Source organism: Streptomyces sp. NBC_01622, assembly GCF_045209635.1.
GTDB lineage: Bacteria > Actinomycetota > Actinomycetes > Streptomycetales > Streptomycetaceae > Streptomyces.
Map to the genome: position 1 here is coordinate 10,574,867 of NZ_CP109293.1, position 915,230 is coordinate 11,490,096.

Genomic DNA, 915,230 nt, shown 5'->3' on the forward strand with positions numbered 1-915,230 from the left:
ACGGCGCGGCGGCCCGCACGACGGTCAGCGGGGTCGCCTGCCGCCGCAGGAGCCCCCGGCCGGCCATGACGAGCGCCCCCGCGAACGCGGCCCACGCCGGGGCGATGCCGATCGCCGAGGTCAGCACGAACCCGGCGAGGGTGCAGGCGACGGTCACCAGCGCGAACACCGGCAGCTCGGGCGGGTCGCCGGAGGCCGGCGAGGGCGCGGCCGCCGCCAGGTCGCGGGCGAAGAACTTCCGGAAGACCAGATACTCGGCGCCGATCGCGACCAGCCAGGGCAGCGCCATCAGCCCGGCGAACCGGGTGAAGCTCAGGCCGCTCGCCGCGAACGCGAGGAGGTTCGTGAGGTTGGAGACCGGCAGCAGCAGCGAGGCCGTGTTCGACAGATGCGTGCACGCGTAGACGTGCGGCTTGGGGCGCACGCCCATCCGGGACGCCGTCGCGAACACGACCGGCGTCAGCAGCACGATGGTGGCGTCGAGGCTGAGTACGGCCGTGATCGCGGAGGCCAGCGCGAACACCGCCGTCAGCAGCCGGCCCGGGCTGCCCTTCGCCCACTCGGCCATCCACGCCCCGCAGGCCCGGAACAGGCCCTCCACATCGCAGAAGTGGGCCAGCACCAGGACCGCGGCCAGGAACCCGACCACCGGCCCCAGCCGCTCGGCCTCCGCCCGCGCGTGGTCCAGCGAGATCGCCCCGGTGGCCACGGCGATCCCGGCGGCCGGGACCGCCATCACCGCCTCCGGCCAGCCGAAGGGACGGACGACGGCCCACACGAGGACGGCGACGAGCAGGACGACGGACAGGGTTTCGGCGAGCGGGGTGTTCAGTGGACGGTCCTCCGGGACGCGGGCAGCGGTGCCCGCCCCATGTAACCAGGCCGCGCCGCGAAGCCCGCGCTCAGGCGCCCGTGCCCGCGCTGAACACCGTCAGCCGCACCGAGGACGAGTTGCCCGACACGGGCACCGCGCCGGCCGTCCACTTCACCTTCAGCGGGTCCTTCTCGTCGGGCGGGGTCACCACCAGCGTGGTCGGGGTCGCCGTCTTCGCGCCGCTGATCTCCGGGTTGGAGAAGGTCAGCCCCGCCCAGGCGCTCTGCCCCGGCTTCAGCGTGACCGTGGTGGCGGTGCTGCCCGTCTCGCGCACGGGGTCCGGGCCCAGCTGGGTGCCGGACGCGTTCACGAACGCGGCGCCGGGATAGCCGCGCACCGTGCAGGTACGGCCGGAGGCGTTGGTGAGGACGATGGGGAAGTTCTCCTGCCCGGCGCCCGGGTCGTTGCCGCCCACCGTGGCCTTCAGCTCGGAGGTGTGGCACCGGCTGCCGCTGGTGACGCCGGAGCCGGACGAGGCGGACGTGGAGGAACCCGACGGAGTGGAGGCCGAGTTCGAACCGGTGGCGGTGTCACTGCCGCTCGACGAGGAGACCGCCGTGCCGGACCCGTCGGCCGAGGGGTCGCCGCCGGCGGGCGCGGCCGTACCCGACTGGGTCTGCGGGCTGCTCACCGTGCCGCTCCCGTCGCCGCAGGCCGTCGTCAGGCCCAGTACGGCGACCGCGCTCACGAGCAGGGCCGCCCGGCGCAGGGACTGGGATGTGTTCGCCATCTTCAACACTCCTGGAAGTTCACCCCACAGCGCCTCGCGCGCTGTCACGGGGGTCCGATGCGCGCGCGCACCGAAAGGTTCGCGGGATCGACGACATTTCTTACGACAGTGGATCAGGTGACCCGGAGCGAGCGCAGTATGCGCGCCGTCGCGTCACCGCTGTGCTGCCGTATCTGGACATACACCTGGGGCTGCGCGGCGCCGCCCACCAGGCGCAGCGCCGTCTCCGAGAGGGTGCCCGTGGCGCCCGAGCAGTCGCTCCAGGTGCGGATCGTGCCGCGCCAGGTGGCGCTGGAGTAGGCGCGGCTGCCGTCGTAGTGGCAGCCGGAGTGGGCGATGCCGTCCACCCGGGTCGCCACGCTGCCGTGTTCGCTCAGCCCGACGAACACGCCGTTCACGTCCGCCGAGAGGTCCGGCCACTTCGCCAGGTCGTCGGCGACGGCCAGCCCCGGTTCCTGCGCGGCCGTCAGCCCGATCGAGTGCGGATCCCAGCCCGCGTCGCGCAGCTGACGGGCCCAGGAGCCCGGCACCTCGACCACCACCCGCCCGGTGCTGTCCTTGACCGTCAGTACCGAACTCCCGGACGTGAACGGCAGGTTGAGCACCGCGACACCCGCCCCTGCGGCCACGACGACGAACAGCCCCGCCATCAGCGCGACCCCCCGGTGCCGGCCGCGCGGCCTGTGCACCGGGGCGGCCTCGGCGGCCAGCCGCTCCAGCTCCTCCGCGAACGCCCGCGCCGTCGGCCAGCGCCGCTCGCGGTCCGGCGCCAGCGCCCGCAGCAGGGCCCGCTGCACCTCGGGGGAGAGGTCGGGCCGCAGCCGGTCCGGCCGTACGACCTGACCGGGCGCTCCCGCAACCGTGCCGGTGGCCAGCTCGTAGCCGAGCGCGCCCAGGCTGTACACATCGGCCCGCTCGTCGATGCCCGAGCCGGGCTGGGCCTGCTCCGGCGGCTGATAGCCCGCCGAACCCGCGGCCAGGGTGAGACCCGAGGCCTGCGCCAGGCTCTTCGCCAGGCCCAGGTCGGCGAGCAGGACCCGCGCGGTGCCGTCCGGGGCGGTGCGCAGCAGCACATTGGTCGGCTTGATGTCCCGGTGCACGATCCCCGCCTCGTGCAGCGCGGCGGCGCCCCGGGCGGCCAGCGCGGTCAGCCGCAGCACCTCGGGCACGGGCAGCGGACCGGCGGCGAGCAGATCGGCGAAGGTGCCTGCGTCGGCGTACTCCATCACGAAGTACGGCCGTCCGTCGGGCAGTTCACCGATGTCGTAGACCTGCACCACCCGGTTCGAACCGGCCCTGCGCAGCAGCCGGGCCTCGGAGAGGAAGCGCTCGCGGATGTCCATGCGGTGCGCCCAGTTCTCGGCGAGGACCTTCACGGCCACCGGGGCTTCGAGCTCGTCGTCGTGCGCGAGCCAGACCGTGCCGAACGCGCCGCTGCCCAGGCGGCGTTCAAGGCGGTAGCGGCCGATCTGTTCGACGTAGTGCATGGGACTATCATGCCTGCTCGGAGATCGAGGCGGAGGAGTGGATCCAGTGCAGGACACGGCGCCGACCGAGGAGCTGGCCAGGCGCGCGGCAGCCGGTGACCCGGCCGCTCTCGACGCGCTGCTCAGGTCGATCCAGCCCGACGTGGTACGGCGGTGCGGGCGCTTCCTGCCGTGCCGGGAGGACGCCGAGGAGGCCGCACAGGACGTACTGCTGCAAGTCGCCCGGAAGATCGGCACGTTCGAGGGCCGCAGCCTCTTCAGCACCTGGCTCTACACGGTCGTCGCCAACGGCGCCCGGCAGAAGTACCGCGAGCTGAAGCGGCGGGCCGCCGAGCAGCCGGCCGTGATCGATGTCACGCAGCATGTCGACCCGCGCACCACGAGTGTGATCGCCGGGTCGAAGATCGACCTCCTGGAGGCGATCGAGCGCCTTGAGCGGGAGTCCCCGCACCTGGTCGAACCGCTGGTGTACCGGGACATCTGCAAGCTGGAGTACGCCGAGATCGCCGAGCGCCTCGGCATCCCGCTCGGCACGCTCAAGTCCCGGCTGCACGAGGCCCGCCGCCAGGTCAGACCCTGGCTCACCGACCTCTCCTGACCCGGCTCAGACCTCGTCGAAGACGGACAACTCCGCCCAGATCGTCTTGCCGTCGGCCGTGTGCCGGCTGCCCCAGCGCTGGGTGAGCTGTGCGACCAGCAGCAGCCCGCGCCCGCCCTCGTCCCAGGTCTTGGCGCGACGCAGATGCGGGGCCGTGTGGTTGGTGTCGGACACCTCGCAGATCAGCGTGGCCGCGTCATGGATGAGCCGGAGCCGGATGGGGCGCGCGCCGTAGCGGATGGCGTTGGTGACCAGTTCGCTCACCACCAGCTCGGCCGTGAACCCGGCCTCGCTGAGGTTCCAGGTGTCGAGCTGCTCGACGACCTGCTTGCGGATCGGGGCGACCAGCGACGGGTCGGCCGGGATGTCCCAGGTGGAGACCTGCTCGGCGGGCAGGCCCTGGGTGCGGGCCAGCAGCAGGGCGACGTCGTCGGCGGCACCGCCCGGCGGGAGCACGGCGTGCAGGATCCGGTCGCAGGTCTCGTCCAGGGAGTCCGAGGAGGCGTACAGCGCGTCGAACAGCAGCCGGTGACTGTCGTCGAGGTCCCGCTCCCGGTTCTCGGTCAGCCCGTCGGTGTACAGCGCGAGCACGGTGCCCTCGGGCAGCTCGAACTCGGCCGACTCGAAGGGCAGTCCGCCCAGGCCGAGCGGCGGCCCCGCGGGCAGGTCGATGTGCTCGGGCGGGCCGCCGGGCCGGATCATGATCGGCGGTGGATGTCCGGCGCGGGCCAGCGCGCAGCGCCGGGACACCGGGTCGTACACCGCGTACAGGCAGGTCGCGCCCACCTCGCCCGGGCTGCCCTCGCCGCCGGCCTCCGCTGACAGCCGTACGACCAGGTCGTCCAGGTGGGTCAGCAGCTCGTCCGGGGCCAGGTCGATGTCGGCGAGGGTGCGGACGGCCGTGCGCAGCCGGCCCATGGTGGCGGAGGCCTGGATGCCGTGGCCGACGACGTCGCCTACGACCATGGCGACCCGCATCCCGGACAGGGGGATCACGTCGAACCAGTCGCCGCCGACCCCGGCACGCGCCGCCGGCAGATAGCGCGAGGCGGCCTCCAGGGCGGCCGTGTGTGGCAGTTTGCGGGGGAGCAGGCTGCGCTGGAGGGCGAGCGCGGTCTCGCGTTCGCGGGAGAAGCGGCGGGCGTTGTCGATGCAGACGGCGGCGCGGGCCGTGACCTCCTCGGCCAGCAGCACGTCGTCCTCGGTGAACGGGTCGATGCGCCGGTACCGGGTCAGGACCGCCACGCCGAGGGTCACGCCCCGGGCCTGGATCGGTACCGCCATCGAGGAGTGGATGCCGTACTCCTGGACGCGCCTGGTGCGGGTTCTGTCCCAGGCCAGCCAGAGTTCGAGGTCCCGGCCCGAGGCCACCAGGGTGCGGCCCGTGACCAGCGCGTCGGCCTGCGGGGACTGGGCGGGGTACAGGTCCGACTGGCCCGGCTTGGCGACGGCCTCGGGGCTGCCCTGCTGCACCGAGGTGTGCGCGGCCCGGCGCAGCCGCACCGGCGCGGTGATCGCCGTCGGGAGCTCACCGCCGTGCTCCTGAGGGTCCAGCAGGTCGATGCTGACGAAGTCGGCCAGGGCCGGCACGCAGACATCCGCGAGCTCCTGGGCCGTACGGGTGACGTCGAGGGTGGTGCCGATGCGGACGCTCGCCTCGTTGACGAGTTGCAGCCGCTCGCGCGCCAGGTAGTTCTCGGTGAAGTCGTGCGCGGCCAGACACACGCCCCGCACTCGGCCCTCGGTGTCGGTGATCGGCGCCATCCGGGCCAGCCAGGAGTGGGCGGCGTCCTCGCCGCCGGTGCGCATGTAGATCTGGAAGTCCTGGGCGGTGCCGGAGGTGAGCACGCGCAGCATGTACTGCTCCAGCTCCGCGCTCTGCGTCTTGCCGCCGATCTCGGTGATCCGCAGGCCCTGGATGCGCTCCTCGGGCAGACCGATCACCTCGGCCATCGCGTCGTTGACCCGGCTCAGCCGCAGGTGCTCGTCGTAGACCGCGATGGCGCACGGCGACTGGGTCAGTGCCGCGGTCGCGAGGTGGTCCTCGTCGGCGCGCGGGCCGCCGCCCTCCAGCGGTGTCACGACGAGCCAGTCGCCCGTCCCGCCGTCCCGGGGGCGCCGATGGTGGGCCAGCAGCCACACCGGCACGGCCCGCCCGTCCCGGTGCCACAACGTGACCGTGCCGTCCCAGCGGGCACTGGTGGGAACCGGGAGGGCCCCGGTGCCACCGGCCAGCAGCCGTACGGCCGGCCGGCCCACGACCTCGCCCGCGGTGTGGCCGAGGAGCCGCTGTGCCCCCTCGTTCCACTTCACCAGAGTTCCGGCATCGTCGATGACAACCCGCGCCGTCGCGGCATCGTCGAACGGGTAGACCGGACTCATCGTCGCCACTCCATCGCGCGCACTCACAGTGAACAACCACGCCACTTGTGTTCCAGCCTAGTGCGTCACAGTCCCGCGCGGACGAGAACCCCCAGGCCCGGGGAGTAAGGCGGTCAAGGGGGAAAACCGGTCGAAGTGCCGCACGGGACGGGTGGCCGCCCCCGCACCCTTGAGGCCCGGCGTGGCACTCCGTCAGAATCTGTTCGGTCACGATCAGTTGTGAGTACTTCTGGGCCCTGATGAGGGAGAGCCGCCATGACGGTCACTCGCAGATCGGTTTTGATTGCCTCTACGGCCGCGCCGACGGCCGTGTCACTCCTGGCCGCCCCGGCCGCACGCGCCGCCGGCGCCACGGCGGGCGCGGCCGGCCGCCACACCGTCGCGCTGCGGGACGGCTGGCGTTTCGCGCTGGTCGACCCGGGCGGGATCACCGACCCGACCGGCGCCTACGCGGACGCCGCCGCGCCGGACTACGACGACTCGGCCTGGCGCGAGGTCGCGGTCCCGCACGACTGGAGCATCGAACAGACCCCCACCACGGCGAACGGCACCACCAGCGGCACCGGTTTCTTCCCCGGCGGCCTCGGCTGGTACCGGATCGCCTTCACGCTGCCGCCGGCCTTCGCGGGCAAGCGGATCTCGGTGGAGTTCGACGGCGTCTACATGGACTCGTACGTCTACTGCAACGGCACGCAGGTCGGCCGACATCCCTACGGATACACGGGGTTCGCCTTCGACCTCACCGGCCTGGCGCACACCGACGGCAGCACGGAGAACGTCGTCGCCGTGAAGGTGCAGAACCAACTGCCCAGCAGCCGCTGGTACTCGGGCAGCGGCATCTACCGCGAGGCCCGGCTGGTGATCACCGAGCCGGTGCACGTCGAACGCCGGGGGACGTACGTCACGACGCCGGACATCACCGCCGAGCGGGCCGTCGTCCGCGTGCGGACGTCCGTGCTGAACGAGTCGGGCGCCGCGAGCGAGGTCGAGATCGGATCGCGGATCGTCGACCCCGGCGGCCGGACCGTGGCTCGCGCCACCTCCACGGCGAGTGTCGCCGACCGCGGTACCGGGACCCATGAACTCACCGTCCCCAAGCCCGAGTTGTGGGACATCGAGACTCCGGACCACCGCTACACGCTGGAGACCGAACTGCGAGTGGGCGGCAAGCCGGTCGACACGTACCGCACGACCTTCGGCATCCGCAGCTACCGCTTCGATCCCGACGAGGGCTTCTCCCTCAACGGAACCCCCACCAAGATCAAGGGAGTCGACCTCCACCACGACCAGGGCGCCCTCGGCTCCGCGATCAGCCTCGACGCCGTGCGCAGGCAGTTGAGCATCATGAAGTCGATGGGCGTCAACGCCTTCCGCACCTCCCACAACCCGCCCTCGCCGCAGATCGTCCAGGCCTGCGAGGAGTTGGGCATCGTGATGATGGTCGAGGCCTTCGACTGCTGGCACACCGGCAAGACGACCTACGACTACCACCGCTTCTTCGACGACTGGTGCGAGAAGGACGCCACCGAGATGGTCCTCGCCGCCCGCAACTCGCCCGCCGTGGTGCTCTGGTCCATCGGCAACGAGATCCCCGACTCGACCTCCACCGCCGGGCTGGCCATGGCCGACCGCATCATCGGCGCCGTCAAGGCGGCCGACGACAGCCGGCCCGTGGTCATCGGCTCCGACAAGTACCACTCCGTACCGGCCAAGGGCTCCGCCGCCGACCTCATGCTCGCCAAGCTGGACGGTCTGGGCCTCAACTACAACACCGCCAAGTCCGTCGACGCCCTGCACGCCGCCTATCCGCACCTGTTCCTCTTCGAGTCGGAGTCCTCCTCCGAGACCTCGACCCGGTCCACCTACCAGGAGCCGGAACACCTCAACACCGGCGAGAACCACACCCCGGGCAGACGCGCGACCTCGTCCTACGACAACAACCTCGCCTCCTGGACGATGAGCGGCGAGTACGGGCACAAGAAGGACCGCGACCGGAAGTGGTTCGCGGGCCAGTTCCTGTGGTCCGGCATCGACTACATCGGGGAGCCCACGCCGTACAACGAATTCCCGGTCAAGGCGTCCTTCTTCGGCGCCGTCGACACGGCGGGCTTCCCGAAGGACATGTACCACCTTTTCCGCAGCCAGTGGGTCGATGAACCCATGGTCCATCTGGTGCCGATGACCTGGAACCACGAGCCGGGCGACACGGTCGAGGTCTGGGCCTACGCCAACGTCGACACCGTCGAGCTGTTCCTCAACGGAAAGTCCCTCGGCACGCGGACGTTCGACACCAAGAAGACCACCGACGGCCGCACCTACCTGGAGACCACCGAGGCCACCGGCGACGACAAGACCTTCGCTACCGGCCCCTACCCGGGCAGTTACACGAGCCCGAACGGCAGCGCGGGCAAACTCCACCTCGGCTGGAAAGTGCCGTACGAGCCGGGCGAGTTGAAGGCGGTGGCGAGCAGCGGCGGCAGGCAGGTGGCGACGGACGTGCTGCGCACCGCGGGCGCCGCGCATGCCGTGCGCCTCACGGCCGACCGCAAGTCCCTTGCCGCGGACGGCCGTTCGCTGGTCTTCGTGACCGCGGAGATCGTCGACGCCCATGGGGCCGTGCTGCCGGACGCCGAGGACCTGATCGCCTTCGACGTGACGGGCGGTTCCCTGGCCGGGCTGGACAACGGGCGGGAGGAGAGCGCCGAGCGCTACCAGGCGAGCACCCGAACCGCCTTCCACGGCAAGGCACTTGCGATCGTCCGGTCCGGGACACGGGCGGGCGCGCTGAAGGTGACGGCCCGTGCGGAAGGCCTGCGGACGGGCACGGTGACCGTCCGCACGACACCCGCCCGGGACGTGGCCGCGACCCCGGCGCAGCACTTCGAGGCCGACCACCCGGCGCCCCCGAACTACCCTGCGGCGGACGCCAGTTACTCGGGCCGCCCCGACACCCTCCCGGCCGCCGTACTCGACGGCGATCCGGCCACCGGCTGGTCCAACGCCTTCGCCAAGTCGGCAACGGCCCTGCTGCCCGCCTTCAGCGGTGCCCGCGCGAAGGACTGGGTGTCGGTGGACTGGGGGAGGGCGCGGTCCTTCGACCGGGTGGAGGTGTCGTTCACCGTGGACGCGACACACAGTCTGCCCGCGGCGGTCGCGGTCGCGGTGTGGGACGGCGGTGGGTGGGTGCCGGTCGAGGGAACGGCCGTCGACTGGGCCACGGCCTCGGACAGCCCGACCGTCGTCACCTTCGACGCCGTGCGCGGCTCCCGGCTGCGGCTCACTTTGACGAGTAGCCGTCCAGGGGTGGCCCAAGGGGCGGTGCGGATCAGCAAGTTGGAGGCTCCCGCCGGATAGGGGGCAGGTGCTCGATCGCGGTCCGGACGGGAATCTGGCCTGTCCGGACCGTTGACGGGATGTCATGTCTCGAACAGCATGGCCAGCGTCCCGTGCACCTGGGAGCGCTCCCACCGTGTGTCTGGAGTCTGCCCCTGCCTCTCCGAGGAGCCCAGACGTGAAACGACGCAGAACGACCCTGCTCGCCGCCACGGCCCTCCTCGCGGCGGCCCTCATCGCCCTGCCGGCGGCCCCGGCCGGAGCCGACGAGGTCGAACAGGTCAGGAACGGCACCTTCGACACCACCACCGCACCCTGGTGGACGACGAGCAACGTCACCGCGGGCCTGTCCGACGGACAGCTCTGCGCGGACGTCCCCGGCGGCACGACCAACCGCTGGGACGCCGCCGTCGGCCAGAACGACATCACGCTGGTCAAGGGCGAGTCGTACAAGTTCGCCTTCACGGCGTCGGGTTCGCCCGAGGGGCATGTGGTGCGGGCGATTGTCGGGCTGTCCGTGGCGCCGTACGACACCTACTACGAGATCAGTCCCGAGCTGAGTACGTCGGGCAACTCCTCCGTGTACACGTTCACTTCGCCCGTCGACACCACACAGGGGCAGGTCGCCTTCCAAGTCGGCGGGAGTGCGGAGGGCTGGCACTTCTGCATGGACGACGTGTCCTTGCTGGGCGGTGTGCCGCCGGAGGTGTACGAGCCGGACACCGGACCCCGTGTGCGGGTCAACCAGGTCGCGTATCTGCCGGGCGGGCCGAAGAACGCGACGCTGGTCACCGCGTCGACGGCGGTGCTGCCCTGGGTGTTGAGGAACGCGGCGGGAGCGGTGGTCGCGCACGGGCGGACCGTGCCGCGTGGCACCGACGTGGCGTCCGGGCAGAACGTGCAGTCCATCGACTTCGGTTCGTACCGGGGGCGCGGTGAGGGCTTCACGCTGGTGGCGGACGGCGAGACGAGCCGGCCCTTCGACATCGGGACCGCCGCCTACGAGCGGTTGCGGCTCGACTCGTTGAAGTACTACTACACGCAGCGCAGCGGCGTCGCGATACGTGACGACCTGCGCCCCGGGTACGCCCGCCCGGCCGGTCACCTGAACGTCGCCCCCAACCAGGGCGACGCCAATGTGCCCTGCCAACCCGGCCTGTGCGACTACACACTTGACGTCACCGGTGGCTGGTACGACGCGGGGGACCACGGCAAGTACGTCATCAACGGCGGTGTCTCCACCTGGGAGTTGCTGAGCACCTACGAACGCTCGCTGCTGGCCCGCACCGGACAGCCCGCGAAGCTGCGCGACGGAACCCTCGCCATCCCGGAGAGCGGCAACAAGGTGCCGGACGTGCTCGACGAGGCGCGCTGGGAGCTGGAGTTCCTGCTGAAGATGCAGGTGCCGGACGGTCAGCCGCTGGCGGGCATGGCCCACGACAAGGTCCACGACGAGCAGTGGACCGGACTGCCGCTGCTGCCGAGCCAGGACCCGCAGAAGCGCGAACTGCACGCGCCGACCACGCAGGCGACGCTGAACCTGGCGGCCACGGCGGCGCAGGCGGCTCGCCTCTACCGGCCCTACGACCGGGAGTTCGCGGCGAAGGCGCTCAAGGCGGCGCGGAAGGCCTGGGCGGCGGCGCTCGCACACCCCACGGTGTACCCGGACCCGAACGACGGCACCGGCGGCGGCGCCTACCCCGACGACAACGCCACCGACGAGTTCTACTGGGCGGCGGCCGAGCTGTATCTCACCACGGGGGAACGGCAGTTCGCCGACCACGTCGTCGACTCGCCCCTCAACACCGCCGACATCTTCGGCAGCCTCGGCTTCGACTGGGCGCGGACGGCGGCCCTCGGCCGACTCGACCTCGCCACCGTCCCCAGCCGGCTGCCCGGCCGCGACAAGCTCCGCCGGTCGGTGACCGGGGGCGCGGACACCTACCTGGCCACGCTGCGGAGCCAGCCCTACGGCATGCCGTACGCACCGCCCGGCAACCTCTACGACTGGGGCTCCAACAGCCAGATCCTCAACAACGCGCACGTCATCGCCACCGCGTACGACCTCACCGGCGCCGCGAAATACCGTGACGGCGCACTCCAGAGCATGGACTACATCCTCGGCCGCAACGCCCTCAACATGTCGTACGTCACCGGCTACGGCGAGGCCAACTCCCACAACGAGCACAGCCGTTGGTACGCCCACGAGCTCGACCCCAGCCTCCCGAACCCACCGAACGGAACCCTGGCGGGCGGCCCCAACTCGTCCATCCAGGACCCCTACGCACAGAGCAAACTCACGGGCTGCGTCGGCCAGTTCTGCTACATCGACGACATCCAGTCGTGGTCGACGAACGAGACGGCGGTGAACTGGAACGCGGCGCTGGCCTGGATGGCCTCGTTCGCGGCGGATCAGGGGTGATCCACCCATGAGCGGGTTCGCCGAAGTCGCACATCAGGTGTCGTCGGGACTGCCCGCGAGAGATCCGCCTATCCAGAAGGGCAGTGCCTTTTGGTCCTTGCTCAACGAGCGTCGTATGGCGTTGACCAACCGGACCTGCGCTTGGGCGGGCGCCCTGTTGGCCCTGGAGAACTCCTCCTGGCTCAACGGGGCGCGCGTCGGGTCCCGTGCCGGGTCGCGGGCCGCCTGGTCGAGGAACTCCCCGATGGCCTTGGCGAAGTTGTCGATCTCGGCCGCGACGGCCGCGGGGGCGACCAGACTGGCGCGGGTCAGGGCCGCGCTCCACTCGCTCCAGTCGTAGTCCCAGCCCTGTCGGCCGGCGTGGGCGCGGCTGATGACCATCGTGAACTTGGCGTAGTGGCTGATCAGTTCCTGGTAGGCGAGCAACTGCTTCTCCCGCAGCCACTGACGGTCCTGGGCCCGGTGCGTGACGATGCCCCCGACCAGGACGCCTATCGTGGCGGACAGCGCCCCTGCGCCCGTTGTCACCAGTGTGTCCAGCAGTGCCACCTCAAGCCCCGTATTCCCCGTCGCTCGAACATCGGCGGCTCGAACCTACTGGTGACCGACTTCCGGTGACAACGCTCCGGCCCGGCGACTGACTCCAGGGCTCGCGCTCCACGAGTTCCCGCGGGCGCTTGTGCGCGGTCAGGGTGTGGAGTTCGGCCTGGGTGAGCGGCCGGTGCACCTCCACGTACTCGCCGTGCGGCAGCCGCTTGATCACGCCTGTCTCGCGGCCGTGCAACACCATTTCGGCGTCCCGGAGTTGGAGGCCCAGGCAGATGCGGCGGGTGACGACGAACGCGAGGACCGGGACGGCGAACACCGCCACCCGCACCATCCACGTCACCGTGTTGATCGACAGATGGAGGCGGGTCGCCACGATGTCGTTGCCGCCGCCCGCCAGGAGGATCAGATAGAGGCTGATCCAGGCGACCCCGAGGCCCGTGCGGGTGGGGCGGTTGCGGGGGCGGTCCAGGAGATGGTGCTCGTGTTTGTCGCTCGTCCGCCAGGACTCCAGGAACGGGTACGCGCCGATGAGGACGAGGAGGAGCGGGAAGACCACGATCGGGATCAGTACGCCGAGCACCAACGTGTGCCCCCACAAGGTGACTTCCCAGCCCGGCATCACGCGGACCAGGCCCTCCGCGAAGCCCAGGTACCAGTCGGGCTGGGCGCCCGTGGAGACCTGGTCGGCGCGGTAGGGGCCGTAGGACCAGACGGGGTTGATCGAGGCCACCGCCGCGAGGAGGGTGAGCGCGCCGAAGACCAGGAAGAAGAAGCCGCCCGCCTTCGCCAGGTACACCGGCATGAACGGGGAGCCCACCACGTTGCGTTCGGTGCGGCCGGGGCCCGCGAACTGGGTGTGCTTGTGGTAGACGACCAGGAGGAGGTGGACGACCACAAGTGCCGCCATGACGCCGGGGATCAGCAGCACGTGCAGCGAGTAGAAGCGGGACACGATGTCGTGGCCCGGGTACTCGCCGCCGAACAGGAACATCGACAAGTACGTCCCGACGACCGGGACCGACAGCAGCGCGCCGTCCACGAAGCGCATGCCCGTGCCCGACAGCAGGTCGTCCGGGAGCGAGTAGCCGAAGAGGCCCTCGAACAGGCCGAGGAACAACAGGGTCCAGCCGAACAGCCAGTTGAGCTCGCGCGGCTTGCGGAACGAGCCCGTGAAGAAGTGCCGCATCATGTGCGTCAGCATCGCGGCGATGAACACCAGCGCCGCCCAGTGGTGCAACTGCCGCACCAGCAGCCCGCCCCGCACATCGAAGCTGAGGTGCAGCGTCGAGGCGTAGGCGTCGGACATCCGGATGCCGTTCAGGGGGACGTAACTCCCGTGGTACGTCACCTCGTTCATGGACGGGTGGAAGAACAGGGTCAGATACACGCCGGTGAGGATCAGCACCACGAAGCTGTAGAGGCAGATCTCGCCGAGCAGGAACGACCAGTGGTCCGGGAACACCTTGCGCAGATACCGCTTGCCCAGCGCGTAGACGCCGAGCCGGCCGTCGAACCAGTCGGCGACGCGCTCGCCCCGCGAGGACTCGGAAGGGGTGGTCACTGGTCCTCCTCGTCGTCCTTGTGCACGTGCGTGAGCTTCTCCGGGTTGGTCACGATGTAGACCCCGGACACCTGGTCGCCCTCGGGCGTGAGGTCCATGACCATCACCGCGTACGGCGCGTCGCCCTCGAACAGCACGGCCGCGTCGTCGCCGTTGACGCGCCGGAAGCGCAGCTCCAGATCCTGCGGACGGCGCCTGCCCGCGAAGGAGTTGATGAGGCGGACCGCCTTGTCCCGGCCGTGCACCGGGCGCAGGCCCGCCGGCTTCCGGTTGCCCCCGCTGTCCGTCCAGACCGTGACGTCCGGCGCGAGGATCTCCATGAGCGAGGCGATGTCCCCGCCGACCGCGGCCCGCACGAACCGTTCCGTCGCCTCCCGCCGCACCCTGGGATGCGCCTCGTACAACGGCCGCCGCGCGTGCACATGGGCCCGCGCCCGGTGCGCGAGCTGCCGTACGGCGGCCGGGGTGCGTTCGATGATGTCCGCGATCTCGGTGTGGGCGTACCCGAACACCTCGTTGAGGACGAAGACCGCCCGTTCCAGCGGGCTCAGCGACTCCAGGACGACCAGCATGGCCAGCGAGACGGACTCGGCGCGCAACGCCGGGTCGACGGGGTCGTCGGCCGGGCCGAGCAGGGGTTCCGGCAGCCACGGGCCGACGTACGTCTCGCGGCGGCGGCTGATCGTGGCGCGGCGCTGCAGCGCGTGGTTGACGGCGATCCGGACGAGATAGGCGCGCCGGTTGGTGATGGTGTCGAGCGGGGAACGGCGGGCGCGCGCCGTCCAGGACAGCCAGGTCTCCTGGAGGACGTCGTCGGTGTCGGCGACGCTGCCCAGCATGTTGTAGACGAGGCTGAACAACAGCTCCCGATGGTCCATGAAGTCATCGGTCGCCTCTTCGGTGACAGCGATCTCGGACATACCTGCGCCTCCCCGGTGCGTGCTCACTACTGCGAGGGGTGGCGGGGGCCGGAATGTGACAGCCGAGGGGGTGAATGTGACGTACGTCTCTGCGCATCGGCGCCGTGTCACATCCGCCGGCCGCCCCGGCCTCTTGACCGCGAGTCCTACGCAAGGAGACCGACATCGTGTTCAAGAAGTGGCACGGCAACCCCTGGGCGATCCTGATCACGCTCTCGCTCGGGTTCTTCATGACCCTCCTCGACCTGACGATCGTGAACATCGCGATCCCCCAACTCGGACAAGACCTCGACGCGTCACTGGACGAGATCCTCTGGGTCGTCAACGCCTACACCCTGGCGCTGGCGGTCCTGCTGATCACCGGCGGGCGCCTCGGCGACCTGCGCGGCAAACGCAATCTGTTCGCCGCCGGAGTCGCCCTGTTCACCCTGGCCAGCCTCGCCTGCGGGCTCGCGCAGGATCCGGCGCAGCTCATCGGGTTCCGCGCGGTGCAGGGCCTGGGCGCGGCGCTGCTCATGCCGCAGACCCTGTCGATCATCACCGAGGTGTTCCCGGCCGACCGGCGCGGTGTCGCGATGGGCATCTGGGGCGCCGTCGCGGGCGTGTCCGGCGCGCTCGGCCCGATCCTCGGCGGGGTGCTGATCACCCATCTGTCCTGGCGGTGGATCTTCTTCGTCAACCTGCCGATCGGCGCGCTGGTGCTCGTGCTGACCATGGCGATCATCCCGGGAGCCCAGCGCACGGTACGGCGTCGCTTCGACACCCTCGGCGTCACCCTCGCCTCAACTGCCCTGTTCTGCCTGGCATTTGGGCTGACCGAGGGGCAGCGCTACGACTGGAACGCCTGGATCTGGAGCCTGTTCGGCGCGGCGGCCGTCCTCTTCGCGGCCTTCCTGCTCCACGAGCGCGGACAGCAGACCGGTGAACCCCTGGTCCCCTTCTCGCTGTTCAGGGACCGGAACTTCACGCTCATCAACTTCGTCGGCGTCACCGTGTCGTTCGGCGTGGTCGGCATGTTCCTGCCCCTGACGATCTATCTCCAGTCCGTGCTCGGCTTCAGCGCCCAGAAGGCGGGCCTGGTCCTGCTGCCCGTCGCCCTCGGCTCGTTCGTCATGGCGGGGCCCGCCGGAGCTCTCGCGGACCGGCTCGGCGGCAAGTTCATCCTGATGGGCGGGCTGCTCGCCTGGGCGGGCGGACTGGTCTGGGTCGTCGGCGTCGCGGACGTCGGAACAGGCTGGCCGACCATCGCCTTCCCGCTCTTCCTGACCGGCCTCGGCGTCGGCTGCACCTTCGCCCCCATGGCCACCGAGGTCATGCGAGGCGTCCCGCCCCGGCTCGCCGGAGCCGCCTCCGGTGTCACCAACGCGCTGCGTCAGGTCGGTTCGGTGCTCGCCGGTGCCGTCATCGGCGCGGTACTGCAGGCCCGGCTGGCCTCCGCCCTGACCGAACAGGCACGGGCCCGGGCCGGTCAACTCCCCACCGCCTACCGGGAGTCCTTCGTCTCCGCGTTCTCCAGGTCCGAGTCCGACATCGGCGCCGGACAGCAGGGCGGCGCCCCGTCCGGCGTTCCGCACGGCATCGCCGAGCGCATGCGCGCCCTCGGCGGTCAGGTCTTCGGCCACGGCTTCGTCCACGCCATGGGACCCGCCGTGTACGTCGCCGTCGCCGTCCTGCTGACCGGCGCGCTCGCCTGTCTCGCCGTACGACGGCACCAGGGGCCGTCCGCCAACCCGCACGCCCTGCCCGTGTCCGGGCCCGAACTGGAGGAAGCCGCACGATGACCATCGACTTCACGCCCATGTACGCCTCCCACGACGCCTTCCGGCGTGACCTGGAGCGGCTCGCCGGGGCGGTCGCGGACGGCAGGGCACACACCGCCCCGGTCCTCTCCGGGTGGGAGAACTTCAAGCACCAACTGCACATCCACCACACCGCCGAGGACAGCGACCTGTGGCCGCGGGTCAGGACGCGGGTCGGAGGGCGTACACGGGACCTCGGGATGCTGGACGAGATGGAGGCCGAACACGCCCGTATCGACCCGCTGCTGGCCGCCGTGGACACCGCGCTGGCCGACCGGGCCTTCGAACTCCCCGACCTGGTACGGGCGTTGCGGGCGACCCTCGACGATCACCTCAAGCACGAGGAGGACAGCGCGCTGCCGCTGATGGGGGAGGTGCTGACGGACGCGGACTGGGCCGCCTTCACCGGGCGGCTGCGGGAGACACAGGGGCTGCGCGGGGCCGCGGTGTTCGTGCCGTGGCTCGTCGACGGGGTGTCGGCGGTGGACCGGGCGCGGTTCCTGGGGGCGTTCCCGCCGCCGGTGCGGGTGCTGAACCGGGTCTTCTGGGAGGGGAGTTATCGGCGCAGGGGACTGTGGTCGACGCGCTAGGACCAGGTTGCCCGGTACCGTCAGGTGTGCCTCCTGACCTGGCGGTATTTACGGGTAAGTACCCGAGCGGTACCGTGAGGTCATGCCAGCTCTCAACGTGGAGTTCAGCGATCGCGAGCTAGCGGACCTGCGGCAGATCGCCAAGGAGCGCGGTACGTCGATGAAGGCCCTCGTCCGGGAGGCCGCCGCCGCCGGCATCGCCCGGCACCGGGCGCTGCAGGAGGGCGCGGAGGCCTTCCGCCGTTTCTTCGCGACGCACGCCGACGAGTTCGCCGCGGCCTTCCCGGAGGACGAACCGGCGGCGAAGGGCGAGGGACGGGTCGCCTGACGCATGCCCGTCATCCATATCGACGTGCCGTGGCTCCTCCAGCGCCATGAGGAAGTCCTGCCGGACCAGCCCGCCATCAACGACTTCTCGGCGTTGGTGGCGGCCGTAGCCCGGCACCGCGTCGACCCGCCCCGCCTCGGTGTCGACTCCGACCCGGCCTGGCGGGCCACCGCCCTGCTGCACACCCTCGCCCTGCTCAAGCCCCTGCCGTCCGCCAACGCCCGCTTCGCCTGCGCCACGGCGGTGGCCTACATGTTCGTCAGCGGCGTCGGCATCGATCCGCCGTACGGCGCGCTCGTCGACCTGACCCGCGACCTGATCTCCGGGAAGACGGACGTGTACGGCGCGGCGGAACGGCTGCGTTCCTGGCAGAGCTGAGCGTCACCGGTCCTCGTGCGCCGGTGACGTCTCCCCGGGTACGCCGTCTCCGGACGCGGCGAGGCTGCCCAGCAGGCCCAGCAGTTCCGCGCTGCGGCTGCCCGGCTCGGCGTGGAAGACGACCATGCTCAGGGCGTCCGTGCCCGGGATCTCGAACTTGTTCGACCGCAGCTCGAAGTCACCGACCAGCGGATGGCTGAGGAGACTGATCCGCCCGACCATCGGCCGTACCTCGTGCCGGCTCCACAGCAGCCGGAACCGCTCACTGCGCACGGACAGCTCGCCCACCAGCTCCACCAACCGGGGCTCGTCGACGTCCGGTCCGATGTGACCGCGCAGTGTCGCCACGCCTTCGGCGGTCAACTCCTCCCAGTCGCACCGCAGTTCGCGTTCGGCGGGGTCGAGGAACACCGCCCGCAACAGGTTCACGCCCGGCACGTAGTTCGGGGACAGTGCCCGGCACAGCGCGTTGGCCGCGAGACAGTCCGTGAACCGGTTCTGCACATACGCCGGATGCCCCGACCAGGTGTCCAGCAGTTCGCGCACGCTCGCCGGCACCGCCTCGGACCTCCTGGCCCGTCTGCGCGACGCGGCCGGCCGCTCCGGCTGTGCCAGGCTCAGCAGATGGGCACTCGCGGCGGCGTCCAGGCGCAGCACCCGGGCCAGCGCCTCCAGCACCTGCGCCGACGGATTGCGGTCCCGGCCCTGCTCAAGGCGCAGGTAGTAGTCGGAACTGATACCGGCCAGCAGGGCGACCTCCTCGCGGCGCAGCCCCGGCACCCGGCGCAGCCCGCCGCCGCTCAGGCCCACGTCCTCGGGCCGGACCCGCTCCCGGCGGGCCCGCAGAAACTCACCGAGCGCGTTCTTGCCGTCCACACCCACCACCGTAGATCCGAATCCACGCAGGTGGGTGTCCCCGTCACTACCAGGAACATCCGGGTACTGCCTGCCCGGCCGCGACAGGCGCAGAGTCGGTCACAGGACGCCCCACCTACCGAAAGGCCCGCCATCATGGCCGACACCGTTTCCGGCGGCACCCTCACCCCGGCCGAGGGCCTCACCCTCACCCGCATGGGATACGGCGCCATGCAACTGGCCGGCCCCCACGTCTTCGGCCCGCCGAAGGACCGCACCGAAGCGGTCTCCGTCCTCCGCGAGGCCGTCGAGCGGGGCATCACCCACATCGACACCAGCGACTTCTACGGCCCGGTCGTCGTCAACGAGATCATCAAGGAGGCCCTCCACCCCTACCCCGACGACCTGCACATCGTGACCAAGGTCGGCGCCCGGCGCGGCCCCGACGGCAGCTGGATCATGTCCCGGCACCCCGAGGACCTCAAGGCGCAGGTCTACGACAACCTCCGCAACCTCGGGCTCGACGCGCTCGACGTGGTCAACCTCCGGCTCGGTGCCCAGGACACCGCCGACGAGGAGTCGATCGGCGAGAAGTTCGGCGCCCTGGCCGAGTTGCGGAAGGCGGGACTGATCCGGCACCTCGGGCTCAGCACGGTCTCCGCCGCCCAGCTGGCCGAGGCCCAGGCCATCGCCCCGGTCGTCACCGTGCAGAACCTCTACAACCTGGCCAACCGGCAGGACGACGCCCTCGTCGAGCGGTGCGCAGCGGAGAACATCGCGTTCGCCGCGTACTTCCCGCTCGGCGGCTTCACCCCGCTGCAGTCGAAGACCCTCACCGAGGTCGCCGCGCGGTTGGACGCCTCGCCCCAACAGGTGGCCCTGGCCTGGCTGTTGCAGCGCTCGGCCACCACTGTCCTGATCCCGGGCACCTCGTCCCGCGCCCATCTGCGCGAGAACATCGCCGCCGCGGACCTGGTGCTGCCCGCCGATGCGATCGCCGAACTCGACACCATCGGTGGCGAGGCCGGGGCCCGCTGAAGGGAGGGCGGGGGTGGGCCGCCCCCGCCCTCGGGGCCGCCGACCGAGGGCGGGAGGAGCAGGGTCGGCGGCCGTTTGGCGCGGGAGAGCCGCCGTCCAGCGCGTGGCCTCCGAGAAGGGCCGGTTCCAGTGGACCGCGCGGTGCCGTGCGCCGGGAGCGTGCGCGCGGCCTCGGAGTGTGCGCATGGTTCACACGGGGCGCATGGAAAGTCGAAAGCCGGTGCCGGTGAACCGAGTTGCCGGCGCATCTGACTTTCTTTCAAAGGTATGGATGTTGCCCAAGTGCCTTGTTGGGTTCAGTGGGTTGTGCAAGGGTGAAACGCCCGCGCGAGGGCAATGCCCGGGGCTCATTCACCTGTTGATGAACCGAATCCGAGGAATCCACTCCGTGTCCTTCCCTCCCCCTCCTCGTCCTCCTTACCCTCCGCCGGACAGCGGGGCTCCCGAGGAATCCGACGAGACCCTGGCCGCCCGGCTGCGGGGCCGTCCGGAGGGGGAGGCCGTGCATTCCGTCGCGCTGCTGATGGCGCGGCACTGGCAGCCGGTCCAGGATTACGCGGGAGTCTGCCTCGCCGCCACGGGCAGTGTCGCCGCCATGGCCACCGCGGCCGCCTTCCACCAGGTGTTCGACCGGCTGACGTTCGGCGAACACGGCGTGGCACTGCGCCCCCGGCTGCTGCTGACCGTGCGCGACACGATCCGGGAGTGGTCGGCGGAGGAGCGAATATCCGGTGTTCTGCCGGACCTGGAGAAACCCTCCGGGGGGCGCGCGATGCGTTCTGCCAAGTCCATGACACCCGAAAATCGCAAGCTCGCCGAGCGGTCTTTCCAGACCCTTCAGCCGTTCGCCCAGTGTCTGCTGTGGCACACCGAGGTCGAGGCCGAGACGATAACCGTGCCGGCGGCACTGCTCGGCATGGATACCGACACCGCGTCGGCCGCTCTCCAGCAGGCGCACGAAAAATTCCGCGAGGGCTGTGTACGCGCCCACCGGGAACTCGCGCCGACCAAGGATTGCCGCTTCTACAACCGCCTCCTCGACGTCCCCATTCGACGCGGCGGCACACTGCTGCCCGATGTCCAGCAGCATCTCGCCCAGTGCCGCTACTGCCGATCCGCCGCCGAACAACTGAGTTATTTCGAAGGCGGACTGGGAGTCCTCCTCGCGGAGGCGGTCCTCGGCTGGGGAGCCCGCCCCTACCTCGCCTCGCGCCCAGGCCGCTCCCGGCCCGACACCCGGACACGGACCGCCGCCCGGCACGGCGGGCACAGCGGCGGCTCGGGACGGCACCGTCTGCTCTCCCGGCTCCCCGCGCCCGGCCGCCGCATCGTGGACGCGGCCAGGTCGGCCGGGTCCGGTCGGTCGTCCCGCTCGTTCTTCGTCGGTGCCGGACTGATCGGCGCCGGAGTCGTCGCGAGCGTCGTCGCCGTCAGCCTGTGGCCGGACCACGGCGGCACCGCCGACCCGGTCGCCTCCACCAGCGGGAGCGGACACGTGTCAGCGTCGGCGCCCGGCACGGCCCGGCTCCCCGCCGTACCCGGACAGACGAGGCTGCGCAACGCCGCCGCCGATCTGTGCCTGGACATCCGGGGCACCGTGAAGGCCGGCGCCGACACCGCTCTCGCTGCGTGCTCCTCCGCCGAGACCCAGGAGTGGTCGTACGGGACCGACGGGCTGTTGCGCAGTGCGGCGAACTCCGGGCTGTGCCTGGACTCGCACGCGGACGCCGGTGTCGTCGTCCTCGGCACCTGCGCGGACGCGAAGGCCAAGCGCGGCAACGATGTCCGCTACGACCTCACCGTGCAGGGCGAGTTGCTGCCCCGCTGGGACTCCGGGCTCGCGCTCACCTCGACCGCCAAGGACCCCGGCGCCGACATCGTCCTCAAGGTCCGCGACGGCTCCGCCTCGCAGCGCTGGCTGACCGACTCGGTGTCGGCCAGCCCCGGTTCGCTGTCGATCGCCGGCACGGGAGCCCCGCCCGCGCGCCCCGCGCACAACGCGGACCGGCTCAGCTGACGACATCACCCGGCCGCTCACCCGTCAGGAAACCGGCCGCGTTCTGTACGGCGGCCAGCGCGATCCGGACGACGGTCTCCCGGGTCACACCGCCGACGTGCGGCGAGAGCACCACGTTCGGCGCCTTGAGCAACCGCAGTGCCAGGGTGGGCGGTTCGGGATCGAAGACGTCGAGTCCCGCACCGGCCAGGGTGCCCGCTTCGAGGGCGTCCGCCAGGGCGTCCTGGTCGATCAGGGCGCCCCGCGCGGTGTTGACCACGAACGCGGTCGGCCTGAGCAGCGCGAGCCGTTCGGCGTTCAGGAGGTGCCGGGTCTCGTCGGTGAGCGGGGCGTGCAGGGTGACGTAGTCGGACAGGCGCAGCAGCTCGTCGAGCGGGACATGGCGGGCGCCGCCGAGCCGCGCCGTCGTCTCCTCCGGAACGGGGCGCCGGCCGGCGTAGACGACGGTCATGTCGAACGCGGCTGCCCGGCGGGCGACTTGCTGTCCGATGGCGCCCAGTCCCACGATGCCGAGGGTCTTGCCGGACAGCTCCGTCAGCGAGCTCTGCAGCCGGGGCAGCGCCCAGTCTCCGTCGACGAGCGCGGTGTGCGCGGGGACGATCCGCTTGGCGAGCGCCAGCATCAGGGCGAAGGTCTGCTCGGCCACGTTCTGTTCCTCGGCGCCGCTGGAGCCGATGTTGCAGACGAGCACCCCCTGGGCCCGCGCGGCATCCAGGTCGACGTAGTCGAAGCCGTGGCTCGCGCACTGCACCAGCTCCAACTCCGGTGCGGCGGCGAGGTGTTCGGCGGTCACGGGGGAGAGCGCGGTGATGACGACATGCGCAGTACGCAGGGCCGCAGGGTCCTCGTCGACCGCCTCCACGACGGTGACGTGCACTTCGTCGGGCAGCAGCGTCGCCAGTCCGGCTCCCGCCGTGCGACCGCCGATGTGGGGTGGGACGACGGCCAGGACGTTCTTCTTGGTCTTGGAGGGCATGCGGAATCCTCGTCGCGGTGGGGGGTGTGTGCTTCAGGAGCGGGTGGCCGACTCGTCCAGGATGCGGGCCAGTTCGCGGGGCCGGGAGAACATCGGCCAGTGGCCCGTCTCCATCCGGACCAGCTCCCAGCGCCCGCTCGCGACCAGCTCGTCCGCCGGGGCCGGCAACTCGTCGCCGTCGAGCAGGCACTTGACGTAGGTGGCCGGGAGGTCGGCCAACGGGCGGGCGAGAACCGCCGGTTCGGTGAGGGTGGCACCCGGGTGCGGGGCCCCGTCGGTGACGACGCGGGCGATCTGTTCGTCCGTGAGGTCCTGGCCCGCGTAGTCTGCCGGGTCCAGGGGCGGCCAGACTCCGCCGCTCTCGTCGAGCGACTTCCTGATGTGGTCGCTCGGGAAGCTGTCCAGGAACGACCTACCGTCCACCGGCACGTTCGAGTCGACGAACACCACCCGAGCCAGCCGGTCGCCGATCCGCTCCGCGGCCTGGCCCACGGGCACGCCGGCGTAACTGTGTCCGACCAGGACGACGTCCCGGAGATCGAGGCGCTCGACCTCGTCGACGATGTCCTGGACATGGGTCTGCTGCCCGGCCGGAACGCCCTGCTTCTCCGCCAGCCCGGACAGGGTCAGCGCATGCACTCCGTGCCCTGCCTCACGCAGCTCGGGCACCACCTCGTCCCACGCCCACGCGCCGAGCCACGCGCCCGCCACCACAACGAATTGAGTCATGGTCCAAAAGTAACCGCCGGGTCTGACAGCGGCCCTTCGGGGGCGATCAGGCCGCCCGTGCGACGGCCCGGACCGGCGCACCGTCCGCCCCCGGCAGCCGTAGCGGGAACAGGAACAACTCCACGTCCGGGACGTCCACCAACTGCTCAAGCCCCGTGAGGTTCTCGGCGATCACTCCGCCCGCGCCGCACAGCCCCCGGTGGGCGGGCAGGCCGAAGTCGGCCGTCGTATCGCCGGGTTGGGCGTCGGATCGAGCAACGAACCCGGCCGCAGGCGGAGCCGGGCGTCGTCCACGTGGGGGCGTCGACATGGGTGCCCGACTGCGAACCCAGGTGCAGGTCAAGGACGTTGACACCGTCGCGGGGGACGGTCAGGGCGGGGGAGACCTCGACGGCCGGGTCACCGGGATACACGGGCATCCCGGTGACGACGGGCACCGACAGGTCGATCCAGGTCGGCATCAGCTGCCCTCGGTGGCCAGTGCGGGGGCCACCGGTGCCGCTCCGGGGCCGGTGATCGGCGGCACCGGGACCTCGACGGTACGGGCCAGCCGCGCGCCCTGCGGCCCGTACACCGCACGGGGTTCGGGGAACAGCCGGAGCAGCGACAGGAACAGCACGGCGGCGACGGCCAGCGACAGCGGCAGGCTGATGTCGACGCCGTTGGCCAGGTCGCCGAGCGGGCCGACGAACTGCCCCGGGATGTTGGTGAACAGCACGCCCACCACGGCGGCCACCCACCAGGCGGTCATGCCGCGCCAGTTCCAGCCGTGCGCGAACCAGTAACGTCCGCCGCGCTGACGGCGGTTGAAGACCTGGAGCGCGTCCGGGTCGTACCAGCCGCGCCGGGTGTAGAAGCCCAGCATCATCACGACCATCCACGGTGTCGTGCAGGTGATGATCATCGTGGCGAAGGTGGAGATCGACTGCACGAGGTCGAGGCCGAAGCGCCCGATGAAGATGAACGCGATGGACAGCACGCCGACCAGGAGCGTCGCCTGGACCCGCGACAGCCGGGGGAACACCGACGAGAAGTCGAGCCCGGTGCCGTAGAGCGAGGTCGTACCCGTGGACATGCCGCCGATCAGGGCCAGCAGACAGACCGGCAGGAAGAACCAGCTCGGCGAGATGGCGAGGAGGCCGCCCACGAAGTCGGGGGCGGACGGGTCGACGTACTTGGGGGCCTTCGTGGCGATGATGCTCGCGGTCGCCAGGCCGAAGACGAACGGCAGGAGCGTGGCGATCTGGGACAGGAAGGCGGCACCAACCACCTTGCGGCGCGGGGTGTTCGCCGGGATGTAGCGCGACCAGTCGCCGAGGAACGCGCCGAAGGACACCGGGTTGGAGAGCACGATCAGCGCTGCGCCGATGAACGACGGCCAGAACAGTGATTGGGTCGCCGCGTCCGCCGAGGCCGTGAAGACCCCGGCGTACGACGGGTCGAAGTCACCGGCGAAGGCGATCGCGCCGAGCAGGAACAGGACCGTCGCGGACGTCACGGCGATCTTGTTGACGAACAGCATGAACCGGAAGCCGTAGACGCAGACCGCGAGGACCAGTCCGGCGAACAGCGCGTACGCGACGACGTACGACAGGGTGCTCTGCTCCAGGCCGAACAGCCGGTGCGCGCCGCCGACCAGGGCGTTGCCGGAGCTCCACACCGAGATGGAGAAGAACGCGACCGCGGTGAGCAAGGACAGGAACGAGCCGACTACCCGGCCGTGCACGCCCAGGTGCGCGGAGGAGGCGACCGCGTTGTTCGTGCCGTTGACCGGACCGAACACCGCCATCGGGCACAGGATCAGCGCGCCCACGACGACTCCGAGGAGCGTGGCCGCGAGGCCCTGCCAGAAGGAGAGGCCGAACAGGATGGGGAAGGCGCCGAGGACGCAGGTGGAGAAGGTGTTGGCGCCGCCGAACGCGACCCGGAACAGGTCGAGCGGGGTGGCGGTGCGGTCCGCGTCGGGGATGGTCTCGACGCCGTAGGTCTCGACCTCGGTCAGGGACTGGCTCGGTGCGGCGGGGGAGGGGGCGGGCTGCGAGGACAAGGGGGCTCCAGCGGGGGACGGCGGTGGAGCGCGGGGTGGCGCGGTGGCGGTGCGGACGGCTGTTCACGCGTGCGGGGTGGGCGGGGTGAACGGATGCCGTCCTCGGGGTGTCCGCCGACGCTACGGTCGGCCGCGATACCCGCGCCAGAGGACGGTTCATCCATCTTTGGTGCCGTGAGTGGAGGAATCGTCCACCCTGATGTCACTCGCTGTCGGTCGGGGTGTCCTCCGGTTCGGCGTCGGGGCCCTGCGCGCGGACCCGCTGGACGTGTTCGAGGGAGTCGCGCAGTTCGGTGAGCCAGTCGTCGGTGTGGCGCTGGACGAGGCGTACGCACCAGGCGAGGGCGTCGCTGCGGCTGCGGGCCACGCCGGCGGCGATGAGGGTGTCGAGGACCTGGCGCTCGGGCTGGCGCAGCCGGGTCATGACGGGTGCGGAGATGTGGGTGAACAGGGAGCGTTCCCCGGCGCACTCCACACCCCACGAGACCTTCCTGCGGAACCGGTGCTCGGCCTCGCGGGCGACCGCGATCCGGGTCTCCCGGGTGCGCTCGCGGAACTCCTGGACGCGGCCCTGGATCGCCGCCTCCTTCTCGGCGTCCGAGACGTCCTCGGCGAGCCGGGGCGCGGGGATACGGCCGATGACCGTGACCTCCTCGCGGTCGGCCGTGACCTCGACCAGCTCCTCGAACAGGTCGTCGGGCAGACGGCCGGTGAACCAGCCGCGAAGCTTCTCCTGCTGCTCAGTCGTAATCATGTAATGACGATTACTCGCGAACGATGCGAACGCAAGGGGCTGCGGCGGAGTGCGCCGAGAGCTGAAGCGGAATGTTTCGGGACTGTTTCAGGACGATTGGCGAGGGCGGGTAAACCGGCCAACCGGCCCGATTCGACGATCAGGAGGCCCGTGGTTCCGGGGTCCGCACGTTCGAATTCTGTGACTTCACGCCACTGATTCAACACGCAAGGTTACTGAAATCTGTGGGTCGGATGTGTGTTCCGGCGGCGGACTCGGCAGAGTGGCGCCCGCCGGTTCGGCACCGACCGAGCGGGACCGGCATCTAGCGGAAGGATGCACACAATGCGGAACACCGCGCGCTGGGCAGCGACTCTGGGCCTGACGGCCACCGCCGTCTGCGGGCCCCTCGCCGGGACCGCCCTCGCGGCCCACGGCACCGGCCCGTCCGCGCTCTACGCCCCGTCGGCCCTGGTGCTGACCATGGGCCACGGGGACGACGCCGCCCTCGCGACACCGGAACGCGCCGTGACCCTCACCTGCGCGCCCACCTCCTCCGGCACCCACCCGTCCGCCGACCGGGCCTGCGCCGAACTGCGCGGAATCGGGGGCGACTTCGACGCCCTGGCCGCCCGGAGCGATGTGCTCTGCAACAAGCTCTACCGTCCCGTCGTCGTCACCGTCGAGGGCGTCTGGCAGGGCAAGCGCGTCTCCTACGAGCGCGTCTTCTCCAACGAGTGCGTGAAGGACTCCTACGGGTACGGAGGTGTCTTCACGTTCTGAGAGACCGGGGTCGCACGGTCTCCGTGCGCATCAGGAAGGGTCCGTAGCTGGGGAGTGCGCGCCCCTGTCGCGGAGTGCTGCGATCCCGCACCAGGGGTCGGCCGGGCGGTGTGGGGTCGCCCGAGCCGGCCCCTGCTTTCATTGCGGCCTCTCCGCGCGGGAGGGCAGCGCGCGCAGCGGCGGAAAGCGGCCGAGCAGACCCGAGACGCGCAACAGCCGGTCGATGCGCGGCCCGTCGGAGACGATCCGCAGCCGTCCGCCGCGTTCCCTCGCCCGCCGCTCGGCCCGGCACAGGACGCGCAGCCCCGAACAGTCCAGGAACTCCACGGGCCGCAGATCCACCAGTACGTCGGGCTCCGCGACCGCCGTCGCGGCGTCCAGGTGGTCGAGGACCAGGCCGGCGGTCGCCATGTCGATCTCCCCCGAGACCTCGACCACCGTGAAGGGGCCGTGCGACCGCGTACGGGCACAGGAGTTGGCCGCGGGACTGTCGCGTTCGTCCGTTTCCGCTGTCATGGCCGCTCCACCTCGGCACGGGGCGCATTCGGTCTCGGTAGTTACCCCGGAGAGGCCCTGAGCATCCATGACACGCCGCCCGCAAGATCTGGTTCACTCGACATGGTGAACTTCGGTCGGAAAGGTTGACTTTCTGTCAATAGGTGGTCGAGTCCTGACTCAAGGGCCGAAGACGCGGCCACCACCCCGGCACCCCCTCGAGGTAACGGTCGTAGTCGGCGCCGAACCTGCGCGCCAGGTCGGGCTCCTCTTATTAGCGCGCGAACGCCCACATACAGGCCGCCCACGACCAGCCGCTCCGTCGGCGCGCCCGGCGCCGGAGTGCCGAGCCCCTCGGTCACCAACCGAGCGAAGGCCATGAGCAGTACGACCGCGCCGGCCGCGAGCGGCACGAGGCCCAGCAGCCGCAGCGGCTGCCACCAGTCACCGGCCCGCCACCCGGTCAGCCACCACGGCAGCAGGACGGCCACGGTGCCCGGGGCGAGCGCCAGGAAGAGCGAACTGCCGTATGCGGCCACCGATTTACGCATACCACCACCATCGCGCCGAAGCGAAGCCGAAGAGAAGCCGAAGAGAAGAGGGGCCGCCGTCTCCCTGCGGACGGCGGCCCCTCGGTCTGTGCGGCTCAGCTCTCGGCGGAGCGGATCACATGTGGACGACCGGTGCGGCGTCCGCGTCCTGCTGCGGAACCCCGCGGCGGTAGAGCACGAACGCGATCAGCGCACCTGCGGCGAAGAAGCCCGCCGACCACCAGAACGCGGTGGTGTAGCTCTCGATCGTCGCCTGTGCCTGGACCAGCTTGCTGCGCGCGTCCTTCCCGGCCAGGTAGTCGGTCGCGGCGCTCGCGGCCAGCGTGTTCAGCAGTGCCGTACCGATCGAACCGCCCACCTGCTGCATGGCGTTGACCGTCGCCGAGGCGACGCCCGCGTCCTCGGCGGCCACGCCGCTCGTGGCGAGCTGCATCGCCGGAGGCATCACCATGCCGAGGCCCGCGCCGATCACGATCAGCTGCGGCAGCACATGGGTCGCGTAGGACGAGCCGACCCCGATGCCGGTCAGCCAGGCCATGCCGACCATGGCGATGGCGAAGCCCAGCGGAATGACGACCTTCGGGCCGAGGCGCGGCACCAGGACCGTGGTGCCCATCTGCGCCATGACCATCAGGGCACCGATCATCGGCAGGAACGCGACACCGGTCTTGGTCGGGCTGAAGCCCAGGTTCAGCTGCAGGTAGTAGGTCAGGAAGAGGAAGACACCGAACATGCCCGCACCAGTGATCAGCACGGCGAGGAACGAGGCGCCCCGGTTCCGGTCGAGCAGGATGCGCAGCGGCAGCAGCGGGTGCCTTGCACGGTTCTGCCACCAGACGAAGGCCGCCAGCAGTACGACACCGACGATCAGGAAGCCCCAGGTCTGCGGCGAACTCCAGTCGTGCGTCTCGGCGTTGGAGAAACCGTAGACGAGGGAGAACAGACCGCCGGCGACCAGTACCGTGCCCGGCACGTCCAGCTTGGAGCCCGCGGCGTCGCGGTGGTTGGAGAGCAGGACCCAGCCGCCGGCGAAGGCGACGAAGGCGATGGCGACGTTGACGTAGAGCGTCCAGCGCCAGTCGAAGGCGTCGGTCAGCACACCGCCGAGCAGCAGGCCCACCGCACCGCCGGCGCCCGCGATGGCGCCGTACACACTGAAGGCCCGGGCGCGCTCGCGGGCGTCCGTGAACGTCGTGTTGAGCAGGGAGAGCGCGGCCGGCGCGAGCAGCGCGCCCGCGACACCCTGGAGGGCGCGTGCGGTGACCAGCATGCCGAAGCTGTTGGCGGCACCGCCGAGGGCGGAGGCGCCGGCGAATCCGACGACGCCGACGAGGAAGGCGGTCTTGCGGCCGAAGAGGTCGGCGATCCGGCCGCCGAGCAGCAGCAGGGAGGCGAACGCCAGGGCGTACGCGGTGACGATCCACTGCCGGTTGCCGTCGGAGAAGCCGAGGTCCTTCTGGGCCGACGGCAGGGCGATGTTCACGATGGTGGCGTCGAGGACGACCATCAGCTGAGCCACGGCGACGATCGCGAGGATCCACCACCGCTTCGAGGAGGACGCGGGCTGCGCCTCCGTGACACCCGACTGGGTGCCTTCGGTCAGTGTCTTCTGGGACATCGGGAACCACTCCAGGGAAGTCGTTCGGGGTTTACCAAAACGTAAACGAAACGGTTTCGTACACATCGACACTAGAGCACTTCCAGCGAAACGGCAACGTTTCGCTGGGGATGGGGATCCAGGCATGCGCACGGGCGTGTTCGAGGCCGACGGGGCCGGGTTGTACTACGAGGTGCGCGGCAGCGGCCCGGCGCTGTTGATGATCAGCGGGGCCGGGGGAGACGCCGGCTACTACGACGGCGTCGCGGAGATCCTTTCCGACGCTTTCACGGTGATCTCCTACGACCGGCGCGGCAACTCGCGCAGCACCGGCCGGTCCGCGGCGCCGATGGACCTCGCCGTGCAGGCAGCCGACGCCCGCGCGCTCGTCGACGGCCTGGCCGGCGGGCGGGCGCTGGTGTTCGGCACCAGCGGGGGCGCGATCATCGGCCTTGTGCTGGCAGCACTGCACCCGGAGGTGATGACGGGCCTGATCGCCCATGAGCCGCCCGCCGTGAACGTCCTGCCCGACGGCGACCCCGGGCGCGGTTTCTTCGCCGAACTCGCCGCGCTGTACGTGCAGGGCGGGGCACCGGCGGCGGGGCGCCGGTTCGCCGAGATCACCCGCGGCGAGGGCACGTACCGCTGGCCCGGCGAACTCTGGAAGCGGTTCCTGGGAAACCAGGACCACCTCTTCGGCACGGAGTGGTCGGGCTTCGCCGGCTTCCGGCCCGACGAGACCGCGCTCAAGTCGGCCCCGTTTCCCATCGTGTTGGGTGCGGAGTGGAGGACCGCGGCACGTACTACGCCCGCCCGTCGATCGAGATCGCCCGCCGGATCGGAGTGCCGTGGGCCGAATTCCCGGCATCTACATGGAGTTCCTGTGCGACCCCGCCCGATTCGCGGCGGCGGTACGGGCGTTGGCGACGCAACTGCACAGCCGCGACGGCGACGTCCCCGCGCTCTGGAAAGGCGCGGCTCAGTGAGAGCCGAGCAGCTCCGCGACCAACACCCGCCACAGCCAAGCCCGGTAGGCCTCCCGCGTCCAGCCCCGGTGCCTGCGCAGGAGTTGATGCATGTGCGGTGACGCGAGCGCGTAGAGCGTGTCGGCGGCGGTGCGTGCGTCGAGGCCCGCGCGAAGGGCCCCGCGCTCCTGAAGTGCCGTGGCCAGCGCCAGATGCACGCCGTACGTCGCCTCGGCGCCCGCGTCCGCCGAGGCCCGCATGTCCGGGTCGGCGCCCGCCGCCTCGACGGTCACCATGATCAAGTCACCGGCGCGTTCCAGCAGTTCGGTGATCTGGTCGACGCTGCGGCCGATCGCGCGCCCGGGGTCGGGCTCGTCCCGGATCTCCAGGGTCTCGGGGCGGTCCGGGACGGCGACCGGCTCCTCGTCACCAGCGATCGCGACACCCAGGGTGTGCCCGAACAGGGCGGCCTTGGTGGGGAACGCGTCGTACAGCGTGCGCTCGCCGACACCGGCCGGCGCCGCCACCTCCTTCATGCGCGTGCCCGTGAACCCCTTCTCCGTGAACGGTGAAATTCACGGAGCGAAACCGGAGCGATGAGGAGCGTGAGCGCCATGCCGGAGCTCGCCGGAATCCACCACGTCGAGATGCCCGTCACCTATCTCGACCGCTCGCGCGACTGGTACGGCCGAGTCCTCGGCTTCAAGGTCACGCACGAGTACCCGGACGCGGCGGACGGCGTCGTGCGCGGCGTGGCCGGGGAGGTGCCGGGGCTCGGCGACTCGACGCTCTGCCTGCGGGTCAACTCCCAGGCCGCGCAAGGCTGTCAGGGCTTCGACCCGGTCAGCTTCGCGGTCCCGGACCGTGCCGACGTCGAGGCCTGGGCGGCCCACCTCGACACCGTCGGCATCCCGCACTCGCCGGTGATCGAGGCCTCGATCGGCTGGCTGCTGGTCTTCAACGACCCGGACGGCCTCGACCTGCACCTGTACAGCTGGGCGGCGCACAGGGTGAATCACGAGGGCATCCCTGGATACGGCCGCCCGGTCTCCTGAACGGCGCGCGCGGATTCCTGAGCGGGGCGCGCGGTTCCTGAGCGGGCCTGCCGTGCATGCCTTGACCGGCATATAACCACTGAGGCATATTGGAACCATGTCCGACGCCTCGCTCTGGACCGCCCTCGCCGATCCCCACCGGCGGGCCATCGTCGCCCTGCTCCTGGAGCGGCCCCGGCCCGTCGGCGAGATAGGGGAGGCCTGCGGTCTGAGCCAGCCCAGCACGTCGAAGCATCTGCGGGTGCTGCGGGACGCGGGACTGGTCCGGGTACGACAGGACGCGCAGCGCCGCGTCTACGCCCTCGACCCCGCCCCGATCGCCGCACTCGACGCCTGGCTCGCCCCCTACCGCGAGCTGTGGAACCGCAGCCTCGACAGGCTGGGCCGGCGCCTCGACGAGACGTCGGACGACGATGCCCGGAACCCCGTCCCGAAGGACTGATCCGAACATGTCCGTCGATCTCACCGGCACCTATCTCACCCTCGAAGACGGCCGCCCCGCCGTCCGTTTCAGCCGCGTCTACGACCAACCGCTCGACCGCGTCTGGCAGTTCGTGACCGACCCCGACGAACTCGCCCAGTGGTTCCCCTCACGCGCCGAGTTCGAGCTGCGCCCCGGCGGCACGGTCACCTTCAGCGGCGACCCGAACATGCCGGAGTCGACCGGCAAGGTCATCGCCGTCGACCCGCCCCGGCACCTCTCCTTCGAATGGGGCGGCGACGAGCTGCACTTCGACCTGGAGGAGGTCGAGGAGAAGCGCACCCGCTTCACCCTCACCAACGTCCTGAGCGCCGAGGACACCGCGTCCAGGAACGGGGCCGGGTGGGAGGTGTGCCTGGCCGCGCTGGACGCGAAGGCCCGCGGCGAGCGCGCCGAGGGACCTCATGCGGGCGCCGGGGCGCCCTGGAAGGAGTTCTACGACGGCTACTTGGCGGCCGGGATTCCCTCGGGCGCCCCCGTACCCGGCCTGGACTGACTCGTGCCGGGCTTGGACGGACCTGTCCCCGGCCCGGACTGGCCCGTCACGCCATCTGCCGCCGGACCAGCTCGTGCAGCCGGCCGCCCGTATCCGCCAACAGCTGGGCGGGCGGGCCCTGTTGGGCGACCTTGCCGTCCTCCATGACGACCACGCGGTCGGCGTCCAGGACGGTCGACAGGCGGTGCGCGATGACGATCCGGGTCGCCTTGAGGGCCTTGGTGCTCTCGATCACCGTGCGCTGGGTCTCGTTGTCCAGGGCGCTGGTCGCCTCGTCGAAGAACAGGATGCGCGGCCGGCGGATCAACGCCTGCGCGATCATGAGGCGTTGACGCTGGCCGCCCGAGACCGCGCCGCTGCCCGCGACGATGGTGTGCAGGCCCATCGGCATGCGCTTGATGTCCTCGGCGAGCCCCGCCATCTCGGCCGCCGCCATCGCCTCCTCCGGCGTGAACGGCTCGGTGCCGCAGATGACGTCCAGGATGGATCCGGTGAACGGCTGCGCGTGCTGGAGCACCACCCCGCACTGCCGCCGTACCGCCGACTGGTCGAGGGCGCCCAGGTCCTGGCCGTCGTAGAGGACGCTGCCGGAGACCGGTTTGTCGAAGCCGATGAGGAGGCGCAGCAGGGTGGACTTGCCGCAGCCGCTGGGGCCGACGATCGCCACGAACTCGCCCGCGCGCACCTCGAACGACACGTCGTCGAGGACGAGGGGGCCGTCGTCGGCGTAGCGGAAGGACAGGCGGCGGGCCTCGATCGCGCCGGACAGCCGGCCGGGGCGGGTGCTCGCGGTGCGGACCTCCGGGGCGGCGTCCAGGACCGGCCTGATCTCCTCGAACAGCGGCAGTGCGGAGACCACCGAGACGAAGGCGCCGGTCAGGCTGGTGACGGAGGTCAGGACCATCGTCACCGAGGTGTTGAAGGTGAGGAAGGCCGCGGCCGACATCGAGCCGCGTGCCGGGCCCGCGAGCAGCATGAACATCAGCAGGGTGCAGACGGGCAGGTACACCGCGCCCATCACCGTGGTGAGGTTCTTGATCCGGCCGACCTTCTGCTGGAGTTCACGGCTGCGCGCGAACTCGGAGGCCCAGGCCGCGTAGGCGTAGTTCTCGGCCGCCGCGACCCGCAACTTCGGCAGTCCGCGCAGGGTTTGGAACGCCTGGTTGTTCAGCTTGTTGTTGAGCACGACCAGTCTGCGCTGCCAGCGCACCTGCCACAGACCGAGGCCCAGGAACACGGCCGCGATCACCACGAGCATGCCGATCGCCGCGAGCGCCATCGAGGGGCTGTACCAGAACAGCAGCCCCAGGTTCATCACGCCGACCGTCACCGACTGCGCGACCACGGGACCAACTCCCGCCAGCAGACGGCGGATCGAGCTGATGCCCATCGCCGCGCTCGCCAGCTCGCCCGTCGAGCGTTCGGTGAAGAACTTCGTCGGCAGCCTCAACAGGCGGTCCCAGACGGCCGGTTGGAGCGTGGCCTCGATCCGGCCCTCCAGGCGGAGCATGGTGAGGTTCTCCAGCAGCATGAAGGCCGCCGCCACCACGCTCGTCACCATCACGGCCAGACACACCTGCACGATCAGGCCGGTCTGCGCCTTCGGCACGAACTCGCCGAGCACCTTGCCCGTCGCGATCGGCACCAGCGCCCCGATCGCGACCGTCACCAGCCCGCTGACCAGCAGGTTGGAGAGGTCGCTCCCGGTGCCCTGCATGCTGAAGCGCAGCAGCCTCAGCGGGCCGAGGCGGCGCTCGGGCAGCGGGCGGTAGAACATCACCGCGCGCGGCTCGAACTCCTCCGCGTTCGCCTTCTCGATCGGCGTCTCGCGGCCGGTCGCCGGATGTACGGCGACGTAGCCGCCGCGCCGCCACAACAGGGCGACCGGCGCGCCGGACAACGCCCGATGGCCCACCAGCGGACCGACGTTGTCCCGCCACCAGCGCCCGTCGAGCCGCACGGCCCGTACCCGGACCCGGGACGCCAGGGCGATCCGCTCGACCGGGTCCAGACGGTCGCTCTCGCTGCCGCTCTGCGCGGGTTCGGCGAGGGTGATGCCGGCCGCCTCGGCGACCAACCTGCAGGCCGCGTACGACGCGTCGGCATCGGCGGCCGTCGTGCGCCGCGCCGACGACTTGCCGATCGACGCGAGCAGCGTCCGGTCGGCCTGGGCACGGACCGCCTCACCGGCCTTGATACCGGCGGCGGTTCGGGTCTCGTGGGTGCGCTCCAGCTGCTCGATCCATTTGTCCAGCGTGGACAGCAGCCGGTACTGCTGGTCGACCATGCTCTGCCAGACACCGGGGTCCATCAGCAGATCGGCCGCCGCCTCCGCGCCGTACATCGACCCGTACTGCACACTGCCCGGGGGCACTTGCATCCAGAAGACGTCGTCGTCCGTGAGCGCGGCGGCCCGTTCGCCGGCCATCGGCGCCTGGAAGAGGATGGAGAGTCCGCGGCCGACGCCGAGGGCGAGGGCGTATTCGAGCGGGCTCGAAGTCGGGGGTACGTACTGGGGGTTGCCGTACTCGTCGTACGACCAGGTCTGGGTGTTCGCGGGCTGGTACAGCTCGCGCAGGTTGATGCGGTGCACCACGCAGTCCCGCAACGGGCGTGCCACCAGCGTGTGTTGGGGCCCGGCGACCGGGCCGAGCAGCAGTGAACCCGCCTCCAGCCGGCCGAGGTGGTGCCAGTGCCCCTGCCGTACGGCGTCCACCGCGAAGAGGTCGATGGCGCCCGACGCGACCAGCCACAGCACCTGCGGGCCTTCGAGGTCGAGGCGGTTGAATCCGGTGCAGTCGATCGGCATGCCCAGGGATCCCAGTGCGCCGAGGACCAGGTCGCCTTCGTGAACGGACGTCATCTCACCGCTCCTTGACCAGCGTGGCGTACGCGCCGCCGGCCGCCACCAGGGCGTCGTGCCGCCCGCGTTCCACGATCGTGCCGTGTTCGAGGACGACGATCTCGTCGCTGTCGCGCACCGTGCTGAGCCGGTGCGCGATCACCACGCAGGCGCAGCCGCGCTTGCGGAGGTTGTCCATGACGACCAGCTCGGTCTCCGCGTCCAGGGCGCTCGTCACCTCGTCGAGCACGAGGATGCTGGGCCTGCGCACCAACGCCCGTGCGATCTCCAGGCGTTGACGCTGACCGCCGGAGAAGTTGCGCCCGTCCTGCTCGACCCGGCTGTGGATGCCGCCGGGCCGCCGCATGACGACGTCGTACAGGGCGGCGTCCCGCAGCGCGTCCGTCACCGCTTCGTCCGGGACCGACGGGTCCCACAGCGCCACGTTGTCGCGGACCGAGCCCTCGAAGAGGAACACGTCCTGGTCGACGAAGGAGACGGAGGCGGCGAGCGCGCCGCGCGGGATGTCCTCCAGCCGGTGGTCGTCGATACGGATCACGCCCTCCCAGGGCGCGTAGAGACCCGAAATGAGCCTGGACACCGTCGACTTGCCGCTGCCGGAGCCGCCGACCAGCGCCACCTGCTGGCCCGGGCCGACCGTGAGCGAGAAGCCGGTGAGGAGGGGCTTGTCGAGGGGGCTGTAGCCGAAGGTGATGTTCTCCAGCTCGACGTGTCCCTGCAGCCGGCGGGTCGAATCGGCGCCGCCCGCACGGGAGTAGAGGGGATCCGCCTGGAAGTTCTCGACGTCCTTGAGGCGGGCCACGTCGGCCGTGAAGTCCTGGATGCGGCCCGCGACGCCGTTGAGCCGGGTGATCGGCGCGGTGAAGCGGGTGACCAGTGCCTGGAAGGCGACCAACAGGCCGACGGAGATGTGCCCTTCGACGGCCCGCATGCCGCCGATCCACAGGATCAGCGCGCTGTTGAGGGAGGCCAGCGTGGGCGCGACCACGCCCAGCCAGGCGCTCGGCACCCCGAGTCGCTGCTGTTCCTCCAGGGTGGTGGCGTGCTGTCCGGCCCACTTGCGGAAGTAGCCGTCCTCGCCGCCGGTCGCCTTCATCGTCTCGATCAACTGGAGCCCGGTGTAAGCGGTGTTGGTGAGCCGGGCGGAGTCGGCGCGCAGTTTCGCGGTACGGGTCGCGCGCAGCCGGATGACGACCCGCATCGCCACCACGTTCAGCAGCGCGACACCTATGCCCACGTACGTGAGTTGGGGGTCGTAGGTGTAGAGGAGCACCGCGTAGAGCACCACGACCACCGCGTCCACGCCCGCCGCCGAGAGATCGCGGGCCAGGGTCTCCGCGACGGAGTCGTTCGACTGGAGGCGCTGCACCAGGTCGGCCGGGCTGCGCTGGGAGAAGAACGTCACCGGCAGCCGCAGCAGATGGCGCAGGAAGCGGGCGCTGGAGAGCGTGGAGGAGATGATGCGGCCGTGCAGCAGGTTCGCCTGTTGCAGCCAGGTGAGCACCAGGGTGAGCAGCACGCAGGTCCCCATGGACGCGAACAGCACGCCCAGCAGGGAGGTTTGACCACCTATCAGGAACATGTCGATGTAGGTCCGGCTGAGCGCGGGCATCGCCGCGCCGACCAGGACCAGCAGCAGGCTGGAGAGGACGGCGGCGGGCATCGTGCCCGCGGTGCCGCGCAGCCGGGCGGGCATCGCGCCCAGGACACCCGGCTTGCGCCCGCCCTTCTCGAAACCCTCGCCCGGCTCCATGACCAGCACGACTCCGGTGAAACTGGAGTCGAAGTCCTCCATGGGCACGAACCGGCGGCCCTTGCCAGGGTCGTTGATGTACACCCCGCGCCGGCCGAAGCGGCGGCCCATGCCGTCGTAGACGACGTAGTGGTTGAACTCCCAGAACAGGACGGCCGGGGACCGCACTTCGGCGAGGGCGGCGGTGTCCATCTGCATGCCCTTGGCCGTGAGGCCGTAACTGCGCGCCGCCTTCAGCAAGTTGCTGGCGCGCGAGCCGTCGCGGGAGACACCGCAGGCGATGCGCAGTTCCTCCAGCGGGATGTGGCGGCCGTAGAAGCCGAGGACCATCGCGAGAGAGGCGGCGCCGCACTCCACGGCCTCCATCTGGAGGACGGTGGGCGAACGGACCGTCTTCGCACGGCCCTTGGGTACTGGGCGCTTCGGCGGCGCGGAACGGCGCCGGGAACGGGTGTCCTGTGCGGGGCTCACGGCAGCAGCCAATCGAGGGGACGCTGATCGGCCAGCCTGATCGAGGCCGAGGCCATGGTCATGGAAGTGAGCGCGAACGGCGGCCCGTCGGCGGACGACCACTTGTAACCGCTCTTCGTGCGCGCCGACTTGTCGAGCTTCACCAGCACGGCCACCGGCCTGCCCTTCTTGGTGAACTGCTCGCCGAGCTGGCTGTCCCCGAGGAACGCGGCGATCTGCTGCGCCGACTGGGCGGACCGGTCCACCGCCTTCACCTGGCCGCGCAGCACGCCGTACGTCTGTGTCGGCACGGACGACACGGTCAGGTCGACGGCGGCGTTCGCGGGAATGGAGGCCGCGTTCTCGGCGGGGACGTACACCGTCGCGTAGAGCGGGTCGGTGGCGTGCGCGACCTTCTCCACGGCGGCGACGTTCGCGCCGGTCTGGATGATCTGGCCGATGGTGGCGGCGAGCGCGGTGATCCGGCCCGCGGCGACCGTGCGCACGACGGAGTCGCCGTCGGCCGTACGGACCTGCAGGACAGGGGAGTTGGCCGGCAGCCGTTCGCCCTCCTGGGCGACGACGGCGGTGACCTGGCCTGCGACCGGGCTCTGCAGGATGTAACTGCCCTCCCCGTGCGTGAGGATGGCGGACGCCCCGACCGTGGAGGCCACGGAGCCGGTCACCGCCCACACGGAGGCGGCGGCCACGACGACCACCGTCACACAGAGCACGAGCCAGCCCTGCGGACGCGCGAAGCGCACCGGAAGATCGAGCTCTTCGGGCGACTGGAGCTTGGCGAGGGCCTGTTGGCGGAACTGCACGAATTTCCCTCACCTAGGGGAGAGATCTTTTACGGCAACCGAGAGTCCCGGAGCCGGGAAACGGCTCCGGGACTGGTGGAACAAGGCGCGATCAGAGACCGGCGACCAGGCCCGTGACCGGGGCCACGCTCAGGCCGGTGGTGCCCTCGACCGTGCCGATGACCGAGTCGGCCAGGCCGGAGACCGGGACAACGCCGTCGACCAGGCCGGTGACGGTGCCGAGGGCGTTCAGGGACAGACCGCCGGAGACGTTGTCGAGCTCGGCGTCGGAGATCTCAACGGTCTCGACCTGGGGGGTGGAGTTCATGGGGGAACTTCCCTTCATATGGATATTCACAAGGGGGGAGCGGCCCCCTCTGGGGACAGACGACGGCCGCGACCGCAGGCGCCGGGCGCCGTTTCCGGAGCCCTCGTGGCTCCTGCGGTGCGATGGATCAAAGCACGCTGCGGACGGGCGCAGCCAATCAAACTCCCGTCCCACCAGGGCACTTGAGCCCCAGGGGGCGCGAACCGTGCAGGCGTGGGCACGAGGTGTCGGCGAGTTCTTCACAGGCTGCACGGCATCGCTCCGCAGGAGGGCTTGCGGCGCCGAAGCGGAATCGGGCACTCCCCACCAAAGGCGTTTCCGGGGGCGTGTGCATGTGCAGATCCGTCGGATCCGGTGACTTCGTTGGGTACGCGCTGTGCAGATTCCCTGAAGCCAGGATTCCGCCGACCGTTCTCGACGGACCGTTACTGGTCGATCGCTTTCCGTTCCGGTCCGGGAGTGAGTCAACTGGGCTCGCACACGCGGCGGTTCGGGCGGCCACCGATTCGATCAAGACATCCGGCCGCTCGGCGGACACCGGACGCGGAGGCCCCGCCACGCCGTGGGCACAGGCCCGCAGCCGCCTCGTATCCCTACCAGGTCGGCGCTTGGACATGGCCGATTCGCGTTTTCGCAAAGGAAGTTGAGAAACGGAATTGAACACCTCACGTGACACGTGCGTATCAACGGGCATCCAGGCGCCCCCATAAGCCGCCACCCCCGGCGGCGCAGACCCCGGTCCCCAGGAGGTCGAGAAGTTTGAGTCACAAGCGAATTCCGAAGCGCAAGGCCGCGATAGCCGTCGGCGGTGTCGCTGCACTCGGAGCGGCGGCGATCCTGCTGCCGAACGCCAACGCGTCCCAGGACAACTCGGCAGGCGCCGCCACCCCCAAGACCCTCAAGGCGACGGGCGCCTCGGACCTCTCCTCGCAGATCGCCGGACTGCTGGGCGACGCTTTCGCCGGGTCCTACTACGACAGCGCCACCCAGCAGCTCGTCGTCAACGTGGTCTCCGGCGACAACAACAACGTCGTCGTACAGGCGGAGAAGGCCGGCGCCAAGGTGCGCGAGGTGCAGAACAGCACCGCCGAACTCACCGCCGCCGCCAAGGTGTTGAAGACCAAGGCCACCGTCCCCGGCACGGCCTGGTCGGTCGACCCGAAGACCAACAAGATCCAGGTCCTCGCCGACAGCACCGTCACCGGTTCCAACTGGGACACCGTGCTCTCGACGGTCAAGAGCCTCGGCACCGACATGGCCACCGTCAAGAAGACCGCCGGCTCCTTCAAGACCCTGGTGTCGGGCGGCGACGCCATCTTCGCCCAGACCGACCAGGGCGGCGTCCGCTGCTCCCTCGGCTTCAATGTCACCGCGAGCGACGGCACCCCCGCCTTCCTGACCGCCGGGCACTGCGGTGTCGCGGCGAAGCAGTGGTCGGACTCGCAGGACGGCCAGCCGATCGCAACGGTCGACCAGGCCACCTTCCCCGGCAACGACTTCTCCCTGGTGAAGTACGACGACCCGGCCACCCAGACCACGAGCGACGTCAACGTGGGCAACGGCCAGACCGTCCAGATCACCCAGGCCGAGGACGCCACGGTCGGCACGCAGGTCTTCCGGATGGGCTCCACCACCGGTCTGCACGACGGCACGGTCACCGGACTCGACGCGACCGTCAACTTCCAGAGCGAGACCGACCCCAACGGTGTCGACACCGTCAACGGCCTCATCCAGACGGACGTCTGCGCCGAGGCGGGTGACAGCGGCGGCTCCCTCTTCACCCAGGACGGCGGCGCGGTCGGCCTCACCTCCGGCGGCAGCGGCGACTGCACCAGCGGCGGCGAGACCTTCTTCCAGCCGGTCACCGCCGCGCTCACGGCGACCGGGGCCACCCTCGGCGACGCGGGTGCCGGTGCGGGCGCGGGTGCGGGCGACACCGCCACGGCGGACCCGTCGGCGACCGCGGCCGACCCGTCGGCCACTGACGGAACCGGCGACCAGTCCGGAGCTGTCGACCCGTCGGCCACCGACGGAACCGGCGACCAGTCCGGAGCTGTCGACCCGTCCGCCACCGACGGAACCGGCGACCAGTCCGGTGCCGTCGACCCGTCCGCCACCGACGGGACGGGCACCGGATCCGACGACGGTTCCTCGCTCACCTCAAGCCACTGACCGACCCCTTCCAGAGTTTCAGGTCGGCGGTGGATCGGTCCGGCCCTCCGGCGGGAGGGCCGGACCGCCCTGCGTGTACGTCAGTCGGGGCCCGGCTCCCGGGCCCGCAGCAGAAGCAGCGCCACGTCGTCGATCCGCTCCGGCGCCGAGGCGCTGTGCCGCACGAGTTCGTCGGCGATCTCCTCCAACGGCAGGTCCCCGGCCGCGGCGAGGCGCTGTCCCAGTTCGGCGAGGGCGTCCTCGATGTCGACGCCGGGGGACTCGATGAGCCCGTCGGTGTAGAGCGCGAGGACCGAACCGGGTGCGAGATTCACCTCCGTCGTCGGATAGGTCGCGTCGGCGTCGATGCCCAGCAACGGACCACCGGCCAGGTCGAGCACCCGCACCCGCCCGTCCGGACGGCGCAGCAACGGCGGCGGATGACCGGCACGCGCCATCACGGCCGTACCGCGCGCGGGATCCAGCCGTAGATACAGACAGCTCGCGAACAGCTCCACGCCCAGGTCGATCAGCAGCCGGTTGGTGCTGCGCATGACCTCCTCCGGGGCCTGGCCGACCGTCGTGTACGCGCGGACGGCCGTCCGGATCTGCCCCATCAGCCCGGCCGCGGTCACGTTGTGGCCCTGGACGTCGCCGATTACCGCTGCCGGACCCGAGGTGGTCACCAGGTCGTAGAAGTCGCCGCCGATCTCCATGCCCTGGGTGGCCGGCAGATAGCGGGCGGCGGCCTCGATGCCCGGCAGCGGCGGCAGCGAGTGCGGCAGCAGCGCAGCCTGCAGCCCGTGCGCCAGCTGGTGTTTCGCGTCGTAGAGCAGCGCACGCTCCAGCGCCTGCGCGATCAGCCCGCCCAGACTCGTCAGCACCGCGCGCTCGTCCGCGGGGAAGACATGCGGCTCGGCATACGCCAGCACACAGGTGCCGACCGGCCGCCCGGACGCCACCAGCGGCAGATACGCCCAGGCCGCGAACCCGTCGGGGGTGGTGTTCCGGCTCGGATACAGCCGCTCCAGGTCCTGCCGCGAATCGAAGAACGCGGGCACTCCGCTGTTCAGCGCGGCCGTCCCCGGCGTCGACTCGGTCAGCGCCATTCCGTCGAAGCGCTCCACCACATGCGGATAGGGATAGCCGCGGTGCCCCAGCACATGCAGCCGCCCGCCCCGCGAACCGAGCACCACCAGCGCCTGACTGCCCACGGCCGGCGCGACCTCGTCCGCGATCAGCTGCACCACGTCCTCCACCCCGACCGCCTCGGTGAGCGCCCCCGCCAGACTCAGCACCTGGGAGATGGTCACAAGGCGCGAGGGCCCCTCGTCCGGCCGCGGCGCCGCCCGGCCGAGCTCCGTCACCGCCCGCGCCCGGCTGATCCGCACACTCAGCCCGGTCGTGCTCGGATACATCCGGAACGACAGCCACTCGCCCGGCGGACGCAACGCCACGAACGACGTGACCTGCTGACTGAGCAGCGCGGCCCGGTAACGGTCCTCGTACACCGGGTCGTTGAGCCAGGGCACCGCCGCCCACAACTGGGTGCCCAGCAGACTGCTCACCGACATCCCGAGCAGCTCCCCGGCCGCCGCGTTCGCGAAGCCCACCCGCCCATGCAGATCCAGCGAACACAGCCCGTACGGCAGCCGGGCCACCATTCGCGCCGCCTCGACCGTGCCCAGCGTCCCGGCCACACTCGTCGCGGGCCCCGTCGCCAGCAGAGCGGGCTCCGCCCGCGCCGGACGGCGCTCCTCCATCGCCCGCTCCAGCCGCACCGCGAGCCGGGCACAGGCGCTGGTCAGCTGCTCGCGGTCCCGCTCGGACAGCACCGGCGGATGCGAACCGGGCCAGGTCACGAAGACCGAGCCGTAGACCGCGGACCCGGTGGCCACCGGCACCGCCGCCAGCGCGAAGGGATACGGCAGCACGACCGCGATCCGCGGATAGCGGCGGGCCATGTCCTCCTCGCCGCCGACCCAGATCAGCCGCCGCTCGCGCACCGCCTCGGCCACCGGGATCGGCGCGCTCAGCCCCACCCGCTCCCACGGCGCGGCGAACGCCCGGGGCAGACCCGCCATCACCGCCATCTCCAGCACCGGTTCGTCGGGCGTCAGCAGATAGACCGCGCCCGAGTGCGCGTGGACGGCGTCCATCATCGCGGCCAGCGCGAGCGACAGCATCGGCCGGCCGACCGGCTCCTGTCCGGACACCTGCCGGGACAACTGCCCGTCGGACACGCCGACCACCTCCTCGCCCGGCCGTGCCGTTTCGGGGCTCAGGGTCAGGCTCCACCCTGCGGGCCCGACGCGCACGGCGAGCGGTGCCGGGGGCAAGGCACTGAGGGCGCGGCACTGAGGGCCATCCGGTCCCTCATCTCCACGGAACGGTCACAGGGGCTGCGTAGTCGGCGCATAAGCGCTGTAATTGCGGACGTGGTCAGTGAGGGCGCTGAGGGACGCAGAGCGAGAACGCTGCGGGCCGAACTTGCCCTCAAAACGCTCACCACCGATCTCGACTCCCGCGAACGGCTGCGCCGGGTCCTCGAACAGGCCCTCGTCTTCGCCGGTGCGACCTTCGCTGGGGTGTACACGTCCGGTGAGGCCGACCTGCTGTGCCTGGTCGAGTCGGTCGGTGTGCCGCGCACGCTGTACGGACTGCGCGACGGCTATCCGGCGTCCGGGGGAGCACCGGTCGCCGAGGTGCGCCGGACCGGGCACCCGGTGTGGCTCGATCCCGGGGAACTGGCCGCCGGCTGCGACTCGCGACGGCTGCCGACCGGGGAGTTCCATCTGGCGGCCCTGCCCGTGCGCGGCGGCGGCTGTCTGCTCGCGGTGAGCGAGCACCCGGCCGGGTTCGACACCGACGACCGCGCCTGCCTCACGCTGGTCGCCGAGGCGGTCGCGATCCCGGTCCCGGACGAGGCGGTGGCGGGCGAGGAACTGCCCGCGGGCTCCTTCGACCTGGCCATGGACACCGGACGGGTCGAGGTCGGCGGCGACATCCTCACGCTGTTCGGGCTCGGCCCGGACGACTTCGACGGCAAGGTCGAGACCCTCCTCGGACTGACCGTGCCCGAGGACCTGCCCTCGCTGATGTCCGTCGTCGAGGCCGACCACATGGCCATCGGCGACCGCGAGCTGGAGTTCCGGGTCCTGCAGCCCTCGGGACCGCCGAAGTGGCTGCGGCTGCGCGGTCGGCTCCTGCCCGGCGGCGACGGCCGCCCGGCCCGTCTCGTCGGCACCGTCGGCGACGCCTCCCAGCTGCGCTCCGGCGTCAACGACGTGGCCCGCGTCCAGCGCCTGGCCGCCGCCCTCGCCATGGCCGGCACGGTCCGTGACGTCAGCCAGGCCGTGGTCGCCGCCCTGCGTAAACCGCTGCGCGCCGACCGGATCGCGCTCGCCGAACTGGAGGGCGACCGGCTCGTGGTCACCGTCCTCGACCCGCCCGAACCGGAGTCCTGGCCCGAGCTGTGGCGCCAGGAGTGGCGCAGCGAATGGCCCGACGCGCCCGTCCGCACCATGCCCACCCTCGCCGCCGCCCTGCGCGAGGGCCGCGCCGCGATCTGGCCCGCCGGCACCGACCTGGAACCCGCCCTCGCCGAGGTCGGACCGGGCGGCCTCGCCGTGCTGCCGCTGTCGGCCGGCGGCCGGGTGTCCGGGGCCTGTCTGATCGGCTGGGACACCCCGCACGTCTTCGGCCCCGACGAACGCGCCCTGCTCACCGCCTCCGCGGGCCTCGCCGGCCAGGCTTTGATGCGCGCCCACGCCTTCGACGCCGAGCACGAACTCGTCGGCATGCTCCAACGCCAGCTGCTGCCGCGCCGGCTGCCGAAACTGCCCGGCGGGGTCGCCGTCGCCCGCTATCTGCCGACCACGGCCGGTCTTGAGGTCGGCGGCGACTGGTACGACGTGATCCCGCTGCCCGACAACCACGTGGCCCTCGTCATCGGCGACGTCCAGGGCCACAACGCGGGCGCCGCCACCCTCATGGGCCAGATGCGCACCGCGCTGCGCGCCTACGCCGTCGAGGGACACCCGCCCGACGTGGTTGTCTCGCACGCCAACCGGCTCCTCATCGACCTGGAGACCGACCTCTTCGCCACCTGCTGCTATGTCGACGTCGACATGGAGGAGGGCTCCGCCTGGTACGTGCGGGCCGGTCATCTGCCGCCCGTCCTGCGCCACCCGGACGGCGGCACCGAGATCCCCGATCTGGACGGCGGCCCACCGCTCGGCGTGGTCACCCAGGCCGAGTTCCCGATGAGCCCGCTGCGGCTCCAGCCCGGCACGGTCATCGCGCTGACCACCGACGGCCTGGTGGAGTCCAAGGAGGCCGACATCGACGAGGGACTCGACCGGCTCGCCCACGGCCTCGCCGTCTCCGACCCCGCTCACCTGGGCCTCGTCGCCGACGCCCTGCTCGGCAACGCCCGCCGCGACGACGACGTGGCCCTGCTCCTCATGCGCTACGACGGCCTCGCCACCCGCCCCCGGCGCGAGAACTGGACGGTGTGGCGCGTCCCCGAGGCGGCCCGGCACGCACGCCGCTTCACCAAGCGCACCCTGCGCGTCTGGGACGTCACCGAGGAGGTCGACACCATCCTCCTCGTCGTCTCCGAGCTGGTCACCAACGCCCTGGTGCACACCGACGGCCCGGTCCGCCTCGACCTCACCCTCGTCAACCACCGGTTCCGCGTCGCCGTCGCCGACTCCTCGCCGCGCACCCCGGTCAAACCGACCAGCATCGGCTGGGAGGCCACCGGAGGCCGCGGGATCCTCCTCGTCGAAGCCGTGTCGGCGGCCTGGGGCACGGTGCCGGTGAGCGGCGGCAAACAGGTGTGGGCCGAGATCGCGCTCGACCGGTAGACGGCCGCACGGGTGCCCGTCGGGGCACGTAACGGCAGGTTGCAGTGGCTGTACGCGTCCCCCGTGATGGGGTGGCTGCTTGTGGCAAACACCTTCGAAGAGCTGGTCGAGAAGCAGCGCGCGGCCAACCAGGCGCGCGCCAGGGTTACGGAGCTGCGGGACGCCCTGGGTGCCCCCGCCCACGAACCCTGGACCGAGGCCCAGACCGAGATCTACGAGACCGCCTGGCGGGCCTGGCGCGATCTGAGCCGTGACGTGCAGGCCGCGGTGGGCGAGTACGCGAAGGACGAGGGGCTGGACCGGGCCGAGGTCGTCGCGGACGTGGACCGGGCGGCGGGTGATTCGTCCGATCCGTCGGGCGATTAGACACCTCCCGTCCCACCTATCGTTGGATGGTCGTAATAAACGAACATAGGGAGGAACGATGCGCGTCCGAAGATGACGCTAAGGTGAAGCGATGAAGGCTCTCGTTCTCTCCGGCGGCACTGGATCCCGCCTGAGGCCGATCACACACACATCGGCAAAACAGCTCGTCCCGGTGGCCAACAAGGCCGTCCTTTTCTACGGCCTCGAATCACTCGCCGACGCGGGAATCACCGAGGTCGGCATCATCGTCGGTGACACCGCGGCGGAGATCGAGGAGGCGGTGGGTGACGGGTCGAAGTTCGGCCTGAAGATCACCTACATCCCGCAGGATCGTCCCCTCGGGCTGGCCCATGCCGTCCTGATCGCGCGCGAGTACCTCGGCGACGACGACTTCGTGATGTACCTCGGCGACAACTTCATCGTCGGCGGCATCACCGGTCTCGTCGAGGGCTTCCAGGCCAACAAGCCCGACGCGCAGATCCTCCTCACCCACGTGCCCGACCCGCGCTCCTTCGGCGTCGCCGAACTCAGCGAGTCCGGCCAGGTCATCGGCCTGGAGGAGAAGCCGGAGCACCCCAAGAGCGACCTCGCTCTGGTCGGTGTCTACCTCTTCACGCCCGCCATCCACGACGCGGTGCGCGCCATCAAGCCGTCCTGGCGCGGCGAGCTGGAGATCACCCACGCCATCCAGCAGCTGATCGACGACGGCGCCGACGTGCGCTCCTCGGTCATCCACGGCTACTGGAAGGACACGGGCAACGTCGTCGACATGCTCGAAGTCAACCGGACCGTCCTCGAGAGCATGGACCGCCGTATCGACGGCGAGGTGGACGACGTCTCGGAGACCATCGGGCGCGTGGTGATCGAGGAAGGCGCGCGCATCGAGAAGTCGCGCATCGTCGGACCCGTCGTCATCGCGGCCGGAACCGTCGTGAGCAACTCCTACATCGGACCGTTCACCTCGGTCGCGGAGAACTGCCGGATCACCGACAGTGAGCTGGAGTTCTCCATCGTGCTGCAGGACTCGTCCATCGCCGGGGTGGGCCGGATCGAGTCCTCGCTCATCGGCAAGCACGTCGAAGTGACCCCCGCTCCGGGGGTACCCAGCGCCCACCGCCTCGTTCTCGGAGACCACAGCAAGGTGCAGATCCGTTCATGAATCTCCTCGTCACCGGCGCCGCCGGCTTCATCGGTTCCGCGTATGTCCGCATGCTCCTCGCCTCGGACGCGCCTGACGCGCCCCGCATCACGGTGCTGGACAAGCTCACGTACGCCGGCACGCTCGACAACCTGGAAATAGGCCACCCGCGCCTGGAGTTCGTCCAGGGCGACATCTGCGACGCCGAACTGGTCGACAAGCTGATGGCCGAGGCGGACCAGGTGGTCCACTTCGCTGCCGAGTCCCACGTGGACCGCTCGATCAACGGTGCCGCCGACTTCGTCCGCACCAACGTGGTGGGCACCCAGGTCCTGCTCGACGCGGCCCTGCGGTACAACGTGCCGTTCGTGCACATCTCCACCGACGAGGTCTACGGCTCCATCGAGTCCGGCTCCTGGCCCGAGACCCACCCGCTCGCGCCCAACTCGCCGTACTCCGCGTCGAAGGCCTCCTCCGACCTGCTCGCCCTGGCCTACCACCGCACCCACGGCCTGGACGTGCGCGTCACCCGCTGCTCGAACAACTACGGGCCGCACCAGTTCCCCGAGAAGGTCATCCCGCTGTTCGTCAGCAACCTCCTCGACGGCAAGAAGGTCCCGCTCTACGGCGAGGGCCTCAACGTCCGCGACTGGCTGCATGTCGAGGACCACTGCCAGGGCATCGAGCTCGTGCGCACCAAGGGCCGGGCCGGCGAGGTCTACAACATCGGCGGCGGCACCGAGCTCAGCAACAAGGAGCTCACCGGCCTCCTCCTTGAGGCCTGCGGCGCGGACTGGGACCGGGTCGAGCGCGTCGAGGACCGCAAGGGCCACGACCTGCGCTACTCCGTCGACTGGTCCAAGATCCACGACGAGCTCGGCTACACCCCGAAGCACGACTTCGCCACGGGTCTGGCCGAAACCGTCGCCTGGTACCGCGACAACCGCGCCTGGTGGGAGCCGCTCAAGGCAAGGGTGGAGCGCGCCTGATGAAGTGGCTGGTCACCGGTGCCGGCGGGATGCTCGGCCACGACGTGCTCGACGAACTCGCCCGGCGCGGTGAACAGTTCGTCGGTCTCGACCGCGCCGCCCTGGACATCACCGACCCCGCGTCGGTGGACCGGGCGTTCGCGGAACACCACCCCGACGTGGTGGTGAACTGCGCGGCGTACACCGCCGTCGACGACGCCGAGACCGACGAGGAGCGGGCCCTTCGCATCAACGGCGAGGGGCCCCGGCTCCTCGCCCGCGCCTGCGCCGCCTCGGGCGCGCGGCTGGTCCACGTCTCCACCGACTACGTCTTCGACGGCGAGGCCCGCAGCACGCCGTACCCGGAGAACCACCCCACCGCACCCCGCACCGCCTACGGCCGCACCAAACTCGCGGGCGAGCAGGCCGTGTTGGAGGAACTGCCAGGTGGGAGCGCGGTCGTCCGTACGGCTTGGCTGTACGGAGCCTGTGGGGGTAACTTCGTCCGCACGATGATCGAGCTGGAAGCACGTCGCGACACTCTCGACGTCGTCGACGACCAGCACGGACAGCCGACCTGGAGCGCCGACGTCGCCGTACGGATCGCCGATCTCGGCGCCCGTATCGGCCAGGTCGAGGGCGCGCACGGGGTGTTCCACGCGACCAGCTCCGGCGAGACCAGCTGGCACGGTCTCGCCCAGGAGGTGTTCCGGCTCATCGACGCAGACCCGGAGCGTGTCCGCCCCACCACGAGCGCCGCCTTCGTCCGTCCCGCGCCCCGCCCCGCCTACAGCGCCCTCGGGCACGAGCGGTGGCGGGAAGTCGGTCTGGAACCGCCGAGGGACTGGCGGTCCGCCCTGCACGAAGCACTTCCTCACATCCGCAAGGAGATTTCTTCGTGAAACGCCATGAGTTCCTGCGGGGACTCCACAAGTCAACCGCGAACCGCAACTACCTGGAGATCGGCGTCAACGACGGCCGCAGCCTGACGCTCTCCCGGGTGCCCAGCGTCGCGATCGATCCCGCGTTCAAGGTGGTCACGGAGATCCGCTGTGACGTCCACCTGGCCAAGGCGACCAGTGACGACTTCTTCGCCCGGGACAACCCGCTGGTGCACCTGCGCGGCGGCCGTCACCCGCTGCGTCAACTGGCCCGCAACCGGAGCCCGTTGGGCTGGTGGAAGACCACCACGCTGGACCTGTCGTTCATCGACGGCATGCACCTGTTCGAGTACGCGCTGCGCGACTTCATCAACGTGGAGAAGCACTCGGACTGGGCCAGCGTCATCGTCTTCGACGACATGCTGCCGCGCAGCATCGACGAGGCGGCCCGGGACCGGCACACCGATGCCTGGACCGGCGACGTCTACAAGCTGGTCGAAATCCTCGCCCGCTACCGTCCCGACCTGGTGACGGTTCTGGTCGACACCCAGCCCACGGGTCAGCTCGTCGTCTTCGGGGCCGACCCGAACAGCACCGTCCTCAAGGACAAGTACGACGAGATCATCGCGGAGTTCGAGGTTCCGGACCCGCAGAAGGTGCCCGAGGCGATCCTGGAGCGCACCACCGCGGTGCAGCCCGAGGCGCTGCTGGGCGCCGGCTTCTGGGGCCCCCTCGCCAAAGCCCGTGACCGCGGGACCAAGCGGTCCCGCGGCTGGGAGCCCCTGCGCCGCTCGGTGGAGCAGCTCAGCGTCAGTCGCTGACCTGCCCACCGCGCAGTCGCTCGTAGTAGGCGGAGCAGTCCGCGTAGGACGGAAGAAGTCCTGACTGCTCCGCCTCTGCCAGTGTGGGCGCCTCGGCGTCCTTGTCGGACAGCACCGGCTCGAAGCCCTCGGGCCAGGCGATCCCGAGCGCCGGGTCGAGCGGGTTGATCCCGTGCTCACGCCCGGGCGCGTAGCCCGTCGAGCACAGGTACACGACCGTCGCGTCGTCGGTCAGGGCCATGAACGCGTGCCCCAGCCCCTCCGCGAGGAACACGGCGTGCTTGCTGTCGTCGTCCAGCCGGACGGCTTCCCACTGACCGAACGTGGGAGAGCCGACGCGGATGTCCACGATCACGTCGAGGACGGCGCCGCGCACGCACTTGACGTACTTGGCCTGGCTCGGCGGCACGTCGGAGAAGTGCACTCCGCGCACCACGCCCCGCCGCGACACCGAGCAGTTGGCCTGCGCCAGCTCCAGGTCGTACCCGGTGGCCTCGCGGAACTCCTCGCCCCGGTACCACTCGTGGAAACTGCCCCGGTCGTCAGGGAAGACCTTGGGCTCCAGGACCCAGGCGCCTTCAATCCCCAGTGCTCGCACGTTCTTTCGTCCTCCATGGCTTGCTCGGGTACTGCGATGTGCTCGGCTACCGCTACTTGCTGAGGGCACGCTTCAGCTTGCGCGCCACCCGGCGGGCCAGTCCCGGCTTGGGCTTGGCGGCCACCGGCTTCGGCGCGGGCTTGGGCTCGGCGGGCTTGGCCTTCGGCGCCGCCTCCACCCGGATACCGCCGGCGTCACCGGCCAGCCGCACCGGCAGCGCCAGGAAGCGCTGCCCGGTCGCGGTCGGGGTCAGGCACACCGACGCAGCCCACGCCAGGTCCTTCAGCTCGGCGGCGGGCACCTCGGCCGCCAGCCGCGCACCCGAGGACTCGGGGGAGACCACACCGGGCACGTCCAGGGTCGTACCGGACGCCTTGTGGGTCAGGCGCAGCAGTACGTCGGTGGCGGCGGGGACGTAGAAGGGGAGCAGTACGCCGGCGCGGGCGCCGGTGACCGTGAAGTCGCCGGTCTTGAGATCGCCGAGGCCGAGGCGCTTGCTCGCCTTGTCGACGTCCAGCGAGAAGTTGCCGTGCGGCTCCGTGTAGTACGGGAGCAGCACCTGGCCGGCGACGACACCGGCGTGCCCGGCGTTCTCACCGTGCTGCGGGACCGGGCCGAGGCGGCACTCCTTGTTCCAGGAGCCGATGACGACCCGGACGTAGGTGTCCCAGAGGCCGCCGGCCAGCGGGGCGCCGCCGGCCGCGGTGGCGGGGTCGACGGTGGCCGTGGCGTGCAGCACCAGGCGGACGCCGTCGCCCTCGGGGACCGCCTCGTGCGAGATCTGCACGGGCTGGAAGTGCGAGGCGGCGCTGGTGCGCTCGCGGACGACGAGGTCGGCCGTCGCCTTCTTGAAGACGTGGGTGGCGTCGGCCGTCAGCAGCGCGGTGGCCTCCGCGAGGTTCTTCGGCTCCGGGTGCCTGGGGGCGGGCGCGCCCTCGGCCGGGAAGATCGCGGGCTTGCCGTTGATGACGAACTCGGCCTGGTAGTGGACCAGCAGCTTGCCGTCCCGCCACTCGATCTCGCCGGGGGACGCCTGCGGCTTGAGGGAGGCCTCCCACTCGGCGAGCTCCACGAGGTCGTCGTAGCGGTCGGCGGCGGCGAGGGCGGCGACGACCCGCAGCCGCGGGCCGAGACCGGCCGCGACGCCGGGGCCGAAGCGCTCGGTCATGACACCGCGGATCTCCTTGAGGAGTTCACGGCGGTACTCGTCGGGGGCCTTGAGGAGCCGGCCGCCGCCGAGGCGCTCCATCATCTCGACGCGCAGCCAGCGGCGGAAGATCTTGTCGCGGGCCGCACCGGGCTCGGTGTACTTCTCGACGACGTCGAGGGCCTCGCGCAGGTTCTTGAAGTAGCCGACGGGGTCGAAGCGCTGGAAGCCGGCGTTCGAGGCGTCCTCGCGCTTGATGTGGTAGTAGCAGACGTAGTCGCTGAGCACGGCGACGTTGTCCGCGGCGAGGTAGGCCTCCGTCACGAAGACGTGGTCCTCCAGGCGGCGACGCCCCTCCGGGAACCGCAGGTTGATGCGGTCGAGGAACGCACGGCGGAGCATCTTGTGCGGGGTGAGGCTGTCCATCAGCGGCGCGGTCTCGACCGACGCGTGCGGGTAGTTCTTGCGGAACAGCTCCACGGGCACGGCGCGGCCCTTGCCGGCCATCTTGCCGACGATGACATCGGCGCCGTTGGCCACCCCGTAGTCGTACATCCGCTCCAGGGCCTCGTCGCCGAGGTAGTCGTCGTTGTCGACGAACATGACGAACTCGCCCTTGGAGGCGGCGATCCCCACGTTGCGGGGCTTGCCCGACCAGCCGGACGCCTCCTGGTGGATGACGTGGATGTGGGGGTGCTGCGCGGCGACCTCGTCGAGCCGCGCGGGCGTGCCGTCCGTCGAGCCGTCGTCGACGAAGATCGCCTCGTACTCGTCGTTAGGCAGGGACTGCCTGAGGAGAGAGGAGATGCAGTCCTCGATATAAGGCCCTGGGTTGTACACAGGGACGACGACACTGACCTTGACCGACATCCGGCTTCTAGCCCCCTTGTTTGCGCTGACCGTTGCCCGATGCGGAACGGCGCGAGTGGGGTGATGCTAACCCGGTCTGTCTCGATGCCGCCCATTGGGCTGGTGTTGGGCAACGGTTAACCCGCCGTGGGTCGATGTCAGCTCACGTTGTGGGTCTTGGCCAGAAGTTCCAGGATTTCGGCCGACGTGCCCGTTTCGCCCAGGCGCGGGAAGATCCGCTCGATGCTGTGGGCGTGCGAGACGGCGTCCAGGTCGCTCATCGCGTCCGTGGCCAGGGTCACGTGATAGCCGTGCTCGTGGGCCGCGCGGGCGGTGGACTCGACGCCGATGCTGGTGGCGATGCCGGTCAGCACGATCTGCGTGACACCGCGCCGGCGCAGTTGCACGTCCAGGTCGGTGCCGTGGAAGGCGCCCCAGTTCCGCTTGACGACGTGGATGTCACCGGGGTGCCCGGCCAACTCGTCGACGACGACGTCCCAGCCCTCGGGGCGGGCCGCGCCCCCGGGGCGCCGCTGCTCGGTGCGGCCGGGAACCGCATCGGCACCGTCGTCCGCGAAGGTGACCCGGACCAGCACCACGGGAAGACCGGCGGCCCGGAAGGTGTCGGCGAGTCCGACGGTACGGGCGACGACCTCGGGCCCGCTGTACGGCTGGGTCGGGGCGCCGACGACGCCGCCCTGGAGGTCGATCACGACGAGGGCGGTACGCGGGTCGAGGGCGGTCAGTGCCATGGGGGGAGGCCTTTCAGGAGTGGCGGGGGCTCAGCCGGTTGTCCGGGTGAGCTTCGGTATCACTGCTCCGACAGCCGTTCCAGCAGTGTCAGCGCGTCGACGATCGTCCGCCGTTCCCGCTCGGTGTAGCGGTCCTCGAAGGCACGCGCGAGCCACTCCTCACGGACCTGCCGGTTGTCCTCGACGCGCGCGCGGCCCGCTTCGGTGAGGGTGACCAGTTGTCTGCGGCCGTCCTCGGGGTCGGGGCTGCGCCGGATCAGCCCGTGCCGGTCCAGGGCCGCGAGGGTGGCGGCCATCGACTGCGGCCTGACCCCCTCGGCCGACGCCAGCGCGCTGGCCGTGGCCGCGCCGTGCTTGCCGACCAGGGTGAGCGCCGACTCCTGCGAGGGCGTCAGATCCTCGTCCGTCGCGACCTCACGGATCCGGCGCCGCAGCCGGCTGAACACCACCCGCAGATCCCGCGCGGAGCGGGCGGCGGAGTCCGAGATGCCGGCCGGTGTCGGGGCGTGCCGCTGATCCATGAGCGCCACCGTAAAGCCGTCAGGGGAAACTGTCCAGGCACAACTGATCAGTTTTCCCTGAAGATCCCTCCGGGCGCACTACTCTGTGCGCCGGCAGAGGTTCGAACGGCGAGCGGGGAGCGGATCGCGATGAACGAGCACTCAGCAGGCGGAACGGCCCCGATCGACTCGTCCGTGGCACATCCCGCCCGCGTCTACAACGCCTGGCTGGGCGGCAAGGACAACTACCCCGTCGACCAGGAGGCCGCCGACCTGGCCGCCGCGGCCAACCCGGAGATCGTCCCCGCGGTCCGCGCCAACCGGGCCTTCCTCGGCCGCGCCGTCCGCGAGCTGAGCGGCAAGGCGGGCATCCGCCAGTTCCTCGACATCGGCACCGGCATACCGGCCGCGGACAACACCCACGAGGTGGCCCAGCGCGTCGACCCCGGGGCACGCGTCGTCTACGTCGACAACGACCCCATCGTCCTGGCACACGCGCGTGCCCTGCTCGTCAGCAGCGAGGAAGGCGCGACGGACTACCTGGAGTCGGACCTGCGCGACGTGGACCGCATCCTCGCCGCCGCGGCCGAGACCCTCGACCTCTCCCGGCCGGTGGGGCTGATGCTGGTGGCGATCCTCCAGTACGTCCCCGACCGCGACGACCCCTACGCCATCACCCGGCGGCTCCTGGACGCGCTCGCCCCCGGCAGCCACCTCGTCCTCTCCCACCCGGCGGCCGACATCGGTGCCGAGGAGGTCGCCGAGTCGATGCGCGTCTACAACGAACGCGCCGCCGAACACGCGGGCGCCACCCCGCGCACCCACGCCGACGTCACCCGCTTCTTCGACGGCACGGAGATCCTCGACCCCGGTGTGGTCCAACTGCCGGTCTGGCGCCCCGACCCCGAGGACACCCCGGCGACCGGTCCCCTCCCGATGCGGTGCGGGGTGGGCGTCAAGCCGTGACGGAGCGGCGCCGTGCGCCAGTCCGACCGGCGCCTAGGCTGAGCCCGTGCGTCTGCTCCTGATGTCCGACACCCATCTCCCCAAGCGCGCCAAGGAACTCCCCGCGGGGCTCCTCGCCGAACTCCCGCGCGCCGACGTCGTGTTCCACGCCGGCGACTGGGTCGACACCGACACCCTCGACCTGCTGGAGAGCCGCAGCCGCCGGCTCGTCGGCGTGTACGGCAACAACGACGGCCCCGCACTGCGCGCCCGGCTCCCCGAGGTGGCGTACGCCGAACTCGGCGGCCTGCGCTTCGGTGCCGTCCACGAGACGGGCCCCGCCCAGGGCCGTGAGGCGCGCTGTGCGGCCCGCTTCCCGGACCTGGACGTGCTGGTCTTCGGACACAGCCACATCCCCTGGGACACCACGGCCCCCACCGGTCTCCGGCTGCTCAACCCGGGCTCCCCGACCGATCGCCGACGCCAGCCGCACTGCACCTACCTCACGGCGACGGTCGGGGACGGCACGCTGACCGATCTCGTACTGCACCGGCTGCCGCCCAGGTGATCCACCGTTCACCCGGTCCGCGCCCGGTGGATCGCCCCGGCCACCCCTGTCAACGGCATCCCCGTGCCGCTCCACCGCAGCGCGACGATCTCGGCGGCCACGGACACCGCCACCTCCTCCGGGGTGCGGGCGCCGAGGTCCAGGCCGATCGGTGAGCGCAGGCGGGCCAACTCGCCCTTGTCGAGGTCGGATTCGAGCAGTCGCCGCATACGGTCGTCATGGGTACGGCGGCTGCCCATCGCCCCGATGTACGCGGCCGGCCGGCGCAGCGCCTCCTCCAGCAGCGGTACGTCGAACTTCGGGTCGTGGGTCAGGACGCAGATCACCGTCCGCTCGTCGGTGTCCGTGCCGGCCAGATACCGGTGCGGCCAGTCCACGACCACCTCGACGCCGGCCGGGAAGCGCTTCGGCGTCGCGAACACCGGGCGGGCGTCGCACACCGTGACCCGGTAGCCGAGGAAGTCACCGATCCGGGCGACCGCCGCCGCGTAGTCGATGGCGCCGAAGACCAGCATCCGGGGCGGCGGCGCAAAGGAGCGCAGGAAGACGGTGACGGAGTCCTCGCGTCGCTCGCCGTGCGGTCCGTAGTGCCGCAACCCCGTTGCCCCGAGGGCGAGTTCACCGCGCGCGTCGGCGGTGACCGCGACATCGAGACCGGTCGTGCCGAGGGTGCCGCCCACCGTTTCCGGCCAGACGGCGAGGGTGGCGCCGCGCGCTGCCGGGCCGTCGATCACGGTCGCCACGGTCACCGGCTCGTGCGCGGCGACCGACCGCGCGACCGCCCCGAAGGCGGGATCGGCCTCCGGCGTGACGGGCCGTACCAGCACGGTGATCTCGCCGCCGCAGGTGAGCCCGACCGCGAAGGCGTCCTCGTCGCTGTACCCGAAGGTCTCCAGCCGCGCCTCGCCGCTCGCCACGACCTCCCGAGCCAGTTCGAAGACCGCCCCCTCCACACAGCCCCCGGACACACTGCCCACGACCTCGTCGTCCGGGCCCACGGCCATGGCCGCGCCGGGGTCGCGCGGCGCGCTGCGGCTGACCGCGACGACGGTGGCCAGACCGAACGGATCCCCTGCCGCGTACCAGCGACCGAGCTCCGGGAGGATCTCCCGCACGCTGTGCTCCTCTCACCACCGCAGTCCCTGTACGGACGTTAATCCGTTGCCGCCGCCCGCGCCGCTCTGCTGCACTGATCGGCAGCAGTCACCGACGACCGAGGAGCACCGAGATGCGCACACCGTTCATGTCCACCCAGGAAGGAAGGCACTCCTCATCGAAGGACATGACACCAGGTGCACTTGCTCAACCTCGGAATCCTCGCGCACGTAGACGCGGGTAAGACCAGTCTGACCGAACGGCTGCTGCACTCGGCCGGTGTGATCGACGAGATCGGCAGCGTCGACGACGGCAGCACCCGGACCGACACGCTCGCACTGGAGCGGCAGCGCGGTATCACCATCAAGTCCGCCGTCGTCTCGTTCCCGGTCGAGGACGTGACCGTCAACCTCATCGACACCCCGGGCCACCCGGACTTCATCGCCGAGGTGGAGCGGGTGCTCGGCGTACTGGACGGCGCCGTCCTGGTCGTCTCGGCGGTCGAGGGCGTCCAGCCGCAGACCCGCGTCCTGATGCGCACGCTCCAGCGACTGCGCATCCCGACGCTCCTCTTCGTCAACAAGATCGACCGACGGGGGGCACGCCAGGACGAGCTGCTGCGGGAGATCTCCGACCGGCTCAGGGCGGCGGTCGTACCGATGGGCTCGGTCGAGGACATCGGTACCCCGGAGGCCGGTTTCCTGCCGGGCCTCGCCCCGGGCGCAGCGGCCGTCCTCGCCGACCACGACGACGAACTGCTCGCCGCCTACGTCGAGAACACCGTGCCGTACGACCTCCTCCGCACGGCCCTCGCCGCCCAGACCCGCCGGGCCCTCGTGCACCCGGTCTACTTCGGCTCCGCCATCACGGGCGCGGGCGTGGACGCGCTGGTCACCGGCATCAAGGAACTGCTCCCCGCCGCCGAGGGCGACCCCCAAGGCCCGCTCTCCGGCACGGTGTTCAAGGTCGAGCGCGGTCCGGCGGGGGAGAAGGTCGCCTACGCGCGGATGTTCTCCGGCACCCTCCGCACCCGCGACCGGATCACCTTCGGCGACGCCGGCCAGGAGGGCAAGGTCACCTCGATCAGCGTCTTCGACCACGGCACGGACATCGGCACCGACTCCGTCCCGGCGGGCCGGATCGGCCGGCTGCGGGGCCTCGGCGAGATCAGGATCGGCGACGCGATCGGAACGCCGAGGAAGGCGTACGAGCACTTCTTCGCGCCGCCGACCCTCGAATCCGTGGTCGTCCCGGGCCCGGACGCCGACCGGCGGGCCCTGCACCTCGCGCTCACCCGCCTCGCCGAACAGGACCCGCTGATCGGCCTGCGCCACGACGAGGTGCGCCAGGAGACCGCGGTCTCCCTCTACGGCGAGGTCCAGAAGGAGGTCATCGAGGCCACGCTGGCCGACGAGTTCGGGGTGCGGGTCACCTTCCGCGAGACGACACCCCTGTGCATCGAGCGGCCGGTCGGCACGGGCTCGGCGGCCGAGTTCATCAAGAAGGACGAGAACCCTTTCCTCGCCACGGTCGGCCTGCGTATCGACCCGGCGCCGGTCGGCTCGGGTGTGCGGTTCGCTCTCGAGGTCGAGCTGGGCGCGATGCCGTACGCCTTCTTCAAGGCCGTAGAGGACACCGTGCGCGAGACGCTGGGGCAGGGGCTGCACGGCTGGCGGGTCACCGACTGCGTGGTGACCATGACGCGCTCCGGTTACTGGCCCCGGCAGAGCCACGCCCACCAGGGCTTCGACAAGAGCATGTCGAGCACCGGCGCGGACTTCCGCGCGCTGACCCCGCTGGTCCTCGTCGAGGCGCTGCGGCGGGCGGGGAGCCAGGTCCACGAGCCGATGCACCGGTTCCGCGTCGAGGCCCCGGCCGACACTCTTGGCGCCCTCCTCCCGGTCCTCGCCGCGGTGCGCGCCGTACCGCAGACCACCGAGACGCAGGGGCCGCTCTGTGTGCTGGAGGGAGTGGTCCCGGCGGCCCAAGTGCACGGTCTTGAGCGGCAGTTGCCGGGGCTGACGCGCGGCGAGGGGGAGTGGGAGAGCGCCTTCGACCACTACGCGCCCGTCGCGCACGGGACCGTTCCGGAGCGGGCGCGCACCGACCACAACCCGCTGAACCGGAAGGAGTACCTGCTCAACGTGACGCGCCGGGTCGGCTGAAAATGTTTCAACAGGGCTTGCAGCGTGGGAACTTACTCGTGAGTCAGAAGTGTTGACAGTGTCCGGAAACAACCGGACTGTAGTGGACATGACCAATATCCGGGCGCGTTTGATCGTTGTCCTGGTTGTCCTCTGCGGATTCCTGTCGGTGCTGGGTGCCGGGCCTGCCACCGCCGCCACCCCAACCGACTCCCTCTGGTTCGACGGCTCACCGCTGACCGTGCAGAACGGCAGCTTCGTCGACAGCTACGGCCGCCAGGTCGTGCTGCGCGGCTACAACGTCTCCGGTGAGACCAAACTGGAGGAGAACAGCGGTCTCCCGTTCGCGTCGGTCGCCGACGCGAAGAAGTCCGCGACCGCGCTGCGCGCCCTCGGCGGCGGCAACTCGGTGCGCTTCCTGCTCTCCTGGGCCCACGCCGAACCCGTACGCGGCCAGGTCGACAGCACGTACCTGGCCGCCGCCACCGCCCAGATGCAGGCGTTCCTCGACGCCGGCATCCGCGTCTACCCCGACTTCCACCAGGACCTCTACTCCCGGTACCTGTTCAACACCGGAAGCTGGTACACAGGTGACGGAGCCCCCAAGTGGGCTGTGGCACTGGGGAGTTACCCCCAGGAGTCCTGCGGCATCTGCCTCTTCTGGGGCCAGAACATCACCCAGAACTCAGCCGTCACCAAGGCCCAGTACGACTTCTGGCACAACAACTACGGCCTCCAGGACTCCTTCCTCGCCACCGCCCAGTCGACCATGACGTACATCCAACAGCACCTGACCACCGACGAGTTCGCGGGAGTCGTCGGCTTCGACCCGTACAACGAGCCCTTCGCCGGCACCTACGACTCGGGCCAGACAAGCCGGACTTGGGAGCAGAACCTGCTCTGGCCCTTCTACGTGAAGTTCCGCGCGCGGATGGACGCGGCCGGCTGGAGCGCCAAGCCCGCCCTCGTCGAGCCGAACCTCTTCTGGAACTCCAACATCTCCAGCCAGGTACAGGAGGGCGGACTCCTCGACGCGGGCACGCTCGGCTCGCGCTATGTCTTCAACACCCACTTCTACGACCAGAAGGCGATCTCCGGCATCCTGATGTGGGGGAACGCGGCCGACGGCCAGTACTCGACCGACTTCGGCACCGTTCGTGACCGGGCCACCGCCGCCGGCACCGCCGCCATCGTCAGCGAGTTCGGGCATCCGCTGTCCGGCACGGTCGCGGGCAAGGCGCCGACCGTCCTCAAGGCGATGTACCAGGCCCTCGACTCCCGTCTGCCGGGCTCCACTTGGTGGTCCAACCCGAGCGGATCCGGACCGGTCCTGTCCGGCACGCAGTGGCAGTGGGACATCTACAACGGCCGCCACCACGAGCTGATGAACGACAACCCCGACAAGGTGCTCACCACCGGCGACGCCTGGAACGACGAGGACCTCTCCGCCGTCAACATGACCGACTCCGGCACGGTGACACTCCGTCAGGACGCCCGGCTGCTCGACCGGATCTACCCGAGCGCGACAGCCGGCACCACGGTCGCCTTCACCTACGAGGACCGCTCCCGCGACGGCTCCACGACCCTGACCTGGAACCCGGTCCCCAGCACCCTCCCGAACGTGTCCTCGCTGGTCGGCTCCGGCCAGTACGGCCTGCTGATGTGGCGCTCCAACAGCTCCACCGCGCCGACCGAGCTCCACCTCCCGGCGTCCTTCCCGGCCGCGTCCACGACAGTGGTCTCCGACCTGGGAGCCGTCTCTGGGGTCCCGGCGTACACGTCCTCCACCGCGATCGGCTACGCCAACGAACCGGGCGGCACCGGCAGTCACCGCCTCCTGCTCTCGGCCTCCGGCTCGGGAACCCTGCACTACGCCCTGATCACCAACGGCGCGTCGAGCCCCTCCTCGACGCTGCTGAGCGCGGCCAAGTCCGAACTGGCCGCATGGGCGGCATCGCACAGCTGACAAACGCAACGGCACCGGTCCCCTCGGGGACCGGTGCCGTTGACGGTCGCTCAGCTCGCGGACGGGCTCGTCCAGTCGGCCTGCACATGACCCAGCCGTACGCGCTGCGGATGGTCGCCCACCGGAACGGAGAGCACCTTCTGGCCGGTGGCGAAGTCGATGGCCGTCACCTGGTCGGCGCCGGCCTCCGAGATGATGCAGTCCTTGCCGTCACCGCTCACGGTCGCCCAGTACGGCGTGGACGCCGTGACCAGCGGACCTTCCTGCAGGGTGGCCCGGTCCACGACCGTCGCGTAGTTGTCCATCGTCCCGGCGACGCACAGCTTGGTGCCCTCGGGGTTCATCGAGATGCCGTGATGACGTGAGTCGAGCAGCCAGGTGGTGCGGTCCGTGCTGGTCGCGGGGTTCGCCGGGAGCGTCTTCACGCGGGTGATCTTGTCGGTGGCGACGTCGTACTCCAGGAAGCCGTTGAAGAACGACACCTGGAAGTACAGCTTGGACCAGTCCGGCGTGAAGGCGGCCGGGCGGACCGCGTCGGAGAAGTTCGTGAGGCCGATCGCGTCCAGCCGGTCCCGCATGTCGATGATCTTGACCTGCTTGAACGTGGTGGCGTCGACGACGGTGATGTGCCGGTCGCCCTTGGTCCAGTCCCAGGCCGGATCGTCGAGGGAGGTGGTGACCTCGCCGATCGACATGTTCCAGATGTACCTGCCGCCGTTGGTGAAGAAGTTCTCGTGCGGCTTGTCGCCGGTGGCGAACTCACCCAGTTCGGCGCCGGTGTTGATGTCCAGCACCTGCACCTTGTCGGCGGTCGAGGCCGAGACCGCGACGCGGGTGCCGTCGGGGGAGACCGCCATGTGGTCGGCGCGGTAACCGGCCACCGGGAAACGCCAGTTGATGGTGTCGGTGGCGAGATTGATCGACACGACGTCGGCGAAGCTGGGGCGGGAGACGACGAGGGACTTGCCGTCCGGCGTGGAGTACATGTCGTCCACGTACTGGTCGTGTCCCTGTCCGACCTCGTTGTGGATGGACGTGTAGTAGATCCACTTGATCGGATCGGCGTTGATCTCCGCCAGCCGTGCCGCTTTGTCGGGGACGATGTTGATCTCCCCGATCTTCGCGAAGTCGCCGGTGGACTTGATGACGTCCGCGGTGCCGTCCCAGTTGTTGCCGACGAACAGCACCTCGCGCAGAGCGGCGGAGGAGTCGGCTGTGGCGGCCGTCGCAGGAGCGGCTACGGTCAGGACGAGGGCGGCGGCCATGGAGCAAAGGTGCCTGGGTCTGAAGGCAGGCATGACTGCTCTCTTCTGTGAGGTGAGAGGGTGCCGGAGGATGTGAAGAATTCTGAACACGCGCGAATTCAGAATGAACTTACTGAAAAGTAAGGAAGGGCACTCTTCTCCGCAAGACTGCGGACACGACAAGATTGGCCGATGGTCGACAAGATAGAGGTGTGACAGTGGCGGGCAGGCTCAAGGCGCCGACCGGTCGTTACGGCGGCAAGTCCGCCGAGCAGCGGCAGGCCGAGCGACGCGGACGCTTCCTGGACGCCGCGCTCCAGCTCTTCGGCGACACCCCCGGCTACCGCGGCACGACCGTCGCCGCGCTCAGCGAGGCCGCGGGGCTGTCCACCCGGCAGTTCTACGAAGAGTTCCGCAGCCTGGAAGACGTGCTGGCCGCGCTCCACCTCCAGGTCAACGACTGGGCCGAGAAGGCCGTGCTGGCCGCGCTCGCCGCCGCCGACGGTCTGCCGCTCGTCGAGCGGGCGACCGCGATCTTCCACGCCTACGCCGCGAACGTCACCGGCGACCCGCGCCGCATCCGCATCACCTTCGTCGAGATCATCGGCGTCAGCCCACGCCTCGAGGAACAGCGGCTGGCCCGCCGCGCCCGCTGGATCAACCTCATCCGCGGCGAGGCGAGGGCCGCGGCCCAGCGCGGGGAGGCGGCGCGGCGCGACTACCGCATCGCCGCGACGGCGTTCATCGGCAGCGTCAACGGCCTCCTCCACGACTGGAGCGCGGGCTGGGTCGACGCCACGCTGGACGAGATCGTCGACGAACTCGTCCGACAGCTCGTGGGCATCATGCAGCCACAGGGCTGGAGCGGTCAGGACCAGTCCTAGGCCGGCTCGTCGGTCGCGTACTCGTCCAGGCGGCGGGCCAGCGCGCGGACGAGATCGCGCAGGGCGGCGGGGCGTTCGACGACGAACGGGCGGTCGAGGGCGGCGAGGACGGGCGGAATCCAGTCCAGCCGCTCGGCCCGGATCCGGACCCGGACCCAGTCGGTGCCCTCGTCGGGCGTGGTCACGGTGGCGATCCCGGCCGGGAGATGCCCGCGAATGTGCTCCGCACTGCCCCGGATCCGCAGTGACACGTCGTGCGTCCAGGGCGTGCGCGCGAGGCTGTCCAGCACCATGGCCGCCGGGTCGAACTCCGCCGGCACCTCGAACGAGCCGGAGAGCACGCGCAGCGCGGTGACACGGTCCAGGCGGAAGGTGCGGACCTCGCCGTCGGCCGCGTCGGCGCCGGTCAGATACCAGCGTCCGGCATGCGCCACCAGACCGTACGGCAGGACCGTACGGTCGCTGGTGCGGCCCTTCCGGTCGGTGTAGCCGATCTCCACCGGCCGTCGGTGGAGCGCGGCCTCGGCGAGTTCGAGCAGTACCTCGGTCTCCGGGGCGGTGGCGGCACGCGGTCGCGCGGTGAAGTCTGCGGTGTCGAGCAGGGCGTCGAGCCGTCGGCGCAGGGCGGCGGGCAGGACCCGCAGCAGTTTCGCCGTGGCGCTCTCGCCCGCCGCGGCCGACGTGGTGACGAGCCCCGCCCTCCGGCCGGCCAGCAGTCCGAGCACCACGGCGAGGGCCTCCTCGTCCGTGAACATCAGTGGCGGCATCCGATAGCCGGGAGCGAGCCGATAGCCGCCGTAGCGACCGCGTACCGAGTCGACCGGTACGCCCAGCTCCAGCAGATGACCGACGTAGCGGCGGACCGTGCGTTCGTCGACGCCCAGCCGGGCGGCCAGGTCGGGGACGGTACGTAGACCGCCGCCCTGGAGGATCTCCAGCAGGGCCAGCACGCGCGCGGTCGATGTGGTCACCCCGAAAGTCTGCCTCGGATACCGGGCGGAAGCTGTCCGGTATCGGTCCTAGCGTGAGGGACGCCGCTTCGTCCGGCACCGCACACGACCTCCGACAGGAAACCGCCATGAACTTCGTCTCGATCCGTGTCATCACCGACGACGTCGCCCGTCTCGTCGGGTTCTACGAACAGGCCACCGGCGTCACCGCCACCTGGTCGACCCCCGACTTCGCCGAACTCGCCACCCCCGCCTGCACGTTGGCGGTCGCCAGCACCCGCACCGTGGCCCTCTTCGGCACCGGCTCCGCACAGCCCGCCGCCAACCGCTCGGTGATCACCGAGTTCCGCGTCGCGGACGTCGACGCCGAATGGGAGCGCCTGGCACCCCTCGACTGCGAGATCGTCCAGAAGCCGACGACGATGCCCTGGGGCAACCGCTCCCTCCTCTTCCGCGACCCCGACGGCAACCTGATCAACTTCTTCACGCCGGTCACCCCCGAGGCCGTGGCACGACAGCAGCGCTAGGTCAGTTTGTCGAGGGCGGCGAGCACGGGAGCCGTACCGTCCTCGGCACGCACCCGGGCGCCGAGGGCCCGCGCCCGCTCGGTGTGGGCGGGGTCGCGGGTGGCCCGTACGAGTGCGGCGGACAGGGTGTCGACGGTGAGGCCGCGCAGCGGTACGGCGCGGGGCGCCACGCGCAGGGCGACCAGGCGGGCGGCCCAGAAGCCCTCGTCGAACTGGATCGGCACCGGCACGGCCGGCACCCCGGCGCGCAGCCCGGCCGCGGTCGTGCCGGCACCGCAGTGATGGACGACGGCCGCCATCCGCGGGAACAGCGCCGAATGCGGCATCTCGCCGATGCTCAGGACATCGTCTCCGGCCGCTTCGAGGCCGCCCCAACCCCGCTGGATCACCCCGCGCAGCCCGGCCCGGCGCAGCGCGCGCACGATCTCGGCACTCAGCCGCTCGGGATCGGGCACGGTGGCGCTGCCGAGCCCCACGAAGACCGGAGCCGGCCCGGAGTCGAGGAAGTCCCGCAGTTCGGGCGGGAGTTGGGCGTCTGTGTCGTACGGCCACCAGTAGCCGGCCACCGTGAGCCCGGGCCGCCAGTCGGCCGGACGGGGCACGATCAGCGGGCTGAAGCCGTGCTGGACGGGCCAGTTGTGCGCTTCCCGGGACCGGAGCGCGGTGCCGGGACGCGTGCGGGTCAGGCCCAGGCGGGAGCGCACCTCCGGTACGGCGGTGGCGAAGACGTGCTCCACCGCCCGGTTCACTCCGTGCCCGGCGACCCGGTTGCCGACCGTGCCCCAGGAGCCGCCGCCGAGCACCGGCGGTGCGAACTCCCTTGTGGGCGCGAGGGGTTGGAGGTACACGCCCATGCTCGGCAACGACAGTCCCTCGGCGATGGCATGCCCCAGCGGCCCCAACGAGCTGGACAGCAGCAGCACATCACTCGCCCGCGCGGCCGTCAGCAGATCGTCGGTCATCCGCCCGACCAGTGCCCGCGCCATCGCGACCACCCGCAGCAACTTGGCCCCGCCCGAGGCGCTGCGATGCAGTGCGCGCCCCCGTGAGGACTCCAACTCGGCCCGGGGATCGACCGGAAGAGGATGGAAACCGACACCCGAACCCGCCACCAGGGGTGCGAAACCTCCGTGGGTGACAAGGGTGACCTCGTGCCCCGCCCGGACCAGGGCATGCCCGAGTCCGGTGTAAGGGGCCACATCGCCCCGGGATCCCGCCGTCATGATCGCTACGCGCACGCCGGTCAGTATCCCGTCCGGTGGCCGAGGAGTGGGGGATTCCCGCGGGGATTCCAACTGTCCCTCGTGTCACAGCCGTTGACTTCACCCTCCGGTGGCTCTACTTTCAGCGCGCCGTTTCGTTCGGTTGCCCGATCCTTGTTCGAGATATCGGCAAAGGAGCCGCATGTTCCGCACCCCCGTCCTGCGCGTCCTCGCGATGGCCGCAGCCGCAGTCACCCTGCTTCTCTTCACCAGACCCGCGCCCGCGGACCCCCTTCGGACGGCCCCGGTCGCCTCGACGACCCGTCAGATAGCCGTGCCCACCGCCCCGATGGGCTGGGCCTCCTGGAACAGCTTCGCCGCGAAGATCGACTACAGCGTCATCAAGCAGCAGGTCGACGCTTTCGTCGCCTCAGGCCTCCCGGCAGCCGGCTACAAATACATCAACATCGACGAGGGTTGGTGGCAGGGCACCCGCGACAGCGCGGGCAACATCACCGTCGACACCAGCGAGTGGCCCGGCGGGATGAGTGCCATCGCCGACTACATCCACAGCAAGGGCCTCAAGGCCGGCATCTACACGGACGCCGGCGCGAACGGCTGCGGCTACTACTACCCGACGGGCCGTCCGGCCGCGGCCAACACCGGCAGCGAGGGCCACTACGACCAGGACATGCTGCAGTTCTCGCAGTGGGGCTTCGACTTCGTGAAGGTCGACTGGTGCGGCGGCGACGCCGAGGGCCTCGACGCGGCGACGGCGTACAAGGCGCTCAGCGCCTCGGTCGCCAAGGCCACCGCCACCACGGGCCGCGCGCTGACCCTCTCGATCTGCAACTGGGGCTACCAGAACCCCTGGAACTGGGCCCCGGGTCTGGCCCCCATGTACCGGACGAGCACGGACATCATCTACTACGGCAACTCGCCGTCGACGACGAACATGCTGTCCAACTTCGACCAGGGCCTGCACCCGGCCGCCCAGCACACGGGTTACTACAACGACCCCGACATGCTGATGGTCGGCATGTCCGGCCTCACCGCCGCCCAGAACCGCACCCACATGGCGCTCTGGGCGATCTCCGGCGCTCCCCTCCTGGCCGGTAACGACCTGACGACCCTCACCACCGAGACCACCGGCATCCTCACCAACCCCGAGGTCATCGCCGTCGACCAGGACCCGCGCGGCCTCCAGGGCGTCAAGGTCGCCGAGGACACGACAGGGCTCCAGGTCTACGGCAAGGTCCTCTCGGGCCTCGGCAACCGCGCGGTCACCCTCCTCAACCGCACCTCCTCCGCCCAGAACATCACCGTCCGCTGGTCCGACCTCGGCCTGACCACGGCGTCCGCCACCGTCCGTGACCTGTGGTCCCGCACCAACATCGGTTCCTACGGCACGAGTTACACGGCCAGCGTCCCGGCCGGCGGCTCCGTGTTCCTGAAGATCAGCGGCGGCACCGAGGCGGCGAGCACCAACTACACCGCCGTCTCCACCGGCAAGTACACCGGCGTCAGCGCGGCGAGCACCGGCCTGAACGTCGTCGACGTCACCTACACCAACACCGGTTCCACCGCCGTCACCGGCAGCCTCCAGGTCAACGGCCAGACGGCCACGACGGTCTCGTTCCCGCCGACCGGCTCCAGCGCGGGCACCATCTCGGTCCAGGCCAACCTGTCCAAGGGCTCGGCCAACTCCCTCACCCTGACCGGAAGTTCACTCCCCACCCTGGGCACGATCAACGTCCAGCCCATCCCCGGCACGAACGGCTCCCTCGTCGTCGGCACCGGGTCCGGCCGCTGCGCCGACATCTACAACAACACCATCACCAACGGCACCCAGGCCGAGATCTGGGACTGCAACGGCGGCCAGAACCAGGCCTGGACGTACACCTCCCGCAAGGAACTCGTGGTGTACGGCAACAAGTGCCTGGACGCCTACAACAACGGCACCACCAACGGCACCAAGGTCGTCATCTGGGACTGCAACGGCCAGAACAACCAGAAGTGGACCGCCAACTCCGACGGCACCCTCACCAACGTCAACGCGGGCCTGTGCCTGGACGCGTCCGGCGCCGCCACGGCCAACGGGACCCTGCTGATCCTGTACACCTGCGGCACGGCGAACAACCAGAAGTGGACGCTGACGTAGTTCGTGGCGCATTGTCCCGCCGGTCGTCAGGGCCGGCGGGACGCGTGTCTCCAGGCGAGCGCGATGACGACCAGTCCCGTCGCCACGAGCAGCGCACACCCCAACAGGCAGGCGGCGAGCAGGCGTTGGCGCAGCCTCCGGTCGACCGGCTGGGCAACGACGAGAGCGCGCACGGGCGGCAGGTGGCTGCCGGGCCTGACGCGGAGCCCGCCCGGTTCTTGGGTGCATGACGCGTTGGCACGGCTTTCCCCGGCCGACCAGGAGGTACTGCGGTCGACGGCGTGGGAGGAGCTGGGTGTGGAGGAGGTTGCCGTGGTTCTTGGGTGTGGGCTGCGGCTATGCGGTTGCCTCGGGCGCGGCGGAGGTTGAGAGCGGAGATAGAGCGGTTGAGCGCGGTGGCGGCGCCCCGCCCCCTGGTCGTGCAGGCGAACTCCACGCCCGTGTCCCTCAAACAGCTCGCCGCTCTCGCCGCGGCGGTCGCGGCATGTCCTCAAGGAGACGAAGTATCCGCCGAGTTGGAGCGATGTCCCGCCCGAGGCCCGGCCCCCGCACGACGTGGCGGGACTGCGGGCGTACCTCCAGGAGACCGCGTACAGCAAGACACCGTTGACCACCCCCGAACTCCTCGCCGCTGTGGGGGAGGTGACCGACCGCCTCGGGCGGCGCGGGGAGGCTTATGTGTATCGGCAGTCGGGCAGCCGCCCGATGCTGATCATGGATCCGGCCACCGGCGCCGTCCTCGGGCTGGGGAGCACCTTCACGAAGGACCAGCCCGAGTACGGCGTCAAGGCCGGGGACGTCATGGACTGCAGCGCGTGGACGCGCTGATCACATCCCGAGCTGCCGGGCCGCGGCCGTCACGGTCTGTTCCAGGAGCGTGGCGATGGTCATCGGGCCGACGCCGCCCGGCACCGGCGTGATCAGCGAGGCGCGCTCGGCGGCGGACTCGAAGTCGACGTCGCCGACGTTGCCCGCGTTGTAGCCGGCGTCGAGCACGACCGCTCCGGGCTTGATGTCCTCGCCGCGGATCAGCCGGGGGCGCCCCACCGCCGCGACCACGATGTCCGCCTCGCGGACCGCCGCCGACAGGTCGCGGGTGCGGGAGTGGCAGTAGGTGACCGTCGCGTCGCGGGCCAGGAGCAGCATGCCGGCGGGCTTGCCGAGGATCGCGCTGCGGCCCACGACGACGGCCCGCTTGCCGGACGGGTCGACGTCGTACTCGTCGAGCAGCCGCATGATGCCGCCGGGCGTGCAGGACACGAAGCCCGGCAGGCCGAAGCTCATCGCCGCGAAGGACGCGAAGGTGACCCCGTCGACGTCCTTCTCCGGCGCGATCGCCTCGAACGCGGCCCGCTCGTCGATGTGTTCGCCCATCGGGTGCTGGAGCAGGATGCCGTGGACGCTGGGGTCGGCGGAGAGCGCGGTGAGGGTCGCGACCAGTTCGGCGGTGGTCGTGGTGGCGGGGAGTTCCACGTGCCGGGACTCGATGCCGGCCTTGCGGCAGCGGCTCTGCTTCATCCGGACGTAGGTGACGGAGGCCGGGTCCGCGCCGACCAGGACCGTCGCCAGACAGGGCGCCGTACCGGTGCGTTCCTTGAGGTCGGCGGCCTGCTTCGCGGTGTCCTCGACGATGCGCCGCGCGAGCGCCGTGCCGTCCATGAGCTTTGCCTGAGACATGATCCACTCCTGAGCTGGTTGACCAATCGCCCAGGCGCACGGCATCGACTCCGCGTGGGCCGCTCCACGGTGGTGCTCCACCTCAGCGCCAGTCACGACCCACGAACAGCCTAGCCGAGAGAGTCCGACGGCCGTCAGGACCCGCTCTGCTGGGGCGGCTGCGTCGGGTCGACGCCGGTCAGGAAGTCCCGGGCCTGTGCCGCGAGGCGTGGCGCCCCGATGGCCTCCGCCCAGCGGGCGACCTCCGTCGCGAGTGCCCTGGCCCCGGCCTCGTCGCCGGAGTCCCGGGCCAGCACGGCGAGCAGCAACTGCTGGGAGAGCGTGCCGGGGACCGTGCCCGCGCCTGCGCCCAGTGTGGTCGCCCGGCGCCAGCGGTCCAGGGCCAGTTCGTGGTCACCGGCGTCGTGGTCGTGGTCGCCGAGGTGGCGCAGGGCCTCGCGGGCCAGCAACGGGTCGTCGCCCGACTCGGCGGCGCGCAGCGCGGACGCGTAGTGGGCGGGCGCGTTCGCCAGGTCGGCGAAGTGGTTGTCCGTGATCAGGCCGAGGTACATCTCCGCCCAGCCCCGGCGCCCCTTGTCCGGGGCGCCGTCCCGCAGCGCGTCCGCTTCGTGGAGCAGGGACGTGAGGGCTGCCGGGTCCTTCCCGTCCGGGCCCAACCGGAGTCGGCCGTCGACGACGAGCAACCGTCGGTAGGTGTTCCGCAGCCGCGCGAAGTCCACGTCCCAGTCGCCGCCCGGGAACTCCTTCCCGGCCGCTTCGATACGTGCCGTCGCGGTGTCCGTGCCCGCGAACCAGTCCTGTTCCAGGGCGACTTGGGCGGCGGCGCGGGCGATCCGCGCCCGGTGGTCCGGTTCGTCGGTGGTGCATGCGTCCAGGAGGCGGGAGGCGCGTTCCCATCGTCCCGTCACGCTCAACTCGTGGGCCGCGGCGATGAGTTCTTCGACGGGGATGACCGCGTTCGCTGTGGATGTCATGACGGGGAAGGTAGTTATGCGAAAAACTATCCACAAGAAAACCACTGCGGGAGGCAGACGTGGAGGACTCGGTCGACCGGCACGTGGCGCTCTGGGTGAAGGAACTCGCCTGGATGGACCCGGTGAAGGAGGAGATCTTCATTCGGCTGGCCATCCTGGCCCGCCATGCCGGTCGGACGCGGCGGGACGTGCTCGACGCCGACGGGCTCAAGCAGTGGCAGTTCAAGGTGCTGCTCATGCTGCGCAGGCTCGGGCCGCCGTACGAGACGAGTCCGTCACACCTGGCGGAGCTGCTGGGGCTGACCCGCGGGGCGCTCTCCGCGCGGCTGGCGGCCGTCGAGGAGGCCGGGCTGATCACCCGTACCCATGAGACGGGGGACCGGCGGCGGGTGCGGGTGCGGCTCACCGACGCCGGATACGCGGTCCTCGGGGAGCATGTGGCGGCGGAGGAAGCGGGCGAGCTCGCGCTGCTCGCAGCGCTGAACCCAGCAGAGCGGCGCACGCTCGCAGACCTGCTGCGGAAACTGGTGCTCGCCGTCGAGTCCTAGTGGGGCCGGCGGGTACCGTGCTGGCCGAGAAGGTCCAGGTCAGCCTTGTGGTGACCCGGACCTTCGGCACCAATCCCGCTAGCCGTCCCATGCCTGGATCATGGTCTGCCGGGTGATCTTGCCGTCGTCCAGCACGAGCATCGACTCGGCCAGGACCCGGGTCCCGTCGGCGTACTGACAGGACTCGCTGTAGGCGACGCGGTCCCCCTGTACGACGCACTCCTCCAGTTTGTGCGTCATGTCGCGGCTGTAGACGTCGTCGAGCATGGCGCCGATCTCGTCCCGGCCGTGCAGGACCTTGGGGTTGCTGGGCTGGGTCTGGTGGTCGACGACGTGGATCTCCGCGTCGTCGGCGTAGAGCGACAGAAGTGTCGCCGCTGTGTGATCTTCTATGCCCCGGCGCAGGGCTTCGGTGTCGAAGCCGGGGCGTGCTGCGGTGCCCATGGTGACCTCCTCGGAGGGCCGCGGCCCGAACAGGAGCGAGCCGCGCGGGCCTCTCCTACGAGACTCCTCCGCCGCGCCCGGGTCGGCAAACCGAGAGGCTCGCTCCGCCTGACGGGTGAGCGGTGCCCGGCGCCCGTGACCGTGCGGCTACCGTCCGCGTTGCTGGAGGCATGATCTCAACACGACGCATTGCCGCCGCCGTTGGTCTCGCCGTCGGGGTCACCGGCCTCGTCGCGCCGATGGCGAACGCCGCCGACGCGCCCGCCTTCAAGGACGGCAAGGTCAGCCCGGTTGCCCTGCTGGACTCGCTCGCGGTGAGCGAGATCCCCGCCGAGCACCAGGCGCAGCTCCCGAAGGTCGCCGACCAGATGAAGGTGCTGAACCACCTCAACGACTTGCAGCAGCTGCACCAGGTCACCGACATGGCCGCGCCGGTCACGGGACTCCTCCCCGCCGTCGAGTAGCAGGACCGCGCAGCGCGCAGACCTTGAGGGCCGTCCGGAAACGGGCGGCCCTCAGTCGTGGAGCGGGATCAGCCCGCCGTTGCCAGGAACTGCGTCGCCGCCAGCTCCGCGTACAGCGGGTCGGCGCTCACCAGCTCCCGGTGCGTGCCCACCGCGCGGACCCGGCCCGCGTCCATGACGACGATCCGGTCGGCCATCGTCACCGTGGACAGCCGGTGCGCGACGACCAGGACCGTCGTCGTACGGGCCACATCGGCGACGGTGTCGCGCAGGGCGGCCTCGTTGACCGCGTCGAGCTGCGAGGTCGCCTCGTCCAGGAGCAGCAGGCGGGGGTGGCGCAGCAGGGCGCGGGCGATCGCGACGCGCTGGCGTTCGCCGCCGGAGAGTCGGGTGCCGCGGTGGCCGACCAGGGTGTCGACGCCCTTCGGGAGCCGGGCGAGCAGACCGTCGAGGCGGGTCGTCTTCAGCACGCGGGTGACGTCGTCCTCGCTCGCGTCCGGGTTGCCGAGCAGCAGGTTGTCGCGCAGGGAGCCCGAGAGGACCGGCGCGTCCTGCTCCACATAGCCGATGGCGGAGCGGAGTCCGGACAGCTCCCAGTCCGCGAGGTCCCGGCCGTCGAGGGTGATGGCGCCGGACTCGGGGTCGTAGAAGCGCTCGATGAGGGAGAACACGGTGGTCTTGCCCGCGCCGGACGGGCCGACGAACGCCGTCATGCCCTGGGCCGGTACTTCGAAGGTCACGCCGTGGTGGACGTAGGGCAGGTCGTCGGCGTAGCGGAAGCGGACGTCGTCGAAGGCGAGGGCCGCGGGTTCGGCGCCGGGGGAGGGCAACCGGGCGGGCAGGGACGGGGGTTCGGCGGGGAGCTGGAGCGCTTCCTGGATGCGGGAGAGGGCCGCGGCGCCCGTCTGGTACTGCGTGATCGCGCCGACGACCTGCTGGATCGGCTGCATGAGGTAGAAGACGTAGAGGAGGAAGGCGACCAGCGTGCCGACATTTATCGCGCCCGTCGCCACGCGCGCTCCGCCCACCGCGAGGACGGTGATGAACGCGATCTGCATCGACAGACCGGCCGTATTGCCCGCCGCCGCAGCCCACTTGGCGGCGCGGATGCTCTGCCGCCACGACTCCTCGGCCGCCGCGTGCAGGGTGCGCTCCTCGCGGTCCTCGGCGCCGGACGCCTTCACTGTGCGCAGCGCGCCGAGGATCCGTTCCAGCGAGGCACCCATCACACCGATCGCGTCCTGCGCCTGCCTGCTGGCCCGGTTGATGCGCGGCACGATCACACTGAGCACGGTGCCCGCGCCCACGATCACGCCGAGGGTGACGGCCAGCAGCACGGGGTCGACCAGCCCCATCATCACCACCGTGGCGACGAGGATGAGCCCTTCGGTGCCGAGCCCGACCAGCGAATCGGTGGTGACCTCGCGCAGCAGCGTGGTGTCGGAGGTGATGCGGGCCATCAGATCGCCGGGCTCGCTGCGGTCCACCGCGCTGATCCGCAGCCGCAGCAGATACGACGACAGGGCGCGCCGCGCACCGAGCACCACCGACTCGGCGGTGCGCCGCAGAACGTACGAACCCAGCGCGCCCACCGCCGCGTTGGCGACCACCAGCGCCGACATCGCGAGCAACGCCCCGGTGATCGTCCGGTCGTGCGACAGATCGTCGATGAGTCCCCGCGCCACCAGCGGCAGCAGCAGCCCGGTGCCGCCGGTGACCAGCGAGAGCAGCGCGCCCGCCAACAGGGCCCAGCGGTGCGGCCGCACGTAGTCGAGAAGCAGCCGCCAGGCCGGCGGGCCGCTCCGAGTCCCTGCGATGGCCACGGCACTCCTCGGGATGCGGTCGGAGCATTCAGGCTACGTCGGCCGCCGCCGACGGTGTCGAGCCGCTGTCGTGCCCTTACCGATCAGTCACGCGTAGGGTCTCAGGCAGGGACAACGATCGACGAAAGGGTTCAGGACCATGGCGCAGGAAGTGCGCGGCGTGATCGCGCCGGGAAAGAACGAACCGGTCCGGGTCGAGACGATCGTCGTACCCGACCCCGGCCCCGGTGAGGCCGTGGTGAAGGTACAGGCCTGCGGGGTCTGTCACACCGACCTGCACTACAAGCAGGGCGGCATCAGCGACGACTTCCCCTTCCTGCTGGGGCACGAGGCGGCGGGGATCGTGGAGTCGGTCGGCGAGGGCGTCACCGATGTCGCCCCGGGCGACTTCGTGATCCTCAACTGGCGTGCGGTGTGCGGTAATTGCCGGGCCTGTCTGCGCGGCCGGCCGCAGTACTGCTTCAACACCCACAACGCCAAGCAGAAGATGACCCTCGCCTCGACAGGCCAGGAACTCTCCCCGGCCCTCGGCATCGGCGCCTTCGCCGACAAGACGCTGGTCGCGGCGGGACAGTGCACCAAGGTCGACCCGACCGTCTCCCCGGCCGTCGCCGGTCTCCTCGGCTGCGGGGTGATGGCCGGTATCGGCGCGGCGATCAACACCGGGAACGTCGGGCGCGGCGACAGCGTCGCCGTCATCGGCTGCGGCGGGGTCGGTGACGCTGCGATCGCCGGGGCGCGGCTCGCGGGCGCGGCACGGATCATCGCCGTCGACATCGACGACCGCAAACTGGAGAAGGCCCGCTCGATGGGCGCCACCCACACCGTCAACTCGAAGACGTCCGACGCCGTCGAGGCGATCCGCGAACTGACCGGCGGCTTCGGCGCCGACGTCGTCATCGAGGCGGTCGGCCGCCCGGAGACGTACAAGCAGGCCTTCTACGGCCGTGATCTCGCCGGCACGGTCGTCCTCGTCGGCGTCCCGACGCCCGAGATGAAGCTCGAACTCCCGCTCCTGGACGTCTTCGGGCGCGGCGGTTCCCTCAAGTCGTCCTGGTACGGCGACTGTCTGCCCTCCCGCGACTTCCCGATGCTGATCGACCTGCATCAGCAAGGCCGCCTGGACCTGGGCGCGTTCGTCACCGAGACGGTACAACTCGACGAGGTGGAGAAGGCGTTCGAGCGGATGCACGGCGGCGACGTACTGCGTTCGGTGGTGGAGCTCTGATGGCCGCGCGCATCGAACACCTCGTCACCTCGGGGCAGTTCACGCTCGACGGCGGCACCTGGGACGTCGACAACAACGTGTGGATCGTCGGCGACGACCACGAGGTCGTCGTGATCGACGCCGCCCATGACGCAGACGCCATCGCCCGGGCGATCGGCGACCGCAGACTGACCGCCATCATCTGCACCCACGCCCACAACGACCACATCGACGCCGCGCCCGCCCTCGCGGACCGCACCGGCGCCACGATCTGGCTGCACCCCGACGACCTGCCCCTGTGGAAGCAGACCCACCCCGACCGGGACCCCGACGCCCATCTCGCCGACGGCCAGGTGATCGAGGCCGCGGGCGCCGACCTGAAAGTCCTGCACACACCGGGGCACGCACCCGGCGCGGTCTGCCTCTACGACCCCGGGCTCGGCACGGTCTTCACCGGCGACACCCTTTTCCACGGCGGCCCGGGCGCCACGGGACGGTCGTACTCCCACTTCCCGACCATCATCGACTCCATCCGCGACCGCCTCCTGACCCTGCCGCCGGAGACGAAGGTGCTCACCGGACACGGCGACTCGACCACCGTCGGCGCCGAGGCCGCACACCTGGAGGAGTGGATCGCGCGGGGCCACTGACGCCTCGGGCGCAATCCCGACAGAAGATGTCCGGCTTCCCGTGCACGATCGACATGAGACACGTCGAACGAGCACGGGAGGTCGGACATGCCGGGCCCACTGGAAGGCAAGGTCGCGCTGGTCGCGGGGGCGACGCGCGGAGCGGGACGCGGGATCGCCGTGGAACTGGGCGCGGCCGGCGCCACCGTCTACGTCACCGGCCGCACCACCCGCGCCCGGCGCTCCGAGTACGACCGGCCCGAGACCATTGAGGACACCGCCGACCTCGTCACCGCAGCCGGCGGCCGGGGCATCGCCGTACCCACCGACCACCTCGAACCCTCGGCCGTACAGGCCCTCGTCGACCGCATCGACGACGAACAGGGCCGCCTGGACATCCTCGTCAACGACATCTGGGGCGGCGAGCACCTCTTCGCCTGGGACACCCCGGTCTGGGAGCACGACCTCGACAAGGGGCTCCGGCTCCTCAGGCTCGCGGTGGAGACACACGCGATCACCAGCCACCACGCTCTGCCCCTGCTGCTGCGCCGCCCCGGCGGCCTGGTCGTCGAGGTCACCGACGGCACCGCCGAGTACAACCGCGACACCTACCGCGTCTCCTTCTTCTACGACCTCGCCAAGTCGTCCGTCCTGCGCATGGCCTTCGCCCTCGGCCACGAACTCGGCCCGCGTGGCGCCACCGCCGTGGCGCTGACCCCGGGCTGGCTGCGCTCGGAGATCATGCTCGACCAGTTCGGCGTCCGCGAGGAGAACTGGCGCGACGCCCTCGACCGCGTCCCCCACTTCGCCATCTCGGAGACCCCGCGCTACGTCGGCCGCGCCGTCACCGCCCTCGCGACCGACCCCCAAGTCGCCCGCTGGAACGGGCAGTCGCTGTCCAGCGGAGGGCTCGCCCCGGTCTACGGCTTCACGGACCTCGACGGGAGCCGCCCGGACGCGTGGCGGTACCTGGTGGAGGTGCAGGACGTGGGGAAGCCGGCGGACGTGACCGGGTATCGGTGAGGTGAGTGGTCAGACGTCGGTCACCGGCCAGCGCGCCGAGTGGCCCGGCGGGAGCGCCAGATCGTCCCGTACGGCCGCGTAGTAGCCCTCCCGGCCGGCGCGCTGCCGCTCCAGCAACTCCCGCCAGGCGTCCGGGTCATGGGTCCCCGCGCGCATGAACCGCTCCATCTCCATCACCGCGCCGACCCACGCCCGCGCCTTCTCCACCACCTCCGGGCTGCCCAGCAGGATCAGCGCCTCACCGGACGGGTCACGGTCCACCGTCGCCTGGGCCAGCAGGGGCTCCGCCTCCGCCGGGGACAGGGGGTGCGGATGAGGGTCGTTGCGCAGATGGGACGCGACCCGGTACGTCAGAGTCACCGACTTCTTCAGCGTCCGGGCGTACTCGGCGTACACCTCCAGCCGTCGCTCCTCCCAACGAGCGTCCCGCTCCCGCTGGAACCTCGCCCGATCGCCCCGCACGATCGCCACGTACGAGCCGAGGGCGCCGATCACGACACCGATCAGCGCGGGAAGTTGCTGTACGAACGCGTTCATGTCCGCACGCTATCTGCCGAGTTGATCGTTCCGGCAGTACGTTCGAGCCCATGACTGACACAACGCGCTTCGAGGGGTACGGAGTTCTCGTCACCGGTGCGGGCCGCGGCATCGGCGCGGCCATCTCCCGGCGGCTCGCTGAGGAGGGCGCACGGATTCTGGTGACCGACACCGATCTGCCCGAGGCGGAGAAGACGGCGGCGGACCTGCGTGAACTCGGGCTGGCGGCAGAGGCGTTGGGCTGTGACGTGGGGGACCGGGGGGCGGTCGAGCGGGCCGTCGCGCACGCCGTCGACACCTTCGGGTCGCTCGACGTCCTGGTCAACTGCGCCGCGCACTGCACGCCCGACGTCCCGCTCTTCGAGGACGAACCGGACGACGAGTGGGCGCGTGACCTCGACATCACGCTGACGGGAACGTTCCGCTGCTGCCGCGCCGCACTCCCGCACCTGGCCGCCTCCGGACGCGGGGCGATCGTCAGCATCGGTTCCGTCAACGGGGCCCAGGACTTCGGCAACCACGCCTACAGCGCGGCCAAGGCCGGGCTCGCCTCGCTGACCCGCACCCTCGCCGGACACGCCGCCCGGCGGGGTGTGCGGGTCAACCTGGTGGTACCGGGCACGGTCCGCACCTCCGCGTGGGAGGGCCGGGACGACGAACTGGACGCGCTGAGCGGCCTGTATCCGCTCGGCCGGGTCGGCGAGCCCGAGGACATCGCCGCGGCCGTCGCGTTCCTCGCCTCGCGCGACGCCTCCTGGATCACCGGCACCACGCTCACCGTCGACGGCGGTGTCACCGCGGTCAACACCGGCTTCCGACAGGCCCTTTCAGAGGGGCAGTGAAGCCAGCGCCGCCAGCACCCGGTCCGTATCGGCCTCGGACGTACGCCAGTTGCTGAACGCGGCCCGCAGCGCCGGCGTCCCGTCGTACACCGTCGGGGTCAGGAACGCCTCGCCGGAGGCGGCGACGGCCTCCGCCAGCGCGGCCACCCGTTCCTGCGTCGGATTCTCGTCGAGGGTGAAACAGACGACGTTCAGCCGGACCGGTGCCGAGAGCCGCAGGCCCGGGAGCGCGGCGATGCCCTCGCCCAGGCGGTGGGCGAGGGCGACGTTGCGTTCGACGATCTCGCGGTGCCCGGCGCGGCCGTAGGCCAGCAGGGAGAACCAGGCCGGGAGGGCGCGCAGCCGCCGGGAGTTCTCCGGGGTGAGGTGGAGGAAGTCCGGGTCGCCGGTCGGCAGGCCGAGGTAGGGGGAGGAGTTGTGGAACACCCTGGTCTGCAGGTCGCGGCGGCGGGTGAACTGGACGGCCGCGTCGTAGGGCACGTTGAGCCACTTGTGCAGGTCGACGCAGACCGAGTCCGCCGCGTCGAGCCCGTCGACGAGGTGGGCGTGGGCGGGGGAGAGTGCGGCGAAACCGCCGAACGCGGCGTCCACGTGCAGCCAGAAGTCGTGCCGTTCCTTGAGGGCCGCGATGGCCCGCAGGTCGTCGAAGTCGACGGTGTTCACGGTGCCGGAGTTCGCCACCACGATCGCCGGGCGGCCTCCCAACCCGGCCAGGGCGGCGTCGAGTTGGGCCACGTCGACGGCCTCGCGGTTTCCGGCGAGTACGGCCACCTGTCGCAGCCGGTCCCGGCCGATGCCCAGCACGGACAGCGCCTTGGCGACGCTGGAGTGCGGGCTGCCGGAGAGCACGTCGACCGGGCCGAGCGCGGCGGCCCCGGCCCGGGACACGTCCACGCCCAGCCGCTCGCCGAGCCATTCGCGGGCGACGGCGAGCCCCACCGTGTTGGACACGGTCGCGCCGGTCACGAAGGCCCCGGAGTGCGCCTCGCCCAGTCCGAACAGCTCGCGCAGCCAGCCGACCGTCTCCCGCTCCAGCGCCGCCGCCCAGGAACCGGCCGCGCCCGACACGTTCTGGTCGTAGGCGCTGGTCAGCCAGTCCCCGGTGACCGACGCGGGCGTCGCACCGCCCGTGACGAAGCCGAGGTAGCGCGGGCCCGCCGACCCCGAGAAACCGGGCGCCCACCGCTCGGCGAACCGCGCGAGAGCACCCTCGGCACCGGTCCCGTCGGCCGGCAGGGGGTCGTGATCGGGCGCCTTCCCGGGGTGGACGACCGGCCGCTCGGCCACACCGGCCAGCTCACGGGCGGCGAAGTCACGGGCGGACTGGAGGAGTTCGGGGAGCCGGGCGAGATCGTCGGCGAGGGTGCGGTGCATGGGCGGCAGCGTAGGCGGAGGCGGCGGGCCGGGTATCGGTCCACTCCGAGGAAAGTGGACCGATAGTCCCTACTGGTCCCGTCCGGGCAAGCCCTCCCTCAGGGCTGCCAGAAACGCCCGCGCCGCCGGCCCCGCAGGGCCGTCCGTACGCCAGACCACCGCGACCCGCCCCCGTGCCCGGACATCGTCGATACGGAGCATCCGCAGCGCCCGTGGCCCTCGTGGTGCCGTCGTGGCCCCGGAGGCGCCCTGTCGGTAGGGGACCACGGCCACCCCGAGCCCCCGTTCCGCGAGCCGCATCAGCGCGTCCGGGGCCGCCGCCTCGCAGGTCACGCGGGGCCGGAAACCCGCCTCAGCGCACAGCCGGTCCAGCACCCCGCGCACCCCCGTCCCCCGGGGCAGGCTGATCAGCCGGTGCCCGCGCAGCGCGGCCAGCGGGACGGACGTACGGCCGCGGTGTCCGTCGAGCAGCGGATGACCCGGCGCGACCACCGCGACCAGGGGTTCGTCGATGACGATCCGGTGCGCCAGGCCGGGTGCCGGCTCGGGGTCCGGCAGGCCCGCCACGGCGATGTCCAGCTCCCCGTGGCGCAGCGCGGTGAGCATCCGGTCCGAGGTGTCCTCGGTGAGGGTGATCTCCACCTGGGGATGCGCGTCGTGGAAGTCGGCGAGCAGCGCGGGCACGTCCATGCGATGGCCGAGGGCTCCGGGCACCAGCCCGATCGCCACCCGCCCGCGGAGCAGCCCGCCGAACTGCGCCGCCGTCTGCCGCACCCCCTCGACGGCCGCGAGAGCGGCCCGCGCGTACGGCAGTACGGCGGCGCCGACCTCCGTGGGCCGCACAGTCCGCCCCGACCGGTCGAGCAGGGGCTGGCCCAACTCCCTTTCCAGCTGCCGGATCTGCGCGCTCACCCCGGGCTGCGCGAGATGCAACCGCTCGGCGGCCCGGGTGAAGTTGGCCTCCTCGACGACCGTCACGAAGTACCGCAGCTGCCTCAACTCCATAACCAGCAATGCTAGTTGCGAGACGGACCCGCTCTTGGACTTATGGATCGGGCGCCGGGAGCCTGGACGTATGGGGACCACGACGAACGACATCACCATTGCCATCGCGGCCGAACGCCGGGAACTGGCCGACCTGTTGGACACCCTGACGCCCGCGCAGTGGGAGGCGCCGAGTCTGTGCGCGGGATGGCGGGTGCGCGAGGTGGTGGCGCATCTGTCGATGGGCTTCCGGTATCCGACCGGCAGGGTGCTGTGGGAGCTGGCCAAGTCGCGCGGCAGTCTGCACCGCACGACCGACCGGCTGGCCTGCCGGGACGCGGCCGGCCACACCGACCGGGAACTCGCCGGCTTTCTCCGCGAGCACGCGCACCACCCCTGGAAGCCGCCCGTCGGCGGCATCGCGGCGGCCCTCGGCCACGACGTCGTCCACGGCCTGGACATCACGGTCGCGCTCGGCCTGGACCGCCGTGTTCCCGAGGACCGCCTGCGGATCGTGCTGAACGCCGTCGACCCCAGGGCGTTCCGCCTCTTCGGCACCGACCTCGACGGCGTACGGCTGTGTGCCGACGACCTCGACTGGACCTTCGGTACCGGCACACCCCTGCGCGGCCGGGCACAGGACCTGCTCCTGGTCGCGTACGGCCGCCGCCTGCCGCTGGGGCACCTGGATGGAGAGGAATGTCACCGTTTTGTCGCAGCGTGACCCGCCCTACAACCCCTACCCTTGCGCACCTGTCTAGTTGGCTGAGATCGCAGTACCGGGGCAAGGGAAAGGGCAGGTCATGGGGGACATACGCAGACGAGGCGCCGTAGTGCTCGGGCTCACCGGGCTGGTGGCACCGCTCACGCTGGCGCTGGGCAGCGTGCCGGCGCAGGCGGCGGCGAGCTGTACGACGCAGGCGGGGCCGTACCAGAAGCAGGTGGAGAAGTTCCTCGGCCGGCCGGTCGACGGGAAGCAGTCCGCCGCCGACTGCAAGGCCATCCGGGCCTTCCAGACCAAGCACGGCATCACCCCGAACATCGGCTACGCGGGCTCCGTCACCTGGGGTGTGATGGACCTGATGAACAAGCAGAAGGCCGTGGGCAACAAGCCCAACGCGGCCGGTAAGTGCCCGACCAACAAGGGCCGGATCGCCTGCGTCAACCTCACGCTCCAGATCAGCTGGATCCAGGACGGCAGCCGCCTCGTCTACGGCCCGGTGCCGGTGCGCACCGGCCGCAACGGCTACGAGACCCGCACCGGACTGAAGAAGATCTACTGGCGGGACATCGACCACGTCTCGAACATCTACAACGTGCCCATGCCCTACAGCCAGTTCTTCGACGGTGGCCAGGCCTTCCACTCGGTCAGCCTCAGCATGTGGAACCCTCCGGGCTCGCACGGCTGCGTCAACATGACCCCGGCCACCGCGAAGAAGTACTGGTCGCTGCTGAAGAACGGCGACGACGTCTTCGTCTACGGCCGCAAGCCGGGCACCTGACGGTCAGTCACTCGGCTTGCGTACCGAGCCCGTTACTCGGGCGCGTCCCCGAAGTCCGGGATCTCCAGCCTCGCCCCGCCCTGCCGTGCCGAGTCGTGCGCGACGATGCCCGGCAGGGTGTAGCGGGCCGCGACCCACGCGTTCACGGACGGCAGGGTGCGGGAGTTGACCGCGGTCACGAAGTCGTCCGCCAGGAAGTGGTGGCTGCCCTCGTGGCCGTTGTGGAGATTGTCGAACTCCCTTGGCAGCCGGGACCGGTCGTGCACCGGCGCCGAGCCCGAGGTGAAGGCGGCCCGGAGGTCCGGCGCGATGTGCTGAAGTGACGGATCGTCAGGAGACATGGTGGGCTTGGGCTCCAGCAGCTCGCTGATGTCCTTCACCCCCTTCTTGTCCTGCCAGAAGGCCACCGTCGCGAGCTGCTCCATGCTCGCGTCCGTGCCGAAGAAGCGGAAACGCGACTCCCGGATCTGCGAGGGATAGCCCACGCGCCGGAACTCGTTCGTACGGAACGAACCGCCGCCCGCCACCTCGAACAACGCGGTCGCGTTGGAGAAGTCGTTGCCGAACTGGCTGACCTCCCGGTCGAAGACCCCGTCCCCGCGCTCGTCCACGACCCCGATCGCGGACACGCTCACCGCGTGCGTCTGCCAGGCGCCCAGCACCCCGCCCACCGAGTGCGTCGGGTACAGCAGCGGCGGATAGCTGGCGGTGGCCTTCCAGTTGTCGCCGCCGCTGTACTGGTACGCCTCGTAGAACCCCAGATCCATGTCGTGGACGTAGTCGCCCTCGGCGTAGAAGATCCGCCCGAAGGCGCCCTCCGCGATCTGGTTGCGGGCGTGCACGGTCGCCGGGTTGTACTGGCTCGTCTCGCCCATCATGTACGTCAGTCCGGTGGCCTTGACCGCGTCGATGATCGCCGCGATCTCCTCGGTGCTGATCGCCATCGGGACCGCTGAGTACACATGCTTGCCCGCGCCCAGTCCCTGGAGGACCAGCGGGCCGTGCGTCCAGCGCTGGGTGAAGATCGCGACGGCGTCGACGGCCTTCGACTCCAGCATGGCCTCGTAGGAGGGAAAGGTGCCCGCCAGCCCTTGTTCGGCGGCCAGTTGCTCCGCCCGCTCCGGCAGGAGGTCGGTCACATAGACCTCGCTCACGCCCGGGTGGGCCTGGAACAGTCTGGCGAACTGGCCCGAGAACTGGCCTGCTCCGACGATGCCGAGGGAGAACGTCATAGGTGCGTGTCCTTCTCTGACGAGGATGTCACTGACACATGAGTCGTCGACCGACGCGTCACTGACCGAGGATGAAGTTGATCTGCTTGTTGGTCCTGCCCAGTCCGCTGACCGGTGCGTCGTTGGCGTAGACGTCCTGCATGGCGGGGTGCATCAACGCGTACACGTCCGCCGCGTAGTTGGTGATCGGATAGGAGAAGGTGGTGAAGTCCTTCTTGTCGGAGACCGGCCTGGTGAAGGCCGTGACATCGATGCCTTTCTTCTTGTAGGCGGCGACGGCGGTGTCCGTGCCGTCGGGGGTCGCGGGGAACACGATTCCGTAACTGCCGACCGTTTTCTGGCATTCGTCGGAGGAGAGGTACTTGACCCACTTCTCCGCGCCGGGTTTGTTGTGCGCCTTCTTGGTGATCGAGTCGGCGAGACCGTTCATCATGGTCGCCCGCTCACCGCTCGGACCGGTCGGCGTGAACGCCGTGCCGACCTTGATGCCCTTGGCCGCGTAGTACGTGGAGATCATCCACGCACCGTCGAAGGAGGTCGCCGCCTTGCCCGAGGCGATCTGAGCGTTGGCCGGGTTGGCGCCGTCGCTGTAGTCCGTGTACGGCGCGAGATAGCCCTTCTTCGCCAGCCCGAAGTACCACTTGATCACGGACTGGAAGGTCTTGCTGTCGTACCGGTACTCGGTGCCCCAGCGCTTCTTGTCGGTGTAGTTCCAGCCGGCCGACCCGGTGAAGGGACTCCACGTCGTCTGGCCGTCGGCGTCGCCCGCGCCGCCGCTGGCGAGGCCGTACGTCTTGACGTGCTTCTTGTCGAAGCCGGGCTCGTCGCCGCGCTTGCCGTTCTTGTCGACGGTGAGGTGGGCGATGGCCTTCTCGAAGGTGCCGCCGTCCGTCGGGTTCCAGGACAGGCTGTTGAGCTGGTCCGCGCTCAGGCCCGCCGACTCGGCCATCTTCTGGTTGTAGAAGAGGGCGACCGTGTCCCAGTCCTTCGGGGCGCCGTAGCGATGGCCGTCCTGGCCCACCCAGTTGGCGGCGAGCCCCGGCTGGTAGGCGGAGTCGTCGACGCCGAGGCCGTCGAGCGGCGCCAGCACCTTCAGGTCGGCGAACTGGCCGAACTTCTGGATGTGGTCGGTGAACACGTCCGGCTGGGTGCCCGCGATGAAGCTCGCGGTGAGCTTGGTCCAGTAGTCGCCCCAGCCCAACTGCGTGATCTTCACCTTGAGTCCGGGGTTCTGCTGTTCGAAGCCCTTCGCGCAGGCCTGGTAGGCGGGAAGTTGGTTGGAGTCCCACAGCCAGTACGTCACCGTGTTCGAGGCCGACCCCACGGAGTCGCCCTTCGCGCAGGCCGCCGTCAGGGACAGCGCGAGCGCCCCGGTCAGTGCCATGACCGTACGAAATCGCATGCCCTGCCCCTTACTTGATTCCGGTGAAGCTGATGGAGCTGACGATGCGGCGCGCGAACACCGAGAAGAGCACCAGCATCGGGAGCGCGGCGATGAGGGTCGCCGCCATCAGGCCCGACCAGTCGTAGCCGGTCTGCGGGGTCTGCGAGCGGAAGATGGCCAGCGCCACCGACAGCACGCGCGAACTGTCGCTGTAGGACACCATCAGCGGCCAGAAGTAGTCGTTCCAGGAGGTGATGTACGTCAGCACGCCCAGCGTCAGGATCGGCGTGGACGCCATCGGCAGCAGGACCCGGAAGAAGACGCGGACCTTGCCCGCGCCGTCGAGCAGGGCGGCCTCCTCGACCTCGCGCGGGATGTTCATGAAGAACTGCTTGAGGAAGAAGACCGCGAACGGCGTCATGAACATCGTCGGCAGCGCGATCCCCAACAGGGTGTCCACGAGCCCGAGTTGCTTGATGAGGACGAAGTTCGGCAGCAGGGTGAAGATGGCCGGCACCATCAGCCCGGCCAGGAACAGCCCGAACATCCGCTCCCGGCCCCGCCAGCGCAGCCGGGCGAAGGCGTAGGCGGCCATCGCGGAGAAGAACACCTGGCAGACGGTGACTAGTGTCGAGACGATCACCGAGTTGAGCAGATAGCGCCAGAACGTCAGCCCACCGCCCGAACCGCCTTGCGCGATCGCCTCCTTGGTCGACTGGAGGCCGAGCGCCCGCTCGAAACCGCCGGTGGTGAAGTCGACCGGCAACGGGTCCGAGGGGTGGGCGGCGAGCCCGGTGTTCGTGGAGAGCGCGGTGCGCAGGATCCAGAAGAAGGGCAGCAGCGTGATCAGCATGATCGCGGCCATCGCCGTCCAGGCGGCGACCTTGCCGACGGAGATGCGGCGCCTGGGCGGCCGTACGGTCGCCTGCTCGGTCGTCGTGGGTGTGTTGGGCGTGGTGGTCAGGGTGGCCATGTCGTCTCCTTCCGGTCAGCCGAGGTCGGTCTGGCCGGCACGGGTGATCCGGTACTGGAGGAACGTGATCGCGCTCAGCACGATCAGCAGGGCCACGGACATCGCGGACGCGTAGCCGAACTGGAAGCGCCCGAAGGCGGAGCCGTAGATGTAGTACTGGAGGACGTTCGTCGCGTTCGCCGGGCCGCCCGCGGTGGTCACCGCGACCGTGTCGAACACCTGGAACGAACCGATCACCGTCATGATCAGCACGACCGCGAGGACCGGCCGCAGCAGCGGCATCGTGATCCGCCAGAACATGCGCCACTCGCTCGCGCCGTCCACCTTCGCGGCCTCGTACATGTCGTTCGGGATGGCCTGCAGCCCGGCGAACAGCAGCAGCGCGGTGTAGCCGACGTGCCGCCACACGTTGATCAGGGCGATCGTCGGGATCGCCCAGGTCTTGTCGGCGAGGAAGGGGATGTGATCGAAACCGAGTCCCCCGATGATCTGGTTGCCGATGCCGAGCTGGGTGTCGAGGATCCACAGCCAGACGATGCCGGCGACGACGTTCGACATCAGATACGGCGTCAGCACGATCCCGCGCAACAGGGCGGACTGGGTGAGCCGTTGGAGCAGAACCGCGATGGCGAGGGCCGACACCGTCTGGATGCCGATGTTGATGACCACGTACTCGACCGTGACCTTCAACGACGACCAGAAGATGGGGTCGTGGACCATCCGGTCGTAGTTGTCGAGGCCTACCCACTTCGCCGGCGTCAGCAGGTTGAAGCGGGTGAAGCTCAGGTAGATCCCCCGCAGGGTCGGCCAGAGCAGGAAGACCAGGAAGCCCAGCAGGGCCGGGGCGATGAAGACCGCCGCCAGCCGGCCGTCGCCCCCGCCTTCACGGGCCCGCGGTGGGCGCAACGGGGGGCTGCTTGAGGCGGTGGTCATCTGGAGACTCCTTCGTCTGCGACGGCTCGTCCTCGGGTGACTTACTTTTGATGCGAAAGAATCGTGGCGTCAAGAGCCCTGCGCACATCTTTTCTGTGCGGGATTTCGGTCATAGAGTGGCTTGATTAGTTCTAGAGCAAAAATATCTTGCTTGTGGGAGTCTGACGCCCATGACCACACGTGCCGCCAGCTGGCAGCCACTGAGCCCCGGCGAACGCTCCGTGGCGATCGAGGTGCTCGTCCACGGCCCGCTGTCGCGCACCGACATCGCGCGCCGGCTCGACCTCTCGGCGGGCAGCCTCACCCGCCTCACCAAGCCGCTGATCGAATCCGGCCTGCTGGTCGAGGTCCCCGACGGCGGCAGCCCGGCCGAAGTCCGCCAGGGCCGCCCCTCGCAACCCCTCGACGTGGTCGCCGAGTCCCGCACCTTCCTCGGGTTCAAGGTCACCGAGGACATGGTCTACGGCGTCGTCACCACTCTCAGGAGCGAGATCGTCGCCCGCCTCGACCGGCCGCTCACCACCCACGACCCGGCCGAAGTCGCGGACCTGCTCGCCGGGATGACCGGCGAACTCGCCGGGCGGTTCCCCACGCTCACGGGCATGGGCATCGGTGTCGGCGGTCTCGTCCAGGACCGTGCCGTGGTGGGGGAGTCGGCCTTCCTGCAGTGGAGCGACGTCCCGCTGGCCGAACTGGTCGAGGAGCGCACCGGGTTGCCGGTCGTCGTGGAGAACGACGTGGCCGCGTTCGTCGAGGCCGAGACCTGGTTCGGTGCCGGGCGCGGCCTCGACCGCTTCGTCGTCCTCACCATCGGCGCGGGCGTCGGCTACGGCCTGGTCCTCGGCGGCAAGCGGGTGCCCTACCCCGAGGAGGACCGCGGCTTCGGACGCCACTGGATCCTGAACCCCAACGGCCCGCTCACGCCGACCGGTGAACGCGGCAGTGCCGTCTCGCTGTTGACCATCCCCAGTATTCGCTACCAGGTCCAGGCCGCCGCAGGGAGGGACCTCACGTACGAGGAGATCCTCGCCGGTGCCGCGGCCGGTGAGTCCATGTCCGCCCGGGTGATCGGCGAAGCGGCCCGTGCGCTGGGTGTGTTGGTCGCCCAGATCGCCAACTTCGTGCTGCCGCAGAAGATCCTGCTCGCCGGTGAGGGTGTCGGTCTGATGGACGTGGCCGGGCAGGTGGTGGAGGACACAGTGCGCGCCCACCGGCACCCGCTGGCGGCCCCGCTCGACGTGGAGACCAAGGTCTCCGACTTCCACGACTGGGCGCGCGGAGCCGCGGTGTTGGCGATCCAGGTGCTGGTGCTGGGTGTGGCGGAGGTGTGAAATGCGTTACGGGGCTTGACAGATGGACGTGATCAGTAACACGGTCCGATATGTCCGATTGGCTCGTGATTACTCACATCGCCTTCACCTACGGCGACGTATGCTTCACACCATGTCCACCCGTGTTGAATCAGCCACCGAGCGATCGGCAGCCGAGGTCAACGAGGAGATCAGGGCCCTGTGGCTCCGATCGGGCGGGACACTGAGCGTCGAACAGCGCGAGGAGTACCGGCGGCTGGTGATGGAGTGGGCCACCGCGACTCCTCAGCCGGCCACGGCGGCCTGAGAGCAGCCGCCCGGCCGGCGCGCAGATGTCGTTCGGATCCCGTCGCCCGGCCTTCCTCGTGACCCTCGGTCCAGCCGGTCTAGCCGGTCTAGCCCCCGTCGACCGACCCGACCCGATAACCCGCGATCACCCGCGACGAACTCCCCGCGTGATCAGCCCCACATCGCCGAATAGTGCCGCTGGAAGGCCTTGCGGTCCTGCTCCGCGCGTATCCAGCGCGTCGCCACCAGCGCGATCAGACTTCCCGCGATCACCAGCAGACCCGGCCCCACGTTCTTGGGGTCCGTGAGCCGGGACGCCAGGGTCGTCGTGCCCGCCGTGGTGTTCGTCGCCGGCGCCGACGTCCCGGGCGTGATCGAGCCGGTGCCCGCCGCGCTGCCTGCCGCCGAGGCGGACGGCGCGGGTGAGGCGGCCGTCTTCGGCGCCACCAGCAGCTTGACGTTGAGCGCGGCCAACGCCTTGGTCAGCGGCTGGAAGAACGTCGTACCGCCCGCCTTGCAGTCACCGCTGCCGCCCGAGGTCACCCCCAGCGCGATGCCGTTGGAGAACAACGGACCACCGCTGTCGCCCGGTTCGGCACACACCGTGGTCTGGATGAGACCGGTCACCGTGCCCTCGGGATAGTTCACCGTCGCGTCGAGCGCGGTCACCTCGCCGTCGTGCAGCCCACTGGTGCTGCCGCTGCGGAACACCTTCTCGCCCACGGCCGCGTCGGCCAGGCCGGTGATCGTCACCCCGCTGCCGTTGCCGATCGCGACCACGTCCGCGCCCTCGCCCGCCGAACCGCTCGCGTACTGCACCAGGGAGAAGTCGCTGCCGGGGAAGTTGTCGGAGACCGTCTTGCCCAGCTGCTGGTCGCCCTGGTTGTCGGCGAACCAGATCGAGCCGACCGGTCCGCAGTGCCCGGCCGTGAGGATGAAGTCGGTCTGGCCGTTGGTCACGTTGTAGCCCGCCGAGCAGCGGCCGCCGGTCGACAGGATGGGCTGCGCCCCGTTGATGCGGGTCGTGAACTTGCCCTGCGCGCGCTGCATCTCCACCGAGGCGCCGATGCCGGTCGCGACCTTCGTCATCGCGGCCCAACTGGCGGCGGAGACACTGCTGTCGGCCTCCACCAGCACCTTGTTGTTCCGGTAGTCCATCGCCCACGCGGTGCCCGGCACCTTGGGCGCCGAACTCAGCGTGCTCGCGGCCGACTTCAGCTGGTTCATGCTGTACGGCACGACCTTCGCCTCGGCGCCCGCCTTCGTCACCTCGGCCGCCGTCGCCTTGTCGGTCACCGCGACGACCGTACGGCCGCCGGAGTCGACCCAGCTGCCCGCCGTACGGGCCGAACCGAGCTTCGCCACCAGAGCGGAACCCTTGTCCGCGGGCGTCTGTGGCGCGCTGAGCGTGTCGGCGGTCCTGCCCGGGGTGTCACTCGCCATGGCCGCCTGGGTGACCATGGCACCTCCCAGCAGGAGTCCGCCGACGGCCGTCAACCGTGTCACTCGCCGGACGACCCGTCGTCGTGCGTGCCTCATGCCTGGCTCCCGAACCCCGAACGTGCGGTGCCGAACACCGCGAGGCCCTCCGGTCGTTGAGGTGCCCTTCCTCCATACGTGGCCCGGCACCGTCCCGTTCACCGGATGGAGGATCGGCTTCAGCCGCCGGCGACAACAGGCTCTCCGGACCGCCGAGTTGGCGTCGACGGTGCCCGGCCGCGCCCGGTGGGAGCCCGGTCGCTCCCGTCGCCCACGAGCCGTGATCCCCTTATCTTGAGCCCCATGACCAGCAACCCGCAGGCCGCGGCCGGTGAACCGAATCCCCTGCGCGCGCTCACCCTCGACCGCCTCCGATGTCGTACCAGCATGAAGTGGCGCACCTACCCCGAGGACGTGCTGCCGGTGTGGGTGGCCGAGATGGACGTGCCGCTCGCCGCCGCCGTGGTCCGCGCGGTCACGGACGCGCTCGCCCTCGGGGACACCGGCTATCCCGCCGGCACGGCCTACGCGGAGGCGCTCGCCGCGTTCGCGGAGAAGCGGTGGGGCTGGGACGGGCTCGCCGTGGAACGGACGCGGATCGTGCCGGACGTCATGCTGGGTGTCGTCGAGATGCTCCGGCTGGTCACCGGGCCGGGCGATCCGGTGGTGCTGAACCCGCCCGTGTATCCGCCGTTCTTCCAGTTCGTGACCCATATGGACCGGCAGGTCGTGGAAGCGCCGCTGGGCGTGGACCTGCGCATCGACCTCGGAGCTCTGGAGGACGCGTTCCGGCGCGCGGTCGCAGGCGGGCGGCGGGCCGCGTATCTGCTGTGCAGCCCGCACAACCCGACCGGCACCGTGCACACCGCCGCCGAACTGGCCGCCGTCGCCGCCCTCGCCGAGCGGTACGGCGTGCGGGTCGTGGCCGACGAGATCCACGCACCGGTCGTCGCCGCGGGCGCCGCCTTCGTGCCCTACCTGAACGTCCCGGGCGCGGAGCGCGGGCTGTCGCTCATGTCGGCGTCGAAGGCCTGGAACCTCGCCGGGCTCAAGGCCGCCCTGGCCGTCGCGGGCCCTGCGTCCGCCGCCGACCTGGCTCGCCTCCCCGAGGAGGTGGGCCACGGTCCGAGTCACGTCGGCGTCATCGCCCACACCGCCGCCCTGCGCGACGGCACCGCCTGGCTGGACGCCCTGCTGACCGGCCTCGACGACAACCGCGGACTGCTGACGGGTCTGCTGGCTGAACACCTGCCCGCAGTGGGGTACCGACCCGGCGAGGCCACCTACCTCGCCTGGCTCGACTGCCGTGAACTCGGCCTGGGCGACGACCCGGCGGACGTCTTCCTGCGACGGGGCCGGGTCGCGCTGAGCCCCGGCCCCGACTTCGGCACGGGCGGCACGGGGCATGTACGGCTCAATCTGGCGACGTCCCCGGAGGTGATCACGGAGGCCGTACGGCGGATGGCGGCGGCGCTGGGGTGAGCCGGGCGGCTGGGCTGTCATGAACACCTAGCGCCCGGCTGCCATGATGAGCTCATGCGTGTGCTGATGCCGGTCCCCGACCGCGACTTCGACGTCACCGAGGTCGCCGTTCCCTGGCGGCTGCTCACCGACGCCGGGCACGAGGTCGTCCTCGCCACCGAGCGGGCCGGCACCCGGCCCGCCGCGGATCCCCGGCTGCTGACCGGTGTCCTCTTCGGACAGCTCGGCGCCGAGGACGAACCCAAGCGGTTCTACCAACAGCTCAGCGAGGCACCGGAGTTCGGCGCCACGGTCGCCTGGGCGGACGTGGACGTGGCCGGCTTCGACGGCCTGCTGCTGCCGGGCGGCCACGCACCCGGTATGCGTCAGTACCTCGGGTCGGCCCAACTGCGGGCGAAAGTGGGGGAGTTCTGGGCGCTCGGCCGCCCGGTCGGCGCGATCTGCCACGGCGTCCTCGTCCTGGCCCGTACCCAGGACCCGGCCACCGGCCGCAGTGTCCTCGCCGGCCGCCGTACGACGTGCCTGCCCAAGTACATGGAACGCACCGCCTACTTGACCACCGCCTGGCGTCTCGGCCGCTACTACCGCACCTACCCGGCCTATGTGGAGGACGAGGTGCGGGCCGCCCTCGACAGCCCGTGCACGCAGTTCGAACGCGGCCCCAGGGAACTCACCCGGCGCGGCACCGCGAGCGACGACACGCACGCGTTCGTCGTACCGGACGGCAGCTACTTGTCGGCGCGCTGGCCCGGAGACGCATACCTTTTCGCCCGCCGGTATCTCGATCTCCTGCGGGCTCCTGCGGGTGCTTAGACTGCCGACCATGGACGAGACCCCGCTGGACCGGCTCGGCGCAGGCCAGTACCTGCTGATCACCAGTTACCGCAAGAACGGCTCCCCGGTCCCCACCCCGGTGTGGGTGGTGCGCGACGGCGACACCCTCGGGGTGTGGACGGTCGCCGACTCCTGGAAGGTGAAGCGCATCCGGGCCCGCTCAGATGTCCTCGTGGGCCCCTGCGACCTGCGCGGCAACCCGACCGGCGGCCAGGTCCCCGGCACCGCCGAGCTCACCGACGCCGAGACCATCGCCCGCTACCGCACCCTCATCAAGCGCAAGTACGGCCTCACCGGCCGTCTCACGCTCCTCGGCAGCCGGCTGCGCCGCGGGCTCGACGGCACCGTCGGCATCCGCGTCACCCTCAAAGCCTGAGGACGGACCCCGTGCACACCGAACCCAGGGAGCGCCCGTGGACCCCGCGCTGAACCCGGCCGACCTCCGGCTGCGGCAGGAGCGGATCGTCTTCGCCCGGATGCGCAGCACCCAGGACCGGGTCGCCGACGCCATCACGGCCTTCGCCGGCACCATGCTCTTCGTCTATCTGCACGCCCTGTGGTTCGCCGTCTGGATCGCCCTCAACGAAGGACTCCTCGGGCACGCCGGGATCTTCGACCCATATCCGTACGGACTGCTCACGATGATCGTCAGCCTGGAGGCCATCTTCCTGTCGACCTTCGTCATGGTGAGCCAGAACCGGCAGGCGACCCGCGAGAACGTCCGCGCCGACCTCGACTTCGAGACCAACCTCCGCTCCGAGGTGTGGTCGGCCCACATCGGAGCCGCCCTGGGCCTGGACCCGCGCGAGATCGAACAACGCGTCCAGGAGCTCCTCACCGAGAACCGCGCCAAGATGAACGGCGGGACGAGCAAGCCGAGTTGAGCGGTCGCACGATGAAGGGGCCGCAGCTTTTCGAGCTGCGGCCCCTTCACTTCGTACGGCGTCCGGCTACGACGCGTCGAGCACTGTGCCGGTCAGTACCGGACCGTCGCTCACCGGGTCGCCGTTGTTGTCGAAGGCGCGGAAGAGTACGGACTCGGGCTGTTCGGCCACCTGGTCGGTGATGGTGGGCATGCTGATCTCCGCGCTGGTCTGCCCCGCCGGAACGGTCGCCCAGAGGGCCAGGCTCAGCACCTTGGACAGGGGCCGCTCGGGGGTGGTCTCCTCGCCGGAGTTGTCGCGGAACCACTGGGGGTCGACGTCGAGGGTGGACAACTCCGGCCCCGTGGTGACCGGTTGGACGACGAACGTGGGGTTGATCTCCACGTCGGCGGGCGTCGAGAGCGTCACCTTCCACTTGAGGGACTGTCCCTCAGCGACCCGGTCGGCGACCGGGGTGACGGTGAGCGTGGGCATCGGGTCGTCGTTCTCTGTGGTCACGCCACCGTGATGGGCGCCGACCACCGCGCCGTGCACCGCCTTCACGAACAGGTCGTGCTGAACGTCGTAGTCGAAGCGCGTGTTGCCCTTCACCTCGACCGATACGTCGAGGTCGTGGCCACCGGGCCGCACCGTCACCAGGCGTGAGGTGTCCTGGCCGGTGGCCGGGTCGGTGACGTAGATCCGGACCTGGCCGCTGCCCCGGCCGGACACCTGGACGGGCACGCGGTACGTCTTGACGCCCGAGTCGCCTTCCTTGACGGTGAGCCGGCCGATGTCGATGCGCGGGAGCGGGGCCGCGACGGCCGCCGGAGTGCCGGGGCGCCAGCCCCAGGCGTCCATCAGCCACGCCTGGCCGGAGCGCGAACGCGGGGTCAGGGCAAGGGACTTGACGTGGCGCAGGTCGAGTCCGGCGCGGGTGGCGGCGGTCAGCGGTACCCGGACCTCGCGCGCCCAGTAGGAGGCGGTGCGCCCGGTGCCGGGCAGGCCGTCGACGCGGACCCGGCCGAGGGTCGCGCGGTGGCCGGCGGCGTCGGTGAGGGAGACGTCGAGCTGGGTGCCGGTGGTGTTGGGCGGCACGATCACCCGCAGGGCGAGGGACTTGGCGCCGCTCAGGGAGACCGGCTTGGCCGGACGTACCGTCGTCGGTGTACCGGCCGCGGACCAGCGCAGCGCGACGGCACGGCGGCCGATCTCCTTGCTGGTGTCCCACTGCGCGAAGTGCGGCGAGAGGCCCGTGTTGTTGTCGGCCAGGCAGGCGGTGGCCGGGTCGGGATCGACCGCGGAGCACAACCTGCCGCCGGACACGGTGACTTGACCGTCCGGCAGGAAGCCGGCGCCGCGGTTCGCGCCCACCGCGTGGGTGAGGACCCGCGCCGGGTCCGCCGAGGGCGCCCGGCGGCCCGAGCCGTCGAGCAGCTCGCGCGCCCGGTCGTCACCGGCGACGAACAGCCGGGCCGCGGTGGCGATGTACGTGGAGCCGGCCTTGTGCTGCTGGTCGGCGGTCAGCCGGGTCGCGGTGCCCGGCGAGCAGACCGCGTCCCGCTGGTCGGGGTCGTTGTAGAAGTCGTCCTCGGCGGGCGCCTGGGCCTGGCCCGGCGTCCACTCGGTGTTGAAGAAGTTGTGGTCGGCGCCCTCGACATAGACCGCGCTGTGCAGCGCGGTGCCTCGGCTGACTCCACGTGTCCCGTCGACGTACACCTCGCCCTGGAGGTCGGAGACGTCACCGTCGCAGCCGGGCAGCAGGGTCACCGACGGCACGTCGGCCACCGGGTTCTGGCCGAAGATCGTCGGCCCGATGAGGACGGTGCCGCGGATCTTCCAGCGCACCGGGCCGTGATAGCCGTCCTGCGTGGCCGGCGGCGGGTAGAGGCTGTCCATCGCCGCCCGGTTGACGCCCTCGCCGCCTCGCGAATGCCCGATCAGCAGGACCTTGGAGAGGTCGGCGCGGGGTGCGTCGCGGACGACCGGGGGAGCGGTGTCGGGATGGGCGGACCAGCCGGCCCAGCGGGCCAGGTGCTGCCGGACCAGCGAGGAACGGGCCTGTGCGCCGGCGTCCTCGGCATCGGCGTCCTGGGCGTTGATGCCGTTCGCGGAGATCGACACGGTCACATAGCCCTGCGAGGCCAGGAGTTGCTGGTCGCGGAGATAGCCGCGATAGCTCGGGACCGGCTTCGTGCCGGTGGGGCAGGGCCAGTCGCCGGTGATGTTGTCGGTGTTCGGCGTATAGCAGGTGTAGTGCCGGCCGTGCAGGAACAGCGCGAGGGGCCGTTTGCCGGGGGCACCCTTGGGCGCGACCACGACGGCCTGCATCTCCACCGGCTGCGGAAACCCGGGCAGGCGTACCGAGTTGAGGGTGTACTCACCGGTCGTCGTACGGTACGCACCCGGCTTGCCGGGATCGATCGCGCCCGGCGGGAGCGGGGCCGGGCGTTGAACGGCGGCCTCCGAATGTCCGCCGCCGGAGCCGGAAGTGTCACCGGCGGCATCCAACCGCCGCCCACCGGCCAGGACTTGAAGGCCCGTCAGTTTCCCGGACGAGGCGGCGTCGAGGCCGAGCCGGAAGGTCCGTCCGTCCTTCGCCGGTCTCGGTACGCCGAGGAGCCGGCCACCGGCGTGGAACTCGACCCGGGCGTCCCCCATGGGCACCTGCCTGTCCGAGCGCCACACCAGCTGCTGCGCGGATCCCTTTCCGGTGATCCGCCAACCCGGTGGCAGAGTGCCGTCGTCGGCCGTCGCCGTGGCCGTGAACGGTTCGGTGTCCGAGGGTGGTACCGCCTGCGCGGACCCGGACACCCCACCCGCCACCGCGAGCACCGCCGCGGCCGTGACCCATATTCGCCGGGCACGGAACAATGTGTTCTCCTCCTCGAACCCCAGACACGGGCGCCCCGTTGGTCACGGGAGCCCCTCGCGCCCCGGAGGACGGGAAGCAGAGCCTGTGGGTTGCCTGTGGCGGAGGAATCGGCCGGTCTTCGGCAGCCAGGTCCGAACTCGGCCGTGCGGCACGGCCGTTCAGGAACCCATTGCCGACCGGTGCCGGCGGTCAGTGCCAGGCGCGGTACGGCTCGTCGAGGAGCTGGAAGACCGGTTCGCCCCGCACCGGGTCCTTGGCCGTGGACAGCCGGACGCGGTCGCCGCTGTGGATGCCGAGGGGATGGCCGATGACCCGGCCGCGCACCACGAAGCCCTCGGCCATCTCGATCAGCGACACATTGCGGGCGGCGGGGGTGTTGCGGTGCACGACCGTCGAGTGGCGCACCGTACCGGTGCCCTCGCTGCGCTCTGTGCGCAGGTCGCCGCCCTGGCAGACCGGGCACAGGAGCCGGTGGTACATCGCGGTGCCGCACCAGGTGCAGCGCTGGAAGAGGATGGTGTCCCCGTCCGGGGCGTGCGGTTCGAGTACGCCCGCCGGGGAGCCGGCTGCCGGACGGGTCGCGAATCCTGAGTGGTGGTACACGCTGTCAACTCCCTGCGCTCGGCCGGAATCCCGCGTGCGCGGCCGAGCCGGGCACGCGTGTGCGCGGTTCACCGTGCCTCCGTGCACGACCACAGCGTATGGCACTCAGTGCCAGGCGTAAAGACACTGCGTACCCTGGTATTTTCCGGTTCAGTCGCGGCCCAGCGCGGACTCGATCTCCTGGACCACGCGCCACAGCGGTGCGTCACGCCGGGAGACGACCACCACGACGTCCTCGGGCTGTTGTTGCAGCACGGCGGCGGGTGCCGGCGGATGCCCGAAGGCGGACTGCACATACCCCAGGGCGTGGTCCACCTCGGTGGCCGCGTCGCGCTGCCCGTCCGAACGCAGCCAGGAACGCAGCGCGTTGTTGTGCGCCGCGACCACGGCGGCGGCGATCACATCGGCCTGGAGGGTGCCGTCGGGCCGCCCGGCGAACCGCCCGCGCAGATAGTCGGCGAGGGCGCGCTCGTAGCGCCACACCACTGACAGTTCGTACGCGCGCAGTCCCGGCACCTTCTTGGTGAGGCGGTAGCGCTGGACCGAGAACGTCGGGTTCTCGTTGTACATCCGCAGGACGAGCCGGGCCGCGTCGCAGACCCGCCGCACGGGTTCGTGCTCGTCGCCGCCGGACGCGAGGAACGCCGTCATGTCGGCGAGGCAGCGCTCGTGGTCGGGGAAGACCACGTCCTCCTTCGACGGGAAGTAGCGGAAGAAGGACCGCCGCCCGACCCCGGCCAGTGCCACGATGTCGTCGATGGTGGTCTGTTCGTAGCCCCGCTCCAGGAACAACTGGAAGGCGGCCGCGACCAGGGCGTCCCGCATGGGCGGCTTGGAGCTCATGGACGGGAACGTAGCACCAGGCCGACACGGATGGCACTCAGTGCGCCGCCAAGAGGGAACTGAGTCCCCTGAAGCCCAAGGCGGAGTGCGACAGCCGATGCGGTCGAGACGATCGAGACGGTCGATACGGTCCGCGGCATAGAGTGACGGCGACCGGCAGTACCTTCAGGGGGACCCATGCGACTTCACGTCGACCAGCGCCATGAGCGGGTGCTCGAACTCGTCCGCGAGCGCGGCAGCCTGCGGGTCGCCGAACTCGCCGCGGAACTCGGCGTCTCCGCAGTCACCCTGCGGCGCGACGTGGAGACGCTGGCCGGCCAGGGCCGGGTACGGCGACTGCACGGCGCGGTGGTGTGGCCGGGCGGGGCCGTCGTGGAGCCGCCGGTGCGGCGGGAGCCCGCCGAGGGCCCGGTGATCGGAATGATCGTGCCGACCACCGCCTCGATCTTCGCCGACATCGTCCGTGGCGCCCGCGAGGCCGTACGGGCCCAGGGCGGCCGGCTGGTGCTCGGGGTGTCCGGATACGTCGACACGGAGGACGCCGTACAGGCCGGGCATCTGCTCGCGGGCGGCGCGCAAGGACTGCTCGTCGCGCCCAGCTGGTCCGATGGTGTGCCCGTGGACGGCCAGGAGCGGTGGCTCGTGGACCGGGGCGTGCCCACCGTCCTGGTCGAACGCTCCGCCCCGCCCGGCAGCCCGGCCGCCGCTCTCGACCGGGTGCGCACCGACCGGGCGCACGGCGCCGCGGTCGCCGTCGCCCACTTCGCCGCCCTCGGCCACCGCAGGATCACCGCGGTACTCCAGGAAGGCCCGCACGCCGCGCGGATCACCGCGGGCTACGAGTCGGCCGTACGCTCCCTCGGTCTCGAAGCCGCCCCCGGCGCCCCCTCGGTCCGCGAACACGGCGACTACGAGGCGAGCGTGGACTTCCTGGCCGACGCGGTACGCCGACGCGGGGTCACCGCCGCCCTCGTGCACAGCGACGAGGACGCGATCGTGCTCGTGCCCCGGCTCCAGGCCCGCGGCATCCGCGTCCCCGACGACCTGGCGCTCATCGCCTACGACGACGAGGTCGCCCCGCTCGCCGATGTCCCGCTGACCGCCGTGGCCCCGCCGAAACGGTCGGTGGGGGAGCTGACCGCGAAGCTGCTGCTGGGCCGGCTCGCCGAGGGCGGGAACGGAGCGCGGCCGGCCCCGCGTCAACACGTGGAACTCCTCCCCGAGTTGAGGATCCGCGCCTCCTGCGGAGGCGGACCGCCCACCCGGTGAATCCGGCACGACCGTTTTGATCATTACGCGCGAACGCTCTCCACACCCACCGCCAAGGAGAACCGGCATGTCCTCCCTGCCTCCGGCCCGCCCCCGCATCCTGTACGTCACCGACCTGGCGTACCAGGCCCGCGGACGCCGCTACTGCGACGAGGACATCGGCCTGACCTCCCGGCTGCGCGAGGACTTCGACCTGGCGCTGTGTCACCCGCTGGACGCGGCCGGGCTGATGGACGCGTTCGACGCGGTCGTGGTCCGCAACAGCGGTCCGGTCCTCGGGTACCGGACGGAGTACGACGTGTTCCGCGAGCGCGCGACCGCGGCCGGGACCCGCGTCTACAACCAGCTGTCGGGCCGGGCGGACATGGCGGGGAAGCAGTACCTCCTCGACCTCGGCGCCGCCGGATTCCCGGTCATCCCGACCGTCGACCGGATCGAGGACCTGGACCGGCTGCCGCGCACGGACCGATACGTGGTCAAGCCCAAGCTCGGCGCCGACTCGATCGGTCTTCAGATCGTCCCGGCGGACCGGCTGCCGGCCCTCGCCGACGGGAGCGTCCTGGTCCAGCCGTGCGTCGACTTCTCGTACGAGGTGTCCTTCTACTTCGTCGACCACGACTTCCAGTACGCGCTGTACGCCCCGGACACCGGGCGGCGCTGGCGGCTCGAAACGTACGAACCCACCGCCGCCGACCTGGAGTTCGCGCAGCGGTTCGTCGACTGGAACACCATCGACTACGGCATCCAGCGCGTCGACGCCTGCCGCGCCCCGGACGGCGGACTGCTGCTGGTCGAGCTGGAGGACCTGAACCCCTATCTCTCCCTGGAGGCACTCGACGATGCGCGCCGGGACGCGTTCGTCGCCGCGCTGAAGGCGTCCCTGCACCGGTTCGTCGGAGCGTGACCTGAACTCCTGAGGCCGTGCGCGCGTATCTCTCCAGGGGAATGGCGGAGATCCGTGCGCGCGGAACGGAAGGAGAGCAGTGTGTCTACACCGCCCGAACCGGGAGCCTCGTCCGGCGGCCCGGTCCTGGAACCCGCCCGTGTGCTGCGCCGCCGCCGCTCCGACAACCTCGCGGAGCTGATGCGGGACACCCGCCGGGACTCCACCGTCTTCGAGTCGGTGCCGCTGCCCCGGCCGTTCTCCGGCTCCGACGACGAGACACAGGAACTGCCGCCCGTACGCGGCGACTTCCGCCCGGTATCGAACGACAGCCCCTTCGGCCCCGGACTCCGCCGGGCCGCCATCACCATCGGCGTCAGCGCCGCCGCGCTGGTCGGCTTCGCCTGCGCCCTCCTGCTGCCCGGCAGAGGCGAGGCCAGCACGGCGCAGCCGGTCACCACACCCACCCCGGTGACCTCCGCGACCGCCACGGGCGCCGCCGACCCCGACGGCACCGGCACCCTCCGCGAGGGAGACAGCGGCCCGGAGGTGACGGAGCTCGAACAGCGGCTGCTGCGCATCCCCAACGTCTACGAGAACGGCTCCACCAGCGGCCAGTACGACGCGACCCTCAAGGAGGCGGTCGCCCGCTTCCAGCTCTGGTACGGCATCCGTGGCGACGAGAACGGCGTCTACGGCGACGACACCCGCAAGGACTTGGAGTCCCGCACGACACTCGACGCCGGCCAGTAGGGCTCGCGCCCGCCGCCGGTCAGCGTCCCGTGCTGTGCCCGACCAGTGCCTCGGTCACCGCGCGGACGCTGCGCGCGATGTGCTGCAGCTGGAGGAGCTCGGCGGCGTACAGCTTGATGGTGTGCTCGATGACCGACTCCGGCAGGCCGAGGCCGGGCAGGTCGGCGCGTGCGGTCTGCAGGGCGGTGCGGGCCACGCGGATCTCGTGCTGGACCTGGATCTGGGCGTGGCGGGCGAGCAGCACGGGGTGGCGGATGAACGCGGGGTAGCTGGCGTAGCGGGCCGGCACCAGCTCGCGCAGCCACTTGGCGGCCGAGCGCTCCCAGTCGTAGCTGCCGGGCGTCTTGACCTGACAGGGCCAGTCCTGGCTGATGCGGGTGGTGGTGAGTTGCATGTCATCGCTTCCCGGTGTGCGGCGTCGCGGGGGGTGGTTCGACGGTGTGTGGCGGCCCCGGTCTAGGGGATGACCGGGGCCGCCCTGGGCGCTCGCGCAGGCGATGCCCGACCGAACACCCCTGGCGCCGACGCGGGTAGGAGACGGCGGCTGAGGGTGTCCGTGCAGGAGCCCCGGAGGACGGGTGTCGCCGGCGCGGCAGGTGGAGCGGCGTGCGCATGGGCGGACCGGTGCTTTCTCGGGGCGGGTGCGAGCGCTGGGCTCACGGGTGCGGAACGGGTCCGGAGTGGGCCGGACGCGATCCGTGAGCAGTATTTATATATGCCGTCCGCTTTGCAAGACGTATGAAAACATTCATGCGTGAAATGGGCGGAATCGTCCCAGTCTGAAGTGATCCAAGGGGGGAGTGGCGGGTCAGTCCCGCATGAAGAACTGGTGCTGCTCGGCGATCTGCTCGTAGTCCTCCAGGCGGGCCTGGGTGCGCTCGGGATCGGCGTCCGTCATAGCCTGGAGCAGTGCGGCGGCCATCACGCCCGGCGCCGCGTAGGAGTCGAAGACCAGGCGGGAGCCGGTGCCGGTGGCGAAGGTGACGTCGGCCTCGTCGGCCAGCGCGCCGAGCGCCAGATCGGTCACGAGGGCCACCTTGAGCCCGGCGCTGCGCGCCACCCGGATCGCGGTCAGCGTCTCGTGCGCGTGCCGCGGCATGTCGAAGGCCAGCAGCCAGGTGCCGCCCGCCTCGCGTGACTGGAGGATCGCGTCGTAGGCGACGCTGCCGCCCCTGGTGACCAGCCGTACGTCGGGGTGGATACGGCGTGCGGCGTACGCGAAGTACTCGGCCAGCGAGACGGAGATGCGCAGGCCGAGGACGGTCAGCGGGGTGGACGCGGACAGTTCGCGGCCGACGTCGATCAGCCGGTCGGGGTCGGCGAAGTCCCGGCGCAGGTTCTCCAGGTTCTCGATCTCGGCGTCGACCGCGGCCTGCAGTTCGTTGCTGCGGTTGACCTCGGCCGCCGCCGGGCCGCCCGCGAGGGTGCTCAGGGCGATCGCCTGCAGCCGCTCCCGTAGCGCCGGGTAACCGCTGAAGCCGACCGCCGCGGCGAACCGGGTCACCGAGGGCTGGCTGACGCCGACGCGTTCCGCGAGATCGGTGATGGAGAGGAACGCGGCCTCGGTGATGTGCTCGATCAGGTACTGGGCGATGCGCCGCTGACCCGGCGACAGCCGTGGCCCGTCGAAGAGTTCGCGGAGCTGGGAAGTCGGCGCCGCCCCGACTTCCGGGTCGGTCTTTCCCGAGGTGATCGCGGATGCCTGGGCTCGTGCCTGCTGCGGCGATGGCACGGATCCGCCTCCTTTGTCTCCCACGGTGACTCAACATAGCTCACAGAGCGTTGTGACCAGAGGGCGATCAGCGCCGGTAAATGGTGATCGAATGACCGACTTGATCGATCGGGCGACTGCTGTCGATCAACTCGGCCAGTTTCCCTTGAGCTTTGTCGATCGAGGTGTCCGAAACGACCAGCAGACCGTGCACCTCGCGCACCCCTACCTTGCGCGGATCGGACGACTCGATGCCGTAGTACGACGGCACACCGCTGCCCTTGTAGACCAGCCAGATCCGCTCGCCCGGGTAGCGCTCACGGAGCCGGTCGGCGAGCCGGCCGAGGTCCTGGCCCCAGTCCACGTTGGAGTCGTGCAGCCGCAGATAGGTCTTCGCCGGACCGCCGAACGCCTCGTTGGAGTACGGCAGATAGTAGGGGAACGTCCGCAGCGAACTGACCGCGACGAACGCCACCAGCACCCCCGTGGACAGCGCGGCCCACCGCCACCGCAGCACCGGCACACAGGCCGCCGTGACCGCCAGGAACATCGGCACGAAGATCGCGTACCGCGTACCGAAGTCCCGCGAGCCGTCCATCGCCGCGGCCAGCAGTACCGCGGTGGGCACGAGCAGATAGGGCGCCGCCGGCCGCAGCCGCCGTACCGCCACGACCGTGACGGCACCCGCCGTCCACAGGGCGAGCATGCCGAGCGGGGTCTTCACCAGGAGCGCCGCGGGCAGGTAGTACCAGTGGGACCCGGTGTAGAGGTGCCCGAACAGGAAGCCCTGCCACGGGTAGTCCTCCAGACCGAACTGGATGCGCATCCCGTCGAGGAATGCCCGCGGGAACGGCAGCAGCTCGACCACCTGCCCCCGCAGCCCGTGGACGGCGGGCACCGGTTCCGTGGACGCGAACCGCAGACGGGGGTCCACTACCAGATACGACGCCCATACGACGGCGATCGCCAGCAGCGCGACGACCACCGCGCTCGCGGCGCCGAGGAGCAGCGTCCGCCGCCGCGCGTCACGGTCGGCGGGACGGCGGGCGGACCACACCGACGCCACGGCCAGGAGCATCAGCACCGGTACGGTTGGCAGGGCGCTCATCTTCGTCGCCACGGCCGCACCGAGCGCGGCGCCCGCGAGCGGGACGTACAGCCGGGGCCGCCGCCGGGCCCGCCAGAGCAGCCACACCGAGGTCAGCAGGAAGCCCGCCTCCGGCACGTCCAGGGTGGCCAGCGAGCCGTGTGCGATGACATCGGGGGAGAAGGCGTAGACGGCGAGTGCCACCAACCCCCGTGCGGCGCCCACGAGTTCACGGGCGAAGGCGAACACGACCAGCCCGAACAGCAGCGTCAGCACGATCACCGGCAGCCGGGCCCAGAACATCAGCCGCCAGGGGTCGTTGCCCGACTCGTACAGCAGATGGCGGCCCAACTCGCCCTGGTCGCCCTTGTAGGAGGCGTCGAAGTGCGGGTCGGCGAGGGCGATCCCGGCGGCGATCAGCAGCTTCCCGAGGGGCGGGTGCTCGGGGTTGTAGTCGAGGCTGTGCTCGCGCAGATAGACGGTGGCGGTGGCCACGTACACCGGCTCGTCGATGGTCGGTGTCTGCTGTACGGCGGTCGTGACCATCACGGCGGCCATCTGCGCGAGGAGCAGCGCCACCAGCAGCGGCAGCAGCCACCGCCGGTGGCGCCGCAGCCCGGCGCGGAGGCGGGCCGGCCGGCTCTCCGTCGCGCGCGGCAGCGGAGGCCCGCCGCCGTCGTCGAGCGTGCCGGGGTCGAGGACCGAGTGCTGTTCGCGCGCCATCATCCGCCCTGCGGTGAGGCCGGCCGCTCGGTGGCGGGAGCGATGTGGAGCCGGGTCATGGCCCTACTGTCGCATCGCTCCCGCCACCAGGGGCGTCACCGCTTCAGGAGTCGTACCGACAGACCTTCCGCCGTATACACGGGTACGGCCCGCAGCTTGTCCGAGTTCAGCGTGATGTCGTCGAACTGGCCGCGCAGCGCCGAGGCGCCCAGGACGCGCACCGTGGAACCGGCGGCCGGCGGGTGCTCGGCGTCGAGCCGCAGGGACAGCGCGCTGCCCTTGCCGAGGGTCGCACGCCGGGTGACCTCGACGGCGGGCTGGTGGCCCGCGCGCAGCGTGACCTCCAGCGTGCCGGACTGCTGGGCGTAGGTGCCGTGGATCTGCACGGATTCGGAGACCCGCAGCGAGCCGCCGAGCACGCTCACGTCACCGTGGCCGAGCGCGTGCGCCGAACCGGCCACCAGCGCACCGGACTTGAGCACGGTCCCGCCGGTGTACGCGTTGTGCCCGGTCAGCGTGAGCGTCCCGGTGCCCTGCTTGGTCAGGCCGCCGCAGCCGTCGATGTCGTTGCGCCAGGCGTCGGCCGCGCCGAAGCCCCCGGCCGTCGCGTCGAGGGCGACGACGACATCGGAGTCGAAGGAGCCGTAACCGTCCGCCGCCGCGAAGAGGTTGAGGCGCCCCCACTGCTCGAAGCCGTCGAGCAGGACGTAGCCGGAGGGCAGCGCGGTGGTGCGCAGCACCTCGCGCCGCTGGGCCGCGTCGAGGTACGGCAGCCGGGTCTCCAGCAGGACCTCCGCGCCCTTGGGCACGGTCAGTGCCGTGTCACGGCCGCTGCGGGTCAGGACGTAGGTCAACTTGGGCTGCACGACACGGGAGTTGGCGGTCCGGTCCGCGTACGGGTCGGTCGCGGTGGTCGCCGAGTGCGCGTAGGCGTACAGGGTGTCCGCCGTCGTGCCGGTCTTCGCCTCGAAGTAGGCGAGGGCCTGGGCGCGGGCGGCGGCCTTGAGTTCGGCGTGGGCCGGGTCGGCGAGGGTGGCGGCGGCCAGCGCGGTGGCCATGATGCGACCGCCGATGACGTCGACCGTGGAGTGCATGCCGGCCATGATCCGGGTGTGGCTCAACTCCAGGGTGCGGGTGACCAGTTCCTGGAAGCGCTCCGGCACGGCGTACGCGTAGGCGAGGCCCGCCAGGTGGAAGGCGTTGGTGTGACCGCTGGGGAACCCGCCGTCGTCGACGGGGGAAGTGCTGCGCTGGCGCAGGAGTTGAGGGGCGACGACCACCTTGGAGTCGTAGACCGGGTAGCCGAGCGAGTCGACCGCACCGGTGTCGACGACCTCGCTCTTCTCGTTCATCCGCCACGGACGCGGGTACTGGTAGGCGTACTTGCTCGGGTTGCCCGACGCGTAGTTGCCGCGCAGGGTGTCGACCAGTTCGGCCACCTTGCCGAGCGCGGAGACGTGCGAGCCGGCGCCGAGCGCGGCACCGGCGGGCGCGTCGGCCGGGACGGCGTCGTTGATCGTGGTCGCCGGGGTGCCGTCCGGGGCGCTGGTGATCGAAGTGACCGCCAGGGCACCGGACTTGTACAGGTCGGCCAGCGGACCCAGGCCCGCGATCATCGCGTAGCTCTGGTGCTGCCGGTCGTAGAGGAACGCCTCCTTGGCCTGTGCCTCGGTGCGGCGGGCGGTGAGGTCGATGCAGTACCGCATGTTGGCGCGCAGGATCTCGGGCCGCAGCGGGGTGCCGGTGTTCCAGGCGGCACCCGTCTTCCATATCCGGGCCATGCCGCCGAGGACCCGGACCACGGCGTTGGTCTCGGGGGTGAGGTTCGCGATGACGTTCGTCTTGTAGTCGTCCACGAACGCGAGCGGAGCCGTGGCGGCCTTGGCGTCCGCCGCTGCCAGCCAGCCGACCAGCGTCGGCGCGGCGACCACACCGGCCGAGGCGCCGAGCGAGGTCTTGAGGAATCCACGTCTGTTCACGGCGAGTCGACCGGCGTCCGTGCGGTGCCCGGCGGGTGACGGCATGGGTGTGCCTCTCTTGAGTTCTACGGCCGCAGAGGCCGGTGAGGTCGTGGGACCAGGGAGGGGTCGTGCGATCGGCTGTGGTTCGGGGTGCACCGTACGACGCGAGAAAGCGCATACGTCAACTGGTGCGTACGTGCGAAGATTTGCGGCGGGCCGTGTCCCGGCGGAGGGGGTTCGGCGTCCGTCGCATGACCTCCGGGTGAACGGGGGCCGCGCGGTTCACAGGATCGATCGGGCCAGCGCCACCGCGCCCTCGACGGGCGGTACCCGGATGGGCTGCGGCCGTGCTCCCGGCACCCGCTCGGCGAGCGCGGTGGTGAAGGCTTCGTACAGGCGGGGCTGGGCGAGGACGGTGCCGCCCGCGACCACCACGTCGTCGACGGGGACGCCGCGTTCGGCGAGCCGTACGACGAGTGCGGCGAGTGACTGACCGGCCTCGGCTATCACCTCGCGCGCGAGGGGCGAGCCGGCGTCGGCGGCGGTGAAGACGACGCGGGCGTGGCGGCCCCAGTCGGCGGAGACGTCGGAAGCGCTTTCCAACGCGGCGCCCAGCGCGGGCACTTCGGCTACCGCGAACGCCTCGACGAGTCCCAGGGCGAGTCGGTCCGGGGCCTCGCCCCGGTCGTGTGCGGCCCAGGCGGCGCGGGCCGCCTCGCGGACGAGACCGGCGGCGCCGCCCTCGTCGCCGAGTACGGCGCCCCAGCCGCCCACTTGGAGCCGGCTGCCGTCGGCGAGCAGGCCCACCGCGACGGAACCGGTGCCGGCCACCAGGCCGACCCCCTTGTCCAACCCGGCCGCGGGGACGAGCAGTTCGGCGTCCCCCACGACGAGAGCGGGAATCCCGAGACGCTTTTCCAGGGCGGCCCGGATCTCGGCGCACTGGCGGGGTGTCTCGCACGCGTGCCCGCCCACGGCGACCGCGGACGGGCACGCGTGTGCGGGCAGGGCGTCATGGACGAGTGCGGTCAGCCAGTCGGCGGCGGTCGCGATGTCGTGCGGCCGCCAGCCGCTGCTGGCGCGGACGTGGTCGGCGACGGCATCCGAGCCCGCGCAGGCGCGCAGATGTGTCTTGGTGCCACCCACGTCGATGCCGACCACGAGGGGCGTGGAGTCCTGCACGGAACCTCTTTCGTCGTTGCGCTGTGCTGCGACGGTGGGCGAACCGTGTCCGGGGGGACGGAAGTTGAAGCACTAGGGAAGCCCCGGGACGGGCTTCTGACGGACCACGGCAGGCGAGTACCGTGACGTTCGTTAGGAAGTTAACTAACGAAGTACAGTGCGTCAAGAGGCATCGCGTATCAGGCAACGGGAGGTACCGTCCGGGCCCGCGTGACGCCAGGACATCCCATCGCCGCAGCCCATCGAAATCCGCCGGGCGCGCGGCCTGTGAACTGGGGGAAGTGTGGAACACGTCGTGGCGCGGGCGTCTCGGCTGACCGAGAGCGCGAGCGCGGTGTTCGAGGTGCTGGCCAGAGCCGGCAGCGCGACCCGCCCGCAGCTCGCGAGCCTGGCCGGCCTGTCCAAGCCGACGGTGTCCTCCGCCGTCGTGGAACTGGAGAACGTCCAGCTCGCCGCCCATTCGGGTACCGCGTCGGGCGGCACGGGCCGCAACGCCGCCGTCTACCGGCTGGGCCCGGCCGCCGGCGCCGTACTCGCCGTCGACCTGGGTCCCGCCCTCACCCGGGTGCGCGGTTGCGCCCTCGACGGCACCCTGCTGGCCGAGGCCACCGAGTCCCGCGAGGACGCGGCCGACGCCGTGCGCGAGGCCCTCGACGCGCTGCCCGTCGGCACCCCGCTGCGCACGGTCGTCGTCGCCGTCGGTGACGTCGCCGCGCGGAACCGGGCGGGCGCCGGGATGCGCCCCGCGACCGCCAAGGCGGGCCCGGTGTTCGACGCCATGACGGTCGCCCTGCCGCCCGGTGTACCCGTCCACCTGGAGAACAACGTCAACTGCGCGGCGCTCGCCGAGCTGCACGAGGGTGCCGCGCGGGGTCGCGACACCTTCGGCTATCTGCGGATCGGCGTCGGTATCGGTCTCGGCATCGTCGTCGGCGGCCATGTGCTGCGCGGCGCCAACGGCGCGGCCGGTGAGCTGGCCCGGCTGCCCTACCCGTGGGACGACGCCGTGGAGCCCCGCCGTGAGGCCCTGGAGGAGTACGTCGGCGCCCGCTCGCTGCTGCGCCGGGCCGCCGAAGCCTGGCGGGCCGACAAGAACGCAGACGGGCCCTGCCCCGACACCGCCGACCAGCTGTTCGCGCTGGCCGCGCAGGGGCAGCGCACGGCGTCCGCCCTGGTCGGCCGGCACGCCGCGGACGTGGGCAGACTCGCCGCCGCCGTGGCCGCCGTACTGGACCCGGGACTGATCGTCCTCGGCGGCAGCACCGGCACGGACCCGCAGCTGCTGCCCGGGGTGCGGGCCGAGCTGGGGCGACTGAGCTGGCCCACCGAGGTGGTGAGCAGCACGGTCGGCGATCTCGGCACCGTGGTGGGCGCCGCGCGGCTCGCGGTCGCCAGAGGAGTCCAAACCGTGACCGATGCCGCGGGGGTGAAGGATTGACGGCCTCGGACTCGGTCTGCCAATGTCCGGACAAGCGCTTTCTAAGTCGGCCGGGACGTCGACTCGGAGTGAGCCTCCCGCCCGTACGAGAAGTACGGCAACCGCACCAGGGTGTGCTTGTGCGGCAGCGGCCGAGAGGGCCGGGGATGCCACCCGTCAGAACGGCGAGGCCGGGCGAGGCCACGCCCCCGGAAAGCGAACCTTTCTGCAGAATGCACCTGTGCCGCCTCGGATGGCGCCGTGCTTCCTCCGCTACGAAGAAAAGGGATCGAAGATGACCAGAGTGAGTGCGCGGCGCTCCCGCCGACTCGTCCACGGCGGCGTGCGCCGCATGGTTCCTCTCGCTGCCGCGGCCACGGCAGGAGCCCTGCTCCTCGCCGCCTGCGGGTCGGGGTCCGGCTCGGGCGGCACCTCCAAGTCGCTGACCTTCTGGATCTCCACGGTCCCGGGCCAGGACGCGGGCTGGAAGAAGCTGGTGGCGCAGTACAAGAAGGAAGAGGGCGTCAGCGTCAAGCTCGTCAACATCCCTTACGACGGGTACCCGACGAAGCTGCACAACGCCGCGCAGGCGAACTCGCTGCCCGACGTGGCGGACGTGCCCGCCCTTGACCCGATCTGGTCGAGCAAGCTGATCGACCTCAGCTCCATCACCGGCAACAAGGCCAACAACATCAACTCCAACTTCCTCGCCAAGGACTCGTCCGGCAAGGTGCTGGCCATCCCCTCGGACGTCACCGCGTCCGGCCTGTTCATCAACAAGTCGCTGTTCGAGAAGGCCGGCGTCGCCGTGCCGGCCTCGCCTTCGAACACCTGGACCTGGACCGAGTTCATCGCGGCGGCCAACAAGGTCCGCGAGAAGACCGGCGCCAAGTACTCCCTGACCTTCGACCAGTCGCCGTCCCGGCTCCGCGCCATGGTGTACGAGATGGGCGGCCAGTACGTCCACGCGGACTCCTCCGGCAAGTTCTCGGTGGACGACGCGACCAAGAAGGCCGTGAAGTACTTCGTCGGTCTGAACGACGACAAGACCATGCCGAAGTCGGTGTGGACGAGCGGCGCCGACCCGTCGGCCATGTTCCAGAGCGGTGACGTGGTCGCCTACTGGTCCGGTGTCTGGCAGGTCGCCTCCTTCGCGGACAGCATCAAGAAGTTCGACTGGGCGAGCGTCCCCACCCCGGCCCAGCCGGTGCAGGCCAGTGACGTCAACAGCGGCGGCATGATGGTGGGCTTCAACAACAACAGCGCAGCGTCCGCCGCCGCGAAGAAGTTCCTGTCCTGGGTGTACGAGCCCAAGCAGTACACCGAGCTGGTCGAGACCTCCGGGTTCCTCCCGGTCGAGAGCGGTCTGAGCCCGAAGTACCCCTTCAAGTCGGCGGCGGCGCAGGCGGCGTTCAAGCTGTACAACGAGGAGATCCCGCTGTACGCCCCGATCTCGGGCTACTTCAACGGCGCGCAGACGGCCTGGGTGCTGAAGGGCAAGAGCCTCGCCACCGACCCGACCAAGACGGAGCTCGGCAAGGCGATCAACGGCCAGCAGTCGGTCGACAAGGCCCTGCAGAACATCGTGGACGGCTACAACACGGCGGTCGGCGGCTGATCGTAGGGCCAAGGGCCCGGGCGGCGGGATCGAACACCGCCGCCCGGCCCTGGCCGCCCGCGTGATGCCGGGCTCACGGCGTGAGCCCACAGCAATCCATCCACCAGCACGGAAGTCAGGAAGATGACAAAAAGCGCCGCGGACGTGTCCGTGAGGCCGCCCAGGAAACGACGCAGCACCTACACCCTCGCGCCGCTGGTCCTCATCGCGGCCAATGTCGTGCTCTTCGCGCTGTTCTTCGTGTGGCCGGCGGTGATCGGGCTCGTCTACTCCTTCACGAACTACACCGGTGTGGGGGCGTTCCAGTTCATCGGACTGGACAACTACCACAACCTGTTCGGGGACTCGACCTTCTACGACGCGCTGACCCGGACGCTGCTGTACGCCGTGCTCTTCGTGCCGCTGAACTTCGCACTCTCGCTGCTCGCCGCCAACCTGGTGGTGAACAAGCACGCCAAGGGCGCGTCCGTAGCCCGTGTCATCTTCTTCATCCCGTGGCTGCTGTCGCCCATCGTCGTGGGTGTCCTGTGGCGGTGGCTGTTCGGTGAGAACTTCGGACTGGTCAACTACGTCATCGAGAAGCTCGGCGGGTCGGCCGTTCCGTGGCAGTCGAACGCGGACCTCTCGCTGATCGTGGTGGTGTTCGCGGCGTCCTGGGCCTGGACGGGCTTCTCGATGCTGCTGTTCATCGCGGCGATCAAGAACGTGCCGGTGTCTTACTACGAGGCGGCCTCGCTCGACGGCGCCGGCCCCTGGCGCCAGTTCATCAGCATCACGCTGCCGAGCATCGCGCCCACCTCGTTCATCGTGATCCTGCTCAACACGATCAACGCGATGAAGGAGTACCCGGTGTTCGTCTCCCTCAACAACGGCGGACCCGGAACCTCGAACAACCTGCTGGTCCAGTACATCTATCAGACCGGCTTCCAACGGGGCCAGATCGGCTACGCGAGCGCCGCGTCGTTCGTGCTCATGCTCATCCTGATGGCCGTCGCGATCATCCAGCTGATCGTCAACCGGCGGGTGGAGAACCGATGACAACCACAGACACGCCCCGCCCGGTCGACGCCGGTCCCGGACGGGCCGTCTCCAAGAAGCGGCCCCGCAACTCGCGCGACGGCGGTCTCCGGCGTGCGGTGCCCGCGACGACACTGCTGTGGGTCCTGGCGTGCCTCTACGGGCTGCCGGTGCTGTGGTTCATCCTCAGCTCCCTCAAGCCGGCCGGGGACCTGTTCTCGTATCCGCTGACCTTCATTCCGCACCACCCCACCTTCTCGGGTTACTCCCAGGCGTGGCGCAGCGCCAACTTCTCCCAGTACTTCATCAACACGACCATCGTGTGCGTCATCACGACGATCCTCACCGTGGGCGTCAGCTGCTGCACCGGGTACGCGCTGGCCAAGTACGACAACAAGTGGCTCAAGGCGTTCTTCATCTGCATCCTGGCCACCACGATGCTGCCCGGCGAGGTCATGCTCGCCCCCGAGTTCCTGGTGGTCCGCAACCTCGGCCTCTACAACTCGTTCGCCGGCATCATCCTCCCGGCCGTGCTCACCGCGACCGGCTGCTTCATGTTCCGCCAGTTCTTCATCACGGTCCCCGACGAACTCGTGGAAGCCGCCCGCATCGACGGCGCCCGCGAACTGTCGATCTTCCTGCGGATCATGGTGCCGCTCTCCCGGCCCATCATGCTGACCCTCGCCATCCTGTCCTTCCAGTGGCGGTGGAACGACTACATCTGGCCGCTGCTGATGCTCAACGACCCGAACAAGTTCACCGTGCAGATCGGCATCCAGAGCATCGTCGGCGCGCAGAACATCAACTGGTCGGTCCTGCTGGGCGCTTCGGTCATCTCGATGATCCCGCTGATCGTCATCTTCCTGGTCTTCCAGCGCTACGTCATGGGCGCCGACATCAACGCCGGCCTGAAGGACTGACCTTGTCCACCCCGCTCGACCACGAGTTCGTCCGCGCGGTGGCCGGCGCCGCCGACCGGTCGGCGGCCCCGCCGGCGGCCGACCCCGACGGGCAGCTTGCCGGAGTGACCCACCGCGCTCTGGCCCGCCGGGTGAAGACTCTGGTCGCGGCCTACCGTTCCCCGGACTCGGCTCTGCACGGCAGCGGGTATGCCGTGGCCGCCACGCTGGCCCACCTCGGCGCCCTCCGGACCGCGCAGACCGGCACCGGCCTCTTCGCGGGCGGCGACAACGTGCAGTCACCGCCGGACTCCGCGTTCACGGTCAACGACGTGTGCGACGCGCACGTCCTCGCCGCGGGCGCGGGTCCGGAACTGCGCGACGTCACGGCCGCGCTCGCCGAGATCGCCGGCGCGGCGTCCGAGAGCCTTGTGGTGGGCGGGGTGCACACCCCGAACCACCGCTGGGAACTGTGCGCGGCACTGGCCCGGTTGCACCGGTCCTTCCCCGACGACCGGCTGCTCGACCGCGTCGAGCAGTGGCTCGCCGAGGGCGTCGACATCGACGCGGAGGGCCTGTACTCGGAGCGCAGCGCCGTCTACGCCTCCCACGTCTCCAACCCGTCACTGCTGCTCCTGGCCGACGTCCTCGACCGCCCCGACCTGCGGGACGCCGTCGAACGCAACCTCACCGCGACCCTGGACCTCATCAGACCCGACGGCACGGTGGAAACCGTCCACTCGCGGCGCCAGGACCAGCACGGGCGGTTCCCACTGGCGCCCTACCTCGCGCACTATCGGCTGCTCGCGATCCGCACCGGCCGGGGCGACTTCGGCCGAGCGGCGCACTGGGCGGCGTCCGGCGGCATCGACGACCCCGACCTGCTCGCCGAAACCCTCCTCACCCCCGACCTGTGCCGCGAGTTGCCGACGCCGGAGCCGGAACCCCTTCCCCGCCACCGGTACATCACCACGGCCCGTCTCGCCTCACGCACCTCCACCACCGCGCACAGCGTCCTGTACGGCGGCTCGGACGTGCCCGAGCACCGGCGCATCCGCTCGGGCCTCGCCTGCAATCCCACCTTCCTACGGCTGTTCGCGGGCGAAGCGGTCCTCGACGCGGTCCGCCTCTCCCGGGGCTTCTTCGACCTCGGGCCGTTCCGCGCCGCCGACATGGAGCAGCTCGCCGACAACCGGTACCGGCTCACCGAGACCCTGACGGCCGCCTACTACCAGCCGCTCCCGCCGGACCGGCGACGCGACGACGGCGCCTACCGTATGGCGGACGAGGGCCGCTTCTCGGCCGCGCTGGCCTTCCCCGACCGGCCCCGGGACGAGGTCTCCCACACGACCCGCGTCGAAGCGGACCTGCGGGAGGACGGCGCCGATCTGCGCATCGACATCAGCGGACCACGGGTGCCCTGGTGCCTCGAACTGACCTTCCGCCCAGGGGGAGTTACGGAGGGCGCCGCACCGATCGGCGACGGACGCTGGTGCCTGACCACCGGGCCGATGACCTACCGGGTCGGCGACGACGAGATCCGCGTCGAGGTCGACGTCGAAGCGGGCGAACCCCTCGCCGGGCCGGACCGCGGCGACGTACTACGGTACGACCCGGGCCAGGACTACACGGTGGTGGGCGGCACCAACGCGACGACCGGGAACCGCGTCTACCTCGGCGGAAACGGCCCCCAGACACTGAGCCTCTCCCTGCGCGCCCGCCGCCCCGCACCCGCCTTGTGACCCCGACGACCCACGCCACGGCCACCTCCGGCATGAAGGGCTGATCCACCCGTGCACCTCCTCCACCAGCGCGGCCCGCTGCACAACCTCCCCGACACCCCGGAGGCCTACGACGAGGTCCTCGCCGACGTCGTCGAGCAGGCCCTGCGGCGCATCACACCGGAGGGCAACCTCGAACACCCCGACTGCTACGACGACATCGGGGACACCTCGCTCGGGATCACGTCGTTGTTGGCCCTGGCCAACCAGCGCCTTGACGACCCGCGCCTCCGAGAAGCAGCCCTGCGCAGCCTGTACTTCCACCTCCGTGAGCGGGTGTTCACGGGAGACAACCCCGGCTACCCGAACCTGAAAGTGCGCAACTCCGGTCTCCCGTACGCCCGTTACGTCCTGGAAGCCGGAGCGCACCCGATCGGCGACTGGCCGAGCACGGTGTGGGCGCTGCTCCAGGTGGTCAATGTCGTCGCGGTGGGCGACAGCATCATCCACGACGAACTCCGATATGAACTGGGCCAGTTGGCGCTCGGCTACTGGCGTTGGCTGACTGAGGCCACCTTCTTCAATCCGCAGGAGGCCGGCAACCAGGCGATCGGCTGTGTCGTCGGCGGTCTCATGCTGGCCCGCCAACTGCACGGCGACGAGGGGAAGGCGGTCCGCGAGCGCGCGCTGAGCCTCTATTACGACGAGATCCGCGCCCACCGCGTCAGCGACCGCGGCGCCCTCCTCCCGCCCGAGCACGGCGGAGCGTACGACAACAACTACGGCCCGATCTCCCTGTCGTTCCTCGCCAAGGCCCACATCGTCAGCGGCGAGGACGTATTCGCCGAGGACGGGGAGGCGCTGGCCCGCTACATCGACGCCCGCCTCACCAACGGCGGCTTCGACAACGGCGGTCCGCGCTACAGCGAGCAGCACTCCGCCTTCGAGTCGGTCCTCGGACTGCGCTACTTCGGCGCCCGTATCGGCTCGGACATCGGCCGCTACCGTGGCGACAGCCGCTGGGCCCGGCACGCGGTCAAGCCCGACGGGGGAGTCGACGGGCACTTCGCGTGGATGCTGGTCTGGCAGATCCAGGACACCACGCCCTGGCACCGCACCCCGTCCACGGAGGCGGTCCGCCACCAACTCCGCGCCGGCACAGTGTCGGTGGCCTTCGACAACAAGATGACCCCGTCGGTGGTCGAGGCCGACGGCACGTACTACCTGCCCGCGGCCGTCAACCGCCAGCACGGCTTCGGGCCGGTGCTCGACGGCTTCCTGCTGTGCCGCCCGATGGGCGAGGTACGGGTCCGTGACGTCCGCGCCGACGGCCTCACCGCCAAGCTGGTCACCAAACCGGTCGTCGGCCGCGACCACGTCCTGCGGCACATCCGGTCCCTGTACGTCACCGACGGCACGAGCCTTTGGACGACTGCAGCCGTCGAACGGCTCGACGGAGCACCGTACTTGCTCGCCGGGCTGCCCTACGCGGCGGACGACGGGGACCGGGTGCGCAGGACGGCGGAGGGCGACGTCACCTCCGCGGGCACCCTGCGCCTCACCCACCCGACCGGCGAGGGCGCCGACCACTTCGACGCCCGCTCCGAACTCGCCCAGCAGGAGGCGGCGTTCGCCCTCGCCGCCGACCCGCGCGGCTACGGCAACCCCGACGAGGGCTGGAGCCACCTGGTCACCTCCACGGCCCTGGAGGCCGACCCGGCACCGGGCGCACCGGAGGACCTGGACGTGTTCGTCGTCCGGTACGGCCCCGGAACCGGGCCGCTCACCGCCGAGTTCGCGAGCGGTGAGAACGGCGAACTGACCGTCCGCACCGAGGCGTTCACCGCGGTGATCGGCGACGCGGCGGGCGACGCCCACGGGGAGCCGGAGCTGACGCTCCACGCGTGAGCCCTCAGCTGCGGGGCACGCCGTACGGCGAGGGCCGCGCGGCCGGGGGGATCACCAGATCCGCCCGGCCGCGCGTCGTGGCGACAAGGCCGGCGTTGCGCTGGTCCGTGCTCAACACCCAGGCCACGGCGGTCTCGTGGTCCTTGCCGAACTCCTCGTGCCGGGCGACGAGTCGGCGGACGCGTTCGTCCTCGTCGGCCTCGCAGAACCACACCTCGTCCAGACACGGCCGTACCCGCGCCCATGAACCCGCCTCCAGCAGCAGGTAGTTGCCCTCCGTCACCACCAGCCGGGCCGTCGGCTGCACCGGGATCGCGCCGGCGATCGGCTGCTCCAGGACCCGTTCGAAGCCGGGCGCGTACACCACCTCGTCGGTCTCCTCCCGCAGCCTCCGCAGCAGCGCCGCGTACCCGGCCGCGTCGAAGGTGTCGGGCGCGCCTTTGCGCTCGCGGCGGCCGAGCCGGTCCAGTTCGACGTCGGCGAGATGGAAGCCGTCCATGGGGACGTGCGCGACCCACGGCTCGCCGGTGCCGTTGAGCTCCCGCACCAGATGCTCGGCGAGGGTCGTCTTGCCCGCGCCCGGGCTGCCGGCGATGCCGAGGACGGCACGCCGGCCGGGGCGGGCGAGAGCGGTGGCGCGGGTGAGGAGGTCGTCGAAGGTCAGTGGCACAGGGAGAGTGTGCCATCCGTCTCGGTCGCCCGTCCGGGGCGATGACGCGCCGAAGATCGGGGATTCGGTCAGCAGAGAGACCATGGAGTGGGGGACAGGAACAGGAGCCGTCCATGCCCGACGACGCGACACAGATCCGCGCCCTGATCACCGACTGGGCCGAGGCCGTCCACCGCGGCGACCTCGACGGCGTACTGGCGGACCACACGGACGACCTCGTCATGTACGACGTCCCGCCACCCCACGCCGGCATCCACGGTCTCGCCGCCTACAGCGCCAGCTGGCCGCCGTTCTTCGAATGGCAGGCACAGGGCGCCCGCTTCGACATCGACACCCTCGACATCACGGCAGGTACAGATGTCGCGTACGCCCACGCCCTGCTCCGCTGCGGCACCCCGGAGGAACTCGCCGAAGACCCCATGCTGCGCCTGCGGCTCACCTTCGGCCTGCGCAAGGAGCACGGCCGCTGGCGGGTCGCGCACGAACACCACTCGTTTCCGCACGACTGATGGGGGCGGGACCTTCAGGCGGTCTTGTCGATCAGCTCGTCGGCGACCCAACGGGCGACACCGGCGGGGTAGGGCGCCGACAGTCCGAGGACGATGTGGTGGAAGCCCGCGTCGATCGCCTCGCGGATCGCCTCCCTGGTGACCTCCGGCTTGTCGTACGACACGGAGAGGTGGATCGAGCGCGTGACGGAGGCGGGGTCGCGGCCGATCTCGGCGCAGTAGCGGTCGAGGAGCGCGCTGCGGGCGACGGCGTCCGCGATGTCGCCGCCGGGGATGTTCCACAGGTCGGCGTGCTCGGCGACCACGCGGAGGGTCGCGGCCGAGCGTCCGCCGATGAGGATCGGGGGGTGGGGGCGCTGGACGGGTTTGGGGTTGCCGAACGCTCCGGTGAGGTGGTGGTGGGTGCCGTGGAAGTCGAAGGGCCGCTCCTCGGCCCACAACCGCCGGATCACCGTGCAGGCCTCGGCGAGGCTCGCCACCGCGTGCGCGGAGTCGTGGAAGGGGAGACCGTGGGCCGCGTACTCGCGCCGGGCCAGGGGATGGTCCGGGCGGGAGCCGACACCGATGCCGAAGTCGAGCCGTCCGCCGGAGACGATGTCGACGGTCGTGGCGATCTTGGCCAGCAGCGCCGGCGGCCGGAAACGGTTGCTGGTCACCATCACGCCGAGCCGCAGTCGGCGGGTCTGCGCGGCGAGGGCCGAGAGGAGCGTCCAGCCCTCGTACGCCGGTCCGTCCGGATCGCCGCCGATCGGCATGAGGTGGTCGAACAGCCAGGCGTGCTCGATCTCCGGGACGGTGTCCGCCTCGCGCCAGACACGCAGGAGGTCGTGGTAGTCGACCTGCATGGGGGCGGTCATGATGCCGAAGCTGGGTCGCGGGGTGTGGGGCATGGTGCCGTCCGTCCTTCGACAAGGCGTGATGGTGGGATGGGAGGCGGTGGGGTGGGAGGTGTGGCTTGGTCGCCCGGCCCGGCTCTGACATCATGACTAAGCGGAACCTCGTTCCGGAACGATACGGAACGACGTTCCGTTTAGCAAGCCCTGTTCGCTGAGTCCTGTTCGCTGAGTCGTGTTCGGTGAGTCGTGTTCGGTGAATCCCGAGATGGAGGAAGTGCGCGGTGAGTGAGAACGGCGTGGATGCTGGGGGTGCAGGCCAGTCCAAGCGGGCGGACGCCCGGCGCAACAAGGAGACCCTGCTCGACGCCGCCGCCAAGGTCTTCGTCGCGTCGGGCGTGGACGCGCCGGTGCGTGACATCGCGCGCGAGGCCGGGGTCGGACTCGGCACGATCTACCGCCACTTCCCGACGCGCGCGGATCTCGTCATCGCCGTCTACCGGCACCAGGTCGAGGCCTGCGCCGAAGCCGGACCGGCGCTGCTGGCGAGCAGTGCCACCCCGTACGCCGCGCTACGGGAGTGGATCAATCTCTTCGTCGACTTTCTGGTCACCAAGCACGGACTCGCCTCGGTGCTGCGGTCCGACAGCGCCGGTTTCGAGTCGCTGCATTCCTACTTCCTCGACCGCCTCCTGCCCGTGTGCACCGAACTGTTCGACGCGGCAGCCGCGGCCGGCGAGGTCCGGTCCGACCTGACCGCCTACGAACTCATGCGCGGCGTCGGCAACTTGTGCGTCGGCGCGGAGGGCGACGACCGCTACGACGCGCTCCGGCTGGTCGACGTCCTCGTCTCGGGCCTGCGCCTGCCGGGCTGACGCCAGTCTGGTTCATGCGCAGAAGACCTGCCGCTCACCTGGCCGCGGGACAACTGCCCCTGCCCCCCCGATGCCGGGACCCGCGCAACGGGCAGAAGCCGTTCCGGATCACCGAGCTGCCCGCCGGCCTCGCGCAGGACGCCGTACGGCGGACCGCCTACGGCATCGAGGCCGCTGGGCGCGACCGGCGTGGCGAGAACGGCAACAACCTCGCCTTCACCGGCGCCCGGATCACCCCGCACACCGACAACCCGTACCGCGACCCGGTGCCCACCCTCCAGCTGCTGCACTGCCTGACCAGCGCGGCGGTCGGCGGCGATTCCGGTCTGGTGGACGGGTTCGAGGCCGTCGCGCTGGCCGGCACGTTGGCCCAGCACATGCTCCAGGCGGTGGCCCGTGGCGAGGAGGCCGGCGCGCCTGACGCGCTGCTGCACGATGTCGGCCACTGCCCCGGACCGGTCAGCGGCGCGGAGTTGATGTCACCGGTCGCCCCGAGAGTGTGCGCAGCCGCCGTACCGCGTGGATCTCGGCGCCGGCCGGCAGCCGCAGTCGTTCGCGCTCGGTGGCGTCGGCGGGGCGGGTCTCCGCGGCGACGATCCGGCCGCCCGGTTCCTCACCCGTCGAGCGCCCCCAGCGGGGGAAGCTGAGGAGTTCGCCGAAGCTCTGCGGCCTCGGCGTGCCGATCACGACCCGTCGGGTGCCGCGCCGCGAGGCGATCAGGCCCTCGGTGCGCAGCAGGGCCATCGGCTGGCGGACCGTGCCCGTGCCCCGGGAGACGCCGTACCGTTCGGCGAGTTCGCCCTCGGCGGGCGGCCGTCCGCCGGAGCCGTAGCGGCCCTCGCCGATCTCCCGGCCCGGGTCGGCCGCCACCTGCCGGAACAACGCGAGGGGCTTCTCCGTCCCGGCCGGGCCGACCGTCACCATGCGCGTCTTCGTCCCGCGGCCGTCAGTCGTTGTCGGCGTTCTTCTTGTTCTTGATCCGCTCGGCTTCCTTGCGGACCTCGGCCTGCGTGGCGCGCTCCTTCTCCAGCCACTCGGGGCCGTCCTTCTTCAGCGCCTCGATCTGCTCGGTGGTGAGCGGCTCGGTGACTCCGCCACGGGCGAGACCGGCGATGGACACGCCGAGCTTGGCCGCGACGACCGGGCGCGGGTGCGGGCCGTTGGCGCGCAGCTCACGCAGCCACTCGGGCGGATTGGCCTGCAGCTCGTTCAGTTCGGCGCGGGAGACGTCACCCTCCTGGAACTCGGCGGGTGTGGCCTCTAGGTACACACCCAGCTTCTTCGCCGCCGTGGCGGGCTTCATCGTCTGGGTGGTCTGGTGCGACTTCATACCGTCAAGAGTATCGACCGTGTAAGAGGCCTCCGACCACGGCGGGTAACCTTGCGGGGTGACAGGCTCGGAAGCATCCCCCACGTTCCGGCTCGCGTACGTCCCCGGGGTGACGCCCGCCAAGTGGGTGCGGATCTGGAACGAGCGCCGGCCCGACGTCCCCCTGACCCTCGTACCGGTCCCGGCCGCCGAGGCGTCCGACGTGCTGCGGCGCGGTGAGGCCGACGCCGGACTCGTACGGCTGCCGGTCGACCGTGCGGTCCTCAGCGCGATCCCCCTCTACACCGAGGCGACCGTGGTCGTGGCCCCCAGGGACCACGTCGTGACGGCGGCCGAAGAGGTGTCCGTCGACGAGCTCGCCGACGAGGTGGTCCTCCACCCCCTCGACGACGTCCTCGGCTGGGAACAGCCGCCCGGGGAGCCCGCGTTCGAGCGTCCCGCGACCACCGAGGACGCCGTGGAACACGTGGCGTCGGGCATCGGCATCCTCTATGTCCCCCAGTCCTTGGCCCGGCTGCACCACCGCAAGGACCTCACGTACCGGACCGTCCTGGACGCCCCCCAGTCGGACGTCGCCCTGTCCTGGCCCGAGGACGCGACCACTGACCTCGTCGAGGACTTCATCGGCATCGTCCGGGGCCGCACGGTCAACAGCACCCGGGGTCGCACCCCGCCACCGGCCCAGCCGAAGACGAAGGGGAAGCGCACCGAAGCCCCGGCGCGCCGCAAGCCCGCCGCCGGAAAGGCGACCGGCAAGACCGGCACGGCGGGCAAGAACCCGCGCGGCTCCTCCGGCGGCGCCAAGGGAACGAAGCGCGGCAAGCCCCGAGGCCGCTGACGCCAACGGCCGTCTGTTCAGGCGGAGGCACCTGGTTGCCTCCGTCTAGACGAGGACTCCGGCCAGCATCCGGAACAGGTCGTCCGTCGCGTCGGCCGCCCCGAGCACGGGCAGCGCGCCCAAGGCGAGAACGGCAGCCGCCAGGGGCCACAGGCGGGGCGGCGGGGAGGTCTGCAGCGCCGCGATCCGCCGGGTGACCGCACGGTCGGTGAAGCCCAACGCGCAGGCGGGGCGCGGGCGTTCGGCGCTCAGGGCGGCGCGGGCCAGGGCGCGGGCGGTGGTGGCGCGGTCGCCGACCGCGTCCGCCGCCCGCTCGTCGGCCCACCGTTCCACCAGGAACGTGACCGTGCCCCGCACGGGCCGCAGCAGCGGGTTGGCCGCGGCGGCGATCGTCGTCGCGGTCACCAACAGGGCGTGCCGGTGGGCGAGATGGGCGCGCTCATGGGCGAGCAGGACCCGGCGTTCCGCCGGTTCGAGGGCGCTCAGCATGCCGGCGGTGACCAGGATCCGGCCAGGTGTGCCGGGGATGGCGAACGCCTGCGGTTCGGGGGAGGCGGCGACGATCAACTCGGTGTCCGCCGGGTGCCCCTCGCACAGCCGCCGCAGCGCCCGCCGCGTACGGCGGTCGGTGCTCACCGCACCCTGGACGGACAGGAGGAGCACGGCGAGGGCGACGCCGGCCGCGATCCCGATCACCTCGGGCACCGGTTCCGCCAGCCGGTGCCCGTCCTGCCGGGCCTCGGCGACGATCGGCGGAGCGTCACCGACGAGCGTCGCCGCCAGCAGGAACAGCGACCAGCAGGTGGCTGCCGCGGTCACCACGGCGGCGGCGGTCAGTACTCGTGCCGCCAGCGCCGGAGCCACCCGGCTGCCGATCGCCGGGCTGATCACGGCGAGCAGCACCGACAGCGGCAACGGCGTGTAGACGTCGAACCTCATCCCGCGCCCCCGGCCAGCAGGTCGCGCAGCGCCTTCTCCTCCTCGGGCCGCAGTCCGCTCACGAACTGCTGGAGCGCGGCGATCGGATCCGGGCCCCGGTCCAGCGCGTCGTGCATCGCCTCGGCGGTCAGCTCGGCCGCGTTCTTCGCCGGCCGGTACGCCCCACGCCGCCCGTCCGCGTCCCGCAGCACAAGGCCCTTGTCGTAGAGCCGTTTGAGGATGGTGTGCACGGTGTTGTAGGCGAGGGGGCCGTCGATCTCGGCCTGGATCTCGGCCGGTGTCAGGGGGCGGTCGGTCGCCCAGAGCGCGGCGAGGACCTCGCTCTCCAGCTCACCGGCGCTGCGCCGTTCCGCCCGGGCCCGCGGGTCTGTGCCAGCCATGGGTGACACCTTACAGCTTGTAGGGTGCAATAGGTCTACCGTCGGCGCTCTGACCTGGCTCTGCAAGGGATCTGCGTCAGCGGCCCATTTCTGCTGAGACCTTGTGGAAGGAACTCCGTCCGGTGTGCCGCTGCGCCCCCGCGATGGGCAAAAAGGCTGAGCGCGAACTCGCCGCCGTCGGCGCGGACGGGTGGCTTGCCACGGTCGAGCCGCTCGGCCGATCGGAGGCCGGCGCCCACCGGTCCGACACGGCCCGAACCACCTTCCGGTATCCCCGCGACTTCATGGACGCCGTCTTGATCGTCTCCGGTCTTCCAGTGTGAAGCGTTCGGCCTCCAGAGGCCGCCCAATCTGCCGGAAGCAGCCCTGGTGCCCAGGGCTGAGCGCACAGGGCTGTCAGTCGCTTGGCTGAATTACAGGCCGCGACCACCCCTGCGGCGGGATAGTTTGTCCATGTTTTCCCCGGCTCCCGCCTCCACTCCTACAGGCTGTAGGGTGCCGGTAACCCTACAAACTGTAGGGGGAAGGGTGGGTCATGTCCGGCAGCACGTACGCCACACTCGCCGGGACCCGACGGCCCGGACCGCCGACCGCGTCCGGCCGCTCGGAGTACCCCCTCGCGCTGGTGGCCGGCGTCTTCGCGCTGGCCCAACTGGTGCTCGTACGCCCCGGGTTGGGCCTCGGCTGGGACGAGACCGTGTACGTCAGCCAGATCAGCGCGCACGCCCCCGCCGCCTTCTTCAGCGCGCCCCGGGCCCGTGGCATCTCCCTGCTGGTCGCCCCCGTCACCTCCTGGTCCTCGTCCACCACCCTGCTCCGCGTCTACCTCGCCGCCCTCTCCGGCCTAGCCCTCTTCCTCGCACTCCGCACCTGGCGCACCCTGTTCCCCGTCCGCGTCCTGGCCCTGGCGGGCACCCTCTTCGCCTCCCTCTGGGTGACGCTCTTCTACGGCCCGCAGGCCATGCCCAACTACTGGGTCGCCGTGGGCGCCCTGGCCGCGGCGGGCTGCTTCCTGCGGGCCCGCGCCGACCGCGACGCCGGGACTGATCACTCCGGCCGGGCCGCCCTGTGGGGCCTGGCGGCGAGCGCGTCCCTGATGGCGTGGATGCGGCCGACCGACGCGGTGTGGGCGACCGTGCCCCTCCTCGCCCTCTGCCTCCGCGCACGCCACTGGCGGCTGCTCACCGTCCTCCTCGCCGGGCTCGCCTCCGGCGCCGTGGAATGGGTGGTCGAGGCGTACGTCAGCTACGGCGGCCTGACGCAGCGGCTGCACGACGCCTCGGCGATCGAAGGCGGACTCGGCTGGCACCTCGCGGTCACCGACCAGCTGCGCAGCCTGGGCGGACGCGCCCTGTGCCGCCCGTGCACGGGTGCCATGCCCAACCCGGCGGTCGACGTCTGGTGGCTCGTGCTGCCCGTGCTCGCCGTCGCCGGACTGGTCGTCGCGGTCCGCGCCCGGCGCACCGAGCCCACCCTCGTGCCGTTCGCCTGCGCCGCGACCGCCGCCTTCCCGTATCTCTTCATGATCGGCTACGCGGCCCCGCGCTTCCTGCTGCCTGCCTACGCGCTGGTGGCGATCCCCGTCGCCGACGCGCTGATCCAGCTGGTCACCAGGCCGACCGGAGCGTGGCGGCGGGTCGCGGTGGCCCTGCTCGCGGTGGGGCTCGCCGGGCATCTGGCGATCCAACTCGCCGTCCTGGAACACACGGTGAGCCGTACGAACGCGCAGCACCGCGACTGGTCCCGCACCGCCGCCGAACTCCACCGCCTCGGTGTGCGCACACCGTGCCTGCTCACCGGGCAGGACGCCATCCCGGTCGCCTTCTACACGGGCTGCGCCTCCGCCGCGACCGAGGGCCACAACGCCAACACCAACCGGACCGTCATCGACCGGACCGCCCGCCGTATGCCCGTCGCCGACATCACACCGGCCGGCAGCCGCCCACCCGCCTACGCCCACGACTGGCCCGTCCACCACTACGGCACACTGGATCTGCGCGTCGCCCCGACCGCCGAGAGGGACGGAGGCGCATGACGGCACCTCCGTCCCTCACCGCGGCGACCGGCACCCGTCGCCGACGTGCCTACTGGCAGGCCGCGTTGACGCTCTGCGTGCTCGTGGCCGTGGTCTGTCTGCTCCGGCGGCACTGGCCCGTGCTCGCGAACGGGGCCGGGCGGCTCGCCGTCGCCGATCAGGGGTGGCTGCTGGTGGCCGGGACGGCCGCACTCGGGACCTGGGTGTCCTCGGCGCTCGCACAGCAGGGCGCGGTGCCCCAACGGCTGCCCGGCGGACGGCTGGTGGCCGCGCAACTCGCCGCGTCGGCCGCCAACCACGTGCTGCCCGCCGGACTCGGCGCCGGCGCCGTCAACCTGCGCTTCCTGATGCGCTGCGGGCTCCCGGTCGGCCGCTCGGCCAGCGCCCTCGCCGTGAAGGCGACCGCCGGTGTGGTCGTCCGGATCGTGCTGATCGGCGTCCTCACGGCGGTCTGCCCGGGTGTGCTGCGCCTCCCGCACATCTCGGTGGGAGTGGTGGGCGTCGTGCTCGCGGTCGTCGTGCTGGTGGCCGTACTGCTCAACTGCCCACTGTGGCCCCGGTGTCGGCGTGCGCTCGCGGCGGTGCTGACCGACATCCGGGCCGTGCACGCCAGGCCGCAGCGGGCGGTGGCCCTGTGGGGCGGCTCGCTGGCCTTCGCGGCCCTGCACTCCCTGGTGCTGATCTGCGTCACCCAGGCCGTCGAACTGCCGCTGTCCCCGGCCCGGGTGGCGCTGCTGTATCTCGCCGCGAGCAGTGCCGCCGCCCTGCTGCCCACCCCGGGCGGTATCGGCTCCCTCGACGCCGCCCTGGTCTTCGCCCTCACCGCCTCGGGAACCACGGCGTCGGCCGCCGCGTCCGTCGTCCTCGGCTACCGGCTGCTCACCGTGTGGCTGCCGCTGATCCCCGGCCTGTTGGTGCTCGGGGTACTGGTCCGCCGCAAGGACCTCTGACCGCAACTGGTGTTTTCGGCACGGCTGGTTCAGGTAGGACATCGTTATTGACCCACGGGTGAAGGGGAGTTGCATGGCGGGGAATGAGACCGACGGACGGTTGGGCGAGGAGTTCTTCACTCCCGGAACCTCGTCCTTCACCGACTTCCTGACCGCGCACCGGCCCGCGCTGCTGCCCACCCGCCGCCCCTTCCCGGACGGCGTCCGCGCGGCCGACGGCCAATTCCCGCACGGCACCACGGTGTTGGCGCTCACCTACCGCGACGGCGTACTGATCGCCGGCGACCGCAGGGCCACGATGGGCAATGTCATCGCGCAACGCGACCTGGAGAAGGTGCACCCGGCGGACGACTACACGGCGGTCGCCTTCGCCGGCACGGTCGGGCTCGCCGTCGACATGGTGAAGCTGTACCAGGTCGAGCTGACGCACTTCGAGAAGATCGAGGGCATCCCGATGACCCTCAACGCGAAGGCCACCCGCCTCGCCGGCCTGATCCGGCAGAACCTCGGCCAGGCCATGCAGGGTCTCGCCGTAGTACCGCTTCTCGTCGGCTACGACCCCGCTGCCCCCGAGGGCGCCAAGGGCCGCATCTTCACCTTCGACGTCGTCGGCGGCACCTACGAGAAGCCGGACTTCCACGCCGAGGGCTCCGGCTCCCCGTATGCCAGGGGTGCCTTGAAGAAGCTGTTCCACCAGGGCATGTCCCGGCGCGACGCGGCCCTGACCGCGCTGCAGGCCCTGTACGACGCGGCCGACGACGACTCGGCCACCGGCGGCCCCGACATCAACCGCCGTATCTTCCCCATCGTGTCGGTCATCACCGAGGACGGTTTCGAGCGGCTGCCGGAGCCGGAGACCGAGGCGCTGACCCACGAGATGGTCGAACGGCGCCGGAGCCACCCGGACGGACCGACCGTCGCACCCTGAGCGAGACTGTCCGGGTGGAAGCGGAGAACGCGTTGACCAGTGCCGTAGGAGCGACCGAGCCGTCCCGTGTCTGGTCGCATCCGACGCTCGGGCTGCACGCCCTCGTCGATGCCGCCGGAGCGGTCCGGCTCGGAGCGCCCGGCCAGGACTGGGCCCGCCTGGTGCCGCTCGTCGAGGTCACCGCGACCGGGCACGGGCGCCTGTGGTCGGGGGAGCGCTTCATCGAGACGGCCATCGGCGAACGCCTCGCCTACCGCGACCACGAGACCGTACGGGACGGAAGCACGGAGCGTACGACGATCCGGCTGGCGGACCCCGTGACCGGGCTGGCCGCCGAGGTCGTCCTGGAGACGGGCGTCGGCTCGCGTTTTCTGCGCTCGCGGGTACGGCTGGTCAACGAGGGCGTCGAGCCGGTCCGGTTGGAGAGCGTGACGACCCTGGCCCTCGGCGGTATCTCCGATTCCGACACCGGAGTTGATGGCCTGACCCTGCACTGGGCGGACAACAGCTGGCTCGCCGAATGCCGTTGGCGCCGGGCCCGGTTCCGCGACGAGGTCGTGGCGTTGAACCGGTCCGCCCACGGTCACGAGGGGCGCGGCTGCTTCGAGTGCTATTCGCAAGGGAGTTGGTCCACCGGGCGCCACCTGCCGGTCGCCGCGCTCACCGACCGCGACGGCGAGGCGTGGCTGTGGCAGATCGAGTCCAGCGCGGGCTGGCGCTTCGAGACCGGAGAGCGCGAAGGCGCGGCCTATGTCGCCCTGTTCGGGCCCGACGACGCCCATCACCAGTGGCATCAGACCCTGGCCCCCGGCGAGGAGTTCCGCACCGTCCCGGCCGTCCTGGTCCGCACGGAAAGCGGCGGTCTGGACGCCGCCTTCGCGGCGCTCACCGACCACCGGCGCGGCATCCGCCGCGACCACCCCGACCATCGCCGACTCCCGGTGATCTACAACGACTACATGAACACCCTGATGGGCGATCCCACAACCGAACGGCTCCTGCCGCTCATCGAGGCGGCGGCGAGCGCCGGTGCCGAGGTGTTCGTGATCGACGCGGGCTGGTACGACGACGACGCCCAGGGTTGGTGGGACTCCGTCGGCGCGTGGGAGGCCGCACCCGACCGCTTCCCGGGCGGGATTCAGGAGGTCCTGGACGCCATCAGGAAGCACGGCATGGCGCCGGGTCTGTGGCTGGAACCCGAAGTGGTCGGCGTCCGGAGCCCGTTGGCCCGCACGCTGCCGCCCGAGGCGTTCTTCCGGCGCGGTGGCCTGCGCGTCACGGAACACGGACGGCATCACCTGGACCTGCGGCACCCGGGCGCCCGCGCCCACCTCGACGAGGTCGTGGACCGGCTCGTCGGCGAGTGGGGCGTCGGCTACCTCAAGCTCGACTACAACATCAACATCGGGCCCGGCACGGAGCACGGGACGGAGAGCGCGGGTGCGGGACTGCTCGGGCACCATCGCGCCCACCTCGACTGGATGGCCGCACTCCTCGACCGTCATCCTCAACTGGTCCTGGAGAACTGCGGATCGGGCGGACTGCGCATGGACTACGCCCAACTCGCCGTGGCGCAGATCCAGTCCACCAGCGACCAGCAGGACCCGCTGTGCTACCCGCCCATCGCCGCCTCGGCCGGCACCGCCGCGGCACCCGAGCAGGCCGCCGTGTGGGCCTACCCCCAGCCCGACCAGAGCCCGGACGAGATCGCCTTCACCCTCACCGGCGCGCTGCTGGGCCGTATCCACCTGTCCGGATTCCTCAACCGCATGGACGACGAGCGGTTCGACCTCGTCCGCTCGGCGCTCTCCGTCTACAAGGACATCAGGGCGGAGATCGGCGCCGCGCACCCCTTCTGGCCGCTGAGCCTGCCCGGCTGGGACGACGAGTGGATCGCGCACGGGCTCCGGGGCGCGCGGTCCACCTATGTGACCGTCTGGCGGCGGGAGTCGGACGGCGACGGGCCCGGCACCGTCGACCGCGCGCTCGCCGTCCCCCACCTGCGCGGCGCTCGTGTCCAGCCCGTGGTGCTGTATCCGGCGACGGCCGATGCCGGGGTGGAGTGGGACGCGGCCGAGGGGCGGCTGACGGTGTCGCTGCCCCGGGCCGGTACCGCCGTTCTCGTTCGGCTGGGCGGCAGTTGACCCGACGATCCGTCGTGGCACGGATGATCCATTGGTGATCGTCGGGCTGTGGGCGCTTCGTCCGCGTCCCGCCCCTAGAGTTCTTGAAGTCCATGCGCGGCGAGGCCATGGCGGGCGGGCACCGGGCGTACCACTTCGTCGGCAGGCGCCAGGAGACCGCCGAGGTCAGACGCCTGGTGGCCGTCCATCGGCTGGTGACTCTGACCGGCACGGCCGGCGTCGGCAAGACCAGGCTCGTGCGGCACGCGGTACCCCGGCTGACGCGGGCGTTCGCCGACGGGGTGCACCTCGTCCACCTGGCCGGTGTGCGGGACGCGTCGCTGGTGCCGCTCGCCCTGATCGAGGCGCTCAACATCCGTGACGTGTCCGGCCGTTCACCCGCGCTGGTCCTCGTCGACCACCTCCAGGACCGGGAGTCGCTGCTCGTCGAGACACTGCTCGCGGAGACGACCAGGTTGCGCGTCCTGGCGACCAGCAGACAGCCGCTGCGCGTCCGTGCCCAACACGTCCTGGAAGTACAGCCGTTGCCGACCCCTTCGGCGGACGAGCCGCTGCCGCCGAAACCCGCCCTGGAGTACCCGGCACTGGCCCGGTTCGCCGACCGGGCCGCCGCCGTACTGCCGGGCTTCTCGCTCACGCCGGCCAACCAGGACGCGGTGAGCCGGTAGCGGCCGCCGGCGTGGACGACCGGTTGCTGGCCGCCGACGAGGACGCCCTGCCCCGGCACCGCACGTTGCGCGCGGCCGCGACTGGAGCCACGACCTGTGCACCCCCGACGAACGGGCCGTGTGCGCGCGCCTCGGTCTTCGCCGGGAGCTTCGACCTGGGTGCCGCGGAGGAGGTCTGCGCGGAACCCGGCCTCGACCGCGACGAGTTGGTGGACGCCGTGGCCGGTCTGGTCGACAAGTCGCTACTGGTCCGCGACGGCGACGCCGTCCACGCCCGGTACCGGATGCTGGAGTCGATCCGGCAGTACGGCCTCGACCGGCTCCGCGAGCACGGCGCCGACGCGGAGGAGACGGCCCGGCCCGGGTCCGGGACTGGTGCCTTGACTTCGTCGAGGACTGCGAGCGACGCTGGTTCGGCCCCGAACAGCCGGAGCTGGTACGGCGGTTGCACGCGGAGTCGGACACGATCCGCTCGGCGCTGGAGTACTGCCTCACCACACCTGGCGAGGTGCAGGCGGGGCTGAAGCCGGCCGGACATCTGTGGTTCTTCTGGTTCGCGACCGGCGCCCTGATGGAGGGCCGGTGCTGGCTGGAACGGCTGCTCGCCACCGCCCCCGAGCCGACCGTCCCCCGCGCGCGGGCCCTGTGGTCGCTGGCCCTGATGCTCCTCAGCCAGGGCGACGCCGTCCGGGCCGCACCCCTCGTCGAGGAGTCCCGCGAACTGGCCCTACGGCTCGGCGCCGAGGCCGAGGTGGCACACACCTTTTTCGGCCGGGGCGGCGCCTGCCTGATCAGCGGCGACTACGACCGCGCCCAGGCGCGGGCCCGTGGCATGGCGCCCGAGGCGGCGGCCCGCTTCGGGTGGGCCGTGTCCGGCGCCACGGGGTATGCGGCGGCCCAGGGCTGCGACCGCGCGCAGCTGCGGTTGTGGTCGACACCTCGGCGGATCGTCTGCGAGCTGCGCACCCCTCGCGGGCGGATCACCGACCCGTTCCTCGGCTTCAGGCCGCCGGGCCCCGAGACTCGGCCTGAGGACGGGCTCTGGGAGACCCGCCAGGTCTGCGAGTTCGTGGACATGAGATCCGGTGACGGGGCGACGGGCGGCTGGACGATCCGGATGGAGACGGACCTCGTGGAGACGGATCTCGTGGCGTCGGGTTGACGAACTGCCGCGTGGATTCGGGTAGTTCCCCCCGAGACCCGACGGACACGGCGGACGCATGGTGGACACGAGGCCGGGCCCGATGCCGGACCCGGCCTCGCAGCGCACGCGCCGAACGCCCTCGGGGCCGAAGGGAGACGACCATGCCGAACGACCGTCCGCGCGGCCTGCCGACCGTGGGCGATGGCCGCACCACGATCCTGGGCCCGGGAAGATCCTCGGTCCGCCAGGCCCGGGAGGCCGTCCGCAAATGGCTGGTCGAGTACGGCCTCCCGGACCTGACGGATCTCGCGGAACTGCTGGTCGGCGAGCTCGCCACCAACGCGGTCGTCCACGCCGGCGGCCGCTACCGGCTCACCGTGTCACTGGGCGTCGGCACCCTGCGCTGTGAGGTCGCGGACGAGCACCGGCACCTGCCCCGGCCCTCGCACCGGCAGTCGGAGAGCGCCATGCCCCCGCAGCCGACGCCGACAGCGAGAACGGCCGGGGTCTCCTCCTCGTCGACGCACTCGCCCACCGCTGGGGCAGCCGTCTCGTCGAGGAGGGCAAGGAGGTCTGGTTCGAGCTCGAACTCGACGCGCCGTACGGCCTGGAGGACACGGAGGAGTCGAGCGCGCACTGCCCGGCCCCGGTCCGGCCCCAGCTGGAGACGACGACCGGCTACGACGCGGAACCCCGGGACGCATGCTCCTCCCGTGGCGGTACGGCTCCGTCCGGCGAGTCCGCGAGCAGCCACGCCGGCAGCCACCAGGCCGCCGCGCACAGGCACACGCCGAGCCAGCCGACGGCGAACAGCCAGCCGCCGAGCACATCGGTGAACCAGTGCACGCCCAGATACACCCGGGTCATCCCGACCAGCACGCCCCAGCAGCCGACGGCCAGACACAGCGCGCTCCGTCCGTGCGGAGCGCGCACGCCTATCGCGAGGATCACCAGCCCGGCGGTGATTGCCGCCGTGGTGGTGTGGCCCGAGGGGAACGACCAGCCCGAGGCATGTCCGGCCCAGTCGGCCCGCACCGGGCGGGGCCGCGCGATCAGCGTCATCACGCCGTAGCGCAGTCCCTGCCCGGCGGCGAGGCAGGCCGTGGCCAGGGCCGCGGCGAGCAGCCGCCGACGCACGGTGCGGCCGGTGAGGAGTCCGGCGAGGACGACGAGGGCGTACGGGACGATGCCCGTGCCGGTCGCGGTCACACCGCGTGCCACCGCCACCGCCATGTCCGGGCGGTGGGCGACGGACCACGACAGCAGATCCTCGTCCGTGAACAGCGGAACGCCCTCGCGCCCGATCACGACCATGCTCAGCACACCGAACGCGGTCCAGGCACCCACCCCCACGCTGCCCGCCAGCTCGGCGACGTCCTTCCGGTTCACGACACCACCAGCGGTCGCAGCCTGCCGGCCGTGATCCGCCGTAGCAGAGACTTCGGGCGGCGCCCCACCAGGACCATCGCGCCGAACGCGAGGAGCGTGCCTACCAGGACGCCCGCCACCACGTCATGCGGATAGTGGACCCCGACCCACACCCGGGACACCGCCATCGCGAGCGCGGCCACCGCCGCGAGCGCGCCGAGCCGGCGGGAGACGAAGAACAGGGCGACCGCCGCAGCCGCCGCGATCGTCGCGTGATTGCTGGGGAAGGACCAGTCACCCGGCGCCGGACACGCCTCCAGCGTGACCACATGCAGGCTCTGGCAGGGGCGGTTCTCCCGCACCAGCGACTTCAGCAGGGTGTCGATCCCGTACGCGGCCACTACGACCAGCGGCACGGCCAGCGCCGTCAGCGCCGCCTCGGCACTCACCCGGCGCGCCCGCCACCAGCCCACGATCATCAGCACGGCGAACACCCCGAGCCCGTACGCCGACCAGACCGAGACCGCGTCGTCCAGCCAACCGGGTGCCTGCTGCGCCGAGTTCACCACGTCCTCGTAGGCCGAGCCGTCGATCGAGGACCCCTGGAAGGCGACGAGGATCATCCGCGCGCCTCCCCGGCCCGGGCCGCCCTGCGGGAGCGGCGCACCTCGGCGACGAGGGGGAGCAGCGACACGACCACGATCAGGGCGACCATGGGCAGCAGGTACTTGTCGACGTTCGGGACCGAGGAACCGAGCGCGTAACCGGCGAGCGTCAGTCCCAGGCTCCACACCAGGCCGCCGACCACCTGCCACACGGTGAACGTCCGGACGGGCACCCCGAGCGCGCCCGCCATCGGGTTCAGGACCGTCCGCACCACGGGCACGAAGCGGGCCAGCACGACCGCCTTCGCGTGGCCGTACCGGTCGAGCAACTCCTCGGCCCGCCGGGCGCCTTCGTGCAGGCGGGGCGAGCGGCTGCGGGTGAGCAGCGCGCCGCCCGCCTTCCGGCCGAGCAGATAGCCGCACTGCGCTCCGGCGAGCGCACCCACCGCCGCCGCGACCAGGAGCGGCGGGAGCGACAGCTTCACGGCTCTGTCCGCGCCGCCCGTGCAGAGCAGGCCCGCCGTGAACAGCAGGGAGTCGCCGGGCAGGAAGAACCCGATCAGCAACCCGGTCTCGGCGAACATCACCACGCCGACCCCCAGCACACCGAAGGCGGCCAGCAGCGACTTGGCGTCCAGCACGTTGACGGCGAGCTGGGACGCCAGGTCCAAGGGTGTGGTCATCGTCGTGAGCCCCTTCGCCGGTGTGACTACAAATCTGTAGACGGTCTACTCAACTGTAGACGATCGTGGCACGCGCGGAGTTCCGCACTTTTGCCCGGTCATTGCCGATTCATGACTGATGGACTACACGCATGTAGTCATGATGGTCCGCGAAGTAAGGCATGCCTTCACTAACCCAGGAGGGGTCGCACCCAATGTGGGACGACGCGTTTCCGAGCTTTCTGATCGGACTGAGGGAGGGGCTGGAAGCGGGACTCATCGTCTCGATCCTGGTCGCCACCCTCGTCCGCGCCGACGCCAAGTCCCGTCTGCCGCAGGTGTGGACCGGCGTGCTGGCCGCGATGGCCCTCGCACTGAGCTTCGGCGCCGTGCTCACGTTCACCGCGGCGAACCTCTCCGCCACCGCGCAGGAAGCGTTCGGCGGTGTCCTCAGCGTGATCGCCGTCGCGTTCGTCACCGCGATGGTGTTCTGGATGCGCCGCTCGGCCCGCACCTTCTCCGGCGAGATCAGGGAGAAGGTGACCGGCGCGCTCGGCATGGGTGCGGGCGTGCTGATGCTCACCTCGTTCCTCGCCGTCGGCCGTGAGGGCCTGGAGACGGCGCTGTTCCTGTGGACCACCGCCCGCGCGGCGGGTGAGTCCTCCGGCCCCCTGGTCGGGGCCGCCATCGGCCTCGTCCTCGCGGCCGGCCTGTGCTGGGGCCTGTACCGCCGGGTCCTCAGGATCAACCTGACGAAGTTCTTCACCGCCACCGGCGTCGTCCTCATCGTCATCGCCGCCGGTGTCCTCGGCTACGGCCTGCGCGACCTCCAGGAGGGCGGCGCCCTGCCCGGCCCGACCGCGTACGCCTTCGACCTCAGCGGCAGCGTCGACGCCGGCTCCTGGTACAGCACCCTCATCCAGGGCGTGTTCAACCTGATGCCCACGATGACCTGGCTCCAGGTGATGGGCTACGTCGGCTATCTCGCGGTGGTGATGCCCCTGTTCGTGCGCGGCGTACGGACCAGGACGCCCGCGCCCGAGCCCGCCGAAGCGCGCGCACCCGAGGTGTCCCCGCGCCGCCGCCCGGTCTGGGTCGTCCCCGTCGCCGTGGTCGCCGTACCCGCCGTCGTGGCCGGGCTCGTCGTCGCCTTCGCCCGCCCCAAGCCCGCGAGTTCCGAGACGGTCGCCGTCTCCGAGACGGAGTGCGGGAAGGGCTTCACCGCGCCCGACACCGGACGCCAGACCTTCCAGATGCACAACACCGGCGACAAGACGTCCGAGGTGTATCTCATCGACCCGGCCACCGGCGCGGTCTACGGCGAGGTCGAGGGCCTGGCCCCGGGCACCACCCGGGACCTGGTCGCCACCGTCGCGGGCGGCTCGTACGCCTGGCGCTGCGTCCCCACCGGCGCGAAGGCCGTCACCTCGGCCACCGTGCACGTCAGCGGCGGGGGCGGGACGGGGAAGGCCGTCGTCCCCGTCTCCGAGAACGACCTCGCCGCGCCCCTCAAGGCCTACAAGGTGTACGTCGACCAGGGCCTGGGCACCCTCGAAACCCAGACCCGGCAGCTCAGCGCCGACATCGCGGGCAACCACCTCGGCAGGGCGCGCGCCGACTGGCTGACCGCGCACCGCACCTACTCCTCGCTCGGTGCCGCCTACGGCACGTTCGAGGACTTCGACCAGAAGATCAACGGCCGGGCCGACGGGCTGGCCGGGGGAGTCGAGGACAAGGACTTCGCGGGCTTCCACCGCATCGAGTACGGGCTGTGGCACGGGCAGTCGGCAAGCGAGTTGAAGGTGCCCGCGCAGCAACTCGCCACCGCTGTCGTGGGGTTGCGGAAGGCGTTCCCCACCCAGGACTTCGACCCGGGCGACCTGCCGCTGCGGGCCCACGAAATCCTGGAGAACGCCCTGCAGTTCGAGCTGACCGGCGACACCGACGAGGGCAGCGGGACCAACCTCGCGACCGTCGACAGCAACCTCGCCGGCACCCGCGAACTCCTCACCGCACTCAAGCCGTTGCTGACCAAGGAGTCCTCGACGCTGCTTCCGGCCGTCGACACCGCCGTAGCCCGGCTGCAGAAGCTGCTCGACTCGGCGCACCACGGCGGCAGTTGGACCCCCGTCGAGCAGCTGAGCCGGCCGGACAGGGCCCGACTCGACGGCGCCACCGGGCAGTTGCTGGAGGACCTGGCCCCGGTGCCGGACCTGCTGGAGATCAGGAAGTCCGCCTGATGAGCGCCGAGAACTCGCGCGGCACCGACAAGAGTCGTAGTGAAGGGAACCGTCCGATGTCCACTGCCGAAATCCCGGGCTGCCCGGCCGGAGCCGGCCGTCGCTCCTTCGTCCGGACGGCGCTCGGTGCCGGGGCCGCGGGCGCGGTGCTGGCCGGCGGGGCGTTCGCGCTCGCCGAGACCGGAGGCACGGCACAGGCGCAGGCCGCGGACACCACGAACGCGGCGAAGGTGCCTTTCCACGGCACCCATCAGGCGGGCATCCTCACCCCCGCACCGGCCGCCGCGACCTTCGTCTCCCTCGACGTGATCGCCGACAACCGCGCCGAACTGGCCGATCTGCTGCGCACGATCACGGAACGGGCCCGCTTCCTCACCTCCGGCGGCACCCCCGCCGACCTCGGCGTCGGCGCGCCGCCCGCCGACAACGGCATCCTCGGACCGGAGGTCCCCGCCGACGCCCTCACGGTCACCGTCGGCGTCGGCGCCTCCCTCTTCGACGACCGCTACGGCCTCGCCAAGGCCAAGCCGAGCCGGCTGACCCCGATGAGGACGTTCCCGAACGACAACCTGCGCGCCGCCGAATGCCACGGGGATCTCTCCCTCCAGGTGTGCGCCGCCCGCCAGGACACGGTGCTCCACGCGCTGCGCGACATCGCCCGGCACACCCGGGGCGGTATGCAGATCAAGTGGCGTATCGACGGCTTCCAGAACGCCCCGCGCCCCACGGGCGCCCAGCGCAACCTGCTCGGCTTCAAGGACGGCATAGCCAACCCCGACGTGAAGTCGGCCCGCGAGACCGACCGGCTGATCTGGGTCGGTGACGGACAGGGCGAGCCCGCCTGGGCGAGCGGCGGCAGCTACCAGGTGATCCGGATCATCCGCATGCTGGTCGAGTTCTGGGACCGGGTCTCGCTGAGCGAGCAGGAGCTGATGTTCGGCCGCCGCAAGGACACCGGCGCTCCGCTGGACGGCGCCAAGGAGACGGACATCCCGCAGTACGCCAAGGACCCCAAGGGCACGGCCATCCCGCTCGACGCCCATATCCGTCTCGCCAACCCGCGCACCGCGGCCTCCGACACCTCGCGCATCCTGCGCCGCGGCTACAACTACGACCGGGGCATCGACACCGTCGGCAACCTCGACATGGGCCTGGTCTTCTGCTGCTACCAACAGGACGTGAAGCGGCAGTTCGAGGCGACCCAGACCCGGCTGATCGACGAACCCCTGGTCGACTACATCTCCCCGACGGGCGGCGGCTACTTCTACGCGCTGCCCGGTGTGCGGGACGCCAGGGACTGGCTCGGACGGGGTCTGCTGGCGGCCTGACCAGGTATTTTCCCTTCCCTTGGGCAAGAGCTGCCGTGGGCTTTGCCGACCGTTACTGCGAATGGGTTGCAGGTACGGGAAGATGGCACCAGGTTGCAGCCCGCGACCGCGTCCCCGGCAGAAAGACCCCCTCGATGACGGCCGCCCCCGAGTCCACTCCGACCCTCCCCGTCACGGCCGCGACCTCGCGGCCGTCGGTCTGGCACCGCGTCCGCACGTCCATGACGCGGCAGGAGTGGACCAGGGTGGGCGGGATGGCCGGCTTCATCCTGGCGCTGCATGTGATCGGCTGGTTCACCCTCGTGTGGATCGTCGCGCCGGGTCACTACAGCGTCGGCCAGAAGTCCTTCGGCATCGGCATGGGCGTCACCGCGTACACGCTCGGCATGCGGCACGCGTTCGACGCGGACCACATCGCGGCCATCGACAACACGACCCGCAAGCTGATGAGCGAGGGGAAGCGGCCCCTGTCGGTGGGCTTCTGGTTCTCGCTCGGCCACTCCAGCATCGTCTTCGGCCTGACGCTCCTGCTCTCCCTCGGCGTCAAGGCGCTGGCGGGCCCGGTCCGCGACGACAACTCCCAGCTCCACGACGTCACCGGCCTGATCGGTACGACTGTCTCGGGCACCTTCCTCTACGTCATCGCCGGCATCAACCTCGTCATCCTGGCCGGCATCTGGAAGGTGTTCCGGCAGATGCGCTCGGGCAACTTCGACGAGGCCGCGCTGGAGGAGCACCTGAACAACCGGGGCTTCATGAACCGCATCCTGGGCCGCTTCATGAAGTCGATCACCAAGTCCTGGCAGATGTACCCGCTGGGCCTGCTGTTCGGTCTGGGTTTCGACACCGCGACCGAGATCGCGCTCCTGGTCCTCGCGGGCTCGGGCGCCGCCTCCGGCCTGCCCTGGTACGCGATCCTGTGCCTGCCGGTGCTGTTCGCGGCGGGGATGTCGCTGCTCGACACGATCGACGGCACGTTCATGAACTTCGCCTACGGCTGGGCCTTCTCCAAGCCGGTCCGCAAGGTCTACTACAACCTCACCATCACGGGCCTGTCCGTCGCCGTCGCCCTGATCATCGGGACGGTCGAACTCCTGGGCCTGTTCGCCGAGAAGCTCGACCTGCACGGCTTCTTCTGGGACTGGATCGCGGGCCTCGACCTCAACGTCATCGGCTTCGTCATCGTCGGCCTCTTCTTCGCGACCTGGGCCGTGGCCCTGCTGGTCTGGAAGTTCGGCCGCATCGAGGACAAGTGGACGGCGGGCCTGGCCCAGCCGGCGGAGCGGCCCGCCGAGTAGGCCGTCAGGAGCGGACCCCCAAATCCTTGCGCCACTTCACGAGCTGCTTCTCCGCGTCCCCGGTGTACGACCAGGGAGTGGGTGTCGCCCGACGCCCCAGCATGCCCATTACGGCCGCCGCCACGTCCTTCGTCCCGGCGTAACAGGCCGCGTGCGCAAGGTAGTTGAGGTCGCGGAGTTCGCCGGGCGGGATCGCGCCCTCCTCACGGGCCGCGATCCAGCGCTGCCAGGTCCGCCGTACGTCGCTGACGGCGCCGTCGTGCGTCCAGTGCTGGCCGAGGCCCACGGCGGCCTGCCGGCCCTTGGCCGCGTCGAGGACGTAGCGGTACTCCTCGACCCGCGCGTACTGCACCAGCACCGGCAGCGGGCAGCCGGGCGGTGCCACGCCCGCCGCGTCGCGGGCGAAGTCGTACATGAGGCCGTGGCTGCCGTGCCAGCGGGAGGAGTAGTAGTGGAGGACCTGGAGGTGGCCCTCGACGCTGTAGGGGTCGCGCCGGTGCAACTCGTCCCACCAGCGGGCGAGTTCCTGCCGCCGTACGCCCGCCGGGTAGAGGCGGGCGACGGAGATCAGGGAGATCCACGGCGTGGGGTCGGCCGGATAGGTCTCCGCGGCCTGGAGGCAGGCCGTCACGGCGGCGTCGATACGGTTGCGGTCGATGGGCACGCCCCGGCCCGCCGCGATGGCCAGGTTGAAGGCCCGGGCCGTCTCCGTGGCCGCCCGCAGCGTGAGCGCGTCGCCGCTGCCCGGCTCGGCGGCCAGCCATGACTCCACCGTCGAACTGCTCGCGCAGGCCTGCGCGAGCATCCGGACGCGGTGGCCGCGGGCGAGCCAGTGCGCACCGGTGTTCTGCAGCAGGTCCCGCAGGCCCTGCCAGCGGCCGATGACGATGTCGTGCCGGGCTGAACTGAGGGGCGCGTCCCCGCAGTCGGGATCGAAGTCGGGGGTGTAGCGGTCTCGCGCCATCGGGTGCCCCTCAGAAGTCCGTCGGGAGACCCTGGTGGACCCGGGACTGTTCGGGCACGAAGTCGTCGGGGACGTAGTCCGTCTCCACGGTGTGGGTGGCGTCGAGCCGCGAGGGCCGGTAGTAGTCGCTGCCCTGCTTCCAGTACCAGAACATCGGGATCAGGCCCACGGCCAGTCCGCCGATGCCGATGGCGATCGCGGCGGTGCTCAGGCTGCTCAGCGACTCGACGAAGATCCAGAACATGAACAGGGCGCCGAACAGCGGCCACAGCCCGCCGAAGAGGAAGTTCCCCGCCGACTTGAACAGCATCTTGCGGTAGGCGACGACCACCGCGAGGCCCGCCAGCCCGTAGTACACGGCGATCTGCAGACCGATCGCCGAGATCGCGTCGGCGAGGATCTCGCCCACCGAACCGAGCGCGTTGGAGGCGATGAACATCGCCAGCGCCACCCCGCCGACCACGACGATCGCCACCCAGGGCGTGTTCCAGGTGCGGTGCACCCGGCCCAGCGCGGCCGGCATCGTACGGTCCCGGCCCATCGCGAACAGCGACCGTGTGACCTGGATGAGCGTGGTCTCCAGGGTGGCGATGGTGGACAGCATCACCGACACGATCAGCAGCTTGCCGCCCCAGCCGGGCCAGATCTCGTCGCCGAGCACGGCCAGCACATTGGCGTCGTTGCTCTCGATCTGCCGCGAGGACAGGATGACGTTCACCGCGATGGTGAACACCTCAAAGAGTAGGAACACGATGCCGACACCGATCAGGCCCGCGAGTCCGGTCGTACGACGGCTGTTGCGGGTCTCCTCGCTGAGGTTGCTGGTGACGTCCCAGCCCCAGTAGTAGAACGCGGCGATGAGCGCGCCCGACGCGAAGCCGGACACCCCGTCGAAGTGGCTGAAGCCCAGCCAGGACCAGTCGAAGACCCGGGCATTGCCGGTGTGGACGAGGGCCAGGGCCGCGAACAGTGCCAGAATCCCCAGCTCGACACCGGACATGACGAGCTGCGCCCGGACCGTGAGTCGGGCGCCGCCGAGCACCACGAGCAGCATGATCACGAACCAGGCGGCGCCGACGACCGTCGACAACGCCGTGTTGTCCGCGAGACTCTGGTCGAACAGGGACAGGGTCATCGACCCGGCGGGCAGTGATCCGGCGACCATGAAGATGGTCGCGGAGATCACCAGCGCCCAGCCGCTGATGAAGCCGAGAAAGGGGTGCAGGGTGCGCCCCACCCAGGAGTAACTGGCGCCCGCGTTCACGTCGATACGGCCGAGATAGCTGAAGGCCAGCGCGATGCCGAGCATGGGTATCGCGCAGTAGAGGAGGGCGGCCGGACTGGCCAGCCCCACCGCGCCGACGAGGACCGCGGTGGTCGCGGCCAGCGAGTACGCCGGGGCGCTGCCCGCCACGGCCATCACCACGGTGTCGAACGTACCGAGGGCGTTGGCCTGCAGCCCTCTGCCCCTGTTGTTGCTCATGGTTGCGCTGCTTTCCGTCTTGCACGACGTGCGGAGTTGAGCGACCGGCCCCCGACCCGGAGAGGGGTGGCCTCAGGTCTGTGGCCGGTCGGAACAACGAGTGGGAATGGCGGATACCGCTTAACCGCTGCGTCGGCGGACGGTCACACCGTGTGTGGGTGTGATGATAGCCGTACCTCTTGACCTTTCAAGATTGACCAGCGAGTAATCTCCTGTGAACGATCAGTCGCCGAGTCGGTCGATCTGTCGCAGTTTGTTCGTGGCGTCGAGGGCGGCGACCTTGTAAGACTCGGCCAGCGTCGGGTAGTTGAAGACCGCGTCCACGAGATAGTCGACCGTTCCGCCGCAGCCCATCACCGACTGGCCGATGTGAATGAGCTCCGTCGCGCCGGTGCCGAAGCAGTGCACGCCGAGCAGGGTGCGGTCGGTGGGGGAGACCAGCAGTTTCAGCATGCCGTGCGAGTCGCCGATGATCTGGCCGCGCGCGAGTTCGCGGTAGCGGGAGATGCCGACCTCGAACGGGATGCATTCCTCGGTGAGTTGGTCCTCGGTCTTCCCGATGAAACTGATCTCCGGGATGGTGTAGATGCCGATCGGCTGCCGGTCGTCGATCCGGTGCACCGGCTCACCGCAGGCGTGGTACGCGGCCGTACGGCCCTGTTCCATCGAGGTCGCCGCGAGCGCCGGGAAGCCGATGACGTCGCCGACGGCGTAGATGTGCGGGACCGCGGTGCGGTAGTTCTCGTCGACGTCGATCCGGCCGCGCTTGTCGGCGGACAACCCGGCCTTGTCCAGGTCGAGTTCGTCGGTGAGTCCCTGCCGGCCCGCGGAGTACATCACGGCGTCGGCCGGGATCTTCTTGCCGCTCTCCAGGACCGTCAGCGTGCCGTTGGTGTGCCGCTCGACGGCGGCCACGGTCTCCCCGAAGCGGAAGGTCACGGCGAGGTCCCGCAGGTGGTACTTGAGCGACTCGATGACCTCCAGGTCGCAGAAGTCCAGCATGCCGGCGCGCTTCTCCACCACGGTGATCTTGCTGCCGAGTGCGGCGAACATGGAGGCGTACTCCATGCCGATGACACCGGCCCCCACGATGACCATGGACCGCGGGACCTTGGGCAGGTCCAGGACGTTGTCCGAGTCCATGATGGTCTGCCCGTCGAACTCGACGGTGTCCGGCCGCGCGGGACGCGTACCGGTGGCGATGACGATGTGCTCCGCGGTCAACAGCCGTTCGTGGCCGGTGACTTCGGTCAGCGCGATGGTGTGCGGGTCGACGAAGCGGCCCGTGCCGGCGAACAGCGAGACCTGGTTGCGCGACAACTGGTTGCGGATGACGTCCACTTCACGGCTGACCACGTGCTGCGTCCGCGCGGTGAGGTCGCCGACGGTGATGTCGTCCTTCAGGCGATAACTCTGCCCGTACAGATCACGCTGGGTGAGACCGGTGAGATACAGCACCGCCTCACGCAGGGTCTTGGAGGGGATGGTCCCGGTGTGGATGGAGACGCCGCCGACCATGTTCGGGCGGTCGACGACGGCGACCCGGCGGCCGAGCTTGGCCGCGGCGATGGCGGCCTTCTGGCCACCCGGTCCTGAACCGATGACAAGCATGTCGAAGTCGGGCACCTCCGGAGTCTGTCAGCCGGAGCGCCTTCTCCGAAAGGGTGAACGGGTAACCAGGTGCCGACGAGACGGCCGATCGGCAGCCGGATGCCCACGCGACGCCTAGGGAAGCAGCTTTTCCAGCGCCGCCGCCCCCTCCGTCTCGATCTTCCGCCGGGCCCACTCCAGGGTCTCCGGGGTGACGTCCCGGCCGGCCGCCAGGACCACGTCCTCCGGGGCCACCTCGGTACCGGTGCGGATGTGCAGCAGGGCGTCCGGGGTGGCGTGATCGGCGCCGTCATCGGGTTGTGCTGTCGACATGGTGCCTCCTCGTCGGGGCCGGGCACGTGCCGTGGGTCCCACTCCCACGATTCCGTGCCCGACCCCAGTGTGCATCCGGAAGAGTGGCCGAACGAGAACGTGAACCTAAGCTGGGAACCGGCCCGCGCGGGCCCGAACCAGGGAGGCTGCCGCGATGGTCGAGACCCCGCCCCACCAGGACACCCCCACCGGACCCGGATATCTGCCCATCGCCGAGCACGGACTGATCGGCGATCTGCGGAGCGTGGCCCTGGTGGGCACCAATGGCACGATCGACTGGTACTGCTGCCCGTCCTTCGACGCCCCCAGCGTCTTCGCCGCGATCCTGGACGCGGAACGCGGCGGCTCCTTCGAGCTCGCCGCCGCCGTGCCCGCCCGCACCAAGCAGTTCTACTTCCCCGACACCAACGTCCTGATCACCCGGTTCTTCACCGAGGACGGCGTCGGCGAGGTCCAGGACTTCATGCCGGTGACCGGGGAGTCGGACGAGGCGGCCCGGCACCGGCTGATCCGGCGCGTGGTGTGCGTGCGCGGCTCGGTCCCGTTCCGGACCAGGGTCGCGCCCAGGTTCGACTACGGGGCCAGCCCGCACACCGCGCGGATGCTCGGCGACGTGGCCCTCTTCGAGTCCGCCGAGAAATCCCTCGCGCTCACCGCCACCGTGCCCCTGGAGTGCGACGAGGTCGACGTGTGGGCCGACTTCAAGCTCGACGAGGGCGAGTCCGAGGTGTTCGCCCTCGACCAGGTCGACGGCGAGGTCACACCCCGGGGCTGCGCGCGCACGGAGGCCGAGGACGAGTTCAACACGACCGTCGCCTACTGGCGGCGCTGGCTGTCCCAGTCCCGCTACCGGGGCCGCTGGCGCGAGATGGTCCACCGCTCCGCCCTCACCCTCAAGCTGCTCACCTACGCCCCCACCGGCGCGATCGTCGCCGCCCCCACCACCAGCCTCCCCGAACAGCTCGGCGGCGAGCGCAACTGGGACTACCGCTACGTCTGGATCCGCGACGCCGCCTTCTGCGTCTACGCGCTGCTGCGCCTCGGCTTCACCGGCGAGGCGAAGGCGTTCATGCAGTTCGTGACCCGCTACATCAGCCCCGGCGACGGCAACCCCTCCGGCCCGCTGCAGATCATGTACGGCATCGACGGCCGCACCGAACTCGCCGAACGCGAACTCCCCCACCTCGAAGGCCACCAGAAATCCGCCCCGGTCCGCGTCGGCAACGCCGCAGCCGACCAGCTCCAACTCGACATCTACGGCGCCCTCATCGACTCCATCTACCTCTACGACAAGTGGGCCGAGCCCATCTCCAGCGCCCAGTGGGACGACGTGTGCGCCTTGGTCGACTGGGTCTGCGTCAACTGGGACCAGCCCGACGAGGGCGTCTGGGAGACCCGCGGCGGCCGCAAGAACTTCCTCTACTCACGCCTGATGTGCTGGGTGGCGATCGAGCGCGCGATCCGCCTCGCCAGCCGCCGCGGCCTGCCCGCCAACCTGCCGTACTGGGGCGGCTGCCGCGACACCATCTACCGCCGCATCATGGACCGCGGCTGGTCCGAGACCCGCCAGGCCTTCGTCCAGTACGAGGGCAGCGACGTCCTCGACGCCGCACTGCTGATGATGCCGCTGGCGAAGTTCATCGCGCCCACCGACCCCAAGTGGCTCTCCACACTGGACGCGTTGACCGAGGAACTGGTCTCCGACTCGCTCGTCTACCGCTACAACCCGCAGGCCAGCCCCGACGGACTCCGCGGCGACGAGGGCACGTTCTCGATCTGCTCCTTCTGGTACGTCGAGGCCATGGTCCGGGCCGGCCGCGTCGACGAGGCCCGCCTCGCCTTCGAGAAGATGCTCACCTACGCCAACCATCTCGGCCTGTACGCCGAGGAGATCGGCCGCACCGGCGAGCAACAGGGCAACTTCCCCCAGGCGTTCACCCATCTCGCCCTGATCAGCGCCGCGTTCAACCTGGACCGGGCGCTCGGCTGATCCGTCCGCCCGCGCAACAAGTGTCACTGAGGTGTCACAGCCCACCGGAGCGCCACAACTCTCTTGGCATGTCTCGTGTCGAACCCCCTGACCGCAACAAATTTGACCCACGGGGGAACACATCATGACGAACGTGTCACGCAAGAAGGTCTCCGCCGCCGTCGCGTCCGCGACCTTCCTGCTCCTGGCCGGCGCCGGCATCGTCGCCGCCCCGGCCAGTTACGCGGGCGTCCCGGGCGGCACCAGCGCCGTCGACCGCAACAGCGACTTCAACGGGGACGGCTACGACGACGTCCTGATCGGCGCCCCGTCGGGCACCGTCGACGGCAAGGAGGGCGCCGGATACGTCACCGTGCAGTACGGCGCCCCGAACGGCATCGCCACCAACAACACGGTCCCCAAGGGCCGTACGGCCGTCATCAGCCAGTCCACGCCCGGCGTCCCCGGCACCTCGGAGACCTACGACTCCTTCGGCCAGGCGATCGCCACCGGCGACCTGGACGGTGACGGCTACGACGACGCGATCATCGGCGCACCCGGCGAGGACGAGGGCACGGTCGAGGACGCGGGCCGTGTCACCGTCCTCTACGGCTCCAAGGCGGGCCTCGGAGCCGAGATGAACGACTCCTTCACCTCCGCCACCCCGAAGGCGGGCGCCCGGTTCGGCCAGTCCGTGGCGGCGGCCCGCTTCACCGGCGGGGCCGACACCGACTCCATGGCCGTACTCGACGACAACGGCGCCCAGTTGTTCACCTACCACACCGGCATCCTGCACTCGCTCGGCACCCTGAACACGACCACCCACCCCGGCGGCCACCGCCTCCAGCCCGCCTACCTCACCACCGGCGACTACGACCGCAACGGCTTCGCCGACCTGGTCATCTCCGGCTACAGCCCCGACGACGACTACCAGCAGGGCTGGTCGGCCCTCTACGCGGGCGGCGAGACCTCGCTGGCATACCGTCAGGACCTCAACGGCGGCCTCGGCACCGCCTCCGGCGACATCAACCACGACGGCTACGACGACCTGGTGCTCGGCCAGCTCAGCAGCGCCGACGACAAGGCCGAGGGCGACGACGGCGGCAAGACCGCTGTCTACTACGGCAGTTCGGAAGGCCCCACCGGCCCCGCGGACTGGTGGTCGCAGAACTCCCCGGGCGTGCCCGGTACTTCGGAGCACGGCGACGCCTGGGGCAACGACCTCTCCGTAGGTGACGTGGACGGCGACGGCTACGCGGACGTGGCCGTCGGCGCGCCCGGCGAGGACATCGGCACCGTCCAGGACGCGGGCGCCGTATGGTTGTTGCGCGGTTCACGCGACGGCCTGACCGCGACCGGCGCCCAGTCCTTCGACCAGAACACCGCGAACATACCCGGCACCGCCGAGGCCGACGACGCCTGGGGCTCCCAGGTCCGCCTGGCCGACACGAACCGCGACGGCCGCGCCGAACTTGTCGCCTCCGCACCGGGCGAGAACTCCGGTGACGGTTATGTGTGGTTGCTGCCGGCGGGCCCCAACGGCCTGCTTGCGGACGGCTCTTCGCTGTACGGCGCGGCGGACCTCGGCGGCGCCGCGAAGGCGGCCCGGTTCGGGGCGGCGATCGACGAGTAGGGGAGCGTGGCGGCGCCCGCGGTCGGTGCGGGCGCCGCGTGCGGCCTGGTCGGATGTGCCCGTGACGGTAGCACTGGTGGTCCTCGTGCTGGACGGCCAGGGAAGGACGCGGACGGTCAACCCCTCGTCCCGGATCCTGGAGTAGGAGGCGGCGGGCGAGCCTCTGCTCATCGCCGTCTTCGTGAACGACTTCGACGTGATGGCGCCGATTCTCGGCGAAGTCCAGGGCTCACACCGCCTGTTCGGCCCAGATCACCTTGCCCGCCGGGGTGTACCGGGTGCCCCACCGTTCGGACAGTTGGGCCACCAGGAACAGGCCCCGGCCGCCCTCGTCCGTCATCGCCGCGTAGCGGAGGTGGGGCGACGTGGTGCTGCCGTCGTAGACCTCGCAGATGAGGGTGCGGTCGCGCAACAGGCGGACGCGGACTGGGTCGTTGCCGTAGCGGATGGCGTTGGTGACCAGTTCGCTGAGGATGAGTTCGGTGGTGAACGTGAGCTCGTCCAGGCCCCAGTGGGTCAGCTGGCGGGTGACCGAGGAGCGCATGTCGGATACGGCGGCGGGGTCGGACGGTACGCGCCATTCGGCGATCCGGTCGGCGCCGAGGGCGCGGGTGCGGGCGACGATCAGGGCGATGTCGTCGCTCGGCCGTACGGAGAGCTCCGAGTCGAGGACGGCCCGGCAGGTGTCCTCGGGCGAGTCGCCGGCCCGGGCGAGTGCCGTGCGCAGCATCTCCAGGCCCACGTCTATGTCCCGGTCCCGGTCCTCGACCAGTCCGTCCGTGTAGAGGACCAGTCGACTGCCCTCGTCGAGCTTCAGCTCGGCGGTCTCGAAAGGGAGTCCGCCGAGACCCAGCGGGGGTCCGGCGGGGACGTCGGGGAACTCGACGGTGCCGTCCGGGCGGATCAGCGCCGGCGGCGGATGGCCGGCGCGGGCGACGGTGCAGCGCAGGGACACCGGGTCGTAGATGGCGTAGAGGCAGGTCGCTCCGGTGACCGGGGCGCCGCTGTCCTCGGTCGTCTCGTCCTGGTCGATGCGGCCGACCAACTCGTCCAGCAGACCGAGGAGTTCGTCCGGCGGCAGGTCCAGTGCGGAGAAGTTCAGGACCGCGGTGCGCAGTCGTCCCATGGTGGCCGCCGCGTGCAGGCCGTGGCCGACGACATCGCCCACGACCAGGGCGACCCGGGCGCCGGACAGGGGCAGTACGTCGAACCAGTCGCCGCCGACCCCGGCCTTCGCGGGCAGATAGCGGTAGGCGACGTCGAGCGCGGTCTGCTCGGGCAGTCGGCGGGGCAGCAGACTGCGCTGGAGGGTCACCGCCATGCCGTGCTCGCGGGTGTAGCGGCGGGCGTTGTCGATGGACACCGCGGCACGGGCGACGAGCTCCTCGGCGAGGGCCAGCTCGTCCGAGTCGAAGGGCTCGGGCTTGTCGGAGCGCCAGAAGTTGACCACGCCCAGGATCAGCGCCCCGGCCCGCAGCGGTACGGTGATCAGCGAGTGGATGCCGTACTCCACGACCTGCGCGGTGCGTTCCGGATCCTGGGTGAGCCAGCCGGGGGCCTCGCCGAGCCGGGGTTCGACGACGGCGTCACCGGTGTCGAGGCTGCGCGCCTGCGGGGCGGACTCCACGAACTGGATCTGCTTGCCGACCGGGTAGAGCGGCGCGTCGTCCCGGACCCCGCTGTACGCCGTGCGCCGCAGCTCGGTGCCGGGCTGGGGTTCCTCGCCGCTCAGGACGGCGTCGTAGAGGTCGACCGTGACGAAGTCCGCGAAGCGGGGGACGGCGAGTTCGGCGAGTTCCTCGGCGGTGCGGGTGACGTCCAGGCTGGTGCCGATGCCCACTCCGGCTTCGTAGAGCATGTTGAGACGTTCGCGGGCGACCTCGGCGCGGCCGGAGAGAGCGCGCAGTTCGGTGGAGTCGCGCAGGGTGGTGACGCTGCCGGGCGGGCCGCCCTCCAGGTCGGTGGGGCGCTGGTTGATGGCGAGGAGCCGGCCGCCGACGCGGTGCACCTCGTCCGTCGCGACCCGCGCGGAGGTCAGCAGGGCGGTCATCTCGGCGTCGAGTCCGAGGTCGAGGACCAGGCGTCCCTCGCCGTTCTCGGGGAGGTCGAGCAGCTGGCGTGCCTCGTCGTTGGCGAGCAGCAGCCGGCCTTCGCCGCTGACGATGATCACGCCCTCCCGGACGGCGTGCAGCACCGCGTCGTGGTGTTCGTACATCCGGGTCATCTCGTGCGGGCCCAGGCCGTGGGTCTGGTGCTGCAGGCGTCTGCTGACCAGGGCGGTGCCGCCGGTGGCGAGGATCAGGGCCGCTCCGGCCGCGGTCAGCAGGAGCGGCAGTTGCTGGTCGGCGGTGCCGCCGACGTTCGCCTTCGTCACCCCGGCCGACACCAGGCCCACGGCCTTGCCGCCGGGGCCCTTGACCGGCACCACGGCCTGTACCAGCGGTCCGATGGTGCCGGTGATCTCCTCGGTGACGACGTGCCCGGCCAGCGCGGGGGCGATGTCCCCGACGAACTTCTTGCCGATGCGGTCCGGCTTGGGGTGGGTGTAGCGGATCCCGTCGGTGTTCATGACGACGATGAAGTCGACCTTGGACGTCTTGCGGGCGGCCTCGGCCCTCGGCTGGAGGATCGCCGTGGGGTCGGCGGTCTTCAGGGCCGCGACCGTGCCCGGCGCGTTGGCGAAGGTCTCCGCGACGGCCACTGACCGGTTGCGGGCCTCCTGCGTGCTGTCGTGCCGCACCTGGAGGACCTGCGCCACCACGGCCGACACGACCAGCAGCAGCACGATCACCACCTGCAGCATGAACACCTGCCCGGCGACGCTGCGGCCGGCCAGACCGGTCCGCCGGTGCCGGTGTTCGCGCGCCCGACGGGCACGGTCGTACGGGCGCTGCGCGCGCAGACCGTCGGGGCGGTGGGTCGACCGGGCCCTTGGCCGACCCGTCAGGCGGACCATGAGCCCATGTCTACACTGCCCGACCTCAGGAGGCGAGGGGCGTCACACCCGGTGACAGGCCGGGGCCGAACCGGGATCAAGGGTGCCTGCCGGGCTTGGCGCGCCGGGCCGCGAGCAGCAGCGCGATGTCGTCGGGGCGGTCGGCCGCGTGCCGGGCCGCCGTGGTGAGCCGGTCGGCGACACCGGCCAGGGAACGCCCGCCCGGCCGTGCGGCGGGACCGCCCGCCTTCGAGAGGGCGACCCGCAGGGCGGCGATGCCGTCGTCGATGTCGACGCCGGGCCGCTCGACGAGGCCGTCGGTGTAGAGCGCCAGGATGGAGTCGGGCTCCAGCTGGAGTTCCGTCACGGGGTACTGCGCCTGCGGGTCCACCCCGAGTACTACGCCCCCGGGAATGTCCCAGACCCGGGTACGGCCGTCCGGGGTACGGATCAGCGGCGGCGGATGCCCGGCCCTGGCGACCTGGACCAGCCCGCTCGCCGGGTCGAGACGGAGGTAGCAGCAGCTCGCGAACTGGCCGGGGTCGAGGTCGATGAGGAGATGGTTGGTGCCGCTCATCACCTCGTCGGGCGGCCGGTCGCCGAGCGCGAACGCCCTTACCGCGCTGCGGAGTTGACCCATGGTGGCGGCGGCCTGGACACCGTGCCCCTGGACGTCGCCGATCACCAGCGCCAGACCGTCGCCGGACTCCACGACGTCGTACCAGTCGCCGCCCACCTCCATGCCCTGGGTGCCCGGCAGATAGCGGCCGGCGGTCTCCACCTGCGGGTGGGCCGACAGCCGGCGGGGGAGCAGGGCCTGCTGGAGGCCGCGGGCGAGGGCGGCCTCCGAGTCGTAGCGCTGCGCCTTCTCCATCGCGTGGGCGATCAGTCCGGCGAGGGCGGTGAGTACCGCGCGCTCCTCGGAGCTGAAGCTGCGGGACCGGTCGAAGCCAAGGATGGCCGAGCCGACCGGGCGTCCGGACGCGATCAGCGGCAGGAACGCGCGTGCCCCCACCTCCGCGTCCAGCGCGATGCCCGGGTAGGCCTCCGCGAGCTGCTGCATGGAGTCGAAGAAGAGCGGGCGTCCGGTGGTGAGGGTCTCGACACCGGGCAGCCGGGTGTCGAGCCCGACCCCGTCGAAGGGGGCGAGGAAGCCCTGCGGGAAACCGGTCTCCCAGGCCAGGTACAGATGCCGTTCCTGCAGCAGGTAGATCGCGAGCCGCCGGCCGCCGAACGCGGGCAGCAGCTCCTTCATGACCACCGCCGACACCTGGCGGGCGGTGACCGCCTCCGTCAGCGCGATGGCGAGCACGATCGGCCGGTACAGCGGAGCGAGCGAGGTGACGCCGTTGCCCGGGACGTCGGCCCCCTCGGGGTGCACCGGCACCAGCGGGATCGGCGGGCCGGAAACCCGGGTCGACGGCGCGACCGTGCAGGTCAGCTGGTCGTGGCCCGGATGGACCGCCAGCGCCAGCCAGTCGCCCTCGTACGGCTCCGGCGGCTGCTTCTGCCCCTCCGGACGCCGGACGTGGAAGTGCACCGACCCCAGCGACAGCAGGGCGCCGCGCAGCTGGTCCTCGCAGCCGATCTGGTTCAGCCAGGGCACGCCCTCCCACAGCGGTCGGCCGAGCAGCTCGTCGCGCGGGCTGCCCAGCAGCTGGGCGGCGCGCGGATTGGCGTAGGTGACCAGTCCCAGCCGGTCCAGGCAGAACACGCCGTCCGGCAGCAGATCGGCCGCGCTGTCGGCGACCGGGGCGGGGCCCGGGTCCAGGACGACGCCGCTGACCGGGTGCCCGCCGCCGGGCGGGACGGGGCCGGTGGCGGGTGTCCACAGGTCCAGCAGCCGGACCGAGCCGTCCGCCGCCCGCACCCGCAGGGGCAGCGGCGGGGGCTTCCCGGCGGCCGTCGCCCGCAGCGCCGCCATGACCTGGTACGTGTCGCCAGGGGCCAGGGCGTCCGCGACGGCCCGGGCGGTGCCGGGGGATTCGCCCGGCTTCACGCCCAGCACGGTGTGCAGGGCACTGTCCCCGGTGACGACGGCCGTCACCGGGTCCCACACGAACCGGGCCATCCGGCCCTCGGGGCGGTGCGTGGCCGCCGTCCGGACGCACACCGGCTCGCCGTCCCAGGCGACGCACGGACCTTCCTCGTCCTTGTGCTCGTCCTCCAGGTCCCGCAGCGCCGCGCCCAGCTCCTCGGCCAGCCGTGTCATGCGGTCGAGGCCGGACAGCACCTCGGTGGTGTCCGCGGCGGACGGCCGCAACACGGTGAGCACGCCGTACGTCGTCGACCCGCTCATGACCGGCACGTACTGCGAGCCGAACTGGAAGGGCAGACTCGCGGCGAACTGGGGGTAGCGGCGCATGCACTCCGCGGCGTTCGGCAGGACCACCTGGACGCCGAGCCGGTAGGCGTCCGCGACGGGGAACTTGCTGTCGACGTGCAGCCGGTTCCAGGGGCGGAACAGCGGCCCTGGCAGCCCCGCCAGCACGGCGAGGCGCAGCAGTCCGGGCGTGCTCGACCGCAGGTAGACGCCCCCGGAGTGGCCGCCGGCCGCGTCGATCGCCTCCGTGGAGGCGTCGATGAGCAGCTCGGCGAGCCGTCCGGGCGTCCCCTTCTCGCGCTGGGCACTCCCAGTCATCGGGGCTCTACCTCGTCCCTGTGGCGCCGGGTGGGTGACACAGCAAGAATGCGCCAGGACGCGGCTGGGGTCACCTGGGCGGTCGGGATGGGCTGGAGAGGCACGGGTATCGCCGGTCCGTCGGTGTCTGATGAAGTGATCAAGAGTGACTCAAGGGTCGGTGTCGGTTTCAGTGGCGGTGGCCGGGTGCGGTGTGGTGTCGTCGGGTCGGGCCGAGGGTGCCGGATCAGGGCGTTGAGTGGGCAGTTGTGACAGGGAGTTGAGGCCCGACGTGCTTCTGTGACCGGGTCCGCGTCTCGTGGCGTTCAGGATGGCGCAAACTCCGTCTCTCGCGGGGCGAATTCGATCTGTTGCCCGTATCCGTCGGCGGTGGCCGACCGGGCGGCGGAACACACGGCGACCGAGAGGTGGCACGCGGTGACGGCCGTCTCGCCGTACGGCCCCACCCGCGGCCGGCCATGCCCGGATTGTTAGCCTCGGCCATGGCCAGTTTCCCTCTGCTCCGACCCGGAACGCGATGAGTACGGTCGCCGCCGCCTACCCGCTCGGCGCCGGGACCACGCTCGCCGAACTCGCCCGCGACCCGCATCCCAGGCTGGCGCGGCTCCGCGAGAGTGAACCCGTGTCCTGGCTGCCCGAGTTGGACGGCTGGCTGGTGACCCGGCGCGACCTCGCGCTCAACGTGATGCGGGACGCCACCACCTTCACGGTGGACGACCCCCGCTTCTCCACCGGCCAGGTCGTCGGCCCGAGCATGCTCTCCCTCGACGGAGAACAGCACACCCGCCACCGCGAACCCTTCACCGCGCCCTTCCGCCCACGCGAAGTACGGGACGGCTTCGCCTCGTTCATCGAGCGGGAGACCGACCGGCTCGTCACCGCGCTGCGACCGGCGGGCGCCGGCGAACTGCGCCGCGCCTTCGCCGGCCCACTGGCGGTCGCCGTCGTGACCGAGGCGCTCGGACTGACCGGCACCACTCCGTCCACCGTGCTCTCCTGGTACGACGCCATCGTGCGGTCGGTCTCGGACATCACCGCGGGGCACACGGCGGGAGCCGCCGGTACGGCCGCCTATGCGGAACTGCGCGCGGCCGTCGAGGCCACCGTCGCCGACCGGGCCGGAGCCTCACTCCTGGTCTCGGCCGCCGGGCAGCTGACGGTGCCCGAAGTCGCCTCCAACGCCGCCGTGCTGATGTTCGGCGGCATCGAGACCACCGAGGCGATGATCACCAACGCGCTGCTGCACCTGCTCCGGCATCCCGACCAACTCGCCCTCGTCCGCGCCGACATGGGCCTGCTGGACGGCGCGATCGAGGAATCGCTGCGCCTCGAACCCGGCGCGGCCGTCGTGGACCGCTACGCCACCCGGGACACCGTCCTCGGCCCGGCCACGATCCGCGAGGGCGACCTGGTCACGGTCTCCCTCACCGGCGCCAACCGCGACCCGGCGGTCTTCCCCGACCCCGACCGCTTCGACGTCCGCCGCGAGAACGCACGCCTCCAACTCGCCTTCGCCCACGGCCCGCACTACTGCCTCGCCGCGCACCTCGCCCGCCTGGAGACCCGTATCGCCCTCCACCACCTGCTCGACCGCTTCCCGTCCCTGCGCCTCGACCCGGACCACCCGACGGCCCCGCACGGGCTGGTCTTCCGCAAGCCGCCGACGCTTCATGTGCGGTGGGACAACGCGGCCTGACGCGGGTTGGCTCAAGGAGTGACGGTCCGTCAGAACCCTTTTATTCGCGGCCCACTTGCCGCTCCATGACCTCCACCAGGCGCTTGAGCGCGTTCTCCACCTGGCCCCGGTCCTCGCCCAGGCCCGCCAACAGCTGTACTTCGGCGGCGAGTTGGCGGGGGAACAGGTCGTCCACGGCCTTGGCTCCGGCCGGGGTGATGGTCACCAGCGCGGCCCGTCGGTCGGCCGGATTCGGGGTGCGGGCGATGAAGCCGCGCTTCTCCAGTTTGCCCAGGGCCTTGCTGACCCCCGCACGGGACAGGCCCAGCCACTCGGCGAGCCGGCGGGCGATCACCGGTTCGGTGGCGTGGCGCAGAGGGATCAGCATGTCGACCTCGGGTGCGGTGAGCGCGGCTCCCGCGTAGAGGGGTTCCACCGCCCGGTTCAGGAGCCCGGTGGCGTGTTTGAGCAGGCCGATCAGCTCCATGGGGGAGGTGTCGAGGCCGGGGTTGTGCTCGGTCCACTGCGCGCGGACGTCGGTGGGGGAGGGCGACATGCGGCTCTTGTTCTCGCTTCCGGGACTTCAGGGACTTCGATCGGGGCTTGCGGGATCCGTCATTGTTAACTGGTGAACCATCGGTTACCGTTACGGTCATGGTATCGCCGTCCCCCTCCCGTCCCGCCGCCGCGCACCCCACCGCACCGGCCGACTCCACCGACGCCTCCCGGCGCGCCGCCGTCGCCCTGGTCGCCGTCCTCGCCGCGCTGACCGCGGTCGCCCCGCTCGCGACCGACATGTACGTCCCCGGGCTCCCCGCCATGGGGGACGCGCTCGGCGCGAGCAGCTCGGCCGTACAGCTGACGATGACCGCGTTCCTGGCCGGACTCGTCGTCGGACAGCTGCTCATCGGCCCAGTCAGCGACAGCCTCGGCCGCCGCGGACTGCTGCTGTCCGGAACGGCAGCGTTCACGGTCTTCTCCGTCGCCTGCGCCCTCGCGCCCGATGTCGGTCTGCTCGCCGGCGCCCGTTTCCTCCAGGGCCTGGCGGGTGCGGCCGGCATGGTGCTGGCCCGCGCCGTGCTCACCGACCGCTTCCACGGCGCGGAACTGCCCCGCTACTTCGCTGTGCTCTCCCAGATCATGGGCGTCGCGCCGGTCGCCGCACCGGTGCTCGGCGGGGCGATCCTTGCCGTGTCGACCTGGCGCGCGGTGTTCGTCGTACTGACCGTGATGGGCGGCCTGTTGCTGCTGGGCGTCCTGCGCAAGGTCCCGGAGACCCTGCCGCCGGAGCGACGGCACGCCGGCGGGATCACGAACACCTTCCGCGCGATGGGCGCGCTCTTCGGCCGCCGTACGTTCATGGGGTACGTCCTCGTCCTCGCGTTCATCTCGGCGGCGCTGTTCGCCTACATCAGCGGCTCCAGCTTCGTCTTCGAGGACCTGCACGGGGTGTCGGCCACGACGTACTCCCTCATCTTCGCGAGCAACGCCGTCGCCATGCTGATCGCCGGCGCGGCCTTCTCCCAACTCGCCGGACGCGTACGGCTGAACACCCTTCTCGTGGCGGCGGTCGGCGTCGCCGCGCTCGGTGCCCTCACACAGGTCGTGCTGGTGCTGACCGTGGGGGAGACCCTCGCCGGTACCTGGATCAGCCTGTTCGTCACCGCCGGCGGCATCGGCATGGTCTTCCCGTCGACCCTCAGCATCGGCCAGACCCTCGGCCGCAGCGCCCCCGGCGCGGCCTCCGCCCTCCTCGGCGGCCTCCAGTTCCTGTTCGGCGCCCTCGCCGCGCCCCTGGTCGGGCTGTTCGGGGAGGACAGCTCCCTGCCGATGGCGGTGATCATGCTGATCGCGGTGGCGGCGGCGGGAGTTGCTCTGGTGGGGCTGGCCAGGCCTTGGGAGGGGCAGGGGGAGCCGACGGCGACGGCGTAGTGACCGTCACCCGGGCCTCCCTCGCCCCGGTCCCGGCGAACTCCGCGGCGCTCGCCGGTCGTTCGAGGTCGATTCCGGGTGGCGCTGTGCGTGCAGAGAGGGGCTCATCGGGCGTTCTCCCTCGGCTGGTCCGCTCCCCGAGGGAAAGAGAAACTCGTGTACATAGGCCTGGGTACTGTCGTCCTCATCATTGTCATCGTCGCTGTCGTCATGATGCTGCGCCGCCGCTGACCCGTGCGTCTTGTACCGCACGGTCGGCCATCACCACGGCCCGCCCCGGATCGCTTTTCTTGGATCCCGGGCGGGCAGAGCCATGAGCGGTGGACGAATTCACATCTCGGATCGGGTTTCGTCGCCGTGGCTGCGCAGCAGTTCCTTCATTTTGGCGACGGCGAAATCCCAGCCCTGTCCGACGGTGGGTCTGGCGGGAACGGCGATATCGTCCGGATTGGTGAGTACGTCTGCCGGTGATGCCGAGGGCGGTGGCCACGGAGGCGAAGCCGGGGTCGTCCAGGTGGGATCCCGCGCACGGATCTGGAAATCGCCGGTGCTCGCGCGGTGTACCGGGACCCGGCCGACCTCCTCGGACATCTGGACTCCAGCGTCTTCGCCGACACGTTCAGGACTTTCTGTTCGGCAGTGTGCGCGGTCACGGCGCTTCAACTTCCCTCTGCTTCAGGCTCTCGATCGGATCTTCACCGGATTCCCGTCGGCAACTACCGCGAAACGACCTGCCGTTCGGATGGCGTGCTTCTCAAATGGTCGTGGCGCGGGGCCCTGACGGCCAGGATTGCCGCCCGGACAGACGGTCAAGGCGCCCACGCCGCGGGCCACGGACACCCGCAGATGCCGGATGTGGGCGTCGTGGTCAGCGGCCGAGGGCCTTTTGCAACTGCCGCTTGTCCATGGAGGAGCGGCCGTGGATGTTGCGCTTCTTCGCCTCGGCGTAGAGCTGGTCCTTCGTGGGCCCCTCGGCGCCGCTGTGTGAGCGCTGCCCGCCGCGCTGGGAGGCGGACTTCGGGTCACGCGTGGAGGTCTTGCTCGCGGTTTTCGACTCGCCGGCGCGGGCGCGCTCCTTGTTCACTGTCCGCGCGGCGATCTCCTTCGCCCGGTGCGTGGACTCACCGCGCCTCTCGGCACTCTCTTTTACATGCTCGTACTGCCGTTCCCGCTTTTTGCTCGATCCTGCCGGCATCGCGTTGCTCCTTTCCCGACCTTTCCCGAATCCATGCACGGGTTCCTTTCCACGGGACCGTGTAACGCGTTCGTAGAAGCCCGGGTGAGCGTCCTCCGTCCTTCGTCCTACGCCGGGCGTGAGACCTCGGCGACGGCTGTGGAGAGCCGCTGCCGCACAGGGTCGGGCAGTGGTGGCCCGTTGACCGAGTCGACGAGTTCCTCGGCAAGCCGGTGAAGTTTGGTGTTCGTGTGCTGCGAGACGTCGACCAGGACACTCCAGGCGTCCTCGGGACTGAGGCCGAAAGACGCCATCAGGACTCCGCGGGCCAGGTCGATGACCGGCCGGGTCACCATGGCGCGCTTGAGCTGGACGACTTCGAGGCGCAGTTCCTCGGCCTCGTCGGACACCTCGTTCTCCTTCGTACGGTCGTGCGTCGCGGCGGAGTGTTCGTGCCAGTCGTGGACGATCACCCCGTTGACAGCGGCACGGGCGGGTGTGAACAGCGATGACGTGAAAACCGACCTGGGTCAGGCCGAGGTCCACGCCTTCGGACGACCGGGCCAGTGCCAGACGCAGGGCGCGTTGCATCGTCTGTTCCGTATCGGTGTCGATCTCTCCAGAGACCGCCACGACCGTCCGGCCCCCGGCCGGGCGCGTCACGATCTGCAGGAAAGCCGACGGGTCAACTCCCGTCGGCAAACCCGACGTTGCACAGGCGGCTGGGCTGCTGCCCGTGGGCGGAGCGGGAGGCTCGTGTTCCGGCATGGCGGTCGCTCCCGAAGCGTTCGTCTGTCCTCTGCCAGTACAAGTCTCATCTGGCGTATGAAACACGTCAAGAGATGCATGAAATCTATTTCGCGTCTTTGGATGCGTGAATGCCACGCCCTATGCTGGGTTGCATGGGTGGAGTATCCGAGACGCACACAGGGTGGACGTTCCTCACCAGCCATGCCCGGGTGCTTGCCGCGATCGCCGAGGACCACCGGACCCGTGTCCGAGACATCGCCGCGCGGTGCCGGCTCACCGAGAGGGCGGTCCAGAAGATCATTTCCGATCTGGAGGAAGCCGGCTATCTCACCCACACCCGGGAGGGGCGGACCAATGCGTACCGCATCGTGCCGGGGACCATCCTGCGGCACCCGGCCGAGGCCGGCCTGACGGTCGAAGCACTGCTCTCCGCCCTCGCGCAGCACGACGCGCAGCGTGACGGACAGCCACGATCGCCTGGCTCAGTGTCATCGTAGGTGCGTGTCCGTTTCGGCACGTTCGGTGCGGGAACGCGCAGAGATGAGTGCTTCGGACAGGAGGCACGTCCGTGGGAGCCGGTGTGCGCCGGATCGCGGGTGTGTTTCGCCTGCTCAGTGTGTGCTCGCTCCCATGGGGACCGTCCGGTCGACAACCCCTGGAGGGAGTTGTGAGCACCGTGGACACAGTCACCAGGAAGCGCCACCCGCACGACGACGCGCCGCGCACCGCCGCGGCCTTCGCACGCTTCTCGCACCTGCCGGACGGACCGGAACGGGACGCCCTGCGCGACGAACTCGTCCGGGCGTGGCTGCCCATGGCGGACCGTATCGCCGGCCGCTACCGGGGGAAGGGCGAGCCCTTCGAGGACCTGCGCCAGGTTGCCGCGCTCGGCCTCGTCAAGGCCGTCGACGGCTACGACCCCGATCGCGGTCACGGTTTCGAGAGCTATGCCGTCCCGACCGTCACCGGCGAGATCAAGCGCCACTTCCGCGACCACATGTGGGCCCTGCACGTCCCACGGCGCATCCAGGAACTCCGTAACAGGGTGCGCGCCGCCCTGCGGGACCTGTCCGCGTCGGGTGCGGAGCTGCGCCCGGGCATCGCCGAGATCGCCGCGTACGCGCAGCTGAGCGAGGAGGACGTACGTGCCGGTCTGGAAGCGCTGGACAGCTATGCCGCCCTCTCTCTCGACGCCGAGTCGCCGGGCGAGGACGTCGGGGCGACGCTCGGCGGCCTGCTGGGGGAGTGGGACGCGGGATTCGACCTGGTCGTCGACCGGGAGGCGGTCAAGCCGGCCCTGCGCGCACTGCCCGAGCGTGAACGCACCATCCTCTACCTGCGCTTCTTCCGAGGCATGACGCAGAGCCGGATAGCGGAGCAGCTCGGTGTCTCCCAGATGCACGTCTCCCGGCTGATCAGCAACTCCTGCGCCACCGTGCGCGAAAGGGTGCTCGCCGATGCCGCCTAGCGTGCCGGGAGGGGAGGCCGGCCGCTCTCTTCGGACTACCGGGCTGGGCCCGCCTGAAACAGCCAGGGGGTGCCTGTCCGGCCCGTCAACAGCTCGGGGGCAACGCCGGATCACAGGGTCAGCGAGACGGTGGGCATCAGGTCGAAGGTGACCCGGCCGTGGTCCTCGGCGAGGGTGTACGGCGTGAAGTACGGGTGCCGGGTGCCGACGGCGACGTCGCGCCAGAAGCGCTGCAGTGGGTTGTCGTCCGCGAATCAGCTCGCGCCGTGCAGATCGGGCAGCAGCTCCATCGCCTCGCGGCGCTCCCTTGCGGCTGTCGACAGTCCGACTCTCAGCCTGATCCGCTCCGTCACCGGCATCGCGGTACCTGGACGGAGTGCGTCGATGACGTCGGCCACGTGCAATGTCCGCTGCATGCCGATTCGGTTCGCCGTAGCGCCTCGGGTGTAGGCGCCCGCTTGCCGGCGACTGCCGCCAGGCCATGTTCCGATCCCGGCCGTGCGAGTCGATCGAGGCACAACCCAGCTTCTCCCAGCCCGAGTTCCAGGCAGGCACGGTCCAGGCGGCGTCACTGACACAGACCGGGGTCTCGCCGAGCCGGTCGAGCAGACGCCGGGTACCGGGGGTTCTCGCGCACGAGGGCGGGGGCGAGCAGCGTGGCGCAGAAACTGTCCGGGTCGGCCGCCTTGGGCCACAGCCCCAACATCATCCACGAGTTGATCCCGGCCGTACGCACCGACTGGGCTGCCAGGGCGAGTGCTGTTCCGTCGTCCGGGATCCGGACGAGTTCCTCGATGGCCTTGCGCATCCTGACCGGCTTACCGGTCGCCAACAACTCGCGCAGGGTGGTCAGTTGGGAGGCATCGGCATCGTTGCCGGCGCTGCTTGAGGTCATGGAACGAAACCAGAGGGGGTGGGTCTGACAGTGGCTCTGTGATGCCGGCGGCGCGGCCGAGCGGGCGACCCGAGCGAGATCGCCGACATCGTCTCGTTCCTGGCCGGCCCGGCCAGCAGCTACGTCAACGGCTCCATCCTGTTCGCCGACGGCGGCGAACTCAGCGTCCTGCCCGGCTGAGGAGGGGCGCGGTGAGCGTCTTCGGCTTCGGTGCGACCGGTTTCGTCGCGAGTTCAGGGCCCTCGACCTTGGGGGTGCCGGGCAGCGCACCGTCGTAGCACCCGATCTGCGGGGCGTCGGCGCCGGCGATTGCCCCAAGCCGGGCTGTACGAAGACCAGTCAGGCACGTGACCTGCAAGGGATCCTCGAAGTGCTCGGACGCACCGCTCCGGTGGCGGTGGCCGGTCACCACAGCGGTGCGACGGTCGCCCTGGTACAGGCAGTCTCCTACCCCGCACGCATCCTCACGCCGCGGTCCGGCGGTCGTCGCGGTCGGCTCGGGCCGCGGTGATCAGGCCGTCGAGCGAGTCGCGGGTGTGCAGCAACTCCATGATGTGGGCGGAGAGTCGGTCGCGCTCCTGGGCCATGCGTTCCAGCGCGGCGTGGGAGTTCTCGTCGCTGGGCGCGTCGCGGCACGGCATCAGTTCCATGATGGTGCGACTGGACAGCCCGGCCACGTACAGGCGCTGGATGAAGTCGACCCGCTCGATGTCGTCCTCCGTGAAGTGCCGCTGCCCGCCGCCGCTACGGGTGCTGACCAGCAGTCCCTGCTCCTCGTAGTAGCGCAGTGAACGGACACTCACTCCGGTGCGCGCCGCGAGTTCGCCGATCCGCATCTCACTCTCCTGACGGTGACCTGGGCTCAGGACTTGCATCTCACATTGACGTCAGGTTTTAGCGTACCGGTCGGGCCCGCTCTCCCCGGGCCTTCGATACGGGAACTAAGGAGTTGCTGCATGACCACGCTGTTCGACCGCCACCGCCTCGGCGGTCTGGTGCTGCCCAACCGAGTAGTGATGGCCCCGATGACCCGGGTCCGGGCCGCGGCCGGGAGCCTCGCCACGCCGTCCATGGCGGTCTACTACGCCCAGCGGGCCAGCGCCGGACTGATCGTCACCGAGGGGGTGCAACCCAGCCTGCTCGGCCAGTCCAACCCGGGCACCCCGGGGCTGTACACCGACGAACAGGTGGCCTCCTGGCGGCCCGTCACCGACGCCGTGCACGCCAACGGCGGGCGTATCTTCGCCCAGATCATGCACGGCGGCCGGGTCTCGCACCCCGACACCACCGGCCTCCAGCCGGTCGGACCGTCCGCCGTCGCCGCGACCGGCGAGGTGTTCACCCCGACGGGGCCGCAGCCCGCGCCGCTCCCGCGCGCCCTGGACCTCTCCGAGGTGCCCGAACAGGCCCGCTCGTACGCCGAGGCCGCCCGGCGCGCCGTCGACGCCGGCTTCGACGGCGCCGAACTGCACGGTGCGAACGGCTACTTGATCTCACAGTTCCTGTCGTCCAACGCCAACCTGCGCACCGATTCCTACGGCGGCCCGATCGCCCACCGCATCCGCTTCGCCGTCGAGGCGGTAGCCGCCACGGTCGACGCCGTGGGCGCGGCCCGCACCGCGATCAGGCTGTCCCCCGGCGGCACCTTCTGGGGCGTCGAGGAGAGGGAAGTGCCGGAACTGTACGCGGCACTGCTCGCCGAACTCGCCCGCTTCGACCTCGCCTACGTGCACCTGGAGGCGACCACCGATGACGAGGTGCTCGTCGGGCTGCGCCGCGCGTGGCCGGGCAACCTGGTCGTCAACCCCGTGCTCCCGATGGGCCCCAAGCAGACCGATCGTGCCGCCGCCGACCGCTGGCTCGGCCTGGGCGCGGATCTGATCAGCTTCGGCCGAGCCTTCCTCGCCAACCCCGACCTCGTCGAACGGCCCCGCACCGGCCTGCCGCTCGCGCCCGCCGACCCGGCCACGTACTACCAGGGCGGCGACACGGGTTATCTCACCTATTCCGCCTACCAGTACGCCGCCTGACCGCACACGAAGTACGAGGAAGACGAGGAAGAACGATGACTTCGAAGAATTCGCCGAACGAGATCCAGGGTGACACCCGCACGACCGTCATCATCGCCGGCCGGGTCCATGTCCCCGCCGAGGACGTCGAGACGTTCATCGCCGAGGCACGGGCGACGTCGTACCCACTCGCCGCGGCGAATCCGGGGAACGTGATGATCTCGTTCTGTGTCGAGGACGCGGCGACCGGAAGTGTCACCGTGCTCGAACAGTGGGCGTCCCAGGAGGCCCTCGACCGGCATGTGGCCACACCGGAGATCACGGCCCTCCTCACCAAGTGGGGCCCGCGCATACGCAATGAGGTGCGCAGATTCGACGCCGACGAAAAGGATCCCCGGGCCTGAGCCGATTTCGGCAACGGGCGGCAACCCGCTCCAGCCGAACCCTGAGCCCTGCCCGACCGGAGCGCGGGCCGTGTCGAGCACTACCAGCGATACCAGCGCCCCCGAGATCCGCTCGCGCCGGTCCCGCGCACCAGGAATCCCAGGAGCCAGAGGACGAGTACGACCAGAGCGATCCACCAGAGAACCTGAACGGCGAAACCGGCACCGAAGAGAATCAGCACCAGAAGCAGTACCAGCAGGATGGGCACCATGACTGAACCTCCTGGCCCCCGAGTGCCCTGAAACGCTCCGATCAGACGTCCTGTCTGCAGCGCGACGCGTTGTAGACACGCCGCGGTGGGCGAGGTTGTCCCAGCTGCACTGGGGCGCCGATGAACGCACTCAGCACGGAAATGGTCGCGTCCAGCGGAGCGGCTGTCGGAGTCTTTCCAATGGTCGCCGGTTTGATCCTTGTCCTCGGCCTGGTCCGGGCCGTACGGCCCGGTATCCGGTCCCGCCGTCGGGAGTCCGCGCCGCCGCGCCCGGAGGAGCGGCCCAGGCTGCCGGCATCCGGACCGACCCGTGGGGTCCGGGAGGTGCGCGAACCCGACGAGGTGCCGCACGCGCGGGACGAGAGCGAGCGGCACCCCGCACCAGCTGCACGGGAGCGGAACATCGGGCAGCAGGCGCAGCGAGGACCAGAAGCGTCCGCGCTGGGGCTGAGGTTCCGCTCCCGGAGGGTTGGTCCGAGTTCGGCCCGCCTGCTCCATCGCATACGAGGTCACTCCGACAGCTCGGGGCCGGCTCCGGAGTCACCACGGCCCTCGACATCACGACGGGCGACAACGCTGCCGCGTTCATGCCCGTCGATACGTGAGAAGCCTCGGTTGTTCGTGATCGCGGTGGCCCGGAACCCGCGATGGCGCCTCCCTGCACGTGGAGGGGATTGATGCCGCAGTAGATTGAAATGTGGTGTTGCGTCCCAGCGGGGGACGTGCATCGAGACGGCCCGCACGGCCGGCTTAGGGAAGTGATCCCGGTGAGCGATGATTGGGGCGACCCGGACCTGGTCACGGCGCGGGCCCGTGAGAGGTTGCTGTCCGGTGAGATCGTCCTGGGAGGCCCGCGCGGTGCCATCCTGAGCTCGTGGCAGCGGTGTCAGCTGCTGGCCATCAACCCCGACCGATGGGCCCCGCCCTACGAGGCCGATCTCGACCTGGACGCCCCTTTGGTCCGCGCGGCCGGGCCGACGCTCGACTGGCTGCAGTCCCGGATCACGGGCACTCGGGCCCGTGTGTCGCTCGCGGACAGCCAGGGGAGGAAACTTCTGCGCCGCGTGGGGGAGGCGTCGCTGGCCGGCCGTCTCGACGCCGTCTCCGACGCCCCCGGGTTCTGCTTCGCCGAACACACGGTCGGCACCAACGGCATCGGCCTGGCGCTGGTCGAACGGCGCCCCTGTCACGTCCTCGGCGCGGAGCACTTCACCGAGCACACCCAGCGCGACGCCTGTGTGAGCGTGCCGATCCGCAACCCGCTCGACGGGCACCTGGAAGGGGTCATCGACTTCGCGTGCGACGTAGCCGATGTCACCCCGGAGGTCGAATACCTCATGTACGAGGCGGGCCACGCGATCGAACGGCGGATCCTGGAGCAGGCGAGCGAGCGCGAACGCGCCCTGCTGGGGACGTATGTGGCGGCCGAACGGCGGGTGCACGCGCTGGCCCGATCCGCGGGAACGCCGGTGGCGCCTGGCGCGCTGCCCGGCGGCGGGGGCGGGCACGAAGCCCCGCCCATCCTGCTGGAGAAGGCCGCAGAGCTCGTCGGGGCGGGGCGCCGGGCCGCCGTAGAGGTGCCGCTGGGACACGGTCTGACCGCCACGCTGCTGTGCAGGCCGCTGGTGACGCCCTCCGGGGTGGCCGGATTCGCCGTAGAGGCCCTGTTCCCGGACGGCCCGCTCCAGTACGTCACGCCGAGTACGCCGGACACCGCCGGGGCGCGGCAGCCCGGCGGCCCGCCGCGTGCGAGCGCCGACATCCCACCGGCGCCGCGACCGCGCCGTCCGGACCCGGCGTCGTACCCGATGGCCGGCACACCCGGCATGCCCGATGCCACCGGCCCCACTGCTCCCCGCCGCACCACGGGCGTACAGCTGATCAGCGTGGGAGAACAGGGAATCGGCCGTCTCGCGGTGGCGTCACGGCGACGCCTCAGGCTGTTGATCGAGGCCGCCGCGCACATCGGCACCACCCTCGACGTGACCCGCACCGCGGAGGAACTCGTCCGGGCGGCCGTGCCCGAACTCGCCGACCTGGCCATGGTGGACCTGGCGGAACCCGTCCTGCGCGGGGAGGAACCGGGCAGCGCGATCGAAGCCGGCACCATGCTGCGCCGCACCGCCCTGCACGGGTTCCACGAGGGACTCTCCCTGTACCCGGTGGGTCACGTGGCCGGCTTCCTGGCCACCACCCCGCAGGCACGCTGCCTGGCCGCCGGCCGAGGCGTACTGGAGGCCGACCTGCGCGCCGCTCCCGGCTGGAAGGCACAGGACCCCGAACGCGTCGAGCGGATCCTCGCACAGGGGGTCCACTCACTGATCACCGTCCCCCTGATCGCCCGTGGCGTCACCCTGGGCGTGGCCAGCTTCTACCGCCGGACCCAGCCGGAACCCTACGAGGAGGACGACGCGGCCCTGGCCTCGGAGCTCGCCACCCGTGCCGCGCTGTGCCTCGACAACGCCCGCCGCTACACCCGCGAACGCGCCACCGCGCTCACCCTGCAGCGCAGCCTCCTGCCCCGGGAGCTTCCCGAACAGACCGCGGTCGAGGTCGCCCACCGCTATCTGCCCGCCCGGGCCGACGTGGGCGGCGACTGGTTCGACGTCATCCCGCTGTCCGGGGCCCGCGTCGCCCTCGTTGTGGGTGACGTCGTCGGGCACGGCCTGCACGCAGCGGTCACCATGGGCCGGCTGCGCACCGCCGTCCACAGCTTCGCCACCCTCGACCTCGCCCCGGACGAACTCCTCGCCCGCCTCGACGACCTCGTCATCGACTTCGACCGGAGCCGGACCGGCGGACCGGACGACGCCGAGATCATCGGCGCCACCTGCCTGTACGCCGTCTACGACCCGGTCTCCCAGTCCTGCACGCTGGCCCGCGCGGCCCACCCCCCGCCCGTCGTGGTGCTCCCCGACGGCACGGTGGAGACTCCCGACCTGCCCGTCGGCCCGCCCCTCGGCCTGGGTGGCCTGCCCTTCGAAACGGGCGAGCTGCACCTGCCCGAGGGCAGTCAGCTCGTGCTCTACAGTGACGGGCTCATCGAGGACCGCGACCGGGACATCGACGACAGCCTCGACCTCCTGCACCGGGCGCTGGCCCACCCCGACCGGACCCCGGAACGGACGTGCCGGGCGGTCCTGGACGCCCTCCCCACCCCGGACAGCAGCGACGACGTCACCCTGCTCGTCGCCCGGACCCGCGCCCTTCCGCTCGCGAACATCGCGCGCTGGGACGTGCCGGACGATCCCGCAGCCGTCTCCGACATCCGCGCCGCCGCCCTGCGGCAACTGTCCGAGTGGGGACTCGACGAAGCCGCCTTCACGACCGAGCTCGTCCTCAGCGAGCTGGTCTCCAACGCCATCCGGCATGCCAAGGGCCCCATCCAGGTACGCCTCCTCCGCGACCGCACCCTGATCTGCGAGGTCTCAGACGGCAGCAGCACCGCACCACACCTGCGCCATGCCGCCGACACCGACGAGGGCGGGCGTGGTCTCTTCCTGGTCGCCCAGCTCGCCGACCGCTGGGGCACCCGCTACACCGCGCACGGCAAGGTCATCTGGGCCTCACAGCCCATCGACCGACACGACTGACACGACCGACACGACTGAACACGGCCGAAGCGGCTGACATATGCGTGCTTACGGCAGTTGTCCGAATCGAAACATCCGCTCGACGGCCTCTTGGGCGATGGCGGCCAACAGCGCTACTCATCGGTAAAGGCCGACAGCCTGCGCTTCTTTCGTATGCCCCGCGCCGCTGTGACGCCTCGTTGCGCAAACGATATCTCGAAGCCCGCATCTTCTTTGGCTCAAAGTATTGACCTCCCAGAAACCCCAGTGCAAAGGTTTGCGCACTCTGAGGGCCGGATTCACGAAGGAGTGTCATCCATGCGCCGTTTGCCCTGTTCACGAAGAATCGCCGTACGCCTGGCCGCCCTGCCGGCGGCGGCCCTTCTGGTCGCCGCCTGCGGCTCGAGCGGGGGCAGTGGGTCATCGAGTGGCGGTAAGACCGTCTACATGCTGCTGCCCAACACCACGACCGTGCGCTTCACCACTCAGGACGGCCCCGACTTCAAGGCCGCCATGAAGAAGGCGATGCCGGACGCCAAGGTCGTCATCCAGAACGCCGAGAACGACCCGCAGAAGCAGGTCCAGCAGGTCGAGACCGCCATCTCGGGCGGCGCGTCCGCGATCGTGCTGGTCGCCGCCGACCCCTACATCGCCGGCGGCGCGCTCCAGAAGGCGTCCGTCGCCAAGGTCCCCGTGCTGCTCTACGACCACGACGCCCGTGGTGGTCCGGCGGCGGCACAGGTCGTCTTCAACTCGCTGTCGGTCGGCCAGAACCAGGGCCAGGACGCCGCCAAGCTGCTCGCCGGCGGCACCACCGCCAAGCCCAAGGTCATCGCCCGCATCTACGGCAACCAGGGCGACTACGGCACGACCCAGTACAAGAAGGGCCAGGACCAGTACATCCAGCCGCTGGTGAAGGCCGGAAAGGTCAAGGTCGCCTGCGAGACCTACACGCCCAACTGGGACCCGGCCAAGGCGCAGTCCGAGATGGAGCAGTGCCTGACCAAGACCGGCAACAAGATCGACGCCGTGGTCGTGATGAACGACGGCACCGCCGGTGGCGCCATCGCCGCGCTCAAGGCCCAGTCGCTGACCGGCAAGGTGCCGGTGATCGGCGGTCAGGACGCCGACCTGCAGGCCGTCCAGTACATCCTGCTCGGCTACCAGTACAGCACCGTCTACAAGCCGTTCAAGCTGCAGGCCTCCAAGGCCGCCGAGCTGACGGTGCAGCTGCTCAAGAACGGCAAGATCGCCAAGAGCGACATCTCCGGCTACGTGGACAACGGCTTCATGAAGCCCGGTGTCCCGGCGGTCTTCCTGCCCGTCCAGGACCTGCACGCCGACACGGTCTCCACGCTCGTCAAGGACGGCGTATGGACCTGGAAGCAGATCTGCACGGGTGCCACCGCGGCGACGGACACCTGCAAGAAGGAAATGGGATGAGCAAGGAAACGGCCGCCGTGCTCACGGCGGCCCCGCTCCTCGAACTCCGACAGGTGGTCAAGCTCTTCGGCGGCGTGCACGCCCTGGAGGGCATCGACCTCAGCGTCCGCCCGGGCGAGATCGTGGCAGTGGTCGGCGACAACGGAGCGGGCAAGTCGACCCTGATGAAGATCATCTCCGGGCTGCAGCCCGCAGACGGAGGCGAGATCCTCTTCGACGGAAAGCCGGTCGAACTGCGCCGCCCGGTCGACTCCACCGCGCTCGGCATCGAGACCGTCTACCAGGACCTCGCGCTCTGCGACAACCTCGACACCGTCCAGAACCTCTTCCTCGGCCGGGAGGAGACCAGCTCCCTCCTGCGCGGCGCGCGCCTGCGCCGCGCGGACATGGAGCACCGGGCGCAGGAGACCATCCGCCGCCTGGGCGCGAAGATCCCCTCCCTGCGCACTCCGGTCGGCCGTCTCTCCGGCGGCCAGCGGCAGTCCATCGCCGTCTGCCGCTCCACCCTCTCCAACCCGCGGCTCGTCCTGATGGACGAACCGACGGCGGCACTCGGCGTCGAGCAGAGCACCGGCGTACTCGACCTGATCCGCCGGCTGCGCACCGAGCACGGCTGCGCGATCGTGCTGATCTCGCACGCCCTGCGCGACGTCCTGGAGGTCGCCGACCGCATCGTCGTCCTGCGCCTGGGCAACAAGGTCGCCGAGTTCGACAACAGCGACCGCACCACCAGCTCGGACCAGCTCGTCGCCGCCATCACAGGAATCTCGGCCCCATGACCACATCGAACCAGTCGCCCGCGGCCGTCGCCGCCACGTCCTCCCCGCCGCCCGTCGCGCGCGTCGAAGGCCGCCAGTCCCGCCGCCGGCAGGTGCTCGACGCCATCGCCGGACGGTACCGATTCGTCCCCGTCGTCCTCATGCTGGCCGTGATCTGGGCCTTCTTCACCGCCCAGGACAGCGCGTTCATGGGCAACCGCAACATCACCAACCTGCTGGTGCAGATCGTCGTCACGGCGACGATCGCCCTGGGCATCGTCTTCGTCCTGCTGCTCGCCGAGATCGACCTCTCGGTCGCCGCCAACAGCGGTGCGGCGGCGGCGCTCACCGCGATCCTCGTGGTCAACCACTCCTGGCCCGCCTGGCTCGGCCTGCTGGCCGGGATCGCGGCCGGGGCGACGGTCGGCCTGATCCAGGGAGCCGTCGTCACCCAGTTCGGGGTGCCGTCGTTCGTCGTCACCCTGGGCGCCCAGCTCATGCTGCTCGGCGCGATCCTGGTACTGCTGCCCGGCGGCACCGGACAGGTCAGCCTGTTCGGCACCGGTATCGCCACGCTGTCCAGCACCTACCTGCCACCTGCCCTGGGGTGGGCGCTCACGGCCGCGGGCATCGTCGCGTTCGTCCTGCTGCGCCTGCTGGCCCTGGGCGAGTCCCGGCGCCGGGGCATCGGCATGAGCCTGGTGCGCGAGGTCGTCGCCCCCGGCATCCTGGTCGGCGCCGCGAGCATCACCGCCGTGGCGGTGCTCAACAGCTATCTCGGTGTGCCCCTGCCCGTGGTGATCCTCTTCGCGCTGCTCATCGTGTTCAGCTACATCACCACGCAGACCCGCTTCGGCCTGCACCTCTACGCCGTCGGCGCCAACCCGGACGCCGCCCGTCGGGCCGGCATCCCGGTGGCCCGGGCCAAGATGATCGCCTTCAGCCTGGCGGGTGCGCTGGCCGCGCTCGGCGGCATCCTCGCCGCCTCACGTCTGCTCGGGGTGTCGGCCTCCTCCGGCACCGGCACGGTGCTGCTGGAGTCCATCGCGGCGGCCGTGATCGGCGGAACGAGCCTGTTCGGCGGGCGCGGCAGCGTCTGGGACGCCCTGCTCGGCGCCCTGGTCATCGGCTCCATCTCCAACGGCCTCGACCTGATCGGTGCGGAGACGGTGGTCAAGTACGTCGCCGAGGGATCCATCCTCGTTCTCGCGGCGACTGTGGATTCGATCCTCACCCGTGGCAGTGTCTTCGCCCGAGCGACCAAGTAGCGCAGGTCCGCCGCAGAGACCGCCCTCGTAAGGAGCCCCGATGCCTTCCAGCCAGGACCAGACCCCCGGTCCGGTCGACCCCTCCCGCCGACGCCGTCCCACCCTGACGGACGTCGCCGCGATGGCCGGAGTGTCCGTGTCCACGGTCAGCCGGGCTCTGGACGGCAACCCCCGCATCCCCGGGGAGACCCGGCAGAAGGTCGTCGAGGCGGCGACCGCGCTGGGCTTCAGGCGCAACATCTCGGCGCGGTCCCTGCGCACCCAGTCGTCCATGCTCGTCGGCGTCGTCGTCCCCGACATCGCCATCGCCTTCTACGCCACGGTGCTCAAGGCCGCCCAGAACGTGCTGGAGGCCGCCGGCTACCAGGTCGTCGTGATGAACACCGAGCGCGACGCCCAGCACGAGACCGTCGCCCTGCGCACCCTCCAGGACCGCCAGGTCGACGGACTGCTGGTCGCCACCAGCGGTGGCTACGTCCCGGACCGGGGACCGGTCGTGTTCTTCGACCACGTCATCCCGGACACGGGCCTCGGCTACGTCAGCCCGGACAACGCCGGCGGCATGACCACCCTCGTGGAACACCTCGCCGTCGTCCACGGCCACACCAGGATCGCCTTCCTGGGTGTGCCGCCGGGTCCCACCGCCCGGACCCAGCGGATGGAGAACGCCCCCGCCACCGAACGGCTGGAGGCCTTCCGCAACGTCATGGGCGCGCGGCGGCTGCCGGTGCCCCCGGAGTACCTGGCCTACGGTGACCACGAGTGGACGGAGGCCAGCGCGCAACAGGCGGTGGCCGAGCTGATGCGGTTGGCCGAGCCGCCGACCGCCGTGATCGCTGCAGGCGACACTCTCGCCCTCGGCGCGCTCCGTCAACTCCGGGCCGACCAGTACAAGGTCGGCACGGACATCGCCCTGGTCTCCTTCGACGACCCGGTCTCCAGCGACCTGCTCGACCCGCCGATGACCGCCCTGCGCCGGCACGACCGCGAACTCGGCGAGATCAGCGCGCGGATGCTGCTGGACGCTCTCGAAGGCCGCAAGTCCGGCGTCGCTCCCAAGACCGAGCACCCCACCGAGACACGGGTGCCACTCGACCTGATCGTCCGGCGCAGCTGCGGCTGCGCACCGGAAACGCCTGAATCGGAGCCTCCACCATGAGCCGACGCCCCGTCACGCTCTTCACCGGCCAATGGGCCGACATGCCGATCGAGGAACTCGCCGGGAAGGCGGGCAAGTGGGGCTACGACGGCCTCGAACTCGCCTGCTGGGGCGACCACTTCAACGTCCGCCAAGCCGTCACCGACCCCGGGTACGTCAAGCGGCAGCGCGCACTCCTGGAGCGCCAGGGACTCAACGTCTGGGCGATCTCCAACCACCTGACCGGCCAGGCCGTCTGCGACGTCCCCCTCGACCACCGGCACCGCGACGTACTGCCGCCGCACGTGTGGGGCGACGGCGAACCCGAGGGGGTACGGGCCCGGGCCGCCGCCGAGATGGCGGACACCGCGCGAGCCGCAGCCGCCCTCGGCGTCACCCGGGTGAACGGCTTCACCGGCTCCAGCATCTGGTACATGCTGGCCGGCTTCCCACCCGTCTCGGCGGAGACCATCGACGCGGGCTACGACGACTTCGTGGAGCGCTGGACCCCGATCCTGGACGTCTTCCAGTCCGAGGGCGTCGTCTTCGGCCTGGAGATCCACCCCGCGGAGATCGCCTACGACTACTGGACCACCGAACGCACCCTCGACGCCATGAAGCACCCGGCGTTCGGCATCAACTTCGACCCCAGCCATCTGCACTGGCAGCAGGTCGACCCGGTCGCCTTCCTGGAGGGCCACGGCGACCGCGTGACCCACGTCCACTGCAAGGACGCCACCCGCCGCCTCAACGGCCGCAACGGCATCATCGCCTCCCACCTCCCCTTCGGCGACCCCCGGCGCGGCTGGGACTTCCGCACCGTCGGCCGCGGCGGCATCGACTGGGAGGAGATCATGCGCGCGCTCAACCGCCTCGGCTACGACGGCCCGCTCTCCGTCGAGTGGGAGGACGTCGGCCTCGACCGGGAGACGGCCGCGCCGGAAGCGCTGCGCTTCGTCCGCTCGGTGGCCGCGGAGGCCTCCGACCGGCAGTTCGACGCCGCGTTCAGCACCAACCGCTGAGCCCTCACCTCTCGTAAGTAACCCCTGTGGATTGGTAGTTGTCATGGTGGACATGCTGATCGGCGGTACCTGGACGCCCGCGCTCTCGGGCGTGGCCGAGGAAGTGACCTCGCCGTTCGACGGCGCGGCCGTGGGGACCGTACCCGTGGCCGGACCCAAGGATGTCGAGGCCGCACTCGCGGCGGCCGAGGCGGGCGCCGCCGTCTGGCGCGCGACACCCGCCCACGAGCGGATGCGGATACTGTTCCGCGCGGCCGTGCTCGCCGACCGCAGAGCGGCGGAGACGGCGCGGCTGATCAGCGCCGAGACCGGAAAGACGATCACCGAGGCGACCGGCGAGGCGGGCCGCTCCGGCGACATCATCCGACTGGCCGCGTTCGAGGGGGCCCATCTCTACGGCGACACCCTGCCGTTGGACGCCAACCGGGGCACCGGCCACGACAAGATCGGGTTCACGATCCGCCAGCCCTGCGGAGTGGTCGTCGCCATCACCCCGTTCAACTACCCCGCCCTGCTGGTACTTCACAAGCTCGCCCCCGCGCTCGCCGCCGGCAACGCCGTCGTACTCAAGCCCGCCCGCACGACACCGCTGACCGCGCTCGCACTCGCCGCGTGCTTCGTCGAGGCCGGCCTGCCGGAGGGCGTGCTCTCCGTACTGACCGGACCGGGCGGGGAACTCGGCGACGCACTGGTCTCGGACCCCCGGGTGCGCAAGGTCTCCTTCACCGGCTCGACCAGGACCGGCGAGCACATCACCCGCGTCGCCGGCGTGAAGAAACTCTCGCTGGAACTGGGGGCGTCCTGCCCGGTCGTGATTCTGCCGGACGCCGATGTCGAGGCAGCCGCGGCGGCGGTCGCCCTCGGCGGTTACATCAACGCGGGCCAGGTCTGCATCTCCGTACAACGCGTCATCACCCACCCGGCGATCAGCGCCGACTTCCTGGACGCGCTGGTGCCCAAGGTCGAGGCCATCCGCACCGGCGACCCCGCGTCGGCGGACACCGGCATCGGCACGCTGATCACCCAGCAGGAGGCGGAACGCGTCCACGCGTCCATCGCCGACGCGGTCTCCGGCGGCGCCCGGCTGCTGACCGGCGGCGAGCGGGACGGCGCGGTCATCACGCCCGCGGTGGTCGCGGACGTGGCACCCGGCTCGCCGCTCAGCCAGGACGAACTGTTCGGCCCCGCCGTCGCTGTCAGCACCGCCGAGGACTGGCAGTCGGCGATCGCCCAGGCCAACGGCACCGCGTACGGCCTCGGCGCGGGCATCTTCACCAGCGACGTCAGCGGCGCCGTCCGCGCCATCCGGGAGATCGACGCGGGCACCGTGCACATCAACTGGACCCCCCTGTGGCGCGCCGACCTGATGCCCTACGGCGGCCTCAAGGGCAGCGGTATCGGCAAGGAGGGCCCGCGCGCCGCGGTCGAGGAGATGACCGAGGCCAAGACCGTGATCCTGCACGGCCGCCCCTGGTGAACACCCCCGGTTCGTACCCCTCGTACAGCGTCGTACGCAAGGAAGGAAGCTCCCCGTGAGTGTGTCCCGTCCCGAACCCACCACACGGCTGACCGTGGCCCAGGCCGTCGTCTCCTATCTCTCCCACCAGTACAGCGACGCCGACGGCGAACGGCGGCGGCTCGTCCCGGCCACCTGCGGCATCTTCGGTCACGGCAACGTCGCGGGACTCGGGCAGGCGCTCGACCAGTTCTCCGACCGGATGCCGTTCGTCCAGGGCCGCAACGAACAGGCCCTCGTCCACCTGGCCACCGGCTACGCCAAGCACGCCCGGCGCCACGCCACCCTCGCCGTCACCGCCTCGATCGGGCCGGGCGCGCTGAACATGGTCACCGGCGCGGGCCTGGCCACCGTCAACCGGCTGCCGGTGCTGCTGCTCCCCGGCGACAGTTACGCGACGCGTCGTCAGGGCCCGGTGCTCCAGCAGCTGCAGCACCCCATCGAGGCCGACACCTCGGTCAACGACGCCTTCCGGCCCGTCTCGCGCTTCTTCGACCGCATCACCCGGCCCGAGCAACTGCTCACGGCACTTCCGGCGGCGATGCGGGCGCTCACCGACCCCGCCCACACCGGCGCCGTAGTCCTCTCCCTGCCGCAGGACGTGCAGTCGCACGCGTACGACTTCCCCACCGCCCTCTTCCGCGACACGGTCTGGCGGATCCGCCGCCCGGCCGCCGATCCGGACGAGGTGGCACAGGTCGCGTCGCTGCTGGCCGAGGCCCGCCGACCGCTGATCATCGCGGGCGGAGGCGTCAACTACTCAGGTGCCACACCCGAGTTGGAGCGGCTGGCCGAACTGGCGGGCGTCCCGGTCGTCGAGACCTTCGCGGGCAAGGGCGCGGTGCAGCGACGCGCCTGGTGGCAGCTCGGCGGCATCGGGCTGGAAGGCACCCCCGCAGTCAACGAGTTGGCGCGAGAAGCCGACTTCGTTCTCACCGTGGGCTCCCGGCTGACCGACTTCGCCACCGCCTCGCACTCGCTCTTCCAGCACCCCGACGTCCGCTTCGCCGGCGTCAACCTGGATGTCCAGGACGCGGGCCGGTTGGGCGCCGTGGGCATCGTGGCCGACGCGAAACGGGCCCTGGCCGCGCTCGCCGACGAGGTCGAGGCCCGGCGGATCGCCGCCCCCGCCGACTGGCGGCAGCGTGTCGAAGCCGCGCACGCCCGGTGGGTCCCGGTACGCGCCCAGGCCATCGACCCCGGCATGCCGTTCGACAAGAGCGCCGTGCCCGCCGACTCCGACGTGGTCACCGACACGGACGCGGTACTGACGCAGGGCCAGCTCATCGGAGTGCTCCAGGAGCACGCCCGGCCCGGCGACACGGTCATCGCCGCGGCCGGAGGACCGCCCGGCGACCTGCAGAAGGTCTGGGACGCCACCGAGGGACGCCACTGCCATCTCGAATTCGGCTTCTCCTGCATGGGTTACGAACTGCCCGCCGCGATCGGCGTCCGGCTCGCCGAACCCCGGCCGGAGGCCCGCGTCACCGCCTTCATCGGCGACGGCACCTTCCTGATGGCGCCCACCGAACTGGTCACCGCCGCACAGGAACGCGCCGCCGTCACCATCGTCATCGCCGAGAACCACGGCTACCAGGTCATCCACCGCCTCCAAATGGGCCGCAACGGCGCCGAGTTCGGCAACGAGTTCCGCTACCGCAACAGTGCCCTGGACCTCACCGACGGCAAGCCCGCCCGTCTGGAGAGCGACTATCTCGACGTCGACCTGGTCAGCGTCGCGGCCGGGCTCGGTGCCCGCGCGCTCCGGGCCACCACCGCCGACGAGCTCGCCGAGGCCCTCGACTCCACCCGGGACCACCAGGGCCCGGTGGTCATCGTCGTCCCCGTCATCCCGCACGCCGACCTGCCCGGCGCGGGCGTCTGGTGGGACGTGGCCCCCGCCGAGGTCGCCGAACAGCCGACCGTGGCCGCACTGCGCGCCGAGTACGAGGTTGGGCTCGCCGAGCAGAGGTGGTTCGGATGATCCCCTCGCCACTGGACCACGGGCGCCTGCGTCGCCAACTGGCCACCGGGGAGCCGACGGTGGGCACGTTTGTCGGCGCCGCCGCCCCCGTCGTAGGAGAGGTCTGCGCCGCCGCCGGTGTCGACTGGCTGCTGCTCGACCTGGAGCACGGCGCGGGCGGCGAGGAGCAGGTGCGCGCCCTCGTCCCGGCCGCCGCCGCGTACGGGGTGCCCACCGTCGTCCGCGTCGAGTCGGCGGCCCGGATCCGCATCGGGCGGGTGCTCGACCTGGGCGCGGCCGGCGTGATGCTGCCCCGTCTGGACAGCGCGGACGAAGTCGCCGCCGCGCTACGGCACTTGCGCTATCCGCCGGCCGGCGACCGGGGCGTGGCCACCTACAACCGGGCCTGCCGTTTCGGTCTCGACCCCGGGGCGCTGGACCGCGAGGAGGACCGGCCCCTCGGGGTGGTGCAGATCGAGTCGGCCGCCGCCCTGGACGACGTCGACAAGATCGCCGCACTGGACGGCGCCGACGTGCTCTTCGTCGGCCCCCGCGACCTCAGCCACGACCTCGGCGTCCCCGGACAGTTCACCGCGCCCGTCTACACCGCCGCACTGGACAAGGTCCGCGCCGCCGCCAAGTCGCACGGCAAGTCGTGCGGCCTGCTGGTGAACGACGGAGCCGCGGCGGCGGCCCGGATCGCCGAAGGCTGGACCTTCGTCGCCATCGGCTCCGACTCCACCCTGCTCGCCGCAGCCGTCACCGCCCACCTCAAGCAGGCACGCACCGCGTCCTGATCCCGCACAACCCTGGAGCACAACCATGACCAACGGCAACGAAACCGACGGCTCCGAGGACGCGGCAACGCTCGGTGTGGGCCTGATCAGCGTCGGCTGGATGGGCAAGCTGCACACCCGCGCCTACCAGGCCATCCCCGTCGTCTACCCCGAACTCGGCCTGCGGCCAAGGCTCGTGCACGCCGCCGACACCGCACCCGACCGCGCCGCCTACGCCCGCGACGTCCTCGGCTACGCCAGAGCCTCCGCCGACTACCGCGAGGTCCTCGCCGACCCCGAGGTCGACGTGGTCTCCATCTGCGGGCCCAACCACGTGCACCGCGAGATCGCGGTCGCCGCCGCCGAGGCGGGCAAGCCGTTCTGGATCGAGAAGCCGGTCGGACGCGGTGTCGCCGAGACCGCGGCGGTCGCCGCCGCCGCGCGGGCGGCCGGCGTCGAGACCTCCGTCGGCTACAACTACCGTGGCGCACCGGCCGTCGAACGCATCCGTGAACTGGTCGCGGACGGCACGCTCGGCCGGATCACCAACGTCCGCTCCGTCTTCTACTGCGGTTACGCGGCCGAGCCCAAGGGCGCGCTCTCCTGGCGCTTCCGCCGCGAGTTCGCCGGCAGCGGCGCGCTCGGCGACCTGCTCAGCCATGTCGTCGACCTCGTCCAGTACGTCGTCGGACCGATCCGCGAGGCCAGCTCGCTGCTCTCCACCGTGTACACCGAGCGGCCCGTCCTGCCCATGGGCTCCGGTACGCACTTCGCCGTCATCGAGGACGGGGAGATGGCGCCGGTCGAGAACGACGACCACGTCTCCGCACTGGTCCGCTTCGCCGACGGCCCGCACACCACCGGCGCGGTCGGCACCCTGGAGGCCTCCCGCGTCATCGTCGGCCCGCAGTGCGGACTCGCCATCGAGGTCTACGGCACCGACGGCTCCGCGTCCTGGAACTTCGAGCAGCTCAACGAGTTGCGGCTCTGCCTCGGACGCGGCGGACCCAACGTCGGCTACACCACGGTCCTCGCCAACTCCTCCATGGGCGACTACGCGCGCTTCCAGCCCGGACCGGCCAACAGCATGGGATTCGACGACCTCAAGGTGATCGAGGCCAAGAAGTTCCTCACCGCGCTGGCCGGCGGCGAACAGCGCAACGCGACCATCTACGACGCCCACCAGGACGCCGAGGTCCTCGCCGCCGTCGCCGCCTCGGCCGAGGACGGACGCTGGCACCCCGTCAGCACCGTCCCCGACGCCGCCTACGGGCGCAAGCCGCACGTCGAGGCGAGCCATGCCTGATCCCACCGTCGTCGCCCTCGGCAGCGTCGACCCCACGATGGTGCGGGGGCCACTGCGGGGGCAGGCCGCCTTCGTGCCCCACCCGGGGCCGGACGACCTGGCCGCCGCTGTCGGCGCGATCGTCCGTGCGGACGCCGTGGTCGACCGGGACGCCCTGGACCGGATGCCCAACTGCCGTGTCCTGGCCCGCACCGGCGTCGGCGTCGACCTGGTGGACGTGGCCGAGGCGACCGCGCGCGGCATCGCGGTGGTCATCACCCCGGACAGCGGCTCCCAAGCGGTCGCCGAGGGCGTCCTGGGCATGTCCCTGCACCTGGTCAAACGCTTCGGACCGCTGAACCGCCTCGTACGGGAGGGCCAGTGGGCACGGCGCGCGGAGGTCCCGGTCGGCGACCTGTGCGGCTCTCTCATCGGGATCATCGGCTACGGCCGCATCGGACGCCGGGTCGGCGTACTCGCCGAGGCCTTCGGGATGCGGGTGCTGGCCCACGACCCGTTCGCCACGCCCCCGGACGCGGTCAACTGCCCCGATCTGAGCGAACTCGTCGCGCACAGCGACGTCATCACCCTGCACCTACCGCTCTCGGACGCCACCCGCCATCTGGTGGACCGCCGGTTCCTCACGGCGGTCAAGCCGGGGGCGGTGCTGGTGAACTGCGGTCGCGGCGGACTGGTGGACCTCGACGCCGTACAGGACGCGCTCGTCGCCGGCCGTCTCTCCGGCGTCGGCCTGGACGTCTACGACCCCGAACCGCCCGCCCACCACCCGCTCTTCGACCACCCCGACGTACTGCTCACCCCTCACCTGATGGGCATGAGCATCCGCGCCGAAGCCGCGACCTACACCGACGCGGCCCGGGGCGTCGCCGACGTACTGGCCGGACGGCGTCCGGCCGCGCTTGCCAACCCCGAGTGGACGCCGACCAGTTGTGCCAAGGAGAGATCGAGATGACCATGCTGGACGACAAAGTAGTGCTGGTCAGCGGGGGCAGCCAGGGAGTCGGCGGCGCCGTCGCCCGAGCCGCGGCGCGAGAGGGTGCGTCGGTGCTCCTCACCGGTCGCCGGACCGAGCCCGGCGAGGCACTGGCCGCCGAACTCACCGCCCTGGGAGCTCAAGCCGCCTTCGTCAGGGCCGACGTCGCCGACGTGGAGCAGGCCAGGGCGTCGGTGGCCGCCGCGGTCGCCCGGTTCGGCCGGGTGGACTGCCTGGTCAACTCCGCGGGCCTGACCTCGCGCGGTTCGCTGCTGGACACCACGCCGGAGCTGTTCGACGCGCACATCGCCGTCAATCTGCGCGCACCGTTCTTCCTGATGCAGGGCGCCGTCGCCGACATGCTCTCCCGGCACGCCCCCGGGACGATCGTCAACATCATCTCCACCTCGGCGCACTGCGGCCAGCCCTTCCTGACGCCGTACTCGACCGCCAAGGCCGCCCTGGCCGGGCTCACCCGCAACGCCGCGCACGCCCACCGTTTCGACCGCATCCGCATCAACGGGCTCAACATCGGGTGGACGGACACCGAGGGCGAGGACGCCACCCAGCGCGCCTTTCACGGCGCCGGCGACGACTGGCGGGAGCAGGCCGGGAAGAGCCTGCCCATGGGCCGCCTGGGCCACGCGGACGAGATCGCCGACTTCGTCGTCTTCCTGCTCTCCGAGCGCAGCGGAGTCGTCACCGGGTCCGTCATCGACTGGGACCAGAACGTCATCGGCGCCATCGACTGAAGGGACGCACGCGCCATGCGAATCGGACTCGGCGTCGTCTCCAACACCCGCTGCAACGCCCGGAGTTACGACGTCCGCCTGGAACTCCACGGTTTCCGCGACAGCGCCCCGCACACCTGCTTCATGGACCGAGGCGATCGCCCTGCCCCCTGCACCTGCACCGACGCGGTCGCATCCAGCCGGGGCGCCGACGCTTCCGCCACCTCCCTCCGCGAGCACCGCCCGATCCGCGTGGCGGAAGTGCACCGGTGACGGTCGGAGGTCGTGGAGGAAGCAGCTCCTCAAGGACGCGGCCCGATGCGCCGCGCGAAAGTCACTCCGCTACCCGCTCTCCTTTTACCCGGAAGGCTCCTGACGTGAGCGCTCCTGTCCTGTGCCACACCCCTGTGCGTCGCCTCGCCACAGTTCTGACCGCCTCGGCGTCGGCCCTGGCACTCACCGCGTGCGGTGCCATCGACGGCATCGGGGGAGGCGGCAGCTCCGCATCGCCCAAGAAGGGCGACGACATCACGGTGGGGCTGCTACTGCCCGACAAGGACACCGCGCGCTTCGAGAGTTTCGACCACCCCGTCATCAAGAAGGAGGTCGCCGCTCTCACGCACGGCAAGGGCAAGGTCGTCTACGCCAACGCCGAGGCCAGCCAGGACAAGCAGAGCCGGCAGTTCCAGCAGATGGTGGACCAGAAGGTCGACGTCATCCTGGTGGACGCGCTGGACGCCAAGGCCATCGCCCCGGACGTCCAGAAGGCCAAGGACGCGGGCATCCCCGTCATCGCCTACGACCGGCTCGCCCAGGGCCCGATCGACGCCTACGTCTCGCACGACAACGAACTCGTCGGCGAGATCCAGGCCCGCGCCCTCATCGACGCGCTCGGCAGCAAGGCGGCAACCAGCAAGATCGTCATGATGAACGGCGACCCTGCGGACACGAACTACGCCAAGTACAAACAGGGCGCCCTCAGCGAACTGGAGAACAAGGTCCGGATAGCCAAGGAGTACGACACCACCGGGTGGTCGCCGAAGGTCGCCAAGGCGAACATGAAGAAGGCGATCCAGGCGGTCGGCCTCGACAACATCGCCGCCGTCTACGCGGCCAACGACGGCCTGGCGGGCGCCGTCATCGACGCGCTCAAAGAGGCGGGCGCCACCACGATCCCGCCGGTGACCGGCCAGGACGCGAACCTGGACGCGGTGCAGCGGATCGTCTCCGGCGAGCAGTACATGACCGCGTACAAGCCGTTCCTGGAGGAGGCCACCCGCGCCGCGGAGATGGCGGTGTACAAAGTCCAGGGCCGCGACATCCAGTTCGACGCGCTGACCCGGGACACGGTCGACAGCCCCACCGAGAAGAAGATCCCCGCGATGCTGGTGCCGGTCGTCTCCCTCACCAAGGACAACATCAAGGACACGGTGATCGCGGACGGCGTCTACTCCGTCAAGGACATCTGCACCTCGAAGTACGCGACGGCCTGCGCCGCGATCGGCCTGCGTGGTTGAGCACCGTTCGCGCGACGCAGCACCGCGCGCCGCCTAGTAGCTGTCGTAGCTGGGCTTGCCGTTCGGCCGGTATACGCCGACGACGGTGCCGCCCTTCGTCGTCGAGACGCTGACCGGTTCCAGCGCGGTGGGGATCGCGCCGTCGGCGAACAGCCGTTTGCCGGTGCCGATGATCACCGGATGGATGGTCAGCCGGTACTCGTCGACGAGGCCGTGCCGCATGAGGGTCTGGGCGAGGTCGCCGCTGCCGACGACGTTGATGGGGCCGCCGTCGGACGCCTTCAGCTCACGTACGGCATCGACGGTGTCGCCCTCCAGCAGCGTGGAGTTCTGCCACTCGACGGACGTCAGGGTCCGGGACGCCACGTACTTGTGCATGCCGTTCATCCGGTCGGTGAACGGGTTGCCGGGATCGGCGGTCGGCCAGTATGACGCGAAGATCTCGTACGTCTTGCGGCCGAGCAGCATCGCGTCGGAATTCTCGTACCAACCGCCGATGGCCGCGCCGACCTCCTCGTCGTCCACCGGTTTCTGCCAGCCGCCGTGCTCGAAGCCGCTCTCCGCGTCCTCGTCCGGACCGCCCGGCGCCTGCATGACGCCGTCCAGCGTCAGAAACGTGCAAACGATGATCTCGCGCATGGTGCGCTCCTTTCGTCGACAGGTAGACCGCACGACCGCCGGAAACTCATCGGCGACACGTCCGGCGTGAGGCGGCGGCGGTCCTCGCTATCGGATGTCGTGGTCGGGGTGGGCCCGGTCGTACTCCTCCCGTGCCTCGGCGATGACGGTGCGATGGGTGAGGGACCAGTCGGCGAGTGCTTTGACCAGGTGGGTCAGGCCGGCGCCGGTCTCGGTCAGGCGGTAGTCGACCTGGGCCGGGACGGTCGGGTACACGGTGCGCAGGACGAGTCCGTCGCGCTCCAGCCTGCGCACGGTGAGGGTGAGCATGCGCTGGGAGATGCCCTCGATCGCGCGCTGCAGTGCGCGGAACCGGCGTGGCCCGCCGGCGAGTTCGACGATCACGAGTACCGACCACTTGTCCCCGATGCGGTCCAGGACGTCGCGGATCCCGCAGTCCGGGTGGTCCGCCTGCCCGCAGGGGTCGAGGTCGGCGGGTGCGGCGGTTACCTCGGTGTGCGTGGGTGACATCGAAGTGCCTCCTTGTGGCCGGTGCGCGGGCGGATCAGGATCAAGCGTAGTTACCGAAGAGAACCACTACGGAAGACCGTGACTGACATGATCTTGGTGACCGGAGCGAACGGGAACCTCGGCTCGGCCACTCTCGCGGAGCTGCGCACGCGCGGTGTGAACGCCACGGGCGGCAGCCGTACCCCGAGCGAAGGGTTGCGGCGGCTCGATTTCGACGACCACTCGGGCATGGATCTTGCCGGTGTGTCGACCCTGGTGCTGATCTCCGCCGGCTATGCCGAGGACGACCAGGTCATCGGGCGGCACGCGGCCGTCCTGGATGCCGCGGTCCGGGACGGCGTCCGGCATGTCGTCTACACGAGCCTGACCGGAGCCGGCGACCATCTCGGTTTCGCACTGGCGCACCGCGCGACCGAACGGCTCGTGCGCGCCTGCGGCCTGCCGTGGACGATCCTGCGCAACGGTCTCTACGCCGAACTCTTCGGCGGCCTGATGATGTGGGCCGAGGACGGGGTGGAGTCCGCGTTCGGCGACGGCGCCCTGGCCGCGGTCGCCCGTGCGGACCTCGCCGAGGCCGCGGCGATCGTCGCGGCGGATCCGACACGACACAGCGGGCGCACCTACGATCTGACCGGCACGCCTATCACGGCAGCACACGTGGCCGACCGGCTCGGAGTCCCGCACCGCGCCATCGGCATCGGCGAGTACCGGCGCAGGCTGCTCGACGAGATGCCGGAACTGCTGCCCTTCCAACCGCCCATGCTCACCTCGATCGCGACCGGCATCCGGCACGGCTTCCTGGCCGGCACCGGCCCCGATCTCGCCGACCTCCTCGGCCACCCCGTCCGCGACCCCCTGGCTGCGGCCGTCGCAACCGCGGCTGCCACGAAACCGCAGGCAGCCGCATAACGACAGGCAACACGCACCCGCGACGGCACGGGTCCTCCCGGCGATCGTCCTGATCACTCACCGTCCGGACGCCCAAGCCACCATCAGCGGGAACTCCGCCCGCCACAACGCGTCTCCGTGCGACGCGGGCCGTTCGCTCAGCACGACATCCTCGCCCGCATCACGCAGTGCGTCCGCCCACCGGGTCGCGTCTCGCGACTCTGCGGGGTGCGATGGACCTCGCTGCCGCTACTGCGGCGGTGAGTGTGGTGACGGGCGATGCGACCACGGACACCGCTCGGATACTCGGCGAGCTGCCGGGCAGCGAGCCGGTGGTCGTGTTCACCGCCTCGCTGCTCAGTTGTCCCACCCGGCCAGGCAGGCAGCGCCTTCGTCGCCCAGCTTCAAGAAGCCGCCCGCCGGCGCCCGTTGGCATGGGTCTTCGCAGAGGCCCCCGGCCTGCTGGCGAGCACCGCGCTCGGCCTCCCCGCTCTGCACGGCCCCCTCGCTCGGCGCAACTCCAGGTACCTGGTCGGAGTCAGCCTGCGCGGTGTCTCCAGCCCGTGATTCCACTGATGACTTCCCATGGGTTCCGACGGACTGACGACGAGGGCGGCCGGTCGGCCGAGGTGACGTTGGTCGGTCAGCCTGGTGTCGGGCTCAGCGGGGCGTCCGTGCGCACGAATCCGTGGCTTCGTTCCACCTTCGCCACATGCAGCGTGTAGGTCTGATACCACTGGGCCTGCCCGCGATTCTGCGCCGCGCGATGGTCGACTTCGGTCCGCCACACCTTGAGCGCGTCGGCATCACGGAAGTAGCTGACGGTGATGCCCAGACCGCCAGGAGTCTGCGCGTGGTCCATCCCCAGGTAGCCGGGGACGTTCTTCACCAGCTCTTCCAAGTGTGTGCTGGTCCCGCTGTAGTCGCTCTGGTCCTGGGTGCGCACCGTGGTGAAGACGGCCGCGTAGTAAGGGGTTTCATGGGCCTCGACGGGCACGGCGGACGCTTCCGGGTGATTGCTGAGGGCGTCATCGCGAGGCGGGGTGCGCCGCCGCGCGTCCACCTCTATTTCGATCTTCATCCGCGGGTCCGAGAGACCGCACACGAGCATCGTGGCGGCGGGCCGGACGTCGCCGAAGCAGCGGCGCAGGACCGGCCAGCAGGGTTCGAAGTCCTCGCGGTCGGGCAGCAGGTAGCGCACGCGCACCACGTCGGCGAAGGTGCACTCCGCCTCGGCCAGTGCGGCCCCGATGTTGCGCAGGCACTGCTCGGCCTGTTCCACGACGTCGTCGGAGATCGTCATGGTGGCGTAGTCGAACCCGGTCGTCCCGGACACATGCACCCGGTCGCCGTCGACCACGGCACGGGCGTAGCCGATCCGCTCCTCGAAGGCCGAGCCGCTGAGGATCGCGCGTCGCTCTGTCATGCGCCGAACGCTAAATGTCCGTCACCGATACGTCTAATACGGCCACTTGCATGGTCTGATATCTCTGCGCGTATGGAACGCCCCGAACTTCCCCTGCCGCAGCTGCACGCCTTCGTCGTGCTCGCGGAGGAACTCCACTTCGGCCACGCGGCCGCCCGCCTGGGCATCGCACAGCCGCCGCTGAGTCAGCAGATCCGCCGCCTGGAGGACAAGGTCGGCCACGAGCTGTTCACCCGCACCCCAGGGCATGTCGCCCTGACCCCGGCCGGCAGCGAACTGCTGCCCGCCGCCCGGCGGGCACTCACCGGCCTCGCCGACGGCCTGGCCGCGGCCCGGGCCGTCGGCAGCGGCCGGGCCGGCCGGCTGCGGATCGGCTTCGCCGCTTCCCTCGCGCTGACGATCCTGCCCGGCCTGCTACGCACCTTCCGTGACCGGTTCCCCGGCGTGCACCTGGACATCCACGAGATGACCACCGCTCCACAGCTCGCCGCCCTGCACGACAAGACCATCGACATCGGTCTACTGCGGGAACCCCCCACCGACGAGACAGAGCTCGGTTTCAGCACGGTACTCAGCGAGCCTTTCGTGGCCCTGCTGCCTGCCACCCATCCGCTGGCCGCCCAACGGACCGTCCAGCTCGCGCAGTTGGCGGACTCGCCCTTCGTGCTGCTGCCCCGCACGGTCGGCCCGACCCTGCACGACCAGATCATCGGCCTGTGCACCGCAGCAGGGTTCGCACCGCGGATAATCCAGCACGCGGTGGAGTGGCAGACCGTCTGCGCCCTCGTCGAGACCGGTCTGGGAGTCTCCCTGGCCCCGGCGAGCATCCGCCGTATCCGCCTCAAAGGCGTCGCCTTCCGCAGGATCGAACCCGGCAACGCCCGCACCCGAGTGGCCGTCGCCTGGCGCAAGAACGACCACAATCCCCTGGTCGCGCACCTGCTGGCGACCGTCGGACAAGATCCGCCGGACAGCCCCCGGCGGTCGGGACGGTGAGACGGTACTCTCCGGACGGTGTTCCGACTCGGGTGACGGGATCATGTTCCCTGTCCGGATCACGCGGGCAGCTCGCGGGGCGCTGCCGCTGGTCGTACGTCCCTCTTATGGTTCCGTAAGCCGGAGCCATTACACTCGCCTCCCCTGACCGCTCACGCGTGCGCGGTCGGCTCCCGCTGCCGCGGGCATTCATTCATCGGGGGAGATCGATGCGGGATCCAGGGCAATCCGGGCCGGACGTCGGCACGGCTTTCGAACGGCTCCTGTGCCGGGCGCTGGATTCCGGGCGGGTCAGGGAGGCGCTGGGCCGCTCCTGCGGGAAGCTCGACCGTGAGTGCCTGCGTACGCGCGCACTCCGGGAGCGCGCCGCGATCGCCGAGGCGGCCGCGGCCGAGTACCGCGAGTACGTGGAGGCCGGCGGCCGCCAGGACGCCCGTGGAGACGCCGCCTCTCCGCCCGCGCCCGGGAAGCGGGGCGGCGGCTGGCTGATGGCCGTACTCGCCTTCGTGGCCGTCGTCGCGGTCGCGTTGCTGGCGCTCGGATTCGCGCTGCGCGCCTTTGTCGGGCGGCCCTACGTCGGCGACGGCGTGATGACGGCGGGACTGATCGTCGGCGCCGTGGCCGCCGGGGCGATCGTGGGCGACCTCGCCTGGTCCTGGAAGGCACCGGCCCCCGACCGCCCGGGCGCGGACGACGCGTCGTCCGGCGAGGGAGCGGCCGAGGACGGCTGGCTACAGGAGGAGTGGGAACTCGCCCTGCTGGAATGGGGGTTGGTGCCGTTTCTGCTCGACTGCATCGAGGAGCCGGGACTGCTCGAACAGGACAACCGGCCCGCGCGCTGACTGGTACGGGCCGGCCGGTGCGTCAGGGGCTTGTGGCGCTGGACGGGTTCGTCGCCGGTGTGTCCGCCGAGCTGTGGTCGGGGGAGAACAGCGCCACGCCGACCAGCACCGCCCCGAGGAAGATCAGCACGGCGGCGACGGTGCCCACCGTCCGCGATGTTCGCGAGGTCTGCGACCGGCGTCCGGCGGTGGCACGGACCCCCTCGCGCGGCCGGCGCCGCGTTCGATGGGCCGGAGCGGTAGTGCTGGTGGAGGTCGGGAAGGCGTACGTGGTCACGGAACCGGAAGCCGTGTTCGTCCTGGGCTCGCCGACCGTCTCCCGGGGGGTCGCACGTGGCGTCGGCCGGGGAGGCGGTGCGGCTGCGGGGAGGGGCTCGGGATGTCCTTTCCAGGCGCCGCCGGCGAACCAGTTGGCCGCCTGCCCCGCCGTGGGGCGGTCCTCGGGCCGCTTGGCGAGGAGCCCGAGCAGGTAGTTCTCGAAGGCGGGCGGCAGGCCGACGCCCAGCTCCCGTGGTGGTACGGGGGCCGTGTCGAGGTGGTGATGGAGTACGGCGATGGCGCTGCCGGCGCGGAACGGCGGCTGTCCGACGAGGAGTTGGTAGAGCACACAGCCGAGCGAGTAGACGTCGGACGGTGGTCCGGCGGGCTGGCCGAGGGCACGCTCGGGGGCGATGTACAGGCTCGTCCCGACGATCTGGCCGGTCGCGGTGAGCGCGCCACCGGGGTCGTTCATGAACTGCGCGATCCCGAAGTCGGCGATCTTCACGGACCCGTCGGCGTCGAGGAGAAGGTTTCCGGGCTTGATGTCCCGGTGCACGATGCCCTGTTCGTGTGCGGCGGCCATCCCGGCGGCCGAGTGGGCGGCGATGCGGGCCACCTGCTCGGCCGGAAGGGATCCAGCCCGGGCGAGCAGATGGGAGAGGCTGTCGCCCTGGACCAGTTCCATCACCAGGAACAGCCGGCCCTCCTGCTCGCCGAAGTCGAGGACGCCGACCACATGGGGGTGGCTGAGCCGGCCCGCCGTCTGTGCCTCCAGACGGAAGCGGGCGGCGGCGGTGGGTTCGGAGTTCTGGGCGTGCAGGAGTTTGACGGCCACGGGTCTGCCGCCCACCTCGTCGTACGCCTGCCAGACCTCGCCCATCGCGCCGCGTCCGATGGCGACGTGCAGCCGGTACCGGCCCGCTATCAGCACCTGTTGTTTCATCCTCACGCAGTGAGACCGACTCGACCGCTGCGGCCCATGTCCCTTTGCAGGAACGGGTGTTGGTGGGGAGGCCGCGGCTTCCCCACCCTACTGGCGGGTCGGGGGTGTTCGCCCACGATCGGGGATCGGCGGTCGGACCGATCGGGCCGGGCCGGGTGTCAGTGGCGGCTGGCAGGATGCACTCCATGACCACAGCCACCGCGGCCGACTACGGCTGGATACGTTCCGCGACCTCACCGTTCCGCTATGCGCTGGAGAGCGGGTACACCCTGACTCTGGTGCGGGGAGTCTCCCCCGCGGAACTGCTCGCCCTGGCGGGAGCCGAGCCGAGAGGCGTGTGCGAAGGGCTCGACGAACTGATCGAGGAACATCAAGCGCTCCTCGAGGAAGCCGACGACGGGGACGGTCCCTATGTCCTCGCGGGAGCGTGCGCCGTCCCGGGTGAGGAAGGCGATTGGACCCTCGCCCTGGCCCTCGGCGGGGATTCGTGGCCGCCCGGCTTCATGGAAGCCCTCTCGGCCGGCACCCGTGCTGTCTCCCATTCGAGCAATGGCGGGAAGCCCATGCACTTCTTCCACTGGTACGAGAACGGGGAGTTGCGCACCGAGTTCGAATGGCCCCCGGTCAGAAGCGGCAGCACCCCGGACGAGCTCAATAACCTGATCTGTGAGGTGGGCCTGGGCCTCACGGACGAAGACGCGTCTCGTGTCGATCGCAAAGCGGCGGTGTTCGCACTGGCCGAGCGACTCACCGGAGTCCGGGTGACCGCGGAACTGCTGGCGCTGGCCGAATACCGGACGGCCGCGGTTCCCGAGGAGCCCGCCGAGGAGTGGACGAGTATCACCGTCGACATTACTGATGCGTACGGCGTGCGGACCTACGCGCATATCGAAAATGATGGCTGATAAGGTCTGGATTTATGGGCGGAAATATATATGTGGGAAATGCGGGCAAGGACGCGCCACTGGACAGCGGATGGCTCCTCGGTCATTTCAAGGACGCCGACGACCCTCGCCATACCGACGCCGTAGAGGTCAAGTGGGGAATCCATCCACGGGGTGACGAACGGCTGGAGTGGGTGAGAGGTGACGAGCGGACTGCTCTTCTGGTGCTCGTCAGCGGCCGGTTCCGGGTGGAATTCCCGGAGCGCAGTGTTCTTCTGGAGAAGCAGGGGGATTATGTCGTGTGGGGTCCCGGAGTCGACCATTCCTGGTTCGCTGAAGAGGAATCCGTGTTGGTTACGGTTCGGTGGCCGTCCGTATCCGGTTATGCGGTGACACGGGAATAGCGAAGAGGAATGGCCGGCATCCGGGGTTCGTCAGGTGGCGGGCTCGGGGGCCGGGTTGCCGTAGTAGGCGTCGGGGCCGTGTTTGCGGGTGTAGTGGCGGGCCAGGAGGTGCGGGGGAGGCGGGGCGGTGGGGGAGAGCGCCAGGGTCTGGATGGCCATCTCGGCCACCGCCTCGCAGATGATGGCGTGTTCCAGCGACTTGCGGGCGGTGGCGCCCCAGGTGAAGGGACCGTGGTTGGCGACGAGGGCGGCCGGGACCTCGGCCGCCCTCCGGTCGTCGCTCTCCAGCAGGTCGACGATCACCCGGCCGGTGTTGTACTCGTAGTCCTTCGCGCACTGGTCGGCGGTGAGGTCCGGGGTGCAGGGGACTGGCCCGTTGAAGGTGTCGGCGTGGGTGGTGCCCAGGACCGGGATGTCACGGCGGGCCTGGGCGAAGGCCACCGCGTGGGTGGAGTGGGTGTGGGTGACCCCGCCGATGGAGGGGAAGGCGAGGTAGAGGCAGCGGTGGGTCTCGGTGTCCGTGGAGGGACGCAGGCCGCCGCCGACGACCTTGCCGTCGGACAGCCGGACGGTCACCAGGTGGTCGAGGGCGAGGTCCTCGTAGGGGACCCCCGAGGGCTTGATGACGAACACCCCGGCCTCGCGGTCGACGCCGCTCACATTGCCCCAGGTCAGCGTCGCCAGCCCGACCTGGGGGATGGTCAGGTTGGCGTCCAGTACCTCTTGCCGCAGGCCGTCACGGACTCGTGCGGTCATCGGTGTCTCCTTGCAGAGGGATCAGGAACATGGGGGTCAGAGGGCCTGGGCGAGCCGGTGGTAGGCGGCGTTCCAGCGGATCTCCTTGGTGAACTGCCCGGTGCTGGTGGTCTCGTCGATGGTGAGCAGTTCCACGCCGGTCATGGCGGCGTAGTCGGTGAGGGTCTCGGTGTCGACGGCGGAGCTGAGGACGGTGTGGTGCGGGGCACCGGCGAGCAGCCAGCTCTCGGCGGACTCCGCGAGCGAGGGGCGCGGCTTCCACACGGCCCGGGCGACGGGGAGGCGGTGCAGGGGCTCGCTGGGGGTGACGACGTCGACCGTGTTGGCGGTCAGCCGGAAGCGGTCGCCGAGATCGGAGAGGCCTACGACGACGGCGGGGCCGGGGGCCGCGTTGAAGACGAGCCGGACCGGGTCCTCACGGCCGCCGATGGACAGCGGATGGATCTCGCAGCTGGGGCGGTCGGCGGCGATCGAGGGGCAGACCTCCAGCATGTGGGCGCCGAGGATGCGCGGGGTGCCGGGGCCCAGGTGGTAGGTGTAGTCCTCCATGAAGGAGGTGCCGCCGGGCCGGCCGGTGCCCATGACCTTCATCGTGCGCAGCAGCGCGGAGGTCTTCCAGTCGCCCTCGCCGCCGAAGCCGTAGCCGTCGGCCATCAGGCGCTGGACGGCGAGGCCGGGCAACTGGCGCAGCCCGCCCAGGTCTTCGAAGTTGGTGGTGAAGGCGGTGAAGCCGCCCTCGGTGAGGAAGGCGCGCAGACCGATCTCCTGGCGGGCCGCGTAGAGCAGGGAGTCGTGGCGGATGCCGCCGGGGCGCAGGGCCGGCACGACGTCGTACAACTCGACGTATTCGGCGGCGAGTTGGGCGGCCTCCTTGTCCTCGACCTGATCCACGACGGCCACCAGGTCGTTGACCGCGTAGGTGTTCACCGAGTACCCGAACCGGAGTTGGGCCTCGACCTTGTCACCCTCGGTCACGGCGACGTCGCGCATGTTGTCGCCGAAGCGGGCCAGCCGCAGGGTGCGCGAGGCATGACGCCCGACGGCGGCCCGTGCCCAGGCCGCGACGCGCTTGACCACCCTGGGGTCGGTGGCGTGACCGGCGACGATCTTGCGGTCGATGCCGAGGCGGGACTCGATGTGCCCGAACTCCCGGTCGCCGTGCGCGGCCTGGTTGAGGTTCATGAAGTCCATGTCGATGCTGGGCCAGGGCAGCGACAGGTTGTACTGGGTGTGCAGATGCAGCAACGGCCGGTCCAGGGCGCTGAGTCCGGCGATCCACATCTTGGCCGGTGAGAAGGTGTGCATCCACACGATCACGCCCACGCAGGTGTCGGAGGCGCTCGCCTCCTGGCACAGCCGGCGGATCGCGTCGGCGTCCGTGAGGACCGGCTTCCACACGATCCGGACCGGGATCTTCCCGGGCCCGCCGAGGATTTCGGCGATGCTGCGGGACTGCTCGGCGACCTGGTGCAGGATGTCGTCGCCGTACAGGCCCTGGCTGCCGGTGAGAAACCAGATCTCCTGGTCCGGATAGGGAGTGGTGCTGGTGTCCATGAGGGTTCCTTTCAAAGGGAGTTGACCACCGGGCGAGGCGCGGCGTTCAGGCGGAGGCCTCGGTGCGGAGGCGGCGCAGACGGTGCATGACCTCGTTGGCGCCACGGCCGAAGTAGTCGTGCAGCAGGCGGTATTCGGCGTACAGCCGGTCGTAGGCGGCGGCCCGCTCGGGGTCGGGCTGATAGACGGCGGGGCGGGCCTTGCCCATGGCGTGGGCGGCGGCCCGGATGTCCGCATGCGCGCCGGCCGCGACCGCCGCGTGCATCGCCGCACCGAGCGCGGGACCCTGCGCCGAGTCGATGACACCGAGGGGCAGGCGGGTGACGTCGGCGTAGATCTGCATCAGCAGCGGGTTCTTCATCAGGCCGCCCGCGACGACCAGTTCACGGACCGGCACTCCGGAGGTGTCGAACGCCTCGATGATGGTGCGGGTGCCGAAGGCGGTGGCCTCCAGCAGCGCCCGGTAGACGTCCTCGGGACGGGTGGACAGCGTCAGGCCCACCACGACACCGCTGAGGTCGTGGTCGACGAGCACGGAGCGGTTGCCGCTCTGCCAGTCCAGCGCGATCAACCCGTGTTCGCCCACCCGCTGTTCGGCGGCCAGAGCGGTGAGGTGCTCGTGCGGATCGCGGCCGAGCGCGACGGCCTCCTCGGCGTACGAGGCCGGGAACCCGGTGCGCACGAACCAGCCGAAGATGTCCCCGACGCCGCTCTGTCCGGCCTCGTAGCCCCACAGCCCCGGCAGGATGCCGCCCTGGACGACCCCGCACATGCCCGGCACTTCGGCCCACTGGTCGCTGCTCATGACATGGCAGGTGGAGGTGCCCATGATGGCGACCATCCGGCCGGGTTCGACGGCGGTGGCGGCCGGGGCGGTCACATGCGCGTCGACGTTCCCGACGCACACGGCGATGCCCTCGGGCAGGCCCGTCCACGCCGCCGCCTCGGCCGTCAACCCCCCGGCCCGGGCGCCGAGTTGGCCGATCGGCTGGTCCAGCTTGTCGATGACGAAGCCGGCGAAGTCGGGGTTCAGCGCGGCCAGGTAGTCGCTGGAGGGGTAACTCCCGTCCTGCAGCTGGCCCTTGTACCCGGCGGTGCACGCGTTGCGGACGTAGCTGCCGGACAGCCGCCAGACGATCCAGTCGGCGGCCTCGATCCAGCGCTCGGTCAACTCGTAGAGCTCGGGGTCCTCTTCGAGCAGCTGGAGGGCCTTGGCGAACTCCCACTCCGAGGAGATCTTCCCGCCGTACCGCTGGAGCCAGGGTTCCTTGCGCGCGTCGGCCAGTGCGGTGATGCGGTCCGCCTGGGCCTGTGCGGCGTGGTGGCGCCAGAGTTTGACGTAGGCGTGCGGGCGGCCCGCGAACTCCGGCAGTTCGCACAGAGGCGTGCCGTCGGCGAGGGCCGGGAGGACCGTGCAGGCGGTGAAGTCCGTGCCGATACCCACGACTTGCTCCGGTCGCACGCCCGAACGGGCCAGCGCCTCGGGTACGGCGATGCGCAGCACGTCGATGTAGTCGGCGGGGACCTGGAGCGCCCAGTCGGGCGGCAGCGGGGTGCCGTCGGGGAGCTGCCGGTCGAGGACGGCGTGGGTGTACGGGTGCTCGGCGGCGGCCAGTTCGGCGCCGTCGGCGACCCGGACCACCACGGCCCGCCCCGACAGCGTGCCGTAGTCGACTCCGATGACGTAGGTGTCGAGGTTCGCGCGGTCCTCGTGCGGTGCGTTCACAACCGGCCGTCCTTCTGCTGATCGGTGATTCGGTGTGCCCTGTCGGGCCTGGCCGATGGAGACCAGGCCCTGTCCCAGGCGGGGCCTACTGGACGAGCTTCCAGTCCTGCGAGCCGTCTGTGAGCGCGGTCTGCAGGGTGAGTTGCGCTCCGGCGGTCGCGCCGGTCAGGTACAGGCTCGTGTTCTTGACGGACTGCAGTGTGTAGAACCCGTCGCTGGTCTTGACGAGGTTCCAGCTGCCGGTGCTGCTGTTGTCGACCCACTGGCCGATCTTCTGGCCTGCCGTGGCGTTGCCCGTCCAGATGGCGGCCGCCCTGCCGCCGGACTTGTTGAGCAGGGTCGTACCGCCCTGCGGTTCGGTCACCACGTGCCAGTACTGGGTGTCCGGGTCGGCCGCCGCGCCGGCGTCCTCCAGGACCACGTCGGGCACGTTCCCGTTGCCGAGGTTGGCGTCGTTGGTCCTGTTGCCGGTGCCGATCACCTGGCCGGTCCTGCGGTTCACCAGCCGGTAGTAGGCGCCGTCGGAGTCCCCGAGGTCGACCTCGGCGTAGGCGATCGTGGACGTGCCCTGGTTGTTGAGGATCGCGACGCGGCCGGTGCCGTCGACGTACTGGAGGTTGCGGCTGTAGCCGGCCGGAGAGGTCGTCTGGTACTCCGTCCACACTCCGTCGCTGCGCCCGCTCTCGTTGACCCAGACGTCGCCGCTGCTCGACGCGTTGTACACCAGGCGTCCGTCGGGGAGCCGGATGACGACCGGGCTGCCGCCGCCCGGGAGCGCGCGGGAACCCGCGACGACGGGCAGCGAGCCGACGGACATGCCGGTCTGGGTGCCGCGGAAGAACTTCAGCGGGTCGTCGGCGATCGCGTACCGGGTGTTGGCCCCGCCGCCCCAGTACTCGAACGTCAGCATCCACCGGCCGTCCGTCGTGGGGACGACATTGGTCATGCCCGGCCGTCCGCCACCGATCTCCGTCTTGCCGCCACCCATGTCCTGGACGGCACCGGAGATGTCGACGACCGGGTTGCTCCACTTCCCGTCGCTGCCGTCCCAGGTCTTGTGGACGAGGATCTGACCGTGCGAGTCGGCGGCGGTGTCATTGGCGGGGTCGAGAGTCGGGACACCGGTGACCGGGTCGAAGCCCGCGTAGTCGTTCTCGTCGGAGTAGTAGCAGACGAGCTTGCCCTTGTAGACCATCAGGTACGGCTCCCACAGGGGGTCGACCTGCTTGTCCGTGTTGGCGCTCGCGATGTTCCGGCCGATGGCGCCCGCGCTGCCGCCCTGCCACCCACCGGTGGCGATGACGTTGACCACCTTCCAGGTCTTGCCGTCGTCACCACTCGCATACAGGGCGATCGCCAGGTCCTTGCGGTCCCCGTCGTTGTTCGGCGTCCAGTTGGGGTCGGCCGCCTTCTGCTCCTTGTAGTAGTAGTCGTCGCCCGACACGACACTCGCCAGGAGCAGCGTGCCCTTCTTGAGGCTGCCGACCTTCTGCGGGAGGACGTAGAGGTAGGGGTTGGTCCAGTTGCTCGTGTACTTCGCGTACCGGGGATCCTTGGAGAGGTACGCCGGAGCCTTGACCTCCGACAGCGGCTGCCAGCTCGTGCCCTGGTCGTCGCTCTTGTAGACCGGGAGGGTCTGCCCGTCGGCGCTGCCCGACGCCGTCACGACCGTCGACTTCTCGAAGGACGCGACGAGCCGGCCGCTCGGCAGCTCCGCCGACTTCGGATAGATCGCGCAGTTGCCGCGCCCCTTCAGACACGCCTCGCTGCCGAGCTGGTAGAGAGTGCCGCCCGTCGGGTTGTACGCCTGCGCACTGACCATGGGTATGGCAAGGATCGCGGATGTAGCGGCAAAGGTTCCGAGGGCTCGTCCAAGCCGTCTTCTCTGCATGGCCCCTCCTCAGGGGAGTTGGATCACGATCGGTTGGCTGGTTCGGAGACGAGGACGCGTACGTCCCAGGCGCCGAGGTTCAGGGCCGAGCCGGCGGCTACTGCATCGCCGGTCAGGGCGTCGGTGAGGTCCGCCGGGGCGGGGACGCTCGCGGGCTCCCAGCTCCAGTTGTGGACGATGTGGACACGGCGGCCGTCGGGTGCGGTCCCGGTGGTCGCGGTGACGGTCGGGGGAAGGTGGTCCCAGCCGCTGGTCGCGGCCGGGGACAGCCACTCGGCCAGCGCCCGGGCGAGGTCACGGTCCGGCGCCGTGCCGACGCAGGTGATCCGGCCCGCGCCGTGCGTGCGGGTGGTCACCGCGGGCCAGCGGCCGTAGTGCGGGTGCTCGTAGGCGGCGAGGACCTCGGCGTCGACGGCCGTGAGGCCCTCGATCCAGCGCGTGGCACGGGCGTTGGCGGGCACCTCGAACGAGCCGCCGGGCACCGCGCGGACCGGCACGTCCTGCGTGAGGTTGCCGAACTCGTCGTACCGGACGCCCGCCGCCGCGACGAGCCGTCCGGGCGCGGGCTCGTGGCGGGCCCGTGCCTCTTGGTCGGCGTAGCCGGTGCGCGGACCGAGGACCAGGTGGCCGCCGGCGTGGGCGTACGCCTCCAGCCAGTCGAGCGTGGAGTCGTCGACGACATACAGGGCCGGGGCGACGAGGACCGGGTGGCGTCGTACCGCCTCCTGCGGTGTCATCCCGTCCCGCTCGCCGCGCGGATCGTGCAGCTGACGGGCGTGCACGATGCGCACCTGGCGGCCCGCGTCGAAGGCGCCGCGGTAGAAGGGGTCGAAGAACCGGTGGTAGGCGGCGGCGTCCGGCTCGCCGTCGGCGTTCGCGAGCGGCGGGTACTTCTGCATCAGCCACTTGCTCGGCATCGAGTAGACCATCGTGATGTCCGCGTCCGGTTCGAGACCGGCGACGAGCGGGCCCGCGGTGTCGAACTCCGCGCCGAGACGGGCGATTTCGGCATACGTACGGCCGGGCAGGCCGCTGTGCGGGAGGACTCCGCCCCAGTAGGTCTCCGCGCCGAAACGCAGGGTCTGCCACTGCCAGTACTCGATCATGCGGGCCCCGCGCGCGACATGCGCCCAGGCCGCCTGGCGCCACTGGCCGTCGTAGCCGGGCCGGTTGTCCCACGCGAAGCCGATGCTCTGGGCGTTGGTCTCGGTGACGAGGAACGGCTCCTGGCGCGAGGAGAACATCCAGTCGGCGGTCTGGTACATCGACCACACTCCGGTGGTCTTCCACTGCTGTTCGTGGTCGTCGGGGGTGGGGTCGGGAAGGAGGAGGCCGTCCTGCATGTCGTAGTACGGGTTGCCGGAGGCGATGTCGAGGCGGTCCGACAGCTCGTCGTCCTCAACTCCCTTACGGGTGTACGAGATGCAGGTGGTGACGAACTGGCCGGGCTGCGCGTACTCGCGGACGAGGTCGGCCTGCCAGCCGATGAACTCGGTGACCTGGCGGGCCTGGAACTCCCGCCAGGCGACGTCGTATTGGGGCTGTTCGTTGCCGTCCGGGGTCCACAGGTCGGCCCAGGTGGACAGGCGGTGGGACCAATAGACCAGTCCCCATTCGCGGTTGAGGGTCTCGACGTCGCCGTACTTCTCCCGCAGATGGTCCACGAAGCGCTGGAAGACACCGTTGTTGTGGAGGAGGTGCAGGCCCGGCTCGTTGTCCACCTGCCAGCCGATGACCGCCGGATGGTCGGCGTACCGGGCCACGATCTTGCGGATGAGCCGCTCGGCGTGGAAACGGAACGCGGGGTGGGTGAAGTCGATTTCCTGGCGGGCACCCCAGCCGAGCCGCTGCCCGGTGGCGTACTCGGCGGTGATCTCCGGGTACAGGCGGACCAGCCACTGGGGGGCGGCGTAGGTCGGGGTGCCGAGGACGACGGAGATGCCCCGCTCGTGGGCGCCGTCCAACACCGGCTGCAGCCAGTCGAGTTCGAACTGGCCGCTCGTAGGTTCCCAGGTCGACCAGACGGACTCGCCGACCCGGATCACGGTGAAGTGCGCCTCGGCCATCAGATCCAGGTCGGTCTTGAGCTGTTCGTCGGGCCGCGCGGTGGAGCCGTAGGCGGGCGTGTACTCGTGGTAGTACGCGGCACCGAACAGGACACGGGCAGGCAGAGCCGCCATGGGGGGAAACCTCCGGGGAAACGGGAAGTGGTACGAGGGACGCGGATGCGCGCTACTGCTTGACGCCGCCGGACGCCAGGCCGCTCTGCCAGTACCGCTGGAGCATCAGGAACGCCACGACCAGCGGGACGATCGAGATCAGGGAGCCGGTCACCACCAGCGCGAGCATGTCGCTGCTGGAGCCCGCCCCGCCGTTCTGGGCCTGCGCGGCCCAGGAGGAGAGGCCGACGGTGACCGGGTACAGGTTCGGGTTGTTGAGCATGATCAGCGGCAGGAAGTAGTTGTTCCAGGTCGCCACCAGCGTGAACAGCAGGACGGTCACCAGACCGGGACCGAGCAGCCTGAGCACGATCCGGAAGAAGATCCGCGCCTCGCCGGCGCCGTCGATCCGGGCGGCCTCCAGGATGCTGTCGGGGACGGCGTCCTCGGCGTACACCCGCATCAGGTAGAGGCCGAACGGGTTGACCAGGGACGGCAGGATGACGGACCAAGGGGTGTTGACCAGGCCCGCCTTGGCGAACAGCAGATAGGTCGGGATCGCCAGCGCGGTGGCCGGGACCATCACGGCGCCCACGACGAGGTTGAAGGCCACCCGGTCGCCGCGGAAGCGGAACTTGGCGAACCCGTAGCCGCCGGCCGCCGCGAGCAGTGCGGCGCCGACCGAGCTGACACCCGCGTACATGACCGTGTTGAGCAGCCAGTGCACGAAGACGCCGTCGTCCTGGGTGAAGGTGGCCTTGACGTTCGTCAGCAGCTGGGGGGCGTGCGAGAACCACAGGCCGAAGGTGTTGAAGAGGTCCTGGGTGCTCTTGGTCGAGGCGACCAGCAGCCACAGTAGCGGCAGCAGGAAGTACGCCAGGACGGCCAGCATGGCGATCGTCAGCGGGGTGCTGTGGCGCTTCCTGCGCCGCTTGCCCGCGCCGGCTGGAACCCGCTTCGCGGGCGGAGCGAGCTCGGCCGTGGGAAGGGTGGTCGTCATGAGGTCCTCCTGCGGTTGGCGGTGAGCAGGACGGCGTAGGAGACGATCACGATGACGAGGCCGAGGAGGAAGGACACCGTGGCCGCGTAGTTGACCTGCTGTCCGGTGAACGCGAGCGTGTAGGCGTAGAGGTTGGCGGTGTAGGAACTGCTGATCACGTCCGGGGCGATGCTCATCAACAGCTTCGGCTCGTTGAAGAGTTGGAAGCTGCCGATCACCGAGAACAGCAGGGTGAGCATCAACGCGGGCCGCAGGGCGGGCAGTTTGATGGACCAGGCGATGCGCCAGGCGCCCGCCCCGTCCATCGCGGCGGCCTCGTACAGCTCCTCGGGGATGGTGCGCAGCGCGGCGTACAGGATGATCATGTTGTAGCCGACGAACTCCCAGGTCACGATGTTCGACAGACTCCCGAGCATCCAGCCGTCGCTGAGGAAGGCCGGGGCCGGCAGATGCAGATCGTGGCTCAGCTGGGCGAACGGGCCGAAGTCCGGTCCGTACAGATAGCCCCACATGAGCGCGGCGACCACGCTCGGCACGGCGTACGGGACGAAGATGCCGAGCCGGATCACCTTGGCGAACCGCAGCAGCCCGCTGTCGAGCGCGAGCGCGAACAGCAGCGCCAGCAGCAGCATCAACGGGACCTGGATCACGAAGAACAGGGCGACGCGCACGACACCGTGGATGAGCTGGGGGTCGCCCAGGGCCCGGACGTAGTTGTCGAGGCCGACGAACGCCGTTCCGCCGATGAGCCGTTCCTGGAAGAGGCTCAGATAGGCGGCGTAGCCGAGCGGGGCGAGGAAGAGCAGCAGGAACAGCGCCATGAAGGGTGCGACGAACAGTGGCCCTGCCGACCGGCGGCGGCGCGCGCCGCGCCGGCCCTTGGGGGAGGCCGCGGTTGTGGCAGTCATCATCGGGCCTTTCTGAGGGGTGGGGTGTGCCGGGGACCGGGTCCCGCGCCGCCGCGCGGGACCCGGCGCGCTGTCAGGCCGAGTGGACCGTGAAGCCCTGGGTCTTGGCGTACGTGGTCAGCCGCGTCTGCCAACTGCCCAGCGCGCGCACGGTGTTCGTCTTGTCGGCGAGGGACTTGCCGACGGTCTCGGTCCAGTCGGTGGCCGCCTGGTCGAGGAACGGGGGCCACTGGAAAGAGGAGTTGACCGTGGAGCTGATGTCGGCGAAGACCTGGTTGACCTTCTGGCCGCCGTAGAAGGTCGGGGCGTCCGACACGAAGTCGGCCTCCGTGAGCAGGGCCTTGGTCGCCGGGAAGAAGAACTGCTCGGTGGCGAACATCTTGGCACTGGCCGGGTCGGTGTTCAGGAACTGGGCGAACACCGCCGCCTGGATGGGGTTCTTGGTGGAGTGGATGACCGCAGTGGTGGAACCGCCCCAGTTGCCCGAGCTGGGCTTGCTCGCGTCCCACTGCGGGAGCGGGGCCGCGCGCCACTTGCCGGCGGTGGCCTTGGCGGAGCCGGAGAGGAAGACCGGGCCCCAGGCGGCGGTCAGCCAGGTCGCGTACTTGCCCTTGTTGAGGGCCGCGTACCAGGAGTCGGTGAAGTCCGGCTCCACGCCGATGACTCCGTCCTTGGCGAGCCCGCCCCAGTACGCGCCGAGCTTCTGCGAGACGGCGTCGTCCACCCCGATGGTGATGTCGCTCTTGCCGGACAGCGCGTAGGGCTTGGCGCCCGCCTGCCACAACAGGCCGTGCCAGGCGGCCACTTGGTTGGCGGCGAGGTTGGTGAGGTAGACGTCCGGGTCGGCCTTGTGCAGCTTGCGCGCGGCGGCGGCGAACTCGTCCCAGGTGGTGGGGACTTCGATGCCGTGCTTGTCGAAGATGTCCTTGCGGTACAGCATGCCCATCGGGCCGGTGTCCTGCGGGATCGCCCAGATCTGGCCGCCGCTGCCGCTCACCTGACCCCAAGTCCAGTCCACGAAGGTCGACTTGAGGGACGAGGCGCCGTAGGGACGCAGGTCGAGGAGGCTGTCGGTGATGGTGAAGGTCGGGATGGCCTGGTACTCGATCTGCACCATGTCCGGGGCACCGCTGTTCGCCTTGAGCGCGGTGCGCAGCTTGGTGTACTGCGGTGTGCCCTGACCGGCGTTGACGACCTTGACCTTGACGGCCGGGTACTTCTTCTCGAAGAGCGCGACCTCCTTGTCGATGTTCGGGACCCAGGTCCAGAACGTCAGCTCGGTCGGTGTCTTCATGGCCTTGTCGATGTCGGCCTGGCTGACCGGCTTGCTGGACGCGGTCGAGCCGCCGGAGCCGCTGCCGCCGCAGGCGGTGAGGGTGGCTCCGAGCGACAGGGCGCCGGTCGTGGCGAGGAAGCCCCGACGGCTCATCGAGAAGGGGCCGGGCATGGACGAAGAGGTGTTTCTGGGCATGGTGAACTCCCGCCGATGGCGAAGTTGACGGCACGCCTGGCAAGGGCGTGCGGAGACGTGATGGAGGAGGGCGCGGACGCGCCGGCCGAGGAGCGGACGCCGACGGGGTCGGGCACGCGTCCTCGTGGACCGGGCCGACGACTTCTCCGGGTGCGGAGAGGGAGGTCGTGGCCGAGGAAGAAGGTGGTGAACCGGCGACGGAGACGATGGGGGCGAGGCGGCTCGCCGTCTGCCGGTTTCAGGAACGGCCTTGCGTGGCAAGGGCGTTCGGAGGGACGGGGCGTGACCGGGATCTGCGGCTCGTCCTGGGGTCACGCGCCGCCGTGCGCTTGCGCTGTCCGGGCTGACCGGCGTCGTCACTGGTGGGTGGCCGGGCCTCCGTTCGGCGGCGGAGTCCGGTGCGCGCCCCCGCCGGAACGGGCGGCGGTACGTCTGCCGCGAGCCGGGGTCGTCCGGCCGGGCGGTGGCGCGGTCGAGGTACGGATGATGAGGTCGACCGGCGGGGGGCTCGACGGTAAGGGAGCCGCGTTCGGGTTCTCGATGGCGTGCACCAGACGCTTGAGCCCTTCCTGTGCCACGGCGTCGAACGGCTGACGCACGGTGGTCAGCGGAGGAGTCACATAGGCGGCGACCGGGATGTCGTCGAAGCCGACCACACTGACGTCCTCGGGCACCCGCAGCCCGGCCTCCGTCAGCGCGCGGATCAGACCGATCGCCATGTCGTCGTTGGCGGCGAACACCGCCGTGACACCACCGTCCTCGGCCAGTCGGCGTCCCGCCCGGTACCCGGACGCGGCCGACCAGTCGCCCTCGACGGGCGGCGGTACGACCCTGCCGTGCGCGGTCAGGGTGGCCCGCCAGCCGTCGAGACGGTCCCGCGCCGCGTACCAGCGTTGCGGACCCGCGAGGTGATGGACCGTCACATGGCCGAGTTCCAGGAGGTGTTCGGTGGCGGTGTGGGCCATCAGGTCGGCGCCGTCGCCCGCGGTCAGCACGAGCGGCGCGGAGACCGGGGAGGGCGCACCGAGGACGAGGATCGGAACGTTCAGACGCGGGGCGGCACTTCCGTCGTCACCGGGGGTGCCCTCCTCGTCGATCGGCTCGGAGATGACGATGCCGTCCACGCCCTGATCGAGGAGCGAGTCCACGGCACCGGCCATGCCCGCCGGGTCGCCTTCCATCGTGTTGACCACGCGCAGCGCGTAGCCGGTGTCCCGGACGACGCGCTCGACGCCCATGAGAAGCGAGGCCGGACCGTACAGGGCCGTCCCCAGCGTCACCACGCCGATCGAGCGGGTGCGCCCGGAGGCCAGTGCCCGGGCGGCGTTGTTGCGCCGGTAGCCGAGCTCCTCGGCGGCATCGAGGACGCGTCGGCGGACCTCGGCGGAGACGTACTGCTCGTCGTTGAAGACCCGCGAGACCGTCTTCTGCGAGACCCCGGCCAGGCGCGCGACGTCCACGCTGCGCGGAGCAGCGGTGTTCCCGCTCCGCCCTGTCCCTCGCGTCATGGTGTCTCCCGATGGCCGGTTGTCTGCGTCTGGCTGCGCAGTCATGTCTGCGCTGTCATGTCTACGCAGTCATACGGCCGTCGTCAAGAGCCCGGAACGCATCCGTAACTTCGCGCCGGGGAACGCGGTGTCCTTCGCGAAGATCACCCTGGCCAAGAAGGCCAGGAACAAGGAGCGCGCCAAGGAGGCGCATCACAAGCACCACGAGAAGAAGCACCACCGCAAGCACGAGAAGCACGGCAAGTGACGGCTGTGCCGGGGTCCGCCCGTCCGCCTGACATGGACCCCGGCACGCACTGGGACCGGACGGCGGCCGGGGAACACCGCCCGTCTGCTGCTGGAGGTGTCCGCGCTGCTGCCGTTCAAGCTGTTCGTCGCCGTCAACGTCCAGCGCGCCTTCGCTCCCGGCTACCCCAAGGACAAGATCCGCCAGGACGGCTACCACGACATCCAGTTGCCGCTCTCCCAGATGCTGCGGATGGCGAACGCGTACCCCGACGCGGTCGTCCGGATCGTCGACGCCGGTCATGAACTGCCCGTGGAGGAACCGGCCGAACTCACCGTGCTCATCGGGAAGTTCGTGACCGCGCCGACGGCCTGACCCCCGGCCGGCCTCAGGCCGGCCGTACCAGTCCCGCGTCGTACGCGAAGATCACCGCCTGGACCCGGTCCCGGGCGCCGATCTTGGCGAGGATGCGGCTGACGTGGGACTTGACGGTGGACTCGGCGAGGCACAGGCGTTCGGCGATCTCGGTGTTGCTCCAGCCCGCGGCCATGACGGTGAGGACTTCGCGCTCGCGGTCGGTGAGGGTGTCGAGGCGGCGGTCCTGCTCGGGGGTGCGGCCGGGCATCCGGTCGCCGAAGGCGTCGATGAGTTTGCGGGTCAGGCCGGGCGAGATGACCGCGTCCCCGGCGGCCACCGCGCGGATGCCGGCGACGAGTTCCTCGGGCAGCGCGTCCTTGAGGAGGAAACCGCTGGCCCCGGCGCGCAGCGCGGCGTACGCGTATTCGTCGAGGTCGAAGGTGGTCAGGACGAGGACGCGGGAGCGGCCCCCGGACTGCACGATCCGGCGGGTGGCCTCGATGCCGTCCATGCCGGGCATCCGTACGTCCATCAGGACCACGTCGGGGCGGAGTTCGGCCGTCAGCCGGACCGCCTCGACGCCGTGCGTCGCCTCGCCGACGGTGCTCAGGTCGGGGTACTGCTCGATGAGCATGCTGAAGCCGAGGCGTTGCAGGGCCTGGTCGTCGACGATGAGGACGGTGGTCATGCCGGGTGCTTCTCCATGAGGTCGGGGGCGGTCGAGGTGGGCAGGAGGAGGGCGCGGACGGTCCAGCCGCCCCGGGAGTTGGGGCCCGCGGCGACCTGTCCGCCGTAGAGCGAGGCCCGTTCGCGCATGCCGACCAGGCCCTTGCCCTGCTCGTCGGTGTCGGTGGTCAGCTGCGGGCCGGTGTCCTCGACGGTGACGTGCACGGCCTCCGGGCCGGCCGCGACCGTGACCTCGACGGTCGTGTCCGGTGCCGCGTGCTTGAGCGTGTTGGTGAGGGCTTCCTGCACGATGCGGTAGACGGCGAGCTGAAGTCCCTGGGGGAGACAGGTGAGTTCGCCCTTGAGGCGCAAGGTGGCGGCGGGGCCTGCGGCCCGGACCCGCTCCATCAGGGCGCCGAGATCGGCCAGTCCGGGCTGGGGCGCGAACGGGGTGTCGTCGGGTTCGTCGTCGTGGATGACGGCGAGCAGCCTGCGCAGTTCCGCCAGGGCGCCGCGGCCGCTCTCCGCGATGATCCGCAAAGTGTCCGCGCCCCGCTTGGGTTTGCTCTCGGCGAGCCCTGCCGCGCCGCCCGCGAGACCGACGATCACGGCGAGGGTGTGGCCGAGGATGTCGTGCATCTCCCGTGCCACACGGGCGCGTTCACCGGCGGCGGCCAGCCGGGCCCGCTGGTCGCGCTCCACCTCGAGACGGACGGCGTGGTCCTTGAGGGCCTCGATGTAGGCGTTCACGAGTTTTCCGGCCAGCCCCAGCGCGGCCATCGACAGGATGGCGACCACGGCGAGGAAGGCCAGCACCGGGGTACTGGCCGCCTGGTCCGGTCCCCTCAGGCCGTTGAAGAAGACGATCGACACGAACGTCTGCAGGAGGTTGTACACGACGCCGACGGCCAGCTGGCTGGGAGTCCCGAAGCGCCCCAGGTTGAGCAGCGCCACCAGTTGCGTGGCGCTCGAACCCGAGTCCACCCGCAGGGCGAGGCACACTTCGGAGAGGACGACCAGGACGGCGAACACCAGCACCGGCCGCTGCCTCCGCCACAGCAACGGCACGGTGTAGCCCGCGGTCGCCGCCAGCATCAGTACGAACGCGGGGACGGAGTCGTGGGCCGCGCGCACCAGGCCCGGAATCCCGGCCAGTGCGTAACAGGCCGGCACCCCCCACAGCCTGACCCGCGGATGGGCCGTGTCGGTCTGCCGGACCCGCCCCAGCCAGGTGAGCAGCCCGACGACCGCGCGGTACTCGGAGTCGCCCAGCCGGGCCCCTCCCATCAGGCTCTCGGGCATGAAGGACCGGGCCGTCAGCGGTGGTGAGGTCACGGGATACACCCTCCATGGTGCAGGCGGGCCGCCCGCCGGTCCCGGGGGGAGGGGACCGGCGGGCGGGGACGGTGCGGCCGGGGAAGGCCCCGGACCGGCGTCCTGATGTGGATCGTACGGCCGCCGCCTCAGCGCTTCCCGGTGGCGACCGGCGACACGGGTGCCCGGCCCGGGCTGCCGGAGCCGTCGTCCGGGGTCTCGGCCAGCAGGTGGCGCAGGCGTTCGCCCTCGACGTCCACGTTGGGCAGGATCCGGTCCAGCCGGGCGGGCAGCGCCCAGGCGCGGCGGCCGAGCAGGGCCATGACCGCGGGCACGATCGTCATGCGGACGACGAACGCGTCGAAGAGGACGGCGGAGGCGAGGCCCAGGCCGATCGACTTGATCAGCGCCACGTCGTCCAGCAGGAAGCCGGCGAATACCGAGATCATGATGACCGCGGCGGCCGTGACCACCCGGGCCCCGTGCCGGAAGCCCGCGATCACGGCCTCGGTGGGCTCGGCCCCATGGACGTACTCCTCACGCATCCGGGTCACCAGGAACACCTCGTAGTCCATGGCGAGTCCGAAGACCACGCCGATCATGAAGATCGGCAGCACGCTCACGATCGGCGAGGTCCCGTCGACGCCGAACAGGTCCGCCAGCCAGCCCCACTGGAACACCGCGACCACCACGCCGAGCGTGGCGACCACGCTGAGCAGGAAGCCGAGGGCGGCCTTGAGCGGGACCAGGATCGAGCGGAACACCAGGAGCAGCAGGACCAGGGCCAGGCCGACGACCACACCGAGGTAGGGGATCAGGGCGCCGCTGAGCTTGCTGGACACGTCGATGTTCAGCGCGGTCGTGCCGGTCACCATCAGCTCGGAGTCGGTGTCGGACTTGAGCGCCGGGCCCCGGTCGCGGATCTGGGAGACCAGGTCGACGGTGGCCTGGCTGCTGGGGGAGCTCTTCGGGACGACGGAGATCAGGGCCACGTCGCCGTTCTGGTTGAACACCGCGGGGCGTACGGCGGCGACGTCGGACAGCTTGCCCAGTTGCGCGACCGTGTCCTGCGCGGCGGTCTTGGCGTCGCTGCTGCCGCGACCGTCGACGACCACCGTCAGCGGGCCGTTGTAGCCGTCCCCGAAGCCCTTGGTGATGGTGTCGTAGGCGATGCGCTCGCTGGTGCCGGGCGCGGACATGCTGTCGTCGGGCAGGGACAGCCGCATCGACAGGGCGGGTATGGCGAGGATGCCGAGTCCGACGACCGAGACGAGCAGCATCTTCACCGGGTTGCGGGTCACGAACCGGGCCCAGCGCACGCCCGTCGTCTCGCCCTCGCCGCGGTCCTGGCGGGCGCGCATCCGGCGGCTGGTGAACCGGCCGCTCATGATCCGCATCCCGGCGAAACCCAGCATCGCGGGCAGCAGGGTCAGCGCGATCAGTACGGCGACGACGACCGAGAAGGCTGCGCCCAGGCCCATCGTGGTCAGCATGCTGATGCCGATGATGCTCAGACCGACCAGGGCGATGACGACGGTGAGACCGGCGAACACCACCGCGGAACCGGCGGTGCCCAGAGCGCGGCCCGCCGCCTCCTCCGGTTCGTGACCGTCCCGGATCTCGCTGCGGTAGCGGGAGACGATGAACAGGGCGTAGTCGATGGACACCGCCAGACCCAGCATCAGCGCCAGCGTCGTGGCGGCCGAGCTGAGGTCGAAGAACGCGCTCGCGACCGTGATGGCGGCGACCGCCGCCCCGACTCCGAAGATCGCCGTCAGCAGCGGCAGCCCGGCCGCGAGCAGCGACCCGAACGTGATGACCAGCGCCACGGCGGCGATCAGCAGGCCGATCAGCTCGGTCGCGCCACCGCCCGCCTTCTCCTGTACGGCGTTGCCGCCCAGGCTGACCGCGAGGCCCGCCTTCTCGCCCTTGTCGGCCACGGAGTGCAGGGCGTCGCGGGCCGCGTCGGTGACGTCGGCCTGGGCGACCTTGTAGGTGGCCTGGGCGTAGGTGATGGTGCCGGACTTGCTGATCAGACCGCTCTGGTACGGGTCGCTGACACTCGCGACCTGGGGCGCCTTCTTGAGGTCGGCGATCAGCGACTCGACCTCGGTCTTGTTGGCCCCGGACTTCAGCTGCTCCCCGGCCGGCGCCTCGAACACCACGCGGGCGGTGGCGCCGGCGGCCGACGCCTGCGGGAACTCCTTGCCCAGCAGGTCGATCGCCTTCTGCGACTGCGTGCCGGGCAGGGTGAAGCTGTCGGACGTGTTGGACGACACGCTCGCCGCACCGATACCGACGGCCGCCAGGACGGCGATCCACAGCATCAGGACGAGCCGTCGGCGCCGGAACGAGAACCGGCCCAGTCGGTAGAGGAAGGTGGCCACGGAGTACTCCCACCAGGTTCGAGAGAAAGAGGTTCGAGAGAAAAGGAGGGCCTGCGCGACCCACGACTTCACGCTAGGAGCGCCTTTCCGGGCATCCGCAGCACCGGGGAAGTGAAAACGGCCGGGGTGACTAGTACCGGGGTACTAGGCCCTCTCCACCCTCCAGTCGAGGTGGGCGGCCCGCCGGTCCTGACGGGCGCCGTGATCCGCCGCACACGATCCGGGACAGGAGCCGGTTATGGTGACCAGGCGAATCGAACAGGGACAGAACCGGCGGAGGACGCCGTGTCGGACGAAGGGCGTCGTATCGCCGGACGCTACCGGCTGGCCGAGCAGATCGGCCGCGGCGGCATGGGCACCGTCTGGCGGGCCGACGACGAGGTCCTCGGCCGCCAGGTCGCGATCAAACGGCTCCACGCGCGGCCGGAACTCTCCGCCGACGAACTCGCCACCGTCTACGAGCGCACCCGCCGCGAGGCCCGCAGCGCCGCCCGGATCCAGCACCCGGACGTGATCGTCGTCCATGACGTCGTCGACGACGACGGCCGCCCCTGCATCGTCATGGAGTACGTCCCCGGTCCCACGCTCGCCGACCTCCTCAAGGACGGCCGACCCTCCCGCACGAGGAGGCGGCACGCATCGGCCTGGACATGGTCGCCGCCCTGCGCGCGGCCCACGCCGCCGGTGTCCTGCACCGCGACGTCAAGCCCGGCAACGTCCTGCTCGGCACCGGCGACCGGACCGTCCTCACCGACTTCGGCATCGCCATGACGGACGGGGCGTCGACACTGACGAAGACCGGCGAGATGGTCGGCTCCATCCACTACATGGCCCCGGAGCGGATCCGCGGCCTCACCCCCGGCACGGCCTCCGACCTGTGGGCCCTGGGCGCCACCCTCTACCAGGCCGTCGAAGGCCGCCCGCCGTTCCGCCGGGCCACCGCGATGGAGACCGCCTACGCCATCGCGGTGGACCCTCTCGAACCCATGAAGCAGGCCGGACCCCTGGAGCCGCTGATCGAGGCACTCCTGATCAAGGAGCCCGACGAGCGGCCGACGGCACAACAGACGGAGCGCGCCCTGCAGACCGCGTGGTGGGGAGACGCGACGGCCGAACTGCCGCCGTCCGCCCCCGAGTTGACCGTCGCGGAGCCGGATTCGGCGGGAGACTCCGGCCGAGGGCGGCGCCGGGGTCGCAAGGGGATCGTCGCCGGGATGCTCGCCCTCGCCGCGGCGGCCACGGCGTTCGTGCTGCACGGGACATCGACATCACCACCCGGGCACGCGACGAGCCGGCCCACCACCACGCCCTCCGCGTCCCCCGTCCGGAGGGCTATCACCTCGTACGGGACCGGCAACTCGGTGTCTCCTTCCCGGTGCCGGACGACTGGAAGGCCGGCAAGCGGACGACGGAGAGCGTCACCTACACCGACGGGACGGGCCTGACCGGACTCAGGGCCGGGTCCGGGCGTTCCGCGCCATCGACCTCGGCTTCGGCAAGGAGGGCGGCCGCGAGTACGACATCTACCTCTCGGCCCCGGATGCGAAGTGGGACACCCACCGCCCCGTCTTCGACAAGGTCAGGGACGGCTTCGCGACCAGCGCGTCGTAACTCGCGGGCTCACACCGGGTGTTCGGCGCAGCGGCAGCCGGCCCCCTGTCCGATCCAGTCGCGGATGTCGGCGAGCGACTAGCGGGTCGGCGCCCTGCCGATGACCCCGTCGGCCTCCAGTGCGGTGATCTCCCGTGCTGTGAGCCCGAGTTCGGTCAGCAACTCGTGGTTGTGCTGTCCGAGCAGGGGCGCGGGGCGAGTGTGGCGGGGGCCGGGGCTTCGGGAGAGCCGGGCCGGGAAGGTGCTGTAGCGGGCCCGGCCTGCCATGGGGTGGTCGATCTCCTCGAAGAAGCCGCGGAACCGCAACTGCTCCAACTCGGCCTGCCGGTGCGGCTGCAGCACCTTGCCCACCGGGACACCGGCCGGCCAGAGACGGTCGACGATCTCGTCCGCGCCGCGCTCACGGCACCAGGCGGCGAGCCGCACGTCGAGGGCGTCATGATGCGCGTGCCGTCCTTCGGCGGTGGACAGCTCGGGGTTCGACGCCCAGCCGGGGCGGTCGAGGGCGTCACGCAGCGCCTCCCACTGTTCGTCGGTGGCCACGGCGATGGCCACCCAGGAGTCCGGCCGGCCGAACTCGTCAGGATCCGCGGTGAGATACAGGTTCTGCGGGGCCGCGCAGGGCCCCCGGTTCCCGGCCCGCTCCAGCAGCGCGCCGTACGCCGAGTACTCGATGACCTGCTCGGCGGCCACGTTGAGGGCCGCGTCGACCATGGCCGCCTCGACCAGCGCTCCCTCGCCGGTGCGGCGCCGGTGCTCCAGGGCCAGCAGCAGACCGTTCAGCGCGTGGACGCCGGCGTTGGGGTCGCCGATCGAGTACGGCTCGACCGGATTGCGCTCCGGATGGCCGGTGAGCCAGGTCAGCCCCGACGCGTCCTCGATGACGAAGGCGAACGCGGCGTTGTCGCGCCACGGGCCGTCGAGGCCGAAGCCGGGCATGCGGACCATGATCATGTCGGGGCGCAGAGCCCGTACCGCCTCGTAGTCCAGGCCGAGTTGGTCCAGAACGCGCGGGGTGTAGTTCTCGACGATCACGTCGCAGGTCGGGATCAGCCGGCGCAGCAGGTCCCGCCCCTGCTCGGTGCGGAAGTCGAGTGTCAGGCTCTTCTTGTCGCTGTTGAGGCCCGCGAAGATCGGCGACCGTTCCCACCACTGGTCCACGGTCGGCGGCACGCCCGCGATCAGCCGGGTCCCGTCCGGTCGCGAGGTGGATTCCAGGTGGATCACCTCGGCCCCGAGCAGGGCGAGCACGTGTGTGCACGAGGGACCGGCCCAGAAGGCGGTCATGTCGAGGACCCGCAGGCCGCTGAAGGCCAGTCCGGTGTCCGTTCCCCCGGTCGTCCGGCGTGTTGTGCCACGGCGGCTTTCGGTGTGCTCGCCAAGGCGCGGTGCCGGTCCCGGCGGCCGTAGCCGGGCGGGTTCCAGACGGAAGGGAGGAGCGGGCTGGAGGAAGCCGTCGCGCGGGTTGGGCAGGAAGCTCCGGCGTGCTTCGAAGTGGTCCATGGCCGGGGCGTTGGCGCCGTTGGCGACCGCGGAGTTGGGGATGCGGAACGCGGTGGCCAGCTCGCGGATCTCGGCGACCGTCCGGGCCGCGATCCAGTCCTGGATCACCGAGGCCCGCTCGGTCGCCCGTTCCGTGATGGACAACGGCGACTTCTCGTCGATCCACTCCGGGTGGCCGACCATCGCGCAGAGGTCGAAGAACTGCTGGGCCGTCGCGCACCCGAGCGCCACGAGTCCGTCCTTGGCGGTGGCCACGCCCGGCATGTTCAGCCTGCGGGTCTGCTGCCACGGCCGGTCCAGCATGTCCCGGAACGTCACCGGATGGTAGGTCAGGGACAGGACATGGGCTTCGAGCATGGAGAGGTCGACCAGTTCGCCGGAGCCGGGCGCGCGCAGTCGTACGGCCATGGTCGCGGCGGCGGCGTACGCCCCCGAGACCCAGTCACCGACCTGACCTCCCACGTGGACCGGCGCCCGGTCGGGGTCGCCGCGCCCCAGGCCGATGATGCCGCCGGACCAGGCCTGCAGGGTGAACTCGGTGGCCGCGCGGTCCCGCCACGGTCCTTCCAGTCCGAACGGCGTGATCGACGTGACGACGAGGTGGGGGTGGGCCCGGTGGATCTCCTGCGGTGACAGCGGCGAGCCCGGCGACCACACCGCGACGTCCGCGGTCTCCAGGAGTCCGCGCACCAGCTCCGGATCGCCGACCACACTCTCCTTCGAGCAGGCCAGGAAGCCGAACAGGGCTCCGTCGTCGCCGGGTCGGAGCGTGGCGCCGGACGCCGACCACCGTCGTAGCGGATCGCCCAGCGGAGGCTCGACCTTGACGACCTCCGCGCCGCCGTCGGCGAGCAGCTTCGTGCAGTAGGCACCGGGGATTCCCGTGGACAGGTCCACCACGGCGCAGCCGCTGAGCGGGGGTTCGGCAGGGGTTGGGCTCAAGAGTCGCCCCTTCGCTCGCGGCCCGACCTGCTGAGTCGGAAGTCCGGCGGGAAACGGTCGTCGTTGTTCCTGACGGCGTTGGGTACGCCGCCGTCGACCGTCTCCTCGTCGAGCATCAGGTCGTCGCCGTCGGCCCGGGCCATCCCTCCGACCGACTCGAAGAGACCGGTGAGCAGGGAGCCCATGTACTCGCCCTGGTGCTGTTTGAAGATCTCGAAGAAGACCTTCTGCATGAACACGGTGTCGGTCGGCCGGGTGCGTGCGCACGCCAGCGCGTACTTCTCCACTTCCCTCTCCAACTCGTCCCGGGGGACGACGCTGTTGAGGAAGTTGCACTCGTACATCTCCAGGGCCGTGAAGGGCCTGCCGGTGAACACCATCTCCTGGAACTTCCGCAGGCCCATCGTCTGCGCCCAGGTCCACATCCGCGGTGCCCAGCCGACGTAGCGGAAGGAGGGGTGGCCGAAGAGGGCGTCGTCGGCGGAGATCACCAGGTCGGCGTCGGCCGCCTGGTAGAAGTGCCAGCCGTAGCAGTAGCCCTTGACCTCCAGGATGCTGATCTTCTTGAAGTCCTGGAGGCTCCGGCAGCCGGCTCCGGGATTCGCGTACCACTGCGAGGGGGTGCCGCCGTAGCGGTAGGAGCCCTTGGGGGGATAGCGGACGTCGTCCTCCTCGCCGAGCCCGAGCTCCGACAGGAGTGGTCCGGCGGTCGGCGCCGCGTGCATCTCCATGGTTTCCGTGATGTCGGCGCCCGAGCCCAGGTCGTCGCCGACGCCCCGGATCACCAGGACCTTCACCTCGTCGTCGACGTTGGCGCGGTGCAGCAGGTCGCCGAAGCGCAGCCGGGCCGCCGCGGTCGGTGCGTTGAGGGCGTCGGGCCGGTCCAGAGTGAGGGTGGCGATCTTCGTCCTGGGGTCCTTCTCGTAGCGGATGATCTCCTCCGCCGAGGGACGCGTGCTGTCGGCCATGCGGGTCCTCACTACGGTTTCCGGACAGGACTTGAGGTCAGCAGCTCCGCGCCGCCGGCGGTGATGAGCACCGCCTCCCGGCGCAGGACGGCGCCCACGCCGCGCCGCCAGACGTAGCCGGTCACGGCCAGGGCCATGCCGGGTTCGAGCCGTTCCTCGGCCGCGGTGGCCGGCAGGCCGGAGGTGACCACGGGCGGGTCGAAACCCAGGCCGAGGCCGCGGGCGACGGGCATCGGGGGCAGGGGCTCGCGGGCCGTGTCGTACGCGGCGAGCAGATCGCTGGTGGGTGCGCCCGGTCGGCAGGCGTCGAACAGCAGCGTCCACAGGTCGGCGGATCGCCGGTACAGGTCACGGACGGCGGCCGGATCCCCGCCCTCGACCGGCCAGGTCCGTCCGACCTCACCGATGTAGCCGCCCGCGACCACGCCCGCGGTCAGGGACACGAGGTCGCCCGGGCCCACCCGGCCGTCCGCGTCCACCCGCCGCCACGGGTGGTCCCGGGACGTCACCCACGCCACCTCCTGGGTCGCGGGTGTGGTCACGCCACCGGCAGCGGCGGCCTCCAACAGGACGCCGGACAGGTGCTGTTCGGTGACACCCGGCCGCAACTCACCCACCGCCGCCGCCAGGCTCGCATCGGCCACGCCGATGGCCTGCCGGAGAGCCGACACCTCCTCGGCCGTCTTGACCCGCCGGGCCGCGCGCATGGCCGGTTCGCCGTCGACCAGTTCGGCGAACGGAAAGGCCAGGGGCAGGAGTTGGGCGAAGGTCGGCGAGATGGTGTCCGTGCCCACCCGGCGGGCCGTGGCCGCTCCCTCGATGTCCCGGATCACGGTCACCCAGTTCATCGGGTTCCAGGTCAGGCCGTACAGCCGCTCGTGCGGGATGTCGTCGGGGATGCCCTCGTCCCAGGTGCTGAGCATGTGGATGGCACCGGTGGCGCGGACCACCACGGCGGCCGGGGCGAAGGGATGGGTGCCGGCGGTCCACAGTCCGCGGGCCCCGGTGACGTAACGGACATTGGCGCTCCGCCCGAGGACGAGGACGTCGAGATCGTGGGCCTCCATGTGTGCCAGCGCACGCTCCCGCCGCCCACTGCGGAGAGCGCGGTCGTCCGGCAGGACCTCAGTCGCCATAAGGGGCGTAGGAGTAGTCGGTCAGGGCTGTCCAGCCCTCTTCCTCGATCACCAGGACCTCCTCGCTGCGGTAGCCGCCGGTGCCGTCCTCCCAGACCACGGGTTCCAGGACGAGCACCATGCCGGCTTCGAGCACCAGTTGTGCGTCGAACTCCTCACCCAGGTCGGTGCCGACGAAGGGCATCTCGGCGGGGTCCGTGCCCATGCCGTGGCCCAGGTAGAAGTGGGGGAGCCAGGGCTTCGAACCGCCGTTCGCGGCGACGGCGGCCCGCGTCAGGTCGGCGGCGGTGGCCCCTGCCCGCAGTACGTCCTTGACCGCGTTGTGGATGTCCCACCATTTGGTGAACTGCGCCCGCTGGCGCGGGTTCGGGTCCTGTCCGACGATCCAGGTGCGGCCGAAGTCCGAGCAGTATCCGGCGTAGTTGATGCTCACGTCGGTCCACAGGACGTCGCCCTGGGCCAGTTCCCGCTCCGTCGTCAGGAGGGGGAGGGCGAGGTCGCCGTGGGTGGTCCACACTCCGGCCTCCCGGGAGGCCGGCATCACCTGCCAGATGGGGTCGAGCACGTTGGCCAGGGCGCCGTGTTCGTAGGCCCGGCGCACGAACGCCGCCGACAGGTCGATCTGCCGCATCCCCGGCGCGAGTGACCCCTCGACGTCGGCCATGGCCCGCTCGGTGATCCGCAACGCCGTGCGGATGCAGGCCAGTTCGTCGGGCGTCTTGATCACCTTGGCGGCGGTCAGGACCAGCGCGGCGTCGACGGGCGGTCCGCCCGGGAACAGCGCCTTCTGCGCTCGGCGCATCGCCCCGGTTATTTCGTCGACCGCCACCTTCGCGCCGCCGGGCACGATGTCGGCTATCACGGCGGCGAAATTCCGCACCCCTTCGTCGAACTCCAGGTAGACCGGAGGGTGGAGGTGGTCGGCAGACAGCGACGACTGTGCGGAGGTGCTTTCGCGGAACGGCATGAACAGATGCGGCCACGGGGCGTCCGCCACCACCACCGCCACGGGACGGTCGACGTGGGCGAGACCGGAGTCGCCGAGCGGCCAGCTCGCTCCGGTCGCGTAGGTCACCGCGTTGTTGCCGAGCAGGATCAGGGCGTCCACGCCCTGGGCCGCCATGGATGCCCGCAGCCGTGCGCCGCGTTCACGGTTCATGCGGGTCAGGTCGGGTGCGGCCGGGATGTCGATGACGGTCATTGCCGTCTCCCTAACAAGGTCGTGGAGTTTCGCCGTCGGTTGTTGTGGTCCCGGCCGGTGCTACAGGCCCAGGTACGCTTTGACGTTGCCGCTGACCACGCGGGCGGCCTTATCGGGCCCAACGGCGTCCACGACCATGGCGATCGACTTCTCCGAGTAGCCGAACGTGCTCTCGTTGTGCGGGTAGTCGGCGGACCACATCACCCGGTCCACACCGATGCGGTCGACCAGTTCAAGCCCGAGCGGGTCGACCATGAAGGACGCGTACATGTGGTGGTCCCAGTAGTGCTGGACGTCGTGCTCGACGGGTCGGTCCAGCATGTGCCGGTAGGAGGCGAGGAGGTGTTCGGCGTCCTGGAGCGCGGAGGGAACCCAGTTCACGCCTCCTTCGAACCAGCCGACGCGCAGCCCCGGATGACGGTCGAGGATGCCGCCGAGCACGTACCTCCCGAACATCTCCCGGTACGGCGCCACATTGGCCACCATGCCGACGGCGATGGCGTTGACCTCGCACGGGGCCTTGAGTCCGGTCTCGCCGATGTGGTGGGACACCGGGAGCCCCACCTCCTCGATCACGTCCCAGACCGGGATCATCGCGGCGCCGGAGTAGTCGATGGGGGTGCCCGCGTCGTCCTGCCCGGGGTTCAGCGGCATGAGGAAGGTCTTCAGCCCCAGGCTCTTCATCTCCTCCAGGGTCCTGCGGGCCCCTTCCGCGTCCCACCAGTTGATGAGCCCGACGCCGTAGAAGCGGCCCCCGGAGCGTTCCTGCAGTCCGGCGATGTACTCGTTGTAGATCCGGAAGCAGAGCTCGCGGATCTCTTTGTCGGGGTAGTGGAACAGGGCCAACAGCGCGTTGGGGAACGCCAGTTCCTTCGTGATGCCGTCCGAGCCGAGTTCCTGGATGCGCCCTTCGAGGTTGTCGCTGCCGGCGCCGGCCAGGGGGTCGTACTGCATGAGCACATGGCTGAACTCGCCCGGCAGGAACGACTTTCCGCCCATTCCCAGCTCGTAGGCGCCGTCCTCGTACCACACCCGCGGCGCCTGGTTCCTGAGCCGCTCGGGGAAGCGGTCGTAGAAGATGTCGTCCGCGAGGGAGATGTGGTTGTCGGCGGAGAACACCTCGGTGCCCGGCGGGAGACCCAGGGAGGAGCCGTCCGAGTGGCCGTGCCGTTCCTTCGGCGGACCGAAGCCTTCGGGGGGATACAGGGTGGATGACTGGCTGGACATCTTTGTCCTCCAAGGGGAGCCGCGGGTTTCACGTCCGTACGTGGTTCGTCTGCTCCTGCCAGGCGGGGGAGTCGGTGGGTCAGGGCCGCAGTGGCTTCGGGCCCGCCGTGGTCCCGCCGTCGATCGTCAGCACCGTTCCGGTGATGTGCAGCGACCGGTCGCCGCCCAGGTAGGCGACGGCTTCCGCGACGTCCCTGGGGGTGCCCTGCCGCTTCAGCGGCTGGACGGCCGCCATGTGGGCGCGGATGCGCCGGGTGATCTCCTCGGAGTCCCCCTCCTGCGCGGCCGCCGTCGCCGAGGCCAGCAACTGCGTCGGGATGCCGCCCGGCGCCACGCAGTTGACGCGGATGCCGTACTCGGCCAGATCGACGGCGACGCCCTTGGTGAAGTGGATGACCGCGGCCTTCGAGGCGCGGTAGGCCGGCACGCTCGCGCCGGCCTGGATCCCGCCTACGGAACTGACGTTGACGATGGATCCGCCGCCGTTCGCCGCCATGTGCCGGGCCGCCGCCTGGGTACCGACCATCACGCCGAGCAGGTTGACCGAGAGGACGCGCTGGAAATCGGTGAAGTCCTCGTCGAGGAAGTGCTGGTGCATGGCGCCCGACACGCCCGCGTTGTTGACCATGAGGTGCAGTCCGCCGAACTCCTCCACCGCGAAGCCGACGAGTGACCGGACCTGCTCGGCGTCCGCGACGTCCGTCCGCCGGAAACGGGCGTCCGGGCCGTAGTCGGCCGCCAGTGACTCACCGATGTCCCGGTCGAGATCGGCGATGACGACCCGGGCACCGTCTTCGAGAAGCCTCTCGACGGTCGCGCGCCCCAGGCCCGCCGCTCCGCCGGTGACCACGGCGACCTTCTCCGACAGTTCCTTGTCCACCGTGCTCACTCCCATGTGACGGGCAGCGAGTAGACCCCGTAGGCCAGCCGGTCGTGCTTGAACTCGATCCGGTCCAGCGGCTCGGCCAGGCGCAGTGTGGGTATCCGGCGGAAGAGCGTGCCGTAGACGACCTGGAGCTCTACGCGGGCGAGTTGCTGGCCCACGCACTGGTGGATGCCGAAGCCGAACGCGTTGTGGTGCCGGGCGTTCTCCCGGCGCAGGTCCAGCGCGTCGGGGTCGGGGAAGACGTGTGCGTCCCGGTTGGCGCTGAAGAGTTCCACGATGATGCCCTCGCCGGCGCGGATCACCTCGCCGCCGATCTCGATGTCCTCCTTGGCGATCCGCCGCTGGCCGCCGTGGATGATGCCCAGGTAGCGCAGCAGTTCCTCCACCGCGCCCGCGACGACCTTCGGATCGTCGGCGTCACGCAGCAGCGCCAGTTGGTCGGGGCGCTCCAGCAGCGCGACGACGGCGAGGCCGATCATGTTGGCGCTGGTCTCGTGGCCCGCGATGAGCAGTCCCGTGCCCATCATGGCCGCCTCGGACACGCTGATGTCGCCGGCGGTGACGAGTGCCGCGATGTCGGACAGCGCGTCGTCCGCGGGTTCGGCGGCCTTCTTCTCGACGAGTCGCACCAGATAGTCGTTGAGCGCCCCGAAGGTCCGCATGCTCTCCTCGGCGGACACGTTGTGGGCGATGCCGCGGGCGGCGTTCTCCTGGAAGAAGTCGTGGTCCTGGTACGGCACGCCCAGCAGTTCGCTGATCATCTTGGTCGGCAACGGCAGAGCCAGCGCCTCGACGAGGTCGGCAGGCTTCGGTCCGGCCAGCATCGTGTCGATCAGATCGTCGGTGATCTTCTGGATGGTGGGGCGCAGCGCCTCCACCCGCTTGAAGGTGAACGGCCGGGTCATGATCCGGCGGAACCCGGTGTGCTCGGGGGCGTCCGAGTTGAAGACCGAACGCGGGCGGTACGCCACCGCAGCCGCCATGCCTTCGTGCCAGTGCGGGAAACCGGGCAGCCGTTCGTCGACACTGACCCGGGGGTCGCCGAGCAGAGCGCGCTGCTCGGCGTGGCCGGTGACGATCCAGGGGGTACTGCCGTCCCAGATCCGCACCCTGGCGAGGGGCTTCTCGACGGTCAACTCCCGTAGGGCCGGGGGCGGATCGAACGGGCAGCCCGCCGCCCGGGGCATCGGCCACTCGGGGACTTCGGCAGGGCTGCCGGTTGCGGCGCCTGTCAGTGCGTCGGGCATGTCCATCCTCACGGTGTCGTCCGGGGTGTCTACTGCGCGATGTGGATCGCCAGCGCGGGGCAGACGGCGGCCGCGTCACGGACGTCGTCGGCCAACTCGGCGGGCGGGTCGTCGGTCAGCAGGACGACGACGCCGTCCTCGTCCCTCTGGTCGAACACGTCCGGCGCGGTGGCCGCGCACTGGCCGGCCGCAACGCATTTGTCCTGTTCGACGGTTATTTTCACGGGCTGCTCCCTCACTTCCGTCGGGGCAAGGCGGCGCCCTTGTGGGCTCCGTCGACCGCGCCTCCGAGTGAACTCCCGCCGCATTCGTAAGTCAATCGGCTGATTCAAAATTTACCGAGACGGATGGGTGAGGGCTGTAGTTGACGATCAGTCAGGAACTCGCGGTCACGGGCGCCGTCCACAGCCCGACGATCGCGTCGACCAGTCCGTCCGCAGCATCGTGCCAACTGGCTCTCGGGGTAGGCGTGTTGAGGGCGAGAGCGCGCTCACGCTCGGCGCACGTGTAGAGGATCACGTTCCGGGTCATGGAGGTGCGTTCCGCGCGCACCTCGGCCGGCAGGTCGGGCAGGCACCGGTGCAGGCCGTCGAGGATCTGCCGCCACACGGGCAGGTCGAGGGTCTCGGCGACCAGGATCTCGTGGAGCGCGGGGTCGGCCATCACCTGGGCGCAGAACCGCGCGTACCACGTGGGGCTGCCCGACTCGGCCAGGTACTCGGGGGTCGGCCGCACCAGGCACGCCACCCAGTCCCGCAGGTCGGTGGAGTCGCCGGTCTCGGCCAGCAGGCGCCGGCTCACACGCTCGATCCGCTCGGCGTGATGGCGGGCGATCGCTCGCACCAGGTCCGTCTTGGTGCCGAAGTGGTAGCCGACCACGGCTGTGTTGCCCTGCCCCGCCGCCTCGCTGATCTGCCGGTTCGACACGGCGTACACACCACGCTCGGCGAACAGACGCTCCGCGGTCCTCCGGATGAGCTCCCGGGTCACTCTGACCTGCTCGGCCCGGACACTCCTACCCGTCATGTCCACCACGGTACCGGGACCGCGCCAGGCCGGTCGCTCCCACCTGCCCCTGGACGGAAATCAACCAGGTGACTTACGTTCTAGGCGCGTCGGACCAACGGGACAAGTCGTCGCGGGGTTGGCGCCATGTCCCGGAACGGCGGTGGTGACGATGGCCGACAGTACGCGGCGGGACGAACAGGTCAGGGCGACCCGGAAAGCGCTCCTGGACACGGCGGAGCGCCTGTTCGCCGAGCACGGTGTGCACGCGATGTCCAACCGCCGGATCAGCGAGGCCGCGGGACAGGGCAACAACACCGCGGTCGGCTACCACTTCGGCACCAAGGCCGACCTGGTGCGGGCCATCGTCCGAAGACACGCGGAGGAGATCGAGAACATTCGCGTGGGCATGCTGGCCGACATCGGGGACTCCACCGGCCTGCGGGACTGGGTGGACTGTTCGGTGCGCCCGGTCACCCGGCACCTGGCAGCACTCGGGCGTCCGAGCTGGTACGCCCGGTTCATCGCGCAGGTCTCGGCCGACCCCGCCCTCTACGCGATCACGGAGGAGGAGTTCTTCGGAGCCTCCCCGTCGCTGCGGAAACTGGAGGACGGTCTGACCCGCTGTGTGCCCGTCCTGCCCGCGGGGGTGCACACCGATCGCGCCGTCATGACCCGGCACTTGATCGTGCAGATGTCCGTCGAAAGGGAACGAGCCCTCGCCGACGGCACCCCCACCACCCGGTCGACCTGGCAGGACACCGCCGACGGTCTTGTCGACGCGATCGTCGCACTGTGGCAGGCGCCGGTCACCGCTGGGGCATCGACGCCGAAGTGACCCCGGTCGGGGCGCAGTTGAGGGCGACGAGGTGCCGTTCCACTCACCGGGAGTACGAACGCCGGACCCGGTCCCCGACCCTACGGTGTGGCTCACCTGTCGGCACCCGGTCAGGGGCTGCCGCGCCGGATCGCGGAGGGAGACAGTCCGATGACCGACTGGGACCACTCGACCGACTTCTTGGTGGTGGGGAGCGGTGCGGGCGTCACCGGGGCGATTCGCGCTCGCGCGCTCGGCAAGGACGTTCTCGTCGTGGAGAAGACCGACCGGTTCGGCGGGTCGACCTGTATGTCGGGCGGTGTGATGTGGCTTCCCGACAACCCGCTCATGCGACGCGAGGGAGTTCCCGACTCGGCCGCTGCCGCACTCACGTACTTCGCCACCGTCGTCGGTGACGCGGGCCCGGCATCGTCGACCGCCCGCAGGAAGGCCTACGTAGGCGCGGGTGTCGAGATGGTGGACTTCCTGGAGTCCGAAGGACTGGAACTCCGGCGCTGCGAGGGCTACAGCGACTACTACTCCGGCGTCCGGGGCTGCGAAGGAGGCTCGGCACGCGGCAGGTCGATCGAGCCGAAGGCCTTCGACAAGAAACTGCTCGGGACATGGCAGGACCGGATCCGGCCCGGCTTCCCGGGCGGCCTCGCCGTCTACACCGGTGAGGCGTCGCGCCTGACGCTGATGCGGACAGGGGCCGGGCTGACCGTCCTGGCCAGGGTGGGACTGCGGACCGCCCTCGGCCGGCTCCGCCGGCAGCGGCTCGTGACGAACGGGGTGGCCCTGTCCGCCCGTCTGCTCCAGATACTGCTGCGGCAGGACGCCACGGTGTGGCTGGAGTCCGCCTTGTCCGACCTCGTGGTCGAGGACGGGCGGGTCGTCGGCGCCGTCGTCCACCGGGGCGGTCGTGACCTCCGGGTACGGGCACGGGACGGCGTTCTGCTCGCCGCCGGAGGCTTCGCCCGCAACAAGGAGATGCGTGAACAGCACGCGGGAGGCCGGCCCACCGGCGACCGGTGGACCTCGGCCAACCCGGGCGACACCGGCGAGGCGATCCGGATCGCCATGGCACACGGGGCGGCGACGGACATGCTGGACGAGGCGTGGTGGATGCCCTCGTGGATCATGCCCGACGGCACCCCCAACATGTGTATGTCCGAACGCACCAGGCCGGGCTCGATCATCGTCGACGCGGAGGGCCGCCGCTATTTCAACGAGGCGGTCGCCTACCAGGAGGCCGGTCAGCAGATGTACGCACGCGACCGGGAGTTGGGAGGCGCCGTCCCGTCGTGGCTCGTCGTCGACTCCCGGCACCGCAGCCACTACCCGTTCGGGATGTCTCCCCCCGGCCGCACACCGAAGGAGTGGATCACCAGCGGCGCGATGAAGCGCGCCGACAGCCTGGAGGACCTCGCCGGGCAGTGCGGGATCGACGCCGGTGGACTCCTCAAGACCGTCGAGCGGTTCAACACGTTCGCGGCGCGGGGCGTCGACGAGGACTTCCACCGAGGGGAGGGCGACCACGAGAAGTTCTACGGCGACCCCACCCATGGCCCCAACCCCTGCCTGGGGCCCGTCGCGAAGCCGCCGTTCTACGCGGTCGCCCTGTACCCGGGGGACATCGGCACCAGCGGGGGAATCCTCTGCGACGAGTTCGCCCGGGTGCTCGACACCGAGGGCAACCCCATCGACGGGCTCTACGCCACGGGCAACTGCACCGCGTCCGTGATGGGCCGCAAGTACCTCGGTGCGGGGGCCAGTATCGCCGCCTCGGCGGTGTTCGGACACGTGGCCGCGACCCACGCGTCCGCCACGGAGCGGGAGCCGGGCGCCGACATCGCCGACTGACCGGGGCGTCGCGCACAGGAGGTGATCGGCACACCGGGCGGCCCGGGCAGACGTGGCGCGGCGGCATCGCGCCCGTCCGACCCGTCTACGGCGACCCGGGCCATCGGTGCACGGCAGGCGCCGATCACCCCCACTCGGCAGCCGGGTGCCGTGCCGCCCTGGTCGCACGGCACATCGCCGCAGGCCGAACCGCGCGAGACGCCGTGCACCGGTATTGCCTCCACGGCCCGCGCCCCGTTACCTTGCGGCAAAGTTACAGGCCAGCTACGCGATGCGGTCCGGCGCATCGGTGTTCGGCGAGCGGAACGGGCATCGGGTGACAGGTCGCGGCAAGGGACAACTGGAGGCGCAGTACGGCCTCCTCACGAGCATCGCCACCGAGGCGGGCGTCTCGCTCAGCACGGTGTCCAAGGTGGTGCACCGGCGCCGGGACGTCGGCGCGCGGACCCGCGAACGGGTCGAGGAGCTCCTCGCCCGGCACGGCTTCGTCCGGCCCTGGGAGCGGGACCCCGGGACACCCCGGCAGATCATCGCGGTCTTCCGCGACCTGTCCGGGCCGTACACGCTGGAGGTGGTCCGCGGCATCGTGGACGCGGCCGGAGAGCTCGGCATCGACGTGGTCACCGGCACGACGAGCCGCCGGTCGATCTCCGGGTGGCTGGAGCAGTGCGTCGCGCTCGGCGCCGCCGGCATCGTCATCGTGATCTCGATGCTGTCCGAGGAGGACCAGCGCCGCATCGTCGAACAGCGCCTCCCGGTGGTCCTCATCGACCCGCTCAGCGCACCCTCCGAGGACATCCCCAGCATCGGCGTGACGAACTGGAGCGGCGCCCGCGACGCCGTACAGCACCTGCTGGACCTCGGGCACACCCGGATCGGCATGGTCGCGGGCCGCTCCCACTCGCTGGCCGGGGCGGCGCGCGTGCACGGCTACCGGGCGGCGCTGGAGGAGGCCGGGATCGCCTACGACCCGGCGATCGTCCGCTCCACCGACTTCGACTATGCCGAGGCGCTCGCCACCGGTGCCCAGATCCTGCACGCCGACGACCCGCCCACCGCCGTCTTCGCCGCCAGCGACGCACAGGCGCTCGGCGTGCTGGAGGCGGCCCGGCAGCAGGGCCTCGCCGTACCGGACGACCTCGCGGTGATGTCCTTCGACGACACGCTCGTCGCGGCGATGGCGTGCCCACCCCTGAGCGCCGTACGCCAGCCCTTCGAGGAGCTGGGCCGCGAGGCGACCCGGGTGCTCCTGGAACTCGCCCAGGGACGGCCGCCCGTGTCCCCGCGCATCGAGCTGGCCACGGAACTCGTACTGCGGACTTCGACGTCCGTGCGGAGACGCGTCAATACCACGTAACTCCCCATTCCGCGAAACACTTTCGAAACGCGGCGGTGACATTGCCATGTCCGCTGCGAATACTGGCTTCCTGCCCGGACCCCCTCCCGGTGAAAGGAAGGCCGTTGACAAGAACCTGGGTGCGAAAGGCTTTCGCGTGGGCGACAGCCTTCGGTACAGGCGTGGCATTCGCCATCGCCTCCGCGACAAGCGCGTCGGCCTATCAGCCGAGTCCCGCCAATCTGTATACGGCGACCAACACCGCCGCCTGCAACAAGAGCCCGTGCGTGCTCTACCCGAAGTCGGCCCAGTTGCCGGACGGCCGGATCGTGGCCACCTTCGAGAACGACCAGACCGCCCCGGTGGGCCAGACTCTGCCCGTCTACAAGAGCGACGACAGCGGCACGACGTGGGCGAAACTGTCCGACGTCAAAGCCCCCGCCTATCTCTCCAGCGACTCCAAATACGCGAAATACACGAGCAATTGGACCAACCCGTATCTCTACGTTCTCCCGCAGAACGTCGGCAGCCTGAGCGCCGGCACCCTGCTGCTCGCGAGCATCGTCTCGGGCGACGACTACTACTACCAGGAGCAGAAGGCCGCCAACTCCAGCTGGACGCCCACCAGTGACGGCGACCGCAAGGACGTGGCGCTCGCCCTGTACTCCAGCACCGACGACGGCGCGACCTGGACCATCCAGAACATCATCGCCGCCGGCGGCTGGCAGGGCGGGAGCGCGGGCAACATCGGCCGGGTCTCCACGGCCAACACCTCCGCCCAGGTCGACCCCGTCTGGGAACCCCATCTCCTCGCCCACAACGGCCAGCTCATCGCCTACTACTCCGACGAGGACGACTACACCGGCTACAACACCACCACCGGTGCACCGACCCTCGACCCGGCCAACGACACGGCGACGGACTCCGGCGGCCAGGTCCTCGTCCACCGCACCTGGAACGGCTCCAGCTCAACCGCCTGGAGTTCCCCGGTCGTTGACGTCCCCGGATCCACGGTGAGCATGGGCAGCGGCAAGACGGAGATCGGCGGCGGCCGGCCCGGCATGACGACCATCGCCCCGACGACCGACGGCAAGTGGCTGCTGACGTACGAGTACTGGGGTGGCGGTACGAATGTCCGCTACCGCATCTCCGACGACCCGACGAAGTTCTTCTCCGCCACGGACAACGCCATCACCTCACTGCCCGTCCCCTCGGGCGGGGCCACCCTCGCCACCGGCGGCAGCCCGGTCCTCCTCCCCATGCCGGACGGCCGGATCGTCTACAACGCGGCGGGCAGCGGCGACGTCTGGGTCAACGAGTCCGGGCTCTCCACCGGCACCTGGAAGGAGTACAAGACGTCGATCGCGGCCGGCTACAGCCGCACGCTCCAGTACGTCGACGGCACCGGACGCGTGCTCGTACTCCAGGCGTCCTGGAGCGGCAGCAGCGTCGGCCCCGTCAAGTACGCCGAGGTCGACCTCGGCCGCTCCGACGGCGCCTACTACAGCCTCGTCAACCGGCTCACCGGGCAGGTGCTCAGCCCCGCGTCCGGCAAGACCCAGGACGCCAACCTCACCGGGAACACCCCCGACCTCGTCCTGAGCGCCGCCAACTCCGCCGACGCCACCCAGCGTTGGCACCTCACCGCCAAGGGCAGCAACATCACGCTGCTCAACAAGGCCGGGGGCCGCTCGGTCGCCATCTGGACCGGCACCGCGACGGCGGGGCAGAAGCTGGCCCAGTGGGTCGACGACGGAGCCACCGACAAACAGTGGACCCAGGTCGCGTCCTCGACCAGCGGCTACTACAAGCTCCGCTCGGTCCTCAACACCAGCCTCTACATGACCGGTTCGACCGCCGGCGGCTCCGTCACCGTCGCGGCGGCGACCACCGACGGCTCCCAGGACTGGCAACTGGTCCAGGACCCCCTGCCCACGGCCTCCACCTTCACCCTGAAGGGCACGAACTCCGGCCGCTGCCTCGACGTCCCGAACGGCGCGACGGGCGTCCAGGTCCAGATCTACGACTGCTCGGGCAACGCCAACCAGACCATCACGCAGACCGCGGCCGGTGAACTCCGCGTCAACGGCAACTGCCTGGCCGCGAACGGCGACGGCACCACCGCGGGCACCACGCTCATCCTCTGGGCCTGCAACGGAAAGTCCAGCCAGAAGTGGGCGTTCCGGGTCGACGGCACCATCGTCAACCGCTCCAACGGCCTGGTCATCGACGTGACCAACTGGGGGACGGCCAACGGCTCGAAGGTCGAGCTGTGGACCGGTCTTGGCACCGCCACCCAGCAGTGGACTCGCGGCTAGCTCGAGAACAGAAGCGGCGCCACCGTCTCCGACGGTGGCGCCGCTTCTCGTAGGTGTTCCTGTCGCTACTCGCGCTCGATACTCACCGGCACCGCGTGCTGCCGCAGCACCGTCGCGTCCCGTTCCTCGCCCACGAGTCGGACCCTCTCCCGCACCGGAGTGTCCAGGCTGGAGGAGCCGACCTGGAGCAGGATCTCGCCGGGCTCGACGATGCGCCGCCCCGCCAGGCCGGTGAAGGCCAGCCGGTCGGTGTGGACGTGGAAACGGACCGTCGCCCGCTCACCCGGCTCAAGGGCCACCTTGGCGAAGCCGAGCAGGGACCGCACCGGCCGGGTCACCTGGGCGACCGGATCGATCGCGTACAGCTGGACCGTCTCGGCACCCGCGACCGTCCCCGTGTTCCGCACCCGCGCACCGACGGTGAACTCGCCGTCCACCGGGACCGGTTCGCGGTCCACGCCAAGTCCGTCGATCTCGAAGCCCGTGTACGACAGGCCGTGCCCGAAGGGGAACGCCGGTGTCGGATCGAGGTTGGAGAGCCAGCTCTGCCGGTCGCCGAGCGGCGCGTGGAGGTAGGTGTACGGCTGGCCGCCGGGTGTGGTCGGGATCTGCACGGGCAGCTTGCCGCTGAAGTTCGCCTTCCCCGCCAGGAGTTGGGCCACCGCACGACCGCCCTCCTCGCCCGGCAGGAAGACCTGCACCATGGCCGCGGCGCCGGCCGCGAACCGGCCCACCGCGTAGGGGCGGCCACTGCTGACGACCAGGACGACCGGCCGCCCGGTCGCCAACACCGCCTCGACCAGCTCCTCCTGCACGCCCGGCAGCCGCAGATCCTCCACGTCACAGCCCTCGCCCGAGGTGCCGATCCCGAACATGCCCGCCTTGTCACCGACGACCAGCCCGGTCAGGTCGGCCGCGGCGGACGCCTCCACCGCGGCGGCGATACCGGAGCGGTCCGCCTCCCGGATCGGGCAGCCCGGCTCGAACTGCCAGTCCACGAAGGACAGTTCCGCCGCCAGGGCGTGGCGCAGGGAGGCCGCCTCGACACCGTTGCCGAGGTCGTCGCGCTCGGCCAGGACGTGGTTGGGGGAGCTGTAGCAGCCGAACATGGTGCGTACGTCGTCGGCGCACGGGCCGATCAGCGCGATGCGGCCGGTCGCGGGGAGGGGCAGGGTGCCGTCGTTCGACAGCAGCACGGCACTCGACTGGGCCACCGCGTGGGCGAGTTGACGGCTCGTCGGCTTGTCGAGGTCCAATTCACCCGTGATCAGGGCGGGCGGGCGCGGGTCCCAGTCGGCGTCGAGCAGTCCGAGTTCCGCCTTCTGGCGCAGTACCCGGCGTACTGCCCGGTCGACCAACTCCTCGCCGACCAGGCCCTGTTCGACGGCATGCACGAGCGCGTCGCCGAAACCGCGCTGGTCGGGCAGTTCGACATCCAGCCCGGCGGTCAGGGCGAGCGCCCCGGCGTTCGGCAGATCAGCCGCCACCCGGTGGTCGTTGACCAGGAAGGGCAGGGACCAGTAGTCGGAGACGACGGTTCCCTCGAAACCCCAGGCGTCGCGCAGGACTTCGGTCAGCAGCCAGCGGCTCGCGGCCGGTGCCTCGCCGTCGATGTCGGCGTACGAGTTCATCACCGACCGCACGCCCGCGGCGACGAGCCGTTCGAAGGGCGGCAGGATGACGTCGAAGAGTTCACGGCGGCCGATCCCCACGGGCGCGTGGTTGCGACCGCCCATCGAGGCGGAGTACCCGGCGAAGTGCTTGAGGGTCGCGTACACCCCGGCGCTCTGCAGCCCGGTGACATACGCCTCGGCCAACTCGCCCACCAGGTAAGGGTCTTCGCCGTAGGTCTCCTCGCAGCGGCCCCAGCGGTAGTCGCGGATGACGTCGACGACGGGGGACAGGCCCTGGTGCACTCCCGCCTCGGCCATGTCGGAGCCGATGGCCTCGCCCACCCTGCGGATCAGCGCCGGGTCGAAGGTGGCCGCCATACCCAGCGAAGTGGGGTAGATGGTGGCGCCGTAGGCGGTGAAGCCGGTCAGGCACTCGTCGTGGGCCATGGCCGGGATGTCGAACCTGCTCTGCGCCACCACCTGTCGCTGGTGCTCGGCCAGCAGGCGGGCGTGCTCCAGCGCGGGCCGGGGCAGGGTGCCGTAGGGCCGGGTCAGCTGGCCCAGGCCGTGCCGGGCGGTCTCGTCGAGGTCGCCGACACGGCCGAAGTGGTTGCTGCCCGGGGCCACTTCGGGGCCGTCGGCCTCGATGTCCTCCCAGGTGCTGCTCAACTGCGCGACCTTCTCCGGCAGGGTGAGCCGGGCGAGCAGCGCCTCGACGCGTTCGGCGGTGGGCAGGGCGGGGTCCGTCCAGCGGCGGTCGCTCTCCTCTTGGGGGAGGCCGCCGTTCTCGGGCATGGTGGTCGTCATTCACGACTCCTCGGTGTTGCGCGGGCACGGCGACGGGGCCGGGCGCCTGGTCCGGCCGTCGTAGCGGTCTGAACTGCCCGGTGGTGGGGGCTACTTGGAGAAACCGGCGGTGAGACCGGCGACGAGCTGACGGCGGGCCAGGATGAACAGGGCCAGCATCGGCAGGGTGGAGAGCACCACCGCGGCCATCGTGGCCGGTACGTCGATGCCGAACTGGCCCTTGAACAGGGTCAGCGCCAGCGGCAGTACGGCCTTGTCGCCGCTCTGGGTGAGGATGAGGGGGAAGAGGAAGCCGTTCCAGACCTGGAGACCGTCGTAGACGGCGACCGTCATCAGTGCCGGGCGGGCCAGGGGAGCCGCGAGCGACCAGAGCATCCGCCAGTCGCCGGCGCCGTCGACGATCATCGCCTCGAACAGCGAACGCGGCACGTCCCGCAGGAAGCTGACCAGGATCATCACGGTGATCGGCAGCGCGAACGCCGCCGAGGGCAGGACGATCGCGAGCAGGCTGTCGTAGAGATGCATCCGGATGATCAGCAGATAGACCGGGATGATCACCGCCTGCAGCGGGATCGCCAGGCCCAGCAGGAACACGCGGAACGAGACCCGGGAGAAGCGGCTGCCGGCGTTGCGGACGATCGAGAACGCGGCCATCAGGGCGACGGCCACGGCGATGACGACCGTGCCCGCGGTGACGATCACGCTGTTGAGGAGGTAGGTGGTGAAGTCGCCGTCCAGGACGGTGCGGTAGCTGTCCAGCGTCGGGTGGCTGGGCAGGGCGAGGGGGCTGTCGGAGGTGAAGTCGGACTTGCTGCGCAGGCTGGTGACGACCAGCCAGTAGATGGGGACGACGACGATCGCCGTCCAGAAGAGGGCGGCGCCGCCGGTGAGGGCGCGGCGCAGGATCCCCGGAACGGGGTTCTTCCGGACGGGGCCGGGCCTCGGGGCCCGGTGGGAGGGAACGGTCCGCCGTTCGGTGGCGGCGGCACGGGTCTTGGTCACGGTGGTGCTCACATGCCCTCCTGCTGGCTGTCCATCCGGGTGAAGCCGGACAGGCGGGTGGTCAGCAGCGACAGGCCGAGGCCGAAGACCACGAGCAGGGTGGCCACCGCGCTGGCCCGGCCCATGTCGTGGGCCTGGAAACCGGTGATGTACATGGAGAGGGGAAGGACGCGGGTCGCGGTGCCGGGCCCGCCGGTACCGCCGGACAGGACGAAGATCAGGTCGAAGTAGGTGAGCGAGCCGACCAGCATCAGCGTGCTCGACGTGACCAGCGTGTACTTCAGCTGCGGCAGCGTGATGTGCAGGAACCGGGTCACCGGCCCGGCACCGTCGAGCGCGGCGGCCTCGTACAGGGCGGTCGGGATCTGCCGTATGCCCGCCTGGTAGAGGAGGGCGTGGAACGGCACGAACTGCCAGGCGATAACGAAGATCACCGTGTACAGGGCGAGTTCGGGGGAGCCGAGCAGCGGCTTGGCCAGCCAGTGCAGGCCGGGCGTGGCGCCGATGCCGAACGACGGGTCGAGCAGCGCCTGCCAGGTCAGACCGATCGCCACCGCGGAGAGCAGCAGCGGCAGGAAGAACAGCACGGCGAACAGGGCGCGCAGCCGCCCCTTGGGCGCCTGGAACAGGCCGAGCGCCAGGGCGATGGGCGTCTGCACCAGCCAGCTGACCACCATCACCTTGACGGTCAGCCACAGCGACTGCCAGGTGGCGCTGTCGGTGAGGACGGACGTCCAGTTGGTGAGGCCCGCCCAGCTGATGGAACCGAGGCCGTCCCAGCGGGCGACGCTGAGCGCCGCCACGCCGATCAGGGGGACGAGACCGAAGAGGCCGAAGAGGAGCAGGGCCGGGGCGGCCATGAGGAGGCCGCTCCCTCCTCTCCGGCGTCCGGGGGGGGTGGTGATCGTCACGACCCCGCCTTGCTCATGTTCACCCCGAAGTCGGCCGGCGAGATCTGCCGCAGGAACGACTTGTCGGTGTTCGTCAGCAGCGGGTCGGCCTGGTCGGACGGCAGCGCCTGGTCCCAGGAGAGCTGGAAGCTCGGGGCCTTCTCCACCAGGTCGTAGACGAAGGTCAGCCACGCCTTGTCGGAGGACGAGGTCACCGCGGCCAGCTTGGAGTCCAGGCCCTTGACCGGCGGGACGCTGCCCGAGGCGAGGTAGGCGTCGACCTGGGAGCCGTTCAGGATGTAGTCCTTCAGGTAGGTCAGCGCGTCCGACTTGTGCTTGGACGACGTGTTCAGCGACAGGAAGTTCGACGGGTTGCCGACGATGTTCGCGGGGCTGCCTGCGCCGCCGGTGAGGGCCGGGAACGCGGTGTAGCCCAGCTCGCCCTTCTTCAGGAAGCCGGGCGCGGCCTCGGCGATGTTGGCGTACTCCCAGGTGCCCATCACCTCCATCGCCGCCTTGCCCGTGTACAGCAGCGCGGTCGAGGCGCCCTGGTCGTAGCTGACGGAGGACGCGTTGTCGCCGAAGGCGCCGGCCTTGGCCAGGTCCTGGAGCTTCTGGTTGGCCTTGGTGACCGCCGGGTCCTTCCAGGCGGCGGCGTCACCGGAGGCTATGTTCGCGAACACGCGCGAGCCGCCGGTCCGGTCGAGCAGGTACTCCAGGTACATCAGCGTCGGCCACTTGGAGTTCGCCGCGAGCGACAGCGGGGTAACGCCCTTGCCCTTGAGCTTCTTCACGGCCGCGAGGAGGTCGTCGTACGTCTTCGGCGGCTGGACGCCCGCGTCGGACAGCACCTTCTTGTTGTAGTAGAGGACGACCGGGGCGAGGCCGTTGACGGGGACGCCGTAGACCTTGCCGTCGAAGGTCGCGCTCTGCATCACGCTGTCGGTGTAGCGGTCCGAGTTCACGTCCGTGGCGTTCAGGACGTCGACCTTGCCGGCCTTGACGTAGTCGTTCAGGGCGCCGCCGCCCCAGCTGAAGAAGAGGTCCGGGGCCTGGTTCGCGCCGAAGGCCACGCGCAGCTTCTGCTTGTAGTCGCAGGACAGAGGCGGAAACGGATACCGGCCCGAAAGGCTTTCGGATGTCCCACCGCGGCTCGCCTGCCTGCTGGCCGGGACACTGACACGGAATTCACACCCAGGACAAGCACGGGAAATTCCTCGGTTACGAAACACTTTCGTGCGCCGCTCGGGGCGGCGGTCCTACGGTGACCCGTACGTCCTGCGGCCGGGAGTCGCCGTCCGGGAAACATCGCTTCCGCAGCTTGCCCGAACTCATGCTCCGGTCGACGCTGCGGGTGTGAAGTGCGGCGGGTTCCCCGCCCGGCACCGGTTTGGGCAACTGGTGCGGCCAGGCACGCCAGTTGAACTCCCCGACCCGGTTCAGGACCTTGGGGCCGGTGAGGCACCGCACGGATGGGCGTCGATCACAGGCCGCTCCTCGGGAACAGGCGGTATCGGCGCCACGGACGCCGCGGCCACGGAGTTTCGGCACCGGCGGCCGGCGACCGCTGGGATGCGCCGACCCCTCGCCGCCCGACCCGATCGCACCGCACCACGGGTCGCTACCGTACGAACGGGCGCTCGGGTGTTGGGATGGGGGTGGCAGAAAGGGGCCGTGGTGGACGGTGACGGGGTTGGCGGGTCCGAGGAGGGCCCGGCGGATCGGTTCGTGCTCGCGCGGCGGGCGGTCTCCGCGATCGGGTCGACGCTCGACGAGCGCAGGACCGCGGGGGAGTGCGCGGGGTTCCTCGTCGACGAGCTGTGCGAGGCCGCGGCCGTCGACCTGTTCGCCCAGGACGAGGCACGCCCCGCACCGCACGGCATGCTGCACCCGATGGCGGCCGTCGGCCGCAAGGAACTCCTGGACAGCCTGCGCAGCACGCCACGTGAGGACGTCATGGTCCGCGCCCTGGACGCCGGCCACCCGATCACCACCTCCTTCACCACCAACGACCACGGCGTCCTGGCCGCCCTGTCCGTGCCGCTGACCGCCTGGGGCAAGGCCTACGGCGCGCTCCTCGCGATCCGCGCCGGACGCACCTTCGGCGACGACGAGGCCGCCGCCGTGCACTACGCGGCCCGGCTCACCGCCGCCCATCTGCACCACGCCGTCGAACACCACCGACTGCGCACCACCGCCCTGAACCTGCAGCAGGTCCTGCTCACCGAGCCCAGCCGCCCCCACCCCAACGTCGAGATGGCCACCCGCTACCTGCCCGCGGGCAGCGGCACCCTCGTCGGCGGCGACTGGTTCGAGGCCGTACGACTGCACTACGGCCGCACCCTCCTCGTCATCGGCGACGTCATGGGACACGGCCTGGACGCGGCCGTCGACATGAACGCCTACCGCTCGATGCTGCGCTACGTCGCCTCCACCGACCTGCCGCCCCACCGCATCCTGCGCCAGATGGACACCGCCATGTCCGAGGAGCACAACCGCCGCCCCGCGACCTGCCTGCTCGCCCTCCTCGACCCGGACCGCGGCACCGCCGCCTTCGCGAGCGCCGGCCATCTGCCGCCCGCCGTCTTCCACCGCGAGGGCGCCGGTGAACTGATCCCCGTCCCCGTCGGCCCGCCCCTCGGCACGGGCTCCGCCGACTACGAGATGACCACGCTCACCCTCACCCCCGACGACACGCTGGTCATGTTCACCGACGGCCTGGTCGAGCGGCGCGGCGAGGACATCGACGTCTCCCTGTCCCGCCTGGCCCGGCTGCGCCTCCACCCCGGCCAGGGCGTCTCCCGCCTCCTTGACGACATCGTGCTCCGCCTCCACGTCCAGGAGGCCGAGGACGACGTCGCCGCGATCGCCGCCCGGCTGCGCCCCAGAAGCTCCGTTCCCGGATAACTTCGCAGACGGGAAACAAGTACGTCGGCCGATGTCCCCGGCCGGGCCGGATCATGCGCCGGCCAGCCGCCCGCCAAGGTTTGGCAACACCCCGGCAACGCCCGGATGTTGCCGGTCACGGCTTGGCCAACCCCTTTCCGCCCGTTGGCCGCAAATTCACCATCCCGTCCACCAGTCACGCCTGGGCGGTGCAGCACCAGGCCTGGAACAACGGCAGGATGGACCAGTGGCTGCCCGCCCACCGCAAGGCCGACGGCGTCAACGGCCCCTACGTGATGGGCTATTACACGCGCGAGGACATCCCGTTCCAGTTCGCGCTCGCCGAGACCTCCACCATCTGCGACAACTACTTCTGCTCGGTGTTCGGGCCCACCTGGCCCAACCGGCTGATGTGGATGACCGGTTCGATCGACCCCGGCGGCACCCGGGGCGGCCCGATCATCAGCAACGTCGCACCGACGCCGTACCGCTGGACGACGTACGCGGAACGCCTCCAGAACGCCGACGTGAGCTGGAAGGTCTACGAGCGGGGTGTACGGCCGCAGCCGCACGGCACGTTCGAGGACGACGCGCGCAACGACCGGCTGCCGACGGTGTCGTGGATCTGCCCCACGAGCTACCAGTCGGAGCACCCGGACTACCTTCCGGCCACCGGCGCCGACGACGTCGCGTCGAAGATCGAGGCCATCGCCTCGAACCCGAAGGTGTGGCGCAAGACCGCGTTCATCCTCAACTACGACGAGAACGACGGCCTGTTCGACCACGTCGTCCCGCCGACCCCGCTCACGGGCACGAAGGACGAGTTCATCCAGGGGCTGCCGATCGGCGGCGGATTCCGGGTGCCCGCCATCATCATCTCGCCCTGGACCGTGGGTGGTTGGGTCGCCTCGGAGGCCTTCGACCACACCTCGGCGCTGCGGTTCCGCTTCCGCGACGCCCGGCCGCGCCTTCTCCAGCTGCCCCACGACACGGCGGAGCAGCTGGAGAAGGCGCGGGAGGAGGTGGCGACCCTGCCGAAGCCGACCCTGCCTGGCACGGGCCACGGTCACGGGCGTCCCTGGCCGGTGTCACCCGGTCAGGGCCGCCCGCGCCGCCGACAACGCCTGCTCGGCATAGCCGCGCCCGAACAGCACCACATGCACCAGCAGCGGAAACAGCTGGTGCAGCCCGACACGGTCGGTCCAGCCGGGGGCGAGCGGCGCGGCCTGCTGATATCCCTCCAGCACCTCGGACAGATGAGGGCAGCCGAAGAGACGCAGCATCGCCAGGTCGGTCTCCCGGTGTCCGCCGTGCGCGGCCGGGTCGATCAGCCGGACGTGCTCGTCGGCGCCCCACAGCACGTTGCCGTTCCACAGATCACCGTGCAGCCGGGCGGGCGGCTCGGCGGGACCGGCGAGTTCGGGCAGCCGTTCGCAGACACGTTCCACCACCGCGGCCTCGGCGTGCTCCAAGGCGCCCATGTCGACCGCGCTGCGCAGATAGGGCAACACCCGTTGTCCGGCGTACCAGTTGGGCCAGTCGGCGGTGGGAACGTTGCGCATCGGGGCGAGCCCGATGTACGCCTCCGTGGGCCCGCCGGGCGGCGGCGCGCCGAACGCCGGTGCCCCGGAGGCGTGCAGGGCGGCCAGCTCCCGGCCGAACCGGACCGCCGCTCGCGCGCTCGGCGGACCGGTGTCGACGCGATCGGTGATCAGCCACCGCTCGTCCAGCCCGCGCACGGCGGGCACACGGACCGTACCGGCGTCGCCCAGCCAGCGCAGCCCCGCCGCCTCGGCGCGCAGCGCGCCGGGGGCCGCATCGCCCTTGACGATCACCAACTGCCCACTGTCGAGCGCGACTTCGGTGACCGTCCCGGACAGCGGACGCTCGCCGGTCACCGCGCACCCGGTGAGCCGGGCCGCCGCTGCGCTCGGGGTCTCGCTCTCGGTCACGGGGACAGCGTAGGACGGGTCAACGAGCTCCCGACCCACAGGCCGGACTCGCGCAGCACCCGCTCCACCGTCTCCTCCAGCGGGCTCGTCGCCGGGACCACCGTCTCGACACCACGGGGGAGCACGTCCAACGGCCGGTACCACTCACGGAGTTGGTGCTCGCTCACCTCGTCCGCGATGGGCTTCGTCGCATGCCGGGCCAAGGTCTCCTCGAACGGCACGTCGAGGTAGTAGCAGTGCGTGCGGCCCGGATGGTCGGCGAGCAGCCCGGCCAGCATCTCGCCGTAGTGGGCGACGTAGAGGATGCCTTCCAGCACGGTGTGGAAACCGTGCGCCAGGGCGTGCCGGACGGTCAGGTCGATCAGGCCGATGTTCGCGCCGCCGGGGACGTCGCGCTCGCGCAGCACCTCGCGGCGAAGGACGTCCTGGCGCACCAGTGCGACACCGCGCCCGTACCGCTCGCGCAGGGCAGTGGCCACCGTGCTCTTGCCGGAGGCGCTGTTGCCGCGCAGCATGATCAGCCGGGTGGGGGAGGAAGGCGGCGTGGTCACCGGGGCACCCTACCCGTCGTGTATCGCCGAGTGACCGAGTGGGCACAATGCGTCCCCCGGGGCCCGCTCGCTCTGCTTATATCGTGAGAAAATGGTGTGACAGCGGTGATTGGTGGCAGGGCCATGGTGGACGCGACGATCGACTACGCGGCGGTGTTCCAGGGGCTGCCCGGGATGGTGGCGCTGCTGACACCCGACCTGGTGTACGCGGACGCCAACGAGGAGTTCCTGCGGATGTCCGGCCGCACCCGCGAGCAGGTCGTCGGCCGCTTCATCTTCGACGTCTTCCCCGACAACCCGAACGACCCCGCCGCCACCGGCATGCGCAACCTGGAGACCTCGCTGCGCCGCGTCACCGCCACCGGCGAGCGCGACACCATGGCCCTCCAGCGGTACGACGTCGAGTCCACGGCCTGCCCCGGGCAGTGGGAGGAGCGCTACTGGAGCCCGGTCAACGCACCGCTCCTCGACCCGGACGGCAAGGTCGTCCTGCTGGTCCACCGCGTCGAGGAGGTCACCGAGCTGATCCGGGCCCGCGGCCGCTCCGGCGGCGGTCGCACCCGGGTGCTGGAGGCCGAGCTGTACACCCGCGCCCGCGAACTGCAGGAGCTCAACGAACGCCTGCGTGGCGCCCACGCCCGCGAACGCGAGGTCGCCCTCGCCCTGCAGGAGGCGATGCTGCCCACCAGCCGGCAGAGCGCGGGCCACCAGATCGCCGTACGCTACCGGCCCGCCGTCGGCTCCCTGAACGTGTGCGGGGACTGGTACGACGTGGTCGACCTGGTCGGCGGCAACCGTATCGGCGTGTCCGTGGGGGACGTCGTCGGCCACGGCCTGGCCGCCGCCGGCGTCATGGGCCAGCTGCGCAGCGCCCTGACCGCAACCTCCCGGGTCGCGGACGGCCCCGCCCAGGCCCTCGACGTCCTGGGCCGCTACGCCCATGTCGTCGACGGCGCCGAATCCGCCACCGTGGTCACGACCTTCGTCGACTTCGACGACCACACCATCACCTACAGCAGCGCCGGACACCCGCCGCCCGTCCTGGTCCGTCCCGACGGCAGCGTGGAATTCCTCGACCGGGCCACCGACCCGCCCCTCGACGCCCGCCCCGACCCGATACCCAGGCCGCAGGCCGGCACCACGTTCTCACCCGGTGCCACTCTGGTCCTCTACACCGACGGCCTGATCGAACGCCGCCACGAGGACATCGACCGGGGCCTGGTCCGCCTCGCCGACTCCCTCGTCCGCCACCGGAACAACGACCCCGAAGCCCTCGCGGACGCCGTACTCCTCGAACTCCTTCCGCACGGCGGTGCCACCGACGACACGGCCCTGATCATTGTCCGGTTGTGACCGGCGGCAGGGTGATCCCGGTCATACGACGATGCAGGTCAGCGCCGCCCACAGCAGGGGCGAGTGCTCGATGCGACCGTCCGTGCGCCAGCGGTCGAGCTGCTCGCGCTGCCAGCGGCCGAGCCGGTGCACGGGGTCCTCGTGCTCGTGCGCCGCGTCGACCGCGACGACAGCCTCCGACAACGGGCGTACGGACTCCGGCAGTTGAGCCAGCCGATGGAAGGCGAAGCTGGTCGGCAGCACCCAGCGGGTGGCGGTGACCAACTCGGCACCGTTGTGCAGCATCGCCGTCGCCGGTCCGAACGACTCGGCGAAGCTCAGATCACCGCCGCTCTCACAGCCGATGAGGGCGACCCGGGCCGGCGCCGGCCAGATCCGCGCGCCCGGCTCGCCGTCCGCGCGCAGCGGGAGCGTGCCCAGCAGCAGGTCCTTGGCCGACAGCGGCCGATGCGTGCGCAGCGGCTCGGTCAGACCGACGGTCTCCGCGGCGCAGGACAGGTGCAGCGTGCCGTCCTCGCTCTGCCCGCCCTCGACCGGCGCACCGCTGACGTGCCCGACGTAGAGCAGTCTGCGGGCGCCCTCGCGGAGCACACCGCTCAGCCAGTCCCGGTCCAGGTCGGTACGGCGGAAGGCCTCCGCCGGGGTGGCGACGGCCGGTACGACGGCGCCCGCGTCGAGATGGCGCCGGACCAGAGACAGCAGCTCGGGGTCGGAGCCGGGCGGTCCCAGCACCGAGCCGAGCGGGGAGTCGGCGCGGAAGCCGGGGACGCGGGGGTCGAGGACGAGGACGACGGGGTCCGCGTCCGCGCTCTTTGTCGCTGCGGCCGACGGATTTCGTGGCCGCAGCGACGCCGGTGCGGTGGTCACCACGTCCGCCAGGTCGATGAGCCGGACATCGTCGTCGACGGCGAGCAGCTCCCAGGGGACCTGGGCGACCCGGGGCGACGGCTGGATCCGTACCAGCGGACGGCCCGCCCGTTCCGACACCTGACGTATCTGCGCCGTCAGCCCCTCCGGCCACAGGGCCTCGGCCAGTGTCCGCGCGAGCCGGTGCTCGCTGCCGTGTTCGGCCAGCGCGCCCGTGAACGCCCGCCGCATGCCCTCCGCCCCGTCGCCCGCCCCCGGCAGGGCGTCGGCGAGTGCGCCGACCGCCCGGTCGACCTCGTCGCCGGGGCCGTGACCGGTGCCGAACCCCCGGGCTCCGCCGGCCCAGGTCCAGGTCATGAACAGATCACCGGCGTCGGCCAGCCGGATCTGGACCACCGGGCGGCTCGTCATGTCGTCGGTGATCCAGAACGGCACCTCCTCCTCGTGCACGATCCGTCGGCGATAACGGAACTCGGCCGCCGCGATGTACTCCTGGAGCGCGACGCGTCCCGGGCCCGGCTGCGCCGACATCCGCACCTTCGGCGGCGGCGAGACCCGCAGTCCGGCGGAGGCGGCGGCCTCGGCGGCCACTCCACCGAGTGTCATCGTGCCGTTCGCGTGCCCGTCCTCGTCGTTCGCGTCGTGCCAGTACGTTTTCATGGCCGCGTTCGGGAAGACGGACGCGAGGTCTTCAACCGGGGTGGTGGAGGTGCTCGGATTCAGGGCCAACGAGGCGCCCGCGCAACGGTGTTCGGCCAGTTCGAAGAGCAGCCCCTGGTCCTGTCGGCGCATCACCAGGCGGAACACCAGCCGTACGGCGTCCTCGGCGAGCCGCAGCCACTCACTGCGCGCGTGGGCGGTGGCGAAGTCGTAGCGTGCCGCCTCCAGGGCCAGCGCGGCGGGCAGTGCGAGGGAGAGCGCGTTGTCGATGGACTCACGCTCCCGGTCGCCGTGGTCGGTCCGGTTCAGGTTGTCCTCAAGGGTGCGCGCGAGCATGAGGTCGACCTGCGCGCACCGCTCGTACACCGCCCGCTCCTGATACACGTCCCTGGCTCCCTGGGCCAGCCGCTTCATCTCGTCGATGTCGCCCCGGGCGTAGGCGTGCTGGGCGCCCAGCAGCATGCTGTCGGCGGCGGCGATCGAGGCACCGAGCCGTTCGAACCGCTCCAGGCTCGCCGCCAACAGGTCCTCCGCGCCGCTGTCGTCGCCGCGCTGACCGGCGAGGAAGGCACGCGCCTGCTCGCAGACCGCGAGGTCGCCGAACCACCCCTGCCGCTCGAAGAACGCGGACGCCTCCGCGAACAGCCGCTCCGCGAGGTCGAGTTCGCCCCGGTGCAGCGCGGCGTACGCCCGGTGCGCCAGCAGTGTCTGCTGCTCACCGGTGTCCCCCGACAACCGGAAGTGGTCCTCGGCGCGCGCGAAATGGTCCTCGGCCGCGTCGAAGCGTCCGGTCGAGGAACAGATCAGACCGAGGGCGACCAGCAGTCGCGGAATGGTCTCCACCGCCGTCTCCGGAGTGGTCGACAGCAGCGCCGACGCCTGTTCTTCGGCGGTTCCCCAAGCGCCCCGGTCCATCAGCAAGTGCACCCGGTTCAGGCCGAGTTCGGAGGTGCGCAGTCCGTCGGGGTCGTCGAACTCGGGCAGTCTGAGCGCCGCCTCGTCGAGACAGGCCAGCGCCTCGTCCAGTTGCCCGGTCCTGCGCAGCAGATCGGCCCTGGCGATCAGCGTCCGCAGCACCAGCTCCAGCCACAGCTGACGGCCGCGCGGTCCCATCGGCGCCGACGCGATGCCGTCGAGCAGGGCGCGGGACCGGTCGATGGCGTCCTGCGCCGACACGAAGTCCGTGGCGGCGAGCCGGACACTCGCGACGTTTGCCAGCAGATGCGCGCGCAGGAACCGTACGTCGGGGGAGTCCTCAAGGGACTCGGTCAGGGTGAGCAACTCGTCGTAGACGGCGATCGCGGCGGCGACTTCGGCGTTGAGGTGATGTTCCTCGGCCCGGGCCAGACCGCTGTCGAACGGTTCGCCGTAGAGCGGTGTCACCGAGCCGACGCCGTCCGTCGTGTCGTCTTCCTGGTCCGGCATCCGTCAGTAGTCCTCATCGGTGGTGGCGGCGGCGATCTCGGCGAGGAACGGTGCGGAGGAACTGTCGTGCGGCAGCGCGTCGTACGCGACAGGCTGTGCCGCCGCCGCGAGGCGCTGCCGGACCAGTGCGCGGATCGCGGCGCGTTCGGCACCGGTTTCGGGACCCGGTCCGGGGTCGAAGCCGGGCAGCAGCACGCCGAGTTCGACGCGTGGCCGGGTCTCGCCGGGCGGCAGGTCCAGGTCCGCCCGGCCGGTCCACATGTCCTCCCGCCTGGCGAGGGCGACTCGTTTCCGTGGGCCGTCGTTCACCCGGACCTCCGCCGCGAGGGGTGCGCCGGTTGCGGGTGCCGCGCTGTGCGCGACGACATCGACCTCGAACTGCCGTCGTGCGCCGAGTGCGCGGGCGGTCCAGGACACCGCGGTCTCGGAGGCGTCGACGAGCCCGGGCGGGTAGCGCCGCCAGTCGTTGGTCCCCCGGCCCCGGGCGATCAACCGCCCGCCGGCGACGAGCCGTTGACCCGCCGCGAGGGCGTAGCCCTCGGACCGGGCGAACAGCGAGCCGGGGGCCGGCGGAGCGGTGGCCGGACCGGGCCGGTCCAGGAGCGAGCGAAGCCGGCGCAGCTCAGGGTCGTCCAGACCGGCGCCGTCCGCCGCGTCGTCGATCAGCCGCAGCACGCTCTCCAATCGGCGTGTCGTGTCCGTCGAGGACCCCGTTGCCGCGCGCCACCACTGGATCAGCGGGTCGAGGGCGGCCCGGTGGTCCTCGATCAGCTCGGCCGCGCAGTCGTCGGGTTGGTCACCGAAGTCAGCAAGGTCACCGAAGCCGTCACCACTCCCGTCGAACAGTTGCTGGCACTGATGGGTCAGCGCCGCCAACTCCAGCCCGAGTAGGTCGGGTTGGAGCGTTGGTATGCCGTCCAGGTGCGAGGCCGGCCACCAGCGGGCCGACCAGTGTCCGAAACCGAGCCGGGCGGCGTCGGCCGCGAGCGCGGTCGGGTCCGCCCGCACTCGTGTTCCGGCCCGCTCGCCCGTCGCGCAGGCGTGCACGGCGGCGGCGACGCGCTCGCCGTAGACCGCCCACAGCCATTGCTGCGCCCGCCCCACGTCGTGGATCTCGGCGGTCGGTGGTCCAAGGTCCCCGAGGACTGGCCAGGTCAGCACTGCTCCGGCGACGTCGAGCACCGCCAGGGTGAAGTCGGGACCGGCGCTGCCGACGGCGACCCGGATGATGCCGTCGCCGTCTCCTGCGACGCGGACATCCATGGGAGGCGGCGCCATCACGCACTCCTCGACTCTGCCGCTTCGGGTACGGCGGGTGGTGGTGCCTTAGGCGTCGACAGCGCACGCAGCGCCGACCGGACCCTGGCCCGGTGGTCCATCATCACCGAGCGGGCGACCCCGTCGAGCACCGCCCAGGCCGCCGCGGCGTCCGTCAGCGGCGCGTCGCGGACGTCGCGTCCGTGCAGTCGCACCCACAACCGCCGCATGTAGGCGGCCCAGGGCGTACGGAGGTCCTGGGCGAGGGCGTCCAGCACGCCGCCGTCCGGATCGGGGCGGGGAGAGACGGTCATCCGGCGGGCGCGAAGGACCGAGGCCTCCCGTCGCCAACGGTTGTTGACCGCCCGGTGCGCCGAGGTCCGCCCCGGCGCGGACTCCCCGGTGCCCAGCGGGTCGAGGCCGACCGCGAGCCGGCCGCCGAGTACGACGGCGACGCGCAGGCTCTCGTCGTACAGACCGAGCGGAGCGCAGCTACGGCCGACCTCGCGCCGGACGAGTTCCGGGACCGTCGGCAGTTCCTGGCGCCGGGCCGAGGACTGGAGCACGACGAAGAGCCGCTCGAAGAGTGTGCGGTCCAGCGGCGCAGGGAGTGTGGCCGTCGAGGCACCCCGGCCGACCTGCGGACGCGGCGGCGACTGCCGTTCCGTCAGCCCCAGATGGACCGGCAGCTCGGCACGGCCCCAGACCCCGCTCCTGTCCGTGCCCATGTCCGCCCACAGAGCGCGGCCGAGCAGGTCACCGTCCCCCGCCTCGACCATGGCCCCGTACTCCGGCGAGTTCCGCGGCCCGTCCGGCCCGCCGCAGGCTTCGAGCACCTCGGCCGCTTGCGCGACCACAGCGGCCGTACCAGAGGTCGTAGCAGGTCGGCGACTCTCCCACGCGAGGGCCAACTCCCTCTCGATACGGGCATGTTGGGTGTCGTCGGCCAGATGGCGCTTGAGCGCGTCCACCGTACGGCCGCCGTCCGCGTCGGCCACGTCCTCGACGACGGCCCTGGCCAACGCACCCGCACCGGCGGCGGGCACTCCGTGCTCGGCGGCGAGTTCGAAGCACCGCTGGAAGTACAGGTCCTGGGGGTTGCCCGCCACCACGCCCAGCGCCCGGCGGGTCCGCTTGAGGAGGGTGAACCACTGTGCCGTCGCGAACAGCCGCGCACCGGACTCCCGTATCAGCGCGTCGAGTTGGGCTGCCCGCTCCGGCGCGAGGAAGTCGGCCGCGAGTTCGGGGTGCAGAGCGGGCCGGACGACCAACGGCAGCAGGATCAGCTTGACGGTCCGGGTCAGGGGGGTGCCACCGGGGCCGCTCAGCGGTTCGAGACCCGGCCCGAGAGCACGCCAGGAGCCGTCGATGACCATGGCGCGCGGACGGCGCGCATCGGTCGGCTGGCTCGGAAGCGGCATGTCAGGAGGGTACGGCGTCCGAGATCGGGCGGTCGAACCTGGGATCGGTAGGCGAACGGGGACACCTAGCGTCCACAGGGACAGCGGGAAACACGGGACACCCACCCGATCAGAAGGAGGAGCCGTCATGGGACTCTTCGGACGTCGCAAGAGCCGCGAGGAGCGGGCCGCGGAGATCGCGGCCCAGGTGGCCGGCGGCAAGGGCTTCTACGGCCGCACCACCCGCGCCTTTCTCGGCAAGGAGGACTACGCCAGAGTCCAGGAGTCGATGGGCGCGTACAACTCAGGCCTCGGCGCACAGCAGTTGCTCGCGGCGGGAGCGCCGACCACGTCCGCCGTCGTCGTGTCGATCGGCGACACCGGTCAGCTGATCAACCACGACCCGGTCGTCGACCTCGTCGTGCAGCCGTCGGGCGGCGCCGGCCGGATCGCCCTGCGGGCCGTCGTCTCCAAGCTGCGGATCCCGCGCACCGGCGACGAGGTGCTGCTGGTCGCCGACCCCGCCCGGCCGGGTGCCTACCTCTACGCGGGGGACGGTGCGACCCCGTGACCCCGGCACCGCCGTACGACGTGCCGGTGACCGAGTCCGCGCTGCTCTCCTTCGACGGCCGGGTGCTGGAGGCGTTCGGCTACGTCGACGCGGCCCGGTACCACGTGTGGGAGGAGCCCCGGATCGAGTTCCGCACCGGCCGGATCCGCCGGCTGACGATCATCACCAAGTCCGGCCGGAAGCACACCGTCCTCTACGACGAGCCCTGCCTCCCCGGACTGCGCATCCTGGCGGACCTGCTGGAGCGGAGCCGGCCCCAGGCACCGGAGAGCTGACATGACCGACGACGGGGCCGGCTCCGATCCGGTGCGGATGTCCCTGGTCGACCGGGTCAGCTGAGGAGTCCGCCGGCCTGGTCGAGCTGCGGATCAGCGGTCCGGAACTGCGGACGGTTCCGGGTCGAGTTGTGAGCATTCTCAGTGAGGCGAGTCCACAGAGGACAGGAACGGAGGACAGGCCATGCGTAGCCGTGCCGGTGTGTTCATCGGCAATCTGCTGTTCGCCGCGCTCTGCTGTTGTACGGGCCCGTTCTTCCTTGCGATCGGTTGCTCCGCCTGGGACGAGGACCCCGGCTGGGGCTGGCCGGCTGCCGTAGCGGCGGCCGGGGCGGCCATGACGCTCACGATCCCCGTCTCCGCGATCATCTCGACGCGGAGGGAGTTTCCCGGGATCACGCGAAGGGACCGGCTGAAGGGCGGGGGCTTCCCGTACCGGGACGACACCTTCGTGCTGTTGGCGCCCCGGTCCCAACAGGGCTCGGCGCAGGCGCGGTTGATGCGGGCGGACGTACTGGAGGCAGCCCTGGTCCGGTACAACCCGGACGGCGAGTCGACCTTCACCACCCATGTGGGCAACTACACCCCTGACGAGTTCACACCGCTGATCGGACTGAGACTGCGGGTGCACGACACCGAAGACACCGACGGGACCGGGGACTTCGAGGTCGCGGGCGAGTGGCGGGCGCCGTCCGTGTGCCTGTCGGCGATCACGGCGGGCCGTCTGGTCGTCCTCGTCGAACCGGCCGCTCCCGGGGCGCGGCGAGCGGTCACCCCCGATTGGCCGCGCAGCGCCCTGCTCGCGGGTACGAGAACCTCCCGGCTGATCGATCTCGAAGGCCGTTCGGCCGAGTTGACCCGGAGCTCGGACCGCCAGTTCCAGCAGATGCGGATCTCACGGGAGGTCGGAGGCGTCGTCATGACCGGCGACACGATCGACCTGCGGCAGCTGGACCCGTACACGGCGGCACGCTACGCGGCCCTGGCCGACCGGTACCGAGCCTGCCCCGAGGAGCAGGCGCCGTTGAGCGAGCCGGGAGAGGAGGCACGCCGGCTGGCCGACCAACTTCCAGGTGAGAAAGGCGAGTTCGGATGGGTCGGCCGTCGTTGGTCGCGGCGCGGTGGGGTGCTGGTGCGCGCCCGCTTCCTGGAGATGCGCGGCAGGGCCACCTTCCAGGACCACGGCCCGGTCCTCGACACGGTCCTGCGTATCCGACCCGCGGACGGCACACCCCCGTTCGACGCCGCCCGGCGGCTGACGGTGCCGATGAACTATCTGACGGTCCTCCACCGGACGAAAGAGGTCGTCCTCGCCGTCAGCCCGAACGGCCGCTCGTACGTGGTCGACTGGGCGCGCACCAACCTCCTCGCGGGTGTCACCGCGGCCAGGGTCATCGCCCCGGACGGCCGGGAACTCCCGGTGGCGGGACGCCCCGAGCTCATCTGGGCCCTGATGAACCTGCTGGCGTCGCAGGGCCTTTCGGTCACGACGCCCGTCCTGGACCTCCGCAAGCGCCGCCTGAGCAGGGTCGCGGACATGGTGACGCGGGCGGTGCGGGACCATGCCGACCCCCGCACCTGTGCATGATGTGCGCTGTGGATGGTGCGAACGACGACAGCGGACAGCGACCGACCAGAACGGGCCGACCGCCCGCGACCTCGCGGGCCGTCCTCGAACGGGTGGGCTTCGAGCTGTTCGCGCGGCGCGGCTTCGACCGTACGACCGTCGACGACATCGCCGCCGCGGCAGGCATCGGCCGCCGCACCTTCTTCCGCTACTTCGCCTCCAAGAACGATCTGGTGTGGGGCGACTTCGCGGCCGAACTGGTCAAGCTCGACGCCCTGTTGGCGGCCAGCGATCCGGCCGCCCCGATGATGGACGCGCTGCGCGGGGCGGTCGTGGAGTTCAACCGCTTCGACCCGGCGGTGGTGCCCTGGCACCGGCAGCGCATGGCGCTCATCCTGCGGGTGCCGACGCTGCAGGCCGACTCGACCGTGCGGTACGCGTCGTGGCGGACACTCGTCACGGAGTTCGCCGCCCGACGCACCGGCCGGGCGTCCTCGGACCTGTTGCCCCGGCTGATCGGCCACACCGTCCTCGCCGCGTGCATCGCCGCCTACGAACACTGGCTGACGGACGAACAGGCAAGCCTGGCCGACCTGTTGGACCAGGGACTGCGGCAACTCGCGGCCGGTTTCGAGGGTCCGGCCCCGGTCCTCGCCTGATCCGTGTCACGGCAGGTCGCGCCGCATGGCGTCGGCGACGAGCTCGCCGATGAGGACGGCGGTGGCCGCCGGGCCGCGCAAGGGCGGAGTCGGCAGGATCGACGTGTCCGCGACGCGCAGGCCCACGACACCGTGCACACGCCCGTAGTGGTCGACGGCCGCCCCGGGATCGCCGGCCGGGCCCATGGGAACCGTGCCGCAGGTGTGCTGCGAGGTGCCGAGCCGCGCCTCGATCCACCGGTCGAGCAGCCCGTCGTCCGCCAGCACCTCCGGCCCCGGCTCCACGAGCCCGCGCGACACCTCCTCGAACGCGTCGGCGGCGACCGACGCGGCCGTGGCACGGGCCACTTCGCGCAGCCGCCGCCGGTCCTCGCCGGTCTCCAGATAGCCGTAGTCGATACGCGGGGGAGTGGCGGCGTCGGCGGACAGCGTGCGCAGCCGGCCGCCGAGCCGGGGCGACTGCACGGACGCCAGGAACGCGAGGGGCGCGCCGGGGACGGTCACGGTGCCACCGGTCAGGCCCGTCATCGGCACGAGCGACTGGAGAATCTCCAGGTCTCCCGGATGGTCGCCGTCGGACGCGGACAGATGGAGACAGCCGCCGAGCCAGGACTCGGCGGATGCGGGCATGGGCCGTCGGGGCAGCCATTCCAGGACCAGCTGCGGATGGTCTCCGAACCGGGCTCCTACGGCAGGGGAGTTCACGGTCACCCGAATGCCGAGGCGCGCCAACTCCTCGCTCGGTCCGACGCCCGACAGATGCAGCAGCTGCGCGGAGCCGAACGCCCCGGCGCACAGCACGACTTCGCCGCACTCCACCGTCGTACGACGCCCCTCGCGCTCGACGACGACACCGGTCGTCCGGCCCCGCTCGATGACCACCTGGGTCACCGAACTGCCGCCCGTCACCGTCAGGTTGGGGCGATCGAGTGCGCCCAGCAGATAACCGACACCGGTGTTGACCCGTATCCCGTCCACGGAGTTGGACGGCACCGGCCCGAACCCGGGTGTGCCCTGGGCGTTCTTGTCGGGCTCCTCCGGAAAGCCCAACTCCCGTGCGGAGGACCGGAATGCCACGGCGGCGGGGTGTCGCAGGTCCGTTCGCCGGATCCGTATCGGACCCTCGGCGCCGTGCGACTCGCCCTCGCCGTAGTCGAGATCGGTCTCCAGGGAACGCAGCAGCGGAAGCACCCGCTCGTACGACCAGGCAGCACCTCCTGCCGCCGACCACCGGTCGAAGTCCTCGCGCCGGGCCCGCACGAAGTAGCCGCCGTTGACGGTGGTCGACCCGCCGAGGAAGCGTCCCCGCACGACCGTGCAGGGCCGCCCCGGTGCGAGATGGACGGCGTACGGCCGGACGGCGGGATGCCCGGGCTGCGCACCCGGGACGAGTCGCGGGTCCAGCAACTCCCTTGAGAACGCGGTGCGTTGGCGTGGCACGGGCCCCCCCTCCAGCACCAGCACACTGCGGTCGGCGTCCTCGCTCAGCCGTGCGGCCAGTGGGGCTCCGCTCCCACCCGCCCCCACGACGATGACGTCCGGGCGGCTCAACCGGACCTCGGCGCTGATATAGACCGACCGGTCGAAAGAATCATGGTGGCTTCCTCTTCACTTTCGGCACCGGGTGCCATTACTGTCGACCGCGCAGCCGCCCGTATGCCCAGGGAGATTCGCATGAACGAGCTCCACTCCGTACCGACCGTCCCGGCCAACGAGAACAGGGCCGAAGAACCCGTCACGGAACAGCAGTTGATCGAGGCCGACGACCTCATCGAGGAGATCTCCATCGACGGCATGTGCGGTGTCTACTAAGCCGCCCGTATGACCGCGCCGACCCTCGACCGCGCCCTCGGTCTGCATCCCCAGGTCTCGGTGCGCCCGGAACCGTTCGGCGCGCTGCTCTACCACTTCGGGACGCGCAGGCTGACGTTCCTCAAGGACCGCAGACTCCTGGCCGTCGTCGAGTCCCTCGCGGACGCCCCCACGGCCCGCGCCGCCTGCCTCGCGGCCGGTGTGCCGGAGGCCGAACTACCGTGCTACGACAGGGCGTTGGCAGCCCTCGCCGAGTCCTCGATGCTCGTCGGAAGGACCCCATGACCGCCACCGCCGCCGGAACACGGCTGGTCGACCTCTTCGAATCCGGACTCGACGCACCGATCTGCCTCACCTGGGAACTGACCTACGCCTGCAACCTGGCCTGCGCCCACTGCCTCTCCAGCTCCGGCCGCCGCGACCCGCGCGAGCTGTCCACCGCCGAAGCCAAGTCGGTCATCGACGAGTTGGAGGCCATGCAGGTCTTCTACGTCAACATCGGCGGTGGAGAACCCACCGTCCGCGCCGACTTCTGGGAACTCCTCGACTACGCCACCGCCCACCACGTCGGCGTGAAGTTCTCCACCAACGGTGTCCGCATCACCCCCGAAGCCGCCCGCAGGCTCGCCGCCAACGACTACGTGGACGTACAGATCTCCCTCGACGGCGCGACCGCGGACGTCAACGACGCGGTACGCGGCCAGGGTTCGTACGCCACGGCGATCAAGGCCATGGAACACCTCTCCGCCGCAGGCATGCGCAACTTCAAGCTCTCCGTCGTCTGCACCCGCCACAACATCCCCCAACTGGACGAGTTCAAGGCGCTCGCCGACCACTACGGCGCCCAACTCCGCCTGACCCGACTGCGCCCCTCCGGCCGCGGAGCCGACGTCTGGGACGACCTCCACCCGACCCCCGGCCAGCAACGCGAGCTGTACGACTGGCTGTTGGCGCACGGCGAGCACGTACTCACCGGCGACTCCTTCTTCCATCTCTCCGCCTACGGCGAGCCACTGCCCGGCCTCAACCTGTGCGGCGCCGGACGCGTGGTCTGTCTGATCGACCCCGTCGGCGACGTCTACGCCTGCCCGTTCGCCATCCACGACGAGTTCCTCGCGGGCAACGTCCGCGCGCCCGGCGGGTTCACCGAGGTGTGGCGCGGCTCGGAACTCTTCGCGCGGCTGCGCACCCCGCAGCACGGCGGAGCCTGCGCGTCCTGCGCCTTCTACGACACCTGCAAGGGCGGCTGCATGGCCGCCAAGTTCTTCACCGGCCTGCCCCTGGACGGCCCCGACCCCGAGTGCGTGCAGGGCTACGGCGAACAGGAACTCGCCAAGCGCCCCGGCGACCGGACGGACCTCCCCAAGCCGTCCGGTGACCACTCCCGCCGCCGGCCCGTGGACCTGGTGCTCACCCGGCGCCGGGACCTGGAACGGCCCCCGGTCGGCGACTGCGCCGAGGACCCCCTGACCGGCCTGCGTCTCACCTAGGACCTCAAGAGAAGAGAACACGTCATGGGCAGGAACCCCTGGTTCGAGACGGTCGCCGAAGCGCAGCGCCGGGCGAAGAAGCGGCTGCCGAGCACGGTCTACGGCGCGCTCGTCGCGGGCTCGGAGCGCGGCCGTACGATCGATGACAACACGGCGGCCTTCGACGAACTGGGCTTCGCGCCAAGGGTAGTTGGGCACCAGGCGGAGCGTGATCTGTCCACGACCGTGCTCGGGGTGCCCCTCTCGTTCCCGGTGCTCATCTCGCCCACCGGGGTACAGGCGGTGGATCCCGAGGGCGAGGTCGCCGTGGCCCGCGCGGCGGCGAGCCGGGGCGTCGTCATGGGGCTGAGTTCCTTTGCCGGCAAGGCAGTTGAAGAGGTGGCCGAGGCGCAGCCGGACCTCTTCTACCAGCTGTACTGGAGCGGCACGCGCGCGACGATGGTGCAGCGCATGGACCGGGCCAGGGCGGCCGGTGCCAAGGCGCTCATCGTCACCCTCGACTGGTCCTTCTCCCACGGCCGGGACTGGGGGAGCCCCGCCATCCCGGACAGGCTCGACCTGAAGACCATGCTGAGGTTCGCACCCGATGTGCTGCCCCACCCCGGCTGGCTGCTCAGGTTCGCCAAGTCGCGCCGCCTGCCCGACCTTTCGGTCCCCAACCTGCGGCCCCCGGGCGGCGAGGCCCCCACCTTCTTCGGCGCCTACGGAGAGTGGATGCAGACCACACCTCCGACCTGGGAGGACGTGACATGGCTGCGCGCGGAATGGGGCGGGCCCTTCCTGCTCAAGGGAGTTAGTCGTGTCGACGACGCCAAGCGGGCCGTCGACGCGGGAGTCTCCGCACTCTCCGTCTCCAACCACGGCGGCAACAACCTCGACACCACTCCCGCCACCATCCGGGTGCTCCCCGCCATAGCGGACGCGGTCGGCCACCAGATCGAAGTCCTCCTGGACGGCGGCGTCCGCAGGGGCGGCGATGTGGCCAAGGCCCTCGCCCTCGGCGCCCGCGCCGTACTGATCGGCCGCGCCTATCTGTGGGGCCTGGCGGCCAACGGACAGGCCGGCGTGGAGAACGTCCTCGACATCCTGCGCGCCGGACTCGACTCGGCGGTGCTGGGCCTCGGGCACTCCTCCGTCCACGAGTTGACGCCCGACGATCTGGTGATACCGCCGGGCTTCCGCCTGGAACTGGGCGGCGGTTCCGACCTCTCTGGCCACGACACCCCGGCCCCGGCCGCCCGAGCATGACCGGCGACAGGGCGACCGAACTGGCCCGCACCGCCTGGCCGGACGTGCCGTCCGACGCGCTCGTCCTGCTGCCGATCGGCTCCACCGAACAGCACGGCCCGCATCTGCCGCTCGACACCGACAGCGTCATCGCCCACGCCGTCGCCCGGAGAGCCTCAACTGCCGTCCCCGGCGCACTGGTTGCACCGACCCTGCCCTACGGTGCCAGCGGCGAACACGCGGGCTTCCCCGGAACCGTCTCGATCGGCCACGAGGCACTGCGCGCGGTACTCGTGGAGTCGGTGCGCTCACTGTCCCTGTGGGCCGCGCGGACCGTCCTCGTCAACGGCCACGGCGGCAACACCGCCCCCCTCGACACCGCCGTCCGCCTGCTGCGCGCCGAAGGCCACGACGTGGCCTGGACCGGTTGCTCCGTACCTGGAGGCGACGCGCACGCCGGCCGTACGGAGACCTCAGTCATGCTCCATATCGCCCCGGAGCGCGTGCAGTTGGCGGCAGCGGTCACCGGCGACACCCGGCCGCTGTCCGTCCTCCTCCCGGAACTGACGGCTCACGGCATCCGCGCGATCTCCCCGTCCGGAGTCCTCGGCGACCCGACCGGCGCCTCAGCGGGGGAGGGCCGTACGACGATGAACGCGATGGTGTCGGCCGCGGTACGCCGGATCACCGCCTGGAGCGTGGACGACCGGGGCCGCCTCGCCGAGCCCGCTCACGAGGCCGTACAGCCATGACGCTGCCCGTCGGCTTTCTCGTCGAACTCGACCGGCACACCCGGATCGTGGACGGCGGCCGGGCCCTCGTCGGCGGCTTCCCGACCCGGCTGATCCGGCTGACCCCACGGGCCCAACGGCTGCTCACCGGGCGGAGGTTGTGCGTGCGGGACCCGGCGTCCGCGTTGCTCGCGGACCGGCTGCTCGACCTCGGCATGGCCAATCCGGTCGTCGGTTCGCTGCCCCCGCCCACAGACCCCCGGTACACCGTGGTCGTACCGGTCCGCGACCGACCGCGCCAACTCGCCAGGCTGCTCAGCAGTGTTGGCGACGGCCATCCCGTGATCGTGGTCGACGACGCCTCACGACACCCGGAGGCTGTGGCCGCCGTAGCCGCCGAACACGGCGCCAAGCTGTTTCCCTTGACCACGAACGTCGGCCCGGCCGGCGCCCGCAACGCCGGACTGCGGCTCGTCACCACCCCGTTCGTAGCGTTCGTCGACTCCGACATCGTGCTGGCCCCCGACACCGTGCCCACGCTGCTCCGGCACTTCGCCGACGCAGCCGTCGCCATGGCCGTACCCCGCATCATCGGACTGCCCTCGGCCGCCCCCACCTGGATCGAACGCTACGAGAACGCCCGCTCCTCCCTCGACCTGGGCGCCCACCCGGCCGGAGTGCGCCCCGGCAGCCCGGTCTCCTGGGCCTCCACGGCCTGCGTAGTGGCGCGAACCGATGCCCTCGCGGAGGGCTTCGACGAAGGGATGCGGGTCGGCGAGGACGTCGACCTGTGCTGGCGACTGATCGAGCGGGGCCGGCGGGTGCGCTACGAGCCGGCCGCCGAGGCGGCCCACGAGCACCGGACCCGCGTCGACGACTGGCTGCTGCGCAAGGCCGTCTACGGCACCGGGGCCCACCCCCTCGCCGAACGTCACCCACGGTTCATCGCCCCCGCCGTGTTCGCCCCGTGGAGCGCGGCACTCGTGACCGCCCTGCTCGCCCAGCGCCGCTGGTCGCCGCCCGTCGCCGGGGCCGTCCTCGTCGGCGTCACCTACCGGATCGGCCGCAGACTCGGCGACACCCGAGACCGTCACCGGCTCGCCGCGCGGCTCACGGCCAACGGCGCGCTGGCCGCGCTGGCCCAGACCTCGGCCCTCCTCAACCGGCACTGGTGGCCCCTCACGGTCGTCGGCTGTGTCGCCTCCCGCAGGGTGCGCCGGGCCGCGGCGGTGGCCGCGCTGGCCGACATCGCCCTGGAGTACCGACGGGACCGGGCCGACCTGGACCCGGTCCGCTACGGCGTCGCCCGCCGCCTCGACGACCTCGCCTACGGGGCCGGCGTATGGCTGTCCGCCCTCAAGGGACGCTCCACCACCGCGCTGCGGCCTCGCGTCACCCGCTGATCCACAGTCCCGGTCAGCGGAAATCGGCCAGCGGGCGCTCGGTGCCGGAAATGACACTGGGACCATCCCGCCGCGTGTGTGCGGCACTTGCGAGGAACCAGCCAGCAGGAGGTGTGCGGCGTGACGCACGAAGTGGTCGACCGTGTCGAGGAACTCGGGCCCGAACTGGCCGCACTCGCCGAACAGAACGAGAAACTGGGCAAGTTGAGCGACCGTACCGTCGAACTGCTCCGCTCCGCGGGGGTGATCAGGCTTCTGCAGCCCAAGGAGTTCGGCGGCTACAGCGCCCACCCCCGCGACTTCGCCGAAGCGGTGACGGCGGTCGCGCGGTACGACGGGGCGGCGGGCTGGGTCTCCGGTGTCGTCGGCGTACACCCTTGGGAACTGGCCCAGTTGGACCCCCGGCTCGCGCACGAGGTGTGGGACGACGACCCGGACACCTGGATCGCCTCGCCGTACATGCCCAACGGCATCGCGGAACCCGTGGACGGCGGATACGTGCTCAGCGGGCGCTGGCCCTTCTCCTCCGGGAGCGACCACTGCGGCTGGGACTTCCTCGGCGCGCTCGTCGGCGACGGCAGGGGGAAGCCGGCGGGGCCGATCTCCGTGCTCCATGTCGTACTGCCGCGCTCGGACTACGAGATCATCGACGGCACCTGGGATGTGATCGGCCTGGCCGGCACCGGCAGCAAGGACGTCGTCGTCGACAAGGCGTTCATCCCCGCCTACCGCACCATCAGGCAGGAAGTGGTCCAGGAGGGCAGCGCCGCCGAGGCGGTCGGACTCACCGACACCCTCTACAAGTTGCCCTTCAGCTCCATGTTCCCGCTCGGGATCACCGCCGCCGTCGTCGGCATCTGCGAGGGCGCCCTCGCCCTCCACCTCGACCAGCAGCGGGACCGGGTCGCCGTGACCGGCGTCCAGGTACGTGACGACCCCTACGTGCTGTACGCCGCCGGGGAGGCCGCGGCGGAGATCGCCGCCTCCCGGGTCCAACTGATCGACGGCATCAGCCGGTTGTACGACCAGGTCGAGGCCGGAAAGCCCATCACTGTCGAGGACCGCTCCAACGTCCGCCGCAACCAGGTGCGTTGCGCGTGGCGTGCCGTAGCTGCCCTGGACGAGATCTTCGTACGGTCCGGCGGCAACGCGATCCGGCGCGGGAACCCGCTCCAGCGGTTCTGGCGGGACGCGCACGTGGGGCTCCAGCACATGATCCACGTCCCGGGGGCGGCGTACCACGCAAATGCCCTCGCCCAGATGGGACTTGAGCTGCCCGAGCCGATGCGCGTCCTGATCTGACGGGATGTCAGGAGAGTGAGCGAGCAAGGAGGGGCCGTACCGGACGCGGTCGAGGGGCGCTACTTCCGTGAGGTGCTGGGGCACTTCCCCACCAGCGTGGTCGCGATCACCACGACGGACAGCGACCGGCAACCCGGGGGAATGATCGTCGGAACCTTCATGTCCGTGTCCCTGGAACCGCCCCTTGTTTCCTTTCTGGTGGACGGTTCCTCCAACACCCTGCGGACGATCCGGACAGCCGGGCGGTTCTGCGCCAACGCGCTCGCGGGCAACCAGGAACGCCTGTCCCGGCGGATGGCCGGCGGCCCGAACCGTTTCGAGGGAACCGAGTGGGAGGAATCCCCGCTCGGAAATCCCGTCCTCGCCGGAATCGTCGCGTGGGTCGACTGCACGGTCGAGAAGATCGTCGAACTCGGCGATCACCAACTCGTCGTCGGACGAGTCCGCACGCTCCGCGTCGAGTCGATGAAGACCCCACTGCTCTTCTTCCGAGGTGGATACGGCGACTATCTGTCCAGCGCGGGACTGCTGCTGGACAGGCTCGTCGGCTGGTGAGAGAGCGAAGAGCAACAAGAGCCGCGAGATCGAAGGAGATCCGTTGATGCGCCAGGACCTGCATTTCAGATTGGAACGCATCTCCGCATGGTGCGGATTTGTACTGCTGCTGGGATTCGCCGTCGCTTTCTCCGTCGGCCATCTCATCACGCCGATGGACCCGACGAAGAACGCGCAAGGCGTCGTCGAATTCCTCACCGACCATCAGACGGGCATCCTCGCCTGCGCCGCGATCATGGTCCTCGTCGTGCCGTTCGAGTACCCGTTCGTCGTCGTGACCAGCATGCAGATGCGCCGTATCGAAGGCGGCTGGGGCCTGCTGTCCATGGTCCAGCTCACTACCGGTGTCGTCGCGCCGATCGGCTTCTTCTTCCCGATCGCGATACTCGCCGCCGCTGCCTACCGGCCGGAAGGCCACTCGCCCGACGTGCTCTACGCGATGTCGGACATCTACTGGCTCATGCTGGTCGGCAACGCCTGCATATTCGTCCTCCAGGTCTGGTCGATCGGATACGCGGCACTCGTCGACGACCGCGCCAAGCCGGTGTTCCCGCGCTGGTTCGGCTATCTCAACCTGGTGCTCGGCGTGCTGCTCATCCCGGGTGCCTTCGTCTTCCTCACCAAGACCGGCCCGTTCGCGTGGAACGGAATTCTCGCGAACATGCTGCCCACGTTGGTGTATTTCATCTGGAAGATCGCCACGCCGATCGTACTGTTGCGTGCCGTGAAATCCGAGGAGGAGGAAGCGACGGCGAAGGCCGCGGAACCCTCCGCGCTCGCGAGCACATAGCCGACCGTCAGTCGAGTTCCCGGGAGCCGACGATACGGAACGTGGGATGGTCGGCGGGGTCGGGGAGCTGCCGGAACGTCTCGGCCACGGTGGGGAAGCGGCCGAACTGTTCCAGATAGACCCGGATCAACGGCGCGCGCTCCGCCACGGGCACCTCGACCGCCTCGAACTCCTCGCCACGGCCCCTGCGTTGGAGCCGTCCGCTCTTCGCGGCACGCAGATTGCGCGACCACTCGGTATTGCCGCGGGGCGCTATCAGATAGCGCTCCCCGTCGTGGTCGAGGACGGCCACCGGCACACTTCGCCAGCGGCCCGAGGCGCGGCCCCGGACACTCAGCGTGCTCAGCACCGACCGGGCGAAGAGCTTGGCCATCCGGTTGCCGATGACCCGTGCTCCCCAGGGCGGGGGCAGGTAGGGGGCGCTCATCGGGGCCTCCTCGCGAGCTGAAGAAGGAGCAGACGCGGACACTGATCGCGGACATCGCCCGCGAGACGCGCGTTTCCGAGGCTACCGTCTTCAACTACCTCCCAAGGGAGGAAGACCTCCTCTATTTGCGGCTCGACGACTTCGGCGAACGGCTCCTCGCCGCGGTCGACTCCCGGCCGCCGGACGCGTCGGTCCTGGACGCGGTGCGGACGTTCCTGACCTGGGCGACCGGGCTTCTCGCCCAGGTCGCGGCCGGCGACGACGAGGCCCTCGTACGACTGCGGACCGTGCACCGCGTGATCGCCGACAGCCCCACGCTACGAGCCCGCGAACAGCAGGCGATCACCGATGCCACCACGGCGCCGGCCGCCCGTCTCGCAGCGGAGCCGGGCGGCACGGCCGAGACCGACGAGGTCATCGCCTACGTGGCGGCCAACGCTCTATGGGTGTCCACCGGGCGCTCATCGACCTCGTACGCCGACGCGTCCTGGCCGACGAGGCACCCGATCAACTCGCCGCCGATGTCGGCGCACAGGGCACGCGGGCCTTCGCCCTCCTCGCGCACGGCCTCGCGGACTGCGGCATACGCCAAGGGCGGGGAACGGAGGGCGAGTTCACCGGCCGTCCGACGAGTTGCCACCGCTACGGGCAGGACTCCCCGAACTTCACCGCCTTGAACTCCACGGGCTGCCCGGTCAGTCTCGTCCCTGCCGACGGCTTCTGCGAGCACACCTGCCAGTTCGACGCCAGCAGGATGAAACGCCCTTTGCCGGAGGCGTCCTTGACCGTGACCGACGTCCCGGACGCGAGTGCGGCGCGGGCGGTGTTCACCGACTTTCCCTTGAAGTCCGGCATCGTCGCGCCGGCCGGTGCGGGTGCGGACTGGTCCTTCGGCGGGCAGGTCTCGGCGAGCTTCACCGCGCCGAAGTCGAGCCGGGTGGTGGTGGCGGCACGCGTGCCGGCCTTCACGTTCTGCGAGCAGACCTTCCAGTCCCGGTCGAGGATCTGGTGGCGGTCGCGACCGAGCGCGTCATGGGATGTGAGGCTGTAGAAGCCCTGTTTCTGGGCGGCGTCCTGGGCGGACTGGAGCCCCATGCCCACGAATGCGGGAACGGTCTTTGTCCCGCCACGGGTCTTGGCGTTGCCGCTCGCACCGGCGGTGGTGCCCCCTTGCCCGGTGTCGGGGTTGCAGGCGGTTCCGAAGCCACCGAGGACGAGGACGCCTGCGATGGCTCCGACGACGAGTTTCCCGTCACGCCGCCTCCTGGGCGACGGGAATACGGAGTTGGACACGGTACGCCCCCTGGTGTCATCGGTAACGCGGGCTGATCCGCGCCTACTTGAGATGCTGCCCCAGGAAGTCGACGATGTGCCCCATCGTCTCCTGCGTGGACCAGGGCAGCACGGCCGAGGTGTCGCCGGTGAAGGACAGGTCGCCGTGGCCGGCGCCGGTGAGGACGTAGCGGGTGCTGTCGATCCCCTTGGCGCGCAGTGCCGTCTGCAGGTCCAGGGTCTCGCTGGGGGAGACCAGGTTGTCGGCGCTGCCGTGGAACAGGACGAAGGGTGCCGTCTTGGAGCTGATGTGTGTCGCCGGGTCGGCTGCCGCGACCTCGCTGGTGCGGTCCGCGACCGACTTCTTGGTGCCGGGGCCGTAGACCCACTGGGCGGCACTGTTGCCCGCCGCGTAGTTGGCCTTCTGCGCCGCCGTGTCGTAGTCGGCCGCGAGCTTGGACAGGTCGGCCGGGCCGAACTCGTCGACGACGCCCTGCACTTCACTGCTCTGGTCGAGATTGTCGCCGACGTCGAAGGACTTCTCCCCGTTGGTCGCGCCGGTCATCGCCGCGAGATAGCCGCCGGCGGACTGTCCCCACACGGCGACGTGGCCGGTGTCGATGGAGTACTTGCCGGCGTTGGCGCGGAGGTACCGGATCGCGGACTTCACATCGGCGACGGCGTCCTTGTACGTGGCACCGTCCTTGGTGGTGCGGTACTGGAGGCTGGCCACGACATAGCCCTGGTCGGCGACGTAGGTGCGCTGACTCAGGTTGGCGGTGCGGTCCGCCATGACGAAGCCGCCTCCCGTCAGATAGATGACCAGCGGCTTCTTGCCCGACGGGGTCGTGGGCACCTGGATGTCGAGCTTCAGGTCGCTCTTCTCGCCGTTCGTGGTCGGCGAGGAGTACGTGATGTCGTGCGTGGTGGTGACCCCGGAGGTGGCGCACTGGATCTGCGCACCCTTGGGGTCGATCACGGTGCTGGTGCCGGTGTCCGACTTCTTGATGGTCTTGGCCACCGGAATGCCGCCCGCGTTGCCCGACGGCATCGCGCTGGGCGCTCCGGAACTCGCGGCGGCCGTACCCGTGGGGCAGGCGGCCGTCCTGGCGCGGGCGCTGGTGCTGGACGTACCGCTGGACGGGCTGTTGCCGCCCGAGGAGCAGGCGACCAGCGCCAGCCCCGCCGCGACGCTGATCGTGACGCCGGCGATACCCCTCCGCCGGCCTGCCCGCTTCTTCTCTTCTTCGCGCATGTCTTCATCTCCCGCGACATCGGATGGCAAACGGAGATAGAATCTCCGCTTCTCTCTCCCACCGTAACATCAAACGGAGATGTCATCTCCGTTTTAGTCTGTGGCGTCGCGGCCCGGAACCGAACCTGATCAAGGGGTGCGCAGCTCGCGGCAGTACGATGCCCTGGACGAGACGACATCACCCGGAAGGCGGGACGACTGGTATGGCGGAGCCCGCTGGACCCGGCAGGGCGCCGCTGCGGCGCGACGCCGAGCTGAACCGACGCCGGCTGATGGCCGCCGCCCGCGAGGTGTTCCGTGACCGGGGCCTGGCCGCGACCCTCGACGACGTCGCCCGCCACGCGGGGCTCGGTGTGGGGACGGCCTACCGGCACTTCGCCAACAAGGAAGAGCTGGTCGACGCGGTCTTCGAGGACATGATCGACCGGGTCGAGGCGTGCGCGCGGGAAGCCGTCGCCGATCCCGATCCATGGCACGGGCTGGCGGCCAGCCTGGAGAAGGTGTGCGAACTCCAGGCACAGGACCGCGGGCTGCGCGAGGTCATGCTCGGCACCGGCAAGGCGGCCCAGCGGCACGCCCTCATCGACCGGCGGATCAAGCCCCTGGTCGATCCGCTGATCGACCGCGCCAAGGAGCAGGGGGCGCTGCGGGCCGATGTGGAGCCCCTGGATCTCCCGATGATCCAGCTGATGGTGGGGGCGGTCACCGACCAGACCGGAGAACCCGATCTGTGGCGCCGCTATCTGCGGATGCTGCTGGACGGCATGCGCACCCGGCCGGACGGGACCGAGCCACTGCCCCCGGGCCCGCTGTCCCACCCGCTGTGACTCAAGACGCTAGACGGAGAGCGCGAACCCGCCCGTCACCCGCAGCGTCTCACCCGTGACGAACGACGCCTTCGACGAGACCAGATACAGCAGCGCCTCGACGATGTCCCGTTCCTCGCCCTCCCGTTGGAGGATCTGCTCGCCCAGCACCCGCTTCGCCTCGGCCTCGGGCAGTTGGGCGCGCACGGTGTCCGTGAAGATCAGGCCCGGGGCGATCGCGTTGACACGGATGCCGTCGGCGGCGAACTCCCGCGCGAAGGACACCGTCAGACCGCGTACGGCGAGTTTGGAGACGCCGTAGATGCTCCGGTTGGCGTAGGCCGCCGACGAGGAGATGTTGACGACGGCGGCACCGGCGCGTCCCCGCATCGCCCGCTGGGCCGCGAGCGAGCAGATGACGACGCCCATGACGTTCACGTCGAGCACGCGCCGCACATTGGCGAGGCCGAGTTCCGTGAACGGCCGGTTGTAAGCGGCGTGCAGGCCCGCGTTGTTGACCAGGATGTCGAGGCCACCGTGGCGTGCGACGACCTCGTCCATCACCGCCTCGACGGCGACCTCGTCGGCCACGTCACAGGCCACGCCCGTCACGCTGCCGCCGGCGGCGCTGAGTTCGGCCGCGGCTGTCTCGGCCGCGTCACCGTCGATGTCCGCGAGCACGACATGCGCGCCCCGAGCCGACAGCGCGGCGCCGAACGCCTTGCCGAACCCACGTCCGCCCCCGGTGATGAACGCGACCCTGCCCTGATGTTCCTCATCGTCCGGCATACGGCTGCTCCCGTCGTCGTCCTGGTCCGAATGGGCTTGCCGCGCCTGTCACTTGGGGGCGAACCGCTGCCCCGCGTCGAGCCGCAGGCACTGGCCGTTCAGCATCGGGTTGTCGACGATGGCGAGCGCCAGCTTCGCGTACTCCTCCGGCCGCCCGAGGCGCTTGGGGAACGCCGCGTCCTCGACCAGCGCCGCGCGCGCCTCCTCGGGGATCTTCTCGACGGCGCCCGTGTCGAACAGGCTGGGCGCGATGGCCAGGACCCGGATGCCGAACGGGCCGAGATCGCGCGCCATGGTGAGACACATGCCGGCGATCGCCGCTTTGGCGGCCCCGTAGGCGACTTGGCCGATCTGCCCCTCGAAGGCCGCGATCGACGACGTGTTGACGATGACACCGCGCTCGCCGTCCGGGTCCTCGGGCTCGTTGCGGCTCATGTGTGCGGCGGCGAGCCGGCTGATGTTGAAGGTCGCGACGGTGTTGAGGTCGAGGATGTGGCGGAAGGTGTCGAGGTCGTGCGGACCGTTCCTGCCAAGGGTTCGTTTCGCCTTGCCGCCACCGGCAGTTGTGATCGAGACGTGCAACCCGCCCAGCGCCTCCACGGCGGCGGCGAGGGCACGCTCCGTCGCCTCGAAGTCGGTGACGTCGACCGGCTCGAAACGACCGCCCAGCGCCGCCGCGACCTCGGCACCGGGCGACGCCGGACGGTCGAGTACGACGACGTCGGCGCCGCGCGCCGCCAGCAACTCGGCGCTGGCACGGCCCATTCCGGAGGCTCCGCCGAACACCACGGCCTTCTTGCCCTTGATCTCCATCGATATCGATTCCCTTTCGCTTGCGCTCAGGCCGACGCGGCGGACCGCTGAAGGAGGGTGCAGAGCCGGTCGCGATGGACGGCGGTGTCCCCGTACAGCACCCGGTCGGCCCTGGCCCGGCGCAGATGGAGGTGCAGGTCGTGCTCCCAGGTGAAACCGATTCCGCCGTGCAACTGCAGGGCCCGCGCGGCGACTTCACCGGTACCGGCGGTGGCGTAGGAGGCGGCGGCGCAGGCCGCCCGGGCGGTGTCGTCGGCACCGGCATCGGCGGCCATCGCCGCGTAGGACGTCGCGGCACGGGTGCCGTGCACCAGCAGCGCCATGTCGGCGCAGGCGTGCTTGACGGCCTGGAAACTCCCGATCGGCCGCCCGAACTGCACCCGGTTCCTGGTGTGTTCGACGGTCAGCTCCAGCATCCGTTCCATCACGCCCAGCGCGTCGGCGCACCGCAGGACGGACGCCTTGTCGAGCAGGGCCTGGACGTCGGCCGGCCCACCGTCGAGACCTGCGTCGAGCGGCACGCGTACGGCGTCGAGGCGGACCTCGTGGAAGGCGCGCGTGGGATCCAGGACGCGCTGCCGCCGGACGGTGACACCGGGAGCCGCGCGGTCGACGAGGAAGGACGCCGGTACACCGTCGTGGAGCGCGGTGACGAGCAGCCAGCGGGCACCGCCGGCATCCTGCACCACGGTCTTGACCCCGTCCAGGAGGACCCCGTCGCCGTCGGTGCGTGCGGTGGCGCGGATCCCGTCCAGTGTCCAGGGCGCGTGCGGTTCGGCGAAGGCCCAGGTGGCCCAGCCCGCTCCGGAGGCGAGCGCGGGCAGCACTTCGGAGCGCAGCCGCTCGGAACCGCCGTAGGCGATCGCTCTGCCGACGACCGCCGTCGGCAGGAACGGGCCCCGGCCGAGGGCACGCCCGATCTCCTCGGCGACCAGGGCGAGTTCGACCAGTCCCTGGCCGGATCCGCCATATTCCTCGGGCAGGGCCAGGCCGGGCCAGCCGAGGTCGGCCGTCAGGCGCCACAGTTCGGGGTCGACGTCTTCGGAGCGGTTCATCGAGGCTCGTACGACGGAGATCGGGGCCCGGTCGGACAGCAGGTCGCGCGAGGCCTCGCGCAGCATGGTCTGTTCCTCGCTGAGCTCGAAGTTCACCAGCCACCACCCGGTCCGCAGCGGATCAGTACCTCGAAGAAGGTATCCTCTTTTGTGTCGCCGGTCGAGATCCAGTGCTGATTCAAGGCGTTCTTACGTCCGTATCGCCAAGTTGAGTATCATCAATTGCATGACTGATGCCGTTCTGCTCGCCGCCTGCCGCACCGCGATCGGTACCGCTCGGAGGGGAACGCTCCGTGACACCAGTGCCTTCGACCTCGCCACCGTCGTCGTGCGCGAGGCCGTGCGACGCTCGGGGCTGCCGCTCGACCTGATCGACGACGTCGTCCTCGGCGAGACCCTGGCCGGAGGCGGGGACATCGCCCGCTACGCGGCCCTCGAAGCGGGACTGACACATGTGCCGGGGCTCGCCCACAACCGGCACTGCGCCTCGGGGCTGGCAAGTGTGGCGACCGCGGCGGCGGGCGTACTCGCCGGCATGGACCGCGCAGTCGTCGCCGGGGGAACCCAGTCCTCGTCCACCAATCCGCAGACCCGGCGCCGGATTCCGGGCACCGACGACTGGCAGGACCCCTGGTCGTCGCCCTCGCACGCGCCGACCCGCGAGGCCCCCGACGACGACATGGCCACGCTGGTCGGCTGGAACACCGCTCGGCTGACGGGTATCTCCCGCCAGGACATGGACAGTTGGGCCCTTCGCTCGCACCAGCGGGCCGTCCGGGCGATCGACGAGGGACGTTTCGCCGACGAGATCGTGCCCGTTGAGGTCACCGACCGCGGCGGCCGGGTCTCCGTGTTCGACACCGACGAACATCCGCGCCGCGACACCAGCATCGAGAAGCTCGCCGCGCTGAAGGTGCTGCGACCCGAGATCGAGGGCTACTCCATCACCGCGGGCAACTCCAGTGGGGTGAACGACGGTTCGGCCGCGGTCGTCGTCGCCTCCTCCGAGGTCGCCGCCCGTCATGGGCTCGCCCCCCTCACCACCGTACGGTCGTGGGCGAGCGTCGGCGTCGACCCGGTCGAGACGGGACTGGCCCCGATCGCCGCCGTCCGCAAGGCACTTGACCGGGCCGGACTGCGAGTCGAGGACGTCGATCTGTTCGAGGTCAACGAGGCCTTCGCCGCGGTCGCCGTGGCCGCCACCCGTGAACTGGGCCTGGACCCCGAGCGGGTGAACCCGTTCGGCAGCGGGTGCAGCCTCGGCCACCCGATCGCGACCACCGGCACCCGGATGATCGTCACGCTCGCGCACGAGCTGCGCCGCCGTGGTGGAGGCACGGCGGTCGCGGCGATGTGCGCGGGCGGCGGTATGGGATCGGCGATGGTGCTCACCGCGTGACACCCCGGCGGTCCGCCCGTCAGCGGGCCGCCCAGCTCACCGTCTTCGTCTGCAGATACTCGTCGAGCCCGAACTCGCCCCACTCACGGCCGAGTCCGCTCTGCTTGTAGCCGCCGAACGCGGACCGCGGACTCACCCCGGCGCTGCCGCCGTTGATCGTGACCCCGCCGGTCCGCAGCCGGGTCGCCAGGTCGTACGCGGCCACGGTGTCGGCGCTCCACACGGCACCGCCCAGACCGTACGGGCTGTCGTTGGCGATGTGTACCGCCTCCTCGTCGGTGCGGAACGGGATGACGACGCCGACCGGCCCGAAGAACTCCGTCCGGGCGACGGTCATCGCGTTGTCCACGGCGGCGAAGAGCGTCGGCTCCACGAAGTAGCCCCGGTCGAGCCCGGCCGGCCGCCTGCCGCCGCACACGATCCGGGCACCCTCTTCCTCGCCGACCCGGATCAGCTTCTCCACCTTGTCCCGCTGGGCCGCGCTGATGAGTGGCCCCATTGTGGTGGCCGCGTCGGCGGGGTCACCGACCCTGGCCCCGGCGAGGGCGGCACTCAGCCGGTCGATGAACTCGTCGTGGACGGACTCGTGCACGAGTGTGCGGGTCAGCAGTGAACAGCCCTGTCCCGCATGGGTGGTCATGCCGGAGAACGCGGAGCGGACGGCGCCGTCGAGGTCGCCGTCGGCGCGCACGATGTTGGCCGACTTGCCGCCGAGTTCCAGGACGACCTTCTTCATGGAGGCCGCGGCCTGGGCGTACACCGTGCGGCCCACCGTGTCCGAGCCGGTGAAGCTGACGAGGTCCACCATCGGGTGCGTGGTCAGCTCCCGGCCGGCCTCCACATCGCCGGTCACGATGTTCAGCACCCCCGGCGGCAGCCCGGCCGCGTCCGCGAAGTCGCCGAGGAGAAGCGAGTCCAGAGGGGTCTGCGGCGCAGCCTTCAGGACGACCGTGCAGCCCGCGGCGAGGGCGGGGATCACCTTCATCATGCTGAGGAAGAAGGGGAAGTTGTACGCCGAGATCAGCGCGCACACCCCGAACGCCTCGCGGCGCAGCATCCCTTGGAAGATGCCGCTGCCCGGCGTGATCGTGGGATCCATCGGACGCTCCCACGCGAAGCCCGGAATCACCCGCTCGGCCATGTCCCGCAGATGCGCCACCGGCACCCGGGTCTGCAGAGTCTCCGCCAGCCCGCGCACCGAACCCGCCTCGGCCATGTTCACGGCGACCAGCTCCGGCAGCCGCTGCTCCAACTCCTCGGCCATGCACAGCAGTACCGCACCGCGCTCGGCGGGCCGCAGCCGCGGCCACGGCCCCTCGTCGAAGGCCCGCCGCGCCGCCTCGACCGCCCGCCGCACATCCCCGAGCGAGGAGTCCGGCACTTCGGCGAGGGTCTCCTCCGTCGCCGGATTGCGTACGACGATCCGTGCGTCCGAGGTGCCGTCGGTGTGCCGTCCGTCGATGTAGAGCCGCGAAGAGAACGAGTACGTCGTCGTCATGTGCCGTCTCCTCATCAAGTGTGTCCCGTGTTGAGTGTACTGAATTGCGGGGAGCGGGTCAGGGTGTGCCGGTTTTATTGACTCGACCGGTCGGTACAGCTAACTTCGCAGATATCTGGGGGTCGGCCTTCTGGCTACGAACGACGGAGTTCGAAAAGAGGTACCGCCTGTGTTCAAGGAATTTGTCGTGTCCGGCGATTCGCACATCATCGAGCCGGTCGATCTGTTCAAGACCCGCCTGCCCAAGGAGCTCCGCGAACGCGCCCTGTGGGAAGAGGAGTTCACCCTCGACGAGCCGATCGTCCCGGGCGGGCACACGGAGTTCAAGAAGCTCCACACCATCGGGTTCGACGGCTGGACCATCTCCAAGTACCGCCAGACCGGCGGGGAGACCCCGGACGGCGATCCCGACCACATCATCCGGGACATGAACTTCGACGGCGTGGACGCCTCGGTGATGTTCCCGAACCTCTCGCTGTTCGTCCTGTTCACCGACGACCACGAACTGTCGATGGCCCACGCGCGCGTGTGGAACGACTATCTCGCCGAGAGGTACCTCCCCTACAAGGACCGGCTGCGCCCCACGGCCGCGATCCCGATCACGGATGTCCCCGCTGCCGTGGCGGAGATCGAGCGCTGCGCGGGCCTCGGCCTCGGCGCGATCCTCCTCCCGGAGATCCCGCCGCTGCCGTACTACGCCAGGGAGTGCGACCCGATCTGGGCCGCCGCCCAGGCGCACGGCATGCCCGTCTTCATCCACGTGGCCACCGGCGGTGTGAAGGTCAAGGAGGGGATCTCCGGGACGGCGCGCACCGTGCGCGGTCTGATGACGGCCATGAACATGGGCAAGGGCAACCTGACCGACGACATGGTGGCGGGCCGCACCATGGGCTTCGCGGCCGGCGCCGGCGTGGCGGGTCCGCAGGGCATCATCGCCAGCCTGGTCGGCGGCGGGGTCTGCGAGCGCTTCCCCGACCTGCACTTCAACCTGATCGAGTACACGGCCGGCTGGCTGGTCTCCTTCATGGGCTACATGGACAAGGCCTGGAAGACGGGCACCGGCCAGGACCCCGACTGGTGGCTCGGCTTCTGGGACGACAGCCGTCCGGCCAACGAACAGCCCTCCATGGGAAGGCTGTTCACGGTCAACGACAAGTGGCCCTACCCGCTCAAGCCCACCGAGTACGTCCAGCGCCAGATCCATGTCCAGTTCGCCGACGACTCCACGGCCGTCAAGGCACGCCACATCACCGGCCTGTCCACGGTCATGTGGGGCAACGACTACCCGCACGCGGAGGGCACCTTCCGCAGCAGCGCCGAGTGCATCGCCGAGAACTTCGAGGGCGTGAACGACGAGGACCGCGCGGCCATCCTGGGCGGCACGCTCGCCGATGTCGTGCACTTCGACAAGAGCCGCAAGCTCGCCCCGGTCACCGAGAGCGCCTGACCGTCGGAACGGCGTTTCAGGGCACTGAAACGCGACGGCAGCGGCGGGCGGTCCGAGGGTGCCGTCCGCCGCTTCTCTCACGGTGTGGGCCGTTCGCCGATCAGGGTGAGGGAGGCGCGGGCGTACGCGGCCCGGCGCCTCCGGCTCACCAGGAAGCTGGGCGGTGCGAAATAGCCGACGTCATGAGGGAGCGAACCGGCGCGAGCGGCGAGCATGTCCTTCGCGTGAACCGTCGTCCCGCACACGGCGATCGCGGTGAGCATCTCGTCGGTGACGGCGGCGGCCATCGCGTCCGTGTCCCCGGCCCGGAACGCCTTGCGCAGCTGCGCCACCGGGCCCTCCCAGCCGTGGTGGGCGACGAACGGGTCGTACGTCTTCACCGTGAGGTAGAAGGCGATCATGCGGCGGGCGTCGGCCACCGCGCGTTCGGGGGCGGAGTCGTCCACCGCCGTGATGACCCAGCCGTGTTCCAGGGGCGGTTCGGTGCGTCCGGCGGTGGCGGTGCCGCGCTCGACGGACGGCCGTACGACGTCGTTCCACCAGGAGCGGGTGAACAGCCCGTGCCCGATGACGCCGTCGGCCACCCGGCCCGCCGTCGCGGCCATGCGGGTGTTGAACGCGGCGAGCAGCACGGGGATGTCGAGCCGGCCGAGCACGGGGGCGCGGACATCGGCGTCGAGCGAATAGAACTCGCCGGAGTAGTGCACCTTTTCGCCGTTCTCCGCGTGCAGCCAGGCGCGGACGGCGCCGACGGTCTCCGCGATCCGGTCCACCGGGCGGTCGGCGGGTACGTCGAGCCAGTCGCGGTTGATGCGGAACGCGGCGCTGCCGAGGCCGAGGAAGAGGCGACCCGGTGCCTGGGCATGGAGTTGGCGCAGCGCGGTGGCGTGTGCGTACGGGGTGCGGGCGAAGGCGTAGGCGATGGCGGGCCCCGCCAGGGCGTGTTCGGAGTTCGCGACGATCTCGGCGAGGGTGAGGTAGGCGTCGTGGTCGACGAACTCGCCGGCGCAGAAGGCGCCCGCACCGGCCTCCTCGGCCTCGTGTGCCACCTCTCGGCCCGGCCAGGGCATGCCGAATCGCATCAGAGCCAGCCCTTCATGGAACCTCGCAAAAAAGGATACTGTTTTATGGAGCGTAGGGGAGTGTCAGCGCAGTGTCCACCGGCCCCGGGGCACCGCGGCGCGGTCCACCTCCGCCTTGCCGACGGGGTTGCCGATCTGTGTGTACGACAGTCCGGTGCGCAGGGCCTGGGTACGGGTCGAGTCCAGGGACTCCCAGATCGCGCGGACCGTGCCCTGGATCGCGGCCGGCGGTTTGGCGGCGATGATGCGCGCCAACTCGTCCGCGCGGTCCCAGAGTTCCGCACCCGGCAACACCTCGCTGACCAGGCCGATTTGCAGGGCGCGCGTGGCCGACACCCGCTCGTCCAGGCCGAGCAGCGCGATGCGCAGGGTCTCGCCGAGCGGGATGCGGCGGGCCAGCCCGATGGGTTCGAGCGCGGCGGTGAGTCCGTAGCTGACGTGCGGGTCGAAGAAGGTCGCGTCGTCCGAACAGATCAGGATGTCGGCCTCGTTGAGCCAGTAGAAGGCGCCACCGGCGGCCATCCCGTGCACCGCGCAGACCAGCGGTTTCCACACCTGGTTCAGTTTCGGCGAAAGGAACTCCCCGGGGTCGGTCTGCGACCAGACGTTGGGGTGCCGGTCGATGCCCTCCTTCACGTCCATGCCGGTGCTGAACGCGCGCTCGCCCGAGCCGCGCAGCACGACGACACGCACGTCGTCGTCGGCCTTCACGGTCCGCCACAGGAGTGCGAACTCCTCCAGCATCTCCTGGTTGAAGCTGTTCATGGCCTGCGGCCGGTTCAGGGTGATGGTGGCGACGTGGTCGGTCACCTCGAACAGGACGGTCTTGAGTTCCATCCACCGACTCCGTTCCTCGTCTCGACGTGATCGAGGTAAGTAGTATACTTTTTTCTGGTCTTTGGGCGCCCGGAACGGAACGAGATCCGCGGAGGAACCTGCGATGAGGCCACGAGTGGGACAGATGCTCGCCAGCACGGTGGACACGACGGCGGTGGTGGTCGTGCGCTGCCCCGACAGCGACCTGGACATCACCTGCGGCGGTGCCGCGATGGCCGAGGGGCCCGTGACCGGGGCCCCCGCCGGCACCGCGGACCCGGACCGGATGGGCGGTTCGCTGCTCGGCAAGCGCTACGCCGACGAGGACCTCGGCCTCGAACTCCTCTGTACGAAACAGGGACCGGGCACCCTCGCGGTGAACGGCGTCCCGCTGCCCGTGAAGACGGCCAAGCCGCTCCCGGCCTCGGACTGAGAAGAGGGAAGCGCGCCGATGAACGTGTCGATGATCCTGGACATGGCCGCAGAGGGCTTCGGCGACCGGATCGTGATCGGACGCGCACAGGACGGGCTCACCCCCGTACGGCTGCGCGAACTGGCCGTCTGCGGGGCGCGGGTGGTCCGCGCGGCCGGCGCCGACGCGCTCGTGTACCTGGCCACGAACGGCCCCGCCTTCGCCGTCGCCCAGTTCGCCGCGGCCCACGCCGGAGTCCCCGTGGTCCCGGTCAACTACCGCCTGGGCGACGAGCAGTTGGACGCGCTGCTGGCGAACCACCCGCACGCCCTGGTCATCGCGGCCTCCGACCAGGACGCGGCCCCGCGCCGGGCCGGACTGCCGGTCCACAGCCCGGCCGACTGGCTCACGGAGGCCGCCGCGCACACCGACGGCGACATCGAACCGGCCCCGCCGACCGACGCCCCCGCCGTGCTGATCTACACCAGCGGCACCACTTCGGCCCCGAAGGGTGTGGTCCTGCGCCACCACAACCTGGTGTCGTATGTGCTCGGCACCGTGGAGTTCGCCGCGGCAGACCCCACAGAATCCGCACTGATGAGTGTGCCGCCGTACCACATAGCCGCCGTCTCGAATGTGCTGACGAACCTCTACGCCGGCCGACGCACCCTCACTCTCGACCAGTTCACCCCTGAGGCCTGGCTCGCACTCGTCCGGGAACAGCGGATCACCCACGCGATGGTCGTCCCCACCATGCTCGCCCGGATCATGGACACGGATGGCCTGGACCGATCAGTGCCTTCAATGCGCTCGCTCGCCTATGGTGGCGCCAGGATGCCGGTGCGCGTGATCGAGACGGCGCTGCGTTCCTGGCCACGGGTCGACTTCGTCAACGCCTATGGCCTGACGGAGACTTCGTCCACGATCTCCGTGCTCGGCCCGGCCGAACACCGCGCGGCGGTCGCCGGCGACGACCCCGCCGTACGGGCCCGGCTCGGCTCGGCCGGACTGCCGGTGCCGGGCATCGAGATCGAGATCCGTGATGTGACCGGGGAACCCCTCGACGCCGGGGAGACCGGGCAGATCTGGGTGCGCGGCGAACAGGTCTCGGGGGAGTACGCCGGTCAGGGCTCCGCCGTCGACGAGCGCGGCTTCTTCCACACCCGCGACCGGGGCCGCCTGGACGCCGACGGCTACCTCCACATCGAGGGCAGGACCGACGACACGATCATCCGAGGCGCGGAGAACATCGCCCCCGCCGAGATAGAGGAGGTTCTGCTCCGCCACCCGGACGTGCTCGACGCCGTCGTCGTCGGTGTCCCCGACGAGGAGTGGGGCCAGCGGATCGAGGCCGTGGTCGTACCCCGCGACGGCGCGGTGGTCGACGCCGGAGCGCTGCGCGCGGCCGTGCGCGGCACCCTGCGCGGCTCGAAGACCCCCGAGCGCATCACGTACTGGACCGAACTCCCGCGCACGGTGACCGGCAAACTGGTGCGCCGCGACATCGTGGCGGCACTCACCGCACCCGAGAACGGGACGAAGGCCAAGCCATGAGCGTCGTCACCAACAGCCCTGCGCTGCTACGGGAGTTGACAGACCGTACGGCATCCGTGGTCGGCGGCTGGATCCCCGGCGCCACCGTCGACGGCGTCGAACCGCTCACCGGCGGCACGTCGAGCCTGACGTACGTCGCAACCCTGTCGGGTGTCCCGGCCGGATACGAACGAGTCGTCCTCAAGGTGGCCCCGCCCGGCCTGCCCCCGGTCCGCAACCGGGACGTGCTGCGCCAGGCGCGGCTCATGGCGGCCCTGGCCGGACAGCCGGGCGTGCGGGTGCCGAAGGTGCTCTTCTGCGACGCGGGCACGCCCCCGGACGTCCAGCCTTTCGTGGCAATGGAGTTGGTGCCGGGCGAGTGCGTCGAACCGGTGCTGGTGCCGCGCGGCACGCTCACGCCGGGGGAGGTGCGGGCCCGTGCCCTGGACGCGGCCCGGATGCTGGCCGACCTCCACCGGGTGAATCCCCTGCGTACGGCGCTCGCGGCGGAGCCGGCCGTGTCCCTCCACGCCGAGATCGACCGCTGGACCCGGGCGTTCGGCACCGTCCCCGACGACCTGCGCACCGGGCACGAAGCGGTCGCCGACCGGCTGCACGCGACCGCGCCCGCCGCGATGACACCGGTGTTCACTCACGGCGACTACCGGCTCGGCAACACATTGTGCGCGGACGGCTCGGTCACGGCGATCATCGACTGGGAGATCTGGTCGCTCGGCGACCCCCGCGTCGACATGACCTGGCTGACCTTCTTCACCGACGAGGCCCGCCACCCCGCCTCCGCGTCGGACGAGCCGACCGGCATGCCCTCCAAGGCCGAACTGGTCGACGCCTACGAGGAGTTGCGCGGCAAACCGCTCCGAGACCTGTCCTGGTTCGAGGCGCTCACCAAGTACAAGGAGTCGGCGGCGACCGCCCTGCTGATCAAACGGGGCCGTAAATCAGGACAGTTGAACGCCATGCATCAGCGGATGCTGCCCGCGCTGCCGGTGTTGCTGGACGAGGCGGCCGAACTGCTGGGCACAGCCCGAAGTTGATGGATGCCCAGATCGAGGGCCGCTTCGAGATGTGCCGGTGAGCCGGTGGACATCATGATCAGGACACCGCCCTGGATACCGGCCAGCAGGGCCGCCGAGGCACGGTCGGCGTCGAGGCCGGCGGGGATCTCGCGCTGGTCCTGCATGGCCCTGATGCCGATGGCCAGCTTGGACTGCCACGAGGCGACGAGCTGCCTGGTGACGGCCTGCGCGCCGGGCGTGGCGGGGGTCAGCTGGGACATGAGCGCGTTGAGCGGGCACTGCTGCCCCTGCCGGCGGTAGCGGTCGACGACCGCGTCCCGCCAGTCGTGCCAGGCCCGCCACGAGGTGAGAGCACTGAGATGGGGCTGCTGGTCGGACAGGACGCGGTCCGCCTCGTGCTGGGCCACGGCGAGCAGGAGCTCCTCCTTGCCGCCGGGGAAGTAGTGGAAGAGCTGGCTCTTGCTGGTGGACGTGCGGGCGCGGATGTCGTCCAGGGTCGTCTCGGTCACACCGCGTGCGCGGATCTCCGCCGCGGCTCCTTCGACGATGCGTTGCCGGGTGGCCGCGCCCTTGGGGGTCAGTCGTGCTGCCATACCACTACCTTGCCACTTTCTGGACTTGCGGGTCCATTTTTTGAGTGGCAGGTTTGCCGTTCCCAGCCGGTTGGATCAGCTTCCGGCGGGTCGGATTCGGAGAGGCACAGCATCATGACCAAGCGACTTGCCGGGCGGAAAGCCCTGGTCACCGGCTCCACCAACGGTATCGGCGTCGCCGTCGCGGTGGCCCTGGCCGCCGAGGGAGCGTTCGTCGTGGTCAGCGGACGCGACGAGCGGCGCGGTGGCGAGGTGGTGGCCCGCATCGAGAAGGACGGCGGTGCGGCGGCCTTCGTCAAGGCGGATCTGTCCGCGGGCGCCCATGTGATCGACCGCTTCGCCACCGACGCGCTCACCGCGACCGGCGGGCGGATCGACGTGCTCGTCAACAACGCGGCGCTGCTGCTGACGCCCACCCCCACCGCCGAGGTCGCGCAGGAGACCATCGACGAGGCGCTGGCCGTGAGCGTGCGGTCGGTGTTCCTGCTGACAGGCCTGCTCGCACCGCCCATGGCCGAGCGCGGCAACGGCGCCGTGGTCAACCTGGGCTCCATCGCCGGCCTGCGGGGCAGCGCGCATTCGGCGCTCTACAACATGACCAAGGCAGCTGTGCACTCGCTCACCACGTCGTGGGCCGCGGAGTACGGACCGCACGGCGTCCGGGTCAACACGGTTGCTCCCGGCCCGACTTTGACCGAGAAGGTCGTGTCGATGGAGGAGCGCCTGGCCCCGATCATCGCGCGCATGCCCTCCGGCCGCGGCGGCACTCCGGCCGAGGTGGCCTCCGCCGTCGTGTTCCTCGCGAGCGACGAGGCGTCCCAGATCCACGGTGCCACCCTCACCGTCGACGGCGGATTCACGGCGGTGTAGGGCCATGCGTTCCTGGTCAGTACAGCCCGCCGTCCACCCGGATCAGCGCCCCCGTCGTATAGCTCGACGCGTCGCTCGCGAGATACAGCGCGGTGCTGACGATCTCCTCCGGTTGCCCCGGACGCCCGATCGCGCTGCGTGTCGTCTGCCGTTTCTCCGGCGCCCAGGACTTGGAGATGTCGGTGAGGAACGGCCCGGCCGAGATCGTGTTGACGCGCACTGTCGGGCCGTATTCCAGCGCGAAGACCGTCGTGAGCGCGTTGAGCGCGGCCTTGGCGCCGGCGTACGGGCCGAAGCGCGGCTGTGGCATCAGCGCTCCGGACGACGAGACGTTGATGATCGAGCCCCCGTTCTCCGAGTCGGCCATCCGCTGTCCGACCAACGAGGCGAGCCGGAACGGGCCTTTGAAGTTGACGCCGATCACCTTGTCGAAGAGTTCCTCGCTGGTGTCGGCAGAGGAGGGGGCGAGGGGTGACATGCCGGCGTTGTTGACCAGGACGTCGACCTGGCCGAACTCCTCGTAGGCCGCGTCGGCGAGGCGGGCGAGATCGTCCCAGTGGCCGACGTGCGCGGCGACGGGCAGAGCGCGGCGGCCCAGGGTGCGGACCTCGGCCGCCGCCGTCTCGCACGCGTCGAGCTTGCGGCTGGCGATCACGACATCGGCACCCGCGGTCGCGAAGGCACGCACCATCGCGAGTCCCAGGCCCCGGCTGCCGCCCGTGACGAGCGCGACCTTGCCGGCGAGGTCGAACAGGTCCGCCGGAACAAGGGACTTGGTGTCGCGTGCCTCGCTCATGCCTGCACCCGGCCGGAGAGGCTGTCGTCCTCGACGATGTGCGCGTACCGCTTGCGGGCGGCCTCCAGCTTCGGCGGGATGTGCTCGCTGGGGAACAGACCGTCCGCCGGACGGCGGTTCTTGAGCAGCTGCTTGGCGATGGTGGTGCGGTGCACCTCGGTGGGGCCGTCGGCGAGCGCGAGGTTCGGGGCGGCCATCCACCATTTGGCGAGCGGGAGTTCGTTGGTGGTGCCGAGCGAACCGTGGAGGTGCAGGGCGCGTTGGACGACGTCGTGCAGCACCTTTGCCGTCTGCACCTTGCACATCGCGATCTGGGTGCGGGCCGCGCCGTGCGGCTGGGTGTCGATGATCCAGGCGGTGTGCAGCACCAGCAGCCGGAACTGCTGCAACTCCACCCAGGAGTCCGCGATGAACTGCTGCACGGCCTGCTTCTCGGCGAGAAGAGTGCCCTGAGTACGGCGGGACAGCGCGCGCTCGCACATCATGTCGAAGGCGCGGGTGCACTTGCCGACCGTGCGCATCGCGTGATGGACCCGGCCCCCGCCGAGCCGGGCCTGGGCGACCTTGAAGCCCTCGCCGGGGCCGCCGAGCATGGCGTCGAGCGGCACCCGCACCTGGTCGTAGCGGATGTAGGCGTGGATGCCCTCGTCGAGGGAGTCGCGCTCGTCCATGGTGCCGACGTTGCGCTTGATCTCGATGCCGGGTGTCTCGGCCGGAACGATGAACATCGACATCCGGGCGTGCGGCGGCGCCTCCGGATCGGTGACGGCCATGACGATGAGGAAGGCCGCGTACCGGGCGTTGGAGGAGAACCACTTCTCCCCGTCGATCACCCACTCTCCCCCACTCTCGGCTCCGCGCGAGCGGGAGGGGCCCCCACCCTCGCGCCGTGCCCGGCACACGAACTCCTTCGGGTCGGCCCCCGCCTGCGGTTCCGTCATCGAGAAGGTGGAGACGATGTCCCCGTCGAGCAGGGGCTGCAGATAGCGCGCCTTCTGCTCCTCGGTGCCGAACATGGCGAGGATCTCCGCGTTGCCGGTGTCCGGAGCGGCGGTGCCGAACACGGTCGGCGCCCAGTAGGAGCGGCCGAGGATCTCATTGAGGTACGCGAGCTTCACCTGGCCGTAGCCCGCGCCGCCGAGTTCCGCGCCGAGGTGGCAGGCCCACAGGCCCTGGGCGCGGACCTGGTCCTGGAGCGGTTTGAGGATCGCGCGGGCCTTCTCGTTGCGCGTGTCGTACGGGTCGCCGCCGTGCGGGAACAGCAGGTCGAGCGGCTCGACCTCCTCCCGTACGAAGGCCGTCGCCCAGTCCAGCTTGGCCTGGAACTCGGGTTCGATCGAGAAGTCCAGCATCGGCCCTCCGGAAGGTGCGGGTTGGTCGGCGACAGCAAAACAGTATACTTTTTAGCGAGGTTCGGTCCATACTCGGAGTGCGTGACGGCAGATGAGTATGAGGAGTTGGTCGATGCGCAGGCCGATGGAGGGCGTACGCGTTCTCGAAGTAGCCCAGTTCACCTTCGTCCCGGCGGCGGGTGCCGTGCTCGCCGACTGGGGCGCTGATGTGATCAAGATCGAACACGCCGAACGCGGCGACGGACAGAGGGGGTTGGTCCGTGTCCTCGGTTACGACGCCACCAGCAAGGGGTCGTCGTTCTTCCCGATCGTGGAGGGGCCCAACCGGGGCAAGCGCAGTGTTGGCCTAGCTCTGGAGAAGCCGTCGGCCCGTAAGGCGTTCGAGGAACTGGTCCGCCGCAGCGATGTGTTCCTGACCAACTTCCTGCCCGAGGCGCGCGCGAAACTGCGCATCGAGGTAGAGGACATCCGGGCCATCAACCCGGACATCATCTATGTGCGCGGCAGCGGTTTCGGCCAGCGCGGCGACGAGGCCACGAAGGGCGGCTATGACTCCACGGCCTTCTGGGCGCGCGGCGGCAGCGCGGCCGGTGTCACGCCACCGGGCGCGGACCGGATGATCCGGATGCCCGCGGGCGCCTACGGCGACGCGATGGGCGGCATGACGATCGCCGGCGGCATCGCCGCCGCCCTCTACTCGCGTGCGACGACCGGCGAACCGTCCGTGGTGGACGTGTCGCTGCTGGGCGTCGGCGCCTGGGCGACCCAGTTCACGGTCAACATGGCGCTGATGAACGGTGGCCCGCTGCCGGTCAACGTCCAGCCCCGGCACGGATCACGCACCAACCCCCTCATCGGGGCCTATCTGACCTCGGACGGACGCTGGATCGAACTGTCGATGCTCCAACCCGGCCGCTACTGGGCCGAGTTCTGCAAGCTCGCCGGACGCGGCGAACTCGGCACCGACGAACGCTTCGACAGCACCGAGAAGTTGATGGCCAACGCGGCTCAGGCGGCCGGCATCGTCGCCGAACTCATCGCGTCCCGCCCCTTCGAGGAGTGGGTCGCGATCCTGTCCCGCGGCGAGGGCCAGTGGTCGGTGGTGCAGAACGCCTGGGAGGTCGGCCAGGACCCCTCGCTGCGCGCCAACGGACTCATCGCCTCCGTCGTGGACGCGGACGGCGTCGACCGTGAACTCGTCGCCAGCCCGGTCCAGTTCGACGAGACCCCGGTCGACCTCACCCGGGCACCGCAGTTCGCGGAGCACACCGACGAGGTACTGCGCTCACTCGGTCTCTCCGACGAGGAGCTGATCGCGCTGAAGATCGACGGCGCGGCGACATGACCGCCGTGGGCGACGAAGAGCCCGTACGGAAGGAGCCGTGATGAGCGCGACACTCGAACCCGACGGGACCCACCAGGGCGTCCCCGCCTACCACTTCGACAACCGGCTCGGCGGCCCGGTCCTCAGCCATCAGGAACGCTGGGACGAGATCGCCCGCACCCACTCCGGATTCCGCAGCACCATCGCGCGCGGCTACTGGGTCGTCACCGAGGGCGAGGCCGTCCAGCAGGCGCTGCAGGACTGGCGGACCTTCTCCAACCAGTCCGTGACGGCGCTCGATCCGGATCCCAGGTTCCTGTGGATCCCGGAGATGCTCGACCCGCCCCAACACACCGCGTGGCGGCGCCTGTTGGGCAGCGCCTTCTCGCCCAAGACCGTCGCAGCCCGCGAACCGGAGATCCGCGAGGTCGCGTCCGGCCTGATCGACGAGCTGAAGGACAGCGGCTCCGCCGACGTCCTCGACTCGTTCGCCCGCCGCTTCCCGACCCTGATCTTCATGCGCCTGATGGGCCTGCCCGAGCAGGACCTCCCGCAGTTCCTGGACTGGATCCACGACCTGCTGCATCTGTCCCATGGCGAAGACCCGCACGGCGAACGGCAGTTGAGCGCCATGAACGCGGTGTCGGAGTACTTCGAGCGGCAGATCGCGATCCGCCGCGAGGCCCCCCGCGACGACCTCCTGTCCCGCGCGATGACCTGGACGATCGACGACGAGCCGATCAGCGACCGGGACATGCACGCGTTCTGCATCCTGCTGTTCCAGGCCGGCTTCGACACCGTTCCCATCTCCATCGGCTGGGCCCTCTACCACTTCGCCACGCACCCGGAACAGCGCAGGGTGATCGTCGACGACCCCGCGCTGATCCCCACGGCGGTCGAGGAGATCCTCCGCGTCTACTCGTTCGTCGTGCCCGCCCGCAAGGCGACACAGGACGTCGAGATCGGCGGCTGCCCGGTCAGGGCGGGGGAGATGGTGATGCTCCCGCTCGCCGTCAGCAACCGCGACCCCGAGCGCTTCGACCGGCCCCTCGAAGTCGACCTGCGGCGCAAGACCACCAACCACATCGCGTTCGGTTCGGGACCGCACCGCTGCCTGGGCTCCCACCTCGCCCGCCTCGAACTCAACGTCGCCGTCGAGGAATGGCACCGGCGCATTCCCGACTACGAGATCACCCCCGGCCAGGACCTCGAACAGCACGGCAACATGTACGGCATCAAGCAGCTCCGGCTGGAGTGGTGAACAACACCATGACGACGCATCCACTCAGCCCAACGGACCTGTACCACACGGGAATTGTGGTTCCGGACGTCGAGACGTGGAAGATCCGGCTGACCGAACTCGCCGGCCACCGCTGGACCGGGACCATGGTCGCCGACCTGCCGGTCCGGATGGCGGACGGCGAGCGCGTGCTCCCGCTGCGCTACGCGTACTCGCTGGACGCCCCGCACCTCGAACTCGTCCAGGAGATCCCGGGAACACCCTGGACACCCGCCCCGCACCTGTCCGTCCATCACCTCGGCTACTTCTGCGACGACCTGCAGACGACCTCCAAACGGCTGGAGGAGGCGGGCTTCCCGCTGGAGGCCTGCGCGCTGGTCGACGGCACCCCGGCGCTCTTCGCCTACCACCGCGACCCGTACGGCCTGCGCATCGAGATCGTGGACCGCACCCTCATCCCGGACTTCGACGCCTATCTGCGCGCCAAGGCACCGACGTGGCACTGACGTTCACCGAGGAGCAGGAGGAACTCCGTACGACACTACGGCGCTTCCTCACCGACAAGGCACCGAGCGCCGCCGTACGCCGCGCGATGGACTCCGCCGAAGGACACGATCCCCTGCTGTGGCGGCAGATGGCCGACCAACTCGGCCTGCACGGACTCGCGTTGCCCGAGGAGTACGGCGGATCCGGCGGCGGGCCCGTCGAGTTGGGGATCGTACTGGAGGAGACCGGGCGGGTGCTGCTGCCGTCGCCGTACTTCGCGACCGTGGCACTCGCCGGTCAAGCCCTCACGGCTTCCCGCGACGAGGCGGCGAAGGCGCGCTGGCTGCCCGCGATCGCCGACGGAACGCTGACGGCCACCCTGGCCCTCGCTGAGGAGCGCGGCTCGTGGCGGCTGGAGGACGTCGAGACCTCGGCCGCGAAAGGGGCGCTCTCCGGCACCAAGATGTTCGTCGTCGACGGTCACACCGCCGACCTGATCCTCGTGGTTGCCCGCGACGGAACGGGACTTGGGCTCTTCGCCGTCGACGGCGACGCCCCCGGAGTGGCGCGCACCCGGCTGGAGACCCTCGACCCGACCCGGCGGCTGGCCCGCGTCGACCTCGAAGGCGCGCCCGCGATTCGGGTCGGCCCGAGCGGGGACGCCACGGCGTATCTGCGCACCGTGCTCGACCTCGTGGTGGTGGCGCTCGCCGCCGAACAGGTCGGCGGGGCACAGGCGTGCCTCGACGCGGCCGTGGCGTACGCGAAGGTGCGAGTGCAGTTCGGGCGTCCCATCGGTTCGTTCCAGGCGATCAAGCACAAGTGCGCCGACCTGCTGGTCGCCGTGGAGGGCGCCCGCTCGGCGGCCTACCACGCGGCGGCTGTCGCCGCTGCTGAACTACCGCTGTTCGGCGAGCAGTTGGTGCCCGCCGAGCTGCCGGTGTCCGCCGCGCTGGCCGCGGCCTGCTGCGCAGAGGCCTTCACCCACGCGGCCAAGGAGAACATCCAGATCCACGGCGGCATCGGCTGCACGTGGGAGCACGACGCACACCTCTGTCTGAAGCGCGCCAAGTCGTCGGAGCAGTTGTTCGGAGGCCCGGCGACGCACCGGAGCCGGTTGGCCGACCTGGTCGGAATCTGAGACCGACGTCCTGTCGAAAGGTTCATCACGTGGGAATTCGCGACCGCCTGTTCCGCCTGCTGGCGGAAGCGCCCGCGGCTGCCGAGGCGATCGAGTACGACCGGAACTGGTGGACCTGGGGACAGGTCCAGCGGACCGCGCGGGGCCTCTGCGACGCCCTTGACGCGCTCGGCCTGCCCGCCGGCGCCCGCGTCGGTGTCGTCCTGGAGAACCGGCCCGAGCACGTCGCCGTGGTCGCCGCGGTGATCGCCTCCGGCCGCTGCCTGGTCATGCTGAGCCCGCTCCAGCCGCCCGCCCGCCTCGCGGCCGACATCGCCCGCTGCACCCCACCCGTCGTGGTCTCCGGCGCCGAAGTCCTCGCCCGCGAGGGCGTGTTGGACTCCGTGACCGCACAGGGCGCGGCCCTTGAGCTGGACACCGACGGGACCCTACGACCCGCGGGCGGCACGGCACCCGCCGGGGCACCGACCCGCCCGGGCATCGCCGTGGAGATGCTCACCTCCGGTACCACCGGCCCCCCGAAACGCGTCCACCTGCGGATCGGCCAACTGGACCAGGCCCTCGTCTCCGGCGGACAGACGCGCAAGGACGACCGGCTCCTGTCGGAGTCCGCGTCCCTCGTGGCCACCCCGCTCGTCCACATCGGCGGACTGTGGCGGGCCCTCGCCTGTCTGGCCGCCGGCCGCCGCATGCTCCTGATGCCCAGGTTCGCCGTCGAACCCTGGGTGAGCGCCGTCGAACGCCACCGGCTCCGCGCCGCGAGCCTGGTCCCGGCCGCGATGCGCGCCGTACTCGACGCGCGGATCCCGAAGGAACGCCTCGCCACCCTCCAGGTGGTCACCTCCGGCACGGCACCCTGCCCGCCGGAACTCGCCGACGCCTTCTTCCGCACCTACGGCATCCCCGTCCTGATGACCTACGGCGCAACGGAGTTCGCCGGAGCCGTCGCCGGCTGGACCCTCCCACTGCACGAACACTGGTGGCAGCGCAAGGCGGGCAGCGCCGGACGCGCCTTCACCGGCGTCGAGTTGAGGGTGACCGGCGAGGACGGCACCGAGCTGCCGCCCGGCCGGACCGGCCGCCTGGAGGTCCGTACCGAGCAGAGCACCCACGGTGGCCGGACCTGGATGAGGACCAGTGACCTGGCCCGGATCGACGCCGACCGGTTCGTGTGGATCGAGGGCCGCGCCGACGACGCCATCATCCGCGGCGGCTTCAAAGTGCACCCGGAGACCGTCAAACGCGTCCTGGAGACCCACCCCGCCGTACGCGAGGCGGCCGTCGCCGGACTGCCCGACCCACGGCTCGGTGAAGTACCCGCCGCAGCCGTCGAGTTGGAGCCGGGACAGCCCGCACCGGACGCGGCCGAACTCACCGCCCTGTGCCGCACCCATCTCACCCCGTACGAGGTGCCGGCCCACATCGTCGTCCTCGACCAACTGCCCCGCACCCCGTCGAGCAAGGTGAGCCGCGTCGAACTCCTCGACCTCGTAAGGACCCGGCTCGCCGAACACACCGGAGCGTCAGCACCCGAAGGAGTAACCGCGGTGTCCAGCACGGAGGTTGACCGGTGAGCGATACCGAGCGAAAGCCGGCCGAGCAGTTCGGCGTGCTCACGGACGAGGCGGTCGAACGCTCCCGGCGCCGCCTTGGCGTCCCCCAGCCGCAGCGCAACCCGCCGCACAACTACGAGGTGACGTGGGACGGTTCACGCCACTTCGCCTACGGCTACGGCGACGCCAACCCCTTGTACTGCGACCCGGACTACGCGGCGAAGACCCGCTGGGGCGCGCTCGTCGCACCGCCGACCTTCCTCTACACGATGGGGGAGGACGCGGCCCCGGCACCGGACCCGGAGACCAAGGCGCTGCTCAAGGGCGACCCCTTCGCGGGCCTCGGTTCCTACCAGGCGGTGATGGAGTTCGAGTGGTGGCGGCCCCTCCAACTGGGCGACCGCTGCCGGGTGTTGCAGACCCAGGTCGGCGTCGAGCTCAAGCGCAGCAGCTTCGGCGGACGCACCGCACACGTCGTCCGGGACTACCTCTACGCCGACGGACGCGGCGAGATGCACGCCCTGCGACGCGGCACCTGGATCAACGCCGAGCGGCACACGTCGAAGAAGCGCGCCAAGGAGGCGCTCGAACAGCAGCCGTACCCGCCCGAGCAATTGGCCGAGATCGACGCCGCGTACGCCTCCGAGACCAGACGCGGCGCCGAACCCCGCTACTGGGAGGACGTCGAAGTGGGCGAGGCCCTGCAACCCCGGGTGAAGGGCCCGTTGACCACGACGGACGTGGTCGTCTGGCACCTGGGCTGGGGCATGCAGCTCACCCCGCCCGGCGCCTTCGGCATCGCCGCCGCCGTACGGCGCAAGGCTCCCGGCCTGTACCCGCCCAACCGCCTGGGCGTCCCCGATACCGTGCAGCGCCTGCACTGGGAACCCGAGCGGGCCCGCGAACTCGGCCTCCCCAACCCCTACGACTACGGCGGTATGCGCGAGACCTGGCTCTGCCACCTCCTCACCGACTGGATCGGCAACGACGGCTGGCTGTGGCAACTGCGCTGCGAACACCGCAAGTTCAACTACCTCGGCGACACCACCTGGGTGCGCGGCACGGTCGTCGACAAACGGCAGGTGGACGGACGCAGCGAGGTGCACATCGACGTGCGCTGCGAGAACCAGCGCGGCGAAGTCACCACACCTGGCAGGGCAGTTGTGCTGTTGCCGACCAGGGAGCGGGCCGTCGAACTTCCCGAGCCGCCCGCCCAGGACCTGGACGGCATGGTCGCCCACGAACTGGAGCGGTTCGCCGTCAAGTGAACGGCAGTCGAGAACGAGAACTCAGGAGGCAAGGTGTCGGACGAAGTGCTGGTGGAGCGCCGGGGCGCGGTCCAGGTCATCACGATCAACCGTCCCGAGGTCAAGAACGCGGTGGACGCCGGGGTGGCCGCCGGAATCGCCGCCGCGGTCGACGAACTGGACGAGACGGACGAGCTGCGGGTCGGCGTACTCACGGGAGCGGGGGGCACGTTCTCGGCGGGCATGGACCTCAAGGCGTGGCTGCGCGGTGAGAGCCCGGCGATCGAGGGCCGGGGGCTGTGCGGGATCACGATCACCCCGCCGCGCAAACCGCTGATCGCCGCGGTCGAGGGCTGGGCGCTGGCCGGCGGCTTCGAACTGCTGCTCGCCTGCGACCTCGTCGTGGCGTCGCGCGGGGCGCGGGTCGGGGTACCGGAGGTGACGCGGTCCCTGGTCGCCCGGGCCGGTGCGGCACTGCGTCTGCCCGGGCGAGTCCCGTACGCCATCGCGTTGGAGCTGCTGCTGACCGGCGAGCCCATCACCGCCGGACGCGCGGCCGAGGTCGGACTGGTCAACCGGCTCACCGACGAGGGCGGCGCGCTCGCCGGCGCGCTGGAACTCGCCGCGACCATCGCGGCCAACGGCCCCCTCGCCGTCGCCGCCACCAAACGGATCGCGCAGTCCGCCGCCGACTGGACGCTGGAGGAGGGCTGGATCCGGCAGGCCGAGATCGCCTCGCCGGTGTTCTCGTCCGAGGACGCGCGCGAGGGCGCCGCCGCGTTCGCCGAGAAGCGCCCGCCGGTCTGGAAGGGACGCTGACGGCGTCGTAGAAGTATCGGGATCCTCAATCCAGGCTGCCGGGGAGGGCGTTGTGACCACAGGACCGCTGTCGGGCTGCCGCGTGGTCGAGCTGGGCGGCATCGGGCCGGGCCCGTTCGCCGGGATGCTCCTCGCCGACCTCGGCGCGGAGGTCGTCCGGGTGGACCGGCCCCAGCGGGCGGCCGAGCCCGACGCGGGCGGCCCGGCGGACGTCCTCAACCGGGGCAAGCGGTCGGTCGCACTCGACCTGAAACACCCGGCGGGACCCGCCGCCCTCCTCCAACTCGCCGAGCGCGCCGATGTGTTGATCGAGGGATTCCGCCCCGGCGTCACCGAACGCCTCGGCATCGGACCCCACGAGTGCCTGGCCCGCAACCCCCGGCTGGTCTACGGCAGGATGACCGGCTGGGGCCAGACCGGACCCCTCGCCGCAGCCGCCGGACACGACCTCACCTACATCGCCCTCACCGGCGCGCTCGGCGCGATCGGCGACGCGGCGGGACCCCCACAGATACCGCTCAACCTGGTCGGCGACTTCGGGGGCGGCGGTTGCTACCTCGTGATCGGCGTGCTGGCCGCCCTGCATGCCGCTGGGCGCACGGGAGTTGGCCAGGTGGTCGACGCGGCCATCGTCGACGGGACGGCCCATCTCCTCGCGAGCACCTTCGGCAAACTCGGGCGCGGGGCATGGACAGACGAGCGGGGCATCAACCAACTCGACGGCGGCTGGCCGTTCTACGCCGTCTACGAGACCAAGGGCGGCGGACATGTGGCGGTCGGCGCCCTCGAAGCCAAGTTCTACCGGCGCCTGATCGAGCTGCTGAAACTCGACGTCGACCCCGGACTTCAGCACGACCGGTCGGCCTGGCCGGAGCTGCGCCGCCGGCTGGCCGAACGCTTCGCCGAGCGCACCCGCGACGAATGGGCGGCCCTGTTCGAGGGCACCGACGCCTGCGTCGCACCCGTCCTCGGTCTCACCGAGGCGGCGGCACACCCCCAACTGGCCGCGCGCGGCAGCCTGTTCACCCGGGAGGGCGTCGTCCAGCCCGCCGCGGCACCCCGCTTCTCGGCGACACCGTCGAGCCCCGGCCCGGCGGCCCCAGCCGTAGGCGCCGACACCCGTGCCGTCTTCCGGGACTGGGGGATCGCCGACGCCGACGAACTCGTCGACAGCGGCGCCGCCGTCCAGCTCCCCACTGATTCCCACTGATTGCCACTGCTTCCCTCAGCGACCGAGAGGACCTGCCATGCCCGAGGCCGTCATCGTCGACGCCGTACGCACGCCCATCGGCAAGCGCAACGGCTCCCTGGCCGCCGTGCACGCGGCCGACCTGTCGGCACACGTACTGACCGCGCTGGTGGAACGCACCGGCGTGGACCCCGGCACCGTGGACGACGTGATGTGGGGCTGCGTCACCCAGATCGGCGACCAGTCGAGCAACATTGCCCGGTTCGCGGCACTGGCCGCGGGCTGGCCCGAGCACGTGCCCGGGGTGACCATCAACCGGGCCTGCGGCTCCAGCCAGCAGGCCGTCGACTCCGCCGCACACGCCGTCATGGCCGGGCAGTATGACCTCGTGGTGGCCGGGGGAGTGGAGACCATGACTCGGGTCCCGCTGGGCTCGCACCGGACCACCGGACAGCCGTACGGACCCGCCGTCCTGGCCCGCTACGACGGCTTCCAGTTCAGCCAGGGAGCCGGCGCCGAGCTGATCTCCGAGCGGTGGGGGCTCAGCCGCACCCGGCTCGACGAGTTCGCGTCCGAGTCGCACGCCAAGGCCGCCGCGGCGATCGACTCGGGCGTCTTCGACGACCACATCGTGCCCATCGAGGTCGACGGCACCAAGTTCACCGTCGACGAGGGCCTGCGGCGCGGCACTTCGGTCGAGACCCTCGCCAAACTCAAGCCGTCGTTCAAGGAGGACGGTGTGATCCACGCCGGTAACGCCTCCCAGATCTCCGACGGCGCCGCCGCGCTGCTCATCACAACTCCCGAACGGGCAAGGGAGTTGGGCCTCAAGCCGATCGCCCGCTACCACTCCGGCGCGGTCAGCGGAGCGGACCCGATCGTGATGCTGACGGGGCCGATTCCCGCGACGGAGAAGGTCCTGCGCAGGTCGGGCCTGTCCATCGAGGACATCGGGGCGTTCGAGGTCAACGAGGCTTTCGCACCGGTCCCGTTGGCATGGCTGGCCGAGACGGGGGCCGACCCCGAGCGCCTCAACCCGCTGGGCGGGGCGATCGCGGTCGGCCATCCGCTCGGCGGCTCCGGCGCCATCCTGATGACCCGCCTGCTCGCCCGCATGCGCCAACGGAACCTGCGCTACGGCCTCCAGACCATGTGCGAGGGCGGCGGCACCGCCAACGCCACGATCATCGAACTGCTTCCGTGACGATCGGGCCCGGACGGCGAAGTCCTGAACCACGTCACTTCTCGTCCGCCCAGGCCAGCGTCACCTGCATCTCGCTGAACCGCCAGCCCACCGGGGTCCGTACGGCGGTGCACGCGACGCGCAGACCGCTGCTCCGGTGGGGCGCCGCGCCGTCACGGTAGAAATGCACGAGCTGGTTCGCGGTCGCCTCCGCACGGCCGCCGTCGAGACGCACCAGCACATCACCGTGCATGTGCTGGGTGCGCTGCCCCTCGACCCAGCTTTTCTCCAGGAAGGCGGTCAGCTCGTCGAGGCCGTGCAGGTCGCCCCGTGGCGAGTGCGCCACGACGTCGGCGTGAAAGACGGTCCCGGCGTCGTCGTGGCGGCACTCGTCCAGCAGGTTGGCCAGGTGCGCGAACAGGTCGGTGATCTCGGCTCGGTCGTCGGCCGGGGTGGCAGCGGGCAAGACAGCTCCTTCGATGGTTGCCCCAACACTAGAGCGCCCGACCGGAGTTGCCGCTCCCGTTCGTCACCAGGCGACGGGCAACTCGTAGATGCCGTACGCCTGGGAGTCCTCCTTGAACTTCAACTCGGAGAAGTCGACGGCGAGTTGCAGCGTCGGCACGCGGCGGAACAACGTGCTGAAGACGACGTGGAGTTCGATGCGGGCGAGCTGCTGGCCCACGCACTGGTGCGGGCCCCAGCCGAAGGCGTGGTGGTGGGCCGCGGTGCGGGTGAGGTCGAGCTTCTCGGGGTCGGGGAACGCCTGCGGGTCCCAGTTGGCGGCCGGCAGCGAGGCGACAACGCCCTCGCCCGCGCGGATGACCTCGCCGTCGATCTCGATGTCCTCGACGACGGCCCGGCGCGCGAGCAGATGCGGGATGGTGAGGTAGCGCAGCAGCTCCTCCACCGTGCTCGTCACGTACTTCGCGTCGTCGGAGTGCTCGCTCAGGCCCGCGAGTTGAGTGGGGTTCCGCAGCAGCAGCGCGGTGCCCAGCGTGATCATGTTGGCGCTGGTGTCGTGCCCGGCGACGAGCAGGATGTGCCCGAGAGGGGCGGCCTCCTCCATGGACAGCTCGCCCGCCTTGATGCGCGCGCCGAGGTCGGAGAGGACGTCCGCGCCGGGGTTGTCCATCTTCGCCTCGATGAGTCCGGCGATGTAGCGGCGCACGGCCGCCGTGCTCTCCGCCGCCTGCTCCGGGGTCTTGAAGCGCGCGTTGGTCACGCCCGCGTGCTCCTGGAAGAAGCCATGATCCTCGTACGGCACCCCGAGCAGCGCGCAGATCATCAGCGATGGCAGCGGGAGCGACAGCGCCTCGTTCAGCTCGGTCGGGTTGGGGCCCGCCAGCATCTTGTCGATGAGGTCGTCGGTGATCCGCTGGATCTCCGGGCGGATCTTCTCCATCCGGTGCCGGGTGAACGAACTCGTGAGAATCCGCCGCCACCGCGTGTGCTCGGCCCCGTCGGTGTTGTTGATCGACGGCTGGATATGCGCCGCGTGCGCCTTCATCGCCTCGGTCGTGTGCGGATATCCGGGCGCACCGATATTCGCACTGAGCCGGGGATCGGTGAGCAACTGCCGCTGGGCCGCGTGCGTCGTGACGACCCACGGGGTCGTACCGTCCCATGTCTTCGCCCGGACCAGCGCCTTGCCCGAGTCGTGCAGCTTCAGCAGACCCGGCGGCGGCGCGAACGGGCACTCGCCCGATCGGGGCGACGGGTACTCCGGAAGCTCCTCGGGGACGTCGGTTCCGGCCACGCTCTCGGTCATGGTTCTGTCGTCCTCTCGTCGGCCCCGCACCTGACGGAACCATACGGAGACCGATCGGTACAATCAATCTCCCTGAAGCCTTTACGGAGCCGGTGAAGGAATGCGAGGCCCACTTATTGACCGGGTGGTCCATTTGCTGGCGGGGCGGGTCGGCGAGGCTCCCGCGGCATCCCGAGCCCCCGCTCGGCCACCTGCGTGCGCAGCACCTCGTTCGCCCCGCCGGCGATCGTGTAAGCCCGCGAGTACAGATGCGCGTCCTGCCACCAGCCGTCCGCTACGGCGTCCTCGTCGCCCTCGATCAAGAGCCCGTCCGTGCCCTGGAGGCCGAGGCCGAAGTCGACCAGGTCGTGGTTCAGTTCGCTGAAGAAGATCTTGCCGAGGAGGGAGTCGGTGGGCCCTTCCGTGTTGTGCAGCATCCGGGACTGGGCGAGCCCGATCAGCGCAGCGTTCACCTGCACCCGCGTGGCCAGTTCGCCGATCGCCTGCCGGGTCGCGGAATCGTCCAGCGCGGGCCCGCCGTTGACCGACGTGCGCGCGGCGAGGCGCAGCAAGTCGTCGAGTACGGCGATCAGTTCGACACCGCGCGCGGCCACACCGGAGCGCTCGTGGCCGAGGCTGCTCATCGCCACCCGCCAGCCGTCGTTCACCCGCCCGATCACGTTCGCGGCCGGGATGCGCACGCCGTCGAGGAAGACCTCGTTGAAGTCGGTCGTGCCGGTGATCTCCCGCAACGGCCGGATGTCGACGCCGGGGCTGCGCAGAGCGAGGGCGAACGCCGTGATGCCCTTGTGCTTCGGGGCCTCGCGGTCGGTGCGCGCGAGCAGGTAACCCATGTCGGCGTGCTGGCCGTTGGTCGTCCACACCTTCTGGCCGTCCACGACGAACACCGCGTCCTCGCCCGCATCCTCGCGGACCGCCCGCGTCCGCAGCGCCGCCAGGTCGCTGCCTGCCTCCGGCTCGCTGAACAGCTGGCACCACACGTCCTCGCAGGACCGGATGCGGGGCAGGAAGTGCGCCCGCTGGTCGTCGGTGCCGAACTCCAGCAGCGCGGCCGAGGCCAGCGAGGCGGCGCCGATCGGCTGCCAGGTGCGGGCACGGGCGATCTCCTCGGCCACGACGGACGGCTCCAGCGGATGCGCGTCCGGTCGGCCCCCGTACTCGGCCGGCCAGTCGATCCCGAGGAGGCCCGCCTCGAACAGTTTCGCCGTCCACTCCCGGATCGCCGGCATCAGTTCCGGCTCCGGTGCGCGCACCCCCGTATGGGTCTTGATGCCGGGAGCGTGCTCGGCGACGAAGGCGCGCACCTTCCTCCGGAACGCTTCGAGCTCGGGCGTGGACTCCAGACGCATCGCTGTCGGCTCCCTGTTCTCGTGCCGCGGCCCCGAAATGAGGCTACTCTAACCACGTCAATCCCCCGCTTGCCAGGGGCTGAGGCCAGAAAAAGTGGCCTTATCTAGGTTCCAGGTACCCGAATCGCACGCCTTCGGCCCAGGTGGCGAATAGACTGGGCATCCGCAATATCCGCCCCAGAGGAGTTGGCCATGGCGACTGCCGTCGACCGCGAGCCCGCCGACGGCGAGACCGGTGTCCCGGTCGGCAAGCTGGCCGCGCAGACCGCCCGCCGTATCGAGGCGACCGTGATCCGTCAGGGCTGGCCGGTGGGCGAGTCGCTGGGGTCCGAGGTGGATCTGCGGGAGCGGCTGGGGGTGAGCCGGGCGGTGCTGCGCGAGGCGGTGCGGCTCGTCGAGCACCACCAGGTGGCCAGGATGCGGCGCGGTCCGAACGGTGGCCTGATCGTCTGCGCACCCGACGCGGGACCGGCCACCCGCGCCATGGTGATCTACCTCGAATACGTCGGCACGAGCGTCACCGACCTGCTCCGGGCCCGCCTCCTGCTGGAACCGATCGCCGCCGGACTCGCCGCCGACCGCATCACCGAACAGGGCATCGACACCCTCCGCACCACGCTCGACGCCGAACTCGACCACTGGGACGACCCCGGTGTCCACTCGCAGGACCCCCTCCACCCCGTGCTCGCCCAGTTGTCGGGCAACCCGGTGCTGCACCTGTTCGTCGACGTCCTCACCCGGCTCACCGCCCGCTACGCGCACACCTCACGCCGTATCTCCAAGACCGAGATGCACGCGGCGAAGGACACCTCGCACCGCGCGCACAAAGCCGTGGTCGACGCGGTGATCGCCGACGACGGGGCCCGCGCCCAGACGGAGTTGACCGCGCATCTGGAGTCGGTGGCCGGCTGGATCGAGAAGCACCGGGTGCGGCGCGGGCAGCGGATCGCCGGCAATGTCGTCGAGCCCGAACTGGTCGAGGGCCCGCGCGCCAAACTCGCCGAGGTGGTCGCGGCACGCATCCACGACGACATCGCCGCGCGCGGCTGGCAGACCGGCATGGTGCTCGGCTCGGAGGCCGACCTGCTCGCCCGCTACTCGATCAGCCGGGCCGTACTGCGGGAAGCCGTACGGCTGTTGGAGTACCACTCGGTGGCCCGTATGCGCCGCGGTCCCGGCGGCGGGCTGATCGTCACCGAGCCCGAACCGCAGGCCAGCATCGACACCATGGCGCTGTTCCTGGAGTACCAGGGCGTCACCGCCGACGACCTGCGGATCGTCCGCAACGCCATCGAACTCGGCATCGTCGCCCGGGTCACGGCCAGAGTCGCGGAGGGCGACAAAGAGGTGACCGAACGGCTCGGCAAGGCCGTCCGCTGGAGCACGGAGGGCCCGGCCGACGACCCGCGCAAGGCCGACCTCTTCCACACCGAACTGGCAGCGCTCTCCGACAACCCGGTGCTGTCGCTGTTCCTGTCCATCATCACCGAGCTGTTCCGCCGCCACGCCTCCGGCCACGACCGGCCACTGCCCGGCGACACCGCGGCCGAGGAGGTCCAGCACGTCCACCAGCGGATTCTCGACGCCATCGTCGAGGGCGACGCCGGAGTCGCCCGGCACCGGATGCGCCGCCACCTGGACGCGCTGATCCCTTGGTGGCACTGATTCCCTGAAGCTCAACCGGCAACGCCCCATACGGCCTTCGGGCTCATGGGGCGTTCCGCTGGATCGAGCTGTGTCCGCCGAGGTTAATTAGGTATACTGAATAGGTCGAGCCGAAGGAGATCCGATGCGCCGGACCCTGTTCGAAGAGACCCATGAGGACTTCCGTCTGCTGGTCCGTAGCTTCATCGCCCGCGAGGTGGTCCCCTCGTACGAGGACTGGCGGCGCGCCGGACTCGTCCCCCGCGACCTGTTCACCGCACTGGGCAAGCTCGGCATCATCGGCACGTCGATTCCGGCGGAGTACGGCGGGGGCGGCCAGGACGACTACCGCTACAACGCGGTGATCCAGGAGGAGTGTGCACGCGCCTGTGTCACGCTCGGCGGTCTGCGCACCCACCTGGACATCGTCGTCCCGTACTTCACGGGCCTGGCCAATGCCGAGCAACGGGCGCGCTGGCTACCGGGGTTGGCCTCCGGCGAGCTGTACACCGCGATCGCGATGAGCGAGCCCGCCACCGGCTCCGACCTCGCCGGCATCACCACCCGCGCGGTCCGTGACGGCGACCACTTCATACTCAACGGGGCGAAGACCTTCATCACCGGCGGTCACCACGCCGACCTGGTGATCGTGGTCGCCCGTACCACCGTGAACCCGGACAATCGGCGCGCCGGGCTCTCCCTCCTCGTGGTGGAGAAGGGCATGCCCGGCTTCACGGTGGGGCGCAAGCTGGAGAAGATCGGCCTGGCCGTCCAGGACACCGTGGAACTCGCCTTCGACGACGTCCGCGTGCCCGCCGCCAACCTCCTCGGCGAGGAAGGCGCCGCCTTCACCCTCCTCGGCCGCAACCTCGCCCAGGAACGCCTGGCCATCGCGGTCGGCGCGGTCGCCCAGGCCCGTACCGCGATCGACCTGACCGTCGCCTACGTCCGCGACCGGACCGTGTTCGGAAAGCCGCTGGCCCAGTTCCAGAACACGAAGTTCGAACTCGCCGCCCTGGACGCCGAGTTGACGGCCGCGCAGGCTCTGCTCGACGCGGCGATCACCGCGCTCGTCGCGGGCGAACTCGACCCCGTGGACGCGGCACGGACCAAGCTGTTCTGCACCGAGACACAGGGGCGCGTGGTCGACCGCTGTCTCCAACTGCACGGCGGCTACGGCTACATCCTCGAATCCCCGATCGCCCGCCTGTACGCGGACGCCCGCGTGACCCGCATCTACGGCGGTACCAGCGAGGTCATGAAGCTCGTCATCAGCAAGTCCCTGGGCCTTTGAGACCCTGCGGAACTCGCCTTTAAAACCCTGCAGTCCATGAGGAGTTGGGTGTGAACATCGACGGTTCAGCGGCACTCGTCACCGGCGGCGCCTCCGGGCTCGGCCTGGCCACCGCGCGACGCATCATCGAACGCGGCGGACGCGTCGTCCTCGCCGACATCACCGAGGAACAGGGCGTCAAGGCCGTCGCCGACCTCGGCGAGTCCGCACGCTTCGTCCGCACCGACGTCACCGACCCGACCGAGGTCAGCGCCGCCCTCGACACAGCAGAGCAACTCGGTACCCTGCGCGCCGTCGTGCACTGCGCCGGACGAGGCGGCGACCGCACCCGGATCATCGACCGCGACCGCAACCCCGGCGAACTCGACACCTTCGCCGAGGTCATACGCGTCAACCTGATCGGCACCTACAACGTGCTGCGCCTCTCCGCCGCCCGCCTCGCCGGCAACGAGGTCGTCGACGGCGACCGGGGCGCCGTAGTGCTCACCGCGTCGGTCGCGGCCTTCGACGGCCAGATCGGGCAGACCTCCTACACCGCCGCCAAGGCCGGAGTCCACGGCATCACCCTCGTCGCCGCCCGCGACCTGGCCAGCTGGCAGATCCGCGTGAACACCATCGCCCCCGGCACCATGGACACCCCGATGCTCGGCCGCCTCCGCGCCGACATCCGCGACGGCCTCGCCGCCTCCGTACCGCACCCCAAGCGCCTCGGTGACCCGGACGACTTCGCCCGCCTTGCCGTGGAGATGCTGGAGAACCCGTACCTCAACGGCCAGACCGTCCGCCTCGACGGCGCCATCCGCATGGCCCCGCGATGACAGCGGACGAGACGGACGACCAATTCCGCGCCCGCCTGCGGGCCTTCCTCACGGAGCAGCACCCCGGGCGCCGCCCCAGGGACCCCGTCGAGCGGGTCGCCTGGCAGAAGAAATGGCTCGCCACCCTCTACGACGCCGGTTACGCAGGCCCGAGTTGGCCGCGCGAGTACGGCGGCATGGACCTGTCCTTCGCACGCCAGGTCAGCTACCAGGAGGAGTACGTACGCGCCTACGTCCCCGGACCCCTGGGCACAGGGCTGGGCATCGCCGCCCCCACCCTCATCAAATACGGCACGCCCGAGCAGAAGGAGCGCCATCTGCGCCCCATGCTGCGCGGCGACATGGTGTGGGCCCAGGGCTACTCAGAACCGGAGGCGGGCTCGGACCTCCCCGCGCTGCGCACGACGGCACGGCGCGAAGGTGAGGAGTACGTCGTCAACGGGCAGAAGGTGTGGAACAGTTCGGCCGACATCGCCGACATCTTCTTCACCCTCGTCCGCACGGGTCCGCCCGACTCCCGCCAGGACGGCATCAGTTACCTCCTGGTCGATGCCCATGCCCCCGGCGTGACGGTACGGCCGCTGCGCGACCTGACCGGTGACGCGCACTTCTGCGAGATCTTCTTCGACGACGTCCGCGTCCCGGTCGCCAACCGCATCGGCGAGGAGAACGGCGGCTGGCCGCTGGTGCGCACAAGCCTCGGGCACGAGCGCGCGGCCGGCGCGATGAACCAAGCGGCCCTGTACCGCCGAGTGTTGGACGAACTGATCGAACTCGCCCACGAGCGTGGGGCCACGGCCGACCCGATCGTCCGCGACCGGCTCGCGGACTTCGAGATCCGGGTGCGTGTCATGCGGCTCACCGGTATGCGCACCATCGCCGACATCATGGCCAAGGGCGAGCCCGGGCCCGCCTCTTCGACGGCACGGCTGTCCATCGTGATCTTCGAGCAGGAGCTGCACGAGTTCGCGGTCGACCTGCTCGGACCGTACGGCATCCTCGACCGCCGCGACCCGCATGCCGTCCAACGCGGGCGCTGGGTATGGGGATTCCTGCGCACGCGGGCTTCGTCCATCGGTGCGGGCACTGCCGAGATCCAGCGCAACACGATCGCCGAACAGGTCCTTGGCCTGCCCCGCGACCCAGCCATGCCGACGACAGTGGGAAGGACACCATGAGGGCCGCGCGCTGCACGGAGTACGGGCCGCCCGGCGGTCTCTCGGTCGTCGAACTCGACGGCCTCCGCCCCGGACCGGGCGAGGTACTGGTCCGGGTGCACGCGGCGGCGGTGAACTTCCCGGACGTGCTCCTCGTGGCGAACCGCTACCAGGTTCCCGCGCCCCTGCCCTTCACACCCGGCAGCGAATTCGCCGGTGTGGTCGCCGAGTTGGGCCCGGGAGTGTCCGGCCCACCCGTCGGCTCACCTGTCGCCGGAGCGGTGCTCACCGGCGCGTTCGCCGAACAGGTCGTGGTGCCCGTCGCGAGCCTGCGCCAGGTGCCCGAGGGCCTCGACATGGTGCACGCCGCCGCGTTCCACGTCACGTACGCCACCGCCTACCACTCCCTCGTCACCGTCGGACAGGGCACTGCGGGGGAGTGGGTGGCGGTGCTCGGTGCGGCCGGCGGGGTCGGTTCGGCGGCCGTCGACATCGCGACGCGGCTCGGTATGCGGGTGGTCGCCGCCGCGTCGAGCCAGGAGCGGCTGACGGTCGCCCGCAAGCTCGGCGCCGAGGCCGGCGTCGACTACGTTCACGAGGATCTCAAGCTCCGCACAAGGGAGTTGACCGGCGGCGAGGGCGTCCACCTCGTGATCGACCCGGTGGGCGGCGACCACGCGGAGGCCGCCCTGCGCGCGCTGCGCCGGGGCGGCCGGTTCGTCACAGTCGGGTACGCCGACGGGAAGATCCCGCGCATCCCGCTGAATCTGGTGCTGCTCGAGGACTTGATCGTGCGGGGCTTCGAAATCCGTACGGTGCGCCAGTACGCACCTGACGCGGTGGCCGCCGCCGACCGCGCCCTGGCCGCGATGGTCCGGGACGGCATGCGCCCGCTGGTCTCCCGAGTGCACCCGCTCGCCGAGGTCGCCACCGCCCTCACCGATGTCGCCGAGCGCAGGACCACCGGCAAGGTGGTCCTGGATCTCACCTCGTAGCAAAGTCCTTCAGAACGTGGGGAGTTGAGGGCGCTTGCGGACGTAGCCGCCGGCATCCACCCGCATCTGCATGCCGGTGACATAGCGGGACTCGTCGGAGACCAGGAAGAGGACCATGTCGGAGACGTCCTCCGGCTCGACGTAGGGAATGTCCATCCCGGTCGTCGCGGGGAAGGACACCAGGGCGTCCTCGCGGGTCGGGTTCTCGAGGTCGGGCCGGAACGAGCGGTACATGATGTCGCTGTTGAGCATGTCCGTGTTGACGTTGGTGGGATGCAGGCCGTTGACCCGGATCCGCCGGGACAGCAGCACCGTCGCCAAGTCATGGACGAACGCGGCCACTTGGCGCTTGGCGAAGGAGTAACCGAGGCCACCGGGGCCGTTGGACGGGTTGTCGACGGTCGCCGGGGTCAGGGCCGCGATGGACCCGGTCGCCACGATCGAGGCGCAGTCCGGCAGATGGGGCAGGGCGGCCTCGACGGCGTGCACGACACCGTTGAAGTCCACGGTGACGGCGTCGATGAAGGCCTGCACGCCCTGCTGGGGGCCGAGCGGCGCGATACCGGCCTGCGCCACCACGGCGTCCAGCCGCCCGAGTTCGGCCACCCCGTCGGCCACGGCCGCCTTCAGCGCCGCCGGATCCCGTACGTCCGCCTTGCGCGCGACGATGCGTCGCCCGAGCTTCTCGACCTGGCGCACGGTCTCGTCCAGGTCGTCCTGAGTGGCCAGCGCATACGCGTTGGTCGCGATGTCCTCGCACAGGTCGACGGCGATGATGTCGGCGCCCTCCGCGGCCAGCCGGAGCGCGTGGGCGCGGCCCTGTCCGCGCGCCGCCCCGGTGATGAACACGACCTTGTCCTGTACTCGGCCCATCCTGGGGCTCCTTCCGCCGGAGATAAAAGAGTAGCCTGAATACCGTCCGATGGTGCTGTTCGTGATTCATGATCGGTATCAAGTCCGCTGACTGCTGGCCGGTTTCCGTTCAGTGGGACCTGAACAGTGCACACAATTCGGCCGGTGCTAGAGAGTCCATGAGATTCGAGGGAGCGCATCGATGCCATTGCAGCCATGGATGAAGTTGCTGTCGACCGACGACCACCTGATCGAGCCGCCGCGCCTGTGGACGGACCGCCTGCCGGCGAAGTACCGCGACCGCGGGCCGAGGATCGTCGAGCAGGCACGGGGAGAGGGCCAGGCCCCCGCCGAGGTGTGGAACTACGAGGGCCGCATCTACCCCTACATCGGCCTGAACGCCGTAGCGGGCAAGTCGCCCGAGGAGTTCGGCCTCGAACCGACCCGCTACGACGAGATGATCCCGGGCTGCTACGACCCGAAGGCCCGGCTGCGGGACATGGACCTGGACGGGGTGTGGGGCGCGCTGTGCTTCCCGTCGTTTCCGCGCTTCGCCGGCACCGTGTTCCTGGACGGGCAGGACCGTCAACTCGCCCTGCTCTGCGTGCAGGCGTGGAACGACTTCGTGCTCGACGAGTGGTGCGCCACCGCACCCGGCCGGCTGATTCCGCTGGTCATCCTGCCGCTGTGGGACGTCGAAGCCTGCGCCACCGAGATCCGGCGTACGGCGGCCAAGGGTGCCAAGGCGATCTCGTTCCCGGAGAACCCGGTCCCGCTGGGCCTGCCGTCGTTCCACACCGACCACTGGGACCCGGTGTTCACGGCGGCCGAGGAGACCGGCATGCCGCTGTGCCTGCACTTCGGCACCTCGGGCTCGGCCCCCAGGACGGCCCCGGAGGCGCCCTTCGCGGTGACCATCTCGCTGTTCGCCTGCAACTCCATGTTCGCCACCGCCGACCTGCTGTTCTCCCCGGTGTTCCACAAGCACCCCGACCTCAAGGTGGGGCTCTCCGAGGGCGGCATCGGCTGGATCCCCTACCTGCTGGAGCGGATCGACGGCACCTGGGAGCGGCACCGCTTCTACCAGAACGTCAACCAGACCGTGCGGCCCTCCGACCTGTTCCACAAGCACATGCACGGCTGCTTCATCGACGACCGGTTCGGTGTGGACGTACGCCATCACATCGGCGTCGACAAGATCACCTGGGAGTGCGACTACCCGCACTCCGACTCGTACTGGCCCAAGAGCCGCGCCTACGCTGCCGAGGTCCTCGCGGACGTGCCGGACGACGAGGTGCACAAGATCGTGGAGCTGAACACCCGCCGCCTCTACAACCTCCCCGCATGAGCGGGCGCCCGGAGTCCGAGCGCTCCGACTGGACCGACCTCGACCTGCTGACCCGCGACGAGGCGTACGGCCGCCTCCAGGAGGAGATCGGTCTCACCGTCCGCCGGCTCGCCGAACTCGGCGCGGACGACGCGGCCGAGCACGAACTCCTCGACACCCGGCTGCGTGCCCTGCGCGAGGCCGCCGAGGATCTGAATGTCCGCTGAAAAAAGGGGAGCCGGCGTGGGTCGCATGGAAGGCAAGGCGGCGCTCATCACGGGGGCCGCCCGAGGTCAGGGGCGTTCCCACGCCGTGCGACTGGCGGAGGAGGGAGCCGATGTCGTCGTGACCGACGTGTGCCACGACATCAGCGACGAGCTGCCCTACTCGCTGGCGTCGAAGGAACAGCTGGAGGAAACCGCGGAGTTGGTGCGGGCGACCGGCCGCCGCTGCATCGCCATGCAGGCCGACGTGCGCTCGGTGGTGGAGCTGCGGGCCGCCGTCGACGCGGCATGGGAGGAGTTCGGACGGCTCGACACGGTGGTGGCGAACGCGGGAGTGATGAGCATCGGCGCCGCCTGGGAGCTGTCCGAGGAGGCCTGGGACGTCAACATGGACGTCAACCTCAAGGGCCCCTGGAACACGGTGCGGGCCGCGGTGCCCAGGATGATCGAGGCCGGGCAGGGCGGCTCCATCGTCATCACCAGCTCCGCAGCCGGCATCCGCGGCCATGTGCCGTACGCCCACTACACGGCCAGCAAACACGGTGTGGTCGGCCTGATGAAGGCGCTGTCCAACGAACTCGCCCCGCACCGCATCCGGGTGAACACCGTGCACCCGACCGGCGTCAGCGACACCGGCATCACCGTCGGCGTCCCGATCGAGGAACTCGCCGCGCGGGAACCGCTGTTCGCGCTGGTTGCGATGAACCCACTCGCCCCGTACGTCGAACCGCGCGACGTGTCGAACGCCGTCCTGTTCCTGGCGTCGGACGAGTCGCGCTACGTCACCGGCCTCCAGTTCACCGTCGACGCCGGCTCGACGAACAAGCCGTAGAACGGAGTTGTGCATGAAGATCACGATCGACTCCTCGCTGTGCAGCGGGCACGCGAGGTGTGCGGCGGCGGCGCCGGAGGTGTTCCGGCTCGACGACGACGGCTATGCGCTGCCCTACGACGGCGAGGTGCCGCCGGAACTCGAACAGGCGGCCAGGAACGGGGAGTTGGCCTGCCCGGAGCGGGCCGTCACCGTCGAGCGCTGAGTCGAGTGGACCGACGACACCCGCGTCCGATCCACCTGGCGCGCACCCAGCCCGGTGCGGGACGGCATTGACAGCCGTCCCGCAGCTCCACCGAAGACACCATCAGCGCCGGCAGTGGACCTTCGCCTGTGGTGTCGCCTGGGCGCGCGCCGGAGGGGCTCGGTGGCCTCAGCTGCCGACGAGCATCTGCCAGGTCTGCGGTCCCACCTGGCCGTCGACGCCGAGGGCGTGCGCGGACTGGAAGGCCCGGGCGGCGCTGACGGTGCCGGAGCCGAAGCTGCCGTCGACGGTGAGGCCGTAGCCGAACTTGTTCAGTTCCACCTGGGCGGCCCGGACGGCGTCGCCGGTGGCGCCCTGCTGGACCTGGACGATCAGTGCGGACCAGGTGTGCGGGCCTATCTGGCCGTCCACGCTCAGGCCGTGTGCGGACTGGAAGCTCTTGGCCGCGGCGAGGGTGGCGGGGCCGAACTGGCCGTCGGCGGTGATCGAGGCGCCGTGGTAGCGCAGCAGGTACTGCGCGGCCAGCACGTTGTTCCCGGTGTCGCCGTCGATGACATTCGGCCAGGGCGGCGCGACGGTGCCACCGCCCGTGGCGCCGGTCCCGGTACCCACGAGCATCTGCCAGGTCTGCGGTCCCACCTGGCCGTCGACGCCGAGGCCGTGCGCGGACTGGAAGGCCCGGGCGGCGCTGACGGTGCCGGAGCCGAAGCTGCCGTCGACAGTGAGGCCGTAGCCGAACCGGTTGAGCTCCACCTGCGCGGCCCGGACGGCGTCGCCGCTGGAGCCGTCCTGGACCTGGACGATCAGTGCGGACCAGGTCTGCGGGCCTATCTGGCCGTCGACGCCGAGGCCGTGTGCGGACTGGAAGCTCTTGGCCGCGGCGAGGGTGCCCGCCCCGAACTGGCCGTCGGCGGTGATCGAGGCACCGTGGTAGCGCAGCAGGTACTGCGCCGCCTGCACGCTGGGCCCCGTCATGCCGTCGGTGATGTTCGGCCAGGACGGCAGGATGACGCCGGTACCGCCGCCGCCCGTGCCGCCCCACTGCCCGCAGTCGGCGGCCATCGCCTGGTCGAGGTCCGCGTCGTGCCCGGCGACCGAGATGCCGTTCTGGACCTGCCGCAACTGCGCGCGGCTGTCCCAGTTCCCGCTGGACCACGCGTACGTCTGCCAGCCCCAGGCTATTTTCCCGTTGTCGAAGAGTTCCTTGATCACGTGGTAGCCGCCGTACGCACCGGTCCGAGACCGGCCGATCACCGAGGCGACGCCGTCGTAGTAGGAGTTGAGCGCGGAATACATCGAGGGCTGAAGGTCGAAGTCGACGCTGAAGTAGATCGGCCGTGACGACGGCATCCCGTTGGCCAGTGCCTGCCGCTGCGCCTCAGTGGCATGCCCGGCCCCCTGGGAGTAGGGGTCGGCGGGGACGCCGCTCTGCCAGGACTGCAGCCCGTCGGACTCCCAGTTGGAGACGATGCCCAGATCCGCGGCGGTCAGGGCCTGAGCCTCGGACAGGGTGAGGACCTTCGGGTTCGGCAGCCAGCTGAGGTAGCGGCACACGAAGCCGTAGCCCGCCGCGGCGACCGAACCGGCGGTGAGCGACGCGTCGGAGTAGTCGATCCCGTAGCCGGTCGCAGAGGACGCCGCGGAAGCCGCGGATGCCGACTGGGCGAATCCGATGCCGGCCGCGGTGGCCACCGCGGCGCCGCCGGCGAGGGTCAGCAGCCTGCGTCGAGACAGTTGTTGGTTGTTGTCAAACAGGTTCATGACACGTTCCCGTTCCTGACGTCTGGTTGCGGTGAGCAACGCGGGAGCCGCTGGAGAGTCGGAAGCAGCGCTGCAGGTGATCTTTGGGCCCCGGTCCGGCCCGTGTCCACAACGAGTCGGGATCTGGTGGGACGGCGGGACGACACCGGCGCTGACCTGCCGGGATCCACAGTGGCGTGACGGTTTCGCGGGACGGCTCCGGCGTGGCCGCGGGACAGGCCGGGCCGCGTGACGTCATGACCTGTGGAAAGAGGATGTGACACAGGAACTGACACCGAACAGCCCCACGGCCGTGGACCGTGGGGCAGTTCTGCCGCGTGCTCGGGTCAGCCGGCGGGCTGCGGCGGCGGGGTGAAGCGGTGGCCCCAGAACGCGCCGTCGGTGATCTCGTAGACGGGCACCGGCTCCGGCACCTTCAGACCGTTCCAACCGAACTCGACGGCGTAGTTCTCCGGCGACCACACATAGAACGACACCATGTGGTCGTTGGTGTGCTTGCCGAGCGAGTGCATCATCGGGACCTCGAGCTTCGCGGCCCGGTCCAGGGCGCGGCCCACGTCGTCCAGCGTCTTCCCCTCGACCATGAAGTGCAGCAGCCGCCCGGGGCCGGGCGCCGGGGTGACGCCCAGGGTGTGGTGGCGGGGGTTGCAGCCCATGAACCAGGTCGTGCCGCCCGGCGAGCGCATCGTGTTGCGCTCGATGAAGCCGAGGGTGTTGACGTAGAAGTCGAAGGTGCCCCGCGCGTCCTCGGCGGAGACGATGGCGTGCCCGAAGCCCATGTCGCCGGTCAGGAAGCCCGAGACCAGCGGCGTGTGCACCGGAACGTGGTCGAGGATCGCGCCGTAGAAAAGCTCGACCGGGTTGCCGCCCGGGTCGTTGAACTTCACGAAGCCGGTGACCTTCCGTTCCGCTGCCTCGTCCTCGGTGCCGGCGGTCACCTTGATGCCGGTCTTCTCGACGTCGGCGACCAGCCTCGCCAACTCCCGCTCGTCGATGACCTCGAAGCCCAGCGCGGTCATGCCGCTCTGCGAACCGGGGGAGACCACGATGCGGGCCGGATAGTCGTCCATCCGGTAGTACAGGGATTCCGGGTCGCCGCCCGCAACAGGCATCAGGCCGAGGAAATCCGCCCCGAACACCTTCCATTTCTCGATGTCACTGGATTCCAGCCGTACATACCCGAGTGAGCGCACACCCATCAGGGCTCTCCCATCACCGTCGTCAAGTCCTTGCCGTCCGACGCTAATCAGGCGGGCGGACCAGGAGTCGTGGACGTCCCACTGATCGGGAGGAGTACGACACCCGGCCGGGACCCGGTGGCACGGTGACTGTCGCCTGTCACCCCGCGACCGGAGGCCACGCACCGCCATGACACTCACCGCTGAGGACACCCTGCGCGAGCTGCACACCGACGAGGGCACGTTGCGCTACCACGAGGCGGGTGACGGGCCGCCCCTGCTCCTGTTGCACGGCTCCGGTCCTGGCGTCACCGGCTGGCGCAACTACCGTGGAAACCTCCCCCTGTTCGCGAAGCACTTCCGCTGTCTCGCCCTGGAATTCCCCGGGTTCGGGGTCAGCGACCCCACCGACGAGAACCCGATGACGGCGGCCCCGAAGGCCGTCCTGCGCTTCCTCGACGGCCTCGGCCTCGACCGCGTCGACGTCATCGGGAACTCCATGGGCGGCTTCGTCGCCGCCGGACTCGCCGTCGCCCACAAGGACTTGTTCCGCCGGGTCGTCACCATCGGCGGCGTCGGCCGCAACATCCTCTCGCCCGGACCGAGCGAAGGCCTCAACCTGCTTGTCGAGTTCGCCGAGAACCCGACCCGCGAGAACCTGCTCCAGTGGCTGCGGTCGATGGTCCACGACCCGTCCCTCCTCACCGAGGAACTCATCGAGGAGCGCTGGGCGAGCGCCACCGAGCCCGCGACCCTGGAGGCCTCCCGGCGGATCTACGGCCGACAGGCCATGGCCGCCATGCAGGCCGCCCAGGCCCACTCCGACCAGCCCATCTGGGCCGCCCTCCACAAGATCACCGCGCCCACCCTGCTGACGTGGGGCCGCGACGACCGGGTCACACCGCTGGAGAGCGCGCTGATCCCGATGCGTACGATTCCCAAAGCGGAACTGCATGTACTGCCCGACTGCGGACACTGGGCCATGATCGAGCAGAAGGAGGCCTGGGAGAGCGCGGTCCTGGCCTTCCTGACCCGCCCCGAGGCGTCCTGAGCGTCGGCGGGAACACCCAACGACCGGGGGGACGACGTGGCGAGACCCGCTGAGGGACGGCAACCGGCGGCCCCGATGTCGAGCGGCCAGGCCGCCCGCCGGGTCCGCATCCTCCGCGCCGCCTCCGAACTCGGCGCCCGCGAGGGACTGGCCAGCGTCCAGATGCACGACGTGGCCAAGGAAGCCGGCGTCGCCATCGCCACCCTGTACCGCTACTTCCCGTCCAAGCCGTATCTGTTCATGGCGGTCCTGGAGTGGCACATCGAGCAGTTCGTCGGCGGCCACGGCAATACGGCCGTCGCCGCCGAGGGCACGGACGCCGCCGCCGACATCGCGGAACTCCTCATCACGCTCAGCGTGAAGCTGCTGGACAGCCCCCTGCTCGCCTCGGCGGTGGCGCTGTCGTCGTTCACCGAGTACACGAGCGTCGTCCCGGCCCGCGCGGACCTGGTCGACAGCCCCCTGGGCCAGGCCATCCTGCGCCACCTCGGCGGCGTCCGCGAGGCCTCGGAGACCGACCGCAGCCGGGCACGCCTGCTCATCTACGGCTGGTGGGGCCTGTTCGTGGCCATGCTCACCGAGGAGCTCACCACCAAGGAGGCGGAGACCAACATGCGGCTGGCCGCACGGCTGCTCCTCACGCCGTAGGACATCATGACGGTGCCCGGAACACCCTTGGTGTCCCGGGCACTTGACGTTGTGTCAGTTCTTGGTGTCCGCGATGTCGAGCACGGCCAGATACGAGAACGCGACACTCGAACCGATGGGAGCCCCCGCGCCCGGGTACACGCGTCCCGTCATCGCGGCGGCGGTGTTGCCGGCCGCGTAGAGTCCCTCGATCGGGCCGCCGTCCGGGCGCAGCACCCGCGCGTGCTCGTCGATCCTCAGGCCGCCCTTGGTGCCGATGTCGGCCGGGAGGATGGTCGCGACGTAGTACGGCGGGGTGTCGAGCGGGGGCAGGAGCGGGTTGGGCCAGTCGGTCGTGGGCGGTGGTGCCGGGTAGTTGAGTTGGGGCAGGGCGGGGAAGCCCAGGACGTACTGGGCCATCTGGTCCCAAGGTGTCTCGCCACGATGGAACTTCTCGTCGACCCCGGTGTGCGCGTAGCCGTTGAACTCCTCGATGGTCTTGCGCAGGGCGTCCAGCGGTACGTCGATCAGCTGCGCCAACTCCTCAAGCGTGTCGGCCTTCTTGAGCGCGCCCGACTCGAACCACTCGGGGCGGACCGGCTCGTCGTACGGGCCGCCGAAGCCGTCCCGGTCGAGCTGGCGCTGGTCGATGATCCAGTGGGCGGGGATGTGCGAGACGCCCGAAGTTGCGTGCAGGCGGACTATCTCGCGGCCCGCCTGGTCGTAGGGGCGGGTCTCGTTGACGAAGCGTTCACCGGCGGCGTTGACCCAGATTCCGCCACGGGTGCCCGTGTGGAAGAGCGGCAGGCCGTCCGGCCAGACGAGCCCGGGGGTGAACCAGGCCGCGTCGAGCAGATCGGTGGCCGCGCCGACCGCGATGCCGGCCTGGAGCGCGTCGCCCGTGTTGCCCGGGGCGCCGTGGGTCCACTCGCTGCCGCGTTCCGGAACCGGCTGGTACTTCTCGCGCAGCTCGCGGTTGCGCTCGAAACCGCCGGCCGCGAGGATCACGCCGCCCGTGGCGCGGAACGTGACCCGTTCGCCGTCGCTCACCGCCTCCACGCCGACGACCCTGCCGTCCTCGACGACCAGGCTCTCCAACGCCGTGTCGAGCCGGAGCGTGCCGTGGCCCGTCTCCAGGAACGCCGCCAGCGTCCTGCCGATCAACGCGCGGCCTCCGCTGAGGACCGGGCCCTCGTCGTGCCCCCAGCGCTGGGTGGGCAGGCAGGCGCGGACCAGCCGCGCGTGTTCGCCGAGCTCGGCGACGGTGACCTGCGGCGGGAAGACGGTGTGCCCCGTGGGGGACGCGCCGGCGACCGACGGATAGTAGTCCGGCACCGGGAGATGCTCGAACGACTGGAACCACGGGTTCTGCTCCAGCTCGTCGATCAGCTGTACGCCGGCCCGCAGATAGGCCTCCTGGAGCGGCTCGCGCGACTCGTCGTCGACGGTGTCGCGCAGATAGGTCCTCGCGTCCTCGATGCTGTCGTCGAGTCCGGCCCGCCGCATGGGCGCGGAGCCGGGGTACCACAGACCGGAACCGGAGTAGGCGGTGGTGCCGCCGACCCGGTCGGTCTTCTCGATGACGAGGGTGCGCAGTCCGCGCGAGGCGGCGGCACAGGCGCCGACCAGACCTCCGCCCGACCCGACCACGATCACGTCGTAGACGTCCTCGTTGCTGGCCAAGATGACCTCCTCAGGTGTGCTGACGTTCTCGACGGCCGAGCGCGGCTCAACGCCACAACCTCTCGCAATGTGCGGGCGACGGTATCGAGCCAACTCCCCGGCTCCGGCCGGTCATCTCGCTCAGCGAGACCATTTGTCCACCCCGGATCGAGTCCCGGTGAGCGGAACGCGCGGGCCCGTGAAGGGGCACGGATGCCCAGGCTGGAGACCATCACGAGTTGAGGATGCGAATGACAGACGTTTGGGAACCGAGGGCCGTGGCGGACCGTGAGGCGGCGGTGGCCGAGGCGGTCGTACGACTGACGCGCGCGGTCCGTGACCGTCAACCGTGCGCTCCCGTACGGGACTTGCTCGGCGCCACCGACATCAGCCTCGCCTACGCCGTCCAACAGCGCGTCGTCGCCGGCCGGATCGCGGCCGGAGCACGCGTCGTCGGCCGCAAGATCGGACTGACCTCCGAGTCGGTGCAGCGCCAAGTCGGCGTCGACCGGCCCGACTTCGGGGTGCTCCTCGCCGACATGGACGTCAGCGCGCTGCCGGCCGTGCCGAGCGAGCGGCTGCTGCAGCCCAGGGTCGAGGCCGAGGTCGCGTTCGTCCTCGCGGCCGACCTCGACGACGACGATCTCGACCTCGAGCGGGTCCGGTCCGCCGTCGCGTACGGCGTCGCCGCGCTGGAGATCGTGGACAGCCGGGTCGCCGACTGGGACATCGCGATCACCGACACCGTCGCCGACAACGCGTCCAGCGGACTGTTCGTACTCGGCGGCGAGCGGGTCGAGTTGAAGGCCTTCGAACCCCGGGACGTGCGCATGCGGCTGTACGCCGACGGTCAGCTCGCGTCCGAGGGCGACGGCACGGCCTGCCTCGGTGATCCCCTTGCCGCGCTGCTGTGGCTGGCGCGCACCGCGCGGGAGTTCGGCGATCCACTGCGGGCCGGTCAGGTCGTGCTCTCCGGGGCACTGGGGCCTCTGGTGCCCACTCCGCCGGGAGTCACCGTACGGGCCGAGATGTCGGGCCTCGGCACCGTGACCGCGACGTTCTCCGACGTAGTGGAATCAGCCAACTCATCCGACTCATCGGACTCTTCGAAGGAACAGGGATGACGAAGACCAAGGTGGCCGTCATCGGCTCCGGGAACATCGGCACCGACCTGATGATCAAGGTGCTGCGGCTGTCCGACACCCTGGAGATGGCCGCGATGGTGGGCATCGACCCCGACTCGGACGGCCTCGCCCGCGCCGCGCGCCTGAAGGTGCCCACCACCCACGAGGGCGTGGACGGGCTGATCCGGATGGACGGCTTCGACGACATCGAGATCGTCTTCGACGCCACGTCCGCGAAGGCACACGTCGAGAACGCCAAGCGCCTCGCCCCGTACGGCAAACGGCTCGTCGACCTCACACCCGCGGCCATCGGCCCGTACGTCGTGCCGCCGGTGAACCTCGACGAGCACCTTGCCAACGATGTCGACAACCTCAACCTGGTCACCTGCGGCGGCCAGGCCACCATCCCGATCGTGCACGCGGTCAGCCGGATCACGCCGGTGCCCTACGCCGAGATCGTCGCCTCGATCGCCTCGAAGTCGGCCGGACCCGGAACCCGGGCCAACATCGACGAGTTCACCGAGACGACCTCCGCCGCGATCGAGAAGGTGGGCGGAGCCCGGCGCGGCAAGGCGATCATCGTGCTCAATCCGGCCGAGCCGCCGCTGATCATGCGGGACACCGTGTACTGCCTGATCGGCGACGCGGACCAGGAGCAGGTGCGGGCCTCCGTGGAGGGCATGGTGGACGCGGTCGCCGAGTACGTGCCCGGCTACCGGCTCAAGCAACAGGTGCAGTTCACCCCGATCCCGGCCGGCGATCCGGTCCACACCCTCTTCACCGGAGACGCCTCCGAGGTCACCACCAAGGTGTCCGTCTTCCTCGAAGTCGAGGGCGCCGCCCACTACTTGCCCGCCTACGCCGGCAACCTCGACATCATGACCTCGGCCGCCCTGCGGGTCGCCGAGCGCATCGCCCAGCGATTCTCCACCGAGGTGACCCGGTGACCCCCAGGCTCTATGTGCAGGACGTCACCCTCCGGGACGGCATGCACGCCATCCGGCACCGGATCACGCCCGAGCACGTGGCCGCCATCAGCGCGGCCCTGGACCAGGCGGGCGTGGACGCCATCGAGGTCGCCCACGGCGACGGACTGTCCGGCGGCAGCCTCAACTACGGCCCCGGCAGCAACACCGACTGGGAATGGATCGAGGCCGCCGCCGGCGCCATCCACCGGGCGACCCTCACGTCCCTGCTGCTGCCCGGCATCGGCACCATCGCCGAACTCAAGCAGGCGTACTCCCTCGGCGTCCGCTCGGTCCGGATCGCCACCCACTGCACCGAAGCCGACGTCGCCGCCCAGCACATCGCCACCGCCCGCGAACTCGGCATGGACGTCTCCGGCTTCCTGATGATGGCCCATATGACCGACCCCGCCGAACTCGCCCGCCAGGCAAGCCTGATGGAGTCCTACGGCGCGCACTGTGTCTACGTCACCGACTCCGGTGGCCGGCTGACCATGGACGGCGTCCGCGACCGCATCCGCGCCTACCGGGACGTCCTCGACCCGGACACCCAGATCGGCATCCACGCGCACGAGAACCTGTCCCTGTCGGTCGCCAACTCCGTCACGGCGGTGGAGGAAGGGGTGACCCGAGTCGACGCGTCCCTCGCCGGACAGGGCGCGGGCGCCGGCAACTGCCCGATCGAGCCGTTCGTCGCCGTCGCCAACCTCCTTGGCTGGGAGCACGGTTGTGACCTGTTCGCCCTCCAGGACGCCGCCGACGATCTGGTACGGCCGCTGCAGGACCGCCCCGTGCGCGTCGACCGGGAGACCCTGACCCTCGGCTACGCGGGCGCCTACTCCAGCTTCCTGCGGCACGCCGAGACGGCGGCCGGACAGTACGGCCTCGATGCGCGCACGATCCTCCAGGAGGTCGGCAGGCGGGGGCTGGTCGGCGGGCAGGAGGACATGATCGTGGACATAGCGCTGGACCTCACGCGCGGCTGCTGATCGCGCGTTCCGGTAGCGCCGCTTCCCGGTCCACAGGCCGGGGGCGGCGCTTTCGCGCGTTGATTAGACCGGGCGTACCAATAAACTCGTGCACGCCTCTTGGCCCGCGTCCGACGCCGTTGATACGTTGACGAAGGCGCCGAACTAGAATTGATTTCAGTTTGAGTAGAGAGGCATTGACGATGACGTCTGCCCTTCGACTGGAGCCGCGATACGAGGCCGACCGGCATGCGCTGCCACCTTCGATGATGGAGCGTGTGACGTTGATCATGGACCTCTTCGAGCGGCCCCAGACACACCTCACCCTCGAAGTGGTCTCCCGCCGGACCCAGTTGCCCCGCTCGACCACCCACCGGATCCTCGACCAACTGGTGCGCCTGGACTGGCTGCACCACACCGTCGCCGGGTACGCGCTGGGGCCGCGCGCGCTCGGTCTCGGCGGGCGGGAGATCGGGCACAGCACACTGCGCGCGGCAGCCGCGCCCCAACTCCTCGACCTGGCCGTCCGGACGAAGATGGTCGTCCATCTCGCGGTGCTCGACGGCCCCGAGATCTACTACCTCGACAAGATCGGCGGCCGGGCCGCGGTCGACATCCCCTCGCGGGTCGGCGGGCGGGCGGTAGCCCACTGCACCGGTCTCGGCAAGGCGATGCTCGCCTGGCTCAGCCCGGAGGAGATCGACGCCCGCTACCAGCAGTCGATGGAGTGCCGCACCTCCCACAGCATCGGCCGACTCGACCTGCTCCACCGGGAGTTGAGTACCGTACGCCGACGCAACGGCCTCGCGATCGACCGGGGCGAGTGCTTCCCCGACCTCGGCTGCGTCGGCCTCGCCCTGCGCGGGCCAGACGGCCCGGTCGGCGCGATCTCGGTCGTCGGCGACGGGCGCGCACCGCTTGAGCTGGTGGCTCCGCTGGTCGTGAACGCCGTACGGGCCGTGTCCGAGGAACTGTTCGGGGGCGGGGAGTCGTATCGGCGGGATGTGACCGAGGCGGTGACCTTGTAAGCGGGTGGTGCTCAGGCCGCCGTGACGTGCGCGGAGAGCAGGTCCGCGAGGTCGACGCGGGTCAGGAAGTCGCGGCGGATGCGGTCGGCCACGCCGGAGACCGCCTCGGAGCCGTCGTCGGCCGGGTCGATGTGCACCCGGTACGGGCGCTGCCCGACGGGAAGTGCGACGATGCGGGCGATCTCCTCGGACACCAGCGAGGCGTCCGCGCCCTCCGGGACCAACGCGGCGAGTTTCTCCGCGACTTGGGTCATCAGGCCGGCGTACCGTGTCTCGTACTCCGCCTCGACCTCGCCGTCCGCCGGGCGCCCGGAGTGGGCGAAGTGGTTCGTGCCGCTGGTGAACGCACCGGGCACCACGATGGAGGTCTCCACGCCCCAACGGGCCAGCTCGGCCGCATAACTTACGGCGAGGGAGTCCATCGCGGCCTTGGCGGCGAAGTACGGCGCCAGATACGGCGGGGTACCGCCCTTGACACTCGAACTCGACACCCAGATCACCAGACCCCGGCCGGCCTTGCGCAGGTGGGGCAGCGCGGCGCGGTTGACACGCTGGGTGGAGAGGACGTTCACGTCGTACAGCTCGGCGAGCTGTACGGGCGTGAAGGCCTCGGCCGGTCCGGTGACCATGTGGCCGGCGTTGTGGATCAGGACGTCGATGCGGCCGTGCTCGGCGATGACGCGGTCGATCGCCGCGTCGACGGAGTCCTGCGCGTTCACGTCGAGTTCTATGGAGCGCAGGTCGACGCCGTGTTCCCTGCTGTAGTCGGCGGCGGCCTGCACCTGGGGCGCGTTGCGGGTGGTGGTGTTGCGCATCCCGGCGTAGACGGTGTCGCCCTTGTCCGCGAGGGCGCGGGCGGTGAGGGCGCCGAAACCGCTGGAGGCGCCGGTGATCACGACGATGTTGTTCATGGGGATCTCCTTGAGTGGGCGGGACGGCTCAGGCCAACCCGCCGTTGGCGAACAGCACTTGGCCGTTGATCCAGCGGGCCGGACCGGCGAGGAACGCGACAAACTCCGCGATGTCGTCCGGGGTGCCCAGACGCTCCAGCGGGGCGGCCTTGGCCAGGTTCTCGACCGTCGCCTCGTCCTTGCCGTTCAGGAACAGGGGAGTGGCGGTCGGGCCGGGGGCGACGGCGTTCACGGTGATGTCCTTGCCGCGCAGTTCGCGGGCCAGTACGAGGGTCATCGCCTCGACCGCGGCCTTGCTCGCCACATAGGCGCCGTAGGTCGGGAACTTGGTGCGGGTGACGGTGGTGGAGAAGTTGATGATCGCGCCGCCACCGCGCACCCGTCGGGCCGCCTGCTGGGAGACGACGAACGTGCCGCGGATGTTGGTGCGGTGCATGCGGTCCAGGTCGTCGAGGTCGAGAGTGGCGATCGGGGACAGGACCATGATCCCGGCGGTGTTGACGACGACGTCGATACCGCCGAACTCCTGCTCCACCGCGTCGAACGCGGCGGACATTGCGTCCTCGTCGGCGACGTCACCGCCGAGCGGGATCGCCCTGCCGCCGGCCGCGACGATCGCGGCGACCGTCTCGTCGGCCTTGGCCTTGTTGCCGGCGTAGTGCACGGCGACCGCGATGCCGTCCCTGGCCAGCCGCTCGGCGACCGCGCGGCCGATGCCGCCGGAACCGCCGGTGACCAGGGCGACGCGGGTGGGGGCGTCGGTGTCAGTCATGGTGAAGGTCCTTCCGTGAGGTGGGGATCTGTGTGAGCCACTGGCCGAGCAGGGCCGACTCCGCGGGGGTGAACGGTTCGGGTGTGAGGTCGTCCAGGGACGAGAGCAGCGTGGTCGCGGCTGCGGCACGGGCGTCTGCGGCCGTGGTGTCCGCCGCGGGGTCGAGCAGGATCGCCTGGTGGATCGCGTCCCGGACCAGCCTCGACAGGCCGGAGTCCGGATACAGCGTGGGACGGGTGATCAGCGCCAGGGACACCCCGGTGTTGGCCGACATGACCATGCGTGCCGCGATCTCCGGTGCGACACGGAGACGGCCCTGCGCGGCGAGCCGCTCCAGGTCCCCGCGGAGGATGCGCATCGCCTCCGCCGCTGCCTCGGGCACGGAACGGAGCGCCGGGGAGAACATCAGCTTGTAGGCGTTGGGGTGCGCCAGCGCGAACGCCGTGTGGCTGTCCCAGCCGGCCCGGAGGTCCCGCAGCGGGTCCTCGGATTTCTCGGCGGCGCGCTTCGTCTCCAGGTACTGGTCCCAGACGTGGTCGACCGTGGCCGCCAGCAACCCGTCCTTGTCGCCGAACAGTCGGTACAGCACCGGCTGTTGCACACCGGCCGCCTCGCACACCGCGCGAGTGGACACGTCACCGCTGGGTGACTGGGCGATCAGCTCGGCCGCTGCTTCGATTATCAGCGATCTCGTGTTCATGTAATCGACGATAACACTGATGTGTATCGCTGACAACGGTCTGCTGTTATCGGTGAAACCAGGGGTGCCTCCCACCGCGTCCGTGCGGTGGGAGGCACCCCTGCTCTGCCGTGCGGTGGCTCAGGACTGCACGGCGAGTGAGAAGGACTGCGCGGTCGAGCCGTCGCAGGTCCGCTGGGTGAGCTGGACACTGTTGGTCGCCGCCGTGGCGGCGGTCAGGCACTTGCCGCTGTGCCGGGCGACGAAGTGATAGCGCCCGCTCGTCTCACGCACCGGCTGCCACTGCTGGTTCGTGCCGCCGGAGTAGGCCCACAGCTGCAACGGCGCGTTGTCCGCCGTCGAGCGGTCGGTCACGTCGATGACCTGCGCCGGGTTGCCGCGCGCGGTGATCTCCATGTACCCGCTGTCGGTGGAGCGGAACTGGTACTGCTGCGCCGTCGTGCCGTTGCAGGCGTACTGCTGGATCGCCGTCCCGTTGGCCGTGGCCGCCGAACGGGCGTCAACGCACGTGCTGTTGCCGCCGTTCTGCACGGAGTACCAGGCGGTCTCGGAGATCGGGGTGTCCGTCGGCGGCGTCGAAGTGTCGCCCCCGCCGAGCCACTTGAGCCCGTTCAGCAGGAACTGGTTCTGGGTGGCGCTCGCGAACGTCGACGACAGCCGCGTGTTGGTCGTGTAGTTCATCGCGTTGTGGCCGAAGTTCGCGTACAGCATCTTGTACTTCGTGTTGGTCCAGATGATGGGGTAATACCCGCTGTACCAGGACTGGTTGGGATCGGTGCCGACCGGGAAGCTGCTCGGGTCGATCGACGCCAGGATCTTGATGTCCGGGTTCTGCCGCAGATCGTTGGACCAGCTGTACCACTCGCTGACCGACGAGGTGAACGTGGCCGGCAGGTTGGCGGTGGGCGGGATCGAATGGTCCTCCACCTTCAGGGTCACCGCGGTCGGGCCCCAGGTGTTGGACACGAAGTTCCCCGAGCCGAGGAACGTGTTGTGGTACCAGGACCAGCTCGCCGCGTCCGTCGTGAAGGCCGAGACGTGGAAGCCCATGAAGCCGCCGCCGCCCCTCATGTACGCCTCGAAACCGGAGCGTTGGGCTGCGGACTGCGGCAAGTCGTCGAGGAACAGGACGACTTGGTACGCGTTGACCCCGCCGTTGGCGAGCAGGTCCCAGTTGGTGCTGGCCGTGTAGGTGTAGCCGTTGGCCGCCGCCTGCTGCGGGAACCAGACGTTCGCCTCCTTGTCGAAGTCGATGTGTGCCGCGTCGTAGGTCCCGCTGTAGAGCGCGAGGATCTTGAACGGCGTTGCCGTGGTGCTCGCGTGGGCGGCGGGCGGTACGGACGCGAGGCCCAGCAGCGTCGCCAGCAGGAGCAGGACCCGCAGGAGCGCGCGGGTGGAACCGGATCTGACGGTGTTCATCTTCTGATCGATCCTTTCCGCGCGGTCTACGGGTAGTTGGTCAGGTAGGCCACGTTGGTGCTGGAGTTGGACGGTCCGCCGGTGCTGTTGATGATGTGGCTGATCGTGCCGACGCCACCCAGCGAGACGGTCACCATGTCGTGGAACTTGACCCCGGACACGCTCGGCACCTCGAAGGCGTGATCGGCGACCACGGCGGAGTTGGAGCTGAAGTAGCAGTAGCTGCCAAGTCCCCACGCCTCATGGGTGGTTACGCCCGCGGCGACCTTGTAGGCGGGGTAGCCCTTGCCGGTGCCGTTCATCCAGGAGGCCTGGTTGGGCGGGTCGTAGGGCATCTCGTTCTGGAAGAAGTACGTTCTGCCGCCGTTGCCGTTCCAGAGGACCTGGGTCTTCTGGAAGTGCTCGACGAACAGGCCGTACGCCGTCACGTTGGCGCCGTTGACGATCAGTCCGGTGTCCGCCGTGTTGGTGGTCCAGCCGACCGTGCCCGAGTTGCCGTGGTCGGCGCGCCAGATCCAGGTGTGGTCGATGATCGTGTTGGCGCTGTTGACTACAACGGAGTTGGTGGCCTTGCCAATGGTGGCGCCACCGATGCGGACGAAGACATCGGACAACTGCGTCGGGTCGGAGGCGTGCGTGGCGGTCGAGCCGGACGGGCCGATCTGTACCAGCGTCGCGGAGTTGGTGGTGCCCGCGTCGATCAGCAGGCCCGCTAGCTCGATGCCGTCCACGTCGGCGGTGGAGATCGCCGTGATCCCGCCGTCCGGCACGAAGGTGGCCAGGCCCATGCCCAGGACGACCGTGTCGGGGCGGGTGATGTTGAGCGTCTGGTTGAGGTGGTAGACGCCCGGGGTGACCAGGAGGTTCTTGCCGGCCGCGAGCGCGGTGTTCATGTCGGCCGCGGTGGCGCCGGGCTTGACGATGTAGAACTGGTCGATCGGGAGCGACTTGCCCGCCGGGGTCTTCCCGCTCCACGTCGTACCGACGGCGTTGGACTGCAGCCCGGGCACGAACACCTGGTAGGCGCCCGCGCTGTCGACGTACAGGAAGGGCTTCTCGCGGATCGTGGGCGAGCTGGCGACGTTGGTGTACGTCGGGAAGGACTGGGCGGGTGCGCCCTGGTCGCCGACGAAGACCATGTTCCAGTTGGAGCCGGACCAACTGCCCATCGTGGAGTTCCGGGTGAGGAACTGCTGCTGGGTCCCGGACTGGATCTGGCCGTCGACCTTGGTGTCGGAGATGAAGCCGCCGCTGGACCAACCGCCGTCGTCCAGCGCCAGGTTGCCGCGCACGTGCATGCGCCGGTACGGGGCGGCCTGCGAGACGGCCCAACGGTCGGTGCCGCCGGTGGGGTTGACCGACAGGTTCTCGGCGTCGCGCCAGAAGTTCTGTGTCGCGTTGCCCTGGAACCAGTCGGCCTCCGCGTGCACCGCGCCGTTGATCGTCACGTCGTCCGGCGAGAAACCGAGACCCGCGACCTGCGTGTAGAAGCCGACGTTGGCGTTGGCGCTGTAGGTACCCGGCTTGAACAGCAGGGCCTGGCGGGCCGAGCCGAACTGGTTGGTCTGCTGCTGGGCGAAGACCGAGTCCAGCTTGGACTGGATGCTGGACGCCGACATCGACGGGTCGAACACCGTCACGTTGGGGCCGAAGTCCGGGGTGCCCGGCGGGTTCGTCGTGGCGCCGCCCAGGGTGAAGGACTGCGCGGCCGTGCCGTTGCAGGTGTACTGCGCCAACTGCACGCTGTCGGCGGTCGACGCGCTCGGCACGTCGAGGCACTTGCCGCTGTTGCGGTTGACGAAGTGGTAGGCGCCGTCCGCCTCGGCTACCGGCAGCCACTGCTGGTTGCTGCCGCCGGAGTACGTCCAGAGCTGGATGAGCGCGGAGTCGGCGGTCGAGACGCCGGTGACGTCCCAGGCCTCGGCCGCGTTCAGGTTGCTGTTGACGCGGTAGTAGCCGCTGTCGGTGGCGACCAACTGCCAGTTCTGCGCGGTGCTTCCGTTGCACGTGTACTGCTGCACGGCGGTGCCGTCGGCGCTCGCGGCCGAGCGGGCGTCGACGCACTTGCCGCTGCCCTTGTTGACCACGGTGGTGTAGCCGGTCGGTATCGCGGCGGCGGCCGAGTTCGCGGCGCTCGCCGAACCCTGCGCGGCGAACTCGATGCCGGTCACGGTGGTCGCCACGAGCGCGACAGCCGTGAGCGCTCTCGGTATCGCGTGGCGGCCGGACAGTCTTTTCCGTCTGAGCACGGATTCTCCTGTGGTGATGGGGGGTTGGGGGGAAAGGGTCGGAGGGCGTCCGTCAGCCGGTGTACTGGGCGAAGATGCTGGTGAACTGCCAGTTGCTCTGGCTCACGCCCGAGCAGGTGTCGTCGTTCGGGTAGGCGCCCGGGCAGGGCCGGTCACGGTTGGCCGACCAGAACGTCAGCCGCGCCAGGTGGTGCGCCTGGGCGTAGCTCAAGATGGTCTGGAAGTCGGCGGTGGTGACGGTCTCGCTGTTGTCGGTGATGCCGTTCATGGACGAGATGCCCATGTCCCGGTAGGCCGCGTCGTCGCTGTAGCCGTACGCGTTCTTCAGCGCGGTCTTGAGGCCCTCGGCCGCGCGCTGGGTGAGCGTGCCCATGTTCTGGCCGGCGCCGCCGAAGTCGAACGGCATGATCGTCCAGGCGTCCACGGTCAGTCCGGACGACGCGGCCCGGTTGATGAGGCTGGTGTCGGGACCGCTCTGCCCGGTGCCGATGGTGACGTACACCTTGATGCCCGGGTTGTTGGCCTTGACGGTCTTGAGCGCGTCGACCGTGCGCTGCTGGACCGTGGCGTTGCTGTACGCGTCGGCCTCGATGTCGATGTCGATGGCCTTCAGCGAGTAGGCGCTGATCACCTTCTGGTACGCCGCCGCCAGCTCGCTCGCGCTGGAGCAGGAGCTCTCCAGCTTGTTGCCGCTGTAGCCGCCGAAGGACGGGACGACATCGCCGCCGTTGGCCCGCACGGTGTTGATGGTCGACTGGTCGACCCCGCCGGTCAGCGCCCGGCCGCCGTCCCACTGCGGGTTGCAGTAGCCGTTGCTCAGGACGAACGCGAGCGTGAACCACTTCACGCCGGTTGCGTTCATGACAGTCGTGGGGCTGGGCGGATTCCCCCAGCCGTTGTAGAGGTACGGCGCCACGGCCATCGGCGCGGTCGTGGGCGGGGTCGTGCCGCCGGCGGCGGGAGCGGTCCACTTCTGGTTGGCGGCGCCGGAGCAGGTCCAGATCTGGGTACGGGTGCCGTTGGCCGATGAACTGCCGGTGACGTCAAGGCACTTGTTGGCCGCCGGGTTCACGATGTCGTGCGCGGCGCTGACCGTCCACTGCTGGTTGGCGCTGCCGGCGCACGTCCACAGCTGGAGCTGGGCGCCGTTGGCCGTCGAATTGCCGGTGATGTCAAGGCACTTGCCGAGGGCTCTGATGGTGCCGTCGGCGCTGACCGTCCACTGCTGGGCGGCGGTCCCGTTGCAGTCGTAGATCTGTACGGCGGTGCCGTCGGCGGAGCTCGCGCCGGCGACGTCGAGACACTTGCCGGCCAGGCCGGTGATGGTGCCGGTCGCGGCCGAGGCGGAGGGCGCTCCGAGGGTGCCGAGGGCGGTGAGGCCGAGGGAGAGCGCGAGGGCGCAGCGCAGGGCGAGGCGTTGCATGACGAGAGGGCCTTTCGTCCTGGGGTGGGGGGTGGACGCCGCCGGCGTGAAGGCGGTGAGAGGTGAACGCTCGCGTTCACATATGTGAGCACGAATTACACTCATCGGAGGTCTGCTGGCTGGTGAACCTAAAGGTCTGCACCAAAGCCGTCAAGAGGTGCGACCGGATAAGTCCCGCACGCCATGGCTGAGTTGAGAAGTTGTAGGCGAAGGAAAAGAAATCACCAGAACCATTGAGTGGCCGGTTCCCACAGGTCACACTGTGCGAGCTTCGTGATGATCGTCAGGGCGCGTGTCGGAGGAACCATGAACACAACGGGGACCGCGGAGGTCGCGGTGCGGCACATCCTCAGCGACAAGGTCACGGGAGGGATCCTCACGCCGAAGACGCGCACGATCACCTGGACCGACGCCCACTACGTGGTCAAACGGCCTCCGTCGGGCAAGCGCACGGTGGAGCTGACCTGCACCGAGTGCTCGGCGTCCCTGCTGGCCGAGGTCCGCGACCAGTCCACCACGCGCACGCTCGCGACCATCATGCGCGTCGTCGGGGCGCTGTGTCTGATGGCCTTCGTCACCGCGTTCGCCTACGCCGTCCACGAGGGCGGCAAGACCCTCCCCGAGGGGCAGTCGCTGCCGGCTCTCTTCTCCGTCAGCGTCGTCGCCATCTTCGTCACCTTCGTGGGCGCGCCCGTGTTCTACCTCCGCGGCCGCAACTACAGCGGCGTCAGCATCCTCGACGCCCCCAAGCCGCGCCGCGGACACCGGATCGTGTCGGTGCGGGTGGTGAAAAAGGTGCCGCGAACCGGCCGTTAACCCGGGCGAGTTCGGCGGGCCGGTCCTGCGGGAGCCGCGAGTGGCCGTCGGCGGTCCGGCCCGCGACACCCGGACGGAATCTCCCGGCGGGTGGCAGAATCAACGGCGTGGACCGGGGGATCCTGGAGCGCGAGCCCCAATTGGCGCTACTGGCATCGGCCGCACGTGAGGCGGCGGACGGGGCCGGATCCGTGGCGCTCGTCTTCGGCGAGGCCGGCATCGGCAAGTCGAGCCTGGTGAAGGCCATGCCGGACCGGCTGCCCCCGCGCTCGCGCATCCTCCTGGGCCAGTGCGACGACCTCACCACCCGCCGCCCCCTCGGCCCGTTTCGCGACCTGATCGGCAGCGTCGGCGCCGAACTCGCCCGGGCCGTCATGGAGGGCGGCGACCGCCACCGCGTCTACGAAGCCCTACAAGGTGAGCTGTCCGGTGTACCGCATCCGGCGGTGCTCGTCGTGGAGGACGTCCACTGGGCCGACGAGGCCTCGCTGGACGCACTGCGCTTTCTGGTCCGGCGGATGGCACGGCTGCCCGCCGTACTCGTTCTCACCTACCGGGACGACGAGTTGAGCCGCGAGCACCCGCTGCGCCACCTCCTCGGGCAGGTGTCCCGCGCGGACCGCGTGCACCGGCTGCCGCTGGCCCGCCTCTCCGAGGCCGCCGTGCGCACACTGAGTTCGGCCAGCCCGCTCGACCCGGCCCAGGTGTACGAGGTGACCTCCGGCAACCCCTTCTTCGTCGCCGAGATCCTCGCGGCCGGCGCCACCGGGACAGTGCCCCCGACGGTCGTCGACGCGGTGCTCGCCCGGCTGCGCGGACTCGACGGCCGCAGCGTCGACGCGCTGGAGCAGCTCGCCGTGGTGCCCTCCGCCGTCGAACGCACCCTCGTCGACACGCTGTTGGCGGACGGCGTGGCCGGGCTCGCCGCCGCCGAACAGCGCGGACTGCTCACGGTCACCCCCGAACGGGTCGCGTTCCGCCACGAGTTGATCCGCCGGGCCGTCGCCGACTCGCTGCCCGCGGCCCGCCGTATCGACCTCGACCGGCGGGTGCTCACCGCGCTCGTGGCCCGGCCCGGCTCCGACCCGGCCCGCATCGTCCACCACGCGGCACAGGCAGGCGACCAGGACGCCATCGCCCGCTACGGCCCCGACGCGGCCCGCGACGCCACCGAGGCGGGCGCCCACCGCGAGGCCGCCGCCCATCTGCGGCTCGTACTGCGACAGCGGCACCGCTACAGCCCCGCCGAACTCGCCGACCTGCTCGAACGCTACGCCGTGGAGTGCTACACCCTCGCCGACTCCGTCGAGGCCGTCGCCGCCCAGCGTGACGCCGTGGCGCTGCGCCGCTCCCTCGGTGACACCCTCGCGCTCGGCGCCGACCTGCGCTGGCTGTCCCGCATCCACTGGTGGGCGGGCCATGCCGAGGAGGCGCGGGACGCGGCGCGGGAGGCCATCGCCGTCCTCGAACACGCCGGTGACGACCGGCTGTTGGCTCTCGCGCTGAGCAACACGGCCCAGCTGCGGATGCTGTCCGACCGGTACGCCGAGGCCATCGCGCACGGCGAGCGCGCCATCGCCCTGGCCCGGCGTGCGGACGACGCGGCGATCCTGGCCCACGCCCTCAACAACGTCGGCTCCGCCCGCTGGCGCAGCGGGGACCCGGACGGGCGACGGCAGTTGGAGGAGAGCCTCGCCGTGGCGCTGGCCGCCGGCGAGGTCGAACACGCCTGCCGGTCCTACGCCAACATCATCTGGTCCCTCCTCGACAACCTTCAGTACAGCGAGGCCGACCGCTTTCTGCCCCCGGCCATGGAACTCGCCGACCGAGCAGAGCACTTGGGGTTCTTCAACTATCTGCACGTCGAGAAGGCCATGCGCCGACTCGCCGCGGCGGACTGGGACGACGCCGAGCGGCACGCCGAGTACGGGATGCACGAGTTCGTGCCCGCCCGCTGTCCCGCGCTGACCGTGCTGGCCCGCGTGCGCGTCCGGTGCGGCAGGCCGGGCGCGGACGAACTCCTCACCCAGGCCTGGGAGATCGCCGTACGGGCCGGGGAGCTGCAGCGCATGGCCCCGGTGGCGGCCGTACGGGCGGAGGCGGCCTGGCTGCGCGGCGACCACATGGCGGCGGCCGAGGCGGTGCGGTCGGTCCACGAGCAGGCGTGCCGGCTGGGCCACGGGCCGTACCGGGCCGAACTCGGCTACTGGCTCGCCAAGGTGGGGCGCCCCGTGGCCGTCGAGGACAGCGACCACCCGTACGCGTTGCAGGCGGCGGGGGAGTGGAAGCGGGCCGCGGACCTGTGGTGGCAGGCCGGTTGCCCCTACGAACACGCCGCCGCGCTCGCCGAGAGCCCCGACCCGGCCGACAGACTCACCGCCCTTGCCCAACTCGACGCCCTCGGCGCCGAACCCCTCGCCCGCCTGGTCCGCGCCGAACTGCGCCGCCTCGGTGTCCGCCACGTCCCGCGCGGCCCGCACGCGGCGACCCGGGGCAACCCGGCCGGTCTCACGGACCGCCAACTCCAGGTCGTACGACTGCTGGTGGACGGTCTGACCAACCCGGAGATCGCCGACCGGCTCGTCGTGTCCGTCCGTACCGTCGACAACCATGTGCGGGCCGTACTGGAGAAGCTGGACGCGCCCACCAGACGGCAGGCGGCCGCCCGCGCCGCGGAGCTCGGTCTGCCGCCGTACGGCGAAACGTAGGTAGCCGGGGGCGCCGAGGTGGGTGACGCGCACGGATGACCGCACAGTTGCGGGCGAAATAGAACAAGCAGGTCATCCAGTGCACCAAGAAACGGGGACCCATGTCCAGCACATCCGCACAGGACGCCCGCCGTGAACTGACCGACTTCACCGGGGAGTTGATCGGCCCGGACGACGCGGCCTATCCCGAGGTCCGCGCCGTCTACAACGCGATGATCGACAAACGGCCCGCGCTGATCGCGCGCTGCGCCGACGCGGACGCCGTGGCCCGCGTGATCGCCTTTGCCCGCTCCCACGACCTGCCCCTCGCGATACGCGGCGGCGGCCACCACGGGGCCGGACTCGGCACCACCGACGGGGGAGTGGTCGCCGACCTCTCCCCGCTCAAGGACATCCACGTGGACCCCGAGGCCCGTACCGTCCGGGTCGGCGGCGGCTGTGTCTGGGGCGAGGTGGACCGCGCCACCAACGCGTACGGACTCGCCACGCCCAGCGGCATCATCTCCACCACCGGCGTCGGCGGCATCGCCACCGGCGGCGGGCTCGGCCACCTCACCCGCAAGTGCGGGCTGACCATCGACAACCTGCTGGCGGCCGACCTCGTCCTGGCCGACGGCAGCCGGGTGCGGGCGAGCGCCGACGAGAACACCGACCTGTTCTGGGCGGTCCGGGGCGGCGGCGGCAACTTCGGCGTCGTCACCTCGTTCCTGTTCCGCCTGCACGAGATCAGCACGGTCGTCGCCGGACCCACCTTCTGGCCGGTCGAGATCAGCGCCGAAGTCCTCACCGCCTACCGGGAGTTCCTGCCGACCGCGCCCCGCGAACTGACCGCGTTCTTCCTGCACGGCAGCGTTCCGCCCGCCCCGCCGTTCCCCGAGGAGATCCAGCTGCGCAAGACGGCCGGCGTCGTGTGGTGCTACACCGGCGCCGACACCGAGGCCGCCGCACGCGAGATGGCCCCGCTGCTCGACGCACTGCCCGCACCGCTCCTGCACGCGCCCGGACCGATGCAACACCCCGACATGCAGGGCATGTTCGACGGGCTCTACCCGCCCGGCGACCAGTGGTACTGGCGCGCCGACTTCGTCAACGACATCCCCGACGAGGCCGTGGAACTCCACGCCAAGTTCGGCGCCGAGGTCCCCACCCCGCAGTCCACGATGCACCTCTACCCGATCGACGGCGCGGCCCACGACGTGGGCAACGACGAGACCCCGTGGGCCTACCGCGACGCACGCTGGGCGTCCGTCTTCGCCGGCGTCGACCGGGACCCCGCCAACGCCGAACTCATCAAGAGGTGGGCCATCGACTACCAGGAGGCCCTGCACCCGTACTCTGCGGGCGGCGCCTACGTGAACATGATGATGGACGAGGGACAGGAACGCGTCCGGGCCAGCTACCGCGGCAACTACGCCCGGCTGGCCCGCATCAAGGCCGACCGCGACCCGGACAACGTCTTCCGCCTCAACCAGAACATCCACCCGGCCCCGAAACCGCGCTACGAGACCCGCCCGTAACCACGATTCCGAGGCCGGGCCGGCATCACGCGTTCGGGTCGAACGAGATGCCGGACGGCTTCGCGATGGACAGGGCGTAGTTGAAGTCGCTGTCCCTGATCTTCAGCGTGGCCGAACCGAAGTCGGCGGCCAGGAGCTTGTCCTTGAGGCCGGCCGGGTAGCCGTTCCAGCCCACCAGGCGCGGGTAGAACCAGTTGCCGGTGGCGTTCTCCGCAGGCTCGTCGTTGGTGTTGGCGAAGCGGAAGTCGTGCGAGCCGATGCCGTCCTTGTGGTAGACGATCTTGGGGTGTGTGCCGTCGAAGCGCACCCCCGAGGCCGCCGACACCTGGTAGGCGGAGTGCTGCGACACCGACACGTACTGGACCGTGTTGTCCTTGATCCACACCACGACGTGCTCCCAGTCGTGGGTGTGACCGATCGCCGCCGGACCCAGCGTGACCTGGTCCTTCTCGAAGTAACTGGCGTACATCACCGCGCACCAGTCGTTGTTGCACTTCGTGCGGGAGTACGTGTTGGCGTTGTTGAGCTGGGCCATGTCGTGGCAGTGCCCGTTGACGTCGCCGCCGAGCTTCAGCCCGGGGTTGATGGTGCCGTCCAGACCGATGGCGGCCGTGGCGTAGCAGCCGTCGCCGTCGTAGTCGTAGGCCGGGGAGAAGGTCTGCTCCTGGCCGTCGGCGTTCTGCGGGAGCAGGGTGAGGACATCGGCCTGGGCGGCCGTCGCCTGGCCGACCACGAGGGCCAGCGCACCGAGGACGGTGACAACGGCGGAGCGGCGCAGGCGCCGGCTTCGGGACTTCGGGGCTTTTGCCGGGCTGTCGGTGGGGGGTGTCAGTTCGGGCACGCCGACTCCAGTTTCTTGGCGGTGGGGGGCGCTACTGGATGCGCCAGGTCCAGACCTTCGCAGGCCGGTGTGTGCACGTCAACACCCGCGCGATGTACGGGCCTTGACCCGCCGCTGAACTCTCCAGCCTGTGCTTTTCCTGTGTTTACGCGGCTCTCGACGCGACCATGGCTCTCGGCGAACAGGTGCGCTAATTTGAGGTCCACGGCACAGGTGAATGGGCACCCGTGGTGAGTGCGGGAGGTTCTGGTTGACCCCGGCACAGCTTCGGGCCTTCGCGGCGACCGTCCGCCTCGGTTCCGTGAAGGCCGCCGCGGCCGATCTCGCCGTGACGGAGTCGGCCGTGTCGATCCACATCGCGCATCTGCGCAGAGAACTCGGCGACAAGCTCTTCGCCCGCACGGCCAACGGGCTCGCGTTCACGCCCGGCGGGCTGCGGCTGGCCAGCCGGGCCGCCGAACTGCTGGGACTCCAGGACCGGACGATCCTCGAGGTGAAACAGGCCGGCTCCGGCCGACGGCTGCTGCGCGTCGCCGCGTCGAGCCTGTTCGCCGAGCATGCCGCACCAGGCCTGATCGAACTGTTCGCGGGCCGCGCAGACGACCTCGACGTCGAACTGAGCGTGCACAGCCCGCAGAAGTTCGCCTCCCTGCTGCTCACCCGCTCCGTCGACGTGGCGATCGGACCCCGCCCCGCCACCCTCGACGACGCGACGACCTGCACGCACTTCCTCAACTACCAGGTCATCGCCGTCGTAGGACCCGACCATCCGCTGGCGACCGCGGCGAGTTCCGGTGCCGCCGAACTCCGTGGCCAGACCTGGCTGTTGGGCCCCTCGGCGGTCGGGCGGACGGGCATGGTGCCGTCGGTACTGCGCCGCCTGGGCATCCCCGAACACAACCAGCGGATCTTCCAGAGCCATGCCGCCTCCGTCGACGAGGCCAAGCGCGGCAAAGGAGTTGCCCTCGCGGTCGCCTTCGCCGTGACGAAGGACCTCGCCGAAGGCGACCTCCGCCAACTCGCCGGCCCCCAACTCCCCGCCCGCGGCTCCTGGAACCTCCTCACCCTCCCCGACCGCGAAGCGCCGCCCGCCGCCGCGGAGTTGCGGCGCTTCGTCACCACGCCGCGGGCCACGCAGGCGATGCTGCGCGGTGCGGGGGTCACGGCGGGGCGGTTCCGGCCGGCCATCCACGTGACGCTGTGGAGTTAGACCCCGGCCGTCCCGGACCCATGAGTCGTACGAGCCCCCGGACGACGGCAGGCTCGAACGCCAGGTGGCCGTCAAGCTGCTGAGCCTGGGGAACGACCGGCACGGCTGGACAAGGACGGGCTGGGAACGACGGACGGCGCCAGCGGCAGCGGCACGGTCCGGTGACGTCACCGGCGCCGTACATGCACGTCTACTCGGTCGACACCTCCGACATCTACGGGAACATGGCGGACGATCAGTACGACCTGGTCCGCTTGCAGTTGAACGTCGGCGGCCTCCCGCCGGCGAGAAGTGGTCCACGGTCGACCGCCGGGTGATGGAGCGGGCGGCGGCCATTCCGGTGTATGTGCCGACGCGCACATTCCTCTACACCTCCCGACTGCGGGGGCTCCAGGCCGACATGGACGGACTGTCGCCGCTCAACGCCTGTGTGACGAAGTGACGACCGTCCCCTTCCGCCCGCCGAGCCGGGCCACCTCGCCCGGCACCCGCAGCAGCGCCCCGAAGCTGTCGGCGGGCAGCAGCAGGTCGATGTACGGCAGGGCCGCCGTCATCGTCGTCGTGCGGGGTGCGAAGCCGGGGGCGGCGGCCCGGGGGTTGAGCCAGATCACCGTGTGGGCGCGGCGCCGCAGCCGGGCCATGGCCGTGGCCAGCCGCTGCGGCGGATCGCCGTCCCAGCCGTCCGAGGCGATCAGTACGACCGCGCCGCGCAGGGTGCCGCCGTGGTGCGAGGCGAGGAGCGTGCCCAGGCAGTGGGCGATCCGGGTGCCGCCGAACCGGTCGGTGACCCGCTCCGACGCCTCGTCGAAGGCCTCCCGCGCCGAGCGGTGCGTGAGCACCGGCGTGAGCCGGGTCAACGACGTGGCGAACGCGAAGACCTCGGCACGGGTCGTCAGCGCGAGGGCCCGCATCAGATACAGATACGCCACCGCCTGCGCCTGCATCGACCGGCTCACGTCGCACAGCACCACGACCCGGCGCGGCCGGTCCACCGGCCCCGCCCGGACCAGCCGTACGGGCTCCCAGCCGGTGCGCCGGGACTGCGCCACCGTCTCCCGGACCGCGACCCGATGACCGCCCGTCCGCACGGCGAGGCGCCGGGTACGGCGAACGGGCCACTCCCGCAGCCGCGCCTCCAGCCAGCACCCGAGCAACTCGGCCTGTTCCAGGGTGAGTTCACCGAACGGTGTGTCCACCTCGGCCGCCAGATCGCTCGGCAGACGCTCGGGCACGGTCAGGGCGTGGTCCGCACGGTGTTCGGCGGTGTCCACCGCGGGCGGGAGGGTCACCCACGGCAGACCCGAACCGCCGACGGGGTCACCGCCGCTTGAGTCGGCGCCGCCGGAGTCCTGGCCGCCGGCCCCCGCGGGGTGCCCATTGCGGCGAGCGTTCGGGTCGAGGGCGAGTACGGACTGCCCGAAGACCGCGTCGAAGACCTCGTCGAAGCGGGCCAGTTCGGGGTGGTCGCGTACGAGGGTGACGCGGGCCGTCCAGTACAGCGAGGTGCGCGTCCCGGGCGGGACCGCGGCGAGCGCGAGCACGAAGTCCCGGGCCGCGGTCGGGCCCACCGGCACGCCGTGCTCCCTGAGCCGGGCGGCCAGCGCGGTGGCGAAGGCGGCCCGGTCCACGGCGGGCAGCAGCGGACCAGTTGGTGTCATCGGACCAGCAGATAGACCACCACTGCGATGACGACGGCCGCGACGACGACGGGGATCAGCCGCTTGTACACGGACGTGCCGGCCACCCGCATCAGGTCCAGCGGCTCGGCCGGCGCCGGCGGCGGCGCCACGGAGGCCGGTTCCGCCGCCTCCGCCGTTGGTACTTCCTCCGGTTGGTCCTGCGTCGCCAGCAGCTGCGTCTCCACGTTCGCCACGAACTGCGCGAACAGCTTCTCCGAGATCTCCTTGATCATCCCGCTGCCGAACTGGGCCAGCCTGCCGCTGATGTTGAGGTCCGTGCTGACCGTCACGACGGTGCCCGTGCCCTCGCCGCGCAGCCGGGCGTCGACCGTCGCGGACGCGTTGCCGCCCCCGCGCATGTCCTTGCCGGCCGCGCTGATCACGGCGTGATGGGCGGCCGCGTCCCGCTCCACGAAGCGTGCCGTGCCCGCGAACTGGCTCACCATGGGCCCGACTTTGACCCGGACCTTGCCCCGGTGGATGTCACCGTCGACGCCGGTGAGTTCCGCGCCGGGCATGCACGGGGCGAGGGCCTCCAGATCGGTGAGCGCCTGCCACGCCCGCTCGACCGGCACACCGACGCTGAACTCGTTGTCGATCTTCATGGTCTCCTCGCTTCTTCGGGATAGCCGAGTGCGTCGAGGGCCCCGACGACGGCGGTGCGGTCGTCCGGGCTCTTGGCGACCGTGCTGAGCGTGCGGACGATGTCGTCGCGGGCCAGCCGCGCGACCCGCAGGGCCGCCAGGGCGGAGACCCAGTCGATGGCCTCCGCCATGCCGGGCGCCTTGTCGAGGTCCAACTCCCTTACCCGGCTGATGAATTCGGTGGTCGACGCGATCAGCGGCTCGTTCGCGGCCGGTACCGTGCGGCGCAGGATCTCCGCCGTGCGCTCGGGCGTCGGGAAGTCGATCCAGTGGTAGAGGCACCGCCTGCGCAGCGCGTCGTGGAGTTCCCGGCTGCGGTTGGAGGTGAGCACCACGACGGGCGGCCGTACGGCGGTGAAGGTGCCCAACTCCGGGACGCTGATGGAGCGTTCGCCCAGGAACTCGAAGAGCAGCGCCTCGAACTCGTCGTCGGCCCGGTCGATCTCGTCGATCAACAGCACGGGCGGCAACGGGCCTTGATGGCGCACCGCCCGCAACAGCGGCCGGTCGAGCAGGAATTCCTCGCTGAACAGATCGGCGTCGGACAGCTCCCGCCCGTGCGTCTCGGTGAGCCGGACGGCGAGCAACTGGCGCTGGTAGTTCCACTCGTACAGCGCCTCGCCCGCCGTCAGTCCCTCGTAGCACTGGAGCCGGATCAGCGGGGTGCCCAGGGCCTTGGCGAGTGCCTTCGCGGCGCTGGTCTTGCCCACGCCCGGCTCGCCCTCCAGCAGCAGCGGCCGGTCGAGCAGGGTGGCGAGGAGGAGGGCGGTCGCCGTGCCGTCGTCGACGAGGTGGCCGACCTCGTCCAGCCGCCGCCGTACGTCATCGGCGTCCGTGAAGAGTCCGCTCACCCGGTGGCCCGCCCACCCGCGGACCAGCGGTCCCGGCAGCCGGTCCCGCAGAACCAGAACTCGCCGTCTGCGGTGGCGAGATGAGGTGTGTCGGCGCGCACGGTGACGGTCATCCCGCACACCGGGTCCATGGCCTGGGTGGGACGCTCGGGCACGGGGGCCTTCGCCGCGTGTACGACTCGCACCACGTCCGCGAGGATCGACAGCGCGATCTCCGGTGGCGTACGGGCGCCGATGTCCAGCCCGGCGGGAGCCTGGACGCGGGCCCGTTCCGCGTCGGTCAGGCCGAGTTCGTCGAGCAGGGCGGCGGCGCGGCGATGGCTGGCGACCAGCGCGATGTGACCGACACCCGCGTCGAGGGCGGCCCGCAGGGACTCTGCGTCGCCCCTGCCCTGCCCGGCCACGATCACGGCTGCGGTGTGCTCGCTGGGCGGTCCTTCCGGCAGCGAGCGGGCCGTGGCGTAGCCCAGCAGGGCGGCGAACGCGACGCAGGCCTCCGCCACTGGCGTGGTCCCGACGACCTCGATCAGCGGCGGCGGCAGCACCGGCTCCAGGAAGATCTCCAACGCGCCGCCGGACAGGCAGGGGTTGATGACGACCCGCGCCCCGGGTGTCTCGGGGAACTCGGCGTCTCCCTGCGGCAGGACGCGCAGCAGCAGCGGTCCGCCGTCGTGCAGGGCGCCGAGCGCGGCCGTACGGACCGAGCCCTCGGCGCACTGGCCGCCGACGAAGCCGTCGATGGTGCCGTCGCCGTGGACGATGGCCTCGTCGCCCGGGTGCGCCGAGGCGGGCGCCTGGGCCCGCACCACGCGCGCGTGGACGAACGGCACGCGCCGTTCGGTGAGTTCGAGCGCGCGGGCACTCAACTTGCCGGTCATCACAGCCACCTTCAGATCGGCGGAGTCGGTCGGCCCTGCATCGCCTCCCACACCCGGGAGGGTGTGAGCGGCATGTCCGCGTGCCGGATGCCGTACGGCTTCAGGGCGTCGACCACCGCGTTGACGATCGCGGGCGGCGAGCCGACCGTCGCGGACTCCCCGACCCCCTTGGCGCCGATGGGGTGGTGCGGGGAGGGCGTGACGGTGAACCCGGTCTCCCAGTCGGGGACTTCGAGCGAGGTCGGGATCAGATAGTCCATGAGTGAGCCGCTGAGGCAGTTGCCGTCCTCGTCGAAGGAGATCATCTCCATCAGCGCCATACCGACCCCGTCGGTGAGCCCGCCGTGCACCTGGCCCTCGATGATCATCGGGTTGATCCGGGTGCCGCAGTCGTCGACCGCGACGAAGCGGCGGACGGTCACCTTCGCCGTGCCCGGGTCGATGTCGACGACGCAGATGTAGGCGCCGTGCGGATAGGTGAGGTTCTCCGGGTTGTAGCAGATCTGCGCCTCCAACCCGCCCTCCACGCCCTCGGGCAGGTCGCCCGCGCCGTGCGCCCGCATCGCGATGTCCTGGATGGTGACCGAGGCCTCGGGGTCGCCCGCGACATGGAAGGAACCCTTCTCCCACTCCAGGTCGGCGACCGACACCTCCAGCATCCCGGAGGCGATCAGCCGTGCCTTGTCCCGCACCTTGCGGGCGACCAGCGCGGCGGCGGCGCCCGAGACGGGGGTGGAGCGGCTGCCGTAGGTGCCCAGGCCGAAGGGGGTCTGGTCGGTGTCGCCGTGCACCACATCGATGTCCTGCGGCGGGATGCCGAGTTCCTCGGCGACGATCTGCGCGAACGTCGTCTCGTGCCCCTGCCCCTGCGACTGCACCGAGAGCCGTACGACCGCCTTCCCCGTCGGATGCACCCTGAGTTCGCAGCCGTCGGCCATGCCGAGGCCGAGGATGTCCATGTCCTTGCGGGGTCCCGCGCCGACCGCCTCGGTGAAGAACGACACGCCGATGCCCATGAGTTCACCGCGGGCCCGCTTCTCGGCCTGCTCGACGCGCAGCGCGTCGTAGCCGGCGAGTTCCTTGGCCAGTTCCATGGTGGGCGCGTAGTTGCCGGAGTCGTAGACCCAGCCGGTCTTGGTGCGGAAGGGGAACTGCTCGGGCCGGATGAAGTTCTTCATCCTCAACTCGACCGGGTCCATGGCGAGTTCGTACGCGAGGCAGTCCACGATCCGCTCGATCAGGTAGACGGCCTCCGTGATCCGGAAGGAGCAGGCGTACGCGACCCCGCCCGGCGCCTTGTTGGTGTAGACGGCGGTCATCCTGCAGTGGGCGGCCTCGATGTCGTAGCTGCCGGTGAAGACACCGAAGAAGCCGGCCGGGTACTTCACGGGGGCCGCCGTGCCGTTGAACGCGCCGTGGTCGGCGAGGACTTGGGTGCGGACGGCGAGGATCCTGCCGTCGCGGGTGGCCGCGATCTCGCCGCGCATCACGTAGTCGCGGGCGAAGCCGGTGCTGATGAGGTTCTCCGCGCGGTCCTCCATCCACTTCACCGGCTTGCCGGTCAGCAGCGAGCCGACGATCGCGCAGACGTAACCGGGGTAGATCGGCACCTTGTTGCCGAAGCCGCCGCCGATGTCGGGGGAGATGACCCGGATCTTGTGCTCCGGCAGTCCGGCGACGATCGCGTAGAGGGTGCGGTGGGCGTGCGGGGCCTGGGTGGTGGACCACAATGTGAGACGTCCGTCGACCTGGTCGAAGTCCGCGACCGCGCCGCAGGTTTCCATTGGTGCCGGGTGCACGCGCGGGTAGACGATGTCCTCGGTGACGACGACATCCGCGCGGGCGAAGACGGCCTCGGTCTCCGCCTCGTCGCCGGTCTCCCAGTCGAAGCAGTGGTTGTCGGCCTTGCCCTCCAGGTCGTCGCGGATGACGGGCGCGTCGGGGGAGAGGGCGGTGCGGACGTCGATCACCGGGTCCAGGGGCTCGTACTCGACATCGATCAACTCCAGGGCGTCCCGTGCCGCGTAGCGGTCCTCCGCGACGACGAAGGCGACCTCCTGGCCCTGGAAGCGGACCTTGTCGGTGGCCAGGACCGCCTGCACGTCGTTCGAGAGGGTCGGCATCCACGCCAGGCCCTTCTCGTCGAGCATCGCCCCGGTGACGACCAGCCGGACCTTCGGGTGGGCCTCGGCGAGGGTGGTGTCGACGGAGAGGACGCGGGCGTGCGCGAACGGCGAGCGCAGGATCGCCAGATGGAGCATGCCGGGCAGGTCGAGGTCGTCGACGTAGCGGCCCTTGCCGCGAACGAAGCGCGGGTCCTCCTTGCGGAGCATCCGGCCGTGGCCGCAGGGCTTCTTGTCGTTGTCGACGAACGCGGTGCGGTGGCCGTTCTCGGAGACGGCGGTCATGACGCGCTCCCCGAAGCCGAAGCCGAAGCCGAAGTGGCCTGTGGTTCCAGGGAAGTTCGGGTCCCTGCCTCTTCGGCCGCCGCCCACCGGATCGAGCGGACGATGGTCGCGTAGCCGGTGCAGCGGCAGATCTGCCCGGAGATCGCCTCCCGGATCTCCGTGTCGGAGGGGTCGGGGTTGCGGTCCAGGAGGGCACGTGCCGTCATCATCATGCCGGGCGTGCAGAAGCCGCACTGCAGACCGTGGCACTCGACGAACCCGCGCTGTACCGGGTCGAGTTCGCCGTTCTGTTCGAGCCCCTCGACGGTGCGCACCTCGTGTCCGCCCGCCATCGCGGCAAGCACGGTGCAGGACTTGACCGGTTCGCCGTCCAACCACACCACGCACGTACCGCAGTTGCTGGTGTCGCACCCCCAGTGGGTCCCGGTCAGCCGGAGGTGGTCGCGCAGGAAGTGGACCAGCAGCAGCCGCCCCTCTATCTCCCGGGTGACCTCTTCGCCGTTGACGACCATGCTCACCTGCACGATCACACCTCCCGTCCGTCGATGCGGGCCACTGACCGGCGCAGCACGCGCACGGTCAACTCCCGTGCCAGATGGCGCTTGTACTCGGCGCTGCCGCGCCGGTCGGTCACTGGGGAGCAGGCCTCGGCGGCGATGTCCCCGGCCTGCCCGTACAGTTCCTCGGTCGGGCGCCGGCCGCGCAGGGCGTCGGCGATGCCGGGGATGCCCGCTGTGTTGGGTCCTACGGCGGCGAGACCGACCCGGGCGTCGGCGATCAGTCCGTCGCCGTCCAGCCACACCGCGGCACCGGCGGACACCACCGCCCAGTCACCGGCCCGCCGTTCGACCTTCTCGTAGGCGCTGGAGCCGTTCGGGCGGACCGGGAAGCGGACCTCGGTGAGGATCTCCGCGTCGCCCACGGCGGTCTCGTACGGCCCTTGGTGGAAGTCCTCCATGGACACCACCCGTTCGCCGTCCCTGCCCTGGATCACGCAGCTCGCGTCGAGCGTCGTGCACACCGCGGAGAGGTCCTCGGACGGGTCGGCCTGGCACAGTGAGCCGCCGAGCGTGCCCCGGTTGCGCACCACGGGGTCGGCGATGACGCGCTCGGCGTCACGGAACACCGGGAAGGCGGCGGCGAGTTCGTCCGACTCCAGCAGTTCGCGGTGCCGGGTCATCGCGCCGATGCGGATCAGCCCGGGTTCGACCCGGACGTAACTCAGCTCGCCGTGCAGGTCGTTGATGTCGATCAGGTACTCGAAGTTGGCCAGCCGCAACTTCATCATCGGGATCAGACTGTGCCCGCCGGCCACCAGCCGTGCCGTGTCGCCCAGCCGGTCGAGCAGCGCGACCGCCTCGCCCACGCTGGCGACCCGCCGGTACTCGAACGGAGCGGGAACCTGCATACCGCAATCCCCCTGTCTCGCACGGCAGTCGGCCGGTCGGCCGGGCGCCGTGTCCGGGCCTCATTGGGCGCCCGGCGGACAGGGGTGTCAACGGCTGGTTAACCCTTCACTTAAGTTGCCTGTCCCGGGCAAGCGGGCAGGTAGTCCAGGAGGTCCGCCGAGGGGACGAAGAAGAGACTCCCGGTGACGGCCGTGGAGAAGTCCAGGATGCGGTCGTGGGAGGCGGAGTCGGTGCCCAGGAACATGTTCCGCAGCATCTGTTCGGTGACCGAGGGCGTGCGGGCGTACCCGATGAAGTAGGTGCCGAACTCGCCCTGTCCCGCGCTGCCGAACGGCATGTTGTCGCGCAGGATCTTCCGCTCGGTGCCGTCCGGGCCCGTGATGACGTTGAGCGCGATGTGCGAGTCGGCCGGTTTGACGTCGTCGTCCATCTCCATGTTGGTCAACTTCGTGCGCCCGACGACCCGTTCCTGCTGCTCGACCGTCAGCGCGTGCCAGGCCGCCATGTCGTGGACGTACTTCTGCACGATCACATAGCTGCCGCCCGCGAACTCCGGGTCCTCGCCACCGACCACCACCGCCTGGCGGGCCGCCTCCCCGACGGGGTTCTCCGTGCCGTCGACGAAGCCCAGCAGATCCCGTACGTCGAAGTACTGGAACCCGGACACCTCGTCGCGCACGGAGACCGCGCCACCCAGCCGGCCCATGATCTCGGTGGCCAACTCGAAGCAGAGATCGGCGCGTACGGCCTTGATGTGGAACAGCAGGTCGCCCGGCGTGGAGACGGCGGTGTGGCGGTCGCCGGTGAGTTCGCGGAACGGATGCAGCTCGGCGGGGCGCGGACCGTCGAACAGCCGGTCCCACGCCTTTGACCCGACGCCGGTCACACAGCTGAGCCGCCCGTCCGGGGCACGGAAGCCGATGGACCGGATCAACCCGCCCAGATCGCCGAGGAGTTGGCGTGTGGTCTCCTCGCCGCCGGGCTCCACGGTGACGACGAGAAAGGTCGCGCTGGGAGTCAGGGACTCCAGCACCGCCTGCGTGGTCGGGACGGCCCCCTCGCCGCCGACGGTGCCGTCCGTGCTCTCCACCGAGCCGTCAACTGTCATGTACTCCATGCCTCCGCTGTCCTGGCAGGTGCCGCCCGGCACCTTGGAACTCAGCCGAGTTTCCCAGTCCGCGCCTCCCGCCACAGATCCACCCCGCCGTCGACGGCGTACGAGTCGATCTCGGCCAGCTCTTCGTCGCTGAAGTCGAGGTCGTCCAGCGCGGCCACGTTCTGTTCGAGCTGCTCCGGGCGCGAGGCGCCGATGACCAGCGAGGTGACCCGCTCGTCGCGCAGCGCCCAGGCGAGGGCCATCTGGGCCAGGGTCTGACCGCGCTTGGCCGCGATGTCGTTCAGCGCCCGCAGCCGCCGCACCATGTCCTCGGTCAGCCAGCCCGCGTCGAACGACGTGCCCTGCGCGGCCCGCGACCCCTCCGGGATCCCGTCCAGATACCGCCCGGTCAGCAGCCCCTGCGCCAGCGCCGTGAAACCGATGACCCCGAAGCCCTCGTCCCGCGCCGCGTCGAGCAGCCCGTCGTGCTCGATCCACCGGTTGAGCATGCTGTACGACGGCTGGTGGATGAGCAGCGGTGTGCCCAGCTCGCGCAGGATCTCGGCGGCCTGACGGGATCGCTCGGCGTCGTAGGACGAGATACCGACGTAGAGCGCCTTGCCCTGGCGGACGGCGGTGTCCAGCGCGCCCATGGTCTCCTCGAGCGGGGTGCCGGCGTCGAGGCGGTGGGAGTAGAAGATGTCCACGTAGTCGAGGCCGGTCCGCTTCAGGGACTGGTCGAGGGAGGCCAGGACGTATTTGCGGGAGCCGCCGCCCTGACCGTAGGGGCCGGGCCACATGTCCCAGCCGGCCTTGGTGGAGACGATCAGCTCGTCCCGGTACGGCGCGAGGTCCTGCTTCAGCAGCCGGCCGAAGTTGGACTCGGCGGCGCCGTAGGGCGGACCGTAGTTGTTCGCCAGGTCGTGGTGGGTGATGCCGAGGTCGAAGGCGCGCAGCGCGATCTCGCGCTGGGTCTCGAACGGCCGGTCGTCACCGAAGTTGTGCCAGTAGCCCAGCGACAGGAGGGGCAGGTCGAGCCCCGAGCGGCCCGTGCGGCGGTAGCGCATCGTGCTGTCGTAGCGCCCCGGATCTGCGATGTGGTTCACCGCGCCAACTCTGCCCGCGCCCGCCGCGCGCGTCCAACCGATCGCGGTCATCGGATTCAGCAGCGCCGACGCATAATCCGGCAGCGGATCGCTGAGCGGACCGCTGCTGTTCGGCGGCCCCTCGTTCGTCCCTAGGGTCCCTTTCATGAACTGCGACATATCGGTGGGCGTCGACCCGATGGGCGTCGGCGAGGAACCGCTGCGGATCGGCGTGCGCGTCCCGCCCAGCGACCGCGCGGACCGGGTGGCCCGGACCGTACGACGGGCCGAGGACCTCGGCTTCGACCAAGTGTGGTTCCCCGACTCGCAGTTGCTGTGGCGGGACGTGTTCACCACCCTCACCGCCGCGGCCTTCGCCACCGAGCGGATCGGCCTCGGCACCGCCGTCACCAACCTGGCCACCCGGCACCCGTCCGTCGTCGCGTCGGCCGCGCGCAGCGTCGCCGAACTCGCCCCCGGCAGGTTCACCCTCGGCCTCGGCGTGGGCAACAGCTCCGTGGGGCCCGTGGGCCTGCCGCAGACCGGCTCGGCGGCACTGCGCGAGGGGCTGACCATGCTGCGCGCCCTGCTGGACGGACGCGAGTGGGACTTCGAGGGCAAGGTCCGCTCCCGGCTGCGCGATCCCCAGCCGTCCGTGCCGCTGCACCTGGCGGCCAGCGGACCCCGGAACCTGCGCCTGGCCGGTGAGATCGCCGACGGGGTCATCCTGCTCAGCGGCGTCTCACCACGAACCCTGACCGCCGCCATGGCCCGGGTCCGGGAGGGCGCCGAGGCGGCCGGCCGGAGCGCCGGGAAACTGCCGGTGACCGTGTCCGCGTTCTGCGAGGTGACCGACGACATCGAGGCCGACGCCCGCCTGATCAAACCGATCTGCGCCTCGATCGCCCAGAACGGCGGCGCGTCCTTCCTCGCCCTCGCCGGTATCGACGTGGACGTCCCCGCGAGGGTCGAGGGCGTCTACCCGGACCTCGTGCACGCCGAGGACTGGGACACGGCCGTGGAGATCTGCTCGGCCTGGATCAGCGACGAGGCGGCCGTCCGCTTCGCCGAGGAGTTCTGCCTCTTCGGCACGGCCACCCAGATCACCGAACGGCTCCGCACCCTGCGCGCCTCGGGAGTGACCGACGTCTTCCTCCAGCACGTCGGCTCCTACGACCCGCCCACCGACCTCATCGAGACCATCGGCGCCTCGGTCCTGCCGGCCCTCCGACGGTGAGACGGTCAGCGCGCTCCGGCCGCGGGCAGCAGATCCTTGCGTACGACGCCGTCCTGGACGACGCACACGATGTTTCCGGGATCGCCGAGCACGCCGATGTCCTTGAGCGGGTCGCCCTCGCAGATGACGAGGTCGGCGGTCTTGCCGGCGGTCAGGGTGCCGAGCCGGTCGGACAGGCCCAGGAGTTCGGCGGAGACCCGGGTGCCGGCCACGATCGCGGCCATGGGATCCATGCCCAGGTCCACGAGGAAGCGCAGTTCCAGCAGGTTCTGGCCGTGCGGGCAGACGGCCGCGTCGGTGCCGAGCGCGATCCGGGCGCCCCGGTCGACGGCGCGGGCGATGTTCTCCTTGGTGATGCCCGACCAGCGGACCTTCTTCTGGTAGTGGTGCTCCGGCATCAGGTCCTTGTCGATGCCCGCGAACACGGTGGACAGGGTCGGCACGACGAAGGTGCCCCGCTCGCCCGCCAGGTTCAGCGCCTCCTCGTCCAGGCCGTAGCCGTGCTCGATGCTGGTGACACCGCCGCGGATCGCGTTGAGGATGCCCGCGGTGCCCTGGGCGTGCGCGGCGACCGGCTTGCCGCCGTGGCGCCGGCACTCGTCGACCACGGCCCGGATCTCCTCCTCCATCAGCCCCTCGTCCTCGGGCTGGTCGTAGGGGCTGGCCATGCCGCCGCTGGCACAGATCTTGATCACGTCGGCGCCCGCGCGCAGCATCCTGCGGACGGCGAGCCGGGACTCGTCCACGGTGTCGGCCAGTTCGGCCATCTCGCCGCCGCTGAGATCGGTGCCGTCGAGGAGACGGAAGTCGCCGTGGCCGCCGGTGTGGCTGATGATCCGTATGGCGGTGTGCAGCCGGGGACCGACGATCCGGCGGGTCTCGACGGCGGTACGGAACCCGGTGGACAGTCCGCCCAGGTCACGGGCGGTGGTGATGCCCGCGTCGAGGGTCTGCCGCAGCCGGGTCGCGGTGTCGTAGGTGACGAGGACCGGGTCGAGTTCGCCGCGCCGCCCGGGCGGCGAGCCCTGTGCGTACGCGAGGTGGGTGTGGCAGTCGAAGAACCCGGGGAGCACGGTCCGGCCGCCGGCGTCGATGATCCGGACCGCGGAGCCGTCACCGGGCACGGGTGGGGCCGTGGCCGCCGGCCCGGCGTAGGTGAGCGTGCCCGCCGTGTCCGCGACGACGACCGCGTCGGCCACCGGAAGGGCACCGCTACCGTCGACGAGGCGGGCGTTCTCGACGCGCAAAGCAGTCCGAAAGTTCTCTTGCGTCATGGCATCCGTCATGGTGGGACCGAATCACTCCTCGGTATCAGGAACCTCTGGGGTGGGGAACCTCGGTATCAGGAACAGGCGAAAGGGAGTCTGCAATGGACGAGACAACGCCGGGCCACGGTGCAGCTTCCGATCCCGATTTCAGTCGGGCACGCAGGAATGCGCCGTCCCAGGAGGCGCAGGAATTCACTGCCGCCGATCTCGACGAACTGGACCGCGGGGTCGTGCACGCGCTGCAGATCCACCCCCGGGCCCCGTGGACCCTGGTGGGTGACGTCCTCGGCGTGAACCCGGTGACGGTCGCACGGCGCTGGCAGCGGCTGGAGGACGCGGGACTCGCGTGGGTCACCGCCTATCCGCGGCTGTCGGACTCCCGCATCGTGGTGACCGGCATCGTCGAGGTCGACACCGAGCCGGGCGTCGCCGAGGAGGTCGCACGCGCCCTCGCCGCCGAACACGTCGTGGCCAACGTCAAGATCACCGCGGGTGGCCGGGACATCGTGACCGCCGTACAGACCAGGGACCTCGACGAACTCGCCCACCTCACCACCCGGCTCTTCCAGCAGACCCGGGGCGTACGGGCGACCCGCACCCACGTCTCCACCGGTGTCCCGACCGAGGGCAGCCGCTGGCGGCTGCGCAGCCTGGACGCGGCCCAGTGCGCCCGCATCGAGGCGAGCCACGCCTCGGACATACCGCCCGACACCGGCACCGGCCCCGCCGCGCCCTGGGACTCCCTGGACGCCCACCTCCTCGAACTGCTCAGCTCCGACGGCCGGATGTCGATCCGCGCCCTGGCGACCGCCACCGGAGTCGGCCTCACCACCGTGCGCCGCCGCCTCCAGTCGCTGCTCGCCTCCCGGGTCAGCCTGCGCTGCGACCTTGCCCGGCCGCTGTCCGGCTGGCCGCTGTCGGCGGTGTACTTCGCGTCGGTGCCCGCCCAGTACCTGGAGGAGACCAGCCGGGTCCTGTCCAGTGTCCGCGAGGTCCGTTCCTGCGCGATCACCGCGGGACCGCACAACCTGGTGATCGACGTGTGGCTGCGCACCCTCGCCGACGTGCACACCTTCGAGGCGCATCTGTCGCGCCGGCTGCCACGGCTGGTGATCGACGACCGCTCGGTGGTCCTGCGCACGGTCAAGCACATGGGCCGCCTGCTGGACCGCGACGGCCGCTGCGTCGGCGTCGTGCCCCTGCGCGAACCCCAGGACACCCACCAGCTCCTCGCGGTGCCGGAGGACGAGCGCGTCTGGCGATGAGCACCGACGTCCGTATTTCTCAAGGCTGTTGAGGACCATAGATGCGCTCCCTGTACCTCCCAGAGGCCGGCAGCCACCTGCGCTGGATCGACCTCCCCGGCGAGGGCCCCGCCCGGGTCTACGTCCACGGGCTCGGCTGCGCGGGCTCCGCCGACTTCGCGGGGATCGCCGCCCACCCCGACCTGCGCGGCGGACGCGCGATCGTCGTCGACCTCCTCGGCCACGGCTACAGCGACCGCCCGGAGGACTTCCCGGGCACGCTGGAGGCCCACGCCGGAACGGTCGCCGCCGTTCTCGACCACTGCGGGATCACCGGCGCCGTGCTCGTCGGCCACTCGATGGGCGGCGCGATCGCGATCGTCCTCACCGCGACCCGCCCCGACCTGGTCTCCCGTCTCGTCGTCGCCGAGCCCAACCTGCGCGCGGGCGGCGGCCTGTTCAGCGGGGCCATCGCCGCATACGGCGAGGCGGACTTCGTCAGCCACGGATTCCGCACCGTCCTGGCGGGCCTCGAACCCGGCTACGCGGCACGCATGCGCGTGGCGGACCCCGCGATCCTGCACCGCAGCGCCCTCGGCCTGGTGACCGGGACCAGCCCGGGAACGGCGGAACTCCTCTACGGCCTTCCGCAGCCGCGCGTGATGCTGATCGGCACCCGCAGCCGCCCCTACGCGGACGAGCCCGCCGTCCGCCAGGCCGGCATCCCGGTCGTGGATGTCCCCGACGCGGGCCACCACATGATGGGGGACAACCCCGAGGGGTTCGTGGCGGCCCTGGTCGAGGGCGGCGCGGGGCCCGTTCCTAGAGGGGAACGTGCAGGGAGTCGTAGCGGGCCAGTCGGGCCGTGATGATGCTCGATGCCTGGGTCAGGGCCGAGAGCAGTCGGGTGATCCTGCTGCCCGCCGTGGGCGCGACGACCGACAGCGCGCCCAGGTAGGTGTCGTCCCGCCCGCGTACCGGCACCGCGACCGCGAGGTAGCCCAGGCGCTTCTCCTCGACCTCGACCGCGTAGCCCTGTTCCCGGATACGGCAGAGTTCGCCGGGCAGTTGGGCGGGGCCGAGGGTGTGCGGGGTGCGGCGGACCATCGCGTGCAGGACCTTGCCGAGCGGGTACTGCTCGGGAAGCAGGGCGAGGGTGAGCTTGCCCGCGGCGGTGCAGTGCAGCTCCATGCGTCTGCCGTCGGCGGTGGAGCGGGCCTGGTTGCGATGGGTGCCGAGGTTCTCGACGCACAGCAGCTCGGAGTCGTGCGGGATCGCCAGGATGACCGCGTTGTCGAGGCTCTGCGCGAGGCTCTCGATGACGGGCCTGGCCGCCGCGCGCAGGGTGCGCTGGTGCGGGGAGCGCAGACCCATCGCGTAGAGCCGCACGCCCAGGCGGTAGTTGCAGCCGTCCCGCTCCAGGAAGTCGGTGGCGACGAGTTCCTGGCAGAGCCGGTGGACCGTGGCCTTGGCGATACCGGTACGGTCCCGCAACTCGGCAAGACCCAGCGCGAAGTCGTCGTCGCCGAAGGCCGACAGGATCAGACTCACCTTGCCGAGCACCGAGTTGGGCCGCTCGTCGCCCTCCCGGACCGTGCCGGCGGTGGTCATCCCGCCGCCACCCAGTCGAGGATGTGCCGGGAGAACTCCTCCGGCAGCTGCTCCGGCACGGGGACGTGGCCGCCGGGGATGACCAGCGTCTCGCAGCCGGCGTCCGCGAACCTCTCCAGACCCGGCATCGAGAAGTGGTCCTCGGAGGCGCAGACGGCGAGGGTGCGGGCGGTGACGAGGGGCAGCCGCTGGTCCATCATCGAACCCCGGACCGCCACATGCCCCTCCTCCACCCGCTCCAGCACGGTCAGCGCGTCGACCATGAACCGGTTGAGGGCGGCCTCCTCGCCGTCCTTGTAGAACGGGCGCCGAAGGTTCCAGAGTTCGAGCAGGTGCGAGCCGTCGGGGCTGGGGACGACATGGTCGACGGGCTTGCGCTGGTTCACCGTGCGCCGCTTCTCGTCGTCGATGAAGGGGGTGGCGGACAGGAACAGGCTGGAGACCCGCTTGCCGTGGCGCGCGGCGAGCTCCACCGCGATCACCCCGCCGGTGTGGTGGCCCACGAGATGGAATTCCTCCAGGCCCAGTTCTTCGATCAGGTCGTCGGCCGCGTCCGCCCAGCGCTCGATCGAGTGGGGTTCGTCGGGTTTCGCGGAGGCGCCGAAGCCCAGGGTGTCCATGGCGATGGCCCGGTGCACAGCACCGACGCGGGGGAGCACGTCCAGGTACTCGGTCCAGGACCGGGGCGTCTGATGGAGCATCAGAACGGGCTCGCCCGTACCGCACTCGACATAGTGCAACTGACCGAAACGGCTGGGTGCGTAGCCGCGACGCAGTGGGTCCGTCATCAGTGACTCCCTGGTTTGTGGCATGCCGTCAGATGGCCCGGTGTCCGTTCGGTGAGCGCGGGGCGTTCGCTGCGGCAGTGGTCGTCGGCCAGCCAGCAGCGCGAGGAGAAGGGGCAGCCGGCCGGAACGTCCGAGGGGGAGGGCAGTTCGCCCTTGAGGACGATCTGCTCGCCCGGCCCGTCGTCCCCCGGTTCCAGGACGGACGAGAGCAGCGCCATGGAGTACGGGTGCTGCGGGTCCTCGAACAGCTCCTTCGCCGGGGCGAGTTCGACGATCGACCCGAGGTACATCACCGCGACCCGCTCGCTGAGGTGGCGGACCACACCGAGGTTGTGCGAGATGAACAAGTAGGCGATGCGGTCGCGCTCTTGGATCTCCTGGAGCAGATTGAGGATCTGCGCCTGGATGGAGACGTCCAGCGCCGACGTCGGCTCGTCGAGGACGATCACCGACGGCTGCGGGGCCAACGCCCGGGCCAGCGCGAGGCGTTGGCGCTGACCGCCGGAGAACTCGTGCGGATGGCGGGCGGCGGCCGACACGTCGAGGCCGACCTCCTCCAGGACCTCCGCCAGCCGGGTACGCCGGTCGGCGCGCGCCACGCCCCGGGCGCGCAGCGGTTCCTCGATGCTGGCGCCCACCGGCAGCCGGGGGTTCAGCGAGCCGTTGGGATCCTGGAACACCATCTGCACCGCACGCCGGAACGCCTTCAGGTCGGCGCTCTTCGGCTTGTGCGTCATGTCCTTGCCCTCGAAGCGCACCGCGCCCCGCGTGGGCCGGTACAGCCTGGTCGCGATCCGGCCCAGCGTGCTCTTGCCGCACCCGGACTCGCCGACCAGGCCGACCGTCTCGCCGGGACTCAGGGCGAGGGTGATGTCGTCGACCGCCCGGACACCGGAACGGCCCGGGCGACCGCCGAACTCGTGCCCGATGCCGGAGAGTTCGAGCAGCGGCTCGCTCCCGGTCCGGTCGGGCTGCGTCTCAGTCATCGTTTCCTCCGGCTGCGGTCGGGGCGTCGTCCAGGTCGCGCCAGCAGCGCGACACCCACCCGTCACCGACGGGCCGCAACGGCTGGGGCGCGGCACAGGCGTCGGCGGCGCTCGGGCAGCGGGGCGCGAAGCGGCAGCCGGGCAACCGGCGGGCGTCGTCCGTGAGTTGGCCGCGGATCGCGGTCAGCGGGGTGCCGTCGCCCTCCCGCATCCGGGGCACGGCCGCGAGCAGCGCCCGGGTGTACGGATGCCGGGGCGCGTTGAGCACCTGGTCGACCGTGCCGGACTCCACCGCCTGGCCGGCGTACATCACCTGCACCCGGCTGCACATGGCGGTGATGACACCGAGGTCGTGCGAGATGAGCAGCATGCCCATGCCGTGCTCCTCCTGCAGCGTGCGCAGCAGGCGCAGAATCTCGGCCTGCACGGTGACGTCGAGGGCGGTCGTCGGTTCGTCGGCCAGCAGGAGGCGCGGGTTGCCCGCCATCGCGATGGCGATGACGACGCGCTGCCGCATACCGCCGGACAGTTCGTGCGGGAACTGCCTGGCCCGGCGCTCGGGCGAGGGGATCTCCACCAGCCGCAGCAGGTCGACCGCCCGCTCCTGTGCTTCCTTCCGGCCGGCCTTGCCGTGGATCCGCAGCACCTCGGCGACCTGCGTGCCGACCCGCATGCACGGGTTCAGCGAGGTCATCGGCTCCTGGAAGACCATCGCCACCCGGTCGCCGCGCAGACTCTCCAACTCGGCGTCGCCGCTGCCCAGGAGATCCGTACCGCAGGCCACCAGCCGGTCGGCCCGGACATCGGCGCCCGGGCCCAGCAGCCCCATGGCGGCGAGCGCGACACTGGACTTGCCGCAGCCGCTCTCGCCGATCAGGCCCACCACTTCGCCCTGTTCGACACGGAGGTCCACCCCGGAGACGACGTCCGAGCCGCCGAACCCGATGCGCAGCCCCGAGACATCGAGGACCGGATCGGTGCCGTCCTTTCCGGCACCGGCCCGAGCGGGAGTCAGGGTGTCCGCCTTCACGACGTCAGCCAGGCGTTCTTGAGGTTGAGGCGGGTCGCCGTGGCGTCCGGCTGGTAGCCGTGCAGCCGGTCGCTCCAGGCCTCGCCGCGCACCGCCTTGGCGTAGGGCACCAGCAGGTAGGCCTCGTCGGCGATGTACTGGGCGAGTTGGTGGTAGAGCGTGACCCGCTTGGCGTTGTCCTCCTCACTCTTCGCGGCGGCCATCAGGTCCCACAGGTGCTGGTCCTTGACCTTGGTCGCCGGGCTGCCCTTGGCGAACCACAGGTCCAGGTACTGGCTCGGGTCGGCGTTCAGCACGCTGGTCAGCATGATCATGTCGGTGTAGTCGCCGGACAGCACCTTCGGCACGAGACTCGCGAACGGCACGAGCTTGAGGTTGAGGGTGATGCCGACCTTGGACAGCTGCGCCTTCATCAGCTCCAGGGCGGAGATGTCGGGACCGTAGGCCGAGTCGCTGGGGGCGACCAGTTCGATGCCGACCTTGCTCTTGCCCGCGGCCTTGAGCAGGGCCACGGCCTTCGCCTGGTTGTGCTGGTACATCGGGTCGGCGGTGGTGGGCGTGGTGCCGTACGGGTCCTGGGGCGGGATGACGTAGCCGAAGCCGGCGGAGCCGCTGCCCAGCGTCTTGATGAGGGTCTCGCGGTCGATGGCGAGGTTGAACGCCTGCCGCACCCGCTTGTCGGCGAGCGGGCCGCTGAGGGTGTTCATGTTGAGCCAGACACTGGAGACGCTGGGCCCGTTCGCCTCGGTGACACCGCTGGTGCTCTTGACGTCGCTCACCATGCGCAGGTCGCGGAAGGACAGCAGCTGCACCGAGTTGGAGCGCAGCGAGGCCACCCGGGAGGTCTCGTCGGGGATGAGCCGGTAGATCACCGTGTCGAGATACGGCTTCGGCCTGTCCCAGTAGCCCTTGTAGCCGGAGAGCTGGATGGAGATGCCCTTCGACCACTTCTTCAGCGAGAAGGGTCCGGTGCCGTTCTCCGACTGCTTGAGCTGGTTCGCGGTCCGTGACGTCGTCCACTTACGGCTCATGACGGCGCCGCTCCACGGCCGGGCCAGGAAGTTGTACAGCGACGGCTGCGGCGCGCTGAGCTTGACCTCGACGGTACTGGTGTCCACGGCGGTCACCGTCTTGATCCGGTACTGCTGGGTGTACGGCGACTTGATCGCCGGATCCATCAGCCGCTCCAGGCTGAAGATCACGTCGTCGGTGGTGAGCTTGGTGCCGTCGTGGAAGGTCACCCCGTCGCGGAGCGTGAAGCGATGGGTGGTCGGGTCCACCTGCTGGTAGCTCTTGGCCAGCCCGGGCTTGATCTGCCCCTTGCTGTCCAGGCTCAGCAGACCCTCGTAGAACTGCGAGACGATCTGCTGGTCGAAGAACGCCTGAGCCACCTGCGGGTCGAAGCCGACCGTGGGCTCCCCGTCGAGCCCGATGGTGAGCGTTCCTCCCTTGACCGGCTTCCCGGAGGTGCTGCCGGCCGTGGTGGCCGTACCGCCGCAGGCCGCCAGCAGCAGGCCGGCGAATGTGCTGCCGCCGAGTGCCAGCGCGTTTCTGCGCGTGAAGGTGTGGTTCGTCATCATGACCGCCTGATTCTCAAGAACGTGAGGGTGAAGTGACGTGGTGCGGGCGCCTGTTCAGGGCGTACGGCGCTTGCCGCGCGGGTTGAGCTGTTCCTGCAGGCCGTCGGAGATCAGACCGAAGGCCGCGGTGGCGATGGCCAAGGTGATGCCGGGGACGATCACCAGCAGCGGCGCGTCCTTCATATAGCGCTGGCCCTCGAAGATCATCCGGCCCCAACTGGGCGTCGGCGGCTGGATGCCGAGGCCCAGATAGCTCAGGGACGCCTCGACGAGGACACAGGTCGCCGCCGTGTTCGCGTACTGGACGAGCGCGGACGACAGCACGTTCGGCAGCACATGCCGGACGATGATCACCGGGGTCGGCACCCCGGCGATCCGGGCCGCCGAGACGAAGTCGCGCTCGCGCACGGTGAGCGCCGGGGCCCGCACGATCCGCGCGAAGTAGGGGACGAAGATCAGGCCCATGCCCGCGATGAGGACCCACATGCCCGGGGTGAAGACCGACACCAGCACAAGTGCCAGCAGCACGGAGGGAATCGACATCGCGGTGTCCATCGCCGCCATCAGGACCGCGTCCAGCCGGCGGGCGTTGTAGCCCGCGACGAGCCCGATCGGGATGCCGATGAGCGCGGCGAGCGTGGTCGCGCCGAAGGCCACCAGCAGGGACTGCCGGGCCGCGCCGAAGGTCCGGGTGAACAGGTCACGGCCGAGGTTGTCGGTGCCCAGCCAGTGGCTGCCCGAGGGGCCGGTGAGCAGCGAGTCGCTGACGTCCGTCGCCGCGTAGCGGCCGAAGACGCCGATGGCCAGGGACAGCAGCACGATCCCGCCGAGGACGCAGACACCCGTGGTCAGCGTCGCGTTCCAGCCGAGGCGCGGCCTGCGCCGGCGCGCCGCGGGGACGGTGACGGCGGGTGCGGTGGATTCAACCGTCACGGCGTGCTCCTGTCGTCCGGATACGGGGGTCGATGAGGGGATAGACCAGGTCGGTCACCAGGTTGATCAGCACATAGGAGGCACCGAGGGCGAGGATCGCGCCCTGGATCACCGTGAAGTCGTGCTGGGTGATGGAGTTGACGATCAGCGAACCGAGACCGGGGAGCGCGAAGACCTGCTCGATGATCACGGTGCCGCCGACCAGCACCCCGAGCTGGAGCCCGCCGGCGGTGACCACCGGCACCAGCGCGTTGCGCAGCGCGTGCCGCAGCATCAGCCGCCGTCGCCCCGCGCCCTTCGCCGCCGCCGTCCGCATGAAGTCCTGGCCCTCGACGTCGAGGACGGCGGCCCGCATGTAGCGGCAGAGGGTCGCGCCGAACGGGATGCCCAGGGCGACGGCGGGGAGCAGCAGCACCTGGAGGTTGAGCAGCGGATCCTGCGAGAACGGCACGAAGGAGAACAGCGGCCAGGCCGGTGCCACTGTGCTGAACAGGAGGACCATGACCGTGCCGACGACGAACGGCGGGACGGCGAGCCCGAGGAACGCGGCGCTGTTGACCACCCGGTCCCTCGCGCGCCCCTGGTACATGGCCGACCAGATCCCGGCCGGGATGCCCCACAGGACCGCGATCACCGCCGCGTACACGGCGAGTTCCAGGCTCACCGGGAGACGGTCGGCGACTTGTGCGCCGACGCTCTGCCCGTCCAGCAGGGACGAACCGAGGTCGCCGCGGACGGCGTGCCCGATCCAGCTCAGGTACTGCGACCACACGGGCTGGTCGAGTCCCAGCTGCTGGGTGATCTGGGCGCGCAGTTGGGGAGTCGAGTTCTCGCCGGCGATCAGGGCCGCCGGGTCACCGGGGACCAGGTGTGCCAGCGCGAACACGATGGCACTGAGGCAGAGGACCACCGCGAGCGAGCGGACCACACGGATCGAGAGGTAGCGCAGCACTGGATCTCTCCCTATATCGCGACGGCGGGTGCTGACGCCCGCGCCGTCGTGGGGCGGGCCGGATCGGACGGGCGGTGCCGCGCGGCCAGCACACCGCGTACGGCCTCGGCCGCGTTCGGGTCGAAGGCCCGGCCCTCGCGGAACACCGCGCGCAGCCGGCGCCGGTCGGCGAGCACACTCAGATCGGCGAGCGGGTCGCCGTCCACCAGCAGCAGGTCCGCCCACATGCCCGGCGCGACCGTGCCCGTCCGGGCACCGAGACCGAGGGCCTCGGCGGCGGTCGAGGTGGCCGCGACCAGCACCTCCGCCGGGGTCATGCCGATCTGCTCGTGCAGCAGCTCCAGTTCGCGGGCGTGGTTCCCGAAACGCATCGTGTTGGAGGAGTCGCTGCCCGCGATGATCCGCACCCCGGCCCGATGGGCCCGGCGCACCGACTCGAGCCGGCGCTCACGCAGCGCCTCCGCCTTGTCCAACTGCTCGGCGACCAGCCCGCGTTCGGCCCCGTGCTCCGTCATGAACTCACTGATCGACAGGGTCGGGCACAGGAACGTGCCCTGTCCGAGCATCAGCTCCACGAGGTCCTCGTCGAGGTCGGAGCCGTGCTCCAGCGTGTCCACCCCGGCGACCAGCGCCGCCGTGATCCCGGCCCGCGTGTGCGCGTGGGCCGCCACCCGCAGGTCCAGGGCGTGCGCCTCGTCGACGATCGCGTCGATCTCGGTGTCCGTGTAGTTGCGCCACCCGGTCTTGTCACCGACGGAGAGCGTGCCCCCGCTGGTGCAGATCTTGATCAGGTCCACGCCCATCCGGGCGTACTCCCGGACCCGCTTGCGGCACTCGTCGACGCCGTCCGCCGGCGGCCACATCCGCTTCTCGTCGAGGGTGGCCGGACAGAACATGTCGCCGTGCCCCGCCGTCATGCCCACGAGCCCGGAGGCGACTACCCGCGCCCCGTCGAGGACGTGCTCGTCCATCACGTGCTTGACCGCCACCTCGGGCAGCGAGCCCGCGGTGTCGCGGACCGTGGTGAAACCCGACCGCAGCGCCTCACGGGCGTTGGCCGCGGCATGCAGGGTCTGTTCCTCCGTCGAGGTCAGCATGTTCCACAGCTGCACGTCCTGCGGCCGGGTGCCCGCGTTGGACCGCAGATGCACATGGCAGTCGATGAGTCCGGGCAGCAGGGTCGTCCCCCGCAGGTCGTACACCGTGTCCGAGGGGTACGTCGCCACCGTGTCCGCGGTACCCACCTCGGCGATCACGGCACCGTCGATCACCACGGCCATGTCGGTCCGTGCGGCACCTCCTGTGCCGTCGACCAACGTCATTCCCGCCAGGACTGTTCGCTCCGTCATGGGACCGTGTTCACTCCTCTCCGGGGGACTGGTACAGAGGAGTGTGGGGCGGCGGTGATGTCACCGTGTTGCGGTGCAGCTTTCGCTTGGAATTCACACGGGACGCGCAGGAATGCGCCACCCCTGGAAGCGCAGATTTGCGCCGCCCGCGGCCCCTCACAGGGCGCTCACGAGCGCCGTGTCGGCGCCCACCGGCCCCAGCGCGGTCGCCCCGCCGGGGGTGCCCAGCGGGGCCGTACGGCCGGACAGGGGCTCCTCGAAGAAGCGGCGGTTGTCGGCGCGGTGCTCCGGGTCGGCGAGCCGGTCGACGGTGATCGCCTGCTCCGGGCAGGCCGTCTCGCAGGCGCCGCAGTCGATGCACTCGACGGGGTTGATGTAGAGCTTGCGCTCGCCCTCGTAGATGCAGTCGACCGGGCACTCCTCCATGCAGGACCGGTCCATGATGTCGACGCAGGCCGATCCGATGACGTAGGCCATGACTAGCTCTCCTTCTCGGTGGAATGCCCGGGGAACAGCGCTGCCGCCGGGTCGATGACGGTGGCCGCGTTGTTGACGGCGGTGGCGGCCTCGCCGAAGCCGACCGAGATCAGCCGGACCTTGCCCGGGTAGTCGGTGATGTCGCCGGCGGCGAACACGCGGGGCAGATTGGTGGCCATGCGGGTGTCGACGGTGATCCGCCGGGCCTGGAGTTCCAGTCCCCAGGTCTGGAGCGGCCCCAGGTCGGCGAGGAAACCGAGGGCGGCGACGACGGTACGGGCGGGCAGCAGCCTGGTCGTCTTCGCCGCCCGGTGCCGCACCTCGATCCGCTCGACCCCCAACTCGCCGTGGATTGCACTCACTTCGGAGTCGGTGATGATCTCGATGCCGAGGGCGCGCACCTTCTCCACGCTCGCCGCGTGCGCCCGGAAGCGGGCGGTGCGGTGGACGAGGGTGACGGACCGGGCGATCGGGGCGAGCAGCGCCGCCCAGTCGAAGGCACTGTCCCCGCCGCCGACCACGACCACGTCGTGGTCGGTGTGCTCGGCCGGGTCCGGCACGAAGTACACCTGCCCGCGCCCGAGATATCCCTCGCCCGCCGGCAGCGGCCTGGGCGTGAACGTCCCCACCCCGCCCGTGATCACCACCGCCCCCGCCCGTACGACGGTTCCCCGGTCGGTGCGGACGAGGGGGTGACCGTCGCGGTCGTGGGCCAGGTCTTCGGCCCGCTCTCCCAGGAGATAGCGGACGTCGTACGGGGCGGCCTGCGCGACCAGGCTGTCGACCAGGTCGCGACCGCGCACCGAGGGGAACCCGGCGATGTCGAAGATGGGCTTCTCCGGGTACATGGCGCTGATCTGGCCGCCGCACTGGGGCAGTACGTCCATGACCGTGACGCGCAGTCCGCGGAAGCCCGCGTAGTAGGCGCCGTAGAGGCCGGAAGGGCCGGCGCCGATGATCAGGATGTCGGTCTCGATCACCGGTGTCTCGACCGGCTCGGCAAGGTGAACGCTCATGGTTCAGGAGCGTAGGAACGGCCTGCCCTCCGCCCAACGGAACCGGTCCGGCTGCCGGGACGCCCCGGTCAGACGAGGGCGAGTTCGACGCTTCCGGTCACGCACGGGGTGCCGTCGGCCTTGACGACGGTCACGTCCAGGGACACCCGGGCGCCCTCCACCGCGCGCACGGTCGCGGTCCAGGTGAGGGGTTCACCGGCCACGGCGGTCGTAAGGTTGCGCCAACTCACCGTCTCAAGCCGGGAGTTCGGCCCGGCCCACGCCAACGCGTACCGGGTGAGGGTCTCGCCGTGCAGGGTGGACTGGACGACCACGTCCTCGAAGCCCTCCGAGGCGGCGAAGGCGGAGTCGTAGTGGATGCGGTGGGAGTTCCAGGACACGGCGCTGAAGCGGAAGAGCTGGACCGTGCTGTGCGTGTACCGCTGCGGCGGGCAACTGGCCCCGGCGACCGGCGTGTTCATGCGGCTCCTGCGGGATCGAGGGCCTCCTGGACGACGATCGTCTCGTCCACGGCGGTCAGTTCGGTGCCGTCCGCCGTCGTGAAGCGGGTGGTGAGGCCGAGCAGGACGAACGGGCCGGAGCGGCCCTGTTTGCACTCGGCGGAGGTGACCGCGCGGGAAGCGGTGACCCGGCTGCCCGCGACCGGGGCCCGCAGCAGCCGGACGCTCTGCCCGCCGTGCACCTGGCGGACCGGCAGGCCCTCGGTGCACGGCGACTCGCGGGCGGCGAGCCCGTCGGGCCGCAACTCCCCTTCTGGTGGCCCGTCCTCCCAGCTCATGGTGGCCGCGAGGAACAGGGCCGGAGCCTCGACCGGAGCGCCCGCCGCGTCCTGTTCCCGGGCCCGGCGGATGTAGTCGGCGTCGTTGAGCGCGGCGGCGTACCGGCAGAAGTCCTTGACGGTGACCGTGCCGCAGTCCTCGTCCTCCCAGCGGCCGACGAGCCTTTGGGCCCGGGCCAGCACCTCGTCCAGGGCGCTCACAGGGCCGACCGCAGCGCCCGGCCGATGCCCAGGCCGGCGGTGCGCAGCGCGCTCGCGTGTGCGGCGGCGTCCACCCGGTACGTCGGCGCGGTGATCGACAGGGCGCCGGCGAGCGTGTTCTGCCGCCCGAAGACCGGCACGGCCATGCTCATGTAGCCGAGTCTGACCTCCTCCGCCTCGGTCGCGATGCCCTCCTCCCGGATCCGCTCCACCTGTCCGCGCAGCCGCCCCGGTGAGGTGATGGTGTGCCGGGTGAACGGTTTCAGCCCGTTCCTGACCACCTCGCCGAACAGAGCGGCGGGGGAGAAGGCCAGGATCGCCTTGCCGGTGGCGGTGCAGTAGAGCGGCAGCCGCCCCGCCACCCGGGACTCCTCGCTCAGGCCCCGGTGCGGCAGGATCTTCTCCAGATAGACGACGTCGAGGCCGTCGTGGATCGCGAAGTGGATGGTCTCCTGGGTGGCCAGCAGCAGATCCTCCATGTACGGCTGGGCCACCTCGCGCAGGATCCGCTGCCGGTGCACCCGCTGCCCGATCTCGAAGAGCCTGAGCCCGAGCCGGTAGTCGCACCCCGCCCGCTCCAGCAGCCCCCACACCACCAGCTCCTGGCAGAGCCGGTGCACGGTGGCCTTCGCGACTCCCGTACGGCGCACCAGATCCGCCAGGGAGAGCGACTCGTCGTCGACGGTGAACGCCTCCAGGATGGGCCGCACCTTGCCGAGGACGGAGTTCATCGAGTCCGGCCCGAGGGACGGTCCGGTCGCGGGAGGCGGGGGAGCGGGGGCCACGGCGCGGGCGATCGGGACGACGGTCATGGCAGACACCTCACGATCAGGGGTTACGGCTGGAATCTCACGATCAGTGACCGGACGACGACTCGGCGAGGAACGCGAGGCTCAGCGGGTTGTACAGCGTGGCCTTCTCATGTTGCGGCCAATGTCCGCATTCGGTGAAGACCTCTAGCCGGGCTCCGGGAATCGCGGCGGCGATCGCCTCGGCCTCCGGAACGTCCCCGAGCGGGTTCTTGTTGCCCCACACCACCAGCGTCGGGGCCTTGATCCGCGCCATGCGGTCCGGGCGCAGCAGATTCCGCTCACGGGCCTCCACCTCCTGGAGGGCGAGCAGATTGTGCAGGTTCCGCTGGAAGTCGGGGTGGTGGTAGATCTCGTAGCGCACCTGGGTCAGTTCCTCGCCCAGGTCCTCGTCCCACTCGGCCCACAGCAGGGCCAGCCGGTCGCGGGTGTAGGAGATCTCCGGCTCCATGGCCGCGGCGCGGGTGGAGGTCTTCAGGCGTTCCATCACCGCCGGGTTGATCTTCGTGCCGCCCATGCACAGGAGCTGGAGGGAGGCCACCCGGTCCGGGTGCTCGCTCGCGGCCCAGGATCCCACCCAGCCGCCCAGCGACTCGCCGACCAGGTGCGCGCGTTCGGCACCGACCGCGTCGAGGTAGGCCATCAAGTGGTCGACGTACGCCGGGATTTCACCGGGTCGGTCGGGCTTGCCGGTGTAGCCGTGGCCGAGCATGTCGATGGCGTGGCAGCGGTAACCGGCCTCGGCGTGCGCCGGGATGTTCCGGACGAAGGCCTCCAGGTGGCCCGTCGTGCCGTGCAGGAACACCACGTGCTCGCCGTCCTCCGGACCGGCTTGCAGGGCGCGGGTGGTGACATCGCCGGTCTCGACGTACGCGTGCCGGTAGTCGATGCCCGAGAGTTCGGTCCAGATGGTCATGACTGCCTTTCGGTGTCTGCTTGTTGGGGGCCAAGGACGGCGACTTGTCGGGGATCCAGGACGGCCACGGCCATCCCGGTGAGCCACTCGGGCATCGGTTCGTAGGCCAGCCGGCGGCCGGGCACGTGGTCGAGCACGGCCGACATCAACAGCCAGGTGCGCAGCTCCTGAGCCCCGTTGCCGGCGGCCTTCTCCAACTCCTCGGTGGAGTACGCCGTGATCCGCCGGATCTCGCCCCGCTCGACAAGAGCAAGGAACTCGTCGTCGAACTCCGGGTTGAGCGCGGCCTCGGCGGCGCGGATGATCTCGCGGCGCCGGACGTCGTAGTCCTGCCAGTTCTCCCGGCCGTTGAGCCAGGCGCCGACCATGAACTCCTCGTCGTCGCCGTGCGGTTCGCGCCAGTCCGGCCAGGGCAGCCGGTGCGAGAGCCCGCCCGAGCCGACCACCGCCACCCGCCGGTCGCCGGGGAAGGAGAGGACGGCCTCCCGGATCGCCCGGCCCAGTTCCTCGCAGCGGGTCAGGGTGGGCAGGGGCGGGGCGAAGACGTTCACCACGATCGGCACGATCTCCACGTCCAGCCCCTCGAAGAGGTACTGGATGGCGTGCGACTGACCGTGGTCGATCTGCAGCCTGGCGGAGAACGCCGGGTCGAAACTCCCGTTCTCCACAAGGGAGTTGGCCAGGTGCCGGGCCAGCGGGACGTCGACCGGCTGGGGCCCCTTCGGGGTGCCCGACTCGCCGCTCGCGACGCACTCGCCGACGCCGATCGTGAAGCTCGGGATCAGGTCCAGCCAGAAACCCCGGAAGTGATTGGAACCCACCAGGATCACCGTGTCCGGGCGGGCCGCGAGCAGTGCCTCCCGGGCCTCGCACAGCGCGTCGCGGAACCGCTCCGCCCGGTCCTTGTGGAAGGTCTCCTCCCAATGGGTGTTCATCAGCGTGCTGTGCGAGGCGCCCACGCCCAGGACGATCTCCGTCATGCCGCTCTCCCTTCCACCTCGGCGCGGGACCGGGTCACCGTGTCGACCGCCGTACGGATCAGATGGCGCGTCAGCTTCTCCATGGCCCGCACGGAGACCGTGTTCATGCCCCGCGCGAAGTCGATGTCGAAGAGGGAGTCGGTGACCTTCGGCATCCCGACCCGTACGGTCGGGATGCCGCGCCCGCGGAGGATGTTGGCGTCGGTGGCCCCGCTGTTGCCCCGGATCACTTCGTGCTCGCGCCCCTCGAAGGCGGCCCAACTCGCCGCCGCACTGCGGCAGATCCAGCTCTCCGGGTCGGTGCCGGTGCCGGGGATCGCCAGCACCATCTCGGCGCCGACGTCGATGTTCTTGTCACGCAGGGCGCGGATGGCCGCCATGAACTCCCGCTTGGCCTGCATCGGCGTCGTGTCCGGGCCGATCCGCAGGTCCACCATGAGGGTGCAGGAGGCCGGTGTCACCGCCGCCGTCCGGGGCCAACCCCCTTGGATCGAGGACACGATGCCCTGGGGGGCGACCGTGCCGGAGGTGTGCCGTTCGGCGTACTCGACGAACCACTCCTCCAGATGCCGGGCGACCTCTCCGGCGCGCGCCACGGCGTTGTCGTAGGGGAGGCGGTGGCGGGAGCCGACGTAGGTGTGCGTGCCGTGGACCGTCACCTCGAACCAGACCAGGCCGACCTCGTCCCAGGACACCGTCCAGCCGGGCTTGGCGATGAGCGCGTAGTCCGTCCACACGCCCTGTTCCAGGAGGAACGAACAGCCCACGCCCTGACCGGTGTTGAGGCGGCTGGAGCCGGGGCGGGCGTTGGTGGGCATGCCGCCGGCGCCGAAGGCCGCGACCAGGTCGCCGGTGAGCGGAACGCCGGCCAGCGCGATCGCCTCGGCGGCCATCAGCACGCAGGCCGCGTGGCCCTTCGGGTTGGAGGCGCCGAGGCCGACGACGAGATCGTCGTGGACGGTGGCGCGCGGACGCATGTCGTCCCGCAACTCCGGCCCGATCCACGGGAGATCCTCGCTCTCCTCGCCCACCGTCAGGGTGTCGATCGGCGCGTAGAGCATCAGGTCGGGGCCGGTGCCGTCGCCGGAGAGCCGGGCCCACGCGTTGGCCTGCCGGTCGTCCAGCGGCTGGACGCGGGCCGGGCAGCCGGCCGTCGTGAGGGTGTCGGCGATGTGCGCGGCGAGCGGGCCCTCGTCGCCGGTCGGGGACGGGATGTCGACGAGCCCGGTGATCAGGTCGCGCAGCCGGTCGGCGGTGACGTGCTGCCAGGCGTCGGCGACCCAGGCGGCCCGCGTGTCGTCCAGACCGGCCAACTCGCCCGCGGCGCTCACTGGTTGACCCTGTGTACCTGAGTCATCGTCGTACGCTCGAAGCGCTTCTTCGCGAGCGGGAGCCCGATCGCGATCCCGGCTCCGACGAGCAGGGTGAGCAGTGTGCGGCCCATGGTCAGGCCTCCTTCCCTTCGGTGCCAGTGCCGGCGAGCTTCTTGCCGTACTCCTCCTCGCTGAGGTTCCGCCAGGCGGTCAGCGAGATGTCGGGGCGGTAGAGCTTCTCCGGGGGAGCGTCGGTGATGTCGACCATCCAGGCGTCCTGGCCGGAGAACTGGCCGTGGAACAACCAGCGGATCGCACCGAGGTACTTGGCGTAGAAACGCAGGGTGTCCCAGCCCTCGGTGAAGTTGACCATCACGCCGACATAGCGGTGGTTGTCCTGGTCGACGGGGACGTAGAACTCGTAGTGGATGAAGTTCGGGTACGCGATGCGCAGCACGCCGGGCATCGACAGGGACGCGAAGCCGGGGAACTCCTGGGCCTCGATCGTCGGGTTGACCTTGTCGGGCTTGCCCGTGTTGCCGATGTTGAAGGTCTCCTTCGGCGGCTGGGCCTTCCACCAGCGTTTGTTGGTCCAGCGGCCGACACCGGGGAAGTCCGCCTGCCAGTACACCTCGTCCTGGACCCGGAAGATCCAGCGGCCCTTGGGCACGATCCGGGTGATGTTCCAGGTCGGCATCGGCTTGAAGAGCCGCCAAAGTGCCGTGCGGTGCAGGTACTTGGCGTGCCCTTCGTCGAAGCCGTTCTCGCAGGCGAAGCGCCAGTTGCCGCTGCGCGGGTCGATCCGGCCGCCCATCACGAAGGCGTTGGAGACGAGCTCCTCGGGCAGCTGCGAGTCGATGGGGTGCGGTTCCTCGTCGGTGAGGGGGATGTACACCCACACCATGCCGAGCCGCTCCTCGACCGGGTACGTCCGCACCGAGACCTTGCCGGTCAGCCGGCAGCCGGGGCCGTCGGTGATGACCGCGGCGAGCTTGCCGGTGGGCAGGTCGAAGGTCCAGCCGTGGTACGGGCAGCTGACCGTGCCCGGGAACTGCTGGTTGCCCTCGGAGAGCGGGACACCGCGGTGCGGGCACCGGTTGTGCAGCGCGTACGCCGTGCCGTTGTCCCGGATCAGGGTGATCTTCTCGCCGCAGATCGTGAACGGGAGCGGATCGCCGGTGATCTGGCTGGACCAGGTGACCGGGTACCAGTAGCCGCGGAAGCCCGCGTCCGCCGCGTCGTAGTGGGGCCACGACTTCCAGTCCTGGCGGCCGGGCTCACCCGCTGGTCTGCGGCGGCTCCGGACCGGTGGCTGAGTGTCGGGAGAGTCGTCGACCGTCATCGTGGGCGTCCTCCTGCTGCCGGGTGAGCTGTGAGCCGAGCATGCGGCGGGCGGCGGATCCGCCCAAGAGACCCGGTCCACTGAGCAGACCGGGCCCCGGGGCGGCGGCGGAAACGCGGCGCTCCTGCCCTCGTCCGCCACATTTCGCCGAGGATGCGGGCCGCGGCCGGCGCTCACCGGCGCGTCCCGTTCAGCGGACCCTCGTCGCTGCGCGGAGGCCACCCGCCGTTCTACGGTGCGTCGAATCGCCGGGCCGCACCGGACCCGGCCGCGCCCTGCGGAGTGTCGCGTCCCGCATCCCGCATCGATACGGAGTGAAGTTGTGACGACCGCGATGTCCCGCGCCCTGGTCCTGGAGAGCTTCGGCTCGCTGCCCCGCCCGGTGGAGCGCCCGGTGCCCGAGCCGCGCCCCGGCCACACCCTGGTACGGATGCGGGCGGCCCAGGTGGGCCACCTCGATCTGAACGTCGTGGACGGCAAGTTCGGGATTCTGCCCGACCTGCCCGCCGTACCGGGCACCACCGGATGCGGGATCGTCCTCGCCTCGGACACCCACCCCGAGGGCACCCTCGTCCGGCTCGGCGGCAAGGGCCTCGGCCTGCGCCGCGACGGCTGCTGGGCGGACCACGCACTGGTGCCGGACGCCGCCGTGGAGGTGGTGGCGGAGGGTACGGACCCCGCCCTGGCGTGCAGTTGGTTCTCACCGGCGGGCACGGCGTGGGCGGCCGTGCACGCGGTCGCGCACGTGCGGCCCGGGGAGCGGGTGCTCGTGACCGGCGCGGCGGGCGCGGTCGGGGCGCTGACCGTGCAGGTCGCCGCACGGGCCGGGGCCGAGGTGGTCGGCGTGGTCGGACGCCCGGCCAAGCTCGCCCATGTCCCCGCTCCCGCCAAGTCCCTCCTGGCCTGCGACCTGTCCGTGGAGGCGGTGGGCGGCCCGGTCGACGTCGTGATCGACACGGTCGGCGGCCCGGTACTCCGCGACACCCTCCCGCTGGTCCGCCCGCGTGGCCGAGTGGCGCTCGTCGGCTACACCGCCGGACGCGAATTCACCGTCGACCTCGCGGACTTCCTGCTGGCCGACGTGTCCCTGCTGCCGGTGAACCTGATGACGCGGGGCAAGGAGGTCGCGGCGGACGCGGAGGCACTGCTGGCCGAGCTGCGGACGGGGGCGCTGACCCTGGAGATCGAGCGCCATGGACTGGACGGGTTTGCGGAGGCCGCCGATCGGCTGCGGAGCGGGGAGGCGCTGGGGAAGGTGGTTCTCGAACTGAGTTGAGGTCCTCAACTCCGGGCCCCGGAGCGGGCGATCGCGTCACACGACCTTGACGACGACGCCGGCGCCTTCGAGCGCGGTCACCTCGTCGGCGGGGGCGCTGGTGTCGGTGACGAGGGTGTGCAGGAGTGTGGCGGGGCCGACGTGGGCGAAGGCGGTGTGTCCGAGCTTGCCGCCGTCGGCGGCGACGACGATGCGGCGCGAGGAGGCGACGCCCGCCTTCTTCACGGCCGCGTCGTCGAGGTCGTAGGCGGTCAGACCCTCGGCCGCGCTCAGCCCGCAGCAGCCCATGACGGCGGTGTCGAAGCGCAGTGCCGCCAGGGACGCCAGGGTGAGGGGGCCGGTGAGAGCTCCCTCGGCGGCCCGGGGCTGCCCGCCGGGCACCAGCAGGGTGGCCGGGCCCGGACTCTCGCCGAGCACGTGGACGGCCTGCAGGGACAAGGGCATCACGGTGACCGGCCGCCGACGCAGCAGATGGGCGATCTCCAGGCAGGTGGTGCCGCTGTCGAGGAGGACGGTCTCGCCGTCGGCGACGAGCGAGGACACCTCGGCCGCGATCCGCCGCTTGGCCTCGACGGACTCGTGCGCCCGCAGCGCGAACGGCGGCTCCTCGCCCCGGAGCAGCAGGGTGCGTGCCCCGCCCCGGATGCGTTCGAGGACGCCCTGTGCGGCCAGCGCGTCGAGGTCGCGCCGGATGGTCATCTCGGAGGCGCCGGTCAGTTCGACGAGTTCCTGGACCGTGATCCGGCCCGTCTCCCTGACGGCCTGAGCGATCGTCCCGTGCCGGTCTGCGTTGCTCATGAGGCGATTGAACACCAGCCAATACGAACATTCAATGTGTGCGAAGTGCCAGTATTCAATCGCACATCATGTTCGTTACGGTGGATCTCATGAATGATTCGCTTCGAGGTGCCCGCATCGCGACCTTTGTCTACTTCAGTCTGTGCGGGACGCTGATGGGCACCTGGGTGGTGAACATCCCCGCCGTCGAGGAGCGCGTGGGCATCACGCACGCGACGCTCGGGGGGCTGCTGGTACTGCTCGGGCTCGGAGCGTTCATCGGTATGCAGGTGGCCGGGCCGCTGACCGACCGGCTCGGGGCGCGCGTCGTCGTCCCCGCCACCGGCGTGCTGGGCAGCGCGGCCCTGGTACTGCCCGGCCTGCCCAGGGACCGGTGGACGCTGGCCGGTGCCCTGCTGGTCTTCGGATTCTGCAACGGCTGCCTGGACGTGAGCATGAACGCCCACGCCGTGCACGTGGAGAAGGCGTACGGCAGGCCCGTCATGTCGGCGTTCCACGCCACGTTCTCGGTCGGCGGCGTCCTCGCCGCACTCGTCGGGGCGGCCACGGCGAGCGCCGGTCTGAGCCCGGCCGCGGGCATGGCCGCCATGGGCGTCCTGGGCATCGCGACCGCCCTGATATCAGCACGCGCGCTGCTGCCGGCCGCGCCGATCGCCGCCAGGGCGGAGACCGAGCCGGTCCCGGCCCCCGGGCGGCGCGGCGCCGGCAGGCGCATCTGGATCCTCGCCGCCCTGGCCCTGATGGTCATGCTGTGCGAGGGAGCCGCCAACGACTGGAGCGCACTGCACCTGAAGGACGTCCTCGGCGCCCCCGCGAGCACCGCCGCCTTCGCCTACGGCACCTTCGCCGCGACCATGACCGTCGGCCGACTGCTCGCCGACCGGCTCGTCGCCCGGTTCGGGTCCATGGCGATCCTGAGGTACGGCGCGGCGACGGCCGCCGTCGGCATCACGATCGTGACCGTCTCCCCGTGGATCTGGGCCGCGTTCGCGGGGTGGGCGCTGTTCGGTCTGGGGCTGTCCGGCTGTGTTCCGCAGTTGTTCAGCGCGGCGGGGCACGCCGACCCTTCCGCCGCCGGGGCCAATGTCTCCCGCGTCGCCGGGCTCGGCTACGTCGGCATGCTGGCCGGCCCCGCCGTCATCGGCTGGCTGACCCACCTCGTCGCCCTGAACCACGCCTTCGTCCTGCTGATCCTGCTGTGTGCGATCACCGCCGTGGCCGCCGGGATCCTGCGCACCGGATCCGACCGCACGCCCGAGCCGGCACACAGCGGCCACTGACCGCCTGTGCGGCACGGCTCACTCCGTGCCGCACAGGCTTCTCCTCCCGCCCCGACCGCCGGAACCCGGAAGAACCCTCACCATGACCACTGACCGCAGCATCGTCCTGTTCGACCTCTTCGGAGTCATCGCCCGCCATCAACGCCCGGGCGCCCTGGGGAAGATGGCCGCCCGCTGCGGCACACCCACCGATGCCTTCACCGAGGCCTACTGGGCCTGCCGTCCGCCCTACGACGCCGGTCAGCAGTGCGCGCCCGAGTACTGGACCGCCGTACTGCGATGGCTGTCCAGGCCCGTCGACGCCGACACCGTCGAGGAACTGCGCCGCACCGACATCGACAGCTGGTCACGCGTCGACGACTCGATGGTCGCCTACGCCCAGTCCCTCCGCGCCGTCGCCGAGGTCGCCCTGCTGTCCAACATCCCCTCGGACCACGCGGACGCCTTCCTCGCCGCGCAGCCCTGGCTGCACCGGCTGGACCACGTCGCCTTCTCCGGGAAGATCAAGGCGGCGAAACCGGACCCGGCCGCCTTCCAGCACTGCGTCGTCGCCCTGCGGGCCGCCCCCGCCGACTTCCTCTTCGTCGACGACCGCGAGGAGAACGTACGCGCCGCGCGGACCGTGGGGATGAACGGACACGTCTTCACCGACCGCGCCGAGCTGGCGGCCGTCATCGACGCCTGGCTGCCGCCGCGAGCGGTGCTCACCCCAGGACGACCACGGCCCGCCCCCGGCAGCACACCACGTCACCGGAACCGCACCGCTCGACCAGATCGAGAGTGATCTCACCGTCGACTCCGCCCACCGAGCCCACGGTCCCGGTCACCACCAGCCGGTCTCCCGCATGGGCCGGTGCCCGGTTCTGCCACTCCAGCTCCCGCACCTGCCCGCTCTCGCCCGCGAACTCCGCGGCGGCGCGATGGAACAGACAGCCGTGCAGCTGAGCCATGACGACCGGCCCGGCCAGCCCCTCGGAGCGGGCGAACTCGGTGTCGTAGTGGATGCGATGGGCATTGCGGGTGACCGCGCCGAACCGCAGCAGGGTGATCGCGTCGGGGGTCAGCCCGACCGGCAACACGGCCTGCCCGACGGTGATGTGACGGTCCGTCATCGGACGATGAACCTCTCCGTGACCTCGACCAGCGTCCCCCGCGCCGAGCCGTACACCTTCTCCACGGTGAGCAGCAGGAACCCCTCACCGCTGCCCTTTCGCTCCACGGCCGTCAGGGTGCGCCGCAGTTCGATCCGGTCGCCGGCCCGTGCCGCCGCGATCCAGCGCACCGCCTGGCCGCCCGCCATCAGCCGGACCCCGAGCCCGTCGGTGCCGGGCACCTCGTCGCGGTACATGCCGTCCGGCCGAAACTCCAACGCATCGGCCCCGGGCGCCCCGCGCAGCAGGCTCACCACATACATCGGATGCACGGCGAAGTCGGCGTGACCGGGATCGACGAGACGCGGCGCGCTCTCCCCGGCCGTCCGCGCGAACTCCGCCGCGTCCTCGGCCCGTACGACACCCAACGACCGCCGCTCCCACGTCCCCATCGGCGCCCGGGCCCGCTCCTCGACCAGCTCCAGCTCGGCGTTGCGGAACATGGGCTGCCTCCTGTCCTCATCCGATGCCCGGACGCTAAGGAGGACCGTCCCCCGGCCGCCACGGAACCGGCCCGCTCAGCGGACCGTTCCGCTTGGGCGGAGATCGCCGCCGTCCCACCATCGGGACATGGACCTCATGGACATCCAGCCGCCGCCGGAGGGCGCCTACGCGGAAGCGGACGGCGTCAAATACCACTACGTCGAACTGGGGGAGGGCGGCCCCACGGTCAGCCCCGCCGTCTTCCTGCACGGCGGCGGCCCCGGCTGCACCGGCTGGTCGGACTTCGGACAGGTGGCCCCCCTGTTCGCGAAGGACCGCCGCTGTCTGCTCGTCGACATCCTCCAGTACGGCAAGTCCGCCAAGCCCGTCATCGAGGGCCCCATGTGGGACTACCACGCGGCCAAGACCGTGGCCCTCCTCGACGAACTCGGCATCGACCGCGCCGACTTCGTCTGCAACTCCTGGGGCGGCACCATCGCCCTCAACCTCGCCGCCAAGTACCCCGACCGCGTACGGTCGTTGGTGATCACCGGCAGCATGCCCGTCTTCTACGGCCCTCTCGCACCGCTGCCTGAAGGCGGCCGGCGCGGCCGTAACGCCCGGGACGTCTACTACGGCGGTACCGGCCCCTCATGGCAGAAGATGCGCGAACTCATCGCCCGCCTGGAGTGGTTCGACCCGGACGCCATCCCCGACGCCACCGTGACCCTGCGCTACGAACAGAGCCTCGACCCCGAGGAGACCGCCCTCGCCGGCGCCTCCGACAACCCGCGCGGCGACTGGCAGGACCTCACCGCCGAACTCGGCCTGATCGCCGCGCCGACGCTCTTCGTGTGGGGCATGCAGGACGCGTTCCTGACCCCCGACTACCCGCTGATGCTGGCCCGCATGATCCCCAAGGGCAGCCTGCACGTGATGAGCGAGGCCTCCCACCACCCGCAGGAGGAACGGCCCCACGACTACCACAGCGTCGTCACCGGATTCCTGAACCAGCAGCACCACTGACTCTCCGGGGAGGAGACGTGAGCCAGTCCGCTCCGCGCGTCGTCGAACTGTCCAGTCCCTTCACCCGGTTCGCCGGCCGGCTGCTGGTCGGACTCGGCTACGAGGTCGTACTCGTCGAGCCGCCGGAAGGCGACGAGACGCGACGCGAACTCGACGGCGACGCCTTCGTGCATTGGCACGCGGGCAAACGCTCGGTCGTCCCCGCCTCGCCCGAGGACCTGCGCGCCCTGCTGACCACCGCCGATGTGCTGCTCGACGGGAGTGCGGGCGGCGCGGAGGCGCTCGCCGCCGGACTCGACGACCTCGTGCACGTCCGCGTCACCCCCTTCGGACTGCTCGGCCCCCGCAGCGACTGGCAGGGCACCGACCTCGTGGTGGCCGCGCTCGGCGGAATGCTCGCCCAGGTCGGCGACCCCGACGGCTCGCCGCTACGGCTGCCCGAGCAGCAGGCCGAACAACTCGCCGGCGTCAACGCGGCGATCGCCGCCCTGCTCGGCCTGCGCGCTCGCCGTACCGGTCCGGGACAGCTCGTCGATGTCTCCGCACAGGCCTGCGTGGCCGCCGCCCTGGAGGCCGGAACCCTCGCCTATCTGCACGAGGACCGGGTTCCGCCACGCCCCGGCCGCGTCCACCCCCTCGTCCCGCACGGCCTGTTCAGGGCCGCCGACGGCTACCTGGGCGGCGGACTCGGGGGCAGTCCCCGCATGTGGGACGCGCTGCTCGACTGGCTGCGCGAGGAGGACGCGGCGGCCGACCTCACGGAACCCCGCTGGCAGGACCCGGTCGAACGCAAGAGACACCAGGAGCACGTGTTCAAGGTCGTCCAGGACTTCGTGGGCACCTGGCCGAAGGCCGAGTTCGCGGAGCGCGCCCAGGCCAGGAAACTCCCCTGGGCCGCCGTCGACCTGCCCCACGAACTCCTCGACAACCCCCAGCTCACGGCCCGCGCGTTCTTCACCCGGGTACGGACACCTCAGGGCGAACGGACCGATCTGGGCTTCCCCTTCGCGTTCCCGGAAGGCCACCGGGTACGGGAGCTGGACGTCCGGGGCGTGGGCGCGGACCAGGAACTGCTGCATGCCGCACCGCCCACCGAACGCCCGGTGCGGCACGCCTCCGTACAGCCCGCCCTCCACGGCATCCGCGTCCTCGACCTGACCTGGGTCCTGGCCGGCCCCTACTGCACGAAGATCCTCGCCGACCACGGCGCCGACGTCATCAAGGTCGAGTCCGCGGGCCGCCCCGACCCCACCCGCTTCGCCCCCTTCATGCACCTCTCGCGCGGCCCCCACACCGACCCCAACACCAACGGCTACTTCAACGAGGTCAACCGCAACAAACGCAGCATCGCCCTAGACACCCGCACCGCCGACGGCATCACGGTGCTGCGCGAACTCATCGCCCACAGCGACGTCCTCGTGGAGAACTTCAGCTCCACGGTCATGCGCAAACTCGGCCTGGGCTACGAGGAGTTGCGCCGGATCAACCCCGGACTCGTCTACGTCAGCATGTCGGGCATGGGCCACACCGGACCGCGCAACGGCTGGGTGTCGTACGCCGACACGGTCTCCGCGAGCGGAGGCCTGACCGCACTCACCGGCTGGGGGCCGGACGACGTGGTCGGGGTGATCTACGGCCACGGCGACATCGTCGCCGGACTGCAGGCCGCCCTCGCCACGGTCGCCGCCCTGGAGCACCGCGCCGGCACCGGACGCGGACAGCACATCGACCTGTCCCAACTGGAGGCGATCGCCGCCCACCTGGGCACCAGCCTCCTCGGCGGTCCGGAGGTCGGACCGGCCGGGAACACCCACCCGAGCTGGAGCCCGCAGGGCGTCTACCGCTGCCTCGGCACGGACCGCTGGCTGGCCGTCAGCGTGCGCGACGACACGGAGTGGGCCGCGCTCTGCGAGGTGATCGGCCGCCCCGAACTCGCCACCGACGAACGGACCTTGACGGCCGACGCGCGCAGACACGCCACGGACCTGGTCGACGCCGCGCTGGGGGAGTGGACCCGCACGCTTCCCGCCGGCGTCGCCGCCGAGGCGCTCCAGGCCCACGGCATCCCGGCCGGAGCGGTCCAGGACGGCCGTGAACTCGTCGAGCACGACCCGCAGTTGAGGGCCCGCGGCTTCTATGTCCGCAAGGAGCACCCGGTCGCGGGCGCCTTCCTCCACGAGGGCGTCCCGATCCGCCTGACCCGCACACCCGGCGCGGTCCGTAAGGCCGCGCCCGTGCTCGGCGCCGACACCGACGCCGTACTGGAAGAGGTGGCCGGGTTCTCGGCGGAGCGCGTCCAACAGCTCCGGGAGGCCGGAGTCCTGCGGTGATCGACACCATCCCCGGTCTCATCGAGGCGGCGGCAGCGGAGTTCGGCGAACGGCCCTTTGTGCGGGCCGGGGAGGTGACGCGGACATACGCGCAGGCCTGCACGGCCGCGGCCACGATGGCGGGAGCGCTCGCGGAGCGCGGCTGCGGGCCGGGGGACCGTGTCGCCGTCATGGCGCGCAACCGGATCGAGTTCGTCGATCTCATCCTTGGCTGCGCCTGGCTGGGAGCGGTACTGGTCCCGCTCAACACCGGCCTGCGGGGAAGTGGGCTGAGGCAGGTGCTGCGCACGGCGGAGCCGCGATTCCTGTTGGCGGACGAGGAGTTGGCGGAACGTGTCGTAGCGGCCGGTTTTCAGGGGCAGTTGTGGGTCGTGGGCGGGGGAGACGTGCCGGCGCCGGGCGTGACCACCGCCGTGCCGCCGGCCCAAGTGCGCCCGCACGACACCGCCTTCGTGCTGTTCACCTCGGGCACCACGGGAGCGGCGCGCGGTGTGCGCTGCCCGCACGCGCAGACCGTCTGGTGGGGCCGCAACGTCTCCGACTCGCTCCGTCTCACCGCCGACGACGTGCTGTACACCTGCCTGCCGCTCTTCCACACCAACGCCCTGACCACCCTGACGCAGGGGATGGAGGTGGGCGCGAGCTGTGTGATCGACGAACGGTTCTCCGCCACACGGTACTGGGAGCGGGTGGCCGAGACCGGGGCGACCACCGTCTATCTGCTGGGCGCGATGGTGCCCATGCTGCTGGCGCAGCCGCCGGGCCCGGCCGACCGCGCACACCGGACCTGGCGGGGGCTCTCCCCGGCCACTCCCGGGTCCGCGTGGGAGCCGTTCCGCGAGCGGTTCGGCGTCACGCTCGTCGACGGATTCGGGTCCACGGAGACGAACCTCGTGATCGGGTCGACGCCCGAGGAACAGCGGCCCGGCTACGTCGGCACCGTGCGCGAGGGCTTCTCCGCGCGCGTGGTCGACGAACTGCTCGACCCCGTCCCGGACGGAGTCCCCGGCGAGCTGCTCGTCCGCAGCACACACCAATTCGCCTTCTGCACCGGCTACTTGGGGGAGCCGGAGCCCGGCCCGACCGAGTGGCGGCGCACCGGCGACCGGGTGGTCCGTGAGCCCGACGGGTGGTTCCGGTTCGTCGACCGGATCAAGGACGTCATCCGGCGGCGCGGCGAGAACGTCTCCTCGCACGAGGTGGAGTCCGTCGTCCGCGCGCACCCGGCGGTCGCCGACGCGGCGGCCTTTCCCGTGCCCTCGGAGCTGGCGGAGGACGAGGTCATGGTCGCCGTAGTCCCCGTGCCCGGGCAGGTGCTGGACCTCCGGGACCTCGTACGCCACTGCGCGGAGGAGCTGCCCCCGTTCGCGGTGCCCCGCTACATCGACACCGTCCGTGAGCTCCCGCTCACCGAGACCGGCAAAGTTCGCAAGGCGGCATTGCGGGAACGTGGGGTCACCGCCACCACCTGGGACCGCTCCGCATCACCCACCCCGGCACGACATCAAACTTGAACCGTTTGTTTTCTTGAATCACTCGTGTTTATGGCTGTAGGTTGAGCGCCATGACCGCATCCCAGCCACCGACCACCGCCGAGGAGCTGCGCGGTGCCGGCCTGCGGGTGACGGCAGCCCGCGTCGCGCTGCTCGAGACCGTCCGGCACGGCGACCACCTCGATGTCGAGGCGGTCGCGTCCGGGGTCCGCGACCGCGTAGGACACATATCGCTCCAGGCCGTCTACGACGCCCTCCACGCGCTGACCTCGGCCGGACTCGTCCGCCGTATCGAACCGGCGGGCAGTCCCGCCCGCTTCGAAGGACGCGTCGGCGACAACCACCACCACGTCATGTGCAGGTCGTGCGGTGTCGTCGCCGACGTCGACTGCGCGGTCGGCGAGGCACCCTGCCTGACCGCCTCCGACGACCACGGCTTCTCGATCGACGAGGCCGAGGTCATCTACTGGGGTCTGTGCCCCACCTGTACCGCCGCCCCCAGTTCCTGAGTCACGTGATCCACCCCGTTTGGAAGGATTCCCATGTCTGAGAACCACGACGCAATCGTCACGGACGCGAAGTCGGAGGATGCCGGGGGCTGCCCCGTCGCGCACGGGCGCGCCGCGCACCCCACCCAGGGCGGCGGCAACCGTCAGTGGTGGCCGGAGCGGCTCAACCTGAAGATCCTCGCCAAGGACCCGGTGGTCGCGAACCCGCTCGGCGCGGACTTCGACTACGCCGCGGCGTTCGGTGGCCTCGACCTCGCGGCCGTCAAACAGGACATTGCCGAGGTGCTGACCACCTCGCAGGACTGGTGGCCGGCGGACTTCGGCAACTACGGCCCGCTGATGATCCGCATGGCCTGGCACAGCGCCGGCACCTACCGCATCAGCGACGGCCGCGGCGGTGGCGGCCGCGGTCAGCAGCGCTTCGCGCCGCTCAACAGCTGGCCGGACAACGGCAACCTCGACAAGGCCCGCCGTCTGCTGTGGCCGGTCAAGAAGAAGTACGGCCAGTCCATCTCCTGGGCCGACCTCATGATCCTCACCGGCAACGTGGCGCTGGAGACGATGGGCTTTACGACCTTCGGCTTCGGCGGCGGCCGCGCCGACGTCTGGGAGGCCGACGAGGACGTGTACTGGGGTCCCGAGACCACCTGGCTCGACGACCAGCGCTACACAGGCGACCGCGAGCTGGAGAACCCGCTCGGCGCCGTCCAGATGGGCCTCATCTACGTCAACCCCGAGGGCCCCAACGGCAACCCGGACCCGCTGGCCGCGGCCCGCGACATCCGTGAGACCTTCCGCCGCATGGCGATGAACGACGAGGAGACCGTCGCCCTCATCGCCGGTGGCCACACCTTCGGCAAGACCCACGGCGCGGGCCCGGCCGAGTCGGTCGGCGACGACCCCGAGGCCGCCCCGCTCGAGGCGCAGGGCCTGGGCTGGAAGTCCACCTACGGCACCGGCAAGGGCGGCGACGCCATCACCTCCGGCCTCGAGGTGACCTGGACCACCAAGCCCACCCAGTGGAGCAACGACTTCTTCGACATCCTCTTCGGCTACGAGTGGGAGCTGACCCAGAGCCCCGCCGGCGCCAACCAGTGGGTGGCCAAGGACGCTCAGGCGATCATCCCCGACGCCCACGACGCGTCGAAGAAGAAGCTCCCGACGATGCTCACCACCGACCTCTCGCTGCGCTTCGACCCGATCTACGGCGAGATCTCGAAGCGCTTCCACGAGAACCCGGCCGAGTTCGCGGACGCCTTCGCCCGCGCCTGGTACAAGCTGACCCACCGCGACCTGGGCCCGAAGTCCCTGTACCTCGGCCCGGAGGTCCCGTCCGAGACCCTGCTGTGGCAGGACCCGCTGCCGCAGGCCGAGGGCGAGGCCATCGACGCCGCCGACATCACGGCCCTCAAGGCGAAGATCCTCGCCTCGGACCTGACCGTCTCGCAGCTCGTCTCCGCCGCCTGGGCGTCCGCCTCCACCTTCCGCGGCAGCGACAGGCGCGGCGGCGCCAACGGCGCCCGCATCCGCCTGGAGCCGCAGCGCGGCTGGGAGGCCAACGACCCCGACCAGCTCGCGCAGGTGCTGCGGGTCCTCGAAGGCATCCAGCAGGAGTTCAACTCGGGCGCCAAGAAGGTCTCCCTCGCCGACCTGATCGTCCTCGGCGGTGCCGCCGCGGTCGAGAAGGCCGCCAGGGACGGCGGCGTCGACGTGGAGGTCCCCTTCACGCCGGGCCGTGTCGACGCGACCGAGGAGCACACCGACCCCGAGTCGTTCGCCGCGCTGGAGCCGACCTCCGACGGCTTCCGCAACTACCTCGGCAAGGGCAACCGCCTCCCCGCCGAGTACCTGCTGCTCGACCGGGCCAACCTGCTCACGCTGACCGCCCCCGAGCTGACCGTCCTCGTCGGCGGCCTGCGCGTCCTGGGCGCCAACCAGGGCCAGTCCACCCACGGTGTCCTCACCGACAAGGTCGGCACGCTGACGAACGACTTCTTCGTCAACCTGCTCGACCTGGGCACCACGTGGTCGTCGACCTCCTCGGACCAGCAGACCTTCGAGGGCCGCGACGCCTCCGGCGCCATCAAGTGGACCGGCACGCGTGCCGACCTGGTCTTCGGCTCGAACTCCGAACTCCGCGCGCTCGCCGAGGTGTACGCGAGCGACGACGCGAAGGAGAAGTTCGTGAAGGACTTCGTCGCCGCCTGGGCCAAGGTCTCCGACCTGGACCGTTTCGACCTGATCTGAGCACTCCGCACCACCTGACGTCCGGGTCGGCCCTCACAGGTCGGCCCGGGCGTTTCTCAATCACCGAACGCGCGGCACAGGAGTGCACGTTCGTCACATAAGCTCCTCCGCATGAACGAGGGGGAGACCGGCAGACGGGTCGTCGACGGCCGCTTCGAGCTGGAGTCCCGGCTCGGCGGCGGTGGCATGGGCACGGTGTGGCGCGCCCGAGACCTGCTGCTGCACCGCTATGTCGCCGTCAAGGAGGTCCGGCCGCCGGACCTCGACCTCGCCGAGTACGACCCCGGCGCGGCCGAGATGCTCCGCCAGCGGGTCCTGCGCGAGGCACGCGCCCTGGCCCGGGTCGAGCACCCGAACGTGGTGACGATCCATCACATCGTCGACGGCGGCGAGGGCACCTACCCCTGGCTGGTCATGGAACTCGTCCAAGGCGGCTCACTGGCCGACCGGTTGGAGCGCGGACCGATGGCACCGGCGGAGGCCGCCCGGCTCGGCTCCGGAGTGCTCGACGCCCTCAACGCGGCACACGCGGCCGGCGTCCAGCACCGTGACGTGAAACCCGCCAACGTCCTGCTGCGCACCGACGGCCGCCCCGTCCTCACGGACTTCGGCATCGCCGCGATCCGTGACGCCACCGCCCTCACCGCCACCGGATCCATCATCGGCACCCCCGACTACATGGCTCCGGAGCGCGTCTCGGGCCACAGCGGCGGCCCCGCCGCCGACCTGTGGTCGCTGGCGATGATGCTCTACGTCGCCGTCGAGGGCCACCACCCGCTCCGGCGCGGTACGACCCTGGCCACGCTGGCCGCCGTACTCCAGGAGGAGGTTCCGCCACCGGTGCGGGCCGGGTCACTGACGCCGGTGCTGTCGTGTGTGCTGGTGCGTGATCCCGAGGCGCGGCCGGACGCGGGGACGGTGGGCCGGATGCTGGCCGCCGCGGCGGCCCGGCCGGTGGTCCGCGGCCCCGAGACCACCTCGTACCCGCTCGCACCCCCGGCCCCGCCGGCGCTGCCGCCCACCGACGACATGCAGGCGGTACGGCGACGCGGGCGACCGGGAGTTGCGGTCGCCTCCAGCGTCGTGGGCGTACTGCTGATCGGCACGCTCGCCTGGAAGGTGCTGCCGGGCGGGAACAGCAACGACAAGGGTGCGACCACGTCCCCGGGCGCGACCGGACAGACACAGCAGAGTTCACCCACCGCCACGCCTTCCAGCTCGGCCTCCGCGAAGACCACCGACCTGCTCACCCCCGACGGCATCCGTACCGCGATCAAGGCCATCGAGAAGGAGACGGGGCGGGACAGCTTCGGCGACCTGAGCGTTTATCCCGAATACGTCGTTGCAGAGGTAATGGTCAAGGGCAGCAAGACGAAGTACGACACGTACACCTACCGCTCCGGTAGCGGCGTGGAGAAGGGCATCATCAACGGCAAGTTGGGGGAGGGATGGGAGCCGGTGGACCTGCGGAAGTTCCAGTGGGACGCCGTTCCGGTGTTGCTCGCTCGTGCGGCGAAGGTGCTCAAGGTCAAGAATCCGACGTCCCGCTACTTGTTGGTCGAGGGCACGTGGAAGGTCTTCAACGACCCTGCGCACATGTCCGTTTACTTGGGTGACGAATACGGGTCGAGCGGCAATCTACAGGCCGATCCACAGGGCAAGGTGACCAAGGTGATGCCCGCCGAAGAGTAGGTTTCAGCCCGTGCCCACCCTGCTGATCGTCCATCACACCCCCTCGCCCAACTGCCAGGCGATGTTCGAGGCTGTCCTCGCCGGGGCGACAACCCCGGAGATCGAGAACGTCCAGGTCGTACGCCGTGCCGCCCTGTCCGCGACCGTGTCGGACGTGTTGGCCGCCGACGGGTATCTCCTCGGCACGCCCGCGAACCTCGGGTACATGGCCGGTGCCCTCAAGCACTTCTTCGACCAGATCTACTACCCGTGCCTGGACGAGACGCGCGGCAGGCCCTTCGGGTACTACGTGCACGGCGGGAACGACGTGACGGGAGCCGTGCGTGGCATCGAGTCGATCACGACCGGGCTGGGCTGGCGGCGCGCTGCCGACCCGGTGACGCTGACCGGCGAGCCCGACAGGGCGGGCACCGAGGCCTGCTGGGAACTCGGGGCGACGGTCGCCGCCGGACTGACGGACTGAGCGGGCGGCCCGGAGGGACGGCCACCACCCGTTCGGACGCCGAAGAGTGTCGTCACCCAGGGAGCACCCTCAGCGTGGAGGGACATGCCTCTCAGAGTGACAGGAGTTCTTCATGAGGAAGCGTCTGACGGCCGCGGTGGGTCTGGCGGGTGCGGCACTGCTGCTGTGCGCCGGTACGGCGAGCGCGGACCCCGACCCCGTCGGTGTCGCCGTCGACAGCCCGGGCGTGCTCTCCGGAAACGTCGTCCAGATCCCCATCGACCTGGACCTCAACGCGTGCGGCAACTCGATCAACGTGATCGGTCTGCTGAACCCGGTGGCGGGCAACCACTGCGAGGCCTGACGAACCGTACCGTGAACGAGCCGTGGGCCCCGCGCCCGCGGCTCGTTCCGTGTGCAAGGGAGACGGCTGTCAGGGGACATCGGTCAGCCGGTGCAGGGGAGTGCCGTGGGCCCAGCGCCGTAAACGCGTGCCGTCGATGAGCTGGACGCCGCCCTGACGGCGCGCCCACTGCACATCACGTCCGCTGAAGGTCCCCCGGTGGACGACGAGCCGTAGATGCGGCCCGGAGCCGGCCGTGCGCCCCGAGCGCGTCGGCGCCTCCTCGTCGGGCAGCGGTTCGGCGACCGGCCGGAAGGCCACCTCCAGACGGCGACCGCGCCGGTCGCGGGCCCGGACCCGCGGCTGGCCCAGCGCGTCGGGCCGGGCGAGCGCCCGCCAGCCGTCGCGGCGCAGCATCCGGGACACGGCCAGCGCGAGGCCCTCCACATCCAGGTCGGCGATCTCCTCGGGCGTGTAGAAACCCAGGCGGCGACGGGCCAGCGGCCGGTGATGCACGACCGAGGCCACGGCGATCACCCCGAGCAGCGCCAGACCGCCGACGAGCGCGCCGGTGCCGAGGGCGCGGTACGCCACGGCGAGGCCGGCCACGACACCGCACACGACGACGGCCACGACCACCAGCGCGGGCAGCACCTCGTACAGTCCGGGGCCGTAGCGTCCCTGGGCGCGCAGCGCGCGGATCGTCTCCCGCCGCCGCGAACTGCGGGACGCGCGCTTCTGATGCCTCTGTAACCTCTGCGTCAACAGGGCCAACTCCCCCCACCCCCAAGCGCGTTGGCGCCTGCCTTACAGATACCCGGCGGAGAGGGTCCATGAGCGCGGCGCCGGGAACCGGCCACCGAACCGGCCGAACCATTTCGGCGCGCCTTGTCCCTGGGGGCAGCGAACTCCTCCCTCCCGACCCCTGGCCCCCGGGACTTACCGCCCGGTATACAAGGCCAGTTGAACGAGAGACGACCACGTCGGGGTGTCCTGTCGCGCCGTCTCCTACCTGGGGGAGGAACTCCATGAACCGTGAGACGCAACCGGCCGCGTCGGCGCACCACCGCGGCAGGGCAGTGGCGGTCGCGGCGGCGGTCAGCGGCTGCGCCCTCGTCGTCGCGTCCGCGGCACCCGCGGCGGCACACGACTCGGGCCACGGCCACGACCGCACCACGCAGTACGTGGCGCTCGGGGACTCCTACACGTCGGGCCCGTACATACCGACCCAGGTGGACGCCAACTGCGCCCGCTCCGACCACAATTACCCCTCGGTGGTGACGGCCGCTGAAAGAGGGACCGTCCTGGAGGACGTGAGCTGCAGCGGGGCGACGACCGCGGAGATGTGGCAGGCGCAGGGCACCAACCCGCCCCAACTGGACGCCGTACAGCGGAACACGGACCTGGTGACAGTCCAGATCGGCGGCAACGACATCGGGTTCAGCACCATCATCGGCACCTGCGCCAAGCTCAGCGCCACGGACCTGACGGGCAACCCCTGCCAGCGCTACTACAACTCTTCGGGCGCCGACCAGTTGGCGCTGGCCGTCCTCAACACCGCGCCCAAGGTGGCCAAGGTGCTGCGCGCGGTCCACAAGAAGGCACCGCACGCGCGCGTGCTCGTCGTCGGCTACCCGGACCTCCTGCCCGACGACGGCAGCGGCTGCTACCCCTCAGTGCCGTTCGCGGCCAAGGACTTCCCCTACCTCCGGGACACCGGCAAGCACCTCAACCTGATGCTCCGTCTGGTCGCCGCGCTCAACGGCGCGGAGTACGTCGACACCTACGGCCCGACCGTCGGCCACGACATGTGCAAGGCGCCCGCCGACCGCTGGATCGAGCCGCTGCAGCCCGCCTCCCCGGCGGCTCCCGCGCACCCCAACGCGAAGGGCGAGGCGGCCATGGCGGGCGCGGTCCTGAAGCAACTGGACAGGCGCCACCGGTACTGACGGACAGCGGAGGCCCGGGTTTTCCACAGGCGGCGGGGGTGTACTCGCGAAACATGCCCCTGACGAGCAAAGATGGGGCCGTACGCGAAGTCGGTCGATACGGAGGAGCGGGCAGATGCCACACGAGCGAGCGGGCGAACAGGCCCGCGCCGAGGATCTCGTAGACGTAGCCCGACTGGTCACCGCGTACTACGCGCTGCACCCGGACCCCGCCGAGCCGGGGCAGCGCGTCGCGTTCGGCACCTCCGGGCACCGCGGGTCCTCCCTGAACACGGCGTTCAACGAGGACCACATCGCCGCCACCAGCCAGGCCATCTGCGAGTACCGGGCCGGCCAGGGCACCGACGGCCCGCTCTTCCTCGGCGCCGACACCCACGCGCTGTCCGAGCCCGCGACGGTGACCGCGCTGGAGGTGTTCGCCGCCAACGAGGTCACGGTCCTCATCGACAGCGCGGACGGCTACACGCCCACCCCCGCGGTGTCCCACGCCATCCTCACCCACAACCGCGGCCGGACCTCGGGCCTCGCGGACGGCGTCGTGGTCACCCCCTCGCACAACCCGCCCGCAGACGGCGGCTTCAAGTACAACCCGCCCAACGGCGGCCCGGCCGGCTCCGAGATCACCTCCTGGATCCAGGACCGCGCCAACGAGATCATCGCCGGCGGCATGAAGGACGTACGCCGCATCCCGTACACCCGGGCGCTCGCCGCCCCGGGTACGGGCCGCTACGACTTCCTCGGCACGTATGTCGCCGACCTGCCGAGCGTCCTCGACCTGGACGCGATCAGGACGGCCGGGGTGCGGATCGGCGCCGACCCGCTGGGCGGGGCGTCCGTCGCCTACTGGGGCCGGATCGCGGAGGAGCACCGGCTCGACCTGACCGTGGTCAATCCGCTCACGGACCCGACCTGGCGGTTCATGACGCTGGACTGGGACGGCAAGATCCGCATGGACTGCTCGTCGCCGTACGCGATGGCCTCGCTGATCGCACAGCGCGACCGGTTCGACATCGCCACCGGCAACGACGCAGACTCCGACCGGCACGGCATCGTCACCCCGGACGCGGGCCTGATGAACCCCAACCACTATCTGGCCGTGGCCATTTCCTACCTCTACGCCCACCGTGAGCAGTGGCCCGCGGATGCCGGGGTCGGCAAGACCCTCGTGTCCTCCTCGATGATCGACCGGGTCGCCGCCGACCTCGGGCGCCGGCTCGTCGAGGTGCCCGTCGGCTTCAAGTGGTTCGTGGACGGACTGGTCGACGGCTCGCTCGGCTTCGGCGGCGAGGAGTCGGCCGGCGCGTCCTTCCTGCGCCGGGACGGCTCCGTGTGGACCACCGACAAGGACGGCATCATCCTGGCGCTGCTCGCCAGCGAGATCACCGCGGTCACCGGGAAGACGCCCTCGCAGCACTACGCCACCCTCACGAACCGCTTCGGCACGCCGGCCTACGCCCGGATCGACGCCCCCGCGAACCGCGAGGAGAAGGCGCTGCTCGCCAAGCTCTCGCCCGCGCAGGTCACCGCCGACACCCTGGCCGGCGAGCCCGTCACCGGCGTGCTCACCGAGGCACCAGGCAACGGCGCGGCCCTCGGCGGCATCAAGGTGACCACCGCCAACGCCTGGTTCGCGGCCCGGCCCTCCGGCACCGAGGATGTGTACAAGATCTACGCCGAGTCCTTCCTCGGCCCCGACCACCTCGGTCAGGTGCAGGAGGAGGCCAAGGCCGTGGTCGGGGCGGCGCTCGGCGGCTGACCGTACTGTCGGCCGTGGTGCCGCCTGTGGCCGGAATGAACGGTGGGGCGGCCGGTGTTGGGCCGACACGTGAGTCACGACGCCAGGTGGAGTTGAACCCCGTATGTCCCTCGAAGCCACCGACTACACGGGACAGACGTCGTGCGGCGACGAAGCCCGCACCCCGCTGCGCGACTTCCTGCGGACCGAGACCGGAAGCGCCGCCGTCCTGGTGGCGGCGGCGCTGGCCGCGCTCGTCTGGGCCAATGTCACACCGTCGGCGTACGAGTCGTTCTGGCAGACCCACCTCTCCGTGCGGCTCGGCTCGCACGGGGTCTCCCTCGATCTGCGGGAGTGGGTCAACAGTGGGCTGATGACGCTGTTCTTCCTCGTCGTCGGCCTGGAGGCGCGGCGCGAGTTCGACATGGGCGAGCTGCGCGAACGCAAGCGACTGGCGCTGCCGCTCGTCGCGGGCCTGAGCGGCATGCTCGTGCCGATCGGCATCTACCTGGCGATCAACGCCGGCCACGGAACGGCGGACGGCTGGGGCGCGGCGATGTCCACCGACACGGCGTTCGCCCTCGGCATGCTGGCCGTCGTGGGCAGGGGCATGCCGCCCGGACTACGGGTCTTCCTCCTCACGATCACCGTCGTCGACGACTTCCTGGCGCTCGTGGTGATCGCCGTCTTCTACAGCGGCCACATCGCCGTACCTGCGCTCCTGGTCGCCGTGGGCACGTTCGCCATCGTCCTGCTGCTACGGCGGTTCAGGGTGCGCCGGGGGCCCGTGTACGCGCTGCTCGGGGTCGTCGCCTGGGTCGCGTTGCTCAAGTCGGGAGTGGACCCGGTCGTCATCGGGCTCGCCATGGGGCTGATCACCTTCGCCTATCCGGCGGGACGCGACGACCTGGAACGCGCCACCGGACTGTTCCGGCTCTTCCGCGAACAGCCCACCCCCGAACTGGAACGCGACGTACGGGCCGGTATCGCCGCGTCCATCTCCCCGAACGACCGCCTCCAGCGGATCTACCACCCGTGGGCGAGCTATGTCGTGGTCCCGCTGTTCGCGCTGGCCAACGCCGGACTGCAGATCAGCGGGGAGCAGTTGCAGAGAGCTTTCACCTCGCCCGTCGGGCTGGGCATTCTCATCGGATACGTCGTCGGCAAGCCGCTCGGCATCGTCTCCTCGACGGCACTGACCAGCGTCCTGTCCCGGGGCCGGGTCCGGCCGCCGGTCGGCTGGGGCGCCGTGACCGCGGGCGGCACCCTCGCGGGCGTCGGCTTCACCGTCTCCCTGCTGATCGCGACGCTCGCCTTCGACGGGACCACCCTGGAGGACGCGAAGACGGGCATCCTCGGTGCCGTCGTCGGCTCGTTCCTGGTCGCCCGGCTGGTCACCGGCGTGATCGGACTGCTGCCACCGCAGATCCGGCCCCGGGTGCTGTTCGGCAGGGCGGAAACCATCGTCGACCTGTCCGTCCCCGTCGACCCCGACCGCGACCACCTGCGCGGCCCGCGGCACGCCCCGGTGACCGTCGTGGAGTACGGCGACTACGAGTGCCCGTACTGCGGCCAGGCCGAGCCGGTCGTTCGCGAACTGCTCGGCGACTTCGGGGACGAGGTGCGCTACGTGTGGCGGCATCTCCCGCTCACCGACGTCCACCTCCACGCCCAGCTGGCAGCCGAGGCGGCGGAGGCCGCCGCGCTGCAGGGCGGCTACTGGGCCATGCACGACCTGCTGCTCAGCCACCAGGGCGCCCTGCGTCTCAAGGACCTGCGGGGCTATGCCGAACAGATCGGCCTGGACACCGCCCGCTTCGAACGCGACATGCGGGCCCACGCCGGGGCGGGCCATGTCGCCGAGGACGTGGAGTCGGCCGACCTCAGCGGGGTGGCGGGCACGCCCACCTTCTTCGTGAACGGCCGCAGGCACTACGGCGCGTACGACATCGAGGGCCTCTCCCAGGCCGTACGGGCGGCCCGGGAGCGGGCCGCGCTACGGGTCTAGGCGGCGGGAATGCGCCGAGGGGGGCCGGTGTTGGAACGCATGTAGCTGACATGCTCGGGACAAGATCCCGGGATGTGGGCGGAAGGAGGTCCTCATGGCACGCACCACGAACCGTCCCGTCGTCACCCTGAAGTCGACGGCCGGGACCGGCGTCACCTACGTGACGCGCAAGAACCGTCGCAACGACCCCGACCGGCTGGTCCTGCGCAAGTACGACCCGGTCGCCGGCGAGCACGTCGAATTCCGCGAACAGCGTTGAACCCAGCAGAGCGGCCGTCCCTCCGGGGGCGGTCTGAGGAAGGAAACACCATGAGGTCTGGCATCCACCCCGTGTCCCGTCCGGTCGTCTTCCGCGACCGCGCCGCGGACACCGCGTTCCTCACCACCTCGACCGCGCAGTCCGCGCGCACGATCGAGTGGGCGGACGGGAACACCTACCCGCTGATCGACGTCGAGATCTCGTCGGCCAGCCACCCCTTCTACACCGGCAACACGCGCGTCGTGGACACCGCCGGCCGTGTGGAGCGCTTCGAGCGCCGTTACGGGAGGCAGTCATGAAGGTCCGCAAGTCCCTGCGCTCACTGAAGGCCAAGCCCGGCGCACAGGTGGTCCGCCGCCGCGGCGTGACGTTCGTCATCAACAAGAAGGACCCGCGCTTCAAGGCCCGCCAGGGCTGACACAACGCGAACGACCCACCGGCCCGGCCCCGCTTCGTGCGGCGGCCGGGCCGTTGTCGTTCCGGCCCGCGTGCGCCGGCCCCGGAGGGAAGAAAATCGGTTCTTTATGCTTATAGCGGTACCAACCCCCTTTGGAGTGGTCGATGTCCCGGATACCCCCGACGGACGACGGCGACGAGCTGCTGGCCAGGCTCGGGACGCTGACCGCCCAGGCGCGCGAGCGGGCGGAGCTGCAGCGCTCCCTGCTGCAACTGGCCGTCGCCCTGCAGCGCGGCATGCTGCCCGGAGACATGCCCGTCACCCACCGGTTCCACCTGGCGGTCAAGTACTCGCCCGCCAACCACGGCCTCAACGTGGGCGGCGACTGGTACGACGCCTTCACCATGCCCGACGGACGCATAGGCCTGTCCATCGGCGACGTCCAGGGCCACAACATCGAGGCCGCCGCGTTCATGGGCCAGGTCCGGGTCGGCCTGCGCGCCCTCGCCTCCGTCACCAGCGAACCCGGCGAACTCCTCGCCCTGACCAACGACCTGCTCCTGTCCCTGGGCACCGAACTCTTCGCGACCTGCACCTTCGTACGGCTCGACCCGGCCACAGGGGTGCTGGAGAGCGCGCGGGCCGGACACATACCCTCCGTCTGGGCCACCGCCGACGGCCGGTGCGGGATCGCCGACGACGAGGGCGGACCGCCGCTGGGCATCGTCGCCGGACAGCGGTACCCGGTGACCGAGCACCGGCTCACCACCGGCGGAGTCTTCGTCCTGGTGACCGACGGCGTGGTGGAGGGCCCCTCGATGAGCGTCGACGAAGGCCTCGACCAGGTGATGCGCATCGCGGGAATCGCCGCCGTGGCGGGCATGGAGGCGGGCGCGCTCGCCGCCGCCGTGATCAAGGGAGCCGAGCGTGTGGGGCACGAGGACGACGCGGCCGTACTGGTCGTGGGACACGACGCGCCCGAGACCGGACCATAGGCCCGCCCCGCGTCGCTCGCCTCGCCGACACGGCGGGGTCGGTGTCTGATGGCAGCTGTGGTGGGTTTCGATGATCTGCGGCGACCGGCCGGGTACGCCCTCCTGACGCTGGCCGTCGCCGGCTGCTACTTCGCGGCGGGACGGCTCGGCCTGCTCCGCGAGCTCGTGGTCGAGGGCGCCGTGTTCACCCCGATCTACCCTCCCACCGGCGTAGCGGTCGCCGCCCTGCTGATCTTCGGGCTGCGGGTCTGGCCCGGTATCGCCCTCGGCATCCTCTTCGTGATCATGTCCCTCACCTCGCTCCAGCCGACCGCGCTCGTCGTCATCGTCGGCAGCACCGTTGCCCCCGTCTGCGCCTGCCTCATGTTGCGCCGGGTGGGCTTCCGCACCGACCTCGGCAGACTCCGCGACGGCCTCGCCCTGGTCTTCCTGGGCGCCCTGACCGCCATGCTGATCAGCGCGAGCTGCGGGGTCGTCCTGCTCCTCGGCACCGACAAGCTGGCCTCGCACTCCTTCTGGCCGGTCTGGCTGGGCTGGTGGGTGGGCGACGCGATGGGCGTGCTCATCGTCACCCCGCTCCTGCTCATGCTGCGCACGGTGCGTTTCCCGCTGGACCTGCACCGCTGGAAGGAGGCCCTGCTGCTGGCGGCCACCATCGCCGTCATCGTCCCCCTGGTCACCCACAGCCACGTCAGCCTGCTGTTCCTGATCTATCCCCTGCTGATCTGGGCCGCGCTGCGGTTCCGGTTCGCGGGCAGCATGCTGTGCGCCCTGTTCGCCTCCGTGATGGCCACCATCGCGGCGACCCAGGAGTCTGGTCCCTTCGCCGACCTGACGCATGTGGAGGTGATGATGAAACTCCAGGCCTTCAACGGCACGATGGCCCTCACCGCTCTGCTGCTCTCCTCCGTCATCACCGAGCAGCGCAACACCAGACTCTCGGTGGAACAGGCCTGCCAGGAACTGGCCGAGGTCCTCGAACACCTCACCGCGGGCGACTCCCGCCAGGGCGGCCGGCCCTGACCGGCCCGTCCTGTCCGTTCCGTCAGTGAAGGCCCGCGTCGCCCCTGCGGCGCAGCACCAGCAGCGCGGTGTCGTCGCGGGGCATGCCCGCCGTATGGCGGCGCAGATCGCCGTAGACGGTGGCCGGAACGTCCTTCGGGAGGACATCGCCCCAGGCCGCGGCCCGCTCCTCCAGCGGGTAGAAGGTGCCGGACGGATCGCGTGCCTCGGTGACGCCGTCCGTGCAGAGCAGGAGCGTGCCGTCGGCGGGGAAGGCGAACCACTCGACGGTACGGGGCTCGGGGGCCAGCGCGTCCAGGCCCAGCGGCACGCACGGCTCCTGCCGCAGTACCGGATCGGCCCGCTCCTCGCGCAGCAGCAGCGGCGCCACATGACCGCAGTTGATCGCCTGGACCTCCTGCTCGCCGTCGACACCCAGGACGATCGCCGTCACGAACCGCTCCCGCTCACCGGTCTGCGCCGCGAAGGAGTTGTGCCGTAGCACCGCCTCCTCCAGGGCGTCCACCACGGCGGTGAGCGTGGGCTCGGCCACGGCCGCCTCGCGGAAGGCGCTCAGTACGGCGAAGGCCGCGCTGATCGCCTGGAGGCCCTTGCCCTGGACGTCGGCGATGAAGACCCGGGTGCCGTAGGGGGAGGCGACGACCTCGTAGACGTCGCCGCCCACCCGGCTGTCCTCCTCCACCGGCCGGTACAGGCCGTGGACCAGCAACTGGTCGGTCATCAGGGGGAACGGGCGCAGGATCTGCCGCTGGAGAGCGGCAGCGGCGGAACGCAGCCGGGCGATCTCCACCTCCCAGCGGATCCGCTGCGCCGCCCGGGCCACGCTGAGGCCGTTGAACACCAGGGCGAAGGCGATGACCGCCGCGTCCGCTCCCACCGTGTGCAGCGGGCTGTCGAAGAGCGAGCCGACGATGACGATCGTCACCCACACGGACGCCACTGTGGTCTGCCGCACGGTCCCGCGCCCGGCGATCAGCGCGGGCAGCACGACCAGAAAGGGGGCCGGCCGGGTGTCGCGGCCCAGGGCGATACCGGTCAACGCCACCAGCGCCGTGATGCCGACCAGCCAGAACACCACCGCGGCCCAGCTGAGGGGAGGCGTGGACCGGTGTCCGGCGTCGGCCACGGTGGAACCGGCCGGATCTCCAGAGATACGCACCGGCCCTCCCACTGCCTGCGGTCGTCGGCCAACCGTCGGGAACGCTTCCCACTCTTCAATATCAGCCCCACGCATACCGTCCGCGAGCCGCAGTACCACTCCGGCCCGAGGCGGGACGCACCTGACCCCGTCAGGGGGCTAGATTCCGATCCGTGTGTTCGTCCAAGGGTGGGGGAGTGGGGAGAGCGTGTTCATCTGGCGCACACTGCGGGGTGAATGGCAGGGCATCGTCGTCGATCCCGTACGACAGCTGCTGCGGCGCGGACTGCCGGGTATGTCCCTGGCGTTCGTCGCCGCCTTCGGCGTCATCTTCTTCCACGCGCTGGCACAGCGGCCGACCGGCGCGTCGATCGTCCGGCACGTCGGCGGCGTCCAGGGCGACCTGCCCCTGTGGCTCGCCCTGCTGCGTACCCCCATATCCCTGTACGTGCCCGCCCTCGACCTGCCCGTGTGGGCCGGCATCACCCAGCTGTTCCTGGCGTTCGCGCTGGCCGAACTGGCACTGGGCCGGGTCCGCACCCTGGTCGTCGCCTACGCGACCACACTGGCCGGCACTCTCACCGTGCGCGTCATGCTCCTGATCGGGCCCGGCTGCGGGGGCATCGGACTGCGCCCCGAGATCGGGCACGTCCTCGACACCGGGCCGTCCGCCGCGGTCGTAGGACTCTTCACCTATCTCGCCGTCGTCCGCCGCGCGCCCATCGTCTTCCTCCTCACCGGCGGGTCGATGGTGTGGGAGTCGATCGTGAAGCCCAACCTGGCGGGCCGCGAGCACCTCGTCGCGGTGAGCGCCGCAATCGTCATGGGCCTGGTCCACGAACTGCGCCACAAGCGGCCTACGGTCGCCACGCTGCTCCCGCACTTCGAAGCGGACCGGCCGGTCAGGCCTGAGGCACGCTGCCCATCTCCGCACTGAAGCCGACCGGCTCGCTGTCGAACCCGCGCACCATCGGACGGAACTCCCAGGCGCCGGCGGCGTCCTTGGTGAACTCCCCGACCGTCGCCGCGGTGGACCCGCTCACCTCGGTGAAGTCGTCCGACAGCAGCTCCTTGTACCCTTCCACGACCAGCGCCCTGGCGTGCGACAGATCACCGAAGGTCCGCGTCCCGCCGTTCTGATGGATGGCCACCCCCACGACCACCCGCCCGAAGGACGCGGCGAGCCGGTCGAGTTCGAGGACCATCACCTCCATGTAGCCATACCCCTGGCCGCTCTCGCTGTGCCGGCTCATGTTGATCGTGCCGTCCGGCGAGCGGCTCTCGGAGTTGACGACGTACACCGGGCGTCCGTGCGGTGCGTCGGAGGAGTAGGTCGCCGCGACGATGTCCAGATGGCGCGGCTGCTGTCCCCAGGGACTCGGATCCCAGCGGAGTCGTACTTCGACCTTCCCCATGACCTTGCTGACACTGCTCACTGATCGCCGCTTCCGAATCGGGCCATCACGGGACGATCCCCCGCATGGTCAAGTATCGCTCTTCGACGGCCGGTTGATGCCCGCCGAACGGACCTGTCATGCCCGGGGTCAAGCGCTCCGGATCGCGTCCACCAGTCCGGCGACGAGGTTTGCCCGCTCGGCCATCGACGCGACGACCAGATACTCGTGGTCGGCGTGCGCCCCGCCCCCGACCGCGCCCAGCCCGTCGAGCGTCGGCACTCCCAGCGCGGCGGTGAAGTTGCCGTCGCTGCCACCGCCGACCGCCCTGCCCTCGAGACCGGGCAGCAGCCGCCGCGCCGCCGCGAACAGTCCGGCCGCCGCCGACTCCGGCATCGGCGGCCGACCGACACTTCCCCGTACGGTGATCACGGCCTCGTCGAGACGCGGGACCAGCGCCGCGAACGCGGACTCGATGCGCTCCTTCTCCTCGGCCGACTCGACCCGGACGTCCACGACGACGGTCGCCGCCGCCGGTACGACGTTGTCCAGCGTGCCCGCCGACGCGACGGTCGGCGTGACCGTCGTACCGACCTCGGGCCGCCCCAACTCCGCGATGGCCAGCACCTGATGGGCCGCCTCGACCAGCGCGTTCACCCCGGCGGCGGGCTCCAGTCCCGCGTGCGAGGCCCGGCCCGCGACGGACACCTCGAACGTGCCGCAGCCCTTGCGGCCGGTCTTCACGCCCCCGCCGTCGGCGGCACCCTCGACCACCAGCACGGCACCGCAGGCGAGGGCGCGTTCCTCGATCAGAGCCCGGGAGGAGTGGGAGCCGACCTCCTCGTCGGCGGTCACCAGGATCTCGACGCCGGACCGGTCGTCGAGCGACGCCAGCCCGTGGATCGCCTGCACCAGACCGCCGAGCATGTCGAAGACACCGGGGCCGGTCGCGTGCCCGTCCTCGACCCTGAACGGGCGGCGCTCGAGAGTGCCCAGCGGGAACACCGTGTCGTGGTGACCGAGGATCAGCACGCGGGGTGTGCCACCGCCCGACCAGTGGACGTGCGGCCCGCCTTCACTGTCGACGAGTACGACCCGACCACCGAGCCGCGCCTCGACCACGGCGGCGACGGTTTCGGCCGACTTCCGCAAGGCATCCAGGTCACGGGAGGGGGACTCGACCTCGACGAGGGTCCGGAGGTCATCGATCATCGCGTCGACACTCAGGCCGACCGTCTCGCTTGTGGTCACGAGGGAAGGGTACGTGGGGCCCGTTCGCAACCCGACGGACGAAGGGCCGGCCCGACGGCGAACGCGTCGAACCGGTCCAACGGCGGTGCTGATCCCCGGAGTTCGGTCAGTCCGTGCCGGACTCCATCGCGGCGCGGTCCAGCAGCGCTTCGTCCTCGGAGACCTCGCCGCGGGAGGCGATGGCCTCGGCGCCGCCCTCGGGCATGCTGCCGATGAGGCCGGTCGCGGCGGCCTGCGCGGCACCGATCGCCGCGTTGCCGCTGCCGATCAGACCGAGCACGGCGTACTGCTCCAGCTTGGCGCGGGAGTCGGCGATGTCGAGGTTGCGCATGGTGAGCTGGCCGATCCGGTCGACCGGGCCGAACGCCGAGTCCTCGGTGCGCTCCATGGACAGCTTGTCCGGGTGGTAGCTGAACGCCGGGCCTGCGGTGTCGAGCAGCGAGTAGTCCTCGCCGCGCCGCAGCCGCAGGGTGACCTCACCGGTGATCGCCGAGCCGACCCAGCGCTGCAGGGACTCCCGGACCATCAGGGCCTGCGGGTCCAGCCAGCGGCCCTCGTACATCAGACGGCCGAGGCGCCGGCCCTCGTTGTGGTACTGGGCGACGGTGTCCTCGTTGTGGATCGCGTTCACGAGCCGCTCGTAGGCCGCGTGGAGGAGGGCCATGCCGGGCGCCTCGTAGATACCGCGGCTCTTCGCCTCGATGATCCGGTTCTCGATCTGGTCGGACATGCCCAGGCCGTGCCGGCCGCCGATCGCGTTGGCCTCCATGACGAGGTCTACGGGGGAGGAGAACTCCTTGCCGTTGATCGTCACCGGGCGGCCCTGGTCGAAGCCGATCGTCACGTCCTCGGTGACGATCTCGACCGACGGGTCCCAGAAGCGGACGCCCATGATCGGCTCCACGGTCTCCACACCCGTGTCCAGGTGCTCCAGCGTCTTGGCCTCGTGGGTGGCGCCCCAGATGTTGGCGTCGGTGGAGTACGCCTTCTCCGTGCTGTCGCGGTAGGGCAGCTCGTGCGCGAGCAGCCACTCCGACATCTCCTTGCGGCCGCCGAGCTCGGTCACGAAGTCCGCGTCCAGCCAGGGCTTGTAGATCCGCAGATGCGGGTTGGCGAGCAGGCCGTAGCGGTAGAACCGCTCGATGTCGTTGCCCTTGAAGGTCGAGCCGTCGCCCCAGATCTGGACGTCGTCCTCCAGCATCGCCCGGACCAGCAGGGTGCCGGTGACGGCACGGCCCAGCGGGGTGGTGTTGAAATAGGCGCGCCCGCCGGAGCGGATGTGGAACGCCCCGCAGGTCAGCGCGGCCAGGCCCTCCTCGACCAGCGCCGCACGGCAGTCGACCAGACGCGCGATCTCGGCGCCGTAGGCCTGCGCGCGGCCGGGCACCGAGGCGATGTCGGGCTCGTCGTACTGGCCGATGTCGGCGGTGTAGGTGCAGGGGACGGCACCCTTGTCGCGCATCCAGGCGACCGCGACGGAGGTGTCGAGTCCGCCCGAGAAGGCGATGCCGACGCGCTCGCCGGTGGGGAGGGAGGTGAGGACCTTAGACATAGGAAGATTATGCACGCTCGCGCATGGTCATGCAAAGTCCCCCTTCTGGAGCAGTTCTGCCGGGCACCCCGGAAGGGGCGGGGTGCCCGGCAGAACCTGTGGTCGCGGGCCGGTCAGCAGCCTGCCTTGTAGAAGTACTTGCTGATCTCGGGCTGGTCCATGTTCGCCTTGGTGATGGCGACCATGTTGGTGCCGATCGACTTCTGGACCGACTTGCCCTCGAAGGCCGCGGCGAGCTGGTCGACGGCCTCCTTGCCGATCGCCGCCGGGTCCTGCGCGACCAGCACCTGGAGGGTGCCCGCCTTGAGGGAGGCGACCTCGTCCGGCTCGGCGTCGAACGCGGCGACCTTCACCGTGCCCTGCTTGCCGGCCTGCTTGAGACCGGTGGCTATGCCGGTACCGGTGTTGGTGTTGCCCGCGAAGACACCGCCCAGGTCGGGATGGGCCGCCAGCGTCGACTGGATCTGGGAGGCCGCGGTGGCCGGCAGGTCGTTGTCGTAGAGCGTGGGCAGCATCTTGATGTCCGGGTACTTCTTCATCTCCTCGGTGAAGCCCTTGATACGGGCGTCCGTGGTGGAGACACCGGGCTTGACGCTGATGACGATCGCCGAGCCCTTCTCGTTCATCAGCTTGGCGAGCGCGTCGGCCGCCACCCGGCCGCCCTTCTCGTTGTCCGACGAGATCCGGGTCATACCGATCGAGGAGTCGGTGACCGTGGTGTCGACCAGGGCGACCTTGGTCCCCGCAGACTGGATCTGCTTCAGCGACGGGGTGAGCGCGCTGACGTCGACCGGCGAGATCAGCAGTCCGTCGGGCCGGGACGCCGCCACCGAGTCGAGGAGGGGCCGCTGCACCGACACGTCCCACTGCGCGGAACCGTCCGCCGAGAAGTCCATGCCCTTGGCCTTGGCCTCGGTCTGCGCCGCACAGGTCATGGTGATGTAGAAGGGGTCGCTCTTCACGCCGGTGATCAGCCGGACCTTCTTCCCGGAGGCACCCCCCTTCGACCCCGAACCGCCGCTGTCGCTCGACGAACTGCAGGCGGCGGCGCCGGTCAGGACCAGCACGGTGCCCGCGGCGACCAGTACTTTGCGCGTGATGCGAATGCTCGACATAAGGCTGTCCTCCAGGGTCATACGAGGGTTGGGGCGAAGGTCGGGGAGGGGGTCATGCGCGCTCTCGGGTCTTCCTGCGCATCTGGTCGATGTAGACGGCCGCCACCAGGACGACACCGACGGCGACGTCCTGCCAGTACTGCTGCACACCGATGACGATCAGCCCGGTCGTCAGCACGGCGGGGATGAACACACCGATCACCGTGCCGAGTACGGAGCCACGCCCGCCGAACAGGCTGGTACCGCCCAGGACCACCGCGGTGATCACCTTCAGGTTGTCGGTGGAGTGCCCGGCGATGGACGTCGTCCCGTACGAGGCCAGCCACATCACCGCGCCGAGACCGGCCAGCAGGCCCATCAGGCCGTACACCATGATCAGATGGCGGCCCACCGGGATGCCCGCGCGCCGGACGGCGGTCGGGTTGGAGCCGATCGCCAGGGTGTGGCTGCCGAACCTCGTGGCGCCGAGCACCGCGCCGAACAGGGCGGTGACCACCGCAGCCAGGATCACCATCCACGGGATGCCGGCCAACTTGCCGAAGCCCAGGCTGTTCTGGAGGTGGGTGGCGGCGGCACCCGCCGGGTCCTGGCCGCCGGTGGCGAGCTCGGCGATGCCCAGCGCCGCGCCCAGACCGCCCAGGGTCACGATCAGCGGGGGCACCTTCCCGGTCGCCACCACCGCCCCCTGCAACGCGCCCCAACCCGCGCCCACCGCAAGGGCGATGACGACACAGACGGCGACCGTGCCCCAACTGGAGGCGGGCCCGCCGTGGTGGATGTTGTACTCGCCCGCCGCGACCGCCGCCAGCACCAGCACCGAGCCGATCGACAGGTCGATGCCCGCGGTGATGATCACGAACGTCATGCCGACGCCGAGCACCAGATAGATGGCCGCGTTCACCGCGATCTGGGTGAGGTCGTACTGCGTGAAGAACTTGCCCGGCGCCGCGATGGTGAAGAACGCGACCAGCGCGACGAGGATCACGAAGGTCCACAACTCGCTGATGCCGGCGGCCCGTCGCAGCCACGGGGGTACGGCGAACCTTCCGCCGTCGGACGGGGGCACGTCCGGCGCCTTGGCCGCCGGCTTGATGTCCTGGCTGTTGGCGCTCATCGGCCGTCCTCCGCTTCGGTCGCGCCGTGGTTCCCGTTGTGCGCGGGCTCGTCCAGTGATCCGGTCATGGCGCCGACGAGTTTCTCGATCGTGGCGTCGGCCGCGGTGAACGAGGCGACCCGGCGGCCCAGCCGCAGCACCTCGACCCGGTCCGCGACCGACAGCACCTCGGGCATGTTGTGGCTGATGAGGACGACGCAGATGCCCCGGTCGGCGACCCTGCGCACGGTCTCCAGGACCCGGGCGCGCTGGACCACGCCCAGGGCGGCGGTCGGTTCGTCCATGAAGATGACCTTGTTGGCGAAGGCGACCGCGCGGGCGACGGCCACCGACTGCCGCTGCCCTCCCGACAACGTTGTCACAGGAGCCGTCACATCTTTCAGTTCGACTCCCAGTTCACCGAAGGCCGCGATCGCCTCCCGCCGCATCGTGGGCCGGTCGAGCACACCCAGGCGGCCGAGCAGACCCCCGCGTACGAGTTCCCTGCCGAGGTAGAGATTGGCCGCCGCGTCCAGATCGGGCGCCAGCGAAAGATCCTGGTAGACGGTCTCGACTCCGCGCCGTTGCGCGTCCATCGGCCCCGTGAACCGGACCGGCACCCCCTCCAGGCGCACCTCGCCCTCGTCCGGGGTGAGCACACCGGAAAGTACGTTCACCAACGTCGACTTGCCGGCACCGTTGTCACCGATCAGTGCGACGACCTCACCGGCGTACGCCGTGAAGTCGGCGCCCGTGAGCGCCTGGACATGGCCGAAACGCTTGACCACGCCGTGTGCCGCGAGAAGTGGTTCCCTTGCAGAGGCCATGCTGTGCTTTCTGGTTGGTATCGTTAACAGTTCGTCGATTCTGGGAGGCCCATGAGTGGGCGTCAAGGGTCGGGACGGACACGGTTCGGGCGCACGCCGTCGGCCCGTCGGTCCGGTCGCGCGCGACGAGATCTGGAGGACGTGGCGTGGCCAGTCGTCCCAGGATGAAAGACGTGGCCGCGGAAGCGGGCGTGAGCGTGATGACGGTGTCCCGGGTGGTCAACCGTGAGGCGGGCGTGGCGCCCCGCACCGCCGCTCGCGTCGAGGCGGCGGTCCGCAAGTTGGGCTATCAACGCGACGACGTGGCACGGCAGTTGCGCCGTACGGACCAGTTGAGCCAGACCATCGGACTGATGGTGGACAACGTTGCCGACCCCTTCATGGCCGCCGTCGCCTCGGCCATCGAGGACATCGCCCACCGGCGCGGCAACATGGTCCTCATCGGCTCCAGCCGCGCCGACCCGCACCGCGAACGGGAGGTCGTCGCGGCGTTCACCGCCCGCCGCGTCGACGGTCTGATCCTCACCCCGGCCGCGGGCAGCCACCGTTTCCTGCGCCCGGCGCAGGCGCGGGGCACGAAGATCGTGTGCGTGGACCGGGCGGCGCCGGGCCTGGACGTGGACACCGTCGTGGTGGACAACTTCGGCGCGGTGGAGCAGGCCGTGCGCCATCTTGTCGCGCACGGCCACCGCCGTATCGGCTACCTCGGCGACAGACGGGAGATCTGGACCTTCGGCGAACGGCACCGCGGCTATCTGGCGGCCCTGAGCACCGCGGGCATCGACGCCGACCCGGCGCTCGTCCGGCACGGACTCGGTTCCGGCGCGGACGCCGCCCGGGCCGTCGCCGCGATCCTCTCCGCGCCCGAGCCGCCCACGGCCGTGCTCGCGGGCAACGAGGTCCTCGCGCTGGGCGCGCTGCCGGTGCTGCCCGCCGGCGTCGCGTTCATCGCCTTCGACGACTTCGCGCTGGCCGCGCAGCTGACCCCGCCGGTCACCGTCATCGCGCAGGACCCGGTCGCCCTCGCGACGAGCGCCGCGCACCTGCTGTTCGCCCGCATCCACGGGGACGTGTCACCGCCGCGCCGGCTCGTCATGCCGACCGAACTGATCCCGCGCGGGTCGGGGGAGATCCCGGGCCCCGGTCCGCCGCCCACGACTCCCCGGCGCTGACGGCTCCCGGCCCCTGCCCCGCGCACGGAGCCGGCCACCGCTCGGGGCCCGTCCGGACGGATCATGCCGCAGACGCAGGGCCTGGCACGCCCTCCTCCGCCTTGCAGCTGGACGTGCCAAGCCCCGCTCACCGGCGCCGGTCGGTCGCTGTTTCCCTCCTGCGCCCCGATCCGCCGGACAGGCGCTACGCGCGGGGCCGCTCGAAGGTGAGGAGCAGGCCCTCGACCGCGCCCGGACCTATCCGGCCCTTGACGTCGGCGGCGGTGATCGCCTTCAGGCCCCAGCCGTCCTCGGCGTGCTTGTTCAGGACCTTCTCCAGCTTGTCGCTGTCCAGCGCGTCGCCGATCAGCGACTCCCGGAAGCTGACGACCTTGTACTCGAACGTGTAGGCGTTGCTCATGGCTGCGATGTCCTCCTGTGCGGTGCGCACGGTGTGCGGTGGGCTGGGTCAGCCAATCACGGCAGGACGCTCGCGCGCAGGCCGGGGGTGGTTTCGGGGCACGGCTGTCAACTGGGCCGGGGGACAGGTGCGTTGAGCGGGCCGGGGATTGAAAGGGCGCGCGGGTATGCCGTCACGGCGCGTCAGGGCCGTGGTGCCACCCGGCGCACGGCGGGGCGGAGACGTAGCGTGAACAGTGGCGCAGGCGGATGCGGACCGATCACGTGGGGGAGCGATGTGCTGGAGTGCGAAGGCCGATCTCGTCGCGGGCGCCGGCGTCCTCGCCGTAGGCGTGGCCTGTGTGGCCCGGACCCGTCGGCCGGCCGATCTGCCGCTGGCCACCCTGCCGTGGCTGCTCGGCATCCACCAGATCGTCGAGTCGCTGGTGTGGGCGGCCGGCGGAGGCGCCGGTGCCGCCACCGTCACCTGGGCAGTCATCGCCCTGCCGCTGGTGGCGGTGTGGGTTCCCGCGGCTGTGTGGTGCGCCGCGCCACCACAGGCCCGGCCCCGGCTCGCCGTACTGCTGGCGATCGGGGCGGCCACGGCCGTGGCACTCGCCTACGCCCTCGTCGCGCACCCGGTGACGTCCGAGATCCGCGGCCACACCGTCGGGTACGTCGTCAACCTCTCCCACCCTCAACTGGTCATCGCTGGTTACCTCGTGGCGACGGTCGGCTCACTGCTCCTGTCCGGTGACCGAGGGCTGCTGGGGCTGGGCATCCTGATCGCGGTCGGCGCGCTCGTCTGCTGGACGCTGTGGGAGCTGGAGTTCGTCTCGACCTGGTGCGCGGTCGCCGCGCTGTCCTCGGTGGTCCTGTTCTTCTGGGTGCGCGGCCGGGACGGGCAGCCGGGGAAGCGGTCGTACGCCGATGTGTCGGGCGGCCGGTCCGCACGACCGTGACGAGGACGGGGCGCGAGTCCAGCGGGGTTCAAAGTGCCCTGCGTACAACTTCGTTGATGTCGGGCGGTGCTGTCGGGTTGGATGGCGCCATGGAACGCGTTGACGTAGAGCTGTTCACTGACGGCGGGAACGACGCCGTGGTCCGTCTGCCCGGTCGCCGGTTCCCCGGTGTGCTGATCCAGGGCGACTCCCTGCACATACTCCGCAGCGATGTGGCCGAGGTGGTGGAGGCCTGCGAGCGCGGCGACCTCGCCGAGGCGGGTGAGTCCGCGGGGCTGTTGCTGGCCGGCCTCGACGCACTGCTGACCCGCTACTCCGTGGCGCTGGCGAACCACAGCATCCAGGCGCCCTACTGACCCGACCGCCCTCACACCTCCCGGTGCTCGATGCCCAGCAGGCTCGCGGCGGCGCGGAAGTCGGCGGAGTGGTGGCCGAGGGCGAGGGACCAGTGGTGGCCCACGCCGGTGGCGCTCCACGCGTCGACCCACTCACCGGGATCACGGCCGAAGTCGACACGGCTGGTGGTGTTGCCGATCGCGAGCAGCGGTCCGGGTACGACGCTGCCCTCGGACGTGATGAACGACAGGGAGCCGTCGGCGTCCTGGCCGAGGCCGAGAAGGGTCACGGGACCGTGCTGGACGTCGAATTCCACGCTGACGCCCCAGCCGCGCTTGCCGTGGTAGACGCCCAGGCCGCGCAGCAGCGGGTCACGGGCACTGACCGCGAGGTGCGCGGGCCCGTCGTGCCCCATCTCCACCACCCCGTCCTCGAAGTCGAGGGCCTGGATCTCGGTGAAGGACCCCCCGGCACCGATGCTCTGCGTCGCCAACTGGGCCAGGCTGGTGCGCAGTTCGTACTCACCGGCGGCCGGCACACCCCGGGCGGTGAGCAGGGAGGCACCCAGGATCATGCCGGCGCCGAGCCGTTCGTGCAGTTCGCCGTCGAGACCGCGGTGGTAGTAGGCGAGGGTGTCGAGGCCGAAGTCCTCGACGAGCCGGTCCAGCGCGACCGACACGGTGGCCCCCCACGCGAGGTCCTCGTCGACCACGCTGCCGTCCACGGCGAAGATCCGCCGGGCCAGAGCCGTCCGCTCACGGGTCTCGGTCTCGCTCACCCGCTCCACGCGTTGCCGTAGATCGTCGAACTCCAGCACCTCGACATGCGAGCCGAACGTCGCCGGGAGCAGCGTCAGATCGGTCGACACGTCGAGCATGCCGGGATACAGATGCCCCATCAGACCGTGCCGGGCGTGCCGGAGCGCGGCCCGGACCCGCGCGGCCCGGACCCACTGCTCGATGCGCCGCCAGGCGGACTCCTGGCGCAGCCAGCCCGACACCGACCGGAAGGGGATGCCGGCCCGCCGGAAGACGTTGCCGACCTCGGGCACCGGGCACTGTCCGCAGTACGCGAGCCAGGCGCCCGTGTCGAAGGAGGCGTGGTCCATCCGCTCGGACGGCTGGAGGTCGATGACCAGGACGGGGGTGTGCGCGCGCTGGGCGATCGGCAGCACCATCGACGAGGTCAGGTACGTCGTCAGGAACAGCACGATCAAGTCGCAGTCCGCGCGCCTGAGTTGCTCGGCGGCTACCGCCCCCTCCGCGGCGTCGGAGATGAAGCCGACGTCCGTCACCTCCGCGTCCAACTGCCGGAAGCGGCCGGCCACATAGGCGGACGACTCCTGCAACTGCGGGAGGAGGTCGGGGAATTGCGGCCAGTAGGTGCCGAGTCCGCCCGCCACCAGTCCGATCCGGGTCCGGCGGCGGGTCACCGGGGGCAGCAACTCCCGCAGGGCGGCGGTGCGTTCCGCGGTCACGGTGGTGGGTTCGGTCGTTGCCATGGTGCGGTGTCCTTCCGGGGACCGGTACGGAATCTGGGACCTGTTTGAGGTCCGGGCCGTGCCCGGGGTCCGCGTCAGGTCCGGGCCACGCCCAGACTCGCCGGAGCGGTGGCGGTGTCGGGGGAACGCCGGATGAGGACATGGATGACGTACACGCCCGCGACGCCCGACGCCGCCATGCAGAGGGTTATCGACCAGAGCAGGAGGGAGGCGCTGTAGTCCATCAGGGCGGGCGTGACGAACGCGACGCCCGCGAAGACCCCGCGCGACAGGGCGTAGGTGAGGCCCTGTGTGGTGCCGCGGGTGTCCGGGGGCAGCGTCAGCTGCGACCACACCTTGTAACTGGCCTCCCCGGCAAAGGGGTTGGAGATCTGGTACAGCACGAAGAACACGAGCATGCCGACGAGGGCACCGGCAGTGAGGGAGGCGATGCAGAAGGCGACGACCTGCACGACCGTGAACACATAGAAGAGCCGGTCGCGCCAGGCGGTGTCGGCGAGCCGGACGAAGACGAACGTCAGCACCAACGCGATGGGCAGGAACGCCAGGTTGATCCCGGTGGCCAGACTCTGCGAGGCACCGCTGACCGTGACCAGCAGGTAAGTGCCGAACTGGCCGAAGGTGTTGGCGCCGATGCCCCAGGTGACGTAGTAGACGAAGGTCGCGACCATCGGCAGCAGCGCGGCGCGGTTGCAGATGTTCTTCAGCTCGATGCCGCGCGGCACGGCCTCCTGCGCCACCTCCTCCTCGGCCGGCTCGTCGGGCAGTTCCAGACGGGAGCGGAGCTGCCAGGTGACCAGTGCGGCGACGACCAGATGGCCGGTGATGAACCGCGCCCCGGTCAGGCCCGTGTCGGACAGGAGATAGCCGAGGAAGATCACGACGACGATGCCCAGCACCCACATGACCTGGGTGAAGGACACCAGACGCGCCCGGCCCTCGGGCGGCGCGGCGTCCGAGACCACGGCCAGGGACGTCGGCAGATCGGCACCGGCCGCCAGCCCCGCGACGAGCACGCCGACGAAGAGCACGATGTCGTTCGGCGCCAGCGTGATGACGATCGCGCCCACCGCGTAGCAGAGGATGTCCAGGTTGTAGACGCGGCGGCGCCCGAACAGGTCGGCGAGCCGGCCGCCGACGAGGGAGCCGACGGCGATACAGCCGGTGACGATCGCGCTGATCGCCCCGGCCATCCACACGCCCATGTCGTAACTGTCGCGGTAGATGGCCAGGTTGACGGCGATGCTGACGATGAGCGCGGCGTCCAGGTAGGAGGCCATGCCCGAGAGGGCCGCGACCTTCCACAAGTGCTTCGGGATGGGCTGCTCCGGGTGTACCTCGGCAGCGGGTAGGAATCGGCTCATGATGCGGCTCCTCGCGGCTCCGGGGCCGGGGTCGCAGTGAATATAGGGTTCGGAAAACGTTCCAACAAGCCCCCTTGCGCCATTCGGCGTGAAGAAGTGTCAGCCTTCTTCCCGCTCCCCGCCACCGGTGCCAACATTGCAGGTGGCAGACGACTGAGTCGACCAAAAACGTTTTTGATCCGTATGGGTGACCGAGCCGCACCCGGAAGGACCGCCGACGTGATCTCTCCCGCGCTCCACCAGCTCTTCGACGCCCCGCCCCGGGACTTCGGCCCCACCCCGCTGTGGTGGTGGTCCGGCGCCAAGGTCACCCGCGAGCGTCTCGACTGGCAACTGCGCAGATTCGCCGACGGCGGCGTCCACAACCTCGTGGTGATCAACCTCGCCCCGGCAGGCCCGAGTTTCGGCGCCCGGACCGACGACCCGCCGTGGTTCGGCGAGGAGTGGTGGGACCGCTTCACCCACACCTGCCGGATCGCCCGGGACATCGGCACCCGCTTGTGGTTCTACGACCAGATCGGCTTCTCCGGCGCCAACGTCCAAGGCGCGGTCACCCGACGGCACTTGGCGGCCACCGGCCGCGCACTGCGCTCCCGCTGGGCCACTGTCTCGGGTGGCACGGTCGCCCCACAGGGTGCCGAAACCCTCGTCGCCGCCTACGACTTGACGGGCCGTCGGCTGCCCGCAGCTCTCGACTCCGGCCTCTTCCGGATCGCCGCAGCGGACGGCACGGACGTACGGCTCGTCGTCGCCGTCCCCACGGCCTTCGACTACCTCTCCCCGCACGCCGGGGAACTGCTGCTGGACGCCGTCCACCACGAGTACGACCGCCGGGTCCCCGAGTACCTGGGCAACGTCATCGCGGGCAGTTTCCAGGACGAACTGCCCGCCACGAACTCCTGGAGCCCAGGCTTCCCCGAGGAGTTCCGCACCCGCCGCGGCTACGACCTGCTCGACCATCTGCCGGCCCTGTTCGGTCCGGCGGACGCCCGCGCGGCGAAGATCCGCGCCGACTACTACGCCGTCCGCGCCGAGCTCACCGAAGAGGCCCTCTTCAAACCCCTCGCGGCCTGGCACGAGGAACGCGGCATGCTCGTCGGAGCCGACCAGAGCAACCCCGCGCGAGCCGGGTTCCCGGCCCAGTCGACACAGATCTACACCGACTACTTCCGCACCCACCGCTGGTACGGCGCCGTCGGCAGCGACCACCACGGCGACTCCAAGGTCCACTCCTCCATGGCCCACCTCTACGGCCACGAGCGCGTCTGGATCGAGGCGTTCCACTCCTCCGGCTGGGGCGGCACCCTCGCCGACACCTACGACTGGCTGCTGCCGTTCCTGCGCAGCGGCGCCAACCTGTACAACCCGCACGCCAGTTACTTCGGCACCGCGGGCGGCTGGTTCGAGTGGGCACCGCCGTCCACCGACTGGCGCCAGCCCTACTGGCAGCAGTACCCGGCGTTCTCCCGCGCCGTCGCCCGCATCTGCTCGATCATGTCCTGGGGCACCTACAGCGCCGACGTCGCGGTCCTCCATCCCACCGCCACCGTGCAGGCCCTCCTCCCGCTCGACGCACCCGTCCACCACTTCGGCGACGGCCGCCTCGGCGACGACCACGCCGACGTCGACGAGACCCAGGAGCACTATCTCGGCCTGTGCGGCACGAACAACTGGCTCGGCCCGCACGTCGGTTCACTGGACCGCCACCGCATCTCCTACGACGTCATCGACGACGCCTCCGTGCAGCGCGCCACGGCCACCGAAGGCGCCCTGCGCGTAGGGGACTTGGCGTACCGCGCCGTGCTGCTGCCCTCGGCGAGCGTCCTGGAGGAGGAGACGGCACGCCGGCTGACCGAACTCCTCGACGCCGGCGGCCGGGTGGTGGTCGTGGGCCGCCCGCCCGCGTCGGCCGCCGGACTGGCCGGTGACGACTCCGTGGTCGCGGCCCTGCTGAAGCACCCGCGACTGGAGCGGGCGAGCGACGCCGAGGACGGTGCGGCGACGGTGGCGGACAACGCCGGACACGCGACCGGCGAGGTGCCCCTGCTCGTCAGGAGAAAGGGAGTCGAGGCGGTGGCCCTGGTGACGGGCGCCTTCCCCGACGCCCGCACGCTGCCGGGAGACGCCAACCACGGGGCGGACCCCGCCCGCTACGCCCGCCACTCGACCGTCACCGTGCACGCCGAGGTCGCCGAGGCCGAGATCTGGAACCCGGCGACCGGCACCAGACAGCAGGCGGACATCACGGTCCGCGACGGCCGCTCGACCATCGCGGTGCCACTGAACGGCGCCCCCGCCGTCCTGGTCGTATGGCGCGAAGGCACCCCACGGACATCCCAGGCGGCCGCATCGCCACCGAGCCCGGAGCGGACGATCGACCTCTCGGACGGCTGGGAAGGCCGCCTGGTCCCCACCATGGACAACACCTGGGGCGACCTGGCACTCCCGGCGGGCTCGTCCGTAGCCGCACCGCAGATCTGGACCACGCACTGGACCGAGACGGACGGTCCAGACGCCAACTGGCAACCCACACGGGCGACTTACGGCAACCGGGTCCGCGTCCTGCCTCCGACACCCGCCGTCCGGGCACCCGAGCCACTCGACGGGCCCGGTGTCGAACGGGTCCTCGCCGACACGCTCCCCCTCACCTCCTCGGACGAGGACTGGCATGTCTCCCTGTACTCGTCGAGCCGAGGGATCCCGGAGCCGGACGGCCTGCTCGGCAACAAGGGGCTGGTGACCGAGGAGTTCGTGCGCGTCCCCGTGCCCGGACCCGGGACGGTCGCCAGGGTCCGGACGATCGTCGAGACGGACCACCGCGGACCCGCCGATCTGCACGTGGGAGCCGCGGCCGTCAAACGGGTGTGGTGGAACGGCGAACTCCTCGACGCCGCCACCGGATACCTCACCACCGCACGCGTGACGGTCGGACGGCCCCGCAACGTCCTCGAATACGAGCTGGCCGACGCCCAGGACAGACCGCTGCTGATCTCCGGCACCGCGGGCACACCCCTGGGCAGCTACTTCTGCCTGACCCGACCGGACGGATTCACCTCGCGCCCACAGTTCATGTGCCTGCCCGAGGACGTACGACCGTACGGCGGGGTGACGTATCGAGGGCGTCTGCACGCCGCTGGAGAGGCGGTACTCGTCGTGGGTGCCGCGGTGGGTGTCACCGTACGGCTGGACGGGGTGGTCGTCGCACGCCAGGAGAAGGCGGAGTACTACGAGTCCGACTGGGGCGCCGTACCGATGTTCTTCCGCCACCAACTCGCCCTGGAGGAAGGCGAACACGTACTGGAGGTGGTGGCCGACGCCGTGCGCCCGCGCGAGGCGGTGTTCGTCGACTGCGTGGCCCGCGCTGGATCCGCGGTGAACTCCCTGACGAGCGGGGCCGGTTGGGAGGCCGAGACAGGGGAGTGGAGCGGTCGGACCGTCGAACACGACGGCAGGTGGGGGGAGTTGCAGCACTGCTACGCGGCCGTACGACCGCATCCGTTGCCGGAGACGGAATGGCTGACCGGCGCACCGGTGTTCGGCACCGCCGTACTGCCCCTGAGGTCGACGGACACCGTCCGGCCCCGCGCGCAGCGCTTCCGCTTCACCGTGCCGCCGGGCACCGTATCGCTGGACCTGCCGCTGGAGTTGGCGGCGAGGGTGCGGGTCGGTGGCGGTGGTGAGAGGCCGCTCGACGGAGAGACGCTGATGTTGGAACAACCACTGCCGCAGGCAACGGAGTTGGAGATCGTCACCGAGCCCACGGCGGTCCTGCGGGGCGGGTCCGCCTGGCGCGGGCCGCTGTGCGTCCGTACCGTACCGGCGCGATTTCCGCTGGGGGACTGGCAGTTGCTGGGGCTGAGCGGCTGGAGCGGTGGGGTGACGTACTCGCGGGAGGTGGAGGTGCCGGCCGGGGCGGACCCGGTGCTGGACCTCGGGCGGGTGCGCGGCAGCGTGTCGATCGCTGTTGATGGGGAGTGCGCCGGCGAGGCGTTCTGTCCCCCTTACCGCTTTCAACTCCTGGGTGCCGCAGGGCGGACGATCCGTCTGGACGTGACGGTCAACAACACTCTCGCCCCCTACCTGGCGGAGGCCACCCCCACCGCATGGGCCTTCCCGTCCCAGCTCCCGTCCGGACTGATGGGCCCCGTGACGCTACGAACTCCGGTCTGACGGGGGCCGCGTGGAGTCGCGCAGGACGAGGTCGGGGGCGAACACCCTTGTCTCGTGGGCGTGTTCGGCGCGGGCCTCCACCTCGTCGAGCAGCATCCCCACGGCCGCCCGGCCCAGCTCCTCGACCGGCTGCCGTACCGTCGTCAGGGTCGTCCCCACGAAGCTCGCTATGTCGAGGTCGCCGTAGCCGACCACCTGCACTTCCTCCGGTATGCGCACCCCCCGCTCACCCAGTCCACGGCACAGCCCGGCGGCGAGGAAGTCGTTGGTGCAGAAGACGCCGTCGGGCAGTTCGTCGAGGCCATGGGCGATCTCCAGGCCGTACGCGACCGTCATCTCGTCGGCGACGATCTGGCGCAGCCGCGCCTCGCGCTGGGTGCGGACGGCCTGGCGGGCGCCCTGGTGGCGGTCCGCGCACTGCACGATCCCGCGCTCGCCGTTCACCACGAGGATGTCGCGCGCCCCGCTGTCCAGGAGATGTTGTACGGCGATCCGGCCGCCGGCGATGTCGTCGACGGAGACGGAACAGCCGTCCTGGGCCGACAGCGCGCGGTCCGCGAGCACCAGCGGGATGCCGCGTTCGCGCAGCCGGGTGAGGCGGGTGGGATCGGCGCCGAGCGGGACCACCACCGCCCCGACGGCCCGTTGCTCGATCAGCATCGTGAAGTAGCCCTGCTCCCGCTCGGGGTCGTCTCCGCTGTCGCAGAGCACGAGCGAGTAGCCGTGGTCGTAGGCCGCGTCGGCCGCGCCCCGGGCGATGCGCGAGTAGAAGGAGTTGGCCACATCGGGCAGCACCAGCCCGATCGAGGACGAGTGCCCGGTGCGCAGACCGGCGGCTCCCGGATGCGGCACGTAGTCGAGGGCGGCGACCGCGTCACGGACCCGCTCGGCGGTGCGGGCGTTGACCCGCTCCGGCCGGTTCAGGACGTTCGACACCGTGGACACCGAGACTCCCGCGGCGGCCGCGACATCCTGAATACGGGCGGGGCGAACCTGGATGACGTCCACCCCCCTCGCTCTGACAGCCGCGCGACCAGGCACGACACGGTCCTCATGGGCGCGGAAAGTCTACCTCGATGGGTGTTGGAACGTTTTTCGCGGAGTGCGGGACGCCGAACGTAAACCCGGCCGTGATCAACGCGGCTAGCATGGCGGCATGGCTGAGGGTGTTGGGGCTGATGGTCCGGTTGAGGGCGACCGCCCGCTGAGGCGCGATGCCGCCCTCAACCGGGAGAAGATCCTGCGTGCCGCGCGGGAGGTCTTCGGTCAGCACGGGCTGGGGGTCACGCTCGACGACGTGGCCCGGCACGCGGGCGTCGGAGTCGGCACCGTGTATCGGCGCTTTCCCGACAAGGACTCCCTCGTACGGGCCCTGTTCAAGCAGGATCTGGAGATCCGGCAGGAGTCCGCCGAGCGGGCGCTCGTCCATCCGGACCCGTGGCAGGGGTTCGCCGACTTCCTCACGGAGATGGGGGCCGATCTCGCCGAGAATCGCGGCCTGCACGAAGTGATCATGCTGGGCAGTCACAGTTCCGAGCCCTTGGAGACCGCGCGGGGCGGCATGCTCCCCTTTCTGGAGGCCTTGATCCGGCGGGCCCAGGAGAGCGGGGACCTGCGCCCGGAGATCACTCCCTCCGACATCCCCGTCATGGTGGAGATGCTGAGCGCCGCCAGTCAGTTCACCCAGGGCAGGCGGCCCGACATCTGGCGGCGCTGCATCGAGATCCTGCTGAACGGCGTCCGGCAGCGTCCCGACAACCTTCCCCTGACGACACCGAGCCTGGGCAACGACACGGTGGAGCAGGTGATGGGGCTGGTCCGGCCGGCCCCGACACAGGAGTAGCAGGTCTGCCGTACGTACAGACCTGCCATCCGTGTTGTCAGGAGGACGGTCCCCAGTTCTCGCCGCTGGGCGTCGCGGAACTCGGCGTCGTCAGGGGCAGGTTGACGAATGAGGCGGCCTGTGGGGAGCGTTCGATCGTGTAGACGCCGCCGGCCAGGTTCGCCGACTCCTGCGGGGTCGGGGCGACGGCGAAGTGGAAGTCCGCCGGTGGCTGGCTGTTGATGCTGATCTGGATGCGGTAACCCGCCGGAATCCTGGTGAAGTTGGACAGGAGCGAGATGTCGTACCGGGTGGTCCGCCCCGGGGTCACCGGGCGCTGCGACGTTTGAGTGAACGGGTGGCTCGGTTTGAGCAGGGTGCCGTTCCCGCCGTACCAGCTCTCCTGGGTGTCCAGCGCGCGCTGGCTGCCCAGGAGGATTCCGTCGGCCTGCTTGGTCACCGTCCCGTCCGGCGCGACGATGCTCAGCTTGGCCGAGAGTTCGGTCTCCGGTGTCGTCGAGCCGGCGTACAGAGTGACGTCGGTCGGGCCGTCCAGCAGGGCGGCCTTGGTGAGCGGGGCGCTGGTGTAGGTCAGCGTGTTCGCCGCGGTCGCCGCACTCCAGGTGAGGGTGTCGCTCCCTTGGCCGGTCGGCTTGCTGGTAGCGAGGGAGCTGTCGCCGAGGTAGTAGGTACGGGCGTCGGAGGACAGCGGCCAGGCGGCGCTGTCGACCCAGCCGCTCGCGCCGTTCTCGAACAGGTGCAGGGGAGTCGAGGTGTCGGCCATGTCCGTGGGCGCGTTCTTGAGCCAGGTCTCGAACCATTCCAGGCGAATGGCCTGCAGCGTCGCCTCGTTGACGTGTTCTCCGTGCGTCCAGGGCCCGACGATCGCCTGGTAGCGGCCGGTGACGGGCTCGCCCGACGCGATCGGATCCGTCAACGGCCGGTGGTAGTAGGCGTTTTGGGCCGCCACATAGGCGCCCAGGTTTCCGCCGGGGAACAGGTCGTTCCAGCCGGCCTCGGACAGCGCCGGAATGTCGTTGGCCACGATCCGTGGCATGAGTTTCTGTACGTCGAGGGCCTGCCAGTAGGCGTCGTCGTACGAGCGTGAACCGCCCGAGGCCTGCTGGGCGATGGTCACCGACTGCGGGTCGGTGGCGGGATCGTCCTCGGGGCCGCGCGGCTCGGCCTGGGCGATGCCGGCCACGAACGGGGTGGGGATACCGCCGTTGGCGGTGAGGTCGCTGTAGAAGTCCGAGTCGGTGCAGAACGGTGTGATGGCCTTGAGCGCGGAGTTCTTGCCCACGGCCGCAGCGGTGAACCACTGGTTCACCCCGAGGTAGGAGCAACCGTCAAGCCCCACCTTGCCGTTGGACCCCGACAGCGTATGGGCCGCCCAGTCGACGAGGTCGGCTCCGTCCTTGCCCTGCCGGTCGCCGAACCAGTCGAGCTGTCCGCCGGACTCGCCGGTGCCGCGCACCGCGGAGGCCACGTAGATGTAGCCCCGTTGCACGAAAAAGGTGCCGCTGTCCGTGGGGTCGGAGCGCTGGGTGCCGTAGGGGTTCTGGGTGAGGAGTACGGGGAACGGGCCCGAGGCGCGTGCGCCGGTGCTCGGGTCGGTCGGATAGACGACCTCGACGGCGATCTTCACACCGTCGTCCATGGTGACGGTGGTGTGCACGGGCGCGCTCGCCGTGTAGGTGGCGGCGGGTGGCTGCCAGGTGGCCGCGTGCGCGGGGAGGGCGGTGGCCGTCGTTTGCCCGGCCGCGACCAGGAGGAGCACCGCGGCGGTGCTGCCGAGCGCGGAGTACCCGTGGGGCGACTTCAGCCGGTCTCTTGCCTTGGACTTCTTCATGCGGCTCCTTGAGGTGGGGAAGGATTCCTCGTCACGCCGTCTGCGGGACGGCCTGTTGGCCGCGGTTCAGGGCGAAGAGCGGGAACACGATGCGTCCGCGCACCTCGTTGGTCAGCTCGGCCAGCACCAGATAGAAGGCGACGGCGGCCAGGGCGATCTCGACATAGCCGGCGCTGTGCAGCACCGAATCGCTCGGGACGCCCGCACTCGAAGCCCCCAGGTAGGCGACCACCAGCAGCACGATCGTCAGCGTCAGCAGGGCGAACGCGGTCACGGTCACCGCGTTGGTGCCCAGACTCGCGACGGCGAAGACCAGCGTGACGACGAGCCAGGCGAGCAGGAACAGCCCCAGCGACTGCATCACCGCGTGACCGCCCTGGGCCGCCGCGGCCTCCGCGGTGGCCCCATGAGCTTTCGCCGCGGCTGCCGCGTTGCCCGCGATGTGCGGTGCCGCCCAGAACTCGATGACGGTGTAGCCGAGCCAGAACGCCCCGTACGCCGTCAGGAAGGAGGCCGCGAAGGTCGCCCCGGCCGCCAACGCGAAGAAGCCCGCGACGAGTTGGACGATGCCGCCGTAGAAGAAGGTCCCCGCCAGCACGATCGTGCCGTCGGCCGCGTCGATGACGCCGGCGGTGTGCAGGCCCAGGATCAGCGAGCACCACGCGAACCCGGCCGCTCCCACGGCTGTCGCGTGACCGATGTGGGAGGTGGTGCCGGTGGGCACCGGCGGGCTCTGGGCATCGTGAAGCGACACGTCAGTCATGGTGATCACCCTTCTGGAATGTCGACAGCCGGGGCGTCCGACCCGGGCCCGTCAACCGAATGGTCGGTAGTTTGTGAACGCCCGGTTGAGGCTGTCAAGGGATCGAACCGAAGTGGAAAACGCGCTCTGCGCGGCCTCGATGGCTGCGGTTCGTAGCGCGGAGGTCATCTCGGCGCCGGCATCGCCCCAGGTGGGAAGAGGTTTCCACCGTTCGTCCCGGAGGGGCGGGACGCGGGGCTTCCGGGGCCGAAGAAAGTGGAGATATATTCTCCGAAACGACGAGGGTCAGTGTCCTCGGGGGCGGCAGAGGGGGAGGTGGCAGGAAATGTTCGCACCGAGTGGCTGGGCCATGCCTGTCCCGGGTGCCGGTGCGCCTTCTGGGGGCGTTGTCAGTGGGCGCGGGCACACTGGCGGCATGGACTCGATCTCGCCCGCCGCCACCGATGTGTCACCCACCTCCCCTGTCTGGGTGGAGTCGATGGGCGGGCCCTTGATAGTTGTCGGCCGCAGCGGTGCGCAGGCACTGGTGCCGGCGGACGAACCGGCCGGCAGTCGCTATCTGCCGGAGCGCCGAGCCTTCCTGCGGTGGTTCGGCGCCGATTCCGAGGTCGGCCTGAGGGCGGCGGTGCTCGCGGACCCCGTCACCCCGTGGGAAGAGTGCGGCGCATGGGTGTCGGACGGCCCGGCCGTGCTCATGGACTCCGCCGAAGCGGGTGCCGACCTGGGTGTCGAGTATCCCGGTGGCGGGTTGCCCGCCGAGGCGCCGGTCCCGCTGCCCGCCGGCCGCTGGAGAGTTCGGGCCGTCCATGTCAAGGCGGACGAGGGGCACCGGGTCGGCCTGGTCCACCTGCTGCCCGCCGAGTCGTCCGCCTGATCGAGGAGCGTGGCTACAGGTGACGAAGGCGGAGCCGGGCGCTACGACGTTCTGCCGGGCTCCTCCGCGTCAGTCTCCTTGCCGGGAGCGCCTGTTGGGCCCCCGTCGGGATCCGCGGCATGCTCGGCGCCAAGCTGGTCGGCGGCCCAGCGCGCCCACTCCTGTTCCAGGACGCGTTGGCGAATGCCGTGTTCCAGGACGAGTCTGCCGCACATGGTCAGCATGTCCTTGTCCCAGTCCTCCGTGTCCCGTAGGGCGACAAGGGTGTCGTGCTCCTTGGCCGAGGCCTCCGCGTGGTCGAGGAGTCGCTGTACCGCTTCCTCGCGCGGCAGGAGTCCCAGGAAGAAGGTCTGCAGGAGCATCGGGTTGCGCTGCGGCCTGCTCTCCCGGCTCTCGGTCAGCCAGCGCACCGTCTCCGCGTGCCCTTCGGGGGTGAGCGAGTACTGCTTGCGCCCCCGGGGGCCCTCCTCCGTCACCTTGATCAGGCCCGTCGCGTCCAGCTTCGTCAACTCGCCGTAGATCTGGCTCTGTTTGGCGGGCCAGACGTAGCCGAGCGAGGTGTCGAACATCTTCAGCAGGTCGTAGCCGCTGCCGGGGCGGAAGACGAGGAGGCCCAGGAGGGCGTTGCGGAGGCTCATGCCGACAACCCTAACCCGTGTCACTCCAATATTGACAGGTCGAAAACTACCCCTGCGGATTCTGTGTGCCGGGCAGGGAGGCCGCGTGGAGGTCGGGCGTGGTCGTGAACGTTCGTGCAGGTAGGGCCAGTTCGAGTTCGCCGGGACAGTGCGGCGGTGGACTTTCGTTCAATATTCCGACCTTGACATGTTGTTTGCGGAGCATCTAGCTTCCACCTGTCAAAGTTGGAACGTCGAACTGCGAGGAAACTCATCGTGGGCATCATGGGCTATATGCGTGGGTTCGTCCCATGGATCGTGGCGGGCTTCGTCTCCGCCGTCGACTGGCGCTGGGGGGCGGTGGCCGGCTGTGTCTCCGGCCTTCTGCTGCTACTGCAGGACCGGCGCAGGGGAGTGGCGATGGACGCGATGGTCCTGGAGATCAGCACCGTCATCTACTTCGTCATCATCGGGGCGATCGCCTTCAGCTCGCCCGACTCGTCCGTCCAGGACCACAGCGACGTCCTTTCCTTCGTGTGGCTCGCCGGTACGGCCTGGGGCAGCATGGCTCTCCGCAGTCCCTTCACGCTCGGGATCGCCCGCCGGCAGACGCCCGAGGAGTACTGGAACACCCCGGGATTCCTCTCCGTCAACAACGCCATCACGGCCGCCTGGGGAGCCGGGTTCACCTTCATCGCCGTCGTACTGGCCATCAGCAACGCGACCGACGCGCCCGCCTGGGTCGGTATCACCGCCCATGTCGTCGGCCTGGTCGCCCCCGCCGTCTTCACCTCGATCTATCCCAAGCGGGTCCAGGCGCGCCTCGAAGCCCTGCTGGCAGCGGACGCCTGACCGTCATCCGAAGGAAATTCCCTGTGAGTACAGACAAGACCCCTCCGCACCTCGCCGGAAACTTCGCCCCGGTTCCCGACGAGATCACGGTCACGGAACTGAAGGTGACCGGAGCCGTCCCGCCGGAACTCACCGGCTGGTATCTGCGCAACGGCCCCAACCCGCACGAGGCGGCCTCGGCCCACTGGTTCACCGGCGACGGGATGGTGCACGGAGTCCGCCTCGACGGCGGCAGGGCGACCTCGTACCGCAACCGCTGGGTCCGCACCCCGACCCTCGCCACGGGCGCCCAGGTCTACGGCCGGGACGGCGAGATGAACCTGGCCGCGGGCGTCGCCAACACCCACGTCATACGGCACGCGGGCCGCACCCTCGCCCTCGTCGAGACGTCCTTCCCGCAGGAGTTGAGCTGCGAGGCCGGGCGCGAACTGGACACGGTCGGCCCCTACGACTTCGACGGACACCTGCGCACCCCGATGACCGCCCACCCCAAGACCTGCCCGGTCACCGGTGAGCTCCACTTCTACGGGTACGGAGGGCTGTCGGCGCCCTACCTGACCTATCACCGCGCCGACGCCAGTGGCGAGTTGACCGTCAGCCGGCCGATCGACGTCCCGGCGCACACGATGATGCACGACTTCTACCTGACCAGGAACCATGTCGTCTTCATGGACCTGCCCGCCGTGTTCAGCATCGAGCGGGCCATGGATCCGAACGGAGGCATGCCGTACGTCTGGTCCGACACCTATGGAGCCAGGCTCGGCGTGCTGCGCCGGGACGACCCGCACGGGGACATCCGTTGGTTCGGCATCGACCCGTGTTACGTCTTCCACACCCTCAACTCCTTCGAGGAGAACGACGGTCGGCGTCTCGTCCTGCTGGGCATGCGCTACCTGTCGCTGCGGGACGGCGTCACCGTGGCGACGGCTGCCCACCTGTGGCGGTGGACGATCGATCTCGTCACCGGTGCCGTCGCGGAGGAGCAACTCGACGACCACCCGGGCGAGTTCCCCCGCATCGACGACCGACTCGCGGGCCTCCCGGCAGACTTCGGTCACGCGACCGCGGCGCCCGTCCCGGAGCTTCCGCAGTACGACCCGGACGAGTCGCGTGCCGCGATCCACCGGTACGACCTCCGCAAGTCGAGCGTGGCCAGCCACTACTTCGCTCCGGGACGCTTCCCGGGCGAGGCGGCCTTCGCCCCCGCCGACGACCAACCCGGCGGCCCCGGCTGGCTCATGACCTATGTCTACGACGCCTCGACCGACCGGAGCGACCTGGTGATCCTCGACGCCGACAACCTCGCACGGGAGCCGGTGGCCACCATCCACCTGCCCCGACGGGTACCCGCCGGATTCCACGGCAGTTGGCTGGCGGACGCCTGACCCACGTGAACGGTGAACCGTCCTCCGGGCCCGCGTGCCCGGAGGACGGCTCCCGCCGAACGGCCGTGAGGAGCCGGACGGATGCCGGAAGGGATCGTGTGATGGGGGAAGGCGACGAAGCGGCGTGTCTGGAGGACGTACTGCTGACGCGCGCGGCCCAGTCCGGTGAAGTCGCCGCGCTGGGGCTGTTGTTGGAGCGGCACCGGGACGGGATGCGCGCGGTGGCCCTGAGCATTCTGGGGCCGGGTGCGGACGCCGACGACGTGATGCAGGACGCGGCGCTGACGGCGCTGCTGCGGATCGGCGATGTCCGTGATCCGGCGGCCGTGGGGGCGTGGCTGCGGATGATCGTGCGCAACGCCGGCCGGCTGCTGCTGCGGGAAGCGGTCCTGGTCCGGCCGGTGAGTGAACTCCCGGTGGTGGCAGCGCAGTTGGGTCCGGAGCAGTGGCTTGAGCGGAACGCGCTCCGGGACTGGGTCTGGGAAGCTCTTGCCGAACTCTCCCCGGCCTTGCGGATGCCCCTGCTGCTCCGCTACTTCGCCGCCGAGGTCACCTCGTACGAGCGGATCGCGGTCGCCTGCGGGATTCCGGTCGGCACGGTGCGCAGCCGGCTGAGTCAGGGCCGGGCCAAGATGGCGACCGCCCTCGCCGCCACGGCGGACACCCCGCATGGCCCTGCCGAACAGCGGATCCGCGCGGGACGCGTCGAGGCCTGCGAAGTCCTTGCCGCCGCCGACGGATGTACGGTCCCCGCCTCGGCCCGGACCGGCGTTTCACGGGCCCGGTTCAGAGTTCCGCGCTGAAATCCTCGCTCAACTCCCCGAAGTAATGGCCCTCTTCGATGTCCGGGACCAGCGCGGCGTGCGTCGGCTTCCATCCGGTGCGTTGTCGGGTGAGCGCGCTCGACGCCGGGTTGTCGAGCGAGACGAACGGGGCCAGGAAACCGGCGAAATGCCGACTCGCCTCGTCGGAGGTCAGGCTGACGGCCGGGACCTGCAACCGGCGGCCGATGGCTCGCGCGACCTCGCCGAACGGCACGCCCTCCTCGGCGACCGCGTGGAGCCGGGTGCCGGCCGAGGCGGACTCCAGCGCCAGTCGGTACAGGGTCGCCGCGTCCCGTCGATGCACCGACGGCCACCGGTTCGATCCGTCCCCGACGAACGCGGACACGCCCGTCGTACGAGCGACGCCGATGAGAGCCGGGATGAAGCCGCGTGCATCCCCTCGGCCGTGCACGGTCGGTGCCAGCCGTACGGAGGACGAGCGCACTCCGTGCTCGCTCAGCGCGAGAACGGACAGTTCGACCTGGAGCCGTGGGGCCGTGACGACGGTCGGGACAGTGGGGGTCTCCTCGGTGAGCAGCTGCCCCGGGGTGCGGCCGAGGACCCCCGAGGTGACCACGAACGACTTGTCCGTGCCTGCCAGTTCGGCACCGATCGCCTCCACGGCGGCCAGCTCGGCTTTTGCGCGGGCGGCCGGGTCGGTGGTCTCGGCGATGTGCTGGTTCGCGGCGTAGACGACACCGTCCGCCGCCGCGGCGCCGGCGCGCAGGCTGTCGACGTCCGTGATGTCACCGCGGTGCACGGCGGCGCCGGATCGCGTCAACACGTCGGCGGCCGACTCCGAGCGGGCGAGGCCGACGACGTGATGCCCGGCTCCGAGGAGTTCACGGACGACCGCGGATCCGATGTAACCCGTCGCGCCCGCAACGAAAACACGCACAGTGGAGATCCCTCAGATCGGTCCGGGTCGACCCGGCGGCGGAGGGCGGCGGGCTCGCGGACCACGTTAGGAACGGCGGTGCGCGGATGTCCAAGGCCTGTGCGGCATACGGCGATACGCGGCAGGCATGACCTGGGGGAGGGGACGGCGCGAGACGGCTACGGCGCCGGAACCCATGACCTCGGGTCCCGGCGCCGCGTCGTCCTGTCCGCCTGTGATCCGTCAGCCCGTCACGAACGGCCTCGACCGTTCCATGTGCCTCAACGTGCCGACGGCACAGGTCAGTTGATGTGGTAGCTGTCTCCGTAGACCTTCCAGGACAGCGGCGTGTTGAGGTCGAGATTGCCGTTGCGGAGGAAGACGCGCTGTTCGGTGTCGACACGGGTGGTGTCGCTGTGGGCCTCCTCCTGCTGCATGGCCCACACGCGTGCGTCGAGGAAGGCGTTGAGATACGTCGTCTCGTTGCCGCCCTGGGCCGGCGGCTTGGCCGAACGCAGGGCGCGGGCACGGATGTTGCGGAAACTGGTGGGGTCGTCGCCGTCGCCGTGCATGACGATGGCGTCGTAGTACGTGAACTGGCCCAGGACACGGAGCCCGTCGGTCTTGCCCTGGCTGACGGCCGGGTTGAAGTACACGCGGTCGCGTTCGTCGTTCTGCGCCTGCTGGAACACCGTGTCCTGCGCCGCCGTGCGCCAGTCCTTCGGGAAGTTCGGGTCGAGGCCGGAGTGCGAGTCGGTGCCGTTGACCGAGCGGAGCGCGGGCAGGTACTTGGCGAGGACGTTCCCGGGCTTGCGGCTCGCGTAGAGCTGGACGAGGTCGAGCATGTCGCCGGTGCCGGAGCAGAAGCCGATGATCCCGGCGGTGTAGCCGCGGCCGTCGCCTATGTCCTCGATGTACTTGTACTGGGCCTTCCAGTCGAGCGAGGAGTTCTCCGCGCTCGACACCAGCTGCATGGCGATCTCCTTCTTCGCCGGGTCGTCGAGGCCGACAGCCCGGACCGCCGGAGAGGCTGCCGAGGCCTGCGGAGTGCGCAGCAGAGGTACTGCCGTGAGCGACACGCCGAGGAGCGCGAGGAGGGTCCGGCGCGAGGGGCTCGCCGGTTCGGGGGTCGCTGAGGCACGGAACGGGTGGACCACTGGGACTCCAAATGGTGGTGGGGGGTCGGGAGTTGGTCATGCCGCCGAACTGATAGGAAACTTAACTATCAGAGGTTCGACGGAGACGGCACCCACCGGGAGCCAAGTTCGTAGATATGAACGAGAGTCGTGTGTCTGTGCGAGGGCGATGCTTGACGGTTTGCCCGCCCTTGTCGCGCCGGCCATAGGTCGAGGGCCGATCACCTGGGCGGCAGGAAGCGTGCCCCTGGCAGGGGCAGGCTGCGAATGGCCGACGGCAGCACACTCACGTCGTAGCAATCACGTCCCGGCACTCACGAAAAGGGAACCACCATGTCTGCGCTGTACTCCACCGAGGCCCTGTCGACCGGCGACGGCCGCAACGGCGAAGTCCGTTCCCTCGACGGCGTGTTGGACGAAGTCCTCGCGGTCCCGAAGGAGATGGGCGGCCCCGGCGGCGACAGGACCAACCCCGAGCAGCTCTTCGCCGCCGGCTACGCCGCCTGTTTCCACAACGGACTCCGCCTGATCGCGGGCGGCCAGGGCGTCCGACTGGGAGCCTCCACCGTCCAGTCGAAGGTCACCCTGCTCGCGCTGGACACCGGCGGCTTCACCCTGGCCGTGTCGCTGACCGCGCACCTGCCCGGGCTGGAGCAGTCCACCGCCGACCAGTTGGTGAAGGCCACCCATGAGGTGTGCCCCTACTCCAACGCCACCCGCGGCAACATCGACGTGACCCTCACGGCCACGGTGTAACAAGGAGGAACGAGAACCTTCAGGCCTCGCGCTTCCCGACAGCGCGAGGCCTGCGGGCATCGGGCGGAAGCTAGTATGCGGCTGCCGAAGATCAGGAGACGCCATGGCACCAGGGACAGGACGCGGCGCGGGAGCCGCACCGCGCAGTGTGGACGTGGCGCGCCTGGCGGGCGTGTCGCAGAAGACGGTGTCCCGGGTCATGAACGACGAGCCGTACGTCTCCGCGGACGTACGCCGTCGGGTCCTGGCGGCGGCCGAGGAACTCGGCTACCGCTCGAACAACGCGGCCCGCGCGCTGGCCTCCGGACGCACCCGTTCCATCGGCGTCGTCACGCTCGGAACCGCTCTCTACGGCCCCGCCTCGCTGCTCATGGGCGTCGAGCGAGCCGTACGCGACACCGGCTACGCACTCCGTGTGGTCAACACCATGGAGGGCGAGTCGGCGGGCATCGCCGGTGCCGTCGACTCGCTCCTGGACCAGGGTGTGGACGGCATCGTCATCTCCGAGCCGATCGACGAGGAGGACGGCGCCGACCTGTCGGCGCGGGTCGACGTGCCGGTGCTCGTCCTCGGCGCGCCCCCGCCCTTCGTCGCGCCCCATGTGGTGACGGCCGGGATCGTCTCCAGCCGCCTGGCGCGGGCCGCCACCGAACACCTGCTGGAGCTCGGCCACACCACGGTCCACCATCTGGCGGGACCCGCGCGCTGGTACTCCGCCCGGGACCGTCTCGAAGGCTGGCGGGCGGCGCTCGCCGCGCACGGCCGGGCGGAACCGCCGGTCGTGCAGGGCGACTGGTCGGCCGCCTCCGGTTACGCGGCCGGTCACGCACTGGCCGCCGACCCCGGCGTCACCGCGGTGTTCGCCGCCAACGACGACATGGCGATCGGGCTCATCCGCGCCCTGACGGAGGCCGGCCGACGGGTGCCGGAGGACATCAGCGTGGTCGGCTTCGACGACACCCCGGTCGCCGCCTATGTGACTCCGCCGCTGACGACCGTACGGCAGCCGTTCGACGCGATGGCGCGGACCGGCCTCCAGCTCCTCGTGCACGCCATCGAGAACCCGCAGGCACCCCCGCTGCCGGTGACCGACCCACCGGTCGAACTCGTCGTCCGCGCGTCGTCGGCGGCGCCGCCTCGCTAGGCTCTCCGGGCATGAGGGTCCGTCACAAGGCACGGGTCGTGCTGCTCGACCGCGGTCAGCTGGTGTTCCTGAAGAGGGGCTGGCCGGGCGGTGACTCCTACTGCACCACCGTCGGCGGAAGCGTCGAGCCCGCCGACGCGGACCTCGAAGCGGCCCTGCGCCGCGAGGCCATGGAGGAGATCGGTGCCACGATCGGTCCCGCCACCGAGTTCCTCACCCTGACCGAACCGGGCGGGACGACCACCGTCGTACAGCACTACTTCCTCGCCGATCTGCTCGACATGGACCTGGACCGCCGGCACGGTCCCGAGCTCGAGGACCCCGACACGGGCGACTTCGAACCGGTGCGGGTGGCGCTGAGCCGCCCCGCCGTGGCGGCCCTCAACCTTCAGCCGGCCGAGCTCGCCGACCATGTGCTCCGGCATGTCGAGGCTTGGGGCGCCGCCTGACGGTCGCCGTCGTGGGAAGGCCGTACGGCGATGGAGGGCCGTACTACGGGGTCAGTACGACCTTGCCGGCGACCGTGCCCGACTCGGCGAGGCGCAGGGCGTCGGAGACACGGGCGAGCGGCAGCCGGGCCGCGATCTGGGGTGTGACCTCGCCGCGCTCGACGGCCGCGAAGACCTGTGAGAGGTCGGTGCGAAGCTGGGCGCGGAACCGGTTCTTGTTCAGGGCGCGCCCGGCCCAGACGTTGAAGAAGTAGGCGTGGCGGCTGTTGGGCAGAGCGTTCCACGTCCAGACCCGGCCGAGGATCTTGAGCACGGGCAGCTGCTTGGAGCCCTCGTCGTCGCGCGTGGAGGCGCTGCCGTAGGAGACGAGGGTGCCGCCGAGGGCGAGGAGGTGCCAGGACCGGACGACGCTCGGGCCGCCGACGTGGTCGAAGACGGCGTCCACCCCGCGCGGGGCGAGGTCGCGGACCCGTGCGGCGAGGTCCGGGGTGCGGTAGTCGATGGGCTCGACACCCTGGTCGCGCAGGGCGTCGTGGTGGCGCGGTGACGCCGTACCGATCACATGCACGCCCATGGCGCGGGCGAGTTGGACCAGGACCGTGCCGACGCCGCCATTGGCACCGTGCACCAGGATCGTCTGGCCCGCGCGGACCCGGGCCTTGCGGTGCAGCATCTGCCAGGCGGTGATCCCGTTGACCACCACTGTCTCGGCCTCCGCCGAGCCGACCCCGGCCGGCACGGGCACCACGTCGGCCGCGTCGACCAGCACATGGCTGGCCCAGCCGCCGACCTTCACCAGCGCGGCCACCCGGGTGCCGACCAGGCCCGGTTCCACGCCGGCGCCGGTGCTCTGGACGGTGCCGACCAGGTCGTAGCCGGGGACGAAGGGGAACGGGGGCTGGTCGTAGTACCGGCCGCGGCGCATCTGCTGCTCGGCGAAGGAGACCCCGGTCGCCTCCATCCGGATCACGACCTGGCCGGGGCCCGCGACGGGGACGGCTCCGTGCCGGACCTCCAGGCCCTCGGGCTCGACCTTGCCCGGCAGGACGACCTCGACGAGTGCGTCGGTGGTGTTGTTCATGGCGACCTCCACTGTGAGCGAGCTGCGGCGAGCTATGTGCTTTCGTGTTCGTTATAAGTTCTAACGCACGCTAGAAGGGATCGTCAAGTGCAATCGTGATACCTTCTAACTGAAGCTTGAGCATGTAGTCCCGTGAGTGTGGAAGGCGGCCGGTCATGGCGGAAACAGGCACGAGGACTCCGCGTGAGCGCTACCGCGACCAGGTGCGCACGGAGATCAAGGACCACGCACGGGAGCAGATCGCCACGGCGGGAGCCTCCGCGCTCTCCCTCAATGCCATCGCCAAGCGGATGGGCATGAGCGGCCCCGCGCTCTACCGGTACTTCGCCAGCCGGGACGACCTGATCACCGAGCTCGTCCGGGACGCCTACCGCAGCCTCGCCGACACCTTCCGCACGGCCGCCGAGACCGGCGCCGACCTGCCCGGACTGGCCCACACCCTGCGGGCATGGGCCCTCGCCGACCCCCAGCGGTACTTCCTCGTCTACGGCACCCCCGTCCCCGGCTACCACGCGCCCGACGACATCACCGGCATCGCGTCCGAGATCATGACGCCCCTGCTGGACGCCTGCGCCGCCGCAGGGCTCTCGGACGGTCCCGCAACACCGTTCGAGACGCAGCTCGCAGACCATCGCTTCTGGGCCGGCGACCACCCCGCCCCGCCCGAGGCCCTCCACTTGGCCCTGACCTTCTGGACCCGTCTGCACGGAGTCCTCTCCCTGGAACTCGCCGGCCACTTCACCGGCATGGGCTTCGACCCGGCCGAGCTCTTCGCGTCCGAACTGGCGGAGCTGGTGGAGCGGCGGGGGGAGTGAGGCCCGCCGGGTGCGGTGGCGGGGACCGGCCCATGGCGGTCTTCGCCGCGCCGCCCAACTCCCCATCCAAGTGCGAGAGTTCTTATTGATTGGCGGCTCGGGAAGGGCTGCCAGTCAACTCCCTGCCCGGTGAACTCGGTGCAGCGGGGGAGGTCGTCCCGCGTCCCCTTGGGGGAGGGGCGCGGGACGTTCGGCAGGACGGGTGAGGTAGTAGGGGGCGATCGGCGTGGGGCGTCCGGAGAGTCCGCTGGATCCTGAGACCGGACCGGTGCAGCGGTTTGCGTACGAGTTGCGTCAACTGAGGCAGGAGGCAGGAGGGATCACCTATCGGGTGATGGCCGGCCGGGCCGACTTCTCGGCGGCCACGCTGTCCGAGGCGGCGGCCGGCGAACGCCTCCCGTCCCTGCCCGTCGTCCTCGCCTACGTCCAGGCCTGTGGCGCGGACCCCGGTGAGTGGGAGGGGCGTTGGCGGCGGGCGGCCGAGGAGGAGGCCGGTCGGCCCGAGGAGGACGAGGGTGCCACGCCGCCGTATCGGGGGCTGGCGCGGTTCGGGCCGGGTGACAGCGGTCGCTTCTTCGGCCGGGATCAACTGGTCGCCGATCTCGCGGAGTTGGCGCTCGACAACCGCTTCGTGGCCGTCGTCGGGACGTCAGGCAGTGGCAAGTCGTCCCTGCTGCGGGCCGGGCTGGTTCCGGCATTGCGCGGCGAGGCCTGGCCGGGTGCCCGCCCGGTGGCCGTACGCATCCTCACCCCCGGCGAGCATCCGGCGCGTACCCACGCCCGAGCACTCGCCCCGGCCGAGACCACGGGGGACGGGGACACGTGGGTGATCGTGGACCAGTTCGAGGAGGTCTTCACGCTCTGTCAGGACCCCGCCGAGCGCACCCGTTTCCTGGACCGGCTGCTGACCGCGTCCCGGCCCGGCGGGCGGCTGCGGGTGGTGATCGCGGTGCGCGCGGACCTCTACGGGCGGCTCGGTGAGCACCGCGGCCTCGCGGACGCGCTGCGCGGTGCGAGCCTGCTCGTCGCCCCGATGAGCACGGGTGAACTGCGTGAGGTCGTCGTCAAGCCCGCGACGGCCCAAGGCTTGACCGTCGAGCGCGCCCTGACCGACCGGATCATCGCGGACGTGACCGACCGGCCCGGCGGCCTCCCGCTGATGTCCCACGCGCTGCTGGAGACCTGGCGCCGCCGACGGGGCCGCACACTGACGCTCAAGGGGTACGAGGCCGCTGGTGGTGTCCGGGGTGCGATCACCCAGACCGCCGAGGACTTCTACGGCAGCCTCTCCCCGCAGGAGGCCGTGCTCGCCCGTCAGGTGATGCTGCGGCTGATCGCTCCGGGCGAGGGCAGCGACGACGCCGGCCGTCCCGCCCGCCGTGCCGAGCTCGACGCCGACGGCACCGGCGAAACGGCTGTCGTACTGGACCGGTTGGCCCGGGCCCGGCTGATCACCCTCGATGACGACACCGTCGATCTCGCCCACGAGGCGCTGATCACCGCGTGGCCCCGGCTGCGCGAATGGATCGACCGGGACCGCGAGTTGCTGCGCCGGCACCGTTTGCTCACCGAATCGGCCGTGGCGTGGGAGCAGTTGGACCGCGACGCAGGTGCCCTGTACCGAGGGGCCCGGCTGACCGCGGCCGAGGAAGCCTTCACCGCCTCCGGGAGTGTCGACCAACTCACGGTGCTGGAGCGGGAGTTCCTCACGGCGAGCCTCCGGATGCGGGACGCCGAGGAGCGCGTGGCGGCTCGTGCGACCCGCCGACTGCGGTCCCTGATCGCGGCGTTGGCCGCGCTGCTCGTGGTGGCGGTCATCGCCGCCGGGCTGGCGTTCGACCAGCGGCAGGGGGCTGTCAGCGCGCAGCACACGGCCTTGTCCCGGCAACTCGCCGCCCAGTCGGCGGCGTTGCTGGACACCAACCCGGACCTGGCCTCACTGCTCGCGGTCCAGGCCTACCGCACGAGCCCCAGCGCCGAGGCCGTCAGCAGTATCTATACGGCTGCCGCGTTGCCGTTGCGGCACTCTATGACCGTCGGCGGCAAGGTGCGGTGGGTGGCGTTCAGCCCGGACGGCCGCACCTTGGCCACCGCGAGCGCCGACGAGACCGTGCGGCTGTGGGACACCGCCACCGGCACGCTGCGGGTCACGCTCGCCGGTCACACCGGGCCCGTCCGGTCGGTGGCGTTCAGTCGGGACGGCCGCACCCTGGCAGTCGGCGGAGAGCACGGCCTTGAACTCTGGGACCTGGCCACGGGCACCGTCAGCGTCAGCCTCGCCACTCACGGCTTTGTCGCCGCGATGGCATTCAGTCCCGACGGCCGTACGGTCGCGGCGGCCTCAGGCAGGACGGTGAGCCTGTGGGACGTGGCCTCCCGGAAGATCCGTGCCACGCTCAAGGGCCACACCGACTCTGTCTGGTCGTTGGCGTTCAGTCCCGACGGCCACCTCCTGGCCACCGGCAGTACCGACGGCACCGCACGGCTGTGGGCCACGGCGACCGGGAAGGCGCGGGCCGTCCTGCATGGCAATGGCGGCCAGGTGAGCTCCTTGGCCTTCAGCCCCGACGGACAGGCCCTCGCCGGCGTCGTCGGCTACACCGTCCGGACCTGGCCGGTACGGGCAGCAATGTCGCCCCACGGCGCGAGCAGTACCGGCCACGTGCTGCTCTCCAACCACCCCGGTGCGGAGTGGTCGCTGGCCTTCAGCCCGGACGGCCGCACCCTGGCCACCACCGGGTACGACAAGACACTGCGGCTGACGGACCTGGCCACCGACGAGACCCGGTTCATCACCACCGGGCACACGGAGGGAGTGAACTCGGTGGCCTTCAGTCCCGACGGCCGCACCCTGGCCACCGGCAGCGACGACCGCACGGCCCGGCTGTGGCAGCTGGACACCGGACAGGTCCGTACCGCTCTCAGCAGCCGCACCGGTTCCCTCAGTTCGGCGGCCCTCAGCCCCGACGGCCGCACCCTGGCCACCGGAGGTGCCGACGGGAAGACCCGTCTGTGGAACACGGTCACCGGGACCCTCCGGGCCACCCTCACCGGCCACACCGCTCCCGTCCAGTCCCTGGAGTTCAGCCCGGACGGCCGCACTCTGGCCACGGGCGGCTTCGACCGGACCGTACGGCTGTGGGACGTGCGCACGGCGAGGACTCGCCTGGTCCTGCCCTACACGGCCGAGGTCATGTCAGTCTCCTTCACCCCGGACGGCCGCAGCCTGATCACCCGTTACAACAGCCGTTTGAACGAGCTGCGACAGTGGGACACGACCACAGGCAAGGGGCGCACTCTCACCACCCGGCACACCAAAGCCATATGGTCCGTGGCCGTCAGCCCTGACGGCCACACGCTGGCAACCGGCTCGTACGACAACACGATCCAGCTCCAGGACCTCGCCACCGGCACCACCCGGGCCACCCTCACCGGCCACACCAGCGGTGTCCTGGCGCTCGCCTTCAGCCCCGACGGAAAGACCCTGGCCAGCGGCAGCGCAGACCGCACCATACGTCTGTGGGACGCGTCCACCGGGCAGCAGCGGGCCGTCTTGAGCGGACACGGTGACCAGGTGCGGGCGGTGGCCTTCAGCGCCGACGGCCGCACCGTGGCCAGCGGCAGTGACGACGGCACCGCGCGTCTGTGGGACGCGGCCACCGGGCGGCTGCGGGCCACGTTGACCGGCCACACAGGGCCTGTACGGTCCGTGGCCTTCACCCCGGACGGACACACCCTCGCCACCGGCAGCACCGACGGAACCGCCCGACTGTGGAGCCTGACACTGCTCGACCCGCAGCAGGCCGTCGACAAGATCTGCGCCGCCGTACACCGGGACCTCACGCCGCTGGAACGGACCACCTACCTCGACGGCCACCGGGACGCGACCTGCTGACCCGACCGGCTTGCTCCCCCACCCCCGACGGTGTGGCGGCGCTGCCCTGAAGGCCGGGTTGGGGAGACTCGCGGTCCGGCGCCGCGCGGGTGGCGGGTTCCCCTGGCTGGCTGGAGACACGTGGTGCGACTTCCCCTGCTGCGGGCCGTATTGGCGACCTCGGTGCTCGTGGCGTCCGGAACGGCCGCCGCCGCCCCGGTCCGGGCGGACGGCAAGCCCCGGCCCCGGGCCGTCGACGATCTCGCGCGGTACGTCAACCCGTTCGTCGGCACCGCCCCCGGCGGCCCCAACTTCGGACACGGCGGCGGCGCGGGCAACACCTTTCCGGGAGCGTCGGCGCCGCTCGGCGGGATGCAGTGGAGCCCGGACACGGTGACGTATCAGCACGGCGGCTACTCCTACGGCGACAATCGCATCCGCGGCTTCAGCCTCGCGCACATCTCCGGAGCCGGCTGCGCCGCCTACGGCAACGTGCCCTTCATGCCCACCCAGGAGGCCGTGCCCCCGGCCTATGCCACGTTCTCGCACGCCAATGAGCAGGCGGCGCCCGGCAGTTACCACGTCACCTTCGACAACGGCATCGGCACCGACCTGACCACCACCCAGCGCTCGGGCATCGCCCGCTTCACCTATCCGGCCACCGACACCCGCCCCGCCGCGGTGAGCATCGACGCGGCCAAGGCGTTCACCGCGGCGACCGGGTCGGTCGACATCGGTACCAACACGCTGTCCGGGTACAGCGACAGCGGCGCCTTCTGCAAGTCGAAGAACCGTTACCGGCTCTACTTCCAGGCCACCTTCGACCAGCCCTTCGCCCAGGCCACCCATCCCGACGGCAAACCGGGCGCGGCCATGGTCACCTTCGCCCCCGGCGTGCGCAGGGTGACCGTCCGGGTCGGCGTCTCCTTCGTCGACGTCGAGGGCGCCCGCCGCAACGCGCTCACCGAGCAGGTGGCACGGTCGTACGACACCGTGCGGCAGACCGTGCGCGCCGACTGGAACACCTGGCTGAACCGGGTCACCGTCGGCGGCGGTACGGACGCCCAGCGCCGGGTCTTCTACACCGCGCTCTACCACGCCCTCCTGCACCCCAGCGTCTTCAGCGACACCGACGGCCGCTACACCGGCATGGACGGGCTCGTGCATCGCACCCGCACCGGGCACGTGCAGTACGCGAACTTCTCCGGCTGGGACGTCTACCGCTGCCAGGTCCAGCTGCTGGCGCTGCTCGCCCCGCGCGAGGCCTCCGACATCGCGCAGTCCGTCCTCAACCAGGGCCTCCAGGCAGGGTACTTCGACCGCTGGACCCTCGCGAACGGCGGCAGCGGTGTCATGGTCGGTGACCCGCTGCCCGCCATCGCCTCCGCGATCCATGCCTTCGGCGGCACCGACTTCGACGCCGACGTCCTGCTGCGCACGGCTCTCGCGGACCGCCAGGACGACCGGCAGCGGCCCGGACACGCGCAGTACGACACCCTCGGCTATGTGCCCGCCGGTACAAAGGGGGTGTGGGGTTCGGTCTCCACCACCCTCGAATACGCCGTCGCCGACTACGCGCTGGCCCAACTCGCCCACCGGCTGGGGGACTTGACCGCGTACAACACCTTGCTGCGGGCCTCCGGGAACTGGCGCAACCTCTTCAACCCCGCCACCGGATACATTCAGCCCCGCGCCGCCGACGGCACCTGGCCGGCCTTCACCCCGGCCCAGAAGACGGAGTACGCGGAGGGCAACGGGGCCCAGTACACGTGGATGGTGCCGCAGGATCTGCCCGGACTGTTCGCGGCCATGGGCGGCGCCGCCGCCGTCACCGCCCGTCTCGACACCTTCTTCAGCAGCCTCAACGCGGGCGCCTCGGAGCCGTACGCCTACCTCGGCAACGAGCCCTCCTTCGGGACCCCTTGGGCGTACACCCACGTCGGCCACACGGACCGCGCCGACGCCGTCGTCCACCGCGCGCTGTCCACGCTGTTCAGCGACGTACCCGGCGGCCTCGTCGGCAACGACGACCTCGGCGCCATGTCGTCCTGGGCGGTGTGGGCGAGCCTGGGCCTCTATCCCGAGGTCCCCGGCAGCGCCCAACTCGCCCGCACCGCACCCCTGTTCACCACCGCCACCGTCCACCGGGGCGACGGCACCACGCTCACGGTCGGCTCCGCGTCGCCCAGGCACTCACTCCGGCAGCCGCCCAAGCGCTCACTGCGGTAGCGGACTTCGTGCGGGACGGGCCGCCGGTCCGGGAACGGCCGTCACCTCGGTCGGTGCGAGTGCGCCGTGCGGTCCGTCGCACTCCACCACCACCCGTACCGGCGCGCCGCACGCGGTGTGCCGGACGTCCAGCACCTGGCCCTCCGGATCGGCCGCGTACGTCTCGCCCCACTGCCGCAGCGCCATGAGGATCGGCCACAGATCGCGGCCCTTGCCCGTCAGCCGGTACTCGTTGCGCGTCCGGCTCCCCGCCTCCTGGTAGGGCACGGTCGTCAGGATGCCGACCGCGACCAGTTTGCGGAGCCGGTCGGACAGCACCGCGTCCGAGAGCCCGATATGGCGCCTGAAGTCGTCGAAACGGCGGACCCTGATGAAGGCGTCCCGCAGGATCAGCAGGGTCCACTTCTCGCCGACGAGATCGAGTGTGCTCTGGACCGGACAGTTCTCCGTGCTCACATCGAGCCATTCCATGCCGCCACCATAGCCACCTGGCTCTGTCATTGACAGTCAGCTGCGACTGGATCTAGCTTCTATTGAAGAAGCCAGCAGAGGAGGCAGCACCGCATGGGACGGTCACGCACGTACGAGTGGCAGGATCCGGGGATCTCGGCAGCCGCCGTAGGAAAGACCACGGGTCTGGAATTCCTGCGGGAAGTGACCGCCGGACGGCTCCCCGCGGCACCCATCGGCGCCACCCTGAACTTCACCGTCGACGAGGTGGAGTACGGGCGCGCGGTGTTCTCCCTGATACCGGGGGAGGAGCACTACAACCCCATCGGCAGCGTGCACGGCGGGGTCTTCGCCACCCTGCTCGACTCGGCGGCAGGCTGCGCGGTGCAGTCGACGCTCCCGGAGGGAATGGGCTACACGTCGCTCGACCTGACCGTGAAGTTCCTGCGTCCGGTCACCGCCGACACCGGCCGGATCCGCGCCGTCGGCACCGTCCTCAACGGCGGACGGCGCACCGCGCTCGCCCAGGCCGAACTGCTCGACGAGAAGGACCGGCTGCTCGCCCACGCCACCAGCAGCTGCCTGCTGTTTCCCGTCCCCTGACCGTCGTCCGGCCGGAAAGAGTCGTAGAAGAGGAGTCCGCCTGTCCCCCGCGCAGGCGGATCCGTACCGTCAACTCCCTTGATCCTCACGGACTCGGGCCTTGCAGGCACGCTGTGAAGTTTGCCGCAACCCGTTGCCGTGGTGGTATGGGGAGAAGTACGTACGTGGATGTGACACAGCGGGATCGTGAGGGCGTATGACGGTCGGGGTGACCGGGGCGTATGAGCGCATGCTGGCGGTGGCGGTGGCGGCGCTGCACGAACGGGATCCCGCGCGGCTGTGGCCGATGGTCGCCGCGGCACTGCCGGGCCTCTGCGGGGGCGAGGCGCTGATCTACAAGCTCGGCGAGTGGACGGACCGGACCGGCGCGATGGGACTCTCGCCCGCCGCCGAGGTACACTTCGGACGGATCGACGACGAGGCGATGACCGTGCTGCGCCGGGGCTATCCCTTCGCGGACCACTACTTCACGGCCGGTGCCGCCCGCCGCCCCGGAACCGCCCACCGGATGGCCGGCAAGGGCTGGGCCGACAGCCGCACCGCGGGCACGATCAGCCGCCTGATGGACGCCGACCACGTCCTGGCCATCCCGCTGCCCGGCACGGCCACCCCGGTCACCGGAGCCCTCGTCTACCGGGCCGGCGCCGACTTCACCGAGGACCACGTCCGGGCCGCCGAAATGATCCAGCCCCTGCTGGCCGGCGTGGAACAGCAGCGGCAACTCCTCGAACGCTGGCGCGCCACCCAGGCCCCGCCCGAGATACCCGAGGACTGCCGCCTCACGCCCCGCCAGGTCACCGTCCTGCTGCTCCTCGCCGACGCCCTCACCGCCTCGGCGATCGCCCACCGCCTGGGCATCTCCGTGCGCACGGTGCACAAGCACGTGGAGAGCCTGTACCGGAAACTGGGCACACGCGACCGGGTGAGTACGGTGCTACGGGCGCAGGAGATCGGCCTGCTCCCATCCCGCACGGGACGCTGAACCGCCGAGCCGCCGCACCGACAGGAGCTCACCTTCGTGACGTACGACATCACCGCCCTGCGCGCCCTGTTCCCCGCCCTCAGCACCGGAACCGCCCACTTCGACGGCCCCGGCGGCACCCAGACACCGCGCCCGGTCATCGAGGCCATCACCCGGGCGCTGTCGAACCCCCTGTCCAACCGGGGCCAGGTCACGGCGGGGGAGCGCAACGCCGACACCATCGTCACCGGCGCCCGCCAGGCCATGGCCGACCTCCTCGGCGCGCACCCCTCGGGCATCGTCTTCGGCCGCAGCGCCACCCAGCTCACCTACGACCTCGCCCGCACCCTCGCCACGACGTGGGCGCCCGGCGACGAGGTCGTGGTCACCCGCCTCGACCACGACGCCAACATCCGCCCCTGGACACAGGCGGCCGAGCGGGCCGGCGCCACCGTCCGCTGGGCGGACTTCGACCCGGCGACCGGTGAACTGACCCTCGACCACCTCCGCGCCGCCCTCTCCGCACGCACCCGGCTCGTCGCCGTCACGGCCGCCTCCAACCTGATCGGCACCCGGCCCGCGATCCCCGAAATAGCGCGCCTGGCACACGAGGCGGGAGCGCTGTTCCACGTCGACGGAGTCCACTACACCGCGCACGCCCTGGTCGACCTCGGGCAGCTCGGTGCCGACTTCTTCGTGTGCTCCCCGTACAAGTTCCTCGGCCCCCACCTCGGCGTCCTCGCCGCCCGGCCCGAACTGCTGGAGACCCTGCGGCCGGACAAGCTGCTCCCCTCCTCCGACGCGGTCCCCGAGCGCTTCGAACTCGGCACCCTGCCCTATGAGTTGCTCGCCGGTACCAGCGCGGCGGTCGACGTCCTCGCGGGCCTCGACGCGGAGGCCGCTGGGAGCCGCCGCGAGCGGTTGACGGCCAGTCTCGCCGCGCTCCACCGGCACGAGGAGGTCCTGCGCACGAGCATCGACATGGGACTCGCCGCCCTGGACGGCATCACCGTCCACTCCAACGCGGCCGACCGCACCCCCACCGTGCTCCTCACCTTCGACGAGGCCCTCGGCGCACACGCCACGCAGGACGCCTCCCGCTTCCTCGCGGAACGCCACGTCCACGCCCCTTCCGGCTCCTTCTACGCCATCGAGGCCTCCCGCCGCCTCGGCCTGGGCGACTCCGGCGGCCTGCGCATCGGCCTCGCGCCCTACACCGACACCGAGGACGTCGACCGGCTCCTCACCGGACTGGAGCTGTTCCTGAAGCGGCCCTAGCGATGATGGAAAAAAGATGTGCCCGATGACGGGATAATGATGGATTCCACCCCTTCAACAATGCCCTGCGCCGCACCTACCGTTACGCCCAGGTAAACGGCCTGGTCGCCGGTCGATCGGCGCTTCGGACCAGCTACGACGGTCGCGAGGGTTTCTGGAGGGAGAAGGCAATGGCGCCTGTGGAACTACTCATCGGAAGCCGATGGCAGGCATCGGCGGGGGAGGGACGGACCCGGGACGTCACGTCCCCCTTCGACGGCTCGACCGTCGGCACTGTGGCAGTGGCGGGACCCGAGGACGTCGAGCGGGCCCTCGCCGCGGCCGAGCGGGGCGCCGCGGTCTGGCGGCGTACACCCGCCCACGAACGCATGACGATCCTGCTGCGCGCGGCGGAACTCGCCGACCAGCGGGCCGCCGAGATCGCGCGGACCATCAGCTCCGAGTCGGGCAAGACCATCACCGAGGCCACCGGCGAGGCATCACGCTCCGGCGACCTGATCCGGCTCGCCGCCTTCGAGGGCACCCAACTCTACGGCGAGACACTGCCGTTGGACGCCAACCGCGGCACCGGCCAGGACAAGGTGGGCTTCACCCTGCGCCAGCCGTGCGGAGTGGTCGTGGCCATCACGCCGTTCAACTACCCCGCGCTGTTGGTGCTCCACAAGCTCGCCCCCGCGCTCGCGGCCGGCAACGCGGTCGTCCTCAAGCCGGCCACCTCCACCCCGCTGACCGCGCTCGCGCTCGCCGAGTGCTTCGTGGACGCCGGGCTGCCCGAGGGCGTGCTCTCGGTGCTCGTCGGCTCCGGCGGTGTGCTCGGGGACCTCCTCGTGACCGACCCCCGGGTACGGAAGATCTCCTTCACCGGCTCCACCGCGACCGGCGAGCACATCGCCCGCGTCGCCGGCGTCAAGAAGCTCTCCCTCGAACTGGGCGCCTCCTGCCCGGTCGTCGTCCTCCCCGACGCCGACATCGAACTGGCCGCGAGCGCCGTCGCGTTGGGCGGCTACGTCAACGCCGGACAGGTGTGCATCTCGGTCCAGCGCGTGATCACACACCCGTCGATCACCGGCGACTTCCTCGACGCCCTGGTCCCGAAGGTGAAGGCCATCCGGACCGGCGACCCGTCCTCCGCAGACACCACCATGGGCTCCCTCATCACGACCGTCGAGGCCGAACGCGTGGAGCGCGCCATCGCACAGGCCGGCGCGGACGGCGCCCGTGTCCTCACCGGCGGCGAACGCGACGGAACCGTGGTCAGCCCGGCCGTCGTGGCCGACGTCGACCCCAACTCCCCTTTCAGCCAGCAGGAGTTGTTCGGACCCGCCGTCGCCGTCAGCTCGGCCGCCGACTGGGAGTCCGCCATCGCCCAGGCCAACGGCACCGCCTACGGCCTCGGCGCCGGCATCTTCACCTCCGACGTCGCGGGCGCCGTCCGCGCCATCCGCGAGATAGACGCCGGCTCCGTCCACATCAACTGGACGCCCCTGTGGCGCGCAGACCTCATGCCGTACGGCGGCCTGAAGGGCAGCGGCTACGGCAAGGAAGGCCCGCGCGCCGCGGTCAGCGAGATGACCGAGGTCAAGACCATCGTCCTGCACGGCCGCCCGTGGTGATCCCGTCGCGTCCCCGTACATCCCCGCATTCAGGAGCCGACACATGACCGACCGGACGCAACAGGGCACGGTGCGCCTCACCGTCGCCCAGGCCGTCGTCACCTACCTCTCCCGCCAGTACTCCGTGGCCGACGGTCATCGTCGCCGTCTCGTACCGGCCGCGCTCGGCATCTTCGGGCACGGCAACGTGGCCGGCCTCGGCCAGGCCCTGGACCAGCTCAGCGACCAACTCCCGTTCGTCCAGGGCCGGAACGAGCAGGCGCTCGTCCACATCGCGACCGCCTACGCCAAGGCCACCAAGCGGCACTCGACCCTCGCCGTGACCGCCTCCATCGGTCCGGGCGCCCTCAACATGGTGACCGGCGCGGGCCTCGCCACCGTCAACCGGCTGCCCGTCCTGCTGCTGCCCGGCGACACCTACGCGACGCGCCACCAGGGCCCGGTACTTCAGCAGCTCCAGCACCCCATCGAGGCCGACGCCTCGGTGAACGACGCCTTCCGGCCCGTCTCCCGCTTCTTCGACCGCATCACCCGCCCCGAGCAGCTCCTCACCGCGCTGCCTGCCGCGATGCGGGCGCTCACGGACGTCGACACCGGAGCGGTCGTCGTCTCGCTGCCGCAGGACATCCAGTCCCACGCCTACGACTACCCGGTCGCGTTCTTCGCCGAGCACGACTGGCCGATCCGCCGCCCCGCGCCGGACGCCGACGAGGTCGCCGCGGTCGCGCGGCTGCTCGCCGAGGCCGAGAAGCCGCTCATCATCGCCGGCGGCGGGGTCGTGTACTCCGGTGCCACCGAGGAGTTGGAGGCGCTCGCCGAAGCGGCGGGCGTCCCGGTCGTGGAGACCTTCGCGGGCAAGGGCGCCGTCCAGCGCCGCGCCTGGTGGCAGCTCGGCGGTATCGGTCTCGAAGGCACTCCGGCGGTCAACACCCTTGCCCGGGAAGCCGACTTCGTGCTCACCGTGGGCTCGCGGCTGACGGACTTCGCCACCGCCTCGCACTCCATTTTCGAGAACCCGGACGTGCGCTTCGCCAGCATCAACGTCAACGTGCACGACGCCGGCCGCCTCGGCGCGACCGGCATCGTGGCCGACGCCAAGCGGGCCCTCGCCGCGCTGACGGACGTCGTGCGGGCCAACGGCACGACCACGTCGGCCGGTTGGCAGGAGAAGGCGCGCACCCTGGACGCGCGGTGGCAGGAGGAACGTACCGCCGCGCTCGACCCGGACACCCCCTTCGACCTCGCCTCGCTGCCCGCCGACTCCGACGTCGTGCGCGACACCGAAGCGGCCCTCACCCAGGGCCAGTTGATCGGACTGCTCCAGGAGCATGCACGGCCCGGCGACACGATCATCGCCGCCGCCGGCGGTCCGCCCGGTGACCTGCAGAAGGTGTGGGACGCCACCGAAGGGCGGTACGCCCACCTGGAGTTCGGCTTCTCCTGCATGGGATACGAACTGCCCGCCGCGATCGGCGTCCGCTTCGCCGAACCGGACCCGGCCAAGCGCGTACTGTCGCTGCTCGGCGACGGAACCTTCCTCATGGCGCCGACCGAACTGGTCACGGCCGCGCAGGAACGGCTCCCGATCACGATCGTGATCCCCGAGAACCACGGCTACCAGGTCATCCACCGACTCCAAATGGGGCGCAACGGACGGGAGTTCGGCAACGAGTTCCGCTACCGCGACGGCAGCCTGGAGATCGGCTCCGGCAAGTCCGCACGCCTGGAGGGCGACTACCTCCAGGTCGACCTCGTCAAGACCGCGGAGGGCCTCGGCGCACGCGCGCTGCGCGCCACGACCGCCGACGAGATCCGTGCGGCACTGGCCGACACCCGCGACCACAACGGCCCGGTCGTCCTGGTCGTCCCCGTGATCCCGCACGCCGACCTGCCCGGCGCCGGTGTGTGGTGGGACGTGGCCCCCGCTGAAATCTCCGAGCAGGAAGCCGTCGCGCAACTGCGCGCCGAGTACGAAGAGGGTCTCGCGTCCCAGAGGTGGTACGGATGAACCTGAACCGCTCACCCCTGGACCACGGCCGCCTGCGCGCCCGACTCGCCGCCGGAGAAGCCACGTTGGGCACCTTCGTCGGCACCGCCTCACCGGTCTCCGCCGAGGTGTGCGCCGCCGCCGGCGCCGACTGGCTGCTGCTCGACCTCGAACACGGTGCGGGCGGCGAGGAACAGGTCCGGACGACCGTCCCGGCCGCGGCGGCCTACGGCGTCCCGACCGTCGTACGCGTGGAGTCCGCCGAACGCATCCGCATCGGCCGCGTCCTCGACCTGGGCGCCGCCGGAATCATGCTGCCCCGCCTCGACACGGCGGCCGAAGTCACCGCGGCGCTGCGGCACTTGAGGTACCCGCCCGCGGGGGACCGGGGCGTGGCCACCTACAACCGGGCCTGCCGTTTCGGCCTCGACGCCGGAGCCCTGGACCGGGAGGGCGAACTCCTCGGCGTGGTCCAGATCGAATCGGCCAGTTCCCTCGCGGAGGTCGAGGCGATCGCCGCCCTGGACGGCGTCGACGTCCTGTTCGTCGGCCCCCGCGACCTCAGCCACGACCTCGGCGTGCCCGGCGACTTCACCGCGCCGGTCTACCGGGAGGCGCTGGAGCGCGTCCGTAAGGCCGCCGCCGCACACGGCAAGGCCTGCGGACTGCTCGTCCCCGACGGCGCGTCCGCCGCCGCCAAACGAGCCGAGGGCTGGACGTTCATCGGCATCGGCTCCGACGCGACTCTGCTCGCGGCTGCCCTGTCCGCGGCGCTCGGCGAGGCCCGGGCCCAGGACTCCGAGGATTCCCAGGAGGCACGATCATGACCCCCGACACCCCGGGCGCCGCACGCGAGATCGGCGTCGGACTGATCAGCGTCGGCTGGATGGGCAAGCTCCACAGCCGCGCCTACCAGGCCCTCCCGTCCGTCTACCCCGAGCTGGGCATCAAGCCCCGCCTCGTCCACGCCGCCGACACCGCCGAGGACCGCGCGGCCTACGCCCGCGACGTCCTCGGCTACGCGCGGGCCGGCACCGACTACCGGGCCGTCCTCGACGACCCGGAGGTCGAGGTCGTCTCGATCTGCGCGCCCAACCTCCTCCACCACGAGATAGGCGTCGCCGCCGCCAAGGCCGGCAAGCCGTTCTGGATCGAGAAGCCCGTAGGACGCGGCGCCGAGGAGACCGCCGAGGTCGCCGCCGCCGCCCGCGCGGCCGGCGTCGTCACCTCCATCGGCTACAACTACCGCCACGCCCCCGCCGTCGAACGCGCCCGCGAACTGATCGCCGAGGGCCGCCTCGGCCGTATCACCAACGTCCGCGCCACCTTCTTCTCCGGCTACGCCTCCGAACCCAAGGGCGCCCTGTCCTGGCGGTTCAAGCGGGACCTCGCCGGACACGGCGCGCTCGGCGACCTGCTCAGCCATGTCGTCGACCTCGTCAGCTATGTCGTCGCCCCGATCGACGAGGTCTCCGCCCTCACCAGCACCGTCTACACCGAGCGCCCGATCCTTCCGATGGGCTCGGGCACGCACTTCGCGGTGATCGAGGACGGCGAGCTGGCGCCCGTCGAGAACGACGACTACAGCGCCGCACTCGTCCGCTTCCACGGCGGAGCGGTCGGAACCCTGGAGGCCTCGCGCATCATCGTCGGCCCGCAGTGCGGCATCGGGTTCGAGATCTACGGCACCGACGGCTCGGTCACCTGGAACTTCGAGCGCATGAACGAACTGCGCGTCGCCCTCGACCGCAGCGGCCCCCAGCAGGGCTACACCACCGTGCTCGGCAACGGACACATGGGCGACTACGCCAGCTTCCAGCCCGGCCCCGGCAACAGCATGGGCTACGACGACCTCAAGGTGATCGAGGCCAAGAAGTTCCTCGCCGCCGTCGCGGGCATCGAGCACCACAACTCGACCATCGAGGACGCGCACGCCGTCGCCGAGGTCATTGCGGCAGCCGCGGCCTCCGCGGAAAGCGGCGCCTGGCAGCCGGTGCCCGCGGTGCCGGGCGCGAACTTCGGCCATCCGGTGCGGAGTTGATCCCATGACCGAACATGTGGTGGTGGGCCTCGGCCCCGTCGACACCGACACGGTAGGACCCGTCCTGGGGGAGGGGGTCACCTTCGTCACCGATCCCACGCCCGAGGACCTCGCGGTCGCCGAGGGCGCCATCGTGCGCGCCGACCGGCGGGTCGACGAGGAGCTGCTGCGGCGGGCGCCGCGGCTGCGGGTGATCGCCCGCACCGGCGTCGGTGTCGACCTGGTCGACGTGGCGGCGGCCTCCGCCCGTGGCATCCCCGTGGTCATCACCCCGAACAGCGGCAGCCGGGCCGTGGCCGAGGGCGTCTTCGCCATGGCCCTGCACCTCACCAAGCGGCTGACAGCGCTGACCGAACTGGTCCGCGACGGCCGCTGGGCCGCACGGAACACCGTCCCGGTCGGTGACCTCGACGGCGCCACCCTCGGCATCGTCGGCTACGGCCGCATCGGCCGCCGGGTGGGCGAACTGGCCGCCGCCTTCGGGATGGTGACGCGCGCCTACGACCCGTTCAGCCCGCCCCCGGCCGAGCTCTCCGTCGTAGACCTCGATGAACTGGCCGCGTCCAGTGACGTGTTGACCCTGCACGCCCCGCTCGTCGAGGAGACCCGGCACCTCGTCGACGAGCGGCTGCTGTCCCGCGTCAGACCGGGCGCGATCCTGATCAACTGCGGACGCGGTGGGCTGCTCGACCCGGACGCCACCCTCGCCGCACTGGAATCGGGGCGGCTGGCGGGCGTAGGACTGGACGTGTTCGATCCGGAACCGGCTCTCTACCATCCACTGTTCGATCATCCCAGCGTGGTTCTCACCCCTCATCTGATGGGTATGACGCGCCGGGCGATGACCTTGACCTTCGTGGACGCGGCGCGTGGTGTCGCGGACGTCCTCGCGGGCCGGCCGCCGGCCGCGGTCGCCAACTCCGACTGGAACCTCAGAAAGGCCACAGCATGACCACCTCCCCCCTGAACAGGATCGCCGGTGCCCCCATCTCGTGGGGCGTCTGCGAAGTGCCCGGCTGGGGCTACCAGTTGACGCCCGAGCGGGTGCTGAACGAGATGCGCGAGGTCGGCCTGTCCGCCACCGAGTTCGGCCCCGAGGGCTTCCTGCCCGCCGAGCCCGGCGCCATGGCCCGCACGCTCGCCGACCACGACCTGCACGCGGTTGGCGGCTTCACCCCGCTGCTGCTGCACGTGCCCGGCCACGACCCGCTGCCCGAGGCCGAACAGCTTCTCGCGGGTTACGACGCCTCGAAGGCGGAGGTGCTGGTCCTGTCCGCCGTCACCGGCCAGGACGGCTACGACTCGCGCCCCGAACTCGACGCCGACGGCTGGAAGCTGCTGCTGTCCAACCTCGACCGGGTCGCCTCGCTCGCCGCCGAACGCGGGGTGCGCGCCGTCCTGCACCCGCACGTCGGCACGATGATCGAGAACGGTGACGAGGTCCGGCGCGTCCTGGAGCACTCCGCGATCTCCCTCTGTCTCGACACCGGCCACCTCCTCATCGGCGGCACCGACCCCGCCGAACTCACCCGCCAGGCCCCCGAGCGCATCGCCCACACCCACATGAAGGACGTGGACGCCTCCCTCGCCGCCAAGGTCCAGGACGGACAGCTCAGCTACACCGACGCCGTCCGCAAGGGCATGTACCGCCCGCTGGGCGCCGGCGACGTGGATGTGCAGGCCATCGTCACCCACCTCAGCGCCCGCGGCTACGACGGCTGGTACGTCCTGGAGCAGGACACCATCCTCACCGAGGAGCCCAAGGCGAAGGGCCCGGTCGAGGACGTGTGGGCCAGCGCCGAGCACCTGCGCTCGGTGCTGCGCGGCGTCGCGTAGCCCGTATACGGGCCTGATGCGCTTTTGATGTGTTCTGAGGGATTGACTGATGTGCCGAGATGATCTCAGAATGCCGGAGCGATCGGGCGCCGCGTCTTTTCCGAGTGTGAGGAATCCAGGAAAAAGTAAATGACCGCTGACGAATTTCTGGCCACTTGTTGGACCACGGCGGGCGACGCCGCTCCCGATGAGGAGGACCAGCGCAGTCCGCTGAACCTGCGGGAACGGGTGGAAGCGGCGCGCGAGGCCGGATTCACCGCCTTCGGGCTGCTGTACGTGGACCTGGTGGAGGCCGAGCGCGAGTACGGAATGGCCGGGATCCGGTCGCTCTTCGCGGACAACGGGATCAGCCACGTCGAGCTGGAGCTGCTGACCGACTGGTGGGCGGACGGACCCCGGCGGGCCGCGTCGGACGAGATCCGGACCGGGATGCTGAAGGCCATCGAGACACTCGGTGCCCGTACCTTCAAGATCGGCCCCGATGTTGCGGACGAGCCCTGGGACCTCGACGTCTGGGCCAAGGAGTTCGCCGTGCTGGCGGCGCAGGCCGACGGGGTCGGCGCCCGGCTCGGCGTCGAGCCGCTGCCCTGGTCCAACCTGAAGACCGTGCACGACGGGCTGCGGCTCGTCGAGGCGGCCGGCCATCCCGCGGGCGGTCTCATCATCGACGTCTGGCACACCGAGCGCGCCCACACCCCGCCCGCCGAGCTGGCGGAGGTACCCGGCTCGCGGATCGTGGGCGTGGAGCTCAACGACGCCGACAGCGATGTCGTCGGCACGCTCTTCGAGGACACCGTCCATCGCCGACGCCTGTGCGGGGAGGGCTCGTTCGACCTGCCCGGAGCCATCGCCGCGCTCCGCACGGCCGGCTTCCGTGGCCCCTGGGGCGTGGAGATCCTCTCCGACGCGCACCGCGCGCTGCCGGTTCGGGAGGCCGCCGCGGCGGCATATCGGAGTGCCGCGGCACTTGTGAACTAAAAGGGCCACAGGGGTGGCGGGAACGAAACCACGGTCGTTCCCGTCGCCCCTGTTTTCATTTCCATTTCGATGTATGAGCCATGCTTCCGGTCTGCGTCAAGCATTTGTTTAGACATCTTGTCGTGATGGATAAATGATGTCATTACAAGCGTTGACCTCGGGGTGGCATGACGGTTCTATCTCGTCATAAGCAACAGCCGTGTTAACGGCATGTGATCCGCAGCCTTCGCTCGGTCAGCCGCTTCTCCCTTTCCCCTGCAGCACAGTGAGGTGCCGGAAAGATGGACCGTACATCCCACCCCCGTTCGCGCAGAATCGTCCCCTTCGTGGCGGTCGCCGCGGCGGCGGCACTGACCCTCGCCGGCTGCTCCAGCAGCTCGGGCGGCAAGAAGTCCACGGAGAACACCTCCGGGGTCTCCGCGGGCAAGGCCACCACGCCCCGCATGACGGTCGCGATGATCACCCACGCGGCCCCCGGTGACACCTTCTGGGACACGATCCGCAAGGGCGCCCAGGCCGCCGCGGCCAAGGACAACGTCAAGCTCGTCTACTCCAGCGATCCCAACGGGCCCAACCAGTCGAACCTGGTGCAGAACGCGATCGACCAGAAGGTCGACGGCATCGCGGTCACCCTCGCCAAGCCCGACGCCATGAAGTCCGTGGTCGCCACGGCCGAGAAGGCGGGCATCCCCGTCGTCGGCTTCAACACCGGCGTGCAGGACTGGAAGAAGCAGGGTCTCCTCGAATACTTCGGCCAGGACGAGAGCATCGCGGGCGAGGCATTCGGCCGCAAGCTCAACGCCGCCGGGGCCAAGCACACCATCTGCGTGATCATGGAACAGGGGCAGGTCGCCCTGGAGGCCCGCTGCGCCGGCGTGAAGAAGACCTTCACCGGCAAGACCGAGATCCTCAACGTCAACGGCACGGACATGCCGTCGGTGAAGTCGACGATCACGGCCAAGCTCCAGCAGGACAAGACCATCGACTACGTGACGACGCTCGGCGCCCCGTTCGCGATGACCGCGATCCAGTCCATCGCGGACGCCGGCAGCAAGGCCAAGCTCGCCACCTTCGACCTCAACAAGGACGCGGTCGGCGCCGTCAAGTCCGGCAAGATCCAGTGGGCCATCGACCAGCAGCCCTACCTCCAGGGCTACTTGGCGGTCGACTCGCTGTGGCTCTACAAGACGAACGGCAACTACAGCGGCGGCGGTCAGGAGCCCGTGCTGACCGGTCCGGCCTTCGTCGACAAGACGAATGTCGCCAAGGTCGCCGAGTTCGCCGCCAAGGGAACGCGGTGACGCCCATGACCCAGATCACGGCACCGGCGACGGGCTCCCCGTCGCCGGCTCCGCCGGTCCCCGAACAGGACGGGCGGACTTCTGAACGGCCTTTGCCGATCCGGCTGTTGGCCCGCCCCGAGGTGGGTGTCTTCCTCGGTGCGGCGGCGGTGTACGTGTTCTTCCTGATCGCGGCTCCGCCGGTGCGTGAGGGCGCGTCGATGGCGAACATCCTCTACGGTTCGTCGACCATCGGGATCATGGCTCTGCCGGTGGCGCTGCTGATGATCGGCGGCGAGTTCGATCTCTCCGCCGGTGTCGCCGTCATCACCTCCGCGCTGACCGCGAGCATGCTCAGCTACCAGCTGACCATGAACGTGTGGGTCGGTGTGATCGTCGCTCTGCTGGTGTCGCTGGGGATCGGATTCCTCAACGGCTGGCTCGTGGTCAAGACCGGGTTGCCGAGCTTCCTGATCACGCTGGGCAGCTTCCTGATCCTGCAGGGTGTCAACCTCGCGGTCACCAAGCTGGTGACGGGGAATGTGGCGACCGACGACATCAGCACCATGGACGGCTTCGGCCAGGCCAAGAAGGTCTTCGCCTCCTCGTTCGACGTCGGCGGCGTCCAGGTGAAGATCACGATCGTGTGGTGGCTGGTGTTCGCCGCGATCGCGACGTGGGTTTTGCTGCGGACGAAGTACGGCAACTGGATCTTCGCGGTGGGCGGCAACAAGGACTCCGCGCGTGCGGTGGGTGTCCCGGTGGCGTTCACGAAGATCTCGCTGTTCATGCTGGTCGGGTTCGGTGCCTGGTTCATCGGGATGCACCAGCTGTTCTCCTTCAACACCGTGCAGTCCGGCGAGGGCGTGGGTCAGGAGCTGATCTACATCTCGGCGGCCGTGATCGGCGGGTGTCTGCTGACCGGCGGTGCGGGTTCGGCGATCGGGCCGGTGTTCGGGGCGTTCATGTTCGGCATGGTCCAGCAGGGCATCGTCTACGCCGGCTGGAACCCCGACTGGTTCAAGGCGTTCCTGGGCGTGATGCTGCTGGGCGCCGTCATGATCAATCTGTGGGTGCAGCGCACCGCGACCCGGAGGTGACCTTCATGGCAAGCAACGAATCCGGCACCCATGGCACCATCCTCCAGGACACGGAGCCGGAGGGCGGGGACCGCCCGATCGTCCAGCTCCGCAGCGCGGGCAAGGCGTACGGCAACGTGCGTGCCCTGCACGGCGTGGACCTCGCGGTCCGCCCCGGCCAGGTCACCTGCGTGCTGGGCGACAACGGCGCGGGCAAGTCCACCCTGATCAAAATCATCTCCGGCCTGCACCAGCACTCCGAGGGCGAGTTCCTCGTCGACGGGGAACCGGTGCACTTCACCACCCCCCGCCAGGCGTTGGACCGGGGCATCGCGACGGTCTACCAGGACCTGGCCGTGGTCCCGCTGATGCCGGTGTGGCGCAACTTCTTCCTCGGCTCCGAAATGACCCGCGGCCCCTGGCCCGTGCGCCGTCTCGACATCGAGAAGATGAAGCAGACCGCCGACGAGGAACTGCGCAACATGGGCATCGTCCTGGACAACCTCGACCAGCCCATCGGCACCCTCTCCGGCGGCCAGCGCCAGTGCGTGGCCATCGCCCGCGCCGTCTACTTCGGCGCCCGCGTCCTCATCCTCGACGAGCCCACCGCAGCCCTCGGCGTCAAGCAGTCCGGCGTCGTCCTGAAGTACGTGGCCGCGGCCCGCGAACGCGGTCTGGGCGTCATCTTCATCACCCACAACCCCCACCACGCCTACATGGTCGGCGACCACTTCAGCGTCCTGCGCCTGGGCACCATGGAACTCTCCGCCGAACGCAGCGAGATCACCCTCGAAGAGCTCACCAACCACATGGCCGGCGGCACCGAACTCGCCGCACTCAAGCACGAGTTGTCCCAGGTCCGCGGCCTCGACGTCGAAGAACTCCCCGAAGAGGCCGCACTCAAAGTCGGCTGACCCTACACAGCAGTTGGGGCGGTACCGGACCGGTGCCGCCCCAACTGCTGTGCCGATTCAGGCTGTTGGAAGCACCGTACGCGGCCGGACCGGGAACCCCGCCGTCAGGTAGCAGTCGTCGATGAGCCCCATCGTGGTCAGCGCGTCATCGACGTCCAGCGCCAGCGGCTCACCGCCCCTCAAGTGGGCGGCGAAGGCCTCCAGTTGGTAGGTGTACGAGGACCGGCGGCCGAGCTCCTCGGTGCGCTCACCGGCCGCCGTACGCACGACGACCCGGTCGTCGAGGTGGGGCTGCACGAAGTTCGTCACCGTGGCCTCGCCGCGTGAGCCCACGACACGGCAGCTCATCTGCCAGGTCTCGTGGGCCATGTGGCAACGCGCGCTGCCCGTGGCGCCGCCCGGGAACTCCAGGTCGGCGTCCAGCCATTCGTCGATCCCCGGTGCGCCGGCCTTCTCGCCGCCGCGCGCGGCGATCAGCCGGGGTGCCCCGCCGGCCCAGGGCGCGAGCATGCGCTGGGCGTGCAGGCTGTAGCAGCCGAGGTCCATCAGCGCGCCGCCCGACAGCGGCAGCGACCACCGTACGTCGCTGTCCGGCGGCGCGGGCATGGCGACCATGGTGTCGACGTGCCGGAGCTCGCCCAACTCCCCACTGTCCAGCAGCTCGTGGAGACGCAGGACGACCGGGTGGAAGAGATAGTGGAAGCCCTCCATGAACACCGTGCCCGCCTTGGCGACGGCCTCGTGGACCTCGGCCGCCTCCGCCGCGTTGCTCGCGGACGGCTTCTCGGTGAGGACGTGTTTGCCGGCCCGGAGAGCGGCCAGGTTCCACGGCCCGTGCAGGCTGTTGGCCAGCGGGTTGTAGACGACCTCGACCTCCGGGTCGGCCACGAGGTCGGCGTAGGAACCGACCACCCGCTCCACGCCATAGGTGGCGGCGAAGGTCTCGGCCCGGCCCCGGTCGCGGGCGGCCACCGCGACGAGGCGGTGGCCGGTCGCCCGGGCCGGTCCCACGATCGACAGCTCGGCGATCCGGGACGCGCCCAGAACACCTATCCGCAGCGGCTCGTCCGTCGTCATGCGCGTACCTCTTCGAGTCGTACCGGGCGGTGTTCATGGAGGGACAGGCTGCACGCGTCGGCGATCCGGCTCGCCTCGACGGCGTCCGCGACCGTGCACGGGGAGGTGCGGGTGCCGGCCACCACCTCGGTGAACGCGGTGAGTTCGGCGCGGTAGGCGTCGGCGAACCGGTCCATGAAGAAGGTGTGCGGCACCCCGGCCGGGAATCCGGCGCCCGGCTCGACCGAACGCAGCGGCAGCTTGTCCTCCAGGCCGACCGCGATGCTGTCCTTCATGCCGTGCAGTTCCAGACGTACGTCGTGACCGCGGGCGTTGTGGCGGGAGTTGGAGATGACGGCGATGGTGCCGTCGTCCAGGGTGAGCAGCGCGGACGCCGTGTCGACGTCACCCGCCGCCCGGATGTACTCCGCGCCCCGGTTGCCGCCGGTCGCGTACACCTCGGCCACCTCCCGGCCGGTCACCCAGCGCACGATGTCGAAGTCGTGCACGCTGCAGTCCCGGAAGATGCCGCCGGAGGCGGCCACGTAGGCGGGCGGCGGCGGGGCGGGGTCCAGGGTGGTGGACCGCACGGTGTGCAGGGCGCCGAGTTCACCGCTCACCACGGCCCGGCGCGCGGCCGTGAAGCCCGCGTCGAAACGACGGTTGTAGCCGATGTGCACCTCGACGTCGCTGCCCTCCACCGCGCGCAGCACCTCAAGGCTCTCCTCGAGACCGCGCGCCACGGGCTTCTCGCAGAACACCGGGATGCCCGCCTTCACGGCGGCGAGGACGAGCTCGGGATGCGCGTCGGTCGCGGCGGCGATGACGACACCGTCGACCCCGGCGGCGAGCAGCGCCTCGGGGGAGTCGGCGGCGGTCGCCCCGAAGCGCTCGGTGACCGCCGCGACGGTGGCGGCCACCGGGTCGGTGACCACCAGGGAGTCCACCGCGTCCAGACCGGCGAGGGTCTCCGTGTGGAAGGCGCCGATGCGGCCCAGCCCCAGGATGCCTATGCGCATGGGAATCGTGCTCCTTCTGCCGGGGTGCGGCTCAGTCCTGGCCGCCGAAGACGTTCTGGTCCCAGTCGATGACCGAGCCGGTAACCACGCCGCTGCGGTCGGAGAGGAGGAAGACGACGAACTCGGCGATCTCGTCGACCTGCCCAAGCTTGCCCATCGGCTGCGACTTGGCTGCCTTCTCCCGCCAGTCGTCGCCGGCGCCGTGGAAGGCGCGCTGGGTGGCGTCCTCGCCCTCGGTGTCCGTCCAGCCGATGTTGATCGTGTTGATCCGGATCCGGTCGAAGCGGTGGGCGTGCGCCGCGTTGCGGGTCAGGCCCGCGAGTCCGGCCTTGGCGGCGGAGTACGGGGCGAGGTGCGGCGGCCCGCCGTGGGCGCAGTTGGAGCCGATGCTGACGATCGTCCCCGGTGCCTTGCGCGCCGTCATGTCGGCCACGGTCGCCTGCATCGCGAAGAACGGTGCCTTCAGGTTGATCGCCATGTGCTGGTCGAACAGTTCCGGCGTGGTGTCCAGCAGCGAGCCGCGTGACGTGAGCCCCGCCGCGTTGACGAGGCAGTCGATGCGCCCGTGGGCCTCGACGGTCCGTACGACACTGTCGCGCGCCTGCGCCGGATCGGCGAGGTCCGCGCGCAGGAAGTGGGCTCCTGTTTCCGCGGCGAGTTTCTCGCCCACGTCGGCCCGGCGGCCGGTGAAGACGACGGTCGCGCCTTCCGCCACGGCGGTCCGCACGACACCCGCGCCGACGCCCTGGCTGCCGCCGTTGACGAGGACGACTCTGTCCTCAAGCAGTCCCATGAGAGTGATGTTTCCCTTCTCAGCTCTGGCGGCGCTTGGCCGCGGCCTGGAGTTCATGACGCAGCCGCCCGGGGTCCCAGTCCTCGGCGACGGCCTGTCGCAGAGTGTCCGCCTGCGAGGGCGGGGCGAGACCCTCGACAGGCGGGTCGAGGTCGAGGTTGGTGGGGAAGGGGTAGCCCTCGGCGGTGGCGGCGATCACGCGGCGCAGCCAGTCCTCCGAGACGCCCTCGGCCTTGCGGCTCAGCAGCACCGGGAACAGGGCGTTCGCCATCGCCTCGCGGTCCACCGTCTCCATGGCACGGCCGAACGCGGAGGAGATCTGCAGCAGATTGGCCATGCGCCTGATGTCGGCCGACCGGTTGTGCCCGGCGGCGTGGAAGAGCGCCGGGTTGAAGAAGACCGCGTCGCCCTTCTCCAGCGGGAGCTGGACGTGGTGCGCGTCGAAGTACTCGACGAACTGCGGGAGCCGCCAGGCGAGATAGCCGGGCTCGAACTTCTGCGAGTGCGGGAGGTACAGCGTCGGCCCGGACTCGACGGGCATGTCGCAGTGGGCCACCGCGCCCTGCAGCGTCAGCACCGGGGAGAGCCGGTGGACGTGCGCGGGATAGGCCGCCGCCTGCTCCTGGGAGAGGAAACCGAGGTGGTAGTCACGGTGCACGCTCTGCGCCGCGCCGCCCGGGTTGACCACGTTGACCTGCGAGGTGACCTGGTAGGCGGGGCCGAGCCAGGCCTCGGAGATCAGCTCCAGGATGTCGTTGGCGTAGTAGTCGGCGAACGCCTCGGGCGCCCGTACGGCCACCTTGTCCAGGGCGTTCCACACACGGTCGTTGGCGCCGGGCTTGGCGAAGTGGTCGCCGCGCCCCGCACCGCTCGCGCGCTCCTCCTCGATCAGCGCCCGGAAGGCGTCGGACGCCCGGTCCACGACGGCCTCGTCGGGGAAGGCACCCTTGAGGACCACGATGCCGGGCCCGTCGAGCAGGGCCCGCACCAGTTCGCTCTGTACGTCGCGGCGGCCCTCGGCGGTGGCCGCGAGCTCACGGAGCCGGGTGCTGTCGTAGAGCGGGACGTTCTGCTCGATCCGTTCGGCCGAGGGGTGGTCGCCGATGTCGGTGCGCTGCTCCACGAGGGAGCGGAACACGTCGAGATCGCAGTCCGCCTCGGTCAGCCAAGTCCGCGTCCCTGCGGTTACGGGAGACATCCAGGTCCTTTCGCTGTGCCTTGGTTTCTGCCAGTCTTGATAACTCGAACCCATCATTCAATGCTTGTCAGTGCATCAAAAGTGCATCATCGGCTCTTGGGACCAGTCATGCGACACCGCTATCCGATCAGGGAAATCGCCCGTCAGGCCGGGGTGAGTACGGCCACGGTCGACCGTGTCCTCAATCAGCGGGGCAACGTGACGGAGAGCACCATCAGGGAGGTGCAGGAAGCCATCAAGGACCTGGACCGCCAGCAGAGCCAGGTCCGGCTGGGCGGCCGTACCTTCATGATCGACATCGTGATGCAGACCCCGGAGCGGTTCTCCACCGCCGTACGGGACGCGCTCGAAGCCGAACTGCCCTCGCTGCATCCCGCTCTCGTGCGGTCGCGTTTCCACTTCCGCGAGACCTGCCCGCCCGCCGAACTGACCGCGACCCTCGACGGGATCGCGAAGCGCGGCAGCCAGGGCGTGATCCTCAAGGCCCCCGACGAACCGGAGATCGCGGCGGCCGTCGCCCGGCTCATCACGACCGGTATCCCCGTGGTCACCCTGGTGACCGACCTCCCGCACAGCGCGCGCCTCGCCTACGTCGGCATCGACAACCGCGCGGCCGGCGCCACCGCCGCCTACCTTCTCGGCCAGTGGCTGGGCAGGCGGCCCGGCAATGTGCTGACCACCATCAGCCGGGGCTCTTTCCGGGGCGAGGAGGAACGCGAGATGGGTTTCCGCAGCGCGATGCGCCTCGCCGACCCCCGGCGGTCCCTGGTCGAGGTCACCGACAGCGACGGCCTGGACGCCACCCAGCACGATCTCGTCCTGGCGGCGCTCAAGCGGGACGAGGACATCATCGCCGTCTACTCGGCGGGCGGCGGCAACCTCGCCACCCTCGACGCCTTCGACGCGCTCGGCCGGGAGTGCGCGGTGTTCATCGCCCACGACCTCGACCACGACAACACCCGGCTGCTGCGCGAGCGCCGCCTGTCCGCGGTCCTCCACCACGACCTGCGCCATGACATGCGCCGCGCCTGCCAGATCATCATGCGCGCCCACAAGGCACTTCCCGACGACGGCCCGTCCCTGCCCTCGGCGATCCAGGTGGTCACACCGTTCAACATGCCGCCGGGAGCGCCCTCCGCGGCAGCGTCGGACTGACAACGCGGGGCGCGCGGAGGGCCGCGCCGATAGGCTGGTCGTGGTCGGCACATCAGCGCGCGCTCAGCCGGAACTCCAGCGATCGCAGCACAGGAGGAACCATGGCTGGTCAGTTCGAGGCCACAGCCGAGATCAACCGCCCGGTCGAGGACGTCTTCGCCTTCCTCGCCGCCGGTACGAACGATCCCAAGTTCAGCCCGAGGGTCCAGGAGATCACGAAGACCCCGGAGGGCCCGACGGCCGTCGGCACGGTCTTCACCAGCACGGTCAAGGACGCCGGCATGAAGACGGGCCGGACCTTCCGCATCACCGAGTTCGAGGCACCCCACCGCATCCGCTGGGCGGAGACCTCGAAGAACGTCGTGACGGCCGACGAGGGCGGCTACGACCTCGAATCCACCGGGCCGGGCACGACCAAGGTGCGGATCTTCAACGTCCTCGAAGGTCACGGCATCGGAAAACTGCTCGTGGGTTTCGCGCTGAGCGCGGCCCGCAAGGACGCGCCCGCGTTCGGGCAGCGCATCAAGGCGGCGGTGGAGGCGCCCTGATACGCCGGCGACCGTCAACGCGCCGTCGCGGGGCGGCTGTTGTAGGCCTCCACCGTCAGCAGCGGATGCCCCGAGGCCAGTGCCCGCGCCGGCCAGGACAGGGTGACGGTCTGTGACTCGCCGGGCAGCAGCCACAGGTAGTTGTGGCTGTACAGCGTCGGCAGCACACGATCGCCGGTCGCGCCGTTCGTCAGGGAGAGCCGGACCATCGCGGCGACGGCGGGACCGTCGTTGCGGACGGTGGCGGTCAGTCCGGCACGGGCTCCGGAGCGGGACACCCGCCCGACCGTCGCCGACACCTTCGTCCGGGGCGCCCCGCTCAGGGCCCGCATGGCGGCCGGCGTGCGATAGCGCCAGTAGGTGTTCCGCGACCGGAGCCGTCCGTCACCGTCCTCCAGCGTGAGGCGCAGGAGGTGCAGATCGGGCAGGTCGTCGGTCCAGGGGACGCTGAACGCCTTCGCCGTCGCGGCCGGTGCCACCTCCAGCCGGGCGCTCCTGTTCCCGCCGAGCCGACGGCCCGACAGGTCGAGCAGCTGCGCGGAGACCACGGTGTTCCGCAGTCCGGCGCGCGTGTGGTTGACGGCGATGACCTGCCCCTCGGGGTCGGCCTGGACGTGCAGCGGCTCGCAGGCCGAACGGGCGCCGTAGTAGGTGCCGTTGACGTCGAAGTCGTAGTCGTAGGTCTGCCAGACCGTGCTGTGCCAGGCCGGGTGGGACATCCACAGCATGAGGCCGCTGGCGTTGTCCCAGAGGTTCGCGTTCCAGGCCTCGAACATGGCACGCGTGTTCTCGTAGTTGACGAACTGGGCCTTGCGCGCGAAGTCGTCCAGGCCGGTCGCCTCCCCGAGGCGCGTCTCTACGGCGGCCTTGTACGTCTGCGGCGCCTGGTTCCCGCGCTCGCTCCAGTCGTGGTAGTACCAGGCGCCCCGGATCGGCCACTCGGGCTCGTCGCCCGTCATGTTCCGCAGGCTGGCGGCGGTGGAGACCACGGGCATGCCGATCTCGGTGTGGAAACCGAAGTCCTTGCTGCCGTAGGTCGCCGGGTCGAAGTACTTCTCCGGCTCGACCCAGCCGTAGGGTCCGCCGCCGGTGATGATGCCGCCCGCCGAGTTGTTCTGGTAGAGGACGCCGGGGACCTGGTCCTCCACGGCCTTGCGCATGCCCTGGTCGATCGCTGCGGGCGGATTGCCCTCGTTGGCGCCGCACCAGACCACCACGCTGGGATGGATGCGGTAGCGCGACACCGTGTCCCGTGCGAGCGAGTTGAAGGCGTCGTGGTCCGGCGGGTCCATGCCCCACGCGTTGGGGAAATCGTTCCACACCAGGATTCCGTGCTCGTCGCAGGCGGCGAAGAACTCCTCCCGGTCGGACGTGCCGACCCAGTTGCGGATCATGGTGAAGTTCATGTCCCGGTGCATCCGCACGGCTGCGTCCATCCGCTCCGGCGGCATCCGGCGCAGCAGCTCGTCCCAGCCCCAGTTGCCGCCCCGGGCCAGGACCCGCACCCCGTTCACGCTGATCTTCAGCGGATCCGGGGTGTTGGACACCGACTTCACATCGGTCCAGGTGTCCGCGTCGTCCGACACCTGGATCACATACGTCTTCGGATACGCCGACTCCCACACGACGGCGACCCGGTCGAATCTCTTCGAGGAGCCCAGGTCGACCTGGATCCACTGGTGGTCCTCGTAGGCAGAGGACCAGCGGGTGCCCGGATCGCCGTCCGTGGCGTGCGCGGCCGGGTGGTCGGGATCCTCGGTGGAGGCGGTCGTCGTACGGCGGAGAGCGAGGTCGGTGCCGGGCGTGGTGCTGTCGACGACCCCCAGGGACCACAGGGAGTTGCCCCAACTGGTGTTGCGCAGCCCGCAGTTGATGCGTACGTAGCGCGCGGTGCGGGGTGCGAAGTCCTCCACCTGGAGGCTGGCGTTGGCGTTGCCGAAGGGCAGCGGAACCGCGCCGTTGTCCACCGACGCGGCGTCGGTCCAGGTCGTGTTGTCGGTGGAGACCTGCACCACGAAGGTCTTCGCGTACGCCTGTTCCCAGATCAGGTCGACCTGGTCGAAGGACTGCGCGGACCCCAGGTCGACCCGGATCCACTGGTCGTCCTCGTAGGCCGAGGACCAGCGGGTGCCGGGGTCGCCGTCGGTCGCGCAGGCGGCGCCGTGATCATCCCCGTCGGTGCTCGACGCGTCGGCCGGTGCGTGCAGGGCCAGGTCAACCGAGGAGCGGGTACTGTCGCGCACGGACAGCGTCCACAGGGAACTGCCCCAACTGGTCGCTCTGGTAAGGCATTTGACGCGCACATATCGTGCCTGTCGGCGGTCGAAGGTGACGGACTGGGTGTAGGCGTCACCCGAGTCGGCGAACGGCAGCGGCACCGCGTACTCGTAGCCGAACTGGCGTATGCCGAACCGGGTGGTGCGTCGGTCGCTCTCCGAGCCGTCGAGCGAGGCGACCAGGGTGAGTTGGTGGAGCGTGGGGTCGCCCAGACCGTTGGGCCACCACAACTCCGGGTTGCTCAGCCGCAGTTGGGCGAAGGCGTCGGGGGCGAACACGACGTCGACGCTCCCGTCGGCGGGCACGGTGACGGCCTTGGTGACCCGTACGTCGCCGAAGGACGCGGAGACCGTCGTCCGGTGGTCGGTCGTGTCGGCGTTGCGGACCGGGACGACGATCGTCATTTCGGCGACCGACAGACCGGGCAGTTCCGGCAGCAGGGTGTCGACACGCGGATCGCCGATCACGACCTGGCCGGTCGAGCGCAGCCGGACGTGGTTCCAGATGCCGGCGGCCCGGTCGCGTACCGCCGGCATCCAGTCCCAGCCCGAAGCGGCCAGGTAGGTGGGGGAGTTGAGGTTCATCTGATTCGCGCCCGCGTCCACCCAGGACTCGCCGGCCGGGCCCTTGTCGCCGGGGCTGCCCGGTACCGGCATCGGCGTGATCTTCACCGCGAGCGCGTTCGTCCCGCCCGGAGCGAGGAGTCGGGTCACATCGAGGGCCGAGCGGGCGAAGGGGTACGTGAGTCCGCCCACGTGGTGGCCGTTGAGCCAGATGTCGGCCGTGTGGTTGACGCCGTCGAACTCCAGCCAGGTCCGGCTCTCGGCCCCGGTGCGCAGACCGCGCGGCAGCTCGAAGTCCCGTTTGTACCACCACGCATGGCGTGACAGGGCCTCGGGGACACGGAGGTTGTTCAGTCCGGCGACAGGATCGGGCAGCTTGCCCTGGTCGACGAGCGAGGCCAGCACCGTGCCGGGGACGGTGGCCGGCAGCCAACTGCTCGTGTCGAAGGACGAGTTGGAAAGCTCCGTACCGTCGCCGCCCGCCCAGTCGTCCAGCGTCAGCCGCCAGCCGGACTCCACCGGAACCGTGCCGTCCTCGGCCACCGCCAGCTTCGGCGCCGGGCCGGTGTGGGTGCCCCAGTCCGTCCAGCCCGTGGCCGGCGGGCGGTGGCCCTTGACGGTGCCGTAGACCTCGAAGCCGTTCAGGCCGAGGGGGTTGGGGGTGGAGCGGCGGTTCGAGGTCAGCCGAACCCAGCGTGCCGTGACCGGGCGCGGGGGCTGGATGTTCACCACTCCGCCCGTGCCCGCCGTTGTGCGGTACACGCCGGTCCAGGAGGTGTGGTCGGTCGAGGTCTCGACGACGTACTCGACCGGGTAACTGGACTGGATCTCCTTGCCTGTTGTGCCGTCGGCCGGGTTGCCCGAGGTGGGCGGGGTGAACACCGGGTCGTTCGCGTCGCCTTCGAAGGTGAGGCGGATCGACGTGACCTCGCACGGGGTCTGCAGATCGATCGAGATCCACTGGGGGTCGCCCGCCCCGGCACGCCATCCGCTGCCGCGCACACCGGGCGAGTTGAGCCGGTCCACCACGAACGAGCCCGGGGTCGGCGCGTAGGCGGTCGAGGAGACCGATACGGGTCGGTACAGGGCGAGTTCACCGGGTTGGACGGGGGAGGAGGGGGTGGCCGAAGCGGGCGCGGAGAAACCGAGGCCGAAACCGGCCAGCAGACCGGAACCCGTGGTGACGAAGGCGCGGCGCGACACGTTTGGTGAACCCGACTGATCTGTCATGAGCGTGATGTCCCATCAAAAACCGGCGGCACTGACAACGTTGCCAAAGGCTGAGACGCGAGGGAAGCTGTGTCAACCCCTGTGGCATCCTTCTAATAAATTAGGAATTAATGTTGACAGGGTTTCGGCCGCACGCCACAGTCGTCGCCGTGACGCCCCCGGCCCCCTGTCGCAGCGCGGCCCGCGTCACGTCCTCCTGCTTCCCAACCTCCGGGAGAGGCACGTGATTTCATCTCCGCAGGTCCGCACACCCGCGGTAACGAGACTGACCCGCCGGGCCACCGTCATCGCCATCGCGACCGTACTGGCGGCGACCGCGGCCCCGGCCGCCACGGCACGGACCGGCACCGACCAGGGCGCCCCCGACTACTACGACAGCGGTCTCGCACCGACGCCCTACATGGGCTGGAACACCTACTACGGGCTCGGCGCGCCCACCGAACAGCAGGTGCGCTCCGTCGCGGACAAGCTGGTCAGCAGCGGTCTGCGGGACAGCGGGTACGACATCGTGTGGCTGGACGGCGGCTGGCAGGCCGACAACCCGCGTAACGCGCAGGGGCAGTTGGTCGCCAACCCGGACCGCTTCCCCTCCGGCATCCCGGCGCTCGTCTCCTATCTCCACAAACGCGGACTGCGGGCGGGCATCTACACCGACGCCGGCACCTACGACGGCGGCAAGAGCTGCGGACTGGGCAGCCGCGGGTACTACGACCAGGACGCCCGCCAGTTCGCCGGCTGGAAGATCGACGCGGTCAAGGTCGACTTCCTCTGCGGCATCGGAGCCAAGCTCGATCCGGGCCCGGCCTTCAAGGAGTTCAGCGACGCGGTCGCCAAGTCCGGCCGCAGGATGCTGCTCAACCTGTGCAACCCGCTCACCGACGACTGGGGCCTGCCGCACACACCGGAGCAGGACGCGCACAACACCTACGTCTACGGCCCGACGACCGCCGACTCCTGGCGTACCGGCACGGACATCGCCTGGGGCACGGCGAGCCCGGGTCAATGGCCCAACGTGCTGCGCAACATGGACGCCAACGCCTGGCATCCCGAGGCGCAGGGACCCGGTCACTACAACGACCCCGACTACCTCATCCCGATGCGCAAGATGACCGACGGGTCGTACGAGCTGAGCCAGGAGGAGTCGACCAGCCAGTTCGTGATGTGGGCCGAGATGGGCTCGCCGCTCGTCCTCGGCTCCGACCCCCGCACCCTGTCCGACTCCATGCTGGCCACCCTGCGCAACCCGGAGATCATCGCGGTCGACCAGGACCCGCTGGCCGTCCAGGGCGTACGCGTGGCGACCGACTCGGTCGGCGACGTGTACAGCAAGGTGCTGGATGGGCGCGGGCAGCGCGCGGTCGTACTGCTCAACCGGTCGGACCAACCCGCCCTGCGCACCGTGCAGTTCGCGGACACCGGGTTCGGCGGGGCGGTGCGGGTCCGGGACCTGCGGGCACGCGCCGACCGGGGCGCGCACACGGGGTCGTACACCGTCGAGGTCCCCGCGCACGGCACCGCGTTCCTGAAACTCACCGGGACGGACGCCCTGCCCGGGACGAATCTGGGGCAGCAGGCCACGGCGAGTCCGGCCATCGTGAATGACGGCGGCACCTTCCTGCGCGGCCCGAACGGCTCGCTCGTCCAGCAGGCCGATGGCAAGGCGAAGGATCTCGGCGGTCCGACGAAGGACCGGATCCTCGGCCAGCCCGCCGCGTACGCCTCGGCCGGCGGCCGGATCGACGTCTTCGTGCGCGGCACCGACTCGCGGGTGTACCGGCGGGTCTCCGTCGGTGGCCACTGGGGCGCGTGGCAGAGCCTGGGCGGGCAGGTGGCCGATGCGCCGTCGGTGGCGTTCACCGATCCCGCGCACTGGACCCTGTTCGCCACGGGCTCGGACGGGCAGGTAGTGCAGCGCGGCCCGTCGACCGCGTGGTCCTCGCTCGGCGCACCCGGTGGCCGGGCGGTGTACGGGCGGCCGTCCGCCGCCGTCGACGCCCGGGGGCAAGTCCATGTGGCCGTGCGCACCGCGGCCGACGACGTGTGGACGCGGACCCGGGACACGTCGGGGGAGTGGTCGCCGTGGAGCTCGCTCGGCGGGACCGTCAGCGGCAGCCCGACGCTGGTCGCCGTGGGGGACGCCGTGGTGCTGTACGCACGGGCCGCCGACTACACGCTCTGGCAGCAGCGGTACGAGAACGGCGCCTGGCAGGGGTGGACCAAGCAAGTGGCCTTCCCCAGCGCCGCGTTCGACGGGGCGCTCGGTGCGGTGGCCGGGCCGGGCGGAACGGTCGACGCGGTGTACCGGGGCGTCGACGGCTACGTCCACCGGACTCAGTTCAAATAAATTAGTAATTATTATTGACGTGGTGGGGACGCCACGCGAATCTGGATCCGCCCGCGAGGGATCCACAGGGAGCCATCCATGACGAACCACCAGCCAGACAGACGCCGGTTCCTCGCCGGGCTCGGCGCCACGGGGGCGGCGGCGCTGCTCAGCGGCTGTGTCACCTCCACCTCCACCGGCAAGAGTTCCTCGAAGGGGGCGGTGACCCTCCAGTCCAACCTCTCCGCCCCGCAGGCCAAGGCCGCGATGGAGGACCTCGTCGCCGCCTACGCCAAGAAGGGGTCCGAGAAGGCGAGCCTCAACACGGTCGCCGCGGAGACCTACCGCACCCAGCTGCCGACGTACCTCACCTCGGCCAACCCGCCCGACGTGTACACCTGGTACCCCGGCTCGGTGGCGGACGCGTACGCCAAGAAGAACCTGCTGCTCGACCTCGACGAGGCGTGGACCACCTCGCCCGACCTCAAGCGCTACTCCAAGGCACTCAACTCGCTCTGTACGTCGACGAGTTCGGGCAAGAAGGTCTTCGTGCCCAGCACCTACTACTGGTGGGGCATGTTCTACCGGAAGTCCAACTTCGCCAAGTGGGGCGTCAGCGAGCCCAAGAGCTGGGACGACTTCCTCCACCTGTGCGACAAGCTCAAGAGCAAGGGCGTCAATCCGATCGGGCTGGGCGCCGGCGGCGGCACGGCCTGGGTGGCCTCGGCGTGGTTCGACTACCTCGACATCCGGATCAACGGCGCCGAGTACCACCGCCAACTCCTCGCCGGGAAGCACCGGTTCGACGACCCCCAGGTGCGCAAGGTCTTCGACCGCTGGCAGGAGGTGCTGCCGTACTTCGACCCGAACGGCGCCGCCGTCGCCTTCCAGGACGCCACCACCTCCCTGCTCAACGGCCGCAGCGGCATGATGCTCATCGGCACGTTCTTCGCCGACGCCGCCCCCAAGAACGCCCTCGACGACATCGACTTCTTCCGCTTCCCCGTCATCGACTCGAAGGTCCCGCTCGCCGAAGAGGCGCCTGTCGACGGCTACTTCGCCAGTGCCCGCACCGGCCGCCGCGACCAGGTCGTCGACCTGATGAAGTACCTCGCCACCGCCGAGGCCCAGGAGATCTACATCAAGGGGTCCTCCGGCACCGTCCTGCCCTGCCACCCCGACGCGAAGGACGCGGGTACGGCGCTGGTCAAGAAGGGCCGCGCGCATGTCGCGGCGGCGGCCGAGATCACCCAGTTCTTCAACCGGGACTCCAGCGACGCCCTCCAGCCCACCGCCGACAACGCGTTGACCAAGTTCCTGGCCAAGCCCAAGTCGATCGGGAGCATCCTCACCGAGTGGCAGCGCGATGCCGAGAAGATCTGGAACGCCTGACATGGCCGTCCTGACCGCGCCCGACCGGACGTCCCCGGCCCGAACGCCCGCCCAGGGCAAGCGGGTCCGGGGCCCCCGGCGCACACCCCCGCTGGTCCTCGCCTTCGTCCTGGTCCCGCTGCTCGTCGAGGCGGTGTGGGTGTTCTGGCCCGCCGTGCAGGGCTTCTACCTCGCCTTCACCCGCTGGGACGGCGTCTCCCCGCCGCAGTTCATCGGCCTGGACAACTTCCGGGAGATGGCCCACGACGACGTCTTCCGCAGCGCGACCGGCCACACCGTTCTCTGGCTCGTCCTCTTCGGCGGCCTCTCCGCCCTGCTCGGCCTCGCCGCCGCACTCCTGCTCCAACAGGAGCGACGCGGCGTCGGCTTCTACCGCGCGGCGCTCTTCCTGCCCGTCGTCTTCTCCCTGGTCGCCACCGCCCTCGTCTGGCAGGCGATCTACCAGCCCGACGGCGTCCTCAACCAACTCCTCCAGTCCGTCGGCCTCGGCAGCCTCCGCCACGCCTGGCTCGCCGACCAGGACACCGCCCTCTACGCCGTGATCGTGCCCGCGCTCTGGCGGCAGATCGGCTACGTGATGGTCCTCTACCTGGCCGGCCTCAAGGGCATCGACCCCGCCCTGTACGAGGCCGCCAAGGTCGACGGAGCGAGCGCCTGGCAACGCCTGCGGCACGTCACCCTGCCCCAACTCCGCAGCGTGAACGCGGTAGTTCTCTCGGTCATCGTCATCGACTCGCTGCGCTCCTTCGACGTCGTGTGGTCACTGACCCGCGGCGGCCCCTACCACTCCTCCGAGCTCCTGAGCACCTACATGTACTCAACGGCCTTCCAGTCCCTGCGCCTTGGCTACGGCTCCGCACTCGCCGCCGTCATCTTCGTGCTGGCCTTCGGCGTCATCTGCTCCTACCTCGTCCGCGCGTTCCGGGAGGCCGACTGATGTCCGCCAACTCCACGGCCCTGCGCCGCAAGCGGGCGGCAACCGCCGGATTCCACCTGGGCGCGGGCGCGCTGGCGCTCCTGTGGCTGCTGCCCATCGCCCTGGTCGTGGTCACCAGCCTGCGCTCCTTCGACGACATCGCCGCGCACGGCCTGGGCAGTTGGCCGCACTCCTTCACCCTCGGCAACTTCCGCCAGGCCTGGGTCGACGGCGGCCAGCAGCGCGCCCTCATCAACAGCCTGATCGTCACGATTCCCTGCGTGCTGATCACGCTGGCCCTCGCCTCGATGGCCGCGTTCGCCCTCAGCCGCTACGAACTCCCCTTCCGCCGCTCGCTGTTGCTCCTCATGCTCGGCGGCAACCTCCTCCCACCGCAGATCCTCCTCATCCCGGTGTCCAAGCTCAGCGAGGTGATGGGTGTCTTCGACACCCTGCCCGCCCTCATCGGCGTGCAGATCGGCTTCGGGGTCGGCTTCTACGTCTTCGTCCTGCACGGATTCATGCGGTCGATCCCGGCGGAGATCCAGCAGGCGGCGGTCGTCGACGGCGCGGGGCCCTGGCAGATCTTCTGGCGGATCATCCTCCCGCTGACCCGCCCCGCCCTCGCCGCGCTCAGCGCCCTGTCCTTCACCTGGATCTTCAACGACCTGCTCTGGGCCATCACCGTCCTGCGCAGCGACACCAAGATGCCGATCACCGCCGCCCTCATCGGACTTCAGGGCCAGTTCGTGTCGATGTGGAACGTCATCGCGGCCGGCTCGGTCATCGCCGCCGCGCCCACCGTCGCCGTGTTCCTGCGCTTCCAGCGGCACTTCGTGGCCGGCCTCAACCTCGGGGCGGTCAAGTGACCTACCAGCGCTGGACCTTGCGCACGGAGAACACCAGCTACACCGTGCGCCTGTCCCCGGACGGCCCCTGGGCCGAACTCGACGCCTGGGGACCACTCGGCGTCGAGGACGGCCCGTCCGCCCTCGACTGGTCGCGGCGCACCCACTTCATCACGCCCGCCGACGCGGCCCCCGCCGAGTATCTGCCGTACGGGACAAGGCCGTTCACCGGCTCGGAGCTGGTGGTGTCGGGTCCGGACGGGGACCGGGGATCGTGGTGGGAGTTCGACCACGTGGAGGCGGAGGAGACCGCGCTGCGGTTCGCCTTCCACGACAAGCGGCTGGGCCTGCGCACCGTCCTCCACTACGAGACCGTGCCCGGCACGGACGTGATCCTCCGCTGGACGGAATTCACCGCCACACACGAGCTCCGCCTGGAGCGGCTCGACTCGGCCGCCGTGAACATCCCGATCAGCGGAGTCGCCCGCCTGACGTACCTCACGGGCCAGTGGTCGCAGGAGTTCCAGCGCACCCGCCTCGACCTGCCCAGAGGCACGTTCACCATCGGCAGCCTGCAAGGCGTACCCGGACACGCGTACGCGCCCTGGTTCGCGGTGCAGGACGGCGAGGCGCCGGCCGCGTACGGCATCGCCCTCGCCTGGCCCGGCAACTGGCACATCACCGCCGAGGCCGAACCCGGCGGCGCCGTACGGGTGCGGGCGGGCCGTGTCCCGCACGAGGGGGCAGTGCTGCTCGCCCCCGGCGAAACCCTCGCCACCCCCCAACTCGCCTGCGCCTTCAGCCCGGACGGCCTCGACGGACTCTCCCGCGTCTGGCACCGCTACGAACGACACCTCTCCGGCGAGCGCCTGCACCGCCCCCGCAAGGTCCTCTACAACTCCTGGGAGGCCACCGGCTTCGACGTCGACGCGTCCGGGCAACTGGAGCTGGCGAAGTCGGCCGCCGACATCGGGGCCGAACTGTTCGTCGTCGACGACGGCTGGTTCACCGGACGCGCCGACGACACCGGGGGACTCGGCGACTGGTGGCCGGACCCGGCCGCCTTCCCCCAGGGTTTCGGCCAATTCATCGCGGACGTAAAGGCGTTGGGCCTGGACTTCGGCCTGTGGATAGAGCCCGAGGCGGTGAGCCCGGGCAGCCGACTGCACGCCGAACACCCCGAGTGGGTCTACCGGATCGAGGGCCGCCCCGGCCGGCTCGTCCGCAACCAGCTCCTCCTGGACCTCGGCCGGACCGACGTCCAGGACTTCGTGATCGGCACGCTCGACCGGCTGCTCGGCACGTACGACATCAGCTACCTGAAGTGGGACACGAACCGGCCGCCCACCGAACGCGGGCGCCCCGGCGCCGGTCGCGTGGACCTGGACGCCGAGCACGTCGCCGGATACCTGCGTGTCCTCGACCACCTCCGGTCCGCCCACCCCGGCGTCACCGTCGAGGGCTGCGCGGGCGGCGGCGGCCGGATCGAGCACGCGGCAATCGCGCGCACGGACGTGGTCTGGCCCAGCGACAACACCGCCCCGCTGGACCGGCTGAGGATCCAATACGGCTTCCTGCACGCGCACGCCCCGCACGTCATGAGCTCCTGGGTCACCGACGCGCCCGGCGTCTTCGACCCACGCCCGCGCAGCCTCGCCTTCCGCTTCGTCAACGCCATGTGCGGGGTGCTGGGCATCGGCGCCGACCTGCGCGCCTGGACGCCGGAGCAGCGGGCCGAGGCCGCCGGCTGGATCGCCCGGTACAAGGAGGTGCGGGACGTGATCCACTACGGCGAGGCACGGCTCCTCGGCACACCGGAGGACCCGAGCTGCGGTGTGCAGTACGACGCCGGTGACCGGACCGTCGTCGCCGCGCTCAGCACCGGACGGCTCGACGGGGCCCCGCTCGTGCCGGGGCGTCCGCAACGGCTCCGGTTGCGGGGACTCGAACCGGCGGCGCGCTATCGGGACACGGCGACCGGGACCTCGTACAGCGGAGCCCATCTGCTGCACTACGGGCTGCCGTTCGCGTGGCGTGCCGATCATGATGCCGACCTGGTCGTGCTGCTGCGCGAGTGAGCCCCGTTATGTTTCCAGCAAGCCCTGACGCGCGAAGGAGTCGAACCCCACGATGGACCAGCCCGTACGACGGCACGGCGCCCGCTTCACCGGGCGCACGGCCGTGATCACCGGAGCGGCCTCAGGAATCGGCGCCGCCACGGCCGTACGCCTCGCCGAGGAGGGAGCGGCCGTCGTGCTCGTCGACATCGCCGAGGAGCGGGGCAAGGCGGTGGCGGAACGCATCGGCAAGGACGGCGGGCGGGCCCGGTTCGTGGCCGCCGATGTCGCGGCCGAGGACGACTGGGCGCGGATCGTCGGGACCGCGCACGGCTTCGGGCCCGTCGACGTCCTCGTCAGCAACGCCTTCACCGTCGACGTCACGCCCGCCCACGAGATGAGCCTCGCCTCCTGGCAGCGGCAGCTCGACGTCAACCTGACCGGCAGCTTCCTCGGCTTCCGGGCGGTCCTGCCCGATCTGGAGGAGCGGCGGGGCGCGGTGGTGCTGACCTCGTCCGTGCACGCGTACAGGGGCCTTCCCGGGCATCCCGCCTACGCCTCCGCCAAAGGGGCCCTGCTCTCCCTGTGCGGCCAACTAGCCGTCGAATACGGGCCCGTTGTGCGTGTCAACGCCGTCGTGCCGGGACCGATACTGACCGCCGCCTGGGACAGAGTGCCGCCCGGGGAACGGGAACGCAGCATCGCCGAGACGGCCGCCCGCCGCTTCGGCACACCCGAGGAGGTGGCCGCGGCCATCGCGTTCCTCAGCGCCGACGAGGCGTCCTTCATCACCGGTACGAGTCTCGTGGTGGACGGCGGCTGGAGCGTCGTCAAGGCCTCCGCGTGACCACGCTCCCCAACCAGCAGAAAGGCTGTACGACATGACGCCCTATGCCCGTCGCGGCGTGCACGGCCAGACCGTGGAAGTCCTCGCCCGCCGCATCCTGGGCGGGGGGATCCCCGAAGGGGCCACGCTGGACCTGGTCGCGCTGCAGAGCGAGCTGGACGTGAGTCTGACCGCGCTCCGCGAGTCGCTGAAGGTGCTCGCGGCCAAGGGGATGGTCGACGCCCGTCAGCGTCGCGGTACTTTCGTGCGCCCCCGCGCCGAGTGGAACCTGCTCGACGCCGACGTACTGCGCTGGCAGTTCGAGGGCGCCTCCACCGCCGAGTCCGACCGGGCGCTGCTGCACAACCTCGCGGAAGTCCGCGCCATCATCGAACCCGCCGCCGTCCGTCTCGCCGCCCAGCGCCGCACCGACGCGGACCTGGCCGCCCTGGACGGCGCCCTCGACGCGATGGGGGAGGAGGGCGGCGACGCGGCCCACGCCGTCGAGGCCGACCTCGCCTTCCACCGCGCGCTGCTCGCCGCCACCCACAACGAACTCCTCGAACGCATGGAGATGGTCATCGAGTCCGGCCTGGCGCACCGCGACCGCATCGTGCACAGCGCCCCGCACAGCGAGGACCCGGTCCCGGCCCACCGCGCCGTCCTGGACGCCGTACGCGACAAGGACCCGCAGGCCGCCGAGGCCGCGATGCGGGCCCTGCTCGACCAGGCAGGGCGTGACCTGGACCGGCTCGGTGAGTCCGGAGAGGGTTCGGAAGAGGACTCCGAAGAGGGTTCCGAAGAGACGGAAGGCTCCCGCTCCCAGTGAAGATCACCCGTGTGGAAACCTTCCTCGTCCCGCCCCGCTGGCTGTTCTGCCGGGTCGAGACCGACGAAGGCGTGGTCGGCTGGGGCGAACCGGTCGTCGAGGGGCGCGCCGAGGTGGTGCGTGCCGCGGTCGACGTGCTGGCCGAACACCTCGTCGGCCAGGACCCGTTGCGCATCCAGGACCACTGGCAGGTGATGTCCAAGGGCGGCTTCTACCGGGGCGGCCCCATCCTCTCCAGCGCCGTCGCAGGCCTGGACCAGGCGCTGTGGGACATCGCAGGGAAGACCTACGGCGCTCCCGTGCACGCCCTGCTCGGCGGTCCGGTGCGCGACCGCGTCCGGGTCTACGCCTGGGTCGGCGGTGACGAACCCGCCCAGCTGAGCGAGCAGATAGCCGCCCAGGTCGAGGCGGGCTTCACCGCCGTGAAGATGAACGCCGCCGGAGCCACCTCACCGATCCCCACCCCCGCCGAGACCGCCGCGATCGTCGCCCGCGTCGCCGCCGCCCGCGAGGCACTCGGCCCGGACCGCGATGTCGCCGTCGACTGCCACGGCCGCTTCACCGCCCCCGCCGCCCGCCGCGTCCTCACCGAACTCGCCCCGCTGCACCCGCTGTTCGTGGAGGAACCGGTGCTGCCCGAGCACGGCCATCTGCTGGCAGGGCTGGTCGAGTCGAGCCCGGTACCCCTCGCCACCGGTGAACGCCTCTACGGACGCGCCGAGTTCCTGCCCCCGCTCGCCGCGGGCATCGCCGTCGTCCAGCCCGACCTGTCCCACGCCGGCGGTATCTCGGAGGTGCACCGCATCGCCTCCCTCGCGGAGGCCTACGGCGCCCAGCTCGCCCCGCACTGCCCGCTCGGCCCGATCGCGCTGGCGGCCAGTCTGCAGGTCGCGTTCGCCACCCCCAACTTCCTCATCCAGGAACAGAGTCGGGGCATCCACTACAACAAGGACGCCGACCTGCTGTCCTACCTCGTCGACCCCGCGCCGTTCCGGTTCGTCGACGGCCACGCCCTGCGCGGCGACGCCCCCGGCCTCGGCATCACCGTCGACGAGGCCGCCGTACGCGCCGCCGACCGCACCGGTCACGCCTGGCGCAACCCCGTGTGGCGGCATGCCGACGGTTCCTTCGCGGAGTGGTGACCGTGGCGCTGGACATCGTTATCGACCTTGCCCGCGGCGGGCGTTGGACCTCGCTGCGGGCGGGGGACCGCGAATGGCTGTGGCGGCGTGACGCACCCGAGCGGGAGAAGGCGGTCCCGGGTGACGCCTTCGTGGACGCGGGCGGACTGGAGGAGTGCGTCCCCACGGTCCGTGGCACCCCCGACCATGGAGACGCCTGGTCACGGCCCTGGACGCGGGAGGGAGAGGCGGACGTCGTTCGCTGCGACCGCTTCACGCTGGCACGCACTTTGCGCGGCACCACCGGCGGTGCCGAGGCCGACTATGTGCTGACGGCCGACGCGGGCCTCCGCTTCGTATGGGCCGCCCATGCGCTGCTCGACCTCTCCGACCAGGCGAAGCTGCATCTGCGGGACGGAGCGCGCACCCGGCTCTTCCCCGAGGCGGCGCCGCTGCTGTACGGGGTGTGGCCGGAGGGCGCGCCGTGGGTGGAGGGTGACTGGCCCGCGCCGGGCGGACCGCGCCTCGACCGGTTCGGGCCGGACGACGGCACCGCCGTAGGAGCCGTCGTGGACGCCTCGCACTGCTGCGTCCACGACCGGACCGACCGACTCTCGCTCGCCCTCGAAGCCGACGGGCAGCCCATGTCGATTGCGCTGTGGCGCAACCTGGGCGGCTTTCCAGCCCCGGATCCCTACCGCAGCACCGGCGTCGAACCGATGCTCGGCCGCGTCTTCGACCTCGCCGAGGCGGGCCCCGGTGATGCCGCCCGGGTGCCCGCCTCGGGCGAGGTGCGGTGGCGGCTGACGCTGACCACACACTGCCGTTGCCCCTGAACCGACCTGCACGGGAAGGGAATTCGTCACATGGATCTTGAAGACGCCCGAGCGGTCGCCGTCGGAGTCGGCGGGGGCGAGGGGACGGTGGTCTGCATCGGGGAGACCATGGCCGCCCTGGCGCCCGCGCCGTCCGCGTCGCTGGAGAACGCCGACGACCTGCGGGTGTCGGTGGCCGGCGCGGAGTCGAATGTGGCCATGTACCTGGCGGACCTGGGCATCCCCGTGTCCTGGCTCTCGGCTGTGGGGGACGACGCGCTGGGCCGGCGGGTGCTGGCCGAGGTCGGCGCGGCGGGAGTCGACGTCGGCGGAGTGCGCCGCGACCCCGAGCGGCCCACCGGCCTGCTCGTGAAGGAGCCGACCGGCGACCGGACCCGCGTCCACTACTACCGCGGCAACTCCGCGGCCTCGGCCATGGGCCCCGACGTACTCGACGACGACCGGCTCAGGTCGGCCTCCGTCCTCCATCTCACGGGAGTGACCGCGGCACTGTCCCCGTCCTGCCGGAGCCTGGTGGCCACCGCGCTCGCCGTCCCGGCCGACGAACGGCCGTACGCCATCAGTTTCGACGTCAACCACCGTCCCGCGCTGTGGCCGCCCAACACGGCCGCCACCGTGCTGCGCGATCTGGCCGACCGGGCCGACATCACCTTCGTCGGGCTCGACGAGGCACAGGAACTCTGGGGCGCGGACCTCGAACCGGCCGACGTACGAAGGCTGTTGCCCCACCCGCGCCTCCTCGTCGTCAAGGACGGCGGGCACGCGGCAGTCGCCTTCGGCGCGGACGGCAGATGGACCGTGCCCGCGCTGGGCACGGACGTGGTGGAGCCGGTCGGCGCGGGCGACGCGTTCGCCGCCGGAGTGCTGACCGGCCTGCTGCGCGGCGGAGGCATGGAGCGCGCGCTGCGGCTGGGACACATCACGGCCGCGTCGGCACTGAAGGTGACGGCTGACCACGGCCCCTTGCCGGACAGCGCCCGGATCGAGCGGCTCCTCGCACTTCCGGCCGACGAATGGGCCGCAGGGGCAGGGCAGTTGGCCGTCCCGGTCAGGGATGCGGTACCGCGGTGACCGGGTTCGATCCGGGAGCGTCGGGGCTGGCGTTCATGTCACCGGGGGTGGGCGACACCGATGGGGGGCGCGCGGGCCCGACCGGCGTCCTGTGGTCCAGGTGCGTCGCCGCGAACAGGACGCCGACCACCGCGGCGGCCACGACCAGCAGCGCGAGGGCGGTACGGCGGACGGGCATGAGGGCCGTGAGACGGAACCGGGCCCGTGCGGTCGGCGGGACGGCGGGGCGCAGCGCGGACAGGTCGACGGAGTCGGCCCGGGCGCGCAGGGCGTCGCGCAGCCGCTGTTCGACGGAGTCCGGCGGGACACCGGAACCGAGGTCCTGTTCGATCATCGGGGAGCCTCCAACTCTCTGCGCAGGGCGACCAGCGCCCGGCTCGCCGTGGATTTGACCGCACCGCGGGACAGCCCCAGCGTGTCGGCGATCTGCGCCTCGCTGAGATGGGACCAGTACCGCAGGACCAGCACTTCGCGCTGCCGCCGGGTCAGCCGGTGCAGGGCGGCGATCACTTCCCCGTGCTCCTCGCGCAGCAGCACGGGTTCCTCGGCCGAGGGCGCGTGCCCCGCGCGTTCGGGGACATGGGCTCGTACGGTACGACGGCGGCGCAGGACCGAGCGCGAGGTGTTGACCACGCTCGTCCGCAGGTACGCGTCGGGGTTGTCCAGGCCGGTCAGCCGTTCCCCGTGGCGGCGGTAGAGCGCCGCGAAGACGTCCTGCACCACGTCCTCCGCCGTCGGGAGGTCGTCCACCAGGAGCAGGGCCAGCCGGACCAGTTCCAGGCGGCGGTGCGCGTAGAGCTCGTCGATGCCGGGTTCGCCGAAGTCGGCGGGGACGGCCGGCGGGGCCGACACCGTCGGGGGCCGGGCGCCCGGGGTCGACTCCCGCACCAGCCGCCGCACCGCCCGGCGGAGTGCGTCGGCCCAGGTGGGAGCCGGGGAACACAGGGGCCGGTACGTGCCCGTGGGCCCGCCGTGGGCCGGAGCGGCCAGGGTCGTCGCTGCCTTCATGGATCTCCCGGACATCATGGGTTTCGTACTCACCGCCCGGAACGACCGGACGGGCGGCGGAGCCGCCGGGCAGGGACCCGGCGGCTCCACCTCGGCACGGGCCACCGAACGGCCCGCGGCCGATCAGCGGCGCCCGGCCGCGTGGTCCTGCTCCGTCACCGCTCGGCGGGAGCGGGCTTGGCTTCCCGTGCGGCGTGGTCCGGGGTGGTGTCGTTCCCGCCGGGCACGGCGTCGACCGGGTCACCGCCGTCCGGGACCGGCACCGCGCAGTCGTTGCCGGGCACCGCGTCGACCGGGTCGCCGCTGCTGAACGTGTAGGACACCTGCTTGCCCTTGAACGTGGTGTCGTTCCCGCCCGGCACCGCGTCGACCGGCTCCGGCTCCGGGCACACGCCGGGGTGCGTCACCTGGCTGGGCACCGGCTTGGGGGCGGGTGCGGAGTTGTCGGCGTGGGCGGTGACCGAGCTGCCGATGGCGAGCGCGGCGGCGGCGCCGGTGACGCCCAGGGCGATCCGTACCCGGCCCGCGCGGAGGCTGCGGCGGGCGGTGTGACCTGCAGACATGTGATTCCTCGAATCGTCGATGGTGAATGGTCTGTCGGGCCGCCGCCACAGGTGGCTTCCCGTGGCGAAGGCCCTGGCTCGGAGGCGCCTCCACCCGGACAGACGTTCCGACCGCATCGAGGTTGCAGGTCGGAAGAATCTTTTCTACGACGAGTCCGCGTCGGCCCTACATGTCGAGGACGAGGTCCGTCCCGGGCCGGGCACAGCAGATGAGGACCTCACCGGCGGCCGGTGCTTCGAGCGGTTCGGGGGAGTAGGTGATCGTGCCGGACAGCAGGGGCGTCACGCAGGTGTGGCAGACGCCGGTGCGGCAGCTCCAGCGGGTGGGGACGTCGCAGGCGTCGGCGAGTTCGAGCACACTGCGCCTGCCGTCGTCGAACGGGACGGTGAGGCCGCTGCGCGCGAAGGTCACCGTCGGGCCGGTGCCGGGCGGTCCCGGGGGCTGGTGGGGTGATCGGGCGGACTGCCCGGTGAGGCCGGGGTTGATGGCGGTGAGTGCCCCGAACAGTTCGGTGTGGATGTACGCCGGGTCGATGCCGGCTTCGGTGAGGGCCTGCCGCATGTCGGCCATGAAGGGGGCGGGACCGCAGACATAGGCGGTCGCGTCGGCCGGGACGGACAGCGCGATCAGCCTGTCCTTCGTGAGGCGCCCCGGCGCGGCATGGGCACGCCGGCGTTCCTCGGGTGCGGCCGCGCTGTAGAAGACGTACTCGTGCGCGTGCGGCAGCGAGGCGAGCAGGTCGTGTGTCTCGGCCGCGAGGGGGTGTTCGCGGGGACCGCGGGCACCGTGGATCCACCAGACCTCCCGTTCGCTCTTCCGGACGGCGAGCGCGTGCAACATGGACAGCACCGGCGTCAGGCCGATACCGGCGGAGACCAGGAGCACCGGCGCGCTGCCTTCGGCGTACACGAACTCACCGCGGGGCGCGGCGACTTGGAGGTCCGCACCGGGCCGTAGCCGCGTGGTCAGATAGCCGCTGGCGGTGCCGTGGGGTTCGTGTTTGACGCTGATCCGGTAGCTGCCGGCGTCGGGCGCGGCGGAGAGTGAGTAGCTGCGCACCGGGGCGGGGCCGGTCGTGGTGGGGACGCGCAGTGTGAGGTACTGGCCCGCGCGGGCGGCCGGGAGCGGGGAGCCGTCCGGGTCGGCCAGCCGGATCGAGGTGACCGTCGTGCTCTCGGCGGTCACGTCCGTCACCCGCAGCGCGCGGAAACCGTCCCAGGCCGGACGGGCGGCGGGCCGCGCATCGTCGGCCTCGGCGAGCAGTTCGCGGAAGGATCCCTGCCAACCGGGGCTCAGCGCGGGCACGTCCAGGGCGAGCCGCAGCTTGGCGGGGTCGCGGCCCGGCAGGTAGAGCAGCGCGTCCGTCTCGGCCACGCTCAGCGCGCCCGGACCGGTCCTGGTCCGTACGATCCGGTCGCCGGCCTGCACATGCCCCTCGCGCACGACCCGCATGTAGAAGCCGGGGCGGTGATGGCTCACCAGCAGGGCGGCCAGCTCGGGTTCGCCGAAGCGCATACCGACCCGGTAGCAGGTGACGCGCGGCTGGGTGACCTCGAACTCGGCCTCGCCGATGCGGTACCGGTCGCCGATGCAGACCTCGTCGTCGCGCATGCCGTCCACGGTGAGGTTCTCGCCGAACTGGCCGTAGCCGAGGTCGGCGCGGCCGAAGTGCCGCTGCCAGTGCCGGTACGACTGGATCTGGTAGACGAGCACGGCCCGCTGCTCGCCGCCGTGACCGGCGGTGTCGCCCTGGCCGTCGCCGTCGATGTTGAGGCGGCGGACCATCGCCGGGCCCTGCACCGGGTACTTCCACACACCGGTGCGGACGGTCCTGCCCTCCCAAGGAGCGTCCTTCGGCATCCCGACATTCACCGACAGCAGGGTGGGCACGGGGAACTCCTTCCCACGGGGACGACCGGCACGGTCGCACCCGGGACGGCAGTCGTCTCCTCCCATACTGAGGGTGCGGTCGCCGCCGTGCGAGACCGCACCCCCAGTACGCGGCCTAGTTCGGTGCCGTGATCCGGAGCCTGATCGTGCGGGCTTCCGGGCGCAGCGCGAACGCGGGCCACACGTCAGGGCCGCAGGCCCGTGAGCCGAGGCCGTGCTGGGCGGCGTCGACGGTCAGGTGGCTCGACGTCGAACGCGGCAGTTCGAACGGGTGGCCGGACCGGGCGATCTCCTGCGGGGTGTGGCGGCTCAGCGTGAAGCCGGGACGGCGGCCCTGCGTGTCGGCCAGCGCCTCGACCCGCAGCGCTTCGGTGTCGCCGGTCGTCAGCGCCAGCCGGCGCACAGCGGAACGGTGTCCCGTTTCCTGGGGCCGCGCGTACTCGACCGAGAGGTCACGGATACCGGCGGCGAACCGGCCGGTGCGCGCCGCGCGCAGACTGTCGGGGTAGGACTCCAGCGGGCCCAGGCCGAACCACTGGGCGCCGTCGACGGGAGCCGTGCCGTCGGGCAGCTCGAAACGCACCCCGATGCGCGGCCACACCGTCCGCCAGCCGTGCGAGGGCTGGATCTCCACCCGCAGTTCCACCTCGCCGTCGCTCTCCCGCGACCAGACCGACTCCACCAGCACCGACAGCCGCGAGTCGGCGGCCGAGACCTTGTCGACCGTGCGCAGCGCGTCCACGGTCTGCTCCACGGACACCCGTCGCGAGGTCAGCCGGTCCAGTCCGTCGCGGAGCCACAGCTCGGCGTTGGACACCCCCGAGACGCTCGCGTCGCTCTCCTCGACCTCGCCCCACGCACCCTTGTCGTTGTCGGTCGGCGCGCGGAACAGCTCCAACCGGGGCCCCGATACGGCACGTTCGCCGAGGCGCACGAGGGATCCGCCGACGAACTCGGCGATACCGAGCGTGAGTGTTCCGTCGCCGGGCCGCCAGCCGGTGCGGGGCCGGACACCGGGCACCGGACGGCGAACCGAGCGGTCCAGCTGGGCAGTTGCCACCACATGACCCTCGGACGCCCACGCCGTGTCGCGCGCCAGCTCCGCGTCGATCGTCAGCCAGGTCTCGGCGTCCGGTGACACCGCGACGGGCGGCAGCGACACCCACCCCGAGTCGCCCGCCTCCACACGGGGGACTTCCAACTCCCCCGAATCCATCGGCACTCCGTCATGTTCGACGCGCCAGCGGAACCGCAGGTCGGACGTGTCGGCCGTATGCCGCAGATTGGTGATCGCGACCTTGTCGCCGTCGAACGCGAAGTCCACCGGCGCCACGACGGCCTTGAACTCGTGCAGGCTGGGCGTCGGACTGCCGTCGCTCAACACCATGCCGTCCATCACGAAGTTGCCGTCGTGGATGACCTCACCGAAGTCACCGCCGTACGCGTAGTACGGCGTCCCGTCCGGGGCCGTGGCCAGGATGCCGTGGTCGCGCCACTCCCAGACGAAGCCGCCGTGCAGACGCGGGTGTTCGTGCACCAGCGCCTCGTACTGGTCGAACGCGCCAGGCCCGTTGCCCATCGCGTGCGCGTACTCGCACAGCAGGAACGGCTTGGTGCGCTGCCGGGCGCCCTGCGCGGGTGTGCAGTTGAGCAGCGGGGCGCGCGAGCCGTCGGTGCCGATCTGCTCGGTCTCCAGCACGGACGCGTACATACGGGAGTAGACGTCGGTGTACTCGCCGGTGTAGTCGCCCTCGTAGTGCACCGGGCGTTCGGCGTCGCGGGCGTGGACCCACGCCGACATGGCGGCGAGGTTGCTGCCGGTGCCCGCCTCGTTGCCGAGCGACCAGATCACGATGCTGGGGTGGTTCTTGTCGCGCTCGACGGTGCGCTCGACACGGTCGAGATACGCCTCGCGCCAGGCCGGGTCGTCGCTGGGGTTGCCGGTCCAGCCGACCTTGTCGAAGCCGTGCGTCTCCAGGTCGCATTCCAGGATCACCCAGAACCCGAGCTCGTCGGCGAGGTCCAGCAGCCGGGGATGCGGCGGGTAGTGGCTGGTGCGGATCGCGTTGACGTTGAACCGCTTCATGAGGCCGAGGTCCTCGCGGGCGTGCGCCTCGTCGAAGACCCGGCCGCGCTCCGGATGCGTCTCGTGCCGGTTCACGCCGTGGAACACGACCCGGCGCCCGTTGACCAGGAACTGGTCCCCGCGGATCTCGACCGTACGGAAGCCCACGCGCAGGGTGACGGTCTCCGCGGCCGTCGACACGGTGGCGTCGTAGAGGCGTGGCTGTTCGGCGGACCACGGCTCCACGGAGGCGATGTCGACGGGTGTCACGTCTGCCGGCGTCGCCCAGACCTGCTCCACGCCCAGTTCGGGGATGCGCAGGGTGACCGGGAACGCCGTGGCGTCGGCGGTGATCTCCGCCTCGACCCGGCCGTGCCCGTCGTCGAAACCGGTCCGCAGCCAGACGTCCTCGATGCCCCCGGCCGGCCGGGTGACCAGGGTGACATCGCGGAAGATGCCCGGCAGCCACCACTGGTCCTGGTCCTCGACATAACTGGCCGCCGACCACTGGTGCACCCGCACGGCGACCACGTTCTCGCCGGGCCGCACCGCGGACGTCACATCGAACTCATGGGCCAGCCGACTGCCGCTCGCGCCGCCGACCTCCACCCCGTTGACCCACACCCGGAACAGCGACTCGACACCGTCGAAGCGCAGCACGATCCGCTCCGCGTCCGACCAGTCGGCGGGCACGTCGAAGGTACGGCGGTAGTCGCCGGTCGGGTTCTCGTCCGGGACGTACGGCGGGTCGATCGGGAACGGGAACTGGATGTTGGTGTAGATCGGGCGGCCGTACGCGCCATCACCCTCCAGCACCCAGTGCGCGGGCACGAGGATGCTGTCCCAGCCGTGGTCGTCGAAGCCGTCGGCCGTGAAGTCCTCCGCCGCCGACGCCGTGGGGGACAGGCGGAAACGCCAGGACCCGTTCAGGGAAAGGGACATCGCGTCGGAGTGCAGCCACGAGCGCGCCGGGCGCAGGGCACCACGACCGGGTGCGAGGTCGGAAACATGGGGGGAGAACTCGGGGAGCAAGAGGTCACAACGCTTTCATGAGAGCAGAGCGGGGCGTATTGCATTCGATCATGGCGGTCTACCGGAGTACGACGGTGTGGATCTCCCACGGACCGAGGTCGAGTTCGAGCGCGTCGGCGACCGGGGTGCGGGAGAGCGGCCGGCCCAGCAGATCGACGGTCGTCACCTCGGTGAAGGACCCCGTCAGGCGAACCGTGGACGGGGTGTCGCGCATCGCGGTCAACCGCACCTCGGTGCCGGCGCCTTGAGCGTGGTCGCCGCCGACACGGCGGACGGCCGACACGAGGACGTCCTTCCCGTCGACCCGCAACCCGGTGGTGTCCGGCGGCAGTTGACGCCCGGCGGGCCCGGTTCCGCGAGTCACCAGGACGTCGTTACGGAACTCCTCGGAGAGTGCCACCGCGTGTGCACCACGCCAGCCGGACGCCGAGGGCACGACGCCGAACCGGTTCTCGATCCGCATCCCGAGATCCTGCGCACCGGGTACCGGGATCTCGCTCGCCGCCGGTTCGTCGCGCAGGGGATGGATGTTGACACTGATCGAGCCGATCGCGCGCAGCAGTGTGATCGCGAGTTCGGAGCCGTCGCCGACGAGTTCGTACTCGCTGGAGTGGTCGAGCAGGACGGTGGCGGCGCCCGCCGACACGAACGAACCGGCCGGGAAGGTCGGGAGCGGATACTCGCCCCAGCCGCCCTCGGCGGTCAACCCGCGCTCGGTGACGGCGAATTGCCCGGCGGACGCGGACGTGGTCACCGGCTCGGGCAGCGGCACATGGAAACGCAGCCGGTGATCGGCGGACTGGTTCAGGAAGGACGTGGAGACCCGCACGAACGACTCACCCACACGCACTTCCACCAGCGTCTCCACCGGCGTGGACACAGTCCGGTCGGCGCGGACATCGCGGTCGGCGGAGAGCGCGGCGGGCCACTCGTAGACCCGCGTGACACTCAACCGCGAGCGCAGCGGGCCGGTTTCGAGCACCTCGACGGTGATCTCCGTGGGCTCCGGGACGAGGACGTCCTGCGCCGGGGGAGCGTAGTTGTAGCTGTCGCCCCGGTCACCGCCGTCGACCAGGCGTCCCACGCCGTACAGCACGGTGCCGTCGGGCCCGGTGATGTCCAGGGCGCCGTCGGCGGCGACCATGACCTCGACCAGGCCGTTGGAGAGGGTGCGGTCCGTCGCCGTGGCGGGGACGGACGCGGTCGAAGCGGTGGTTTCGCTCGGCTCGACCCGGAAGCTCGCCAGCCCGGAGGCGGGAACGTGCACGGGTACGAGCGCGGTGGCCCGGGCCTCCTCCAGCGTCAGCACCCGCCACTCACCGGGATGTGCCGCGGCTGCCGCGGCGACCTCGCGGCGCAGGATCAGCAGGTCGAAGGGGCCGCTCGTCGGTACCTCGGCGAGGTGGAAGACGAGTTCGCCGGCGGTGAGTTCGTAGTGGTCGATCAGCCGGCCGAACAGTTCGCGGCGGTGGATACGGCGCAGCACGCGCTCCAACTGCGAGGCGTCCATGTGCTCGTCGCTGAGGACCGTCGGCGCCTGGGAGATCATCTGCACCGGGGCCGTCGAGCCGTCGGCGGCGGTCGCGAGGAGCGCGGTTCCCTCGGGCGGGGCCACGACGTCCACCTCGACCAGCGCCGTACGGTCGAAGGGCAGCGGGTTGGCGACCAGATGGCCGTCGCTCGGCACCAGGGCGGCGGGCTCGGCGAGCGCGGCGTTCCGTACGGCACGGGCTGTCTGCGCGGCTTCGGCGAGGCGGGCGGCGACCTGGTCGCACGTCTCGTCGGTGCCGGAGCCGACGACCGAGTCGTGCGCGGTCGACTCGATGATCTTGTGCCAGGCGAGGCGGAGGAACGGAGAGTCGTCGCGCCGGGACCACAGCGCGTTCATGCGCTCGGCGTGGTCGATCGTGCGCTCGGCGAGCGCCATCCGCTGCTTGAGCCCGAGCCGCACCGACAGCACGCCCGGCAGGATGTTGCCGCGCACATGGCTGCGCAGTTCACCCGTGACGACGGCGGACACTTCGTCACGGACGTGCTTGCGGAGGTACTCGTCGAGCGTGGCGACGGTGATGGCACGCCCCTCGCCGGAGGCCTTCCGCAGCCAGGACGCGAGTTGGGGGTCGGGCGCGTTGTGGTCGGTGCCGGCCATCGCCAACACCGGGTCGCCGCCCCACCGTTCGGCCGTCATCTCCGCGTAGTCGCCCAGCGCGCGGCCGATCTGCTCCGGGACCAGCAGGACGTCGAGGCCGTTGTCGTAGCCGTCGAAGAGGAACTCGGTACGGACCTGGGAGCCGTCCGGCGCACGCCAGTTGAAGGCGTGGCCGTCGACGGAGCCGGGCACCCCGCGCCACAGCGCCGCGTGTTCGATGCCGGCCCGCGCCAGGATCTGCGGCATCTGCGCGATGTGGCCGAACATGTCCGGCAGATAGCCGACCGGCATCGCGCCGCCCAGTCCTTCGGCGGCGGCCCAGCCCATTTGGAGGTTGCGGACGATGGTCTCGCCGGAGCAGAGGAACTCGTCGAGCAGGATCAGCCACGGCCCGATGGCGAGCCGGCCCTCGCGGACCAGGGCGGCGACACGGTCGCGGTTCTCCGGCCGCATCTCCAAGTAGTCCTCGATCGCCGCCAGTTGACCGTCGACGGTGAACCGGAATTCCGGGTCCGTCTCCGCCGTCTCCAGCACGGTGTCGAGGGCGGCGACGAGCCGGTGCCGGAATACCTGGAAGGGCTCGTACCACTCCCGGTCCCAGTGGAAATGGGGCACGAAGACAGCGGAGTCGCTCATGACGGGTGGCACCTTCTGTGCGGGGGCGGTCACTTGAGGGAACCGGCGGCGAGTCCGGTGCGCCAGAACCGCTGGAGCAGGATGAACAGGATGATCACCGGCACGATCGACACCAGCGAGCCGGTGATCACCGACTCCTGGAGGAGCGGGGCGCGGGCGGTCTGGCCGTTCCACTCGTAGAGGCCGAGCGTGATCGGGAAGAGGGACTCCTTCTGCAGCATCACCATCGGCAGGAAGAAGTTGTTCCAGATGGCGACGAACTGGAACAGGAAGATCGTCACCAGCGACGGTGTCATCAGCTTGAAGGCCACCGAGAAGAACGTGCGGAACTCACCGGCGCCGTCCAGCCGCGCCGACTCCAACAGCTCCTGCGGGACGGCCGCGTTGGCGAAGATCCGGGCGAGATAGACGCCGAACGGGCTCACGATGCTCGGCAGGAACACCGCGAAGTACGTGTTGACGATCCCGGTCGCCGAGAACAGCAGGAACAGCGGGAGGGCGAGCGCGGTGGTGGGGACGAGGACGCCGCCGAGGATGACGCAGAACAGGAACTCCCGCCCGCGGAACTGGAACTTGGCGAGCGCGTAGCCGCACAGCGCGGAGATCAGCGTCCCCACGACCGCGCCGAACACCGCGTAGATCACGGTGTTGACGATCCACTTGCCGAAGATGCCGTCGCTGCGGCTGAACAGGACGCGCAGGTTCTCGAACAGGTTGAAGTGCGAGAACGTCAGGCCGTTGGTGGCGGCGAGGTCGCCCTGCGGCTTGGTGGCCGCGACGATCAGGAAGTAGATCGGCAGCAGGAAGTAGATCGCCAGAAGGAGCATCAGGGCCATGGAGGCCGTACGGCTGACCTGGCTCTCACGGTTCACGGTTTGCTTGCTCACAGGCCGGCCCTCTTCGAGGTCAGTCGCATGAACCCGAAGCTCAGGACGAAGGTGATGACGGCGATGACCACGGAGATCGCCGCGGCCTGCTGGTAGTTGTTCCCGGAGGCCACCGCGTACGCCAGCATGTTCGGCGTGAACGTGCTGGAGATGTTCGAGGAGATCTGCCGCAGCACGGCCGGCTCGGCGTAGAGCTGGAGCGTGCCGATGATCGAGAACACCGTCGTGAGGATGATCGACGGGGCGATGATCGGAACCTTGATCTGCCAGGCGATGGTCCAGTTGCTCGCGCCGTCCAGCTTGGCGGCCTCGTACAGCTCCTGCGGGATCGACTGCAGCGCCGAGAACATGATCAGCATGTTGTAGCCGGTCCACAGCCACGTCGAGATGTTCGCCGCCGACCACAGCACCGCTCCCGGCCCGAGGAAGTCGGGCTTGAGTCCGATGCCGTTCAACAGGTCCACGACGGGGCTCAGTTGGGGCGAGTAGAGGTACGACCACATGATCGCGGCGATGACACCGGGTACCGCGTACGGCATGAACGCGGTGATGCGGAACACCGACTTGAGCCGCAACAGGGGAGTGTCGAGCAGCAGCGCGATCACCAGGGCGACGAACAGCATCACCGGCACCTGCACGATGCCGAAGAGTCCGATGCGGCCGACGCTGGACCAGAACTCGTCGTTCTGGAAGACCTTCGTGTACTGCTCGAAACCGCCGAACGTCGTGTACGAGGTGCCGTACTGCCCGCCGGTGCGGCGCACGACGCGGACGCTCTGCCAGAGCGCGTAGCCGACCGGCACCAGGTAGAAGAGCACGAACGGGAGGAAGAAGGGGATCACGAACGCGAAGATGGTGCCCGCCCGGGGGCCGCCGCCGTTGAGACGGCGACGGCCCCCGGGTGACGCCACCCGACGCGTCGCGCGGGTCGCGATGTCGGTCATCGTGCGGTCACTTGCCCGCCGCTGCCGGGATCGCCTGATCCTTCATCGACTTCAGCGCGGCTGCCTGCGCGGCCGACAGGGCGTCGGAGAGCGTGCCGCTCCCGGCCGCCGCCTTGGCCATCGCGTCCTGCAGCGCCAGGTTCACCGTCTTCTGGGTCGGGCCCCAGGCGAAACTGGTGTTGATCTTCTTGGACGAGTCGGCGAAGACGTCGAAGATCTTCTCGTTGTTGTAGTACGGAACTCCCTTGGACAGCGCGGGGAGTTGGAGCCCGGCGTTGGCCGCCGGGTACAGGCCGCCCAGCTGGTTCTCCAGCGCGAGGGCCTCCGGGTCGGTGTTGAGCCAGGTGTTGAACTCGACCGACTCGTAGAGGTGCTTGCTGCCCTTCATGAACGCGACGGTGGAGCCGCCCCAGTCACCGGAGGCGCCGTCCGAACCCCACGTCGGCATCGGGACGATCGTCCACTTGCCGGCCTGCTTGGGGAGGTTGTCGCGGAACATGCTGTAGCCCCAGGCGGCGCCGACGTAGCTGGCGATCTGGTCCTTCTGGTACGCCGCGTACATCTGCGTCGAACCATTGGCGAGGTCGGTGCGCACGAACTTGCCGGCGATCAGCTTCTGCCAGTAGTCGGCGACCTGCTTGCTCTGGTCGGAGGCGACCGTGACCTGCCACTTGTTGCCGGAGTAGCTGTACATCTGGGCGTTGTTCTGCCAGAGGAGCCCGTTGAACCACTCGGCGTTGTTCGGGTCGAAGAACGTGATGTCGAGCTTCGAGTCCGCCTTGTGCAGCTTCGCCGCGGCGGCCGCGTACTCGTCCCAGGTCGTGGGGATCGCGATGTTGTACTTCTTGAAGATGTCGCTGCGGACGTAGAGGGCCATCGGGCCGGTGTCCTGCGGCAGGGCGAACACGCCGGTGTTGCCGAAGCTGGTCTGCGACCAGGTCCACGGCACGAACTTCGACTTGGCCGCCGTGGCCGCGGAGCAGGCCGACGCGTCCACGAAGGCGCTCTGGGTGCGGAGGTTGGGGAGTTCGTCGTAGCCGACCTGGGAGAGGTCGGGGGCCTTGCCCGCCTTGAGGGCGTTGCTGAGGATGCCGTACTGGTCGTTGGATATGTTCTTCGTCTCGACCTGGATGTTCGGGTTCTTCTTGTTCCACAGGGCGACGACCTTGTCCATGCCCGGAACAGTGTTCCAGTACTGGAGGGTCACCTTGCCCTTCGCGGGCGCGCAGGAGGTCGCGGATGTCTTGGCCGACGGCGAGGATGACGAGCATCCGGCGAGTACGGCGACACTGGCGGCCACGGCGACGACGGCGAGGCGGAAGCGAGTGACTTTGCTGCTCATAGTTTCCGTTCCAGACAACGACTAGCGGCGGTGCTAGGCGGCTCGATGCTGATCCCTCGGGCGGGATGCCTGCTGGAGTGGGTACACCATTTGTGGCGGTCTGCGGTCTCCCCGTGAGCGCTCCCGTGAGCGCTCACGGAACTGCCTGTGGAGTGGCCTGTTCAAGTGTGTTGCGAATGTTCGGAAGTTTGCGCTCCGGCGCGAGGGGTGTCAAGACATTCGGACCGGATGCGCACCCGCGCGGTTCAGGCGGAGCCACTGAGCCGCAATTGGCCCCGTACGACCAGCTCGTCGGCGGCCAGCGCCTCCGTGCCGGACAGTAGTCGCGCGACCTGTTCGATGGCGAGGGCGCCGAGCCCGCGTGTGTCGAGGGCGACGCTGGTGAGCGGGGGCTCGACCAGCGCGCCGAGCTGCAGGCCGTCGAAGCCGATGACCGCCAGCTCGTGCGGGACGTTCCTGCCCAGTCGGCGGGCTTCCCGCAGGGCGCCGAGCGCGATGATGTCGTTGAACGTGAAGACCGCGGTGACATCGGGGTGGGCGGCGAGCATGGCCCTGAGCGCCGCTCCGCCGCCGTCGGCGGTCTGGTCGGCGCCGACCACCAGGCCGGGGTCGATCCCGTGCGCCGCCGCGGCCGTGGTGAACCACTCGTGCCGGATGCTCGGCTCGGCGCGGGTGTGGTGGTCGAGCATGCCGATCCGGGTGTGCCCCCGCGCGACCAGATGCGCGACCGCGGCGTGCACCCCCTCCGAGCCGTCGATCGTGATCGCGCTGAACCGCGTCCGCTGCTCCCGGCCGATGAGCACCACCGGCATGCCACGGGTGAACTTCTCCAACTCGCTCTCGGGACAGCTGAAGTAGCCGATGACCGCGTCCACTTGGGAACTGATCACCTGGAGCGTGCCGAGTTCCTCCTCCGCCCGGTCCCCGGTGTCGTACACGACGACCTGCCAGCCACGGGCCCGGGCCGCCTCCAGCGCGGCGGCGGCGACCTCGGTGAAGAACGGGTTGAGCAGGTCGGGGATGACCAGCCCGATCGTCATCGTGTCCTGGCGGACCAGACCGCGGGCGAACCGGCTCGGGCGGTACCCGAGCGCCCTTGCGGCGTCGAGCACCCGCTGCTTGGTGTCGACGTCGATCTCGTCCTTGTCGTTGAGCGCCCGTGACACGGTCTGCCGGGACACCCCGGCCGACTTGGCCACGTCGTTGATCGTGATTTTCCGGGGCTCGGCCCCCGCTGTTGATGGCAGCACCATCGCCCACCTCCCGCTTCTCGCGAACGCCGGTGCGCGCGCAAGGCCCGAGTATGCCCGTACCGGGGCGGCCGGACGAAGCGACGGCCACCGGCGGGAGGCGCCGGCGCGGGTGTCGGGGCGCTCCGCGAGCAGCGGGGACGGCCCCACTGCTGGACGGTCGCACCGCTACGGGGACGTCACGCCGACCGGGGGCGCGGGGACGGCCGGCACGCTGGTGGGGTCGTCGAGCAGGGCGTCGCGGCAGGTCTGGAACGCGCCGCGCAGCGTCGCCTCCCTACCGAGGACGCCGAAGGTGATGTCCGGCTGGGTGTCCGGCGCCAGGGCGCGGCGCCCGGCCAGGCGGGCGTCCATGCCGGGCTGCAGCCACTTGGCCCAGGTGGCGAGGTAGCCGCCGAGGATGACCTCGCCGACATCGGTGACACCGCAGACACCGAGGACGGCCGCACCCAGGGCGTGCCCGGCGGCGCCGAGCGCGGCGGTCGCGTCCGGATCGCCCGCGCGCAGCCGGCGGTCCAGCTCGACAAGCGCCGCCTCGCCTCCCTCCGACTCGGCGACGGCGTCCAACCCGGCCGCGTGGATGAGGGGTTCGGGCCCGATGTACATCGCCAGGCAACCCCGCGTGCCGCACCGGCATTCGGGACCGTCGAGGGCGATCGGCAGATGTCCGATCTCGCCCGCCATGCCGTGACTCCCGCTGTGCACCCGCCCGCCCACGAGCAGCCCGCCGCCGACTCCGGTGTCGGCCTTGATGTAGGCGACGGTCTCGGGGTGTCGTACGCCGTCGGCCGCGAGGGCGTGGTACTCGGCCAGGGCCGCCATGTTGGCGTCGTTGACCACGTCGACCGGGCAGTCGAGCCCGGGGAGTTCGGCGACCACCAGGGCGCGCAGGTCGGTGCTGTGCCAGCCGAAGTCGATGGCTGCGGCCACCAGTTGGCCGGGCCCGACGACCGGTCCGGCCATGGCGACGGTGAGTTGGGCGACATGGGCGTCCGGTGACGCGTCCCGGACCGCGGCCTCGGCCGCCCGCGCGACACAGCCGATGACCGCGGCCAGGGCGCGCGGATCGCCGTAGGGCGCGTGGTGCGGCGCCGACTCGCGGTGCAGGACATGGCCCCGGAAGTCGGCCGCTATGACGTGCACGGACTCCAGGGTCACCTGTGCGGCGAGGATGACCACGCGCTCGGGCACCAGCCGCAGCAGCCGCCGGGGCCGGCCCCGGCCGCCGGACGGCACCGAGCCCGCCTCACGGACCAGACCGCGGTCGATGAGTTCCGCGACGAGCGCCGTGACGGAGGCGTGCACCAGCCCGGTCCCGGCGGCGACCTCGGTACGGGCGCAGGGGCCGTGGGCGTCGAGGTAGCGCAGTACCAGGGCCAGATTGCGGCGTCGTACGTCGGCGGAGTCGGCGGGGGCGTTCACACGGACGATTGTGCATCCGGCACGGTGTGATCCGGTCATGGTGGCCAAGATATATTTTTTCGAGTCTTGAAATAAATAAATGGACGAGTCCATACTCCCGACACCGGCAACGAAGCCGGTCCGTCCCCGTGGAGGCGTCCTTGTCCGCTTCGACCTCTTCCGCCCCCGCCACTTCCCGAACGGACGACACCCTGGGCCGCTCCCAGGTCAACGTCCTGATGTGGTCGATGGGCGCGGGATTCGCCGCTCTCTACACCGCCTACGCCGGTCTCGTCGTCGTCCTGCTTCCCACCCAGATCCAGAACCTCGACGCCGCCGCGAAGGAATCGAACCTCGCGCTGGTCACGATGACCTCGTCCATCGTCACGCTCTTCGCCCAGCCGATCATCGGCGCCATCTCCGACCGCACCCGGGGCCGTCTCGGCCGCCGTACCCCCTGGATGCTGTTCGGTGCCGTGGGCGCCGTTCTCACCCTGCTGGCCATCTCCCACGCCACTACCCTGCTCTGGCTCACCCTGCTGTGGGTCGCCGTCCAGGTGCTGCTGAACGTGGTCCAGGCCCCGCTCACCGCCGTCATGGCCGACCGCGTGGCTCCCCGCCGGTTCGGCATCGTCTCCGCCTTCGTCGGCCTCGGCTCCAACCTCGGCGCCACCCTCGGCGTGATCCTCGCCGCCCGCTACGCCGGACGCCTCGGCCTCGGCTACGGCGTCATCGCGGCCGTCGTCCTGGTGACGGTGCTCGCCTTCGTCCTCCTCAACCGGGACCGCACCCGCCCCGAACCCCCGGAGCCCTTCTCCTGGCGGGAGTTCCTCACCGGCTTCTGGGTCTCCCCGCGCCAACACCCCGACTTCGCCTGGGCGTTCGTGGCCCGCATGACCTTCATCCTCGGCTATTGGGGCGTCGCCACCTACCAGCGCTACGCCCTCCAGGACTACGTCGGCCTGGACGGCGACGCCGTGGACAGCGCCCAGCAGCTGATGTCCGTCCTCGCCCTCGTCGGCACCCTCGCCGGTGCCGTCCCGGCCGCGAAGATCTCCGACCGCACCGGCCGCCGCAAGATCTTCGTGATCGGCGCGTCGGTCCTGCTCGCCCTCTCCATGGCCATCCCGCTGCTCAGCCCCACCCTGCCCGCGATGTACGCCTACGCGCTGGTCAGCGGCATGGGATTCGGCACGTACATGTCGCTGGACATGGCCCTCATGACCGAGGTCCTGCCCAAGGGCTCGGCGGCCGGCAAGGACCTCGGCATCCTCAACATCGCCACCAACATCCCCCAGGCCCTGGGCCCGATCATCGCCTCCGTACTCATTACCTCCTTCGCCGCCGGCTCCGACAAACTGCCGGGCTACCGCGTCCTGTTCGTCTTCGCCATGGCCGTCGTACTGATCAGCGCCCTCGCCATCCGGCCGATCAAGAGCGTCAAGTAGCGGGCCAGACACGAGACTTCGGCCAGCGCCCGTAACTGCCCACCTCCACAAGGAAGTTGCTCCGTGCCCCAGTCCGTGATCGCTGCCACGTCCCAGGGACCCGTCCTCGGGACGTGGCAGCACGCCACCGCCCGCTTCCTCGGCATCCCCTACGCCAAGCCCCCGGTCGGCGACCTCCGCTTCGCCGCCCCCGTCCCGCCCGAGCCGTGGACCGAACCACTCGACGCCACCCGGTACGGACCCACCGCGCAACGCCGCCCCTTCATCCTCGACGGCCCCACCACCATCCCCGAACCCTCGATACCGGGCGACGGCGTCCTGAACCTCAACGTCTTCACCCCCGACCCGCACCCGGGCGTGGGCCTGCCGGTCCTCGTCTGGATCCACGGCGGCGGCTACATCGCCGGATCAGCGGCCAGTCCCTGGTACGACGGCTCGGCCTTCGCCCGGGACGGAATCGTCCTCGTGTCGATCGGCTACCGGCTCGGTATCGAGGGCTTCCTGCACCTCGACGACGCCCCCGACAACCGTGGCGTCCTCGACTGGATCGCCGCACTGACCTGGGTACGCGACAACATCGACGCGTTCGGCGGCGACCCCGCGAAGGTCACCGTGGCCGGACAGTCGGCCGGCGGTGGCGCCGCGCAGACCCTGATGGCCACGCCCGCCGCACACGGACTCTTCCGCGCCGCGATCTCCCAGTCCGGCGCGGTCAGGTCCCCCCAGCACCGACGCGACGCACTCGCCGACTCCGCCCGCCTGACCGAACGCACCGGCGTCCCCGCGCTCGCGTCCGCGCTCCGCGACCTGACCGTTGACGAACTGCTCGCGCTCCAGGACGCCTTGGCGACTCCCGAGGCCGGGCTGACGCACGCGCCCTTTGCGGACGGGGAGCTGATCCCGATCCCGGTGGCGGAGGCTTTCGCCGACGGCAGCGCGGCTTCCGTCCCGCTGGTGCTCGGCTTCACCCAGCGGGAGTTCAATCCGCCGGTCGGGACTACTCCGGCTTCGGCACCGGCGGAGGCCGTACAAGCCGTGCTGGTTGCACACGGGTTGGCCTCCGAGGCCGCGACTGCCTACGCCGCCCTCCACACCGACGACGACCCGGCGCAACGCGTGGGCCAGGCCCTGACCGACGCGATTTTCCGGGGCCCTTCACTCGCCCTCGCCGAGGCCCGCGCACACCAGGAACTCCCCACCTGGCTCTACCACTTCACCTATGGAAGCGCCGCTCACTGTGTGGAGATCCCCTTCGCGTTCGACCTCCTCGACGCCGAGCGCGTCACGGCCGCGACGGGCCCGCATCCGCCCCAGTCCCTCGCCGACGCGATGCACGGCGCCTGGGTCGCCTTCGTCCGGGACCTCGACCCGGGCCCCGAGTGGCCCCGCTACACCAACAAGCGCCGCACCACGATGACTTGGGACACCACCCCGCACACACTGGACGACCCGCTGGGCGCGGAGCGCCGTATCTGGACGGGATCGCCGACCACTCCTTGAACCGGCTGGACCTCTGCTGCCGGGCCGGGTCGGTATGCCCTTCGACCTGTCCTGCCCGGCAGTGGAGGTCCGGTGCGCAGGTGCAGGTCGCCCTTATGCTGCGGCAGGGCGACGGGAGGCACGTATGTACAAGCCCGGCATGAGGGCGCCGGCCAGAGGGATGCTGGGCGTGCTCGTTACTGTGACTTTGGTGGCGGCGTGCGCGCATCAGAACTCGGCGCCGGTGAAAGAGCCTTCTGGGAGCTCCGGGAGCGCCTCAGCCTCACCGGAATCCACGGTCTACGCCTCCAAACTGCAGAAGAGCGACCTCCCTTGGAGCGGCAGTCCAAGCCCGTACAACGCCGAGGTGAAACTCGGTGACGGCCGCCGGGTGGCCCTGCACTACCGCCAGGGCAAAGGGCTGGTGGAGCAGCACTACAGCCCCCGGGCGAAGGCCTGGACCGAACCCACGGTCATCTACCGCACCACGACCGACGCATGCCAGGGCATCCACCTGCGCACCAAGAACGGAACCGTCGCGGCGATCGCCGACTTCGGCCCCTACTGCTACGACGGCGAGCCCCCGACCGAGTCCATCGCGGCCGTCGCCACCGTCGACCTGACCGACTGGAGCGTCAACGTCACGAAGAACTTCGACGGTTGGGAACGGGCCTCCGTCTCCGACGACGGGCAACGGGTCGTCTTCGGAAGGGACACCACGCTGCGATGGAGTCGGGCCGACGGGTTCGAGCCTCAGTGAGACGACTGCGCAATCTCAACAGTGGCAAGTGCCCCCTGCCGTCCCGAAGCCCAGCATGTCGCCGCGGCTGACGCCCGAGGAGGGCTGACGCGGGATCGCAGGTTCGAGCTCTGGCAACCCGCGTGAGACTGGTGGCATGGCTGAAGGCCGGCACGGTTCTCCATGCTGGACGGGCTGGTGTCGCCAACTGCCGTATACCTAGGATGTATTGTCTGCCGGGCCAGTCTTGGCGCGGCTCGGAGCTGGGGGAATGATGCAGCCTGAAAAGCAGGTGTCGACGAAGATCGATGCCGAGGTTCCGACGGCCGCGCGTATGTACGACTATTACCTGGGCGGCAGGGACAACTACGCGTCTGACCGGGCGGCCTGCGAGGAGCTGGACAAGGTCGTACCCAGCACGCGTGCCTTGGCGGTGAACAACCGGCGCTTCCTGCAGCGGGTGGTCGCGACGCTGGCCACCGACTACGGCATCAGGCAGTTCCTGGACCATGGCTCAGGTCTGCCCACCCAGGACAATGTGCACCAGGTCGCGCAGCGGATCGACCCGTCCAGCCGCGTCGTCTATGTCGACAGCGACCCGATGGTCCTGGTGCACGGCCGGGCCCTGTTGGACCAGAACGAGCGTACGGCCGTCATCCAGGCCGACCTGCGGGACACCGACGGGATCTTCTCCCACCCCGACACTCAGCGCCTGATCGACTTCTCGCAGCCGGTGGCTCTGCTGTTCAACTCGGTCTTCCACTGCATCCCGGACAGTGACACCGATGGCCCGCCGGCCGTGGTGCGCCGTGTCGCCGAACAACTGGTCCCCGGCAGCTGCATGGTGATGTGCCAGCTGGTCAGCGAGGATCCCGAGGTCCGTGACTTCGTGACCAACTTCATGGATCAGGCGACACAGGGGCGCTGGGGCCGCGTACGCCAGGAGAAGGACGTCGCGGCGTGGTTCGAGGGCCTGGACGTCCTCGATCCGGGGCTGGTGGAGGTGTCCACCTGGCGGCCGGACAGCCAGGTGACTCCCCGTCAGGCAACCCAGGAGTGGATCGAGTTCGGCGGCGTGGGCCGCATCCGCTAGTGCTCTGGCCACATAGGTTCGCCGGGGCGGGTGCCGTGGCGGTTGCGCTGCCGATAAGCAATGCGGTGAAGTGCGACTTCTGCTTATCGGGTGGATTTGGTCAGCCCCTGAACCGTGTCGATCACGCTGCCCACCACCTCGGTCACCGGCTTGGACGCGTCGATGATCGTCGCGCCACGGCCTTCGTGGATTGCTCGCATCCGAGGGTTCCACTTCAGGGCCGCTGCGAGCTCTTCGGGATGTTGCCCGAATGCGTTCGTGGTGCGGGTCGCGAGCCGGTGGCGGAGGGTGTCCTCGTCGATCACCAGGCACACGATGAGATCGAAAAGATCGCGGACGTCTGCCTCGTTCTCCGCCGACCCGCACAAGAACGCGATTCGGGAACGAGACTCCTCGGCGAGGGTCTCAACGCGCTCACGGACGATCGCCCACCCGTATCGGTCGAGCCAGCCCCCAGGAACCGGATACGGAGGATCCACCACAACCTCGCCCGTGGCACGGTCGATCCAGCGACTGAACCCGTCCTCGTCGGCGTCGAGCGCAACGTAGCCACGCGCTCGCAACACCCCGCAGACCGTGGACTTACCAGTCCCTGAATTGCCCGTCACCCACACCAATGTCACGCCGCCAGCGTAGACATGACCACCGCGGGACAGCGCTGTGACCGCGCAGGTTCGCCGGGTTGCGGTCAAGCCGCGGCTTTGAGAGGGCGTCCGCCCCAGCGGATGCCGGCGCCTTTGTGCGCGGACAGGTTGTCCGGAATCACGTAGATGGGTGCGCCGTCGGGATGGGCGGCGCGGATCGACTTCAACGCGGCCAGAGCGTGTTCACGGCTCCCTTCTTGCGCCGGTTCACGCCCCACAGGCGGTCGTCGCCCACCGAGTAGCAGCCGTGGCAGTACCGGGCTCCATGGGTGCGGTGGTAGGCGGCCGGCACCCGGTCGGTGCGCTTCCTTTCGGGGTCCGGGGACTCCCTCCATGTCCTGGTGCGCTGGAAGGTGACGCCGCGGCGGGCGAGCAGGCACCATAACGCCTCACGGCCGATGCGGATCACCCGCCCGTGCACTTTGCGCAGGCAGGCGACGAGTTTGCGCTGTGACCAGCGGGTGAAAGGCTGGCCGAGACCGGTCGGACGGGTGGTGGCCGTGGATGGCGAAGTCCTCGTTGCCAGGGCTGAGTTGGCGGGGACGGCCTCCCGCCCACCGAGGGTCCGGACAGGTCAGGCCGACCTCGTTGAAGCGGTGGATCATATTGCGCACGGTGTCCTCGTCGGCCTGGACCAACTGGGCGATCACGGGCACCCGGTTCCCGCCGGCCGAGACCAGCCGCATCATCGCCCGCCGGTAGCGCACCGAGCTGGTGCTGCCCCGGCGCACGATCTGCCGCAGCTTCCGCCCCTCCTGGCCGGTCAGTCCGCGCACACGGACAGGCTCGGCCACCGCGCCTCCAAGCGGTCAGGTCGGACGTCACTACACATCCAACCGCCATGACCACCAACCCCGGCGAACCCTCGCGGTCAGGGCACTGGAGAGGGCCGCACCCTCGGATCGGTGCGCTTGCCGGGTTACGGAGCGGGGTAGCGCTGTTCCATGGTGTCGCGCAGCCGCACCAGGGACTCGCGCGGGTTGAGTGCCTCGTCGCCCAGCCGGTCCAGGGCCAGCCGGTACTCCTCGGTCTCGTCGCGGTCTTCCAGGAAGGCGGCGCTCTTGATGTGCTCCAGGTACACGACGTCCGGAAGGTCGAGGCCGCCGAAGCGCAGGTAGGTGACGGGGATGGCGGGCGCGGAGGCGTTCGTCACGTCCAGGGGCACGATCTGCACGGTCACCTGGGGGAGTTGCGCCATGTCGATGAGGTGCTGGAGCTGCTCGCGCATCACCTCGCGACCGCCCAGGACGCGCAGCAGGACGGACTCGTCGATGATCGCCCACAGTTGCGGGGCATCCGCGCGCTCCAGCAGTTCCCGGCGGCGCGTGCGCAGCTCGATGCGGCGCTGTACCTCGCGGGTCGGCGCCGTGGGCAGACCGCGTTCCACGACCGCCCGGGTGTAGGCCGCGGTCTGCAACAGGCCCGGAACGTACTGGATTTCGAAGGTACGAATGGTCGTGGCCGCTTCCTGCAGGCCGACCAGCCGATCGAACCACTCGGGCATCAGACGCTTGTCGTAGCGCTGCCACCATCCCGGCTCACCGGCGCGCCGCAGCAGTTGCAGGAGTACCTGCGCCTCGTGCTCGTCGGTCTTGTACAGCTCCAGCAGCGCGCGGACGTCGGCCTCCGCGGGCGGTCGCCGGCCCTTGCCCGACTCGATACGCGACAGCTTCGGCGCACTGAAGCCCACTGAACGCGCCGCCTGGTCCTGGGAGAGACCGAAGTCTTCGCGGATTCCCGCCAACTGGACACCGACCAGCATCTTCAGCAAGGTCGGAGCGGGCTCGGTCCGGTTCAGATACGTTTCGAGATGCGAGATACGAGGCGACTCGGCGGACATCCTGACTCCCCGTAGACCGGCAGACGACAGACCGCAGTATCGCACCTCGACCTCTCCCACTGCAGGCGTCCAGCCAAGTGGGGACGACCGGTTCCGCTTCACAGCAGGTGGTCGAACTCGCCCTCCTTCGCGCCGGCCACGAAGGCGGCCATCTCGGCCGGCGTGTAGACGAGCGCCGGGCCGTCGGGGTCGCGGGAGTTGCGCAGCGCGACACCCCCCTCGCGCAGGACGGCCACCTCAACGCAGTTGCCTTCGGCAGTGCTGCGCCGGCTCTTGATCCAGCGGGCGCCCAGTGAGCTCGCCCGCACTCCGTTCGAAACTGATGGCACCGCACTCTCCTTGCTCACGTTCCGCCACGCCTGCGAGCTCATCTACTGGATGGGACCGCAGTGCGTGCCGCGCGCTCCCACATCGTGCGTGTAATTCCCCGTGAAATTGCACGGAAGCGCTCTCGGTTGTGGATAATAGCCCGTGGCGTCAACCGGCGTGTTGGAGCCTACAAGTTGACGTCCCATCAGGGAGATGTCGTGTCGTTACCTGCGCATCAGGCGCCCCGGCTACCCGGCACGGCTGCGCCATCGCCAGACCGGACCACACCGCGCGAAACCCTCAGACACGCAGCCCTCCCCGGCGCCCGTCGCCCTGGAGGTCTCACCCGCCAACAGCCGTCGCCCGGCACATCAAGAACCGCCGTACTGCGCCTCACCTGCACCACGCAGGGATGCGTCCGGGCCCGCGACTTCACCCGTCGCACGCTCGGCAACTGGGCGCTGGACCACTGCAGCGCCGACGCCCTCGCCGTCGTCGCCGAACTGGCCGCCAACGCAGTCGTCCATGCCACAGCGCACACCCCGGACGGCGAAGCCGAGGCATGGTTGAAACTGACCCAGCGACCGAACCACCTGATGTGCGCCGTCACCGACGCAAGCGACAGCGCACCCGTCTACCCGCACACAAGCGATCCCCTGGCTGAGCACGGCCGCGGCCTGCGCATCATCGACGCTCTGTCCGAACACTGGGGCTGGACCTGGCGCTACGGAATGGGCAAGACCGTTCCCGTGGGCAAGACTGTCTGGGCCATGCTGCCTACCAGGCCTCGCATCTAGCTTGAACGTCAGTTGTACGCCAAGGGTTGGGTCGTCTCCGCGGGTGCGGGGAGCGAAGGACGTCCTGCATCACGAGGCAGTCCTCCAGCGCGGGGCGTCGATATCGGGCTCGTCGGGGCTGGCGAAGTGGAAGGGCACGCCGAACCGCTCGGCGAGGGCACGACCGACCGTCTCCGCTTCTTGCGCCTCGGGCCATGGCGGGACCGCGCCGTTGAACAGCCGCAGGTCACTGCCGTGCCGGATGGTGGCGAGCCGGTGCTCGGCAACCGGGGCGTCCGTGAGCGCCATCAGGTGCACGCACCAGCCGTCGGTGTCACCGTCCCACAGCGCCTCGACGGCCACCGTCCGGCCGGGCAACGCCTCGACCTGCTCCGTGAGCGTCGTCAGGTCCAGGGGTGGAGTCGGACGGCGCTCGAACCGCCGGCCCAACTCGCGGTAGCGCTCCGCCACCACATCCAGCGTTTCGTACAGCCCCGGCCTGGCTTCGGCTCGGAACGCCTCACGCACCCGGGCGACTGCCGCGAGCCGGCGGTCCCGCTGGATCAGACCGTCCACGGCGGAACGCTCGGCGGCCGACAGCTCGGCCCATATCGGGGAGTCCATGACCGTATTCAAGCCCTACGTCCACGCGCCCCCAACTCGGGTCGCCGGGACCGAACATGAACGGTGAAGAGCGGCGGTGGTCCCGCCGTGCGCTGTTCCGCCCTCGGCTCAGCCGATAACAGCTGGCCCGCGCCCCGTCCCGTGCCCAAGAATTCTCGGTGTGACAGAGACAGAACTCATCGACGACGAGACACCGGACGGGCTGTTGGGCTGGTGTCTGGTGGCCAACGTCGCGCGAGAGACCGCGCACGGCGAGAGCGGCCTCGACATCCAGCGCGGCACTCGGCACTTCCCCTTAGGGGCCCTGCTGTGGATCCCTCCCGTCTCCTGGGACCACGGCCACGGCCGCTGGCCCGCCGTGGGCCGGCACCGAGGGAACGGCCGCAGGTACGTCAACATGGTCGTACGCTCGCAGGACTTGGAGAACTTCCGCGTCAAAGGTGTCTACAGCGAGGGCCTCGTCCGCGGCCTCAACGGCTACCGGCACGACCCGGCCGCCCCGCGGACCCTGCAGAACCCGTGGTCCCGTGAGCGGGCCCAGTACTGGGCGGACAGTTGTAACCAACCCCGGGAGACCGTCCGTATCGACGGTTGCTCCCACCCGAGGATCACCGTCCCCAACCCGCCGCCGGCCGAGCTGGTGGTCGGCGGTGAGATCCTCCACCTCGCTCACTACGGCACCAGGGGACCCCACTACAGCCGCACACCTCCTCCCGCGGAATGGACTCCCGAGCCCTGAGCGCCCCACCGCCACCAGCCACCCGACCCGACACCCTCCCTCAACTGCCCATCCGCAGAAAGGGCTTGCCGCCGTCACCCCGAGGCTGGCACGATCGCCTCCTCCATCACTCCGGGCAACGGAGGGTGGCCGTCGAGGAGGTCCGGTGTCCAAGCGGTGGCTGTTTCTGTCGGCGGCCGCGGTACTCATCGTCGTCTCGCTGGCCCTGGTGCTGCTGCCCGGTGACAAGAACGACGAGGAAGTGAAGACCGAGGCGGGACACGCCGCCACCGCATCCGCGGCGAACTCCCCCTCCGCGACCGGCACTTCGGCCGCCTCCGCCTCTCCATCCGCGCACGCGACCGGCGCGTCCGAGAAACCGTCCGCGACACAGCCGGCCCGCCCGACCGCCACCCCGTCGGCCACGAAGGCCCGCCAACAGGCCGCCGGCACCGCCTCGTTGGCGGGACGCATCCGGCCCGGTGTCACCTACCGAGGAGTGGCCACCTTCTACGACGCGGACGGCGGCGGTGCCTGTCTGTACGACCCGGGCGACGACGTCCTGACCGGCGCGATGAACACCACCGACTACGAGTCGTCCAAGGCATGCGGGGCGTATGTGCTCGTCCACGCGGCCGGTGGTGCCACCGTCACCGTCCGGATCACCAACGAGTGCCCGGGAGACTGCGCACCCGGACAGATCGACCTCAGCGCGCAGGCTTTCGCCAAGCTCGCCAGCCCTTCGGCCGGCCGGATCCCGATCACCTGGAACCTGGTGAGCCCCAGCACCTCCGACACGATCTCGATCCGCTACAAGACCGGGTCCAGCCGCTACTGGTGCGGTATCCAGGCGATCGGCCACCGCAATCCGCTGGCCCGCCTGGAGGTCCTCGCGGGCGGCACCTGGCGTCAACTACCGCGCGCCAGTTACAACTACTTCCTCTCCGAGAGCGGCAGCGGCTGCGGCGGCGCGATCAGGCTCACCGACATCTACGGTGAGCAACTCACCGTTCCCGCACTCGCGGTGCGCCCCGACGTCGTACAACCCACGCGGCTTCAGTTCGCCAAGCACTGACCCGTCAGAACGCGGGCGTGGGAGCGCTGCCGCTGTGGGCGGCCATGGCCTGCCGTAGCCTCGCCGCGTCCGAACTGCCGGTCGCTGCCGTCAAGATGACGATCTTCAGTTCCGAGTCGCCGTCCGTCAGGACATCGCAGTCCACGTCCACGGGTCCGACCACGGGATGCCGAACCGTCTTGCGGTCCTCGCGGTGTGCGGCCACCGTGCCGCTCGCCCACAGCCGGGCGAACGTCGCGTTGCCCGCGGTGAGTTGACGGATCAGGTCGGCCAGGCGTGGGTCGTGCGGGTAGCGGCCGGTGGCGCGGCGCAGGTCGGACACGACGGCCAGGTCCGAGTTGTCGCCGTCGGGCACCAACACCGGCCAGGAGGCGATGCGTACGTCGTCGCCGGAGCCGATCGGGAAGCGCTCACGGGCGAAGTTGCGGAGTTCGGGAGGCTTGGCCGACGGGTCGCCGAGCAGCGCGGCCCACCCGGGGTTCCACCAGATCAGCTGCCAGTCGGCCGCGAACACGGCTACCGCGACCTCGCCGAGCCGGTTCAGCACACGGTGCACGCCCGGCGGGAGGTGGTCGGGAATCGGCTCATGGTTCGGCGGGACCAGCCCGGACATGCGGTAGAGGTGCTCCCGCTCGGCGCTGCTCAACCGCAGGGCACGCGCGAGGGAGGCCACGACCTGTGCCGAAGGCGCCGTGGACCGCCCCTGCTCCAGGCGCACCACATAGTCGACCGACATACCGGCGCGCTCGGCGAGTTCCTCGCGGCGCAGGCCGGTCGCCCGCCGGGACCGGCCGGACGGCAGCCCCACCTCCGACGGCGACAACCGCTCCCGCCAAGCGCGGATCGTCGCGCCCAGCCCGAGGCCCTCGTTCACTGCCATGCCCTCCATCCTGCCCCAACTCCCTGTCCTGGTAATACCGGTCCTACGGTCGTGGCGTCCCTGGCACAGCACGGGCGCGGCGCGGACGATCGACGCATGACCACCACGTTCATCACCGGAGCCAACAAGGGCCTCGGCCACGAGACCGCCCGACGTCTCCTCGCCCTCGGCCACACCGTGATCGTCGGGGCCCGCGACGAGGAGCGGGGTGCCGCTGCCGCCGCCGAGTTGGGCGCGCGGTTCGTCCGTATCGATGTCACCGACGACGCCTCCGTCGCCGCCGCGGCGGCCGATGTAGCCGTACACGAAGGCGTACTCGACGTCCTGATCAACAACGCCGGAGTGCACGGCCCGCACGGGGATCCCGCAGAGCTGACGGGTGCCGACGCGCTCGCCGTCTTCGACGTCAACGTCTTCGGCGCGGTCCGCACGACCACCGCCTTCCTCCCGCTGCTGCGCCGCTCGGCCGACCCGGTCGTCATCAACGTCAGCAGCGGCATGGGGTCCCTTGCCATCACGCACGACCCGTCGCGGATCGAGTCCTCCGTCGTCGCGCCGCTCTACACCGCCTCCAAGGCGGCCCTCACCATGCTGACCACTCAATACGCCAAGGCCCTCAAGGACGTTCGGGTCAACGCCGCCGACCCCGGTTACACGGCGACCGACCTCAACGGTCACAGCGGCCCCCAGACCGTCACCGAGGGGACCGACGCGATCGTCCGGCTCGCCACCGAGGGGCCGGGCGCGGGCTCCGGCCGCTTCATCGACCGCGAAGGCCCGCTCGACGTGTCGTGACCCGGACTTGACCGGCCCTGAATCCGACTTCCGCAACACTGCCGACACGGCCCGGTTTCCTTAGGTGCTACCAGCGGTAACAACAGAGGTGGCGCGGCACGCGCCACGCGTCGCGCACACCTCCCGCACCTCCCGTACTCATTCGGAAGGCACCTCATGGAGAACCTGACGTCCCCCACGGCGATCAGCAGACGAAGAGCCCTGACGGTGGCCGGCGGCGTCGCCGCCGGCGCTGCCCTCGCGGCGCACGCGGTACCGGCGTTCGCGGCCGGCACCTCGGACGCCGACGCCATCGTCGTCGGCCACGGCCTGGCCGGACTGGTCGCGACGGCCGAACTGGTCGCCGCCGGAAAGAAAGTGCTGCTGCTGGACCAGGAGCCCGAGTCCAACCTCGGCGGACAGGCGTTCTGGTCCTTCGGCGGACTGTTCCTGATCGACTCGGACGAGCAGCGGCTCATGGGCATCAAGGACTCCCAGGAGCTGGCCTGGCAGGACTGGCTGGGCACGGCCGGCTTCGACCGCGGCATCAATGACCCGACCGGCCAGGACTACTGGGCCCACAAGTGGGCCGAAGCGTATGTGGACTTCGCCGCCAACGAGAAGCGGTCCTGGCTCTACGGCCTCGGCATCCGCTGGTTCCCGATCGTCGGCTGGGCGGAGCGCGGCGGCGGCCTCGCCGACGGACACGGCAACTCGGTGCCCCGCTTCCACGTCACCTGGGGCACAGGACCGGCCGTGGTCGAGCCGTTCGAGAAGCAGGTGCGGGCCGGCGTCGCCAGCGGCAAGGTGACGTTCAAGTTCCGGCACCGCGTCGACGAGATCGTACGCACCAACGGAGTCGTGACCGGCGTACGCGGCGCGATCCTCGAACCCAGCACCGCCCAGCGCGGCAAGGCCACCTCCCGCACCGTGGTGGGCGACTTCGAACTCAAGGCCCCGGTCGTCATCGTCACTTCGGGCGGCATAGGCGCCAACCACGATCTCGTGCGGCAGAACTGGCCGGCCCGGCTCGGCACCCCGCCCAAGAACATGATCACCGGCGTGCCCGCCTACGTGGACGGCCGGATGCTGGGGATCACCGCGGCGGCGGGCGGCCGTATCGTCAACCCCGACCGGATGTGGCACTACACCGAGGGCCTCAAGAACTACGACCCGATCTGGCCCAACCACGGCATCCGCATCCTCCCGGGCCCGTCCTCGATGTGGTTCGACGCCAAGGGCAAGCGGTTCTCCGCCCCCGACATGCCGGGCTACGACACCCTTCACTCCCTGGGCTCGATCACCGCCAGCGGCTACGACTACTCCTGGTTCGTCACCACGAGCAAGATCATCGCGAAGGAGTTCGCGCTCTCCGGGTCCGAACAGAACCCGGACCTCACCAACAAGGACATCCTGATGCTGCTCTCGCGCATCTGGCAGACGCCGGAGCCGATCGAGAAGTTCAGGAAGAACGGCGTCGACTTCGTCACTGCCTCCAGCCTCTCCGAACTGGTCCTCGGCATGAACAAGCTGACCGGCGACGGCCTGATCCAACTGGCCGATCTCCAGCGGCAGATCGAGGCCAGGGACCGGGAGATCGACAACCCGTACTCGAAGGACGCCCAGGTGATGGGCATACGCAACGCCCTTTCCTACACCGGCGATTCACTCAGCCGCACCGCCGCGATCCACAGGATCCTGGACCCGGCCGCCGGACCGCTGATCGCAGTCCGCCTCAACATCCTCACCCGCAAGACCCTCGGCGGCCTGCAGACCGACCTCTCGGGCCGTGTCCTGGACGCCGGCGGTACACCAATTCCCGGTCTGTACGCGGCCGGTGAGGTGTCCGGCTTCGGCGGCGGGGGAGTGCACGGCTACCGCTCGATGGAGGGCACCTTCCTCGGCGGCTGCCTGTTCTCCGGCCGCCAGGCGGGCCGCGCGGCGGCGGCAGCGATCTGAGTGGTACGGCCGCTCGCCACCGGTCGGCAACTCGGCTTCGGCTGCCCCGAGTTGCCGACAGGTCAGCCGAGGTGGAGCGGCAACACCAGCGCGAGGGTGCCCAGTTGTGCTCTCTCCGCGTCCGTCGGCGTACGCCGCCCGGTGCCGACGAGCAGCGCGTCCCGGTCGGAGAACGACGCGGGGAACGCGGCTCCGGCGATCCTCTCCAGCAACTCGCGTGCCCCGGCGAGTGCTTCGGCGGGCGGCCTCGCCACGTCGGGGAGGTGTGCGACCAGGTCGAGGTGGTGCAGCGTCCACTCCAGGATGTACGCGGAGAGATAGTCGCCCGCGGTGAGCACCTGGTCCTGCGTGCTCACCCGCAGACCGGGGTCGGCCCGCCCGGCGGCGCGGCCGGCGGCGGAACCGACGTCGTCCAGATGGAACTTGAGCAGCCCAGGCTCCTCGTAGGCGGCGGCCAGCCGGACGATCAGCGCGTCCAGCGGGTCGTCACCCGTGGGCGGCGTCCGGCTGACCGCCCAGTAGGTCACCGCGTCGCGGGTCACTTCCGTGTCGGCGGGTGTCACGAGGGTGATCAGCACGTCCTGGGCGTCGATGACCAGATGGCAGACCAGGTCCCGCACCAGCCACCCGGCACACCCCGAAGTCCGCGCGAAATCAGCGTCCTTGAGGTCGGCGACCGCCGTGAGCAGAGCTGCCCAGGAGCGTGAGAAGAGATCCACCTCGGCAAGCTACGGTGCCCAGGCGGACCGTGTCACGTGATCCGGCGGTGGATGTCCGCCAGCAGGTTGCGCATCGCCATCCGGAAGATCTCCTCCTGGTGACCGTCGAGGAACGTGGTGTGCCCGAACACCTCCAGCGCGACCAGGCCGTGCAGATGTCCCCACGCGCTCATCAGGAGGGCGGTCGCGGGCGACGGCAGATGTCCCTGGCCGTAGTGCGGAAGCTCTTCCAGATAGGCCCGCAGCGACGGCGAGAGGTCGGGGGTGTCGGCCGCGGCGAGCTGCTCCGGGGTGAACTCCTCGAACAGTTCGCGCTCGAAGATCATGCTCATCCGCCGCGTCGCCTGGGTGGTCGGACCGTCGGCCGGTGCCGCGTAGTCCCGCAGCGGTGTGCCGTAGAGGAGTTGGAAGTGCTCGGGGTGGGCGATGCCCCACCGCCGGTAGCCCTCGGCCGCCCGCACCAGGCGGGGCAGGTCCATGTCGTCCGCCGGGGTCTGGACGGCGGTCTGCACGGCGTCGGCCAGGTCGTCGTAGGCCTTGGTGACGAGCACCGTGATGAGGGCGTCCCGGCTCGGGAAGTAGTGGTAGAGCGCCTGCACGGTCATGCCGAGGCTGCGGGCGACCGCACGCAGGGACAGGGCTGCCGGGCCGTGCTCGGTGAGGTGGCGCTCGGCGGCGTCCACGATCTCCTGGGTGGCCGCGGCCCTGCGCCGCTGGCGCAGGGAGGGGAGGGCGGTCGTGGCTTCGTCGACGGACATACGGCGACCGTACGACGACAACTCGCACCGGGGAACGAGAAGTTGCAAAGTGTGAGGAAAATCTAACACTGCCAAATCTTCTTGCTCCTCACTAGCGTCGTGCGCGGCGACGAAGAATGCCTCATTGGTCAACTCCGGCTGTTTCGCGCCTTTTCCGACGTATGGACAGCAAAGGAGAACGGGCGTGTTTGAACGCATAGCCGAACTGGTGATCCGCCGGTCGCGGCTGGTACTCGTCGTCGCCGTCGTGGCCGTCGCCCTCATGGGGGTCCTGGGCGCCGGCGCGTTCGGCAAGTTGCTGGGAGGCGGCTACGACGACCCGTCCTCCGCGTCCTCCCAGGCCGCGAAGGTCATCGACCGGAAGTTCGGCGGGGAGACGAACCTGGTCCTGCTGGTCAGTGCCACCGAAGGCCGCGTGGACGGGACACCGGCCGAGCAGAGCGGCCGGGCCCTGGTGGCCGCACTCAAGAAGGAGCGGCACCTCGAGAACGTGATCTCGTTCTGGGACACGTCCAGCCCCGACCTCCGCTCCAAGGACGGCCGCGAAGCCGTGGTGCTCGCCCATGTGAAGGGCAACGACACCGAGCGGGACGAGAACGCAAAGAGCGTCATCGACGCCTACGCCGGACCGTACGAGGACTCCCTCACGGTCCGGGCCGGCGGCGGTGCCGCCGTGACCAGCGAGATGGGCAGCCAGTCGGCCAAGGACCTCGTCCTGGCCGAGTCCATCGCCGTACCCCTCACCCTCGTACTGCTCCTGCTCGTGTTCGGCAGCGCGGTCGCCGCCCTGCTGCCGCTGGCGATCGGGACCATCGCCATCGCGGGCACGTTCGCGGAGCTGTTCCTCCTCGGCAGCGTCACCGACGTCTCCGTCTTCGCGGTCAACCTGACCACGGCCCTGGGCCTCGGCCTCGGCATCGACTACGCGCTGCTGATGGTCAGCCGGTTCCGGGAACAGCTCGCGACCGGGGCGAGCGTGGACGACGCCGTACGGCGGACCGTGAGCACCGCGGGCCGTACCGTCGCGTTCTCCGACGCGACCGTCGCGGCGGCGCTCGCGGCACTGCTGGTGTTCCCGCAGTACTTCCTGCGCTCCTTCGGCTACGCCGGGGTCGGTGTCGTCGTCATCGCGGCCGTCAGCACCCTGTTCGTCATGCCGGCCCTGTTCGTCGTCCTCGGCCATCGCGTCAACGGCGGACGGCTGCCGTGGGCGAACCATGGCCGCTCCGACACCCGGGCGCCCCTGTGGGGACGGCTGGCCCGCACCGTCATGCGGCGGCCCGCGCTCACCGCGCTGCCCGTCCTCGCGGTCCTGCTGCTCGCGGCGAGCCCGCTGCTGGGCATCACCTTCGGCACCCCGGACGAACGCGTGCTGCCCGAGGACGCCGCGAGCCGCCAGGTCTCCGCCGTACTGCGGGAGAAGTTCAACGGAAGCGACGACGCGGCCCTCCATGTCGTCATCGACTCACCCGTGAGCAAGAGTTCGCTGGGGCTGTACGCGAGTCAGCTGTCCGGGCTCAAGGGTGTGGTCCGGGTCGAGACCAGCACGGGTACCTACGCCGAGGGACAGCCGACCGCGACCGACCCCGGCAACACCTCTCTCGGCCGCCCCGACGCGCAGCAGATCAGCGTGGTCAGCACCCTGACACCGAAGTCCGAGGCGGCCCAGAGCCTGGTCCGTGAGGTGCGGGCGGTCGCCGTGCCCGCCGGAACGCGGCCCCTGGTGGGCGGAGTCGACGCCGTACTGGTCGACTCCAAGCACTCCGTCGGCAGCCGGCTCCCGCTCGCCGTGGCCCTGGTCGCCCTCACCACCTTCCTCCTGCTCTTCCTCTTCACCGGCAGCGTCGTACAGCCGCTGCGCGCACTGCTCCTCAACATGATCAGCCTGGGCGCCACCCTCGGCGTCATGACCTGGATCTTCCAGGACGGCCATCTCTCCTCCCTGCTCGGCTTCACGGCACAGCCGATGGACGTCTCCATGACCGTGCTGATGTTCTGCATCGCCTTCGGCCTCTCCATGGACTACGAGGTCTTCGTCACCAGCCGGATCAAGGAACTCCACGACCAGGGCGCGGACAACGAGTCCGCCGTGACCAACGGACTCGGACACACCGGTCGCATCGTCACCGCTGCGGCCTGTCTGCTCGCGGTGAGCTTCTTCGCCTTCGGGACGGCCGAGCTCAGCTTCATGCAGCTGTTCGGCCTGGGCAGCGGACTGGCCATCCTCATCGACGCCGTCGCCGTACGCGGTGTCCTCGTCCCCGCCGCGATGCGGCTGCTCGGCCGTTCGGCCTGGTACGCGCCCGGCTTCCTGCGCCGGTTCCACGCACGGTTCGGCCTCAGCGAAGGCAGCACCGCCCCGGCAGCCGCACCGGATCCGATCGTGAGGGGCGCATCCGAAGTGCATTAGAGCTAAGATGATTAGAGCTAATGCACTTCGGCCGGAAGGAGCCCGCCCGTGGACCTGCGGCAGCTGTTCGACGACCTGGTGCGTTTCGAGACGGACCTGTGGAACGGGATCGACGCCCGGCTCCGCCAGGACTGCGGTGTGACCCTGGGCAGCCTGAACGTGCTGCTCGTCGTCGAACGCGCGGGCTCCTGCCGGGTCAACGACATCGCCGCCGCCCTCTCCATCACGGTCGGCGGCGCGAGCCAGGCCGTCGACCGGCTGGAGAAACTGGGCCACTGCGCCCGACGGCCGCACCGCACCGACCGCCGCTCCTCGATCGTCGAACTGACCGCGGCCGGGCGGGACTTGGTGAACGACGCCGGTCCCGTCTTCGACCGGGAACTCGCGACCTGGCTCGCCCGTCCGCTCCCGGACACGGCGCTCGGCCACCTCGCGAGCACGCTCGCCGTACTCCGCGCCGCCAACCCCCACGCCCCGGACGGGCCAACACCCCTGACAAAGGACACCAGATGAGCCCCGCGCAAGCACGAGCAGTCCGCTTCGACCAGTACGGCGACCGCGACGTCCTGCACGTCACCGACGTGCCGATGCCCAGCCCCGCCGCGGGAGAACTCCTCGTCGAGGTCCGGGCGGCCGGCATCAACCCCGGTGAGGCGGCCATCCGTTCGGGCGCGATGCGCGAGCGGTTCCCCGCGACCTTCCCGTCCGGCCAGGGCAGCGACCTCGCGGGCGTCGTCACCGCGCTCGGCGAAGGCGTCACCGACTTCGGCCTCGGTGACGAGGTTCTCGGCTTCTCCTGGCAGCGCTCCAGCCACGCCACCCACGTCGCCGTACCGGTGACGCAACTGATCCCCAAGCCGGACGCCCTGAGCTGGGAAGTGGCCGGCTCCCTCTACGTCGTCGGCTGCACCGCGTGGGCCGCCGTGGACGCGGTGGCCCCCAAGCCCGGCGAGACCGTCGCCGTCTCGGCCGCCGCCGGCGGAGTGGGCACCGTCACGGTCCAACTCCTCGCCGTACACGGCGCGCACGTCCTCGGCATCGCCTCACCCGCCAACGCCGACTGGCTCACCGACCACGGCGCGACCCCGGTTCCGTACGGCGACGGACTCGCCGAGGCCCTCACCGCGGCGGCACCCGACGGGATCGACGCGTTCATCGACCTGTTCGGGCCCGATTACGTCCAGCTCGCCGTCGATCTCGGCATCCCCCGGGACCGGATCGAGACGATCATCTCGTTCCAGAAGGCGCAGGAACTCGGCACCAAGAGCGCGGGCAGTGAAGGCGCCTCCACCCGCGAGGTCCTCACCGAAATGGCCGACCACGTCGCCTCCGGCCGTATCGAGATCCCCGTCGCCGCCACCTATCCCCTCGACCGCCTCCGCGACGCGTACGCCGAACTCGAACAGCGCCACACGCGCGGAAAGATCGTCCTCATCCCCTGAACTGCCCCTGGACCGATGTCATTTGCTGTCACGGAGGGCCGACGTGGTCTTCCCGGTGCGTTCGCGCAGCAGCACGCGCAGGGTGTTGGGGTGCTCGTAGCCGACCTTCCTGGAGATGGTCTCCAGGGACAGGCCGGTGGTGCGCAGCAGATGGGAGGCGCGTTCGATCCGCAGGTCCTGGACGAACCGGATCGGTGACGTCCCGACGGTGCGCCGTACGGCACGCTGCAGCGTCCGCTCGCTGACGCCGATGGCCCTGGCCGCCTCGGGGATGCCGATGGGCTCGGCCAGATGCTCACGGGTCCAGAGTTCGAAGGCCGTGACGGTGGGGTCGCTCTGGGCCAGGGCACTGGGAATCGTGTATGCGGCCTGCGAGGGGCGTTCGTCGACCACGAGATAGCGGGCGACCAGGTCGGCGAGCGCGGGGCTGGCCGCCCTGACGATCGCCAGCGCGAGATCGACGTGACCGAAAGCCGCGCCGGCGGTGATGACGCCCTCGCAACTGATGACCATCCGGTTGTGATCCAGCTCGACCTTGGGGTATCTGTCCCGGAACGCGGGCGACAGCCACCAGGTCGTCGTGGCTCGAAGCCCGTCCAGCACTCCCGCCTCGGCCAGCAGGAAGGTACCCGCGCACGCCGATGCGATGGTCGTCCCCCGCGCGCGGGTACGAGCGACCAGTTCGCGGACGGGCCGGGACGCCTCGCCGCCCACATGGTCGAGCAGCGCCCAGGGATCGCTCTCCCCGAGCGCCGGTACGACCAGGAGGTCCGCCGTGTCAGCCAGTTCAAGTGGCTCGGGCGCCACGAGGAGTCCCGCCCTGGTCCGCACCTTCGGGCCGGGGCCGACCAGGGTGACGTCCCAGGTGGGCGACGACTCGTGGAGCTGTCCGCCCAGCGCGTTGGCGTTGCTCAGCACGTCCAGGACGGCCGCGAGCCCCGAGTCGAACACCCCGTCGTAGACGACGACCGCTACCTTCATGGCGGGAACGCTATCAACCGTGTCGTTTCCGCCGCTGATGTGATCACCGATCACCGCCATAGGTTCGTGCTGTGCCGGAAGTCCGGCGCTCCGGACATACACAAGGAGTGGTCACATGAAGGTCGGTCTGCTGGTACGCATCGAGGCCGAGCCGGAGCACGCCGACGAGGTGGAGGCCCTGCTCCGCGGTGCCCAGGAGCTTGCCGAACGGGAGCAGGGCACGGTGACGTGGTTCGCGTTCCGCGAGAACGCCACCACCTTCGGGGTGTTCGACACCTTCGAGGACGAGCAGGGACGGCAGGCGCACCTGACCGGCCGGATCGCCGCCGCACTGGGGGAGATCGCGGAGACGAAGCTCAGCGCGCCGCCGGTGATCGCCCCGGTCGACCTGCTGGGAGCGAAGGTCTCCTGAGGCGGACGCCTCAGCGGCGCAGTCCCAGTGCGTCCCGCCCCGCATAGCGCGCCTGGCTGCCCAAGTCCTCCTCGATACGGATGAGTTGGTTGTACTTGGCGGTGCGGTCGGCGCGGGACAGCGAGCCGGTCTTGATCTGGCCGCAGCCGGTGGCGACGGCGAGATCGGCGATCGTGGTGTCCTCGGTCTCGCCGGAGCGGTGGGACATCACGACGGTGTAGCCGGCCCGGTGGGCGGTGGCGACGGTCGCCAGGGTCTCGGTGAGGGTCCCGATCTGGTTGACCTTCACCAGGATCGAGTTGGCGATCCCGTCCCGGATACCCGCGCTGAGCAGCGTCTCGTTGGTGCAGAAGACGTCGTCGCCGGTGAGCTGGCAGCGCTCGCCGAGCCGCGCGGTCAGGTCGCGCCAGCCGTCGTGGTCGTCCTCGGCCATCGGGTCCTCGATCGAGGCGATCGGGTAGCGGTCGACCAGCTCGGCCAGGTAGTCGGCGTGTTCGGCGGGGGTACGGCGGACGCCCTCGCCCGTGTAGTCGTAGACACCGTCGCGGAAGAACTCCGACGTCGCCGGGTCCATGACGAGGGTGATGTCGGTGCCGGGCTTGTAGCCGGTGCGTTCGATGGCGTGCAGGACGAAGTCGAGGGCTTCGTCGGCGGTGCGCAGGTCGGGGGCGAAGCCGCCCTCGTCGCCGACGTTGGCGCTGTGGCCGGCGGCGATCAGGTCGCGGCGCAGGGTGTGGAAGACCTCGGAGCCCATCCGGACGGCCTGGGCGAAGGTGGCCGCGCCGATGGGGGCGATCATGAACTCCTGGAAGTCCAGCGGGTTGTCGGCGTGGGCGCCGCCGTTGACGATGTTCATCATCGGCACCGGCAGAAGGCGGGCGTCGACGCCGCCGATGTAACGGTACAGCGGGAGCCGGTGGGCGGCCGCGGCGGCCTTGGCGGTGGCCAGGGAGACACCGAGCAGGGCGTTGGCGCCGAGGTGCGACTTGGTGTCGGTCCCGTCGAGTTCGATCATCGTGTGGTCGACGGTGGCCTGGTCCTCGGCGTCGAGTCCGGTCACGGCGTCCGCGATGCTCTCGTTGACGGCGTCGACGGCCCGCCGAACTCCCTTGCCGTGGTACCGGGTCGGGTCGCCGTCGCGCAGTTCGACCGCTTCCCTGGCTCCGGTGGAGGCGCCCGAGGGTACGGCGGCGCGGCCGAGCGATCCGTCCTTGAGCTCCACGTCCACCTCGACGGTGGGATTGCCCCGGCTGTCGATGATCTCCCGTGCGACGACCCGGCTGATGGCGGTCACGGTGCAACTCCTCACGCATGGCCCGCGTCCCGGACGTCGGCGGGCAGTAAGTTCCGTCAGGAAACAAAGTGAGTCCTGAAAGAGAACCTACTATGGGCGCATGAGGATGCACAACGCCGACGAGACCTGCGGCATCGCCCAGGCCGCCGTGGTCCTGGGGGACTGGTGGAACGTTCTGGTGCTGCGGGAGATCGCCCGCGGCCATGTCCGTTTCGACGCCCTGGCCGCCGGGATCGGCCTGTCCCGCAACGTCCTGACCGAACGCCTGGGCCGCCTCGTCGCGAGCGGGGTGCTGCACCGCTGCCTCTACCAACGGCGGCCGGTGCGCTACGAGTACGTACTCACCGATGCCGGGCTCGCGCTGCTGCCCCTGCTCGTGGCCATGCAGGACTGGGGCGACCGTTGGATGCTGGGCGACGGCAGCCTCACCGCGACCACGGCCGAGGACAGCGCCGAACACGCCCGCGTGCACGCCCTGCCCGGTACCCGCCTGCCCGACGACCTTCGACTCCCCGGCATCAAGGACACGAACCTGCCCGTCGTCTCACCGGAAGCCACTGCGACCGTACTGTTCACCTACCCGGGCACAGGCATCGAGTGGGGCGAGCCACCGATCCCCGGTGCCGAGGGCTGCACGCTGGAGAACCGGCTCTTCCGCGACGCCTGGCCCGAATTCCGCCGGGCGGGCGTGGATGTGCGCGGAACCAGCACCCAACTCCCGCACGAGCAAGCGGAGTTCGCGCGCGTTGAGGAGATCCCGTTTCCGCTGCTCTCCGACGCCGCCCAGCAACTCGCTGCGGTCTTGCGGCTGCCGACGTTCCGCGGCGCCGGCCGGCTGCGGCACAAACGCCTGATCCTGATCATCGACGCCGAACGGACCGTACGGCACACGCTGTTCCCGATCACCGACATCCCGCACGCCGTCAACGAGAGTCTGCGCCTGGCCGCGGCTTGCGCCAGGTGACGTCCGCTACGCGAACCCCCCGTTGCTCAGGAGGAGTTGGCCGTTGATCCACTGACCTTCCGGTGAGCAGAGGAAGTCGACGAGGTGGGCGGTGTCCTGTGGAGTGCCGAGACGGTTGAGCGGTGTCTGCCGCAGGATCTGCGCCCGCCCCTCCTCGGTCATCCAACCGGTGTCCACCGGGCCAGGGTTGATGACGTTGGCGGTGATCCCGAGGTGGGCGAACTCGTGGGCGGCGGCCAGGGTGATGCGGTCCAGGGCGCCCTTGCTCGCGCCGTAGGGGAGGTTGTGCACGGTGTGGTCGCTGGTGAGGGCGATGATCCGGCCGCTGCCCGGAGCGGCGGCGAACCGTCGGCCGTACTCGCGGATCAGCAGCCAGGTGGCGCGCGCGTTGACCGCGAAGTGCCGGTCGAAACTCTCGACGGTGGTGTCGAGCAGACCGGAGTCGACGGACTCGCAGTGGCACATCACCAAGGCGGTGACGCCGCCCGGCCCCCGTCCGACCTCGCCGAAGACACGGGCCGGAGCGTCCGGGTCGGAGAGGTCCGCTTCGACGGCCAAGGCCGCGGCGCCGTGTTCCGTGAGCGCATCGGTGATGGCCGACGCCGCGCCGGACTCGACACCCCAGGACATGCGCTCGTCGTAGGGAGTCCAGTAGGTGAAGGCGATGTCCCAGCCCGAGGCCGCCAGCCGGCGGGCGATGCCCGCACCGATACCGACGGTGCGCCCCACTCCCGTGACGAGCGCGAGGGGGCGGGTGGACGGGTGGTCGGTGCTCGTCGTCATGGTCCGAGATCGTTCATGACGGGACCCGGGATCGGCAACCGCCTTTTCCTGGCGGGTGGTTGGGGCGGCGGAGTCGGCTGTGACGAGGGCTGCCCGCCCGTCGGTGTTCAGTAAAACGAACCATACGTTCACTATCCCTGGTTGGTTCGGCATAGTGAACGTATGGTTCATTCAATCGCGGCTTCTCGGGAGGGCGCGCAGATCAGCGCCTACCTCGACAACACGTACTTGGAGCAGATCGACACCACGGTCATCGCAGTCGGCGAGAGGGACGGGACGTCCTGGGTCGCCGTGGAGGGCTGTCTGTTTCATCCGCAGGGTGGGGGACAGCCCGCCGACCGGGGGTGGCTGGAGGATGTCGAGATCGTCCCGGTGCGGGACCGTGACTCGGGGCTGGTCGTGGCGACCGCGGCGGTGGGTGGCGGGCTGCCGTCCCTTGCCGTGGGAGAGCGGGTGCTAGCCCGGATCGATCTTGAGGCTCGGATGCTGCACGCCGCGCTGCATACCGCCGGACACCTCGTCGAGGCGGTCGGGCGGGCGCAGGGCTGGGAGATGGTCGGCAGCATCCACTTTCCCGGTCAGGCCCGCATCGAGTTCCAGGCGCCGCATGCGGACGTGCGGCTGGCCGATCCGGTCGGGCGGGAGGAGGTGACCTCCGTGCTTCGCGAGGGGGTGGCCGCCGCCGTCGCCGACGACCTGCCGGTTTCCGCTCGGTATCTGCCCGACGGGCGGCGCGTGGTGCATCTCGACGCGCTGCACTCCGCGCCGTGCGGCGGGACGCATGTGCGCAGCCTCGGGGATCTCGCCGAGCTGGAGCTGCCGACGCTGAAGGTCAAGAAGGGCCGTATCCGCGTGTCCTACTCCGCGACTCACCGGAGCCCTCGATGACGCCCCCGCCGTCCGGCCGCCGGCCGGTGAGCAGTACCGCCGCCGCGGTCGGCGCGAAGATTCGGCTGCGGCGCCAGCAGCGCGGGATGAGTGCCGCGGAGATGGCCCGGCGGGCCGGTCTGAGCAAGGCCACGCTGTCGCAACTGGAGGCCGGGAACGGCAATCCGACGATCGACACCCTGGACGCTATCGCGATCGCCCTGCGCATCCCGATCGCCGACCTCCTGGCGCGGGACGCCGACACCGGGCCGGTGTTCCGGCCGGCCACGGACATCGAACCGGGCGAGGTCTCACGGGAGTTGCTGCGCCGGATCAGCAGCGGCAACAGCCTGGAGATCTGGCGGCTGCGCATTCCGCCGGAGACGGAGTTGGCCGGAGTGCCGCACGCCACCGGCACGATCGAGCACCTGCTCATCGCCACCGGGTACGTCACCGCCGGACCCGTCGACGCCCCGCAGGACCTGGGCCCCGGCGACATGCTCGCCTTCGCCGGAGACGCCCCGCACTTCTACCGCACCGGCGCGGACGAGGTCGACATCACCGTCGTCTTCGCCTCCCCCATCAGCACCTGAGACCGAGGAACCCCCGCTCATGAGTACCACCGCCATCGCCACCACCCCCTCCAGCCGTGCCTTCATCAGCGACAACATGGCCGGAGCCTCGCCGGAGATAGCCCGGGCCGTCGCCGACGCGGCGGCCGGACAGGTGCTGCCGTACGGCAACGACCCCTTCACCGAGAGGGCCCGCCGCAGGCTTGGTGAGATCTTCGAGCGGGACGTCGACATGTTCCCGGTCTCCACCGGGTCCGCCGCCAACGGTCTGAGCCTGGCCGCCCTCACCCCGCCGTGGGGCAGCGTGCTCTCGCACCCGGAGAGCCACATCAACACCGACGAGTGCGGGGCGCCGGAGTTCTTCACCGACGGCGCCAAACTCGTCGGTGTCCCCGGCCCCGACAGCAAGATCGAACCCGACGCGCTGGAGGCGGCGGTGCGGCGCCGGGCCGGAGACGTCCACAGCGTGCAGCCGTCCGTGGTGAGCATCAGCCAGGCCACCGAGAGCGGCAGTGTCTACACACTGGGGGAGATCCGCCGGCTGTCCGGCATCGCGAAGGACGCGGGGCTGCGCGTCCACATGGACGGCGCGCGCTTCGCCAACGCGCTGGACCAACTCGGCGCCACCCCGGCCGAGATGACCTGGAAGGCCGGCGTCGACGTCCTGTCCTTCGGCGCCACCAAGAACGGCGCGATGACCGCCGACGCCATCGTCTCCTTCGACCCCGCACTCGCCGGCGAGCTCGCCTTCCGCGCCAAGCGCGCGGGCCAACTCACCTCCAAGATGCGGTTCCAGACGGCCCAGCTCGACGCCTACCTCACCGACGGTCTGTGGCTGCGCAACGCCCGCCGGGCCAACGAGATGGCCACCCGCCTAGGCGACGGCCTCAAGTCCATCGCCGGCGCGGGCCTGTTGGCCATCCCGCAGGCCAACATCCTCTTCTGCCGTCTGCCCCAGCACGTCACCGAAGGACTCCTCGCCGAGGGCTACGCCTTCTACCACGACCGCTGGGAACCGGGCATCGTCCGATTCGTCACCGCCTTCTCGCACAGCGCCGACGACATCGACCAGCTCCTCGACGCGGTTCGCCGCCACACCCGCTGAGTCACGGCGACGGGGGGTCGGCGAACTCCGTTGCGTCCAGGGCGAGTTGACGCCGACCGTCCTTGTCAGGCGGTGACGAGTGGCTTGAGCGGCGGTGCGAGTGTCGGCAGGACGGTGTGCAGGTTCCGGGTGACCTCGGTCAGGTCGGCGATGAACATGCCGGCGAGTTCCGCGGTGAACCCGGTACGCACCACCAGCCGTAGAACGGAGACGTCCTGGCACGGGGCGGGGAAGCTGTACGCGGGCAGATGCCAGCCGCGGGCGCGCATGCCGTGGGAGACGTCGAACACCGTGAAGCCCTGTGTGCCGGGGGTCAACCGGAAGGCGAACGCCGGGAGTTCGGAGCCGTCCGTGATCAACTCGTAGGGGGCGATGGTGCGGATGCGCGCGGCGAGGGCGCGGGCGGTGGTCCGGCTCTGGGACGCCAGATCCCGCAGCCCCTCGAAGCCGTAGCGGAGGAAGCTGTAGTACTGCGCGACGACATGCGCCCCCGGCCGGGAGAAGTTGAGCGTGAAGCTGGGGGAGCTTCCGCCCAGGTAGTCGACCTCGAACACCAGGTCCTCCGGGAGGGCTTCGGCGTCGCGCCACAACGCCCAGCCCAGGCCGGGGAAGACATGCCCGTACTTGTGCCCCGAGGTGTTGATGGAGGCGACCCGTTCGAGCTGGAAGTCCCACATGAGGTCCGGGTCGAGGAACGGGGCGACCATGGCGCCGGACGCGCCGTCGACATGCACGGGGATGTCGGTGCCGGTGGCGGCCTGGTATCCGTCCAGGGCCATGCAGATGTCCGCGACGGGCTCGTAGGAGCCGTCGAACGTGGAGCCGAGGATCGCCACGACACCGATGGTGTTGTCGTCGCAGTACGCGGTGAGCGCGTCGGGGGTGAGGTGGTAGCGGCCCGGCTCCATCGGGACGTAACGCGGCTCTACTTCGAAGTAGTTGGCGAACTTCTTCCAGCACACCTGCACGTTCGCGCCCATGATGAGGTTCGGGCGCGCGGTGTCCTTGCCCTGGGCGCGCCTGCGTTCCTGCCAGCGGCGTTTGAGCGCGAGTCCGCCGAGCATCGCGGCTTCGCTGGAACCGGTGGTGGAGCAGCCACGGACCCGCTCCGGGTGCGGTGCGTGCCAGAGCCGCGCGAGCATCCGTACGCAGCGCTCCTCCATGGCGGTGATCTGCGGGTACTCGGCGCGGTCGGCGAGGTTCTTCTCGGCGGTCTCCGCCATCAACTCCCTTGCCTGAGGCTCCATCCACGTCGTCACGAAGGTGGCGAGATTGAGGCGTGCGTTGCCGTCGAGCATCAGCTCGTCGCGTACGCGGCGGCAGATCAGATCGGGCGAGGACGACGTCTCGGGCAGTTCGTCGACCGGCAGCAGGAGGTCGGCGGCGGCCGGCTGCCCGGCGCGGCGGGAGACGGTCCGGGTGTCGAACCCGGCTTCGGGCCTGACGGCGGTATGCGGGATGGGCATGAGTGTGGGAATGCCTTTCTGGTCCGTGCGGCCCCGTGCATTCCGACGCTAGATCCACAAGCGGTGCGACGTATGTTCCGATTACACCGATCCAGTGATCGATTTGCGCACTGATGAACTGGATTTTCCCTTGTACATACTGGATGCCTCATTTTCCTGACCTCGGGCCCGGTGCCGGCGCACCGCGTCGCGGTTGGCACAGAGTTGGGAGCAGTAGCGCTGCCGCCCCGTGCGGGAGGTGTCGGCGAAGACCATGTCGCACTCGGACACGGCGCAGCGCCGGAGGCGGTGCATTCCGCGTCCCGCGAGATGCAGTGCCGTACCTACCGCGATCAGGGAGAACAGCACATCACCGAGCGGCTTCCGGTCGTCGCGGTAGTGGAGATGCCAGCCGCTGCCCGCGTGGTCGGTCATCCGCGGATACGCGGCGGCCTCCTCCAGCATCCGGTTGACCAGCGCCGCGCGCTCGTGCTCGTCGGCCGCGTCGACGACCTTCTCCCACGACGCCAGCGCGTACCGGGCGCGGTCGAGGTCCTGGGCGGTCGTCGGCCGCTCCAGCACCAGGCCGGCATCGCGGCAGCGGTCCGCGAGTTCCTCGGCGTCGGCGGGTGGCCGGTTGACCAGGTCCGCGGCCAGGTTCACGGCATCCTCGCCGTAAGGGTTGAGGTGCATAAGACCATTACAGCAGTCTGATCGCCATGCGACAACGCGATGACACAGACCCGTCCCGGGTGCGGCAGGCCGTGGAGTACGACCTCGTGGAGCTCGTACGGCTACGGGCGCTGCTGTTCGAGGACTTGGGCGGCGACTTCTTCAACCCCGCGTCGGCGGACGGCGATTGGCTGGACGCCCTGGCCGTCGTGCTCAAGGAACAGCTGACCGCGGACACCGTGCGCATCCTCGTCGTGGACGGTGACGACGGCACCCTCGCGGCCTGCGGCATCGGTACCGTCGAGCAGCGACTACCCGGACCGCACCTGCGCAACGGCCGGATCGGGCAGGTGCTCGGCGTGGTCACCGACCCGGCCCACCGGCGACGCGGGCACAGCCGCTCGATCATGCGGGGCCTGCTCGACTGGTTCCGGGACAGCGGCGTCTCCCGGGTCGACCTGCACGCCTCCGCCGAAGGCGAACCGCTGTACCGCGACCTCGGTTTCACCGAACACCCTGACCCTTCCCTGTACTGGCGCCCGTGACCGGCCGGGACGACGCCGCGCGCTATCGGTGGGCGGTCCTCGCCGTCGCCACCTTCACCCAGGCCGCGTCAGGCTTCTTCGTGCAGGGCATCGGGGCGATGGGCATCGTCCTGCGCCATGAACTGGCCCTGAGCGCCACGCAGTTGGGCCTGCTGATCTCGGCGGCCCAACTCGCCCCGCTGGTAGGGCTCACGATAGCGGGGGAGCTGCTGGACCATTACGACGAGCGCTGGGTCGTAGGAGCGGGCGCCTGCGTGGTCGGCGTGGCGCTCGGTGCGGGAAGCCTGGCGCCCGGATACGCCTCGCTGCTCTGCGTGTTGCTGGTCGTCGGCGCGGGATACAGCACGGTGCAGCCCGGCGGAAGCAAGTCGGTGGCGTCCTGGTTCGACGCGTCCCAACGAGGGTTCGCGATGGGTGTGCGCCAGGCGGGCCTGCCGCTGGGCGCGGCGCTCGCCTCGGCCGTACTCCCCGTACTCGCTGACGCCTACGGCTGGCGGGCGGCGCTCCTGGCCGGCGGCCTGGTCGCACTGCTGGGAGCCGCCGCCTTCATGGGCTTCTACCGCCGGCCGACCGGCCAAGTAGCCGTCCGGGCGCGGGAGTTGCACACCTCCCCGCCGAAGACACGCGCTACCCGTCTACGTCTGCTCCGGGAGCCGTCCATGGCGAGGATCATGCTCTCCGGGGCGAGTCTGATCTCGGTGCAGTGCGGCGTCGGCATCCTGACCGTGCTCCACCTCCACGACGTGGCGTCCGTCGGAGCGGGCCCGGCGGCCCTCGTCCTGGTCGTGGTCCAGATCGCGGGCGTTGCCGGGCGTATCGTTCTAGCCGCCCGGAGCGACCGCGGCACAGCCGGGCGCTACGCCACCGTCCGCCTCTGCATGGTCGCCGTCGTCGCGGGGATGGCCGTACTGCTGACCCCGCCGGGCCGTTCAACCGCCGTGGCCTGCTGCGCACTTGTCTGGCTCGGGTTCTTCGGATTCGGCTGGTACGGCCCATGGGTCGCCCATGTGACCGAGTCGGCGCCCCCGGGCCGGACGGGGTTCGCCCTGGGCCTGGCCATGTCCGTCAACCAGATCGCCATCGTCGCCGCACCGCCCCTGCTCGGCCTCCTGACGGACCTCACCGGCGGCTTCGCGGCGGCCTGGGGCCTCCTGATCGCGTTGGTCCTCGCGGCCCTGACGGTCTCGGCCCGCGCGGAGCGTGCCCGTCGGCCGAATCGCCTCACACCGGGCCACGACCTCAACTGCCAGGAAACCGGAGCCACTTCATGCCCAAACTGATCCCCGACGGCCGACCGCAGCGAGTGCTCGTCGCCTCGAACCTCATCTACACGTTGGGCAGCGGCCTCTACCTGACGGCCGGAGTCCTGTACTTCACGCAGGCGGTACGACTGCCGGCGGAACAGGTGGGGCTCGGCCTCGGCATCGCCGGACTCGTCGCACCGGCCGTCGGCATCGCCGTCGGTCATCTCGCCGACGTGCGTGGCGCCCGTGGCGTCTACGTGACCACGCTGCTGGTGCAGGCGCTGGCCACCGCCGGGTTCGTACTGGCCGACGGCTTCTGGTCGTTCGTCCTCGTGATCGGCCTGGCCGCCGCGGCGAAGGCGGCCGGACTCGCCGCCCGCACCCCGCTCATCAGGCACTACGGAGGAGACCGGCCGCAGGAGTTCCGCGCCCTGCTGCGTGCCGTCACCAACGTCGGAATCTCCTTCGGCGCGGTGGGCGCCGGCTGGATCGTCCAGGTGGGCACCCTGAACGCCTATCGCTGCATGGTCGTCGGCAACGCGATCGCGTTCGCCTGCTCGGCGGCGACCCTGATCCCGCTGCCGCCCGTCGCGCCCGGACCCGTGATGGACGGCCCCCGATGGCGCGCTCTTCGGGACCGTCCCTACCTCTTGCTGACCGTTCTCGACGGCGTGATGGCCATCCAGTTCAAGGTGCTCACCGTGGCCCTTCCGCTCTGGCTGATCGGCGCCACCACCGCACCGCACTGGCTCATCTCGGGCACGATGCTCACCGGCACGGTCATCGTCGTCGCCTTTCAGGTACGGGCCGGCCGCGGTGTCGACTCTCCTGCGGCCGGTGGACGTGCCTATCGTCGAGCGGGCGTGGCCTTCCTCGCCGCCTGCGCGCTGATCTCGCTCTCGGCGGGGACTCCGGCATGGACCGCCACGGCGCTGCTCCTCTCCGCCGTGGTCATCCACACGGTCGGCGAACTGTGGCACGCGGCGGCCGGCTTCGAGGTGTCCTTCGCGCTCGCCCCGCGCCACGCCACCGGCCAGTACCTCGGGGTGTTCGGCCTGGGGGCGGGCCTCGCCGAGGCGTTCGGCCCGGGGCTGCTCATCGCGCTGTGCATTACCTGGGGCCGCCCCGGCTGGTACGTCGTAGGCGCACTGTTCCTGCTCACCGGCCTGGCAGCGCCTCCCGCAGTCCGCCTGGCACTACGACACCAGCAGGCTCGACGGGCTCACGCCGAGCCTTTGCGCCTCCGGCGCCGGGCGGCGATCGTGTCGGCGACCGGTACCACGATCCAGCAGAGGTAGGCCCAGTGGGTGAGGAACGAGACCGGGATCGACACCAGGAAGCCCGCCGCCACCATGCCGATCCCGCGGATGGTCCGGGAGAACAGCTCGGGCGGAGTGCCGTTGCGGTAGAGCTCGTCACGGCGGACTTCGTTGACCATCAGTATGAACAGGAGACAGGCCGCGAACTGCACGACGGCGTAGAAGACGAACCGGGCCTGGAAGGCTCCGTGCCCGCCGATCACGTCGGTCGCGAACGGGGTTATCACCAGCATGAGCAGCCAGTACATGGTGAAGGCCGTCAACTTGCCGTTCGACGCCGTGACATAGCGGAACACCCGGTGGTGGGAGCGCCAGTGCGCGGCGATCACCACGAAGCTGATCATGAACGCGAGATAGCTCCCCCGGTGGTCCGAAGCCGAGTGCCACAGTTCGGAGTTGGTCGAGCCCTCCGGTACCGGCAGCTCCAGGGCCAGCAAGGTCAGCGCGATGGCGACCACCGCGTCCCCGAAGAACGTGAGTCGCTCCGCGGAGACCGCCCGGATCTCCATGTCCTCGTCCTCGGACGGCAGTTCTTGATCAGTCGAGACGTTCATGGCAGCAGAGGATGCCACAAGACGATGACCGTCTCGGACGCGCGTGATATCCCGGGCCGGACCTGGGGGAGTGGTACTGCTGGTCCTACCCGCATGCCTGGCGGCCGGGGCGGAGCCAAGAGGATCATCGAACCGACCGAGTCATCCCCGTGATCGCGCGGCACAGGACGCGGCACGGACGCAGAACGGACACCGTCATGACCCTGGCCTACCTCGCACAGCCCGAGCAGCAGCAGAAGCTCGAATGGCTCGACGGCGGTGAGTTCGCCGTACTCCTGGACGCGGCGGCCACCGGCGGACAGTTGACCGTGGGGCGGTTCTCCGTCGCCAAGGGCGAGGCGCCGCCGTATCACATGCACACACGTGAGGACGAGGTCTTCATGCTGATCAAGGGCAGTGCGCTGCTCTGGTGCGACGACGAGGAGATGGAGCTGTCGGAGGGCGGAATCGTCTTCCTTCCCCGCAACGTCCCGCACGGCTACCGGATCACCTCCGACACGGCGGATCTCCTCATGATCTGCACACCCGGCGGCATCGAGGGCATGTTCCGTCACGCGGGACGCGACCTGACGACCCCGCGCCCCGAGGGCTTCGAGATCTCCCGGGACCTCATGGCGGAGGCCGCCGACCAGTACGGCCAGATCATCGTCGGCCCGCCGCGCTGACCCGCGGCTCCCCTCACGGCTCTCACCGGAACCACGAAAGGCACAGCCATGTCCCGGCAACAGCGCCAGGCCCTCGACGAACTGCTGCGGCACGGTCCGCTCGACCTCGGCGGCGATGTCGCCGAACAGCGCGCCGTCTTCGGCGAGATGATGGCGTCCATCCCGTTGCCACCCGACGTCTCGACCGCGGTGGGCGAACTGGGCGGCGTACCGGTCGTCACCGTCGAGACCCCGGCGAGCGACCCGGCGACCGTGGTCCTCTACCTGCACGGCGGCGCCTACGCCATCGGCTCGGCTGCCGACGCCGTAGGTCTGGCCGCCGAGATCGTACGGCGCACCGACGCGCGCGCCGTGTGCGTCGACTACCGGCTGGCCCCCGAACACCCCTTCCCCGCAGCGGTCGACGACGCGCTGGCCGTCTACCGGGCCCTCCTCGACGACGGCCTGCCCAGCTCCGCGATCGCGTTGGTCGGCGAGTCCGCGGGCGGCGGTCTCGTCGCCGCGACCCTGGTCGCCGCGAAGGACGCGGGGCTGCCCCGGCCCGCGTCGGCCGCGGTGTTCTCCCCGTGGGCCGACCTGAGCGTGTCCGGCGCGAGCGTGGTGAGCAAGGCGGCCGTCGATCCCGCGCTGACCCCGGATGGCCTGCGCAGGCGAGCCCGCGACTATCTCCGTGACACGGACCCCACCACGCCTTACGCCAGCCCCGTCTTCGCGGACCTGACCGGTCTGCCGCCGCTGCTCATCCAGGTCGGCTCGCACGAGATCCTGCTCGACGACGCCGTACGACTTGCGGCGCGCGCCGCCGAGTGCGACGTACGGGTCGATCTGCAGGTCTGGTCCCAAGTACCGCACGTCTTCCAGGGGTTCGCGGTGATGCTCGACGAGGGCGCCGAAGCGCTCGACGCAGCCGCCGCGTTCACGCGGGCCCACTGGACGGACGTAACCGAAGGTGCCGAGGCGCCCGAGGCCGTCGGGTAAAGAATCCGTAGTGCGGAGGCCGAAGCTCCGTGTGTCGTACGGCGTGTCGACGACGATGTCGTGCATGGCTACGACGAACCACTTCGGCATCGCTCTGCGGGGGTGGCGAGAGCGCGTGTCACCACAGGACAGCGGGCTGGAGCCGGACGGAGACCGCCGCATCCCCGGACTGCGCCGGGAGGAACTGGCCCGGCTGGCGGGCCTGTCGGTCGACTACGTGGTCCGGCTGGAGCAGGGCCGCGCCCGCAACCCCTCGGCCCAGGTGGTCACCGCGCTGGCCAGAGCGCTGCGCCTCGAACCGTCCGAACGCGACCATCTGTTCCGCTGCGCCCACCTCGCGCCGCCCGCGACCGGGAACGTGTCCAGACACATGCCCGCGAGGGTGCACCGGCTCGTGGGGCAGTTGGCCGACAACCCCACCGCGGTGTTCGCCGCCGACTGGACCCTCATCGGCTGGAACGACATGTGGTCCGCCGCGATCGGCGATCCCCGCACCTACGGCTGGGACGAGCACAACCTCGTCGCCGGGATGTTCCGGCCGGGTGGCGGAACCGGACGGGAGCCGATCGCGGGCTGGCCCGTACGGTCCTGGGCGGGCGACGAGGTCGAGGAGGAGGATCTCGTCGCCGATCTGCGGGTCACGGCCGCCGCCCATCCCCATGACGCGCGGCTCGTCGCCTTCGTCGACCGCATGCTGCGCAACAGCCCGCGCTTCGCCCGCCTGTGGTCCAACGGCACGGCCCGCACCCATGTCGGAGACCGAAAGACCATAGAGCACCCCCGAGTTGGCGACATCGACCTCGACCTCGACGTGGTGATGGCCGCAGGCACCGACCTCAGGATCGTCACGTACACGGCGGCGGCCGGGACGAACGACGCCGAGAAGCTGGACGATCTGCGCGCCGCTCGCCCCCTGCCGGCCCGGGTCCCGTGAGGGTCGCGGTAGGTCAGTCCTCGTCCGTGCGCGACAGCGCGTCGGTGATCAGACGGGTCGCGGAGTCGGGGTCTTCCGTGATGCGGTTGATGTGTTCCGCGAGCAGGAAGGCGGTGGCCTCCAGCGGAGTCATCTCCTCCTTGGTCCAGTCCCCGTACTGCTCGCGCCACAGATTGGGGCTCAGCCCGATGCCCGCGGCGACGACCAGGCCGGCCATGGTGGGGATGGCCTCGGGCGGAACGCTCTTGGGCATCATGCGCAGCGTGCCCACGAGGGTGGGCACCACGTACTCGATGACGTCCTTGCCCTGACTCTCGTGCGCCTTCCGCAGCCACGTCATGAAGATGTAGATGAGGGTGCACGTGCCGTCCAGGACGTCGTCGATTCCCTCCGGACCCAGCGACGCGATGAACTGCTCCATCAGCGCCTGCTGTTCGGGATCGGCGCCCGTCCTGCCGTCGTGGACGGTCTTGAGCCGGGAGTCGACGATCATGAGCGCCGCACCCACGTCACCGACGGGAGCGTGCTGGGGGTCGAGGGGCGATGACACCGGATTCCTCCTCGGTTGGCCGCGACTGACAGCGCGTCGTGTCCGTGCGTATCCGTAGAGTATTCGTCCGGAGGGGTGCGGGACGGCCGTTTGCCATCTTCTGGAACCAGTCGCTAGGAGGCGGTGGTCGGCCAGGTGCGCAGCAGGGTGTCCAGCGCGTTGAGGATCTCGGCCCAACTCGTCTGTGCGTCGGGGGCGCTGTGGTCGAAGCCGCCGGCGGTCTCCAGGCCGACGTAGCCGCTGAAGACGCTGCCCAACAGTCGTACCGCGTGCGTCTGTTGCGGTTCGGGCAGGTCGTAGCCACGCAGGATCGCCCGGGTCATCTGCGCGTGCCGTACGCCCGCGCTGGCGGCGGCCGTCTCCGCGTCGAGCCGGAACCGGGCCGCGACGAAGCGCCCCGGGTGCTTGAGGGCGTAGTCGCGGTAGGCGTTCGCGAAGGCGGTCAGGGCGTCCTTGCCGGCCCGCCCGGCCACCGCCGCGGAGACCTGGTCGGCCAGCTCGTCCAGGGCGAGCAGGGCGACCCTGGTCTTGAGGTCGTGGGCGTTCCTCACATGCGAGTACAGGCTCGCGGTCTTGACGCCGAACCGCCGGGCGAGCTCCGCGGGGGTCGCCTGCTCGAAGCCGATCTCGTCGGCCAGGTCCGCGCCCGCCCGGACCAGTCGCTCCGTGGTCAGTCCCACCCGTCCGGTGCCCGCCATGGTCGCGTCCTCCGCATCGACTCCGTCATCCCCGACTTCGAATATTATGCATTTGCCTAAGTCGATTAGGCAAATTAGCGTGGCTGTTATGAAGCCGTTGACCGAGCAAGAGATCCGCACCGCGTTCGTGAACTGCACCAAGGGCGAGGCCAAACGCCTGGCCGTCCCCCGTGACCTGGCCGAACGATCCTGGGACGACCTGGACTTCCTGGGCTGGCGAGATCCTCAGGCCCCCGACCGGGCCTACGTCGTGACCGAGCTGGACGGCCGCCCGGTCGGCGTCCAGCTGCGCACCTCCGGCGCCGGCTCCTGGCAGCAGCGCCGCAGCATGTGCTCGGTGTGCCTGACCACCCACACCGGAGGCGTCTCCCTGATGGTCGCGCCCAGGTCGGGGAAGGCCGGACAGCAGGGCAACTCGGTCGGCGTGTACATGTGCAGCGACCTCGCCTGCTCCCTCTACGTACGCGGCAAGAAGGACACGGGCGTCGGCGCACGCCTCCACGAGTCCCTCACCCTGGAGGAGAAGATCCGGCGGACTGTGACCAACCTCGCCACGTTCATCGCGAGAGTGGGCGCGTGACCAGCAGCGCCCTCTCGAACGTGGAGCGATGCGCGGAGGTGTACGAGTGCTCCCGCTCGGACCACTCGACCCGGGAGCTGATCATCAACTCGGCTTCGTCGGGGCGGAGTTCTGGCTCGCTGAGGCGTCGGCGCCACCAACTCGCGTTGCGGGTCTGGCGGTCGAGCATCGCGTCGACCAATTCGCCACGGGCGGAGGCTCCGAGACCGTAGGCGTCAGCGAGGATCCGCACCTGGGCCGCCTGTGCCGCGGCGGGCGGCGCGGTGGTGCGGGAGGAGACGCACCAGGTCCAGGCCGCGTATCCGACGTCTTCGAGGGGTTCGCCGGGCGCGGCGGTGTCGAAGTCGATGAAGGCGTAGGGCAGACCGTCGCGGAACACGGCGTTGTTCGGGCCGGGGTCGTGGTGGCAGACGACGGGGCACACCCCGGCGAGCACGCAGCCACGGGTCGCGTCGTGCAGGGACCGGAGCAGCACACCGGCCGCCGCGACCTGCGCGTCGGTCCAGCGCCGGAACCTGGCGGGCACCCGGCCGGGAAGATAGCTGAACATGTCGCGTCCGGCGCCGTCGAGACCGAGATGACGTGGGGCACCGGCGAAACCGCGCCGCTCGAGATGTCCGAGAAGCCGCGCCACGAAGGGCGACGCCTCCGTGACCGGTCGGCGCACCGTGTCCCCGACACGCACCACGCCAGGAGTCACGCGCCCGCCGCGCAGGGGTACTTCGCCGTCCTGTCTCCGCATCTACCACCGCTCCGTTCATCGTGTCGAAGGCGAGGCCGGGGTTCGGGTTCGGGCGCCTCCGACCTGCTCGTCCCCGTTTGTTAGGCTCCCTTAGCCTCCCGCGGGGGAAGTCCGGTGAGAATCCGGCGCTGACCCGCAACGGTATGCGTGGCGACCCCGTGGTCGTCGCGTGAGCCCGATCGCCCGTGGGTGGCGCGACCCGTTGACTGCTCGCCGTGGACTGCGAGAGGGGACCCGAGCGGCCGGCACGGTCGTACGGGCTGTCTCCTCGGACGAGGCTCACCAGGCGGCCCCAGGTGAAGGACCGCCGATCGTGCGCCGACCTCCGAGCTCCGGCCCGGGCCGAACACCCCAGCCGCTGTTGATACTTGGGCTGCTGCTCCTGCTCTGCGTCTCCCTCGTGTGCGGCGTCGCACTGGGGGCGGCCGGCATCGGACCGGCGGACGTGTTCCGCTTCCTGTGGGCCGGAGTCACCGGCGGAACCGTGCACGCCGCCGACGCCGCCGACTACACCATCGTCTGGGAGATCCGGCTGCCGAGGGCCGTCCTCGCGGCCGTCGTGGGGGCCGGGCTCTCGGCCGTCGGCGTGGCCGTCCAGGCCATGGTCCGCAACGCGCTCGCCGATCCGTTCGTCCTGGGCATCTCCTCGGGCGCGGCGGTGGGCGCCAACGCCGTCATCCTGCTGGGCGCGTTCGCCGGCCTCGGCGTCTGGGCGCTGTCCGCTTCCGCGTTCGTCTCGGCGCTCGCGGCCATGGTCCTGGTGTACGCCGTGGCGCGCTCGCCGCAGGGCCTCACCCCGCTGCGGTTGATCCTCACCGGGACCGCGCTGGCCTACGGCTTCGAGGCCGTCACCACCGTGATGGTGTTCGGCGCGGCCCGTGGCGAGGCGGCCCGCTCGGCGATGATGTGGCTGCTGGGGAGCTTGGGCGGCGCGACCTGGGCACAGGTCCCGCTGGCCGCCGTCACCGTGGCGGCCGGCTGGGCGTGGCTGCGGTGGCGGGCGGAACCGCTCAACGCCCTCGCGATGGGGGACGAGACCTCCGCCGCGCTCGGCGTCCAACCCGCCCGACTGCGCCGGGAGTTGTTCCTCCTCACCGCGGCCGTGACGGGAACGGTGGTGGCGGTCAGCGGCGCCATCGGCTTCGTCGGGCTCATGGTGCCGCACCTGGTACGGATGCTCGTCGGCGCCGATCACCGCAGGGTCCTCGCGGTCGCACCCCTGGCCGGCGCGGTGCTGCTGGTGTGGGCGGACGTGCTCTCCCGGCTGCTGCTGTCGCCCGCCGAACTGCCGGTCGGTGTCATCACCGCCGTCGTGGGAGTGCCCGCCTTCCTGCTGCTGATGCGGCGCGGCGGCTATGCGTTCGGGGGGCGCTGATGCGGCTCGACATCGAGGGGCTGTCGGTCGACGCGGGCGCGGTGCGGCTGGTCGACGACATCCGGCTCGCCGTGGACTCCGGGGCCTTCGTCGGGCTCGTCGGCCCCAACGGCAGTGGGAAATCGACCCTGTTGAGGTGCGTGTACCGGGCGTTGCGGCCGGCCGGCGGCGCGGTCCGGCTCGACGGGAACGATGTGCACGCGATGGAACCACGGGCCACCGCCCGGGTGTTGGCCGCGCTGCCGCAGGAGTCGTCGGCCGAGTTCGGCTTCACCGTCACCGAGGTGGTCGCCATGGGGCGGCTGCCGCACCGGGACCGGACCGCCGCGTCGGACCGGGAGATCTGCGCCGAAGCCATGGAACGCACCGGCGTCGCCCACCTCGCCGACCGCGGGTTCCTCGCCCTGTCCGGCGGCGAGAGGCAGCGCGTCCTGATCGCCCGCGCACTCGCCCAGCGCCCACGGGTCCTCGTCCTCGACGAACCCACCAACCACCTCGACATCGCCCACCAGTTGGACGTGCTGTCCCTGGTCCGCCGCAGCGGCCTGACCGTGCTGGCGGCCCTGCACGACCTCAACCTCGCCGCAGCGCACTGCGACCTGCTGTACGTGATCGCCGCCGGCCGGATTGTCGCGTCCGGCGCACCGCACGACGTGCTCCAACCCGCCCTGCTGGCCGAGGTGTTCGGAGTTCGCGCGCACCCGGTACGGCATCCGGAGACCGGCGCCGTCCAGCTCCTGTTCGACCTGCTCCCACCCCCTACCTGAGGACCCTCATGCGCAAGCTGCTTGCCGCCGCTCTCTGCCTCGCCGCGACCGCCACCGGGTGCGGTGCGAGTGTCGAGTCGAACGACGACGCCCGGTCCACCACGTCGGTCACCCTCACCAACTGCGGCCAGAAGGTGACGTACAAGACGGTCCCGAAGCGAGTAGTCACCAACGACGTCGGCATCACCGAGCTGATGTTCGCCCTCGGACTGGAGAACCGCATGGCCGGGTTCGCCATGCCCGACGACAAGGGCGATCTGACCGACGTGCCCTGGAAGAACGGCTACCAGAAGGTCAAGTGGCTGTCCAGGGACCAACTCACCAAGGAGAACGTCCTGGACGCCCGCGCGGACCTCGTCTTCGCCGGCTGGAACTACGGCTTCCGCGACGACGGCGGCTTCACCCCCGACGCCCTGAAGAAGCTCGGTATCCCCTCGTACATCCTCACCGAGTCCTGCCGCAACGGCGGCACCGACACCTCACGCGGCATCATGCCGCCCCTCGACGCCCTCTACACCGACCTCACCAACCTCGGAAAACTCTTCGGCGTCGAAAAGCGCGCGACCACCCTGATCGCCGATTTCAAGAGGCAAACAGCCACCGTCCACAGCAAGGCCCCCACCAAGAGCCCCACAGTCTTCCTCTACGACAGCGGCCAGGACGCCCCGTTCACCTCGGGCCGCTACGCCGCCCCCGACCAGATCATCAGCGAGGCCGGCGGGGTCAACGTCATGCACGACGTCAACGACTCCTGGACCACGGTCGGTTGGGAAACCGTCGTGCGACGCAACCCGGACGCCATCGTGATCTGCGACTACGGCGACGTGAGCGCCGAACAGAAGAAGAAGTTCCTCCTCTCCTACGCCCCGCTCCGCAACGTCGCCGCCGTCAAACACCGACGGATCTTCGTCCTCGACTACGTCGACCTCGTCGAAAGCCCCCGCAACCCGTCGGCCATCGCCCGCCTCGGCGCGTATCTCCGCACGGTGGCGGCGGGGCAGGAGGCTTCGCCGTGACAAGTCCCGGTGGGACCGACACCGACGCCGATCAGCGGGTGGGGAAGGAAGTCAGAGCGAGCTCCCACTGGTCGGCCGCGTGGGCGAGTGCGGCCGTATCCACCTGTATCTCGACGAAGTACTGGTAGAGGTCCGGTCTGGCGTCGCCCTGCCGCCACGGGGGCGTGGCTTCCAGGGACAGGTGGACGCGGACCAGCGCCCCGCCCTCGCTCCGTTCGGCGAGGCTGAAGGCCAGCACCGGTTCGTTACTGTTCGCATGGTCACTGAGGTGCACCGCCACAGAATGTCACGCGGCCCTTCGGCGGTATGACCAAGGCTCCACCGCCCGGACTTGGTCGTAGCGCCCCAGGAAACGGAACGCGCCGCCTCTGGCCTGGTACAGGAACCCGGTGTTCTCCGGGTTCATCGTGTGGCTGGTGCCCCGGACGAAACGGATCGGCTTGGCCACCCCGTCGTACGAGAGGTGGAAGAGGCCCTCGGCGACCTGTGCGGGCTCGATGGTGGTCGTGGTCCCGAGTGCGTCCTGCTGTATTCGCAGCAGCATCCTCGGAAGGACCTCCGCCACAAGGGAGTTGAGCTCCTGCTCGCTACGGCCCCGCCCGCCGCACACGGAGGTACCCGCCACCACCGAGCCCAGTACTGCCTGTTGCCACCAGTACGGATACGGCCCCCCCCGCGCGTGTCACTGACACATTGCCCGGTCTCCAGCAGCAGATCGTCGCCACTGGTGTTGCCGCCCTCGCCCCGCGCCAACGACAGCGACTGCAAGCCCGCCAGCCGCTCACCCCGCCGCTGGGTCTGCTCCGTGCAGCCGAGGTCCTCCTCCAGCATCCGGGCCTGCTCCCACGACGCGTCCAGCGCCGTGCGGTGCACGGTAACCGTGGCCGACAGCCGCACGGCCCCCTTCCCGCCCGCCGCAGGCACCTCGAAGTGCCGGGTCAGCGTGGCCAGCGCGTCCCCGGGCAACGGCTCCAGCCGCCACACAGTCGTCCCCCAGTACCGCCCACTGCCCGGGTTCACTCTCGTACGGCGTCGCCCGCAGCACCCCGGTACCGAACAACTCCGGCCCCGAGATGACCCGTTCGATCAGCGTCCGGGCCTGCGCGGCGGTCTTCGGTTGCCGGGCCGGATCGATCTCGGGGTTGGCCGACGCGGCGGTCTGCGAACCTGCGGAAGCGGTGGTGTTGCCGCTCCGGGCCGTCCCGGACGCCGTCGGCGGCGACGCGGAACCGCCCGAGCCGCCACCTGTGCACCCCAGCAGCAGGGTCCCGCAGGCCGCCACCGCCCCACCGACCCGCAGTGCTCTGGCATACGCCACGACGTCGCCCCCTCTACGGCCTGCCGTACGGCCGACCCCGTGCCACCAGCGATGCACCCGGCTGCGGGGACGGTTCCCCGCCCTCCGCTTCTGTTTCCGGCTTCGCACAGGATTCGTACAGGCGAGGCGATCGTAGAGCTGGTGCCTCGTCAACTCTGGCTGTACAGAGGGCAGTTCGGTGTCGGACGCGGACTCACCTGGCGAGTTCGGTCGGCTCGTCCAGTTGCGTCAGCTTCCGCGGATTGCGCACCACGTAGATCCTGGTGACCCGGCCGTCCTCCACCACGAGACTGATCGCGGACGGCTCGCCGTCGACGTCCATCCGGCCCGCGGGTTCGCCGTTGAGCCACACGGGCGTGGTGTCGAACGCGGCCACCAGCGTGTTCGCGCGGGCGAGGATCGGTGCCACCAGCTCGACCCCGTGGATCGGGGCGAGCGCGGCGGCGACGACCCCGCCGCCGTCGGTCACCAGCACCACGTCCGGTGCCATCACCTCCATCAACTCCCGCAGATGGCCGGTCCGCAGGGCGTGCAGGAACCGTTCCACCACGGCCGCCTGCTCCGACCGGCTCACCTTCACCCGTGGCCGGCGGGCCGCCACATGCTCCCGCGCCCGCCGGGCGACCTGCCGCACCGTCGCCGCGGACTTCCCGACGACCTCCGCGATCTCGCCGTACGACAGCTCGAACACCTCACGCAGCACGAACACCGCCCGCTCGGTGGGCCCGAGCGTCTCCAGCACGGTCAGCATCGCGATCGACACACTCTCCGCGAGCTCGACGTCCTCGGCGACATCGGGGCTGGTGAGCAACGGTTCCGGCAGCCACTCGCCCACGTACTCCTCACGCCGGCGCGACAGGGTGCGCAGCCGGTTGAGCGCCTGCCGGGTGACGATCCGGATCAGGTACGACCGCGGGTCCCGCACCTGTGACCGGTCGACGTCGGCCCACCGCAGCCAGGACTCCTGCAGCACGTCCTCCGCGTCGGCGGCCGAGCCGAGCATCTCGTAGGCGACGGTGAACAGCAGGCCGCGGTGGGCGACGAAGGGGTCCTCGGTCATGCCGGCATCTTCCCCGTCCGCGGGGCCAGCGGGATCTCGCAGGCGTCGGAGTAGCCCTGCGAGGTGATGCCGTGGGCGGTGTTGCACCGGGCGGCCATGTTGGCGAAGCCGATGAACACGGTGAGTTCGACCAGCGCGGCGGGGCCGAGCTGCTCCAGCAGGCGCTGCGACAACTCGTCGGTGACGGTGGACGGCGTGGTCGTCATGGCCTCCGCGTACTCCATCACGTCCCGCTCCAGCGGCGAGAACACGTCCGCCTGCCGCCAGCGCGGCACCTGGCTCGCCTTCGTCAGGTCCAGGTTCTGGTTCAGCGCGAAGAAGTAGTTGACGTCGAGGCACCAACCGCACCCGACCTGCGCCGCCACGGCCATGTGCGCGAACGTCTTCAGACTTGCGTCCGCCGCGTCCCACGTGCTCACCTTCGCGGTGAACTCCTGATTGGCGGCAGCGAGTTCGGGGTGGTTCCACAGCACTTCGACGGGCTCGGGCACGGCCCCGAGCTGCTTGACCATGTTCTCCCGGAGCTCGACGGGAAGCTCGGCCTTCGGAACGCGAATCGTCACGGTGTCCTCCTGGTACGTGTGCGTGTCCCGGCCAGTACGTGTGTCTGTCCGGTGGTTCGGCATGAAGACACCGGCGGCCTCACGGATGTGACATCGGGACGATGCGGCACAGTCACACAGGCGATTGGCGTCGGCCACGCCGGCGGGAGCCCGCCGAGTGCGAGGCTCGGCGGGCTCCGGTGGGTGAGGGGTTTCGCTCAGCAGGAGTTGGACCACACGTGGGAGGAGATGTTGTCGTTCAGGGTCTCTCCGCCGCCGGATCCGTTGTTCGGGAAGTACCAGCCGGCGAGGTTGGAGTAGGCATAGCCGTTGGCGATGCAGGCCCAGGCTCCGGTGTAACCGAGGCCCCAGTAGACGTTGACGTCCTCGTACGATCCCGCGTAGCCGTTGTTCCAGAGGGCGCTTGCCTGGTTGCGGATGTTTCCGCCGGGGGAGCAGCTGCTCCAGTCGCTGTCGTTGCCCACCCAACGGCAGTACTTGCCGCCGTAGTTCGCGTTCTCGTATGCGTAGAAGTATCCGTCCGCCGTGGCCCCCGCCGGACCGGCGGCGATGGCGCTCGGCGACGACGGAGCCGACTCGGACGCCTGCGCGACGCCCGGTATCGCCGTCAGGGCCAGGGCGGTGAGCCCCACGGCGGTGAACGCGGTGGTGAGTTTGGTCCTGATCACTGGTCACTCCTTGGTTGGGCTGGTTGTGGTGGTGTCTGTTCGGTCGGTGGTCAGAAGGGCGCGGGCCCGTGGCAGGGCGGCGTTCTCCATCCGGAGCCTGTTGCTCACCTCGGCCCGGTACCGGTTCCGCAGCTGTGCGTCGTAGCGCCGGTCGAGGCGTTCGACGACGGTGGTGAACCCCGTGTCGTGGGCGCACTCGGCCTCGGCGACGGCTGTGCGGACCTCCTGTCGTCGACGTGCCGTGTTCTCCGGCGCCGTCCCGGGGGCGACGAAGGCGGCCCGCGCCCGGTCCGGATCGGTGTAGTGGAGTCCCCGCTGCCGCATACAGGCGGACCACTTCTTCACTGCGGCCTTGAACTCGCCGTCGGTCACGACCTGTTGGCGGCGCAGCGCGGGGAGGGCGCCGGTGACGACGTCCGCGCGGAACCAGGCGGGCAGGTCGCCGTACAGCTGCTTCTGGGCCTGCGCGGTGCAGCCGTCGGAGGTGCGCGTGACCGTCATGCCGAGCGGGGACCGGGTTTGTAGGCGTTCAGCGGACTGCTGCTCGCCGTTGTAGGCGGCGATGGCGCGTTGGCCGTCAGCCGGCTGAAGTCGCCTCAGGTAGCGCTGGTTGGGGTCGTTCGTGCGCAACTGTTCGCGTTGGGCCTGGAGATCGCTGCCGTAACCGTGCCGGGATGCCCAGCGAACGTCGTCGATCACGTAGGGGAAGTCGCGGTCCTCGGGGAGCGGCCGGCGGGGCACGGGCCAGGTCCGGAAGCCCCGGGCGGCCATGCAGGACTGGATGAGTCGTTGCTCCCCGTCGTGCAGCACGTCCTGGTCCTGTTCGGTGAGCGGCCGGGCCGCTGTGACTGTGGCGTTCGGAACGGGCGAGGACGGATTCGCCTCGCAGGAGACCGCGGTGAGCGAGGCCGCCACGGCCAGTGCGATGAGCGCGGTCTGCGGATGCGGCCGGTGGCGACGCATAACTCCCCTTAGTCGTCAGGTGTGTTGGACCCTGAGCCACGTTCGGTCGGCCCGTCCGCTCCAGGTGTAGCGGGCCATGCGTTGTTCGCCGTCGGACCCCTGGTGTCGAACAAACAAGTTCTGAAAAATGTGACGAGACCGCACAGGCCGGGGCATGGGGGAACGAGGGGGAGGTGCGGCTATGCCGCGCAGAGAACGGCCGCTGGAGCCGGGAGAGGGTCCGTTACTGGAGTTCGCCGCGCGGCTTCGGCAGCTGCGGCGGAAAGCGGGCAACGCGCCGTACCGGACGCTGGCCGAGAGGGTCCACTATTCGATCTCGACGCTGTCGTCCGCGGCGGGCGGGCAGCGGCTGCCCACGCTGGCGGTGACACTCGCTTACGTACGTGCCTGCGACGGCGATGTCGAGGAGTGGGAGCACCGTTGGCGGGAGACGGCGGAGCAACTCGGCGAGGGGGATGCCGTACTCGGTGAGACCGATGAGTCCGGCACAGCGCCCTATGCGGGTCTGCGGCCCTTCCGTGAGCAGGACGCGGAGTGGTTCTTCGGCCGGGAGCGGCTCGTGGAGGAGCTGGCGGAACGGCTGGAGAGACAGCGGTTCGTGGTCGTGATCGGGGCGTCGGGTTCGGGCAAGTCGTCGCTGTTGCGGGCGGGGTTGGCGCCTCGGCTGCGGTCCGCCGCGACTACGACGGTGGTGCTGACGCCGGGGGCGCGACCGCTGGAGGAGTGCGCGGTGCGGCTCGGGGCGCTGGCGGGCATCGCACCGGGTGGACTGTACGGAGAGTTGAGGGACGACCCGGAGAACCTGAGCCGGGTCCTGCGGCAGGTCGCCGCCCGCTGCGGAGACGCGGACGGACGGGCCCACGGCGACGGTGACGGCGACCGCGATGTGGTGTTGGTGGTCGACCAGTTCGAGGAGGTCTTCACCCTCTGCCGGGACGACGCCGAGCAGGACTGTTTCATCAAGTCGCTGATCGCGGTGGCCTCCTCGACGGGCGGCGGGTGCCGGGTGGCGTTGGGTCTGCGGGCCGACTTCTACGCGCACTGCACCCGCAACGCGCTGCTGGTGGAGGCGTTGCGGGACGCCCAGGTGCCGGTCGGACCGATGCGGCCGGACGAGCTGCGCCGCGCGGTGACGATGCCGGCCCAGCGGGCCGGACTGAGCGTCGAGGGGGCGCTGTTGGCGACCCTCACGGCACAGGCCCAGGGCCAGGCCGGGGTACTGCCGCTGCTGTCGCACGCACTCCTCCAGACCTGGCGGCGCCGCCGCGGCAACGCGCTGACACTCGCCGGGTTCGAGGCGGCGGGCGGACTCGAAGGCGCTCTGGCCCGCACCGCCGAGGAGTTCTACCAGCAACTGGACGCGGTGCAGCGCACGTTGGTCCGCCAGGTGTTCGTACGGCTGACCGCGCTCGGGGAGGGCACGGAGGACACCCGGCGGCCGGCGCGCCTGGACGAGCTGGACGGACTCGCCGGGGCCGACGACACCGGCATCCGCACCGTGCTCGAACGGGCGGCCGGCGCACGGCTGTTGATGCTGGACCACGAGCGGGTCGAGCTCGCGCACGAGGCGCTGATCCGGTGCTGGCCCAGGCTGCACGGCTGGCTGACCGAGGACCGTGAGGCCATGCGGACCCTGCATCAGCTCAGCGACGCGGCACAGGTCTGGGAGACACTGGGACGGGACCCCGGCGCGCTGTTCCGCGGCACGCGCCTCGCCATGGCCGCAGGACTCGCCCGCACCTGGATGTCCGTGAAGGAACAGGAGTTCCTCGACGCGGGCCTGGCGTCAAGGGCGGCCGAACAGCGTGCAGTTCGGCGTCGCACACGGCTCCGGCAGCAGGCAGTCGTGCTGCTCGGCGTCCTCCTCGCGCTGGCGAGCGTGACCGCGGGCCTCGCCGTACGGGCGCAGTGGGCGGCGGACCGGCAGCGCGATGTCGCCGGTTCGCAGCGAACCGCCGACAAGGCCGCCGCGCTACGGGCGGCGAACCCGGCCCTCGCCGCCCAGTTGAGCCTGGCCGCCTACCGACTGTCGCCCACCCCGGAGGCGCGCGGCACCCTGCTCAGCACCTTCGCCACCCCTTACGCCACTCAACTGACCGCGCAGAAGGGCGCGGTCACCGCGGTCGCGTTCAGTCCCGACGGCCGGGTACTGGCCACCGGGGACGCCGACCGGACCGTAGCGCTGTGGCGGACCGAAGACCCGTATCGGCCAACGGAGTTGAGCGTGCTGCCCGGTCTCGCGGACGCCGTTCGCGCGGTCGCGGTCAGTCCCGACAGCAGGTTCCTGGCCGAGGGGGGCGAGGACGGTGCGATCGTGCTGTGGGACATCGGTGACGCACGGCGGCCCCGGCTGCTGGCACGGCTGCCGGGCGACGCCGGTCCGGTCGTCGGGCTCGCCTTCGGACCCGGCGGGCGGACACTGGCGACGGCCACCCCCGACGGGATACGGCTGTTGCGGCTGACGGATCCTCAACAGCCGCGCGTACGCGCCGAGTCGGCCGTACACGCCGACGTGACAGCGATGGCGCTGAGCCGGGACGGGCGGACGCTCGCCACCGGTCACGCCGACCACAAGGTCCGCCTCTGGGACGTGGAGGGACCTCTGCGGGAACTGTTCGCCGCGCCCGGTCACAAGGACGCGGTGACCGCGCTGGCGTTCACTCCGGACGGCCGCGAACTGGCCACCGGGAGCGCGGACTTCACGGTCCGGCTGTGGGATGTGGCCGACCCGCGCCACGTCCGCGCGACGATGACACTCACCGGGCACACCGACACGGTCAAGGCCGTGGGCTTCAGCCCCGACGGCGCCACCCTCGCCACCAGCGGTGTCGACGGCACCGTACGCCGTTGGGAGGTGACCAGCGCCGGTCCCGCCCGTGAACTGCCGGTCCTCACCGGCCATACCGGCAGCGTCGGGGCGCTGGCCTTCAGCCCCGACGGCCGCACCCTGGCCACCGGCAGTGAGGACCAGACCGCCCGCCTGTGGGACCTTCCGGGGCCCGCGCTGACCGGCCACACCAGCTCGGTCTACTCCGTCGACTTCAGTCCGGACGGACGCCTGTTGGCCACCGGCAGCTATGACCGCACGGTCCGATTATGGAGCCTGGCGGACCTCCGCCGGCCGCAGGCGCTGCCACCGCTCACCGGCCACGCGGGCCCCGTCAACTCGGTGGTCTTCCGGCCGGACGCCCGCGTCCTGGCAAGTGGCAGCGCCGACAGCACCCTTCGCCTGTGGGACCTCGAACCCCCGTCCCACCCGCGCCAGTTGGCCGTCGTTCCGTCGCACACCGGCCATGTGAACTCGGTGGCGTTCAGCCCCGACGGCCGCACCCTCGCCACCGGCAGCGAACAGGGCGCCGTACAACTGTGGGACGCGACGGACGTGGACCGCCCCCGCCTGCTGACCGAGGTGCGGGAGAGCGGCGCGGTGGACTCCGTGGCCTTCGCCCCCGGCGGCCGTACCCTCGCCGTGGCCAGCCGCAACCGGACGGCCGTGCTGTGGGACCTGACCGACCCGCGAAACCCCACCCGCCTCGCGGTCCTCACCGGCCACACCAGCGCGGTGAAATCCGTGGCGTTCAGCCCCGACGGCCGCACGCTCGCCACCGGCGGCGAGGACCGCACCGTACGACTGTGGGACGTCACCGATCCACGGCGTCCGGCGCTACGCGACCGGCTCGCGGGGTACGCCGACGGCGTCATGGCTGTCGCCTTCGCACCCAACGGGCGGATGCTGGCCGCCGCGAGCTCCGACCGCACCGCGAGGCTCTACGACGTGAACGACCGTGGCAACGCCCGGGAGCCGGCGCTGCTGTCGGGCCACACCAAACCGGTCGACACCCTCGCCTTCAGTCCCGACGGCCGCACTCTCGCCACCGGCGGCGAGGACTGGACCGTCCTGTTGTGGGATCCCGACCCCGGACGTGTCGCCGCCCGGATCTGCGACAGCGCCTTTCCCGCACTCACTCACGCGGAATGGGGCCAGTACTTCCCGCAGTGGAAGTACCGCTCGCCCTGCTGAGGTCCGGATGCCGATGCCGCGACGTCACAGAGGGCAAGTCATGTCACGTCGCGGCGCCGGGTGGATCAGACCGGCTCGGCATGGGGGGGTGATGCCGAGCCGGGCATCACCCGGAGGTTCCCGACTGGGCGGCGAGGTCGTCGGCGTCCGCGCGGGCGAGCACGGCGTCCACGACGGCGTATTCGGCCTGGTCCAGTACGTAGAGCACCAGGGCGATCGCGTCGGCGGCATCCTGCTCGGCGTCGTCGGCGCGGCGTTCGGCCCGCTTGAGGTCGCGTTCGGCCTTGTGCTCGGCGTTCGCCGCGCGGCGTTCGGCGAAGTGCTTCTCCACCGAGTCGTGCACATCGCTCAGCCGGCCCTGCGCCCGGGCCTTGGCATCGTCGGTCTTGGTTCCCACGGCATCCAGGGACGCCTTGAGACTGGTCTTCGTCGTCTCCAGCTGCGCGCGGTTCTTCGCCCCGGCGGCCGCGGCGGTGTCCTCGACCTTCTTCGTCCGGTCTGCCAACTTGCTGAGCTGGTCCGAAAGCTTGTCCATGGTGATCCCTGTCTCGTGAAGTTGATTCGGTGGATCTCGGGGTCTCGGACATCGCGCGGCACGGGCACGCCGACGCCGTGCCTGCCGCCAGGTCGCTACGCCGCTCTGTGCCGCAGGTGGAGTGAGAGGACGATGCCCGAAGTGCCGTACATCAGGCTGAACAGGCCGAACACGGTCGCCAGAGAGACCGCGCCGACGTCCGGCCGCACGAACAGCGCGAACGCCAGCGCGACGGATACCAGCCCGGTCAGCATGAACATCGCGCGTTCCCCGGCGGACTCGCCTTCCTGAGAGGCCATGCCGATCTCGACAGCGCCGGTGACCAGCGCCCACGCGGCGACCCAGAGGGTGAGCGCAAGAGCCGTGATCCCCGGCCACAGAATCGCGGCGGCTCCGCCCACGGCGGACAGCAGGGCCAACAGCAGCCAGCCGAAGACCGGTCCCGCCCGGGTGCCGCTGAACGCGCGAACGGCGTCGTTCGCCGCGGCGAAGAAGGCGTAGAAGGCGAACAGGTAGACGAATGCGCCCACGGTTATGCCGGGCCACACCAGCGAAACCACTCCGAACGCGACCGCGAGAATGCCGCGCCACAACAGTGCGTTGGGTGAGCCGAGCATGGTGATCACTTCCCTTCTGGCCTGAGGGCATGGGCCGGTCGCCTCTTTCCCAGCCCCGAGGCTAGGTCTCGGCAGCCCGTGGACCATCCGTCATGTGACTGCACCGGTGCAGCAATCGGGGTGCGTAGGTGCGTAGGTGCGCAGTGGTACGGGTGTCGAGACGCCGGGGTTGGACGCGGGGGACGGTGTGGAGGTTCGTGCGGGCGGAGCTGCGCGTGGGCCTCGACCGGCTGGCCGCCCCCGCGGTGTCCGAACGGGCCCTGCTCCCCGGTGTCTCGGCACCACGGGCCGCGCTGCGCATCGCGCCTGGTCCGGGACCGACGATCGCCGACGGCTGACGGCTCGAACTCCGTTCGCCCGAGCGCCACTTGGTGCCGATCCGTGCGACCCCCGCCCTCCGTACGGTCCGGCGACGAAGGGGACCGTTCCGCGCCGATTCCCGGCGGCCCGTCGTACCCTCAACAACGCTGGAATCGGGGCGCGTTGGACGGTTCCGGTCCCGGCCTCGCCGACCGCGTACGGGACTTCCCGGCGTACCGGTATGCTCTCGACTGTTGTCTGACGGCAACTAAGTTCCCGGGAGTCGGCGCGGTGGGGAGGGCAGGGCCATGGTGGTGCCACGGCCACGGGCGGACGACCTGCTGTCGGTGGGTGGCGAAGGGGTCGGGCCGGAAGCCTGGGTGGCCTGGCAGCCCTCCGTCCTGCTGGTCGAGGACGACGCGGGTGACGCGCTGCTGGTGGAGGAACTGGTCGCCGACAGCGCGCTGAAGATACGTCTGCAGTGGGTGCGGTCGATGGCCGAGGCCGCCGAGGCGCTCGCGGCCGACGTACCGGACTGTGTCCTGCTCGATCTGCATCTGCCGGACGCCCAGGGGCTGGAGGCGCTCTCCCGGGTACGGGCGGGCGCCGAACGGGCCGCTGTCGTGGTCCTCACCGGTCTCGCCGAGGAGGAGACCGGACTCGCCGCCGTCGCCGCCGGCGCGCAGGACTACCTGGTCAAGGGCCGGGTCGAACCGGGCCTGTTCGGACGCGCGGTGCGCTACGCGATCCAGCGCAAGCAGGCCGAGCGGGCGGCCGTCGCCCTCCAGTCCAGCCGTATGCAGGCCCAGGAGAACGCCCGCCTGGAACGCGGGCTGCTGCCCAGGCCCCTGCTGCGCGGCGAGGGCGTGGAAGCGGTGGCCCGCTACCGTCCGGGGCGCGCGCAGGCGCTGCTGGGCGGTGACTTCTACGACATCGTGCAGAGCGTCGACGGCACGGTCCACGCGGTGGTGGGTGACGTCTCCGGACACGGACCCGACGAGGCCGCCCTCGGTGTCGCGCTGCGAATCGCCTGGCGCACGCTGGTGCTCAGCGGTGTCACGGGTGCCGAACAGGTGGCCCGGCTGGAGGAACTCCTCGTCGCCGAGCGCATCCGCAGCGAGGTCTTCGCCACCCTCGTCTGTCTCACCGCCGCACCCGGCGAGCGGACGGCCCGCGTGGTGCGGGCCGGGCACCATGGACTGCTGATGCGGGACAGCGGTGGAGTGGAGTGGGTGGAGGTGCCGGGCGGTCCTGCGCTGGGCGTGCTGCCCGGCCTCGCGGACTGGCCGGTGGCGGACCTCTCCGTACCGGCGGGCGCGGCCGTGGTCCTCTTCACCGACGGACTCTTCGAGGGGCATGTCGGCCGGGGCTCGGAGCGCCTGGGGGAGGACGGTCTGCTACAGGTCGCCCGGGAGCGGGCCGCACTGGCCCCGGAGCCGTTCGTCGACGAGCTGATCGCCTGCGCCGAGGCCCTGGCCGAGACCCGGGGCGGCCTGGCGGACGACGTGGCCGTGCTGCACCTGCACTGGACATGAGACAACTGCCCCGGACGTGATTCACCGCGCCGGAAAGGAGCAGGTGGGACGAGAAGAGGGTGCCGCAACGAGACGAACGGTGAGGGACATGGCGGGCGGAACAGGGATCGGGCGCCGGCTCACAGTGCAGGGATGGTTCTTCCTCGCGCTGTCGCTCATGGTGCTGCTGGTGGTGATCGGCACCGCGATCGGCGCGAACCTGCTGAGCCGCACGGCCGACGTCACCGACGACCTGCTCCAGCGGGTGCAGCCCGCCCAGACCGAGGCGTACCGGCTGCAGGCCGCCCTGGTCAACCAGGAGACCGGCATCCGCGGCTACGCGATCGCCGCCGACAAGCAGTTCCTCGCCCCGTACACCACCGGCAAGCAGGACGAGGCCCACTCGGCGGCCAGGCTGCGCGAACAGCTCCGCCACCGGCCCCGACTGCTCGCCGATCTGCGGGCGGTGGAGCGCGGGGCGGCCGACTGGCGGCGGACCTACGCCGAACCCCTGGCCGCCGCCGTCACCCCCGGCCGGCCGCACGCCGTCGACCAGACCACCGTCGACAGCGGCAAGCACGACTTCGACCGGCTGCGCACCCTTTGGGCGGCCCAGAACACCGACCTCGCACAGGCCGTGAAGGAGGGCCGCGCCCACCTCGCCCACCAGCGGACGGTGCGCGACACCGTGCTGAGCGGTATGGTCGCCGCCTTCCTGCTCACCGGCGTCGCCCTCGCCGTACTCGTACGACTGCTGGTGACCCGGCCCCTGGAGGCGCTGAGCACGGCGTCGGAACGGGTCGCGGCGGGCGATTTCGCGCACCGCATCACCGGGGACGGGCCCGCCGACCTCACCGCGGTGGCCGGAGCCGTCGAGGGCATGCGCAGACGGATCGTCGCCGAACTCGACGCCTCCCGCGAAAAGGAGGAGGTACTCGGCCACCAGGCCGACGAGTTGGACGCCCAGGCCGTCGAACTGCGCCGTTCCAACGCCGAGTTGGAGCAGTTCGCCTATGTCGCCTCGCACGATCTGCAGGAGCCGCTGCGCAAGGTCGCCTCGTTCTGCCAGCTGCTGGAGAAACGGTACGGGGACAAGCTGGACGAACGCGGGCTGCAGTACATCGACTTCGCCGTCGACGGCGCCAAACGCATGCAGGTGCTCATCAACGACCTGCTCACCTTCTCCCGCGTCGGGCGCCTCGACGACACCCGGGAGAAGGTCGGTCTCGACCAGGCGCTGGACAAGGCGCTGCGGAACCTCGCGGCGGCCGTCGAGGAGTCCGAGGCCCGCATCGACCGGCCCGAGACCCTGCCCGAGACAGTGGGCGATCCGACGCTGCTGACCATGCTCTGGCAGAACCTCGTGGGCAACGCCCTGAAGTTCCGCCACCCGGACCGCGCCCCGCAGGTGTCCGTCACCTGCGAACCCGACCCCGGGACCCCCGGCATGTGGCGCCTGTGCGTCACCGACGACGGCATCGGCATCCCCGAGGAGTTCACCGACAAGGTCTTCGTCATCTTCCAGCGGCTGCACAGCCGCGACGCCTACGGCGGCACCGGCATCGGACTTGCCCTGTGCAAGAAGATCGTCGAACACCACGGCGGCCGGATCTGGATCGACAGCACGGCCGGCGAGGGCACCCGCTTCTGCTTCACACTCCCGTCCGCCGAGGAAGCCACGTCCACGGACACCTCCACCGACAACCAGAAGGCCCTGACATGACCCTCCCCGACGCGACCCCGATCGACGTCCTCCTCGTCGAGGACGATCCGGGCGACGAACTGATGACCCGGGAAGCCTTCGAGGACAACAAGATCGGCAACACCCTCCACGTCGTCCGGGACGGCGAGGAAGCCCTCGACTTCCTCTACCGGCGCGGAGCGCACACCGGCGCCCCGCAGCCCGACCTCATCCTGCTCGACCTCAACCTGCCGAAGTACGACGGCCGTCAGGTCCTGGAGAAGATCAAGTCCGACCCGGAACTGGCGCACATCCCCGTCGTCGTCCTGACCACCTCCTCGGCCGAGGAGGACATCCTCCGCAGCTACAAGCTGCACGCCAACGCCTATGTCACCAAGCCGGTCGACCTGGACCAGTTCATCGCCGCGGTCCGGCAGATCGACGACTTCTTCGTGCAGGTGGTCCGCCTGCCCCACCGCCCCGGCTGAGACGCCGGGATCCGCGTCACCACACCCGACTTCCTTGAGGTGTCGAACTCGTGGCAACGCACGAGCAGGCGGACGGCACGGACCCCGTCGCGGGCCGGGTCGACGATGCCGTGGACGGCCTGACCGAACTGTGGACCACGGCGGCAGCAGACGCGTCGGTACGTCTCTCGCCGTATCAACTGCGCGCCCTGCACGCCCTGGAGGCCGCACCGGGCGCGAACCTGACCACGCTGGCGGACCGGCTCGACGCGGGCCTGCCCACGGTGAGCCGGCTCTGCGACCGGCTTGAGGCGGCCGGGCTGCTGCTGAGGGACACGGCACCCCACAACCGCCGGGAAGTACGACTGAGTCTCACCGCGCACGGCCGGGAGGTCCTCGCGGAGGTCGCCGCACTCAGGTCCCGGGCGCTGGCAGCGGTCGTACACGCCATGGACCCGGATGAGCGTGCGGCACTGGAGCGTGGCCTGCGGGCGTTCGCCGCCGCGCAGCGGAATCGGCCGTCCGGCGCCGGCGGATGATCACGGCGCCGCGGGCTCGCGTCCGTGCCAGTCGAGGCAGACCACGGCCGCGTCGGCGGTCAGGTCCGTGCTGCCGAAGTGGTCGACCAGGCTCGCCACCACCGAGCGCGCGACCTCCTGCGGGGCCCGCGCCGGCACTGTGTCGAGCGCGCGGCGCAGCGCCTGTTCGCCGAACGGGGTGCCCTGCGGTGAACGGGCCCCGTGGACGCCGGTGCTCACCGCCACGAGGCGGTCGCCGGGCCGTACGGAGAAGATCTGTTCCTCGTAGGCGGTCTCCTCGAACATGCCGAGCGGGAGCTGTGCCTCCATCTCGATCTGCCGCACGGCGTGGCCGCGTTGGCGGTACAGGCGGGGCGAGCCGGCGTCGACCGCCTGGACCGTGCCGGTCGTGAGGTCGAAGCGGAGCAGCAGGGTGGAGGCGTAGACCTTGCCTCCGAATTGGGCGTAGACCGCCTGGTCGGCCAGCCGGGCCTGGTCGGCGAGGCCGAGGCCGGCGCGGCGGGCGTTGCGCAGGGCGCCGACCGCGACGCCGGTCAGCAGGGAGGCGTCGATGCCGCGGCCCATGCCGTCGGTGACCGTCATGGTGAGGTGACCGCCGTCGGTGCTCCAGTCGAAGTTGTCGCCGCCGACGGTGTACGCGGGCTCCAGATGGGCGCCGATCGCGAACTCCGGGCGTCCGCAGCCCCGCCCCGGCAGGAGCTGCCACTGCATCTCTGCGGCCAGCGTGAGGCGCCGGGTGCGGCGGGCCAGGAGGTAGAAGTCGGTGTCGCGTTCCGCCGCGGCGATCTCGTGGCCCAGGGCGGTGGCGAACTCGGCGAGCCCGAGCACCCCGGCCGGACCGGCACCGGCGGAGGGGAGTCGGGCGGAGAGGACACCGAGGCGGTCGCCGCGCACGGAGACGGGCACATGCACGGCGGCGGTCCCGTCGGCAGCCGGTTCGACGACCGGCGTCTGCTCCGTGAACGCCCGCCCGGCCGGGCCGTCTCGGGCGGACAGCGGTTCGTCGGCGCCCGGGAGCGGGTCCACCGGACGCAGCACCCGCAGGCCGTAGTCGGCGAGGAGAAGGGTGATCTCGCGGGCTCCGGCGCGGTCACCGAGCAGACGGCGGGCCGTCGCCGCGAGAGCGTTGGACGGAGCCGACCGCAACTCGCTCTCGACGGAAGGGAGCGGCTCAGAGGTGCTCACGGTGTTCACCCTTCCGGCTCAGTGTCTTCACACTAGCGCCGCGCCGGTGAGAGCGGGACACGGCGGACACACCTCACCGCCCCCGCCAGTCCAGGCACACCACCAGGGCGTCGTCGTCGGGGGTCGGCGTGCCGCGGTGGCCGGTCAGTTCGCGCAGCACGGCCCTGGGCACGTCGGCGGCGGGCAGCAGTCTCGTGTGCTGGATCGCCCGCGCCAGCGCCGCGTCCCCGTACGCCTCACCCTTGGGCGAGGCGACGGCGTACACCCCGTCGCTGACGAAGAGGATCCGGTCCCCGGGCTCGATCCGGAAGTCCTGCTCGATGTAGTCGGTCTCCTCGAACATGCCCAGCGGCAACTGCTCGTCGAAGACGATCCGTTCCACCACCCCGTCACGCAGCCGCAGCGTCTGCGGCGACCCGGCGTCCACCACCCGGGCTCGCCCGGTGGTGAGTTCGAAGTCGAACATCAACACGGACATATGGCTACGGCCCCGGTAGTGGGCGTACACCGCCTGGTCGGCGAGGGCCGCCTGGTCGGCGAGGGGGATGTCGGCCCGGCGCGCGTTGCGCAGGGCGTTGACCGCCAGGTTCGTCAGCAGCGAGGCCTCTATGCCCTCGCCCATGCCGTTCGAGACGTAGAGCGCGAGGCGGTCGGCCGTTGCGGACCAGTCGAAGTTGTCGCCGTGGATCGCGTAGGCGGGCTCCAGCTGCGCGCCGAGTTCGAACTCGGCGCGGGAGCACGAGCGGCCGGGCAGCAACTGCCACTGCATCTCCGCCGCCAGCGTGAGCCGGTCCTTGCGCCTGGCCCGCAGATACAGGTCCGTGTCGCGCTCGGCCACCAGCATCTCGTGCCCCAACACCTCGGCCAGCTCGGTCAGTTCGGGCAGACAGTCGCGTACGTGGTCGCCGCCGGGGAGCGTCACCGAGAGCACGCCGACGCGGTCCCCGCGCACACTGACCGGAAGGTGGACACGCACGCTGCCGTCCCCGAAGTTCCCCTCCACGAAAGGCTCTTGGGCTCCGAAGGCGCGGCCCGCGGGAGTGTTGTGCACGGAGATCGGCGGCAAGGTGTGCGGCAGGTCGGTGACGCGCTGCAGCACGGTCAGGCCGTAGTCGGCCACGAGCAGGTCCACGGAGTCCGCCGCGTACCGCCGGACCAGTTCCCGGCCGACCACGTCGGGGAGCTCGTGGGGAGCCGCCGTACGCAGCGCCCGCTCGACAGCCATGAATCTGTTCACGATCGCGGATATGCCAATCTCTCCCTCGAAGAATGCCTCGCACGTGCCTAGTAGGCTGGAGCCCGTCCCTGTGCCTGCGAGAGTGTGACCGTGACGTCCATCCACCCCCGCCCCGAGCCCGCCGAGGTCGCACGCGTCACCTCTACGGCCGCGGAACTGCTGGAAGTCCTGTGGGGGCGCGCCTCGACCGCGCCCGCGTCTGCCTCACAGCTACGAGTCCTGTTCATCCTGGAACACCAGGAGGGCATCAACCTGCGCACCCTCGCCGACCACCTCGCCTCCACACCGCCGTCGACCAGCCGCCTCTGCGACCGGTTGCAGGCCGCCGGGTTCGTCGACCGCGAGGTGAGCCCCACGGACCGGCGCGAGGTGCGCCTGTATCTCAGCGGTCCGGGGCGGGCCTTCCTGTCGGACCTACGGGCCCGGCGGGAGGAGGCGTTGGGCGCGGTGCTGGCACAGATGCCGGCCGCCGGGCGCAACGCGCTGCTCACCGGTCTGGAGGCGTTCTGCGCGGTGGCGTCGGCGCAGATCCACGACCACGACGAGTCCGCCGGCCGCCGCACCGCGTGACCGGGCCGCCGGATTCTTGATCTCCTCGGGCATGGTTCACCTCAGGTCGTCGGGCGGAGCGTGCGGTTACTTGCCTGCTCACGGGTGCCCGCGTCCGGCGGAGCCAGACATCCCGTCCCTGAGGGGTACGTCACGCTGCGCGACAGCGACGCGATCAGCCGCGTGCGAAGGCGAGGAGGTCCCGCGTCGAACCGCTCGGCGCGCCGGTCGAGTTGTCGGGGTTGGCGCCTGCGTCGGCCGACAGCGGCCACCCTCTGGGCGAGGTGCGGCACTTCCGCGTGTCGGGGGAATTCGTTGGACAACTCGGCGGCCGGGAGCGAGCGTTGGCGGAATGCAGCAGGAGAAGATCTGGGACGCCGACACCGCCCGGCGGTACGACACCCCCGGCACCGGCATGTTCGAGCCCGAGACGCTGGGGCCGACCGTGGACCGACTCGCGCAACTCGCGGGAGAGGGCGCGGCACTCGAGTTCGCTGTCGGCACCGGCCGGGTCGCCGTGCCGCTCGCCGAGCGCGGAGTCCCCGTCACCGGCATCGAGCTGTCACGGCCGATGGTGGAGCGGCTGCGGACCAAGGCGGACGAGGCGACGATCCCCGTGACCATCGGCGACATGGCGACCACGGTCGTCCCCGGGACGTACAGCCTGGTCTACCTCGTCTACAACACCATCTCGAACCTGCTCACCCAGGCCGCGCAGGTCGAGTGCTTCCGCAACGCCGCCCGCCACCTCGCACCGGGTGGCCGGTTCGTGATCGAGCTCTGGGTACCCGAGTTGCGCAAACTGCCGCCGGGCCAGCACGCCACCGTCTGGCGGACCGACCCCGACTACATCGCCCTGGACACCTACGACGTCCTCAACCAGCGCGCCGTGTCGCACCACTTCAGGATCGACGGGGCCGGGCAGGCGCGGCTCGCACTCAGTCCGCACCGCTACATCTGGCCGGCCGAACTGGACCTCATGGCCCAGCTGGCGGGCTTCGAACTGGAGACGAGACACGCGGACTGGGACGGATCCGAGTTCACCGCCGAGTCGCCTTCGCATGTCTCCGTCTACCGGGTCCCGGCCGCGCCGTGACCGTCCCGGCTCACGTGCGGAGCGGGCCGCCGCCGGTGACGTCCGTGTCCGGGCCGTCCGTCAGCGCGATGCGCGCGGTGATGCGCTTGCCCACCGGTTCGCGCTGTGCCTCGAAGCCGCGCGCGACGGCCCGTACGATCTCCAGACCGTGCTGGCCCACCCGTTGGGCGTCGGCGGCACGGGCGACCGGCAGCACCGGGTCGGAGTCCCACACCTCCACCTCGACCAGGGTGTCGACGATCCGCAGATCCATCAGCACCGGGCCGGGCGCGTACTTGCGGGCGTTGGTGACCAGTTCGCTGACCACCAACTGCGTGAGATCCATGGCGCGGGCCGACACCGGGAGCCCGTACTCGGTCCGTGCCCGGACGAGGAACATCGCGGCCAGCCGCCGGGCCTCGGCGATGCAGGAGCCGTCGCCGTCCAGTGCCACGGTGGACCGTATGGGCCGAGCCGGGGCCCTGGCCTGGGGCGTTGTGTCGTCGTCCTCCGAAGAGTCTTGGTCCATCGGGATCGTTTCACCGCCTTCTGCGTGCCCCGCGCATACCCCGTGAGGCAACACCCACTCCGTGAGTTTCTGTCGGCATCACCGGACGCGGGCATCAACCGTACGATGCGGGGCAGCACTTCGGATGAAACTCCTGATCCATAGCGCTCGCCGACTCGTGTATGAGGACAGATGGTGGACACCGAACAGCCGGGCCAGCCAGGGCAGTTGACGGTCAGGACCGATGTCGTCGACGGCACCGTCGTCGTGGCCCTGGCCGGCGAGATCGACCACCAGACGGCCGGTTCGTTGAGGGAGGCGCTGGACCTGCCGGACGGGGTCGCACCGCACGTCGTCCTCGACCTGCGCCAGGTCACCTTCATGGACTCCAGCGGCATCAACATCCTCCTCGCCGTCCACCAGACGCTCGCCCAGGCGGACGGCTGGCTGCGACTGGCCGGGACCGCCCCCGCCGTGTGGCGCGTCATCCAACTCGTCGGCATCGACGGAGTCATCGACTGCTACCCGACGGTCCAACAGGCCCTCGCTCATTGAGAGTTGGGGTAGCGCCGCACGCTTTTCGCAGGCCGAGCCGGGAAAATCGTTGTCCTGTCGGCGGAGCGCGGTGATAGACATTCGGCGTGACGAAGACTCTCGAATTCGCGGACCTGCTGCGGCTGATCGACGAACGGTCGACGGCGTTCCGGGCCGCGGTCGCCGCCGCGCCCAGCCTCGACGCGCAGGTGCCGACCTGCCCCGAGTGGACCCTGTTCGACCTGGTGCAGCACCTGGGCACCGTGCACCGCCGCTGGGCCGCGATCGTCGCCGCCGGGCCCGCCGACAGTCGGGCGACCCCCGCCGCCTCGGAAGTACCCCGGGAGCGGGAGGCCCTGCTCGCCTGGTCGGCCGAGTCCACGCGGCAACTGCTGGGCGCACTGCGGGAGTTCGGCCCGGATCGCGGCTGCTGGACATGGTGGGCCGACTCGCAGTCCCCGCAGACCTCCGGTGCCGTCGCCCGGCACCAGGTCCAGGAGGCCACGGTGCACACCTACGACGCCCAGATCACCGTCGGCGACCCGCAGCCGCTGCCCGAGGAGGCGGCGGTGGACGGTGTCGAGGAGTTCGTGTTCACCTGCAACGCGACGACGAGCGCCTGGCCGCACGACCCCGCCACCGTCGACTACCACGCCACCGAGGGCCGATCCTGGCGCCTCGAACTCTCCGCCGCCGGCGCGCGGGCCACGCCCATTCCCGCATCCGCGCCGATTCCCGCCGACACCGCCTACGCCTCCGCCCGGGCCACGGCCGGAGAACTGGTCCTCTTCCTGTACGGCCGTACCTACGTCGACCCCTTGAAGATCGACGGCGAGCAACGGCTCTTCGACCAGCTCATCGACTGGGACCCGGAGGCATAGGGGAACGCCGGCGTGCCCGCGCGACCGGGCCCGCTCGGCTAGGGTGACCCCGGAGGTGGTCAAGTGGCCGACAACACACGGGAGTTGAGCCAGGCGCCGGAGTCCACGACCGTGGTGGTGATCGGCGCCGGCCCGGCCGGTCTGACCGTCGCGAACCTGTTGCAGCGCAGCGGCGTCGACTGCGTCGTCCTCGAACGCCGGACCCGCGAGTACGTGGCGCAGCGCCAGCGGGCCGGCATCGTCGAGACCCGCGCCGTGCGCATGTTCGACTCCTGGGGGCTGGCCGACCGCGTCCTGGGCGGTGTCCCGCACGAAGGCATCCTGGAGCTCCGGGTCGACGGCGAACCCCATCTGGTGTCGGACTACGACGGCTCCGAAGGACCGACCGCACGCCTCTGCCCCCAGCAGATGCTGGTCCAGAAACTCACCGCCGAGTACCTCGCGAACGGCGGCGACCTGCGCTTCGAGGCCGCCGACGTCTCCCTGCACGACCTGACCGGCGACCACCCGACCGTCAGCTACCGCACCGCGGACGGCGACCTCCGCACCCTCACCTGCGACTTCGTCGCGGGCTGCGACGGCGACCACGGCATCAGCCGCACCTCCGTCCCCGGCGGGGCCCTCACGCCGTACGCCTTCGATCACGGCATCGGCTGGCTGACGGTCCTGGCCGACGCCCCGCCCCCGGCCCACCCGCTGCTGGCCGTCAGCCCGCAGGGCTTCGCCGCGCACTTCCCGCGCGGCCCGTACACCAGCCGCTACTACCTCCAGTGCCCGCCCGACGACCACCCCGACGCCTGGCCCGACGGCCGGGTCTGGGACGCCCTGCGCACCCGGCTCGGCGACCCGGCCCTTGTCTCCGGCCCGATCACCGACCGCGAGATCTTCCGGCTCCGCAGTCTGGTCCACGACCCGATGCAGTACGGCCGCCTCTACCTCGTCGGCGACGCGGCGCACATTGTCTCGCCGATGGGCGGCAAGGGCATGAACCTCGCGCTCTACGACGCCGATCTCTTCGCCCGAGCGGTACGGGACTCAGTCCACGACCACGACGACACGGCCCTGCGCACCTACTCGGAGCGCTGTCTGCGCCGCGTCTGGAACGACCAGGAGTTCTCCCACTGGATGACCGGCATGCTCCACGACGCCGGCGACGCCACCGGCTCCGGCCCCTTCCGCCGCGGCCTGGCCCGCGCCCGGCTCGACCGGCTCTTCACGGCCCCCGGCGCTGCCCGCGCCTTCTCCGAACTCATGACAGGGCTGGAATTCGGAGAAAGCGCGGGGCCGCCGCGCTGAGATCAGCGACGGCGCAGATGCCGCATGAAGAACCGCACCGCGCTGTCCGCCTCGAACCTGGGCAGCTCCTTGTGCGCGCCCGAGTTGACGTGCAGTGACTTCTCCGCCGAGGCGAAGGCGTCGAACAGCGCGAGACCGGACGGGCGCGGGATGTGCTCGTCGTCCCACTGGAGAGCGAATTCGATGGGAACGGTGATGCGCCGCGCAGTCCCGGCGAGGGCGTCGTCGTACCAGAAGAGGCCGAACACAGCGGCGGTGATGCGGGGTTCGGCCGCCGTCAGCGGGATGCCGATCGCGGTGCCCATGTTCAGGCCGTAGTAGCCGACGGGTCCTTCGCTGCCGATCTCGGGCAGTTCCTGGAGGGCGTCCAGGGTCGCCCGCCACTCCGGTACGGCACGTTCCGCGAGGTGGCCGTTGTAGCGGACGACGATCTCGCCGACCGGTTCGCCGGCCGCCATCGCCCGCTGCATGGCGTCGATCTCCCGCTCGTCGTGCGCGGTGCGCGGTCGGCCGCCGTGGCCCGGCGCGTCGATGACGGCGACATGGAAACCGCCGTCGGCCACGAGGCGTTGGGCCCGGCCGACCATGGCGGGGGACTTCCTGTGGTTGCCGCCGCCGTGCCCCATCAACACGAGGGGCGCGTGGTCGGCACCGGTTTCCGGCGACCAGAGGGCTCCGGTGACCTCACCCATGGTGAAGTCGTGCTGGATGACACCGTCGGACGTGGTCTCCGCGGTGAAATAGAAATGCGTGGACTGCGTGGAGTGTGTGGAGTACATGGCTTGTCGCCTTTCGGGAGTGCCTGTCGTGAGGCGCTCCCGGCGACACCTATGTCACTGGTCCAACCGTGAAGAAGAGGGGGAGCACCCACCTGCGTACAGCGTTCATGGGTCTCACCTCCTCGCGCGTTGTCACGGCCTACGGCAAGTTAGCAGCACGCTCGTCGGCACGGCCAACGCATTTTTGACGAACCGCCGCCGTATGCGCGTACATCTAATGTTCTTGACATCTTCCGGGACCGACGACGTAGGTTGAGGCGATCGCTCCCGGACGGGCGGAGGCCCCATGTGCGCACGTGACGCCGCACCTCGCGGTGCCGGTCCGGGCGCGCGGCTGATCATTCGCCGGCATGTCGACTACTGCCGTACCGCCTCCGCCGTCTGTCCTTCCGTACGCCCCTGACCCACGTCGGCCCCACGGGCCGTCCGTCTCGACGCGTTCTCGGAAGGAACCCCCATGTCCGGCTCCGCTCTGCGGCTCGCCCTCGAAATCGACGGCGACGGCGCCCATCCCGTGGCCTGGCGCCGCGCCGCCCACTCGCCCGACCACCTGCTGAGCCCGCGCCGGGTGGCCCGCGTCGCCGCCGACGCGGAGAACGCCGGGTTCACCCTGCTCACCCTGGAGGACGGCGCGCTCCCGCCCGGCACCGGCCCGGACGTGGTCGGGCGGATCGGCGCGGTGGAGCGGGCCGCCTTCATCGCCGCGTCGACGAGTGTCGTCGGTGTCGCGCCTGTCCTGCCGCTCACCTACGCCGAACCGTTCCATGTCTCCAGCCAGTTGGCGTCCCTGGACCACATCTCGGTCGGGCGTGCCGGGTGGGTGGTGAGCGAGGAGACGCGTGCCGAGGCCGCCTCCGGGTGGGGGCGCCCGCTCGTCGACGGGGCCGCGGCCCGCGCCCGCGAGTCGCGTGACGGCGTCGAGGTCGTCCGGGCGCTGTGGGACTCCTGGGAGGACGAGGCGGTCATCCGCTCCGTCGCCACCAGCCGCTATCTCGACCGCGAGCGGCTGCACTACGTCGACTTCACCGGCGACACCTACACGGTCAAGGGCCCGGCGATCGTGCCGCGTCCGCCGCAGGGCCAACTCGTCGTGCTCGGCCACCCGGACCGCGTACCCGCCGGGCAACTCGACGTCGCCCTCGTCGAGGGCCGCGACCGCGCCGCCGTCACCTCGGGCGCGGCCACCGCCGGAACGCCCCTTGCCTTCGCCGAGATCGAGGTCGCGCTCGACACCGCCCACGCCACGGCCGAGGAACGCGTCGCCGACCTCGCACGCCACGCGCCCTGGCCCGACCGGGGACGGCTGCGCCACATCGGCTCCGCCGCCGGACTCGCCCTGCTGCTGGAGGAGTTGAGAGGCGTGGTGGACGGAGTGCGGCTGCACCCGCTGGTGCTGGACGAGGACCTCCCGGAACTCTCCCGGCTCGTCCTGCCCCACCTCTTCGAACGACGGTACGCCCTACGACCCCTGCCCGCCGCGACCCTGCGCACTCACCTGGGCCTCGACCGGCCCGCGAACCGGTACGCCGCCGCGGCCGTCCAGGAGGAAGCCCGATGACCCGCACCGACCCCCTCGACGTCGCCCGCCCGGACGCCCAACTCCACTTCGGCGTCTTCTTCCAGGGCGTCAACCACTGGACCGTCTGGTCCGATCCGGCCAGCGGTTCCCAGATCGACCCCGCCAACTTCCGGCGCGTCGCCCAGACCGCCGAACGCGGCCTGTTCGACGCGTTCTTCCTGGGGGAGGGGCTGCGGCTGCGCGAGGTCGACGGACAGATCCACGACCTCGACGTCGCCGGACGGCCCGACGCCATCACCCAACTCGCCGCGCTGGCCGCCGTGACCGACCGGATCGGCCTGGTCAGCACCTCCAACACCACCTTCAACGAACCCGCCGACCTCGCCCGCCGCCTCTCCGGACTCGACCTGCTCTCCGAGGGCCGCGCCGGCTGGAACGTGGTGACCACCGACAACGCCTGGACCGGCGCCAACTTCCGCCGCGGCGGCTACCTCGACCACGCCGACCGCTACCGGCGCGCCGAGGAGTTCCTCACCGTCGCCCGCGCCCTCTGGGACGGCTGGGCGGACGCGGCCGTCTCCGACTCGGCCGACGCACCGGCCTGGGCGGCACCCGGCGCCGTACGCCAAGTCCGCCACCGGGGACCGCAGTTCGACATCGACCTCGCACCCACCCTGCCGCGCAGCGCCCAGGGCCACCCGGTGATCTTCCAGGCCGGGGACTCCGGCGAGGGCCGGGACTTCGCCGCCCGCAACGCCGACGTCATCTTCTCCGCGCACGGCAACGACTTCGACGACGCGCTCGCCTTCGCCGACGACCTGCGGAGCCGGCTGCGCGCCGTCGGCCGCCCCGAGGACGACCTGCGCATCCTCCCGGGCACCGAGATCATCATCGGCACCACGGAGGAGGAGGCCCTGGAGAAGAAGCGCTGGATCCGCCTCCAACAGGTCACCCCGGCAACGGCGTTGGGGATCGCCGGACTCCTGTGGGGCATCGACCTCTCCGGCCGCGACGCCGACGGGCCACTGCCCAAGGAGGACCCGGTCGTCGCCGAGAACGACGGTTCCTTCGGAGCGCGGCGCATCGCCGATCCGCGCCAAGTCGTCGCCGAATGGCGGGAGAAGGCCGACGCGAACCGCTGGTCGCTGCGCGAGACCGTCATCGCCCTCGGCCCCCAGCGCGGCCACGTCGGCACCCCGGAGAGCCTGGCGGACAAGTTCACCCACTTCGTCCGGCACGGCGCCGTCGACGGCTTCAACGTCACGCCGTACCTGATCCCCGACGGCCTGGACGACATCGTCGACCTGCTCGTCCCCGCACTCCAGGAACGCGGCGTCTACCGCACCGAGTACACCGGCACGACCCTGCGCGAACACCTCGGCCTGCGCGAACCGCTCACCCACCGCACCGCCACGGACCGCCGGCAGGCGGGCTGACCCACGGCCGCGGTGGCCACCGTCCCCCTGTACACGGTGGCCACCGCGCCCGCTCCGTGCGGCGAGAGCGCCAGGACTCCGCCGAGACCGGCGGACTGCCGTACCGGTCGCCCAAACCATCGCCGTACGGGAAGCACGGGGGCAATGATTTCGAAAGCGTTCTAAATGGCCCCGGCGGGGGTCTGTCACCGGTCCAGCAGGCGCAGACCCAGGGTTGTCGCCGAGTGCCGGACGAACTGGCCGTCCCGGTGACTGGCGATCAGACCTCCGTCGCGCAGCACACCGAGCTGGTAACTGGCGCTGGGTAACGCGATGTTGGCCGCCGAGGCCACCTCGGACGTCGTCCGTGTGCCATGGCTGGCCAGATGCGCCAGTACGACCGTCCGGGTACGGCCGAGCAGTCGCTCCAGCCCGTCCCCGCTCGCCCGGACGATCTCCAGGGGCTGTTTGGCGACCGGGTAGACGAGCACCGGCCCGAGCGTGGGGTCCGCGAGAGCGGTGGGTCTGCGCCAGCAGAAGTAGGACGGGACGAGCAGCAGGCCCCGTCCCTCCAGATGCAGTTCGCGGTCGACGGGATAGTCCACCTCCAGCACCGGAGCGTGCCAACGGGCGTGCGGGCGCAGGCTGTTGAGGAGGGCGGAGGTGCCGCCGTCGAGGAGCGCGCGTGAGCGCAGGTCGACATCGTCGCCGACGGCGGCCTGGACACGGGGCCAGTACGGTTCGAGGAGCGTCCCGCAGGACAGTTCCAGGGCCCGCGTCAACGCCCCCAGGGCCTTCGTGCCCGGCCGGTCGAGGGTGGAGACCCACGACGGCAGCGGACGCGACTCGGCGAGCCGGGACAGCTCACGGGTCAACCGGGTGCGGGAGGTGGCCCGTACCTCGTCGAGACCCCCGGCCAGACCGCCACCCGTGACGGACGGCGTGAGGAAGTCGGGGATGTAGCCCACCGGAGGAATCAGCGTCCGCAACGGCGACAGGGCCCGCCCGGCCCGCGGGTCCTTGGCCAGCCGGTCCCGCACCGAACGGCGCCAGTGCCCGAATTCGAGCGCCCCCTGCCGGCTGTCCAACCGGCAGACACCACACACGAGTTCCCACAGCGTATGAGGTTGGCGGGCGACCCGGATGCTCTGCAGATCCCGCGAGGTGAAATGAATTCGGAGCATGCGACCTCATTCCCGCGCGTGGTCAGTGCGCGTGATCGGTGGGGGGTCACGGCCGCACAAAACCGGCGCGCCACTCATAGGGACGACTGAGAGGCGCGCTTGGTTGTGGAGCCGGACCTCAGATCCCACCCCGCTCACGCGGAATCTTCTGCCCCGCCTCGATGGCCACCCGCAGGCGGTTCTCCGCCGGTGGCAGGGGGCAGGTCGCCAGGTCCGTATAGGCGCAGGGGAGGTTGGCCGCGCGGTTGAAGTCCAGGACGACCGTGCCGTCGGCGGCCGGAGGAGCAAGCGAGAGGGCCCGGTTGGCGGCGTAGGTGGTCACCCCGGAGGTGGCGTCCGTGAAGAGGACCAGCAGCCCGCCCGGCCCACGCCCGGGGAACGCGGTCAGCGCCAGCGGATGCCCGTCCAGCTCGAAATCGACCCGGCCCGGCGCGTCGTACACGTGCTCCAGTCCCTCGACCGCCGCGCCCACGGTCGTCGGGCGCGGCGTCTCGAAGGCCGTGTACCGTCCCCGCACCACCCAGCGGGGATCCGGCGCGTAGGCGGGGGTACCGGCGAAGGCGGTGCGCAGCGGCGCGTCCGGGTGCCGGGGCCGCACGATGTCGTGCCCGCCGCGCCTGGCCACCTCGATCACGGCGTCACCCCAGACCGCGTCGACACCGCCCCGCTCGGGCAGCACGCCGAAGCGGTGCTCACCCCGCACGGGCGATCCGCCCACGACGAGTTCCTCACCGTCGTCGAGGACTACGGCGACCCCTTCGCCGTCGGTCCACCAGGCGCCCGGCGCGTCCGGGAACCGCTGCGGCCGGTCGTCGAGCCAGTGCAGTCCGGTGATCGCCAGGAATCCGTGCGGGGCGGCGAGCCGTTCCTCCTGACCGCGATACCAATCCAGCCATTCCTGGGTGAAGGCCTGCAGATCCGTCGCACTGAGGTCAACGGTCACGATCACTCCTTCGTCGCACGAGGCTCGGCCTCGAAACGGGGTCGTACCAGTGCCAACCCCGGCCGCCCGGCGGCGGATTCCGGCCGTGTGTGACAGCTTTGTGTCCAGATCGCCGAGCGCCTCCGCCGCCCGCACGGAACACCGCACTGTCACCGAGGCGAACCCGACCCGAGCCGAAGGAGAAACGGTCATGAGCACGTTCCCCACCGCGCGAGACGTCAGGACCACACCCGAAGGACTGCTGTGGGAGCCGAGCCAACGCTGGGTCCGCGGCCTCAAGGGCGATGTCACCGTCGTGGACAGCAGGCACCCCGTCCTCGTCTGGGAGCCGGGAGTCCCGGTACCGCTCTACGCCTTCCCGCACCACGAGGTCCGTCAGGACCTGCTCCGCCCCGCGAAGAACCCCCCGACCGGCACACACACCGGATCACGCGTCTTCTACGACCTCGAAGCCGACGGCCGGCTGGTGGAGAACGCGGCCTGGACCTTCCCCGCGGAGGACCTGGCCGGGCACATCGCCTTCGAGTGGTTCCGGCGGGTCGGACGGGGCCTGGACCACTGGTACGAGGAGGAGGAAGAGATCTTCATCCACCCCCGAGACCCGCACAAACGGGTGGACGCCCTCCCCAGCAGCCGTCATGTCCGGGTCGCGATCGACGGCACGGTCGTCGCCGACACCCACCGTCCGGTCCTCCTCTTCGAGACCGGCCTGCCGACCCGGTACTACGTCCCACGCGAGGATGTCCGCCTGGACCTCTTCGAACCGACCGACCACAGCACCGGGTGCCCCTACAAGGGGACCGCCACGTACTGGTCGTGGCGGAACGAGGCCGGTGGCCCGGGTGTCCCGCCGAACATCGTCTGGAGCTATCCGCAGCCGCTGCCCGCGGTCGGCGCCGTCAAAGACCTGCTCGCCTTCTACAACGAGGCGGTCGACATCACCGTGGACGGCGAAACCCTGGAACGCCCGGTCACTCTCTTCACCGAGACGCTTTCGGGGCGGCCGTCGACCTGACGGCACCGGGGCGGCGACGAAGGCCGGTGGCTCAACTTGTGCGCGGTTGAAGCCCTGTTGGCACGAGGAGAAGTGCAAGGTCCTCCATCTGACCGCGGTGCAGGTCGTGGCCAGTGCGCTTGCCACCGTGATGGGCCCGCTGCTGGGGGTGGCCGGGACATCGGTGCCGCCGTGGTCAGCACCGGCTCGACCCTGGCTCGGCGGTCTTGCAGCACGCGTTCCGACGGACGGGCGGGATCCGCCGGCGGGTGCCCGCGGTGGCGAGCGGCGGCTCGGCCTCGCCGTCCGCGAGCGCGGAGCCGGACACGAGCAGGAGCGCGAGCAGGGCCGTGAGTGCAGCCAGCGCGGCCATGGCGGCCATCAGCCCCGCCAACCAGGGCGGCGCGGCAGTGATCCGCAGCGCCTGGGACGGCCGCGTGGAGTGGAACCGTCCGTCGAACAGCTGGATCGCGGCCCACGCGGCCGGCACCACCATGGACAGGGCGAGTACGGGCAGACCGCCTCGGAGAACCAGCGCCAGTGCCAGCAGGACGCACAGGACCGAGACCCCGAGCGCGAAACCGTAGGCGGCACCGGAGGCCCCGTCCCGGTACAGCGGGAATTAGGACAGCCCGCACCCGGCGAGCGCCGCCGCCGCGAACAGCCGGGGCCAGAGCGGGAGTTCGGCGCGCCGTGGCGCCGTACGCGGAGGCCGTGGACGGCGTCGGCGAGCCGGACGGTCGCCCGGCTGCTCCGGCTCGTGCGTGTCCGTCGGGACTCGTCCGGTCGCCTCCGGCCCAGCACCGGCCGGAGTGGTGGGCTGATCCGCCGCCGGTCCCGAGGCCCGGACGGGTGCGTCCTGATCCTCGGCCAAGCGGCCGATCAACTGGACGAGTTCCTGGACGGGCCAGCCGGCTGCGGCCCGTACCGCCGCCTCGCCGCAGTGCGGCTCCAGCGGAGCCCGGTGCAGCAGGGCCATCAGCCGGGTGACGTCCTCCACGGACCGGTCCACACCGATCGCCCGCAGAGCGTCGACGGCGGCCTGCGCGTACTTCGGTGACTGCTCCAGCAACGTGATGAGGTGGAGGACCTCTTCCAACGGCTGGTCGGCGACGGCGGCATGCACCAGGCTGTGCATCGGATCGACGTACTCACCCTCGGTGCCGGGCTGGGCGGGACCCCCTGCGACGGACGTGATGTAAGCGCCTGCCGTCCGCGCCGCCACGCGATTGCGCCAACCGTGTGACGCACGCAGGTCGCTCATCCCGGCACAGGCCTGATTGACGGTCCGGAGAGCCGCGCCGTACGCTCCCCCTGTAGTGATGGCATAAGGAAGCTGGTGGAATTCCAGCACGGTCGCGCCACTGTGAGCCCGCCGCCGGAGGTGGTGGGTGAGTCAGACACTGAACCGTCACTCGCCCGTACACGCAAGGGACGCACGATCCCGAAGGAGGGCTCACCTTGAGCAGCATTTCCACATCCCGTCCGGTGTCCACGCCGGTCGTCCTGCCGATCTCGAAGTCGATCGTCTGGCTGGTCGGCACCGCGCTGATCGCGCTGGCCGTCTACTACTTCGTCGGTGTCGACCAGGGCGCCGTGTCGGTGTTCGGAAACGACATGCACGTTCACGAGTTCGTCCACGACGCCCGCCACTTCCTCGGCTTCCCCTGCCACTGACCCTCCGCCGGCACCCGGACGTACGGACAACTCGACATGGAAAAGAAGCTCATACTGCGCGGCGTGCTCGCCGGCGCGGTAGCGGGCCTGCTCGCGTTCGTGTTCGCGCGGATATTCGCCGAACCGCAGATCGCGAAGGCCATCGACTACGAGAACGGCCGTGACGTCGCTCAGAACGCCCTGGACAAGGCGGCAGGCATGCCCGTCGAGGCCGCCGACCCCGACCTGTTCAGCCGCACCATCCAGGCCAATGTGGGCATCGGCGTCGGCATGGTCTTCTTCGGTATGGCGATGGGCGCGCTGTTCGCCGTCGCCTACACCGTCTGCCTCGGCCGCACCGGCGGTCTGCGGGCGCGCAACCTGGCACTTCTCGTCGCCGGCGGCGGCTTCCTCGGTATGTACCTGGTGCCGTTCCTCAAGTACCCGGCCAACCCGCCCGCGATCGGCCACGAGGAGACCATCCAGCAGCGCAGCGCCCTGTACCTGATCATGATCGTGTGCTCCGTCGCCTTCCTCGCGGGCGCCGTCTATCTCGGCAAGCGGCTACAGGCCCGCTTCGGCAACTGGAACGCCACCTTGCTCGCCGGTGCCGCGTTCGTCGTCGCGATCGGGATCGTCATGCTGCTTCTGCCGCAGCTCGGCCATCTCTCGTACAACAAGGCCAACTTCGGCAACCAGGCCACCGAGACGCCGCTGCCGCTGAAGGACTCGAAGGGCAATATCGTCTACCCGGGCTTCCCGGCCGACGTGCTGTTCAACTTCCGCTTCTACTCCGTCGCCGCACAGCTCATCCTCTGGACGGCCCTCGGCCTGATCTTCGCCCCACTCGCCGAACGCCTTCTCCAGCCCGCGCGCCCGGACTCCACCACCCCGTCAAAGGAGCCGGACCCCGTCCCGGCCTGACCAACTCCCCACGACGAGCGCGGTGATCGAGGAGATCACCGCGCTCGGTCTGTTTTGGAAGGTTTCCCCTGCAACCGGCGTCTGTGACCTAGGTCATGAAAAGGCATCGGAACTCGGCCCTCCGCCCTGCCGACTACTGGAGCGGTAGGGCTTCAACTGCCGTGCATGGCAGGACGGTTCGATGCGATCAGGAAGGCCGGGCATGGCCGAGTTCCCACAGCCTTTCCCTCTCGTGGGTGTGACGCCCCGCAGACTGCTGCCGCCGCCCGCGCGCTGCGGCTTCCTGCTGCTGCTCGCGCTGGTGTTCTCGGTGTCGTACGCCGTCGGATCGGCCGCCGGACCGGTGGCGCCCGGCATGCGCGGCACCGGGAGCACCGGGACCGGCGGCGGGGGAGACGGCGGCACCGGTGAGAGCGGTGGCGGCGTGCAGGACATGCCGGGGATGCACGGGAGCAGTGAGTGATGGCGGGCGAACCGGTGACGAGCCTGGTGGTCACGACGGACATCACCGTAGGCGGGATGACCTGCGCGGCCTGCGTCCGGCGGGTGGAGAAGAAGCTCGCCAAGCTGGAGGGCGTCACCGCGACGGTGAACCTGGCCACCGGACTCGCCCGGGTCAGCCACCCGGAGAGTGTTCCGGCGGAGGAACTCGTCGCCGCGGTCGAGCAGGCCGGATACCAGGCCGCCCTTCCCACGCCGCCCGCCCGGGAGGAGGAGGGGAAAACCGACGCGGATTTCTCGGAGGCCGCCGCCCGGCAGGAACGCGAACGGCTCCTCGTGACCGCGCTGCTCGCCGTGCCCGTCCTGGTGCTGTCGATGGTGCCGGCCCTGCAGTTCCGCAACTGGCAGTGGCTGTGCTTCGCGCTGGCCGCCCCGGTCGCGGTGTGGAGCGCCTGGCCGTTCCACACGCGTGCGGTACGGGGGTTGCGTCACTCCGCGGCCACCATGGACACCCTCGTTTCGCTGGGCGTCGTCGCGTCCTTCTCCTGGTCGGCGTACGCGCTGTTCCTCGGGGGAGCGGGCGATCCCGGGATGCGGATGCCGTTCAGCCTGCTGCCGTCCGCTTCGGACGGTACGGCGCACGTCTACCTCGAAGCGGCGGTCAGCGTCCCGCTGTTCGTGCTGACCGGGCGGTTCCTGGAGGCACGCGCCCGGCGGGGCACCGGCGCGGCCCTGCGCTCCCTTGCGGAACTGGCGGCCAAGGAGGTGTCCGTTCGCGACGAGCACGGTGAGCGCGCCATCCCCATCGAACAACTGCGGGTCGGGCAGGTCTTCGTCGTGCGGCCGGGTGAGCGGGTCGCCACCGACGGGTGTGTGACGGAGGGCAGTTCTGCCGTCGACCTGTCGCTGGTCACCGGTGAGAGCGAACCCGTCGAGGTGAGCCCTGGTTCGGCGCTGGTGGGCGGGGCCGTCAACGTCGGCGGGCTGTTGCTGGTGCGGGCCACCGCCGTCGGCGCTGACACCCAACTCGCCCGGATCACAAGGCTGGTCACCGACGCGCAGGCAGGCAAGGCCCGGGCGCAGCGGCTGGCCGACGCGGTGGCCGGGGTCTTCGTACCCGTCGTGCTGAGCATCGCGGTGACCGTTCTCGGATTCTGGCTCGGCGCCGGGGCCGACCCGCAGGCGGCGCTCACCGCCTGTGTGGCCGTCCTCGTGGTGGCCTGCCCGTGCGCGCTGGGCCTGGCCACGCCGACGGCGCTGCTGGCCGCCACCGGGCGCGGGGCCCAACTGGGCGTGCTGGTCAGCGGTCCGCAGACGCTGGAGGCGCTCCAGCACGTGGACACGGTCGTGCTGGACAAGACCGGCACCCTGACCACCGGCCACATGAGCGTCGCCCAAGTCACCACACTGCCCGGCGAGTTCGGGCAGGACGCGGTACTGCGGCTGGCCGGAGCGGTGGAACAGGGGTCCGAGCATCCGCTCGGCCGGGCGATCACCGCGTACGCCCGCCGCTCGGCGGGAGACGAACCCCCGCCCCCGGTACGGGAGTTCACGGCCACACCGGGGCAGGGCGTCAAGGGTCGGGTGGATGGCCGTACGGTCGAAGTGGTCGTGCCGGACGGCGAGTTGCCCCGCCTACTGGCCGAGGCCCTGGCGGCGGCCGAGGACGCCGCGCACACTCCCGTCCTCGTGCGCGTCGACGGCCGCGCCACAGCCCTGATCGCCGTCGGCGACCTCGTACGGCCCGGCAGCTACCGTGCCGTGGACCAGCTTCGGCGTCTCGGCATCCGCCCGGTGCTCGCCACCGGCGACCGCAAGGCGCCCGCGCAGGCGGTGGCCGACGCCCTCGGCATCGAGGACGTGCACGCCCGCTGTTCTCCCGAGGACAAGGCAGCTCTGGTACGGCAGTTGCAGGAGGAGGGCTACCGCGTCGCGGTCGTCGGTGACGGTGTGAACGACGCCGCCGCGCTCGCCGGCGCCGACCTGGGCATCGCCATGGGCACCGGGACGGACGTGGCCATCGGGGCCGCCGACCTGACGCTGGTGCGCGGGGACATCGAGGCGCTCGTCGACGCCGTACGGCTGGCCTGGCGCACCCTCGCAACCATCCGCGCCAACTTGATGTGGGCCTTCGGCTACAACGTCGTGACCGTGCCGCTCGCGATGGTCGGGCTGCTCAACCCCATGGTCGCCGCCGCCGCGATGTCCGCCAGTTCCGTGTTGGTGGTGTGCAACGGCCTGCGGCTGCGCGCCTGGCAGCCCTCTCCCGCACGAGGACGTGATGCCCGATGAGGCGGATCCTGGACCGGGTGTCGTCGCGGCTCGGCGACCGGCGGAAGCTGCGGGACACCGCACTCGCCGCACTGGTGCCGGCCGCCGCGTGCAGTGTGGCCCTGGCGGGCCTGACCGCGTGGACCAGCACGGGCAGGGCCGGAACCCCGGCGCGTATACGCGTCATCGACGGACGTCTCCTGCTGCCGTCCGCCGGAGCCGAGCAGACGGCGGCGTTCTTCCGCATCGCCAACGAGGGCGGCTCCGCCGACCGCCTGATACGGGTCACCTCACCCCGCGCCACCGGTGGCATCGCTCTCTCCAAGCACCGTATGACCGAAGGGAACGCGGCCTACGACACCGCGATCGACTCCGTCGACATTGCGGCGGGCGACAGCCTCGCCATGTCGCCGACCGGGGTGGACCTGACGGTCTCCGCGGCCTCGGGGAAGTGGCGCTCGGGGGACCTCGTGCCCTTCACCTTCGAGTTCCGGCGCAGTGGGCGGGTCACGGTGCTCGCCGTGGTCGTGCGTCCCGGCAGCGTCTCGCTCCAGTAGTCGTCCGGAACAGTCATCGAGTTCCCCGTGCTGTCATGTGACATGAGTCACTGCATTCGTGGTGAGTCAAGAGCCCGGTGTGCGCTCGTACCCCCTGATGACGATCAGACGTCGGGTGCAAAGATGGGCGCGCTATGACTGTCGGAGGGTGCTGCCGCACGCTGCGGGCGGGTGTGTTCGCCGCCGTCTGCGTGCTGCTGGCCGCCCTCGGCCACGTGATGATGTCCGGCACTCCCGTCCCTTGGTGGACCATGGGCGCCGGCGCCGCCGCGGCCGGCACGGCCGGCTGGTTCCTGGCCGGCCGTGAACGCGGGCGCGGGCTGATCGTCACGGTCGTGGTCGCCGCCCAGACGGTGCTTCACGAAACGTTCTCCCTGGGCCAGAACCTGACGCCCGGGAGCGGTACCGCGTCGGCCGGTATGGGCGGCACAGCCATGGGTTCCTCGGACTCCATGGCTTCCATGTCCATGGACGCCATGGACATGAGCGGCATGGCGCGCGGCTCGGCCGACATGGGGCACGCGCACACCATGACGGGCGGCGCCTCGTTCGGCATGCTCGCCGCCCACCTCCTCGCCGCCGTCCTGTGCGGGCTGTGGCTCGCGTACGGCGAACGCGGCGTCTTCCGTGTCCTGCGGGCTGCGGCAGCACGGCTGGTGGCTCCCCTGCGGATGCTGCTGGCGCTGCCGGTACCGGCCCGCCGCCCGTCCACGCGCAGGCGCCGCACCGTCGCGTACCGGTCGTCCCTGGCCCGCTTCCTTCTGTGCTACTCCCTCACCTCCCGGGGACCGCCCACGGGCCCCGCTGTCATCTGAGACAGCCGGATCCACCGGGGGCTCTCCCGCACTTCGTCGTACCGCGTTCCGGCGCGGATCTCCCCAGCGCCGCACGCCTCTTCGTGCGGGCCGACGAGCGCGCGCCGAGCCCCGGGCATCGCCGTACCCCTCGCGTACGGCCGCACCCGATGTGCCGGAGAGCCGTGCCCCATCGCGGGACGTCGGCCCCGGACGACCCGAGAAGGACACCACGTGATCACTTCTGTGCTGCCCGCTCCCCGCCGGGCGGAGCGTGCCGCGGCGGACGCCTCCGCCACCGCCTGGGCACTGGCCGCCCGCAACGGCGATCCCCACGCGACCGAGCACTTCGTCCGCGCGCTGCACGGCGACGTACTGCGCTACGTCGCCCATCTCAGCGGCGACCCCCAGACCGCGCACGACCTCACCCAGGACACGTTCGTACGGGCCCTCGACAGCCTGCCGGGTTTCGAGGGCCGTGCCTCGGCCCGCACCTGGCTGCTGTCCATCGCCCGCCGTGCGGTGGCCGACAGTTTCCGCCGGGCCGCGGTCCGACCGCGCCTGGCCGACGCGCACGACTGGCAACTGGCCCTGGAACGCGGCCAGCCCTGCGGCCTGCCGGGCTTCGAGGACGGCATCGCGCTCCTCGACCTGCTGGAGACGCTGCCCGACGAGCGTCGTGAGGCGTTCGTGCTGACCCAGGTGGTCGGCCTGACCTACGACGAGGCGGCCCGCTTCATCGGCTGCCCCATCGGCACGGTCCGCTCCCGGGTGGCCCGGGCGAGGACCACCTTGGAACGCCTGCTGCGCGAAGCCGAGACCGAGGCAGTCCAGGCGGTGTGACGTGAGAGCCGGCGCCTCCTGGCGGGCGCCGGCCCTCCACTGCGATCCAACTCCCTGTCGCTGAGGCCGAGTTGCCGGAAATTCTCGGGAACTCACCCGCTCCCGCTCCCGACTACTAGTGCGACGGCTCGATCCCGCGCCCGGTCGCGACACCAGTCAGGAGGTCCGTGTGACGCCAGAGATGGAGGACGCCTTCGCGGCGATCAGAGCCGTGCACGGCGCGGACGCGATCACCCGTGTCGAGCGGATGCTGGAACCCGGCGGAGGCGGACCGCGGCACCCGCTCCAGAAGGGCGCCAAGTGGATCCTGCCGGGACTGTCCACGACCCCGTGGCACGACCCCTATGCCTATCCCGAACTGCTTCCGGTGGTCGAAGCGCTGGAATCGGCCCACTCGGCCGTCAAAGAAGAACTGAACTCCGCCTGGAGTGCCAGACGCGAAGCGTTCTCCGACTACGAGCACTACCTGACCCGGCAGGAGAACTGGCAGGCCCTGTACCTCTACCGGAACGGAAACCTGGTCGAAGAATCGGCCGCCACCGCGCCCACCGCGTACAAGGTGCTCAAAGAGTTCGCCGTGGACACCGAGACCATCTGCCCGCTACTGGAATCCCATTTCTCCACACTGCTGCCCGGGGCTTCCATCGCCCCGCATTGCGACCTGTGGAACTTCAGCATCAACCTGCATCTCGCCGTCGACATTCCGGACGGATGCAGCATCACCGTTGCAGGTCAGACCCGTACCTGGCGGGAAGGCCACTGCCTGCTCTTCGACTACTCCTTCGAGCACGAGGCGCGCAATGACGGTAACCGGCCGCGGACCTGCCTGCTGATCGACCTGTGGCACCCGGAAACGACCCGCCCCGAACGGCGGGCTCTGGTCGCCCTCATGACGGAGATAAGGCGCCTGATGGGGGAGCAGTGAATTCCAGAAACCGCTTGAAAAAACGAACCGACAGTTTTCCGCCGGTGTTTTCCATTCATGTCCGAGGAGGGATCGACTGATGCACGCCCGGCTGTCCCTGCTCGTGCTGGCGTTGGCCCAGCTTGTCATCGCGCTCGACTACAACATCGTCTACGTGGCGCTCCCCGAGATAGGCGCGGGCCTCGGCTTCTCCGCGCACGACCTGCAATGGGTGGTGAGCGCCTACGTCGTGACGACAGGCGGGTTCCTCCTGCTGGGCGGTCGGGCGGCGGACCTGCTCGGGCGCCGCCGGACGTTCGTCGTAGCGGCACTGATCTACGCGACCGCCTCCCTGGTGGGAGGGCTCGCGGAATCCCCCGGAGCACTCGTCGCCGTCCGGGCGGTCCAGGGCATCGGCGGATCACTGCTGTTCCCGGCCACCCTCTCCCTGATCAACACGATCTACGAGGAAGGGCCCGCCCGGAACCGCGCTCTGGCGGTGTGGGGCGCGGCGGGGGCCGGCGGCCTGTGCTTCGGATCCCTGCTCGGCGGCGTGCTCGTAGGGGCGTTCGGCTGGCCGTCGGTGTTCTTCGTGAACGTCCCCGTCGCGGTGGGCATCGCCTGGGCGGGACGGACACTGTTCCCCGCTGACGGTCCGCCTACGGCCACCCGGCGGTTCGACGTGACGGGCGCCCTGGCCGCGACCGGCGGCATCACCCTCCTGGTCTTCCTGCTGGTGCACGCCCCCGAAGCGGGCTGGACCAGCACGCCCGCCCTGGTGAGCGGCGGTCTCTCGCTCACCCTGCTGGCCTGCTTCGCCGTCGTCGAGACCCGATCGCGTGACCCGCTCGTCCCCGCCCGGCTGTTCGCCCACCGGGGCCTGGTCGCCGCGATGGCCGTCACCGCGCTCTACAGCGCCACCTTCAGTTCACTGCCGTACTTCCTCACCCTCTACTTCCAGACCGTGCGCGGCTACAGCGCGTTCGCGACCGGCCTCGCCTTCCTTGTGCCGGCCATGGTGACCGCGATCGGCACCCAGGTCGGCGAACGCGCGGTGGCACTGATCGGCGTGCGCCGCATGCTGGTCGCCGGCATGGCCCTGGGCGCGACCGGAGCCGTCGCGCTCGCCCTCGCTCTCACCGGCGAGGGCTCGTACCCGCTACTGCTGCCCGGGATCGTGCTGCTGGGTCTTGGCCAGGGCGCCGCGTGGACCGGCATGTGGATCGTCGCCGCGTCGGGGGTCGCGCCCGAGGACCAGGGCGTGGCGTCGGGACTGGCCTCGACCAGCCTTCAGGTGGGCGGCGCGGTGGGCCTCGCGCTGCTCGTGGCGCTCGCGGGCGGCGCAGGCCAAGGCCCCTCGGGCGAAGCCCTGTTGAGCGGGATCCGGATCGCCGTGTTCGCCATAGCGGCCGGTATCGGCGGCGGCGTGCTGCTGACCTTCACCCTGCGCAGAACGGCCCCGGCCGGATAGGCCGAGCCCGTACCTCGACATCTCCGGGCCCGACGGCCCGCCACCCCCGTGCCGCACCGCACCCTCAGGAGAACCGCTGTGCCCGTACACACCTCCAGCACGTCCGCTCCCGCCGCCGTCCTGTGCGGAGTGGCCGGCTGGGTGCCGCCGCGCGTCGTCACCAACGACGAACTCGCCGAACGGCTGGACACCGACGACACCTGGATCCGCACCCGCACCGGGATCCGCCGTCGCCACATCGCCGAGCCCGGCCAGGCCACCTCGGACCTGGCCGTCGAGGCCGGGCAACTGGCCTTGCGCAACGCCGGGTTCGACCCGGTCGGCACGGATGCCCCGCGAACCGATCCGGTCGACGCGGTGATCGTCACCACGACCACCCCCGACCGCCCCTGCCCGGCCACCGCGCCCGCGGTCGCCGCGCGACTCGGCCTGCGGCGGGCGGCGGCTTTCGATGTCGGCGCGGTGTGCACCGGATTCGTCTACGGCCTCGCCACGGCCGCCGGGTTGATCGCCTCCGGTGTGGCGGCGCGGGTCCTGCTGATCGGCGCCGACACCTATTCCACCATCGTGGACCCGTTGGACCGGGCCAACGCGATCATCTTCGGGGACGGCGCCGGAGCCGTCGTCCTGCGCGCCGGGGACAACGACGAACCAGGAGCCGTCGGCCACTTCGACCTCGGCAGCGACGGCACGCACGAGGACCTGATCCTGGTCGCCGCCGGCGGCTCGCGTCGTCGCTCCGCCGGCGGCCAACCCACCCGGGCGGAACGGTACTTCGCGATGCGCGGCAACGCGGTCTACCGGCACGCGGTGACCCGGATGGCCTCCTCGGCCCGCGCCACTCTGAGCGGCGCCCGCTGGAAGATCGACGACGTCGACCACTTCGTGCCCCACCAGGCCAACCTGCGCATTCTGCACTCGGTCGCCGACGACCTCGGCCTGCCCCGGGAACGCTGCGTCGCCAACGTCGACGCCGTGGGCAACACCGGTGCCGCCTCCATCCCGCTCGCCCTCGCCGACGCCGCCGCCCGGCGCGTGATCCGCCCCGGCGACCGGCTCCTCCTCACCGCCTTCGGCGGCGGACTCACCTGGGGCTCCTGCCTGCTGACCTGGCCCAGACTGCCTACGCCCACCCGCCCCCACGACCCCCTCGTCCCGTACGACACAGGAGTTGACGCCCCGTCATGAGTGCTGCCGCCTATGACCAGTTGGTCGAGATCCTCGCGAGACTCCACGACACCCCGGCCGACCGGTTCACACCCGAGGCGACCTTCGCCGACCTCGACGTCGACTCGCTGACGATGGTCGAGATCAGCATCCGCATCGAGCGCGACCTCGGCGTCACCGTCCACGACAGCGAACTGCGGCCCACCCTCACCCTCGCGGGCACGGCGGAGCTGATCGCCGCCAGACAGGCCGCCTGAACCATCCCGCTCCCTCCACGACACCACCCACCCGAAAGGCACCTTCACGTGAAGATCACCGACCAGCCCGGCGCGTTCCTCGGCGCGAGCGTCGAGGGCTTCGACCACGCCACCGCCTCCGACGCCGACGTCGAGACGCTCAAGAAGACCGTCTACACGAAGAAGATCGCGGTCCTGAAGGGCCAGGACCTGACCCCCGAACAGTTCCTGGCGCTCGGCGCGCGCCTCGGCCGCCCCGAGACGTACTACGAGCCCATGTACCAGCACCCGGAGGTCCCGGAGATATTCGTCTCCTCCAACGTCCCGGAGAACGGCAGGCAGATAGGTGTGCCGAAGACCGGCAAGTTCTGGCACGCCGACTACCAGTTCATGCCCGACCCCTTCGGCATCACCCTCATCCACCCCCAGGTCGTCCCGGAGAAGAACCGCGGGACGTACTTCATCGACATGGGCCGCGCCCACGCGGAGCTGCCCGCCGAGCTGAAGGAGGAGATCGAAGGCACCTTCTGCCGGCACTCCGTGCGCAAGTACTTCAAGATCCGCCCGCACGACGTCTACCGCCCGATCTCCGAGATCATCGAGGAGGTCGAGACCAAGACCCCGGCCGTCCGACAGCCCACCACCTTCATCCACCCCCTCACCGGCGAGACCGTCCTCTACATCAGTGAGGGCTTCACCGTCGGCATCGAGGACGCGGACGGCAATCCGCTCGACGAGGAGCTCCTCAAGCGGCTGTTCGACGCCACGGGCCAGCTCGACGAGACCTTCGAGCACGACAACATCCACCTGCAGAGCTTCGAGAAGGGCGACCTGCTGGTCTGGGACAACCGCAGCCTCATCCACCGCGCCCGCCATACCACCACCCCCGAGCCGACCGTCTCGTACCGCGTCACCGTCCACGACGACCGCAAGCTGCATGACGGGATCCAGGCCGCGTGACCGCGCCCACCGCCGACCGCACCGGGACCGTCCCGCCACAGCGCTCGTACCCCACGGACGAGGAACTGCTGGCCCGCGTGCTCGTGCCCTACAAGGCGCACTGCAAGTACCTGAAGAGCGCCCTCGTCAGAGCAGGAGCCGGAGCCGGACTCGCCTCGGCGCACTGCGAGTTCGCGATCCCGGAGTCCTGCTACATCGACGACACCGGACACCTGAACTCGGTCGAGGCCAACATCGCCTACAACCAGATGATGTATTACCTGGTCGCCAAGTCCGTGCGGGAAAGACTCCTGACCGGGTTCGAGACCTGGACCCTGGACGACTTCTGGCGCCACCAGCTCCCGGACATCCTCATCGCCCGCTTCGCCGGCACCTTCCGCCGTCCGGTCAACCCCTGTGCCTTCCAAGGGGAGTTGGCGTTCCGCTCCATCACCCGGCGCGCCCCCGGCGGCGGCAGCCCCTTCCTGCACGCCGAGACGTCGTACCGCTACTGGGACGCACACGGCGGCCGGAGCGACGGCGAGGCGACCCTCGCCTTCGTCAACATCCCCTGAACACCGAAGGACTGCCCATGGAGACATCCACGGCGACACCGCCGCCGGCGGCCGACCGGATCCACCACCCCGAACCGCGCACCCTCGTCCAGACCGCCCGCTTCCACGCCGAGCGCCGACCCGACACCCCCGCCGTGCTCTGCGAGGGCCGCAGCCTGACGTACGGCCAACTGCACCGCGAGAGCAACCGCATCGCCCACGCCCTCCGGGCCGCCGGACTCGCCCCGGGGGACCGGGTCGCGTACCTCGGCAAGGAGTCCGAGCACTACTACGAGATCCTCTTCGCCTGCGCCAAGAGCGGCACGGTACTCGTGCCCGTCAACTGGCGGCTCACCGCACCCGAGGTGAGCCACATCCTCCGGGACTCCGGCACCCGACTCCTCTTCCTGGAGGACGAGTTCGGGCCGGTCGTGGCGGGTATGCCGACCGCGCCACCCGAAACGGTCGTACCGCTCGGGGAGTTGGAGCAGTGGCGTCGGCAACACCCGCTCCACGACACGGAGTTCGACCCGACCACCGACACTCCCGTCACCCAGCTCTACACCAGCGGCACCACCGGCCTGCCCAAGGGGGTGGTGCTCGCGCACCGCAGCTTCTTCGCCATCCGCGACGCCCTGGCGAGCGAGGCACTCGACTGGATCGACTGGCGCTCCGGCGACATCGCCCTGGTCGGCATCCCCGGCTTCCACATAGGCGGCCTGTGGTGGGCCACCCAGAACTTCAACGCGGGCACGACGATCGTCGCGATGCGCGCCTTCGCCGCACGCCCGGCCGTCGACCTCATCCGCGACCTCGGCATCACCACGGCCTGTGTCGTCCCGGCCATGCTCCGCATGATGCTCACCGAACCCGGCGTCAGCGCCCAGGACTTCGCCACTCTCCGCAAGACCGTCTACGGCGGCTCCCCGATCTCCGAGGCACTGCTGGAGGAGAGCCTCGCCGTCCTGGACTGCGAGTTCGCCCAGATCTACGGCCTGACCGAGACCGGCAACACCGCCGTCTGCCTGCCACCCGCCGATCATGTCCCGGGCGGCCCCCGTATGCAGGCCGCCGGACACCCCTACCCCGGCGTGCGCACCAAGGTGATCGACGACCAGGGCCGCGAACTGCCCCCGGGCCGGGTCGGAGAGGTGTGCCTGCACACCCCCGCCCGGATGGTGGGGTACTGGGGTCTGCCCGAGAAGACGGCGGAGACTCTCGTCGACGGCTGGATCCACACAGGCGACGCCGGTTACGTCGACGAGGACGGCTACGTCTTCATCCGCGACCGCATCAAGGACGCCGTACTCGTCGCCGGCGAGAACGTCTACCCGGCCGAGATCGAGAATGTCCTGGAAGACCACCCTGGCGTGGCCGAGGCGGTCGTCGTCGGAGCCCCCGACGAGCGCTGGGGCGAGTACGTGCACGCCTTCGTCGTCCCGGTCGTGGGCCACCAGCCCAGCCCCCGGGACCTGCACACCTTCCTCGTCCCGCGACTGGCGAGCTTCAAGCTGCCCGCCCGCTACGAGTTCATCGACAGCGTGCCGCGCAACCCCAGCGGCAAGATCCTCCGCCGCGAACTGCGCGACCGCTTCTGGAGCGACTCCGCGCGCAAGGTCAACTGACCGTTCCCACCGGAGAGATGACGACATGACAGCTTCCCTCACACTGGACGGCTTCCGCGCCGACCTGGCGGAGTTCCTGTACCAGCAACCCGACGAAGTCGACCTCGAAGAGCACCCCCTCCACGCGGGACTCGACTCCCTTCGCATCACCACCCTCGTGGAACGGTGGCGGGAGACCGGCGTGGACGTGACCTTCCTCGAACTCGCCGAGTGCACCTCGTTCGCCCAGTGGTGGCAACTCCTCTCCGCACGGCGGGAGTCGACCCCATGACCGCGCGCCACCCCCTGCTGGCCGCCCAGGAAGGCATCTGGACCGGCCAGCAGCTCGACGCGGACAGTCCCGCCTACAACACCGCCGAATACGTGCGTATCGACGGTCCCGTGGACACGGCCGCCTTCGACACCGCCCTGCACCACGTCGTCGCCGAGACCGAGGCCCTCAACGTCAGCTTCGTCACCGACGACACCGGTTGCCCCTGGCAGCTGGACACCCCGGCCGGCGACTGGCGCACCCACATCGCCGACCTCACCGCCGAGCCCGATCCGCAGGCCGCGGCCCTGGCCTGGATGGACCAGGACATGGCCCGCCCTGTCGACCTCACCCGCGGCCCCGTCTTCGGCCACGCCCTGCTCAGGACCGCGCAGGAGCAGTACCTCTGGTACCACCGGGTCCACCACATCGCCCTCGACGGCTTCGGACTCTCGCTGGTGGCCCGCCGCGTGGCCCAGGTCTACACGGCCCTCGTGGCCGGAGAACCCGTTCCGGACAGCGGCTTCGGCACCCTGGAGTCCGTCCGCGCCGAGGAGTCGGCCCACCGCGAGTCCGCCCGCCACACCAAGGACCGCGCCTACTGGACCTCGCGATACGCAGACCGCCCGCCGGTGGCGAGTCCGGCCGGCCGCTCCGCCCTGCCCGCCCGCACCTTCCACCGCCACGTCACCGACCTCGACGCGGCCTGGAACGCCACCCTGCGCACGGTCGCCCGCGACCTCTCGGTTACGTGGTCCGAGGTGGTGCTCGCGGCGACCGCCGCCCACCTGCACCGGGTCACCGGCGCCCCGGAGATCGTCCTGAGCCTGCCCGCGATGGGCCGCCTCGGCTCGGTCTCCCTGCGTGTCCCCTGCATGGTGCGCAACATCCTGCCCCTGCGCGTGCCCGTCGCCCCCGACGACACCCTGCGTGACCTCGCGACCCGCGTCTCCCGCGAACTGCGCGCCGGACTGCCCCACCAGCGCTACCGCTACGAGCAGTTGCGCCGCGACCTGAAGCTGGTGGGCGGTCAGCGCCGGCTGTCCGGGCCGGGTGTGAACATCATGCCGTTCGCGTACGACCTGCGGTTCGCCGGCCACCGCAGCACCGTCCACAACGTGTCCGCGGGACCGGTCGACGACCTGGCCGTCAACGTCTACGACCGCTCCGACGGCACCGGCCTGCGCATCGCCCTGGACGCCAACCCCGACCTGTACACGAAGAGCGGGGCGGCCGGTTTCCAGGGGGGTCTGCTCGCTCTCCTCGACGGGGCGGTCGCCGCCCCCGACCGGCCACTACGGGAACTGGCGGGTACCTCCGCCGCCGGAGCCGTCCAGGTCCTGGACGGGGGCCCGCTGCCCGCCCAGGCCCGCCCGGTGCTGAGCCTGATCGCCGAGCACGCTGCTCGCCGGGGCTCGGCAATTGCCGTAGAGCACGCGGGGGACAGCCTCACGTACGCCCAACTCCTCGGCACCGCAAGCGAGATGGCACGTCGACTGGCTGCCCGAGGTGTCGGCCACGGCGACGTGGTCGCGGTGGCCCTGCCCCGGGGCATCGACGCGGTCACCACCATCCTGGGCGTCCTGCTGGCAGGCGCCGCCTACTGCCCCCTCGACCCGAAAGCCCCCGCAGACCGCACCGCCCACCTCCTGGCCGACGCCGCTCCGGCGCTCGTGATGACGACTGGCGACCGCGCGGCCGACTTCCCTGACTACGCCGTACTCCCGTTGGACCAGTCGGATTCGGCGTGCGCCACTGCTGCCATGCCGTCGACTCCCGGTCCGGCCGACTTGGCGTACGTGCTGCACACCTCGGGTTCCACCGGCCGCCCCAAGGGCGTCGAGATCGAGCACAGCGCGCTGGCGCACTTCGTCGTGGCGGCCACACACCGCTACGGCATCCAACGCGGGGACCGCGTCCTGCAGTTCGCCCCGCTGCACTTCGACGCGAGCGTGGAGGAACTCTTCCTGACCCTGTGTGCCGGCGGCACGCTGGTGATCCGCGCCGACGACATGACCGAATCGGTGCCGCGCTTCCTGGACGAGTGCGCCCGCCTGCGCGTGAGCGTGCTGGATCTGCCCACCGCCTACTGGCACGAGGTGGCCCACGCGATCTCGACCGGCGCCGGCGCGCTGCCCGAGAGCGTACGGACCGTCGTCGTCGGCGGTGAGGCGGCCCTGCCCGAACGGGTCGACCGCTGGCGCAAGGCCGTTGGTACGTCGGTGGCGTTGCTGAACACCTACGGGCCGACCGAGGCCACCGTGGTCGCCACGGTCGCCGACCTGCACGACCCTGCCCTCGACCCCGGTGACGTTCCGATCGGTCTGCCGCTGCCCGGCACCCGGGCCGCCGTGGTCGACGGCGAGCTGTACCTGCTGGGCGACGCCCTGGCCCGTGGCTACCGGGGCGTCGTACCGGACGGCTCCCGCTTCGCACCCCTCGCCGCGCTTCCAGGCGCCCCCCGCGCCTACCGCACCGGCGACCTGGCCGACATCGGCGAGGACGGCCGACTCCGGTTCCTGGGACGGGCGGACGACGAGTTCAAGATCAGCGGCCACCGCGTCCAGCCCGCCGAGATCGAGAGCGCCCTGCTCACCCACCCGCGCGTCCGGGAGGCCGTCGTCGTGGGCCAGACCCTCCCCGACGGCACCCGGCGCCTGGCCGCCCACCTGGTCGCCGAATCACCGGCGCCGTCCGCGTCCGAGGTCAGACACCACCTGCGGACCAGGTTGCCCGCCGCCATGATCCCCTCCGCGGTCGAACTCCTCGACCGGCTGCCCCGCACAGGCTCCGGCAAGATCGACCGAGCCGCTCTGAGCGCGACATCCGCGCCCCAACTCCCCACCACCGGCAGCCCACTTGAGCGGACCGTCACCGCCGTCTGGCGTCAACTCCTCGGCACGGACACCCTCGCCGTGGACGACGACGTCTTCGACCTGGGTGCCCAGTCCCTCCAGGCCATCCAGGCGGCCAACCGCCTCGGCGTCGAACTCGGCCGCGACATACGGGTCGCGTGGCTCTTCCAATACCCGACCGCCGCCGCACTGGCCGACTTCCTCGGCGAGAACGCCCAACCACCGTCCACCCAGGCAGGACTCCCGCCGGCCCTCCTCGCCGACACCGCCCTCGACCCGGGCATCCGGCCCGGCATCAGCCGCGTCCCGGACGAGGCCCCCCGCCGCATCCTCCTCACCGGCGCGACCGGCTTCGTAGGCACTCACCTACTGGCCCAACTCCTCACCGACACGCGAGCCGAGATCGTCTGCATGGTGCGGGCCCACGACCAGGCCGAGGCAACCGCCCGCATCCACCAAGCCCTTGACCGCCAGGGCATCGCCCTCGACGAGCGGGCACGCCACCGCATCACGGTCCTCCCCGCCGACCTCGCCCGCCCCGACCTCGGCCTGAGCCGCGACGCGCTGGCCGATCTCGCCACGACCTGCGACGCGATCTTCCACAACGCCGCGACCGTCAGCATCATGCGCGACTACGCCACTCTGCGCGCCGCCAACACCGAGTCAACCCAGCACCTGCTGCGCCTGGCCGCCGTGCACACGACACCCCTCCACTACGTCTCCACCCTGTCCGTGGCCCCGCCCGCGAGCCACAGCCCCGAGGTGCCGGAGGCATTCCTGCCGCCGCACGAGGGACTCCGGTACGGCTACCAGCAGTCGAAGTGGGCCTCGGAACGGCTGTTGGAGCAGGCGGCCGAGCGCGGTCTTCCGGTAACCGTGCACCGCCTGGGCCGGGTGGTCGGTCCGTCGGGCACGGGATACGTCAACGAGCGGGACTTCCTGTGGAGCGTGCTGCGGGCCGGTATCCCCGCCGGGATCGTCCCCGATCTGTTCGAGGACGAGGTCTGGACGCCCGTGGACTTCGTGGCCCGGTCCGTCGTACACCTCTGTCTCGCCCCCGATCGTGCGGCCGGTCCGGTGTTCCAGCACGCGACCCTGCCCCGGGTGCGGCTCGATGAGGTCTACGACTGGGTGGAGGAGTACGGCTGTCCGGTACGGCGACTGCCGCTGGCGCGCTGGCGGGAGCAGCTGCCCCGCTCTGCCGATGTCGCCGCCACGACGCTGGCCTTCTTCGACTCCGCCGAGCAGTCCGCGCCGACCGACCTGCGCCTCGGCCATGTGCGGGCCGACAACGTCCGCGCCGGACTGGAAGGCAGCGGCATCACCTGCCCGCCCGTCGATCGCGCCCTGGTCTTCGGCTACTTGGACCACTGCGTTGCCGCGGGTGAGCTGACCGCCCCGACAACACCCGTCAAATAGACGGGACTTGTCGGGAACTCGCGATCACTTCGCCCCGACTACTGCAACAGATCCCTTCAACCCATGACCTGTTCCATGACCTTTTTCCATCAGCAGACCCCGTACACAAGGAGCCCGCATGTCGATCAACCGGCCGGTTGCCACCGCCCTGGCCGCAGCCCTCTGCCTCCTCACGGCGGCATGCGGCGACTCCTCGGACGACGACGCAGCGAGCGGCACGACGACCGAGGCCGCCGCGTCGAGGACGGGCTATCCGGTGACCCTGAAGAACTGCGGCCGGAGCGAGACGTTCAAGAAGGCACCCAGCCGGGTCGTCGTCATGAACGGCGCCTCCGTGGCCGAGGTCTCCACACTCCTGGCGCTCGGCCTCCAGGACAAGATCGCCGCCAACCAGCAGACCTACGGCATGTCCGAGGTCGCGGGCCGCGCCGCCGCCATCAAGGCACTGCCCACCGGGAACGTGAAACTCAACGACGCCTACGACATCCCCCGCGAGGCCATGCTCGGCCTGCGCCCCGATCTCGTCCTGTCGACCACCTCGTACGGATTCGACGAGAAGAACGGCTTCGCCACCAGGGACCAGTTGAAGGCCGTCGGCGCCAACAGCTATGTCTCTCCGCAGGGTTGTGCCCAGGACACCTCGAAGATGACCATCGCCGACAGCTACACGCTGCTGCGGGACATGGGCAAGGTCTTCAACGTCGCTGAAAAGGCGGAGAAGTTGATCGCCGCCTCCGAGAAGAACATCGCGGCCGTCTCGGCGAAGGCCAAGGCGAAGAAGACCCCCAAGGTCATGGTGCTGTTCTCCAACATGTCCATGGGCGGCAACGACTTCAGCTCGGTCGTCGCCAAGGGCATCTACAACGACATCCTCGCCAAGGCCGGCGGCTCCAACGCCTTCGAGAACGCCTCCAAGACCTCCTTCGCCGACCTGAGCAAGGAGAAGGTGGCCGCGACCGATGTCGATGCCCTCGTCGTCATCGGCTACAACGACCCGAACCCGGCGGCCTACGCCAGGAAACTGCTGAAGGAGTTCCCCCAGTGGCCGGCCGCCAAGAACAACACGTACGTGACGCTGTCCGACTCGATGTACCTCGGCCCCAGCAACGACCTGGCCGTGGAGAAGATCGCCAAGGCGCTGCACCCGGACGCGTTCTGAGCCGGATCAGGGTTCCGCTGGCCTTCCTGCTCCTGCCGGCCGCGCTGCTCGCGACCATGATCGTGGCGATCAGTATCGGCGCGGTGAACGTCCCGCTCGGTGACGTGTGGGCGATCGTCCTGCACCATGTCACCGGCGTCGGGGCGGCACCCTCCGACCCCGCGCTCGACCAGATCGTCTGGAACTTCCGTACTCCGCGCGTGGTGTTGGCCGCCCTGGTCGGCGCGGCCCTGGCCGTGTCGGGCGCGGTGCTGCAGACCGTGGTCTCCAACCCGCTGGCCGACCCCATCGTGCTGGGCTTCTCCTACGGCGCCACGCTCGGCGCGGTCCTCGTCATCACCCTGGGCGGCGGCGCCGCGCTCGCCGGGCTCGGGGTGTCGGCGGCTGCCTTCATCGGCGCGGTGGTGGCCGGCGCGCTGGTCTTCGCGCTCGGCCAGCGACGAGGCCGACTGGCCCCGACCCGGCTGGTGCTGGCGGGGGTCGCCGTCGGCTACGTCTTCCTCTCGGCGACCAGCTTCGTCCAACTCCAGGCGACACCCACCGAGTTGCGCACGGTCATGTTCTGGATGCTGGGCAGTGTGGCCGGTGCCCAGTGGGACCAACTCCCCACGGTCACCGTGGTCGTGCTGGTCACCACCGCGCTCCTGACGCTCTTCGGACGGCGGCTCAACGTCCTGCTGGCCGGCGACGAGTCCGCCACCGCGCTCGGCGTCGACGTCAACCGGCTGCGCGCCGTACTCCTGGTGCTCAGCGCGCTGTTGACCGGAACCGTCATCGCCGTCGCCGGCAGCATCGGCTTCGTCGGCCTGATGATCCCGCACCTCGTCCGCCTCACCACCGGTGCCGACCACCGCCGACTCCTGCCCCTGACAGCCCTGTCGGGCTCGGTCTACCTGGTCCTCGTCGACCTGCTATCCCGCACCCTGAACCGGCCCAACGAACTGCCGCTCGGCATCCTCACCGCCCTCCTCGGCGCCCCCTTCTTCCTGTGGCTGCTGCGCCACAACAAGGGTCTGGACTGAAGCCCCATGAAACTCACCGTCGACCAGCTCCACATCACCCTGGACCGCAGCCCGATCCTGCTCGGCGTGAGCCTCGAGGCCCGCAAGGGCGACATCGTCGGCCTCGTCGGCCCCAACGGCAGCGGAAAGTCGACCCTGTTGCGCGCCGTCTACCGCTCGCTCCGCCCGGCGGACGGCGTCGTCAGGGTCGGCGAGGACGACGTATGGACGTTGTCCGCCCGCGCCGCGGCCCGCCGCACCGCCGCGGTCCTCCAGGACGCCACCGGCAACACCACCGGCCTGACCGTGACGGAGATCGTCGCCCTCGGCCGCACCCCGCACCACGGCCTGCTGGGACGCGACGGCACCGAGGACCACCGGGCCGTACAGGAGGCCATCGACCACTGCGGCGTACGACCGTACGCGGACCGCGACTACGCCTCCCTGTCCGGCGGCGAACGCCAACGCGTCCTGCTGGCAAGGGCGTTGGCGCAGAGCGCGCAACTCCTCGTCCTGGACGAACTCACCAACCACCTCGACATCCGCGCCCGGTTCGAGCTCCTGGACCTGATCCGCGCCACCGGCATCACCACGCTCGCGGTCCTGCACGACCTCGACCTGGCCGCCCGCCTCTGCGACCACCTCGCCGTCCTGCACGAGGGAGCGGTGGTGGCCGCGGGGCCGGTCCTGGAGGTACTGACCCCGCAGATCCTCAGCGACGTCTTTGGCGTACGGGCACGCGCCGAGCGGCACGCCGACGGCGTCATCCGCATCACCTACGCCGCCCAGCCGCTCGCCCGCGACGAGACGGTGGCGGCCGAGGCCGACTCCGCTGCCACCGAGCCCGCCGTGCGCTGACCCCCTCGGTCGGGCCCCGGGGTCCGTCACGGGCTCCGGGGTTCTGTCCTGGATGTCTCCGTCGTCCATATACCGGGCCCCTCGGCACGGAGACCCCTCTCCAACAGAAGTCGGACGGGATTCCCGCCGAGTTCCGGGCTTTTGGTGTGGCCCGGGTCACATGCTGTGGGTTGAGTGTGGTGCGCTGTGGGTTTGCTTACCCGCACGTGACATGCGATTTCTTGGTGCCAGGATGAGGCGTCATGAGACCAGGGTGGTGTTCCCGCGCGATACGGGCCGCGGTGTTCGCGGCCGTCTGCGTGGTGCTCGCCTCCCTGGGGCACGTCATGATGTCCGGGCACCACGTGCCCGCGTGGGCAATGTCCGCCGGACTGGTCGTCACCGGCGCCGCGGGCTGGTGTCTGACGGGCCGTGAGCGCGGCCTCCCGCTGATCGTGACGGTCGTGGTCGTCTCCCAGACGATGCTGCACTCGGCGTTCTCGCTCGCCCAGTCGGCGTCCGGTGTGTCGGCCTCCGCGAACACGGACATGACCATGGGCTCGATGAGACCGGGCTCCATGGACATGGCGGCATCGTCGGCCGGCGGTACGCCCTCGACCGGCATGCTCGTCGCCCACCTGTTCGCCGCCCTGCTCTGCGGGCTCTGGCTGGCCCACGGCGAGAAGGCCGCGTTCCGCATCCTGCGCATCGTCGTCAGCCGACTGGCGGCTCCGCTGCGGCTGCTGCTGGCACTGCCCGCGCCCGTGGACCGCCCGCGCCTCCGCAGGCGTCGCCTCCGCTCGGACCGGGCGCCGCACTCCCTCCTCCTCGTCCACTCGATCACCTCCCGGGGCCCGCCCGCGCGGACCGCTGTCGCCTGAGACAGCCGGTACCCCGAGGCCGCCCGTACGGCGTGCCTCCGGCCTCGGCCGTACGTCCGCGCAAGCGCGCCGTAGGGCCGTCTTTCCCCACTCACCGGACCGCCTGCGTTCCCGCGTGCCCAGGTCCGGATCACGGATGACCGAGAAGGACACCAGGTGATCACTCCTGCCCTGCCCGCCCCGCGCGGCAAAGGCGACAAGAGGTCGGCATCTCTCGACGAGTCGATAACCGCGTGGGCGCTTGCCGCCCGCCACGGAGACGCGGACGCGGTCGAGCACTTCGTCCGGGCCTTACAACGCGATGTCCAGCGGTACGTCGCTCATCTCTGCGGCGATCCGCAGGCAGCCGACGACCTCGTGCAGGACACGTTCCTGCGTGCGCTCGGCAGCCTGCACCGCTTCGAGGGGCGTTCCTCGGCACGCTCCTGGCTGCTGTCGATCGCCCGCCGGGCCGTCATCGACAGCTACCGGTACGCCGCCGCGAGACCCCGCCTGTCCGACGTACCGGACTGGCGGCTCGCGATCGAACTGGCCCAGCCGATCGACCTGCCCGGCTTCGAGGACGGCGTCGCGCTCCTCGACCTCCTGGCGTCGCTGCCGGACGAGCGCCGCGAGGCCTTCGTCCTCACCCAGATGCTCGGCCTGCCTTACGCGGAAGCCGCCGAGGCGAGCGACTGTCCGATCGGCACGGTCCGCTCCCGCGTGGCACGGGCCCGGGCGACCTTGACGGATCTGCTGGCCGAGGCCGACGAGCCGGCCGTAGCGACGGTATGAGTACTGGATCGACTGTCGCGCCTTGGGGCGCCGCCGAACACCAACACGTCTTGGCGGTACGGGTGTTCATGCAGGACTGAGCCGACGGGCGGGCAGGGCGGGCAGGACGGCGGGGGAGTGCCGTCCTGCCCGGACCTCGACTCGGGAGGTGCTCGACCGGTTCGGTTGAGCGGGGCATGGAGTTCCCGGCGAAGATCTCAACCCTCGTCTCGCGGTTGCCCCGGCGGCCACCGCGACCCCGGCCGTCGGCGTCCGATTCTTCGCGTCCGACGACCTGAACTTCCAGACCCAGTTGCTGCTCGGTGTCTGCGGCTACGGCGGTGCGGAGGCCGTGAGGTGTTGGCCGCCGTGGACCGGATCAACGCACATCGCTTCGGCCCGGGGTGGCTTCCTGCGGGCCGCGAGCTATGGATCCGCCGCACTGATGTTTGTGCTCGGCACCGCGGCGCCCGGCGTCGAGAAGGCCGTTTTCGCGGAGATGCGCCGTTGCTGGGAGCGCGCCGCCGCCCTCTTCGGCCACGGCCCACCGTGATCCCCAACAACGGAACGTGCCGCTCCGTCCCGACTGGGAGAAGGCCGTCACTCCCGTGGCCGACTGGCTGTACCGGTGCCCCGAAGTGGACCGCGACCGGATCGCCCTGGTCGGCTGGAGCCTCTGCGGGGAATCGGTGACCCGGGACGAGGTCGACACCGTGTGGCGCGAACAGGTGGTGCCCGGCTTGTCGGCCGTGGACCGCTTCACCCTCGCCAAGCGGGCCGAACTCTTCGGGCCCGGATTCCACGCGGACGCGCCGGCAGGCAGGCCGCCGATGGATGTGTGGGGGCTCCGCGAGACGTCTCAGCGCCAGCCGAGCTCCGGTGCCACGTGGGTCAGGATGCTCTCCAGCACATGGGCGTTGTAGTCGACCCCGAGCTGGTTCGGGACGGTCAGCAGGAGGGTGTCCGCGGCCTGGATGGCCTCGTCCTCCTTGAGTTGCTTGACCAGCACGTCCGGCTCGGCGGCGTACGAGCGTCCGAAGATGGCCCTGGTCGTGTCGTCGATCATGCCGACCTGGTCCCGCGAGTTGCGGTCGTGGCCGAAGTAGGCCCGGTCCACGTCGTCGGTCAGGGCGAAGATGCTGCGGCTGACGGACACCCGCGGCTCGCGCGTGTGCCCCGCCTCCTTGTACGCCTCGCGGTACGCCTCGATCTGCTTGCGCTGCTGGACGTGCAGCGGCTCGCCCGTCTCGTCGTCCTTCAGCGTGGAACTCTGCAGGTTCATCCCCAGTTTCGCGGCCCAGACGGCGGTCGCGTTCGAGCTGGAGCCCCACCAGATCCGTTCGCGCAGCCCCTCGGAGTACGGCTCGACGCGCAGCAGACCCGGCGGGTTGGGGAACATCGGCCGCGGATTCGGCCGCGCGAAACCCTCGCCCTCGATCACCTTGAGGAATGTCTCGGCGTGCCGGCGGGCCATGTCCGCGCCGGTCTCACCCTCCTCGGGCGCGTAGCCGAAGTAGCGCCAGCCGTCGATCACCTGTTCCGGTGAGCCACGGCTGATGCCGAGCTGCAGTCGGCCGCCGGAGATGAGGTCGGCCGCGCCCGCGTTCTCGGCCATGTACAGCGGGTTCTCGTAGCGCATGTCGATCACGCCGGTGCCGATCTCGATCTTCGAGGTCCGCGCACCGATGGCCGAGAGCAGCGGGAAGGGGCTGCCCGCCTGCTGCGCGAAGTGGTGCACGCGGAAGTACGCGCCGTCCACGCCCAGCTCCTCGGCGGCGACCGCCAGGTCGATGGACTGGTGCAGGAAGTCGGCGGCGGACCGGGTCTTGGAATGCGGACTCGGCGACCAGTGACCGAACGAAAGGAAACCTATCTTCTTCACGCAGGCCAGAGCGTCCGGCAGTCACGATTGATTCCCCGGGCCGACGCACCGTGGCCAGCCCAACCGGCCAGTGCGGCCATCGGACACCTCCCCAGGGAGGCGGCAGACAGCTGCGCGACTGCCGTCGATTCACCGCATGGGTTGCCCTGGCGGCTTCCCCGTGTGCCGGGAACGGCTGTGCGGCCGGTCCCGGCACCGAGATGGTCACGGCTTGCGCGCGACCGCTCCGTACATCGCGATGTCCTCATCGCGTATGTTCTGCTCGCCCGTGCCGTCCGGGTGCCACTTGTGGACCTGGACGATGCCGGGTTCGACCAGCTCCAGCCCGTCGAAGAACTCGTGGGCCTCGTCGATGGTGCGCAGCCGCATCGGCATCTCGCGGGCCGCGTACTCGCGGGCGACGCGGCCCACCTCCTGCGGCGCGAACTCGGCAGTGCCGATCGACATCGCAAGGTAACTGCCCGAGGGGAGAGGCTCCAGCAGGCGCCGTACGACGCCCACCGCGTCGTGCGCGTCGAGCATGAAGTGCACGATGGCGATCACCGTCAGCGCCACCGGCCGGGAGAGGTCCAGGGTCTCGCGCAGCTCCGGCGCGTCGAGGATGGCGGACGGTTCACGGAAGTCGGCCTCTATGTACGAGGTCCTGCCCTCGGCCGTGCTGGAGAGCAGACCCTGGGAGAGGGTGAGGACGATGGGGTCGTTGTCGACGTAGACCACCCGTGACTCGGGAGCCACCTGCTGGGCGATCTCGTGCAGGTTCGGGGAGGTGGGGATGCCGGTGCCGACGTCCAGGAACTGGCGCATGCCCGCCTCCTCGGCGAGCCAGCGCACGGCCCGGTTCATCCAGTCCCGGTTGGCGCGCATGTGGATCGGGAGCGCGGGCCACTCCCGGGACATGGCGTCGCCCGCCTCCTTGTCGGCGGGGTAGTAGTCCTTCCCGCCCATGATGTAGTCGTAGATCCGCGCGGAGTGCGCGTGTTCGGTGTCGATGCGGTCGGCCGGCCATCCGTTGTCGGGCAACGCCGTGTCTCCCATGCGAGTTGTGAAGGTTCGGGATGAACGCTCAGTAAAAACAATGGGGGTTCACAGAAGGAAGTCGGCGTCACCCGCCTTCACGCCCGTGACGAAGCTCGTCATTTCGCGGGGTGTGAAAACCAGCGCCGGGCCGTCGGGGTCGGTCGACTGACGTACGGCGACGCGTCCGTCGGAGAGCTTCTTCACTTCCACGCAGGCGCCCCCGGCGTCGTCGCTCCACGGCTTGGTCCAGCCGCGTGCGCCCAGGTTCCGGGACGGTATGCCGTTGCGTATGTGGTGGTGCACGTCAGAGCTCCTTGCGAATCGCACCGAGGAGGGCCTCGGTCTTGCGGGCGGGCGCCGCCTGGGCACCCAGCCGGTCCAGGGCCTCGCGGTACACCACGACGTCGTCGCCCTTGTCCAGGTAGACAGCACCCACCAGGCCGTTGAGATAGACGACGTCGGGCAGTTCGGCTGCCCGGAACCGGAAGAGGTGGAACGCCCCGGCTCGCATGGCCGGGTGCGGGCCGTTGGCGAACGGCATGATCTGCAGAGTCACCTGCGGCAGCCGGTTGACCTCGATCAAGTGGGCGATCTGGGCGCGCATCACCGCGGCACCCCCGACCGGCCACCTCAGCACCGTCTCGTCCATCACGACCCACACCCGTGGCGGCGCCTCGCGGGTCAGCAGTTCCTGGCGGCGCATGCGAAGGGCGACCCGGCGCTCCGTGGCCTCGGTGGGGGCGTGCGGGTTGCCCGCGCCGAGCAGGGCCCGTGCGTACTCCTCGGTCTGCAGCAGCCCGTGGACGAACTCGTTCTCGTAGGCGCGGACCTGCAGCGCTGCCTGCTCCAGGCTCAGATACGCGGCGAACCAGTCCGGCATGACGTCGCGGTACGTGTGCCACCAGCCGCGCTTGCTGGCCTCGCGGACCGACTTCAGGAAGGTGTCGATCTCCTGACGGTCCGTCACTCCATAGACCTGCAGCAGCTTTTCGGCGTCCGCCAGGCGCAGCCGGGCCACCTTGGCGGCCTCCATCCGGCGGATCGTGGAGTGGCTGACACCGATGGCCGCGCCCGCCTGCTCGTACGTGAGTCCTGCGCGGGTCCGCAGTTCCTCCAGCTGGCGGCCGAGGATCATGCGCAGGACGGAGGGGACGCCGCCCCAGTCGGTCTCTGCGGTCACGGTCTACCTCCCTTGCGCCTCCAGCTCCGGGCGGCAGTCTGGCAGGGTTTCGCTCTTCACAGACTCTTTCGATCACTTCCTGGCGGAAGCAGCATGCACTTCGCGACATGCAATTTTCAACTTGCTGGTTGCGATGCGTTGTTGGCAGGTGCCACAGTAAGCACGTCGTCACAGCTCGTCGAAGAGCGAGACGGCGCAGCCCAGTTGGGGGAAACAGGGTCGCGACCTGCGTTGGCCCGGCGCGGGTCGCCGTCCGCGCCTTGTGCGCGGCCGACCGGTGCGACACCGGCACCGCCCAGGGTGCGAAGGCACACGAAAGGCGTACGGCGATGGCTCCGCCCTCTTTCCCCCAGCCGTTGGACCGACCTCCCGGAGGCGGGCGTCCTGGCCGACTCCCTGGGCCCCAAGGCCCCGGCCGGTTCGTCTCCGGGAACCAACACTCCCGCCACAGCCATCTGTTCGGCATGCCGGCGACCCCGGCATCGGCCGGTCTGGCCCGCAGAACCGTGGACGAACTGCTCATCGCGTGGGGCGTCCGCGAAGTCGTCCGGGACAACGCTGTCGTCGTGACCTCCGAACTCGTCACCAACGCGCTCACGCACTCCGCGAGCGACTGGATCGTCTGCGAGGTGCGGAGCACGGATGGAGTCCTCCGGATAGAGGTCGAGGACCAGAACCGCGGTTCCACGCTCCCGGTACCGGGTCGGCCCGGCCCCGACGACCAGGGCGGGCGCGGTCTCCTGCTCGTCGCAGTCCTCAGCAGCGACTGGGGAACGGAGGACATCCCGCACCGGTCCGGGCGGATCGTCTGGGCCGAACTGGCCACGGAGGCGGACGACCCCGTCCCGCCCTGACGCCTCCCCGGCCGACCCCGCCTCCCCGCCCGGCCCATCCCCCCACCTGGCCGAAGGGTCACCCCCCATGTACCGATCGCGCAGCCGCGACCCGATCCCGTCCCCCTCCGAGCCGTCGGCTCACAGCTTCGCTCCGCCCCCGAGTCCCGCCGAGCCGCCGACGCACGACCGCACCCGCTCCGGACGCCTGGTGATCCCCGCGCCGTTACGCGCGAGCCTCGGCTACGACGCCGTGGGCATGCCCCGGGAACACGGGCAACGCATCCTGGACCGTCTGCAGCGCGTCGGCTGCATCTTCGCCGACGCCCGGCACTGGTGGTGGATCGTGCCGGCCGGTTCGCACATCGGCGTCATCTGGCCGCCGTCCATCAGCTATGCGGTCGGCGCCCAGCTGGCCGACCCCTCCTGGACGAGCACCCGCCCGAAACCGGGCCTGGAGCATCCCCGTCTGATCCATTCTCCCGAGACCGGGCAGCCCTACACGCCGCCGATACCCCTGTACTTCCTCACCTGCCGCGTCGCCGGCAGCACTCCGCTCTGGTCACTGGACGTGGCAAACTGACCGACCGCATGCGGCAGGGCGCGGCGATACGGCTGTGGGGGCCGTCCGGCGCAAGCTGTCGACAGCCTCTGATGCCCGGGCACGTTCCCACTCCACCCCCGCCTGCGCCGAGGACGTCGGCCGGAACTGCCGTGCCGCTACGGGCGGTTCAGCAGGCGGCGGGCCCGTTCGAGGACCGGTCGGTCGACCATGCGGCCGTTCACCACGGTGACCGCTCCGTCGGCAGCCCGGTCGGGGCGTGGGTCAGTTGCGACGTGGCAATCTGCCGGCGGAGCTGGCCAGCTTCGTCGGCCGCGGCACCGAGCTCAGGCAGCTGTGGCGGTCGCTGGAGAACCATGCGGCCGTGACCCTGACCGGTACCGGCGGTGTCGGCAAGAGCAGGCTCGCGCGACGGGCGGCCGCCGAGATGGGCCGGGCTTTCCCGGACGGCGTGTGGTTCGTCGAACTGGACGACGTCACGGACGGTGCACTGCTGCCCGCCACCCTGCTTCAGACCCTGTGCCTGCGCGACGACGGGACGCCCGCCGAGGAAAGACTCGTCGAACAGCTCCGCCCGCTGCGGGCACTGCTCCTGCTCGACGGCTGTGAACAGGTCGCCGAGCCCAGCGCGGCCCTGGTGAGCCGCCTCCTGGCCAAGCTACCGGGACTGCGGGTTCTCAGCACCAGCAGACGGCCGTTGCGGATCACGGGCGAGGCCGTCCTGCCGGTGGCGCCGCCGCCGGTGCCCGATCCCGACGCCGACGACCTCCGCCCGGCGGCACTGGCCCGCTGCGACGCGGTCTCCCTGTTCGTCGACCGGGCCGCCGCGGTCCGCCCCGGCTTCGCGCTGACCGACGCCAACGCCGCCTCCGTGGCACGGATCTGCCACCGGCTGGACGGCCTGCCGATGGCCATCGAGTTCGCTGCCGACCGCCTGGACGTCCTTTCCGAGGAGCAGCTCGCCGAACGGCTCGACGACGCCGAACGGCTCGACGACGCCGAACGGCTGCTGGTCACCGGCAAGCGCGGCGCCCCCGAACGCCAGCGGACCCTGCACGCCCTGATCGCCTCCAGCCACCGCCTCTGCTCACCCGGGGAACAGACGCTGTGGGCCCGGCTCGCGGTGTTCACCGGCCGCTTCGAACTCGGCGCCGTCGAGCAGGTCTGCTCCGGGGGACCGGTCGCGGAGAGCGAGGTGTTCGACCTCGTGGCCGGACTCGTCGACAAGTCGGTCCTCAGCCGGGACGAACACCCGGGAAGTACCTGGTACCGGCTGCCCCGCCTGCTGCGCGACCACGCCCGCGGGAGCCTCGTCGGGCCCGAGGAGTGGCTGCGCCTCAACGAGCGGCACGCCGAGTGGTGCGGGCGGCTCGCCGAGGACGCCACACCAGGACTGCTCACCCCCAGGACCGACAGCTGGGCGGCCAAGATCCGCGGCAAACACGCCGACATCCACCACGCGCTCGCCTTCTGCCTGACGGACGGCGGCAACCCGCGCGCGGCCCTGAGTCTGGCCTCGTCGCTCTGGTACTACTGGCTCATCACCGGTCATGTCGGGGAAGGCCGCGCCTGGTTGGAGCGTGGGCTCAGGGCGAGCACGGATCCCTCACCCGAGCGGGCGAGGGCACTGGCCGTGGTGGCAGACCTGGCGATCAACGACCGCGACAGCGCGGCGGCGACAGAACTGGAAGCCCAACTCGTCGCCGCGCAACAGCAGGAGCAGCCCGCTCTCGCGGGGCATCTCGACTTCGCAGGTGGTGTGTTCGCCACCCAACGCGGTGATCTCGTCGGCGCGCGGGCCCTGTTCGAGAACGCGCTGGGGGAGTTCCGTGCCTCCGACGACCTGATGGGCACGTCGAAAACCCTGTGGAACCTGTCCCTGGCCTGCATCTGGAACGGGGACACGGCACAAGGGCTGTGCTACACCGACGAGTTCACCCGCACCTTCGGCGGGCAGGGCGACAACTGGGGCACCTCGGCGGTCCATTGGGCCCAGGCCCATGCCCGCGTCCACGACGGGGACGCCCAGGGGGCGCTGGCCGCGCTCACCGCGGGCGTGATCCTTACTCGGCGCCTCAACGACCACTTCGGGATGGGCTGGCGGCCGCAACTGGGCGCACCGGTCCTCGCCGCCAACGGCCGCCACGCCGACGCCGCCCTCGTCCTCGGCGCGACCCGCTCCCACCGGGTCTTCGCCCTCCCGGTCCTCGACACCTTGCGCACCCGGTGCGCGGACGACCTACGGACCCTGCTCGGCGACCGCCGCTTCGACGAACTGGCCGCCCACGGCGCCCGGTTGTCCCTGGAAGAGGCAGTCGACGTGGTCGTGGAGCAGGGCCCGGCCGACGACGCGGACCCGTCCCACTTCGACGAGCACGCGGTGTTGTCGAAAGGTGAATGGGAAGTGGCCGATCTCGTCGCCAAGGGCCACACCAACAAAGAGATCACCGCGCTCGGTCCGTCACACTGCGTGCCGCGAGTTCTATGCCTGGGTCGACAAGCTCAAGTCCCGTGAAGAATGCGGTGAATTCAGCGTGCGACCTTACCTGCGCGGGTGTGCCGCCCTCGCGGTAGACCTCGGCGACCCGTTCCCATGTCTCGGGATCGAAGTCGCCGGTCGCGTGGGAAAGGGCGAGGTGACTGCCGGGTGCCAGTGCCGCGAGCAGTTCGCCGACGATGCGACGGGGATCTTCCCCGGCCTGCCGGCAGCCTGGACGCCCGGTGCATGAAATCGCGGTTCACGCGGGCCATTTGCTTCACCGCGGGGAATGAGGCGATCACCATTTCCGCGGCTTCCCAGTCGACGGGGTAGTAGTCGTACGGGCGCGGTGCGAATGGCCAAACCGGCGTCCGGTCGGTCAGCAGTGCGCCATGACCCTCGTGACGCGATCTCCAACGGGCGAACGTCCACGGGGTGTTGGGCTAAGCGTTGTCCCGTAAATGATCTTTGACGTGCTGGATTACCTGCCTTTTCTCCGTCACCCGGCGAGGGTGATGTTGTGCAGGCGGGCGATGCCGAGCATGGCGTGGTGGACGCCGTCGCCCTTGAGGCGGCAGTCGCGGAGGATCTTCCAGGTCTTCATGCGGGCGAAGGCATGCTCGACGCGGGCGCGGACTTTGCGGTGGGAGGTGTTGTGTTCCTCTTTCCATTCAGGGAGTTGGGCCTGGCCCGGTTCACGTCGGTGCGGGATGACCAGGCCGGTGCCGCGGTAGCCGCCGTCCGCGATGACCGTGGTCTTGCCGACGGCGTCCTTCGCGCCGGACAGTTCCCACGCCTTGCAGTCGTTGCGGTTGCCGGGCAACGGGCGGCCGACGGCGACGACGAGCCGGGTGTCGGCGTCGATGACGACCTGGTGGTTGGTCGAGTAGCGGTAGTTCTTCGACTGCTCGGCGACCTGGTGATCGCGGGTGGGGACCAGGGTGCCGTCCACGATCAGCACGGCGTCCTTGCGGAACCGCCTGCGTTGCTGGAGGGCGAGCGCGGGTCCGAGGTGGTCGATGATGCGGTCGGCGGCCGACTTCGACACCCCGAACAGCGGCGCCAGTTGGCGCAGGGTCAGGTTGGTCCGCCAGTAGGCGGCGACCAGCAGCACCCGGTCCTCAAGCGGCAGGCTCCACGGCCGGCCCTTGCGCACCGGGTCGGCGCCCTCGCGCCGCAACGCCGTGATCAGCTTCCCGAACTGACGCGCACTCAGCCCGGTGAACGGGGCTATCCAGGACGGCTCCGACGCCGTGATCACACCAGACACGACAAGATCATCTCACCAGTGACCAGCGGTTACGGGACAAGTCTTAGTGCACGGAGAGCCCGCCGTCGACGAAGACCGACTGACCGGTGACATAGGCGGAGGCCCGGCTCGCCAGGAACACCGCGGCGCCCGCGAAGTCCTCGGCAAGTCCGTTGCGCCCGACCATCGTTCGGGCGGCCAGCGCCGCCACCTTCTCCGGGTCGTTGGACAGCCGTGCGTTGAGCGGGGTCATCACGAACCCCGGCACCAGCGTGTTGCAGGTGACGCCGTACGGCGACCACGCCTCGGCCTGCGACCGGGCCAGCGACTCCAGCGCGCCCTTGGACACCCCGTAGGCGCCGCTCTGCACGAACGCGCGATGCGCCTGCTGGGAGGTGATGTGGATGATCCGCCCGAAGCCCCGCTCGGCCATACCGGGACCGAAGCGCTGTCCCAGGAGGTAGGGCGCCTCCAGGTTCACCGCCATCGTGGTGTCCCACACGTCCTCGCCCAACTCGCCCATCGGCGGCCGGAGGTTGATCCCGGCGCTGTTCACGAGAATGTCCGGCTCGCCGAACACCCCGGCCGCGGCCTCCGCCGCCGCCCGCACCCCGTCACGTGTCCCCAGATCCCCGCTCACCCAGGCCGCCCGGCACCCCTCCGCCACCAACTCGTCGACGGTGGCGGCCAGTTCCTCCTCCTTGCGGGCCACTACGACGACCTGGGCCCCCGCCCGCGCGAGCGCCCCGGCGACCGCCCGGCCGATGCCGGAACTGCCGCCCGTCACGATGGCCACGCGGCCGTCCAGGGAGAACATGTCGAAGAGATAGTCGCGAGAGATCATCCCCGGAGCCTAGGCGCCGACCCCCGCGATCCGGTCCCGGGGCGGGCCTCTCGCACCCATGGCACCAACTAGGTACCATCGACGCATGCCATCACTGAATGTGTCCTTCACCGAAGAGGAACTCGACGGAGTGCGCGCCGCCGCCGCGGCCGAGGGCAAGAGCCTCAAGCAGTACCTGCACGACCTCGGCGTCCGCGAGATGCAGCGCGGCCGGTTCGTCGCCGGCGCGTCAGCGTGGGCCGAGCGGCTGCGCGGCGAGTTCGACGACGCCTTCCCCGAGGAGGTGCCGCCCTCCGAGCGCGGTGGGGCCGCGGCCGCCTGATGCACCTGTACATCGACGTCTCCTGGCTGCTCGACGTCCAGGAGGCCGCCCTCTCCGACGAGGACATGTCGGTCTCGGACTACTCCGCGCTCGTGGCCGCCGTAGCACGTCACAAGACCAAGCTGCCGACCCTCGCCGCCGCCGATCCGGACGCCGCCTGGCGGGCCGCCGCGCTCATGCACACCATCGTGCGCCTGGAGCCGCTGCCGCACCGCAACAGTCTGTACGCCGCGTTCGTCGCCGCGCAGTACATGGGCCAGTCCGGCGAGGGCATCGACCCGCCCTACGGCGCCCTCTCCGAGCTCGTCCGCAAGATCCGCGACACCCGCGTCGGTGTCGTGGCCGTCGCCGAGCAGTTGCGCTCCTGGAAGGTGTGACCTGGTCCTTCCCGGGTCCTCGCGACCGGGTGGCCGTACCTCTGCGTACGCTGTTGGCGTGTCAGCCGCCCGCCTCCGCCGTGTCGCCGTCCTCGTCCTCGAGGGCGCCAAGCCGCTCGACGTCGGTATCCCCGCGCAGGTCTTCACGACACGGGCGAGCATGCCGTACGAGGTGCGGCTGTGCGGTGCGGCTCCCGGTCTGGTGACCGGCGGCGACGGCCTGTCGTACCACGTCGCCGACGGCCTCGACGCGCTGGCCTGGGCCGACATCGTCTTCGTCCCCGGCTATCGGTTCCCGGACCGTGAGGACCTGCCGCAGGCCGTCCTCGACGCGCTGATCACCGCCCACGACCGGGGCGCTCGGCTCGCCGCGATCTCCACGGGGGCCTTCGCTCTCGCCGCCACCGGCCTCCTCGACGGCAAGCGGGCGACGACCCACTGGCACTACACGCGGGCACTCGCGGCCAGGTACCCGCTCGTCAAAGTTGACGAGAACGTCCTGTTCGTCGACGAGGGGAGCATGCTGACCTCGGCGGGCGCCGCCTCAGGCATCGACCTCTGCCTGCACATCCTGCGCGGCGACCTCGGAGTGGCCGCGTCCAACCACGCGGCCCGGCGCCTGGTCGCGGCCCCCTATCGCAGCGGCGGCCAGGCGCAGTACGTGCCGCGCAGCGTGCCCGAGCCGCTCGGCGAACGGTTCGCCGCCACCCGCGAGTGGGCCCTGCACCGACTCGGCCAACCCCTCACCCTGGAAACACTGGCCCGGCAGGCCGCGGTCTCACCGCGCACGTTCTCCCGGCGCTTCGTCGACGAGACCGGCTACACACCGATGCAGTGGGTCATGCGGGCCCGCATCGACGTGGCCCGCGAACTGCTCGAACGGTCCGAGCGCAGCGTCGAGCAGATCGCCGCCGACGTAGGGCTCGGCACCGGCGCCAACCTCCGGCTGCACTTCCACCGCCTGCTCGGCACCACACCGAGCGAGTACCGGCGCACCTTCGCCCAGGGGGAATAGCCGAGGCCCCACGACGGCCTTGAGCGAAGGCCCTGCGACCGCCTTGGCGAAATCCTTTTGAACCATGGCGATCACGCCACTGTCACCGACGGTTGCCGCGCGGGAGCCTGGTGTGGAACCGAAGGGACTTCACTTATGACTCGCATCGCCATCAATGGATTCGGCCGCATCGGACGCAATGTGCTGCGCGCCCTGCTCGAACGCGACAGCACCCTCGAAGTCGTCGCCGTCAACGACCTGACGGAGCCCGCCACCCTGGCCCGGCTGCTCGCCTTCGACACGACGTCCGGCCGGCTCGGCCGCCCCGTCTCCGTCGACGGGGACACCCTTGTCGTCGACGGTCGGCGCATCAAGGTGCTCGCCGAGCGCGAACCGGCGGACCTGCCCTGGGCCGAGCTGAATGTCGACCTCGTCCTGGAGGCCACCGGCCGTTTCACCTCCGCCAAGGCCGCCCGCGTCCACCTCGACGCGGGCGCGCGCAAGGTGCTCGTCAGCGCACCGTCGGACGGCGCCGATGTCACGCTCGCGTTCGGGGTGAACAACGACGCCTACGACCCGGCCGCGCACACGGTCGTCTCCAACGCCTCCTGCACGACCAACGCGCTTGCGCCACTGGCCGCGGTGCTGGACGAACTCGCCGGTATCGAGCACGGCTTTATGACCACGGTGCACGCCTACACGCAGGAGCAGAACCTCCAGGACGGCCCGCACCGCGATGCCCGCCGCGCCCGTGCCGCTGCGGTCAACATCGTGCCGACCACGACGGGCGCCGCCAAGGCGATCGGTCACGTCCTGCCGAACCTCGACGGCAAGCTGTCGGGCGACTCGATCCGGGTGCCCGTACCGGTGGGCTCGATCGTCGAGCTCAACACCACGGTTTCCCGCGACGTCACCCGTGAAGACGTGCTGGCGGCCTACCGCGCCGCGGCCGAGGGGCCCCTCGCAGGCGTCCTGGAGTACTCCGAGGACGCGCTCGTGTCCTCCGACATCACCGGCAACCCCGCCTCGTCGATCTTCGATTCGGCCCTCACCCGCGTCGACGGCCGCCATGTGAAGGTCGTCGCCTGGTACGACAACGAGTGGGGCTTCTCCAACCGGGTGATCGACACCCTCGAACTGCTCGCCGCCGGCTGACCGACAGCGTGGGGCGGCAGAGGCGGGCGTCCGCTGTCCGCCGACGTGACCGGTGCTGCCGTAGTGTCTGGCCATGCCCGAGTCGCCCCGCCCCGTTCCGCGCGCGCCCGCCGTGCCCCGCCGAGCCCGTGAACTCGGGCTCGGTATCGGTGACCTGCCCACCGGGACGCACAACGCGATCACGGACGTGCCCGGCATCCGTGTCGGGCACACCACACTGATCCGCCCGCCGCAGGTGCACAGCGGCGTCACCGCGATCGTGCCCGACGGAGTGGGACCCGCAGGCCCGTTGCCCGCAGGGGTGTTCGCGGGCAACGGCTACGGCAAACTCCTCGGCACCACGCAGATCGCCGAACTCGGCGCCCTCGAGACCCCGGTGCTGCTCACCTCGACGCTGTCCGCCTTCCGGGTCGCGGACGCCCTGGTCGGCTGGGTCCTGGAACGGCCCGAGGGGGCGGAGGCCCGGAGCGTGAACCCGGTGGTGGGGGAGTGCAACGACGGTCTCCTGTCCGACATCCGGTCACGTCCGGTCCGTGAGGAACACGTCCGCGCCGCACTCGACACCGCGTCCGCCGGGCCGGTCGCCGAGGGCTCGGTCGGTGCCGGCACCGGGATGACCGCGCTCGGCTTCAAGGCCGGCATCGGCACCTCGTCACGGCGGGTACCGCTCGCGGGCCGGGAGACGATGCTAGGGGTGCTGGTGCAGGCCAACTTCGCCGGCACACTCCGGGTACGCGGCCGTACGGTCACTCCCGCCGACGCGGGCGTCCCCAACGAGGAACCCGGTCCCGGTCCGGAGACCGGCTCCTGCATGATCGTGGCCGCGACCGACGCGCCCTTGGACGCCCGCCAACTCACCCGACTCGCCCGCCGCGCCGTCTACGCGCTGGCCAGAGTCGGTGCGGGTTACGGCCACGGCAGCGGCGACTACGGCCTCGCGTTCGGCACCCGCCCCCTCGGCACGCCCGCCGGACCCGCGGTGGTGCCCGATGCCGGGCTCGACGTCCTCTTCGGCGCGGTGCTGGACGCCGTGGAAGAGGCGGTCCTGAACTCACTGTTGACCGCGACACCGGTGACGGGGCCGCGCGGGCACACCCGTTGGCCGTTGCCCGCGGCGTCGCTGCTCAGTCTGCTGGGGTGAGGGTGCGCTCGTACCAGGTGCCCTGCTTGCCGCCGATCTCGGCCGGGAGCGCGGGGCCGAGCGGGACGAATCCGGCCTTGGCCAGCACTTTCTGAGACGCGATGTTCGCGTCCGAGGTGGCCGCCCGGAGCGTACGCAGACCGTGTCGTGTCGCCGCCAGCCGGCAGAGCTCCTCAACGGCCGCGGTCGCCACCCCTCGCCCGGCGACGTGCTGTGCCACCCGGTAGCCGAGGTCGGCGGTGCGGCCCTCGACGACGTCGAACAGGTTGAACCTGCCGAGTACTGAGCCGTCCTCGGCAACGAGCACATGAAAGGCGCAGACACCGGCCTCCTGCTCGGCCAGCAGGGCCTCGTACCCGTCGGAGAAGTGCTCGAAGTAGTCGTCGCCGCGGTCGGAGACGGAGGCGGCGAAGTAGGCGCGGTTCGCCGACTCGAAGGCCAGGACCGCCGGGGCATGATCGGCGCGCAGCCGCTGCAACTCGGGCACCGCCCGACCCTACCCAGGCAGGCCCCCGGCCGGGCAACTCACTTTCTGACGAGGAGGCAGGTCCCGTCCGCGTCCCGTATCTCCGGCACACCCAGGTAGGCGAGGTCCTGTACGAAACGCTGCCGGGACACGGGGGTGTCGCCGGCCGAGTACAGATAGTCCGAGTACATGCGCTCGGTGGGCTCCTGACCCGACCAGGTCAGCTCTTCGGTCAACCAGCGCACCACACCGGGATCGACCGGGCGGACCGCACCGGGTTCGAAAGTGTGATGGCACTGCGGGCATTCGACTTCGCTCGACATGGCCGCCATTGAACTCTCCGGCCACATGAGCCGCATCGGCCTCAAGTCGTAAGGGGCGTCCCGTACATGGGCCTCGGGGCGTCACAGTTCGAAGGTGGCGTGCATCTCCCAGACGAGGATCTCCGCGGGGCCGGTCGCGCCGACCCGGTGTCCACCCGTGGCGGTGAAACGCACGGCGTCACCCTCGTCGAGATTGCCGGTGCCCTCCAGCTCGACGGAGCCGCGGGCGACGAACAGGTGCAGATACGGCGCCTCGGGAAGGATCACCTGCTGCCCGGCCCGCAGCCGTGCCACGTGCAGCGCCGCGTGCCGGTTCCGGATCCGGATGGCGCTCGCGTCCTGGTGCCGGTCCATGCCGGACGCCACCGTCACCAGCCCGCCGGACAGCAACTCGCCGTCGATTTCCAGCTGTTCGTAGCCCGGAGCGACGCCGGCCTCGTCGGGCAGGACCCACATCTGGACGAAGTGCACGGGATCGGCGGGGCGTTCGGCGATCGACCCGTAGGGGTCGTTCTTCTCCGAGTGCAGGATGCCGGTGCCGGCGCTCATCCGCTGGGCCAGCCCGGGGTAGATCACACCTGAGTGGCCGCCGGAGTCCTGATGGACCAGCGAGCCCTGGAGAACCCAGGTGACGATCTCCATGTCCTGGTGCGGATGGGTGTCGAAGCCCGTGCCCGGCTGCACCAGGTCCTCGTTGTGGACCAGCAGCAGACCGTGGTGCGTGTTCGCCGGATCCGGCTTGTGGGTGCCCAGGGAGAACGAGTGCTTCGAGTCGAGCCAGGACAATCGACTCGCAAGCCGCCCGCCGGCCCGCCGCACGTCCACCGTGGGTGTCAGCAGTGCGCTCATGGTGTGCTTCCTTCTCGCGCAGGGATTCCATGAAGGTTCAATGTTCAACCTTTACGCTACGCTCAGATCGCGTGAACATTCAAGTCACCGGCTGGTATCCTCGCGGAATGACCACCCCGGACGAGGCCCAGCAGGTGGACGAACACGACGACTTGTGGCTCGCGCCGGCCGAACTGGCGTCGTGGATGTCGTTGGTCCGGCTGACCGCCAGACTTCCATGGGCCCTCGATTCCCAGTTGCAGCGCGATGCCGGGCTGAGCATGGTCGAGTACATGAGCATGGCCATGCTGGCCGAGGCTCCCGAATGGACTCTGCGCATGAGTGTGCTCGCCGAGCACACCAACTCGTCGCTGTCCCGGCTGTCGCACCTGGTGAAGCGCCTGGAGAGCCGCGGCTACGTCCGCCGCGAACCGGATCCGGGCGACGGGCGCTTCACCAACGCCATCCTCCTGCCCGACGGCATGCGAAAGCTGGAGTCCGTGGCACCCGGACACGTGGCCCATGTGCGTCACCTGGTGGTCGACAACCTGTCCGGCGAGCGCCTGCGCCGCCTCGGCCAGGACGCCGAGCGAATCCTGCAACGCATCGACTCGCCCGTGCGCTGACAGTCACCCGGGGCAGGTCGCCGACCCGGCCCCCGTCGTGATTTCGCGCTCTCCAGTCACTTGAGCATTGAAGTCAGGCCGTACGGCCCCCCCCGCCGCGCACGCCGGGCGTACCGAGGAGGTCCAGGGTGGCGGCGACTACGCGTTGTACGACGAGTTGTTCGCCGACGACTTCGTCGACCACACCCCGCAGCCCGGCCGCACCCCCGACAAGGCCGGTGCCCTGGAGCTCTGCAAGGTGCTGCGGGCAGCGTTTCCCGACTTCCGCGCGGTGATCCACTGGCAGGCGGCCGAGGGCAACCTCGTCACCACGTACAAGACCTACCACGGGACGCACGAGGGCGAGTTCCTCGATATCGCCCCCACCGGGAAGGCGATTCACGTCGAGACCGTCGACGCCATGCGTGTGGTCGACGGGAGGATCACCGAACACTGGGGCGTGGCCAACCTGTTCTCCCTGATGGAGCAGTTGGGAGCCCGGCCCGGCGGTCGATGACCGCCCATGGGCCGCGGGGGCCGACGCCTCAGCTGGGCTCCAGCCCCGCGTCCCGCGCCAGCAGCGCCGCCTGTACCCGGTTCTCGCACCGGAGCTTCGTCAGGATCCGGCTGACGTACGTCTTTACCGTCGCCTCGCTCACATGGATCCGCGCGCCCGCGTCGGCGTTCGACAAGCCCTCACCGAGCAGTGCGAGCACTTCCAGTTCGCGGGTGCTCAGTGTCTCCAGACGCCGCCGCGCCTCCTCGCCGCGCGCCGCGGCCTGTCCCGAGGCGAGCGAGTCGACCACATGGCGGGTGGCGGCCGGTGACAGATACGCGTCCCCGGCCGCAGCCGCCCGCACCGCCTGGATCAGTTCGGCCGGCGCCGAGTCCTTCAGCAGGAACCCGGCGCCTCCGTGGCTCAGCGCACGCAGTACGTTCTCCCGCTCACCGAACGTCGTCAGGATCAGCGGTCGTACGGTCGGTGCCGCTCGCCGCAGTTCGGCCAGCGCGGACAATCCGTCCAGTACGGGCATCTGGATGTCCAGCAGTGCCACGTCGACGGAGTGGGCGCGGACCAGGTCGACGGCCTCCCGGCCGTTGGCCGCCTCCGCCACGACGTCGATGTCGTCGGCGGAGGTGAGGATCATCCTGATGCCCGCCCGGATGAGCGGTTCGTCATCCGCGACGAGGACTCTGATCACGACTCTCCTGCAGGACGTGCGGCGATGGCTGCTACTTGACCAAGTAGGCCTTTTTCTCGATCAGTTTGCCGTCCTTGAAGCAGAAGCGGTAGGCGGGCATCTTGTCCCCCTCGTTCGGCCAGTCCTCCGTCGACAGGTAGGTCGCGCACGTCGCCCCCCGCGGCACGGCGGGCCTCTGGTCGTCGTCTATGGCCCCGGCCAGGAACGACTTACCGTGCGGCAGCCTGTCCCGCACGGCCGTCTCGGTGTCTCCGACCTTCACGGAGTTGTAGACGGACGGCTGGATCGTGAGTTTGTCGGACTCCTTCTCCACCAGGTTGACGATCAGCACGACGGCCAGCACTCCGAGAACCAGGAAGATCACCACTGCGGCACTGCATCCGATCACGACGCCTTTCCCTTTGCGTCCCATGGCGATGTCGAACTCCCTCTGCCTGTCCGGCGCACCGGACCAGTCGATGTCCGCACCACCGTCGCCGGGCACCACCCCTTCGCTCTGCCCCCGGAAGTCGTTCGCCGCATCGACGAACGTCGTTCCCTTCTGCACCGAGTCCGCTCGCAGCTGCTCCCCGCCCGGCGTGCGCGGCGGGGGGCCGTACGGCAGAACACCCGCGACCCGGAATCCGCCCTCGGCCGTGGAGCCCGTATGCACCATGCCGCCGACCAGCCGGGCCCGCTCCTCAAGGCCCGTGAGGCCCTGCCCGCCGCTGACCACGGTGTGCCGTCCGCCGCCGGCCGTCACCGGTATCGGCCCGTTGGCCACCTCGACCACCAGGGAGTCCGGCTCGTACCGCAACTCGACGGCGATCGAGGCCCCCGGCGCGTGCTTCAGGGCATTGGTCAGCGACTCCTGCACGATCCGGTACGCAGCGTGATCGGCGGCGGGGGTCAGTGGCCGTGCCTCGCCCGCCTGCCGTAGCTCCACGACCGAGTGCGCGCCCCGCGACGCCGCCACCAGGCCGGCTATCCCCGCCACACCCCTGGCCGCGGGCTCCGGGTCGGGCTCGCTTTCCCGGGCCGGGTCCGGTGTGCCGTCGTGCAGGATGCCGACGGCCTCGCGCAGCTCGTGCATCGCGGCCACGGACGCCTCCCGCAGGACGCCGACCACCTCGCGCTGCCCGTCCGTCAGGTCCCGGTCCACCTCCAGGGCACCCGTATGGACGGCGATCAGCGCCAGTTGGTGACCCAGGCTGTCGTGCATGTCCTGCGCTATGCGCTGCCGCTCGCGCAGGCGCGCGTGGGACGCGATGATCTCGCGTTCGCGCAGCAGCTGGGCGTTGTGCTCGTGCAACGCGTGGACGAGCCTGCGCCGCTGGGCGCGGTAGCGACTGGTGAGACCGGGCACGACCGTCGTCGCGAGGAACGCGAGCGTGGCGAACACCAGCATCTGCCCCGTGACCAGGCCGAGGGGTGCTTGGCGGACGGACAGTCCCGCGTAGAGGACGTAGGCGGTCCCGAAGAGTGTGAGCGCCCGCCGTGGCGCCTCGATCCGCGCCCCCGCCGACCAGCTCACGGCTATCAGCACGACCCCGAAACTGCCGAGCGCGCCGGCGATCGTTCCCGTGAGGACCAGCACGGTCGCCGGGAAGGACCGTCGCAGCAGCGAGAGCACCACGGCGGTCACCGCCGCGGCGATCATCAGCGGCACGCCCTCGTGGGCGAAACTCAGCAGCGCGAACAGGCCCAGCACGAGTGCCAGCACCGTCTCACCGACGATCTGCCGCCGGGACCACAGCTGTGCCGCCAGCAACTGCTTCCGGACCTCGCGCGCCTTCGTCTTCACGTCCACGCGCCAACGGTAGACATCACCGCCCGCGCGCACAGCCTCCGTTCGTCGCTACCACGAGCGACCAAAGTCGTATGGCGGGGCGGGCCGAAGGGCAGGCGGGCTCGGACGTGTGTGGTCATCCACGAGTGCGTCAGCCGTCGCCGCCGAAGGACTTCACCCGGCACTCGACCCTGTACTTGTCGAAGTCGGGCAGGTTCATGCTGTCACCGCTGACCAGTCCCCAATTCCCGTCGGAGACCACGCTCTTGATCCCGTGACCGTTCATGCACTTCACCATGGCCCGCACGCCGTCGCCGTAGCGGGGATTCCTCACATGTCCGGCGTCCGGGTCCGCCGTCTTTCCGACGGTGGCGGAAGGGGTGGCGGAAGGGGTGGCGATGGAGGCGACACCCTCGTCGCGGGTGCCCTTCCCACCGTCGCCGCAGGAGGCGAGCAGGACGAGGGCCGTGCCGGCTGCGACGACCGTCAGGACGGGACCGATGATGCCGCGACGCCGGGGATCGGTGAAGGAGGACATGGCACCAACATCCCGGCCAGGTATGAAGATCCTGTCAGCGACCGATCAGCATCCTGTCTCCGCGGGAGCGGTGACGCGGAGGCCGCACGCTGACCGTTCCGAGGACTTCAGCCGAGCAGCGAGGGCAGAGACCGGCGGTTCACGGTCGGGAAGCAAGCATCCGCACTCCGTGATCTACTGCAAAGCTCACTGCGTGCAACTTCCGCACAATCAGCCTCAATCAGGCCCCACGGAGCCAGGCAAGCGCCGTGCGGGAGCGTCTCGCCGGCGCGCGAACGGGGCTAGGGCCTGTCCGGCGGATCCTGTCGCAGACGCGGGTTCCAACGCGCAAGGGCTCCGCCGGGGCAAGGTCCGGAGAGAGCGAGAGCCACGTTTGCCCGGTTTGATCTCGACGGGCGGCCCGTTCCTGTGTTGCCGATCGGGTCCAGGCGCACGGTGTGCACCCGCGTCCCTGGCCGACCTCACACCGAGAACTCGCGTATCACCGTGTTGCGGAACACCGCGCTGCCGCCGATCGTGAACAGCGCGAGCCGGGTGTCCAGCAGGTACGGGAACACCTGGCTGGTGTGCACGTAGCGGCCATCGTCGACAAACATCTCCACCGACGTGCGGTCCACCAGGATGCGCAGCTTCACCGTGCCGGCGGACGGGTCGAACGGGGTGTGGCTCTCCTGCCACTTGCCGGACGTGTCGGCGTTCACCGTGTTGCGTCGGTTGAGGAAGGCGTAGTCGGCGTAGATCCCGGCGTCGATGTGCCGGCCGCCGCCGGGTGAGCGCCTCAACTGGAGGCCGGCGCCGGTGAGTTGGGACCAGGTGATCTCGGTCGCCACCTCGTAGGAGATACCGGTGTAGTCGAGCACCTTCGTGCCGTCCACGGTCACGTCGCCGAGGTTCACGGTGCGGGCGACATACGAGTCGAGGCCGGCGACGGGCCGGGAGGCGAGGTAGTAGGTGTTGTCGGACGCCTTCTCCAGGGTGATCTCGCGGACGATGGAGTCGGTGCCGTTGAAGCCGTCGCAGTCGATGGTGGGGGTGGTGTCGGCGTAGTCCCAGTTGTTCACCCAGCCGATCGCGTACCGGACGGCCGCGTCCACCGCGCCGCTCGCGTCCCGCTTCTCGAAGGTGACGGCGGCGTACCAGTCCCAGCCGTGGTCGAGCCACTGCGGGGCACTCGCGTCGGCGGTGAACGCGCTGCCGTCGAAGGAACCCGTCCAGTAGGCGTACGTGTTGGGCAGCCCCGAGGTCTTCCCGTTGGCGCTCACGCCGAGCACCCATTTCACGGTGCCGTCGCCGGCGGTGACGCGGAACAGGTCGGGGCACTCCAGGACGCCGATGCCGTCGTGGACGAAACCGTTCACGTACGACCAGGACTTGAGGTCGTCGGAGTGGTAGAAACCGATCTTGTCGTTCTCGGCGAGGGCCATCACCCAGCGGCCCCGGTCCTCGTCGCGGATCACCTTGGGGTCGCGGAAGTCGGCGACGCCGGGGTTGGGCAGGACGGGGTCGGTCCCGTAGTTGCTGAAGGTGAGACCGCCGTCGGTCGAGTAGTACAGGAACTGCTCCTGGTGGGCGGTGCCGCCGCCGGGGGACATGGTGACGATGACGATCACCGCGCCCGCGCCGAATCCGGCCGTGTCGCCGATGTCGACCACCGCCGAACCCGACCAGAGATCGCCGTTGGGAGTGGTGTCCTTGGGCACGGCGACCCCGCGGTCGGCGAAGGAGACCAGGTCCTTGGTGGTGGCCAGGCGCCACGCGGTGCCGACGATACCGGTGAAGTAGTCGGCGTTGTAGAGGTAGTAGTAGTGGTACTCGCCGTCGATCCAGACGGGCCGCTGCGGGTCGTTCTTCCACTGGTCGGGGACCGTGAAGTGGTACGCGGCACGGTAACTCGCCCCGCTCGCCACGGACTTGGTCACGCTCTCGGCCGTGGCCGCCGAGGTGGGCAGCAGCGCGGCGGCGGTGCCCGCCGCCGATCCCGCGAACAGTGATCTCCTGGAAATCCCCGATGTTCCGGGCATGACTCATCGTTCCTCTCGTGGCGGCTCACGACGCAGAGGGCGTGAAAAATCGGCTCAGGTGAACGAGGACTGTAGACCTAACTCGTTAAAGGTCAAGCGTTCCCGACCCTTGACAGGCCTGCCGCCCGGTTCCCATCATCTGGGGCATCACCCCTGAACTAACACGAGTTAGGCCCGTTGATGACTGACTCGCACCTCCCCCGCCGCACGCTGCTGCGGTACGGCGCGTCCGGGGCCGGAGCAGCCGCCCTGGCCGGGACCGCCGCGAGCTGGGACCGGCTCACGGGAGCCGACATCCCCGGCCGTGACGACGGCTCCCTCGTCGTCGCCACCCTCGGCTCCGCCTTCGACCCGGCCACCGTCGACGCCCTCACCAAGGGCTTCCACCGGCTGCACCCCGACATCCCGCTGCGGGTGAACGCGGTGCAGGCCGTCGACTGGTCGGACTTCTTCGCGAAGATCCTCACCCAGATCGCCGCGGGCACCGCTCCCGACCTGGTGTATGTGGCCACCGAAGGCGTGCAGTTGTTCGCCCGGCGGCTCGGCGTGCCCCTGGACCGCTGGGTGCGGCGGGACGCGGCGGAGCTGCGTGAGTACTTCGCCGACGTCCACCCCTCGCTGGTGGAGTCGATGATGTACGAGGGGAACCTCTACCAACTGCCGATGGAGTTCAACGCCGCCGACATGTACCTCAACAAGCAGGTGCTGAAGCGGGCGGGCGCGGGTTTCCCGGCGGCCGACTGGAGCCGCGACGACTTCACCGAGCTGCTGCGGGAGCTGAAACGTACCGGCGGCGCGCACTTCACGCCGTACTTCTGGACCAACCGGCTGTGGGGCGGCGTGGTGCCCTGGCTCTTCGCGAACGGCACGAACCTGCTGAAGGAGTCGAAGGCGCCCGGCGGCTCCTGGCTGTGGGACACCTTCTACCCGGCCGCCGACAGGCGGGGGCGCGGCGGGGGCTTCCGCTGGACGACCCCGCAGGCCACCGCCGACCGGGTCGAGGAGGCGTACGACTATCTCGCTTCCCTCGTCCAGGAGAACCTGTGCACCCGGCCCGAGGGCGGCAACGGCAGCAATCTGGTCGGCGTGTTCTCCACCGGCCGCGTCGGCGTCACACCGGCCGGCGGCTTCTGGGCGGGCGGCCTGCAGCTGGCCGGCATGCGGGCCGCCGACTACGACGTGCAGTACTTCCCGCGCGGACGTACCCAGCGCCACCAGTTCGGCGCGGCGGGCTACGCGCTGCTGCGCACCTCGAAGAAGCAGGAAGCCGCCTGGGAGTTCATCAAGTACGCGGCCCGCAAGGACACCATGACCCGGCTGTTCCGGAGCAACCAGACCACCCCGGCCCGGCGTTCGATGCTGACCGCCGCCCGCTACGCCGCGAGCGGCCCGGCGCACTGGCAGGTCTTCTACGACACCCTCGACCGGTTTCCCGACACAGGCCCGATCCCCGCGCCGCCGCAGGTCGCCGAGGTGACCGACGTCCTGCTCAAGTACACCGGCACCGCGCTGGCCTCGCCGCGTGCGGTGGGTCCCGCGCTGCGCCGGATGCAGGGCGCCCTGGAGCAGGCCATGGAGCGTGAGGTATGACGAACACTCAGGTCCCGGACTCCCAGGTCCCGGCCGTACGTCCGCGGTCCGCCACGCCACCCGCCGTCGCCGTACGGCTGTCCGTCCGCGACCGCGGCGCCCGGCTGCTGGCCGCGCTGTTCCTGGCGCCCACGGTCGTCGGCATCGTCGTCTTCACGGTCGTGCCGATCATCGGGTCCGTCGTGCTGAGCCTGTTCCACTGGAACGTGATCGACCCGCCCCGTTTCGCCGGCGGTGCCAACTACCGTACGACCTTCACGGATTCGACCGTCCTGGTCTCCTTCCGCAACACGCTCCTCTTCATGGTCCTCGCGGTCACGCTGCAACTGCTGATCGCGCTGACGCTGGCACTCGCGCTGAACGGGCGGATGCCGGTGTGGCTGCGGTCGGTGTTCCGTTCGGCGTTCTTCTTCCCGCTGGTGCTGTCCGCCGCTTCGATCTCGGTGGTGATGAAGTACCTGTTCAACCAGGACTTCGGGGTGGTGAACTGGCTGATCGGCCTGGTCGGCGTCGCGCCCGTGCCCTGGCTGACCTCGGAGCACGCGGCGATGGCCACGGTGGTCCTGGTCTACGTCTGGCAGCAGTTCGGATTCTCGTTCCTGCTGTTCGTCGGCGGTCTGAACAACATCCCCAAGGAGATCCACGAGGCCGCCGCCCTCGACGGCGCGACCGGCCTGCGCAAGCACCTCGGCATCACGCTGCCGCTGCTGTCACCGACGCTGCTCGTCGCGTCGGTGGTCGGCATCATCAACGCCCTGCAGGTCTTCGAACAGCCCTACGTCCTCACCGACGGCGGACCCGGCGACGCCACCCGCACCGTGGTGATGGTGATCTACGAGAGGGCCTTCGAGCAGCTCGACTTCGGCGAGGCATCCGCGGTGGGCGTGCTGCTCTTCGCGCTGATCATGGCGGTCACCGCCGTCCAGTTCCGGCTCAGCCGGCGTTTCGTCCACTACCAGTGAGCCGGTGAGCCGCATGAGCCAAGCAACCCCGACCCCAAGGCGCGTCCGTTACTCACTCGCCCCCTGGGCCCGGATCGCCGCGCTGACCGTGTGCGCCCTGCTGACGCTGGGCCCGGTCATCTGGACCGTCGCCACCTCGCTGCGCACTCCGGCCCAGTCCTTCGACCTGCCTCCGCAGATCATCCCGACGCATCCGACGACCGCGGCCTACCGCGGGGTCTTCCAGCAGATCGACGTGTGGCTGCTCGCCCTGAACTCCACGCTGGTGACGGCACTGATCGCCGTCGGCCAGATGATCACGGCGGGCCTGGCCGGATACGCCTTCGCGCGCCTGGAGTTCCGTTTCAAGAAGCCGCTCTTCGGCCTGGTCCTGGCGACCATGATGGTGCCGTTGCAGGTCACCATCGTGCCGGTGTTCCTGGTGCTGAAGACGATGGGCCTCACCGACACACTCCTCGGCCTGATCATCCCGGCCTTCCCGACCGCCTTCGGCACCTTCCTGATGCGCCAGTACTTCCTCGGTATGCCGAAGGACCTGGGCGAGGCGGCCATGCTGGACGGCGCGGGGACCTGGCGGATCTTCCGCTCGGTGTACGCGCCGCTGGCCACACCCGGCCTGGCGATCGTCGGCGTACTGGCCTTCAACTACCACTGGAACGAATTCTTCCGCCCGCTGATCCTGGAGACCTCCAGCCAGAACTACACGCTTCCGCTGGGCCTGGTCTCCCTGCAGGGCAACCTCGGCACCGGGTCGATCTCGGTGGTCCTGGCCGGGGTCGTGCTCTCGATGCTCCCCGCCCTCGCCGTGTTCGTCGTCGGCCAGCGCCCTCTGCGCGAGGGCATCACGTCCGCAGGAGTCAACCGTTGAGCAATGACCCCAACGCGCCCCGTTTCAGGGTCCGTCCGCCCGCCGGCTGGATCAACGACCCCAATGGGCCGTTCCGTTGGCGGGACCGCTACCACCTCTTCTACCAGCACAACCCCGACGCACCGGTGCACGCGAACGTCCACTGGGGTCATGCCTCCAGCGCCGACCTCGCGCACTGGGAGCACCACCCGATCGCGCTCACCCCGACGCCGGGCGGCCCCGACGAGGCCGGCTGCTGGTCGGGCTGCGTGACCGACGACGCCGGCACACCGACCGCCGTATACACGGGAGTCGACCGTGCCCACACCGGACTCGGCACCATCTGCCTGGCGCGGGCGGCGGACCCGGACGACGAGCGGCTGACCGAGTGGAAGCCGCTGCCGACGCCGGTGGTGGCAGGACCGCCGCCGGGACTGGACGTAGTCATGTTCCGCGACCCGTTCGTCTTCCGCCACGCGGACAGGCGCTGGGCCCTCGTCGGGGCCGGGCACGCCGACGGCACGCCGTCGGTCCTGCTCTACGACTGCGACGACCTGACCGACTGGAGGTTCGCCGGTGTGCTGCTGGACGGCAAGGACCCGGTGTCCGCAGGCGTGTTCGGCGACAAGTCGGTGGGCTGGGAGTGCCCGCACCTGTACTGGACAGCAGGCGGCGAGCACGTGCTCCTGGTGTCCCTGTGGGACGGGGATCCCTGCTCCACCGGATATCTGACGGGTTGTCTGGAGGCCGATGGCCAGGGCGCGTTGAGGTTTGCGCCGCGCGCAGGCGGCCGGCTCGACCAGGGGCGGGACTTCTACGCTCCCGCCGTGCTCCAGGAGCCGGACCGCGCACTGCTGTGGGGCTGGTCGTGGGAGGCCCGCCCGCAGGAGGAGGTGCACCGGGCCGGATGGGCGGGCGTACTCACCGCGCCACGGGTCGTCGACGTCCACCCCGACGGTTCACTACGGGTGAGTCCGGCCCCGGAACTCGAACTACTGCGCCCGGCCGAGCCGTTCGTCACCGCGCCGGGCCGGGTTCCGCTTCCATCCGCCTACGACTTGACGGTCACCGCATGCGAACCGACCACGGTGAGCGTGCTCCGGGACGCGGCGGGCCGGGAGCTTACCGTCCGGGCGGACCCTGCCTCGGGGACCGTCGTCCTCGACCGCGGCGCCTGGCCCCGGACCGGCAGGGAAGGCTCCGCCCCGATCACCGTGCACGTGCCGAAGGCGCCGGAACTCGCGCTCCGGCTGCTCGTCGACGGCTCGCTCCTCGAACTCTTCGTGGCGGAACGGGCCATGGTCACCGAGCGCGTCTACCGGCGCCCCGGCGACATCGCCGAGCTGGTCGTCGACGGGCCGGGTGCCCGGGTCACCGGGTGGGCGCCGGACCCACGGAGTCGCGGCTGACCACGGGGCAGGCCAGGCGCCGGACGGTCGCGGGCGGCGTACGGCCGGCTTCGATGGCGTCCAGGAGAAGCCGGGCCGCCGCCTCGCCCATCGCCCGGTGCGGCAGCGCGACCGAGGTGAGCGGCGGCGTGAGGAACGCGGCCATGTGCTCCTGGTCGTCGTAACCGACCACGGACAGATCGGCGGGCACGTCGATCCCGAGCCGGGTCGCAGCGTGCAGGACACCCGCCGCGACCCGGTCGTTGTAGCACAGGACACCGGTGGGGCGACGGCCCGGCTCGACCCCGTCGAGCAGGCGCAGCGCCCCCGCGTATCCCGCGGAGATCTCCCCGCCGCCGCGCACGATCCACTCCTTGGGCACGGTGAGGCCCTCGGCGCGCAGCGCGTCCCGGATGCCGCGGGTACGTTCCACCGAGGCGATGTCGTCCAGACCGCCGATCACGGCGAGCCGGCGGTGGCCCGCAGCGAGCAGCAGCCGGGCCGCCGTACGGCCACCGGCGCGCTCGGCGGGGACCACGGCGGGCAGGGAGTCGTCCTCGGGCAGGCAGTTGGCCAGCACGGAGTGGGTGCGGTGCAGGCCCTCGGGGACGCGGACCCGGCGCAGTGACATGGCCGCGTAGATGATGCCGTCCACGCGCCGGTCGAGCAGTTCCGCGACGGCCGCGTCCTCCTTGACCGGGTCACCGCCGGAGTCGACGGTGAGGACGAGATGGTCCCTGTCCCAGGCGGTCTCCATGGCGCCGCGCAGCAGCCGACCGGCGAACGGCGAGGACGCGATCTCATCGGTGACCAGCCCGATCACGGCCGTACGGCGACGGCGCAGACCGCGGGCCACCGGGTCGGGGCGGTAGCCCAGCTGGGCCGCGGCCTGCCGGATGCGTTCCTGGGTGGCGGGGGAGAGGTTGCCCTCGGCTCGGCCGTTGAACACGAAGGACACGGCGGTGTGCGACACACCGGCGAGCCGGGCGACGTCCCGTGACGTCGGGCGCCCGGTGCCCGTGCTGCTGCTCTCCTCGGCACCGCCCACGCCGTCCGCCGCCCTCACCAGCCCGTCCCTGTCGATCACCGTCCACCCTATCCGCGGAGGACAGCGCAGGCGGCCTCGGCTCATTCTGGCCCGTGTGGCGGCGCTTGCGGCGGATGCGCATCACTTGGCGGGCATGCAGGAAGCGCAGTCTGCTGACGGTGACCGTCTCGCGGTGCAGGGTGACGACCCGACGGTGCTCAGCGAGGGAACCGGCAAAGTCTTTGTGTCTGCCGGTTGTCGATCCCTCCACAGGTAGGCCCATGGGTAGGGCTTGCGGTACGCCTGACCTTCGGAGATCCAAACCGCAGAGTGGTGCTGGCCGACATCGCGGGGCAGCCGTCGCCAGGGCAGAACTGCCCAGCCAACACGGCAGGTTGGAGAAGACTTTCCGAACTCGCTGGAACAGGTGGTGTCGCCCGGTCAAGGCTCGAATGGCCTGCCTCGTACGCCGGGAGCTCTTTCCAACCTCGGTTTGAGGTGGTTGAGGCGGATGGCGAGGAAGGACCGGGGATGAAGGGCCGCAGTCCTCACCGGATGCGACACGTGAGACACACTCGCCACTTCAGACGCGAAGGGCGTACAGCCCTTTCGCGTTGGAGAGGCGATATCCCCTATCCCGTCCCCAATGTTCGGGACATCGTCCCGCCGACTGATTACACGAGGCGGTGGCCACCGTCGGCGTGCAGGACGGTGCCTGTGATGAAGCCGTTGCGCATCAGCGCCACGATGGCGTGGGCGATGTCCTCAGGGCGGCCGACGCGGCCGACGGGGAGGGCTTCGGCCTTGGCGGCCAATGTTGCGGCCTTGCCGCTGCCTGAGATGAGATCCCACACCGGGGTGTCGACCCAGCCCGGGGAGATCACGTTCACCCGGATCGGGGCCAGCTCCAAGGCGGCCGCGCGGGCGAACGAGGCGAGCGCTCCGTTCACGGCCGCGACCATCGAGCCGCGCGGGCTGGGACGGTATGCGGCGATGCCCGAAGTAAGGGTGATCGATCCGCCGGGCCGGAGGGCAGGGGCGGCGTGCTTGGCGAGGAGGACGGCACCGATGAGCTTGGAGTCGAGCACCCCGCGGGCCGTGTCCACGTCGAACTCGACGATGGGCTGATAGGCGCCGGCCCCGTCGACCGCGGTTGTTACAACGTGGTCTGCGGGCTCGTTGAAGAGGCGCGCGACGTCGTTCTCATGGGTGATGTCGGCTTGAACGGTCCGAACGCGATCCGACGCAAGAGAGCGCGCCGCCTCTTCCAGGCGTTCGGGGGAGCGGGAGGCGATGGTGACCTCGGAACCCTCAAAGAGCAGGGTCTCGGCCAGCGCGAGTCCCATGCCGGAGCTGCCGCCGACGATGATGACGTGTTCTGTGGTCATGGCACTACCGGATCATCGAGCGTGATCGTGCGTCCACGTCGTGTTATCGAAGGGTCGTTCGGCGCAGACTAACGTTCCTGGTCAGAGTGGGCAGGAGGGCGCGGAGTGCCGGATTGTGGCTGTCCGTGCGCCATGCGGCGGCGTACGTGATCGACAGCGGGGCGTTCCGGAGCGGCCGCCAGACAAGGTCGGGCGGCGAGACGGCGCGAGCCGAGCTCAGGCTGAACGCAGCGGGCCGCAGCGGTAGCACGGCGCGCAACTGCGCATGAGGCATCGCGCTCTCGCTGAGAGCGACATCGGCGCCGAGGGCGTGCAGGCGGTCCACCATCGCGTCGTGCACGTCGGGCGCGAACTCTCTCGCGAAGAGAATCAGTTCACGGCCGGTGAGATCGGTCGGATCAACGACCTCTCGAGCGGCAAGTGGATTGGCCGCCGACATCAGCACGCCGAGCTCCTCCTCGGCGACCTCCACCCGTTGTACGCCCTCGGGCGACGCGGACGGGACGCGCAGCAGTGCGAGGTCGACCTCGCCGCCCTCCAGCATCGCGAGCTGCTGCGCGGTCGTGCCGCCCAGCAGTGTCATCCGGCAGTCCGGCATGTGGTCGGCCAGAAGCTCCTCGATCTGTCCCGGGAGCCACGGCGGCACCCCGTTCAGCAGCCCGAAGCGCAGCACCGGGTCGGCGACACTCGCTGCGCGGCGCGTCTCCCGAAGTGCGTGGTCGGTCGCTCGCAGCGCCTCCTTGGCCGTACGAAGCAGGACCTCTCCCGCGGGCATCAGCCGTACGCCGCGACTGTGCCGGACCAGCAGCGGCGCGCCGATCTCGCGCTCGACCGCCTTGATCTGCTGGCTGAGCGTGGGCGTGGAGATGTGTAGTCGCTCGGCCGCGCGCCCAAAGTGCAGGGCCTCCGCGACGGCAACGAAGTAGCGAAGCTGCCGAAGTTCCACCGGTACATCGTACGAAGATCAACGCAGGCACCACATCGGTGGACGCTTGTCCCGGACATCAAGTCGGGGAGATACGACCAATTTTGCCTCTCTATCCTCGGTCTGAGCTGGCCAGATGGAGGGTGAGGACAGCTTGGACGAGGCTCGTGATCCGGGTCGTCGAGCAGCGGAGCTTGCGGAGGAGTCGCCAGGACTTGAGGGTGGCGATGGCTTGCTCGACGAGGGCACGAATCCTCGCGTGGGACCGGTTGACTGCCTGCTGACCTGTGGAGAGCGTCTCCCACCGGCCTCGGTAGGGAACACGGACCGTGCCTCCGGCACCCTGATAGCCCTTGTCCGCCAAGCAATTGGCGCCTGCGTCGGCGAGCGCGTCGACGATGCCGTGCTCGCGGGCCGCACGGACATCGTGGACAGCCCCGGGGAGGGCCGGCGAGGCCCACAGCAGGCGACCGAAAGGGTCGGCGATGACCTGCACGTTCATCCCGTGCTTCTTGTGCTTGCCCGAGTAGGAGGGCCGGTCGGCGGCAATACGGTCCATCGGGAGCAGCGTTCCGTCCAGCAGGACGAACGCCTTCATCGACGCCGCCCGGGCTGCCTCGGCGAGTGTCGGGGCGAGGCATGCCAGCAGGTCGACGGCTTCGGTGATGTAGCGGTAGGCGGTGGTCGTACCGATGCCGAACCCGGCCGCGAGCTGGGCGTACGGGTGACCGTTGCGGAGATGGGCGAGGGCGAGCAGGGCCTGCCGGCCCGCGCTCAGGCGACGCCATCGGGTGCCGAGAGCCCGGCGGTGTTCCCGCAGGCGGGCGGTAAGGAAGCGGAGGGCAGAGCTGGACAGGTCCAGTCCGGACGGGTAGCCAAGCACGTGAAGCTTCTGGTGGAGACGGTTCTCTTGGTCGAAAACCCATCTACCAGGGGCTTCACCTGTCTGTCAGCCCAACTGCCCAGCGTGGGCCGAGCAGGAAACCGATGGCGCTCGCGGCGACGAGCCCGAAAGCCAGGACACCGACCACCAGGTCGGTCCGCCCGTGCAGAGTGTAGAGGCGCCTCCACTGGAGGCGATGGGGGAGTGGCGCCTTGTTGAGCCATGCCACCAGGCCCGCGAAAAGGGCGAGCGCGCAGGTTCTTGTGACGAGCAGCGCGGGCCGGTCGGAGAACAGGCGACCGGGAGGGTGAGCAGGACGGCCGTGGCGCTCAGGACGGCGTCAGCGGCACGGACACGTCGACGGCCTGCCAAGGGCCACAGCTCGTGGAGGACCAGGTCGGTGCAGCCCCGGCCATGGGACAGAGGATGTGAGCTTCTACTGGTGCCGAGCTCGACGGTGCCAGGGACCAGGCGACTGAGGAGATGGTTGTCGAGGTCGGCAGGGGTGAGATGGCTCAGAAGTTCCTAGGGGTCGCCGCTGCGGTGGTAGATCGTCGCGGCGAGGCTGAGCCGCCAAGGTGTCGAGAGCGCTCGGGCCGCTGGACCAGTGGGTTGGGCGCGGAGATGGTCGAGAAAGGATTCCCAGCGGGGTGACGCGGCGCCGCCCACCTTGAGATGGGCGACGGCGGGGTTCGGGCGCGACGTGGGCGATGTGGATGCGGGCGGCGGAACGCAACCGGTCGGGTTCGGGCAGCGCGTCGTGCGCGCCACGGCACGTCAGGAACAACGGCGCGGGGGAGGAGTCGTCCTGGTACATGTTGAGGAGGTTCAGAGCGGCTCGGGCGCGGGGTGCGTCGGGGTCCGGACGGGGGTTGCCGTGGCCAGGTGCTCAACCTGCCGGCGGATCTGCGTGAACAACTGGGCGTGACCTACGAGTTCATCACCCACGACCTCGCCGTGGTCCGCCAGGTCGCCGACCGGGTACTCGTGATGCGGCACGGCAACCGCGTGGAGGCGGGCGACGCCGACCAGATCCTCGCCCGCCCTCGCGATGCCTGCACCGTCCGCCTCATCGACAGCAGCCCGACAACTCCGCTGCGGCGCAAGCTGTCCGGGCCGGACGTCGAAGAGGTCGGTCCGCCGCGGCACGACCTCGACGCCTGACGCATGGTCCGTGGGGTGGACGGTGCGACTGGTACGGCGCTGCCAATGACCGGAAGACAACGGTCAGTTGGCCGAGTTCCGCCCCCACCCGACCGTGCGCGGGGTGCGGCCGATGCCACCCTGACCGGAATCCCCGCATGATCCGGCGGACGCCCGATGCGTCGAACAACTTCTGTCCCAGCGCTGTACGGGAATCCTGTGTTCGGGATAGCGTCGCCACGCAGCTGCCGAGTGAAACGATTCAATCCACTGCCGCACAAGGGGACAGCATGGCGTCGAACAGCACACCGGACAAAGGCATTTCCCGTCGCGCAGCTCTGGCCGCAGCAGGCACCGTCGGACTCACCGCAGTGTCCCTCTCGACCGGACTTCCCACCGCGGAGGCGCTCCCCGCCTCCGAAGCCTCCGCTTCGCTCACGGGCAGCCCGTCGCGCCGCGCCGGCGGCTGGCACCGCTACGTCCAGGGACCGTCCTCGCGCACGGTCCGGCCGGTGCGGATCGTCGCGTCGACCGGAGACGTGAAGAACCCCAACGCGCTGCTCAAGCCCGGCGGTTCCAGATCCGTACTGCGGCGCCCGCAGCCCGCGGCGGCCCCCGCCTGGCCCGCCGGCACCACGGCCGAGGCCTCGTCGGCACACGCGGGCAACAACGGCAACGACGGGCAGCCGCGCACCTACGACGCCTCCAACGCGATCGACGGAAACCCGGACACCTTCTGGAACGACGACACCCTCGGGGTGTTCCCCGACGTCCTCACCATCACCACGCCGCAGGTCGCGACCCTGCAGGGCATCACGGTGATCTCCAACAGCGACGGCGTGCCGACCGACTACACCGTCGACGTGTGGCGCGACGGCGACTGGCACACCGCCGCCACGGTCGCGGGCAACGACGCGGTGCAGAAGGCCGTTCCGTTCGCGGAGACGGTCAGCACCGATCGCGTGCGCATCACGGTGACCCACGCTCAGGACACCTCGCACGGCAACTTCACCCGGATCAACGAGGTCTGGCCCGCGCCGGTCGAGCCGATCCCCGTGCCCAGCGTCACGGTGGACTTCGGCAAGGTCGTGGTCGGATATCCGCAGATCAGGTTCACCTCCGCCTCCGCCAACTCCCCAGGTGTACGCGCCGCGTTCTCCGAGACCCGCCAATTCCTCACCGACCGCTCGGACTTCACCCGCTCCGACCAGGCGGGCGGCGCCGGACAGGGCACGGACCAGTTCGCCGTACCCGCCAAGGGCGCCAACTGGACCGACCACAAAGGCTTCCAGGCCGGCGACAAGGTGTTCGCGGACGGACTGCACGGATTCCGCTACCTCAAGATCAGCCTCGACGCACTCGCCTCGGACAGCCCCGCCGCACAGCCCTGGGGGACGGTCGAAATCGACTCCGTGGCCCTCCAGTTCACCGCGTACGTGGGCACACCGAGCACCTACCGCGGCTGGTTCCTGTGCTCCGACGACGAGTTGAATCGTTACTGGTACGGCGCCGCGTACACCAACGAACTGGTCACCGACACCTTCCGCCAGGACGACGTCGATCCGCGCAACGCCTGGAGTGCCACGCTGGAGGGGAAGCTGGTCCTCCAGGACGGTGCCAAGCGTGACCGCGACCCGTACGTGGGCGACCTCGCCGTCTCCGCGCGCACCCTCTACCTCACCCACGACGACGCGGCGGCCGCGGCCCGCAACGTCCTGGCCGACCTCGCCGACCACCAGCGATCCGACGGCTGGATACCGCCCGCCTCCATCGGCAACTACACCCTGCCGCTCTTCGACTATCCGCTGTACTGGGTCACTTGCAGCTGGGACTACGTCCTCCACACCGGGGACCGCCAGTACGCGACGCGCTACTACCCCACGCTCCTGAAGGTCCTGGACACCTGGTACCCCAGCGTCACGGACGACGCGGGCCTGCTCAGCAAGGGCCTCAACGGGACCGGCGGTTACGGCGACTACGCGTTCCTCGGCCGCACCGGCCGCGTCACCTACTACAACGCGCTCTACGTCCAAGCACTCCAGAACGCCGCCCAGTTGGCCCGGCTGCTGGGACAGAAGGCCGACACCACCCGGTGGAGCGAGCGGGCGGACAAGGTCGCGCAGGCCGTCAACTCGCTGCTGTGGGACGGGGACGCGGGTGCCTACCTGGACTCCTCGACCGGCGCAGTGCGACACGCGCAGGACGGCAACTCCCTCGCCGTCGTCACCGGCATCGCCGATGCGGACCGCGCCACCTCGGCGCTCGCCCATCTCGACGCGACGACGAAACGGGCCTACGGGAACGCCTTCATGGACAACGACACGCTCTTCGACCAGGCCTCCCAGCGGGTCTACGCCTTCACCTCCTACCCGGAGATCGAGGCCCGCTTCCTGACCGGTCAGGTCGACTCCGCGCTCGACCAGATCCGCCGTATGTACGGCTGGATGGACAAGAACGACCCCGGCATCACCAACTGGGAGGGCATCGGCCCGAACGGGTCCCTGTACGAGGACGCGTACACCAGCATGGCGCACGGCTGGTCCACCGGCGTCCTGCCCGCGCTCACCAACAACCTCCTCGGCGCCCGGCCGACCTCGCCCGGCTACGCCACCTGGGAAGTACGCCCGCAGCCCGGCGGCGTCGACTGGGCGACGGGACAACTTCCCACCCCGCAGGGCCCGTTGGGCGTCGAGTGGGAGAACAGCACTCGCGTCTTCCGGCTCACCGTCCGCGTACCCAAGCACACCCAGGGCTCCGTCACCCTGCCCGGTGACGCGCGCGGGCTACGGGTGTCCGTCGGGCGGCGGACGCTCTGGGACGGTAAGCGGGCGGCGACCCGTGACGTGAGCGTGGCCGACGGGACGGTCACCGTGTCGGGCCTCGGCCCGGGCGAGCACAGTTTCGTCAGCGAACAGCGCGGCAACTGACGCCGTTCCGGGCTTCGTTGGCGTGATCTCCAAACGAACCGCTCCGGGACGGGCCAACAGCCGCCCGGCCCGGGGCGGTTCACTGTGAGATGGGCGAACCAGGCGTTCCCTTTGGCCAATTGTGGCGGGTGTTTTACCGGTCTTCGCATTGCCCGCCCCACCGCCCCGACCTAGCCTGACCTGCGGACCAAGGGAGGGCTGGCATGCTGCGGACCGTCCGGGAACAGGCAGCGGGTCTCACCAAGGATCAGCGCAACGCCTTCGTCGCCGCCTACTTGGGCTGGGCGATGGACGCCTTCGACTACTTCCTCGTCGTACTCGTCTACAGCGAGATCGCCGACGACTTCCATGTCTCCCTCACCGACATGGCCTTCCTCACCACGGCCACCCTGGTGATGCGGCCGGTCGGTGCGCTGCTCTTCGGCCTGTGGGCGGACCGCAAGGGCCGCCGCACCCCGCTCATGGTCGACGTGGCCTTCTACTCGGTCGTCGGATTCGCCTGCGCCTTCGCGCCGAACTACACCGTGCTGCTGGTGCTTCGCCTGCTGTACGGCATCGGAATGGGCGGCGAATGGGGCCTGGGCGCCGCGCTCGCCATGGAGAAGATCCCCGCCGAACGGCGCGGTTTCTGGTCGGGCCTGCTGCAGAGCGGCTACTCGCTGGGCTATCTGCTCGCCGCGGTCGCGTTCTTCGGTATCGAACCCGCCTTCGGCTGGCGCGGGTTGTTCGCCTTCAGCCTCGTCCCCGCCCTGGTCGCGCTGTGGGTGCGCACCCGGGTGGAGGAGAGCGAGGTGTGGGAGAAGAGCGTCCAGCTGAGCCGCACGCCCGCGTATCAGGTGTTCAAGAACCCGGCGGTACTGCGGCGCTTCGTCTACCTGGTCGCGCTGATGACCGCATTCAACTGGATGTCGCACGGCACCCAGGACATCTACCCCACCTTCGTCAAGAAGGGGCTGGGCCTGTCCCCGGACACCGCGATCGCCATCGCCGTCGTCTACAACATCGGCGCCATCATCGGCGGCATGGTGCTCGGCGCCTACTCCGAGCGGCTGGGACGCCGTCGCACGATCATGATCGCGGCAGCCGCCGGCCTGCTCGTGGTGCCCTTCTTCGTCCTGTCCACCGCCGTGGGCTGGCTGATGCTCTCCTCCTTCCTGATGCAACTGTGCGTACAGGGCGCCTGGGGCGTCATCCCCGCCCACCTGACCGAGATGAGCCCGGACACGATCCGGGGCTTCTACCCCGGCGTCACCTACCAACTCGGCAACCTCATCGCCGCCCTCAACCTGCCGATCCAGGAAGCCCTTGCCGAGCGGTACGGCTATCCGGCGGCGATGGCGTGGACGGTGACGCCCGCCCTGGCCCTGGTGATCGTGCTGAGCGCCGTGGGCCGGGAGGCCAAGGGCATACGGTTCGGCGGCACGGGGGCGCAGGTGCCGACTGAGGCGGTGGCCGACACCTAGGACGCGGCCCCGGTCACAGCGCGGGTGAACGTTCCGGGACGGCGACCGGCTCCAGTCGGCGTACACGGAACCGGTCTCGGCGCAGCAGGGGCCGTTCGACGAGGGCGTACGAGGCGAGAGCCGCGACGAGTGTCGCCGCGAGGCCGGCCGGGAGCAACGGGTCGCCGCGTACACCGAGGTCGTGGAGCAACCGGATGACGGGGTAGTGCCACAGGTACATCCCGTAGCTCAGGTTGCGACCGATCCACACCGGCACGGACAGGGACAACAGACGGGTGGGCCGCGCCTCGGGGCACAGGTCGAGTGCGGCCACCACGCAGGCCGTCAGCAGCGCGGCGGCCAGGAATCCCACCGTGTACCAGACCGGATTCCACCCGCTGACCTCGGTGATCGGGATCTGCCGGGCGATCAGTCCCAGCAGCATGAGCGCGGGGCAGCACAGCCGTCCCGCCCAGCGGCGCAGCAGCGCCAGCCGGGGGTCGTCGGCGCGCAGCCGGGCCAGTACGAGGGCCAGCAGGGCGCCGACGAGGAGCTGGTCGGCGCGGGTGTCGGGGCCGTTGTAGATGCGGTGTGCCGCCGAGGGATCCCAGAGCACGGTCCGCCAGAGCACCGGCAGTACGCACAGCACCGCGACCCAGCCCAGCACCGCACGCGCCCTCGCGTGCCGGAGCAGCACCAGCAGGAGGAGCGGCCAGGCCAGATAGAACTGCTCCTCCACTCCCAGCGACCAGGTGTGGCTGAGCGGCGCGGTGAGCTCCGAGTACGTCCCGGTGTTCCCGGCCCGTACGAGATTGACGACCGAACCCGCGGCCAGCACCGCCGCCACCCACGCCCCTTGGAACAGCGGCAGCGCGAACGTCACGGACAGGACGGCGGTCACCGCGCACATCACCAGCAGCGCCGGCATCAGCCGCAGCCAGCGCCGGCGGTAGAACGACCACAGTCCGATACGACCGGTACGGGCGTACTCGGTGACCAGCAGCCGGGTGATGACGAACCCGCTGATGGTGAAGAACACGTCCACGCCCACCGAACCACCGGGTACCAGGTCCGGCTGCACGTGGTAGACGATCACCAGCACCACGGCGACCGTCCGCAGTCCGTCAAGACCCGCCACCCGCCCACCACCGCGCAGTGCCGACGCAGAGCCCTGTCTTACGCCAGGGCTCTGTTCGGTGGCCTCGTCTGCCGCGCTTCGATGGAGGGTGCTCATAACGGCGGCGTCTGCCCAGCCGGACGGGGATCACACAAATTCTCATGTTCCTCATGGAGCGGCGGCGCGATCCGGCCGCTGCTGCCCTTGGTGACGGCCGTCGAGAATCAGGCTGTGCCGGTCTGCGTTTCGGCGTGGACGGCGAGGGCGCGTTGCGGGGTGAGGTCGAGGGAGGTGAGGACGGAGGAGTGCACGATCGAGGGGAGGGTGTGGCGCAGGAGCGCTGAGGTGGCGTGGGGGAGGTTCTGATAGGCGGTGGTGGCCTGGGACATCGCCTGGATGCCGGCGAAGGCACCGACCAGGACCTCGGCCGTCTCGGCGGGGTTGACGTGGGGGAGGAGCTCGCCTTGGTCGCGGGCCTTGTCGAGGAGGTCGGTGACGATGGTGGTCCAGTGGTGGAACGGGCCGGTGCGGTCGACGCCGTCGGCACGCTGGTCGAGCGCGAGCCGGGCGCCGGCCCGGACCATGGGGTCGGTCTGCAGGTGATACGCGTGGAGCATGGCCGTATCGACGAGCTCCTGGGTCTTGCAGGGGCGGTCGGGGACGGCCAGGTTGTCGTTCTGTCCGGCCAGGACGCCTTCGGCGAGCTGTTCCTTCGACTTGAAGTGGAAGTACAGGGCGCCCTTGGTGACGTTGGCGGTGGTGAGGATCTCGCTGATCGTGGCCGCTTGGTAGCCGCGCTCCTCGAAGACGCTGGCCGCGGCGACGAGGATGGTGCGGCGGGTACGGATCGCCCGGTCCTGTTTGGGTCCTGGCATGGGCCGGCGCCTTTCGTTGCGGGAGAGCTGCGCTGTTCAACTCGTTAAAAATACCGTCCAGTTCGTATAGTCTACGGCGCTTCGTCACTCGTCGAGGAGCCCGTAGCGGGCCGGTTGACGGCTGAAACTCCGTCAACAGGTGTGTGGCAGCTGGTTTTCCGGACCGGTCATGCCGTTTTTTCGAAGCCTGTTCGGCCGGCCGGCCGGCGGTGACACTGGGCAGCAAGCAGGTCAGTTGCCGTCCTGCATGTCAGCGGATCACGAACTCTCGGTCAGCAGGCTTCTGGCGAACTCGTGGGCGGGATCCGCCAAGGTGCTCCGGAGCGCGGCGAAGAGGTCCGCGGCCGTCGTGCCCGACCAGGTGGCGGGGAGCAGGGTGTCGGGCAGGCCAGGGTCGAGGTAGGGCAGCCGGCGCCAGGCCGTCAGGACGTGGACGTAGTCGATGAACGCCTCCTGGCCGGACAGCGCGCCCCTGCCGACCCCGGCCCAACGCCCGGCCATCGGCGTGAACTCCGCGACGAAATCGTCGTAGAGCTTCTGCAGTGCCTCCAAGTCCCACCAGCGGCCCACCTGTTCGGCTGGGTCGCCGAAGGCCACATAGTCGGCGCGGAACAGGTCGACGTACTGGTCAAGGCCGTGTCGCAGGAGGTGGTCGCGGGTGTCGTCGAGGGCGTGGGCGGGGGCGATCCAGACCCCGGAGGAGACCGTGCCGAAGCCCAACCAGGCCAGCCGTGAACGGAGTTGGTGACGGTGCTGCCGTTCGCTCTCCGGGACGGAGAAGACGGCGATGACCCAGCCGTCGTCGGTGGCGGCATGACGCTCGAAGATACGGCGGTCACCGGTCTCCAGGACGGAGCGGGCGTACGGTGAGAGCGCGTAGCCCGCGCGGCCCTCCCGTCGCTCGGCCACCAGGATCTCGCGGCGCTTCAGCCGGAAGATCGAGGAACGGACCGCCTGGGCGTCGACGTCCAGCTCGGCGAGGAGTCGGATCAGCGCGCTCACGCTGATCCAGCCGCCGACCTCGCGCGCGTAGAGGCCGTACACCGTCACGATCAGGGATCGCGGCGGTGCGGGCTGGCCCGGGCTGTCGTCAACGAGATCGCTTGCCGTCATGATCGGATTATTTTAGTGCGCCGTACGGGCGTCCGGCTCGGCCAGGTCGGCCGTGCCCGTCCCGCCCAGCGCGGCACGCCAGGCAGCCGGCCACGGGGCGCTGCCACCCGCTTCCTTGTCGGGGACGTGCACGGTGACATAGCTGCCCCGGGCCGCGCGAAGGCGCGGCCCGTCCCCGGAGGCGCCGCGCCACACCTCGAAGCCGAAGGTCATCGAGGATCGGCCGAGGCGGATCAGCTCGACCCGCGTCTCGACCTCCTCGCCGAAGCGCATCGACGCCTCGAACTCCACTTCGTAGCGCACCCTCGGGGCCACCGGGAAGTAGCCCGGGATGTCGTACGCGCGCATCAGCTCGGCCTCCGCCGCCTCGGCGAACCGGACGACGGTGGTGTTGTGGTAGATCCCGGCCGCGTCGGTGTCGATCCACTCCAGGCGGGCACGGTGGATGCCGTAGGGGCCGCTCATTGTGCCGCCTTGCCGGGAGTCCACCGCAGGTGCACGGCGTCCCGCGGAGTCTCGCGCAGCAGCGCGAGGCGCGGACGGACCGCGTCGGTCCGTGAGGTGGGCGGCTTGCGGCGGCCGGCCGCGAACTGCGCCGGCCAGTCGGCGCCCGGGCCGCGGTACTCCTGCTCGGCGGCGGCCTGCAGCGTCCACTGCGGGTTGTAGAGATGCGTACGGCCCAGCGCACACAGGTCGGCGCGCCCGGCGAGCAGGATCGAGTTGACGTCGTCGTACGACGAGATCGCTCCTACGGCGATCACGGCCGCGCCCGCCGGAGCGGCCACCTCGTGCCGGATGCGGTCGGCGAACGGAGTCTGGTACGAGCGGCCGTACGCCGGCTTCTCGTCCTTGGTGACCTGGCCGGACGACACGTCGACGGCCGCCGCGCCGTGTGCGACGAAGGCGCGAGCGATCTCGACCGCGTCGTGCTCGGTGTTCCCGTCGGGGGCCCAGTCGGTGGCGGAGATCCGTACGGTCACCGGGCGGTCGGCGGGGAAGGCGGACCGTACGGCGTCGAAGACCTCCAGCGGGAAGCGCAGCCGGTTCGTGAGGTCGCCGCCGTACTCGTCGGTGCGGCGGTTGGCGATGGGGGAGAGGAAGGAGGAGAGCAGATAGCCGTGGGCCGCGTGCACCTCCAGCAGGTCGAAGCCCGCGTCGGCACCCCGGCGGGCGGCGGACACGAAGTCGGCGACTACGGCGTCCATGTCGGCCCGGGTCATCTCGCGCGGCACGTGGCAGTCGGCGCCGTAGGGCAGCGCGGACGGGCCCACGACCTCCCAGTTGCCCTCGGCGAGGGGCTCGTCCATGCCCTCCCACATGAGGCGGGTCGAGCCCTTGCGTCCCGAGTGGCCCAGTTGGAGGCCGATCTTCGCCGTGCTGCGGTCGTGGACGAAGGACGTGACCCGCGTCCATGCCTCGCGCTGCGTGTCGTTCCACAGGCCCGTGCAGCCCGGGGTGATGCGGGCCTCGGGGGAGACGCAGACCATCTCGGTCATCACCAGGCCGGCGCCGCCGAGCGCCTTGGAGCCGAGGTGGACGACGTGGAAGTCGTCCGGCACTCCGTCGACGGCGGAGTACATGTCCATCGGCGAGACCACGATCCGGTTCTTCAGCTCCAGGCCGCCGATGCTGAACGGCTGGAACATCGCCGGGGCGGACTCGGCCACGCCCTGGGCTTCGGCGAAGCCGCGCTCGATCAGGTCGGCGAAGTCCGGGTCGCGGTCCTTGAGGTTGTCGAAGGTGATCCGGCGGGAACGGGTCAGCAGGTTGAAGCAGAACTGCGCGGGATCCTGGCCGGCGTAGCGGCCGATGTTCTCGAACCATTCGAGGGAGGCCTGCGCGGCACGCTGGGTGGACTCCACCACCGGGCGGCGCTCGGTCTCGTACGCCGTCAACGCCTCGTCCACGGTGGGGTGTTCGTGCAGACACGCGGCGAGCGCGAGGGCGTCCTCCATGGCCAGCTTGGTGCCGGAGCCGATCGAGAAGTGCGCGGTGTGGGCGGCGTCGCCGAGCAGGACCACGTTGTGGTGGTGCCAGCGCTCGTTGCGGACCGTCGTGAAGTTGAGCCAACGGGAGTTGTTCGTAAGGAGGTTGTGCCCGGTGAGTTCACCGGCGAAGATCTCGAGGATCCGGGCGACCGACTCCTCGTCGCTGCTGCCGGGCGGGAACTGCGTGCCCTCCGCCGAGTCGAGGCCCGCCCTGCGCCACACGTCCTCGGCCATCTCGACGATGAAGGTCGATCCGCCGTCGGAGAAGGGGTAGCCGTGGATCTGCATGGTCCCGAACTCGGTCTGCTTGACGAGGAATTGGAAGGCCTCGAAGACCCGGTCGGTGCCCAGCCACATGTACTTGTTGGTCCGCTGGTCGAGGGAGGGGACGAAGGCGTCGGCGTACTTGGTGCGCACCGCCGAGTTGATGCCGTCCGCGGCGACCACGAGGTCGTAGGACCTGCGGAGTTCGTCGACGTCCGGGGCGAGGGTGCGGTAGTGGACCGTGACGCCGAGTTCGGCGGCCCGCTCCTGGAGGATGTGCAGCAGGTCCTTGCGGGCCATCGCCGCGAAACCCTGGCCGCCGACCGTGAAGGGGTGGCCGTCGAACTCGATGTCGATGTCGGTCCAGCGGGCGAACCGGCTCTCCATGGCGTCGTGGACGACGGTGTCCGCGTTCTCGATGCCGCCGAGGGTCTCGTCGGAGAAGACCACGCCGAAGCCGAAGGTGTCGTCGGGCGCGTTGCGTTCCCAGACGGTGATCTCATGGCCGGGGTCGAGCTGCTTCAGCAGCGCGGCGAGGTACAGCCCGCCCGGCCCGCCGCCCACGATGGCGATCCTCATGCCTGGTTCTCCTTCTCGATGATCTGACGCAGCAGGAAGTGCTGGAGCTTTCCGCTGGTGTTGCGGGGCAGGGCGTCGCAGAAGCGCACGGCCCGCGGGTACTTGTAGGGCGCCAGCTGCGCCTTGACGTGGTCCTGGATGTCCTTGACCTTGGCGTCGTCGCCCACGACCCCCTCGGCCAGGACGACGAACGCGCAGACGACCGAGCCGCGTTCGGGGTCGGGCTTGGCGACCACGGCCGATTCGACGACGTCCGGGTGGGTGTTGACCGCGGACTCGACCTCGGGACCGCCGATGTTGTAGCCGGAGGAGACGATCATGTTGTCCGTGCGGGTGCGGTAGTAGAAGTAGCCGTCCTCGTCGCGGACGAAGGTGTCGCCCGTGACGTTCCAGCCGTTCACGACGTAGTTCTCCTGGCGCCGGTCGTCGAGATAGCGGCAGCCGACCGGGCCGATCACGGCCAGCCGCCCTTCGACACCCGGGCCGACCTCCCCGCCGTCGAGGTCGAGGATGGTGGCGCGGTAGCCGGGGACCGGCCTGCCCGTCGAACCGGGCCGGATGTCGTCACCGGCGGCGGAGATGAAGATGTGGATCATCTCGGTGGCGCCGATGCCGTCGATGACCTTGATCCCGGTCTCCTCGTGGAGCTGCTGCCACACCTCTTCCGGTATGTGCTCGCCGGCGCTGACCGCGGCGCGCAGACCGTGCAGCCGGTCCGCCTTCCCGGCCTTGAGGATCTGCCGGTACGCCGTCGGCGCGGTCGCCAGTACGGTGACCCCCGCCTCGGCGACCAGCTCGGCCAGCGGCTCCGGCGCGACCGCCTCCGTCAGCAGCGCGCACGCACCGGCCCGCAGGGCACAGACGACCAGGATGCCGAGCCCGAAGGTGAAGGCGAGCGGCGCCGTGCACGACACGAGGTCGTCGGGCCGCAGCCGCAGGGTATGGCGGCCGAAGGTGTTGTCGATCGACAGGATGTCGCGGTGGAAGTGCGTGGTGATCTTCGGTACGCCGGTACTGCCCGAGGTGGGTCCGAAGAGGGCGACGTCGTCGGCGGCTGTGTCGACGGCCGTGAACTCCCCTGGTTTCGCCGCCGCTTGGCGCGTCAGGTCGTCGGGCGCGGCGCCTCCGTACGCCACGATCTTGAGGCCCGGCAGGACCGTGTCGCGTACCGCTTCGACGTCCGCCGTGAACCGGTGGTCGACGAGGGCGACGGCCGGGCGGGTCTTCTCCACGACCGGGGTGAGTTCACGGGCCCGCAGCGCCGCCATGGTGGTCACGACGATGCCGCCGGCCTTGAGGACGCCGAGCCAACACGCCACGACCCAGGGGTTGTTGGGGGCGCGCAGGAGGACGCGGTTGCCGGGGACCAGGCCGAGGTCCTCGGTGAGGACATGCGCGATCTGGTTGGTACGGCGCAGCAGTTCGCCGTAGGTCCATACCTCGCCGTCCGGTGTGCGCAGGGCCGGACGGTCGGGGCCGAAGGCGGCGGTGGGCACGTCGATGAGTTCGGTGCCGGCGTTGAGGCGCGCGGGGTACTGGAGATCGTCGGTGGTGAACTCCAGGACCGGCCACTGGGCGCGTGGCGGGAGGTGGTCGCGGGCGAACGTGTCCGGATAGGCGGAGGGCGAGAGGCCCATCGGGTCCAACTGGTCCATCTGTTCCATCGGGAGGTTCCTTTCCGCAGGCCGGGGGCGGGCCGTGCAGGGATCAGGAGCTGCGTGGGAATCAAGAGCTGCGGATCAGGCCTTCCTGGGCGACGGTGGCCAGGTGGGTGCCGGAGGTGGTGAAGAAGCGGCCGACGCCGAGGCCGCGACCGGAGTCGGCGGCGACGGCCTCCTGGGCGTAGAGGAGCCATTCGTCCATGGGGCCGGGCCGGTGGAACCACATCGAGTGGTCGAGGCTCGCGGTGACGACCCCCGGTCGGGCCCAGGGCAGGTCGAGCGCACGCAGGACGGGTTCGAGGATCGTGTAGTCGCAGACGTAGGCGAGCGCGGCGAGGTCGCGCTGCTCGTCGGTGAGGCCGTCGACGGGGCGCAGCGCGTCGAACGGCCGTACCCACACCGCCTGTTGGGGCACGCGCTCGCCCTCGACCGTGAGGTAGACGGGTCCGGGCACATGCCGCATGTCGAAGCTGCGTCCGCCGCTCCAGTACTCCTCGGAGGTGGCGGTCATCGTGCCCCGGGGCGCGGTGGTGTCGCGCAAGTAGGTTGCCGAGCTGGGCAGTTCGGTGGGATCCGGGACGCCGGTCGGGGGCTCGGCGGCGAAGGTGGCACCCGGTTCGCCCGCGGCGAAGTTGGCGAGGCAGGTGTAGACGGGCTTGCCGTTCTGGAAGCCGCGGACCTGCCGGGTGGCGTAGCCGCGCCCGTCGCGCAGCAGCTCCACCTCGTAGCGGACCTCGGCGCCGATGTCGACCGGCCGCAGGAAGTAGGAGTGCATCGAGTGCAGCGTCTTGCCCTCGACCGAGCGCATCGCGGCGGCGGCGGCCTGCGCGACCATGTCGCCGCCGTAGGCCTTCGGCCAGGGGCAGGGCTGGGTGGTCGCGGTGAAAGCGAGGTCGAAGTGCTCGGGCTCGGCGGGGGTCAGGGTGATCGCGGCGGTGAAGACCGCCGAGGTCGGGACGGTGCGGACGCCTGCGCCGGTGGCTCGGTTGTCGGTCATGGCCGGTCCAGCCAGTCGCGCAGGTCGGTGTCCGCCACCTGTTCCAGGTTGACCACGATGTTCTCCGGTGTGCGGGTCGTCATCCAGGTCAGCGGGTTGTTGCGGTCGAGATTGCACTCGACGTGCGGCATGAACGGCGGGACGAAGACCCAGTCGCCCTCGGAGAGGTCGAGGTAGTCCTCGAAGCGTTCGCCGAAATAGATCCGGGCCCGGCCCGAGAGGACGTAGCCCCCGGTTTCGGCCTCGCCGTGGTGATGCGGCACCGAGCGATAACCCGACTCGTTGCTCACCTTCCCGAACCACAGCTTCGTGGCCGGAGTGTGCTGGACGGAGACGCCGGAGATCCGGCTCGCGCCCGCGGACTGGCCGGTGTCACCGACCTCCAGGCCCGCGCGGGTCACCACCGGTACGACCAGGCCGGACTCGTTGGCGTACAGCGAGTTGTCGCCCTCTAGGACGTACTTGGAGAAATCGGGTTCCATGATCAGCTCCTGGAGTCGGTGAGACGGAGACGGTTGCGCAGGGTGCCGATGCCCGGGATCTCGGTCTCGACGAGATCGCCGTCGGCGAGATGGACCGGCGGGGTCATGCCCGACCCCACGCCGCCGGGGGTGCCGGTGAGCACGAGGTCGCCGGGACGCAGCACCGTGAAGGTGGAGACATAGGCGAGCAGATCGGCTGCGTCGAACACCAGCGTGCGCGTGTTGCCGCGCTGCCGCTCGACGCCGTTGACCCGGCAGATCACCTCGACGCCCGCGACCGGGTCCAGCTCGTCGGGGGTGACGATCACCGGGCCCAGCGGCGTGGTGCGGTCCCAGGCCTTGCCCTGGAACCACTGGAGCGTGCGCTTCTGCCAGTCCCGCACGCTGATGTCGTTCGCGACCGTGTAACCGGCGATCGCCCGTCCGGCCGTGTCCCGGTCCGCGCCCCTCAGCTCGGCCCCGACCGCCACCGCCAGCTCCGCCTCCCAGTCGACGTCGAGACCGTGCGGGAGGGACAGGTCGTCCTCGGGGCCGGTCAGCGTGTCGGCGAACTTGGCGAACAGCGTGGGGTGCTTGGGCAGCTCGCGGCCCATCTCGGTGATGTGGTCGGCGTAGTTGAGGCCGCAGCAGACGACCTTGCGCGGCGACGGCAGCGGCAACACCGGCGTGGCGCCCGGCAGTTCGGCCCCGGCGAGGCCCGCGACACGGTCGGTGGCCGTCGTCGCCAGCAGCGCGGAGAGATCGTCGGCCGGCAGTGCCCGCCAGCGGTCGCCGTCCTGGACGGCGGCCGTGGTGCGGCCTTCGTGGGCCACGGTGGCGAGCTTCATGGGCGGTACTCCCTCGAGTGCTCGGGGCGGCGGCCGGGGTGACCGAGCCGCGTCGGCGATATAGCGAGATTTTCACGACCGTCGAAAACAGTCAATAGATGGGTTACGCTGCCTGCACCAACCCGTCCGAGGAGGAACCCGCAATGACGACTCCGATCCCGGTGAACCCGCCCTCGCTCCCCGCACCGAGCGGCTACTCGCACGGCACCCTGAGCGGCAACACGCTCCACCTGGGCGGACAGACGGCCCTGGACGCGGACATGCGGATCGTCCCCGGGGGCATCGTCGAGCAGTTCCGGCAGGCGTTCGGCAACGTGCTCACGACGCTGCGGGCCGCCGGCGGCATCCCCGAGGACCTGGTCAGCCTGACGATCTACCTCACCGACATCCCCGACTACCAGGCACACGGCAAGGAGATCGGGAAGGTCTGGCGCGAGCTCGCGGGCCCGGTCTACCCGGCGATGGCCGGCATCGGCACCACCGCGCTCTGGCAACCGGAGGCGATGATCGAGATCCTCGGCGTCGCGGTCATCCCGGACGAGCGACTCATCCGGCCTGCGGAGGGTAAGACCGCCGGGGCGTGACGGGCACCCGTCGGCAGGTGAGCGCCGGCCTCGATCTTGCGTGAGCCCTCGTTGCGCGCCGACGGGGGCTTCTTGCTGCCGGATCTCGGCATCCGGGCCGGCGGGTCAAGACGTGGTACCGGGACGTCGACAACAACGCGAGCATTTCGCGACGCCGTCGCAGGGGTTCCGCTTCCGGTCGACGCGCGGCCATTCTGACATCCCTGCCGAACGGTGCGGCTTTCAAACATTCAATTCAGTTCGACTGCCGAAATAGATGGGCCTCTTTGCCTGTGTGGCCGCCCATGCCACCGATTCGCCTTCCTGTAGGGGAAGTTGTGTGACGGTGTGCAGGCGTTCTTCCGATATGGGAGTTTCGCGGGATTCCTTTTCAAGGTGACGTCCGGGTGCGGCTCCGGGAAATATCAAGTGTTGACATGCCCGGAGCCTGTGATTGATGATTACGACCGCGTCACGGAGTTCCGGAAGAGAATCCGAGAGAGTAGGAAAATGACGTGACGAGGTAATTGGTCAGCGATTTCGGGTATCGAATTGTCGAATCTCCGGGCCGCTTTCAACCGCCTCGCCCACAGCCGTCCCCCTTCGTCGACGACCTGATGTGTGCCTCGTCCGCCGGTGAGCGTTCAGCGGTGACGGCACCCCGCGCGACCCGGCCGCAGGCCCCGCGCCCGCCCCTTCCCCTCCCCCCTCACGGCACCCGCTCGACGGTGAGCGCAGCCTCCCCGCGCTGTCCGCCCGATGGCGAGCGCGCCCTTTCCGGACCGTCGGCAGCCCGGTGATCCCGGCTTGTCGCGCCCCGATGTCACCCAGCCCCACACCGATGGGAAGGCCAGGTACCGCCGGTGCACCCCACCCCCCACCCTGTCCCCGCTCCTCGCGCGTCCACCGAAACACCCCCGCACGGCCCGGAAGGGACGCGCGTCCGGCCCGCCTCCTTCGCCCAGCAGCGGCTGTGGTTCCTGTCCCAACTGCCGGGGGCGAACGCCGCGTACAACGAGACGATCGCCTTCACCCTGACCGGCCCGCTCGACGCCGACCTGCTGTCGCGCGCCCTCGACACACTGACGGACCGTCACGAGACGCTGCGGACACGGCTGGTGGCCACGGAAGGGGACGTAGACCAGCACATCGACCCACCGGGCACCGGATTCGCCCTGATCCGTGAAGACCTCACCGACGCCGAAGTCGACGACGCTGACGCGCGGGTGGCTGTCCGCCAACTCGACGAGGCACAACGGCCGTTCGACCTCGAAGCGGGCCCGCTCGGGAGAGGCCGACTGCTCACCACGGGACCCGAACGCCATGTACTGCTCCTGACGTTCCATCACAGCATCTACGACGGCGTCTCGATGAACGTCATGATGGACGAACTCGGGCAGCTCTACGAGGCGGTCGGCGCGGGCGCCCCGAACCCCCTGCCGCCGCTCGAGGTGCAGTTCGCGGACCACGCGTGCGCCCAGCGCGAAGCCGACCTCGGCACCCAGGAGGACTACTGGCGTCGCGCGCTGCACGACGCCCCGCCCGTCCTGGAACTGCCCACCGACCGCCCACGGCCGGCGGAACAGCAATACGCGGGCGGGCGGGCCGAGTTCACCCTCGACGCCGAGGTCACCGCCGGACTCCGCGGCCTGGCGAGACGGCACGGCGCCACCCCCTACGTGGCCCTGCTGACCGGCTGGGCGATTCTGCTGTCGCGGCTTTCCGGGCAGGAGGACATCGTTGTCGGCAGCCCGTTCGCGGGCAGGCGCGGCCCGGGAGCGGCCGGCCTCATCGGCTTCCTCGTCAACTCCCTCCCGCTGCGCATCGATCTCTCCGGATCCCTCACCGCCGCAGAGGCCCTGACCCGCACCCGCGCCGTCGTACGCGAGGCTCTCGCCCACCAGGACCTGCCCTTCGAGCGCATCGTGGAACTGGTCAACCCGCCGCGCAGCGCCTCCCGCACGCCCCTGTTCCAGACCATGCTGGCCTGGCAGCCCGACCGGCGGGGTCTGCTGCACCTGCCCGGAGTCGAGGCCGAACCGCTGCCGATCGCCCACGCCCCGGCCAAGTTCGACCTCGCCCTGTCGGCGACCGAGTCCGGCGGCCGCATCACCGGACACCTGGACCACGCGACCGCGCTCATCGACCCCGACACCGCCCGGCGCTGGACCGGCCATCTCCGGCAGCTGCTCACCGACATGGTCCGCCACCCCGAACGGGACATCCGGGCACTGGAGTTGATGAGCCCGGAAGAACGCCGACGGGTACTCCTCGACGGCGACGGCGAAGGGGACCGCGACGCCACGCGACCCGACACCGCCGCCCGGCCCGACCCTGCGGAGACCGCCCTGCGTTCGGCGTCCGGACTCGTCGAACTCTTCGAGACACAGGTCCGCGAGCGCCCCGCACAGACCGCCGTCGTCGACCGGGACGGCTCGCTGGACTACGCGGCACTCGGCCGCCGCGCCGACCACCTCGCGAACGCCCTGGTCGCCCGGTCCGTCCGCCCCGGCGACGTGGTGGGCCTGCACGCGAAACGCTCCCGCGACCTGGCCGTAGGCATCCTCGGCATCCTCAAGGCGGGCGCCGCCTACCTCCCGCTCGACCCGGGCCAGCCCGCCGAACGCCTCGCCCGCATGATCGAGGACGCCGCCTGCCCCCTCGTGCTGAGCGACCACGAAAGCTCCGAACGCTCCCCGGAATGGCTCGACTTGGGCGCCGTAGAGGCCGAAGGAGCGACCCGGCAGGGAACACCGGCCGACATCGACCACACGCCCGACCAGCTGGCCTACGTGATCTTCACCTCCGGATCCACCGGACGGCCCAAGGGCGTCGCGGTCGAACACCGCAGCGTCCTCAACCTGTTCGCGACCTGGCACGCCCGCATGGGCACCGCCCCCGGCGAGGCCGGCTCCGCCTGGTCCGGCATCGGCTTCGACGCCTCGATCCACGAACTGCTGCTGCCGCTGACCACCGGCGGCGAACTGCACATCGTCCCCGAGGAGTTGCGCGGCGACCCCGAGGCGCTGTTGGCGTGGATGCGCGAACACACGGTCACCCAGGCGTTCCTGCCGCCCGCCTACGTCAAGTGGATCGACGAGGACCCCGCCGTACGACTGCACGGCCTGCCCCTGCGCAAGCTGCTCACCGGCGTCGAGTCGCTCACCGAAGCCGCGCTGCACCGCATGACACAGCACCTCCCCGGCCTGCGGATCTGCTTCGGCTACGGCCCCACCGAGGCGACCCTCTACAGCACCGCCTACTACGACCCGCGCCCGCTGGAACGGCCGTGCCCCATCGGCCGCCCGCTGCCGCACACCCGCATGTACGTGCTCGACGGCCGCCTGGAACCCGTCCCGCAGGGAGTGGTGGGCGAGGTCTACCTCGGCGGAGCGTCGCTGGCCCGCGGCTATCTGGGCCGTCCCGACCTCACCAAGGAACGCTTCCTGCCCGACCCGTTCGTGCCCGGCGAGCGGATCTACCGCACCGGGGACCTCGCCCGCCGACTGCCGGACGGCCAGGCCCACTTCATGGGACGCGCCGACGACCAGATCAAACTCCGCGGCTTCCGGATCGAGCCCGCCGAGGTAGAGGCGGCGCTCACGGCCCTGCCCGGCGTACGCGAAGCCGCCGTCCTTGTCGACCACGACGCGACGGGCCAGCCCCGCCTCGTCGCCGGAATAGGCCGGGGCACGGCACCGGCCCGCACCGCACACGACTGGCGCACCGAGCTGGCCCGCCGGCTGCCGGACTACATGATCCCCGCCGTCTTCCTCGACCTCGACGCTCTCCCGCTCAACCGCAGCGGCAAACTCGACCGGCCCCAACTCCTGCGCGAGGCCCAGGAGTCGACCTCCGACCAGGTCAACACGGCCAGCCCGCGCGACCACGTCGAACACGGCCTGTACCGGATCTGGCAGCGCATCCTGCTCCACCCCGACATCGGCGTCAGCGACAACTTCTTCGAGATCGGCGGCACTTCACTGTCGGCCATCAAGATGGCCCACGCCGTCACCGAGACCTTCGGCCGTCGACTCCCCGTCGGCGAGGTCATGACGCGCCCGACCATCGAGGCCCTGGCCGAGCTGCTCCGCGAGGACGGCACCGTCCGCGCCCCCGGCAGCCTCATCGAGTTCCGCCCCGGCACCGGCCCGCGCGTGGTCTGCGTCCACCCCGCCGGCGGCACCGCCTTCTGCTACCTGCCCCTGGCCACCCTCCTGCCCGAGACGGTCGGGCTCTACGGCATCCAGTCCCCGGGAGTGAACCCTGGCGAGGACCTCCTGCCCAGCGTGGAAGCCATGGCCGAGGCATACCTGCGCCTCCTGGAACCGCTCGGCGACCAACCCCTCGTCCTGACCGGCCTGTCCTACGGCGGCCTAGTCGCCCACGAGATGGGACGCCTCCTGGCCGCAGCCGGACACCGCGCGGTCAGTGTCGTCCTCCTCGACACCCAGGCCACCGACGACGCGTCCGCCCGCGCGGAGATCGGCGCCGTCGACGCCACCGAGTTCCGCGACAAACTCGTGAGGTTCAACGGTATGTACCCCGGCATCGACGACGCTCAGGTCGACCGCTACTTCCACCTCTACAACCACAACCGGCTCACCGCCCGCGAACACCTCCCGGCGGCCTCCCCGGCCCGTCTGGTCCTCGCCCAGGCCGTGCCGGACGCCGCCGACACCCCCTTCCACGCCGAGGTGCGTGCCTTCTGGCGGCGCCGCGCCGAGGGCAGGTTCAGGGTGGAGACGCTGGAGTGCGACCACTGGGAGATCCTGGAGGGCGCCGGAGCGACCCGGGTCGGCACCCTGCTCGGCGCCGAACTGGCCCACCACACTGCCCAGTTGGCCCTGCCGATACGGGAGGCGTGATGGACCTCCGCCCCGCGCGCACCATCTCCCCGGCACCGCTCGACACGGCCCCCGCACGGTCCGCCTCCCTCGCCGAGACCGTCCTCGCCCAGGCCCGCCGCACCCCCGCCGCCCCCGCCGTCGAGGACGGCGGCAGGGTCCTCGACTACACGGAACTCGTACGGGCCAGCGGCCTGGTGGCGGCGCGACTGCGCGCGGCCGGAGTACGCCCCGGGCACGCGGTCGCCGTACACCTGCCGCGCTCCTGGCAATTGGTCTGCGTCATCCTCGGCATCCGCCGCGCCGGAGCCACCGTCGTCCCCCTCGACCGCCTCAGTCCGCCCGACCGGCAGCGCCACATCCTCGACGACTCGGGCGCCATTGCTGTGGTTCATGGGGACGGTCACCAACTGCCCGCGTACCTCCCGGTGTTGGACGTCGACCTGCTCCTGAGCGGTGACGGCAACGGGCTGCCCGCCGTGTCCACGGGACACCCCGGCGACACCGCTACGGGCTTCGTCTTCTACACCTCCGGCTCCACGGGACACCCCAAGGGCGTGGAGGTCACCGACGAAGGAGTGCTGCGGCTTGCCCGGCACGGCTATCTCGACCTGCGGCCCGGCGCCCGCTTCGCCTGCCTGGCCAACCCCGCCTTCGACGCGCTCAGTTTCGAGGTGTGGGTCCCGCTGCTGACCGGTGGCGTCTGCGTCGTACTCGACGACAGCCAGGTGCACAGCGCGCCGGGACTCGCGAAGGCGCTCGTCGAGCGCCGCGTCGACACACTGTTCATCACGACGGCACTCTTCAACGCGGTCGTCGAGCAGGTCCCCGACTGCTTCGCCACCCTCGGACAGGTCCTCGTCGGCGGTGAACAGCTCAACACCCGTATCGTCCGCCGCTGGTACGAGACCAACCCCGAGGCCCGCACCCTCCTGCACAACGTGTACGGGCCGACCGAGGCGACGACCTTCGCCCTCTGCCACCCCATCGCACGCGACTTCGCCGGCGACACGATCCCCATCGGCACCCCGCTCCCCGGCACCGGCATACTCCTGCGCACCGAGGACGACCGCACCGCCGAACCGGGCGAGGTGGCCGAACTCTGGCTGTCCGGCCCGGCGTTGGCCCTCGGCTATCGCAATCTCCCGGAGCGGACCGCCCACAGCTTCGTACGGCTACCGAACGAGCAAGCGGCGCAGGGGCGTTGGTACCGCACCGGCGATCTCGTGCGCCAGGACACCGAGGGCCGCATCACCTACGTCGGCCGGGCCGACCGCCAGGTCAAGGTGCGCGGCTTCCGCATCGAACCGGGCGAGGTGGAACGGCAGATCCTGGCCCAGCCCACCGTCCGCCAGGCCTACGTGTGCACCCGCCGCGACGCCGAGGACCGCAACGAACTGCTCGCCTTCCTCGTCCTGGGCGGCGAACTCTCCTACGACACCTACGACCGCCACCTCGCCGCGACCCTGCCCTCGTACATGCGCCCCCATCACACCTACCTCGTCGCCGAACTGCCGCGCAACGCCAACGGGAAGGTCGACCGGGAGGCCCTGCTGAGCGATGCCCGCACCCCGTGGCGCGGCACGCCCGAAGGCGACGCACCACCCGTCAGCGCCGGGCAGCGGCGGGTGCTGGAAATCGCGGAGGACATCCTCGCCGTCAACGGCCTGCGGCCCGGGGACCGTTGGGCGGCCAGTGGCGGCGACTCGCTGAAGGCGCTGCGCTTCCGCTTCGAGATCCTCGAACGCTACGCCGTCGACCTCCCGCACGACCTGGTCATGCGCGCCGACTTCGCCGTCCTCGCGGACGCCGTCGACGCCGCCGACACGACCGTAGGAGAACACCCACCCGTACCCGGCCCCGCCGGCGCAACGACCGCACCGGCCACCAGTGAGCAGGAGCGGCTGTGGCTACTGCACCAGCGAGCGCCCGAAGACCGGTCCTACGACGTACCGTTGGCCTTCCGGGTCCGGGGCCGCGTCGACACGGCGGCCCTGCACCGTGCTGTGCGTGCTCTGGTGGAACGGCATGTCGCCCTGCGCACCCGGCTGGTCCCCACTCCGGATGGGCTGCTTCAGCAGACCGGTGATCCCTACGATCCGTGGCAACGTCTCGAAGCCCGCCCCGGAGAGGAGTGGCAGGACACCGCCGACCGGTTCTTCGACCAGCGCTTCGACCTCACCGAAGGCCGGATGCTGCGGGCGGCCTGGGTGCCGGAGGCCGACGGCGGACTGCTCCTGCTGCATCTGCACCACGTCGCCGTGGACGGCTGGTCGCTCAACCTCCTCTTCCGTGACCTCACCGACGCCTGCATCGCCGATGGCTCGTCCCCTACGCCCCTGGACTTCGCCCACTGGCAGCGCACCTGGCACACGAGCGCCGCCTACGAGGACCGTCGCGCACGGCTGCGCTCCCACTACGGCCGCGACGGCGAACCGTCACCCGCACTGCCGGCCTCCGACGCGCCACGGGCCCGCCTGCTGCGCACCACGCTCGACGTCGTCCGCCGCAGCGCACTGGACCGGCGCGCCGCACAACTCGGCCTGACCCGCTTCCAGTTGCTGGTGTCCGCGTTCGCCGCGAGCGTCTACGGTGTCACCGGGCAGGGCCGCCCGCTGATCGCCACGCCGGTGGCGAACCGTCCCCGGCCCGAATTCGCCGAAACGGTCGGCATGTTCGCCAACACCGTGCTCCTCGACCTGCCGTTGGAGCCGCATCGCTCCTTGGACTCCCAACTCTCGTCCCACGCGGACGCGGTGAGCGCCGTCCTGCGCGACCAGGAGGTCTCCCTCGCCGACGTCCTCGCGGACCGCGCCTTCGGCGAGCGGACACCCTTGTTCGACTACCTGCTCGTGCTGGAGAACACCGACTTCTCCGCGCTGCGGCTGGACGGCTGCGACGTACGGCCGCTGTGGCCCGAGCCGCTCGGCGCCAAATGCGCACTCACCCTGTCGGTGGTGGAGCACGAGAGCGGCTTCGACTGTCTGTGGGAGTACCGCGACGACCTCGGCGCCGAACGCGCCCGCGCTGCGGCCCGCCTCTTCCGCCAGGCCCTCGACCACCTGACCGGCGACACCGACACCACCCTGCACGAACTGGTCGCCGACCACCGCCGAACCCTGCCCGACCACGGCCAAGGCCCCACGCGCGCAACGGACTTCGCCACCGTTGCGGAGGGCTTCGCCCAGCAAGTGGCCCGCAGCCCGCACGAACCGGCCGTCACCACGGGCGAGTCGTCCCTCACCTACGCCGAACTCGATGTGCAGGCAGCCAGGTTGGCGACCGCGCTGGCCTCGCGTCTCCCGGCCGATCCCGCCGCCCCGGCGGCCGTGGCGCTCCATCTCCGGCCCTCCGTCGAACACATCGTGGCCCTCCTGGCGGCGGCCCGGCTCAACCTCACCGTCGTACCGCTCGACCCCGCCTATCCACCGCCCCTGCTGCGCCATGTGCTCGACCGGGCCGACCCCTTGTGCGTGCTCGTGGCACCGGAGGACGAGGACGCCCTCGCCGCGATCGCGCCGGCGTCCCTGCCGAGGTACATCCTGACCCTCGCGGACACCACCACCGCCGGGCCCGAGACTCCCGCGCACCAGGGAGCGCGTCCGCTATACACCCTGTTCACGTCCGGCTCCACCGGCGAGCCCAAAGGCGTCCAGGTCTTCGACCGGACCGTATGCAACCTGCTGACCTGGCAGCGCACCGACGGCGGCCTGCGCGGACCGGCCGTCACCCAGCAGTTCTCCATGCTGTCCTTCGACGTCTCCTTCCAGGAGATCTTCACCACCCTGTGCTCCGGGGGTTTGCTGCGCCTGGTCGAACCCGCCTGGCGGCACGATGTCCCGTCCCTGCTACGGGAGTTGGAGACCGGGGGAGCGGAACGGATCTTCCTGCCGTACGTCGCCCTGCAACTGCTCGCCGAACACGGCGTACGCACCGGGCAGTTCCCGTCCCGGCTGTGTGAAGTCGTCACCGCAGGGGAGCAGTTGGTGTGCACGGACGCGATCCGCCGCTGGTTCGCCGGACTGCCGGACGCCCGCCTGTTCAACCACTACGGCCCCACCGAGACCCATGTCGTCAGCGGTCTGTGCCTCGACGGCGATCCCGCCGCCTGGCCGCTGCGGCCCGCGATCGGACGTCCCGTCGCGAACGCCGTGCTGCGGGTCGTCGACGAGGGCGGCCACCCCGTCCCGCCGGGCGTCACGGGCGAGTTGCTGATCGGCGGCCTCATGGCCCACCGCTGCTACCTCGGCGACGACACACCGCACCACGACCGCTTCACCGACGACCCCGACCTCGGCACCCTCTACCGCACCGGCGATCTCGCGCGCTTCGACACGGACGGTCTGCTGCACTACGCGGGCCGCGACGACAGTCAGGTCAAACTCGGCGGACACCGGCTGGAGTTGGGCCAGGTGGAGGCCGCGCTGCTGCAGTATCCCGGCATCACCAACGCCGTCGCGGCCGTGGCGGACGGCCTGCTGGTGGCCTGCCTGCAATGCCGGGGCGGCGACCCCGACCCCAAGGACCTCGCCGGCCATCTGTCAGGGCTGCTGCCCGCCTATGTGCGCGTCAGCCGGATCCGCCGCCTGACGGAACTGCCGCGCACCCCGAGCGGCAAACTGGACCGCCGCGCGGCGCTCACCGCCCAGGGCCGCGAACTGCGCCCGGCGGGCACGATCGCACAGACCCTCTCACCTCTTGAAGCGCGGCTGGCCGCCCTGTTCGAGACGGTGACCGGCAAGGCGATCGGTGTCGAGCAGCGGTTCTTCGACGCCGGAGCCACCAGCCTGGACCTGATGCGCTTCCAGCTCCGCTGCGCGGGCGAGGGTCAACTCATCTTCGGCGTACCGGAGTTGTTCGAACACGTCAGCCTCCGCGCACTGGCCCGCCTCATCGAGGGACGCGCGTCGGAGACTACGGATTCGATACCCCTTCACGCGCCGCGACCCGTGGGCGACCCTATCGCCGTGATCGGAATGGCCGTACGGCTGCCGGGCGCCCCCGATCTGGCCGCCTTCTGGGACCTGGTGGTCTCCGGCCGGCGGGGCATCGAGCACTTCCCGACGACCGACGGCCGGGTCGGCGCCCGCAGCCAGCTGGCCGAGCCGCTCGCCTTCGACCCGGGCCGCTTCACCATCAGCCCGCACGAGGCCCGGCTGATGGACCCCCAGCAACGACAGCTCCTGATGAACTGCGTCGAGGCACTCGCCCACGCAGGCATCGCGGACCCGGCCGCCCACCGGGTGGGACTCCTGGCCGCCTGCGGAGAGAACACCTACTTCCAGCGCATGCTGCGCGAGGCCGAACCGGCCCAACTGCCCGACACCTTCCGGCTCGCGCTGCACCACGAGAAGGACTTCCTGGCCACCAGAGCCGCCTACCACCTCGGACTGACCGGGCCCGCCTTCACCGTGCAGTCCGCGTGCTCCAGCTCGCTCGTCGGTGTACACGTGGCCGCCGGGATGCTCCGGCAGGGCGACGCGGACGTGATGCTCGTCGGCGGGGTCCTCGTCGACCCCGACCTGACCGACGGCTACAGCTACCGGCCGCAGCACATCTTCTCGCCGGACGGCCACTGCCGGCCCTTCAGCGCGGACGCCGCCGGCACCGTCGGGGGCAGCGGCACCGCCGTCGTCGTCCTCAAGCCGCTCGCCGCCGCCCGCCGGGACGGCGACACCGTCTACGCCGTCGTCACCGGCTCCGGCATCAACAACGACGGTTCGGACAAGCTCAGTTACAGCGCCCCCGCCCTGGCCGGGCAACGCGCCGCGATCCGCACCGCCCTGCACCGCAGCGGCCGTAGCGGCACCGACCTCGGCTACGTGGAGGCACACGGGACCGGCACCCGGCTCGGGGACCCGGTGGAGACGGCCGCGTTGCGGCAGGCGTACGGGCTCGCGGACGACGCGCGCGTCGCGCTGTCCTCCGTGAAGAGCCAGATCGGGCACCTGGGCGCCGCCGCGGGCGTCGTCGGCCTGGTGCGGGCCGTGCTCGCTGTGCACCACGGGGTCATTCCGCCGACGGTGGACTTCGACCGGCTCAACCCCGAGATCGAGGACGGGCCGTTCCGAATACCGCTCACCGCCGAACCCTGGCCGTCCGGCACCCCGAGAGTGGCCGCCGTCAGCAGCTTCGGCATCGGCGGGACCAACGCCCATCTGCTGCTGGAACAAGGGGAGTTGACGGATCCCGGTGCCGGTTCCGGTCTTGGTCGGTCCGAGCCGGTGCCGTGTCTGGTGCTGTCCGGCGCCTCGGCGTCTGCCGTACGCGCGGACGGGCGCCGTATCGCCGCCTACCTGAAGGCGCACCCCGACACCTACCCGCAGGTGCTGCGCCACCTCCAGGCCGGACGGCCCGCGCTCGGACACCGGGCGGCGGCGGTGTGCCCGAACGTCACGTCGGCCATCGCGTGGCTCGGGGATATCGGGGAGGTCGGCGAGCCGCTCGCGCAGACAGGGGTTGCGGCACCGGACCGGGATCCCCACGTCCTCGCCGGGGCATGGACGGCCGGACACGCCCTCGGATGGCCCGAGGGCCCCGCGCCCGCACCCTGGGACTTCCCGCCGCCCGCCTTCGACACGGCGGAGTACGACTTCCGGCGCGCGCCCGGAACCGCCGGGCCCGAGGCCGGGTCCGTGCAGTTGACTGGGATCGGTGAGTGCGACTCCACGTGGTCGGCCGCCCCGCGGCGGCTGCCCGCCGGCCAGTGGCTGCACCAGCCGGTGTGGACACGTCTGCGCCGCGCCTGCACCGGCGCCCACCAGCCACGGCGGACCGCCGTCGTCGTCACCACGCCGGAGGCGGACGGCACAGCGTGGCGGTTCCTGGGACGGCACTACGCCCGAGTGGTGACCGTGCGCGCCGGGCAGGGACTCACCCGGCTCGACGAGGACCGCTACGAGGCCGATCCGGCCGACACCGAACAACTCGCCGTCGTGCTGGCGGAGGTCGCCGGGCGTACCGGCCCCGGCGTCGACTGGCTGCACACCCTTCCCCTGGCCCTCGACGGCGGCCTCGACGACCGTGCGCTGGAGGCGGCCCGGTGGGCCTGCCTCGACACCGTCGCGGCGCTCGCCCGGGCCCTCGCCCAAATCCCCGACGCCGAACGGCCCCGCGCCTGGCTGCTGTCCCACGGGGCGCAGCCGGTCACCGGCCCCGTCCGCATCCCTGAGGCAGGCCTGCTCGCCGCCGCCCTCGAAGTACCCCGGCAGGAACTGGGCGTGACCCTGCGCTGGACCGACCTGCCCGGACCGCGCCCGGCCGACTGGGCGGCCCAGCTGCCGGACCTGCTCCTGGACGACACGGTCACCGAACCGTCGACCGGTCTGCGCGACGGCTTCTGGTGGCAGTGCACCCTCCAGCCGGTCCACGCCCCCGAGTCCCCAACTTCCGCCGTCCGCACGGCCGTTCCCGGAACCCACCTGGTGCTCGGCGGCACCGGCGGCATCGGCACCACCCTGGCCGCCCGCCTCCTGGAACACCCAGGCAACCGCGTGGTCCTCCTCGCCCGGGGGACCGGGACACCGCCCGCGCTGCGTGCACACCAGGACCGCGTCACGCTGGTCCCGGCCGACCTCGCCACCGACGACCTGGACACGGTCGTAGGCCGGCTGGCCCCGCACCTCGACGGCCTCGCCGGGATCGTCCACGCCGCGGGCACCGCCGCCGGCGGGCTGCTCGTCCGCCGTGACCCCGCCACCGCCCGCCGTACCACGGCCGCCAAACTGCGTGGCGCCCTGCTCGTCGAGCGGATCATCGCCGAGTACGACCCCGACTACGCGGCCTACTGTTCGTCAATGGCCGCCAGATTCGGGGGAGTTGGGCAGTTCGACTACGCGGCGGCCAACGCCTGCCTGGACGCCTACGCCCACCACACGCCTCCCGACGCCGACGACGCCACCGTCCGCATGAGCATCGGCTGGGACGCCTGGCGGGAGGTAGGTATGGCACAGCAGGCCCTGACCGCCGACGCCCGCCACCAGGAGCACCTGAGGGCGGCACTCACCCCCGAGGACGGCGCGGCGGTCTTCGAGCGGGCCCTGCACCTGCAGTTGCCGCATCTGCTGGTCAACACCACGCCCCTGGCGGAGGCTCACTACTTCTACGAGCACGAGCCCGTCGCCGACTCCAGGCCGGTGCCCGCCACGCACCCCACCCCCGGCGACCCCGCCACCGACCTCACCGAGATCCTGCGCGACCTCCTCGGCGTGGACACCGTCGACCCCGAAGCGGCGCTGTACGACCTGGGCGCCGACTCGCTCACCCTGCTGGAACTCATCGACGAGGTGAAACGCCGCCACGGCACCGACATCGACCTGTCCCGGCTCAGCCACCGGGTGAGCCTCGCCGAGATCCTCGGTCACCTCGACACCGGCACTCGCCGCGCGTCTGACGCGGTGGCCGTTGAAGTGTGGCAACGAGGGCCCGGCCCGGACGTGTTGTGCCTGGTCCATCCGGTCGGCGGCGACATCCAGGCCTACCGTCCGCTGGTGGCCGCCCTCCCCGCCGAGTCGACCGTCTGCCTGATCGCCGACCCGAAACTGCGTGACCCGGGACTGCCCGCCCGGTCGATCGCCGACCGGGCCGCGCACTACCTGGAGGCCGTCCGGGCTGCCTTCCCGGACCCCAACTACCGTCTGAGCCTCGCGGGTTGGTCGTTCGGCGCCTGGACCGCCCTGTCCATGGCGGCACTCGCCGAGGCCGAGGGCAGACCCGTCGACGCCGTCCACCTCCTCGATCCACCGCCACCCGGCGCCGGCCAACGCCTCGCTGCCTACGACGAACAGCAGGTGAACGCCGTGTTCGCGCGCGAGCTCAGCGGCAACGGCGGCGGACCGCTGTCGGAGTCCGGCCGTGCCTACGCCGAACGCCTCGCACACTGCTGCCGAACCAATCTCGCGGCCATGGCCGAACACCGGCTGCCACGACTGCACCGGACACCCACCGAGGTGTGGCTCGCCCAACGCCCAGTGGAGGACGGGCTGTTGATCCCGGAGCCGACCGGGCGCGGCGCCTGGGACGCCCATCTGCCCGGCCCCTACCGCCTCCACCACATCGACGCCACCCACTACGAACTCGTAGCGGAACCCCACGTACAGGCGATCGCCGCCGCACTCGCGACAGCCCCTTCCGAGGGCGCCCTGCCCCACCCCGCCGGACGATCCTGAGGAGGCCATCGTGCGGAACCCCTACACCCGCCTGCCCGAGCGTTCCTTCTGGCGCACCGCGGTCGCCGAACCCGACCCGCTCGACATCACCGACCTGTGGACGCCGAAGTTCACCATCGGCCAGGACGATCCCGTCGTCACCGCCGGATCCTGCTTCGCCGCCCACATCGGACCAGCCCTCCTGGAGGAGGGCATGCACTGGTACGACGCCGAACCGCCACCGCCGGGCCTCACCCGCGCGGAGCGGTCGGCGCGCGGCTACCGCCGCTTCTCCTTCCGGACCGGCAACATCTACACCGCCGCCGCACTGCGCCAGTGGATCGCCTGGGCGCTCGACGAGGAGAAACCGCCCGAGGAGGTCTGGGCGGAGGACGGCGCCTTCCACGACCCGTACCGCCCCACCGTCGAACCGGACGGCTTCGCCTCGCCCGCCGACCTGCTGCGCTCCCGCGACACCACCCTCGCCGCCGTCCGCACCGCCCTCACCAAGGCCGACGTCCTCGTCTTCACCCTCGGCCTCACCGAGGCCTGGCACGACACCCGCACCGGCACGGTGCTGCCGATGTGCCCCGGAACCGTACGCGGCACCTTCGACCCCGCCCGCCACGTTCTGCGCAACCACACGGTGGCCCAGGTCCACCACGACCTGACGGCCCTGCTCGCCCTGGCCCGCACCGTCAACTCCCGGCTGCGCATGGTCCTCACCGTCTCCCCGGTCCCCCTGACGGCCACCGCCACCGGCCGCCACGCCCTCGTCGCCACCACCCACTCCAAGTCCGTCCTGCGCGCGGCGGCCGGCCAAGTCGCCGACGAGAGCGCCGACGTCGACTACTTCCCGTCGTACGAGATCGTCACCGGCTACCCCTACCGGGCGGCCTTCTACGAACCCAACCTCCGCACGGTCAGCCCCGACGGGGTGGCCTTCGTGATGCGGCACTTCTTCGAAGCCGTCCAGGGCCGGACCACCACGCCCTTCACCCCCACCACCGTCGACGGCGGAGAGGACAACCGGTGTGACGACGCAGTGCTCGACTACTACAACCCCCGCCCGCTTCCTGCTGCTCGGTGACTCCCACGCCGGTTGCATCGGCCGCGCCGCGCAGGCGGCCGGTCTGCTCTTCGCCGGCGGCCCGGTCGGCTCCGGGCGCGACTTCCTGGGCCCGTTCTTCGACACCGACACCACCGACCTCACCTTCCGGCAGGCCGAGACACAGCGGCTGTACCGCGAGTTCCTCGACACCCTCGACGTACCCGCGCTCGCCGGACTGCGGGTGCCGCTGGTGTGCACCTTCGGCCTGAGCGCCCACACCGTCGCCACCCGGCAGAACTGGGACCTCTACCGCGACCGGCACGGCACCGTCCCGGCCTCCTTCCTGCACAGCGGCCTCTTCGCCGACCTGATCCGCGCGACGGTCCGGGGCGCGCTCGCCTTCTACGACCACGCCGCCGACCTGGGACTGCGCGTACTGGCGCCCCTGCCGCCGCAACGGGTCCCCGCCATGTCCGACCCGGACGTCTTCTTCGCCGCGCAGGACATCCTCGTAGACGAACTCACCGCGAGAGGCGCCGACTTGGTGGATCTGCGCCCCCGCGTCACCGACGGGACCGGCCTGCAGCGCCCCGCCTTCTGCCAGCCGGACGACACCATCCACGGCAACCTCGCCTTCGGCCGCCTCGTCGTGTCCGAACTCCTCGACCGAGGCCTGTGAGCCTCCCCTTCCGTCCCCCCTTCCGCACCCCACCGACACCAAGGAGGTCCCCCATGGAGGACTACGCGCTCAAGGCCGTCGAACGGCTCACCACCCGCCCCGCCGAGCCCTACGACACCCTGTCCGCCGCCCCGATCACCCCGCTGCTGGGCGCGGAGGTCACCGGCCTCGACCTGTCCCGGGAACTGACACCCCAGCAGGAGAAGGAACTCAAGCACGCGTTCCAGACCCACCACGTCCTGGTCTTCCGCGACCAGGACATCACCCCCGAGGAACACAAGCGCTTCGCGGGCGTCTTCGGCGAACTGCACCCCGTCGCCCTCGCACCCGAGGGATCCGACCCGTACATCCTGGAGATCAAGGCGACCAAGGAGTCCCGGGACGTGGCCGGCAACGGCTGGCACGCCGACGGCACCGCCGACCCCGAGCCCTCCCTCGGCTCACTGCTCTACATCACGACCATCCCCGAGGGCGGCAGCGGCGGCGACACCGTCTTCGCCAACATGCACCTCGCCTACGACCTGCTCTCACCCACGATGCGCGGCTTCCTCGACGGCCTCACCGCCCTCCACGACGGAGCCCTCCCCTGGACCGCCGCCGGACAGACCCCGCCGCCCGAGTACGAGGTGCCGCGAACCGAACAGCCGGTCGTCGTCCGGCACCCGGAGACCGGCCGCAAGCTGCTCTTCGTCAACGCCCCCTACACCTCCCACATCACCCAGCTGTCCCGCGCCGAGAGCGACGCACTGCTCGACCTGCTGTACGCGCACATAGCCCGCACCCCGCTGCTGCACTGCCGGGTCCGCTGGCAGGAGCGCACCCTCGTCCTCTGGGACAACCGCAGCGTCCAGCACCACGCCGTCTGGGACTACTTCCCGCACACCCGGGAGGGCCGCCGCGTGGCCGTCAACGGCAGTTCCCTGCAGGCCTGAGCCATGCCCACGACCGATATCGCTCCTGCCGCGGCCCCGGCTTGGCTGCGGCACATCGCCAGGGACCTCCAAGAGCAGCTGCCGACGGACGTCCGGGACGACTGGACGGCCCGGCTGCACGACCTTCTCGACGAAGTCCCGGACACGGGAGGCCTGTTCGCCGTCCATGTCTGGCAGGCCGAGACGATCCTGCCGCTCCTTGCGGAGGCGGCGCAGGAGGGGGAGGCCGCCGTGTTCGCGGCTCCGGGAGACCTGCACCGTGCGGCGGCGCGCGGCAGGACGCCGGACCAGGACACCTGGAGAACGGCGCTCACCCCCATGCTCCTGCACCTCTACGACGCGGCCTACGACCGGGCCGGCGCCTACACCGAGGCCCACACGGGCGCCCGCGACTACGCACTGGCCAACGGCTTCTCCGCGAGCGAGGCGGACGGATACGGCCACGAGTACGCACAGTCGAGCAGCGACGCGAACGCGCGGGCCTGCGCCGAGGCCCACGCACAGGCACTCGGTCCCGCACTGGCACGGGCGTACGCGACCGACGGGTGCGAGGCGTACGCCGACACGTTTCCTGCCGCCCAACTCCGGGCCGTCGTCCGGGCCACGACGAAGCAGGGCGACCCGGTCCCCGCCACACGCCTGGCCGAGGGTTTCCTCTCGGCGCTGGAGTCGTCGCGGCCGTAGACCCTCGGAACGCTCTGCGCCGGGCGGTGTCGTAGGCGCGGCCGAGGCGCGGTGAGTTGTCACGGTCAGGGCAGTCGGGCCCTGACTTCCGGCGACGAGCGGGGTCAAACAGATCCGCGACTACATCGACTCCTGGAACGAGAACGCGAAACTCTTCACCTGGACCGCCACCACCGACGAGATCCTCGTCGAGGTCCGACTTGTCCAGATCGACGTGAAGAAACTCGTCAATAACAACGCGAAGTAACGCAGTCAGGATCACGAGACACTAGTTCGTGCACTCAACCCAAATCGGGAGCTCGATGAGACCGTTCATGACCATAGTTTCGTGGAAACGCAGCTCTGACGGCTCCACGGTCAGACCGAAACTCGTTGTTCCCGAGAGAAACGCGCGCAGGGCCTGCGCCGCAATCAGACGCGTGACTGGAATACCCAGACATGAATGCCGCCCGCGACCAAACGTCAGATGTTCGAAATCCCGACCGCGAGTGGGGTCAAACCTGTGAGCATCGGGAAACGCTGACGTGTCCCTGTTGCAAACGTCCACCCCGATGATGAGCAGAGTACCTGCGGGAACTGCGTACTCGCCTATCACGGATGGCTCCTTCGTCATCCGATAGATCCCCCGCGCAATCGGGCTCGCGTACCGCTGCACCTCATGGACGAGGCCAGGCAGTAGCGTCTCGTCATCGCGTACGAGACTCTGAGTCATCGGATCTTGCGCCAGGCAGAGGATTCCATTCGTAATCAGTGCCGCCAACACCTCGACACCCGACAGCGCGAGCAGTCGAGTGTTCGCCGCAACCTGTCGATCGTCGAGAGAAGGCAGTTCCGCCATCAGGTCCGACACGAGGTCATCGGCGGGGTGAGCACGCCTGTCGCGCACCCAGTCGACGAGCGTGGCGTCAAGTTCGCGCACCGGGTATCCCTGGTAAACCGCGGTCCTCAGGGCCGAGACGAGGTTTGCGTCAAGTCCAAGCAATCGCGACATGACACTGTCGGCGATAGGCGCGCCGATCGACGCGACCGCGTCGAGCCTCCCCAGGGCGAGAGCGCTCTCGATCGAGTGTTGGACATCCTCAATCAGCTGGTCCGAGACATCGCGCACGCGAGCATCGATGACCCTCCGAAGTGCGCGCCGTACGAGACGATGTTCTTCCCCATCGGTTTGGTTGACCGCGAAGACCGTCTCGGACATCGAATCCGGATGCGCTTCGGCCGGCTCGTCGAAAACGCTGGCCATGAGTTCGCCCGCACTGCCGTAGGTTTCGACGTCGGACAAAATGCGGGTGGCTTCGCGGTGATCGTTGACGAGCAGTCCCACTCCTGCCGTTCCCATGCGCATCGGAACGACGGTGGCAGCTGGATCCGCCGGCCCTCGCGAAATAGTCCGCTCATCGAGTGTCTTGCGGAAGAGAATGTTGCCGTCAGACACACCAGACTCCTTGCCTTACGGCAATACCCACACAGTGGTCGCCGGAACGAAAGACGAGGTCGTGCAATTCAAGAGCGTGCAGACTGGCCGCCTCTACGGGGGTGATCGTGTGCCCCCAACGGCTTGCGTCAAGAACGGCTGCCGCCGGTTCCGAGCGGTCGATATCGACGCGGCGACGCTCCCCGTAGCGTGTGTCCTCAATGGCTAGGAACGTCGGACCGCGCCGAACGACAAGGGATTCCCCCTGCAGCGCCGACCACGCAAAGGTGCCGTCCGACTGCCGTGGCGGGTCGAGGTGGCGAAGGCACCCGAGCTCGAGGGCGCCACAGTCGCCGCTCCACGAAACCCGCAAGCCAACGCCGCGCGCGTCGCGGAGCAGCGCGATCAAGGAGACGAGTTCACGATCGCCCATCTCCGACATGGCAAAATGACCGACGAGTCGAACCCCGGCGTATCCCGACCGGGTAAGGGTGACAAGATTCTCCCTGCTGTGCATCGAGTGGAGATTCACTGGCGCGAAGAGCCTTCGTCGGTTCGACCGTTGCCCTGCTGTCTGCTTCGTCACCAACGCAATCCTGTCGCGAGCGCCAAATAGGTGGCATCCTCATGAAAAATGATTCCGAGCTCTATCCAATTCTCGACGAGCTCTTCGAGCTGACCTTCCGGCACTGCAATCCCGAGCGAGCGCATCATGGAAGCGAGTGCAGGAAGCGTTTTGCCCTTGGCCAGTGCACGGTAGGCCTCGGCCTCGAGACCCGGTTGAAGCACCACCTCACGGGAGGGCCAGGTGGACCGGTCGTCGACGACGATGAGCGAGTCGTCCGGCGCCGGCAGAGCGACCAGCCGAGAAATCGATGCGTTGGCCCTCCAGTTCGCGACCGCTTCGCCCAACAACTCATACGTCTCAGGTGATATGCCGGCGGGCTCGGACTCGAATACGTAGACGAAGTCGTCGAGGGCGTCCACTACCCCCTCGTAAGCGCTCACCAGGTTGCGCGAGGGACCGAGAATCTGGAGACCGAGTTCTGGATCGTCGAAGTAGGGGCTGAAGCGTTCCAGTTTGATCGGGAAAACCCCGGCGGGCGGCGTCAGATGATGGAGGGATGGGAGCGAGTCAATCAACGCCGTGTAGTCGCGGTCATGTTCCCCGGGGAAACCCACAAGGATGTTCCACGACGGATAGATCCTGCAGGTGGCACAGTCTCGTAGGAATCGCACGTTCTGCCACCCGGTCACCCCCTTGCGCATGATGCGTAGGATCGGTGTACAGAGGCTCTCGACACCCGGTTGTAGTTGCGTGAAACCGGCGCGCGCAAGGGACTCGAGTTGACCGAAATTGAGGTTCGATTTCACCTCGGCAAACAACCGAACGTCCCATTCAGCGGGCAGCGCCATATCCGTGGTCAGTCGAACGACATGCTCGGGCGCCAAAATGTTGTCAGCAAACACCAGGTCAAGCACGTTGTGCCGACGGACAGCTCGGCTGGCCTCCGCTTGCACGCGCTCGGCAGGCTTTGCGCGATGGGCCATGGCCGACCCGTTCAAGCCGCAAAATGTGCAATGGTGCTTCGCACCCCACCAGCATCCGCGGCTGGCCTCCAGAGGAATCTTGACGTCGATGAGTTGAGCGGCCGGAGACTTCCGCAAATCGCGGAAATAGTGATCGTAGACGGGCTCCGGCACCGCGTTCATGGAGACGGGTGTCGGTCCGATGGGGTTGCTTACCGAGGCTCCGTCGATGTCGGATCGCCAGCACAGGCCGGGCACGGCACGCAGCAGTTCGTCATGCCTGTTCTCGTCACCGCTACGACATCCTGCGACGTGGGCGATGAGTGGCGCGATCGAGCGCTCTGCCTCGCCCCGGATCACGTAGTCGAACTCCGTGCGAGCGCGGTGGACTGCCGTACCTTGAACGCCGTCGCAGTTCGCCCCGCCGAGCATCGTGACGATGCTCGGGGACAACTCCTTGATGCGGTGCGCGAGCGCGAACGAGGCAATGTTCTGATCGAACGTCGTCGTCAACCCCAGGACGTCGACACCTGACGCTACGAGATCTCGGGCCAACTCGTCGATGAAGGCAGGCGCCGCGCGGAACATCGCACAATAGGCATCGACGTGCTCACTGTCGCTCACAAGGTCATAGAAACTCGTGTGGCGTGGGTCGATACCAGGGCGGAAACAGCTGGAGAAGATCCATTCGCCGACCCCGAACACTTCGGCATCGACGATCAGTTCGTAGTGCTCACGTTCGAGGCGTGCTTCCCGGACCAAGAAGTCGAGCCACCGAATATTGGCATAGACGACGTCGAGCTTCTCGACTTCTCCGCGCTGTTCGAACAACGGAGCGATCGTGCTCAGCGCCAGTGAGGGCATGTCCACCACGGCCCAGGGCATGCAGACCAGCGCAACCGAAAGCGCATCCTCGTGCACGACCGGCGGGTTTGGATCCAGCACCGGTCGTTTCTGCCCGATCTGCATCAATTCCACTTCGGCTCCTCATTGTTAGCCTGTTTCAGGATGCCTTTTGGTCGGCGGGTTTCTCGATCTTGGTGTTCACCCGCGCGCCTCGGAAGAGCACCGGGAGCCACAGGAGACCTGCCAGCAGGGGGACCGCGGCGTAGGTGGCCATGCCCACACTGGAGCCCAACCCGTCCATGAGTGTGCCGAGGACGAGATAGCCGGTGCCGATGAGCACCGACTCCACGAATGCGATCATCGACAGCAGGCTCGCCCGGTGGCGCGACGGCACCGCCTCGTTGAGCACGTTGTCCACGAGCACCGCGGTGATCTCGGGAATTCCGACCAGGACCAGAAACGCGGCGATGGTGACCCAGACAAGGCCGAGGCCGCTCAGGCCGAGTGCCACGGCGAGCGTCAGAAGAGACACCGGGACGATGACCCGATACCCGATGCGCTTGTTCGCGCGGTCCGACAGCAAGGGAACGAGCCCGCCGACGAAGAATCCTGCCGATATGACCACGCTGACCAATGCGGTGCCCGCTCCCTGATCGGAGAGGGTCTTCTGCGTGAAAATGATGTACGGCGTCAAAGTCGCATGCATCAATCCGGACACCACGACAAGCGTCACGAGGGCTGGCGTTGCGACCCGTAGCATCGCCCGCCATGCTGTGGCGTCGACGTGCGCCTTCTCGGCTCCGTCCTGCTGCTCGTCCACCGCGTCCGCGCCGCGGATCTCGGGCACCCGTGCAATCAGCACCACCACGGCCAGGACGAGGCACGACGCCGAAGCGACATAGACGATTCCCCAGGAAAACTGCTGCAGTTGGCCGCCGAGGACGATGGCGACTCCCGAGGTGACCGTCCCGAGCATGGTGAACCGGGACTTGATCTTGACGTAGCCGGCCGTTGCACCACGACGCACGAGCAGGTCGTACAGCAGGGCGGTGTCCGAACCGGACACACATGCCATGCCCACGCCCTGGCCGATGAACAACGTCAGGAACACCCAGTAGTTGGAGGACGCCACCTGACCGAGCAGGCATCCAGCTATCAGTACCTGGCCGATCGCGATGCTGGCACGCCTGCCGACTCGGTCAGCGATGACTCCCGTCGGCAACTCCGCAAGTCCGCTGACCAGGTAGATCAGAGTCTGAAGGAGGGCCACTTGCCCGGCGGAGAAGCCTCGATCATAAAGGAAGATGACGAATACGCCACGCTGGAACAGCGAGTTGGAGAGCACGGCGTATACGTAGAACGGGCGCGTGACGCTTCGTGCTGCATCGTCGACTGCAGCCGACCCGCCAAGGGCCTCCGTGGTGGTCATGCTGCGTGCTCCCCCTGGTGAATCCGGTGATCATTGGTGTTGGGCCTCTGCCGTCGACCGGAATCTACAGTCCGTACTTCGCTCAGGACATCGGGCCGCCCCTCCGGGAACCGTTGCCAGGCGCCGCGGCCGTCGTCGGTGGAGGTGCCAAGTGTGGAGACCCTCCACTACCGGCAGACTCGGCTCAGGCCGGCCGGGCCCGATCTGCAACCACTCCACTCCGGCTCCTGTCACCGGTTCGACCTCATTCACTTACCAGCTCACGGGCATCTTCTTGACGCCGTACCCGAGCCCGTCGTCCATGAACGGGAGGTCTCCGAGGTCGGCGGCCAGGGCCAGTGTCGGTATGCGCCGGAACAAGGCGGCGAACACGACCTGGAGCTCCAGGCGGGCCAGTGGTTGGCCGGTGCACTTGTGCACACCGAACCCGAAGGCGAGCTGCTGGCTGGCATCTCGGCGCAGGTCCAGTTCCCCGGCATCGGGGAACACGCTTTCGTCGCGGTTGCCGATCTCCTCCGGGAGGATCAGACCCTCGCCGGCGCGGATCACCTGCCCGGCGATCTCGATGTCCTCCACGGCCACGCGGCGACGGCCGGGCTGGACGGTGGTCAGGTACCGCAGCAACTCGTCGACGGCCGCGGCGACCTCGGGGCCGTCGGAGTCCTTCAGGACAGTGATTTGGTCGGGATGTTGCAGCAGGGCCAGCGTGCCGAGCGCAATCATGCTGGCCGTGGTCTCGTGCCCCGAGACCAGCAGGAACAGGACCAGCATCACCAGCTGGTGTCGGTTCAACTGGCCCGTGGCCAGCCGTTCGGTGGCCAGCTGGGACAGCAGGTCGTCTTCGGGGGCAGCGAGCTTGCGGCCGATCAGCTTGGCCAGGTAGTGATACAGCTCGCGCTGGGACTTGTTCACGACGTCGTCCGGTACGTCGCTGCCGGTCATTGTCCTGATGGCGTGCTGGAAGAAGTCGTGGTCCTCGTAAGGGACGCCGAGCACGTGGCAGATGGTGATGGACGGAATCGGCAGGGCGAAATCCGCCACGAAATCCGCCGGCTTCGGGCTGGCCAGCAGAGCATCGATGTGGTCGTCGACGACTTGCTGGACCGTGGGCCGCAGTTGCTCGACCTTGCGGGGGGTGAACGGCCGGGCGATCATCCGGCGCAGCCGGAGATGCTCGGGGCCTTCCATTGCGGTCAGGAACTGGCCTTCTTCATGGTGGTCCTGCAGAAACTGACTGTGGAACGGGTAGCCCGGCTGCATCCAGTCCGCGCTGACCCGGCGGTCCGACAGCAGCGCGCACTGCTCCGCATGCCTCGTCACCAGCCACGGAGTGCTGCCGTCCCAAAGACGAACTCGGACCAGCGGTGCCCGTTCCTGTAGCTCGGCGAGCTCAGGCGCCGGATCCAGCGGACAACCAGTCGCCCTGGGAATCGGAAAGAGCGGGACTGCCGTGGATTCCAGATCAGGAACGTTGGCCTGCGAAGACGTCACAATCCTAGCTCCGTCCCGAATTTCACATAACGGAAGAAACATTGAAAGTGGGGCCGATGGCACCCGCACCCTCCAGGCTGATGCAGAAACCACGAGCCGAGCGTTCGTCGGGAGACGATCCCTCAGCCTCAAGAGACCTCATGACCACCGGCAGGAAGGCCCTGTCGGATGCCCTGAATGACGGGGCTGGCTGAGTGGAGTGATCGCCGAATCGGCTTCCGCGACCTGCGGATTCCGATCCTTGATCTTTTGCGCCAACATGGCGGGAAATCATCCATGTTCAGTCCTTGTCCGCTGAAGGTGAGCAGCGTCAAACGGCGACCTCTCCGCTTGGCATTGTTCTGGACCGGCAGCAGCCTACCCAGATTCGATCAAGCCCTACAAGGGGTGGGAAAGGCCTGGCGCCCGTCGGTCGGCGGACATCGGGGCACGTACGCGATGTGCCGGAACCGCACGGGCCGCCGACAGTTTCCACCCCATGAAATGCCCCCAACCGGAGCGGTGAAGTACTACTTCCACTACCGGCATGATGAGGGATCTGAACAGGACATTCGTGACCTGTTGCGCTGACGACCGCGGGAGAAGCGGAATCGATTGACCGTCGGCGGTCCTCTCGCTTTCCCCGGATCGGGCAGGCCCGGTGACATCGCGTCCGCCGCTCAGGGAGAGGTCCCCATCAGCGGGTCCGGCGCCGCGTGCGCGATCTGATTCGGATCACCGAATTGCGCCGAGATCCGCCCCGCGGCGTGGGGAGATCGCTTCTCGGAAGCGCCCTCGTGATCTTGCGCGCTGGAAGGCTGAAGAACTCCCATCGCTGCAGGCCGCAGGGCACTTCTTCATTCCCGGCGACATCGCCGCCGCGCCTCGGCTGATGGATCCGGGGACAGGTGTGGCAACGGGAAACGTGTGCACTGCCCATTGACGAGACGCCAAAGACTGTATGAGATAAGGATGTTGGAACCAGTCAAGGTAAAGAGGGGTCAAAAATGGCGCAGGCAGTGCAGGAACGTTCGGCGACCGTGATAGACGAGGCCGAACCGGACATGGTGCTCTTCACCGACGAGGAAGGTCTTGACCTCGACGATGACGTCGAGTTGATCGCTCTGTCATCGGCTACTTTGGGTGCCATCGTTGCGCGGCGCTGCTGATCGCATCTGATGCCGAATCAGAAACGACTGGCCCTCTCGTTTGCTGGAGAGGGCCAGGTGTCGGCTCGATCGTCCACGCTGCATGCTCGCGTGACGCTCGGTCGGCCCTTGATCAATTCCGATGTCAATTCTCCGTTCTTCGTTCCTCTCGGACTGCTCTGCATTGCCTCACCACTGGTGGCGCATGGTCATCCCACCGTCGTCGTCGACCTGGAGTACGAGCACCGGATCGGTGCCTTCGAGCCCGGTGATGCTGACTGGCTCGACCAGACCTGCGCTCGCTTCCTCGCCGACGATCCCGAAATTCTCGGTCTCACCTGTCTCGCGGACACCCTCCCGGCATGCCTTCTCATCGGGCGTGAGGTCAAGCGGCTCCGGCCCGATGTCACGGTGGTTCTCGGTGGACCCGGGACGTTCGGTGTCTTCCCCGATGCCCTCCCGCGCTTCGGGGACTGTGTCGACTTCGTGTGCCGCGGCGAGGGAGAGCTCGCGATCACCGCCCTCGCGGATGCCATTGCCGACGGGGCCGATCCCGCCGGGGTACGCGGCTTCTGGTCGTGCAAGAACGGCCAGGCCGTTTCCAGCGGGCCTCAGCCGACCACGAACCTGAACCTCGTGCCGATGCCCGCGTATGACGCCGTCCCGATGGGCGACTACATCCGGCTGTCGACCCCGCACATCTTCGACGTGCACATCGGCTCCGGGTGTACCTACTCGTGCAAGTTCTGCATGACGTCGACGTTCTGGGACCGCGACTTCCGGATCAAGGATCCCGCGGTCATCCTCGATGAGCTTCGCTTCCTGCATCGCACGTATGGGGTGACCCAGTTCAACTTCCTGCACGACAACTTCGCCAACAAGCGCACGTATCTTGACGAGTTCGTGGCCTATTTCTCCGAGCACAACGACATGTTCGAGTGGGGCTGCGCGGTCCGACCGGACAATGTCAACCCGTCCCTTCTGCGGCGCATGGCCGACGCGGGATGTTTCAACATCTTCTGTGGCACGGACGCGGGATCGGAGAAGATCCTCAAAGCCATGCTGAAGATGCCCTCGACGAAGCGGACCTACGAGTTCTTCCGGTCCGCCCGGGAAGTCGGCATCCAGTTCGAGACGAACACGATCGTGGGATACCCGGACGAGAGCGCCGAAGACCTCGAGAAGGCACTGGAGGTCGTCTTCGACGCGATCGCCTACGGTGCCGTCAACAGTGACCTCAGTGTGCTTCAGCCGCTTCCCGGCGCTGAGATCACGGATGAGTACCGGGCTGAACTCGAACCGCTCGAAAGCGGACTCGACGTCATGGGCACCTTCCTCCCGTCGGACGTCCGCGCGCTCATCAAGGACGATCTGGCGACCTTCACCGGATTCACCTTCATTCGCAGCGGGAATCGGGAGTACGAGTACTACCAGGACGTGTTGCGCCTTTCCCGGTACTTCACGCGCCGCTATTATCACCTGCTGCGATTCCTCAAGCAAGGTGCGGGACACACGTACGTTGAACTCATCGACGCACTGCTCGCACGGGCTGCAATGCCCATCGAGGAAGCGCTCGCTGAGATTCTGGCGCACCTGGAGGGCGTGCATGCGCAAGCTGCCAGGGCGCTTTTCGCATACGACTCCATGCTTGCGGAGTTCCGGGGGGACGAGGTCGAGGAAGAGCTCGTCAACGTATACAGGCGGCCGGCCACCGTCGAGGAAAAGCCGCATTTCCTGATCGCGGACTTCGATGTCGACGTCGTCACGATGATTTCCGACCCGCGCGAAATCACCTGGGAGCCGGAGCTGAACCGTCCGACGGTCGTGGTCGTGTATCGCGCAAGTGAGGCAGAGGTGTCGACTCTCCGCCTGACGCCGGCGCAGGCCAAGGTGTTCAAGGCCCTCATGCCGCGCGGGCGGGAAGAACGCGAAGCTCTCCTCGCGAACATCGCCCCTGGGCGGCTGAGCGAGGTCGCGACGGCGGTGGCAGGGTTGTGTGCGCAGATCGACGCCTCGCCGGACGCCCCCGAACGGACTCCCCCTGTGGTCGACACCCCACTCGTGACCACGTGAACGTGACGCGCCCTGTCATTGTCGAGGTGGATGACGACCCGATTCGATGGAACGGGCCCACGGGAGGCGACTACCTGAGCCGTTGGTTCGCCGCGGCCAGCCAACGCAGCCGAGTCGATCTCATGTGGGTCGCGGACGACGGGCTGAGTCAGCACTACCGCGTCCAGCAGGGCGCGTCCTTCTCCGACGGGAGCCCGGTGCGTGCGCGCGATCACGCCCGGGCGATCCGGACCGCGCTCGCGGTTCCGTCGCTCCAGCGGTTCCTGCGCGACATCCGCGCGGTCCGTACATCGAAGGATGCGCTCGTCATCGAGCTCCGCCGTCAGGCGCCGCACCTTCCCAGCCTGCTCCGGAGCGTCGATCTCGCTCCGATCTCGTCGTGCGGGCAACTGTCCTCCGGTACGTACGAGCGTGCCGTGCGCACCGCTGATGACGAGTACTGGCTCGAACCCGTCAAGGCCGGCACGCCACCTGTGCAGGTGCTCGTCCGCCGTGATCCGCACGACGCCCCGGAGAGGTTCCGGCGGGGCGAGGTCGATGTGACGTGCGCGACGGCGTTTCCGCTCGACCGCGTCCCGGACTTCGCGGACAGCCAGGTGTTCCACACGGCACCGACCGCGATTGAGATGCGTCTGGAGATCAACCCCGACAGCCCGTCGGCGGTGGGCGACGCGGAGTTCCGTCGCCGGCTCCTCGGCGCGATCCGCTACGACCGCCTTGTCGCACGCTGCTGGAACGGTGCGGAGTCGGCAGCGTCCGACCACCACGTCGAGGCACCGCCCAGCACCGTCGGCTCCGGCGTACGGCTGCGCCTGGGGTACTGGGACTACTACCCCAACCGGGAGGTGGCCGAAGAGGTCGCGGCCCAGTTGACCGAGAATCTCGGTGTCGAAGTCGAGCTGGCACCCGCCGACTTCGTCTCGGGCTCGGCGCAGTCCTGCGACCTGCTCCTCGCGTTGCGGGGCCCGCTCTTCGAGGATCCGATCTGTGCTCTGGACCTGCTCGACCCGGCGCGCCGTGACCCCGTCCTCGCGCCGCTGCTGCACCGGCTGTCCGAAGTCCCGGACGACGATGCGGCGTGCGACGAGCTGCGGCGAGCGGTCCGCGAGCAGTGTCCGGTCCTGCCGCTCCTGCGTCTCCGAGGCCACTGGTTGCAGCGCGAGGCACTGGCAGGTCGGCCCTGGCCGCCAATGGGCGCCGTGCGCTTCCCTCGGTTCAGCTGGTACGCCGATTCTTCATGATCTTCGCCAAACGGTGATCTCGCTACGAAGGAGGGCCAGGGATGGCTGACGGAATCGACCGCTATGTGCTCTCGCCGGCGGCGACCTGGTCCCGCGACGGCGATGAGTTGCGCGTTTTTTCCGACCAGGTACTGCTGGTCCGACGCTGCCCTGAATCGATGTTCGAATGGCTCAAAGCGGTCTCCGACGAGCCGGCCGGCCTCGCAGCTCCGAGAGGAAGCCAGGTGGACGCCATCGTGCGTACGCTTCTTCGGCTTCGCCTCGTAGTCGCACCGTTCGACCGTTCGTGGCACTCGTCCGCTTGGAGGAATCAGGTCGAGTACTTCGCGGCCTTGGGTCTGGATGCCGGCGCGGCACAGGATCGGCTGCGCGCGGCGCACGTGACCGTTCTCGGCGTCGGCGGCATCGGCGGCGCGGTGCTGGCTGAAATCGTGGGTGCGGGCGTGGGCGGACTCACGCTCGTGGACGGCGACCGGGTCGCGCTGGAGAACTTGAACCGCCAATATCTCTACCGGCGTTGTGACGTCGGACGGGCAAAGGTCGATGTGGCCCGCGAGTGGGTGCGTGAGCGCCTCCCCGAAGCGGAGCCGACCGCTGTGATGGAGACCATCACGACCAGCGAGGCGTTGGTGCCGTACCTGCGCGAAGGTGGGTTCCTCGTTGTCGCGGCCGACCGTCCTGCATCGCTGCCGGAACTGTGCGCTCAAGCCTGTCTTGAGCGCGGAGCGTCGATGATCACGGGAGGCTGCGGCCTCCGAGTAGGGTCGAGTGGCCCGCTGATCCGGCCCGCCGATGTCCCGGCCTTCATCGCGTCACGCCAAGAGGCAAAGGCCACGGCCGGAGCCGCGGTCACACCGATGGCGGCCTCGTTCGGCCCGGTCAATACGCTGGTGGGCGCGACGATGGGCCGTGATCTCATCTTCGGCATACTCGGTGTGAGCGCCCGAACGACTTCGCATCGCGTCGAGCTGCTGGGGACGGCTTTGACCTGACCTTGATCATTAACCTCGCTGCTGCTGTTTCAGGCGGACGTGTTCGGCGAGGGTTTCGATTCGTTTCACGGTCTTCCCGGGCTCGTGACGTGGGGCTGGCCTGCGGTTCTTCGAGCCGGGTGGGCGTCCGGGTCCGGGTTTGGAGGGTCTGGGCACGTCGGCGGGACGGGCGGTCTTCACACGGAGGTGGCGGAACCCCCGGCGGACCCGGGCGGGGGTGAGCCGGCGCGGCGCGGTGGGCCGTTCCCAGGTCCGGCGGAGGTCCTCGGCGAGGGGCCGGGCGAGGCGGAGTTGGGCCCCTTGGTAGCTGCCGGTGTCGGCCTGGCTCCAGGGTCGGGGCGGGCGGCCCGAGGGCTACTGTCACCGTCGGCTGCTGGACGCGATCCGGTACCTGGTCGCGGGCGGGACCTCCTGGCGGGCGATGCCCGTGGACTTCCCCGCCTGGGGCCGGGCCATGCCTTCCTTTGCCGCCGGCGCGAACACGGGCTGATCACCGAGATCCACGACCGGCTGCGCGGAAACGTCCGTGAGCGGGAGGGCCGTGGAGCCGAAACCCAGTGCGCCGTTGCCTCCGTGGCCGCGATCGGGTTGGCGACCCCGGCTGCCGCTCAGTCGGACCAGGCAACTGCCGCGTGCACAACCTCGCGTACCGCTGACGGCAAGTACGTAGGGCCAGCCGCACCACCGGCCGCTTACGTCGTCGGCACGGCGTGCAACGAGAGTGGCTGCACCACGATCGGCGGAGACATCGTCAGCGCGCCCAACACCTCATGGGCCCGGGCGGGCAGTTGCTACTTCGGCGGCGATATCAAGGCCGCCTTCGTCTGAGGGCCGCAATGTTCGGATCGTGAAAGTGGCGCCCGCCTTGAAGGGGGTGACGGTGGCCTGGGATGACCAGATACGGCGGGAAATCCGATGCCGGCCGCCTTCTGCACCACTGCCAGGAGACGTGCTCCTTCTTGACGAGCCGTCTCCCCGTTTCGGTCTGACGGACATCGACGATCCGTGGTTCCGGACCCGGACGGTCACCATCCTGGTCCGGCACTGGACACGGCGGCCGGGCCCGTACACGATCCCGTGCATGACAGTCGAGGACGCCATCACCGCCACCGCCGACCGGATCGCCGCGCTGCTCCCGGCGGGGACCGACCCGCGGACGCCGCTGCCGGGCGCCGAGTGGACGGTGGGGGAGGCGGCAGCGCATCTCGCGCTGGCGGGGAAGCTGATGCGGGACATCGGGGCGGGCAAGATACGGCCGTACGGCGACGGGACACCCGGTGGCCTCGCGGCGGCCAACAGCGCGTCCCTGGCCGCCTTTCCGGAGCGGGATCCGGTGGTCCTCGGCACGGTGATAGCGGACCAGGCCCGGGCCTTCGTCACGGACACCGCCGGCCGCTCTCCGCAGGAGCAGGTGCTGACCCCCATGGGACCAATGGACCTGGTCACCCTGGGCTCGTACCTGCTCACGCATCTGCTCGGGCACGGCTACGACATCGCGGTCGCGCTGCGCCGGCCGCACATGGTGAGCCGGGACGTCGTCCCGTTCACGCTGCCCTTCATGCGGCTCGCCATGCCGCGCGTGGTGAGCGCCGCCGCGGCCGGTCACCACGCGTGCTACGTGGTACGGACCGGCCGCAACCGCTTCGCCGTCACCTTCGCCGACGGCGTCCCCACGGTCAGCGACGAGCCGCCGAGGCGCCCCGACTGCACGATCGCCATCGACCCCGTCGCCTTCCTCCTCCTGGCCCTCGGCCGCTGGACCGCCCCCGCCACCATGGCCCGCGCCAAGGTGATCACCTGGGGCCGCAGACCGTGGCTCGGTCCGCGCTTCCCGGGGCTCTTCACGGCGCCGTAGCCGACGGCCCGAACGCCCCTACGCCCAGCAGCCGTTGACGGTGGCGGCGAGGCCGTCGAGGGCGTCCTTCGTCGCGGCGGGGTCGGCGGTGGAGTTGTTCTCGACGAAGGAGAAGATCTTCCAGGCCCCGTCCGCCGCTTTCGTCAGTCCGCTCAGCGCGATCGCGCCGGTGAGCGTGCCCGTCTTGGCCATCACCTTGCCGACGGCGCACTGCGAGTCGGCGGTGTCGAACCGGCCCCACTCGGGTCCCAGGGTCGAACCCGCCTCGCCCGAGACGGGCAGTCCGTCGATGATGTACTTGAGCGTCGGGGCGTTGGCCGGGTCGTCGGCCAGGTCGAGGATGTCGGCGATGGTCTGGGCAGGGATGCGGTTGGAGCGGGACAGCCCGCTGCCGTCGTGGATCTCGAAGTTGTCCAGCGAGATGCCGTACTGGGTGAGGATCTGGCGTACGACCGCCGTACCGTCCTCGAAGGTGGCCGGGCGGTCGGAGGCGAGCGCCGTCATCCTGAGCAGGGTCTCGGCGATATCGTTGTCACTCACCTTGAGCATGTGCTCCACGATGGCCGACAGCGCCGCGGACTGATGCTCCGCCACTGGGACCGCTCCGGTGCCCGCGACGCCGTGCGTGACACTGCCGGTGACCGTGACACCCTGCGCGGCGAGGAGCTTCGCGAAGGTCTGCCCGGCGTCCAGGGACGTGTCCGTGACGTGGTGACCGTCGACCACCAACGCCCGTACGGGAGCGATGGAGTCGGGGTAGTAGCCGTCGTTCCAGCCGATGGCGAGGGAGGGCTCGGGGAAGAGGCTGTCGTCGACCTGGACCTTCACCGAGGTCAGGCCCGCGTTCTTCAGGCCCGCGACGACGGTCGTGACCATCGCATTGAGGTCGGCGGAGGTCAGGGTGCGGTCCCCGCCACCGACCAGGGTGAGGGTGCCGGCGTCGTAGACGACCTTCGTGGTGAAGCGGTGATCGGGACCGAGCACCGTGAGCGCGGCGGTCGAGGTGGCCAGCTTGGTGTTGGACGCCGGCATCAGCGCGGTGGTCGCGTCATGGCCCCACACGACGTTGTCGGACTGCGCGTCGATGACCACACCGCTGAGCGTCGTGCCCAGCCGGGTGTCCTGGATGCGGGTGTCGAGGTTGGTCGCGATCTGCTGCTCGGCGGGGTCCAATGTGGCGGCGGTCTGCCCGGCGGCGAACGCGGACGTGCCGAACAGGATCGTCCCGGCGACGGGGGCGGTCACCGCGATGACGGCGGCCCGGCGGAACATCGGACTGACCGTTCTGCTCTTGCGGTGGCGTCCACTCGCGTGGTCGGTGGAGGGGGAGTTGGGCATGGCGGCCTCGGTACAGGGGAGTGTGAGTGGGGACGTACGAAAGACCCGGGGATCTTGAAAGGGGAAAGTAACAGTTCCAACTCACGTTACCCATGGGTACGTTGTGGAGAGCGGGAGCCTGGCTGATTTGCGACGGTGCCGCGTCAGTCCTCGTCCCCGAAGGGCAGCGAGTCGAGGTCCCCGGTGAAGTCCTCCAGGCTGGGGAACATCAACTCCAGTGCGTCGGGCGGCAGTTCCTGCCGGGCGCCGGAGGCGGTCAGCGCCTGCTCCGTCCAGATGCACTTGCCCGTCGACGTGTAACGCGTCCCCCAGCGCTGGGTGAGGGCGGTGATCAGCTGCAGGCCGCGCCCGCCCTCGTCCGTGTCCGTGGCACGCCGGATACGAGGCATCGTCAGACTGCCGTCGAAGACCTCGCAGATCAGCTCGGCGCCGTGCAGCAGGCGCAGGCTGACCGGGCCCTTGGCATGCCGCACCACATTGCCCACCAGCTCGCTGGCCAGGAGTTCCGTGGTCGGGGTCAGATCATCGAGACCCCAGGTGCTCAGCTGCTCCCGCACATGACGGCGGGCCTGGCCGGCCGCTCGCGGGTCGTCGGGGAGCGACCAGGAGGCGATCCTGTCGGGGGTCAGGGCGTGCAGCCGGGCGACGAGGAGGGCTGCGTCGTCGGCCGTCGGATGCTCGGCGGGCAGCAGACCCGCCGTGAGGGTGTCGCACAGCCGCTCTAGCTCCAGCCGCTCGGAGCCCGCCTCCGCGCCGGCGCCTGACCGGTGCGCCGCGCTCAGCAGCCGCGCCAGATCCGACATGCCCTCGTCCATCTCACGCTTCGACGACTCCACCAGACCGTCGGTGTAGAGCACCAGCAGACTTCCCTCCGGCACCTTCAACTCGACCGTCTCGAACGGCGGTTCAGCCGCGCCGAGCGGCGGGTCGGCCGACAGCTGAGGGAAGTGCACCGTGCCGTCCGGATGGACCACGGCCGGTGGCGGATGACCGGCCCCGGCGATGGAACAGATCTGGGTCGTCGAGTCGTAGAGCGCGTACAGACAGGTCACGTACGACTCCTCGCCCATCCCGGCGACGAGCTCGTTCAGGTGGCTCATGATCTCGTCGGGCGGCAGCTCCAGGTCGGCCAGGGTGTGCAGCGCGGTGCGCAGCCGGCCCATCGTCGCCGCCTCGGGCAGACCATGGCCCATCACGTCGCCCACCACCAGCGCCACCTGGCCGCCGGAGAGCGGGATGATGTCGTACCAGTCGCCGCCCACGTCCATGCCCTGGCCCGCCGGGAGGTAGCGGGCGGCGGCGGTGCACGCCGGCAGGTCGGGCAGTGCCCGGGGGAGCAGACTGCGCTGGAGCTCGCGGGAACGGTCGTGCTCGGCGTCGAAGAGCCGGGCTCGTTCCAGAGCCTGGGCGACGAGGGCGCAGATCGTGGCGAGGAGGGTGCGTTCCTCGTCGGTGAGCCGGCGGGGGTGGTCGAAGGCCACGACGCAGACGCCGAAGGTGTGGCCGGACGCCGTCAGCGGCAGGAACGCCCACGCCTGCTTCTGGGCCCTGGCCGGTCTGGCGGCCAGCTCGGGGTAGCGGGCCGCGTACTCCCCGACCGAGGAGAGGAACAGCGGCACGCCGGACGCGATCACGTCCCAGGACGGCTCACCGGGGGTCCGGGCGCGGCCGTCGACGACGCCGAGGAATTCCTCCGGGTAGCCGTCCGCTCCCACGGTGTGCAGCCGGTCGCCCTCGATGGCCTGCACCAGAAGTCCGGTGGCGGCAAAAGGCGGCAGCACCCGGCGGGCGACCGCGGCCACCACGTCCTGAGAGGTCGTCGCCTTGGCGAGGGCGGCCGTCAGCTCCCCGATCCGGGCCGCGCGCCGGGCCACCGCCAGCTCGGACGCCCTGCGCTCCTCCTCGTGCTGGCGCTTCTCGGTGACGTCGGTGAGATAGAGGGTGACCCCGTCGGGACCCGGGACCAGCCGCAGGTGGTGGCGGCGGCCGGTGCCCTCCAACTGGGCGTCGAAGCCGACGGGCGTCTCCTCGGCCGCGGCCTTCCGGCAGCGGTCCTCCAGCCCCGGGACGTTCCGTACCGTGGGCAGCTCCCACAGGAGGCGCCCGAACAGCTCCTCCTCGGACAGGCCCAGCGTGCGCTCCGCCTCCAGGTTGGCGAAGGTGATCCGCCAGTCGTCGTCCACCGCGAGGAAGCCGTCGCTCATGTGGCGCAGGGCCCGGCTGAGGGAGTCCCGGGCGGACCGGGACTCGTTGCTCTCCCAGCCCACACCGATCATCCGGAGGGGCTCGCCCTGTTCGTCGTAGGTCGCCCGGCCGCGGGCCCTGGTCCAGCCGTAGGTGCCGTCCAGACGGCGCACCCGGTACTCGGCCTCGAACACGCCGTGCTCGCGGATCGCCCGGTCCACCGCGTCCAGCGTCGGCGGCAGGTCGTCGGGATGGACGCACACCATCCAGTTCTCGACCCTCGCCGTGTAGTCCTCGGGGCGTGTGCCGTAGAGCTCCAGGGCCGCCTCGTCCCAGATCAGCTCGCCGCCGCGGATGTCCCAGTCCCACGAACCGACGCTGACCTCCTTCAGCGCCTGCCGCAGCCGGTCGCGGTGGCCGGCCGGCTCCGTCGTGGAGGGGCCGGAGGGCGGCGGCGCCTGGCTCATGCGCTCCTCGGTCCAGGCGACCAGGTCGCGGAGGAAGGCCCACTGCCGCGGTGTGGGCTCACCCTGCTCGCCCATCAGGACCGTGAGCGCGCCGATGCTGCGGTCCCCGCCGGACACCGGTACGGCGGCCAGACCGGTACCGGGCCACGAGAGCTTCCGGCCCGCGGACCCGCTCACGGGCGCGGGCTCCACCGGAACCCACACACCACTGCCCTGGTGCAGCGCCCTGGCCGGGGCCGTCGGGCCCTCCTGGTCGATGATCTCCCACGGGCGGGTCAGGGCGGGAGGCAGACCGGTCGACGACACCAGCCGCAGCGCGGACATCGGGCCACGCAGATGAATCGCTCCACCGAGGGCTCCCAGCTCGCCCACCGCGTGCTGCAGTGCCAGCCGGAAGACTTCGCTCTCGGTGACGCCGGGGTCCACAGTTCCGAGCAGAGCCAGACGTGCGTTCATACCGTAAATTTTACCGTTCCCGCCTCACATGACACGCTCTCCGCAGTACTCCCACCTTGGCTCAAGCTGTCGCGCACGGCTCTCAACAGTCAGGATTCCAGGCCGAGTTGCATCGGAGTGCCGCCGATGTTCCCTCCGGCGACAATACTCGGCATCCGTGACGGCCGCGCCCTGTGCGACAGCAGGGACGGCCGACCGCGCACCGTTCACGGAAGGGGTGGCAAGCGGTAACGACCGACGACTACCTTCGTGCTCGTCCCGGAACCCCTTGATCACGCCCGCACGTTGTCACACCGTCAGGCTCACCGCCCACCCGCCAACGAGGAGCGGCATGGACATCGGCGTTTTCATCCCCATCGGCAACAACGGCTGGCTCATCTCGAAGAGCTCGCCCCAGTACCGACCGAGCTTCGAGCTGAACAAGGCCATCGTGCAGAAGGCCGAGGAACACGGGCTCGACTTCGCGTTGTCGATGATCAAGCTCAAGGGATTCGGCGGTGAGACGGAGTTCTGGGACCACAACCTGGAGTCGTTCACCCTGATGGCGGGCCTGGCCGCCGTCACGGAGCGGATCAAGCTCTACGCCTCCACCCCCATCCTGGTGCTGCCCCCGGCGATCGTCGCGCGCATGGCCACGACGATCGACTCCATCGCCCCCGGCCGCTTCGGCATCAACATCGTCACCGGCTGGGCTCCCGGCGAGTACTCCCAGATGGGCCTGTGGCCCGGCGACGAACACTTCGGCAACCGCTACGCCCGCGCCGCCGAGTACGTCACCGTGATGAAGGAGCTGTGGAGCGAGGGCGTCAGCAACTTCAAGGGCGAGTTCTACGAGATGGACGACTGCGTGCTGTCCCCGCGCCCGGCGGACGGCCACATCGACATCGTCGCCGCCGGACAGAGCAACACCGGGATCCGGTTCGCCGCCGAGCACGCCGAGTACAACTTCATCCTGGGCAGCGGCGTCAACACGCCCCTGGCGCTGTCGGGCACCACGGCCACGCTCGTCGAAGCGGCCGAGGAGACCGGCCGTGACGTCGGCGCGCTCTCCCTCTTCATGGTCATCGCCGACGAGACCGACGAGGCCGCCCGCGCGAAGTGGCAGGACTACCACGACAACGCCGACCACGCGGCGCTCGCGTACATGGCGGGCGAATCGGCCACCGACACCACCGCCGACGACACTTCCACCGCCCGGACCATCGTGCTGCCCGAGGGCGCGGTCAACTTCAACATGGGCACACTGGTCGGGTCGTACGAGACCGTCGCGAAGATGCTCGACGAGGTCGCCGAGGTCGAGGGCACCAAGGGCATCATGCTCGTCTTCGACGACTTTCTCGAAGGCCTGGAGAACTTCGGTACCCGTATCCAGCCGCTGATGAAGTCCCGCTCCCAGTCCAGCTGATCCCCTTCCCCGCGAACGCGGCCCCGGAGCCGGACACCCGCTGTCCGACCGCTCCGGGCGTCGCTCCGGACCCGCCAGGACAGGAAGGACGCCGCCATGACCCGTCGTTCCCAGCAGGAGGACTACGAGCGCGCCGGGCTCGACGGGCGGCTCAGCCCCGGCACCTCCCCGGCGCTGATCCTGGTGGACCCCGCCCGTGCCTACGTCGACCCGGACTGCCCGCTCTACGCCGGCGTCGAACCGGCGGCCGACGCGATGAGAACCCTGCTGGCCGACGCGCGCCGCGCCGGGATTCCGGTGGTCGTCACGCGGGTGCTGCTGAGGGCGGACGGCAGTGACGGCGGGGTCTTCCTGCGCAAGGTGCCGAGCCTGCGGGTATTCGTCGAAGGCAGCCCCTTCGGCGAGTTCATCGACGGACTGGCCCCGGCGGCGGGCGAACTGACCGTGACGAAGCAGTGCCCGAGCGCCTTCTTCGGCACCGGGCTGGCCGATCACCTCGCCGCCGGCCGTATCGACACGGTCCTCATCGGCGGACTCTCGACGAGCGGCTGCGTCCGGGCCACCGCCCTCGACGCCATGCAGCACGGATTCGTCCCGATCGTGGTCGAGGAGGCGGTCGGCGACCGCGATCCCGACATCCACGCGGCGAATCTCTTCGACATCGCGCACAAGATCGGTGAGGTGTGGCCGATCGGGCGCGTCCAGGAGTACTTGGACTCCTTCGGCTGACCGGGGCGTCGGATGCTACGCCGCGCGGTGCCGCCCCATGACGGGCTCGGCCAGCACTCTTGCCACCGGGCACAGAGTCTGACCGTGCCGGGCGAAGAGTTCGTCGCGCGAGTCGAAGTGGCCCAGATCCGCCACGACGTAGGCCGAGAGGTCGCACCCGGCGCCGGCTGTCGGGCAGAGCGTGGCGCCGTCCCAGTCGATCGCCGTTCTGGACAGCGCCTCGAAGAGCGTCTCCGAACCGGAATTGGTGAAGCCGGCGTCGAGGCCGTCGCTCAACTCCTCAAGGCTGCCGAAGAGTTCGGACACCGCCAACCAGGAGGCCGGACCGGCGGCGGACGGCACGTCGTCAAGACGGAATTCCGGCCAGGCCAGCAGAACCCGGTCCGGGACGATCCGGCGCAACCGGGGAAAGCGCGGATACCAGAACGTCCCGTCCAGCAGCAGACCGCGCACCCGTGTGGCCACCCCGGCGGCCCGCGCCACGGCTTCGAGTACGGCGAGCCGCTGGCTGCATGAACCACGGCCGCGGCGCAGCACCTCGGACACCGGCCGCTCGTCCTGCACCGAGTACACCGGCCGGACCGCCTCGGTGATCCGGCGGTGGGCGTGGCGCAGGGTCTCGATCCGGCGGACGGTCTCCGAGTCCGCCGTCACCTCGATCCCGTCGAGCAGCGAGGCCACGAGCGGATCCCGCCAGTCGAGGATCCGCGTCGGGGCCGTGCTCCCCTTCGCTGCCACACCGCCGGTCGTGCCGACGCGGGAACGCCTTCGCGGTGTGAGCAGCGAGCTCGTCATGACCATGGTCCTCTCGTCGGACGGCCCCGACGGTCAGGGACGTCCGGCGAGAGGACCATCATGAAGGAGAAGTTGAACGTGTTCAACTCTGAATGTGTTGCCTCTACGTCAACCGATGCGCAGGTCGTCGACGTAGCCGCGGTAGCCGCCCGTGGCGCCCGAGCGGTCGAAGCCCAGGAGCACCTTGCTGATCGACTGACCCGCCCTGGCCGTACCGAGGTTCACGGTCACCTGGTTCCAGGTGTCCAGCGTCAGGTGCCCGCACTGCCGGGCCGGATGGATCCCGTTGCCGGACTGGTCGGTGGCACCCGAGTCCCTCAGGTTGCTGCCGTCGGTGAAGACCAGGTCGACGGCGACGCAGCTGCTGTTGTCCGAACCGGCGTCCACCCACGGGGTGGTGGCATTGGACTGCGGGAAGATCCAGTAGCTGAGCGTGGTGTCCCCGCGGACGGTGAGCGGCGCGCCGTTGAAGCCGTAGACCTGCATGTACGCGTGGTCGTACGGACCGCCGTCGGCGCGGCCCGAGTACATCAACGACGTGTCCCCGGTGTGGGCCTGTTCACCGGTGCGCAACGTGGCCTGGGGACCGGTGAGACCGCAGCACAGGCCGGTGATGCCGTAGTTGCCGTCGCCGTGGGTGTCGACGTTGTCGACGGTGTCGGTCCAGGTCGGCTGGGGCTGGCCGGTCTCGAAGCCCGTGGTGAGCGCGGAGGTCGTCGCGGACTTGGCCGGCTGGGACAGCTCGTGCCGGATGGTGGCCTCGGTGGTACCTGCCGGCGCGAGGTCGACCGTCTCGCCAACGGCCGTGTCCAGCTTGATGGTTGCGCCCGAGAGAGTCCCCTTGTGGACGCCGTTCGCGTAGTACTCCATGGGCTTGCCGGGCCAGGGGTTCGTGAAGGTGAGGTTGCCGCCGGACCTGCTGGTGATCCGGGCGTACTCGACCGCGTTGCTCCGGATGCTGCTGGACACCTCGAAGTTGCCGTAGGCGAGCAGGCCGCCGAACTTGGCGTTGGAGTCGGTGGGCCAGTTCGGGAAGACCTTGATGTCGTGCTGCGCGGACTGCAGGAGCATCTCGTCGAGCCCCGAGGTAGTGACGTTGAGGTTCTCGATGCCGCCGCCGTAGTGGTGCACCGCCATGTTCGGGTAGGAGTAGGCGGTGGCCTCGGAGTGCAATTCCTCCATCAGGGTGCTGGGGTTGTAGCCGGCCATCGCCGCCGCCGCGTACAGGGTGGCCGGGGAGTTGTCGCTGTGCCAGTTGTTCAGCTGCTCGACGGTGTTGCGCGCGGTCGCGAGCAGGTCGGCGGAGCTGTTCAACCCCACTTGCAGGCCCGGGTAGACGGCCTGGACGGCGACGTCGTTGCCGTCCGTGACCCAGCTGGAGCCTTCCGAGGTCTGCCGGAAGACGGTCTGGCCGTTTCTCGTCATCGTGGGCAACGGCGCGAGATGGCTGTCGATGTGCTGCCAGGTGGGGATCTGCGAGGCGTTGACGTGCAGGTCCTGGCTCATGTCGATCAGGCCCTGGAACAGCAGGTGCACCAGGCCGAGGGACAGGATGCTGTTGGTCTGCGGGTAGACGCCGCCTTCCTGCGGCGCGTCGTTCTCGATGTTGTACGTGCCCGTGGCCGCGTCCCAGGTCAGGTAGTCCTGCCAGAACAGTCCGACCTGCTGGAGGTAGGGGAGGACCTTGCGCGCGTACGAGGCGCTGCCGGTGTACTCGTACTTCATGACCATGTCGCTGGCGAAGTTCACGGCGTCGGACTTCTGGTTGTAGAGGTCGTCGGCGGCGCTGGTGCCGTTGGGGGAAATGCCCACTGGGTAGAGCACCCCCTTGTAGCCCGCTGCCGCCGCCTTGGCCTTGCCTCTCGGCATCCAGTCCAGGATCGGGTCGTCGTAACTGCCCATCTGGGCAACGTGGTTGGTGGACAGCGCCGGGTAGAACGCCGCCTCGTAGTTGTAGTTGGCGTGGTAGTCGCCGTACCAATTCATGGGCCCGGTGGTCCAGTTGCCCCACAGGCCCGGGGCGTACTTCCCGGCGCGCGAGACCGAGCCGAGGAGATAGAGGGAGCCGTACCAGCTCTTCTCCACCGCCTGGTCCGGGATCTGCACGAACGACCGCGACCAATAGGCACGCCACCAGGACTCGTGGGCCAAGTACAGCTTGGCCAGCTCGGTTTGGGTGAGCGCAGCTGCCGTCGCGTGGGCGACGGACTCGTAGCGAGGCGTGTCATGACTGCTCTGTATCGCCGCGGCGAGGGTGTAGGTCACGCCGGGCTTGAGGGTGAGGCTGATCCGGTTGCCCGCCGGTCTCACGGTCGTGCCGCGCACGCTCGTCGCGATGCGGGCGTGCGGGTTGCCGGGCGCGTCGGTGGTGCCTGCCTGTACGTCGGCGTCAAGTACCCCCTTGCTGCTGGTAGTTGACGGAGTCTTCCCGAGGCCGTCCTGCACGGTGACGGTCACGTCCTGGGCGCGTGAGCCGGACAGCCGCAGGGTGGTGACGAACAGGTTCTCGGTGGCGGAGACCCAACTCCTGGACGAGAGCGTCTGGTTGCCGAGGGTGTAGGTGCCCTCGACCTGTGCCCGGGCGATGTCCTGTACGACGTGATGGCCGGCGCCCGCCAGCCCGGGGACGGCTAGCACGATCCGGCCCAGCGGCTCGATGCCGTTGGTGGCGGTGGAGAAGAAGTCGTTCTTGCCGAGATAGAAGGTCTGGTCGTCGATCGAGCCGCCGACCGCGACACCGACGTCACCGTTGCCCATGAGCGGGGCGTCGACCGTCTCGCCGTTCGCCAGGACGGTGGGCGGGGAGTCCCACTCGCCCTTGAACTGGCCGACGGTACGCAGGGCTTGGTCCGCGGTGGGATCGGCGACGGTCTGCACGGCGGCCGTGGCGGACGGGCCGCCTTGGAGGGTGGTCAGGCCGATGACCACGAGGGCCGAGGCCAGCAGGGTGCTGATGCGTCTCCGGTAGCGAAGTGAGGATGCCACTACGGTGTGACCTTTCTGCTCATCTTTCACGAGGGTCCTCACCGCACGCCGTGGCCAGGTAGGCCGCGCCGAGCAGGGGGGCTTGAGTCGGTTGCTGCGCCGGGGTGACGACGATGTGCCGGGTGCGGGCGTGATCGGCCTCGTCGAGCCCCGCCCGCAGTGGTTCGGCCACGAGATCCCAGGCGCCCGCGATGGCACCCCCGACCACGAGAACGGTCGGTTCGAAGGCCGCGAGCGACGGGCCCAGCACCCTTCCCAGGGCGCTGAACGCCTCGCCGAACACGTCGGCCGCCGCTTCGTCGCCCTCCCGCGCCCGCCGGGCGATCTCCCGGACGTCGGGCGGCGAGGCGCCGGTGGCCCGCGCGTAGGCCCGCCGCAGGGCACGCCGGGACACCGTCTCCTCGACCGGCCTGCCCGCGTACCGCAAGGTGTGGACCCGGCCGTCGGGCGGGATCCCGGGCCCCTGCCGCACCATGCGGCCGTCCCGCAGGAAGCAGGAGCCCACCCCGGTGCCGAGGGTGATCCCGGCGACGGACCGGTGCCCGCGCGCCGCCCCGGCCCACCACTCACCGAGGACGAACGCATCGGCGTCGTTCCAGAAACTGACCGCGGTGGCACCGGGCAGCGCGGCCGTCAGGGCGGTACGGAGATCGAAGTCCCGCAGGGCGTCGAACTTGCCCACCCCTTCGTACCGCCCGAACCCGCGCTCGTAGTCGAAGGGACCGGGCAGCGCCACGGCCCACGGACCCGAGCCGTCGGTGGCCAGGCGCCTCGCACACCGGACGAGGGCGGACAGTATCTCCTCGGCACTTCCGTCCCCGTCCATCGGCTCACGGAACGACCGTCCGGACCGCAGACCGCGCGTCCCGATGTCCACACACGCCGAGGTCACATGCGTACCGCCGACCTCCAGCACCGGAACGACACCCTTGTCGCCGGGACTCATCGCACCAGGGCCTTCACACAGCGCACCGGTCCCGCGCCGAGGGCCCGCACCCGGTAGGCGCCGACCGAGGCCGGTACGGTCAGCGTCTCGGCGTAGGCCAGTTCGTAGGAGTGCCCGCCGCTCGTCTCCAGGAGGATTCCGTCCCCCGCCACGACATTGAGGACGTGGAAGCGGTCGTCCGTGTCGTCGTCCACGACGGCGTCCGGGGCCAGTTCGAGGCGCCGGACCTCGAAGAACATCTCCGGGAGCCGGCCGATGACGTCCTCGCGCCAGCCTGGGCCCGAGCGCAGGGTGCGCGGCTGCTGCACCAGGTCCCTCGCCACGGCTTTGCCCGACCGGTCGGGATCGAGGTTCTCGAAGGCGTGGTCCACGTGCACCGGCCGCCGCTTCCCCGCGCGGTCGGTGCGCAGCCAGTCGTAGAAGCGAAGGCTGTAGAGGTAGGGCGTAGCGCTGATTTCGAGTACGACATTGCCCTCGCCGCTGCCGTGCGGCGTGCCGCCCGGGATGAGGAAGAGCTGATGCGGGTCGGCGGGGAAGGTCTGGACGTGACGTTCGATGTCGAACGGGACGCCGTCGTGGAACGCCCGGTCCGCCTCGCGCCGGAAGGCCGTCAGGTCGGCGCCCTCGTGCAGGCCGAGGAAGACCTTGCGGCCGGGTCCGCCGAGCATCATGTAGTACGTCTCGTGCTGGGTGTACGGCCAGCCGAAGACCCGCCGCATGTAGTCGGAGCGCGGGTGGCAGTGGACGGACAGGTTGCCGCCGCCGACGGTGTCGAGATAGTCGAAGCGGATCGGGAACGAGGTGCCGAACGTCGCGTGCACGCCCTCGCCGAGGATCTCCTCGGGATGCAGCGCGACCAGCGCCTGGAGCGGGACCTCGACGCGCGGGCCGTCGGGTGTGCCGACGAGGATGCCGCTCTCCGGCGCGATGAGCTCGTAGCCGAGCGCGGTGTTGGGCGCCTCGCGGTTGAAGCCGAGCTGTTCCTGGGCCCAATGCCCGCCCCACGACGTGGTGTTGAAGGTGGGCCGGGTACGGAACGGCCGCCCGGCCAGACCACCGAGCGCCTCGCGCAGCGCGGCGCCTGCCAACCAGGCCGGATCCTGCGGCTGTTGGGTGTCCAGCCACAGGTCGACATCACCGACGAGCGAGTCGCGATGCCGGTCCAGGACAGGCCAGTCGATGTAGAACAACCGCCGGGTCGTACCCGCTCCGGTACCGGCCGGCTGCCCCAGATTGCGGCCGCTCCCACCGGTGATCCCGGCCTCGGCATGGCGTTTGGGCAGGTCCGCGTACCAGAGCAGGTCGTACGACACCAGGGCCGCGCCCGGTCCGAAGACGACGGTGACGGAGTCGGCGCGGGCCTCGGGCGCGGGCAGCTCGGCGAAGAAGTCGGCGAGGCCCGCCCGGGACAAGGGGGCGAAGTCCGGGTCGTCCGCCAGCACCGCGGACGCGGTGAGGGCGAGGATGTCCGGCCAGGGGGCGAAGTGCTCGCGCATGTCGATCTGCTTGGCCGTGATGTCGCGGGCGGCCAGCGCGTCGCGGATACCGGCGGCGACCGTCTCCCAGTCGACGGCCACCGGGCCGTCGACGGCGAGGACCAGCCCGGCCGTGAGGCCGGCGACCGCCTCCCGGTACCCGAGGCCGACCTCTCCTGTGATGCTGTGGCACGGCTCGGCTTCGTAGCCGCGAACTGCCGGCATGACGGTCTCAGCCCTTCTGTGAGTACGGTCCCGGTCGTTCAAGAGACCGGTCCGAGCTGCGTGAGCCTGCCGACGCCCTCGACGGACAGGACGGCCGGCAGTGCGGTGGTGCCCGCGGTCGCGAAGGTCGGGTTGATGTCGAACAGGGCCGACAGCACCGCCTCGGCTCCGGCCGCGCCCGCGATGTTGTCGCGCACGGCGGTGCCGCGCTCGGCGACCCGGGCTCGGTGCCGCCCGTCCGGACCGGTGACGATCTCCATGGCCTGGCCCCACAACCCGCCCGACGCGGCGGAGGAGAGGCCGCGCAGGAGAGCGATCGCCCGGTCGCGGAAACCGAGGCGGGCCAGGCCGTGGGCGGTGACGCCGGGCCAGGCGGCGAAGGCGCCCGCCGCGCCGTGGTCGGGACGGTCGGAGGCGGCGGCGATCGGGTCGTCGGGACTCAGCGCCCGCATCCAACCGCCCACCAGTAGACGGTCGTTGACGAAGTCGGCCATCTCCCGCCGTGTCCCGTCCGGGAGTTCGCGGTGGAGGGCCGCCGCGACCAGACCGAAGTCCAGACAGTGCCCGATCGTGTCGGTCCCGTCCGGCCGCAGTATCCGCCAGCGGCCCGATCCGGCGTACAAGTCCAGCAGTGCGGCGGCCAGTTGACCGGCCTCGGCCTCGGTCCGCTCGGCCTCCTCCGTGCGGCCGAGCCGTCGGTACAGTCCGGCGAGCGAGCGCGCGGCGGCGACGTAGGCACCGTTGAAGGAGGCGACGACACCGGTGTAGGTGGGCACGCACTCCAGCAACTGCCATGGATCGGCTCCGAAGTCGGCGAGCACGCCCCCGGTGACCGGGTTGCGGCGCTCGCGCCAGCCAAGACCGAGCCGTTCCACGTGGCCGAGGACCGTGGTCCCGCCGGTCGTCTCGTCGAGGAAGGCGAAGTCGCCGGTGACGCAGACGTAGTGCTCGATCAGTCGGAACAGGGCGTAGTCGGTGGAACTGTAGGCATTGCCCAGGGGCCCGCCGCCGAGATTCTCGACACCGAAGGAGTCGCGGTAGGGCCCGGCCAGCACCCGCAGCAGCCAGGAGCGCAGCCCGGCCGGCTCCAGCAGGGCGTACAGGCGGCTCCACTCGCAGTGGTCCCAGAAGTACGTGGTGGTCGGCCCGAGCCGGGGGCCGCCGGTGAGGAACACCGGCTCGCCCGGACGGATGCGGGTGTTGCGCAGGTACAGCGTCTGCAGCGCGCCCATGTAGTAGGTGCGCGCGAGGCCGGCGTCCTCGGTCGTGAAGGTCGGCAGGTGCCCGGAGAAGTCGGGGTTGCCCGGGGTGAACATGTTGGCCCACAGCCGCCGCCAGCCGTCCTCCCCGGCCCGCGCAGTCACCTCGAAGTCCGCGGCGGCGGCCCGGGCTTGGGCCGAGACGGCGTCGGCGTCGGTTCCGTACGCGCAGACGATCCCGACACTCACGCGCCCCCCGGGTTCGATCCGGTGGGTCCAGGTCGCCCGGCCGCCGGGGCCCGCGGCCCGGAGTTCGGCGGGCGGCCCGGCGAAGGCGTGGACGGCGCGCGCCGGTGACCGCGAGTCCGAGAAGGCGACCGTGCCGTCCTCGACACGGGACACCCAGCGCTGGGACTCCGTCCAGTGCCGGGTGCGGGCGATCTCGGCGCCCGCGAGCCGCAGTACGACGTGGTCGGCCTCCACCTGTATACGAATCCGGCGCCAGGCCCCGACGGGGAGTTCGGCGTCGGTGAACTCCCGTTCTCCCGTGATGCCGAGCCACAGCCGGCCGTCCTCGACGCCGATCTGCAGCGAGTCGGGGTGGTTGCCGTGGGTGAGCACGGTCCCGGACTGGCCCGCCGCGTCGAGCCGCAGCTCGAAGCCGATCGTCAGGCCGGGGGAGAGGGCGAAGGGGGCGAGCGTCGTCTCGCCGTCGGGTGTCAACGCGATCGGCTCGTCGGCCGTCCGCAGGATCACCTCGCCGTCGGCCCCCGCCACCCGCAGCCGCCGTACGGCTCCTGCGACACCGGCCCGAGGTTCCGGGACCTTGTCGTGGCTGACGTGCGCGGGGAGCGCGTCGTCCAGGAGCATCGGGCCGTGGTCCTCGTCGCGCTGGATTCCGGGGACGCGGGGCTTGCCGAGGCGGAGGCGCCGGGACGCGGGGGAGAGGAGGTAGTGCGGCTCGCCGCCTCCCGTCGTGGCCCGGATGCGCTCAAGTGCCATGAAATCGTGGCGCATTCCGTGGTTCCACGGGCCGTCGTAGAGCCAGCCGTAGCCGACCTCGGAGTGGGCGGCCATCACGAAGAGGTCCTGGATCAGCTCGACGGTCCGGGCCTCGGCGCTGTCGTTGGTGACCTCGATCCGCCACAGGAGCAGATCCCGGTTGAGGGCCATGCGGGTGTCGGTGGTCACCAACAGGCCGTCCGCGCGGCGGTGTTCGCGCAGTACGCCCCACGGCTTCCACAAGAACCGCTGCGCGGCCGGGACTTGGCCGTCGACGCGCAGCTCGCCGGTGTGGTAGCCGAAGGTGAAGGGTGGGGCGGCCAGCCAGGACAGGGAGGTCAGGTCGTGGTTGACATGGGCCTGGCCCTGCTGGTTGCGCAGGGAGGGCAGATGCGCGATCTCTTCGGCGCCGACCCAGTGCCCGGCGACGTCGGCGAGGTCGGGGACGCCCGTCCCGCCGATGCCGACGGTCTGCTCGTCGGTCTTCGTGGTCACTTGGTGGCTCCCGAGGTCAGTCCGGCGATGAACTGCTTCTGCAGCGCGAGGTAGCCGGCGACGGGGATGACCGCCGCCAGGAACATCACGCCGAACAACTGGGCGTAGTTGGTGGAGTACTGACCGACCGACAGATAAAGCCCTGTCGTGATCGTCTGGCCGTGCAGCGGGCCGAGGATGAACTGCGGATTCATGAAGTCGTTCCAGATCCACAGCGACAGGAAGATCGTGACGGTCGCGGTGGCCGGGCGCAGCAGTGGCATGACGATCGTCCGCCAGATCCGCAGGCTCCCGGCGCCGTCCACGGTCGCGGCCTCGATGATCTCGCCGGGGATCGACCGCAGGAACCCGGAGTAGACGAACACCGCGAACGAGAGATAGCCGCCGCCGACGTTGGCCAGGACGAGGCCCGGATAGGTGTGGTCCAGGTGCAGGAAGGTCAGGACGCGGATGGTGGGCAGCAGCACCACCGCGGGCGAGATCATCAGGCCGGCGGCGAAGCCCGCCAGCACGATCCTGCGCAGCCGGGCCGAACGGCGGGACAGCCAGAAGCTGAGGGCCGCGCCCAGCGGGATGATCAGCAGCACCGAAACGACCACGGTGACCGCCGAGTTGGTCAGCCCGATCTGGACGATCCGGTCGGGCCGGGCGAGCGCGTCCGACAGGTTGTGGGCGGTCGGCGGGGCCGGGGGAGCCGCCGGATCGCGGACGATCTGGTCCTGCGTCTTGAAGGCGTTGACGATCGTCAGATAGACCGGGCTGACGAAGGCCAGCGTGAGCAGCGCGGCTGCCACGAGGTGTCCGCGCCCGGCCCAGGGACGGCGGCTCCCGCGCCGCACCGGTGCGGCCGGAGGTGTCGCCGTCCGCCCGTGTGTCATGGGCCGGTGCGAGGTCGACGTGCTCACAGGTCCACCTCCCGGCGGCGCAGCAGGGCGGTCACGGACAGCGCGATCACGATCGAGACGACGAGCAGGAGCATCGCGACGGCCGAGGCATAGCCGTAGCGGTCGTCCGTGAAGGCGAGCTGGATGATGTAAAGGGCCGTGGACTGTGTGGAGTTGGCCGGTCCGCCCGAGGTGAGCACGGTGATGATGTCGTAGAGCTTCAGCATGGTGATCAGCGAGATGGTGACGCTGATGGTGGTGCCCGGGGCCAGCATCGGGAACGTGATCCGGCGGAACCGCTGCCAGCGGCCGGCCCCGTCGACCATCGCGGCCTGGTACAGCTCCACGGGGATCGACTGGAGCGCGGCGAGGTGGACGACGGTGGTGAACCCGGTCAGCACCCAGGCAGAGACGATCCCCACGGACAGGACCGCCAGGTGCGGACTGCCCAGCCAGGTGATCGGCCTGTCGATGATCCCCAGCGAGACCAGGACGTTGTCGAGGATGCCGTCCCGGGCCAGGATGTAACGCCAGACGTAGCCGACGATGACCCCGGACAGCACCTGCGGCAGAAACGCGAGGGTACGCATCATCCGGAAGCTCAGCGAGGTCCGGTTGAGCACCATCGCGAAGCCGATACCGGCGGCGTTGGCGACGACCGTCACCGCGCCGGCCAGCAGGAGCGTGAAGCCGAGGCTGTCGGCCAGGGCGCTGTCGTGCACCATCTCCCGGTAGTTGGAGAGACCGACGAAGTCGGCGCGCGCCAGCAGCGGGTTCTCGTTGGTGAGGCTCTTCCAGGCGCTCATCAGCACGGGCACGACGATGAACAGGGCGTACAGGCCCAGGGCGAGGAGCGCGATCGCGCCCAGGGCGGGGTCGCCGCGGCGAGGGCGGATTCGGGTGGTCATGGCGGCTTCCTTACTTCGTCGCCGAGTCCCAGGCGGCGTCCAGCTTGGCCAGCTGTCCGTCGACGTCGTCGGAGGAGAACAGCGCCTGACTGGCCGCGTAGAAGGCGTTGTTGAGCCCCGAGGGCATGGAGTCGTCGTTGGTCGCCCAGCCGAACGACGAGACCTTCGTGTTCTGCTGGGTGACGTAGGAGTACGAGTCCTTGAAGACCTTGGTGACGTTGACGCCGTAGTCGTCCAGGGTCTTGCCCTTGAGCATCGGGAACGCGCCGTCACCCTCGATCAGGGCCTTGTAGTTGGCCGGGGCGAGCGACCAGGCCTCGGCGAACGCCGTCGCCTTCGCGGGGTCCTTCGTCTTGGCGCTGATGGCCATGGAGCCGCCCACCGAGAACGGCACCACGAGCGACCCGTCCTCGGTCGGGGTCAGGAAGGCGCCGAAGTCGTCGGCGTGGTCCTTGGGCACCGCACCGAGGAACCAGCTGCCCATCATGTACATCGCGGTCTTGCCGGACGTGAAGTTCGTGATGGAGTCGGCGTACTTGACGCCCAGGGCGCCGTCCTCGAAGTAGCCGTTCTTCACCATCGTCCGGTACTTGCCCACCGCCGCCTTGACGTCGGGATCGGTGAACTTGACCTTGCCCGCGTAGCGTTCCTTCAGCCAGTTCGGGTTCTTGCCCAGCACGTCGGCCGAGAGGATGCCGGCCAATGGCATCGACGCCGAGAACGGATCGCCGCCGCCCAGCTCGACCGGGGTGACACCGGCCGCCTTGAGCCTGGCGCACACGGACATGAACTCCGCCCAGGTCCTGGGCGGTTGGGCGATGTGGGCCTTGGCGAACAGCTTCTTGTCGTAGAAGACCTCGGGGATGATCTGCGAGTTGGTCGGCGGGATGTAGACCTTCCCCTTGTAGGCGTTGCCCAGCGGCAGCAGGAAGTTGGCGTCCACCCACTTCTGGTCGTACGGCTTGAGCAGCCCGGCCGTCGCGAACGTCGACGGGGTGATCGACTGGAGCAGATCCGGGAACTGCCCGGAGGCCTGCAACTGCTTGGCGTAGGCGTCCCGGTCGGTGCTCGGCGCGACGATCTTCTTCACCGAGACGCCCGGGACCTTCTTCTCGGCGTCCGCGATCGAGGTGTTCCAGAACGTCGCGGTCAGGCTGGGAGTCTCGAAGGTGAGGTAGGTCAGGGAGCTGCCGCCCTTCGTGCCCCCGGTCGACGCGGCAGAGCATCCGGTCAGGGCGAGCGCTGCGGCGAGGCAGACAACGGTCGGACGTTTGCGCCTCATGGAAGTCTCCTGAAGGGACGATGCGGCCCGACGGGCGGGGGTGGACCCAACAGGATCGACACCTCGCGGCTCCTCGGGATAACGTTATCGCGAGGATAGAAGCGCGTTGCGGGAATGTGTCAAGGGCCGGTCTGATATCGGTCCGATGTTTCGAGGGATTCACGTTCAGGGATCCGAGGAGGAGCTGCCGGATGACGCAAGCACGGCGCGAGAGCGGGGGACGGCCCCGGCGCCCGACGATGGTCGACGTCGCACGCGAGGCCGGGGTGGCCCTGCGCACCGTCTCCCGGGTGGTCAACCAGGACCCCACAGTGGGACCGGAGTACGTCACCAAGGTCGAGGCCGCGATCGCCGCGCTGAACTACCGCCCCGACGACCGCGCCCGCCAGCTGCGCACCGGCGTCACCGGCACGATCGGCGCGGCCGTCCGCAGGATCGCCGAGGTCAACCCCGAACTGGCCGCCATCGAACGGACCGCCAGGGACGCCGGCCTGACCCTCTTCGCCGCCTCCACGGACTTCGACGAGACCAGGGAGCACGACATCCTGATCTCCATGTGCCGGCAGCGTCTCGACGGCATCATCGTCGAGCCGTTCGGCGAGAACCACGCCTATCTGCAGCCGGAGTTGGACGCGGGTGTCCCGCTGGTGGCGATGGACCGTCCGATGAGCGGGGTCTCCGTGGACTGTGTGATGTCCGACAACGCCTCCGGCATCGGCATGGCCTTCCACCACCTCCACCAGCACGGCCACCGCCGGATCGCCTACATCGGCGACAGCGAACGCGTCTTCTCCGGCCGCGAGCGCGCCGCGGCCTTCCGCGCGGCCCTCGGCGCCCACGGCGAGGCGGTCGAGGGCCTGGTGCACCCCGGCGAGATCACCCCGGAACGCGTGGCCGCGGCCCTGTCCACCGCCCTCCACGGCCCGGCCCCGGCAACCGCCCTGGTCACCGGCAACATGGACACCACCCTCGCCGTCCTACGACACCTGGGCCCGCAGTCGGCCTCCCGCCTGGCCCTGGTCGGCTTCGACGAGGTCCCCTTGGCCGACCTCCTGCAACCCGCCCTCACCGTCATCGCCCAGCAGACCGCCGAGATCGGCCGAACGGCCGTCGAACTCCTCCGCGCCCGCATCGCCGACCCGGCGCGCCCGGTGCAGTCGGTGGTCGTGCCGGTCACGTTGAGGGTTCGGGGGTCGGGTGAGGTGCCGGTCTGACGCCCAGGCCGTGTGCCGCGCGGGGAAACGGCGGGGGCATCGCTCGCGATAACGTTATACGAAAGGGTGTGGAGAGCGATTCGCAGGGTGGACCCCCTCAGGGCTGATCTAGGGTCGGCGCCATGGTTGCCATGAAGCTCTCCGACTCCGGTCGCCGCGTCGTCGAGGCGGCGGAACGACTCGCCGCCACTCTCGGGAGCGACCCGAACCACACCGTGGCCGCGGCGGCGATGGACACGGCCGGGAGGATCCACGAGGCGGTCAACGTCTACCACTTCACCGGCGGGCCGTGCGCCGAGCTGGTCGCACTCGGTGTCGCCGCAACCGCGGGAGCGGGCCCGCTCGTCACCATCGCCGCCGCGGGGGATCGGGGCCGTGGCCTCATCCCGCCGTGCGGTCGTTGCCGCCAAGCGCTTCTCGACCTCCACCCCGACGTCCAGGTCGCCGTACCGACCGACGACGGGCCGGCGCTGCGCCCGATCAGGGAGCTGCTGCCGGACACCTACTTCTTCCCCGACGCGGACGCGCGTCGCGTCGTGCGGTTCGACAAGCACGACTACGAGGCCGTCGCCACCTCGCGGAAGACCTCCACCGTCCGCCACGACGATCCGATCGCGCCAGGTCCCGCGATCTTCTTCTTCGAGGACGACGAAGCCCACCGCACGTTGAACGGCACCATCACCGGCGTCGAACGCCGGCGGCTCGACGACAGTTCGACTGTCGACCAGTTGACGTTCACAGTCGAAGCACCTGAGTGAGGTCGGCGGTCAGGACGGAAGTGGGCCCTGCATCACGAGGGCGAGGCCCTGTTCGGCGTCGTCGTTGAGGGCGTTGTGGAAGGCTCTGTCGTAGGCGTAGTCCCGTGAGGCGAGGCGCTCGGCGATCTCACCGAGGCTGTTCTCCCGCAGCCGCGCGCAGGTCAGTTCGACGGCGAGCGGGATCGGAGGCGAGGAGTTCGCTCACCAGGAGGAGGCAGGCGGGCAGTACGCGCTCGCAGCAGTCGAAGACGAGCAGGACATGCCGGCCGGCCAGCCACTCGCACAGCGCCTCGACGGGAGCGCGCGGATTGTGGTCCAGGAGATCTACGGCGTCGCAGACCGTGGCGGTGAAGAGCCGGTCGTCGTAGAGGTTCGACAGGTCGACCCACCAGACCCCGTCGGCGCACCGGTCCCGAACCTGTTCCGCGACGCGCAGTGCCAGGCGGCTCTTGCCCACACCTCAGCCACCGGTGAGAGTGACCGACCGATGCTGCGTCAGCGCCGTTCTGACTGCGTCGAGTTCGCTTGCGCGGCCGACGAAGCTGGTCGTCACGACGGGGAGGTTGCCTACCACGGTCCCATCCTGCACGGCCCGGGCACGGCGCCAAACCCTCTCGCGGGAAACGGTCAAAGGTGATCGGGCTCGCTAACTGTTCGGTCGCTCCACTCCTTGCGGCCGGTCCGTCGTGACGCCGTCGGTTCAGAGGCTCCCAGGGCGGACCAGGCCGGTCCGCTTGACCCCGCTCAGGAGGGGGGTGACCTCCAGGGTGGTGATGTGGGGGAGGGCGCCGATGGTCTCGCTCACGAAGTGGTAGAGCGCGTCGAGATCGGTGGCGGCGACCGCCACGAGGAGGTTGGCCGCGCCGGTGGTGGCGGAGGCGAAGCGGACCTGTGGGTGGCGGCTGAGCCGGTGGCCCGTCTCCTCCAGACCGCCGGGTGCGACGGTGATCCACAGCAGTGCCTCGGTACGGATGCCCAGTCGGGCCAGGTCGACCTCGGTCGCGAGCCTGAGCACCTGGTTGCCGACCAGCGCCTCCAGCCGGCGCCGGGCGGTGAGCGGGGTGGTGTCGGCGCGACGGGCGAGATCGGCGTAGGAGGCCCGTCCGTCCTCGATCAGGGACGCGACCAGCGTGTGGTCGAGCGGCTGGAGACCTGGGCGGACGGCCGGGGTGGAGTGCTCCGTCCGCAGGCTGGTCAGCTCGGCCTCGGCCAGCAGGCCCCCGCTCCAGTCGAAGGCCGCCGGGAAGACCCGCAGGAGGAGATGCGAGGTCCACGACTGGACCGCGGGGGTGGCCGGAAGGTCGCGCAGCAGCAGCGAGTTGCGCGCGTCCGGCCCGTCCAGGAACAGAATGGTGCAGATCTCGTCGCCGCCGCCGAGGACGTCCACCCAGACGGTGTCCGTACGGCGGGCCAGGGTGGCGGCGATGGCACTGATCTGGTTGGGCCGGCACTTGATGCGCAGGGCCAGCGGAATCAGATCGGGAAACCACAGGGGATTGCGTACCGCGGTGGCGCGCAGCGTCCTGTCGTGAAACAGCGGCGCCACGCGACGCACGACCGTGCGCTCCGAGATGCCCAGGACCCGTCCGACCGTGCGCCATGACGCTCGCGGGGAGGCGAGCAGCGCGGCGGCGATCCGGCTGTCGGTGTCATTCAGTGGTTGGCTTGCTTTCACCGAATTGCTGGATCTGTTGTCTTTCACTCGTCGCCCCAACCTCTCCTTCTGGCCCAGATCGATACTCCCGGTTGGAAACACCTCGGAGCAACCGAGACGAGAGTCAGGGGCACCACGCAAGCCGGGTCGCACGGGCCGCACCGGGTGCGAATCAATCCACTTTGTTGCGGCTGGCCCTGTCCTCGCCGCGCACCCGCCCGCTGGGATGGCCTTGCTTCCCGCCGTCCGCCGACGGGCTGGAGGCGCAGAAACCGCCGCAGCCGCTCGAAAGGCTTTCGATGACCATTCCGCGTACCCGCTCGTTCGTGCAGGTCGACGTGTTCTGCACGAGCCCCTATTCCGGCAACCCGGTCGCGGTCGTCCTGGACGGGACGGACCTGTCCGACGAGGAGATGCAGCGCCTGGCGCGCTGGACGAACCTGTCCGAGACCACGTTCGTACTGCCTCCCACCGCCCCGGAGGCGGACTACCGGTTGCGGATCTTCACGCCCCGGGGCGAGCTGCCGTTCGCCGGTCACCCCACCCTCGGCTCCGCGCGCGCCTGGCTGGACGGCGGTGGCACGCCGCGCGACGCCGACCGCATCGTGCAGGAGTGCGCCGCGGGCCTGGTCACCGTGCGCCGCGGCGAGGACACCCTGGCCTTCGGCGCCCCGCCCCGAGTGCGGGAGGGCGCGCTCGACGACGAGTACCTGCACCGGATCACTGCCGCGTTCGGCATCGCGCGGGACCGGGTCGTGGCCCACCAGTGGGTGGACAACGGTCCGGGCTGGGCCGTGCTCCAACTCCCCACTGCCGAGGAGGTCCTCGCCCTCGAACCCGACCTCTCCCTCATCCCGAGCGCGATGGTCGGCGCGATCGGTGCCCACCCCGAGGGACATCCTTACCGCTTCGAGATGCGCACCTTCGCCCCCGCCGTGGACGTGCCCGAGGACCCGGCCTGCGGCAGCATGAACGCCGCCGTCGGCCAGTGGCTCACCTCCACCGGTGCCGCGCCGTCCTCGTACCGTGTCTCCCAGGGCACCCGCCTGGGACGGGCCGCGAGCATCGAGATCACCGCCGACCAGGACGGCACCGTCTGGGTCAGCGGAGCCGCCACCATCCGCATCCGCGGCACCATCACCCTGTGACCTCGATCCTCACGCGCGGTCGGGCGAGAGCGTCTTCATGCTGACGTAGCTGGTCACCGTGGCCACGCCGGGCAGGCTGGCCAGCTGGTTGGCGTGGAAGTCCTCGTATGCCGGCAGGTCGGCCACCTCGACCTGGAGCAGATAGTCGAAGTTGCCGGTGATGTGGTGGGCGTGGACCACCTCGGGCAGCCGGGTCACGGCACCCTCGAACGCGACCACGTCGGCGCGGGTGTGCCGCATCAGCCGTACACCCGCGAACACCCGCAGACCGCGCCCGACCGCGGCGGGATCGATCAGCGCCCGGTAGCCGCGAATCACCCCGGCCTCCTCCAGCTGACGCACGCGCCGGAGACAGGGGGAGGGCGACAGTCCCACCCGGGCGGCGAGTTCGTTGTTGCTGATCCGGCCGTGCTGTTCGAGTACGGCCAGAATCGACCGGTCCACCTCATCCATGGAGGCAGATTATTGCTCTGGCTGATTGCCTAGCACAATCCTGCGCCCACGTTGGGCGCAATTAGCTGCCAAAGTTGCCGAGATCCGGATACATCGGAGCTCCGGTCGGCCACGCTTCATGGAGTCACACCAACGGTCCACGGAGGGCAGCCATGCCGGGCAGCAGCACCATCACCGTTCACGCCGATCGCGAGGTCCACCCCAGCCGCGCCGTGGCACCGCCCATCTACCAGACGGCGGCGTTCTCGGCCGAGGACGCGGAGACGTTCGCACAGGGCGCCGTCGCCCCACGGGGCAAGGACTTCTACACCCGCTTCGGCAACCCGAACCACGCACAGGTCGCGGCCGTCGTCGCCGAACTGGAGCACACCGAGGCGGCCATGGTCACCGCGTCCGGGATGGCCGCGCTCACCACGGCCGTCCTGGCCCTGGTGTCCGCCGGCGACCACGTCATCGGGCAGAAGTCCACCTACGGCGGCACTGCGTCGGTGCTGCTGAATCTGCTGCCGCGCCTCGGCGTGTCGACCACTCTGGTGGACCAGACCGACCCCGAGGCGTTCGCGCGGGCACTGACCCCGCAGACCCGCCTGATCCTGGTGGAGACCCCGAGCAACCCGCTGCTGCAGATCACCGACCTGCGCGCCGTAGCGGACCTGGCCCGCGCGCACGACGTGCCGACCGTCGCCGACAACACCTTCGCCACCCCGCTCAACCAGCGGCCGACGGACTACGGCATCGACCTGGTCTGGCACAGCGCGACCAAGTACCTCAACGGTCACTCGGACGTCTCCGCCGGAGTGCTCGCCGGCTCGGCGGAGGTCCTGGACCGCGTTTGGGACGTCGGCCTGCTCACCGGTGCCACGCTCGGCCCGATCGACGCCTGGCTCCTGCTGCGCGGCATCCGCACCCTGCCGCTCCGGGTGCCCCGGCACAACGCCAACGGCCTGGCACTCGCGGAGGCCCTGGCCGCGCATCCGGCGGTGGCGAAGGTGCACTATCCCGGTCTGCCGACCCACCCGCAGCACAAGCTGGCCGTGGACCAGATGAGCGGATTCGGCGGGGTGCTCGGCATCGAGTTCACCGGCGGTTTCGAGATGGCCGACGCCTTCCTCGGCCACCTGCGCTACCCCCGCCGGTCGGCCAGCCTCGGCGGCGTCGAGTCGCTGGCCGTCCATCCGGCGTCCATGTGGCGCGGGATGCTCAGCGAGGAACAGATAGCGGAATCGGTCCCGCTCGGCCTGGTCCGGCTCGCCGCCGGCACGGAGGACACGGCCGACCTGGTCGCCGACGCGCTCGGAGCGGCCGACGCGGTGCTCGCCGAGGCCTCCACCGGCTGAGCGACCGCGCGCAGACCTGGTCCCGACCAGCCTGAGCAATCCGAACCTGAACCATCCGAAAGCGTCCGTGAAGGAGAACCCCCGATGAAGACCAGGACCCTGCTCACCGGCGGCATCGTGGTCAGCATGGACCCGGCCGTCGGCGACCTCGAACACGGTGACGTACTGATCGAGGACGGCGTGATCGTCCGGGTCGCCGAGCGCATCGACGCGCCCGACGCCGAGGTGATCGACGCGACCGACCGGATCGTCATGCCCGGCTTCGTCGACAACCACCGCCACTCCTGGCAGACCGCGTTCCGAGGCATCGGCGCGGACTGGACGTTCCCCGAGTGGGCAGTGGCCATGCACGGCACGGTCAAACCCCACTACCAGCCTGAGGACGTCTACGCCGGCACCCTGCTCGGCCGCCTGGAGGCCCTGCACTCCGGGGTGACCACGATGCTGGACTGGTACCACGTCGCCCTGAGCTACGCGCACGAGGACGCCGCCGTCGCCGCGCTGCGGGACGCCCCGGGCCGGTCGATCTTCTGCCTCGGCGCCGGCTGGGGCACCGCCGACTCCGTCGACGCCGACATCCGCCGCGTCCACGCCGACCTTGCCGGGGACGGCCTGGTCACCATGGCGCTGGGGCTGCGCGGAGCCGACGACACCAGCATGGACACCGTCGCCCGCGAACTGAAGCTCGCGGCCGAACTCGGCCTGCGCACCAGCCTGCACGTCGACGGCAACGGTGCGAGCGGCGGCGACGGTACGCGCCGCCCGGTCGCCGATCTGCACGAGCACGGCCTGCTGCGGGACACCACCACCTTCGTGCACGCCAACGGACTCGGTGACGAAGAACTGCGTATGCTCGCCGACGCGGGCAGCTCGGTGTCGATCAGCCCGGACGTCGAACTGAAGATGGGCTTCGGCTGGCCGATGACCGGCCGGGTGCTGGCCGCGGGACTGCGTCCGACGCTGTCCGTCGACGACGTCCCGTCGGTCGGCGGCGACATGTTCTCCACCCTCCGCACAGCCTTCGCCGTGCAGCGCGGCCTGGACGGCGGCCTGCGCTCGCGCGATCTGCTGGAGTTCACCACGGTCGACGCCGCCCGGTCCTGCGGGCTCGAAGCCCGGGTCGGCAGCATCACGCCCGGCAAGGACGCCGACATCATCCTGCTCCGCACCGACGACCTGACCGTCTTCCCGGTCACCGACCCGGCCGGCACGATCGTCAGCGCCGGCCACCCCGGCCTCGTCGACACGGTCCTCGTCGCCGGCCGCGTGGTGAAGCGCGACGGGGCGCTCGTGGGAGTCGACCTGCCGCCCCTGCGTTCCCGCCTCCTCGGCTCACGCAACCGCATCGCCGAGGCCGCCGGTATTCCGCTCGACGGCAGCTGGCGCCCGCGCCCGGAGGCGAAGTAGGAGCACTCGGGGGTGCACGTCGTACGACGGCGCCAGAGGCCCGACGCCCGTGTCGGACAGCCACGGCCGGGCTGCCCTCTCCGCGCGGCAACCAGTCCGGGCCCCGGGGACGGACATCATCCCCGGGGCCCGGTCGCGTGGGTACCGAGTCCGGCTCAGCCCTCGACGACGCCGGAAGCGGCGATCTCGATCTTCGCCTTGGTGGCGCCCGACTGCGAGCCCAGGGACTCGATCTTGTCGATGATCTCCTGGCCCTCGACGGCCTCGCCGAAGACGACGTGCTTGCCGTCGAGCCACGAGGTGACGACGGTGGTGATGAAGAACTGCGAGCCGTTGGTGTTGCGGCCGGCGTTCGCCATCGACAGCAGGTAGGGGCGGTCGTGCTTCAGGTCGAAGTTCTCGTCCGCGAACTTCTCGCCGTAGATGCTCTTGCCACCGGTGCCGTTGTGGTTGGTGAAGTCACCGCCCTGCAGCATGAACTGCGGGATGACGCGGTGGAAGCCGGAACCCGCGTAGCCGAAGCCGTTCTGCCCCGTGGCCAGCTCGCGGAAGTTCCGGGCGGTCTTCGGGACGACATCGTCGAAGAGGTTGAAGACGATGCGGCCTGCGGGGGCGCCGTCGATGGTGATGTCGAAGTAGACGTTGCTCATAGTAAATTCTGTCACTTTCAGTGTGTTGCACACTGTCCGGCGCAGCAGTGTGCCGAACGCCGGACCGTTACCTCAAATAGTCCTGATAGCAGAACTCTATCCACAGACCCGAAGTCCTCACGGTCGGTACCGACAGCGTGTACTGCGCGGGCCCAGCGGAGCGGCGGGTGCCGTGGGTGTCCGCTGATAAAGTGGGAGAACGCTTCGAGATCGCCGGGGCCCGTACCAAGAGGTGCGGGCCCCGGCGCATTGCGGGCATCAGACCGAGGAAGGTTCCCCATGAACGCGAAGCCGCCGACTGCTTCCTTCGCCACGCTCGGACTGCCGCCCGAGCTGGTCGGGACGATGACGGACCTCGGGGTGACCGAACCCTTCCCGATCCAGGCGGCGACGCTGCCCGACGCGCTCGCCGGCCACGATGTGCTGGGCCGGGCACGGACCGGCTCCGGCAAGACACTCGCCTTCGGACTCCCGCTGCTCGTACGGACCGCGGGCCGGCGGGCGGAGCCGAAGAGGCCGCTCGCGCTGGTCCTGGTGCCGACCCGGGAACTCGCACAGCAGGTGGACGACGCGCTCGCCCCGTACGCGCGGACAATGGGTGTGCGGCTGGCGACGGTGGTCGGCGGCCTGTCGATCAACCGGCAGACGGCGCTACTGCGGACCGGAGTCGAGGTGCTCATCGCGACGCCGGGACGGCTGACCGACCTGGTGTCGCGCCGCGACTGCCACCTGAACCACGTACGGATCACGGTGCTGGACGAGGCGGACCAGATGTGCGACCTGGGGTTCCTGCCGCAGGTCTCGGACCTCCTGGACCAGATCCCCTCCGACGGGCAGCGGCTCCTGTTCTCGGCCACACTCGACCGCGACGTCGACCGGCTGGTCCAGGACTACCTCCACGACCCCGTTCTCGCATCGGTCGACGAGGCGGCGGGCTCGGTCGCAACGATGGAACACCACGTGCTGAACATTCACGGCGCGGACAAGTACGCCACGGCGACCGAGATCGCCGCGCGGGACGGCCGGGTGCTGATGTTCCTGGACACCAAGGCCGGGGTGGACCAGTTCACCCGGCACCTGCGGGCCGGCGGGGTACGGGCTGCGGCCCTGCACAGCGGAAAGTCGCAGCCGCAACGCACGCACACACTCGCCCAGTTCAAGAACGGCGAGGTCACCGTGCTGGTGGCCACCAACGTCGCCGCTCGCGGCATTCACATCGACGCGCTCGACCTCGTCGTGAACGTCGACCCGCCGGCCGACGCCAAGGACTACCTGCACCGGGGCGGTCGTACGGCGCGCGCAGGAGAGTCCGGGAAGGTGGTCACCCTGGTCACGCCCGGCCAGCGGCGTGATGTGAACCGCATGATGTCCGAGGCCGGCATCCGGCCGACCGTCACACAGGTGCGCTCCGGCGAGGAGAAACTGACGGCCATCACCGGGGCCAAACGCCCTCCGGCGGGGACGAAGCCCAGTGGCAACGCCCCCTTCCGCGGCATGGGAACCCGTCCGGGCCGACCGGCCAAGGAGTCCCGCAAGGCCGCCGAGTCCCGCAAGACCGCGGAAGCCCGCGCGGCGGCCCGGGTACGCAAGGGCCGCTGACCCAACGGACGAGGGGTGCCGAGCCCGTGAGGCCCGGCACCGGGTTCATGCGCCGCCGACGACTCCGGGTGGGACGAAGCGGCGATGGAGTGGCTGGAACTCGCTTTCGGGCTGACCGCTGATGCCGGCCTTCTCGACGGCGGGAGCCAGCCGTTCGGCGAAGAAGGTCTGGAAGGCCTCTTCGGAGTCCCAGACGTCGGTCACATTGAGCGCTTCGTCGTCGAACCAGGCCACGTGCACCTGTGAACCCGCGGGGGCCGTCTCCTCCCAGCCCACGGTGTCCCGAACGGTGTCGTACTGCTCGGGGGTGACACCCGTCCAGCGCATGAACATCACCACAGCCAATGTCCGCTCCTCGCTCGTGTCGTGTACGACCGGCCATCGGTGTCCGCGTGCTTCGTTCACCGGTGGTGGCCTGGCCATCGTCCTGCGCAACAGGGACGGGGCGAAGAGCGTACGGAGGCGCGGCACGGCTGAGGTTCACTCTTCGCGCCCGGTAGGCAGGAGTCCGCAGTCCGTCCTTGCCGAGCAGTACGGCGATCCGGTCCGTCTGGCGCACCTCGTCTTCCCGGCTTCGCTCGGCCGGCACCGCCGGGTACTCGTGGCGCACGCCCTCGTCCAGCGGGCGCTGCGCCGCGTGGCCACGGCACGTTCCACGCCCGCCGTCCCTTCGCCGCGCGGGGAGACCCGCGCCGAAGACTCCGTAGAGCGCCGTCTCCTGGCCGAGGTACTGCGCGCCGCGCTTGCTTTTGGGCGGCGCCCGCGGATGTGGCCCGCACGGCTCGCCCACCCGGGCGCGCTACGGCCCCGGCTGCCCCTGGTCCTGGGGCTGCGGCTGTTCCCGCGTTCGGGCGGGCGGCACCGCCCGCTACCTGCTGGCCCCCTGGGTGGCCGAGGCGCAGACCCGCGACCTGCTGCGCCCCGATGTCCTGGCCCGCGCGCTGCACATCTCGAAGGACGGCGTCACGGACCCGGTCCCGACCGTGCCCGCGAGAGCGCACTGCGACAGCCGGCCGGTCCTGCAACTGCGTTCCTCGCCACGCATCGCCGAACACCACGCGTTCCTGCTCGCCCCTCTCGGCGACCTGTCTCCGGTCCACCTCACCTACACCCCGTTGCCCGGCCACGGCACACCGCCCGCCCGCCGGCCCCGCGGGCCACCGGCCCCCAGGCCCTGCTGGCCTGGGCCCACCAGGCCTGCGCCCTGCAGCCGTTGCGCGACTCCGGCGTACGCGTCGTCAACAACTGGGACTTCGACGAACAGGATCTGCCCGACGGAGGAGGCCACGCCGTGTGGACCTGCACCCGCGCTGACACCTGGCGCGGACCCGGCGACGTGACCGTCTCCTTCCGCACCGGCGGATACGCGCCCGCCGCACCGGCCGGGACGGTCGCCCGCGCGACCGCGGCCTGCAGCCGGTTCGGTCAGCACGTCGTGGCCGCGAGCGGCTGGCGGTCCCCGAACGGCCACTGGTACGCGCTGGCCGTCGGCAGCCGCGCCGTCACAAGCCTGTCGGTGAGCGGAGACGTCACGGCCACGAGGCAGTCCCGCACCCTCGCCGTACCCGCTCCCCGCAACCCGCGCATCACCGCGCGGGCGCGCCTTGTCACCGGCGGGGGACTGAACGCCGTCGGCACTCCCCGGACCTGAATCCTCGGCGGGCCGTAGTCCTACCGGCCTGCGGTCCTCGGCGGCGCCACCGAACCGCGAGGCTTCGCCGCCGGAGGCAGGACTTTGCGGCGGCTGAGTTTGTTCTCGTCGATCGCCTTGACCGTGCGCTTGACCACCAGGTCCACCAGCAGGTCCGCCGGCCACCGGTAGCTGGACAGCGGCGGTGTCAACAACCGTGACAGCGGGTGGTCGTCGAAGCCCATGACCGAGACGTCATCGGGTACTTCGAGTCCCAGCTCCCGGGCGCCGGCGTACACGCCGTAGGCCATCGAATCGGCCAGGCACAGAAACGCGGTCGGCCGATTCGCCGAGCCCAGTACGGTCCGCGCCACGGCGGTGGCGCCGTCCAGGTCGTGCGGTGAGGGGTGGAGCGTGACGTCCAGCCCGAGACTCCGTGCGACCCGATGGGCGATCACCTCGGCGGGGCGGTCGGGGGTGGTGGGCCGGCTCGGAGTCATGACGGCGATCCGCCGGTGACCGCAGTCGACGAGTCGGTGGAAGGCGTCGGTGACCCCGGCCTCGTTGTCGAAAACGACCTCCGCAGCGGTGGCCGCCCCTGGCAGTCCGTCGCCGATGGACGTCAGCACCGTCCGTCGGGCGACCTCCTTCCAGTGCGCGGCGGCCGGGTCTACGGGCAGGACGACGAGCGCGTCCACCCGCTGGCCGGCCAGTTGGGAGGCGAGCGTGGCCTCGAGTTCGGGGTCGTTCGAGGCGTCGGCGATCAGAGCATGCCGGCCGACGCCGAGAAACCTGCGGCCCAGGGCAGCGGCGAGGTCCTGCTGCCAGACATCGGCGAGCGACCCGCACAGCACCCCGACGTACCCCGTGCGACCGGAGGCCAGGGCACGGGCGATCGGATCCGCCTGGTAACCGAGCCGATCGGCCACCTCGCGGACACGTCGTTGGGTCTCGGGCGGTACTTGAAGTCCGCGGAGCGCGTACGACACCGCGGCGGCGGAGAGCCCGGTCTCCTCCGCGATGTCGCGCAGGGTGATCCGCCGCGGCTGTTTTGGCACCTCGTCAGTGTAACGACTCGATGAACTGGCGAGCCGCTCCTGCCGTCCGGAGCGGAGCGACCCTCGGCGCACATTGACACCGGCTCAACTTAAGCGCTTCACTGGAACGCATCACTGAAGCGCTTAACCAAAGAGACGGCATGAGCGAGCACGGTGCGACCGACATTCGCCAACACCCGTGTCCGGAAGGCCTCGTCGAGCAGTTGAGGCTCGGCACACGACCGTTCCGGCTCGCCGGAGGGACGCTGTGCCTCGCCCCGTGAACGATCCTTCGTCGTACGACCGCCGGGCGCGCCGTACGCGTCACCCATCCATGCCACCTGCTCGAAGGAGTACAACCATGACCGCACCGCTGCCGTCCCACGATTTCGACACCGCAGCCGCCCGCGATGCCGAGCCGTGGCGCCAGGTGCGGGCGGCCGTCACTCTCGACGCGCTCCCGGGCCGCGACCTGGACAAGCGGGAACTGCTGGAGCTGGCCTCGTCGATAGCCGCGGACCCCGGCAGCTGGCGTGAGCACGTGGCCTTCGACGACGACAAGCGGCACTACGTCTCGCTGTACCGGGACACCCATGTCGATGTCTGGGTGCTGTGCTGGACACCGCGGAACGACACCGGCTGGCACGATCACGATGTTTCGTCCGGTGCCGTGGCGGTGGCCGAGGGAGCGCTCGTCGAACACAATCTGGCCGTCGGCGTGCCGAGTCTGGCGACCGAGGTGCCGGCCGGTCAGGTCTTCTGTTTCGGCCCGGACCACATCCACCGGCTCACCGGACGTGATGCCGGCAGCGTGTCGATCCACACCTACTCACCGCCGCTGTGGCGGATGGGCCAGTACACGGTCGCTCGCAACGGGATCCTCCGCCGCACCGCGGTCTCCTACGCCGACGAGTTGCGTCCACTGGACGACATGGCCTGACCCGACTGATGCAGTGCGCCGGCGACAACTCCCGCAGGGCGAACAGGGCGACGACGAACACGGTCCGCCCGGCCGCCCTAGTCGGCTCGATCCGGGTGTCATGTTCCTTGTCCTTCTGTGTCCTTCTGCCCGTTGCCTACCTGACCGGTGCCCGCCCGATGACGCCTTCGGTCTCCAGCGCGGTGATCTCCCGCGCCGTCAGCCCGAGTTCGGTCAGCAGCTCGTGGTTGTGCTCGCCAAGCGGCGGCGCCGGGCGCACATGGCGGTACTCGGGGCCACAGGAGAGCCGTACCGGCCAAGTGCTGTAGCGGGCCCGGCCTGCCATGGGGTGGTCGATCTCCTCGAAGAAGCCGCGGAACCGCAACTGCTCCAACTCGGCCTGCCGGTGCGGCTGCAGCACCTTTGCCACCGGGACACCGGCTGCCCAGAGCCGGTCGACGATCTCGTCCGCGTCGCGCGCGGCGGCCTCCGACGGCGGACAGATCCGGGTTCCTCGCCCAGTCGGGGCGGTCGAGGGTCACGCAGCGCCTCCCACTGTTCGTCGGTGGCCACGGCGATGGCCACCCAGGAGTCCGGCCGGCCGAACTCATCGGTGTCCGCGGTGAGATAGAGGTTCTGCGGAGCCGCACCCGGACCCCGGTTTCCGTCCCGCTCCAGCAGCGCGCCGTGGGCCGAGTACTCGATGACCTGTTCGGCGGCCACGTTGAGGGCCGCGTCGACCATGGCCGCCTCGACCAGCGCTCCCTCGCCGGTGCGGCGCCGGTGCTCCAGGGCCAGCAGCAGACCGTTCAGCGCGTGGACGCTGGCATTGGGGGTCGCCGATCGAGTACGGCTCGACCTGTGGATGGAAGGGCTGACTCACTGGCACGTTGGCATGAGCCCCCGGCCGGGGACGGCCTCGAACTCCTGAAGCCACGGCCAGGAGTAAAACAGCTATCCGTGATCAGAAGCTTCCAGTGCCGTCTCATCGTGGTCGCGGAGCATCCGGCGGCGAGCATGGCGTCATCCGTGACGGGGCCCCGCCGATCGACTGCTGCCACCCCGATCGTCTCGTCTGAGCTGTCCGGCAGAGCGCTGAGGCTGTTCAGCACTACGGCAGCGTGCGGGGCCAAACCACCAGCTAAGGAGGTCCACACGAATCTGCGCGGGCAGTTGGACGCCCGGGGAGCAGTCCGCGACCTGGCTCAGCGACGTCGAACCTGACGCCCCGCGACGAGACGCAGGGGCAAATCCTTCGCTGGATTCGACGCCTTTGCGTGCGAAACAGGCCCCCGCCCGGTATCCCCCGGGCGGGGGCATGGCACGCCCGGTCTCCATCCCGGTCTGCGATAATCGACGGTTACCGCGTTGCTGTGGCCAGTGCCGCGTGGATGGCGTCCTCGCCTACCGGCTGGCCCTTCTCGTTCGAGTACGGCCCGTACGGTGTTCCCCACACCGGTGTGCCCGTCGCCTGCCGCCAGCTGTCGGCCAGCGTTCCCGCGTCTACCACGCTGTAGCCGATGGAGTTGATGAATTCGGTCACCGCCGCCTTCGCCGATGCGGAGTCTCCGGCGATCGGCAGGTAGGAGCGGTCGGCCGCCCCTACCGGGCGGGCGAGTGACAGCAGATGCCTGAAGAAGATGTTGTTGAACGCCTTTACGAGCAGGGCGTCGGGGACGTATCGCAGGAGCAGCTCGCTCGAGGTGAGGGATTTGCTGTCGAGCTCGGGGATGTGCCCGTCACGCTCGGGGCCGTAGTTGCAGGTGTCGATGACCGTCTTCCCGGCCAGTGGCGCGGCGGGCACGTGAGGGAAGGCGCTGACCGGCACCGTGACCACGACAATGTCACCGGCCGCCGCGGCCTCTTCGCTCGTCGCCGCGGACGCCCGCGGCCCCAGTTCCTCGGCCGTGTCCACGAGCGTTTCGGGACCGCGCGAGTTGCTGAGCACCACCTGGTGCCCGGCCCCGACGGTGAGTCGCGCGATGGTCCTGCCGATGCTTCCGCTTCCGATGAATCCCACAGTCGTCATTTTCTCAACGTCCTTCAGGAGAGCCGAACTTGCCGGGTGCCGGGCTCGTTTCGATCCCGGTTCCCGCCGTCAGCCGGCGGGGAAATAGTGGCCGTTGTCCAGATCGGCGAGCAGGCCGGGCCGGGCGGGTTCCCAACCGAGGGTCCGGCGGGTGATGAGGTTGGACGCCGGGTAGCTCTGCGTGACGATATTCGTGAGGAACCCGAAGTACCCCGGCGTCATCAGGGCATCGTTGGGAACGCTCACGCCGGGCAGGCCCAGACGGCTGGCGATGGCCTCGGCGATCTCGCGGAACGGGATGGCCCCCTCCCCAACCGCGTGCCAGTATTTGCCAGCTGGCCCCTTCTCCAGTGCCAAGCGGAACAAGGAGGCGACATCGCGGATGTGCACGGCGTTCCACAGGTTCGCGCCGTCCCCGGGGTAGCCGACGAAACCCTTCTCCTTCGCGAGCGCGATCAGCGTGGGGAGGAAGCCGGCACGATCGGTCGTGCCGTGCGCGATGGTGGCGATCCGCACGACCGAAGACCGCACCCCCTGCTCGGCGAGGTCGACTACGGCCCTTTCCACGACGTTGCGGACCCGCAGGGTGCCTTTGTGCTCCTCGCCGGCGGGGAGGGCCGGGTCCTCCTCGGTGGCCGGTCGGCCCAAGTGCTGCCCGGGTGAGCCGATGCTTCCCGCAGTGACCAGCGGCTTTCCGGTTCCCGCCAGTGCCTCGCCGTACGCGAGCATGATCGGGAGCTCCGCAGCGGCCACGGCGTCCATCCCACCTGAGGGCAGCAGATCCTGCCTGTGGGCCACGTGGATGACGCCATCGGAACCCGAGGCTGCCTTCTTGAGCCCGTCGAGATCCTGGACGTCGCCGCGACGCACCTTCGCGCCGAGCGCGGACAGGGCCGCCGCGGCCGCGTCCGACCGGGCCAGGCCGGTGACCTCGTGCCCGGCGGCGATGAGCTCGGGGATGATGTACGAACCGGAATGGCCGGTCCCCCCAGCGATGAATACGCGCATCTGACTGTCCTTGTGAGGGTAGGTGCAGGGTCTTTTCGTGCCGCAAGTGAACTGGCGTAACGCGACACGAAAGGCAGGGGTAAGGGGTGTGATCAGCCGAGAAGGGTGATGCCGAGGGAGAAATTGGTGTGCTTGACGGAGTGGTTCATGAGGCCCAGCTCCAGCAGGCCGACGTTCTCCAGTGCCCGCGCCATGAACAGTTCCCCGGTGTCCCAGGGGCGCAGCCCCAGGCTCTCGACGAACGCCGACACGCGTGCCTTCGCCTGCGCGTCGTCGCCGGCGATGAACACGTCCAGAGGGCGATCCTCGGCCGGGCCGGCCTCCAGAACGTGGGAGAACACAGTGTTGAACGCCTTGACGACATGCGCGTCGTCGGGAGCCGCCTTGGCGATCTCCTGTGCGCCGGAACTGTCGTAGGGGACGACGAAGCCCTGCAGGTCGGGGGCTACGGGGTTGGTGATGTCAACGATGATCTTGCCGCGCAGTGCGTCCCCGTACTCCCTCGCCACCGCCGCCGCGCCGGCGTACGGCACGGCGAGGACAACGATGTCCCCGGCCGGGGTGGTGCCGGCCGTCCCGACAGTGGCGCCACCGAGCGCAGTGGCCAATTCCTTGGCCTTGGCCGGGTCGCGGCCGATGATCTCGACTGCGTTGCCGCCGGCGAGCGCCCGGGCGGCCAGAGCGCGGGACGCGTTCCCCAGGCCGATAATGCTGATGCTGCTCATGGAGTTCCTGCTTTCTGGAGCTGGATAGGACGCCATGCCCGCCCCGTCGTTGTTAACGGTTGTGTCGTCGACGCCGTCGAATGACGCGATGGGGGCGTTCAATTCCTGATGCGCCAATTCTGGGCCTGGGACCTCCGATGTCGAATTCTTGTGCCGAATTCGCTCGGACCATTAGGTACCTATTCAGGTTGCCATTGGCCTGAGTGGGCGTCCAAGACTTCTTTCGGCCGTGGTGATACCCTGGAGGCATCACCAGCTGGGGGCGCCATGGATCTGGACCTGCGCAAACTGCGTTACTTCGTCGCTGTGGCCGACCAGTTGCACTTCGGCCGCGCCGCCGATGAACTGCACATCGCGCAGCCGGTGCTCAGTCGGCAGATCCGTGCGCTCGAACAGGATCTCGGCGTCTCGCTGTTCACCAGGGATCGCCACGGCGTGGAGCTGACAGATGCAGGCCGGCAACTACTGGCCGACGCCGGTCCGCTGCTCGCCTCAACCCACGCGGTCCGCCGCCGGGTGTCCGCGGCCGCCGGCGGCAAGCGGCGGCTGATGGTCGGTTTCCGGGCCGGCGTTGCCGTCACCCCGGCGGCCCGTGCGTTCGAGGACCGGCACCCGGACGTGGTCGTGGACGTGCAGCGGATCGAAGGGGACGACCAGGCTGCGATGCTGCTCGACGGCCGTATCGACGTCGGCTACGTGCGGCTGCCCATCGACGAGGCCGGCCTGCGCGTCACCCCGCTGTACACCGAGCCGCTGGTGGCGGTGCTGCCCGCCGGACACCGGTTGGCCGGCAAGGAGGAGGTCGCCGAGGCCGACCTGGCCGGCGAAACGCTGGTCTGGCACGGTGACCCGAGCACACAGCCCACCAAGCGCCCGCTCCCCAATGCCGGGTACCCGGTGCGCGGGGTGGACGAGACGCTCGAGCATGTCGCGGCCGGCCGGGGCATCTCCTTCCTGGCCCGTTCGGCGTCCGTGTTCTACTCGCATCCGGACGTCGTCTATGTGCCCATCCCGGATCTGGCGCCCGACCAGGTGTGCCTCGCGGTGGCGGCATCCCACACCTCGCCGGTGGTAGATGACTTCGTCACTGCGGCCCAGTCGGCGGCCGAGATCACGGCAGAATGTGGGAACTACGAGATGTGGCAGCTCGGAGGCGACGCCGTCACAAGGCACGCTTGAGCAGTTCGGCTGACCCCCTGAGACCGACTGGAAGTACGTGCCGGGGGACAGCGTCGCCGACTGATCGAGGCAGGGGCGGGGCGTGGCCCATTTGCAGAAGTCGGGCTGCGGCGCGGAGGGTTTAACACTGGGAGTCCTTCCCCCCGGTGGGGACCAGTCGATTGCGGCCCCCCGAACAGCCATTGCGAGCAGTACGTCGCGGTCGACTCGCTGAACCCGTTCGCCGCACCCGGACACCGGATCGAGCGCGGTGGCGGCAGGACCTGCTCGGCCACGGCCGCGTTCTCATGAAGACGGGCGACGCACGGGGTACCGGGAATCAGCGTGACGGCCGGTCGGTACCGCAACAGTGGGCCAGAGGGTCATCTGTCGCGGCGGGGAAGTGGAGTCGGTCGAACAGGTTGCGGAGGTTCTTGGACGGCTTCCGTCTACCGTTCGGAGGTTCCCGCGCTGGGGGAGTGGTGCTTGCCGGGGGTGGTGGTGCGTACGCGGAAGGTGCCGTCGGGGGCGGTTTCGGAGCGGGCCCGAATGGTGTTGACGATCGTGCCGGGCCACTTGGTCGTGCTGGACCAGACCGCCTCCGCGAAGTCGGCGCCGTCGGTGCGGGCTCCACTCAGGTCGGCCCCGATCAGGTCCGCGCCGCGCAGCCGGGCTCCGACCAGCTTGGCCCCTCTGAGGCGCGCTCCGGTCAGATGGGCTCCGGCCAGGTCCGCGTGGGTGAGGTCGGCGCCCGTCAGCTTCGCGTCGTACAGGTAGGCCAGGGTGAGCCTGGCTTTCACCATCCGGGCCTGGGAAAAGTCCGTATGGAAGAGATAGGCGCAGGTCAGGTCGGCTTCCGTGAGGATGGCCTTGGTCAGGTCGGCCTCGCTCAGGTGGGCGGAGGTCAGCTGGGCCCGCAGGAGCTTCGCGCCGCGCAGGTCCGCCTTGTCAAGTGCGACATCGGTAAGGTCGGCGTCGGTCAGGTCGGCCCCGGTCAACTTCGTCCCCGAGAACAGGGCACCGGTCAGGTTCGTACGGGTCAGGCAGGCACCGGACAGATTCGCGCCCACCAGATAGACGTCGGCCAGGTTCGCGCCGGCCAGGGTCGCCCCGGTCACGTCCGCGCTGACGGTGTTCGCTCCGGCCAGGTTCGCGCCTTTCAGCTTGGCTCCCGACAGATTCGCCTGCGTCAGACGTGTCCGGGTCAGGTCGGTCCGGCTCAGGTCGGCGCCCGTCAGGATCGCTTTCGTGAGGTCGGCCCGGCTGAGATCCGTTCCGGCGAGGCTCACGCCCGCGAGGTCGATTGCGTGCAATTGTGCGCCTGACAGGGAGGCCCCGGAAACGGCCGTCGCGGACTTCAGCGCACTCCTGAGGCCGTCCCGCCCGACGACAGGCCTGGCGCGCCAGAAGGCCAGCGTCTCCTTGCCGCGGCCGACGTCACCGGCGCACAGCGGCCGGAACGCCGGGGCGGCATCGCAGAAGGCGATCAACAGCCGCTGGAAGAACGGAGGTTGGCTCTTCTCCTTGGTCTTGAAGGGCTCGGGCGACCAGCCGTGCACGCGGTACACGTCATCGAAGAGCAGCTCCGAATCGTCCCGCATCCGGTCGGCCGGCCCGATGGGCCAGACGGTCTCCGACGTCCACCGCGCCCCGGCCAGGTTCGCGCCCGTCAGCTCCGCGCCGCTCAGGTCGGCACCCGTCAGGTCGGCCCGTTCAAGACGCGCCCCGGCCAGGTCGGCACCGGTGAGGTTCGCCCGGACGAGCACGGCACCGCGCAGGTCCGCGCCGCGCAGCCGGGCTCCCGCGAGGTCCGCTTCCAGCAGTTTCGCGTGCGTCAGGTCCGCCCCGGTCAGATCGGCACCTGTCAGCCGTGCCCGGACCAGCCTCGCCGAGCCCAGTTCCGCGCCGTCCAGGCGAGCCCGCGTCAGGTCGGCGCCGATCAGATTCGCCACGTAGAAGAAGCTCCGGGACAGGTTCGCCTCCCGAAGGCACACCCCCGGCAGTGTGCCCAGTTGCGCGTAGACCCAGGGCAGATCCACCCCGGTCAGGTCCGCCCCGTTGAGGTGGGCGCCTTTCAGGTTGACCGGCCGGGCCACCTCCTGCGCACGGATGCGCCGGGCCAGTTCGGCGGCCCACGGGTACGGTCCGTCGGCGGCCACGGGAGGGTGACCGGGCCGCGTGTTCCAGTACCGGCGGTCGGTCAGCGGTATCTCCGTTCCCCCGTCCAGGGCATCGGGTATCAGGATCCGGAGCGCGAGCCGACCGACCGGCTTGAACACGGTCGGGGTGACGACCCCCAGGACCAGCGCGATCAGGGGCCTGACCGCATTCGCCGCCCCCGCCGTGCCGGCCAGAGTCGCCGCCGCACAGCCGACCGCCGCACCCAGAAGCGCGTGCACGCACAGGCCCGCGACGAGGGCGCCGGCGCCGGGCCCGTCGGGGTAGTCCCACCGGCCGTACCGGTGCGCGAACGGGTCCTCGTCGCGCAGGACGGCAGCCCGGACGACAAGACATCTGTACAGGGCGGCACCGACCAGCCCCCACACCGCGTATGACCACATGCGGTAACGATATGGGTCGGGCGTCGATCACCAACAGCGCCATTCCACAGGCTGGTTGACGCCGCACGGGGGTGACGGACCGAGGCTGCTTCACGGCGCCCGGGCCGGCCGCGAGGGGTCGGCCCCGATACCCCCACCGCGAGCGTCCATGTCCAGCCGAGCATCAGTGGCGCGGTCATCGTTTCGTCGTCTGCCAGTGGAATCTCCTGCACGATCTGCCCGCCGACGTTCCCAGGTGGTGGGCGGGCCGGTCACGATCCGCACTGCGTCCGCTTCGGCAGGACACCGCAGAGGAAGACGGCCGGGACGACGGGGGCGTGGACATGGTCGAGCAGCAGCCGCGTGGTGTAAGCCTGTCGCTCGATGGTCTCGTCGTGGGGACAGGCCACCGGTCGAGAGCGATGCCGAAGCGGTCGAGGCGCTCTCCGCGCTTCACATCCACTCTCCTGGACAGGGCCGCGTTGATGACCCTGGCAGGCTTTGATGTTGTGCTCGCCGGAGAAAGGGTTCCAGCCGAGGTCACCGTTGCTGTACCGGGGTGGGATGTTCCGCCGGTCCATGTGGGTCTGATCGCACTGGAGCCCCTTGTCCCAGTGCCGGTCCGCGAACGCGGACGACGCCGGCACGGTGAACTCCTGCGGACGGAAGGGTGGGTGTGCGACGGTGGGTGGTGGCCGGGTCCGCCGCTTTCCCCCGTAGCGGCGGACCCGGCCGCCCGTTCAGCGAGCGAGGATGACGGTGATCGGCTGGTCGGGGCAGCCAACCGGTTACTGGGGGAGCGTGTCGCGTTCGGTGGCGTCGATGCTCAGGCTCGGACCCACCAGGTCTTGTCGGTGATTCGGCCCTTGTCGTGCTGGTAAATGATCTGTGATGGCTGTGCACGTGAGTAGCGGCAGCGCCTGTCGGCCAGCGACAGCACGCGGTCTCACCTCGGTGTTTAACAGGCCAGGGTGTTGCCAGAGCCCAGTCGACATCGACAAAGCCACTACGGGTTGGTGTGGTTGTGGGCCGCCCGGCCTACCCGTCGAGGGTGAGGTTGTACAAGCGTGCGATGCCGAGCATGGCGTGATGGACGCCGAAGCCTTTGAGGCGGCAGTCGCGGAGGATCTTCCAGGTCGTCAATCGGCCGACCACGACCACCCGGCGGGTGTCGGCGTCGATGACAACCTGGTGGTTGGTGGAGTATCGGTAGTTTCTGGGCTGTTCGGCGATCCTGCGATACCGAATAGCGAGGCCGGCAGGCGCAGCGTCAAGTCCGTGCGCCAGTAAGCGGTCACCAGCGGCACGCGGTCCTGAGGCGTCAGCCTCCAGGGACGGCCCTTGCGTACCGGATCCCCGCCCTCGCGGCGCACCGCGGTAATCGGCCTGCGGAAGCAGCGCGCACTCGGCCCGGAGAACGGGATTATCCAGGAAGGCTCCCTCGCCGTGATCACACCAGCCGCGGCAAGATCGTCTCACCTGCTGCTCTGTCTCATCGAGGCGTGCGGGAAACCCCGGCTGCCCGTCGTTGACCGGACCACATGTCGTCATACGTGGCGTCGAAGAACTGTACCTGCGGCCCACGCGGCACGGATGCGTCGGCCATCTCGCCTCGGCAAGGCGGGCCGCACAACGATAGGCAGCACCCCGCAGGTGCTCGCTCCTGGCCGAAAGGCCGATCTCTGCGTGCGGAGTGTCGTTCGCAGCCAACTTCCCTTCCTTCGCTGTCCATTGGGAGGCGCCTGGGTCCCCGGCCCCGGCGAGCGGCACGAGGTGTGAGCAGTTCACCGTTTCTCCTGTTGTCCGTCGTGGCCGCCCCTTACCGCGCTCCGGCCTCGACCTCGCCGCTGAGCAGGCTGCCCGCGCCGGGAACCACCGCGGGCAGGCCCAGCTCGACGAGGGCGCGGTACGCCGTCGCGGTGGCCGCCGAGAGCACGGGGAGTCCCGCCGCTTCCTCCACCGGCTGGATCGACGGCAGCGAAGGCATCTGGACACAGGCGGACAGAACGAGTGCGTCGGCCCGTGACAGATCCAGGCGCCGCCAGTGCTCGCGCAGGTCGGCGGGGTCGAGGCGGGCGACGGCCAGGTTGTCCGGTACCTCCAGGCTCAGCGCGTCCACCACCTCGATGCCCGCGTCCTCGATGTAGTCGGCCACGAGCTGCGTGAGCGGCTTCAGATACGGCGTGACGATCGCGACCCGCCCGGCTCCCAGGGCCCTGATGCCGTCGAGCAGAGCACCCGCGCTCGACACCACGGGGGCCTGGGAGCCCTCGGCGCGCAGCACTCCGGTGATCTCGTCCTCGGCGGTGCAGTGGTGCCCCGGCCCCTGCGCCATGATGGCCACGAGGCAGGCCGTGACGACCACGTCGGGCCGGGCGTCGGCCAGTTCCAGTGCCGCGCGCCCGGTCTGGGCGTTCATGGCGCGGAGCTGCTCGGGCGTGACGTGCCGCATGCGCATACGGCTGCTGTGGAAGACGAACCGGTCCTCCGGAACCAGGGACTCCCGCTGTCGCATCATGCGCGGCAGTTCCGTCTCCATGGTCAGGTTCGAGCTGGGCACGATCATGCCGATGTGGTGATCGGACACGGGATCCTCCGGGTGTGGTCGGCCACCGGGGAACCGGAAGCCGCCGCCGCGGAGTCAGGAGCCCTCGGTGAGTCCCTCCCAGTGATCGGCGAGGGACGTGAACAGGTGCATGATGTGCTCGCGCTGCTCCGGTCCGAACGGCTCGAGAAGCCGCTCGTCGAGCTGTCGGGCGCGGAGGTTCGCGTCGTGGAGGGTCTCCTCGCCCTCCTCTGTGAGATAGAGCAGTTTGCGCCGGCCGTCGTCCGCGGCCGTCCTGCGGACGATAAGGCCCCGGTTCTCCAGGCGCCGGGCGACGTCCGCCATCGTCGACGTGTCCAGGGAGACCGCTGACGCCATGGAACGCTGGTCGCTCCCCGGCGCCGCGTCCACGGCTTGGAGCACGGCGAACTGCGGGCCCGTGAGCGTCGGGTCGACGGCACGGATCCAGACCGCCAGATACGCCTGGTAGAGGCGGCGGACCTGGTAGCCGGGCGCAGCGGTGAGCTCCGGGGGAGGCCCGGGAGGCGTGGACGTCGGGGCTGTGGTTTCGTCACCCATGAAGCCCACTTAAGCACGGCACTTGATCGAGTCGTCGGCCGGAGTGGCGATCTCCGGGAACCCGCGCGCCGACGTCACACCAGCATCGGGCGCAGCACCTGGCGCAGGGCCGCGAGTGCGGCGCTCGGGTTGTCCCAGAACAGCATGTGGCCGGCGTCCGGGACCTCGGCCAGCACGGCCGACGGCAGCAGCCGGGCCGCCTCCGCCGCGCCCCGCGCGGTGACGACCGGGCTGTCCGCGCCGTACAGGAGTGCTGTGGGCCCGGGCACGGAGGGCCACCACTCGAAGAAGTCCTCGCTCTCGAAGCCGCGGTGCGTGGCCGTGACGGCCTGCGGGTCGCAGCTCGCCAGCCAGCGGGCCCGCAGCTCCTGCTCCCGGCGCGGCCAGCGCGGCCAGGACCGGGCCACCTCGTCCGCGTCGGTACCGCGCCGCGCCTGCGCCAGCTGGTCGAGGAAGACGTCCAGGGGCGTGGGATAGGGCCCGCGGCCGGGGCCGCTCATCGGCGGATCGCACAGCACGGTGCCCCGCAGCGCCACCTTGGCCCGGACGGCGGTCACGGCCGCGATCCGCGCGCCCATGGAGTGCCCCAAGAGGACCGGCCGGTGCAGACCGAGGCCCGCGACGACGGCCTCGGTGTCCTCGGCGTACTCCTCCAGCCCGTACGATCCGCCGCCGTCGGACAGCCCGCGCCCACGGACGTCGACGACCAACGGCCGTACGAGAGACATCAGTTCGCGGGCCACGAAGTCCATCGCGACGGCCGGACTGGTGATGCCGGGCAGCACGACGAGCGGGACGCCGTCACCTCCGTAGTCCAGGACGTGCAGGCGTGTGCCGCCCGAGTGGACCCAGCGGCTGGTGGCGGGGACGTCGGCGAGATCGGCGAGTGCGGACTGCGAGAGCAGGCGGGTGGGTGGGGGCATGGGGATCTCCAAGTGGGCGGAGCAGCAAGGGGGTTACGGGGCTGTCCTCGGCAGTCCGTCGAGGTAGCCGACGGCGTCCTTGACGTCGATCACGTCGCCGTACTTGGCCTGGATGTCGAAGAGGTTCGCCTCGTGCGGACCCTGCGCGCGGTCCCCGACGCACTCCCTCGGCACCAGCACCGAGAACCCGGACTGCACGGCGTCCACGGCGGTGGCCCGTACACAACCGCTGGTCGTCGCCCCGCACACCAGCACTGTGTCGCGGCCCAGGCCGGTCAACAGGGCGGCCAGGGACGTACCGAAGAACGCGGACGCACCCTTCTTCACGACCAGGTGGTCCTGCGGCGCCCGGGGCAGCCGTGGGTCCAGCGCGACCTCGTCGCCGCCTTCGACCAGGCTCCGCATGCCCTGCGCCTTGTGCAGCCAGGTGACGGCGTCGCCCGCTGCCTCGGCCGGTGTGTAGGCGATCGCGGTGAACACCACCGGTACGCCGGCCGGACGCGCCGCCGCGATCAACCTGCCTGTGGCACCGACGACTTCGGTGAGGTCGGCGCCCGAGGGGAAGCCCGGTTCGGTGAAGCCGCGTGTGAGGTCGACCACGATGACCGCGGGGCGGCTGCCGCGGCGCACGGGTGCGCCGAACCCGGCCCGCTCGTAGGTCCGTTCCGTCTCCTGCCCGTACCGGGGCTCGCTCATGACGTCCTCCGCAATGCTCGCAACTCCCGTGCCTGGGCGCCGAGTCGGCCGAGCAGCCAGCCCTCCAGGACACCGAGGGCGAACACCCCTGCCGCCAGGCCGTACTTGGCGGCCCGTGGGCCGAGCAGCATCGCCAGGCCGTCGAGGCCGGAGTCCTGGGCGATGGCCGACCGGGCCGCTGCGGGAGTCGTCGGAGTCGAGGCCGCGGGCGAAGACGGCCCGGTCGCCCGGTCCTGGTCCAGCAGGCTCCCCAGGTTCCGTGCGAACTGCTGGAGGATCCGGTCCGACACCGTGACGATCGCGCCCTTGCCGAACTGGACGATCTTGCCGCGGATCACCAGGTCCGTGGAGAGCTGGAGCAGCGCTCCCTCGGGTGCCGCGAGGACTTCGAGCGCGACCTCCGCCTCCGCGTCCCCGCTGCCGTGGGTGTCCGTACCGCGCGCGTGCACCCGCAGCCGCCGCTTCTCGGCGTCGGTCTCCAGGAACCGGACGGTACCCGCGTAGGAGGCGCTGATGGGACCGACCCGGATCTTCACCCGCCCCCGCCAGGTGTCGCCGTCCTGCCCGTCGAGAGCCGCGCCCGGCATGCAGGACGCGACCCGTTCGACGTCGTTCATCAGGGCGAAGACGTCGTCCGGGGAGGCATTGACCGGCACTGTGTTGGTGAGCCGCATGGGTCAGTGCTCCTCGTCGGCAGACATGTCACAGGGGGTGGCGCAGGCCCCGCGCCGGGCCGTCGCGCAGGCGTCGATCGCCTCGACGATGGTCTGGTAGCCGGTGCACCGGCACAGGTTCGAGGCGACCACCTCGCGGATCTCATCCTTGCTCGCCTCCGGCCGCTCGCCGAGGAACCCTTCGGCGAGCATCAGGAACCCGGGCGTACAGAATCCGCACTGCAACGCGTGGTGCTCGGTGAACGCCCGTTGCAGATCGTTCAACCCGCTGTCACCGTCCGACAGCGACTCGACCGTGCGGATCCGGGCCCCTTCGGCCTGCGCCGCGAACATCAGGCAGGCGCGGACGGGCCGTTCGTCGACCAGAACCGTGCAGGCGCCGCAGATGCCGTGCTCGCAGCCGACATGCGTACCGGTGAGCCGCAGGTCGTGCCGGAGTACGTCCACGAGGGTGCGACGGGGCTCGGTGATCACTTCGTGCTGCTCGCCGTTGACGTCGAGGGCCATGAGCTGGAGTGGCGGATGTGTCACCACGGGGTCGGTGTTCATGAGGACAACTCCAGGCTCGGAGCGCCGTTCAGGGCGCGGTGCACGGTCTCGGGGGTGATCGGTGTGTGGTCGAGTTCGACGCCGGTCGGGCGCAGCGCGTCGTTGACGGCGTTGAGGACGGCGGCGGGTGCCCCGATCGTGCCGCCCTCGCCGGCCCCCTTCGCGCCGGTCTCGGTGAACGCGCAGGGTGTCTCCAGGTGGTGGATCAGCACGTCCGGGATCTCCTGCGCGGTGGGCACCTTGTAGTCCATGAAGCCGGTCGCCGACGGTTCGCCCTGGGCGTCGTACGTCACCTGCTCGAACAGCGCGCCCGCGATGCCCTGCGCGATGCCGCCACGGCACTGCCCCTCCACGACCTGCGGATTGATGGCGACCCCGCAGTCCTCGACACACACGTACCGCAGGATCTCCACCTGCCCTGTGTCCGCGTGGAGTTCGACGACGCAGCCGTGGGTGGCGTTGGAGAACGTGCCGTCGTTGAAGACGTCGAAGGTGGCGGTGACCGACAGGCCCGGTTCGATGTCCTTGGGCAGCAAGTGCGCCTGGAGATAGGCGATGTCGGCGATCTCCTCGTAGCGGAGGACGTCTTGGGCGTTGCGGCGGCGGGCCGCACCGTCCGCCAGCTCCACCTCGTCCGGGGCAGCTCCCCAGCGGGCGGCGGCGATCGCGCGCAGTTTGTCGCCGAGTTTCGCGGCGGCCAGGCGTACGGCGCTGCCGCCGATGGTGATGGAACGGCTGGCGAAGGTGCCGAAGCCGTAGGTGATGCGGTCGGTGTCGCCCTGATGGAGCCGCACCTTGGCGATGTCCAGGGCGAGTTCGTCGGCGACGATCTGTGCCATCGTCGTCTCGTGGCTCTGTCCGTGGTTCATGGTGCCGGTGGTGAAGGTGACCGTGCCGCTGGTGTCCATCCGTACTTCGGAGATGTCGAAACCGGGCACCACCTTCATCTTGCGCTGTGCGAAGGCCGCCGAGCCGTAGCCGGTGCGCTCGCTGAAGCACGCGTAGCCGATGCCCAGGTGCCGGCCCTCGGCCGCCGCCGCTGCCTGCTTCTCGTACCAGCCCTCCTCGCGCACGAGCAGCTCGCAGAGGTTGAGCGACTCCAGGTAGGAGCCCGGGTCGTAGGTGATGTTGTTGACGCCCGTGTACGGGAAGTCGGTGATGACGTTGCGGCGGCGGATCTCGACCGGATCCAGGGCCAGTTCACGGGCGGCGCGCTCGAAGAGCCGCTCCATGACCATGACGTACTGCGGCCGGCTCACCCCGCGATACGGCCCGGTGGGCGCCTTGTTGGTGGTGACCGCACGGCCCCGCACCCGGTAGGCGGGCACCCTGTAGACGCCGGGCATCTCGGCGGACGCCATCAGCGGCTCGATGCCCGCCGTGAAGGGGTAGCAGGAGTAGGCGCCCATGTCGCAGACCACGTCCGTGTCGAGCGCGAGGATCCTGCCGTCGGCATCGAAGGCCGCGCGGGCCCGGTAGTGCTGTTCGCGGGCGAGGAAGGAAGCGGTCAGGGCGTCCTTGCGGTCCTCGATCCACTTCACCGGCCGGCGCAGGCGCAGCGCGGCAGCGGACGCGGCGATCTCCTCGCGGCCGACCACGCACTTCTGGCCGAACCCGCCGCCCATGTCGGGGACCACGACCCGCACGGCGCGCTCGTCCAGGCGCAGACAGCGGGACGCCACCGTCCGTACCTGGTGCGGGATCTGGGTGCAGGTGTGCAGGACGAGCTGTTCCTCGCGGTCGTCCCAGTGGGCCACGGCGCCCCGGGTCTCCAGCGGCAGCGCGTTCTGCCGTCCGGTCCTGGTGTCGACCTCGACGACACAGGGCGCGGAGGCGAAGATCCGGTCGATACCGTCCGTCGCGAAGAGCGAGACGTCCACGAGGGTGTTGTGCGCGGCCTCGGTGTGGACGAGCGGGGCACCGTCGGCGAACGCCGCCTCCTCGGACATGACCGGGGGCAGCGTGACGTACGAGACCTTCGCTGCCTCCAGGCCGTCCTCCGCCGCGTACGCGTCCCGGGCCACGACGATCGCGATCGGCTCACCGACGTAGCGGACCTTGTCGCGGGCCAGGACCGGCATCGCGGTCGGGACGAACTCCGAGAGCGGGCGCCCCAGTTGAGCGACGATGTCGCCCAGCTCCAGGTCCTCGGCCGTGAACGCGGCGACGACGCCCGGGATGTCGAGGACCGCCGACACATCCACCGAGGCCAGTTCCGCGTGGGCGACGGTGCTGCGCACGAACTGGGCGTGCAGCATGCCGGGAAGTGCGATGTCGTCGACGAACCGGCCGCGCCCGGCGAGCAGTCGGGGATCCTCGCGGCGGCGAACGGCCCTGCCGACCAACTTCCGTTCGTTCATGGGGACATCGCTCATGGAGACATCGCTCATGAGGACACGGCCTCCTCGCAGGCGCGGCGGACCAGGGTGCGGACGAGTTGCCTGCGGTAGTGCGTGCTGCCGGACGCGTCCGCGGGCGGCTCCACGGCCTGCGCCGCGGCCGACGCACAGGCCTCGAACGAACCGCCGTCCGCCAGCACGGCCTCCGCCTCCGGCACCCGGACCGCCGCGGATGCCACCCCGCCCAGCGCGACCCGCCCGGAGCGCACCTCGCCGCCCTCCACATCGAGGTCGACGGCGGCGGCCACCAGGGCGAAGTCCCCGCGCCGCTCGGCGAATTCGGTGAGCGCGGCGTGTGGCGCGGGACGGGGGAAGACGATCTCGACGAGGATCTCGTCCGGGTCGAGGGCCGTCGTGTAGTAGCCGAGAAAGAAGTCCCGGGCCGCGATCGTGCGCTCTCCCCGCGGCCCGCGTGCCACGAACTGCGCGCCGAGTGTCGTCGCGAGCAGGCACCACTCGGCCGTGGCGTCGCCGTGCGCCATGCTGCCGCCGACCGTGCCCCGGGTACGGATCGGGAGGTGCCCGATCCAGGTCATGGCCCTGTTCAGGACCTCGAAGCCCGCCTCCAGCACCCCGGCCGGGTCTCTCTCCACCGTGTGGTGGGTGGTGAGCGCCCCGATGCGCAGTGCGCCGTCGGCGTCCCGGTGCATCCGGTCCAGTTCCCGCAGGCCGGCTATGTCGACAAGGTGCCCCGGCCGGGCCAGCCGGTAGTTCATCATCGCGACGAGACTCTGTCCGCCGGCGATGACCTTGGCGTCGTCGCCGAGCTCGGCCAGCAGCCGCGCGGCACCGTCGACGTCGCGGGCCCGGTGGTACTGGAAGGGGGCGGGCTTCATGGTCCTCCGTATGGTGGCTGGGCGGCCCGGGAGGGCCGGGGTTGACTCAGAGCGCCGCCTGCTCGGCGATGTCCAGAGGTGCGCGGGCCGTCGGCCTCTCCTCCTCGTCGGCGTCCAGGACCCGGCCCTTGGTCTCCGGCGCCGCGAACGCCATCCACACGACGGCCAGCAGCACCGCGACCCCCAGGACCGCGAAGGTCGTCGCCAGCCCCAGCGCGGGCCACATGAGCGAACCGAACAGCAGCGGGGCGAATCCGGTGAGCGCCCGGCTGACCGAGGAGGCCCAGCCGAAGCCGCTGGCCCGGAGCTCGGTGGGGTACAGCTCCGACGCGTAGGCGTACAGGACGGGAACCGTGAGCTGGATCAGGAAGCCGAAGACGGCGATCGCCACGACGGACCCGGTCGGCATCTTCATCACCAGCGCGAACACGACCAGCGCGGCGGACGCGATCGGCGCCGAGACCCCGATCAGCCACTTGCGGCCGACGATGTCGACGAGCGCCGTGGACACCAGCACCCCGATGATGCCGACACCACTCATCAAGGTGGTCTTCATGAATGCCGCCGTGTCACCGAGACCCTCGTCCTTGAGGATCGTCGGCATCCAGCTCAGGGCCGCGTAGTAGACCAGCATGATGGTGGCGAACAGCGCCCAGGCCGCGGAGGTGATGCGCGGGCTGAACTTCCATACGCGGCGCAGCTGTTCGACCGCGGCGGCCACTCCGCGCGGACCGGTCTCGGCGACGGGCTCCGGGATCGTGTACAGCACGGCCGGAGCGCCGGTACGGGCGACCAGGTCGTCGATGACCTGCCTGGCCTCCGTCTCGCGGCCCTTCTTCGCCAGGTAGACGGGCGACTCCGGGATTCCTCGGCGCGCCCAGAACAGCAGCAGCGCGGGCAGCACCATCGTCGACAGCATCCACCGCCAGCTGCCGTCGACCGACAGCAGCGCCGTCGACACGAACCCGCACAGCGTGACGCCCACCGGCCACCACACATCGAGCCCGGTCAGCACCCGGCCCCGGTACTTGCGCGGCGAGAACTCGCTCACCAGCGCGTAGTCCACGGGGATGCAGCCGCCGAGGCCGATGCCCGCGAGGAAGCGCAGCGCGAGGAAGACCGGGTACGTGGGTGAGAGCGCGCCGAGGACGGAGAACAGGGCGAAGACCAGCAACGTGACGCTGAAGGCCTTCTTCCGGCCGATCCGGTCCGCGACCGAGCCCCAGGCAATGGCACCTACGGCCATGCCGACGAGGTTGGCGGTCGCGACGTACCCGCGTTCGCTCAGCGAGAGGCCGAAGTGCTCGCCCACGAGCGGCATCAGGAAGCCGTTGAGGGCGATGTCGTACGCGTCGAAGAGGTAGCCGAGGCCACCGATGATGAAGATCTTTCCCTGGACGGACCATCTCCAGGGCAGTTCCTGAACGATCTGATCGCCTGTTTTCACGTTCGCTCCACGGTGTTGCGTGTCTGGTACGTGCCGCACGATTGCGGACGTGCTTTTTCGCGGGGCTCCGGTGTGCGGACCGGATGGTGCGTGCAGGGGGTGGCAGTCCTGAGGGGGTTCAGCGGGCGAACTGGTAGGAGAACGCGCCGAGATCCGGGTCGTTGAGCGGGGTGCCCGACCAGAGCCAGTCGTAGGACAGGTCCGACTCCCCGTCGAAGTTCCTCAACTTCTCGTCCCTGGCCCGCTGTTCGGGGCCGTCGGGCAGGTGGTAGAAGGTCTGGTTGCGCAGGGAGGCGTCCTGCACCATGCCGGCGTGTTTGGCACGCCGGTCGACGTAGCGGCGCAGCGCTCCCTCGACGCCGGCTGCCGTGACCGCGCCGAGTTCCTCGGCCAGTACGGCGGCGTCCTCCATGGCCTGCGAGGCGCCCTGTGCCTGGTAGGGGAGCATCGCGTGGCAGGCGTCGCCGAGGAGGGCGACCCGGCCGTCGGTCCACACCGGGTCGCGGCGCCGGTGGTGGAGCGCGAAGGCGGAGACGTCCTCCTTCGCCTTGGACAGCATGGCCGGCACCCGGTCGTCCCAGCCGGGGAACGCGTCCACGAGGTCCTGCGCGGTCGCGGACACACTCCACTTCGCGGCGACCTCATCCGTGCAGGGCACGCACGCCACGACGTTGAGGTACTCGCCGCCACGGATCATGTAGTGCACGAGGTGCCGGTCGGGCCCGTACCAGATGGTGCTCTGGAACCGGTCCACGAGCCAGCGCGTCGCCGGGTCGGCGGCGATCAACTCCCCTGGGATCAGCGCCCGGTAGGCCATCTCGCCGGAGAACAGCAGGGTGTCCGGGGCGCCCATCAGGTCACGTGTCCGCGAGCGGATGCCGTCGGCGCCTATGAGCGCGTCGCCGGCGTGCCGACGCCCGTCCTCGGTGACCGCGACGGGACGTTCGGGGTCGGTGCGGTCCAGGTCGACGACCTTGCTTCCGGTGTGCACCTGGACGACGGGGCCGGGACCGGCGGGGTCGACGCAGGCGTCCAGCAGGATGCGATGGAGATCGGCCCGGTGGTAGTGCCAGTAGGGGGCGTTGAACTGGTCCTTGACGCGCTGTCCCAGCGAGGTCAGCCCGACGATGCGGCCGTCCTGCCACCGCCGTCGCACCTGATCGAGCGGCTCGGTGTGGATGGCCTCCATCTGCCGCCGCAGTCCGAGCCCCATCAGCACCCGGCTCGCGTTGGGCGCCGTCTGGATGCCCGCGCCGGCCTCGCCGAGCTCGGACGCCTGCTCCAGGACGGTGACCCGTAGACCGCGCTGCCGCAGTGCCAACGCGGTGGTGAGCCCGCCGAGACCTCCTCCGACGACGGTGACTTCGTACGACTGGCTGGGCGCCACACTTCCTCCAACTCGCGTGCGGGTACGGGTGGTTCGGCTCGTGGGAGAGGGCCGACGCGGTCAGCGGTCGGTGAGCTTCCCCTCGGTGACGACCTCGACGTCGTCGACCGTCACGGTGCAGCCGCGCATCGCGATGTCGAGATGCGCGTACGACTCACGCCCCAGGACCGGATGCGGCCCTGTCGACCACAGGAAGTTGCCGGCGAAGGCGCGGGCGTCCATGCCCATCAGGTCGTCCTTGCCGTACATCGCCGTGGCGAACCAGTCGGCGGTACGCATCAGGCCCCAGCCCATGTGGGAGAGGCTGCGCGCCCACTGGTCCCGGGCGTCCTCGAAGAAGGTCGACAGCAGTTCGGCCTCGGCGCCGCCGGACACCTTCTCGATGTGCCCGCCCGCGATCTGCAGGGTGACGGGGGAGCGGACGTACTCCTTGAAGGGCAGCAGGATGTCGCCCTCGGCGAGCACGATCTGCCCGTCGGAGATCTCCGGCCAGCACAGCACCATCGTGCTCGGCCAGTGGTCCCAGCGGCCCGGATCGTCGGCGAAGCCGCACTGGAACTCCGGCTTCGATCCGGCGAGTTGGACGGTGAGATCGGTTCCCGCGTCCGAGGTGACCCGCATGACGGACGACCGCCTCAGCAGGCCGACGCCCTCCAGCACCTCCGCCTTGTCGCCCTCCTTGGGGAGGTTGCGGATCAGCACGTCGGGGGCGTCGCAGACGAAGATGATGCGGGTGCCGGCGCGCAGGATATCCTGCTGGACCGGCGCGTGGATGAACCCCTCGCGGGTCAGGTCGACGACCAGGTCGGCCGACTTGAGCAGGTCCTGCGCGGTGCTGTCGTTGAGGACGGAGACCAGTCCCGGGCCCGCGCCGGTGTGGGTGCTGGGCATCGGCGCGGGGCTGCCGCCCGGCACGGTCGCGGAGATGACATGCGCCCCGCACGCCTTGGCGGCGCCGAACGCGGCCGCGACGTAGTCGCCGCGGCTGCCGGGCTCGGACAGCACCACGACATGCTCGTCGCTGCGCAGCTTGCACAGCCGCAGCTCGCGGGTGAAGGCGTCGAGCAGGTCGACGGACGAAAGATCGAACACGGGCTTCTCCAGGTTTCGCCGAGGGGTGCCGACAGTGCTCTTCGGCGGCCTGCGGACATGGCGCAGGCACGCTCCGGGCACGGCGACGGGAGGGAGAGCGAACAGGGGGAGAGTGGAGGGAGACGGAGAGCGGAGGCAGGGTGGATCGACCCCGCGGTCATGGGTTGAGCAGCGGATTCGGGGCGGTGGGGTGCCGCCCGACAGAGATAATCCGAGCACGTACTATCTCGGCTTGGCAAGGGGTTGCGCGCCGAGTTAACACGGTTATTTCGTGACGGCCCGTCAGAGCGGACGCGAACTTCCGACCTGACCTCGGCTTCGCACACGCACCGCTCTGGGGTGCTTGCCGCCGCGGGTGAACTGTGGGGGCGGCCTCAGGTCTGTCGGGTCTGTGAGGCCTGTCCGGAGTCGTGGCCGAGGTGGTTCGCTCCGAGGTCTCTCTCGCGAATGCCTCGGGGGCATGTCCTGCGGGGAGTGCCCGTTGAGTCGGTGCTGAGCGCCGGAGCGTGAGGGGGTGCCCGCGGAGGCCGTGGAGCTGCTGGAGTCGTCGCACCTGCTGCCCGAGTGGAAGGTGTTCTACTGGGGCGAACGCGGCCTCGAAACCGAACACCGGGGAAAGGGCCTGATCGCTTAGCCTCTCCTGGCGTGCGCACGACAAGAAGACTGTCCGTTAACGGTGGTGGCAACGAGCGCCAACACCTTCGCGACCTGGAACGACGATTCCTCCTGCACGAAGAAGGACTCGACGACCTCGGTGTGCCGGGCCACGCTGACCATCGGCCCCGCCTGGATCGCCGACAGTGACGACATCGACTCCGACAAGGTCGCGGGCGTCTGGCAGGTCGACGCCATCGTCAAGGCGAACGACGGCGACTACTGGATCTCCGACCACATCGCCGAGTACAAGGTCAAGCGGGCCGCCCGGCTCACCACGGTGATCGCACCGGAGAAGGTCGCCAAGAACGCCAAGGTGACGGTCACGGGCAAGCTGTCGCGGGCCAACTGGGAGGACCGCAAGTACCACGGGTTCCCCGGGCGGCAGGTCAAGCTCCAGTTCAGGAAGAAGGGTGCCGCCCACTACGCCACGGTCAAGACCGTCACGACGGGCAACACCCGGCAACTGACCACCGAGGTGACCGTCACCTCGGCAGACAGCTGGCGCTGGTACTTCTGTGACTTCGCGATCTAGGTGACCGAGTGGCTGGTGAGCCGTCGTCGGTGGTGGGCACGTCTGGCCTGTGCCTGGTCGAGCCTGTGCCAGATGGAAGATCTGTCCAACTGGTGCCCGCCCGTTCCAGCCACGGCGTTGATCACCGATGCCGGGCGGAGCCGGTTCTCAGCCCTGGGACTCGATCTCGGTGTCTGCGACGGCGATGGCGACGCCGAGAGCCGTGGCGATGTTGCCGGCTGCGGTCATGACGCGGGCGGTGCCCACGATAGGCGCGATGGCGACCAGGACGTCCTGCAACTGGTCGGCGGTCAGGCCGGTCTTGAGGGCGGGGTCGATATGCGCCACGTACGAGATCGGCGGGGCGTCCGAGGCGGCAAGCGCGGCGATACGCGTGAGGATGAGCAGGTCCGGGGTCATCCCGCATCGCTCGATCGAGTCGACCGTCATGGCGGCGAGGGTGTCAAGGACAGGTGTTTCCGATGAAGTGGACATGTCGTATAACCTCCTGGTGAGATTCGACCCCGAGAGACAACAGACGGAAGGAACCGAGTTCCGCGAACGAGGGATCCCCTCCACGGTAGAACGCTTCCGGGCCTCGCGCGCGGGGGCGCATGGTCCGTCGCGTCGGAGAGAAGCTCCGAGCGTCCGGCCGTGAGGACGTCCGATCTCGCGCTTGGCCTCAGAATGGGCGTAATCGACTCTTCTCTTCCGAAGGGGAGACACCCATGAAGGACCTGAAGTTCGAGCAGAAGCGCTCTCTGTCGCGCTTTGAGGCTGCTGACCAACTCACGGCACTCGCAGCCGTACTGAGGGAAGGCGGGGATGTCGAACTGGAACTCGGCCTCGGAACGCTCAGCCTGCGGATCCCCGACGACCTGCGCAGCGAGACAGAGGTCGAGATCGGTAATGGGGAGATCGAGCTGGAGATCGAGTTCAAGTGGCCGACCACGCCGCCCCGCACGACGCCGTCGCGAACGGTCGCAGCCACGAAGAAGGCCAGAGGGGCCAAGAAGGAGCCCGCCGAGCCCGGCCGAAGCAGCACGCGCACCAGCAGGAGCAAGAACACCAAGCGGTCCGCGTCGAAAGCGAACTGAGGCATCCGTCACCGACTCCCGCGGCAGCGGACGAAGGGCCGGCCTGGAAGGAAAACCTCCTGAGCAGGCCCATCTCCCGTGGTCCATCGTCGTCCGCATGGAATCCGCCCGGGCCATGGCGCGGGCCAGGCCGAACGCGGCGGCGAAGTAGTCGCGGGCGCGTGAACGGCCGTACTCGTCAAGTGCGTTGAGGAAGATGCCCACTCTGCCAGTGGCAGGGGTGGCGGGCAAGGCGGATGGTCGGCTGTCGGGGGACAGGAACCGGGAACTCGACAACAGCCGCATCAGAACCTCTCGGTGATGCTGGATCACACGGTGACGATCCGTCATGCTGCCGTGAACAGGGCCTGGTTGCTGGGGCGTTTGGTGAGCCGGCCGCGTCCGAAGCGGTCTCCGGTACGGACGGGGACGAAGCCCCGGGAGCGGATCGCAAGGGGTCACCTTCTCTGGACAGTCCGTATATAGGCTATGTAGAGTACGAGTATGGGTACGCCGCGTATGACCTTGCAGACTCAACTGGTGCTGCGGGCTTTGCTGGAGGACCCTGCCAGGCAGCGGTACGGCCTTGAGCTGTGCGAACTGGCGGGACTGCCGTCGGGCACGATCTATCCGATCCTGGCCCGGCTGGAACAGGTCGGCTGGTTGGAGAGCAGTTGGGAGGACCCGGCTGTGCACGAGGCGGAGGGGCGCCCGCGCCGCCGCTTCTACGGGATTACGCAGGACGGTGCCGAAGCAGCCCGCGAGGCCCTGGCGCGCGCCTATCGGTCCCGGAAGCAGCCCTTGCCGGGGTGGGTCAGTGCCCACCAGGCCACTGGGGGAGGGGCGTCATGAAGAGGCAGCGGCGGTTTCCGCCGTCCTCAACCGCGCGGACAGACCTGACGCCGACCCTTGAGGGCGTCATCGCCGCAGTCCGCTCGCGCCACCCGGACTCCGGCGCCGGTCTGCTGGAACGCGCCTATGCCGAGGCTTCGATCTGGCACACGGGGCAGAGGCGCCGCAGCGGTGACCCCTACATCACCCACTGCCTTGCCGTCGCCGCCATCGTCGCCGAGCTTCGCATGCCTCCGCCGGTGGTGTGCGCGGCGCTGCTCCACGACGTGGAGGACACCGCCTGCCCGCCGCAACGAATCGCCGATCAACTCGGCCAGGAGGTCGCCGACTTGATCGCGGCAGTTCGCACCGCCGTGGTCTCCGCGCACCCGCAGACCGACGAAGGCGCCATGCTCGCCTCCGACGCCGCCGCTCCGTCATGGGAGGCGGCCGCACTGGCCATCCGGCTCGCAGACCGGCTCCACAACATGCGCACCATCGCGTTCGTGGCCCCAGCCAGGCGGCTCCTCAAGGCGCGTGAAACCCTTGATGTCTTTGCACCCGCGGCTTCCGCAGTGGGACTGGAGACGGTCGGCCGTGAACTGCAGGATCTCGCCTCAGCAGTCCTGCAACTGGCAGTGTCTTCCTGCGCCGTCACCGGCCGACTCCTGGCCGTCCTCACTCTGCTGCTGCCGTCACAGCAACGAGCGCGCTGGCAAGAGGAATGGAGCGCCGACCTGGCGGCCCTCACCACCCGCCGCGCCCGCACCCGCTTCACACTCCACGTCCTGCTCGGCGCACCCCGACTCTCCATGACGCTGCGCCGTCCTGCCTCTCAGGAACAGCGATGACGAGCGGGGCGGCGCGGCGGGGGGCCGCCCTCGGGACACTGGCCGCATTCGCGATGGCCATGGTGCAGGGAGGGCTGACCGCCTGGGCCGCCGGAGCTCTCGCCGCAGGCGGCCTCTTAGTGGTGGCGGCAGTGCTCTTCGTCCCCAGCGAGACACCAGCCCGCCGCCTGGGCCGCCTGCTCCAGGCCTGGCACGGCTCCACGGCCGGTGCCGCCGGACCCGAACCGAGTCACCGGTCGGCGCCTCCCACCGTCACCCGGGACGGGCTGTGACGGCCAACTGGTGGGCAGCAAGGCGAGCACGGACAGCGCGGCGGCAGTCGTACGGGCGGCGGGGGAGAAGCGCTCGATGGGGTTCCCACTGACGCACAGCCGAGCACTTACGCAGCCGCGTCGTAGGCGGCCCGCAACCGGATGTCGCTGTCGGTCCCGGAACGTGGAGTGCCCTCGGCGAACACAGCCAGCCGCAGCACGACATAGCGGCCGATCCCGACGAGCGCGGTGGCGGACAGGTACACCGTCTGCTGCAGGACGAGTCCGGCGTCGGGGCGGAGCGCGGCCAGCGCGCCGACCGCGGCGGACGTGACCAGCCAGCCGAGGGTCATGGTGGCAGCGCTCTTCAAGTGGCCGGCCAGACCGGGCCGTCCGTGGCGGAACGAGACGCGGGCGTGCAGCTCGGTGGCAACTACGGTGGACACGACGGTGGTCAGCGCGTTCGCCACCGTCCACGGAATGCACTGCGAGAGCAGGACAAGAGCCGCTGAGGCCGCCAGGGTGAGCACACTGCCCAGCCCGGCGAAGCGCCCGAAGGCCACCGCGTGCCTACGGATCAGGCGCAGGCTGTTCATGGTGATCCCCTCCCTGGCCGCTGCCCCTGGCGGGGCCGTCGTCGTCATGCCGCACAGCGTGACTGCCTCGCCATTCAGCGCGGTTTCAGGGCGTTCTCAGGGGTGCCGGAGGTGGTGAAACCGGTGTGGCACCGGGAACGGGGAACCGGGGTCCCTCGGCACGCGGGCCGGGACGTGTGGAGACATGGCGGCAGCAGAGCTTCGGGATGCGTGCGCCGGACGCCGCAAGTCAGCCGGTGCCGTCGCCCGGGCCGGCCGCCTGCCAGCCGGGCATGGTCACTTCCTCGTCACGCAAGGTCCCCATGGGTACCGCTTGGGCGGGCCCGTCGGTCACCCGCAGCTGGTGAGAACGGTAGTCGTCATTCGCGTCCTCGACAGTGAATCCGGCAGACGCCAGGATCGCGGCCATCGCCTGCATCATCGCGGCCGCGATCTCGCTGGAGTGACACAGGACGGGATCGTCGAGCAGCCGAAAGCGGAAGGCACCACTCGCGCACTCTCGCAGGCGCGGACCCGAACATCCACTCAACTTGCCTATGTCCCCCCGTAGCCGGGCGGAGAAGGCACTTGCCCCGAAGCGGAAACACTCTTCGGCGGCCCGGTGTGAGCCCACGGCGGCCGTCACGGTCGTACGGCTCGATACCTCTCACGCCGGGGCAGGGCCCGAGAGGCATCACGGTTCTCGGGCCCCGCGCCCCGCGCCTGCCCGAGCAGCGCGGCCCCGAGCGGGGTCAGCGTGTGCAGGACCGTCGGACCGATCTGCCGGCTGGTCGTCAGCCCGGCGTCACGCAGCACCGAGGCGTGCCGGCTGGCGGCGGACTGCGAGATGCCCACGACCCGGGCGAGTTCTCCCGTGGTCAGCCCGTCTGCGACGCATCGCAGGACCCGCGCCCGCGTGCCCCCGAGCAGTGCGCCCAGCGGCACGTGTTCCGCGGGGAGTGCTCCCTCGGGCACCGCAGGGTGGTTGAGCGGGTACGAGAGCACGGGCGGCAGGCCGTCGTCGGCCAGGGCGACCGGCGTTCCCCACGAGAAGTACGTCGGCACGATCCTCATCCCGCGTCCGCGCAGATGGAGATCGCGGTCCGTCCGGTAGTCCACCTCGAGGACCGGCGGGCGCCAGCGGAACCGGGGCCCCAGGCTCGACAGGAGCTCCTCGACGCCCCCGGCCAGCAGCGCGCGGGCAAGCAGGGCGCGGTGCGCGACGATCCCGCCGGCCACGTGTTCCGTGAACGGCGCGACGGCCACCTCGTGGTACCGGCGGATCAGCTCGGTCAACTCCCGGCGCTCGGCCCCCTGATCCAGCCGCAGCGCCCAGGACGGCACCGGAGAAACCTGGTCCAGGAGCCGTAACTCGGCGCGCACGTCCCGTCCGGGCATACGGAGGATGCCGTCGAGGGCCGCGCTGATCCCGTCCTCGGACTCCGGCGGCGTCAGGAAGTCGGGCAGGTACGGCCCGAGGGCGTACAGCGGGAAGAGCACCGTGCGCACGGGCCGGGCAAGCCCGGCCGCGTCCAGGTCGGCCCGGACCGTCCGGTGCCAGGCCGCGAACTGCCACCGGCCGCCGCGCGACTGCAGCCGGTGGAGTGTCGAGAGCACTTCCCACATCTGGTCGGGCTCCGCGGCGACGCGGACACGGGCGAGGTCGACCTCGGTGAAGTGAATACGGAGCACGCGATTCCCCCCGGAGAGCTCCACATTTGCGCTCAGGCGCAAGAGTGTGTCGCCGTTGACGAGACCCTGCCAAGGTTCCGCCAGGCCAAGAAGGCGCCGTGGCCGAATCCGACGTTCGACCGCCCGAACCAGGAGGAACTCGCGTGTTTTCGAAGAGAGCCAAGGCGACCGCCGGCACCATCGCGGCCCTGACCGCCGGAGTCATCGCCCTGAGCGCCAGCCCCGCGTCGGCGAGCGGTACCTACAGCGGCCTGGCCTACGTCTACGGTGCGGGGGTCTTCACCGACGACTGGGACAACGAGGGCATCGTGGACACCAGCCACAACACCACGTCCAACGCGACCTGCCTGTGGCAGAAGGTCCTGTGGGCCGACGGCGAACTCACCGCCTCCGACATCGACGGCGACTTCGGGCCCACCACCAAGGCCGCGACCGCGAGGTGGCAGACCAAGTTCCAGGTCACGAGCGACGGCTCGGCCGGGCAGAACACCTGGACCGCGGCCGGCAACTGGCTGCGCAACTCGTCCAACGGATTCGATGGCACCGTGGCCCGGTACATCGGCACCGAGTTCATCATCGACGTCACGCGCGACAGCGACGGCTACTACCACTTCCTGGACGGCGCCGGCGCCGGCCGCATCGCCGGATACAACTACCGCACCTGCTAGGCAGTCCCCGCGAGGACGGGGTCGGCCGTGCCAGGACTGCTCGGCGAGCTGTGTGGCGGCAGTGGATCAGCCGACGTTCGCCTGGGAGAACGTGTCCGTGACGAATGTGACGGCGACGATCACGGACCAAGGGCGACTCAGGTGTAGTCGGTCGCCCGCCGCCGGTCCGTGATCGTCACGGACACGGCGGCCGCACCCCAGAGCGTCGCCGTGGTCTCCTGTGCGGGTCAGTGCACCAGTTTGCGGCACAGCAGGGCCGCAGGGCCCGGTGAGCTGCCGGTGCGGGTGGTGTACGCGATGCCCGCGGCATACTCGTCGTCCGCGCACTGGCCCTTGTAGTCGCCGACGGCGAAGTCACCGCCGGCGGCGTCGCCGGGCCGGTTGTCGGAGCGGTCGAACCACACCGTGTGTCCCGCTCCCGCGAGTGCGGTACCGGCGGGAGCGCAGAGGGCGGCCGATGTCCGCACACCCCGGTGGCTGTAGCCGATGAGGAACTGGCCCTGGGCGCACTGGAGTTTGGTGTATCCGGAGGCCCAGTCGCCGCCCTGGGGGACGTTGCGTTCGTCGGTGACGACCGTCTGGGCGCCGTCGGCGGCGCGCAGGTTACCCGCGGTGACGTCCGTGCACAGTCCTCGGCCCGAGGTGTGCCCGAGACCGATCAGCCGCAGTCCGTCCGGGCAGGCCGCCTTGGAGGCGCCCGGGTCCCAGTCGCCGGTGGCGCGCACCCGCACGGACTGGACGTAGTCGCCGTGGTCGGTGGCTAGCATCTGCCAGCCGGGGACCGGGGCGACCGGACCGCTGAGCGAGGCGGTGGACATCAGCCGCTGCCACCCGGCGGCGCGCCAGTCGGCGTCGTCCAGGAGGCCGTGCCGGGTGCCGTCCGTGTCGTAGCGCAGCAGGGCCCAGTCGTCGTGGCCCTGCCAGCCGACCAGAGGCCAGTAGGCGAAGTCGGCGTCGTGGTCGGCGAAGTAGTCGGTGACATTGCCGAACCAGGTGCGTGCCGCGGCGTTGGTCTCGCCCGCTCCGATGCCGAACTCGCTGATCCACACGGGGGCGGTGTAGTGCTTGCCGTTGTCCTGGGAGACGAAGAACGCCTCGTCGTAGAGGGCTTGGAACAGTTCGTCGCGGCTGAGGTCCTGGTAACGGGGGTCACTGGTCTCGCCGATGCCGGTGGCACCGCTGTGCTGAGGGCCGGTATAGCCGTAGAAGTGGGCCGAGTAGACGAGTTTGTGGGTGGCCACCAGGGTGTGCGACAGCGTGCGCGCGGGGGTGAGCAGGGGGCGGCCGTGGGCGAAGCCGTCGATGGGCAGGCCGGTCCAGTTGATGCCCTCGATGACGATGAGCAGGTTCGGGTCGGCCTCGGTGAGGATGCGGTCGGCGGCGAGTTGGGCGGCGGCGTACCAGTCGTGCGCGTCGCCGCCGCCCCAGTTCGGGTCGTCCCAGACGTCACGGCGTACCTCGTTGTAGAGGTCGGCTCCCACCACACGGGGGTCGGCGGCGTAGCGGCGGGCCATGAAGACCCAGTCGTCCGCCCACTGTTGGGTCGACTGACTGCTGTTCCATCGCTCGTTGCCGTCGATCCCGCAGCACCAACGGGAGGTGTTGGTGTGGTTGTTGAGGATGACGGCGAAGTCCGCCGACGTCAGTGCGGAGACCACGGCGTCGAACACCCCGAGCGGCGTCCGGCCGCGCAACTGCGGGTTGGCCGCCACCGCGGCGTCCGGTACGGCGGTGGTGTCGTGGATCATCTCGTTGGAGAACGGCAGCCGGATGCTGTTGATGCCCAACTTGTGGAAGTCGGCGATTAGTTGAGCAAGGGGCACGCGGTCCAGGCCCAGGGGGATGCCGTAGGAGTTCTGCCCGGCGTGGTGATTGGCGCTGTCGGCCTCGCTGCCACTGCCGGTCCAGGAGCCCTGGGAGCCGTCCCAGTTGGCCGACTTCAGCCGGAAGCGGTTGCCGTTCGCGTCGACGATGTAGCGCCCGCGTGTGGACAGGGGTGGCTGCCAGGAGCTCTCGGCGGCGGGCGCGGTGGGGGTCATCGGGGCCGCGGAGGCTGCCCCCGTGGACGGGAACAGCAGGGAAAGGCCCAGCACGAGTAGTGTCAGGTACCGGACAAGTTTGGTCATGGGGTGCCCTCCGTGCAGATCCCGATCCCGACAGACGGCAGCGCTCTCGAAGTCCCGCAGCAGCCGTCCGGGGACACTACCCGTGACCTGCGAACCCGTCGACGGACAAAGCGCGCACTCGATTTGCGCCCGCCCATGCCCGGCCAAGAGACACGCGGAAACGCTGCGCCTTCCCGGCCGGGCGGACGGACAGGTCAGCGCAGTCCGGCGAAGAGATCGTTCTCGGGTACGGCCGTACCGGTTGCGTCCTGGACACGTACGAAGGTCTCGATGCCCATCAGCTCGCCGAACCTCTCCTTGCCCATCTTGAGGAAGAAGATGTTGTCGCCCTGACTGGCGTGCGCGGCCAGCGAGTCGAACTTCTGACCGCTGAACGCGGTGGCGTCCACCCAGGTGGTGATCTCGTCGTCGGGGAGGCCGAGCTCGGCCATCGCGGCGGCCTCGGCGGGATCCGGCTCCGGCATGTCGGGGTGGAACTCGCGCATGATCTCGCCGAACCGCCGCATCATCGAGCGGGGCATCGTGGTCCAGTACACCTTCGGTGTCAGCTCGGTTGCCATCTCCAGCGCCGCCATCGTGATGCGGTGGGCCTGAATGTGGTCGGGGTGGCCGTAGAAGCCGTTCTCGTCGTAGGTGACGACCACATCGGGCCGGTAGTGCCGCATGAGGTCCGCGAGCCGGGCCGCGCCTTCCTGTACGGGGGTCTGCCAGAACGATCCGGGGGCGTCGTTGCTGGGCCAGCCCATCATTCCGGAGTCGGCGTAGTCGAGCAGTTCCAGATCGCTGATCTTCAGGACCTCGCAGCTCGCTTCGAGTTCTTGGCGGCGCATCAGGGCGACCGCCGCCGGATCGTGGCCGGGATCGCCCGGCTTGACACCTCCGGGTCCGTCACCGCAAGCGCCGTCGGTACAGGTCACGAGCACCGTGCGGATGCCTTCCGCCGCGTACCGCGCGAGAACCCCCCCGGTTGTCGTGGCCTCGTCGTCGGGGTGGGCGTGTACCGCCATGAGCGTCAAGGGCCGGTCGGTCATGAGAAGTCCTCCAACAGAAAATACGTCGCGGTCCACGGAGCGTGGCGGGTGTACCACCATCCTGGGGCCCGAATCCCGGTGGGGCGGACGACCTCGCGGTCTCCGTGTTCCCCGCCCGTACGGCGCCGGGCCCTCGGCCGATGCAACCGCGCCGACCGGACCGGCTGTTCCCGGCGTGGCCGATTGGCTTTCCGGGCGTCGGCGTTTTTGACGCGCGGAAAGCCGGCGTGTGAGCGCCGGGGGCTCTGTGACACCGGTCCGGGACAGTCTCTTTATGATCACCGCCGCGAGGGTCAGTGCGCCTGCGCCGAGCGGCCGCCGCCGTGAGCGGGTTGGCAGGGGCCTCGGGCGGGCCGCGGGCTTGCGTGTCCGACGGGCTTTCGTGCGCATCCCTGGAAACTGTCAGGCGCCGTGGTGCAGCAGGCCCAGAGTCAGGGCAGCCGCCGCGGTGGCGAGGAACACGATCCCGCCGACGATGTTGCGGGAGCCCACCCGCACGTGGGCGATGATCGCGCCGATGAAGTACAGCACGAGCCCGGAAGCGGCGAGGGTTCCCAGGAGCGGCACGGCGAGCCCGGCCAGCAGTCCCACGGTGCCCGCTGCCAGCAGCATGCCCAGCACCGGTACCCACTTCCGGGGTATGCCCTTCAGGTCCGCCTGCGTCTTGGGGTATTCATGGCCGATCAGGTAGGTGACGGCGGCGGCACCGTTGAATACCGCGCCGAGGAGGGTGACCGTGAGGTAGGCGGCGAACACGTTTTCTCCGGTTCCGTGGGGACAGCGTCCTGGGCACCCCGTTGCGGGATGCCGATCTCCTGGACGACGAACCGGCGCCCCGGTTTTGTGACATCGATGGGCAGCGGCCTCGTGTGCCGATGACCTCGATCCCCGCAGTCCCGCAGCTGTCAAAGGAGGGCGCGGGCGGCGGCGTAGACGTGGCTGCTGTCGCCGAGTGGTGTCGCTTCGATTCCTACGTAACCGTCGTAGCCGGCCTTTTGGAGCCAGGCGAGTTCCGTGGCCCAGTCGACGGTCCCGGTGCCGAATTCGTGGCGGCCCGGGATGTCGGCTGCCTGGACGTGACCGATCAGCGGCATGGCGTCCTGGATCTCGGCTCCGAGGGGCTCGCCGTTGAGGATGGCGTGGTAGCGGTCGTAGAGGAAGCGGACGTTCGGGAGGCTGACCGCGCGCAGGAGGGAGAGTGCCGACCGTGAGTCGGAGAGCAAGGCATGGGGACCCTCGTATGCGCGATTGACGACCTCCACAAGCAGTTCGAGGCCTTTCCCGCTGCTTTCCTCTCCCGCCCGTGCGAGCACCTCGGCCGTGTTGCGGAGCTGGGTGGTGGGCTCGATTCCTGGGACGACGTCCCCGGCGAGGACCACGAGCCCCGGTGTGTTCAGTTGTCGGGCCGCGCCGGCGGCCGCCCGGACGCGGTTGAGGAACTCGTCGTGCGACGACGGGTCGCCCAGGTCGCACTTGTCCCGCCATGACTCGACGCACAGCGTGATCAGGCGTGTGTCGGTGGAGTCCAGGGCGCGGGTGAGGCGGGGCAGGTCCTTGTCCCACCACTCCCAGATTTCCACCGCGCGGAACCCGGAGTCGGCCGCGGCGCGTACGCGGTCGTCGAGTGGCCGCTCGTTTTCCAGGAACATCAGCTCGACGCAGGCGGAGAAGTCGATCACGGGCGGGCCGCCTTCCTCGCCACAGCCGTTCCGGCTCGGAGGGCGGCGACCGGGTCGGCTGCCTCGTCCAGTTCGATGAGTACGGTGTCGGCGCCCGGGGTGCGGGACATGGCGTCGGCCCAGCCCTGCCAGTCGACGATGCCGGTGCCCAGTTCGGTCATGTAGGGCTGCTGCTGGGTGAAGACCGTTTCGTCGATGGTGAGTTCGACGTCGATGGGCTTGACCGCGTCCTTCCAGTGGGCGAGAGCGATGCGTGGGGTGTGGCGGCGGGCCACCGCCACCGGGTCGCCGCCACCGAGGGCGATGTGGCAGGAGTCGGGGCACAGCCAGACGTAACGCGGGTCGGTCAGGGCCATGAACAGGTCGATGTCCCGCTCGTACCAGAGCGTGCTGTTGGACTCCGTGTGGAAGGCGAGCTTCACACCGAGATGCGATACGGCCTCTCCGACCGCGTGCGCGATGTCGGCCATGCGCGTCATGTACGCGGCGTCGACGAAGAAGGGCGGTCGCGTGCCGAAGGTCGTCCGCATGGGCAGGCCGGCTACGAGGAGTTCCGCGCCCACGTCGGCGAGGAAGGCCGCGCGGCGTTCGCCGTCGGCGACGATCGCGGGCAGACTGGCGCCGTCCCGCCAGCCGGGGGCGTCACTGTCGGCGATGAACGCGCTGACGACGGACAGCCCCCGGGCCGCCAGTTCGCGGCGGAAGGCGGGTGCGCTGCCGAAGGCCCGCAGGGCCGACTCGATGTCGCCCGGCGCGAAGGTCAGCTCGATGCCCGTGACACCGGCCTCGACCAGCGCGTCCATCACCCGTGCCCAGAAGCGTTCGGGCTGGGCCAGGGCCAGGTCGCGCACGGCGTCGGCGGAGGGGAGGTCCCAGAAGTCCGGGTGGTAGAAGGTGATCACGTCGGTGGCGAAACGCGGTGTCGTGGCGGTCATTCGGTGCCTCCGCGGGCGTTGTAGACGACGATCCCGTCGGCCGCGTCCACGGCCTGGCGGTAGTTGCGGAACACGGCCAGCGCCTCGTCCCGGAGCACGTCTCCTACGACTTCGATGCCGCGCGCCTCGAACTGCTCGGCCCAGTCCGCGCCGAGGGGGCCCTCGTCGAACGTGGTGATCTCCTCCAGCTCCGGGCCGTCCCCCGCGACCACGAGGCCGCGCACCCCGGACCACATCGTGGCGCCGTAACACTGGACGCAGGGGCGCCAGTTGACGACGAGCTCGTGGGCGGGCAGTCCCTCGGCGCCCAAGTCCCAGCTACCAGTGGCTGTTTGGGCAAGGCCCAGCGCAACAACCTCCGCGTGTGCGCTGGAGACGCCGGAGGTGAGGACGACGTTCACGCCCACCGACACGATCCGGCCGGTATCGCGCTCGGCGACGAGGGCCGCGAACGGACCGCCGTTGCCCTCCCGCCAGTTGCGGTCCGCGAGCCTGTGCACCAGCCGCATCCGGTCCTCGCGGCCGGGGACGACGGCGGGCACGTCGGCCAACTCGTCGTCGATCCAGGCCGGCAGCGCCACGCGGTACTCCTTGACTGTGCTGATCACGGTCGAACTTCCTTTCAGCGCGCGGCGAGCGGCGCGGTACGGGTGGCAACGGCTCGGGCGGCCCGTACGGCGGTCACCGCGCCGGTCAGGGTGACGTTGGCGGCCATCGGGGTGGGGATCACGCCGTTGCCGGCGAGGTACAGGTTGTCGTAACCCCACACCCGGCCGTCCGGGTCGCACACGCTGGTCCCGTCGTCGGCGGTGCCCGAGCGGACGGTGCCGGTCAGGTGGAGAGAGGACCCGGGCGGCAGCAGTGCGAGTTCGGTGGCGGGGTCGAACGGGCCGAACTCCTCGGCCAGTGAACGGACTTCGGCCAACGCCCGGTCGATGAGCGCGCGGTCGGCGTCGGAGTAGCCGAACTCGACGCGGATGCGCGGCAGTCCGGCGAGGTCGGTCTCCGACTCCGAGAAGACGAGGCGGTTCTCGGGGCGCGATTCGACAGGGGCGTACAAGGTGAGGCCCACGGCGTGCGCGAGAGGGCGGCCGTCCCCGTCGACGTACGTCCGGTTCATGATCTGCCCGTGGAAGGGCTGTGCTGTCCCGTTCTGCGGCAGCCAGAGCGAGTCCGTGCTGAACTCGCCGGTGCGCGGCAGGGGCAGGTCGTCGAGGGTGATGCCGAACCGGTCCAGGTCGAGCAGTACGCGGGCGGTGATGAACGCGTGTTCGTTGAGCCGGCGGCCCAGGGCTGTGGGGCGGATGCCCGAGGCGAACAGCAACTGCGGGGTGCGCAGTGCGTCGGCGCACACGATCACGGTGTCCGCGTGGAGTTCGGTCTCCGTGCCGTCGGCGACGCGGCGCAGTCGGGCGCCGCTGACCCGGCCCGCCGAGACGAGCAACCGGGTGGCGAGCGTGCCGGTCAGCAGGGTGAACGCCGGGTCTCCGCCGGAGGCAATGGGCGGGAAGATCGTCCCCGGCGCGGTGCGCGGCATGGGGCCGGCTGCCGTCGGCTTGACGGCCATGGGCATGGGCTGCGGGCGCCGGTCGGCCGGCGCGGTGCCGTCGTAGCGCCTTCGCAGTACGTCGAGGACCAGACGGCCGACCTCGGTCGGGCCGATGGGGGAAGGAGTGACGGCGAGCAGTCGGCGCGCGGTGTCCAGGTCCGCCGCCCATCCGGCCGGGTCGCCGAAGTCGAACACCTCGTCTCCGGCGGGCCACGGGGTCGCGGCGGTCCAGTGCACGCCCATGCCGCCCGCGTTCCACGCCAGTGCCGTCGCGGGCATCGCCTCGGCGTCCTCGCCGAAGGCCAGCGCGTGGAACATGCCGGGCGTCAGGCCGGTGAGGCTGTCCGCGGCCTCGCGCACCACCTCGGCGCCGGTGTACATGCCCTGGATGCCGCTGACGACCTGTTCGTTGTAGCGCGACCACAGGACCGGGTCGTCGACGTCGTGCAGGTGCAGCCCGGGCCGCTCGCCGATGACGCTGCCGCCGTCGACCATGGTGATGTGCAGCCCCGGATCGCTGTCCCGCAGCAGCCGGGCCACGGCGGATCCCATGATGCCGCTGCCCACGACGAGGACGCCGGTGCGGGGGGTGTCGGTCACAGAGGAACTCCAAAGTCGTCTGGTGTGGGGGGAGTTACGCGCCGGGGACGAGCGGGCCGAACAGCTCGGTGTCCATGCGGTCGAGTGCCAGCTTCACGGCGCCGATCAGCGCGGCGTCGCGGCCCAGGCTGGTGGCACGCAGCTCGATCGCGGGGGTACGGGCCACGCGCATCGCCTCACGGACGCGGGGCAGCAGCACGTCGGCCGCGTCCTCCAGACCGCCGCCGAGCACGATGAGCGAGGGCGCGATCGTCCAGGAGAGGGTGGTGAGGATCGAGGTGATGTTCTCGACGAACTCGTCGACCTCGGCGAGCGCTTCCGCGTCCCCCGTGCGGGCCGCGTCGAAGCGGTCCAGTGCGACCCGGCGTTGATCCGCTTCGGGTGAGGTGAGCCAGGCGACCGGGCGGTTCTCGACCGAGCCGACCGGTATCGAGTGCGCCTCGATGATCTCGCCCGCGGCCCCGTCCAGGCCCCGGTGCACGGCGCCCCGGATGAGGATGCCGAGGCCGGTCCGGTTGCCGAGGACCGCCCAGACGACGTTGTCGTGGTCACCGGCCACGCCGCGCCAACGCTCCGCCAGCGCACCGAGGTTGGTGTCGTTGTCGGCGAACCAGGGCATCCGGACACGCCGCCCGAGCTCCTCCGGCAGACGCACGCCCTCCCACCGTGTGGTGTGCACCAGGCGTCGTACGACACCTTCGTCGTCGATCGCGCCACCGGCCGCGACCGCACCGGCGCGCAGCCGGTCGGGCGAGCCGCCCGCGTCGTCGAGTGCCTCCCGTACGAGGGCCGCCGCGTCGTCGAGCGTGGACTGCGGATCCTGGTAGGCGCGCAACGGGCGGTGCGCCCGGCCGAGGATACGGCCGCGGACATCGGCCACTACCGCGGACACGTCCAGGGTGCTGACGCGTACCGCCGCCAACAAGGCGTGTTCCGCGCGGAGTTGATACCGGCGGGCGGGGCGGCCGGCGCAGCCGCTGGTCGGCACGCGGTCGAGCTCGGTCACCCAGCCGGCCTCGATGAGCGAATCGAGGATCAGCTCGTTGGTACGGCGGGAGAGTCCGGCCTGCTCGGCGAGCTCGGTCAGTGTCGTCGGTCCGGCGGACACCGCCAACGCGCGCAGGATGACCGACGTGTTGACGCGGCGGACGGCGCTCTGGTTCATGCCGTTGGTCGCGGTCTTCAGCCGGCTCACCTCATTCCCGTTCCGGCGATGCCCTGCACGAAGTACCGCTGCAGGAACAGGAAGAGCACGAGCACCGGCAGCATGACGACGACGGCACCGGCGAGCATCAGGCCGTAGTCGGTCACGTGCGCCGCCGCCTGGCTGGTGGCCGCGAGGCCCACCGGCAGCGTGTAACTGGAGGTGCTCTGGGCGACGATGAGCGGCCAGATGAAGTAGTTCCACGAGTTGAGGAACGACATGATCGTGATCGTCGCGACCGCCGGGCCGGCCAGCGGGAGGAAGATCCGGAAGAAGATGCGGAACTCGCCGGCCCCGTCGATGCGGGCAGCCTCCAGCAACTCGTCGGGGATCGACGACGCGTACTGCCGCATGATGAAGACCGACATCGGCATCGCCAGGCTGGGCAGCGCGATACCGGCGAGGGTGTCCGCCAGGCCCATGTCGACGGTCAGCACGAACTGCGGGACGAACACCGCGGTGAACGGCACCATCATCGCGGCCATGACCGCGCCGAACGCGAGCCGCCTGCCCGCGAATTCGAGTTTCGCGAGCGCGTAGCCGGCGGCTGACGCCGCCACGATGTTGCCGACCACCACCATCGCCGCGACCACGATGCTGTTGACCATGAACCGGCCGAAGCCCTGGGTCCTGAACAGCCGGGTGAAGTTGTCGAGGGTGACGTGGTGGGGGAGGAGGGAACCGGGGTCGGAGCGGATCTCGTCGAGGCTGCGCAGCGAGCCGCTGATCCCCCAGAGGAACGGGAGGAGGGTGAGCAGCGCGCACAGGACGAGTGCGGCGTAGAGCAGCGGCCGGGCAACGGGCCGCGTCCGTACGGCACGTCGGGCAGTCGTGGTGCGCGTGTTCATGTCGGTGTTCTCCGACGCGGTGACGGCGGTCATGCGCGGGGCCTCAGCAATCGGAACTGGACGATGCTCACCAGGGCCACGAGCACCAGGGTCACGAAGGAGGCGGCCGAGGACACCCCGAACTCGCCGACCCCGAACTGGTGGTAGGTGTACAGCGCCACGGACTCGGTGGAGCCGAGCGGGCCGCCGTTGGTGAGCAGGTAGGGCTCGTCGAAGACCTGGAGGTAGAAGACGGTCAGCAGCACCGACACCATGAGGGTGGTGGGCAGCAGCAGGGGAACGGTGATGTGCCTCAACTGCCGCCACTTTCCTGCCCCGTCGAGGGCGGCGGCCTCGTAGACGTCCCGCGGGATGGACTGGAGTCCGGCGAGGAAGAGGATCATCGCGGTGCCGAAGTTGCGCCAGACGCCGAGCAGGATGACCACGGGCATGGCGAGATGCTGGTCGTCCAGCCAGTTCGGTCCGGCGAAACCGACCGCGCCGAGGACCTTGTTGACGGTGCCGCTCGGGTTGAAGGCGTACTGCCAGATCAGGGCGGCCGCGACAACGTTGGTGACGACCGGTGCGAAGAACACGGTGCGGAAGAGACCGCGCAGCCGCTGGATCCCGGAGTTCAGCGCGATGGCCAGCGCGAATCCGACGCCCATGGTGAGCGGCACACCGACGGCCACGAAGACGGCGGTGTTCAGGATGTCCCGCAGGAAGGTCTGGTCCTGGAACAGCCGGAGATAGTTCTCCAGACCGGTGAAGTTGACCGCGAAGGGATGCCGCAGATCCGCGCCGTGCAGGTCGGTGAGGCTGAAGCCGAGCGCGGCCACGGTCGGGATCGCCGTGTAGAGCAGGAACACGACGATGAACGGGGTCAGGAACAGCCAGGCGACAGCCGTTCGCCGCACGCTCCGGTGGCGACGGCGCGCGGGGGCCGTCTCCGGAAGGCCGCGCGGGCCTGTGCGCGGCGCCCGGGGGGTGAGGGTGGTGGTCATCGGCGGCTCACTTCGTGCTCGTGCCGACGCTCTCGGCGTACGCCTGGATGTTCGCGGCGGCCTTCGCCGCGGTCTCCTTGCCCTTGGCCACGGCCTCCATCTCCTTGCCCAGCCGGGTAGCGACCTGCTGCCAGGTGCTCACCTGCGGGAAGGCCCGCGCCTTCTTCAGCTGTGTGAAGAAGGCGTCGAGGAGCGGCTGCCCCTTGATGGCCGGGTCGTCCCAGGCCGACACGGCCGCAGGCAGTGAGCTGTACGCCTTGAACTGCGCGACCTGGGTGCTCGGTTGCGAGACGTAGCGGATGAACTTCCACGACGCGTCCGCGTTGCCGCCGGTCGCGAGCACACCCCAACTGCCCCCGCCGGAGAAGGAGGCGCTGCCGGCGGCGCCGGCCGGCAGCGGCGCGGTGGCGACGTGGGACGCCGTCCAGCCGGTCTTCTTCGCGGCGGTGTCGAGCTGGCCGACGACCCAGGGGCCGGTGATCATGCAGGCGGTCTTGCCGGAGACGAAGTACGGCTGGGAGTCGAGGAAGGTGGGGGTGGCGGTGTCGGCGGAACCCGAGGCGAAGAACGACGCGTTGTACTTGATCGCGTCGACCATCGCCGGCGTGTCGAGCGTCCACTTGCCGTCGGCGGACAGCAGGGAGCCGCCGGCCTGCCACGCGTACATCGCGGCGTCCTGGCCGTTGAAGATGTCCCAGCCGTTGTCGGCCCCGAGCCCGTGCACGGCTCCGGCGCCCTGCAGCGCCTTGAAGAACGGCACCATCTCGGCCCACGTGGTCGGCGCCTTGACGCCCGCCTTCTTGGCGAGGTCGGCGCGGTAGACGAGGGCGTACGTGTACGCGTACCAGGGCACCGTGTAGGCGACGTCCTTGGCCACACCGGCGTCCCACAGGCTCGTGAAGAAGCTGCCGGAGTCGACGAGCCCGGCCGGCACGGGCCGCAGGATCGAGGGATCGAGGAACTGCGCCTGCGACTCGGGGAAGAACTGGGCCACGTCCGGGCCCTTGCCCGCCGCGATCGCCGCCTGGAGCTTCGTGTAGTACTCGGAGTTCGGTATCAGCGTGAACTTCAAGGTGACGTCCGGGTTCGCGGACTTGAACGGCTTGATCACCTTGTCGAGCACGCTGGCGTCGTCCTGGGTGGCCCAGACATTGACGGTGCCGGTCGCCGGGGCGGTGCCGACCGGCTTGGCGGCGGCCTTCGAGGCGGTGGTCTCGTCGCCGCGCCCGCAGCCGGTCAGGGCGAGGGTGCCGAGGAGAGCTGTGCCGGCGGTCAGTCTGAGGACGCCGCGACGGGAGGGGTTGGACACTCGGTGGCTCCTGTCTCATGACATCGCTGAGGACAGTGATGTTTTTTCGTGAGAAAGCACCTCTTGCGGTTTGACAGACCCAATGGGTGCGATGACGCCTATGCGACTGGCAGTAACGCTAAGAAGTACCTATTTCGGCGGCGTGGCGGACCCGTCACGAATAATTTCGGAACTTGTAGCGAAATCGGGTGCCGGTTCCGCCGCCTCGGCCCACGGGGCATGTCCCCGTTCGGATACCGCAGGGCATGGTCTACCGGCTGGAACGTCGCTTGGCGTGGCGAGGCATCAGGAGCGTGACGCAGGTTCCCCCACCTGGGGCGGAACCAACACTGAGGTGTCCGTTCAACAGGTGGCCGCGTTCACGCATGGCCGACAGCCCGGTGCCTGTGGAGACCACAGTGGGGAGCGCGGATCGGTCGGCCGAGGCGGACGGCTGCTGGTCCATCCCGCGGCCGTTGTCCCTGACCGCCACGGTGAACGCCTGGTCGTCGCTGTCCAGTTCCACGAGAAGCCGGTCTGCCTGAGCGTGCTTGACCGCGTTGTTCACCGCTTCCTGCACGATGCGATAGACGTGGGCCTGGGCCTCCGGCGACAGTTCGGCCTCCAACCCGTGCCACTCCGCTCCGACGCGCAGCTCGATGTTCAGCCCGAAGGTGTCCTCGGTGCGCCGGCAGAGCGTCTCAAGAGCGGGCGCGAGTCCGAGCTGATCGAGGGCGAAAGGCCGCATTTCCACGATCAGGTGCCGCAAGGACGTGATCTGATTCGCGATCAGGCTTCGCGCCTGGTCGATGGCCTCGTTCATGGCATCGAGCCGGCCCGTGCCGGCGGCGCTGGACAGGACGAGCTGAACGGCGACCAGTTCTTGAAGGGTCTCGTCGTGCAACTCACGGGCCCAGCGCCGACGTTCACGTTCTTCGCCGTCGCTGCGTGCCTGAGCCCGCTCCCGGGCGAGACTCCGACGGCGTGCCACCGCACTGCGGCCCAGCACGAAGGCGCAGCCGATCAGCAGCAGCGGCACGATGTTCAAGCCGTTGAAGAGCGGCTGGTCGGTCATACGAACCAGCTGTGACACGGAGAGTATGAGCGCGAGTCCGCACAGCGCCGCCAGCCATGCCCTCCGGACGGCGTTGCTCAGTGCCGCCGCGACGATGAGGACGACGGCGGCGCCGAGCGAGAAGCGCATCACCCAGCGAGGCTGCTGCTGCAGGACCTCGACCGCGAAGGCGACGACGAGCAGCGTGGCACCGGTGGCTTCCATGACGGGGCCGGCCTTGGCGCGCAGCGTGCCGTTCATCCCAGCAGCCCGCGCTCGCGAGCGGCGGCGATGAGTTCCGCCCGCGTCTCGGTCCCGAGCTTGTCCCGAACCCTGGCGCGATGGGTCTCCACCGTCCGGACGGAGACGAAGAGACGTCGCGCGACTTCCTGGTTGGTGTGGCCCAGGGCGAGCAGGGAGAGAACTTGCAGCTCGCGCGCCGTCAGAGAGGTGTCGCCATCGGCACCGGGAGCCCCGGCGCCCGCGACGGCCAGTCGGGCGCCCATGGCGGGTTGGAGATAGGTGCCCCCCTGTGCGACCTGGCGGGCCGCGCCGAGCAGTTCCTCCGCTGCCGCCTCCTTGAGCAAGTATCCGGCCGCTCCGATCCGCAGGGCCGCGCGGGCGAACGCGGGATCCTCCTGCATCGTGAGGATCAGAATGCGGGTGCCGGGTGACGCCGCGAGCAGGTCGGGGATCGACGGCAGGCTGGACCGGCCCGCCATGGTGAGGTCCAGGACCAGCACGGACGGTTGTTCTTCCGCCACGACCCGCACGGTCTCCGGGACCGTCGAACTCTCGGCGACGATCTCGAAGGACTCGTCCCGGGACAACAGTGCGCGCATGCCCGCACGGACCACCGGGTGATCGTCGGCGATCACCACACTGAGACGTGACACGGCCTGTACCCCCTGCTCAGCACGGTCGCCATTCATCGAAGCAAAGGTACTGGGTGCGGCCGGTCGGCCCCGGCCCCAGGGACCGGGGAAGCGATCGGGTGAACTCCGAACCGGCGGGCGCCCAAGCGGCCGGTGCGGGAAACCCGAAGGACGACTGCGGACGGACACTGAGGCCCCCTGGGCGTCGGAGCACCAGGATGACTGGTCAGAGACCTCGGCCAGGCGGAAGCGTCCGACCGACACGGACAGAACGGTGCACAGATGATCGACAGGCGTACCTTCGGCAAGGTCGTCGGCGCGGGCGCGGCGGGCACGGCTGCGGCATCGCTGATCGGCCTGAGCGGCCCCGCGGCGGCAGCGTCCTCGCCGCCCGGGCCGGGCGCAGAACGGGCTGCGACAGCGCCGACACCGGACACGGGCGAGGGGTCCTTCCCGGCGCTGAAGCAGGTCAGGGCCGGCGAACTCACCGTCGGCTACGCCGAGGCAGGTCCAGCCGACGGACCGGCCGTCATCCTCCTGCACGGGTGGCCGTACGACATCCACAGCTACGTGGACGTCGCACCCCTGCTGGCGGCCCAGGGCTACCGGGTCATCGTTCCCTACCTGCGCGGACACGGCACCACGACCTTCCTGTCGCCGACCACGTTCCGCAACGCGCAGCAGTCGGTGATCGCCTACGACATCATCGCTCTGATGGACGCCCTGAGGATCAAGAAGGCCGTGTTCGGGGGCTTCGACTGGGGCTCGCGAACCGCCGACATCATTGCCGCCCTCTGGCCGAAGCGGTGCAGGGCGCTGGTCTCCGTGACCGGTTACCTGATCACCAACCGGGAGAAGAACAAGCAGCCGCTGCCGCCCGCGGCCGAGTGGGCGTGGTGGTACCAGTACTACTTCGCGACCGAACGCGGCGCGCGGGGCTTCGAGCAGTACCGGCACGACTTCGCGAAGCTCGTCTGGCACAACGTCTCCCCGTCGTGGAACTTCGACGACGCGACCTTCGACCGTACGGCGGCGGCATTCGACAACGAGGACTACGTCCCCATCGTGATTCACAACTACCGCTGGCGACTGGGCCTGGCCCAGGGCGACCCCCGCTACGACGGGATCGAGGCACGTCTCGCGACAGCGCCCGACATCGCGGTGCCGACCGTCACTCTCGACGGGGAACTGGATCCCTTCACGCCGGCCGGCGACGGCACGGCGTACCGGGCCAAATTCACCGGCCCCTATGACCACAGGACGCTCAAGGGAATCGGCCACAACGTGCCACAGGAAGCACCCGAGGCCTTCGCCCGGGCCGTCCTCGACGCCGACCGACTCTGACAGGCCGCCCCAGCCGAGACGGCGCTGTGGCTGTTCGCAAATCTGGAGGATGACATGACACCTGAAAAGACAGGCTTCCCGGATGCCGCCGACACCGGGCGACGTCCCTGGTTCGGTAAGTTGCCGCAGCGCGTTCCCCCGGAGCAACTGGTGGAGACACGGCCCGCCACCGTGCCGGATCCCGCCAGGGACACCTACAGTTCCGACGATTGGCTCACCCGTACCTGTCTGTAGACGTGCCCCGGGCGGGATTCACCTGCCGCGCAGAGCCGATGTGGTCTTGCCGGTGCGTTCGCGGAGGAGCACCCGCAGAGTGTTGGGGTGTTCGTAGCCGACCTTCCGGGAGATGGCCTCAAGGGACAGACCGGTGGAGCGCAGCAGGTGCGAGGCGCGCTCGATTCGCAGGTCCTGCACGAACCGGATGGGAGACGTCCCGACGGTGCGCTGTACGGCGCGCTGCAGGGTCCGCTCGCTGACGCCGATGGCCTTGGCCGCCTCGGGGATGCTGATGGGATCGGTCAGATGCTCACGGACCCAGAGTTCGAAGGCCGTGACGGTGGGGTCGCTCTTGGCCAGGGCGCTGGGGATGGTGTACGCGGCCTGCGAGGGGCGTTCGTCGACCACGAGGTAGCGGGCGACGATGTCGGAGAGCGCGGGGCTGGCGGCCCGGACGATGGCCAGTGCGAGGTCGACATGGCCGAAGGCGGCACCGGCCGTGGTGATGCCGTCGCTGCCGATGACCATCCGGCTGTGATCCAGCTGGACTTTGGGATACCTGTCGCGGAACGCGGGCGACAGCCACCAGGTGGTCGTGGCACGCAGTCCGTCGAGCACGCCCGCCTCGGCCAGGAGAAAGGTGCCCGCGCACGCGGAGGCGATGGTCGTACCGCGGGCACGAGTGCGGGCGATCAGGTCGCGGACGGGCAGGGACTCGTCCCCGCCGACATGGTCGAGCAGCGCCGAAGGATCGCTCTCCGCCGGCGCCGGCACGACCAGCAGGTCCGCTGTCTCCGCGTGCGCGAGCGGGCTGGGCGTCACGGTGAGCCCGGCCCCGGTCCGCACGGACGGGGCGGCGCCGACCATGGTCACGTTCCAGGTCGGCGGGTGGGTGAGCTGCGTGCCCAGCGCGTTGGCGTTGCTCAGGACATCGAGGACCGCTGCGAGACCGGAGTCGAAGACCCCGTCATAGACGACGACTGCTACGCGCATGGCGGGGTCTTTTCTCCGTGAGTCAGACTGCGGGCCGGGCTTCGATGACGGCGAACGCCCCGGCGGTACTCACCTTCACCCGGCGCAGGCCGGCCGCGGTGAACAGGGCGTCGAATTCGGCGAGTTGACGCTCCCGGCCGCCTGTCATGCCGAGCATGTTCATATCCATCAGGGGAGCGAGCCCGGGCTGCCCGGTGTCTCCGACCAGATGGTCGACCACGGCGATACGGCCGCCGTCGGCAAGCGATGCCCGGCAGTTCCGAAGCAGGCGCACGCAGTTCGCGTCGTCCCAGTCGTGGAGGATGTATTTGAGTACGTAGAGGTCCGCGGCCGGAACGGAATCGAAGAAGTCGCCGCCGACGGCGGTGAAACGCCCCTCCAGTCCCTCGGCCCTGGCCGCTTCGGCGGCGGCGGAGACGATGTGGGGCAGGTCGAGGACCCCGCCGTCGAGTTCGGGGTTGGCCCGCATCATGGCCAGGACGACGTCACCGCCGGCTCCGCCGATGTCCAGGGCGAAAGCGACGCCCTTCGTGTCCAGCACCTCGGCGATGTCGAGGGCGGACGCGCGGGACAGGTTGCTCATCGACTCGGTGAAGGAGGACGCCTCCTCGAGGTGCTTGGCGAAGTAGTCGAAGATGTTCTCCTCCCCATGGGCCGCGGTCACTTGGTGGCGTCCCGTGCGGACGGCTTCGGGGAATCTGCCCCACGGCAGCCAATGGCCCGGCGCGGACTGGGAGATGGCGAAATGCCGTAGCGAGTGCGGGTCGTCGTGCCGCAGGGTGCTCAGCAGCGACGTGCCGGTGAAGTGCTGCCCGTCCTGCGTGGTCATCAGGCCCAGGGAGGCGCAGGTGCGCAGCAGGCGGCGGGTGGCGTCGGGATCGGTGGACTCCGCCCCGGCGATCGCCTCGCCGGTGTCGGCTCCGGCCGCGAGATGGTCCGCGAGGTTGTACAACGCCGCAGCCCGAACCGTCTGGGTGACCCAGAAGCCCGTGACCATGCCCATCATGCGCTCATAGTCCTGAGCCTCCGCCGAGCGGGCCGGCGACGGTTGTGCGCTGGTCAAATCAATCTCCTCTGGTGGGCGACGGCATGATGCCGCCGCGAGTGGGGGCCCGGCAGCGTCGGTTCGTGTCGGGCCCCGTGGTCTGCGATCCGGACATGGTCCGGTACGGCGGTTGACCGGTGTCGCGCACCGGACGGGCCGTTATTCCACGATGAGTTCGACCGGGATGTTGCCCCGGGTGGCCTTGGAGTACGGGCAGCCCGCGTGTGCCTGCTCGACCAGCTTGCGGCCGGTCTCGTTCCGCAGGGTTTCGGGCAGCTTCACGCGCAGCAGCGCGGTGATCGCGAAGCCGCCGTCCGTGTCGTCCTTGGCGAGACCGATCTCCGCGGTCACCGAGATGTCACCGGTGCGGATCTTGGCTTCCCGGCCGACCACGCCGAGGGTGCTGGTGAAGCAGGCCGCGTAGCCGGCCGCGAAGAGCTGTTCGGGATTGGTCCCCCGGCCGTCGCCGCCGAGAGCCGGCGGAAACGCGAGGCGGACATCGAGGTGTCCGTCGGCGCTGGTGGCGCGGCCGTCCCGGCCGTTGGCGGTGACGACCGCGGTGTAGACAGCGTTCATTTCTCTCAGTACTTCCCTCGGTTGTTCAAGTGCAGCCGTGCTCCGGTGCACGACGAACGTACGGTGACGGTCCGTCACCACATCAGGGGCAGAGGCGACACGGTTGATACCGTCTCCGCCGGAATTCCGTGATCGCCGGGAGCCGCAGAGCTCGGCCGGCCAGGTCATGGTGCGGTGCTTTCTCGTTGACCATGACGCTTGCCGCAGTGCGCTCGCCAGGACGGTCTTTCTCCCGTCTGATAGGTGCAGGCTTCCAATGCAGGTAGTGGCGGTGGACGGCTCCGCATCAGCCGGAACGGCCCTTTGACGTGGGGATCCCTGCCACCTACCGTCAATTAGGTGACCGGTCGACTAGTTCTGCTTGAGTCCAGCCCCTTCCCGTCGGGAGGGGGCTGCTCAACAGGCACTGGCCGACGGACACTTGGTCGCGGGCACGGTCCGTGACCCGGATCGGATTGCCGAGCCGCATCGGCCCCGTCGATGTGCTGATCAGCAACGCGGGTTACGGAGTGGAGGGCACCGTCGAGGAGTCCTCCATGGAGGATCTGCGGCGCCAGTTCGACGTCAATGTCTTCGGGACGGTGGCCGCCATCAAGGCGATCCTGTCCTCGATGCGACGCCGCCGCAGCGGACACACCGTCACGGTGTCCTCCATCGGCGACCCCGCCCGTGCCGCCAAGGCCCTGCTCGCCGTGCTGGACGCCGGCAACCCCCGGACCACCTGGTCCTGGGCGCTGACGCCCCGACCCAGATCGAACAGGGCCGGCAGACCTGAGCGACGACATCGCGGCCTGGGCCGACCTGAGTGCTTCCACCGGCTACCCCTGACCCACCCCACCCCACCCCACTCAGCCGCGCACCGCGCCGCGGCCGATACTCGGAGGCGCACAATGAGCGACACGCCCAGCACTGTCCCTACCGCCGTCGACTTCTGGTTCGACCCCGTCTGCCCATGGACCTGGCTGACCTCCCGTTGGATGTTCGAGGTGCGGAAGACCCGCCCGGTCGAGATCACCTGGCACGTCATGAGCCTGGCCGTCCTCAACGAGAGACGGCTGGACCAACTGCCGTCGGCCAACCGCGAGTTGATGGGTCAGGCCTGGGCGCCCGTCCGGGTGCTGATCGCCGCACAGGAGGCCTACGGCCCCGGCGTCCTGGAACCCCTCTACACCGCGCTCGGCACGCGCTACCACCCGCAGGGCCTTCCCAAGAACCGCGCCACCATCGAGGCCGCCCTGCGGGAGGCGGGACTGCCCGAGCACCTTGCCGAGGCCGGCGACACCGACACCTACGACTCGGTTCTGCGCCGCTCCCACCAGGAAGGCATCACTCTGGTCGGCCAGGAGGTCGGCAGTCCGATCATCGCCGTCCCCGCCCCCGAAGGCGACGACAAAATCGCCTTCTTCGGACCCGTCGTCACTCCCACACCCAGAGGCGAGCAGGCCGCCCGCCTGTGGGACGGCACCCTCGCGGTCGCCTCCACACCGGGCTTCTACGAGATCAAGCGGACCCGGACGGTCGGCCCGATCTTCGACTAGCGCCCTGCGCCGGAGCGGTGGACGTACAGGGCGACTCGCGTGACGGCAACGCTATTTCCTCTGTCGTTTCTGGCGCTGACGCGGTCACGGGAGGTGACCGTACGGTCGGTGCGTGAACATCACCCCAGGCTCAATGCCGGGCCGGCGCGGCATCCTTGGAGGCCTTGCGGCCGTTCCCGTTCTGTACGGTCTCGGCGGGGCGGCCTCTCCGGCGTCGGCCGCAACGGCAACGCGGCGAGACGGCGTCCCGGCGGTCACCGATGAACTGGTGAGCGGTCAGGAGCGGCGGTACAACGCTCCGCTGCTCACTCCGGGAACGCGTCTGGTGCTGCCCGCAGGCGTCGAGGCCGTTCCCGTCCAGGACTACTACAGCGGTCCGCATCTCGCGCCGGCCCGGTCGGCGTGGCCGTACATGACGGCGACCGACGGCACCACGGTCGACGCGTCGACCGTTCCCGAACGCGGCGCCCCCACCCGTGTCGCGATCCTGAGCGGCTTCACCGAGGGCTGGTACGAGCTCCTTCACGCGAACGGGCAGGCCGACCACGTGAGTTGGAATGCGGGGAAGCTGCCCTTCCTCTGGCTGTACGGCGAGTTCGGCGGCACGGACGAGGCTCCGTACCGCAACCGGTTCTACACGCTCGCGCTGCAGCCGTTCTCCCGTAATCCGTACTCCCGCACCACCCCGATCCGCTAGGAGCACCATGTCCCACCACTTCGACTACCCCGAAGACGAAACGCTGGACATCAGCGACGCCTACTGCTTCGCCGGGGCAGGCGACCGCCACGGCCCCCGCACGGTCTTCGGGATGAACACCTCGCCGACGTACGGGAAGCCCTGGAACCCCGCGGGCTACTACGAGCTCAGGATCGACACCAACGGGGACCACGTCGAGGACATCACGTTCCGCGCCACCTTCCCGATCGGCTCCGACGGCACGCAGTACGTCCAGGTGGAGCAGCTCACCGGTGCGGCGGCCACCGACCGCAGTGCTTCGGGCACGATCATCACGCCCGCCGACGCCCCCGTCGGGGAGGTCGTCGACTGCCGTCACGGCATCAAGCTCTTCGCCGGGCAACGCCGCGACCCGTTCTACAACTTCATCCCCTTCCCCGTCGCGACGACGAAGGCGCTGGCCACCGGCACGTTCCCCGACTTCGACGCGCTGCGTCCCGCCCACGACGATTTCGCCAACACCAGCGTCAGGTCCTTCGTGCTGGAGGTGCCTGTGGAGGTGACGGGCCGCGGCCGGCTCCACTACTGGGCGACGACCGCGTACTTCGACAAGGGCCACAACACCTGGGCCCAGCTCCAGCGCGCCGCCGAGCCGAACATGACCACCTTCTTCGACTTCGCGGCCGGCTCGGCACACGTCGACTACAACGCCTCCGTCCCCACGGACGACCTCAAGGGCAGGCCCGCCCACCCGGCAACCGCTCCCGCCTCGGGGATCTGGGGCCAGGTCAGGGACAACATCGCGGCGGTCGTCGAGGCCGGCGGAACGTACGGCCACGGCCCCCACCGCTTCCCCACCGCGCGGGCATACGGCGCCTGGGCGGCGGACGCACTCCTCCCGAACGTCCTCACGTTCACGCCCGGCACCGTCGCCGACTGGGACCCCTGGTGCGGCCTCCACAACGGCAAGGGCGTCAGGGAAGACATCGCGTCCAACATCATCAAGATGATCGTGAACCAGGACTTCTCCTCCGGCCTCAATCACAGCCCGCTCCTCGACCACTTCCCCTATCTCTCCAAGCCACCGGTCTCCTGACCCGCCGTCTGGAGACCCTGAACGTCGTGGCGAAGGGATTCACCAGGCACGGCGACCCGGTGCAGGTCGTAGGGGACATGCTGCTGGATCCAGGAGGCTCCCCTGAAGCCATGCAGGAAGAAGGATCATCGTGCGTTCCCGTGAGTTCTCCGATGCGCGTTTTCTGGAGGACATCCGCACTACGGCGGAAGCGATCGGAGCACCCTTCTCGTACGCGACGACTCGCGCGGTACTGGACGCCTACGGACCGGCGTTCGGCGAGGGCGCCGTCCTGTTGCGTACCACTGACCGGACCGGCGACGACCTGAACTACCGCTTCTACGCCCGACGCCCCGTGGACACCGTCACCGTGGCCAGACGCGCGGGATTCATCGCGGCCGACGACGCCCTCGGAGACCTCGTACAGTCCTGGAGCGGGCTCTACGAAGGAACGGCGGAGCAGTCCTGCGACTTCGACGCCGATCGCGGACTGACCAAAGCCTGGGTGTATTTGAACGGCACCCGGCCACTGGACGACGTCCTCGGCGTTGCCGGCGTGCCGTCCCCTGTCCGGGAAAGAGGTCCGGCGTTTCACCGGATGGGACTGGACCACGTACGCCATGTCGCGGTGGACTACCACCGTGGGACGGTCAACCTCTATTTCCGAGCACCCGGACCCATCAGCGAAGCCCAGTGCGCGCGCTTCACCGCACTGGCCGGCGCCGCGATGCCGGACGACCACCTCTTCAAGGAGATGGCCACGTTCCTGTCCCGCGGCGCGTACACATTCGCGGTCACCATTTCCCCGGCCACCGGTTGGGTGGAGAGAGTCGCCTTCTACGCCCTCAAGCTTCCCGAAGGGCAATTCCCCACGATCGGCGGCCGTCTCTCCACGTTCTTCGAGACGGCACCCTCCTACGACATCGAGGACATGAACGCGGTCGCCTGGTCCTTCGGTTCCGGGAGCGGGACGTACATCAAGGCCGAGAGGAGTTACTGCGGCGATCTGATCTCCCTCATCAAGGGATGGAACACCTTCTTCAGCCAGTCGAACACCACCGACCCGGCGCTCCCGGTCCGAGGCGAGGGCCGATGACAACCACGGGGGAACGCGGCGAGTCCGCCTACTTGTTGGGGCACTCGCCCACGGAACTGGACCGCCTCGTGCTCCAGGCCCGTTTGTACGACCCGATCACAACGCAGGCCCTGCGTCTCGCCGGGCTCAGCTCCGGAATGCGGGTCCTCGACGTCGGCTGCGGTGCGGGGGACGTGACGTTCGCGGCAGCCGCGATCGTCGGGCCCACGGGCGCGGTCACGGGGATAGACGCGGCTCCGGCCGCACTGGAGTTGGCACATGCCCGTGCCGCGCGCAGAGCCGCCGAACCCGGCAGGGAGAGGGAGGGCGTCATTTCGTTCCGGGAGGCGACCCTGCCCGACGTCACCCTCGACGAACCGGTGGACGCGGTGATCGGGCGCCTGATCCTGGGACATCTGCCGGACCCGGTCACCGCACTGCGCCGTCTGTCCCGGCTGGTGCGCCCTGGCGGGCTCATCGCCTTCCAGGACTTCGACAACCACCCGCTGCGGGTCGTACCCGCAACCCCGTTGGCCGACGCCGTTCTGCAGACCATCGCCGAAGCGCTCACGGTCGATGGAACCGACCTGGGAGCAGGGGCGCGCCTGTACTCCCTGTTCCAGGAAGCGGGGCTTCCCCCGTCCGGGATCTCGGCGACAACACCGATGGGCGGCGCGGAAGACGCCACCATCCTCCCGCTCGTCGTCCAGACCTACCGTGCGCTGTCCATGGCCGGCCTCCCTGCCCGCAACCGGGCGAGGGAGGCAGCGCGGCGGGTCGGCGACCCGGATTCCCTGCTCGAACGCATGCGTTCGGAGATCGCCGAGACCCGAGCGGTGGTGATCATGCCAACCGCCGTGACGGTTTGGACGGTTTGGAACGGGGAGAGGGAGGAAAGCCAGACCGCTGCCCGCCAACCGACTTGAATCGCAAGCCTTTCGCATCAGCGCCAAGATCGGCAGTACGCAGAATGTGGTGGCTAGAGGTCGGGCCAGGCCGGGAAGACGGCGGCCTGTCCGTGGCGGGTTCCCTGGGAGTCGGTCAGGTCCCACATCGTGACGTCCGTTATCCAGAACCTGCGGCCGGACTTGGCGATGCGGACGCCGCGGTATCCGGTGGCGTAGCCGTTGTGTGTGACGGAGCGTATGAGGGCGTCGCGGTTCGGCTGGGCGTCGGGTGCGGCGGGCAGGCTAGAAAGGGAGCTGGCCTGCCCGGCCGACACCGGGTCCGGCCAGGTCAAGTCCGGTGTTGCCGCTGTGACGCAGGAGTCGGTGGCCCACGGGTTTGCTCGATCCGTCCGTTGATGGTCCTCGAGGGTGCCCAATCCGCCAGGTTCTGGCAGGTGTTGCTCGCGGACGCGGTCGCCGGCGACGCCAGGTTGCCGACGACCGCGCCGGTTCCCGAGGAGGGGACGGCGGTGGTGACCTTTCAGCGTGCCCGGCGCAGGAACTCGACGACCAGGTCGGTCGTCGCCTGCGGCTGCTCTTCCGTGATCCAGTGCCCGCAGTCCGGGATGACCGCGTCTTCGACGTCGTCGGCGACACAGCGCAGCACCTCGCCGATCCCGGGGCCGAAGGTGGCTTCGCCGCCGAAGGCCAGGACCGGCATCTGAAGGCTGCCCTGCGCGAGGAACTTCTGATTGTCCGCCGCATCCTGCGTGAACGCGAGGAACTGGGCGAAGCTCGCCCGCATGGCGCCGGGTTGCGCGTAGAGCGCCGCGTAGTGTTCGCGCTTGGCTTCGTCGAAGCGCTCCGGGACCACGGAGAGTTCGTTCCAGAAGCGGTCGAGATAGATGCGCTCGCGGCCGTCGACCAGGCGCTCCATGTCGTGGCCGCCGAAGCCGAAGTGCCACATCATCGGGTCCTGGGTGATCTGGTCCCAGGGGCCGATGCCGGGCAGCGGCGCGTCGATGGCCACCCATCGGCTGACGCGCTCGGGGTGGGTGGCGGCGACGGCGTAGCCGACCATGATGCCGATGTCGTGCGTCACCAGTTCGATCGAGCCCACGCCCAGGGCGTCCAGGACGCCCCACACGTCCGCCGCCTGGTTCTTCTTGTCGTAGCCTCCGTCGGGCTTCGAGGAGAGGCCCAGCCCGCGCAGGTCGGGTGCGATGACCGTGCGGTCCTCGATGAGTGCGTTCGTCAGATGCCCCCACATGTCGCCCGTGGTGCCGAACCCGTGCAGCAGGACGACCGCCGGCCCCTGCCCGCCGACGCGTACATGGATCGTGGCGCCATTGGTCTCGATCTCCCGCGACTCCATACCGGCGGGGAAGGGGTGAATGCCGTCCTGACCGCTGTTGTCGTTCATCGCTCTGCTCCTGGCTTGAGAGGGAACTTGAAAGGAATGCCGCTTCTACGGTGACGGCGCCGGCGAGGACGGCCGGAGGAACGGAGTTGCGTGAGCTCCACGCCGTGTCATCGAAGCTAGCCGACCGGTCCACTACGTTCCACTCACGTGCTGAACGCCGTTGTTGCGGGGCAGGTCGCTGACCTGTGTTGGAAGGAAGGGCCTATCAGCAGGGAGGAAGCTGGTCGGTGATTTCGTCCCGCCGGGAGCGCAGGGTGATCCATGGGTGCCTGGAGAAGGCCCCTGCCCATGGGAAGGACTCACCGTGACTACCAACGACCCGTTCGCTCGTCTGCCCGAGGTGCCCCGTTTCAGCGTCACCAGCACCACGGTGTCCGACGGAGGCGTCTGGCCCGCCGAGCAGATGTCCGGCCTTTTCGGCGTCCCCGGCGGCAAGGACATCTCCCCGCAACTGTCGTGGAGCGGCGCCCCAGAGGGGACGAAGAGCTACGCGGTGACGGTGTACGACCCGGACGCCCCGACCGGCTCCGGTTTCTGGCACTGGGCGGTCGCGGACATCCCCGCCACAGTCACCCAACTCGCCGAGGGCGCCGGCGACGAGAACGGCTCGGGTCTCCCCGAGGACGCCTGGCAACTGCCCAACGACGCCCGCGCGGCACGCTACATCGGCGCCGCCCCGCCGGCCGGGCACGGCCGACACCGTTACGTCATCGTCGTGCACGCCCTCGGCACCGAGCGGATCGGCGTAGCGTCCGAGGCCACCCCGGCCTATCTCGGCTTCACCATGACCAGCCACATTCTCGCCCGGGCGGTCCTGACCGTCACCGCCGAGATCCCCGCCTGACGGCGCTCACACCGGCGCCCGGGGGCGGCGGCCAGGTATGACGGCGGTCCCGCGCCAGCCGTGGAGAGCCGGCGCGGGACCTTCGGTGATCGCCTCAGCGCGAGGTCAGTTTCCACAGGTGGTCGGCGGTGCCGTTGTCGGACCACTGGAGGACCTGGGCGCCGGAGGTGGTGCTCATCTGGTCGACGCCGAGCAGGAGCCCGCTGTTGTAGTTGGCGATCTTGACGTAGCCGTCGCGGGCCGGGATGACCTGCCAGAGGTGGTCGGCGGTGCCGTTGTCGCCCCAGATCAGGGCGGTGCCACCGTTGCTGGTACCCGCGTTGGTGATGCCCAGCAGCAGGCCGCTCTTCTGGTTGACGATCTTGTAGAGGCCCTGGCCCGCGGCCACGAGGGTCCAGTTCTGGTCGGTGCCGGTGGTGGACGTGGCCTGGACGACCGAAGTGCCCTGCGTGGTGGCCGCGTTGAGGGTGTCGAGGGCGAGGCCGCTGTTCTTGTTGGTGATCTGGTAGCGCCCGGCCAGGGACGTCGAGGTGCCGCTGGGAGTGATCGTCAGGTGGTAGCCGTCGGCGGCGTTCATCGTGACCGGCACCGTGATCGAGCCGTTCGAGACGGAGTAGTCGGTGTCTGAGATGGTGATCGGGCCCGGGGAGGCGGTGGTGCGGCCCGTGCCGGGGCTGTACTCCAGCTTGACGTGGACGGTGCTGCCGTAGGCCGACAGGGACGAGAGCCCGTTGACCGTGACGGCGCAGGAGCCGGTGCAGCCGCCGGCGATGACGCTGATCTGGTTGCCCGCGCCGTTGAGGGAGGCGAGACCGTCGATGCCGGTCTGGGCGGGCGGTGTGGTGGTGAGCATGGTCCCGGACATGTCGCCGTACCACTTGTACGTCCAGTAGGAGCCGTTGGGCGAGCCGCCGGTGTCGGTCAGGGTGTCGCCGAGGGTGCCGTAGTGGTTCCAGAAGGCCAGCTCGGCGTCGCGGACGCCCGCGCGCTCGAACTTGGCGGCGTAGCCGATGAGTGCGCCGGAGTCGCCCATTTCGGCGGGCGTGCCGTACTCCTCGATGTCGATCGGACGCGGGCTGATGCCCAGGCTGCTCTCCAGCGAGCGGTAGGCCGCGACATGGGCGGCGATGCCGGAGCTGCCCTGGAGCTCGTGCCAGGCGATGACGTCGGGGACCGTACCGCTGGCCTTGGCGTCGGTGAGGAACGTGGTCATCCAGGACTGGTTCCACACCGAGTGGCTCGGCCCCTGGATGGGGGTGGTGGCGTCCTTGGCGCGGACCTCTTTGAACGTGCGGGCCCAACCGGCGTCGAAGGCACCCGCGTTGGTGGTGTCCCAGGTCCAGTCCGGCTCGTTCCACAGCGCGTACGCGCTGATGTTGGTGGCTCCGGAGGACTTCACCGCGGCGACCTGCTGGTCCACCGCCGAGAGCCAGTTGCTCCAACTCACCCACTGGTAGGGGAAGTTCGGGTACCAGTCCGGCATCCGTACGACGACCTTGGCACCCGCCGCTGCGGCCTTCGGGGCGACGACCAGGGCGTCACCCGCGGGTGCGGGCTCTCCGTTGGGGAGTTGGCTGCCGCCGGGCGCCATCTGCACGAACGTGTTGGGCTTCAGGGCCCGCACGAGGCTGTCGGTGGGAGTGCTCGCGGTGGCGAGGCCGTAGAGGCTGCCCGTGCCGACATGGGTCACGGAGCGCAGATTCTGCGCGGCGTTGACGACCAAGGTGGTGGCCGACGTGGGGGTGGCTTGAGCGGGTGCGCCCGTCAGGGCGAGGGCGGTGGCGGCCAGGGCGGTGGTCGTCACGATGGCGCCGACGCGGGCGAGGGGCGCTCTGGAACGGTGACGGTGGCTCAGATATGACATGCGGCTCTCCTGAGGAAGGGGGACTTGCACAGTGCGGTGCGGTGCGGTGTGGGTGCGGAGGCGGCCCGCTGCCCCGCCCGACCGGGGGCCGGGGCGGGCTGCGTCGTGGATCGTGGATCAGTCCTTGACCGCGCCGGCGGTCACGCCCGCGGCCACGTAGCGCTGCGCGAGGACCAGGAGGACGGCCGCCGGGATCGACGCGACGACGGCGGTGGCCATGATCGCGTTCCACTCCTGGTTGTTGTTGCCGATGTACTTGTAGATCCCGAGGGTGATCGGCCGCAGATCGCCGCCGCCGTCAAGGGTGTTGGCGAAGACGAAGTCGGACCAGGCCCACAGGAAGCTGAACAGGGAGACTGTGACGATCGCGTTGCGGCTCACCGGCAGCACCACGGACACGAAGGTGCGCCAGGTACCGGCGCCGTCGATGCGGGCCGCGGAGATCAGCTCGCCGGGGATGCCCGACATGAACGCGGTGAAGATCATGACGCCGAACGGCACGGCGATGGTGGAGTCCGCGACGATCAGTCCCCACCAGGAGTTGAGCAGACCGAGGTCGAGGAAGATGCCGTAGAAGCCCATCGCCATGACGATGCCCGGGATCATCTGGGCGACCAGCAGGGCGAGTCCGAGGGTGCCCCCGCCGAGCGGGCGCAGTTTGGCCAGGGCGAATCCGGCCGGGGCGGCGAGGACCAGGGTGAGGGCGACCGTGCCCAGGCCGATGAGCAGGCTGGTGCCGAGGTAGGGCAACTGGTCGTTGAGGACGGCCCGGTAGCCCTCGAAGGTGGGGTGCAGGGGCAGCAGGTCGGGTGGGGACTTGCGCATGTCCTGCTGCGGGGTGAGGGACACGTTCAGCATCCAGTACACCGGGAACAGCATCAGGGCGGTCAGCAGGAGGCCGATGACGGTGTAACGGCGCTTTCCCGTAGGGGACTTCATGCCTCCTGCCTCCTCTGGACTCGGATGTAGAGCAGGCCGAAGACGAGCGCGATGAGGATGAGGATGTTGCCGACGGCCGCGCCGGGGCCGAACTTCGGCAGCAGCGTGCCGAAGCCGAGCTGGTACGACCAGGTCGCGAGGGTGGACGACGCGTCGCCCGGACCGCCCTTGGTCATGATCCAGATCAGGTCGAACACCTTGAGCGTGTAGACGAGCCCGAGGAGCAGGGTGATCGCCGACACCGGGCGCAGCAGCGGGAAGGTGATCCGGCGGAACTGCTGCCAGGTACCCGCCCCGTCGAGCGAGGCCGCCTCGTACAGCTCCGCCGGGATGTTCTGGAGCCCGCTGTAGAGGATCACCAGGTTGAACGGGATGCCGATCCAGATGTTCGCGATGACGACCGAAGTCAGCGCCCAGTCCGGCGAGTTGAGCCAGTCCACCGGGGACACGCCCACCAGGTGCAGTGCGTAGTTGATGACCCCCGACTCGCTGTTGAACATCCACGACCACGTCGACGCCGACACGATCAGCGGCAGCAGCCAGGGGATCAGGAACAGGGCGCGCAGGGTCGCGGCCAGTCGGAAGTGCCGGTTGAAGAAGACTGCGAGGGCGAGCCCGGCCACGTACTGGAACGCGATCGACGCGAAGGTGAAGATCACGGTGTGGCGCATCGCGGGGCCGAACGTGGGGTCGTCCAGGACGGTCCTGAAGTTGTCGAGGCCGGAGAAGGGCGCGTCCCCCTGCACGAACGACCGGACGGTGTAGTCGCGCAGGCTCAGGTCGAGGTTGCGGTAGAGCGGATAGAGGTAGAAGGCGGCGAGGTAGACGACCAGCGGGGCGATGAAGGCCAGCGCGGTGAGCCGGCTGCTACGGCGCTGTCGGCGCCGCAGGTCCGACGCGTCCGTCCGTTGTCCGGTACCGGTCGCCCCGGACCTGGCCGGGGACCGCTGAGAGCGGCGGTCGACGCGGGCGATGGTCATGCGTACTCCTGGATGCGGGTGGCGTGTCCGGGCCGGCGGCGGTGTCCGGAGAGGATCGGAGGCCGGGTGTCAGCCCTTGCTCGCGGCCGTCTGAGCGGCGTCGAGGGCCGCCTGCGGGCTCTTGCCGCCCGACAGGGCGTTCTGCACGGCGGTCCACATCGGCTGGGAGATCGTCGGGTACTTGGTGCCCAGACCATCGCTGGTACGGCCTCGCGCCGCCGCCACCGCACCGACCCACGGCTTCAACTCGGGGTTCTGCTTCACCTGTTGGGCCTGTACCTGGGCGGTGGGTGCCACGTAGGTCAGGGTCGTGTCGGTGGTCAGCAGGTTCGCGGAGTTCGTCAGGCAGGTGACGATCTTCTTGCTGACGTCGTAGCGGGAGGAGTCCTTCTGTACGGGGACGGTGACGAACTCGCCGCCGGTCGGCACCGGCGCGGAACCGCCGTTCTGCCCGGGGATGTTGATGACGCCGTACGCGAAGCCGGCCTTGTCCGCGTTGCCGAGCTGCCAGGTGCCGTTCTCGCTGAACGCGTAGTCGCCGGTGGCGAACTCCTGCCAGCTGGTGGTCTGGGTGTTCTGGAGCACGTCCTTCGGCGCGTATCCGCCGTCGACCCACTGCTTCCACAGCGAGAGCGCGGCAACGCCCTTGTCCGAGTCGAGCTTGGTCAGATCGCCGCCCGCGCCCCAGAACCACGGCAGGAACTGGAAGCTGCCCTCCTCGGTGTTGATCGCGGAGAACGTGATGCCCTTCTTGCCCGCGGACTTGACCTTCTTCAGCGCCGCCGTGAGCGAGGCCCAGTCCTTGACGGACGCGGGGTCGACGTGGGCCGCGGACAGGATCTTCTTGTTGTAGTAGAGCGCGAGGGTGTTGGCGCCGATCGGCACACCGTAGGAGGCGTTGTCGATGACGCCCGCGCCGAGGATGTTCTTCTGGATCGACGACGTGTCGAGGCCGAGGTCGCCGGTCTTGTTGAGGATTCCCGCCTCGACGAGCGTGGAGACGACGGGGTTGTCCACCAGCATCACGTCGGGGGCGTTGCCCTGCTGGGCAGCGAGCAGGGCCTTGTTGCCCAGGTCCGTGGTGTCCATGCTGGTGCGCTTGACCTTGACCCCGGCGTCCGTGCCGCACTTCGTGACGAGCTTGCCCCACGCCGAGGAGGCGTCGAACTGCGGGTACGGGTCCCAGAAGTTGTACGTCCCGCCGGTCTTCCCGGAACCGGAGGCGGCGGAGCCGGAACCGCCGCCGCAGGCGGCGACAGAGGCGAGCGCGCCGACGGTGGCTATGGCGGTGAGGAGGGTGCGGCGGGTGTTTCTCACGGTGACCTCGTTGTCTTGGTGCGGCTCGTAGGAGGGGAACAGGGGACGGGTCTTGCGGGCTCAGGAGGTGGGCAGCCAGACGCGCATGCTGCCGTCCTGGCGGTTGGCCCACGCGTAGTAGGGGATGGCGGTGAGCTCGACCGGTGCGTCGTCCGTTGCCGGCGCCTCGCTGTCGGCGGAGGTGTACGGCCACCAGCCCGCCTCGGGGATGTGGCGGCGTCGGCCGGTGGCCAGCACCGTGGTCACGCCGCCCAGCAGATCGGGCCGGTTTCGTACGGCGAGCGGACCGGTGCGGTCCAGGACGATGTCGTCCAGACCGCCGTCGGGGTGGTCGATCTGCTCCAGGCAGTAGACGAGCGGCCCGCGCTCGATCGCCACGCAACCGCGCACGGCGTCCACGCGGGGGTCGGCCGCGGTCAGGCGCGGCGCGAGGGCGAGTTCGAGGACGACCCGGTCGCCGGGGGCCCAGGTGCGCTCAAGCCGTAGCCAGCCGTCGGCCACGGGGGCGTCGGTCCGGTCGTACTCCGTGTCCCCGCACCGCACCCGGTACTCGGCGCACCACTGAGGGACGCGCAGCGACAGGGTCCAGGGACGGTCCGCCGGGGTCTCCTCGACGGTCAGGCTGATCGCACCCTGCCACGGGTACTCGGTCTCGACGCGCACCGCGACCGGGGTGCCGTCTAGGTCGCCCGTATAGCGGCCGCTGGTGTACTGGTGGATCTGTAGGCCGCCGGTGTCGCTGGTGGCGAGGTAGTGCTCCAGCGAGGCCAGCAGCCGCATGACGTTCGGCGGGCAGCAGGCGCAGCGGAACCAGCGGGTGCGGCGGGCCGACTGGTCTCCGCCCGGGTCGGTGTGGCCGTCGCGGACCTGGAGCGGGTTGACGTACAGCCAGCGCTCGCCGTCGAGCGACACCCCGGCCAGGAAGCCGTTGTACAGGGTGCGTTCGATCAGGTCGGAGTAGCGGGCCTCACCGGTGAGCAGGGCCATCCGCCAGCTCCACTGGACCGACGCGATGGCCGCGCAAGTCTCGCAGTACGCGCGCTCGTTGGGCAGTTCGTACGGGTCGCCGAAGTCCTCCTCGTCGTGGTGCGCGCCGAGCCCGCCGGTGAGATGGGTCTTGGTGGCTGTCATCGCCCGCCACAACCGCTCGCCCGCCGCTCGGAGTTCGGCGTCCCCGGTCTCGGTCGCCAGATCGGCCGCGGCGGCCAGCAGGTACAACTGCCGTACGGCGTGGCCCTCCACGTCGTCCGCCTCGCGCAGCGGCACCCGGTCCTGGCAGTACGCCTCGCCGCCCAGCAGACCGTGGCCGAAACGGTCGACGAAGTAACCGGCCAGATCGAGGTAGCGGCGCTCGCCGGTCTCCCGGTACAGCTCCACCAGGGCGGTCTCGACCTCGGGGTGCCCGTCGATTCCGTCGATCTCCTTGCCGCTGCCGGGAAGGCCGAACACGGAGTCGATGTGGTCGGCGAACTTCCGTGCCACATCGAGGAGTTGGGGACGACCGGTGGCCCGGTGGTGGGCGACGGCCGCCTGGATGAGATGACCGGCGCAGTACAACTCGTGACCCCAGCGCAGGTCCTTGTACCGCTCGCCGCCCTTGACCAGTTGGAACCACGTGTTCAGATAGCCGTCGGGTTGCTGCGCATCGGCTACCAAAGAGACGATCCGCTCCACGTCGGTTTCCAGCCCGGACGAGGAGCCCCGGGCCAACTGCCAGGACGCCGCCTCCAGCCACTTGTAGACGTCCGTGTCGACGAACGGGTACGCGCCCCGGAACTCGCCCTCGACCGCGCCCGCCGCGAGCCGCAGGTTGTGCAGATTGCCCGCCGACTCCAGAAGTTCGGGGCCCTGGGGGAGGGAGATCCGCGCGTTCACCTCGCGGCGGGTGCTCCAGAAGCCGGCCCGTACCTCGACCACGGCAGGCGTCAGTACGGCCTTGGCCCCTGGTCCGAGACGGACCGGCCCGGTGGAAGTGCCTGCCTGTCCGGACGGGGCCGGGGCCGGGGAGGAAAGCGCAGCGGAACGGCGGCGGGGCATGGCTCTCCGGAGAGGTAGGTGGGAAGCGCGAGTCGGGGACCCGACGTGCGATGCGCGTCAGGGCGTCCCTGAGGTCGGACGGGCGTTGCTCCGTCTCTGGAACCCGCTGAGGAAAACGTTTTTCTGCCCGGAAAGGTAGGAACGGGTTCGCCTGTGCGTCAAGGGTCCGCGCAAACATTTTCTTCGCCTGGTCAGGGACTGGCCAGCTGCCGCGAACGATGTCAGGATGCGGCTGACGACGTCATCCAGGAAAAGGGTTGCGTGTGACCGCCGTGCCAAGTCTTCCGCCCACCGGGCGGGCGAAGCTCACCGATGTGGCCAGACTGGCCGGTGTCAGTGTCGGGACGGCCTCAAAGGCGCTGAACGGCAGTGGGAGCATGCGTCCGGAGACCCGGCAGCGGGTCCTGGACGCCGTCGAAGAGCTCGACTTCCGCCCCAATCAGCAGGCACAGAGCCTGCACACCGGCCGCAGCTGGACCGTAGGGCTGATGACGACGGACGGTATCGGCCGCTTCAGCACGCCCGTCCTCCTCGGGGCCGAGGATGCGCTCGGCGCCGGAAAGATCTCCGTGCTGCTGTGCGACACCCGCGGCGACGCCATCCGCGAGCAGCACCACCTGAGCAATCTCATGGGCCGCCGGGTGGACGGCATCATCGTGACCGGCCGACGGACCGACCCGCGTCCGCCACTGAAGGGCGTCGAGCCGATCCCGACGGTCTACGCGCTCTCGCCCTCCACCGACCCTGACGACATCTCCGTCGTGTCCGACGACCGCAGCGGAGCCCGTCTGGCGATCGAGCACCTGCTGGCCACCGGACGCACCCGGATCGCACACATCACCGGCCCGGCCCACCACGCGGCCGCCCGCGACCGCGCGCAGCACACCCTCGAACTCCTCAAGCAGTCCGCTACGGAACTCGCCACCGGCCGGGTCCACTTCGGGGAGTGGAGCGAGGCATGGGGCCGCCGTGCCGCCCAAGCGGTGCTGCGCACGGCACCGGAGACGGACGCCTTCTTCTGCGGCAACGACCAGATCGCCAGAGGCGTCGCCGACGCCCTGCGCGAGAACGGCCTGGACGTCCCCGGCAAGGTGGCGATCGTGGGCTACGACAACTGGGACGTCATGGCGCTGGCCTCCCGCCCGCCCCTCACCACGATCGACACCGACCTCTCCGAGATCGGCAGACAGGCCGCCCTGCTACTGCTGGACGCCATCGGCTCCAAGCTGGCGCCCGGCCTGCACAGCGTTCCCTGCCGCCTCGTCGTCCGTGAATCCACCTGAGGTGTCGGGCGAGTGGGCGAAGGTCGAAGACGCCGCGACAGCCGCCGGGCCAGGACGGCAGGGACGGACCGGTTCTCGACGGTCACAGCGGTGCACTCAAGAACACACCGCTGTGACGGCTGGGCGATTCAGGAACCGGCCCTACACGGCCGCCGCGGCGGCATGGAGGTTCTTCGCGGCCAGGGCGAGCCCCTCGGTCTGCGAGTAGGCGGCGTCCTCGTGCTCGATGTTCACGGCCATGTCCGGGTCGACCTCGGCGAGGGCGCGTAGGAACTCGGTCCAGTACGAGACATCGTGGCCGACACCGACGGCGACGAACTTCCACGCTGGGTTCTCGGGCCAGGAGTTGCACCAGAAGCCGTAGCCGGTGGGCACCTTGTCGGGCGCGTCGGCGGGCACGCGGGTGAACGAGGTGTCCAGCACGCCGCGGATGTCGGCGCCGGGGCAGAGCATTGCGTCCTTCGCGGCGGCGTGGAATACCAGCGGGCCGAGCCACTTGATGCAGGCGACGATGTCCATGCCCTGCCACATCAGGTGCGAAGGGTCCATCTCCGCGCCGACGTTGGTGAGGGAGCTCTCGTCGACGAGTCGCTTGAGGGTGACGGGGGAGAAGACGAGGTTGTGGGGGTGCATCTCGATGGCGACCCGGACGTCGTTCTCCCGGGCCAGCGCGTCGATCTCCTTCCAGAACTCGACCGCCACGGCCCACTGGTAGTCCAGGACGTCCATGTAGACGCCGTCCCACGGATTCACCACCCAGGAGGGGTACTTGGCGTCCGGGTCGGAGCCCGGCGTGCCGGACATGGTGACCACGTGCCGCACCCCGAGCAGGCCCGCGAGGCGGATGGTGCGGCGCAGGTCGTCGGCGTGCTTCGGGCCGACCCCGGGCAGCGGATTGAGCGGATTCCCATTGCAGTTGAGGCCGGTCAGCTCCATCCCGCGCTCGGCGAAGACCGCCAGGTACTCCTCGCGCGCGGTCGCCGAGGACAGCAAGAGGTCGACCGGGCAGTGCGGGGAGGGGATGAAGCCGCCGGTGTTGACCTCGACGGAGTCCAGGCCGTTCTCTTTGAGGATGTCGAGGGCCTCGGCCAGTGGGCGGTCGTGCAGACAGGCGGTGTAGGCGCCGAGCTTGAGGGACATGCGGGTGCTCCTTGGCATGGGTTTCGGTGCGGATGGTCAGACGGCGGACGGAACCGCGACGGCGACGCCGCCGGCTTGCGAGGACTCGACGATCGCGCGGATGATCTCCATGGTCCGCAGCCCCTCGGCGAACGTGGCGCAGGCCGGGAGCGGTTCGGCGACCCCCGCGACCTGGTCGAGGAACGCGCGGGTCTGGTAGGTGAAGTTGTCGGCGTTGCTGGCCCCCACACCAGGCGCTTCCATCGGCACCCCGCCCGCGAAGTACGGCAGTTGGGGCCCGGCGATGATCTGCCGGGCACCGCGGGTACGGGCCTCGGGCTGGGCGTCGTCGAAGAGGTACTCCGCCGGCCGGTGCTGGTCGAACGCGGCCCGCCCGCCGACTCCGACCACGTCGAACGCGAGCCCGTTCGGCAGCCCGAAACCGGTACGGGTCACGGAGAAGGTACCGACGAGCCCGGACTCGAAGCGGGCCGTGAAGGACGCGGTGTCCTCGTTCTCCACCTCGCCGAACTCGTCGGAGACGGGGGCCGCGTTATGGCCGACGACCGCGCCCAGCGGCAGCGGACGCTTGGGGATCTGCGTGGAGAGCGTGGCACCGGAGACCGAGGTGATGGGCCCGGCGACGTACTCGGCGGCGTCGATGACGTGCGAGCCGACATCGCCGAGCGCGCCGGAACCGGCACCTCCCTTGAAACGCCAACTCAGCGGCCCCTTGGGGTCGGTGGCGTAGTCGCACCAGTAGCGTCCGCTGAAGAGCGTGAGGTCACCCAGTTCGCCGCGCCGCACATGGTCGCGGATCGCGGCGATGCCGGGGGAGCGGCGGAAGGTGTATCCGACGGCGGTGACGACACCGGCGGACCGCTCCAACTCGGCCATCGCACGCGCGTCCTCGAGCGAACCGGCCAGCGGCTTCTCACACAGCACATGCTTCCCGGCGGCGACCAGCGCCTCGGCGATCGGCCGGTGCAACGCGTTTCCTACGACGATGCTGACCGCGTCGATCGCCCGGTCCTCGGCGACGGCCTCCCAGCTCGGCAGCGCCTCCTCGAACCCGTAGCGGCGGGCGGCGTCCTCGGCGAGCGCGATGTTGGCATCGGCTATCGCGGCCAGCCGGACCGCGGGCAGTCCCGCCCCGAACACGGTGTTGACGTTGCGGTATCCGGCGGCATGGCTGCGGCCGGCCATACCGGCTCCGATCACCGCGACGGAGAGGGGTTTGGCGGAGGAGGTCATGAGGTGTCCCTTGAGGAGAGAGGTCAGTTGGAGGTGGGGAATCGGGGAAGGTGAAGCAGACGGCGACCCGCCGGGTGGGGTGTGACGACCTTGGGCTCGTTGTCGTTGGGCCCGTACCGAGCGGAGAGTGAGCTCCGCTCGGTACGGGCGGAGGGCAGCGCGAACGTCCCACCGTTCGCACCGCTGATCAGGGTGTCCGACGAGCGCTGGGGGTACGTGAAGTCGGTGGCCGAGCCGAACAGGTCTGTGCGGCCAGTGCGTTCGAAGGCCGAGCCGTCCGTGGCCAGGGGGTCATAGGGGCCGACGGTTCGCTACGACGACGCGGCGAGGTATTCGTCGATCTTCGCGCGCATGAACAGCGAGGACTCCTTGGCCCGTTCCTCCCAGGCGAAGACGCACGCCGTGAGGGTGCCGTCGAAGTCGTTGTCCCGCAGGGCACGGAACAGCTCGCCGAAGTCGACCTCGCCCTGGCCCATGTCGAGATGCTGGTGGATCCGGGCGGTGGTGCCGGGCGGGTTGAGGATGTAGCGGTTGCCGGAGGACGCGGTGTGGTCGAATGCGTCGGCCAGATGGACATGGGTGAGCAGCTCACCCGCGTGCCGGATGATCCCGGGGGCGTCGTCACCGATGTGGAAGGTGTGCGGGGCGCAGTAGAGGAAGCTGACGCTCGGGTGGTTGATGCCCCGGATGAAGCCGACCGCCTGATGGCCGTCCTCGATGAAGTCGTCCGGGTGCGGTTCCAGGGCCAGCCGGATGCCCTCCTGTTCGAAGAGCGGGAGGAGTTCGTCCATCGACTTCCAGAACTGGGCCTCGCTGCGGTCCGCTTCCTCGGGGCGGCCGTTGAACTCCGAGATCATGCTGTCCACGCCCAGCTCGGAGGCGATCTGGATCGAGCGCTTCCAGTAGCGCACGGCGGCCTGCCGGGCGTCCTCGTCGGGGCCGGACCAGCGGTACAGCGGCAGCAGGGAGGAGATCCCGACGCCGGCCGCGTCGAGAGCCTTGCGGAACTTGCGCACGGTGGCGTCGTCCACCCGGGGGTGCCGGAAGAAGGGAATGAAGTCCTCGCGAGGTGAGAGCTCGATCCACTCGTAGCCCAACTCGGCCACCACACCGGGAAGTTCGAGCAGCGGGACATGACGGATCATGTACGGGTCGAGGGCGATCTTCATGAGGGAATGCCTTCGGGTGTAGGGGAGCGGGGGGTGCGTCGGGCGAAGCCATCCGCTCGTGTGGGCGTATGGCTGGCGTCCTGATGTCGTCGTCAGCCGGCGATTTCGACCGTCGCTTTGCGGTCCTTCTCTTCGGGGAGTTCTTCGACGTCGAGGCCGCGGACTTGGGACAACTCGTGCTTGAGTGCGGCGAGTTCGGTGCCGCCGGCCATGTGGTTGGTGAGCTCTTCGAGGGTGATCTCGCTGCGTTCGGCGGAGAGTTCCATGGTGCCCAGGCGCAGGACGCTGAAGTGGTCGCCGACCATGTAGGCGTGGTGCGGGTTGTGGGTGATGAAGATGACCCCCAGACCGCGTTCGCGGGCCGCGGCCACGTACTTCAGGACGACGCCGGACTGCTTGACGCCGAGGGCTGCGGTGGGCTCGTCGAGGATGAGGACGCGGGCGCCGAAGTAGACGGCGCGGGCGATGGCCACGCACTGGCGCTGGCCGCCGGAGAGGGTGCCGATGGGCTGGTCGAGGTTGTCCAGGACGATGCCCATGTTGCGCAGTTCCTCGTCGGCGGTCTGCTTCATCTTCTCGATGTCGAGACGGCGCACGGGCCAGGGGCCGCGGGTCATTTCGGAGCCGAGGAAGAAGTTGCGCCACACCGGCATCAGCGGGACCACGGCCAGGTCCTGGTAGACCGTCGCGATGCCCCGGTCCAACGCCTGGCGGGGGGTGGTGAAGTGCACCGGTTCCCCGTCGACGAGGAACTCGCCCTCGGAGTGCTGGTGCAGGCCGGAGATGATTTTGATCAGGGTGGACTTGCCCGCGCCGTTGTCCCCCAGCACGCAGGTGACCTGGCCGGGGCGGACCGCGAGGTCCACGCCGTGCAGGGCACGCACGTTGCCGTAGGCCTTGCCCGCGTTGCGGAGCTGGACGAGGGGATGGTCCCCGTCCCCGGGCGGCGTGTCGGTCAGGATCGCGCCGTGGGTGCCGCTCTTGTGGTCGGTCATCGAGGTCACCTCCGGGTCGCGGTGCGCTGCACCCACAGATTGATGAGGACGGCGCCCAGCAGCATCACGCCGAGGAACGCCTTGAACCAGTCGGGGTTCCAGCCGGCGTAGACGATGCCCTGCTGGACCATGCCGAACATGAACGCCCCGAACACCGGCCCGATCGCCGAACCCGCACCGCCGGTCAGCAGACACCCGCCGATCACGGCCGCGGAGATGTAGATCAGCTCCTGCCCGACGCCCTCGCCGGACTGCACGGTGTTGAAGGAGAACAGCTGGTGCATCCCGATGAACCAGGCACCGAAACCCACCAGCATGAACAGCGAGATCTTCGTGAACGCCACCGGGACACCCACCGCACGGGCGGAGTCCTTGTTGCCGCCCACCGCGAAGATCCAGTTGCCGTACCTGGTGCGCAGCAGCACCCAGGTGGCGATGGCGGCGAACACCAGCCACCACACGATGGTGATCTTCACCTGGACGCCGCCGACGTCGAACGAGGAGGCGAAGACCTTCTTGGCCTGGCCGAAGCCGTCCATGGTGCTGATGTCGTCGGTCGCCACGTTCCCGGTGACCAGTTTGGTGACCGCGAGGTTGACGCCCTGCAGGATCAGGAAGCTGCCCAGCGTGATCAGGAAGCTCGGCAACCCGGTCTTGACGACCAGCCAGCCGTTGAGGAAGCCGATCCCCAGCGACACCAGCAGAGCGACGATCACACCGACCCACACGTTCATGGTCAGCTGGTAGCTGAGCATCGACGCGGTCAGCGCGGAGGTGATGACGGCGACACCGGCGGAGAGGTCGAACTCGCCGCCGATCATCAGCAGTGCGACCGGCAGGGCCATGATCCCGATGGTCGACGAACCGTAGAGGATGTTCGCCATCGACGCGCCCTCACGCACCGGCGGGGCGGCGATCAGGAAGAACACGTACACCGCCGCCGCACCGAGGAAGACACCCACCTCAGGACGCGCCAACAACCGTAGTGCCAGAGGACGTTCGGCCGTGCGACCGTCGCTCTCCTTACGGCCGGGGGCCGGCGGTGAGGTCACCGCCGGCTCGGCCTGCTGGATCGTACGCATCACCGGGTTCCGTTGGCGGCGTACTTGGCGACGGCTGCGACGTCGGTCTTGTCGACGAAGGCCGGGCCGGTCAGTACGGGCTGCTCACCGCCGCCGCTGTAGTTGCCGTTGTTCTTGTAGAGCCACAGCGAGTCGACGGCCAAGTAGCCCTGGAGGTACGGCTGCTGGTCGACGGCGAACTGGATGCTGCCCTTCTCGATCGCGGAGATGAGGTCCTTGTTGAGGTCGAAGGTGGCGACCTTCGCCTTGCTGCCCGCGTCGGACAGCGACTGCACGGCGGTCAGGGCGAACGGGGCACCCAGCGTGACCACCTCGTCAATGGTCTTGTCCTGGGTGAGCTTGGCGGTGATCGTCGACTTCACCGACGGCATGTCCGTGCCGTTGACGTAGAGGATGTCGGTCTTGCCGGTGAAGGTCTTCTTCACGCCGGCGCAGCGCTGTTCGAGGTTGACGTCGCCCTGGGCCTGGATCACGCACAACGCGTGCTTGGCGCCTGTGGAGTTGAGCTTGGTGCCGAGTGCCTGCCCGGAGACGGACTCGTCCTGTCCGAAGAACGACAGTAGGCCCTGCTTCTTCCAGTCGCTCAGCCCGGCGTTGAAGCCCACGACCGGGATGCCGGCCTGCTCGGCCTTGGCGACGACGTCCTTCATGGCGTCCGGCTTGGCCAGGGTCACGGCGATTCCGTCGACCTTCTGGTCGATCGCGTTCTGCACCAGGTTGGCCTGGTCGGCGGCGGTTTCGTCGTTGGAGTAGATGAGCTTGACGTTGTCCTTGGCCGCGGCGGCCTCGGCGCCCTTGCGGATGGTGTCCCAGAACGTGTCGCCGGAAGGTGCGTGGGTGACCATCGCGATCGTCATACGGGGTGTGGTCGCCTTGCCCGCGGAGACGCTGCCCGCCGACTCGTCGGACTTCTTGCCGCCGGAGCTGCTGGAGCAGCCCGCGAGGGTGAGGGCGGCCGCGGCGGCGACGGCCACGACGGGAGCGAATCTGCGGGAGCGGGGAAGGGCTGTACGGCTCATGGTTCGTGCACCTCGCTGTGCGACTGAAAGAGGTAGCAGGGCGGTGGTTCGCAGCTGCTTGATGGGCCGGGGTCGGAATGGAGGACCGGAGTGGGCTCGCCGGGTGCTGTGGCGGCCGGATGTACCGTCCGCGACCGCTTGTCCGCCTTGTGGGCGATGTCGACGGTGAGCGCGTGTCCCCGCCGGTCGCGGGGGACGGGCCAACGACCTTCGTTGGAACGTCAGGACAATTTAAAGCGCTTTAATTCCTGGTACTATCGACTCGTTTCGAGAGCGTGTCAAGGGCGTTGCGCGAGAAGAATGCGGCCGGGAGGCACAAGTGGAGGACGCTGGGGCGGAACGTCGCCGGGCCGAGAAGAAGCGCCCACGGCTGGAGGACGTAGCGGCACGCGTAGGCGTCTCCACCGCGTCCGTCTCCCTCGTTTTGCGCGGTGTGGCGGGCCCCAGCGAACGCACTCGGCAGCGCGTCCTGAAAGCCGCCGCCGACCTCGGCTACCAGGTGGACCGCACCGCCAGCCTGCTGGCCAGCAGGCGCACCCGGATGCTCGGCGTGATGGTCGACGTGCACAGCCCCTTCCATGCCGACCTGGTCGAGCACCTGCACTCGGCCGCCGAGGAGGTCGGCTACGACCTCGTCCTGAGCACCCAGACCCGCACCCGCGACGAGCGCACCGCCATCGAGACGCTGCTGGCCTTCCGCAGCGAGGCGTTGATCCTGCTCGGCCCGACCGCTCCCGTCGACACGCTCGCGGCGCTCGACGGCAAGGCCCCCGTCATCGTCGTGGGCCGGCGCATCGAGGAAGGGGAGTTGGACGTGGTCCGCACCGCGGACGACGACGGCGTGGGCCAGATCGTCGACCGCCTCGTGGCGCTCGGGCACCGCGAGATCACGTACGTCGACGGCGGCAAGGGGGTGATCGCCACCGACCGGCGCCGCGGATACCGCACCGCCATGCGGCGCCACGGCCTGGACGCGTACATCAGGGTGTTGCGCGGCGACAACACCGAGGCGGCCGGCGAGCGCGCCGCCCGCCACCTCCTCGACGGGGACCAACTGCCCACCGCCGTGGTCGCGTTCAACGACCAGAGCGCGATCGGCGTCCTGGCCGCTCTCGCCCGTGCCGGTGTCTCCGTACCCGGAGAGGTGTCCGTCGCGGGATACGACGACGACAGACTCTCCCGCCTGAGCTGCTTCGACCTGACCACGGTCAGCCAGGGAGCGGAGGAACAGGCCGGCTATGCGGTGGCCGCGGCGGTGGAACGCCTCGACCAGGGTCGTACCGAACCCCGCGAGGTCGTTCTGGCCCCGCACCTCGTTGAGCGCCGGACCATAGCCGAGCCGCGCTGACGTTGTCCGTGCCGGTCACGCAAGTTGCCGGCGCCTGAGGTGTGGGCGGTCGGGCCCCGAAGGCTCCGGCAGAACAACTCTCACGCGACCGCACTGATCACTTTCGTCAGGTACTGGTCGAAGAGGTCCGGCTTGTAGAGAAGCCCGCTGTACTCGACAGGGATCCGGTACCCGTCTATTTCGGCGATAGGTGTGCCGGGCCCTTCGTGCCCGTTGTAGTGCCCGGCGGCGGCGAACACCTTCTCGGCGGAGTCCACGAAGTCCTGGTACTTCATGGACGTCACCGCGGTGTCGAAGGACGGGCTCCGCAGCCCCGTCACCTTGCCCGCCAGTTCCAGCAGACGTGTGTTGCTGAATCCGTCCACCTCCTCGGAGGGCTGGTTCTGGTAGAGGACGGCGTGATACTCGGCGAACTTCCCGCTCGCCACCGCCGCGCGCAGCGCGTTGACCGCCTTCTTCGACCCGTTCCCTCCCAGCCGCGGGTCCAGGAACGACGCCATCGTGTAATCGACCTTGACCTTGTGCCGCAGAACCCACTTGGTCAGGACCGGACCCCCGCCCGTGGTCTCGAATTCCCTGCAGTACGGGCAGCGCGGGTCTTCGTAGAGACGCACGGTCACCGGCGCCTTGGGGTCGCCCACCAGAATGGTCGTGCCGTCCGGTTCCACCTGCTCGGGTGCGTCGGCCAGCCGTGGGTAGTCGGTCTTGCCCTTGGTTTGTTGCCCGTCGCCGTCTGCAGCGATCGGGTGCCGGGATCCACAGCTCACCAGTGCCGCACCGAGCACGCCTGTCAACACGGCTGCCGTCAGCCGTCTACTTCCATGATTCAACCGCACCATGCCCCCCTGTGGTCATCGAAGGGGAGAGTAGGCCATCCGCTGCAGGTCCATGGCTCGGGGTCCGGTTCTTCCGTCCTTCTCAACCAACCGGTGCCACCCGATCCCAGCGTGCTCCAGGTGACAACAGTTCATTCACTGAAGGCTGTTCTGCGTACGGCATCACGTCTGGAAACTTAGTCTGCGTCCGCAGTGCTTTCGTCGCCGATGCGGATCCGGGTGTCGGCGACGATGACGACCTGGTGGTTCGTTGAGTATCGGTAGTTCCTGGACTGCGCCGAACAGTAGCGCCGGCTGCCGCATCGTCTCATTTGCCGGGCAGGCAGTTGGCAAGCCAGTCTGCCTGTTCCGCACGATTGACGCCGCCGTCGCCGTCCACCACGTAGGCCAACGCATCCACAAAAGTAGAACCCAGCGGCCAGAGCCAGTTCGGCCCCACGGCGACGACGCGACCGCCGGCCGCAATATACGTACGGAACTGGATCGACCACATCCCCAGAGGGCTGAAATTCTCCCCGTGGTGAAGCCTCAACTTGGACGCTTCCTCGGCGGCGTCGACGCAGGCGTCAACGGGGTCCATACGCAGTGACGAACCAGGAACACGGGTCAAGGAACTCTCAATCGTCAGCCCGCCGAACTCGGCCCAAACAGCCACCGCCACGCTGTTGAGTTCGAACCCGGCACCCGTCAGTTGCCGCGTCCACTCCGCGATGGCGATCTTGCGACCTGCTCTCCACCCAGCAGTACCAAGCGCGTCGAGCACCGACGGACTGCAAGCAGTCACCGACTCGCCAATGTGTTCTATGCGCTCTCCCACTCGACCTTGTCTGTTGCCCCAGTCTGCCGCACACCCTCACCGGCGGACAGGGCGAACGGTCACGAAGGACACTGAAATCGTTTACGGACAGCCCCTATTTGTCCGAGCCCCACTGCGCGTCCGTCGCGGCCATCCGCATGAGTACGTCGACGAAGATCTCACGCTGCTCCGCGCTGCGGCACCCGGAACCGACCGGGACGACCTGCCGCCACCCCGCCCTGAATCTTGCCGACCATGCCGAACCCTCCGTCGTACTGCACACTCGTTATCCGCCCTGCGCGCGCAGCTGATGTTCGTAGGCGAAGATCACGACCTGCACCCGGTCGCGGAGCTGCAGTTTGGTGAGGATGCGGGTGATGTGGGTCTTGACGGTGGCCTCGGTGAGGAAAAGACGTTCCGCGATCTCGGCGTTCGAGAGGCCGGCGGCGATGAGGTGGAACACCTCCCGTTCGCGGGCCGTCAGATGGGCGAAGCGCGCGCCCGCGTCGTCGGCTCGGGGCCAGGGCGCGATCTGGGCGAAGCGGTCGACGAGACCGCGGGTGATGCGCGGGGTGAGGACGGCGTCGCCGGAGGCCACGGCCTGGATCGCCGCCTGCAGTACGGCCGGGACGACGTCCTTGAGGAGGAATCCGCAGGCTCCGGCGCGGAGGCCCTCGAAGGCGTATTCGTCGAGGTCGAAGGTGGTGAGGATGAGAACGCGCGAGGCCGTGCTGGAGGTGATGCGCCGGGTCGCCTCGATGCCGTCCATGACCGGCATCCGTACGTCCATGAGCACCACGTCCGGCAGGGTGCGCCGCGCGAGCTCGACCGCCTCCGCGCCGTCGGCGCTCTCGCCGACGACGGTGATGCCCGGCATCGTGTCGAGGAGGCTGCGGAAGGCCATCCGGACGAGCGCCTGGTCGTCGGCGAGCAGCACCGAGATGGTCATTGCGGTTCCCCCAGCTTCAGTTCGCCGGAGACGGCCCATCCGGAGCCGGTGGGTCCCGCCTTGAGGTCACCGTCGAACATCGCGACCCGTTCCCGCATCCCGGTCAGCCCGTTGCCGGTACGCGCTTCGGCTCGGCTTCCGGGGGCGGGCCTGCCGTCGTCGGTGACGCTGAAGCCGACCAGGTCACCGCCGCAGTGCAGGACGACGTCCACCGTCGACGCGTTCCGGGCGTGCTTGACGACGTTCGTGAGTGACTCCTGCAGGATCCGGTAGACCGTCGTCTGTACCTCCGCGCTCAGGGTCTCCGGGCTGCCGGTCTCGGTCAGCCGTACATCCAGGCCGGTACCGCGGGCCTCGTCCACCAGGGCCTTGAGCGAGCCGAGGTCGGGCTGCGGGGCCCGTTCGCCGCCGTCGTCGGCCCGCAGGACGCCGAGGAGCCGGCGCATTCCGGCGAGGGACTGCCGACCGGTCGACGCCGCCTGGAGCATCTTCCCGCGGGCGCCCTCCGGATCGGTCGCCGTGGTCGCGGCGGCTGCTTCGGAGAGCGCTACGACGACGACCAGGCCGTGGGCGACGATGTCGTGCATCTCCCGCGCGATCCGGGTACGTTCGGCCGCCGCGGCGAGCTGCGCCTGCTGGGCGCGCTCCTGTTCCAGACGCTCCGCGCGGTCCTCGATGGAGGCGAGGTAGCGGCGCTGCGCCCGCACGGTGGTGCCGAGGAAGAACGCCGCGGCGGCCAGCCCGCTGAGGATGACGAAGGCGTCGTTGACGCTCGCGGCCGGGGCGAAGCGCACCGCGACCAGGACGACGCCGAGTTCGACGGCCGCGGCGGCGCCGAGCGAGTGCCGCAGACCGCGGTGGGCGGCGACCGTGTAGAGCGCGACGAGCACCGCGAACTCGGAGAACGAGACCGTACCGAGTGCCCAGGTCGCCATCGCCACGGCCCAGCAGAACCAGAACACGGCGACCGGAGCGCGGCGGCGCAGCAGGAGGGGGCAGATCACGGTGATCGCCAGCACCCAGTCCAGCACCCCGGACCGGTTGTAGAGCAACTCGTGCGACGCGGCGACGGCGCACAGCACCGGCGGCCCGAGGAGCAGTACGAGGGACAGCGGCGGGTGGGCCCGCGACGGTCGGCGTGTCGGCCGGTGGTGCTTCTTCACCCCGCCGACATTACGGAAGGAGGCTTCCGGGGGCGTCAACCGAAGGTCTTACATCCACCGGAAAGTGGCCACCATTGTCGGATGTGCCGGTCCCCTTGTCGCTTTTAGCCTCGCGAAATGAGAACACGACCAGCCACCACGGCCATGAAAGTTCCGGAGATCACCCTCGTCTTCTGGATCGCGAAACTGTGCACCACCGGATTCGGTGAGTCCTTCTCGGACTACGTCTTCTTCAATGACTACATCGGACAGCATCTCGCCATGCTCATGGGCCTCGCTCTGCTCCTCGCGTGCCTGGCCGTGCAGATCTCCACGAGGAAATACATTCCGTGGGTCTATTGGCTCGCGGTGACGGCCGTCAGCATTTTCGGGACGATGTCGGCGGACTTCCTGAACAAGGATCTGGGGATGCCGCTCTACGCCTCCACGCTGATGCTGGTGACCGTTCAGGCCGCCGTCTTCGCCGCCTGGTACGCGACACAGCGGACCCTGAACGTGCACAGCATCAACAACCGTCTGCGGGAGCTGTTCTACTGGCTGACCGTGCTGTGCACCTTCGCACTGGGAACAGCCGCGGGCGATTTCGCGGCCGTGACCCTGGGACTCGGCACCTTGGCCTCGTCCTTCGTCTTCCTGGGAATCATTCTGATCCCGGCAGCCGGCTATCGCTGGTTCCGTCTCAACGAAGTCCTCGCTTTCTGGTTCGCCTACACCATCACCCGCCCCCTGGGCGCCTCCGTCGCTGACTGGCTTTCCGTACCTGCCCCTTATGGGGACGGACTTCAATTGGGTACGGGACCGATCAGCCTGGTCCTCGGGATTCTCCTCGCGGGAGTCATCGCAGTGATCGGCTCACGACACCGCCGCTCCGACTTCCTGGAAGCCACACCTCCGGAGCCGGCAGCCGAGGTCCGTTGACCACACCTCACAGTTCCAGGCGGTAGCCGTGCCCCCGCGGTCAGGATGCGTTCAGGCGACCGATGGCACGGTCGTGTCTCATGACCTACGAACTGTCCGAAACACCGGAAGCCGAACGGGACGCCAACGGTCCTACCCGGCACGCTCACCGCCTCCGCCTGAACAAGGTTCCCGAGATCACCGTCTACTTCTGGGTGATCAAGGTGCTGTGCACGACGGTCGGCGAGACCGCGGCGACCTGCTCAACGAGAAGGCCGGCCTGGGCCTGACCGGCGTCTCGGTGCTGATGAGCGCGCTGCTCGCGGTCGTCCTGGCCATTGATCTCGGCCCTGCCCGAGTTAACTGCTTGCTTCACGCGGCCCGGTGCACGGACGCTACGTTTTAGAAGGGGGCGGCACCTCGGGCCGTCACTCGTCCGGCGAGTCCAGGCTGGGGCGGATTCGACTTGCGCCATCAATTCTGTCCAAATTGCGCACAACATCTACAATGAGAAATATCAATGCAAGTACGGCGAAAATAAAACCGAGCCAGAGGCCGGCTCCCGTTGACGCATTTACCTGCGTCAGTTGCCTGTTGAGGTCGATCAAATCGGAAACGTCACTCAACTTGACGATATAAATAATCAATAGACTGAAGGCAGGTATCAGAGAAACGACAACATACCGCCTATTGTCCGTTATTAGTGTGCAATAGAGGAGGATGATCACCGCGAGAGCCATGACGATAATCAGCGCCGGCCCTGCAGCCTGCATTCCCTGACCAAAGGCGTTTACGCTAATTCCGACGCCCGTCACCCAGGGAGGGAACAGCATGAGGAAGCTAAGCAAGGTCGCGCCCGCGGCAACCAACAACGTCCAATCGGATGAGTAATTTATCGTAAACTTCGTGCCGATCTTACTCTCAGTGGAGGCTGCATTCGTCATAGCTATTCCCTAACACTTCGAGGAAGTCGAAATGCTGTAGAAATGCATCGGGGAGAGAGTCTCTGTACCACCTGCTTAGAGGTTGTCTCACGTGGTGTTGCCCCAGCTACTCGACCGTGCTCGTGAGAAACGTGTGGAACTCGGCGGCGAGGTTTCGCATCTCCTCGCCGGCCGCGTGCACGGTGGTGGTCTCGAAGTGCCACTCCTCGGACGGAGGCCGATCGTGGATGCCCCACGTCAGGTGCACGTAGCCGCCCGAGTGGTGTTCCGCCGAGATCGTCAGGTCGCGTTCCAGAGAGCGCCAGGCGCGCGCACCTTCCCAGCCGCGGAAATCCTCGGCCAGTGAGGAGAGGAAGGTGTCGAGGCCGTCGCCGTCCCACGTCCGAACCAGGGTCTCGATACTGACCCATTGCCCGCGAGCTTTCACGACGAAGTCGAGTGTGGGGTCGTCCTCGAACGGTCTCGCCAGCTCGGAGAAGAGCAGGTGGACCGGTCGCGGTCCGGTGTCTCCCACGCGTACCGCAGGGCCGTCTTCGGTCATTTGTGCAGGTTAGAAGTCGTGGGGCTCGATCGCCAACTGCTATTCCCGCACTGCCCCGAGGACGGGCCCCAGGTCCCATGTGGGGCATGATCGTCCGCTATGGCTGTGGATCTTGCGCGGGACCTGGTCCCCGATGGGCTGTGGAAGATTGCCGCGCCACTGATACCACCGTTCCGGCCCAGACAGCAGGGTGGCGGGACGGTGCCGGTGGCGGATCGGAAAGTGTTCACGGCGGTGGTGTACGTGCTGACCAGCGGTTGCGCCTGGCGGTATCTGCCGCCGACGTTCGGCACCTCGCCTGCCACCGCGCATCGCCGGTTCTCGGCGTGGACCAGGGCCGGTCTGTGGCGCCGGCTGCACCGGGCGGTCCTGGACGAACTCGGTGCCAGAGGTGCGCTGGACTGGACCTCGGCGATCATCGACGCCGCGTCCGTCCGTGCGAAAAGGGGGCTCGCTGACCGGGCCGAACCCGGTCGATCGCGGCAAGAAGGGCAGCAAGCTGCATGTGCTGTCCGAAGCGCAGGGCATCCCGCTGGCCGTCGCAGTGTCCGGTGCGAACGTGCATGACAGCCAGGCGTTCAAGCCGCTGCTCCTGGGCGTCCCCGCCATACGCTCCCGGCGCGGGCCACGACGACGGCGACCGGTCAAGGTCCGCGCCGACAAGGCGTACTACTCCGCCGAACACCTTGCCTGGCTTCGCTCCCAAGGACTCATCCCGCGCATCGCGCGCCCGGGCATCGAGTCCGGCGAGCGGCTCGGCCGACACCGCTGGAAGATCGAGAGGTCGATCGCCTGGTTGTTCGGTTACCGCCGTCTCACCGTTCGCTATGAACGCAAGGGCAGCCACTTCCTCGCCTTCCTGGGCCTCGCCGCAGCTCTCACCTGCTACAAGAAACTCGCAAAACTCACCACGTGAGACAACCTCTTAGAGATGTCCTTGCGCACGAAGCTTCTACGGGAGCGGGACGCCACTTCTCCAGAGTGCGCTGGCCGCAGACCGCCCGCAAGTTGGTCTGATATCGCGCTCCTGGGTCGGGCCAACCAGTTGGTTGCTCAGCGCCAGGATGAGCCGACGGTTCCGCGAACGACAGGGCTCCCAGGAGTGGTTGCCGCGCGGCCAATTCGATTGTGACGACCATCGGGCGCCGCAGGTGCGGATCTGGGTCGAGTGGATAGCTACTGTAAGGGTCTCAACGTGGGCAGTGCCGTCGTAATCGGGCCACAGCCGGGCATTGAAGTGCAAGGTCGAGTCCGCCGCCTCCCACAGCAGGAAGCCGGACACCGGCCGCTCGCCGGACCTGGTGGTTGTTGGCGGCTGCTCAATAGGCCTCGCGCGGAGCGCGCAACAGACCGGGCGTGCGGGCGGCCAGGAGATCGATGACCGCGGTGGTGTGCGCGTGCGCGGCCTCAGTGCCCCAGTTGCCGACTCCTGCTCTCGGTGTAACGGTAGTGATTGGGCAGAACGGCGAGTGTCCTAGCGGCTGTGGAGATGATCCCATGTACCATCTCGCCCGGATTCGTCGGATCCTTTTGATGTTGCTATTCGCGTTGCCACTCGCGCTTTTCTCGACGACGCCGACCGCGACTGGGGCCCAGTCGGTTGCGCGTAAGCCCACTGATGTGGCGCCGGGCTGGTATTACTTGTGGCAGAACGGGAACGCCCAAAAAGGTCATCCCAGGATCGAGAATGCTGACGGCATCAGTGGGCTGCGGATCCTCTTCCCCTTTGCCTACGTCTGGCCGCACAAAGGTCATGCCCCTCTGTGGATTTCTTACAGCGTGACCTACAGCAACCGAAGCAACAACATCATGTACTTCACGTGTAATGGTGTGAGCGACCCGAGCATTTCGGGAGAGTGGCTCAAGCGAGGCAGTGGTCACATTGCGGGTTACGTGGGCGGTGAAGTAAGTTACTGTTCACAGCATCCAGACGCGAACTTCACACTCGGCCCGGGGCGCCACATGCAACTCTGGGTCCTGGTGCATAACGTGCCCTGGTCGGACAATCAGGTGTCGATTGAGTGGCAGCAGGGCGGACATCCACACGTCCGTACTGGATGGTTCAAGCCGTACGTTGACGGAGCACGTACTAGGCCGGCTGCTCCGCAAGGCGTCTGTCCGTACGACTGTAGTTGAGGGGCATTGGCCAGTCCAACCTTGTTATCGGGCGTCTCCCGCAGATCCGGCCCATAAGCGGCCTTGGGGACTCAGGGGCGAGAATCTCCGGTACGGGTCGTATTCGTCCTTCGTCCGGGCCTTCGAAGGCGCAGCCCATGACTCGGTGACCATCATCGTGTCTGTAGTTGGCAACACCGTGTTGAGCTCGATGCCACGCAGACGGACGCAACCCACCGATACTTCGCCGGCACGTACTCCGTACACGATGGTGTAATCGTCGCTGCGGACATCCACCGTCAATGATCAAGAGCTCGAGTTGCCCATCTCTCAAGACCGAGCGATCTTCTTCCCTAGCCCCACCGGGCACCGTGCAGCGTCGACTCAGCCGCTCCACAGAGACCTTTAGCGTAGGCGGCCGACAGGGAGCGTATGACAATGCCCGAAGCAACTCGCTGCCCTAACTGTGGCGCTTCAACGGAATCGACCGATGCCTTCTGCCCAGAGTGCGGTCACCGGCTCGCGCAATCCATAGGTGATGAGACAGCCAGCTACGGATCGCAGTCCTCCTCTCAATCTGGTCCGCCACCGTACAGCCCGCCACCAAACTTCGGCCCCACGATGCCACCCCCGCCCGGCGCACCACCGTCGCGAGGCAAGGGTTTCTTCGCCGATTTGTTTGATTTCTGCTTTACTGATTTCGTCACACCCAAAGTTATCAAATTTGTCTACGTGGTAGTGACGATCATCATTGCCCTTGCTTGGGTCTTCTACCTCGTTCTGGGATTCAGCATATCTGCGACGGTTGGACTGCTGGTGCTCATCTTCGGCCCTGTCGTCGGACTGTTTTTTCTCCTGCTGTGGCGTATGGCACTTGAACTCACAATGGTGATCTTTCAGATAGGGGCCGACCTGCACGCGGTCAAGGAACGAAGGGATCTAGATTAGAAGGTGACGCGTACCTCCAGTCGTCTTCGAAAAAGGAAGCGGCGAGAGACCTGGTCGGTGAGGAGGGAAGAAACTGACCTTTCTTGAGTATACGATCACTCAGGACCTTCACGCTCCTTGTCACCTCATGCGGTTCGGGAAGCAACAGCTCACCGGGGCAGGCTTCGACGCCGGGTCAACAGAGCGTTGGAACGGCGAGCGTAACGCCTACCCCCAACGCCACTGCGCCCGCCATCACCGAGAGCGCAAGTGACTCGACAGCCCAGCCTGCCATGCAGTACTTGGGTGATCTCGAACCGCTCAGCTCCTTGGGGCTGGGAACTGGGGCTGCCGATGTGAATGGGAACGCGTACGCGCGAAGCATCTACTTCTCGTCGGACAAGATCGAGCCGCAGAACTCGGCCGAGTACAACCTGGGGCGTCACTGGCGCACAATGACAGCCACGATTGGCCTTCGTGACGACTCCCCGACCGGGTGCGAACTCCGATTCGATACTTTCGCGGACGGAAAACCCATCAACAGCGAAACGCTGAGCATCGGAGAGTCGCAAGACCTCAAGCTTGATATCACCCACGTGCTGCGCATGAAATTCCAGGTCACATACGTGTCGACAGCCGACGTCACGAATTACTGCTACGGCGTCTGGGGGGATGCACGCCTGGCATCGTGATCGAAACTGAAAGCGCCACAGTGGAAAGTCTGCTATCGCGGTACTGCTGGAATACCGCAAGTGCTACATGGGAGTCGTGGAAATACTCGAAACCGTGTAGGTGGGCTAAGCGTTGTCCCGTAAATGATCTTTGACGTGCTGGATTACCTGCCTTTTCTCCGTCACCCGGCGAGGGTGATGTTGTGCAGGCGGGCGATGCCGAGCATGGCGTGGTGGACGCCGTCGCCCTTGAGGCGGCAGTCGCGGAGGATTTTCCAGGTCTTCATGCGGGCGAAGGCGTGCTCGACGCGTGCACGTACTTTGCGATGGGAGGTGTTGTGTTCCTCTTTCCATTCAGGGAGTTGGGCCTGGCCCGGTTCACGTCGGTGCGGGATGACCAGGCCGGTGCCGCGGTAGCCGCCGTCCGCGATGACCGTTGTCTTGCCGACGGCGTCCTTCGCGCCGGACAGTTCCCACGCCTTGCAGTCGTTGCGGTTGCCGGGCAACGGGCGGCCGACGGCGACGACGAGCCTGGTGTCGGCGTCGATGACGACCTGGTGGTTGGTCGAGTAGCGGTAGTTCTTCGACTGCTCGGCGACCTGGTGATCGCGGGTGGGAACCAGGGTGCCGTCCACAATCAGCACGGCGTCCTTGCGGAACCGCCTGCGTTGCTGGAGGGCGAGCGCGGGTCCGAGGTGGTCGATGATGCGGTCGGCGGCCGACTTCGACACCCCGAACAGCGGCGCCAGTTGGCGCAGCGTCAGGTTCGTCCGCCAGTACGCGGCGACCAGCAGCACCCGGTCTTCCAGCGGCAGGCTCCACGGCCGGCCCTTGCGCACCGGATCTGCCCCCTCGCGTCGCAACGCGGTGATCAGCTTCCCGAACTGACGCGGACTCAGCCCGGTGAACGGGGCTATCCAGGACGGCTCCGACGCCGTGATCACACCAGCCACGACAAGATCATCTCATCCCTGACCAGCAGTTACGGGACAAGTCTTAGAGCGAGTGAGGGACTGTGGCAAGACTTCGCGTGCTCCTCGTGGCATTCCTATTTGGGCCCATATCTCTGCCTCTGCTCTCCTGTGGTGGAGGCGGGGGAGGCACTGCGCCGTCAACATCAGCACAGGCGACCACTGAGCCTCCGTCACAAGTGGCGCCATCGACTTCCGCGTCACCGTCTGCTGCCTCCTCAAGCCTCACAACAAGTGACTCGTTCCACGCAGACGCCCACCAGGCCGCGACCTCACACCCACCCCGCAAACCGTCAACCGCGCGCTGTCGGCAGCACGCGCCCCGGTCGAGCGCGGCGTCACACGGCTGAAGTCCTGGCGGATCTTCCGCAAAGCCCGGTGCAGCCCGAACCGAATGACGTCAATCGCAGCCGCCATCCTCACCCTGGAGCCGCACCGCTGAAAACGCTCACTGTTCTGGTCGGCGATCCTCGTCGCCAACACCCTCGGCACCTCGATGGGCGACTTCCTGTCCGACAGCTCGGGCCTCGGCTACGCCGGCGGGGCCGCGCTGGTGACGGGCGTGCTGCTGGTGCTCGTCGCGCTGATGAAGGTGCCCGCGGTGCCGAACGTGCTGCTGTTGTGGATCGCGTTCGTGCTGACCCGTCCGCTCGGCGCCACCGCCGGTGACTTCCTGACCAAGCCGGTCGCCAAGGGCGGCCTCGACCTCGGTACGGCGGGCTCGTCGGCCGTACTCCTGACGGCCCTGATCGGCCTGACGGGGTATGCCCATGTCCAGGAGCGTCGGCGCCCCGCCCCGCGACCTTCGTAGGACGTCGCCCGGCCAGGGGGTGCCATCGGCCGGTCGTCGTGAGCAGTGCGAAGGTTCGAGTCCCCCTGTCGGCTGCCCCTCACCGACTCAGGGCTCACGCGGTGATCTCGATGCGTGCGGTGCTGAACGTCATGGGCGTGCCGGTCACGGACTTGTTCTCCAGGGCGCTCGTTGAGTCGCGGCCACCTGCTCTCCTGGCTGGGCGCCTCCACCGACTCTCGTTCTTGGGGAAATCCATGCCTGCTTGGCGAAGACCCGACCGTTCATTCCGGGTGTGTTCACAGATGCGCCGCATCCGGTACATAGGGCGCGACTCTGATGGGCCCGGCACCCGCAGCCCGCCCCGAACACCCGGGAGAGTCCAGATGTCCAGACGCCACGTCAGGCCCGCAGCCGTCCTCGCCGCGACCGGAGTCCTCACCGGGGTGACCGCCGCCCAGCCCGCCGCGTTCGCCGCCTCCCACCCCCCGGCCGCCACCCGACACGTCCTGCTGCTCTCCGTGGACGGGCTGCACCAGTCGGACCTGGCCTGGTACATCGCCAGGCACCCGAAGTCGGCGCTGGCCCGGCTGGTCGGCGGCGGTGTGGAGTACACCCACGCCGGCACCACCACGCCGTCCGACTCCTTCCCCGGCATGGTCGCCCAGGCGACCGGAGGCAGCCCTGGCACCACGGGCGTCTACTACGACGACACCTACAACGCCGCGCTCCTCCCGGCGGGAACCACCAGCTGCAAGGGCGCCAAGCCCGGGGCCGAGGTGGACCTCACCGAGGACCTGGACAAGAACCAGGCCTCCATCGACGCCGGCCAGGAGCTCGCGGGCCTGCCGGACAGCATCCTGTCGATGACCGGCCACCCGGACAGCCTGATCAACGCATCGAAGCTGCCGGTGGACCCGAAGACCTGCAAGCCGGTGTACCCGCACTCCTACCTCAAGGTGAACACGGTCTTCGAGGTGGCCCGCCAGGCCGGCCTGCGGACCGCCTGGTCGGACAAGCACGCCGCCTACGAGATCCTCAACGGCCCCTCGGGCACCGGCGTCCAGGACCTGTTCACCCCGGAGATCAACAGCGACGCCCTCGGCTACGCCGCCGGCAACGACTGGACCACGGACAACAAGGCCACCCAGCAGTACGACGGCTACAAGGTGAAGGCCGTCCTCAACGAGATCGACGGCTACGACCACAGCCGCACCCACAAGGCCGGCACCCCGGCGATCTTCGGCCTCAACTTCCAGTCGGTCTCCACCGCGCAGAAACTGCCCGCCTCCGACGGCCTCACCGGCGGCTACACCGCCAAGAACGTCCCGGGCCCGCTGCTGGTGAAGAACCTGGACTTCGTCAACACGGAGATCGGCGCCCTGACCGCCGAGATCGCCAAGCGGCACCTTTCCAACAGCACCACGGTGATCCTCTCCGCCAAGCACGGCCAGTCGCCCACCGACCCCACCGCGCTCACCCGCGTCGACGACGGCCCGCTCCTTGACGGCCTCAACGCCGCCTGGAAGAAGCTCCACCCCGGCGCCGCCGACCTGGTGACGCACGCAGTGGACGACGACGCCATGCTGCTCTGGCTCTCCGACCGCTCCGCGGCCGCCACCGCCTTCGCCAAGAGGTACCTGCTCGCGCAGAACGGCACCGGCACCGACATCAACACCAGGCCCAAGGCCTACACCCACAGCGGGCTCAGCGAGGTCTACGCCGGCCAGGCCGCCGTCGACTACTTCCACGTCAAGGCCGGCGACGCCCGGGTCCCGGACCTCCTCGGAGTCGCGCAGTACGGCGTCGTCTACACCGGCGGCACCAAGAAGATCGCCGAGCACGGCGGCAGCCACTCCGACGACCTCGCCGTACCCCTCATCGTCTCCGGCGCCTCCGTCCCGGCCGGCGTACGCGACTCCGCGCACGTGCAGACCAAACAGATCGCCCCCACGATCCTGAACCTCCTCGGCCTCAACCCCCGCTCCCTCCAGGCCGTACGCGAGGAACACACCACAGTGCTGCCGCTCCGCCGGTCGGCGAGCTGAGGCTCCCTGTTTGAGGCGGCCCTCCGCCGCATCCGGGTGCCGTGGCCGGAGTCGGGCAGGCCAGGCACCCGGTCGTGGTGGGTCCACGCACAGACAGGGCGTACACCCTTCTCGGCTATCCGCAGGCCGTCCATCGCCGGCCCGGCCGACACGTACCACTCGTCGCCGAATTCCCACTACGACGGCCGCGCATGCGCCACACCCTCGGCCTCCAGCGCGCACCGGATGAACTCCAGCACGGTCCTGATCCGTTCGGCACGTCGCTCCTCCGCCAGAGCCCCAGCCCGTTTCCGTTCCTCGGCCCGCTCGGCCATTCGCTGGGTGGTGCGTTGGGTCAGTCGGAGCCCACGCACCGGAAATGTCCTCCCGTACTACCGACTTGTTCTCCCGGCCAGTTCCTTGGTGATGCGGTCGAGCATGAACGCCGAGGAGTCGCGGGCCCGTTCCTCCCAGGCGAAGACGCAGGCGGTGGCGACTCCGTCGAAGTTCAGCTCGCGCAGGGTGCCGAAGAAGGTGTTCCAGTCGACCTCGCCCTGGTCGATGTCGAGGTGCTGGTGGATGCGGGCGGTGGTGCCGGGCGGGTTGAGGATGTAGCGCAGGCCCGAGGAGCCCTTGTGGTTGAAGGAGTCCGCGATGTGTACGTGCTGGAGCTTGTCGCCGGCGTAGCGCATCATCGCGGCGATGTCCGCCGTCGGATCGGAGCCCGAGAGGTGGAAGGAATGCGGGGCGCAGTAGAGGTAGTTCACCCAGGGCTTGTTGATGGCGCGGACGAGGTCGACGGCGGGGGTGTTCTCCTCGCAGAAGTCGTCCGGGTGGGCTTCCAGGTTGAGGGCGATGCCCTCCCGCTCGAACAGCGGCAGCAGTTCCTCCAGTGAGCGCCAGAAGGCGGCCTCGCTCTCGGCGGCGTGCTCGGGGCGGCCGTTGAACTCCGAGTTCATCAGGGGGCATTCGAGGTCGGCGGTGATCTCGATCATCCGTTTCCAGTAGCGGACGGCTGTCTGCCGTTCGGTCTCGTCGGGCGAGGACCACTTGTACAGCGGGAGTACGGAGGAGAGCTGGACGCCGTGTGTGCGCAGGGAGTTCTTCAGTTCCGCCACGCGGTCGTCGTCGGCGCGCGGGTGCAGGAAGAACGGCATGAAGTCGTCGCGGGGCGACAACTCGATGTACTGGTAGCCGAGTTCGGCGACCGTGCGCACCATGTCGTCGATGGGCAGGGCGCGGAACATGTAGGGGTCGAGGGCGATCTTCACGCGGCACCTCCGTAGAAGGCGGGTCGGGGCTTGAGGTCGGTGGCGATGACGCGGCCCGACTCCAGGGCCTCGACGGTCGCGCTGGTGATGACGGTGGCCGCGTAACCGTCCCAGGCCGAGGGGCCGGTGGGCTCGGTGCCGGCGGCGATCTCCGCGATCCACTCTCGGAACTCGGTGTCGAAGGCGTCAGCGAAGCGGCCCACCCAGTCCGTGAGCACCTCGGTGCTGTGCTGCCCCGCGCTACGGACGCCGACGGCGGCCGGGTCGGGCAGGCGGACGAGGCCCTCCTCGCCCACGGTCTCGCACTGGATGTCGTAGCCGTACTGGCAGTTGACGAAGACCTCCAGGTCGATGCGGACGCCCTTGGCCGTCTCGAAGAGCATGATCTGCGGGTCCCTGAGGTGGGCGAACCGCTTGCTCGTGGCGCGCGGGGTGACCACCTGGGTGGAGACGATCTCGTCGTCGAGCAGCCAGCGCAGCACGTCCACCTCGTGCACCGCCGTGTCCAGGGCGGCCATGGCGGAGGTGTACGACTCCGGGACGGTCGGATTGCGGTGCGCGCAGTGCACGATGAGCGGCTCACCGATCCGGCCCGAGTCGATGACCTGCTTCATCTGCCGGTATCCGGCGTCGTAGCGGCGCATGAAGCCGACCTGGACCAGGCGGCGGCCGTGGGCCGTCTCGACCTCGATGATCTTCAGGCAGTTCTCTGCGGTCGTGGCCAGCGGCTTCTCGCAGAACACCGGTTTCCCGGCGGCTATCGCGGCCAGCACGTGCTCGGCATGGGTCGGGCCCCAGGACGTCACGAGGACCGCGTCGACGTCGTCCGCCGCGACGACGGCCGCCCCGTCGGGCAGCACCCGGGCGCCGACCGGCGCCGCCGCCCCCTCCGCGCGGGCAGCGTCGATGTCGGTGACCGCGGTGACGCGGGCACCGGTGACGGTGTCGGTGAGGCGCTTGATGTGTTCCTTGCCGATCCAGCCGGCGCCGATGACTCCTATGCGCACAGTCATGTGTGGTGGTCCTTTCCGAAGAACAGCGAGATCAGGAGAAGCGCGTCCGGAGTTCGGCTTCGAGGGTTTCGAGGGTGTGGCCCTTGGTCTCGGGGACGTAGAGCCGGACGAAGGTGAACGAGAAGACGCCCGCCACCACGAAGAGGAAGAAGGTGTTGGAGACCCCGATCGCGGAGACCAGCGTCGGGAAGACCAGGCCGATCGCGAAGTTGGTCAGCCACAGCACCACGGCCGCGACACCCATGCCGAAACCGCGCATCCGCATGGGGAAGATCTCCGACAGCATCAGCCAGGTCACCGGGGAGATCGCGCCCTGCTGGAAGGCCAGGAAGGTGACCGTCATGGCGAGCACGGCGAATGCCCGGCCGTCGCCCGAGGGCAGCAGCAGGGAGAGGACGCCGATGAGCAACAGGGCGGCTGTCGTGCCGATCTGACCGGTCATCAGCATGGGGCGGCGGTTGACGCGGCCCAGCAGCCAGATGCCGACGAAGGTCGCCAGTACGGAGATCACGCCGTTGGCGATGTTCGCGGTCAGGGCGCTGTCGGCGGTGAAGCCGGCGTCGGTGAGGATCTGGGTGCCGTAGTACATGATCGTGTTGACACCGGTGATCTGCTGCACGATCGCGATGCCGAAGCCGACGAACATCAGCCGGCGCAGCCAGGGGGTGGACTTCATGTCCTGCCAGCCGCCGAGCCGTTGCCGGTCCTCCTCGACGGCGAGCGCGGAGACTTCGGCGAGTTCGGCCTCGGCCCGCTGCTGGGACCGGACCTGCTTGAGGACTTCCAGGGCTTCGCCGAAGCGGGTCTTGGAGGCCAGCCAGCGCGGGCTCTCCGGCATCACCAGCATGCCGAACCAGAGCACGACGGCCGGGATCGTGGCGAGCACGAGCATGTAGCGCCACACTCCGCCGGACTCACCGCCGACCCGCGCGATGACCGCGTTGGAGGTGAACGCGAGCAACTGCCCGCTGACGATCATGAGTTCGTTACGGGTGACCAGTGCCCCGCGCCGTTCGGCGGGGGAGATCTCGGCGAGGTAGACGGGCACGGTCACCGAGGCGCCGCCGACCGCGAGGCCGAGCACGAACCGGGCGACCACCATGACGGCGGTGTTCGGCGCGAGCGTGCAGCCGAGTGCGCCGACGAAGAAGACCACGGCGAGGGTGAGGATCGTACGGCGCCGTCCGCGCGCGTCCGACAATCGGCCGCCGGTGACCGCGCCCAGTGCGGCGCCGAGGAGCAGCGAGCTGGTGACCATGCCCTCGGTGAAGGGGGTCAGGCCCAGGTCGCCGGACATGTAGGGCAGTGCGCCGTTGATGACGCCGGTGTCGTAGCCGAAGAGGAGTCCGCCGAAGGTGGCGATGACGGTGATGAGCCGCAGCCGGCGGGAGACTGTCCGCGGGGTGGTTTCGGTGGGGGCCTGTGTCGCGTCGTCCCTGACGTCCATGGCGGCCCCCTACCGGTCGAGGTTCGGGCGCCGGGTACCTGTCAGCCCGCAACCGGCCAGGTGCTCACGGGTGTCGACCGCGATGGGCAGCGGCACCTCGGGAGCGCACGGGTACAGGTCCTGCTCGACGATGACGAACAACTCGGTGTCCAGGCCGGCGAGTTCGGTCACCACGTCGGCCGGGTTCGGCACACCGGCCGGGGGCGACACGCACACCCCGCGCTTGACCGCTTCGCCGAACGAGAGGTCCTCGGCGGCGACTTGGGCCAGCACCTCGGGATCCATCTGCTTGATGTGGACGTAGCCCACCCGTTCGCCGAAGCGGCGGATCAGGTCGAGGTTGTCGCCGCCGCCGTAGGCCACGTGTCCGGTGTCCAGGCAGAGGTTGGTGTAGCGGGAGTCCGACTCGTTGAGCAGCCGCTCGATCTCCGGCTGAGTCTGGATGTGGCTGTCGGCGTGCGGATGGATGACCAGCCGCACGTCGTACTCGTCGAGCAGCAGCCTGCCGAGCCGGTCGGCGGTACGGCCGAAGCCCGCCCACTGGACGGCGGTCAGCTCGGGCGACTCGGTGAACGCGCCGGTCTTCTCGTCCCGGTACATCGGCGGGATGAGGACGAGGTGGTGCGCGCCTGCGGCGGCGGTCAGCGCGGCGACCTGCCGGACATGGGCGAGCATCTCGTCCCACGTCTCCGGCCGGTGCAGCGCGCCGAACGCGGTGCCGCCGGAGACCTGGAGCCCACGGGCGTCGAGTTCGGCCTTCAGCCGTTGCGGGTCGGTGGGGAGGTAGCCGTAGGGTCCCAGCTCCAGCCATTCGTAACCGGCCGTGGCCAGCTCGTCGAGGAAGCGGGTGTACGGCACCTGGTGCTCGTCCTCGGGGAACCAGATGCCCCAGGAGTCGGGGGCCGAGCCCAGACACAGGTTGCCTGCGGTGGTGCGGAGCGGGGTTGCCGGCGCCGTTGCCATGACGTGTCCTTCGGGGGAGGGGGGACAGGAGAACTCAGTTGGAGGTGGGGAAGTCGAAGCCGGCGGTGACCTGTTGGGCCCGCTGGGGCCAGCGCGTGGTGACGACCTTCGGCCGGGTGGAGAAGCGGATGCCTTCGGGGCCGTGGATGGGGGAGTCGCCGATGAGGGAGTCCTTCCAGCCGCCGAAGGAGTAGTACGACATCGGCACGGGCACCGGCACGTTGACGCCGATCATCCCGACCTTGACGTTGCGCTGGAAACGGCGGGCGGCCTCGCCGGAGGCGGTGAACAGGGCGGTGCCGTTGCCGTACGGGTTGGCGTTGATGACGGCGATCGCCTCGTCGAGCGTGTCGACGCGGACGATCGCGAGGACGGGGCCGAAGAGTTCGTGCCGGTAGGCGTCCATCTCGGCGGTGACATGGTCGAGGAGGGAGGGGCCGGTGAAGAAGCCGTCCTCGTGGCCCTCGACCTTGAGTCCGCGGCCGTCGACGACGACGGTGGCGCCCTGCTCGGTGGCAGCGGCGACGGCGTTCTCGACGCGCTCCTGCGCGACCTTGGTGATCAGCGGTCCCATCTCCACGCCGGGGACGTTGCCGGGGCCGACCTTCACCTCGCGGGCCTTGCGGGCCAGCACCTCCACCAGGCCGTCCGCCGCCTCACCCACGGCCACGGCGACGGACACGGCCATGCAGCGCTCGCCCGCCGAGCCGTAGGCGCCGGCGGTGATGTGGTTGGCGGCGAACTCCAGGTCGGCGTCGGGCAGGACGACGGCGTGGTTCTTGGCGCCGCCGAGGGCCTGGACCCGCTTGCCGTGCGAAGTGGCCTGCTCGTGCACGTACTTGGCGATCGGTGTCGACCCGACGAAGGAGACGGCCTCGATGCCGGGGTGGGTGAGGATCGCGTCGACCGCGTCCTTGCCGCCGTGGACGACGTTGAACACGCCGTCCGGGAGACCGGCCTTCCTGTACAGGTCGGCGACGAAGTTGGCGGCGGAGGGATCGCGTTCGCTGGGTTTGAGGATGAAGGTGTTCCCGGTCGCGATGGCGATCGGATGCATCCAAAGGGGCACCATGGCGGGGAAGTTGAAGGGCGTGATGCCGGCGACGACGCCGAGGGGCTGGCGGAAGTCGTGGACGTCCACGCCGCGCGAGACCTGGTCGGAGAAGGACCCCTTGAGCACGTCGCCGAGGCCGCAGGCGAACTCGACTACTTCGCGGCCGCGGGTGATCTCGCTGCGGGCGTCGTCGATGGTCTTGCCGTGTTCGGCGGAGATGATCCGGCCGAGTTCCTCCTCGTGTTCGACGAGCAACTGCCGGAAGGCGAACATCACTTGGGTGCGCTGCGACAGCGACGACTCCGACCAGCTCTCGAAGGCGGCGGAGGCGGCCCGGACGGTGGTGTCCACGTCGGCCGGCCCGCCCAGGACCACCTGGGCCTGCTCGGCGCCGGTTGCCGGGTCGAACACGGGCTGGGTGCTGGGGGCGGAACCCTGGGTGGGGCTGCCGTTGATCCAGTGCGGGATGGTCTTCACGTGAGGGTGTCCTTACAGGTAATGCCGCTGGGCTTGCTTGTTGGCTGCGTACGTCTCGTACGCGGTGCGCGTGGACTCCAGCGCGGAGGTCTGCCCGACCGGTACGTCCCACCAGCCGTGGCCGGGCGGGTTGGGCCCGTACAGGTCGGTCTCGACGTGGACGACGGTGGTGCGGGTCGCGGCCTTCGCCTTCTCCATCGCCGTACGGAACTCGTCGACGGAGGCGGCGTGCAGCACGTCGGCACCCAGCGAGGAGGCGTTGGCGGCCAGGTCGACGGGGAGTACGTCACCGTCGAGCAGTCCCGAATCCCCGTCCCGGAAGCGGTACTTGGTGCCGAACCGCTGCGAACCCAGTGACTCCGACAGCGCTCCGATGGAGGCGAATCCGTGGTTCTGGACGAGGACGACGATGACCTTGAGACCCTCGGAGACCATGGTCGCGATCTCCTGAGCCATCATCAGATACGACCCGTCGCCGACCAGGACGACGACCTCGCGCGACGGGTCGGCCATCTTGGCGCCGACGCCCGCGGCGATCTCGTAGCCCATGCAGGAGTAGGCGTACTCGACGTGGTACGCCTTCGGATCCCGCGCCCGCCACAGCTGTTGAAGGTCGCCCGGCATGGAGCCGGCCGCGTTGATGACGACGGCGCGGTCGTCCAGGACGTCGTTCAGAGCGCCGAGGATCTCGGTCTGGGCGGGCAGCGGGCCATGGCCGACGGTGAAGCAGCCGTCCTCGATCTCCCGGTTGCGGGCGATGAGTTGGCGGGTCCTCGTCCGGTAGGACGGGTCGACCTCCCAGTCCGTCAGCGCACCGGCGAGCGCCTCGATGCCCAGCCGGGCGTCCGCCACCAGCGGCTCCGCCGAGTGCTTCACGGTGTCCAGGCGGGCCACGTTGAGGTTGACGAACGCGACGTCCGGGTTGCCGAAGACGGTGTGGCTGGCGGTGGTGAAGTCGGAGTAGCGGGTGCCGATGCCGAGGACGACATCGGCGTCCTTCGCCAGCTCGTTCGCCGCGTACGAGCCCGTCGAGCCGATGCCGCCCACCGCTTGCGGGTGGTCCCACGGCACCGCGCCCTTGCCCGCGTGCGTGTCCGCGACCGGGATGCCGGTGGCTTCGGCGAAGGCGCGCAGCGCGGTCTCGGCACCGGAGTACACGGCACCCCCACCGGCCACGACGAGCGGCTTCCTCGCGCCGCGCAGCAGCTGTGCCGCCCGCTCGACGGCGGCGGGCTCCGGCACCGGGCGGCCCACGTGCCAGACCCGCCGCCGGAAGAAGGCGACCGGCCAGTCGTACGCCTCCGCCTGCACGTCCTGCGGCAGGGCGAGGGTGACCGCGCCGGTCTCCACCGGGTCGCTCAGCAACCGCATCGCGGCCAGGGCGGCCGGGATCAGCTGCTCGGGACGCGAGACGCGGTCGAAGTACTTCGATACGGCCCTGAAGGCGTCGTTGACCGTGACGTCCCCACCCCGGGTGTCCTCCAGCTGCTGAAGCACGGGGTCGGCGGCGCGGGTGGCGAACATGTCGGAGGGCAGCAGCAGAACAGGGATGCGGTTGGTGGTGGCCAGAGCCGCGCCGGTGATCATGTTCGTGGACCCGGGGCCGGTGGACGCCGTACAGGCGAAGGTGGCCAGCCGGTCGCGCATCTTCGCGTAGGCCACCGATGCGTGGACCATGCCCTGCTCGTTGCGGGCCAAGTAGTAGGGCAGATCGGCCTCTTGGGTGACGGCGGCCTGGAGTAGCGCCTGGCCGATCCCGGCCACATTGCCGTGCCCGAAGATCCCCCACACCCCGGGGATCAGACGCTGCTCCTGGCTGTCACGCTCGCTGTACTGGTTCGCCAGAAAACGCACGAGGGCTTGGGCGGTCGTGAGTCGGACGGTGTTCATCGCTCGTTGAGTCCTTCGAAGGGCAGCCGGTCGTCGACCTCCTGGGTCTCCCAGGTGGCGCGCACCCAGCCGTGCGCAGGGTCGTCGCAGATGAGCCAGGCACGGTCCTGGCCGGGACCCGCCATGACGTTGAGGTAGTGGAGGTCGTATCCGGGCGCCGCGATCGACGGGCCGTGCCAGCCGTGCGGGATCAGCACCGTGTCGCCGTAGGGGACCTCGGCGAGCACGTCGATCGGCCGGTCCTCGGTGCCGTAGACCCTCCGCCACGCTCGGCTTCGCTCGCGCGGGGGGACCCCCAGGTAGCCGAAGCCGTTCTCACCGCCCGCGACCTGGAAGTAATAGATCTCCTCCAGCTCCGACTCGACGCCCGGGCGGGCCTCGTCGTGCTTGTGGGGCGGGTAGGAGGACCAGTTGCCGCCGGGGGTGAGGACCTCGCACACCAGTAGCTGCCCGGCGTCGAAGGTGCCGGGCAGGCAGTAGTTGTTGACCTGCCGTGAGCAGGCGCCCGCACTGCGCAGTTCGACCGGCACGTCCTCCTTGGGCCCGTACCGAGCGGAGAGTGAGCTCCGCTCGGTACGGGCGGAGGGCAGCGCGAACGTCCCGCCGTCCGCGCTGCTGATCAGGGCCTCCGACTCGCGGGGGAGGTAGGCGAAGTCGGTGGCGGAGGCGAACACGCCTGTCCGGCCGGCGAGTTCGAAGGCGCCGCCGTCCGTGGTGACGGTGCAGGAGCCCGTCAGCGGCAGGACCAGGAACTCGGAGTCCCCGGTGGACAGCGTGTGCGCCTGGCCCGGCCCCAGGGTCAGGATCCTGAGGCCGGAGTATCCCCAGCCCGCCGACTCGGGCGTGACCAGGAGGTCGTAGGGGCCGTCGGCCGAAGTCCCCTTCGGCAGGCGGTACTTGGTCGTGTCCGTCACAGCAGGCTCACCGCCTTGTCCACCGCGCCGGCGACGTCGCCGTTCGACGGGTAGAGCAGCGACCGGCCGACCACCAGGCCCTGGGCGGTGGGGAGTTTGAGGGCCTTGCCCCAGGAGGCGAAGGCCGCTTCGGCGTCCTTGACCTCGCCGCCCAGCAGCAGCGCGGGCAGCGTCGAGGAGGTGAGCACCCGCTCCATGCCGTCGACGACCGGGAGCTTGAGCCAGGTGTAGGCGGTACGACGGCCCAGGCCCGACGCGATGGTGATCGACTTGACGACGGCGTCCGTCGAGAGGTCGTTGCGGATCCTGCCGTTCTGCCAGGTCGAGAGGAACGGCTCGATCACGGCGATGAGGTGGCGGTCGTTCAGCTCGTTGACGGCGCGGGCGGTGTTCTCCAGGGCGGAGGGTGTCGCCGGGTCGTCGAGGGCGATACGGGTGAGCGTCTTGCCGCCGTCGAAGCCCATCGCGGCGATCGTCTCGGCGTCGTACCCGGTGAAGCGGTCGTCGATCTCGAAGACGGAGCCCGCGAGTCCGGCGCGGTTCATGGAGCCGAAGACGCTCTTGCCGTCCAGGACACCGAGCAGCAGCAGGTCTTCCAGGATGTCGGCGGTGCCCAGGACACCCGTGACGCCGGGCCGCTCCAGGGCTGTGCACAGGCGGTCCAGCAGCTCGAAGCGGTTGGCCATCGCGATGGGGTCGGCGCCGACGCCGTTGGCACCGCGGGCGGGGTGGTCGGCCGCGACGATCATGGCCTTGCCGTGGGCGCCGAGGAGCGAGGGGGCTTTCACACGGCGCGCCGCCGCTGCGGCGACGGCGCCGGGGTCGTTGACCCTGGCGTCCACGATCCGGCTCACGTTGTCGGAGGGCACGTCGTCACGCCTCTCGTTCGATGGGTGTGGTGGTCGCCTCGCGGACCTTGGCGTCGACCTCGGCCTCGGTGGGCATCGCGTCGGAGCAGGAGAGCCGGCCCGCGACGATCGCGCCGGCCGCGTTGGCGAACGCGACCGTACGGCGGGTGTCCCAGCCGGACAGCAGCCCGTGGCAGAGCGCGCCGCCGAACGCGTCACCGGCGCCGAGCCCGTTGACGACGTCCACCGGGACCGGCGGTATCTCGACCGCCGAACCGTCCCGGTCCATGGCCAGGACGCCCTTCGGGCCCTGTTTCACCACGGCCAGCTCCACCCCGGCGGCGAGCATCGCCTTCGCGGCGGCGTACGGTTCGCGCTCACCGGTCGCCACCTCGCACTCGTCGAGATTGCCCACGGCGACGGTGGTGTGGCGCAGGGCCTCGGCGTAGTAGGCACAGGCCTGGTCCGGGTGTGCCCAGAACATCGGCCGCCAGTCCAGGTCGAAGACGGTCGGGCCGGACTTCGCCCGGTGGGAGAGGGCGGCGAGGGTGGTCGAGCGGCTCGGCTCCTCGCTCAGCCCGATGCCGGTGACCCAGAAGATCTCGGCGTCACGGATCGCGTCCAGGTTCAGCTCGCCCGGCTGGATGTCCAGGTCGGGGGCCTTCGGCAGGCGGTAGAAGTACAGCGGGAAGTCGTCCGGCGGGAAGATCTCACAGAACGTCACCGGTGTCGGCGCTATGCCCGACGTGCCGACGAACCGGCTGTCGACGCCGTAATCCTCCAGAGCCGTGCGGACGAACTCCCCGAAAGGGTCCCGGCCCGTCATTGTGATGACGGCCGACGAGCGCCCGTACCGGGCCGCGGCGACAGCGACATTGGCCGGGCTGCCGCCCAGGTACTTGCCGAACGAAGTGACCTCGGCCAGGCCCACGCCCGTCTGGAGCGGATACACATCCACCCCCACGCGGCCCATGGTCAGGATTTCGAACGGCATCACGCTGGCTGCCCTTTCATGGCGGAGACGAGGACTCTCACGAGGTTTGCTAACGCGCTCTACTAGCGCGCTCTAGTTCGTGTACGATGACCCCTGTCCAAATGTCATGTCAATACCTTGTTGCTGGGAGATTTCGAGAGAGCCCTTAGGCTGGGCGCGTCGAAGGGTGGATCACAGGTGGATGCGTCGGGAAAGCGGCGGCCCACGATGGTGGACGTCGCCGCGAAAGCAGGGGTGTCCCGGGCGCTCGTCTCGATCATCTTCCGCGGTCAGCCAGGGGCGAGCGAGGAGACCCGGGAGCGCGTGCTGCGGGTCGCCGACGAGATCGGCTACCACCCCGACAGCGCGGCCCGACTGCTGGCCCGTGGGCGAAGCCGCACGCTCGGCGTGATGTACACCGTGCACCAGACCTTCCACGCGGACCTCATCCAGGGGATCTACCCCGAAGCCGAACGTCTCGGCTACGACGTCCTGCTCTCCGCGGCCACCCATGGCCGTAGCGAGGCGAAGGCCGCCGAAGCACTGCTCAGTCACCGCTGCGAGGCGCTGATCCTGCTCGGCCCCGAGGCCGAGGCAAGCTATCTCGACGAACTCGGACACCGGGTGGTGACCGTCTCGGTCAGCCGTCGAGTGCCCAGCGCCCGCGTGGACTTCGTGCACAGTGCCGAGGGCAAGGGCATCCAACAGGCCATGGAGTATCTGGTCGAACTGGGGCACCGCAGGATCGTGCACATCGACGGCGGCCGGGGACCCGGATCGGTCGAGCGGCGGCGTGCGTACCGGGCCGCGATGCGCCGGCACGGGCTGGAGTCCGAGGTGCGGGTGATCCCCGGGCAGCACACGGAGGAGTCGGGCATCGAGGCGGGCCACCTCCTCCTGGCGGAGCGCGACCGGGGGCAGGCCCTGCCGACGGCGGTTCTCGCGGGCAACGACCGTTGTGCATGGGGCCTGTTGATGGCCTTGACGCGCGCGGGTGTTGACGTCCCGCGCGATGTGTCGGTCGTCGGGTACGACGACAGTCACCTTTCCCATCTGATGCCGATCGGTCTGACCACCGTCCGCCAGGACGCGGTTCTCATGGCTGAACATGCCGTGCGGTTCGCCGCCGAGCGGCTGGAGAACCCTGACTTGGAAGTCCGGGAGGCCGTACTGGACCCGAAGCTGGTAGTACGAGGCACCAGTGACACGGCACCGGAGACGTCGCGCTGACGTCGGTCAAACGGGGGCATGTTCCCCAGCAGTTGGGGCTTGTGGCCTTGCCGTGCTGGGGATACGCGGCTACAGGACTGTCAGGTCCTTCTCTTCGGGGAGTTCTTCGACGTCGAGGCCGCGGACTTGGGACAACTCGTGCTTGAGTGCGGCGAGTTCGGTGCCGCCGGCCATGTGGTTGGTGAGCTCTTCGAGGGTGATCTCGCTGCGTTCGGCGGAGAGTTCCATGGTGCCCAGGCGCAGGACGCTGAAGTGGTCGCCGACCATGTAGGCGTGGTGGGGGTTGTGGGTGATGAAGATGACCCCCAGACCGCGTTCGCGGGCCGCCGCCACGTACTTCAGGACGACGCCGGACTGCTTGACGCCGAGCGCTGCGGTCGGCTCGTCGAGGATGAGGACGCGGGCGCCGAAGTAGACGGCGCGGGCGATGGCCACGCACTGGCGCTGGCCGCCGGAGAGGGTGCCGATGGGCTGGTCCAGGTTGTCCAGGACGATGCCCATGTTGCGCAGTTCCTCGTCGGCGGTCTGCTTCATCTTCTCGATGTCGAGACGGCGCACGGGCCAGGGGCCCCGGGTCATCTCGGAGCCGAGGAAGAAGTTGCGCCACACCGGCATCAGCGGGACCACGGCCAGGTCCTGGTAGACCGTCGCGATGCCCCGGTCCAACGCCTGGCGGGGGGTGGTGAAGTGCACCGGCTCCCCGTCGACCAGGAACTCGCCCTCCGAATGCTGGTGCAGGCCGGAGATGATTTTGATCAGGGTGGACTTGCCCGCGCCGTTGTCCCCCAGCACGCAGGTGACCTGGCCGGGGCGGACCGCGAGGTCCACACCGTGCAGGGCACGCACGTTGCCGTACGCCTTGCCCGCGCTGCGGAGCTGGACGAGGGGATGGTCCCCGTCCCCGGGCGGCGTGTCGGTCAGGATCGCGCCGTGGGTGCCGCTCTTGTGGTCGGTCATCGAGGTCACCTCCGGGTCGCGGTGCGCTGCACCCACAGATTGATCATGACGGCGCCCAGCAGCATCACGCCCAGGAACGCCTTGAACCAGTCGGGGTTCCAGCCGGCGTAGACGATGCCCTGCTGGACCATGCCGAACATGAACGCCCCGAACACCGGCCCGATCGCCGAACCCGCACCGCCGGTCAGCAGACACCCGCCGATCACGGCCGCGGAGATGTAGATCAGCTCCTGGCCGACGCCCTCGCCGGACTGCACGGTGTTGAAGGAGAACAGCTGGTGCATCCCGATGAACCAGGCACCGAAACCCACCAGCATGAACAGCGAGATCTTCGTGAACGCCACCGGCACACCCACCGCACGCGCGGAGTCCTTGTTCCCGCCCACCGCGAAGATCCAGTTGCCGTACTTCGTCCGCAGCAAAACCCAGGTGGCGATGGCGGCGAACACCAGCCACCACACAATCGTGATCTTCACCTGGACGCCGCCGACGTCGAACGAGGAGGCGAAGACCTTCTTGGCCTGGCCGAAGCCGTCCATGGTGCTGATGTCGTCGGTCGCCACGTTCCCCGTGACCAGTTTGGTGACGGCGAGGTTGACGCCCTGCAGGATCAGGAAGCTGCCCAGCGTGATCAGGAAGCTCGGCAACCCGGTCTTGACCACGAGCCAGCCGTTGAGGAAGCCGATCCCCAGCGACACCAGCAGAGCGACGATCACACCGACCCACACGTTCATGGTCAGCTGGTAGCTGAGCATCGACGCGGTCAGCGCCGAGGTGATGACGGCGACACTGGCGGAGAGGTCGAACTCGCCGCCGATCATCAGCAGCGCCACCGGCAGAGCCATGATCCCGATGGTCGACGAACCGTAGAGGATGTTCGCCATCGACGCGCCCTCACGCACCGGCGGAGCCGCGATCAGGAAGAACACGTATACCGCGGCCGCACCGAGGAAGACACCCACCTCAGGACGCGCCAACAGCCGGATGGCCAGCGGGCGTTCGGCGGTCCGGCCGTCGGTGGGCTTGGGGCCGGGGGCCGGCGGTGAGGTCACCGCCGGCTCGGCATGCTGGGTCACGCTCATCACCGAGTGCCCTTCGCGGCGAACTTGGCCACGGCGTCGACGTTGGTCTTGTCGATGAAGGCCGGTCCGGTGAGGACGGGCGCGGTGCTGCCACCGCTGAAGTTACCGTTGGTCTTGTAGAGCCACAGGGAGTCGACCGCCAAGTAGCCCTGCAGGTACGGCTGCTGGTCGACGGCGAACTCGATCTTTCCGTCCTGGACGGCCTTCACCAGGTTCTCGTTGAGGTCGAAGGTGGCGAGCTTCGCCTTGCTGCCGGCGTCGGACAGCGACTGCACGGCGGTCAGCGCGATCGGGGCGCCGAGGGTGACCACCTGGTCGATGGCCTTGTCCTGGGTGAGCTTGGCGGTGATCGTCGACTTCACCGACGGCATGTCCGTGCCGTTGACGTACAGGATGTCCGTCTTCCCGCTGAAGCCCTTCTTCAGGCCGGCGCAGCGGGCCTCCAGAGCGACCTGTCCCTGTTCCTGGATGACGCACAGTGTGTGCTTGGCGCCGAGCTGGTTGAGGCGCTGGCCGAAGGCTTGGCCTGCGATGTTCTCGTCCTGGCCGAAGTACTCGAGCATGCCGAGCTTCTTCCAGTCGCTGACACCGGAGTTGAAGCCGACGACCGGGATGCCGGCCGTCTTCGCCTTGGCGACGACGTCCTTCATGGCGTCCGGCTTGGCGGCGGTGAGGGCGATGCCGTCGACCTTCTGGTCGATCGCGTTCTGCACGAGGTTGGCCTGGTTTCCGGCGCTGGGGTCGCTGGAGTAGACGAGTTTGATGTTGTCCTTGGCCGCGGCGGCCTGGGCGCCCTTGCGGACGAGGTCCCAGAAGGTGTCGCCGGGGGCGGCATGGGTGACCATGGCCACCGTCATCCGCGGAGTGGTGGCCTTGCCCGCGGAGGCGCCGGAGGTGTCCTCCGTGGCCTTCTTGCCGCCCGAGCTGCTGGAACAGCCGGCGGCCAGCAGGGTCCCGGCGAGAACGGTGGCGGTGAAAATTGCGGCTCGGTGGTTTCTGTGCATGTCCCTTGCACCTCGCTGTGCTTGTCGGGGTGGTGTCTGTAGTGAGCGGGAGCGTGTTTGGCGACCTGAGCGCGATCACCGAGTGGTGACGCGGTGCGTGAGCGGTGTCCATGCGCCGTGCGGGGTGGCGCGTTTTCTGTGGCAGTCGTAGGTGTGGACCACCTGTGAGGGAACTGGAGCGCGTTAGTAGCGCGCTCTAGTTGGAGAGACTATGGAGCCGCTCTGGAGGGATGTCAACAGGTATGTCAGGACGTACCAACAAAGTGTTCAGAATGAAACGACCACGGGCCTGGCATCTCAAACGTCAGGTGCTGCACGCCGCATCAAGCCCCTCGCGGCGGGCGGCGGCACATCCGTGAACCAACCTGATGGAGGACGCCGTAGGAGCGCAGCCACTGAACCCCCGCTGATGCCGAAGTGGCCTTGAGCAGCGTGAGTACCGCGGGTCTCTCCTGATCTGGGGTGTCACACAGGGTGGTGGAGCCTTTGCGTTCCACCTCGAACGGAGCCGCGCCCAGGTCTACGGCAACGTCAGCCGCCAGTAGCAGGCGGCAAGGGAACTCCCGTCCCCTGGCTGGCAGTCGGAAACAGGAACGGCTCTGTCGCGGATTCGGAATCCGCGACAGAGCCGTTCTTCTGGTGGACGCCAGAGCCCGTGACCTGGTGGGAGCGGTGTAGCGGACGGCGCACGGGTGCACCCCCAAGGGGTGCGGCGATCACCAACTCCCAACTCGCCGTCATGACACGTCACTTGACTGCGCCTGCCCTGGGACGTGCAGACGTTCCTGAGTTCGTCCGCCGCCGCGTCGACCACGAAGTCGGGGTTCGTGTCGCAGTTGAGGAGCCGGTGCAGCCGTTCGGTGGGCATGTCGGTGTAGCGAACGGGGGCGGCCCGGCGTATCGCCCGGCTTCCGGGCCGCCTCCCCAGGCGGGGAGCGCCCCGACCGCGGGGCGACTCACCTAGGCGGGACCGTCGAGACGATGAGGAGAACCCGTGAGCTGTCGGACGAGTTCGGCGCCGTAGTCGTTGCCGTTCGGCGTTCGGACGAGGATGTGGGTGTGGAACTTCTCGGGCTCCGGATTCGCCAGGAAGATACCGGCGTGATGGTCGAACTCGACCAGGATGACAGGGCTCTGCACGCGGAAGTAGAACGGATCCTCGTCCCCGCGCCCGCCGATCCAACAGAAGTGGGTGTCGTCGAGGTGCAGGCGGACGTCCGCCATCCGTGCCTGTCTGGGGCCGGTGGGCTGGTAGTCCAGAAACAGGTCCACCAACCGCGTCAGTGCCTTCTGTTGGGCAGCGTCGAGCTCCGCGCCGGGGAGCCCTTCGAAGGGGATGATCCGGTTGTCCTGGAGGGCGCCGCCGAGGTGCAGCTCGTCGCCGGGGTGCAGTCGGCCGGGGGGCATCCCCGGGTCGCGCTTGTGGTGGTACAGCACCGCCTTCTCGGCCTGGGCGGCTGTCAGGCTCCGCACGAAGTCCAGGCCTGCACGCTCCTGCTCGTCGAGCAGTGACAGCCCGGCGTGCTCTCCGCTGTCGATCAGGTTCGGCTCGGCTCCGAAGAAGACGGGTGTGAGCACCTGACGGCCGCCGATCAGCAGGCAGTTGACGGCCAGATGGTGCCCCCACAGGTTCCATCCCCATGGCTCGGTCGGAGACGGGGTGCCGAAGATATTGATGTTGTAGCTGTGCTCGTTGAGGACCCGCGGCAGATCGACGAGTTGACCCAGGAACCCGTTGACGGTCATGGCGTCCCCCTTGCCCGGCGCGGCGCGGACCCTGCCCATTCCGGCGGCAAGGCGTAGTCCACATGACCGCGGTGGCGCCCCCGGTTCCCCGCCGAGGAGCGGCCGGCCCGCGGCCATACGACCCGGCCGCGTAGGCCGGGGCCGACGCCTCTTTGTGTGCCCGCGCGACCAACGTCCACCGCCAAGACGGCCATCGAGACATCGCCGCCGTCCCTCCGCCACGGGCCCGCGATTACCGCCGTGCCCTGGCCTGCCTCGGCCTCACCTGACGGATCCGGGCACGGGATCGCTTCTCAAGGATCCTGCTTGCCCCGCGGCGAGGGACCCGGCGGCGAGGGAGCGGGAGGATAGGTCAAGCCACCTTCTTCAAGGTGCCCTGGCCGTCGAAGTAGAAGTCCTCTCCGACCATCAGACCGTCGCGGAACGGGATGACGATGACCGACCTTGTCCTCTGCACGAAGTCGTCGTCGACCGTTCCCCCGTCCGGCAGGGACACACCCACCTCGGCCAGCACCACACCAGGCAGCAGAAGAAGCGTGTAGCCATCCCAGGCGATGGCGTCATCGCTGATGAAGAAGTGCTCGATCTCGACTTCGAGGCTGTCCATGTTCAGCGTGCCGTTCGCGATGTTCGCGAGGTAGTTCGCGCGCACCGTCTTCCTGTCGATGGCGGGCCCCCCGTTCCGCTCGACCATGGCGGGGTCGCCGTAGTTGTGGTAGACGCAGTCCTCCACCAGCGTCGCCATCGTCCGGTCGATATCGTGATCCCGCAGCTCGGCGACCGAGTGCTCGATCAGCAAGCCGAGCATCGCGGCATGCTTCGGATTCTCCGTCTCCGCCTTCCGGGCCTCGAGAAACTCGACGAACCTCCCCATGCCGGGCAGCCGTGCCCCCGTCGGCGTCGCTTCCTGCTGATGTTCAACTGTCGCCATATCTCCTCCTTGAGATCGGTTCAGCCCCGTTTCCGAGATGCTCCGGCGTCACGTGAACCGGATGCCGGGTCGTTCGTCAGCTCGGCCACGAGCCGTCGACGACCCGGTCGCCATGGCCGATCTTGCGGGTGGTCTTGGGGTCCGGATCAGGCCATCCGGCCAGGTGCAGGTGCAGGTGCATCGTGCTGGCGGACGTCATCACCTCGAGGAAGTACGGGCCGTCCGCCGCGATCGCACGCTGGATCGCCGGCCCGAGCTCGTCCGCCTTCTCCACCCTCTCGCCCGGCACGCCCATGGCCTTGGCGACTGCGGTGTAGTCGGTCTCGGGAAGGTCGGTCCAGTGCGTGAACGGCACGGTGCCGGGGCCCCCGTGCTCACGGCCGCGCCGGCCACCGTACAGGCCGCTGTTGTTGAGGACGATGCTCACGACCTTGAGATTGCGCTCGGCGAGCACCGAGAGTTCGCTGCAGTCGTAGTAGAAGCCGGCGTCGCCGCCGACGCTGACGACCAGGCTGTCGGGCGCGGCGAGCTTCGCGCCGATCGCCACCGGAAGGGATGGTCCCAACGCCGCGTAGTGGAAGCCCAGCGGCGACGCGAAGCCGGACGGATACTTCGACTCCCGGTACACCATCCCAGGCACCGGGAAACCCTCGTCGTTGACGAAGATGGTCCCTGCGGGGACCTCCTCCGAGGGGATCTGGCCGATCGCGGCCGGCACGATCGGGTCGGCGCCGACGTATGCCTTCAATGTCTCGGCGTAGGACTCCTTCGCCCTCGCGATCTCCGCCGGCCGTACCTCGTCCGCGAGATGCCTGCTCTGCAGGCCGGAGGCCTGCAGCTGGCCATTGAGCTGACCGAGGAACATCTTCGCGTCGGCGACGAGGCCCAGCGTCGGCTGGAAGATCCGGCCGAGCTGGGACTCCTCGATGTCGACGTGCACGACCTTCTCCGGCTTGGCGAGAGACCACGACGCGGTGGCCGTCTGGGAGAAGGAGAACCCGACCGCGATCCACGGGTCGGCCTCCTCGGCCACCTCGGTGCCGGTCCCGAAGTACCCCCAGCCGCTCATGTTGCCGGCGTAGAGCGGGTGGTCGTCCGGTAGCACCGCCGTACTCGAAGAGCGCGGTGGAAAGCTCCAGCCAGGTCCGGAGCGGCTCGGTGCTTCTACCGGCGGAGTACGCGGCTCGTCCTACCGGATGAGGTCTGGGGGGCAGAAGTCGCGCCAGGTGGGGGACGTGCCATGGCTCTCCCCGTGGATAGCGTGCAGGAAACAGCGCCACGGAGGATTGCATGATTGAAGCGAAATCGCTGACCAAACGCTATGGCGACAAGGCGGCTGTGGAGGACCTGACGTTCACGGTTCGGCCGGGCGTCGTCACCGGCTTCTTGGGGCCCAACGGGGCCGGCAAGTCCACCACCATGCGGTTGATCATGGGAATGGACGCCCCGACCTCGGGGACGGTCACCGTGAACGGGCGGCATTTCAGCCAGCACGCACGGCCGCTGAAGACGGTGGGCGCGCTTCTGGAGGCACGCGCCATTCACCCCGGCCGGTCAGCCCGCGGTCACCTGCTCGCCCAGGCCGCGACTGCCGGGATCGGACGACAGCGGGTGGACGAGGTCCTCGGCGTCGTGGGGCTCGAAGAGGCTGCCGGCCGACGTGCCGGCCGCTTCTCGCTCGGCATGGGGCAGCGGCTGGGCATCGCGTCGGCCCTCCTCGCCGATCCGGAGATCCTCATCCTCGACGAACCGGTCAACGGTCTCGATCCCGACGGAATCCGCTGGATCCGCTTCCTGCTGCGGGAGCTGGCCGCCGAAGGACGCACGGTTCTGCTGTCGTCCCATCTGATGAGCGAGATGGCTGTGACCGCCGACCATGTGATCGTGATGGGACGCGGTCGGCTGCTGCGTGACCAGTCGATGGCCTCCTTCATCGCCGACGCGGGCGCCGAGCGGGTCCGGGTGCGATCGCCCGAGGCGGACTCCCTTCGTGAACTCCTGGCGCGCGAGGGCGCGATCGTGCACGAGGCGGGTGAGCCCGGGGTCTTCGCGGTCGAGGGACTGACCAGCGACGACATCGGGACGGTGGCGCGCAAGGCCGATGTCACCCTGTACGAACTGGCCCCCCAGACGGGGTCGTTGGAGGAGGCTTACATGGCGCTGACCGAGGACTCCGTGGAGTACCGCGCGAAGGAGGCGGCATGAGCGTGCGAACGCTGGCCACCGAGCCGGTTGCCGGGCAGGCGGCGGGGCCTGTGCGCTCCGAGGTGCACAGCGAGCCCGTGTCCGTGCCGCGAGCGGTGGTCTCGGAGTGGATCAAGTTTCGTACGCTGAGGTCGAGTTGGGCCATTTTGGCGGCGGCCGTGGTCGCTCTGATAGGCATCGGTCTCATCGTCGCCTGGAACACCAGGCACGTGACGCCCAGTATCGCTCCGGAGGACCTCGCCCCGTCGTCGACGATGCAGGGCTTTCTCCTGGCCCAGCTGCTGATCGGCTCGCTGGGTGTCCTGGTGGTCTCCGGTGAGTACAGCACGGGCATGATCCGCTCGACGTTCGCGGCCGTACCCAGGCGGCTGCCCACCGTATGGGCCAAGGCGGTCGTGTTCGTCGCGGTGATCGGGGTGGCCATGACCGTGGCGGTCGTGGTGGCCTTCCTGTCCTCGCAGGGGTTGCTCTCGCACTATCGCACCGGATACTCCCTGACCGACTCCGGCGTGCCCCGGGTGGTCTTCGGCACCGCTCTGTACCTGACTCTGATCGGGGTGCTGGGCGGCGCGGTGGGCTGGATCGTACGCAACACACCGGGCGCCCTGGTCACCTTCCTGGGCCTGATCCTGGTCGTGCCGATCATCTTCGGCGAGCTGCTGGGAAGCTGGGGCAAGGACGTGGCGCAGTATTTGCCCAGCGACGCGGGGCAGAGCTTCATCACGAGCCTGCACCAGGACCACACCCTCAGCCCCGGCACCGGGCTGTGTGTCCTTCTCGCCTGGACGGTGGCGGCGGTCGCGGGCGCTGCGGTCCTGCTGCGTCGCCGTGACGTGTAAGGAGGGGGAGTGAAGGGGAGCCGGTCGGCGGTTCCGGAACGCCGGCCACGGCTGCCGCGACCTCACGACCGCCGGTCGCTGGCTACGGACGTGGCGCTGGCCGGCGGCTTCGCGGCCGCGTCGGCGCTGCTGAATGGGTTGCACGGGGGCCTGTCCGCGCCCCAGGCGCTGGACGCGGTCGGATGGGATCTGGCGCTGGCCGCGCCCTTGGTGCTCTGTCGCCGCCGACCGGTCGCGGCCGTCCTGCTCCTGGGGGCTGTCAGCTTCACGCAGTGGTTGTACGGCGTGCCCGCGGTCGGCGATCTGGCCGTCCTGGTCGCGCTGTTCCTGCTCGGCCTGAGCGAGACCCCCGTGCGGGTGCTGGCGGCCCTGGCCTGCGGCGCGCAGGCGGGGGTGGTGCTGGCCGCGATCCGCTGGCATCCCGACAACATCTGGTTCAGCGGGTTCCTGCTCAGCGGCACGGTCACCGCTTCCTGGCTGCTCGGCGTGTACACCAGGACCCGCAGGGCCTATGTCGCCTCCATCTGGGAGCGAGCCGAGAGCGCGGAGCGCGACCGCGACACGCGCGCCCAGATCGCTGTCGCCCTGGAGCGGGCACGTATCGCCCGGGAGATGCACGACGTCGTCGCGCACAGCATCTCCGTCATGATCACCCTCAATGACGCGGCCGTCGCCATCGGCCCGCCGGGCACGCAACGGGAGGCGATCGCGCAAGCCTCGGAGGTCGGCCGTCAGGCCCTCGACGAGATGCACCGTATGCTCGGCGTCCTGCGCACCGGTGACCGGGCCGAACTGTCCCCCCAACCGGGGGTCGGCGACCTCTCGACCCTGGTTTCCGCGGTGCGCTCGGCGGGCCCCGAGGTCCGGCTGACCATGTCGGACGGCTTGGACGCGGTCGCTGCCACCGTGCAACTCGCCGTGTACCGAATCGTCCAGGAGTCCCTCACCAACGTCCTCAAGCACGCCCGCCAGGCCCAGCACGTCACGGTGGATATACGGTCAACAAACACCCGTATCGACATCACCGTTCGCGACGACGGCATTCAGCCGCCGGCGAACCCCCCGCCACTGTTCCGGCCCGAAGCGGCGACCGGGCACGGCATCACAGGGATGCGCGAGCGTGCGTCCCTGTTCGGAGGCCGGATCGAGGCTGGTCCCCGGTCCGGTGGAGGGTGGCAGACCACGGCCACATTGCCCTTCCCGGAAGACTCCTCGCGCCGATGACCATCCGTGTTCTTCTCGCCGACGACCACCCGCTGCTCAGACTCGGGTTCTCCCTGCTGATCGACGCCGAGGACGACATGCAGGTCGTCGGCCTCGCCGCGGACGGCGCGGAAGCGGTGTCCGCGGCGGCTTCCGCGGGACCTGACGTAGTGCTGATGGATGTGCGCATGCCCGTGCTCGACGGCATCGCCGCGACCCGGCGGATCGTCGCGGACCACCCGGCATCCCGGGTGATCATCCTTACTACCTTCGATCTGGACGAGTACGCCTTCGAGAGCCTGCGCGCCGGGGCCAGCGGGTTCCTGCTGAAGAACACGCGCCCCGGGGAACTGCTCGCGGGCATCAGGGCGGTCGCCGCCGGCGACGCGATCCTGTCACCGCGTACGACACGTCGGCTGCTGGACACCTACGCCGGTGTGTTCGGCGTCGGCAGAGACCCGGTCCCGGCCCCCGGCCACGACCTCCTCTCGGTGCTGACGGTCCGGGAGCGGGACGTGTTCACCTTGGTGGTGGCCGGCCTCAGCAACCCCCTCATCGCGCAGCGGCTCGTCCTGTCCGAAACCACCGTCAAGACACACATGGTCCATCTCCTCGCCAAGCTCGGCCTGCGCGACCGCGTCCACGCGGTGATTTTCGCGTACGAGAACGGGCTCGTCGGAGGCAAGGACGACTGATGCCGTTCTGCGCGGCGGCGGGAGTGAGCGGAGCTGGCGCGGGCCGCGCTCGACGAGATGCTCCGCCGGCAGCCCCCGGTGCAGACCTTCGTCCACCCCGTCACCACCGACGGCACGGTCGTCCCGGCGGACCCGAAGATCCTCATGCTTCTCGGCGCGGCCAACCGCGATCCGGACCGGCGGCATGACCCTCACCGCTTCGACCTCACTCGCGACCTCTCCGGCCACGTCGGCTTCGGCGTGGGCATCTACCAGTGCATCGGCCAGCAAGGCGCCCGCTTAGAGGCCGAGGCGCTGCTGACCGCGCCGGCCGGCCGCGTCGAGCGCATCGAACTCATCGGCACACCGCACCGCCACCCCGACAACACCCTGCGCTCGTGGGACTCCCTGCCTGTGCACGTCCACGGAGCGCGACGGGACAGGGCGCGGCCGATGCCGTCGTAGCGCCGTTTGTGTCAGGTGTTGAGGGAACCGCTGTCGTACGCCATCGCGTACGGGGCGGCCGAGGCCGCGCTGGAGGCGGCCCGGGCCGAAGGGGCGCGGATCTGTGTGGCGGTCGTCAACCGCAGCGGCACGCCGCCACGCCGCGGACGCCCGCGGGGGCGTAACGGGTGGCGGCGACGGCGGTGCGCGCTTCTTCAGCCGACTCGACCTGTGGAATCAGCAGTGACTGCGCGCCGACATCCAGGAGCCGCTTGAGCACGACGGGATCGTTGACCGGGGGAGGCACTACGGGTGAGCAGGGATAGGGGGCGACCGTCTGGAGTTGTGAGAGCACGGTCGCGATATCGGCGTGCGAGTGTTCGGTGTCGAGAAGCAGTCAGTCGAAGCCGGCGCCAGCGATGATCTCGGCGGGGTACGGGTCTGCCAGCGAGCACCAGATGCCGATCACCCGCTCGCCTCGGGTGAGCGCCGCTTTGAATGCGTTCGGCGGCAGGGGCCACTGGCCCGGTGTGGGCCGCGATGCGCCGGCCGGCGGGTTGTGTGCGGTCACTGGAACACCACCCCGATCGAGCCCAACGAGTTGAAGTCGGCGTGGCTGACGGTGTTCGGTTCGACCGAGACGGGTCGGGTGAAAGAGCCCGACAACAGCATCTGGCCGGCTTCGAGGTGCTGGCTGACGGAGACCCCGGACTCCTCGATCACGCCGTTCTTCGCCAACGTCGTAGCGACCCACCGGACATCGACATCCATCGGGCGCATGACCCGCCCACCGACGATCATCGCGGCGGCGGCGTTGTCCGCAATGGTGTCGGTAATCGAGCGCGGCACCTCGGTGCACCTGGACCGCTCGGGGCGGGTTCCCGCCCGGGAACCTCTGAGGGTGCGGGCGCGCCTGTCGGCTGCGCGGGGCTGTTCGGCCCGCAGCGGCGTGGGATCCGTGGACGCTGGTGGTCTGCGGGGGAGCGTCGGTCGAAGGCCGTCGTCGGTGGTGTCGGTGGTGTCGGTGCGGTGGTCTGGTCGTCGATGCTGGTGGGCGGTGCTCACCCGTTGTGGGTGTGAGGGGTGTAGGGCTGTGTCGTTCTCGCGCCGGCCCGCTGTTCGTGGCATCCCGCGGGGTGATGCGGCCGGGCCGGTGCGTGGCTGTGGGCAGCCTTGCCCGGCACGGCCGTGCCGGGCACACCGTTTTGCCGGCTTCCCGCTGCCCGGGCGCGGCCGGTTCGGCTGCGGCTGTCACTTCCCGGTGTCCGGGTGCGGCCGGGTGGGGTGCGAGTGCTTGTGCGGGGACTCGGCAGGGACGGGGATGCAGGTGCCGGGTTGGTCGGCGGCGTGACGGTGCCGGATGGTGACGGCCCCGGTGAAGGCTGCTGCTGCCTCCTCGTGTCGGCCCGAGGCGGATTGCCGGGTCGTGAGGCTGCTCAGGCGGGGTGGCGTGGTGGGGCTCGTGTTCGGCACCGGCGGCGGGCGGGGCCGGGGCCCGTCCGCGCGGGGTGCCGCACGCCGTCCGGCCCCGGCGTGTCGGCGTGTCGGCGTGCCGGCTGTGAGGGGCGCTCACGGGTCCGTTCGGGGTGCTCCAACTGTGCCCGTGGTGCGCTGTCTGGCCGGTCGGCGGGGCGGCGTCCGTCGCTCGTTCAGGTAGGCCATTCGCACATTGTCGCCGGGTTCGTCCGCCGGGAAGCTGATGCGCGTCGGTGGAGGACGGCGGCGGCCCGTGCCAGGGCCACCGCATGCTGAAACGAGGTGACCATGGGTGGCGCACAGGACATGCCGGCCGGTCCCGGGGGCTATGCCGCCGGGATCCTGGCCGGGCTGGCTGCAGCCCCGGACCGGACCGCCGTGCACTGGCGCGGGCGGGCCATCACGGCGGGGGAGTTCGCCCGGGCCGTGGCCGGTGCCGCCCGTACTCTGCGCGGGCTGGGTGTGGGGTCCGGCAGCGTTGTGGGCATCCTGGTGGCGCCCAACAGTCCCGACACCCTTGTCGCCCGGTACGCGGCCCATCTTCTGGGCGCCGCCGTCACTCATCTGCGGTCCGCCAATCCCGGTTCGGCCGCGCCCGTTCTGCCGCTGGGCGCGCAGCTGCGGATTCTGCTGGACACCTCGGCCGACGTGCTGTTCACCGATGCCGAGAACGCCGGGCGTGCCCAGGAGCTGTGTGCCCGGGTCAACCGGCGGCCCGCCGTCACCGGGTTCGGTGTCGGAGCCGGCGGTGCCGTACCCGCCGAGCCTGCGGATCCGGCTCGCCTCGGCCCGCTCGCCGCGCCGGATCCGGGCGGCCTCGCTGCTGTCGTCTTCACCAGCGGAAGCACCGCGCACCCCAAGGGGATCCGGCTGTCGGTGCGTGCCTGGGAGAGCGTTGTCGCCGCGACCGCGGCCTCTGTCACCGAGGACGGCCCGCGGCTGCTCGTCGTCACACCGCTCTCCCACACCGCGGGACCGATGGCCGACGCCGTCCTCGCCGCGGGCGGGACCGTGGTCCTGCACGAGGAGTTCGATCCGGCGCGCGCCCTGCGGGCGGTTGCCGCACATGGCATCACCCGCACCTTCATGGCGACCGCGCACCTGTACCGGGCGGTGGACCGCCTGCGCGGCGGACCGGTCGATCTCTCCTCGCTGCGGCAGCTGATCTACAGCGGCAGCACCGCCGCGCCTGCACGGATCGAGGAGGCCGCGAAGGCCTTCGGACCCATCCTCGTGCAGGGCTACGGGACGACCGAGGGCGGCCGGATCACCCTGCTCGACCCCGGCGAGCACATGGACCCGCGGCTGCGGGCCACGGTGGGCCGGCCCTTCGGGGAGACCGCCATCAGGGTCTGCGACCCCGGCACGGGTGAGGAGTTGCCCACCGGGCGCAGTGGCGAGGTGTGGGTGCGCTCGCCTCATGTCATGGACGGCTACCTCAAGGACCCCGGCCTGACCGCGCTGGTCCTGCGCGGGGGCTGGTACCGCACCGGCGACATCGGACGCGTCGACGGGCAGGGCTATCTGCACCTGCTCGACCGGGTCGCGGACATGGTGAAGGCCGGGGGCGTCAAGATCTACCCCGCCGCCGTGGAGCGGGAGATCGCCGCTCTGGCCGGCGTCGCGCACGTCGCCGTCTACGGCGTGCGGGACACGGACGGCATCGAGCACCTGCACGCCGCGATCGTGGTGCGGCCCGGCGCCCGGGTCGGCCCGGCCGAGGTCCGCTCCCGGGTCGGTGCCGCGCTGACCGCGGCCCACGTGCCCGAGGAGATCCGGTTCCTGGACGAACTCCCGCTCAACGACGCGGGCAAGCCCGACAAACGGCGTCTGCGCCGGCTGTCGGCCACCGTCTGAGTGCCACTGCCCGAGTACGGCCCTTCCCGCGCCGGTTGTGCCGGATGCCGGTGAAGGCTCAACGACCGTTTACCAGAAAGCGAGTTCGCGCCATGACCCAGCATCTGGACTTCTTTGCGAGCGAGATGAAGGAGTTCGCCGACAGCAAGCGTTCCTTTCTGGAGATCGGCCGCCGCGTGGGGCGGTTCCCCAGCGCGGTCGCCCGGACCGCGGGCGACGGCCGTGACCTCGACATCAGCGTCTGGTGCAGCAACGACTACCTCGGCATGGGGCAGCATCCCGCGGTGCTCGATGCGATGCGCACCGCCCTCGAGGCGTTCGGCGCGGGTTCCGGCGGCTCGCGCAACATCGGCGGCACCAACCCCTACCACGTCCTGCTGGAGAACGAACTCGCGGCGCTGCACGGCAAGGAGAGCGCCCTGATCTTCAGCTCCGGCTACACCGCGAACGACGGCGCGCTGTCCGTCCTGGCCGGGCGGATGCCGGGCACCCTGGTCTTCTCCGACGAGCTGAACCACGCTTCCATCATCGACGGGCTGCGCCACAGCCGCGCCGAGAAGCGCATCTTCCGCCACAACGACGTGGCGCACCTGGAGGAACTGCTCGCCGCCGCCGACCCCGGGCGGCCCAAGATGATCGTCCTGGAGTCGGTGTACTCGATGTCCGGCGACGTGGCGCCGCTGAAGGACATCTCCTCCCTCGCCCAGCGCTACGGCGCGACGACGTTCGTCGACGAGGTGCACGCGGTCGGTATGTATGGTCCCGAGGGTGCGGGAATCGCCGCCCGCGAGGGCATCGCCGACGATTTCACCGTCGTCATGGGCACGCTGGCCAAGGGGTTCGGCACCTCCGGCGGCTACATCGCCGGGCCGGCCCCGCTGATCGACGCGGTCCGCAGCTTCTCGCGCTCGTTCATCTTCACCACCTCGCTGCCCCCGGCGCTGGCCGCGGGCGCGCTCGCCGCGGTCCGCCACCTGCGCGCGAGCGAGGAGGAGCGCGGCCGGCTCCGGGACAACGCCCGGCTGCTGCACCGCCTGCTGGACGAGCGGGGCATCCCGTACGTCTCGCCGATGTCGCACATCGTGTCCGTGTTCGTCGGCGACGACGCGCTGTGCCGGCAGGCCTCCGCCCTCCTGCTGGAGCGGCACGGCATCTACGTCCAGGCGATCAACGCGCCCAGTGTCCGGGCGGGCGAGGAGATCCTGCGGGTTGCGCCCTCGGCCACCCACACCACCAGCGACGTGGAGAAGTTCGCCGAGGCGCTCGGCGGCATCTGGCAGGAACTGGAGATTCCCAGGACGCGGACCGCGCACACCCTGTGACCGGTGCCGTCCTGCGCGGTGCCCCGGGCCTGCGGGCCGGGGCACCGCGCACGAGAGCGCACGTCGAGCACTGCTGAGCGGAGGCCTCATGTCCCTGTCGGTGGCGGCGATCCTCGCCGAGTCCGCGGCCCGGCGCCCGGACCATCCGGCGGTCGTCTTCGGTGACGATCGGGTGACGTACGAGCAGCTGTGGCTGCGCGCCAGGAAGTACGCGGCGGCCCTGGCCGACCTCGGCGTCGGGCCGGGTGACCGGGTGGCCCTGCTGATCGGCAACTCGCCCGAGTTCCCGGCCGTCCACTTCGGGGCGCTGGCGCTGGGCGCGGTCGTGGTCCCCGTGCACGCGCTGCTCAAGGCGTCCGAGATCGAGTACGTGCTGCGCGACTGCGGCGCCTCGGTCCTGGTGTGCGAGGGGGCGCTGCTGACCGAGGGCGCGCCGGGTGCGACGCTCGCCGGGGTGCGGCTGGTCACCGTGCTGGCGCCCCTGGCCGCGGACGCGCCCCGGTTGGACGCGCTGGCCGACCGGGCCGAGCCGGCCGACGGCTGGAGGCCGCAGGAGCCGGGCGACCTGGCGGTGGTCCTCTACACCTCGGGCACCACCGGCCGGCCCAAGGGCGCGATGCTGACGCACCGCAACATCGTGAGCAACGTCGAGGTCGGAATGGTCTCGCCGTTCGACTTCCGGCCCGGTGACGTCCTGCTCGGCTGCCTGCCCCTGTTCCACACCTTCGGGCTGGTCTGCGCGATGAGCACCTGTTTCCGGGCCGGGGCGACCATGGTCCTGATGGAGCGGTTCGACGCCGGTCCCGCCCTTGAGCTGATGATCCGTCACGGCTGCACGGTGTTCATGGGCGTGCCCACGATGTACCTGGCGCTGCTGGAAGCGGCGCGGCACGAACCCCGGCGGCCCCCACTCGACCGTGTCTACTCCGGCGGCTCCGCTCTGCCGGTCAAGGTGCTCGACGAGGTCCGGCGGACCTTCGGCTGCCCGGTGTACGAGGGGTACGGACTCACCGAGACCTCCCCGGTGGTGGCGTACAACCAGAAGGCCTGGCCGACCCGGCCGGGCACGGTGGGGCTGCCGATCCGGGGCGTCGAGGTGGAGATCGCGCGGGCCGACGTGGAGGGCCGGATCGAACGGGTGGCGGCGGGCACGGTGGGCGAGATCGTGGTCCGCGGCCACAACGTGATGGCCGGGTACCTGGGGCGTCCCGAGGCGACCGCCGAGGTGCTGGTGGACGGCTGGTTCCGGTCGGGCGACCTCGGCGTGAAGGACGAGGACGGCTATCTGTCGGTTGTGGACCGCAAGAAGGACATGGTGGTGCGCGGCGGTTACAACGTGTACCCGCGCGAGATCGAGGAGGTGCTCGTGCACCATCCGGCCGTCGCGCAGGTGGCCGTCATCGGTCTGCCCGACGAGCGGCACGGCGAGGAGGTGTGCGCGGTGGTCGTGGCACGGCCCGGCGTGGCGGTCGGGCAGCCGCTCGGCGAGCGGATCGTGGCCTGGAGCCGGGAGCGGCTCGCCGCCTACAAGTACCCCCGGCGGGTGGAGTTCGTGGACTCCTTCCCCCTCGGACCCAGTGGAAAGGTCCTCAAGCGCGAGCTGGCGGCACTGGTGGGCGAGGGGTCCGCGGTTCCGGACCGATCGGTCCGCGATTAGGCGACACGTGTTGCACACACGACAGGTGTCGTGGAACGATCGGGGCCGACGATCCTCCGAAGGAAATGGACACCCATGAGCAAGGACAACGCGGTGCCGTCGGCGGCCGCGGTCGACTCCGAACGCATCGGCCCCGATCTGTGGTGGCTCACCGGCATCCTTGTGCTGGGCGGTTTCGCCACCCTGTTGGACAGCACGATCGTGAACGTGGCGGTCGGCACGCTCGCGAAGGAGTTCGACGCCGAACTGTCCGCCGTCCAGTGGTCCGTGACGGGCTATCTGCTGGCCCTGTGCATGACCATCCCGCTCAGCGGCTGGGCCGTCGAACGCTTCGGCGCCAAGCAGACCTGGCTCTTCTCGCAGGTGGTCTTCCTCGCCGGGTCGCTGCTCGCGGGACTGTCCTGGTCGGTGGAGAGCCTGATCTTCTTCCGTGTGCTCCAGGGCATCGGCGGCGGTCTGGTGATGCCGGTCGGCCAGTCGCTGTTGGCGCAGGCCGCGGGCACCAAGCGGCTGGGAAGGCTGATGGGCATCGTCTCCATCCCGGCCATGTTCGCCCCGGTCGTCGGACCGACGCTCGGCGGAGTCGTCATCGACAACATCGGCTGGCGCTGGATCTTCTACCTCAACCTGCCGCTCGGCCTGGTCACCATCGCGCTGTCCCTGATGAAGATCAGCAATGTGGTCACCCCCGGCCGCTCCCGCCTGGACGTGCTGGGTCTCGTCCTGCTCGCGCCCGGCCTCGGCGCCTTCCTGTACGGCCTGTCCGAGGTGGGTGCGGAAGGCAGCTTCGGCAACGGCCGCACGATCATCGGGCTGATCGCCGGTGTCCTGCTGATCGCGGCCTTCAGCGTGCACGCGCTGCGCACCCGCTTCGCGCCTCTCATGGACCTGCGGCTGCTGCGGGAGCGCAACTTCACCAGCGGCACGGCGGCGACGTTCTTCCTCAGCATGGCGATGTTCGGCGCGATGATCCCGCTGCCGCTGTACTTCCAACTGGTCCGCGGCGCGGACGTGATGGAGTCGGGCCTGCTCCTGATGCCGCAGAGCATCGGCTACTTCCTCGCCATCGTGGTGGTCGGCCGGCTCACCGCCATGTACGGCGCGCGGTCGGTCTCGATCGCTGGCGTCCTCCTCGCGGCGGTCGCGACCCTTCCGTTCGGTCTGATCACCGCCGACAGCAGCAAGCTCCTGCTCTGCTCGTCGATGGTGGTCCGCGGCTTCGGCTTCGGCGCGGCCATGCTCCCCTGCATGACCACGGCCTACTCGGGTCTCAGGGCCGCCACGGTGCCGCACGCGACCAGCGCCTTCAACATCTTCCAGCGGATCGGCGCCTCGGTCGGCACGGCCGCGCTCGCCGTGGTGCTCCAGCAGCGCGCGCGGGCCGAACTGGACGGCCGTGCCGCCGGGCTGACCCAGGTGCTGCCGAACAGCGCCATCGCGCACTCTCTCGCGGGCGCCTTCTCCACCACGTTCTGGTGGGCGCTCGGGCTGACCGTCCTCGCCCTGCTGCCGTGCGTGGCACTGCCGGGCAGACAGCCGAGCGAAGCGTCCTCGCCGGCCGCCGAGCCCGTGCAACTGGGCGAACCTGCGGTCTGACCCCCCCGGGCGGCCCCTGCGGCGGGCGGCGCGGCCGAACGGACCTCACGGTCCGGGCCGCGCCGCCCTTCCGCGCCCTCGGCCCCCGCGGCCCTTCACCCCCGCCCCGGACCCCGGGCGTTCCCACCTCCCGTACGGCAGCCCCCGCACAGGAGACCCCGCCCCGCGCACGGGCGCACCTGTGCGAACCCCCGCCTCCCGTACGGCCGCGCTCGGGGGAGACACCGCCCCCTGTGCGGGCGCGCTCGGGGGAGACACCGGTCTCGGCCGGGCGCAGCCGCGGCGGCCCCCCTCCCGCGGCCCGCCCCGAAAGCCGCGCCCGGCGCGCGGCACCGGCCGCCACCGCCCGGCCTCCGGGGCGCGGGAGCCGCAGGCCGGGCGGTGGGCCGGGCATGACGAAGGGCCCGGCCCGGCTCCCCTCAGGGCGGCGGGGACGGGCCCGGGTGCGGGCTTCGCCGGGAGCTGCCGGGGCCCGGCCCGAAGGCGGGGGCCGCCCACAGCACCGGGGCCGGGCACATCCGTGCGTGCCCGGCCCCGGTGCTGTCAGCGGCCCCCGCCTCACCCGTGCGCCTCCTCCTCCTCGCCCGCCGCACGGCGCTCGGGCCGGCCCAGGCCCAGCAGCAGCAGCGCCAGCGAGGTGCCCGGGCGGCCGAGCGCCGAGTGGTAGAGGCGCAGTACGGCGTTCTCCCGGGCCAGCTCCACACCGGGCGAGCCGAGCCGGCGGCACAGCGAGGTGAGTTCCGCCGCCGCCTCGCTGCGCCGGACGACCAGATCGATCAGCGACCGGTCCAGCTCACCGATGTAGTCGTACTGCTGCGCCACCCGCTCGTCGGCCGACCGCACCCCGCTCACAGCCTTGCCCCCGGCAGCCGTACGAAGGCCTCGCCGCGCACGGTGACCGGGCCGTCCTCGATCCGTACGGTGAGCGACAGCCGGGCCCGGCGCACCCCCTCGTCCCCGTCGATCGCGGTGACGCGGGCTGTGCAGCGCAGCACGGCGTGGACCGGGGTGGGCGCCGAGAAGCGGACCTTGAACGAGAGCAGGTCCTGGACCGGCACCCAGCTCGCCAGCAGCCGCCCCAGCAGCGCCATGGACAGCATGCCGTGCGCGATCACGTCGTCCAGACCGGCCGCACGGGCCGCGTCCGGGTCGATGTGGACCGGGTTGTGGTCGCCGGACGCGCCGGCGAACAGCGCCAGCAGCGTCCGGGTGACCCGTACGCCCGCAAGTCCGGGCAGTTCGGTGCCGACCTCGGCCGGTGCGGGGGGGACCACGCTCATGCCCCCTCCCCGCCCTCGCCCGCCGCCCGTACCGCGATCACCTGGTGCAGGTCCGCCACCGGCGATCCGCCGGGACCGGTCACCGCCGTGTCGCGCACCACGAACTCCAGTGCCCCGCGGGCCCTGATGTCCGTGATGACCGGCGCGAAGGTGAGGGTCTGGCCCGCGAACGCCGGGCGGTGGTAGACGAAGCCCTGCTCGATGTGGAGCACCCGGCCGAGGTCCACGCCCATTGCGGCCAGCAGGTCCGACGGGTCCGCGAGGTCGAGGCCGAACAGGAAGGTCGGCGGTACCGGCAGGTCCGGGTGGCCGGCCCGCCGGGCGGCGTCCAGGTCGGTGAACTCCGCCCCGGGCGCCCCCACCACCTCGTTGAACATCCGCAGCCTGCCGCGCTCCACGTCCATCGTGAAGGGCGCGGGCCTGCTGCCCACGAACGCCGTGTCGATCACCGGATCACCGCCCGAGGGCCCTTCTCCCGCGCCGCGTGCAGCAGCTCGCGGTTGCGGATCAGCTTTCCGTTGCTGGTGCGCGGCAGCGCCGCCGCGCTCAGGTGGAACACCTTGGGAATCTTGTGCGCACTGAGCCGGTCCCTGCACCAGTCGAGCAGCGCGCTCTTGCCGAGCGTCCCCCTGACCACCACATGCGCCTCGATCGCCTCGCCGAAGACCACAACGACCTCCCCGACCCCGGGATGGGCGGCGAGCACCGCCTCGATCTCCGTGAGGTCGGCCTTCAGCCCGCCGATCGCGACCACCGAGTCGGCCCGCCCGTTGATCTCCAGCACCCCCGAACCGGGCCGTACCCGGCACCGGTCGTACGTGTTGAGCCAGCCGTCCGTGAACCGCTCGGCGCGGTCCGTGTGCAGGTAGGGGTCCTCTGCCAGGCGCACCCGCAGGGTCCCCTCGACCACGGCCGTCCCGACACCGGGCGCCGCGAGCCCTACCGCGGGCGGTCCGTGACGCCCCGTCAGGTCGGTGGCGATGATGCCCGCCTCGGTCATCCCGTACGCCTGGCCCACCCGGACGCCGTAGCGCCGCGCGAACCGGTCGAAGACCTCACCCGACAGCATCTCGCCGCCGGAGACCGCCAGCCGCAGCGCGGGCAGCGGCGGCGGTGCGGCGGTCCGGCTCAGCAGGTCGAAGTGGACCGGCACCCCGAACACGGCGTCCACCGGCCGCTCCGCCATCAGCTTCAGCAGCTCGAAGGGCTGCGGGCGGGCGGCGAAGTGCAGCACCACCCCGGCCGACAGCGAATGCAGAACACCGCCGATCAGTCCGAAGGAGTGCATCAGCGAGCTGAGCAGCAGCAGGTTCTCGCCCCGCTTGGGCATGTCGGGCAGGCCGGCGAACCGCTCCACCTCCGCGAGCAGTGACCGGCCGCGGCGGCCGATCACCTTTGGCAGCCCGGTCGAACCCGAGCTGAACTGGAGCAGGGCGTGGTCGCTCTGTGCCGGCCGGCCGGTCCGGCGGCGCTCCACGAGCACCTCGCACTCGTCCCGGAAGACGGCCGTGGACCGGCCGGAGGCGGGCGAGGTCAGATGGAACTGCGGCTCGCACAGCTCCAGCAGCCGGGCCGTCTCGGCGGCCGTCAGCCGCGGGTCGAACAGCATCACCTGCGCGCCCGCCGACCACAGCGCGAACACCGACCACAGCAGGGTGAAACTCGGCGGTACCTGGACGGCGACCGTGCTGCCGCCCTTGACTCCGTGCGCCGCGAGGGCCGCACCCGCGCGCTCGGTGCCGGCGCGCAGCCGGTGCCGGGTCACCACGGTCTCACCGTGGGCCCACACCTCGTCGAAACGTTCCCGGTCCGACAGGAGAGCGGCGAGCCAGGAGTCGAAGTCCGTGGCGGCAGCCATCGCGTCATCCCTTCCGTCAGGCTCCGTGCCGAGCGTGAACGTGGAGGCGGGGACCGGCATCCCGCTCGGACGGATGCCGGTCGTACCTCGCGCGTCGGTCACTTCTCGATGCAGAACTCGCCCACCGGCCAGCCGACGTGACGCTTGTCGGTGGCGAGGTAGCCCAGCAGCTTGTCGCCGGGCTTCAGCTCGGTGCAGTTCAGCACCGCCGCGCCCGGACCGAGGACCCGTACGTGCCAGTCGTCCTGGAGCGTCAGGCTGACCTCGACACCGCTCTCCGAACGCGCCCGGACCGTCAGCAGCGGACGCGACTCCAGCTTCACCCGGCCCACCACGATCCGCCGGGTCCGCCCGTCGGCCGCGACGCCGAGAACCGTGCTGCCCGCCTTGAGTTCGCTGAGGTAGTTCGTCCGGTTGTCCGCGCCCAGCACGTACGAGTGCAGCGCGCCGGCGTTCACCCGGAACGGCCGGGTCGGCATGTACGGCAGCGGGTGCGTCTCGCTCACGCACAGCACGAAGCCGTGCGCGTACGAGCCGACCAGGATGCCCTCGTCCTTCTCGAAGTGCGTGCAGGTGTCCACGCACACCCGGTCGCCGAGCCCGTTGTGCTCGATCGATTCCACGGTCAGCGTGGTCAGGTCCAGGTCGGGGGTACTGCTGGCCAGCAGCGCCGTCAGACCGAAGATGTCGTTGGCGTCCTTGGGGGCCAACAGCAGACCGTCCGAGCCCTTCTCCAGGACGTCGACGATGATGCCGGCCTCCTCCAGGCCGTCCGCCTCGCAGATCAGACGCCCCGGGGACTTGTCGGCGGCGGCGATCACGATCTCCAGCGGGATCTTCGTGGGGTCGCGGAACTTCACCACCGTGTACTCCAGCGCCTGCGCGGCGGCGCACGCCACCCGCAGCGTCGGGTCGTCGATGACCTCGACGAACGCGCCGAAGCGATCGGGCCGGTCGGCCGCGGCCAGCTTCAGCTTGTCCAACTCCGCCGTGGTCCTGATCCGGGTGAGCACCACGTCGGCGACGTCGGCGGCCTCCGGCGCGAGCGTCGCACCGTCCTCGGTGACCAGCAGCTTCTGCACCGTCGGCGGCAGGAGTGCGAGCGTCTCCAGCCGGTCGTCCAGCACGCCGGCCAGCCGGGCGTGGACCGTGGCGTCGACGATCGACTCCCGCCGGTCGGCGGCGACGGAGCGGAGATCAACCCAAGCGAATTTCACAACTACCATCCCTACGTCGGCTCGCTGACAGCCGAAACCCTCGCATCGGGCACCCGTGCCCCACATGCTCGATAGGACTGCTCGACCGGGCTCCGTACAGGCGGGGCCCCACCTGCCTGTACGGCTACCTCCATCGCGCTGCCCGCGGCTGCCCTACTGACGCTCCATTCGGGGGCTGCCGCGCCAAGGCACCCGCGCAAGACTCCAGCTTGCCTGCCGAGGTGCGGCAACACCCGCATGGAAACCAGGAGTTGATGGAGTATGACTGCACGGTCCGACGGGCTCGCCGTTCGGCTGGCCCGGCTCTCCCGGCACCGGGATGGCCGCTTCCTCTTCGTGCCGATGGACCACTCGGTGGCCGACGGGCCGATCGTCGACGCCGCCCGCTTCAACGGGCTGGTGAGCGACGTGGTGGCCGGCGGCGCCGACGCGATCGTCGTGCACAAGGGACGGGCCAGGACGGTCGATCCCCGGCTGCTGCGTGAGTGCGCCCTCGTCGTCCACCTCAGCGCGAGCACCCCGCACGCGCTCGACGGCGACGCCAAGGTCCTGGTCGGCGATGTCGAGGAGGCGGTCCGGCTCGGCGCGGACGCGGTGAGCGTCCACGTCAACATCGGCTCCGACTCCGAGGCCGCGCAACTGTCCGACCTCGGCTCGGTCGCCGAGGCCTGCCAGCGCTGGAACGTCCCGTTGCTGGCCATGGCCTACCCGCGCGGCCCGCGCGTCACCGACCCGCATGCCCCGGCGTTGCTCGCGCACGTGGTGAACGTGGCGGCCGACCTCGGCGCAACCCTCGTCAAGACCTCGTGGCCGCAGCCGTTCGAGCGGCTCGCCGAGATCGTCGACAGCTGCCCCATCCCGGTGCTGCTCGCGGGCGGCCCCGCGGGCACCGCGCTCAACGAGTTCGCCACCGCCGCGATGGCCGCCGGAGCAAGTGGCCTCGCCGTCGGCCGCGGTGTCTTCCAGCACCCCGAGCCCGTCAAGGCGGTCCGTGAACTCGCCGAGGTGATCCACGGGTTGGCCGACTCCGCGGAACTGCTGACCGGCCCGGTCCCGGCCGTCGTGCGCTGAGCGGGCGCCCGACGCGCCCGGCACCTCCCGCCCTGTCCACCCGCTGCCGAAGGAACCACCCATGCATGAAGAAACCCGCGCGTTCGTCCTGACCGTGGTGCGCGACGTGATCAACCTGCCCCTCCCGGACCGGGTCGACGACGGCACGCCCCTCGGCGACTCCGGCCTCGGCCTGGAATCCCTCGCCACCATCGAGCTGATGCTCCAGCTGGAGGGCGAGTACGACATCGAGCTGCCGGAGTCGGAGCTCGATCCCGAGGTCGTCTCCACCCTCGGCGAACTCGTCGCGGTGGTGGTCGAGCGCCGTTCCCGCGTGGCCGCGGGCGGGGCCGCTCAGTGATCTCCGTCCGCGACGTCGTACGGATGCTCGGCGAGTGCGGCTTCCTCGCCGAGGACGCCGACCCGGACGACGAGTTCGTACTCGACTCCCTGACCCTGGTCTGGCTGGTGCACCTGCTCCAGGAGGAGCACGGCATCACCGTCGCACCGGACGACGAGGAGGATCTCGCCTCCTGCACCTCGGCGGCCGAACTACACCGCCTGCTCACTCGCACCACGGCCAAGGAGGTCGTCCATGACGCATGAGGTGGCGATCACCGGGTTCGGCGTGTTCACCGCGTTCGGGTTCGGTGCCCAGGCCCTGCGCGACGGCGTGTTCGCCGGACGGCCCGGGTTCTCGCCGGTCACCCGCTTCGACCCGGCCCCCTACCGGGCCACCTACGCCGGGACCTACGAGGGCGACGGTCCGCCCGTGCCCGACGTGCCGGTCAAGCCCGGATACACACCAGCCCAGGCCGACGTACTGGACGCGTGCGCCGCCGAGGCGCTGCGGATGGCCGGCACCGACGCTGCCGACGCGCCGGTCCTGCTCGGTACCAACGGCGACTACGCGGCGGCCCGCTCCTTCTGGGAGGACAGCGCGGCCGGACACCAGCCCGCCGACCGGCGCATGCTGGACAGCCTTCCCGCCCGCCTCGCCCACCGGCTCGGCGAGCGCCACGGCCTCGGCGGCACCCGGCTCGCGTTCGTCAATGCCTGCGTCGCCTCCACCAACGCCATCGCGCACGGCGCGGCCCTCATCGCGAGCGGCGCCGCGCACACCGTGGTCTGCGGCGGCGCGTACCTCGTCACCGAGGACGTGTTCGCCAAGTTCGACTCCGGCAAGGCCCTCAGCCGCCGGGACCGCGTCCGCCCCTTCGCCGCCGACCGGGACGGACTTCTTCAGGGCGACGGCGTGGCCGTACTCGTCCTGGAGGACGCCGCCCGTGCCCGCGCCCGAGGCGCCGAGGTGCAGGCCAAAGTCGCCGGATGGGGCATGGCGGCCGACGCCCACCACGTCATTCAGCCGCACCCCCAGGGCCTGGGTCTCGCCGCGGCGGCCCAAGCCGCGCTGCGCCGCGCCGGGATACGGCCCGAGCACCTCGGCTACGTCAACGCGCACGGCACCGGCACCCCCCTCAACGACGTCGCCGAGACCGCTGCTCTGCACCGCCTCCTCGGCCCGCACACCGGCGCCGTACCGGTCAGCTCCACCAAGAGCAGCACCGGCCACATGCTGGAGGCCACCGGAGCCGTCGAGGCCGTGATCACCCTGCTCGCCCTGCGCGACGGCGTACTGCCGCCCACCGCGGGCCTGACCGAGCCCGACCCCGCCTGCGACCTCGATCACATCCCGTCCGTGGCCCGCCCGTCCGACGCCCGCTACGCGCTCTCCCTCAACGCCGCGTTCGGCGGGGTCAACGCCGCCCTCGTGCTGGAGCGGCCATGACATCCGCCGCACGCCACCCGACCCCACCGACGAAGGACGCCCGTATGCCGACCGCGCTCACCCGGCCGCGCGCCATCGCGGGCGCCGCCTGCCGCACCCCGTGGGGAGAGGCTGCGGCCGGGCTGCCCGGCGCCGCCGACGCCGAACTGCCCAAGGTGGTCGGCTTCGTCGTCTCCCGCTTCAGCCCCCTCGTCCACGACGTGGTCACCGCCTGCCTCGGCGCGCCCGGCACCCCGGACGACCTGGTCGGCGACCTCGGACCGCGAACGGCCGTCGTCCTGGCCACTCTCTACGGCGACACCACCACTACGGACACCGCCACACAGCGCCTGGTCGCCGGACAGGTCCACAGCCCCCTGCTGTTCTTCCAGTCCGTCACCACCTCGATCCTCGGCCACCTCACCAAGCGGTACGGCATCACCGGGCAGCTCACCTGCATCTCGGCGGGCGGCGACCTGGCTGCCGACGCCCTGCGCACCGCCGACCTGCTGCTCGACCAGGACGACGTGGAACAGGTCCTGGTGATCGGCGTGGAGACCGAGCCGGGCCGGCGGGCCACCTGGGTGCACGAGCGGATCGCCGCCGAGGAAGGCCTTGAGGCGCTGCCCGCCGGTGATGCGGCGGTCGCCCTGCTGCTGCGCCGCACCACGCCCGGACTGCCCGAACTCAGGTCCGTACCCGCCGAGCCTGCTCCCACGGCCACCACCGCCGCGTGGAGCGCACCCTTCGGCTGGCTGCGCGCCCTGGTGGAGACCGCGCAGGCCGCCGAACGGGTCAGCGGCGGCCGGGTGACCCGCGCGGTCGTCCACACCAGCGGCCCCGACCGCTTCCAGGTCGGCCCCACCGCCCCCTGACCGACCCGAGAACCACAGGAAAGGTATCCGCATTGAACGCGAACGCATCGAGCGGCCCCACCGGGCCCGCCCCCGCTGCCGGGGACGACACCGCCCCCGACTGCGTCGTCGTCGGCGCCGGACCGGCCGGACTGCTGGCGGCACTGCTGCTCGGTCGCCGAGGCCGGCGCGTCACCGTACTGGAGCGCCGCCCCGACCCCGCCGGCGCCGCACCCGCGGCCGGCGGGTCCGTCATCGTGCAGCCGGTCACCCTCGGCCTCCTCGACCAGGCGGGACTGCTCACCGCCGCCTCCGCGGGAGCCGGCCGGATGCTCGGCGCCGAGGCCTACTTCGGCGGCACCCTTGCGGGCAGCTACCGCTACGAGGAACTCCCCGCCAGCCCCGTCCCGTACGCGCTGTCGCTGCGGCCCGGCGCACTGCTGGGCGGGATGCTCGCCGCGCTGGACGCCCTGCCGAACGTGACGCTGGTGTGGGGTGCAGAGGTCGAGTCGCTCGGCGGCACCCCCGGCGGCACCCGCACCCTGACGGTCCGTACGCCCGGCGGCACCCGCGAGTACCGGCCCGCGTACCTGCTGGCCGCCGACGGCCGCGACTCCGCCACCCGCGCGCTCGCCGGGATCCCCGCGGAGGTCACCGGGTCCGGCGGCGGCTACCTCGACGCGGGCGTGCCCATCCCGCCCGGCTGGGACGAGCTGACCCGGGCGCACTTCGGCGCGCACGGCTACCTGCTGGAGACCCGCCGCGGCGAGGACGGCCTGGTGATCGTATGGATCACCGACGCGGCAGCCGCCGCCGCGGTCCTCGACGGGCCGGTGGAGGGCCTGGTGAAGGTGTGGTCCGACGTGGTGCCCCGGCTGGCCGGCTGGTTCGCACGGCACATCACCGACTGGGACCAGGTACGCCGCGTCCAGCACCACTCGGTACGGGCACGGACGTGGAGCGCGGGCAACGTCGTTCTGCTCGGCGACAGCGCGCACGGGATGCACGCCTTCGCGGGGCAGGGCATGAACACCTCCCTCCAGGACGCCGTGTGCCTCACGGACGCCGTCGACCAGGCGCTGACCGGCCAGGACACCGGCGGCTTCGACGCGTTCGAACGGATCCGCCGCCCCTACATCGAGGCCCTGCAGAACCTCCAGGCCACCAACACCCCCGCCCGCGCCGACCAGGCGGCACCGGAGCGGGAACGCGCCCCCGAGTTCGAGGTCCTCGCCCTCGGCCAGCCCGAGATCAGGCCGCTGCTCGCGCGGGCCGCCGCGCACCAGGCGCGGTACGCCGCCGCGAACCACTGACACACCGCAGAAGGAGTTTCCAGATGGACCGGATCGGCTTCGGCGCGTTCCTCTCACCGCTGCACCCGCTCGGCGAGGACCCGACCCTCAGCATGTGGCGGGACATGGAGCTGCTCGAATGGCTCGACCAGCTCGGCTACGACGAGTTCTGGGTGGGCGAGCACCACTCGGCCGGCTGGGGCACGATCGCCTCGCCCGAACTGTTCATCGCCGCCGCCGCCGAGCGCACCCGGCACATCAGGCTCGGCACCGGCGTCACCAGCCTGCCCTACCACCATCCCTTCATGGTGGCCTCGCGGGCCGTGCAGCTCGACCACATGACGCGGGGCCGCTTCCAGCTCGGCGTCGGCGCCGGCTCGCTCCCCTCCGACATGCACATCCTCGGCATCGACCCGGCGGACACTCGCCCGCGTACCGCCGAGGCACTGGAGGTGATCCTGCACCTGCTGCGCAGCGAGGAACCGCTGACCCGGAGCACCGACTGGTTCGAACTGCGCGACGCGCGCCTTCAGCTGCGCCCCTACTCGGCGGGCGGCATACCCGTGGCGGTCTCCAGCGCCTCCTCGCCGAGCGGGATGCGGCTGGCCGGGCAGCACGGCCTCGGGCCGCTCTCCCTCGGCACCCCCCGCCCCGGCACCTCGCCCAGCGACCTGCGCGCGCAGTGGGAGCACGCCGAGGAGGCCGCCGCCGAGCACGGCCGCACCGCCGACCGCGCCGACTGGCGTGTCACCCTGCCCGTGCACATCGCGGAGACCCGGGAGGACGCCTACCGAGACGTGGTGGAGGGCTGGCTGCGCTACCGCAACGAGTACTGGGCGCAGACCCTCGGACTGCCGATCGCGCTCTCGCGCGCCGACGCCCGCAAGGCGCTGGAGGCGGCCGTCGACAACCACGGTGCGATCATCGGTTCCGTGGACGATGCCATCCAGGCCGTGGCACGTGTCCAGGAGGCCACCGGTGGCTTCGGCCGGCTCCTGGTCACGGTCCAGGACTGGGCGCCCCGCGACCGTATGAAGCACAGCTTCGAACTGCTCGCCCGGTTCGTCGCACCCCGCTTCAACGGCTCGCTGCGCGGCCTGGAGGCCTCCCAGGAGTGGACCTCGCAGCAGACCCGCGCCTGGGCCGAGCGGCACGGCGCCACCCTGCTCGGCCGTCCGGCGCCCGCGACGAAGTAGCGCCGGGCACGGACCACGAAGCCGGGCGGCGGCCCCCTGGACGAGGGGGCCGCCGCCCGGCTTCGCGCGGTGGGCGCGCTCAGTGGCCCATGCCGAGCCCGCCGTCCACCGGCAGGACCGCCCCCGTGACGTACGCGGCCTGGGGCGACGCCAGCCAGAAGACCGCCTCCGCGACCTCCTCGGCGGACGCGCTCCGGCCCAGCGGCACCTCGCCGAGGATCTGCTCGCGGCGCCGCTGCCCGAGGCCCTCGGTCATCTCGGTGTCCACCAGACCCGGCGCGACCACGTTCACGGTGATCGACCGCGGCCCGAACTCGCGGGCCAGAGACCTCGCGAGGCCCACCATGCCCGCCTTGCTGGACGCGTAGTTGGCCTGCCCGGCCGAGCCGCGCAGCCCGGCCACCGACGACAGGAACACCATCCGTCCCCCACGCCTGCGCACCATGTCGGCGGACGCCTGGCGGGCCACCCGGAAGGCACCCCCGAGGTTGGTCTCCAGCACCCGGGAGAACTGCTCGTCCCCCATCCGCATCAGCAGCCCGTCGTCGGTGATGCCGGCGTTCGCCACCAGCACCTCCACCGGCCCGTGCGCCGCCTCCGCCTGTGCGAAGGCCTCGGCGACCTGCGTGGCGTCCGTGACATCGCACTTGACGCCGAGCAGGCCCTCCGGGGCGCCCGAGCCGCGGTGGGTGACGGCCACCGAGTCGCCGTGCGCGGCGAACCGCCGGGCCACCGCGAGCCCTATGCCGCGGTTGCCGCCTGTGACCAGTACCGAACGTCCCACAGTGGTGTGCTCCTTCTTGAGTCGGTTCACGGATCGCTCAGGCTCCGGCCTGCGCGGGAAGGGACCCAAGGACGGCGTAACCGCCCTGGTGGTGGATGAGCGGACGCCGGACCTCCTCGGCCGCGTGCACCGCGCCGACCCGGCCGAGGAACAGCACGTGGTCGCCGCCCGGATAGACGTGCTCGGTACGGCACTCCAGGGAGAACACCGCACCGGCCAGCAGCGCGTGCCCGCCGTCGCCGATCCGGCCGCCCAGACGCTCCTGCGCCCGCTCGCCGCGCGGCCGGTCCCGGCCGGCGAACACGGCGGACAGCTCCGCCTGGTCCTCGCCCAGTACGTTCACGGCGAAGCCGCCCGCCTCCTCGATCGCCCCGCGCAGCCTGCCGGTCGCGCCGACGCTCACCATCACCAGCGGCGGGTCCAGCGAGATGGAGGTGACCGAACTCGCCGTCACGGCCTCGGTCGTGCCGCCGCTGCCGGCGGTGACGACCGTGACGCCGGTCGGCAGCAGGCCCATCGTGCGGCGAAAGAGCGCGGCGTCCACGGAGGCGGTACGGCCACCCGCGCCGCCCGGCCGCCGCGCAACGTGCATCGACATGCGTTCGCCTCTCTCGGGTTCAGCGCTTGTAGACCAGGCAGGTCAGCCTGGCCGTGCACGTCAGTCGCCCCTGGTCGTCGGTGATGGAGACCTGGTACGACGCCACCCGGTCGCCCCGCTCGAGCGGGGTGCACACACCGGTCACCAGGCCGCTGCGGGCGGAGCGGTGGTGCGTGCAGGACAGTTCGATCCCGGCCACCGTGCCCCGCGGGGCGACGTGGATGCCGGCCGCGACCGATCCGAGGGTCTCGGCGAGCACCGCGTTGGCGCCGCCGTGCAGCCAGCCGAACGGCTGCTGGTTGCCCTCCACGGGCATCGTGCCGACCAGCCGGTCCGCGTCCCAGGACACGATCTCGATGCCCATCCGCGTGGCCAGCTGCCGATCCGCGAGCGAGGGCGGCACGGACAACATGCTGCGGGGCACCGGCGGTTCGGCCGGCGCCGGGACGTCGGCCTTCACGGCCCTGCTCTCCATAGGTCTCTTCTCCTGGGTCGCGGGCCCGAGCACCGTGGGGCACCGGGCTTCATCCCGTACTGTCGCGCGCCCGGGCAGGCCGGCCAAGACCTGATCCACGTACCCGAATCTCATCCGTCGGTGACGTCATCGGGGTGCACCATCGAGCAGGGCAGTCGGGTCTTATAAGCGCGAATCAGTTCTTCCAGGATTCATCGCGGCAGCGTTTCACCGAACCGCCCGAATCCCGCATCCCGAGCCATCGGAGAACTCCTTGGAATTCGCGCCCCATTCCTCCGTGCCCGCGGATTCCGACCGGCTCCCGTGGCCGGAATACCTGGACCGGATCGGCTACGCCGGGCCGGTGGAGCCGACCGCGGACTGCCTGCGGGCCCTGCTCGCCGCCCACCTCGGCGCGGTCCCCTACGAGATGCTCGAATCCCTCGAAGGGATCCGGCCATCGCTGGAGTACGCCGACATCTTCGACAAGCTGGTCCGCCGCCGTCGCGGGGGCACCTGCCTCGAAGCCACGCCACTGTTCGGCGCGTTCCTGCGGTCCGCCGGGTTCGACGTGCGGCTGGTGGCCGCGCAGATGTGGCGGGTCAGCGGCGAATGGTGGCCGCACTGGGACCACCTGGTGCTGCTGGTCACCGTCGAAGGCACCACCTACCTCGTGGACGTCGGGTTCCTGATGGTCTCCCCGCCGCAGCCGCTGGACATCTCCGGTGCCCCGGCGGAACAGGGCGGATGGACGTTCCGCGTGGTGGCCGATGACGACGGCCCGACCCTGCTGCGGGCCGGCTCCGACGGTGTGTGGACGCTGGTCTACCGCTTCGCCGGGCAGCCGCTGGAGATCCCGGACTACGCGTGGATCGTGGACTTCCACCTGGAGGCCGAGGACTCTCCGCTGACCGGCAGCCTGCTGTGCTCGCGCACCCTGCCCGACGGCAAGATCGCCGTCCTCGGCGACAACGTCGTACGGGCCCGCGGCGGCACCCAGACCATCGACTACCTCGCCGACGCCGACGACGCCGCACAGGCGCTCGGGGAGGTCCTCGACGGCCATCCGGAACTCGTCACCGAGGCACTCGACGCCTGGCACAAGGCCAGGGCGAACCGGCGCGAGAACGCACGCCGAATCATCTGAACCCGCTCACCGAAACGAACAGGAATCGTCGCATGGGCACATTCGGAAAACCGCTCGAGCGGTCCTGGGGCGTGGGAATTCGGGCGGTCGGCGGATATCTCCCCGAGAAGTCGGTCAGCAATACCGACCTGGAGGAGATTCTCCTGACCCGGGACGACTGGATCAGAGCGAACATCGGTGTCGAGACCCGCCGGATGGCCGCCGACGACGAACACACCTCCGACCTCGCAGCCGCTGCCCTCAAGGACGCCTGCGCCCGCGCGGGCATCGATCCCGCAGAGATCGACCTCGTCATCTGCGGCACCTACACCCCCGACAACATGGCACCGCCCGCCGCGATGCTGGTGATCGACAAGGCGGGCGCGCACGGCGCCACCGGGTTCGACATCAACAGCGGCGCTTGCCCCGGGGGAGTGTTCGCCCTGGACGTCGGCGCCAAGTACCTCGCCTCCGGCGAGTACCGGCGGGTCGCCGTGGTCCTCGCCGATGTCAACACCCGGACCATGGACTGGAAGGACCCCGGCCCGGCCGTCATCTTCGGCGACGGAGCCGCCTGCTACCTGCTGGAGCGCTGCCGCCCCGACCGGGGCCTCGGCCCCACCCTGCTGCACAGCGACCCGACCCGCTACCAGTCGGTCTGGGTGGCCCGCGAGAAACGCACCCTGCGCGATGGCACCCCGCTGACCAGCGGGTTCGGCGACAACTTCGCCCAGCTGTCGGGCCGCGACGTGCACGACTTCGCCGTCGGCGAAGTCCCCGGCATCATCCAGGCGCTGCTGGCCCGGGCCGACCGCAAGGCCGACGACATCGACCTGTTCGCGCTGCACCAGGCCAACCTCTACATCGTCCGCGGCATCATGGCCGCCCTCGGCGTCCCCGAGGACCGCACCCTCACCAACATCGAGAAGTACGGCAACACCTCGGGCGCCAGCGTGCCCCTGGTGCTGCGCGAGGCCCAGGACCTCGGCCGGCTCTCCCCGGGCGACGAGGTCGTGCTCGCCGCGTTCGGCTCCGGCCTGAGCGTCGGTGTCGCACTGGTCCGCTGGTGCGGCGCCGAGGACTTCGAGACGGTGGCGACCGCGTGAACACCCCGCCCCCGCCCACCCGTCCCATCTTCCGCGGCGCCCCGACCGGCCTCCTCGGCCTCGGCACCTACCTGCCCTCCCGCACGATCACCAACAAGGAGATCTGCGAGCAGATCGACAGCTCCGAGGAATGGATCCGCAGCCGCTCCGGCATCCAGGTCCGCTACTGGGCCGAGCCCTCCGAAACCGTCGAGTACATGGCCGCCACCGCCGCCGAACGGGCCCTGGAACACGCCGGGATCGACGCCCGCGAGATCGGATGCGTCATCGTGTCGACCGTCTCCCACCTGCACCAGTTCCCCTCCCTCGCAGCCGGGGTCGCCCACCGCATCGGCGCCGGCGCACCCGGGGCCTTCGACATCTCCGCCGGCTGCGCAGGCTTCTGCTACGGACTCTCCCTCGCCTCCGACATGGTCGCCGCGGGCAGCGCCCGCCACGTCCTGGTCATCGCCGTCGAACGGCTTTCCGAACTCCTCGACCCCACCGACCGCCACACCGCGTTCCTGTTCGGCGACGGGGCGGGCGCCGCCGTCGTCGGACCCAGCGACCAGCCCGGCGTAGGACCCGTGGTGTGGGGCTCCGACGGCTCCCACAAGGACACCATCCGCCAGACCCACTCGTGGGCCGCCCTGCGCGAGACACCCGGACTGGGCCGGCCATACATCACCATGGACGGCCGCGAGGTCTTCCGCTGGGCCGCCTACCAACTCGGCCCGATCGCCGAAGAAGCCTTGGCACGGGCCGGAGTGAGCGCCGCCGACCTCGACGCCTTCGTCCCGCACCAGGCCAACGCCCGGATCACCGACGAACTGGTCAAAGGCCTTGGCCTGCCCGCCACAGTCACCGTAGCCCGCACCGTCGAGATCCACGGCAACACCTCCGCGGTGTCCGTCCCGCTCGCCATCGAGGAACTGCTCGCCCGCGGCGACGCCCGGCCCGGCGGCCTCGCGCTGCTGCTGTCCTTCGGCACCGGCCTCGTCTGGGCCGGACAGGTCGTACGGCTGCCCCCGGCACCCGCCGGGCCGCCCCGCCCGGCCGTCACCGCACCCGCCACCGACACCACCCCGACCGCACCCACGAAGGAGACCCGATCATGACCGCAGTGCAGAGCGACACCCTCCAGACCCTCAAGGAGATCCTCGACGAGGTCGCCGGAGTACCGGCCCAGGACGTCACCCCCGACAGCTCCTTCACCGAGGACCTCGCCCTGGACTCGCTGACTGTCGTGTCGCTGTTCGTCCTGGTCCAGCGCCGCTTCGGCACCGAGGTGCCCAACGAGGTCTTCGACCAGCTCACCACCGTCGGCAAAGCGGTCGCCTACCTCGAACGCGGAGAGATCCCGGCCTGACGGCCGCCTCCCGCCCCGACTCGACGAGCCGGAAAGGCAGTTCATGCATCTCATGGCCAGGCCGAGCAGAAAGCCGCTGCGCGGCGAGCTGCTGGTCCCTCCATCCAAATACCACGTGCACCGCGCACTGATCCTCGCCTCGCTCGCCGACGGCACCAGCCGCATCCAGGGCGTCTCCGACGCCCGCCACGTGCGGTACACCGTCCGCCTGCTGCGCGACCTCGGCACCCGCATCACCGTCGAGGGCGACACCTACGTGGTGACCGGCGGACGCTACCGGCCGCGCGGCACGTCCGTCTCGGCAGGCAGCTCCGGTACGACGCTGTACTTCATGCTCGGCCTCGCCTCACTGGCGGACACCCCCGTCACCGTGACCGGCCAGAAGTACTTCCGGCACAGGCCGGTCGGGCCGCTGCTCGACGCGCTGCGGGACCTGGGCGTACGGCTGGAGTCCGCCGACGGTTGCCCGCCGGTGCACCTGACTCCCGGCCGTCCCAGCGGCGGCCGGGTGGTTATCCCCGGCACCCTGTCGCAGTGGATATCGGGGCTGCTGCTGCTCGCCCCGTTCGCCTCCGGGCCCACCGTGGTCGAGGTCGAGGGCGAACTCAACGAACGCCCGTACGTGGAGCTGACAGTGGCGATGATGCGCCGCTTCGGACTGCGGGTGGGCGTCGCCCACGACTGGCGGCGCTTCGAGATCGAGCCCGGCCAGCACGCCCGCCCCACCGACCTGGTCCTGCCGCCCGATCTCGGCTCGGCCGCGTTCGGCATCGCGGCCGCCGCCCTGCACCCCTCCGACGTTCTGCTGCGGGGGATCACTCGGCTCGACGGCGACCCGGGTGATCACCCCGAGATCGGCTTCCTGGACGTCGTACGGCGCATGGGCGTACCGATGGCCCTCGACGAGGCGGCGGGCGGGGTCCGTATCCGCCACGACGGCACCCGCCTGCGCGGTACCACCGTCGACTGCCGCCAGGTTCCCGACATGCTCCCGGTGCTGTCCACGCTGGCCGCCCTCGCCGACGGGGAGACCGTCTTCGAGCACGTCGGGCACGTCCGGCTCAAGGAATCCGACCGGGTCGCCGCCATGCTCCAGCTCAACGCGATGGGCGCCGACCTCACCCTGGACGGCGACCGACTACGGGTGCGCGGCGTCGGCAGCCTCACGGGCGCCCGGCTGTCCTCGTACAACGACCACCGGATCCTGATGTCGCTCGCCCTGGCCGGTACCCGGGCGCACGGCGTCACCACTCTCACCTACCCGAAGGCGTACCAGATCTCCTACCCAGGGTTCCTGACCGACCTGACCGGTCTCGGGCTGCGGCTGACCGTCGAACAGGGCCGCGGGCCGGCCGCGTCCACCGCCCCCGCCGACCAGCTGCGCTATTGGGCCGCCCACCGCCCCGACGAGACCGCCCTGGTCGACGCCCGGGACGACCACGACACCAGGCTGACCTGGGCCGAGCTGAACCAGCGCGTCGACCGCGCCGCCACCGCCCTGCTCGGCCTCGGGGTGCGACCTGGCGAGGCCGTCGCCTACCAGCTGCCCAACTGGGCGGAGTTCGTCGAGGTCTCCCTCGCCGCTCTGCGCATCGGCGCCGTCTGCTGCCCGCTCATGCCGATCCTGCGCCAGCGCGAGATGGCGTTCGCACTGCGCCGCTCCGGCGCAAGCGTACTGCTCGTCGCCGACCGCTTCCGCAACCGCGACCACCGCCGCGAGACGCAGACCTGGTTCGCCGAGGAACCCACAGGCCGCGCCCGGATACGCCACGTCGCCGTCGTCAGCGGCGACCGCGAGCCGGTAGAACTGCCCGCCGGCACACCCGGCGTCACCTGGCACGACTGGGGCGCCGTCACCGCCACCGCCGACATCGACCCCGACGCGCTCGCCCTCCGCCGCCCCGCCCCCGACGCGCTGGCCCAACTGCTGTTCACCTCCGGCACCACCGGCGAACCCAAGGGCGTCCTGCACCGCAACGACACCCTCGCGCACGCCGCCCGCCTCCAGGCCGAACGGCTCGGCCTCGACGACCGTGACGTGGTTTTCATCCCGTCCCCGCTCGCCCACCAGACCGGCTTCCTCTACGGCATGTGGTCGGCGATCGCCCTCGGAGCACCTCAACTCCTCCAGGCGCACTGGAACCCGCGCTCCGCGCTGCGCGCGATGACCACGCATGGCGCCACGTTCATGCAGGCCGCGACGCCGTTCCTCGCCGACCTGGTCAAGGAGGTCGAGGCCGACGGCACCGCCCCCGCAACGCTCGGCGCGGTCGTGGTGACCGGAGCCGCCGTGCCGCGAGCCCTGGCCGAGCGGGCGACCGCCGTCCTCGGCACCGCCGTGTGCGGGGCGTTCGGTACCACCGAGACCTGCCTCGGCTCGCTCTCCGCACCCAGCGACCCCCCCGAAAAAGCGTGGGGCACCGACGGCCGCGCCCTGCCCGGCGTCGGACTGCGCGTCACCGACGACACAGGACAGAGCCTGCCCGCCGGCAGCGAGGGCAACTTCGAGGTCCGCTCCGACACCGTCTTCGTCGGCTACCTGGACCGCCCCGCCCTGACGGCCGAGGCCTGGGCCGACGACGGCTGGTACCGCACCGGAGACCTGGCCGTCATCGGCTCCGACGGCTACGTCCGCATCACCGGCCGGGTCAAGGACGTCATCAACCGCGGCGGCGAGAAGGTGCCCGTCGCCGAGATCGAGGAACTTCTGCACCAGCACCCCTCGATCGACGAAGTCGCCGTCGTCGGCACACCCGACGAACGGCTCGGCGAACGAGCCTGCGCCTTCGCCTCCCTCGCCGACGGCACCGACCTCGACCTGGAGGCCATGCGCAAGTACCTCGACCAGCAACAAGTCTCCAAACACTACTGGCCGGAGCGGCTCGAAGTCGTCGACCGGCTTCCCCGCAACCCCGCGGGCAAGGTCCAGAAGTTCGTCCTCAGGCAGTGGGCCCAGACCCGCCGCCCCACCCCACTCCAGGAGCAGCAGGCATGACCATCACCACCGAGGCCGCGACCGCGGCACCCGGCATCGACACCGCCGAGTTCGAACTGCTGCACGCCGACATCGCCGCATACGTGGCCGGCCCCGCCGAAGCGTGGGCCGAGCGCATCGAACGCACCGGAGAGGTCCCCGAGGAACTGTGGAGCGAACTGCGCGAACGCGGCTACCTGTCACTGGCCGCCCCCCGCGCGTACGGCGGGCGCGGACTGTCCTTCCCGCAGTGGATGGACCTGATGGAGCTGTTCTCCCGCTCCCACGGCTCGCTGCGCATGGTCGTACACGTCGTCAACGGCACCTGGCGGGCCATCGACCGCTTTGCCACCCCCGAGCAGCGCGAGCGATTCGTCCTGCCGTCGATCGCGGGCCGCATCAAGGCCGCGTTCACACTCACCGAACCGGACGCCGGCTCCGGCGCGGACATACGCGCCAGTGTCGAACGGGAAGGCGACACGTACTACCTGACCGGCGTCAAGCACCTCATCACCTTCGGGGTGCGCTGCGACTACTGGCTGCTGGCCGCACGGCTCGCAGGCAGCAACGGACACGAGGGCACCGTCGCCCTCATGGTCCCGCGCGACGCACCCGGCGTGAGTGTCGAGGACACCTCACAGACCATGGGCGTCACCGGCACCGACCACGCCCGGCTCACCTTCGACCGGACCCCCGTCCCGGTCGCCAACCGGCTCGGCGCCGAAGGCGACGGCCTCACGGTCGCCCTCGGCGGATTCCTCACCCCCTCCCGGATCTCGGTGGCGATGAGCTGCGTCGGCCTGGCCCGCCGCGCGCAGCAACTGGCCCTCCAGTACGCCCGCAACCGGATCACCTTCGGCCGCCCCCTGACCTCCCGGCAGGCCCTCCAGTTCATGCTTGCCGAGAACGAGGCCGACATCGAAGCAGCCAGGCAACTCACCCTGCACGCCGCCCGCCGCTGGGAGGCAGGCGACGCCGACGCCGCGATGCTCTCCTCAATGGCCAAGCTGACGGCCGTCGACATGCTCAGCCGCGTCACCGACAAAGCCCTCCAGATACACGGCGGCTCCGGATACTGGAAGACCAGCCCGATCGAACGGATCTACCGGGACGCCCGAGCCCAGCGCTTCGAGGAAGGCACCAACGAGATTCAAAAGACGATCGTCTTCCGCGAACTGCTCAACCGTACGGAGACCGACCGATGACCACACCCGACAGACCGTTCCAGGACCAGGTGGCCCTGATCACCGGGGCATCCCGCGGCATCGGACGGGCCCTCGCACTCACCCTCGGCCGCAGCGGCGCCACCGTGGTGGTGAACTACAAGAAGAACGCCGACCTCGCCGAGAAGACCGTCGCCGACCTGGAGGAAGCCGGCGGGCGCGGCTTCGCCGTACAGGCCGACGTAGAGACCGTGGAGGGCGTGAAGACCCTGTTCACCGCAGTCCACGAAGAGTACGGCAGGCTCGACCACTTCGTGTCCAACGCGGCAGCGGGCGCCTTCAAGAACATCCTCGACCTCAAGCCGCACCACCTCGACCGCACATACGCCATGAACCTGCGCCCATTCGTGCTTGGCGCCCAGCAGGCCGTCCAGCTGATGGACTCCGGAGGCCGGATCGTGGCCCTGTCCAGCTACGGCAGCATCCGCGCCTACCCGACGTACGCGGCGCTCGGCTCGATGAAGGCAGCCATCGAGTCCTGGGTCCGCTACATGGCCGTGGAGTTCGCCCCCTACGGCATCAACGTGAACAGCGTCAACGGCGGCCTCATAGACTCCGACTCCCTCGCGTACTTCTACGGGGTCCCCGGCATGGCCGACATGAGAACCGTCCTGGACCGAATCCCCAAGAAACGCGCCGGCACAGTCCAGGAAGTCGCCGACAGCATCGCCTTCCTGCTCTCGCCCGCCGCCGAGTACATCACCGGCCAGACCCTGGTGGTCGACGGCGGACTCAGCATCGTCGCACCGCCGTTCTTCGCCGACACCTCGCCACCGCTCAGCCTCGGCGAGCGGCCCACCCGGGAGGCGTAGGTGCTGGAGCACGCCTTCAGACCAGGCAACCTGGGCAACCTGCGGCTGGCCAACCGCATCGTCATGGGAGCCATGCACCTCAACCTCGAAACCCGCGACGACGACGGCACAACGATGGCCGCCTTCTACGCGGAACGGGCCAGGGGCGGTGCCGGTCTCATCGTCACCGGAGGCTGCGCAATCGGCCCGGAGGGCTCGGGAGGACAGCACTACGCCAGGATCGACGACCCCGCCCGGCACGCCGCCCTCGCCGCCTGGGCAGCCGCCGTACACCGCGAAGGCGGCCGGATAGCGCTCCAACTGTTCCACGCCGGACGCTCCACCACCAGACAGGCCACCGGACACACCCCGGTCGCACCATCGGCGCTCGCCGGAGGACTGAGCCGCGAAGTCCCCCGAGCGCTCGACGAGACGGGCATCCACCAACTGATCGGCCGCTTCCACGACGGCGCCCGCCACGCCCGCGAACTGGGCTTCGACGCGGTCGAGGTGATGGCCTCGGAGGGATATCTGCTCAACCAGTTCCTGTCCCCGCTGGCCAACATCCGCGACGACGCCTGGGGCGGCGACCCCGAACGCCGCACCCGCTTCCCACTGGCCGTACTGAACGCCGTACGGGCCGCCGTCGGCCCCGGATTCCCGGTGCTGCTCCGGATCTCCGGCACAGACCTGATGCCCGGCTCCAGCACCCCCGAGGAGACCGACCGCTTCGCCGTCGAACTGGCCCGGGCCGGCGCCGACGCACTGAACGTCGGCGTGGGCTGGCACGAATCGCGGGTACCGACCGTGCAGAGCCTGGTCCCGCCGGGCGCCTGGACCGGCGAAGCGGCCCGGATCCGCCGCGCGGTTCGGGCGGCAGGCCTGCACACCCCCGTGATCGCCTCCAACCGGATCAACCGGATGGACCTCGCCGACCGCGTACTGGCCTCTGGACAGGCCGACTTCGTATCCATGGCACGCCCCTTCCTCGCCGACCCGGAGATCGTGCGCAAGGCACGGCGCCCCGGTGGCGCGTTGACCAACATCTGCATCGCCTGCAACGAGGCCTGCATCGACCGCTCACTGGCCGACGAACCCGTCTCCTGCCTCGTCAACCCCCGGGCAGGACGGGAACTGGAGTTCCCGCGCCGCACCGGCTGCCGACGATCCCGACAGCCCAGACTCGCGGTGATCGGCGGAGGACCGGCCGGACTCGAGGCAAGCCGGACCCTGGCCACACTCGGCCACCGGGTCGAACTGTACGAGGCGGCCGACGAACTCGGCGGCCAATTCCGGCTGGCCCGACTCATCCCCGGCAAGGAGGACTTCGGCGACACCATCCGCTACTTCGCCGCCGAACTGCACAGACTCGGCGTGAGCATCCACCTCAACCGGCCCCTGAACACCACCCACACCGATCTCCTGCGCAGCTTCGACGGGGTGCTGCTCGCAACCGGCGTCGCCCCGCGCCCCGCCGCCCTGCCCGGCGAGCACCTGCCGCACGTCGTCGACTACCAACACGCCCTGCGCCACCCCCGACGCCTGGGACACCGGGTAGTGGTGATCGGCGGCGGCGGCATCGCCGTGGACTTGGCACACCTGCTCGCCCAGCGGGGACACGAGATCTGCCTGCTGCGCCGCTCCGGACGTATCGGCGAGGGCATGGGCCGCAGCACCCGGTGGGCCGTACTGGCCGAACTGCGCGAACGGGGCGTGCGCTGGCGGACCGGGATACGCTACCGGGCCGTACTGCCGCAGGGCGTGCTGCTGCAGGACGACCAGGGCACCGAACGGCTGGAACCGGCCGACACTGTGGTGATCGCGGCCGGACAGACACCGGCGAACGCGTTGCTGCCGGTACTGGCCGCAGCAGGCATCAACCATCGCGTCGCAGGCGGCGCAGCCGACGCCCGCGCCCTGAACGCGGTCCGAGCCGTGGAGGAAGGCATGCGCGCCGCGCACACCCTGGCCCGCGAGACGGCCGACAACGCCGGCTTCAGGAGGCGCGCCGCAGCCCTTCCCACGCCGCAGCCGCTGCTTCCTGGTAGGACAACCGGTCCGACCTCGTCAACCACTGGGTGATCAGACCCACGAAGGCACCAGCGAGGTAGTGCGCGCGCAGGTCGTCCGGCAGCGCGCCGGACGGCTGGGCACCCGAGGCGCCCAGTTGGGCCATCACCTCCTGCGCGAGCAGGTCCCGCAGCCGGTTGACGAAACGGGCAGTACCGGACGGGCCCAGCAGCCGCCGGTACAGCGTGGCGTTCGACTCCACGTGCTGGAACAGCTCCACCAACTCGGGAGGCATCCGGTCCGGCGGACGGGCGAGCGGGCAGCTGGCGGCGGCACGGGCAAGACCACTGATCTCACCCTCCATCGCCGCGAGCAGCAGCTCGTCCCGGTCCTTGTAGTGAAGGTAGACGGTGGCCCGGTTCACCGTGGCCCGCTCAGCAATGTCGGCCATCGTGATGGTGTCGGCGTCGCGCTCCGAGGCGAGTTCCAGCGCGGCCGTACGAAGCAGCGCGCGCGTCCTGAGCACCCGAGGGTCGACGCGGCCTGTCGAGGTCTCTGCGTTGGATTCCAGCACCCTGCCACCCTACCTATGAACGACACGAAATGGATAAGCGACGCCTGTTGTATAGGCTGGAGCCGTTTCACAGCTCATCACCTGGAGACCGACCATGCAGATCGAGACCCGGACCGATCCGACCTGCCCCTTATGCCACCTCGCCAGGCACCGACTCAACCGCGCCCCCGGCCTCCGGCGGACCGACGGCCGACAGCGGCCCAAGGCACCCAGGCGCCCCTACCAGGCCGACCCACAGGCACCCCCCGTCGCCGTACCGTAAAACGAGGAAACCGCCGCCGAGCACGCCACGCTGCACAGCACCCCTACCCGCGCCACCTTCCTCGCCGAACCGGCCGAGCCCCAGAACCCCGGCTTCGTCTGGCACCCGCACTGCGGGCGAACACCTTCGAGGACCACCACCTGGAGACACCGGCCCGGCGACACCACAGGGCGGAACTCCAGAACACGGTGAAGTCCCGGCTGCCGCGCGCCCACTACATCAAGGGCCTGAACCTCGACGACCGGCGCGCCGGCGGGCGGGAAACGGGCTTCGACGGAGCCCGGGAGGCGCTGGACAGCGGGCAGGGCACCGCACGGGTACACGCCGAACCGGTCCGCGCGGCAACCCTCGGGATCACTTCCGGCCCCACGTTCGTGGCAGGACGGCGGCCCCTGGCCACAGCACAGGACCCCGAACCAACCTCGACTTCCTGCGCCGCACGGAGGAACCACCGGACGAACAGGACACCCCCTACAACGACCCCCGCGCCCTCGACAGCCCGACCGCGACCGACCCCGATGTCGGCCATCCGCGAGACGGGTCAGATGGCCGAGGCCGACCCCACCGACGACTACGCGCGACTCCCGCTCGGCCGCCGCCTGCTGCGCCAGAGCCGCCGCGAGGAGGCGAGGGCACAGCTGCGCCTCGCGGTCGCGCTGAACCCGAGCCCCGACCACAACGACGCCCTCGTCCGGGCAGGCGTACGAGTGTCCCGCCGCCCCGCGTCACGGGGGCCGCGGGCGGCTCAAACCGCCAGCAGACCGTCCTCCATGGCACGGACGACGGCGAGGGTACGGTTGGGGCAGTTCAGCTTGGCCAGCACATTGCCCACCAACCGCTTCACGCCGTGCTCGGAGATCCGGAGCTGGCGGGACACCTGCTTGTTGCTCAGGCCCTCCGCCACCAGCCGCAACACCTGGAGCTCACGTGGAGTCAGGGTCGCACCGGCCGGGCCCCAGGACTGCACCCCGCCCCGCGAGTCGGGGCCGGCCCGCCCCAACAGCCGCCGGGCCAGCGAGCCCGACACGTGGAACTTGCCCACGGTGACGTCGGCCACCGCGTCGGCCAGGATCCGCGGTTCGAGGCCCGTCCAGTCGACGAACCCCTGCGCACCGCTGTGTGCCAGCCACGGCACGTCGAGCCCGTCCGGGCCGTCGATGAGCAGGAGCACCTTCATGCCCCGTTCGCACAATGCGCGGATGGCGTCGCGGGCCTCGTCAGTCGCAAGGTCGTCAGCCGCCGCAAGCACGGCGTCGAACTGCTGCCCGTCCCAAGTTCTGATTTCTTCCAGGCTGAAGCTGACGCTGTGGACCGAGCTGATCCCACTCAGGGAACGGATCATGCCCTCGATACCGTAGCGGTGAATCGTGTTCTCGATAATCAGGGAAACGCGCAACCCGGCGTCGCTCGACTGAGTTCCCACTGTGAGAAATCTCCTTCAATAAGGCAGCGGAAGAGGAAGAAATAGAAGACTTAACCGCCTAGTCGGCAGGGAATGCCACAGCGGCGAAATGGTCCGGCCCGGCGGGCAGGTTCTGCACCGTCCAGGTGTCCGCCGGGCAACCGCCGACGGTATGGCGGACCAGCGCGCGCGAGCGCTCCGGCTGAACGTCGAGGCGCCCCATATCGGCCTCGATGCCGATGCCGCTCGCCTTGGTCACGGCTTCCTTCCGTGTCCAGCAGCGGATGAACTCGGCCGGGAGCCGTTCGGCGGGCACCTCGGCCATGTAGGACCGCTCGCCGCCCGTCAGGACGGCTCCGGCCAGCCGCGTCAGATGCTCGGCGTTGACCGGCCGCAGCATCTCGATATCGGCACCCACCCGTATCCCGTCGGCGACCGCGCACAGCCAGTACGGCCCTGACCTGGACAGACTCAGCTCCAATGAGGTCCGCGGCGCCCGGATGTAGGGACGGCCGTGGCTCGTCCGGCCGCAGCCGGGGCAGGTGTGACGACCGAAGCGGATGTCGCCCGCGCCGCAGCCGAGCAGGCCGGAGAGCAGCCGGCGCACTGCCGCGTGCGTGGCGGCGTAACGGGCTCCCCGGACCGGGTCACGGAAGGCCGAGAACCTGGCCCTCTCCTCCGGACCGAGCAGGGCGAGATCGTGCGAGCGAAGAGTGCCGGACACCCGTCCGGACCGGAAAACGATTCTGGTGTCGAGTACCGGTCTGACCGTCACGGTCGGTCCCAGGATAATCCATGCCGGACCGCATACCTGTGTACTGCTTTCACTATAGACTCCCCCGTCGAGTGATAGCGCAGATGGAATGATCTTACGAATATGCTGCGCAAGTTGCAAGGATAAAAAACCCGCCAGACCTCCGCCACCTTTGGACAGGTTTCCGGCCACCCTGGCGTTCGTTTGGTGCCCCGTGATATTACGCGCCGGGTGTTAGGGTATTCCTTTAGTAAATTCACAACTCGGAGGTTTATCGACCGCGTGACCGGTCCAAGGCCTTGGTGCCTAAGGGGACGTTCCGGTTGAAAATTGGATAGTTCATGGGTTGTGTCAGGTTATAGGTGTTTCGCCGTTGCTCGTTTTGCGAGGTTAGAGATCATCGCGATGCGGATCATGCTCTCGGAGTGTGCGGGCTTGGTCTCGCAGTCGCGGGCGAGGCGGTGGTGCATCATGATCCATCCGAAACTTCGCTCGACGACCCAGCGCCTGGGGATCACGGAGAGGCCTTTGACCTGCTCGTTTCGTGGGACTACGTCGATACCGAGGGTGGCGCCGTGCTGGATGGCCTGGGTCTTGTAGTCGGTGTGGCCCCATGCCTTGGTGATCGTGGGGTGGTCGGTGGCGAGCTGGGTGAGGAGTTGCTTGCCGGCCTCGTCGTCGGAGACGCTGGCGGCGGTCACGATGACCAGCAGTGACAGGCCGAGGGTGTCGACGACGATGCTGCGTTTGCGGCCCATGATCTTCTTGCCGGCGTCGGTTCCCTGGGTGTCGGTGGGGACGCTGGGCGCGGTCTTGACGCTCTGCGCGTCGATCACGCAGGCGGTGGGTTCGGGGGTCCGTCCTGCCTGCTCATGGACCATCCGGTGCAGGTGGGGGTCGAGTTTCTCGATGGTGCCGTCGGCGGTCCAGGCGCTGACGTAGCCGAACGCGGTGGTGTGCGGCGGGAAGTCGTGCGGCAGGTAACGCAAGGGGGTGCCGCTCCGGTTGAGGAAGAGGATCGCGTTCATGACTTCCCGCAGGTCAGTGAGCTTGCCACCGAGGTTGAGCGAAGTTTTCTGGCGCTCGGCCCGCCAGGCCGTCAAGGTCGACTCCATCAACGCCCAGCGGGCATCGGAGAGATCGCTCAGGTAGGGCTGGCGCTGCCGCGAAGAGGTCATGGGGATACTCATGCGCGACGTTCCTACCCGGGCATACTCGTCGATACCGAGCCAACCGCCCTGGTTCACCCCAACTTGCAGACCACTGCGAGTCACCCGCCCAGTATCGGCGATCAGCCTGGAGACGCGACTCCCTTTATCTCGGGGCTCCACAGCACACCCGAGCGCCTCGATTGGATGAAGGCGGACAGGACAAGGGCCGGCTCGCGCGACGCGTCCCAGTTCGGGCAGGCCCGTCCGATACGTGAGCGGTGGTGGAGCAGTCGCAGGCCGGTGCGTGCCAGCGTGATCTGGTGTTCGCGGCAGGTTTCCTCACCCTCGCCGGATCGGATGGATCCGCCGGCTGGCCGCCTGGCCCTGAACGTCACACAAGTTGGGCCGTCGACTTGGTCCCGAAATCGAACATGTGTATTAATTGGGCTCGTGACGCCCACTCCTTTTCCTCCGGACCTGATCGAGCTCCAGGCGGACTGGCAGCGCACGTACGCGGCGCTCGCCGTACCGCATCCGGCGGCGCCCACCGCCTTGCGCCGCCGCCTGCACATGCTCTCCACGAAGCTGCTGTGGCACCCGTACTTCTTGGGACCGGGCCGGACGTCGGCGGCGCGGGTCGAGTTGCGCCGGCAGGCCCGCGCTCAGGGCCGGCGGCCGTGAACCGGCGTCCGGAGCACCTCACCGTGCGGGAAGAACAGATCCTCGCGGTCAACGGCGCTGGATCGCCGACCATGGTGAGGGTCCGTCGGTCCGGCAGATCGCCGACGCCGTAGGGATGAAAAGCATGTCGTCGGTCGCCTACCACCTCGAAAACCTCGAAAGGGAACGCGGGGCCTTGATGCGTGACGGACGCGGCTGGCGCACCTGCCGACTGGTGCGCTGAGAAGGCGGTTCCGCTGGGGGCGCGATGCTGGCTGGGCTGGACATCTTCCGCTCAGCATTCACCCGCATGGGTAGCCTCGGTGCACGACGATCACACGGTCTCGGGCACGCCACCGTCGGAGCCTTGCTCCAGGACGCCATCGACGTCGTCACCATCCTCAACGCCCTTCGAACGATGCTGTCGGCTCGCGGCGCCCGTACCGCTCTCGAACCGGATGTCGAGGAGCTCATCCACTGCTTCGCGGCCGAACACGACGACCTCGGGGACACCCCGGACACCATCCGCAAAGCAGCTGGCCTGCTCCCCGCCCAGGACAGTCGGGGATCGTCGGCCGCCGTGCGCCATGTCGACCATCTGCTCACCACCCGGCTGCTCCCTCGCGAATGCGCGGAGGAACACCAGCCATATCCCGCGTTGAACAGACGACTCGGGGCCCGGAAACACCGAGACCGTGAGCCTGGCCCACACGGAGATCACCCGCCTGTCCCACCGCATCACCCCCACCTCCGCACGGCTGACGAGGCGGGCGTATTGATGCCGGAACAACTCGACGACCTGCGCCCTGTCTGTAGGGGCTCCATTCCGTTCTCCGGCTGCACTTCAGCCGGGCGGAGAACTACTTCTCCCTCGCTCCGTGACCAGCCCCACGTGGGGGCCACGGGGAGCGTGATTCGGATGAGGCTCAGAGGTAACTGAGAAGTCCCTGTGAAAAAGTTCCGAGGCTTCCGCTGCGTCCACCGTCCGGTCACCCCCCATGGAGAAAGCCCTCATGAGCCTCACTGTCGTCAATGGACTGCCCGCGCACGTCCTGTTCGTGCACTTCGTCATCGTGCTCGTACCCCTGAGCGCCCTGGCACTCGTGGTGTGCGCGGCCTGGCCCGCCGGTGCTCGGAGGCTCGGCCTGCTGCTGCCCGTCCTCGCGCTCGTGACGTTGGCCAGCGTGCCGGTGGCCACCCATGCGGGGGAATGGCTGGAACAGCACGTCGGCAGCGACCCGCTGGTGCGCAAGCACGCCGAGCTCGGCGACGGCCTGCTGCCGTGGGCTCTCGGCCTCTTCGTGATCTCGGCCGCCGTCTGGTGGACGGCCCGCCGATCGGCACCCGCCAAGGAAGGCATGGCGAGTGCTTCATGGTCGCCCTCGGTGCTGGTTCGGGGAGTGGTCCTGGCCCTTTCCCTCGCTGTCGCGGTCGGCGCCGTGGTGGACGTCTACCGGATCGGCGACTCGGGCGCCAAGGCCGCCTGGCAGGACAACTACTCCAAGACGGCCACGCAGAACGGCGGCTGACGGGACGAGGCCGTCGTTGGGGCTGGGCGCCTCCGGACCGGTACCGCGAGTGCCAGGGCGGCAAGAATTGCGACGCTGATCACATCGACGACCAGAACTTCCCTGTACTGCCCTTCGGATGAGGACCAGGTTGTTGTCGCGTGAGGTCCCGGGGATGAGGCGGTGGCACGTGAGCCAGCCTGCCCCTTGAGCGGACCGAGGGCCGCCGTGTGTCCACCGTTCCCTGTCGCGTACTTCTCCGCTTGGGCTGCACGGTCTCCGACGGGCCCGGGGCTACCGGAGGTAGCTCAGCTGACGAAGGAGGGAGGGGAAGACTCCCCTCCAGGGTCGATTCGGCGTGATGCCCCAAGCGGTGGCATGGGGGTCCCGGGCGTCGTGGGCGCAGGCTGCACGGAGCCTGGCGATCACATGGTCGGCGGTGCAGGCGGCGACCAAGGCGCTCGGTCTCGATGACCACGACGGGACTAGCCGGCCCTTCCTGTGACCGAGTGGCCCCTTTCTGACGTAGCGGCTCCCGCGTGTCAATGAGACGGAGAGCGCGGCCCGTACGGCAGATGCCACGAGCCGCGGCACATCAGCAGCATGCGCCGCCCGGGCCGGGGAGGAACGTCTTCGACGGCCGGAGTGTGGCGTGCTGCCAGTTTCCGGAGGCGGTGGGTCCAGTGGTCCCTGAGCATGTCGTACGTGATCCCGTGGCGGAACGTGACGGGACCGGATCACGGCTTGCTGATCCGTTGGAGCCGTTGACCCTATTGCTGCAACATCTGCGCAGTTCCGCCGGGGGGTTGTCGGAGCGGGAGGCGGCGCGGAGGTCGCAGGTCTACGGGCCGAACGAACTGGTCCGCCGTGGCGGCACCCGGTGGCCGGCCGAACTCGCGCGGCAGTTCACCCACCCGCTGGCCCTGGTCCTCGCGGTGGCCGCGGTTCTGGCGTGGGTCAGCGGCAGTCCGACCCTGGCGGTGGCGATCACGGCGGTGATCGTGCTGAACGCGTGCTTCGCGTTCTTCCAGGAGGTACAGGCGGAGCGGGCCGTAGAAGCACTCGCGGCCTTCCTTCCCTCCCACACCCGGGCAGTGCGGGACGGTCACCCGCGACAGGTGGAGGCCGTGGCTCTGGTTCCGGGTGATGTGATGGTCGTCGCCGAGGGCGACAGCATCTGCGCCGACGCCCGGCTGCTCAGCGGTGCGGTGCAGGTCGACATCTCCACCCTCACCGGGGAGTCCGAGCCGGTCGCCCGCTCCGCCGAGGCGATGGACACCGACGTTCCCCTCCTCCAGGCGCGCGACGTCCTGTTCAGCGGGACGGTGTGCACCGGGGGAGAGGCCCTCGCGGTGGTCACCGCGACGGGGATGCACACCGAACTGGGCCGCATCGCCGCCCTCACCGCGCGCGTGAAGCGGGAGGACAGCCCGTTGGAACACCAGGTGAAACGGGTCGCCTGGCTGATCGCGGCGGTCGCCGTTGGGGTGGGGGTCGGCTTCCTGCCGCTGGGTCTGCTGGCCGGACTGGGCTGGAGCGCGGCGATCAGCTTCGCGATCGGCCTGCTGGTGGCCAACGTGCCCGAGGGGCTGCTGCCCACCATCACCCTGGCACTGGCCGTAGGCGTCCGGGAGTTGGCCGGGCGCGGCGCTGTCGTCAAGCGACTCAGCGCGGTGGAGACACTCGGCTCGACGACGGTGATCTGCACCGACAAGACCGGGACCCTGACCGAGAACCACATGCGCGTCACCTCCCTCTGGACCTCCGAGGGCTCCGCGGACCCACAGGTCCCGACGCCGCACACCGACCTCGTGGTGCGATCCGCCGCGACGTGCACCAACGCCGAACTGCCCGGGAGCGCTACGGCCGAGGCGAAGGGGGACCCCACGGAACTCGCCCTCCTGGAACTGGCCGCCGACCGTGGCCGTCCGGTCACCCTCGGCCAACGCGCCCTGGACCGCCGGACCTTGTTCCCCTTCGACTCACGGATCAAGCTCATGACCACCGTGGACGAGCAGCACGACGGGGACGAGGGCGCCGTCCTCACGGTGCACACCAAGGGCGCACCCGAAGAAGTGCTCCCCAGGTGCACCCACCTCCAACATCCGGGCGGCGCAAGCCCGTTGACCGACGACGACCGTGCCGCCGTGACCTCGGCCATGAACGACTACGCGGACGCCGGGCTGCGCGTCCTGGCCATCGCCATCCGTCAACTCCCCACCGGGGCACCGGTCCCCGCCCAGCGCGAGGAAGCCGAACGCGACCTGTGCCTGCTCGGCCTGGTCGCCATGACCGACCCTCCCCGGCCTCAGGTGGCGGACGCCATCGCCCGCGCCCATCAGGCCGGCATCCGCGTGCACGTAGTCACCGGTGACTACGGAGCGACCGCCGCGGCGATCGCCCGCAAGGTCGGCATCGGCGACGACAAGCCCCACGTCATCACCGGCACCGAACTCGACCGGCTCTCCGAACCGGAACTGGATCAACTCCTGGCGTCCGAAGGCGAAGTGGTCTTCGCCCGCAGCACACCGGAAGCCAAGCTCCGCATCGCCGACGCGTTGCGCGCCGAGGGCCAGGTCGTCGCCATGACCGGCGACGGTGTCAACGACGCACCCGCGCTGCGAAGGGCCGACATCGGGATCGCCATGGGCCGCTCCGGCACCGACGTCGCCCGGGAAGCCTCCACGATGGTGCTCACCGACGACGACTTCACCACCATCGTCTCGGCCATCGAGGCCGGCCGCCGTATCTACGACAACGTCCGCAAGTTCATCCTCTACATCTTCGCCCACGCCGTCCCCGAGGTCCTTCCCTTCCTGGTCTTCGCCCTGTCCGGCGGGGCGATCCCGCTCCCGCTCACCGTCATGCAGATCCTCGCCATCGACCTGGGGACCGACACCCTGCCCGCACTCGCCCTGAGCCGGGAACCCGCCGAACCCGGCGCCATGCAACGGCCCCCGCGTCCCCGCTCCCAGAACGTCATCACCCGATCGATGCTCGCCCGCGCCTGGGGCTTCCTCGGACTGATCTCCGCTGTGCTGGTCATGGCGGCCTTCCTCGCCGTTCTGCTGAACGCGGGCTGGCACCCGGGCGACGCCGTCGGCGCGGGCAGCCCCCTCCACCACGCCTACCGGCAGGCCACCACCATCACCTGGGTCGGAATCGTCGCCTGCCAGCTCGGCACGGCCATGGCGGTGCGCACCGAACACGCCTCTCTGCGCAGCGTCGGCCTGTTCACCAACAAACCCCTCCTGGGTGCCCTCGGCTTCGCCATGGTCTTCGCCCTCGCCGGGGTGTATGTCCCCGTGGCCAACACCGTGCTGGGCACCGAAGCACTGTCCGCAGGCCAATGGGCCCTCGTCGCACCCTTCCCCTTCATCGTCTGGGGAGCCGACGAACTGCGCCGCTGGTACCGGCGCCGTCTTGAAGCCGCGCGTGTCAGCTCGGTCACCGGTCTTGACCGCGTTCCGTCCGGCTCAGTGGCCGGTGTTGTTGCCGGTCGTGACCTTTCGTAGGCCGTGGAGGGCAGCACCGAGGGCGAGAACTGCCGCGCCGGAGATGACGGTGCTCGCGGGCAGCGCGAAGGCGAGGGCCGCGCAGCCGGTCAGGCCGATGACGGGGACGAGGCGGTTCGGTCGGCCTTCTTCCACCGTGAGGGTCCAGGCGGAGGCGTTGGCGATGGCGTAGTAGGCCAGGACGCCGAAGGAGGAGAAGCCGATCGCGCCGCGTACGTCCGTGGTCGCGGCGAGGACGGCGACCACCGTGCCGACCGCGAGTTCGGCGCGGTGGGGAACACCGAAGCGGGGGTGGACGGCGGCCAGGGCGTGCGGCAGGTGCCGGTCCCGGGCCATGGCGAGGGTGGTGCGGGAGACCCCCAGGATCAGCGCGAGCAGTGAACCGAGCGCGGCGACGGCGCCGGCGACGCGGACGGCCGGCACCAGCCAGTCGGCGCCCGCCGCGTGAGCGGCGTCCGACAGCGGGGCGGTGGCGTGCGCCAGACCGCGCGGGCCCAGCAGCGTGAGGGCGGCGACGGCGACGAGGGCGTAGACGGCGAGGGTGATCCCGAGCGCGATCGGGATCGCGCGCGGGATGGTGCGGGCGGGGTCGCGGACCTCCTCGCCGAGGGTGGCGATACGGGCGTAGCCGGCGAAGGCGAAGAAGAGCAGGCCCGCCGCCCGGAGCAGTCCGCCGACGGTGGTGTCCGAGCCGATGGCCAGCCGCGCGGTGTCCGCGTGGGCGGAGGTCAGGGCGGTGACGATCACGGCGCAGAGCACGACGAGGACGACGGCGACGATGGCGCGGGTGAGGAGCGCTGACTTCTGCACGCCGGTGTAGTTCACCGCGGTCAGCGCGACTACGGCGGCCACGGCCACCGCGTGGGTCTGGCCGGGCCAGAGGTAGGCGCCGACGGTGAGGGCCATGGCCGCGCAGGAGGCCGTCTTGCCGACGACGAACGCCCAGCCGGCCAGGTAACCCCAGAAGGCGCCGAGGCGTTCGCGGCCGTAGACGTAGGTGCCGCCGGACCGGGGATAGAGGGCGGCCAGCCGTGCCGAGGACGTCGCGTTGCAGTAGGCCACGACGGCGGCGAGCGTCAGGGCGAGCAGCAGTCCGGAACCGGCGGCGTCGGCCGCCGGGCCGAGGGCCGCGAAGATCCCGGCTCCGATCATCGATCCCAGGCCGATCACCACGGCGTCGGTCACGCCCAGACGCCGCTTCAGCTCACCCGTGCCTGCCCGGGCTTTCTCCACGTTCATCGCTCACACCTCCTCGTACTCGGCGCACGGTAGCCGAGGGGGGGAGGTGTACGGCCGGGGGTTGGTGCTGGGCGGAGGTGTCCGGCTTCGTGCTCCCACGGTTGGTGCCAGTGGGGCTGGTGTCCGGTGAGCCGGGACGTGGATGTGCTGTTCGATCTCGTCCCGCATCACGCGGACGGCCTTGACGCCCTGTCCGGCCGGGCAGGGCGTCAAGGTTCGAGAGGACTACGACCTGCTGGCGCCCCTGGTGCCGACCGCCCCGCTCGTGTGTGCCCGCGCACCCGGAGTCCTGGACTTGCCGGGCAGTGCCGCGTGCCGGACATCAGCTGGTCTTGCGCCCCCAACTCGGCCCCACAAGCTTCCACTCCGTGCCCCAGGAGTCGATACGGCGCTGGTCCAGCCGGTACCGTGCGACGGCCCCGGTGCCGAACGCCATACCGGCGAAGGCGAGCGTGGCGGTCAGACCCAGGACGGCGGATTCGAGAGTCGCCTCCTTCGAACTCGGCGGCTCGATGGTGAAGTTGCCTGCGGAGTCCAGCCAGACCACGACCTTGGATCCGGCTTTCTGTCCCGTGTCCACCAGCGCGCTGCCCGTGCGGCGGGTGCCGTCGGCGGTCGTCCAGCGGACCTTCGCCTTGATCAGGTCGCGCGCCCCGCCGGGCGTCGAACTCGCGGGCGGGGTGTCCGTCAGGAGTACCGCATGCACGGAGTGCCGCTCGGTGTGCTGCGCGGCGAACACCTCGTCGGCGGCGTGAAACGTCACCATGCCCGCTAGTGCGCCGCCCACCGCGACGACCGCCCACACGACCAGGACGATCCAGGCCTCGACGATGTCCTCGTGCCGGCGCAACGGGTTGCTCCGCAACCGCCACAGCCGCTTCTTCACATACCTGTTCCTGCCCATGAGTCTGCACCTCCTCGTTGTGGTCGTCCCCTCGAAGGTGTCAGTCGGGAACGTGGCGTCGCTTGGGCCGAACAGGGGCTGCGGCGTGCCCCATCGGCACTGCATCCGGCACTCGGACGGGCCGTTCAGCCCGCTGTGGCGGAGGCTTCGCCCGACTCCGGCTTGGAGGCCAGGGCGTTCGGCAGCCGCGCGTGGATCTCGAAGACGCCGCCGAGCTCGGCGTGGCGCAGGATCCGCAGGAAGCCTGTGTCACTGGCGACGAATCGAAGCCGTCCGTCCCGGGCCGCTGTCCGGTTCCGTGCCCGGCACAGCACACCCAGCCCTGCACAGTCGATGAACGACACGGAGCGCAGGTCCACTACGAGATCGGGGCGGGGGCCGGCGGTCAGCCTGTCCAGATATGCCGACAGCGGCTGCCCCGTGAGGAGGTCGATCTCGCCGCGCAGCGCCACGACGGTCGTCCCGGCGATCACACGTTCCGAGGAGCGCAGGACGGCAGTGGTGTGGATCTCGGTCATGGTGCGAGCCAACCGGCCAGACGGTCCCGCCCGGAAGGGCCGAGCGGCCCCGTCCACCTGTTCGATCTGGGGCCGTTCGGCCCAACCCACGACTGCTCGGCCACGACGACCCCGTCCGGCCGGACGATGAGGGCCGACCGGCCCAAGCCAGGACCGACAGACCCGGACACGCTGGACACGCGGGGGCAGTCGACCGAATGAGGAAGGAACGTCATGAAGGGCTACGTCTTCCACGGCCCGGGACAGTCCTCCTGGGATACCGTCCCGGATCCCGGCATCAAGGACGCCACCGACGTGATCGTGCGCGTCGACGCCGTCACCATCTGCGGAACCGACCTGCACATCCTCAAGGGCGACGTGCCCGAGGTGCGCCCCGGCACGATCCTCGGCCACGAGGCGGTCGGCGAGGTCGTGGAAGCGGGCTCCGACGTGCGGACCGTACGGCCCGGGGACCGGGTCCTGGTCTCCTGCATCACCGCCTGCGGGCGCTGCGCCTACTGCCGCAAGGCCATGTACGGACAGTGCCGCGACGGTGGAGGCTGGATCCTCGGCCACCTCATCGACGGCACCCAGGCCGAGTACGTGCGTGTGCCTCACGCCGACCTCTCCGTCCACCCGCTGCCGAGCACGCTGGACGCCAAGGACGCGGTCATGCTGGCGGACATTTTCCCCACCGGGTACGAGGTGGGCGTGCTCAACGGACAGGTGCGCCCCGGAGACACCGTCGCCGTCGTCGGCGCGGGCCCGGTCGGGCTGGCCGCGATCGCCACGGCTCGGCTGTTCTCGCCCGAGCGCGTCGTCGCCGTGGACCTGGCTGCCGCCCGGCTGGACGCGGCGAAGCGGTTCGGCGCCGACGCAGTCGTGGACGCCCGTGAGACGCCCGAGCAGCTGATCGCCGATCTCACCGGCGGGATGGGGGCGGACGTCGTCATCGAGGCGGTCGGCGTGCCGGAGACTTTCGAACTGTGCACGCGCATGGTGCGGCCCGGAGGCCACGTCGCCAACGTCGGTGTCCACGGCAAGCCCGCGACCCTGCACCTCGAAGACCTGTGGATCAAGAACATCACCATCACCACCGGCCTGGTCGACACCCACTCCACACCCACCCTGCTGAGGATGGCGGCAGCCGGGCGGCTTCCCACCTCGCAACTGGTCACCCACACCTTCCCGCTCGACCGCATGGAGGAGGCGTACGACGTCTTCGCCAAGGCGGCCGACACCGGCGCCCTCAAGGTGGTGCTCGGCGGGACCCGGCATGAGGAAGTCGCCGTCCTGGCAGCAGGACGAAAGGAAGTGACGAGCCATGCCTGACCCGTTTCCGCTGAGCGTGACAGAGGGCTCACCCACGGGTGATCTCGGACGCCGGATCGCCGTACGGCGTACGGCGCTGGGCCTCACCCGGGAGGAGGCGGCAGCCCAGGCGGGCGTGGCAGCGAGCTACCTCCAGTACCTGGAGGAATTCCCCGGTGCCGCCCCGGGCCGGAGCGTTCTCCTCAGGCTCGCCGGGGTCCTGCGAACCACCGTCACCGACCTCGCCGGAGGCGACAGCGACCAGACGCCCGGCCCGGGGCGGGCCGGCTCCGACCCCGAGTTCACTGAGCTGACCGTCCAGGAGTGCCGCGAGCTGCTGTCGACGCACGGGGTGGGCAGGGTCGCGGTACCCACCGCATCGGGACCCGTCATCGTCCCCGTCAACTACAGCGTGGTCGACGGCGCGATCGTGTACCGGACCGCTCCTGCTGCGATGCCGTCCCGGGCGGCGGGCTGCCAGGTGACCTTCGAGATCGACCGTATCGACGACGCGTTCGGCGAAGGCTGGAGTGTGCTGGCGCTCGGCCGGGCGCGGGCCGTGACGGAGCCCGACGACGTGCGGCGTCTGACGGAACACGCGTTCAGCACGCCGTGGGCCGGCGGGCCACGCGAGGAGTGGGTCCGGATCGACGCGCTGAGCCTCACCGGACGTCGGATCGCCACGCGCCAAGGGACCTTCTCCGAAGCGAGCGGGACTGATGGCCCCTCACCCGCCGACCCCGCCGGGCGAAACATGGAGTGAGACCCACAGACCCCCAGACCCGCGCACAGGGCGAGAGACGGACTGGCTGATGTATTCCAACGACGGATTCCGCGAACTGGAACGACACGAGTGCCTGCGCCTGCTGGCCAAGGTGCCCGTCGGCCGGATCGTCCACACTCGCCAGGCCATGCCCGCCGTACTGCCCGTGAACTTCTCTCTGGATCACGACGGGGCGGTGCTGCTGCGCACCTCCGCGGCCTCGGAGTTGGTGCGCGCGATCGACGGCTCGGTGGTCGCCTTCGAGGCCGACGAAGTCGATGCTGTTGCGCACTCCGGCTGGAGCGTCGTCGTGACCGGGTCGGCCACCGTGGTGACCGACCCGGCCGAACACGAACGCCTGACCCGAACCGGCCCGTCCTCCTGGGTGCCCTCGCCCCAGGAGGTCTTCGTCCGCGTCGAGCCCGAGCTGGTGACGGGACGTGAACTCGTGGGTGGGCGCTCGATGTACGGGGTGGATCTCACTGGCGCAACCTGATGACCGGGGGCCGTTCCTACGGCGGCCTGCTGTCCGTAAACCCTTAGCCCCGGCGAGGGGTACTTGGCACCATCCGACGGGTGGGAACGGCACAGCAGACATCGCGACAGCACCTCGTCTCCCAGGTCCTGCTCAGGCGGTTCACGATGCCTGGGCCGAAGGGCAGCGGTCGCAGTTGCTTCCGTTTGACCTGCGAAACCCTGGACGCCGGCACAAACTCAAGACCACACGGTCATGCGGCTGGGCGAAGAACTTCGTCGCGTTCGACTCCGTATCCGCCGAAGAGCTGTGGTGCGCGGTGGAGCGGCGCGTCCCGGCAGCGTTGTCCGCTGTGCACGCCGGCACCCCCTTCGCCGACCCGCTTCATATGGCAACAGTCGAAGATCACGTTCACGTCCCGTGAGCGACGGAATGTCCGCGACGCGGTCAAGTTCACGGAAGTGACGCTGGAGCAACGCCTGCTGGCTCTGGCCGAGGGCCTCGGCGCAGACGTCTGCGCGTGGCTGTTCGCCGAGACCGTCCGTCCCTGGGCCTTCGTCACCGCGCGAATGCGTAACGTGCTCAGCCACGGTTTTGCGGCATCCGACGGCGTCCGTGAAGAGCCTGGCGCGCTCGCGGGAGCGCTGCGCCTGACGGAAGTGGTGATCACACTCCGACTTGTCACCGATGCGGGCTTGCCCTACGGCGCCGACCTGCTTGCCCGGCTCGACCGACACCGCGGCCTGCGCTCACTCTCGAAGCAGACGGTTGCCAACTGGTACGCACTGGCACGCCGGATCAGTCCGCAGCAGTGGGCGCCGCCGGATCCCGGCCCTCAACCCGCCACCGGCAATGCCGAAGCCCTCGAAGAGGGAACAACGGATCCAACTCCTCCGGTGCCGCCCGCGTAGCACTGCGAGGGAACGCAGGTTTTCCGCCCTCGCAGGGAGTGAACGGTGCTGGCGGATTCCCTATCGGTGAGGCCACGCGCGTCAGGTCTCCCCCTTTCTCTTCGCCCGTGGCAGGACGACGCCTGGACCGTACGGCCCCACAAGAAGGGGCCGTACGGCGTGTTGGCAGGTTCCCGTGGCCCCTGACTTGGTCCGTCCGTGCGGGACGAGCATCGCCAGCGGAGCCGTTGTGCGCATGGGCGGCCCCTTCCCGCCGAACACGGTGAGCACGCAACAGTCAGAAGGGAAACGGGACATGACTCTCCATCATGTGGTCGTCGGAGTGGACGGTTCACTGGTCTCGGTCCGGGCGCTGGACTGGGCCGCGGACGAAGCCTCGCGCCGAGGCGTCGAACTGGTCGTCGTGTACGCCGTGCCCGACAGCGACGAGGCCGGACCGGTCCTGGCGTCCGCGGTCACGCGCCTCACGGCACGTCACCCCGAGCTGTCGGTGGTGACCAAGGACGCCGTCGGCGGTCCGGTACGCACGCTCGTGCGGGAGAGCGAGGGCGCGGATCTCACCGTCGTAGGAACCCGCGGCATGGGCGGTCTCGCAGGCCTGCTGTTCGGCTCGGTGAGCCTGCGGCTGGCCGTGCACGTGCGCAGCCCGTTGCTCGTCGTCCGCGGAGACCACCCGTGCGACGACGGACGGCCCGTGCTGCTCGGCCTGGAGGGCGACAGCGACCAGGACACAGCGCTCTACGCTTTCCAGGAGGCCGAGCGGCGCGGTGTCCCGCTGCATGTCCTGCACTCCTGGACCCACCGGCACGTCACCCCCGAACTGCCCTCCCTGGCCCCGGCCATGAGCCCGGGCCAGGAGCAACTCGCCCAGCAGGGAAGGGCGGAGGAGTCCGTACCACGCTTCACCCTGGCCCGGCTGAGCGAGCAGCACCCCGGTATCCAGGTCGAGAGTCGCACGGTCCGTACCGGGCCGGCGCACACCCTGCTGGAGGCCACGCGCGACTGTGCCGTCGTGGTCGTCGGTGCCCGTCACCGCACCCACCGGTTCGGCCCGCGGGTGGGTCCGGTGGCGCACACGCTGCTGCACCGCTCCCACTGTCCTGTCGTAGTGGTGCCGACCGCCAAGTGACCCGGCAGACAGTGCCGTTCGGGCCCTCGACCGGGGACCTGTAGCCCCTCTGCCGCCGGCGCCCGCCGCGAGACATTGAGGGCGCAACGAGAGTCGTCGAATCCCAAGCGTCGTTCCCTCGAAAGGGATGAGCATCATGGCAGTCCAAAACCACCCCCAACACCACCCGCGATTCCGCTTCCCGTCCTTCCACCGGACCGGAACGGCACAGGCCGCCACCGACACGACGGCGGCGACCACCCTGGCGCGTGCCTACGCGTTCTCGTCCCTGCGTCTGGTCACCGGGTTCGTCTTCTTGTGGGCGTTCTTGGACAAGACGTTCGGGTTCGGTTATGCGACTCCGTCCGGCAGGGGCTGGATCGATGGCGGTTCGCCGACGAAGGGTTTCCTGAGTTCGGTGGCGGCAGGTCCGATGGAGTCGACGTTCCATGACTGGGCCGGTGCGGGCTGGGCGAACTGGCTGTTCATGCTCGGTCTGCTGGGCGTCGGTGTCGCGTTGGTTGCCGGTGTCGCGCTGCGGCTTGCCGCGGTGGCGGGTACGGCGATGATGGCGCTGATGTGGATCGCCGAGTGGCCGCCCGCGAAGCACCTGTCCGACGGCACGCTGAGCATGTCGTCCAACCCCTTTGCCGACTACCACCTCATCTACGCCGTTGTTCTGATCGCCCTCGCGGCGGCGGGCGCCGGTGTCACCTGGGGTCTCGGCAAGCTCTGGGCCACGCTGCCCATCGTCCGCGACCACAACTGGCTGAAGTAGACAGTCGGTTACCCGTCGCGGCCGGGGTGCCACCGCCAACTGGCGGTGGCACCCCGGCCGTTCGTGTGCCATCGCGTACCGCCGCAGTCGGCTTGGACGGCTCACCGAACGCCTTGCCGCTGCCGACCGGGCCGCCCGCCAGACGGCTTCGTACTGTGACGTCGCACTGGTCTCGATCGCGGCGAACTCCACGACGTGGTAATCGAGTTCGCCTCCGAGGCGGCCGAGTGTGGTGGCGCCGCCCTGCGGATCGTGGACGGCTGGAAGGAGCTGTCCGGTCCGTCCGATGCGCCGACGTGGGAACCGTTGATCGACGTACTGAGGGCGTGGCGGGACAAGTTCCCCAGCGTCGAGATGATCGAGGAGGCCGTGGCCGGCCGGGCCGGTTCACACCTGCCCGACGTTGCACATGACGCCTCGCTGCTCGTCATCGGCCACAGGCAGCGGGTCGGTCCGCTCGGCAGCCCGGTGACCCATGCGGTGCTACGCGGCGCCCGTAGTGCTGGTTCCTCACGACTGACGCGCTTTTGTCGGGGCGGTGAGCGGCCGATGTGCGCGACCATGCCCGCCCGTCCGAGACTTGGACGGGCGGGCACCGGAGAGTCAGGTGTCAGGCCTCGGTCGGCTGGTCGACGGGGACGAGCAGGAGGCCGGTGATCAGGTCCGGGTGGATGCGGACCGCGTAGTCCATCGGCTGCCGCACCCAGGGATGCAACAGTGCCTGATACCGGGCCAGTTCGCGGGGGTCGGTGACCAGGTGGGCGTATCCCGTGACCACCACGCTCCAGCCGAGGTGAGTGTCGGGGTCGATGGCGTCGGCTTCGTAGGCCACGACGACTCCCGGGCCGTCGGCCTGGAGGGTGCGCGAGGTCAGGGCCGCGCCCTCGTGTGTGCGGATGACGATGTTCCCGTTGTCCACGATGTGGTTCACCGGGCGGATGGTCGGCAGCGCCTGCCGGGTGAAGGCGATCCTCCCCATCGGCACGCTGCCCAGTAGCCGCAGTGCCTCCGCGTCGTCGATCTCGACGGTCCCGAGCTGCGGCTCCGCGGCGATCGGCTGCACTCGGTCCGGGGCCTTGGGTGGCATTCTGGCGGGTTCTTCGCTCACTGCTCGATGTCTCCGGCCTGCGGCCCACCGGAGCACCCGGGTGGCGGCCGGTGGGTGTGGCGTCTGGGGTTGATCAGGCCATTCGAACCGCTCTGGTGCTGGTCAGGCTAGGGCCGTTCGGCCCTGTGAGGTGTCCGATCGGCCCTTTGCCCAGGAGTCTGCGGTGCGGGCGGTGGGCCGTCGTGGACGCGGTGGTGAGGCCGTTGACCATTCCGGCAACGCCCTCCAGCCGCCACACCGCCCGGATCACTTTCGGGACGTCGCTACGGCGCTCCACAGTCCCGTCAGGGTGACCAGGCCGTCGCGGACGAGCACGGTGACGGTGTCGGGGGCCAGACCGAGAGCGCCGACCAGGACGTCGTCGATCACTTCACGGCGGATGTCCCCGTCCGTACGGAGGAAGACCCGGAGCAGATCGCGGCGGGTGGCGATGCCGATCAGGCGGTCCTCCTCGTCCACCACGGGCAGCCGCTCGATGCCACGGCGTTGCATCACCCGCGCGGCGTCCGGGACGGGCTGCTCCGGATGCACGGTGACCGCGGGCGTCGACATCAGGTGCTCCGCCGTGGCGATGCAGCCCTCTTCGGCGCGCGCCCGGCGTGCCTGCTCACGCACCAGATCGGTCCCGGAGATCACCCCCAGTACCTTGTCGTCGTGGTCGACGACGGGCACCTCGCTGATCCGGTGCCGCTCCAGTAGCCGGACCACCTCCCTGAACGCGGTCATGGGATGCGCCCGGACGACGTCACTGGTCATCACTTCACCGACGGTATGGGTTTTCACGGCACTCTCCTCCTCACCTGCACCGGAGGGGAACGGCTGTCCAACTGCCAGGCCGGAGGCGGCCGTTCCCCTCGGGCCTGGCGACGAGGTCGCCGCTCGGGACATGCCTCACGGATCCTGTCGACCGTCCGGCGGGCCGCCGCGCCACGGGGGCGGCGTGGCCGACCTGCGAGCCGTGTCCTCACGGTGCACCACCCGGTCCAGTCGGTTGCGCAGCCGGTCCTGCAGCCGGTCCGCGAGCTCGTGTGCGCTCGCTTCCCGAGCATGGACGACGAGGAGATCGCTGCCCACCCGGATCTCGGCCCCGGCCGACCACGGCTGCTCGGCATGGTGCGCCGCGGCCCTGACGATCCGCACCTCTCCGCCGACGGGAGCGAGCCCCGGGCGGTCGAGGACCGCGCTCAGCTTGGCCCGCAGATAGCTGAGTGCTTCCTCGTCCACGTCCCCCTCGGTCCGTACCTGTACGGAGGCGGGCGAAGGGGTCTGGCTGCCGGTGTCCTTGAGCGTCATCTGCTCCACTCCTTTGATCGTTCGTCAGCAGTTCCAGACTGGCCCTGGTGCTGAGGGCGCGCCCAGGGCCGCCTGGCCCTGTGTACGGGCCGGTAGGCCCCGTTCCCGCGTCGTCGAACCGCTCGGGCCGAGCTCGGCGTCGAGCGTGTCATCGCCACGCGGGCCGGGGACCGCACGGGAAGGAGGGGCCATTGGATGAATTCCCGGTCCCGGACTTTCCTCAAGGGGCGTGATCCCATATCCCCACCGACTCGGGGGCGGCTACCGTGGCACATGACCGGACTGGTCGGCCGACTGTGTTGTTAGCGGATCTGGAGGATCACCGGTGGGAAGCCCTGAGGAGTCCCGGGTGGCCAGGGTCCGGCTGCCGCAGCTGAAGATGGACGATCTGCTGGAGGAGCTGCAGGCCCGTCTGGACACCGCTCGGGGTACGCGTGACCGGGTGCACAGCCTGCTGGAGGCGGTCCTTTCGGTCGGCCGGGAGCTGGACCTGGAACAGGCACTGCACAGCATCGTGGAGGCGGCGGCGGTCCTGGTCGACGCCGAGTACGCCGCGCTCGGTGTGATCACCCCGGACGGCAAGGCACTGTCGGCCTTCCACACGATCGGCGTCACCGAGGAACAGATCGCCGAGATCGGCCCCTATCCGCAGGGCCACGGCATCCTGGGCGAGCTGATCCGCCACCCGGAGCCGCTGCGACTGACGAAGATCTCCCAGCACCCCGCGTCGTACGGCTTCCCGGCCAATCACCCGCCGATGAACAGCTTCCTCGGTGTCCCGATCCGGGTGCGTGACCAGGTCTTCGGCAACCTGTACCTGACCGAGAAGCGCGGCGGTGTGCAGTTCGACGAGGATGACGAGTCGGTGCTGTCGACGCTGGCCGTCGCGGCTGGTGTCGCGATCGACAATGCTCGCCTCTACGAGGAGTCCCGGCTGCGTGAGCGCTGGCTTCGGGCCAACGCCGAGGTCACCCACGGGCTGCTGTCCGGATGTGCGCGTGCCGACGTCCTCGCCCTGATCGCCGCGCGGGCCGGTGAGATCACGGGGTCGGCCCTCGCGGCGGTGGCGCTGCCGATGGAGGACACCGGGTCGCTCGCCGTGGAGATCGCCGTCGGGATGGACGCCGAGGCGCACCAGGGGCTCGTCCTGTCCGTGGACCGCAGCCTGATGGGGCTGGCCTTCTCCAGCGGCGCTCCCGTCACCAGCGCGGATGTCGGCAACGAAGGTCGCATCTCGCTGGATCCGCCGCGCTTCGGGGGACTCGGCCCCGCCGTGGCCGTGCCTATCGGTACGAGCGAGGCGGGTGTGCGCGGCGTGGTCCTGCTGGCGCGGGAAGCCGGGCGGCAGCCTTTTTCGGCGACGGAGACCGAGACCCTTCAGGCCTTCGCCGCCCAGGCGGCCGTTGGGATGGAACTGGCCGACCACCGCCGGGACGCGCAGGAGATCGCGGTTCTCCAGGATCGCGACCGCATCGCCCGTGACTTGCACGACCTGGCCATCCAGCGGCTGTTCGCCACCGGTATGACCCTGCAGAGTGCCGGCCGCTTCATCGAGCACGAGGAGGCCGCCGAACGCGTGGTGCGAGCGGTGGACGACCTGGACGAGACGATCAAGATCATCAGGTCTACGATCTTCGGCCTACGGGCGCGTGACGGCGGCGCCGGGACGGGGCTGCGGGCTCGTGTGGTGCGCGCGGTCGGCGAAGCCGCTCCTCTGCTCGGTTTTGCCCCCAGCGTCCGGATGGAGGGCCTGGTCGACACCGACGTGCCCCGGGAGATCGCCGACCACGTGATCGCTGTGCTGTCCGAGGCGCTGACCAACATCGCCCGGCACGCTCAGGCCGACCGCGCCGACGTCGCTCTGATGACCGACGGCCGCGAGGTACGTCTGTCGGTCACCGACAACGGCGTGGGCATACCGGCCGAGGGCCGGCGCAGCGGACTGCGGAACATGGGGGAGCGGGCCGAGCAACTGGGCGGAGAGTTGGTGTGGACCACGCCGCCAGGCGGCGGCACCACGCTCGTGTGGAAGGTACCGGTGACCGATAAGTAGGCGCTCGCTCCGCCACCGCAGGTCGCTCCTCCCAAGCCCTGGCCGGACCGCGAACGGCCGGGAACCCCGGACGTCATCCAACCGCGGCTTCCACATGCCCGGCACGCCGGCGACCGCCGAGTGTCCTCTCCGCCGGTCAGTCCTCGTGTGGGCCCGAGGGACCCGGCCGCCGGGGCCGTTCGGCCTCTGCACCCCAGCTCGATATACGGCTGAGGTGGGTGTGACGGATCCGGAGAAGGCACGTGGGAGGTGCGATGGAAGCTCCCGTCACCACCTCGGTTCACGCCCTGCGCACAGCACACGAGCAGTTCGTGACCACGCCCGGAGCGGCGCCGCGGGTACGAGACCTGATCGCCGACTCGTGGCGGCGCTGCGCGGTGCGCGGCGTCCACCCCGACGGCAGTGGGCTCCCGCCGCTGCGCGTGACCGCCGCGGAACTGACCGCGTACCGGCGCGCCCACCCGCTGGCCTTGGTCCTGCCCCTGTTCCGGGAGCTACTGGGGGACGCTGCCCCCGACGACGGGCACGTCTTCGCGGTCGCCGACACCGACGGCACCTTGCTGTGGGTCGAGGGCGACACCGCGACGATCGAACGCGGCGAGCGGATGCACTTCGCCGAGGGAGCCGTCTGGTCCGAGGAGCGGGCGGGGACCAACGCCCCTGGTACCGCACTGGAGTTGGGGCGCCCGGTCCAGATCGTGACCGGTGAGCACTACAGCTGCGCCGTGCACGCCTGGTCGTGCGCCGCCGCCCCTGTGCGCGACCCGTCCACCGGACGCGTCCTCGGCGTGATCGACCTCTCCGGAGGGGGCACCATTGCCTCACCCCCCGCCCTGGCGGCCGTACGAGGAGCGGCTCTCGCCGCGGAGGCGCACCTCGCCCGGACGATGGCCGTGCCGGCCCCGATCGGATGTGATGACGGGGTACGGCTGAGCGTGCTGGGTCGGGACAGCGCCCTGCTGGAGCACGGCGGGCGCGTCCTGCGGCTCAGCCCACGGCACAGCGAGATCGTGCTGACGCTCGCCCTGGCCGGCCACGGAGTGACGGGCGACCGGCTCGCCGTGGAACTGTCGGATCGCGAGGTACCACCCTCTACGCTCCGGGCCGAGATGACCCGGCTGCGTGCCGTCCTCGGCCCCGCCCTGCTCGGCTCCCGGCCGTACGCCCTGCTGTGTCCGGTGCGAACCGACTTCGGTGAGGTCTCCGCGCTGCTCGCCGAGGGGCGGGTGGCACAGGCCCTCGCCCGTTACCCCGGTCCGCCGCTGCCGCGCTCCGATGCCCCGTTCGTGGTGGAGCAACGGCGGTCCCTGGAGCAGCAGTTGCGCGGAGCCGTCCTGGGCAGCGGGGATCCCGGGCTGGTGCGCCGCTGGGTGGATGCCGACTGGGGAGCCGATGACGCCGTCGCGTGGTCGGTACTCGCCCGCACCCTGCCGAACGGGACGCCGCAGCGCGCCGCGGCGGCGGCCCGGGCCCGCGGCCTGGACTTCGCGGAGGCCCTTCCGCCGCAGGTCGTACGGCATGCAGCGGTATTGCAGCGTGCGCGTTCCTAGCGTCTTGAGCATCACCACGATCGTCGTGATGAGAAACCCGAGGACAAGGGGACGGTCATGAAGTACCAGCCTCCGGGCCGGGCCGGCAGCCCCGTGGATGTCGCGCCCCGCTACGAGAACTTCATCGGCGGCAAGTGGCAGGCACCCACCACCGGCGAGTACTCGCCCAACCTGTGCCCCGCCACCGCCCAGCCGATCTGCGAGGTCCCGAAGTCCGGACCCGAGGACATCGAACTCGTCCTGGACGCCGCGCACTCCGCACAGCCCAAGTGGGGTGAGGCCTCCACCACTCAGCGCGCCGCCGCCCTCAACGCGGTCGCCGACGCCATCGACGCCCACCGCGAGGAACTGGCGATTGCGGAGAGCTGGGAGAACGGCAAGCCGGTCCGCGAGACCCTTGCCGCCGACATCCCCCTGGCCGCCGACCACTTCCGCTACTTCGCGGCGGCGATCCGCGCCGAGGAGGGCCGGACCACCGAGATCGACAAGGACACGGTGGCCTACCACTTCAACGAGCCGCTGGGCGTGGTCGGACAGATCATCCCGTTCAACTTCCCGCTGCTGATGGCCGCGTGGAAGCTGGCCCCGGCGCTCGCCGCCGGCAACGCCGCGGTGATCAAGCCCGCCTCCCCGACCCCGTGGTCCATCCTCAAGCTGATGGAGGTCATCGGCGACCACTTGCCGCCCGGTGTCCTCAACGTCGTCAACGGCCCCGGCGCCCAGATCGGCAAGGCCCTCGCCACGAACAAGCGCATCGCCAAGGTCGCCTTCACCGGCGAGACCACCACCGGCCGCCTGATCATGCAGTACGCGGCCCAGAACATCATCCCGGTCACGCTGGAGCTGGGCGGCAAGTCGCCGAACATCTTCTTCAACGACGTGGTTGCCCACGACGACGACTTCCTCGACAAGGCCGTCGAAGGACTCGTCCTGTACGCGTTCAACAAGGGTGAGGTCTGCACCTGTCCCTCGCGCGCCCTCATCCAGGAGGACATCTATGAGGAGTTCATGGGCCGTTGCCTGGAGCGCATCCGCGCCATCAAGCAGGGCGACCCGCTCGACACCGCGACCATGATCGGCCCGCAGGTCTCCAAGCAGCAGATCGAGAAGATCGCGTCGTACGTCGAGATCGGACTCAAGGAGGGCGCGGAACTACTCGTCGGCGGCCACCGGCCCACCATGGAAGGTGAGTTCGCCAACGGCTACTTCTACGAGCCGACCGTCCTCAAGGGCCACAACAACATGCGGGTGTTCCAGGAGGAGATCTTCGGACCCGTCCTCGCCGTCACCACCTTCAAGGACGAGGCCGAGGCCCTGGAGATCGCCAACGACACGCTCTACGGCCTCGGGGCCGGCGTGTGGAGCCGCGACACCGGCCGCACCTACCGGATGGGCCGCGCCATCAAGGCCGGCCGGGTCTGGACGAACTGCTACCACCAGTACCCCGCGGGTGCCGCGTTCGGTGGCTACAAGGTCTCCGGCATCGGCCGCGAGAACCACAAGATGATGCTCGATCACTACAGCCAGACCAAGAACCTCCTGGTCAGCTACAGCGATAAGCCGCTCGGCCTGTTCTAGAGGAGCGCAGCGACATGCCCGGAACAGTCGAGTACGGCACCGTCGGGCGCGTCACGGCAACGCGTGCGGCGCGCAAGGCCATCGCGGCCCTGCGCGCCGCCCACGGCAGCCCCGTGATGTTCGTCCAGTCGGGCGGCTGCTGCGACGGCAGCGACCCGATGTGCTTCCCCGGCGCCGAATTCGCCCTGGGAGACGGCGACATGCTCGTCGGCGTGGTGGACGGCTGCATTTCGTGACCCGGGTCGAGGCGGCCCGGTGCGGGACCACTTGAGGAGCAGATCATGAAGGCAGCAGTCGTCACCGACTTCGGCAAGCCTCTGGAGATCCAGGACGTGCCCACACCCGGCCCCGGCCAGGTGCTCGTGAAGATGGAGGCCTCCGGCCTCTGCCACACCGACATCCACGCGGCCCACGGCGACTGGCCGGTCAAGCCGCAACCACCCTTCGTCCCCGGTCACGAGGGCGTCGGCCCCGTGCAGGCCGTGGGCGCGGGCGTCTCCGCCGACCTGATCGGCAAGCGGGTCGCCGTCCCCTGGCTCGGCTCGTCCTGCGGCACCTGCCGCTACTGCGTCTCCGGCTGGGAGACCCTCTGCGAGAGCCAAGTCAACTCCGGCTACTCCGTGGACGGTTGCTACGCCGAGTACGCCGTCGCCGGCGCCGGTGCGATCGTCCGGGTCCCCGACGGCGTGTCGTCCTTCGACGCGGCACCGCTGACCTGCGCGGGCGTCACCACGTACAAGGCGATCAAGGTCGCCCGGGTGACCCCGGCCGAACGGGTCGCGGTCTTCGGCGTCGGCGGTCTCGGTCACCGGCAGCAAGTTCCTCGTCGAGAGCGACCACGCGCGCTTCCTCGTGGACTGCGGCCTCTTCCAGGGCCTGGCCGATCTGCGCCGGATGAACTGGCGGCGGCTGCCCTGCGACGCGGCCGACATCGAGGCGGTCGTCGTCACCCACGCCCACCTCGACCACTGCGGATACCTGCCCAGGCTGGTGCGTCACGGCTTCCACGGCCGCATCGTGACGACCGAGTACAGCGCACGCCTCATCGAGATCGTGCTCCGGGACAGCGCCAAGCTCCAGATCGAGGCGGCCGAGCACGCCAACGACCACGGCTGGTCCAAGCACCGGCCCGCGCAGCCGCTGTACGACGACGCGGACGTCGACCGCACGCTCAAGCTCATCGACCCGGTACCGACCGGCGTGAGCACCGAACTCGCCCCGCACACCCACCTCACGCTGCACCCGGCAGGCCACATCCTCGGCTCTGCCTGGGCGCTGCTCACCCTGGAGGACGGGCACACCCTCGCGGTCAGCGGCGACCTCGGCCGCCCCGGACATCCCCTGCTACGGCCTCCAGAGCTGTTCTCCGGGGCGGATGTCCTCCTCATGGAGTCGACGTACGGCAACCGACGTCACGAGGAGGACTCCGGGCGGGCCCACTTCGCCGACGTCCTGACCCGCACCCTCAGGAGGGGCGGCACGGTCGTCATCCCGGCGTTCGCCATCGACCGCACCGAGGTGGTCCTGCACGAGCTCGCCGAACTCCGCCGCCGGGGCCTGCTTCCCGCTGCCGTACCGGTGTACGTCGACAGCCCGATGGCGCTGGCCGCGTTGGACGTCTACCGGGACGCCGTCGTCGCCGGGGCTCCTGAGCTGCGCTCCGAGGTCACGGCCGCCGGCACGGACGTGTTGAGCCCCGAGCCGTTCCTCGCGGCCCGGACCGTTCAGGAGTCGATCGAGATCGGCGGTTCGACCGGGCCCGCCGTCATCGTCTCGGCGTCCGGTATGGCCACTGGAGGCCGCGTCCTGCACCACCTGGAGCGCCTGCTGCCCGATCCGCGCAACACCGTCATGGTGGTGGGCTTCGCGGCCAAGGGCACCCGGGCCCGCGACCTCGTAGACGGAGCCAAAGCGCTCAAGATGTTCGGCGAATATGTCCCCGTGCGTGCACAGGTCGCCGACGTACCGCACTTCTCTGCCCACGCGGATGCCGCCCAGATCATCGACTGGCTGCGCGGCGCGCCCGCCCCGCACACCACCTATCTGGTGCACGGAGAGCCCGACGCGGCCGAAGCCCTGCGGGACCGTATCGACCAGACCCTGGGTTGGACGGCCGTCGTGCCGCGCTCGGGCGAGCGGGTGCTCGTCCGCTGACGAGGCACGCCCCCTCTCGGGTCAGTACGGGAGGCGGTGTCCGGACTGGATGCGCAGGTCGAGCGGCGCGGGCCGGCGCGGAATCGAGGGGCGCTTGGTCTCCTGTATGCGCTTCATGACCGCCGCCTCCTGGATTCCCGCGGACCGGGTGCTTCTCACCCGGCGACCGCGTATGGAGTCAGCCTTGTTCCATGACCGCTCGTACGACGATGGGGCCTTGGACCCCGGTCCGTGGGCCACAGCGACCACGCACCAGAGCCGACCGGCCCCACCTCCTCGTACCCCGGACGGCACACCCCTTACCCCTCCGGCAAGAGAACCGGCCCGGACCCCAGGTCCGAGCCGTTAGGTCTTCCGGCTGCCCACGGCGCTAGGAGGCACGACTCCCGGCCAGTGAAGGCGAGTTGGTGGCTTTCGCTGACTCCTGTGACCGGTCCGCGATCGGAACGGTCACCACGGGGACGGTCGCGTGCCGCAGGCACTCACGGCCCACCGGGCCGACCGAGGGCAGTCCGAAGTTCCCGTGCGCCTTGCGTCCCAGGGCCAACAGCATGGCGCCGCTGGCCTGTTGGAGCAGTACGCGGGCGGGCGGTCCCTCCAGCACGATGCGAAGAACGGCATCGCCGGTCCGGGGTCCCAGGGCCTCGCGCACGGTGGCGGCGAGGATCTGGGCGGCCCGTTCGTGCTGTTGGGCGAGCGTCGGGCCGGCGGGCGCCGGGGCGTAGGGCGCGTGTCCTCTCGCGGCCGGTTCCCAGGCGTGCACGGCGACGAGGTCCGTGTGCAGGGCTGTTGCCTGCTCGGCTGCCCAGCGCAGGGCCGCCATCGACGGCTCGGAGCCGTCGACGCCCACCACGATGCTGGTGCCGTCGGTGTGTCCGGTCATGGCAGCCTCCCTGGTCGGTCTCTTGTCACTACGATGGCTCGGACACGGCGGCCTTGGCGTGGGCCGACGGGGCCGTGTCCGGGCCCAACGGGCCCTTGCCGTCCGGGTCCTGAAGATCCGGGCCCCGACAGGCGCCGTGCTCAGGACGCGGCTCCGGGTTCCTCACCTCCCTGGTCGAGCCGGAACGGCGGGTAGACGTCGGTGAGGAGCGCCGCGTAGGCGACCACGCGCAGCACCCACCGGTTGAGCCCGATCACCAGGTCGAACAGGCCGCGCGGGTAACGCCCGGTGGCGGCCAGCGAGACCCCGGCGAACACGGCAAGCAGCGCGATGAGCCCGCCCGACGCCCAGGGCAACTTGAGCCCGCCGAGGAGGAATCCCAGGACCAGGTAGTGCGGAACGGCCAGAAGCCACCACTTCACCAGGACCAGACCGCGGGACAACTGCTCCGGGTACGCCACGTCCCAGTGAGCGGGGTAGTCGGGCACGTCGGCGAGGGCGAAGGGCGGGTAGCGGTCGGTGCCCAGGGCGCCGTACGCGTAGTACGCCACGCGCCAACTCCACCGCAGCACACCGGTGTTGAAGTCGAACAGCGGGCGCGGGTAGCGGCCGGTGAACAGAACCGAGAAGAAGGCCACCGCGCTTGTCCCCACGAACGCCACCCACAGGAAGAACAGGACGACGTAGTGGGGGAGGGCGAGCAGCCACTTCACCAGCCACAGCCAGCGCGACAGGGACGGATCGAGGTCCGCGGTCAACCGGGCGGGGTGGACCGCGGGCATTGCTTCATTCATGGCGAACGATCCTTTCGGGGACTGTCGCGGTCAACTCCGGTAGTCCCGGTGGTCGTCGTGCTTGCCGATGTAGTGCCGTTCCTCGATGACGGCCTCGCGCTCGCCCGGCCACAGGACGACGCCCCGGGTACTCATGAACGTGATGAGCCCGACGACTCCCGCCGCCATCAGCAGGAAGCCGACGACGAACGAGCTGTAGCCGAACACCAGGCAGCCGCCCAGTACGGTCGCGCCGATCAGAATGAGAGGAACCATGACGGTCTCCTTCAGTTGGACGCGCGGTCCTCGGGATGCCGTCTTGGCAAGGAGCCGGCGGCATCCTTCGTCCGGCATCAGCGCCAGCGTCTCGCTCTGATCTCCGGCGGCCCAGGGGCTGAGCGGGCAAGAGGCCGGGCCGAGTGGCCCTCGTCCCGACCGGCCATAGGGCCGTGTGGCTGCGGCTGACCCATCGGCAGGAGCGAAGCCGTGCCGGCCGGGCTCGTGAACTGACCGTCGATGACAGGGAGATGGGGCCGGTTGGTCCTGTGGGGGGCCTGACGGCCTCTCCCAACGTCGGCGATGGAGGAACAACGCTGGCATCGAGGAACACACCGAATATGGGGAGGTGCGGATCATGCTTGCGTCCGTCATGGCCGGAGTGGACGGATCTGCGGAGAGCTTGGCCGCTGCGGAATGGGCGGCCCGTGAAGCGCTGCGCCGCGGTCTGCCGTTGCGGCTCGTGCACGTCTGGGAGCGGCATCCGCGTCCGGCGGAGGAAGAGTCCGAGAGCGCGGTCCAACGGCATCTGGCGCGGAGTTCTCTGCGGCAGGCGCAGGACCGGGTCCGGGCGGTGTGTCCGGACGTGCGCCTGGTCAACGAGCTGGTGGAGGGGCCCGCGATCGCGGAGCTGCTGAAGGCGGCCGAGGAGGCCGAACTGCTGGTGTTGGGTTCGCGCGGCCTGAGCGGGTTCGCCGGGTTCCTGGTGGGCTCGGTCGCGCAGGGTGTGGTGGCCCGCGCCACCCGTCCCGTGGTTCTAGTCCGGGGCGGCGAGACGGCTGCTGACGAGCTCCTGCCGACCGACAACAACAGGGTCGGCCGGCGGACCGGCTACCGGGACGTGGTACTGGCCGTCGACCTGGACGCACCGGGCGACGCCGAGATCGAGTTCGCCTTCGAGGCAGCCCGGCTGCGCGGCGCGCGGCTCCGTGTCGTCCACGCCTGGCAGACGCCGGTCCTGGGGCTCGGTCCCGGCGAGATCGACCTGCTCAACGACCCGCACCGGGCGGAGGAATGGCAGAACCTCCTGACCGGCGCGCTGCGGTTGTGGCGCGACAAGTACCCCGACGTCGAGGTCGTCGCGACGGTCACCAAGGACCGGCCCCAGACCGCGTTGATCCGGGCCTCCTCCGGAGCGGGTCTGCTCGTCGTCGGCCATCGCATCGCCGAGCGGCCTGTCGGCCGCCGTACCGGCCCGGTGACTCACGCCGCCATCCAGCACGTCGACTGCCCGGTCGCCGTGATCTCGCACGTCTGAGGAGCGACCATCGTGATGACGTACTGGAACCAACACAACATGAGCGGCTGGGACTGGTTCGCGATGTCGATCGGCTCGGTCCTGCTGTGGGCCGTGCTCCTGACCGTCGCCGTCCTGCTCATCCGCAACCAGATCCACACCTCCCAGCGCTCGAACACCGTCGCCGCGCCCCCGCCCGAGCAGGTGCTTGCCGACCGGTTCGCCCATGGGGAGATCGACGAGGAGGACTACCGCAACCGTCTGGCCGTCCTGCGTACGGACGGCTCTGGGCTCACCGAGCACTGAGGTCCGGGGTGGGACGACGATCGGCGGCAGAGGCCCGTCCGCCGCCCCACCCCGGTGCGTTCCGGCAGCGCGGGCTGTCCGTCGAGGGGGCTGACCGACCGGGTACGCGTCGGGCCCAACGGGTCTGCAGCCGGGACCTGTTGGTGTGGTGATGGGTCCGTCCGGCCCCTGTGGGAGTGCCGGGGGCCGCACGAGTCTTGAGTCCAGTGGAGCGCCTCTTCCGTCCAGGGAGGGTGCCTGGAGAGGGGTGGACTGTCATGAGTGGACCCGTGGTCGTGGGAGTGGACGGTTCGCGGTCGAGTCTGGCGGTGGTGGAAGTCGCCGCGCAGCAGGCAGAGCGACTCGGAGTCGGCCTCGAGCTGATGCAGGTCATCGGTTGGCCGTCCGCAGGCACACCGTCCGCAATTCCCTCGTGGGATGCGATCAGGACCGGTGCACTGGCCGAGGCCGAGCGACGTGCGCACAGCGCCGCACCGGGCGTGAGGATCTCGCGCGAAGTTCTTGTCGGTGAACCCGGGAACCTGCTGGCGGCTGAGTCGGACCGCGCGTCCCTGACCGTTGTCGGAAGTAACGGCACCCGAGGACACGGCACCCTGCGCGACCACTCGCTCGCCGGGCGCCTGTCCGCACGAGCGTCCGGTCCCCTGCTGGTGGTGCGTGGCAGGCCGAACCCGGCCGGCCCCGTGCTGCTCGCCGTCCACGGTATGTCGACACTTCGTGAAGCCGCCGAATTCGCCTTCGCCGAGGCCTCGTTGCGGGGAGCCGATCTGGTGGCTGTGCATCTGCGGCTGGTCGTCGCCACGCGGCCGTACGGCGGGTCCGGTACCGCCGTGGCGGAGGACGACGAGGACTTCGCGCTCGCCGAGAACTTGTCCGAGCTGCGTAAGCGGTACCCGGACGTCAATCTGAGCTGCCGTCGGCCACACGGTCGATCCCGCCGGGCTCTCGTCGAGGCCAGCGGTGACAGCCAGCTCCTGGTGGTGGGTGTGCGTGGCCGGTCCCGGTTCGGAGGCGGCCTGCTGGACCCGGTCGGCCGGACGGCTCTGTACGAGGCGGACTGCCCCGTCGCCCTCGTCCGCTGCTAGCCCCGGCGGACGACCGCATCGGAGAGTGGCCGGTGGAACACCAGATGGTGTTCCACCGGCCACTGGCACGTGCGGCGGACGATCGGGACCAGGTCCGCCACCTCTGCCGACGGCCGCTTCAACGGGCGAGCACACCCGACACAGCGGTCGGCGGTGTGCCTTGCTCCAACGCCTGACGCGCCGAGCGGCGGGGTGAGGCGGGCCCCTGCCTGCCGTAGCCCAGGCGGAGCACCATCTGGGCGTGCTCCCGCCGGCCGTCCGCGAGTTGCTCGCGCAGGTCGGGCCACTCCAGTGCCTGGTGCAGAAGGGATGCCCGCACGCCGTGTGAGGTGGCCACCAGCAGCAGGCGTTCGAGCGCCTCTCCGGCGCGCAGCCAGTCGGCCCGGCGGTCGTGGAGTGTGGAGAGTACGGCGATGGACGGCCGCTTCTCGAAAGGGCGGGCGGCAAGCTCCGTCGGATGCCGGTGGGCGCCGAAGTCCCGGACGGGTATCCGCTCCCGGAAGTCTTGCGGACCGATCGCCTCCGGTGGCATGCCGAGCGACTGGGCGTCGGGAGGGTGGACCCAGCGGCGGCTTTCCACGGCTCGGCCGGTGTCGGCGGTGTTGCGCTGCTCGGCCTCTCGCGTCAGCCGTAGCAGGCGGTCGGTTTGCGCGGGTCCGGGGAGGTCCAGCACGGCGCCTTCGGCGTGGGTGGCCTCGGTCAGTTCGGTCAGTACGGAGGCCGGCACCGGCCGGTCGGAGAATGGGAACCGGCTGCTGCGCCGGCGCCACAGGGCGTCGTACAGTTCCGGCGCCGCCGAGAACCGTGGGGTGCCGGCGAGTCGTACGGTGGCCAGCAGGTCCGGTTCGTCGGGCCGGGGGAGTCGCCGGGTCACGGGCTCCCAGCCGTGGTGGGTGACCGCTACGCGCAGGTTGAACAGCGCGCAGCCGACCGAGATGTGCAGGGCGCGTCCCGATGGGTCGGTGTGCCGCAGGCCGCGTTCCGCGACGGCTCGGATCTCCAGGGTGACCGTGTCCGGGTCGAGCCGGAAGCGCCAGGGCTGGGTGTTGTGGATCGAGGGCGCGGCGACGGACGCCGCGATCAGCGTCTCCAGGGTCGGGACGTCGAGAACCGTGCTGGACATGGGGTCTCCTCCCCGCCCCGCACTCGAAGGCGGCAGGGCTGTTCCTGTCCAGCGTGGTCGTGCGGGGAGGGCCGGAGGGAGGGGCCGGACGGACTGGCTGCGCGCCGGATGGCCCGGAGTGCTGCTCAGCCGCCCGAACGGTCGCTGGCCTCCGACTGCTCCAGGTGCGAGGCGAGCACGGCGGCCTGCACTCGGCGCTGGACGCCGAGTTTGGCGAGCAGTCGGGAGATGTGGTTCTTGACGGTCTTCTCCGACAGGTAGAGCCGCTTGCCGATCTCGCGGTTGGTGAGTCCGTCCCCGATCAGCGCGAGGATCTCCCGTTCGCGGGGCGACAGGCTCGCCAACTCGGGTGCGATCTCCGGGGTTTGGGCGGGCTCGGCCCGTAGTGAGCGCATCAGGCGGGCCGTCGTCGCAGGGTCGAGCATCGACTGGCCGGAGGCGACGGTGCGTACCGCCGAGACCAGGTCGGAGCCCTTGATCTGCTTGAGGACGTAGCCGGAAGCCCCGGCCATGATGGCGTCGAGCAGGGCGTCCTCGTCGTCGAACGAGGTGAGCATCAGTACGGCCAACTCCGGCATCTGGTCGCGGAGTTCGCGGCAGACGGTGATGCCGTCGCCGTCGGGGAGGCGCACGTCCAGGACGGCGACGTGCGGGCGTACCGCCGGGGCCCGCACCAGCGCGTGCGCGACGTTCTCGGCGTCGCCGACGACCGAGATGTCCTCCTCGCCGTCCAGGAGGTCGGACAGACCACGTCGCACGACCTCGTGGTCGTCCAGCAGGAAGACGCGGATCGGGTCCTGTGCGGTGAAGGTGCGTGCCTCGGTCATCTCGACCCCTCGTTCCCCGGAGTATGAACGGACTGCGGGCCGTCCGTGACCTCGATCATCACGCGCCCGGCCCCGAAGCACTAGGGCCGACCGGCCCAACCGGCCCTCGTGGCGTGTCCCGACCGGCCCCCCTGCGACGGTCCGGCGGCCCCTCCCGGCGGCGATCGTCCGATGGGACCTTTCTGTTGTTCTCGTCTTGATGACGCTCGTGAAGGGGTGTGACCGATGCGGAAGACCAAGCGAGCGAAGGTCCTGGGGTGGCGCTGGCGGCGCAACGAACTGCGTCGGCACAGTGACGCGGTCGAGGCGTGGATCGTCTTGGCCGCCTGGGCGTTCGCGACGGCCGGCGGTGCCGTGGCGGGTGTGGCAGGTGCTCAGGTTGTGGCGGCCGCGCAGACCAGGCCTGGGGCGGAGCGTCTGCCGGCCACCGCCGTACTGCTCCGCACCGTGCCCCGCAGTGCACGGGCCGCGGCCGACTACAACCGTGTCAGGGCGAAGGTGCGCTGGACCGACGCGCAGGGCACCGTCCGGACCGCCACAGCGGATGTGAAGGCCGGAACCACCGTCGGCAGCACGGTGCCGGTATGGACGGACGGGCACGGCCACCTGGTGGACAAGCCCGCGAGTCCGGCCGTGGAGACGGCACGCGTGGTGATGGGCGGAACGGGGGTTGGACTGGCCGGCGGACTGTTCGTGCTCGCGGGCGGACGCCTGATCCGGCTGCGGGTGGAGCGGCGGGCCACCGAGCAGTGGGGCGAGGAATGGGAGCGGACAGGGGCGCGCTGGGGGCGCAGGACCGGCTGAGACGCCGTTGTCCCGCCGGCAGGTGGCCGGCGGGACAACGGCTTGTGAGCTGAGCACGCTTCCCGCTACGCGGAGCGGTCGGGCTCGTCGAGCTCGAACTGGATGTCCACGACCCCCTCGACGGCTCGCACCAGCCGCGCGGCCACGGGAACCAGGGACGTGTCCCGTACCCGGCCGCCGAGCCCTACGACGCCGTCCCGGACCTCGACCCGCACCACGGACGCCGGGCCGGGGAACAGGTACGCCACCACCTCGCGCCGTACCTCCTCCGCGATCTCCTCGTCGTCCCGGAGGAACACCTTGAGCAGGTCGGCCCGGCTGACGACGCCCTCCAGCCGGCCCGCGTGGTCGACGACGGGCAGCCGCTTCACCTTGGCCCGAGCCATGGTCCGTGCCGCCTGCGCGAGGGTCGCACCCGGCTCCACGGTCAGGGCGGGGGCGGTCATCAGCTCGCCCGCCGTCACCGAACCGGCCTTCGTGAGGTCGGACAGCCGGCGCAACTGCGTGTACCGGTCCGGGTCGCTGTCGCGGAACTCCTCCTTGGGCAGCAGATCGGCCTCCGAGACGATCCCGATCACGCTGTCCGCCGCGTCGAGCACGGGCAGGGCGCTGACCTTCCGCTCCTGCATCGTGCGGACGATGTCCTTGAAGGCGGTCCCTCGAACGACCGTGGCGACGGTACGGGTCATCACGTCGCTCACGATGTGCGGTGATCCATGCATGGTCCCTCCTCGCTCGTCACGGTCCGTCGCGCGGTCACCGCATGCCGCCGCTGCCGTACGGGGCGTACAGGTCCAGCAGCCGGGTGCGGGCGGAGCGGAGCCGGTGGGCCACGATGTCGCCCACCCACTGGAAGACGCTGACGCCGAACGCGGGATCGTCCTGGCACTGGGTGCGTACGGCCGTGGCGTCGAACTCCCAGGCCCGCACCGGTGTCGTCGCCTCGGCACCCAGGTGCCAGGCGTGCGGGCCGAACAGCCAGGACCAGCCGACGAGTTCGTTGTGTCCCAGCGACTCGATGACGGCGGCCCGGCGGCCGGGCACGTGCATGTCGAGGGCGATCGTGCCGGTGCGGATGATCCAGAACCGGTCGGCGTGGGCGCCCTCCTCGAAGAGCCGAGCGCCCTGCGGGATCGACACCTCGCGGGCGAGCTTCATCAGCTGGTCGCGGTGGTCCGCGGGCAGCGCCCGCGGCATCCTCGTGGTCGGGGAAGCGTTCATGGCGTACCTCCGGAAAGCGTACGTATCTGCCACCTCCAGCGTCCGCCCGTGTGTCCCGACGGACCATGGGCCACCCGGCCTGCGGACCGGGCCGACCGGCGCCCCGGGAGAGCCCTACGGCACCCTGTGCCACCGGCCTGTCGGCGGTTCGATGTAACCGAGAGAGGTATTCGACCGACTGAGCACGAGGGGGTGGACACCGTGGGTACGACCTTGACACCTGAGTTCTGGAGGCAGTTCGCCGTCCTGCTGGTGATCGCGACCGTGGCCACCGTCGTGGTCAGCGCGGCACTCGACGCGCTGGTGCTGCGGATGCGCGTCCGTCGGACACCGCAACGACCACCGGTCGCACAGGTGGTCCGCACGCGTCGGCCGGCCCGGGGGACTCCCGTCCACCACTGACGCCGTTCGTTAAGGGCTGATCCCCGCGCTCACTCGTCGCGTACAGGCGGTCGTCGGCCGTGTGCGGCTCGTCGCTCCTGGTGCGGATGTCGTGGGCGCTCGCGTGCTGCGCTTCGGCGAACAGATCGACGTGCGGTCCATCGCGGCGTTCGGAGCGGGGGAGCGGCTGACCTCTGCGGCCGTTTCGAGCTATATCGCGAAGTACGCCACGAAGGGTGCAGAGTCCGCCGGCGCGGTCGACGGCCGGATTCACCAGGCGCGGGAACTGGTCATGTTGCCGGTACGGGCTCACGTCCTCCGCATGATCAGTACGTGCTGGTGGCTCGGTGGACTACCTCCCTTCGAGTCTCTGGGGTTGCGGCGTTGGGCCCACATGCTCGGCTACGGCGGCCACTTCTCTACCAAGTCACGGCGCTACTCGACGACTCTGACCGCGCTCCGTGAGGAGCGTGCAGAACACCGTGCGGAGGAGCAGCGGACCGCGCTCGGTATCAGTGAGCGGTCAACCATCACTGTCGGCCAGTGGCGTTATGCCGGGCGCGGTTACTCGCCGGAGGCGGCACTCCTCGCTGCCTCCGTGCGGGAGGGCGGTGGTCTTCATGGCGCGTGAGAAGACGGCCGAACTGCTCACCGTGCGGCAGGTGCTCGACGAACTGGGCGGGATCTCCCGGCGCACCTTCTACCGCTGGCGCGAACTGCGCCTCGCGCCGGCCTGCATCCGTTTACCCAACGGGGAGTTGAGAGTTCGCCGTGACGTACTCAACGACTGGTTGGCGGAACGTGCGGAGGGGGCCGCGTCGTGAAGTCGTACAAGATCTCCGTGTGGAAGCTCTCGGTCAACAAGACGACCAAGAAGCCAACTCACCTTGTCCGCTGGGTCGTTGATGGGCAGGCGTTCAGCGAGTCCTATAAGACGAGGGCACTCGCCGATCGCTTCAGGGCCAAGCTGCTGCGAGCCGTCGACAAGGGCGAGCCCTTCGACACGGTGTCGGGGCTGCCCGACTCGCTGCGGGGTGGCAAGGCGGCGCTGACGTACCTGGAGCTGGTGCTCAAGTACATCGATGCACGCTGGGCTGAGGCGTCGGCGAAGCAGCGTGACAGCATGACCGACGCGTTGGCAACGGTCGTCCCTGTGCTGGTCAAGCCGGTTCGGGGACGGCCAACTCCGCAGATAGTGCGGCGTGCGCTGCGCTCGTACCTCCTTCCCGTGTCACGGAGAAAGCAGGATCGGCCGGAGCAGATTGCTTCGGCGGTGCGCTGGATCGAGCGGGCCTCTCTGCCTGTAGCGGAGTTGCTGGAGATCGCTCGCGTGCATGAGTTGATCGACGGTCTCGGACGCAAGCTGGACGGCAAGCCCGCGGCCACGCAGACGTATCGGCGGCGGCGAGCTGTTTTGTTCAACTCGCTTGAGTATGCAGTCGAGTTGGAGCTTCTGCAGTCCAACCCGCTGAGCCGAGTGCGCCGCAAACGTGGCAAGCGGGCGGTGCAAGAGGTCGACCGCCGAGTCGTCGTCAACCCGCGGCAGGCGCGGGAGTTGCTGACCGCGGTGACGTACGTCGGCGGCTACGAGCGGGCGAGCGGTCGACGGCTGCGTGCGTTCTTCGGGTGCCTGTACTACGCCGCTATGCGCCCCGGTGAAGCGCTCGGCCTGCGTCGGTCGGACTGCGTACTCCCTGCCTCGGGTTGGGGACGTATCGAGCTGGCCGAGACGCGTCCGACGGCCGGCAAGGCGTGGACGGATTCCGGGGAGGCGCACGACCGGCGGGGCCTGAAGCAGTGTGCGGAGGGTGAGGTGCGCATCGTGCCCATCCCGCCTCCGTTGGTGAGCCTGCTCCGTGAGCATCTGAAGGAGTTCGGTACTGCCAAGGACGGCCGGCTCTTCGCCAGTGAGCGGGGCAACGTCGTAGCGGCCTCGTCTTACTCGCGCGTGTGGAAGCAGACGCGAGAGCTGGCGTTCCTGCCCGAACAGGTCTCGTCGGTACTCGCCTTCCGGCCGTACGACCTGCGGCACGCAGGCGTGTCCCAGTGGCTCAACTCCCGTGTGCCCGCACCGGAAGTGGCGGCACGCGCCGGCCACTCGGTTGACGTCCTGCTGAAGATCTACGCCAAGTGCATCGACGGCCAGGAGCAAGAGATGAACGACCGAATCCTGAAGGGTCTGGGAGAGGGGGTGGACACCTCCGAAAAGTGAAACGGTCTGCAGGACCGATCGACGCGAAGCCTCGGAGAGATCCGGGGCTTTCGTCATGCCCGAACCACTACGCTGAGGGAGCTGAAAGTGGCGCGTGACCTGCGGCGAAGGCAGTCAAGATCAACACGCTATTACAACGTGATCACTGGCAAACGGCTGCTTTTGGCGGCATCTGCCTGCACATACGCGAAGACCCCGTCTTCAGCTAAGCGTTGTCCCGTAAATGATCTTTGATGTGCTGGATGCCCTGCCTTTTCTCCGTCACCCGGCGAGGGTGATGTTGTGCAGGCGGGCGATGCCGAGCATGGCGTGGTGGACACCGGCCCCTTTGAGGCGGCAGTCGCGGAGGATTTTCCAGGTCTTCATGCGGGCGAAGGCATGCTCGACGCGGGCGCGGACTTTGCGGTGGGAGGTGTTGTGTTCCTCTTTCCATTCAGGGAGTTGGGCCTGGCCCGGTTCACGTCGGTGCGGGATGACCAGGCCGGTGCCGCGGTAGCCGCCGTCCGCGATGACCGTTGTCTTGCCGACGGCGTCCTTCGCGCCGGACAGTTCCCACGCCTTGCAGTCGTTGCGGTTGCCGGGCAACGGGCGGCCGACGGCGACGACGAGCCGGGTGTCGGCGTCGATGACGACCTGGTGGTTGGTCGAGTAGCGGTAGTTCTTCGACTGCTCGGCGACCTGGTGATCGCGGGTGGGGACCAGGGTGCCGTCCACGATCAGCACGGCGTCCTTGCGGAACCGCCTGCGTTGCTGGAGGGCGAGCGCGGGTCCGAGGTGGTCGATGATGCGGTCGGCGGCCGACTTCGACACCCCGAACAGCGGCGCCAGTTGGCGCAGGGTCAGGTTGGTCCGCCAGTAGGCGGCGACCAGCAGCACCCGGTCCTCAAGCGGCAGGCTCCACGGCCGGCCCTTGCGCACCGGGTCGGCGCCCTCGCGTCGCAACGCCGTGATCAGCTTCCCGAACTGACGCGGACTCAGCCCGGTGAACGGGGCTATCCAGGACGGCTCCGACGCCGTGATCACACCAGCCACGACAAGATCATCTCATCCCTGACCAGCAGTTACGGGACAAGTCTTAGAGCGCTGATGGCGGGGTCTTTGGGCACCAAATAAAAGGTGCCCCCGGGGGGGGACTATCCGCAGATGGTTGCAGGGCTGACCAGCTGTTTCTTGTGGGGCGGCTGGTGGTGGAGGGGCGGTTCCGTCCTGCGGTGTGGGGGGCGGGGGTGCGATGAGCGACTCAGGTGTGGAGTCTGTCTCGAGCCGGGAGCCGCGCAGGGCGGCGGGAGGCGGGTCGTCTGATCTTGACGCGTGGTTGCGGCGGGGCTGTGCTTTGGTGGTCGCGGGGGTGGCGGCGTATGGCTCCTATGTGCATCAGCGGGAGTTCGCATTGCAGGGTGGTGCGGATGCGGCGAGTGCGTCCCTGTGGCCGCTGAGCGTGGACGGCCTGCTTCTGCTGGCGACGCTCGGCCTGCTGAAACCGTCCGGTAGCGGTGGGCGCCGGGCACGGTATGCGGTTTGGCTGGCATTCCTGCTCGGGATCGCGGTCTCCTTGGCGGCCAATATTGCGGCCGCGCCTACCCTGGCTTGGAAGCCGGTGCTGGTGGCCGGCTGGCCGCCGGTTGCACTGCTGCTCTCGGTGGAACTGCTGGCTCACCGGCCCTCAACGCAGGCGGGGACGGAGCGCAGTGGCGCCCCCAGCACTACCGACGGTGACGATGATCGTGGTATCGCCCGGGACGATTCGTTGTTGGAGCAGGCTCGACGAGTGGACGCTCGGCATCGAGAACTGCATCAGCGCCCGGTGTCGGCCGAGTCCTTGCGGAAGGAGCTGCGGATTGGCGCAGACCGGTCGAGACAGCTGGTCGCGTTGGTGCGGGCAGCCCGTAATGGAAGCGATCCAGGTGGTTGAGAACCCGGCGTACGGCCCGGCTCGTCTGTCAACAGGGCTCTGACCTGGCCTTATGGGCCGGTCGGAGCCCTTTGCCGTGTCGGGGCACTTCCCGCTTCCACCTGCGAGTTCCCGGGAGTTCCCGTGGAAGTGTGCACGCGTTGTGCACTGGGGCGGGGCGCCGGATGGTGGGCTCGATGAGTGCTGATGTCGGGCCTCAGGAGAGGGTTGCCGGGAGCCGGAGCTTCGACCTGGACGTGTGGATTCGGCATCTGTGTGCTCTCGTGGTGGCCGGGGTCGCGGCCTATGCCTCGTATGTTCATCAGCGGGAGTTCGCGTTGCAGGGTGGGGCCGATACGGTCAGTGCTTCGTTGTGGCCGCTGTCCGTGGACGGCCTCCTGCTCCTGGCCACGGTCGGCCTGTTGAAGCCCACGGCGCCCCACACGCGCCGGGCGCGAGGTGCGGTGTGGGCGGCTTTCTTGCTGGGGATCGCGGTGTCGCTGGCCGCGAATGTCGCGGCAGCACCGGCTCTGGAGTGGAAGCCGGTGCTCGTCGCGGGATGGCCCCCAGTTGCGTTGCTGCTGTCGGTGGAGCTGCTGGTGCACCGCCCGGCGGATCGGCCGGATGCCATGCAGGGGCAGTTGGGAGGGCGAAGGGGATACGCGGAGAGCGAGCGGCCAGACGATGGCGACGATCCATTGCTGGTGCGGGCTCGGACGCTTGATGCCCGGCACAGGGAGCTTCACCAACGCCCTGTCTCGGCCGAGACGTTACGGAAGGAGTTGCGAGTCGGAGCCGGGCGATCAAGGCGGTTGGCGGCTCTGGTGCGGGGGAGTCGCAACTACGGGCCGAGTGCCGAGGCGCCCCGGGTGTGATCGAGCACAGGGGGCCCACCAGTAGGTTGTTGGTCGGCTGGCGGTAGACACTCGACGACACCCTTGCCCTCGCCGCTATGGACCTGGTCCGAAGAACTGCGCCTCCGCTGACCGACTGCGTCGTACCGCGCGAGCAAGAATGAGCGCTGGAACAACGGACCCTCCGCGGCCGATGTGCGGGAGAGGGGCGTCGAATATGGCAAATGGCTCGAAGTGTATGGGTATCTAAGGGCAGACTGGTCGTATGCAGCTCACTCAGGTGCGAAGTCGCCTCTATCGCAACATCGTTGACAGTGGCGACGTCGATATCGCGCCGGACGTCACGGCCTTGGTGGGGAAGAACGAGAGCGGGAAAACAGCGCTGCTGTCAGCGGTCTACCGTTACAACCCCGTGTACCCGGAGCATTCTTTCAGTGTGGGGCAGGACTATCCGCGGTGGAGAAAAGTCCCGGATACCCGTTCGGGGGTGATCAAGAATGCGATGCCGATCACCTGCACGTTCACCCTGGATGATGCAGACCTGAAGGCTGTCGCTGATGCTCTCGGACCTGATGTGGTCACGGAGCGTCAGTACTCACGGTCCATCCTCTATGAAGGCAGTCACACGGTCAATCTGACCGTCGATGAAGCTGCTGCCCTGCGCAACGTCTACGACGTCGAAGAACTGCCCCATGCCCTGCGAAGTGTCCTGGGGACCCTGGGCCTTGCCGCGGCCCTGGAAGCCGCGGAGGGACTGGAAGCCGCAGAAGACGAGGAATACACCGCGGCGGACATTGAGCGCTTCGTCAGTGCTGCACGCGGGCGGCTAGGTGACGCCAAGCGTGCCTGGCAGCGGGCTGTTCGCATCCTGCGCGAGCGCGAGCCGAAGTTCTTCTACTTCAGCAACTACCAGAACCTTCCTGGCCGGATCGCGCTGACTGACTTCGACGGGCAGGGGGAACAACCCGGCGCATCCCCGACCCAGACGGCCCGAGCTCTGCTGGAACTCGCCAGTACGACCACTGGGGCTCTTGCGGCCGAAGACTTCGAGGAGCGCAAAGCTGAGCTCGAAGCGGTGAGTAACGACCTCACACGACAGGTTTTCCAGTACTGGAAGCAGAACCCGGATCTGTCGGTGGTGATCGACATGGACAAGACCACGGTCCAGCATCCCAACGGCCAGCATGCGGTCGCCAGTTACCTCGATATCCGTGTCAGGGACAGCCGGCACGGCTTCACCAATAACTTCTCCGCCCGCTCAACAGGCTTCCAGTGGTTCTTCAGCTTCCTCGCAGCTTTCTCGGAGTTCGAGAACTACCCGCACGGAGTTGTCGTCCTGCTCGATGAACCCGGGCTGAGTCTGCACGGCCGCGCGCAGGCTGACTTCCTCCGCTTCATCAACGAGCGTCTCGCCCCGGTAGCCCAGGTCATCTACACAACCCACTCACCGTTCATGGTCGAGACCGCGCACCTCGACCGCATCCGGATTGTCGAAGACCGCGGCCCGGATACAGGTGCCGTGGTCACCAAGGAAGTCCTCGCCGTCACCGACGACTCTCTCTTCCCGCTCCAGGCCGCCCTGGGCTATGACATCGCCCAGAACCTCTTCGTAGGCCCCGACAACCTCGTGGTCGAAGGAACCAGCGACTACACCTACCTCACCCTCATCAGCGACTTCCTCAAAGAGGCAGGCCGCACTCATCTGGACGATCGTTGGCGCATCTTGCCCGCTGGCGGGGCCACGAATATCCCTGCCTTCGTCGCGCTCATCGGCACAAACCTTCAGGCAACGGTCCTCATCGACAGCACCCCGGCCGGAGTCGCCAAGCTCAAGAACCTCACGAGCAAGGGCCTGCTGTCCCCCAAACGACTCCTGCTCACGGACACCTTCAGCGATGGCGTCAAGGACAGCGACATCGAGGACCTGTTCTCCCTGGGCGACTACCTCAAGCTGTACAACGCCGCCTTCGGCACCAAACTCAAGGTCAGTGACCTGAACGGCGCCGACCGTGTCATCGCGCGCATTGGCCGGGCAACCGGAGCCCCGTTCAACGAACATGGTCGGCCGGCCGATGCCCTGCTCCGCAAGCGGGACAGCCTTCTGGCGGGGCTTTCCGAGACGACCTTGAGCCGCTTCGAGCAACTATTCACCGCCATCAACAACACCCTCACCTGACCAATCAGAGTGTGAACATCAATGGGCGGGCCGCTACCTCCTGGCTTGGTGGCTGCCGGAATCTGCGGATTGCATGGTGTCCGCTGGGCGGCCAGACGGTGGGTCCGGCTGTTGGCCGAAGAGGTTGGGGACGACGGCAGGCCGAGTTCAGTTCAGTTGCAGCACGAGCACCCGGGAGCGCAGCCGCAGGAATCCGTCGTGCCGTCGGCCTCCTTGAGCGCCGCAAGGCCGGTGGGGTCGCGGCAGTCGTCGCCGCGCCAGGCGTCCCGGCCCTCCTTGACCGCGACGGCGGCGATGACCAGGGCCGCGATCGGGTCGGCCCAGCTCCAGCCGAGCAGGGAGTTGGCGAGCAGGCCGACGAGGAGGACGGCCGACAGATATGTGCACAGCAGGGTCTGCTTGGAGTCGGCCACGGCGGAGGCGGAGCCCAGTTTGCGTCCGGCGCGGCGCTGGGCGGCGGACAGGAACGGCATGATCGCCAGGGACACGGCGGCCAGCACGATGCCAGGCGTGGAGTGTCCGGCCTCGCCGGTTCCGGTCAGAGCGCGGGCCGAGTCGATAGTGACGTAGGCGGCCAGGGCGAAAAAGGACAGCGCGATGACGCGCAGCGCGGTCTTCTCGCGGGCCTCACGGATGGTGTGGTCGGCGGCGGAGAACTGCCAGGCGACGGCCGCCGCCGAGGACACCTCGACGATCGAGTCCAGGCCGAAGCCGATCAGGGCGGTGGAGGAGGCGACGGTGCCGGCGGTGATCGCGACGACCACCCCGATGACGTTGTAGGTGATGGTGGCGGCGACCAACAGGCTTATGCGCCGGGCCAGTTGGGTGCGGCGGGCCGGAGTGGGGCCGAGAGAGATCGTGGTCATCATCAGCAGCCCTTTTCGTCGGCGTCCACGCAGGTGCGGTCGGCCTCGACGGCGAGGACAACACCGCGAAGGTCGTCCAGGGCGTGGCCGAGGCGGGCGTCGGCAAGCTAGTAGCGGACGCGACGGCCTACCGGGACGGCGACGACGATGCCGCGGTCGCGCAGGCAGGCGAGGTGGTTGGAGAGCCGAGTGCGGGAGATCTCCAACTGCTCGGCGAGGTCGGCCGGGTGCGCGGGTGCCTCGCGGAGGGCGAGGAGGATGCGGCAGCGGATTGGGTCGGCGAGCGCGCGGCCGAAGCGGGCCAGGGCGTCGATGAAGGGGTCAGCGCGCTCGCGGAGAAAGAAAGCCCCCGGCGGCGATTTCATCCTCCACCGGCTTTTGGTCTTGTTCGCAGAGATGGAACGCACCCTCACCGCCGAACGCGCCGCCCACGCCCGCGCTGTGGCCGAAGCAGCCAGCCGACAGATCGGACGGTTGATGCTGTGTCCGGGACCTGATGCTCAGCTCTCCGCCGGCGGCGAGGGCTCCGCACCGACGCGCGCGGGCACGGATCGATAAGCCCTGACCATCCGGAGAAGGAAGGCCCGTTCGTCCGCGAGATCTGTGCTGGCCGTCGAGCTGAAGCCCGGCGTACGGGGCGTTAGATCAAGCTCGCGGAGTTTAGCGTCCTGGGCGCTCTTGACGGCGGCGGCCAGGGCGGCGGCGCCCTGGGCCGCCTCGACTCTCGGCCGCCTCCGGGGCGACGGCGGCGCTTGGGGAGAAAGGCCATGGTCGGTAAGTGCCAGAATGGCGTCCCTGGTCTCGATGATCCTGCGGTAGGCGAGCACGCGATAGGGCATCCGGGGCCACACGACGTCCCAGACCCGGTGCCGCGGTGTGGCCAGGGCCACGTGCGGAACAGCCCTGACGAGGTCGTGCCACATCGGCCACAGGCGCCAGGCGGTGGCGATGTCGGAGACGGTGCGTCGGAACACGGAGTACGTTGGCACCAGGATGGCCAGGGCGCGCAGCACGCCGTGCAGGTCCATGAGCAGGGGAAGCCAGGGCAGCGGCCAGTCGGCACCGGTGGTGACCCGGACGATATACCCCAGCCAGTAGACCGCCACCAGAGCCGTACCCAGGCCGAAAAGTCGTAGGCTCAAGGTCAGGGACCAGTGCGCGGAGGTCGCGCCGTAGCGCAGGCACATCAGGACGCAGAGTGTGTTGGCCCCCAGATGGGTGTTCATGACGACGAGCCAGTAGACGAGGGAGGGGCTTGGCGGCCCGCTGGCGGGGATGCCGATCCACAGGTGCGGCTCAGCCGCGAGATCCAGTACGAGCAGGACGGTCACTATGGAGCCGGTGGCTAGGACGAGGGCCGTCTTGAGATGACGGACCTCAGTGGTGACCTGGGCCACGAAGGAAAGCACGGCTCCTGCGGACAGCACGCCGAGGACGTTCCTGGCCGCTGCCACGATGTTGGCGTCACTGTGGCGGGCGGCCTCGTGCAAGACGGCCGGCAGATCGAGCGTCATGGCTGCGGCTGCGGTGGCCACGGCCAGCAGCACACCGCGCTGAGCCGCTGAGCGCAGGCCGGAGGGGGCGCGCAGCAGCACCGCGGTCCACATCAGCAGCACGCTGGGCAGCTGCAACCCGGTGCCGAGTGTCGCGGCGTCGTGGGTCATGCCGTGCCGCGTGGCGGGGCCACCCCCATGGCCGCTTCCAGGCGGCCGAGGACTCCGTCGGCGTGCCGATTTGCGGGCTCGCTCATAAGGGTCCCGAGGAGACTGGCGAACAACTCCGCCTCTTGTTCCTGGCTGGTCGCGTAGTTCGTGCGGCGCAGGAGACGTTGCACCGTGCTCACGTCGAGGTCAGGCAGGAGCGCACCCCAGCCGGTGCCGCCGTCGCTGTCCGACGGCCAGTGGTCGAACAGCACGTGCCCGATCTCATGGAGGACGATGTGCTCCTGGTGGAGCAGCGCGGTGCGCTGTTCGTAGAAGATGTGGTCTTCGGCATCGGTGGCCAGCCACATACCGCAGGCGCCAGCGGTGGCCGCGCCATGTGGCAGCGGATGAAGACGCAACGGTCTTCCGCGCCGTGTTGCGATATGGCGGCACAGAATCTCGATGGACAGGGCGGTGGGGAGTTCCAGCCGGTCGATCGCTGTTTGGCAGCGACGACGCAGCCTGAAGGATCCGTTCGACATGAGTGTCCGCGTCGGGCCCTTTCTTCGCGTGGGGGATACCGGGACCGAGGGGGTGGGTACGGGATCAGTGCCTTCGAGCTCAGGGGCAGTCCGGCCGGTCGTCGTCGGCGTGGGAGGTCTTGTGGGGCTGAATGTCATGGGTCCGCGTGGCTGGCGGGGGCTCCTCCTGTTCGCTGACGTGCCCGAGATTCTCCACGCGACGGACTTCGTTGACGATGGCGAGGATGGCGTCCAGGCTCGCGGACGACAGGCCCTCAGCCCTGAGCGCGAGGCTGCGCACCTTCGTGTCGCGGAGCGCGACGGCGAGTTTCAACTGGGCGTCGACCCGACGCGACACATCGTCGTTGACGAAGTACTCCAGCGGGACGCCGAAGAACTCGGCGAGTACCGCAAGTTGCTCCAGCGTCACATTGCGTTTTCGACCGGTGGCGAGCTCCCACAGATAGGTCCCGGAAATTGTTCTGCCGGTGCTCTCTCGGATCAGCTGGGCGAGCCGCGCGTATCCCGGGCGTTTGCGCTCGTCCGGGTAGAAGGTCGCTATCAGGCTGCCGAGCCTTTCGTCGAGGTCCTGCAGCAGAGGCCGACTCGTGTCGCGATGCTCTGCCCCACCCCTGTCCATACGTTGCCTTTCGCGCGTCCGCTCCAGTGGACAGCGCCACCTCGGATCAGTCTGGACCATCTCGGGACGCAGAGTAAGCGCAATCCAGCCGACCTTCCGGTGGTTGAGCTCGGGCGCGGCTCGCTCGTGAAGGGCGCGATGCCTCGTGCGCAGGCGGCCGACGAAGGCGATGACCTGGAAACAAGACTTGAGAGGTGCAGACCGAGCGCACGTCCTGGACAGTCGTGAGATGTTCGCCCACTGTGGCTGGAACAGTATTGTCCGCTCCAGCGGACGCGTTGACGCTCCACCGTCCGCTGTCTAGCGTCATGTTGCGTGAATTCTGCTCAAGGTGCGAACAACGCGTGGCAGGCCGCGGACCAGGAACGGGTTACCCCGGACGGTCACACTCTGGCGGCGACCCTGCCGCTTGACGCGCTGGGATGCACCGACTCGCCGCGGACCGCAGGCGTAGATGAGGCGCATGTGCAGAAACTCGCCCGCGTCACCGGGCCGTTGCCCCCCATCGTCGTGCACAAGGCGACATTGCGCGTCGTCGACGGGGTTCACCGCGTACATGCGGCCCGGCTCCGCCGGGAGGCCCGCATCGGCGTCTGCTACTTCGAGGGACCGGCGGAGGATGTCTTCGTTGAAGCGGTGCGGTTGAACTCGTCGCGTGGGCTGCCGCTGACGCAGGCCGATCGCACGGCTGCCGTCCTGCGGATCCTGGGCACACATCCCCAGTGGTCGGACCGTCTGATCGCCTCGGTCTCAGGGATGACCGCGGGCACCGTGGCGGCCGTTCGGAGGTGTTCAACTGTCCAAGGCGAACAGTTGAACGCGCGCGAGGGCAAAGACGGCAGGCTGCGGCCGGTGGACCCGGCGGAGGGACGCAGGCGGGCCGGCCTGCTGCTGACCGAACGACCAGATGCTTCGCTGCGGCAGATCGCCGCAGAAGCCGGAGTTGCTCTCGCTACCGCTCGTGACGTGAAGCAGCGGATGCGCCGTGGTGAGGACCCTGTCCCGCGCAGGTTCCGTGAATCCGATGCCGGAGCCAACCTGGGCGGTGCCGCGCCGAGTATGGCCGGGGGGACGCCGTCTGATGCCGCGGATGCGGACATGGGTCTCCTGGTGGCGCGGCTCTGCAAGGACCCGTCGTTGCGGATGACAGAGGCAGGCAGGGCGCTGCTCCAGATGTTGAGCGTTCCGGTCGTTCTCCAGGGTGACAAGACACAGCACTTCGTGGAGGCCGTACCCGGACACCGTGCGACTTCGGTGGCCCTTGCGGCCCGCGGGTGCGCCCGGCGTTGGCTGGATTTCGCAGAGTTGCTGGAGCGCCGCACCTGACGAACTGGCGAACGCATCGGCCTGCGCGTGCTGGGCGACTATTCCCGGTGCGAGTGCGCACAGGCACGCCGGATGTCGCGGTTTGCATGAGCGCCCGGCACGTGGCCCCGACGTAGTTCTCCTCGCGGTCCCACGAGGCTGCAGGGCGCGCGAATTTCCCATCCAGGCCATGTCTGTCGGGAGTGGGGCCAGGGGCTGTTGTGCGGGTTGAAAAAGCTTGCTGCCCCAGGTCTACTGATGCAGCATGGGAAGTGATCCATTCCTATTACCGCGCTGGATCGAGCAGTGGACACCTATACGCCATTCGACGGGGACGCGAAGATTGAGCGCCAGAGCGTGATAGTCAGTCAGGAAGCAGCCGTACATTTCCACGTTCGGGCGCATCGGGTGCATCGGGTGCTGATGGGCATAAGGGCGAAGACTTCGGCAGTCGACCTTTTCTGTCGCAGTGTTCGACGCGATACACATCACGCACGAACAAACTGCTGTCGCAAGGCTGCCGTCGAAGACCGTAGAACGGCACGGAATTCGTTGGCCGTTCTCAGGGTGTGCACTCCGACTGTCTGGTGCGGCTCGATGGAGAAGGGGGCTCATGGACGTCTCGAACGACAGGGTGCTCGGAGATCAAACAGGCCTGACAGTGGAATCCGGCGACCGGACAATGGTGTGTTCTGTATCGATAACTTCACTTCACGTGGGTGATTCGCTGCGACAGAACGGAGTCGACAACAACCACGCCCGTTTGTTGGCCGAATCTGAAGGAAAGCTCCCGCCGATTCTGGTGCACCGTCCGACGATGAGGGTGATCGACGGGGTGCACCGGCTGCTGGCGGCCGAACTGATGGGCCGTGAGACCATCACCGTCCGGTTCTTCGACGGCAACGAGGACGAGGCGTTCGTCCAGGCAGTCCAGGCGAACGTTGGGCACGGACTGCCCCTGACCCTCGCGGACCGCACGACAGCCGCCACGCGCATCGTGCGCACCCACCCCGACTGGTCGGACCGGAGAGTCGCCGGCCTCGCCGGTCTGTCGCCCAAGACGGTCGGCGCCATACGTACGAGGTCGACTGAGGAAATTCCTCAGTCGACGGTGCGGGTTGGCCGGGACGGCAGGGTAAGGCATCTGCCGAGACGGAAGGCGAGCCCCGGAATCCCGGACGTTCCCGAGGAAAGCGCGTCGGCGGGCGACGGCTCACCGGTTGCCGTGACGCGGCGCGGACTACCAGTCGTTCCTTTCTCGCGGCCAGCTCCGCGTACGGCGGAGCTGGCCCTGCGGTCCGGCCCGGCCGCCGTCCCGTGCCGGGGCGGTACCGCGGACCGTATGGCGAGATACCAGGCACTCTGCCATGACCCCTCTTTCCGGCTGACCGAGACTGGTCGTTTCCTGCTGCGCTTGTTGGAGCTCCATATTGTCCGGGTGGAGGAATGGGATCGATTGATTGCCAACGTGCCGCCGCACCAGGCTGATTCGGTGGCGGATCTGGCGCGGGAATGTGCCAAGGCGTGGCTCGACTTCGCAGAGAGGGCCGCGCATTCGGGAGTTCGGGTGTAATCGCGGCACGTCTGGCTCGTCAGTAGCCCGAGGGTCGAGGGGTGCGGCTCCCCAGGTCATGGAGTCCTCAACGCCCCACGATCTGGCCAGAAAACGCGCCCGCTGACGTACCATCGCCGAGAAAGCGACGGCACACGAACGCGTCCTACTTATCCGCGGCACAACCGTTCCCTGCCTGCGCATTGACGGCCGTCAGCAGGGAACGATTTGACATTTTTCCCGGGGCGGGAGCACAGCTTGACGATGAGAAACCGCCCTCAGTACCATCTTGGTCACTTACTGGTCAGGCACGGATCTCGGCGATCGAAGATCCCGCTGCATTCAGGTCGCGGTTGTACTCATCGGACCGGTGTCATTCTCCTGATTCCAGAGCGGGTAGCCCCATCTAAAGCATGAGTTTCCACGTAGGCTCACGGAAAGGTTGGTCATGTCCAAGGTGCTCTGGAAAATACCTCTCATTGGTGGCCTTCTCAGGAAGCTGTCGTTCCGCCGGAAAAAGAAGGAAGACAGCGACGCTACGATGTATCCGCTGTACTGATTCCGGCCGTGGCTTCGCCGCACCTAAGGGGACGTTGAGATGCCTGACCTGGTGCTCGGGATTTCCTCCTATTACCACGACAGCGCTGCGGCTCTGGTCGAGGACGGCACCCCCCGCGCGGCGGCCCAGGAAGAGAGATTCAGCCGACGCCGTCACGACTCCTCGTTTCCCGCCCAGGCAGTCCGGTACTGCCTCCAGGAGAGCGGAACCAAACTCGATGACGTGTCAGCCGTCGTCTACTACGAGGATCCGGGGTTGAAGTTCCGGAGGGTCCTGACGACCTTCGCCGCGGCTGCCCCGTACGGGTTCGCTCCCTTCCGGGAGGCGCTGCCTGCTTGGCTCAAGTGGAAGCGACGTGCAAGCGACACCGTGCGGGACGAGCTGGCCGGACTCGGCCTCGGACAGGCTCCCCCCATCTCCTGCCGACGCCATCACGCCTCGCATGCCGCCTCCGCCTTCTTCCCGAGCCCGTACGAGTCTGCTGCGGTGCTGTGCATCGACGGTGTGGGGGAGTGGGCGACCACCACGCTCTGGCACGGCCGGGGCTCGAACCTCCAGCAGCTGGCCGAAATCAGATTCCCGCACTCGCTCGGCCTGCTGTACTCGGCCTTCACGTACTTCTGCGGCTTCAAAGTCGACTCGGGCGAGTACAAGTTGATGGGACTGGCGCCTTATGGTCGGCCGCGCTTCGCCGAAGTGATCCGCCGCAGGCTCATCCACATCAAGCCGGACGGCTCCTTCCGCTTGAACATGCGCTATTTCGCCTATCTGCACGACCATGTGATGACCGGCCGCCGCTTCGAGACGCTCTTCGGAGGACCGCGGCGCAGTCCCGAAGGCCCGCTCACCGAGCGGGAGTTCGATCTGGCCGCATCGGTGCAGCAGGTCACCGAGGAGGTCGTCATCCGGCTGGCTCGGACAGTGTGCGGGCTCACTGGGGAGCGAAGACTGTGCCTGGCGGGCGGGGTTGCCCTGAACTGCGTCGCCAACGGAAAGCTCGCCGACCGGAAGATCTTCGACGAGATCTGGGTGCAGCCGGCCGCAGGGGACGCGGGTGGCGCATTGGGCGCGGCCCTCTCCGTCGCGATGGAGCGCGGTGCCCCGCGTGCCCACCTGGGTACCGGACGCGACGGGATGGCGGGAGCTCTCCTCGGGCCCGCCTACGACGACGAAGCGATCCGGGCCTACCTCGACGAGCATGGGTTGCCCTACTCGAGGCCAGAGCCCGACGCGTTGATCCGGGAGACCGTGGCAGCACTCGACGGCGGAAAGGTCGTCGGGTGGTTCCAGGGGCGGATGGAGTTCGGCCCCCGCGCGCTGGGCAACCGGTCGATCCTGGGTGATCCGCGCAATTCCGCGATGCAGTCGACGATGAACCTCAAGATCAAGTTCAGAGAGTCCTTCCGCCCCTTCGCACCGTCCGTGCTAGCGCCCGATGCACGCGACTACTTCCTGCTCAACCAGGAGAGTCCCTACATGCTGCTGGTGGCCGACATCGCGCACAGCAAGAGGCTGGCGGGTCCCGTACCCGAGGGGATCTCAGGCCTGGACCTGCTGAAGATCCAGCGATCCCTGCTGCCTGCCGTCACCCATGTCGACGGGTCGGCGCGGGTTCAGACGGTCGCCGAAGAGGACAACCCCGTCTACTACCGCCTCTTGGCCGCCTTCAAGGAGCGCACCGGCTGCCCGGTGCTGGTCAACACCTCCTTCAACGTGCGCGGCGAACCGATCGTGAACACGCCGGCCGACGCCGTCACCTGCTTCATGCGGACCGACATCGACATGCTCGTGCTCGGTGGCTTCATCCTGCGCAAGGAAGAACAGCCCGCATGGCGCGAGGGCGGCGACTGGCGCAGCGACATCCCACTCGACTGACCTCACCAGCCGCCGATCAGGCCCCTGGAGGCGCGCACATGCGCAGAGCCGCCCTGTTCTTCTTCTACTACCTCGTCCTGACGCCGGTCGGCCTGCTGTGCCGGGCGGTGCGCGATCCACTGCACCGGGGTATCCGGCCCCGAGCGAGCAGCTACCTGATCCGGCGGTGAGGCCGCCCGGCATCCGCTGCCCGGCACGCGGCACGCGTGGCCTCCTTCCCCACCGCATTCCACGGCGAATGCACCGACAGTGCGGAGAAAAAACCATGCCACGTCCCACGACCGACTGCCGGGTCCCGGATGCGGGTCCGGCCGGACCGCACCACTGCGCGCCGCCATGGGTGAAACCGGGCAGTTCCACCGGCCGGCGCGTGCTGAAGCAGGACCGTCGCGGAGGCTTGGTGTGCGGTGCCACTGTCTGACGCGGCGCGGGTCGCCGGCGAACTCGCGTTAACCCTGGTCCTCTACCGCTGGGTGGTCTCGCCCGTGACCGCGTGGTGCGCCATGCGGCTGGGCACCGGCCGCTATCCCGGCGAGGCGCTCAACGGGGCATATCCGGAGGGGGCGTTCAGGCCACGGAAGGTGCTCCTGGCGGGTGCCGTCGTCGCCGTCCTCAGCGCGGTCGCCGCGGTCTACGGGGGCGCGGCCCGTGAGGGCCTGGCGTGGGTGCCGACCGTGGCGCTGGCCCTCGTCCTGTGGAAGTACCTCACCCTGGACTACGACGCTGCCCTGGGCATCGGCTGGCAGCGAGCCGACAGGCTGATGGTCCTCGTTGCCGGTGCGGCCGCGCTCCGCTGGCCGTGCCTGGCCCTGGTTGCCGTGGTGCTGTTGTGCGGGCGGCTTGGCGGCTGGACGCACCACTCGAACGTCTGCATCCGGATGGTGAAAGCCGCCTTCTGCTACTCGCTCGTCTTCGGTGTTATGCACGCGCTCGGGGTGGCACCGACGGGCCCACGCAATACGACCCTGGCGATCCTTCTGGGCAGTGTGTACCTGAGCCACTACGTGATGGCGGCCTGGAGCAAGGCGAAATTGGGGCGCTTTCCCTGGTCGTGGGTGCTGGAGAACCGGACCGACCTGCTGGTGGCCACCTCCTACTCCTGGGGGTGGGCGCGTTTTGTGCCGGCCCGGACCGCCTCACGGGTCGTCAGACGACTGCGTCCCGCCGCGCCCCTTCTCAACGGCGCGACCATGTTCGTCGAACTCGCCGGGTTCCTGGCTTTCGCGCATATCTGGCTCTTCGTCTTTGCCGTCTTCGGCGCCGTCCTGTTCAATTGCGTGGTCGCGCTGACCTCGGGCCTGCTTTTCTGGGAGAACATCGTCATCGGCGTCGTACTGGCCATCTCGTCCGTCTTCGTCTCGCACGGCGGCGATCCGATCCATTTCGGCGCTTGGTCCTGGCTTCTCAGTGTGGTCCTCATGGCCCTGGTACTGACAGGATGGGCCTGGCGCCCCAATATTCTCGGCTGGTGGGACACGCCACTTTCCGCAAAGGTCCTGTGGTCCGTGGAAACCGATGACGGTGAGACCTACGGCCTTTACAACGACTTCATGAGCCCACATGATCGTGAATATGCCAGGACCGCCGGGAGCGCACTGATCCGGGAACCGGTGGTGACTTTTCCCCTCGGCGGCGTGGAAGACTCCGAATTAAGAGACGCCCTGGTCGGAGCGCGGCCATTTTGTGAAGATATCGAGCTGGCCAAGGGACTATTCGGGACGACAGTGTGGGACGAGCGCCGCGCAGCCCGGCACATCGACTACGTCTGCAACCTTCTTGCCGCGGTGAACGGCGGGAAGCCCAAAAGCCCATTGCCCGGAGCGTTGCGTTGGCTGAAGGCGCCGGGAGGACATCTGTATTACTGGGGCGATCTGCCGCGCTACTGCAGATCGAAAGGCCACATTTCAAGGGTCGAGGCGTGGTACCGGGAAGAGCTGTATGCGAGCGAGCAATGCGAATGGATTCGCTTGCGCGATGAACTGCTCGTTGCCGTAGACATTCCCAGGACCAGTCGGAACTGAGTCCAGCATGTGTATCGGAGGACAACCATGCACGTCGTACTCGTGGGCCCGCGCTCAGAGATCGTACGTGGGCTGCGCGCCGACGGACACGAGATCACCCTGCTGTACGAGCCGGGCCACCGCGGGCGGGTGGCCGCCCTTCGAGACCAGGTGGACCGCGTCTGCGCGGTGGATTCCTATCGCAAGGTCGAGTCCCTCTGGTCCGCCATCCACCACCTGGAACCGGTGAACCCGATCGGCGCGGCGGTCACGACGACAGAGTGGGCCGTCGTCGCCACGGCGCTCCTGGGCCAGCTGACCGGGGCCCGATCCCTCACTCCGGCCCAGGCGCTCGCCTGTCGCGACAAAGGCGTGCAGAAGAAGAAATGGAATGCCGCCGGGGTGCCCACGACAGCATGGCGCGTCCTGTGCAACAGTCCTGAGTCGGAAGCCGAAGCGGAACTCTGGCTCGCCGAGAGCGGTCTCCCATTCCCACTCGTCGTGAAGCCGTTGGCCGAGGGCGCGAGCAAGTCCGTGATGGTGGCACACACATTGGACGAGTTCGTCACGGCAGCCAATTCCATCGACGGCGGTCGGGCCATGGTCGAACAGTTCGTCGAGGGCCGGGAATGGCATTTCGACGGCATCGTGCAGGACGGAAAGCTGTCGGCGTTCATGGTCTCCCGATACAGTGAGCCGCTGCTCTGTACGAAATATGGCAAGCCCATTCGCTCGATAGCCATGACGCCGGCGCTCCATCGAGACGTCTACGATTCGTCTGCCGACCTCGCCTCGCGCGCGCTCCACGCACTGGGACTCACCACCGGCGTGTTCCATCTCGAAGTGTTCGGTGAACCGGGAACGTTCGTCGCCAGCGAATTGGCGTGCCGTCCGGGCGGCGGGATCGTGGGCGAGATGACGGAACGGGTGATCGGTGTGAACATCTATGAGGCGAGCGCGCGCGTCATCACCGGGGATCACATACCGCGGTGGGCTGAGGAAACAGAACTGACCCACGGCTGGACCATCCTCCCCACCGCCCCGGGAAAGCTGAACAATGTCGAAGCCGGAGAAATCATGAAGATTCCGGGAGTGGACAAAGTGATCATGCGACTCGAACGCGGAAGCACTATGCGCGACATGGCGGACGCCTCGACCCTGGGTGTCGGCTGCGCGGCGGTGAAAGCGCGTTCCGTTGACGAGTGCCAGCGCATGATCGACGCGGTGGTGGCCGCAGTGGAAAAGGTCCATGACCGTGCCCCCCTGGCGGTGGCGCAGTCATGAACTCTTCCCGCGACGCAGCTTTCACCTCCGCGATCCGCTACGACCCCCTCGATCCCGACACACTCGCGTCCCCCTACGCCCTGTACGCCCGTCTGCGGGAGAAGACTCCCGTCTTCTGGCACGAACAGTTGGCGTCATGGGTGCTGACCCGCTACCGCGATTGCCGTGACGTCCTGCGTGACCACGAACTCTTCGCCCGGGACCGCCGCCGGGTGGGTGAGGACGTACCGGAGTTCCGGCAGAGCGTGCAGTCCCTGGACCCGCCGGACCAGACTTCCCTGCGGGGCCTGTTCATCAACTCCCTGCGGGCGCAGGATCTCGACGGCATCGGCCGACGGGCACGCCGGCAGGTCGCGGAGATCTTCGATCGCATGTCCGGCCGGGCGGAGTTCAACTGGATGACCGAGGTCGCCGCTCCCGTCTCCCTGTCGATCACCGCGGAGCTCCTGGGAGTTGAGGAGCCGGAACTAGGGCCGTATGTGCAGATATCGGACGCGCTCGCTCGTCGGATGGACTACGGACTGCTGCCCGGTGTCGTCGAGACCGGGGACCGGGCCCGGAAGCAGTTCAACGCCTTGGTCGACTCCTGGTTCGAGACCAACGACCGGCCGGGCGCCCTGCAAGACGTCCGCAAGAACGCCGCGAAGGCGCGGGTCCCGGAGCACTACATCCGGAACACCACCAGTGTCACGTTCAACGCGAGCTTTGGCACCGTGTACGCCACCGCGGGCAATGTGGCACTCACCCTTCTGCAACATCCCGAAGCGCTGGCGCAGTTGCGCGACGAGCGTCTGCTCGGCACCGGTGTGGACGAGCTGATCCGCTTCGACGGACCGGCGCAGGGCACCAGTCGCGTAGCGACCGGGCGGACCACGATCCGGGACACGGTGATCGAGCCCGGCCAGACGGTGCTGACCCTGATGGCGGCCGCCAACCGGGACCCAGAGCAGTTTCCGCGCCCGGACGAACTGGTCCTGGACCGGTCTCCCAACCCGCATCTGGGCTTCGGCTGGGGGCCGCACGCCTGCCTCGGAACGATATTCGGCCAGCTGGCGGTGAAGCAGTTGGTGATCGGGCTCCTCGACGCCGGTACGCCGCTGAGGCTGGCCGGCACCCCGCAGCGCCGGCATACGGCGACGGTGCGGAGCCTGGACACCCTGCCCGTCACCTTCCGTCAGTGATGGCACGCCACTCAGTCTTCATGGGCGCGGACCCGCACACCCAACCGTGTGCGAGTCGTCGCCTTCCCCCGGCTCCGTCGAGCCACGGAAGGGACGTCGTGTCCGTGATGAATCCGCTCACCGACCCGGGAGGAGGTGCCCCATGAGTTACGACCACTGAGAATGAGCCGGTGGATGGGCCCGGCAGCGGCCGGGCCCATCCACGCCGGGGAATCAAGGGCGGCAACTCGAACAATCGTGGTACGCGCAGTCCCCGCCCGGACAATTTTCAGGCAGGTCAGGAAGACAAGGAACTCCTGTTCATGAGTGGCCGGGCCATCAACTGCTTTGCAAACAGGGGACATTGATGTTGTAGTCTCTGACGTCTCTTCGCCGGGCTCCGTACGTGTCAAGCAGGATGTGGGAATGAGTCTTAAAACCGAAGCCACAGCAGACGATCCGGACCAAGGGGTGGATGTCGCCAGCCCCTTCCATCTGCCGGCATTTCGTTGGTTCTTCACGGGACGGCTTGTCTCGCTGCTCGGCAGCTCGATGACTCCGGTGGCACTGTCCCTCGCGGTACTCAACGCGTCGAACAGTGCCGGCGACATGGGTGCGGTGCTCACCGCCAATACGATTCCCCTCATCGTTTTCACACTGGCCGGCGGCGTGGTAGGCGACCGGTTCTCGCGGCGACTGGTACTTCTGCTGTCGAATCTCGGTGCCGGTCTGACGCAGGCTGTTGTTGCTTTCCTTTTGATCTCCGGGAACTACCATCTCGGTTCCTTGATTGTGCTGGAAGCCCTCAACGGAACAATGGCAGCCTTCACGAACCCGGCTCTGCGTGGCATCGTCCCGGACATCGTGCCCAAGTCGCAGATCCAGCGCGCGAATTCAGTGCTGGGATCGGCCAAGAACGCGGCAAAGGTACTGGGCCCGACCGTGGCGGCCACCATGGTGGCGACCACGAACGGCGGGTGGGCCATCTCCGTCGACGCCGCCACGTATTTCGTCGCGGTGGTCTGCATGTTCCGGCTCAGGCTGACCGGCAAGACGCCACCACGGAAGGCCAGCGTCTTCGTCGCCCTCCGTGAGGGCTGGACGGAATTCCGGTCCCGGACCTGGGTCTGGACCATCGTCGCGTCGTTCGGCGTCGCCAACTACATCCAGGTCGGCATCTGGACGGTCCTGGGTCCGCTGATCGCGAAGGAGCGGATCGGCGAGACCTCCTGGGGCATGGTGCTCAGCGTCAGGGCGGTCGGCATCCTGCTCATCGCGGTGGTGATGTACCGCATCACCCTGAGACACCTCCTGCCCGTGGCGCAGCTGTGCGCGAGCCTGGTAGGTCTTCCGCTGATCGCCCTGGGGCTTGTCGCGAATGCGTACTGGCTGGCAGCCACCGCGTTCCTGGCCGGGCTGAGTTTCGGGCTGTACAGCATCGCCTGGGAGACCACGCTTCAGGAGAACATTCCGCATAATATGCTCTCGCGGATCTCGTCGTACGACAATCTCGGGTCGTTCATCGGAGTTCCGGCGGGGCAGCTGTCGGCCGCCCCCATGGCGAGTGCCTTTGGGGCGTCCCGCGTTGCACTCATCGGCGGATTCCTCTGGATCGCCCTCACGCTCTGCCCGCTCGCCGTTCCTTCCGTGCGGGGCATGAAACACGCGATTTGAGACAACCATTCGGACGGGTTTTCTTTCCGGCCGGTCGTTCCCGCCGCGTGCCCTGTCCGCTCTCCTCAACAGGCCGACAGCGTGTGACGAATTCGCTGTCCTCATCCTCGGAGGCCACCGTTTCACGCGTCCTGCTGACTGGCGTCGAACCCTTCGGTCGAAACTATATGAACTCCGCTTGGGAGGCATGCCGGCTCGTAGCCGAATCCCCGCCGGAGGACACGCAGTTGGAGGTGGTCCTGCTGCCTTGCGCATTCGGAGATTCCATAGCCGAACTCCGTAAACAAATCCTCCGGGTGGAGCCGGAGTTGGTCATCTCCACGGGCCAGGGCGGCAGCCGCCCCGACATCACCATCGAGCGCGTCGCGATCAACCTCAACGATGCCGAGGGTGCGGACAACAAGGGAAATCAACCCATCGACGAGCCTATCGTCGCTGACGGGCCTGCGGCATACTTCTCCTCGATACCGGTCAAGGCCTGTACCGAAGCCCTGCTGAAAGCCGGAATACCCGCCTCTGTCTCCCATACGGCCGGCACCTTCCTCTGCAACCACATCGCCTTCGGGCTGGCCCACCTCATTGCCACCGAATTCCCGGACGTCCGGGGTGGGTTCGTGCACGTACCGTTCACTCCGGCCCAGGCCGCCGACCGGCAGCGGCGCCCGTCCATGGCCAGTACCACTGCCGCGGACGCCCTGCGCGTCGTGATCGCCACCGCGTTGAGCACCTCCGCTGATCACTCCCGGGCATCCCGTGCCACGCGATCGGGTCCTGCGCGCTGGCTGTCCCGGCGGTCGGGGAAGTAATCCGGCCTCGCCGTCCCTCGCCCGACGCCTGTCCTCACCTTCGTGACCAGGAGGGATCTTCCCGTGCGCATTCTTGTCCTTGGCGATTCGTGCAGTGCGGGTATCGGTGCTCCGCAGGCGGTGTACCCATCCGTCCTGCACACGCGGCTTGACGGAGCCCACCGGATCGAGAACCACGCCGTTCCCGGCTTCACGAGCGCCGATGCGGCACGGTACTTCCGGCGGAAAGTGTCACGGCGGGGCTGGGATGCGGTCATCGTCTACCTCGGCAATTCCGATGGTGCCCAGTCGCGGTACAAGGGGGCGTACCACGCCTGGCGCGACCGTGACCGGTTGCTGTCGCACTCTCCGAGGGACCGGCCGGTCGTCCGCATCCACCACAAGAACACCGGAGAGTTCGACGAGCGGGACGAGCACCGCACCGTGGCGACGACACCGCAGGACTTCCGGCGGAACCTGGAGTCGATCGCACGGGAGGCAGGCCGTCGCGGGACCCGCGTCGTGCTCGTCAACCCGATCGCCAATACGCGTTTCCCGGCGGCCCTGATGGGGCGTAATGCCCCCTACTACAAGATCGTGGGGCTGCCGGCACGGCTTTCCGACGGATTCATCGGCCACTCCGCCTCGGCCCGCACACTGATCGAGGCGGTGCGCTGGCATGAGGGGCCGGACTGGGCGAAGGCCGCCGTACTGTACCGGCAGTTGGTCGACGAACCGGGTCACATACCAGCGGTCGCACGGAACAATCTGGCTGTTCTGTTGCATCAGCAGAACGCCGCTGAGGAAGCCGTGGCCCTGCTGAAGGAGCTGGCCGAGACCGAGGGCGCGTCCGGTGCGGTCGCCGCGTACAACCTCAGCCGGATACTGGAAGAGGGACAGCACCAGGACGAAGCGCACAGCTATGCGAGGCGCGCTGTCGAGAGTGACATCCATCTGTACCGCATAAAGAGGGAGTACCGGCGACGGATCGAAGAGGTTGCCGCGCGGCCGAATGTCGAGGTCGTCGACCTGGCCGAGCTGCTGGGTCCGGCCGACTTCGTGGACTACTGCCACCCGACCGCCGAGGCGCACGTGATTCTCGCCGAAGCCCTCGCGGCGCGGCTGACTCAGCCCGACGGAGCCAGAGAGAGGGATGCTGGGTACGTGTGCGTCCACCCCAGCCCGGATGCCTACTTCGACATGGCCCCCACCCTGGCCGACCACTTCTCCCTCGATTTCGACGTCGCTCCACAGACCGTCCGGCTGGCGGCGGCAGAACTGCTCCAGAGCGCAAGGGAATTGGGCCCCCGCGACTTCCTCACCGGCGAACCGGAGTGGCCGGAACCCGCATCCGATCTACAGGCCAACATCATCAACACCTTCCGGTACGCGGCCGGGCATCCCGCGATCACATCGCTGGACGACCTCGAACAGTGGCTCCCCGAGTACGGCTGGGAGATCGGAAGGTTCCCGGAGTACTACCTCTGCCGGATACTGCACGACTACGCGATGGCAGCGGAAAAGCACGCGTCCGCCGATGGACAGGCTGCCGCTGCCCTTCACCGGCAGCTGAGTTCTTCGGTACAGCGAGCGCGCGTGCTGCCAGGACTTCCCCGTACAGCGGACAGCCGGCTGCGGATCGATACGTCGTACTCCCGCCGTGTCCTCAGCAAAGTGCGGCGGCAACTCGCGGAGAGCACCGCGCTGTTCGAGGACTCTCGGGCTCACCGGATCGCGACGGTACGCAACTGGTACCTGCGCGAGGCATTCCGGTTCGGCGCGCATTCGCGGAACAGCATGCTCTATCCGGCGTGGACCCTGGAGCAGCTCATCGAAGGCGTCTGCGTGGCTCTCACCATCGCACTGCATCAGGAGGCGGCAGAGATCGAGCGCTCGGCCCTGTCGCTGCTGGACGACCTGGGCAGGCTCCGCGACGTGCACGAGAAGTACACCGCTCGGCACGCCCGGTCCTGGGACTTTGCCGAGTGCGAGGACTACCGCACGGAACTCGCCGCACTGCGAGGCCTGTTCGCGCGGCAGTAGCCGATCGTCCGCATCTGGGGGCGTAACAGGAAGGGAACCCAATGGCCCGAGAAATGCACCTCAACGCGTTCTTGAGCAGCGTTGGACACCATCAGTCGGCCTGGCGGCTGCCAGAGAGCGATCCGCTGGCCAACACCGATGTTAAGCACTTTCAGCACCTGGCCCGGGTGGCGGAGCGCGGCAGACTCGATTCCCTGTTCCTGGCCGACCACCCGGGGCTGTGGGGCGACATCAGCCGGCAGCCGGCCGCCGCGCTGGAACCGACGGTCCTGTTGACCGTGCTGGCCGGGGTGACCGAGCACATCGGCCTGATCGCCACGGCCTCCACGACCTACAACGAGCCCTTCAACCTGGCTCGGCGGTTCGCCTCCGTCGACCATGTCAGCGGTGGTCGGGTCGGCTGGAACATCGTGACGACGGCCACCCTGATCGCAGCCCGCAACTTTGGGCTGGACGAGCTTCCGCCGCACGGGGACCGGTACGAACGCGCCGACGAGTTCGTGGAGCTGTCCCGCAAGCTGTGGGACAGCTGGCAGGACGACGCAATACTCGCGGACAAGGAGGTGGGGGTCTGGGGCGACAACAGCCGGCTGCACCCCGCGGCACACGTCGGAACGTACTTCAGTGTCGCTGGGCCGCTGGATGTCGCACGCAGTCCTCAGGGATATCCGCTTCTGGTGCAGGCCGGATCGTCCGAAGACGGCCGGGACTTCGCGGCCCGCCACGCTGACGCTGTGTTCACCGTGCAGAAGACCCTGGAGGAGGCCCAGGCCTTCTACGCCGACTTGAAGAAGCGCGCGGCCCACTTCGGCCGTGACCCGGAGACCGTCACGATCCTGCCCGGCATCGTGCCGACCATCGGCGCGACACAGGCCGAGGCCGAGGCGGCCGACGCCGAACTAGGCAGCCTGATCAAGCCCGAGCATGCCATCAAGCAGCTGGTCAGCATCCTGCAGGTGTCCGCCGACGAGCTGCACCTCGACGAGGAGCTGCCCAGCCACATCACCGCCGACCGGCACCTTGAAGGAGCGCAGGGGCGCTATGCGCTGGTGGTCGGTCTTGCCCGCCGGGAGCGGCTGACGGTCCGTCAATTGATCGGCCGGCTGGGGGCGGGACGCGGTCACCTCACCATCGCGGGCACAGCGGAACAGGTGGCGGACACGATGCAGCACTGGTTCGAGAACGCCGCCGCCGACGGCTTCAACATCATGCCGCCGGTGCTGCCCTCCGTTTTGGAGGGCTTCGTCGACCATGTGGTGCCGATCCTGCAAGCCCGCGGTCTCTTCCGCACCGAGTACTCGGGAACGACGCTGCGCGACCACTACGGAGCGGCTCGCCCCGCCAACCAGTACCTGGACGGCCAAGGCGGTTAATGGTTCTCGGCCTTACTTGACCAGTATTGCTGGAACGGTACCGTTGGTACATCCAGCCATTCCTTTGATTTCCCTCGTGGGTCTTTGTGCTGCCATAGGTGTCCGGAGGAAGGTTTATCGTGCAACAGCAGGCCATGCAATTCTCGCTGAGTTCACAGGAAATCGATCGGTTCCATCGGGACGGGTTCATCGGACCGTTCGACCTCTATCCCGAGGAGGACATGGAGCAGACCCTGCACCGTATCCGTCCCAAACTGATCAACACCAAGACCTCCGTCTACAGCCAGAAGCAAGCCGCCTCAGGCAGCACCAACCTGGCCAACTACGACCGTCACCTGGACGTCGACTTCCTCGCGGAGCACATCACCCGACCCGAGATCGTCGATCGGGTGGCGAGCCTGCTCGGTCCCGACGTGCTCTGCTGGCGCACCGAGTTCTTTCCCAAGTACCCCGGGGACGAGGGGACCGACTGGCACCAGGCGGACAACTTCTCGAACGTGGCCGGCTCCAAGCACCCGCAGATCGTCTGGCCGGAGGATTCCGAATTCGGCGGCACGATCACTGTCTGGGCGGCTTTCACCGAAGCCAGTGTCGAAAACGGCTGTCTGCAATTCGTCCCCGGTTCACACAGAAGCATGAACTATGACGAGTCAAAGGTCATGACGTACGACCCGGAATCCATCAACAATGTGGAGAAGGGCGGCATCAGGCGGGGCTTCTTCGGATACGACTACCGACAGCTGCAAAAGGACCCGAACTGGTCCCCGGACGAGTCGAAAGCGGTGTCCCAGGTCATGCGGCCCGGCCAGTTCATCATCTTCTGGTCGACCTTGATGCACGCTTCCCACCCGCACAGCGGCGCGACCGATCGCATGCGGCTGGGATTCGCCGCCCGCTACGTACCCACGCAAGTGCGGGTGTACCCGTTCTCCGACGCCCTGGAGGAATTCGGAGGAGCCGCCAGTCTTGATCGGTACGGCACCGTCCTGGTGTCCGGTAAGGACAGGTTCCACCACAACAACATCATCGATCACACCGTCAACGGCTACCGTTTCCCGGTGCGTTAGGAGGAAGGACCATGTCCGACACAGTGGACGAGCAAGATGTCGAAGCATGGCTGATCAGCGCGTGCCAGGCACTGGGCCTGAACGTCGCCGCGGCGGAGGACGACTTCTTCGAAGCCGGCGGTACGTCGCTGAGTGCGATGAAGCTGATAGCGCGGGTCGAGGAGACGTTCGGTGAGGACGCCCTGCCGCCCGACGACCTGTTCGCCGAGAGCAGCATCCGGGCCCTCGCCTCGGCCATCGAGCGCAGCCGGTGCCGACCCGCGCCGCTGGCCGGTTCCTAGCGAGCGCCGTGCGGCCCGGCGACAGCCCTTGGGTCCTGACGTGCCAACGTCCGTCCCGAGACCCGTATGTGACGCTGATCTGCTTCCCGTGGGCCGGTGGCAGTCCGGAGGTCTTCCGGTCGTGGGCAGGCGGACTGGCCGACGGCATCGAGCTGCTCGCGGTCCGGCTACCCGGACGGGGGCCTCGTATCAAGGAACCGCCCTACGAGAACTGGGAGTTGCTGCTCAAGGACGCCGCCGCCGCGCTGTCGCCCCATCTGGAGCGTCCGCACGCCCTCTACGGTCACAGCTTCGGCGGGCGACTGGCCTACGAACTGGCCAGGCTCGCCGCGACCGCCCATCCCGGCAGGACCCGAAGGCTGTTCGTCTCCGCCTGCCGCAGTCCGGACACGCCGCAGGGCCGGCCCCACCTGCACACCCTGTCCGACCACGAGTTGCGCGAGGCCCTGCTGCACCTCGGCGGGATGCCGCCGGAACTCCTGGGCGACGACAGGCTGATGAGACTGATGCTGCCGACGATACGGAGCGAGATCCGGCTTGCCGAGACGTGGGGCGGCCGGGACGGCGGAGGTGTGGAGGTGCCGATCACCGCGATGTGCGGACGCGCCGACCACGTCGACGGCCGGGCAGGCATGGCCCGTTGGAGTTCGTTCGGCGGTCGCGGCTGCGAGCTGGTCGACATGCCAGGTGGACACTTCTTCCCCCTCACGCACCGCCCTCACCTGCTCGACGTCCTCAACTCACGGCTGGGAGCGCCTGGTGGACAGGATCAGTTGTGATGAAAAGGCCGTGTCGATCCACCGCAGGATCAACCAGACGGCCCAGCCGTACCCGAGCCACGACAGTCTCAAGGACCTCTTCGAGAAGTGCGCCGCACGGTACGCGGACGCGGTGGCCGTCGTGCACCGGGACCGGCGTCTGACCTACCGGTCGCTCAACGGGCTCGCCAACGAGGTCGCGGCCCGTCTGCTCGAAGCGGGTGTCCGAACGGGCGACACCGTCGGCGTGTGCGTCGAGCGTTCTCCGGAGCTGATCGGCGCGCTGCTGGCGGTGCTGAAGTGCGGGGCCGCCTATCTGCCGGTCGACGTCTCCTGGCCCGACCAACGCCTGCGTGCCGTCCTTCGCGCCGCCGGATGCCGGCTGGTCCTCGGCGATCAGGCCACGGCACTGGCAGAGCGCCTGCCGGATCAGCGGATCGTCTCCGTACAGGGGGGAGAGGAAACCTCTCTCCAGCACAGCAATCCCGTTACGCGCGTCGGCCCGGACGACATCGCCTACATCAACTTCACCTCAGGTTCGACGGGACGCCCCAAGGGTGTGCCGATCCGTCATCGCAGCGTGGCCCGACTGGTCTTCGGCGCCCGCTACGCCCGTATGGGCGACGACAGTGTCGTCCTGCACGCGTCTCCGGTCTCGTTCGACGCGGCGACCTTCGAGATCTGGGGGCCGCTGCTCCACGGAGGCACGTGTGTCCTCTACCCGGCGTCGTTCATCCGTCTCTCCGAACTCCGACGGGTGCTGGCCGACCAGGGCGTCACGCTGGTCTTCCTGACCACGGCGCTGTTCAACACCGTGGTGGACGAAGCCCCGGACGCCCTGTCCGGCGTGCGGACGATCCTGACCGGGGGCGAGGCGCACTCGATCTCTCACATCGGCAAGGCGCTGGCCCATTACGGCCCGGACCGGCTCGTCAGTGTGTACGGCCCGACCGAGTGCACCACATTCGCCACCTGCTATCCGGTTCGTCAACTCCCCCCGGCCGGCACGGCACTGCCCATCGGACAGCCCATACAGAACACGCGGATGTACGTGGTTGCCAACAAGCGGCTGTGCGCCCCCGGTGAGATCGGCGAGGTGTGGCTCGCCGGCCCGGGTCTCTCTCCCGGCTATCTCGATCAACTCGGCCATACGAGCGACCCGTTCGACGTGTGCGACATTGACGGCCGCTGCGAGAGGATCTATCGGACAGGTGATCGGGGCTACCTCCTTGAGGACGGCAACGTGGTGTTCCAAGGGCGGCTGGACCACCAGGTCAAAGTCAACGGTTTCCGGGTGGAGATCGGCGAGGTCTCTCACCACCTCGACCAGGATCCGACGGTCAAGCAGAGCTACGTCACGGTGACGGAGACCCGCTCCGGCGGGAAGGTGCTGGTGGCCTTCGTCGTACCCGAGGGGGAACATTGCACCCCCTCGGCGGTGCGTGAAAAGCTGAGCGCGCGGCTGCCCGACTACATGATTCCGTCGGCGATACACCTGTGTGGCGCACTGCCTCTCACGACCACCGGGAAGGTCGACCGTCGCACCCTCCTGACCCTTCATCACCCCTTCGGAGTGTCACCGTCATGAGCCTCAGCAAGCGTGCCCGCCGGTTCCAGGACATCCTTCATCAGCGCAAACTCGACCTGACCGTCGTCGAACTCCCGGAGTCGACGCACACGGCCGACGACGCGGCCCGGGCTCTCGGGTGCGAGAAGGCACAGATCGTGAAATCGCTGGTGTTCCGTAGCGTCGCGACAGGAGAGGCGGTACTCGTTCTGGCCAGTGGTCCCAACCGGGTCAACGAGAAGGCCGTCGCCGCCGCTCTGGGCAGTGACATTGCCAAGGCCGACGCCGACTTCGTCAAGACTGCCACCGGATACACCATCGGCGGGGTGCCGCCGCTGGGACACAAGGAGGAGCTGACGCTGTTCGTCGACGAGGACCTGCTGACCTTCGCCGAGACGTGGGCCGCGGCCGGCACACCGCGGGCCGTCTTCAGGATTCCGATGGCGATCACCGACATTCTGCCCGCGCACACCGTCCTCTCGGTGAAGTGAGGCGCAACGACCCGAGCGACCCCGGCCACATCGACTTTCTCGCCGCCGACCACGACGGATTTCGGGCCCGCGTACGCGGTCTCCTGGACAGCTTGGTGCGCCCGAACGCCGAGGACTGGGAGAGCGAGCGGCGCATTTCCCGTAGCGGCTGGCGGACCCTGGGTGAGGCCGGCCTGCTGTCGTTGGAGCATTCCGGCCCCGGCTTTCTGCACAGCGCGATCTTCCTTGAGGAACTCGGGGGACTCGGTTACGGCGGCATTCGCGCGTCCGTGGCCGTGCACGCCTATATGGCCACGTCCTATCTCCATCTATTCGGCACCGAGGAGCAGCGGCAGCGGTACCTGCCGGGCGCTCGGCAGGGCCGGCTGATCGCCGCCCTGGCCCTCACGGAGTCCACGGCGGGTTCGGACCTACGGGATCTGGGCACCCGGGCACACCCCACGGAGCACGGCTACCGCGTCACGGGCGAAAAGCTCTACGTGGCGAACGGCTCCCGGGCCGACTTCATCATCACACTGGCCACGAGCAGCCCCACGCGGCACGGCAACGGTCTGAGCGGGGCGAGTCTCCTGGTGGTCGACGCGGACGCCGCCGGTGTGAGCCGGCACCCGGAGCCGATGCTCGGATGGCACAGCGCGGACGTCTGCCGGGTGCGCTTCACAGACGTGGACGTCACCGCCGACCAGCTCGTCGGCCGATCCGAGCGGGCGCTCCTGCACCTCGTCCAGGCGCTCGACTTCGAGCGCCTGGTGGCCGGGATGCTCGCCGTGGGCGGGGTCGGCCACTGCCTCACCCTCCTGCGCGCGTTCGTGGGCGAACACCGGGTCAAAGGCGTGCCGTTGGGGACCCACCAGGCGGTACGGCACCGCATCGCGGAACTGGAGAGTTCGTACGAATTGGTCCGCCACTACGGATACCGGGCGGCCTGGCTGCAGGCCAACGGGCGGCTCGACACCCGCACCGCCTCCGTCCTCAAACTCCGGGCGACCGAACTGGCCGTCACGGCGGCACAGACGTGTCTGCAGTTCCACGGTGCCCGAGGCTATGCCGCCGACGCAGTGGCCGCTCGGTTGTACCGGGATGCCATCGCCGGGCCGATCGCGGGCGGGGCGAGCGAGCTCCTGCGCGACCTGGTCTACGAGACGACATGACGAAACATTCAGGAATAACGGACGTGGCTCGGCCGTGACGGCACTTTTTTGGAGGGGTGACCCCGTCCATCGTTCGACCAATACTCTTGTGTCGGCCATTGCCCTCGTGGCAGGATCAAAAACGATCCCACCCGATATTCGCAGAGAGATGCGAGTGGGGGTTCCGTGTAATGTATGCGAATCTAGTCCCGTGAAGGCAGTATTACCGTAGGGCTACCTCGAATACGGTGAGCGCCGATGCCGGCCGACCTCCCGGAAGAAGTCCGATCTCGGCTCGCTCCGCACTGGCACACCCGGAATGACGGAAGAGGTTTCCGTGATAGACCTGGACATGCTCGTCGCACCTCTCACTGCTGAAGAATTCCTTCGAGGTCACTGGCCGAATGTGCCCGGCTGCTTCGCTGGAGACCCCGCGCGCCTCGCTCCGCTGGTGGAGTCGATTCCAGAACTCGCGTCCGCCGGAAGCGCCATGGATGTGTTCGAGGACCGTGTGTCGATCATCCGGCCCGACGGATTTTTCGCCAACGTGCCCAATGGCAAGTCGGCCCTGCCGTTCTACAATGCGGAGTTCACGTGCCTCCTGCGGAGTGCCGAGCGATTCATCCCAGGACTACAGCTGGCCATCGACCAGATCTCCGGGGAACTCGGCATGCCAGGCTCTGCCTTCCATTGTGACATCTTCGCTTCCACCGGGAAGAAAGCCTCGGCCTACGAGGATGCGAGTGGGCTCGCCATGCACAGTGATGCCGAGGTGAATCTCGCGCTCCTCCTCACGGGTCGCAAGGTGTGGCAATGGGCACCCAACGAGCACGTCCGCAATCAGACCACCACGGTCCTCCGAGGGGACCGGCAGGTGAACAAATCGCACTTCAGGTTCGCCGACAAACTGCCGTTCCCCACGTCGATGCCCAACGATGCATCGTCCGCCGAAGTGACAAGCGGCGGGATGATGTTCATGCCGCGGGGATGGTGGCACACCACCAAGGCATACGGGGAGTGTCTCCAGGTCAACTTCGCCATGATCGGACCCACGTGGATTTCCGTCCTCACGGAGGCTCTGTCGGATCGCCTCATGGGGGATGCCGACTGGCGCGAATACGCCTACGGGATCGCGGGAACGGGCGCGCCACGGTCGAACGCCGAAGCCGATTTCGTCCGCCTCCTGAGCGACTTGGCCGGGTACCTGCAAGGGGGTACAGCTGCGAAGGAACTGTTGAGCAGCCTTGCGCCGCACCACGCTGATGACCAGAAGCGGTCGAAAAAAGCCTGACGACAGGCGACGGGCGGGCGGCGTCGCCGGCCCGCTGGGCGTGAAAACGAGGTAAGTGGAGGTCGCTGTGACGGACGCTGATCTGGACTACTTGGTGGTGGGTGCCGGGCCGGCCGGCCTTCAGGTGGCTCAACTCCTGAAGGCTGGGGGGTACGACTACGCGGTGGTGGAAGAATCGAGTGGGCCGGGATCTTTCTTCGCCAAGTACCCGCGGCACCGACAAATGATCTCGGTGAACAAGCGATACACAGGAAGCAGTGATCCGGAGTTCAATCTGCGCTCGGACTGGAACTCTCTGCTCTCGGACAGGTCGGAATTCCGATTCACTCGGTACACCGAAAGATATTTCCCGTTCGCCGACGACATGGTCCGCTATCTCGGAGATTTCGCCGAAGGGCACGGCCTGCGAATCCGCTTCGATCGACGCATCACCAGGATCGCTCGCACGGCAAGCGGATTCGAGGCGTCGGACAGCGGCGGGGACACGTATCGAGCGCGCCGAGTCATCATCGCCACCGGCGTGAGCAGGCCGAACATTCCGGACATACCCGGTATCGAATCCGTAGAGCTTTATTCCACGGTTTCCGTCGACCCCAAGGACTTCATCGATCAGCGAGTGCTGATCATAGGCAAGGCGAACTCGGCACTCGAGACCGCCGACAACCTGCTGGAGACGGCCGCCGTCGTCCATGTCGCGGGCCCCAGCCCGCTGCGTCTGGCCTGGCAGAGCCATTTCGTGGGGCATCTCCGGGCGGTCAACAACAACTTCATCGACACCGCCCAGCTGAAGATCCAGAACGCCATCGTGGACGCGCGAGTCCTCGGGATCGAGAAGGAAGCAGAGGGCGGCTACCGCGTACGGTTCAAATTCACCCGGGCGACGATGGAACACCGCTACGACCGAGTGATCGTGTGCACTGGATTCCGCTTCGACGCCTCCGTCTTCGAGGACGGATGCCGCCCGATGCTCGCCGTCAACGACCGCTTTCCCGAGCTCACTGAGGCCTATGAGTCGACCAATGTGCCCGGCCTGTACTTTGCCGGGACCCTCACTCAACAGATCGACTTCAAGAAGGGAACCAACGGATTCATCCACGGATTCCGCTACGGCGCCCGCGCGTTGTCCCGCATCCTGGAGCAGCGGTACCACAGCGGGACCTGGCCACACGACGAACTGCCGTCGGAACCCCGTGCGTTGACGGACGCTTTGATCGAGCGTGTCAATCGGTCGTCCGGGCTGTTCCAGCAGTTCGGTGTGCTGGCCGACCTGCTGGTAGTGCCGGACGAGGGCCTGGTCAGGCACTATCAGGAAGTACCCGTCGGACACCTCCACGACTCCGCGTTCGGCGAAGCCGAGAACACCTTCGCCGTCAGCCTGGAGTACGGGCCGGACCACGAACGGACAGATCCGTTCAAGCCGGGTCTCTCCGCCTCCGTGCTGGGTGACGGCCACATCGACGCCTTCCTTCACCCGGTGATCCGGCACTACCGCCACGGCAAGCTCGCCGAGACGCTCCACCTCCCGGACGACCTTGAGAACCAGTGGCGGCGACCGGAGGTTCACATCAGGCCGCTCGAAGCCTTCTTCACTCGCACGATCGCAGCCGCCCGCGCCGTTCGTCAGTGAGTCGGCGTCCCACGTGACGAGGCGACACGTCGCCGGCAGCGGCACAGGACGGCGGCCGGGAAAGACCGGGTAGGGAGGCGCGGGCGTGGCGTTGGCCTTCCCGCCGAACCGGGCCACCGGCGGTACCTCCAGGCTTCCGCTACGCATGCCGACCAGGAGCTGACCTTGCGCGCACGAGCAGATGCCCTGATACCCCGTCCTGTGCTGTTCTGGACCGGCGTGATCCTGACCTGCGCCGGAGTCATCGAGCACCTGTGGATGTTCGCCGACTCCGCGTCGATGGACTTCGATATGTCGATGATGGGGATGTCGCCGGTGATGTGGGCGGCCATGATCGCCATCGTCGTGGGTGTAGTGATCTCGGCCTGCGCGGTGGTGCGGCCGGCCGGAACCTGTTCCGCGGTCTTGTCCGGTCCACCTCGGGCACCCAGGGTGAGCCGGCGCCGCCTCATCGCCATCCTCACCTTCGCTCTGCTGGTGGATCAGATGAAGCCCGCAACCCTGGCGTTCATCTCGCCCGGCATGCGGGCCGAGTACCACCTCAGCGCCACGGGTATCTCCTGGCTGCCGACCGTCGCTCTGACTGGCACGGTGCTCGGGTCCCTCGTGTGGGGTCGCGCGGCGGACCGCATCGGACGACGGGCCACCTTGCTCATCGCGTCGCTGCTCTTCCTCGGTACGACAGTGTGCGGCGCCATGCCGAGCTTCGGCGGCAACCTCATCATGTGCGCGCTGATGGGAATGGCGGCTGGAGGCATGCTGCCCATCGTCTACGCTCTGATGACGGAGAGCCTGCCACCGGGCCGGCGTTCGGCGATCATGGTGCTCCAGGCTGGCCTTACCACCACCGGCGGCTACATGGCGGCCTCCGGTCTTGCCGCGATTCTCATTCCGCTGGCGGGCTGGCGCGTGCTGTGGTTCGCCCAGCTCCCGCTGGTCCTGATCCTGATCGCGCTCAACCGGTGGATCCCGGAGTCCGCCGCGTTCACCGCACGGCAGGCCCGGCCCGAACGCGTCCCCGCCTCCGCTCTGTTCAGGCGTCCCGAGACGGCCAAGACCTTAGTCGTCAGCGGCTATGCGCTGGCCTGGGGCCTCGTCTACTGGGGGTTCATCACCTTCCTGCCCAGCCAGCTGGCATCCTCCGGTGGGCACGGCATGTCCGCCGCAACCCTGCTATTCATGTCGTCCCTGCTCGCCATCCCCACCTGTGCAGTCGCCGCATGGCTCTACACACGCTGGTCGGCCAGGGGCACCATGGCCGTCTACGCGGCCCTCACCGTCGCGGCCCTCCTTGTCCTCGCCATCGTCGGCATGGACGGCAGCCGGCCCGTCCTACTGACTGCCGTGATGCTGCTGTTCTCCGGCACGGCGGGGGTCATCGCCCTTCTCGGCCCCTACACGGCCGAGATCTACCCGCTGGCGATCCGAGGCACCGCTGGCGGATGGGCCGCGGCCGTCGGCAAATCCGGCGGAGCCTTCGGGCCTCCGCTGATCGCGCTGATCCTGTTGACACCAGGAGGCATGCGCACCGCCGCGGTGTTCGTGGCCCTGCCCATGACCCTGGCGGGTATCTTCTTCGCCCTCCGCGGCAGCAATCCGCAGACCGCCGACGAGTCAGGCGGCGCCGAACCGCTGGGCGCCGGATCCGACGACCGGGTGGGTGGCGAGGCATCCTCCCAGGCCAGGCATACATCGCCCGTGCCGCACCACGGAGGAACGGTGGCGTGAGCCGCGACGACGCCACACCGCCGTCCTGGTCCGCTGTGCGGCAGGTCGGACTAGGCGCGACGGCATTCGCTAGTCAAATGTCCTGGAAGAGATCAGCCATCCCCGTGACCTGCCGAGTCGGGCGGCAGCGGGTCGCTGAACTGAGCAGATGGCCTTTCGGTTCTTTCGCCCTCGTGCTTGTTGACGCAGCGGAAAGTCCCCCTGCGCGAGGACGTCGCCTCGTCCGTCGCCATCAGCGTCGCCACCTCGACCGGCATCGTCACGGCGGCCTATGTCCTGGTCAGACGCCTCCGGGAACGCTCTCCCATCCGTACGGTCAAGTAAGGCGAGCGCAACGGATACATGGCCGCGCTGCTGCTCACCGCGTTGATCGTACTGGTCTGCCTGAAGCTCGACCTGGGATGGCTTCACCACCTACGCGCCGACCGGCGCGGGCATCGCCGTCGGCCTGCGGCTCGTCGCCGCGCTACTCAAGCGGCGCCGCCACGTCCAGACGCTCGACGACTACACCGCCATGACCTACCCGAACGTAGTCGTGGTGGTCACCATCGCGGCGCTGACCGGCAACACGACCTTGGAACAGGTGACGATCTGGACACTGCTGCCGATGTTCGTCCTGTCGTTCTCCGACAGCTAGTACGCCCGTTTCGTCGTCGTCGCTCCGGACGACGCGTGCTGGCCCGCGGTCCTCGGATTCCCTCCCACGGTCCGGTACAGGACTGCCCTGCCGCCAAAGACCCCCATCTGCCCTCCCGTCTCCGCACATTCCTCATGACAATAGGAGCTGTTGTGCACGACACGACCTTATTGGCCGCCACCACCGACAAGAACCTAGAACTCGTCCTGCGGGTCCTGCCTGCGATCGTGATCATCCTGGCCGCCTCAGCCCTCTGCGGACGCCTTGCCCTGCTGGTGAAACAGCCGCGGGTGCTCGGAGAGATGGTTGCAGGCGTCCTGCTCGGCCCCACCCTGTTCGGCGCACTGTTCCCCACAGCGCAGAAGGCGATCTTCACCCCCGAGGTGAAGCCCATCCTGTATGTGCTGAGCACCATCGGCCTGACCCTCTTCATGTTCCTGGTCGGCGCCGGCCTCGAACACGGCGGCGGCAACGGCAAGAAGGACGCCAAGAACGCCGCCGTCCTCGCCGTCTCCGGCATCCTCCCGTCCCTCCTGCTCGGTGCCGGATCCGCCTACCTCCTCTACGACCGGCTCTCCCGCCCCGATGTCAGCCACTTCGAGTTCGCCCTGTTCATCGGCGGCGCCCTGTCGATCACGGCCTTCCCGATGCTGGCCCGCATCCTCTACGAGCGGCGGCTACAGAACTCGCCGCTCGGCCGCATGACCCTGCTCGGCGCTTCCATCGACGACGCGGCCGCCTGGTGCCTCCTGGCCGTGCTGTCCGCCATGCAGACCGGAGCCGGCGCCCCGCACGTCCTTCGCACCATCGGGCTCACGGCGTTGTTCGCCCTCGTCATGCTCACCGTCGTAGCCCGCCTGCTGCGGCCGATGGGCGCGCGGGTCGAACGCACCGGCCACTTCGGCTTCGATCACATGTACCTCGTCGTGGGCATCGTCCTGCTGTCTGGACTGTTCACCGACTACATCGGCATCTACTCCGTCTTCGGCGGCTTCCTCGCCGGACTCGCGATGCCACGCAACCCCGCCTTCCGCGAGGCCCTGCACAGCCGCATGATGGATCTCGTCTGCGTCCTGCTCCTGCCGATCTTCTTCGCCTTCTCCGGCCTCAACACCGAACTCGGCGGGATCGCCGGATGGGTCATGATCGGCCCGTTCGCGCTGATCCTCGCGGCGGGCTTCATCGGAAAGTACATGGGCTGCGCGACCGCCATGCGCACGGTCGGCTTCTCCTGGCGCGAGTCCTGGGCGGTCGGCGGCCTGATGAACGCCCGCGGCCTGATGATCCTCATCTTCATCAACATCGGCCTCGCCCAGGGAATGATCACCAAGGACGTCTTCTCCATGCTGGTCCTGGTCGCCGTCATCACCACCGCCGGCGCTATGCCGCTGTACCGCTGGGCGCTGCCCGAGCGGTTCGAACAGCAGATGTCCACGCTGACACCGGAGCCCAAACTCACCTCCGCAGCGGCCTCGCCCGAGACCGAGCACTCTCACGCCTGACCCACCAGCCAGCCGGACACGCAAGCGTCCGGCCGGCACTCAGGTGCTCGGAAGCGCGAGCAGGATAGGCATAGTTGCGCACCCAACGGCAAAGGGAATCCCGGGATGGCGTTGAACGCCTTCCCGGGATTTCGTTGTGTGGTGTTATGCGGGGTCGTAGGAGGGTTCCAGGTTTTGTTGGGGTTCTGGTGTGGTGGAGGGTTCGCCGCGGGTGTTGGAGGCTCGCAGCGCGATGGCTCCGGCTGCCAGGAGGCAGAGGGCGCTGACGAGCAGGGCCCGCTGGAATCCGGCGGTGAGTGCCTCCGGGGGCGGGGTGTGGGCGGCCAGCAGGTGGCTGGTGCGGCTGGTCGCGATCCCGCTGAACACCGCCAGGCCGAGCGCTGACCCGAGCTGGAAAGAGGTGGTGATCAGGGCCGCGGCCAATCCGGACTGATCCTCCGGCACGCCCGCGTTCGCCGCCGTTTGCACACCGGCGTACAGCAGCCCCAGCCCGGCCGCCATGGCCACCAGCGGGGCGAGCAGGTTGCCGAGATAGGTGCCGTCCACCGGGATGCGGGAAAGCCAGAAGATGCCACCGGCGGCGAGCAGCGCACCGGAGACGATGATCGGACGGGTGCCGGTCCGCACGAACATCTTCGTCGCCAGGGTCGAGCCGAACCCGATGCCGACGGTCACCGGCAGATACGAGAGCCCGGTCCGCAGTTGGGAGTAGCCCAGGACGTTCTGCATGTACAGAGTGACGAAGAAGAACATCGAGTAGAACCCGGCCCAGGCGATCACCTGGGTGGCATCAGCCGCGGCCAGGCCCTTGATCCGGAAGATCGACATCGGGACCAGCGGATGGGCGCGCCGCTGCTCATTGACCCCGAACGCGGCCATCAGCACCGCCGAGGCGGCCAGCCCACCGAGGGTGCGTCCCGCATCCCAGCCCTCGTCCGGAGCCTTCACCAACGTGAAGATCAGCAGCAGCATGCTCGCGGTGACCAACACCGCGCCGACCGCGTCGAAACCGCCCGGCACGGACCGGCCGTGGTCGGCCTTCAGGATCCGGAAGGCCCCGAGCAGCACCAGCACGCACAGCGGGAGGTTCACGAAGAACACCCACCGCCAGCCGAGGTCCTGGGTGAGCAGCCCGCCGAAGAACACTCCTACCGCGGCGGCCAGCCCGCTGATCCCGGCCCACACGCCCAGCGCTTTGTGCCGGTCGGAGTCCCGGAAGGTGGTGGTCAGGATGGACAGCGCGGCCGGGGACATCATCGCCGCCCCGAAACCCTGGGCGAGTCGGGCGCCGACCAGCAGCCCCTGGCTGTCGGCCAACCCGCAGGCCAGCGAGGACGCGGCGAACAGCACGGTACCGGCGGTCAGCAGCCGCCGCCGCCCCAGCAGGTCCCCGGCCCGACCGCCCAGCAGCAGGAACCCGCCGTAGCTGATCAGATAGCCGCTGACCACCCACTGGAGGTTCTGCACCGAGAACCCCAGATGCGTACGGATGGTCGGCAGCGCGACGTTCACGATCGAGCCGTCCACGACGTCCAGGAACGTCACCGCGCACAGCAGCGCCAGCGTGAGCCGGCCGCGCCCGGTCGCCAGGAACGACCCCTGCGGCGGCGCCGTCGATGCGGTCATGGCGTCGCTCACGACCCGGCGGCTTCCATCACGGGGCCGACCTCGACCCCGCCGCCGACCCGCAGCACCGGGCAGTCCTTGGCCAGCGCCAGCGCGGAGTTCATGTCCTCGGCGGACAGCACCGAGTAGGCGACCATCCGGGAGCCGCTGCCGCCGACCTCGCCGAGCGAGGCATGACCGGTCACCGCGTTGCCGACGTCCACCAGGGCCGAGCCAAGCCCGGCGAACCAGGCCTGCCACTCGGCCGGTGTCCCGGCGTCGGGTGCGTAGCCGGAAGGCACACGGAAGGAGAAAACGTACTTGGCCATGATCTGTGGTCCTGATTCTGTGTCCGGGGCGCGCCCCGGACCGGGACCGCCTCCAACCGGGTAGATGCCGGCGCCGCCATGAATTGGGCGCGCGGACACCGCCCAATTCGCGGGCCCTGCGGCGTCTTTATCGTTGAGCGAGCCGAACGCGCCCTGCGGAAAGCGGAAAAGCGAGGATGCATGCCGATGGAGATGGACTCGACGGATCTGATCGCCCGGGCTCGGGCCGGCGACCACAACGCGTTCCGCGACCTGGTCCAGGGCCACTCCCACGAGTTGCAGGTGCACTGCTACCGCATCCTGGGATCCCTGCAGGACGCCGAGGACGCGCTCCAGGAGACCCTCGTGTCCGCCTGGCGTAACCTCGGCGACTTCGGCCAGCAGTCCTCACTCCGGACCTGGCTCTACAAGATCGCGACCAATCGGTGCCTGAGCATGTTGCGCGCCGACAGCCGGCGACCCCGGATCGCCCCGCCGCTGCCCGAGGCCACTCTGCCCGAGCCCACCGGCGCCGGCGACGCCTCGCCCTGGTTGGAGCCCTACCCCGACGTCCTGCTCGACCACCTCGTCGACCAGCGCCCCGGACCGGAGGCCCGCTACGAGACCACCGAGGCCATCTCCCTGGCCTTCATCACCGCCCTGCAGCTGCTGCCCCCACGCCAACGCGCCGCGCTCGTCCTCCGCGACGTCCTGGGCTACCACGCCGCCGAAGCCGCCCACATGCTCGATGCCACCCAGGAATCGGTTCAAAGCGCCCTCAAACGCGCCCGCGCCAGCGTCGACAACCACCTCGCCGACTCCAGCAGCACCGGCACCGGCAACCGCAGGCCTGCACGCCAACCCGACACCGCCGCCGAACACCGGCTCGTCGCCCGGCTCACCGACGCCCTGGAACGCGCCGACCTGGACGCCCTGATCGAACTGCTCGTCAGCGACGTGAGACTCTCCATGCCCCCGGCCATGCTGGAATACCGCGGCATCGAAACAGCCCAGCGCTTCTTCGCCGCCTCCACCTTCCGCCCCGGCCGCACCTACCGCGTGGTAACCACCCGCGCCAACGGCCAGCCGGCCGTCGGCCTGTACCTGGCAGACCCCCACGCCAGTGTCCACCGCGCCTACGCCCTCCTGGTCATCAGCACCGCCGGCGACCAGATCACCGCCATCACCGGCTTCAACACCAACGTCATGACACGCTTCGGACTACCCCGGACCCTCCCCGAAACGGCCTGAGGTTGATGTTGGGCATCGTCGCTGGTCAGGCGTTCGGGGTTCGCTCGGGTTGCGGCATGAGCATGCGCAAGCTGTACCCGAGCGATCTCACCGACGAGCAGTGGGAGCTCGTCGAACCCGCGATCACGGCATTGAAGGCCCGGCATCCGTCGGTCAGTGGGCATCAGGGGAAGTACGCGAGGCGGGAGATCGTGAACGCGATCCTCTACCAGAACCGCACGGGTTGTCAGCGGGAGTTCCTGCCCCACGACATGCCCCCGCCCGGGCGGTGAAGTATTGCTTCTACCGCTGGCGTGACGAGGGCACCGACCAGGACATTCACGACCTGCTGGGTTGGCAACTGCGGGAGAAGCGGAAGCGATTAGCTGACCCGAGCCTGGTGGTCCTGGACACGCAGAGCATCCACGTCTCAGTTGACGTCCCCACCGACACTGTTCCACAGGGCCAGGAGCGGTCCCCAGACGGCCCCGGTGGTGGCCACGATCCAGCGGGTGCGCAGCCCACGTGTCACGCCCGACTCCTCCGCAGAGATGCGACGGTGCACCGACCGCGTCCACAGTGCGAGCGGGAGCAGGATCGCCAGCTGGACGAGACCGATCCGCGCGTACTGGCCGAGGGGCGGGTTGAGCGCCGTCAGGTCGGCTGTTCCCAGCGAGATCTTCCCGCTGCACACCATGCCGCCCGTGAGCGCGGCTGGCAGGACGATGACGTCCCACCGGGAACGGGCCGCCTCCGGGGCAACCGGCGTGCGGTGGCCTGCCGTTGCGACCAGTGGGCCAGCGTCAGCGCGACGACGGTACCGACGGGCAGCGCGAGCAGCGTCAGGCCCACCGTGACGAAGCGACCCGTGACATTCCCCGTCAGCAGCGCGAGGTTGTGGAGGGCCAGGCCGGCCAGGAGTCCGATTCCGGCCATCTCCCAGGCACCGGTGCGCAGCAGCCGTACGGGGTCGAGCATCGCCGTCACCCGTTGATCGGGACTGGGATGGGTTCCGGCATGAGCTGCCCAGCGCATCCATCCCGCCGGAACCCACCGCCACGCCGCACGCGTGCACGGCCAGGGGAGCCAGGCCACCATCCGGGGGAGGGAGTTCCGGGTGGAGTCCCAGGAGTGGGCGACCGCGTCGGTGTGCAGTTCCCGCGCGCGAAGGATCACGTCCCTGGCCAGGTAGGCGGTGACACTCAGCACCACCAGAGCGACCAGCCGGTACGCCAGCTTCTCCTGGCCGCCCGGCGATGTGGTGCCCAGCAGGCCGCCTGCGCCCGCGGTCCCCAGCAGTGCCCGGAGATACACGGACACCAGCACGCAGGGTGTGAGCGCCGTCGCGACGAACGACCACCAGAGCGCGACCGTCAGGTAGGTGCGGCCGACATCGCGATGGCGATGGTGGGCCAGTTCGTGTCTGGCGACGGCGCGGAAGCCGTCCCGGTCCAGGTCGTAGCGGACCAGCAGCCCTACGTCGAGACAGATCCGGGGACGTCCTGGCAGACCGTACGCCCGGCCGCCCGTCGTGGTCGCGTAGGGGGGCGTGTGCGGTTGCTGGTGAGTCCTATTGACATTGCAGTGGTGATATCGCCGCCGAGATAGGGAGCCAGGCCGTCCGAGGTAGATGGTGGTCGTCCGTCGTTTCCCGGGCTCTTCTCGACTTCCTGGTTGTCCTGTAGACCGCCATGTGAAGGCGGGTGAACCATTCGCTCTCGGGAAAACGCGCTGACTCCTTGGCCCCTGCCCATCGAGAGGTTTCCAGCTATGCCGCGCCCGCTCGAAGAATCGCCCTACGCCTTCACCGTCCCGGCTCTGGTCGAGGCGGTGTCAGCAGCGCGGGACCGTGTCGTCGTTCGTGTTCGGGGGCTTGGGCTGGACCTGGACGAGGAGCTGATCGGCGACTTGAAACTGCTCACCGGGGAACTGGTTGCGAACTCGGTCACGCACACGCAGGCCGCATGTGTGGTGTGCGTCCAGTGGACCGGAAAGCGGCTACGAGTCGAAGTCACCGACGTCGACTCGACTTTGCCGGTGCCCACGCAGGCCCTGTCCACGGACGAGCACGGGCGCGGTCTCTTCCTCGTCGCCGCAATGGCAACGGAGTGGGGATCACAACCCTGCGCAGCGGGGAAGAAGACCTGGTTCGAACTGGCGGTACCCGTCTCCGTGGACGACACCACGACCGTGACGTCCTCCCTCGCACAGTGGAGTGCTTGCTGAGCAGGCACTCGCTAATGGTGAAGACAGCGCCCGCCCAGCTCTGGTGGAACCTGTGCCTATAGTCGGCGAGTACGTACGAGCCGCGCATCAAGCAGCCTGAGAGTTCCGGCGAACTCGCGCTCGATCACTCAAATCCAGGCTCCCATCCCCGGATTGCCCGACACATGACATTATCGTTGGCCCAGGACCACAGGCAGCCCCGTACAGCAGCTTGCGGCCACGTTCGGACCGTCCTCGGCGATGGCCTGTTCCATCCGCCGGGCGGCTGGACACATATGGGTAGCGTGATCTGCGCCGCCAGCTTTCAGCCGCGTCGTAAGTACGAATCGACGATCCGGCCGCGGATACGCCAGCTCCAAGCGGCATGGCCCGACGCCGCGGCGGTACGAGGATTCCAGACGCGACTTGCCATGGAAGACCTGGCTGTCGCTATGAACTTCAACAGTCCGCGCAGGGTCGCAACGGCCCGAGGAATCACCGACCTGCTGGTTACCAACGGGATCGACACGCGAAACGACCTCCACGCCTGGTTCGACCACGAAGCCGGTCGTACCGCTCTGCTCGTGGTGAAGGGCGTCGGACCGAAGACCGTGGACTACATCGGAAACCTCGTCGGCCGATCGAAGATCGCCGTGGACGTACACCTGCGAGCGTTCGCCGCGGAGGCCGGTGTCTCCGGGCTGAAGTACGAGCAACTGCAAGAGGGGTCCGAGGAGACCGCTGCGCTGCTGGGACACGAACCTGGTGGGCTTGAACACGCCGTCTGGCGGTTCATGTCGCAGAGCGGCTAGCCCGTCAGGTTGGAGAGCCGGCGGGTGGCGTCCACTCGGTACAGAAGCTCACGAAGAAGCCCTGCCCTCCGGCTACGGGGGGTGCCTCTATGTCTTTCGTCAAGCGAGGCGTGGGGGTCGGGGTTCGTAGTAGGTGCCGTCGCGGAGCATCGCGAACAGCACGCTGATGCGGTGGCGGGCGAGGCGGAGGAGGGCTTGTGTGTGGGTCTTTCCCCGAGCCCGACATTTGTCGTAGTAGGTGCGGGAGGCGGGATCGTGCAGGGCGGCGAACGCGGACAGGAACATCGCGCGTTTGAGTTGCCGGTTGCCGCCTCTGGGTGCGTGTTCGCCGTAGACGGAGGTTCCTGAGGACTTCGTCGTGGGGGCGAGGCCGGCGTAGGAGGCCAGGTGCGCGGCGGTGGGGAAGCCGGTGCCGTCGCCGACGGTGACCAGCAAGGTGGCGGCGGTCCTGATCGCGACTCCCGGAATCGAGGTCAGGACCGGGGAAAGAGGGTGAGCCTTCAGCAGCTGCCCGATCTGTGCTTCCAGGGCGCGGCGCTGTTCGTGAACCGCGGTCAGTGAGCGGGCTAGGGACGGGATCACGATGTCGAGTGTGCCGGTGCCCGGGACGACGACGGTCTGTTCGTCGAGCGCGTCGAAGACCTCGTCGATCAGCCGTTGGGCCATGCGCGGGGCCTTGGGCCTGATGAGCTCAACAAGCCTGCGGCGGCCGGCCTTTCGCAGCGGGGCGGCACTACGAGGAGAGCACCGGCTTCCGGGATGCCTGCCGGGAGAGCACGAGTTGGGTACTGGCAGGGAAGCTGCCCGACGGTCAGCGGCCGTCCGCAGTGCAGGTCGACCTCGCTGTGCGGTACTTCCTGGCAGAGCTGCCGCTCTTCCTTGACACCCCGTCCGTGGTCGGCACCGCGTCCTCTTTGTTCTGTTACCACCAGCCGCCCGAGGCGCTGAGGCGCCTGTACGGCCGCGAGCTGGTCCTGCGCCCTGCGGCTGGGCAGGGCTTCGGCATCGTCACCCCGGTCGAGCCCGCCGTCACAGCCACGGCTGGAAACCCGCCACCCAGTAGCGCAACTGTCCCGTGAAGTATGTCCAGACGCCGGTGACTTGGAGGACGCCGACGAGCACCAGCATCGCCCCGCCGAACCGCATCACGCCCCGGGCGTTGCGGCGTGCGAACCCCAACGCCTTGAGTGCACGGCGGAAGCCGAGGGCGGCGATGAGGAACGGCAGTCCGAGGCCGATGCTGTGGACGAAGGCGAGCAGGGCTCCGCGCCCGGCGCTGCCGGTGGTGAAGGACAGGCTCATCACGGCGGCGAGGGTGGGGCCGATGCACGGGGTCCAGCCGAGGCCGAACATCACGCCGAGCAGTGGGGCGCCGGCCAGGCCCGCGCGTGGGTGGTAGCTGATGCGGAAGGTGCGCCCGGCGAACGGGATGCGTTCGAAGGCGCCGAGGAAGAGCAGGCCCAGCAGGATCGTGAGCGCGCCGAGGATGCGGGTGATGAGGTCCTGATGGGCGAGCAGGCTGTTGCCGACGTAGCCGAGCGCGGCGCCGTAGCTGGCGAAGAGGGCGGAGAAGCCGAGGATGAACAGCGCCGTCCCGACGACCATCCGGCCCCGGCTCTCCCGGCCCGCCTGCACGTCGGCGGCCGACATGCCGGTGGCGTACGAGACGTAGCCGGGCACCAGCGGCAGGCAGCAGGGCGAGAAGAACGACACCGTGCCGGCGGGCAGGGCCAGAGGCGTGGCCAGCAGCAGCGGCCCGCTGGTGACGAGGTCGGATACGGCGGCGCTCAACGACGGCCTCCAGGGCAGGGTGGGGCAGGGGACAGTGCGCCGCACTGGACGCCCCCGGGAGATTACTCCTAACCTGATTAGGTGATGGCGTGCGGGGTACGCCTCACCTGCCCGTCGCCGAGGAGGGCGCCATGGCCGCAAACGCCGTCTCCCATCCGCTGTTCGCCCGCATCTACCCGCGCATCAACGCCTTCACCGAGGCACACGGCTCGATCGAGCACCGCCAGGAGCTGCTCGCCGGTCTCCACGGGCGGGTGATCGAGATCGGGGCGGGTCTGGGTTCGAACTTCGTCCACTACCCGCCGGAGGTCGATCAGGTCGTCGCCGTGGAGCCGGAGCCGAGGCTGCGGGCACTCGCCGAGCAAGCGGCGGCGAAGGTCTCCGTGCCGGTGGAGGTGCGGGCGGGCCGCGCGGAGGAACTGCCAGCCGAGGACAGCAGCTTCGACGTGGCGGTGTTCTCGCTCGTGCTGTGCACCATCACAGACGTGCCGGGCGCGCTCGCCGAGGCCAAGCGGGTCCTGAAGCCGGGCGGGGAGCTGCGCTTCTACGAGCACGTACGCTCCGACGACCCGCGCCTGCTCCGGAGGCAGCGGATCATCAACCCGCTGTGGCGCGCCGTCGGGGGCGGGTGCAACGTCACCCGCGACACCGAACGGGCCATCCAGGAGGCCGGCTTCACCGTGGAGGAGATCCGCCGCTTCGTCTTCCGGATCAACGGGCAGGCCAACCCCGGTTCACCGTCGATCATCGGGACCGCCCGGCCATCCACCTAGGCCGCTTAGGATGTCGGGGACGGAACGAGACCGAGACCGATACGGATCAGGACGGCGGGAGGGCCGAGGGTGCCACAGTTCGGCGAGCTGGAGGCCGCGATCATGGACGCGGTGTGGGACGCGGGCAAGCCGCTGCGCGTCCGCGAGGTCCTCGACCGCCTCGACCGTGACCCGGAGCCCGCGTACAACACCGTGCACACCGTCACCGAGATCCTCTACCGCAAGGGCTGGCTGGCCAAGGACAAGGACGGCCGCGCTTTCCGGTACGGCGCCACGCGCAGCCGCGAGGAGTACGTCGCCGGGCTGATGGGCGAGGCGTTCGCGGAGGCCGGGAACCGCACCGCGACCCTGGCCCGCTTCGTGGAGGGCATGGCGCCCGGCGAGGCCGAGGAACTGCACCGGCTGCTGGGTGAGGCCGTACGGCGGGAGTCGCCGAAATGATCGTCGCCGCCGTTCTGTTCGCGTACGCCGCGCTGCTGTGCACGCTCGTTCCCCGGCTGCTTCGAGGGGCGCGGTGGGCCGAGCGCGCACCCCGGCTCGGGATCGTGGCCTGGCAGGCGGCCGGCGTTTCCGCGCTGGTCTCGGCGGCCATGGCCGGGCTCGCGCTGACCGTGCCCACGGTCCGTGTCAGCGCCGATCTCGCGCAGTTGTTGCAGGCGTGCGTGATGGCGCTGACCGCGCAGTACGCCTCTCCGGGCGGGGCGGCGGCGGGTGCGGCCGGGGCGGTGCTGGCCCTGGCGGTGCTGGGGCGTACCGCCTGGTGCGCCGGGGGTGCCGTACTCCGCATCCGGCGGGAGCGGTACGAGCACCGCGAGGTCCTCGACCTGGTCGGCCGCGTCGATCCCGTACGCGGCGTGGTCGTCCTCGATCACGAGGAGCCCGCCGCCTACTGCCTGCCCGGCCGTCAGCGCCGCACCGTGATCACCACCGGCGCCCTGCGCACTCTGGACGGCGACCAGCTCGACGCGGTCCTCGCGCACGAGCGCGCCCATCAGGACGAGCGGCACGACGCCGTACTGACCTGGGCTCGGACACTGGCCCGTGCCTTCCCGAGCGTGCCGCTGTTCCGTACCGCCGAGCCGGAAGTCGCACGCCTGGTGGAGATGCGTGCCGACGATGTGGCCGCCGCTCGTTCGGGACGGCTGACCACTGCCGCCGCGCTGCTGGCCGTCGCGGGCGGACGGGCGCCGGTGGCCGGCCTGGCGGCGGGTGGCTCCACGGCCGCCTGCCGCGTGCGCCGCCTCATCGAGCCCGACCGCCCGCTCGGCCGCGCCCGCATCGCCGCCGGCGCGCTCACCGCGGCCGTCGCACTCGCCGTACCCCTGCTGGTCATCGGCGGCCCCGCAGCGGCCGCGAGCCAGCTGAACTACTGCCCGGACGGCACCCCGACCGCCCAGGTCAGCACCATGCGCTGAACCGCTCCGCAGGCCTTCGGTGGACACTCCCACCCTCCATAACCTAATCTCCTTAGGAGTTCAGGTCCTGAGTGCTGGGAGGCCATGGCGTGGGTCAGCTGTTGTTCGGCACGACGCTGCTGGCGTCGTTCCTCGGCGGAGTGGTGGCACTGCTCGCACCCTGCTGTGTGTCGGTGATGCTGCCCGCGTACCTGGCTACCGGCTTCCGGCGCCGCACCGGGATCCTGGCCGCCACCCTGGTCTTCGCCGGCGGGGTGGCCACGGTGATCGTGCCGATCGGGCTCGGCGCCACCGCGCTGGTCGCGCTGATCTCCGGGCATCACCTGCTGGTCTTCTCCCTCGGCGGTACGGCGATGGCGGCGGGCGGGATCGCCCTGCTGGCCGGGTGGAAGCCACAGTTGCCGATGATCGCGGGCCGGGCCCCGTCCGGGCACGGCTTCGGCTCCGTGTACGGGCTCGGGGTGTTCTCCGGCGCAGCCAGCTCCTGCTGCGCACCCGTACTCGCCGGAGTCGCCGTCCTCTCCGGCGCGGCTTCCTCGTTCCCCGCCGCTCTCGCGGTGTCGCTGACGTACGTGGCCGGGATGGTCACACCTCTGTGCCTGCTCGCCCTGGTGTGGGACCGCCGCGACTGGGGCGCGAGCCGGCTGCTCCAGGGCCGCCAAGTCACCCTGGGGATCGGCCGGTTGCGGCGGCGGATGCCGTTGGGGAGTGCCGCCTCCGGGATCCTGCTGATCGCGATGGGCGCGCTCACCCTCGTCCAGGCCGTACGCGGTCCTGACATGGCCTCGGACGGCTGGCGCATCCGCGTGGCCGCCGACCTGCAGCACGCCGCATCCCTCGTCGCCAAGGCCCTTGGCTGGCTGCCCGGTTGGGTACTCGCCGTCATCCTCGTCGCGCTCGCCGACTTCCTTGCCCGGCAGGCGCGCGCCCACCTGGCCGCTCCCGCCCGGCGTTCCCCTAGCGCCGCGATGGGGGCCTCCTCCGCCGACTGCTGCGACGTACCGCAGCAGCCATCCGTTGCCACTGCCTCCTCCGGAGAGGACCGCCCCGCATGAGCACGACCGCCAAGAAGAAACCCCCGCTGCGGCGGCCCGACGCCGTGATGGCGGCCGAGCTGCAGAACAAGCGCCGCCGCCTGTCCTGGCTCCTGAGCGGAGCCGCCGCCGTGGTGGCGCTGGTGGTGCTGTACGCGGTCTTCTCGACCTCGCCCGCCAAGAGCACCGCCGGCAGCGGGACGTCGTACGACGTCGGCAGCCCCGGCATCGGCAGGACCGCGCCCGCGTTCAAGCTCGCCGCCTCGACCGGCAAGCAGGTCGGTCTCAGCGACTTCCGCGGCAAGAACGTGCTCCTGTACTTCCAGGAGGGCCTGACCTGTCAACCCTGCTGGGACCAGCTCACCGCCCTGGAGAAGGCCGCCGCCAGGGTGAAGGCCGCCGGCGTCGACGAGATCGTCTCGATCACCACCGATCCGGTCGACCTGATCACCCGCAAGACGAAGGACATGAGCCTGACCACCCCCGTGCTGTCCGACCCGGACCTGAAGGTGTCCAGGCAGTACGGCGCCAACGAGTACGGGATGATGGGCAGTTCGCGCGACGGGCACAGCTTCCTGCTGGTCGGACCGGACGGCACGATCCGCTGGCGGGCCGACTACGGCGGCGCCCCCGACTACACGATGTTCGTCGCCGTCGACAAGCTCCTCGCCGACCTCAAGGCCGGAGCCGGAGTCCGATCGTCGTGATCGCACTGACCCTGCTCACCCAGGCGGACTGCGCATGGTGCGACCGCGCGAAGAAGCTCCTGACCGAGACCGACGCGGACGTCGAGGTCACCGAGGTATCCCTGGACACCGACGAGGGCCGCCAACTGGCCGCCCGGCACCGGCTGTTGTTCGCCCCCGGCCTCCTGCACGACGACCGCCTCATCGCGTACGGGCGTCTCTCCGAGCGCGCCCTGCGCCGCGAACTCGCCCGAATCCCGCAGACCTGACAAGGAGTTCCCGCCATGGACAAGCTGCTCTACCTCCTCCCCGTACTGGCCTGCCCGGTCGGCATGGGCCTGATGATGTGGCTCATGATGCGCCCCAAGCACGGCGCTCAGCCGGCCCCCAGCGCCGACCAGCAGGAACTACTGCGCCTGCGCAAGGAGATCGACGCCCTGCGCACCGAACGCACCGACGTCCAGGACCATCCGGCATGACGAACATCTGGCTCCCCCTCACGGCAACCGCTCTCGCCGCCGCGCTGACCTGGTGGTGCTGCATCCGGCCGATGGTCAAAAACCGCTCCTGCTGTACGACCGCTGCCGACACTGACCTGCAGGAGGAACTGCTCCGCGCCCGTGACGAACTCCAGCAGCTGCGCGAAGGGGCCACCCCGCCCGCCGTACGCCACGACCGACCGGAGATCCTCGACCGGTGACCGTCCTCGCACCAACCCTCCGACGCCCCGCCGCCGCGCTGCTCACGCTGGCCTCGCTCGTCCTGGCTCTCGTGCTGAGCACCGGCGCCCCCGCCTCCGCGCACGCCACCCTGCTGTTCACCAGCCCGGCCGCGGACGCGACCGTCGCCGACTCGCCGGCCACGCTGGTCCTCGTCTTCGACCAGCCGGTCGGCGTCAGCGGCTCGGCCGTACGCCTTGAACCCGCAGCCGGGCTCGGCAGACCGACGCGGAGCCAGGGCGGGCGGACGGTCACCTTCCCGGTGCGCGCCAAGCTCGCCGAGGGCGTCCACACGGTCGAATGGCAGGTCACCGCGGAGGACGGCGACGTCATGACCGGCAGCTACCGCTTCGCGATCGGCCCCCGCACCGTCGCCCTTGCCTCCGGCCAGAGCACCACCGCCAAGGACCCCGTCCCCACCACGATCCTGCGCTGGCTGCTGTTCACCGCCCTGACCGTGCTCCTCGGCGAAGCCGCGCTCAACCGCCTCGCCACCCGCATCCCCGACACCCCGTCCCGGCGGGCGCGCTCCTGGGCCCTGCCCGCCGCCCTGGTCGGCTGCGCCGCCGCGCTCGGACTGACCGCGCTGGTGATCGGCGACAGCTCCCTCCGGTCCGCGGTCGACACCCGACCCGGCATGCTGTCGCTGATCGAGGTGGCGGGCTTCGCCCTGGCGGCCGTGGCCGTTGCCGAACGCCGCCGGGTCTGGGCCCTCGTACCGCTCGCCGTCGTCGTGATCGCGGAGGCACTGCGCGCGCACCCGCAGGCCGAACAGGCCGTCGCCGGGCCGGTATTGACCTTCGCCCACCTCGCTGCCGCCGCCCTGTGGGTGGGCGCGCTGGTGCAGGTGCTGCGCACGGTGGTGGCCTGGCGGGGTGAGCGAGCCGCCTGCCGAGCCCTCATGCTCGCGTACGCCCAGCTCGCCGCCTGGCTGTTCGCGGCCGTCGTCACCTCCGGCGTCATCGCCGCGCTGCTGCTGGTCCCGCTCGACGACCTCGCCACCACGACGTACGGTCAGGTCCTCCTCGCCAAGACCGGCGCTGTCGCGCTCGTCGCCGCCCTCGCCTACACGGCGCGCGTACGCCTGCGCCGTCCGACGGGTGCGCTCCCGCACCGTCCAGCCCGCATCGAAGCCTCCGTCCTGGCCGTCGTCCTCGCCCTGTCCGCCACCCTCACCGTCCTGCGCGCACCCGCCGACGCCAACCGCCCGCTGTCCTTCGCACCCCCGACCACCGGGCCGGTCGTCCCCGCCGGCACCCGCGCCGGAGAGATCGGCATCAGCGCCCGCGCCAGCACCGGCCAGCTCGTCATCGAGCTGACCGCGCCCCAGGCCGGCGACGCCTCGAAGCTGTCGTACGGCCTGACCGCCACCCTCGCCGACCCGCGCGGCAGCAAACGAAGGCTGGGCCTGCGCGGCTGCGGCACCGGCTGCTTCTACACCCCGCTGACCTGGCGCAAGGGCACCAGCAACCTCACCCTGACCGCCTCCGCGGGCGAGGAATGGGCCGGAGGGCGTGCGGGCCTGGCCATCACCTGGCCCTCTCGCCCCGACGCTGCCCTGCTGCGCGAGACCGTGGCCGCGATGAAGATGGCCCCCCGTTTCACCCTGCACGAACTGGTCACCAGCAACACCGCCCTCGGCCTCGGCGATCTCAAGCAACTCCCCATCACCGGCAGGGAGTTCCTCGCCGCTGAGCCCTACGGCAGCGGCACCGCCCCGGTCACCACCCGCCTGCCCGACGAGAACGGCCACCGCCGCCTCGCCCTCGCCTACCCCGCCGAGCACACCCAGCTCGACCTCACCCTCGACGAGAGGGGCCGCATCCTGCACGAGACCCTGACGGCCCCCAACCACCTCGTCACCCGCACCTTCGTCTACCCCGAGACCGACGAGGACGACCATGGCCACTGACCTCCTGGGCCGCCCGGCCGAAAGCGTGCTCACAGACACCGCTTAGCATCACCGTGATGACCAGCCGTCCGCAGCACAGCAGGGCCCACGGCGCGTGGCAGACCACGCGAACCGTGGCGCTCTGCCCTGCCCTGGCGGTGCTGTTCGCCGCGCTGGTCATGTGCCTGGGCTCCATGGCCCACGGCGCCGACGCCCCGGCAGCCGTCCCCATGACCGCCATGTCTGCTACGGCAGTCCAGGCGAACACCTCGGCGACACCCCACGCCAAGACGATCGTGCACCCGGCCGACTGTCCGGCCGGTGACGTGTGCTGCGACCCGGTTGCCCACGGCGTACGAGCCGTCCGCACCGCGCCCGCCGAGCCCCTGCCGGCGATCCTGCCCCGGATGCAGAGCCTTTCCGGGCCGGACATCCCCGCCAGCTTCCCGGGTCTCCCGCCCGCCCGCGGCGCTCCCGATCTCCACGTCCTCCAGGTGCAACGGATCTAGAGGGATGCCCGCGCGCACGCGCACAAGCATCCGCTCACCCCTGCACCCACGCACCGCCACCCGACGACACCGTGTGGCGGGGACAAGGACGTACCCATGAGCAAGACCAGCAAGAAGACGGCCGCCGCCGACCGCAAGGCCCGCATCGAGGAGATGCGCCGCGCCGAGAAGGCCCGTGATCGCCGCAACCGGATCATCACCATCACCCTGAGCACGGTCATCGTCGCCGGACTGGTCGGCTGGGGCGCGTACGCCATCAACAACGCCAACGAGAAGAGCGACCAGAAGGCCGCCGCCGCGAAGAAGCTGATACGCGGCGAGAAGACCTGGGACGCCAAGAAGCTCGGCCGCACCCACGTGACCGGCACCGTCAAATACCCGATGAACCCGCCCGTCGGCGGCAACCACGCCCCGGTGTGGATGACCTGCAACGGCAACGTCTACACCAAGGCCATCCCGAACGAGAACGCCGTCCACTCCCTCGAACACGGCGCGGTCTGGGTCACGTACAACGACAAGGCCGCCGCCGCCGACATCCAGACCCTCGCCGACAAGGTCACCAAGACCCCCTACACGCTGATGAGCCCGGACAAGACCCAGTCCGGGACGGTCATGCTGTCGGCGTGGGGCCACCAGCTCAGCGTGAACAAGGCGTCCGACCCGAGGATCGAGCAGTTCCTCACCAAGTACGTGCAGGGTGCGCAGACCCCGGAGCCGGGCGCCGCCTGCACGAACGGACTGACCGCGTCATGACGGACACGAACGCCACGGCGCTGCCTGCGACGGACCCTGGCGGCGGAGACGGCTCCAGGCCCCGCCACGGCCGGTGGCTGATCGCCGGCGCTGCGGCCCTGGTCACTCTCGTCGCGGCCCTCTCGTTGCTGGCCATGACCAGCAACCACAACGAGAAGTCGGTCGCTGTGCCCGCGGCCGACTCCGCCGACTCCGGCTTCGCACGCGACATGGCCGTCCACCACCAACAGGCGGTGGAGATGGCGTACATCGTCCGCGACCGTACGAAGAACCAGGAAGTGCGGGGCCTCGCCTACGACATCGCCCAGACCCAGGCCAACCAGCGCGGCATGCTGCTCGGCTGGCTCGACCTGTGGGATCTGCCGAAGACATCCCCTGACGGCTACATGACCTGGATGCAAGGCGGCCACATGGGCCACCAGACGAAGGACGGCTCGCTCATGCCAGGCATGGCCACCAACACCGAACTCGACCGACTCGACAAGCTCAACGGTAAACAGGCGGAGATCCTCTACCTCCAGCTCATGTACGCCCACCACATGGGCGGCATCGACATGGCCCGCGACTGCGCCCAACAGTGCACAGTCCCCCAGGAGCAGAAGCTGGCCCAGGGCATGGTCGACGCCCAGCAGTCAGAGATGAAGGTCATGGCCGACCTGCTGCGCGTACGCGGGTCGGCGCCGCGATGACACCCCGGTCGATGTCCGGGGGGCGGCGTCACCGGGCTGGAGATCGAGGAGTTCGAATGCGCGGTCGCGGCGTTGCACCGCGACGTGGATGTTGCGGTACTCCAGAACGTCGTCGTCGGCGAATGCTCTGGATGGGCAGGTCAGACCGGGAAGGTCGACGGCGTTGATGCGGATGCGCAGGGCGACCGTCATCCGCGATCTGCCCCGGGTGAACTCCCGGGCACCGGAGCAGGCTCCGTCCCCGTCAGGAGCGAGCCGAAGACCGACCGTCCCAGGGCTTCCGCACGGGCTTGGTCGATGGTCCTGCCGGTGTAGTCGGGGTGCTGCTCGGTCCACCTCTGTGCGGTGCGGCGGCTGGTGAAGAAGTTCAGGGCGCCGCAAGCAACGTCAGCGGCGGGACCGGTGCTGGAGCGTTGGCCGACGTAGACCACGGCGGTGACGGGTTGCCAGGTCAGGTGTCCGCCGGTGGAGGTAACGGTGATGGGGTCGCCGGTGACCGGGTCGACGGAGGTGATCACGGCGTCGGCGCCGAGCATGTCCGGGATGCCGAGGGCGTCGATCGCGCACATCTTGGCGCCGTCGGGGAGGCGGATCCGGTGGGCGGTGGGGGTGGCGGAGAAGGGGTATGCCGCCCGGATCCGTCCTTGGTCGTCGAGGGTGAGGAAGTCCTCAGCCGCCAGTTCGGCCAGGACCTCGCGAGAGTCACGCCCGAAGGCCCGTGCCACCTGATCCAGGGCGGCCGGATCGGGTGCGCGGCCGGTGGTGGCGAAGGACCGCAGGACCGCCTGTTGCACGACCCGCAGCCCTCCCGTGACGGGTGCGCGTCGGCCGCGGCCACTGTGCCCTGCCGCGTCCATGGGCGGGCAGTCGCAGTCCTCGTCGGCCGCCGCGACATCCAGGGCGCGCTGCAGGTCGGCCACGCTCGGCGCCCCCTCGGCCGACCCGTCCGGGGCTCGGTACAGGCGGCACGAGACGGAGGCCGCCGTTCCCGGCGCAGCGAAGGGGTCGGTGCCGTGTATGAGCACCGTGGGGGAGCCAGTCATTCCGAGCTGTGCGGCCTGCGCCTCGTCGGCGACCTCGACGAACTCCACCCGCGCGGCTCGACCGTCGAGTACCTGCTCGATCCGCTCCCGCGCCAATGGTGCGTTGGGGCAGTCGGGCACTGTCAGAACCGTGATGCGCATCGCTGCGTCCTCCCAGGTCACTGTGGATGTGACCGACGTTAGACCTTCCAGCGCACTGGAAGGTCAAGGCGTAGCCTCGGCCGTATGCGCATCGGAGAACTGGCCGCAGCGAACGATCTGACGCCCAAGACGATCCGTTTCTACGAGCAGGCCGGACTGCTGCCCGCGCCTCCCCGGACAGCAGGCGGCTACCGCGACTACCCGCCGCAGACCGGCACCCGGCTGGCCTTCGTCCGCGACGCCCAGTCGGCCGGTCTCACGCTCGCCGAGATCCGCTCGATCCTCGCCCTGCGGGACTCGGGCGAGGCACCGTGCGTCCACGTCACCGACCTGATCCAGCAGCACCTCCACGACATCGAGCGGCGCATGGCCGAGTTGCGCAAGACCCGTACCGCGCTGCGCGGCCTGGCCGAGCGAGCCGCCGCCACGGACCCGAGCACGTGCACGGACGCGGACATCTGCAGGATCATCGGCCGCCCCGCAGGTAGGTGACAATGAGGGATTGTCACCCGCGCATTGACAATCTGCGGTTGTCAGCATGAGCGAAGAGCCCACCGTGGAGCAGCTCATCGCAGCCGCCCACATCCGCGCCGGCAGTGACGACGAACTCGCCCTGCTGGATGCCGTAATCGCCGTCACCCGAGACCTGTCCGGCCACGCCGATGCGGTCGTGGACCAGGTCGTACACCAGGTGCGTGCCGCCAGCCACTCCTGGACGGTGATCGGCGAACGCCTCGGCGTCTCACGTCAGGCGGCCCGCCAGCGGTACGCCGACCGTGTCGAGCGACTCACCGAGGCACCGCCGACCGTGGGGCTCATCCGGGGTCGCCACCTGAGAGCGGACTGTCCGCCGCGCTGGCCGCGGCCGAGTCGGACGGACAGGCCGAGGCAGGAACCGAACACCTCCTCCTCGGACTGCTCACCGACGGTGTGGCCGCCGCCACCCTGGAAAAACTCGGCGTCACCCGCGACGAGATCCGCGAAGCTAGCCGTCGGCTCTTCGCATACCCCGCCGATACGGCGAGGGCCGGGGATCCTGTGTTCTCCGGCGAGGCGAAGGCCGCGCTGGCTGCCGCCCAGCAGCTGGCGACCGAGCGCACGCCCAACTGCGCCCCGGTCGTGGTCAACACACCGCAGCTGCTTGCGGTCATCGCCACGAACCCCGGCTCCCAGGCCCGCCGGGTCCTCAATGACCTTGGCGTCGACGTGGCGGACATCAAGCGCCAACTCCACTGCTACGTCAACATCCCCCGCACCGCTTTCGGGCGCCGTACCCGTCGCAAGCGCCGCCCCGACGACACCTCGGCCCGCTGTTCCTTCTGCGGCCACCCGGGAAGCGACGAACGCCGTCTGGCCGCCGGTCCCGACGTGTGGATCTGCGCCGACTGCGTCGTGCTGTGCCGCGAGATCCTCGCCCAGCCCGCAGGTGCGCGATCCACGTAGCGCGCCCGATGAACAGGCCCATTTGAACAGCCCGTATGGCAGAGCGTGACGGAAGTGCTTGCTGCCAGCTACCCCGTATGGTTCGAACCCGCGCACGCCGCCAAGCGGGTCCCTAAACCGCTGCGGCACGCCCCCACCTGCGGCAATGCCAAGTCCGGGCATGCCGCAGACGAGAGGTGACCTTCCTCGGCGGCTGGCCCACTGTGCACCAGAGGTAGTCCCACAGGCAGGGCCAATGTCTGCCCTGACCTGCGAAAACACGGAATGTGATCTGGTGCCCCCGGGGGGACTATTCACAGATAGTTGCAGGGCTGACCAGCGGTTTCTTGTGGGGCGGTTGGTGGTGGAGGGGCGGTTCCGTCCTGCGGCGTGGGGTGCGGGGGTGCGATGAACGCCTCGGGTGCCGAGTTTGTCCCGGGCCGGGAGCCGCGCCGGGTGGCAGAGAGTGGCCTGTCTGATCTTGATGCGTGGTTGCGGCGGGGTTGTGCGTTGGTGGTTGCTGGGGTGGCGGCGTATGCGTCGTATGTGCATCAGCGGGAGTTCGCCCTGCAGGGTGGCGCGGATGAGATGAGCGCTTCCTTGTGGCCGTTGTCGGTGGATGGTTTGTTGCTGCTGGCGACGGTCGGCCTGCTGAAGCCGTCGCCGAATGGTGGCCGCCGGGGGCGGTATGCAGTGTGGCTCGCTTTTCTGTTGGGGATCGCGGTATCCCTAACCGCGAATATTGCGGCCGCGCCGGCGCTGGCCTGGAAACCGGTATTGGTCGCCGGATGGCCACCTGTCGCGCTGTTGCTCTCGGTGGAGTTGTTGGCGCACCGGCCGACTGTTCGGGCGGAGACGGGGAGCGGGGGTGAGGGGGATGCCGAGGGCGACGGCGGCCGTGAACGGGGTGGTGGTGATCCGCTGTTGGCGCGTGCTCGGCGGATGGATGCTCGGCATCGGGAGTTGCATCAGCGTCCGGTGTCGGCTGAGTCGCTGCGGAAGGAGCTGCGGATTGGTGCGGACCGGTCGAGGGAGTTGGTGGCTTTGGTGCGTGCAAGCCGCAGCGGCAGTGTTCGAGATTGAGTACCGATGCGTCACGCCTGTTGTGCGCACCGCCCGTCCCACCCGTTTGGAGTGGTTTCCTCGCAGGACCCGCAGCGAAGAGTTCCCGTAGCCGCTAGGCGATCGTTGTGTGGTGGCCTGGCTCTGGGCGGCGTGGGAGGTGATGAGGGGTGGGTAGCCCAGAGGCGATTCAGGCATGGGCCACCTCGCGGAGTACGGACGGAGCAGAATCGCGCCGTGGCCTTGATGACCCCTCTTGTGTTGCGGGTGCGAGGACGGTTCTGGTGGCGTGGGTGGGAAGGACGTCGACCTTCGATCAGCAGGATCCGACGTTGTAGTTGCCGCGGCAGCTACGGGTGTGCCAGCGGGCATTGCTGAGCTGACCCCGGATTCGTGGAGTTCCTGCGCATGGCCCGCTCCTTTCCTCGATTCATGTGAGTGATCAGGTTCTTGGCTGAGGACTGGCTTCAAGATTCCGTGACCCCTGTGACGGCATCGAGCTTCCGCAGTTGCTTCTGGAGGGACTCTCGAAGCTGAGGTGCCGTCGGCTCAGGATGTGATGGGCGAGCAGGCCGTCGAGGTTGCCGGGCGTGTTAGCCCGTCGGATGAGTTCTTCCAGGCGGGCGGTCGTTGCGGCCAGTAGGTGTCCGGTGGGCGCAGTTGTCCCGGGTTCTTCGGTCGCGGTCACAGGAACCACCTGCTGGAGCGGAGCTTGTTGGTTACCGCGTCGGCGTTCCAGTTCCGTACGTGGTCGGTTTTCCCCATGCGCTCCACGGAAGTCGCCGGTGCTCCCCGGGGCGGTCGGCGGTCAGGCCGCGGTCGTCTTCGCGATGAGTGCTGCTGGAGCGGACGACCGTCTGAGAGGTCGTCGCGGGCGGCGATTGCTCTGCGGTGTGCAATGCCTCTCTGGGCTCGGTCGCGGCGCGGCCGTCAGGATTTCAGGTCCCTGCTGCCGGAGGTATGGCGCGGGTTCATGGTCGCCCCCTGGTCAGTCCGGCTTCCACGGCGGTGAGTAGGGAGAGCGTCGCGTCGAGGTCCCGGGTGTCGTGGTCGGCGGCTGCGGAGACGGTCGCGGCCCATTCCTGTCGAACGAGGATGGTGTTGCTGCGTCCGCGTTCTGTGGAGTGGACCGTCACCCCACGACCGTCGCCCGAGTGGGCGTGCCGCTCGATGAAGCCCTTGTCCTCGAGCCCGCGCAGCACGGTGGAGAGGTTGGTGCGCTGCAGCCCGGTTGCGGCGGCGATGCGACTGGGCGGGGCGGCGGGGTCACGCTTCAGGTAGCGCATCACCATGCCCTCGGACTGCGACAGGTGAACAGCCCGCTCGTCCGTGTAGCGGCGGAACTGGATCTCCCGGCTGATGATCAGCACGAGGTCGGCCAGATCGGCCCATCGCTGATCGCCGTCCGGTCCGGCCGCGGGGTCCGTCTTCTGCGCTCTGTCGTGCATCACATCTCCGGGGAGCGGGTTGCCAAGGAACTAGTTATGGCATCATACTCGTCATGCCCTCATAGTTATGAGTGCATAATTACGTCACGAGGATCTGTCATGCCGACAACCCTTTCCTCCGGGCAGGACCAGGCCGCGACGGCCTCTCCCCGCGCCGTGGCCCGTGCTGGCGGGCTGCACCCGGCCGGGGTGCTCATCCTGCTGTCCGGCGCGTTCCTGCCGATCATGGACTTCTTCATCACCAACGTGGCCCTGCCCAGCATCGACGCCTCGCTGCACGCCTCCGCGTCGTCGCTGGAGCTGGTGATCGCCGGATACGGCGTCGCGTACGCGACCCTGCTCGTCCTCGGGGGCCGCCTCGGCGACCGCTACGGCCGCCGTCGTATCTTCCTCGGGGCGCTCATGGGCTTCGTGCTGGCCTCCCTGGCGTGCGGTGTCGCCCCGAGTGTGGGCGCGCTGATCGCGGCCCGCATCGTCCAGGGCGCCACCGCCGCCCTGCTCATCCCACAGGTGCTGGCGACCTTCCACCACGTCCTCGAAGGAGAGCGCAAGTCCCGTGCCGTGGCCCTGTACGGAGCGACCTCCGGAATCGCCGCCGTGGTCGGACAACTGGTCGGCGGCCTGCTGGTCAGCGCCGACATCGCCGGCACCTCCTGGCGCCCGATCTTCCTGGTCAACGTGCCCATCGGCGTGGTCGTGCTGGTTGTGGCGGCCCGGATCGTGCCCAGCACCCGCTCGCACCACCCAGTCGGCATCGACCTGCCCGGCACCGTCCTGTTCGCCGCCACCCTGACCGCGCTGCTGGTGCCGCTGACCGAAGGGCACTCGCTGGGCTGGCCGTGGTGGACGTGGGTGATGCTCGCCGTCGCGGTTGGTCTGGGCGCTGCCACCTACATCGTGGAGAAGCGCACCGAGCGGCGCGGCGAGGTTCCGCTGCTGCCGCCGTCCCTGCTGCGTCTGCCCTCGATGTCCCGCGGACTGACCATGGTGTTCGCCTTCAGTATCGGCTTCGGCGCCTTCATGTTCGTCTTCGCCCTAACCGTCCAGAACGGCCTGCACGCCGACGCCCTGCACAGCGGCCTGGCGATCCTGCCGATGGCCCTGCTGTTCTTCGCCGGCTCACTGGTCGCGCCCCGTCTGATCACGCGGTTCGGCCGGGCGGCGCTGTCCGCTGGCGCCGTCGTCCAACTCGCGGGACTGGTCTCGCTGGTGACGGTCCTGGTCGGGAACTGGCCGCACGTCAGTCTGTGGGCGCTGGCCCTGCCGCTGGCCCTGGTCGGTGCGGGGCAGTCGATGCTGTTCGCCGGCCTGTTCCGCAGCGTGCTCGCCGATGTCCCCACGCATCTGGCCGGCATCGGCAGCGGCGTGCTGATCACCTTGCAGCAGAGCGGACTGGCTCTCGGCGTGGCCACCCTCGGCACGCTCTACCTGGCCCTGGCGCCGCACGATGTCGCCCACGCCTTCGCCGGAGTCGAGTACGTGCAGATGGGCATCGTCGCCCTACTCGCCGTCGGTGCCGCCGCCCTGCCCCGCTTCAACACGGCCACGTCGGCAGCCACTCCCGTCGTCGACGCCTGAACCCGTCCCTCTCGAACCTCTCGTAAGGGAGCAGTGATGAGTCTTCTCGACTTGTCGCGATGGCAGTTCGCCATCACCGTGATGTTCCACATGACCTTCCCGGCGATCACCGTCGGCCTGTCGATCTTCCTGTCAGTCGTCTACGGCCTGTACTGGCGTACCGGCAGGGCCGTCTACCTGCAGATGTTCCGGTTCTGGCGGCGTATCTTCGCCGTCGGGTTCGCGATCGGTGTGGTTGCCGGCGCCGTCATCACCTTCCAGATGGGTCTCAACTGGGGTGTGTACGGGGCGAAGACGGGCCCGATCATCGGGCCGATCATCGGCATGGAGGTCGTGACGGCCTTCTTCGTCGAGGCCGGCTTCATCGGCGTCCTGCTCTACGGCGACGGCCGTGTCCGCAATGGCACGATGTTCGTGTCCACCGTGATGGTGTCGCTGGGCACGGTCCTGTCGTCCACGTGGATCATCGCGGCGAACTCGTGGATGCAGACACCCGCCGGATTCAAGGTCGTCCACGGTCAGTTCGAGCCCACGGACTGGATGCGCGTCATCTTCAACCCGTCGTTCGTCTGGCGCTGGCCGCACATGCTGGCCGCCGTGCTGATCTCGGCGAGCTTCTTCGTCGCCGGGATCTCGGCCTGGTACCTGGTCAAGGGGCGCGCGAGGGGCTTCGCCCGCCGCTCGATGTCGATCGCGCTCGGGATCGCCGCGCTGCTGATGCCCGTTCAGCTCTACCTCGGCGACAATGTGGCCGGTCATGAACTGCCGTATCAGCTCTCGAAGTTGGAGGCGATCGAAGGCAACTGGGACAACGGGAACACCGGCTTCGTCCTGTTCTCCGTCCCGGACCAGCAGGCCGCGCGGAACATCGCCGAGCTCGACATTCCCTGCCTCGGCAGCTACATCGCCAAGGACCTGACCTGCAAGACGGCCATGCCCGGTCTGAAGCTCACCCCGGCAGCGGACCGGCCGGACATGGCCGCGACCTTCTGGGGCTTCCGGGTCATGTTCCTGGCGGCCGTGCTGATGTTCGGCACGGTGTTCGCCGCCACGGTCCTGCGCATGCGCGACCGCTTGTGGATCGCGCGCCGCTTCCACCGGTTCGTCCTCTGGACGACACCGGTGGGCATCCTGGCCATCCTCGGAGGCTGGGTCACCGCCGAGGCGGGACGGCAGCCGTGGATCGTCTTCGGCCAGCTCCGCACCTCGGCCGCAGTGTCCCACCTGGCCCCCGGCGAGGTCCTGTTCTCGGTGATCGGCTTCTCCGTGCTCTACCTGATCATGCTGGTGGCCTACGTCGCCTACATCGTCCGCACCATGCGCATCGGCCCGGAACGCGACGACCCCCGACGCGGACCTCGACCACAGACCGGTCCCCTTCCGCTTGCGGAGCTGCCCGTATCGCTCGGCCCGAAGGAGGTGGCGGCGCGATGACCACCACCCTCTGGTCGGCGACCATCCTTCTCTGCCTCCTGATGTACGTCGTGCTCGACGGCTACGACCTCGGCATCGGCGTGGCCTCCCTCTTCGAACGCGACCCCGCGCACCGGCGGCACATGCTGGAGTCCGTCGCGGTGGGCTGGGACGGCAACGAGACCTGGCTCATCCTGCTCGGTGTCGCACTCTGGGCGGGCTTCCCCCTGGCCTTCGGCACGCTCCTGCCCCACGCCTATCTGCCGGTGATCGTGGTGCTGTTCTCCCTCGTCGTGCGCGGCGTGAGCGTCGAGATTGCGTCCCAGGCGCCGCCGGCTCCCCGCTGGATCACCGCCTTCGGCGTGGCGTCGCTGCTGGCCGCGTTCGCGCAGGGCTTCGCCCTGGGGACGCTGACCGCGCCAGTACATCTGCGGGGCGACGTGTACACGGGATCGGCCTTCGGAGCCTTCAGCTGGTTCTGCGTGCTGTCGGGGCTCACCGTCACGGCCGGGTACACCGCTCTCGGTTACGCCTACACCAAGCACAAGTCGACCGGGCTGCTGCGGGAGTCGGCGGCACGACGGGGCGCGGTCGCCACGGCGATCGGGGGAGTGCTGCTGGTCGTCCTCCTGTTCGCCGTCGACGCCACCGCCGCACCGCTGAACCTCGGCAGCCCCGGGCGTGCCTTCGCGTTCGCCGTCCTGCTGTTGTTCGCCGCCGGGGGAGCGGGTTTCGCGCTCGTCGTGTTCCCGTGGAAGAGGCAGCCCGGGGCGGCGGACATCCTGCCGCTCGGCGGGCTCGTGATCGCCACGGTGTCCGTGCTCCTTGCCCTGGGCGTGGCCCGCTATCCGGTGCTTCTGCCGCCGGGTCTCACCGTCGACAGCGCGGCCGGCCCGCACTCCACGATGGTCTTCATCCTCGTCGGCATCGGTCTGAACATGCCGCTGGTGTTGGCGTACAACGTGTTCGCCCACCGGGCCTTCGCCGGAAAGCTCGATACCGCGGGAGCAGACTCATGACCGCCCGAAACCCCCTTCCCACGCCGGTCCGTGTCGTACTGCGTCTACTCGCCGCTGTCGCGTGGACCGTGCTCGGTCTGCTCGCCTACTTCGTGTGTCAGGGGATGTTCGGCGGCTACGCGCAGATCCACTCGCAGCTGCTCACCACCCTGGGCATGATCGCCATCGCTCTGACCGGTGGGATCACGTGGATCGTCGACGAGCGGCGCCCTCATGACGACGAATGAGACGGACGAGAAGAGCGACGACGCTTGGCTCACCGCATGCGCCGCGCCCGGACGACACTGGTTGCTCCTGGCGGGCACACTCCGGACACTGGAGACGCTGTTCACGATCACCCGCTGGGGCGCCCTGGCCTGGACGGCCCAGGCAGTGATGAACGACCGGGCCGGCGTGCCCGAGACATGCGACCTGGCGGCCTTCGTCGTCGCGAGCGTGCTGGCGGTGGGCGCCGGCTGGATGGCGGGCACGCTCGCCGATCGGGGCGCACGTGCCGTCGCGACCGGCCTGCGGCAGCAGTTGACGGGCGCTCTGCTACCCACCGCCGGGCGGATCAGCGAGACCGGCCCGGCCGAGGCCGCGTGGGCGATAGTAGATCTGCCCGACGACATCGCCGACTTCCACGCGCGGACCGTACCCCTGAGCCGGTCGGCACCGCTGTCGATGATCGCCGTACTGGCGGTCACGGCCGCGGTGCACTGGCCGGCCGCGATCGTGCTCGTCCTGACCACCGCGCTGCTGCCCCTGAACATGCGCCTGGCGGGACTGTTCGCCCAGCACGGCGCGGACCGGCAACTGGCCGTGACCCGGTACCTGAACGCCGTCGTCCTCGACAGCTTCCGCGGCATACGGACACTGCGCGAACTCGGTGCGGTCGGCCGCCGCGGACGAACCGTGGCCAAGGCCGCCGAGCGACTGAACAAGGCGACGATGAGCGTCCTGCGTCGAGCCTTCCTGTCCGGGATGATCATGGACGTCGTCATCACGTTCTCCATAGCGGTGAACGCCACCTACATCGGCCTGTCGCTGCTCGGCTACCTGCAGGTGCCGCACGCACCACGCCTCGACCTGTTCACGGGTCTGCTGGTGCTGCTCGTGTGCCCGATGTACTTCGCCCCGATGCGCGCCAGAGCCTCCGCCTTCCACCAGCGGGAACGCGCGACGGCCGCGGGCGGCGCCATCCACGGCATCGTCAAGGACACCCCCGGCGAGGTGCCCCGAGCGGCCGCTCCGCAGTCGACCGAGCCGGTCGGTGTGTCACTGACAGCGGTCCGGTTCCGCTACGGCGGCGCCGACCACGACACCATCAGCGCCGACACCGAGTTCGCGCCGGGCACCTGGACCGTGATCACCGGTGCCTCCGGTTCCGGAAAGAGCACTCTGCTGTCGTTGATCGCCGGCCTGCGCCGGCCGTCGGCGGGCTCGGTCCGGTGGCGGACCTCGTCCGTACGGCAGGCACTGGCACCCGGCGGATACGCCTGGATCGGACAGCAGACCGTGCTGCTCGACGCGACCGTCCGCGACAACATCCGCCTCGGCCGTCCGGAGGCCACTGAGCAGCAGATTCGGCGGGCCGTCGACGCCGCAGGGCTGAGCGCCGTGATCGAGGGCCTCCCTGACGGGCTGAACACCCGTCTCGGCGAGGGCGGTTGGGGTGTGTCGACCGGCGAAGCCCGCCGGATCGCCATCGCCCGCGCCTTTCTGCGCGGAGCCCGGCTGTGGCTGCTCGACGAGCCGACCGCCCACCTCGACGCGGACAGCGAACGCGAGGTCGTCGAGGCCCTGCGGCGGGCCACCGACGGCTGCACCGTCATCGTCGCCACCCACTCCTTCACGCTGGCCGCCGCGGCCGACACCGTGCTCGTGATCGACGGTGGCGTTCTGCACGACGCGAGGGCGGTGAACGCGCGATGAGCGGCAGCCGTAGCCCGAACGGCCTTGGTCTGCGGGCGCGTTCCCTCGCGGCGGGCGGGCTGGTGCTCGCGGTCGTCGCCGAACTGTCCTCCGCCGGACTGCTCGGTCTGTCGGGCTGGTTCATCAGCGCCTGCGCCGTCGCCGGGGCGGCCACCCTCAGTTCCTTCTCCTACATCACGCCCAGTGGCGGTGTGCGTGCCTTCGCCCTGGCCCGGGTCGGGGGCAACTACAGCAAGCGTCTGGTACTGCACGCCGCCGCCCTGCGCCGGGTCGCCACCGCTCGGGCCGGTCTCTTCGACCGTGCCGCGTCCACCGGCCGGGCCCAGGAGGACGGTCTGTGGTCGGGTGAACTGCTCGACCGCGGCATGGCCGACGCCGACAGCGCCGGGATGGCGCTGATCGAGTCCACCGCCCCCGTCGCCGTCACCGCCGCACTGACCATCGGCGCCGTCCTCGCCGTGGCGGCGTCCACGTCCCTCGCAGCGGCCGCCGTACTCGCGGCCGGAGTCGTCGGCATGGCGATGATCGCCCACCGCACGCCCAACACCGCCCGCGAAGCCGAACAGCACACCCGCAAGGCGCTGCGCGCCGAACTCGTCACCGCCGTCGACGCATGGACGGAGCTGGCGTCGCTCGGCGCCGCCGAACAACTCGCGGCACGAACGACGGTGAGGCTCGCCCGACTCGACACCGCGCGCGAAGCCGCCGGCCGGAGCAGACACCGGACCATGCTGGCCACCAGCCTGATCGGCGCGGCCACGCTGACCGCCGCGGTCGCCACCGGCCACGCACCGGACGCCCCCACGTTCGTGTTCGTCGCCCTGTTGGCCCTCGGCGTGCTGGCCCAGGCCGAGCAACTGGCGCCCGCCGTAGAGGCCCGAGCCACCGCGAGGGCCGCACACCGCAGGCTCATCACCAGCGTGCCGACCACCGCGAGCGCCCCCGCCGGTGCGGAGATACGGGCCTGGTCGACCGAGCAGGGCATCGGCTTCGCCGACTACCACCTTCCGCCGACGGCCCTCCGGCCGGGGCGCGTCCTCGGTGCCACCGTCGCGCGAGGCGCGATGCTCGTCGTCACCGGCCGCTCCGGCAGCGGCAAGAGCACCCTGCTCCGAGCCCTCGCCTCGTCGCTGCGGCAAGCGAACGACGGCCGCGACGGCCGGCCCGCCGTCGTGGCCGTCGCCGCCGACGACCACCTCTTCACCGGCACCCTCGGATCCAACTGGCGCCTCGCCGACGCCGCCCTGACCGACGACGAGATCGGCGAACGCCTTGCCCAACTGAGGCTGAACGACAGCGGGTTGACCGCCACAACCCCCGTCGGCCCCGGCGGCAGGCAACTCTCCGGCGGGGAGCTCCGCCGGGTCTACCTGGGCCGGGCCCTGGCCCGCCACCCGCACGTCCTGATCGTCGACGAACCGACCACCGGCCTGGACGACCGAACCGCCCGCCACGTACTCGGCATCCTCGCGAAACTGCCCGACACCACCGTCGTCCTCGCCCTGCACGACGTACCGGAGTGTCTTGAGGCGTCCTGGCACGTGACGCGGCTGCCACTCGACCACACCTCCCAGGAGGCGCCATGACCACCACACGATCCCTCTCCGGAGCCACCGTTCGCGAGCCGCGGGACTCGACGCGGTCCGAGGCGGAACGCCAGGCCCGCTTCGAACCGGCCCTGACATATCTCGACCGGCTCTACTCGGCCGCCCTGCGCATGACCTGCCATCCGGCCGACGCCGAGGACCTCGTCCAGGAGACGTACGCCAGGGCCTACACCTCGTTCCACCAGTTCCGCGAGGGCACGAACCTCAAGGCATGGCTGTACCGCATCCTCACCACCACCTTCCTCAACTCCCGCCGCAGCCAGCGGTGTCGGCCGCAGCACGACGGCACGGCGGAGATGGAGGACTGGCAGCTGGCCCGCGCTCAGTCGCACACATCCACGGGCCTGCGTACGGCCGAAGCCGATGCGCTCGACCGCCTGCTCGACGCGGACGTCAAAGCGGCGTTGCAGGCCATCCCCGAGAGCTTCCGCATCGTCGTGTACCTCTTCGACGTCGAGGGTTTCACCGTTCGGGAGATCGCCGACATCATGCGGACCCCCGTCGGCACGGTGCTGTCCCGCCTCCACCGGGGGCGTACGCAGTTGCGGTCGCTGCTGGAGGGCTACGCCCGTGAGCACCGGCTCGTCCCGGCGGCGCGGTGCCGGCGCGGCGAGCGGAAGCGATGTGGCCACGCATGACCTGATGGAAGATCTTCAACCGCCTCGCCACGAACTCCCCGTCCGCGGCAGCCTCAACCGGAAGCCATGCTCTTGCGGGGTACCGGTGTTCCGGTGAGCGCCGCGAGCCCAGCCTATTCGCCGCTGCGCCGGGCTTTGCCCTATTCGTCGGAGGCTGATGGTCTGCTCAGTTCGAACCAGACGGACTTGCCGCGCCCACTGGGCGAGTTGCCCCATGACGAGGCCAGGGCGTCGACGATGAGGAGTCCGCGTCCGTGTTCCGACTCGTTGTCCGCCTCACCGGAGGCGAGTACGGGCGCCGTCAACGGAGGTCGCGGATCGGAGTCGCGCACGTCCACCCGCAGCCGGTCGGTGTACTCGCGCAGCCGGACCTCGACCTCGCTGTGGGCGTGCACCAGAGCGTTGGTGACCAGTTCGGTGACGGCCAGTTCGAGATCTGATGAGACGGCTTCCCAGTTCCACTTCCGTGCCTGCTCGCGCAGGAACCTGCGGACATCGCCGACAGCACGGAGATCGTGGCGCTGGACGAACGTCCGTCCCACCCGCTGGCGCCGGCCGGCGTGGAGGCCGACGAACTGTGCGATCAGCACCGCCGCGTCGTCGTCTCGCCGGTTGTCGGTGCCGGTGATCTCCAGCAGTCCATCGGCCAGTACCTCCAGCCGTGAGCCGCCGGATGCCGCGAGCCGCGCGTGCAGCTCCGCGATGCCGTCATCGAGCCGCACCGAATGCGAGCGCACCAACCCGTCCGTGTACAGCACGAGGATGGTTCCCTCCGGGACCGGGGTCTGCGCGGACGTGTAGCAGGTGTCGGGCTGGACGCCCAGCGGAATTCCCTGGGGAAGTTCAGGTGCCGCGAAGCGGTCGCCGGGGCGGCCCAGCAGCGGCGCCAGGTGTCCCGCCGAGGAAATCTCGGCGGCTTCGGCTTCGAGGTCCAGCCACACGCAGCAGCACGTGGCGAGCAGGTCGGCACCGAGATCCGCGAGCAGCCGGTTGGTGCGGGTCAGTACGTCTGCGGGGCGGTGGCCCTCTGCGGCGTACGCGCGGATCGCGCTGCGGATCTGGCCCATGGTCGCCGCCGCGCGGGATGTGTGTCCCTCGACGTCGCCGATGACCAGACCGACACGGCCGTCAGGCAGGTTGACCACGTCGTACCAGTCGCCGCCGACGGCACCGATCGTGGATGTGACGTAACGGGCGGCGACGTCCACTTCACCGTGATGGGGGAGAGCGTGGGGCAGCAGGCCCTGCTGGAGTGCCTGGGCCATTCGGCGTTCGGTCTCAAACTGTCGGGCCCGCCCGATGGACTGGGCCAGTAGCTGTGCCACCGTGGCCAGGGCGGCTCGCTCCTCCGCCCGGAAGTCGCGAGGGTGGTCGAAACCGAGGGCGAGGGTCCCTGTCTCATGGTCGTCGATGGTCAGGGGGAGCAGGCAGTAGGCGGCTATCGGTCCGTCCGTTTCCACCGTCTCGAAGAACAGGGGTCGGTCCACGGACGGCCCCGGGCCGATGGCCGTCCCTTCTTCCAGCGTGCCCGTCGAGGCGCTGGTCAGCCGCACCGCGAGCGCGGGGCCGACTCCGCTGTAGCCGAGCAGTCGTGGTCGTCCCTCATCGATCACCGAGATGGCGAGGCACTGGGCTCCGAAGGGTTCCATGATCCGTGCGATCGCTGTTTCGACGACATCCCGAAGGCTCGGAGCCTGACTGAGTTGTGCGGCGAATCGCGTGATCTGATACACGAGCGACAGGCTCGCCGACTCGTGCAGCACGTCCTGTCCGGCGGGCAGGGGCAGGATGAATCGTGGCGCCCCAGGGCTGTGCGTTCGTAGAGGCAGGCCGCCCCGCAGGTGCAGAGTACGGGCGAGTTCCTCTGCCAGGATCGCGCAGCGGTTTTGCACCCTGGCGGAGATGGCCGCCCACTCGACAGGATCGGCCCAGACAAGGACGATGACCCCCAATGACTGCCCGTCGTGGCCGACCAATGGGGTGGCGACTATCGCATACGGGAACGGTATGGCCGGTCGGACACCGCTGGGAGTCTCGCCCAGAACGCGTACGCACTGGCGTCCGGTGCGGTAGGCCACGGCTCCGGTGTATCGATCGTCGTTCACCGGGTGGTGGTCCGCCACGGTGAAGATCGACAGCGGGTCGCCCACCACGACGACGTTGGCCAGCGTCTGCCCGTCATCGAGGGGAACCATCGCAGTACCGGTCGTTGCCTGCAGCTCGTGCACCGTCTGCCGCAGCCCTGCGGCGAGTATCCGGTCACCGGTGTCGAGAGCCGTCACGGGGCTCGATGACCTCGCGAGATGTCCCTCGTCTCCCATTGCCGCTCCAGAGAGCCAATCCCCTGATCCGAGCGTATACCTCGGGGCCTCACCGGACCTTCAGAAACCTTGGCGGGCGCCGCTCATGACCACCAGGGCTCCGTTGCGAGAGTAGCGCCGGGAAACCGGCTCTGACCTCGGTGAACGGAACGGTTTCCGCGCACAAAGATGCGTCAGTACGTCGTTGACCGGTGACTCGCGCCGGGGCCAGGGTGATGGAGCCACATCGGATTCCGACACCCGTTTCCGGTTACCGAACTGCGTGCAGGAGGCCGTGATGTTCCAGACAGGGACCCGTAGACATGCCGAGTTCTCAGATGGCCACGAGGCCGCCACCGCAGCCACTGCCACGGCCGCCATGTCGAGTGCACCGACGGTCTGCCGCGAGCTCTTCTTCCAGCGCTGTCTCTGGTGCGGGACGGCGGCCTACCGCCGTTCGTTCTGCCGTGCCTGCGGGGCCATGGCCTTCACCCGGGAGCGCAGTGCGCGCTTCGGGGTCGTCGTTCGCCGCAATGGCCATGCCCAGCTCAACACGTGGTTCGTCGCGATGGACGAGGGCTTCAACCTGCTCTGCCAGGTCACCGGGACGGCGCCGGTCGTGGTCGGGGTGGGATCACGGGTGAGTGTCGTACGGTCCGTCGCCCCCCTCGGCCAGGGACTGCCCCTCGTCGCACTCACCCACCCGGCATCACCAGTGGAGCGCTGGTGGTAGCAGGAAGCGGCCGAGACACAGCCACCCCGTACGCGCGGGACGACCAGAGAAGAGGGGGCATGGGCACCCAGCACGACGCACCGGACGGCCAAACCGGCGTTCTCGGCGGAGCGGGGCACGGCGCGTTGGACGGATTGCGCATCGCCGACTTCTCCCGGGTACTCGCCGGCCCCTACGCCACGATGCTCCTCGCCGACCTCGGTGCCGACGTGGTGAAGGTCGAGCGGCCGGGCATCGGGGACGACACCAGAGCCTGGCATCCCCCGGCGGATCAGGACGGCACGTCGACCTACTTCCTGAGCGTCAACCGGAACAAGAAGTCCGTCGTCCTGGACCTCACCACCGACGCCGGCCTCGAACAGGCCCGTGCCCTGGTCGCCGAGTGCGACGTGCTGGTGGAGAACTTCCGGCCCGGCACGATGGAACGGCTCGGGCTGGGACCTCGCGAACTCCGCGCCCGGCACCCGGAGTTGGTCTACTGCTCGATCAGCGGTTTCGGCAGCGGTCCGGGCGCGGCGATCCCCGGATACGACCTGCTCGTGCAGGCCGTCGGCGGTCTGATGAGCGTGACCGGCGACGCGGCCGGGGAGCCGGTGAAGGCGGGCGTGGCCCTGGTCGATGTGATCACCGGCCTGCATGCCTCGCTCGGCATCCTCGCCGCTCTCCGCCACCGGGACGCCACCGGGGAGGGGCAGCACGTGGAAGTGAACCTGCTCAGCTCCCTGCTGTCCGCCATGGTCAACCAGGCGTCGGCGTTCGCCGTCGCCGGCGTGGTCCCCGGCCGGATGGGCAACGCGCACCCGAGCATCGCCCCGTACGAGACCTTCCCGGCCGCCGATCGTCCGATCGCGATCGCGGTGGGCAACGACCGCCAGTTCGCGGCGCTCGCCAAGGCCGTGAAGGATCCAGATCTCGCGCTCGACGACCGCTTCCGCACCAACGCCGACCGGGTCGCCCACCGTGCCGAACTCCGGGACATCCTGACCGAACGCCTGGGTGCCGACGGCGCGGACCACTGGTCGGCCGTCCTGCTGGCCGCCGGGGTGCCGGCCGGGCCGGTCAACACCCTCGACGAGGCATTCGCCTTCGCCCAGAACCTCGGCCTGCCAGGCATCGTCGATATCGCCGCCGATGAAACACGCGGCAGGCACTCCCGCCAGGTCGCAAGCCCCATCGCGCTGAGCGGCACGCCGGCGCAGTACCGCTTGCCACCGCCGCACTTGGGCCAGCACACCGCGGAGATCTTCCACGGCCTTCCCCACCACGGCTGAGCGTGGGACAGACCGGTCGTCCGACCGTTCCCCGCGCAGCCGCCACGACCGAACCGCACACCGCAACCACCAGGAGCCCCATGATGAGCCGCAAGCCGATGAAGGACCCCCTCGACCTGATTGACCTCGCCTCCACCCTCACCGACGAGGAACGCGAGATCCAGAGCACGGTCGCCAAGTTCCTCGCCGACCGGGTGCGCCCGCATATCGGTGAGTGGTTCGAGAACGCGCATTTCGCCCGCGAACTCGCCCCTGAAATAGGCAAGTTGGGGGTGCTCGGCATGCACCTCGAAGGGTACGGCTGCGCCGGGTCGAACGCGGTCAGCTACGGCCTCGCCTGCATGGAGCTGGAGGCGGCGGACTCCGGTTTCCGCAGCTTCGTCTCGGTGCAGGGCTCGCTGTCGATGTTCTCGATCTGGAAGTGGGGTTCGCAGGAGCAGAAGCAGGAGTGGCTGCCCCGGCTCGCCGCCGGTGAGGCGATCGGCTGCTTCGGCCTGACCGAGCCCGACTTCGGCAGCAACCCCTCGGGAATGCGCACCAGGGCCGTCCGCGACGGCGCCGACTGGATCCTGAACGGCTCCAAGATGTGGATCACCAACGGCTCCATCGCCGACGTGGCCACCGTCTGGGCGCAGACCGAGGACGGCATCCGCGGCTTCCTCGTGCCGCGTGGAGCGCCCGGCTTCACCACGCAGGACATCAAGCACAAGATGTCGCTGCGCGCGTCCATCACCTCGGAGCTGTACTTCGACAACGTCCGGCTGCCCGACGCGGCGCGGCTGCCCCTCGCGGAAGGTCTGCGT

At 70.1% G+C, this 915,230-nt stretch carries 838 protein-coding genes, 21 pseudogenes and 3 riboswitches (2 of these 862 running past the window's edge); of the genes and pseudogenes, 455 read left to right on the forward strand and 404 right to left on the reverse strand.

From position 1 onward, the window contains the following. The 3 genes from OH768_RS48885 to OH768_RS48895 all read right to left on the reverse strand — a co-directional run. Positions 1–832, reverse strand: partial view of an arsenic transporter gene (locus OH768_RS48885; RefSeq protein WP_406465743.1) — the 5' portion only. Its footprint begins 419 nt before the window's first position; 832 of the gene's 1,251 nt are visible here — the first part of the coding sequence; the start codon lies at positions 830–832; its stop codon lies beyond the left edge, outside the window. 70 nt (positions 833–902) lie between these two features. After that, a complete protein-coding gene (locus OH768_RS48890) occupies positions 903–1,604 on the reverse strand; it encodes a DUF4232 domain-containing protein (RefSeq protein ID WP_406463633.1) in 702 nt (233 codons plus the stop codon). A 113-nt stretch (positions 1,605–1,717) separates the two neighbouring features. Then, entirely contained in the window at positions 1,718–3,091 is a 1,374-nt protein-coding gene (locus tag OH768_RS48895; RefSeq protein WP_406463634.1) for a serine/threonine-protein kinase, read from the reverse strand. A 46-nt stretch (positions 3,092–3,137) separates the two neighbouring features. Here OH768_RS48895 and OH768_RS48900 point away from each other — a divergent pair, with 46 nt between their 5' ends. Further along, a complete protein-coding gene (locus tag OH768_RS48900; protein WP_406463636.1) occupies positions 3,138–3,689 on the forward strand; it encodes an RNA polymerase sigma factor in 552 nt (183 codons plus the stop codon). Positions 3,690–3,695: 6 nt separating this feature from the next. Here OH768_RS48900 and OH768_RS48905 read toward each other — a convergent pair whose 3' ends face one another. Next, positions 3,696–6,071, reverse strand: coding sequence for a SpoIIE family protein phosphatase (locus OH768_RS48905; protein ID WP_406463638.1), 2,376 nt, complete (start codon positions 6,069–6,071; stop codon positions 3,696–3,698). A gap of 255 nt (positions 6,072–6,326) precedes the next feature. Between OH768_RS48905 and OH768_RS48910 the strand changes: the two genes are divergently transcribed. Continuing rightward, entirely contained in the window at positions 6,327–9,425 is a 3,099-nt protein-coding gene (locus OH768_RS48910) for a glycoside hydrolase family 2 TIM barrel-domain containing protein (protein ID WP_406463639.1), read from the forward strand. A 157-nt stretch (positions 9,426–9,582) separates the two neighbouring features. Continuing rightward, positions 9,583–11,826, forward strand: a complete 2,244-nt coding sequence (locus tag OH768_RS48915) for a glycoside hydrolase family 9 protein (RefSeq protein WP_406463640.1) — start codon at positions 9,583–9,585, stop codon at positions 11,824–11,826. A 33-nt stretch (positions 11,827–11,859) separates the two neighbouring features. Here the strand turns inward: OH768_RS48915 and OH768_RS48920 are convergent, their stop codons facing one another. From OH768_RS48920 to sigJ, 3 genes are read right to left on the reverse strand one after another with little or no spacing between them, the layout of a single operon-like run. Continuing rightward, the gene (locus OH768_RS48920) at positions 11,860–12,375 is read right to left on the reverse strand and encodes a hypothetical protein (protein ID WP_406463641.1); all 516 of its coding nucleotides are present in this window, start codon (positions 12,373–12,375) and stop codon (positions 11,860–11,862) included. A 1-nt stretch (position 12,376) separates the two neighbouring features. Further along, positions 12,377–13,936, reverse strand: a complete 1,560-nt coding sequence (locus tag OH768_RS48925) for a cytochrome bc complex cytochrome b subunit (protein WP_406463643.1) — start codon at positions 13,934–13,936, stop codon at positions 12,377–12,379. Continuing rightward, positions 13,933–14,856 (reverse strand): RNA polymerase sigma factor SigJ, encoded by a 924-nt coding sequence (sigJ, locus tag OH768_RS48930; protein WP_406463645.1) that lies wholly within the window; start codon positions 14,854–14,856, stop codon positions 13,933–13,935. Before sigJ ends, OH768_RS48925 begins: the two co-directional genes overlap by 4 nt. A gap of 167 nt (positions 14,857–15,023) precedes the next feature. Between sigJ and OH768_RS48935 the strand changes: the two genes are divergently transcribed. The 4 genes from OH768_RS48935 (at position 15,024) to OH768_RS48950 (ending at position 17,951) form a co-directional block, all read left to right on the forward strand. Further along, the gene (locus OH768_RS48935; RefSeq protein ID WP_406463647.1) at positions 15,024–16,637 is read left to right on the forward strand and encodes an MFS transporter; all 1,614 of its coding nucleotides are present in this window, start codon (positions 15,024–15,026) and stop codon (positions 16,635–16,637) included. Then, a complete protein-coding gene (locus tag OH768_RS48940) occupies positions 16,634–17,245 on the forward strand; it encodes a hemerythrin domain-containing protein (RefSeq protein WP_406463649.1) in 612 nt (203 codons plus the stop codon). The genes OH768_RS48935 and OH768_RS48940 overlap by 4 nt, the downstream gene beginning before the upstream one ends. A gap of 82 nt (positions 17,246–17,327) precedes the next feature. Beyond that, entirely contained in the window at positions 17,328–17,573 is a 246-nt protein-coding gene (locus OH768_RS48945) for a hypothetical protein (protein ID WP_406463650.1), read from the forward strand. Between the two features lie 3 nt (positions 17,574–17,576). Beyond that, entirely contained in the window at positions 17,577–17,951 is a 375-nt protein-coding gene (locus OH768_RS48950) for a toxin Doc (protein ID WP_406463652.1), read from the forward strand. Between the two features lie 3 nt (positions 17,952–17,954). Here the strand turns inward: OH768_RS48950 and OH768_RS48955 are convergent, their stop codons facing one another. Beyond that, on the reverse strand, positions 17,955–18,827 hold the full coding sequence (locus tag OH768_RS48955) for a helix-turn-helix transcriptional regulator (protein ID WP_406463654.1): 873 nt from the start codon (positions 18,825–18,827) through the stop codon (positions 17,955–17,957). A 135-nt stretch (positions 18,828–18,962) separates the two neighbouring features. Here OH768_RS48955 and OH768_RS48960 point away from each other — a divergent pair, with 135 nt between their 5' ends. Then, on the forward strand, positions 18,963–19,844 hold the full coding sequence (locus OH768_RS48960) for an oxidoreductase (protein ID WP_406463656.1): 882 nt from the start codon (positions 18,963–18,965) through the stop codon (positions 19,842–19,844). A gap of 388 nt (positions 19,845–20,232) precedes the next feature. Beyond that, entirely contained in the window at positions 20,233–21,861 is a 1,629-nt protein-coding gene (locus tag OH768_RS48965) for an RICIN domain-containing protein (RefSeq protein ID WP_406463658.1), read from the forward strand. On the opposite strand, the gene OH768_RS48970 is transcribed toward OH768_RS48965, so the two are convergent. The 5 genes from OH768_RS48970 to OH768_RS48990 form a co-directional block, all read right to left on the reverse strand. Then, positions 21,854–22,837, reverse strand: coding sequence for a 2-hydroxyacid dehydrogenase (locus tag OH768_RS48970; RefSeq protein WP_406463659.1), 984 nt, complete (start codon positions 22,835–22,837; stop codon positions 21,854–21,856). The genes OH768_RS48965 and OH768_RS48970 overlap by 8 nt on opposite strands. Positions 22,838–22,870: 33 nt before the next feature. Further along, the gene (locus OH768_RS48975) at positions 22,871–23,566 is read right to left on the reverse strand and encodes an alpha/beta fold hydrolase (RefSeq protein ID WP_406463661.1); all 696 of its coding nucleotides are present in this window, start codon (positions 23,564–23,566) and stop codon (positions 22,871–22,873) included. A gap of 46 nt (positions 23,567–23,612) precedes the next feature. After that, positions 23,613–23,876, reverse strand: a complete 264-nt coding sequence (locus tag OH768_RS48980) for a hypothetical protein (RefSeq protein ID WP_406463662.1) — start codon at positions 23,874–23,876, stop codon at positions 23,613–23,615. Positions 23,877–24,026: 150 nt separating this feature from the next. Further along, positions 24,027–25,613 carry a purine-cytosine permease family protein gene (locus tag OH768_RS48985; protein WP_406463663.1) on the reverse strand — a complete coding sequence of 529 codons (1,587 nt, stop codon included), beginning with the start codon at positions 25,611–25,613 and terminating at the stop codon, positions 24,027–24,029. Positions 25,614–25,815: 202 nt separating this feature from the next. After that, positions 25,816–26,367, reverse strand: coding sequence for a hypothetical protein (locus OH768_RS48990; protein ID WP_406463665.1), 552 nt, complete (start codon positions 26,365–26,367; stop codon positions 25,816–25,818). Positions 26,368–26,691: 324 nt separating this feature from the next. Between OH768_RS48990 and OH768_RS48995 the strand changes: the two genes are divergently transcribed. Next, positions 26,692–27,129 (forward strand): protease inhibitor, encoded by a 438-nt coding sequence (locus OH768_RS48995; RefSeq protein WP_406463666.1) that lies wholly within the window; start codon positions 26,692–26,694, stop codon positions 27,127–27,129. A gap of 138 nt (positions 27,130–27,267) precedes the next feature. Here the strand turns inward: OH768_RS48995 and OH768_RS49000 are convergent, their stop codons facing one another. From OH768_RS49000 to OH768_RS49010, 3 genes are all read right to left on the reverse strand, one after another. After that, positions 27,268–27,645, reverse strand: coding sequence for an STAS domain-containing protein (locus OH768_RS49000; protein ID WP_406463668.1), 378 nt, complete (start codon positions 27,643–27,645; stop codon positions 27,268–27,270). 41 nt (positions 27,646–27,686) lie between these two features. After that, on the reverse strand, positions 27,687–28,175 hold the full coding sequence (locus tag OH768_RS49005; RefSeq protein ID WP_406463669.1) for a hypothetical protein: 489 nt from the start codon (positions 28,173–28,175) through the stop codon (positions 27,687–27,689). Positions 28,176–28,290: 115 nt separating this feature from the next. After that, complete coding sequence (locus OH768_RS49010; protein ID WP_406463670.1) at positions 28,291–29,793, reverse strand: MFS transporter; 1,503 nt, start codon at positions 29,791–29,793, stop codon at positions 28,291–28,293. Between the two features lie 124 nt (positions 29,794–29,917). Here OH768_RS49010 and OH768_RS49015 point away from each other — a divergent pair, with 124 nt between their 5' ends. Then, positions 29,918–30,859, forward strand: a complete 942-nt coding sequence (locus tag OH768_RS49015) for an alpha/beta fold hydrolase (RefSeq protein WP_406463671.1) — start codon at positions 29,918–29,920, stop codon at positions 30,857–30,859. On the opposite strand, the gene OH768_RS49020 is transcribed toward OH768_RS49015, so the two are convergent. After that, positions 30,752–31,312, reverse strand: a complete 561-nt coding sequence (locus OH768_RS49020; RefSeq protein ID WP_406465745.1) for a TetR/AcrR family transcriptional regulator — start codon at positions 31,310–31,312, stop codon at positions 30,752–30,754. The two genes, OH768_RS49015 and OH768_RS49020, sit on opposite strands and share 108 nt — an antisense overlap. Positions 31,313–31,351: 39 nt before the next feature. Between OH768_RS49020 and OH768_RS49025 the strand changes: the two genes are divergently transcribed. The 3 genes from OH768_RS49025 to OH768_RS49035 all read left to right on the forward strand — a co-directional run bounded on the left by OH768_RS49025 (position 31,352) and on the right by OH768_RS49035 (position 32,769). Continuing rightward, entirely contained in the window at positions 31,352–31,792 is a 441-nt protein-coding gene (locus OH768_RS49025) for a VOC family protein (protein ID WP_406463673.1), read from the forward strand. A gap of 97 nt (positions 31,793–31,889) precedes the next feature. Continuing rightward, a complete protein-coding gene (locus tag OH768_RS49030; RefSeq protein WP_406463675.1) occupies positions 31,890–32,234 on the forward strand; it encodes an ArsR/SmtB family transcription factor in 345 nt (114 codons plus the stop codon). A 7-nt stretch (positions 32,235–32,241) separates the two neighbouring features. Further along, the gene (locus tag OH768_RS49035) at positions 32,242–32,769 is read left to right on the forward strand and encodes an SRPBCC family protein (protein ID WP_406463676.1); all 528 of its coding nucleotides are present in this window, start codon (positions 32,242–32,244) and stop codon (positions 32,767–32,769) included. Positions 32,770–32,815: 46 nt separating this feature from the next. On the opposite strand, the gene OH768_RS49040 is transcribed toward OH768_RS49035, so the two are convergent. From OH768_RS49040 to OH768_RS49055, 4 genes are all read right to left on the reverse strand, one after another. Then, on the reverse strand, positions 32,816–35,632 hold the full coding sequence (locus OH768_RS49040; protein ID WP_406463677.1) for an NHLP bacteriocin export ABC transporter permease/ATPase subunit: 2,817 nt from the start codon (positions 35,630–35,632) through the stop codon (positions 32,816–32,818). A gap of 1 nt (position 35,633) precedes the next feature. Further along, entirely contained in the window at positions 35,634–37,856 is a 2,223-nt protein-coding gene (locus OH768_RS49045; protein WP_406463679.1) for an NHLP family bacteriocin export ABC transporter peptidase/permease/ATPase subunit, read from the reverse strand. Continuing rightward, on the reverse strand, positions 37,853–38,659 hold the full coding sequence (locus tag OH768_RS49050) for an HlyD family efflux transporter periplasmic adaptor subunit (RefSeq protein ID WP_406463680.1): 807 nt from the start codon (positions 38,657–38,659) through the stop codon (positions 37,853–37,855). The genes OH768_RS49045 and OH768_RS49050 overlap by 4 nt, the downstream gene beginning before the upstream one ends. 91 nt (positions 38,660–38,750) lie before the next feature. Further along, positions 38,751–38,966: a type A2 lantipeptide gene (locus OH768_RS49055; RefSeq protein ID WP_406463682.1), complete on the reverse strand. Its 216-nt coding sequence runs from the start codon at positions 38,964–38,966 to the stop codon at positions 38,751–38,753. Positions 38,967–39,725: 759 nt separating this feature from the next. On the opposite strand from OH768_RS49055, the gene OH768_RS49060 reads away from it, so the two are divergent. Further along, positions 39,726–41,138: a S1 family peptidase gene (locus tag OH768_RS49060; RefSeq protein ID WP_406463684.1), complete on the forward strand. Its 1,413-nt coding sequence runs from the start codon at positions 39,726–39,728 to the stop codon at positions 41,136–41,138. A gap of 80 nt (positions 41,139–41,218) precedes the next feature. Here the strand turns inward: OH768_RS49060 and OH768_RS49065 are convergent, their stop codons facing one another. Further along, on the reverse strand, positions 41,219–43,369 hold the full coding sequence (locus tag OH768_RS49065) for a SpoIIE family protein phosphatase (RefSeq protein ID WP_406465747.1): 2,151 nt from the start codon (positions 43,367–43,369) through the stop codon (positions 41,219–41,221). A 186-nt stretch (positions 43,370–43,555) separates the two neighbouring features. Between OH768_RS49065 and OH768_RS49070 the strand changes: the two genes are divergently transcribed. The 6 genes from OH768_RS49070 (at position 43,556) to OH768_RS49095 (ending at position 50,162) form a co-directional block, all read left to right on the forward strand. Next, positions 43,556–45,988, forward strand: coding sequence for a SpoIIE family protein phosphatase (locus OH768_RS49070; RefSeq protein ID WP_406463686.1), 2,433 nt, complete (start codon positions 43,556–43,558; stop codon positions 45,986–45,988). Positions 45,989–46,069: 81 nt separating this feature from the next. Beyond that, the gene (locus OH768_RS49075) at positions 46,070–46,354 is read left to right on the forward strand and encodes a hypothetical protein (protein WP_406463688.1); all 285 of its coding nucleotides are present in this window, start codon (positions 46,070–46,072) and stop codon (positions 46,352–46,354) included. 91 nt (positions 46,355–46,445) lie between these two features. Next, complete coding sequence (locus OH768_RS49080; protein WP_406463689.1) at positions 46,446–47,513, forward strand: glucose-1-phosphate thymidylyltransferase; 1,068 nt, start codon at positions 46,446–46,448, stop codon at positions 47,511–47,513. Then, the gene (rfbB, locus tag OH768_RS49085; RefSeq protein ID WP_406463691.1) at positions 47,510–48,481 is read left to right on the forward strand and encodes a dTDP-glucose 4,6-dehydratase; all 972 of its coding nucleotides are present in this window, start codon (positions 47,510–47,512) and stop codon (positions 48,479–48,481) included. Before OH768_RS49080 ends, rfbB begins: the two co-directional genes overlap by 4 nt. After that, positions 48,481–49,362, forward strand: a complete 882-nt coding sequence (rfbD, locus tag OH768_RS49090) for a dTDP-4-dehydrorhamnose reductase (protein ID WP_201050242.1) — start codon at positions 48,481–48,483, stop codon at positions 49,360–49,362. The genes rfbB and rfbD overlap by 1 nt, the downstream gene beginning before the upstream one ends. After that, positions 49,359–50,162: a class I SAM-dependent methyltransferase gene (locus tag OH768_RS49095; protein WP_406463693.1), complete on the forward strand. Its 804-nt coding sequence runs from the start codon at positions 49,359–49,361 to the stop codon at positions 50,160–50,162. The genes rfbD and OH768_RS49095 overlap by 4 nt, the downstream gene beginning before the upstream one ends. On the opposite strand, the gene rfbC is transcribed toward OH768_RS49095, so the two are convergent. The 4 genes from rfbC to OH768_RS49115 all read right to left on the reverse strand — a co-directional run bounded on the left by rfbC (position 50,152) and on the right by OH768_RS49115 (position 54,029). Then, on the reverse strand, positions 50,152–50,760 hold the full coding sequence (gene rfbC / locus OH768_RS49100) for a dTDP-4-dehydrorhamnose 3,5-epimerase (RefSeq protein WP_406463695.1): 609 nt from the start codon (positions 50,758–50,760) through the stop codon (positions 50,152–50,154). The genes OH768_RS49095 and rfbC overlap by 11 nt on opposite strands. 52 nt (positions 50,761–50,812) lie before the next feature. Beyond that, on the reverse strand, positions 50,813–52,777 hold the full coding sequence (locus OH768_RS49105; protein ID WP_406463697.1) for a glycosyltransferase family 2 protein: 1,965 nt from the start codon (positions 52,775–52,777) through the stop codon (positions 50,813–50,815). A 137-nt stretch (positions 52,778–52,914) separates the two neighbouring features. Then, entirely contained in the window at positions 52,915–53,508 is a 594-nt protein-coding gene (locus OH768_RS49110) for a hydrolase (RefSeq protein ID WP_406463699.1), read from the reverse strand. A gap of 59 nt (positions 53,509–53,567) precedes the next feature. Next, a complete protein-coding gene (locus OH768_RS49115; RefSeq protein WP_406463701.1) occupies positions 53,568–54,029 on the reverse strand; it encodes a MarR family winged helix-turn-helix transcriptional regulator in 462 nt (153 codons plus the stop codon). Between the two features lie 129 nt (positions 54,030–54,158). Here OH768_RS49115 and OH768_RS49120 point away from each other — a divergent pair, with 129 nt between their 5' ends. Both OH768_RS49120 and OH768_RS49125 read left to right on the forward strand, forming a co-directional pair. Next, positions 54,159–54,974: an SAM-dependent methyltransferase gene (locus OH768_RS49120; protein WP_406463703.1), complete on the forward strand. Its 816-nt coding sequence runs from the start codon at positions 54,159–54,161 to the stop codon at positions 54,972–54,974. Positions 54,975–55,020: 46 nt separating this feature from the next. Further along, a complete protein-coding gene (locus OH768_RS49125) occupies positions 55,021–55,521 on the forward strand; it encodes a metallophosphoesterase family protein (RefSeq protein WP_406463704.1) in 501 nt (166 codons plus the stop codon). 8 nt (positions 55,522–55,529) lie between these two features. Here OH768_RS49125 and OH768_RS49130 read toward each other — a convergent pair whose 3' ends face one another. Then, the gene (locus tag OH768_RS49130) at positions 55,530–56,636 is read right to left on the reverse strand and encodes an XdhC family protein (protein WP_406463706.1); all 1,107 of its coding nucleotides are present in this window, start codon (positions 56,634–56,636) and stop codon (positions 55,530–55,532) included. A gap of 177 nt (positions 56,637–56,813) precedes the next feature. On the opposite strand from OH768_RS49130, the gene OH768_RS49135 reads away from it, so the two are divergent. Then, the gene (locus OH768_RS49135; RefSeq protein WP_406463708.1) at positions 56,814–58,781 is read left to right on the forward strand and encodes a GTP-binding protein; all 1,968 of its coding nucleotides are present in this window, start codon (positions 56,814–56,816) and stop codon (positions 58,779–58,781) included. 88 nt (positions 58,782–58,869) lie between these two features. Continuing rightward, positions 58,870–60,726: a cellulase family glycosylhydrolase gene (locus tag OH768_RS49140; RefSeq protein WP_406463709.1), complete on the forward strand. Its 1,857-nt coding sequence runs from the start codon at positions 58,870–58,872 to the stop codon at positions 60,724–60,726. A 50-nt stretch (positions 60,727–60,776) separates the two neighbouring features. Here the strand turns inward: OH768_RS49140 and OH768_RS49145 are convergent, their stop codons facing one another. Further along, positions 60,777–62,024, reverse strand: coding sequence for a YncE family protein (locus tag OH768_RS49145; protein ID WP_406463711.1), 1,248 nt, complete (start codon positions 62,022–62,024; stop codon positions 60,777–60,779). Between the two features lie 164 nt (positions 62,025–62,188). Here OH768_RS49145 and OH768_RS49150 point away from each other — a divergent pair, with 164 nt between their 5' ends. Continuing rightward, the gene (locus OH768_RS49150; protein ID WP_406463713.1) at positions 62,189–62,854 is read left to right on the forward strand and encodes a TetR/AcrR family transcriptional regulator; all 666 of its coding nucleotides are present in this window, start codon (positions 62,189–62,191) and stop codon (positions 62,852–62,854) included. Here OH768_RS49150 and OH768_RS49155 read toward each other — a convergent pair. Next, positions 62,851–63,825: a helix-turn-helix transcriptional regulator gene (locus tag OH768_RS49155; protein ID WP_406463714.1), complete on the reverse strand. Its 975-nt coding sequence runs from the start codon at positions 63,823–63,825 to the stop codon at positions 62,851–62,853. The genes OH768_RS49150 and OH768_RS49155 overlap by 4 nt on opposite strands. Positions 63,826–63,932: 107 nt before the next feature. On the opposite strand from OH768_RS49155, the gene OH768_RS49160 reads away from it, so the two are divergent. Next, positions 63,933–64,331, forward strand: coding sequence for a VOC family protein (locus tag OH768_RS49160; RefSeq protein WP_406463715.1), 399 nt, complete (start codon positions 63,933–63,935; stop codon positions 64,329–64,331). Here OH768_RS49160 and OH768_RS49165 read toward each other — a convergent pair. Then, positions 64,328–65,554, reverse strand: coding sequence for a glycosyltransferase (locus OH768_RS49165; protein ID WP_406465748.1), 1,227 nt, complete (start codon positions 65,552–65,554; stop codon positions 64,328–64,330). The genes OH768_RS49160 and OH768_RS49165 overlap by 4 nt on opposite strands. Positions 65,555–65,735: 181 nt before the next feature. Between OH768_RS49165 and OH768_RS49170 the strand changes: the two genes are divergently transcribed. From OH768_RS49170 to OH768_RS49180, 3 genes and pseudogenes are all read left to right on the forward strand, one after another. Next, the gene (locus OH768_RS49170) at positions 65,736–67,694 is read left to right on the forward strand and encodes a ricin-type beta-trefoil lectin domain protein (protein ID WP_406463716.1); all 1,959 of its coding nucleotides are present in this window, start codon (positions 65,736–65,738) and stop codon (positions 67,692–67,694) included. Next, positions 67,598–68,092, forward strand: a pseudogene (locus OH768_RS49175) (hypothetical protein); the annotation flags it as partial. The gene OH768_RS49170 and the pseudogene OH768_RS49175, both read left to right, overlap by 97 nt. A gap of 157 nt (positions 68,093–68,249) precedes the next feature. Beyond that, complete coding sequence (locus OH768_RS49180; RefSeq protein ID WP_406463718.1) at positions 68,250–68,522, forward strand: hypothetical protein; 273 nt, start codon at positions 68,250–68,252, stop codon at positions 68,520–68,522. Here the strand turns inward: OH768_RS49180 and OH768_RS49185 are convergent, their stop codons facing one another. Beyond that, positions 68,523–69,371 (reverse strand): bifunctional 5,10-methylenetetrahydrofolate dehydrogenase/5,10-methenyltetrahydrofolate cyclohydrolase, encoded by an 849-nt coding sequence (locus tag OH768_RS49185; RefSeq protein ID WP_406463719.1) that lies wholly within the window; start codon positions 69,369–69,371, stop codon positions 68,523–68,525. 21 nt (positions 69,372–69,392) lie between these two features. Next, positions 69,393–69,477, reverse strand: a riboswitch (ZMP/ZTP riboswitch). 28 nt (positions 69,478–69,505) lie between these two features. Beyond that, the gene (locus OH768_RS49190; protein ID WP_406463720.1) at positions 69,506–70,345 is read right to left on the reverse strand and encodes a hypothetical protein; all 840 of its coding nucleotides are present in this window, start codon (positions 70,343–70,345) and stop codon (positions 69,506–69,508) included. Between the two features lie 59 nt (positions 70,346–70,404). Here OH768_RS49190 and OH768_RS49195 point away from each other — a divergent pair, with 59 nt between their 5' ends. Next, positions 70,405–70,893, forward strand: a complete 489-nt coding sequence (locus OH768_RS49195; protein ID WP_406463722.1) for a MarR family winged helix-turn-helix transcriptional regulator — start codon at positions 70,405–70,407, stop codon at positions 70,891–70,893. A 78-nt stretch (positions 70,894–70,971) separates the two neighbouring features. Here the strand turns inward: OH768_RS49195 and OH768_RS49200 are convergent, their stop codons facing one another. Next, positions 70,972–71,337, reverse strand: coding sequence for a nuclear transport factor 2 family protein (locus OH768_RS49200; protein ID WP_406463724.1), 366 nt, complete (start codon positions 71,335–71,337; stop codon positions 70,972–70,974). 170 nt (positions 71,338–71,507) lie between these two features. On the opposite strand from OH768_RS49200, the gene OH768_RS49205 reads away from it, so the two are divergent. Next, complete coding sequence (locus OH768_RS49205) at positions 71,508–71,801, forward strand: hypothetical protein (RefSeq protein ID WP_406463726.1); 294 nt, start codon at positions 71,508–71,510, stop codon at positions 71,799–71,801. A gap of 68 nt (positions 71,802–71,869) precedes the next feature. Here OH768_RS49205 and OH768_RS49210 read toward each other — a convergent pair whose 3' ends face one another. Continuing rightward, positions 71,870–73,624 carry an ABC transporter ATP-binding protein gene (locus tag OH768_RS49210; RefSeq protein WP_406463728.1) on the reverse strand — a complete coding sequence of 585 codons (1,755 nt, stop codon included), beginning with the start codon at positions 73,622–73,624 and terminating at the stop codon, positions 71,870–71,872. Positions 73,625–73,763: 139 nt separating this feature from the next. Between OH768_RS49210 and OH768_RS49215 the strand changes: the two genes are divergently transcribed. From OH768_RS49215 to OH768_RS49225, 3 genes are all read left to right on the forward strand, one after another. Beyond that, the gene (locus OH768_RS49215) at positions 73,764–74,852 is read left to right on the forward strand and encodes an S-(hydroxymethyl)mycothiol dehydrogenase (RefSeq protein ID WP_406463730.1); all 1,089 of its coding nucleotides are present in this window, start codon (positions 73,764–73,766) and stop codon (positions 74,850–74,852) included. After that, the gene (locus OH768_RS49220; RefSeq protein WP_406463731.1) at positions 74,852–75,481 is read left to right on the forward strand and encodes an MBL fold metallo-hydrolase; all 630 of its coding nucleotides are present in this window, start codon (positions 74,852–74,854) and stop codon (positions 75,479–75,481) included. Before OH768_RS49215 ends, OH768_RS49220 begins: the two co-directional genes overlap by 1 nt. 87 nt (positions 75,482–75,568) lie before the next feature. Continuing rightward, entirely contained in the window at positions 75,569–76,483 is a 915-nt protein-coding gene (locus tag OH768_RS49225) for an SDR family oxidoreductase (RefSeq protein WP_406463732.1), read from the forward strand. A gap of 9 nt (positions 76,484–76,492) precedes the next feature. On the opposite strand, the gene OH768_RS49230 is transcribed toward OH768_RS49225, so the two are convergent. Beyond that, positions 76,493–77,020 carry a hypothetical protein gene (locus OH768_RS49230; protein WP_406463733.1) on the reverse strand — a complete coding sequence of 176 codons (528 nt, stop codon included), beginning with the start codon at positions 77,018–77,020 and terminating at the stop codon, positions 76,493–76,495. 50 nt (positions 77,021–77,070) lie between these two features. Between OH768_RS49230 and OH768_RS49235 the strand changes: the two genes are divergently transcribed. Continuing rightward, positions 77,071–77,862, forward strand: coding sequence for an SDR family NAD(P)-dependent oxidoreductase (locus tag OH768_RS49235; protein WP_406463734.1), 792 nt, complete (start codon positions 77,071–77,073; stop codon positions 77,860–77,862). On the opposite strand, the gene OH768_RS49240 is transcribed toward OH768_RS49235, so the two are convergent. Further along, the gene (locus OH768_RS49240; RefSeq protein ID WP_406463736.1) at positions 77,848–79,236 is read right to left on the reverse strand and encodes a pyridoxal phosphate-dependent decarboxylase family protein; all 1,389 of its coding nucleotides are present in this window, start codon (positions 79,234–79,236) and stop codon (positions 77,848–77,850) included. The two genes, OH768_RS49235 and OH768_RS49240, sit on opposite strands and share 15 nt — an antisense overlap. A 69-nt stretch (positions 79,237–79,305) precedes the next feature. Continuing rightward, positions 79,306–80,241 carry a LysR family transcriptional regulator gene (locus OH768_RS49245; RefSeq protein WP_406463738.1) on the reverse strand — a complete coding sequence of 312 codons (936 nt, stop codon included), beginning with the start codon at positions 80,239–80,241 and terminating at the stop codon, positions 79,306–79,308. A gap of 70 nt (positions 80,242–80,311) precedes the next feature. Here OH768_RS49245 and OH768_RS49250 point away from each other — a divergent pair, with 70 nt between their 5' ends. Together OH768_RS49250 and OH768_RS49255 are read left to right on the forward strand one after the other, a co-directional pair. After that, on the forward strand, positions 80,312–80,944 hold the full coding sequence (locus tag OH768_RS49250; protein WP_406463739.1) for a maleylpyruvate isomerase family mycothiol-dependent enzyme: 633 nt from the start codon (positions 80,312–80,314) through the stop codon (positions 80,942–80,944). A 79-nt stretch (positions 80,945–81,023) separates the two neighbouring features. After that, a complete protein-coding gene (locus OH768_RS49255; protein ID WP_406463741.1) occupies positions 81,024–81,722 on the forward strand; it encodes a L,D-transpeptidase family protein in 699 nt (232 codons plus the stop codon). Between the two features lie 32 nt (positions 81,723–81,754). Here OH768_RS49255 and OH768_RS49260 read toward each other — a convergent pair whose 3' ends face one another. Genes OH768_RS49260 through OH768_RS49275 form a run of 4 tightly spaced genes read right to left on the reverse strand, consistent with a single transcriptional unit; the run spans position 81,755 to position 86,244 of the window. Next, a complete protein-coding gene (locus OH768_RS49260) occupies positions 81,755–82,954 on the reverse strand; it encodes a Gfo/Idh/MocA family oxidoreductase (protein WP_359608702.1) in 1,200 nt (399 codons plus the stop codon). A 58-nt stretch (positions 82,955–83,012) separates the two neighbouring features. Beyond that, positions 83,013–84,356: an ABC transporter substrate-binding protein gene (locus OH768_RS49265; protein ID WP_406463742.1), complete on the reverse strand. Its 1,344-nt coding sequence runs from the start codon at positions 84,354–84,356 to the stop codon at positions 83,013–83,015. Positions 84,357–84,366: 10 nt separating this feature from the next. Continuing rightward, positions 84,367–85,311, reverse strand: coding sequence for a carbohydrate ABC transporter permease (locus tag OH768_RS49270; protein ID WP_406463743.1), 945 nt, complete (start codon positions 85,309–85,311; stop codon positions 84,367–84,369). A 15-nt stretch (positions 85,312–85,326) separates the two neighbouring features. After that, the gene (locus tag OH768_RS49275; RefSeq protein WP_406463745.1) at positions 85,327–86,244 is read right to left on the reverse strand and encodes a carbohydrate ABC transporter permease; all 918 of its coding nucleotides are present in this window, start codon (positions 86,242–86,244) and stop codon (positions 85,327–85,329) included. Between the two features lie 170 nt (positions 86,245–86,414). On the opposite strand from OH768_RS49275, the gene OH768_RS49280 reads away from it, so the two are divergent. Continuing rightward, positions 86,415–87,575 (forward strand): ROK family protein, encoded by a 1,161-nt coding sequence (locus OH768_RS49280; protein ID WP_406463747.1) that lies wholly within the window; start codon positions 86,415–86,417, stop codon positions 87,573–87,575. Between the two features lie 100 nt (positions 87,576–87,675). Then, positions 87,676–87,861, forward strand: a complete 186-nt coding sequence (locus OH768_RS49285; RefSeq protein ID WP_406463749.1) for a hypothetical protein — start codon at positions 87,676–87,678, stop codon at positions 87,859–87,861. A gap of 152 nt (positions 87,862–88,013) precedes the next feature. On the opposite strand, the gene OH768_RS49290 is transcribed toward OH768_RS49285, so the two are convergent. Further along, the gene (locus tag OH768_RS49290) at positions 88,014–89,381 is read right to left on the reverse strand and encodes a S1 family peptidase (RefSeq protein ID WP_406463750.1); all 1,368 of its coding nucleotides are present in this window, start codon (positions 89,379–89,381) and stop codon (positions 88,014–88,016) included. A 243-nt stretch (positions 89,382–89,624) separates the two neighbouring features. Here OH768_RS49290 and OH768_RS49295 point away from each other — a divergent pair, with 243 nt between their 5' ends. From OH768_RS49295 to OH768_RS49310, 4 genes are read left to right on the forward strand one after another with little or no spacing between them, the layout of a single operon-like run. Beyond that, positions 89,625–90,803 (forward strand): MalY/PatB family protein, encoded by a 1,179-nt coding sequence (locus tag OH768_RS49295; RefSeq protein ID WP_406463752.1) that lies wholly within the window; start codon positions 89,625–89,627, stop codon positions 90,801–90,803. Between the two features lie 54 nt (positions 90,804–90,857). Further along, entirely contained in the window at positions 90,858–91,616 is a 759-nt protein-coding gene (locus OH768_RS49300; protein ID WP_406463753.1) for a type 1 glutamine amidotransferase domain-containing protein, read from the forward strand. Between the two features lie 10 nt (positions 91,617–91,626). Further along, the gene (locus OH768_RS49305; protein WP_406463754.1) at positions 91,627–92,013 is read left to right on the forward strand and encodes a PPOX class F420-dependent oxidoreductase; all 387 of its coding nucleotides are present in this window, start codon (positions 91,627–91,629) and stop codon (positions 92,011–92,013) included. Positions 92,014–92,050: 37 nt separating this feature from the next. Continuing rightward, on the forward strand, positions 92,051–92,521 hold the full coding sequence (locus tag OH768_RS49310) for a DUF1003 domain-containing protein (RefSeq protein ID WP_406463755.1): 471 nt from the start codon (positions 92,051–92,053) through the stop codon (positions 92,519–92,521). A 66-nt stretch (positions 92,522–92,587) separates the two neighbouring features. Here the strand turns inward: OH768_RS49310 and OH768_RS49315 are convergent, their stop codons facing one another. The 3 genes from OH768_RS49315 to OH768_RS49325 all read right to left on the reverse strand — a co-directional run bounded on the left by OH768_RS49315 (position 92,588) and on the right by OH768_RS49325 (position 96,803). After that, positions 92,588–95,374, reverse strand: coding sequence for a hypothetical protein (locus OH768_RS49315; RefSeq protein ID WP_406463756.1), 2,787 nt, complete (start codon positions 95,372–95,374; stop codon positions 92,588–92,590). 190 nt (positions 95,375–95,564) lie between these two features. Then, positions 95,565–95,978: a Zn-ribbon domain-containing OB-fold protein gene (locus tag OH768_RS49320; RefSeq protein ID WP_406463757.1), complete on the reverse strand. Its 414-nt coding sequence runs from the start codon at positions 95,976–95,978 to the stop codon at positions 95,565–95,567. Between the two features lie 150 nt (positions 95,979–96,128). Further along, a complete protein-coding gene (locus OH768_RS49325) occupies positions 96,129–96,803 on the reverse strand; it encodes a TetR family transcriptional regulator (protein ID WP_406465750.1) in 675 nt (224 codons plus the stop codon). Between the two features lie 195 nt (positions 96,804–96,998). On the opposite strand from OH768_RS49325, the gene OH768_RS49330 reads away from it, so the two are divergent. The 3 genes from OH768_RS49330 to OH768_RS49340 all read left to right on the forward strand — a co-directional run bounded on the left by OH768_RS49330 (position 96,999) and on the right by OH768_RS49340 (position 99,726). After that, on the forward strand, positions 96,999–98,090 hold the full coding sequence (locus OH768_RS49330; protein WP_406463759.1) for a substrate-binding domain-containing protein: 1,092 nt from the start codon (positions 96,999–97,001) through the stop codon (positions 98,088–98,090). Positions 98,091–98,166: 76 nt separating this feature from the next. Continuing rightward, positions 98,167–98,994 (forward strand): hypothetical protein, encoded by an 828-nt coding sequence (locus OH768_RS49335; RefSeq protein WP_406465751.1) that lies wholly within the window; start codon positions 98,167–98,169, stop codon positions 98,992–98,994. A gap of 81 nt (positions 98,995–99,075) precedes the next feature. Next, complete coding sequence (locus OH768_RS49340) at positions 99,076–99,726, forward strand: peptidoglycan-binding protein (protein WP_406463761.1); 651 nt, start codon at positions 99,076–99,078, stop codon at positions 99,724–99,726. Between the two features lie 19 nt (positions 99,727–99,745). Here OH768_RS49340 and OH768_RS49345 read toward each other — a convergent pair whose 3' ends face one another. The 5 genes from OH768_RS49345 to OH768_RS49365 form a co-directional block, all read right to left on the reverse strand. Beyond that, positions 99,746–100,120, reverse strand: coding sequence for a hypothetical protein (locus OH768_RS49345; RefSeq protein WP_019067862.1), 375 nt, complete (start codon positions 100,118–100,120; stop codon positions 99,746–99,748). Positions 100,121–100,534: 414 nt separating this feature from the next. Then, complete coding sequence (locus tag OH768_RS49350; protein WP_406463763.1) at positions 100,535–101,458, reverse strand: MurR/RpiR family transcriptional regulator; 924 nt, start codon at positions 101,456–101,458, stop codon at positions 100,535–100,537. Positions 101,459–101,525: 67 nt separating this feature from the next. After that, the gene (locus OH768_RS49355; protein WP_406463765.1) at positions 101,526–103,250 is read right to left on the reverse strand and encodes an ArnT family glycosyltransferase; all 1,725 of its coding nucleotides are present in this window, start codon (positions 103,248–103,250) and stop codon (positions 101,526–101,528) included. 92 nt (positions 103,251–103,342) lie between these two features. Then, complete coding sequence (locus OH768_RS49360; protein WP_406463767.1) at positions 103,343–105,271, reverse strand: phosphatase PAP2 family protein; 1,929 nt, start codon at positions 105,269–105,271, stop codon at positions 103,343–103,345. Between the two features lie 219 nt (positions 105,272–105,490). Beyond that, positions 105,491–106,390 carry an N-acetylglucosamine kinase gene (locus OH768_RS49365; RefSeq protein ID WP_406463768.1) on the reverse strand — a complete coding sequence of 300 codons (900 nt, stop codon included), beginning with the start codon at positions 106,388–106,390 and terminating at the stop codon, positions 105,491–105,493. A 295-nt stretch (positions 106,391–106,685) separates the two neighbouring features. On the opposite strand from OH768_RS49365, the gene OH768_RS49370 reads away from it, so the two are divergent. The 6 genes from OH768_RS49370 (at position 106,686) to OH768_RS49395 (ending at position 114,970) form a co-directional block, all read left to right on the forward strand. Then, positions 106,686–107,828, forward strand: a complete 1,143-nt coding sequence (locus OH768_RS49370; protein ID WP_406463770.1) for an ROK family protein — start codon at positions 106,686–106,688, stop codon at positions 107,826–107,828. 274 nt (positions 107,829–108,102) lie between these two features. Then, positions 108,103–109,425 (forward strand): extracellular solute-binding protein, encoded by a 1,323-nt coding sequence (locus OH768_RS49375; protein WP_406463772.1) that lies wholly within the window; start codon positions 108,103–108,105, stop codon positions 109,423–109,425. Positions 109,426–109,548: 123 nt separating this feature from the next. Then, positions 109,549–110,463 carry a carbohydrate ABC transporter permease gene (locus OH768_RS49380; protein ID WP_093623383.1) on the forward strand — a complete coding sequence of 305 codons (915 nt, stop codon included), beginning with the start codon at positions 109,549–109,551 and terminating at the stop codon, positions 110,461–110,463. Continuing rightward, positions 110,460–111,362 (forward strand): carbohydrate ABC transporter permease, encoded by a 903-nt coding sequence (locus tag OH768_RS49385; protein WP_406463775.1) that lies wholly within the window; start codon positions 110,460–110,462, stop codon positions 111,360–111,362. Before OH768_RS49380 ends, OH768_RS49385 begins: the two co-directional genes overlap by 4 nt. A gap of 2 nt (positions 111,363–111,364) precedes the next feature. Next, the gene (locus tag OH768_RS49390) at positions 111,365–113,083 is read left to right on the forward strand and encodes a hypothetical protein (RefSeq protein ID WP_406463776.1); all 1,719 of its coding nucleotides are present in this window, start codon (positions 111,365–111,367) and stop codon (positions 113,081–113,083) included. A 51-nt stretch (positions 113,084–113,134) separates the two neighbouring features. Beyond that, positions 113,135–114,970 (forward strand): hypothetical protein, encoded by a 1,836-nt coding sequence (locus tag OH768_RS49395; RefSeq protein ID WP_406463778.1) that lies wholly within the window; start codon positions 113,135–113,137, stop codon positions 114,968–114,970. Between the two features lie 4 nt (positions 114,971–114,974). Here OH768_RS49395 and OH768_RS49400 read toward each other — a convergent pair whose 3' ends face one another. Further along, a complete protein-coding gene (locus OH768_RS49400; protein ID WP_406463780.1) occupies positions 114,975–115,640 on the reverse strand; it encodes a nucleoside/nucleotide kinase family protein in 666 nt (221 codons plus the stop codon). A gap of 113 nt (positions 115,641–115,753) precedes the next feature. On the opposite strand from OH768_RS49400, the gene OH768_RS49405 reads away from it, so the two are divergent. Next, positions 115,754–116,149 (forward strand): nuclear transport factor 2 family protein, encoded by a 396-nt coding sequence (locus OH768_RS49405; RefSeq protein ID WP_406463782.1) that lies wholly within the window; start codon positions 115,754–115,756, stop codon positions 116,147–116,149. 14 nt (positions 116,150–116,163) lie between these two features. On the opposite strand, the gene OH768_RS49410 is transcribed toward OH768_RS49405, so the two are convergent. Then, a complete protein-coding gene (locus OH768_RS49410) occupies positions 116,164–117,039 on the reverse strand; it encodes an LLM class flavin-dependent oxidoreductase (protein ID WP_406463783.1) in 876 nt (291 codons plus the stop codon). A gap of 227 nt (positions 117,040–117,266) precedes the next feature. Between OH768_RS49410 and OH768_RS49415 the strand changes: the two genes are divergently transcribed. Both OH768_RS49415 and OH768_RS49420 read left to right on the forward strand, forming a co-directional pair. After that, on the forward strand, positions 117,267–117,857 hold the full coding sequence (locus tag OH768_RS49415; RefSeq protein WP_406463785.1) for a TetR/AcrR family transcriptional regulator: 591 nt from the start codon (positions 117,267–117,269) through the stop codon (positions 117,855–117,857). Between the two features lie 14 nt (positions 117,858–117,871). Further along, positions 117,872–118,147, forward strand: a pseudogene (locus OH768_RS49420) (hypothetical protein); the annotation flags it as partial. A 169-nt stretch (positions 118,148–118,316) separates the two neighbouring features. Here the strand turns inward: OH768_RS49420 and OH768_RS49425 are convergent. Together OH768_RS49425 and OH768_RS49430 are read right to left on the reverse strand one after the other, a co-directional pair. Next, the gene (locus tag OH768_RS49425) at positions 118,317–118,781 is read right to left on the reverse strand and encodes a GntR family transcriptional regulator (RefSeq protein ID WP_406463786.1); all 465 of its coding nucleotides are present in this window, start codon (positions 118,779–118,781) and stop codon (positions 118,317–118,319) included. Positions 118,782–118,803: 22 nt separating this feature from the next. Continuing rightward, positions 118,804–119,187: a DUF5997 family protein gene (locus tag OH768_RS49430; protein ID WP_406463788.1), complete on the reverse strand. Its 384-nt coding sequence runs from the start codon at positions 119,185–119,187 to the stop codon at positions 118,804–118,806. Positions 119,188–119,245: 58 nt separating this feature from the next. On the opposite strand from OH768_RS49430, the gene OH768_RS49435 reads away from it, so the two are divergent. Next, positions 119,246–120,025 carry a LysR family substrate-binding domain-containing protein gene (locus OH768_RS49435; protein WP_406463790.1) on the forward strand — a complete coding sequence of 260 codons (780 nt, stop codon included), beginning with the start codon at positions 119,246–119,248 and terminating at the stop codon, positions 120,023–120,025. Between the two features lie 45 nt (positions 120,026–120,070). On the opposite strand, the gene OH768_RS49440 is transcribed toward OH768_RS49435, so the two are convergent. After that, positions 120,071–120,964 (reverse strand): M56 family metallopeptidase, encoded by an 894-nt coding sequence (locus OH768_RS49440; RefSeq protein ID WP_406463791.1) that lies wholly within the window; start codon positions 120,962–120,964, stop codon positions 120,071–120,073. Continuing rightward, positions 120,961–121,344 carry a BlaI/MecI/CopY family transcriptional regulator gene (locus tag OH768_RS49445; protein ID WP_406463793.1) on the reverse strand — a complete coding sequence of 128 codons (384 nt, stop codon included), beginning with the start codon at positions 121,342–121,344 and terminating at the stop codon, positions 120,961–120,963. The genes OH768_RS49440 and OH768_RS49445 overlap by 4 nt, the downstream gene beginning before the upstream one ends. 143 nt (positions 121,345–121,487) lie before the next feature. On the opposite strand from OH768_RS49445, the gene OH768_RS49450 reads away from it, so the two are divergent. The 8 genes from OH768_RS49450 to OH768_RS49485 all read left to right on the forward strand — a co-directional run bounded on the left by OH768_RS49450 (position 121,488) and on the right by OH768_RS49485 (position 129,231). After that, complete coding sequence (locus OH768_RS49450) at positions 121,488–121,667, forward strand: hypothetical protein (RefSeq protein ID WP_406463794.1); 180 nt, start codon at positions 121,488–121,490, stop codon at positions 121,665–121,667. A gap of 212 nt (positions 121,668–121,879) precedes the next feature. After that, positions 121,880–123,379 (forward strand): hypothetical protein, encoded by a 1,500-nt coding sequence (locus OH768_RS49455; RefSeq protein ID WP_406463796.1) that lies wholly within the window; start codon positions 121,880–121,882, stop codon positions 123,377–123,379. Next, positions 123,376–124,329, forward strand: coding sequence for a YbhN family protein (locus tag OH768_RS49460; RefSeq protein ID WP_406463798.1), 954 nt, complete (start codon positions 123,376–123,378; stop codon positions 124,327–124,329). The genes OH768_RS49455 and OH768_RS49460 overlap by 4 nt, the downstream gene beginning before the upstream one ends. A 73-nt stretch (positions 124,330–124,402) precedes the next feature. Further along, on the forward strand, positions 124,403–125,257 hold the full coding sequence (prcB, locus tag OH768_RS49465; RefSeq protein ID WP_406463799.1) for a proteasome subunit beta: 855 nt from the start codon (positions 124,403–124,405) through the stop codon (positions 125,255–125,257). A gap of 14 nt (positions 125,258–125,271) precedes the next feature. Continuing rightward, a complete protein-coding gene (locus OH768_RS49470) occupies positions 125,272–127,401 on the forward strand; it encodes a glycoside hydrolase family 36 protein (RefSeq protein ID WP_406463800.1) in 2,130 nt (709 codons plus the stop codon). Between the two features lie 83 nt (positions 127,402–127,484). After that, positions 127,485–128,069, forward strand: coding sequence for a hypothetical protein (locus tag OH768_RS49475; protein ID WP_406463802.1), 585 nt, complete (start codon positions 127,485–127,487; stop codon positions 128,067–128,069). An 11-nt stretch (positions 128,070–128,080) separates the two neighbouring features. After that, positions 128,081–128,593 (forward strand): hypothetical protein, encoded by a 513-nt coding sequence (locus OH768_RS49480; protein WP_406463804.1) that lies wholly within the window; start codon positions 128,081–128,083, stop codon positions 128,591–128,593. After that, positions 128,515–129,231 (forward strand): hypothetical protein, encoded by a 717-nt coding sequence (locus OH768_RS49485; RefSeq protein WP_406463806.1) that lies wholly within the window; start codon positions 128,515–128,517, stop codon positions 129,229–129,231. Before OH768_RS49480 ends, OH768_RS49485 begins: the two co-directional genes overlap by 79 nt. Positions 129,232–129,577: 346 nt before the next feature. On the opposite strand, the gene OH768_RS49490 is transcribed toward OH768_RS49485, so the two are convergent. The 4 genes from OH768_RS49490 to OH768_RS49505 are packed head-to-tail and all read right to left on the reverse strand — an operon-like array spanning position 129,578 to position 131,869. Beyond that, positions 129,578–129,850 carry a hypothetical protein gene (locus OH768_RS49490; protein ID WP_406463808.1) on the reverse strand — a complete coding sequence of 91 codons (273 nt, stop codon included), beginning with the start codon at positions 129,848–129,850 and terminating at the stop codon, positions 129,578–129,580. 41 nt (positions 129,851–129,891) lie between these two features. Next, a complete protein-coding gene (locus tag OH768_RS49495) occupies positions 129,892–130,602 on the reverse strand; it encodes a phosphatase PAP2 family protein (RefSeq protein ID WP_406463810.1) in 711 nt (236 codons plus the stop codon). After that, on the reverse strand, positions 130,599–131,201 hold the full coding sequence (locus OH768_RS49500; protein ID WP_406465753.1) for a phosphatase PAP2 family protein: 603 nt from the start codon (positions 131,199–131,201) through the stop codon (positions 130,599–130,601). The genes OH768_RS49495 and OH768_RS49500 overlap by 4 nt, the downstream gene beginning before the upstream one ends. After that, positions 131,201–131,869, reverse strand: coding sequence for a DedA family protein (locus OH768_RS49505; RefSeq protein ID WP_406463812.1), 669 nt, complete (start codon positions 131,867–131,869; stop codon positions 131,201–131,203). The genes OH768_RS49500 and OH768_RS49505 overlap by 1 nt, the downstream gene beginning before the upstream one ends. Positions 131,870–132,063: 194 nt before the next feature. On the opposite strand from OH768_RS49505, the gene efeU reads away from it, so the two are divergent. The 3 genes from efeU (at position 132,064) to OH768_RS49520 (ending at position 136,714) form a co-directional block, all read left to right on the forward strand. Beyond that, positions 132,064–134,088 carry an iron uptake transporter permease EfeU gene (gene efeU / locus OH768_RS49510; RefSeq protein WP_406463813.1) on the forward strand — a complete coding sequence of 675 codons (2,025 nt, stop codon included), beginning with the start codon at positions 132,064–132,066 and terminating at the stop codon, positions 134,086–134,088. 56 nt (positions 134,089–134,144) lie between these two features. Then, positions 134,145–135,416 (forward strand): iron uptake transporter deferrochelatase/peroxidase subunit, encoded by a 1,272-nt coding sequence (gene efeB, locus OH768_RS49515; protein ID WP_406463815.1) that lies wholly within the window; start codon positions 134,145–134,147, stop codon positions 135,414–135,416. 134 nt (positions 135,417–135,550) lie between these two features. Next, positions 135,551–136,714: a HoxN/HupN/NixA family nickel/cobalt transporter gene (locus OH768_RS49520; protein ID WP_406463817.1), complete on the forward strand. Its 1,164-nt coding sequence runs from the start codon at positions 135,551–135,553 to the stop codon at positions 136,712–136,714. A gap of 4 nt (positions 136,715–136,718) precedes the next feature. On the opposite strand, the gene OH768_RS49525 is transcribed toward OH768_RS49520, so the two are convergent. The 4 genes from OH768_RS49525 to OH768_RS49540 all read right to left on the reverse strand — a co-directional run bounded on the left by OH768_RS49525 (position 136,719) and on the right by OH768_RS49540 (position 141,084). Then, positions 136,719–137,678, reverse strand: coding sequence for a hypothetical protein (locus tag OH768_RS49525; protein ID WP_406463818.1), 960 nt, complete (start codon positions 137,676–137,678; stop codon positions 136,719–136,721). A gap of 10 nt (positions 137,679–137,688) precedes the next feature. Then, the gene (locus OH768_RS49530) at positions 137,689–139,161 is read right to left on the reverse strand and encodes an APC family permease (RefSeq protein WP_406463820.1); all 1,473 of its coding nucleotides are present in this window, start codon (positions 139,159–139,161) and stop codon (positions 137,689–137,691) included. Between the two features lie 222 nt (positions 139,162–139,383). Next, positions 139,384–140,787 carry a Si-specific NAD(P)(+) transhydrogenase gene (gene sthA / locus OH768_RS49535; protein ID WP_406463822.1) on the reverse strand — a complete coding sequence of 468 codons (1,404 nt, stop codon included), beginning with the start codon at positions 140,785–140,787 and terminating at the stop codon, positions 139,384–139,386. 99 nt (positions 140,788–140,886) lie between these two features. Continuing rightward, positions 140,887–141,084, reverse strand: a complete 198-nt coding sequence (locus tag OH768_RS49540; RefSeq protein WP_406463824.1) for a hypothetical protein — start codon at positions 141,082–141,084, stop codon at positions 140,887–140,889. Between the two features lie 154 nt (positions 141,085–141,238). Here OH768_RS49540 and OH768_RS49545 point away from each other — a divergent pair, with 154 nt between their 5' ends. Both OH768_RS49545 and OH768_RS49550 read left to right on the forward strand, forming a co-directional pair. Continuing rightward, positions 141,239–143,074, forward strand: a complete 1,836-nt coding sequence (locus tag OH768_RS49545) for a glycoside hydrolase family 15 protein (RefSeq protein WP_406463825.1) — start codon at positions 141,239–141,241, stop codon at positions 143,072–143,074. A 124-nt stretch (positions 143,075–143,198) separates the two neighbouring features. After that, entirely contained in the window at positions 143,199–144,686 is a 1,488-nt protein-coding gene (locus tag OH768_RS49550; RefSeq protein ID WP_406463827.1) for an esterase, read from the forward strand. Positions 144,687–144,915: 229 nt separating this feature from the next. On the opposite strand, the gene OH768_RS49555 is transcribed toward OH768_RS49550, so the two are convergent. Further along, positions 144,916–147,642: a SpoIIE family protein phosphatase gene (locus OH768_RS49555; RefSeq protein ID WP_406463828.1), complete on the reverse strand. Its 2,727-nt coding sequence runs from the start codon at positions 147,640–147,642 to the stop codon at positions 144,916–144,918. A gap of 76 nt (positions 147,643–147,718) precedes the next feature. Next, a complete protein-coding gene (locus tag OH768_RS49560; RefSeq protein WP_406463830.1) occupies positions 147,719–150,262 on the reverse strand; it encodes a SpoIIE family protein phosphatase in 2,544 nt (847 codons plus the stop codon). 517 nt (positions 150,263–150,779) lie between these two features. On the opposite strand from OH768_RS49560, the gene OH768_RS49565 reads away from it, so the two are divergent. Next, positions 150,780–151,958 carry a cytochrome P450 gene (locus OH768_RS49565; protein ID WP_406463831.1) on the forward strand — a complete coding sequence of 393 codons (1,179 nt, stop codon included), beginning with the start codon at positions 150,780–150,782 and terminating at the stop codon, positions 151,956–151,958. Between the two features lie 40 nt (positions 151,959–151,998). Here OH768_RS49565 and OH768_RS49570 read toward each other — a convergent pair whose 3' ends face one another. After that, positions 151,999–152,493: a MarR family winged helix-turn-helix transcriptional regulator gene (locus OH768_RS49570; RefSeq protein WP_406463833.1), complete on the reverse strand. Its 495-nt coding sequence runs from the start codon at positions 152,491–152,493 to the stop codon at positions 151,999–152,001. A gap of 98 nt (positions 152,494–152,591) precedes the next feature. Between OH768_RS49570 and OH768_RS49575 the strand changes: the two genes are divergently transcribed. Beyond that, the gene (locus tag OH768_RS49575; protein WP_406463835.1) at positions 152,592–153,869 is read left to right on the forward strand and encodes a multidrug effflux MFS transporter; all 1,278 of its coding nucleotides are present in this window, start codon (positions 152,592–152,594) and stop codon (positions 153,867–153,869) included. Positions 153,870–154,199: 330 nt separating this feature from the next. Here the strand turns inward: OH768_RS49575 and OH768_RS49580 are convergent. The 3 genes and pseudogenes from OH768_RS49580 to OH768_RS49590 all read right to left on the reverse strand — a co-directional run. Beyond that, positions 154,200–154,401, reverse strand: a pseudogene (locus OH768_RS49580) (pyruvate oxidase); the annotation flags it as partial. Positions 154,402–154,737: 336 nt separating this feature from the next. Next, positions 154,738–155,064, reverse strand: a complete 327-nt coding sequence (locus tag OH768_RS49585; protein WP_406463836.1) for a plasmid stabilization protein — start codon at positions 155,062–155,064, stop codon at positions 154,738–154,740. A 107-nt stretch (positions 155,065–155,171) separates the two neighbouring features. Next, the gene (locus OH768_RS49590) at positions 155,172–155,516 is read right to left on the reverse strand and encodes an ANTAR domain-containing protein (protein ID WP_406463838.1); all 345 of its coding nucleotides are present in this window, start codon (positions 155,514–155,516) and stop codon (positions 155,172–155,174) included. A 429-nt stretch (positions 155,517–155,945) separates the two neighbouring features. Here OH768_RS49590 and OH768_RS49595 point away from each other — a divergent pair, with 429 nt between their 5' ends. Further along, positions 155,946–156,290 (forward strand): helix-turn-helix transcriptional regulator, encoded by a 345-nt coding sequence (locus tag OH768_RS49595; protein ID WP_406463839.1) that lies wholly within the window; start codon positions 155,946–155,948, stop codon positions 156,288–156,290. A 179-nt stretch (positions 156,291–156,469) separates the two neighbouring features. Beyond that, positions 156,470–157,261: a SigB/SigF/SigG family RNA polymerase sigma factor gene (locus OH768_RS49600; RefSeq protein WP_406463841.1), complete on the forward strand. Its 792-nt coding sequence runs from the start codon at positions 156,470–156,472 to the stop codon at positions 157,259–157,261. Between the two features lie 254 nt (positions 157,262–157,515). Here the strand turns inward: OH768_RS49600 and OH768_RS49605 are convergent, their stop codons facing one another. Beyond that, positions 157,516–157,677: a hypothetical protein gene (locus OH768_RS49605; protein WP_406463843.1), complete on the reverse strand. Its 162-nt coding sequence runs from the start codon at positions 157,675–157,677 to the stop codon at positions 157,516–157,518. Positions 157,678–157,829: 152 nt separating this feature from the next. Then, positions 157,830–158,156 (reverse strand): hypothetical protein, encoded by a 327-nt coding sequence (locus OH768_RS49610; RefSeq protein ID WP_406463845.1) that lies wholly within the window; start codon positions 158,154–158,156, stop codon positions 157,830–157,832. Positions 158,157–158,222: 66 nt separating this feature from the next. Here OH768_RS49610 and OH768_RS49615 point away from each other — a divergent pair. Further along, positions 158,223–158,336: pseudogene (locus OH768_RS49615) on the forward strand (short-chain dehydrogenase); the annotation flags it as partial. A 284-nt stretch (positions 158,337–158,620) separates the two neighbouring features. Here OH768_RS49615 and OH768_RS49620 read toward each other — a convergent pair. Beyond that, complete coding sequence (locus OH768_RS49620; protein WP_406463846.1) at positions 158,621–158,992, reverse strand: MerR family transcriptional regulator; 372 nt, start codon at positions 158,990–158,992, stop codon at positions 158,621–158,623. A 120-nt stretch (positions 158,993–159,112) separates the two neighbouring features. Between OH768_RS49620 and OH768_RS49625 the strand changes: the two genes are divergently transcribed. Continuing rightward, positions 159,113–160,186 carry an alkene reductase gene (locus OH768_RS49625; protein ID WP_406463848.1) on the forward strand — a complete coding sequence of 358 codons (1,074 nt, stop codon included), beginning with the start codon at positions 159,113–159,115 and terminating at the stop codon, positions 160,184–160,186. A 35-nt stretch (positions 160,187–160,221) separates the two neighbouring features. After that, the gene (locus tag OH768_RS49630) at positions 160,222–160,569 is read left to right on the forward strand and encodes a putative quinol monooxygenase (protein ID WP_406463850.1); all 348 of its coding nucleotides are present in this window, start codon (positions 160,222–160,224) and stop codon (positions 160,567–160,569) included. A gap of 80 nt (positions 160,570–160,649) precedes the next feature. Here the strand turns inward: OH768_RS49630 and OH768_RS49635 are convergent, their stop codons facing one another. Beyond that, the gene (locus OH768_RS49635; RefSeq protein WP_406463852.1) at positions 160,650–160,820 is read right to left on the reverse strand and encodes a hydrophobic protein; all 171 of its coding nucleotides are present in this window, start codon (positions 160,818–160,820) and stop codon (positions 160,650–160,652) included. Between the two features lie 180 nt (positions 160,821–161,000). Here OH768_RS49635 and OH768_RS49640 point away from each other — a divergent pair, with 180 nt between their 5' ends. From OH768_RS49640 to OH768_RS49710, 15 genes and pseudogenes are all read left to right on the forward strand, one after another. Continuing rightward, a complete protein-coding gene (locus OH768_RS49640; RefSeq protein WP_406463853.1) occupies positions 161,001–161,498 on the forward strand; it encodes a DUF6479 family protein in 498 nt (165 codons plus the stop codon). Positions 161,499–161,578: 80 nt separating this feature from the next. Next, positions 161,579–164,413, forward strand: a complete 2,835-nt coding sequence (locus tag OH768_RS49645) for a SpoIIE family protein phosphatase (RefSeq protein ID WP_406463854.1) — start codon at positions 161,579–161,581, stop codon at positions 164,411–164,413. Between the two features lie 297 nt (positions 164,414–164,710). Beyond that, a complete protein-coding gene (locus tag OH768_RS49650) occupies positions 164,711–165,835 on the forward strand; it encodes a sugar ABC transporter substrate-binding protein (protein WP_359608778.1) in 1,125 nt (374 codons plus the stop codon). Beyond that, complete coding sequence (locus OH768_RS49655; protein ID WP_406463856.1) at positions 165,832–166,614, forward strand: ATP-binding cassette domain-containing protein; 783 nt, start codon at positions 165,832–165,834, stop codon at positions 166,612–166,614. Before OH768_RS49650 ends, OH768_RS49655 begins: the two co-directional genes overlap by 4 nt. Continuing rightward, the gene (locus OH768_RS49660) at positions 166,611–167,861 is read left to right on the forward strand and encodes an ABC transporter permease subunit (protein ID WP_359608780.1); all 1,251 of its coding nucleotides are present in this window, start codon (positions 166,611–166,613) and stop codon (positions 167,859–167,861) included. Before OH768_RS49655 ends, OH768_RS49660 begins: the two co-directional genes overlap by 4 nt. 40 nt (positions 167,862–167,901) lie before the next feature. Beyond that, positions 167,902–168,966, forward strand: a pseudogene (locus OH768_RS49665) (LacI family DNA-binding transcriptional regulator); the annotation flags it as partial. Between the two features lie 50 nt (positions 168,967–169,016). Next, positions 169,017–170,021 carry a sugar phosphate isomerase/epimerase family protein gene (locus OH768_RS49670; protein WP_359608782.1) on the forward strand — a complete coding sequence of 335 codons (1,005 nt, stop codon included), beginning with the start codon at positions 169,017–169,019 and terminating at the stop codon, positions 170,019–170,021. A gap of 43 nt (positions 170,022–170,064) precedes the next feature. After that, positions 170,065–171,498, forward strand: a complete 1,434-nt coding sequence (locus OH768_RS49675) for an aldehyde dehydrogenase family protein (protein ID WP_406463859.1) — start codon at positions 170,065–170,067, stop codon at positions 171,496–171,498. 55 nt (positions 171,499–171,553) lie between these two features. Next, the gene (iolD, locus tag OH768_RS49680) at positions 171,554–173,521 is read left to right on the forward strand and encodes a 3D-(3,5/4)-trihydroxycyclohexane-1,2-dione acylhydrolase (decyclizing) (RefSeq protein WP_406463861.1); all 1,968 of its coding nucleotides are present in this window, start codon (positions 171,554–171,556) and stop codon (positions 173,519–173,521) included. Then, positions 173,518–174,297: an HpcH/HpaI aldolase/citrate lyase family protein gene (locus OH768_RS49685; protein ID WP_406463863.1), complete on the forward strand. Its 780-nt coding sequence runs from the start codon at positions 173,518–173,520 to the stop codon at positions 174,295–174,297. Before iolD (OH768_RS49680) ends, OH768_RS49685 begins: the two co-directional genes overlap by 4 nt. A 25-nt stretch (positions 174,298–174,322) precedes the next feature. Beyond that, the gene (locus OH768_RS49690; protein ID WP_406463865.1) at positions 174,323–175,582 is read left to right on the forward strand and encodes a Gfo/Idh/MocA family protein; all 1,260 of its coding nucleotides are present in this window, start codon (positions 174,323–174,325) and stop codon (positions 175,580–175,582) included. Further along, on the forward strand, positions 175,575–176,534 hold the full coding sequence (locus tag OH768_RS49695) for an NAD(P)-dependent oxidoreductase (RefSeq protein WP_406463867.1): 960 nt from the start codon (positions 175,575–175,577) through the stop codon (positions 176,532–176,534). The genes OH768_RS49690 and OH768_RS49695 overlap by 8 nt, the downstream gene beginning before the upstream one ends. Then, positions 176,531–177,307, forward strand: coding sequence for an SDR family oxidoreductase (locus tag OH768_RS49700; protein ID WP_406463869.1), 777 nt, complete (start codon positions 176,531–176,533; stop codon positions 177,305–177,307). The genes OH768_RS49695 and OH768_RS49700 overlap by 4 nt, the downstream gene beginning before the upstream one ends. Positions 177,308–177,322: 15 nt before the next feature. Next, positions 177,323–177,559 carry a hypothetical protein gene (locus OH768_RS49705; RefSeq protein ID WP_406463870.1) on the forward strand — a complete coding sequence of 79 codons (237 nt, stop codon included), beginning with the start codon at positions 177,323–177,325 and terminating at the stop codon, positions 177,557–177,559. A 134-nt stretch (positions 177,560–177,693) separates the two neighbouring features. Continuing rightward, positions 177,694–178,803, forward strand: a complete 1,110-nt coding sequence (locus OH768_RS49710; RefSeq protein WP_406465755.1) for a sugar ABC transporter substrate-binding protein — start codon at positions 177,694–177,696, stop codon at positions 178,801–178,803. A gap of 33 nt (positions 178,804–178,836) precedes the next feature. Here OH768_RS49710 and OH768_RS49715 read toward each other — a convergent pair whose 3' ends face one another. Then, entirely contained in the window at positions 178,837–179,442 is a 606-nt protein-coding gene (locus tag OH768_RS49715; protein WP_406463872.1) for a dihydrofolate reductase family protein, read from the reverse strand. Between the two features lie 87 nt (positions 179,443–179,529). Continuing rightward, positions 179,530–179,952: a winged helix-turn-helix transcriptional regulator gene (locus tag OH768_RS49720; protein ID WP_406463873.1), complete on the reverse strand. Its 423-nt coding sequence runs from the start codon at positions 179,950–179,952 to the stop codon at positions 179,530–179,532. 87 nt (positions 179,953–180,039) lie between these two features. Here OH768_RS49720 and OH768_RS49725 point away from each other — a divergent pair, with 87 nt between their 5' ends. Beyond that, positions 180,040–180,861 carry an NAD(P)H-binding protein gene (locus OH768_RS49725; RefSeq protein WP_406465756.1) on the forward strand — a complete coding sequence of 274 codons (822 nt, stop codon included), beginning with the start codon at positions 180,040–180,042 and terminating at the stop codon, positions 180,859–180,861. 622 nt (positions 180,862–181,483) lie between these two features. On the opposite strand, the gene OH768_RS49730 is transcribed toward OH768_RS49725, so the two are convergent. After that, complete coding sequence (locus OH768_RS49730; RefSeq protein WP_406463874.1) at positions 181,484–182,266, reverse strand: Rid family hydrolase; 783 nt, start codon at positions 182,264–182,266, stop codon at positions 181,484–181,486. 72 nt (positions 182,267–182,338) lie between these two features. Between OH768_RS49730 and OH768_RS49735 the strand changes: the two genes are divergently transcribed. Together OH768_RS49735 and OH768_RS49740 are read left to right on the forward strand one after the other, a co-directional pair. Continuing rightward, positions 182,339–183,262: a LysR family transcriptional regulator gene (locus OH768_RS49735; RefSeq protein ID WP_406463875.1), complete on the forward strand. Its 924-nt coding sequence runs from the start codon at positions 182,339–182,341 to the stop codon at positions 183,260–183,262. 209 nt (positions 183,263–183,471) lie between these two features. Beyond that, positions 183,472–184,104: a hypothetical protein gene (locus OH768_RS49740; RefSeq protein WP_406463876.1), complete on the forward strand. Its 633-nt coding sequence runs from the start codon at positions 183,472–183,474 to the stop codon at positions 184,102–184,104. 22 nt (positions 184,105–184,126) lie between these two features. Here OH768_RS49740 and OH768_RS49745 read toward each other — a convergent pair whose 3' ends face one another. Then, positions 184,127–185,296 (reverse strand): serine/threonine-protein kinase, encoded by a 1,170-nt coding sequence (locus tag OH768_RS49745; protein ID WP_406465757.1) that lies wholly within the window; start codon positions 185,294–185,296, stop codon positions 184,127–184,129. Positions 185,297–185,493: 197 nt separating this feature from the next. Between OH768_RS49745 and OH768_RS49750 the strand changes: the two genes are divergently transcribed. Beyond that, positions 185,494–186,213: a DUF6461 domain-containing protein gene (locus OH768_RS49750; protein ID WP_406463878.1), complete on the forward strand. Its 720-nt coding sequence runs from the start codon at positions 185,494–185,496 to the stop codon at positions 186,211–186,213. Positions 186,214–186,227: 14 nt separating this feature from the next. Further along, a complete protein-coding gene (locus OH768_RS49755) occupies positions 186,228–186,596 on the forward strand; it encodes a signal peptidase I (RefSeq protein WP_406463880.1) in 369 nt (122 codons plus the stop codon). A gap of 30 nt (positions 186,597–186,626) precedes the next feature. Here OH768_RS49755 and araD read toward each other — a convergent pair whose 3' ends face one another. The 9 genes from araD to OH768_RS49800 form a co-directional block, all read right to left on the reverse strand. Beyond that, a complete protein-coding gene (gene araD / locus OH768_RS49760; protein WP_406463881.1) occupies positions 186,627–187,352 on the reverse strand; it encodes an L-ribulose-5-phosphate 4-epimerase AraD in 726 nt (241 codons plus the stop codon). A 36-nt stretch (positions 187,353–187,388) separates the two neighbouring features. Then, complete coding sequence (gene araA, locus OH768_RS49765) at positions 187,389–188,906, reverse strand: L-arabinose isomerase (RefSeq protein ID WP_406463883.1); 1,518 nt, start codon at positions 188,904–188,906, stop codon at positions 187,389–187,391. Positions 188,907–188,952: 46 nt separating this feature from the next. Next, positions 188,953–190,632 carry a ribulokinase gene (gene araB / locus OH768_RS49770; RefSeq protein ID WP_406463884.1) on the reverse strand — a complete coding sequence of 560 codons (1,680 nt, stop codon included), beginning with the start codon at positions 190,630–190,632 and terminating at the stop codon, positions 188,953–188,955. Positions 190,633–190,717: 85 nt separating this feature from the next. Then, a complete protein-coding gene (locus OH768_RS49775; RefSeq protein ID WP_406463885.1) occupies positions 190,718–192,523 on the reverse strand; it encodes an RICIN domain-containing protein in 1,806 nt (601 codons plus the stop codon). Between the two features lie 23 nt (positions 192,524–192,546). Continuing rightward, the gene (locus OH768_RS49780; protein ID WP_406463886.1) at positions 192,547–194,703 is read right to left on the reverse strand and encodes a beta-galactosidase; all 2,157 of its coding nucleotides are present in this window, start codon (positions 194,701–194,703) and stop codon (positions 192,547–192,549) included. Positions 194,704–194,755: 52 nt separating this feature from the next. Then, positions 194,756–195,682, reverse strand: a complete 927-nt coding sequence (locus tag OH768_RS49785) for a carbohydrate ABC transporter permease (protein ID WP_406463887.1) — start codon at positions 195,680–195,682, stop codon at positions 194,756–194,758. Continuing rightward, positions 195,679–196,593 carry a carbohydrate ABC transporter permease gene (locus tag OH768_RS49790; protein ID WP_406463889.1) on the reverse strand — a complete coding sequence of 305 codons (915 nt, stop codon included), beginning with the start codon at positions 196,591–196,593 and terminating at the stop codon, positions 195,679–195,681. Before OH768_RS49790 ends, OH768_RS49785 begins: the two co-directional genes overlap by 4 nt. Positions 196,594–196,663: 70 nt before the next feature. Then, positions 196,664–198,061, reverse strand: a complete 1,398-nt coding sequence (locus tag OH768_RS49795; protein WP_406463891.1) for an ABC transporter substrate-binding protein — start codon at positions 198,059–198,061, stop codon at positions 196,664–196,666. 356 nt (positions 198,062–198,417) lie between these two features. Next, a complete protein-coding gene (locus OH768_RS49800; RefSeq protein WP_406463892.1) occupies positions 198,418–199,569 on the reverse strand; it encodes a LacI family DNA-binding transcriptional regulator in 1,152 nt (383 codons plus the stop codon). Positions 199,570–199,612: 43 nt separating this feature from the next. On the opposite strand from OH768_RS49800, the gene OH768_RS49805 reads away from it, so the two are divergent. Further along, complete coding sequence (locus OH768_RS49805) at positions 199,613–199,816, forward strand: hypothetical protein (protein ID WP_406463893.1); 204 nt, start codon at positions 199,613–199,615, stop codon at positions 199,814–199,816. Between the two features lie 84 nt (positions 199,817–199,900). Then, positions 199,901–200,170, forward strand: a pseudogene (locus OH768_RS49810) (alpha/beta fold hydrolase); the annotation flags it as partial. A gap of 13 nt (positions 200,171–200,183) precedes the next feature. On the opposite strand, the gene OH768_RS49815 reads toward OH768_RS49810, so the two are convergent. From OH768_RS49815 to OH768_RS49825, 3 genes are all read right to left on the reverse strand, one after another. After that, the gene (locus OH768_RS49815; protein WP_406463895.1) at positions 200,184–200,840 is read right to left on the reverse strand and encodes a response regulator; all 657 of its coding nucleotides are present in this window, start codon (positions 200,838–200,840) and stop codon (positions 200,184–200,186) included. Beyond that, positions 200,837–202,153: a sensor histidine kinase gene (locus OH768_RS49820; protein WP_406463897.1), complete on the reverse strand. Its 1,317-nt coding sequence runs from the start codon at positions 202,151–202,153 to the stop codon at positions 200,837–200,839. Before OH768_RS49820 ends, OH768_RS49815 begins: the two co-directional genes overlap by 4 nt. A 128-nt stretch (positions 202,154–202,281) precedes the next feature. Beyond that, on the reverse strand, positions 202,282–204,519 hold the full coding sequence (locus OH768_RS49825; RefSeq protein WP_406463899.1) for an MMPL family transporter: 2,238 nt from the start codon (positions 204,517–204,519) through the stop codon (positions 202,282–202,284). Between the two features lie 285 nt (positions 204,520–204,804). Between OH768_RS49825 and OH768_RS49830 the strand changes: the two are divergent. Next, positions 204,805–206,130: pseudogene (locus OH768_RS49830) on the forward strand (serine/threonine-protein kinase). Positions 206,131–206,208: 78 nt separating this feature from the next. On the opposite strand, the gene OH768_RS49835 reads toward OH768_RS49830, so the two are convergent. The 9 genes from OH768_RS49835 to OH768_RS49875 form a co-directional block, all read right to left on the reverse strand. After that, entirely contained in the window at positions 206,209–208,575 is a 2,367-nt protein-coding gene (locus OH768_RS49835; protein ID WP_406463901.1) for a CoA transferase, read from the reverse strand. Then, positions 208,572–209,543, reverse strand: a complete 972-nt coding sequence (locus OH768_RS49840; RefSeq protein WP_406463903.1) for an enoyl-CoA hydratase/isomerase family protein — start codon at positions 209,541–209,543, stop codon at positions 208,572–208,574. Before OH768_RS49840 ends, OH768_RS49835 begins: the two co-directional genes overlap by 4 nt. Positions 209,544–209,554: 11 nt before the next feature. Continuing rightward, positions 209,555–210,679 (reverse strand): M24 family metallopeptidase, encoded by a 1,125-nt coding sequence (locus tag OH768_RS49845; protein ID WP_406463905.1) that lies wholly within the window; start codon positions 210,677–210,679, stop codon positions 209,555–209,557. Continuing rightward, complete coding sequence (locus tag OH768_RS49850) at positions 210,669–211,880, reverse strand: M24 family metallopeptidase (protein WP_406463907.1); 1,212 nt, start codon at positions 211,878–211,880, stop codon at positions 210,669–210,671. The genes OH768_RS49845 and OH768_RS49850 overlap by 11 nt, the downstream gene beginning before the upstream one ends. A 60-nt stretch (positions 211,881–211,940) precedes the next feature. Next, a complete protein-coding gene (locus OH768_RS49855; RefSeq protein WP_406463909.1) occupies positions 211,941–213,107 on the reverse strand; it encodes an amidohydrolase family protein in 1,167 nt (388 codons plus the stop codon). 79 nt (positions 213,108–213,186) lie between these two features. Then, positions 213,187–213,987, reverse strand: a complete 801-nt coding sequence (locus OH768_RS49860; protein WP_406463911.1) for an SDR family NAD(P)-dependent oxidoreductase — start codon at positions 213,985–213,987, stop codon at positions 213,187–213,189. A gap of 5 nt (positions 213,988–213,992) precedes the next feature. After that, a complete protein-coding gene (locus tag OH768_RS49865) occupies positions 213,993–215,240 on the reverse strand; it encodes a cytochrome P450 (RefSeq protein ID WP_406463913.1) in 1,248 nt (415 codons plus the stop codon). 29 nt (positions 215,241–215,269) lie between these two features. Continuing rightward, positions 215,270–215,464: a ferredoxin gene (locus tag OH768_RS49870; RefSeq protein WP_406463914.1), complete on the reverse strand. Its 195-nt coding sequence runs from the start codon at positions 215,462–215,464 to the stop codon at positions 215,270–215,272. Between the two features lie 151 nt (positions 215,465–215,615). Further along, a complete protein-coding gene (locus OH768_RS49875) occupies positions 215,616–216,266 on the reverse strand; it encodes a TetR/AcrR family transcriptional regulator (RefSeq protein ID WP_406463916.1) in 651 nt (216 codons plus the stop codon). Between the two features lie 151 nt (positions 216,267–216,417). On the opposite strand from OH768_RS49875, the gene OH768_RS49880 reads away from it, so the two are divergent. The 4 genes from OH768_RS49880 to OH768_RS49895 all read left to right on the forward strand — a co-directional run bounded on the left by OH768_RS49880 (position 216,418) and on the right by OH768_RS49895 (position 222,579). Continuing rightward, on the forward strand, positions 216,418–217,083 hold the full coding sequence (locus OH768_RS49880; protein ID WP_406463918.1) for a TetR/AcrR family transcriptional regulator: 666 nt from the start codon (positions 216,418–216,420) through the stop codon (positions 217,081–217,083). A gap of 150 nt (positions 217,084–217,233) precedes the next feature. Beyond that, positions 217,234–218,925, forward strand: a complete 1,692-nt coding sequence (locus OH768_RS49885) for an FAD-binding protein (protein WP_406463919.1) — start codon at positions 217,234–217,236, stop codon at positions 218,923–218,925. Between the two features lie 316 nt (positions 218,926–219,241). Continuing rightward, on the forward strand, positions 219,242–220,282 hold the full coding sequence (locus OH768_RS49890; RefSeq protein WP_406463920.1) for a substrate-binding domain-containing protein: 1,041 nt from the start codon (positions 219,242–219,244) through the stop codon (positions 220,280–220,282). Between the two features lie 161 nt (positions 220,283–220,443). Beyond that, positions 220,444–222,579 (forward strand): RICIN domain-containing protein, encoded by a 2,136-nt coding sequence (locus tag OH768_RS49895; protein WP_406463922.1) that lies wholly within the window; start codon positions 220,444–220,446, stop codon positions 222,577–222,579. A gap of 65 nt (positions 222,580–222,644) precedes the next feature. Here OH768_RS49895 and OH768_RS49900 read toward each other — a convergent pair whose 3' ends face one another. The 4 genes from OH768_RS49900 to OH768_RS49915 form a co-directional block, all read right to left on the reverse strand. Further along, positions 222,645–224,999 (reverse strand): glycoside hydrolase family 3 N-terminal domain-containing protein, encoded by a 2,355-nt coding sequence (locus OH768_RS49900; RefSeq protein ID WP_406463924.1) that lies wholly within the window; start codon positions 224,997–224,999, stop codon positions 222,645–222,647. A gap of 90 nt (positions 225,000–225,089) precedes the next feature. Then, positions 225,090–226,013 carry a carbohydrate ABC transporter permease gene (locus OH768_RS49905; RefSeq protein ID WP_406463925.1) on the reverse strand — a complete coding sequence of 308 codons (924 nt, stop codon included), beginning with the start codon at positions 226,011–226,013 and terminating at the stop codon, positions 225,090–225,092. After that, positions 226,010–226,861, reverse strand: a complete 852-nt coding sequence (locus OH768_RS49910) for a sugar ABC transporter permease (RefSeq protein WP_359615646.1) — start codon at positions 226,859–226,861, stop codon at positions 226,010–226,012. The genes OH768_RS49905 and OH768_RS49910 overlap by 4 nt, the downstream gene beginning before the upstream one ends. A gap of 47 nt (positions 226,862–226,908) precedes the next feature. Beyond that, positions 226,909–228,123: an extracellular solute-binding protein gene (locus OH768_RS49915; protein WP_406463928.1), complete on the reverse strand. Its 1,215-nt coding sequence runs from the start codon at positions 228,121–228,123 to the stop codon at positions 226,909–226,911. A 445-nt stretch (positions 228,124–228,568) separates the two neighbouring features. Here OH768_RS49915 and OH768_RS49920 point away from each other — a divergent pair, with 445 nt between their 5' ends. Both OH768_RS49920 and OH768_RS49925 read left to right on the forward strand, forming a co-directional pair. Beyond that, positions 228,569–229,798 (forward strand): PP2C family protein-serine/threonine phosphatase, encoded by a 1,230-nt coding sequence (locus tag OH768_RS49920; RefSeq protein ID WP_406463929.1) that lies wholly within the window; start codon positions 228,569–228,571, stop codon positions 229,796–229,798. Positions 229,799–229,959: 161 nt separating this feature from the next. Continuing rightward, positions 229,960–230,832: pseudogene (locus tag OH768_RS49925) on the forward strand (alkaline phosphatase family protein); the annotation flags it as partial. 33 nt (positions 230,833–230,865) lie between these two features. On the opposite strand, the gene OH768_RS49930 reads toward OH768_RS49925, so the two are convergent. Together OH768_RS49930 and OH768_RS49935 are read right to left on the reverse strand one after the other, a co-directional pair. Next, entirely contained in the window at positions 230,866–231,729 is an 864-nt protein-coding gene (locus OH768_RS49930) for a fructosamine kinase family protein (RefSeq protein WP_406463931.1), read from the reverse strand. Next, positions 231,726–232,244, reverse strand: a complete 519-nt coding sequence (locus OH768_RS49935; RefSeq protein WP_406465759.1) for an AAA family ATPase — start codon at positions 232,242–232,244, stop codon at positions 231,726–231,728. Before OH768_RS49935 ends, OH768_RS49930 begins: the two co-directional genes overlap by 4 nt. Before the next feature lie 159 nt (positions 232,245–232,403). Between OH768_RS49935 and OH768_RS49940 the strand changes: the two genes are divergently transcribed. Further along, positions 232,404–233,633, forward strand: coding sequence for a PP2C family protein-serine/threonine phosphatase (locus OH768_RS49940; RefSeq protein ID WP_406465761.1), 1,230 nt, complete (start codon positions 232,404–232,406; stop codon positions 233,631–233,633). Between the two features lie 21 nt (positions 233,634–233,654). Here OH768_RS49940 and OH768_RS49945 read toward each other — a convergent pair whose 3' ends face one another. From OH768_RS49945 to OH768_RS49955, 3 genes are read right to left on the reverse strand one after another with little or no spacing between them, the layout of a single operon-like run. Beyond that, positions 233,655–236,585 (reverse strand): CHAT domain-containing protein, encoded by a 2,931-nt coding sequence (locus OH768_RS49945; RefSeq protein WP_406463933.1) that lies wholly within the window; start codon positions 236,583–236,585, stop codon positions 233,655–233,657. 3 nt (positions 236,586–236,588) lie between these two features. Next, complete coding sequence (locus tag OH768_RS49950) at positions 236,589–237,863, reverse strand: hypothetical protein (protein WP_406463934.1); 1,275 nt, start codon at positions 237,861–237,863, stop codon at positions 236,589–236,591. Next, a complete protein-coding gene (locus OH768_RS49955; protein ID WP_406463936.1) occupies positions 237,863–239,263 on the reverse strand; it encodes a hypothetical protein in 1,401 nt (466 codons plus the stop codon). The genes OH768_RS49950 and OH768_RS49955 overlap by 1 nt, the downstream gene beginning before the upstream one ends. A gap of 127 nt (positions 239,264–239,390) precedes the next feature. On the opposite strand from OH768_RS49955, the gene OH768_RS49960 reads away from it, so the two are divergent. The 4 genes from OH768_RS49960 (at position 239,391) to mftR (ending at position 242,314) form a co-directional block, all read left to right on the forward strand. Continuing rightward, a complete protein-coding gene (locus tag OH768_RS49960) occupies positions 239,391–239,813 on the forward strand; it encodes a hypothetical protein (protein WP_406463937.1) in 423 nt (140 codons plus the stop codon). Beyond that, positions 239,810–240,088, forward strand: coding sequence for a hypothetical protein (locus tag OH768_RS49965; RefSeq protein WP_406463939.1), 279 nt, complete (start codon positions 239,810–239,812; stop codon positions 240,086–240,088). Before OH768_RS49960 ends, OH768_RS49965 begins: the two co-directional genes overlap by 4 nt. Before the next feature lie 184 nt (positions 240,089–240,272). Further along, entirely contained in the window at positions 240,273–241,676 is a 1,404-nt protein-coding gene (locus tag OH768_RS49970; RefSeq protein ID WP_406463941.1) for a hypothetical protein, read from the forward strand. An 8-nt stretch (positions 241,677–241,684) separates the two neighbouring features. Next, a complete protein-coding gene (gene mftR / locus OH768_RS49975; RefSeq protein ID WP_406463942.1) occupies positions 241,685–242,314 on the forward strand; it encodes a mycofactocin system transcriptional regulator in 630 nt (209 codons plus the stop codon). Positions 242,315–242,320: 6 nt separating this feature from the next. Here mftR and mftG read toward each other — a convergent pair whose 3' ends face one another. After that, a complete protein-coding gene (gene mftG / locus OH768_RS49980; protein WP_406463943.1) occupies positions 242,321–243,865 on the reverse strand; it encodes a mycofactocin system GMC family oxidoreductase MftG in 1,545 nt (514 codons plus the stop codon). A 123-nt stretch (positions 243,866–243,988) separates the two neighbouring features. Between mftG and mftA the strand changes: the two genes are divergently transcribed. The 9 genes from mftA to OH768_RS50025 all read left to right on the forward strand — a co-directional run bounded on the left by mftA (position 243,989) and on the right by OH768_RS50025 (position 251,624). After that, complete coding sequence (mftA, locus tag OH768_RS49985) at positions 243,989–244,126, forward strand: mycofactocin precursor MftA (RefSeq protein WP_262058830.1); 138 nt, start codon at positions 243,989–243,991, stop codon at positions 244,124–244,126. A 9-nt stretch (positions 244,127–244,135) separates the two neighbouring features. Next, complete coding sequence (gene mftB, locus OH768_RS49990; RefSeq protein ID WP_406463945.1) at positions 244,136–244,411, forward strand: mycofactocin biosynthesis chaperone MftB; 276 nt, start codon at positions 244,136–244,138, stop codon at positions 244,409–244,411. After that, positions 244,408–245,616, forward strand: a complete 1,209-nt coding sequence (mftC, locus tag OH768_RS49995) for a mycofactocin radical SAM maturase (protein WP_406463947.1) — start codon at positions 244,408–244,410, stop codon at positions 245,614–245,616. The genes mftB and mftC overlap by 4 nt, the downstream gene beginning before the upstream one ends. A 24-nt stretch (positions 245,617–245,640) precedes the next feature. Next, entirely contained in the window at positions 245,641–246,864 is a 1,224-nt protein-coding gene (gene mftD, locus OH768_RS50000; protein WP_406463949.1) for a pre-mycofactocin synthase MftD, read from the forward strand. After that, positions 246,861–247,595 carry a mycofactocin biosynthesis peptidyl-dipeptidase MftE gene (gene mftE / locus OH768_RS50005; RefSeq protein WP_406463950.1) on the forward strand — a complete coding sequence of 245 codons (735 nt, stop codon included), beginning with the start codon at positions 246,861–246,863 and terminating at the stop codon, positions 247,593–247,595. Before mftD ends, mftE begins: the two co-directional genes overlap by 4 nt. Then, a complete protein-coding gene (mftF, locus tag OH768_RS50010; RefSeq protein ID WP_406463951.1) occupies positions 247,592–248,977 on the forward strand; it encodes a mycofactocin biosynthesis glycosyltransferase MftF in 1,386 nt (461 codons plus the stop codon). The genes mftE and mftF overlap by 4 nt, the downstream gene beginning before the upstream one ends. 120 nt (positions 248,978–249,097) lie before the next feature. Beyond that, positions 249,098–250,279 (forward strand): hydroxylase, encoded by a 1,182-nt coding sequence (locus OH768_RS50015; protein ID WP_406463953.1) that lies wholly within the window; start codon positions 249,098–249,100, stop codon positions 250,277–250,279. A gap of 15 nt (positions 250,280–250,294) precedes the next feature. Further along, entirely contained in the window at positions 250,295–250,834 is a 540-nt protein-coding gene (locus OH768_RS50020) for a flavin reductase family protein (RefSeq protein ID WP_406463954.1), read from the forward strand. A gap of 46 nt (positions 250,835–250,880) precedes the next feature. After that, entirely contained in the window at positions 250,881–251,624 is a 744-nt protein-coding gene (locus OH768_RS50025; protein ID WP_406463955.1) for a hypothetical protein, read from the forward strand. Between the two features lie 7 nt (positions 251,625–251,631). On the opposite strand, the gene OH768_RS50030 is transcribed toward OH768_RS50025, so the two are convergent. Beyond that, positions 251,632–252,051 carry a nitroreductase/quinone reductase family protein gene (locus tag OH768_RS50030; RefSeq protein WP_406463956.1) on the reverse strand — a complete coding sequence of 140 codons (420 nt, stop codon included), beginning with the start codon at positions 252,049–252,051 and terminating at the stop codon, positions 251,632–251,634. Positions 252,052–252,176: 125 nt separating this feature from the next. Between OH768_RS50030 and OH768_RS50035 the strand changes: the two genes are divergently transcribed. Further along, entirely contained in the window at positions 252,177–252,728 is a 552-nt protein-coding gene (locus OH768_RS50035; protein ID WP_406463957.1) for a hypothetical protein, read from the forward strand. Here OH768_RS50035 and OH768_RS50040 read toward each other — a convergent pair. Both OH768_RS50040 and OH768_RS50045 read right to left on the reverse strand, forming a co-directional pair. Then, positions 252,694–253,344, reverse strand: coding sequence for a PASTA domain-containing protein (locus OH768_RS50040; protein WP_406463959.1), 651 nt, complete (start codon positions 253,342–253,344; stop codon positions 252,694–252,696). The genes OH768_RS50035 and OH768_RS50040 overlap by 35 nt on opposite strands. 43 nt (positions 253,345–253,387) lie before the next feature. After that, a complete protein-coding gene (locus tag OH768_RS50045; protein ID WP_406463960.1) occupies positions 253,388–254,578 on the reverse strand; it encodes a prolyl oligopeptidase family serine peptidase in 1,191 nt (396 codons plus the stop codon). Between the two features lie 203 nt (positions 254,579–254,781). On the opposite strand from OH768_RS50045, the gene OH768_RS50050 reads away from it, so the two are divergent. Next, complete coding sequence (locus OH768_RS50050; RefSeq protein WP_406463961.1) at positions 254,782–255,405, forward strand: TetR/AcrR family transcriptional regulator; 624 nt, start codon at positions 254,782–254,784, stop codon at positions 255,403–255,405. 9 nt (positions 255,406–255,414) lie between these two features. On the opposite strand, the gene OH768_RS50055 is transcribed toward OH768_RS50050, so the two are convergent. From OH768_RS50055 to OH768_RS50065, 3 genes are read right to left on the reverse strand one after another with little or no spacing between them, the layout of a single operon-like run. Further along, positions 255,415–256,173, reverse strand: a complete 759-nt coding sequence (locus OH768_RS50055; protein ID WP_406463963.1) for an SDR family NAD(P)-dependent oxidoreductase — start codon at positions 256,171–256,173, stop codon at positions 255,415–255,417. Positions 256,174–256,221: 48 nt separating this feature from the next. After that, positions 256,222–256,986, reverse strand: a complete 765-nt coding sequence (locus tag OH768_RS50060; RefSeq protein WP_406463965.1) for an SDR family NAD(P)-dependent oxidoreductase — start codon at positions 256,984–256,986, stop codon at positions 256,222–256,224. A gap of 26 nt (positions 256,987–257,012) precedes the next feature. After that, positions 257,013–258,137: an acyl-CoA dehydrogenase family protein gene (locus OH768_RS50065; protein WP_406463967.1), complete on the reverse strand. Its 1,125-nt coding sequence runs from the start codon at positions 258,135–258,137 to the stop codon at positions 257,013–257,015. 130 nt (positions 258,138–258,267) lie between these two features. On the opposite strand from OH768_RS50065, the gene OH768_RS50070 reads away from it, so the two are divergent. Then, a complete protein-coding gene (locus OH768_RS50070) occupies positions 258,268–259,440 on the forward strand; it encodes a thiolase family protein (protein WP_406463968.1) in 1,173 nt (390 codons plus the stop codon). 19 nt (positions 259,441–259,459) lie between these two features. Here the strand turns inward: OH768_RS50070 and OH768_RS50075 are convergent, their stop codons facing one another. Further along, positions 259,460–260,938, reverse strand: coding sequence for an aldehyde dehydrogenase family protein (locus tag OH768_RS50075; RefSeq protein ID WP_406463970.1), 1,479 nt, complete (start codon positions 260,936–260,938; stop codon positions 259,460–259,462). 187 nt (positions 260,939–261,125) lie between these two features. Between OH768_RS50075 and OH768_RS50080 the strand changes: the two genes are divergently transcribed. Next, on the forward strand, positions 261,126–262,385 hold the full coding sequence (locus OH768_RS50080) for an amidohydrolase family protein (protein WP_406463971.1): 1,260 nt from the start codon (positions 261,126–261,128) through the stop codon (positions 262,383–262,385). A 77-nt stretch (positions 262,386–262,462) separates the two neighbouring features. On the opposite strand, the gene OH768_RS50085 is transcribed toward OH768_RS50080, so the two are convergent. Both OH768_RS50085 and OH768_RS50090 read right to left on the reverse strand, forming a co-directional pair. Then, complete coding sequence (locus OH768_RS50085; RefSeq protein WP_406463973.1) at positions 262,463–263,467, reverse strand: LLM class flavin-dependent oxidoreductase; 1,005 nt, start codon at positions 263,465–263,467, stop codon at positions 262,463–262,465. Between the two features lie 63 nt (positions 263,468–263,530). Further along, a complete protein-coding gene (locus OH768_RS50090) occupies positions 263,531–264,304 on the reverse strand; it encodes an enoyl-CoA hydratase/isomerase family protein (RefSeq protein ID WP_406463974.1) in 774 nt (257 codons plus the stop codon). 103 nt (positions 264,305–264,407) lie between these two features. Between OH768_RS50090 and OH768_RS50095 the strand changes: the two genes are divergently transcribed. From OH768_RS50095 to OH768_RS50105, 3 genes are read left to right on the forward strand one after another with little or no spacing between them, the layout of a single operon-like run. Next, complete coding sequence (locus OH768_RS50095; RefSeq protein WP_406463976.1) at positions 264,408–264,716, forward strand: hypothetical protein; 309 nt, start codon at positions 264,408–264,410, stop codon at positions 264,714–264,716. A gap of 18 nt (positions 264,717–264,734) precedes the next feature. Further along, positions 264,735–266,249 carry a class I adenylate-forming enzyme family protein gene (locus OH768_RS50100; RefSeq protein ID WP_406463978.1) on the forward strand — a complete coding sequence of 505 codons (1,515 nt, stop codon included), beginning with the start codon at positions 264,735–264,737 and terminating at the stop codon, positions 266,247–266,249. After that, positions 266,246–267,283 (forward strand): phosphotransferase family protein, encoded by a 1,038-nt coding sequence (locus OH768_RS50105; RefSeq protein WP_406463979.1) that lies wholly within the window; start codon positions 266,246–266,248, stop codon positions 267,281–267,283. The genes OH768_RS50100 and OH768_RS50105 overlap by 4 nt, the downstream gene beginning before the upstream one ends. On the opposite strand, the gene OH768_RS50110 is transcribed toward OH768_RS50105, so the two are convergent. Continuing rightward, positions 267,211–267,858, reverse strand: coding sequence for a TetR/AcrR family transcriptional regulator (locus tag OH768_RS50110; protein ID WP_406463981.1), 648 nt, complete (start codon positions 267,856–267,858; stop codon positions 267,211–267,213). The genes OH768_RS50105 and OH768_RS50110 overlap by 73 nt on opposite strands. A gap of 114 nt (positions 267,859–267,972) precedes the next feature. Between OH768_RS50110 and OH768_RS50115 the strand changes: the two genes are divergently transcribed. Continuing rightward, positions 267,973–268,728, forward strand: a complete 756-nt coding sequence (locus tag OH768_RS50115) for an SDR family NAD(P)-dependent oxidoreductase (protein ID WP_406463983.1) — start codon at positions 267,973–267,975, stop codon at positions 268,726–268,728. 16 nt (positions 268,729–268,744) lie between these two features. Here OH768_RS50115 and OH768_RS50120 read toward each other — a convergent pair whose 3' ends face one another. Together OH768_RS50120 and OH768_RS50125 are read right to left on the reverse strand one after the other, a co-directional pair. Continuing rightward, a complete protein-coding gene (locus OH768_RS50120; RefSeq protein ID WP_406463985.1) occupies positions 268,745–269,524 on the reverse strand; it encodes an SDR family NAD(P)-dependent oxidoreductase in 780 nt (259 codons plus the stop codon). Further along, positions 269,521–270,876, reverse strand: a complete 1,356-nt coding sequence (locus tag OH768_RS50125; RefSeq protein ID WP_406463987.1) for an acyl-CoA dehydrogenase family protein — start codon at positions 270,874–270,876, stop codon at positions 269,521–269,523. The genes OH768_RS50120 and OH768_RS50125 overlap by 4 nt, the downstream gene beginning before the upstream one ends. Before the next feature lie 112 nt (positions 270,877–270,988). Between OH768_RS50125 and OH768_RS50130 the strand changes: the two genes are divergently transcribed. The 9 genes from OH768_RS50130 to OH768_RS50170 are packed head-to-tail and all read left to right on the forward strand — an operon-like array spanning position 270,989 to position 281,079. Next, the gene (locus OH768_RS50130) at positions 270,989–272,221 is read left to right on the forward strand and encodes a CaiB/BaiF CoA transferase family protein (RefSeq protein WP_406463989.1); all 1,233 of its coding nucleotides are present in this window, start codon (positions 270,989–270,991) and stop codon (positions 272,219–272,221) included. A 40-nt stretch (positions 272,222–272,261) separates the two neighbouring features. Next, on the forward strand, positions 272,262–273,461 hold the full coding sequence (locus OH768_RS50135) for a cytochrome P450 (RefSeq protein WP_406463990.1): 1,200 nt from the start codon (positions 272,262–272,264) through the stop codon (positions 273,459–273,461). An 8-nt stretch (positions 273,462–273,469) separates the two neighbouring features. Then, entirely contained in the window at positions 273,470–273,946 is a 477-nt protein-coding gene (locus OH768_RS50140; protein WP_406463992.1) for a VOC family protein, read from the forward strand. After that, positions 273,937–275,067, forward strand: coding sequence for an acyl-CoA dehydrogenase family protein (locus OH768_RS50145; RefSeq protein ID WP_406463993.1), 1,131 nt, complete (start codon positions 273,937–273,939; stop codon positions 275,065–275,067). Before OH768_RS50140 ends, OH768_RS50145 begins: the two co-directional genes overlap by 10 nt. 29 nt (positions 275,068–275,096) lie before the next feature. Beyond that, positions 275,097–276,641, forward strand: coding sequence for a class I adenylate-forming enzyme family protein (locus tag OH768_RS50150; protein WP_406463995.1), 1,545 nt, complete (start codon positions 275,097–275,099; stop codon positions 276,639–276,641). Further along, positions 276,638–277,888 carry a MaoC family dehydratase N-terminal domain-containing protein gene (locus OH768_RS50155; protein ID WP_406463996.1) on the forward strand — a complete coding sequence of 417 codons (1,251 nt, stop codon included), beginning with the start codon at positions 276,638–276,640 and terminating at the stop codon, positions 277,886–277,888. Before OH768_RS50150 ends, OH768_RS50155 begins: the two co-directional genes overlap by 4 nt. A 33-nt stretch (positions 277,889–277,921) precedes the next feature. Further along, positions 277,922–278,686, forward strand: a complete 765-nt coding sequence (locus tag OH768_RS50160) for a crotonase/enoyl-CoA hydratase family protein (protein ID WP_406463998.1) — start codon at positions 277,922–277,924, stop codon at positions 278,684–278,686. Between the two features lie 52 nt (positions 278,687–278,738). Beyond that, positions 278,739–279,896 (forward strand): CaiB/BaiF CoA transferase family protein, encoded by a 1,158-nt coding sequence (locus tag OH768_RS50165; RefSeq protein ID WP_406464000.1) that lies wholly within the window; start codon positions 278,739–278,741, stop codon positions 279,894–279,896. A 37-nt stretch (positions 279,897–279,933) separates the two neighbouring features. Beyond that, positions 279,934–281,079: a thiolase family protein gene (locus tag OH768_RS50170; protein ID WP_406464002.1), complete on the forward strand. Its 1,146-nt coding sequence runs from the start codon at positions 279,934–279,936 to the stop codon at positions 281,077–281,079. Positions 281,080–281,113: 34 nt separating this feature from the next. Here the strand turns inward: OH768_RS50170 and OH768_RS50175 are convergent, their stop codons facing one another. From OH768_RS50175 to OH768_RS50185, 3 genes are all read right to left on the reverse strand, one after another. Continuing rightward, positions 281,114–281,524: a nuclear transport factor 2 family protein gene (locus OH768_RS50175; protein WP_406464004.1), complete on the reverse strand. Its 411-nt coding sequence runs from the start codon at positions 281,522–281,524 to the stop codon at positions 281,114–281,116. Positions 281,525–281,587: 63 nt separating this feature from the next. Continuing rightward, the gene (locus OH768_RS50180; protein WP_406464005.1) at positions 281,588–282,829 is read right to left on the reverse strand and encodes a cytochrome P450; all 1,242 of its coding nucleotides are present in this window, start codon (positions 282,827–282,829) and stop codon (positions 281,588–281,590) included. 113 nt (positions 282,830–282,942) lie between these two features. Continuing rightward, positions 282,943–284,178: an acyl-CoA dehydrogenase family protein gene (locus tag OH768_RS50185; RefSeq protein WP_406464007.1), complete on the reverse strand. Its 1,236-nt coding sequence runs from the start codon at positions 284,176–284,178 to the stop codon at positions 282,943–282,945. Positions 284,179–284,370: 192 nt separating this feature from the next. Here OH768_RS50185 and OH768_RS50190 point away from each other — a divergent pair, with 192 nt between their 5' ends. The 5 genes from OH768_RS50190 to OH768_RS50210 all read left to right on the forward strand — a co-directional run bounded on the left by OH768_RS50190 (position 284,371) and on the right by OH768_RS50210 (position 290,086). Then, on the forward strand, positions 284,371–285,843 hold the full coding sequence (locus OH768_RS50190; RefSeq protein WP_406464008.1) for a FadR/GntR family transcriptional regulator: 1,473 nt from the start codon (positions 284,371–284,373) through the stop codon (positions 285,841–285,843). Between the two features lie 124 nt (positions 285,844–285,967). Further along, positions 285,968–287,116, forward strand: coding sequence for an acyl-CoA dehydrogenase family protein (locus OH768_RS50195; RefSeq protein ID WP_406464009.1), 1,149 nt, complete (start codon positions 285,968–285,970; stop codon positions 287,114–287,116). Between the two features lie 50 nt (positions 287,117–287,166). Beyond that, the gene (locus tag OH768_RS50200; RefSeq protein ID WP_406464011.1) at positions 287,167–287,934 is read left to right on the forward strand and encodes an SDR family NAD(P)-dependent oxidoreductase; all 768 of its coding nucleotides are present in this window, start codon (positions 287,167–287,169) and stop codon (positions 287,932–287,934) included. Beyond that, the gene (locus OH768_RS50205) at positions 287,931–289,112 is read left to right on the forward strand and encodes an acyl-CoA dehydrogenase family protein (protein WP_406464013.1); all 1,182 of its coding nucleotides are present in this window, start codon (positions 287,931–287,933) and stop codon (positions 289,110–289,112) included. The genes OH768_RS50200 and OH768_RS50205 overlap by 4 nt, the downstream gene beginning before the upstream one ends. Further along, positions 289,109–290,086 (forward strand): NADPH:quinone oxidoreductase family protein, encoded by a 978-nt coding sequence (locus OH768_RS50210; RefSeq protein WP_406464015.1) that lies wholly within the window; start codon positions 289,109–289,111, stop codon positions 290,084–290,086. Before OH768_RS50205 ends, OH768_RS50210 begins: the two co-directional genes overlap by 4 nt. A 9-nt stretch (positions 290,087–290,095) precedes the next feature. On the opposite strand, the gene OH768_RS50215 is transcribed toward OH768_RS50210, so the two are convergent. Further along, positions 290,096–290,959, reverse strand: a complete 864-nt coding sequence (locus OH768_RS50215) for a mycofactocin-coupled SDR family oxidoreductase (RefSeq protein ID WP_406464017.1) — start codon at positions 290,957–290,959, stop codon at positions 290,096–290,098. 181 nt (positions 290,960–291,140) lie between these two features. Between OH768_RS50215 and OH768_RS50220 the strand changes: the two genes are divergently transcribed. From OH768_RS50220 to OH768_RS50235, 4 genes are read left to right on the forward strand one after another with little or no spacing between them, the layout of a single operon-like run. Then, positions 291,141–292,286, forward strand: coding sequence for an amidohydrolase family protein (locus tag OH768_RS50220; RefSeq protein ID WP_406464019.1), 1,146 nt, complete (start codon positions 291,141–291,143; stop codon positions 292,284–292,286). Further along, entirely contained in the window at positions 292,283–292,492 is a 210-nt protein-coding gene (locus tag OH768_RS50225; protein WP_406464021.1) for a hypothetical protein, read from the forward strand. Before OH768_RS50220 ends, OH768_RS50225 begins: the two co-directional genes overlap by 4 nt. A 16-nt stretch (positions 292,493–292,508) precedes the next feature. Continuing rightward, positions 292,509–293,321 (forward strand): mycofactocin-coupled SDR family oxidoreductase, encoded by an 813-nt coding sequence (locus tag OH768_RS50230; protein WP_406464022.1) that lies wholly within the window; start codon positions 292,509–292,511, stop codon positions 293,319–293,321. A 13-nt stretch (positions 293,322–293,334) separates the two neighbouring features. Continuing rightward, entirely contained in the window at positions 293,335–293,526 is a 192-nt protein-coding gene (locus tag OH768_RS50235; RefSeq protein ID WP_406464024.1) for a ferredoxin, read from the forward strand. Positions 293,527–293,694: 168 nt separating this feature from the next. On the opposite strand, the gene OH768_RS50240 is transcribed toward OH768_RS50235, so the two are convergent. Together OH768_RS50240 and OH768_RS50245 are read right to left on the reverse strand one after the other, a co-directional pair. Next, a complete protein-coding gene (locus OH768_RS50240) occupies positions 293,695–295,287 on the reverse strand; it encodes a peptidoglycan-binding protein (RefSeq protein WP_406464025.1) in 1,593 nt (530 codons plus the stop codon). A gap of 326 nt (positions 295,288–295,613) precedes the next feature. After that, positions 295,614–296,486 (reverse strand): VOC family protein, encoded by an 873-nt coding sequence (locus tag OH768_RS50245; RefSeq protein ID WP_406464026.1) that lies wholly within the window; start codon positions 296,484–296,486, stop codon positions 295,614–295,616. Between the two features lie 169 nt (positions 296,487–296,655). Between OH768_RS50245 and OH768_RS50250 the strand changes: the two genes are divergently transcribed. Beyond that, positions 296,656–297,516 carry an alpha/beta fold hydrolase gene (locus tag OH768_RS50250; RefSeq protein ID WP_406464027.1) on the forward strand — a complete coding sequence of 287 codons (861 nt, stop codon included), beginning with the start codon at positions 296,656–296,658 and terminating at the stop codon, positions 297,514–297,516. A 36-nt stretch (positions 297,517–297,552) separates the two neighbouring features. Continuing rightward, positions 297,553–298,164, forward strand: coding sequence for a TetR/AcrR family transcriptional regulator (locus OH768_RS50255; RefSeq protein WP_406464029.1), 612 nt, complete (start codon positions 297,553–297,555; stop codon positions 298,162–298,164). 54 nt (positions 298,165–298,218) lie between these two features. Here OH768_RS50255 and OH768_RS50260 read toward each other — a convergent pair whose 3' ends face one another. Beyond that, on the reverse strand, positions 298,219–299,826 hold the full coding sequence (locus tag OH768_RS50260; RefSeq protein ID WP_406464030.1) for an FAD-dependent oxidoreductase: 1,608 nt from the start codon (positions 299,824–299,826) through the stop codon (positions 298,219–298,221). Between the two features lie 230 nt (positions 299,827–300,056). Between OH768_RS50260 and OH768_RS50265 the strand changes: the two genes are divergently transcribed. The 4 genes from OH768_RS50265 to OH768_RS50280 all read left to right on the forward strand — a co-directional run bounded on the left by OH768_RS50265 (position 300,057) and on the right by OH768_RS50280 (position 303,890). Then, complete coding sequence (locus OH768_RS50265) at positions 300,057–300,929, forward strand: 2-keto-4-pentenoate hydratase (RefSeq protein WP_406464032.1); 873 nt, start codon at positions 300,057–300,059, stop codon at positions 300,927–300,929. Further along, positions 300,926–301,876 carry an acetaldehyde dehydrogenase (acetylating) gene (locus tag OH768_RS50270; RefSeq protein WP_406464033.1) on the forward strand — a complete coding sequence of 317 codons (951 nt, stop codon included), beginning with the start codon at positions 300,926–300,928 and terminating at the stop codon, positions 301,874–301,876. Before OH768_RS50265 ends, OH768_RS50270 begins: the two co-directional genes overlap by 4 nt. Beyond that, positions 301,873–302,883 carry a 4-hydroxy-2-oxovalerate aldolase gene (dmpG, locus tag OH768_RS50275; protein WP_406464034.1) on the forward strand — a complete coding sequence of 337 codons (1,011 nt, stop codon included), beginning with the start codon at positions 301,873–301,875 and terminating at the stop codon, positions 302,881–302,883. Before OH768_RS50270 ends, dmpG begins: the two co-directional genes overlap by 4 nt. Before the next feature lie 248 nt (positions 302,884–303,131). Continuing rightward, the gene (locus tag OH768_RS50280) at positions 303,132–303,890 is read left to right on the forward strand and encodes an IclR family transcriptional regulator (RefSeq protein ID WP_406465763.1); all 759 of its coding nucleotides are present in this window, start codon (positions 303,132–303,134) and stop codon (positions 303,888–303,890) included. An 11-nt stretch (positions 303,891–303,901) separates the two neighbouring features. Here the strand turns inward: OH768_RS50280 and OH768_RS50285 are convergent, their stop codons facing one another. From OH768_RS50285 to OH768_RS50310, 6 genes are all read right to left on the reverse strand, one after another. Beyond that, entirely contained in the window at positions 303,902–304,801 is a 900-nt protein-coding gene (locus tag OH768_RS50285) for an SDR family oxidoreductase (RefSeq protein ID WP_406464035.1), read from the reverse strand. Between the two features lie 28 nt (positions 304,802–304,829). Next, positions 304,830–305,573, reverse strand: a complete 744-nt coding sequence (locus OH768_RS50290; protein ID WP_406464036.1) for an SDR family oxidoreductase — start codon at positions 305,571–305,573, stop codon at positions 304,830–304,832. After that, complete coding sequence (locus tag OH768_RS50295) at positions 305,566–306,273, reverse strand: TetR/AcrR family transcriptional regulator (protein ID WP_406464037.1); 708 nt, start codon at positions 306,271–306,273, stop codon at positions 305,566–305,568. The genes OH768_RS50290 and OH768_RS50295 overlap by 8 nt, the downstream gene beginning before the upstream one ends. Before the next feature lie 120 nt (positions 306,274–306,393). Next, positions 306,394–307,692: a ThuA domain-containing protein gene (locus tag OH768_RS50300; protein ID WP_406464039.1), complete on the reverse strand. Its 1,299-nt coding sequence runs from the start codon at positions 307,690–307,692 to the stop codon at positions 306,394–306,396. A 26-nt stretch (positions 307,693–307,718) separates the two neighbouring features. Continuing rightward, the gene (locus tag OH768_RS50305; RefSeq protein ID WP_406464040.1) at positions 307,719–309,941 is read right to left on the reverse strand and encodes an RICIN domain-containing protein; all 2,223 of its coding nucleotides are present in this window, start codon (positions 309,939–309,941) and stop codon (positions 307,719–307,721) included. A 52-nt stretch (positions 309,942–309,993) separates the two neighbouring features. After that, the gene (locus tag OH768_RS50310; protein WP_359615150.1) at positions 309,994–311,364 is read right to left on the reverse strand and encodes a ricin-type beta-trefoil lectin domain protein; all 1,371 of its coding nucleotides are present in this window, start codon (positions 311,362–311,364) and stop codon (positions 309,994–309,996) included. A 306-nt stretch (positions 311,365–311,670) separates the two neighbouring features. Here OH768_RS50310 and OH768_RS50315 point away from each other — a divergent pair, with 306 nt between their 5' ends. The 3 genes from OH768_RS50315 to OH768_RS50325 all read left to right on the forward strand — a co-directional run bounded on the left by OH768_RS50315 (position 311,671) and on the right by OH768_RS50325 (position 316,405). Continuing rightward, positions 311,671–312,180 carry a hypothetical protein gene (locus OH768_RS50315; protein ID WP_406464041.1) on the forward strand — a complete coding sequence of 170 codons (510 nt, stop codon included), beginning with the start codon at positions 311,671–311,673 and terminating at the stop codon, positions 312,178–312,180. Between the two features lie 107 nt (positions 312,181–312,287). Next, positions 312,288–314,888, forward strand: coding sequence for a helix-turn-helix transcriptional regulator (locus tag OH768_RS50320; RefSeq protein ID WP_406464043.1), 2,601 nt, complete (start codon positions 312,288–312,290; stop codon positions 314,886–314,888). A gap of 101 nt (positions 314,889–314,989) precedes the next feature. Continuing rightward, positions 314,990–316,405: an FAD-binding oxidoreductase gene (locus OH768_RS50325; RefSeq protein ID WP_406464044.1), complete on the forward strand. Its 1,416-nt coding sequence runs from the start codon at positions 314,990–314,992 to the stop codon at positions 316,403–316,405. A 25-nt stretch (positions 316,406–316,430) separates the two neighbouring features. Here the strand turns inward: OH768_RS50325 and OH768_RS50330 are convergent, their stop codons facing one another. Further along, positions 316,431–317,183: an NPP1 family protein gene (locus OH768_RS50330; protein WP_406465764.1), complete on the reverse strand. Its 753-nt coding sequence runs from the start codon at positions 317,181–317,183 to the stop codon at positions 316,431–316,433. Between the two features lie 313 nt (positions 317,184–317,496). Between OH768_RS50330 and OH768_RS50335 the strand changes: the two genes are divergently transcribed. Both OH768_RS50335 and OH768_RS50340 read left to right on the forward strand, forming a co-directional pair. Beyond that, the gene (locus OH768_RS50335; protein WP_406464046.1) at positions 317,497–318,456 is read left to right on the forward strand and encodes a LysR family transcriptional regulator; all 960 of its coding nucleotides are present in this window, start codon (positions 317,497–317,499) and stop codon (positions 318,454–318,456) included. 161 nt (positions 318,457–318,617) lie between these two features. Beyond that, positions 318,618–318,773 carry a hypothetical protein gene (locus OH768_RS50340; RefSeq protein WP_406464048.1) on the forward strand — a complete coding sequence of 52 codons (156 nt, stop codon included), beginning with the start codon at positions 318,618–318,620 and terminating at the stop codon, positions 318,771–318,773. A 102-nt stretch (positions 318,774–318,875) separates the two neighbouring features. On the opposite strand, the gene OH768_RS50345 is transcribed toward OH768_RS50340, so the two are convergent. From OH768_RS50345 to mgrA, 9 genes are all read right to left on the reverse strand, one after another. Beyond that, the gene (locus OH768_RS50345; protein WP_406464050.1) at positions 318,876–320,114 is read right to left on the reverse strand and encodes a vWA domain-containing protein; all 1,239 of its coding nucleotides are present in this window, start codon (positions 320,112–320,114) and stop codon (positions 318,876–318,878) included. Then, positions 320,111–320,740 (reverse strand): SRPBCC family protein, encoded by a 630-nt coding sequence (locus tag OH768_RS50350; protein ID WP_406464052.1) that lies wholly within the window; start codon positions 320,738–320,740, stop codon positions 320,111–320,113. Before OH768_RS50350 ends, OH768_RS50345 begins: the two co-directional genes overlap by 4 nt. Next, entirely contained in the window at positions 320,737–321,630 is an 894-nt protein-coding gene (locus tag OH768_RS50355) for an AAA family ATPase (RefSeq protein ID WP_406464054.1), read from the reverse strand. The genes OH768_RS50350 and OH768_RS50355 overlap by 4 nt, the downstream gene beginning before the upstream one ends. Next, complete coding sequence (locus OH768_RS50360) at positions 321,627–322,508, reverse strand: XdhC family protein (protein ID WP_406464056.1); 882 nt, start codon at positions 322,506–322,508, stop codon at positions 321,627–321,629. The genes OH768_RS50355 and OH768_RS50360 overlap by 4 nt, the downstream gene beginning before the upstream one ends. A gap of 11 nt (positions 322,509–322,519) precedes the next feature. Further along, positions 322,520–324,916: an aerobic carbon-monoxide dehydrogenase large subunit gene (locus OH768_RS50365; RefSeq protein ID WP_406464058.1), complete on the reverse strand. Its 2,397-nt coding sequence runs from the start codon at positions 324,914–324,916 to the stop codon at positions 322,520–322,522. Continuing rightward, on the reverse strand, positions 324,913–325,446 hold the full coding sequence (locus OH768_RS50370; RefSeq protein ID WP_406464060.1) for a (2Fe-2S)-binding protein: 534 nt from the start codon (positions 325,444–325,446) through the stop codon (positions 324,913–324,915). Before OH768_RS50370 ends, OH768_RS50365 begins: the two co-directional genes overlap by 4 nt. Then, on the reverse strand, positions 325,443–326,324 hold the full coding sequence (locus tag OH768_RS50375) for an FAD binding domain-containing protein (protein ID WP_406464061.1): 882 nt from the start codon (positions 326,322–326,324) through the stop codon (positions 325,443–325,445). Before OH768_RS50375 ends, OH768_RS50370 begins: the two co-directional genes overlap by 4 nt. 110 nt (positions 326,325–326,434) lie before the next feature. After that, the gene (locus tag OH768_RS50380; RefSeq protein WP_406465766.1) at positions 326,435–327,433 is read right to left on the reverse strand and encodes a Dyp-type peroxidase; all 999 of its coding nucleotides are present in this window, start codon (positions 327,431–327,433) and stop codon (positions 326,435–326,437) included. 50 nt (positions 327,434–327,483) lie between these two features. Next, positions 327,484–328,527 carry an L-glyceraldehyde 3-phosphate reductase gene (mgrA, locus tag OH768_RS50385; RefSeq protein ID WP_406465767.1) on the reverse strand — a complete coding sequence of 348 codons (1,044 nt, stop codon included), beginning with the start codon at positions 328,525–328,527 and terminating at the stop codon, positions 327,484–327,486. A gap of 145 nt (positions 328,528–328,672) precedes the next feature. On the opposite strand from mgrA, the gene OH768_RS50390 reads away from it, so the two are divergent. Continuing rightward, the gene (locus OH768_RS50390) at positions 328,673–329,743 is read left to right on the forward strand and encodes an LLM class flavin-dependent oxidoreductase (RefSeq protein ID WP_406464062.1); all 1,071 of its coding nucleotides are present in this window, start codon (positions 328,673–328,675) and stop codon (positions 329,741–329,743) included. 5 nt (positions 329,744–329,748) lie between these two features. Here the strand turns inward: OH768_RS50390 and OH768_RS50395 are convergent, their stop codons facing one another. Continuing rightward, positions 329,749–331,029, reverse strand: a complete 1,281-nt coding sequence (locus OH768_RS50395; protein ID WP_406464064.1) for an amidohydrolase family protein — start codon at positions 331,027–331,029, stop codon at positions 329,749–329,751. Between the two features lie 83 nt (positions 331,030–331,112). Here OH768_RS50395 and OH768_RS50400 point away from each other — a divergent pair, with 83 nt between their 5' ends. Together OH768_RS50400 and OH768_RS50405 are read left to right on the forward strand one after the other, a co-directional pair. Beyond that, positions 331,113–332,276: an Lrp/AsnC family transcriptional regulator gene (locus OH768_RS50400; protein WP_406464066.1), complete on the forward strand. Its 1,164-nt coding sequence runs from the start codon at positions 331,113–331,115 to the stop codon at positions 332,274–332,276. Positions 332,277–332,317: 41 nt separating this feature from the next. Beyond that, positions 332,318–333,124: an alpha/beta fold hydrolase gene (locus tag OH768_RS50405; protein WP_406464068.1), complete on the forward strand. Its 807-nt coding sequence runs from the start codon at positions 332,318–332,320 to the stop codon at positions 333,122–333,124. On the opposite strand, the gene OH768_RS50410 is transcribed toward OH768_RS50405, so the two are convergent. From OH768_RS50410 to OH768_RS50490, 17 genes are all read right to left on the reverse strand, one after another. Then, positions 333,078–333,866: an IclR family transcriptional regulator gene (locus OH768_RS50410; RefSeq protein ID WP_406464069.1), complete on the reverse strand. Its 789-nt coding sequence runs from the start codon at positions 333,864–333,866 to the stop codon at positions 333,078–333,080. The genes OH768_RS50405 and OH768_RS50410 overlap by 47 nt on opposite strands. Next, complete coding sequence (locus OH768_RS50415; protein WP_406464071.1) at positions 333,863–334,654, reverse strand: alpha/beta fold hydrolase; 792 nt, start codon at positions 334,652–334,654, stop codon at positions 333,863–333,865. The genes OH768_RS50410 and OH768_RS50415 overlap by 4 nt, the downstream gene beginning before the upstream one ends. Beyond that, complete coding sequence (locus OH768_RS50420) at positions 334,654–335,640, reverse strand: ABC transporter ATP-binding protein (RefSeq protein ID WP_406464073.1); 987 nt, start codon at positions 335,638–335,640, stop codon at positions 334,654–334,656. Before OH768_RS50420 ends, OH768_RS50415 begins: the two co-directional genes overlap by 1 nt. Beyond that, positions 335,633–336,670: an ABC transporter ATP-binding protein gene (locus OH768_RS50425; RefSeq protein ID WP_406464075.1), complete on the reverse strand. Its 1,038-nt coding sequence runs from the start codon at positions 336,668–336,670 to the stop codon at positions 335,633–335,635. Before OH768_RS50425 ends, OH768_RS50420 begins: the two co-directional genes overlap by 8 nt. Then, positions 336,667–338,250, reverse strand: a complete 1,584-nt coding sequence (locus OH768_RS50430) for an ABC transporter substrate-binding protein (protein ID WP_406464076.1) — start codon at positions 338,248–338,250, stop codon at positions 336,667–336,669. Before OH768_RS50430 ends, OH768_RS50425 begins: the two co-directional genes overlap by 4 nt. A 54-nt stretch (positions 338,251–338,304) precedes the next feature. Beyond that, positions 338,305–339,183 (reverse strand): ABC transporter permease, encoded by an 879-nt coding sequence (locus tag OH768_RS50435; protein ID WP_406464077.1) that lies wholly within the window; start codon positions 339,181–339,183, stop codon positions 338,305–338,307. Then, positions 339,173–340,135, reverse strand: coding sequence for an ABC transporter permease (locus OH768_RS50440; protein WP_406464078.1), 963 nt, complete (start codon positions 340,133–340,135; stop codon positions 339,173–339,175). The genes OH768_RS50435 and OH768_RS50440 overlap by 11 nt, the downstream gene beginning before the upstream one ends. A gap of 11 nt (positions 340,136–340,146) precedes the next feature. After that, positions 340,147–341,484: an amidohydrolase family protein gene (locus OH768_RS50445; RefSeq protein WP_406464080.1), complete on the reverse strand. Its 1,338-nt coding sequence runs from the start codon at positions 341,482–341,484 to the stop codon at positions 340,147–340,149. Between the two features lie 156 nt (positions 341,485–341,640). Beyond that, positions 341,641–341,961 carry a ferredoxin gene (gene fdxA, locus OH768_RS50450; RefSeq protein WP_406464082.1) on the reverse strand — a complete coding sequence of 107 codons (321 nt, stop codon included), beginning with the start codon at positions 341,959–341,961 and terminating at the stop codon, positions 341,641–341,643. Between the two features lie 2 nt (positions 341,962–341,963). Continuing rightward, on the reverse strand, positions 341,964–342,977 hold the full coding sequence (locus tag OH768_RS50455) for an NAD(P)/FAD-dependent oxidoreductase (RefSeq protein ID WP_406464084.1): 1,014 nt from the start codon (positions 342,975–342,977) through the stop codon (positions 341,964–341,966). Positions 342,978–343,045: 68 nt separating this feature from the next. After that, positions 343,046–343,438, reverse strand: coding sequence for an acyl dehydratase (locus OH768_RS50460; protein ID WP_406464086.1), 393 nt, complete (start codon positions 343,436–343,438; stop codon positions 343,046–343,048). Further along, positions 343,435–343,956, reverse strand: coding sequence for a MaoC family dehydratase N-terminal domain-containing protein (locus tag OH768_RS50465; RefSeq protein ID WP_406464088.1), 522 nt, complete (start codon positions 343,954–343,956; stop codon positions 343,435–343,437). The genes OH768_RS50460 and OH768_RS50465 overlap by 4 nt, the downstream gene beginning before the upstream one ends. Beyond that, entirely contained in the window at positions 343,953–344,768 is an 816-nt protein-coding gene (locus OH768_RS50470) for an IclR family transcriptional regulator (RefSeq protein WP_406464090.1), read from the reverse strand. The genes OH768_RS50465 and OH768_RS50470 overlap by 4 nt, the downstream gene beginning before the upstream one ends. A 43-nt stretch (positions 344,769–344,811) precedes the next feature. Beyond that, entirely contained in the window at positions 344,812–345,681 is an 870-nt protein-coding gene (locus tag OH768_RS50475; protein ID WP_388112456.1) for an alpha/beta fold hydrolase, read from the reverse strand. Then, on the reverse strand, positions 345,678–346,661 hold the full coding sequence (locus OH768_RS50480; protein ID WP_406464092.1) for a catechol 1,2-dioxygenase: 984 nt from the start codon (positions 346,659–346,661) through the stop codon (positions 345,678–345,680). Before OH768_RS50480 ends, OH768_RS50475 begins: the two co-directional genes overlap by 4 nt. Next, entirely contained in the window at positions 346,658–347,992 is a 1,335-nt protein-coding gene (locus OH768_RS50485) for a M20 family metallopeptidase (protein WP_406464093.1), read from the reverse strand. Before OH768_RS50485 ends, OH768_RS50480 begins: the two co-directional genes overlap by 4 nt. Before the next feature lie 115 nt (positions 347,993–348,107). Beyond that, a complete protein-coding gene (locus OH768_RS50490; RefSeq protein WP_406464095.1) occupies positions 348,108–349,316 on the reverse strand; it encodes a Rieske 2Fe-2S domain-containing protein in 1,209 nt (402 codons plus the stop codon). 322 nt (positions 349,317–349,638) lie between these two features. Between OH768_RS50490 and OH768_RS50495 the strand changes: the two genes are divergently transcribed. Further along, positions 349,639–350,592 carry a zinc-binding alcohol dehydrogenase family protein gene (locus tag OH768_RS50495; RefSeq protein ID WP_406464097.1) on the forward strand — a complete coding sequence of 318 codons (954 nt, stop codon included), beginning with the start codon at positions 349,639–349,641 and terminating at the stop codon, positions 350,590–350,592. A gap of 36 nt (positions 350,593–350,628) precedes the next feature. Here OH768_RS50495 and OH768_RS50500 read toward each other — a convergent pair whose 3' ends face one another. After that, the gene (locus tag OH768_RS50500) at positions 350,629–351,390 is read right to left on the reverse strand and encodes a DeoR/GlpR family DNA-binding transcription regulator (protein WP_406464098.1); all 762 of its coding nucleotides are present in this window, start codon (positions 351,388–351,390) and stop codon (positions 350,629–350,631) included. A gap of 89 nt (positions 351,391–351,479) precedes the next feature. Here OH768_RS50500 and OH768_RS50505 point away from each other — a divergent pair, with 89 nt between their 5' ends. Beyond that, entirely contained in the window at positions 351,480–352,670 is a 1,191-nt protein-coding gene (locus OH768_RS50505) for an MFS transporter (RefSeq protein WP_406464100.1), read from the forward strand. Between the two features lie 82 nt (positions 352,671–352,752). Further along, a complete protein-coding gene (locus OH768_RS50510; RefSeq protein WP_406464101.1) occupies positions 352,753–353,454 on the forward strand; it encodes an HAD family hydrolase in 702 nt (233 codons plus the stop codon). Here the strand turns inward: OH768_RS50510 and OH768_RS50515 are convergent. Further along, positions 353,375–353,782 carry an acyl dehydratase gene (locus OH768_RS50515; protein WP_406464103.1) on the reverse strand — a complete coding sequence of 136 codons (408 nt, stop codon included), beginning with the start codon at positions 353,780–353,782 and terminating at the stop codon, positions 353,375–353,377. The genes OH768_RS50510 and OH768_RS50515 overlap by 80 nt on opposite strands. Beyond that, positions 353,779–354,264, reverse strand: coding sequence for a MaoC family dehydratase N-terminal domain-containing protein (locus tag OH768_RS50520; RefSeq protein ID WP_406464105.1), 486 nt, complete (start codon positions 354,262–354,264; stop codon positions 353,779–353,781). Before OH768_RS50520 ends, OH768_RS50515 begins: the two co-directional genes overlap by 4 nt. Positions 354,265–354,391: 127 nt before the next feature. Here OH768_RS50520 and OH768_RS50525 point away from each other — a divergent pair, with 127 nt between their 5' ends. The 8 genes from OH768_RS50525 (at position 354,392) to OH768_RS50560 (ending at position 364,347) form a co-directional block, all read left to right on the forward strand. Continuing rightward, positions 354,392–355,270, forward strand: coding sequence for an alpha/beta fold hydrolase (locus OH768_RS50525; RefSeq protein ID WP_406464106.1), 879 nt, complete (start codon positions 354,392–354,394; stop codon positions 355,268–355,270). 17 nt (positions 355,271–355,287) lie between these two features. Beyond that, positions 355,288–357,600, forward strand: coding sequence for a CoA transferase (locus OH768_RS50530; RefSeq protein ID WP_406464108.1), 2,313 nt, complete (start codon positions 355,288–355,290; stop codon positions 357,598–357,600). Further along, positions 357,597–359,114, forward strand: coding sequence for an AMP-binding protein (locus OH768_RS50535; protein ID WP_406464110.1), 1,518 nt, complete (start codon positions 357,597–357,599; stop codon positions 359,112–359,114). Before OH768_RS50530 ends, OH768_RS50535 begins: the two co-directional genes overlap by 4 nt. Positions 359,115–359,164: 50 nt before the next feature. Then, positions 359,165–359,602, forward strand: coding sequence for a Fur family transcriptional regulator (locus tag OH768_RS50540; RefSeq protein ID WP_406464112.1), 438 nt, complete (start codon positions 359,165–359,167; stop codon positions 359,600–359,602). A gap of 33 nt (positions 359,603–359,635) precedes the next feature. Continuing rightward, a complete protein-coding gene (gene katG / locus OH768_RS50545; RefSeq protein WP_406464114.1) occupies positions 359,636–361,849 on the forward strand; it encodes a catalase/peroxidase HPI in 2,214 nt (737 codons plus the stop codon). Positions 361,850–361,960: 111 nt separating this feature from the next. Next, on the forward strand, positions 361,961–363,541 hold the full coding sequence (locus OH768_RS50550; protein ID WP_406464116.1) for a serine/threonine-protein kinase: 1,581 nt from the start codon (positions 361,961–361,963) through the stop codon (positions 363,539–363,541). A 10-nt stretch (positions 363,542–363,551) separates the two neighbouring features. After that, positions 363,552–364,004: a flavodoxin family protein gene (locus OH768_RS50555; protein WP_406464117.1), complete on the forward strand. Its 453-nt coding sequence runs from the start codon at positions 363,552–363,554 to the stop codon at positions 364,002–364,004. A 112-nt stretch (positions 364,005–364,116) separates the two neighbouring features. Continuing rightward, a complete protein-coding gene (locus OH768_RS50560) occupies positions 364,117–364,347 on the forward strand; it encodes a chaplin (protein ID WP_406464118.1) in 231 nt (76 codons plus the stop codon). A gap of 69 nt (positions 364,348–364,416) precedes the next feature. Here the strand turns inward: OH768_RS50560 and OH768_RS50565 are convergent, their stop codons facing one another. Continuing rightward, positions 364,417–365,091 (reverse strand): hypothetical protein, encoded by a 675-nt coding sequence (locus OH768_RS50565; protein WP_406464119.1) that lies wholly within the window; start codon positions 365,089–365,091, stop codon positions 364,417–364,419. Between the two features lie 263 nt (positions 365,092–365,354). Between OH768_RS50565 and OH768_RS50570 the strand changes: the two genes are divergently transcribed. The 8 genes from OH768_RS50570 (at position 365,355) to OH768_RS50605 (ending at position 372,692) form a co-directional block, all read left to right on the forward strand. Next, complete coding sequence (locus OH768_RS50570) at positions 365,355–366,275, forward strand: SGNH/GDSL hydrolase family protein (RefSeq protein ID WP_406464120.1); 921 nt, start codon at positions 365,355–365,357, stop codon at positions 366,273–366,275. A 115-nt stretch (positions 366,276–366,390) separates the two neighbouring features. Further along, positions 366,391–368,031, forward strand: coding sequence for a phosphoglucomutase (alpha-D-glucose-1,6-bisphosphate-dependent) (gene pgm, locus OH768_RS50575; protein WP_406464122.1), 1,641 nt, complete (start codon positions 366,391–366,393; stop codon positions 368,029–368,031). Between the two features lie 103 nt (positions 368,032–368,134). Continuing rightward, the gene (gene nhaA / locus OH768_RS50580) at positions 368,135–370,018 is read left to right on the forward strand and encodes a Na+/H+ antiporter NhaA (protein WP_406464124.1); all 1,884 of its coding nucleotides are present in this window, start codon (positions 368,135–368,137) and stop codon (positions 370,016–370,018) included. A 94-nt stretch (positions 370,019–370,112) separates the two neighbouring features. Then, on the forward strand, positions 370,113–370,277 hold the full coding sequence (rpmG, locus tag OH768_RS50585; RefSeq protein WP_093623241.1) for a 50S ribosomal protein L33: 165 nt from the start codon (positions 370,113–370,115) through the stop codon (positions 370,275–370,277). 50 nt (positions 370,278–370,327) lie between these two features. Then, positions 370,328–370,576 carry a type B 50S ribosomal protein L31 gene (locus tag OH768_RS50590; protein ID WP_317883668.1) on the forward strand — a complete coding sequence of 83 codons (249 nt, stop codon included), beginning with the start codon at positions 370,328–370,330 and terminating at the stop codon, positions 370,574–370,576. Continuing rightward, positions 370,573–370,695: a type B 50S ribosomal protein L36 gene (gene ykgO, locus OH768_RS50595; protein ID WP_006130958.1), complete on the forward strand. Its 123-nt coding sequence runs from the start codon at positions 370,573–370,575 to the stop codon at positions 370,693–370,695. The genes OH768_RS50590 and ykgO overlap by 4 nt, the downstream gene beginning before the upstream one ends. Before the next feature lie 143 nt (positions 370,696–370,838). Further along, positions 370,839–371,669, forward strand: coding sequence for a PP2C family protein-serine/threonine phosphatase (locus OH768_RS50600; protein ID WP_406464126.1), 831 nt, complete (start codon positions 370,839–370,841; stop codon positions 371,667–371,669). Positions 371,670–371,726: 57 nt separating this feature from the next. Beyond that, on the forward strand, positions 371,727–372,692 hold the full coding sequence (locus OH768_RS50605) for an MASE1 domain-containing protein (RefSeq protein WP_406465769.1): 966 nt from the start codon (positions 371,727–371,729) through the stop codon (positions 372,690–372,692). A 22-nt stretch (positions 372,693–372,714) separates the two neighbouring features. On the opposite strand, the gene OH768_RS50610 is transcribed toward OH768_RS50605, so the two are convergent. Then, positions 372,715–373,851, reverse strand: coding sequence for a PP2C family protein-serine/threonine phosphatase (locus OH768_RS50610; protein ID WP_406464128.1), 1,137 nt, complete (start codon positions 373,849–373,851; stop codon positions 372,715–372,717). A gap of 187 nt (positions 373,852–374,038) precedes the next feature. Here OH768_RS50610 and OH768_RS50615 point away from each other — a divergent pair, with 187 nt between their 5' ends. Continuing rightward, complete coding sequence (locus tag OH768_RS50615; RefSeq protein WP_406464130.1) at positions 374,039–374,767, forward strand: hypothetical protein; 729 nt, start codon at positions 374,039–374,041, stop codon at positions 374,765–374,767. Here the strand turns inward: OH768_RS50615 and OH768_RS50620 are convergent. From OH768_RS50620 to OH768_RS50645, 6 genes are all read right to left on the reverse strand, one after another. Continuing rightward, entirely contained in the window at positions 374,733–375,266 is a 534-nt protein-coding gene (locus tag OH768_RS50620) for a TerD family protein (RefSeq protein WP_406464132.1), read from the reverse strand. The genes OH768_RS50615 and OH768_RS50620 overlap by 35 nt on opposite strands. Positions 375,267–375,374: 108 nt before the next feature. Beyond that, the gene (locus OH768_RS50625) at positions 375,375–376,436 is read right to left on the reverse strand and encodes a M20/M25/M40 family metallo-hydrolase (protein WP_406465770.1); all 1,062 of its coding nucleotides are present in this window, start codon (positions 376,434–376,436) and stop codon (positions 375,375–375,377) included. A gap of 145 nt (positions 376,437–376,581) precedes the next feature. Beyond that, positions 376,582–378,027 carry an argininosuccinate synthase gene (gene argG, locus OH768_RS50630; protein ID WP_359615263.1) on the reverse strand — a complete coding sequence of 482 codons (1,446 nt, stop codon included), beginning with the start codon at positions 378,025–378,027 and terminating at the stop codon, positions 376,582–376,584. Positions 378,028–378,140: 113 nt separating this feature from the next. Beyond that, positions 378,141–379,142: an ABC transporter substrate-binding protein gene (locus tag OH768_RS50635; protein WP_406464133.1), complete on the reverse strand. Its 1,002-nt coding sequence runs from the start codon at positions 379,140–379,142 to the stop codon at positions 378,141–378,143. Positions 379,143–379,194: 52 nt separating this feature from the next. Further along, positions 379,195–380,256 (reverse strand): ABC transporter permease, encoded by a 1,062-nt coding sequence (locus OH768_RS50640; RefSeq protein WP_359615267.1) that lies wholly within the window; start codon positions 380,254–380,256, stop codon positions 379,195–379,197. Beyond that, positions 380,253–381,062 (reverse strand): ATP-binding cassette domain-containing protein, encoded by an 810-nt coding sequence (locus tag OH768_RS50645; RefSeq protein ID WP_406464135.1) that lies wholly within the window; start codon positions 381,060–381,062, stop codon positions 380,253–380,255. Before OH768_RS50645 ends, OH768_RS50640 begins: the two co-directional genes overlap by 4 nt. A 164-nt stretch (positions 381,063–381,226) precedes the next feature. Between OH768_RS50645 and OH768_RS50650 the strand changes: the two genes are divergently transcribed. After that, positions 381,227–382,234 (forward strand): LacI family DNA-binding transcriptional regulator, encoded by a 1,008-nt coding sequence (locus tag OH768_RS50650; protein ID WP_406465772.1) that lies wholly within the window; start codon positions 381,227–381,229, stop codon positions 382,232–382,234. Positions 382,235–382,418: 184 nt separating this feature from the next. Here OH768_RS50650 and OH768_RS50655 read toward each other — a convergent pair whose 3' ends face one another. After that, positions 382,419–382,634, reverse strand: a complete 216-nt coding sequence (locus OH768_RS50655) for a DUF4177 domain-containing protein (RefSeq protein WP_019056094.1) — start codon at positions 382,632–382,634, stop codon at positions 382,419–382,421. Between the two features lie 274 nt (positions 382,635–382,908). On the opposite strand from OH768_RS50655, the gene OH768_RS50660 reads away from it, so the two are divergent. Together OH768_RS50660 and OH768_RS50665 are read left to right on the forward strand one after the other, a co-directional pair. Then, positions 382,909–383,574 (forward strand): DUF6629 family protein, encoded by a 666-nt coding sequence (locus tag OH768_RS50660; protein WP_406464136.1) that lies wholly within the window; start codon positions 382,909–382,911, stop codon positions 383,572–383,574. 89 nt (positions 383,575–383,663) lie between these two features. Next, on the forward strand, positions 383,664–383,930 hold the full coding sequence (locus OH768_RS50665; RefSeq protein ID WP_019068189.1) for a DUF6959 family protein: 267 nt from the start codon (positions 383,664–383,666) through the stop codon (positions 383,928–383,930). An 11-nt stretch (positions 383,931–383,941) separates the two neighbouring features. Here the strand turns inward: OH768_RS50665 and OH768_RS50670 are convergent, their stop codons facing one another. Both OH768_RS50670 and OH768_RS50675 read right to left on the reverse strand, forming a co-directional pair. Beyond that, positions 383,942–385,411, reverse strand: coding sequence for an arabinose isomerase (locus OH768_RS50670; protein WP_406464137.1), 1,470 nt, complete (start codon positions 385,409–385,411; stop codon positions 383,942–383,944). A 74-nt stretch (positions 385,412–385,485) separates the two neighbouring features. Further along, positions 385,486–386,775 carry an MFS transporter gene (locus OH768_RS50675; protein ID WP_406464138.1) on the reverse strand — a complete coding sequence of 430 codons (1,290 nt, stop codon included), beginning with the start codon at positions 386,773–386,775 and terminating at the stop codon, positions 385,486–385,488. Positions 386,776–386,994: 219 nt separating this feature from the next. Between OH768_RS50675 and OH768_RS50680 the strand changes: the two genes are divergently transcribed. Further along, the gene (locus tag OH768_RS50680; RefSeq protein ID WP_406464139.1) at positions 386,995–390,945 is read left to right on the forward strand and encodes a glycosyl hydrolase; all 3,951 of its coding nucleotides are present in this window, start codon (positions 386,995–386,997) and stop codon (positions 390,943–390,945) included. Here OH768_RS50680 and OH768_RS50685 read toward each other — a convergent pair. Next, a complete protein-coding gene (locus tag OH768_RS50685) occupies positions 390,928–391,953 on the reverse strand; it encodes a LacI family DNA-binding transcriptional regulator (protein ID WP_406464141.1) in 1,026 nt (341 codons plus the stop codon). The genes OH768_RS50680 and OH768_RS50685 overlap by 18 nt on opposite strands. 148 nt (positions 391,954–392,101) lie before the next feature. Between OH768_RS50685 and OH768_RS50690 the strand changes: the two genes are divergently transcribed. Beyond that, entirely contained in the window at positions 392,102–392,788 is a 687-nt protein-coding gene (locus OH768_RS50690) for a TetR/AcrR family transcriptional regulator (RefSeq protein ID WP_406464143.1), read from the forward strand. A gap of 37 nt (positions 392,789–392,825) precedes the next feature. Here OH768_RS50690 and OH768_RS50695 read toward each other — a convergent pair whose 3' ends face one another. Together OH768_RS50695 and OH768_RS50700 are read right to left on the reverse strand one after the other, a co-directional pair. Further along, positions 392,826–394,619 carry a CocE/NonD family hydrolase gene (locus tag OH768_RS50695; protein WP_406464144.1) on the reverse strand — a complete coding sequence of 598 codons (1,794 nt, stop codon included), beginning with the start codon at positions 394,617–394,619 and terminating at the stop codon, positions 392,826–392,828. 31 nt (positions 394,620–394,650) lie between these two features. Next, a complete protein-coding gene (locus tag OH768_RS50700; protein WP_406464146.1) occupies positions 394,651–395,382 on the reverse strand; it encodes a GPR1/FUN34/YaaH family transporter in 732 nt (243 codons plus the stop codon). Between the two features lie 415 nt (positions 395,383–395,797). Here OH768_RS50700 and OH768_RS50705 point away from each other — a divergent pair, with 415 nt between their 5' ends. Beyond that, the gene (locus OH768_RS50705; protein WP_406464147.1) at positions 395,798–396,256 is read left to right on the forward strand and encodes an Imm21 family immunity protein; all 459 of its coding nucleotides are present in this window, start codon (positions 395,798–395,800) and stop codon (positions 396,254–396,256) included. A gap of 41 nt (positions 396,257–396,297) precedes the next feature. On the opposite strand, the gene OH768_RS50710 is transcribed toward OH768_RS50705, so the two are convergent. Then, positions 396,298–396,894: a PadR family transcriptional regulator gene (locus tag OH768_RS50710; RefSeq protein ID WP_406464149.1), complete on the reverse strand. Its 597-nt coding sequence runs from the start codon at positions 396,892–396,894 to the stop codon at positions 396,298–396,300. 273 nt (positions 396,895–397,167) lie between these two features. On the opposite strand from OH768_RS50710, the gene OH768_RS50715 reads away from it, so the two are divergent. The 3 genes from OH768_RS50715 (at position 397,168) to OH768_RS50725 (ending at position 399,913) form a co-directional block, all read left to right on the forward strand. Further along, on the forward strand, positions 397,168–397,725 hold the full coding sequence (locus OH768_RS50715; protein ID WP_406464151.1) for a hypothetical protein: 558 nt from the start codon (positions 397,168–397,170) through the stop codon (positions 397,723–397,725). 23 nt (positions 397,726–397,748) lie between these two features. Next, positions 397,749–399,110, forward strand: a complete 1,362-nt coding sequence (locus OH768_RS50720; protein ID WP_406464153.1) for a carotenoid oxygenase family protein — start codon at positions 397,749–397,751, stop codon at positions 399,108–399,110. A gap of 101 nt (positions 399,111–399,211) precedes the next feature. Continuing rightward, complete coding sequence (locus tag OH768_RS50725) at positions 399,212–399,913, forward strand: RNA polymerase sigma factor (RefSeq protein WP_406464155.1); 702 nt, start codon at positions 399,212–399,214, stop codon at positions 399,911–399,913. Here the strand turns inward: OH768_RS50725 and OH768_RS50730 are convergent. Continuing rightward, entirely contained in the window at positions 399,897–400,832 is a 936-nt protein-coding gene (locus tag OH768_RS50730; RefSeq protein WP_406464156.1) for an SDR family oxidoreductase, read from the reverse strand. The two genes, OH768_RS50725 and OH768_RS50730, sit on opposite strands and share 17 nt — an antisense overlap. 281 nt (positions 400,833–401,113) lie before the next feature. Then, positions 401,114–401,968 (reverse strand): chitosanase, encoded by an 855-nt coding sequence (locus tag OH768_RS50735; RefSeq protein ID WP_406464157.1) that lies wholly within the window; start codon positions 401,966–401,968, stop codon positions 401,114–401,116. A gap of 312 nt (positions 401,969–402,280) precedes the next feature. Here OH768_RS50735 and OH768_RS50740 point away from each other — a divergent pair, with 312 nt between their 5' ends. The 3 genes from OH768_RS50740 (at position 402,281) to OH768_RS50750 (ending at position 404,296) form a co-directional block, all read left to right on the forward strand. Next, entirely contained in the window at positions 402,281–402,703 is a 423-nt protein-coding gene (locus OH768_RS50740) for an organic hydroperoxide resistance protein (protein ID WP_406464159.1), read from the forward strand. 103 nt (positions 402,704–402,806) lie between these two features. Then, positions 402,807–403,847, forward strand: coding sequence for a LacI family DNA-binding transcriptional regulator (locus OH768_RS50745; RefSeq protein ID WP_406464160.1), 1,041 nt, complete (start codon positions 402,807–402,809; stop codon positions 403,845–403,847). An 11-nt stretch (positions 403,848–403,858) separates the two neighbouring features. Beyond that, on the forward strand, positions 403,859–404,296 hold the full coding sequence (locus tag OH768_RS50750; protein WP_406464162.1) for an NUDIX domain-containing protein: 438 nt from the start codon (positions 403,859–403,861) through the stop codon (positions 404,294–404,296). A gap of 43 nt (positions 404,297–404,339) precedes the next feature. Here OH768_RS50750 and OH768_RS50755 read toward each other — a convergent pair whose 3' ends face one another. Beyond that, positions 404,340–405,377 (reverse strand): medium chain dehydrogenase/reductase family protein, encoded by a 1,038-nt coding sequence (locus OH768_RS50755; RefSeq protein ID WP_406464163.1) that lies wholly within the window; start codon positions 405,375–405,377, stop codon positions 404,340–404,342. Positions 405,378–405,532: 155 nt separating this feature from the next. Between OH768_RS50755 and OH768_RS50760 the strand changes: the two genes are divergently transcribed. The 3 genes from OH768_RS50760 to OH768_RS50770 all read left to right on the forward strand — a co-directional run bounded on the left by OH768_RS50760 (position 405,533) and on the right by OH768_RS50770 (position 412,295). Continuing rightward, the gene (locus tag OH768_RS50760) at positions 405,533–406,192 is read left to right on the forward strand and encodes a TetR/AcrR family transcriptional regulator (RefSeq protein ID WP_406464165.1); all 660 of its coding nucleotides are present in this window, start codon (positions 405,533–405,535) and stop codon (positions 406,190–406,192) included. Positions 406,193–406,460: 268 nt separating this feature from the next. Next, positions 406,461–410,087, forward strand: coding sequence for a hypothetical protein (locus OH768_RS50765; protein ID WP_406464166.1), 3,627 nt, complete (start codon positions 406,461–406,463; stop codon positions 410,085–410,087). A gap of 120 nt (positions 410,088–410,207) precedes the next feature. Beyond that, positions 410,208–412,295, forward strand: a complete 2,088-nt coding sequence (locus OH768_RS50770; protein WP_406464167.1) for a GH92 family glycosyl hydrolase — start codon at positions 410,208–410,210, stop codon at positions 412,293–412,295. Here the strand turns inward: OH768_RS50770 and OH768_RS50775 are convergent. Further along, positions 412,284–412,766 carry a winged helix-turn-helix transcriptional regulator gene (locus OH768_RS50775; RefSeq protein WP_406464169.1) on the reverse strand — a complete coding sequence of 161 codons (483 nt, stop codon included), beginning with the start codon at positions 412,764–412,766 and terminating at the stop codon, positions 412,284–412,286. The two genes, OH768_RS50770 and OH768_RS50775, sit on opposite strands and share 12 nt — an antisense overlap. 93 nt (positions 412,767–412,859) lie before the next feature. Here OH768_RS50775 and OH768_RS50780 point away from each other — a divergent pair, with 93 nt between their 5' ends. The 13 genes from OH768_RS50780 to OH768_RS50840 all read left to right on the forward strand — a co-directional run bounded on the left by OH768_RS50780 (position 412,860) and on the right by OH768_RS50840 (position 427,315). Beyond that, positions 412,860–413,348 (forward strand): PaaI family thioesterase, encoded by a 489-nt coding sequence (locus tag OH768_RS50780; RefSeq protein ID WP_406464171.1) that lies wholly within the window; start codon positions 412,860–412,862, stop codon positions 413,346–413,348. A gap of 196 nt (positions 413,349–413,544) precedes the next feature. Further along, positions 413,545–414,330 carry a response regulator transcription factor gene (locus OH768_RS50785; RefSeq protein WP_406464172.1) on the forward strand — a complete coding sequence of 262 codons (786 nt, stop codon included), beginning with the start codon at positions 413,545–413,547 and terminating at the stop codon, positions 414,328–414,330. Positions 414,331–414,366: 36 nt separating this feature from the next. Then, complete coding sequence (locus tag OH768_RS50790; RefSeq protein WP_406464173.1) at positions 414,367–415,587, forward strand: cysteine desulfurase-like protein; 1,221 nt, start codon at positions 414,367–414,369, stop codon at positions 415,585–415,587. Between the two features lie 170 nt (positions 415,588–415,757). Then, complete coding sequence (locus tag OH768_RS50795; protein WP_406464175.1) at positions 415,758–417,200, forward strand: aldehyde dehydrogenase family protein; 1,443 nt, start codon at positions 415,758–415,760, stop codon at positions 417,198–417,200. Positions 417,201–417,243: 43 nt separating this feature from the next. After that, entirely contained in the window at positions 417,244–419,208 is a 1,965-nt protein-coding gene (iolD, locus tag OH768_RS50800) for a 3D-(3,5/4)-trihydroxycyclohexane-1,2-dione acylhydrolase (decyclizing) (protein WP_406464176.1), read from the forward strand. Then, positions 419,205–420,014, forward strand: a complete 810-nt coding sequence (locus tag OH768_RS50805; protein ID WP_406464178.1) for an HpcH/HpaI aldolase/citrate lyase family protein — start codon at positions 419,205–419,207, stop codon at positions 420,012–420,014. Before iolD (OH768_RS50800) ends, OH768_RS50805 begins: the two co-directional genes overlap by 4 nt. Beyond that, a complete protein-coding gene (locus tag OH768_RS50810) occupies positions 420,011–421,228 on the forward strand; it encodes a Gfo/Idh/MocA family protein (protein WP_406464180.1) in 1,218 nt (405 codons plus the stop codon). The genes OH768_RS50805 and OH768_RS50810 overlap by 4 nt, the downstream gene beginning before the upstream one ends. A 4-nt stretch (positions 421,229–421,232) precedes the next feature. Continuing rightward, positions 421,233–422,180, forward strand: coding sequence for an NAD(P)-dependent oxidoreductase (locus OH768_RS50815; protein ID WP_406464181.1), 948 nt, complete (start codon positions 421,233–421,235; stop codon positions 422,178–422,180). Further along, the gene (locus OH768_RS50820) at positions 422,177–423,064 is read left to right on the forward strand and encodes a sugar phosphate isomerase/epimerase family protein (RefSeq protein WP_406464183.1); all 888 of its coding nucleotides are present in this window, start codon (positions 422,177–422,179) and stop codon (positions 423,062–423,064) included. Before OH768_RS50815 ends, OH768_RS50820 begins: the two co-directional genes overlap by 4 nt. 129 nt (positions 423,065–423,193) lie before the next feature. Continuing rightward, positions 423,194–424,042 carry a sugar phosphate isomerase/epimerase family protein gene (locus tag OH768_RS50825; protein ID WP_406464185.1) on the forward strand — a complete coding sequence of 283 codons (849 nt, stop codon included), beginning with the start codon at positions 423,194–423,196 and terminating at the stop codon, positions 424,040–424,042. Between the two features lie 281 nt (positions 424,043–424,323). After that, the gene (locus OH768_RS50830) at positions 424,324–425,343 is read left to right on the forward strand and encodes a sugar ABC transporter substrate-binding protein (RefSeq protein WP_406464187.1); all 1,020 of its coding nucleotides are present in this window, start codon (positions 424,324–424,326) and stop codon (positions 425,341–425,343) included. A gap of 5 nt (positions 425,344–425,348) precedes the next feature. Then, complete coding sequence (locus OH768_RS50835) at positions 425,349–426,422, forward strand: ABC transporter permease (RefSeq protein ID WP_406464189.1); 1,074 nt, start codon at positions 425,349–425,351, stop codon at positions 426,420–426,422. Between the two features lie 5 nt (positions 426,423–426,427). After that, entirely contained in the window at positions 426,428–427,315 is an 888-nt protein-coding gene (locus tag OH768_RS50840; RefSeq protein WP_406464191.1) for an ATP-binding cassette domain-containing protein, read from the forward strand. A gap of 57 nt (positions 427,316–427,372) precedes the next feature. On the opposite strand, the gene OH768_RS50845 is transcribed toward OH768_RS50840, so the two are convergent. From OH768_RS50845 to OH768_RS50860, 4 genes are read right to left on the reverse strand one after another with little or no spacing between them, the layout of a single operon-like run. Continuing rightward, on the reverse strand, positions 427,373–428,392 hold the full coding sequence (locus OH768_RS50845; protein WP_406464192.1) for a Gfo/Idh/MocA family protein: 1,020 nt from the start codon (positions 428,390–428,392) through the stop codon (positions 427,373–427,375). Beyond that, positions 428,389–429,390: a Gfo/Idh/MocA family oxidoreductase gene (locus OH768_RS50850; protein ID WP_406464193.1), complete on the reverse strand. Its 1,002-nt coding sequence runs from the start codon at positions 429,388–429,390 to the stop codon at positions 428,389–428,391. The genes OH768_RS50845 and OH768_RS50850 overlap by 4 nt, the downstream gene beginning before the upstream one ends. Before the next feature lie 31 nt (positions 429,391–429,421). Continuing rightward, on the reverse strand, positions 429,422–430,183 hold the full coding sequence (locus OH768_RS50855) for an SDR family oxidoreductase (protein ID WP_406464194.1): 762 nt from the start codon (positions 430,181–430,183) through the stop codon (positions 429,422–429,424). 19 nt (positions 430,184–430,202) lie between these two features. Further along, positions 430,203–431,381: a phytanoyl-CoA dioxygenase family protein gene (locus tag OH768_RS50860; protein ID WP_406464195.1), complete on the reverse strand. Its 1,179-nt coding sequence runs from the start codon at positions 431,379–431,381 to the stop codon at positions 430,203–430,205. Between the two features lie 108 nt (positions 431,382–431,489). Between OH768_RS50860 and OH768_RS50865 the strand changes: the two genes are divergently transcribed. Then, positions 431,490–432,536 (forward strand): LacI family DNA-binding transcriptional regulator, encoded by a 1,047-nt coding sequence (locus OH768_RS50865; RefSeq protein WP_406464197.1) that lies wholly within the window; start codon positions 431,490–431,492, stop codon positions 432,534–432,536. Positions 432,537–432,637: 101 nt separating this feature from the next. Next, positions 432,638–433,084: an SRPBCC family protein gene (locus OH768_RS50870; RefSeq protein ID WP_406464199.1), complete on the forward strand. Its 447-nt coding sequence runs from the start codon at positions 432,638–432,640 to the stop codon at positions 433,082–433,084. A 14-nt stretch (positions 433,085–433,098) separates the two neighbouring features. On the opposite strand, the gene OH768_RS50875 is transcribed toward OH768_RS50870, so the two are convergent. After that, positions 433,099–437,154, reverse strand: coding sequence for a discoidin domain-containing protein (locus OH768_RS50875; RefSeq protein ID WP_406464201.1), 4,056 nt, complete (start codon positions 437,152–437,154; stop codon positions 433,099–433,101). Positions 437,155–437,377: 223 nt separating this feature from the next. Between OH768_RS50875 and OH768_RS50880 the strand changes: the two genes are divergently transcribed. The 10 genes from OH768_RS50880 (at position 437,378) to OH768_RS50925 (ending at position 449,373) form a co-directional block, all read left to right on the forward strand. Continuing rightward, positions 437,378–439,498: a glycoside hydrolase family 27 protein gene (locus tag OH768_RS50880; RefSeq protein WP_406464203.1), complete on the forward strand. Its 2,121-nt coding sequence runs from the start codon at positions 437,378–437,380 to the stop codon at positions 439,496–439,498. A 78-nt stretch (positions 439,499–439,576) separates the two neighbouring features. Beyond that, entirely contained in the window at positions 439,577–440,869 is a 1,293-nt protein-coding gene (locus OH768_RS50885) for an ABC transporter substrate-binding protein (protein WP_406464204.1), read from the forward strand. A gap of 1 nt (position 440,870) precedes the next feature. Then, the gene (locus OH768_RS50890) at positions 440,871–441,806 is read left to right on the forward strand and encodes a sugar ABC transporter permease (RefSeq protein ID WP_359611434.1); all 936 of its coding nucleotides are present in this window, start codon (positions 440,871–440,873) and stop codon (positions 441,804–441,806) included. Continuing rightward, positions 441,806–442,654, forward strand: coding sequence for a carbohydrate ABC transporter permease (locus tag OH768_RS50895; protein ID WP_359611432.1), 849 nt, complete (start codon positions 441,806–441,808; stop codon positions 442,652–442,654). Before OH768_RS50890 ends, OH768_RS50895 begins: the two co-directional genes overlap by 1 nt. Continuing rightward, entirely contained in the window at positions 442,651–444,711 is a 2,061-nt protein-coding gene (locus OH768_RS50900) for an alpha-galactosidase (protein WP_406464206.1), read from the forward strand. Before OH768_RS50895 ends, OH768_RS50900 begins: the two co-directional genes overlap by 4 nt. A gap of 52 nt (positions 444,712–444,763) precedes the next feature. After that, positions 444,764–445,537 (forward strand): SDR family NAD(P)-dependent oxidoreductase, encoded by a 774-nt coding sequence (locus OH768_RS50905; protein ID WP_406464208.1) that lies wholly within the window; start codon positions 444,764–444,766, stop codon positions 445,535–445,537. 34 nt (positions 445,538–445,571) lie between these two features. After that, positions 445,572–446,345 carry a FadR/GntR family transcriptional regulator gene (locus OH768_RS50910; protein WP_406464210.1) on the forward strand — a complete coding sequence of 258 codons (774 nt, stop codon included), beginning with the start codon at positions 445,572–445,574 and terminating at the stop codon, positions 446,343–446,345. Continuing rightward, positions 446,342–447,487, forward strand: a complete 1,146-nt coding sequence (gene dgoD, locus OH768_RS50915; RefSeq protein ID WP_406464212.1) for a galactonate dehydratase — start codon at positions 446,342–446,344, stop codon at positions 447,485–447,487. Before OH768_RS50910 ends, dgoD begins: the two co-directional genes overlap by 4 nt. After that, positions 447,484–448,302: a hypothetical protein gene (locus tag OH768_RS50920; RefSeq protein ID WP_406464214.1), complete on the forward strand. Its 819-nt coding sequence runs from the start codon at positions 447,484–447,486 to the stop codon at positions 448,300–448,302. The genes dgoD and OH768_RS50920 overlap by 4 nt, the downstream gene beginning before the upstream one ends. A gap of 30 nt (positions 448,303–448,332) precedes the next feature. Beyond that, the gene (locus OH768_RS50925) at positions 448,333–449,373 is read left to right on the forward strand and encodes a sugar kinase (RefSeq protein WP_406464216.1); all 1,041 of its coding nucleotides are present in this window, start codon (positions 448,333–448,335) and stop codon (positions 449,371–449,373) included. Here OH768_RS50925 and OH768_RS50930 read toward each other — a convergent pair. The 11 genes from OH768_RS50930 to OH768_RS50980 all read right to left on the reverse strand — a co-directional run bounded on the left by OH768_RS50930 (position 449,351) and on the right by OH768_RS50980 (position 464,562). Beyond that, the gene (locus tag OH768_RS50930) at positions 449,351–449,707 is read right to left on the reverse strand and encodes a hypothetical protein (protein WP_406464218.1); all 357 of its coding nucleotides are present in this window, start codon (positions 449,705–449,707) and stop codon (positions 449,351–449,353) included. The two genes, OH768_RS50925 and OH768_RS50930, sit on opposite strands and share 23 nt — an antisense overlap. Continuing rightward, a complete protein-coding gene (locus OH768_RS50935; protein ID WP_406464220.1) occupies positions 449,704–450,381 on the reverse strand; it encodes a SigE family RNA polymerase sigma factor in 678 nt (225 codons plus the stop codon). The genes OH768_RS50930 and OH768_RS50935 overlap by 4 nt, the downstream gene beginning before the upstream one ends. A 155-nt stretch (positions 450,382–450,536) precedes the next feature. Further along, entirely contained in the window at positions 450,537–450,944 is a 408-nt protein-coding gene (locus OH768_RS50940) for a hypothetical protein (protein ID WP_406464222.1), read from the reverse strand. Between the two features lie 166 nt (positions 450,945–451,110). Further along, on the reverse strand, positions 451,111–452,835 hold the full coding sequence (locus OH768_RS50945) for an MOSC domain-containing protein (protein ID WP_406464224.1): 1,725 nt from the start codon (positions 452,833–452,835) through the stop codon (positions 451,111–451,113). 115 nt (positions 452,836–452,950) lie between these two features. Further along, positions 452,951–455,932: a glycoside hydrolase family 2 TIM barrel-domain containing protein gene (locus tag OH768_RS50950; protein WP_406464226.1), complete on the reverse strand. Its 2,982-nt coding sequence runs from the start codon at positions 455,930–455,932 to the stop codon at positions 452,951–452,953. A gap of 58 nt (positions 455,933–455,990) precedes the next feature. Beyond that, a complete protein-coding gene (locus tag OH768_RS50955) occupies positions 455,991–458,717 on the reverse strand; it encodes an alpha-mannosidase (RefSeq protein ID WP_406464228.1) in 2,727 nt (908 codons plus the stop codon). A 29-nt stretch (positions 458,718–458,746) separates the two neighbouring features. Then, a complete protein-coding gene (locus OH768_RS50960) occupies positions 458,747–459,553 on the reverse strand; it encodes a carbohydrate ABC transporter permease (protein WP_406465774.1) in 807 nt (268 codons plus the stop codon). A 47-nt stretch (positions 459,554–459,600) separates the two neighbouring features. After that, complete coding sequence (locus OH768_RS50965; RefSeq protein ID WP_406464230.1) at positions 459,601–460,548, reverse strand: carbohydrate ABC transporter permease; 948 nt, start codon at positions 460,546–460,548, stop codon at positions 459,601–459,603. Positions 460,549–460,555: 7 nt separating this feature from the next. Further along, positions 460,556–461,890, reverse strand: coding sequence for an ABC transporter substrate-binding protein (locus OH768_RS50970; RefSeq protein ID WP_406464232.1), 1,335 nt, complete (start codon positions 461,888–461,890; stop codon positions 460,556–460,558). Between the two features lie 245 nt (positions 461,891–462,135). Beyond that, positions 462,136–463,143, reverse strand: a complete 1,008-nt coding sequence (locus tag OH768_RS50975) for a LacI family DNA-binding transcriptional regulator (RefSeq protein ID WP_406464234.1) — start codon at positions 463,141–463,143, stop codon at positions 462,136–462,138. 165 nt (positions 463,144–463,308) lie between these two features. Then, the gene (locus OH768_RS50980; RefSeq protein ID WP_406464236.1) at positions 463,309–464,562 is read right to left on the reverse strand and encodes an ROK family protein; all 1,254 of its coding nucleotides are present in this window, start codon (positions 464,560–464,562) and stop codon (positions 463,309–463,311) included. 140 nt (positions 464,563–464,702) lie between these two features. On the opposite strand from OH768_RS50980, the gene OH768_RS50985 reads away from it, so the two are divergent. The 4 genes from OH768_RS50985 (at position 464,703) to OH768_RS51000 (ending at position 469,300) form a co-directional block, all read left to right on the forward strand. Further along, positions 464,703–465,989, forward strand: coding sequence for an MFS transporter (locus OH768_RS50985; RefSeq protein ID WP_406464238.1), 1,287 nt, complete (start codon positions 464,703–464,705; stop codon positions 465,987–465,989). Positions 465,990–466,052: 63 nt separating this feature from the next. Next, positions 466,053–467,489, forward strand: a complete 1,437-nt coding sequence (locus OH768_RS50990) for a carboxylesterase/lipase family protein (protein ID WP_406464240.1) — start codon at positions 466,053–466,055, stop codon at positions 467,487–467,489. 346 nt (positions 467,490–467,835) lie between these two features. After that, on the forward strand, positions 467,836–468,228 hold the full coding sequence (locus tag OH768_RS50995) for a hypothetical protein (protein ID WP_406464242.1): 393 nt from the start codon (positions 467,836–467,838) through the stop codon (positions 468,226–468,228). Between the two features lie 253 nt (positions 468,229–468,481). After that, positions 468,482–469,300, forward strand: coding sequence for an SAM-dependent methyltransferase (locus OH768_RS51000; RefSeq protein ID WP_406465776.1), 819 nt, complete (start codon positions 468,482–468,484; stop codon positions 469,298–469,300). Positions 469,301–469,383: 83 nt separating this feature from the next. Here OH768_RS51000 and OH768_RS51005 read toward each other — a convergent pair whose 3' ends face one another. From OH768_RS51005 to OH768_RS51020, 4 genes and pseudogenes are all read right to left on the reverse strand, one after another. Further along, the gene (locus OH768_RS51005; RefSeq protein WP_406464243.1) at positions 469,384–469,923 is read right to left on the reverse strand and encodes an AAA family ATPase; all 540 of its coding nucleotides are present in this window, start codon (positions 469,921–469,923) and stop codon (positions 469,384–469,386) included. 98 nt (positions 469,924–470,021) lie between these two features. Further along, positions 470,022–470,738, reverse strand: a pseudogene (locus OH768_RS51010) (helix-turn-helix domain-containing protein); the annotation flags it as partial. A gap of 125 nt (positions 470,739–470,863) precedes the next feature. After that, positions 470,864–471,784, reverse strand: a complete 921-nt coding sequence (locus tag OH768_RS51015; protein WP_406464244.1) for a helix-turn-helix domain-containing protein — start codon at positions 471,782–471,784, stop codon at positions 470,864–470,866. 98 nt (positions 471,785–471,882) lie between these two features. Then, a complete protein-coding gene (locus OH768_RS51020; RefSeq protein WP_406464245.1) occupies positions 471,883–472,113 on the reverse strand; it encodes a DUF397 domain-containing protein in 231 nt (76 codons plus the stop codon). Between the two features lie 198 nt (positions 472,114–472,311). Here OH768_RS51020 and OH768_RS51025 point away from each other — a divergent pair, with 198 nt between their 5' ends. Continuing rightward, complete coding sequence (locus tag OH768_RS51025; RefSeq protein WP_406464246.1) at positions 472,312–472,890, forward strand: ATP-binding protein; 579 nt, start codon at positions 472,312–472,314, stop codon at positions 472,888–472,890. A gap of 69 nt (positions 472,891–472,959) precedes the next feature. Here the strand turns inward: OH768_RS51025 and OH768_RS51030 are convergent, their stop codons facing one another. Beyond that, entirely contained in the window at positions 472,960–473,493 is a 534-nt protein-coding gene (locus tag OH768_RS51030) for a hypothetical protein (RefSeq protein WP_406464248.1), read from the reverse strand. Positions 473,494–473,653: 160 nt separating this feature from the next. On the opposite strand from OH768_RS51030, the gene OH768_RS51035 reads away from it, so the two are divergent. After that, on the forward strand, positions 473,654–474,232 hold the full coding sequence (locus OH768_RS51035; protein ID WP_406464250.1) for a hypothetical protein: 579 nt from the start codon (positions 473,654–473,656) through the stop codon (positions 474,230–474,232). Positions 474,233–474,377: 145 nt separating this feature from the next. Beyond that, complete coding sequence (locus OH768_RS51040) at positions 474,378–475,286, forward strand: expansin EXLX1 family cellulose-binding protein (protein WP_406464251.1); 909 nt, start codon at positions 474,378–474,380, stop codon at positions 475,284–475,286. A gap of 4 nt (positions 475,287–475,290) precedes the next feature. Here OH768_RS51040 and OH768_RS51045 read toward each other — a convergent pair whose 3' ends face one another. Beyond that, the gene (locus OH768_RS51045; RefSeq protein ID WP_406464253.1) at positions 475,291–476,175 is read right to left on the reverse strand and encodes a helix-turn-helix transcriptional regulator; all 885 of its coding nucleotides are present in this window, start codon (positions 476,173–476,175) and stop codon (positions 475,291–475,293) included. A gap of 87 nt (positions 476,176–476,262) precedes the next feature. Here OH768_RS51045 and OH768_RS51050 point away from each other — a divergent pair, with 87 nt between their 5' ends. Together OH768_RS51050 and OH768_RS51055 are read left to right on the forward strand one after the other, a co-directional pair. Continuing rightward, on the forward strand, positions 476,263–476,961 hold the full coding sequence (locus OH768_RS51050; protein WP_406464254.1) for an SDR family NAD(P)-dependent oxidoreductase: 699 nt from the start codon (positions 476,263–476,265) through the stop codon (positions 476,959–476,961). 156 nt (positions 476,962–477,117) lie between these two features. Beyond that, on the forward strand, positions 477,118–478,899 hold the full coding sequence (locus OH768_RS51055; RefSeq protein WP_406464255.1) for an FAD-binding dehydrogenase: 1,782 nt from the start codon (positions 477,118–477,120) through the stop codon (positions 478,897–478,899). 62 nt (positions 478,900–478,961) lie between these two features. Here the strand turns inward: OH768_RS51055 and OH768_RS51060 are convergent, their stop codons facing one another. Together OH768_RS51060 and OH768_RS51065 are read right to left on the reverse strand one after the other, a co-directional pair. Beyond that, positions 478,962–479,618: a maleylpyruvate isomerase N-terminal domain-containing protein gene (locus OH768_RS51060; RefSeq protein ID WP_406464257.1), complete on the reverse strand. Its 657-nt coding sequence runs from the start codon at positions 479,616–479,618 to the stop codon at positions 478,962–478,964. Between the two features lie 32 nt (positions 479,619–479,650). Further along, positions 479,651–480,376: a TetR/AcrR family transcriptional regulator gene (locus tag OH768_RS51065; RefSeq protein WP_406464258.1), complete on the reverse strand. Its 726-nt coding sequence runs from the start codon at positions 480,374–480,376 to the stop codon at positions 479,651–479,653. A gap of 184 nt (positions 480,377–480,560) precedes the next feature. On the opposite strand from OH768_RS51065, the gene OH768_RS51070 reads away from it, so the two are divergent. From OH768_RS51070 to OH768_RS51080, 3 genes are read left to right on the forward strand one after another with little or no spacing between them, the layout of a single operon-like run. Further along, positions 480,561–482,786, forward strand: a complete 2,226-nt coding sequence (locus OH768_RS51070) for an MMPL family transporter (RefSeq protein ID WP_406464260.1) — start codon at positions 480,561–480,563, stop codon at positions 482,784–482,786. A gap of 48 nt (positions 482,787–482,834) precedes the next feature. Further along, positions 482,835–483,299, forward strand: coding sequence for a MarR family winged helix-turn-helix transcriptional regulator (locus OH768_RS51075; protein ID WP_406464262.1), 465 nt, complete (start codon positions 482,835–482,837; stop codon positions 483,297–483,299). Then, on the forward strand, positions 483,296–484,228 hold the full coding sequence (locus OH768_RS51080) for an NADP-dependent oxidoreductase (RefSeq protein WP_406464264.1): 933 nt from the start codon (positions 483,296–483,298) through the stop codon (positions 484,226–484,228). The genes OH768_RS51075 and OH768_RS51080 overlap by 4 nt, the downstream gene beginning before the upstream one ends. 18 nt (positions 484,229–484,246) lie before the next feature. On the opposite strand, the gene OH768_RS51085 is transcribed toward OH768_RS51080, so the two are convergent. Further along, positions 484,247–485,209 (reverse strand): GlxA family transcriptional regulator, encoded by a 963-nt coding sequence (locus tag OH768_RS51085; protein ID WP_406464266.1) that lies wholly within the window; start codon positions 485,207–485,209, stop codon positions 484,247–484,249. A 115-nt stretch (positions 485,210–485,324) separates the two neighbouring features. Between OH768_RS51085 and OH768_RS51090 the strand changes: the two genes are divergently transcribed. Then, positions 485,325–485,621 carry a putative quinol monooxygenase gene (locus tag OH768_RS51090; protein WP_406464268.1) on the forward strand — a complete coding sequence of 99 codons (297 nt, stop codon included), beginning with the start codon at positions 485,325–485,327 and terminating at the stop codon, positions 485,619–485,621. Between the two features lie 10 nt (positions 485,622–485,631). On the opposite strand, the gene eno is transcribed toward OH768_RS51090, so the two are convergent. Beyond that, positions 485,632–486,915 carry a phosphopyruvate hydratase gene (gene eno / locus OH768_RS51095; protein ID WP_406464270.1) on the reverse strand — a complete coding sequence of 428 codons (1,284 nt, stop codon included), beginning with the start codon at positions 486,913–486,915 and terminating at the stop codon, positions 485,632–485,634. A gap of 100 nt (positions 486,916–487,015) precedes the next feature. Here eno and OH768_RS51100 point away from each other — a divergent pair, with 100 nt between their 5' ends. Then, positions 487,016–487,879 carry a winged helix-turn-helix transcriptional regulator gene (locus OH768_RS51100; RefSeq protein ID WP_406464272.1) on the forward strand — a complete coding sequence of 288 codons (864 nt, stop codon included), beginning with the start codon at positions 487,016–487,018 and terminating at the stop codon, positions 487,877–487,879. Positions 487,880–487,885: 6 nt separating this feature from the next. On the opposite strand, the gene OH768_RS51105 is transcribed toward OH768_RS51100, so the two are convergent. Beyond that, positions 487,886–488,662, reverse strand: coding sequence for an SDR family oxidoreductase (locus tag OH768_RS51105; protein ID WP_406464274.1), 777 nt, complete (start codon positions 488,660–488,662; stop codon positions 487,886–487,888). A gap of 162 nt (positions 488,663–488,824) precedes the next feature. Between OH768_RS51105 and OH768_RS51110 the strand changes: the two genes are divergently transcribed. The 3 genes from OH768_RS51110 to OH768_RS51120 are packed head-to-tail and all read left to right on the forward strand — an operon-like array spanning position 488,825 to position 491,206. After that, positions 488,825–489,550 carry a metal-dependent hydrolase gene (locus tag OH768_RS51110; RefSeq protein ID WP_406464276.1) on the forward strand — a complete coding sequence of 242 codons (726 nt, stop codon included), beginning with the start codon at positions 488,825–488,827 and terminating at the stop codon, positions 489,548–489,550. Beyond that, positions 489,547–490,122, forward strand: coding sequence for an XRE family transcriptional regulator (locus OH768_RS51115; protein WP_359611362.1), 576 nt, complete (start codon positions 489,547–489,549; stop codon positions 490,120–490,122). The genes OH768_RS51110 and OH768_RS51115 overlap by 4 nt, the downstream gene beginning before the upstream one ends. Positions 490,123–490,141: 19 nt before the next feature. Beyond that, positions 490,142–491,206, forward strand: a complete 1,065-nt coding sequence (locus tag OH768_RS51120; protein WP_406464278.1) for a threonine aldolase family protein — start codon at positions 490,142–490,144, stop codon at positions 491,204–491,206. Between the two features lie 65 nt (positions 491,207–491,271). Here the strand turns inward: OH768_RS51120 and OH768_RS51125 are convergent, their stop codons facing one another. Both OH768_RS51125 and OH768_RS51130 read right to left on the reverse strand, forming a co-directional pair. Further along, positions 491,272–492,672, reverse strand: coding sequence for a glutamate decarboxylase (locus OH768_RS51125; protein WP_406464279.1), 1,401 nt, complete (start codon positions 492,670–492,672; stop codon positions 491,272–491,274). Positions 492,673–492,753: 81 nt separating this feature from the next. Further along, a complete protein-coding gene (locus tag OH768_RS51130) occupies positions 492,754–493,344 on the reverse strand; it encodes a CGNR zinc finger domain-containing protein (protein ID WP_406464281.1) in 591 nt (196 codons plus the stop codon). 26 nt (positions 493,345–493,370) lie between these two features. On the opposite strand from OH768_RS51130, the gene OH768_RS51135 reads away from it, so the two are divergent. From OH768_RS51135 to OH768_RS51145, 3 genes are read left to right on the forward strand one after another with little or no spacing between them, the layout of a single operon-like run. Next, positions 493,371–493,868, forward strand: a complete 498-nt coding sequence (locus OH768_RS51135) for a GNAT family N-acetyltransferase (protein ID WP_406464283.1) — start codon at positions 493,371–493,373, stop codon at positions 493,866–493,868. Then, positions 493,865–495,148 carry an MFS transporter gene (locus OH768_RS51140; RefSeq protein WP_406464284.1) on the forward strand — a complete coding sequence of 428 codons (1,284 nt, stop codon included), beginning with the start codon at positions 493,865–493,867 and terminating at the stop codon, positions 495,146–495,148. The genes OH768_RS51135 and OH768_RS51140 overlap by 4 nt, the downstream gene beginning before the upstream one ends. Beyond that, positions 495,136–496,410: an MFS transporter gene (locus OH768_RS51145; protein ID WP_406464286.1), complete on the forward strand. Its 1,275-nt coding sequence runs from the start codon at positions 495,136–495,138 to the stop codon at positions 496,408–496,410. Before OH768_RS51140 ends, OH768_RS51145 begins: the two co-directional genes overlap by 13 nt. Here the strand turns inward: OH768_RS51145 and OH768_RS51150 are convergent. Beyond that, a complete protein-coding gene (locus tag OH768_RS51150) occupies positions 496,335–496,985 on the reverse strand; it encodes a TMEM175 family protein (RefSeq protein ID WP_406464288.1) in 651 nt (216 codons plus the stop codon). The genes OH768_RS51145 and OH768_RS51150 overlap by 76 nt on opposite strands. A 197-nt stretch (positions 496,986–497,182) precedes the next feature. Between OH768_RS51150 and OH768_RS51155 the strand changes: the two genes are divergently transcribed. The 3 genes from OH768_RS51155 (at position 497,183) to OH768_RS51165 (ending at position 499,562) form a co-directional block, all read left to right on the forward strand. Next, entirely contained in the window at positions 497,183–497,650 is a 468-nt protein-coding gene (locus tag OH768_RS51155) for a cupin domain-containing protein (protein ID WP_406464290.1), read from the forward strand. 48 nt (positions 497,651–497,698) lie between these two features. Beyond that, positions 497,699–498,628, forward strand: a complete 930-nt coding sequence (locus OH768_RS51160; RefSeq protein WP_406464292.1) for an alpha/beta hydrolase — start codon at positions 497,699–497,701, stop codon at positions 498,626–498,628. 64 nt (positions 498,629–498,692) lie between these two features. Beyond that, the gene (locus tag OH768_RS51165) at positions 498,693–499,562 is read left to right on the forward strand and encodes a helix-turn-helix transcriptional regulator (protein WP_406464294.1); all 870 of its coding nucleotides are present in this window, start codon (positions 498,693–498,695) and stop codon (positions 499,560–499,562) included. Positions 499,563–499,575: 13 nt separating this feature from the next. On the opposite strand, the gene OH768_RS51170 is transcribed toward OH768_RS51165, so the two are convergent. Together OH768_RS51170 and OH768_RS51175 are read right to left on the reverse strand one after the other, a co-directional pair. Next, on the reverse strand, positions 499,576–500,112 hold the full coding sequence (locus tag OH768_RS51170; protein WP_406464295.1) for a hypothetical protein: 537 nt from the start codon (positions 500,110–500,112) through the stop codon (positions 499,576–499,578). Between the two features lie 113 nt (positions 500,113–500,225). Then, positions 500,226–500,810, reverse strand: coding sequence for a TetR/AcrR family transcriptional regulator (locus OH768_RS51175; RefSeq protein WP_406464297.1), 585 nt, complete (start codon positions 500,808–500,810; stop codon positions 500,226–500,228). An 88-nt stretch (positions 500,811–500,898) separates the two neighbouring features. Here OH768_RS51175 and OH768_RS51180 point away from each other — a divergent pair, with 88 nt between their 5' ends. Beyond that, positions 500,899–501,390, forward strand: coding sequence for an FBP domain-containing protein (locus OH768_RS51180; protein ID WP_406464299.1), 492 nt, complete (start codon positions 500,899–500,901; stop codon positions 501,388–501,390). On the opposite strand, the gene OH768_RS51185 is transcribed toward OH768_RS51180, so the two are convergent. Next, entirely contained in the window at positions 501,368–502,132 is a 765-nt protein-coding gene (locus OH768_RS51185; protein ID WP_406464300.1) for a phosphotransferase, read from the reverse strand. The two genes, OH768_RS51180 and OH768_RS51185, sit on opposite strands and share 23 nt — an antisense overlap. 103 nt (positions 502,133–502,235) lie before the next feature. Beyond that, a riboswitch (cobalamin riboswitch) is annotated at positions 502,236–502,317 on the forward strand. A 128-nt stretch (positions 502,318–502,445) separates the two neighbouring features. On the opposite strand from OH768_RS51185, the gene OH768_RS51190 reads away from it, so the two are divergent. From OH768_RS51190 to OH768_RS51200, 3 genes are read left to right on the forward strand one after another with little or no spacing between them, the layout of a single operon-like run. Continuing rightward, positions 502,446–503,507 (forward strand): FecCD family ABC transporter permease, encoded by a 1,062-nt coding sequence (locus tag OH768_RS51190; protein ID WP_406464302.1) that lies wholly within the window; start codon positions 502,446–502,448, stop codon positions 503,505–503,507. Next, positions 503,507–504,274 (forward strand): ABC transporter ATP-binding protein, encoded by a 768-nt coding sequence (locus tag OH768_RS51195; protein WP_406464304.1) that lies wholly within the window; start codon positions 503,507–503,509, stop codon positions 504,272–504,274. Before OH768_RS51190 ends, OH768_RS51195 begins: the two co-directional genes overlap by 1 nt. An 8-nt stretch (positions 504,275–504,282) precedes the next feature. Next, on the forward strand, positions 504,283–505,290 hold the full coding sequence (locus tag OH768_RS51200; protein WP_406464305.1) for an ABC transporter substrate-binding protein: 1,008 nt from the start codon (positions 504,283–504,285) through the stop codon (positions 505,288–505,290). A gap of 31 nt (positions 505,291–505,321) precedes the next feature. On the opposite strand, the gene OH768_RS51205 is transcribed toward OH768_RS51200, so the two are convergent. From OH768_RS51205 to OH768_RS51230, 6 genes are all read right to left on the reverse strand, one after another. Then, positions 505,322–505,528 (reverse strand): hypothetical protein, encoded by a 207-nt coding sequence (locus tag OH768_RS51205; protein ID WP_406464307.1) that lies wholly within the window; start codon positions 505,526–505,528, stop codon positions 505,322–505,324. 48 nt (positions 505,529–505,576) lie between these two features. Beyond that, positions 505,577–505,834 carry a hypothetical protein gene (locus OH768_RS51210; RefSeq protein WP_406464308.1) on the reverse strand — a complete coding sequence of 86 codons (258 nt, stop codon included), beginning with the start codon at positions 505,832–505,834 and terminating at the stop codon, positions 505,577–505,579. Positions 505,835–506,801: 967 nt separating this feature from the next. Continuing rightward, positions 506,802–507,668, reverse strand: coding sequence for an RNA polymerase sigma-70 factor (locus tag OH768_RS51215; protein WP_406464310.1), 867 nt, complete (start codon positions 507,666–507,668; stop codon positions 506,802–506,804). Continuing rightward, on the reverse strand, positions 507,665–508,231 hold the full coding sequence (locus OH768_RS51220) for a carboxymuconolactone decarboxylase family protein (RefSeq protein WP_406464312.1): 567 nt from the start codon (positions 508,229–508,231) through the stop codon (positions 507,665–507,667). Before OH768_RS51220 ends, OH768_RS51215 begins: the two co-directional genes overlap by 4 nt. A 197-nt stretch (positions 508,232–508,428) precedes the next feature. Next, positions 508,429–508,899: a peptidase inhibitor family I36 protein gene (locus OH768_RS51225; RefSeq protein ID WP_406464314.1), complete on the reverse strand. Its 471-nt coding sequence runs from the start codon at positions 508,897–508,899 to the stop codon at positions 508,429–508,431. A 3-nt stretch (positions 508,900–508,902) separates the two neighbouring features. Continuing rightward, entirely contained in the window at positions 508,903–509,862 is a 960-nt protein-coding gene (locus OH768_RS51230; RefSeq protein WP_406464316.1) for a hypothetical protein, read from the reverse strand. Positions 509,863–510,043: 181 nt separating this feature from the next. Between OH768_RS51230 and OH768_RS51235 the strand changes: the two genes are divergently transcribed. After that, the gene (locus tag OH768_RS51235) at positions 510,044–513,883 is read left to right on the forward strand and encodes an XRE family transcriptional regulator (RefSeq protein ID WP_406464318.1); all 3,840 of its coding nucleotides are present in this window, start codon (positions 510,044–510,046) and stop codon (positions 513,881–513,883) included. A gap of 106 nt (positions 513,884–513,989) precedes the next feature. Here OH768_RS51235 and OH768_RS51240 read toward each other — a convergent pair whose 3' ends face one another. Both OH768_RS51240 and OH768_RS51245 read right to left on the reverse strand, forming a co-directional pair. Beyond that, the gene (locus OH768_RS51240) at positions 513,990–514,418 is read right to left on the reverse strand and encodes a hypothetical protein (protein ID WP_406464319.1); all 429 of its coding nucleotides are present in this window, start codon (positions 514,416–514,418) and stop codon (positions 513,990–513,992) included. Between the two features lie 95 nt (positions 514,419–514,513). After that, positions 514,514–515,035: an HdeD family acid-resistance protein gene (locus OH768_RS51245; protein WP_406464321.1), complete on the reverse strand. Its 522-nt coding sequence runs from the start codon at positions 515,033–515,035 to the stop codon at positions 514,514–514,516. A gap of 197 nt (positions 515,036–515,232) precedes the next feature. Between OH768_RS51245 and OH768_RS51250 the strand changes: the two genes are divergently transcribed. The 5 genes from OH768_RS51250 (at position 515,233) to OH768_RS51270 (ending at position 519,536) form a co-directional block, all read left to right on the forward strand. Continuing rightward, positions 515,233–515,373, forward strand: coding sequence for a hypothetical protein (locus OH768_RS51250; RefSeq protein ID WP_406464323.1), 141 nt, complete (start codon positions 515,233–515,235; stop codon positions 515,371–515,373). 270 nt (positions 515,374–515,643) lie between these two features. Next, positions 515,644–516,870 carry a PP2C family protein-serine/threonine phosphatase gene (locus tag OH768_RS51255; protein ID WP_406464325.1) on the forward strand — a complete coding sequence of 409 codons (1,227 nt, stop codon included), beginning with the start codon at positions 515,644–515,646 and terminating at the stop codon, positions 516,868–516,870. An 88-nt stretch (positions 516,871–516,958) separates the two neighbouring features. Beyond that, the gene (locus OH768_RS51260) at positions 516,959–518,572 is read left to right on the forward strand and encodes an ATP-binding protein (protein ID WP_406464327.1); all 1,614 of its coding nucleotides are present in this window, start codon (positions 516,959–516,961) and stop codon (positions 518,570–518,572) included. Continuing rightward, positions 518,569–519,018 carry a response regulator gene (locus tag OH768_RS51265; protein ID WP_388114350.1) on the forward strand — a complete coding sequence of 150 codons (450 nt, stop codon included), beginning with the start codon at positions 518,569–518,571 and terminating at the stop codon, positions 519,016–519,018. The genes OH768_RS51260 and OH768_RS51265 overlap by 4 nt, the downstream gene beginning before the upstream one ends. A 50-nt stretch (positions 519,019–519,068) precedes the next feature. Next, positions 519,069–519,536 (forward strand): MarR family winged helix-turn-helix transcriptional regulator, encoded by a 468-nt coding sequence (locus tag OH768_RS51270; protein WP_406464330.1) that lies wholly within the window; start codon positions 519,069–519,071, stop codon positions 519,534–519,536. On the opposite strand, the gene OH768_RS51275 is transcribed toward OH768_RS51270, so the two are convergent. After that, positions 519,537–520,730 carry a PP2C family protein-serine/threonine phosphatase gene (locus OH768_RS51275; RefSeq protein WP_406464332.1) on the reverse strand — a complete coding sequence of 398 codons (1,194 nt, stop codon included), beginning with the start codon at positions 520,728–520,730 and terminating at the stop codon, positions 519,537–519,539. A 64-nt stretch (positions 520,731–520,794) separates the two neighbouring features. After that, a complete protein-coding gene (locus OH768_RS51280; RefSeq protein WP_406465778.1) occupies positions 520,795–521,946 on the reverse strand; it encodes a PP2C family protein-serine/threonine phosphatase in 1,152 nt (383 codons plus the stop codon). Between the two features lie 96 nt (positions 521,947–522,042). Here OH768_RS51280 and OH768_RS51285 point away from each other — a divergent pair, with 96 nt between their 5' ends. Both OH768_RS51285 and OH768_RS51290 read left to right on the forward strand, forming a co-directional pair. Further along, the gene (locus OH768_RS51285) at positions 522,043–522,528 is read left to right on the forward strand and encodes a MarR family transcriptional regulator (protein WP_406464333.1); all 486 of its coding nucleotides are present in this window, start codon (positions 522,043–522,045) and stop codon (positions 522,526–522,528) included. 331 nt (positions 522,529–522,859) lie between these two features. Further along, positions 522,860–523,603 (forward strand): class I SAM-dependent methyltransferase, encoded by a 744-nt coding sequence (locus OH768_RS51290; RefSeq protein WP_406464334.1) that lies wholly within the window; start codon positions 522,860–522,862, stop codon positions 523,601–523,603. A gap of 10 nt (positions 523,604–523,613) precedes the next feature. On the opposite strand, the gene OH768_RS51295 is transcribed toward OH768_RS51290, so the two are convergent. Then, on the reverse strand, positions 523,614–524,111 hold the full coding sequence (locus tag OH768_RS51295) for an ATP-binding protein (RefSeq protein ID WP_406464336.1): 498 nt from the start codon (positions 524,109–524,111) through the stop codon (positions 523,614–523,616). Positions 524,112–524,282: 171 nt separating this feature from the next. Between OH768_RS51295 and OH768_RS51300 the strand changes: the two genes are divergently transcribed. The 3 genes from OH768_RS51300 to OH768_RS51310 all read left to right on the forward strand — a co-directional run bounded on the left by OH768_RS51300 (position 524,283) and on the right by OH768_RS51310 (position 526,801). After that, entirely contained in the window at positions 524,283–524,645 is a 363-nt protein-coding gene (locus OH768_RS51300) for an STAS domain-containing protein (protein WP_406464337.1), read from the forward strand. 86 nt (positions 524,646–524,731) lie between these two features. Then, positions 524,732–525,505: a maleylpyruvate isomerase family mycothiol-dependent enzyme gene (locus OH768_RS51305; protein ID WP_406464339.1), complete on the forward strand. Its 774-nt coding sequence runs from the start codon at positions 524,732–524,734 to the stop codon at positions 525,503–525,505. Positions 525,506–525,568: 63 nt separating this feature from the next. Continuing rightward, positions 525,569–526,801: a 4-hydroxybenzoate 3-monooxygenase gene (locus tag OH768_RS51310; protein ID WP_406464340.1), complete on the forward strand. Its 1,233-nt coding sequence runs from the start codon at positions 525,569–525,571 to the stop codon at positions 526,799–526,801. A gap of 2 nt (positions 526,802–526,803) precedes the next feature. On the opposite strand, the gene OH768_RS51315 is transcribed toward OH768_RS51310, so the two are convergent. Beyond that, positions 526,804–527,580, reverse strand: a complete 777-nt coding sequence (locus OH768_RS51315) for an alpha/beta hydrolase (RefSeq protein WP_406464342.1) — start codon at positions 527,578–527,580, stop codon at positions 526,804–526,806. A 457-nt stretch (positions 527,581–528,037) separates the two neighbouring features. Here OH768_RS51315 and OH768_RS51320 point away from each other — a divergent pair, with 457 nt between their 5' ends. Both OH768_RS51320 and OH768_RS51325 read left to right on the forward strand, forming a co-directional pair. Further along, complete coding sequence (locus OH768_RS51320; protein WP_406464344.1) at positions 528,038–529,138, forward strand: LLM class flavin-dependent oxidoreductase; 1,101 nt, start codon at positions 528,038–528,040, stop codon at positions 529,136–529,138. Then, positions 529,135–530,535 carry an NtaA/DmoA family FMN-dependent monooxygenase gene (locus OH768_RS51325; protein ID WP_406464345.1) on the forward strand — a complete coding sequence of 467 codons (1,401 nt, stop codon included), beginning with the start codon at positions 529,135–529,137 and terminating at the stop codon, positions 530,533–530,535. The genes OH768_RS51320 and OH768_RS51325 overlap by 4 nt, the downstream gene beginning before the upstream one ends. A 185-nt stretch (positions 530,536–530,720) precedes the next feature. Here OH768_RS51325 and OH768_RS51330 read toward each other — a convergent pair whose 3' ends face one another. Both OH768_RS51330 and OH768_RS51335 read right to left on the reverse strand, forming a co-directional pair. After that, on the reverse strand, positions 530,721–531,698 hold the full coding sequence (locus OH768_RS51330) for an ArsR/SmtB family transcription factor (RefSeq protein WP_406464346.1): 978 nt from the start codon (positions 531,696–531,698) through the stop codon (positions 530,721–530,723). A gap of 118 nt (positions 531,699–531,816) precedes the next feature. Continuing rightward, complete coding sequence (locus tag OH768_RS51335; protein WP_406464347.1) at positions 531,817–532,641, reverse strand: DUF1684 domain-containing protein; 825 nt, start codon at positions 532,639–532,641, stop codon at positions 531,817–531,819. 190 nt (positions 532,642–532,831) lie between these two features. Between OH768_RS51335 and OH768_RS51340 the strand changes: the two genes are divergently transcribed. Then, entirely contained in the window at positions 532,832–533,656 is an 825-nt protein-coding gene (locus tag OH768_RS51340; protein WP_406464349.1) for a DUF427 domain-containing protein, read from the forward strand. A gap of 175 nt (positions 533,657–533,831) precedes the next feature. On the opposite strand, the gene OH768_RS51345 is transcribed toward OH768_RS51340, so the two are convergent. Together OH768_RS51345 and OH768_RS51350 are read right to left on the reverse strand one after the other, a co-directional pair. Continuing rightward, complete coding sequence (locus tag OH768_RS51345; RefSeq protein WP_406464351.1) at positions 533,832–534,131, reverse strand: hypothetical protein; 300 nt, start codon at positions 534,129–534,131, stop codon at positions 533,832–533,834. A 126-nt stretch (positions 534,132–534,257) separates the two neighbouring features. Further along, positions 534,258–534,899, reverse strand: a complete 642-nt coding sequence (locus OH768_RS51350) for a hypothetical protein (RefSeq protein WP_406464353.1) — start codon at positions 534,897–534,899, stop codon at positions 534,258–534,260. 67 nt (positions 534,900–534,966) lie between these two features. Beyond that, positions 534,967–535,039: riboswitch (cobalamin riboswitch) on the forward strand. 57 nt (positions 535,040–535,096) lie between these two features. Between OH768_RS51350 and OH768_RS51355 the strand changes: the two genes are divergently transcribed. From OH768_RS51355 to OH768_RS51460, 22 genes are all read left to right on the forward strand, one after another. Further along, on the forward strand, positions 535,097–535,312 hold the full coding sequence (locus OH768_RS51355; protein ID WP_043260168.1) for a CbtB domain-containing protein: 216 nt from the start codon (positions 535,097–535,099) through the stop codon (positions 535,310–535,312). Between the two features lie 36 nt (positions 535,313–535,348). Further along, positions 535,349–536,215: a CbtA family protein gene (locus tag OH768_RS51360; protein ID WP_406464355.1), complete on the forward strand. Its 867-nt coding sequence runs from the start codon at positions 535,349–535,351 to the stop codon at positions 536,213–536,215. 202 nt (positions 536,216–536,417) lie between these two features. After that, on the forward strand, positions 536,418–536,678 hold the full coding sequence (locus tag OH768_RS51365; protein WP_406464356.1) for a hypothetical protein: 261 nt from the start codon (positions 536,418–536,420) through the stop codon (positions 536,676–536,678). Continuing rightward, positions 536,678–538,948, forward strand: coding sequence for a heavy metal translocating P-type ATPase (locus OH768_RS51370; RefSeq protein ID WP_406464358.1), 2,271 nt, complete (start codon positions 536,678–536,680; stop codon positions 538,946–538,948). Before OH768_RS51365 ends, OH768_RS51370 begins: the two co-directional genes overlap by 1 nt. Next, positions 538,945–539,484 carry a copper chaperone PCu(A)C gene (locus OH768_RS51375; RefSeq protein WP_406464359.1) on the forward strand — a complete coding sequence of 180 codons (540 nt, stop codon included), beginning with the start codon at positions 538,945–538,947 and terminating at the stop codon, positions 539,482–539,484. The genes OH768_RS51370 and OH768_RS51375 overlap by 4 nt, the downstream gene beginning before the upstream one ends. A gap of 134 nt (positions 539,485–539,618) precedes the next feature. Beyond that, positions 539,619–540,299 carry a hypothetical protein gene (locus tag OH768_RS51380; protein WP_406464361.1) on the forward strand — a complete coding sequence of 227 codons (681 nt, stop codon included), beginning with the start codon at positions 539,619–539,621 and terminating at the stop codon, positions 540,297–540,299. 213 nt (positions 540,300–540,512) lie between these two features. Further along, on the forward strand, positions 540,513–541,121 hold the full coding sequence (locus OH768_RS51385) for a sigma-70 family RNA polymerase sigma factor (RefSeq protein ID WP_406464363.1): 609 nt from the start codon (positions 540,513–540,515) through the stop codon (positions 541,119–541,121). Between the two features lie 169 nt (positions 541,122–541,290). Further along, positions 541,291–542,046: an aspartyl/asparaginyl beta-hydroxylase domain-containing protein gene (locus tag OH768_RS51390; RefSeq protein WP_406464364.1), complete on the forward strand. Its 756-nt coding sequence runs from the start codon at positions 541,291–541,293 to the stop codon at positions 542,044–542,046. Positions 542,047–542,125: 79 nt separating this feature from the next. Further along, positions 542,126–543,496, forward strand: coding sequence for an MFS transporter (locus OH768_RS51395; protein WP_406464366.1), 1,371 nt, complete (start codon positions 542,126–542,128; stop codon positions 543,494–543,496). 78 nt (positions 543,497–543,574) lie between these two features. After that, a complete protein-coding gene (locus OH768_RS51400) occupies positions 543,575–544,684 on the forward strand; it encodes a beta-ketoacyl-ACP synthase III (protein ID WP_406464367.1) in 1,110 nt (369 codons plus the stop codon). Then, a complete protein-coding gene (locus OH768_RS51405; RefSeq protein ID WP_406464369.1) occupies positions 544,681–544,920 on the forward strand; it encodes an acyl carrier protein in 240 nt (79 codons plus the stop codon). Before OH768_RS51400 ends, OH768_RS51405 begins: the two co-directional genes overlap by 4 nt. Positions 544,921–544,968: 48 nt before the next feature. Then, positions 544,969–545,859 carry a TauD/TfdA dioxygenase family protein gene (locus OH768_RS51410; RefSeq protein ID WP_406464371.1) on the forward strand — a complete coding sequence of 297 codons (891 nt, stop codon included), beginning with the start codon at positions 544,969–544,971 and terminating at the stop codon, positions 545,857–545,859. Beyond that, positions 545,856–546,413 (forward strand): FcoT family thioesterase, encoded by a 558-nt coding sequence (locus OH768_RS51415; RefSeq protein ID WP_406464373.1) that lies wholly within the window; start codon positions 545,856–545,858, stop codon positions 546,411–546,413. Before OH768_RS51410 ends, OH768_RS51415 begins: the two co-directional genes overlap by 4 nt. 17 nt (positions 546,414–546,430) lie before the next feature. Further along, complete coding sequence (locus OH768_RS51420; RefSeq protein WP_406464374.1) at positions 546,431–548,017, forward strand: fatty acid--CoA ligase; 1,587 nt, start codon at positions 546,431–546,433, stop codon at positions 548,015–548,017. Between the two features lie 25 nt (positions 548,018–548,042). After that, positions 548,043–548,288, forward strand: a complete 246-nt coding sequence (locus tag OH768_RS51425) for a phosphopantetheine-binding protein (protein ID WP_406464376.1) — start codon at positions 548,043–548,045, stop codon at positions 548,286–548,288. Continuing rightward, positions 548,285–552,541: an amino acid adenylation domain-containing protein gene (locus tag OH768_RS51430; protein ID WP_406464378.1), complete on the forward strand. Its 4,257-nt coding sequence runs from the start codon at positions 548,285–548,287 to the stop codon at positions 552,539–552,541. Before OH768_RS51425 ends, OH768_RS51430 begins: the two co-directional genes overlap by 4 nt. 118 nt (positions 552,542–552,659) lie before the next feature. Beyond that, positions 552,660–553,700, forward strand: a complete 1,041-nt coding sequence (locus OH768_RS51435; protein WP_406464380.1) for an ABC transporter substrate-binding protein — start codon at positions 552,660–552,662, stop codon at positions 553,698–553,700. 56 nt (positions 553,701–553,756) lie between these two features. Next, positions 553,757–554,722: a FecCD family ABC transporter permease gene (locus tag OH768_RS51440; RefSeq protein ID WP_406464381.1), complete on the forward strand. Its 966-nt coding sequence runs from the start codon at positions 553,757–553,759 to the stop codon at positions 554,720–554,722. A 6-nt stretch (positions 554,723–554,728) separates the two neighbouring features. Further along, positions 554,729–555,559 (forward strand): ABC transporter ATP-binding protein, encoded by an 831-nt coding sequence (locus OH768_RS51445; RefSeq protein ID WP_406464382.1) that lies wholly within the window; start codon positions 554,729–554,731, stop codon positions 555,557–555,559. Between the two features lie 242 nt (positions 555,560–555,801). Further along, complete coding sequence (locus tag OH768_RS51450; RefSeq protein ID WP_406464384.1) at positions 555,802–556,419, forward strand: hypothetical protein; 618 nt, start codon at positions 555,802–555,804, stop codon at positions 556,417–556,419. Positions 556,420–556,575: 156 nt separating this feature from the next. Beyond that, positions 556,576–557,193: a sigma-70 family RNA polymerase sigma factor gene (locus tag OH768_RS51455; RefSeq protein WP_406464386.1), complete on the forward strand. Its 618-nt coding sequence runs from the start codon at positions 556,576–556,578 to the stop codon at positions 557,191–557,193. Positions 557,194–557,741: 548 nt separating this feature from the next. Next, positions 557,742–558,095, forward strand: coding sequence for a hypothetical protein (locus OH768_RS51460; RefSeq protein WP_406464387.1), 354 nt, complete (start codon positions 557,742–557,744; stop codon positions 558,093–558,095). Here the strand turns inward: OH768_RS51460 and OH768_RS51465 are convergent. The 4 genes from OH768_RS51465 to OH768_RS51480 form a co-directional block, all read right to left on the reverse strand. Then, positions 558,032–559,054 (reverse strand): LLM class flavin-dependent oxidoreductase, encoded by a 1,023-nt coding sequence (locus tag OH768_RS51465; RefSeq protein WP_406464389.1) that lies wholly within the window; start codon positions 559,052–559,054, stop codon positions 558,032–558,034. The two genes, OH768_RS51460 and OH768_RS51465, sit on opposite strands and share 64 nt — an antisense overlap. Positions 559,055–559,258: 204 nt before the next feature. Then, positions 559,259–560,074 carry an SAM-dependent methyltransferase gene (locus tag OH768_RS51470; RefSeq protein ID WP_406464390.1) on the reverse strand — a complete coding sequence of 272 codons (816 nt, stop codon included), beginning with the start codon at positions 560,072–560,074 and terminating at the stop codon, positions 559,259–559,261. A 63-nt stretch (positions 560,075–560,137) separates the two neighbouring features. Then, a complete protein-coding gene (locus OH768_RS51475) occupies positions 560,138–560,374 on the reverse strand; it encodes a DUF397 domain-containing protein (protein WP_406464391.1) in 237 nt (78 codons plus the stop codon). Between the two features lies 1 nt (position 560,375). Continuing rightward, positions 560,376–561,251 carry a helix-turn-helix domain-containing protein gene (locus OH768_RS51480; RefSeq protein WP_406464392.1) on the reverse strand — a complete coding sequence of 292 codons (876 nt, stop codon included), beginning with the start codon at positions 561,249–561,251 and terminating at the stop codon, positions 560,376–560,378. A gap of 464 nt (positions 561,252–561,715) precedes the next feature. Here OH768_RS51480 and OH768_RS51485 point away from each other — a divergent pair, with 464 nt between their 5' ends. From OH768_RS51485 to OH768_RS51495, 3 genes are all read left to right on the forward strand, one after another. Further along, positions 561,716–562,105 carry an ATP-binding protein gene (locus OH768_RS51485; RefSeq protein ID WP_406464393.1) on the forward strand — a complete coding sequence of 130 codons (390 nt, stop codon included), beginning with the start codon at positions 561,716–561,718 and terminating at the stop codon, positions 562,103–562,105. 67 nt (positions 562,106–562,172) lie between these two features. Beyond that, complete coding sequence (locus tag OH768_RS51490; protein ID WP_406464395.1) at positions 562,173–562,667, forward strand: hypothetical protein; 495 nt, start codon at positions 562,173–562,175, stop codon at positions 562,665–562,667. A gap of 238 nt (positions 562,668–562,905) precedes the next feature. Further along, the gene (locus OH768_RS51495; protein WP_406464396.1) at positions 562,906–565,161 is read left to right on the forward strand and encodes an ATP-binding protein; all 2,256 of its coding nucleotides are present in this window, start codon (positions 562,906–562,908) and stop codon (positions 565,159–565,161) included. Here the strand turns inward: OH768_RS51495 and OH768_RS51500 are convergent. From OH768_RS51500 to OH768_RS51510, 3 genes are all read right to left on the reverse strand, one after another. After that, positions 565,091–565,378, reverse strand: a complete 288-nt coding sequence (locus OH768_RS51500) for an SAM-dependent methyltransferase (protein ID WP_406465780.1) — start codon at positions 565,376–565,378, stop codon at positions 565,091–565,093. The two genes, OH768_RS51495 and OH768_RS51500, sit on opposite strands and share 71 nt — an antisense overlap. Before the next feature lie 246 nt (positions 565,379–565,624). Then, complete coding sequence (locus tag OH768_RS51505) at positions 565,625–566,395, reverse strand: transposase (RefSeq protein WP_406464397.1); 771 nt, start codon at positions 566,393–566,395, stop codon at positions 565,625–565,627. Positions 566,396–566,438: 43 nt separating this feature from the next. Continuing rightward, positions 566,439–567,218: an SDR family NAD(P)-dependent oxidoreductase gene (locus OH768_RS51510; RefSeq protein WP_406464399.1), complete on the reverse strand. Its 780-nt coding sequence runs from the start codon at positions 567,216–567,218 to the stop codon at positions 566,439–566,441. Between the two features lie 85 nt (positions 567,219–567,303). Between OH768_RS51510 and OH768_RS51515 the strand changes: the two genes are divergently transcribed. The 5 genes from OH768_RS51515 to OH768_RS51535 all read left to right on the forward strand — a co-directional run bounded on the left by OH768_RS51515 (position 567,304) and on the right by OH768_RS51535 (position 571,207). After that, complete coding sequence (locus OH768_RS51515) at positions 567,304–567,540, forward strand: hypothetical protein (protein ID WP_026179556.1); 237 nt, start codon at positions 567,304–567,306, stop codon at positions 567,538–567,540. Next, complete coding sequence (locus tag OH768_RS51520; RefSeq protein WP_406464401.1) at positions 567,540–567,917, forward strand: toxin Doc; 378 nt, start codon at positions 567,540–567,542, stop codon at positions 567,915–567,917. The genes OH768_RS51515 and OH768_RS51520 overlap by 1 nt, the downstream gene beginning before the upstream one ends. Before the next feature lie 58 nt (positions 567,918–567,975). Further along, positions 567,976–568,932, forward strand: coding sequence for a GlxA family transcriptional regulator (locus tag OH768_RS51525; protein ID WP_406464403.1), 957 nt, complete (start codon positions 567,976–567,978; stop codon positions 568,930–568,932). Between the two features lie 135 nt (positions 568,933–569,067). After that, on the forward strand, positions 569,068–570,066 hold the full coding sequence (gene gap / locus OH768_RS51530) for a type I glyceraldehyde-3-phosphate dehydrogenase (RefSeq protein WP_406464404.1): 999 nt from the start codon (positions 569,068–569,070) through the stop codon (positions 570,064–570,066). A 73-nt stretch (positions 570,067–570,139) separates the two neighbouring features. Beyond that, positions 570,140–571,207 carry a P1 family peptidase gene (locus OH768_RS51535; RefSeq protein WP_406464406.1) on the forward strand — a complete coding sequence of 356 codons (1,068 nt, stop codon included), beginning with the start codon at positions 570,140–570,142 and terminating at the stop codon, positions 571,205–571,207. Here OH768_RS51535 and OH768_RS51540 read toward each other — a convergent pair. The 3 genes from OH768_RS51540 to OH768_RS51550 all read right to left on the reverse strand — a co-directional run bounded on the left by OH768_RS51540 (position 571,191) and on the right by OH768_RS51550 (position 572,845). Continuing rightward, complete coding sequence (locus OH768_RS51540; RefSeq protein ID WP_406464407.1) at positions 571,191–571,694, reverse strand: GNAT family N-acetyltransferase; 504 nt, start codon at positions 571,692–571,694, stop codon at positions 571,191–571,193. The two genes, OH768_RS51535 and OH768_RS51540, sit on opposite strands and share 17 nt — an antisense overlap. A gap of 38 nt (positions 571,695–571,732) precedes the next feature. Continuing rightward, positions 571,733–571,996 (reverse strand): hypothetical protein, encoded by a 264-nt coding sequence (locus OH768_RS51545; protein WP_406464409.1) that lies wholly within the window; start codon positions 571,994–571,996, stop codon positions 571,733–571,735. An 81-nt stretch (positions 571,997–572,077) separates the two neighbouring features. Continuing rightward, entirely contained in the window at positions 572,078–572,845 is a 768-nt protein-coding gene (locus OH768_RS51550; RefSeq protein ID WP_406464410.1) for a pirin family protein, read from the reverse strand. Positions 572,846–572,952: 107 nt separating this feature from the next. On the opposite strand from OH768_RS51550, the gene OH768_RS51555 reads away from it, so the two are divergent. Next, positions 572,953–573,450: a MarR family winged helix-turn-helix transcriptional regulator gene (locus tag OH768_RS51555; RefSeq protein WP_406464412.1), complete on the forward strand. Its 498-nt coding sequence runs from the start codon at positions 572,953–572,955 to the stop codon at positions 573,448–573,450. Between the two features lie 67 nt (positions 573,451–573,517). Further along, positions 573,518–573,946, forward strand: coding sequence for an ester cyclase (locus OH768_RS51560; RefSeq protein ID WP_406464413.1), 429 nt, complete (start codon positions 573,518–573,520; stop codon positions 573,944–573,946). A gap of 28 nt (positions 573,947–573,974) precedes the next feature. Here the strand turns inward: OH768_RS51560 and OH768_RS51565 are convergent, their stop codons facing one another. The 4 genes from OH768_RS51565 to OH768_RS51580 form a co-directional block, all read right to left on the reverse strand. Continuing rightward, the gene (locus OH768_RS51565; RefSeq protein ID WP_406464414.1) at positions 573,975–574,631 is read right to left on the reverse strand and encodes a response regulator; all 657 of its coding nucleotides are present in this window, start codon (positions 574,629–574,631) and stop codon (positions 573,975–573,977) included. A 31-nt stretch (positions 574,632–574,662) separates the two neighbouring features. Further along, positions 574,663–576,420 carry a sensor histidine kinase gene (locus tag OH768_RS51570; protein WP_406464416.1) on the reverse strand — a complete coding sequence of 586 codons (1,758 nt, stop codon included), beginning with the start codon at positions 576,418–576,420 and terminating at the stop codon, positions 574,663–574,665. 130 nt (positions 576,421–576,550) lie between these two features. Next, complete coding sequence (locus OH768_RS51575; RefSeq protein ID WP_406464417.1) at positions 576,551–576,937, reverse strand: hypothetical protein; 387 nt, start codon at positions 576,935–576,937, stop codon at positions 576,551–576,553. Between the two features lie 461 nt (positions 576,938–577,398). Beyond that, positions 577,399–578,958, reverse strand: coding sequence for a glycoside hydrolase family 32 protein (locus tag OH768_RS51580; protein WP_406464418.1), 1,560 nt, complete (start codon positions 578,956–578,958; stop codon positions 577,399–577,401). Between the two features lie 180 nt (positions 578,959–579,138). Here OH768_RS51580 and OH768_RS51585 point away from each other — a divergent pair, with 180 nt between their 5' ends. The 4 genes from OH768_RS51585 to OH768_RS51600 are packed head-to-tail and all read left to right on the forward strand — an operon-like array spanning position 579,139 to position 583,766. After that, positions 579,139–580,548, forward strand: coding sequence for an extracellular solute-binding protein (locus tag OH768_RS51585; RefSeq protein WP_406464420.1), 1,410 nt, complete (start codon positions 579,139–579,141; stop codon positions 580,546–580,548). Continuing rightward, positions 580,545–581,510, forward strand: coding sequence for a carbohydrate ABC transporter permease (locus OH768_RS51590; RefSeq protein ID WP_406464421.1), 966 nt, complete (start codon positions 580,545–580,547; stop codon positions 581,508–581,510). The genes OH768_RS51585 and OH768_RS51590 overlap by 4 nt, the downstream gene beginning before the upstream one ends. Before the next feature lie 13 nt (positions 581,511–581,523). Continuing rightward, entirely contained in the window at positions 581,524–582,378 is an 855-nt protein-coding gene (locus OH768_RS51595) for a carbohydrate ABC transporter permease (RefSeq protein ID WP_406464423.1), read from the forward strand. Continuing rightward, positions 582,375–583,766: a glycoside hydrolase family 32 protein gene (locus tag OH768_RS51600; protein WP_406464425.1), complete on the forward strand. Its 1,392-nt coding sequence runs from the start codon at positions 582,375–582,377 to the stop codon at positions 583,764–583,766. Before OH768_RS51595 ends, OH768_RS51600 begins: the two co-directional genes overlap by 4 nt. On the opposite strand, the gene OH768_RS51605 is transcribed toward OH768_RS51600, so the two are convergent. From OH768_RS51605 to OH768_RS51620, 4 genes are all read right to left on the reverse strand, one after another. Further along, on the reverse strand, positions 583,729–584,793 hold the full coding sequence (locus OH768_RS51605) for a LacI family DNA-binding transcriptional regulator (RefSeq protein WP_406465782.1): 1,065 nt from the start codon (positions 584,791–584,793) through the stop codon (positions 583,729–583,731). The two genes, OH768_RS51600 and OH768_RS51605, sit on opposite strands and share 38 nt — an antisense overlap. A gap of 653 nt (positions 584,794–585,446) precedes the next feature. Beyond that, complete coding sequence (locus OH768_RS51610; protein WP_406464427.1) at positions 585,447–586,160, reverse strand: SDR family oxidoreductase; 714 nt, start codon at positions 586,158–586,160, stop codon at positions 585,447–585,449. A 43-nt stretch (positions 586,161–586,203) separates the two neighbouring features. Next, a complete protein-coding gene (locus tag OH768_RS51615) occupies positions 586,204–587,106 on the reverse strand; it encodes a LysR family transcriptional regulator (RefSeq protein WP_406464429.1) in 903 nt (300 codons plus the stop codon). 91 nt (positions 587,107–587,197) lie between these two features. Continuing rightward, a complete protein-coding gene (locus OH768_RS51620; protein ID WP_406464431.1) occupies positions 587,198–587,968 on the reverse strand; it encodes an IS5 family transposase in 771 nt (256 codons plus the stop codon). An 885-nt stretch (positions 587,969–588,853) separates the two neighbouring features. Here OH768_RS51620 and OH768_RS51625 point away from each other — a divergent pair. The 3 genes from OH768_RS51625 (at position 588,854) to OH768_RS51635 (ending at position 593,501) form a co-directional block, all read left to right on the forward strand. Further along, a complete protein-coding gene (locus OH768_RS51625) occupies positions 588,854–589,132 on the forward strand; it encodes a hypothetical protein (RefSeq protein WP_406464433.1) in 279 nt (92 codons plus the stop codon). 269 nt (positions 589,133–589,401) lie between these two features. Further along, positions 589,402–592,038 (forward strand): alpha-L-rhamnosidase C-terminal domain-containing protein, encoded by a 2,637-nt coding sequence (locus OH768_RS51630; protein ID WP_406464435.1) that lies wholly within the window; start codon positions 589,402–589,404, stop codon positions 592,036–592,038. A 203-nt stretch (positions 592,039–592,241) separates the two neighbouring features. Continuing rightward, a complete protein-coding gene (locus OH768_RS51635) occupies positions 592,242–593,501 on the forward strand; it encodes an MFS transporter (protein ID WP_406464437.1) in 1,260 nt (419 codons plus the stop codon). A 13-nt stretch (positions 593,502–593,514) separates the two neighbouring features. Here the strand turns inward: OH768_RS51635 and OH768_RS51640 are convergent, their stop codons facing one another. The 9 genes from OH768_RS51640 to OH768_RS51680 form a co-directional block, all read right to left on the reverse strand. Next, positions 593,515–594,618 carry an acyltransferase family protein gene (locus tag OH768_RS51640; RefSeq protein ID WP_406464439.1) on the reverse strand — a complete coding sequence of 368 codons (1,104 nt, stop codon included), beginning with the start codon at positions 594,616–594,618 and terminating at the stop codon, positions 593,515–593,517. Between the two features lie 203 nt (positions 594,619–594,821). Further along, positions 594,822–595,472 (reverse strand): ScbR family autoregulator-binding transcription factor, encoded by a 651-nt coding sequence (locus OH768_RS51645; protein WP_406464441.1) that lies wholly within the window; start codon positions 595,470–595,472, stop codon positions 594,822–594,824. Positions 595,473–595,730: 258 nt separating this feature from the next. Further along, the gene (locus OH768_RS51650; RefSeq protein WP_406464442.1) at positions 595,731–596,585 is read right to left on the reverse strand and encodes a PaaX family transcriptional regulator C-terminal domain-containing protein; all 855 of its coding nucleotides are present in this window, start codon (positions 596,583–596,585) and stop codon (positions 595,731–595,733) included. Between the two features lie 12 nt (positions 596,586–596,597). Next, a complete protein-coding gene (locus tag OH768_RS51655; protein ID WP_406464443.1) occupies positions 596,598–597,050 on the reverse strand; it encodes an acyl-CoA thioesterase in 453 nt (150 codons plus the stop codon). After that, positions 597,047–599,416: a bifunctional salicylyl-CoA 5-hydroxylase/oxidoreductase gene (locus tag OH768_RS51660; protein ID WP_406464444.1), complete on the reverse strand. Its 2,370-nt coding sequence runs from the start codon at positions 599,414–599,416 to the stop codon at positions 597,047–597,049. Before OH768_RS51660 ends, OH768_RS51655 begins: the two co-directional genes overlap by 4 nt. Beyond that, positions 599,413–601,071 (reverse strand): AMP-binding protein, encoded by a 1,659-nt coding sequence (locus OH768_RS51665; RefSeq protein ID WP_406465783.1) that lies wholly within the window; start codon positions 601,069–601,071, stop codon positions 599,413–599,415. The genes OH768_RS51660 and OH768_RS51665 overlap by 4 nt, the downstream gene beginning before the upstream one ends. A 70-nt stretch (positions 601,072–601,141) precedes the next feature. Next, positions 601,142–602,074 carry an acyl-CoA thioesterase gene (locus OH768_RS51670; protein ID WP_406464446.1) on the reverse strand — a complete coding sequence of 311 codons (933 nt, stop codon included), beginning with the start codon at positions 602,072–602,074 and terminating at the stop codon, positions 601,142–601,144. Continuing rightward, positions 602,071–602,556, reverse strand: a complete 486-nt coding sequence (locus OH768_RS51675) for a cupin domain-containing protein (RefSeq protein WP_406464448.1) — start codon at positions 602,554–602,556, stop codon at positions 602,071–602,073. The genes OH768_RS51670 and OH768_RS51675 overlap by 4 nt, the downstream gene beginning before the upstream one ends. A 2-nt stretch (positions 602,557–602,558) precedes the next feature. Beyond that, positions 602,559–603,383, reverse strand: a complete 825-nt coding sequence (locus OH768_RS51680) for a fumarylacetoacetate hydrolase family protein (RefSeq protein ID WP_406464449.1) — start codon at positions 603,381–603,383, stop codon at positions 602,559–602,561. Between the two features lie 143 nt (positions 603,384–603,526). On the opposite strand from OH768_RS51680, the gene OH768_RS51685 reads away from it, so the two are divergent. The 7 genes from OH768_RS51685 (at position 603,527) to OH768_RS51715 (ending at position 621,285) form a co-directional block, all read left to right on the forward strand. Continuing rightward, on the forward strand, positions 603,527–603,967 hold the full coding sequence (locus tag OH768_RS51685) for a RidA family protein (RefSeq protein ID WP_406464450.1): 441 nt from the start codon (positions 603,527–603,529) through the stop codon (positions 603,965–603,967). An 842-nt stretch (positions 603,968–604,809) separates the two neighbouring features. After that, entirely contained in the window at positions 604,810–608,814 is a 4,005-nt protein-coding gene (locus tag OH768_RS51690; RefSeq protein WP_406464451.1) for a non-ribosomal peptide synthetase, read from the forward strand. Then, on the forward strand, positions 608,814–617,960 hold the full coding sequence (locus OH768_RS51695) for an amino acid adenylation domain-containing protein (protein WP_406464453.1): 9,147 nt from the start codon (positions 608,814–608,816) through the stop codon (positions 617,958–617,960). Before OH768_RS51690 ends, OH768_RS51695 begins: the two co-directional genes overlap by 1 nt. A gap of 10 nt (positions 617,961–617,970) precedes the next feature. Then, positions 617,971–619,029, forward strand: a complete 1,059-nt coding sequence (locus OH768_RS51700; RefSeq protein ID WP_406464455.1) for a GSCFA domain-containing protein — start codon at positions 617,971–617,973, stop codon at positions 619,027–619,029. After that, a complete protein-coding gene (locus OH768_RS51705) occupies positions 618,974–619,669 on the forward strand; it encodes a hypothetical protein (RefSeq protein ID WP_406464456.1) in 696 nt (231 codons plus the stop codon). Before OH768_RS51700 ends, OH768_RS51705 begins: the two co-directional genes overlap by 56 nt. Before the next feature lie 53 nt (positions 619,670–619,722). Beyond that, positions 619,723–620,601, forward strand: coding sequence for a TauD/TfdA dioxygenase family protein (locus OH768_RS51710; protein WP_406464458.1), 879 nt, complete (start codon positions 619,723–619,725; stop codon positions 620,599–620,601). A 3-nt stretch (positions 620,602–620,604) separates the two neighbouring features. Next, the gene (locus tag OH768_RS51715; RefSeq protein ID WP_406464460.1) at positions 620,605–621,285 is read left to right on the forward strand and encodes a hypothetical protein; all 681 of its coding nucleotides are present in this window, start codon (positions 620,605–620,607) and stop codon (positions 621,283–621,285) included. A gap of 268 nt (positions 621,286–621,553) precedes the next feature. Here the strand turns inward: OH768_RS51715 and OH768_RS51720 are convergent, their stop codons facing one another. The 5 genes from OH768_RS51720 to OH768_RS51740 form a co-directional block, all read right to left on the reverse strand. Continuing rightward, positions 621,554–622,720: a cytochrome P450 gene (locus OH768_RS51720; RefSeq protein ID WP_406464461.1), complete on the reverse strand. Its 1,167-nt coding sequence runs from the start codon at positions 622,718–622,720 to the stop codon at positions 621,554–621,556. Further along, positions 622,713–623,285, reverse strand: a complete 573-nt coding sequence (locus tag OH768_RS51725) for a DUF5825 family protein (RefSeq protein WP_406464463.1) — start codon at positions 623,283–623,285, stop codon at positions 622,713–622,715. Before OH768_RS51725 ends, OH768_RS51720 begins: the two co-directional genes overlap by 8 nt. After that, positions 623,282–625,198: a RiPP maturation radical SAM C-methyltransferase gene (locus tag OH768_RS51730; RefSeq protein WP_406465785.1), complete on the reverse strand. Its 1,917-nt coding sequence runs from the start codon at positions 625,196–625,198 to the stop codon at positions 623,282–623,284. The genes OH768_RS51725 and OH768_RS51730 overlap by 4 nt, the downstream gene beginning before the upstream one ends. Before the next feature lie 34 nt (positions 625,199–625,232). Continuing rightward, positions 625,233–626,504 (reverse strand): MFS transporter, encoded by a 1,272-nt coding sequence (locus OH768_RS51735; RefSeq protein ID WP_406464465.1) that lies wholly within the window; start codon positions 626,502–626,504, stop codon positions 625,233–625,235. Positions 626,505–626,756: 252 nt separating this feature from the next. Beyond that, positions 626,757–627,995, reverse strand: a complete 1,239-nt coding sequence (locus OH768_RS51740) for a cytochrome P450 (RefSeq protein ID WP_406464466.1) — start codon at positions 627,993–627,995, stop codon at positions 626,757–626,759. Positions 627,996–628,981: 986 nt separating this feature from the next. On the opposite strand from OH768_RS51740, the gene OH768_RS51745 reads away from it, so the two are divergent. From OH768_RS51745 to OH768_RS51760, 4 genes are all read left to right on the forward strand, one after another. Then, the gene (locus tag OH768_RS51745) at positions 628,982–629,143 is read left to right on the forward strand and encodes a hypothetical protein (protein ID WP_406464467.1); all 162 of its coding nucleotides are present in this window, start codon (positions 628,982–628,984) and stop codon (positions 629,141–629,143) included. Positions 629,144–629,152: 9 nt separating this feature from the next. Continuing rightward, positions 629,153–631,195, forward strand: coding sequence for a B12-binding domain-containing radical SAM protein (locus OH768_RS51750; RefSeq protein WP_406464468.1), 2,043 nt, complete (start codon positions 629,153–629,155; stop codon positions 631,193–631,195). Positions 631,196–631,317: 122 nt separating this feature from the next. Beyond that, the gene (locus tag OH768_RS51755) at positions 631,318–632,436 is read left to right on the forward strand and encodes a hypothetical protein (RefSeq protein ID WP_406464469.1); all 1,119 of its coding nucleotides are present in this window, start codon (positions 631,318–631,320) and stop codon (positions 632,434–632,436) included. 41 nt (positions 632,437–632,477) lie between these two features. Next, positions 632,478–633,428, forward strand: coding sequence for a ThiF family adenylyltransferase (locus tag OH768_RS51760; RefSeq protein WP_406464470.1), 951 nt, complete (start codon positions 632,478–632,480; stop codon positions 633,426–633,428). A 9-nt stretch (positions 633,429–633,437) separates the two neighbouring features. Here OH768_RS51760 and OH768_RS51765 read toward each other — a convergent pair. Continuing rightward, a pseudogene (locus tag OH768_RS51765) lies at positions 633,438–633,722 on the reverse strand (transposase); the annotation flags it as partial. Between the two features lie 19 nt (positions 633,723–633,741). Between OH768_RS51765 and OH768_RS51770 the strand changes: the two are divergent. Together OH768_RS51770 and OH768_RS51775 are read left to right on the forward strand one after the other, a co-directional pair. Then, positions 633,742–633,918, forward strand: a complete 177-nt coding sequence (locus OH768_RS51770; protein WP_406464471.1) for a transposase — start codon at positions 633,742–633,744, stop codon at positions 633,916–633,918. Between the two features lie 591 nt (positions 633,919–634,509). Further along, complete coding sequence (locus tag OH768_RS51775) at positions 634,510–635,283, forward strand: maleylpyruvate isomerase family mycothiol-dependent enzyme (protein WP_406464473.1); 774 nt, start codon at positions 634,510–634,512, stop codon at positions 635,281–635,283. Between the two features lie 18 nt (positions 635,284–635,301). On the opposite strand, the gene dacB is transcribed toward OH768_RS51775, so the two are convergent. Beyond that, the gene (gene dacB / locus OH768_RS51780) at positions 635,302–636,621 is read right to left on the reverse strand and encodes a D-alanyl-D-alanine carboxypeptidase/D-alanyl-D-alanine-endopeptidase (protein WP_406464475.1); all 1,320 of its coding nucleotides are present in this window, start codon (positions 636,619–636,621) and stop codon (positions 635,302–635,304) included. A 143-nt stretch (positions 636,622–636,764) separates the two neighbouring features. Next, on the reverse strand, positions 636,765–639,728 hold the full coding sequence (locus OH768_RS51785; protein ID WP_406464476.1) for a SpoIIE family protein phosphatase: 2,964 nt from the start codon (positions 639,726–639,728) through the stop codon (positions 636,765–636,767). 331 nt (positions 639,729–640,059) lie between these two features. Here OH768_RS51785 and rutA point away from each other — a divergent pair, with 331 nt between their 5' ends. Both rutA and OH768_RS51795 read left to right on the forward strand, forming a co-directional pair. Then, a complete protein-coding gene (gene rutA, locus OH768_RS51790; protein WP_406464477.1) occupies positions 640,060–641,133 on the forward strand; it encodes a pyrimidine utilization protein A in 1,074 nt (357 codons plus the stop codon). Positions 641,134–641,229: 96 nt separating this feature from the next. Continuing rightward, complete coding sequence (locus tag OH768_RS51795) at positions 641,230–641,862, forward strand: isochorismatase family protein (protein WP_406464479.1); 633 nt, start codon at positions 641,230–641,232, stop codon at positions 641,860–641,862. Between the two features lie 15 nt (positions 641,863–641,877). Here OH768_RS51795 and OH768_RS51800 read toward each other — a convergent pair whose 3' ends face one another. From OH768_RS51800 to OH768_RS51835, 8 genes are all read right to left on the reverse strand, one after another. Then, entirely contained in the window at positions 641,878–642,657 is a 780-nt protein-coding gene (locus OH768_RS51800) for a transglutaminase domain-containing protein (RefSeq protein ID WP_406464481.1), read from the reverse strand. Between the two features lie 108 nt (positions 642,658–642,765). After that, positions 642,766–645,642, reverse strand: a complete 2,877-nt coding sequence (locus OH768_RS51805; RefSeq protein ID WP_406464483.1) for a glycosyl hydrolase family 95 catalytic domain-containing protein — start codon at positions 645,640–645,642, stop codon at positions 642,766–642,768. A gap of 19 nt (positions 645,643–645,661) precedes the next feature. Continuing rightward, positions 645,662–646,588 carry an ROK family protein gene (locus tag OH768_RS51810; RefSeq protein ID WP_406464486.1) on the reverse strand — a complete coding sequence of 309 codons (927 nt, stop codon included), beginning with the start codon at positions 646,586–646,588 and terminating at the stop codon, positions 645,662–645,664. Then, complete coding sequence (locus tag OH768_RS51815; RefSeq protein ID WP_406464488.1) at positions 646,585–648,288, reverse strand: class I mannose-6-phosphate isomerase; 1,704 nt, start codon at positions 648,286–648,288, stop codon at positions 646,585–646,587. The genes OH768_RS51810 and OH768_RS51815 overlap by 4 nt, the downstream gene beginning before the upstream one ends. 38 nt (positions 648,289–648,326) lie before the next feature. Then, positions 648,327–650,984 (reverse strand): hypothetical protein, encoded by a 2,658-nt coding sequence (locus OH768_RS51820; RefSeq protein ID WP_406464490.1) that lies wholly within the window; start codon positions 650,982–650,984, stop codon positions 648,327–648,329. Beyond that, on the reverse strand, positions 650,981–651,889 hold the full coding sequence (locus OH768_RS51825; protein ID WP_406464492.1) for a carbohydrate ABC transporter permease: 909 nt from the start codon (positions 651,887–651,889) through the stop codon (positions 650,981–650,983). Before OH768_RS51825 ends, OH768_RS51820 begins: the two co-directional genes overlap by 4 nt. Further along, entirely contained in the window at positions 651,886–652,776 is an 891-nt protein-coding gene (locus tag OH768_RS51830) for a carbohydrate ABC transporter permease (protein WP_406464494.1), read from the reverse strand. The genes OH768_RS51825 and OH768_RS51830 overlap by 4 nt, the downstream gene beginning before the upstream one ends. Positions 652,777–652,786: 10 nt before the next feature. Further along, positions 652,787–654,058 (reverse strand): ABC transporter substrate-binding protein, encoded by a 1,272-nt coding sequence (locus tag OH768_RS51835; RefSeq protein WP_406464495.1) that lies wholly within the window; start codon positions 654,056–654,058, stop codon positions 652,787–652,789. A gap of 191 nt (positions 654,059–654,249) precedes the next feature. Between OH768_RS51835 and OH768_RS51840 the strand changes: the two genes are divergently transcribed. Further along, on the forward strand, positions 654,250–655,272 hold the full coding sequence (locus tag OH768_RS51840) for a LacI family DNA-binding transcriptional regulator (RefSeq protein WP_406464496.1): 1,023 nt from the start codon (positions 654,250–654,252) through the stop codon (positions 655,270–655,272). Between the two features lie 122 nt (positions 655,273–655,394). Next, entirely contained in the window at positions 655,395–656,030 is a 636-nt protein-coding gene (locus tag OH768_RS51845) for a hypothetical protein (RefSeq protein ID WP_406464498.1), read from the forward strand. Positions 656,031–656,208: 178 nt separating this feature from the next. Here the strand turns inward: OH768_RS51845 and OH768_RS51850 are convergent. Further along, positions 656,209–656,583 (reverse strand): annotated as a pseudogene (locus OH768_RS51850) (NB-ARC domain-containing protein); the annotation flags it as partial. Positions 656,584–656,730: 147 nt separating this feature from the next. Then, positions 656,731–657,705 (reverse strand): AsnC family transcriptional regulator, encoded by a 975-nt coding sequence (locus OH768_RS51855; RefSeq protein WP_406464500.1) that lies wholly within the window; start codon positions 657,703–657,705, stop codon positions 656,731–656,733. A 278-nt stretch (positions 657,706–657,983) separates the two neighbouring features. Between OH768_RS51855 and OH768_RS51860 the strand changes: the two genes are divergently transcribed. Next, positions 657,984–658,832: a PhzF family phenazine biosynthesis protein gene (locus OH768_RS51860; protein ID WP_406464502.1), complete on the forward strand. Its 849-nt coding sequence runs from the start codon at positions 657,984–657,986 to the stop codon at positions 658,830–658,832. Positions 658,833–658,841: 9 nt separating this feature from the next. Here the strand turns inward: OH768_RS51860 and OH768_RS51865 are convergent, their stop codons facing one another. After that, positions 658,842–659,285, reverse strand: coding sequence for an Lrp/AsnC family transcriptional regulator (locus OH768_RS51865; protein WP_406464504.1), 444 nt, complete (start codon positions 659,283–659,285; stop codon positions 658,842–658,844). Positions 659,286–659,437: 152 nt separating this feature from the next. On the opposite strand from OH768_RS51865, the gene OH768_RS51870 reads away from it, so the two are divergent. Both OH768_RS51870 and OH768_RS51875 read left to right on the forward strand, forming a co-directional pair. Continuing rightward, a complete protein-coding gene (locus tag OH768_RS51870) occupies positions 659,438–660,622 on the forward strand; it encodes a trans-sulfuration enzyme family protein (protein WP_406464506.1) in 1,185 nt (394 codons plus the stop codon). An 84-nt stretch (positions 660,623–660,706) separates the two neighbouring features. Next, positions 660,707–662,029 carry an amidohydrolase family protein gene (locus OH768_RS51875; protein WP_406464508.1) on the forward strand — a complete coding sequence of 441 codons (1,323 nt, stop codon included), beginning with the start codon at positions 660,707–660,709 and terminating at the stop codon, positions 662,027–662,029. Between the two features lie 155 nt (positions 662,030–662,184). Here the strand turns inward: OH768_RS51875 and OH768_RS51880 are convergent, their stop codons facing one another. Next, the gene (locus OH768_RS51880; protein ID WP_019074196.1) at positions 662,185–662,679 is read right to left on the reverse strand and encodes a peptidylprolyl isomerase; all 495 of its coding nucleotides are present in this window, start codon (positions 662,677–662,679) and stop codon (positions 662,185–662,187) included. Between the two features lie 279 nt (positions 662,680–662,958). Between OH768_RS51880 and OH768_RS51885 the strand changes: the two genes are divergently transcribed. Further along, positions 662,959–664,278 (forward strand): DEAD/DEAH box helicase, encoded by a 1,320-nt coding sequence (locus OH768_RS51885; RefSeq protein ID WP_406464509.1) that lies wholly within the window; start codon positions 662,959–662,961, stop codon positions 664,276–664,278. Positions 664,279–664,323: 45 nt separating this feature from the next. On the opposite strand, the gene OH768_RS51890 is transcribed toward OH768_RS51885, so the two are convergent. Then, positions 664,324–664,617 carry a hypothetical protein gene (locus OH768_RS51890; protein WP_406465786.1) on the reverse strand — a complete coding sequence of 98 codons (294 nt, stop codon included), beginning with the start codon at positions 664,615–664,617 and terminating at the stop codon, positions 664,324–664,326. A gap of 874 nt (positions 664,618–665,491) precedes the next feature. Here OH768_RS51890 and OH768_RS51895 point away from each other — a divergent pair. Then, positions 665,492–665,929, forward strand: a complete 438-nt coding sequence (locus OH768_RS51895) for a hypothetical protein (protein WP_406464510.1) — start codon at positions 665,492–665,494, stop codon at positions 665,927–665,929. A 20-nt stretch (positions 665,930–665,949) separates the two neighbouring features. Here the strand turns inward: OH768_RS51895 and OH768_RS51900 are convergent, their stop codons facing one another. After that, positions 665,950–666,966 (reverse strand): LacI family DNA-binding transcriptional regulator, encoded by a 1,017-nt coding sequence (locus OH768_RS51900; RefSeq protein WP_406464512.1) that lies wholly within the window; start codon positions 666,964–666,966, stop codon positions 665,950–665,952. Positions 666,967–667,064: 98 nt separating this feature from the next. Next, the gene (locus OH768_RS51905; protein WP_406464514.1) at positions 667,065–667,277 is read right to left on the reverse strand and encodes a hypothetical protein; all 213 of its coding nucleotides are present in this window, start codon (positions 667,275–667,277) and stop codon (positions 667,065–667,067) included. Positions 667,278–667,306: 29 nt separating this feature from the next. On the opposite strand from OH768_RS51905, the gene OH768_RS51910 reads away from it, so the two are divergent. After that, complete coding sequence (locus tag OH768_RS51910) at positions 667,307–667,885, forward strand: cysteine dioxygenase (protein ID WP_406464515.1); 579 nt, start codon at positions 667,307–667,309, stop codon at positions 667,883–667,885. 136 nt (positions 667,886–668,021) lie between these two features. Here OH768_RS51910 and OH768_RS51915 read toward each other — a convergent pair whose 3' ends face one another. The 5 genes and pseudogenes from OH768_RS51915 to OH768_RS51935 all read right to left on the reverse strand — a co-directional run bounded on the left by OH768_RS51915 (position 668,022) and on the right by OH768_RS51935 (position 671,626). Next, positions 668,022–668,369 carry a CoA transferase gene (locus OH768_RS51915; protein ID WP_406465788.1) on the reverse strand — a complete coding sequence of 116 codons (348 nt, stop codon included), beginning with the start codon at positions 668,367–668,369 and terminating at the stop codon, positions 668,022–668,024. Between the two features lie 95 nt (positions 668,370–668,464). After that, positions 668,465–668,731 (reverse strand): annotated as a pseudogene (locus OH768_RS51920) (CoA transferase); the annotation flags it as partial. A gap of 493 nt (positions 668,732–669,224) precedes the next feature. Continuing rightward, positions 669,225–669,884: an NADPH-dependent F420 reductase gene (locus OH768_RS51925; RefSeq protein WP_406465790.1), complete on the reverse strand. Its 660-nt coding sequence runs from the start codon at positions 669,882–669,884 to the stop codon at positions 669,225–669,227. A 78-nt stretch (positions 669,885–669,962) separates the two neighbouring features. Next, the gene (locus OH768_RS51930) at positions 669,963–670,901 is read right to left on the reverse strand and encodes an SDR family oxidoreductase (protein ID WP_406464517.1); all 939 of its coding nucleotides are present in this window, start codon (positions 670,899–670,901) and stop codon (positions 669,963–669,965) included. Positions 670,902–670,993: 92 nt separating this feature from the next. Next, positions 670,994–671,626, reverse strand: coding sequence for an NADPH-dependent F420 reductase (locus OH768_RS51935; protein WP_406464519.1), 633 nt, complete (start codon positions 671,624–671,626; stop codon positions 670,994–670,996). 267 nt (positions 671,627–671,893) lie between these two features. Between OH768_RS51935 and OH768_RS51940 the strand changes: the two genes are divergently transcribed. Then, complete coding sequence (locus OH768_RS51940; protein WP_406464521.1) at positions 671,894–672,805, forward strand: LysR family transcriptional regulator; 912 nt, start codon at positions 671,894–671,896, stop codon at positions 672,803–672,805. Positions 672,806–673,233: 428 nt separating this feature from the next. Here the strand turns inward: OH768_RS51940 and OH768_RS51945 are convergent, their stop codons facing one another. The 14 genes and pseudogenes from OH768_RS51945 to OH768_RS52010 all read right to left on the reverse strand — a co-directional run bounded on the left by OH768_RS51945 (position 673,234) and on the right by OH768_RS52010 (position 688,451). Next, on the reverse strand, positions 673,234–675,345 hold the full coding sequence (locus OH768_RS51945; protein WP_406464522.1) for a pentapeptide repeat-containing protein: 2,112 nt from the start codon (positions 675,343–675,345) through the stop codon (positions 673,234–673,236). A gap of 251 nt (positions 675,346–675,596) precedes the next feature. After that, positions 675,597–675,734, reverse strand: a complete 138-nt coding sequence (locus tag OH768_RS51950; protein ID WP_406464524.1) for a hypothetical protein — start codon at positions 675,732–675,734, stop codon at positions 675,597–675,599. 628 nt (positions 675,735–676,362) lie between these two features. Further along, positions 676,363–676,778, reverse strand: a pseudogene (locus OH768_RS51955) (hypothetical protein). A gap of 365 nt (positions 676,779–677,143) precedes the next feature. Continuing rightward, complete coding sequence (locus OH768_RS51960) at positions 677,144–677,911, reverse strand: aspartate/glutamate racemase family protein (protein ID WP_406464526.1); 768 nt, start codon at positions 677,909–677,911, stop codon at positions 677,144–677,146. Positions 677,912–677,965: 54 nt separating this feature from the next. Continuing rightward, positions 677,966–678,448: a MarR family winged helix-turn-helix transcriptional regulator gene (locus OH768_RS51965; protein ID WP_399121914.1), complete on the reverse strand. Its 483-nt coding sequence runs from the start codon at positions 678,446–678,448 to the stop codon at positions 677,966–677,968. A gap of 74 nt (positions 678,449–678,522) precedes the next feature. Next, positions 678,523–679,371: an alpha/beta fold hydrolase gene (locus tag OH768_RS51970; protein WP_406464528.1), complete on the reverse strand. Its 849-nt coding sequence runs from the start codon at positions 679,369–679,371 to the stop codon at positions 678,523–678,525. A gap of 33 nt (positions 679,372–679,404) precedes the next feature. Further along, positions 679,405–680,067, reverse strand: coding sequence for an isochorismatase family protein (locus tag OH768_RS51975; RefSeq protein ID WP_406464529.1), 663 nt, complete (start codon positions 680,065–680,067; stop codon positions 679,405–679,407). Next, complete coding sequence (locus OH768_RS51980) at positions 680,064–680,741, reverse strand: SRPBCC family protein (protein WP_406464531.1); 678 nt, start codon at positions 680,739–680,741, stop codon at positions 680,064–680,066. Before OH768_RS51980 ends, OH768_RS51975 begins: the two co-directional genes overlap by 4 nt. 3 nt (positions 680,742–680,744) lie before the next feature. Beyond that, positions 680,745–681,290 (reverse strand): (2Fe-2S)-binding protein, encoded by a 546-nt coding sequence (locus OH768_RS51985; protein WP_406464533.1) that lies wholly within the window; start codon positions 681,288–681,290, stop codon positions 680,745–680,747. Then, positions 681,287–683,680 carry a xanthine dehydrogenase family protein molybdopterin-binding subunit gene (locus OH768_RS51990; RefSeq protein ID WP_406464535.1) on the reverse strand — a complete coding sequence of 798 codons (2,394 nt, stop codon included), beginning with the start codon at positions 683,678–683,680 and terminating at the stop codon, positions 681,287–681,289. The genes OH768_RS51985 and OH768_RS51990 overlap by 4 nt, the downstream gene beginning before the upstream one ends. Next, complete coding sequence (locus OH768_RS51995) at positions 683,677–684,525, reverse strand: FAD binding domain-containing protein (RefSeq protein WP_406464537.1); 849 nt, start codon at positions 684,523–684,525, stop codon at positions 683,677–683,679. Before OH768_RS51995 ends, OH768_RS51990 begins: the two co-directional genes overlap by 4 nt. Positions 684,526–684,571: 46 nt before the next feature. Beyond that, a complete protein-coding gene (locus tag OH768_RS52000; RefSeq protein ID WP_406464539.1) occupies positions 684,572–685,972 on the reverse strand; it encodes an MFS transporter in 1,401 nt (466 codons plus the stop codon). A gap of 118 nt (positions 685,973–686,090) precedes the next feature. Further along, entirely contained in the window at positions 686,091–687,359 is a 1,269-nt protein-coding gene (locus OH768_RS52005) for an FAD-dependent oxidoreductase (RefSeq protein ID WP_406464540.1), read from the reverse strand. A gap of 60 nt (positions 687,360–687,419) precedes the next feature. Next, positions 687,420–688,451, reverse strand: coding sequence for a hypothetical protein (locus OH768_RS52010; RefSeq protein ID WP_406464542.1), 1,032 nt, complete (start codon positions 688,449–688,451; stop codon positions 687,420–687,422). Between the two features lie 679 nt (positions 688,452–689,130). On the opposite strand from OH768_RS52010, the gene OH768_RS52015 reads away from it, so the two are divergent. Further along, a complete protein-coding gene (locus tag OH768_RS52015) occupies positions 689,131–689,640 on the forward strand; it encodes a hypothetical protein (protein WP_406464544.1) in 510 nt (169 codons plus the stop codon). A 147-nt stretch (positions 689,641–689,787) separates the two neighbouring features. On the opposite strand, the gene OH768_RS52020 is transcribed toward OH768_RS52015, so the two are convergent. Then, a complete protein-coding gene (locus OH768_RS52020) occupies positions 689,788–690,114 on the reverse strand; it encodes a carboxymuconolactone decarboxylase family protein (protein ID WP_359611152.1) in 327 nt (108 codons plus the stop codon). Positions 690,115–690,347: 233 nt separating this feature from the next. Between OH768_RS52020 and OH768_RS52025 the strand changes: the two genes are divergently transcribed. The 4 genes from OH768_RS52025 (at position 690,348) to OH768_RS52040 (ending at position 692,649) form a co-directional block, all read left to right on the forward strand. Continuing rightward, on the forward strand, positions 690,348–690,716 hold the full coding sequence (locus OH768_RS52025) for an amphi-Trp domain-containing protein (protein ID WP_406464545.1): 369 nt from the start codon (positions 690,348–690,350) through the stop codon (positions 690,714–690,716). Between the two features lie 483 nt (positions 690,717–691,199). Next, the gene (locus OH768_RS52030; RefSeq protein WP_406464547.1) at positions 691,200–691,547 is read left to right on the forward strand and encodes a PadR family transcriptional regulator; all 348 of its coding nucleotides are present in this window, start codon (positions 691,200–691,202) and stop codon (positions 691,545–691,547) included. Then, on the forward strand, positions 691,544–692,377 hold the full coding sequence (locus OH768_RS52035; RefSeq protein ID WP_406464549.1) for an HD domain-containing protein: 834 nt from the start codon (positions 691,544–691,546) through the stop codon (positions 692,375–692,377). The genes OH768_RS52030 and OH768_RS52035 overlap by 4 nt, the downstream gene beginning before the upstream one ends. Continuing rightward, the gene (locus tag OH768_RS52040; protein ID WP_406464551.1) at positions 692,374–692,649 is read left to right on the forward strand and encodes a hypothetical protein; all 276 of its coding nucleotides are present in this window, start codon (positions 692,374–692,376) and stop codon (positions 692,647–692,649) included. Before OH768_RS52035 ends, OH768_RS52040 begins: the two co-directional genes overlap by 4 nt. 107 nt (positions 692,650–692,756) lie before the next feature. Here OH768_RS52040 and OH768_RS52045 read toward each other — a convergent pair whose 3' ends face one another. From OH768_RS52045 to OH768_RS52055, 3 genes are all read right to left on the reverse strand, one after another. Further along, a complete protein-coding gene (locus tag OH768_RS52045) occupies positions 692,757–693,272 on the reverse strand; it encodes a hypothetical protein (RefSeq protein WP_406464552.1) in 516 nt (171 codons plus the stop codon). A 181-nt stretch (positions 693,273–693,453) separates the two neighbouring features. Then, on the reverse strand, positions 693,454–693,633 hold the full coding sequence (locus OH768_RS52050; RefSeq protein WP_406464554.1) for a hypothetical protein: 180 nt from the start codon (positions 693,631–693,633) through the stop codon (positions 693,454–693,456). Positions 693,634–693,845: 212 nt separating this feature from the next. Next, complete coding sequence (locus OH768_RS52055) at positions 693,846–694,895, reverse strand: ArsR/SmtB family transcription factor (protein ID WP_406464556.1); 1,050 nt, start codon at positions 694,893–694,895, stop codon at positions 693,846–693,848. Positions 694,896–695,038: 143 nt separating this feature from the next. Between OH768_RS52055 and OH768_RS52060 the strand changes: the two genes are divergently transcribed. Then, complete coding sequence (locus tag OH768_RS52060) at positions 695,039–695,563, forward strand: peptidoglycan-binding domain-containing protein (RefSeq protein ID WP_359611141.1); 525 nt, start codon at positions 695,039–695,041, stop codon at positions 695,561–695,563. Between the two features lie 227 nt (positions 695,564–695,790). Here OH768_RS52060 and OH768_RS52065 read toward each other — a convergent pair whose 3' ends face one another. The 13 genes from OH768_RS52065 to OH768_RS52125 all read right to left on the reverse strand — a co-directional run bounded on the left by OH768_RS52065 (position 695,791) and on the right by OH768_RS52125 (position 709,756). Next, entirely contained in the window at positions 695,791–697,689 is a 1,899-nt protein-coding gene (locus tag OH768_RS52065) for a glycoside hydrolase family 5 protein (RefSeq protein ID WP_406464557.1), read from the reverse strand. Between the two features lie 194 nt (positions 697,690–697,883). Beyond that, positions 697,884–698,720 carry a PIG-L family deacetylase gene (locus tag OH768_RS52070; protein ID WP_406464558.1) on the reverse strand — a complete coding sequence of 279 codons (837 nt, stop codon included), beginning with the start codon at positions 698,718–698,720 and terminating at the stop codon, positions 697,884–697,886. Between the two features lie 402 nt (positions 698,721–699,122). Continuing rightward, positions 699,123–699,476: a DoxX family protein gene (locus OH768_RS52075; protein ID WP_406464559.1), complete on the reverse strand. Its 354-nt coding sequence runs from the start codon at positions 699,474–699,476 to the stop codon at positions 699,123–699,125. 149 nt (positions 699,477–699,625) lie between these two features. After that, entirely contained in the window at positions 699,626–700,399 is a 774-nt protein-coding gene (locus OH768_RS52080; RefSeq protein ID WP_406464560.1) for a TIM barrel protein, read from the reverse strand. Next, positions 700,396–701,334: a sugar phosphate isomerase/epimerase family protein gene (locus OH768_RS52085; RefSeq protein WP_406464561.1), complete on the reverse strand. Its 939-nt coding sequence runs from the start codon at positions 701,332–701,334 to the stop codon at positions 700,396–700,398. Before OH768_RS52085 ends, OH768_RS52080 begins: the two co-directional genes overlap by 4 nt. Beyond that, the gene (locus tag OH768_RS52090) at positions 701,331–701,942 is read right to left on the reverse strand and encodes a nucleoside deaminase (RefSeq protein WP_406464562.1); all 612 of its coding nucleotides are present in this window, start codon (positions 701,940–701,942) and stop codon (positions 701,331–701,333) included. Before OH768_RS52090 ends, OH768_RS52085 begins: the two co-directional genes overlap by 4 nt. Positions 701,943–701,956: 14 nt before the next feature. After that, entirely contained in the window at positions 701,957–703,483 is a 1,527-nt protein-coding gene (locus tag OH768_RS52095; protein WP_406464563.1) for a GMC oxidoreductase, read from the reverse strand. A gap of 34 nt (positions 703,484–703,517) precedes the next feature. Then, on the reverse strand, positions 703,518–704,648 hold the full coding sequence (locus OH768_RS52100; RefSeq protein ID WP_406465792.1) for an ROK family protein: 1,131 nt from the start codon (positions 704,646–704,648) through the stop codon (positions 703,518–703,520). A 26-nt stretch (positions 704,649–704,674) separates the two neighbouring features. Continuing rightward, on the reverse strand, positions 704,675–705,568 hold the full coding sequence (locus OH768_RS52105) for a carbohydrate ABC transporter permease (protein ID WP_406464565.1): 894 nt from the start codon (positions 705,566–705,568) through the stop codon (positions 704,675–704,677). Next, positions 705,565–706,518: a carbohydrate ABC transporter permease gene (locus tag OH768_RS52110; RefSeq protein ID WP_406464566.1), complete on the reverse strand. Its 954-nt coding sequence runs from the start codon at positions 706,516–706,518 to the stop codon at positions 705,565–705,567. The genes OH768_RS52105 and OH768_RS52110 overlap by 4 nt, the downstream gene beginning before the upstream one ends. A 7-nt stretch (positions 706,519–706,525) precedes the next feature. Continuing rightward, a complete protein-coding gene (locus OH768_RS52115; RefSeq protein WP_406464568.1) occupies positions 706,526–707,827 on the reverse strand; it encodes an extracellular solute-binding protein in 1,302 nt (433 codons plus the stop codon). Between the two features lie 250 nt (positions 707,828–708,077). Further along, positions 708,078–709,121, reverse strand: coding sequence for a sensor histidine kinase (locus OH768_RS52120; protein WP_406464569.1), 1,044 nt, complete (start codon positions 709,119–709,121; stop codon positions 708,078–708,080). After that, positions 709,118–709,756 carry a response regulator gene (locus OH768_RS52125; RefSeq protein ID WP_406464570.1) on the reverse strand — a complete coding sequence of 213 codons (639 nt, stop codon included), beginning with the start codon at positions 709,754–709,756 and terminating at the stop codon, positions 709,118–709,120. The genes OH768_RS52120 and OH768_RS52125 overlap by 4 nt, the downstream gene beginning before the upstream one ends. Before the next feature lie 261 nt (positions 709,757–710,017). Here OH768_RS52125 and OH768_RS52130 point away from each other — a divergent pair, with 261 nt between their 5' ends. Continuing rightward, positions 710,018–711,079, forward strand: coding sequence for an alpha/beta fold hydrolase (locus OH768_RS52130; RefSeq protein WP_406464571.1), 1,062 nt, complete (start codon positions 710,018–710,020; stop codon positions 711,077–711,079). A gap of 252 nt (positions 711,080–711,331) precedes the next feature. Here OH768_RS52130 and OH768_RS52135 read toward each other — a convergent pair whose 3' ends face one another. The 3 genes from OH768_RS52135 to OH768_RS52145 form a co-directional block, all read right to left on the reverse strand. Then, positions 711,332–712,288 carry a GlxA family transcriptional regulator gene (locus tag OH768_RS52135; RefSeq protein WP_406464573.1) on the reverse strand — a complete coding sequence of 319 codons (957 nt, stop codon included), beginning with the start codon at positions 712,286–712,288 and terminating at the stop codon, positions 711,332–711,334. Positions 712,289–712,310: 22 nt separating this feature from the next. Continuing rightward, the gene (locus OH768_RS52140; protein WP_406464574.1) at positions 712,311–713,351 is read right to left on the reverse strand and encodes a methyltransferase; all 1,041 of its coding nucleotides are present in this window, start codon (positions 713,349–713,351) and stop codon (positions 712,311–712,313) included. Positions 713,352–713,492: 141 nt separating this feature from the next. Beyond that, positions 713,493–713,909, reverse strand: coding sequence for an organic hydroperoxide resistance protein (locus OH768_RS52145; RefSeq protein ID WP_406464575.1), 417 nt, complete (start codon positions 713,907–713,909; stop codon positions 713,493–713,495). Between the two features lie 440 nt (positions 713,910–714,349). Between OH768_RS52145 and OH768_RS52150 the strand changes: the two are divergent. The 6 genes and pseudogenes from OH768_RS52150 to OH768_RS52175 form a co-directional block, all read left to right on the forward strand. Then, positions 714,350–714,559, forward strand: a pseudogene (locus OH768_RS52150) (SDR family NAD(P)-dependent oxidoreductase); the annotation flags it as partial. 240 nt (positions 714,560–714,799) lie between these two features. Continuing rightward, entirely contained in the window at positions 714,800–715,447 is a 648-nt protein-coding gene (locus OH768_RS52155) for a DsbA family protein (RefSeq protein ID WP_406465793.1), read from the forward strand. Positions 715,448–715,559: 112 nt separating this feature from the next. Next, positions 715,560–716,144: a hypothetical protein gene (locus tag OH768_RS52160; protein WP_406464577.1), complete on the forward strand. Its 585-nt coding sequence runs from the start codon at positions 715,560–715,562 to the stop codon at positions 716,142–716,144. Positions 716,145–716,151: 7 nt separating this feature from the next. Further along, entirely contained in the window at positions 716,152–717,219 is a 1,068-nt protein-coding gene (locus tag OH768_RS52165; protein WP_406464578.1) for a hypothetical protein, read from the forward strand. A gap of 130 nt (positions 717,220–717,349) precedes the next feature. Next, on the forward strand, positions 717,350–718,294 hold the full coding sequence (locus tag OH768_RS52170) for an aromatic prenyltransferase (protein WP_406464580.1): 945 nt from the start codon (positions 717,350–717,352) through the stop codon (positions 718,292–718,294). After that, on the forward strand, positions 718,291–719,199 hold the full coding sequence (locus tag OH768_RS52175) for a class I SAM-dependent methyltransferase (RefSeq protein WP_406464582.1): 909 nt from the start codon (positions 718,291–718,293) through the stop codon (positions 719,197–719,199). Before OH768_RS52170 ends, OH768_RS52175 begins: the two co-directional genes overlap by 4 nt. A 53-nt stretch (positions 719,200–719,252) precedes the next feature. Here OH768_RS52175 and OH768_RS52180 read toward each other — a convergent pair whose 3' ends face one another. Then, positions 719,253–719,513, reverse strand: a complete 261-nt coding sequence (locus tag OH768_RS52180) for an MEKHLA domain-containing protein (protein ID WP_406464583.1) — start codon at positions 719,511–719,513, stop codon at positions 719,253–719,255. Between the two features lie 188 nt (positions 719,514–719,701). Further along, positions 719,702–720,583 carry an alpha/beta fold hydrolase gene (locus tag OH768_RS52185; protein WP_406464584.1) on the reverse strand — a complete coding sequence of 294 codons (882 nt, stop codon included), beginning with the start codon at positions 720,581–720,583 and terminating at the stop codon, positions 719,702–719,704. A 304-nt stretch (positions 720,584–720,887) separates the two neighbouring features. Here OH768_RS52185 and OH768_RS52190 point away from each other — a divergent pair, with 304 nt between their 5' ends. After that, positions 720,888–721,427: a YbhB/YbcL family Raf kinase inhibitor-like protein gene (locus OH768_RS52190; RefSeq protein WP_406464586.1), complete on the forward strand. Its 540-nt coding sequence runs from the start codon at positions 720,888–720,890 to the stop codon at positions 721,425–721,427. A gap of 94 nt (positions 721,428–721,521) precedes the next feature. Here OH768_RS52190 and OH768_RS52195 read toward each other — a convergent pair whose 3' ends face one another. The 5 genes from OH768_RS52195 to OH768_RS52215 all read right to left on the reverse strand — a co-directional run bounded on the left by OH768_RS52195 (position 721,522) and on the right by OH768_RS52215 (position 728,564). Beyond that, positions 721,522–723,291 carry an RICIN domain-containing protein gene (locus OH768_RS52195; protein ID WP_406464587.1) on the reverse strand — a complete coding sequence of 590 codons (1,770 nt, stop codon included), beginning with the start codon at positions 723,289–723,291 and terminating at the stop codon, positions 721,522–721,524. Positions 723,292–723,408: 117 nt separating this feature from the next. After that, a complete protein-coding gene (locus tag OH768_RS52200; protein WP_406464588.1) occupies positions 723,409–724,230 on the reverse strand; it encodes a carbohydrate ABC transporter permease in 822 nt (273 codons plus the stop codon). After that, positions 724,227–725,210: a carbohydrate ABC transporter permease gene (locus OH768_RS52205; protein WP_406464589.1), complete on the reverse strand. Its 984-nt coding sequence runs from the start codon at positions 725,208–725,210 to the stop codon at positions 724,227–724,229. The genes OH768_RS52200 and OH768_RS52205 overlap by 4 nt, the downstream gene beginning before the upstream one ends. Positions 725,211–725,279: 69 nt before the next feature. Continuing rightward, complete coding sequence (locus tag OH768_RS52210) at positions 725,280–726,527, reverse strand: extracellular solute-binding protein (RefSeq protein WP_406464591.1); 1,248 nt, start codon at positions 726,525–726,527, stop codon at positions 725,280–725,282. A 60-nt stretch (positions 726,528–726,587) separates the two neighbouring features. Beyond that, positions 726,588–728,564, reverse strand: a complete 1,977-nt coding sequence (locus OH768_RS52215) for a glycoside hydrolase family 127 protein (protein WP_406464592.1) — start codon at positions 728,562–728,564, stop codon at positions 726,588–726,590. A 263-nt stretch (positions 728,565–728,827) separates the two neighbouring features. On the opposite strand from OH768_RS52215, the gene OH768_RS52220 reads away from it, so the two are divergent. Beyond that, positions 728,828–729,847, forward strand: coding sequence for a LacI family DNA-binding transcriptional regulator (locus OH768_RS52220; protein ID WP_406464593.1), 1,020 nt, complete (start codon positions 728,828–728,830; stop codon positions 729,845–729,847). A gap of 141 nt (positions 729,848–729,988) precedes the next feature. Here the strand turns inward: OH768_RS52220 and OH768_RS52225 are convergent, their stop codons facing one another. The 6 genes from OH768_RS52225 to OH768_RS52250 all read right to left on the reverse strand — a co-directional run bounded on the left by OH768_RS52225 (position 729,989) and on the right by OH768_RS52250 (position 736,485). Next, positions 729,989–730,987 carry a sugar phosphate isomerase/epimerase family protein gene (locus OH768_RS52225; RefSeq protein ID WP_406464595.1) on the reverse strand — a complete coding sequence of 333 codons (999 nt, stop codon included), beginning with the start codon at positions 730,985–730,987 and terminating at the stop codon, positions 729,989–729,991. Positions 730,988–731,023: 36 nt separating this feature from the next. Beyond that, on the reverse strand, positions 731,024–732,220 hold the full coding sequence (locus OH768_RS52230; RefSeq protein ID WP_406464596.1) for a Gfo/Idh/MocA family protein: 1,197 nt from the start codon (positions 732,218–732,220) through the stop codon (positions 731,024–731,026). Between the two features lie 311 nt (positions 732,221–732,531). After that, positions 732,532–733,389, reverse strand: a complete 858-nt coding sequence (locus tag OH768_RS52235; RefSeq protein WP_406464597.1) for a sugar phosphate isomerase/epimerase family protein — start codon at positions 733,387–733,389, stop codon at positions 732,532–732,534. A 92-nt stretch (positions 733,390–733,481) separates the two neighbouring features. Beyond that, positions 733,482–734,384 (reverse strand): ATP-binding cassette domain-containing protein, encoded by a 903-nt coding sequence (locus tag OH768_RS52240; protein WP_406464599.1) that lies wholly within the window; start codon positions 734,382–734,384, stop codon positions 733,482–733,484. 5 nt (positions 734,385–734,389) lie between these two features. Next, on the reverse strand, positions 734,390–735,466 hold the full coding sequence (locus OH768_RS52245) for an ABC transporter permease (RefSeq protein ID WP_406464600.1): 1,077 nt from the start codon (positions 735,464–735,466) through the stop codon (positions 734,390–734,392). Beyond that, the gene (locus tag OH768_RS52250) at positions 735,466–736,485 is read right to left on the reverse strand and encodes a sugar ABC transporter substrate-binding protein (RefSeq protein WP_406464602.1); all 1,020 of its coding nucleotides are present in this window, start codon (positions 736,483–736,485) and stop codon (positions 735,466–735,468) included. The genes OH768_RS52245 and OH768_RS52250 overlap by 1 nt, the downstream gene beginning before the upstream one ends. A 319-nt stretch (positions 736,486–736,804) precedes the next feature. Here OH768_RS52250 and OH768_RS52255 point away from each other — a divergent pair, with 319 nt between their 5' ends. Continuing rightward, positions 736,805–737,833 carry a LacI family DNA-binding transcriptional regulator gene (locus OH768_RS52255; protein WP_406464604.1) on the forward strand — a complete coding sequence of 343 codons (1,029 nt, stop codon included), beginning with the start codon at positions 736,805–736,807 and terminating at the stop codon, positions 737,831–737,833. Between the two features lie 80 nt (positions 737,834–737,913). Here OH768_RS52255 and OH768_RS52260 read toward each other — a convergent pair whose 3' ends face one another. The 4 genes from OH768_RS52260 to OH768_RS52275 form a co-directional block, all read right to left on the reverse strand. Further along, positions 737,914–738,600, reverse strand: a complete 687-nt coding sequence (locus OH768_RS52260) for a DsbA family protein (RefSeq protein WP_406464605.1) — start codon at positions 738,598–738,600, stop codon at positions 737,914–737,916. A gap of 376 nt (positions 738,601–738,976) precedes the next feature. After that, positions 738,977–739,432 carry an SUKH-3 domain-containing protein gene (locus OH768_RS52265; protein WP_406464607.1) on the reverse strand — a complete coding sequence of 152 codons (456 nt, stop codon included), beginning with the start codon at positions 739,430–739,432 and terminating at the stop codon, positions 738,977–738,979. A gap of 319 nt (positions 739,433–739,751) precedes the next feature. Further along, complete coding sequence (locus tag OH768_RS52270) at positions 739,752–740,414, reverse strand: response regulator (protein ID WP_406464609.1); 663 nt, start codon at positions 740,412–740,414, stop codon at positions 739,752–739,754. Continuing rightward, positions 740,411–741,577, reverse strand: coding sequence for a sensor histidine kinase (locus OH768_RS52275; protein WP_406464610.1), 1,167 nt, complete (start codon positions 741,575–741,577; stop codon positions 740,411–740,413). The genes OH768_RS52270 and OH768_RS52275 overlap by 4 nt, the downstream gene beginning before the upstream one ends. 117 nt (positions 741,578–741,694) lie before the next feature. On the opposite strand from OH768_RS52275, the gene OH768_RS52280 reads away from it, so the two are divergent. Then, complete coding sequence (locus tag OH768_RS52280; RefSeq protein ID WP_406464611.1) at positions 741,695–742,495, forward strand: hypothetical protein; 801 nt, start codon at positions 741,695–741,697, stop codon at positions 742,493–742,495. A gap of 80 nt (positions 742,496–742,575) precedes the next feature. Further along, positions 742,576–742,814 (forward strand): annotated as a pseudogene (locus tag OH768_RS52285) (hypothetical protein); the annotation flags it as partial. 88 nt (positions 742,815–742,902) lie between these two features. On the opposite strand, the gene OH768_RS52290 reads toward OH768_RS52285, so the two are convergent. Both OH768_RS52290 and OH768_RS52295 read right to left on the reverse strand, forming a co-directional pair. Continuing rightward, positions 742,903–743,418 carry a hypothetical protein gene (locus OH768_RS52290; protein ID WP_406464612.1) on the reverse strand — a complete coding sequence of 172 codons (516 nt, stop codon included), beginning with the start codon at positions 743,416–743,418 and terminating at the stop codon, positions 742,903–742,905. Positions 743,419–743,524: 106 nt separating this feature from the next. Further along, the gene (locus OH768_RS52295) at positions 743,525–743,959 is read right to left on the reverse strand and encodes a DUF6228 family protein (RefSeq protein WP_406464614.1); all 435 of its coding nucleotides are present in this window, start codon (positions 743,957–743,959) and stop codon (positions 743,525–743,527) included. 99 nt (positions 743,960–744,058) lie between these two features. On the opposite strand from OH768_RS52295, the gene OH768_RS52300 reads away from it, so the two are divergent. From OH768_RS52300 to OH768_RS52315, 4 genes are all read left to right on the forward strand, one after another. After that, positions 744,059–744,875, forward strand: a protein-coding gene (locus OH768_RS52300; protein ID WP_406464615.1) for an IS5 family transposase whose coding sequence is annotated in 2 segments (ribosomal slippage) — positions 744,059–744,406 and positions 744,408–744,875 — 816 coding nt in all. Because the reading frame shifts where the segments join, the coding sequence is not laid out codon by codon here. 581 nt (positions 744,876–745,456) lie between these two features. Next, positions 745,457–746,095, forward strand: a complete 639-nt coding sequence (locus OH768_RS52305) for a hypothetical protein (protein WP_406464617.1) — start codon at positions 745,457–745,459, stop codon at positions 746,093–746,095. Between the two features lie 417 nt (positions 746,096–746,512). Continuing rightward, a complete protein-coding gene (locus tag OH768_RS52310; protein ID WP_406464619.1) occupies positions 746,513–747,022 on the forward strand; it encodes a DUF4282 domain-containing protein in 510 nt (169 codons plus the stop codon). 281 nt (positions 747,023–747,303) lie between these two features. Beyond that, positions 747,304–747,693, forward strand: coding sequence for an NPCBM/NEW2 domain-containing protein (locus OH768_RS52315; RefSeq protein WP_406464620.1), 390 nt, complete (start codon positions 747,304–747,306; stop codon positions 747,691–747,693). A gap of 161 nt (positions 747,694–747,854) precedes the next feature. Here the strand turns inward: OH768_RS52315 and OH768_RS52320 are convergent, their stop codons facing one another. After that, positions 747,855–748,625, reverse strand: a complete 771-nt coding sequence (locus OH768_RS52320; RefSeq protein WP_406464621.1) for a transposase — start codon at positions 748,623–748,625, stop codon at positions 747,855–747,857. A 268-nt stretch (positions 748,626–748,893) separates the two neighbouring features. On the opposite strand from OH768_RS52320, the pseudogene OH768_RS52325 reads away from it, so the two are divergent. The 3 genes and pseudogenes from OH768_RS52325 to OH768_RS52335 form a co-directional block, all read left to right on the forward strand. Further along, positions 748,894–749,085 (forward strand): annotated as a pseudogene (locus OH768_RS52325) (transposase family protein); the annotation flags it as partial. Between the two features lie 9 nt (positions 749,086–749,094). Beyond that, on the forward strand, positions 749,095–749,454 hold the full coding sequence (locus OH768_RS52330; RefSeq protein ID WP_406465795.1) for a hypothetical protein: 360 nt from the start codon (positions 749,095–749,097) through the stop codon (positions 749,452–749,454). A 365-nt stretch (positions 749,455–749,819) separates the two neighbouring features. Continuing rightward, the gene (locus OH768_RS52335; protein WP_406464622.1) at positions 749,820–751,481 is read left to right on the forward strand and encodes an alkaline phosphatase family protein; all 1,662 of its coding nucleotides are present in this window, start codon (positions 749,820–749,822) and stop codon (positions 751,479–751,481) included. Between the two features lie 176 nt (positions 751,482–751,657). Here the strand turns inward: OH768_RS52335 and OH768_RS52340 are convergent, their stop codons facing one another. From OH768_RS52340 to iolC, 10 genes are read right to left on the reverse strand one after another with little or no spacing between them, the layout of a single operon-like run. Next, on the reverse strand, positions 751,658–751,834 hold the full coding sequence (locus tag OH768_RS52340; RefSeq protein WP_406464623.1) for a hypothetical protein: 177 nt from the start codon (positions 751,832–751,834) through the stop codon (positions 751,658–751,660). 18 nt (positions 751,835–751,852) lie between these two features. Then, positions 751,853–752,731 (reverse strand): sugar phosphate isomerase/epimerase family protein, encoded by an 879-nt coding sequence (locus OH768_RS52345; RefSeq protein WP_406464625.1) that lies wholly within the window; start codon positions 752,729–752,731, stop codon positions 751,853–751,855. Continuing rightward, positions 752,728–753,744: a Gfo/Idh/MocA family oxidoreductase gene (locus tag OH768_RS52350; protein ID WP_406464626.1), complete on the reverse strand. Its 1,017-nt coding sequence runs from the start codon at positions 753,742–753,744 to the stop codon at positions 752,728–752,730. Before OH768_RS52350 ends, OH768_RS52345 begins: the two co-directional genes overlap by 4 nt. A gap of 31 nt (positions 753,745–753,775) precedes the next feature. Beyond that, on the reverse strand, positions 753,776–755,191 hold the full coding sequence (locus OH768_RS52355) for a sugar porter family MFS transporter (protein WP_406464627.1): 1,416 nt from the start codon (positions 755,189–755,191) through the stop codon (positions 753,776–753,778). A 9-nt stretch (positions 755,192–755,200) separates the two neighbouring features. After that, positions 755,201–756,154, reverse strand: a complete 954-nt coding sequence (locus OH768_RS52360) for a TIM barrel protein (RefSeq protein ID WP_406464629.1) — start codon at positions 756,152–756,154, stop codon at positions 755,201–755,203. Positions 756,155–756,188: 34 nt separating this feature from the next. Continuing rightward, positions 756,189–757,685 (reverse strand): CoA-acylating methylmalonate-semialdehyde dehydrogenase, encoded by a 1,497-nt coding sequence (locus tag OH768_RS52365; protein ID WP_406464630.1) that lies wholly within the window; start codon positions 757,683–757,685, stop codon positions 756,189–756,191. 12 nt (positions 757,686–757,697) lie between these two features. Further along, a complete protein-coding gene (gene iolD, locus OH768_RS52370) occupies positions 757,698–759,575 on the reverse strand; it encodes a 3D-(3,5/4)-trihydroxycyclohexane-1,2-dione acylhydrolase (decyclizing) (RefSeq protein WP_406464632.1) in 1,878 nt (625 codons plus the stop codon). Further along, positions 759,572–760,489, reverse strand: a complete 918-nt coding sequence (gene iolB, locus OH768_RS52375) for a 5-deoxy-glucuronate isomerase (RefSeq protein ID WP_406464634.1) — start codon at positions 760,487–760,489, stop codon at positions 759,572–759,574. The genes iolD (OH768_RS52370) and iolB overlap by 4 nt, the downstream gene beginning before the upstream one ends. Further along, positions 760,486–761,358, reverse strand: a complete 873-nt coding sequence (locus OH768_RS52380; RefSeq protein ID WP_406464635.1) for an aldolase — start codon at positions 761,356–761,358, stop codon at positions 760,486–760,488. The genes iolB and OH768_RS52380 overlap by 4 nt, the downstream gene beginning before the upstream one ends. A 4-nt stretch (positions 761,359–761,362) precedes the next feature. Next, complete coding sequence (iolC, locus tag OH768_RS52385) at positions 761,363–762,331, reverse strand: 5-dehydro-2-deoxygluconokinase (RefSeq protein WP_406464636.1); 969 nt, start codon at positions 762,329–762,331, stop codon at positions 761,363–761,365. 207 nt (positions 762,332–762,538) lie between these two features. On the opposite strand from iolC, the gene OH768_RS52390 reads away from it, so the two are divergent. Further along, positions 762,539–763,540, forward strand: coding sequence for a LacI family DNA-binding transcriptional regulator (locus OH768_RS52390; RefSeq protein ID WP_406465797.1), 1,002 nt, complete (start codon positions 762,539–762,541; stop codon positions 763,538–763,540). Between the two features lie 69 nt (positions 763,541–763,609). On the opposite strand, the gene OH768_RS52395 is transcribed toward OH768_RS52390, so the two are convergent. From OH768_RS52395 to OH768_RS52420, 6 genes are all read right to left on the reverse strand, one after another. After that, a complete protein-coding gene (locus OH768_RS52395; RefSeq protein ID WP_406464637.1) occupies positions 763,610–764,497 on the reverse strand; it encodes an ATP-binding cassette domain-containing protein in 888 nt (295 codons plus the stop codon). Positions 764,498–764,502: 5 nt separating this feature from the next. Then, the gene (locus OH768_RS52400) at positions 764,503–765,579 is read right to left on the reverse strand and encodes an ABC transporter permease (RefSeq protein WP_406464639.1); all 1,077 of its coding nucleotides are present in this window, start codon (positions 765,577–765,579) and stop codon (positions 764,503–764,505) included. Next, positions 765,579–766,583, reverse strand: a complete 1,005-nt coding sequence (locus tag OH768_RS52405; RefSeq protein ID WP_406464640.1) for a sugar ABC transporter substrate-binding protein — start codon at positions 766,581–766,583, stop codon at positions 765,579–765,581. The genes OH768_RS52400 and OH768_RS52405 overlap by 1 nt, the downstream gene beginning before the upstream one ends. Positions 766,584–767,543: 960 nt before the next feature. After that, a complete protein-coding gene (locus OH768_RS52410; protein WP_406464641.1) occupies positions 767,544–768,329 on the reverse strand; it encodes a DUF3500 domain-containing protein in 786 nt (261 codons plus the stop codon). A gap of 352 nt (positions 768,330–768,681) precedes the next feature. Next, entirely contained in the window at positions 768,682–769,260 is a 579-nt protein-coding gene (locus tag OH768_RS52415) for a nuclear transport factor 2 family protein (RefSeq protein WP_406464642.1), read from the reverse strand. A gap of 76 nt (positions 769,261–769,336) precedes the next feature. Continuing rightward, the gene (locus OH768_RS52420; protein WP_406464644.1) at positions 769,337–770,365 is read right to left on the reverse strand and encodes a thiamine pyrophosphate-dependent enzyme; all 1,029 of its coding nucleotides are present in this window, start codon (positions 770,363–770,365) and stop codon (positions 769,337–769,339) included. Positions 770,366–770,550: 185 nt separating this feature from the next. Here OH768_RS52420 and OH768_RS52425 point away from each other — a divergent pair, with 185 nt between their 5' ends. Genes OH768_RS52425 through OH768_RS52445 form a run of 5 tightly spaced genes read left to right on the forward strand, consistent with a single transcriptional unit; the run spans position 770,551 to position 774,646 of the window. Beyond that, a complete protein-coding gene (locus OH768_RS52425) occupies positions 770,551–771,465 on the forward strand; it encodes an ATP-binding cassette domain-containing protein (RefSeq protein WP_406464645.1) in 915 nt (304 codons plus the stop codon). Next, entirely contained in the window at positions 771,462–772,304 is an 843-nt protein-coding gene (locus OH768_RS52430) for an ABC transporter permease (protein WP_406464647.1), read from the forward strand. Before OH768_RS52425 ends, OH768_RS52430 begins: the two co-directional genes overlap by 4 nt. A 9-nt stretch (positions 772,305–772,313) precedes the next feature. Beyond that, entirely contained in the window at positions 772,314–773,528 is a 1,215-nt protein-coding gene (locus tag OH768_RS52435) for a sensor histidine kinase (RefSeq protein ID WP_406464648.1), read from the forward strand. Beyond that, the gene (locus tag OH768_RS52440) at positions 773,525–774,202 is read left to right on the forward strand and encodes a response regulator (RefSeq protein WP_406464649.1); all 678 of its coding nucleotides are present in this window, start codon (positions 773,525–773,527) and stop codon (positions 774,200–774,202) included. Before OH768_RS52435 ends, OH768_RS52440 begins: the two co-directional genes overlap by 4 nt. Positions 774,203–774,235: 33 nt before the next feature. After that, on the forward strand, positions 774,236–774,646 hold the full coding sequence (locus OH768_RS52445) for a cytochrome P450 (RefSeq protein WP_406465799.1): 411 nt from the start codon (positions 774,236–774,238) through the stop codon (positions 774,644–774,646). 115 nt (positions 774,647–774,761) lie between these two features. On the opposite strand, the gene OH768_RS52450 is transcribed toward OH768_RS52445, so the two are convergent. The 3 genes from OH768_RS52450 to OH768_RS52460 are packed head-to-tail and all read right to left on the reverse strand — an operon-like array spanning position 774,762 to position 775,474. Beyond that, entirely contained in the window at positions 774,762–775,022 is a 261-nt protein-coding gene (locus OH768_RS52450) for an aldolase/citrate lyase family protein (protein WP_406465801.1), read from the reverse strand. Beyond that, positions 775,023–775,196 carry a hypothetical protein gene (locus OH768_RS52455; protein WP_406464650.1) on the reverse strand — a complete coding sequence of 58 codons (174 nt, stop codon included), beginning with the start codon at positions 775,194–775,196 and terminating at the stop codon, positions 775,023–775,025. Beyond that, positions 775,193–775,474, reverse strand: a complete 282-nt coding sequence (locus tag OH768_RS52460) for a hypothetical protein (RefSeq protein WP_406464652.1) — start codon at positions 775,472–775,474, stop codon at positions 775,193–775,195. Before OH768_RS52460 ends, OH768_RS52455 begins: the two co-directional genes overlap by 4 nt. A gap of 915 nt (positions 775,475–776,389) precedes the next feature. Here OH768_RS52460 and OH768_RS52465 point away from each other — a divergent pair. The 4 genes from OH768_RS52465 to OH768_RS52480 all read left to right on the forward strand — a co-directional run bounded on the left by OH768_RS52465 (position 776,390) and on the right by OH768_RS52480 (position 782,533). Then, complete coding sequence (locus OH768_RS52465; protein WP_406464654.1) at positions 776,390–777,958, forward strand: class I adenylate-forming enzyme family protein; 1,569 nt, start codon at positions 776,390–776,392, stop codon at positions 777,956–777,958. A gap of 92 nt (positions 777,959–778,050) precedes the next feature. Next, positions 778,051–779,280: a 5-aminolevulinate synthase gene (gene hemA / locus OH768_RS52470; protein ID WP_406464655.1), complete on the forward strand. Its 1,230-nt coding sequence runs from the start codon at positions 778,051–778,053 to the stop codon at positions 779,278–779,280. A gap of 88 nt (positions 779,281–779,368) precedes the next feature. Beyond that, complete coding sequence (locus tag OH768_RS52475; RefSeq protein ID WP_406464656.1) at positions 779,369–780,937, forward strand: long-chain-fatty-acid--CoA ligase; 1,569 nt, start codon at positions 779,369–779,371, stop codon at positions 780,935–780,937. Between the two features lie 75 nt (positions 780,938–781,012). Next, positions 781,013–782,533 carry a DHA2 family efflux MFS transporter permease subunit gene (locus tag OH768_RS52480; RefSeq protein WP_406464658.1) on the forward strand — a complete coding sequence of 507 codons (1,521 nt, stop codon included), beginning with the start codon at positions 781,013–781,015 and terminating at the stop codon, positions 782,531–782,533. Between the two features lie 558 nt (positions 782,534–783,091). Here the strand turns inward: OH768_RS52480 and OH768_RS52485 are convergent. From OH768_RS52485 to OH768_RS52505, 5 genes are all read right to left on the reverse strand, one after another. Further along, the gene (locus OH768_RS52485) at positions 783,092–783,385 is read right to left on the reverse strand and encodes a chorismate mutase (RefSeq protein WP_406464659.1); all 294 of its coding nucleotides are present in this window, start codon (positions 783,383–783,385) and stop codon (positions 783,092–783,094) included. Next, entirely contained in the window at positions 783,382–783,813 is a 432-nt protein-coding gene (locus tag OH768_RS52490; RefSeq protein ID WP_406464661.1) for a MaoC/PaaZ C-terminal domain-containing protein, read from the reverse strand. The genes OH768_RS52485 and OH768_RS52490 overlap by 4 nt, the downstream gene beginning before the upstream one ends. Then, on the reverse strand, positions 783,810–784,262 hold the full coding sequence (locus tag OH768_RS52495) for a MaoC family dehydratase N-terminal domain-containing protein (RefSeq protein ID WP_406464662.1): 453 nt from the start codon (positions 784,260–784,262) through the stop codon (positions 783,810–783,812). Before OH768_RS52495 ends, OH768_RS52490 begins: the two co-directional genes overlap by 4 nt. Beyond that, positions 784,259–785,671: a class I adenylate-forming enzyme family protein gene (locus OH768_RS52500; RefSeq protein ID WP_406464664.1), complete on the reverse strand. Its 1,413-nt coding sequence runs from the start codon at positions 785,669–785,671 to the stop codon at positions 784,259–784,261. The genes OH768_RS52495 and OH768_RS52500 overlap by 4 nt, the downstream gene beginning before the upstream one ends. Positions 785,672–785,769: 98 nt before the next feature. Then, positions 785,770–786,888 carry a 3-dehydroquinate synthase II family protein gene (locus OH768_RS52505; RefSeq protein WP_406464666.1) on the reverse strand — a complete coding sequence of 373 codons (1,119 nt, stop codon included), beginning with the start codon at positions 786,886–786,888 and terminating at the stop codon, positions 785,770–785,772. A 261-nt stretch (positions 786,889–787,149) separates the two neighbouring features. Here OH768_RS52505 and OH768_RS52510 point away from each other — a divergent pair, with 261 nt between their 5' ends. The 7 genes from OH768_RS52510 to OH768_RS52540 all read left to right on the forward strand — a co-directional run bounded on the left by OH768_RS52510 (position 787,150) and on the right by OH768_RS52540 (position 793,048). After that, positions 787,150–787,959, forward strand: coding sequence for a 2-amino-3,7-dideoxy-D-threo-hept-6-ulosonate synthase (locus tag OH768_RS52510; RefSeq protein WP_406464668.1), 810 nt, complete (start codon positions 787,150–787,152; stop codon positions 787,957–787,959). A gap of 61 nt (positions 787,960–788,020) precedes the next feature. Then, positions 788,021–788,299, forward strand: coding sequence for an acyl carrier protein (locus OH768_RS52515; RefSeq protein WP_406464670.1), 279 nt, complete (start codon positions 788,021–788,023; stop codon positions 788,297–788,299). After that, entirely contained in the window at positions 788,296–788,544 is a 249-nt protein-coding gene (locus tag OH768_RS52520; RefSeq protein ID WP_406464671.1) for a hypothetical protein, read from the forward strand. Before OH768_RS52515 ends, OH768_RS52520 begins: the two co-directional genes overlap by 4 nt. Further along, positions 788,534–789,727, forward strand: coding sequence for a beta-ketoacyl-[acyl-carrier-protein] synthase family protein (locus OH768_RS52525; protein WP_406464673.1), 1,194 nt, complete (start codon positions 788,534–788,536; stop codon positions 789,725–789,727). The genes OH768_RS52520 and OH768_RS52525 overlap by 11 nt, the downstream gene beginning before the upstream one ends. Then, positions 789,724–790,581 (forward strand): beta-ketoacyl synthase chain length factor, encoded by an 858-nt coding sequence (locus tag OH768_RS52530; RefSeq protein WP_406464675.1) that lies wholly within the window; start codon positions 789,724–789,726, stop codon positions 790,579–790,581. The genes OH768_RS52525 and OH768_RS52530 overlap by 4 nt, the downstream gene beginning before the upstream one ends. A gap of 32 nt (positions 790,582–790,613) precedes the next feature. Continuing rightward, the gene (locus tag OH768_RS52535; protein WP_406464677.1) at positions 790,614–791,873 is read left to right on the forward strand and encodes an FAD-dependent oxidoreductase; all 1,260 of its coding nucleotides are present in this window, start codon (positions 790,614–790,616) and stop codon (positions 791,871–791,873) included. A 23-nt stretch (positions 791,874–791,896) separates the two neighbouring features. Then, positions 791,897–793,048, forward strand: coding sequence for an LLM class flavin-dependent oxidoreductase (locus OH768_RS52540; RefSeq protein ID WP_406464679.1), 1,152 nt, complete (start codon positions 791,897–791,899; stop codon positions 793,046–793,048). A gap of 79 nt (positions 793,049–793,127) precedes the next feature. On the opposite strand, the gene fabG is transcribed toward OH768_RS52540, so the two are convergent. The 3 genes from fabG to OH768_RS52555 are packed head-to-tail and all read right to left on the reverse strand — an operon-like array spanning position 793,128 to position 794,842. Then, positions 793,128–793,832, reverse strand: coding sequence for a 3-oxoacyl-ACP reductase FabG (gene fabG / locus OH768_RS52545; protein WP_406464680.1), 705 nt, complete (start codon positions 793,830–793,832; stop codon positions 793,128–793,130). A 37-nt stretch (positions 793,833–793,869) separates the two neighbouring features. Then, positions 793,870–794,430: a flavin reductase family protein gene (locus tag OH768_RS52550; protein WP_406464682.1), complete on the reverse strand. Its 561-nt coding sequence runs from the start codon at positions 794,428–794,430 to the stop codon at positions 793,870–793,872. A gap of 19 nt (positions 794,431–794,449) precedes the next feature. Further along, on the reverse strand, positions 794,450–794,842 hold the full coding sequence (locus OH768_RS52555) for a PaaI family thioesterase (protein ID WP_402361342.1): 393 nt from the start codon (positions 794,840–794,842) through the stop codon (positions 794,450–794,452). A 340-nt stretch (positions 794,843–795,182) separates the two neighbouring features. On the opposite strand from OH768_RS52555, the gene OH768_RS52560 reads away from it, so the two are divergent. Genes OH768_RS52560 through OH768_RS52595 form a run of 8 tightly spaced genes read left to right on the forward strand, consistent with a single transcriptional unit; the run spans position 795,183 to position 805,534 of the window. Beyond that, a complete protein-coding gene (locus OH768_RS52560; RefSeq protein ID WP_406464683.1) occupies positions 795,183–796,031 on the forward strand; it encodes an arylamine N-acetyltransferase in 849 nt (282 codons plus the stop codon). 32 nt (positions 796,032–796,063) lie between these two features. Beyond that, positions 796,064–797,116 carry a 3-oxoacyl-ACP synthase III family protein gene (locus OH768_RS52565; protein ID WP_406464684.1) on the forward strand — a complete coding sequence of 351 codons (1,053 nt, stop codon included), beginning with the start codon at positions 796,064–796,066 and terminating at the stop codon, positions 797,114–797,116. Next, the gene (locus OH768_RS52570; RefSeq protein WP_406464686.1) at positions 797,113–798,213 is read left to right on the forward strand and encodes a beta-ketoacyl-ACP synthase III; all 1,101 of its coding nucleotides are present in this window, start codon (positions 797,113–797,115) and stop codon (positions 798,211–798,213) included. The genes OH768_RS52565 and OH768_RS52570 overlap by 4 nt, the downstream gene beginning before the upstream one ends. After that, entirely contained in the window at positions 798,210–798,464 is a 255-nt protein-coding gene (locus OH768_RS52575; protein WP_406464687.1) for an acyl carrier protein, read from the forward strand. Before OH768_RS52570 ends, OH768_RS52575 begins: the two co-directional genes overlap by 4 nt. Before the next feature lie 43 nt (positions 798,465–798,507). After that, positions 798,508–801,459 (forward strand): 3-phosphoshikimate 1-carboxyvinyltransferase, encoded by a 2,952-nt coding sequence (aroA, locus tag OH768_RS52580; protein ID WP_406464688.1) that lies wholly within the window; start codon positions 798,508–798,510, stop codon positions 801,457–801,459. After that, on the forward strand, positions 801,456–802,643 hold the full coding sequence (locus OH768_RS52585; RefSeq protein WP_406464689.1) for an acyl-CoA dehydrogenase family protein: 1,188 nt from the start codon (positions 801,456–801,458) through the stop codon (positions 802,641–802,643). The genes aroA and OH768_RS52585 overlap by 4 nt, the downstream gene beginning before the upstream one ends. Next, positions 802,640–803,473 carry an SDR family oxidoreductase gene (locus OH768_RS52590; protein ID WP_406464691.1) on the forward strand — a complete coding sequence of 278 codons (834 nt, stop codon included), beginning with the start codon at positions 802,640–802,642 and terminating at the stop codon, positions 803,471–803,473. The genes OH768_RS52585 and OH768_RS52590 overlap by 4 nt, the downstream gene beginning before the upstream one ends. After that, positions 803,474–805,534 carry an FAD-dependent oxidoreductase gene (locus OH768_RS52595; protein WP_406464692.1) on the forward strand — a complete coding sequence of 687 codons (2,061 nt, stop codon included), beginning with the start codon at positions 803,474–803,476 and terminating at the stop codon, positions 805,532–805,534. Here OH768_RS52595 and OH768_RS52600 read toward each other — a convergent pair. From OH768_RS52600 to OH768_RS52615, 4 genes are all read right to left on the reverse strand, one after another. Further along, positions 805,449–806,036, reverse strand: a complete 588-nt coding sequence (locus OH768_RS52600) for a TetR/AcrR family transcriptional regulator (RefSeq protein ID WP_406464694.1) — start codon at positions 806,034–806,036, stop codon at positions 805,449–805,451. The two genes, OH768_RS52595 and OH768_RS52600, sit on opposite strands and share 86 nt — an antisense overlap. Before the next feature lie 1,007 nt (positions 806,037–807,043). Continuing rightward, positions 807,044–807,640 (reverse strand): response regulator transcription factor, encoded by a 597-nt coding sequence (locus tag OH768_RS52605; RefSeq protein WP_406464695.1) that lies wholly within the window; start codon positions 807,638–807,640, stop codon positions 807,044–807,046. 139 nt (positions 807,641–807,779) lie between these two features. Then, entirely contained in the window at positions 807,780–808,424 is a 645-nt protein-coding gene (locus OH768_RS52610; protein WP_406464697.1) for a 4'-phosphopantetheinyl transferase family protein, read from the reverse strand. A gap of 386 nt (positions 808,425–808,810) precedes the next feature. Continuing rightward, entirely contained in the window at positions 808,811–809,632 is an 822-nt protein-coding gene (locus tag OH768_RS52615; protein ID WP_406465802.1) for an IS5 family transposase, read from the reverse strand. Positions 809,633–810,055: 423 nt separating this feature from the next. On the opposite strand from OH768_RS52615, the gene OH768_RS52620 reads away from it, so the two are divergent. Together OH768_RS52620 and OH768_RS52625 are read left to right on the forward strand one after the other, a co-directional pair. Then, positions 810,056–810,286: a hypothetical protein gene (locus OH768_RS52620; protein WP_406464698.1), complete on the forward strand. Its 231-nt coding sequence runs from the start codon at positions 810,056–810,058 to the stop codon at positions 810,284–810,286. Between the two features lie 115 nt (positions 810,287–810,401). Continuing rightward, positions 810,402–810,509: a hypothetical protein gene (locus OH768_RS52625; protein WP_406464700.1), complete on the forward strand. Its 108-nt coding sequence runs from the start codon at positions 810,402–810,404 to the stop codon at positions 810,507–810,509. Positions 810,510–810,599: 90 nt separating this feature from the next. Here OH768_RS52625 and OH768_RS52630 read toward each other — a convergent pair whose 3' ends face one another. Next, complete coding sequence (locus OH768_RS52630) at positions 810,600–810,863, reverse strand: hypothetical protein (protein WP_406464701.1); 264 nt, start codon at positions 810,861–810,863, stop codon at positions 810,600–810,602. A 415-nt stretch (positions 810,864–811,278) separates the two neighbouring features. On the opposite strand from OH768_RS52630, the gene OH768_RS52635 reads away from it, so the two are divergent. Together OH768_RS52635 and OH768_RS52640 are read left to right on the forward strand one after the other, a co-directional pair. Beyond that, positions 811,279–811,794: a DUF2231 domain-containing protein gene (locus tag OH768_RS52635; RefSeq protein WP_406464702.1), complete on the forward strand. Its 516-nt coding sequence runs from the start codon at positions 811,279–811,281 to the stop codon at positions 811,792–811,794. A gap of 743 nt (positions 811,795–812,537) precedes the next feature. Then, a complete protein-coding gene (locus tag OH768_RS52640; protein ID WP_406464703.1) occupies positions 812,538–815,288 on the forward strand; it encodes a cation-translocating P-type ATPase in 2,751 nt (916 codons plus the stop codon). Here OH768_RS52640 and OH768_RS52645 read toward each other — a convergent pair. The 3 genes from OH768_RS52645 to OH768_RS52655 all read right to left on the reverse strand — a co-directional run bounded on the left by OH768_RS52645 (position 815,250) and on the right by OH768_RS52655 (position 817,949). Next, positions 815,250–816,527: an APC family permease gene (locus tag OH768_RS52645; protein WP_406464704.1), complete on the reverse strand. Its 1,278-nt coding sequence runs from the start codon at positions 816,525–816,527 to the stop codon at positions 815,250–815,252. The genes OH768_RS52640 and OH768_RS52645 overlap by 39 nt on opposite strands. 322 nt (positions 816,528–816,849) lie before the next feature. After that, complete coding sequence (locus tag OH768_RS52650; protein WP_406464706.1) at positions 816,850–817,431, reverse strand: hypothetical protein; 582 nt, start codon at positions 817,429–817,431, stop codon at positions 816,850–816,852. A gap of 125 nt (positions 817,432–817,556) precedes the next feature. Continuing rightward, a complete protein-coding gene (locus tag OH768_RS52655) occupies positions 817,557–817,949 on the reverse strand; it encodes an STAS domain-containing protein (protein WP_406464707.1) in 393 nt (130 codons plus the stop codon). Positions 817,950–818,162: 213 nt separating this feature from the next. Here OH768_RS52655 and OH768_RS52660 point away from each other — a divergent pair, with 213 nt between their 5' ends. From OH768_RS52660 to OH768_RS52685, 6 genes are all read left to right on the forward strand, one after another. Beyond that, complete coding sequence (locus OH768_RS52660) at positions 818,163–819,260, forward strand: zinc-dependent alcohol dehydrogenase family protein (protein ID WP_406464709.1); 1,098 nt, start codon at positions 818,163–818,165, stop codon at positions 819,258–819,260. Beyond that, entirely contained in the window at positions 819,253–820,002 is a 750-nt protein-coding gene (locus tag OH768_RS52665) for a pyridoxamine 5'-phosphate oxidase family protein (protein WP_406464710.1), read from the forward strand. The genes OH768_RS52660 and OH768_RS52665 overlap by 8 nt, the downstream gene beginning before the upstream one ends. 49 nt (positions 820,003–820,051) lie before the next feature. Further along, entirely contained in the window at positions 820,052–820,498 is a 447-nt protein-coding gene (locus OH768_RS52670) for a pyridoxamine 5'-phosphate oxidase family protein (RefSeq protein WP_406464712.1), read from the forward strand. A gap of 440 nt (positions 820,499–820,938) precedes the next feature. Further along, complete coding sequence (locus OH768_RS52675; RefSeq protein ID WP_406464714.1) at positions 820,939–821,388, forward strand: hypothetical protein; 450 nt, start codon at positions 820,939–820,941, stop codon at positions 821,386–821,388. Positions 821,389–821,683: 295 nt separating this feature from the next. After that, positions 821,684–822,517: a universal stress protein gene (locus OH768_RS52680; RefSeq protein WP_406464715.1), complete on the forward strand. Its 834-nt coding sequence runs from the start codon at positions 821,684–821,686 to the stop codon at positions 822,515–822,517. Between the two features lie 136 nt (positions 822,518–822,653). After that, positions 822,654–823,274: a hypothetical protein gene (locus tag OH768_RS52685; RefSeq protein WP_406464716.1), complete on the forward strand. Its 621-nt coding sequence runs from the start codon at positions 822,654–822,656 to the stop codon at positions 823,272–823,274. 610 nt (positions 823,275–823,884) lie between these two features. On the opposite strand, the gene OH768_RS52690 is transcribed toward OH768_RS52685, so the two are convergent. From OH768_RS52690 to OH768_RS52700, 3 genes are all read right to left on the reverse strand, one after another. Continuing rightward, on the reverse strand, positions 823,885–824,361 hold the full coding sequence (locus OH768_RS52690) for a pyridoxamine 5'-phosphate oxidase family protein (protein WP_406464718.1): 477 nt from the start codon (positions 824,359–824,361) through the stop codon (positions 823,885–823,887). 267 nt (positions 824,362–824,628) lie between these two features. After that, positions 824,629–825,165, reverse strand: coding sequence for an HPP family protein (locus OH768_RS52695; RefSeq protein ID WP_406464719.1), 537 nt, complete (start codon positions 825,163–825,165; stop codon positions 824,629–824,631). 108 nt (positions 825,166–825,273) lie between these two features. Further along, positions 825,274–825,675: a hypothetical protein gene (locus tag OH768_RS52700; protein WP_406464720.1), complete on the reverse strand. Its 402-nt coding sequence runs from the start codon at positions 825,673–825,675 to the stop codon at positions 825,274–825,276. A 325-nt stretch (positions 825,676–826,000) separates the two neighbouring features. Between OH768_RS52700 and OH768_RS52705 the strand changes: the two genes are divergently transcribed. The 7 genes and pseudogenes from OH768_RS52705 (at position 826,001) to OH768_RS52735 (ending at position 833,010) form a co-directional block, all read left to right on the forward strand. Further along, complete coding sequence (locus OH768_RS52705) at positions 826,001–827,728, forward strand: GAF domain-containing protein (RefSeq protein ID WP_406464721.1); 1,728 nt, start codon at positions 826,001–826,003, stop codon at positions 827,726–827,728. Positions 827,729–827,982: 254 nt separating this feature from the next. Further along, entirely contained in the window at positions 827,983–829,278 is a 1,296-nt protein-coding gene (locus OH768_RS52710; protein ID WP_406464722.1) for a transcriptional regulator, read from the forward strand. Positions 829,279–829,335: 57 nt separating this feature from the next. Continuing rightward, entirely contained in the window at positions 829,336–830,856 is a 1,521-nt protein-coding gene (locus tag OH768_RS52715; RefSeq protein ID WP_406464723.1) for an aldehyde dehydrogenase family protein, read from the forward strand. Between the two features lie 14 nt (positions 830,857–830,870). Beyond that, positions 830,871–831,092, forward strand: a complete 222-nt coding sequence (locus tag OH768_RS52720) for a DUF779 domain-containing protein (protein ID WP_406464725.1) — start codon at positions 830,871–830,873, stop codon at positions 831,090–831,092. 45 nt (positions 831,093–831,137) lie between these two features. Beyond that, a pseudogene (locus OH768_RS52725) lies at positions 831,138–831,665 on the forward strand (alcohol dehydrogenase catalytic domain-containing protein); the annotation flags it as partial. Positions 831,666–831,687: 22 nt separating this feature from the next. Then, positions 831,688–832,740, forward strand: a pseudogene (locus OH768_RS52730) (MBL fold metallo-hydrolase); the annotation flags it as partial. 36 nt (positions 832,741–832,776) lie between these two features. Beyond that, complete coding sequence (locus tag OH768_RS52735; protein ID WP_406465803.1) at positions 832,777–833,010, forward strand: MBL fold metallo-hydrolase RNA specificity domain-containing protein; 234 nt, start codon at positions 832,777–832,779, stop codon at positions 833,008–833,010. A 370-nt stretch (positions 833,011–833,380) separates the two neighbouring features. Here the strand turns inward: OH768_RS52735 and OH768_RS52740 are convergent, their stop codons facing one another. From OH768_RS52740 to OH768_RS52750, 3 genes are all read right to left on the reverse strand, one after another. After that, positions 833,381–833,893, reverse strand: coding sequence for a universal stress protein (locus tag OH768_RS52740; protein WP_406464726.1), 513 nt, complete (start codon positions 833,891–833,893; stop codon positions 833,381–833,383). A 140-nt stretch (positions 833,894–834,033) separates the two neighbouring features. Then, positions 834,034–834,687, reverse strand: coding sequence for a DUF4389 domain-containing protein (locus OH768_RS52745; protein ID WP_406464727.1), 654 nt, complete (start codon positions 834,685–834,687; stop codon positions 834,034–834,036). Positions 834,688–834,717: 30 nt separating this feature from the next. Further along, on the reverse strand, positions 834,718–834,942 hold the full coding sequence (locus OH768_RS52750) for a hypothetical protein (protein WP_406464729.1): 225 nt from the start codon (positions 834,940–834,942) through the stop codon (positions 834,718–834,720). Between the two features lie 358 nt (positions 834,943–835,300). On the opposite strand from OH768_RS52750, the gene OH768_RS52755 reads away from it, so the two are divergent. The 3 genes from OH768_RS52755 to OH768_RS52765 all read left to right on the forward strand — a co-directional run bounded on the left by OH768_RS52755 (position 835,301) and on the right by OH768_RS52765 (position 837,570). Continuing rightward, positions 835,301–836,200 carry a universal stress protein gene (locus tag OH768_RS52755; RefSeq protein ID WP_406464730.1) on the forward strand — a complete coding sequence of 300 codons (900 nt, stop codon included), beginning with the start codon at positions 835,301–835,303 and terminating at the stop codon, positions 836,198–836,200. A 15-nt stretch (positions 836,201–836,215) separates the two neighbouring features. After that, the gene (locus OH768_RS52760) at positions 836,216–836,485 is read left to right on the forward strand and encodes an SHOCT domain-containing protein (RefSeq protein WP_406464731.1); all 270 of its coding nucleotides are present in this window, start codon (positions 836,216–836,218) and stop codon (positions 836,483–836,485) included. 257 nt (positions 836,486–836,742) lie between these two features. Further along, a complete protein-coding gene (locus OH768_RS52765) occupies positions 836,743–837,570 on the forward strand; it encodes a universal stress protein (protein WP_406464732.1) in 828 nt (275 codons plus the stop codon). A gap of 118 nt (positions 837,571–837,688) precedes the next feature. Here the strand turns inward: OH768_RS52765 and OH768_RS52770 are convergent, their stop codons facing one another. Next, the gene (locus OH768_RS52770; RefSeq protein ID WP_406464734.1) at positions 837,689–838,693 is read right to left on the reverse strand and encodes an Acg family FMN-binding oxidoreductase; all 1,005 of its coding nucleotides are present in this window, start codon (positions 838,691–838,693) and stop codon (positions 837,689–837,691) included. A gap of 125 nt (positions 838,694–838,818) precedes the next feature. Then, positions 838,819–839,520 (reverse strand): response regulator, encoded by a 702-nt coding sequence (locus OH768_RS52775; protein ID WP_406464735.1) that lies wholly within the window; start codon positions 839,518–839,520, stop codon positions 838,819–838,821. Positions 839,521–839,745: 225 nt separating this feature from the next. On the opposite strand from OH768_RS52775, the gene OH768_RS52780 reads away from it, so the two are divergent. Continuing rightward, the gene (locus OH768_RS52780) at positions 839,746–840,324 is read left to right on the forward strand and encodes a hypothetical protein (protein ID WP_406464736.1); all 579 of its coding nucleotides are present in this window, start codon (positions 839,746–839,748) and stop codon (positions 840,322–840,324) included. A gap of 65 nt (positions 840,325–840,389) precedes the next feature. Here the strand turns inward: OH768_RS52780 and OH768_RS52785 are convergent, their stop codons facing one another. Further along, on the reverse strand, positions 840,390–841,046 hold the full coding sequence (locus OH768_RS52785) for a CBS domain-containing protein (protein ID WP_406464737.1): 657 nt from the start codon (positions 841,044–841,046) through the stop codon (positions 840,390–840,392). A 34-nt stretch (positions 841,047–841,080) separates the two neighbouring features. Next, the gene (locus OH768_RS52790; protein ID WP_406464738.1) at positions 841,081–841,545 is read right to left on the reverse strand and encodes a cyclic nucleotide-binding domain-containing protein; all 465 of its coding nucleotides are present in this window, start codon (positions 841,543–841,545) and stop codon (positions 841,081–841,083) included. 201 nt (positions 841,546–841,746) lie between these two features. Here OH768_RS52790 and OH768_RS52795 point away from each other — a divergent pair, with 201 nt between their 5' ends. The 4 genes and pseudogenes from OH768_RS52795 (at position 841,747) to OH768_RS52810 (ending at position 844,138) form a co-directional block, all read left to right on the forward strand. Continuing rightward, positions 841,747–841,947: a hypothetical protein gene (locus tag OH768_RS52795; RefSeq protein ID WP_406464739.1), complete on the forward strand. Its 201-nt coding sequence runs from the start codon at positions 841,747–841,749 to the stop codon at positions 841,945–841,947. 40 nt (positions 841,948–841,987) lie between these two features. Next, positions 841,988–842,557: pseudogene (locus OH768_RS52800) on the forward strand (replication initiator); the annotation flags it as partial. After that, positions 842,547–842,750 (forward strand): helix-turn-helix transcriptional regulator, encoded by a 204-nt coding sequence (locus OH768_RS52805; protein ID WP_405974034.1) that lies wholly within the window; start codon positions 842,547–842,549, stop codon positions 842,748–842,750. The pseudogene OH768_RS52800 and the gene OH768_RS52805, both read left to right, overlap by 11 nt. Then, positions 842,747–844,138, forward strand: coding sequence for a tyrosine-type recombinase/integrase (locus OH768_RS52810; protein WP_406464741.1), 1,392 nt, complete (start codon positions 842,747–842,749; stop codon positions 844,136–844,138). Before OH768_RS52805 ends, OH768_RS52810 begins: the two co-directional genes overlap by 4 nt. A 261-nt stretch (positions 844,139–844,399) precedes the next feature. Here the strand turns inward: OH768_RS52810 and OH768_RS52815 are convergent, their stop codons facing one another. Next, on the reverse strand, positions 844,400–845,170 hold the full coding sequence (locus OH768_RS52815) for a transposase (RefSeq protein WP_406454771.1): 771 nt from the start codon (positions 845,168–845,170) through the stop codon (positions 844,400–844,402). Between the two features lie 316 nt (positions 845,171–845,486). Between OH768_RS52815 and OH768_RS52820 the strand changes: the two genes are divergently transcribed. From OH768_RS52820 to OH768_RS52830, 3 genes are all read left to right on the forward strand, one after another. Continuing rightward, on the forward strand, positions 845,487–846,050 hold the full coding sequence (locus OH768_RS52820; protein WP_406464743.1) for a DUF2637 domain-containing protein: 564 nt from the start codon (positions 845,487–845,489) through the stop codon (positions 846,048–846,050). 176 nt (positions 846,051–846,226) lie between these two features. After that, a complete protein-coding gene (locus OH768_RS52825) occupies positions 846,227–846,904 on the forward strand; it encodes a DUF2637 domain-containing protein (protein ID WP_406464745.1) in 678 nt (225 codons plus the stop codon). A 244-nt stretch (positions 846,905–847,148) separates the two neighbouring features. After that, positions 847,149–849,059 carry an AAA family ATPase gene (locus OH768_RS52830; protein ID WP_406464747.1) on the forward strand — a complete coding sequence of 637 codons (1,911 nt, stop codon included), beginning with the start codon at positions 847,149–847,151 and terminating at the stop codon, positions 849,057–849,059. A gap of 152 nt (positions 849,060–849,211) precedes the next feature. Here OH768_RS52830 and OH768_RS52835 read toward each other — a convergent pair whose 3' ends face one another. The 5 genes and pseudogenes from OH768_RS52835 to OH768_RS52855 form a co-directional block, all read right to left on the reverse strand. Beyond that, positions 849,212–849,928 (reverse strand): cation transporter, encoded by a 717-nt coding sequence (locus OH768_RS52835; RefSeq protein ID WP_406464749.1) that lies wholly within the window; start codon positions 849,926–849,928, stop codon positions 849,212–849,214. Then, positions 849,928–850,290 (reverse strand): annotated as a pseudogene (locus OH768_RS52840) (ArsR/SmtB family transcription factor). Before OH768_RS52840 ends, OH768_RS52835 begins: the two are co-directional and overlap by 1 nt. 135 nt (positions 850,291–850,425) lie before the next feature. Continuing rightward, a complete protein-coding gene (locus tag OH768_RS52845) occupies positions 850,426–851,589 on the reverse strand; it encodes a DUF6545 domain-containing protein (RefSeq protein ID WP_406464751.1) in 1,164 nt (387 codons plus the stop codon). Continuing rightward, a complete protein-coding gene (locus OH768_RS52850) occupies positions 851,586–852,110 on the reverse strand; it encodes a hypothetical protein (RefSeq protein ID WP_406464753.1) in 525 nt (174 codons plus the stop codon). Before OH768_RS52850 ends, OH768_RS52845 begins: the two co-directional genes overlap by 4 nt. Before the next feature lie 79 nt (positions 852,111–852,189). Next, positions 852,190–852,789 (reverse strand): hypothetical protein, encoded by a 600-nt coding sequence (locus OH768_RS52855; protein ID WP_406464754.1) that lies wholly within the window; start codon positions 852,787–852,789, stop codon positions 852,190–852,192. 405 nt (positions 852,790–853,194) lie between these two features. On the opposite strand from OH768_RS52855, the gene OH768_RS52860 reads away from it, so the two are divergent. From OH768_RS52860 to OH768_RS52970, 23 genes are all read left to right on the forward strand, one after another. Further along, a complete protein-coding gene (locus tag OH768_RS52860; RefSeq protein ID WP_406464755.1) occupies positions 853,195–854,055 on the forward strand; it encodes a streptomycin biosynthesis protein in 861 nt (286 codons plus the stop codon). A 592-nt stretch (positions 854,056–854,647) separates the two neighbouring features. Continuing rightward, complete coding sequence (locus OH768_RS52865) at positions 854,648–855,607, forward strand: ParB/RepB/Spo0J family partition protein (RefSeq protein WP_406464757.1); 960 nt, start codon at positions 854,648–854,650, stop codon at positions 855,605–855,607. 577 nt (positions 855,608–856,184) lie between these two features. Beyond that, on the forward strand, positions 856,185–858,020 hold the full coding sequence (locus OH768_RS52870) for a carbamoyltransferase (protein WP_406464759.1): 1,836 nt from the start codon (positions 856,185–856,187) through the stop codon (positions 858,018–858,020). A gap of 38 nt (positions 858,021–858,058) precedes the next feature. Continuing rightward, entirely contained in the window at positions 858,059–858,190 is a 132-nt protein-coding gene (locus tag OH768_RS52875; RefSeq protein ID WP_406464760.1) for a hypothetical protein, read from the forward strand. A 237-nt stretch (positions 858,191–858,427) separates the two neighbouring features. Continuing rightward, positions 858,428–860,041, forward strand: a complete 1,614-nt coding sequence (locus tag OH768_RS52880; RefSeq protein ID WP_406464762.1) for a hypothetical protein — start codon at positions 858,428–858,430, stop codon at positions 860,039–860,041. Positions 860,042–860,068: 27 nt separating this feature from the next. Next, the gene (locus OH768_RS52885) at positions 860,069–861,304 is read left to right on the forward strand and encodes an acetyl-CoA carboxylase biotin carboxylase subunit family protein (RefSeq protein ID WP_406464763.1); all 1,236 of its coding nucleotides are present in this window, start codon (positions 860,069–860,071) and stop codon (positions 861,302–861,304) included. Further along, complete coding sequence (locus OH768_RS52890) at positions 861,301–862,485, forward strand: cytochrome P450 (protein WP_406464765.1); 1,185 nt, start codon at positions 861,301–861,303, stop codon at positions 862,483–862,485. The genes OH768_RS52885 and OH768_RS52890 overlap by 4 nt, the downstream gene beginning before the upstream one ends. 405 nt (positions 862,486–862,890) lie before the next feature. Beyond that, complete coding sequence (locus OH768_RS52895; protein ID WP_406464767.1) at positions 862,891–864,138, forward strand: MFS transporter; 1,248 nt, start codon at positions 862,891–862,893, stop codon at positions 864,136–864,138. An 83-nt stretch (positions 864,139–864,221) separates the two neighbouring features. Beyond that, positions 864,222–864,944 carry a pyroglutamyl-peptidase I gene (gene pcp / locus OH768_RS52900; RefSeq protein ID WP_406464768.1) on the forward strand — a complete coding sequence of 241 codons (723 nt, stop codon included), beginning with the start codon at positions 864,222–864,224 and terminating at the stop codon, positions 864,942–864,944. 501 nt (positions 864,945–865,445) lie between these two features. Next, positions 865,446–866,966, forward strand: coding sequence for a hypothetical protein (locus tag OH768_RS52905; RefSeq protein WP_406464770.1), 1,521 nt, complete (start codon positions 865,446–865,448; stop codon positions 866,964–866,966). Between the two features lie 41 nt (positions 866,967–867,007). Beyond that, positions 867,008–868,339: an LLM class flavin-dependent oxidoreductase gene (locus tag OH768_RS52910; protein WP_406464771.1), complete on the forward strand. Its 1,332-nt coding sequence runs from the start codon at positions 867,008–867,010 to the stop codon at positions 868,337–868,339. Between the two features lie 119 nt (positions 868,340–868,458). Further along, on the forward strand, positions 868,459–869,406 hold the full coding sequence (locus tag OH768_RS52915; RefSeq protein WP_406464772.1) for a chlorinating enzyme: 948 nt from the start codon (positions 868,459–868,461) through the stop codon (positions 869,404–869,406). Positions 869,407–869,417: 11 nt separating this feature from the next. Continuing rightward, a complete protein-coding gene (locus OH768_RS52920; protein WP_406464774.1) occupies positions 869,418–869,687 on the forward strand; it encodes a phosphopantetheine-binding protein in 270 nt (89 codons plus the stop codon). 68 nt (positions 869,688–869,755) lie between these two features. Beyond that, positions 869,756–870,466: a thioesterase II family protein gene (locus OH768_RS52925; RefSeq protein ID WP_406464776.1), complete on the forward strand. Its 711-nt coding sequence runs from the start codon at positions 869,756–869,758 to the stop codon at positions 870,464–870,466. Beyond that, positions 870,447–872,033 (forward strand): amino acid adenylation domain-containing protein, encoded by a 1,587-nt coding sequence (locus OH768_RS52930; RefSeq protein ID WP_406464777.1) that lies wholly within the window; start codon positions 870,447–870,449, stop codon positions 872,031–872,033. Before OH768_RS52925 ends, OH768_RS52930 begins: the two co-directional genes overlap by 20 nt. Beyond that, positions 872,030–872,503, forward strand: a complete 474-nt coding sequence (locus OH768_RS52935; protein WP_406464778.1) for a YbaK/EbsC family protein — start codon at positions 872,030–872,032, stop codon at positions 872,501–872,503. Before OH768_RS52930 ends, OH768_RS52935 begins: the two co-directional genes overlap by 4 nt. After that, the gene (locus tag OH768_RS52940; RefSeq protein ID WP_406464780.1) at positions 872,500–873,654 is read left to right on the forward strand and encodes an acyl-CoA dehydrogenase family protein; all 1,155 of its coding nucleotides are present in this window, start codon (positions 872,500–872,502) and stop codon (positions 873,652–873,654) included. The genes OH768_RS52935 and OH768_RS52940 overlap by 4 nt, the downstream gene beginning before the upstream one ends. Before the next feature lie 316 nt (positions 873,655–873,970). Then, complete coding sequence (locus OH768_RS52945) at positions 873,971–874,924, forward strand: cupin-like domain-containing protein (RefSeq protein ID WP_406464781.1); 954 nt, start codon at positions 873,971–873,973, stop codon at positions 874,922–874,924. A gap of 67 nt (positions 874,925–874,991) precedes the next feature. Then, complete coding sequence (locus tag OH768_RS52950; RefSeq protein ID WP_406464782.1) at positions 874,992–876,551, forward strand: NAD(P)-binding domain-containing protein; 1,560 nt, start codon at positions 874,992–874,994, stop codon at positions 876,549–876,551. Positions 876,552–876,716: 165 nt separating this feature from the next. Next, positions 876,717–878,279 (forward strand): MFS transporter, encoded by a 1,563-nt coding sequence (locus OH768_RS52955; protein ID WP_406464784.1) that lies wholly within the window; start codon positions 876,717–876,719, stop codon positions 878,277–878,279. A gap of 180 nt (positions 878,280–878,459) precedes the next feature. Then, entirely contained in the window at positions 878,460–878,603 is a 144-nt protein-coding gene (locus OH768_RS52960) for a hypothetical protein (protein ID WP_406464785.1), read from the forward strand. Positions 878,604–878,793: 190 nt separating this feature from the next. Further along, positions 878,794–878,916: a hypothetical protein gene (locus OH768_RS52965; RefSeq protein ID WP_406464786.1), complete on the forward strand. Its 123-nt coding sequence runs from the start codon at positions 878,794–878,796 to the stop codon at positions 878,914–878,916. A gap of 152 nt (positions 878,917–879,068) precedes the next feature. Next, on the forward strand, positions 879,069–880,418 hold the full coding sequence (locus OH768_RS52970) for a cation:proton antiporter (RefSeq protein ID WP_406464788.1): 1,350 nt from the start codon (positions 879,069–879,071) through the stop codon (positions 880,416–880,418). 144 nt (positions 880,419–880,562) lie between these two features. Here the strand turns inward: OH768_RS52970 and OH768_RS52975 are convergent, their stop codons facing one another. Both OH768_RS52975 and OH768_RS52980 read right to left on the reverse strand, forming a co-directional pair. Next, entirely contained in the window at positions 880,563–882,056 is a 1,494-nt protein-coding gene (locus OH768_RS52975; RefSeq protein ID WP_406464790.1) for an MFS transporter, read from the reverse strand. Next, on the reverse strand, positions 882,053–882,352 hold the full coding sequence (locus OH768_RS52980) for a hypothetical protein (protein ID WP_406464792.1): 300 nt from the start codon (positions 882,350–882,352) through the stop codon (positions 882,053–882,055). The genes OH768_RS52975 and OH768_RS52980 overlap by 4 nt, the downstream gene beginning before the upstream one ends. A gap of 180 nt (positions 882,353–882,532) precedes the next feature. Between OH768_RS52980 and OH768_RS52985 the strand changes: the two genes are divergently transcribed. Both OH768_RS52985 and OH768_RS52990 read left to right on the forward strand, forming a co-directional pair. Beyond that, on the forward strand, positions 882,533–883,582 hold the full coding sequence (locus tag OH768_RS52985) for an RNA polymerase subunit sigma-70 (protein WP_406464793.1): 1,050 nt from the start codon (positions 882,533–882,535) through the stop codon (positions 883,580–883,582). A gap of 56 nt (positions 883,583–883,638) precedes the next feature. Further along, on the forward strand, positions 883,639–883,854 hold the full coding sequence (locus OH768_RS52990; RefSeq protein ID WP_406464795.1) for a transposase: 216 nt from the start codon (positions 883,639–883,641) through the stop codon (positions 883,852–883,854). Positions 883,855–883,991: 137 nt separating this feature from the next. Here the strand turns inward: OH768_RS52990 and OH768_RS52995 are convergent, their stop codons facing one another. Further along, complete coding sequence (locus OH768_RS52995) at positions 883,992–884,258, reverse strand: hypothetical protein (RefSeq protein WP_406464797.1); 267 nt, start codon at positions 884,256–884,258, stop codon at positions 883,992–883,994. Then, entirely contained in the window at positions 884,216–885,193 is a 978-nt protein-coding gene (locus OH768_RS53000) for a M48 family metalloprotease (RefSeq protein WP_406465805.1), read from the reverse strand. Before OH768_RS53000 ends, OH768_RS52995 begins: the two co-directional genes overlap by 43 nt. Positions 885,194–885,331: 138 nt before the next feature. Between OH768_RS53000 and OH768_RS53005 the strand changes: the two genes are divergently transcribed. After that, the gene (locus OH768_RS53005) at positions 885,332–885,787 is read left to right on the forward strand and encodes an ATP-binding protein (RefSeq protein WP_406464799.1); all 456 of its coding nucleotides are present in this window, start codon (positions 885,332–885,334) and stop codon (positions 885,785–885,787) included. 275 nt (positions 885,788–886,062) lie between these two features. Beyond that, on the forward strand, positions 886,063–886,578 hold the full coding sequence (locus OH768_RS53010) for a hypothetical protein (protein WP_406464801.1): 516 nt from the start codon (positions 886,063–886,065) through the stop codon (positions 886,576–886,578). A gap of 99 nt (positions 886,579–886,677) precedes the next feature. Here the strand turns inward: OH768_RS53010 and OH768_RS53015 are convergent. Then, positions 886,678–887,313, reverse strand: a pseudogene (locus OH768_RS53015) (transposase); the annotation flags it as partial. 53 nt (positions 887,314–887,366) lie between these two features. Between OH768_RS53015 and OH768_RS53020 the strand changes: the two are divergent. Then, positions 887,367–887,657 (forward strand): tRNA-dependent cyclodipeptide synthase, encoded by a 291-nt coding sequence (locus OH768_RS53020; protein ID WP_406465807.1) that lies wholly within the window; start codon positions 887,367–887,369, stop codon positions 887,655–887,657. Here the strand turns inward: OH768_RS53020 and OH768_RS53025 are convergent. After that, positions 887,608–888,369: a cytochrome c biogenesis CcdA family protein gene (locus OH768_RS53025; RefSeq protein ID WP_406464802.1), complete on the reverse strand. Its 762-nt coding sequence runs from the start codon at positions 888,367–888,369 to the stop codon at positions 887,608–887,610. The genes OH768_RS53020 and OH768_RS53025 overlap by 50 nt on opposite strands. 131 nt (positions 888,370–888,500) lie before the next feature. Here OH768_RS53025 and OH768_RS53030 point away from each other — a divergent pair, with 131 nt between their 5' ends. The 12 genes from OH768_RS53030 to OH768_RS53085 all read left to right on the forward strand — a co-directional run bounded on the left by OH768_RS53030 (position 888,501) and on the right by OH768_RS53085 (position 896,838). Then, positions 888,501–889,142 carry a class I SAM-dependent methyltransferase gene (locus OH768_RS53030; RefSeq protein WP_406464803.1) on the forward strand — a complete coding sequence of 214 codons (642 nt, stop codon included), beginning with the start codon at positions 888,501–888,503 and terminating at the stop codon, positions 889,140–889,142. A 69-nt stretch (positions 889,143–889,211) separates the two neighbouring features. Beyond that, a complete protein-coding gene (locus OH768_RS53035) occupies positions 889,212–889,583 on the forward strand; it encodes a BlaI/MecI/CopY family transcriptional regulator (RefSeq protein WP_406464804.1) in 372 nt (123 codons plus the stop codon). Beyond that, positions 889,580–890,557 (forward strand): M56 family metallopeptidase, encoded by a 978-nt coding sequence (locus OH768_RS53040; RefSeq protein WP_406464806.1) that lies wholly within the window; start codon positions 889,580–889,582, stop codon positions 890,555–890,557. Before OH768_RS53035 ends, OH768_RS53040 begins: the two co-directional genes overlap by 4 nt. An 89-nt stretch (positions 890,558–890,646) precedes the next feature. Then, positions 890,647–891,612: a cytochrome c biogenesis CcdA family protein gene (locus OH768_RS53045; RefSeq protein WP_406464807.1), complete on the forward strand. Its 966-nt coding sequence runs from the start codon at positions 890,647–890,649 to the stop codon at positions 891,610–891,612. After that, positions 891,609–892,298, forward strand: a complete 690-nt coding sequence (locus tag OH768_RS53050; RefSeq protein ID WP_406464808.1) for a peroxiredoxin family protein — start codon at positions 891,609–891,611, stop codon at positions 892,296–892,298. The genes OH768_RS53045 and OH768_RS53050 overlap by 4 nt, the downstream gene beginning before the upstream one ends. Then, a complete protein-coding gene (locus tag OH768_RS53055; RefSeq protein ID WP_406464810.1) occupies positions 892,295–892,546 on the forward strand; it encodes a glutaredoxin family protein in 252 nt (83 codons plus the stop codon). The genes OH768_RS53050 and OH768_RS53055 overlap by 4 nt, the downstream gene beginning before the upstream one ends. A 15-nt stretch (positions 892,547–892,561) precedes the next feature. Beyond that, positions 892,562–892,756 (forward strand): hypothetical protein, encoded by a 195-nt coding sequence (locus tag OH768_RS53060; RefSeq protein ID WP_406464811.1) that lies wholly within the window; start codon positions 892,562–892,564, stop codon positions 892,754–892,756. Continuing rightward, entirely contained in the window at positions 892,753–892,977 is a 225-nt protein-coding gene (locus OH768_RS53065; RefSeq protein ID WP_406464813.1) for a hypothetical protein, read from the forward strand. Before OH768_RS53060 ends, OH768_RS53065 begins: the two co-directional genes overlap by 4 nt. Beyond that, complete coding sequence (locus OH768_RS53070; RefSeq protein ID WP_406464814.1) at positions 892,974–894,908, forward strand: copper resistance CopC/CopD family protein; 1,935 nt, start codon at positions 892,974–892,976, stop codon at positions 894,906–894,908. The genes OH768_RS53065 and OH768_RS53070 overlap by 4 nt, the downstream gene beginning before the upstream one ends. A gap of 56 nt (positions 894,909–894,964) precedes the next feature. Further along, the gene (locus tag OH768_RS53075) at positions 894,965–895,396 is read left to right on the forward strand and encodes a hypothetical protein (RefSeq protein WP_406464816.1); all 432 of its coding nucleotides are present in this window, start codon (positions 894,965–894,967) and stop codon (positions 895,394–895,396) included. 96 nt (positions 895,397–895,492) lie between these two features. Then, the gene (locus tag OH768_RS53080) at positions 895,493–896,149 is read left to right on the forward strand and encodes a DUF3105 domain-containing protein (RefSeq protein WP_406464818.1); all 657 of its coding nucleotides are present in this window, start codon (positions 895,493–895,495) and stop codon (positions 896,147–896,149) included. Continuing rightward, positions 896,146–896,838, forward strand: a complete 693-nt coding sequence (locus OH768_RS53085; protein WP_406464819.1) for a DUF305 domain-containing protein — start codon at positions 896,146–896,148, stop codon at positions 896,836–896,838. Before OH768_RS53080 ends, OH768_RS53085 begins: the two co-directional genes overlap by 4 nt. Here the strand turns inward: OH768_RS53085 and OH768_RS53090 are convergent. Then, on the reverse strand, positions 896,782–897,030 hold the full coding sequence (locus tag OH768_RS53090) for a DUF5990 family protein (RefSeq protein WP_406464820.1): 249 nt from the start codon (positions 897,028–897,030) through the stop codon (positions 896,782–896,784). The genes OH768_RS53085 and OH768_RS53090 overlap by 57 nt on opposite strands. Next, positions 897,027–898,022 (reverse strand): organomercurial lyase, encoded by a 996-nt coding sequence (gene merB / locus OH768_RS53095; RefSeq protein WP_406464821.1) that lies wholly within the window; start codon positions 898,020–898,022, stop codon positions 897,027–897,029. Before merB ends, OH768_RS53090 begins: the two co-directional genes overlap by 4 nt. Positions 898,023–898,106: 84 nt before the next feature. Between merB and OH768_RS53100 the strand changes: the two genes are divergently transcribed. Next, complete coding sequence (locus OH768_RS53100) at positions 898,107–898,514, forward strand: heavy metal-responsive transcriptional regulator (protein WP_406464823.1); 408 nt, start codon at positions 898,107–898,109, stop codon at positions 898,512–898,514. 13 nt (positions 898,515–898,527) lie between these two features. Here OH768_RS53100 and OH768_RS53105 read toward each other — a convergent pair whose 3' ends face one another. After that, complete coding sequence (locus OH768_RS53105; RefSeq protein WP_406464824.1) at positions 898,528–898,731, reverse strand: hypothetical protein; 204 nt, start codon at positions 898,729–898,731, stop codon at positions 898,528–898,530. Between the two features lie 146 nt (positions 898,732–898,877). Here OH768_RS53105 and OH768_RS53110 point away from each other — a divergent pair, with 146 nt between their 5' ends. After that, on the forward strand, positions 898,878–899,465 hold the full coding sequence (locus OH768_RS53110; protein WP_406465809.1) for a Clp protease N-terminal domain-containing protein: 588 nt from the start codon (positions 898,878–898,880) through the stop codon (positions 899,463–899,465). A gap of 387 nt (positions 899,466–899,852) precedes the next feature. After that, positions 899,853–900,527: a DUF2637 domain-containing protein gene (locus tag OH768_RS53115; RefSeq protein ID WP_406464825.1), complete on the forward strand. Its 675-nt coding sequence runs from the start codon at positions 899,853–899,855 to the stop codon at positions 900,525–900,527. A 950-nt stretch (positions 900,528–901,477) separates the two neighbouring features. Here OH768_RS53115 and OH768_RS53120 read toward each other — a convergent pair. Further along, positions 901,478–901,954 (reverse strand): MarR family transcriptional regulator, encoded by a 477-nt coding sequence (locus OH768_RS53120; RefSeq protein WP_317773123.1) that lies wholly within the window; start codon positions 901,952–901,954, stop codon positions 901,478–901,480. A gap of 99 nt (positions 901,955–902,053) precedes the next feature. On the opposite strand from OH768_RS53120, the gene OH768_RS53125 reads away from it, so the two are divergent. The 7 genes from OH768_RS53125 to OH768_RS53155 are packed head-to-tail and all read left to right on the forward strand — an operon-like array spanning position 902,054 to position 910,123. Continuing rightward, positions 902,054–903,532, forward strand: coding sequence for an MFS transporter (locus OH768_RS53125; protein WP_406464827.1), 1,479 nt, complete (start codon positions 902,054–902,056; stop codon positions 903,530–903,532). Between the two features lie 36 nt (positions 903,533–903,568). Continuing rightward, the gene (locus tag OH768_RS53130) at positions 903,569–904,966 is read left to right on the forward strand and encodes a cytochrome ubiquinol oxidase subunit I (RefSeq protein WP_406464828.1); all 1,398 of its coding nucleotides are present in this window, start codon (positions 903,569–903,571) and stop codon (positions 904,964–904,966) included. Beyond that, a complete protein-coding gene (locus tag OH768_RS53135; RefSeq protein WP_406464829.1) occupies positions 904,963–905,964 on the forward strand; it encodes a cytochrome d ubiquinol oxidase subunit II in 1,002 nt (333 codons plus the stop codon). Before OH768_RS53130 ends, OH768_RS53135 begins: the two co-directional genes overlap by 4 nt. Continuing rightward, positions 905,961–906,191, forward strand: coding sequence for a hypothetical protein (locus OH768_RS53140; protein WP_406464831.1), 231 nt, complete (start codon positions 905,961–905,963; stop codon positions 906,189–906,191). The genes OH768_RS53135 and OH768_RS53140 overlap by 4 nt, the downstream gene beginning before the upstream one ends. After that, positions 906,178–907,878: an ABC transporter ATP-binding protein/permease gene (locus tag OH768_RS53145; protein WP_406464832.1), complete on the forward strand. Its 1,701-nt coding sequence runs from the start codon at positions 906,178–906,180 to the stop codon at positions 907,876–907,878. Before OH768_RS53140 ends, OH768_RS53145 begins: the two co-directional genes overlap by 14 nt. Continuing rightward, complete coding sequence (locus OH768_RS53150; RefSeq protein ID WP_406464834.1) at positions 907,875–909,464, forward strand: ATP-binding cassette domain-containing protein; 1,590 nt, start codon at positions 907,875–907,877, stop codon at positions 909,462–909,464. The genes OH768_RS53145 and OH768_RS53150 overlap by 4 nt, the downstream gene beginning before the upstream one ends. Continuing rightward, positions 909,461–910,123 carry a sigma-70 family RNA polymerase sigma factor gene (locus OH768_RS53155; RefSeq protein WP_406464836.1) on the forward strand — a complete coding sequence of 221 codons (663 nt, stop codon included), beginning with the start codon at positions 909,461–909,463 and terminating at the stop codon, positions 910,121–910,123. Before OH768_RS53150 ends, OH768_RS53155 begins: the two co-directional genes overlap by 4 nt. 140 nt (positions 910,124–910,263) lie before the next feature. On the opposite strand, the gene OH768_RS53160 is transcribed toward OH768_RS53155, so the two are convergent. Beyond that, a complete protein-coding gene (locus OH768_RS53160) occupies positions 910,264–912,405 on the reverse strand; it encodes a SpoIIE family protein phosphatase (RefSeq protein ID WP_406464838.1) in 2,142 nt (713 codons plus the stop codon). A gap of 397 nt (positions 912,406–912,802) precedes the next feature. Between OH768_RS53160 and OH768_RS53165 the strand changes: the two genes are divergently transcribed. The 3 genes from OH768_RS53165 to OH768_RS53175 all read left to right on the forward strand — a co-directional run. Then, positions 912,803–913,156 (forward strand): hypothetical protein, encoded by a 354-nt coding sequence (locus OH768_RS53165; protein ID WP_406464839.1) that lies wholly within the window; start codon positions 912,803–912,805, stop codon positions 913,154–913,156. Between the two features lie 59 nt (positions 913,157–913,215). Next, a complete protein-coding gene (locus OH768_RS53170) occupies positions 913,216–914,427 on the forward strand; it encodes a CaiB/BaiF CoA transferase family protein (RefSeq protein ID WP_406464841.1) in 1,212 nt (403 codons plus the stop codon). A gap of 80 nt (positions 914,428–914,507) precedes the next feature. Next, positions 914,508–915,230: the 5' portion of an acyl-CoA dehydrogenase family protein gene (locus tag OH768_RS53175; RefSeq protein WP_406464842.1), read on the forward strand. Its footprint extends 456 nt past the window's final position; only the first 723 of its 1,179 coding nucleotides appear in the window; the start codon lies at positions 914,508–914,510; its stop codon lies off the right edge, out of view.

What these genes read in the sequence shown, in the direction of transcription:
- OH768_RS51835 (WP_406464495.1), bottom strand. Translation starts at nt 654,058, where the DNA reads ATGAGGCGCAAACGTCCGACCGTTGTCTGCCTCGCCGCAGCGCTCGCC.
- argG (WP_359615263.1), bottom strand. Translation starts at nt 378,027, where the DNA reads ATGTCTAAGGTCCTCACCTCCCTCCCCACCGGCGAGCGCGTCGGCATC.
- mftC (WP_406463947.1), top strand. Translation starts at nt 244,408, where the DNA reads ATGACCGCCACCGCCGCCGGAACACGGCTGGTCGACCTCTTCGAATCC.
- OH768_RS50930 (WP_406464218.1), bottom strand. Translation starts at nt 449,707, where the DNA reads ATGATCGAACAGGACCTCGGTTCCGGTGTCCCGCCGGACTCCGTCGAA.
- OH768_RS53155 (WP_406464836.1), top strand. Translation starts at nt 909,461, where the DNA reads ATGACCACCACACGATCCCTCTCCGGAGCCACCGTTCGCGAGCCGCGG.
- OH768_RS52715 (WP_406464723.1), top strand. Translation starts at nt 829,336, where the DNA reads ATGAAGTACCAGCCTCCGGGCCGGGCCGGCAGCCCCGTGGATGTCGCG.
- OH768_RS49015 (WP_406463671.1), top strand. Translation starts at nt 29,918, where the DNA reads ATGCGCACGGGCGTGTTCGAGGCCGACGGGGCCGGGTTGTACTACGAG.
- OH768_RS49170 (WP_406463716.1), top strand. Translation starts at nt 65,736, where the DNA reads ATGTTCCGCACCCCCGTCCTGCGCGTCCTCGCGATGGCCGCAGCCGCA.
- OH768_RS51695 (WP_406464453.1), top strand. Translation starts at nt 608,814, where the DNA reads ATGGACCTCCGCCCCGCGCGCACCATCTCCCCGGCACCGCTCGACACG.
- OH768_RS53130 (WP_406464828.1), top strand. Translation starts at nt 903,569, where the DNA reads ATGAGTCTTCTCGACTTGTCGCGATGGCAGTTCGCCATCACCGTGATG.
- OH768_RS50105 (WP_406463979.1), top strand. Translation starts at nt 266,246, where the DNA reads ATGAGCGTCGTCACCAACAGCCCTGCGCTGCTACGGGAGTTGACAGAC.
- OH768_RS49635 (WP_406463852.1), bottom strand. Translation starts at nt 160,820, where the DNA reads ATGGTGCCCATCCTGCTGGTACTGCTTCTGGTGCTGATTCTCTTCGGT.
- OH768_RS50170 (WP_406464002.1), top strand. Translation starts at nt 279,934, where the DNA reads ATGCCCGAGGCCGTCATCGTCGACGCCGTACGCACGCCCATCGGCAAG.
- OH768_RS51105 (WP_406464274.1), bottom strand. Translation starts at nt 488,662, where the DNA reads ATGACGACGAGCACCGACCACCCGTCCACCCGCCCCCTCGCGCTCGTC.
- OH768_RS52875 (WP_406464760.1), top strand. Translation starts at nt 858,059, where the DNA reads ATGCGCAGAGCCGCCCTGTTCTTCTTCTACTACCTCGTCCTGACGCCG.
- OH768_RS49105 (WP_406463697.1), bottom strand. Translation starts at nt 52,777, where the DNA reads ATGTCGGTCAAGGTCAGTGTCGTCGTCCCTGTGTACAACCCAGGGCCT.
- OH768_RS52145 (WP_406464575.1), bottom strand. Translation starts at nt 713,909, where the DNA reads ATGAACGCTGTCTACACCGCGGTCGTCACCGCCAACGGCCGGGACGGC.
- OH768_RS51180 (WP_406464299.1), top strand. Translation starts at nt 500,899, where the DNA reads ATGAAGCCGTTGACCGAGCAAGAGATCCGCACCGCGTTCGTGAACTGC.
- OH768_RS49025 (WP_406463673.1), top strand. Translation starts at nt 31,352, where the DNA reads ATGCCGGAGCTCGCCGGAATCCACCACGTCGAGATGCCCGTCACCTAT.
- OH768_RS50975 (WP_406464234.1), bottom strand. Translation starts at nt 463,143, where the DNA reads ATGGTGCTGCCATCAACAGCGGGGGCCGAGCCCCGGAAAATCACGATC.
- OH768_RS49185 (WP_406463719.1), bottom strand. Translation starts at nt 69,371, where the DNA reads ATGTCTCAGGCAAAGCTCATGGACGGCACGGCGCTCGCGCGGCGCATC.
- OH768_RS52415 (WP_406464642.1), bottom strand. Translation starts at nt 769,260, where the DNA reads ATGGCGACAGTTGAACATCAGCAGGAAGCGACGCCGACGGGGGCACGG.
- OH768_RS51175 (WP_406464297.1), bottom strand. Translation starts at nt 500,810, where the DNA reads ATGGCGGGCACCGGACGGGTGGGACTGACCACGGAGCGACTGGTCCGG.
- OH768_RS51735 (WP_406464465.1), bottom strand. Translation starts at nt 626,504, where the DNA reads ATGACCACCACGGAGGCCCTTGGCGGGTCGGCTGCAGTCGACGATGCA.
- rfbB (WP_406463691.1), top strand. Translation starts at nt 47,510, where the DNA reads ATGAATCTCCTCGTCACCGGCGCCGCCGGCTTCATCGGTTCCGCGTAT.
- OH768_RS48895 (WP_406463634.1), bottom strand. Translation starts at nt 3,091, where the DNA reads ATGCACTACGTCGAACAGATCGGCCGCTACCGCCTTGAACGCCGCCTG.
- OH768_RS49410 (WP_406463783.1), bottom strand. Translation starts at nt 117,039, where the DNA reads ATGCCCCACACCCCGCGACCCAGCTTCGGCATCATGACCGCCCCCATG.
- OH768_RS49265 (WP_406463742.1), bottom strand. Translation starts at nt 84,356, where the DNA reads ATGCGATTTCGTACGGTCATGGCACTGACCGGGGCGCTCGCGCTGTCC.
- OH768_RS51485 (WP_406464393.1), top strand. Translation starts at nt 561,716, where the DNA reads ATGCCGGCGACCCCGGCATCGGCCGGTCTGGCCCGCAGAACCGTGGAC.
- OH768_RS52085 (WP_406464561.1), bottom strand. Translation starts at nt 701,334, where the DNA reads ATGACCGCCACGACACCGCGTTTCGCCACCGACGTGATCACCTTCTAC.
- OH768_RS52775 (WP_406464735.1), bottom strand. Translation starts at nt 839,520, where the DNA reads ATGACCGAGGCACGCACCTTCACCGCACAGGACCCGATCCGCGTCTTC.
- OH768_RS50315 (WP_406464041.1), top strand. Translation starts at nt 311,671, where the DNA reads ATGAACACAACGGGGACCGCGGAGGTCGCGGTGCGGCACATCCTCAGC.
- ykgO (WP_006130958.1), top strand. Translation starts at nt 370,573, where the DNA reads ATGAAGGTCCGCAAGTCCCTGCGCTCACTGAAGGCCAAGCCCGGCGCA.
- OH768_RS48975 (WP_406463661.1), bottom strand. Translation starts at nt 23,566, where the DNA reads ATGACTCAATTCGTTGTGGTGGCGGGCGCGTGGCTCGGCGCGTGGGCG.
- OH768_RS48990 (WP_406463665.1), bottom strand. Translation starts at nt 26,367, where the DNA reads ATGATTACGACTGAGCAGCAGGAGAAGCTTCGCGGCTGGTTCACCGGC.
- OH768_RS50185 (WP_406464007.1), bottom strand. Translation starts at nt 284,178, where the DNA reads ATGCGTCTGGAGTCCACGCCCGAGCTCGAAGCGTTCCGGAGGAAGGTG.
- OH768_RS52805 (WP_405974034.1), top strand. Translation starts at nt 842,547, where the DNA reads ATGGCGCGTGAGAAGACGGCCGAACTGCTCACCGTGCGGCAGGTGCTC.
- OH768_RS49200 (WP_406463724.1), bottom strand. Translation starts at nt 71,337, where the DNA reads ATGGGCACCGCAGCACGCCCCGGCTTCGACACCGAAGCCCTGCGCCGG.
- OH768_RS51015 (WP_406464244.1), bottom strand. Translation starts at nt 471,784, where the DNA reads ATGTCCGCCGAGTCGCCTCGTATCTCGCATCTCGAAACGTATCTGAAC.
- OH768_RS52490 (WP_406464661.1), bottom strand. Translation starts at nt 783,813, where the DNA reads ATGAGCGTGGTCCCCCCCGCACCGGCCGAGGTCGGCACCGAACTGCCC.
- OH768_RS49750 (WP_406463878.1), top strand. Translation starts at nt 185,494, where the DNA reads ATGACCACAGCCACCGCGGCCGACTACGGCTGGATACGTTCCGCGACC.
- OH768_RS51090 (WP_406464268.1), top strand. Translation starts at nt 485,325, where the DNA reads ATGAAGGTCGGTCTGCTGGTACGCATCGAGGCCGAGCCGGAGCACGCC.
- OH768_RS49950 (WP_406463934.1), bottom strand. Translation starts at nt 237,863, where the DNA reads ATGGCGCCGCCTCCCATGGATGTCCGCGTCGCAGGAGACGGCGACGGC.
- OH768_RS49330 (WP_406463759.1), top strand. Translation starts at nt 96,999, where the DNA reads ATGCGACTTCACGTCGACCAGCGCCATGAGCGGGTGCTCGAACTCGTC.
- OH768_RS48890 (WP_406463633.1), bottom strand. Translation starts at nt 1,604, where the DNA reads ATGGCGAACACATCCCAGTCCCTGCGCCGGGCGGCCCTGCTCGTGAGC.
- OH768_RS49740 (WP_406463876.1), top strand. Translation starts at nt 183,472, where the DNA reads ATGCGGGATCCAGGGCAATCCGGGCCGGACGTCGGCACGGCTTTCGAA.
- OH768_RS49575 (WP_406463835.1), top strand. Translation starts at nt 152,592, where the DNA reads ATGGTATCGCCGTCCCCCTCCCGTCCCGCCGCCGCGCACCCCACCGCA.
- OH768_RS51795 (WP_406464479.1), top strand. Translation starts at nt 641,230, where the DNA reads ATGACCCGTCGTTCCCAGCAGGAGGACTACGAGCGCGCCGGGCTCGAC.
- OH768_RS49780 (WP_406463886.1), bottom strand. Translation starts at nt 194,703, where the DNA reads ATGGCGGCTCTGCCTGCCCGTGTCCTGTTCGGTGCCGCGTACTACCAC.
- OH768_RS51255 (WP_406464325.1), top strand. Translation starts at nt 515,644, where the DNA reads ATGGTGGTGCCACGGCCACGGGCGGACGACCTGCTGTCGGTGGGTGGC.
- OH768_RS51865 (WP_406464504.1), bottom strand. Translation starts at nt 659,285, where the DNA reads ATGGATGAGGTGGACCGGTCGATTCTGGCCGTACTCGAACAGCACGGC.
- OH768_RS50775 (WP_406464169.1), bottom strand. Translation starts at nt 412,766, where the DNA reads ATGGAATGGCTCGATGTGAGCACGGAGAACTGTCCGGTCCAGAGCACA.
- OH768_RS52215 (WP_406464592.1), bottom strand. Translation starts at nt 728,564, where the DNA reads ATGCCCCGCCGCCGTTCCGCTGCGCTTTCCTCCCCGGCCCCGGCCCCG.
- OH768_RS50285 (WP_406464035.1), bottom strand. Translation starts at nt 304,801, where the DNA reads ATGAACAACATCGTCGTGATCACCGGCGCCTCCAGCGGTTTCGGCGCC.
- OH768_RS51750 (WP_406464468.1), top strand. Translation starts at nt 629,153, where the DNA reads ATGCCGAATCAGAAACGACTGGCCCTCTCGTTTGCTGGAGAGGGCCAG.
- prcB (WP_406463799.1), top strand. Translation starts at nt 124,403, where the DNA reads ATGGCGGGGAATGAGACCGACGGACGGTTGGGCGAGGAGTTCTTCACT.
- OH768_RS52635 (WP_406464702.1), top strand. Translation starts at nt 811,279, where the DNA reads ATGAGCCTCACTGTCGTCAATGGACTGCCCGCGCACGTCCTGTTCGTG.
- OH768_RS52250 (WP_406464602.1), bottom strand. Translation starts at nt 736,485, where the DNA reads ATGAGCCGTACAGCCCTTCCCCGCTCCCGCAGATTCGCTCCCGTCGTG.
- OH768_RS52525 (WP_406464673.1), top strand. Translation starts at nt 788,534, where the DNA reads ATGACGCATGAGGTGGCGATCACCGGGTTCGGCGTGTTCACCGCGTTC.
- OH768_RS51880 (WP_019074196.1), bottom strand. Translation starts at nt 662,679, where the DNA reads ATGAGCAACGTCTACTTCGACATCACCATCGACGGCGCCCCCGCAGGC.
- OH768_RS49550 (WP_406463827.1), top strand. Translation starts at nt 143,199, where the DNA reads ATGACGAACGTGTCACGCAAGAAGGTCTCCGCCGCCGTCGCGTCCGCG.
- OH768_RS49735 (WP_406463875.1), top strand. Translation starts at nt 182,339, where the DNA reads ATGGAACGCCCCGAACTTCCCCTGCCGCAGCTGCACGCCTTCGTCGTG.
- OH768_RS51065 (WP_406464258.1), bottom strand. Translation starts at nt 480,376, where the DNA reads ATGTCCGTCGACGAAGCCACGACCGCCCTCCCCTCCCTGCGCCAGCGG.
- OH768_RS50205 (WP_406464013.1), top strand. Translation starts at nt 287,931, where the DNA reads ATGACAGCGGACGAGACGGACGACCAATTCCGCGCCCGCCTGCGGGCC.
- OH768_RS49030 (WP_406463675.1), top strand. Translation starts at nt 31,890, where the DNA reads ATGTCCGACGCCTCGCTCTGGACCGCCCTCGCCGATCCCCACCGGCGG.
- OH768_RS51680 (WP_406464449.1), bottom strand. Translation starts at nt 603,383, where the DNA reads ATGAAGCTCGCCACCGTGGCCCACGAAGGCCGCACCACGGCCGCCGTC.
- OH768_RS49945 (WP_406463933.1), bottom strand. Translation starts at nt 236,585, where the DNA reads ATGCCGGACCAGGAAGACGACACGACGGACGGCGTCGGCTCGGTGACA.
- OH768_RS50970 (WP_406464232.1), bottom strand. Translation starts at nt 461,890, where the DNA reads ATGAGCAGCAAAGTCACTCGCTTCCGCCTCGCCGTCGTCGCCGTGGCC.
- OH768_RS49845 (WP_406463905.1), bottom strand. Translation starts at nt 210,679, where the DNA reads ATGGCGACTGAGGTCCTGCCGGACGACCGCGCTCTCCGCAGTGGGCGG.
- OH768_RS52465 (WP_406464654.1), top strand. Translation starts at nt 776,390, where the DNA reads ATGGGTGGCGCACAGGACATGCCGGCCGGTCCCGGGGGCTATGCCGCC.
- OH768_RS53140 (WP_406464831.1), top strand. Translation starts at nt 905,961, where the DNA reads ATGACCGCCCGAAACCCCCTTCCCACGCCGGTCCGTGTCGTACTGCGT.
- OH768_RS52410 (WP_406464641.1), bottom strand. Translation starts at nt 768,329, where the DNA reads ATGACCGTCAACGGGTTCCTGGGTCAACTCGTCGATCTGCCGCGGGTC.
- OH768_RS50705 (WP_406464147.1), top strand. Translation starts at nt 395,798, where the DNA reads ATGGACTCGATCTCGCCCGCCGCCACCGATGTGTCACCCACCTCCCCT.
- OH768_RS50755 (WP_406464163.1), bottom strand. Translation starts at nt 405,377, where the DNA reads ATGAACAACACCACCGACGCACTCGTCGAGGTCGTCCTGCCGGGCAAG.
- OH768_RS51325 (WP_406464345.1), top strand. Translation starts at nt 529,135, where the DNA reads ATGACCCGCACCGACCCCCTCGACGTCGCCCGCCCGGACGCCCAACTC.
- OH768_RS48905 (WP_406463638.1), bottom strand. Translation starts at nt 6,071, where the DNA reads ATGAGTCCGGTCTACCCGTTCGACGATGCCGCGACGGCGCGGGTTGTC.
- OH768_RS52700 (WP_406464720.1), bottom strand. Translation starts at nt 825,675, where the DNA reads ATGACGCTCAAGGACACCGGCAGCCAGACCCCTTCGCCCGCCTCCGTA.
- OH768_RS51980 (WP_406464531.1), bottom strand. Translation starts at nt 680,741, where the DNA reads ATGCGGCTCACCAACACAGTGCCGGTCAATGCCTCCCCGGACGACGTC.
- OH768_RS51550 (WP_406464410.1), bottom strand. Translation starts at nt 572,845, where the DNA reads ATGAGCGCACTGCTGACACCCACGGTGGACGTGCGGCGGGCCGGCGGG.
- OH768_RS50480 (WP_406464092.1), bottom strand. Translation starts at nt 346,661, where the DNA reads ATGACGGAGATCGTCCTGGGCGTGGGCGCCTCGCACAGCACGCTGATG.
- OH768_RS49325 (WP_406465750.1), bottom strand. Translation starts at nt 96,803, where the DNA reads ATGCGGGACGCCCTGGTCGCGGCCGCCTTCCAGTTGTTCCTGGAGCGG.
- OH768_RS49230 (WP_406463733.1), bottom strand. Translation starts at nt 77,020, where the DNA reads ATGAACGCGTTCGTACAGCAACTTCCCGCGCTGATCGGTGTCGTGATC.
- OH768_RS53135 (WP_406464829.1), top strand. Translation starts at nt 904,963, where the DNA reads ATGACCACCACCCTCTGGTCGGCGACCATCCTTCTCTGCCTCCTGATG.
- OH768_RS49525 (WP_406463818.1), bottom strand. Translation starts at nt 137,678, where the DNA reads ATGGCGCGAGACCGCTACACCCCCGACTTCGATCCCGACTGCGGGGAC.
- OH768_RS50560 (WP_406464118.1), top strand. Translation starts at nt 364,117, where the DNA reads ATGAGGAAGCGTCTGACGGCCGCGGTGGGTCTGGCGGGTGCGGCACTG.
- OH768_RS50850 (WP_406464193.1), bottom strand. Translation starts at nt 429,390, where the DNA reads ATGCGCATAGGCATCCTGGGGCTGGGCCGCATCGGCGCCTTCCACACG.
- OH768_RS51515 (WP_026179556.1), top strand. Translation starts at nt 567,304, where the DNA reads ATGCCATCACTGAATGTGTCCTTCACCGAAGAGGAACTCGACGGAGTG.
- OH768_RS51245 (WP_406464321.1), bottom strand. Translation starts at nt 515,035, where the DNA reads ATGCTCGGCTCACCCAACGCACTGTTGTGGCGCGGCATTCTCGCGGTC.
- fdxA (WP_406464082.1), bottom strand. Translation starts at nt 341,961, where the DNA reads ATGGCCTACGTCATCGGATCGGCCTGCGTCGACATCATGGACCGGTCC.
- OH768_RS49585 (WP_406463836.1), bottom strand. Translation starts at nt 155,064, where the DNA reads ATGCCGGCAGGATCGAGCAAAAAGCGGGAACGGCAGTACGAGCATGTA.
- OH768_RS51985 (WP_406464533.1), bottom strand. Translation starts at nt 681,290, where the DNA reads ATGAACACCGACCCCGTGGTGACACATCCGCCACTCCAGCTCATGGCC.
- OH768_RS52135 (WP_406464573.1), bottom strand. Translation starts at nt 712,288, where the DNA reads ATGCGCGTAGCAGTCGTCGTCTATGACGGGGTCTTCGACTCCGGTCTC.
- OH768_RS52165 (WP_406464578.1), top strand. Translation starts at nt 716,152, where the DNA reads ATGTCCCACCACTTCGACTACCCCGAAGACGAAACGCTGGACATCAGC.
- OH768_RS52655 (WP_406464707.1), bottom strand. Translation starts at nt 817,949, where the DNA reads ATGACCGAGATCCACACCACTGCCGTCCTGCGCTCCTCGGAACGTGTG.
- OH768_RS51430 (WP_406464378.1), top strand. Translation starts at nt 548,285, where the DNA reads ATGACCGCGCGCCACCCCCTGCTGGCCGCCCAGGAAGGCATCTGGACC.
- OH768_RS51940 (WP_406464521.1), top strand. Translation starts at nt 671,894, where the DNA reads ATGGATCTGGACCTGCGCAAACTGCGTTACTTCGTCGCTGTGGCCGAC.
- dacB (WP_406464475.1), bottom strand. Translation starts at nt 636,621, where the DNA reads ATGCCCAACTCCCCCTCCACCGACCACGCGAGTGGACGCCACCGCAAG.
- OH768_RS50410 (WP_406464069.1), bottom strand. Translation starts at nt 333,866, where the DNA reads ATGACCACCGCCGGCACGGTCCGGGAGGGCGACGAGCGGCCCAACTCG.
- OH768_RS50940 (WP_406464222.1), bottom strand. Translation starts at nt 450,944, where the DNA reads ATGTCTGCAGGTCACACCGCCCGCCGCAGCCTCCGCGCGGGCCGGGTA.
- OH768_RS52530 (WP_406464675.1), top strand. Translation starts at nt 789,724, where the DNA reads ATGACATCCGCCGCACGCCACCCGACCCCACCGACGAAGGACGCCCGT.
- OH768_RS50460 (WP_406464086.1), bottom strand. Translation starts at nt 343,438, where the DNA reads ATGAACACGCCGGTCGCCGGGGCCAGTTGCCCGCCGCAGCGGTACACG.
- OH768_RS49940 (WP_406465761.1), top strand. Translation starts at nt 232,404, where the DNA reads ATGGTGGACGCGACGATCGACTACGCGGCGGTGTTCCAGGGGCTGCCC.
- OH768_RS49010 (WP_406463670.1), bottom strand. Translation starts at nt 29,793, where the DNA reads ATGTCCCAGAAGACACTGACCGAAGGCACCCAGTCGGGTGTCACGGAG.
- OH768_RS49640 (WP_406463853.1), top strand. Translation starts at nt 161,001, where the DNA reads ATGGTCGCCGGTTTGATCCTTGTCCTCGGCCTGGTCCGGGCCGTACGG.
- OH768_RS51155 (WP_406464290.1), top strand. Translation starts at nt 497,183, where the DNA reads ATGACCCTGGCCTACCTCGCACAGCCCGAGCAGCAGCAGAAGCTCGAA.
- OH768_RS49285 (WP_406463749.1), top strand. Translation starts at nt 87,676, where the DNA reads ATGCTTCACACCATGTCCACCCGTGTTGAATCAGCCACCGAGCGATCG.
- OH768_RS50840 (WP_406464191.1), top strand. Translation starts at nt 426,428, where the DNA reads ATGGCAAGCAACGAATCCGGCACCCATGGCACCATCCTCCAGGACACG.
- OH768_RS51125 (WP_406464279.1), bottom strand. Translation starts at nt 492,672, where the DNA reads ATGCCCATCCCGCATACCGCCGTCAGGCCCGAAGCCGGGTTCGACACC.
- OH768_RS51670 (WP_406464446.1), bottom strand. Translation starts at nt 602,074, where the DNA reads ATGACCGACAACCGAGCCACCGGCGCAGGCGTCCGCACCGTCCCGACC.
- OH768_RS49805 (WP_406463893.1), top strand. Translation starts at nt 199,613, where the DNA reads ATGTCTGCGCTGTCATGTCTACGCAGTCATACGGCCGTCGTCAAGAGC.
- OH768_RS51975 (WP_406464529.1), bottom strand. Translation starts at nt 680,067, where the DNA reads ATGAGCGAGCCCCGGTACGGGCAGGAGACGGAACGGACCTACGAGCGG.
- OH768_RS51280 (WP_406465778.1), bottom strand. Translation starts at nt 521,946, where the DNA reads ATGGCTGTCGAGCGGGCGCTGCGTACGGCGGCTCCCCACGAGCTCCCC.
- OH768_RS52295 (WP_406464614.1), bottom strand. Translation starts at nt 743,959, where the DNA reads ATGACCGAAGACGGCCCTGCGGTACGCGTGGGAGACACCGGACCGCGA.
- OH768_RS51665 (WP_406465783.1), bottom strand. Translation starts at nt 601,071, where the DNA reads ATGGACCAGTTGGACCCGATGGGCCTCTCGCCCTCCGCCTATCCGGAC.
- OH768_RS50785 (WP_406464172.1), top strand. Translation starts at nt 413,545, where the DNA reads ATGACGGTCGGGGTGACCGGGGCGTATGAGCGCATGCTGGCGGTGGCG.
- OH768_RS49140 (WP_406463709.1), top strand. Translation starts at nt 58,870, where the DNA reads ATGACCAATATCCGGGCGCGTTTGATCGTTGTCCTGGTTGTCCTCTGC.
- OH768_RS50860 (WP_406464195.1), bottom strand. Translation starts at nt 431,381, where the DNA reads ATGTCTCCCGTAACCGCAGGGACGCGGACTTGGCTGACCGAGGCGGAC.
- OH768_RS49570 (WP_406463833.1), bottom strand. Translation starts at nt 152,493, where the DNA reads ATGTCGCCCTCCCCCACCGACGTCCGCGCGCAGTGGACCGAGCACAAC.
- OH768_RS51545 (WP_406464409.1), bottom strand. Translation starts at nt 571,996, where the DNA reads ATGTCGAGCGAAGTCGAATGCCCGCAGTGCCATCACACTTTCGAACCC.
- OH768_RS49345 (WP_019067862.1), bottom strand. Translation starts at nt 100,120, where the DNA reads ATGCAACTCACCACCACCCGCATCAGCCAGGACTGGCCCTGTCAGGTC.
- OH768_RS49235 (WP_406463734.1), top strand. Translation starts at nt 77,071, where the DNA reads ATGACTGACACAACGCGCTTCGAGGGGTACGGAGTTCTCGTCACCGGT.
- OH768_RS51595 (WP_406464423.1), top strand. Translation starts at nt 581,524, where the DNA reads ATGAGCCAAGCAACCCCGACCCCAAGGCGCGTCCGTTACTCACTCGCC.
- OH768_RS50090 (WP_406463974.1), bottom strand. Translation starts at nt 264,304, where the DNA reads ATGGAACTCAAGACCGTCCTGTTCGAGGTGACCGACCACGTCGCCACC.
- OH768_RS50670 (WP_406464137.1), bottom strand. Translation starts at nt 385,411, where the DNA reads ATGGCAACGACCGAACCCACCACCGTGACCGCGGAACGCACCGCCGCC.
- OH768_RS50050 (WP_406463961.1), top strand. Translation starts at nt 254,782, where the DNA reads ATGGCGGAGCCCGCTGGACCCGGCAGGGCGCCGCTGCGGCGCGACGCC.
- OH768_RS52910 (WP_406464771.1), top strand. Translation starts at nt 867,008, where the DNA reads ATGGCCCGAGAAATGCACCTCAACGCGTTCTTGAGCAGCGTTGGACAC.
- OH768_RS52540 (WP_406464679.1), top strand. Translation starts at nt 791,897, where the DNA reads ATGGACCGGATCGGCTTCGGCGCGTTCCTCTCACCGCTGCACCCGCTC.
- OH768_RS51030 (WP_406464248.1), bottom strand. Translation starts at nt 473,493, where the DNA reads ATGGACTCCCCGATATGGGCCGAGCTGTCGGCCGCCGAGCGTTCCGCC.
- OH768_RS51135 (WP_406464283.1), top strand. Translation starts at nt 493,371, where the DNA reads ATGCGACAACGCGATGACACAGACCCGTCCCGGGTGCGGCAGGCCGTG.
- OH768_RS50875 (WP_406464201.1), bottom strand. Translation starts at nt 437,154, where the DNA reads ATGACAGATCAGTCGGGTTCACCAAACGTGTCGCGCCGCGCCTTCGTC.
- OH768_RS49450 (WP_406463794.1), top strand. Translation starts at nt 121,488, where the DNA reads ATGGGCAAAAAGGCTGAGCGCGAACTCGCCGCCGTCGGCGCGGACGGG.
- OH768_RS51080 (WP_406464264.1), top strand. Translation starts at nt 483,296, where the DNA reads ATGAGCCCCGCGCAAGCACGAGCAGTCCGCTTCGACCAGTACGGCGAC.
- iolD (WP_406464176.1), top strand. Translation starts at nt 417,244, where the DNA reads ATGACCGACCGGACGCAACAGGGCACGGTGCGCCTCACCGTCGCCCAG.
- OH768_RS52100 (WP_406465792.1), bottom strand. Translation starts at nt 704,648, where the DNA reads ATGAACCAGAGCGCCGTCCGCCGCGTCAACACGTCGGTCATCCTGCGC.
- OH768_RS53090 (WP_406464820.1), bottom strand. Translation starts at nt 897,030, where the DNA reads ATGACGGTCGCCCTGCGCATCCGCATCAACGCCGTCGACCTTCCCGGT.
- OH768_RS52790 (WP_406464738.1), bottom strand. Translation starts at nt 841,545, where the DNA reads ATGAACGCTTCCCCGACCACGAGGATGCCGCGGGCGCTGCCCGCGGAC.
- OH768_RS52405 (WP_406464640.1), bottom strand. Translation starts at nt 766,583, where the DNA reads ATGCACAGAAACCACCGAGCCGCAATTTTCACCGCCACCGTTCTCGCC.
- OH768_RS51660 (WP_406464444.1), bottom strand. Translation starts at nt 599,416, where the DNA reads ATGAGGATCGCCATCGTGGGCGGCGGGCCGGGCGGGCTGTACCTCGCC.
- OH768_RS50360 (WP_406464056.1), bottom strand. Translation starts at nt 322,508, where the DNA reads ATGACCGGCAAGTTGAGTGCCCGCGCGCTCGAACTCACCGAACGGCGC.
- OH768_RS52500 (WP_406464664.1), bottom strand. Translation starts at nt 785,671, where the DNA reads ATGGCTGCCGCCACGGACTTCGACTCCTGGCTCGCCGCTCTCCTGTCG.
- OH768_RS50405 (WP_406464068.1), top strand. Translation starts at nt 332,318, where the DNA reads ATGCGCTCCCTGTACCTCCCAGAGGCCGGCAGCCACCTGCGCTGGATC.
- OH768_RS51990 (WP_406464535.1), bottom strand. Translation starts at nt 683,680, where the DNA reads ATGAGCGATGTCTCCATGAGCGATGTCCCCATGAACGAACGGAAGTTG.
- pgm (WP_406464122.1), top strand. Translation starts at nt 366,391, where the DNA reads ATGCCACACGAGCGAGCGGGCGAACAGGCCCGCGCCGAGGATCTCGTA.
- OH768_RS51935 (WP_406464519.1), bottom strand. Translation starts at nt 671,626, where the DNA reads ATGAGCAGCATCAGCATTATCGGCCTGGGGAACGCGTCCCGCGCTCTG.
- OH768_RS50100 (WP_406463978.1), top strand. Translation starts at nt 264,735, where the DNA reads ATGAACGTGTCGATGATCCTGGACATGGCCGCAGAGGGCTTCGGCGAC.
- OH768_RS50795 (WP_406464175.1), top strand. Translation starts at nt 415,758, where the DNA reads ATGGCGCCTGTGGAACTACTCATCGGAAGCCGATGGCAGGCATCGGCG.
- OH768_RS51490 (WP_406464395.1), top strand. Translation starts at nt 562,173, where the DNA reads ATGTACCGATCGCGCAGCCGCGACCCGATCCCGTCCCCCTCCGAGCCG.
- OH768_RS49795 (WP_406463891.1), bottom strand. Translation starts at nt 198,061, where the DNA reads ATGCCCAGAAACACCTCTTCGTCCATGCCCGGCCCCTTCTCGATGAGC.
- OH768_RS52995 (WP_406464797.1), bottom strand. Translation starts at nt 884,258, where the DNA reads ATGGTGTGCAGCGGGAAGATCTCGCTGGGAACAGCCGACCTGACGGCG.
- OH768_RS51590 (WP_406464421.1), top strand. Translation starts at nt 580,545, where the DNA reads ATGACGAACACTCAGGTCCCGGACTCCCAGGTCCCGGCCGTACGTCCG.
- OH768_RS52400 (WP_406464639.1), bottom strand. Translation starts at nt 765,579, where the DNA reads ATGAGCGTGACCCAGCATGCCGAGCCGGCGGTGACCTCACCGCCGGCC.
- OH768_RS51320 (WP_406464344.1), top strand. Translation starts at nt 528,038, where the DNA reads ATGTCCGGCTCCGCTCTGCGGCTCGCCCTCGAAATCGACGGCGACGGC.
- OH768_RS50290 (WP_406464036.1), bottom strand. Translation starts at nt 305,573, where the DNA reads ATGACTGACACCGACGCCCCCACCCGCGTCGCCCTGGTCACCGGCGGT.
- OH768_RS50110 (WP_406463981.1), bottom strand. Translation starts at nt 267,858, where the DNA reads ATGGCAGCACGACTGACCCCCAAGGGCGCGGCCACCCGGCAACGCATC.
- OH768_RS51510 (WP_406464399.1), bottom strand. Translation starts at nt 567,218, where the DNA reads ATGATCTCTCGCGACTATCTCTTCGACATGTTCTCCCTGGACGGCCGC.
- OH768_RS50030 (WP_406463956.1), bottom strand. Translation starts at nt 252,051, where the DNA reads ATGAGCGCCCCCTACCTGCCCCCGCCCTGGGGAGCACGGGTCATCGGC.
- OH768_RS51370 (WP_406464358.1), top strand. Translation starts at nt 536,678, where the DNA reads ATGGCGGGCGAACCGGTGACGAGCCTGGTGGTCACGACGGACATCACC.
- OH768_RS50640 (WP_359615267.1), bottom strand. Translation starts at nt 380,256, where the DNA reads ATGAGCGCCAACAGCCAGGACATCAAGCCGGCGGCCAAGGCGCCGGAC.
- OH768_RS49380 (WP_093623383.1), top strand. Translation starts at nt 109,549, where the DNA reads ATGACAAAAAGCGCCGCGGACGTGTCCGTGAGGCCGCCCAGGAAACGA.
- OH768_RS52120 (WP_406464569.1), bottom strand. Translation starts at nt 709,121, where the DNA reads ATGAACGGCACGCTGCGCGCCAAGGCCGGCCCCGTCATGGAAGCCACC.
- OH768_RS49360 (WP_406463767.1), bottom strand. Translation starts at nt 105,271, where the DNA reads ATGCCGTCACCCGCCGGGCACCGCACGGACGCCGGTCGACTCGCCGTG.
- OH768_RS51215 (WP_406464310.1), bottom strand. Translation starts at nt 507,668, where the DNA reads ATGACCGAGGACCCCTTCGTCGCCCACCGCGGCCTGCTGTTCACCGTC.
- OH768_RS50070 (WP_406463968.1), top strand. Translation starts at nt 258,268, where the DNA reads ATGACTGATGCCGTTCTGCTCGCCGCCTGCCGCACCGCGATCGGTACC.
- OH768_RS52685 (WP_406464716.1), top strand. Translation starts at nt 822,654, where the DNA reads ATGGCAGTCCAAAACCACCCCCAACACCACCCGCGATTCCGCTTCCCG.
- OH768_RS49280 (WP_406463747.1), top strand. Translation starts at nt 86,415, where the DNA reads ATGACCACACGTGCCGCCAGCTGGCAGCCACTGAGCCCCGGCGAACGC.
- OH768_RS50140 (WP_406463992.1), top strand. Translation starts at nt 273,470, where the DNA reads ATGACGACGCATCCACTCAGCCCAACGGACCTGTACCACACGGGAATT.
- OH768_RS51800 (WP_406464481.1), bottom strand. Translation starts at nt 642,657, where the DNA reads ATGACGAGCTCGCTGCTCACACCGCGAAGGCGTTCCCGCGTCGGCACG.
- OH768_RS49785 (WP_406463887.1), bottom strand. Translation starts at nt 195,682, where the DNA reads ATGACGACCACCCTTCCCACGGCCGAGCTCGCTCCGCCCGCGAAGCGG.
- OH768_RS52225 (WP_406464595.1), bottom strand. Translation starts at nt 730,987, where the DNA reads ATGTCCCTCAAGCTCGGCGCCTACACCGCCTGTCTGCACGACCGCCCA.
- OH768_RS50710 (WP_406464149.1), bottom strand. Translation starts at nt 396,894, where the DNA reads ATGAGCCTCCGCAACGCCCTCCTGGGCCTCCTCGTCTTCCGCCCCGGC.
- OH768_RS50525 (WP_406464106.1), top strand. Translation starts at nt 354,392, where the DNA reads ATGGACCTCATGGACATCCAGCCGCCGCCGGAGGGCGCCTACGCGGAA.
- OH768_RS52780 (WP_406464736.1), top strand. Translation starts at nt 839,746, where the DNA reads ATGCGGAAGACCAAGCGAGCGAAGGTCCTGGGGTGGCGCTGGCGGCGC.
- OH768_RS53040 (WP_406464806.1), top strand. Translation starts at nt 889,580, where the DNA reads ATGATCGTCGCCGCCGTTCTGTTCGCGTACGCCGCGCTGCTGTGCACG.
- OH768_RS50910 (WP_406464210.1), top strand. Translation starts at nt 445,572, where the DNA reads ATGACGCCCTATGCCCGTCGCGGCGTGCACGGCCAGACCGTGGAAGTC.
- OH768_RS52855 (WP_406464754.1), bottom strand. Translation starts at nt 852,789, where the DNA reads ATGGTCCAGACTGATCCGAGGTGGCGCTGTCCACTGGAGCGGACGCGC.
- OH768_RS52290 (WP_406464612.1), bottom strand. Translation starts at nt 743,418, where the DNA reads ATGACGAATGCAGCCTCCACTGAGAGTAAGATCGGCACGAAGTTTACG.
- OH768_RS50550 (WP_406464116.1), top strand. Translation starts at nt 361,961, where the DNA reads ATGAACGAGGGGGAGACCGGCAGACGGGTCGTCGACGGCCGCTTCGAG.
- OH768_RS53125 (WP_406464827.1), top strand. Translation starts at nt 902,054, where the DNA reads ATGCCGACAACCCTTTCCTCCGGGCAGGACCAGGCCGCGACGGCCTCT.
- OH768_RS52735 (WP_406465803.1), top strand. Translation starts at nt 832,777, where the DNA reads ATGTTCGGCGAATATGTCCCCGTGCGTGCACAGGTCGCCGACGTACCG.
- OH768_RS49145 (WP_406463711.1), bottom strand. Translation starts at nt 62,024, where the DNA reads ATGCCTGCCTTCAGACCCAGGCACCTTTGCTCCATGGCCGCCGCCCTC.
- OH768_RS53170 (WP_406464841.1), top strand. Translation starts at nt 913,216, where the DNA reads ATGGGCACCCAGCACGACGCACCGGACGGCCAAACCGGCGTTCTCGGC.
- OH768_RS50075 (WP_406463970.1), bottom strand. Translation starts at nt 260,938, where the DNA reads ATGACGACGACGTACTCGTTCTCTTCGCGGCTCTACATCGACGGACGG.
- OH768_RS49625 (WP_406463848.1), top strand. Translation starts at nt 159,113, where the DNA reads ATGACCACGCTGTTCGACCGCCACCGCCTCGGCGGTCTGGTGCTGCCC.
- OH768_RS51575 (WP_406464417.1), bottom strand. Translation starts at nt 576,937, where the DNA reads ATGTCCTCCTTCACCGATCCCCGGCGTCGCGGCATCATCGGTCCCGTC.
- OH768_RS49530 (WP_406463820.1), bottom strand. Translation starts at nt 139,161, where the DNA reads ATGAGCAACAACAGGGGCAGAGGGCTGCAGGCCAACGCCCTCGGTACG.
- OH768_RS49055 (WP_406463682.1), bottom strand. Translation starts at nt 38,966, where the DNA reads ATGAACTCCACCCCCCAGGTCGAGACCGTTGAGATCTCCGACGCCGAG.
- OH768_RS49560 (WP_406463830.1), bottom strand. Translation starts at nt 150,262, where the DNA reads ATGACTGGGAGTGCCCAGCGCGAGAAGGGGACGCCCGGACGGCTCGCC.
- OH768_RS53100 (WP_406464823.1), top strand. Translation starts at nt 898,107, where the DNA reads ATGCGCATCGGAGAACTGGCCGCAGCGAACGATCTGACGCCCAAGACG.
- OH768_RS52200 (WP_406464588.1), bottom strand. Translation starts at nt 724,230, where the DNA reads ATGAAGTCCCCTACGGGAAAGCGCCGTTACACCGTCATCGGCCTCCTG.
- OH768_RS51375 (WP_406464359.1), top strand. Translation starts at nt 538,945, where the DNA reads ATGAGGCGGATCCTGGACCGGGTGTCGTCGCGGCTCGGCGACCGGCGG.
- OH768_RS49080 (WP_406463689.1), top strand. Translation starts at nt 46,446, where the DNA reads ATGAAGGCTCTCGTTCTCTCCGGCGGCACTGGATCCCGCCTGAGGCCG.
- OH768_RS52360 (WP_406464629.1), bottom strand. Translation starts at nt 756,154, where the DNA reads ATGGCAACGGCGCCGGCAACCCCGCTCCGCACCACCGCAGGCAACCTG.
- OH768_RS50905 (WP_406464208.1), top strand. Translation starts at nt 444,764, where the DNA reads ATGGACCAGCCCGTACGACGGCACGGCGCCCGCTTCACCGGGCGCACG.
- OH768_RS49555 (WP_406463828.1), bottom strand. Translation starts at nt 147,642, where the DNA reads ATGGTCCGCCTGACGGGTCGGCCAAGGGCCCGGTCGACCCACCGCCCC.
- OH768_RS52105 (WP_406464565.1), bottom strand. Translation starts at nt 705,568, where the DNA reads ATGACCGCCGTCACCGCGTCGGAGAACACCGACATGAACACGCGCACC.
- OH768_RS50780 (WP_406464171.1), top strand. Translation starts at nt 412,860, where the DNA reads ATGGGACGGTCACGCACGTACGAGTGGCAGGATCCGGGGATCTCGGCA.
- OH768_RS49900 (WP_406463924.1), bottom strand. Translation starts at nt 224,999, where the DNA reads ATGACGACCACCATGCCCGAGAACGGCGGCCTCCCCCAAGAGGAGAGC.
- OH768_RS50845 (WP_406464192.1), bottom strand. Translation starts at nt 428,392, where the DNA reads ATGACGACGGACGAGCCGCTGCGGATAGGTGTTCTGGGCGCGTCCCGG.
- OH768_RS50325 (WP_406464044.1), top strand. Translation starts at nt 314,990, where the DNA reads ATGTCCAGCACATCCGCACAGGACGCCCGCCGTGAACTGACCGACTTC.
- OH768_RS50500 (WP_406464098.1), bottom strand. Translation starts at nt 351,390, where the DNA reads ATGAGCAACGCAGACCGGCACGGGACGATCGCTCAGGCCGTCAGGGAG.
- OH768_RS50520 (WP_406464105.1), bottom strand. Translation starts at nt 354,264, where the DNA reads ATGTTCCGCAACGCCGAGCTGGAGCTGGTCGAGGAGCGGGCCCGGGCG.
- OH768_RS49670 (WP_359608782.1), top strand. Translation starts at nt 169,017, where the DNA reads ATGAGCCGACGCCCCGTCACGCTCTTCACCGGCCAATGGGCCGACATG.
- OH768_RS49970 (WP_406463941.1), top strand. Translation starts at nt 240,273, where the DNA reads ATGCGTAGCCGTGCCGGTGTGTTCATCGGCAATCTGCTGTTCGCCGCG.
- araD (WP_406463881.1), bottom strand. Translation starts at nt 187,352, where the DNA reads ATGACCGCACGAGTCCGTGACGGCCTGCGGCAAGAGGTACTGGACGCC.
- OH768_RS51395 (WP_406464366.1), top strand. Translation starts at nt 542,126, where the DNA reads ATGCACGCCCGGCTGTCCCTGCTCGTGCTGGCGTTGGCCCAGCTTGTC.
- OH768_RS49115 (WP_406463701.1), bottom strand. Translation starts at nt 54,029, where the DNA reads ATGGATCAGCGGCACGCCCCGACACCGGCCGGCATCTCGGACTCCGCC.
- OH768_RS50955 (WP_406464228.1), bottom strand. Translation starts at nt 458,717, where the DNA reads ATGAGCGACTCCGCTGTCTTCGTGCCCCATTTCCACTGGGACCGGGAG.
- OH768_RS51535 (WP_406464406.1), top strand. Translation starts at nt 570,140, where the DNA reads ATGCCCGAGTCGCCCCGCCCCGTTCCGCGCGCGCCCGCCGTGCCCCGC.
- OH768_RS49755 (WP_406463880.1), top strand. Translation starts at nt 186,228, where the DNA reads ATGGGCGGAAATATATATGTGGGAAATGCGGGCAAGGACGCGCCACTG.
- OH768_RS51645 (WP_406464441.1), bottom strand. Translation starts at nt 595,472, where the DNA reads ATGCCAGGACCCAAACAGGACCGGGCGATCCGTACCCGCCGCACCATC.
- OH768_RS52310 (WP_406464619.1), top strand. Translation starts at nt 746,513, where the DNA reads ATGCCCGAAGCAACTCGCTGCCCTAACTGTGGCGCTTCAACGGAATCG.
- OH768_RS53115 (WP_406464825.1), top strand. Translation starts at nt 899,853, where the DNA reads ATGAACGCCTCGGGTGCCGAGTTTGTCCCGGGCCGGGAGCCGCGCCGG.
- OH768_RS51150 (WP_406464288.1), bottom strand. Translation starts at nt 496,985, where the DNA reads ATGAACGTCTCGACTGATCAAGAACTGCCGTCCGAGGACGAGGACATG.
- OH768_RS50885 (WP_406464204.1), top strand. Translation starts at nt 439,577, where the DNA reads ATGACGAACCACCAGCCAGACAGACGCCGGTTCCTCGCCGGGCTCGGC.
- OH768_RS50420 (WP_406464073.1), bottom strand. Translation starts at nt 335,640, where the DNA reads ATGACTGAGACGCAGCCCGACCGGACCGGGAGCGAGCCGCTGCTCGAA.
- mftE (WP_406463950.1), top strand. Translation starts at nt 246,861, where the DNA reads ATGACCGGCGACAGGGCGACCGAACTGGCCCGCACCGCCTGGCCGGAC.
- OH768_RS53060 (WP_406464811.1), top strand. Translation starts at nt 892,562, where the DNA reads ATGGACAAGCTGCTCTACCTCCTCCCCGTACTGGCCTGCCCGGTCGGC.
- OH768_RS49910 (WP_359615646.1), bottom strand. Translation starts at nt 226,861, where the DNA reads ATGGCCGCCCCGGCCCTGCTCCTCTTCGGCCTCTTCGGTCTCGTCCCC.
- OH768_RS52615 (WP_406465802.1), bottom strand. Translation starts at nt 809,632, where the DNA reads ATGACCTCTTCGCGGCAGCGCCAGCCCTACCTGAGCGATCTCTCCGAT.
- OH768_RS51265 (WP_388114350.1), top strand. Translation starts at nt 518,569, where the DNA reads ATGACCCTCCCCGACGCGACCCCGATCGACGTCCTCCTCGTCGAGGAC.
- OH768_RS52755 (WP_406464730.1), top strand. Translation starts at nt 835,301, where the DNA reads ATGCTTGCGTCCGTCATGGCCGGAGTGGACGGATCTGCGGAGAGCTTG.
- rfbD (WP_201050242.1), top strand. Translation starts at nt 48,481, where the DNA reads ATGAAGTGGCTGGTCACCGGTGCCGGCGGGATGCTCGGCCACGACGTG.
- OH768_RS51970 (WP_406464528.1), bottom strand. Translation starts at nt 679,371, where the DNA reads ATGCCCCCACCCACCCGCCTGCTCTCGCAGTCCGCACTCGCCGATCTC.
- OH768_RS50395 (WP_406464064.1), bottom strand. Translation starts at nt 331,029, where the DNA reads ATGACGGATGCCATGACGCAAGAGAACTTTCGGACTGCTTTGCGCGTC.
- OH768_RS49220 (WP_406463731.1), top strand. Translation starts at nt 74,852, where the DNA reads ATGGCCGCGCGCATCGAACACCTCGTCACCTCGGGGCAGTTCACGCTC.
- OH768_RS51875 (WP_406464508.1), top strand. Translation starts at nt 660,707, where the DNA reads ATGAAGACCAGGACCCTGCTCACCGGCGGCATCGTGGTCAGCATGGAC.
- OH768_RS51345 (WP_406464351.1), bottom strand. Translation starts at nt 534,131, where the DNA reads ATGGTGGTGCCGGCCGCGTGGGCCGCGATCCAGCTGTTCGACGGACGG.
- OH768_RS51360 (WP_406464355.1), top strand. Translation starts at nt 535,349, where the DNA reads ATGGAAAAGAAGCTCATACTGCGCGGCGTGCTCGCCGGCGCGGTAGCG.
- OH768_RS49850 (WP_406463907.1), bottom strand. Translation starts at nt 211,880, where the DNA reads ATGACCGTCATCGACATCCCGGCCGCACCCGACCTGACCCGCATGAAC.
- OH768_RS52985 (WP_406464793.1), top strand. Translation starts at nt 882,533, where the DNA reads ATGCCGATGGAGATGGACTCGACGGATCTGATCGCCCGGGCTCGGGCC.
- OH768_RS49425 (WP_406463786.1), bottom strand. Translation starts at nt 118,781, where the DNA reads ATGGTGACGGTCGGCCCGGCCGGGACGGAGAAGCCCCTCGCGTTGTTC.
- OH768_RS50225 (WP_406464021.1), top strand. Translation starts at nt 292,283, where the DNA reads ATGAGCGGGCGCCCGGAGTCCGAGCGCTCCGACTGGACCGACCTCGAC.
- OH768_RS52030 (WP_406464547.1), top strand. Translation starts at nt 691,200, where the DNA reads ATGGGTACGCCGCGTATGACCTTGCAGACTCAACTGGTGCTGCGGGCT.
- OH768_RS51055 (WP_406464255.1), top strand. Translation starts at nt 477,118, where the DNA reads ATGGAGAACCTGACGTCCCCCACGGCGATCAGCAGACGAAGAGCCCTG.
- OH768_RS49240 (WP_406463736.1), bottom strand. Translation starts at nt 79,236, where the DNA reads ATGCACCGCACCCTCGCCGACGATCTCGCCCGGCTCCCCGAACTCCTC.
- OH768_RS50245 (WP_406464026.1), bottom strand. Translation starts at nt 296,486, where the DNA reads ATGGGTGTGCGCTCACTCGGGTATGTACGGCTGGAATCCAGTGACATC.
- OH768_RS52390 (WP_406465797.1), top strand. Translation starts at nt 762,539, where the DNA reads ATGGTGGACGTCGCCGCGAAAGCAGGGGTGTCCCGGGCGCTCGTCTCG.
- OH768_RS50690 (WP_406464143.1), top strand. Translation starts at nt 392,102, where the DNA reads ATGGCTGAGGGTGTTGGGGCTGATGGTCCGGTTGAGGGCGACCGCCCG.
- OH768_RS52575 (WP_406464687.1), top strand. Translation starts at nt 798,210, where the DNA reads ATGACCGCAGTGCAGAGCGACACCCTCCAGACCCTCAAGGAGATCCTC.
- OH768_RS51230 (WP_406464316.1), bottom strand. Translation starts at nt 509,862, where the DNA reads ATGCGTCGCCACCGGCCGCATCCGCAGACCGCGCTCATCGCACTGGCC.
- OH768_RS51195 (WP_406464304.1), top strand. Translation starts at nt 503,507, where the DNA reads ATGCGGCTCGACATCGAGGGGCTGTCGGTCGACGCGGGCGCGGTGCGG.
- OH768_RS50455 (WP_406464084.1), bottom strand. Translation starts at nt 342,977, where the DNA reads ATGAGCGTTCACCTTGCCGAGCCGGTCGAGACACCGGTGATCGAGACC.
- OH768_RS51775 (WP_406464473.1), top strand. Translation starts at nt 634,510, where the DNA reads ATGACAGTCGAGGACGCCATCACCGCCACCGCCGACCGGATCGCCGCG.
- OH768_RS51350 (WP_406464353.1), bottom strand. Translation starts at nt 534,899, where the DNA reads ATGAGCGACCTGCGTGCGTCACACGGTTGGCGCAATCGCGTGGCGGCG.
- OH768_RS52605 (WP_406464695.1), bottom strand. Translation starts at nt 807,640, where the DNA reads ATGATCCGTTCCCTGAGTGGGATCAGCTCGGTCCACAGCGTCAGCTTC.
- OH768_RS49655 (WP_406463856.1), top strand. Translation starts at nt 165,832, where the DNA reads ATGAGCAAGGAAACGGCCGCCGTGCTCACGGCGGCCCCGCTCCTCGAA.
- OH768_RS53065 (WP_406464813.1), top strand. Translation starts at nt 892,753, where the DNA reads ATGACGAACATCTGGCTCCCCCTCACGGCAACCGCTCTCGCCGCCGCG.
- OH768_RS51965 (WP_399121914.1), bottom strand. Translation starts at nt 678,448, where the DNA reads ATGGGTGACGAAACCACAGCCCCGACGTCCACGCCTCCCGGGCCTCCC.
- OH768_RS52195 (WP_406464587.1), bottom strand. Translation starts at nt 723,291, where the DNA reads ATGTCATATCTGAGCCACCGTCACCGTTCCAGAGCGCCCCTCGCCCGC.
- OH768_RS50675 (WP_406464138.1), bottom strand. Translation starts at nt 386,775, where the DNA reads ATGAGCCGATTCCTACCCGCTGCCGAGGTACACCCGGAGCAGCCCATC.
- OH768_RS49460 (WP_406463798.1), top strand. Translation starts at nt 123,376, where the DNA reads ATGACGGCACCTCCGTCCCTCACCGCGGCGACCGGCACCCGTCGCCGA.
- OH768_RS50025 (WP_406463955.1), top strand. Translation starts at nt 250,881, where the DNA reads ATGCGCCAGGACCTGCATTTCAGATTGGAACGCATCTCCGCATGGTGC.
- OH768_RS50415 (WP_406464071.1), bottom strand. Translation starts at nt 334,654, where the DNA reads ATGACGGACCCACTGCGTCGCGGCTACGCACCCAGCCGTTTCGGTCAG.
- OH768_RS52720 (WP_406464725.1), top strand. Translation starts at nt 830,871, where the DNA reads ATGCCCGGAACAGTCGAGTACGGCACCGTCGGGCGCGTCACGGCAACG.
- OH768_RS50925 (WP_406464216.1), top strand. Translation starts at nt 448,333, where the DNA reads ATGGATCTTGAAGACGCCCGAGCGGTCGCCGTCGGAGTCGGCGGGGGC.
- OH768_RS49790 (WP_406463889.1), bottom strand. Translation starts at nt 196,593, where the DNA reads ATGATGACTGCCACAACCGCGGCCTCCCCCAAGGGCCGGCGCGGCGCG.
- OH768_RS52625 (WP_406464700.1), top strand. Translation starts at nt 810,402, where the DNA reads ATGAAAAGCATGTCGTCGGTCGCCTACCACCTCGAAAACCTCGAAAGG.
- OH768_RS49650 (WP_359608778.1), top strand. Translation starts at nt 164,711, where the DNA reads ATGCGCCGTTTGCCCTGTTCACGAAGAATCGCCGTACGCCTGGCCGCC.
- OH768_RS51715 (WP_406464460.1), top strand. Translation starts at nt 620,605, where the DNA reads ATGCCCACGACCGATATCGCTCCTGCCGCGGCCCCGGCTTGGCTGCGG.
- OH768_RS52890 (WP_406464765.1), top strand. Translation starts at nt 861,301, where the DNA reads ATGAACTCTTCCCGCGACGCAGCTTTCACCTCCGCGATCCGCTACGAC.
- OH768_RS51930 (WP_406464517.1), bottom strand. Translation starts at nt 670,901, where the DNA reads ATGCGCGTATTCATCGCTGGGGGGACCGGCCATTCCGGTTCGTACATC.
- OH768_RS52205 (WP_406464589.1), bottom strand. Translation starts at nt 725,210, where the DNA reads ATGACCATCGCCCGCGTCGACCGCCGCTCTCAGCGGTCCCCGGCCAGG.
- OH768_RS49840 (WP_406463903.1), bottom strand. Translation starts at nt 209,543, where the DNA reads ATGGCCGACAGCACGCGTCCCTCGGCGGAGGAGATCATCCGCTACGAG.
- OH768_RS49540 (WP_406463824.1), bottom strand. Translation starts at nt 141,084, where the DNA reads ATGTCGACAGCACAACCCGATGACGGCGCCGATCACGCCACCCCGGAC.
- OH768_RS52475 (WP_406464656.1), top strand. Translation starts at nt 779,369, where the DNA reads ATGTCCCTGTCGGTGGCGGCGATCCTCGCCGAGTCCGCGGCCCGGCGC.
- OH768_RS49565 (WP_406463831.1), top strand. Translation starts at nt 150,780, where the DNA reads ATGAGTACGGTCGCCGCCGCCTACCCGCTCGGCGCCGGGACCACGCTC.
- OH768_RS52040 (WP_406464551.1), top strand. Translation starts at nt 692,374, where the DNA reads ATGACGAGCGGGGCGGCGCGGCGGGGGGCCGCCCTCGGGACACTGGCC.
- OH768_RS49270 (WP_406463743.1), bottom strand. Translation starts at nt 85,311, where the DNA reads ATGGCCACCCTGACCACCACGCCCAACACACCCACGACGACCGAGCAG.
- OH768_RS50095 (WP_406463976.1), top strand. Translation starts at nt 264,408, where the DNA reads ATGAGGCCACGAGTGGGACAGATGCTCGCCAGCACGGTGGACACGACG.
- OH768_RS52050 (WP_406464554.1), bottom strand. Translation starts at nt 693,633, where the DNA reads ATGGCCGCGATCCTGGCGTCTGCCGGATTCACTGTCGAGGACGCGAAT.
- OH768_RS51240 (WP_406464319.1), bottom strand. Translation starts at nt 514,418, where the DNA reads ATGGACAAGCTTTCGGACCAGCTCAGCAAGTTGGCAGACCGGACGAAG.
- OH768_RS51380 (WP_406464361.1), top strand. Translation starts at nt 539,619, where the DNA reads ATGACTGTCGGAGGGTGCTGCCGCACGCTGCGGGCGGGTGTGTTCGCC.
- OH768_RS51300 (WP_406464337.1), top strand. Translation starts at nt 524,283, where the DNA reads ATGGTGGACACCGAACAGCCGGGCCAGCCAGGGCAGTTGACGGTCAGG.
- OH768_RS52645 (WP_406464704.1), bottom strand. Translation starts at nt 816,527, where the DNA reads ATGAACGTGGAGAAAGCCCGGGCAGGCACGGGTGAGCTGAAGCGGCGT.
- OH768_RS52305 (WP_406464617.1), top strand. Translation starts at nt 745,457, where the DNA reads ATGTACCATCTCGCCCGGATTCGTCGGATCCTTTTGATGTTGCTATTC.
- efeB (WP_406463815.1), top strand. Translation starts at nt 134,145, where the DNA reads ATGTCCACTGCCGAAATCCCGGGCTGCCCGGCCGGAGCCGGCCGTCGC.
- OH768_RS53165 (WP_406464839.1), top strand. Translation starts at nt 912,803, where the DNA reads ATGTCGAGTGCACCGACGGTCTGCCGCGAGCTCTTCTTCCAGCGCTGT.
- OH768_RS50515 (WP_406464103.1), bottom strand. Translation starts at nt 353,782, where the DNA reads ATGACGGACCGTCACATCACCGTCGGGCAGGCCGTGTTGCCGGTCGGG.
- OH768_RS52425 (WP_406464645.1), top strand. Translation starts at nt 770,551, where the DNA reads ATGATTGAAGCGAAATCGCTGACCAAACGCTATGGCGACAAGGCGGCT.
- OH768_RS50400 (WP_406464066.1), top strand. Translation starts at nt 331,113, where the DNA reads ATGGACGAGACAACGCCGGGCCACGGTGCAGCTTCCGATCCCGATTTC.
- OH768_RS50265 (WP_406464032.1), top strand. Translation starts at nt 300,057, where the DNA reads ATGACAGACGTTTGGGAACCGAGGGCCGTGGCGGACCGTGAGGCGGCG.
- OH768_RS51405 (WP_406464369.1), top strand. Translation starts at nt 544,681, where the DNA reads ATGAGTGCTGCCGCCTATGACCAGTTGGTCGAGATCCTCGCGAGACTC.
- OH768_RS50365 (WP_406464058.1), bottom strand. Translation starts at nt 324,916, where the DNA reads ATGACCGCCGTCTCCGAGAACGGCCACCGCACCGCGTTCGTCGACAAC.
- OH768_RS52680 (WP_406464715.1), top strand. Translation starts at nt 821,684, where the DNA reads ATGACTCTCCATCATGTGGTCGTCGGAGTGGACGGTTCACTGGTCTCG.
- aroA (WP_406464688.1), top strand. Translation starts at nt 798,508, where the DNA reads ATGCATCTCATGGCCAGGCCGAGCAGAAAGCCGCTGCGCGGCGAGCTG.
- OH768_RS50045 (WP_406463960.1), bottom strand. Translation starts at nt 254,578, where the DNA reads ATGCGCGAAGAAGAGAAGAAGCGGGCAGGCCGGCGGAGGGGTATCGCC.
- OH768_RS49800 (WP_406463892.1), bottom strand. Translation starts at nt 199,569, where the DNA reads ATGACGCGAGGGACAGGGCGGAGCGGGAACACCGCTGCTCCGCGCAGC.
- OH768_RS48945 (WP_406463650.1), top strand. Translation starts at nt 17,328, where the DNA reads ATGCCAGCTCTCAACGTGGAGTTCAGCGATCGCGAGCTAGCGGACCTG.
- OH768_RS51730 (WP_406465785.1), bottom strand. Translation starts at nt 625,198, where the DNA reads ATGCAGATCGGGCAGAAACGACCGGTGCTGGATCCAAACCCGCCGGTC.
- OH768_RS50190 (WP_406464008.1), top strand. Translation starts at nt 284,371, where the DNA reads ATGGCGACTGCCGTCGACCGCGAGCCCGCCGACGGCGAGACCGGTGTC.
- OH768_RS51910 (WP_406464515.1), top strand. Translation starts at nt 667,307, where the DNA reads ATGACCGCACCGCTGCCGTCCCACGATTTCGACACCGCAGCCGCCCGC.
- OH768_RS51870 (WP_406464506.1), top strand. Translation starts at nt 659,438, where the DNA reads ATGCCGGGCAGCAGCACCATCACCGTTCACGCCGATCGCGAGGTCCAC.
- OH768_RS50235 (WP_406464024.1), top strand. Translation starts at nt 293,335, where the DNA reads ATGAAGATCACGATCGACTCCTCGCTGTGCAGCGGGCACGCGAGGTGT.
- OH768_RS52665 (WP_406464710.1), top strand. Translation starts at nt 819,253, where the DNA reads ATGCCTGACCCGTTTCCGCTGAGCGTGACAGAGGGCTCACCCACGGGT.
- OH768_RS49005 (WP_406463669.1), bottom strand. Translation starts at nt 28,175, where the DNA reads ATGCGTAAATCGGTGGCCGCATACGGCAGTTCGCTCTTCCTGGCGCTC.
- OH768_RS50295 (WP_406464037.1), bottom strand. Translation starts at nt 306,273, where the DNA reads ATGAACACGAGATCGCTGATAATCGAAGCAGCGGCCGAGCTGATCGCC.
- OH768_RS49720 (WP_406463873.1), bottom strand. Translation starts at nt 179,952, where the DNA reads ATGTCACCCACGCACACCGAGGTAACCGCCGCACCCGCCGACCTCGAC.
- OH768_RS49385 (WP_406463775.1), top strand. Translation starts at nt 110,460, where the DNA reads ATGACAACCACAGACACGCCCCGCCCGGTCGACGCCGGTCCCGGACGG.
- OH768_RS52885 (WP_406464763.1), top strand. Translation starts at nt 860,069, where the DNA reads ATGCACGTCGTACTCGTGGGCCCGCGCTCAGAGATCGTACGTGGGCTG.
- OH768_RS49610 (WP_406463845.1), bottom strand. Translation starts at nt 158,156, where the DNA reads ATGACCTCAAGCAGCGCCGGCAACGATGCCGATGCCTCCCAACTGACC.
- OH768_RS52980 (WP_406464792.1), bottom strand. Translation starts at nt 882,352, where the DNA reads ATGGCCAAGTACGTTTTCTCCTTCCGTGTGCCTTCCGGCTACGCACCC.
- OH768_RS53050 (WP_406464808.1), top strand. Translation starts at nt 891,609, where the DNA reads ATGAGCACGACCGCCAAGAAGAAACCCCCGCTGCGGCGGCCCGACGCC.
- OH768_RS52660 (WP_406464709.1), top strand. Translation starts at nt 818,163, where the DNA reads ATGAAGGGCTACGTCTTCCACGGCCCGGGACAGTCCTCCTGGGATACC.
- OH768_RS50280 (WP_406465763.1), top strand. Translation starts at nt 303,132, where the DNA reads ATGGAGCGTGTGACGTTGATCATGGACCTCTTCGAGCGGCCCCAGACA.
- mftF (WP_406463951.1), top strand. Translation starts at nt 247,592, where the DNA reads ATGACGCTGCCCGTCGGCTTTCTCGTCGAACTCGACCGGCACACCCGG.
- OH768_RS50695 (WP_406464144.1), bottom strand. Translation starts at nt 394,619, where the DNA reads ATGAAGAAGTCCAAGGCAAGAGACCGGCTGAAGTCGCCCCACGGGTAC.
- OH768_RS50935 (WP_406464220.1), bottom strand. Translation starts at nt 450,381, where the DNA reads ATGAAGGCAGCGACGACCCTGGCCGCTCCGGCCCACGGCGGGCCCACG.
- OH768_RS50380 (WP_406465766.1), bottom strand. Translation starts at nt 327,433, where the DNA reads ATGACAGTTGACGGCTCGGTGGAGAGCACGGACGGCACCGTCGGCGGC.
- OH768_RS50470 (WP_406464090.1), bottom strand. Translation starts at nt 344,768, where the DNA reads ATGACCGTCGTCCCGATCGCCCGCGCCGTGGCCCCCGCTCCCCCGCCT.
- OH768_RS50505 (WP_406464100.1), top strand. Translation starts at nt 351,480, where the DNA reads ATGAATGATTCGCTTCGAGGTGCCCGCATCGCGACCTTTGTCTACTTC.
- OH768_RS52965 (WP_406464786.1), top strand. Translation starts at nt 878,794, where the DNA reads ATGACCTACCCGAACGTAGTCGTGGTGGTCACCATCGCGGCGCTGACC.
- OH768_RS50215 (WP_406464017.1), bottom strand. Translation starts at nt 290,959, where the DNA reads ATGGGCCGAGTACAGGACAAGGTCGTGTTCATCACCGGGGCGGCGCGC.
- OH768_RS51555 (WP_406464412.1), top strand. Translation starts at nt 572,953, where the DNA reads ATGACCACCCCGGACGAGGCCCAGCAGGTGGACGAACACGACGACTTG.
- OH768_RS52350 (WP_406464626.1), bottom strand. Translation starts at nt 753,744, where the DNA reads ATGACTGTGCGCATAGGAGTCATCGGCGCCGGCTGGATCGGCAAGGAA.
- OH768_RS51160 (WP_406464292.1), top strand. Translation starts at nt 497,699, where the DNA reads ATGTCCCGGCAACAGCGCCAGGCCCTCGACGAACTGCTGCGGCACGGT.
- OH768_RS53075 (WP_406464816.1), top strand. Translation starts at nt 894,965, where the DNA reads ATGACCAGCCGTCCGCAGCACAGCAGGGCCCACGGCGCGTGGCAGACC.
- OH768_RS49165 (WP_406465748.1), bottom strand. Translation starts at nt 65,554, where the DNA reads ATGACGGCGGGATCCCGGGGCGATGTGGCCCCTTACACCGGACTCGGG.
- OH768_RS49445 (WP_406463793.1), bottom strand. Translation starts at nt 121,344, where the DNA reads ATGGCTGGCACAGACCCGCGGGCCCGGGCGGAACGGCGCAGCGCCGGT.
- OH768_RS49605 (WP_406463843.1), bottom strand. Translation starts at nt 157,677, where the DNA reads ATGCAGCGGACATTGCACGTGGCCGACGTCATCGACGCACTCCGTCCA.
- OH768_RS49455 (WP_406463796.1), top strand. Translation starts at nt 121,880, where the DNA reads ATGTCCGGCAGCACGTACGCCACACTCGCCGGGACCCGACGGCCCGGA.
- OH768_RS49685 (WP_406463863.1), top strand. Translation starts at nt 173,518, where the DNA reads ATGATCCCCTCGCCACTGGACCACGGGCGCCTGCGTCGCCAACTGGCC.
- mftD (WP_406463949.1), top strand. Translation starts at nt 245,641, where the DNA reads ATGGGCAGGAACCCCTGGTTCGAGACGGTCGCCGAAGCGCAGCGCCGG.
- araA (WP_406463883.1), bottom strand. Translation starts at nt 188,906, where the DNA reads ATGGACACCAGCACCACTCCCTATCCGGACCAGGAGATCTGGTTTCTC.
- OH768_RS51655 (WP_406464443.1), bottom strand. Translation starts at nt 597,050, where the DNA reads ATGAGCGGCCCCTACGGCATCCACCGTGCCCGCCTGGAGTGGATCGAC.
- OH768_RS50195 (WP_406464009.1), top strand. Translation starts at nt 285,968, where the DNA reads ATGCGCCGGACCCTGTTCGAAGAGACCCATGAGGACTTCCGTCTGCTG.
- OH768_RS49730 (WP_406463874.1), bottom strand. Translation starts at nt 182,266, where the DNA reads ATGACAGAGCGACGCGCGATCCTCAGCGGCTCGGCCTTCGAGGAGCGG.
- OH768_RS50655 (WP_019056094.1), bottom strand. Translation starts at nt 382,634, where the DNA reads ATGAGCAACGCCTACACGTTCGAGTACAAGGTCGTCAGCTTCCGGGAG.
- OH768_RS52710 (WP_406464722.1), top strand. Translation starts at nt 827,983, where the DNA reads ATGGAAGCTCCCGTCACCACCTCGGTTCACGCCCTGCGCACAGCACAC.
- OH768_RS51110 (WP_406464276.1), top strand. Translation starts at nt 488,825, where the DNA reads ATGGTTCATTCAATCGCGGCTTCTCGGGAGGGCGCGCAGATCAGCGCC.
- hemA (WP_406464655.1), top strand. Translation starts at nt 778,051, where the DNA reads ATGACCCAGCATCTGGACTTCTTTGCGAGCGAGATGAAGGAGTTCGCC.
- OH768_RS49245 (WP_406463738.1), bottom strand. Translation starts at nt 80,241, where the DNA reads ATGGAGTTGAGGCAGCTGCGGTACTTCGTGACGGTCGTCGAGGAGGCC.
- OH768_RS49505 (WP_406463812.1), bottom strand. Translation starts at nt 131,869, where the DNA reads ATGACCACACCCTTGGACCTGGCGTCCCAGCTCGCCGTCAACGTGCTG.
- OH768_RS51130 (WP_406464281.1), bottom strand. Translation starts at nt 493,344, where the DNA reads ATGCACCTCAACCCTTACGGCGAGGATGCCGTGAACCTGGCCGCGGAC.
- OH768_RS51200 (WP_406464305.1), top strand. Translation starts at nt 504,283, where the DNA reads ATGCGCAAGCTGCTTGCCGCCGCTCTCTGCCTCGCCGCGACCGCCACC.
- mftB (WP_406463945.1), top strand. Translation starts at nt 244,136, where the DNA reads ATGACCGCGCCGACCCTCGACCGCGCCCTCGGTCTGCATCCCCAGGTC.
- OH768_RS50835 (WP_406464189.1), top strand. Translation starts at nt 425,349, where the DNA reads ATGACCCAGATCACGGCACCGGCGACGGGCTCCCCGTCGCCGGCTCCG.
- OH768_RS52935 (WP_406464778.1), top strand. Translation starts at nt 872,030, where the DNA reads ATGAGCCTCAGCAAGCGTGCCCGCCGGTTCCAGGACATCCTTCATCAG.
- OH768_RS52240 (WP_406464599.1), bottom strand. Translation starts at nt 734,384, where the DNA reads ATGACCGACCACAAGAGCGGCACCCACGGCGCGATCCTGACCGACACG.
- OH768_RS50660 (WP_406464136.1), top strand. Translation starts at nt 382,909, where the DNA reads ATGTGCTGGAGTGCGAAGGCCGATCTCGTCGCGGGCGCCGGCGTCCTC.
- OH768_RS52585 (WP_406464689.1), top strand. Translation starts at nt 801,456, where the DNA reads ATGACCATCACCACCGAGGCCGCGACCGCGGCACCCGGCATCGACACC.
- OH768_RS51085 (WP_406464266.1), bottom strand. Translation starts at nt 485,209, where the DNA reads ATGAAGGTAGCGGTCGTCGTCTACGACGGGGTGTTCGACTCGGGGCTC.
- OH768_RS49855 (WP_406463909.1), bottom strand. Translation starts at nt 213,107, where the DNA reads ATGTCCAGCCAGTCATCCACCCTGTATCCCCCCGAAGGCTTCGGTCCG.
- OH768_RS51675 (WP_406464448.1), bottom strand. Translation starts at nt 602,556, where the DNA reads ATGGAACCCGATTTCTCCAAGTACGTCCTAGAGGGCGACAACTCGCTG.
- OH768_RS50390 (WP_406464062.1), top strand. Translation starts at nt 328,673, where the DNA reads ATGAACTGCGACATATCGGTGGGCGTCGACCCGATGGGCGTCGGCGAG.
- OH768_RS51000 (WP_406465776.1), top strand. Translation starts at nt 468,482, where the DNA reads ATGCAGCCTGAAAAGCAGGTGTCGACGAAGATCGATGCCGAGGTTCCG.
- OH768_RS51995 (WP_406464537.1), bottom strand. Translation starts at nt 684,525, where the DNA reads ATGAAGCCCGCCCCCTTCCAGTACCACCGGGCCCGCGACGTCGACGGT.
- OH768_RS52550 (WP_406464682.1), bottom strand. Translation starts at nt 794,430, where the DNA reads ATGTCGATGCACGTTGCGCGGCGGCCGGGCGGCGCGGGTGGCCGTACC.
- OH768_RS51045 (WP_406464253.1), bottom strand. Translation starts at nt 476,175, where the DNA reads ATGGAGGGCATGGCAGTGAACGAGGGCCTCGGGCTGGGCGCGACGATC.
- OH768_RS52670 (WP_406464712.1), top strand. Translation starts at nt 820,052, where the DNA reads ATGTATTCCAACGACGGATTCCGCGAACTGGAACGACACGAGTGCCTG.
- rutA (WP_406464477.1), top strand. Translation starts at nt 640,060, where the DNA reads ATGGACATCGGCGTTTTCATCCCCATCGGCAACAACGGCTGGCTCATC.
- OH768_RS49520 (WP_406463817.1), top strand. Translation starts at nt 135,551, where the DNA reads ATGACGGCCGCCCCCGAGTCCACTCCGACCCTCCCCGTCACGGCCGCG.
- OH768_RS49660 (WP_359608780.1), top strand. Translation starts at nt 166,611, where the DNA reads ATGACCACATCGAACCAGTCGCCCGCGGCCGTCGCCGCCACGTCCTCC.
- OH768_RS52750 (WP_406464729.1), bottom strand. Translation starts at nt 834,942, where the DNA reads ATGGTTCCTCTCATTCTGATCGGCGCGACCGTACTGGGCGGCTGCCTG.
- iolD (WP_406464632.1), bottom strand. Translation starts at nt 759,575, where the DNA reads ATGAACACCGTCCGACTCACGACCGCCCAAGCCCTCGTGCGTTTTCTG.
- OH768_RS48910 (WP_406463639.1), top strand. Translation starts at nt 6,327, where the DNA reads ATGACGGTCACTCGCAGATCGGTTTTGATTGCCTCTACGGCCGCGCCG.
- OH768_RS50740 (WP_406464159.1), top strand. Translation starts at nt 402,281, where the DNA reads ATGTCTGCGCTGTACTCCACCGAGGCCCTGTCGACCGGCGACGGCCGC.
- OH768_RS51365 (WP_406464356.1), top strand. Translation starts at nt 536,418, where the DNA reads ATGGCCGAGTTCCCACAGCCTTTCCCTCTCGTGGGTGTGACGCCCCGC.
- OH768_RS49040 (WP_406463677.1), bottom strand. Translation starts at nt 35,632, where the DNA reads ATGACGTCCGTTCACGAAGGCGACCTGGTCCTCGGCGCACTGGGATCC.
- OH768_RS53145 (WP_406464832.1), top strand. Translation starts at nt 906,178, where the DNA reads ATGACGACGAATGAGACGGACGAGAAGAGCGACGACGCTTGGCTCACC.
- OH768_RS50745 (WP_406464160.1), top strand. Translation starts at nt 402,807, where the DNA reads ATGGCACCAGGGACAGGACGCGGCGCGGGAGCCGCACCGCGCAGTGTG.
- OH768_RS49815 (WP_406463895.1), bottom strand. Translation starts at nt 200,840, where the DNA reads ATGACCACCGTCCTCATCGTCGACGACCAGGCCCTGCAACGCCTCGGC.
- OH768_RS51210 (WP_406464308.1), bottom strand. Translation starts at nt 505,834, where the DNA reads ATGCTGCTGCGAATACAGCAGGACGCACTCGGGACCACGACCACCATC.
- OH768_RS50590 (WP_317883668.1), top strand. Translation starts at nt 370,328, where the DNA reads ATGAGGTCTGGCATCCACCCCGTGTCCCGTCCGGTCGTCTTCCGCGAC.
- OH768_RS50750 (WP_406464162.1), top strand. Translation starts at nt 403,859, where the DNA reads ATGAGGGTCCGTCACAAGGCACGGGTCGTGCTGCTCGACCGCGGTCAG.
- OH768_RS49545 (WP_406463825.1), top strand. Translation starts at nt 141,239, where the DNA reads ATGGTCGAGACCCCGCCCCACCAGGACACCCCCACCGGACCCGGATAT.
- OH768_RS49035 (WP_406463676.1), top strand. Translation starts at nt 32,242, where the DNA reads ATGTCCGTCGATCTCACCGGCACCTATCTCACCCTCGAAGACGGCCGC.
- OH768_RS52245 (WP_406464600.1), bottom strand. Translation starts at nt 735,466, where the DNA reads ATGCGTACGATCCAGCAGGCCGAGCCGGCGGTGACCTCACCGCCGGCC.
- OH768_RS52270 (WP_406464609.1), bottom strand. Translation starts at nt 740,414, where the DNA reads ATGACCATCTCGGTGCTGCTCGCCGACGACCAGGCGCTCGTCCGGATG.
- OH768_RS51185 (WP_406464300.1), bottom strand. Translation starts at nt 502,132, where the DNA reads ATGCGGAGACAGGACGGCGAAGTACCCCTGCGCGGCGGGCGCGTGACT.
- OH768_RS49300 (WP_406463753.1), top strand. Translation starts at nt 90,858, where the DNA reads ATGCGTGTGCTGATGCCGGTCCCCGACCGCGACTTCGACGTCACCGAG.
- OH768_RS49700 (WP_406463869.1), top strand. Translation starts at nt 176,531, where the DNA reads ATGACCATGCTGGACGACAAAGTAGTGCTGGTCAGCGGGGGCAGCCAG.
- OH768_RS51745 (WP_406464467.1), top strand. Translation starts at nt 628,982, where the DNA reads ATGGCGCAGGCAGTGCAGGAACGTTCGGCGACCGTGATAGACGAGGCC.
- OH768_RS51315 (WP_406464342.1), bottom strand. Translation starts at nt 527,580, where the DNA reads ATGTACTCCACACACTCCACGCAGTCCACGCATTTCTATTTCACCGCG.
- OH768_RS51945 (WP_406464522.1), bottom strand. Translation starts at nt 675,345, where the DNA reads ATGTGGTCATACGCGGTGTGGGGGCTGGTCGGTGCCGCCCTGTACAGA.
- OH768_RS52845 (WP_406464751.1), bottom strand. Translation starts at nt 851,589, where the DNA reads ATGACCCACGACGCCGCGACACTCGGCACCGGGTTGCAGCTGCCCAGC.
- OH768_RS50960 (WP_406465774.1), bottom strand. Translation starts at nt 459,553, where the DNA reads ATGGCCCTGATGCTCCTTCTGGCGATCTACTTCCTGCTGCCGATCTAC.
- OH768_RS49255 (WP_406463741.1), top strand. Translation starts at nt 81,024, where the DNA reads ATGGGGGACATACGCAGACGAGGCGCCGTAGTGCTCGGGCTCACCGGG.
- OH768_RS49260 (WP_359608702.1), bottom strand. Translation starts at nt 82,954, where the DNA reads ATGACGTTCTCCCTCGGCATCGTCGGAGCAGGCCAGTTCTCGGGCCAG.
- OH768_RS48980 (WP_406463662.1), bottom strand. Translation starts at nt 23,876, where the DNA reads ATGTCGACGCCCCCACGTGGACGACGCCCGGCTCCGCCTGCGGCCGGG.
- OH768_RS50725 (WP_406464155.1), top strand. Translation starts at nt 399,212, where the DNA reads ATGGGGGAAGGCGACGAAGCGGCGTGTCTGGAGGACGTACTGCTGACG.
- rpmG (WP_093623241.1), top strand. Translation starts at nt 370,113, where the DNA reads ATGGCACGCACCACGAACCGTCCCGTCGTCACCCTGAAGTCGACGGCC.
- OH768_RS51580 (WP_406464418.1), bottom strand. Translation starts at nt 578,958, where the DNA reads ATGCCCGGAACATCGGGGATTTCCAGGAGATCACTGTTCGCGGGATCG.
- OH768_RS51440 (WP_406464381.1), top strand. Translation starts at nt 553,757, where the DNA reads ATGATCGTGGCGATCAGTATCGGCGCGGTGAACGTCCCGCTCGGTGAC.
- OH768_RS49375 (WP_406463772.1), top strand. Translation starts at nt 108,103, where the DNA reads ATGACCAGAGTGAGTGCGCGGCGCTCCCGCCGACTCGTCCACGGCGGC.
- OH768_RS50350 (WP_406464052.1), bottom strand. Translation starts at nt 320,740, where the DNA reads ATGAAGATCGACAACGAGTTCAGCGTCGGTGTGCCGGTCGAGCGGGCG.
- OH768_RS50345 (WP_406464050.1), bottom strand. Translation starts at nt 320,114, where the DNA reads ATGACACCAACTGGTCCGCTGCTGCCCGCCGTGGACCGGGCCGCCTTC.
- OH768_RS49295 (WP_406463752.1), top strand. Translation starts at nt 89,625, where the DNA reads ATGACCAGCAACCCGCAGGCCGCGGCCGGTGAACCGAATCCCCTGCGC.
- OH768_RS50635 (WP_406464133.1), bottom strand. Translation starts at nt 379,142, where the DNA reads ATGTCGAGCATTCGCATCACGCGCAAAGTACTGGTCGCCGCGGGCACC.
- OH768_RS49440 (WP_406463791.1), bottom strand. Translation starts at nt 120,964, where the DNA reads ATGAGGTTCGACGTCTACACGCCGTTGCCGCTGTCGGTGCTGCTCGCC.
- OH768_RS50115 (WP_406463983.1), top strand. Translation starts at nt 267,973, where the DNA reads ATGACCAAGCGACTTGCCGGGCGGAAAGCCCTGGTCACCGGCTCCACC.
- OH768_RS52850 (WP_406464753.1), bottom strand. Translation starts at nt 852,110, where the DNA reads ATGTCGAACGGATCCTTCAGGCTGCGTCGTCGCTGCCAAACAGCGATC.
- OH768_RS50810 (WP_406464180.1), top strand. Translation starts at nt 420,011, where the DNA reads ATGACCCCCGACACCCCGGGCGCCGCACGCGAGATCGGCGTCGGACTG.
- OH768_RS50270 (WP_406464033.1), top strand. Translation starts at nt 300,926, where the DNA reads ATGACGAAGACCAAGGTGGCCGTCATCGGCTCCGGGAACATCGGCACC.
- OH768_RS51100 (WP_406464272.1), top strand. Translation starts at nt 487,016, where the DNA reads ATGAGGATGCACAACGCCGACGAGACCTGCGGCATCGCCCAGGCCGCC.
- OH768_RS52865 (WP_406464757.1), top strand. Translation starts at nt 854,648, where the DNA reads ATGGACGTCTCGAACGACAGGGTGCTCGGAGATCAAACAGGCCTGACA.
- OH768_RS49865 (WP_406463913.1), bottom strand. Translation starts at nt 215,240, where the DNA reads ATGCCCGACGCACTGACAGGCGCCGCAACCGGCAGCCCTGCCGAAGTC.
- OH768_RS52920 (WP_406464774.1), top strand. Translation starts at nt 869,418, where the DNA reads ATGTCCGACACAGTGGACGAGCAAGATGTCGAAGCATGGCTGATCAGC.
- OH768_RS51145 (WP_406464286.1), top strand. Translation starts at nt 495,136, where the DNA reads ATGCCCAAACTGATCCCCGACGGCCGACCGCAGCGAGTGCTCGTCGCC.
- OH768_RS49430 (WP_406463788.1), bottom strand. Translation starts at nt 119,187, where the DNA reads ATGAAGTCGCACCAGACCACCCAGACGATGAAGCCCGCCACGGCGGCG.
- OH768_RS49880 (WP_406463918.1), top strand. Translation starts at nt 216,418, where the DNA reads ATGGCCGACAGTACGCGGCGGGACGAACAGGTCAGGGCGACCCGGAAA.
- OH768_RS49120 (WP_406463703.1), top strand. Translation starts at nt 54,159, where the DNA reads ATGAACGAGCACTCAGCAGGCGGAACGGCCCCGATCGACTCGTCCGTG.
- OH768_RS52870 (WP_406464759.1), top strand. Translation starts at nt 856,185, where the DNA reads ATGCCTGACCTGGTGCTCGGGATTTCCTCCTATTACCACGACAGCGCT.
- OH768_RS50570 (WP_406464120.1), top strand. Translation starts at nt 365,355, where the DNA reads ATGAACCGTGAGACGCAACCGGCCGCGTCGGCGCACCACCGCGGCAGG.
- OH768_RS50210 (WP_406464015.1), top strand. Translation starts at nt 289,109, where the DNA reads ATGAGGGCCGCGCGCTGCACGGAGTACGGGCCGCCCGGCGGTCTCTCG.
- OH768_RS50870 (WP_406464199.1), top strand. Translation starts at nt 432,638, where the DNA reads ATGGCTGGTCAGTTCGAGGCCACAGCCGAGATCAACCGCCCGGTCGAG.
- OH768_RS50120 (WP_406463985.1), bottom strand. Translation starts at nt 269,524, where the DNA reads ATGAGCGAGGCACGCGACACCAAGTCCCTTGTTCCGGCGGACCTGTTC.
- OH768_RS51785 (WP_406464476.1), bottom strand. Translation starts at nt 639,728, where the DNA reads ATGAACGCACGTCTGGCTCTGCTCGGAACTGTGGACCCCGGCGTCACC.
- OH768_RS52440 (WP_406464649.1), top strand. Translation starts at nt 773,525, where the DNA reads ATGACCATCCGTGTTCTTCTCGCCGACGACCACCCGCTGCTCAGACTC.
- mftA (WP_262058830.1), top strand. Translation starts at nt 243,989, where the DNA reads ATGAACGAGCTCCACTCCGTACCGACCGTCCCGGCCAACGAGAACAGG.
- OH768_RS51905 (WP_406464514.1), bottom strand. Translation starts at nt 667,277, where the DNA reads ATGGGTGACGCGTACGGCGCGCCCGGCGGTCGTACGACGAAGGATCGT.
- OH768_RS51585 (WP_406464420.1), top strand. Translation starts at nt 579,139, where the DNA reads ATGACTGACTCGCACCTCCCCCGCCGCACGCTGCTGCGGTACGGCGCG.
- OH768_RS50600 (WP_406464126.1), top strand. Translation starts at nt 370,839, where the DNA reads ATGTCCCGGATACCCCCGACGGACGACGGCGACGAGCTGCTGGCCAGG.
- OH768_RS52835 (WP_406464749.1), bottom strand. Translation starts at nt 849,928, where the DNA reads ATGATGACCACGATCTCTCTCGGCCCCACTCCGGCCCGCCGCACCCAA.
- OH768_RS52990 (WP_406464795.1), top strand. Translation starts at nt 883,639, where the DNA reads ATGAGCATGCGCAAGCTGTACCCGAGCGATCTCACCGACGAGCAGTGG.
- OH768_RS49250 (WP_406463739.1), top strand. Translation starts at nt 80,312, where the DNA reads ATGGGGACCACGACGAACGACATCACCATTGCCATCGCGGCCGAACGC.
- OH768_RS49725 (WP_406465756.1), top strand. Translation starts at nt 180,040, where the DNA reads ATGATCTTGGTGACCGGAGCGAACGGGAACCTCGGCTCGGCCACTCTC.
- OH768_RS50310 (WP_359615150.1), bottom strand. Translation starts at nt 311,364, where the DNA reads ATGCAACGCCTCGCCCTGCGCTGCGCCCTCGCGCTCTCCCTCGGCCTC.
- OH768_RS51330 (WP_406464346.1), bottom strand. Translation starts at nt 531,698, where the DNA reads ATGCTCCGAATTCATTTCACCTCGCGGGATCTGCAGAGCATCCGGGTC.
- OH768_RS51830 (WP_406464494.1), bottom strand. Translation starts at nt 652,776, where the DNA reads ATGACCACCCGAATCCGCCCTCGCCGCGGCGACCCCGCCCTGGGCGCG.
- OH768_RS52565 (WP_406464684.1), top strand. Translation starts at nt 796,064, where the DNA reads ATGGGCACATTCGGAAAACCGCTCGAGCGGTCCTGGGGCGTGGGAATT.
- OH768_RS50130 (WP_406463989.1), top strand. Translation starts at nt 270,989, where the DNA reads ATGCGCAGGCCGATGGAGGGCGTACGCGTTCTCGAAGTAGCCCAGTTC.
- OH768_RS50715 (WP_406464151.1), top strand. Translation starts at nt 397,168, where the DNA reads ATGCGTGGGTTCGTCCCATGGATCGTGGCGGGCTTCGTCTCCGCCGTC.
- OH768_RS51290 (WP_406464334.1), top strand. Translation starts at nt 522,860, where the DNA reads ATGCAGCAGGAGAAGATCTGGGACGCCGACACCGCCCGGCGGTACGAC.
- OH768_RS50135 (WP_406463990.1), top strand. Translation starts at nt 272,262, where the DNA reads ATGAGCGCGACACTCGAACCCGACGGGACCCACCAGGGCGTCCCCGCC.
- OH768_RS48950 (WP_406463652.1), top strand. Translation starts at nt 17,577, where the DNA reads ATGCCCGTCATCCATATCGACGTGCCGTGGCTCCTCCAGCGCCATGAG.
- OH768_RS50830 (WP_406464187.1), top strand. Translation starts at nt 424,324, where the DNA reads ATGGACCGTACATCCCACCCCCGTTCGCGCAGAATCGTCCCCTTCGTG.
- OH768_RS51755 (WP_406464469.1), top strand. Translation starts at nt 631,318, where the DNA reads ATGTGGGTCGCGGACGACGGGCTGAGTCAGCACTACCGCGTCCAGCAG.
- OH768_RS49935 (WP_406465759.1), bottom strand. Translation starts at nt 232,244, where the DNA reads ATGCTGCGCGGCAACAGCGCCTCCGGCAAGAGCACGGTGGCCACTGCC.
- OH768_RS51610 (WP_406464427.1), bottom strand. Translation starts at nt 586,160, where the DNA reads ATGACCACAGAACACGTCATCATCGTCGGCGGCAGCTCCGGCATGGGA.
- OH768_RS52515 (WP_406464670.1), top strand. Translation starts at nt 788,021, where the DNA reads ATGCATGAAGAAACCCGCGCGTTCGTCCTGACCGTGGTGCGCGACGTG.
- OH768_RS49205 (WP_406463726.1), top strand. Translation starts at nt 71,508, where the DNA reads ATGATCTCAACACGACGCATTGCCGCCGCCGTTGGTCTCGCCGTCGGG.
- OH768_RS53085 (WP_406464819.1), top strand. Translation starts at nt 896,146, where the DNA reads ATGACGGACACGAACGCCACGGCGCTGCCTGCGACGGACCCTGGCGGC.
- OH768_RS51630 (WP_406464435.1), top strand. Translation starts at nt 589,402, where the DNA reads ATGGCGTCGAACAGCACACCGGACAAAGGCATTTCCCGTCGCGCAGCT.
- OH768_RS50865 (WP_406464197.1), top strand. Translation starts at nt 431,490, where the DNA reads ATGCGACACCGCTATCCGATCAGGGAAATCGCCCGTCAGGCCGGGGTG.
- OH768_RS49705 (WP_406463870.1), top strand. Translation starts at nt 177,323, where the DNA reads ATGCGAATCGGACTCGGCGTCGTCTCCAACACCCGCTGCAACGCCCGG.
- iolC (WP_406464636.1), bottom strand. Translation starts at nt 762,331, where the DNA reads ATGCCGTTCGAAATCCTGACCATGGGCCGCGTGGGGGTGGATGTGTAT.
- OH768_RS50510 (WP_406464101.1), top strand. Translation starts at nt 352,753, where the DNA reads ATGACCACTGACCGCAGCATCGTCCTGTTCGACCTCTTCGGAGTCATC.
- OH768_RS48940 (WP_406463649.1), top strand. Translation starts at nt 16,634, where the DNA reads ATGACCATCGACTTCACGCCCATGTACGCCTCCCACGACGCCTTCCGG.
- OH768_RS53005 (WP_406464799.1), top strand. Translation starts at nt 885,332, where the DNA reads ATGCCGCGCCCGCTCGAAGAATCGCCCTACGCCTTCACCGTCCCGGCT.
- OH768_RS49885 (WP_406463919.1), top strand. Translation starts at nt 217,234, where the DNA reads ATGACCGACTGGGACCACTCGACCGACTTCTTGGTGGTGGGGAGCGGT.
- OH768_RS50890 (WP_359611434.1), top strand. Translation starts at nt 440,871, where the DNA reads ATGGCCGTCCTGACCGCGCCCGACCGGACGTCCCCGGCCCGAACGCCC.
- OH768_RS52110 (WP_406464566.1), bottom strand. Translation starts at nt 706,518, where the DNA reads ATGACCACCACCCTCACCCCCCGGGCGCCGCGCACAGGCCCGCGCGGC.
- OH768_RS52335 (WP_406464622.1), top strand. Translation starts at nt 749,820, where the DNA reads ATGTCCAGACGCCACGTCAGGCCCGCAGCCGTCCTCGCCGCGACCGGA.
- OH768_RS49290 (WP_406463750.1), bottom strand. Translation starts at nt 89,381, where the DNA reads ATGAGGCACGCACGACGACGGGTCGTCCGGCGAGTGACACGGTTGACG.
- OH768_RS51810 (WP_406464486.1), bottom strand. Translation starts at nt 646,588, where the DNA reads ATGAGTCCCGGCGACAAGGGTGTCGTTCCGGTGCTGGAGGTCGGCGGT.
- efeU (WP_406463813.1), top strand. Translation starts at nt 132,064, where the DNA reads ATGTGGGACGACGCGTTTCCGAGCTTTCTGATCGGACTGAGGGAGGGG.
- OH768_RS51120 (WP_406464278.1), top strand. Translation starts at nt 490,142, where the DNA reads ATGAGTACCACCGCCATCGCCACCACCCCCTCCAGCCGTGCCTTCATC.
- OH768_RS53150 (WP_406464834.1), top strand. Translation starts at nt 907,875, where the DNA reads ATGAGCGGCAGCCGTAGCCCGAACGGCCTTGGTCTGCGGGCGCGTTCC.
- OH768_RS52770 (WP_406464734.1), bottom strand. Translation starts at nt 838,693, where the DNA reads ATGTCCAGCACGGTTCTCGACGTCCCGACCCTGGAGACGCTGATCGCG.
- OH768_RS50825 (WP_406464185.1), top strand. Translation starts at nt 423,194, where the DNA reads ATGACCGCTGACGAATTTCTGGCCACTTGTTGGACCACGGCGGGCGAC.
- OH768_RS52765 (WP_406464732.1), top strand. Translation starts at nt 836,743, where the DNA reads ATGAGTGGACCCGTGGTCGTGGGAGTGGACGGTTCGCGGTCGAGTCTG.
- OH768_RS52510 (WP_406464668.1), top strand. Translation starts at nt 787,150, where the DNA reads ATGACTGCACGGTCCGACGGGCTCGCCGTTCGGCTGGCCCGGCTCTCC.
- OH768_RS53030 (WP_406464803.1), top strand. Translation starts at nt 888,501, where the DNA reads ATGGCCGCAAACGCCGTCTCCCATCCGCTGTTCGCCCGCATCTACCCG.
- OH768_RS49595 (WP_406463839.1), top strand. Translation starts at nt 155,946, where the DNA reads ATGGGTGGAGTATCCGAGACGCACACAGGGTGGACGTTCCTCACCAGC.
- OH768_RS49405 (WP_406463782.1), top strand. Translation starts at nt 115,754, where the DNA reads ATGCCCGACGACGCGACACAGATCCGCGCCCTGATCACCGACTGGGCC.
- OH768_RS51050 (WP_406464254.1), top strand. Translation starts at nt 476,263, where the DNA reads ATGACCACCACGTTCATCACCGGAGCCAACAAGGGCCTCGGCCACGAG.
- merB (WP_406464821.1), bottom strand. Translation starts at nt 898,022, where the DNA reads ATGCGCATCACGGTTCTGACAGTGCCCGACTGCCCCAACGCACCATTG.
- OH768_RS50820 (WP_406464183.1), top strand. Translation starts at nt 422,177, where the DNA reads ATGACCACCTCCCCCCTGAACAGGATCGCCGGTGCCCCCATCTCGTGG.
- OH768_RS49960 (WP_406463937.1), top strand. Translation starts at nt 239,391, where the DNA reads ATGGGACTCTTCGGACGTCGCAAGAGCCGCGAGGAGCGGGCCGCGGAG.
- OH768_RS49110 (WP_406463699.1), bottom strand. Translation starts at nt 53,508, where the DNA reads ATGGCACTGACCGCCCTCGACCCGCGTACCGCCCTCGTCGTGATCGAC.
- OH768_RS50475 (WP_388112456.1), bottom strand. Translation starts at nt 345,681, where the DNA reads ATGACCATCTGGACCGAACTCTCGGGCATCGACTACCGGCACGCGTAC.
- OH768_RS52895 (WP_406464767.1), top strand. Translation starts at nt 862,891, where the DNA reads ATGAGTCTTAAAACCGAAGCCACAGCAGACGATCCGGACCAAGGGGTG.
- OH768_RS48970 (WP_406463659.1), bottom strand. Translation starts at nt 22,837, where the DNA reads ATGCCCTCCAAGACCAAGAAGAACGTCCTGGCCGTCGTCCCACCCCAC.
- OH768_RS51710 (WP_406464458.1), top strand. Translation starts at nt 619,723, where the DNA reads ATGGAGGACTACGCGCTCAAGGCCGTCGAACGGCTCACCACCCGCCCC.
- OH768_RS51295 (WP_406464336.1), bottom strand. Translation starts at nt 524,111, where the DNA reads ATGGACCAAGACTCTTCGGAGGACGACGACACAACGCCCCAGGCCAGG.
- OH768_RS51885 (WP_406464509.1), top strand. Translation starts at nt 662,959, where the DNA reads ATGAACGCGAAGCCGCCGACTGCTTCCTTCGCCACGCTCGGACTGCCG.
- OH768_RS52825 (WP_406464745.1), top strand. Translation starts at nt 846,227, where the DNA reads ATGAGTGCTGATGTCGGGCCTCAGGAGAGGGTTGCCGGGAGCCGGAGC.
- OH768_RS50855 (WP_406464194.1), bottom strand. Translation starts at nt 430,183, where the DNA reads ATGGGACTGCTTGAGGACAGAGTCGTCCTCGTCAACGGCGGCAGCCAG.
- OH768_RS50250 (WP_406464027.1), top strand. Translation starts at nt 296,656, where the DNA reads ATGACACTCACCGCTGAGGACACCCTGCGCGAGCTGCACACCGACGAG.
- OH768_RS49690 (WP_406463865.1), top strand. Translation starts at nt 174,323, where the DNA reads ATGACCAACGGCAACGAAACCGACGGCTCCGAGGACGCGGCAACGCTC.
- OH768_RS49190 (WP_406463720.1), bottom strand. Translation starts at nt 70,345, where the DNA reads ATGACATCCACAGCGAACGCGGTCATCCCCGTCGAAGAACTCATCGCC.
- OH768_RS51165 (WP_406464294.1), top strand. Translation starts at nt 498,693, where the DNA reads ATGGCTACGACGAACCACTTCGGCATCGCTCTGCGGGGGTGGCGAGAG.
- OH768_RS52130 (WP_406464571.1), top strand. Translation starts at nt 710,018, where the DNA reads ATGATCGACAGGCGTACCTTCGGCAAGGTCGTCGGCGCGGGCGCGGCG.
- OH768_RS48960 (WP_406463656.1), top strand. Translation starts at nt 18,963, where the DNA reads ATGGCCGACACCGTTTCCGGCGGCACCCTCACCCCGGCCGAGGGCCTC.
- OH768_RS51435 (WP_406464380.1), top strand. Translation starts at nt 552,660, where the DNA reads ATGTCGATCAACCGGCCGGTTGCCACCGCCCTGGCCGCAGCCCTCTGC.
- OH768_RS50645 (WP_406464135.1), bottom strand. Translation starts at nt 381,062, where the DNA reads ATGGCCTCTGCAAGGGAACCACTTCTCGCGGCACACGGCGTGGTCAAG.
- OH768_RS52630 (WP_406464701.1), bottom strand. Translation starts at nt 810,863, where the DNA reads ATGGTCGACATGGCGCACGGCGGCCGACGATCCCCGACTGTCCTGGGC.
- OH768_RS50445 (WP_406464080.1), bottom strand. Translation starts at nt 341,484, where the DNA reads ATGACGGAGCGAACAGTCCTGGCGGGAATGACGTTGGTCGACGGCACA.
- OH768_RS53010 (WP_406464801.1), top strand. Translation starts at nt 886,063, where the DNA reads ATGGGTAGCGTGATCTGCGCCGCCAGCTTTCAGCCGCGTCGTAAGTAC.
- OH768_RS52355 (WP_406464627.1), bottom strand. Translation starts at nt 755,191, where the DNA reads ATGGACGTCAGGGACGACGCGACACAGGCCCCCACCGAAACCACCCCG.
- OH768_RS51860 (WP_406464502.1), top strand. Translation starts at nt 657,984, where the DNA reads ATGACCATTCCGCGTACCCGCTCGTTCGTGCAGGTCGACGTGTTCTGC.
- OH768_RS49620 (WP_406463846.1), bottom strand. Translation starts at nt 158,992, where the DNA reads ATGCGGATCGGCGAACTCGCGGCGCGCACCGGAGTGAGTGTCCGTTCA.
- OH768_RS51685 (WP_406464450.1), top strand. Translation starts at nt 603,527, where the DNA reads ATGACGACTCCGATCCCGGTGAACCCGCCCTCGCTCCCCGCACCGAGC.
- OH768_RS50895 (WP_359611432.1), top strand. Translation starts at nt 441,806, where the DNA reads ATGTCCGCCAACTCCACGGCCCTGCGCCGCAAGCGGGCGGCAACCGCC.
- OH768_RS50300 (WP_406464039.1), bottom strand. Translation starts at nt 307,692, where the DNA reads ATGAACACCGTCAGATCCGGTTCCACCCGCGCGCTCCTGCGGGTCCTG.
- OH768_RS52175 (WP_406464582.1), top strand. Translation starts at nt 718,291, where the DNA reads ATGACAACCACGGGGGAACGCGGCGAGTCCGCCTACTTGTTGGGGCAC.
- OH768_RS50700 (WP_406464146.1), bottom strand. Translation starts at nt 395,382, where the DNA reads ATGACTGACGTGTCGCTTCACGATGCCCAGAGCCCGCCGGTGCCCACC.
- OH768_RS49775 (WP_406463885.1), bottom strand. Translation starts at nt 192,523, where the DNA reads ATGCAGAGAAGACGGCTTGGACGAGCCCTCGGAACCTTTGCCGCTACA.
- OH768_RS52760 (WP_406464731.1), top strand. Translation starts at nt 836,216, where the DNA reads ATGACGTACTGGAACCAACACAACATGAGCGGCTGGGACTGGTTCGCG.
- OH768_RS52395 (WP_406464637.1), bottom strand. Translation starts at nt 764,497, where the DNA reads ATGACCGACCACAAGAGCGGCACCCACGGCGCGATCCTGACCGACACG.
- OH768_RS50805 (WP_406464178.1), top strand. Translation starts at nt 419,205, where the DNA reads ATGAACCTGAACCGCTCACCCCTGGACCACGGCCGCCTGCGCGCCCGA.
- OH768_RS51760 (WP_406464470.1), top strand. Translation starts at nt 632,478, where the DNA reads ATGGCTGACGGAATCGACCGCTATGTGCTCTCGCCGGCGGCGACCTGG.
- OH768_RS52025 (WP_406464545.1), top strand. Translation starts at nt 690,348, where the DNA reads ATGAAGGACCTGAAGTTCGAGCAGAAGCGCTCTCTGTCGCGCTTTGAG.
- OH768_RS52065 (WP_406464557.1), bottom strand. Translation starts at nt 697,689, where the DNA reads ATGACCAAACTTGTCCGGTACCTGACACTACTCGTGCTGGGCCTTTCC.
- OH768_RS49695 (WP_406463867.1), top strand. Translation starts at nt 175,575, where the DNA reads ATGCCTGATCCCACCGTCGTCGCCCTCGGCAGCGTCGACCCCACGATG.
- OH768_RS50430 (WP_406464076.1), bottom strand. Translation starts at nt 338,250, where the DNA reads ATGATGACGAACCACACCTTCACGCGCAGAAACGCGCTGGCACTCGGC.
- OH768_RS50815 (WP_406464181.1), top strand. Translation starts at nt 421,233, where the DNA reads ATGACCGAACATGTGGTGGTGGGCCTCGGCCCCGTCGACACCGACACG.
- OH768_RS53080 (WP_406464818.1), top strand. Translation starts at nt 895,493, where the DNA reads ATGAGCAAGACCAGCAAGAAGACGGCCGCCGCCGACCGCAAGGCCCGC.
- OH768_RS52785 (WP_406464737.1), bottom strand. Translation starts at nt 841,046, where the DNA reads ATGCATGGATCACCGCACATCGTGAGCGACGTGATGACCCGTACCGTC.
- OH768_RS51815 (WP_406464488.1), bottom strand. Translation starts at nt 648,288, where the DNA reads ATGCCGGCAGTTCGCGGCTACGAAGCCGAGCCGTGCCACAGCATCACA.
- OH768_RS51635 (WP_406464437.1), top strand. Translation starts at nt 592,242, where the DNA reads ATGCTGCGGACCGTCCGGGAACAGGCAGCGGGTCTCACCAAGGATCAG.
- OH768_RS50085 (WP_406463973.1), bottom strand. Translation starts at nt 263,467, where the DNA reads ATGCGATTCGGCATGCCCTGGCCGGGCCGAGAGGTGGCACACGAGGCC.
- OH768_RS52235 (WP_406464597.1), bottom strand. Translation starts at nt 733,389, where the DNA reads ATGAAGATCGCCCTCGACCCGTACATGATCCGTCATGTCCCGCTGCTC.
- OH768_RS49215 (WP_406463730.1), top strand. Translation starts at nt 73,764, where the DNA reads ATGGCGCAGGAAGTGCGCGGCGTGATCGCGCCGGGAAAGAACGAACCG.
- OH768_RS49275 (WP_406463745.1), bottom strand. Translation starts at nt 86,244, where the DNA reads ATGACCACCGCCTCAAGCAGCCCCCCGTTGCGCCCACCGCGGGCCCGT.
- OH768_RS52035 (WP_406464549.1), top strand. Translation starts at nt 691,544, where the DNA reads ATGAAGAGGCAGCGGCGGTTTCCGCCGTCCTCAACCGCGCGGACAGAC.
- gap (WP_406464404.1), top strand. Translation starts at nt 569,068, where the DNA reads ATGACTCGCATCGCCATCAATGGATTCGGCCGCATCGGACGCAATGTG.
- OH768_RS49000 (WP_406463668.1), bottom strand. Translation starts at nt 27,645, where the DNA reads ATGACAGCGGAAACGGACGAACGCGACAGTCCCGCGGCCAACTCCTGT.
- OH768_RS50665 (WP_019068189.1), top strand. Translation starts at nt 383,664, where the DNA reads ATGGAACGCGTTGACGTAGAGCTGTTCACTGACGGCGGGAACGACGCC.
- OH768_RS50650 (WP_406465772.1), top strand. Translation starts at nt 381,227, where the DNA reads ATGAAAGACGTGGCCGCGGAAGCGGGCGTGAGCGTGATGACGGTGTCC.
- OH768_RS51235 (WP_406464318.1), top strand. Translation starts at nt 510,044, where the DNA reads ATGCCGCGCAGAGAACGGCCGCTGGAGCCGGGAGAGGGTCCGTTACTG.
- OH768_RS52070 (WP_406464558.1), bottom strand. Translation starts at nt 698,720, where the DNA reads ATGACCGACCGGCCCTTGACGCTCATGGCGGTACACGCCCACCCCGAC.
- OH768_RS51420 (WP_406464374.1), top strand. Translation starts at nt 546,431, where the DNA reads ATGGAGACATCCACGGCGACACCGCCGCCGGCGGCCGACCGGATCCAC.
- katG (WP_406464114.1), top strand. Translation starts at nt 359,636, where the DNA reads ATGTCTGAGAACCACGACGCAATCGTCACGGACGCGAAGTCGGAGGAT.
- OH768_RS50125 (WP_406463987.1), bottom strand. Translation starts at nt 270,876, where the DNA reads ATGCTGGACTTCTCGATCGAACCCGAGTTCCAGGCCAAGCTGGACTGG.
- OH768_RS52155 (WP_406465793.1), top strand. Translation starts at nt 714,800, where the DNA reads ATGAGCGACACGCCCAGCACTGTCCCTACCGCCGTCGACTTCTGGTTC.
- OH768_RS52185 (WP_406464584.1), bottom strand. Translation starts at nt 720,583, where the DNA reads ATGAACGACAACAGCGGTCAGGACGGCATTCACCCCTTCCCCGCCGGT.
- OH768_RS50055 (WP_406463963.1), bottom strand. Translation starts at nt 256,173, where the DNA reads ATGCCGGACGATGAGGAACATCAGGGCAGGGTCGCGTTCATCACCGGG.
- OH768_RS50760 (WP_406464165.1), top strand. Translation starts at nt 405,533, where the DNA reads ATGGCGGAAACAGGCACGAGGACTCCGCGTGAGCGCTACCGCGACCAG.
- OH768_RS51845 (WP_406464498.1), top strand. Translation starts at nt 655,395, where the DNA reads ATGGTTGCCATGAAGCTCTCCGACTCCGGTCGCCGCGTCGTCGAGGCG.
- OH768_RS48995 (WP_406463666.1), top strand. Translation starts at nt 26,692, where the DNA reads ATGCGGAACACCGCGCGCTGGGCAGCGACTCTGGGCCTGACGGCCACC.
- OH768_RS51450 (WP_406464384.1), top strand. Translation starts at nt 555,802, where the DNA reads ATGAGACCAGGGTGGTGTTCCCGCGCGATACGGGCCGCGGTGTTCGCG.
- OH768_RS52745 (WP_406464727.1), bottom strand. Translation starts at nt 834,687, where the DNA reads ATGAATGAAGCAATGCCCGCGGTCCACCCCGCCCGGTTGACCGCGGAC.
- OH768_RS52280 (WP_406464611.1), top strand. Translation starts at nt 741,695, where the DNA reads ATGAGAACACGACCAGCCACCACGGCCATGAAAGTTCCGGAGATCACC.
- OH768_RS51520 (WP_406464401.1), top strand. Translation starts at nt 567,540, where the DNA reads ATGCACCTGTACATCGACGTCTCCTGGCTGCTCGACGTCCAGGAGGCC.
- OH768_RS50375 (WP_406464061.1), bottom strand. Translation starts at nt 326,324, where the DNA reads ATGCAGGTTCCCGCTCCGTTCGAGTACCGGCGGGTCGCCAGCGTGGGC.
- OH768_RS52045 (WP_406464552.1), bottom strand. Translation starts at nt 693,272, where the DNA reads ATGACGACGACGGCCCCGCCAGGGGCAGCGGCCAGGGAGGGGATCACC.
- OH768_RS52480 (WP_406464658.1), top strand. Translation starts at nt 781,013, where the DNA reads ATGAGCAAGGACAACGCGGTGCCGTCGGCGGCCGCGGTCGACTCCGAA.
- OH768_RS50540 (WP_406464112.1), top strand. Translation starts at nt 359,165, where the DNA reads ATGACCGCATCCCAGCCACCGACCACCGCCGAGGAGCTGCGCGGTGCC.
- OH768_RS49875 (WP_406463916.1), bottom strand. Translation starts at nt 216,266, where the DNA reads ATGACGGGTAGGAGTGTCCGGGCCGAGCAGGTCAGAGTGACCCGGGAG.
- OH768_RS52230 (WP_406464596.1), bottom strand. Translation starts at nt 732,220, where the DNA reads ATGACCTCCTCCGCCAAACCCCTCTCCGTCGCGGTGATCGGAGCCGGT.
- OH768_RS49630 (WP_406463850.1), top strand. Translation starts at nt 160,222, where the DNA reads ATGACTTCGAAGAATTCGCCGAACGAGATCCAGGGTGACACCCGCACG.
- OH768_RS50180 (WP_406464005.1), bottom strand. Translation starts at nt 282,829, where the DNA reads ATGACCGAGAGCGTGGCCGGAACCGACGTCCCCGAGGAGCTTCCGGAG.
- OH768_RS51840 (WP_406464496.1), top strand. Translation starts at nt 654,250, where the DNA reads ATGACGCAAGCACGGCGCGAGAGCGGGGGACGGCCCCGGCGCCCGACG.
- OH768_RS49225 (WP_406463732.1), top strand. Translation starts at nt 75,569, where the DNA reads ATGCCGGGCCCACTGGAAGGCAAGGTCGCGCTGGTCGCGGGGGCGACG.
- OH768_RS51425 (WP_406464376.1), top strand. Translation starts at nt 548,043, where the DNA reads ATGACAGCTTCCCTCACACTGGACGGCTTCCGCGCCGACCTGGCGGAG.
- OH768_RS50240 (WP_406464025.1), bottom strand. Translation starts at nt 295,287, where the DNA reads ATGAACCTGTTTGACAACAACCAACAACTGTCTCGACGCAGGCTGCTG.
- OH768_RS52740 (WP_406464726.1), bottom strand. Translation starts at nt 833,893, where the DNA reads ATGACCGGACACACCGACGGCACCAGCATCGTGGTGGGCGTCGACGGC.
- OH768_RS52555 (WP_402361342.1), bottom strand. Translation starts at nt 794,842, where the DNA reads ATGTTGTCCGTGCCGCCCTCGCTCGCGGATCGGCAGCTGGCCACGCGG.
- OH768_RS49675 (WP_406463859.1), top strand. Translation starts at nt 170,065, where the DNA reads ATGGTGGACATGCTGATCGGCGGTACCTGGACGCCCGCGCTCTCGGGC.
- OH768_RS53120 (WP_317773123.1), bottom strand. Translation starts at nt 901,954, where the DNA reads ATGCACGACAGAGCGCAGAAGACGGACCCCGCGGCCGGACCGGACGGC.
- OH768_RS50220 (WP_406464019.1), top strand. Translation starts at nt 291,141, where the DNA reads ATGCCATTGCAGCCATGGATGAAGTTGCTGTCGACCGACGACCACCTG.
- OH768_RS52650 (WP_406464706.1), bottom strand. Translation starts at nt 817,431, where the DNA reads ATGGGCAGGAACAGGTATGTGAAGAAGCGGCTGTGGCGGTTGCGGAGC.
- OH768_RS51650 (WP_406464442.1), bottom strand. Translation starts at nt 596,585, where the DNA reads ATGACGGCAAGCGATCTCGTTGACGACAGCCCGGGCCAGCCCGCACCG.
- OH768_RS49355 (WP_406463765.1), bottom strand. Translation starts at nt 103,250, where the DNA reads ATGATGGCGCGCGAACAGCACTCGGTCCTCGACCCCGGCACGCTCGAC.
- OH768_RS50965 (WP_406464230.1), bottom strand. Translation starts at nt 460,548, where the DNA reads ATGACCGACATCGCGACCCGCGCGACGCGTCGGGTGGCGTCACCCGGG.
- OH768_RS52020 (WP_359611152.1), bottom strand. Translation starts at nt 690,114, where the DNA reads ATGTCCACTTCATCGGAAACACCTGTCCTTGACACCCTCGCCGCCATG.
- OH768_RS52690 (WP_406464718.1), bottom strand. Translation starts at nt 824,361, where the DNA reads ATGCCACCCAAGGCCCCGGACCGAGTGCAGCCGATCGCCGCGGAGCCG.
- OH768_RS52590 (WP_406464691.1), top strand. Translation starts at nt 802,640, where the DNA reads ATGACCACACCCGACAGACCGTTCCAGGACCAGGTGGCCCTGATCACC.
- nhaA (WP_406464124.1), top strand. Translation starts at nt 368,135, where the DNA reads ATGTCCCTCGAAGCCACCGACTACACGGGACAGACGTCGTGCGGCGAC.
- OH768_RS50490 (WP_406464095.1), bottom strand. Translation starts at nt 349,316, where the DNA reads ATGACGGTCGACGACTCTCCCGACACTCAGCCACCGGTCCGGAGCCGC.
- OH768_RS51340 (WP_406464349.1), top strand. Translation starts at nt 532,832, where the DNA reads ATGAGCACGTTCCCCACCGCGCGAGACGTCAGGACCACACCCGAAGGA.
- OH768_RS51260 (WP_406464327.1), top strand. Translation starts at nt 516,959, where the DNA reads ATGGCGGGCGGAACAGGGATCGGGCGCCGGCTCACAGTGCAGGGATGG.
- OH768_RS50060 (WP_406463965.1), bottom strand. Translation starts at nt 256,986, where the DNA reads ATGGAGATCAAGGGCAAGAAGGCCGTGGTGTTCGGCGGAGCCTCCGGA.
- OH768_RS49305 (WP_406463754.1), top strand. Translation starts at nt 91,627, where the DNA reads ATGGACGAGACCCCGCTGGACCGGCTCGGCGCAGGCCAGTACCTGCTG.
- OH768_RS51115 (WP_359611362.1), top strand. Translation starts at nt 489,547, where the DNA reads ATGACGCCCCCGCCGTCCGGCCGCCGGCCGGTGAGCAGTACCGCCGCC.
- OH768_RS49715 (WP_406463872.1), bottom strand. Translation starts at nt 179,442, where the DNA reads ATGCGCGAGATCATCGTTTGCACGTTTCTGACGCTGGACGGCGTCATG.
- sigJ (WP_406463645.1), bottom strand. Translation starts at nt 14,856, where the DNA reads ATGTCCGAGATCGCTGTCACCGAAGAGGCGACCGATGACTTCATGGAC.
- OH768_RS50625 (WP_406465770.1), bottom strand. Translation starts at nt 376,436, where the DNA reads ATGATCGATGACCTCCGGACCCTCGTCGAGGTCGAGTCCCCCTCCCGT.
- OH768_RS49955 (WP_406463936.1), bottom strand. Translation starts at nt 239,263, where the DNA reads ATGCCGCTTCCGAGCCAGCCGACCGATGCGCGCCGTCCGCGCGCCATG.
- OH768_RS52430 (WP_406464647.1), top strand. Translation starts at nt 771,462, where the DNA reads ATGAGCGTGCGAACGCTGGCCACCGAGCCGGTTGCCGGGCAGGCGGCG.
- OH768_RS51445 (WP_406464382.1), top strand. Translation starts at nt 554,729, where the DNA reads ATGAAACTCACCGTCGACCAGCTCCACATCACCCTGGACCGCAGCCCG.
- OH768_RS52830 (WP_406464747.1), top strand. Translation starts at nt 847,149, where the DNA reads ATGCAGCTCACTCAGGTGCGAAGTCGCCTCTATCGCAACATCGTTGAC.
- OH768_RS49160 (WP_406463715.1), top strand. Translation starts at nt 63,933, where the DNA reads ATGAACTTCGTCTCGATCCGTGTCATCACCGACGACGTCGCCCGTCTC.